This is a genomic window from Vreelandella sulfidaeris Esulfide1, assembly GCF_054072535.1.
The window spans coordinates 2,922,888-3,845,633 of record NZ_CM133364.1; the positions used below are offsets into that span (position 1 = coordinate 2,922,888).

824 protein-coding genes, 13 tRNA genes, 3 rRNA genes, 3 pseudogenes, 1 riboswitch and 1 other annotated feature (2 of these 845 running past the window's edge) are annotated in these 922,746 nt (G+C 54.2%); of the genes and pseudogenes, 338 read left to right on the forward strand and 505 right to left on the reverse strand.

Annotated features, from left to right (window positions below):
• From ACW44H_RS13670 to ACW44H_RS13690, 5 genes are all read left to right on the forward strand, one after another.
• On the forward strand, window positions 1–1,056 hold the final stretch of the coding sequence (locus tag ACW44H_RS13670; protein ID WP_457505060.1) for a hypothetical protein. Its footprint begins 2,247 nt before the window's first position; 1,056 of the gene's 3,303 nt are visible here — the last part of the coding sequence; its start codon lies off the left edge, out of view; its stop codon occupies window positions 1,054–1,056.
• Between the two features lie 16 nt (window positions 1,057–1,072).
• On the forward strand, window positions 1,073–2,089 hold the full coding sequence (locus ACW44H_RS13675; protein ID WP_457505062.1) for a tetratricopeptide repeat protein: 1,017 nt from the start codon (window positions 1,073–1,075) through the stop codon (window positions 2,087–2,089).
• Window positions 2,090–2,097: 8 nt separating this feature from the next.
• Window positions 2,098–3,135 carry a tetratricopeptide repeat protein gene (locus ACW44H_RS13680; RefSeq protein WP_457505063.1) on the forward strand — a complete coding sequence of 346 codons (1,038 nt, stop codon included), beginning with the start codon at window positions 2,098–2,100 and terminating at the stop codon, window positions 3,133–3,135.
• A gap of 7 nt (window positions 3,136–3,142) precedes the next feature.
• Window positions 3,143–3,472, forward strand: coding sequence for a hypothetical protein (locus ACW44H_RS13685; RefSeq protein WP_457505064.1), 330 nt, complete (start codon window positions 3,143–3,145; stop codon window positions 3,470–3,472).
• Between the two features lie 248 nt (window positions 3,473–3,720).
• Window positions 3,721–5,565, forward strand: a complete 1,845-nt coding sequence (locus ACW44H_RS13690; protein WP_457505065.1) for a GGDEF domain-containing protein — start codon at window positions 3,721–3,723, stop codon at window positions 5,563–5,565.
• Here ACW44H_RS13690 and ACW44H_RS13695 read toward each other — a convergent pair.
• The 6 genes from ACW44H_RS13695 to ACW44H_RS13720 form a co-directional block, all read right to left on the reverse strand.
• A complete protein-coding gene (locus tag ACW44H_RS13695; protein WP_457505066.1) occupies window positions 5,531–6,853 on the reverse strand; it encodes a DUF2252 domain-containing protein in 1,323 nt (440 codons plus the stop codon). The two genes, ACW44H_RS13690 and ACW44H_RS13695, sit on opposite strands and share 35 nt — an antisense overlap.
• Window positions 6,854–6,957: 104 nt before the next feature.
• Window positions 6,958–8,448 (reverse strand): sodium:solute symporter family protein, encoded by a 1,491-nt coding sequence (locus tag ACW44H_RS13700; RefSeq protein WP_457505067.1) that lies wholly within the window; start codon window positions 8,446–8,448, stop codon window positions 6,958–6,960.
• The gene (locus ACW44H_RS13705; RefSeq protein ID WP_457505069.1) at window positions 8,441–8,668 is read right to left on the reverse strand and encodes a hypothetical protein; all 228 of its coding nucleotides are present in this window, start codon (window positions 8,666–8,668) and stop codon (window positions 8,441–8,443) included. Before ACW44H_RS13705 ends, ACW44H_RS13700 begins: the two co-directional genes overlap by 8 nt.
• Before the next feature lie 77 nt (window positions 8,669–8,745).
• A complete protein-coding gene (locus ACW44H_RS13710) occupies window positions 8,746–9,222 on the reverse strand; it encodes a GNAT family N-acetyltransferase (RefSeq protein WP_457505071.1) in 477 nt (158 codons plus the stop codon).
• A 60-nt stretch (window positions 9,223–9,282) separates the two neighbouring features.
• A complete protein-coding gene (gene bluB / locus ACW44H_RS13715) occupies window positions 9,283–9,972 on the reverse strand; it encodes a 5,6-dimethylbenzimidazole synthase (RefSeq protein WP_457505072.1) in 690 nt (229 codons plus the stop codon).
• A gap of 187 nt (window positions 9,973–10,159) precedes the next feature.
• A complete protein-coding gene (locus ACW44H_RS13720) occupies window positions 10,160–10,648 on the reverse strand; it encodes a MarR family winged helix-turn-helix transcriptional regulator (RefSeq protein WP_457505073.1) in 489 nt (162 codons plus the stop codon).
• Window positions 10,649–10,732: 84 nt separating this feature from the next.
• Between ACW44H_RS13720 and ACW44H_RS13725 the strand changes: the two genes are divergently transcribed.
• Window positions 10,733–11,671, forward strand: coding sequence for an EamA family transporter (locus ACW44H_RS13725; protein ID WP_457505074.1), 939 nt, complete (start codon window positions 10,733–10,735; stop codon window positions 11,669–11,671).
• A 90-nt stretch (window positions 11,672–11,761) separates the two neighbouring features.
• Here the strand turns inward: ACW44H_RS13725 and ACW44H_RS13730 are convergent, their stop codons facing one another.
• Together ACW44H_RS13730 and ACW44H_RS13735 are read right to left on the reverse strand one after the other, a co-directional pair.
• A complete protein-coding gene (locus ACW44H_RS13730; protein WP_457505076.1) occupies window positions 11,762–12,187 on the reverse strand; it encodes a GNAT family N-acetyltransferase in 426 nt (141 codons plus the stop codon).
• Between the two features lie 31 nt (window positions 12,188–12,218).
• Window positions 12,219–12,716: a DUF523 domain-containing protein gene (locus ACW44H_RS13735; protein ID WP_113269903.1), complete on the reverse strand. Its 498-nt coding sequence runs from the start codon at window positions 12,714–12,716 to the stop codon at window positions 12,219–12,221.
• A 230-nt stretch (window positions 12,717–12,946) separates the two neighbouring features.
• Here ACW44H_RS13735 and ACW44H_RS13740 point away from each other — a divergent pair, with 230 nt between their 5' ends.
• Together ACW44H_RS13740 and ACW44H_RS13745 are read left to right on the forward strand one after the other, a co-directional pair.
• Window positions 12,947–13,111, forward strand: coding sequence for a YhfG family protein (locus tag ACW44H_RS13740; RefSeq protein WP_113269902.1), 165 nt, complete (start codon window positions 12,947–12,949; stop codon window positions 13,109–13,111).
• Window positions 13,111–13,707, forward strand: coding sequence for a putative adenosine monophosphate-protein transferase Fic (locus ACW44H_RS13745; protein ID WP_457505078.1), 597 nt, complete (start codon window positions 13,111–13,113; stop codon window positions 13,705–13,707). The genes ACW44H_RS13740 and ACW44H_RS13745 overlap by 1 nt, the downstream gene beginning before the upstream one ends.
• 48 nt (window positions 13,708–13,755) lie before the next feature.
• Here ACW44H_RS13745 and astB read toward each other — a convergent pair whose 3' ends face one another.
• The 5 genes from astB to ACW44H_RS13770 are packed head-to-tail and all read right to left on the reverse strand — an operon-like array spanning window position 13,756 to window position 19,963.
• Window positions 13,756–15,123: an N-succinylarginine dihydrolase gene (astB, locus tag ACW44H_RS13750; RefSeq protein WP_457505079.1), complete on the reverse strand. Its 1,368-nt coding sequence runs from the start codon at window positions 15,121–15,123 to the stop codon at window positions 13,756–13,758.
• Window positions 15,120–16,592 carry a succinylglutamate-semialdehyde dehydrogenase gene (gene astD, locus ACW44H_RS13755; protein WP_457505080.1) on the reverse strand — a complete coding sequence of 491 codons (1,473 nt, stop codon included), beginning with the start codon at window positions 16,590–16,592 and terminating at the stop codon, window positions 15,120–15,122. Before astD ends, astB begins: the two co-directional genes overlap by 4 nt.
• A 22-nt stretch (window positions 16,593–16,614) precedes the next feature.
• A complete protein-coding gene (gene astA, locus ACW44H_RS13760; protein ID WP_113269899.1) occupies window positions 16,615–17,646 on the reverse strand; it encodes an arginine N-succinyltransferase in 1,032 nt (343 codons plus the stop codon).
• Complete coding sequence (locus ACW44H_RS13765; RefSeq protein ID WP_113270071.1) at window positions 17,646–18,710, reverse strand: arginine N-succinyltransferase; 1,065 nt, start codon at window positions 18,708–18,710, stop codon at window positions 17,646–17,648. Before ACW44H_RS13765 ends, astA begins: the two co-directional genes overlap by 1 nt.
• 38 nt (window positions 18,711–18,748) lie before the next feature.
• Entirely contained in the window at window positions 18,749–19,963 is a 1,215-nt protein-coding gene (locus ACW44H_RS13770) for an aspartate aminotransferase family protein (protein WP_457505082.1), read from the reverse strand.
• A 226-nt stretch (window positions 19,964–20,189) separates the two neighbouring features.
• On the opposite strand from ACW44H_RS13770, the gene ACW44H_RS13775 reads away from it, so the two are divergent.
• Window positions 20,190–20,984, forward strand: a complete 795-nt coding sequence (locus ACW44H_RS13775) for an SDR family NAD(P)-dependent oxidoreductase (RefSeq protein ID WP_457505083.1) — start codon at window positions 20,190–20,192, stop codon at window positions 20,982–20,984.
• On the opposite strand, the gene ACW44H_RS13780 is transcribed toward ACW44H_RS13775, so the two are convergent.
• The 5 genes from ACW44H_RS13780 to fabV form a co-directional block, all read right to left on the reverse strand.
• Window positions 20,976–21,953, reverse strand: a complete 978-nt coding sequence (locus tag ACW44H_RS13780) for a GlxA family transcriptional regulator (RefSeq protein WP_457509036.1) — start codon at window positions 21,951–21,953, stop codon at window positions 20,976–20,978. The genes ACW44H_RS13775 and ACW44H_RS13780 overlap by 9 nt on opposite strands.
• 216 nt (window positions 21,954–22,169) lie before the next feature.
• On the reverse strand, window positions 22,170–22,934 hold the full coding sequence (locus tag ACW44H_RS13785; protein WP_457505084.1) for a PRC-barrel domain-containing protein: 765 nt from the start codon (window positions 22,932–22,934) through the stop codon (window positions 22,170–22,172).
• A 281-nt stretch (window positions 22,935–23,215) separates the two neighbouring features.
• Window positions 23,216–23,467 (reverse strand): hypothetical protein, encoded by a 252-nt coding sequence (locus tag ACW44H_RS13790; RefSeq protein WP_457505085.1) that lies wholly within the window; start codon window positions 23,465–23,467, stop codon window positions 23,216–23,218.
• A 227-nt stretch (window positions 23,468–23,694) separates the two neighbouring features.
• Entirely contained in the window at window positions 23,695–23,910 is a 216-nt protein-coding gene (locus ACW44H_RS13795; RefSeq protein WP_457505086.1) for a hypothetical protein, read from the reverse strand.
• Window positions 23,911–23,966: 56 nt separating this feature from the next.
• Window positions 23,967–25,178: an enoyl-ACP reductase FabV gene (gene fabV, locus ACW44H_RS13800; protein WP_457505087.1), complete on the reverse strand. Its 1,212-nt coding sequence runs from the start codon at window positions 25,176–25,178 to the stop codon at window positions 23,967–23,969.
• 237 nt (window positions 25,179–25,415) lie between these two features.
• Between fabV and ACW44H_RS13805 the strand changes: the two genes are divergently transcribed.
• Complete coding sequence (locus tag ACW44H_RS13805) at window positions 25,416–25,802, forward strand: DUF7079 family protein (RefSeq protein ID WP_457509038.1); 387 nt, start codon at window positions 25,416–25,418, stop codon at window positions 25,800–25,802.
• Between the two features lie 19 nt (window positions 25,803–25,821).
• Here ACW44H_RS13805 and ACW44H_RS13810 read toward each other — a convergent pair whose 3' ends face one another.
• Together ACW44H_RS13810 and ACW44H_RS13815 are read right to left on the reverse strand one after the other, a co-directional pair.
• Entirely contained in the window at window positions 25,822–26,313 is a 492-nt protein-coding gene (locus ACW44H_RS13810; RefSeq protein ID WP_113270068.1) for a glutathione peroxidase, read from the reverse strand.
• 1,405 nt (window positions 26,314–27,718) lie between these two features.
• Entirely contained in the window at window positions 27,719–28,099 is a 381-nt protein-coding gene (locus ACW44H_RS13815) for a helix-turn-helix domain-containing protein (RefSeq protein ID WP_457505089.1), read from the reverse strand.
• 496 nt (window positions 28,100–28,595) lie between these two features.
• Here ACW44H_RS13815 and ACW44H_RS13820 point away from each other — a divergent pair, with 496 nt between their 5' ends.
• From ACW44H_RS13820 to ACW44H_RS13835, 4 genes are all read left to right on the forward strand, one after another.
• Complete coding sequence (locus ACW44H_RS13820; protein ID WP_457505090.1) at window positions 28,596–29,135, forward strand: rolling circle replication-associated protein; 540 nt, start codon at window positions 28,596–28,598, stop codon at window positions 29,133–29,135.
• A 518-nt stretch (window positions 29,136–29,653) separates the two neighbouring features.
• Entirely contained in the window at window positions 29,654–31,390 is a 1,737-nt protein-coding gene (locus ACW44H_RS13825) for a hypothetical protein (protein ID WP_457505091.1), read from the forward strand.
• A gap of 78 nt (window positions 31,391–31,468) precedes the next feature.
• Window positions 31,469–32,656, forward strand: coding sequence for an AAA family ATPase (locus ACW44H_RS13830; RefSeq protein ID WP_457505092.1), 1,188 nt, complete (start codon window positions 31,469–31,471; stop codon window positions 32,654–32,656).
• On the forward strand, window positions 32,653–33,900 hold the full coding sequence (locus tag ACW44H_RS13835) for a vWA domain-containing protein (RefSeq protein WP_457505093.1): 1,248 nt from the start codon (window positions 32,653–32,655) through the stop codon (window positions 33,898–33,900). The genes ACW44H_RS13830 and ACW44H_RS13835 overlap by 4 nt, the downstream gene beginning before the upstream one ends.
• A gap of 105 nt (window positions 33,901–34,005) precedes the next feature.
• On the opposite strand, the gene ACW44H_RS13840 is transcribed toward ACW44H_RS13835, so the two are convergent.
• The 9 genes from ACW44H_RS13840 to ACW44H_RS13880 form a co-directional block, all read right to left on the reverse strand.
• Window positions 34,006–34,431 carry a hypothetical protein gene (locus tag ACW44H_RS13840; RefSeq protein WP_457505094.1) on the reverse strand — a complete coding sequence of 142 codons (426 nt, stop codon included), beginning with the start codon at window positions 34,429–34,431 and terminating at the stop codon, window positions 34,006–34,008.
• Window positions 34,421–34,819: a hypothetical protein gene (locus ACW44H_RS13845; protein ID WP_457505096.1), complete on the reverse strand. Its 399-nt coding sequence runs from the start codon at window positions 34,817–34,819 to the stop codon at window positions 34,421–34,423. Before ACW44H_RS13845 ends, ACW44H_RS13840 begins: the two co-directional genes overlap by 11 nt.
• Window positions 34,820–34,899: 80 nt before the next feature.
• Window positions 34,900–35,652 carry a hypothetical protein gene (locus tag ACW44H_RS13850; protein ID WP_457505097.1) on the reverse strand — a complete coding sequence of 251 codons (753 nt, stop codon included), beginning with the start codon at window positions 35,650–35,652 and terminating at the stop codon, window positions 34,900–34,902.
• A gap of 196 nt (window positions 35,653–35,848) precedes the next feature.
• Window positions 35,849–37,065 (reverse strand): IS3 family transposase gene (locus ACW44H_RS13855; RefSeq protein ID WP_457505098.1). Its coding sequence is split into 2 segments (ribosomal slippage): window positions 35,849–36,780 and window positions 36,780–37,065, totalling 1,218 coding nucleotides; the frame shifts between segments, so codons are not numbered across the junction.
• Window positions 36,674–36,790 (reverse strand) — a sequence feature (AL1L pseudoknot). Its footprint overlaps the gene before it by 117 nt.
• A gap of 12 nt (window positions 37,066–37,077) precedes the next feature.
• A complete protein-coding gene (locus tag ACW44H_RS13860) occupies window positions 37,078–37,689 on the reverse strand; it encodes a hypothetical protein (protein WP_457505100.1) in 612 nt (203 codons plus the stop codon).
• Between the two features lie 515 nt (window positions 37,690–38,204).
• Complete coding sequence (locus ACW44H_RS13865) at window positions 38,205–38,861, reverse strand: recombinase family protein (RefSeq protein WP_457505102.1); 657 nt, start codon at window positions 38,859–38,861, stop codon at window positions 38,205–38,207.
• 279 nt (window positions 38,862–39,140) lie between these two features.
• Window positions 39,141–39,812 (reverse strand): RloB family protein, encoded by a 672-nt coding sequence (locus ACW44H_RS13870; RefSeq protein WP_457505104.1) that lies wholly within the window; start codon window positions 39,810–39,812, stop codon window positions 39,141–39,143.
• Window positions 39,805–41,145 carry an AAA family ATPase gene (locus ACW44H_RS13875; RefSeq protein ID WP_457505106.1) on the reverse strand — a complete coding sequence of 447 codons (1,341 nt, stop codon included), beginning with the start codon at window positions 41,143–41,145 and terminating at the stop codon, window positions 39,805–39,807. The genes ACW44H_RS13870 and ACW44H_RS13875 overlap by 8 nt, the downstream gene beginning before the upstream one ends.
• A 367-nt stretch (window positions 41,146–41,512) precedes the next feature.
• Window positions 41,513–42,166, reverse strand: coding sequence for an SOS response-associated peptidase (locus ACW44H_RS13880; protein WP_457505108.1), 654 nt, complete (start codon window positions 42,164–42,166; stop codon window positions 41,513–41,515).
• 131 nt (window positions 42,167–42,297) lie between these two features.
• Between ACW44H_RS13880 and ACW44H_RS13885 the strand changes: the two genes are divergently transcribed.
• From ACW44H_RS13885 to ACW44H_RS13895, 3 genes are all read left to right on the forward strand, one after another.
• Window positions 42,298–42,528, forward strand: coding sequence for a DUF1654 domain-containing protein (locus ACW44H_RS13885; protein ID WP_457505109.1), 231 nt, complete (start codon window positions 42,298–42,300; stop codon window positions 42,526–42,528).
• Window positions 42,529–42,646: 118 nt separating this feature from the next.
• Window positions 42,647–43,351 carry a hypothetical protein gene (locus ACW44H_RS13890; protein WP_457505111.1) on the forward strand — a complete coding sequence of 235 codons (705 nt, stop codon included), beginning with the start codon at window positions 42,647–42,649 and terminating at the stop codon, window positions 43,349–43,351.
• 67 nt (window positions 43,352–43,418) lie between these two features.
• On the forward strand, window positions 43,419–44,225 hold the full coding sequence (locus ACW44H_RS13895; protein WP_457505113.1) for a VRR-NUC domain-containing protein: 807 nt from the start codon (window positions 43,419–43,421) through the stop codon (window positions 44,223–44,225).
• A gap of 427 nt (window positions 44,226–44,652) precedes the next feature.
• Here ACW44H_RS13895 and ACW44H_RS13900 read toward each other — a convergent pair whose 3' ends face one another.
• Window positions 44,653–45,033: a histone-like nucleoid-structuring protein, MvaT/MvaU family gene (locus ACW44H_RS13900; RefSeq protein WP_457505115.1), complete on the reverse strand. Its 381-nt coding sequence runs from the start codon at window positions 45,031–45,033 to the stop codon at window positions 44,653–44,655.
• Between the two features lie 52 nt (window positions 45,034–45,085).
• Complete coding sequence (locus ACW44H_RS13905; protein ID WP_457505117.1) at window positions 45,086–45,301, reverse strand: hypothetical protein; 216 nt, start codon at window positions 45,299–45,301, stop codon at window positions 45,086–45,088.
• Window positions 45,302–45,733: 432 nt separating this feature from the next.
• Here ACW44H_RS13905 and ACW44H_RS13910 point away from each other — a divergent pair, with 432 nt between their 5' ends.
• Genes ACW44H_RS13910 through ACW44H_RS13920 form a run of 3 tightly spaced genes read left to right on the forward strand, consistent with a single transcriptional unit; the run spans window position 45,734 to window position 46,600 of the window.
• The gene (locus tag ACW44H_RS13910) at window positions 45,734–46,132 is read left to right on the forward strand and encodes an AAA family ATPase (protein ID WP_457505118.1); all 399 of its coding nucleotides are present in this window, start codon (window positions 45,734–45,736) and stop codon (window positions 46,130–46,132) included.
• Between the two features lie 16 nt (window positions 46,133–46,148).
• The gene (locus ACW44H_RS13915; protein ID WP_457505119.1) at window positions 46,149–46,415 is read left to right on the forward strand and encodes a hypothetical protein; all 267 of its coding nucleotides are present in this window, start codon (window positions 46,149–46,151) and stop codon (window positions 46,413–46,415) included.
• A complete protein-coding gene (locus ACW44H_RS13920; RefSeq protein ID WP_457505120.1) occupies window positions 46,415–46,600 on the forward strand; it encodes a helix-turn-helix transcriptional regulator in 186 nt (61 codons plus the stop codon). Before ACW44H_RS13915 ends, ACW44H_RS13920 begins: the two co-directional genes overlap by 1 nt.
• A 102-nt stretch (window positions 46,601–46,702) precedes the next feature.
• Here ACW44H_RS13920 and ACW44H_RS13925 read toward each other — a convergent pair whose 3' ends face one another.
• On the reverse strand, window positions 46,703–47,863 hold the full coding sequence (locus tag ACW44H_RS13925; RefSeq protein ID WP_457505122.1) for a tyrosine-type recombinase/integrase: 1,161 nt from the start codon (window positions 47,861–47,863) through the stop codon (window positions 46,703–46,705).
• Window positions 47,864–48,147: 284 nt separating this feature from the next.
• Entirely contained in the window at window positions 48,148–48,765 is a 618-nt protein-coding gene (locus ACW44H_RS13930) for a LysE family translocator (protein ID WP_457505124.1), read from the reverse strand.
• A 201-nt stretch (window positions 48,766–48,966) separates the two neighbouring features.
• Between ACW44H_RS13930 and ACW44H_RS13935 the strand changes: the two genes are divergently transcribed.
• A complete protein-coding gene (locus ACW44H_RS13935; protein ID WP_113269891.1) occupies window positions 48,967–49,701 on the forward strand; it encodes a YebC/PmpR family DNA-binding transcriptional regulator in 735 nt (244 codons plus the stop codon).
• A 10-nt stretch (window positions 49,702–49,711) separates the two neighbouring features.
• Here the strand turns inward: ACW44H_RS13935 and ACW44H_RS13940 are convergent, their stop codons facing one another.
• Window positions 49,712–50,566 (reverse strand): mechanosensitive ion channel family protein, encoded by an 855-nt coding sequence (locus tag ACW44H_RS13940; protein ID WP_457505126.1) that lies wholly within the window; start codon window positions 50,564–50,566, stop codon window positions 49,712–49,714.
• Window positions 50,567–50,603: 37 nt separating this feature from the next.
• Window positions 50,604–51,758, reverse strand: coding sequence for a hypothetical protein (locus tag ACW44H_RS13945; protein WP_457505128.1), 1,155 nt, complete (start codon window positions 51,756–51,758; stop codon window positions 50,604–50,606).
• Window positions 51,759–51,936: 178 nt separating this feature from the next.
• Between ACW44H_RS13945 and ACW44H_RS13950 the strand changes: the two genes are divergently transcribed.
• Entirely contained in the window at window positions 51,937–52,203 is a 267-nt protein-coding gene (locus ACW44H_RS13950) for a hypothetical protein (RefSeq protein WP_113271120.1), read from the forward strand.
• Window positions 52,204–52,300: 97 nt separating this feature from the next.
• Here ACW44H_RS13950 and ACW44H_RS13955 read toward each other — a convergent pair whose 3' ends face one another.
• The 6 genes from ACW44H_RS13955 to ybaK form a co-directional block, all read right to left on the reverse strand.
• Window positions 52,301–53,308, reverse strand: a complete 1,008-nt coding sequence (locus ACW44H_RS13955; RefSeq protein ID WP_457505130.1) for a zinc-dependent alcohol dehydrogenase family protein — start codon at window positions 53,306–53,308, stop codon at window positions 52,301–52,303.
• 27 nt (window positions 53,309–53,335) lie between these two features.
• Complete coding sequence (locus tag ACW44H_RS13960; RefSeq protein WP_457505132.1) at window positions 53,336–55,249, reverse strand: ABC transporter ATP-binding protein; 1,914 nt, start codon at window positions 55,247–55,249, stop codon at window positions 53,336–53,338.
• An 87-nt stretch (window positions 55,250–55,336) separates the two neighbouring features.
• Window positions 55,337–56,359: an AbrB family transcriptional regulator gene (locus tag ACW44H_RS13965; protein WP_457509040.1), complete on the reverse strand. Its 1,023-nt coding sequence runs from the start codon at window positions 56,357–56,359 to the stop codon at window positions 55,337–55,339.
• A 124-nt stretch (window positions 56,360–56,483) separates the two neighbouring features.
• Window positions 56,484–57,359 carry a PA4780 family RIO1-like protein kinase gene (locus tag ACW44H_RS13970; protein WP_457505134.1) on the reverse strand — a complete coding sequence of 292 codons (876 nt, stop codon included), beginning with the start codon at window positions 57,357–57,359 and terminating at the stop codon, window positions 56,484–56,486.
• Between the two features lie 33 nt (window positions 57,360–57,392).
• Complete coding sequence (gene dbpA / locus ACW44H_RS13975; RefSeq protein ID WP_457505136.1) at window positions 57,393–58,790, reverse strand: ATP-dependent RNA helicase DbpA; 1,398 nt, start codon at window positions 58,788–58,790, stop codon at window positions 57,393–57,395.
• A gap of 133 nt (window positions 58,791–58,923) precedes the next feature.
• Window positions 58,924–59,391, reverse strand: coding sequence for a Cys-tRNA(Pro) deacylase (gene ybaK, locus ACW44H_RS13980; RefSeq protein ID WP_113271114.1), 468 nt, complete (start codon window positions 59,389–59,391; stop codon window positions 58,924–58,926).
• Window positions 59,392–59,655: 264 nt separating this feature from the next.
• Here ybaK and ACW44H_RS13985 point away from each other — a divergent pair, with 264 nt between their 5' ends.
• Window positions 59,656–59,841, forward strand: coding sequence for a DUF3008 family protein (locus tag ACW44H_RS13985; RefSeq protein ID WP_457505138.1), 186 nt, complete (start codon window positions 59,656–59,658; stop codon window positions 59,839–59,841).
• Window positions 59,842–59,911: 70 nt separating this feature from the next.
• On the opposite strand, the gene ACW44H_RS13990 is transcribed toward ACW44H_RS13985, so the two are convergent.
• Together ACW44H_RS13990 and ACW44H_RS13995 are read right to left on the reverse strand one after the other, a co-directional pair.
• A complete protein-coding gene (locus tag ACW44H_RS13990; RefSeq protein ID WP_457505139.1) occupies window positions 59,912–60,184 on the reverse strand; it encodes a hypothetical protein in 273 nt (90 codons plus the stop codon).
• A gap of 101 nt (window positions 60,185–60,285) precedes the next feature.
• A complete protein-coding gene (locus ACW44H_RS13995) occupies window positions 60,286–61,152 on the reverse strand; it encodes a cation diffusion facilitator family transporter (protein WP_457505140.1) in 867 nt (288 codons plus the stop codon).
• 115 nt (window positions 61,153–61,267) lie between these two features.
• Between ACW44H_RS13995 and ACW44H_RS14000 the strand changes: the two genes are divergently transcribed.
• Together ACW44H_RS14000 and ACW44H_RS14005 are read left to right on the forward strand one after the other, a co-directional pair.
• Window positions 61,268–62,137, forward strand: coding sequence for a LysR family transcriptional regulator (locus tag ACW44H_RS14000; RefSeq protein ID WP_113271111.1), 870 nt, complete (start codon window positions 61,268–61,270; stop codon window positions 62,135–62,137).
• A 195-nt stretch (window positions 62,138–62,332) separates the two neighbouring features.
• Complete coding sequence (locus ACW44H_RS14005; protein WP_457505142.1) at window positions 62,333–63,742, forward strand: PhoH family protein; 1,410 nt, start codon at window positions 62,333–62,335, stop codon at window positions 63,740–63,742.
• A gap of 72 nt (window positions 63,743–63,814) precedes the next feature.
• On the opposite strand, the gene ACW44H_RS14010 is transcribed toward ACW44H_RS14005, so the two are convergent.
• The 10 genes from ACW44H_RS14010 to ACW44H_RS14055 all read right to left on the reverse strand — a co-directional run bounded on the left by ACW44H_RS14010 (window position 63,815) and on the right by ACW44H_RS14055 (window position 76,768).
• A complete protein-coding gene (locus tag ACW44H_RS14010) occupies window positions 63,815–64,801 on the reverse strand; it encodes a YihY/virulence factor BrkB family protein (RefSeq protein ID WP_113271109.1) in 987 nt (328 codons plus the stop codon).
• A gap of 72 nt (window positions 64,802–64,873) precedes the next feature.
• The gene (locus tag ACW44H_RS14015; protein ID WP_457505144.1) at window positions 64,874–66,640 is read right to left on the reverse strand and encodes a proton-conducting transporter transmembrane domain-containing protein; all 1,767 of its coding nucleotides are present in this window, start codon (window positions 66,638–66,640) and stop codon (window positions 64,874–64,876) included.
• A complete protein-coding gene (locus ACW44H_RS14020) occupies window positions 66,637–68,142 on the reverse strand; it encodes a complex I subunit 5 family protein (protein WP_457505145.1) in 1,506 nt (501 codons plus the stop codon). Before ACW44H_RS14020 ends, ACW44H_RS14015 begins: the two co-directional genes overlap by 4 nt.
• Window positions 68,139–69,629, reverse strand: coding sequence for a complex I subunit 5 family protein (locus ACW44H_RS14025; RefSeq protein ID WP_457505146.1), 1,491 nt, complete (start codon window positions 69,627–69,629; stop codon window positions 68,139–68,141). The genes ACW44H_RS14020 and ACW44H_RS14025 overlap by 4 nt, the downstream gene beginning before the upstream one ends.
• Window positions 69,626–70,306, reverse strand: coding sequence for a hydrogenase subunit MbhD domain-containing protein (locus ACW44H_RS14030; RefSeq protein ID WP_447043606.1), 681 nt, complete (start codon window positions 70,304–70,306; stop codon window positions 69,626–69,628). Before ACW44H_RS14030 ends, ACW44H_RS14025 begins: the two co-directional genes overlap by 4 nt.
• A 78-nt stretch (window positions 70,307–70,384) precedes the next feature.
• On the reverse strand, window positions 70,385–71,050 hold the full coding sequence (locus tag ACW44H_RS14035) for an alpha/beta hydrolase (protein ID WP_113271104.1): 666 nt from the start codon (window positions 71,048–71,050) through the stop codon (window positions 70,385–70,387).
• A gap of 111 nt (window positions 71,051–71,161) precedes the next feature.
• A complete protein-coding gene (locus ACW44H_RS14040; RefSeq protein WP_447043605.1) occupies window positions 71,162–72,931 on the reverse strand; it encodes an SLC13 family permease in 1,770 nt (589 codons plus the stop codon).
• Window positions 72,932–73,162: 231 nt separating this feature from the next.
• Entirely contained in the window at window positions 73,163–73,369 is a 207-nt protein-coding gene (locus ACW44H_RS14045) for a cold-shock protein (RefSeq protein WP_113271102.1), read from the reverse strand.
• Between the two features lie 205 nt (window positions 73,370–73,574).
• Window positions 73,575–75,230: a GMC family oxidoreductase gene (locus tag ACW44H_RS14050; RefSeq protein WP_457505148.1), complete on the reverse strand. Its 1,656-nt coding sequence runs from the start codon at window positions 75,228–75,230 to the stop codon at window positions 73,575–73,577.
• 26 nt (window positions 75,231–75,256) lie between these two features.
• The gene (locus tag ACW44H_RS14055; protein WP_457505150.1) at window positions 75,257–76,768 is read right to left on the reverse strand and encodes a CoA-acylating methylmalonate-semialdehyde dehydrogenase; all 1,512 of its coding nucleotides are present in this window, start codon (window positions 76,766–76,768) and stop codon (window positions 75,257–75,259) included.
• 152 nt (window positions 76,769–76,920) lie between these two features.
• On the opposite strand from ACW44H_RS14055, the gene ACW44H_RS14060 reads away from it, so the two are divergent.
• Together ACW44H_RS14060 and ACW44H_RS14065 are read left to right on the forward strand one after the other, a co-directional pair.
• Window positions 76,921–77,841 carry a LysR family transcriptional regulator gene (locus ACW44H_RS14060; RefSeq protein WP_457505151.1) on the forward strand — a complete coding sequence of 307 codons (921 nt, stop codon included), beginning with the start codon at window positions 76,921–76,923 and terminating at the stop codon, window positions 77,839–77,841.
• 176 nt (window positions 77,842–78,017) lie between these two features.
• Window positions 78,018–79,400: an NAD-dependent succinate-semialdehyde dehydrogenase gene (locus tag ACW44H_RS14065; protein ID WP_457505153.1), complete on the forward strand. Its 1,383-nt coding sequence runs from the start codon at window positions 78,018–78,020 to the stop codon at window positions 79,398–79,400.
• 104 nt (window positions 79,401–79,504) lie between these two features.
• On the opposite strand, the gene ACW44H_RS14070 is transcribed toward ACW44H_RS14065, so the two are convergent.
• The 7 genes from ACW44H_RS14070 to ACW44H_RS14100 form a co-directional block, all read right to left on the reverse strand.
• Window positions 79,505–79,990 carry a phosphatidylglycerophosphatase A family protein gene (locus tag ACW44H_RS14070; RefSeq protein WP_457505154.1) on the reverse strand — a complete coding sequence of 162 codons (486 nt, stop codon included), beginning with the start codon at window positions 79,988–79,990 and terminating at the stop codon, window positions 79,505–79,507.
• Window positions 79,990–80,733, reverse strand: a complete 744-nt coding sequence (locus ACW44H_RS14075) for a tellurite resistance TerB family protein (RefSeq protein WP_457505155.1) — start codon at window positions 80,731–80,733, stop codon at window positions 79,990–79,992. The genes ACW44H_RS14070 and ACW44H_RS14075 overlap by 1 nt, the downstream gene beginning before the upstream one ends.
• Window positions 80,734–80,844: 111 nt before the next feature.
• Window positions 80,845–83,904, reverse strand: a complete 3,060-nt coding sequence (locus ACW44H_RS14080) for an AAA family ATPase (protein WP_457505156.1) — start codon at window positions 83,902–83,904, stop codon at window positions 80,845–80,847.
• Complete coding sequence (locus ACW44H_RS14085) at window positions 83,901–85,046, reverse strand: exonuclease SbcCD subunit D (protein ID WP_457505158.1); 1,146 nt, start codon at window positions 85,044–85,046, stop codon at window positions 83,901–83,903. The genes ACW44H_RS14080 and ACW44H_RS14085 overlap by 4 nt, the downstream gene beginning before the upstream one ends.
• A gap of 89 nt (window positions 85,047–85,135) precedes the next feature.
• Window positions 85,136–85,960, reverse strand: coding sequence for an ammonia-dependent NAD(+) synthetase (nadE, locus tag ACW44H_RS14090; RefSeq protein ID WP_457505159.1), 825 nt, complete (start codon window positions 85,958–85,960; stop codon window positions 85,136–85,138).
• Window positions 85,961–85,999: 39 nt separating this feature from the next.
• Entirely contained in the window at window positions 86,000–86,515 is a 516-nt protein-coding gene (locus tag ACW44H_RS14095; protein WP_113271092.1) for a CinA family protein, read from the reverse strand.
• Window positions 86,516–86,714: 199 nt separating this feature from the next.
• Complete coding sequence (locus ACW44H_RS14100) at window positions 86,715–88,364, reverse strand: DASS family sodium-coupled anion symporter (protein WP_457505160.1); 1,650 nt, start codon at window positions 88,362–88,364, stop codon at window positions 86,715–86,717.
• Between the two features lie 295 nt (window positions 88,365–88,659).
• Here ACW44H_RS14100 and ACW44H_RS14105 point away from each other — a divergent pair, with 295 nt between their 5' ends.
• Together ACW44H_RS14105 and ACW44H_RS14110 are read left to right on the forward strand one after the other, a co-directional pair.
• Window positions 88,660–89,283 (forward strand): CDP-alcohol phosphatidyltransferase family protein, encoded by a 624-nt coding sequence (locus tag ACW44H_RS14105; protein ID WP_457505161.1) that lies wholly within the window; start codon window positions 88,660–88,662, stop codon window positions 89,281–89,283.
• A gap of 140 nt (window positions 89,284–89,423) precedes the next feature.
• Window positions 89,424–89,741 carry a hypothetical protein gene (locus ACW44H_RS14110; RefSeq protein WP_457505162.1) on the forward strand — a complete coding sequence of 106 codons (318 nt, stop codon included), beginning with the start codon at window positions 89,424–89,426 and terminating at the stop codon, window positions 89,739–89,741.
• 168 nt (window positions 89,742–89,909) lie between these two features.
• Here ACW44H_RS14110 and ACW44H_RS14115 read toward each other — a convergent pair whose 3' ends face one another.
• Complete coding sequence (locus ACW44H_RS14115) at window positions 89,910–91,211, reverse strand: MFS transporter (protein ID WP_457505164.1); 1,302 nt, start codon at window positions 91,209–91,211, stop codon at window positions 89,910–89,912.
• Between the two features lie 152 nt (window positions 91,212–91,363).
• Here ACW44H_RS14115 and ACW44H_RS14120 point away from each other — a divergent pair, with 152 nt between their 5' ends.
• The 6 genes from ACW44H_RS14120 (at window position 91,364) to ACW44H_RS14145 (ending at window position 96,049) form a co-directional block, all read left to right on the forward strand.
• Window positions 91,364–91,894, forward strand: coding sequence for a helix-turn-helix domain-containing protein (locus ACW44H_RS14120; RefSeq protein ID WP_457505165.1), 531 nt, complete (start codon window positions 91,364–91,366; stop codon window positions 91,892–91,894).
• Entirely contained in the window at window positions 91,891–92,613 is a 723-nt protein-coding gene (locus ACW44H_RS14125; protein WP_457505167.1) for an AzlC family ABC transporter permease, read from the forward strand. The genes ACW44H_RS14120 and ACW44H_RS14125 overlap by 4 nt, the downstream gene beginning before the upstream one ends.
• Window positions 92,610–92,942 carry an AzlD domain-containing protein gene (locus tag ACW44H_RS14130; RefSeq protein ID WP_457505169.1) on the forward strand — a complete coding sequence of 111 codons (333 nt, stop codon included), beginning with the start codon at window positions 92,610–92,612 and terminating at the stop codon, window positions 92,940–92,942. Before ACW44H_RS14125 ends, ACW44H_RS14130 begins: the two co-directional genes overlap by 4 nt.
• A 70-nt stretch (window positions 92,943–93,012) precedes the next feature.
• Window positions 93,013–93,990: an ABC transporter substrate-binding protein gene (locus ACW44H_RS14135; RefSeq protein WP_457505170.1), complete on the forward strand. Its 978-nt coding sequence runs from the start codon at window positions 93,013–93,015 to the stop codon at window positions 93,988–93,990.
• Complete coding sequence (locus ACW44H_RS14140) at window positions 93,984–95,003, forward strand: FecCD family ABC transporter permease (protein WP_457505171.1); 1,020 nt, start codon at window positions 93,984–93,986, stop codon at window positions 95,001–95,003. The genes ACW44H_RS14135 and ACW44H_RS14140 overlap by 7 nt, the downstream gene beginning before the upstream one ends.
• The gene (locus tag ACW44H_RS14145; protein WP_457505172.1) at window positions 95,000–96,049 is read left to right on the forward strand and encodes a FecCD family ABC transporter permease; all 1,050 of its coding nucleotides are present in this window, start codon (window positions 95,000–95,002) and stop codon (window positions 96,047–96,049) included. Before ACW44H_RS14140 ends, ACW44H_RS14145 begins: the two co-directional genes overlap by 4 nt.
• Window positions 96,050–96,116: 67 nt before the next feature.
• Here ACW44H_RS14145 and ACW44H_RS14150 read toward each other — a convergent pair whose 3' ends face one another.
• Window positions 96,117–98,255, reverse strand: coding sequence for a TonB-dependent receptor (locus ACW44H_RS14150; protein ID WP_457505173.1), 2,139 nt, complete (start codon window positions 98,253–98,255; stop codon window positions 96,117–96,119).
• A 251-nt stretch (window positions 98,256–98,506) separates the two neighbouring features.
• Here ACW44H_RS14150 and ACW44H_RS14155 point away from each other — a divergent pair, with 251 nt between their 5' ends.
• Complete coding sequence (locus ACW44H_RS14155) at window positions 98,507–99,340, forward strand: ABC transporter ATP-binding protein (RefSeq protein ID WP_457509042.1); 834 nt, start codon at window positions 98,507–98,509, stop codon at window positions 99,338–99,340.
• 91 nt (window positions 99,341–99,431) lie between these two features.
• Here ACW44H_RS14155 and ACW44H_RS14160 read toward each other — a convergent pair whose 3' ends face one another.
• The 3 genes from ACW44H_RS14160 to ACW44H_RS14170 form a co-directional block, all read right to left on the reverse strand.
• A complete protein-coding gene (locus ACW44H_RS14160; protein WP_457505174.1) occupies window positions 99,432–101,507 on the reverse strand; it encodes a TonB-dependent siderophore receptor in 2,076 nt (691 codons plus the stop codon).
• 423 nt (window positions 101,508–101,930) lie between these two features.
• Window positions 101,931–103,061: a PQQ-dependent sugar dehydrogenase gene (locus ACW44H_RS14165; RefSeq protein ID WP_457505175.1), complete on the reverse strand. Its 1,131-nt coding sequence runs from the start codon at window positions 103,059–103,061 to the stop codon at window positions 101,931–101,933.
• Window positions 103,062–103,112: 51 nt separating this feature from the next.
• A complete protein-coding gene (locus ACW44H_RS14170) occupies window positions 103,113–103,328 on the reverse strand; it encodes a hypothetical protein (RefSeq protein ID WP_457505177.1) in 216 nt (71 codons plus the stop codon).
• Window positions 103,329–104,151: 823 nt separating this feature from the next.
• On the opposite strand from ACW44H_RS14170, the gene ACW44H_RS14175 reads away from it, so the two are divergent.
• Window positions 104,152–105,360, forward strand: coding sequence for a zinc-dependent alcohol dehydrogenase (locus ACW44H_RS14175; RefSeq protein WP_457505178.1), 1,209 nt, complete (start codon window positions 104,152–104,154; stop codon window positions 105,358–105,360).
• Between the two features lie 382 nt (window positions 105,361–105,742).
• On the opposite strand, the gene ACW44H_RS14180 is transcribed toward ACW44H_RS14175, so the two are convergent.
• Entirely contained in the window at window positions 105,743–105,910 is a 168-nt protein-coding gene (locus ACW44H_RS14180; protein ID WP_457505179.1) for an ImmA/IrrE family metallo-endopeptidase, read from the reverse strand.
• 2,051 nt (window positions 105,911–107,961) lie between these two features.
• Here ACW44H_RS14180 and ACW44H_RS14185 point away from each other — a divergent pair.
• From ACW44H_RS14185 to ACW44H_RS14195, 3 genes are read left to right on the forward strand one after another with little or no spacing between them, the layout of a single operon-like run.
• Window positions 107,962–108,939: a PDR/VanB family oxidoreductase gene (locus tag ACW44H_RS14185; protein ID WP_174788255.1), complete on the forward strand. Its 978-nt coding sequence runs from the start codon at window positions 107,962–107,964 to the stop codon at window positions 108,937–108,939.
• A 28-nt stretch (window positions 108,940–108,967) separates the two neighbouring features.
• On the forward strand, window positions 108,968–110,185 hold the full coding sequence (locus ACW44H_RS14190; RefSeq protein WP_174788256.1) for a Gfo/Idh/MocA family oxidoreductase: 1,218 nt from the start codon (window positions 108,968–108,970) through the stop codon (window positions 110,183–110,185).
• A gap of 33 nt (window positions 110,186–110,218) precedes the next feature.
• Complete coding sequence (locus ACW44H_RS14195; protein WP_174788257.1) at window positions 110,219–110,704, forward strand: MarR family winged helix-turn-helix transcriptional regulator; 486 nt, start codon at window positions 110,219–110,221, stop codon at window positions 110,702–110,704.
• 868 nt (window positions 110,705–111,572) lie between these two features.
• On the opposite strand, the gene nadC (ACW44H_RS14200) is transcribed toward ACW44H_RS14195, so the two are convergent.
• The 6 genes from nadC (ACW44H_RS14200) to ACW44H_RS14225 form a co-directional block, all read right to left on the reverse strand.
• Complete coding sequence (gene nadC, locus ACW44H_RS14200) at window positions 111,573–112,421, reverse strand: carboxylating nicotinate-nucleotide diphosphorylase (RefSeq protein ID WP_174788258.1); 849 nt, start codon at window positions 112,419–112,421, stop codon at window positions 111,573–111,575.
• 466 nt (window positions 112,422–112,887) lie between these two features.
• Window positions 112,888–113,142, reverse strand: coding sequence for an EamA family transporter (locus tag ACW44H_RS14205; protein ID WP_230803560.1), 255 nt, complete (start codon window positions 113,140–113,142; stop codon window positions 112,888–112,890).
• 332 nt (window positions 113,143–113,474) lie between these two features.
• Window positions 113,475–115,388: a TRAP transporter permease gene (locus ACW44H_RS14210; RefSeq protein ID WP_174788259.1), complete on the reverse strand. Its 1,914-nt coding sequence runs from the start codon at window positions 115,386–115,388 to the stop codon at window positions 113,475–113,477.
• A 35-nt stretch (window positions 115,389–115,423) separates the two neighbouring features.
• A complete protein-coding gene (locus tag ACW44H_RS14215) occupies window positions 115,424–116,422 on the reverse strand; it encodes a TAXI family TRAP transporter solute-binding subunit (RefSeq protein ID WP_174788260.1) in 999 nt (332 codons plus the stop codon).
• A gap of 103 nt (window positions 116,423–116,525) precedes the next feature.
• Window positions 116,526–117,518 (reverse strand): substrate-binding domain-containing protein, encoded by a 993-nt coding sequence (locus ACW44H_RS14220; protein ID WP_174788478.1) that lies wholly within the window; start codon window positions 117,516–117,518, stop codon window positions 116,526–116,528.
• 79 nt (window positions 117,519–117,597) lie between these two features.
• Complete coding sequence (locus ACW44H_RS14225; RefSeq protein ID WP_174788261.1) at window positions 117,598–118,911, reverse strand: Rieske 2Fe-2S domain-containing protein; 1,314 nt, start codon at window positions 118,909–118,911, stop codon at window positions 117,598–117,600.
• Window positions 118,912–119,149: 238 nt separating this feature from the next.
• Between ACW44H_RS14225 and ACW44H_RS14230 the strand changes: the two genes are divergently transcribed.
• The 3 genes from ACW44H_RS14230 (at window position 119,150) to ACW44H_RS14240 (ending at window position 121,493) form a co-directional block, all read left to right on the forward strand.
• Complete coding sequence (locus ACW44H_RS14230) at window positions 119,150–119,638, forward strand: sigma 54-interacting transcriptional regulator (protein ID WP_174788262.1); 489 nt, start codon at window positions 119,150–119,152, stop codon at window positions 119,636–119,638.
• 811 nt (window positions 119,639–120,449) lie between these two features.
• Window positions 120,450–120,698, forward strand: coding sequence for a hypothetical protein (locus ACW44H_RS14235; protein WP_457505182.1), 249 nt, complete (start codon window positions 120,450–120,452; stop codon window positions 120,696–120,698).
• Between the two features lie 3 nt (window positions 120,699–120,701).
• Window positions 120,702–121,493: a hypothetical protein gene (locus tag ACW44H_RS14240; RefSeq protein ID WP_174788264.1), complete on the forward strand. Its 792-nt coding sequence runs from the start codon at window positions 120,702–120,704 to the stop codon at window positions 121,491–121,493.
• 433 nt (window positions 121,494–121,926) lie between these two features.
• Here ACW44H_RS14240 and ACW44H_RS14245 read toward each other — a convergent pair.
• A pseudogene (locus ACW44H_RS14245) lies at window positions 121,927–122,325 on the reverse strand (hypothetical protein); the annotation flags it as partial.
• Between the two features lie 379 nt (window positions 122,326–122,704).
• Between ACW44H_RS14245 and ACW44H_RS14250 the strand changes: the two are divergent.
• A complete protein-coding gene (locus ACW44H_RS14250) occupies window positions 122,705–122,926 on the forward strand; it encodes a hypothetical protein (RefSeq protein WP_174788265.1) in 222 nt (73 codons plus the stop codon).
• A 68-nt stretch (window positions 122,927–122,994) separates the two neighbouring features.
• Window positions 122,995–123,198: a hypothetical protein gene (locus ACW44H_RS14255; protein ID WP_174788266.1), complete on the forward strand. Its 204-nt coding sequence runs from the start codon at window positions 122,995–122,997 to the stop codon at window positions 123,196–123,198.
• 770 nt (window positions 123,199–123,968) lie between these two features.
• Here the strand turns inward: ACW44H_RS14255 and ACW44H_RS14260 are convergent.
• From ACW44H_RS14260 to ACW44H_RS14275, 4 genes are all read right to left on the reverse strand, one after another.
• Window positions 123,969–125,150, reverse strand: a complete 1,182-nt coding sequence (locus ACW44H_RS14260) for an MFS transporter (RefSeq protein ID WP_174788267.1) — start codon at window positions 125,148–125,150, stop codon at window positions 123,969–123,971.
• A gap of 337 nt (window positions 125,151–125,487) precedes the next feature.
• Window positions 125,488–127,413, reverse strand: coding sequence for a TRAP transporter permease (locus ACW44H_RS14265; protein WP_281662342.1), 1,926 nt, complete (start codon window positions 127,411–127,413; stop codon window positions 125,488–125,490).
• A gap of 4 nt (window positions 127,414–127,417) precedes the next feature.
• Window positions 127,418–128,374: a TAXI family TRAP transporter solute-binding subunit gene (locus ACW44H_RS14270; RefSeq protein ID WP_174788269.1), complete on the reverse strand. Its 957-nt coding sequence runs from the start codon at window positions 128,372–128,374 to the stop codon at window positions 127,418–127,420.
• An 81-nt stretch (window positions 128,375–128,455) separates the two neighbouring features.
• Window positions 128,456–129,202 (reverse strand): class II aldolase/adducin family protein, encoded by a 747-nt coding sequence (locus tag ACW44H_RS14275; RefSeq protein ID WP_217488676.1) that lies wholly within the window; start codon window positions 129,200–129,202, stop codon window positions 128,456–128,458.
• 121 nt (window positions 129,203–129,323) lie between these two features.
• Here ACW44H_RS14275 and ACW44H_RS14280 point away from each other — a divergent pair, with 121 nt between their 5' ends.
• Window positions 129,324–130,238 (forward strand): LysR family transcriptional regulator, encoded by a 915-nt coding sequence (locus ACW44H_RS14280; RefSeq protein ID WP_174788270.1) that lies wholly within the window; start codon window positions 129,324–129,326, stop codon window positions 130,236–130,238.
• Here ACW44H_RS14280 and ACW44H_RS14285 read toward each other — a convergent pair.
• Both ACW44H_RS14285 and ACW44H_RS14290 read right to left on the reverse strand, forming a co-directional pair.
• Entirely contained in the window at window positions 130,235–131,977 is a 1,743-nt protein-coding gene (locus ACW44H_RS14285) for a thiamine pyrophosphate-dependent enzyme (RefSeq protein ID WP_174788271.1), read from the reverse strand. The genes ACW44H_RS14280 and ACW44H_RS14285 overlap by 4 nt on opposite strands.
• Before the next feature lie 8 nt (window positions 131,978–131,985).
• Window positions 131,986–133,443, reverse strand: a complete 1,458-nt coding sequence (locus ACW44H_RS14290) for an aldehyde dehydrogenase family protein (protein ID WP_174788272.1) — start codon at window positions 133,441–133,443, stop codon at window positions 131,986–131,988.
• A 346-nt stretch (window positions 133,444–133,789) separates the two neighbouring features.
• Between ACW44H_RS14290 and ACW44H_RS14295 the strand changes: the two genes are divergently transcribed.
• Window positions 133,790–135,739, forward strand: a complete 1,950-nt coding sequence (locus tag ACW44H_RS14295) for an FAD-binding monooxygenase (RefSeq protein WP_174788273.1) — start codon at window positions 133,790–133,792, stop codon at window positions 135,737–135,739.
• 131 nt (window positions 135,740–135,870) lie between these two features.
• Window positions 135,871–136,377 carry a MarR family winged helix-turn-helix transcriptional regulator gene (locus ACW44H_RS14300; RefSeq protein ID WP_230803594.1) on the forward strand — a complete coding sequence of 169 codons (507 nt, stop codon included), beginning with the start codon at window positions 135,871–135,873 and terminating at the stop codon, window positions 136,375–136,377.
• Between the two features lie 85 nt (window positions 136,378–136,462).
• Here ACW44H_RS14300 and ACW44H_RS14305 read toward each other — a convergent pair.
• A protein-coding gene (locus ACW44H_RS14305) for an IS3 family transposase (RefSeq protein WP_457505188.1) occupies window positions 136,463–137,823 on the reverse strand; the annotation gives its coding sequence in 2 pieces (ribosomal slippage) (window positions 136,463–137,367 and window positions 137,367–137,823; 1,362 coding nt in all).
• Between the two features lie 1,337 nt (window positions 137,824–139,160).
• Here ACW44H_RS14305 and ACW44H_RS14310 point away from each other — a divergent pair.
• Window positions 139,161–139,382: an SPW repeat protein gene (locus ACW44H_RS14310; protein ID WP_230803597.1), complete on the forward strand. Its 222-nt coding sequence runs from the start codon at window positions 139,161–139,163 to the stop codon at window positions 139,380–139,382.
• Between the two features lie 221 nt (window positions 139,383–139,603).
• On the opposite strand, the gene radC is transcribed toward ACW44H_RS14310, so the two are convergent.
• The 6 genes from radC to ACW44H_RS14340 form a co-directional block, all read right to left on the reverse strand.
• On the reverse strand, window positions 139,604–140,101 hold the full coding sequence (gene radC / locus ACW44H_RS14315; protein ID WP_281662343.1) for a RadC family protein: 498 nt from the start codon (window positions 140,099–140,101) through the stop codon (window positions 139,604–139,606).
• A gap of 91 nt (window positions 140,102–140,192) precedes the next feature.
• Entirely contained in the window at window positions 140,193–140,804 is a 612-nt protein-coding gene (locus ACW44H_RS14320; protein WP_281662344.1) for a lambda exonuclease family protein, read from the reverse strand.
• Window positions 140,805–140,841: 37 nt separating this feature from the next.
• Window positions 140,842–141,630, reverse strand: a complete 789-nt coding sequence (locus ACW44H_RS14325; RefSeq protein WP_457505191.1) for an ERF family protein — start codon at window positions 141,628–141,630, stop codon at window positions 140,842–140,844.
• 73 nt (window positions 141,631–141,703) lie between these two features.
• Window positions 141,704–141,880 (reverse strand): hypothetical protein, encoded by a 177-nt coding sequence (locus ACW44H_RS14330; protein WP_457505193.1) that lies wholly within the window; start codon window positions 141,878–141,880, stop codon window positions 141,704–141,706.
• A gap of 138 nt (window positions 141,881–142,018) precedes the next feature.
• The gene (locus ACW44H_RS14335) at window positions 142,019–142,987 is read right to left on the reverse strand and encodes a DUF932 domain-containing protein (RefSeq protein ID WP_457505195.1); all 969 of its coding nucleotides are present in this window, start codon (window positions 142,985–142,987) and stop codon (window positions 142,019–142,021) included.
• 133 nt (window positions 142,988–143,120) lie between these two features.
• A complete protein-coding gene (locus tag ACW44H_RS14340) occupies window positions 143,121–143,453 on the reverse strand; it encodes a hypothetical protein (protein ID WP_457505196.1) in 333 nt (110 codons plus the stop codon).
• Window positions 143,454–144,041: 588 nt separating this feature from the next.
• Between ACW44H_RS14340 and ACW44H_RS14345 the strand changes: the two genes are divergently transcribed.
• The 3 genes from ACW44H_RS14345 to ACW44H_RS14355 all read left to right on the forward strand — a co-directional run bounded on the left by ACW44H_RS14345 (window position 144,042) and on the right by ACW44H_RS14355 (window position 146,867).
• Complete coding sequence (locus tag ACW44H_RS14345; RefSeq protein WP_457505197.1) at window positions 144,042–144,737, forward strand: YagK/YfjJ domain-containing protein; 696 nt, start codon at window positions 144,042–144,044, stop codon at window positions 144,735–144,737.
• Between the two features lie 172 nt (window positions 144,738–144,909).
• Window positions 144,910–145,257, forward strand: a complete 348-nt coding sequence (locus ACW44H_RS14350) for a helix-turn-helix domain-containing protein (protein ID WP_444673368.1) — start codon at window positions 144,910–144,912, stop codon at window positions 145,255–145,257.
• A gap of 89 nt (window positions 145,258–145,346) precedes the next feature.
• Window positions 145,347–146,867: a YfjI family protein gene (locus tag ACW44H_RS14355; RefSeq protein WP_457505199.1), complete on the forward strand. Its 1,521-nt coding sequence runs from the start codon at window positions 145,347–145,349 to the stop codon at window positions 146,865–146,867.
• A gap of 67 nt (window positions 146,868–146,934) precedes the next feature.
• Here ACW44H_RS14355 and ACW44H_RS14360 read toward each other — a convergent pair whose 3' ends face one another.
• The 4 genes from ACW44H_RS14360 to ACW44H_RS14375 form a co-directional block, all read right to left on the reverse strand.
• Complete coding sequence (locus ACW44H_RS14360; protein ID WP_414127478.1) at window positions 146,935–147,105, reverse strand: hypothetical protein; 171 nt, start codon at window positions 147,103–147,105, stop codon at window positions 146,935–146,937.
• 166 nt (window positions 147,106–147,271) lie between these two features.
• A complete protein-coding gene (locus ACW44H_RS14365) occupies window positions 147,272–147,820 on the reverse strand; it encodes a hypothetical protein (protein ID WP_457505200.1) in 549 nt (182 codons plus the stop codon).
• Between the two features lie 281 nt (window positions 147,821–148,101).
• On the reverse strand, window positions 148,102–149,064 hold the full coding sequence (locus tag ACW44H_RS14370) for a nucleotidyl transferase AbiEii/AbiGii toxin family protein (RefSeq protein ID WP_457505201.1): 963 nt from the start codon (window positions 149,062–149,064) through the stop codon (window positions 148,102–148,104).
• Entirely contained in the window at window positions 149,061–149,477 is a 417-nt protein-coding gene (locus tag ACW44H_RS14375) for a DUF6088 family protein (RefSeq protein ID WP_290698570.1), read from the reverse strand. Before ACW44H_RS14375 ends, ACW44H_RS14370 begins: the two co-directional genes overlap by 4 nt.
• An 845-nt stretch (window positions 149,478–150,322) precedes the next feature.
• Here ACW44H_RS14375 and ACW44H_RS14380 point away from each other — a divergent pair.
• The 4 genes and pseudogenes from ACW44H_RS14380 to ACW44H_RS14395 all read left to right on the forward strand — a co-directional run.
• A pseudogene (locus tag ACW44H_RS14380) lies at window positions 150,323–150,415 on the forward strand (hypothetical protein); the annotation flags it as partial.
• Between the two features lie 237 nt (window positions 150,416–150,652).
• Window positions 150,653–151,018, forward strand: a complete 366-nt coding sequence (locus ACW44H_RS14385; protein ID WP_457509043.1) for a S24 family peptidase — start codon at window positions 150,653–150,655, stop codon at window positions 151,016–151,018.
• 131 nt (window positions 151,019–151,149) lie between these two features.
• Entirely contained in the window at window positions 151,150–151,458 is a 309-nt protein-coding gene (locus ACW44H_RS14390; protein WP_180091394.1) for a helix-turn-helix domain-containing protein, read from the forward strand.
• An 86-nt stretch (window positions 151,459–151,544) separates the two neighbouring features.
• On the forward strand, window positions 151,545–152,336 hold the full coding sequence (locus ACW44H_RS14395; RefSeq protein ID WP_457505202.1) for a tyrosine-type recombinase/integrase: 792 nt from the start codon (window positions 151,545–151,547) through the stop codon (window positions 152,334–152,336).
• 39 nt (window positions 152,337–152,375) lie between these two features.
• Here the strand turns inward: ACW44H_RS14395 and ACW44H_RS14400 are convergent.
• A tRNA-Ile gene (locus ACW44H_RS14400) sits at window positions 152,376–152,452 on the reverse strand.
• A 143-nt stretch (window positions 152,453–152,595) separates the two neighbouring features.
• Between ACW44H_RS14400 and ACW44H_RS14405 the strand changes: the two genes are divergently transcribed.
• Window positions 152,596–153,186: a hypothetical protein gene (locus ACW44H_RS14405; protein WP_457505203.1), complete on the forward strand. Its 591-nt coding sequence runs from the start codon at window positions 152,596–152,598 to the stop codon at window positions 153,184–153,186.
• Window positions 153,187–153,189: 3 nt separating this feature from the next.
• On the opposite strand, the gene ACW44H_RS14410 is transcribed toward ACW44H_RS14405, so the two are convergent.
• The 5 genes from ACW44H_RS14410 to ACW44H_RS14430 form a co-directional block, all read right to left on the reverse strand.
• Window positions 153,190–155,001 (reverse strand): ABC transporter ATP-binding protein, encoded by a 1,812-nt coding sequence (locus ACW44H_RS14410; protein WP_457505204.1) that lies wholly within the window; start codon window positions 154,999–155,001, stop codon window positions 153,190–153,192.
• Between the two features lie 45 nt (window positions 155,002–155,046).
• On the reverse strand, window positions 155,047–155,862 hold the full coding sequence (locus ACW44H_RS14415) for an ABC transporter ATP-binding protein (protein WP_457505206.1): 816 nt from the start codon (window positions 155,860–155,862) through the stop codon (window positions 155,047–155,049).
• On the reverse strand, window positions 155,859–156,956 hold the full coding sequence (locus ACW44H_RS14420) for a FecCD family ABC transporter permease (RefSeq protein WP_457509045.1): 1,098 nt from the start codon (window positions 156,954–156,956) through the stop codon (window positions 155,859–155,861). Before ACW44H_RS14420 ends, ACW44H_RS14415 begins: the two co-directional genes overlap by 4 nt.
• Before the next feature lie 68 nt (window positions 156,957–157,024).
• Window positions 157,025–157,993, reverse strand: coding sequence for a FecCD family ABC transporter permease (locus ACW44H_RS14425; RefSeq protein WP_457509047.1), 969 nt, complete (start codon window positions 157,991–157,993; stop codon window positions 157,025–157,027).
• Between the two features lie 56 nt (window positions 157,994–158,049).
• Window positions 158,050–158,976, reverse strand: a complete 927-nt coding sequence (locus ACW44H_RS14430; RefSeq protein WP_457505207.1) for an ABC transporter substrate-binding protein — start codon at window positions 158,974–158,976, stop codon at window positions 158,050–158,052.
• 255 nt (window positions 158,977–159,231) lie between these two features.
• Here ACW44H_RS14430 and ACW44H_RS14435 point away from each other — a divergent pair, with 255 nt between their 5' ends.
• Complete coding sequence (locus ACW44H_RS14435; protein ID WP_457505209.1) at window positions 159,232–161,385, forward strand: TonB-dependent receptor domain-containing protein; 2,154 nt, start codon at window positions 159,232–159,234, stop codon at window positions 161,383–161,385.
• Between the two features lie 164 nt (window positions 161,386–161,549).
• On the opposite strand, the gene ACW44H_RS14440 is transcribed toward ACW44H_RS14435, so the two are convergent.
• Window positions 161,550–163,535 (reverse strand): ligand-gated channel protein, encoded by a 1,986-nt coding sequence (locus tag ACW44H_RS14440; protein ID WP_457505210.1) that lies wholly within the window; start codon window positions 163,533–163,535, stop codon window positions 161,550–161,552.
• Window positions 163,536–163,724: 189 nt separating this feature from the next.
• Here ACW44H_RS14440 and ACW44H_RS14445 point away from each other — a divergent pair, with 189 nt between their 5' ends.
• From ACW44H_RS14445 to ACW44H_RS14465, 5 genes are all read left to right on the forward strand, one after another.
• Window positions 163,725–164,639, forward strand: a complete 915-nt coding sequence (locus ACW44H_RS14445; RefSeq protein ID WP_457505211.1) for a LysR family transcriptional regulator — start codon at window positions 163,725–163,727, stop codon at window positions 164,637–164,639.
• Between the two features lie 78 nt (window positions 164,640–164,717).
• Entirely contained in the window at window positions 164,718–165,593 is an 876-nt protein-coding gene (locus ACW44H_RS14450) for an AEC family transporter (RefSeq protein ID WP_457505212.1), read from the forward strand.
• A 117-nt stretch (window positions 165,594–165,710) separates the two neighbouring features.
• Window positions 165,711–166,901 (forward strand): PQQ-dependent sugar dehydrogenase, encoded by a 1,191-nt coding sequence (locus ACW44H_RS14455; RefSeq protein ID WP_457505213.1) that lies wholly within the window; start codon window positions 165,711–165,713, stop codon window positions 166,899–166,901.
• A gap of 56 nt (window positions 166,902–166,957) precedes the next feature.
• Complete coding sequence (locus tag ACW44H_RS14460) at window positions 166,958–168,403, forward strand: ATP-binding protein (RefSeq protein ID WP_457505215.1); 1,446 nt, start codon at window positions 166,958–166,960, stop codon at window positions 168,401–168,403.
• An 11-nt stretch (window positions 168,404–168,414) separates the two neighbouring features.
• Window positions 168,415–169,815, forward strand: a complete 1,401-nt coding sequence (locus tag ACW44H_RS14465) for a sigma-54-dependent transcriptional regulator (protein ID WP_457505216.1) — start codon at window positions 168,415–168,417, stop codon at window positions 169,813–169,815.
• Between the two features lie 44 nt (window positions 169,816–169,859).
• On the opposite strand, the gene ACW44H_RS14470 is transcribed toward ACW44H_RS14465, so the two are convergent.
• Both ACW44H_RS14470 and ACW44H_RS14475 read right to left on the reverse strand, forming a co-directional pair.
• On the reverse strand, window positions 169,860–170,063 hold the full coding sequence (locus ACW44H_RS14470) for a hypothetical protein (RefSeq protein ID WP_457505218.1): 204 nt from the start codon (window positions 170,061–170,063) through the stop codon (window positions 169,860–169,862).
• A gap of 239 nt (window positions 170,064–170,302) precedes the next feature.
• Window positions 170,303–170,755 carry a hypothetical protein gene (locus ACW44H_RS14475; protein ID WP_457505219.1) on the reverse strand — a complete coding sequence of 151 codons (453 nt, stop codon included), beginning with the start codon at window positions 170,753–170,755 and terminating at the stop codon, window positions 170,303–170,305.
• Window positions 170,756–171,243: 488 nt separating this feature from the next.
• Between ACW44H_RS14475 and ACW44H_RS14480 the strand changes: the two genes are divergently transcribed.
• The 5 genes from ACW44H_RS14480 (at window position 171,244) to ACW44H_RS14500 (ending at window position 176,532) form a co-directional block, all read left to right on the forward strand.
• Window positions 171,244–172,446 carry a quaternary amine ABC transporter ATP-binding protein gene (locus ACW44H_RS14480; protein ID WP_457505221.1) on the forward strand — a complete coding sequence of 401 codons (1,203 nt, stop codon included), beginning with the start codon at window positions 171,244–171,246 and terminating at the stop codon, window positions 172,444–172,446.
• A complete protein-coding gene (locus tag ACW44H_RS14485; RefSeq protein ID WP_457505223.1) occupies window positions 172,446–173,276 on the forward strand; it encodes an ABC transporter permease in 831 nt (276 codons plus the stop codon). Before ACW44H_RS14480 ends, ACW44H_RS14485 begins: the two co-directional genes overlap by 1 nt.
• A 122-nt stretch (window positions 173,277–173,398) precedes the next feature.
• Entirely contained in the window at window positions 173,399–174,274 is an 876-nt protein-coding gene (locus ACW44H_RS14490) for a glycine betaine ABC transporter substrate-binding protein (RefSeq protein ID WP_113269202.1), read from the forward strand.
• A gap of 158 nt (window positions 174,275–174,432) precedes the next feature.
• Complete coding sequence (locus ACW44H_RS14495) at window positions 174,433–174,855, forward strand: universal stress protein (protein WP_457505225.1); 423 nt, start codon at window positions 174,433–174,435, stop codon at window positions 174,853–174,855.
• A 36-nt stretch (window positions 174,856–174,891) separates the two neighbouring features.
• A complete protein-coding gene (locus ACW44H_RS14500; RefSeq protein WP_457505227.1) occupies window positions 174,892–176,532 on the forward strand; it encodes a BCCT family transporter in 1,641 nt (546 codons plus the stop codon).
• Window positions 176,533–176,617: 85 nt separating this feature from the next.
• On the opposite strand, the gene ACW44H_RS14505 is transcribed toward ACW44H_RS14500, so the two are convergent.
• From ACW44H_RS14505 to ACW44H_RS14515, 3 genes are all read right to left on the reverse strand, one after another.
• Window positions 176,618–177,343 (reverse strand): 3'-5' exonuclease, encoded by a 726-nt coding sequence (locus tag ACW44H_RS14505; protein WP_457505228.1) that lies wholly within the window; start codon window positions 177,341–177,343, stop codon window positions 176,618–176,620.
• A gap of 1 nt (window position 177,344) precedes the next feature.
• Window positions 177,345–179,255 carry a putative nucleotidyltransferase substrate binding domain-containing protein gene (locus ACW44H_RS14510; RefSeq protein WP_457505230.1) on the reverse strand — a complete coding sequence of 637 codons (1,911 nt, stop codon included), beginning with the start codon at window positions 179,253–179,255 and terminating at the stop codon, window positions 177,345–177,347.
• A 190-nt stretch (window positions 179,256–179,445) separates the two neighbouring features.
• Complete coding sequence (locus tag ACW44H_RS14515) at window positions 179,446–179,838, reverse strand: DUF4168 domain-containing protein (RefSeq protein WP_113269197.1); 393 nt, start codon at window positions 179,836–179,838, stop codon at window positions 179,446–179,448.
• Between the two features lie 143 nt (window positions 179,839–179,981).
• On the opposite strand from ACW44H_RS14515, the gene ACW44H_RS14520 reads away from it, so the two are divergent.
• Together ACW44H_RS14520 and ACW44H_RS14525 are read left to right on the forward strand one after the other, a co-directional pair.
• A complete protein-coding gene (locus tag ACW44H_RS14520) occupies window positions 179,982–180,917 on the forward strand; it encodes a DMT family transporter (protein ID WP_113269247.1) in 936 nt (311 codons plus the stop codon).
• Window positions 180,918–180,950: 33 nt separating this feature from the next.
• Window positions 180,951–181,718 carry an EAL domain-containing protein gene (locus tag ACW44H_RS14525; RefSeq protein WP_457505232.1) on the forward strand — a complete coding sequence of 256 codons (768 nt, stop codon included), beginning with the start codon at window positions 180,951–180,953 and terminating at the stop codon, window positions 181,716–181,718.
• A gap of 22 nt (window positions 181,719–181,740) precedes the next feature.
• Here the strand turns inward: ACW44H_RS14525 and mtgA are convergent, their stop codons facing one another.
• From mtgA to ACW44H_RS14545, 4 genes are all read right to left on the reverse strand, one after another.
• On the reverse strand, window positions 181,741–182,457 hold the full coding sequence (gene mtgA, locus ACW44H_RS14530) for a monofunctional biosynthetic peptidoglycan transglycosylase (protein WP_457505233.1): 717 nt from the start codon (window positions 182,455–182,457) through the stop codon (window positions 181,741–181,743).
• A gap of 10 nt (window positions 182,458–182,467) precedes the next feature.
• Entirely contained in the window at window positions 182,468–183,322 is an 855-nt protein-coding gene (gene fghA, locus ACW44H_RS14535; protein ID WP_113269194.1) for an S-formylglutathione hydrolase, read from the reverse strand.
• A gap of 153 nt (window positions 183,323–183,475) precedes the next feature.
• The gene (locus ACW44H_RS14540) at window positions 183,476–184,585 is read right to left on the reverse strand and encodes an S-(hydroxymethyl)glutathione dehydrogenase/class III alcohol dehydrogenase (protein ID WP_113269193.1); all 1,110 of its coding nucleotides are present in this window, start codon (window positions 184,583–184,585) and stop codon (window positions 183,476–183,478) included.
• Window positions 184,586–184,630: 45 nt separating this feature from the next.
• Window positions 184,631–185,614, reverse strand: a complete 984-nt coding sequence (locus ACW44H_RS14545) for an MBL fold metallo-hydrolase (protein ID WP_457505235.1) — start codon at window positions 185,612–185,614, stop codon at window positions 184,631–184,633.
• Between the two features lie 130 nt (window positions 185,615–185,744).
• On the opposite strand from ACW44H_RS14545, the gene ACW44H_RS14550 reads away from it, so the two are divergent.
• Window positions 185,745–186,641 carry a LysR family transcriptional regulator gene (locus ACW44H_RS14550; RefSeq protein WP_457505236.1) on the forward strand — a complete coding sequence of 299 codons (897 nt, stop codon included), beginning with the start codon at window positions 185,745–185,747 and terminating at the stop codon, window positions 186,639–186,641.
• On the opposite strand, the gene ACW44H_RS14555 is transcribed toward ACW44H_RS14550, so the two are convergent.
• The gene (locus ACW44H_RS14555) at window positions 186,638–188,005 is read right to left on the reverse strand and encodes an L-serine ammonia-lyase (RefSeq protein ID WP_457509049.1); all 1,368 of its coding nucleotides are present in this window, start codon (window positions 188,003–188,005) and stop codon (window positions 186,638–186,640) included. The two genes, ACW44H_RS14550 and ACW44H_RS14555, sit on opposite strands and share 4 nt — an antisense overlap.
• A 201-nt stretch (window positions 188,006–188,206) precedes the next feature.
• Between ACW44H_RS14555 and ACW44H_RS14560 the strand changes: the two genes are divergently transcribed.
• Both ACW44H_RS14560 and ACW44H_RS14565 read left to right on the forward strand, forming a co-directional pair.
• On the forward strand, window positions 188,207–188,854 hold the full coding sequence (locus tag ACW44H_RS14560) for a hypothetical protein (protein WP_457505237.1): 648 nt from the start codon (window positions 188,207–188,209) through the stop codon (window positions 188,852–188,854).
• A gap of 204 nt (window positions 188,855–189,058) precedes the next feature.
• Window positions 189,059–190,630 carry an AbgT family transporter gene (locus ACW44H_RS14565; RefSeq protein WP_457505239.1) on the forward strand — a complete coding sequence of 524 codons (1,572 nt, stop codon included), beginning with the start codon at window positions 189,059–189,061 and terminating at the stop codon, window positions 190,628–190,630.
• 115 nt (window positions 190,631–190,745) lie between these two features.
• Here ACW44H_RS14565 and rpoD read toward each other — a convergent pair whose 3' ends face one another.
• The 3 genes from rpoD to rpsU all read right to left on the reverse strand — a co-directional run bounded on the left by rpoD (window position 190,746) and on the right by rpsU (window position 195,126).
• Window positions 190,746–192,596 carry an RNA polymerase sigma factor RpoD gene (gene rpoD, locus ACW44H_RS14570; RefSeq protein ID WP_113269189.1) on the reverse strand — a complete coding sequence of 617 codons (1,851 nt, stop codon included), beginning with the start codon at window positions 192,594–192,596 and terminating at the stop codon, window positions 190,746–190,748.
• 226 nt (window positions 192,597–192,822) lie between these two features.
• On the reverse strand, window positions 192,823–194,688 hold the full coding sequence (gene dnaG, locus ACW44H_RS14575) for a DNA primase (protein WP_457505241.1): 1,866 nt from the start codon (window positions 194,686–194,688) through the stop codon (window positions 192,823–192,825).
• 222 nt (window positions 194,689–194,910) lie between these two features.
• Window positions 194,911–195,126, reverse strand: coding sequence for a 30S ribosomal protein S21 (rpsU, locus tag ACW44H_RS14580; RefSeq protein WP_008956349.1), 216 nt, complete (start codon window positions 195,124–195,126; stop codon window positions 194,911–194,913).
• A 212-nt stretch (window positions 195,127–195,338) separates the two neighbouring features.
• On the opposite strand from rpsU, the gene tsaD reads away from it, so the two are divergent.
• Complete coding sequence (tsaD, locus tag ACW44H_RS14585) at window positions 195,339–196,394, forward strand: tRNA (adenosine(37)-N6)-threonylcarbamoyltransferase complex transferase subunit TsaD (protein WP_457505243.1); 1,056 nt, start codon at window positions 195,339–195,341, stop codon at window positions 196,392–196,394.
• Window positions 196,395–196,418: 24 nt separating this feature from the next.
• Here the strand turns inward: tsaD and plsY are convergent, their stop codons facing one another.
• On the reverse strand, window positions 196,419–196,991 hold the full coding sequence (plsY, locus tag ACW44H_RS14590; protein WP_457505245.1) for a glycerol-3-phosphate 1-O-acyltransferase PlsY: 573 nt from the start codon (window positions 196,989–196,991) through the stop codon (window positions 196,419–196,421).
• A gap of 103 nt (window positions 196,992–197,094) precedes the next feature.
• Between plsY and folB the strand changes: the two genes are divergently transcribed.
• Both folB and folK read left to right on the forward strand, forming a co-directional pair.
• Entirely contained in the window at window positions 197,095–197,475 is a 381-nt protein-coding gene (gene folB / locus ACW44H_RS14595) for a dihydroneopterin aldolase (protein ID WP_457505246.1), read from the forward strand.
• On the forward strand, window positions 197,472–198,020 hold the full coding sequence (folK, locus tag ACW44H_RS14600; protein ID WP_457505248.1) for a 2-amino-4-hydroxy-6-hydroxymethyldihydropteridine diphosphokinase: 549 nt from the start codon (window positions 197,472–197,474) through the stop codon (window positions 198,018–198,020). The genes folB and folK overlap by 4 nt, the downstream gene beginning before the upstream one ends.
• A gap of 4 nt (window positions 198,021–198,024) precedes the next feature.
• Here the strand turns inward: folK and ACW44H_RS14605 are convergent, their stop codons facing one another.
• From ACW44H_RS14605 to ACW44H_RS14635, 7 genes are all read right to left on the reverse strand, one after another.
• The gene (locus tag ACW44H_RS14605) at window positions 198,025–199,176 is read right to left on the reverse strand and encodes a polynucleotide adenylyltransferase (protein WP_457505250.1); all 1,152 of its coding nucleotides are present in this window, start codon (window positions 199,174–199,176) and stop codon (window positions 198,025–198,027) included.
• Between the two features lie 8 nt (window positions 199,177–199,184).
• Window positions 199,185–200,000, reverse strand: coding sequence for a symmetrical bis(5'-nucleosyl)-tetraphosphatase (locus ACW44H_RS14610; RefSeq protein WP_457505251.1), 816 nt, complete (start codon window positions 199,998–200,000; stop codon window positions 199,185–199,187).
• A 127-nt stretch (window positions 200,001–200,127) separates the two neighbouring features.
• Window positions 200,128–200,505 carry a Co2+/Mg2+ efflux protein ApaG gene (apaG, locus tag ACW44H_RS14615; protein ID WP_457509051.1) on the reverse strand — a complete coding sequence of 126 codons (378 nt, stop codon included), beginning with the start codon at window positions 200,503–200,505 and terminating at the stop codon, window positions 200,128–200,130.
• Window positions 200,502–201,329 carry a 16S rRNA (adenine(1518)-N(6)/adenine(1519)-N(6))-dimethyltransferase RsmA gene (gene rsmA / locus ACW44H_RS14620; protein WP_113269178.1) on the reverse strand — a complete coding sequence of 276 codons (828 nt, stop codon included), beginning with the start codon at window positions 201,327–201,329 and terminating at the stop codon, window positions 200,502–200,504. The genes apaG and rsmA overlap by 4 nt, the downstream gene beginning before the upstream one ends.
• A gap of 53 nt (window positions 201,330–201,382) precedes the next feature.
• Window positions 201,383–202,447 (reverse strand): 4-hydroxythreonine-4-phosphate dehydrogenase PdxA, encoded by a 1,065-nt coding sequence (gene pdxA, locus ACW44H_RS14625; RefSeq protein ID WP_457505253.1) that lies wholly within the window; start codon window positions 202,445–202,447, stop codon window positions 201,383–201,385.
• Entirely contained in the window at window positions 202,447–203,472 is a 1,026-nt protein-coding gene (locus tag ACW44H_RS14630) for a peptidylprolyl isomerase (protein WP_113269176.1), read from the reverse strand. The genes pdxA (ACW44H_RS14625) and ACW44H_RS14630 overlap by 1 nt, the downstream gene beginning before the upstream one ends.
• Before the next feature lie 39 nt (window positions 203,473–203,511).
• Window positions 203,512–205,962 carry an LPS-assembly protein LptD gene (locus ACW44H_RS14635; protein ID WP_457505255.1) on the reverse strand — a complete coding sequence of 817 codons (2,451 nt, stop codon included), beginning with the start codon at window positions 205,960–205,962 and terminating at the stop codon, window positions 203,512–203,514.
• A gap of 70 nt (window positions 205,963–206,032) precedes the next feature.
• On the opposite strand from ACW44H_RS14635, the gene ACW44H_RS14640 reads away from it, so the two are divergent.
• The 4 genes from ACW44H_RS14640 (at window position 206,033) to speD (ending at window position 209,321) form a co-directional block, all read left to right on the forward strand.
• Window positions 206,033–207,043, forward strand: coding sequence for an aminoglycoside phosphotransferase family protein (locus ACW44H_RS14640; protein ID WP_457505257.1), 1,011 nt, complete (start codon window positions 206,033–206,035; stop codon window positions 207,041–207,043).
• Window positions 207,040–207,705 (forward strand): N-acetylmuramate alpha-1-phosphate uridylyltransferase MurU, encoded by a 666-nt coding sequence (gene murU, locus ACW44H_RS14645; RefSeq protein ID WP_457505258.1) that lies wholly within the window; start codon window positions 207,040–207,042, stop codon window positions 207,703–207,705. Before ACW44H_RS14640 ends, murU begins: the two co-directional genes overlap by 4 nt.
• A 139-nt stretch (window positions 207,706–207,844) precedes the next feature.
• Complete coding sequence (locus ACW44H_RS14650) at window positions 207,845–208,264, forward strand: OsmC family protein (protein WP_447043508.1); 420 nt, start codon at window positions 207,845–207,847, stop codon at window positions 208,262–208,264.
• A 262-nt stretch (window positions 208,265–208,526) separates the two neighbouring features.
• On the forward strand, window positions 208,527–209,321 hold the full coding sequence (speD, locus tag ACW44H_RS14655) for an adenosylmethionine decarboxylase (protein WP_290697238.1): 795 nt from the start codon (window positions 208,527–208,529) through the stop codon (window positions 209,319–209,321).
• A 195-nt stretch (window positions 209,322–209,516) separates the two neighbouring features.
• Here speD and lpxL read toward each other — a convergent pair whose 3' ends face one another.
• From lpxL to ACW44H_RS14715, 12 genes are all read right to left on the reverse strand, one after another.
• Window positions 209,517–210,431: an LpxL/LpxP family Kdo(2)-lipid IV(A) lauroyl/palmitoleoyl acyltransferase gene (gene lpxL / locus ACW44H_RS14660; protein ID WP_457505260.1), complete on the reverse strand. Its 915-nt coding sequence runs from the start codon at window positions 210,429–210,431 to the stop codon at window positions 209,517–209,519.
• Window positions 210,432–210,443: 12 nt separating this feature from the next.
• Complete coding sequence (gene alr, locus ACW44H_RS14665) at window positions 210,444–211,544, reverse strand: alanine racemase (RefSeq protein WP_457505261.1); 1,101 nt, start codon at window positions 211,542–211,544, stop codon at window positions 210,444–210,446.
• Between the two features lie 162 nt (window positions 211,545–211,706).
• Window positions 211,707–212,681: an RNA polymerase sigma factor RpoS gene (gene rpoS / locus ACW44H_RS14670; RefSeq protein WP_113269169.1), complete on the reverse strand. Its 975-nt coding sequence runs from the start codon at window positions 212,679–212,681 to the stop codon at window positions 211,707–211,709.
• 165 nt (window positions 212,682–212,846) lie between these two features.
• Window positions 212,847–213,914 (reverse strand): peptidoglycan DD-metalloendopeptidase family protein, encoded by a 1,068-nt coding sequence (locus tag ACW44H_RS14675; protein WP_457505262.1) that lies wholly within the window; start codon window positions 213,912–213,914, stop codon window positions 212,847–212,849.
• Window positions 213,915–213,921: 7 nt separating this feature from the next.
• Window positions 213,922–214,881, reverse strand: a complete 960-nt coding sequence (locus ACW44H_RS14680) for a DUF368 domain-containing protein (protein WP_457505263.1) — start codon at window positions 214,879–214,881, stop codon at window positions 213,922–213,924.
• Window positions 214,878–215,555, reverse strand: a complete 678-nt coding sequence (locus ACW44H_RS14685) for a protein-L-isoaspartate(D-aspartate) O-methyltransferase (protein WP_113269166.1) — start codon at window positions 215,553–215,555, stop codon at window positions 214,878–214,880. Before ACW44H_RS14685 ends, ACW44H_RS14680 begins: the two co-directional genes overlap by 4 nt.
• On the reverse strand, window positions 215,542–216,288 hold the full coding sequence (gene surE / locus ACW44H_RS14690) for a 5'/3'-nucleotidase SurE (protein ID WP_113269165.1): 747 nt from the start codon (window positions 216,286–216,288) through the stop codon (window positions 215,542–215,544). The genes ACW44H_RS14685 and surE overlap by 14 nt, the downstream gene beginning before the upstream one ends.
• Before the next feature lie 194 nt (window positions 216,289–216,482).
• Window positions 216,483–217,514 (reverse strand): tRNA pseudouridine(13) synthase TruD, encoded by a 1,032-nt coding sequence (truD, locus tag ACW44H_RS14695; protein ID WP_457505266.1) that lies wholly within the window; start codon window positions 217,512–217,514, stop codon window positions 216,483–216,485.
• The gene (gene ispF / locus ACW44H_RS14700; protein WP_457505268.1) at window positions 217,507–217,995 is read right to left on the reverse strand and encodes a 2-C-methyl-D-erythritol 2,4-cyclodiphosphate synthase; all 489 of its coding nucleotides are present in this window, start codon (window positions 217,993–217,995) and stop codon (window positions 217,507–217,509) included. Before ispF ends, truD begins: the two co-directional genes overlap by 8 nt.
• 50 nt (window positions 217,996–218,045) lie before the next feature.
• Window positions 218,046–218,747 carry a 2-C-methyl-D-erythritol 4-phosphate cytidylyltransferase gene (gene ispD / locus ACW44H_RS14705; protein ID WP_457505269.1) on the reverse strand — a complete coding sequence of 234 codons (702 nt, stop codon included), beginning with the start codon at window positions 218,745–218,747 and terminating at the stop codon, window positions 218,046–218,048.
• Window positions 218,744–219,082 (reverse strand): cell division protein FtsB, encoded by a 339-nt coding sequence (ftsB, locus tag ACW44H_RS14710; protein ID WP_457505270.1) that lies wholly within the window; start codon window positions 219,080–219,082, stop codon window positions 218,744–218,746. Before ftsB ends, ispD begins: the two co-directional genes overlap by 4 nt.
• A gap of 191 nt (window positions 219,083–219,273) precedes the next feature.
• Window positions 219,274–220,446, reverse strand: coding sequence for a GNAT family N-acetyltransferase (locus ACW44H_RS14715; protein WP_457505272.1), 1,173 nt, complete (start codon window positions 220,444–220,446; stop codon window positions 219,274–219,276).
• 180 nt (window positions 220,447–220,626) lie between these two features.
• Between ACW44H_RS14715 and ACW44H_RS14720 the strand changes: the two genes are divergently transcribed.
• Together ACW44H_RS14720 and ACW44H_RS14725 are read left to right on the forward strand one after the other, a co-directional pair.
• On the forward strand, window positions 220,627–221,982 hold the full coding sequence (locus tag ACW44H_RS14720; protein WP_457505273.1) for an aldehyde dehydrogenase family protein: 1,356 nt from the start codon (window positions 220,627–220,629) through the stop codon (window positions 221,980–221,982).
• Window positions 221,983–222,241: 259 nt separating this feature from the next.
• Window positions 222,242–223,105: a MurR/RpiR family transcriptional regulator gene (locus ACW44H_RS14725; protein WP_113269160.1), complete on the forward strand. Its 864-nt coding sequence runs from the start codon at window positions 222,242–222,244 to the stop codon at window positions 223,103–223,105.
• An 18-nt stretch (window positions 223,106–223,123) separates the two neighbouring features.
• On the opposite strand, the gene ACW44H_RS14730 is transcribed toward ACW44H_RS14725, so the two are convergent.
• Both ACW44H_RS14730 and ACW44H_RS14735 read right to left on the reverse strand, forming a co-directional pair.
• Window positions 223,124–223,480: a RidA family protein gene (locus ACW44H_RS14730; RefSeq protein ID WP_457505274.1), complete on the reverse strand. Its 357-nt coding sequence runs from the start codon at window positions 223,478–223,480 to the stop codon at window positions 223,124–223,126.
• Window positions 223,481–223,552: 72 nt separating this feature from the next.
• Window positions 223,553–224,041, reverse strand: coding sequence for an Lrp/AsnC family transcriptional regulator (locus ACW44H_RS14735; protein WP_457505275.1), 489 nt, complete (start codon window positions 224,039–224,041; stop codon window positions 223,553–223,555).
• 228 nt (window positions 224,042–224,269) lie between these two features.
• Here ACW44H_RS14735 and ACW44H_RS14740 point away from each other — a divergent pair, with 228 nt between their 5' ends.
• Window positions 224,270–225,955: a 2-isopropylmalate synthase gene (locus ACW44H_RS14740; RefSeq protein WP_457505277.1), complete on the forward strand. Its 1,686-nt coding sequence runs from the start codon at window positions 224,270–224,272 to the stop codon at window positions 225,953–225,955.
• Between the two features lie 18 nt (window positions 225,956–225,973).
• Here ACW44H_RS14740 and ACW44H_RS14745 read toward each other — a convergent pair whose 3' ends face one another.
• A complete protein-coding gene (locus tag ACW44H_RS14745) occupies window positions 225,974–226,315 on the reverse strand; it encodes a TraR/DksA family transcriptional regulator (RefSeq protein WP_113269156.1) in 342 nt (113 codons plus the stop codon).
• 80 nt (window positions 226,316–226,395) lie between these two features.
• On the opposite strand from ACW44H_RS14745, the gene ACW44H_RS14750 reads away from it, so the two are divergent.
• Complete coding sequence (locus ACW44H_RS14750; protein WP_457505279.1) at window positions 226,396–227,592, forward strand: MFS transporter; 1,197 nt, start codon at window positions 226,396–226,398, stop codon at window positions 227,590–227,592.
• Window positions 227,593–227,626: 34 nt separating this feature from the next.
• Here the strand turns inward: ACW44H_RS14750 and ACW44H_RS14755 are convergent, their stop codons facing one another.
• Window positions 227,627–228,481, reverse strand: coding sequence for a universal stress protein (locus ACW44H_RS14755; protein ID WP_457505280.1), 855 nt, complete (start codon window positions 228,479–228,481; stop codon window positions 227,627–227,629).
• Between the two features lie 166 nt (window positions 228,482–228,647).
• Between ACW44H_RS14755 and crcB the strand changes: the two genes are divergently transcribed.
• Genes crcB through ACW44H_RS14770 form a run of 3 tightly spaced genes read left to right on the forward strand, consistent with a single transcriptional unit; the run spans window position 228,648 to window position 230,412 of the window.
• Window positions 228,648–229,034, forward strand: a complete 387-nt coding sequence (crcB, locus tag ACW44H_RS14760; protein ID WP_457505281.1) for a fluoride efflux transporter CrcB — start codon at window positions 228,648–228,650, stop codon at window positions 229,032–229,034.
• A complete protein-coding gene (locus tag ACW44H_RS14765) occupies window positions 229,031–229,417 on the forward strand; it encodes a fluoride efflux transporter FluC (protein ID WP_457505283.1) in 387 nt (128 codons plus the stop codon). Before crcB ends, ACW44H_RS14765 begins: the two co-directional genes overlap by 4 nt.
• A 29-nt stretch (window positions 229,418–229,446) precedes the next feature.
• Complete coding sequence (locus tag ACW44H_RS14770) at window positions 229,447–230,412, forward strand: arsenic resistance protein (RefSeq protein ID WP_457505285.1); 966 nt, start codon at window positions 229,447–229,449, stop codon at window positions 230,410–230,412.
• Here the strand turns inward: ACW44H_RS14770 and cfa are convergent.
• The 3 genes from cfa to ACW44H_RS14785 all read right to left on the reverse strand — a co-directional run bounded on the left by cfa (window position 230,405) and on the right by ACW44H_RS14785 (window position 234,107).
• Window positions 230,405–231,568 carry a cyclopropane fatty acyl phospholipid synthase gene (gene cfa / locus ACW44H_RS14775; RefSeq protein WP_457505287.1) on the reverse strand — a complete coding sequence of 388 codons (1,164 nt, stop codon included), beginning with the start codon at window positions 231,566–231,568 and terminating at the stop codon, window positions 230,405–230,407. The two genes, ACW44H_RS14770 and cfa, sit on opposite strands and share 8 nt — an antisense overlap.
• Window positions 231,569–231,739: 171 nt before the next feature.
• Window positions 231,740–232,597: a universal stress protein gene (locus ACW44H_RS14780; RefSeq protein WP_457505289.1), complete on the reverse strand. Its 858-nt coding sequence runs from the start codon at window positions 232,595–232,597 to the stop codon at window positions 231,740–231,742.
• Window positions 232,598–232,616: 19 nt separating this feature from the next.
• On the reverse strand, window positions 232,617–234,107 hold the full coding sequence (locus ACW44H_RS14785; RefSeq protein ID WP_113269148.1) for a SulP family inorganic anion transporter: 1,491 nt from the start codon (window positions 234,105–234,107) through the stop codon (window positions 232,617–232,619).
• A gap of 588 nt (window positions 234,108–234,695) precedes the next feature.
• Between ACW44H_RS14785 and ACW44H_RS14790 the strand changes: the two genes are divergently transcribed.
• Entirely contained in the window at window positions 234,696–235,709 is a 1,014-nt protein-coding gene (locus tag ACW44H_RS14790; RefSeq protein WP_457505291.1) for an isocitrate dehydrogenase, read from the forward strand.
• A gap of 26 nt (window positions 235,710–235,735) precedes the next feature.
• Here the strand turns inward: ACW44H_RS14790 and ACW44H_RS14795 are convergent, their stop codons facing one another.
• The gene (locus ACW44H_RS14795; protein ID WP_457505293.1) at window positions 235,736–237,889 is read right to left on the reverse strand and encodes a heavy metal translocating P-type ATPase; all 2,154 of its coding nucleotides are present in this window, start codon (window positions 237,887–237,889) and stop codon (window positions 235,736–235,738) included.
• Window positions 237,890–237,957: 68 nt separating this feature from the next.
• Here ACW44H_RS14795 and ACW44H_RS14800 point away from each other — a divergent pair, with 68 nt between their 5' ends.
• Window positions 237,958–238,437: a MerR family transcriptional regulator gene (locus ACW44H_RS14800; RefSeq protein WP_457505295.1), complete on the forward strand. Its 480-nt coding sequence runs from the start codon at window positions 237,958–237,960 to the stop codon at window positions 238,435–238,437.
• A 7-nt stretch (window positions 238,438–238,444) separates the two neighbouring features.
• On the opposite strand, the gene ACW44H_RS14805 is transcribed toward ACW44H_RS14800, so the two are convergent.
• A complete protein-coding gene (locus tag ACW44H_RS14805) occupies window positions 238,445–239,245 on the reverse strand; it encodes a ZIP family metal transporter (RefSeq protein ID WP_241524582.1) in 801 nt (266 codons plus the stop codon).
• Between the two features lie 320 nt (window positions 239,246–239,565).
• On the opposite strand from ACW44H_RS14805, the gene ACW44H_RS14810 reads away from it, so the two are divergent.
• The 5 genes from ACW44H_RS14810 to ACW44H_RS14830 all read left to right on the forward strand — a co-directional run bounded on the left by ACW44H_RS14810 (window position 239,566) and on the right by ACW44H_RS14830 (window position 244,629).
• A complete protein-coding gene (locus tag ACW44H_RS14810) occupies window positions 239,566–240,600 on the forward strand; it encodes a sodium:calcium antiporter (RefSeq protein ID WP_113269144.1) in 1,035 nt (344 codons plus the stop codon).
• Between the two features lie 44 nt (window positions 240,601–240,644).
• On the forward strand, window positions 240,645–241,664 hold the full coding sequence (locus ACW44H_RS14815) for a potassium channel family protein (protein ID WP_457505297.1): 1,020 nt from the start codon (window positions 240,645–240,647) through the stop codon (window positions 241,662–241,664).
• Between the two features lie 301 nt (window positions 241,665–241,965).
• The gene (locus ACW44H_RS14820) at window positions 241,966–243,069 is read left to right on the forward strand and encodes a methyl-accepting chemotaxis protein (protein WP_457505298.1); all 1,104 of its coding nucleotides are present in this window, start codon (window positions 241,966–241,968) and stop codon (window positions 243,067–243,069) included.
• A 38-nt stretch (window positions 243,070–243,107) separates the two neighbouring features.
• Window positions 243,108–244,361: an IS256 family transposase gene (locus ACW44H_RS14825; protein WP_113271324.1), complete on the forward strand. Its 1,254-nt coding sequence runs from the start codon at window positions 243,108–243,110 to the stop codon at window positions 244,359–244,361.
• Window positions 244,362–244,377: 16 nt separating this feature from the next.
• Window positions 244,378–244,629 carry a hypothetical protein gene (locus ACW44H_RS14830; protein WP_457505300.1) on the forward strand — a complete coding sequence of 84 codons (252 nt, stop codon included), beginning with the start codon at window positions 244,378–244,380 and terminating at the stop codon, window positions 244,627–244,629.
• Between the two features lie 55 nt (window positions 244,630–244,684).
• Here ACW44H_RS14830 and ACW44H_RS14835 read toward each other — a convergent pair whose 3' ends face one another.
• The 6 genes from ACW44H_RS14835 to ACW44H_RS14860 form a co-directional block, all read right to left on the reverse strand.
• Window positions 244,685–245,335, reverse strand: coding sequence for a peroxiredoxin (locus ACW44H_RS14835; protein WP_113269141.1), 651 nt, complete (start codon window positions 245,333–245,335; stop codon window positions 244,685–244,687).
• 209 nt (window positions 245,336–245,544) lie between these two features.
• Window positions 245,545–246,582, reverse strand: coding sequence for a CNNM domain-containing protein (locus ACW44H_RS14840; RefSeq protein ID WP_457505301.1), 1,038 nt, complete (start codon window positions 246,580–246,582; stop codon window positions 245,545–245,547).
• A gap of 98 nt (window positions 246,583–246,680) precedes the next feature.
• Window positions 246,681–247,298, reverse strand: a complete 618-nt coding sequence (locus ACW44H_RS14845) for a LysE family translocator (RefSeq protein ID WP_457505302.1) — start codon at window positions 247,296–247,298, stop codon at window positions 246,681–246,683.
• A gap of 184 nt (window positions 247,299–247,482) precedes the next feature.
• Window positions 247,483–247,950 carry an S-ribosylhomocysteine lyase gene (locus ACW44H_RS14850; protein WP_113269139.1) on the reverse strand — a complete coding sequence of 156 codons (468 nt, stop codon included), beginning with the start codon at window positions 247,948–247,950 and terminating at the stop codon, window positions 247,483–247,485.
• Window positions 247,951–248,011: 61 nt separating this feature from the next.
• Window positions 248,012–248,359 carry a putative quinol monooxygenase gene (locus ACW44H_RS14855; protein ID WP_113269138.1) on the reverse strand — a complete coding sequence of 116 codons (348 nt, stop codon included), beginning with the start codon at window positions 248,357–248,359 and terminating at the stop codon, window positions 248,012–248,014.
• Window positions 248,360–248,420: 61 nt separating this feature from the next.
• Window positions 248,421–249,098, reverse strand: a complete 678-nt coding sequence (locus tag ACW44H_RS14860) for a haloacid dehalogenase type II (RefSeq protein WP_457505303.1) — start codon at window positions 249,096–249,098, stop codon at window positions 248,421–248,423.
• Between the two features lie 178 nt (window positions 249,099–249,276).
• Between ACW44H_RS14860 and ACW44H_RS14865 the strand changes: the two genes are divergently transcribed.
• The 3 genes from ACW44H_RS14865 (at window position 249,277) to ACW44H_RS14875 (ending at window position 253,352) form a co-directional block, all read left to right on the forward strand.
• Window positions 249,277–249,951 carry a response regulator transcription factor gene (locus ACW44H_RS14865; protein WP_457505305.1) on the forward strand — a complete coding sequence of 225 codons (675 nt, stop codon included), beginning with the start codon at window positions 249,277–249,279 and terminating at the stop codon, window positions 249,949–249,951.
• Entirely contained in the window at window positions 249,948–251,312 is a 1,365-nt protein-coding gene (locus ACW44H_RS14870) for a histidine kinase sensor domain-containing protein (RefSeq protein WP_457505307.1), read from the forward strand. The genes ACW44H_RS14865 and ACW44H_RS14870 overlap by 4 nt, the downstream gene beginning before the upstream one ends.
• Window positions 251,313–251,396: 84 nt before the next feature.
• Window positions 251,397–253,352 carry a TonB-dependent receptor domain-containing protein gene (locus ACW44H_RS14875; RefSeq protein ID WP_457505308.1) on the forward strand — a complete coding sequence of 652 codons (1,956 nt, stop codon included), beginning with the start codon at window positions 251,397–251,399 and terminating at the stop codon, window positions 253,350–253,352.
• An 81-nt stretch (window positions 253,353–253,433) separates the two neighbouring features.
• On the opposite strand, the gene ACW44H_RS14880 is transcribed toward ACW44H_RS14875, so the two are convergent.
• The 8 genes from ACW44H_RS14880 to ACW44H_RS14915 all read right to left on the reverse strand — a co-directional run bounded on the left by ACW44H_RS14880 (window position 253,434) and on the right by ACW44H_RS14915 (window position 264,411).
• The gene (locus ACW44H_RS14880) at window positions 253,434–254,867 is read right to left on the reverse strand and encodes an aspartate aminotransferase family protein (protein WP_113269133.1); all 1,434 of its coding nucleotides are present in this window, start codon (window positions 254,865–254,867) and stop codon (window positions 253,434–253,436) included.
• Window positions 254,868–255,054: 187 nt separating this feature from the next.
• On the reverse strand, window positions 255,055–256,551 hold the full coding sequence (locus tag ACW44H_RS14885) for an NAD-dependent succinate-semialdehyde dehydrogenase (RefSeq protein ID WP_457505309.1): 1,497 nt from the start codon (window positions 256,549–256,551) through the stop codon (window positions 255,055–255,057).
• 226 nt (window positions 256,552–256,777) lie between these two features.
• Window positions 256,778–257,254, reverse strand: a complete 477-nt coding sequence (locus tag ACW44H_RS14890) for an Lrp/AsnC family transcriptional regulator (RefSeq protein ID WP_457505311.1) — start codon at window positions 257,252–257,254, stop codon at window positions 256,778–256,780.
• An 8-nt stretch (window positions 257,255–257,262) separates the two neighbouring features.
• On the reverse strand, window positions 257,263–258,294 hold the full coding sequence (gene doeB, locus ACW44H_RS14895) for a N(2)-acetyl-L-2,4-diaminobutanoate deacetylase DoeB (protein ID WP_457505313.1): 1,032 nt from the start codon (window positions 258,292–258,294) through the stop codon (window positions 257,263–257,265).
• A gap of 40 nt (window positions 258,295–258,334) precedes the next feature.
• A complete protein-coding gene (gene doeA / locus ACW44H_RS14900) occupies window positions 258,335–259,534 on the reverse strand; it encodes an ectoine hydrolase DoeA (RefSeq protein ID WP_457505315.1) in 1,200 nt (399 codons plus the stop codon).
• 223 nt (window positions 259,535–259,757) lie between these two features.
• Window positions 259,758–260,933, reverse strand: a complete 1,176-nt coding sequence (gene iadA / locus ACW44H_RS14905) for a beta-aspartyl-peptidase (protein ID WP_457505316.1) — start codon at window positions 260,931–260,933, stop codon at window positions 259,758–259,760.
• A complete protein-coding gene (gene cphA / locus ACW44H_RS14910) occupies window positions 260,930–263,566 on the reverse strand; it encodes a cyanophycin synthetase (protein ID WP_457505317.1) in 2,637 nt (878 codons plus the stop codon). Before cphA ends, iadA begins: the two co-directional genes overlap by 4 nt.
• On the reverse strand, window positions 263,563–264,411 hold the full coding sequence (locus tag ACW44H_RS14915; RefSeq protein ID WP_241524578.1) for a cyanophycinase: 849 nt from the start codon (window positions 264,409–264,411) through the stop codon (window positions 263,563–263,565). The genes cphA and ACW44H_RS14915 overlap by 4 nt, the downstream gene beginning before the upstream one ends.
• Window positions 264,412–264,782: 371 nt before the next feature.
• Here ACW44H_RS14915 and ACW44H_RS14920 point away from each other — a divergent pair, with 371 nt between their 5' ends.
• The 16 genes from ACW44H_RS14920 (at window position 264,783) to ACW44H_RS14995 (ending at window position 293,202) form a co-directional block, all read left to right on the forward strand.
• On the forward strand, window positions 264,783–266,084 hold the full coding sequence (locus tag ACW44H_RS14920; RefSeq protein ID WP_113269126.1) for an ATP-grasp domain-containing protein: 1,302 nt from the start codon (window positions 264,783–264,785) through the stop codon (window positions 266,082–266,084).
• A 30-nt stretch (window positions 266,085–266,114) separates the two neighbouring features.
• On the forward strand, window positions 266,115–268,157 hold the full coding sequence (locus ACW44H_RS14925) for a CocE/NonD family hydrolase (RefSeq protein WP_457505318.1): 2,043 nt from the start codon (window positions 266,115–266,117) through the stop codon (window positions 268,155–268,157).
• Between the two features lie 189 nt (window positions 268,158–268,346).
• Window positions 268,347–269,282 (forward strand): 2-hydroxyacid dehydrogenase, encoded by a 936-nt coding sequence (locus tag ACW44H_RS14930; protein WP_457505319.1) that lies wholly within the window; start codon window positions 268,347–268,349, stop codon window positions 269,280–269,282.
• Window positions 269,283–269,454: 172 nt separating this feature from the next.
• Window positions 269,455–270,093 (forward strand): hypothetical protein, encoded by a 639-nt coding sequence (locus ACW44H_RS14935; protein WP_113269243.1) that lies wholly within the window; start codon window positions 269,455–269,457, stop codon window positions 270,091–270,093.
• Entirely contained in the window at window positions 270,094–271,026 is a 933-nt protein-coding gene (locus ACW44H_RS14940) for a lysine exporter LysO family protein (protein ID WP_457505320.1), read from the forward strand.
• Window positions 271,027–271,529: 503 nt separating this feature from the next.
• Window positions 271,530–273,209 carry a glycogen synthase GlgA gene (gene glgA / locus ACW44H_RS14945; RefSeq protein ID WP_457505321.1) on the forward strand — a complete coding sequence of 560 codons (1,680 nt, stop codon included), beginning with the start codon at window positions 271,530–271,532 and terminating at the stop codon, window positions 273,207–273,209.
• A 15-nt stretch (window positions 273,210–273,224) separates the two neighbouring features.
• A complete protein-coding gene (gene treZ, locus ACW44H_RS14950) occupies window positions 273,225–275,072 on the forward strand; it encodes a malto-oligosyltrehalose trehalohydrolase (protein WP_457505322.1) in 1,848 nt (615 codons plus the stop codon).
• Entirely contained in the window at window positions 275,069–277,210 is a 2,142-nt protein-coding gene (gene malQ / locus ACW44H_RS14955) for a 4-alpha-glucanotransferase (protein ID WP_457505323.1), read from the forward strand. The genes treZ and malQ overlap by 4 nt, the downstream gene beginning before the upstream one ends.
• Window positions 277,203–280,028 (forward strand): malto-oligosyltrehalose synthase, encoded by a 2,826-nt coding sequence (gene treY / locus ACW44H_RS14960; protein WP_457505324.1) that lies wholly within the window; start codon window positions 277,203–277,205, stop codon window positions 280,026–280,028. The genes malQ and treY overlap by 8 nt, the downstream gene beginning before the upstream one ends.
• Before the next feature lie 18 nt (window positions 280,029–280,046).
• A complete protein-coding gene (locus ACW44H_RS14965) occupies window positions 280,047–280,712 on the forward strand; it encodes a DUF2934 domain-containing protein (protein WP_457505325.1) in 666 nt (221 codons plus the stop codon).
• A gap of 60 nt (window positions 280,713–280,772) precedes the next feature.
• Window positions 280,773–282,971 carry a glycogen debranching protein GlgX gene (gene glgX / locus ACW44H_RS14970; RefSeq protein ID WP_113269118.1) on the forward strand — a complete coding sequence of 733 codons (2,199 nt, stop codon included), beginning with the start codon at window positions 280,773–280,775 and terminating at the stop codon, window positions 282,969–282,971.
• Between the two features lie 58 nt (window positions 282,972–283,029).
• Window positions 283,030–285,069, forward strand: a complete 2,040-nt coding sequence (locus ACW44H_RS14975; RefSeq protein ID WP_457505326.1) for an alpha-1,4-glucan--maltose-1-phosphate maltosyltransferase — start codon at window positions 283,030–283,032, stop codon at window positions 285,067–285,069.
• 103 nt (window positions 285,070–285,172) lie between these two features.
• Window positions 285,173–288,520, forward strand: coding sequence for a maltose alpha-D-glucosyltransferase (gene treS / locus ACW44H_RS14980; RefSeq protein ID WP_457505327.1), 3,348 nt, complete (start codon window positions 285,173–285,175; stop codon window positions 288,518–288,520).
• Window positions 288,513–290,747: a 1,4-alpha-glucan branching protein GlgB gene (glgB, locus tag ACW44H_RS14985; protein ID WP_457505328.1), complete on the forward strand. Its 2,235-nt coding sequence runs from the start codon at window positions 288,513–288,515 to the stop codon at window positions 290,745–290,747. The genes treS and glgB overlap by 8 nt, the downstream gene beginning before the upstream one ends.
• A 193-nt stretch (window positions 290,748–290,940) precedes the next feature.
• On the forward strand, window positions 290,941–292,176 hold the full coding sequence (locus ACW44H_RS14990; protein WP_457505330.1) for a cation:proton antiporter domain-containing protein: 1,236 nt from the start codon (window positions 290,941–290,943) through the stop codon (window positions 292,174–292,176).
• Between the two features lie 153 nt (window positions 292,177–292,329).
• Window positions 292,330–293,202: a DMT family transporter gene (locus ACW44H_RS14995; RefSeq protein WP_457505331.1), complete on the forward strand. Its 873-nt coding sequence runs from the start codon at window positions 292,330–292,332 to the stop codon at window positions 293,200–293,202.
• 73 nt (window positions 293,203–293,275) lie between these two features.
• Here ACW44H_RS14995 and ACW44H_RS15000 read toward each other — a convergent pair whose 3' ends face one another.
• Window positions 293,276–295,459 carry an OsmC domain/YcaO domain-containing protein gene (locus ACW44H_RS15000; protein WP_457505332.1) on the reverse strand — a complete coding sequence of 728 codons (2,184 nt, stop codon included), beginning with the start codon at window positions 295,457–295,459 and terminating at the stop codon, window positions 293,276–293,278.
• Between the two features lie 115 nt (window positions 295,460–295,574).
• Window positions 295,575–296,459 carry an alpha/beta fold hydrolase gene (locus ACW44H_RS15005; RefSeq protein ID WP_457505334.1) on the reverse strand — a complete coding sequence of 295 codons (885 nt, stop codon included), beginning with the start codon at window positions 296,457–296,459 and terminating at the stop codon, window positions 295,575–295,577.
• 126 nt (window positions 296,460–296,585) lie between these two features.
• Between ACW44H_RS15005 and ACW44H_RS15010 the strand changes: the two genes are divergently transcribed.
• Window positions 296,586–297,596, forward strand: a complete 1,011-nt coding sequence (locus tag ACW44H_RS15010; protein ID WP_457505336.1) for a zinc-binding alcohol dehydrogenase family protein — start codon at window positions 296,586–296,588, stop codon at window positions 297,594–297,596.
• Window positions 297,597–297,625: 29 nt separating this feature from the next.
• Here ACW44H_RS15010 and ACW44H_RS15015 read toward each other — a convergent pair whose 3' ends face one another.
• Window positions 297,626–298,219: a TetR family transcriptional regulator C-terminal domain-containing protein gene (locus ACW44H_RS15015; protein WP_457505337.1), complete on the reverse strand. Its 594-nt coding sequence runs from the start codon at window positions 298,217–298,219 to the stop codon at window positions 297,626–297,628.
• Between the two features lie 201 nt (window positions 298,220–298,420).
• Between ACW44H_RS15015 and ACW44H_RS15020 the strand changes: the two genes are divergently transcribed.
• The 7 genes from ACW44H_RS15020 (at window position 298,421) to dauA (ending at window position 309,744) form a co-directional block, all read left to right on the forward strand.
• On the forward strand, window positions 298,421–299,641 hold the full coding sequence (locus tag ACW44H_RS15020; RefSeq protein WP_457505338.1) for an efflux RND transporter periplasmic adaptor subunit: 1,221 nt from the start codon (window positions 298,421–298,423) through the stop codon (window positions 299,639–299,641).
• On the forward strand, window positions 299,638–302,778 hold the full coding sequence (locus ACW44H_RS15025) for an efflux RND transporter permease subunit (protein WP_457505339.1): 3,141 nt from the start codon (window positions 299,638–299,640) through the stop codon (window positions 302,776–302,778). The genes ACW44H_RS15020 and ACW44H_RS15025 overlap by 4 nt, the downstream gene beginning before the upstream one ends.
• Window positions 302,778–304,184 carry an ATP-binding protein gene (locus ACW44H_RS15030; protein WP_457505340.1) on the forward strand — a complete coding sequence of 469 codons (1,407 nt, stop codon included), beginning with the start codon at window positions 302,778–302,780 and terminating at the stop codon, window positions 304,182–304,184. The genes ACW44H_RS15025 and ACW44H_RS15030 overlap by 1 nt, the downstream gene beginning before the upstream one ends.
• Before the next feature lie 103 nt (window positions 304,185–304,287).
• Complete coding sequence (locus tag ACW44H_RS15035; RefSeq protein ID WP_457505341.1) at window positions 304,288–304,983, forward strand: response regulator; 696 nt, start codon at window positions 304,288–304,290, stop codon at window positions 304,981–304,983.
• 182 nt (window positions 304,984–305,165) lie between these two features.
• A complete protein-coding gene (locus ACW44H_RS15040) occupies window positions 305,166–305,585 on the forward strand; it encodes a hypothetical protein (protein WP_457505342.1) in 420 nt (139 codons plus the stop codon).
• Window positions 305,586–305,796: 211 nt separating this feature from the next.
• The gene (betT, locus tag ACW44H_RS15045; protein WP_457505343.1) at window positions 305,797–307,845 is read left to right on the forward strand and encodes a choline BCCT transporter BetT; all 2,049 of its coding nucleotides are present in this window, start codon (window positions 305,797–305,799) and stop codon (window positions 307,843–307,845) included.
• Between the two features lie 147 nt (window positions 307,846–307,992).
• Complete coding sequence (dauA, locus tag ACW44H_RS15050; protein ID WP_457505344.1) at window positions 307,993–309,744, forward strand: C4-dicarboxylic acid transporter DauA; 1,752 nt, start codon at window positions 307,993–307,995, stop codon at window positions 309,742–309,744.
• Between the two features lie 75 nt (window positions 309,745–309,819).
• Here the strand turns inward: dauA and adhP are convergent, their stop codons facing one another.
• Window positions 309,820–310,848 carry an alcohol dehydrogenase AdhP gene (gene adhP / locus ACW44H_RS15055; RefSeq protein ID WP_457505345.1) on the reverse strand — a complete coding sequence of 343 codons (1,029 nt, stop codon included), beginning with the start codon at window positions 310,846–310,848 and terminating at the stop codon, window positions 309,820–309,822.
• A 122-nt stretch (window positions 310,849–310,970) separates the two neighbouring features.
• On the reverse strand, window positions 310,971–312,491 hold the full coding sequence (exaC, locus tag ACW44H_RS15060; RefSeq protein WP_457505346.1) for an acetaldehyde dehydrogenase ExaC: 1,521 nt from the start codon (window positions 312,489–312,491) through the stop codon (window positions 310,971–310,973).
• A gap of 116 nt (window positions 312,492–312,607) precedes the next feature.
• On the opposite strand from exaC, the gene ACW44H_RS15065 reads away from it, so the two are divergent.
• Window positions 312,608–313,285, forward strand: a complete 678-nt coding sequence (locus tag ACW44H_RS15065) for a response regulator (RefSeq protein ID WP_457505347.1) — start codon at window positions 312,608–312,610, stop codon at window positions 313,283–313,285.
• Here the strand turns inward: ACW44H_RS15065 and ACW44H_RS15070 are convergent.
• The 11 genes from ACW44H_RS15070 to ACW44H_RS15120 all read right to left on the reverse strand — a co-directional run bounded on the left by ACW44H_RS15070 (window position 313,282) and on the right by ACW44H_RS15120 (window position 327,351).
• Window positions 313,282–314,676: an ATP-binding response regulator gene (locus ACW44H_RS15070; protein WP_457505348.1), complete on the reverse strand. Its 1,395-nt coding sequence runs from the start codon at window positions 314,674–314,676 to the stop codon at window positions 313,282–313,284. The genes ACW44H_RS15065 and ACW44H_RS15070 overlap by 4 nt on opposite strands.
• Window positions 314,645–315,811: a nitric oxide-sensing protein NosP gene (nosP, locus tag ACW44H_RS15075; RefSeq protein ID WP_457505349.1), complete on the reverse strand. Its 1,167-nt coding sequence runs from the start codon at window positions 315,809–315,811 to the stop codon at window positions 314,645–314,647. The genes ACW44H_RS15070 and nosP overlap by 32 nt, the downstream gene beginning before the upstream one ends.
• A complete protein-coding gene (locus ACW44H_RS15080; RefSeq protein ID WP_457505350.1) occupies window positions 315,792–318,038 on the reverse strand; it encodes an ATP-binding protein in 2,247 nt (748 codons plus the stop codon). The genes nosP and ACW44H_RS15080 overlap by 20 nt, the downstream gene beginning before the upstream one ends.
• Window positions 318,028–318,525 (reverse strand): molybdopterin-dependent oxidoreductase, encoded by a 498-nt coding sequence (locus tag ACW44H_RS15085; RefSeq protein ID WP_457509053.1) that lies wholly within the window; start codon window positions 318,523–318,525, stop codon window positions 318,028–318,030. The genes ACW44H_RS15080 and ACW44H_RS15085 overlap by 11 nt, the downstream gene beginning before the upstream one ends.
• 160 nt (window positions 318,526–318,685) lie before the next feature.
• Window positions 318,686–319,504 (reverse strand): DUF2189 domain-containing protein, encoded by an 819-nt coding sequence (locus ACW44H_RS15090; protein ID WP_457505351.1) that lies wholly within the window; start codon window positions 319,502–319,504, stop codon window positions 318,686–318,688.
• A 339-nt stretch (window positions 319,505–319,843) separates the two neighbouring features.
• Window positions 319,844–320,272, reverse strand: a complete 429-nt coding sequence (locus tag ACW44H_RS15095) for a universal stress protein (protein WP_113269096.1) — start codon at window positions 320,270–320,272, stop codon at window positions 319,844–319,846.
• A gap of 11 nt (window positions 320,273–320,283) precedes the next feature.
• The gene (locus ACW44H_RS15100; protein ID WP_457505352.1) at window positions 320,284–322,887 is read right to left on the reverse strand and encodes a TRAP transporter permease; all 2,604 of its coding nucleotides are present in this window, start codon (window positions 322,885–322,887) and stop codon (window positions 320,284–320,286) included.
• Window positions 322,888–323,064: 177 nt separating this feature from the next.
• Window positions 323,065–324,045 carry a TAXI family TRAP transporter solute-binding subunit gene (locus tag ACW44H_RS15105; RefSeq protein WP_457505354.1) on the reverse strand — a complete coding sequence of 327 codons (981 nt, stop codon included), beginning with the start codon at window positions 324,043–324,045 and terminating at the stop codon, window positions 323,065–323,067.
• Between the two features lie 460 nt (window positions 324,046–324,505).
• Window positions 324,506–325,810, reverse strand: a complete 1,305-nt coding sequence (locus tag ACW44H_RS15110; RefSeq protein ID WP_457505356.1) for a TRAP transporter large permease — start codon at window positions 325,808–325,810, stop codon at window positions 324,506–324,508.
• A complete protein-coding gene (locus ACW44H_RS15115) occupies window positions 325,800–326,279 on the reverse strand; it encodes a TRAP transporter small permease (RefSeq protein ID WP_457505357.1) in 480 nt (159 codons plus the stop codon). Before ACW44H_RS15115 ends, ACW44H_RS15110 begins: the two co-directional genes overlap by 11 nt.
• Before the next feature lie 61 nt (window positions 326,280–326,340).
• On the reverse strand, window positions 326,341–327,351 hold the full coding sequence (locus ACW44H_RS15120) for a DctP family TRAP transporter solute-binding subunit (protein WP_457505359.1): 1,011 nt from the start codon (window positions 327,349–327,351) through the stop codon (window positions 326,341–326,343).
• A gap of 379 nt (window positions 327,352–327,730) precedes the next feature.
• Here ACW44H_RS15120 and ACW44H_RS15125 point away from each other — a divergent pair, with 379 nt between their 5' ends.
• Together ACW44H_RS15125 and ACW44H_RS15130 are read left to right on the forward strand one after the other, a co-directional pair.
• On the forward strand, window positions 327,731–328,036 hold the full coding sequence (locus ACW44H_RS15125; RefSeq protein ID WP_457505361.1) for a hypothetical protein: 306 nt from the start codon (window positions 327,731–327,733) through the stop codon (window positions 328,034–328,036).
• A complete protein-coding gene (locus ACW44H_RS15130; protein WP_457505362.1) occupies window positions 328,036–328,890 on the forward strand; it encodes a DcaP family trimeric outer membrane transporter in 855 nt (284 codons plus the stop codon). Before ACW44H_RS15125 ends, ACW44H_RS15130 begins: the two co-directional genes overlap by 1 nt.
• A 145-nt stretch (window positions 328,891–329,035) precedes the next feature.
• Here ACW44H_RS15130 and ACW44H_RS15135 read toward each other — a convergent pair whose 3' ends face one another.
• The 13 genes from ACW44H_RS15135 to puuE all read right to left on the reverse strand — a co-directional run bounded on the left by ACW44H_RS15135 (window position 329,036) and on the right by puuE (window position 340,287).
• The gene (locus ACW44H_RS15135; RefSeq protein ID WP_457505364.1) at window positions 329,036–329,569 is read right to left on the reverse strand and encodes a DUF192 domain-containing protein; all 534 of its coding nucleotides are present in this window, start codon (window positions 329,567–329,569) and stop codon (window positions 329,036–329,038) included.
• Window positions 329,570–329,571: 2 nt separating this feature from the next.
• Window positions 329,572–330,720, reverse strand: a complete 1,149-nt coding sequence (locus ACW44H_RS15140; protein ID WP_457505366.1) for an ABC transporter ATP-binding protein — start codon at window positions 330,718–330,720, stop codon at window positions 329,572–329,574.
• On the reverse strand, window positions 330,713–331,381 hold the full coding sequence (modB, locus tag ACW44H_RS15145) for a molybdate ABC transporter permease subunit (protein WP_457505367.1): 669 nt from the start codon (window positions 331,379–331,381) through the stop codon (window positions 330,713–330,715). Before modB ends, ACW44H_RS15140 begins: the two co-directional genes overlap by 8 nt.
• 13 nt (window positions 331,382–331,394) lie before the next feature.
• Window positions 331,395–332,180, reverse strand: coding sequence for a molybdate ABC transporter substrate-binding protein (gene modA, locus ACW44H_RS15150; protein ID WP_457505369.1), 786 nt, complete (start codon window positions 332,178–332,180; stop codon window positions 331,395–331,397).
• Window positions 332,167–333,642 carry a pyruvate kinase gene (pyk, locus tag ACW44H_RS15155; protein WP_457505370.1) on the reverse strand — a complete coding sequence of 492 codons (1,476 nt, stop codon included), beginning with the start codon at window positions 333,640–333,642 and terminating at the stop codon, window positions 332,167–332,169. Before pyk ends, modA begins: the two co-directional genes overlap by 14 nt.
• Before the next feature lie 117 nt (window positions 333,643–333,759).
• Entirely contained in the window at window positions 333,760–334,248 is a 489-nt protein-coding gene (locus ACW44H_RS15160; protein WP_457505372.1) for an ureidoglycolate lyase, read from the reverse strand.
• 9 nt (window positions 334,249–334,257) lie between these two features.
• The gene (locus ACW44H_RS15165) at window positions 334,258–335,103 is read right to left on the reverse strand and encodes a bifunctional allantoicase/(S)-ureidoglycine aminohydrolase (protein ID WP_457505374.1); all 846 of its coding nucleotides are present in this window, start codon (window positions 335,101–335,103) and stop codon (window positions 334,258–334,260) included.
• Between the two features lie 110 nt (window positions 335,104–335,213).
• A complete protein-coding gene (locus tag ACW44H_RS15170; protein ID WP_457505375.1) occupies window positions 335,214–335,942 on the reverse strand; it encodes an amino acid ABC transporter ATP-binding protein in 729 nt (242 codons plus the stop codon).
• Window positions 335,923–336,579: an amino acid ABC transporter permease gene (locus ACW44H_RS15175; RefSeq protein ID WP_457505377.1), complete on the reverse strand. Its 657-nt coding sequence runs from the start codon at window positions 336,577–336,579 to the stop codon at window positions 335,923–335,925. Before ACW44H_RS15175 ends, ACW44H_RS15170 begins: the two co-directional genes overlap by 20 nt.
• A complete protein-coding gene (locus ACW44H_RS15180; protein WP_457505379.1) occupies window positions 336,576–337,253 on the reverse strand; it encodes an amino acid ABC transporter permease in 678 nt (225 codons plus the stop codon). The genes ACW44H_RS15175 and ACW44H_RS15180 overlap by 4 nt, the downstream gene beginning before the upstream one ends.
• Before the next feature lie 8 nt (window positions 337,254–337,261).
• On the reverse strand, window positions 337,262–338,116 hold the full coding sequence (locus tag ACW44H_RS15185) for a transporter substrate-binding domain-containing protein (RefSeq protein ID WP_457505381.1): 855 nt from the start codon (window positions 338,114–338,116) through the stop codon (window positions 337,262–337,264).
• Between the two features lie 338 nt (window positions 338,117–338,454).
• The gene (locus ACW44H_RS15190; protein WP_457505383.1) at window positions 338,455–339,330 is read right to left on the reverse strand and encodes a MurR/RpiR family transcriptional regulator; all 876 of its coding nucleotides are present in this window, start codon (window positions 339,328–339,330) and stop codon (window positions 338,455–338,457) included.
• Window positions 339,331–339,351: 21 nt separating this feature from the next.
• Window positions 339,352–340,287, reverse strand: coding sequence for an allantoinase PuuE (gene puuE, locus ACW44H_RS15195; RefSeq protein WP_457505385.1), 936 nt, complete (start codon window positions 340,285–340,287; stop codon window positions 339,352–339,354).
• Window positions 340,288–340,596: 309 nt separating this feature from the next.
• Between puuE and ACW44H_RS15200 the strand changes: the two genes are divergently transcribed.
• The 10 genes from ACW44H_RS15200 to nadS all read left to right on the forward strand — a co-directional run bounded on the left by ACW44H_RS15200 (window position 340,597) and on the right by nadS (window position 349,713).
• On the forward strand, window positions 340,597–341,361 hold the full coding sequence (locus tag ACW44H_RS15200; RefSeq protein ID WP_457505387.1) for an aspartate/glutamate racemase family protein: 765 nt from the start codon (window positions 340,597–340,599) through the stop codon (window positions 341,359–341,361).
• A gap of 148 nt (window positions 341,362–341,509) precedes the next feature.
• A complete protein-coding gene (locus ACW44H_RS15205) occupies window positions 341,510–342,868 on the forward strand; it encodes an NCS1 family transporter (RefSeq protein ID WP_457505388.1) in 1,359 nt (452 codons plus the stop codon).
• A gap of 56 nt (window positions 342,869–342,924) precedes the next feature.
• Entirely contained in the window at window positions 342,925–344,367 is a 1,443-nt protein-coding gene (locus ACW44H_RS15210; protein ID WP_457509055.1) for an NCS1 family nucleobase:cation symporter-1, read from the forward strand.
• Window positions 344,368–344,847: 480 nt separating this feature from the next.
• Window positions 344,848–345,705: a toll/interleukin-1 receptor domain-containing protein gene (locus ACW44H_RS15215; RefSeq protein WP_457505389.1), complete on the forward strand. Its 858-nt coding sequence runs from the start codon at window positions 344,848–344,850 to the stop codon at window positions 345,703–345,705.
• A 114-nt stretch (window positions 345,706–345,819) separates the two neighbouring features.
• A complete protein-coding gene (locus ACW44H_RS15220) occupies window positions 345,820–346,524 on the forward strand; it encodes a hypothetical protein (protein ID WP_457505390.1) in 705 nt (234 codons plus the stop codon).
• Between the two features lie 331 nt (window positions 346,525–346,855).
• Complete coding sequence (locus ACW44H_RS15225) at window positions 346,856–347,236, forward strand: TIGR02391 family protein (protein ID WP_457505391.1); 381 nt, start codon at window positions 346,856–346,858, stop codon at window positions 347,234–347,236.
• A 173-nt stretch (window positions 347,237–347,409) separates the two neighbouring features.
• Entirely contained in the window at window positions 347,410–347,652 is a 243-nt protein-coding gene (locus ACW44H_RS15230; RefSeq protein ID WP_457505393.1) for a type II toxin-antitoxin system Phd/YefM family antitoxin, read from the forward strand.
• Entirely contained in the window at window positions 347,649–347,912 is a 264-nt protein-coding gene (locus ACW44H_RS15235) for a Txe/YoeB family addiction module toxin (RefSeq protein ID WP_457505395.1), read from the forward strand. The genes ACW44H_RS15230 and ACW44H_RS15235 overlap by 4 nt, the downstream gene beginning before the upstream one ends.
• A gap of 1,179 nt (window positions 347,913–349,091) precedes the next feature.
• Window positions 349,092–349,424, forward strand: a complete 333-nt coding sequence (locus ACW44H_RS15240; protein ID WP_022522251.1) for a type II toxin-antitoxin system RelE/ParE family toxin — start codon at window positions 349,092–349,094, stop codon at window positions 349,422–349,424.
• 1 nt (window position 349,425) lies between these two features.
• Window positions 349,426–349,713, forward strand: coding sequence for a NadS family protein (gene nadS, locus ACW44H_RS15245; RefSeq protein WP_457505396.1), 288 nt, complete (start codon window positions 349,426–349,428; stop codon window positions 349,711–349,713).
• A 53-nt stretch (window positions 349,714–349,766) separates the two neighbouring features.
• Here nadS and ACW44H_RS15250 read toward each other — a convergent pair whose 3' ends face one another.
• Entirely contained in the window at window positions 349,767–351,284 is a 1,518-nt protein-coding gene (locus ACW44H_RS15250; RefSeq protein ID WP_457505397.1) for an ATP-binding cassette domain-containing protein, read from the reverse strand.
• Between the two features lie 129 nt (window positions 351,285–351,413).
• The gene (gene ilvC, locus ACW44H_RS15255) at window positions 351,414–352,886 is read right to left on the reverse strand and encodes a ketol-acid reductoisomerase (RefSeq protein ID WP_457505398.1); all 1,473 of its coding nucleotides are present in this window, start codon (window positions 352,884–352,886) and stop codon (window positions 351,414–351,416) included.
• A gap of 193 nt (window positions 352,887–353,079) precedes the next feature.
• Here ilvC and ilvY point away from each other — a divergent pair, with 193 nt between their 5' ends.
• Entirely contained in the window at window positions 353,080–353,958 is an 879-nt protein-coding gene (gene ilvY / locus ACW44H_RS15260; protein ID WP_457505400.1) for an HTH-type transcriptional activator IlvY, read from the forward strand.
• A 37-nt stretch (window positions 353,959–353,995) separates the two neighbouring features.
• Here ilvY and ACW44H_RS15265 read toward each other — a convergent pair whose 3' ends face one another.
• Genes ACW44H_RS15265 through uraH form a run of 3 tightly spaced genes read right to left on the reverse strand, consistent with a single transcriptional unit; the run spans window position 353,996 to window position 356,316 of the window.
• Complete coding sequence (locus ACW44H_RS15265; protein WP_457505401.1) at window positions 353,996–354,730, reverse strand: GntR family transcriptional regulator; 735 nt, start codon at window positions 354,728–354,730, stop codon at window positions 353,996–353,998.
• Window positions 354,731–354,744: 14 nt separating this feature from the next.
• Complete coding sequence (locus ACW44H_RS15270; RefSeq protein WP_457505403.1) at window positions 354,745–355,947, reverse strand: urate hydroxylase PuuD; 1,203 nt, start codon at window positions 355,945–355,947, stop codon at window positions 354,745–354,747.
• A 15-nt stretch (window positions 355,948–355,962) separates the two neighbouring features.
• A complete protein-coding gene (gene uraH, locus ACW44H_RS15275; RefSeq protein WP_113269068.1) occupies window positions 355,963–356,316 on the reverse strand; it encodes a hydroxyisourate hydrolase in 354 nt (117 codons plus the stop codon).
• Between the two features lie 145 nt (window positions 356,317–356,461).
• Here uraH and uraD point away from each other — a divergent pair, with 145 nt between their 5' ends.
• Both uraD and ACW44H_RS15285 read left to right on the forward strand, forming a co-directional pair.
• Window positions 356,462–356,998, forward strand: coding sequence for a 2-oxo-4-hydroxy-4-carboxy-5-ureidoimidazoline decarboxylase (uraD, locus tag ACW44H_RS15280; RefSeq protein ID WP_113269067.1), 537 nt, complete (start codon window positions 356,462–356,464; stop codon window positions 356,996–356,998).
• Between the two features lie 120 nt (window positions 356,999–357,118).
• Window positions 357,119–358,483 (forward strand): uracil-xanthine permease family protein, encoded by a 1,365-nt coding sequence (locus ACW44H_RS15285; protein ID WP_457505405.1) that lies wholly within the window; start codon window positions 357,119–357,121, stop codon window positions 358,481–358,483.
• 68 nt (window positions 358,484–358,551) lie between these two features.
• On the opposite strand, the gene ACW44H_RS15290 is transcribed toward ACW44H_RS15285, so the two are convergent.
• From ACW44H_RS15290 to ACW44H_RS15300, 3 genes are all read right to left on the reverse strand, one after another.
• Window positions 358,552–358,908, reverse strand: a complete 357-nt coding sequence (locus tag ACW44H_RS15290) for a phasin family protein (RefSeq protein ID WP_457505406.1) — start codon at window positions 358,906–358,908, stop codon at window positions 358,552–358,554.
• A gap of 181 nt (window positions 358,909–359,089) precedes the next feature.
• Window positions 359,090–359,779: a glutathione binding-like protein gene (locus tag ACW44H_RS15295; protein WP_113269064.1), complete on the reverse strand. Its 690-nt coding sequence runs from the start codon at window positions 359,777–359,779 to the stop codon at window positions 359,090–359,092.
• A 103-nt stretch (window positions 359,780–359,882) separates the two neighbouring features.
• On the reverse strand, window positions 359,883–360,575 hold the full coding sequence (locus ACW44H_RS15300; RefSeq protein WP_457505408.1) for a glutathione S-transferase family protein: 693 nt from the start codon (window positions 360,573–360,575) through the stop codon (window positions 359,883–359,885).
• 389 nt (window positions 360,576–360,964) lie between these two features.
• Between ACW44H_RS15300 and ACW44H_RS15305 the strand changes: the two genes are divergently transcribed.
• Complete coding sequence (locus tag ACW44H_RS15305; RefSeq protein ID WP_113269062.1) at window positions 360,965–362,656, forward strand: L-lactate permease; 1,692 nt, start codon at window positions 360,965–360,967, stop codon at window positions 362,654–362,656.
• 93 nt (window positions 362,657–362,749) lie between these two features.
• On the opposite strand, the gene ACW44H_RS15310 is transcribed toward ACW44H_RS15305, so the two are convergent.
• From ACW44H_RS15310 to ACW44H_RS15350, 9 genes are all read right to left on the reverse strand, one after another.
• The gene (locus tag ACW44H_RS15310; protein WP_457505410.1) at window positions 362,750–363,274 is read right to left on the reverse strand and encodes a gamma carbonic anhydrase family protein; all 525 of its coding nucleotides are present in this window, start codon (window positions 363,272–363,274) and stop codon (window positions 362,750–362,752) included.
• A 34-nt stretch (window positions 363,275–363,308) separates the two neighbouring features.
• Window positions 363,309–366,311 carry an FAD-binding and (Fe-S)-binding domain-containing protein gene (locus ACW44H_RS15315; RefSeq protein ID WP_457505411.1) on the reverse strand — a complete coding sequence of 1,001 codons (3,003 nt, stop codon included), beginning with the start codon at window positions 366,309–366,311 and terminating at the stop codon, window positions 363,309–363,311.
• An 18-nt stretch (window positions 366,312–366,329) separates the two neighbouring features.
• Window positions 366,330–367,541 carry a pyridoxal-phosphate-dependent aminotransferase family protein gene (locus ACW44H_RS15320; protein WP_457505413.1) on the reverse strand — a complete coding sequence of 404 codons (1,212 nt, stop codon included), beginning with the start codon at window positions 367,539–367,541 and terminating at the stop codon, window positions 366,330–366,332.
• Between the two features lie 62 nt (window positions 367,542–367,603).
• Window positions 367,604–368,791, reverse strand: coding sequence for a CaiB/BaiF CoA transferase family protein (locus tag ACW44H_RS15325; protein WP_113269058.1), 1,188 nt, complete (start codon window positions 368,789–368,791; stop codon window positions 367,604–367,606).
• A gap of 24 nt (window positions 368,792–368,815) precedes the next feature.
• Window positions 368,816–369,601, reverse strand: a complete 786-nt coding sequence (locus tag ACW44H_RS15330) for an enoyl-CoA hydratase/isomerase family protein (protein WP_457505414.1) — start codon at window positions 369,599–369,601, stop codon at window positions 368,816–368,818.
• 29 nt (window positions 369,602–369,630) lie between these two features.
• The gene (locus tag ACW44H_RS15335) at window positions 369,631–370,911 is read right to left on the reverse strand and encodes a TRAP transporter large permease (protein WP_457505416.1); all 1,281 of its coding nucleotides are present in this window, start codon (window positions 370,909–370,911) and stop codon (window positions 369,631–369,633) included.
• Entirely contained in the window at window positions 370,908–371,417 is a 510-nt protein-coding gene (locus ACW44H_RS15340; RefSeq protein WP_206604545.1) for a TRAP transporter small permease, read from the reverse strand. The genes ACW44H_RS15335 and ACW44H_RS15340 overlap by 4 nt, the downstream gene beginning before the upstream one ends.
• 95 nt (window positions 371,418–371,512) lie before the next feature.
• The gene (locus ACW44H_RS15345) at window positions 371,513–372,499 is read right to left on the reverse strand and encodes a TRAP transporter substrate-binding protein (protein WP_457505417.1); all 987 of its coding nucleotides are present in this window, start codon (window positions 372,497–372,499) and stop codon (window positions 371,513–371,515) included.
• Window positions 372,500–372,831: 332 nt separating this feature from the next.
• On the reverse strand, window positions 372,832–373,296 hold the full coding sequence (locus tag ACW44H_RS15350; protein WP_113269236.1) for a GlcG/HbpS family heme-binding protein: 465 nt from the start codon (window positions 373,294–373,296) through the stop codon (window positions 372,832–372,834).
• Window positions 373,297–373,506: 210 nt separating this feature from the next.
• Between ACW44H_RS15350 and ACW44H_RS15355 the strand changes: the two genes are divergently transcribed.
• A complete protein-coding gene (locus tag ACW44H_RS15355) occupies window positions 373,507–374,190 on the forward strand; it encodes a GntR family transcriptional regulator (protein WP_457505418.1) in 684 nt (227 codons plus the stop codon).
• Between the two features lie 5 nt (window positions 374,191–374,195).
• Here the strand turns inward: ACW44H_RS15355 and glcC are convergent, their stop codons facing one another.
• On the reverse strand, window positions 374,196–374,975 hold the full coding sequence (gene glcC / locus ACW44H_RS15360) for a transcriptional regulator GlcC (RefSeq protein WP_113269053.1): 780 nt from the start codon (window positions 374,973–374,975) through the stop codon (window positions 374,196–374,198).
• Between the two features lie 202 nt (window positions 374,976–375,177).
• On the opposite strand from glcC, the gene glcD reads away from it, so the two are divergent.
• From glcD to ACW44H_RS15380, 4 genes are all read left to right on the forward strand, one after another.
• Complete coding sequence (glcD, locus tag ACW44H_RS15365) at window positions 375,178–376,677, forward strand: glycolate oxidase subunit GlcD (protein ID WP_457505420.1); 1,500 nt, start codon at window positions 375,178–375,180, stop codon at window positions 376,675–376,677.
• Between the two features lie 51 nt (window positions 376,678–376,728).
• Complete coding sequence (glcE, locus tag ACW44H_RS15370; protein ID WP_457505421.1) at window positions 376,729–377,829, forward strand: glycolate oxidase subunit GlcE; 1,101 nt, start codon at window positions 376,729–376,731, stop codon at window positions 377,827–377,829.
• A 14-nt stretch (window positions 377,830–377,843) separates the two neighbouring features.
• Window positions 377,844–379,082 (forward strand): glycolate oxidase subunit GlcF, encoded by a 1,239-nt coding sequence (gene glcF / locus ACW44H_RS15375; protein WP_457505423.1) that lies wholly within the window; start codon window positions 377,844–377,846, stop codon window positions 379,080–379,082.
• Between the two features lie 77 nt (window positions 379,083–379,159).
• A complete protein-coding gene (locus ACW44H_RS15380; RefSeq protein ID WP_457505425.1) occupies window positions 379,160–379,564 on the forward strand; it encodes a heme-binding protein in 405 nt (134 codons plus the stop codon).
• Between the two features lie 121 nt (window positions 379,565–379,685).
• On the opposite strand, the gene ACW44H_RS15385 is transcribed toward ACW44H_RS15380, so the two are convergent.
• The 6 genes from ACW44H_RS15385 to ACW44H_RS15410 form a co-directional block, all read right to left on the reverse strand.
• Window positions 379,686–379,762 (reverse strand) — tRNA-Asp (locus ACW44H_RS15385).
• A gap of 73 nt (window positions 379,763–379,835) precedes the next feature.
• Window positions 379,836–379,911 (reverse strand) — tRNA-Val (locus ACW44H_RS15390).
• 52 nt (window positions 379,912–379,963) lie between these two features.
• Window positions 379,964–380,040, reverse strand: a tRNA-Asp gene (locus ACW44H_RS15395).
• 55 nt (window positions 380,041–380,095) lie between these two features.
• Window positions 380,096–380,172, reverse strand: a tRNA-Asp gene (locus ACW44H_RS15400).
• 75 nt (window positions 380,173–380,247) lie between these two features.
• A tRNA-Val gene (locus ACW44H_RS15405) sits at window positions 380,248–380,323 on the reverse strand.
• Between the two features lie 100 nt (window positions 380,324–380,423).
• Window positions 380,424–381,203, reverse strand: a complete 780-nt coding sequence (locus tag ACW44H_RS15410; RefSeq protein ID WP_457505426.1) for an alpha/beta fold hydrolase — start codon at window positions 381,201–381,203, stop codon at window positions 380,424–380,426.
• Window positions 381,204–381,367: 164 nt separating this feature from the next.
• Between ACW44H_RS15410 and ccoN the strand changes: the two genes are divergently transcribed.
• The 11 genes from ccoN (at window position 381,368) to fnr (ending at window position 392,469) form a co-directional block, all read left to right on the forward strand.
• Window positions 381,368–382,792, forward strand: coding sequence for a cytochrome-c oxidase, cbb3-type subunit I (gene ccoN / locus ACW44H_RS15415; protein ID WP_113269047.1), 1,425 nt, complete (start codon window positions 381,368–381,370; stop codon window positions 382,790–382,792).
• Between the two features lie 19 nt (window positions 382,793–382,811).
• Window positions 382,812–383,420, forward strand: coding sequence for a cytochrome-c oxidase, cbb3-type subunit II (gene ccoO, locus ACW44H_RS15420; RefSeq protein ID WP_113269046.1), 609 nt, complete (start codon window positions 382,812–382,814; stop codon window positions 383,418–383,420).
• Window positions 383,421–383,423: 3 nt separating this feature from the next.
• Window positions 383,424–383,648: a cbb3-type cytochrome oxidase subunit 3 gene (locus ACW44H_RS15425; protein WP_113269045.1), complete on the forward strand. Its 225-nt coding sequence runs from the start codon at window positions 383,424–383,426 to the stop codon at window positions 383,646–383,648.
• Entirely contained in the window at window positions 383,645–384,574 is a 930-nt protein-coding gene (gene ccoP, locus ACW44H_RS15430; protein WP_113269044.1) for a cytochrome-c oxidase, cbb3-type subunit III, read from the forward strand. The genes ACW44H_RS15425 and ccoP overlap by 4 nt, the downstream gene beginning before the upstream one ends.
• 166 nt (window positions 384,575–384,740) lie before the next feature.
• A complete protein-coding gene (gene ccoG / locus ACW44H_RS15435; protein WP_113269043.1) occupies window positions 384,741–386,177 on the forward strand; it encodes a cytochrome c oxidase accessory protein CcoG in 1,437 nt (478 codons plus the stop codon).
• A gap of 6 nt (window positions 386,178–386,183) precedes the next feature.
• A complete protein-coding gene (locus ACW44H_RS15440) occupies window positions 386,184–386,723 on the forward strand; it encodes a FixH family protein (protein ID WP_113269042.1) in 540 nt (179 codons plus the stop codon).
• Complete coding sequence (locus ACW44H_RS15445) at window positions 386,720–389,176, forward strand: heavy metal translocating P-type ATPase (RefSeq protein ID WP_457505428.1); 2,457 nt, start codon at window positions 386,720–386,722, stop codon at window positions 389,174–389,176. The genes ACW44H_RS15440 and ACW44H_RS15445 overlap by 4 nt, the downstream gene beginning before the upstream one ends.
• A complete protein-coding gene (gene ccoS, locus ACW44H_RS15450; protein WP_113269040.1) occupies window positions 389,173–389,418 on the forward strand; it encodes a cbb3-type cytochrome oxidase assembly protein CcoS in 246 nt (81 codons plus the stop codon). Before ACW44H_RS15445 ends, ccoS begins: the two co-directional genes overlap by 4 nt.
• Entirely contained in the window at window positions 389,415–390,110 is a 696-nt protein-coding gene (locus ACW44H_RS15455) for a sulfite exporter TauE/SafE family protein (protein WP_113269039.1), read from the forward strand. Before ccoS ends, ACW44H_RS15455 begins: the two co-directional genes overlap by 4 nt.
• Window positions 390,111–390,198: 88 nt before the next feature.
• A complete protein-coding gene (hemN, locus tag ACW44H_RS15460; RefSeq protein WP_457505430.1) occupies window positions 390,199–391,638 on the forward strand; it encodes an oxygen-independent coproporphyrinogen III oxidase in 1,440 nt (479 codons plus the stop codon).
• An 84-nt stretch (window positions 391,639–391,722) separates the two neighbouring features.
• Window positions 391,723–392,469 (forward strand): fumarate/nitrate reduction transcriptional regulator Fnr, encoded by a 747-nt coding sequence (gene fnr / locus ACW44H_RS15465; protein WP_113269037.1) that lies wholly within the window; start codon window positions 391,723–391,725, stop codon window positions 392,467–392,469.
• Here the strand turns inward: fnr and ttcA are convergent.
• From ttcA to ACW44H_RS15480, 3 genes are all read right to left on the reverse strand, one after another.
• The gene (gene ttcA, locus ACW44H_RS15470; protein WP_457505432.1) at window positions 392,462–393,382 is read right to left on the reverse strand and encodes a tRNA 2-thiocytidine(32) synthetase TtcA; all 921 of its coding nucleotides are present in this window, start codon (window positions 393,380–393,382) and stop codon (window positions 392,462–392,464) included. The two genes, fnr and ttcA, sit on opposite strands and share 8 nt — an antisense overlap.
• A gap of 125 nt (window positions 393,383–393,507) precedes the next feature.
• Window positions 393,508–394,161, reverse strand: coding sequence for a DNA polymerase III subunit epsilon (locus tag ACW44H_RS15475; RefSeq protein ID WP_457509057.1), 654 nt, complete (start codon window positions 394,159–394,161; stop codon window positions 393,508–393,510).
• Between the two features lie 5 nt (window positions 394,162–394,166).
• Entirely contained in the window at window positions 394,167–395,996 is a 1,830-nt protein-coding gene (locus ACW44H_RS15480) for a DUF294 nucleotidyltransferase-like domain-containing protein (RefSeq protein ID WP_457505434.1), read from the reverse strand.
• Window positions 395,997–396,679: 683 nt separating this feature from the next.
• Here ACW44H_RS15480 and ACW44H_RS15485 point away from each other — a divergent pair.
• From ACW44H_RS15485 to ACW44H_RS15500, 4 genes are all read left to right on the forward strand, one after another.
• On the forward strand, window positions 396,680–396,940 hold the full coding sequence (locus tag ACW44H_RS15485; RefSeq protein ID WP_113269034.1) for a DUF4212 domain-containing protein: 261 nt from the start codon (window positions 396,680–396,682) through the stop codon (window positions 396,938–396,940).
• Between the two features lie 6 nt (window positions 396,941–396,946).
• The gene (locus ACW44H_RS15490; RefSeq protein ID WP_457505436.1) at window positions 396,947–398,728 is read left to right on the forward strand and encodes a sodium:solute symporter family protein; all 1,782 of its coding nucleotides are present in this window, start codon (window positions 396,947–396,949) and stop codon (window positions 398,726–398,728) included.
• A gap of 121 nt (window positions 398,729–398,849) precedes the next feature.
• Window positions 398,850–399,377, forward strand: coding sequence for a hypothetical protein (locus ACW44H_RS15495; RefSeq protein WP_457505438.1), 528 nt, complete (start codon window positions 398,850–398,852; stop codon window positions 399,375–399,377).
• 115 nt (window positions 399,378–399,492) lie between these two features.
• Window positions 399,493–403,434 carry a hybrid sensor histidine kinase/response regulator gene (locus tag ACW44H_RS15500; protein ID WP_457505440.1) on the forward strand — a complete coding sequence of 1,314 codons (3,942 nt, stop codon included), beginning with the start codon at window positions 399,493–399,495 and terminating at the stop codon, window positions 403,432–403,434.
• 60 nt (window positions 403,435–403,494) lie between these two features.
• On the opposite strand, the gene ACW44H_RS15505 is transcribed toward ACW44H_RS15500, so the two are convergent.
• A complete protein-coding gene (locus ACW44H_RS15505; RefSeq protein ID WP_113269030.1) occupies window positions 403,495–404,157 on the reverse strand; it encodes a response regulator in 663 nt (220 codons plus the stop codon).
• Between ACW44H_RS15505 and ACW44H_RS15510 the strand changes: the two genes are divergently transcribed.
• Window positions 404,156–404,281, forward strand: a complete 126-nt coding sequence (locus ACW44H_RS15510) for a hypothetical protein (RefSeq protein WP_274541998.1) — start codon at window positions 404,156–404,158, stop codon at window positions 404,279–404,281. The genes ACW44H_RS15505 and ACW44H_RS15510 overlap by 2 nt on opposite strands.
• A 137-nt stretch (window positions 404,282–404,418) precedes the next feature.
• Here ACW44H_RS15510 and acs read toward each other — a convergent pair whose 3' ends face one another.
• Both acs and ACW44H_RS15520 read right to left on the reverse strand, forming a co-directional pair.
• The gene (gene acs, locus ACW44H_RS15515) at window positions 404,419–406,368 is read right to left on the reverse strand and encodes an acetate--CoA ligase (RefSeq protein ID WP_457505442.1); all 1,950 of its coding nucleotides are present in this window, start codon (window positions 406,366–406,368) and stop codon (window positions 404,419–404,421) included.
• A 193-nt stretch (window positions 406,369–406,561) separates the two neighbouring features.
• Window positions 406,562–407,110, reverse strand: a complete 549-nt coding sequence (locus ACW44H_RS15520; RefSeq protein WP_457505443.1) for a SprT family zinc-dependent metalloprotease — start codon at window positions 407,108–407,110, stop codon at window positions 406,562–406,564.
• A 71-nt stretch (window positions 407,111–407,181) separates the two neighbouring features.
• Here ACW44H_RS15520 and ACW44H_RS15525 point away from each other — a divergent pair, with 71 nt between their 5' ends.
• Window positions 407,182–407,841: a YecA/YgfB family protein gene (locus ACW44H_RS15525; protein WP_113269027.1), complete on the forward strand. Its 660-nt coding sequence runs from the start codon at window positions 407,182–407,184 to the stop codon at window positions 407,839–407,841.
• A 14-nt stretch (window positions 407,842–407,855) separates the two neighbouring features.
• Here ACW44H_RS15525 and ACW44H_RS15530 read toward each other — a convergent pair whose 3' ends face one another.
• From ACW44H_RS15530 to ampD, 7 genes are all read right to left on the reverse strand, one after another.
• Window positions 407,856–408,977: a phospholipase D-like domain-containing protein gene (locus ACW44H_RS15530; protein WP_113269026.1), complete on the reverse strand. Its 1,122-nt coding sequence runs from the start codon at window positions 408,975–408,977 to the stop codon at window positions 407,856–407,858.
• Between the two features lie 67 nt (window positions 408,978–409,044).
• Window positions 409,045–409,752, reverse strand: a complete 708-nt coding sequence (locus ACW44H_RS15535) for a class I SAM-dependent methyltransferase (protein WP_113269025.1) — start codon at window positions 409,750–409,752, stop codon at window positions 409,045–409,047.
• Complete coding sequence (gene tsaB / locus ACW44H_RS15540) at window positions 409,749–410,447, reverse strand: tRNA (adenosine(37)-N6)-threonylcarbamoyltransferase complex dimerization subunit type 1 TsaB (protein WP_457505444.1); 699 nt, start codon at window positions 410,445–410,447, stop codon at window positions 409,749–409,751. Before tsaB ends, ACW44H_RS15535 begins: the two co-directional genes overlap by 4 nt.
• A 124-nt stretch (window positions 410,448–410,571) precedes the next feature.
• Window positions 410,572–411,225 carry an adenylate kinase gene (gene adk / locus ACW44H_RS15545; RefSeq protein ID WP_113269023.1) on the reverse strand — a complete coding sequence of 218 codons (654 nt, stop codon included), beginning with the start codon at window positions 411,223–411,225 and terminating at the stop codon, window positions 410,572–410,574.
• A 279-nt stretch (window positions 411,226–411,504) separates the two neighbouring features.
• On the reverse strand, window positions 411,505–413,571 hold the full coding sequence (aceF, locus tag ACW44H_RS15550) for a pyruvate dehydrogenase complex dihydrolipoyllysine-residue acetyltransferase (protein ID WP_457505445.1): 2,067 nt from the start codon (window positions 413,569–413,571) through the stop codon (window positions 411,505–411,507).
• Between the two features lie 58 nt (window positions 413,572–413,629).
• Complete coding sequence (gene aceE / locus ACW44H_RS15555) at window positions 413,630–416,302, reverse strand: pyruvate dehydrogenase (acetyl-transferring), homodimeric type (RefSeq protein ID WP_457505446.1); 2,673 nt, start codon at window positions 416,300–416,302, stop codon at window positions 413,630–413,632.
• A 402-nt stretch (window positions 416,303–416,704) separates the two neighbouring features.
• Window positions 416,705–417,286 carry a 1,6-anhydro-N-acetylmuramyl-L-alanine amidase AmpD gene (ampD, locus tag ACW44H_RS15560; RefSeq protein ID WP_457505447.1) on the reverse strand — a complete coding sequence of 194 codons (582 nt, stop codon included), beginning with the start codon at window positions 417,284–417,286 and terminating at the stop codon, window positions 416,705–416,707.
• Window positions 417,287–417,418: 132 nt separating this feature from the next.
• Between ampD and nadC (ACW44H_RS15565) the strand changes: the two genes are divergently transcribed.
• Window positions 417,419–418,273, forward strand: a complete 855-nt coding sequence (gene nadC / locus ACW44H_RS15565) for a carboxylating nicotinate-nucleotide diphosphorylase (RefSeq protein ID WP_457505449.1) — start codon at window positions 417,419–417,421, stop codon at window positions 418,271–418,273.
• Between the two features lie 23 nt (window positions 418,274–418,296).
• On the opposite strand, the gene ACW44H_RS15570 is transcribed toward nadC (ACW44H_RS15565), so the two are convergent.
• Window positions 418,297–418,827 carry a GNAT family N-acetyltransferase gene (locus ACW44H_RS15570; RefSeq protein WP_457505450.1) on the reverse strand — a complete coding sequence of 177 codons (531 nt, stop codon included), beginning with the start codon at window positions 418,825–418,827 and terminating at the stop codon, window positions 418,297–418,299.
• 140 nt (window positions 418,828–418,967) lie between these two features.
• On the opposite strand from ACW44H_RS15570, the gene tsaA reads away from it, so the two are divergent.
• Window positions 418,968–419,705: a tRNA (N6-threonylcarbamoyladenosine(37)-N6)-methyltransferase TrmO gene (gene tsaA, locus ACW44H_RS15575; protein ID WP_457505451.1), complete on the forward strand. Its 738-nt coding sequence runs from the start codon at window positions 418,968–418,970 to the stop codon at window positions 419,703–419,705.
• A 15-nt stretch (window positions 419,706–419,720) separates the two neighbouring features.
• Here tsaA and purC read toward each other — a convergent pair whose 3' ends face one another.
• From purC to dapA, 3 genes are all read right to left on the reverse strand, one after another.
• Window positions 419,721–420,437 carry a phosphoribosylaminoimidazolesuccinocarboxamide synthase gene (purC, locus tag ACW44H_RS15580; RefSeq protein ID WP_457505453.1) on the reverse strand — a complete coding sequence of 239 codons (717 nt, stop codon included), beginning with the start codon at window positions 420,435–420,437 and terminating at the stop codon, window positions 419,721–419,723.
• A 33-nt stretch (window positions 420,438–420,470) separates the two neighbouring features.
• Window positions 420,471–421,454 carry an outer membrane protein assembly factor BamC gene (gene bamC / locus ACW44H_RS15585; RefSeq protein ID WP_457505454.1) on the reverse strand — a complete coding sequence of 328 codons (984 nt, stop codon included), beginning with the start codon at window positions 421,452–421,454 and terminating at the stop codon, window positions 420,471–420,473.
• A gap of 77 nt (window positions 421,455–421,531) precedes the next feature.
• Window positions 421,532–422,416 (reverse strand): 4-hydroxy-tetrahydrodipicolinate synthase, encoded by an 885-nt coding sequence (gene dapA, locus ACW44H_RS15590; RefSeq protein WP_113269234.1) that lies wholly within the window; start codon window positions 422,414–422,416, stop codon window positions 421,532–421,534.
• Between the two features lie 254 nt (window positions 422,417–422,670).
• Between dapA and ACW44H_RS15595 the strand changes: the two genes are divergently transcribed.
• On the forward strand, window positions 422,671–423,147 hold the full coding sequence (locus tag ACW44H_RS15595) for a peroxiredoxin (RefSeq protein WP_457505456.1): 477 nt from the start codon (window positions 422,671–422,673) through the stop codon (window positions 423,145–423,147).
• Between the two features lie 69 nt (window positions 423,148–423,216).
• Here the strand turns inward: ACW44H_RS15595 and ACW44H_RS15600 are convergent, their stop codons facing one another.
• Entirely contained in the window at window positions 423,217–424,323 is a 1,107-nt protein-coding gene (locus ACW44H_RS15600; RefSeq protein ID WP_457505457.1) for an AI-2E family transporter, read from the reverse strand.
• Window positions 424,320–424,583 (reverse strand): sulfurtransferase TusA family protein, encoded by a 264-nt coding sequence (locus tag ACW44H_RS15605; protein WP_113269012.1) that lies wholly within the window; start codon window positions 424,581–424,583, stop codon window positions 424,320–424,322. Before ACW44H_RS15605 ends, ACW44H_RS15600 begins: the two co-directional genes overlap by 4 nt.
• Window positions 424,584–424,761: 178 nt before the next feature.
• Here ACW44H_RS15605 and ACW44H_RS15610 point away from each other — a divergent pair, with 178 nt between their 5' ends.
• Complete coding sequence (locus ACW44H_RS15610; RefSeq protein WP_457505459.1) at window positions 424,762–426,225, forward strand: M48 family metalloprotease; 1,464 nt, start codon at window positions 424,762–424,764, stop codon at window positions 426,223–426,225.
• A gap of 222 nt (window positions 426,226–426,447) precedes the next feature.
• Here the strand turns inward: ACW44H_RS15610 and nadA are convergent, their stop codons facing one another.
• The 8 genes from nadA to purL all read right to left on the reverse strand — a co-directional run bounded on the left by nadA (window position 426,448) and on the right by purL (window position 436,695).
• Window positions 426,448–427,476 (reverse strand): quinolinate synthase NadA, encoded by a 1,029-nt coding sequence (gene nadA / locus ACW44H_RS15615; RefSeq protein WP_457505460.1) that lies wholly within the window; start codon window positions 427,474–427,476, stop codon window positions 426,448–426,450.
• Window positions 427,477–427,748: 272 nt separating this feature from the next.
• Window positions 427,749–427,824: transfer RNA gene (locus ACW44H_RS15620), tRNA-Lys, on the reverse strand.
• A gap of 143 nt (window positions 427,825–427,967) precedes the next feature.
• Window positions 427,968–428,043 (reverse strand) — tRNA-Lys (locus tag ACW44H_RS15625).
• Window positions 428,044–428,146: 103 nt separating this feature from the next.
• Complete coding sequence (gene rluB / locus ACW44H_RS15630) at window positions 428,147–429,022, reverse strand: 23S rRNA pseudouridine(2605) synthase RluB (protein ID WP_113269233.1); 876 nt, start codon at window positions 429,020–429,022, stop codon at window positions 428,147–428,149.
• A complete protein-coding gene (gene scpB / locus ACW44H_RS15635) occupies window positions 429,009–429,851 on the reverse strand; it encodes an SMC-Scp complex subunit ScpB (RefSeq protein WP_457505461.1) in 843 nt (280 codons plus the stop codon). The genes rluB and scpB overlap by 14 nt, the downstream gene beginning before the upstream one ends.
• Window positions 429,848–430,798 (reverse strand): segregation and condensation protein A, encoded by a 951-nt coding sequence (locus tag ACW44H_RS15640; protein WP_457505462.1) that lies wholly within the window; start codon window positions 430,796–430,798, stop codon window positions 429,848–429,850. The genes scpB and ACW44H_RS15640 overlap by 4 nt, the downstream gene beginning before the upstream one ends.
• Window positions 430,799–430,899: 101 nt before the next feature.
• On the reverse strand, window positions 430,900–432,660 hold the full coding sequence (locus ACW44H_RS15645) for a DEAD/DEAH box helicase (RefSeq protein WP_457509059.1): 1,761 nt from the start codon (window positions 432,658–432,660) through the stop codon (window positions 430,900–430,902).
• 72 nt (window positions 432,661–432,732) lie between these two features.
• Window positions 432,733–436,695 (reverse strand): phosphoribosylformylglycinamidine synthase, encoded by a 3,963-nt coding sequence (gene purL, locus ACW44H_RS15650; protein WP_457505463.1) that lies wholly within the window; start codon window positions 436,693–436,695, stop codon window positions 432,733–432,735.
• 184 nt (window positions 436,696–436,879) lie between these two features.
• On the opposite strand from purL, the gene mltF reads away from it, so the two are divergent.
• The 7 genes from mltF (at window position 436,880) to crtB (ending at window position 445,451) form a co-directional block, all read left to right on the forward strand.
• Complete coding sequence (gene mltF / locus ACW44H_RS15655; protein WP_113269005.1) at window positions 436,880–438,346, forward strand: membrane-bound lytic murein transglycosylase MltF; 1,467 nt, start codon at window positions 436,880–436,882, stop codon at window positions 438,344–438,346.
• Between the two features lie 287 nt (window positions 438,347–438,633).
• Window positions 438,634–439,539, forward strand: a complete 906-nt coding sequence (locus ACW44H_RS15660) for a polyprenyl synthetase family protein (RefSeq protein ID WP_457505464.1) — start codon at window positions 438,634–438,636, stop codon at window positions 439,537–439,539.
• A gap of 22 nt (window positions 439,540–439,561) precedes the next feature.
• Window positions 439,562–440,605, forward strand: a complete 1,044-nt coding sequence (gene fni, locus ACW44H_RS15665) for a type 2 isopentenyl-diphosphate Delta-isomerase (RefSeq protein ID WP_457505465.1) — start codon at window positions 439,562–439,564, stop codon at window positions 440,603–440,605.
• A complete protein-coding gene (locus tag ACW44H_RS15670) occupies window positions 440,602–441,879 on the forward strand; it encodes a glycosyltransferase (protein WP_457505467.1) in 1,278 nt (425 codons plus the stop codon). Before fni ends, ACW44H_RS15670 begins: the two co-directional genes overlap by 4 nt.
• A complete protein-coding gene (gene crtY, locus ACW44H_RS15675; protein WP_457505468.1) occupies window positions 441,876–443,054 on the forward strand; it encodes a lycopene beta-cyclase CrtY in 1,179 nt (392 codons plus the stop codon). Before ACW44H_RS15670 ends, crtY begins: the two co-directional genes overlap by 4 nt.
• Window positions 443,044–444,528 carry a phytoene desaturase gene (locus ACW44H_RS15680; RefSeq protein ID WP_457505470.1) on the forward strand — a complete coding sequence of 495 codons (1,485 nt, stop codon included), beginning with the start codon at window positions 443,044–443,046 and terminating at the stop codon, window positions 444,526–444,528. Before crtY ends, ACW44H_RS15680 begins: the two co-directional genes overlap by 11 nt.
• Window positions 444,525–445,451 carry a 15-cis-phytoene synthase CrtB gene (gene crtB / locus ACW44H_RS15685; RefSeq protein ID WP_457505472.1) on the forward strand — a complete coding sequence of 309 codons (927 nt, stop codon included), beginning with the start codon at window positions 444,525–444,527 and terminating at the stop codon, window positions 445,449–445,451. The genes ACW44H_RS15680 and crtB overlap by 4 nt, the downstream gene beginning before the upstream one ends.
• Here crtB and ACW44H_RS15690 read toward each other — a convergent pair.
• Both ACW44H_RS15690 and tadA read right to left on the reverse strand, forming a co-directional pair.
• The gene (locus ACW44H_RS15690) at window positions 445,390–445,920 is read right to left on the reverse strand and encodes a sterol desaturase family protein (RefSeq protein WP_457505474.1); all 531 of its coding nucleotides are present in this window, start codon (window positions 445,918–445,920) and stop codon (window positions 445,390–445,392) included. The two genes, crtB and ACW44H_RS15690, sit on opposite strands and share 62 nt — an antisense overlap.
• 56 nt (window positions 445,921–445,976) lie before the next feature.
• Window positions 445,977–446,429, reverse strand: coding sequence for a tRNA adenosine(34) deaminase TadA (gene tadA / locus ACW44H_RS15695; protein ID WP_457505475.1), 453 nt, complete (start codon window positions 446,427–446,429; stop codon window positions 445,977–445,979).
• A gap of 113 nt (window positions 446,430–446,542) precedes the next feature.
• On the opposite strand from tadA, the gene ACW44H_RS15700 reads away from it, so the two are divergent.
• Window positions 446,543–447,361, forward strand: coding sequence for an acyl-CoA thioesterase (locus ACW44H_RS15700; RefSeq protein WP_457505476.1), 819 nt, complete (start codon window positions 446,543–446,545; stop codon window positions 447,359–447,361).
• A 94-nt stretch (window positions 447,362–447,455) separates the two neighbouring features.
• Here ACW44H_RS15700 and ACW44H_RS15705 read toward each other — a convergent pair whose 3' ends face one another.
• Together ACW44H_RS15705 and rpmE are read right to left on the reverse strand one after the other, a co-directional pair.
• Window positions 447,456–448,727 (reverse strand): malic enzyme-like NAD(P)-binding protein, encoded by a 1,272-nt coding sequence (locus ACW44H_RS15705; RefSeq protein WP_457505477.1) that lies wholly within the window; start codon window positions 448,725–448,727, stop codon window positions 447,456–447,458.
• 326 nt (window positions 448,728–449,053) lie between these two features.
• Complete coding sequence (gene rpmE, locus ACW44H_RS15710) at window positions 449,054–449,269, reverse strand: 50S ribosomal protein L31 (protein ID WP_113269230.1); 216 nt, start codon at window positions 449,267–449,269, stop codon at window positions 449,054–449,056.
• Between the two features lie 160 nt (window positions 449,270–449,429).
• On the opposite strand from rpmE, the gene ACW44H_RS15715 reads away from it, so the two are divergent.
• The 13 genes from ACW44H_RS15715 to tatC all read left to right on the forward strand — a co-directional run bounded on the left by ACW44H_RS15715 (window position 449,430) and on the right by tatC (window position 461,994).
• Window positions 449,430–451,676 (forward strand): primosomal protein N', encoded by a 2,247-nt coding sequence (locus tag ACW44H_RS15715; protein WP_457505478.1) that lies wholly within the window; start codon window positions 449,430–449,432, stop codon window positions 451,674–451,676.
• A gap of 124 nt (window positions 451,677–451,800) precedes the next feature.
• Window positions 451,801–453,486 (forward strand): arginine--tRNA ligase, encoded by a 1,686-nt coding sequence (gene argS / locus ACW44H_RS15720; protein ID WP_457505479.1) that lies wholly within the window; start codon window positions 451,801–451,803, stop codon window positions 453,484–453,486.
• A gap of 3 nt (window positions 453,487–453,489) precedes the next feature.
• Entirely contained in the window at window positions 453,490–454,221 is a 732-nt protein-coding gene (locus ACW44H_RS15725) for an SPOR domain-containing protein (RefSeq protein WP_457505480.1), read from the forward strand.
• 137 nt (window positions 454,222–454,358) lie between these two features.
• Window positions 454,359–454,892 carry an ATP-dependent protease subunit HslV gene (gene hslV / locus ACW44H_RS15730; protein WP_113268993.1) on the forward strand — a complete coding sequence of 178 codons (534 nt, stop codon included), beginning with the start codon at window positions 454,359–454,361 and terminating at the stop codon, window positions 454,890–454,892.
• A 51-nt stretch (window positions 454,893–454,943) separates the two neighbouring features.
• The gene (gene hslU, locus ACW44H_RS15735) at window positions 454,944–456,266 is read left to right on the forward strand and encodes an ATP-dependent protease ATPase subunit HslU (RefSeq protein ID WP_113268992.1); all 1,323 of its coding nucleotides are present in this window, start codon (window positions 454,944–454,946) and stop codon (window positions 456,264–456,266) included.
• Window positions 456,267–456,347: 81 nt separating this feature from the next.
• Window positions 456,348–456,731: a gamma-butyrobetaine hydroxylase-like domain-containing protein gene (locus ACW44H_RS15740; RefSeq protein WP_457505482.1), complete on the forward strand. Its 384-nt coding sequence runs from the start codon at window positions 456,348–456,350 to the stop codon at window positions 456,729–456,731.
• Window positions 456,732–456,881: 150 nt separating this feature from the next.
• Window positions 456,882–457,637: a bifunctional demethylmenaquinone methyltransferase/2-methoxy-6-polyprenyl-1,4-benzoquinol methylase UbiE gene (gene ubiE, locus ACW44H_RS15745; protein ID WP_113268990.1), complete on the forward strand. Its 756-nt coding sequence runs from the start codon at window positions 456,882–456,884 to the stop codon at window positions 457,635–457,637.
• A gap of 31 nt (window positions 457,638–457,668) precedes the next feature.
• A complete protein-coding gene (locus ACW44H_RS15750) occupies window positions 457,669–458,325 on the forward strand; it encodes a ubiquinone biosynthesis accessory factor UbiJ (protein ID WP_457505483.1) in 657 nt (218 codons plus the stop codon).
• Window positions 458,322–459,944, forward strand: coding sequence for a ubiquinone biosynthesis regulatory protein kinase UbiB (gene ubiB / locus ACW44H_RS15755; RefSeq protein ID WP_457505485.1), 1,623 nt, complete (start codon window positions 458,322–458,324; stop codon window positions 459,942–459,944). Before ACW44H_RS15750 ends, ubiB begins: the two co-directional genes overlap by 4 nt.
• A gap of 32 nt (window positions 459,945–459,976) precedes the next feature.
• On the forward strand, window positions 459,977–460,354 hold the full coding sequence (locus tag ACW44H_RS15760; protein ID WP_447043311.1) for a phosphoribosyl-ATP diphosphatase: 378 nt from the start codon (window positions 459,977–459,979) through the stop codon (window positions 460,352–460,354).
• A gap of 99 nt (window positions 460,355–460,453) precedes the next feature.
• Window positions 460,454–460,732 carry a Sec-independent protein translocase subunit TatA gene (gene tatA, locus ACW44H_RS15765; protein ID WP_457505487.1) on the forward strand — a complete coding sequence of 93 codons (279 nt, stop codon included), beginning with the start codon at window positions 460,454–460,456 and terminating at the stop codon, window positions 460,730–460,732.
• A 3-nt stretch (window positions 460,733–460,735) separates the two neighbouring features.
• Complete coding sequence (gene tatB, locus ACW44H_RS15770; RefSeq protein WP_457505489.1) at window positions 460,736–461,206, forward strand: Sec-independent protein translocase protein TatB; 471 nt, start codon at window positions 460,736–460,738, stop codon at window positions 461,204–461,206.
• Window positions 461,203–461,994, forward strand: coding sequence for a twin-arginine translocase subunit TatC (gene tatC, locus ACW44H_RS15775; RefSeq protein WP_447043308.1), 792 nt, complete (start codon window positions 461,203–461,205; stop codon window positions 461,992–461,994). Before tatB ends, tatC begins: the two co-directional genes overlap by 4 nt.
• Window positions 461,995–462,122: 128 nt before the next feature.
• On the opposite strand, the gene elbB is transcribed toward tatC, so the two are convergent.
• Window positions 462,123–462,782, reverse strand: a complete 660-nt coding sequence (elbB, locus tag ACW44H_RS15780; RefSeq protein ID WP_457505490.1) for an isoprenoid biosynthesis glyoxalase ElbB — start codon at window positions 462,780–462,782, stop codon at window positions 462,123–462,125.
• Window positions 462,783–462,950: 168 nt separating this feature from the next.
• On the opposite strand from elbB, the gene hemB reads away from it, so the two are divergent.
• Together hemB and ppk1 are read left to right on the forward strand one after the other, a co-directional pair.
• Entirely contained in the window at window positions 462,951–463,961 is a 1,011-nt protein-coding gene (gene hemB, locus ACW44H_RS15785; protein ID WP_457505491.1) for a porphobilinogen synthase, read from the forward strand.
• 121 nt (window positions 463,962–464,082) lie between these two features.
• The gene (gene ppk1 / locus ACW44H_RS15790) at window positions 464,083–466,272 is read left to right on the forward strand and encodes a polyphosphate kinase 1 (RefSeq protein ID WP_113268983.1); all 2,190 of its coding nucleotides are present in this window, start codon (window positions 464,083–464,085) and stop codon (window positions 466,270–466,272) included.
• A 55-nt stretch (window positions 466,273–466,327) separates the two neighbouring features.
• On the opposite strand, the gene metE is transcribed toward ppk1, so the two are convergent.
• On the reverse strand, window positions 466,328–468,625 hold the full coding sequence (gene metE / locus ACW44H_RS15795; protein WP_457505492.1) for a 5-methyltetrahydropteroyltriglutamate--homocysteine S-methyltransferase: 2,298 nt from the start codon (window positions 468,623–468,625) through the stop codon (window positions 466,328–466,330).
• Between the two features lie 98 nt (window positions 468,626–468,723).
• On the opposite strand from metE, the gene ACW44H_RS15800 reads away from it, so the two are divergent.
• Window positions 468,724–469,662, forward strand: a complete 939-nt coding sequence (locus ACW44H_RS15800; protein WP_457505494.1) for a LysR family transcriptional regulator — start codon at window positions 468,724–468,726, stop codon at window positions 469,660–469,662.
• On the opposite strand, the gene ACW44H_RS15805 is transcribed toward ACW44H_RS15800, so the two are convergent.
• Together ACW44H_RS15805 and ACW44H_RS15810 are read right to left on the reverse strand one after the other, a co-directional pair.
• A complete protein-coding gene (locus ACW44H_RS15805; protein WP_113269229.1) occupies window positions 469,625–471,220 on the reverse strand; it encodes an ATP-binding protein in 1,596 nt (531 codons plus the stop codon). The genes ACW44H_RS15800 and ACW44H_RS15805 overlap by 38 nt on opposite strands.
• A 20-nt stretch (window positions 471,221–471,240) precedes the next feature.
• On the reverse strand, window positions 471,241–471,999 hold the full coding sequence (locus ACW44H_RS15810) for a winged helix-turn-helix domain-containing protein (RefSeq protein WP_457505495.1): 759 nt from the start codon (window positions 471,997–471,999) through the stop codon (window positions 471,241–471,243).
• 227 nt (window positions 472,000–472,226) lie between these two features.
• On the opposite strand from ACW44H_RS15810, the gene ACW44H_RS15815 reads away from it, so the two are divergent.
• A complete protein-coding gene (locus ACW44H_RS15815) occupies window positions 472,227–472,367 on the forward strand; it encodes a hypothetical protein (protein WP_167408776.1) in 141 nt (46 codons plus the stop codon).
• 100 nt (window positions 472,368–472,467) lie between these two features.
• Here the strand turns inward: ACW44H_RS15815 and ACW44H_RS15820 are convergent, their stop codons facing one another.
• The 5 genes from ACW44H_RS15820 to ACW44H_RS15840 all read right to left on the reverse strand — a co-directional run bounded on the left by ACW44H_RS15820 (window position 472,468) and on the right by ACW44H_RS15840 (window position 476,727).
• Window positions 472,468–472,647 carry a PLDc N-terminal domain-containing protein gene (locus ACW44H_RS15820; protein WP_113268979.1) on the reverse strand — a complete coding sequence of 60 codons (180 nt, stop codon included), beginning with the start codon at window positions 472,645–472,647 and terminating at the stop codon, window positions 472,468–472,470.
• Between the two features lie 72 nt (window positions 472,648–472,719).
• Window positions 472,720–473,235 (reverse strand): retropepsin-like aspartic protease family protein, encoded by a 516-nt coding sequence (locus ACW44H_RS15825; RefSeq protein ID WP_447043300.1) that lies wholly within the window; start codon window positions 473,233–473,235, stop codon window positions 472,720–472,722.
• A gap of 64 nt (window positions 473,236–473,299) precedes the next feature.
• Window positions 473,300–474,664, reverse strand: coding sequence for an MFS transporter (locus ACW44H_RS15830; protein ID WP_113268977.1), 1,365 nt, complete (start codon window positions 474,662–474,664; stop codon window positions 473,300–473,302).
• Window positions 474,665–474,864: 200 nt separating this feature from the next.
• Window positions 474,865–475,017 carry a hypothetical protein gene (locus ACW44H_RS15835; RefSeq protein WP_167408775.1) on the reverse strand — a complete coding sequence of 51 codons (153 nt, stop codon included), beginning with the start codon at window positions 475,015–475,017 and terminating at the stop codon, window positions 474,865–474,867.
• Between the two features lie 84 nt (window positions 475,018–475,101).
• Complete coding sequence (locus ACW44H_RS15840; protein WP_457505497.1) at window positions 475,102–476,727, reverse strand: BCCT family transporter; 1,626 nt, start codon at window positions 476,725–476,727, stop codon at window positions 475,102–475,104.
• A 197-nt stretch (window positions 476,728–476,924) separates the two neighbouring features.
• On the opposite strand from ACW44H_RS15840, the gene ACW44H_RS15845 reads away from it, so the two are divergent.
• Window positions 476,925–477,308 carry a hypothetical protein gene (locus tag ACW44H_RS15845; protein ID WP_113268975.1) on the forward strand — a complete coding sequence of 128 codons (384 nt, stop codon included), beginning with the start codon at window positions 476,925–476,927 and terminating at the stop codon, window positions 477,306–477,308.
• A gap of 42 nt (window positions 477,309–477,350) precedes the next feature.
• Here ACW44H_RS15845 and ACW44H_RS15850 read toward each other — a convergent pair whose 3' ends face one another.
• Genes ACW44H_RS15850 through trmB form a run of 6 tightly spaced genes read right to left on the reverse strand, consistent with a single transcriptional unit; the run spans window position 477,351 to window position 484,204 of the window.
• On the reverse strand, window positions 477,351–478,244 hold the full coding sequence (locus ACW44H_RS15850) for an AEC family transporter (protein WP_457505498.1): 894 nt from the start codon (window positions 478,242–478,244) through the stop codon (window positions 477,351–477,353).
• A gap of 55 nt (window positions 478,245–478,299) precedes the next feature.
• Window positions 478,300–481,272 (reverse strand): bifunctional [glutamate--ammonia ligase]-adenylyl-L-tyrosine phosphorylase/[glutamate--ammonia-ligase] adenylyltransferase, encoded by a 2,973-nt coding sequence (gene glnE, locus ACW44H_RS15855; RefSeq protein ID WP_457505499.1) that lies wholly within the window; start codon window positions 481,270–481,272, stop codon window positions 478,300–478,302.
• A gap of 49 nt (window positions 481,273–481,321) precedes the next feature.
• On the reverse strand, window positions 481,322–481,693 hold the full coding sequence (locus ACW44H_RS15860) for a diacylglycerol kinase (protein ID WP_113268974.1): 372 nt from the start codon (window positions 481,691–481,693) through the stop codon (window positions 481,322–481,324).
• Window positions 481,694–481,727: 34 nt separating this feature from the next.
• The gene (dacB, locus tag ACW44H_RS15865; RefSeq protein ID WP_457505501.1) at window positions 481,728–483,203 is read right to left on the reverse strand and encodes a D-alanyl-D-alanine carboxypeptidase/D-alanyl-D-alanine endopeptidase; all 1,476 of its coding nucleotides are present in this window, start codon (window positions 483,201–483,203) and stop codon (window positions 481,728–481,730) included.
• A gap of 9 nt (window positions 483,204–483,212) precedes the next feature.
• On the reverse strand, window positions 483,213–483,542 hold the full coding sequence (locus tag ACW44H_RS15870) for a DMT family transporter (protein WP_113268972.1): 330 nt from the start codon (window positions 483,540–483,542) through the stop codon (window positions 483,213–483,215).
• Window positions 483,539–484,204 (reverse strand): tRNA (guanine(46)-N(7))-methyltransferase TrmB, encoded by a 666-nt coding sequence (trmB, locus tag ACW44H_RS15875; RefSeq protein WP_457505504.1) that lies wholly within the window; start codon window positions 484,202–484,204, stop codon window positions 483,539–483,541. Before trmB ends, ACW44H_RS15870 begins: the two co-directional genes overlap by 4 nt.
• 208 nt (window positions 484,205–484,412) lie before the next feature.
• Between trmB and ACW44H_RS15880 the strand changes: the two genes are divergently transcribed.
• The 8 genes from ACW44H_RS15880 (at window position 484,413) to ACW44H_RS15915 (ending at window position 492,214) form a co-directional block, all read left to right on the forward strand.
• A complete protein-coding gene (locus ACW44H_RS15880) occupies window positions 484,413–486,290 on the forward strand; it encodes a beta-ketoacyl synthase (RefSeq protein WP_457509061.1) in 1,878 nt (625 codons plus the stop codon).
• A gap of 2 nt (window positions 486,291–486,292) precedes the next feature.
• Complete coding sequence (gene coaD / locus ACW44H_RS15885; protein ID WP_457505506.1) at window positions 486,293–486,787, forward strand: pantetheine-phosphate adenylyltransferase; 495 nt, start codon at window positions 486,293–486,295, stop codon at window positions 486,785–486,787.
• A gap of 79 nt (window positions 486,788–486,866) precedes the next feature.
• On the forward strand, window positions 486,867–487,115 hold the full coding sequence (locus tag ACW44H_RS15890; RefSeq protein WP_035585565.1) for a YfhL family 4Fe-4S dicluster ferredoxin: 249 nt from the start codon (window positions 486,867–486,869) through the stop codon (window positions 487,113–487,115).
• 8 nt (window positions 487,116–487,123) lie between these two features.
• Window positions 487,124–488,428 (forward strand): MATE family efflux transporter, encoded by a 1,305-nt coding sequence (locus tag ACW44H_RS15895; RefSeq protein ID WP_457505509.1) that lies wholly within the window; start codon window positions 487,124–487,126, stop codon window positions 488,426–488,428.
• A 145-nt stretch (window positions 488,429–488,573) separates the two neighbouring features.
• Window positions 488,574–489,884 (forward strand): short-chain fatty acid transporter, encoded by a 1,311-nt coding sequence (locus ACW44H_RS15900; protein WP_113268968.1) that lies wholly within the window; start codon window positions 488,574–488,576, stop codon window positions 489,882–489,884.
• 74 nt (window positions 489,885–489,958) lie between these two features.
• Window positions 489,959–490,501: an acyl-CoA thioesterase gene (locus ACW44H_RS15905; protein WP_113268967.1), complete on the forward strand. Its 543-nt coding sequence runs from the start codon at window positions 489,959–489,961 to the stop codon at window positions 490,499–490,501.
• Between the two features lie 25 nt (window positions 490,502–490,526).
• Complete coding sequence (locus ACW44H_RS15910; protein ID WP_113268966.1) at window positions 490,527–491,531, forward strand: ion transporter; 1,005 nt, start codon at window positions 490,527–490,529, stop codon at window positions 491,529–491,531.
• Window positions 491,532–491,608: 77 nt separating this feature from the next.
• Complete coding sequence (locus tag ACW44H_RS15915) at window positions 491,609–492,214, forward strand: LysE family translocator (protein WP_457505513.1); 606 nt, start codon at window positions 491,609–491,611, stop codon at window positions 492,212–492,214.
• A 27-nt stretch (window positions 492,215–492,241) separates the two neighbouring features.
• Here ACW44H_RS15915 and ACW44H_RS15920 read toward each other — a convergent pair whose 3' ends face one another.
• Both ACW44H_RS15920 and ACW44H_RS15925 read right to left on the reverse strand, forming a co-directional pair.
• Window positions 492,242–492,613, reverse strand: a complete 372-nt coding sequence (locus ACW44H_RS15920) for an I78 family peptidase inhibitor (protein WP_457505515.1) — start codon at window positions 492,611–492,613, stop codon at window positions 492,242–492,244.
• 113 nt (window positions 492,614–492,726) lie between these two features.
• A complete protein-coding gene (locus ACW44H_RS15925) occupies window positions 492,727–492,858 on the reverse strand; it encodes an entericidin A/B family lipoprotein (RefSeq protein ID WP_113268963.1) in 132 nt (43 codons plus the stop codon).
• 174 nt (window positions 492,859–493,032) lie between these two features.
• Here ACW44H_RS15925 and ACW44H_RS15930 point away from each other — a divergent pair, with 174 nt between their 5' ends.
• A complete protein-coding gene (locus ACW44H_RS15930) occupies window positions 493,033–493,452 on the forward strand; it encodes an HIT domain-containing protein (RefSeq protein ID WP_447043283.1) in 420 nt (139 codons plus the stop codon).
• Between the two features lie 8 nt (window positions 493,453–493,460).
• Here the strand turns inward: ACW44H_RS15930 and ACW44H_RS15935 are convergent, their stop codons facing one another.
• From ACW44H_RS15935 to ACW44H_RS15950, 4 genes are all read right to left on the reverse strand, one after another.
• Entirely contained in the window at window positions 493,461–494,492 is a 1,032-nt protein-coding gene (locus ACW44H_RS15935; RefSeq protein ID WP_457505517.1) for a nickel/cobalt transporter, read from the reverse strand.
• Window positions 494,493–494,570: 78 nt separating this feature from the next.
• Window positions 494,571–495,230, reverse strand: a complete 660-nt coding sequence (locus ACW44H_RS15940; RefSeq protein WP_457505519.1) for a DUF1007 family protein — start codon at window positions 495,228–495,230, stop codon at window positions 494,571–494,573.
• Entirely contained in the window at window positions 495,227–495,586 is a 360-nt protein-coding gene (locus ACW44H_RS15945; protein ID WP_457505521.1) for a hypothetical protein, read from the reverse strand. Before ACW44H_RS15945 ends, ACW44H_RS15940 begins: the two co-directional genes overlap by 4 nt.
• Window positions 495,583–496,137 carry a hypothetical protein gene (locus tag ACW44H_RS15950; protein WP_457505523.1) on the reverse strand — a complete coding sequence of 185 codons (555 nt, stop codon included), beginning with the start codon at window positions 496,135–496,137 and terminating at the stop codon, window positions 495,583–495,585. Before ACW44H_RS15950 ends, ACW44H_RS15945 begins: the two co-directional genes overlap by 4 nt.
• A gap of 217 nt (window positions 496,138–496,354) precedes the next feature.
• Between ACW44H_RS15950 and ACW44H_RS15955 the strand changes: the two genes are divergently transcribed.
• Window positions 496,355–497,488 carry a glycerate kinase gene (locus ACW44H_RS15955; RefSeq protein ID WP_457505525.1) on the forward strand — a complete coding sequence of 378 codons (1,134 nt, stop codon included), beginning with the start codon at window positions 496,355–496,357 and terminating at the stop codon, window positions 497,486–497,488.
• Window positions 497,489–497,705: 217 nt separating this feature from the next.
• Window positions 497,706–498,182, forward strand: a complete 477-nt coding sequence (locus ACW44H_RS15960; RefSeq protein ID WP_113268956.1) for a Dps family protein — start codon at window positions 497,706–497,708, stop codon at window positions 498,180–498,182.
• A 92-nt stretch (window positions 498,183–498,274) separates the two neighbouring features.
• Here the strand turns inward: ACW44H_RS15960 and ACW44H_RS15965 are convergent, their stop codons facing one another.
• Complete coding sequence (locus ACW44H_RS15965) at window positions 498,275–499,741, reverse strand: aminoacyl-histidine dipeptidase (RefSeq protein ID WP_457505527.1); 1,467 nt, start codon at window positions 499,739–499,741, stop codon at window positions 498,275–498,277.
• Window positions 499,742–499,768: 27 nt separating this feature from the next.
• A complete protein-coding gene (locus tag ACW44H_RS15970) occupies window positions 499,769–501,937 on the reverse strand; it encodes a tRNA(Met) cytidine acetyltransferase TmcA (RefSeq protein ID WP_457505529.1) in 2,169 nt (722 codons plus the stop codon).
• Between the two features lie 387 nt (window positions 501,938–502,324).
• Between ACW44H_RS15970 and dctP (ACW44H_RS15975) the strand changes: the two genes are divergently transcribed.
• The 4 genes from dctP (ACW44H_RS15975) to ACW44H_RS15990 all read left to right on the forward strand — a co-directional run bounded on the left by dctP (ACW44H_RS15975) (window position 502,325) and on the right by ACW44H_RS15990 (window position 507,224).
• Window positions 502,325–503,428, forward strand: a complete 1,104-nt coding sequence (gene dctP, locus ACW44H_RS15975; RefSeq protein WP_457505531.1) for a TRAP transporter substrate-binding protein DctP — start codon at window positions 502,325–502,327, stop codon at window positions 503,426–503,428.
• A 65-nt stretch (window positions 503,429–503,493) separates the two neighbouring features.
• Window positions 503,494–503,997 carry a TRAP transporter small permease subunit gene (locus ACW44H_RS15980; protein WP_447043275.1) on the forward strand — a complete coding sequence of 168 codons (504 nt, stop codon included), beginning with the start codon at window positions 503,494–503,496 and terminating at the stop codon, window positions 503,995–503,997.
• Window positions 503,994–505,328: a TRAP transporter large permease gene (locus ACW44H_RS15985; RefSeq protein ID WP_113268952.1), complete on the forward strand. Its 1,335-nt coding sequence runs from the start codon at window positions 503,994–503,996 to the stop codon at window positions 505,326–505,328. Before ACW44H_RS15980 ends, ACW44H_RS15985 begins: the two co-directional genes overlap by 4 nt.
• Before the next feature lie 210 nt (window positions 505,329–505,538).
• Window positions 505,539–507,224 (forward strand): ABC transporter permease, encoded by a 1,686-nt coding sequence (locus ACW44H_RS15990; protein ID WP_457505534.1) that lies wholly within the window; start codon window positions 505,539–505,541, stop codon window positions 507,222–507,224.
• A gap of 7 nt (window positions 507,225–507,231) precedes the next feature.
• On the opposite strand, the gene ACW44H_RS15995 is transcribed toward ACW44H_RS15990, so the two are convergent.
• Complete coding sequence (locus ACW44H_RS15995) at window positions 507,232–508,335, reverse strand: ABC transporter ATP-binding protein (protein ID WP_457505536.1); 1,104 nt, start codon at window positions 508,333–508,335, stop codon at window positions 507,232–507,234.
• Window positions 508,336–508,576: 241 nt separating this feature from the next.
• Between ACW44H_RS15995 and ACW44H_RS16000 the strand changes: the two genes are divergently transcribed.
• Window positions 508,577–509,602 carry a Fe(3+) ABC transporter substrate-binding protein gene (locus ACW44H_RS16000; protein ID WP_457505538.1) on the forward strand — a complete coding sequence of 342 codons (1,026 nt, stop codon included), beginning with the start codon at window positions 508,577–508,579 and terminating at the stop codon, window positions 509,600–509,602.
• A gap of 86 nt (window positions 509,603–509,688) precedes the next feature.
• On the opposite strand, the gene polA is transcribed toward ACW44H_RS16000, so the two are convergent.
• Window positions 509,689–512,478: a DNA polymerase I gene (gene polA, locus ACW44H_RS16005; RefSeq protein WP_457505540.1), complete on the reverse strand. Its 2,790-nt coding sequence runs from the start codon at window positions 512,476–512,478 to the stop codon at window positions 509,689–509,691.
• Between the two features lie 219 nt (window positions 512,479–512,697).
• Between polA and ACW44H_RS16010 the strand changes: the two genes are divergently transcribed.
• Window positions 512,698–513,657, forward strand: a complete 960-nt coding sequence (locus ACW44H_RS16010; RefSeq protein WP_457505541.1) for a homoserine kinase — start codon at window positions 512,698–512,700, stop codon at window positions 513,655–513,657.
• Window positions 513,654–515,576, forward strand: coding sequence for a biosynthetic arginine decarboxylase (speA, locus tag ACW44H_RS16015; protein WP_457505543.1), 1,923 nt, complete (start codon window positions 513,654–513,656; stop codon window positions 515,574–515,576). Before ACW44H_RS16010 ends, speA begins: the two co-directional genes overlap by 4 nt.
• A 145-nt stretch (window positions 515,577–515,721) precedes the next feature.
• Here the strand turns inward: speA and ACW44H_RS16020 are convergent, their stop codons facing one another.
• The 4 genes from ACW44H_RS16020 to ACW44H_RS16035 form a co-directional block, all read right to left on the reverse strand.
• The gene (locus ACW44H_RS16020) at window positions 515,722–516,387 is read right to left on the reverse strand and encodes a fumarylacetoacetate hydrolase family protein (protein WP_113268946.1); all 666 of its coding nucleotides are present in this window, start codon (window positions 516,385–516,387) and stop codon (window positions 515,722–515,724) included.
• A gap of 118 nt (window positions 516,388–516,505) precedes the next feature.
• On the reverse strand, window positions 516,506–517,504 hold the full coding sequence (thpD, locus tag ACW44H_RS16025) for an ectoine hydroxylase (RefSeq protein ID WP_457505545.1): 999 nt from the start codon (window positions 517,502–517,504) through the stop codon (window positions 516,506–516,508).
• 144 nt (window positions 517,505–517,648) lie between these two features.
• A complete protein-coding gene (locus ACW44H_RS16030; protein WP_457505547.1) occupies window positions 517,649–518,290 on the reverse strand; it encodes a hypothetical protein in 642 nt (213 codons plus the stop codon).
• Window positions 518,291–518,380: 90 nt separating this feature from the next.
• Window positions 518,381–519,190 (reverse strand): Crp/Fnr family transcriptional regulator, encoded by an 810-nt coding sequence (locus ACW44H_RS16035; protein ID WP_457505549.1) that lies wholly within the window; start codon window positions 519,188–519,190, stop codon window positions 518,381–518,383.
• A gap of 353 nt (window positions 519,191–519,543) precedes the next feature.
• On the opposite strand from ACW44H_RS16035, the gene ACW44H_RS16040 reads away from it, so the two are divergent.
• On the forward strand, window positions 519,544–520,368 hold the full coding sequence (locus ACW44H_RS16040) for a hypothetical protein (protein WP_457505551.1): 825 nt from the start codon (window positions 519,544–519,546) through the stop codon (window positions 520,366–520,368).
• A 17-nt stretch (window positions 520,369–520,385) separates the two neighbouring features.
• Complete coding sequence (locus ACW44H_RS16045; RefSeq protein WP_113268941.1) at window positions 520,386–522,428, forward strand: CocE/NonD family hydrolase; 2,043 nt, start codon at window positions 520,386–520,388, stop codon at window positions 522,426–522,428.
• A gap of 150 nt (window positions 522,429–522,578) precedes the next feature.
• On the opposite strand, the gene ACW44H_RS16050 is transcribed toward ACW44H_RS16045, so the two are convergent.
• The 6 genes from ACW44H_RS16050 to coxB are packed head-to-tail and all read right to left on the reverse strand — an operon-like array spanning window position 522,579 to window position 527,732.
• Window positions 522,579–523,487, reverse strand: coding sequence for a c-type cytochrome (locus tag ACW44H_RS16050; RefSeq protein WP_113268940.1), 909 nt, complete (start codon window positions 523,485–523,487; stop codon window positions 522,579–522,581).
• Window positions 523,484–523,843 (reverse strand): c-type cytochrome, encoded by a 360-nt coding sequence (locus tag ACW44H_RS16055; RefSeq protein ID WP_113268939.1) that lies wholly within the window; start codon window positions 523,841–523,843, stop codon window positions 523,484–523,486. Before ACW44H_RS16055 ends, ACW44H_RS16050 begins: the two co-directional genes overlap by 4 nt.
• Window positions 523,840–524,190, reverse strand: a complete 351-nt coding sequence (locus tag ACW44H_RS16060) for a hypothetical protein (protein WP_146779528.1) — start codon at window positions 524,188–524,190, stop codon at window positions 523,840–523,842. The genes ACW44H_RS16055 and ACW44H_RS16060 overlap by 4 nt, the downstream gene beginning before the upstream one ends.
• Before the next feature lie 10 nt (window positions 524,191–524,200).
• A complete protein-coding gene (locus ACW44H_RS16065) occupies window positions 524,201–524,812 on the reverse strand; it encodes a cytochrome c oxidase subunit 3 (protein ID WP_113268937.1) in 612 nt (203 codons plus the stop codon).
• Window positions 524,812–526,719 carry a cytochrome c oxidase subunit I gene (gene ctaD, locus ACW44H_RS16070; protein ID WP_457505554.1) on the reverse strand — a complete coding sequence of 636 codons (1,908 nt, stop codon included), beginning with the start codon at window positions 526,717–526,719 and terminating at the stop codon, window positions 524,812–524,814. Before ctaD ends, ACW44H_RS16065 begins: the two co-directional genes overlap by 1 nt.
• Window positions 526,716–527,732, reverse strand: a complete 1,017-nt coding sequence (gene coxB, locus ACW44H_RS16075; RefSeq protein ID WP_457505556.1) for a cytochrome c oxidase subunit II — start codon at window positions 527,730–527,732, stop codon at window positions 526,716–526,718. Before coxB ends, ctaD begins: the two co-directional genes overlap by 4 nt.
• A 180-nt stretch (window positions 527,733–527,912) precedes the next feature.
• On the opposite strand from coxB, the gene ACW44H_RS16080 reads away from it, so the two are divergent.
• Window positions 527,913–528,752: a cytochrome c oxidase assembly protein gene (locus tag ACW44H_RS16080; RefSeq protein WP_457505558.1), complete on the forward strand. Its 840-nt coding sequence runs from the start codon at window positions 527,913–527,915 to the stop codon at window positions 528,750–528,752.
• Between the two features lie 4 nt (window positions 528,753–528,756).
• Window positions 528,757–529,365, forward strand: coding sequence for an SCO family protein (locus ACW44H_RS16085; RefSeq protein WP_457505560.1), 609 nt, complete (start codon window positions 528,757–528,759; stop codon window positions 529,363–529,365).
• 151 nt (window positions 529,366–529,516) lie between these two features.
• Here the strand turns inward: ACW44H_RS16085 and ACW44H_RS16090 are convergent, their stop codons facing one another.
• The 4 genes from ACW44H_RS16090 to ACW44H_RS16105 all read right to left on the reverse strand — a co-directional run bounded on the left by ACW44H_RS16090 (window position 529,517) and on the right by ACW44H_RS16105 (window position 531,609).
• Complete coding sequence (locus ACW44H_RS16090; RefSeq protein ID WP_113268933.1) at window positions 529,517–530,017, reverse strand: ferritin-like domain-containing protein; 501 nt, start codon at window positions 530,015–530,017, stop codon at window positions 529,517–529,519.
• A 62-nt stretch (window positions 530,018–530,079) separates the two neighbouring features.
• Complete coding sequence (locus tag ACW44H_RS16095) at window positions 530,080–530,904, reverse strand: manganese catalase family protein (RefSeq protein ID WP_457505562.1); 825 nt, start codon at window positions 530,902–530,904, stop codon at window positions 530,080–530,082.
• A gap of 225 nt (window positions 530,905–531,129) precedes the next feature.
• Window positions 531,130–531,333, reverse strand: coding sequence for a hypothetical protein (locus tag ACW44H_RS16100; protein ID WP_113268931.1), 204 nt, complete (start codon window positions 531,331–531,333; stop codon window positions 531,130–531,132).
• A 63-nt stretch (window positions 531,334–531,396) separates the two neighbouring features.
• Window positions 531,397–531,609: a general stress protein gene (locus tag ACW44H_RS16105; RefSeq protein WP_457505565.1), complete on the reverse strand. Its 213-nt coding sequence runs from the start codon at window positions 531,607–531,609 to the stop codon at window positions 531,397–531,399.
• A gap of 629 nt (window positions 531,610–532,238) precedes the next feature.
• On the opposite strand from ACW44H_RS16105, the gene ACW44H_RS16110 reads away from it, so the two are divergent.
• From ACW44H_RS16110 to ACW44H_RS16120, 3 genes are all read left to right on the forward strand, one after another.
• Entirely contained in the window at window positions 532,239–533,534 is a 1,296-nt protein-coding gene (locus ACW44H_RS16110) for a cytochrome P450 (RefSeq protein WP_457505567.1), read from the forward strand.
• A gap of 50 nt (window positions 533,535–533,584) precedes the next feature.
• Complete coding sequence (locus ACW44H_RS16115) at window positions 533,585–533,899, forward strand: hypothetical protein (RefSeq protein WP_113268928.1); 315 nt, start codon at window positions 533,585–533,587, stop codon at window positions 533,897–533,899.
• A gap of 67 nt (window positions 533,900–533,966) precedes the next feature.
• The gene (locus ACW44H_RS16120; protein WP_457505569.1) at window positions 533,967–534,263 is read left to right on the forward strand and encodes a hypothetical protein; all 297 of its coding nucleotides are present in this window, start codon (window positions 533,967–533,969) and stop codon (window positions 534,261–534,263) included.
• Between the two features lie 305 nt (window positions 534,264–534,568).
• On the opposite strand, the gene ACW44H_RS16125 is transcribed toward ACW44H_RS16120, so the two are convergent.
• From ACW44H_RS16125 to ACW44H_RS16155, 7 genes are all read right to left on the reverse strand, one after another.
• Window positions 534,569–534,644: transfer RNA gene (locus tag ACW44H_RS16125), tRNA-Thr, on the reverse strand.
• Between the two features lie 72 nt (window positions 534,645–534,716).
• Window positions 534,717–534,791 (reverse strand) — tRNA-Gln (locus ACW44H_RS16130).
• 6 nt (window positions 534,792–534,797) lie between these two features.
• A tRNA-Phe gene (locus ACW44H_RS16135) sits at window positions 534,798–534,873 on the reverse strand.
• A 132-nt stretch (window positions 534,874–535,005) separates the two neighbouring features.
• A complete protein-coding gene (locus tag ACW44H_RS16140; protein WP_035585612.1) occupies window positions 535,006–535,281 on the reverse strand; it encodes an oxidative damage protection protein in 276 nt (91 codons plus the stop codon).
• A gap of 53 nt (window positions 535,282–535,334) precedes the next feature.
• Window positions 535,335–536,429, reverse strand: coding sequence for an A/G-specific adenine glycosylase (mutY, locus tag ACW44H_RS16145; RefSeq protein WP_457505571.1), 1,095 nt, complete (start codon window positions 536,427–536,429; stop codon window positions 535,335–535,337).
• Between the two features lie 117 nt (window positions 536,430–536,546).
• Window positions 536,547–538,883 (reverse strand): AsmA family protein, encoded by a 2,337-nt coding sequence (locus tag ACW44H_RS16150; protein WP_457505573.1) that lies wholly within the window; start codon window positions 538,881–538,883, stop codon window positions 536,547–536,549.
• A complete protein-coding gene (locus ACW44H_RS16155) occupies window positions 538,883–539,365 on the reverse strand; it encodes an acetyl-CoA sensor PanZ family protein (protein ID WP_457505575.1) in 483 nt (160 codons plus the stop codon). Before ACW44H_RS16155 ends, ACW44H_RS16150 begins: the two co-directional genes overlap by 1 nt.
• A 230-nt stretch (window positions 539,366–539,595) precedes the next feature.
• Between ACW44H_RS16155 and hisB the strand changes: the two genes are divergently transcribed.
• Genes hisB through hisF form a run of 4 tightly spaced genes read left to right on the forward strand, consistent with a single transcriptional unit; the run spans window position 539,596 to window position 542,411 of the window.
• Window positions 539,596–540,189, forward strand: coding sequence for an imidazoleglycerol-phosphate dehydratase HisB (gene hisB, locus ACW44H_RS16160; protein ID WP_113268923.1), 594 nt, complete (start codon window positions 539,596–539,598; stop codon window positions 540,187–540,189).
• A gap of 52 nt (window positions 540,190–540,241) precedes the next feature.
• Window positions 540,242–540,883: an imidazole glycerol phosphate synthase subunit HisH gene (hisH, locus tag ACW44H_RS16165; protein ID WP_113268922.1), complete on the forward strand. Its 642-nt coding sequence runs from the start codon at window positions 540,242–540,244 to the stop codon at window positions 540,881–540,883.
• Between the two features lie 11 nt (window positions 540,884–540,894).
• Window positions 540,895–541,641, forward strand: a complete 747-nt coding sequence (gene hisA, locus ACW44H_RS16170) for a 1-(5-phosphoribosyl)-5-[(5-phosphoribosylamino)methylideneamino]imidazole-4-carboxamide isomerase (RefSeq protein WP_457505576.1) — start codon at window positions 540,895–540,897, stop codon at window positions 541,639–541,641.
• Entirely contained in the window at window positions 541,638–542,411 is a 774-nt protein-coding gene (hisF, locus tag ACW44H_RS16175) for an imidazole glycerol phosphate synthase subunit HisF (RefSeq protein ID WP_457505577.1), read from the forward strand. Before hisA ends, hisF begins: the two co-directional genes overlap by 4 nt.
• Window positions 542,412–542,430: 19 nt before the next feature.
• Here hisF and ACW44H_RS16180 read toward each other — a convergent pair whose 3' ends face one another.
• Entirely contained in the window at window positions 542,431–543,033 is a 603-nt protein-coding gene (locus tag ACW44H_RS16180) for a YjaG family protein (protein ID WP_457509063.1), read from the reverse strand.
• Window positions 543,034–543,157: 124 nt separating this feature from the next.
• Here ACW44H_RS16180 and ACW44H_RS16185 point away from each other — a divergent pair, with 124 nt between their 5' ends.
• The gene (locus tag ACW44H_RS16185; protein WP_113268918.1) at window positions 543,158–543,847 is read left to right on the forward strand and encodes a type 1 glutamine amidotransferase; all 690 of its coding nucleotides are present in this window, start codon (window positions 543,158–543,160) and stop codon (window positions 543,845–543,847) included.
• A gap of 21 nt (window positions 543,848–543,868) precedes the next feature.
• On the opposite strand, the gene mnmH is transcribed toward ACW44H_RS16185, so the two are convergent.
• The 4 genes from mnmH to ACW44H_RS16205 form a co-directional block, all read right to left on the reverse strand.
• Window positions 543,869–544,954, reverse strand: a complete 1,086-nt coding sequence (gene mnmH, locus ACW44H_RS16190; protein WP_457509065.1) for a tRNA 2-selenouridine(34) synthase MnmH — start codon at window positions 544,952–544,954, stop codon at window positions 543,869–543,871.
• An 11-nt stretch (window positions 544,955–544,965) separates the two neighbouring features.
• Window positions 544,966–546,003, reverse strand: coding sequence for a selenide, water dikinase SelD (gene selD / locus ACW44H_RS16195; RefSeq protein WP_457505578.1), 1,038 nt, complete (start codon window positions 546,001–546,003; stop codon window positions 544,966–544,968).
• Window positions 546,004–546,077: 74 nt separating this feature from the next.
• Entirely contained in the window at window positions 546,078–547,448 is a 1,371-nt protein-coding gene (gene radA / locus ACW44H_RS16200; RefSeq protein WP_447043780.1) for a DNA repair protein RadA, read from the reverse strand.
• 163 nt (window positions 547,449–547,611) lie between these two features.
• A complete protein-coding gene (locus tag ACW44H_RS16205; protein WP_457505579.1) occupies window positions 547,612–548,058 on the reverse strand; it encodes a copper resistance protein NlpE N-terminal domain-containing protein in 447 nt (148 codons plus the stop codon).
• Between the two features lie 167 nt (window positions 548,059–548,225).
• Between ACW44H_RS16205 and hisC the strand changes: the two genes are divergently transcribed.
• The gene (gene hisC / locus ACW44H_RS16210) at window positions 548,226–549,287 is read left to right on the forward strand and encodes a histidinol-phosphate transaminase (RefSeq protein WP_457505580.1); all 1,062 of its coding nucleotides are present in this window, start codon (window positions 548,226–548,228) and stop codon (window positions 549,285–549,287) included.
• A gap of 229 nt (window positions 549,288–549,516) precedes the next feature.
• Here the strand turns inward: hisC and rrf are convergent.
• From rrf to rluD, 11 genes are all read right to left on the reverse strand, one after another.
• Window positions 549,517–549,632 (reverse strand): 5S ribosomal RNA (gene rrf / locus ACW44H_RS16215).
• A gap of 149 nt (window positions 549,633–549,781) precedes the next feature.
• Window positions 549,782–552,671, reverse strand: a 23S ribosomal RNA gene (locus ACW44H_RS16220).
• A gap of 225 nt (window positions 552,672–552,896) precedes the next feature.
• Window positions 552,897–552,972: transfer RNA gene (locus tag ACW44H_RS16225), tRNA-Ala, on the reverse strand.
• A 103-nt stretch (window positions 552,973–553,075) separates the two neighbouring features.
• A tRNA-Ile gene (locus ACW44H_RS16230) sits at window positions 553,076–553,152 on the reverse strand.
• A 116-nt stretch (window positions 553,153–553,268) separates the two neighbouring features.
• Window positions 553,269–554,797 (reverse strand): 16S ribosomal RNA (locus tag ACW44H_RS16235).
• The 16S, 23S and 5S rRNA genes sit together here with 2 tRNA genes alongside, the layout of an rRNA operon.
• Before the next feature lie 452 nt (window positions 554,798–555,249).
• A complete protein-coding gene (gene pssA, locus ACW44H_RS16240) occupies window positions 555,250–556,158 on the reverse strand; it encodes a CDP-diacylglycerol--serine O-phosphatidyltransferase (protein WP_457505581.1) in 909 nt (302 codons plus the stop codon).
• A gap of 209 nt (window positions 556,159–556,367) precedes the next feature.
• Complete coding sequence (gene ilvN, locus ACW44H_RS16245) at window positions 556,368–556,859, reverse strand: acetolactate synthase small subunit (RefSeq protein WP_007113940.1); 492 nt, start codon at window positions 556,857–556,859, stop codon at window positions 556,368–556,370.
• Complete coding sequence (locus ACW44H_RS16250; protein ID WP_457509067.1) at window positions 556,859–558,583, reverse strand: acetolactate synthase 3 large subunit; 1,725 nt, start codon at window positions 558,581–558,583, stop codon at window positions 556,859–556,861. Before ACW44H_RS16250 ends, ilvN begins: the two co-directional genes overlap by 1 nt.
• Before the next feature lie 425 nt (window positions 558,584–559,008).
• Window positions 559,009–561,606, reverse strand: coding sequence for an ATP-dependent chaperone ClpB (clpB, locus tag ACW44H_RS16255; protein ID WP_457505582.1), 2,598 nt, complete (start codon window positions 561,604–561,606; stop codon window positions 559,009–559,011).
• Window positions 561,607–561,772: 166 nt separating this feature from the next.
• Window positions 561,773–562,528, reverse strand: coding sequence for a peptidoglycan editing factor PgeF (gene pgeF / locus ACW44H_RS16260; RefSeq protein WP_457505583.1), 756 nt, complete (start codon window positions 562,526–562,528; stop codon window positions 561,773–561,775).
• Window positions 562,525–563,484: a 23S rRNA pseudouridine(1911/1915/1917) synthase RluD gene (gene rluD / locus ACW44H_RS16265; RefSeq protein ID WP_113269483.1), complete on the reverse strand. Its 960-nt coding sequence runs from the start codon at window positions 563,482–563,484 to the stop codon at window positions 562,525–562,527. Before rluD ends, pgeF begins: the two co-directional genes overlap by 4 nt.
• A gap of 216 nt (window positions 563,485–563,700) precedes the next feature.
• Between rluD and ACW44H_RS16270 the strand changes: the two genes are divergently transcribed.
• The 3 genes from ACW44H_RS16270 (at window position 563,701) to ACW44H_RS16280 (ending at window position 568,352) form a co-directional block, all read left to right on the forward strand.
• The gene (locus ACW44H_RS16270; protein ID WP_113269482.1) at window positions 563,701–564,516 is read left to right on the forward strand and encodes an outer membrane protein assembly factor BamD; all 816 of its coding nucleotides are present in this window, start codon (window positions 563,701–563,703) and stop codon (window positions 564,514–564,516) included.
• A 233-nt stretch (window positions 564,517–564,749) separates the two neighbouring features.
• Entirely contained in the window at window positions 564,750–566,456 is a 1,707-nt protein-coding gene (locus ACW44H_RS16275; protein ID WP_457505584.1) for a methyl-accepting chemotaxis protein, read from the forward strand.
• 90 nt (window positions 566,457–566,546) lie between these two features.
• Window positions 566,547–568,352 (forward strand): putative bifunctional diguanylate cyclase/phosphodiesterase, encoded by a 1,806-nt coding sequence (locus ACW44H_RS16280; protein ID WP_457505585.1) that lies wholly within the window; start codon window positions 566,547–566,549, stop codon window positions 568,350–568,352.
• On the opposite strand, the gene ACW44H_RS16285 is transcribed toward ACW44H_RS16280, so the two are convergent.
• Entirely contained in the window at window positions 568,285–569,919 is a 1,635-nt protein-coding gene (locus ACW44H_RS16285) for an NAD+ synthase (RefSeq protein ID WP_457505586.1), read from the reverse strand. The genes ACW44H_RS16280 and ACW44H_RS16285 overlap by 68 nt on opposite strands.
• 136 nt (window positions 569,920–570,055) lie before the next feature.
• Here ACW44H_RS16285 and ACW44H_RS16290 point away from each other — a divergent pair, with 136 nt between their 5' ends.
• The gene (locus ACW44H_RS16290; protein ID WP_113269478.1) at window positions 570,056–570,328 is read left to right on the forward strand and encodes a PP0621 family protein; all 273 of its coding nucleotides are present in this window, start codon (window positions 570,056–570,058) and stop codon (window positions 570,326–570,328) included.
• Here the strand turns inward: ACW44H_RS16290 and thiO are convergent.
• Window positions 570,325–571,428, reverse strand: coding sequence for a glycine oxidase ThiO (gene thiO / locus ACW44H_RS16295; RefSeq protein ID WP_457505587.1), 1,104 nt, complete (start codon window positions 571,426–571,428; stop codon window positions 570,325–570,327). The two genes, ACW44H_RS16290 and thiO, sit on opposite strands and share 4 nt — an antisense overlap.
• 134 nt (window positions 571,429–571,562) lie before the next feature.
• Between thiO and ACW44H_RS16300 the strand changes: the two genes are divergently transcribed.
• Window positions 571,563–572,099, forward strand: a complete 537-nt coding sequence (locus ACW44H_RS16300) for a GspH/FimT family pseudopilin (protein ID WP_457505588.1) — start codon at window positions 571,563–571,565, stop codon at window positions 572,097–572,099.
• A gap of 23 nt (window positions 572,100–572,122) precedes the next feature.
• On the opposite strand, the gene trxB is transcribed toward ACW44H_RS16300, so the two are convergent.
• Entirely contained in the window at window positions 572,123–573,076 is a 954-nt protein-coding gene (gene trxB / locus ACW44H_RS16305) for a thioredoxin-disulfide reductase (protein ID WP_113269475.1), read from the reverse strand.
• Between the two features lie 275 nt (window positions 573,077–573,351).
• Here trxB and acnA point away from each other — a divergent pair, with 275 nt between their 5' ends.
• The gene (gene acnA / locus ACW44H_RS16310) at window positions 573,352–576,084 is read left to right on the forward strand and encodes an aconitate hydratase AcnA (protein WP_457505589.1); all 2,733 of its coding nucleotides are present in this window, start codon (window positions 573,352–573,354) and stop codon (window positions 576,082–576,084) included.
• A 51-nt stretch (window positions 576,085–576,135) separates the two neighbouring features.
• On the opposite strand, the gene ACW44H_RS16315 is transcribed toward acnA, so the two are convergent.
• The 31 genes from ACW44H_RS16315 to tssB form a co-directional block, all read right to left on the reverse strand.
• A complete protein-coding gene (locus ACW44H_RS16315) occupies window positions 576,136–577,815 on the reverse strand; it encodes an NAD-dependent malic enzyme (RefSeq protein ID WP_113269473.1) in 1,680 nt (559 codons plus the stop codon).
• Window positions 577,816–578,004: 189 nt separating this feature from the next.
• Window positions 578,005–579,216: a YeeE/YedE family protein gene (locus ACW44H_RS16320; protein WP_457505590.1), complete on the reverse strand. Its 1,212-nt coding sequence runs from the start codon at window positions 579,214–579,216 to the stop codon at window positions 578,005–578,007.
• A gap of 141 nt (window positions 579,217–579,357) precedes the next feature.
• Window positions 579,358–580,371: an AI-2E family transporter gene (locus ACW44H_RS16325; protein WP_457505591.1), complete on the reverse strand. Its 1,014-nt coding sequence runs from the start codon at window positions 580,369–580,371 to the stop codon at window positions 579,358–579,360.
• Between the two features lie 323 nt (window positions 580,372–580,694).
• Window positions 580,695–581,447: a Crp/Fnr family transcriptional regulator gene (locus ACW44H_RS16330; RefSeq protein ID WP_457505592.1), complete on the reverse strand. Its 753-nt coding sequence runs from the start codon at window positions 581,445–581,447 to the stop codon at window positions 580,695–580,697.
• A gap of 381 nt (window positions 581,448–581,828) precedes the next feature.
• Window positions 581,829–582,578 carry a hypothetical protein gene (locus ACW44H_RS16335; protein ID WP_457505593.1) on the reverse strand — a complete coding sequence of 250 codons (750 nt, stop codon included), beginning with the start codon at window positions 582,576–582,578 and terminating at the stop codon, window positions 581,829–581,831.
• A 22-nt stretch (window positions 582,579–582,600) separates the two neighbouring features.
• Window positions 582,601–583,845, reverse strand: coding sequence for a hypothetical protein (locus tag ACW44H_RS16340; protein WP_457505594.1), 1,245 nt, complete (start codon window positions 583,843–583,845; stop codon window positions 582,601–582,603).
• Window positions 583,809–584,189, reverse strand: coding sequence for a hypothetical protein (locus tag ACW44H_RS16345; protein WP_457505595.1), 381 nt, complete (start codon window positions 584,187–584,189; stop codon window positions 583,809–583,811). Before ACW44H_RS16345 ends, ACW44H_RS16340 begins: the two co-directional genes overlap by 37 nt.
• Window positions 584,190–584,389: 200 nt before the next feature.
• Window positions 584,390–584,791: a hypothetical protein gene (locus ACW44H_RS16350; protein WP_457505596.1), complete on the reverse strand. Its 402-nt coding sequence runs from the start codon at window positions 584,789–584,791 to the stop codon at window positions 584,390–584,392.
• A gap of 336 nt (window positions 584,792–585,127) precedes the next feature.
• Window positions 585,128–585,865, reverse strand: coding sequence for a hypothetical protein (locus ACW44H_RS16355; RefSeq protein ID WP_457505597.1), 738 nt, complete (start codon window positions 585,863–585,865; stop codon window positions 585,128–585,130).
• 38 nt (window positions 585,866–585,903) lie between these two features.
• Complete coding sequence (locus tag ACW44H_RS16360; RefSeq protein ID WP_457505598.1) at window positions 585,904–586,398, reverse strand: hypothetical protein; 495 nt, start codon at window positions 586,396–586,398, stop codon at window positions 585,904–585,906.
• Window positions 586,399–586,523: 125 nt separating this feature from the next.
• Entirely contained in the window at window positions 586,524–587,285 is a 762-nt protein-coding gene (locus ACW44H_RS16365; protein ID WP_457505599.1) for a hypothetical protein, read from the reverse strand.
• Between the two features lie 22 nt (window positions 587,286–587,307).
• Window positions 587,308–590,667, reverse strand: coding sequence for a T6SS effector BTH_I2691 family protein (locus ACW44H_RS16370; RefSeq protein WP_457505600.1), 3,360 nt, complete (start codon window positions 590,665–590,667; stop codon window positions 587,308–587,310).
• Entirely contained in the window at window positions 590,660–591,598 is a 939-nt protein-coding gene (locus ACW44H_RS16375; protein WP_457505601.1) for a DUF4123 domain-containing protein, read from the reverse strand. The genes ACW44H_RS16370 and ACW44H_RS16375 overlap by 8 nt, the downstream gene beginning before the upstream one ends.
• Window positions 591,599–593,659 (reverse strand): type VI secretion system Vgr family protein, encoded by a 2,061-nt coding sequence (locus ACW44H_RS16380; protein ID WP_457505602.1) that lies wholly within the window; start codon window positions 593,657–593,659, stop codon window positions 591,599–591,601.
• Between the two features lie 4 nt (window positions 593,660–593,663).
• Entirely contained in the window at window positions 593,664–594,203 is a 540-nt protein-coding gene (locus tag ACW44H_RS16385) for a hypothetical protein (RefSeq protein ID WP_457505603.1), read from the reverse strand.
• A complete protein-coding gene (locus ACW44H_RS16390) occupies window positions 594,197–595,090 on the reverse strand; it encodes a type VI secretion system PAAR protein (RefSeq protein WP_457505604.1) in 894 nt (297 codons plus the stop codon). Before ACW44H_RS16390 ends, ACW44H_RS16385 begins: the two co-directional genes overlap by 7 nt.
• Before the next feature lie 66 nt (window positions 595,091–595,156).
• The gene (locus ACW44H_RS16395; protein ID WP_457505605.1) at window positions 595,157–595,744 is read right to left on the reverse strand and encodes a GNAT family N-acetyltransferase; all 588 of its coding nucleotides are present in this window, start codon (window positions 595,742–595,744) and stop codon (window positions 595,157–595,159) included.
• Window positions 595,728–599,333 (reverse strand): type VI secretion system membrane subunit TssM, encoded by a 3,606-nt coding sequence (gene tssM, locus ACW44H_RS16400; protein ID WP_457505606.1) that lies wholly within the window; start codon window positions 599,331–599,333, stop codon window positions 595,728–595,730. The genes ACW44H_RS16395 and tssM overlap by 17 nt, the downstream gene beginning before the upstream one ends.
• Window positions 599,334–599,412: 79 nt before the next feature.
• Window positions 599,413–600,912 carry a type VI secretion system protein TssA gene (gene tssA, locus ACW44H_RS16405; RefSeq protein ID WP_457509069.1) on the reverse strand — a complete coding sequence of 500 codons (1,500 nt, stop codon included), beginning with the start codon at window positions 600,910–600,912 and terminating at the stop codon, window positions 599,413–599,415.
• Window positions 600,913–600,925: 13 nt separating this feature from the next.
• Window positions 600,926–601,579, reverse strand: coding sequence for a type VI secretion system-associated protein VasI (vasI, locus tag ACW44H_RS16410; RefSeq protein ID WP_457505607.1), 654 nt, complete (start codon window positions 601,577–601,579; stop codon window positions 600,926–600,928).
• Entirely contained in the window at window positions 601,576–603,174 is a 1,599-nt protein-coding gene (locus ACW44H_RS16415) for a sigma-54 interaction domain-containing protein (RefSeq protein ID WP_457505608.1), read from the reverse strand. Before ACW44H_RS16415 ends, vasI begins: the two co-directional genes overlap by 4 nt.
• 4 nt (window positions 603,175–603,178) lie before the next feature.
• Window positions 603,179–605,800 carry a type VI secretion system ATPase TssH gene (gene tssH, locus ACW44H_RS16420; RefSeq protein ID WP_457505609.1) on the reverse strand — a complete coding sequence of 874 codons (2,622 nt, stop codon included), beginning with the start codon at window positions 605,798–605,800 and terminating at the stop codon, window positions 603,179–603,181.
• A gap of 8 nt (window positions 605,801–605,808) precedes the next feature.
• Complete coding sequence (gene icmH, locus ACW44H_RS16425) at window positions 605,809–606,651, reverse strand: type IVB secretion system protein IcmH/DotU (RefSeq protein ID WP_457505610.1); 843 nt, start codon at window positions 606,649–606,651, stop codon at window positions 605,809–605,811.
• A gap of 3 nt (window positions 606,652–606,654) precedes the next feature.
• Complete coding sequence (gene tssK, locus ACW44H_RS16430) at window positions 606,655–607,989, reverse strand: type VI secretion system baseplate subunit TssK (RefSeq protein ID WP_457505611.1); 1,335 nt, start codon at window positions 607,987–607,989, stop codon at window positions 606,655–606,657.
• On the reverse strand, window positions 607,989–608,543 hold the full coding sequence (tssJ, locus tag ACW44H_RS16435) for a type VI secretion system lipoprotein TssJ (RefSeq protein WP_457505612.1): 555 nt from the start codon (window positions 608,541–608,543) through the stop codon (window positions 607,989–607,991). Before tssJ ends, tssK begins: the two co-directional genes overlap by 1 nt.
• Window positions 608,540–609,964, reverse strand: coding sequence for a type VI secretion system-associated FHA domain protein TagH (tagH, locus tag ACW44H_RS16440; RefSeq protein WP_457505613.1), 1,425 nt, complete (start codon window positions 609,962–609,964; stop codon window positions 608,540–608,542). The genes tssJ and tagH overlap by 4 nt, the downstream gene beginning before the upstream one ends.
• Before the next feature lie 3 nt (window positions 609,965–609,967).
• Window positions 609,968–610,990, reverse strand: coding sequence for a type VI secretion system baseplate subunit TssG (gene tssG / locus ACW44H_RS16445; RefSeq protein ID WP_457505614.1), 1,023 nt, complete (start codon window positions 610,988–610,990; stop codon window positions 609,968–609,970).
• The gene (gene tssF, locus ACW44H_RS16450) at window positions 610,954–612,717 is read right to left on the reverse strand and encodes a type VI secretion system baseplate subunit TssF (protein WP_457505615.1); all 1,764 of its coding nucleotides are present in this window, start codon (window positions 612,715–612,717) and stop codon (window positions 610,954–610,956) included. The genes tssG and tssF overlap by 37 nt, the downstream gene beginning before the upstream one ends.
• A gap of 18 nt (window positions 612,718–612,735) precedes the next feature.
• Window positions 612,736–613,182: a type VI secretion system baseplate subunit TssE gene (gene tssE / locus ACW44H_RS16455; RefSeq protein WP_457505616.1), complete on the reverse strand. Its 447-nt coding sequence runs from the start codon at window positions 613,180–613,182 to the stop codon at window positions 612,736–612,738.
• A gap of 12 nt (window positions 613,183–613,194) precedes the next feature.
• Window positions 613,195–614,676 carry a type VI secretion system contractile sheath large subunit gene (tssC, locus tag ACW44H_RS16460; protein WP_457505617.1) on the reverse strand — a complete coding sequence of 494 codons (1,482 nt, stop codon included), beginning with the start codon at window positions 614,674–614,676 and terminating at the stop codon, window positions 613,195–613,197.
• Between the two features lie 56 nt (window positions 614,677–614,732).
• Window positions 614,733–615,236 carry a type VI secretion system contractile sheath small subunit gene (gene tssB / locus ACW44H_RS16465; RefSeq protein ID WP_457505618.1) on the reverse strand — a complete coding sequence of 168 codons (504 nt, stop codon included), beginning with the start codon at window positions 615,234–615,236 and terminating at the stop codon, window positions 614,733–614,735.
• A 641-nt stretch (window positions 615,237–615,877) separates the two neighbouring features.
• Here tssB and ACW44H_RS16470 point away from each other — a divergent pair.
• Entirely contained in the window at window positions 615,878–616,396 is a 519-nt protein-coding gene (locus tag ACW44H_RS16470; protein WP_457505619.1) for an Hcp family type VI secretion system effector, read from the forward strand.
• A gap of 137 nt (window positions 616,397–616,533) precedes the next feature.
• Here ACW44H_RS16470 and ACW44H_RS16475 read toward each other — a convergent pair whose 3' ends face one another.
• The 31 genes from ACW44H_RS16475 to fliD all read right to left on the reverse strand — a co-directional run bounded on the left by ACW44H_RS16475 (window position 616,534) and on the right by fliD (window position 648,559).
• Window positions 616,534–617,556, reverse strand: a complete 1,023-nt coding sequence (locus ACW44H_RS16475) for a tryptophan--tRNA ligase (protein ID WP_457505620.1) — start codon at window positions 617,554–617,556, stop codon at window positions 616,534–616,536.
• Window positions 617,557–617,637: 81 nt separating this feature from the next.
• The gene (locus ACW44H_RS16480; protein ID WP_457505621.1) at window positions 617,638–619,074 is read right to left on the reverse strand and encodes a pilus assembly PilX family protein; all 1,437 of its coding nucleotides are present in this window, start codon (window positions 619,072–619,074) and stop codon (window positions 617,638–617,640) included.
• The gene (locus ACW44H_RS16485; protein WP_457505622.1) at window positions 619,071–619,556 is read right to left on the reverse strand and encodes a PilW family protein; all 486 of its coding nucleotides are present in this window, start codon (window positions 619,554–619,556) and stop codon (window positions 619,071–619,073) included. Before ACW44H_RS16485 ends, ACW44H_RS16480 begins: the two co-directional genes overlap by 4 nt.
• Window positions 619,556–619,984, reverse strand: coding sequence for a type IV pilus modification protein PilV (pilV, locus tag ACW44H_RS16490; protein ID WP_457505623.1), 429 nt, complete (start codon window positions 619,982–619,984; stop codon window positions 619,556–619,558). The genes ACW44H_RS16485 and pilV overlap by 1 nt, the downstream gene beginning before the upstream one ends.
• A complete protein-coding gene (locus ACW44H_RS16495) occupies window positions 619,981–620,562 on the reverse strand; it encodes a pilus assembly FimT family protein (RefSeq protein ID WP_457505624.1) in 582 nt (193 codons plus the stop codon). Before ACW44H_RS16495 ends, pilV begins: the two co-directional genes overlap by 4 nt.
• Window positions 620,549–620,944: a type IV pilin protein gene (locus ACW44H_RS16500; RefSeq protein WP_457505625.1), complete on the reverse strand. Its 396-nt coding sequence runs from the start codon at window positions 620,942–620,944 to the stop codon at window positions 620,549–620,551. The genes ACW44H_RS16495 and ACW44H_RS16500 overlap by 14 nt, the downstream gene beginning before the upstream one ends.
• Before the next feature lie 81 nt (window positions 620,945–621,025).
• The gene (ispH, locus tag ACW44H_RS16505) at window positions 621,026–622,042 is read right to left on the reverse strand and encodes a 4-hydroxy-3-methylbut-2-enyl diphosphate reductase (RefSeq protein ID WP_457505626.1); all 1,017 of its coding nucleotides are present in this window, start codon (window positions 622,040–622,042) and stop codon (window positions 621,026–621,028) included.
• 68 nt (window positions 622,043–622,110) lie between these two features.
• Window positions 622,111–622,557 carry an FKBP-type peptidyl-prolyl cis-trans isomerase gene (fkpB, locus tag ACW44H_RS16510; RefSeq protein ID WP_113269462.1) on the reverse strand — a complete coding sequence of 149 codons (447 nt, stop codon included), beginning with the start codon at window positions 622,555–622,557 and terminating at the stop codon, window positions 622,111–622,113.
• Between the two features lie 88 nt (window positions 622,558–622,645).
• Window positions 622,646–623,203, reverse strand: a complete 558-nt coding sequence (gene lspA, locus ACW44H_RS16515) for a signal peptidase II (protein WP_457505627.1) — start codon at window positions 623,201–623,203, stop codon at window positions 622,646–622,648.
• A complete protein-coding gene (gene ileS, locus ACW44H_RS16520) occupies window positions 623,196–626,066 on the reverse strand; it encodes an isoleucine--tRNA ligase (RefSeq protein WP_457505628.1) in 2,871 nt (956 codons plus the stop codon). The genes lspA and ileS overlap by 8 nt, the downstream gene beginning before the upstream one ends.
• Window positions 626,050–627,147, reverse strand: coding sequence for a bifunctional riboflavin kinase/FAD synthetase (gene ribF, locus ACW44H_RS16525; RefSeq protein WP_457505629.1), 1,098 nt, complete (start codon window positions 627,145–627,147; stop codon window positions 626,050–626,052). The genes ileS and ribF overlap by 17 nt, the downstream gene beginning before the upstream one ends.
• Before the next feature lie 65 nt (window positions 627,148–627,212).
• Complete coding sequence (murJ, locus tag ACW44H_RS16530; RefSeq protein WP_457505630.1) at window positions 627,213–628,796, reverse strand: murein biosynthesis integral membrane protein MurJ; 1,584 nt, start codon at window positions 628,794–628,796, stop codon at window positions 627,213–627,215.
• Between the two features lie 83 nt (window positions 628,797–628,879).
• On the reverse strand, window positions 628,880–629,146 hold the full coding sequence (gene rpsT / locus ACW44H_RS16535) for a 30S ribosomal protein S20 (protein ID WP_022521977.1): 267 nt from the start codon (window positions 629,144–629,146) through the stop codon (window positions 628,880–628,882).
• Between the two features lie 260 nt (window positions 629,147–629,406).
• Window positions 629,407–630,252 (reverse strand): 3'(2'),5'-bisphosphate nucleotidase CysQ, encoded by an 846-nt coding sequence (gene cysQ, locus ACW44H_RS16540; RefSeq protein ID WP_457505631.1) that lies wholly within the window; start codon window positions 630,250–630,252, stop codon window positions 629,407–629,409.
• 21 nt (window positions 630,253–630,273) lie between these two features.
• On the reverse strand, window positions 630,274–631,029 hold the full coding sequence (locus ACW44H_RS16545; protein ID WP_457505632.1) for an amino acid ABC transporter ATP-binding protein: 756 nt from the start codon (window positions 631,027–631,029) through the stop codon (window positions 630,274–630,276).
• Window positions 631,026–631,694: an amino acid ABC transporter permease gene (locus ACW44H_RS16550; protein ID WP_457505633.1), complete on the reverse strand. Its 669-nt coding sequence runs from the start codon at window positions 631,692–631,694 to the stop codon at window positions 631,026–631,028. The genes ACW44H_RS16545 and ACW44H_RS16550 overlap by 4 nt, the downstream gene beginning before the upstream one ends.
• A gap of 83 nt (window positions 631,695–631,777) precedes the next feature.
• Window positions 631,778–632,548 carry an amino acid ABC transporter substrate-binding protein gene (locus ACW44H_RS16555; protein ID WP_457505634.1) on the reverse strand — a complete coding sequence of 257 codons (771 nt, stop codon included), beginning with the start codon at window positions 632,546–632,548 and terminating at the stop codon, window positions 631,778–631,780.
• A gap of 175 nt (window positions 632,549–632,723) precedes the next feature.
• A complete protein-coding gene (locus ACW44H_RS16560) occupies window positions 632,724–633,434 on the reverse strand; it encodes a hypothetical protein (protein ID WP_457505635.1) in 711 nt (236 codons plus the stop codon).
• Between the two features lie 254 nt (window positions 633,435–633,688).
• A complete protein-coding gene (locus ACW44H_RS16565) occupies window positions 633,689–633,988 on the reverse strand; it encodes a flagellin (RefSeq protein ID WP_457505636.1) in 300 nt (99 codons plus the stop codon).
• Window positions 633,989–634,013: 25 nt separating this feature from the next.
• On the reverse strand, window positions 634,014–634,514 hold the full coding sequence (locus ACW44H_RS16570; RefSeq protein WP_457505637.1) for a flagellin N-terminal helical domain-containing protein: 501 nt from the start codon (window positions 634,512–634,514) through the stop codon (window positions 634,014–634,016).
• Window positions 634,515–634,610: 96 nt separating this feature from the next.
• Window positions 634,611–635,315, reverse strand: a complete 705-nt coding sequence (locus ACW44H_RS16575) for an acylneuraminate cytidylyltransferase family protein (RefSeq protein WP_457505638.1) — start codon at window positions 635,313–635,315, stop codon at window positions 634,611–634,613.
• Window positions 635,312–636,364, reverse strand: coding sequence for a nucleotidyltransferase family protein (locus ACW44H_RS16580; RefSeq protein ID WP_457505639.1), 1,053 nt, complete (start codon window positions 636,362–636,364; stop codon window positions 635,312–635,314). The genes ACW44H_RS16575 and ACW44H_RS16580 overlap by 4 nt, the downstream gene beginning before the upstream one ends.
• Before the next feature lie 7 nt (window positions 636,365–636,371).
• Window positions 636,372–637,046, reverse strand: coding sequence for an acetyltransferase (locus ACW44H_RS16585; RefSeq protein WP_457505640.1), 675 nt, complete (start codon window positions 637,044–637,046; stop codon window positions 636,372–636,374).
• Entirely contained in the window at window positions 637,043–638,122 is a 1,080-nt protein-coding gene (neuB, locus tag ACW44H_RS16590; RefSeq protein WP_457505641.1) for an N-acetylneuraminate synthase, read from the reverse strand. Before neuB ends, ACW44H_RS16585 begins: the two co-directional genes overlap by 4 nt.
• Window positions 638,122–639,285: a UDP-N-acetylglucosamine 2-epimerase gene (neuC, locus tag ACW44H_RS16595; protein ID WP_457505642.1), complete on the reverse strand. Its 1,164-nt coding sequence runs from the start codon at window positions 639,283–639,285 to the stop codon at window positions 638,122–638,124. Before neuC ends, neuB begins: the two co-directional genes overlap by 1 nt.
• Entirely contained in the window at window positions 639,278–640,438 is a 1,161-nt protein-coding gene (locus ACW44H_RS16600; RefSeq protein ID WP_457505643.1) for a LegC family aminotransferase, read from the reverse strand. Before ACW44H_RS16600 ends, neuC begins: the two co-directional genes overlap by 8 nt.
• Window positions 640,439–640,446: 8 nt before the next feature.
• A complete protein-coding gene (locus tag ACW44H_RS16605) occupies window positions 640,447–641,442 on the reverse strand; it encodes an NAD-dependent 4,6-dehydratase LegB (protein WP_457505644.1) in 996 nt (331 codons plus the stop codon).
• Window positions 641,443–641,453: 11 nt separating this feature from the next.
• On the reverse strand, window positions 641,454–642,908 hold the full coding sequence (locus tag ACW44H_RS16610; protein ID WP_457505645.1) for an acyltransferase: 1,455 nt from the start codon (window positions 642,906–642,908) through the stop codon (window positions 641,454–641,456).
• Window positions 642,909–642,932: 24 nt separating this feature from the next.
• Window positions 642,933–645,869 carry an O-linked N-acetylglucosamine transferase, SPINDLY family protein gene (locus tag ACW44H_RS16615; protein ID WP_457505646.1) on the reverse strand — a complete coding sequence of 979 codons (2,937 nt, stop codon included), beginning with the start codon at window positions 645,867–645,869 and terminating at the stop codon, window positions 642,933–642,935.
• Window positions 645,870–645,986: 117 nt separating this feature from the next.
• On the reverse strand, window positions 645,987–646,886 hold the full coding sequence (locus ACW44H_RS16620) for a flagellin N-terminal helical domain-containing protein (RefSeq protein ID WP_457505647.1): 900 nt from the start codon (window positions 646,884–646,886) through the stop codon (window positions 645,987–645,989).
• Between the two features lie 272 nt (window positions 646,887–647,158).
• The gene (gene fliD / locus ACW44H_RS16625; RefSeq protein ID WP_457505648.1) at window positions 647,159–648,559 is read right to left on the reverse strand and encodes a flagellar filament capping protein FliD; all 1,401 of its coding nucleotides are present in this window, start codon (window positions 648,557–648,559) and stop codon (window positions 647,159–647,161) included.
• Window positions 648,560–649,598: 1,039 nt separating this feature from the next.
• On the opposite strand from fliD, the gene ACW44H_RS16630 reads away from it, so the two are divergent.
• Together ACW44H_RS16630 and ACW44H_RS16635 are read left to right on the forward strand one after the other, a co-directional pair.
• On the forward strand, window positions 649,599–649,955 hold the full coding sequence (locus ACW44H_RS16630; RefSeq protein ID WP_457505649.1) for a hypothetical protein: 357 nt from the start codon (window positions 649,599–649,601) through the stop codon (window positions 649,953–649,955).
• A 365-nt stretch (window positions 649,956–650,320) separates the two neighbouring features.
• Window positions 650,321–651,352 (forward strand): serine hydrolase domain-containing protein, encoded by a 1,032-nt coding sequence (locus tag ACW44H_RS16635; protein ID WP_457505650.1) that lies wholly within the window; start codon window positions 650,321–650,323, stop codon window positions 651,350–651,352.
• Between the two features lie 5 nt (window positions 651,353–651,357).
• Here the strand turns inward: ACW44H_RS16635 and ACW44H_RS16640 are convergent, their stop codons facing one another.
• The 16 genes from ACW44H_RS16640 to ACW44H_RS16715 form a co-directional block, all read right to left on the reverse strand.
• A complete protein-coding gene (locus ACW44H_RS16640; RefSeq protein WP_457505651.1) occupies window positions 651,358–651,918 on the reverse strand; it encodes a YqhA family protein in 561 nt (186 codons plus the stop codon).
• 15 nt (window positions 651,919–651,933) lie between these two features.
• A complete protein-coding gene (locus tag ACW44H_RS16645; RefSeq protein WP_457505652.1) occupies window positions 651,934–652,527 on the reverse strand; it encodes an exopolysaccharide biosynthesis protein in 594 nt (197 codons plus the stop codon).
• Window positions 652,520–652,984, reverse strand: a complete 465-nt coding sequence (locus ACW44H_RS16650; RefSeq protein WP_457505653.1) for a tellurite resistance TerB family protein — start codon at window positions 652,982–652,984, stop codon at window positions 652,520–652,522. The genes ACW44H_RS16645 and ACW44H_RS16650 overlap by 8 nt, the downstream gene beginning before the upstream one ends.
• A 35-nt stretch (window positions 652,985–653,019) precedes the next feature.
• On the reverse strand, window positions 653,020–654,027 hold the full coding sequence (locus ACW44H_RS16655) for a nucleoid-associated protein (protein ID WP_457505654.1): 1,008 nt from the start codon (window positions 654,025–654,027) through the stop codon (window positions 653,020–653,022).
• Between the two features lie 50 nt (window positions 654,028–654,077).
• Window positions 654,078–654,839: an ABC transporter permease gene (locus tag ACW44H_RS16660; RefSeq protein ID WP_457505655.1), complete on the reverse strand. Its 762-nt coding sequence runs from the start codon at window positions 654,837–654,839 to the stop codon at window positions 654,078–654,080.
• Window positions 654,836–655,771: an ABC transporter ATP-binding protein gene (locus tag ACW44H_RS16665; RefSeq protein ID WP_457505656.1), complete on the reverse strand. Its 936-nt coding sequence runs from the start codon at window positions 655,769–655,771 to the stop codon at window positions 654,836–654,838. The genes ACW44H_RS16660 and ACW44H_RS16665 overlap by 4 nt, the downstream gene beginning before the upstream one ends.
• 83 nt (window positions 655,772–655,854) lie before the next feature.
• Window positions 655,855–656,133 (reverse strand): peptidylprolyl isomerase, encoded by a 279-nt coding sequence (locus tag ACW44H_RS16670; RefSeq protein WP_113269438.1) that lies wholly within the window; start codon window positions 656,131–656,133, stop codon window positions 655,855–655,857.
• Between the two features lie 48 nt (window positions 656,134–656,181).
• Entirely contained in the window at window positions 656,182–657,270 is a 1,089-nt protein-coding gene (locus ACW44H_RS16675) for a serine hydrolase (protein WP_457505657.1), read from the reverse strand.
• Between the two features lie 56 nt (window positions 657,271–657,326).
• Complete coding sequence (locus ACW44H_RS16680; protein ID WP_457505658.1) at window positions 657,327–658,451, reverse strand: heparan-alpha-glucosaminide N-acetyltransferase domain-containing protein; 1,125 nt, start codon at window positions 658,449–658,451, stop codon at window positions 657,327–657,329.
• Window positions 658,452–658,809: 358 nt separating this feature from the next.
• Entirely contained in the window at window positions 658,810–659,196 is a 387-nt protein-coding gene (locus tag ACW44H_RS16685) for a hypothetical protein (RefSeq protein ID WP_457505659.1), read from the reverse strand.
• A 252-nt stretch (window positions 659,197–659,448) separates the two neighbouring features.
• Window positions 659,449–660,219, reverse strand: coding sequence for an SDR family NAD(P)-dependent oxidoreductase (locus ACW44H_RS16690; protein ID WP_457505660.1), 771 nt, complete (start codon window positions 660,217–660,219; stop codon window positions 659,449–659,451).
• Window positions 660,220–660,261: 42 nt separating this feature from the next.
• Window positions 660,262–661,425, reverse strand: coding sequence for a Gfo/Idh/MocA family protein (locus ACW44H_RS16695; protein ID WP_457505661.1), 1,164 nt, complete (start codon window positions 661,423–661,425; stop codon window positions 660,262–660,264).
• A 58-nt stretch (window positions 661,426–661,483) separates the two neighbouring features.
• Window positions 661,484–662,536: a sugar phosphate isomerase/epimerase family protein gene (locus ACW44H_RS16700; RefSeq protein ID WP_457505662.1), complete on the reverse strand. Its 1,053-nt coding sequence runs from the start codon at window positions 662,534–662,536 to the stop codon at window positions 661,484–661,486.
• 112 nt (window positions 662,537–662,648) lie between these two features.
• Window positions 662,649–663,614: an ABC transporter substrate-binding protein gene (locus ACW44H_RS16705; RefSeq protein WP_457505663.1), complete on the reverse strand. Its 966-nt coding sequence runs from the start codon at window positions 663,612–663,614 to the stop codon at window positions 662,649–662,651.
• Between the two features lie 77 nt (window positions 663,615–663,691).
• Complete coding sequence (locus ACW44H_RS16710) at window positions 663,692–664,723, reverse strand: ABC transporter permease (RefSeq protein WP_457505664.1); 1,032 nt, start codon at window positions 664,721–664,723, stop codon at window positions 663,692–663,694.
• A complete protein-coding gene (locus tag ACW44H_RS16715) occupies window positions 664,716–666,227 on the reverse strand; it encodes a sugar ABC transporter ATP-binding protein (protein ID WP_457505665.1) in 1,512 nt (503 codons plus the stop codon). The genes ACW44H_RS16710 and ACW44H_RS16715 overlap by 8 nt, the downstream gene beginning before the upstream one ends.
• A 163-nt stretch (window positions 666,228–666,390) precedes the next feature.
• Between ACW44H_RS16715 and ACW44H_RS16720 the strand changes: the two genes are divergently transcribed.
• Window positions 666,391–667,620 (forward strand): ROK family protein, encoded by a 1,230-nt coding sequence (locus ACW44H_RS16720; protein ID WP_457505666.1) that lies wholly within the window; start codon window positions 666,391–666,393, stop codon window positions 667,618–667,620.
• Here the strand turns inward: ACW44H_RS16720 and ACW44H_RS16725 are convergent.
• The 5 genes from ACW44H_RS16725 to ACW44H_RS16745 all read right to left on the reverse strand — a co-directional run bounded on the left by ACW44H_RS16725 (window position 667,617) and on the right by ACW44H_RS16745 (window position 674,292).
• Entirely contained in the window at window positions 667,617–669,362 is a 1,746-nt protein-coding gene (locus tag ACW44H_RS16725; protein ID WP_457505667.1) for an IlvD/Edd family dehydratase, read from the reverse strand. The genes ACW44H_RS16720 and ACW44H_RS16725 overlap by 4 nt on opposite strands.
• A gap of 65 nt (window positions 669,363–669,427) precedes the next feature.
• The gene (araH, locus tag ACW44H_RS16730) at window positions 669,428–670,438 is read right to left on the reverse strand and encodes an L-arabinose ABC transporter permease AraH (RefSeq protein ID WP_113269429.1); all 1,011 of its coding nucleotides are present in this window, start codon (window positions 670,436–670,438) and stop codon (window positions 669,428–669,430) included.
• 47 nt (window positions 670,439–670,485) lie between these two features.
• Window positions 670,486–671,979, reverse strand: coding sequence for an L-arabinose ABC transporter ATP-binding protein AraG (araG, locus tag ACW44H_RS16735; protein WP_457505668.1), 1,494 nt, complete (start codon window positions 671,977–671,979; stop codon window positions 670,486–670,488).
• Window positions 671,980–672,014: 35 nt separating this feature from the next.
• A complete protein-coding gene (locus tag ACW44H_RS16740; protein WP_457505669.1) occupies window positions 672,015–673,010 on the reverse strand; it encodes an arabinose ABC transporter substrate-binding protein in 996 nt (331 codons plus the stop codon).
• Between the two features lie 70 nt (window positions 673,011–673,080).
• A complete protein-coding gene (locus ACW44H_RS16745) occupies window positions 673,081–674,292 on the reverse strand; it encodes an aldose epimerase family protein (RefSeq protein WP_457505670.1) in 1,212 nt (403 codons plus the stop codon).
• 168 nt (window positions 674,293–674,460) lie between these two features.
• Between ACW44H_RS16745 and ACW44H_RS16750 the strand changes: the two genes are divergently transcribed.
• The 3 genes from ACW44H_RS16750 (at window position 674,461) to ACW44H_RS16760 (ending at window position 678,181) form a co-directional block, all read left to right on the forward strand.
• On the forward strand, window positions 674,461–675,402 hold the full coding sequence (locus tag ACW44H_RS16750) for a LysR substrate-binding domain-containing protein (protein ID WP_457505671.1): 942 nt from the start codon (window positions 674,461–674,463) through the stop codon (window positions 675,400–675,402).
• A gap of 161 nt (window positions 675,403–675,563) precedes the next feature.
• Window positions 675,564–676,562 carry an AraD1 family protein gene (gene araD1, locus ACW44H_RS16755; protein ID WP_457505672.1) on the forward strand — a complete coding sequence of 333 codons (999 nt, stop codon included), beginning with the start codon at window positions 675,564–675,566 and terminating at the stop codon, window positions 676,560–676,562.
• Window positions 676,563–676,606: 44 nt separating this feature from the next.
• Window positions 676,607–678,181 carry an aldehyde dehydrogenase (NADP(+)) gene (locus ACW44H_RS16760; protein WP_457505673.1) on the forward strand — a complete coding sequence of 525 codons (1,575 nt, stop codon included), beginning with the start codon at window positions 676,607–676,609 and terminating at the stop codon, window positions 678,179–678,181.
• An 18-nt stretch (window positions 678,182–678,199) separates the two neighbouring features.
• On the opposite strand, the gene ACW44H_RS16765 is transcribed toward ACW44H_RS16760, so the two are convergent.
• The 4 genes from ACW44H_RS16765 to ACW44H_RS16780 are packed head-to-tail and all read right to left on the reverse strand — an operon-like array spanning window position 678,200 to window position 682,710.
• Window positions 678,200–679,126 (reverse strand): Gfo/Idh/MocA family protein, encoded by a 927-nt coding sequence (locus ACW44H_RS16765; protein ID WP_457505674.1) that lies wholly within the window; start codon window positions 679,124–679,126, stop codon window positions 678,200–678,202.
• 34 nt (window positions 679,127–679,160) lie between these two features.
• Window positions 679,161–679,931: a FadR/GntR family transcriptional regulator gene (locus ACW44H_RS16770; protein WP_457505675.1), complete on the reverse strand. Its 771-nt coding sequence runs from the start codon at window positions 679,929–679,931 to the stop codon at window positions 679,161–679,163.
• A 31-nt stretch (window positions 679,932–679,962) separates the two neighbouring features.
• Window positions 679,963–680,907 carry a DMT family transporter gene (locus ACW44H_RS16775; protein WP_457505676.1) on the reverse strand — a complete coding sequence of 315 codons (945 nt, stop codon included), beginning with the start codon at window positions 680,905–680,907 and terminating at the stop codon, window positions 679,963–679,965.
• Window positions 680,908–682,710: an IlvD/Edd family dehydratase gene (locus ACW44H_RS16780; protein WP_457505677.1), complete on the reverse strand. Its 1,803-nt coding sequence runs from the start codon at window positions 682,708–682,710 to the stop codon at window positions 680,908–680,910.
• Between the two features lie 262 nt (window positions 682,711–682,972).
• Here ACW44H_RS16780 and ACW44H_RS16785 point away from each other — a divergent pair, with 262 nt between their 5' ends.
• The 7 genes from ACW44H_RS16785 to ACW44H_RS16815 all read left to right on the forward strand — a co-directional run bounded on the left by ACW44H_RS16785 (window position 682,973) and on the right by ACW44H_RS16815 (window position 690,679).
• On the forward strand, window positions 682,973–684,049 hold the full coding sequence (locus tag ACW44H_RS16785) for a TRAP transporter substrate-binding protein (protein WP_457505678.1): 1,077 nt from the start codon (window positions 682,973–682,975) through the stop codon (window positions 684,047–684,049).
• Window positions 684,050–684,157: 108 nt separating this feature from the next.
• Window positions 684,158–684,751, forward strand: coding sequence for a TRAP transporter small permease (locus ACW44H_RS16790; protein ID WP_113269417.1), 594 nt, complete (start codon window positions 684,158–684,160; stop codon window positions 684,749–684,751).
• A gap of 3 nt (window positions 684,752–684,754) precedes the next feature.
• Window positions 684,755–686,038 (forward strand): TRAP transporter large permease, encoded by a 1,284-nt coding sequence (locus tag ACW44H_RS16795; protein ID WP_457505679.1) that lies wholly within the window; start codon window positions 684,755–684,757, stop codon window positions 686,036–686,038.
• Between the two features lie 294 nt (window positions 686,039–686,332).
• Window positions 686,333–687,082 carry an SDR family oxidoreductase gene (locus ACW44H_RS16800; RefSeq protein WP_457505680.1) on the forward strand — a complete coding sequence of 250 codons (750 nt, stop codon included), beginning with the start codon at window positions 686,333–686,335 and terminating at the stop codon, window positions 687,080–687,082.
• 42 nt (window positions 687,083–687,124) lie between these two features.
• Entirely contained in the window at window positions 687,125–687,976 is an 852-nt protein-coding gene (locus tag ACW44H_RS16805; RefSeq protein ID WP_457505681.1) for a fumarylacetoacetate hydrolase family protein, read from the forward strand.
• A 14-nt stretch (window positions 687,977–687,990) separates the two neighbouring features.
• Complete coding sequence (locus ACW44H_RS16810; protein ID WP_457505682.1) at window positions 687,991–689,064, forward strand: zinc-binding alcohol dehydrogenase family protein; 1,074 nt, start codon at window positions 687,991–687,993, stop codon at window positions 689,062–689,064.
• Window positions 689,042–690,679 carry a UxaA family hydrolase gene (locus tag ACW44H_RS16815; RefSeq protein WP_457505683.1) on the forward strand — a complete coding sequence of 546 codons (1,638 nt, stop codon included), beginning with the start codon at window positions 689,042–689,044 and terminating at the stop codon, window positions 690,677–690,679. The genes ACW44H_RS16810 and ACW44H_RS16815 overlap by 23 nt, the downstream gene beginning before the upstream one ends.
• 17 nt (window positions 690,680–690,696) lie before the next feature.
• Here the strand turns inward: ACW44H_RS16815 and nanR are convergent, their stop codons facing one another.
• The 8 genes from nanR to ACW44H_RS16855 form a co-directional block, all read right to left on the reverse strand.
• Window positions 690,697–691,422 (reverse strand): transcriptional regulator NanR, encoded by a 726-nt coding sequence (gene nanR / locus ACW44H_RS16820; protein WP_457505684.1) that lies wholly within the window; start codon window positions 691,420–691,422, stop codon window positions 690,697–690,699.
• A 76-nt stretch (window positions 691,423–691,498) separates the two neighbouring features.
• Complete coding sequence (locus tag ACW44H_RS16825; RefSeq protein WP_457505685.1) at window positions 691,499–692,575, reverse strand: Ldh family oxidoreductase; 1,077 nt, start codon at window positions 692,573–692,575, stop codon at window positions 691,499–691,501.
• Window positions 692,576–692,591: 16 nt separating this feature from the next.
• Complete coding sequence (locus ACW44H_RS16830; protein ID WP_113269409.1) at window positions 692,592–693,971, reverse strand: TRAP transporter large permease; 1,380 nt, start codon at window positions 693,969–693,971, stop codon at window positions 692,592–692,594.
• Between the two features lie 50 nt (window positions 693,972–694,021).
• A complete protein-coding gene (locus ACW44H_RS16835) occupies window positions 694,022–694,558 on the reverse strand; it encodes a TRAP transporter small permease (RefSeq protein WP_457505686.1) in 537 nt (178 codons plus the stop codon).
• 105 nt (window positions 694,559–694,663) lie between these two features.
• On the reverse strand, window positions 694,664–695,665 hold the full coding sequence (locus ACW44H_RS16840; RefSeq protein WP_113269407.1) for a sialic acid TRAP transporter substrate-binding protein SiaP: 1,002 nt from the start codon (window positions 695,663–695,665) through the stop codon (window positions 694,664–694,666).
• Between the two features lie 198 nt (window positions 695,666–695,863).
• Entirely contained in the window at window positions 695,864–697,045 is a 1,182-nt protein-coding gene (locus ACW44H_RS16845; RefSeq protein ID WP_457505687.1) for a four-carbon acid sugar kinase family protein, read from the reverse strand.
• Window positions 697,042–698,061 carry a 4-hydroxythreonine-4-phosphate dehydrogenase PdxA gene (gene pdxA / locus ACW44H_RS16850; protein ID WP_457505689.1) on the reverse strand — a complete coding sequence of 340 codons (1,020 nt, stop codon included), beginning with the start codon at window positions 698,059–698,061 and terminating at the stop codon, window positions 697,042–697,044. Before pdxA (ACW44H_RS16850) ends, ACW44H_RS16845 begins: the two co-directional genes overlap by 4 nt.
• A complete protein-coding gene (locus tag ACW44H_RS16855) occupies window positions 698,058–698,822 on the reverse strand; it encodes an SDR family NAD(P)-dependent oxidoreductase (RefSeq protein WP_457505690.1) in 765 nt (254 codons plus the stop codon). The genes pdxA (ACW44H_RS16850) and ACW44H_RS16855 overlap by 4 nt, the downstream gene beginning before the upstream one ends.
• A gap of 225 nt (window positions 698,823–699,047) precedes the next feature.
• On the opposite strand from ACW44H_RS16855, the gene ACW44H_RS16860 reads away from it, so the two are divergent.
• From ACW44H_RS16860 to ACW44H_RS16870, 3 genes are read left to right on the forward strand one after another with little or no spacing between them, the layout of a single operon-like run.
• Entirely contained in the window at window positions 699,048–700,211 is a 1,164-nt protein-coding gene (locus ACW44H_RS16860) for a fumarylacetoacetate hydrolase family protein (RefSeq protein WP_457505691.1), read from the forward strand.
• Window positions 700,212–700,245: 34 nt separating this feature from the next.
• A complete protein-coding gene (locus tag ACW44H_RS16865; protein WP_457505692.1) occupies window positions 700,246–701,547 on the forward strand; it encodes an L-fuconate dehydratase in 1,302 nt (433 codons plus the stop codon).
• Window positions 701,547–702,971 carry an FAD-binding oxidoreductase gene (locus ACW44H_RS16870; RefSeq protein ID WP_457505693.1) on the forward strand — a complete coding sequence of 475 codons (1,425 nt, stop codon included), beginning with the start codon at window positions 701,547–701,549 and terminating at the stop codon, window positions 702,969–702,971. The genes ACW44H_RS16865 and ACW44H_RS16870 overlap by 1 nt, the downstream gene beginning before the upstream one ends.
• A 64-nt stretch (window positions 702,972–703,035) precedes the next feature.
• On the opposite strand, the gene ACW44H_RS16875 is transcribed toward ACW44H_RS16870, so the two are convergent.
• From ACW44H_RS16875 to ACW44H_RS16895, 5 genes are all read right to left on the reverse strand, one after another.
• Window positions 703,036–704,331: a TRAP transporter large permease gene (locus ACW44H_RS16875; protein WP_457505694.1), complete on the reverse strand. Its 1,296-nt coding sequence runs from the start codon at window positions 704,329–704,331 to the stop codon at window positions 703,036–703,038.
• On the reverse strand, window positions 704,328–704,870 hold the full coding sequence (locus ACW44H_RS16880; RefSeq protein ID WP_457505695.1) for a TRAP transporter small permease: 543 nt from the start codon (window positions 704,868–704,870) through the stop codon (window positions 704,328–704,330). The genes ACW44H_RS16875 and ACW44H_RS16880 overlap by 4 nt, the downstream gene beginning before the upstream one ends.
• Before the next feature lie 157 nt (window positions 704,871–705,027).
• On the reverse strand, window positions 705,028–706,008 hold the full coding sequence (locus ACW44H_RS16885; RefSeq protein ID WP_457505696.1) for a TRAP transporter substrate-binding protein: 981 nt from the start codon (window positions 706,006–706,008) through the stop codon (window positions 705,028–705,030).
• Window positions 706,009–706,019: 11 nt separating this feature from the next.
• Window positions 706,020–706,277 (reverse strand): hypothetical protein, encoded by a 258-nt coding sequence (locus ACW44H_RS16890; RefSeq protein WP_457505697.1) that lies wholly within the window; start codon window positions 706,275–706,277, stop codon window positions 706,020–706,022.
• A gap of 87 nt (window positions 706,278–706,364) precedes the next feature.
• Window positions 706,365–707,264, reverse strand: a complete 900-nt coding sequence (locus tag ACW44H_RS16895; RefSeq protein ID WP_457505698.1) for a LysR family transcriptional regulator — start codon at window positions 707,262–707,264, stop codon at window positions 706,365–706,367.
• 151 nt (window positions 707,265–707,415) lie between these two features.
• Between ACW44H_RS16895 and ACW44H_RS16900 the strand changes: the two genes are divergently transcribed.
• On the forward strand, window positions 707,416–708,639 hold the full coding sequence (locus tag ACW44H_RS16900; protein ID WP_457505699.1) for a CaiB/BaiF CoA transferase family protein: 1,224 nt from the start codon (window positions 707,416–707,418) through the stop codon (window positions 708,637–708,639).
• 4 nt (window positions 708,640–708,643) lie between these two features.
• Window positions 708,644–709,585 carry a hydroxymethylglutaryl-CoA lyase gene (locus ACW44H_RS16905; RefSeq protein WP_457509071.1) on the forward strand — a complete coding sequence of 314 codons (942 nt, stop codon included), beginning with the start codon at window positions 708,644–708,646 and terminating at the stop codon, window positions 709,583–709,585.
• Here the strand turns inward: ACW44H_RS16905 and ACW44H_RS16910 are convergent.
• The 6 genes from ACW44H_RS16910 to speB (ACW44H_RS16935) form a co-directional block, all read right to left on the reverse strand.
• Window positions 709,582–711,054, reverse strand: a complete 1,473-nt coding sequence (locus ACW44H_RS16910) for an aldehyde dehydrogenase family protein (protein ID WP_457505700.1) — start codon at window positions 711,052–711,054, stop codon at window positions 709,582–709,584. The two genes, ACW44H_RS16905 and ACW44H_RS16910, sit on opposite strands and share 4 nt — an antisense overlap.
• 12 nt (window positions 711,055–711,066) lie before the next feature.
• The gene (locus tag ACW44H_RS16915; protein ID WP_457505701.1) at window positions 711,067–711,801 is read right to left on the reverse strand and encodes an MBL fold metallo-hydrolase; all 735 of its coding nucleotides are present in this window, start codon (window positions 711,799–711,801) and stop codon (window positions 711,067–711,069) included.
• A complete protein-coding gene (locus ACW44H_RS16920) occupies window positions 711,798–713,108 on the reverse strand; it encodes a purine-cytosine permease family protein (RefSeq protein ID WP_457505702.1) in 1,311 nt (436 codons plus the stop codon). The genes ACW44H_RS16915 and ACW44H_RS16920 overlap by 4 nt, the downstream gene beginning before the upstream one ends.
• Window positions 713,098–714,741, reverse strand: a complete 1,644-nt coding sequence (locus tag ACW44H_RS16925; RefSeq protein ID WP_457505703.1) for a 5-guanidino-2-oxopentanoate decarboxylase — start codon at window positions 714,739–714,741, stop codon at window positions 713,098–713,100. The genes ACW44H_RS16920 and ACW44H_RS16925 overlap by 11 nt, the downstream gene beginning before the upstream one ends.
• 10 nt (window positions 714,742–714,751) lie before the next feature.
• Window positions 714,752–716,134 carry a YjiH family protein gene (locus ACW44H_RS16930; protein WP_457505704.1) on the reverse strand — a complete coding sequence of 461 codons (1,383 nt, stop codon included), beginning with the start codon at window positions 716,132–716,134 and terminating at the stop codon, window positions 714,752–714,754.
• 105 nt (window positions 716,135–716,239) lie between these two features.
• Entirely contained in the window at window positions 716,240–717,190 is a 951-nt protein-coding gene (speB, locus tag ACW44H_RS16935; RefSeq protein WP_457505705.1) for an agmatinase, read from the reverse strand.
• Window positions 717,191–717,462: 272 nt separating this feature from the next.
• Here speB (ACW44H_RS16935) and ACW44H_RS16940 point away from each other — a divergent pair, with 272 nt between their 5' ends.
• From ACW44H_RS16940 to ACW44H_RS16975, 8 genes are all read left to right on the forward strand, one after another.
• Window positions 717,463–718,881, forward strand: a complete 1,419-nt coding sequence (locus ACW44H_RS16940; RefSeq protein WP_457505706.1) for a sigma-54 interaction domain-containing protein — start codon at window positions 717,463–717,465, stop codon at window positions 718,879–718,881.
• Window positions 718,882–718,983: 102 nt separating this feature from the next.
• Window positions 718,984–720,114 (forward strand): ABC transporter ATP-binding protein, encoded by a 1,131-nt coding sequence (locus ACW44H_RS16945; protein WP_457505707.1) that lies wholly within the window; start codon window positions 718,984–718,986, stop codon window positions 720,112–720,114.
• 45 nt (window positions 720,115–720,159) lie between these two features.
• Window positions 720,160–721,440, forward strand: a complete 1,281-nt coding sequence (locus tag ACW44H_RS16950) for an ABC transporter substrate-binding protein (RefSeq protein WP_457505708.1) — start codon at window positions 720,160–720,162, stop codon at window positions 721,438–721,440.
• Window positions 721,441–721,503: 63 nt separating this feature from the next.
• Window positions 721,504–722,388, forward strand: a complete 885-nt coding sequence (locus ACW44H_RS16955) for a carbohydrate ABC transporter permease (protein WP_457505709.1) — start codon at window positions 721,504–721,506, stop codon at window positions 722,386–722,388.
• A complete protein-coding gene (locus ACW44H_RS16960; protein ID WP_457505710.1) occupies window positions 722,385–723,227 on the forward strand; it encodes a carbohydrate ABC transporter permease in 843 nt (280 codons plus the stop codon). Before ACW44H_RS16955 ends, ACW44H_RS16960 begins: the two co-directional genes overlap by 4 nt.
• 62 nt (window positions 723,228–723,289) lie before the next feature.
• The gene (gene recQ, locus ACW44H_RS16965) at window positions 723,290–725,104 is read left to right on the forward strand and encodes a DNA helicase RecQ (RefSeq protein WP_457505711.1); all 1,815 of its coding nucleotides are present in this window, start codon (window positions 723,290–723,292) and stop codon (window positions 725,102–725,104) included.
• Window positions 725,105–725,213: 109 nt separating this feature from the next.
• Window positions 725,214–725,615, forward strand: a complete 402-nt coding sequence (locus ACW44H_RS16970) for an antitoxin Xre-like helix-turn-helix domain-containing protein (protein WP_113269383.1) — start codon at window positions 725,214–725,216, stop codon at window positions 725,613–725,615.
• A complete protein-coding gene (locus tag ACW44H_RS16975) occupies window positions 725,612–726,292 on the forward strand; it encodes an RES family NAD+ phosphorylase (protein ID WP_457505712.1) in 681 nt (226 codons plus the stop codon). Before ACW44H_RS16970 ends, ACW44H_RS16975 begins: the two co-directional genes overlap by 4 nt.
• A 9-nt stretch (window positions 726,293–726,301) precedes the next feature.
• On the opposite strand, the gene ACW44H_RS16980 is transcribed toward ACW44H_RS16975, so the two are convergent.
• The 7 genes from ACW44H_RS16980 to ACW44H_RS17010 all read right to left on the reverse strand — a co-directional run bounded on the left by ACW44H_RS16980 (window position 726,302) and on the right by ACW44H_RS17010 (window position 734,174).
• A complete protein-coding gene (locus ACW44H_RS16980) occupies window positions 726,302–727,510 on the reverse strand; it encodes a diguanylate cyclase domain-containing protein (protein ID WP_457505713.1) in 1,209 nt (402 codons plus the stop codon).
• Window positions 727,511–727,839: 329 nt separating this feature from the next.
• A complete protein-coding gene (locus ACW44H_RS16985; RefSeq protein ID WP_457505714.1) occupies window positions 727,840–728,106 on the reverse strand; it encodes a DksA/TraR family C4-type zinc finger protein in 267 nt (88 codons plus the stop codon).
• Window positions 728,107–728,227: 121 nt separating this feature from the next.
• Window positions 728,228–728,788, reverse strand: a complete 561-nt coding sequence (locus ACW44H_RS16990) for a YgjV family protein (RefSeq protein WP_457505715.1) — start codon at window positions 728,786–728,788, stop codon at window positions 728,228–728,230.
• A 205-nt stretch (window positions 728,789–728,993) separates the two neighbouring features.
• A complete protein-coding gene (locus tag ACW44H_RS16995; protein WP_457505716.1) occupies window positions 728,994–731,042 on the reverse strand; it encodes a cache domain-containing protein in 2,049 nt (682 codons plus the stop codon).
• A 164-nt stretch (window positions 731,043–731,206) separates the two neighbouring features.
• Window positions 731,207–732,376 (reverse strand): MFS transporter, encoded by a 1,170-nt coding sequence (locus tag ACW44H_RS17000; RefSeq protein ID WP_457505717.1) that lies wholly within the window; start codon window positions 732,374–732,376, stop codon window positions 731,207–731,209.
• Window positions 732,367–733,371 carry a GlxA family transcriptional regulator gene (locus ACW44H_RS17005; RefSeq protein WP_457505718.1) on the reverse strand — a complete coding sequence of 335 codons (1,005 nt, stop codon included), beginning with the start codon at window positions 733,369–733,371 and terminating at the stop codon, window positions 732,367–732,369. The genes ACW44H_RS17000 and ACW44H_RS17005 overlap by 10 nt, the downstream gene beginning before the upstream one ends.
• 119 nt (window positions 733,372–733,490) lie before the next feature.
• Window positions 733,491–734,174 carry a GntR family transcriptional regulator gene (locus ACW44H_RS17010; protein WP_113269372.1) on the reverse strand — a complete coding sequence of 228 codons (684 nt, stop codon included), beginning with the start codon at window positions 734,172–734,174 and terminating at the stop codon, window positions 733,491–733,493.
• Window positions 734,175–734,328: 154 nt separating this feature from the next.
• Between ACW44H_RS17010 and dctP (ACW44H_RS17015) the strand changes: the two genes are divergently transcribed.
• From dctP (ACW44H_RS17015) to ACW44H_RS17110, 20 genes are all read left to right on the forward strand, one after another.
• Window positions 734,329–735,324, forward strand: coding sequence for a TRAP transporter substrate-binding protein DctP (gene dctP / locus ACW44H_RS17015; RefSeq protein ID WP_457505719.1), 996 nt, complete (start codon window positions 734,329–734,331; stop codon window positions 735,322–735,324).
• Between the two features lie 102 nt (window positions 735,325–735,426).
• Window positions 735,427–735,948 (forward strand): TRAP transporter small permease subunit, encoded by a 522-nt coding sequence (locus ACW44H_RS17020; RefSeq protein WP_113269370.1) that lies wholly within the window; start codon window positions 735,427–735,429, stop codon window positions 735,946–735,948.
• A gap of 2 nt (window positions 735,949–735,950) precedes the next feature.
• On the forward strand, window positions 735,951–737,285 hold the full coding sequence (locus ACW44H_RS17025; protein ID WP_447044502.1) for a TRAP transporter large permease: 1,335 nt from the start codon (window positions 735,951–735,953) through the stop codon (window positions 737,283–737,285).
• An 11-nt stretch (window positions 737,286–737,296) separates the two neighbouring features.
• Window positions 737,297–738,676: a malonyl-CoA decarboxylase gene (locus ACW44H_RS17030; protein WP_457505720.1), complete on the forward strand. Its 1,380-nt coding sequence runs from the start codon at window positions 737,297–737,299 to the stop codon at window positions 738,674–738,676.
• Entirely contained in the window at window positions 738,673–740,211 is a 1,539-nt protein-coding gene (locus ACW44H_RS17035) for a malonate--CoA ligase (protein WP_457505721.1), read from the forward strand. Before ACW44H_RS17030 ends, ACW44H_RS17035 begins: the two co-directional genes overlap by 4 nt.
• A 164-nt stretch (window positions 740,212–740,375) precedes the next feature.
• Window positions 740,376–740,834 carry a DUF2170 family protein gene (locus ACW44H_RS17040; RefSeq protein ID WP_457505722.1) on the forward strand — a complete coding sequence of 153 codons (459 nt, stop codon included), beginning with the start codon at window positions 740,376–740,378 and terminating at the stop codon, window positions 740,832–740,834.
• A gap of 118 nt (window positions 740,835–740,952) precedes the next feature.
• A complete protein-coding gene (locus tag ACW44H_RS17045) occupies window positions 740,953–741,648 on the forward strand; it encodes a PspA/IM30 family protein (RefSeq protein WP_113269366.1) in 696 nt (231 codons plus the stop codon).
• A gap of 51 nt (window positions 741,649–741,699) precedes the next feature.
• The gene (locus ACW44H_RS17050; protein ID WP_457505723.1) at window positions 741,700–742,422 is read left to right on the forward strand and encodes a DUF2491 family protein; all 723 of its coding nucleotides are present in this window, start codon (window positions 741,700–741,702) and stop codon (window positions 742,420–742,422) included.
• Between the two features lie 20 nt (window positions 742,423–742,442).
• Window positions 742,443–742,856 (forward strand): DUF350 domain-containing protein, encoded by a 414-nt coding sequence (locus tag ACW44H_RS17055; protein WP_113269364.1) that lies wholly within the window; start codon window positions 742,443–742,445, stop codon window positions 742,854–742,856.
• A 12-nt stretch (window positions 742,857–742,868) separates the two neighbouring features.
• Entirely contained in the window at window positions 742,869–743,492 is a 624-nt protein-coding gene (locus tag ACW44H_RS17060) for a DUF1190 domain-containing protein (RefSeq protein ID WP_113269363.1), read from the forward strand.
• Between the two features lie 18 nt (window positions 743,493–743,510).
• Window positions 743,511–744,677: a glutathionylspermidine synthase family protein gene (locus ACW44H_RS17065; RefSeq protein WP_457505724.1), complete on the forward strand. Its 1,167-nt coding sequence runs from the start codon at window positions 743,511–743,513 to the stop codon at window positions 744,675–744,677.
• Window positions 744,678–744,887: 210 nt separating this feature from the next.
• On the forward strand, window positions 744,888–746,909 hold the full coding sequence (locus ACW44H_RS17070) for a methyl-accepting chemotaxis protein (RefSeq protein WP_457505725.1): 2,022 nt from the start codon (window positions 744,888–744,890) through the stop codon (window positions 746,907–746,909).
• Window positions 746,910–746,922: 13 nt separating this feature from the next.
• The gene (gene cheB / locus ACW44H_RS17075) at window positions 746,923–747,990 is read left to right on the forward strand and encodes a chemotaxis-specific protein-glutamate methyltransferase CheB (protein ID WP_457505726.1); all 1,068 of its coding nucleotides are present in this window, start codon (window positions 746,923–746,925) and stop codon (window positions 747,988–747,990) included.
• A complete protein-coding gene (locus ACW44H_RS17080; protein WP_457505727.1) occupies window positions 747,987–749,393 on the forward strand; it encodes a CheR family methyltransferase in 1,407 nt (468 codons plus the stop codon). Before cheB ends, ACW44H_RS17080 begins: the two co-directional genes overlap by 4 nt.
• Before the next feature lie 4 nt (window positions 749,394–749,397).
• Window positions 749,398–751,554, forward strand: coding sequence for a hybrid sensor histidine kinase/response regulator (locus ACW44H_RS17085; protein ID WP_457505728.1), 2,157 nt, complete (start codon window positions 749,398–749,400; stop codon window positions 751,552–751,554).
• A gap of 41 nt (window positions 751,555–751,595) precedes the next feature.
• Window positions 751,596–751,952 carry a response regulator gene (locus ACW44H_RS17090; protein WP_457505729.1) on the forward strand — a complete coding sequence of 119 codons (357 nt, stop codon included), beginning with the start codon at window positions 751,596–751,598 and terminating at the stop codon, window positions 751,950–751,952.
• 74 nt (window positions 751,953–752,026) lie between these two features.
• On the forward strand, window positions 752,027–752,452 hold the full coding sequence (locus ACW44H_RS17095; protein ID WP_457505730.1) for an Hpt domain-containing protein: 426 nt from the start codon (window positions 752,027–752,029) through the stop codon (window positions 752,450–752,452).
• 45 nt (window positions 752,453–752,497) lie between these two features.
• Entirely contained in the window at window positions 752,498–753,700 is a 1,203-nt protein-coding gene (locus ACW44H_RS17100) for a diguanylate cyclase (RefSeq protein ID WP_457509073.1), read from the forward strand.
• Entirely contained in the window at window positions 753,690–754,247 is a 558-nt protein-coding gene (locus ACW44H_RS17105; protein WP_457505731.1) for a chemotaxis protein CheW, read from the forward strand. Before ACW44H_RS17100 ends, ACW44H_RS17105 begins: the two co-directional genes overlap by 11 nt.
• Window positions 754,248–754,272: 25 nt before the next feature.
• Window positions 754,273–754,659 carry a hypothetical protein gene (locus ACW44H_RS17110; protein WP_457505732.1) on the forward strand — a complete coding sequence of 129 codons (387 nt, stop codon included), beginning with the start codon at window positions 754,273–754,275 and terminating at the stop codon, window positions 754,657–754,659.
• 3 nt (window positions 754,660–754,662) lie between these two features.
• Here ACW44H_RS17110 and ACW44H_RS17115 read toward each other — a convergent pair whose 3' ends face one another.
• The 11 genes from ACW44H_RS17115 to ACW44H_RS17165 all read right to left on the reverse strand — a co-directional run bounded on the left by ACW44H_RS17115 (window position 754,663) and on the right by ACW44H_RS17165 (window position 765,505).
• A complete protein-coding gene (locus tag ACW44H_RS17115) occupies window positions 754,663–755,868 on the reverse strand; it encodes a molybdopterin molybdotransferase MoeA (protein WP_457505733.1) in 1,206 nt (401 codons plus the stop codon).
• Window positions 755,861–756,379, reverse strand: coding sequence for a molybdenum cofactor biosynthesis protein B (gene moaB, locus ACW44H_RS17120; protein WP_457505734.1), 519 nt, complete (start codon window positions 756,377–756,379; stop codon window positions 755,861–755,863). The genes ACW44H_RS17115 and moaB overlap by 8 nt, the downstream gene beginning before the upstream one ends.
• Before the next feature lie 4 nt (window positions 756,380–756,383).
• The gene (locus ACW44H_RS17125; RefSeq protein ID WP_457505735.1) at window positions 756,384–756,710 is read right to left on the reverse strand and encodes a DUF1244 domain-containing protein; all 327 of its coding nucleotides are present in this window, start codon (window positions 756,708–756,710) and stop codon (window positions 756,384–756,386) included.
• Window positions 756,711–756,815: 105 nt separating this feature from the next.
• Window positions 756,816–757,916 (reverse strand): formate dehydrogenase subunit gamma, encoded by a 1,101-nt coding sequence (locus ACW44H_RS17130; protein WP_457505736.1) that lies wholly within the window; start codon window positions 757,914–757,916, stop codon window positions 756,816–756,818.
• A gap of 11 nt (window positions 757,917–757,927) precedes the next feature.
• Window positions 757,928–758,542, reverse strand: coding sequence for a formate dehydrogenase FDH3 subunit beta (gene fdh3B / locus ACW44H_RS17135; RefSeq protein WP_022521832.1), 615 nt, complete (start codon window positions 758,540–758,542; stop codon window positions 757,928–757,930).
• A gap of 64 nt (window positions 758,543–758,606) precedes the next feature.
• On the reverse strand, window positions 758,607–761,459 hold the full coding sequence (locus ACW44H_RS17140) for a molybdopterin-dependent oxidoreductase (RefSeq protein ID WP_457505737.1): 2,853 nt from the start codon (window positions 761,457–761,459) through the stop codon (window positions 758,607–758,609).
• 24 nt (window positions 761,460–761,483) lie between these two features.
• Window positions 761,484–761,711, reverse strand: a complete 228-nt coding sequence (locus ACW44H_RS17145) for a twin-arginine translocation signal domain-containing protein (RefSeq protein WP_457505738.1) — start codon at window positions 761,709–761,711, stop codon at window positions 761,484–761,486.
• A gap of 173 nt (window positions 761,712–761,884) precedes the next feature.
• On the reverse strand, window positions 761,885–762,499 hold the full coding sequence (locus tag ACW44H_RS17150) for a TorD/DmsD family molecular chaperone (protein ID WP_457505739.1): 615 nt from the start codon (window positions 762,497–762,499) through the stop codon (window positions 761,885–761,887).
• A gap of 4 nt (window positions 762,500–762,503) precedes the next feature.
• A complete protein-coding gene (locus ACW44H_RS17155; RefSeq protein ID WP_457505740.1) occupies window positions 762,504–764,231 on the reverse strand; it encodes a 4Fe-4S dicluster domain-containing protein in 1,728 nt (575 codons plus the stop codon).
• Between the two features lie 198 nt (window positions 764,232–764,429).
• On the reverse strand, window positions 764,430–765,068 hold the full coding sequence (locus tag ACW44H_RS17160) for a DUF3306 domain-containing protein (protein WP_113269340.1): 639 nt from the start codon (window positions 765,066–765,068) through the stop codon (window positions 764,430–764,432).
• Window positions 765,065–765,505 carry a DUF3305 domain-containing protein gene (locus tag ACW44H_RS17165; RefSeq protein WP_113269339.1) on the reverse strand — a complete coding sequence of 147 codons (441 nt, stop codon included), beginning with the start codon at window positions 765,503–765,505 and terminating at the stop codon, window positions 765,065–765,067. Before ACW44H_RS17165 ends, ACW44H_RS17160 begins: the two co-directional genes overlap by 4 nt.
• 236 nt (window positions 765,506–765,741) lie before the next feature.
• On the opposite strand from ACW44H_RS17165, the gene ACW44H_RS17170 reads away from it, so the two are divergent.
• From ACW44H_RS17170 to ACW44H_RS17190, 5 genes are read left to right on the forward strand one after another with little or no spacing between them, the layout of a single operon-like run.
• Entirely contained in the window at window positions 765,742–766,599 is an 858-nt protein-coding gene (locus ACW44H_RS17170; RefSeq protein ID WP_457505741.1) for a formate dehydrogenase accessory sulfurtransferase FdhD, read from the forward strand.
• Complete coding sequence (mobA, locus tag ACW44H_RS17175; RefSeq protein ID WP_457505742.1) at window positions 766,596–767,207, forward strand: molybdenum cofactor guanylyltransferase MobA; 612 nt, start codon at window positions 766,596–766,598, stop codon at window positions 767,205–767,207. The genes ACW44H_RS17170 and mobA overlap by 4 nt, the downstream gene beginning before the upstream one ends.
• Window positions 767,204–768,475: a molybdopterin molybdotransferase MoeA gene (gene moeA, locus ACW44H_RS17180; RefSeq protein ID WP_457505743.1), complete on the forward strand. Its 1,272-nt coding sequence runs from the start codon at window positions 767,204–767,206 to the stop codon at window positions 768,473–768,475. The genes mobA and moeA overlap by 4 nt, the downstream gene beginning before the upstream one ends.
• The gene (moaA, locus tag ACW44H_RS17185; RefSeq protein ID WP_457505744.1) at window positions 768,472–769,521 is read left to right on the forward strand and encodes a GTP 3',8-cyclase MoaA; all 1,050 of its coding nucleotides are present in this window, start codon (window positions 768,472–768,474) and stop codon (window positions 769,519–769,521) included. Before moeA ends, moaA begins: the two co-directional genes overlap by 4 nt.
• A gap of 3 nt (window positions 769,522–769,524) precedes the next feature.
• Complete coding sequence (locus tag ACW44H_RS17190) at window positions 769,525–770,544, forward strand: CobW family GTP-binding protein (RefSeq protein WP_457505745.1); 1,020 nt, start codon at window positions 769,525–769,527, stop codon at window positions 770,542–770,544.
• Between the two features lie 32 nt (window positions 770,545–770,576).
• On the opposite strand, the gene ACW44H_RS17195 is transcribed toward ACW44H_RS17190, so the two are convergent.
• Entirely contained in the window at window positions 770,577–773,297 is a 2,721-nt protein-coding gene (locus tag ACW44H_RS17195) for a bifunctional diguanylate cyclase/phosphodiesterase (protein ID WP_457505746.1), read from the reverse strand.
• 241 nt (window positions 773,298–773,538) lie between these two features.
• Between ACW44H_RS17195 and ACW44H_RS17200 the strand changes: the two genes are divergently transcribed.
• Entirely contained in the window at window positions 773,539–774,444 is a 906-nt protein-coding gene (locus ACW44H_RS17200) for a LysR family transcriptional regulator (RefSeq protein ID WP_457505747.1), read from the forward strand.
• A 73-nt stretch (window positions 774,445–774,517) separates the two neighbouring features.
• On the opposite strand, the gene ACW44H_RS17205 is transcribed toward ACW44H_RS17200, so the two are convergent.
• Window positions 774,518–776,035, reverse strand: a complete 1,518-nt coding sequence (locus ACW44H_RS17205) for an NCS1 family nucleobase:cation symporter-1 (RefSeq protein WP_457505748.1) — start codon at window positions 776,033–776,035, stop codon at window positions 774,518–774,520.
• 537 nt (window positions 776,036–776,572) lie between these two features.
• Between ACW44H_RS17205 and ACW44H_RS17210 the strand changes: the two genes are divergently transcribed.
• The 5 genes from ACW44H_RS17210 to ACW44H_RS17230 all read left to right on the forward strand — a co-directional run bounded on the left by ACW44H_RS17210 (window position 776,573) and on the right by ACW44H_RS17230 (window position 782,720).
• Entirely contained in the window at window positions 776,573–777,439 is an 867-nt protein-coding gene (locus ACW44H_RS17210) for a nitrilase-related carbon-nitrogen hydrolase (protein ID WP_113269331.1), read from the forward strand.
• A 44-nt stretch (window positions 777,440–777,483) separates the two neighbouring features.
• Window positions 777,484–778,923: a dihydropyrimidinase gene (gene hydA, locus ACW44H_RS17215; RefSeq protein ID WP_457505749.1), complete on the forward strand. Its 1,440-nt coding sequence runs from the start codon at window positions 777,484–777,486 to the stop codon at window positions 778,921–778,923.
• A 40-nt stretch (window positions 778,924–778,963) separates the two neighbouring features.
• Complete coding sequence (locus tag ACW44H_RS17220; RefSeq protein WP_457505750.1) at window positions 778,964–780,343, forward strand: NAD(P)-dependent oxidoreductase; 1,380 nt, start codon at window positions 778,964–778,966, stop codon at window positions 780,341–780,343.
• On the forward strand, window positions 780,340–781,683 hold the full coding sequence (gene preA, locus ACW44H_RS17225) for an NAD-dependent dihydropyrimidine dehydrogenase subunit PreA (RefSeq protein WP_457505751.1): 1,344 nt from the start codon (window positions 780,340–780,342) through the stop codon (window positions 781,681–781,683). The genes ACW44H_RS17220 and preA overlap by 4 nt, the downstream gene beginning before the upstream one ends.
• Before the next feature lie 155 nt (window positions 781,684–781,838).
• Window positions 781,839–782,720: an ABC transporter substrate-binding protein gene (locus ACW44H_RS17230; protein WP_457505752.1), complete on the forward strand. Its 882-nt coding sequence runs from the start codon at window positions 781,839–781,841 to the stop codon at window positions 782,718–782,720.
• A gap of 99 nt (window positions 782,721–782,819) precedes the next feature.
• Here the strand turns inward: ACW44H_RS17230 and ACW44H_RS17235 are convergent, their stop codons facing one another.
• The 3 genes from ACW44H_RS17235 to ACW44H_RS17245 form a co-directional block, all read right to left on the reverse strand.
• Window positions 782,820–784,520, reverse strand: coding sequence for a methyl-accepting chemotaxis protein (locus ACW44H_RS17235; protein WP_457505753.1), 1,701 nt, complete (start codon window positions 784,518–784,520; stop codon window positions 782,820–782,822).
• Between the two features lie 335 nt (window positions 784,521–784,855).
• Window positions 784,856–787,903, reverse strand: a complete 3,048-nt coding sequence (locus tag ACW44H_RS17240; protein WP_457505754.1) for an efflux RND transporter permease subunit — start codon at window positions 787,901–787,903, stop codon at window positions 784,856–784,858.
• 1 nt (window position 787,904) lies between these two features.
• Window positions 787,905–789,002 carry an efflux RND transporter periplasmic adaptor subunit gene (locus tag ACW44H_RS17245; RefSeq protein WP_457505755.1) on the reverse strand — a complete coding sequence of 366 codons (1,098 nt, stop codon included), beginning with the start codon at window positions 789,000–789,002 and terminating at the stop codon, window positions 787,905–787,907.
• 274 nt (window positions 789,003–789,276) lie between these two features.
• Between ACW44H_RS17245 and ACW44H_RS17250 the strand changes: the two genes are divergently transcribed.
• From ACW44H_RS17250 to codA, 3 genes are all read left to right on the forward strand, one after another.
• Window positions 789,277–789,900 carry a TetR family transcriptional regulator gene (locus ACW44H_RS17250; RefSeq protein ID WP_457505756.1) on the forward strand — a complete coding sequence of 208 codons (624 nt, stop codon included), beginning with the start codon at window positions 789,277–789,279 and terminating at the stop codon, window positions 789,898–789,900.
• 68 nt (window positions 789,901–789,968) lie between these two features.
• A complete protein-coding gene (gene codB, locus ACW44H_RS17255; protein WP_457505757.1) occupies window positions 789,969–791,234 on the forward strand; it encodes a cytosine permease in 1,266 nt (421 codons plus the stop codon).
• Window positions 791,235–791,252: 18 nt separating this feature from the next.
• Window positions 791,253–792,500: a cytosine deaminase gene (gene codA / locus ACW44H_RS17260; protein WP_457505758.1), complete on the forward strand. Its 1,248-nt coding sequence runs from the start codon at window positions 791,253–791,255 to the stop codon at window positions 792,498–792,500.
• Window positions 792,501–792,598: 98 nt separating this feature from the next.
• Here the strand turns inward: codA and ACW44H_RS17265 are convergent, their stop codons facing one another.
• On the reverse strand, window positions 792,599–793,045 hold the full coding sequence (locus tag ACW44H_RS17265) for an N-acetyltransferase family protein (protein WP_457505759.1): 447 nt from the start codon (window positions 793,043–793,045) through the stop codon (window positions 792,599–792,601).
• Between the two features lie 220 nt (window positions 793,046–793,265).
• On the opposite strand from ACW44H_RS17265, the gene pcsA reads away from it, so the two are divergent.
• On the forward strand, window positions 793,266–793,931 hold the full coding sequence (gene pcsA / locus ACW44H_RS17270) for a phosphatidylcholine synthase (protein WP_457505760.1): 666 nt from the start codon (window positions 793,266–793,268) through the stop codon (window positions 793,929–793,931).
• A 53-nt stretch (window positions 793,932–793,984) separates the two neighbouring features.
• On the forward strand, window positions 793,985–794,677 hold the full coding sequence (locus tag ACW44H_RS17275; RefSeq protein WP_457505761.1) for a uracil-DNA glycosylase family protein: 693 nt from the start codon (window positions 793,985–793,987) through the stop codon (window positions 794,675–794,677).
• A gap of 17 nt (window positions 794,678–794,694) precedes the next feature.
• On the opposite strand, the gene ACW44H_RS17280 is transcribed toward ACW44H_RS17275, so the two are convergent.
• Window positions 794,695–796,137, reverse strand: a complete 1,443-nt coding sequence (locus ACW44H_RS17280) for an aminotransferase-like domain-containing protein (RefSeq protein ID WP_457505762.1) — start codon at window positions 796,135–796,137, stop codon at window positions 794,695–794,697.
• A 156-nt stretch (window positions 796,138–796,293) separates the two neighbouring features.
• On the opposite strand from ACW44H_RS17280, the gene ACW44H_RS17285 reads away from it, so the two are divergent.
• Together ACW44H_RS17285 and ACW44H_RS17290 are read left to right on the forward strand one after the other, a co-directional pair.
• Window positions 796,294–796,494, forward strand: coding sequence for a DUF1127 domain-containing protein (locus ACW44H_RS17285; protein WP_113269318.1), 201 nt, complete (start codon window positions 796,294–796,296; stop codon window positions 796,492–796,494).
• Complete coding sequence (locus ACW44H_RS17290) at window positions 796,481–797,371, forward strand: PhzF family phenazine biosynthesis protein (protein WP_457505763.1); 891 nt, start codon at window positions 796,481–796,483, stop codon at window positions 797,369–797,371. The genes ACW44H_RS17285 and ACW44H_RS17290 overlap by 14 nt, the downstream gene beginning before the upstream one ends.
• A 64-nt stretch (window positions 797,372–797,435) precedes the next feature.
• Here ACW44H_RS17290 and ACW44H_RS17295 read toward each other — a convergent pair whose 3' ends face one another.
• The 4 genes from ACW44H_RS17295 to ACW44H_RS17310 all read right to left on the reverse strand — a co-directional run bounded on the left by ACW44H_RS17295 (window position 797,436) and on the right by ACW44H_RS17310 (window position 800,632).
• Window positions 797,436–798,491, reverse strand: a complete 1,056-nt coding sequence (locus ACW44H_RS17295) for a class I fructose-bisphosphate aldolase (RefSeq protein ID WP_457505764.1) — start codon at window positions 798,489–798,491, stop codon at window positions 797,436–797,438.
• A 147-nt stretch (window positions 798,492–798,638) separates the two neighbouring features.
• Window positions 798,639–799,037, reverse strand: a complete 399-nt coding sequence (locus ACW44H_RS17300; protein ID WP_457505765.1) for an Hsp20/alpha crystallin family protein — start codon at window positions 799,035–799,037, stop codon at window positions 798,639–798,641.
• Window positions 799,038–799,075: 38 nt separating this feature from the next.
• Window positions 799,076–799,537, reverse strand: coding sequence for an Hsp20/alpha crystallin family protein (locus ACW44H_RS17305; protein ID WP_457505766.1), 462 nt, complete (start codon window positions 799,535–799,537; stop codon window positions 799,076–799,078).
• A gap of 129 nt (window positions 799,538–799,666) precedes the next feature.
• A complete protein-coding gene (locus tag ACW44H_RS17310) occupies window positions 799,667–800,632 on the reverse strand; it encodes a LysR family transcriptional regulator (RefSeq protein WP_457505767.1) in 966 nt (321 codons plus the stop codon).
• 159 nt (window positions 800,633–800,791) lie between these two features.
• Between ACW44H_RS17310 and ACW44H_RS17315 the strand changes: the two genes are divergently transcribed.
• The 7 genes from ACW44H_RS17315 to speB (ACW44H_RS17345) are packed head-to-tail and all read left to right on the forward strand — an operon-like array spanning window position 800,792 to window position 806,908.
• Window positions 800,792–801,619 carry a transporter substrate-binding domain-containing protein gene (locus ACW44H_RS17315; protein WP_457505768.1) on the forward strand — a complete coding sequence of 276 codons (828 nt, stop codon included), beginning with the start codon at window positions 800,792–800,794 and terminating at the stop codon, window positions 801,617–801,619.
• 49 nt (window positions 801,620–801,668) lie between these two features.
• On the forward strand, window positions 801,669–802,325 hold the full coding sequence (locus ACW44H_RS17320) for an amino acid ABC transporter permease (protein WP_457505769.1): 657 nt from the start codon (window positions 801,669–801,671) through the stop codon (window positions 802,323–802,325).
• 12 nt (window positions 802,326–802,337) lie between these two features.
• Complete coding sequence (locus ACW44H_RS17325) at window positions 802,338–803,036, forward strand: amino acid ABC transporter permease (protein WP_457505770.1); 699 nt, start codon at window positions 802,338–802,340, stop codon at window positions 803,034–803,036.
• On the forward strand, window positions 803,023–803,841 hold the full coding sequence (locus tag ACW44H_RS17330; RefSeq protein WP_457505771.1) for an amino acid ABC transporter ATP-binding protein: 819 nt from the start codon (window positions 803,023–803,025) through the stop codon (window positions 803,839–803,841). The genes ACW44H_RS17325 and ACW44H_RS17330 overlap by 14 nt, the downstream gene beginning before the upstream one ends.
• Window positions 803,842–803,881: 40 nt before the next feature.
• A complete protein-coding gene (locus tag ACW44H_RS17335) occupies window positions 803,882–804,601 on the forward strand; it encodes a DUF1989 domain-containing protein (protein WP_457505772.1) in 720 nt (239 codons plus the stop codon).
• A 20-nt stretch (window positions 804,602–804,621) separates the two neighbouring features.
• The gene (locus ACW44H_RS17340) at window positions 804,622–805,911 is read left to right on the forward strand and encodes a M20 family metallo-hydrolase (RefSeq protein WP_457505773.1); all 1,290 of its coding nucleotides are present in this window, start codon (window positions 804,622–804,624) and stop codon (window positions 805,909–805,911) included.
• Between the two features lie 10 nt (window positions 805,912–805,921).
• Window positions 805,922–806,908 (forward strand): agmatinase, encoded by a 987-nt coding sequence (speB, locus tag ACW44H_RS17345; protein WP_457505774.1) that lies wholly within the window; start codon window positions 805,922–805,924, stop codon window positions 806,906–806,908.
• Here the strand turns inward: speB (ACW44H_RS17345) and ACW44H_RS17350 are convergent.
• From ACW44H_RS17350 to ACW44H_RS17360, 3 genes are all read right to left on the reverse strand, one after another.
• A complete protein-coding gene (locus ACW44H_RS17350; protein WP_457505775.1) occupies window positions 806,905–807,525 on the reverse strand; it encodes a TetR family transcriptional regulator C-terminal domain-containing protein in 621 nt (206 codons plus the stop codon). The two genes, speB (ACW44H_RS17345) and ACW44H_RS17350, sit on opposite strands and share 4 nt — an antisense overlap.
• Window positions 807,526–807,620: 95 nt before the next feature.
• Window positions 807,621–809,117 carry a CoA-acylating methylmalonate-semialdehyde dehydrogenase gene (locus ACW44H_RS17355; RefSeq protein ID WP_457505776.1) on the reverse strand — a complete coding sequence of 499 codons (1,497 nt, stop codon included), beginning with the start codon at window positions 809,115–809,117 and terminating at the stop codon, window positions 807,621–807,623.
• A 59-nt stretch (window positions 809,118–809,176) separates the two neighbouring features.
• On the reverse strand, window positions 809,177–810,550 hold the full coding sequence (locus tag ACW44H_RS17360) for an aminotransferase class III-fold pyridoxal phosphate-dependent enzyme (RefSeq protein WP_457505777.1): 1,374 nt from the start codon (window positions 810,548–810,550) through the stop codon (window positions 809,177–809,179).
• Between the two features lie 194 nt (window positions 810,551–810,744).
• On the opposite strand from ACW44H_RS17360, the gene ACW44H_RS17365 reads away from it, so the two are divergent.
• Window positions 810,745–812,019: a Zn-dependent hydrolase gene (locus tag ACW44H_RS17365; RefSeq protein ID WP_457505778.1), complete on the forward strand. Its 1,275-nt coding sequence runs from the start codon at window positions 810,745–810,747 to the stop codon at window positions 812,017–812,019.
• Between the two features lie 36 nt (window positions 812,020–812,055).
• On the opposite strand, the gene menE is transcribed toward ACW44H_RS17365, so the two are convergent.
• The 6 genes from menE to frdA are packed head-to-tail and all read right to left on the reverse strand — an operon-like array spanning window position 812,056 to window position 818,649.
• Entirely contained in the window at window positions 812,056–814,395 is a 2,340-nt protein-coding gene (menE, locus tag ACW44H_RS17370) for an o-succinylbenzoate--CoA ligase (RefSeq protein WP_457505779.1), read from the reverse strand.
• A complete protein-coding gene (gene menB, locus ACW44H_RS17375) occupies window positions 814,395–815,255 on the reverse strand; it encodes a 1,4-dihydroxy-2-naphthoyl-CoA synthase (RefSeq protein WP_457505780.1) in 861 nt (286 codons plus the stop codon). The genes menE and menB overlap by 1 nt, the downstream gene beginning before the upstream one ends.
• A 49-nt stretch (window positions 815,256–815,304) precedes the next feature.
• A complete protein-coding gene (gene frdD, locus ACW44H_RS17380; RefSeq protein WP_457505781.1) occupies window positions 815,305–815,712 on the reverse strand; it encodes a fumarate reductase subunit FrdD in 408 nt (135 codons plus the stop codon).
• Window positions 815,713–815,714: 2 nt separating this feature from the next.
• A complete protein-coding gene (locus ACW44H_RS17385; protein WP_457505782.1) occupies window positions 815,715–816,110 on the reverse strand; it encodes a fumarate reductase subunit C in 396 nt (131 codons plus the stop codon).
• Window positions 816,111–816,124: 14 nt separating this feature from the next.
• Window positions 816,125–816,877, reverse strand: coding sequence for a succinate dehydrogenase/fumarate reductase iron-sulfur subunit (locus ACW44H_RS17390; protein ID WP_457505783.1), 753 nt, complete (start codon window positions 816,875–816,877; stop codon window positions 816,125–816,127).
• Window positions 816,874–818,649: a fumarate reductase (quinol) flavoprotein subunit gene (frdA, locus tag ACW44H_RS17395; RefSeq protein ID WP_457505784.1), complete on the reverse strand. Its 1,776-nt coding sequence runs from the start codon at window positions 818,647–818,649 to the stop codon at window positions 816,874–816,876. The genes ACW44H_RS17390 and frdA overlap by 4 nt, the downstream gene beginning before the upstream one ends.
• A gap of 257 nt (window positions 818,650–818,906) precedes the next feature.
• Between frdA and ACW44H_RS17400 the strand changes: the two genes are divergently transcribed.
• A complete protein-coding gene (locus ACW44H_RS17400) occupies window positions 818,907–820,376 on the forward strand; it encodes an anion permease (RefSeq protein WP_457505785.1) in 1,470 nt (489 codons plus the stop codon).
• An 8-nt stretch (window positions 820,377–820,384) separates the two neighbouring features.
• Here the strand turns inward: ACW44H_RS17400 and menH are convergent, their stop codons facing one another.
• Genes menH through ACW44H_RS17415 form a run of 3 tightly spaced genes read right to left on the reverse strand, consistent with a single transcriptional unit; the run spans window position 820,385 to window position 824,242 of the window.
• The gene (gene menH / locus ACW44H_RS17405) at window positions 820,385–821,149 is read right to left on the reverse strand and encodes a 2-succinyl-6-hydroxy-2,4-cyclohexadiene-1-carboxylate synthase (RefSeq protein ID WP_457505786.1); all 765 of its coding nucleotides are present in this window, start codon (window positions 821,147–821,149) and stop codon (window positions 820,385–820,387) included.
• Window positions 821,133–822,911, reverse strand: a complete 1,779-nt coding sequence (gene menD, locus ACW44H_RS17410; protein WP_457505787.1) for a 2-succinyl-5-enolpyruvyl-6-hydroxy-3-cyclohexene-1-carboxylic-acid synthase — start codon at window positions 822,909–822,911, stop codon at window positions 821,133–821,135. The genes menH and menD overlap by 17 nt, the downstream gene beginning before the upstream one ends.
• 5 nt (window positions 822,912–822,916) lie before the next feature.
• On the reverse strand, window positions 822,917–824,242 hold the full coding sequence (locus ACW44H_RS17415; RefSeq protein WP_457505788.1) for an isochorismate synthase: 1,326 nt from the start codon (window positions 824,240–824,242) through the stop codon (window positions 822,917–822,919).
• A 232-nt stretch (window positions 824,243–824,474) separates the two neighbouring features.
• Between ACW44H_RS17415 and ACW44H_RS17420 the strand changes: the two genes are divergently transcribed.
• Window positions 824,475–825,401, forward strand: coding sequence for a 1,4-dihydroxy-2-naphthoate polyprenyltransferase (locus tag ACW44H_RS17420; RefSeq protein ID WP_457505789.1), 927 nt, complete (start codon window positions 824,475–824,477; stop codon window positions 825,399–825,401).
• Window positions 825,402–825,462: 61 nt separating this feature from the next.
• Here the strand turns inward: ACW44H_RS17420 and ACW44H_RS17425 are convergent, their stop codons facing one another.
• Window positions 825,463–825,765 carry an antibiotic biosynthesis monooxygenase family protein gene (locus tag ACW44H_RS17425; protein ID WP_035560873.1) on the reverse strand — a complete coding sequence of 101 codons (303 nt, stop codon included), beginning with the start codon at window positions 825,763–825,765 and terminating at the stop codon, window positions 825,463–825,465.
• 97 nt (window positions 825,766–825,862) lie between these two features.
• On the opposite strand from ACW44H_RS17425, the gene ACW44H_RS17430 reads away from it, so the two are divergent.
• Window positions 825,863–826,000, forward strand: coding sequence for a deoxyribodipyrimidine photo-lyase (locus ACW44H_RS17430; protein ID WP_457505790.1), 138 nt, complete (start codon window positions 825,863–825,865; stop codon window positions 825,998–826,000).
• Window positions 826,001–826,392: 392 nt separating this feature from the next.
• On the opposite strand, the gene ACW44H_RS17435 is transcribed toward ACW44H_RS17430, so the two are convergent.
• The 6 genes from ACW44H_RS17435 to ACW44H_RS17460 all read right to left on the reverse strand — a co-directional run bounded on the left by ACW44H_RS17435 (window position 826,393) and on the right by ACW44H_RS17460 (window position 832,341).
• The gene (locus ACW44H_RS17435) at window positions 826,393–826,905 is read right to left on the reverse strand and encodes a hypothetical protein (protein ID WP_457505791.1); all 513 of its coding nucleotides are present in this window, start codon (window positions 826,903–826,905) and stop codon (window positions 826,393–826,395) included.
• 133 nt (window positions 826,906–827,038) lie between these two features.
• Window positions 827,039–827,497 carry a hypothetical protein gene (locus tag ACW44H_RS17440; RefSeq protein ID WP_457505792.1) on the reverse strand — a complete coding sequence of 153 codons (459 nt, stop codon included), beginning with the start codon at window positions 827,495–827,497 and terminating at the stop codon, window positions 827,039–827,041.
• Between the two features lie 5 nt (window positions 827,498–827,502).
• Window positions 827,503–827,799, reverse strand: coding sequence for a DUF3892 domain-containing protein (locus tag ACW44H_RS17445; protein ID WP_457505793.1), 297 nt, complete (start codon window positions 827,797–827,799; stop codon window positions 827,503–827,505).
• 361 nt (window positions 827,800–828,160) lie between these two features.
• On the reverse strand, window positions 828,161–829,432 hold the full coding sequence (gene gabT, locus ACW44H_RS17450; protein ID WP_457509075.1) for a 4-aminobutyrate--2-oxoglutarate transaminase: 1,272 nt from the start codon (window positions 829,430–829,432) through the stop codon (window positions 828,161–828,163).
• A gap of 11 nt (window positions 829,433–829,443) precedes the next feature.
• Window positions 829,444–830,895: an NAD-dependent succinate-semialdehyde dehydrogenase gene (locus ACW44H_RS17455; RefSeq protein ID WP_457505794.1), complete on the reverse strand. Its 1,452-nt coding sequence runs from the start codon at window positions 830,893–830,895 to the stop codon at window positions 829,444–829,446.
• Between the two features lie 30 nt (window positions 830,896–830,925).
• Window positions 830,926–832,341, reverse strand: coding sequence for an APC family permease (locus ACW44H_RS17460; RefSeq protein WP_457505795.1), 1,416 nt, complete (start codon window positions 832,339–832,341; stop codon window positions 830,926–830,928).
• Between the two features lie 235 nt (window positions 832,342–832,576).
• Here ACW44H_RS17460 and ACW44H_RS17465 point away from each other — a divergent pair, with 235 nt between their 5' ends.
• From ACW44H_RS17465 to ACW44H_RS17495, 7 genes are all read left to right on the forward strand, one after another.
• Entirely contained in the window at window positions 832,577–833,995 is a 1,419-nt protein-coding gene (locus ACW44H_RS17465) for an aminotransferase-like domain-containing protein (RefSeq protein ID WP_457505796.1), read from the forward strand.
• A gap of 101 nt (window positions 833,996–834,096) precedes the next feature.
• Window positions 834,097–834,777 carry a transglycosylase SLT domain-containing protein gene (locus ACW44H_RS17470; protein ID WP_457505797.1) on the forward strand — a complete coding sequence of 227 codons (681 nt, stop codon included), beginning with the start codon at window positions 834,097–834,099 and terminating at the stop codon, window positions 834,775–834,777.
• 10 nt (window positions 834,778–834,787) lie between these two features.
• Entirely contained in the window at window positions 834,788–835,528 is a 741-nt protein-coding gene (locus ACW44H_RS17475; RefSeq protein ID WP_457505798.1) for a TSUP family transporter, read from the forward strand.
• A gap of 69 nt (window positions 835,529–835,597) precedes the next feature.
• Entirely contained in the window at window positions 835,598–836,785 is a 1,188-nt protein-coding gene (locus ACW44H_RS17480; protein WP_457505799.1) for a M24 family metallopeptidase, read from the forward strand.
• A 145-nt stretch (window positions 836,786–836,930) separates the two neighbouring features.
• Window positions 836,931–837,302 carry a hypothetical protein gene (locus ACW44H_RS17485; protein ID WP_457505800.1) on the forward strand — a complete coding sequence of 124 codons (372 nt, stop codon included), beginning with the start codon at window positions 836,931–836,933 and terminating at the stop codon, window positions 837,300–837,302.
• A gap of 168 nt (window positions 837,303–837,470) precedes the next feature.
• Window positions 837,471–838,589: an alkene reductase gene (locus ACW44H_RS17490; protein WP_457505801.1), complete on the forward strand. Its 1,119-nt coding sequence runs from the start codon at window positions 837,471–837,473 to the stop codon at window positions 838,587–838,589.
• A gap of 331 nt (window positions 838,590–838,920) precedes the next feature.
• Window positions 838,921–839,514, forward strand: a complete 594-nt coding sequence (locus tag ACW44H_RS17495) for a cell division protein ZipA C-terminal FtsZ-binding domain-containing protein (protein WP_457505802.1) — start codon at window positions 838,921–838,923, stop codon at window positions 839,512–839,514.
• 14 nt (window positions 839,515–839,528) lie between these two features.
• Here the strand turns inward: ACW44H_RS17495 and ACW44H_RS17500 are convergent, their stop codons facing one another.
• Both ACW44H_RS17500 and ACW44H_RS17505 read right to left on the reverse strand, forming a co-directional pair.
• Window positions 839,529–841,115: an ABC-F family ATPase gene (locus ACW44H_RS17500; protein WP_290702164.1), complete on the reverse strand. Its 1,587-nt coding sequence runs from the start codon at window positions 841,113–841,115 to the stop codon at window positions 839,529–839,531.
• A gap of 96 nt (window positions 841,116–841,211) precedes the next feature.
• Window positions 841,212–842,066, reverse strand: coding sequence for a sirohydrochlorin chelatase (locus tag ACW44H_RS17505; RefSeq protein ID WP_457505803.1), 855 nt, complete (start codon window positions 842,064–842,066; stop codon window positions 841,212–841,214).
• Between the two features lie 130 nt (window positions 842,067–842,196).
• On the opposite strand from ACW44H_RS17505, the gene ACW44H_RS17510 reads away from it, so the two are divergent.
• Window positions 842,197–842,769, forward strand: coding sequence for a gamma-glutamylcyclotransferase (locus ACW44H_RS17510; RefSeq protein WP_457505804.1), 573 nt, complete (start codon window positions 842,197–842,199; stop codon window positions 842,767–842,769).
• Between the two features lie 2 nt (window positions 842,770–842,771).
• Here the strand turns inward: ACW44H_RS17510 and ACW44H_RS17515 are convergent, their stop codons facing one another.
• Both ACW44H_RS17515 and ACW44H_RS17520 read right to left on the reverse strand, forming a co-directional pair.
• Entirely contained in the window at window positions 842,772–843,299 is a 528-nt protein-coding gene (locus ACW44H_RS17515) for an HPP family protein (RefSeq protein WP_457505805.1), read from the reverse strand.
• 126 nt (window positions 843,300–843,425) lie between these two features.
• A complete protein-coding gene (locus tag ACW44H_RS17520) occupies window positions 843,426–843,719 on the reverse strand; it encodes a hypothetical protein (protein ID WP_113269488.1) in 294 nt (97 codons plus the stop codon).
• A gap of 206 nt (window positions 843,720–843,925) precedes the next feature.
• On the opposite strand from ACW44H_RS17520, the gene ACW44H_RS17525 reads away from it, so the two are divergent.
• Both ACW44H_RS17525 and ACW44H_RS17530 read left to right on the forward strand, forming a co-directional pair.
• The gene (locus tag ACW44H_RS17525) at window positions 843,926–845,599 is read left to right on the forward strand and encodes an isovaleryl-CoA dehydrogenase (RefSeq protein WP_457505806.1); all 1,674 of its coding nucleotides are present in this window, start codon (window positions 843,926–843,928) and stop codon (window positions 845,597–845,599) included.
• Window positions 845,600–845,679: 80 nt separating this feature from the next.
• A riboswitch (glycine riboswitch) is annotated at window positions 845,680–845,781 on the forward strand.
• 166 nt (window positions 845,782–845,947) lie between these two features.
• Window positions 845,948–847,195, forward strand: coding sequence for a D-amino acid dehydrogenase (locus ACW44H_RS17530; RefSeq protein WP_457505807.1), 1,248 nt, complete (start codon window positions 845,948–845,950; stop codon window positions 847,193–847,195).
• Between the two features lie 6 nt (window positions 847,196–847,201).
• Here the strand turns inward: ACW44H_RS17530 and ACW44H_RS17535 are convergent, their stop codons facing one another.
• The 4 genes from ACW44H_RS17535 to ACW44H_RS17550 all read right to left on the reverse strand — a co-directional run bounded on the left by ACW44H_RS17535 (window position 847,202) and on the right by ACW44H_RS17550 (window position 850,216).
• On the reverse strand, window positions 847,202–847,969 hold the full coding sequence (locus tag ACW44H_RS17535) for an amino acid ABC transporter ATP-binding protein (protein WP_457505808.1): 768 nt from the start codon (window positions 847,967–847,969) through the stop codon (window positions 847,202–847,204).
• Complete coding sequence (locus ACW44H_RS17540) at window positions 847,962–848,627, reverse strand: amino acid ABC transporter permease (RefSeq protein WP_457505809.1); 666 nt, start codon at window positions 848,625–848,627, stop codon at window positions 847,962–847,964. The genes ACW44H_RS17535 and ACW44H_RS17540 overlap by 8 nt, the downstream gene beginning before the upstream one ends.
• 24 nt (window positions 848,628–848,651) lie before the next feature.
• Complete coding sequence (locus tag ACW44H_RS17545) at window positions 848,652–849,293, reverse strand: amino acid ABC transporter permease (protein WP_113269270.1); 642 nt, start codon at window positions 849,291–849,293, stop codon at window positions 848,652–848,654.
• A gap of 65 nt (window positions 849,294–849,358) precedes the next feature.
• On the reverse strand, window positions 849,359–850,216 hold the full coding sequence (locus ACW44H_RS17550; protein ID WP_457505810.1) for a transporter substrate-binding domain-containing protein: 858 nt from the start codon (window positions 850,214–850,216) through the stop codon (window positions 849,359–849,361).
• A 195-nt stretch (window positions 850,217–850,411) separates the two neighbouring features.
• Between ACW44H_RS17550 and pdxR the strand changes: the two genes are divergently transcribed.
• Window positions 850,412–851,899 carry a MocR-like pyridoxine biosynthesis transcription factor PdxR gene (pdxR, locus tag ACW44H_RS17555; protein WP_457505811.1) on the forward strand — a complete coding sequence of 496 codons (1,488 nt, stop codon included), beginning with the start codon at window positions 850,412–850,414 and terminating at the stop codon, window positions 851,897–851,899.
• Window positions 851,900–851,907: 8 nt separating this feature from the next.
• Here the strand turns inward: pdxR and ACW44H_RS17560 are convergent, their stop codons facing one another.
• Window positions 851,908–853,257: an aminotransferase class III-fold pyridoxal phosphate-dependent enzyme gene (locus ACW44H_RS17560; RefSeq protein ID WP_457505812.1), complete on the reverse strand. Its 1,350-nt coding sequence runs from the start codon at window positions 853,255–853,257 to the stop codon at window positions 851,908–851,910.
• Window positions 853,258–853,525: 268 nt separating this feature from the next.
• Here ACW44H_RS17560 and ACW44H_RS17565 point away from each other — a divergent pair, with 268 nt between their 5' ends.
• The gene (locus tag ACW44H_RS17565) at window positions 853,526–854,287 is read left to right on the forward strand and encodes an SDR family NAD(P)-dependent oxidoreductase (RefSeq protein WP_113269266.1); all 762 of its coding nucleotides are present in this window, start codon (window positions 853,526–853,528) and stop codon (window positions 854,285–854,287) included.
• Here the strand turns inward: ACW44H_RS17565 and ACW44H_RS17570 are convergent.
• The 9 genes from ACW44H_RS17570 to ACW44H_RS17610 form a co-directional block, all read right to left on the reverse strand.
• Window positions 854,284–855,222: a diguanylate cyclase gene (locus ACW44H_RS17570; RefSeq protein WP_457505813.1), complete on the reverse strand. Its 939-nt coding sequence runs from the start codon at window positions 855,220–855,222 to the stop codon at window positions 854,284–854,286. The genes ACW44H_RS17565 and ACW44H_RS17570 overlap by 4 nt on opposite strands.
• 287 nt (window positions 855,223–855,509) lie before the next feature.
• Window positions 855,510–856,385 carry an NAD(P)-dependent oxidoreductase gene (locus ACW44H_RS17575; protein ID WP_457505814.1) on the reverse strand — a complete coding sequence of 292 codons (876 nt, stop codon included), beginning with the start codon at window positions 856,383–856,385 and terminating at the stop codon, window positions 855,510–855,512.
• Between the two features lie 44 nt (window positions 856,386–856,429).
• Window positions 856,430–856,576 carry an aldehyde dehydrogenase family protein gene (locus ACW44H_RS17580; protein ID WP_457505815.1) on the reverse strand — a complete coding sequence of 49 codons (147 nt, stop codon included), beginning with the start codon at window positions 856,574–856,576 and terminating at the stop codon, window positions 856,430–856,432.
• Window positions 856,577–856,628: 52 nt separating this feature from the next.
• Window positions 856,629–858,029, reverse strand: a complete 1,401-nt coding sequence (locus tag ACW44H_RS17585) for an amidase (protein ID WP_457505816.1) — start codon at window positions 858,027–858,029, stop codon at window positions 856,629–856,631.
• Between the two features lie 23 nt (window positions 858,030–858,052).
• Window positions 858,053–858,520 (reverse strand): RidA family protein, encoded by a 468-nt coding sequence (locus ACW44H_RS17590; protein ID WP_113269262.1) that lies wholly within the window; start codon window positions 858,518–858,520, stop codon window positions 858,053–858,055.
• A 40-nt stretch (window positions 858,521–858,560) separates the two neighbouring features.
• Window positions 858,561–859,835 carry a TRAP transporter large permease gene (locus ACW44H_RS17595; protein ID WP_457505817.1) on the reverse strand — a complete coding sequence of 425 codons (1,275 nt, stop codon included), beginning with the start codon at window positions 859,833–859,835 and terminating at the stop codon, window positions 858,561–858,563.
• A gap of 16 nt (window positions 859,836–859,851) precedes the next feature.
• Window positions 859,852–860,373, reverse strand: coding sequence for a TRAP transporter small permease (locus ACW44H_RS17600; protein ID WP_113269261.1), 522 nt, complete (start codon window positions 860,371–860,373; stop codon window positions 859,852–859,854).
• Between the two features lie 62 nt (window positions 860,374–860,435).
• Window positions 860,436–861,437 carry a TRAP transporter substrate-binding protein gene (locus ACW44H_RS17605; protein WP_457505818.1) on the reverse strand — a complete coding sequence of 334 codons (1,002 nt, stop codon included), beginning with the start codon at window positions 861,435–861,437 and terminating at the stop codon, window positions 860,436–860,438.
• A gap of 78 nt (window positions 861,438–861,515) precedes the next feature.
• Entirely contained in the window at window positions 861,516–862,511 is a 996-nt protein-coding gene (locus tag ACW44H_RS17610; RefSeq protein WP_457505819.1) for an asparaginase, read from the reverse strand.
• A 216-nt stretch (window positions 862,512–862,727) separates the two neighbouring features.
• Between ACW44H_RS17610 and ACW44H_RS17615 the strand changes: the two genes are divergently transcribed.
• Window positions 862,728–863,489, forward strand: a complete 762-nt coding sequence (locus ACW44H_RS17615) for a FadR/GntR family transcriptional regulator (protein WP_113269258.1) — start codon at window positions 862,728–862,730, stop codon at window positions 863,487–863,489.
• 39 nt (window positions 863,490–863,528) lie between these two features.
• Here ACW44H_RS17615 and ACW44H_RS17620 read toward each other — a convergent pair whose 3' ends face one another.
• On the reverse strand, window positions 863,529–864,422 hold the full coding sequence (locus ACW44H_RS17620) for a LysR family transcriptional regulator (protein ID WP_457505820.1): 894 nt from the start codon (window positions 864,420–864,422) through the stop codon (window positions 863,529–863,531).
• A 183-nt stretch (window positions 864,423–864,605) separates the two neighbouring features.
• Here ACW44H_RS17620 and ACW44H_RS17625 point away from each other — a divergent pair, with 183 nt between their 5' ends.
• A complete protein-coding gene (locus ACW44H_RS17625; protein ID WP_113269256.1) occupies window positions 864,606–864,929 on the forward strand; it encodes a DUF1127 domain-containing protein in 324 nt (107 codons plus the stop codon).
• 104 nt (window positions 864,930–865,033) lie between these two features.
• Entirely contained in the window at window positions 865,034–865,525 is a 492-nt protein-coding gene (locus ACW44H_RS17630) for a YciE/YciF ferroxidase family protein (RefSeq protein ID WP_113269255.1), read from the forward strand.
• 113 nt (window positions 865,526–865,638) lie between these two features.
• Here the strand turns inward: ACW44H_RS17630 and ACW44H_RS17635 are convergent, their stop codons facing one another.
• A complete protein-coding gene (locus tag ACW44H_RS17635; RefSeq protein ID WP_457505821.1) occupies window positions 865,639–867,774 on the reverse strand; it encodes a PhoX family protein in 2,136 nt (711 codons plus the stop codon).
• 210 nt (window positions 867,775–867,984) lie between these two features.
• Here ACW44H_RS17635 and hemP point away from each other — a divergent pair, with 210 nt between their 5' ends.
• The 7 genes and pseudogenes from hemP to ACW44H_RS17670 all read left to right on the forward strand — a co-directional run bounded on the left by hemP (window position 867,985) and on the right by ACW44H_RS17670 (window position 874,506).
• Window positions 867,985–868,155 carry a hemin uptake protein HemP gene (gene hemP, locus ACW44H_RS17640; RefSeq protein ID WP_457505822.1) on the forward strand — a complete coding sequence of 57 codons (171 nt, stop codon included), beginning with the start codon at window positions 867,985–867,987 and terminating at the stop codon, window positions 868,153–868,155.
• Between the two features lie 97 nt (window positions 868,156–868,252).
• Window positions 868,253–870,229 (forward strand): TonB-dependent receptor domain-containing protein, encoded by a 1,977-nt coding sequence (locus tag ACW44H_RS17645; protein WP_457505823.1) that lies wholly within the window; start codon window positions 868,253–868,255, stop codon window positions 870,227–870,229.
• 31 nt (window positions 870,230–870,260) lie between these two features.
• Window positions 870,261–871,316 (forward strand): ChuX/HutX family heme-like substrate-binding protein, encoded by a 1,056-nt coding sequence (locus tag ACW44H_RS17650; RefSeq protein ID WP_457505824.1) that lies wholly within the window; start codon window positions 870,261–870,263, stop codon window positions 871,314–871,316.
• Window positions 871,313–872,218, forward strand: coding sequence for a heme/hemin ABC transporter substrate-binding protein (locus ACW44H_RS17655; protein WP_457505825.1), 906 nt, complete (start codon window positions 871,313–871,315; stop codon window positions 872,216–872,218). Before ACW44H_RS17650 ends, ACW44H_RS17655 begins: the two co-directional genes overlap by 4 nt.
• Window positions 872,215–873,255, forward strand: a complete 1,041-nt coding sequence (locus tag ACW44H_RS17660; RefSeq protein WP_457505826.1) for a FecCD family ABC transporter permease — start codon at window positions 872,215–872,217, stop codon at window positions 873,253–873,255. Before ACW44H_RS17655 ends, ACW44H_RS17660 begins: the two co-directional genes overlap by 4 nt.
• A gap of 53 nt (window positions 873,256–873,308) precedes the next feature.
• Window positions 873,309–873,998 (forward strand): annotated as a pseudogene (locus tag ACW44H_RS17665) (ATP-binding cassette domain-containing protein); the annotation flags it as partial.
• 121 nt (window positions 873,999–874,119) lie between these two features.
• The gene (locus ACW44H_RS17670; protein ID WP_113270999.1) at window positions 874,120–874,506 is read left to right on the forward strand and encodes a YbaN family protein; all 387 of its coding nucleotides are present in this window, start codon (window positions 874,120–874,122) and stop codon (window positions 874,504–874,506) included.
• Window positions 874,507–874,545: 39 nt separating this feature from the next.
• Here the strand turns inward: ACW44H_RS17670 and ACW44H_RS17675 are convergent, their stop codons facing one another.
• Complete coding sequence (locus tag ACW44H_RS17675; protein ID WP_457505827.1) at window positions 874,546–875,052, reverse strand: Lrp/AsnC family transcriptional regulator; 507 nt, start codon at window positions 875,050–875,052, stop codon at window positions 874,546–874,548.
• Between the two features lie 209 nt (window positions 875,053–875,261).
• On the opposite strand from ACW44H_RS17675, the gene ACW44H_RS17680 reads away from it, so the two are divergent.
• Window positions 875,262–876,278, forward strand: coding sequence for a 1-aminocyclopropane-1-carboxylate deaminase (locus ACW44H_RS17680; protein ID WP_457505828.1), 1,017 nt, complete (start codon window positions 875,262–875,264; stop codon window positions 876,276–876,278).
• Between the two features lie 254 nt (window positions 876,279–876,532).
• Window positions 876,533–877,888, forward strand: a complete 1,356-nt coding sequence (gene mgtE / locus ACW44H_RS17685) for a magnesium transporter (RefSeq protein ID WP_457505829.1) — start codon at window positions 876,533–876,535, stop codon at window positions 877,886–877,888.
• 70 nt (window positions 877,889–877,958) lie between these two features.
• On the opposite strand, the gene ACW44H_RS17690 is transcribed toward mgtE, so the two are convergent.
• The 9 genes from ACW44H_RS17690 to ACW44H_RS17730 all read right to left on the reverse strand — a co-directional run bounded on the left by ACW44H_RS17690 (window position 877,959) and on the right by ACW44H_RS17730 (window position 889,421).
• A complete protein-coding gene (locus ACW44H_RS17690) occupies window positions 877,959–879,080 on the reverse strand; it encodes a Gfo/Idh/MocA family protein (RefSeq protein WP_457505830.1) in 1,122 nt (373 codons plus the stop codon).
• A 74-nt stretch (window positions 879,081–879,154) separates the two neighbouring features.
• On the reverse strand, window positions 879,155–880,657 hold the full coding sequence (locus ACW44H_RS17695) for a CoA-acylating methylmalonate-semialdehyde dehydrogenase (protein WP_457505831.1): 1,503 nt from the start codon (window positions 880,655–880,657) through the stop codon (window positions 879,155–879,157).
• A gap of 35 nt (window positions 880,658–880,692) precedes the next feature.
• The gene (iolE, locus tag ACW44H_RS17700) at window positions 880,693–881,595 is read right to left on the reverse strand and encodes a myo-inosose-2 dehydratase (RefSeq protein ID WP_457505832.1); all 903 of its coding nucleotides are present in this window, start codon (window positions 881,593–881,595) and stop codon (window positions 880,693–880,695) included.
• Window positions 881,596–881,678: 83 nt separating this feature from the next.
• Window positions 881,679–883,526: a 3D-(3,5/4)-trihydroxycyclohexane-1,2-dione acylhydrolase (decyclizing) gene (gene iolD / locus ACW44H_RS17705; RefSeq protein ID WP_457505833.1), complete on the reverse strand. Its 1,848-nt coding sequence runs from the start codon at window positions 883,524–883,526 to the stop codon at window positions 881,679–881,681.
• Between the two features lies 1 nt (window position 883,527).
• Window positions 883,528–885,486: a bifunctional 5-dehydro-2-deoxygluconokinase/5-dehydro-2-deoxyphosphogluconate aldolase gene (locus ACW44H_RS17710; protein ID WP_457505834.1), complete on the reverse strand. Its 1,959-nt coding sequence runs from the start codon at window positions 885,484–885,486 to the stop codon at window positions 883,528–883,530.
• Between the two features lie 100 nt (window positions 885,487–885,586).
• Window positions 885,587–886,384, reverse strand: a complete 798-nt coding sequence (locus tag ACW44H_RS17715) for a TIM barrel protein (protein ID WP_457505835.1) — start codon at window positions 886,382–886,384, stop codon at window positions 885,587–885,589.
• 9 nt (window positions 886,385–886,393) lie between these two features.
• The gene (locus ACW44H_RS17720; protein ID WP_457505836.1) at window positions 886,394–887,284 is read right to left on the reverse strand and encodes an ATP-binding cassette domain-containing protein; all 891 of its coding nucleotides are present in this window, start codon (window positions 887,282–887,284) and stop codon (window positions 886,394–886,396) included.
• 1 nt (window position 887,285) lies between these two features.
• Window positions 887,286–888,416: an ABC transporter permease gene (locus tag ACW44H_RS17725; RefSeq protein WP_457505837.1), complete on the reverse strand. Its 1,131-nt coding sequence runs from the start codon at window positions 888,414–888,416 to the stop codon at window positions 887,286–887,288.
• Window positions 888,417–888,470: 54 nt separating this feature from the next.
• The gene (locus ACW44H_RS17730) at window positions 888,471–889,421 is read right to left on the reverse strand and encodes a sugar ABC transporter substrate-binding protein (RefSeq protein WP_457505838.1); all 951 of its coding nucleotides are present in this window, start codon (window positions 889,419–889,421) and stop codon (window positions 888,471–888,473) included.
• A 238-nt stretch (window positions 889,422–889,659) separates the two neighbouring features.
• On the opposite strand from ACW44H_RS17730, the gene ACW44H_RS17735 reads away from it, so the two are divergent.
• The 4 genes from ACW44H_RS17735 (at window position 889,660) to ACW44H_RS17750 (ending at window position 893,313) form a co-directional block, all read left to right on the forward strand.
• Window positions 889,660–890,541 (forward strand): MurR/RpiR family transcriptional regulator, encoded by an 882-nt coding sequence (locus tag ACW44H_RS17735; RefSeq protein ID WP_457505839.1) that lies wholly within the window; start codon window positions 889,660–889,662, stop codon window positions 890,539–890,541.
• Window positions 890,542–890,583: 42 nt separating this feature from the next.
• Window positions 890,584–891,579, forward strand: coding sequence for an inositol 2-dehydrogenase (iolG, locus tag ACW44H_RS17740; protein ID WP_457505840.1), 996 nt, complete (start codon window positions 890,584–890,586; stop codon window positions 891,577–891,579).
• A gap of 90 nt (window positions 891,580–891,669) precedes the next feature.
• Window positions 891,670–892,473 (forward strand): 5-deoxy-glucuronate isomerase, encoded by an 804-nt coding sequence (gene iolB / locus ACW44H_RS17745; protein ID WP_457505841.1) that lies wholly within the window; start codon window positions 891,670–891,672, stop codon window positions 892,471–892,473.
• A gap of 99 nt (window positions 892,474–892,572) precedes the next feature.
• Window positions 892,573–893,313 (forward strand): sulfite exporter TauE/SafE family protein, encoded by a 741-nt coding sequence (locus ACW44H_RS17750; protein WP_457505842.1) that lies wholly within the window; start codon window positions 892,573–892,575, stop codon window positions 893,311–893,313.
• 62 nt (window positions 893,314–893,375) lie between these two features.
• Here ACW44H_RS17750 and ACW44H_RS17755 read toward each other — a convergent pair whose 3' ends face one another.
• From ACW44H_RS17755 to ACW44H_RS17780, 6 genes are all read right to left on the reverse strand, one after another.
• Window positions 893,376–894,269, reverse strand: coding sequence for a drug/metabolite transporter (locus ACW44H_RS17755; RefSeq protein ID WP_457505843.1), 894 nt, complete (start codon window positions 894,267–894,269; stop codon window positions 893,376–893,378).
• 36 nt (window positions 894,270–894,305) lie between these two features.
• Window positions 894,306–895,031 carry an HAD family hydrolase gene (locus ACW44H_RS17760; protein WP_457505844.1) on the reverse strand — a complete coding sequence of 242 codons (726 nt, stop codon included), beginning with the start codon at window positions 895,029–895,031 and terminating at the stop codon, window positions 894,306–894,308.
• Window positions 895,032–895,140: 109 nt separating this feature from the next.
• Window positions 895,141–896,445, reverse strand: coding sequence for a TRAP transporter large permease (locus ACW44H_RS17765; protein ID WP_457505845.1), 1,305 nt, complete (start codon window positions 896,443–896,445; stop codon window positions 895,141–895,143).
• A gap of 104 nt (window positions 896,446–896,549) precedes the next feature.
• Complete coding sequence (locus ACW44H_RS17770) at window positions 896,550–897,113, reverse strand: TRAP transporter small permease (protein ID WP_457505846.1); 564 nt, start codon at window positions 897,111–897,113, stop codon at window positions 896,550–896,552.
• Window positions 897,114–897,194: 81 nt separating this feature from the next.
• Window positions 897,195–898,178 (reverse strand): TRAP transporter substrate-binding protein, encoded by a 984-nt coding sequence (locus tag ACW44H_RS17775; RefSeq protein ID WP_113270978.1) that lies wholly within the window; start codon window positions 898,176–898,178, stop codon window positions 897,195–897,197.
• 36 nt (window positions 898,179–898,214) lie between these two features.
• The gene (locus ACW44H_RS17780; protein WP_457505847.1) at window positions 898,215–899,198 is read right to left on the reverse strand and encodes a LysR family transcriptional regulator; all 984 of its coding nucleotides are present in this window, start codon (window positions 899,196–899,198) and stop codon (window positions 898,215–898,217) included.
• 354 nt (window positions 899,199–899,552) lie between these two features.
• Between ACW44H_RS17780 and ACW44H_RS17785 the strand changes: the two genes are divergently transcribed.
• Genes ACW44H_RS17785 through ACW44H_RS17795 form a run of 3 tightly spaced genes read left to right on the forward strand, consistent with a single transcriptional unit; the run spans window position 899,553 to window position 901,995 of the window.
• Complete coding sequence (locus tag ACW44H_RS17785) at window positions 899,553–900,305, forward strand: 5-oxoprolinase subunit PxpA (RefSeq protein WP_457505848.1); 753 nt, start codon at window positions 899,553–899,555, stop codon at window positions 900,303–900,305.
• A gap of 38 nt (window positions 900,306–900,343) precedes the next feature.
• Complete coding sequence (gene pxpB, locus ACW44H_RS17790; protein ID WP_457509077.1) at window positions 900,344–901,048, forward strand: 5-oxoprolinase subunit PxpB; 705 nt, start codon at window positions 900,344–900,346, stop codon at window positions 901,046–901,048.
• Window positions 901,045–901,995 carry a 5-oxoprolinase subunit C family protein gene (locus tag ACW44H_RS17795; protein WP_457505849.1) on the forward strand — a complete coding sequence of 317 codons (951 nt, stop codon included), beginning with the start codon at window positions 901,045–901,047 and terminating at the stop codon, window positions 901,993–901,995. Before pxpB ends, ACW44H_RS17795 begins: the two co-directional genes overlap by 4 nt.
• A 3-nt stretch (window positions 901,996–901,998) precedes the next feature.
• On the opposite strand, the gene ACW44H_RS17800 is transcribed toward ACW44H_RS17795, so the two are convergent.
• Both ACW44H_RS17800 and ACW44H_RS17805 read right to left on the reverse strand, forming a co-directional pair.
• Window positions 901,999–903,501: a sodium:solute symporter family protein gene (locus ACW44H_RS17800; protein ID WP_457505850.1), complete on the reverse strand. Its 1,503-nt coding sequence runs from the start codon at window positions 903,499–903,501 to the stop codon at window positions 901,999–902,001.
• A complete protein-coding gene (locus ACW44H_RS17805) occupies window positions 903,494–903,682 on the reverse strand; it encodes a hypothetical protein (RefSeq protein ID WP_113270972.1) in 189 nt (62 codons plus the stop codon). Before ACW44H_RS17805 ends, ACW44H_RS17800 begins: the two co-directional genes overlap by 8 nt.
• Before the next feature lie 160 nt (window positions 903,683–903,842).
• Here ACW44H_RS17805 and ACW44H_RS17810 point away from each other — a divergent pair, with 160 nt between their 5' ends.
• Together ACW44H_RS17810 and ACW44H_RS17815 are read left to right on the forward strand one after the other, a co-directional pair.
• Window positions 903,843–904,811: an XdhC family protein gene (locus ACW44H_RS17810; protein WP_457505851.1), complete on the forward strand. Its 969-nt coding sequence runs from the start codon at window positions 903,843–903,845 to the stop codon at window positions 904,809–904,811.
• Entirely contained in the window at window positions 904,801–905,403 is a 603-nt protein-coding gene (locus ACW44H_RS17815) for a nucleotidyltransferase family protein (protein ID WP_457505852.1), read from the forward strand. Before ACW44H_RS17810 ends, ACW44H_RS17815 begins: the two co-directional genes overlap by 11 nt.
• Window positions 905,404–905,456: 53 nt before the next feature.
• Here ACW44H_RS17815 and katG read toward each other — a convergent pair whose 3' ends face one another.
• The 6 genes from katG to ACW44H_RS17845 form a co-directional block, all read right to left on the reverse strand.
• Window positions 905,457–907,610 carry a catalase/peroxidase HPI gene (gene katG, locus ACW44H_RS17820; RefSeq protein ID WP_457505853.1) on the reverse strand — a complete coding sequence of 718 codons (2,154 nt, stop codon included), beginning with the start codon at window positions 907,608–907,610 and terminating at the stop codon, window positions 905,457–905,459.
• A 192-nt stretch (window positions 907,611–907,802) separates the two neighbouring features.
• A complete protein-coding gene (locus ACW44H_RS17825) occupies window positions 907,803–908,807 on the reverse strand; it encodes an aldo/keto reductase (protein WP_457505854.1) in 1,005 nt (334 codons plus the stop codon).
• Between the two features lie 30 nt (window positions 908,808–908,837).
• Window positions 908,838–910,601, reverse strand: a complete 1,764-nt coding sequence (locus ACW44H_RS17830; RefSeq protein ID WP_457505855.1) for an ABC transporter transmembrane domain-containing protein — start codon at window positions 910,599–910,601, stop codon at window positions 908,838–908,840.
• A gap of 143 nt (window positions 910,602–910,744) precedes the next feature.
• Window positions 910,745–912,187 (reverse strand): NAD(P)(+) transhydrogenase (Re/Si-specific) subunit beta, encoded by a 1,443-nt coding sequence (locus tag ACW44H_RS17835; protein ID WP_113270966.1) that lies wholly within the window; start codon window positions 912,185–912,187, stop codon window positions 910,745–910,747.
• Between the two features lie 16 nt (window positions 912,188–912,203).
• A complete protein-coding gene (locus tag ACW44H_RS17840; RefSeq protein WP_457505856.1) occupies window positions 912,204–913,775 on the reverse strand; it encodes a Re/Si-specific NAD(P)(+) transhydrogenase subunit alpha in 1,572 nt (523 codons plus the stop codon).
• A 188-nt stretch (window positions 913,776–913,963) separates the two neighbouring features.
• Window positions 913,964–914,908: a LysR family transcriptional regulator gene (locus tag ACW44H_RS17845; protein ID WP_457505857.1), complete on the reverse strand. Its 945-nt coding sequence runs from the start codon at window positions 914,906–914,908 to the stop codon at window positions 913,964–913,966.
• 145 nt (window positions 914,909–915,053) lie between these two features.
• Between ACW44H_RS17845 and speB (ACW44H_RS17850) the strand changes: the two genes are divergently transcribed.
• Window positions 915,054–915,956, forward strand: coding sequence for an agmatinase (speB, locus tag ACW44H_RS17850; RefSeq protein ID WP_457509079.1), 903 nt, complete (start codon window positions 915,054–915,056; stop codon window positions 915,954–915,956).
• A 58-nt stretch (window positions 915,957–916,014) separates the two neighbouring features.
• Here speB (ACW44H_RS17850) and ACW44H_RS17855 read toward each other — a convergent pair whose 3' ends face one another.
• The 5 genes from ACW44H_RS17855 to ACW44H_RS17875 form a co-directional block, all read right to left on the reverse strand.
• Complete coding sequence (locus ACW44H_RS17855) at window positions 916,015–917,289, reverse strand: O-acetylhomoserine aminocarboxypropyltransferase/cysteine synthase family protein (protein WP_457505858.1); 1,275 nt, start codon at window positions 917,287–917,289, stop codon at window positions 916,015–916,017.
• Between the two features lie 226 nt (window positions 917,290–917,515).
• A complete protein-coding gene (locus tag ACW44H_RS17860) occupies window positions 917,516–918,982 on the reverse strand; it encodes an Nramp family divalent metal transporter (protein WP_457505859.1) in 1,467 nt (488 codons plus the stop codon).
• Window positions 918,983–919,133: 151 nt separating this feature from the next.
• Window positions 919,134–920,243 (reverse strand): patatin-like phospholipase family protein, encoded by a 1,110-nt coding sequence (locus tag ACW44H_RS17865; RefSeq protein WP_457505860.1) that lies wholly within the window; start codon window positions 920,241–920,243, stop codon window positions 919,134–919,136.
• 54 nt (window positions 920,244–920,297) lie between these two features.
• Complete coding sequence (locus ACW44H_RS17870) at window positions 920,298–921,110, reverse strand: PRC-barrel domain-containing protein (RefSeq protein ID WP_457505861.1); 813 nt, start codon at window positions 921,108–921,110, stop codon at window positions 920,298–920,300.
• A 125-nt stretch (window positions 921,111–921,235) separates the two neighbouring features.
• On the reverse strand, window positions 921,236–921,973 hold the full coding sequence (locus ACW44H_RS17875) for a PRC-barrel domain-containing protein (RefSeq protein ID WP_457505862.1): 738 nt from the start codon (window positions 921,971–921,973) through the stop codon (window positions 921,236–921,238).
• 500 nt (window positions 921,974–922,473) lie between these two features.
• Here ACW44H_RS17875 and ACW44H_RS17880 point away from each other — a divergent pair, with 500 nt between their 5' ends.
• A protein-coding gene (locus ACW44H_RS17880; protein ID WP_457505863.1) for an AsmA family protein crosses the window boundary here: on the forward strand, window positions 922,474–922,746 show its 5' portion. It continues 3,534 nt past the right edge of the window; the window shows 273 of its 3,807 coding nt (coding positions 1–273); its start codon is at window positions 922,474–922,476; its stop codon lies beyond the right edge, outside the window.

The following is a 922,746-nucleotide window of genomic DNA, read 5'->3' on the forward strand; positions in this document are numbered from 1 at the left end:
GGCGCACTTAAGGCATTTGCTGGCGCTACGCTGGGGGTACAGACCGCCTGCTCGTTACGCTGGAAGCCACCAATGGATATTACCCGCCAGCTACCTCAGCTGGCCGACCAGGATTGGCTAACCCTAAGCACTCAGCGAAACGACCTGGAGGCCTGGCGCTCACTGGGCAAAGCCGTATTGGGGCTGGAAGCCAACGGCGGCATTGGTGTCGAATTGGGTATGCGATTGGGCCTTCATCAAGGCAAGTTTATTGCTTATGTTCGCGCCAAACTGGTTGCCGGGGTAGGCGTTGGCGGACAACTCGCGATTGAACTAGACCCGCGGCAGCTTAATCTCTGGATGATGATGCTGAGCCAGGCTCTGCGCGACAATGACTACGGATTTGTCGATTGGGTAGATGCTGACGCCTTTGAAGGCTTTAGCCACCTCTCCTATCTGGCCACCACCACCCTGCTGGATGTTAGCCTGCTGGCCGCCCGAGGCATCGACGGTATTAAGCGCCTTTACGAGTTAATGACCCAGAGCGACCGAGCGGTGATGGTGGCTTATGCATTTGTAAACGATCCTCGGCAAAAAGAAATGTGTTCCTGGGTGCAGCATCTTCCGCCGGAAGCGCTGGGGCCGCTACTGAATACACTGATCACCTCTCCCGGTTGGTTTTTCCCTACCGTCGACATCGAAGGAGATAAAATTGATAGAGGGCGGGCAATCGATCTACAGCAAATCGCGATTGCCAAGTGTGTGGAGTGGCTGGAAGAAGGGTATTTGGACAATCGCTACAGCCGAGAGGCCGCTGAGCATCTGTTTGAACGGGCAGTGGCAAGAATGTCCCAAACGGGACAGTTTGATAGTTATTCTTCCTGGGTGGAGGCCTACTGCCATAAACGCGAAGCCTTAGAGGATTTTATGAAGCGAAACGGGGATGGTAGCGATGATGCAGTGGATGCGAAGTCACAGTATCACCAAATTGCTCGTCGATTAGGGACGGATATTGATGACTATCGTAAATATTACTCCTCTGCGCGTGGTAGCCGGGTTCGTTATCGTGAAAATTAAAAAGGTACTTTACGTTATGTTATCTAAAAAAAGTGTGCTTGCTGCGCTATTAATGTGGTCACTAAATAGCTGGGCACTGCCAGCCGATATCCAGGCCGCCAAAGATGAAGGCATGCGCTTATGGGGCCTTTCGGAATGGATAGAAATGCAGCCTTATCTAGAGCAATGCGCCGAAGCGGGTGATGTGGAATCAATGTATTACCTCGGTGAAGCCACGCGGTTGTTAAGTCGAGGGCTAACCACTGAAGCCATGGAGTGGTACTTAAAGGCCGCCGAACAAGGCGACCCTTACGCTATGTTGCGACTATTTCAAGGCGGTGCATGTATTGGGGGCGAATGCCCTGAAGACAGTGACGACTGGCGCGAAGCCGCATTAGACATCACCCTGCCCAAGGCCGAAGCGGGCGACCCGGAGGCCATGCTGGCGATGTACTACATCTACGCCAATCTCGATGCCTCACGATTGACCTTTGTTTACAATTTCCTGGGCATTCCCACCCGTGCAGGCAAATGGCTGAAACGTGCCGCCGAAGCAGGACTTCCCGAAGCCCAAACCAGATGGGGGCGCCATATCATGGGCGGCAGGGGCTGGTATTTTACGAAAAGCCGCCGCTTGGACGCCGCCGAAAGCTGGTTTAGTCGTGCGGCTGAGCAGGGTTATGTACCTGCCATGGAGCAGATGGATCGTGTCAATAGAGAGCAACAAGACTTTGAATCAAGCTGGAAATGGATGGAACAAGCATCCCTGCATGGTAGTTATGAAGGACGTTTACGAATTGGCTGGTGTTATCTTGATCCGTCTTATCCTCCCGACCAACGATGCGTAAATGATGAAGATACAGTAAGAGGTTGGGCCATATTGTATGCCTTAGATCATGAGTTAGGAGATGGTAATACAGCTAGTAGCGTTTTGAGCCGTAACGAAGATAAGCTGGATGAAGCTGAACGTCAGGAGGCAGAGGCGTTAGCGGAATCCGAATGGATAGGTCGGCAGCCACCTATATCTAAATTTCCACGCCGCTTTGGTTTCTGAGTAGAGATATGACAAAAGCAACGCGTCTGCTATTCGTATTCTGGCTATCGTTAATGTGGTCACTTAATAGCTGGGCGCTACCCGCGGATATTCAGGCTGCCAAAGACGAAGGAATGCGTCTTTACAATATAGGGCACTCAACTGCTGCCATGCCTTACTTGCGTCAAGCGGCTGACGCTGGGGATGTAGAAGCCATGTATTACATGGGTGAGTCCGAACGGCGACAGAATATGATGGGCTTAACCACAGAAGCCATGGAATGGTATTTACAAGCTGCTGAGCATGGCGACCCCTACTCCATGCTACGCCTATTTAGCGGCGGCGCCTGTATTGTGGGAGATCGATGTCCCGAGGGAAGCGATGATTGGCAAGAAAAAGGTTGGCGCGAAGCCGCATTGGACATCACCCTGCCCAAAGCCGAAGCAGGCGACCCCGAAGCGATGTTGGCCATGTACTACATTTACGCCAATCTCGATGCCTCACGATTGAACACTGTTTACAATTTCCTGGGCATTCCCACCCGTGCAGGCAAGTGGCTAAAGCGGGCTGCTGAAGCCGGGCTTCCAGAAGCCCAAACCAGATGGGGGCGCCATATTATGAACGGACGAGGCTGGTATTTTACCAAGAGTCGAAGGCTGGCAGCTGCTGAAAGATGGCTTCGTCAAGCAGCGGAGCAAGATTACGCGCCTGCAATGAATGGCCTAGGTGGATTGCTGAGAGAGCAAGAAGCATATTCAGAAGCAATGCGATGGTATATAGCCGCTTCTGAACAAGGTCATTTAAATGGAAGAATGCGTTTAGCTAGCTGCTACATAGAACAAGATCAAGATCCCACTTGTGAAGACATTGAGCAGGATCGTGTAAAAGGTTGGGCAATTTATTATGCCATTAACCAAGAGGCAAACAGCAGCACTTCTGAAAGAAGCCTAAGTTTGAGGCGCGATTTACTGTCAGAAGAAGAACGGCGCTTAGGGGAGGAGCTTGCAGAAGAATGGTTGAATAAAGAGCCACCGCTTTCTAACTTTCCAAGCCGCATTGGTTTCTGATTGAACGATGGCAAAAACGAACCTCTTAGCACCCACGCTATTATTTCTGCTGCTTTGGTCAATCAATAGCTGGGCGCTACCCGCCGATATCCAGGCCGCCAAAGATGAAGGCATGCGCTTATGGGGTATTTCAGAATGGATAGAAATGCAGACCTATTTGGAGCAATCCGCTGCAGCCGGTGATGTGGAATCAATGTACTACCTTGGTGAAGCCACGCGGTTGTTAAGTCGAGGGCTGACTACCGAGGCCATGGATTGGTACTTAAAGGCCGCCGAACAAGGCGATCCTTATGCAATGCTTCGCTTATTTCAAGGCGGTGCCGTCAGCGGTCACTAACAGCCCAATGACAGCATACAGATAAGGAGTGAACCGGATTCTGAATGATCCGGTTTTTTTGTGTTCAAGTTGGCTAAATAACCGGTACTCAAGCGTTGAAGGAAACAGCATCGCCTAGGCTAATTTTTTAGCTAAACTGGCTACCACCGCTCAGAAAGTTGTGCACCATGCGGCATAAGCCATCAGTGTGTCATCGGTTAATGCAAACATCGTAGTCGTCGATCTTGCCGTAAATCAGGACATTTACCATGTTGCTTCGTGGTTGCTCTCAATGCCGTGACACTCTGCTCATGATGGCCTTTACCATCCTGATGGTGACCTCTTGGACGCTTCAAGCTAGCACGTCGCCCCAACCACTTAATCAGTGGGAATATCGCTGGGGCGACTCCCCGCCCAATGTGGATGGCACACCGGCATGGCTCTATAGCGATGCGCTTGAATGGCAATCAACGGCTTCCCCTTCCAATCCGCCAGGACGTGCTGGGCACCAACACCTTTGGTTACGCACTGTACTGCCCGAGGGTAACTGGAGCGACCCGGTACTTTACATCACCAGTATCGATCTAATCGGTCAAATCTATCTGGATTACGAACTGATATACCGACATGGCGAGTTCGATGATCAGGGTCGCGGCAACTTTGCTGGCTGGCCCTGGCATATGGTCGACTTACCTGAAAGCTTTTCTGGCAAGCCTATGTACCTGCGTATTTTCTCTTATTACACCGATATCGGCCTCTGGGGCGAAGTTAAGGTAATGGAACGTATTGATGTACTCAAACAAATTATCCGTGACTCGGCTCAGGATCTCGCCATCAGTGCAATCGTTCTATTACTGGCGATTTTAGCGACTATATTTACCCTCTTCGGCCCTGAACGACGTGGTTTCGGGTCCATTGCCCTGTTTGCGTATGCATCAGGCCTTATGTTGATTGCCGAAGCACCGGCTAGACAGTTAATCGCCAGCGATGCCTTGATGTGGGACACGCTAAGAGCTGGCAGCTACTACATGCTGCCTGTTGCGCTGGGGCTGTTACTGAGCCACTGGCTCGAAGGTTCTGCTAAACGCTGGCTATCACAAATTTGGCGTCTACACCTTGCGTATGTGATCGTCGCCATTGGCTTGGTTCAGATCGGCACTGTTAGTCTATCCATGACCTTCCCTATATTTGATGCGCTGCTAGCCGTGACATTACCGGCTATGCTGATGCTCGCGCTGCTCCGTTTTCCCAAGCTCAGTCTTGAACAGCGCCTACTCGTGGTGAGTTTCACCTTTTTCGCCTCGCTGCTAATGACCGATATGCTGGTAGCGCACGGTTTTATCTCTTGGCGCCCTATTCCCCTAAGTTATGGGACACTCGCGTTCTCAATAGCTAACGCCGCGATTTTTCTATGGCACTATCGGCGCACCCAGCAGACGCTGGCAATGACAAATGAAACGCTTGAGCTACAGGTAGCTTCACGTACCGCAGAACTGGACCGCCTGGTTGATGAATTGAAGGGCCTCTCTTTTGAGGATCCGCTTACTGGCCTGCATAATCGTCGTCATTTCAATACCGTGTTCGACCATGAATGTCGCCGAGCGCAGCAGGATAACAGCCACCTATCGCTACTGATGCTGGACGTGGATCACTTTAAATTGATTAACGATCAGTTTGGCCATGACGCAGGTGACAGCGTACTGGTGGAAATCGCCGCACGACTCCGGCAACACTTTCAGGGGGTCGGCGTTGTCTGCCGGTTCGGCGGTGAAGAATTTGTGGCGCTGTTGCCAGCAACAACCGCCGATCAATCGGCAGAACACGCCAATGCCCTTCTGAACACAGTTTCTCAACAGCCATTGATCTATCATGAGGAACCGCTGGGGCGTATCACTCTCTCCTGCGGCGTCGCCGCCTTTCCAAGCCACACCGAAGAACCACAGAAACTGCTCAGGCTCGCCGATGAAGCGCTTTATCAGGCGAAGCACAGCGGCCGCAACCGCTGTGTGGTATGGGCTGAATCGCATCACACTCAGCAGTTCACGCTTGCCCCAGCAGATGTTTCGATCGGACTGATGACTAGGTTGAATCGGCTGCCAGGAAGTGATCAATAAACACAGCGTAATCTTGCTCGGTACAGTCAGCATAAGCCACCGCGAGGGTTGATACCACCTCAGCGAACTGAGTTTCCCGCCCTTTTAGTCGTTGGCAAACGGCCTTGGCAAAGCGTGTTGAGTCACCCTGGTTAAGGGCTTGGGCACCACGCAAGTGTTCACGAGCAAGAATCTCTCCCCACTGCTGGGCCAGCTTTCTATACGACTTACCTCCAGAAAGCTTATGGGTCGGCATGTCTTTCTTAAACGGCGAGCGCTCGCGCACCGAAAATACCTTTCCATTCATCGTCAACCAACCAAGATAGGCATCCGGATGCTCGGCGATGGCATGGAATGCCGCGGCATGGCGGATACCTTCATTGGGAAACAGCTTCCGCCACGCCTGTTGCTGCGTCTTATCCATTAGCCGGAACGCCTCTGGCGGCACCTGCTCTTTAACATCCAGGATGATATCGTCGTGTTCGTGTTCAACACCTCCTTCGATCAAGACATAGTAGCGCTCCACGCCCAGCGAACCGGTACCAGCATCCAGCCGGCGGGCCGTATCTTTCACATGAAAATGGTGAGGGTCACTCTCCTTGATAGCATGTTGCAGGGTCTGCTGATACTCCTGCTCAATCAGGCGGCGTAGCTGGCTGGCGACATCAGCAGGTAAATTAGCAAGTTTGCCAGGCCGCTCAGCGAATTGACGGCCTTTCTGATCATCAAGCGTCGTCCACTTTTCGAGCATCCGCGCACGGCTCTGCTTATCCGCCACCTTATTCATGAACGGCTTCAGCGGGCCTTTGGCGGTGTCGAGCGTCACGGCATGAATGGGTTTACCATCGATGTGATCTGCTAGCGTTTGATAATAACCTTCTATTAGCTTTTTAAGCGCTTTACCGATCGCTTTGGTGTCCAGTTCAGCGTTCTCGCGACCATCCAGTACCACGCTGATCGCCAGTCGCCACACGTCGTATTGATAATCCCCAATCAATGCATCATCAAAGTCGTCCATGCCATAGCGCACTTGGTCATCATGATGCCCATAAGCGCCAAAGTTATAGGCGTGAGCATCGCCTTGCAGCCACGTCTGCGTTTCCGGCCATCCTCCAAACAGGGCAAAGCGCCAATCGTGCCATACGTCATGCCAGTACAGGTGGTTACTGCCCCGGTAAAATCGATAAGGTGACGCGGCCATTTTGGCGTACTTGGCTTGGCGGGTTGCCGTTGGCAACGTCTTATTCGCCTGATGGGTTGCCTCGATCACCTGCTGAGGGCGGTTATGTCCAGTCAGTGCATGACTCATCGCGTTGCCTTTGTTAGTACATTGGTTCGACTTAGTAGTACGTCTATAAAAACGGTTATCTGCAAGGGTAAGCGAACAACATGAACAGATTAAGTCAGCGTTAACTATTCAGCGTTACTTTTCAGCCGTGTGACCCCGCGAGGAGCGGCGATACGAAAGAAGCGTTCAACCACTTCTGCGCTGGTAGCAGGCGTCAGCAGTGACACTGTAATAAATACTGGCAAATTGATCATCAATCCCCAGAAGCCTGCATGAATACCCATTGGGTGCGGCCAAAGGAGAGTAAATGCCGTGGTAATCAAAAACCCCACCACGATACCGGCCATTACACCCAAACGAGAAGCCCGCGGCCAGAAGAACATACCCATAAATGCGGGCAGCACCTGGGAGGCAAAGCCCAACCCCACTAGCAGAATCATCACCAGGCTACCGGGCTCCGCGATCGCCAGCGGCGCCACTATAAGGAACATGATGGGCAGGATTAACAGCCGCGCCAGCTTGCCGGTGGCTGCATCCGAGAGTTTCAATACCGGCTGAAGCACGTCTTTGCTAAACGACAGTGACACAGAGTGAATAAAGGGTTCACTCGAGGACATAGAGGCTGCCAGCGTGCCTGCGCCCAGCAGCCCGACCAGCACGACAGGCAAGTGCTGCATGGCGTATTCCAGCACTACGGTATCGGCGCGGGCGAGTTCAGGCAGCGAAAAAATGCCGATGAAGCCAACCACCACCATAGGCAGAATTACTACGTAATAGGTGGGCAGCCACGTTGCGCTGCGACGAATGGTGCGCGCGGAAGAAGCGCTCATCCACTGCGTCCATACTGGCGGCATAAACGAGAACATAGAAACGATGATTGAGGTTGTCCAAAAGCTAAAGCTCATATCACCACCGGCGCCTGGCAGGGTGAGAAACTCGCTATGTTTGGTCTGGATGCGTTCGAACACCCCCGAAAAACTTAATCCACCGGTGGCGCTATGTACGGCCCACAGTCCTACCGCCCAGGCAACGATTAGCATCAGAACGCCTTGAAAGGCATTGGTGCGGCCAATCGCCCGCTGTCCGCTGGCGTAGAGATACACCGCAATACAGGCCAGCACCAGCAGCACACCCAGCCAAATCGGTATTAGACCACCGCTCATCACAAACAGAATATAGGCCGAACCAATCGTTTGCAGTACGGCATAAGCAATGGAGCCAATCGCCATCACTAGCGCGGCCAGCGCCCCCAGCGCGGGGCTTTGGTACCGGTCAGCGATGGCACTTGCTTGGGTCACATGGCCAAACTGCTCGCCGAACTGCCACACTTTCGGGCCGAAGTACCAGGCGACCAACGCCAGATAGGCGAGGTAGATCGCTACATAAAATACCGCGACGCCTTTGGAATAAGCCCAACCGGGCGCACCCATAAAGGTGTAAGCGCTCACACTACCGGCGGCGATCAGCAGGTAAAGCATCACCGGTCCCATACTGCGCCCTGCCACGCCCCACTCTTCCAGGCTGTTCATGGAACGCCCTGCCCTGGCGCGCAATCCAATCACCATCACTATGGCCACATACATCAGCGTTATCAGTAATGGCCAAGGGCTATTCATGGTCGTCGCGCTCTACAATACGATTACCAATCAGCATCACCACTACGCAGGAAAAAATCACCAGATAACTCCAGACCACCATTAACGGGAGCCCTAACACCAGCGTCGCCCTATTAACCAAGCCGATTATCGGCCACGTTCCAGCCATTACCAGCGCCACAAAAGCGATTAACAATACCCACCCCGCACGAGAAGTGGGCAGAACGATCAAACGTCGCACGAGTACTCTCCTTTATTTACCGGAAAAAATTGCCGACCGGTATGACATGACAGCACGCTGGCTATACCAAGCGCTCCTTAAAGCCACAACTGCCGCGACATCACCGTGACGGTTTCACCCCGGTACTCAAGGTGCTCTACATCTTGCCAGCCCAGGCGGCGATAGAGCGATTGCTGATCGGGGGTATAAAGGTAGAAATGCCGTATGCCACTCTCTATTGCTTCCGCTTCTACCCGTTTCACCAATCCAGAAGCAATGCCCTGCCCCCGCCATTCGGGCATGACGTAGACGGAGGCTAGCCAGGGGGTAAATTCGCGGCGAATGCTCATATCATCGGCAATTAGGCTGGCGGTTCCCACAGGGGTTTCACCTTGCATGGCCACAAAGATGGAGGGCACACCGCCCTGGCCACATTCGGCCCTCACACGTTCAATAGCCTGCTCTTGGGTGAGGCCTCGGTGTAAATGCCCCCAGGCCTCAAATATCCAGATCGCCACCAATGAAACATGAGGATCATCGGCAGTTAGCCGATGAAGGGTAATATCGTCCGGCACGTTTTACTCCAGGCATCATTTAGCAAAATCGTAGACATTAGCGGTAACTTAGTGATCGCGCTATAAAGCGTCTAACTTAAGAGCGGTTAGCGGCTGCCCCCACCGGTCGCCATGCACCAGTTCACTTAATGGCAGTCGATCGCGCCAGCCTTTGGCTTCAAGCTCTGGCTGATCTAAAAACTCGCTCACATAGCCAAGGCACAGGTACGCCAGCGGATAGACATGCTCAGGCAAATTCAACGCCGCGCTTAGCTGCTCTTGATCAAGGATACTCACCCAGCCAACGCCAATACCCTCCGCCCGCGCCGCCAGCCAAAGATTTTGCACGGCTAAGCAGGTACTAAACAGGTCGGTATCGACAATGCTATTGCGACCCAGCACATGAGGGCCACCCCGGCTTCGGTCACAGGTAATACAGAGATTAAGCGGGCTCTCCAGAATGCCTTGCAGTTTAAGGCTGCGGTAATGCGCTTTGCGCTCGCCTTCAAAGCGTTCGGCGGCTTTTTGATTCTCCTCCTCGAACGTCGATAGTACCGCCTCCCTGACACTGCGGCTCTCAATCACGATGAAATCCCAGGGCTGCATAAATCCCACTGAAGGGGCATGATGCGCTGCCTCCAAAAGGCGGGCCAGTACATCAGGAGGTATCTCGTCGGGCAGAAATTGCGAACGCACATCGCGCCGCTCGTGTATGGCGCGGTAAAGCCCACGGCGCTCAGCATCGGAAAAACGGTGGTTCGAGGAAGTCATGGGGCTTGTCGGACCTTTTGCTGATCTGGTTTATAAACGAGTGCAGAGTCTACACGAGCTCAGCCCAGCCTCCATCGCAGTGGCGTTGTTTGAATACTGATATCAGAGGGACTGCGTGGACGGTAATCGCAGGGCCTAGTGCCTGTTCAGCGGATCAAGTGACAGCGCATTCCGGTGGCAAGCGCGATCATTCCTGCTCAAACCCCGATAGGAACTGCTTCAGCAACGCGTCCAGTTGCGCTCGTTGTTCTTCAGTTAGACCACTGACCAGTTGCGCTTGTGTCTCCACATGGGCGGCCACCGCTTCGTCGATCAAATCAAAACCGCGTTGTGATAGAGAGATCAGAAAACCACGCCCGTCTTCTGGGTTTTTGACGCGTTCGATCAATCCTGCCTTTTCCAGTAGGTTGATGCGGTGAGTCATGGTGCCTGAAGTCACCATGGTGGATGCCATCAGATCGCTCGGCGATAGCGCATAGGGCGCTCCCTCTCGGCGCAGCGTTGCCAGTACGTCAAAGCTGGCATCCGTCAGACCATATTTCGCCCAGGTCTTTTCCATTGCGCGCATTAAAGCGTGGTTAAGCCGTTTGACCCGCCCGATAGTACCCATCGGGGCTACGTCGAGGTCGGGCCGCTCCTGCCGCCACTGTTTGAGAATATTGTCTACATGATCCATAAACGTATTTTGCGCCAATGTACCTTGACGTCAAGGTTAATACTACATACCTTGATATCAAGATATATTTCTTAAAGGCTGCTAATGACGTTACCCAACACACCCAAGCGACACTCCTCTAAAAGAGTCTGGCTTGCCCCGCTGCTGTATCTGCTCGCCGGTGGTGCCTTGCTGGGCCTATCGACTAATTTGGCAAAGCTCGCAGGTGAAATGCAGCTATCAGCGCTCGCTTTTCTGTATTGGTCAATTTTGGGGGCGGCACTTATTCTGCTTACGCTCGCCGCCTACCGCCGCAATTTGCCACCGTTGACCGTTCGCAGCGTCGAGTACTACCTGATCTCTGCGCTGTTGGGTGTGGCGGGCGCCAACCTGCTCTTCTTTTCGGCTATCCCCCATGTAGGAGCAGGATTTGTGGCATTAATCATCACGTTGCCACCGCTGCTCACCTATGTCGGTGCTTTAACGTTAAAAATGGAGCGCTTTCAGTTCTTGCGGGCGGCTGGTGTCATGTCAGCCCTTGCAGGCGCCTTCACCCTGGCTTTCCATAAGCTTTCCGCCCCTGATGCTGACTACCTCTGGATTCTTCTCGCCTTGATTGGCCCGGTGCTGCTGGCCATCGGTAACCTCTACCGAACACTGCGCTGGCCAGTGGGCGTATCCAGCGATGCACTGGCACCAGGGATGCTGATAGCGGCTTCTCTTCTTCTACTGGGGATGAGCCTGCTGCCAGGTTTCTCACTTCAAATCCCTACGGATCGATCCCTGCCGATGTTTCTGATTGCCGTCCAGGCGGTGGTGTTCGCGGGTCAGTTTTTACTGCTCTTCCTGCTACAGAAAAGCGGTGGCCCGGTGTTCCTGAGTTTGTTGGGCTCCGTCGGTGCCGTGGTGGGAGTTCCGGTCGCCATCCTGTTACAAGGAGAAACTGCCCCTGAGGGCTTGCTGCTTGGCATCCTACTGATTGGTACCGGTATCGCCCTGCTTAACATTGGCAAAGCGAAGCAGGCGTCTGATAAAGCCGCCTAATCGAGGGGACCTAAGCGAGTGGGTGATGATCATGGCAGGACGCCACGGAGAGGAGATCACAAGAGCCGTTATACGATCCTGCTTGTACGGCTACAGAATGCGACGTTCCATGGAGTGCATTCCCTTTGCGGTTTTCAATATCCTAAATCCCATGCGCTGATACAAAGCGATGGCTGGGTTGATACAAAACACACGAAGCCGAAGTAAAGGAATGCCCGCTTGCTGAGCAGTTTCGCCCGTGAAGCGGATTGCCGTTGTCCCCAAGCCTTGGCGTTGCCACGGCGGGGCAATTTGCAGTTCCCGAATATAGTAAGCGTCTTCATCGTGATTGAGGCATAGCAGCCCCACGCGTGAAGCGTTGATGACTAACGCGTAGCTGTCCAACTCGCCCCACTGTCTATCAAACAGGTCGGTATCCCAGCGCATATTCAGCTGTTCGTAATAGCCGGACATATTTTGGCGAATTAATTTTTCGGCGAATACCTTGTCGTCAGTCGGCCGAATAATAGGTGTCATATCTCTAATCCTAGAGCGGCGTTCAGACAATTTATTCAATAAGCGCTTTATTGGCTTGCTCTATCTCATACTGACTAAACACTTGAATATCATGCTCGCGGAGCAGTGCAGTTGTTACACCCATACCCGGTACTTTTTTACCCAAGAAACTGCCGTCATAAATAGCAGAGCTTCCGCATGAAGGACTGAATTCCGCAAGCACTGCAACGTCGATATCGAATTTACGGCACAAGTTCAAAGCGATAGAGGCACCTGCCAAAAATTCATTGGTCACCTTGCCTCCATCGTTTTCGATAACATTGACCTCACCATTTAAAACGCTCTTACCACTGCCTTTGAAGATCTCAGCGGGCGGCCTGGGAATGCTCATCCCCGCCTCAACTTCAGGGCAAACAGAAACGATTCGGCCTTCAGAATGCCATCGCTCAACGATCTGATCATCCACGGAAAGGGCGCCACCATCATAGCGAACCTTTTTACCCAAAAGACAGGCGCTCATTAACACTTTTCTCAAATCACCGCTCTCCAATACGGTGGATAGCTCCTTATTTTTTGTCAGCCATCTAGTTATAAAGGCACGTGCACTTATTTATAGCCTGCTAGTCATTGCAGGTGCGCAAGAGGCCCACTACGCTCTTCAAAATCACAGCTTGCTTACCTGCAAAGATAGATACCGACGTCACTAAACATAAACTCAGGCATGGGATGAACCCTACATCATCATTCCGCTATACTAAGCTAAATAGCTAAGGAGGCAGTATGAACAACGTTTCTCTGGAAACAAAGCGTCGCTATTACGCAAAAGTACGGCGCTCCAATTACCAAGCCAGTATGGCGCTGGAAGGGATCTCTGTTGACTCTCAAGCGCCAAAAGCTAACAAAGCAGATGTGCTAGCGAAATACCAAAAGCACAAAATTCGCTAATGGATAAATACGGCACTGGGCAGGATACGTACTGCTACCCAGGTACCGATGTACTGCGGAATAAATTGGAGGTTTTTGATGCAGTAGAGCTTGAAGAGGCAGAGCGCGAGCTGTCACTCATCAATGCTGATAGCATCGAACTCTTTCCTGCGCCCTACAATTTTGCATATCTTAAACGCCTCCATCATCAGTTATTTCATGACCTTTACGATTGGGCTGGGGAAGTAAGAACGATCGATATTGCCAAAGGGGATACAAGATTTTGCAACGTCAACCGCATCGCTCCCGAGGCTGAGAAGCTATTCACCAAGCTGGCAGAACATAAGTACTTCGTTCAGCATGAAAAAGCAGACCTTATATCAGCATGTGCTGAGCTATATGGTGATTTAAACGTCGTTCATCCCTTCCGTGAAGGGAATGGACGTGCTCAGCGTTTGTTTTTTGAACATCTGATAATCAACTGTGGCTATCACCTTTCATGGCATCCCCTTGAACGCAATGAGTGGATAGAAGCCAATATCGCAGGTTACTACTGCGACTACCGTCCTTTAGAATTAATCTTTGAGCGATGTATTGGCTCTCCGTTATACGATTAACGCCAAGGCACTGCCTTGGCGTTAATTTTACTGCCTATCGTATCCCTTCTACCCCAACTGAAACGGGTAAACAGGCCCGATCTTGAGCAACTGGGTGAGTTCATCCAGTGCCGCAAGCGACTCCTCCGCCAGCTGTGGGTCAGCGAGATCGTCAGGGGCGAGGCAATCGCGGTAGTGGCGATTCACCCAGGCGGTAAGGTCATCATAAAGCCCATCGTCGAGCAGCACGCGGCCAGAGAGCGCAGCACGTTCTGCTTCAGACAAAACGACACGAAGACGCAGACAAGCAGGGCCGCCACCGTTGCGCATGCTCTGCTTGACGTCTTTGACGATCACCTTGCCGATGGGGTTATTGCCCGCCAGGATGAGATCCTGAATCGTCCGCCAGACTGCTTCCCGCTCCTGACATTCGCCGGGCACCACCAGCGTCATGGTGCCGTCCCGATTAGAGAGCAGTTGGGAGTTGAAGAGATACGACGCCACCGCGTCTTCCATGCTCACCGCCTCGACCGGCACGCGCACGGGAATCAGCGGCGTGGCCATTTTGGCATGTAATTCATCCAGGGTGCGCTCTTCATCCAGAAAGGCCATTTCGTGGTAGAGCAGCACGGGGCCGTTGCCCACTGCAATGACATCGTTATGAAACACGCCTGCATCAATGGCATCCGGATGCTGCTGGGCGAAGACGGTTTGCGCCTCGGTAAGCCCGTGCTGGCGGGCTACCGCCTGGCTGGCTTCCAGAGTCTGCCGGGCGGGATAGCGCTGAGGTTCGCGAGCGCCGCTACGCACGTCACCAAACGCCTGGCGACCATAGACAAACAGGTGAACGCCGGGTTCACCGTATTCGCCGCCAAGGCGGGTGTGATTGGCCGCCCCTTCATCGGAAAAGGCTGGGGTAGCGGGCAGCACCGGGTGGTGGGAAAAGTGCTGCTCGTCGCGGAAGATAGCTTGCAGCACACGCCCCGTGGTTTGCGGCTCCAGATAGCGGTGAAAGCTCGACTGTAGGTTGGCCGGCGTGAAGTGCACGCGGCCATCCGGTGTGTCGACGCTGGGGGTAATCGTGCCTGCGTTAGCGGTCCACATGCTGGAAGCCGAACATACCGCCCGCAGTAGCTGCGGAGCCTCTTTGGCGGCACGGGCCAGCACATCGCTATTGCTGCCGCTAAAACCTAAAGCGCGCAGTGCGCCAATATCGGGGCGCTGTTGAGGTGGCAGCACACCCTGGGCGTAGCCCGAGTCCATCAGTGACTTCATCTTGGCCAACCCCTGTAGCGCACCCTCCTTGGGGTTGGAGAGCAGGCCACCGTGGCTCATCGAGGCGACGTTACCAACTGCCAGCCCCGAGTAATTATGGGTAGGGCCGACCAAACCGTCGAAGTTGACTTCCCTGGTATGGCTGAAGGCACTGCCGTTCATAAACTCACTCCTGGTGGCAGAGTTTCAGGCATCTCCAGGGTGTCGGCTTCCATGGAAGCAACCGGATAAGCGCAGTAGTCTGCGGCGTAGTAAGCACTGGGGCGGTGGTTACCGCTGTCGCCCACGCCGCCGAAAGGCGCATCGCCGGAAGCGCCGGTGGTCTGACGGTTCCAGTTGACGATGCCCGCGCGAATGCGCAGCAGGAAGTCGTCCCAATCGGCTTGCTCACCGCCAATCAACCCGGCGGAGAGGCCGTAGCGGGTATTATTGGCAAGCGCTAGCGCTTCATCCCAATCGCGATAGCGATGGATTTTCAGCAGCGGCCCAAAGTGCTCCTCGTCGGGAACGTCTAGTCCGGTGACATCGATCAAGGCGGGGCTTAGCAGGCTGGTGTTGTCTTGCAGGCGCTGCATACGATTGATCACCGTGCCTCCCATGGACTCCAGCGCTTCTTGAGCCTTGAGCAAACCATCCGCCGCGGCCACGCTGACCAATCCGCCGTAAAACGGTGCAGGGTTTTCCTCAAACTGGCTGGCCACATGCAGCTTTGCAATGGCGTCAGAGAGCGCATCGATTAGCCGGTCGCCTACCTCGCCTTGAGGTACCATCAAACGGCGAGCGCAAGTGCAGCGCTGGCCGCCGGATAGAAACGCCGACTGCAGAATGGTCAGAACGGCGGCGCGCTGATCGTCAACATCCTTCACTACCAGCGGATTATTACCGCCCAACTCAAGCGCTAGCACTTTATTCATTTGCCCAGCAAATTGCTGATGCAACATACCACCCACCTTGGCACTGCCGGTAAACAGCAGGCCATCAATATCAGGGTTACTCGCCAGAGCTTGGCCGACCTCCACGCCACCCTGCACCAGATTGATTACGCCAGCAGGTAGTCCGGCTTCCAGCCAGCACTGCAAGGTTAAGTCGGCGGTCAGTGGGGTTTGATCGCTGGGCTTGAAAACGACGGTGTTACCCGCCAATAACGCGGGCACCATATGACCGTTGGGTAGGTGACCAGGGAAGTTATAGGGGCCGAAGACCGCCATCACGCCATGGGGGCGGTGGCGCAGTACGGCTTTTGCATTACCTACCGTTTTTTCCCGCTCCCCGGTGCGTTCGTTATAAGCTTTGAGTGAGAGCGCTACTTTACCTACCATCGCGCCTGCTTCGGTGCGTGCTTCCCAGAGCGGTGTTCCAGTTTCTGAGGCAATGGCCACAGCTAGCTCTTCACCGCGCTCTTTTAATACCTCGACAAAGCGCTCAACGAGCGCTTGGCGCGCGGATAAGGGCTTACGCGCCCAACCTGGGAAGGCTCCCCGGGCAGCCTTTACCGCCGCATCTACCTGTTCGGCGCTGGCCGTCGCTGCTTGCCATAACGGCTGGCCGGAAACGGGATCATGCTTGCTCAACGACGCTGCGTCGCCTGCTACCCAGGCGCCATTGATTAGTTGTTGCTGTTGGGCGTGCATAAAACTCTCCTGTAAACGTCGCCTAGGTGTCGAGTAGCCGCAGATAATCGCCGGTAGTGACATTCAAGCGCTGCGCTTCGGCGTTGCTAAGCACAATGGTATTGTCATCAGTGGGGGCACGGCCTATCCAACTGGCGGTAAAGCTGAGCATATCAGTGGTGGCGGCCAACCAACGGCTAACGCTCTCCTCGCTGGCAGCGGCGGATACTTCAACCTGGCAGAGCCGTGAATTACGGATAGCGCGCACATCGTCAATGTAGGCTTCCACCGTGGGTCCGCCATCGAAAATATCGATATAGCCTTCCCAGCGCAGCCCTTCTTTCTTAAGCATTTCCAAGGCAGGGCGAGTATGGCGATGCACCTGACCAATGCAGGCGCGCGCCTCTTCAGCCATAAACGTAGTGTAGATGGGGAACTTGGGCATTAACTCGCCGATAAAGCTCTTCTGCCCCAGCCCGGTTAACCGGTCGGCTTCATTGAAATCCATGGGAAAGAAGTGCTTGCCCAGGCTCTCCCAGAAAGGGCTCGTATTACTTTCGTCGAACACTCCGCGCATTTCGGCCAATACTTTGTCGGGGAAACGGTCACGAAACTGGGCGATAAACAGCCAGCGCGCTTTGGAGAGCAGCGCGCCGTTGCGCAAATGGCGATTGGCCTCACCGCGATACTCTGGGCGCAAAAACAGCGAGCACACTTCGGCGTCACCGGTGTGGTCGGAGCTTAAAAACAGCGTGTCGATGGTGCGGTGAAGATCCAGTTGGATGGAGGAGTGTGCCAAAGTGCCCAGTCGATAGTTATAAAATGGCACTTCGCGCCCTACCTGGCCTTCAATGGCACAGCAACCGGCAAGCTCACCGCTGACTTCATCTTCCAATACAAAGAAGTAGAGCCGGTCATCCACCGGGGTGCGCTCTTCAAAGGCGCTGGCGGCAGCCTCAATCTTGCCAGCCAGAAACTCGCGATTATCGGGCAGCGAGGTGAACCCAACCCCGGCCTGCTGCGCAAGCGCCTGAAGCCCATCCAAATCATCGCGGGCAATGGGTCGAATGCGCATTACATTTCTCCTTCATCGAGCGCGTCCACCGCGGTCGGTAACGTTAACGGCGCAGCCAGCACCGCTCGCCCTTCCGAAACGCCCAGCCGCTCGGCGTGCTCCGCTGACAGCATCAGCTGGCCTGTGGGCGACAACGCGTAGCGCGCGACAATACAGCGGAAATCGTCCAATTTTTGGTTGGCAATCATCGCCGGCTCAGCGTCGGGCAAAGCGTGCTCAGGACGAATACGCACCGGATGCCAAGCCGCCCGGCGGAAGGTTTCCAGCCGGTCACGCTCAGCTTTGACGATCGGCCCGGCGTCGAAAATATCCACATGGCGCGAACGCACAAAGCCTTCCGCCAACATTTCTTCCAGCGCCTCTTCATGGGCGGGGTGTTCACGGCCAATCGCTGCCCTCGCTTGGGGCGTCAACAGCGGCAGGTAGAGCGGAAACTGCGGCATAACTTCGGCGATAAAACTTTTCGAGCGCACGCCTGCAATGTGGTTGATGTCTTGGAAGCTGCGGGCGAAAAAGTGTCTGCCGACGCTCTCCCAAAACGGCGATTCACCGCGAGTATCCAAATAGCCAGGGAACGCGACCGCCAGGATGCGCGAAAAGCGCTCCGGATACTGGGCAATAAACATCAAACGCGCACGACGCAGCAGGTTCTCGGCACTGGTGCCCTTGTAGCGGGGGTTGAGCGAAAAAGCGCACAGCAGTGTGGCGTCCGACACTTCGTGGGAAAGCGCCAGCGTCTGAACTTCACGACGCACATTCAACTGCTGTGAAGCGTGAATCAGCGTTTCCTGGCGGTAGGTGTAGTAAGCCTCGTTGGCACCGGCCTGGGCACGTATAGTGGCCGTCCCTAACACTTCATCGCGGCTATCGTCAGCGAGCACAAAAGTGTAGTGCTCGTTTTCAGGAAACTCGACCTCGCCATTGAAAGCGTCCTGGGAGCGCGTAATGCGCTCCTGAAGCCGCTCGCGATTAGCCGGCAAATTGGTGAGCTTAGGCACTGCATGCTCAGCTAATTGCTCTAGCGCGTTGAGATCAGTCTCTCTAACGGGTCGAACTACCAACATCGGCGGCGCCCCCTCTATTAATGCAGCACGTTGCTCATTCATGCTTGAGTAACTAACCGCTCGATCGCGCGCTCTAGACGGGCCATGCCCTCGGCGATATCCGCTTCGGGGATCACCAGCGAAGGCGCCATACGCAGCACATTAGGACCAGCAATCAATGCCATCAAGCCTTCTTCAATAGCAAGCGGCAGAATATCTTTGGCGCGGCCCTCGTAGGCATCGGACATCTGAGCGCCTATCAGCAGTCCCATACCGCGGATTTCTTTAAACACGCCGTGCTTGCGATTAATCGTCTCCAGGTGTTCGCGGAACAGGTCGTGGCGCTTTTTCACCCCTTCCAGCACGTCAGGGGTATCGATAAACTCGACGGCCGCTAGTGCCACTGCCGACGCCAGCGCATTGCCGCCATAGGTAGAGCCGTGAGTGCCGACGACCAACGACTTAGCAACCGTATCGGTGGCCAGCATGGCGCCAATAGGGAAACCACCGCCCAGCGACTTGGCGCTGGTCAGAATATCCGGCGTAATGCCGTAGTTCTTGTAAGCGTAGAGTTCACCGCTACGACCAACGCCGGTCTGCACCTCGTCAAAAATCAACAGCGCGTTATGTTCGTCACACAGATCGCGCAGGCCCTGGAGAAATTCTTGTGTCGCGGGCACGATGCCGCCTTCGCCCTGCATGGGCTCGACCATGATTGCGCAAGTGTCGTCGCCTATTAGCGCGCGCACACTTTCCAGGTCGTTGTAGTTGGCGTGCTGAATACCGCCCGGCACCGGCCCAAAGCCCTGAGAGTACTTCGGCTGACCACCGACACTCACGGTGAAAAAGGTGCGGCCGTGAAAGGATTGGTAAAACGAGATGATCTTATCTTTCTGTTCGCCATGATTATCCACCGCCCAACGGCGAGCAAGCTTTAGCGCTGCTTCATTGGCTTCACCGCCGGAGGAGCACAAAAACACCTTATCAGCAAAGGTACGTTCAACCAGCGTCTTGGCCAGATTAAGCGCTGGCTCGTTGGTAAATACGTTAGACAAGTGCCACAGCTTTTCGCCTTGCTCTTTTAGTGCATTCACGAGCACCGGATGACAGTGACCCAAGGAGTTAACAGCAATACCCCCGGCAAAATCGATATATTCACGGCCCTGTTGATCCCACAAGCGGCTACCTTCGCCGCGCACGGGAATAACCTGCTGCGGGGAATAGTTAGGCGTCATGTAGTGGTCGTAATCTTGACGGCTTGGGGTATGGCTCATGGCACGCTATCTCCAGTGGAGGAAGGGAATGAAAACAGTATAAGACGCCAACGTGGTCAACTGCTTTCAGCAATGAGACGGCAAATTATGAATAGCGGCGCTTGTGCCGCCGTGCTAATGCCTTGAAGAACGCTATAAGCACCCCATAGTTATTAGCAAGCGATAACGTCATGCTTGCATAGAGAATCGTGAGGCGCTGACACTTAGGAAGAGAGGAGTACAACGTATGCAGATTAATCTAAGCGGCAAACGCGCCATTATCACCGGTTCTACCGCAGGGATCGGTTTTGCAATTGCACAAGGGCTCGCCAATGCTGGCGCTGATGTGGTCGTGACCGGACGCACCCAGGAGCGAGTTGACAAGGCCATTGCCACGATTAAGCAAGAGGCTCCCAACGTCAACGTAGAAGGCGTAGCAGTTGATCTCGGCACCGCTGAGGGTTGCCAAACACTGATTGAGCAGCAACCTAATGCGGATATCTTGATCAATAACGTCGGCATTTTTGGTCCTCAAGACTTTTTCGAGGTCGACGACGCCACATGGCAGCAGTTTTTTGATATTAACATCATGAGTGCGGTGCGCCTTTCGCGCCACTACGCACAAGGAATGCGTGAGCGCGATTGGGGCCGGATTCAGTTTATCTCCAGCGAATCGGGGATTAATATCCCCACCGAGATGGTGCACTACGGCATGACCAAATCGGCGCTGCTGTCTGTATCACGCGGGCTGGCCAAAGCACTTAGCGGCACCCAGGTGACCGTTAATGCTATTTTGCCAGGGCCGACGCGCTCTGAAGGGGTGCTGAGTATGATTGGTGAAATGGCGGAAAAAGAAGGTATTTCACAGCAGGAGATGGAAGCACGTTTCGTCAAAGAGAACCGCCCTTCCTCTATCATCCAGCGTTTAGCCACACCTGAAGAAGTGGCCAGCATGAGTGTGTATGCTGCCTCTCCCCAAGCCAGCGCGACAACGGGCGCGGCATTGCGTGTAGAAGGCGGTATTGTCGATACCCTAACTTAAGCGCTCTTCTCTTGGTGTCATACCAAAGTGGTTACGGTAGGCGGTAGAAAAGTGCGCGCCAGAAGAAAAGCCTGTTGTAAAAGCAATTTCGCCTACCGGCCGGTCGCTGTCCCGTAACTGCTTGCGGGCTTCCTGTAAGCGTAAATCAAGATAGTAGCGGCTTGGCACTGCCTGTAGGTATTTCTTGAATAGTCGCTCTAACTGACGCCGGGAAATCCCTAGGTGCTCGGCCAGCTCCAGCGTCGAGAGCGGCTCCTCGATATTCGCCTCCATTAATGTGACAGCATCCACCAAGCTTTGCGGGGCATGGCCTAAGCGGGTACGCAGGGGCACATGCTGACGTTCGTCCGCTAGGCGAATGCGATCACACACAAACTGCTCAGACACCTGCTCCGCCAAGCGTGCACCATGGTGCTGCCCAATTAACGTGAGCATTAGATCCATCGCAGCGGTACCGCCTGCACAGGTCAGCCTGTCACGATCGATTTCAAACAGCTGCTGAGAAAGCGTTACTTGCGGATAGGCCTGGGTAAAGGCCTCAAATCGCTGCCACGGCAGCGTGGCACGGTAGCCCTCCAGCAAGCCACAGCGCGCCAATACTTCCGTGCCCCCTGCCAAACCGCCCAACGCCACACCACGCCCCTGATGCCCTCTCAGCCATTCGTTTAACTTCGCTGGAAGCGTGTAAGGCAGTGGCGTAGGGGCGCATATTAATAACAGATCAAGCGGGCCTAGCGCAGTGCTTAGCGCATGCTGAGCAATCAATGAAAGCTGCGCGCCGCTGCGTACCGGTTCCTCGTTCAAACTTAACGTCACGGTGTGATAAAGCATCTGCCCGCTCAACTGATTCGCCATTTGAAGCGGTTCCAGTGCGCTAGCGTGGGTTAGTAAAGAAAAACCCGGCAACAGCAAAAACGCTACCCGCCGACGGGGTTTCGCTGCTTTTGATACTAAGTGGTTGGGCTGCATAATTACTGAAAGAACTGCATGAAAAACCGCCATCGGCTTAGGTAAACGCCCATCTTACCCAATTGCGCGAATGAAGGCAGCGCTTGTTACCCATACATAAAAAAAGACGTCGCAGCGTTAATAGCGTTAGCGCACAAACACCAAAAAGGGCAAGGCGCATCCGCCTTGCCCTTCACATCAAACACTCAAGAACGGCTAAATCAAACAGCAGTTCTGTTACTGTTGCTGCGCTTCAGAGAGCGTCATGTTGCCATCCACTTCGCTGTACTCATCTTCTTGGTAATCGTTAGACGAATCTTCGATTTCATCTTCACCATAGCTTGTGTTGACCACGAGCTGATCGTTGTCAAACTGCATATTGTTTAAAGGCAAGGCAATGTCTGTTGCGCCAAATCCCCAAATACCACCTACCGAAACGATAGCAAACAAATCACCAGATTCATCATGCTTAGCGATATGCTGAACATCACCGATCTCTTCATCTTCCTGATTCATCACTGTCATCCCTTCCAGGTCGCTGACCTGATGTGACATCAGCGAATTTTCCTGGTTGTTTTGATCAGTCTGGTTATCTTGTTCAGCCTGGTCGAGTTGCTGGCGTTCTTGATCCTGCGCGTCCTCATCCTGATTGATGTCGACTTCAGCATCTTCTGCTTCCTCAACGGTCACATCCGGTTCACCGGTTTGCTCAACAGTAACATCAGGCTCAGCCTCTTCCACGGTGACATCCGGTTCGGGCTGAGTAATAGTTACTTCAGGTTGGGCTTGATCGACCGTAATATCGGGAGACTCTTGTTCTACGTCGATTTCAGCAGGCTCTTGATCGACGGTAATATCCCTGGTTTCGTCGTTATTGCCCTGATCTTGTGTCATTTGATTATTGTGATCAGTGTCACTCTGGTTCTCTTCTTGCGCCAGAACGCCGCCTGACAAACCTGCACATATTGCACCAATGGCAATCGCTAATGCTGTCCGTTTCATACAAACTCTCCTTTTTTGGCTTACGCATAAAAGCTAGTACACCTAGGCGCCCTAAAGCAAAGCCAAAACAGAGACCTATCAAAAGATTAATAAATATTAAAAATATTCACACTTACCAATCCCAACTATTAATAATGCAATTAAAGCAACTACTTAGCCTCTATAACAACCGTGTTTACTATTTAGGTATAAGGAAAATACTAAAGCCTATTCAGCTAAGCATGATATCAAGGCTTCTTTCGTATTATTGAGTCTGCTTGGTCAAGATTACCATGCGTTGATCAAAGGAAACGTTTGCCCCCTTGAGGGTCTGACGCATCATAATCCTGGGTATCATCAGGGTCTGAGCCACGTTCCTGGGACGTTTGGGCTTCAAAGCGGCGGGCAGCTTCAATTGCTTGAGGTTCGCTTTCATGTTGAGATATTTCCTGAGGCGCGTCAGGAACAGTAACATCGATAACTCTCCACCCCGAAATAATAAGCTTATTTTCTCGCTTTTTACTTATTGGCTCAACGCGTGCGACCCGTGTCATACTTCCTCCTACTGTCTCCTGCTATGAAAGCGTATACCCTTTATATAACACTAATAAATAGCAGAACCCTTGTATTCTTACGAGCTCATACGTTCAATTTAACAACGATTGATATTTGCAGACATCTTTCTCACATTTAGAAGCAAGCGTATTTTTCTAAATAAGATTGCCTATAAAAAATTGCCGGGCTTAAGGCCCGGCAATTGATAAATAACGTATTACGATCGTTAGTTGCCTCGATTAATAATGCCCAACACGATAAAGCTCACCACAATCACGCCGAGAATCAAGATGACCAATGGGAGCAATTTATACATCTTGCTGGGTGATTTTTTGGCTTCGGGCTGAAGATGCGGCTTGGACGTTTCAAAATCCTCAGGCACCCGTTCACCTATGATGTGCTCTTTCTGTTCTTCCGGAGTTTTGCTCTCCTTAGTATCCATAAATACCTCCCGCGTTCCGGTCGAATAAAGGCGGTGCTAACCGCCTTGTGAGTAAATTAAAGATTCACGACATCAAACTTAACCTCTGGATTGACGTCGGCATCGTAATCAACATCGTCACGCTCAAACCCAAACAGTTTCAAGAATTCATGCTTATAACCAGCATAGTCGGTAATTTCGAATAAGTTATCGGTTGTCACTTCTGGCCATAGATCCTGGCACGCCTGTTGAACGTCGTCGCGTAGCTCCCAGTCATCTAAACGCAGGCGCCCGGCTTCATCAGTCGCTAATTCGCCCCGCTTTCCTTGGGCTGAGTAAAGCTGCTCACCAAACAGCCGATTCAACTGATCAATGGTGCCTTCATGCAGGCCCTGCTCTTTCATGATGCGATAAACCATGGCGATATACAGCGGCATCACTGGGATTGCCGCGCTTGCCTGGGTAACGACTGATTTCAGTACTGCCACGTTGGCACCGCCGCCGCTGGCTTTTAATTTGCTGTCGATAGCCGCCGCCGCGCGGTCCAGGTCTTCCTTGGCCTTACCCAGTGCACCGTGCCAATAGATTGGCCATGTGATTTCGGTACCGATATAGCTAAACGCGACGCTGCGCGCACCTTTTGCCAGCACGCCCGCTTGGTCGAGCGCTTCCATCCACAGCTCCCAATCCTCGCCCCCCATAACGGTAATGGTGTCGTCGATCTCTTGCTGTGTGGCAGGCTCAACTTCTGCTTCGATAATCGCGTCTTTATTAGTATCGATAGCGGTGGCGCGGTAGGTTTCGCCAATCGGCTTCAGGCTGGAGCGCTTTAGTTCGCCACTGTCAGGCAGTTTGCGCACTGGTGATGCCAGCGAGTAGACCACTAGATCGATCTCGCCCATGTCTTGCTTAATGAGCTCAATGGCTTTTTCACGCGCTTCATGGGAGAACGCATCGCCGTTAATCGACTTGCTATAAAGCCCCTCTTGCTTGGCAAACTTATCGAAGGCAGCGCTGTTATACCAACCGGCAGTGCCGGGCTTTTTATCGGTGGCAGGCTTTTCAAAGAACACGCCCAGAGTGTCGGCACCGTAGCCAAATGCCGCGGCAATTCGCGCAGCCAAGCCATAACCACTCGACGCCCCAATCACGAGCACTTTTTTTGGGCCAGCTTGTTTATCCAAACCGCGAGCTCGGGTCGCTTCAATCTGCTCACGCACGTTTTGTTCGCAGCCGACAGGATGAGTGGTGGTACAAATAAAGCCGCGCACTTTGGGTTTAATAATCACATCGAACCTCGTTATCAGATTGATTTTGCTTTTGACATCATAACCAGTGATATCGTCTTGCCATAGCAGCGTCGTATTCAGTGGGGCTATTCTAGCTGTCTCGGTGCGCCATGTCCGCTCTTGCGCCACGCCCGCTCTTCGCTTTTGCCCATCCATGAGCGATTACCTGACCTTGAGCTTCAGGGGCTTTCGCGTCACGATAGCGATTTAAGCACCGACTTCACATTTGAGGCGTCCATGAATGCACAGCAGCTAGTAGATGAACGCGGCGATCTGTGGCTAGCGCTAGCACCGCTGTGGCTCGATCGTGAACCCAGCGAGCGGGATTACACACGTATGGTCGAGGTCGTGCAGCGCTACGATATGACCCTCCATGAGCTAGAGTGGATGTTTCGCCTTGAAATGGCCCCGGTGATGTCGCGCTATCAACTTTCGATTGCTAACGAGTGGCGGCAATTTAATGATCGGAAGCTGATGCAGCAGTTGGTCAATCACAACCTGCGTTTAAAAGGCTGGCGACGCAAAGCCTGGGCACTGTTTTCTGGCTTAACCACGATGATGGTTCGCCATCGCTGGAACGCGCTAATGAGCCGTGTTGCCGTCACACGTGGGGAACAGGTTTAGGGCGTTCTACAGACTAACGTTATGGATAGGCTTGATCTAAGGCTTTTTCCAACGCCATGCGCAGTGGGCGACCATGGTCGCGAGGCCCAAACCGGGCAATGACCTTGCCATCACGGCCCACTAAAAACTTGGTGAAATTCCACTTAATGAGTTGCGTGCCCAGCAGGCCAGGCGCTTCACGTTTGAGTAATACAAACAGTGAATGGGCATCTCTGCCATTGACGTTCACTTTCTCCAATAGCGGGAAACTCACCCCAAATTGCTGCTCGCCAAATTGACAGAAGTCTTTAGCACTTTCTGGAGACTGGCGGCCAAACTGATTACACGGAAAACCGAGCACAGTGAAACCACGATCCCTGTAGCGCTGATAAAGCGCTTCTAACTCGCTTAGTTGAGGGGTAAAACCGCACTGGCTGGCAACATTCACCACCAGCAGCACTTGGCCACGCAGTACGCGCAGGTTAAACGGCAGTCCTTGGTGGGTATAACAATCTTGGTCGTAAATTTGCATAAAACCATCAACCCCTTGAAGCGTATGGATTTTTAAGACATTTTGTAAGTTACGAACCCCATCCCATACCCCATTTTTAAAACTAAGAAGAATACCCTGCGCATAGGTCACTACTTGAAGGTGCATGATAATTCTGACGTATAGATACACCATACAACACTCATTGATGCTATGAAATTCGCAAAATTCGAATGCATAGCTGATGTGTTCTCTGCCGTGCGAACGTCAGCTTTTTTCTTATACGCGCCATTTCATTGCCTGCATCACACACCGCGCTCTGAATAGAACCTGAATTGCATCCATTTCCTTCCCTGTGACTCGTTTTAAAACCATTTAAGATGCTTACCTATACCTACCTACCGGGTGCTTTCGATAAGCTTTAAATTGGCACCTGTGGTTTATACAACGCATTCCCATATTTCACATTCATTATGTATCGCTTGGTTAGGTAGCAATAACTCCCGTACGCAACCCTCTCATACTTATTGGTCATATGTAGCTATTTAGTAACAACCATAATTATAAAATTTAATTAGTTAATTATTAATATGAGTTTACAAGCTTCATCTATTAAACCAAAAAATAAAATCGTCATGTAGCAACAGCTAATGCTTGAATTAATAAAATATGTATATGTGTACTTAGTTACAACAGACCATATGCACATTCATAGCTATCCCCGATTCATGTATAAAGAACTGAATTTGTGTTACGACCAGAGGGAGTCACGCGAATTCCCTAGACAACGATGCGTAGCGAGTTGGATAGCATTACAATTACTAGATGGTTATATCTATTGCGAATGCCGTGTATGCCCTTCGGCCATATCACGTGCAATCATCAATACTCATTAGCGGGTATACACCAACCCACCCGTAATTCGTATTAATAATTGCATTTCTTCATTGCTTGGGTATTCATTAACTTGGCCTTTTCTTTTATATCAATGACTTAAAATATTAAAGTGTAACATTTAAGTCTATAATACTCTTATAGGGTATAACGTTACGTTTTGTGTTACATAATTGGTATGTGGCAACGGAAATTAAGGCATATGCTACGATTTAATGGGATTTATCGAGCACCCACTAGGCAGATACCCATAAACGCATAAAACGCCTCATTGGGGCTATGTGCAGAATCCAAATAGCTATAAAATTATCACGTAATCCAAGTCATACATTCAATTAATTAATTACTGAGACCATCGTCGCTTTACTAACAGCAAGAAAACTGTACCCACAACGAACTTGCTAGTAATTTTTTGATTGTATTTCTTTAGCTCTGTCAGTGTGTACATTTTGGAAACATATTATTTTATTTTGTACTATATAATTACTATGAAAGAAAAAAGTATAACTACTGCTTTAATAATCGATTTTTATGCATCAGCATGTCTAAACAATTATTTCTTAAGGATTGAGCTTACAGTACCGTGGTGTAGTTTTCTTCCTACTTCTTCTTCAATATTTTTTGCTATCTCACGATAGCTTTTATCAGGAAACTCCTCCGCGTACTTTATTACTATTTCTTCTTGTTGAGCAGTAAGCTTGTTAGGTGCATAACGTTTATCTTCTAGCAGGCTGTAGATTTCATCTAATGGCTTGCTCACATTTTTACTAATGATCGCCTTCCACTTTCGATACTGATGCGTAGAGATATCAACTTTTTTACATGCTTGAACCTGGGTAATTCTGTTGCCCTTCTTTCGCCATTTCCCTTGGTATTTTATTTGCCTATCCACAGCTTTAACTGCTTCGTAGCGATCTTTTCCTGTGATGGTCATAGGTCCTCTAGCATTCACTAATAGCCTAATTTTCAAGCTGGATAAGCCAATTTACACATTATCCATATTTTGGCTAATAAATACTACCATCACACTGCTTTCAGGCTGATCTTCTTACCCTCCACAAACACTAAACAGGAGCATGATTGAAAGAGATTTTCAAGCTGTTAGCAAGAATGTACGTGGGTGAAATAAATATTGTTTCTTATAGATGAAATGCAAACTTAACACATAAGGTGACTTTTGCAAATGCTGTATGGAACTTGGAGTAGATGTTCTTTTTAAAGAATGTCTTGTTGGTTCCTTTTGTCTGAATTTAACAAAAAGCACAAAGCACATGACAACAAAATATACAAATAATTGTTAACCTTAGATCAACTGAACAATATATAAAACTCAGCATGATTAATAAACCAACTCATCAAATGGTGGTTAATAATAACACTAAATCATACAAACACATGTTCACTGAACGAACATTACATCGGAGATGACTATGAATAATTTAGAAAAGACAAAAGAGTTAAACTATATGAATGAAACACAGGTGAAAGATTTTAGACAAAATACAATATCACTAATTCATTCCAATGAATGGTTTTATTTTTTCACTCTGACATTTAAACACCAAGTAAAATGCCGCATACAAGCCGGTGAAATTGTAGAAAAATTTATCAACGTTTTGAGCTCTATGGCTTTTGGTAGTCGTTCAAAAAAACGAATAAATTGCTTCCCCGTTATTGAGTATCATAAGTCTGGTGTTTTACATGTTCATATTTTGTTAGAAGATGTTGCAAGTCGAATCACAAATGAAAAAAAAGCCCAGGACTTTCATTTGCCTGAAAAAGTACATGAGGCCTGGATGCATTGCAGCTCCAAGACGGCATCACCACTTAAATCCGTTACTGTAGGCAATAGATGGTTTTGCAAGATAGATGATATAGACGGCCTTGCAAACTACATCACAAAAGAAATGGAACAGAAGATAAACCCTGTATTAATCGAACAAATAATTATTAATGGAAGGCGCATATAGCGCCTTTTTATATTTTCATTACAAGCACGACTTAACACCATTTAATTTTATTGGTGTTTTTTGTTCTTTGCTTTATAATAAGGAGCTAATTTCTATCAGCTTTATAAGCTGGTAATTAACATGAGGAGAGTACTATGTCTGATTTCGCAGGGGTCTTCTTTCGCTACGTAACTATTCTCCAGTCAATTCCCTCTTACCCACGTTACATCACAACGCCTGAGCTACTACAGCTTCTTGAGCACCGTGGGATTTATCTTACGCAGCGATCTATTCAGCGTGACTTGTCAGAACGCTTAAGCCTTCATTTTCCTATTATATGTGACGAGTCTACACGACCTTATCGATGGTCTCTGGATTATCAGTATCAAGTCGATTTAACCGTCCCAAGTAACTGGTCAGCTGATTTCAGCAATTCCCGATTCTTATCTAAAGTAGCTGCCTAACACCTATTTTGAGGCCATTTCTTGTCGCACTCACAAGCTATGCTGTTCATTTAAAAAATGAATAGTGAGCTTAATATGAAAGAAACCGATATTCCAACTTGTCATGACAAGCACGTGTTATCGGTTCATGTAGACGTAGATAGCAATGGCGGCGGTGAATTATTCGGATATAGTAGTGTATCTATCGCTATTGCTTCTCCGCAACTTCAGTACCTTGACGTGGTGGGCTGTACTTCATTAGCCCATCTGGATTTATCACAGTGCCAGCCAGACTGTCACATCACTCTTCAAAATTGCCCTTCCTTGCAGTTCATACACGTCCCTAAACATGGCAACGGTGCCGTTCTTCACTTAGATAGTGGACATCACATGCCTTTTTTGAAGGTGGAAGGTTGTGTGGATCATTTTGATGCTTGTTGGGTATCAGGGCAGTGCTCGGTCAAAAGTGTTGGGGCTCCATGGCAAGGTGTATGGATCAGTCACCACCTCACGAACATTTCCCAAACTCCTTTATCACTTGATTCTGAGTGCTGGATCATATTATCCCCCGCAACGCCGCACCTTGTGATTGACGCCCCCCAGGTACGTTTTTGTTACCTCTCAGGTGGTAGTCAGCTTGAGACCTTGTCCATAGTATCCCTTAGCAGCCAACAGTCTCAGATCGAAGCACAGGCATTGCCAGAGCTATGTTCAGTTGATATCCATCCACCCACCACAAGCCTTTATCTGCGTGACTGTCATTCCCTTATGAAACTTTCAGGGGGCGTGACCGATATACATCTATCTCATGTCTCACAACGGGCTGATATCTTACAAATAGAGATGACTAGCGAACGATTGATGCTGTGTCATTCAGACGTTGAAGCGTTGGTCATCAAAGAGCCTACCGAGTTGTCACTGTTGCACTGTCGGCCACTTAACAGAGTATCGTTAGCGCCGATGACAAACATTTATTGCGAAGGCGCGGTACCAGAATCATTAATCGGTGTTGCTACCGTCGTTGTGGATGAGTCGATGGTCAAATCGCTGGTCAGTGCTTATCCACAGCACTCAGACGTCATAATGGTAAAACTGACAAAGTTGATCCCGTCAATGTCGCCGTCAGGGCCTTGCGTCAAGGCGTTACAGCTCCTTCAGAAATTGAGCGAACTGGATGCCCCCCTGGAACAGCTTTGGAAAATTCGCCTTGACCTATCAGCGATGCATCTCGCGTCGCGTACAAAACGTCGACGTGATTCAACTTCTAAGACAGCTATCGCTTTAAGCCATTGGAAGTGGCAATTGCCAGATGATCTATGTCGGGAGGGCTGGCAGTCGGACTACCAGCTATGGGCTAAATGTGCTCCGGTAGTGCCCGAAGCATTTTACTATCGCCATGCCATGGTGAGAGCCTGTGGTAATAAACCTGATGGATTGGCCATGCAGACAGTAGTTTATGCCATGGCGCGGCATTCCAACTTTACTCATACCGATGAGCTCGATCTGTGGTGTGATGTCATGGACGTCATGGCGACCAAAGAGCCGTTAAGTGTTGTTAACTGGGCATTACAGGCGCGAATGTTAACTGCACGCTATGGAATGTATCAACGATTGGATCGTGCTTATTTAGCTGCATGTGAAAACCTTTTGCATCTTAAAGATTTATTAGATGTTCTGGCGAGAATTGGATGTCATCACCCCGAAGTTCGTGCATGCCTCTTAAACATCGCACAACGCCCTTGGTACTGGCGGGAAGAGCGTTGCGATAATGCACGTCAAGCAGATAACTATCGTGCTAAAGCGATAGCCCTGGCGATTTCACGGGCAGACTGACTAAAAATAGCGAAAGCGACAAGTGGCGTCGTGTGAGCTCATTACTCTAAAGGGGTCACACCATTAAAAGGGGACGCTATGTCGCTTGCTACTAGTTTTATCCAAGCTCGTCGTATCATTGAAGTACAGCTACAACAGTTGTGGTCGTCTCCCAATTCTGCCCAACAAATTGCGCCAATTATGCTTTGGGGAGCACCTGGCATTGGCAAAAGCCAACTTGTGCGTGAGCTCTGCCTGCTGCTTGACATTGATTTCATTGATGTTCGTCTTTCTCAGCTAGAGCCAGTGGATTTGCGCGGTATCCCCGTGCCCGACGGCGACAAGGTTAAATGGCTAGTAGCAAGTTCATGGCCTAATGATCCTGCCAGCCGTGGCATCTTGCTGTTTGATGAGCTCTCTGCAGCGGATCGCTCACTGCAGGTGGCAGCCTACGAATTATTGCTGGATCGTCGTCTAGGCGATCTCTACACCCTTCCTGATGGCTGGCTAGTTATGGGCGCCGGTAACCGCGCCGAAGATCGTGCTGTTTCTGTACCCATGTCATCAGCGCTTGCGAATCGTTTGATGCATTTAGAGATCAAAGCCGATATCGAAGCGTGGGGCGATTACGCCGTCTCTAAAGGGCTGCATGCGGATGTGGTGGCATTCTTACGCTTCAAGCCCGAGTACCTGCTAGTCAATGACACCAATCTTCAACGTGGATGGCCATCCCCGCGATCCTGGGAACGGGTGGCCTATTTGCTTAAGGCGGATATCAAGCTTGATGACATTTCCCAACGATTGATGATTGCAGGACTGGTGGGCGAGTCTGCATGTACAGAATTCATAGCTTTTCGGCAGATGAACCATCAACGTTTCGATATTCAGGCGATGTTACGCGGCGAAATTGCCGTCGCGATTCCAGAGCGTATCGATCAGCAGCTAACCTTCTGTTCGTCGGTGGCGAATTATCTATGGAAAGACGACGTCAACCTTCAGGAACAACGCCTATCGGTTTTCTTCGACATCAGTTCACAGCTTTCCTGTGACCTCGCTACGCTGATGCTGATGGATGTGCTACGGGTGAGTGATAACACCAGTGCCGATAACCGTGCTGAGCGCGTGTTTGCACACCCTGATTTTGAGAACTGGCTGAAGCACCATGGCGTACCGATGGAACATATCACCTCAGAGGCCAACCTTGGCTTGCCTGAAGGTCGCTTCGCTACCGCCAGTGCTCGCCATGCTTCCCTGAAACCAGCGAACGAATCAGGGAAGCAATCATGATGAAACCATCAAACATTCTTCCCATCCGTGAACCTACTGCAGAAGAACAGACAACCAAGGTCCAACAACACAATTTATGGCGACAAGAAATTCGCAACTGGCTGATCGCTTATCCATTAACAGCTAAGCTAGTGATGCGGCTAAAACTGGTAATGGTCGTGGATTCCCGAGTGCTGACGGCTTGCACAGATGGGGTCAATGTTTTTATAAATGCACACTTTGCGTCTCAATGCTCATCAGCACTGCGCCGCTTCGTATTGGGACATGAGCTCTATCATGTGCTGCTGGGGCATTTCATTCGCCAATATGGACGTGATCGCCTGTACTGGAATTTAGCTGTTGATGCGGAAGCTAATTACCGATTAATGCTCGATGGCCTATCGATGCCGACGGATGCTGTGTTCTACCCTGCCCAAGCAGGCCGTAATGCTGAGACGATCTACCAGTGGTTGCTAAAACACCCTCGTCCCGACATTGATGCGCCGTTTGATATTCACGGGGAAGAACTGTTTGCACCGGCTACTATGGATGGGGGTAGCAACGTCTTAGTGGTTGATCCAGATTTTGCCCCTCTTCGGGTCGACAATGACATGGCTCGTCTGATTACCCAGCACTGGCAGGAAATAGTGTTGAAAGAGGCACAGCAGACGTCACCAGGATCGATACCCGACGGGATGAATTTGATAGTGAGTAATATCGCTAAGCCACAGGTCAATTGGCGAACGGCCCTTCACGATTTTCTTCTACACCGCAGCGGATGCCAGCTAACCTGGAATCGGCTCAATCGCCGCTATCTTGCACAAGGGCTCTATCTACCAGGTCGACAGGGCAAGGCTTTATCTCTCATGTTGGCCATAGACACCAGTGGCAGCACACAACGTCAATTGCCATTGTTTATCGCTGAGCTGCAAGCCCTACTGACATGTGTCGAATATGTCGAAATACACCTGATCGAGTGTGATGCAGACATCCAACGCGAGCGTATCATTAATCATGTACAGGAGCTGCATGAAATCGGTAGTGATAATGGCGATGGACTTACATTGCGGGGAGGTGGAGGAACCGACTTTCGACCTGTGTTCGAACGAGCCAACGACATCATGTCAGAATGTTTGCTGTTCTTTACCGATGGGTTTGGACGTACGCCAGAGACAGTGCCGAATTTTCCGGTACTCTGGGTTATCACGGAAGACGGCAAGGTACCGGCATCATGGGGACAAGTAGTTCGTCTCGAAGACGAATGAAGCTAATCAATCAATTCGGCAATGAAGCCATTTAAAATTTATTCAGCACCATGAACCATATACTGGGGAACCTAGCATGGTCCACGTGCAGCAAAATATTATTTTTTATTTGATGTCTTTAATGTTATCGAACGCCTCTTTAGGTGTGAAAATACCGGCACCGATAAAAAGTATTAAAAATAAACCAAACGCTGAAATTATTGTAATTGTTGTGTCTTTAAACCTAAGGTGCGTACACATCACAGCGATAGTTGAGAAAAGAAGGCCAACAACAAAAAGATAAGCCGAAGCACCCTGTGATGGTTCGTAAAACTTCATGAACGCTAAAATAACGAAAACTGCAATAATTGAAATAACCATACTTATCAATGGCCAGTCAAATTTTATCTTAGAATTTTTCGGACTAGGCGTTATTTGGGCTTTCAACAAATTACCATCAAAGTTGTGATTTTCAGCAAAATCTTTAATCACACGAATATCTTCAGCAAGCTTAGCAATCTGATCGACGGGGATGTCTCTTTTACCTGTCATTACGTCCACTCCCCTGTGACGTAGACACTACTCTTCTAACATCTTCCAGAACAGCGCTTCCTGACCATGCTTCAGGGTGATCTTCACCTTTTATAACAACGATCCTATTTCCTTCTAGGTATAAACTTGTACCGGAAAACTTTACCCCCTCAATATTGCCACCGACCAACTTCTGAGGTATCTCAGAAAGGACGCGACCAATAGTTGGTCTTACCTTTCCAATAAGCTCAGTATCATCTCCTTGGTTATTCAGGAAAAATTCAAAAACTGCTCCATCGCCTTCAACCGGATGTGCTACTGACCTTACCACTATTCCTTTAACAAGAAATGCGTTTATATTACGCTTAAATAATTCGACGTATTTTTTTAATCTTGAATTCTTTTTCATACATTCACTTTAGTAAGAAAAAACAACAGTGGTAACGAGGTGTAGCTTGTTCTTCGTCCCGCTGACCGCTTTGAAATAAATTAATTGGGAACTATCGAAGACAGCTCTCTCGAAATCTGGATTTTATAATGCCTCTGAAGTTCACTAACGTTGATGCCCACAACCTTGCGTACTGCACCTAATGAGTACTCCAACTCTTTCACAGATGGATTGACCGAGGTCGTATTCATATAGTGGCGGCAGGCTTGAATAATGGAAGGAACGATAACTGCTAAAGGCGACTCCGGAAAAATTTCACCCCTCAGGGCAGTCAATGAAGTTCTAAGCTCCTTCAAAGAATCTAATACGTACTCACCATTTTCATTTTGGAAAGATTCGAAGAAGGCGCCGCGATCCTCAATAAGATGAACAACTCTACGGGCCAAGTCTTCATCACTGCTATGATCTAGAAACTGTAAGATCACTCTCTTTTCACCTTCTAAGCACTCTTTCATCAGCGCTTCATGGTCTCTCTTCCACTTTCTCAATTCGGTCTCGCGATACCCATCCCCTCCATTCTTATCGATAAGGGTAGCGCAGGACGCACAAAGCCAAATTGCATTATTTATACTTTTTCTTTCAGAAGGTGTTTGAGACATAACATATCGAGAACCACCAGATGAAGCCGCGCAAATGTGGGCTGCTTCACCTATTTTGAGTGATAAATGAGGGGCGCCTTGATCAGGTCCAATCGTAATCCGATGGCAGCCAGGGTTACTGCAGAAAAAAGCTGCTCTTTCAGCAACCTTTCTCACAGTGGTCACACTAAAGTTGTCACGGTGATCTTTGCTCATATCCACATCTGCTTGAGTTTTTGGGACTTCTACTGTGCAAATTGTTCCGCTTGGGTGCAGACTCTGTAACTACAACGGCACCGGAGGTTTGGAGTTTGGCCTTTTAACATCTCAAAGCGAAGCCGCATAACTGTAGGCCTCGGAGATTAAGTCGATGTGAACCGCCCCGGTTATTCCGGAGACCGGTTTGTTTGAGTCAGGCAGCTTCACCCGACTCCTCCAATTGACGATAATACGTCCTTTCTCGTTCTGCTGGTGGAACGTTTCCGATAGGCTCCAGCAGTCGGCGATTATTGAACCAATCAACCCATTCCAGCGTGGCATACTCAACGGCATCTAGTCCCCTCCATGGGCCACGATGATGGATCACCTCCGTTTTGAACAAGCCGATGATGGTCTCTGCCAGCGCATTGTCGTAGGAGTCGCCGGTGGTGCCGACTGAGGCATTGATACCCTCGTCAGCCATACGCTCGGTGTAGCGGATCGAGAGATATTGGCTTCCCCTATCACTATGGTGGATCAACCCTTGTCTGTGTTTTCGTGCCCACAGAGCTTGCTCTAGAGCGTCCAGCACCAGTGCTGTTCTCATCGACGTCGCTACACGCCAACCCACGATACAGCGTGCATAAACATCGATAACGAACGCAACGTAAACGAAGCCAGACCAGGTAGCGACATAGGTAAAATCGGCCACCCAAAGCTGATTTGGACGCATGGCCGTAAAGTCACGTTTCACTAAATCAGGTGCCCGTTTCTGGCCGGGATCACTGATGGTCGTGAAGGGGCGTTGGCCTCGCACCACGCCGCGAATTCCCAGGCGGCGCATGAGCCGCTCTACAGTGCAACGAGCAACATTAACGCCTTCACGGCGGAGTTGCCGCCAGACCTTACGGGCACCGTAGACGCAGAAGTTATCTTCCCACACTCGCTGAATCTCAGCGGTAAGAAACTCATCCTGCCGATACCGGTCTGCCCGCCGTTCAGGATCAGCTTCAAGTGCCTTGTGGTGGTAATACGTCGATGGGGCGATTGGCAGTTGGCTACAAATCGACTCGACCCCGAACTGAGCACGATGCTCGTCGATAAATGACACCATCAATTGGGTTTGCGGTCGAGCTCCGCCTGGGCGAAAAAAGCAGCCGCCTTACGGAGAATTTCATTGGCACGCTTCAATTCGGTATTTTCACGCTCTAGCTGCTTGAGTCGTTCATTTTCAGGCAGGTTAGCCGAGCTATCTTCCTGCGTGAGTTCTGAGCGTTTGCACCAGGCTCTTAAGGTCTCTGGTGTACAGCCAAACTTGCTGGCAATGGAGCAGATCGCCGCCCACTTGGACGGGTATTCGCCTTGCTGTTCAAGGACTAATCGAACAGCTCGCTCCCGGACTTCTGGGGAATATCGTTTTGGTGAGTTCATAACTCCATCCTCTCAAGATATGGAGTCTCCGGTAAAGCCGGGGCGGTTCAATGATTTCCTGAGCATCAATTCTGCTCGATTGGCTATCGTGGTCCACGATGACTCATCTGTAACCAGGCTTCGCAAAAGAATCCCTTTTCCCCTTATTTCTGGCCATAGTAAATACCCGTTTTCGAGATCATCAACGTAGTTGTTGTCGTAAACCCAGACTCCAATAGGAACGGCCGCACCTTTAAGAAACTGAATAATGTTACTGGTGTTGTAGTAGCCGCCGCCCGTCCCCTGAAAAGCCAGAGAGCCTCGATCGAACACAAACCATTCACCCGTAGCGGAAGATTCAAGCACAACACACATCAAGTTGTAGTGAGACGACGGAGAGCGTTCAATCAGCAAGGAGACAACAGGCTGGCTAACCTCTTTTACAAAGGAAGGGAGATCATAGTGTGCATCAAACGTCTTGAAACGACGGATGCGTGCAGGCCTAGATTGCGGTTCAATCAGCTGCTGTGGCTGAGGAGATTGATGTAATTCAGGCATCGGATGACCCTCTGGCTTCAAAACAACTTCGAGCTTGTTCGCAAGCCAGCTCGCGAGAACTCCTAGTCCAAAATCGGTGGGAGTCAATTAGATAATCCCCTAATATCAATAGCTTAGTTTCGACCACTAGGTATTAAGAACGCACATTTCGATATAGAAAGTGCACGAGAGCGTGCTCAGATATTTTATAGCAAGTCGCATTACACCTAACCTACTAAAACAAATAAAACTAAGTATTGCTCGGCAGTATAGCAGCAACCACCTACTCGCTGCATACCACTGAATAACAAGCATGGTGCACTTATCTGCTAGCCCGCTTTGGATTGGAAGCAGCCAAACATACACGATAACAAACGTTTAAAGGTGCAATTTCAAAGGTCTTTTATATATTAATGTATTGCTGACCCTAGTAGGATGTTCGAACTGAATAAAAAAACTCTGTCATATAGGCGTAAATTGATACTGACTGGTGCAAGAGCTATCTCATCTCGAAATTAATCACTTGCACAGCCTGATAGCCCAGCGTATGTCTAAACATTAATCAATATTAAATTATAATTAGATGATGACTCTGTACAGTTTTACCCTAAACAATAAAAAGCCTAACTGATGCGTTTTTCAGCGCGTTGAACGGTACTCACACCACATCCAACGATTTCTGCTGTCTTGCGTATGCTCAGCCCATGACGACGAAGCTCAGCGATGCGTGCATGGAGGGCATCATTTACAGGGCGACCTTTGTAACGCCCTTCCCGCTTTGCTTGGTCAATCCCTTCGCGCTGACGGCGACGACGGTCCTCCCAATCCTTATGTGCGACTGCAGCAAGCATATCCATAAGCATTGAATTAACGGCATCCAACATTCGACCAGTAAAGTCGTCACTGTTAGACATTCGCAGTGCTGCATGACTTGTTGGCAAGTCTAGTGACACTACACGTAGCCCTGCGCTCTGTATTGCACCTTTGAGCCGGTTCCAATCAGGCTTGGTTAAGCGGGTAAGACGGTCGACCTGTTCTACAAGCAAAACATCTCCATACTGTGCATCATCAATCAAGCGAGAGAGTTCGGTACGGTCGACCTTGGTACCACTAGCATTTTCTGTATACCACGCTGCCACCTTGAATCCTTTCTCCTCGACAAATGAATTTAACGTTGCACGAGCACGGCTCGCATTTTGATCATCAGTTGAGGCTCGGAGATAAGCGCGAATAAATATCGACTCTGCCATATGTTCATCTCCAAGCATCAATGTAGTCATTTGAGTGTGTTCATAATACATGTAGTCTTATGGGTTGTAAATGCATATATATGAACACAGCTATACATACACGTGGGGTGTGTTCTCTCAGGTATGCTCAAATGAAATAGTATTTGGAATGCTGAAATAATAACTTTCTACAAAAGTAGCTTAGCGTAATAAAAAAAATCAAGTAAACATAATTATTGGAATTTAAGTTATTAGCAACATAATCAACTACTAATAATTAAGTTTGATAGCCTCTCTTGGATAGTTAGAGAGGCTTCACGAATGGCAATCTTATGCTTTGCTGGCAATATCATCTATTGCATCTAGCAAATCACCAACTGTTGTGAACGGATTTAGAAGATAAGGTTTATCAATATCGAATTCTGAAGAATCAATTGTGGCTTGATTCATTGCTTTAGCTCTCGTTCTTGCGGTGCTAATCTTTGCGCTTATTGCTTCAAAAATTTTAGTGTCAGCTTTCTCGTAATCCTTTATGCCTAGTTTCTTCAAACCGTTTTTTAAGCGGCTATTTTTCAAAAGATCATCATAGCTTAGATATGACGCGTTAAACTTGTCACAAACATGTAGAAGTATCCATAGCTCAAAACAAACATTACTTATGGCGACTTTAACACCATTAGCTTTTGCTTGTGCAAATGCTTGCGCGTGTAAATGATTATCATATTTCGCTGGAGACTCCCTATCATAAACAACCCAAATAGAGTCATGCTCGGGGATATCGCTGTTACGCTTTAGCTTCTTTGCTTCTTTAACCAATTGCACAGGTGTATTTTTGTTTGTCTTTTTGATATCAATTAGCTTCAATCTTCTCAAATTAGGATGTTCTTTATTAACATAGCCGTTTATATATAAAGGCTCAGTCTTAGCGCCTTCACAGAAAATATGAATTACAGGCAATAGCCGTTGCGTATCTTTTTTATTAGTTCCTCTTTTTTTAGGCATCCTTATTCTCCGAGTTCAAGCTAAGAATGTCGCTTATCGCCTTATAGTTTATTTTCGGTATACCTCCAAATCTACCGTCATCGTACCACCTTCCAAAAGGACTATCTATTTTGACTAAATTTTTATCAAAATCTTCTAGTGAAACTAAAGTTGTCACACCTGATTCTTTTTCTGCTATCCACACTTGATCACGTCTCAAGTTTTCCGGAGACATCAAGCTTACATTATGTGTTGAGAAAATTAGTTGCGCACCTTTCGTGTTTAATCTCTCATCATTAAATATTTTGATAATCAATTCGGCCAGATGTGTATGAAGGCTATGTTCAAGCTCATCCAAAATAAGAACACTACCGTCATCGATGGCTTCAATAATCATTGGAAACATATTGAATATTCGCAATGTTCCGTCTGACTCCATTTCTTCCGTAAATTTGCTTGTTTTTCCTTCTTCTCCTTCATGAAAAAAAACAGGCTTTTTCTTAAGGCTTTTTACTAACCTATTCAAAACCTCTTTTGGCAAATCAGTAGGAAATCTAAACCCAGACATATCCCTATCTTCATATTTTACATTATTTATACCTGTATCCACTTTAGATAGTATGCTTGATATTTTTTGAATGTTTTGAGTATTTTCTGTCCATTCAGGCATGTTTACCTGTTGGTTTAAACCGACAAATAACATATCATTTCTGAAATAATTGTAAATATTACGAATTAACTCAGGAGCATCTGCTGAATTTCCAGCTTTAGACAAATAGGTATTATTTTCAAAGAAAGCTATTTTTTTCCTACCACCTTTATACAATCCTCCAAAAGTGATTTCTTCCCAGGAATCATTTTCTTCTCTCGTAAATAAGTTTGCTTTTTGTCTGGATGGATAAAAATCTAATGATTCACCAATAATCTTATGGCTTAAAAATGAAACTTTATAAATATATCTAAGACCATCTTTAGCAAAAAATTCTATTTCAAAAGCAACAGGGGCACTTTCATTTTCATCACATAATAAGTATGGCTCATAGCAAGGAATCTTATCCCCATCTTTCAGGTCACCGCTAATACATGCTATATATTTTAAAGCTTCAAATGCTTTTAAAAGATTGCTTTTCCCAGACGCGTTAGCACCATATATTCCAGCTGTTTTTAAAACACCAATTTTTCCTTGATTAGGATAGGCTACATTACCTGACAAGTGTTCAGACTTACTTTCAGCAAATAAGCTGAAAACTTGTTCATTTTTAATTGATCTAAAATTTGATATTGTGAAATCTATGATCATTTTCAAGTCTCTAAATGATGCTTTACGATGAATTTTCTGCGCAAAAGCTTCCAAGAAATGATTCTAGCATTGTCTTAAGGCGATTGCCTCAAAGAATTTTAGAGTTTCAATACGATCCATCAGCCACCAACGTAAGGCTGACCACCCTTATACACGGCGCGAATCTGTGCCCTGGTGAGGTCGCAGAAATGCTCAATTTAGGCTTGCATAAAACATACGAGCAGATGACTTCATGTGAAGAGACATGTTTTCATTTAAAGCTGTGCAAGGAAGAAAGATTAGACGTTGATAGTGATGGCGTGACGTGTGAATCGATCTGCAACTGATTCATGCAAGCCCACAGCAGAGGTAAAAATCTGATCAGTGCGCCCCCAGCCTGAGACGAGACGAGACGAGACGAGACGAGACGAGACGAGAAACGTTAGGCTGGATTGATCAACTCTTCTCCTTGTCCTTCAGCGGGTTTATTCACTGAGGTGCTGACAGGCCAGTGCTCGATTAATCCAGCATCAATATTCTGTATCATGTTGTGGGTAGTCTCTCGATCCGTCAGATCAGGTGCTAGCCAAGGGGCAAGGCAATCGTCATTAAGTATCAACGACATACGATCATGCGCTTCAGCAGCACTACCACGCGCAGGTTCGGTGAAGATTGCACAGCCTAAGCTTCCATCGCCTCGCTGGGAAAATATACCAGCGAAAAACAAAGGCTTTTCATCAGCACGTGCGAGGAAATGCGGTTGCTTAGGGCTTGTATCTTTGATCCATTCATACCATCCGTTGGCGGGGATCAAGCACCGATGCTTGGCAAAAGCTGACTTGAAATAGCCGTTAGACGCTACTGTCTCAACCCTGGCGTTGATAGGCTGACTGCCCGTTCCTTTTGGCCACGCTGGTCGATACCCCCACCACATATCATCGATAATCGGCGGCTCGTTTTCTGACAGCTGCTTCACGACAGTAATCCATGTGCCGGGAGCAATATTATAACATGGTTGCACTACACGCTCAGGCACAGTCGCGCCGACTACTGTGGCCAACTGTCTAATGGGGTGAATAAAGCAAATCTTCCGCACATGATTGAATGATAGCCGATAAATTGCGCCTCACATCCCGCCGCTTCTTATCAATGCTTGCGGTCTCCCCTTCTGATCGCTTATCGTCTGCCCTTGTACTGTATATATTATCAGTATTTAAGGAGGAGCTTATGTCTAAATCATACGAGCAATTAGTCAAGCGAGTGCAGCGGGCAATCAATAGTCCCGGCGCGCAGTCGAAGCACTGGGTAGAAGTAAAACGTCAGGCCGAGGACGAACCGGAAGACTGGGCAAGGGTGATTTCAGAATTGGGCACTGTCGAGAACGTCACGCTCACGCCCATTGACGATGATGCCGAGCATGTAAGCATTAGCTGGAATCCCGAAGAGTCGATGTCATGAGTATGCATTTAACTGATTTGGGCCGCGTTGTACCATTGTCGTCTAAACGTTAGCTCTTGGCCGAAGCAGGATTACTAGTGCACGCTGCATTATTGCTCACCAGAGTGTAGAGGGAAAAATGGGACAACAAATTGATATAGCAAAATTTATAATGCTAAAAAAGCAGGAGCTTGGCGATGAGGATGACGCCTCAATTGTGAAGCTTGAAGTGTGCACCCAGTCAATTCATCGTTGGCTCCAGTATTGCGAGTATCATTATGTTAACCTTAAGGATGCAGCGAAGGAACCTAACTTGCGGTTTGATAGGATTTCAGTCTATCTACGAGCTGGAGAAACAGTGCCCGTAAGGTATGTTTACGAGGCTAATATTGCTGCGTTTCTCAATAGCTTGCATGCTTTGCTCGATTCATTCCCTTATTTGCTAAACCTCTTCATTCCGGTAAAGGATGATCCTGAGGTTGCAAGCATCAAATGGGAATTAAGCTTCATTAAAAAATATGAACAGATGCCTTTTTATAATGAACTGATAGATTTCTTGATGGATATTACCTTTCATAAAGTGAAGGGTTACGTGAACACCATAAAGCATAAGCACCTCATCAGAATTTCGAATAAATGGGATCACTTGGAATTCGAAGAATATAGCTACAAAAAGCCATGCCGTATTGAGCAGGGGAAACTTATAACTCAGTCCGAGATCGTGGCAGGTGAGAACGTAATATCCTTTATAGAAGAATGTTACAACGAATTAATTCCAAAACTTTTCAACCTTTGTAATAGCGTATTGTATTTTAAAGCTGCGCAACTTGCTAATGATCTATAACCAGTCGCCACAGTTCGCGGTCTGGTGTCACCGTACGCTCGTAAGTTACCGCTCACATGGAGACTGCATGACCAAGCCGTTATCCAAGAATATGATTAACGCATTGCTGGCTTTAAAAAAAGCATCTGAAACCCTGAAGTTAGATAAAGGTACTAACAAGGCGCTTGTCAATCGTGGCCTTGTTGATTCTGATGGCAATATCACGCTGCTCGGATCGATCAAAGCAATGGAGCACCTGCCTCTAAGAGAGCAATGCGGATTAATTTCAATCGAGCTATGCACTAGCCCCTGGGAATCAGGATCATCTCCTGAAATGTACTGTTACAACGCATTTGCTCGCGAAGGTTACATCGGTAGCTATTGTGAAGGCGGTGGAATCGGTACAGCAATCAAGGCACTCTGTCTTGATGCCCTTACTGAAGCTAGTATCTTTTTTGGAACCTGCATCGACGCTAGAGAGGACGCGTGTCTTAAAGGTGTTGCTGGCCTGTCGCACCTCGAGACAGAGAAGCTGGAAAAGGTTCTTAAGCAAATTCAAGAAACACCCAAGGTCAAGTACCTAGCTGCATTCTCAGAGATCATATCTCACAGTGTAATCCACGAGTGGCATCCTGGCCTCAGTATCGAATTCGCAGACGCTTTGTTTGATGCTGTTCCGAAATCACATTTTGAGCGACTTGCAAGATGGATTTCTAAAGCTCATGACCACCGCAACGGGTGGCCTGATTTGACTCTTATAAAAGATGGTCGTTTAAAATTCGTCGAGGTTAAAACGAGGGACAAGCTTCACCGCAGCCAGCTCGTAACTATTCCGGCGTTAATTCGAGAGATTGGCGCTGATGTTTCGGTTCTCCAACTGGTGAGAGCTAAGTAAGCCATGCATGCGACAAGCGCATGATGGGCGGCGTTATAGAGCATTTTTTACACACATAAATACACACTATGTAAAAACAAATACACTACATAAATATAACCTTAACAGGGTATTAAATCAGGCATTTATGAAATTGCATAGCAATTACTATATTCCCCTTCGTGTGGTTTATAAATTGAAATAACTGCACTATAAAACAGCAGATAACCATAACTATGGAGGGCATTAATTATTGGCAGCAACAGACATAGCAAGGTTATAAGCTGTACATCGTTCTAAAGTAGATCGAATGGTATTAGAAAATTCGTAATTCGCAGTATTATACTAATTCGGATATGGAAAACGTTTCAATAAAGATGATGTGCTGAATTATATACAATGCAAGCGCACATGAAAAATCCCCGCTGGGGGGCTTTTTCATATGTGATCATTCTCGCTCTTCAACAACCCAGCCCACAACTTCTTCATTGCCATGTTCAGCTTTCCATTCTTGTATTTTCTTATTGTTTCCACCTCGGGTTTCAACAAATTCACCCGTATGAGGATTTTTGTATACTTTTAAAGTACGTTTCTTTCGTCCGTCATCTTTGTTTATAGCTTTCTTCCCGCCCTTCTGCGCTGTGTAGCTGTGGTCAAGCATCTCACAAACATCACGTGAAACTTTACCGTATTCAGTCATCAAACGCGTAAGTGCGTCTTTAAATTCTAACTCTTGCTTCAGTTCTTTGTTATTTTCAAGCGCTTGAAGCTCTTCTTGAAGCTGCTTCAACAGCTTTTCTTTTTCCATATAATTGCTTAATACTGACATTTGCTCACCTTATCATTTTGAATTAATTTCAATCACATGTTTGATATTAATATTAGAATTGCAAAGGCGCAAGATGATAAGCATCAGCAAGATCATATCTGCCCTTGGTTTTCCCGATTTTTGACAATTGTTCACGATCATCTGCTGGTACTGCATCAAGCATCATTTGCTTATCTGCCCTTCCCGACGTTGTAGCGGCTTTTTTAAGCGCTGTGGGTGCTATTACAGCAACATCTATAGATGCATGCATTAATCGATTAATTATCACATAATGAAGCCCTGCAAGCGTTCGTGTCGCTTGCCCGATGCTTGTGCATAGCTAACCTCTACACGCACTGATGACACGCGGTACCAGCCACACAGAAATTCAATCCTGCTAGCGATCTCTGCAACACGTTGAAGCTGTCCAGCGCGTCTATTTTGTTCAATTTAGTCTCTATAATCTCGTGATGGATCATCACTTGAGAATCATTATTGAATATCACAACTCCTGTTTTTGTTAGTGATTGATCGATACCAGTAGTTTTTTCCATCTTCTATTTAAATTTATTCATTATGTAAAGCTCCAGAATGTGGCGCTATTTAACGAACTTTCGGCGGATATAAATTATACTTAAGATTTAACTATTGACGCTTAAAATCATACTAGTATAACTTACCCATCACTTAGTGACATCATCAAAAACCAGGAACTTAAAACATGAAAAATGATATTAAGCTTTTTATTATTCGCGGCATCCCTGGTTCGGGTAAAAGCACTACAGCATTGCGCATGCTTAATGAAAATATTGTTGATATTCATGTTGAAACTGACATGTATTTCACTGATGAAGATGGCAACTATCATTATGATTACAAAAAGATAAGGTCAGCTCATTTGTGGTGTATGTCTAAGACACTTGATGCGCTTTCGAATAACAAACGTGTTGCAGTATCAAATACGTTTGTTACAAAAAAAGAAGCTCTTGCTTATATCAACATATGCAAACTAAACAATATAAAATATAAGATTTTGAATTGCAACGGTAATTACAAGAACATACATGGGGTATCTGATGAGAAAGTAGCGCAAATGAAAGAGAGATTCCAGACACTTTAGATTGAGGTGAGTTAAAATGATTGATGAACATGAAATCATATGTTATTCGCAAGCAAAAATCAGGAAATTGAAATTCTATTACACGGGTAAAGCTTGTAAATACGGACATAGAGCACAACGCTATACTGTAGATAAACACTGTGTTGTATGTAAGAAAATTAAAAATCGAAAGTATTTAATTGAGGGAGGTTATGCACGAAAATATTATCGAGATAACCTCGATCATATAAGTGAGTATAGTAAAAAAAGATATTTGCTTAAAAAATTGGCGGGCGATACATAATGGATAAAGACATATATCTAATAACTGTTAGTCAAACAGCTAATTTACTAGCTGTTCATAGATCAACGATATATCGACTGCTAAGAAACGATGACGAATTCCCAAAAATTTATGATTTTCGTTTCGGTAAGCGTTTCAATAAATACGATGTTATAGAGTACATCAATAGTCGTAAAGCTGCCTAGAGTATCTAGTGTCAGATTTAGTGAATGGTTATAATAGTGGATACTTACAAATGAAAATGCCCCATCAAAGGGGCATTTTCTGTTATGGCTTTTATCAAGTAATTATTTTGCTGTTGCTTCTTGTACTATGTCTTTAATGTAATCGCTCCATGTTTGCAACATGACACGTCGTTCATCAAGATAATCGGCGTGGTTATAGCTACCACGAACTTTGTCTGAAGATGAATGAGCTAACTGTTTTTCAATAATATCTGATCTATAACCCCACTGGTTCAGCATTGTACTTGAAGTGGCGCGGTATCCATGAGGGCTAAATTTTAAATCACGCAACCAAGGTCGTGTTACTAATACAGCAGCATATACAGTAGTCAAACTCATGTTTTTATTTTTATCCCTAGGATGTGGAAAGACATACTCACTATCACCGGAATATTGTCTCATTTCATTAAACAGCTCGATTGCATAATCAGATAGCGGTACGACATGGGCTATTTTACGTTTCATGCGCTCAGGCCCAATTACTAAAATTTTCTTGTCAAAATCGATATCGCTATATTTCGTTTTGAATAGCTCAGCAGTACGCAGCATTGTCAAGACTAACAATCGATTTGCTATCTTCGTGCGATGCTGCACAGTTGAATTTTCGAACTCATTAAACAGTCTTTTCAACTGCGCATCATTCAAAGCAACTGAATGTTGAATTTGTGGACGCACTACATCAACTGACAATGTTGGGTCTGTTTCACAATTCAAATTACGGATTGCATACTTAAAAATAGAATGTAACCAGCCCTTCACTTTAACTGCCATAGTAGGCGCGCCACGTTCTTCAAGCGGTCGAAATAACAAGTACACGTCTTTAGATGTGACAGCAGCTATATGCTTATTCCCAATGTAAGGATATATGTCATTTTCTAACGATACCCGTATTTTTCTATTATGTTCGTCAGAGTATTTTGCTTGGATACTATCGAACCACTTTTCCGCTACATCACGAAATTTCTCATCAATACGATCAATTGCTGATTCAACTTGATCTTTTCTGATCTGTTTAGCAGCTACAAATGAACGCGCTTCAGCTAACGATACAGCCGGAAATGCTCCAATTTTGTGAAACGTGTCCTTAGGCTTACGTATGCGATGTAAAAACGTTTTTGTGCCCGTCTTGCGTACAAGCAAATACAAACCATTCCCATCATGTATTCGATAGTCTTTCTTATCTGATTTTAGATTTTTTATCTGCGTTGCCGTCAATTTACCCATCGCCGTACCCCTAGAATTTGTGGACTATTATATGGAACATTTTGGGCATATTACACATCTCATACCCCATTTGTACCCCATAATTTCTAAGATGCACGGCAACACCAAAAACACTCTGCGACAAACACATATATATTAAATTATATAATTCATATACTTACCGATATATTTGTGTTGCATACTGTAGCTACAGAACTATGTGCAAGTCTTGGTCGTAAATTTGCATCACTCGGCCCCACAAAAACCCAAACGGCATAGCTATCACCATGCCACGCCTTAGCTTTTTACACCAGCGGCCCGGCGACCACCCTTAGCGCCAGCGCGATGAGTAATACCCCGGTGATGCGGTTGATCCAGTGAGCACGCTGTTGCAGCCAGGGCAAAATACGGGAATGGGAAAGCACAACGGCCACCAGCACGTACCACCCGCCATCAATAATCATCGCCGTTAACACAATAATCGCTTTGGCCAACGCACTCATATCCGGCGTTACAAACTGGCTCAGTAACGCGACAAAAAACAGGATCAGCTTAGGGTTACCAAGCGCAACCAGCACGCCCTCTTTAGCAGCCTGCCCCCGGTTAGTAACAATCGCATCAGGCTGAAAAGCACCCGCTCTACCGGCCCGCAATGCTTTTACACCCAGCCACGCCAAATAGGCGGCACCGCTCCAGGTGATCAGTTGAAACAGGAGCGGAAAACCAGCGATCAGCGCGCCCAGCCCCCACACGGTCAGTAGCGCGTAAAAGCCTACGCCCAGGGTATGAAATATCGCTGCGGTTACACCGTTAAAGCGTCCACCGCCTAGCGTATGGCGCAGCACCAGTGCCAAGCTTGGTCCCGGCGACATAGCGCCCATGGCACAGATTGCGGCGAGTGATAGCCACAGTGTCAACGGCATGTCTGTTTCTCCCTAACGAGTCAATATCACATGGGGGGCTGGCAGCCAGTATACGTTAAGCCAGGCAACACGTCGGCAAGTGTCTATATAACGCTGTTAGCATGGGGCGCTGTTGGGTAAAATATGCTCTTTTCACATTCTTCAAAATCTCCGCCACCTCCACTCACTGCGAGGGGCGTTTGGATACTATAGGACGGCAACATGGGTAGGGCTTTTCAGAACCGCAAGGAATCCATGGCCAAAACGGCCGATGCAAAGACCAAGGTCTACAGCAAATATGGACGCGAAATTTACGTTTGCGCCAAGGCCGGTGGCACCGATCCTAATGGCAATCTGGCGCTACGCGGTTTAATGGAGCGGGCCAAGAAGGACCAAGTGCCTTCTCACGTGATTGATAAAGCACTCGACAAAGCCAGCGGCGCCGGTGGTGAAGATTTCTCAGCCGCGCGCTACGAGGGCTTCGGCCCCGGCAATGTCATGGTGATTGTCGACTGTCTTACCGACAACCCTAACCGTACCTTTGGCGACGTTCGCGGCTGCTTCACCAAAACCAAGAGCAAAATCGGCACCCCTGGCAGCGTTAGTCATATGTTCGACCACTGCGCCATTTTCTCCTTCGCTGGAAGCGATGAAGACGCCGTGCTCGAGGCATTGATGGAAGCCGATGTCGATGTCACGGACATTGAGCAGGAAGGTGATCGAATCACTGTTTTTGCGCCGCATACCGATTACGCAAAAGCCAAACAGGCGCTGTTAGATGCATTCGGCGAGATAGACTTTGAAGCTGACGAGATTCAGTTTCTGCCACAAACTACGACGCCGGTGGAAGGCGACGACGTAGCCATGTTTGAAAAATTCCTCGCCATGCTTAACGAGCTGGACGACGTACAAAACGTCTATCACAGCGGTGAGCTTCCAGAAACCAGCGATCACTAGTACTCACTCACTAGTAATCATTGTTTCTGGAGTATGAGGCTCCCGCCTCCTTGTTGGCATCCAACGCCGCATCCGGTTGCAGCATGGCTGACGGCACCCCTGCCGCACTCAGCAAGGCCTTACCGCGCACGGTGAGGTCGGTAATAAACAGAAACTGCTGGCGGGGGTCCACCGGATAGGCGCGTATTCGGTAATGAGTCCCCCAGGGTTTCTCTTCGGCTACGACAATGACCGGTTGATCGAACTTGAGATAGGCACTGGTCAGCGCAACGTCGCGCAGCGCTTTGCGTACCCAGCCTGCTTCATGTTCAGGATGTAGATAAAAACTTGCTACGCACTGCAGGCTGGTGCCGCCATTATTGGCGTTGTAGACCGCGTGATCCCAAAGTTTTAAATGCGGCACGTAAACCATATCATCATCAGGCGTCTGAATATCGACGGTACGTAAGCCAACGTGCTTGACCTCACCATAAGTATCTTCAATTTGAACCCAATCGCCGGGGCGATAAGGCAGCTCTGTCGCCGAGACAACGCCGGCAATCAGGCTGCTAACGTAATCTTTCATGGCAAAGCCAATGGCTAAGCCCAGCGCCCCCAGCAGGGTGACCATATTGCTCAGCGACGGCTCGATAATAATCGGCACAATGATGGCCAGCGCCGTTATTAAAATCAGTAAGCGCGTCAGTGGCACCAACGCAAATACGCGAAAGCGCAGTTGGCCGTGCAAGCGAGTAGCGAGCCAGTTAAGCCCACGCTGGCTGACAATAATCAGCACAATAGTCCCGACCAGCACCACCCCTAAGGTAATCAGCGCTTGGCTATCGATTTCGTTAAACAGTCGGGCGTATTTGGATTGTTCTTCCATGGTTGCCTCCGTGGGCCAATCACGTAAAGCGGGCTAGTTAAAGAGGATCTACCAGATAATTGCGTGATTGTAGTAATTGGCGAACGCTAGCGTGGCTTAGTGGCGCAACCTGCCACCGCCCTTCGTAGCTTGAGATAATCCCTTTACGCTGCAAAGCTAACCTGGCATTAAGCGCTTCATGGTGTGAGAACGGCAGCACCTTCCCCAGCGAGTGGTCATCCAGCCCACCATGAATCAATAACGCATGCAGCACCAACGTTGCTTTATCACCGGTATTGGTGGAAAGCTCAGCTTCAGCATGGGCATCGAACATCCATAATGCCTCTTTATCGCCAGCGGTCGGCTCACGAAGCCTCTCGCGCCAATAATGCCAAGCAATGCCGATATGACCACGGCAATGGGCGGCTAAGCGCTGCAATTCTTGATTAGGGTGTTTCTCGTTCTTGTCGCGTTTGGCTGTTGAGTCAGCAAGCACCTGTTTGCCAGTGCGGGTGCTGTAGACGGGCGGAGGCTGCCCTCCATGAGTCGCGATTTCTGCGAAATAGCGGGCCAGCTGCTCTCCCTCCATCGATTGCAGCGTATACACTGGCGCGCCGTCGATACCTATTACCTGCTGTAAATAGGCGTAGGTCCAGCTGTCACAGCCAATCACACCCTGACCCAAACGACCGCTTAACGCGCGTTCAAGAAACTCTCGAATGCCCTGGATGCCCTGCGTATGGCGTAAAAAGTAGCGCTGCAGGGCAGGGACTGCCCATTGCCGATGATGGGTACAACGCTCTACCCATTGAGTCCCACCCTCAGCCAGTTCGCTGAGAGTGGGTGGCGGTAAGCAGGCGACACTCTGCTTCTCAGCCCAATGGGTCACCACCGCATCATGACCGCTGTAAGGCGTAGTAATAAAGAAAGTTACCGGCGCTTGCAGGCTTTCAAGCTGTTGCGTTAATGCCCTCGCCGCGGGCGCCCAATCGATAGGAGGCACCAGATGCGCCAACCTTACTTCAGGTAACTTGCGCAGCTCGCTCTCATTTTTTACCTGCTGTTCAGTGTCATCTTTACCCCCCAGCCACGATGAAATAGAGCGTAACGAACGCCGCCACTGGCTTGCCTGGGTCTGCTCGGGGGTATGAAATTGATCAAGCTCGACGACCGACCACAACGGCGTGTCGGCTGATGATGACTGCCCCCCCATGTGCCTATCCCTGTGTCTAGAAATAAAAACACTTTAGCACGGCATTCCCAACGGCTTACCTCACAACCGAACTTATGGTCTAAAATAAAGTTGTTAATAAGCTAAAATAAAATATTAAAAGCAGTATTTAACGCACTTAATGGACGGTTGTAGCAGGCAAAAGCTAAAGGAGAAAGCGATGAGTGTTGTTCATGTCAGTGAAGAAGAGCTGCACGCCAAATTAGAAAAATGCATTGCTGGCGAGCGGCTGTTAATTGAGCACGAGGGTAATCGATTCAGCGCTAGAATTCAGCATGTCGGCTTGTTTGGTGTGAAAGTCATTCCAGAAACAGACATTAAAAACAGCCACCGCACGCCGGGTGAGGTAGAAGGGATCACAGTGCCCTACAAGGAGATACTGGAGCTTGAAGTAAAAGGGGTGGTGTATAGCCGATTGCCGGAATAGTTCAGAGAATAGTCCAGCGCTTGCACGCCCGGCGAACAGACCAAGGCGTGCAAGTTGACTGTCAACGGCTCAGTTGGAAACTGATACGCCAGTTAGCTTAGAACGTTAGGCAAATCTTACCGAAGTGCTGGCCGGACTCCTGATGGCGAAAAGCATCGGCAATGTCGGCAAGCGGGAACTCACGATCAATCACCGGGTGCATATCGAGGGTTTCCAGCGCACGGATCATCTCGATCTGGTGGCGGCGACTGCCCACGATCAAGCCTTTCAAACTCGCCTGCTTGGCCATTAACTTAGCCGTCGGTATTTCACCCTCACGACCAGTGAGGATGCCTATTAGCGCGATATGACCACCAATTTTTATCGCATCAAAGGATTGCGGCAGCGTACCTGGCCCGCCCACTTCGATGATATGATCAACGCCTTCGCCATTGGTCAGCTCTTTCACTCGCTTACCCCAATCAGGCGTCTCTTTATAGTTGATGGTGTGCTCGGCGCCCATCTCACGCAGCCGCGCCAGCTTTTCATTCGACGAAGAGGTTGCAATCACACGCGCGCCCATCATGCGGGCAAACTGCAGGGCAAAAATGGATACCCCGCCAGTGCCCAGCACCAGCACGCTATCGCCTGCTTTAATACCACCATCAACGACCAGAGCCCGCCAAGCGGTTAAACCCGCGGTAGTTAGCGTTGCTGATTCAGCATGGCTGTACCCCTTAGGCTGGTGGGTGAACCATTCGACAGGACGCACGACCTGCTCACGCGCATAGCCATCCACGCCGTCTCCGGGGGTAGTACGAAAATCACCGACTCTTGCAGGGCCTTCCAGCCAATGCGGAAAGAAGGTCGAGACGACGTGATCGCCCACTGCGAACTCGCTTACGCCTTCACCTACCGCTTCAACCACACCCGCCCCATCAGACATGGGAATGCGTTGGTCTTCAGTAGGAATCATTCCGGCGACCACGGCGTAGTCGTGGAAATTTAGCGAACTGGCATGCAGGCGTACACGAATTTCACCCGCCCCCGGCTCACCAGGGCCCTCTACCTGCTGCACCTTAAGATTATCTAGCCCGCCTGGCTGCTGCAATGTAATTACTTGCATTGGATACCTCCCTTTAAACAGTCGATGCTACTGAATAGATGTGAACGTCACGTTAGCAGACGAGGCGTCTTCTGACACGTCCAGCCCCAGGAAACCACCCGATTGCCGCTGCCATAGGCCCGCATAGATACCCCCTTTTGCCAGAAGCTCCTGGTGCGTGCCGGTTTCAACAATGCGGCCTTCATCCACCACGATAAGTCGGTCAAGCATGGCAATGGTGGAAAGACGATGCGCAATCGCAATCACCGTTTTGCCTTCCATCAACGTATCTAACTGCTCTTGAATGGCAGCCTCTACTTCAGAGTCCAACGCCGAGGTGGCCTCGTCCAGTACCAAAATAGGGGCATTTTTGAGCAATACTCTGGCAATCGCGATCCGCTGTCGCTGCCCCCCAGACAGCTTAACGCCCCGCTCCCCCACGTGAGCCTCCAGCCCTCTGCGTCCTTTCGGATCGACTAACTCGTTGATAAAAGTATCAGCATGCGCACGGCACACCGCGTTCCAAACGTCTTCGTCGCTGGCGTGGGGGCTACCGTAACGGATATTGTCACGCAGCGAGCGATGGAGGAGCGACGTGTCCTGGGTCACCATGCCGATCTGATGACGCAAGGAGGTCTGGGTTACCTCAGCAATGTTCTGCCCATCAATCAAAATCCGCCCACCTTGTACGTCGTAAAAACGCAGCAACAGATTGGCCAGGGTCGATTTACCTGCACCGGAACGACCGATCAAACCAATTTTCTCGCCGGGTGCGATGGTCAGGTTTAAACCATCAAACACAGTTTTGCTTTCGCCTTTGGCCTGTTCATAACCAAAGCGCATGGCGTCAAAACGAATTTCCCCTTTGGGCACTTGCAGCGGTTGTGCGCCTGGGGCGTCACGCACCGTTGGCTCCTGGGCAATCGTGTTCATGCCATCCTGAACGGTACCAATATTCTCAAACAGGCCCGCCACTTCCCATAAAATCCAATCGGACATAAAGCGGATCCGCATGACCAGCGCAATGGCAATCGCCAAAACACCCAACGAAATAGCTTCCATGTACCAGGCGCTAATCGCCATGGCCGCTGTACCCACCAATAGCGCCGTGTTCAATAGCGTCAGCCCTACGCTCATGATGGTCACTAGCCGCATTTGGCGGTGAACAGTGACCATAAAGCCTTCCATCGCATCGCGGGCATAGCGCTGCTCACGCTCGGTGTCGGCAAACAGCTTGATGGTTTGGATATTGCTGTAGCTATCGACCACGCGACCCGTCATTTGTGCTCGGGCGTCTGCCTGGGCCATGGAGACATCCCGCAGGCGCGGCACGAAGAAGCGCATAATCGCAAGATACCCCACTAACCAAAGCCCCAGCGGAATAAGCAGCAATAGATCCGCCCGACCCAACAAAAAGGCCGCACCCGTAAAATAGACAATGGCGTAGACCAGCAGCCCCATCACCTTAGTAACGGTTTCACGAATCGCCAGCGCCGTCTGCATCACTTTCTGCGACACTCGCCCGGCAAACTCGTCCTGATAAAACGCCAGGCTTTGGCTCAGCATATGGCGATGCGATAACCAGCGGCCGATCATGGGGTAGTTACCGAAAATACTTTGATGGGTGACCAATGACTGCAGGAGTACCAAGAGCGGCAAACCGATCAGTAGCAACAGCCCCAAGCCTGCAAGCCACCACCCGTTTTCTGCCCAAAAGCCAGCCCTTTCAACGTTGCCCAACCAATCAACTAGCTGGCCCATGTAGCTGAAAAATAGCACTTCGGCCGCTGATACCAGTGCCGTGAATAGCGTCATCAGCAACAGTAGCGGCAGCATCGGGTGGGAGAAATGCACAATAAACGGCATTAAGCCTTTCGGCGGTGTTTTGACATCGCCTTCAGGGTAGGGATTAACCCGCGTTTCGAAGTAACGAAATAGCGGCTGTAAAACACGCGATAGCATGAGACTTCCTTACGTTACTGGCGTTGGTGTTAACGGTCTTTAACTTATTTGCTTACTAAATTGTTTATGTACTAAATTGTTTACGTACTAAGAAGTGGAGTGGCGCAGCAGCCAACGCGCCCAGAACGGGGCAATAATCATCAGCGTGACCATACGCAGCAGGTGATGAAAGGCAACAAATACCGGATCAATATTAAGCGCCACTGCCAGAATCGCCATCTCGCCAATACCACCGGGGGCCAACGCCAGTAACGCCACATCACGCCCGACACCCAACAGGTGGTGAATGAGCTCGGCAAACAGCGCCAACACCAGCAGCGCTAACAGCGTCGCAACCCCTGACTGCCACAAATAACGACCCAGCAGCCTGCGTGTCATGCCCTGAAATCGCGAACCAATGGCACTGCCCAACACCCAAAGCATCACGTTCATGCCCCACCCAGGCAGAGCGAGACTAGCTATATCAAAACCAGATAATAGGGCAGCTATCAGCAGTGGCGCCAGCAGAGCTGAACTAGGGATCCGTAGCCAGCGACCTAATGGCAATATTAGCGGAATCAGCAATAGCATCCAGCCATGCTCCAAGCCGCTATGGACAGGACCAGCACCCTCGCCACCACCCTCATAGGCCCAAAATAGTGGCGGAAGAAAGAGAATAACCAAAATGACGCGCAGCGATTGCGCCACCGCGATTCGCTGTGGGTCACCGCCGCATTTCTCGCCCAGCAGGATCATCGCTGTCATTGCGCCGGGGGAAGCACCAAACCAAGCGCTAACGGGGTCAAACCCGCAGCGGCGATACCAAGCGGCTGCCGCGGCCGTCGAGGCGGCTACCCCAACCAGTAACAGAGCTGCAGAAACCGGCCAGTCCAGTACGCGATGGGCCAACTGCGGTGTCACCTGGCTACCCAGCACCATGCCCATTACCGCTAAAAACACATTACGCAGCGGCTCAGGTATCGCGACCTTCACGCCTTGAGAAGAGACCAATAGATTGGCGATTAAGGGCCCAAGCATCCAGGCAAGCGGCAAACCAGTCAGTTGGAACAGCGCCCCGCCCAATGCACCAACACTCAGCGATGTTGCTAGCGCTTTTGTATTCCCAGCCATGCTTTCTGAACGGCATCCCTTCACGCTTGCTCCTCGCCTTGGTCGTGGCCATAGGCGGCTGCCCGTGACCATTAACCTGCTAAGGATATCGATTTGTGCAGCGCAAGGCTATCGTATGGCCTACTCAGTAAGGCTGCGGAATCTCGCCGTCGTCATCATCGTCACGCAGTCGCGCCTGGCGTTCGGCTTCTTCCTCTTTGGCATCGTCGATGACTTCCATCAGCTCATCGACGTTAGCAATATGAGTGTCGGCATCGAAGTGGCCGGTGAGCTTACTATCCGGATGCAGTTCGCCGGTTTCATACAGTGCCCACATCTCTCTGCCATATTCGGTATTCAGTAGCTTGGGCGCATACTGGCCGAAGTAATTGCGCATGTTATCCACATCGCGATACAGCATTGCGGCCGCGCTGTTATTACCGGCGGCGTCAACGGCCTGGGGCAGATCGATAATCACCGGGCCAGAGGCATCGACCAGCACGTTAAATTCCGACAGATCGCCATGAATCAGGCCTGCGCACAGCATTTTAACCACGTCTTGAATGACCTTGGCGTAGTAGGTCTCGGCCTGCTCTGGGGTAAGCGTGACTTCGTCCAAGCGCGGCGCGACGTTGCCTTCGGCGTCGCTGATCATCTCCATCAACAGTACGCCGTCTACGAAACCATGGGGCTCGGGCACCCGAACGCCCGCCGAGGCAAGACGGTAGAGCGCGTCGACTTCGGCATTCAGCCACGCCTGCTCCTGCTCTTTCTGGCCGTAACGGGTTTTTTTAGCCATCGCTCTTGAGCGGCGGCTATTGCGCTCTTTCCGCCCCTCTTGATACTGAACGGCCTGTTTAAAGCTTCGCTGCTTGGCCTCTTTAAATACCTTGGCACAGCGTACTTCTTCTCCGCAGCGCACCACGTAAACCTGCGCCTCTTTACCACTCATTAGCTGCACTAGCACCTCGTCGATCATTCCATCATCAACAAGGGGCTGTAATCGTTTAGGGATTTTCATGGTTAGCTGCGTCGGCTCCTCTTTGGTACGCGTTCAATAACGGATACGGCGAACACGGAAAGCTCGTCCTTTTAATTTATCACGCTCAAGCTTAGCCTGAGCCTGCTGAATCACGCTGCGCTCAATGGCCACATAGGCACTGCGCGCCAGCACTTTAATCTTACCTACTTGCTCACCGCGCAACCCGCCTTCGCTGGTCAGCGCGCCAAGAATATCGCCGGGGCGCAGTTTATCTTTCTTGCCACCGGCTAACTGTAGCGTCGCCATCGGCGGCTCAAACGGCACTGACTGCTTGGGTTTAGGCAAAGGCTCAGTGGCAATAGGTTGCTCAAGCAAACCTTCCAGTCGCTCAAGACGATAACTCTCTTTGGGGGTCACTAGCGTGCAGGCGATACCACTGGCCCCGGCGCGCCCAGTGCGCCCCACCCGGTGTACGTGAACATCAAGCTCGCGGGCAATTTGGTAATTGAACACCGCATCCAACTGGGCGATATCCAAGCCGCGCGCGGCAACGTCAGTGGCCACCAAAATAGAAGCACTCTGGTTCGAAAATAGAATCAGAATACGGTCGCGGTCTTTCTGCTCTAAATCGCCGTTGAGTGCCACGGCGCTAAACCCAGCATCCGTTAGCTGCTCAGCCACTGCCTGGGTTTCGCGCTTGGTGTTACAGAACACCACGCTGGTAGCGGGCCGATAGAACAGCAGTAGCTGGCGTAATGCATCAAAACGCGCCTCTTCATTGGCAACATTATAAAAGTGCTGTTGAATCGTAGTAGCGTCGTGCACCTCGGCAATTTTAACCATCACCGGCTCACGCATCACGCCCCGCGTCATTGCGGTTAGCCCGCCTGATGCATGCTCATCGGGGAAAGTCGCGCTGAACAGCAGCGTTTGGCGGTCAGTTGGCGTCTCGGCAATGATGTCATCGATGGTCGCTTGGAAGCCCATATCCAGCATACGGTCGGCTTCATCCAACACCAGGGTCGAAAGCGATTCCAGCGTCAGCGACCCTTTGCGTAAATGCTCGTCAATACGCCCTGGCGTGCCTACCACAATATGCGCGCCATGCTCTAGAGAACCAAGCTGCGGCCCAAAAGGAGCACCGCCGCAAAGGGTGAGTATTTTGACATTGGCCATGCCGCGGGCTAAACGGCGCAGTTCTTCCGCCACTTGGTCAGCGAGCTCACGGGTGGGGCACAGCACCAAGCCTTGCACCGCAAAGCTCTCTACTTTCAATTTAGCCAGCAGCGCTAAACCAAACGCCGCCGTTTTGCCTGAGCCGGTTTTCGCCTGCGCCAGCACATCGCGCCCGGCTAGCATGGGCGGTAAGCTTTCCGCCTGCACTGGCGACATTTCATGATAGCCAAGGGACGTAAGGTTGCTCAGCAGAACGTTCGGCAACGCTAACGAGGAGAAAGAGGAGTCAGACACGATATTACCTTGCTTGGGCCGCGATGGACGGCCATCGGAAACACAGCGTGCGCCCCCTGGAGGGCAAGAGACGCACAAACGTTACGGCACCATACCAGAAAGTGCCTCTGCCTGCGCCGCCATCACATCGACATCACGTTGCCAGCGGTACAAAAGTGGCTTGGCTCAGGGTAGCTAGATCCCTAGGCGAGAGCTCGATCTCTAACCCGCGCCGCCCGGCACTGACATAAATATTGGCAAAGCTTGCTGCGGAGTTATCGATAAAGGTCGCCAGACGCCTCTTTTGCCCCAGCGGGCTAACGCCACCCAGCACATAACCGGTAGTGCGCTCTACTTCCGCTGGTTCCGCCATCGTTGCTTTCTTGGCGCCGGCAGCCTTGGCAATCTGCTTTAAACCTAACTGACAATTCACCGGCACAATGCCTACTGCCAAGTGCTTGTCATCCAACTTTACCACTAGGGTTTTAAATACCTGAGGGGCGGCTACGCCCAGTTTCTCCGCCGCTTCCAGGCCATAGGAATGGGCGGCGGCTTCGTGTTCATACTCATGTAGCTGAAAAGCAATTCCTGCGTGTTTGGCGCTATTAATAGCCGGTGTCATGTCGCTCTCTTGGTTGCTGGCATTGTGACTATAGATAGTAACTAAAGATTATCCTGTGCGGCGCACTGAGCCCTTTAGGTTAATAGCGCGACAGGCAAAAGAAAGTCAACCGATTGCAACGGGTGAAAGGTTTGATTGATGCTTCTGGAAAGCTGTGCGCCAGCGACTACGCTAAATAGTACGATGTTCAACAGTACGATGTTCAATAGTGCAATGCTCAATAGCGCAGTCGATAAATGGAAGCTAACCGAAAGGAGTCCAGCGATGCCAGCAAAATCTAAAGCGCAACAGGAAGCAGCGGGTGCGGCACTTTCCGCTAAGCGCGGCGAAACCAAGCCGAGTGAACTTTATGGTTCGTCTAAAGATATGTATGACTCGATGAGCGAGGAGGAGCTAGAAGAGTTCGCGAGTACTACGCGCAAAGGCAAGCCGGAAAAAAAACAGGATTAACTGCCTCTTCGTTTACAAAGACGCCAGCTTAACGAAGCTGGCGTCTTTTTCTGCATTAACTGATTAACGGTTACTGCTTACAAGGCACCACTTTGCGTAGGGTATCTTTCGCCCATAGCGTTTGGTCATCAGGTGTACGGCCGTGTTCGTTCCAACGTTCGACGGTCTCCAGACAGAAAGAACCGACGCTTTCAACCGTTGCATCGTGATTGGCAGGACGTTCACCGCCAATTCGCATCACATCAGGATTATCAGTGGTATAGCGTGGGGCAATGGTAGAACTTGCACAGCCAGCGACCAGTGCGGTCAGCAGCAGTACGGGCAAACAGCGGCGCAATGGCATGTTTTTACAACCCTCAACGTATCAATAGAAATCCGACACCTATTGTCGGTAACGCTAAATAGCACTGCCTTAAACAGCACGTCAATCTTTTTTCTTAAGCTTCAGCCAGCGACGAGCGTCAGGCTGGTGACAGGACGAAGGTTAAGCCGCTTACAGCGTTGCTCCACACTGTCCACAATTTCTTGCGCATCATTAAATTGTTGTTTGTCTAACTGGATATCGACCATCAGGAAACTGCCCACCTGGGCCAGGCGAACATCGTCAGCGGTAACATCAAAATCCGCCACGTCTTCAACGACATCTTGCCTCACGCTCGTGCAAGACCCACCAAACATAAGCTCGCGCAGCGCGCCCTTCACCATACGAATAGGCATAGGCAGGAAATAGCCAGCGATTATCAACACCATGACCGGGTCGGCAAACCGCGCATAGCTTGCCCAGGGAGACTGGGTTAGCAACCAGGTAAAGCCAAACCCCAGCATGACAGCGGCACTCAACCAGGTATCCATCTGCCACTGACGCAATTCGGCTGCCAACAGGGAGGAACGTGCTACACGGGCATAACGAGCCAGCCACCACCAAGTCAACAAGCAGCCTGTCACATTCACCACACCAAACATTAGCGCCAAATCCAGCGTCACTAGACGGCCACCATCAAGCAGGCTCCACAGCGCTGATACCAGCGATACAACACATACCATAGCGATCACCACGCCTTTGAGCAGCACCGCGAGCGGTTCCACTGTCAGCCGCCCAAAGGGGTAGTGATCATCTGCAGGTTTACGCGCCTGCTGAAGCGCAAACAAGGATAACGATGCCAGTACCAGGCTCAACAGCGAATAACCACTGTCAAAAAGAATCGTTATGGAACCGCTGGTCAGCCCTAGCGCTAACCCGGTAAACGCAAACAGGCTGGCTGAAATGGCTGAAAATCTTAGCGCACGGCGCTCGGCTACAAAGGGGGTCACGCGGATAACTCCATCACATTAGACTGATTATGCGCCATAATAGTGGAGAGTTATGACAACCTCGAATCGCTCAGCGCTGAATAAGCTGGCGCTCAAAAAATAAACTGAGACGACTATGCGTGCCGAACAGGTTCAGGCCTTTATTGATGTTACCGAGCATGGCTCCTTTGCCGCCGCTGCCCGACATACAGGCCTCAAGCGGAGCACTCTGAGTGCCGCCGTTAATGCACTGGAAGATAGCCTGGGCGTGGCGTTATTTGAGCGCTCCGGCAACAGTCTGACACTGACCGCCGTAGGTGATAGCGTACTACCGGACTGCTATCGCCTGCTGACCAGCGTTAGCCGTATCAAAAAGCACTGTCACCAGCACCTCCAAGGTGTTGAAAGCCAGCTTGGAATTGCCCGCGATGACGCCTTGCCCGAAGTGTTTTGGCGCCAGGTAATGCATGATTTAAAACAGCAGTTCCCGTTAACGGCTATTTCCGTCTATCTAGTGCCGCCACAGGAACACAGCCAGTTCGTCCAGCGTCACACGGTGGATATTGCCTTTGGGCTTTATACCGCTGAAGGCATCGACGCCAACGCTGCTAACCTTGCCGCTGTCAGTATGCGTTTAGTGGCGGCGCCCCATCACCCGCTTAGCCGTCTTCCCAGCGTTACCCGCGATGACTTAGCCCAATACACCCAAGTATGCTTAACCCATGTGCAGGATGACAAGCTGATTAGTGAAGCGCTGTTTTCAGGCAATTATCTGGGGCTGACAATGTTCGAGGTGATTCGAGATGCTGTGATTAACGCAACCGGCTGGGCGCTGTTGCCTTACCCGCTGGTTAAAGGCGCTCTGGAAGCAGGCACCTTATGCACGCTAAATCACGACCTCGCGTTAGACAGCCACTATTACCGATATGTAGAGAGCGATAACCGCGGCGTGGTGGCCACTGCTCTGTTGAACAAGGTCGCGCACTTTTTGGCAGTGTTGCATTAAGTGGCCCCAGAACAACTGTCACAACGTTGAAATCATTTTATTGGCAAAAACCGCTAAAGCCTTCCACGCTATTAAAAAGTGCTAAATAAGGAGGTGCCAGGACACGCCACGTGAGGAACACAGGCAAGTGTCATCTGGGCGTCATATGCACCTGCCAGTGTCGAAGTTGCCGTCAACCAAGGAGTGATTCCAACGATGGTACGACTCGATAAGAAAGCCACTCGGCTGTATGTATTGGACACAAACGTCCTCATTCATGACCCCGCCGCGCTTTATCACTTTGATGAGCACGATGTTGTTATCCCCATGACGGTGCTGGAGGAGCTTGATAAGCACAAAAATGGTGTTCGTGAAATTGCTCGCACGGCCCGCCAAATAAGCCGTACACTCTCTGACCTTACTAGCCAAGTCACCTTTGATGAAATCCAACGCGGTATTCCCATTCCCCGTATCAGTGGCGAAACAGGACGCCTGCACTTCTTATGCTATAACGACTTAAAACTTTTCGATGCCCTCGATGACAGCCCTGACAACCGCATACTGGCGGAGACCTGCCGCCTTCGCGAAGAGCGTCCCGACGCCTCCGTCATCCTAATCACCAAAGATATTAACCTTCGCGTTAAAGCAGCCGCACTTAAAGTACCGGTTGAGGATTACCTCAACGACCGCGCCTTCTCTGATAGTGATGCAATGATTGAAGGTGCCCAGGTCTACGCCACTGCAGGCCAGGATGGTAAGTCGCTGTGGGAGGCGCTGAATGTTGACGTTACGGTTGAACGCGTTGGCCACCACAACTTCTATCAGCTCACAGGCAATATGCCCCGCCAATGGCACGTTGGCATGCTGGTTTCGGATAGCGAAAACGGTGCCGAGTTCGAGGCAATCATTCGTGAGCTGGGCCCTTCCTCGGCCCGCCTTCAACTACTAACCAACTATCGTCATCACGCAGGTGTTTGGGGCGTCCACGCCCACGACAGCCGGCAAAACTTTACCTTAAACCTACTCATGGACCCTGATATTGATCTGGTGACCATTGCGGGTAATGCAGGGACGGGTAAAACCTTCATGACACTGGCCGCCGCCTTCCAGCAAACGCTGGATGCCAAGCTGTTTGAACGTATTGTGTTTACCCGTGCGCCGATCCCCATGGGTGAAGACATTGGCTTTTTACCCGGCACTGAAGAGGAGAAGATGTCGCCGTGGATGGGTGCCTTCCATGACAATATGGATAACCTGTTGCGCAATGAAGAGGGGGAATCAAGCTGGGACAATGGCGCCACGCGGCAGCTAATTGGTTCGCGGGTGCAGATACGCTCGCCGAGCTTTATGCGTGGTCGTACCCTAAACGACACTTTTTTAATCATTGATGAGGCGCAAAACTTCACCCCCAAACAACTCAAATCGCTGGTTACTCGAGCGGGCCGTAATACCAAAATTGTCTGCCTGGGCAACGTTGGTCAGATCGATACGCCGTACCTAACCGCAAACACCTGCGGCATGGCAGCAGTGGTCGAGCGTTTTCGTGACTGGCCCCACGCGGGGCATATCACTCTGAAGAGCGTAGAGCGCTCACGCTTAGCGTTAGCGGCGGAAGAACTACTTTAACCCCATCATCTCTCACCGCTGGTTTAGGGTGGGAGATAATCTAACGCCATTAAGTATAAAGCTGATGTTGGATTACTCTTTATCGGCGTCTTCCGCTCCGCCTTTCCAATTGCGGGGAGCACCTATGGTATCTGCCGCAAAGGCTTCGCGCTCACCTAATGGGCGCGTTTCCCCAATGGTGGTATCGTTGTAGGTTTGACGCTCCATCTCGCAGTTCACTTCCGCTCCCAGCAGAACCACAAAGGCGGAAAGCCAAAACCAGATCATGAGCGCAACCACGGCGCCCAATGAGCCGTAGAGCTCGCTAAAACTAGAGAAATAACGCACATAAAGCGAAAGCCCACCGGAGCTTAACAACCACATTACCGTTGCCAGTAGCGTGCCATAGCTTAACCAACTCCACTGAGCCGAACGCCGATAAGGCGCGTAGCGGTAAAGCAGCGCGATCAGAACACTCATCAACAATAACAGCGCAGGCCATCTCATCCACTTAAGGACTTGATCCAACGGTGAGGTAATCGCCAAAATGTCGACCAATACCGGCACAATGGCAATGAACCCTAACGAGACCAGGGTCATAAAAATCAAGCCAAAGGTCAGTGCCGTTAATAATATCGTGCGGTAAAGGAGCTTACGTTGTTCGCTTTCGCCATAGACCACGTTGAGGCCGATAACCAACACCCCCACGCCTTTTGAGGCAATATACATGGCTATTAATAGCCCGGCCAGGGCACCAAGAAAGCTACCTGACTTAGCGCTTTCAACCACTTGCTGAGCTTGTTGATCAATCAATTGGGCGGCATCAGGGGGCATAAAGCGACTGATTTCATAGAGTTGCTGACCCGCCTCATAGGGATCAAACAGCAGCCCCCAGAGTGAAATTACCGCCGCTATGGTAGGAAACAGTGCCAACAAGGCATAGAAGGCTACCCCAGCAGCCAGCATGGTAATACGGTCACGACGGGCGGCACGTATCACACGCCAGGAAATATCCTTCCAGCCGCACTTGGGTATTTCGCCGGGTGCCTCTGCATGGCGGCCTCGAGTAGGTTTACGCATAATACCGTCCTGGTAAGTACGTGCCGGGTAAGTACGTGCCTGGCCACTGCTTCGCAAGTAGTCGTATCATCACTAGCCTTCCCACATAAGTAGCGCTGCAAGCAAAATGGCAAGCACCATCATCAAACCACTGGCATGGTGGCGCAACCAGAATTCAGTGGACAATAACCGAGTTAAATGGCCCATAACACCACCTTCAGCCTTACGCGCGGAGGCCACGCTCGCCGCTTTCAGCTTGACACAATACTGGCTAAAAATGCGAATAGGCACCAACGTAGCGCCCACTAAACCTGCATACAGCCACCATAATTCACCAGCAGGCGGTGCTTTTGTATCGAAGGGACGAAGTAACAACCAGCCGAATGTGGCTAAAGCAACACCCGCGGGAAACGGCCAAATAAGCCCCACCCACTCCTTGATAGGTGGCATTGCAATACTGCCCTCAGGAAGCGGAAGCCAAAGTGGTGTCAACAAGGCAGCCAAGATGCCAACCAACCAAGCACCCGACTGGCAACGATTACTCCCCCCTCGTTGTCGCTGCTGCCACTGACGCCAAAGAGCAACGCTTACCAATGCCGCCGTCCCTATGGCCGCCCAACTGAGCCACTTGATCAGGAATTCATGATGCATCTCATAAAGCGGACTTTTAAACCCCCACTTGCTGACCATGCCTGCACCGATGGCACCCGCCAGCGATATACCGGGCAGGGCCAGTAGTGTCCAAATTACTGGCAACGGCCAACGGGGCAGATGCTCACTAATGCTGGTGCCCATAAATAAGGAACCTTTAGCCAGTGCATGATGAGCCGCAAACAATACTATTCCCGGCCAGAGCAATGGCCAAACGTCCGGTGCGACTAATCCCATCGCCACTAGCGCTGTCATCATGCCCATCTGACTGATACTTGAGTAAGCTAAAACAGCTTTGGGATGGCGCTGAAAAACGCCATACAGCGCTGCGGCAAAAGCGGCCACCAGCCCGGCCACTAACATGAAATTACCAAATTGCACTAAAGTATCTGAAATATCTTCGTGGCCTAAGGGCAGCACACTAATCCAGCCCAGTAGTCCCGCCTTGATCATCACCCCGCTAAGCACGGCGCTGGCAGGCGCAGGCGCCACCGGGTGCGCTAACGGCAGCCATACGTGTACGCCGATAACGCCTGCTTTTACGCCAAATCCAATGAATAACAAGGCAGCCATCCACGCACCCTGCTCAGCGTTTAGAATCCCCTCACGTATACCTTGCAACGTAAGCGTGTCGGCCTCACCAGCGGACCATAAAAAGCCGCCTAAAATGAGCCCTTCTCCCACCACGGCTAACACCAAATAGGCCTTGGCCCCTAGCCGAGCTTCTTGTGTCCCGCTGTGCACCACTAAGGCATAGGCGGCGAAGGTCATCAGCGCAAAACCCAAATAGAAGCTGGCGATATCCTGGGCAATAATGAGCAGCACATTGCCCAGCAGCGTTAACGGCCACAGCAGAGATAAGCGCAGCAGGCGCCGTTGTGCATCTTGATCTCCCGTCTGGGCTTGCGCCTGCTCCGCCGTAAAGTAGCCTCGCGCATGTACCGCCGCTAAACTCCAGAGCAATGCAGTAAATGCAAGCCATGGGCGGCTGAGCGAATTTAACGCCCATTCACCGCCCAGCATCCAAGCATCGAGTGTCCACTGCGCTTCACCGCCGTAGGCCAACAACAGTGCTGGCCAAGCAGCGCTTAGCCACAACACTGAAAAGTAGTCGCGCTGTTTAGAGGGCGCCCGGCAGGTGAACCAAACGGCATGGCCAATGACACCTAACGGCCATAAAAGGGCCAGCGTAAGCAGCAGTGTCATCATGGCAGGTACTCCCCGTTGGCTACACGGGCAGCCCAGTCCAAGGGGCTAAAGGGCAGCCCGGCAAAGAGCCCTGCCCCCAAACTTATCAAGGCGGTAAATACCATAGGCAAAAGCAGCCATGCATGCGTTTCGAAACGACCAAGACGCTGCTCTTCAGGCCACTTCCCTTTGCCATGAGAGGGACCTAAGCGGAACCACAAACGGTGCAGGATCGGCAGAAAATAGATAGCGTTGAGCGTACTGCTCGCGACCAATACCACGACAACCCAATACATCTCAGCTTGTATCGCGCCAACCCCGAGATACCACTTAGTAATAAATCCAGCCACGGGAGGGAGGCCAATCATGCCTAACGCACCAATTGTAAACGCGATACTGGTCAACGGCATTCGTTTACCGGCGCCATCCATTTCATCGATGCGATGAATGCCCAGCTCTTCAGCATAGTTGCCTGCACAGAAGAACAACGTGACTTTCATCAAGCCCTGATGCAGCAAATGCGCGAGCGCCCCGACCGTACCAAAAGGGCCAAAGATACCTATACCAAGAATAACGTAGGCGACTTGGCTGACCGTAGAAAACGCCAGGAGTGGTTTCAATTCCTGCTGAGCAATGGCCCTTAGCGAGCCATAAATAATCGTAATAGAGGCTGCCACCGCTAGCCCAGTAATAACGCCCAGTTCAACACTGAGCTCAATACCATAAAGGTCATAAACGACCCGCAGAATTCCAAAGGCCCCTGCTTTAACCACCGCCACTGCATGCAGTAACGCGCTTACCGGGGCAGGCGCCACCATCGCTCTTGGCAACCAGCCTTGCAGCGGAACCATGGCGGCCTTAACCGCAAGCCCACCCACTAATAAGGCGAAAATCAGCGTTAGCAGACCACGATGATCATTAAAATAGTCGCCCAAGCCTTCTTCCGACGAGAATGATTGATCACCGGTCAGGCTATACAACAGCACCGCACCCAGCAGCAGTACCACCCCCGCGCTTAACGTGTAGCGTAAATAAACACGCCCTGCATTAAGAGCTTGCTCCGTACCACGGTGGACCACTAGCGGGTACGTGGAGAGCGTCAACATTTCGTAGAAAACCAGGAAGGTAAACAGATTATCGGCGAGCGCAATGCCGATGGTGCTCGCTACGCACAGGCTAAAAAAACCAAAAAACCGCTTCCGGTTGGCAGAGCCTTCCAAGTAGCCAATGGCATAAATCGTGGTACATAGCCAAAGCAGTGACGATAGCATGGCGAACATCACACCGAGTGCATCGACGCGCAGTACAAAATCAAGCCCCCCAATGACTTGGAAGCTAAAGATATCTTCATGACCCGCAGCGACTCGCCTGACCATCAGGGTGACCAATAGAACTTTAACTACCGCTGCCCCAATGTTAAGAGTCGTGCGCAGCCGCCTGAACTCTTCCGGTAGCGCAAAAATAATCACGGCGACCACTACCGAGGTGGCCAAGGCAGTCAGCGGTAACCACGCGGCATTCATGGGCCACCTCCATGCATCAACCCCAATGGGAAATGCGCTAAAAGACCTAACCCAAAGGCCGTCAAGGCGAGAACCAGTGCGATGAAATCCATACCTGGCATCAAGGGTTGATGGCGATGGCGCGGTGCCGTTTCATCGAAGGAGTAACGAAACATACGAAACACATAGGCCGCTGTTAACAGCGTGCCGATTAATAACGCCGCCACTGCCCACCACTGCTGAGTGATAATCATCGCCTCAAGCAACAGCCACTTAGCAGTAAAACCAGAGCTTGGGGGTAGACCCATTAAGGTAATGGACGCAATGCCGAAGACTAATAGCGAAAGGGGCAAGCGTCGGCTGGTCCCTGCCAACCCCTTAAGGGTGTGCTCCCCCGTTGCTAGTATTAGGTTACCGGCCGCCATAAACATCGCTGCTTTAGCAAAGGCGTGGCCTATTAACTGTAGCCAAAATCCTTCCCAGGCTAAGGCGCGAGGTAGCGGCGCGATATCCGGACCCAGCAGCAGCGGGAAAGCCACCATCAGATAACCCAGCTGAGCCACGGTAGACGAAGCGACCAAGGTTTTAAGCGAGTCGGTACGCCACGCCAATAGACCACCCCATACAATCGCCAGTAGCCCTAACCAGGCAATGATGCGTGGCGCATAGAACGTATCAGGCAGTAGGATGCTCCAGAGCTGCAACAGCATAAACAGCGACGCTTTGATGACCAGCGCCGCATGCAGTGCACTTACCGGCGTCCAGGCGTTCTCGTGCACCGGCGTGAGCCACGCATGCAAGGGGAATAACGCGGCTTTCAAAGCCAGACCAGCGCCTATCATCGCGGCGGCAAACCATGCCACCGGCCCTGGTTCTATTACCTCCGCTAAGCCCTGTAAATCCAACCGGCCCCAGTGGCCTAAAATCAGGGCGACTCCCAGTAAATACGTTAGCGACCCCACCAATGCCAACAGTAAGTAACGCATACCCGCCACTAGCGCAGGCACTTTCCCCGACAGCATTAGCATGCCTACCGCTGCCAGCCCCATCAGCTCTAACGCAGCGTAAAGAGTGAGCAGATCAGTGGCTAGCCAAATTAGTGAAAGCGCACTGATCACGATACCCATCAGTGGCCACAGCCAGCGTGCTAGTGGTGCAGGGTCGGTTAAGCGCAAATGCCCAGGTGTGTAAAGAGCTGCTGCAACACCGATCCCTTGCGTCGTCAGCAGTAACAGCACACTCAGCCCATTTAAGCGTAGCGATAGGAGAACACCGGCTATCTCCCACTGCCAACGCAGTAAGCCCGCCTCACCAAAGGCCGATAGCAGCAGCCAACCAGAGCCCAATATCGGTACGCTGGCGAGCACGACGGGCCAGGCACGCTTCGGTGGAAACAGGGCCGCCAGCAACCCCAGCAACAGAGGTAAAACAAGTGCGGCCACGAGTGCCCAGTGGGTAGTGACCAGTGGCGCAAAGGTGCTATCGAAGAGACCAAAGCGCCAGGTCATGTTGCTTTCTCCTTGGGCTCGCCGTCACGCCCAAGCGCCTCTACCCCCTCCAAACGCAAAAGCTGCCTTATCAATAAAGCGCCCAATAGCGATCCTAACCAGGCGACGAGCAGCCCTACGCTAATCAATGCTTGAGCAGACGCCGAAGTGCCCGCCACGCCAGCCAATAGCATAAACACCGCTGAACCAAGCAAATTAAACGCTAACAAGCGTCTTAGCAGATGGCGGTGTAGCGCAAACGCTGCCAAGGCAGTCGCGGCAATCACCACGCCTGAAAGCAGCAGCGGATGCTCAGAAGGTGAATACACCATGTCGGCTATTACATAGCGAATCGCCGCGCCGACCATGACAAACCAAGCCATCGCCAATAACACACGCATGGCCACGCGCGACCTATGCTCGCTAAATTTATCGTGTTTTAACGGGGCTGACGTATCAGGCGAAACATGACCCAGGGCATAAAAAAAGCAGGGCCCTGTCAGCCCGACACCTAGAACCAGCTCAACAGCTGCCAGCCAAGGCGCGCCCAGTTGCCACCATGCCAACGACATGGCAATAGCAAACGCGACGAAGAAGCAGCAGGCGCGGACTAGGTGACGGTCAAACAGGCAAACCAACGCCGACCCCGTTAGGAACAGCGCCAACAGCACTTCTATCGCATTAAAGGAAGCTATCATTCGTTTCGCTACATCCTTGCATCGGGCACGAATAGGCGCTTACGGAGCCTGCATTGTAGGTGGTTCAAAGGTCAAACGTTAGCTTAAGCGAGTACTTAGCCACTTACCAATATCGTTAATCTGCTGCGGGCAAAGGGCATGTGCCATTGGGTATTGGCGATAATTGACTGCGTAGCCCATTGCTTTTAAACGATCGGCGCCGCTGCGACCCAGGCTCTCAGGCACGATGGGGTCAAAGTTACCGTGCTGGACTTCCACCGGGATCTGGCGATTGGCTTCCGCGAGATCAATATTGTCTGCCGTGGCGAAGTACGTCGACATGGCCAACAAGCCCCCCAACGGTGCAGGGAACGTGAGCGCTGCTTGATAGGCGACAGCACCACCTTGCGAAAAGCCCGCCACAATAATGCGCTGGCTATCAATGCCCTGATCAATCTGTTCCTGAATCAGCGCTTGGATGCGCTCAGCAGATTTCTTAAGTTGATTCTCATCAACGCGACGCCCTAAATCCATGGCTAAAATATCGTACCAAGCGGGCATGACCATACCGCCATTTATCGTTACTGGCAGACGTGGCGCATGGGGCATGATAAAGCGCACATGCGCTTCTTTGGGTAACGCTAACGCGGGTACCAGCGGTTCAAAATCGTGTCCGTCCGCACCTAAGCCATGAATGATAAACACACACGCATCGGCGGGTTGACCATCTTTCGGCTCAATAACCAGTTCGCCAGGAGCAGTCATGACATCGTATTCCTTATTCAAAAAGCGTCACCCTAGCGCAAACACGTGTTAACAGCGAGGGGCAGCACGATTTAAAAGGGCCATAACCTGGTTAAAAGGGCCATAGTACGTTTAAAAAGGCCAGATCAGGGGAATCAAGAATAGCGCTATCGCACCGGTCAATATATTTAAGCCACTGCCAAGGCGCAGAAAATCGCCCATGCGATAACCTCCTGGGCCGTAAACCATTAAGTTGGTTTGATAGCCGATGGGGGTTAAAAAGCTTGCTGAGGCAGCAAACATTATCGCCACGACATAGGGCATCGGGCTTACCCCCAAGCTTTCTGCAGCACTCATTACAATCGGAAAAATAATCACGGCTGCGGCATTATTAGTCACTAACTCTGTGAGCAGCGCGACCACGCCGTAGGTGCCTATCAATAACAGCAGCGGATTGCCCGCCACGAAGGTTAGCGCCCCGCTGCCCATCACTTCAGCGGCGCCAGAGCTTTGCAGCGCAGCCCCCACACCAAACGATGCCGCAATCGTTAATAACACTTGGGTATCCAGCCCACGTTTAGCAGCACCTACCGAACAACACCCCGTTAAAAGCGCTAGCGCCGCCCCTAACATAGCGGCGTTAAGCATGCTCAGCACGCCTAAGGCGGCGAGTAACACGGCGCCAAACAGCAGGCCCCATGCTAGCGGGGCTTTTTCATGGATCGGACGGGCTGCGCCATTGAGCTCACTAATCAACAAGAAGTCACGCGACTGGCGGTGCCGCTCAATAAACGGTGGCCGAGCTTCGAGCAGAAGTACATCGGCGGGTTGTAGCCGCACCTGGCCTAGATTTCCTTTGACGCGTTCGCCGCCACGGCAGATCGCCAGCACCGCTGCGCCATACAAGGTTCTGAAGTGGCCATCCCGTATTCGCTGGCCAATAAATTGGCATTGGTTAGACACCACCGCTTCGACCAAGCGGCGCTCTTTAAACTCTTTTTCTAAACTGGAAGTGTCATCTCGCGATGGTATCAAACCGCGAATTTGCTGCAACTCCACGGCAGCATCGCTGGTGCCCGTGAACACCAACCGGTCGCCCCCTTTGAGTTGCTCGCCAGGCCCCACCACACTGACCACGTTACCCGCCCGCTCTATTTCAACGAGAAACAGTTCCTGCAAGTGACGCAGGCCCGCTTCTTCTACGGTGCGGTCTACCAGTACACCCGTCGGATCGACTTCCATTTCGATAGTGAACTCGCGGGGATTGGCAAACGCACTGGCCACCCCTTTCCTGGCAGGCAGTAGACGCGGCCCTAGCAATAGAAGGTAGCCGAGCCCAGCTAGCGCCACGGGAATACCTACCCAGGCCAAATCCAGCAGGCCCATACCCAGCGCAGGGTAGCGCTCAAGCAGTAAGCCATGAACCACCAAGTTGGTGCTGGTACCAAACAGGGTGATGGTGCCACCCAGAATAGAGGCAAAACTAAGCGGCATCAGCAACCGCTGGGGAGACAAGCGCAGCCGCCGACTCCAGCTCATTACCGCAGGAATATAAGTAGCGACTACCGGCGTATTATTAACGAAGCCACTCAGCAACGCCACGGGTAATAGCAGACGCGCCAGCGCACCTCTTTCGCTGTTAGGGCGGCCCAGCACATAGCGAATAATTAGATCGATACCGCCGGTTTCGCGGATACCGGCTACCAGTACATACATAAAGGCAACGGTGAAGAGACCGCTATTGGAAAATCCACCTAGCGCCTGCTGTGGGTCAATCACGCCCAGCGTCATCAGTAAAATAACCGCGCCCAGCAGGATAATATCCGGCCCCAGCCGTGAAAAGGCCATTAACGGAAAGACAGTAAGCACCACCCCTACCGCTATCCAAGCATCCAGCGACATAAACACGACATCCTTAATAAATAAGCATGACGGTATTGTGAAGCCAATCTCATATTCTAAAAAGTTATTTTTAGAAACACTTAAAGATCAAAATAGAATATAGAATTCGCTGTCGGGCCTTCTTATCAATTCATAGGCGCACAAAAAACCCCGCACGTGGCGGGGTTTTCTGGCCAATCAGCGCTACGCGATGATGGCTAACATCTCAGCAGCAAAGCTTCAGAAGAAAGCTTAGCCTTCTACTTTGATGTTAGAAGCCTGAAGGCCTTTCTTACCCTGGGTGACGTCGAAGGAAACCTTCTGGCCGTCTTGCAGAGTTTTGAAGCCTTCCGCTTGAATTTCTGAGAAATGCGCGAACAGGTCGTCGCCATTGTCATCAGGAGAAATGAAGCCGAAGCCTTTAGTGTCGTTAAACCATTTAACGGTACCAGTTGCCATGATCGAAATCCTCAATGTAGCTCATTAAAACCGGGAAATACCCGAATTGCAGTGGGTAGAACAAGAAACTTTCACCAGATTTAACGCTTGAGGCGCTTCTATCCTGCTGATAACGTTCGACTTGCTAACCAACTGCGACTATTTTGCGCATTCCCACTCCGCTCGTCAATACCCACTATTAATGTCAATAAAAAAGCCAGCTTTTTCAGTGATCCGCAAGTATCCAACTGGCGGCCTTCTCCGCAATCATCAGCGTGGGCGAGTTAGTATTACCACTGGTTATTGTCGGCATGATGCTCGCATCGGCCACTCTTAGCCCGCCAATGCCACGCACTCGCAGCCGCCCATCGACTACCGCCATGGCATCCTCCTCGCGGCCCATTTTCGCAGTCCCAACGGGATGAAATATAGTTGTCCCTATATCGCCCGCCAACCGAGCGAGCTCGTCGTCCGTTTGGTACTCAACGCCCGGCTTCACTTCTTCAGGGGCATACTTAGCAAATGCAGGCTGCTCGGCTATTCGTCGGGTGACGCGAAGGGAATCTGCCGCCACTTTTCGGTCTTCAGGTGAACTCAGGTAGTTGGGCGAAATGGCTGGCGCCTGGCGCGGGTTGCTGCTTTTAAGCCGTACGGTACCCCGGCTAGTGGGGTTCAAATTACATACGCTGGCAGTAATCGCTGGGTACGGGTGTAAAGGCTGACCAAAGGCTTCCAAACTGAGCGGCTGCACGTGGTATTGAATATTAGGGTGTACTTGCTCTTCCGTACTGCGGGTAAAAGCTCCCAATTGCGAAGGCGCCATACTCATGGGCCCCGAGCGTTTCACTAGGTACTCCCAACCAATACCCGCTTTACCCCATAAGGTACTGGCAATGGCATTTAACGTTTTGCCGTTGGTGATCTTGTATACCGAGCGGATCTGCAAGTGATCTTGCAGATTTTCACCCACGCCGGGCAGGTCATGTACTAACTCAATACCATGTTCACGCATCAGTTCAGCGGGCCCTACCCCGGAAAGTTGCAATAAATGCGGTGTGCCGATAGCACCCGCGCAAAGCACCACTTCCCCGCTAACGGTAACGCGCTGCACTTCGCCATCGCGCTCTACCTCTATCCCCGCGCAGCGCAGTGCGCCTGCTTGCCCCGCAAAAACCAGGCGATTGACCTGGGTGGAGTGCCATAACGTTAAGTTGTTGCGCTTGAGCGCAGGTCGCAGAAACGCCTTAGCGGTGTTCCACCGCCACCCGGAGCGCTGATTAACTTCAAAGTAGGCCACGCCTTCATTAGAGCCGCGATTAAAGTCCTCTGTCCGCGGAATACCCGCCTGAACGGCCGCCTCGGCAAAGTCATCCAACACCTGCCATTTGAGGCGTTGCTTTTCGATCCGCCATTCGCCCCCGTGACCGTGGAAATCCCGGTGCTTCGCGTCGGCATCGCCCCCCTCATCCAGACGGTAATGATCTTCGTGCTTGATAAAATCGGGCAAGCAGTTTTCCCATTTCCAGGCATCGTCGCCCGCCACTTCAGCCCAGTGATCATAGTCTCGCGCTTGGCCGCGCATATAAATCATGCCATTGATGCTGGAGCAACCGCCCAGCGTTTTGCCCCGCGGATAGATCAATGAACGGCCATTGAGCCCTTTGTCGGGCTCAGTACGAAACAGCCAGTCGGTACGCGGATTATTAATGCAGTAGAGATACCCTACTGGGATATGTATCCAGTGGTAGTTATCGCGCGGCCCCGCCTCTATCAATAGCACCTTATTGTTTGGATTGGCGCTCAGTCGGTTGGCCATTAGGCACCCTGCGGTGCCGGCTCCTACAACGATATAGTCGAAATTATTGTTCGTTGGTTCTTGCATGCGCTGGTTCCCGTAACGTATTGGCGTTACTTCGCCGTGGGCATAACAAACTCAGCACCGTCATCAATCGAGTCCGACCAGCGCTGCATGATGGATTTCTGTTTGGTGTAGAAACGCACGCCCTCTTCGCCGTAAGCATGCGTGTCGCCAAATAGCGAGCGCTTCCAACCGCCAAAGCCATGCCACGCCATCGGCACTGGGATGGGCACATTGATGCCCACCATGCCGACCTGAATACGGCGACCAAACTCCCGCGCCACTGTACCGCTTTCGGTAAAGCAGCTAACGCCGTTGCCAAACTCGTGATCGTTAATCAGTTGAATGGCAGTGGCGATATCCGGCACCCGCACACAAACCAGCACCGGGCCAAAAATTTCCTCTTTGTAGACCGTCATGTCAGGCGTGACATGGTCGAACAGCGTGCCACCCATCCAGAACCCGTCAGTGCAGTCATCCCCCGCCGCTGAGACATCAAAATCGCGGCCATCAACCACTAATTCAGCGCCTTCAGCCACACCTTTTTCGATATACCTGGTAATCCGTTGGTGGGCCTGCCGGGTCACAATGGGGCCCATTTCTGCATCCAGCTGCATACCATTTTTTACTTTCAGCGCGTTGGCACGCTCAGCCAGCACCGGGACAACGTTATCGGCCACATCGCCAACTAATACCGCCACACTAATCGCCATGCAGCGCTCCCCGGCGGAACCGTAGGCAGCACCAATCAACGCATCAACGGTTTTATCAAGGTGGGCATCCGGCATCACCACCATATGGTTTTTAGCCCCACCCAGTGCTTGGATACGTTTGCCGTTACGTGCGCCGCGCTCGTAGATCAGATTGGCAACCGGTGTGGAGCCGACAAACGACAGCGCTCTGACATGCGGATGGTCAATCAACGCTTCTACCGAGTCCTTATCCCCCTGCACAACGTTGAACACGCCATCGGGCAGACCCGCCTGTTTAAGCAGGTCGGCCATCAATAACGATGCGCTGGGATCAAGCGGGCTAGGTTTAAGAATAAACGTATTGCCCGCCGCAATTGCCAGCGGGAACATCCACATTGGCACCATAGCCGGGAAATTAAACGGCGTTATACCAGCAACGACGCCTAGCGGCTGGCGCACCGTCCAGTTGTCGATCCCCGTACTGACCTGCTCGGTATAGTCACCTTTTAATAATTGCGGGATACCACAGGCGAATTCAACAATATCAATACCCCGCGCGACTTCCCCCTGGGCATCGGTAAACACCTTGCCGTGCTCTTTGGTAATCGCTTCGGCCAGTTCGTCTTTATGGGCATTTAACAGTTCTAAAAACTTAAACATGACTCTGGCACGACGGATCGGTGGTGTATCCGACCAGGCGGGAAAGGCAGCCTGGGCGGCCTCAACGGCGGTGTTCACATCAACCGCAGAGGCGAGCGAGACACGGCCAGTAACGCGGCCAGTGGCGGGGTTGTAGACATCTTGAGATTGAGAAGACTCACCAGCGGTGACCTGGCCATTGATAAAGTGCTGAATCGCTTTTGTTGTCATGGGGTTACCTGTTGTAGAGGACGCGCGTGAGAACTTGCTAAGGAATATTTATGTTTAACCTAGCCTACTGGGCTCTACAAACGGATCAATTGAGTTATTTAAAAGCCAGTTATAAGCTCTGCTAATATCTTAGCCACGCTGTGAGGCCCATCATGCAAGACTACGCCACACTGCGCGCTTTCGTGGCCGTTGCCAAGACGGGGAGCGTGTCACGCGCAGCAGAGCAGTTACACCTGACACAGCCTGCCATTAGCCTAAAGTTGAAACAGCTACAAGCGAATCTGGGACTGAACCTGTTTAGCCGCCGCCCCCAGGGGCTCGCGCTGACAGCCGACGGCCATGCGCTATTACCCGCCGCCGAAAAGGCCCTGGCCAGCGCTCACGCCTTTGAACAAACCGCCGGTGCGCTGCACAACACGCTTCGCGGCAAGCTCACCATTGGCACCATCGTCGACCCCGAATTTCTCCGCCTAGGCGCCTTTTTAAGTCGCCTGATGGCACGCGCCCCGCAGTTAGAAACCGAACTGCACCACGGGATGAGCGGCAGTGTGCTGAATCGTATTGAACAGGGCGATTTAGATGTCGGTTTTTACTTGTCGCCACCCGGCCAAGGTCCTGGGCTCGAACGCGAACAAGGACATGAGACGTTGGCTTGGCGCGAGCTGACGCATTTTGATTACCATGTGATTGCCCCAGCGGGCTGGGAAAAGCGGCTTATTGATACCCGCTGGGAACATTTGGCCACGCTGCCCTGGATTGTCACGCCACAAGATTCAGCCCACCACCGTCTGCTGAAACAGGCGCTAGCCAAAAGCGGCGCGATGCCCAATCGCGTAGCCCAGGTTGATCAGGAGGCTTGCATGCTCGACTTGGTGCGTGCGGGCGTCGGTTTAAGCTTGGCCCGCGATGCCCTGGCCATGGCTGAACGCCAGGAGAGCGGTCTGGCCGTAGCAGACAATATTCGTCTACCCTGCGCGTTAAGCTTTATATGGCGTCATGATAGCGCAGCCGAACCGACCGTAAACGCAGCCCTCAGTACGTTGGATGAGGTATGGCCGCATCGGCTGGACTAGGCCAATCATCTCAAAGGAGGAACTCATCGATTAATTCGCTGCCCGACGGTGAGCGCTTAATTATGCATAGACGCTCAATGTGTACTAGAGTGGTTGCATATAAATTAGACCGGTCGGCTAAGCGCTCAGGAGCTGGGCGTTTTGACCCAAACGTTGATCTATAGATAGGAGATCTTATGAGCAACAGCATTACGACGATTAATCCAACTAACGGCGAAACACTCGATACCTACACGCTGATGAATAGCGATGAAGCGAAGCAGGTAGTCGATGCCTGTTACGAGGCATTTCTCGATTGGCGCCTAGAATCGCTGGAGAACCGTGCTAAAACGGTTAAAGCAATCGGCCAAGCGCTGCAGGAACATAAAGACGAGCTTGTCGACCTGATGGTGAAGGAGATGGGCAAACTGCCTTCCGAAGCCCGTCAGGAAGTTGATCTATGTACCGGCATCTGCGACTACACTGCCGAGCATGGCCCGGAAAAACTAGCTGATGAAGAGCGTCAACCTAGCAACGGTGAACGCGGCATTGTTAGCTATTCTCCGATGGGTGTTATCTACGGCATCCAGCCATGGAATTTCCCGGCCTATCAGGTCGTACGTTACTCTATCGCCAATCTTATGGCGGGTAACGGTGTACTGCTTAAACATGCTGAAAACGTTACCGGCAGCGGTTTGTTGCTGGAAAAAATTTATCGCAAAGCGGGTCTGCCTGAAAATGTTTTCCGTACGCTGCTGATATCGCACGATGTGTCTGACGAAGTGATTGCACACCCTGCTGTGCGTGGCGTTACCCTAACAGGCAGCGACGGTGCAGGCCGCAAAGTTGCCGCCAAGGCTGCTGAATACCTGAAAAAGACCGTACTTGAGCTGGGTTCTAACGATGCGTTCTTAGTGCTTGATGACGCTGACCTAGACGTAGCGGTAGACACTTGCGTAACGGGACGTGTCTTTAACGGCGGTCAAACCTGTGTAGCTGCCAAGCGCTTTATAGTGACCGAGAAAAACTATGAAGCGTTCAAAGAGCGCTATGTCGCTCGTATGCAGTCGCTTAAAGCGGGTGACCCCACCCAGGAAGATAGCGATCTTGGCCCCATGGCACGTGTTGATCTGCGTGACGATCTCCACGAGCAGGTTGAAGATAGCGTTCGTAAAGGCGCGAAAATTCTTTGTGGTGGCGAAAAGCCATCAGGCAAGGGTGCGTTTTACCCGGTCACTGTGCTCGACAATGTGTCCCCCGGTCAGCCCGCTTATGATGATGAGCTGTTTGGCCCGGTCGCCGCGTTGATTCGTGCCAAAGATGACGAAGACGCCATGCGCATTGCCAACGATAGCCGCTATGGCTTGGGCGGTGGCATTATCTCCAAAGACGTTAAGCGCGCGACAGAACTTGCCAGCAAGTACTTTGATACCGGCATGGTATTTATCAACGGGTTTGGTGTCGCCACACCGGAAATGCCCTTCGGCGGCGTTAAAAATTCCGGCTACGGTCGTGAGCACGGTGGCTTTGGCATGCATGAATTCGTCAATGCAAAATCGGTGATTGTCGTTCAAGAGTAATGCGTTAAGTCTTGTTGGATTTAGCCGTTAACTAAAATACGCCGCAACTCCTTCTCTTATGTAGGCTTGCGGCGTTTTTATGGGCCACTCTGTGCTTTTATGAGTCACTCCAGGCGTTGGCGGGTGGCTCTGCGCTGCCAAAGCGTTAACCCGATTGCCATGATTAACCACGTTACCAAAGCGGCAATAACATCGTCTAAAACAATTCCAAAACCACCCTGCACATACTCAGCTAGCTGAATGGGTGGCGGTTTTACCGAGTCAAAAAAGCGGTATACACCAAACGCTAGCGCTATTGCCACGGGATGGCGTGCGGCAGCTAACCCTATGACTGTCAGCGGGAACGCCACATATTCATCGGCCACGATACTGCCATGATCCAACCCGGCATAATGTCTCGCGGCGACGTGACAAACGGGCACCGCAAGCACCAGTAAACAAGCGATAACGATACCTTGCTGACCTATCGGGCGGCCCAGTAGCCACCATGCCAACGGAATGCCTATCAGTGAACCCAAAGCGCCCGCTGCAAACGGCGATAGGCCCAATCCAAAGCCGGTGGCTAGCCAAAAATTAACCGTATCCAGCATTAACCCGCCTGCTCGGCTTGACGTTCAAGTTCGGTGGTCATCTCTTTGGGTAAGTTCAGTGCGCTGGCTAATTGGTCCAGCCATGCGCGCTCCATGGGATTTTGATCGTCGGTTACCGCGACGCTGATGAGATACATCTCGCGTGCGGCCTGCGGGGAGTCTGCCTCACGGGCAAGCGCCTGGGCATCCAATGGTGCCTTTAGCTGCTGCTCTACCCAGTGATGCATTTCCTGATCAGCCCCTAGGGCGTCGATTTGCTCAGTGATCAATGCCTGTTCTTGCTCGTCAATGTGGCCATCGGCGCGCGCCGCCATGATCATCGCTTGTAGCAGTTCCAGGCTACGCCGTTCTTGAACGTCACCGCTAAGCACGTCGACCCGCTCGCCTTCCGCGGCATTGGCTTGCGCATTGCCAGGCTGACCGTTGCTGTTCTTTGCGGCTTGCGAGCTCTGCCATGCTTTCCAGGCCAGTACGCCTACTCCGGCAATGGCGCCGTATTTCAATGCCTTACCACCCATGCTGCGGCCCCGTTTAGAACCCACTAACATGCCCATGGCACCGCCACCCAACAGGCTTTTGACATCAAAGCCGCCGGATGAGCTGCTGCCTTGACCACTACCACCGCCCAACTGTTTGGAAAGCCCACTCAGCATGCCTTTCACATCGACACCGCTACTGCTACCGCCCTTCTGGCTCCCGCCCGCTTGCTGCATCAACTGCTGTAAAATCTTGCTTGCGTTCATCCTTGCACTCCTCATGGGTGGTCTTTTCGGCGCCGATAACGTTTAACGCTCTTTATAAAACATGTTGTATGAACGCAGCATGAATTAACGCTGCCGACTTCCACATTACCGCTATGCGCCCTTCACGGCTACCGAGCTACCGTGCCGGCTAGCGCGTACTTCTATCCGGATGGGCATTTGCTCCTTGAGCTCGCTGACGTGGGAAATGACTCCAATCATACGCCCGCCCATTTGCAGTTCGCTCAGCATGGCGATGGCTTGATCCAACGCATCCTGATCGAGGCTGCCAAAGCCTTCGTCGATAAAGAGCGTATCCAACTGAATGCCGCCCGCGTACGCCTGCACGACATCCGAAAGCCCCAGCGCTAACGACAGCGCTGCCATGAAAGACTCCCCCCCAGAAAGCGTCGCTACCGAACGGTTCTTGCCGGTGTAGGTATCGGCGACATCAAGCTCCAGCCCCGACGCCTTGTTGCCTTTTGAGGGGTCTTCTCGACGAACTAACTGGTAGCGCCCCCGACTCATACGGACCAGCCGCTCAGAAGCCTGAATCAGAACGTCATCCAGTAGCACGCCGAGCACGAAGCGTTGCAGGCTGATTCTATGCCCGGTGCGGCCATTAGCGACTTCGCTTAGCGTGCCCCACAGTTGATATTGGGCTTCAAGCTCCGCTTGGGCCGTATGTGCAGTCGCCAGCTTTTGGCGAATACCGTGCAGCGTCGCTAAACGGCCATCAAGCTTTCGCCATGTCTCTAACTGGGTGTGCTCGGCCGCTTGGGCAGTCTCGGTCAAGGTCGTGAGCGCGGTAAGATCCGGCGGCGTTTTGTCGGCAAGCTGGGTTTGGTAATTCTGCAGCGCGCCCTCGAGTTCAGCTAAGCGACGCTGGTACGCCTCGACGTGGTGCGTCAACGCTTGGCGCTGAGCAGCATCCAACTGCGCTGCCTGAAACGCCGTCTCATCGCTAAAGGGGCTGGTCTGTAGCGCGGCCTGCCACTCCGTTCGCGCCTGCTGTAACGACTGCTCGCTGCGTTCGATACGTTCGTTCGTGCCGCGTAGTTGCTCCTCTGCTCGCGCCAGTTGGGTTTGACTGTTCGACAGCGCTTGCTGAGCGCTTTCCCAATCTTGCTCAATGTGCGCTATTTGGTGCTCAAGCTCAGTAAGCGTTTGGCGCATAGCGACGGGGTCGCGGGCATTTTCAGGCAGCGACTGGCTCAACTGATCGCGCTGACTTTCTAGCCTCAACGCGTCCTCTTTGGCTTTTTCAACCGCGGGCCGCTGGGCTTTAAGCTGCTTATCCAGCGCGCCCCACTCGCGTCGTAGCGCATCACGGGCGGCGATTTGCTGCTGAACCTCGCGCTCAACGCTTGCCTGCCGAGTGACCTGGCGATTTAACTCATCGCAGGTGTTTTGTAGTGCCTTCAGCGCTTGGCTCGCCCACTCGCCTAACTGCTGATGGAGTCGTTGCACTTGCTGCGTGTGGTAGTTAATCTGCTGGGTAAGCTGCTGGTGATGGCGCTCAGCGACCTGAAGAGCGTGGCGGGCCTGCTCTTGAGCCGACCTGGCCGCCTCCACCTGCGCCTGAGTGACGACCTCGGCGTTGTCAACCGCCGGGGCGGGATGCGCTAAGCTGCCGCACACCGGGCAGGGCGCATCCTGCTCGAGCGTCAATGCAAGTAGCGCGGCTTGGCCCTGGTGCCAGCGCATCTCCTGCTCTGTGGCGCTGCGATCCGCCTGTGCTGCGTCATTTTTTCGGCGTTCAAGTGCGTCTGCTGCCTGCTGCTGTTGAGCGGTTAACTCGCGCCCTTGGCGGCCAAGTTCATCCAGCTCTTGGCGCTGGATCAGTAGATGATTGTGGCGGTTAAGCTCAGCGGGTGCGCTGGCCAGTTGCTGGAGCTCGGCCTGTAAACGTTCGAGATTGACGCCTATCGCTTCACCCTGTTGGCGAATAGCGTCTAACTGGGCCTCGTCGCGTTTGAGTGCACTGTCCGCTTGCTGCCACGCGGCCTGCGCCGTTTGAAAATGCGTTTGCAGCTCGCTGAGCTGTTGGCCTTTTTGAATAAACTCGCCCAACTGACGATGACGCTCGCGCAGCGCAGGCAGTTCTGACTGTCGCTGACGTGTCGTTTCTAATGCCTGCTTTGCCTGTTGGGCGTTAGAACGCTGGGCGGTTAACACAGCTTCAGCCGTTTGCTGTTCGGCTTGAGCGGTCGTTACTGCTTGCTGCGCTTGGTCTAAGGCGCTTTTTGGCGCCTGCAGCGCCTGTGCATGGGCGCTTTGTGCTAGACGCTCCTTGCTGCTTTCGATCTCATCGTGCTGCCCAAGGTGGCGAGCTTTGTCCGCCGCTAGCGTATCGCGGGCTTCAAATTGGCGCTGCAGCGCCAGGGCCTCGTCGCGCTGTATTTCGGCCTTGCGGCGCTGTTGCTGCGCGGTTTCGAACTGGTGTCGTGCGTCTTCCACCTGTGGCTTTAGCGCCTCCAGTTCTTGATCTAACGCGGCCTCATTCTCCAGCTCGCCCCCGGCCAGAATGCCGCTGATATGTTGGCGATGCTCCTTCACATCCCGCTCGATTTGATTGGCCTGATTGCGCAATTGCTCTTCGATACGCTGAAAGATCTGTGTTTGAAACAGTTGCGAAAAGATTTTTTCGCGCTCTTTTGAATCGGCGATCAGCAGCTCGCGGAACTTGCCCTGGGGCAACACCATGACCTGGCGAAATTGGTTGGCATCCAGGCCAATCAGCGTTTGCAACTCGGCGGTGGCATCGTTGACTTTGCGCGCCACCAAGCAGGTTTCTACCTCGCCACCCGCCTTTAATCGCCAAAGCTGGGCTTCCGCATTATGCGTGGTGGTCCCTTCGCCGCGCGCTTTGGGACGCTCTTGCTGGGGAACACGCCGAACCCGGTAATCAGCGCCGCGAAGATGAAAATCGAGGCTAACTTCCGTTAACAGCGCAGCATCTGCCTGATCGCAGCGCATCTGGGTCGGGTCGCGTTCATTACCCGTCGTCTGGCCGTAAAGAGCAAAACACAGCGCATCGAGAATCGAGCTCTTACCCGCCCCGGTGGGCCCGTTAATCAAAAACAGGGGGCTTTTGCCCAGCGCGGTGAAATCAATGCTTTCAGTGCCCGCGAACGGGCCAAAGGCCTGCATGGTCAGCATTAACGGCGTCATTGCTGGGCCTCATCGCGCTGCAGTTGGGTAATCAATTCAGCCATCGCGCTGGCCTGACCCTCGCTCATGGCCTCGCCGCTGGTCTGGTTGAAGAAGTCGCTAAACATATCCAGCGCATCAAAGCGCAGCCGCTCCCGGTCGAGCTGCTGCATACCGCGCGCCTCTAGCATGCCCGGCTTCTCGAGGTGCAGCACATTGGGGTACACCTCACGCAGTTTGCCCATGGGATCGAGAATCGCGTGACGATCGGTCAATCGCACCAACAGGTAATCGTCGGCGTTCTTATCGGTTCGGCCCTGGGCGATCAACGCATCCAGCTCGCCTTCCAAGACACGCACTTCACGGCTGGGTATCAGTGTCATCTGGTCAATTTGCGTGACGCCGTTCACGCCTAACTCGACCAGCGTGACGCCTTTACGCTGGCTGGCTTCGGAAAAGCTGTATTTGAGCAGCGACCCGCTGTAGCGAATATGCTCACCACCGCGATACTGGGGGCCGTGCAGATGACCCAGCGCCACGTAATCGAAGTGCTGCATGGGCTCCCAGGCGACGTTTTCGGCGCCCCCTAGCGTCAGCGGTCGTTCCGAGTCTGAGGCGCTACCGCCATCCACAAAGCAGTGGCTCATCAGTATGCAGGGGCGGGTTGCATGCCGCTGTTCGCTGATCTGCTCCACCAGATAGCGATGGGCAGCATCGAAATCGCGCGCCTCAACGTTAAACTGGCTGCGCACCTGCTCCGGGTCGGCGTAAGGGATGCCGAATACATCCACTTCCACGCCGCCCACAGACAGGGTGACGGGCGTGGCGAAATCAGCTAAATCGGAAAGAATGTGCAGCCCAGCTTGGCGCAGGTGGCGCGCGCCAAAACGCAGGCGCTCGGCGCCGTCGTGGTTGCCTGAAATCATGATGACCGGCAGCTTGCGCACTTCACATAGCGCGTGGAGCACTTCGTCCAGCAGCGTGACGGCCGCCGAGGGCGGCACCGAGCGGTCGTAGATATCGCCAGCGATCAGCACCGCATCGACGTTTTCCCGATCGATGATAGCGATGAGCTGGTTGAGCACATGGCGCTGATCTTCCAACAATGAAAGATTGTGAAATAGCCGACCCAGGTGCCAATCAGCGGTATGGAGTAAACGCATAACAAGCTCAACAGCCAATAGTGTAGCGGCATCATAGCAACCTAATGGCGCTGCGTTTAGCGCAGGCGTTGAGCTTGTTAAAAGTGTCGCTACGGTGTTCTGGGTAGCTGACGCTTGTGATCGGTGCGTTGATAGGTGCGGGTGATGGTTGTGTAGGCCTGTTCGCTGACCTGCTGGCCGGTAAGGAAGGCATCAATTTCGGCGTAGGTGACACCCAGCGCCACTTCGTCCGCCAACTGGGGTTTAAGCGACTCCAGGTCGGCCGTGGGCAATTTTTCTACTAATGAGGCGGGTGCCTTCAAAGCGGCCCCGATTTCTCTTACCTGCCCTTTAGTGAGCCCAGTCAGCGGTGCCAGGTCGCAGGCGCCATCGCCATATTTGGTGAAAAAGCCCATCAATGCCTCTGCGGCTTGATCAGTCCCCACCACTAAACCTGACTTGGCACCAGCGACCGCATACTGAGCCGCCATGCGTTGGCGCGCCTTAATATTGCCCAATACAAAGTCGCGCTGAGCGGCGTCTTGAAATGTCAAACCGCCCTCTTCCAAGGAAGCCAACAGAGCATCGCTGGGCGGCTTTACATTCACATTGAGCACTTCATCGGGGGAAATAAAGGTCAGTGCCTGTTGCGCATCATCCTCATCTTTTTGCTCGCCGTAAGGCAGCCGCATGGCATAAAAGCGCGCGTCACTCCCTTTATTGCGGGCCTTTTCTACGGCCAACTGTGCTAAGCGCCCAGCGACGGTCGAGTCCACGCCACCACTAATCCCTAACACAAGGGCATGTTGGCCTGTTTCAAGCATTTGGTTACATAGAAAATCCACGCGTTTATCGACTTCGTGTTGAGGCTCAATCGAACCTTGGGCATGCAAGTCTGCTTGAATAAGCTGCTGTTGGGTTGCTTGGTTATTCATTGATTTACCTGCCTCCTTGCGAACTATTGGTAGCCGACATCATGCTTCGTCGACGCTAGGTGCGTTACCTGCCAGCACCTCGCCATGGTATTTAGGAATCAACTCCAAGGCGTAATGTGCTGCGGCCAACCGCACCTGGTTGCGGTCACCTGAAAAACGCTGCGTCTCAGTCATCAGGTAGGTCTTTTGATTGTGGCGAAAGGCCCAAGCAAAACACACCGTGCCCACGGGGATGCCATCGTGTGGCTCAGGACCAGCGATGCCGGTATTGGCGACGGCCACATTAGCATCGTTGTTATCTAGCGCGCCTAGCGCCATTTCACGGGAGGTCGCTTCACTGGTAAGCCCGCAGGACTCGATGGTGTCAAAGCTAACGGCTAAGTAGCGATTCTTGGCTTCTGGTGAGTAAACCGCCAAGCCACAATCTATTGACTGGCCACTGCCCGGTATACTGGCGAGTTCGGATACGATTAAACCTGCGGTACAAGACTCAGCCGTGGCCATCTTCAATTCGTGCTTTTTAAGATACTCACTAATTTTTTCAAGCAGTTCCATTGCTTTTCTCCTAATGACGCTATCACACCCTATTCTGTTATTACTCCTTTAGGCACTATAGCTAAGCGCTATGATTTGTCTAAAACACTTGACGGCTATTAACATAAGTTATGCCATTTAACTCACCAGGGGCTCCCTAAATAATACGGCTAAAAAAAGCCCCTACCTGAGGATAGGGGCCTTCGAGTTAGCCTTATAACTAGTTGCGAAAGGCGTCGGGATAGTTGGTTAAATCTACATCCCATAACACAGGCAGCAAGAAATACACCGCGGCTACTATTAACAGCATGGCAATAATGTTGATCCAGAAGCCGGTGCGCACCATCTCAATAATTTTGAGTTTGCCGGTAGCAAAGATAATTGCGTTGGGTGGGGTACCCACCGGTAGCATAAAGGCGCAGTTGGCGGCCATGGCGGCAGGCACCATCAGTACGAAGGGGTGGATATCCAGCGCCAGTGCCAATGACGCCAGAACTGGCAAAATCATTGTGGCCGTGGCGGTATTCGAAGTGATTTCGGTTAAAAAAAGCACCATACCGGTCGCTATTAGAATGACCAACAAGAAGTTCACGCCTTCCAGTACGCTCATTTGCCCACCGATCCACTCGGCCAAGCCAGAAGAGCCAAAGCCTGCGGCAATCGCCAAACCGCCTCCGAATAGCAGCAGAATCCCCCACGGGACATCTTTCGCTACGTCCCAGCCCAGCAGACAGCCACCCTTATTTTTTGAGGGAATCAAAAATAACAGTAATGCCGCAACAATCGCGATCATGGTGTCGTTGATACCGGGGATATTGATGATCTGGCCCTGCCACAAAAACGAGCGGGTAATCCACATAAAGGCCGCAAACAGAAAAACCACCAGCACTGCCTTCTCTTCAAAGCTGGTTTTACCCAATGCTTCTTTTTCTTTGTTAATTAGTGCTCGTCCACCCGGCAAGTGGCTAAACTCGATTCTGAAGAACACCCGCGTCAGTAACAGCCAAGCGATAAACAGCAGTGCCACCACGACAGGAAAAGCAAACATTAGCCAGCCGGCAAAAGAGATCTCGATACCAAACAGCTCATTAACAATGGCTGCGAGGATAATGTTCGGTGGCGTGCCAATCAGCGTGCCCAAACCACCAATGGTACCGCCGTAACCAATACCGAAAATCAACGCCTTACTGAATTTCTCGATTTCGCCAGTGCGGTCACGGTCACCTTTTTCAAGCTCCTGGCTAACTTGGTAAACAATGGCAGTACCAATGGGCAACATCATCATGACCGACGCGGTGTTGGATACCCACATCGATAGAAAGCCGGTAGCGGCCATAAAGCCAAATACAATGCTATTAATACTCGTGCCCAGCACGGCAATAATCGACAGGGCGATACGCTTGTGCAAATCCCATTTTTCCATTGCCAGTGCGATCATAAAACCGCCCAGAAACAAGAAAATAATCGGGTTACCGTAGGCAGCCGTCACCGTATTGCCATCCAGCGCGCCGGTAATGGGTAGTAGCACAATCGGCAATAGCGAAGTAGCGGGGATGGGAATCGCTTCGGTGATCCACCACACAGCCACCCATAACGTAGTGGCGAGTACCATACGCCCTTCAAAACTTAAATCTTCAGGGTGAAAAAACATCACTATAAAAGCGAACAATAGCGGGCCAAGCAACAACCCAACTTTCTGCGGGGTGGTATAAGCGGGTGGCTTAGGTTGATGAGAAGGCTCGCGCTTGGCGTTGGAAGCCGCCGCTTTTGCGGCGCCACCCGTTGGTAGCGCACACATCAATAAATTTTTGGCTTGGTAATGGGAGTGCCATAGCTGATCCCATACCGTCATCAGGGCTATTTTATGCATAACGTTAACGCCAATTGCGGTCAGAGGTAAAAGAAAAGGCCCAGGTCAGCATTTCGGTAAATGCGCCGTACTAAAATCAATACTAGACCTATTTTGGCGCCCTTTATTCACTGCTATAGACAATTAGTCCAGCGACTTGTCCGCAATTACCACTAAAGTGTAACGACTTTAGTTTAATAATTAGCAGTTGCTAACGCCGACATAGATCTCGCGTTAACCTATGTGACGGCTAACCGTCATTACACAATATTCCCGATATCACGCAATATTCCCGATAACCGCCAAGGAGAAACGCGTGCTTGACCGTTTTACAATGCCGCTTACCCATCGCCCGCTGCAACGCCTCGCAACACCGTTGCATCAACAACACATCACACCCGATCAAGTGACGTTCACCGCTTTTTTGATCGGCATTACTGCGTTACCGCTGCTGGCCTACGAACAGTATGGGTGGGCGCTGCTGGCGATTGTGCTTAACCGACTGGGTGATGGCGTTGACGGGGCGCTAGCGCGCCTTAGTGGCCACTCTAGCGATGCAGGCGGGTTTCTCGACATCGGGCTCGATTTCGTTTTTTACGCTGCCGTGGTGCTTGGTTTTGCGCTGGCCAACCCCGCTCAAAATGCCTTGGTAGCCGCCTTGTTATTGTTTGCGTTTATTGGTACTGGCACCTCGTTCCTAGCTTTTGCGATTGCCGCCAAGCAGCAGGCAATTGAGCGCCCGCATTTTCCAAATAAAGCATTTTACTATTTAGAAGGTTTAACCGAAGGCACTGAAACCGTGGCGGCCTTGGTGATGTTTTGTCTTTTCCCTGCGTACTTTCCAACGTTAGCAACGCTGTTCGCCATTGCCTGCCTTATTACCACCGCCACAAGATTATGGGGTGGCTACTGGACGCTGCGTCGGCATAATGGTCACTAGTTTGTCATGGAATGTTTTTGCATTTGCTTCCCGTTCATGCGTATATTAGGATCGTTGTCGTACAACACACGTACAACATAAATTCAGGCGGTTACGCCATGATAGCCGCCGTTCCATTCGCATTCACACGGAGCCGTGATATGCACAGTGAAACGCTAAGCGAACTTTCCCAAGCGGGTCTTCACATCGCCATTCAAGATATCAAGGATGACTTGTTCGACACCCCTGACTGCGACTACGCCATTGCTCAACTGCTTAGCCAGTGGGGTCTGGATGAAAAAGCCGAGCAACTGCTCGATGAAATGCTGCTGAAATGGGGCACCTCTCCAGAAGTACTCGCCCTAACCCAGCGTGGCTATGCGGAAATAAAGAGGTCTGATCTGTTCGCCGATAACGACGAACCCATCATTCAGCCGCACAAAACCGCCCCCGCTAAACTACATATTGTTGCGGCGTAGCTTACTTATATCACTTCTAGTAGTAGCGTCTTTTCTGCTAAGAGAATGGCTTCTACTACTAGTATCGTTTTTATCGGTGCCCCTGGCCGCTTAGGCGTCAGGGGCATTTTTGTTTGTCTTGCGGCTGCAGGTAATCCCAGCGCAGACTTTTATAGCTTAAAATTAAGATCACGATTTTGACATTAAGACATCCCTCAGCCGCTGACGCTCGTGCTCTTCGTAGAAACTAGGGTCATTAAAAAGATCGCCTTGGGTATCATCGAAGATCAATTCCAGCACTTTTGCACTACTTTGCACCATCGGCTCAAAGTGCGCTGTGTGAGTAACCAATGCGGTGACGCGGCGGCGGCGGTAAATAGCATACATGCCCAGTAGCGCAAACACGCAAGCAATGTAAACCGGTAGGCCTTGGCTTCCGACTGCCGTCATCAAGGAGCCTGCTGCAATGGGCGCCACCGCACAGCCAGCGCCATGCATCACCAACATGTCCGCGGAGCCTGCGACAATCTCATCGGGGTGAAGCTGATCAATTAACTGCGCTACCGCCAGTGGGTAGAGTGAAAACGCCAAGCCACCCCAGAGAAAGTAAAGGCCTAACAGCGCTTCATGCGTAGGCGCAAACGGCATGCACGCAGCGATCAACGCGGCTAACAGCACGACCCATGTCATCACCCGTGGGCGGTCATGCTTATCGGAAAAGCGACCAATGGGTATTTGCAGCAATGCGCCGCCAACAATTGCCACGCTCATCACTAACCCGACACCACCGATATCAAACCCTAACTGCGTGGCGTAGACCGGGGTCATCGACCAAAACGCGCCCATCGCTAGCCCCGATAACGCGGCAGAGGCCACCGCCAAGGGCGCAAAGCCTAGCAGCGCACGCAGACTACTTTTGGGTCGTTCAGACATCTTCGGCTGAACACGTCGTGTCAGCGTAATGGGCAACAGTGCCCAACTAATCAAGATGGCAATGATGACAAAAAGCAAAAATCCTTGTGGCGAGGAGAGCCGCAGCAGCTGCTGTGCGGTGGCTAAGGCGCCCAGATTGACCACCATATAAACTGCGAAAATGCGCCCCCGCTCATGGCTGGCTGCTTGGCTATTCAACCAACTCTCGATCACGGTGATTAAGGTAATGAACGAAAGCCCGTACACCATCCGTAAGGGCAACCATACCCATGGGTTGATAAAGACCAGATGCAACAGCGCCACCGAGGCACAAACGGAGGCGCAGAAACCAAAAGTACGAATATGCCCCATGCGCCTGATCAGACGACCACTCACCCAGGTGCCGCCAATAAAGCCGATAAAGTAGCCGGACATAATCATCCCCAACACGGCGCTGGAGAACCCCTCCTCCGTGCCCCGCAGTGTCAGGAGCGTATTGAGTAACCCATTGCCTAGCAGCAGTAACGCCACGCTATACAGGATTGATTTAACCGGTTTTAGCATTGCCAATGATCGCATTGCGTCTCCTCGCAGCCGATTACCTAAGGGTAATGCATTAAGCCGATGCATAAAGAGTGCCAGCGGAGGCTCATGCAATTTTCGTTGACAGGCTAACGTTCTTTATATAGAACGTTCTATATAAAGAACGGCACTTCTAAGGGCGCACCACCATGGATAAGCTCTCGCTCAATACGCTGGGCCATCACCTTCAAGCACTTCGCCTGGAGCGGGGCTGGTCATTGTCGCAACTGGCCAGTGAGGCGGGCATCGCCAAATCCAACCTGTGCCGCCTTGAACAGGGCAACGGCAACCCAACGCTGGACACCATCTGGCGGCTGGCGGTGCAGCTTAATGTGCCTTTCGGAACCTTGGTGGCCCCCATCACCGTGCCCTTGGGTGAAGATGGCATCCAAGTGCGCTTGATCGATCAAGGGAAAGACACCCCCCAGGTGGACGCCTATTGGATGCGCTGTGCGCCCCATACGGTTCGCCATGCCGAGGCCCATTCACTGGGCACTCGCGAGTCATTAACGCTGATTAGCGGCTGGCTGGAAGCGGGACCAGAAGGCGCCACTACGCAGTTGGCACCTGGCGACACTCTCACCTTTCCCGCCGATCAGCCGCATCTTTATCGCACCCAAACCGCAGAAGCTACCTTGATGATGACCATCACCTACGCCGCAAAAGGCGAAACGCCATGAGCCAACTTGCCAGCCACTCTCCTGCTCGTTACGCCTTAAAAGGTGTGCGTGAAGCAATTCCACTGCTGGGCGGCTATATTCCGGTCTCGCTGTCGTTTGGGTTGGTGGCCACCCAGGCAGGCTTTAGCATGTGGGAAGCGGCGGCGATTTCAGCGCTAATTTACGCCGGTGCTTCGCAGTTTCTGTTCGTCGGCATGGTCGCGGCCGGCTCGCCACTCTGGCTGGTGGTCGCGATGACGCTGCTGATTAACGTACGCCATGTGGTGTATGGTCCGAACCTGGCGGCATTGTTACCGCGCAGCCGCCACTGGCCCTGGCTGATGCACGGCCTGACCGACCAAGTATTTGCCCTCGCGTTGACGCGCCTTCCACAGCTCGCGGCGCCTGAGCGATTCGGCTGGTTTGTGGGTGCTTCACTGCTGGCGTGGGGAGTCTGGATCGTGGGCACTATGGTCGGCGCCACGGCGGGTGAAACGTTAACCGCCCGCTGGCCACTGCTCGGGGAAGTAATGCCCTTCGCCCTTCCCGCGCTTTTCCTGACCATGGTCGCGCCGCGCTTTACCGACAAACGCTGGGCACTGGCGCTGAGCTGCACCATTTTTGCCGCGTTGATGCTTACCCTCTATAGCTGGAGCAACGTGGCCATTCCGCTGGCGGCCGCCTGCGGCGCTATCTGTTTCTACATGGTCAAGTTTCAATCAGGGAGAAACCAGCCATGAGCAGCGCACTCTGGCTAGCCGTGGTGGCCTCAGCATTGGGCACGCTATTGTTGCGGGTCGTACCGTTTTTATGGATGCAGCGCCGGCTAAACAGCGCGAGCGGGATTAATAACATGCCCCAGTGGCTGGGCATTCTCGGCCCGCTGATGATTGCCGCCGTGCTGGGCGTTTCGCTTATGCCGGTCAACCCAAGCGCGACGTCCTGGGTCGCAACGGTCATTGGGCTTTCCGTCACGCTGCTGGTGTGGTGGAAATTACGCTCGTTGGGCTGGCCGGTAGCCGCTGGGGTCGCGGTGTTTGGCTTGGTGCAGATAGCCGCCTACATTTGATAATGCTTTGCATTAGCTTTTACCTCATGCCATCATTCTGCTTTTAGACTTCTACCAGCCAGTGGCATGTATGCAAACCGCACACTTTCATCGCTGTCAGGATTGGATACGTGTGTTGCTAATAGCCACCGCGGCGCTCTTTCCAATTTTCGCCCCCGCCACCCCGCTACACGCCTCAACTGAATCGCCACGCATCGTTACGCTTTACCAGGGAGCGACTGACAGTGCTATTGCCCTGGGGCTGACGCCGATCGGCGTAGTCGATTCCTGGCTTGAAAAGCCTATGTATCGCTACCTGCGCGATCCACTGGCTAGCGTTGAGCACGTGGGGCTTGAAACGCAGCCCAACTTGGAAAAAATTGCTTGGCTCAATCCCGACCTGGTCATCGCCAGCGATTTCCGCCACGCGAGCATCGCGCCGCTACTCAACGCAATTGCGCCCACGGTGTCAGCGCCGACGGTGTTTAATTTCAAAACCACGCTCACGATGGTAGCCGATGCCACTGGCCGCCAAGCAGAGGCCAGTGAGCTCCTGCAACGTTGGGAGGAACGAACTGACGATTTTAGCCAGCAGATCGCCACCAAGTTAGGCAGTGACTGGCCACAAAAAGTGGCCGTGGTGCGTTTTAAAAGTGATCACGTGCGTATTTATACCCGTGGTTTTGCGGGCTCGATATTAACCGAGCTGGGCTTTGCGCAGCCAGAGAATCTGCCCACTCAAAGCTGGGGCATGAAGCTCACCAGCACTGAAAACATTCCTGTATTAGAGGCCGATGTCCTGTTTATCCTGCTGGAGCCTGATGACCCCGCTATTGCGGATAATTATCAGCACTGGCAGGCACACCCGCTTTGGCAGCAGCTCTCGGCCGTGCAACACGGGCGTGTATTCGAGGTCGACCCGGTCAGTTGGATGATGGGCGGCGGCATCTTGGCGGCCAATGCCATGCTGGACGACCTTTACACGCACTACGGTTTTGTCACGCGCGCCGCATCGCCGTTGCATGAATGCCGAGAGGCTTCCGTTACCGAGGAGCAAACCGGATGCTGACACGCCATTCTATCAAAAGCACGCCTGCCAAAAGCGTCGGTTTGTTGCTGGCTGGCTTAGTAGCCGTTGGCGCTTTTATCGCCAGTGTGATGCTGGGCAGTACTGACATTGCCTGGCCTTCCTTATGGGCGGCGCTTAACCATTACGACCCCAGCCAGGTACCCCATATCATCCTGTTCACCGAGCGCCTTCCCCGTGCGGTGATTGCCGCGCTGGTCGGCGCCAGCTTGGCCATGGCGGGGGTATTGATGCAAACCATGACACGCAATCCGCTGGCATCCCCAGGCATTTTAGGCCTCAACGCCGGGGCGATGTTTTTTGTCGTCGTCGCCGTGTCGCTGCTGCCCCTGCATACCCCTGCCCACTACGTGTGGGCAGCCCTGCTGGGGGCTTTCGTGGCTGCCGTTTTGGTGGTGCTACTCAGCCGTGGTCGGCACGGTGAGCTCTCCCCGCTGCGCGTCGTTCTTGCCGGGGTGGCGGTAACGGCAATGTTTGTATCGTTTAGCCAAGGGTTATTGGTGATCGATCAACAGAACTTCGAAAGCGTACTCTACTGGCTGGCAGGCTCGGTATCCGGGCGCGAACTTTCTCTGGTCATGCCCTTATTGCCCCTCTTTGGCGGCGCACTGATACTCAGTGCACTGCTTGTACGCCACGCCAATGCGCTGCTGCTTGGCGATGAGATGGTGACCGGGCTGGGTATGCAGGCCACCACCATCAAACTGCTACTCGGATTAGTGGTGATTGTATTGGCGGGCGGCGCGGTGGCACTGGCAGGCATGATTGGGTTCGTGGGACTGATTGTGCCGCATATGGCACGGGGGATATTCGGCATCGACCACCGCTGGCTGCTGCCCGCCAGCGCTCTGCTGGGTGCCTGCTTACTACTCCTGGCCGATGTGGCCTCGCGCCTGTTAATGCCCCCTCAGGAGATACCGGTCGGGGTCATGACAGCGCTGATCGGCACGCCCTTTTTTATCTATCTAGCGCGACGCAAGATGGCTAGCCAATGACGCAATCATCAACGCTTACCTATGAAAGCGGGGCTAACAATGAAAGTAACCGCTTACTGCACAGCCTTTGGCTATTGAGCCTGTTGTTAGCAGCAAGCGCGGGGCTCTCGCTCTGCTTGGGTAGTTTTCCCACCCAGCCGCTTCAGGTGTTGGGTGCACTGACAGCGCCCACCCATAGTGATCTCGCTTTTATCATCTGGCAGCTACGCCTGCCCCGTATTGTGCTGGCGATACTGGTCGGGGCTGCCCTGGCGATGGCGGGCGCTATTTTGCAAAGCATTGTGCGCAATCCGCTGGCATCGCCGGATGTAGTCGGCATTACCAGCGGTGCCGCGCTGGCCGCGGTGCTGTATCTGACGCTCTTGAGTACATCTTTAAGCACGTTATTGAGCATTCACTGGCTGCCCGCGGCGGCCATGCTGGGCGCACTGGCGTCCGCCTTGCTGGTCGCCAGCCTTGCGTGGAAAAACGGCATCAGCCCATCGCGCGTGGTACTGGTCGGTATTGGCCTTGCCGCGGCCATGGGCGCAGGCACTACGTTGCTGATCGTGATCAGCGAGGACTCGGCGGCCATGACCGCCTACGTATGGCTCACCGGCAGCCTGTATGCTGCACAGTGGGGGGATGTGATGGGCTTGATGCCTTGGCTGTTGGCGGCGACCCCCGTTGTGCTTGCCTTTTCCCGACATGCCGATGCCATGGCATTGGGCGATCAAGTGGCGGAAGGGCTTGGGGTGCCTATTTTGCGTAGCCGAATGATACTACTGGGCTGTAGCGTAGCGTTGGCAGGCGCCGCCGTCGCCTTTGCCGGTGGCTTGAGTTTTGTGGGGTTAATCGCGCCCCATCTGGCGTCCAAGCTGGTGGGGCGAAACCTGGCGCGTTTAGTGCCCGTTTCTGCGCTGGTAGGGGCATTGATCGTCGTTAATGCAGACCTGCTCGGGCGTGTGGCCTTTTTACCCAAAGACCTACCAGCGGGTATTTTCGTTGCCGGGATTGGCGCGCCCTTCTTCGTTTACCTGCTACATCGATCGCGCGGCCGCGTTTAATATCTACTCAGAAAAAAACGGCGCCCCGCGGGCGCCGAATACAGCTTACGAGCATTGTTACGACTGCTTAAAAATCCAACTGGTAGCCGAGCGTAAAGGTGCGGCCCCGCCCAGTGAAGTAGTACTCGTCGCTGATGCGCGCGGCCTGAGAATAATAGGTAATATAATCTTCATCGGTGAGGTTTTCGATGCCCACGGATACCCTACCGGCAGGCAGGCGGTAGGCAAGCGAAGCATCCACCAAGCCGTAACCGTCAAAATCAAGCTCAGAATCATCGACGCTACGATCAAAATAATAGCTGCCCTGTAGGCGGGTTGAAACACGCTCATTCCAAGCCGCACTCCAGCCCAGCTTGAGCGTGTCGGGCGCGATATTAATGCCGGTCAGTTTGGTATCCACACTACCATCGCCATCTTGATCCGACTTACCCTCGGTATGGGCGTACGAGAGCGACAGGTCATGCTTGTCGGCGACCTGCATGTCCCCGGTAATCTCGACACCCTGGATCTCGGTTTTCTCCCGGCTACCGACCCAGGAGCCATTCTGCTCGGTAAGCCGCTGGCCGTAATCGGCGTTGGATTCGTAATAGCTGATCTCTAACCCATAATCATCCCAATCAAAACGCGCGCCGATTTCCCGGTTATCAGTCACGATGGGTTGAAGCTGCAGCAAGGTATCCACATCCTGGCCCGGCGTACCGATCCCACGCAGTACCCTGCCCACGTCAGGCATGCCGAAACCTTCCGAGTAGCTGGCATACAGCTGAGCCCAGTCAGTCGCTTGGTAGGTAACGCCTGCGTTATAGAGCGTTTCATTGAAGCTGGGGTTGCCACCATCGACGGTGACGTTGTCTTGAGTGATATTGCTGCGGTCGATGGTTTGAAAAGTATCCACCTCTAGCTCGGCGTGTTCATGACGCACACCGGCGTGAAGCGTCAGCGGTTCGGCTAGCTTGAATTGCCCCTGCAGAAAGGGCGCCAAGTTCCGATAGCGGCTTTCCGGCACATAGGTTCGCCCGGTCTGAACCAGCATCTGGCTCGTCTCATCATCCAGTACGTCCAGGCCCACCGTGACCCCTAACCGATCATCCAGCATGCCATCGCGGTTCAAGGTGAATTTGGCACCGCGTTTGTCAGATTCATTGCGTGTCTGATCGTATTGGGTATTTCCCGCGCTATCCACATAGGGGAAAAACGGCGTGGTAGCAAAGCGTGCGCGAAAGCGCTGCTGATACACCTGGGCATCCAACGTATTGCCGTACCAATCGGCGTGGGAGTAGGCAAGCCGCGCCGAGGTCACTTCGTTAAAGCCAGGCTCACCATCACGGTTGCCACGGCGCGCGGTGGTGGGCACACCTGCAGCGCGATCCCCTGGCACCGGCACGTAATCATTACCCTCTTCCAACTCGAAGTGATTAAGCGAGGCTTCGATTTGCTGATTGTCGTCGATCCAGTAGCCAAGTTTACCGAACAGGTCATAGCTCTCTGAGTTTTGCAGCTCACCGGGGTAAGCAATACCGACGATTTCATCATTACCATCGTAAAAAACCCCGCGCTCCTGGCGGGTAGCCGCAGCCACGAAATCCCAGTCGCCCTGCTGGCCACTAATGCGGTAATCCAGCTTGTTGCCCAACCCACCCGATTGGAAATCATCGTCCGTGGTCAGGCTGATGCCAGCGTGCTGACTGATACCACCACCTTCAGCACGCCGTGTGACGAAGTTAATCAGGCCCCCGGTGGCGCCCAAACCGTGCTCCGCACTGGCACCATGAATGACTTCGATACGCTCGACCATGGAAAGGTCAATGGTATAGCTATCCCGTGAGCTATCGCGCAATGGGTTGGATTGAGGAACACCGTCGATAAGAAACAGAGCATCGCGACCCCGCAGCGTTTCACCGGCGTTAGAGAGTTTCTGGCGGCTGGGTGAATAAGAAGGAATCAAATTGCTCAGCACTTGGCCGGGATCATCGCTAATAGCCAGCTGCTGCTCGATCTCTTCACGTGTGATGACGGTCACCCGTTGCGGTGTTTGGCCCTCTTCACTGCGGCTACGGGTGGCGGTGACCACCATGGTGGCATTTGCGTCGCTGGTAGCATTTTGCGCCTCGTTGATACCCGACGCTTGCCCCTGGGCTTGGCTAGCCGCTACTAGGCCAGCGAGCGTCAACGTGGGCCAAAACACCTGACGTTTCTTCACATGCATGTTCTTTTTATCCCCCTGCTTGTGAGTGAATGATCCTTTTAAATAATAATGCGCATCTAAATGATAACTATTATATTATGAGGATAAAAACCGTTAGCGTCTACCCACCGCGAACAGCCCGTTCGATAAAGTGGATGCGCTTGGCTGCCTGAAGACAGTGAGGGATGCCTAATGAGCGACTACCGATAATTGAAAATGAGAATATGTTTACTTATGGTGCTAGCTCTTTCGACCACTCAAGCGGGTTAATGATGAAACACCCTTCCCCTCGACCACCTCGCTTGCAGGGAGCATCACTTTGTGCGGGCTATGACGCTCGCCGAGTGCTGGATGGCGTGGATATCACCATCGCCGAAGGCAAGCTCACCGTGCTGTTGGGCCCCAACGGCAGTGGTAAGTCGACGTTGCTAAAAACCCTTGCCCGCACCCTCACGCCAAGCGCCGGACACGTTTATCTGGATGGCCAGGATATTCACCGCAGCAACACGCGGGAGGTCGCCAAACGCCTGGGGTTACTTCCCCAAGGGCCTGTGGCGCCGGAGGGGCTGAGCGTAAAGCAGTTAGTAGGCATGGGCCGCTTTCCGCACCAGGGCTTGTGGCAGAAAAACGCCCACCAGGATGCCGAGGCTATTCGCGAAGCCATGGCGTTTACCAATGTGACGGAGTTCGCCGACCGTAACGTCGATGCCCTTTCCGGCGGGCAGCGCCAGCGCTGCTGGATCGCCATGGTACTGGCACAACAAACCGACTTGATCCTGCTCGACGAACCCACGACCTTTTTGGATCTAAAGGTGCAGGTTGATTTGCTAGCACTACTCTCACGCCTAGCCCACGAGCACGGTCGCACCCTTCTCTTAGTGCTCCACGATTTGAACCTGGCCGCCGCTTACGCCGATCAATTGGTAATGATGCGCGACGGCCATATCGTCACCAGCGGCTCGCCTAGCGACGTATTTACCGCTGAGAACCTTCAGCGCGTTTTTGATCTGGAGGCCCATGTCATCCACGACCCTGAAAGCGGAAGCCCTATTTGTGTGCCGCGTAAACGGCACCAGGTTGCCAGCGAGCCGGGAGTGGTTGTTTAGCAGCGCTGTGCGCTATAAACCATTGTTTGTTATTTTACTGAACGCACAAAAAAAGCCCGGCAGTTGCCGGGCTTCGTAAAGCAGAAATGCCTTACCACTTATATTTCAAACTGCCAATCACACTGCGGGATTCGCCGTAATAACACCAGAAATCAGATTCACAACTGGCTACATACTCCTCATCAGTGATGTTGTTAACATTAAGTTGTGCAGTCCAGCTATCGTTAAAGTCATAGCTAGCCATGGCATCACCCACGGTATAACTGGGCACATCGATAGTATCCCCACCTGAGCTTTCACCAGCATGCCGAATACCAGCGCCGACTTTCAAACCATCCACGGCAGTGCCTTCAAAGTCATAATCTAACCATGTAGACGCCATGTGACGTGGAATCAAAGTCGCACGGTTGTCATCTGCGTCGCGTGCATCTGTGTAGGTATAGGCAGCCGTCAACTTGAGCGCTTCGGTAAGATACCCAACCCCTTCAAGTTCAAATCCAGTAGAGGTTCGTTCACCTTCCTGGGTTTGGTATCCCGCTGGGGTAGTAGCAAAGGAATTCGACTCTTCTATATCGAATAACGCTGCAGTCACGTAACCGTCCCAGTTAAATGGTGCGTATTTGAGACCTAACTCCCACTGCTCCCCTTTGATCTCCTCAAAGACAGCACCCCTGAAGTCAGTTTGCGCTTCCGGTTGGAATGACTCGCTGTAACTGAGATATGGGTTAAGCCCATTGTCGCCAAGATACATAACGCCGCCAGATAAAGAAGTGGCAGTCTGGGTTTCATCTACAGTAGTGGTCTCACGCTCGGACTCGTTTCTGACATCAGCACTATCGTAGCGAACGCCACCCAATAAAACCCAGCGATCATCAATACGTAGTTGATTTTGAACGTACAGACCCAGCTGATCCTTGTCGATCTGACGCCGTGTCAACTGATCGTTGGGAACTGGCGTAATATCGCCCTGCGGATTAAAAATATCGACAACATCATAGCCAAAGCTATCGAACTCTTTGCCATCAAGACTTAGGTCTTGGTAGTCTAATCCAAAGAGTAAGGTATTTTCAGTACGGTCGGTGTACCACTTACCCACCATACGATTATCGATTGTAAAACTGTCGATCTTCCCTTCACGCTGCAAGTGACCTCGAGAAGCAGTCTGCCCATCACCGGTCTCTCCTAGCACATAGGTGCTGCGAAGGTCCAAATCGAGATGGCTGTAGCGAGTATTCTGCTCGAATTGCCAAGTGTCATCGAGCTGATGCTTAAATTCGTAACCAAAGGCGGTCTGAGTACGCTCATCCTTATCGTAGTTGGGTGCACCATAGTTAGTTTGCGGGTCTACCTTGCCAAAAGGCGTATCGTCTACTGTACCGTAGGGAAGTTTAAAGGGGTTGACCGGAACGCCATCATCTTTCTGGAAACTGGACAACACCGTAAGGTGTGTATCATCGGAGATATCCCACTCGAGGCTCGGTGCAAAGTAGTAACGTTCGTTATCGGTGTCGCTTAAATCACCGTCCCGTTCTTTGTATAACCCCACGAAACGATAGCGTACATCACCACTCTCGGTAGCCGGCCCCGATGTATCAAAGCCCAACTGGCGATGATCGCGATTGCCGGACTGAATCTCGACCTCACCCCTTTGTTCATCGGTAGGTCGCTTGCTTACCGCATTGATCATCCCACCAGAGGGGGCTTCACCATAAATAATCGAAGTGGGCCCCTTGAAAACATCCACCCGGTCAAGACCGTAAGGTTCGGGCAGCCATTTATAGTACCCAGGCTGATAAGTACGCAAGCCATCCATATACGTGGCTTCGTCAAATCCTCGAATCTGGAACCAATTCGTATTGTTGTCTGCCCCATAGTGGCCTGAAAGCACGCCCGCCCGATAACGGAACGTTTCATCTAACTGCTGAACGTTACGGGTTTCCAATTCCTCACGATCAACGCTTGAAACCGGGCGCGGCGTTTCTACCAGCGGAGTCGCCACTTTCAGCGCGGTGGCCGTAACGACAGTAGTGCCGGTATCCACCACCTCTTCCTGAGCCAACACGGCGAGCGGTGCAATACTCAACACGCCGCCTAGCGATAGGGAGAGGGAACGTCGTATAGCAATAGCCAGCGGACGCCGCGCGAAGGGTTTAGTGTTCCGGAGCATGAAGAGGGCCTCAAAGGTGATAAAAAGCGTATCGCTATTATAGTAAAGCGAATGATACGGATTTTTATTCACAGCCACAATAAGCACAATGAGTCAATATTGGCTTGTGGAACGGGATGTTTCACGACAGATGGGCTAAGACAGAAACGCTAAGAAACGCAATCAAAAAACGCCAAGTATGCTTCTAAGAGAGGCATAGCGGATGATGTGACTGGTAAATGGTGGACCCAGTAGGACTTGAGCCTTAACCAAAGGATATCAGTTCACGGCGCCCCCGGCGGGGCAGACATCTCCGCCGTTCCCATCATCTGTGCCGGCTGACCTATATGGGACTGGACGGACAGCAGCTATCGGTAGATCCCCTCAGCAATCCCCTGCCTCGGAGCCAAGGCTTTCCCATGTCAAGCCGACAGCGCCTGGCTCTCAGTCGTCCAGCGTTCTCAGGCGCATCACCTTTCCGTCCGACTCGTCGGTCGCCACATAGATCCATCCTTCCGGGCCTTGCTCGACATCGCGAATTCGTACGCCTAGCGGGATGCGCTCATCATTGGTCACCTCCTCGCCATCCAGGGTGATGCGCACCAAACCCTGCTCCGTCAGCCCACCGATCAGCATGTCGCCCTGCCAATCGGCAAACTTTTCGCCAGTATAGAAGATCATGCCGGACGGCGAGATCACGGGGGTCCACTGCATGACTGCATTTGCATACTCGCCGTTTTCGGAAGGATCGGGAATCTCCTCACCGCTGTAGTGCTTTCCCCAGCTTACCTCGGGCCAGCCATAGTTCTTACCGGCCTGGGGACGGTTGAGCTCGTCACCGCCCAGCGGACCCATTTCGGCGACCCACAGCTCGCCCGTATCGGGGTGGATAGCGGCACTTTCAATGTTGCGATGGCCGTAGGACCAGATCTCATCGCGGGCGTCGTCCTGATCAACGAAGGGGTTGTCCGCGGCTGCCGAACCGTCATGGTTGAGGCGAACGATGGTGCCCAAGTGGTTGGACAGATCCTGGGCTGGATCGAACAGGAAGCGCTCGCCCAAGGTGAAGAAAAGCGTTTCATCGCCGGTGAAGACGATGCGCCCTCCGAAATGGTTCTCTTCGTCAACCTTGGGCTCCTGACGGAAGATCACCTCGAAGTCTTCAAGCTTGCCTTCTTCGAGGCGGCCGCGGCCGAGCGCGGTGGAAGCACCGTCCTCGCCGGGCTCGGCGAAGGAGAGATAGACCCAGCGGTTCGAGGCGAAGTCCGGATGCAGCGCGACATCAAGCAGGCCGCCCTGGCCGCGGTTGAAGACATCTGGTACCCCCTCGATCGGATCGGATAGCTTCTCGTCCTTCGAAAGGATGCGCAGACGCCCCTCGCGCTCGGTAATCAGCATTCGTCCGTCGGGCAGAAAAGCCATGCCCCAAGGGTGCACAAGACCCTCTACGACGGTTTCGATGGCAATGGCGCCAGCCTCGGTCTGCACGGATTTCTCCGGCTGCGCCAAGGCAAGCGGAGACGCCAGCATGGTGGTAGCGGCAAGACCCATGGCCGCGTGGGTGTAGTGTTTCATGGTAAGCAATCTCCGTGATGGTGATTTTTGCAAGTGACTCCTGGCTCTGCCTTACGCAGAGGGAGGATTGGCTTCCGGTGCGGGCAACGACCGTACCGGTGTGTACTCTCGCTGCCATTGCTGCAAGTCGCTGACGGTAAACACCAAGAACAGTAGCGCCAACAGCATATCGAACTTGGAGAGCCTGCAGATGCCCTTGTCCACCCCGGCGAACGAGGCAATAGCGGAAAAGACCACGATGGCGACGGCCGAACCGTAGAAAACCATCGAATTGGGGGGTCCTGCTGAGGTTGGGACGGAGACTCATCGGGGGCATACACCATGCTACTCTCCTTGTAGAGAATGAAGATGCCTTACGATTTAATGCCGCTACACAAACACCTTCTTAACTTATCAATATTCCATCTCGGCGGTCCGTGCTGGGCTACGCTTATAACTCATATCTCATGAGGATAGGTGGGGAAATCGGGGCTGTCCAAGGAATGAAAGATAGATGAGCCTACCCCAAGCATCATCATTGGCCTGAAGCTGCTGACACAGCGCGCGGGATGCAAAAAGCGCTTAAGGCGAAGAGAATAAATGCGTTATGGCAATGTTGCTGCTTGTCAGCAAGCAAATCTCAATTACAAACTGAAGAAAAATGAAGCTTGGAGGGGAGGAAACTGCCAGATTTAAAGGGTGGGCCCAGTAGGACTTGAACCTACAACCAAGGGATTATGCGTGCAACCAAACAAAATTTTGAATCGCGCCTGTAATGCATAAACCAAGAATTATCAAAGTGCTACCGTTTATCGCGACGCTTGCGACGCGACCATAGAAAACCAGCCTTCCTTCATCATCCGTCTCGCTGAGAAACACATCCAACCGCTCAAGCACGCGCTGGCGAATTAACCGGTGGTGCTCATCTCGAGTGACCGGACGTAGCACCACCAATCCTCGGATCGACTATCCCCAACCCTTACAGGCCGTACCTTGTTGACGGCTACTTTCTTACCTATGCTTCAGGCACTTTGCGTAAGAAGCATATCTGTGGCTCGCTAGTCTTACCCATGCATCTACGCTCCATTCATCGTGACCTGAGGAAAGCGTGATGAAAGCTATCGTTTATCATGGCATTGGTGACATTCGTCTTGACGATGTACCCGAACCGAAGATTCAGGATCCCACCGACGCCATTGTGCGTCTGACTGCCTCGGCTATCTGCGGAACCGACCTGCATTTTATCCGCGGCACCTTTTCAGACATGCAGGAAGGTACCATCCTCGGCCATGAGGGTGTTGGCATTGTCGAGGAGGTCGGTGAGGATGTACGCAACCTCGTGCCCGGCGACCGGGTGGTGATCCCATCGACCATCGCCTGCGGCATCTGCAGTTATTGCCGCGCTGGTTACTTCTCTCAGTGCGATGAGGCCAATCCCAACGGCAAGCAGGCCGGTACATCTTTTTATGGCGGTCCCAAACCCACCGGGCCATTTCATGGCCTACAAGCGGAAAAAGCCCGTATTCCTTTCGCCAACACCGGATTGATCAAGCTGCCCGACGAGATCAGCGACGATCAGGCGATCGCCATGTCGGACATCTTCCCGACCGGCTATTTTGGTGCCGACGCCGCTGAGATCAAGGATGGTGATAGCGTCGCCGTGTTCGGCTGTGGCGCGGTCGGTCTGTTCGCCATCGTCAGCGCCAAGCTACTGGGAGCCGGTCGTGTATTCGCCATCGATTCCAAGCAGGATCGTCTCGATAAGGCCCGCGAGCTTGGTGCCGAAGTAATCAACTATGAACGTGAAGATCCGGTGGAGACGCTGAAGCGCCTGACCGGAGGCATTGGCACAGACCGTGCCATCGACGCGGTAGGCATCGATGCCCAGCACGCCCATCATGGCGAGGCTGCCGAGAGCGGTGATATCCAGACCCAGGAACAGGAGGCCCGTTCGAATGCTCCCGACACCAATACCTCGGGCGATCTCTGGCAGCCCGGCGATGGTCCCAGCCAGGCACTGCAGTGGGCTGTGGAGGGCTTGGCTAAGGCCGGCACACTGTCGATCATTGGCGTCTATCCACCACAGTTCCGGGCTTTCCCGATCGGTGCAGCGATGAACAAGAACCTGACTCTGCACATGGGCAACTGTCCGCATCGCAAGTATATTCCCAAGTTGATCGAGCTGACCTTGGCCAATAAGGTTGATCCTGCCAAGATCCTGACCCAGAGCCACAAGATGCCCGACGCCTTGCAGGCTTTCGAAGCTTTCGACCGTCGTGAAAATGGCTGGATCAAGGTGGAACTGTTGCCTCAAACTTAGACCTGACGACCAACTAGGTGGGCGAACCCTGAGGTTTCATGTCACGGGGAGTAGACGCCAACGGCCCGCAAGCTTCCAGTGAGGCGCCGTGGGCGTCCTTTAACGGGTGCCTGTGGGCTGCCTCCAACATGGGGCCTGCCCAGAGTTTTTGGGTGCTGAAGCCCAGTTATAAGCATTTTAATGCCCGGTCCTGTACCCAGTTCACCTTTCCTCTACGTTATGCTGGCCCCGACGTTTCGCCAGGCTTAGTCCCACAGTCTATTCTTGTAATATCGGGTACTGTATGTTCGCGACCCGCGGGCCAAGGCGCGCCTCTGAAATAAAACATGAGGTTTTTATAACGGTATCGTTAACCTCCAAGTCAAAAGCAAACTGCATCAGGTTAGTACGTTTTCTCTAGGCATAAGGAAGAGGCAAATGCGTTGGCTTCACGCTCGGCTTCCTTTCCATGGGCGCCTGCATGTTTATGGAGCGCTAAGTGACCTAGTTCGTGCGCTGCGTCAAATCGACTATGTTCGCTCGATTTTTGTATATTTAAGAAAACGAACAATAGATAGCGAGAAGACCCTAATACCTTTCGATTCAGACGGAAGCCGTCACATACGGGCCAAAATTCTAGGGTGTAGACGCTTTGTAGACGCTGGCGAAAAAAGGTACAACGAGGAAGGGTGCTGTGGAGGGTAAGTCTTTGATTTAATGGTGGGCCCAGTAGGACTTGAACCTACGACCAAGGGATTATGAGTGCAACCAAACCAACTTTGGGATCGCGCCTGCAAAGCGAAAACAAATACTTTTCAGAGAGTTACGTTTTCCATGAATTACATTGCTTACACAGTTTTCACCCTGTTAGCAGCCAAATGACAACCAGGCGACGACCACCCGCCGTTTAAACATTAGTCTGAAGGAGCTGAATGAAGTGGATAAAATGCCTCACTGCAATCACTGACAAACAATAATGGCACAGTAAAATTTTCTAGGCGAAGCCCTAAGTGGAAAGCTCCTCTATTATTCTATCAAACTGTGGTTAGCCTTACTTCTCACCAAGATATGTTCATTAATCTGAATCTCTACCGACCTTCACGCCTACTTTTTATATTTTAGAGTGAGTCCGTCTATCAAAGACTGTTGGGCATGAATCCGTTGATATTTCTCCTCATAGTTCTCTACGAGCATCTGTTTGGCGCCCTGAAAAAAAGACACGGCCAACTCAGAATATCAGCGGTACAGGAACAGCATCGCCAGGGTATTTGACGAATCAGCACGCGTAGGGTGCATAGCCGCAAGCTCAGCTTCTAGCACCGGAGCAATCTTACTATACAAGGCTGCCACAGGCTCCTCTTTGCGGATGCCAAATAGCATCGCCTTTCAGTATTCAAGTGCGCTTTCCGCCCACGTGGTAGGGTCCGGGTTGGCCGTGCACCAAGATGAAAAAGCCTGTTTGCGATACGTCTCTGCGCTTGCTTCATCCTTCGTAGCCTAGAGAGTGATGTGGTCAAACTTTATTTTAGCACCATTCCGAGCGGCCGATGCGGAGGGATCAGGAAGAACCCCCATCAGATGAACCCACTCTGCCCCTTTCTACAACAGCGAAAAATTTTCTATCGCGAATACGGTTCGTCGTCTAGAGATAGTGAGAAAAAGTAAACGCTTGGGAGTTGCATTGCGAACTCCGAACTCCGAACTCCGAACTCCGAACTCCGAACTCCAAAGCCTAGCTTGATTCAGCGTAGGCCTTGCCCGCACTCACTTGTTGAATCCAGGAAGGACTTAACTTACGACAAAGTGATTATGAATAAAATTCAGTGATTTTAAGAATCGCGCCTGCAATGCGGTTATTCTTAAAATCAGCCATTTGAGAATTTCCACTACTTACACTAGTTACATTGTTCCCGGCAACCAGCAACCAAACAAGAACCATCGCCTTACCTACGGCTAGCTGTGTAGAGCCCCCAGTTAGTCATATAACACAAACATTACCTGCTCGAGACGACCCAGCAGGCGCTTGGTCGGCAGGAAAGCGTCAAATGATGTCTCAGACGTACGCGCTTTGAGAATGGCTGCGATGAACGCCCGCCCTACAGTGCAAAACCTTCATTTTCCAGTGGTACTAGTGTTCTCCTCTCCTCGTAGTCCTTCAACTCATCACGAAATGCCAGAGATGTTTCCTCTTCACCGATATAACGGTAAAAGCCGCCGATGGGCCGCAATTATTGAACGAAAGGGCTAAGGTGGCAAGCGTGTTGTCACTCGCGGGCAAGTCATTATTCATGCCCATGGGAAATGATGTCGACGCTTAAGCCCGAACAGCGCAGCGAGATGCGTGGAGCAGAACGCGTATGAGGCGAAGGTGATATTACGTGAGACTCAGTGTAAGACGAGAAATACCCGGCGTGTGTGGCCCTAAGACCCCCAACTGGCTGGTGACCCTCGCGTCAAGTAACAGGTCAACCTCACAGGCCATAATTGCGCCTCATACCGGTAACTCTTGCTTCTGAGCAACGAAAAATGCGACTAAAGTTGCAGCTTCGTGGCTTGCATTAGTGTCGGAAAAATACTTAGATATTTAAGTATTCAACCACACACAAGAAAGGTGGGTATTCTATGGCTAGCCCCTCTGAAAAAGTTCCCATGAACGAACTGGTCGTCTCAGCACTGGACGCGATCGCCGACGGCATTTACCGCGTTGAGCTCGCTGATCCCGAGGGCAACGACCTTCCCGAATTCACACCCGGCGCTCATGTGCGCCTCGAGACTCCCAGCGGCCAAATGCGACACTACTCGCTGTGCAATGATCCCGACGAGCAGGCTCGGTATGTCATTGCGGTCAAGCGCGAGGAAGAAGGCACCGGCGGATCGAAGAGCCTTGTTGACGAAACCCGGGTGGGCGATCGTCTCAAGGTATCGGCGCCGCACAACGACTTCGAACTGACAGGCAACCCCGCTCGCTACATCTTCATAGCCGGCGGAATAGGCATAACCCCGATTCTCTCGATGATTTATCACCTGAAGGCAACGGGGGGCAAGCCCTTCAAGCTTTACTACCTGTCGCGCGAGCCGTCGCAAACCGCCTTTCTCGAGGAACTCAGCGCCCCCGAGTACCGAGGCAAGGTGGTAATCCATCATGACCATGGCAATCCCGATAACTCCTATGACCTGTGGCCGGCACTCGAGCAGCCCAAGGGGGCCCATATCTACTGCTGTGGCCCCCGTGGGTTAATGGAAGCGGTTCGCGACATGACCGGTCATTGGACACCCTCCAGTGTACACTTCGAAGACTTTGGCAAAAGCCATTCGACCAGCGCAGCAGAGGACACGCCCTTCACTGTACGCCTCCACAAGACCGGCGAGGCGGTTCCGGTACCGGCAGGTGTCTCGATCCTCGAGGCATTAAGAGTGAATGGCCATCATGTTCCCTACTCTTGCGAAAGTGGCACCTGCGGCTCCTGTCGAACGCGGCTTCTGGAAGGCGAGGCGGAGCACCGTGATCTGGTTTTGTCAGAAGCCGAGCGACAGGACAACATTATGGTCTGCGTCTCGCGCGCGCGTTCGAAGGAACTGTTAATCGATTTACCTGAATAATTATTTACTTCACCCCGGAGTGCCCACCATGCTAGTACCCCGCTTGAAACTCGGCATCGCCGGTCTGGGTCGAGGCTTCATGCTTCTGTTGCCCACCTTCGCGGCCCACCCTGGCATTCGCTTAGTGGCGGCGGCCGATCCGCGAGAGGAGGCTCGTCGCCAGTTCCGTGACGATTTTGCCGCCACCACCTATGCTGAAGTTGCTGACCTATGCGCCGATCCCGACGTGGAAGCGATATATATCGCCACTCCCCACCAGTTTCATCGCGAGCATGTCGAACTGGCGGCAGCACATGGAAAGCATGTCTTGGTCGAAAAGCCGATGGCGCTCTCCCTTGAGGATTGCCAGGCCATGATAGATGCCATGCGCCGCGCTGCGTGCTGGCTGATTGTCGGACACAGTCATAGCTTCGATGCGCCCTATTTGCGGACGCGTGAGATAATCGACAGTCAGGATTTCGGGGCGGTGCGCATGATCAGTGCGCTCAACTACACCGACTTTCTTTACCGCCCCCGCCGTCCGGAAGAGTTAAACACGTCGCAGGGGGGTGGGGTGGTGTTCAGCCAGGCTGCTCATCAGGTCGATATTGTGCGCCTGCTCGGTAGCGGGCACGTCAAGAGCGTGCGGGCCGCTACTGGAAGCTGGGATCCTGCACGCCCCACGGAAGGCGCCTACAGTGTGCTGCTCACCTTCGACAATGGCGTATTTGCCAACATGACCTACAGTGGCTTCGCGCATTTCGACAGCGATGAACTTTGCGGGTGGACAGGTGAATTGGGGCGGCCTCGAGACCCCGATCAGTACGGCTGTGCCAGGGCGAGGCTGATGGAGATTCAAGGACCCGAAGAGGAAGCCGCCCTTAAGAACACCCGCACCTATGGCGCTGGCCTTTCCCTAACCAATAGCCAACCACAGGATACCGCACATAACCATTTCGGCTTCGTCCTCGTTTCCTGCGATGGCGCCGACCTTCGTCCCGTACCGCACGGGGTTCAGGTGTATGCCCATACTCGACGCTTTCTGGAACCCTTGCCGCGACCGGAGATCCCGAGGCGTGAAGTTTTAGATGAACTGATAGGTGCCATACGCCATGACCGGCGACCCATTCACACCGGCGAATGGGGAATGGCAACGATGGAAGTCTGCTTGGCGATACTGGAATCCGCCCAAAATAAACATGAAGTTATGTTATCCCACCAGACAAGTGTGCCAGACCCGGTGTGCTATGATAAAACTTCGGATTAGGGCGATATTGCCTCCTTGGGAGAAACCACCACGATGCCTCGTAACAATAATCGGGAAAGTCGAACGGTTCTTCTTCATTGGTTAGAAGATGTGCCGGACGATCGCTTGGCTCACTTGATACGTGATGCCGGCCGAGTTCTGACAAAAAGCCTGCAGTCACGCTTGGCGGAACACTCGGTAAGCTTCGGCCACTGGTCGTTCCTGCGTATCCTCTGGGTAACAGAAGGATTGACTCAACGCGAACTCAGTGAACAGGCTGGACTGATGGAGCCCACGACCTTTACCGCCCTGAAAGCGATGGAGGCCAACGGCCTGATTGAACGCAGACAACTAAATGGTAACCGCAAGAACATTCATATCTATCTTACGGATAAGGGACGAGATTTAAAGGAAACCCTGATTCCCCTTGCTGAGGACGTTAATGATATTGCTGTGCAAGGTACCAAGTGTGAAGACCTCCGTGTGACACGACGCACCTTGCTCAAAATTATCAGCAATTTGGCCGCGGCAAACGAATAATGCTTAATCACAATCATCTGCTAACCCACTAACCTGTGGGTTAGCGATGAATACCGCCAGACCTCTCCATGAGAAGCGCTCAAGATAGACGGAGCGGCCATCAGCATCGATGGGGCTGCCATAGTGATGGAATGTCAGTAGATCGTCCAACGTGACGAGCCCGGGTGCTATGTTTCGCCTCAGTAGAAGCCGTACGGTATCTTCCGGAAGGGGATGTTGGCATGCCAGAAGGCATCGAGTACGCCTTCATTGAAAGTGAATAGTTGGTATCTACCAAGCCCCGAGTAGCTCTTCTTTATTAGGGAGTAACCATACCCGAGGTCGAATTATCGTGCACGACCGAATGTTGTGGCAGTTGTACATAGCCACTCTCCTTCAGTACCGTCAAGTAGGCCCCCTTGCGGCCGACATGCCGCATGAGCAGCTTTCTGGGTGCAGGCGCGCCAATCTTCCAGAACGGGGACACGGCAGGCACCGCGACTGACCTATTGATCCGAGATCGTTCGCTGGGGGCGTCGCTTGCCGGCTCTCTAGAAACGATAATGTCGTACCGATACGCAGGCATGGCGCGATAGTCCCCAGGCCAACCTTAAAGCAAGCGGTCTACCGAGCCATCTATGACGAAGTGAATGCACCGCTTCAAGCTGGCGCTTCGACTTGGTCCCATGGAGTAACTGCCCCGACGAGACCAACCACAGAGGCGACCGGGGGACAGACGGAAAAACCCTGGCAGCTATGGATATTCGGGCACGCCAGGCGCAAACCCATCTCGGAGTTTAGTCCTTAGCATACCGAAGATACCTCCAACTGCCGATTCCACGCTTGATCTTCGTGTGAATTCGGCAGCCCCCGCTGGCCTGTTGACCTCTCACATCGATAGACGCATCGATAAGTCTATCGCCTTGAGATCCTTGGTCAAAGTACCTAGAGAGATGTAATCGACCCCCGTCCTTGCGATAGTGATCAAGGTGGCCTCCGTGACGCCTCCTGAGGCCTCAAGTAGCACGCCTCCTGCTGAGATATCGACGGCTGTCCGCATGTCCTCGATACTGAAATTGTCCAGCATGATCATGTCGGGCCTCGCCTTAAGCGCTTGCTTGAATTCCTCCAGATTTTCAACTTCCACTTCGATCGGCTTCTCGGGTGCCAGATGCCTTGCTTCATCTATCGCCTTAGCGATACCACCACAAGCTGCAATATGATTCTCCTTGATGAGATAGCCGTCATATAGGCCCATACGGTGACTGAGACAACCACCGCAGGTTACCGCATACTTCTGAGCGAGACGCAGGCCGGGTAAGGTCTTGCGAGTATCTAGTAATTGCACTGACGTTCCTTCGACTAACCGGAAAAAATAGCGACTTCGGGTCGCGGTACCTGAGAGAGCCTGAAGAAAATTGAGCGCACTTCTCTCCCCACTGAGCAGAGATCTGGCATTTCCTGACATGTCACAGAGCGTCTGACCGGCCGTGACGCAATCACTATCTTTGACCTTCCACTCGATTTCCACTCGGGGATCGATCTGCTTGAAAATCTCGTCGACCCAAGTGGTGCCACAAACAACGGCATCTTCCTTCGTGATTATGCTAGCTTCCGCCTCACACATACCGGACACCAGTCGCGCCGTAATATCGCCACTTCCGATGTCTTCTTCAAGTGCAGCAATTGCGTTCCTCCTCGCTGCTTCGTCGAGCATGTTTTTATCAATCTTATACATACAAAAACTCTCCCCTTTCCACTTACTATGCAGTTCCAAAATACGCAATTGCACCCATTACCATAGTAACGGTGCCTAGCACCACCCATCGATTCACCACACCTTCTCCACGCATAATAAATACGGTTATCAGCAATACAAAAAAGGGAGTCATTGAAGCCAATAGAGCAACAACGGAAAGCCTACCGCCCTGAAAAGCCATATAAAGAAACACAGGACCGAGGCTTGGACAGACCTGACATCAAAAAACAAAAAACTCACCACGACCACAAACGACAGTATTGACAGGCGCAGAAACGCCACGGATGGTCTTATAAACAATCAGGTAAGATGCCAACAACCCCCAGGAGGATGTCGTGGTGACCGCGGCTGCAATCACTGCATCTGCTACATGATCAATGCCTATTTTCCTGAATACTACCGACACACCGTAAGACAGCGATGCAGCCAAAGGGAAGAGTAAATATCATCTTGAAGTGCTAATTGAAGAATGTACACTCAGCCGCCCGCTCTGTGATCCAAGAAAAGCCGTACCCAACAGCACAAACCCGATCCCCGGCAGCACTGCAAGATCAACATCCTCACCTAGAAAAAAGATGGCCAGCACTACGGTAACTAGCGGATGGGTCAATGTGAGTGGAGTAGTGGTATTCGCACCTAAGCTTTCCATACCGAGGAAATGGAACAACCGACCAAGCAGGGGAGCAAAAAATCCGGCCAAGACAGTGTAACGCCACTCCCACCACTCCGTGAGCTGCCAGCCATCTCTGAGAAGACTCCAGCCTCATAAGAAAACCACGTTAGTGGATAGGGTCACCCATAGTGCCGCAAGGGTTGATGAGGAATTGACACCAATCTTCACAAGAACAAAAGTGGCGGCGAACATCAGCGAAGACAACAGGGAAAGCAGGACAGGTATTATTTCCGAACTCAACACCATGACCTCACAACCCTAAAATACTCATAGAGGCCAAGTTAACGCCGAAGTTTCATGGCATGTAGCTTGGCCTTTATGAGAATAGATTACCACAAACAAGAAACTGTTTTTTTATATCATATCATCACCTTATACCGATGAAGCCGCAAATGAGGTGTGGCAATAACCGCCATGGAGACGAGCAACACTGCCAAAGCAACTGCCCACCAGCTCGGGGCAATGAACAACAGCCCTGCCAGCCCAAAGCCAAACCTCGGACACTTGAGGAGCCGTCCGCGCCAATACCCTTCAACCGCGATACTCAGTAATAGTACGCCGATCACCGCAGTAACACAGGTACTGGCGATCTCCGCCCAGCCACCGACCATCAGCAGTCCATCACCATACATGAAGGCAAAGGGCACGATGAAAGCCGTAATGGCTAACCTCACGGCCCCGGTAGCAATCTCTAGGGGCTTGGCATCTGCAATGGCCGAAGCGGCGAAGGCGGCTACCGCCACCGGGGGTGTCATGGCCGAGAGCACAGCGAAGTAGAGGATGAACATATTGGTCTGGAGGACGCTAAAGTCCAGTCCCAGCAAGGTGGGACCCACCAGCACGGCCGCCAGGATGAAGGCAGAGGGAGTCGGCATGCCCATGCCCAAGATAATCGCCAGTATGGCGGAGATGATCAGTGCTAGGAAAGCAACATCGCCAGCCAGCAAGTACACGAGATCGGCGAACTTACCGCCCAGGCCCGTCATGGAGATTCCCCCGATTACCAGCCCCGCCGCCGCACAAGCCGCCACAACTGAGACCATACGCAGTGTGGTGACGGCCAAGGCATCCCAGATAGCCTTTGGCCCCATCCGAGTCGAACTACGGACCGCCGAGACGATCAACACCACCGCAGTGGCAAGCGCCGCGACAAAGGTCGGGGAATACCCCATTAACAGAGCCGCCGACAACGCGACCAACGGGAGGATGAACAGGCCGCCGTTCTTGAGAGTCCCTTTCAAAGGTGGAGTTTCCTCCTTGGACAACCCTCTCAGGCCCAGTTTCTGGGAGCGCAGATGCACCTGCGCGTATACGCACATGAAATAGAGCATCGCAGGAATAATACCGGCAACGGCGATATCGCGATACTCAATGCCCGTATACTCCGCCATGATGAAAGCTGCAGATCCCATAACCGGGGGCAACAGACTTCCACCGGTGGAAGCGGCCACTTCTACACTACCCGATAGTGGCTTGCTATACCCGAGGCGCTGCATGATCGGGATAGTAACGGATCCCGTCGTGACGACGTCGGAGGTTGGGCTCCCCGACATGGTACCGTAAAGTGCCGAGGAAATGACGGCGATCTTAGCCGGCCCCCCGGTTCTACGGCCAGCAACCGCGGAGGCCAGATTATAGAAGAACTCGGCACCGCCCGCCTTGGACAGGAAGGTTCCGAACATCACGAACAGGAAGGCATAGGTCGCCGCGACGCGAAGCGGCACCCCGAACAGGCCGTCCGAAGTGAACATCATGATATCGAGAAAGTGATTATAACTGACCTCTCGGAAACCAAGTGCTCCCGGTAAGCCGTGCCCCCAAAGGTTATAGACGACAAAGACCAGCACGACGCTGGTCAGGCCAAAGCCGACCGTGCGACGTGTTGCCTCGATGGTCAGTGCTAGGAGCACACTGGCCGCTAGTAAGTCAACTGTCTCCAATGGGAACAGCAAGGTGATGCGCTGAGTGATCCGGTGGCTTTCCGCAAAAAAATAGAGTCCAACAACGAGACTCGCCACGACAAGGCACCAGTCGAACACGCTGGGGCGGTCCTGACGCCCCTTGGGCCCAGCGGTCACGTTAAGGAACAGTAGGGCCAGCATAGCGGAAAGGAAAACGACCATCATGGCATACAGATCTACATATACGATTGTCGTCGTATAAATGACTGCCAGCGCCACGAGGGCAGCGCATCCATGCACTACCATCCCCAGCCTGCCCGTGAGGGTTCGCCTGGCGCCGGTTCCCGTTACCATCGAGAAAAAGTGATTCATAGACCAACCTCTCAGTAGCGATACTCTTTCCACAATTAGCGAAGGCCGACTTCCTTAAGGTAACGCTCGGCGCCATCGTGATAGGGCACAACGTCTACATCCGCCATGACTTCCGGTGTCAGGCTCTCCATGGCCGGATGAACGTTGGCGATCTTGTCATAGTTTTCGTAAAGCGCCTTGGTCAGGTTATAGGCCATTTCCTCATCCATATCGCTCCGCACGGCCAAGGCAGTGCTGACCGACACGGTTTGTGTTTCTTCCGGCGCCCAATCGTAGGCTCCCCCAGGAATTGTGAAGGCGCTGGTTCCCGTCTTCTCCGAGACTTCCTGTATGGTGTCCTCGGACAAGGGCAAAAGCTTCACATCGACACTCGAGGCCGCCTGCATGATCGAACTCTGTCCCACGAATAGACTGTTCAGGAGCATGTCGATGCGCCGGTCCTGAAGCAGGCCCGACTGCTCACTGGAAGCGGCATAGATGATATCGCCTCCCCAGCTTTTGAGTTCATCGGGTCCCGCACCGATGGCCTCTAACATGGTTTCCGCCACATTCGATGCGATATTACCGCGCTTGTTGATGGCAATGGTGATCGGTGGCTTGACCTCGGCGATATCCTCAAAACTGGAGATACCATGCTTTTCGGCAAACTCTTTCCTCATAACAGCCTGCATCGGCGCCCAGGTGTAGAGATAGGCAAGCACCCTAATATCGTCATTGACAGGCTCGCGAAAAGGGGCTGCCCCATCGCGAGCCAGCTGCAGCACGGCGTCCTCAACCATACCCAGGCTAGCATCACCGCGCTGCAGGACTGCCACATTGGCAATACCGCCCCCCGAAGTCTGATAGGTCACAGTCGAGCCGGGATATTCAGCTTTCACGGCACTGTCCAGGCCGGCGCCCAGCAATGACCACAGTCCTCCTGGCGAGGCACCGGCAACGGTGAGTTTGTATTCTTGGGCCGATGCGACATTCATCATCAGCCCAGGAACGACAAGGGCCATGGCCATCACGGACTTCTTGATTGAGATTTTCATTTATTCACCTCTTATACTTATGACGTCATTGGTACTACGGAGTTTGGTTTGTTGTTGTAAAGGTATCGCTGTGCAACGGATAGAATCACCCTTTCAGGGACAGTCAGATCTTGAAGCTTTCCAGCGTGGCGGGATGGAACAGCTCCTCCGGCTTCAATAGCCGCCGGGACAGCCCCTCCGCATGGTGTTGCTCGAGAAACCGCTCCAGCGTGTGCCGGTTAGGAGCAAAGCCATAGGACCAAAAATCCTCTCCCATCAGGCGTCGGGCTGCCTGGAGCTGGTCCTCGACGAACGGCAGGGTTACCTTAGTTGCTGAGGTGTCACTAAGCTTCGCCAATGCCTTGACCTTGGATTGCTCGAAAGCCTTGTAGACGGAGAATGGCAGCCAGGGATGGCGCTCTACAAGCGTCTTGCGAATGCCCAGCAGATGCATAATGGGGAAGATGCCCGTTCGGCGATACCAGTCCGAGGCTGCGCGTTGAGGATCACGGTAGAGGTAGCCCACCTGGGGATGCCCCTGCATAAAACAAGATGGAGCTCGCGGCCCCACTACCGCATCCAGCTCACCAGAAGCCAGCATACCGGAGAGAGTTTCCCCTTCCGGAATGTTCTCCACGCGGACTCCGTCGGGAAGATCGAGGTTGATCTTCTCGACCCGACCCGGCTCCTCGTAACCACCACGCATCCAGGTCACATCACGAGGCTGGAGGTCATGATCCTCCTCGAGGAACAAACGGGCCCAGACATTAGCGGTCAACTGATATTCGGGAACGCCAATGCGTTTGCCCCGCAGGTCGGCCGGCGATTCGATACCGCGATCGGTCCGAATGTAGATGGAGGTATGCCGAAAGGCGCGTGAGGGGAAGACGGGTACCCCGATATAGGGGCAATTGCCCGCTGCCGTCTTTACGGTATAACTGCTCAGCGAGAGCTCGGTGATGTCAAAGTCGGCATGACGGAAGGCACGAAAGAAGATTTCCTCCGGGTCATGCAGCATGAATACCGGATCTACCCCATCGATCTGCACTTCCCCATCGATCAATGGCCTTACGCGGTCGTAATTGCCGACGGCAACCGAAAGTTCAAGCTTGTTCATCATGGTTCCTGCTTTGTTATTTGTGAGTCACGATGTTTAGCAACATAAGAGGCTTGCTCACGGGCTCAACGTACCGATCTTAATTGTTGGCATGGTGCTGCTTGTCGGCATACAGCTCCGCCTCTTCAGGGGCGGTACCCAGTTGACGCCAATCCTCTTCCTTGGGGACGATGCCCTGGAAAGACTTGAGCTTATAATGCGGAATCCGCGGCTCCTCGGTGCCAATGGCTGGTCCTCCTTGCTGCATGGTCTTGGCGGCCTGCACCATCTGGCGACGGAACTCGACGATCGCCAAGTCGCTCGCACCGAGACGATCATGGGTTCGATCGGCAATCGGGCCCATCGTTTCCCACATCGCGATATCCTGATTGGGGATGCCCTTGATACCGGTGAAGCTGGTACCGAGTTGCATGATGCGACGATCCTGCCAGTAGTTGTTTTCACGGGTACGGAATTTACCGTAGTGCGTGTCCACATCGATCCCGATCTGCGTGCCGAGGAACTTGCGCCAGGACTCGGTATCAGGCGTAGTGCTCGCGTCGCCCCAGGCGATGAAGTGGAACGCCGTATGGGTGTCATCGATTGGCACATGCAGGATCGCGATATCATAGAGATTGTTCGGTGGGATCTGTACTGTATAGGGCGCGATGAACAGTGTGGTACGCACGTAATCATGCGTCTTGGCGTCCTTGATAGGACGACGGATAGCGGCATAGCGGAAACCGAACGGGGTCGGCTGCACTTGCAGACGCGGCGCCTTGTCTGTGGACGGGCGCAGCCAAAGCTTGTCGGTGGCCTCGGCGCCATCCTTGCGGGCCGGCACCATGTCGGTGGAATGCAGGCTCGAGGAGTGGGCCGAGTCGATGGCTCCCTCTAGGATTTGGGCCCAGTTGCAATCGACGATCACCTTGGAGATAGACACCTTAGTTTCCGGAGTCGGTTGGAAAACGGGCGGAATGAACTCCGGCTGCTCCTCGGGCGGCCCCATGTAGACCCAGACAAAACCGGCCGACTCATGGGTGGGGTATGCCTTGTGCTTTACCTTCTCGGTCATCTTTGATTCTGGTGGCTCGGAAGCCATCTCCAGAACATTGCCCTCGACATCCATCTTCCAACCATGGTACAGGCAGCGCAGTCCACACTCCTCGTTACGACCCAGCACTAGCGATGCGCGCCGATGCGGGCACATCTCGTCCAGCACCCCCACGCGCCCTTCGGTATCGCGAAAGGCCACCAGATCCTCACCGAGCAGTCGAACCCGCACCGGATCACCATCTGGCTCCTCGATCTCTTCTGAAAGGCATGCGGGCAGCCAGTGGCGGCGCATGATCTCACCCATGGGGGCATCGCCCTCGACACGACACAGCAGTTCGTTATCTTCTTGCGTCAACATAAGCACGGTCTCCGTTACAAGAATAGTTAGCTTCACGAGGAGGCCTCGTCGATAAGTAGGCCTCGCCGATATAGTTAGATACCTAACTTACATCTCTAACCTTAAGGAATCGAGCGGCCATGTCAAATAGACCAAAGTCGCACCCAGTGTGTTGGGCACCGTAACGCTGACGTGATCCGCCTCCAGCCAGCCGCACCATTGCTAGCCTTGGCGGACCCTCGATACGTAGGAGCCTGATATGAAGCGTAGACCGGTGGCCAGAGCGGCCATTTCGAGCGTGGTGGAGCGAGCCACGGGAGAGCCATTAGGATGCAGGCATGATCGGGAAGTGATAGAGGAGCCACTAATCGATGAGTTCTACGAACTGCAGGCGCGCATCGCCACCTTGGGGATGGAGCTGGCCCGTACCCGCGGCCAGGAGGACGGGGCGGCCATCGAGTCGGCACCGGCCTTCCAGAAGATGCTCACCATGCTCGGCTGCGCAGCGCCCTTTGAGGTCCCCGTACTACTCCTGGGCGAGATAGGTACTGGCAAGGAGAACCTGGCCCAAAGCCTGCATGACCAGAGCCACCGTACTGAGGGCCGCTTCGTCGCCGCGGAGCGCTCTGGACGGTCTAGCCACCTGACGTCCGAGAAAAGGATGTCAAAAGATACCGTTCGTTATCTGGCGATCACCGCCAAGAACTGCCCCGTAGTCTGCGGTGGCGACACGATATACTCAATGTAAGCCCTGCCCTTTTCGCAGGCCCCATAGCGATTTGCTATGGGGGTACCTATGTTGCTACGGGATAGACGACAATATCAAATTCGGCTTTTGAACAAAGCCTTGGGGGCATCACAATCTGCGAGAGATTCCCGCCAGGACAAATACTACTTTAATATGTTTGACAAAACCTCGCAGTGTATATACCGATCTCTAAGTTAGATAATTAAACTTTACCTTCTGCTTATCCGTATCGTTTTGTAGATTTTTTTAACTGGCAGCACCTCAGACCTTCGATCGGCGAGGTTCTGCGGTTTCCCGAGATGCCCCTTCATGTCAGGAAGGAACACCGAACTATCTTCGAGACGATGGTGGCCGGCATGGCCGTAGAAGCCGCGGCATTAATGCGCACTCATGTCGTTGAGGCATCTAAGCGCATGCGGCTCAACAGCCCTGTCTGACGGGGCAACGAAGCGAGAACACAACGAAGGTAGTACACTATGAAAGTTGTTCAAAGGCATCTTCATAAGAAAGGGCTGCGGATGCGGAAAAGTAGACTGCGGACGTGCTGCTCCGCTGGAGCGCTTGGAGCGTCGGTGTTCGCCGCCGCGATACTCGGAGGCGTTGCGGCATCGGGTTCGGCATTGGCCCAGATCACGAAACAGCCAGAAGTGACGAATAATGAGGGAGCCGGGTACAAGGAGCAACAGGACGAACTTCCGGCGGGACGAGATATCTGATCCGCGTCCCGACCGAATGGAACGGAAAGCTGATCCGCGACCTTGACTATGCTGCGAGAGAGGACAGCCCAGGATGGTCCGATCGCTTCAGCGCCTTGCTGAACAGGGGCTATGCCCTGGCAGGCAGCGCACGCCACCCACTCCGGGATTGGCAGTACGACCCAGCACGGGAGGTCGCCAATCTCGATCTTGTTCTCGATCGCTTCGAGAAAACCTATGAAGGGCCTGAACACATCATTCAGTTCGGCTGCTCCGGTGCCGGACATACGGCGCTGGCCGTGGCCGAAGATTTCTCTGATCGCGTTGATGGAGCCGTTGCCCTATCCGCGCATACGCCCGTGTGACTGATGAACACCTTCCTCGACGGCTGGTTCGTCCTGCAGACGCTCCTCGCCGAGTACTATGAGAAAGCCGGACATGGCCCGGCGCCCAACTTGGCGATCACTAACCTTCCGCCCGATATTAGTGCCGGTGCCGATGCGAACGAAATCGGTGGGACGCTTCCGGAGGAATGGCAGAAGGCATTCAAGGCTGCACAAAAATTGCCGGATGGGCGTGCCCGTATGGCACTGGCATTTGCGCTGGGAGAATGGCCAGTTTGGACGGCTGGCGGTGACGAACAGCATCCGTATCTAGAAGACCCGAAGGCGCTGCAAGAGGCGATGTACAACACGCTGCTGCTCATATCGTGGAGCCCTGGTGGCGCTGCCCGGACGATGTTCGAGAATTCCGCGCAGGGTCAACAATTGTCTTGGAACGAGAATATCGATTATGCGGCGTATTTCGAGAACGTAAACCCTGCCGTCAAGAATGCCGTCGAGGTGCTCTATCAAGTGGCGGGGTTGGGACCTCAGGCGGATATTCAAAGGATCAACGAGGCGTCCGGCGTCCTAGCGTCTACTCATGCGCTCGAATATTGGGGCGCTGCCGGCCGCAACGTCGTAGGAGATCCTGAGATTCCTGTGTTTCGATTGCATGGGCTTGGCGATCACCAGATCCCCTACACGCTCATGCCCGGTTATGAGGATCTGGCAGCCAAAAACGGAAAAGAGGACTTGCTTCGTACAGCATTGCACTGGATAGGCCATCAATCCCGCCGAAAGTACCTTGGCGGTCGGAGTTATGAACCAACGGTTTGATACCGGGGAATGGCCAAGTACGGAACCGCAAGATCTCAACGAGATGGCGTCCTCCTTGGATATCGAAGGAACGGCACACTTCATGCCCGTGGGCGATTATGACATAGCGTATTTCAATCGAGGCTGGGTCCCCGGCAAAGAAGAGTAGGATCAACGAAATACGCGCGCGCAGGGGCGTTACCGTTGCAGCGCGCTTCCTGGCCATGTCTCAGCCAGATTGGATGGAACGTGTCGATGCTCACGGTTTTGCCCTGCCCCGATAGATGCCCCCGTTCTGAGGTCAGTCTGTTTCGATAGAGGAGATGGACGATGCGACGACGAGATATTCATCCTGGGTCGAAACCTTGATCTTCGTGAACATGTCCGCTTCCCTTCTATTGCGACCAGAATGGCCGAGATTACTCATTCAGCATGGCCGCCGGCGTGCTGGATGCAGATCAACCATGATGGTGCCGTAACGTTTTGCTCGTTGCCAACTCCAGTCGTCGATGTCAACGACCCGAATCGTGGAGTTGCTGTGAGCGACCGACCCTAGTTGTATGGCGCGCATAAGTTGAAGCAACCGTCGGCAGCCAATCGGTGAACGTTTGCCATACACATCTCTAATGTGCGCTTTGCCAGCGGCTCAGCAGGAACTTAACCGTCACAACCGGCTGATCCTGAAGACTCCAGTTGGACCAGCCGTGCCGTCTTCGTCTTCGCCGTCCGCAATCGGAGCAAATGCCGACTGTTGATCCGGCAGCGGAAACAACCGAACTCTGTCATCATCAGTGAGTTCGACACCCAGAATTTTGACCCCTAGGCCGGGCGACCCTTTCGATTTCCTTTGCATGCTCGCCCCTAGGAATAGCGTCGCTAGCAGCGGATGAACCACAGAAATTGAGGAAGAACCCAATTAACTGCCTAGCGACACGTAGTGAGGCGCACCGACGGGAGCGGACGACATGCCGCTCTCAGCGGACCCCGGAAGCGGCGGGAACGCGCGATGGCAGATGATTCAGCGACGAGCTCATCAGACGCCAGCCCCGTACTTCGAGCTACGAAGACCCTGTGCTGCGCTCCTCCGACACGATGCTGCCCGAGGCCGGGCGAAGGTTTCCGGCTGTTGGTCGGTCATCGTTGACCTAAGAAATTTCCGTCCGGCAGTGGCAGCGGCGCTAAAGGATTCCCGTCGAAGTGAGCGTCGATTGGAGTGTTGACAGTGCAGCTACATGGCTAACCCAGTCGAGCCTGCACCGCCTCTATTAGCACCAAGGCATCAGCCAATTGCCAAAGGGTACCGGGTAGAAGCGCGAGAAGAAGTCATTCAAGCGCTACCGATCGGTTACCTGCATATCGATATCAGCGAGATTCACACCGGCGAGGGCAAGGCCTATCTGTTTGTCGCGGTGAACCGAACGTTCAAGTTCGTTCATGCCCAGTTGTACCGGTAGATGACCCGACAGATCGCGCCGAATTTCTCGAAGATACACTGAAAGCCCTACCTTACCGCGCCCACACCGTGCTGACGTATAACGGCGTGCAGTTTGCGAAGAAGGCGGGAACCAAGACCTACAAGCCGCATATCTTCGATGTGGTCTGTCATCGTTACGGGTTGGCTAACGAAGCCCTCCATCCCTGGACCAATGGGCAGGTCAAGCGGATGAATCGAACCATCAAGGAGGTGACCACGCGGGCGTTTCACTGCACCTCGCTGGAGCAGTGACAGTCTCACCTGAAGAACTATCTATGGGCCTACAACAGTGCTCGGCCACTCCGGGCGCTCAAGGGCAAAACACCGATTGAATTTATCCTTGAGAAATGGCAAAAAGAGATCGAGAGGTTTTATGGTGATCCGAATCCCCACTTCACGGGACCAAACAGCTAGAGAGGCTCGACCCGAAACACGAGGGGAAAATACGAGACCATACCTGCCCGCTATGTGGTTGGGGTGCGACTAGGCACCCAGCGTAGTCAGGAAATCCCCGGGGCGCTTACTGATGGAGATTCAGCTAACTAGGGCTAGGGCGTGTTGGATGTGCTGGTTGTAATTGATTTCCCCGCAATACGCCTGAAAATCGGTCATCCATTTCGCTAACAAAGGAAATATCTTGCTGGTACCATGGATGGCTATCTGAATCGCCTTTGCACTGAATCCGAAAATTGAAGAAAAACGAACGCGTCGCCAGCCGCAATATTACCTCCGACTAGCTGGTTTGCGCATCGTATCTTGCATCCTACATTGTGGATGTGAAAGAGATCGACTGGTAATCAGTATACATGATCGGGCAGCGCCTCTGCGATAATTATGTCCCAATATGTTAAACTTAATTAGCGCATTTGTTAGTGCCCAACCCACTTCAAAAAAATAAATATTAATTTTATTTCACTAACGAAGAATGCCTTCACACCTATGCTAGGCCAAGCTACATGACGACAAGATAGCACTCCTTACCCCAGCATTTTACGAACAAACGGAGCTTACCGCTTGTAAATTTATTGGGAGGGCTTCAATGCGCACCAGCCAAGCCACAAAAAAACTAACAACAAAAATCCGATTAAATAAAACCCCCAAGTGATACCAAACATATTGATCGCCGCACCCAGACCAACGGGGATGACTACGCCTGCGAGCCGGTTGGCAGTGGAGCGCAACCCCACCGCCAACCCTTGAGTATCGCTGCTCGCTGCCTCTGAAAGCAAGGAGAGTAGCAAAGGCATCGATAGCCCCATCCCGGCCCCGTGTAAAATGGCCAAGACTAACAATAGCGTAAAACTAGAAAATGCAGGGGTCACAGCGATAGATAAGATCGCAAGCGCGACTCCGCTAACTAAAACATGTTCTTGCGAGCCAATCAGTCGAACCACGGAAGCACTGAGCATAGTGAACCCTCCTGAGCAAAGCCCAGCGATCCCAACAAGGATGCCAATTTGTATTTTTCCTTGTCCCACGAAATCTAGAGCGACCACGTAGAAAGATGCCTGTACTGTGTACGCAGCGATCCGAATGAAAGTTGTATAGAGCACAAAGGCAACCTGACGATCGCGCATGGTTTTCAAAGCAGTTAAATGTGTTGTAAGCACTGATCGCGATCCGTAATCAACATGTGTATTAGCGCCTTGAAAGCTGCTGCCACAGCTAACGACTAAAAGCGTCAGTGCCGCGCCCCAGGCGGCGACCACTCCAAATGCAGCCCATGGCCCACTGAGCCCCCAGGCCAGGCCGAGCAAAAACGGGCCGCATAAATTGCCCATGCTAGCGGCGAAGCTAAAGCGACTTGCATATAAAGGATCACCCTTCGCAACCTGCCCCAGAACAGTCTGTGCACACATCCACACGAAAGCCGTTACCACTCCGCCGAACAATTCCAGTAAGATCAGTGCTGATGTAAACGGTAGCACCGGATAAAGTAGTGGTATGAACATTGATAGGACAGCAAGCACCTGTAGAGTGCGTCGTACGCCCCACTGGTCGAGTAAATTTCCACCGTAAATTGATAACAAAAGCGGCAGGAAGGAGCGTGCAGAAAGAATGACCCCCAAGTGTGAGGGGGCAATACCGAGCGATACACCCCACAAGGGTACTGCGAGGCCCATCATGAGCATGGGACTCAAAGAGAAAAAGCTCAAGGCGTAGAGTGTCCAGCCATGACATTTTTTTTTGCTTGTTTTTGCCACAGCCCCTCCTCTATTAATTATGTGCATTAAGGATACTTAATCACCCTCCCACACTTCGGTTTAATGCGGTGATGATGGCTATCAAGGCATTTAAAGTGTGTCATAAACGCTGCGTGTCGAGATCTAGCAACCTGTAAAAACCAAAAAACAAACAGCACTTACACCTAGCAATTATCCGAACAAAACCCCCTACTACTCTTAAAGCCCTGCCCCGCTGAACCAAGAACGCATTTAACATGGATAGTAAGGCCACACGCCTAGCTGGGCTATTGGTCACTAAATAGACCCAGCGGCATTTATTGGCTTTAGGGAAGTGGTCATTAAGGTTAAAATGAAACTAAATTCTGGGAATATCGATTGTCTTAGTACGTATAAACGCACTACAAATCACGCAGAAACCGAAAACAGCTAGTCCCACTATGTCGGTATAGAAGCCGCCTGAAAATAGGTCTGTTGGAATGAGCAGTAGGAATCCTCCTATGATCAGCAAGAACCGGAACCATGCTCCTACCATACGACCCATGTAGCCGACAATTCCCGCAGTAACCATGTAAATACCCATTATTGCCGAGCCTAGCGCCCAAGTCACTTGCATAGGACTGCCCTCTAGGATTAGCGATGGGGCAAACAGAAAGAGGAAAGGCACGACATAGGCTGGCCATGCCAGACGCATTGCAGCAATGCTCGTGCTCCACGCACCAGCCCCAGCAATATTGGCAGCCGCAAAGGACGCTAATGCCACTGGCGGTGTCACCATTGAAAGAAGACCGAAGTAAAAGACGAAGAGGTGTGCCGAGATCACTGGAATGCCTACTTCGACGAGCGCCGGTGCCACTAGCGTAGCGAGTAAGATATATACCCCTACAGTGGGCATGCCCATGCCCAACACGATGCTAATCAGTGCGGTAATGAGAGCTAGCAGGAAAACATTTTCACCGCTTGCATTGATGATATGCAGCGTGAGATTGAAGGCGAGGCCCGAAAGATTGAGTACACCAATGATCAATCCAGCTGCTGCGCACACAATGACGAGTCCGCTCGCGGCGGCCCCCGCTGAGGCAACAACGGACCAAATATCTCCAAGAGCTATGCGGCGGTCGCGGTAGCCAAAAATTAAGCTAACAGCCAGCAGAGTGAGAGCCGCCAGAACGGCTGCTCGTTCGGGGCGCATATTTAGAGCGAATAGTGTATAGAAGAGAACTACGAAAGGGATTAGAAAATGCCAGCCCTGACGCAGCGAATGCCAGCAGGAGGGGATCTGTGAGGCTTCAACCGCACGAATGTTGCGTTTGGCCGCGTAAAAGTCGACGTTGATGAAGATGGCGAGGTAGTACAACAGTGCCGACGGTAGCGCTGCCATCATAACTGTCGAGTAATCGACACCGATGAAGTCAGCCATGATGAAGGCAGCAGCCCCCATGACCGGTGGCACGAGCTGCCCCCCTGTGGAGGCTACCGCCTCGACCGAGCCAGCATAGGCAGGGTTGAAGCCTGCTCGTTTCATCATCGGGATCGTTACCACACCGGTGCCTACTACATTACCGACCGCACTGCCCGAGATCGATCCGAAAAGGCCTGAGGCAGTGACTGCAACCTTGGCTGGGCCTCCTCGAAAACGCCCCATGCCAGCCAAGGCTATGTCATTAAAAAAATCAGCCGCACCGCAACGCGCCAGGAGCTGGCCGAACAGCAGGAATGGAATAACGATGATTACCGCCACCTTTAGAGCGGTGCCAAGCATGCCATTCGCATCGATCGCGAGATAGACCACTAGTTCCGAGGGCGTAGTCTGACGGCTCTGCAGCTCCCCTGGAACGAGATGCCCAAATAAACCGTAGACTAGAAAAATTAGTACAACCGACAGGATACCAATACCGGCTGAAGCTGGCAGGTTGAGCATGAGCGCAATGAACAGAACAGCACTGGTCGCGATCAGCCAGTCCGGAAGATAAGGTGCCTCCATCGATATTGATGGGTAAAAGAGCGCGACGTAAAAGCCCACACAGAATATTACAGCGGCGCAGACAAGGTTGGCCGCCTCTAGCCAGCTGTTGCGGGCGCGCTCCGCCATGATCAGAAAGCCCGCAGAGAGGGAAAGTATGAGAACTAACACTAATAGCTGTACATCGTATATCGACATCTCCAGTAGACGATGCACATTGCCAGCATAAGCCACCGGCAACAGTACCATTAATCCCCCTAGTAGCCTCTTTGCATGCTTGATTAAAGCGGGATCCAGGGAGTTATCTTTCGGCTTTTGCATGACGCTACTCTACCAGCCCGGCTTCGGTATAGTAGCTGATCCCACCTGGGTGATAGCTCAGACCCGGATAGGTAGGTGCCATGCTAGCTGGCTCGAAGTCAGCGAAAGCCGTAAGGATGCCACGCACTTTCTCAGGATTTTCGTGGAGGAGTTTTACGATTTCATAAACAGTCTCATCAGGAACATGCTTCCCCGCGGTTAATATATAGTTATACCCCATCATTGGCGTTGGCTCATCCACGCCCACAATGCCATCGCCCGGATCGACTGTTTTTATATAGGAGGTGGGTACGAATTCCTGCATCGCCTCCTCGGCCTCGGGTGTATCGTTGACAGCAAGCCAGCGAATGCCTACGGCAGCATCTGCCTCGCGTGTTTTACCACCCTGCAAGGAGAAAAAGGCCACATCGACGTTGCCCGCGATAAGGTCATCGACACCATTTGGTACAGATGGCACCATATGGGTTTCCATGTCTTCAATGTACAACCCTCCAGCGGCGAGAATGCCGTCGACTTGGAACCGTAAGGTCGGCTGTGCTGTGTAGCCATAGGTGATGCTCTTACCTTCGATGTCGGAAACTTTGTAGTGATCTGAATCCTCACGCACCATGAACCCATAGGCTGAGGAGCTCAGAGAGGCTACGATACGAAGATTCTGTAGTGGCCTACCCTCGAACGGCTCCTGCCCCTGAACTGCAGCAGAGATATCAGGGCTCGGGATCAATTGCATGTCCAGCCGACCTGCATCAATCATTGGCATCGACTGTCCCGATCCGCCATAGGCTTGCACGCGCACGTCCATCCCTGCCTCATCAGACAGAAACTTCGCCATCCCGGCATTGGCAGCGTAGTTTTGCGAGCCTTGGGTCCCGGCACCGATACCAAGTGACTGCGCGCTAGCGCCGCTTGCCATAAAAATTGTGGTTCCAAGACAAATCGCACCCAGCATTGCATATTTCATGGCGATACTCCGTTGTTTATTTTATTTTTCGGTGATGGTTAGTTTATTTTTATCGGGTTACTCGTTTCCTGTTGGCCCCCCTTATATTCCACTGAATCCCGCTCGTGCCACCCAATAATCCCAAGCCCGTGCGAGGGGCATAGGGCTTAGCAGCATGGCGCTTGTCTTTTCTATCTCCCCGTCGGTGAGGTAACTCAGCTCTCCTATCTGGAGTGTGTCATGTATGAGCTTGGCGTTATCCTTCAGCCCGATAGACACCATGCAGACCGCTTTAAGATTATCCGCTGCGCAGACACACCCATGCCCGCGAAGCAGAGCAACCCGATTCTCCCCAAGTGCTCGTGACAGCGAATGCCCCATCTCCATTGAATCGACGAGCATATTGGTGTCGCCGAATTCGACCTGGCTGTCCCAGGTCTCAATCTCCTTGCCGATCACTGACGACATGTGGAAGATCGGGCGCAGCGAGATTGCATTCATCGTGAACGGAAGAATCGAGCGAGCATGATGATGTGTCACTGCATTCACGTCCGGGCGATCCTTGTAAATCGCGCCGTGAATATGCCGCTCGGCATATGGACGTCGATGGTCATTGCCGATTAGCTCACCATCGAGTGTAAATTCCATGATGTCGCCACGCGTTACCACTTCGGGGCTCCGCGAGCGCGATATAAAATAACGCTCATGGTTCAAAGGGTTACGCACACTCACATGCCCAAAGTCGTCTATCACGTCTTCTCGCGCCAGGATGCGATTGGCAATAACGAGGTTGGTAATGGTCGTCTCAAGAATATCTTCCTCGAAACGTGCTTTCATGTCTTCGGGCATCTGGTGGCTCCTCCGCCTTTCATAGGGATAGATAATACTTATATTCAGACTAGTTGTGTTTCGTCACGGGAACTAATATATATTTATACCTTTCTGTATACTCATCAAGGTATAGATTCTCATGCGGTCAGTTGCCTCCCAGCTCACCATCCATAAGCTCGAAGTCTTCTGCATAGTCGCAGAGCTGAAGAGCGTTTCGCGGGCGGCTGAGCGTCTGAATATTGCCCAGCCTGTCGTCTCAGCGCATCTGAAATCGCTTGCGAGTAAGTTAGGAGTCTCACTGACGGAAAGAAACGGCCGACGCATCGCACTGACCGAAGAAGGCCATCGCGTGTACAAGTGGGCTCAGGATGTCGTCATCCGCACTCAAGAGTTCGAACGCGAGATAGCCGATACCCAGCGCGGGCTGGCCGGCAAGGCCAAAATCGGTGCCTCAATGACTCTGGGCTCTTACGTTCTTCCTGGTATTATCGCACCAATCAAACAGCGTTATCCCCAGGGAGAGATATCAGTGCAAGTGACTGATTCGATACTGGTTCCAGATGCGGTGAGACAAGGCGAATGCGACTTTGCTTTTACCATTTTAGATCCACGCCATGATATCGCCGGTCTGGAGGTACAACGGGTGCGGGACGAACGCCTGATCCTCGTGGCATCGAACAGATCCGAGACCAAGGCGAAGAGCGTAGCGCTCGATGAACTCTCAGAACTTCCATTCGTCACAGCTCAGTTACGTACTCCTCGTCGTGATATCGAGGAGCGCTTATTAATGGAGTTTGGCGTATCACGCAAACAGATTGTGATGGAATTTGGCCATGCCGAAGCTATAAAGCAAGCAGTGCGCGCTGGTGCGGGTGTTGCCTTCTTGTTTCAGTCTTCGGTTCGAGATGAACTTGCCTCAGGCTCACTGAGGAGACTAGAGACATTGGGTATGGAGCTACGCGTTCCGTTCTACCTGGTTTACCGAAAAAATAAGAATTTGACCAAATTCCAAACCACGATGCTGGACGAAATAAGCCTCGCATTACGCGATTAACCTGCTGATCGCATCGCTTGCACCATCGAGGGCGCGTAGCCCTTAGCCGCTTCGATTTCAAGTACTGCTACGCCGCCACTCTCGACCACCTCCAGAGCATTGCTTATAGCTTTCATCACCGCAGTAGGTGAAGTCAGCAAACCATAGCTTGTCGCGCCGAAGCCTTGAGCTATCGCACTGACATCAATGTCGGGTCCGTTCATCACGATGCCCACATGCTTGTTCTCGACGGGGCGTTCCCGCTCCTTCGCAACCGACTCTTGGTGTACTTCATCGTTATAGAACGAATGGTTATTCACGACGACAATCATTAAGGGGACGCCCTGGTTGACTGCCGTCCAAAGAGCCGAAGCGTTCATCAGAAAGTCGCCATCGCCTAGTACCGCCAGTGGCAAGTGCTTTAAGCCCTCGTCACGCAGGGCTAATGCCGCACCCACCGCCATCCCTGGGCCGGAACCAATTCCGCCACCACCATCATAACCCAGGGAGCCAAACGGATGGGAAACGGGCCAATCCGCGCCGGTCCAGCTGAGTGGAGCGCGTATCAGACAAACAGAGCGCTTATTCACACCTCGGCGTAGGAGCACTGCGATATCCTGCGATGTCATCGTGCCGCCCTTTACTTCGTCCGGCAAGGAAAGCGCAGGTAAGGGAACTGTTTCCTGTGCTTCCAAAGCTTCCACTAGCGCGGCAACAACCTGGTCAGGCTCATTAAGGAAGGCTACATCGGCCGGGGCGGGGGCGCCGCCATCCTTTACCCAGCCGCGATGATTGTGAACGTCGATCGTGGCCGAGATTATTCTTGCCGGCACCGGCCGATCACCAAAAACCGAACGCAATGTCCCACCGAAGTCTAGCCAGTCGAGATTCACTATGATCTCGGCTTCAGCAATTGCCGCCTTGGCTTTCGGATCGGGGAAGTAGCCTGCATGACCGATATTCGCGCCATGAGCGCTGGGGAAGGTCGCGCCGGTCTTGAAATCTGTCACCACCTGCGCTCCAAGACGCTCAACAAACGCGATGCGGCGCGTCCAATCCGTATAATCATGCGACATGCGCCCCATAAGAACGACGATTTTTTTTGCACCTGACAACAGCATTGCAGCCTCATTCACCAAATCAGGTACAGGCGCCCCGGTCCGCGGCGCTCCTCGCCGCGATATATCAATTTCGGGCAGCGGCGCATCTAAAGCCTTCTCCTGCAGTGCTGCATCGATATTAATATAGACCGGACCGCGTGGAGCAGTTCCCGCACGGGAAACTCCTTCAACCAATGCATGAAGAGTGGCCGTGACTCCTCCAGGTTGATCATCCCACTTTACAAAATCTCGGATCAGTGAACCCTGATCCTGCGAGGTATGAATCCAGTCGATCCAGGAGCGCCGCTGGGTGGCATCAACTGGACCCGTAGCCCCTAGGACTACCATAGGCACCCGGTCGCACCAAGCATTGTAAATACCCATGGAACCATGCATCAAACCCACATTTGAATGTAGCGCGACTCCCATGGCACGCCCCGTCACCTTAGCGTAACCATGCGCAATGGCAACCGCTGCTTCTTCATGTACACATAACAATAGCCGCGGGTCATTGTGGGTAAAGTTCACTAAGCTATCGTGAAGCCCACGGTAACTTGCGCCAGGATTGAGTGCGATATAGTTAAGCTCAAGACCCTGTAAGGTTTTGGCTATCGCATCCGAACCCCAGCAGGGGACGTCATTATTGGATTTATGGCTCATGATTACGCTCACGACAGCATGATATTGATGGTTTTGGATTCGGTGTAGCTAAGCAGCTCATCGCGCCCTTCCTCTCGACCTACACCACTGGATTTCATACCGCCGAAGGGCACCCCCAAAAAATGCATGCTCGATCCGTTGATCCAGATATGCCCCGACCGGATCCGTCGCGCCATCTTCAACGCTGCGTTAATGTCATGTGTCCAGACAGCAGCAGTCAGGCCATATTCGGTGCTATTGGCCATGGCAACCGCCTCTTCGAAGTCTCTCCAGCGACCTATCGCCATGACAGGGCCAAACACTTCTTGCTGCCAAAGACGCAGCTCCGGCGTCACGTCGGCGTATACTGTGGGTGCTACCCAATACCCCTTGCGAAACTGTTCCCCTTCTGGCCGCCCACCGCCCAGCATTCGGCGCGCGCCATCCGCATCGGCATTTGCGCAATGTGCCAGGATACGCTGCATGTGCAGCTCGGAGTTGACCGGGCCCACATCGGTCTCGTCGCTCAGTGGATCGCCGATGCGCAGCGCGGCGACGCGTTCTACCACTGCCTTGAGTACGCGATCGTATATATCTTCATGCAAGAGCAGCCGGCTAAGCGACCCGCAGGATTGGCCCTGCCAGGAAAAGTTCATGCCGAACACAGCGGCGTCAGCGATCTTCTCGGGATCACAGTCAGGAAATACAATCATTGGGTTCTTACCGCCCAACTCTAGCGTGATGTGCTTGACCGCAACCTCAGCCGCCGACCGCTGAATAGCACGGCCAGTCTCGGGCGAACCGATGAAAGCAATCCGCTTGATACCCAGATGCCGAACGATAGCGTTGCCAACAACAGCGCCGTCACCGGTTACGATGTTAAATACGCCCGGCGGCAGGGTATCCCGGGCGATCTCGGCAAGCACCATCGCCGATAACGGAGACGTCTCGGGCGGCTTTACTATCACTGCGTTGCCTGCCGCCAGCGCCGCGGCGGTACGTGCGACAGCGAACATGATGGGGTGATTGAAAGGCGCAATCCGCGCCACTACCCCATAAGGCTCGTGCATCGTCAGGTGCAGGTTGTCGGAGGTTGCCGGGATGGTGTCGCCCCGTAGATCGGGAGCAAGCCCGGCGTAGTACCGCAAGCTTTCCACAGCGGATGGTACATCGATCATTCGCATCGGCCGGATCGTGTTGCCTGTGTCGCTGACCTCAATTCTTAGAATCTCTTCCGCACGGGCCGCTATAGCGTCGGCGAAGCGATTCATGGCCGCGGCCCGTTCCATCGGTGTCAATGCCGCCCAGGCGGGCCAAGCTTTTTCTGCCGCCTGGACGGCCCGGTCCACATCTTCTGACGAACCGGCTGGCACCCGTCCAATTGGTTCTTCCGTCGCGGGATTAATGGATGTTATCCATTCGCCGGTAACGCTTTCAACAAGCTCACCCCCAATCAACATACGCTCGGCCTCGCAGATACGCTCCATCTTGTTTTCCTCTTGCGTCTCCTTAGATGCAGACAGTAATGCATGGAAGCGCAGCCCACAGTCAAATATATATATCTAGCTATATATATAGCCACTTCGATATATCTGTGAAAAACAAAAATATGCCTACCTGAATAAGGATGCCGACTCATCGAAAACGTGGCCGAGCATAGCGCTAGAAGCGGGGAGGCCCTAACTATTCGTAATCGTGGAAACGATGAGATCTTGGTTATGTCAAGTATAATTAACTTTAATGAGCATAAGCACAAAGGCTAATTGCTAACGAGACATGACATCACAATAATATTGATCACAATAGTGATCAGTAAATACCGATGAGGCCCGCATGCAATTTCATCTCAATGGATTCCAGACCGGCGACCCGACCATCCACGAGCCTGTTAGTGAGCTCGCCAATGCCGACCAGCTACCCAAGGAGGTCGATGTGTTGATTGTCGGCTGTGGACCGGCCGGCTTGACCTTGGCAGCCCAGCTATCGGCCTTCCCCGAGATTCGCACCCGCATCGTCGAGCAGAAGGATGGCCCGATAAAGCTCGGCCAGGCCGACGGCATCGCTTGTCGCACCATGGAGATGTTCAATGCCTTCGGCTTCGTTGAAAAGGTGATGAAGGAGGCCTGCTGGATCAACGAGACGGTGTTCTGGAAGCCGGATGAAGATAACCGCAAGAACATCATGCGCCACGGTCGCATCCAGGACACCGAAGACGGCCTCTCCGAGTTCCCGCATACGGTGCTCAACCAGGCCCGGATCCATGACTTCTATCTGGAGCTAATGCGCAACTCAGCGAGTCGCCTGAAGCCGAACTACTCGCGCCGCGTGGTCGATGTGGTGGTCGATCCCGCCCAGGCCGATGCGGTCACTCTGGGCGCCGAGGCGTACCCGGTGACGGTTAAGCTTGAGCGTACCGATGATGCTCACAAGGGCAGCGTGGAAACCGTACGGGCCCGCTATGTGGTGGGCTGTGACGGCGCGCGCAGCGCGGTGCGTCAGTCCCTAGGCCGCGCCCTGCAGGGTGATTCCGCCAACCAAGCCTGGGGCGTGATGGATGTGCTGGCGGTCACCGATTTCCCAGACATCCGCATGAAGGCGGCGATCCACTCCGCTAACGAAGGCAATATCCTGATCATCCCGCGAGAGGGCGGCTACCTGACGCGCCTCTACATCGAACTCGACAAGCTCAAGGAAGACGAGCGTGTCGCCAGCCGCAACATTACCTCCAACCAGCTGGTCACCGCAGCGCAGCGGATCCTGCACCCTTACATCCTGGACGTGAAGGAAATCGCCTGGTGGTCGGTATACGATATCGGCCAGCGTCTATGCGACAAGTTCGACGACGTGCCCCTCGAAGAAGTCGGCAGTCGCGCTCCCCACTTGTTCATCGCCGGCGACGCCTGCCACACCCACAGCCCCAAGGCGGGCCAAGGCATGAATGTCTCGATGCGCGACACCTTCAACCTGGGCTGGAAGATAGCCTCGGTGCTGCAGGGCAAGGCCTCACCGGCGCTGCTAGACACCTATACCACCGAGCGTCAGACCGTGGCCAAGGAGCTGATCGACTTCGACCGAACGTTTGCCAAGATGTTCAGCGCCCCGCCCAAGGGCTCACCCGAGGACAAGGGCGACGGCGTAGATCCCAAGGAATTCCAGAAGTATTTCGTCAAGCAGGGGCGCTTCACCGCCGGCACGGCAATCCAGTACTACCCCTCGCTGATCTCCGCCGAGCCGACCCATCAGCATCTTGCCAAGGGCCTGGAGATCGGGATGCGTTTCCACTCCGCGCCGGTGGTTCGCCTCTCCGATGCCAAGCCCATGCACTTAGGCCACACGGTGAAAGCGGATGGCCGCTGGCGGCTGTTCGCCTTCGCCGACGCCAGCGATCCCGCCGCGCCGGAGTCCGGACTCAGCGGCCTGTGCCGGTTCCTGAGCGACTCCCCTGACTCCCCGGTACGCAAGTACACACCGCCAGGGGATGCCGTTGACTCGATATTTGACCTGCGAGCCATCTGCCAGCAGGGTTTCCGCGAGCTCTCCCTGGATGCCTTCCCCCAGCTGCTGTGGCCGCGCAAGGGACGTTACGGACTGCACGACTACGAGAAGGTCTTTTGCCCCGATCTGAAGAACAAGCGGGACATCTTCGACATGCGCGGCATCGACCGGGAGCAAGGCTGTCTGGTGATCGTGCGTCCCGATCAGCACATCGCAAATGTGCTGCCGCTGGAGGCCCATGAAGAGCTGGCGGCTTATTTCGCCCGCTTCATGCTGGAGGCAGGCTGACCTATACTCTGCTGGCGGCAGCCTGCCAGGGGCACCGTTCCCGTCAGGCACCTGCTTCGCCGGTGAAACTGGCTGGCCAGTAGTCCCAGAGCCAGAGCCTAAAAGCCGTGACCCGCAGAGGACCATGGCTTGTGTCTTTCATCCATTTCCTTGAGCAGACCGAGAACATGACCGAATCTCCGCTTTCCCAGGCCAACGCTCTGCCCGGCAACCTGCTTCGGCGCTGCCATCAGATCAGCGTGGCGATCTTCCTGCGCAAGTGCGAGGCCAACAATCTCACCCAGCTGCAGTACATAATCCTCTCCGCCTTGGACGAGATGGGCTCGCTGGACCAGATCACTCTCGGCGGCTTCACGGCGCTCGATCGCAACACCGTAGCGATTGTGGTGAAAAAGCTCGAGGAGCGCGGCTTGGTCGATCGACGCCGCAGCCCCGAGGATCGCCGCTCGATGCTGGTCACCATCACCGAGGCCGGCAAGGCATTGCGCGTAGAGGCCGAGCCCGCCGTGATCCAGGCCCAGGAGGATATCCTCGCCCCGCTGAACGAGGAGGAACGCGAGCAGGTCTGCGGCCTTTTGCAGCGCTTGGCCGATGAAAACAATGCCCTAAGCCGGGTGCCTATCCGCCGCGCCGGTTGACCCGGCGAAACGCCAGGCAACTATCCAAAAAAGCAAAGAGCCAGCGCATTTGAACTGACCCCCAAAAGTTGGACGGTTGGTTTCCCTAACTGACGGCCATGGCCTGAGTCCTGTATTGCACGGGACTCAGGCCTTTTAGTTTCTGCTTGATCCGCTGGTGATTATAGTAATGGATATAGTTGGCAATGCCTCGTTTTAGCTGCTCAATCGTGTCGAACCGGTTCAGGTGGAAGTACTCAGCTTTCAGGGTGCCAAAAAAGCTCTCTATGGCGGCATTGTCCAGACAATTTCCTTTCCTGGACATGCTGCGCAATATTCTTTTCTCCACCATCATGCGGCGGTAGTTAGGATGGCGATAATGCCACCCCTGATCTGAGTGCAGCAGAGGACGGTCACCTGGCTTTAGACGATCGAAGGCACTCGTCAACATGTGTTTGACCAGGCTGAATACCGGTCGTCGCCCGGTTTGAAAGGCGATGATTTCGCCGTTATACAAATCCATGACCGGTGACAGGTAAAGCTTCTGGTCATTGACCTTGAATTCGGTAATGTCCGTCACCCACCTTTGATTAGGTCCTGAAGCCTGAAACCGACGTCGTAGCGTATTGGGGGCCGCGTAGCCTGCGGCCCCTCGATAGGCTCGATATCGCTTAGGGCGAACAAGGGACTTTAAGCCCAGTTGCTGCATTAACCGTTGGGCGGTCTTGTGGTTGATCACCTCGCCTGCCTGCCGTAATACCGTGGTGATACGACGATAGCCATAACGCCCTTTGTGATGATCGTAGATCGTCTGGATGCGCGTCTTAAGAGACGCATACGCATCGTCAGCGCACAGAACCTTGAGCTGGTAGTAGAACGTGCTGCGCGGCAGTTCTGCCGCGCGCAGCAGCAGCGCCAGTGAGTGCTTATGCCTTAATCCTTGGACGGCTTGGGTTTTTTGTCCCGTGTCATCGCCCGTTTCTCCTGGATCAAGGCATCGAGCTTTTTTAAGTAAGCGTTCTCTGCACGTAGATACGCCAACTCTTCGAGCAGTTCCTCTTGGGAGCGCTCTTCATCCGGTGGCAGCGGTGGGGAAGGAGGTTTTCTGATCATCGGGGGCCGTCCTTTGCGCTTCGGCGTTAGTGCACTCGGCCCTCCACTATGATATTGCTGCTCCCATCTGCCAATAGCCCCACGTTCACGGATATCAAACAGGACAGCCGCCTGACGGTGTGACAAACCATCTCGCCACACACTTTCAAGAACCGTTAGCTTGAATGCTGCGCTCCGGTGAGTGTACTTCCTACGCAGGCCCAGCTTGCCATGTTGCTGATAGCTATCCCGCCACTGTCGTACGATGGACTCATCCAGACCATGCTGACGAGCCACTTCTCCTGGGCTGGCGTCCCTGCGTAAACACTGCTGCGCAATCAACAGCTTAAACTTCTCGTCGTACTGCTTACTCATGAAAACACCCCAAGGTTGGATTGAGTGTCCAACTTTTGGGGTGCAGTTCAATTGCGCTGGCTCTTTGTACTGGGTCGAATCGTGTGCTACCGATCAGAGGCCATAGCTTTGGGTAAGAAATGTCTTGTGCTGACGATACGACCTCTCGGTCATCCGCTCCAACAGTCGGTAGGCGCTCAGTCCGATGCGCTTGAGCAGGGGAACGCTGGCTTCGGTGACGGGATGAGAAAACGCTTGAGTTGTCATATCGATTGCAACCTGTCAGGTCGTGGGAAAACTCCATTCTACACACGTTTTAGACTTTAGTCGAACCAGTGTACCTTTGGTCGCAAGCATGCCCGCCAAGCCTCGCCGAGGAGACACTACCGACGAAGAAGCAGATAGGAAGTCCATGTCCACCGTTACCACACCATCCGTGCCTAGGGCATGCCAGGCTCCTGATAAAGACGAGCGAAGCCGCTGGCGTTGCTCACATGGTTAGGGTAGAGCCTTTGTTTCCAGGCGATGGTGTCGTTGACTGAGAAAACCCGATCGATATCTCCATGGGATATCAGCACTTTACGACCTGCTGCCCGAAAATAAGACAGACCGGAGCTTTCTAAGCTAGGCAATAACCCCCGCGCGAGGCGGGGTATAAAGACGAAGAAGCCGCTTATCGAAGCTCAGAAATCGAAGAATACTGTTTCGCCTTCGCCCTGCAGCTTGATGTCGAAGCAGTAACCTACTTTGCCGTCCTCTTCCTCACGCTTGGTGACCAGCGCCTGCGGGCGCGGCCGGTCTGTCCGCGGTCGTCACCGCCGCCTACCATGGCCTGAAGGCCGTAGTTTAACACCGTCAACGGAGACGTCTTCCGCTGGCGCCGCATGTGGTTCGAGTTTGGCGAATATTTCGGCCTCAAGGTGGCGGACTGCCCTCAGACGCCATAGCCGCTGACGCGGAATCGACCTAACGCGAGATTGCCAAGAAGCACGACCTTATAGAGCCGGACGTGGGCAAACTGGCTTCTTAGTAGCACAACGACGCCGATCTAGGTCCCGGTAAGGAGCGTCAACCACGCCACCAAGTCCCGCGCCTTTGGTGTCGATCATCTCCGCGAGACACGCGGCGCTTTTTTGACCTGTTCGATCCCATAACGAGCAGTGGCCTCCTAGCCGAACCGATAATTCGGTGCGGGCCGCCGCCCTGCTCTTCCAGTTATTCCTTGGTGTGGGAGCAGTAAACCCCCTAGCCCATGCAGACATAGCCACTCAGGCCTTCCTACGGCGCAATCAACCACACCATCATGCGTACCACCAGGCGCGGAGTGTAAAACTCGCTGCTTTCTTGCTTCCAGTATAATGACGAAGTCTGAGTACGGCTTGTTTGCCGTCCTTCCGATGCCGGAACACCCGACGGTCGACATGCTGTGCGGGATATTCCTAGCGCTATCGCCATGGATTTTCGGCTTTGCCGATCAGATTTTTCCTCCTCATTTTCACTACGGGATATTTGAGATCACTACCAACCTGATCACCCAGAAAATGCCATCCAACGAGAGTGCCGCTACCCATAAGCCGTAGCCTCTGTAAAACTCATGGAGACTGTCGACGTGCCGCTTGAATGGTCAGTTCCCTGGGCGGGTTTGTATAGGGTGGTTTCGTTACGATCTGGTGGCGCTTACCGCACTGCTGGTTTTGGTGATGCTGGGGCGGGCCGATAGTTGCCGATACTCGCAAAAAATAAAAAATCCTTACATGCCGGAGCCGCCCTGTTGGGCAGCACCGGCGTTGCGTTCCTGAGTTCAAAGATACCCCATCTCCGCAAACGACGTGCACCCATCGCTTCCCACCACGACATGATCAATCACCCGTATATCCATGAGTGTCAGGGCTTCTTTCAGCCGCTCAGTAATGCGCCGGTCGGCATCGCTGGGTTCAGGGTCGCCGCTGGGATGGTTATGAACGAGGATCACAGCGGCGGCGTTGTAAGCCAGTGCAGCCTTCAACACTTCGCGGGGATAGACGCTAGCAGCGTCGATGGTGCCACGAAACAGTTCTTCAAAGCGGATAACCCGATGCTGGCTATCCAGAAACAACACGCTAAATACTTCGTACACGTAGTCTTGAAGCAGTAACTGCAGATGCTCGAATGCCTGCGAGGGCTGGGTGATCTTGCGGCCTTTGGCGAGCTTACGGCGCGCAAAGCGCTTGGCCATGGTGATGATGTCGGTTTCGGTCACCGGCGATGTTACAAGGTAGGTGCCTGCCACTTCCCCGGCTTTCAGTTTGGCGTGTGTCATGGTTGCCTCCAAAAAATAAAAAAATGCCGGGGTGGTGGCCCCGGCATCTATGTCGTTAGATAGCGTGTTGAAGTTTGAGGTATGGGTTCCGTCACGCAGCCATCACTTGGCTTAAGCGACGCTCCATCTCTTCATGAAATGCTTCAACCCGTTCAGCAATGGTGCGAATCATGATGTCGTCACGGTAGGCGCGTTTGATAAACAGCGGCATCCCGGGCCAATAGCTCACAAAGTCGATCCATTCCCGTTCGCTAACCCATAGGCCACCCTGGCATTGGGGTACGTGCTCATCGGGTATTTCTCCATTCAACAGCACTTCGATTTGGAACTTGGGCAGCTTGGTTTTGATTTCTAGCAGACCGTTAGCGTCTACCAGGCTGTCTGGCGAGTAGCCCACCTCGTGATTAAGGATCAGGCCTACTTCATGGGGCTGGGGTTCGCCGGTGGCATCGCAGTAAAGCGCACGTGCCACGCCTTCCAACTCATGACCCCGGCGGGTATGCGCGTTACCTTGAAACGGCTCGGCCAGCTCGCCAGTAATTCGTTCACCGATCAACTGGTGCATGTAGGTAATCGCCCCGGTACCCAATCCACCAGGACCTTTGCCCTTAACCAGCAGTGACTTTAGCTCCGACATGGTGACGCGCCCTAAGCGCGCCGCCAGCCACTCAGGAGAGCCTTGCGGCATAGTGAGTATCTGCATGGATGCCTCCTGTACTCAGATAGGGTTGGTACGCCGTTCACTTAACGGCTCGCTTGGAGAGGGATGCCCGGAGCTTGTCGAAGTCGCTATACGGCACTTGCACAGCTGAGCCGTACTTGCCGCTAAACCACTCCTGGGTCGTCGCGGGGCATTGGCTGATCAGTCGTTGGATTTGGCCTGCCTGGAACGCGGTGACTGTCTTGATACCTACCTTGGTACTCGCGTTGCCATTATCATCCTGGCCGCGTGTGGTGATGTTGAGCAGTGCGGAAAGTACATAGCGCTTGCCGTAGCTGGTAGAGGAACCAAACGCCTGCACGGCATTTTTGTTACCACTCATATCCGCAGGCAATAGCATGCTGGTCTCTTCGCGGTGGCCATCCTTGTGCATCAGCACCCCGGTTACCTGGATCCCTCTCTCCTGTGTCTGAATACGAAAGCTCACTGCAAAGCCATGCTTCTGCATGATCGGTCGCACGGTATCGACGATATCTTCCAACGTGGCGTAGCAACCGTTGTTGGTTTGCCCGCGCTCTTCAATGCTAGGCAGTTCGGTTTGCATCGCTGCCATGGCAGCGCTATAAGCCATCATGGCCTGACGGTCCAACACACGTTCCTGCATCTGCAGCAGGCGCTCCATTTTGTCGATATCGACGTCAGGATTAAGAGCAGCACGCTCGATTACCTGGATGATCGCAGTGCTTTCTGCGGTAGAGGACGACTCAACGGGGGATGCTGGTACAGCGGTGACGGCGGCGGCTTTGGTAGTGGTTTGGGCCGTTATCGGACGGGAAGAAGAATTTACCACATTAGATGATCGTGCCATGGGGCACCCCCATTGAAACAAGAAATGGTGGTGATGCCGTGTCGTCAGGCATCGTTATGGAGTGAGAGCGGTATTACTCCGCTAAATGCTGGGCTAGCTCATTGGCTTTAATAGGCACTAGCCGTACCTCTGTTCGATAAAACGTGCCTTGAGCGCATACCACGGTGTCAGCGCGATGGGTATGGTTGGCTATTAGCTCCTCGGTCAGGCGCGTTAAAGCAACTTCAATGGCATGGGAAATAAACGTCATGGCAGTACCTCGCGGCATAAGCCCCACAGCAAAACGCCCAGCTTTTGAGGGGCTGGGCGTTTATGCCGGGAGATGGTGAATATCATTGGTTTGGAAAATCGCAGTAAGGGGTAGAACGACGCCCTACCGATAGATTGGTTAAGACACTAGCGCTAATGCGGCATCCAGTGCTTCTTGCTTGAGCTGGGCGCCCTGGCCGAACCACGCTGAATCTATACGGGTGTCGTTGCTGCGTGCCCGTTTGTCGTGATCCACGTACTCGGTCACGGCATTAAGCAGGCCCCAGGCGGTGTCTTTGGCGGTAATCAAGTGAGAACCTCGGCCTTCACCGTGGTAGAGCTTCTGCACCTTATTGAGGGCCCGGTAGTTGGGCAGTTTAGAGGGATCGTCTATCGGCTTCTCGGCTCCGCAAATCACCGACTGGAAATAGTGCTGCGCTTCTTGGTGATCGATCTTGCGTTCTGCCAATGCCTTCATGCGATACATAAAGTCGTTCCACTGGGAAACAGAAATCCCCAGCTGGCTCTTCACCGCACGAGGATCGAACTCCGAGCGATGCGGCACCTTAACCGCTTGCGAGATGCCATCTACGGCAATCTGCAGCGTGTTATTACATACCACCCTTACCGTCGTAGGTGTGGCCATCGTCGCCAAGGTGCCGTCACACGAGGTCGCCAGTAGTAGGTAGTCGTTGACCTCATCCTGGCCTTTCAGCGAGGTACTTAAGCCACTGCGTGCCAAAGCCCAAAACTTACGACCGCCTTTCAGTACCCCAGCGGTTTCCAGCTCATACCCCGCGTATTCGGTGAGGTCCCGGTAGAATTCCAGTATCTCTTCGGGCTGAACCACCTTATAGCGCTGGGACACCACCGATAGCGGTACCTTCGTATCCGAGCGATAGAGCACCTTTTGTTCGGGGAATGAGTGAATGCTGCCCAGGTGGCTGGCACCTTCGGCAATAAAGCGTACCGGGGCTTCTTCAATGTGCCAGTTCATACCGGCCTGTTGCTGCCAGACTTCCAGCGGTTGATGACGAGAAAGTTGCTGCCCCAGGCCATGCCAAGGGGTATCGCCAACGTAAGCCATTTGTTCAACGAGATGAGCCATTACAAACTCCTTTAGAATTTTCAACGTGAATGAGCGCGCACGGCATAGCGGCCCGCCCTGAGTAAGGCGGGCAAGCGAATGCTTGTAGAGGTAGTCGTCGTATTAAGCGGCAGAGAAGTCCGCTGCAAGGGGGTTATTCAGCGTGGGGACGAAAGGTGCATTCACAGGCACAGCAGGCGTAGTTATCGAGCATTTTCTGATCAAGTTCATGCCCTAGCTTGGCACCGGCAACACCCAAGGTCGTGCCGCCTAATAACCCACCAAATACGGCACCGGACAGGCTGCCAATGGTAATGCCTGCCGGGCCAACCATTGCGCCGACCAACGCACCTGCTTTGGCACCACTAAGGGCGCCGGCTGCCCCAGAGGCAGCACCAGCAGCAGCTCCAGTGGCACCGCCGACCTTTCTTCCCAGGTTGCGAGATATAACATTTGGGGAACCGCACTTTGGACAGTGGGGTGTCATGAGGATCTTCCTCCATTAGCAGTGAAATGGATGCTGGCTAAGCCATCCCTGATAGCTTCATGGAGGTAGTATGTGGCTAAGATTTCTTTAAAACGAATTGGTAAGTAGCGAGGTTGAGGTATTTTTTTACATTACTGAGCCATGTCATGCAGCGATCAGCGATTACCTTGAACGCTTCGTATTGGTTCGTCTCTGGTCCGGAATTACTTGATAAATTTTGTTATAACAATTTAGTAGTGATATTCGATGGTTTTTGATGAAAAAGATAGGTACACACTGCGTAGGACAAACGCCATTTATACGGTATTAGTATTATGGGGTTTAAAATACACTTATATAACGACGTTTAAGACGTCGTACATAGCCTTAACAGCAGCAGCAAAACGAGCCTCTTGTGCGCCTAACAAACACCTCTAATAGAACTCCAGCGTTATCCCTACATAAGGGATAAATTCTATCGTCCTATTAAGAACATTCACGTTATTAGGAATATAGAAATCGCCTTTTTAATGCTAAAAGCATTACTAACCACAACCCGAAATATCAAACGCTGCTAATAGCACAAACTCTTAAGCGAGAATAACACACATGATTTCTACTCAACGACTACGTCATCAAGACAATGATAAACTTTGTTTACATTACGATAATTATTACGAAGGCTTTGAAGTTCAACAAAAACTTGAGTATGGCCCTCTCGTGAAGAACTACTTAAAAGCGACAGTAAATGAAATCATAGCAGCGGTAAACAGTCAGCAGCGTATTTTAATCTTTCGCGCTGACTTACATTTTCCACAGTGGATGCTACCCTCTGGGATGCATCAGAACAATGAAGTTTTGAGCACATTCTTTCGTTACTTTAAATACGAGATCAAAAAATCTAGCAGCCCTTACCTTCCTTTTCTTCGCTACGTCTGGGCCAGGGAGCAGGACACCAGTAATAAGCCTCACTATCACTTAATTATCATGCTCAATTACAATGTCTTTAATGGCCTCGGGATGATACAGCCTAATGGCTTTGGTGAGTATCTGCGGGATAACCTTTACCACCGCATGATGCGTTCTTGGTACAAAGCAATGGGCTTTTCCAATACAGACTCCTTAGGGCAGTTGATCCACATTGGCGAGCATCCCATTACAGAAGAGTTATGGGTTGCAACATTAGGCTTGAATGATTGGATGGGCCTGAACGACGCGGTTTATAACGCCAGTTATCTCTGCAAGCAATACACGAAACGTTTTGGTGAGGGCATCCAAGTGTTTAACACGTCACAAGACAGATAACGTAATAAAACCAATATTTTGTTTGCCAATAGTATAGAACCTTCCGTCCTTAACGGATAAACCCCACTTAATCCGCCCTCCGACGACAAACGCCGGATTCCTTCTTTACTCAGCAACATGGCCTGCCCTTCAAGGAACAGGCCTTTTTCGTTGAACCATTAGGAGCACCACGATGTTTAACTTCCCTTTTCAACAAGATACACCGCAGCAAGCGCCACAGGCGTCCTCAGAGACGCGCCATACGACATCCGCCCCATTGCCTTGGAAAACCGCTGCATCGCCTCAGGACGACGCCGAAAAGCGACTGGCAGCCATGGAGCAGGACGAGCCCAAGCGTCGATTGATTCGGGATGCCAAGGCGCTGTGCAAGCTCCGCAAGATCACCCAGGCAACGATGGCCGAAGAGATTGGGATACCGAGGCGCACCCTGGAGGAATGGCTGCAATTTCGCCGGATGCCAAAAGCACCCGGTGTGACGTTGATTCGCCGCTGGGTAGCCAACTACAAACAAAAAAACTAATTACCTGTTTTAAAAAAACTGCTATTTTCTCGATTAATTGAGGTTATCGAGCATTTTTTTGTAGTTAATATATTTTTTTAGGCATTCACATGACACAAACGGACGTTGTCGAACCACTTGCACTACCCAGCCTGCGGGATGAGTGGCCACGCCTTGCCGATACCTCACGGTTACAAGCCATGGTCGATTCGGTGGCAATGGAGGTTGAGGTGGCACCAGAGATGGTGCTCACGGCAGCTCTAGGCGCCTTGTCTGTTGCTTGCCAGGCAGGGTACGTCGTCAAGATGCCGGGGAGGAAGGTGGAGCATCCCGTTTCACTGATGCTGTTGACCGTAGCCAATTCCGGGGAGCGCAAGACCGCAGTCGAAAACAAGGTCTTCTCAAGCATTCGTTCCTTTCAGAAGGAACAGGAGGCCATCAACCAAAAACACATCCGTCAACACGACTATGCACTGGAGATCTGGAAGCACAAGAAGAGCGCCCTTATCTCGACGCTCAAGCGTGCCGTGAAGGAAGATGATGAACAGGCGCTTGAAACGGCGGAGCAAAAACTAGATGCATTAGAAATGGAAAAACCCGAACCGCCCGCGACTATCAATCTGCTGTATGAAGACACGACACCGCAAGCACTGGTCAAAGCAATGTATGACAACCTTCCAGTAGCGTGCGTGATTTCAAGCGAAGCGGACGGCATCCTGAACGGCTTTGCCATGCAGAACAACACACCCCTCAACTCTTTATGGAGCGGCAGCGATGTTACGGTTCATCGCACGACACGGGAGAGCTTCACCTTGAGCGAGGGCCGACTCACGATGGCATTGATGACCCAGGAAAGCTCTGTTGATCATTACATGGAAAAAAGAGGAAAACGCGCCAGAGGATCCGGTCTCTTAGCTCGCTTCCTGCCTGTGTACGCAACCTCGACCATCGGCACACGTGAAGGCAATAACAACAAAGAAGACGATAACGATAGATACTTATCTAATTTTTATGAACGCATTTCAAAGTTACTGCGTACAACATTGAAAAGTACGAATGGAAAACTAAGCGATCCGACCGTTCTGACCTTTACTCCCATTGCACAAAAGAACTGGGAAAACACCTATCAAATCATAGAGAGCCAATGTCTTCCTGGTGGCGTTTATGAAAATGCATTCGATCATGCCAGCAAGCTGCTCGACAACATAGATCGTATCGCTGCCTTAATTCATCTCTGCGAACGCAAGGATGATGACGACAATGAAATCGATGAAGGCACCTTCCTTTTCGCGTGTGAAATAGGCATGAGGTACACATTACATTTTCTTACCTACTTTAGTGTACCTACCAAAATCCAGATGGATGCCGAAAAGATTTATAACAAGTTATTTGCCAAACTCGGACACTCAAAGGAACTATTCGGCTTGAGCTATGTAAGTCAACACACTCACCTTACCGTCAAGGAAATAAAGCAAGCATTACCCTTGCTAGAAAAAGAAGGCTCTGTCGCACTTTACGGCTCAAATCGCTACCAATTCTTTCCTAACCCAAACCCGAATGATCGAATGGGTCTTGGTGGCGGGGTGGCACGACGCACCCAAAAAGCGTTAGATAATCGTCACATGAAATGATCTTATCAGCATCTATCACAACACAAGTCTGATTACTGAGAGATTGTTGAATCCGTTAAGCTAATAGCTATAAAGAAACCACAGGGAAGACACCATGACCAATCCCATCACCCAATAGGGACAGCTCAAGAAACAACAACAGCTCATCGCCGAAGAACTTGCAGCGCTGGAACAGGATGACGCCTTCAAGAAGGATATGGCGTGCAAGGAGGCGATAGAAAAAGTTCTGGAAGAGCATGGAAAGACAATCGATGACTTGCCCCGATTATTCCCGCAGACCGAAGCTGCGAAAGCCTTGTTCAACGAGCCATCGAAGGGGCAGGAAGCGACGACAACATAGCGGTTAGAAAGTCTAATGCGGCCATTAGGCCGCATTCATATCGTTAGGATAGAGGTATAGCGGGCTATTGTGTGCCTGAACGGCGTACTTCTACCCATGGATCTTTGCTGACGTGTTCGGCTTGGTCGAGCTGACGCTGCAGAAGCTCGGCCATAGATTCCCAGTTGAACTTGGATCTAGCCACGTCCAGTAGGGGATAGTCGCCATCCGGGGTAGAAACATCCCAAACAACGACCGAATGAATGAACCGGCGCAACCACATAAAATCAGGATTTTCAGGGATATTCGGGCAATTCGTCTGTAAATCTGCGCGCAATAAATAATGCGCATGATCCGCAGCAAGCTCGTCAAGCGTTGGCCACTTTTTGCTACAGACAAAATGGTTACTCAATGCAGCCTCCCGAAACGCATGCACTTCTGGCAAAACAGGCCACGCTATTTCCCATGCTTGGGCACGAGATTGAGTCTCCCACCACTTTCTGAAATCTTGATTCATCTGACTATTAAGGTGGTAGAAAGCCGCTTGCAACGCCTCGCAGTGGCGAATCATGTCACGTACCTGCGCGGGTCGCACTTGGGTCTTATGGCTGACGGGGGCATTGTAAATATTCATGGTCGTTAGAATGCCTATTAGCTGTTTTGCTGAACGTAGACAACCAACTTCTGTAAGCCACAGAGCAAATGTGATTTCAGCAAATCGGTGATATTTTGGGAGGCATGGATACCTAGAATACCTAAAAGATTAGTAGTTTAACTCAAAATGGATGGCCTCCGCCTACCGTGAAGCTAATAGGTAGCTAGGTCACGGCATAGAAAGCCGCAAAAAGCGGCTTAGACAGTGATTCAGGGTGTTATGTGATAAGCACACTACGCGCAGTATTGGAAAAGCAGGCTTTAACGCTCAGCACTACCGACCGGCAGCAGCTGTTGAGCTAATTCGCTCACTGTTTGTAAAGCTTCATTCCAGTTCGCGGGCTCATCATGATAAACCAGCGGGCCGATAAAGCGCTCGTATCGATCCTGATGGATCGGATGGGTCTGTAAGCATCCCAGGCCATATCGCAGTTCATCTGCTGGGCTAGCGACAAATTGCGCATGTTGGTTGCCAAACTGAGCTACGTCCGTCTGTATTACTGCCTGTACTAGCGTGCGTAATGCGGCCATGTCATATCCGCCGGATGTCGCCATGTGAAGATCGTAGACGTGCCTTACCAGCGTTTCATCGTCTTTTCGGGAAGGATCACGATTCACGTGAGCTGTGCGACGCAGTAATGCCACCAGCTTCTCGCTGATCGTGGCAGGTAGGCTAACCACTGGAAAGGAAGCTACCTCTGGGGGTAAATTAAGAGCCTCGGCATACAAGGAGCTGACAGAGCAAACCACGGCGGGCTCATAAAGTTCTGATGCTGTGACATCTAGCTTCAAGTCAGGTCGAAGCGCAGAAATGCTATCCTGGGTTCGGGGATAGCGAACGGTAAACTCCGCATACCGGTACTCGTTACGCTTGACGATACCACCATCGGGATCAAGCTCTAGAATCTGAGAACGGCTGATGATTGTTTCTATTTCGGTCAGTACCGCTTTTCGTGCTGACTTCATCGCCGTTCGAGACATGCCTATTGCTACCCCATCGCGGGGAACAAGCTTGATATCGATATCCTCGGACATACGGAAAAGCTTGTGGTGGGCTTTTGCCAGGCTGGTACCGCCTGCGAATACCAGCTCAAACGTTTCCGAATGCAACTCAGAAAGCAGACTCAATAACTGGACGGCATAAACATCCTTTTCCACGATAGCAGGGCTATCAATGCCCAGCGCATCCGCCACATCGGGAAACAACCCCGGATCGATGTTCATGCAGAAGCACGCTCAATACCCAAGCGATATTTCCCGTAGGCAATCTGGCGATGAAACGGGCCTTTGACTCTGACCATCACTCGCGCCGGAATTTGTGTGCGGCCCGCCTGATAAGCCTTTTCTGCACTGGCTGGCTCCCACTGCACCCCTAGGCGATTCAATGCCTCTTTGGCGGCTTGATCAAAGCCACCAGGCGCCGCAATCATTGGTTTACCCGTGATACGGTTTGGGCGCGCTTTAGCGTATAGCCCCTTACCAATACGTACTAATCTTCCCTGCGCTTCTAATTGCCGAAGCACACGGCCAACTTGGTCATAACCACCCAGTGCAGCGAAATCATCACGTAGAAATACCATTCGCCGACTCTTGCGAATTTTGTCACGAATGCGTGACTCAAGCGTTTGAGTAGTCATGTAACGCCTCCAGTAGCTGGACAATGACGATGATTACTCTATACCTTCAGACTGATAAATACAAAAACACGACACTATGAAATAATAAAATTTATTTTTATTTAAAATAAACAGATATTTAACAGTTAAAATAAAAAATACAACCGCCGCAAAGCTCTCCACGTACCGTCTCTATTCCGAGCCGCCCAAAAACAATCTCAGCATGTAAGAAGCGAAATATTCTTTTCCTAATTAACGTTCCACACCACCACCGTATGGGCGAAGCCTCGCATCCACAGGAAACCGACATCCGCTGGCACCAGGAGACCCTGCATTCAGTAGTTCTTTCCTAAACTGGTGTGCGTTCCATTGAATCTCATCGAAAGCCTCTCAATTGCCATGAACGAAGTGGTTATTGAGCGCAGTTTTCTTGAACACCTTTACTTCTGGCTGCTTCGGCCACTAATTCACCACTACTTACCAGTTTGGATACTTACTAACATCAAGAAAATACCGAGGGTTCTATTGGTTGTCATAGAGGCCAGACGATCGAACGTATGCTGCAAGGTTAACAACATCAAATCATGTCACGCACTTGCGCAGGAAGAATATGGGTCGAATAACTGGCGGGGAGAAATAAAATTTTCGTAGATTACAGGATGCCCTATTCCTTCGCTTGCTGCTCTGTCGTCATCCAGCGGAAGCAGGTTTCTGATATCAGCTCTGGGACTTGACCGCAAATCTGGCTATTGGCATGGACGAAGGACTGAAAAATCAATACATTTGCGTATTGAGAAAATCACCACATAGATAGGCAGCCCTGCATGAGTACAGCAATAACGATCGGAGAGAGGCTACGCCAGCTCATGGAAGAGCAGGGCATTGGTGAAAATGAGTTGGCTAGGCGCTCCAAGGTGCCACAGCCAACCATACATCGCATACTCAAGGGTGTAAGCAACTCTCCAAGAATTAATAACTTAGAGAAGCTAGCAGCCTCGTTAGGGACTACTGCTAGTTTTCTTGCCCATGGCGACGGAAGCCAAGGTGTCGTTGGGTTGCCGAACAGGGGAATACCGTGGATGGGGATAGGAGCAGGAGTAGGAGCAGCAACTGCTTCAGCCGTATCTGCACGACCCGATAGAGCGGCCCCTCCCCCGCGCTTTTGGTCGTACCCAATTCTCACCTGGTCCGAAGTTATGCAAGCTAATCGGCTGGATGCACGTGCACCCGGCGAGAAAAATCAATTTGAATCATGTGACTACTTAAAGATCGGAGTGGCTTTCTGGCTCAAGATGTGTGGTGATGCCATGGCTGCGCCGATCGGGGCCTCTCCTAGCCTGCCTGCGGGGACGCTTGTGCTATTAGACACAGGTCTACAGGCGGTGCCCGGAAAGCTGGTCCTTGTCGAACTCCCTGACAGCCCGACGCCAACGCTCCGCATGTTGATAGAAGAGAGTGGTCGGCGCTACTTGAAACCACTTAACCCAGCCTACCCACTGATTTCATTAGACGATAACTGTCACATATTGGCGGTAGCTATCGAAGCTAGAATGAAGTTGTAACTTCCCTCACCCCTATCTCAGGTCCTCCACAAGCTAGGCTCGCCCTCTTTAATACGAAAACGAATTGACTATCTAATGCGTTTTAGTATTATAACCTCATGACCAGCTCCATGAGGCAACAGAGGTTTCCCATGTCAAACAAATTGCTAAAACCAGAAGACGTAGCAGAAAAACTAGGAATGAGCCTCAGCTGGGTCTACAGCAAAAAACACAACATCGGGTTCATCCAGTTTGGCAAAGCCGTTCGCTTTGAGCATGAGGCCGTTGAGGAGTACGCTAGAGGATGCAGGCGCGATCCTCAGTTAAAAGGGGATCGAAAATGGGATACACCGTTTCAAAAAGAAAGGACCGTGAAACGTGGATTGTCCGCGCAAGGGTCAACGGCCAGCGCACTCAAAGAACTTTTCGCACAGAAGGAGAGGCAAGGCAGTATGCACTAAAGGCAGAAGCCCAACGCCAAGAAGATGAGTTCAATGGTGTTATGGGCCGCAAGCCCAAATACACTTTTTCAGAGGGATTGCAGCGGATGGTAAGCGAATACGACGTTCGCTCCCAGAAGCAGCACATACTACTGGTCGCTAGATGGATGGATGAGCATGCCCCAGGTATCATTATTGGCCAGGAACTACTGGATGCCACACGAAGGATGCAGAAGGCTCTTAAAGAGAAGGGGTTGGCGCAGTCAACCATTAACAACCGGATTCAGGTCGTTAAGCGAGTGCTGTCGCTGTCGTATCGCGAATGGGACTGGATCGACTTACCGCTCGACGGAAAGCTACGTAAGCCCTCGCCTAAAAATGAACGCCATGTTTATCTTTCCGAATTGGAGCTTGCTGAGTTACTAGAAGCCGTACCCGAGCGGTATCAGGTCGAACGGAAGGTGATTTTGTTAGCCATGCTGACAGGGATGAGGCGCGGAGAGCTGATGGCACTGGAGCCGAGAAATGTCTACAACGGTCGAATCGTGCTCAAACCAAACCAGACGAAAAACGGTAAACCCAGGGTCATTCCGCTGTCTGAAGAAGCAATACCGCTGCTTGAAAGCTTACCGTTTGCAACAACGGGAGATCGAGTCAGGGGAGCGTTCGAAAGAGCTCGAGAAGCCATTGGGCGTCCAGACATCCGTTTTCACGATATGCGCCACTGCTACGCTTCATTGCTCGCCAGCAAGGGGGAGTCACTAACGAGTATCAGGGATTTGCTGGGGCATTCATCGCTGACAGTGACCAGCCGGTATGCTCACGCTGATCCGACACGATGGGATAGTGTTATTGCCAAATTGCCGCGCATCGGCAACCAAATGGCAACCAAACACTGACAAAAAGAAGCTCTAGTCTCTGTAACCAATTGATTTAATTGGTGGGCCCAGTAGGACTTGAACCTACGACCAAGGGATTATGAGTCCCCTGCTCTAACCAACTGAGCTATAGGCCCGAAAAGCGTGCATATAATAGCGAATGTGGCAGTGTGAGGCTAGCCCCATCGCGCTATCTTAATGTCATTGTGGCACTTTTTTCGGCACTTATTGCATGCCTTGAGGTCTGGTGGGTAGCTCTTGGTTTGTTGAATCGTTCTTTATGCGGAGACTCGCTGTGAAAGCATTGATTGCTCTATTGCCCTTATTGTTGGCGCTGCCCGTACACGCTGACTGGCAGCTTGACCCGGCCCAATCCCAGGTACAGGCGTCGATTACCCAATTAAACGGCGAGGCGCCGCAAACACACCACCATCAAGTGCGTGACCTGCAAGGTGACATTTCCAGCGATGGCACCCTTCGCCTACCGCTAAAACTCAGCCAAACCGATGTGCTTGAGCGCTTTGGCGAGCTGCCGCCGTGGGTAGGGATGTTGGCGAACACCACCTTAGTGACGCTGGTGGCGCAAATGCCGCCTGAGCGTTTGGACGGCTTGGACATGGGTGAATCGCTTGTAGAAACACTGACCTTTAGCGTTCAGTCAGACATGATTAACCAACAGGAAACCGTACCGTTGCGGTTTACCCGTGAAGGATTGAATGAAATACGCGTGACCCATGCCGAGCCAATGGCGATGGATGGCAGAGTTCTAATGGCGAACAGCACGGTGCGCACCGTGCTATCGTTGTTGGGCTATCAGGAGATTGATGAGCATGTACCTGTCACCCTCAATGCGCTGTTAGTTAATCGGTAGTCGTTAAAGGGTACTAACTGCTTCCATATCCCCCGCCTGGGCTTCGCCGGTTTGTACGCGCCACTGGGCGGCATAGTGGCCGTTAGCCGCCAGTAGGCTAGAGTGGCTGCCCCGCTCAGCCACTTGGCCTTTCTCGATCACCACAATCTCATCGGCATGCACGATGGTTGAAAGCCGGTGAGCAATCATAATCACCGTGCGGCCATGGGCGATGCGCTTGAGCGAGCGCTGAATGGCGGCTTCGGTTTCGTTGTCCACCGCGCTGGTGGCTTCGTCCAGCACTAGTATCGGTGGGTCTTTAAGTAGCGCCCTTGCTAAAGAGAGCCGCTGGCGTTGGCCGCCAGAAAGCCGCACGCCCCGCTCCCCTACTGGCGTATCCAACCCTTGGGGCAGCGTCTCGATAAAGCTCCACGCTTCGGCGGTTTTGGCGGCATCGATAATAGCGGCTTCGTCGGCATCGGGCTTACCGTAGGCGATATTGTCGCGAATGCTGCCTTCAAATAGGTAAACGTCTTGGCTCACCAAGCCAATCGACTGACGCAGTGAGTTCATGCTGACGCCAGTGATGAGCTGGCCGTCAATCAGCACTCGTCCGCTTTCCGGGTCGTAGAAGCGCAGCAGCAGTTTGATAAGGGTCGATTTACCCGACCCCGTCGCCCCCACCAGCGCCAAGGTATTACCAGCGGGTACGTGTAGCTGAATGCCATCGACACCGACCAGGCTGGTAGCGTAGTGAAAGCTCACATTATCAATCGTCACTTCGCCTCGCACCGGCTGAGCAAGCGGTGTGGTGCTATCGTCTTTAACGGTGATAGGCACTTCCAGTAGATCAAGAATCCGCCGCGTACTGGCCATGGCGCGCTCGAACAGGTCGATCACCTGAGCCAAGCCGGTGAGCGGCCAGAGCAGCCGCTGGGTCAGAAATACCAGTACGCCATAAGCACCCACATTTAGCGAGCCGTTGAGCGCCATCATGCCGCCGACGGTAAACGTGGCAAGAAAACCGGCCAAAATAGCCATGCGAATAACGGGAATAAACGCAGAGCTGACCTTGATCGCTCGACGGTTGGCTTCCACATAGGCTTCACTGGCATCGCGCAGGCGCTCGGCTTCGCGATCCTCACTGGTAAAACTTTTAATCGTGGCAATGCCGCTAAGGTTGTTGGATAACCGGCTGGCCAAATCTCCAACTTTCTCACGCACATCGCTATACAGCGGCCCGGCCTTGCGCTGGAAGAAAAACGCGCCCCAGATAATCAGCGGAATAGGCGTGAACGCCAGCAACGCAATGAGTGGCGAAAGCACAAAGAAAACGGCGCCTACCGCCACCACGGTGACGACTACCTGAATTAGTGCATTGGCGCCGCCATCCAAAAAGCGCTCGAGCTGATTGACGTCATCGTTCATGGTGGCCACTAACTGGCCGGAGCTTTTCGATTCAAAGAACGCCATATCCAGACGCTGGGCGTGCTCATAGGTATCCTGGCGCATATCCGCCTGCAGCCGTTGGGCTAAGTTGCGCCATAGAACTTGGAATAAGTACTCGAATAACGACTCCCCCGCCCAGATAAAGAACGTCAATACCGCCAACATGGTGATCTGCTGTTGTGGCGTTTCAAACCCTAGGCTTGCGACAAAACTTTGTTCTTGGTTAACCACTACATCGATGGCAACACCAATCAGAATCTCTGGGGCAATATCAAACAACTTGTTGATAACTGAACAGGCGGTGGCGGCAGCAATGCGCCGCCGATAGCCTTTGGCATAGCGCAGTAGCCGCACCAATGCTTGAAAACTGTGTGAAGGAGAAGACACAAGCGTTCCTTTCTTAAATTTTTTGTAGGCAAACGATAGACTTAACTAGGCACCTACCCGGGAACGCCGCACATTGGCAAGCAACGGGCTGCCGGTATCAGGGTCAGTTAATAGGGTGCACTCTACTTGATAAAGTGTTCGGACTAAATCTGGCGTAACCACCACGGCGGGTGGGCCTTCCGCAACGATCTGACCTTCGCGCATGGCGATTAGATGGTCGGCGTAACGACAGGCGCTAGCAAGATCATGCAACACCATCACCACAGTGCGGCCATGATGGGCAAGGTGCTTGACCAGTTCGAAGACTTCGATCTGGTGGCCAAGGTCCAATGCCGAGGTGGGTTCATCGAGAAGCAACAGCGGGGTTTGCTGGGCGATGGTCATGGCGATCCAGGCCCGCTGACGCTGGCCGCCGGAAAGCGCATCAATCGGCCGGTCGGCGAGTTGCTCAAGCCCTGCCGCTGCCAACGCGTGTTGTACCACGCGCTGATCTTCCGCCGACCACTGGCGCAGCCAGCCTTGATGGGGCTGTCTGCCAAAGCGAATTAGCTCAGTGACGGTTAAGCCCTCCGGCGCCATCGCCTCCTGGGGTAACAGCGCCAATTGAGTGGCCAACTGACGAGTAGGCAGGCGCTGAATATCGGCACCATCCAGTAATACAGCTCCGCTATCGGGCTTATGCAAACGGGCAAGCCCAGCCAGCAGCGTTGATTTACCGCAGCCGTTGGGGCCAACAATGGCGGTGACTTGGCCACTGGGCAGGGAGATATCCAAGCCTTCAATCACTTGGCGAGTTCCATAACTCATGCCCAGTGATTGAGTCGCCAGTGAAGGCAGGGGGGATGTCGGGGCTTGGCTCATGTGAAGCTCCGTTGAGGGCGCATTAATATCCATAGCAGCCAGGGCCCGCCGACCACAGCCGTAACGATACCGACCGGAATCTCGATAGGCGCCAGCAGCGTGCGCCCGGCTAGGTCTGCAAGCACCATCACCAGCGCGCCCGACAGCGTCGCCGCCAAAATGGGTACGCTGCGTGAACTGGAAAGTGAACGGGCAATTTCGGGCCCAATGAGCCCCACCATGCCGACCGGCCCGGCGACCGCTACCGCCAAGGCAGTCAGCGCTACCGACAGCAGCAGCACTTCCCGGCGTCGACGTTTAATATTAACTCCCAAACCGCTAGCGGTGGCATCCTTAAAACGTAACAGTGTTAGCGAACGTGCTAGTGCCAGCGCGGTTGCTAATCCGAGACCTAATCCCAACATCAGTAACTGCAGTGCGCCTATGGGGCGGGCATTCAATGACCCCACGGTCCATGGGTAGGCGGCATTGGCGGTGTCGATCGCTACACGGGCAAGTAACAACTGAGTGATCGCCCCAAACACGGCGCCAACACCTATTCCCGCCACGATAAAGCGATATCCCTGAGTACCACTACCTGCCGCAAGGCCAAAGGTAAGTACTGCGGCAGTAGTTGCCCCCGCCAATGCCATGGCTGGGGGCGCAATGGAAAAGCCGACCCCGACGATTGATGCCACGGCAAACGCCGTCGCACCATTATCAATACCGATAATACCGGGGGTAGCCAAGCGATTTCGGGCTAGCGTTTGCATGAGTATGCCTGCCAATGCAAAGGCAGCACCTGTGAAGCAGGCAGCGGTTAAACGTGGCAACCGTAGCTCTTGCACGACAAAGTTTGCCATCATGTCAGCGTTGCCAAGTAGCGCCTGTAGCACCGCCCCTGGCGCCACCTTAACGCTGCCTAGGCTTAGATAAAGCATACAAGCGAGCAACAGCGTGACTAACAGGCCAAGGTTAACCACGACCGCACGCTGTTCGAACAACAGGCTGTTTGCGCCGTGTCGGCTTCGCCAAGCTAACCGCCAGTAGCCTTGCGGTGACGGTACGCTGCCATTTTCGCCTTCGTGTGCCTGATCGTCACAAGCGCAAGGCATAGCAATGGTTCTATCTGATGAGGAATGAATAGCAGACGAACGGATAGATGTGGCTTTCATGAACCAACTCATAACATCGGTAAGCGACGTGCACGCACGACGGCTATCAGTACGGGCGCACCACAAAGCGCAGTAAGCACTCCCAATGGAAGCTCCGAAGGAGCAACCACCACACGCGAAATAATATCAGCCGCCAGCACAATTAACGGACCAATGGGCAGGCAGAACCACAGCGTGCGGCGAATATCCGGCCCAGCAAAAGCGCGCGCAACAAACGGTACCACCAGCCCCACAAACGCAATTGGACCGGCGATGGCAGTCGCTGCACCGACTAAAAGCGCCACGCAAGCCACGACCAGCCAACGAATGAGATTAGGGTGATGGCCTAACCCAGACGCAACACGCTCGCCTAGAGCCAGTGCGGCAAGGGGGCGGGCAACCAAAGCGACCACGATCGCCGCGAGCAGTATACTGGGTAGCACGGCAATCAGGTCATCGAGGCGTCGCCCGGCTAAACTGCCAATGACCCAGAAACGAATTTCATCAGCGGCACGTTGATCATAAAGCAGTATTAACGATGTAAGTGACGCTAATAGACCAGAGAAGGCAGCCCCGGCGAGCACTAGGCGTATAGGGTCGTTACCGACACCACGAAAGCGCGCCACGCTCAAAACGCAAACGCAGCCCACTAAGGCACCTAACTGTGCAACTGAAATGCGCAGAGTAGCGGCACTGGCGCCCAGCACTAAGGCAAGCGCCACGGCAAAAGCTGCGCCAGCACTCACCCCTAACAGCCCCGGCTCGGCCAAGGGGTTACGCGCTACCGCCTGCAGTAGCGCACCCGATGCACCTAATGCCATACCAACCACAATACCGATTAATGTTCGCGGTGCACGCAGTTCCCAAATCACGAAGCGTGCTTCGCTGTCGTGCTCGCCGAAGAGCATCGCTAACGCCCTTAAGGGGCCAACACTGCCCGCTCCGATCAACAAACTAACCACACTCACCGCCATAAGGGCGGTGAGTAATAGCAACATTAGGGTACGGGGAGTGGCACGCCTGGTAACGTTAGGCGTTGCAAAACGTGGAACCGTCACGGCAACAAGGCAGCCTCTATATCATCAAGAATCGCTTGGGCAGCTAATGGGCCATTAGCACTGCTCCACAGTTGGCCGTTAACAGGCACTACTTGTTCTTGCTGAACCACATTAAGCCGAGTAAACGCAGGGCTTTGTTTTGCCGCGTCTAATGCTGCTCGGCCATCTTCGTTAAGAGTGGCCAGGAAGAGCCAGTCACCGTCTACTTGAGAGAGGTTCTCCAGACTGAGAACATCGCTGTGTACGCCACGCTCGCCAATCAGATCTGCGCCCTGGACATCAAGGCCGATCTGCTCTAACAGCCCTGTCGCGATCAGGTTTTCCGACATTACCATCGGGCCTCCGGGCATCCATCGGACTAAAAAGGCCGTTCCGCTGACATTGGCATCCACTAACGCTTCTGCGAGTGCCGACGTTCGCTGGTCAACTGCATTGATAGCGTCTTCAATGGCGTCTTCACGGTTTAACGCTTCACCGTAAAGACGCGCTTCAGCTTTCCAGTTATCAGCAGCGAGCGGCTGAGAATGCGGCACTACGGTCGGCGCAATGCGAGAAAGCAGTTGATACTGCTCGTCCGGTAGCTGTGCTGGCGCCAGAATCAGATCGGGCTGCTGCGCCAGCACGGCTTCAATATTAATCTCGCGGACCACGCCCATAATAGCGGGACGATCTTCGCCTAAATGCGCTTCCACGTACTCAGCCACGTTGTCACCACCGCGCGTGGTCACTGCTCCCAGGGGCGTTATACCAGCGGCCAAAGAGGCATCTAACGCCCCTTCGTACAGCGTGACCACACGTTCCGGTGTGCCTTCCACTTCTACGTCGCCATAAGCGGTATCCAGCGTACGTGCCTGAGCGGCACTCACCAATAATCCACTCATTAGTAGTACCACAATGCTATTGCGTAACGTAGCGGCCCGCATAAAGTGTCCTCGCTGTTGAATTGAACAGAATAGTAACGATTATCAAAAGCACTTGCATCAACATTCCTGCGAATACAGCGTTCCATACCACGCAACACCTAACTGGAACCGCTCTTCCAGAGCACTAGGTTTCAAAAAACGCAACATAGCGTTCCACGAAACTGTTTCGCATTTGGGAACTATTGTTTTTAGACTCACAACCTTATTTGATAATAACTATCATTAACAAGCTAACTGCTTTATCTGGGGATGTCCATGCCACGCTTTACTCGCTCTGCTCTGGCCAGTGCTATTGCTCTCACTATTTCTACCGGAGCAGCTACCGCTCAAGAAAATCAACAGTTGGACAATATTGTTGTCTCGGCTAGCGGGTTTGAACAGGCCATGGTTGAAGCACCTGCCAGCATTTCCGTAATCTCCCGCGAGGAACTGGCACGTCAACGGGTAACAAGTATTGCCGATGCCCTGCGCGACGTTGAAGGCGTCGATGTTGGTGGGTCGGTGGGTAAAACCGGCGGTAGCAATATTAGTATCCGAGGGATGCCCAGCGACTATACGCTGATTCTGATTGACGGCCGCCGCCAGAACACCGCAGGCAGCGTGACACCCAACGGCTTTGGTGAAACATCGACCAGCTTCTTCCCGCCTGTCTCTAGCATTGAGCGCATTGAGGTAATACGTGGGCCGATGTCGACCCTGTATGGCTCCGATGCCATGGGTGGCGTGATCAACATCATTACCCGCAAGGTCAACCGTGATTGGACGGGTTCGATTGGCGTTGAAAACACCTTCAATCAAGACCGCGACTTTGGCGACCGCCGTGAGATCAACCTCTATACCAGCGGCCCGCTAATTGAAGATACACTGGGTGTGCAGTTGCGTGGACGTTTTTATGAGCGCGATGCATCCGAACTTGTTTATAGCGACGAGAATGGTGACCCGATCGAGGTGAGCCAACGCGGCCCAAGCCCTGTTGAGGGTGATACGTATAACCTGGGCGGCAAGCTAACCTGGACGCCAACGGACAATCATGACCTGTGGCTCGATGGTGAAGTTAACCGCCAGCGCTACAACAACGACGAATGCCAGCTAGGCACCCTTGATGGCCGAACGCGCAGTTGCGCACCAGACCCTGGCAACGCTACTGGCTATTCAGATGAACTTCGTTTCGAGCGTGAACAGATTGCGATAGGTCATACCGGACGCTTTGTATCAGGTACCTTGGAAACCAGCCTGATGCGCAATACCACCGAAACCAAAGGGCGCACCATTCCAGGTACAGTGGGTGAGGCTTACGAAGGTTTCCCAAGCATTATTGGCGGCGCGCCACGTGAGTTGGAAACCACCAATACGGTGCTGGATAGCAAATTCATCATGCCGCTTGGCGATCACATGACGACGCTGGGTATGCAATGGTGGGATGCGGAACTTGACGACGGCCTTGCTGGGAAAACCTTTGAGCAAACCACCTGGTCGCTATTTGCAGAAGACGAATGGATGCTGCGGGACGACCTGGCGCTCACCCTGGGCGGTCGTTACGACCACCACGATGCCTTTGGCAGCCAGTTTAGCCCACGCGGCTATCTAGTATGGAACACCACGCCTGAGTGGACGTTAAAAGGCGGCGTCAGCCGTGGTTACAAGACGCCGTCGCTCAACGACCTGCACGATGGTATTAACGGCGTAACCGGCCAAGGCACCGTGCTTACTATTGGCAACCCTGATCTTGAACCTGAAACCAGCACTAGTAGTGAAATTGGCGCGCATTACGACAGCCAGCAAGGGTTTACTGCCAGCGCGACGCTATTCCACAACCAGTTTGATGATAAAATCTCGCGAGGCGGCGAAATTCTGGTAGAGAACGACCCCCTCATTCCCGATGGTTTTTACGATCAAGATATTAATATTGACGAAGCGATTACCCAAGGCGTCGAGCTTTCTGCAGGCTATCAATTCAACCCGGACTGGCGCTTGAACGCCAATTACACCTACACCGACAGTGAACAGCAAAGCGGTGAAAACGAAGGCGACCCACTCACCGACACACCAGAGCACGCCGTGAACGCCACGTTGCGCTGGCAAACCACGGCCAAACTGGACACTTGGCTCTCAGCGGAGTACCGCAGCGAACGCTACCGTAACCGCGAGAGCGTACGCGGTGCTCCCTCCTATGATGACTTGGGCGACTTTAAAGCGTATTCACTGTTTCACCTGGGCGGTAATTACGCGGTGACCGACAGCCTTAACCTAAGCGCGACGATTTATAACTTGTTCGACAAGGACTTTGTCGACTATCACGGCTATGCATCCACCGACCGTGCGGGCAACCCACAAACCAGCTATGGCAACCGCTACGCCAATAGCGAAGAAGGCCGCCGTCTGTGGTTGTCAGCCCGTTACGAGTTCTAATCAGCGCGAACTCTCAAGTTTCAATGACTGTTTCGATGCTCTCCCTCTACCCCGGCCATGCGCCGGGGCTTTTTTTAGTTAATAACCTTAGTTCGCTCGCAATAAAAAAGCGGCTATCGCTGGATAGCCGCTGTTGTATGGCACTTCTGACTTGAACGCTGGGTTTAGAAGGCGATGTTGAGGCCTAGCCAAACCCGACGACCATCTTCCACATAACCGTATTCGTCGTAGTCGATCTCTTCATCGAATAGGTTGTAGATACCCGCATTTAGCTTGGTACTTTCATTCAACTGGTAGCCGATACCGGAATCCACAAAGGTATAAGAGGGGGCTACTGTCGCACTTTGCGAGGGGCCAGTGTTGGGCTGACTCTCTTCGCCACGGTAGGTCACTTTGGTCCACTGGCTCAGCTTGGCAGAGACTTGCCAATCTAACGACGCCGATACCTGATGGCGAGGAAGTTGAGTTAACGGCTCGCCCGCATACTCACCGCTTTTTTGCTCGCTATCGGTGAAGGTATAGCTGGCTGTTAGCCTAACCGCCTCGCCTAGCGGCGCCGCTAAGCTTGCCTCTACTCCTTGGGTGACCGCTTCATCGACATTGACTCGCGTATTAGTATTAAGATTACCATCATCGTCTATATCAAACTGCGTTGCGGCTGGACACTCTGTTGTCGATAAGCCTACGGCTGTGCATCGCAACCGTGTGATCTTGTCTTCAAAGTCATTATGGAACACCGTGATGCTGCCGCTCAGGCCATTGTCACCTGCATACAGCAAACTAATTTCTTTATTGAGCGAAGTTTCTGGCTCTAGATCAGGATTACCATAGGTCGTACCACCGCGACTAATAGCCCCCCAGTCGGAAGTGATTTCACGCAGGTTGGGCGAACGGTAACCGGTCGAGAGCCCCCCTTTCAGCGTCCAGTCCGGCGTCATGTTCCACACGCTGTAAAGCCGCGGGCTTAAGTGACTACCATAGTTTTCATCATCGTCTATGCGAAGACCACCGGTCAGCGCAACATCCTCCGCCAGCATCCACTCGTCTTCGACAAACAGTGCCCGCTGGTTATGCTCCACGGTGGTGCGATCGGAAATCTGGTTAGTGGTACTGTCGTCCAGCGACTCTTCCTCATAGCTGGCCCCCACGGTCAGCATGTGTCTACCCAGCGGCACCACTGCGCTGGTCTTGGCCGTGGTGTTGGTGATATCGATATCGCGGGAATCATTTTCGCTGCGCTCACGTTGCACAAACGTTTCACTGGTGCCCCAGGCAAAACGACCGTTATGTGTCAGCGCAACGTGCTGATTAGTATAATCGTTGTAGCTGTCACTACAGCCCCCACGGCAGCCTTCCGATGCAGCGGAGCGTCCCATCAGTGATGTGCGATCCTGCTCGGTCACGCCGGCCTCAGCGGTGAAATCGTGGTTGTCACTCGCGGCCAAGCTTAACCGCGCCGTAAGGCTTTGCAGGCTTTTATCTTCATAACCGTTAAGGATATTGTCTTCGTCGCGCTGAGAGGTGCGCCCGTAAAGCTGAAGGCCTAACCGTTCTCCCACCAAGGGGCCGCTAAGATAAAAGTTAGCTTGGCGGCTGTCGCCAGAGTCGCTGTTTTCCTGAAGCACGGTGTCGAGTTGAACGTTACCGTGCCACTCCTGCGCAACCTTGCGGGTAATCACGTTAATGACACCGCCGATGGCATCGGAGCCGTAGAGCGTCGACATTGGCCCACGCACCACTTCAATACGCTCAATGGCCTGTAGCGGCGGCAGCCAGTCTTGCTCAAACCCGGCACTACCATTGGGCCGGGACTCACGGGAATTTTGCGGACGACCATCCACCAAAATCAGCGTGTACTGAGAGGGCATACCGCGGATAGAAATATCATGGCCGTTATCACCTGCCCCGCCACCAGTAATAATGACGCCAGGTACATCGCGCAGAGCATCGGTAACATTTTGATAGTGGCCCCGCTCTAATTCTTCCCGGGAAACCACACTGATAGAGGCCGGTGCATCGGTAATTTGTTGCTCAAAGCCTGACGCAGTAACGACCATATCGTCTAAGTGAGATGTTTCTTGGGCCCAAGCACTAGCAGCAATTGAAGAGATCGCAGTGGCCAGCAATGTACGATGTAAAGAGGGAAACATAACAGCATCCTTCAGGTGAGTGAGCAACCGCTCCATAAATGCGAATTATTAGCATTTGTATTTTTGCACACTCTTTACACAATAGGGTGAGACGGTACGTTCAACATACCGGAACACAAATGCCTATTATTTTCATTCGCACCGAACAGTGGCACAATTAGCGTTCACCTTTTTCCCGTGGGCCTAACCATGTATGACTTTGACGAACTCACTGCGTTTGCCGATGTGATGACCACGGGCAGTTTGACACGCAGCGCGCAAAAGCTTGGATTAGCCAAATCGACCCTAAGCCGACGAATCAGCCAACTTGAAACCCGGCTTAACCAGCCGCTGTTGCGGCGTCAAGCCAATCGCTTGATTCCTACCGAAGCAGGTTTGCTGTTTCACAATTACTGCACCGAGCTATTGGCGATGGCGGCCCATAGCCAGGAGGCGCTAGCTGAACTGCGTGAGGAGATCAGCGGTGAAATAACCCTTGAAGTCCACGGCGCCCTGGCGCGCAGTTGGTTAGCCAGTGCGATTGATGCCTTTTTAAATCGTCACCCGAAGGTAGAGCTAACACTGCACACCCGTGAGACGCCGCCGACGAAAATGCACAGCAACAGTGTGCATGTGTGGTTAGGGGCGACTCATGAATGTGGGCTAAACCAGGAGCGCTTGGGCCATTTAACCCGCGGGCTTTACGCCAGCCCCCGCTATTTAGCGAGCGCCGGAACGCCCAGTCACCCCGAAGAACTTAATCAGCATGCCTGGATAGACTTGCTGGGTTCATCGTCTAATGGGCTGCGGCTCGCTCATCCTGAACATGGCGAGTACACGTTTAACCCGCCCCGCTCACGGCTGCGAGTAGACCTCACCACCCTGCATATCGATGCCATTGCACGAAGTCAGGGCATAGGTCTGCTCGCTCATTGGTTAACTGCGAAGCGCGAACAGCATCACCCGGGTGAACTGATTAATTGCCTGTCCGGATGGGAACCGGTGCCTCTGCCTATCACGCTGCTCTACGCATACGGCCATCAATCACGCCGTACCCATGCGCTTTTAGAGTTTTTAAGAAGCCAAGTACCCACCCAATGGCGAGCAAAAACCGCTGCAGTTTAGGCTATTTCAAGCGCTTGCCTTGCCAGTTAGCCTACGCATTAAGGACAATAGGCGGCTAACGATTGCCAAGGACAGTAAATGCTTGCCGAACTTTTTGCCGTCATGGCGCCTGTGCTTGCCGGTGCAGGGCTTGGCTATTTATGGGTACGCCTAGGCCACCCCTATCCGGTCGACTTCATCACCCGGCTAGTATTTAACATTGGGACACCTTCGCTGGTGTTAGCTTCTCTGGCGGGTGCAGATATTGATGCGGCCACCTTCGGCCAGACCATGCTGGCCGCATCGCTGGTCATTATCTGCATGGGTGCAGCCACCTTTCTAGTGGCGAAACTGCTGCGCCGAAGCTGGCGAGTGTTAATTGCGCCTATGATGTACCCCAATACCGGCAACATGGGCTTACCGGTGGTGCTTTATGCCTTTGGTAGTGCAGGTTTTGCCTACGGAATCACGGTTATGGTTACCGTATCGCTGTTTCAATTCACCCTGGGTGCTGCACTTAGCAGCCAAGGCAACCCGCTCAAAACCCTCGTTAAAACGCCTACGGTGTACGCCATTATTATTTCAATGGCGCTGCTGCTGACGGGCACTTCCCTGCCGCCCTGGCTGGCGAATACAGTCGATTTAATGTCTGGTTTTACGGTGCCTCTCATGCTCATAACCCTAGGCGTATCGCTGGCCAGCATTCAGGTGAAAAACCTGCGCTCAGGGCTTGGGTTTAGCTTGGTGCGCGTTCCCCTCGCGGCTGGGATCGCCTGGTTGATCGCTGGCTGGGTAGGCCTGCCGCCTTTGGCACAAAGCATTTTAGTAGTCCAGATGTGCATGCCGGTGGCGGTATTCAATTATCTTTTTGCTCAGCGCGCCCAGCGAGAACCTGCTTATGTCGCCAGCTTGGTGTTCTGCTCAACGCTGCTAGCGCTATTTTACCTGCCCGTGCTGCTCGCCCTGCTAATGTAAGCACTCTTTTCCAGACACGCTGTTTATTTACTGTTAGCGGAACCCCGGCGCGGGCGAAGAGTCACTGCTAAACTACCGGCAATAATGATGGGGATTAACACCACCAGAGGGAACGCTATGCAGTCTACAAACACGAGTAGCCCTACTCGCCGTTGGCTAATGATTGGGGTGCTAGGGGCAGGAATTTGTGGCCTTCCGCTGGCTTACGCTGCTAGCGATGACGTCATTTTGGAATCCTTGCAAACCGATCATTTAAACCTTTCCCTTGAACGTGTCGCTAATGGCTTTGAGCACCCTTGGGGGGTAGCGTTTTTACCCGACGGTCGCTATCTGGTGAGTGAACGCAGTGGACAGCTAAAACTCGTTGACCCTGCCAGTGGAGAAATAAGGACGCTCACAGGCATGCCAGATGTGAGCGTCCAGGGCCAGGGCGGTCTCTTAGATATAGCGTTACACCCTGATTTTGAGGGGCAAGATAGCGGTGGAGAAAACGATTGGATTTATTTCACCTGGAGCAAGCCCGATAGCGATGGTAATGGCAGCCGTTCAGCGCTATCGCGGGTAAAATGGCTGAATGGCGAGCTAGGCGAAGTAGAACACTTATTTGAACAGAGTCGCGCCTCAGGCCCTGGCCGCCACTACGGTTCGCGCTTGGCATGGCTGCCCGACGGCACGCTACTAATGAGTATTGGTGACCGTGGCAGTGAACCATCCCGCGCCCAAGCAAGCGACGACCATGCTGGGTCCACCCTACGTCTCACCGCCACTGGCGGCGTTCCGAATAACAACCCTTTTGTTGATGACCCCGATACCCTGGATGAAATTTACACCTTGGGTAATCGCAATATCCAAGGCATGACGGTACTTAGCAATGGTGAAGCATGGGTAACTGAACACGGCCCCCGCACCGGCGACGAGCTGAACCATATTGAAGCAGGCAATAACTATGGCTGGCCCGACGTAAGCCAAGGCAATGACTATGCGACCAATGAGCCGATTGGCAGAGATTCGTTGCCTGGCATGGTCGATCCGGTGTATGTATTTGAAGGACGCTTTGCCCCGGCTGGGCTTACGCAAGTTACCAGCGATGCCTATGGTGAATGGGAAGGTAATCTATTGGCCGGCGGGCTTAGCAGCGAAAAGCTACTTCGTTTGCGCATAGAAGATGGCGCCGTAGCCGAAGAAGAGCTCATACTGGAGGGAGAGATTGGTCGTATTCGGGAGGTTGCTCAAGGCCCGGACAATGCCATCTACTTGCTTACGGATGATCCTCAGGGTGGCCTTTATCGTCTGACGCCAACTCATTAATTGCGTCCTTTTCATTAGCTGACACTAAATTGTATTAATACCACCATGGACGCCGCATGCGACTTCGCAATTTAATTATTTTAACGGTAATTGTGCCGCTGTTTGTCATCCTCGTGGTATTTAGCTTAGTGGCCATTAAATCACTTGAGGATAATGTACGTTCAAAGCTACAAACGGAAGTAGAGATTATTACTCGCACGCTGAGCTCTTCGTTGAGCTATGCGGTTACTCCCGATAGCAGCACGCCACTCGAAGAAGCCCTGCAATCGGCCTTCTCCTTCCATCGCATTTATGGCGCCTATGTATTTGATACCCAGGGACGCGACATTTACGGACTAGGCCTTGGCAAAGATATTTTCAGCCAGGAAGAGATTCAACAGGTCATTGAACGCGATGATTTATATAGCAATTATCGCGAATACGAGGGTTGGAATTATTACTCTGCGTTGACACCTCTGCGCTCACAAGATGGCACAGTATATGGCGTACTGCAGGTTAATCGACTAAATACAGGCATTGAGAACTACACTGGCTTTATCAGCATTGTGGCCGTATTGGTGTTTGTGATCGGCGCAGCCGGGATCGTTTTTAGTATTTGGTGGGGATTTCGTCGCCATATTGAACGCCCGCTTAACCGGCTGCTTCACGTAATGCTACTGGTTGAAGATGGCGACCGCAGCCAACGCGCCACTGAAGACGGGCCTACCGAATATCGCCGTCTCGCTTCCGGGTTAAACGGCATGTTGGATGCGATGGCAGAAAAAGACCATGAAATAGAGGATCGTCAGCGACGCGAAATAGAGCTTGAAAAGGGCCTGCGAAAATCGAAAAAGCTCGCTGAACTAGGCGTACTTGCGGCAGGCGTCGCCCATGAGATAGGCGCGCCGCTAACGGTGATTAATGGGCAGGCCCAGCGCTTGGCTCGCCGTGAAGTCATTGGCGATGATGAACGCTCTCGGCTGGGGCGAATTCGTGGCGAAGTGGAACGTATCGTTGAAATTGTTCGCCAATTGATGGAATTAGGAAGACAGCATAACGTAGAGAAAGGCGAGCTAGCCCTAGATCAGCTTATTATGAGCGCCAGCGACCTCGTCGAAGAAGAGCTTGAACCACGTAATATTTGTTTAGACATTGAATTACCGTCGCCGACACCCAACTTATTCGCCAACGGCCAACAAATTGTACAAGTGCTATCCAATTTGCTGCGAAATGCGGCGCAAGCTCCCGAGGTAAGCCGCATCAGGGTGCGAGCCCAGCAACAAGAAAACGAACTAATATTGTGGGTGGAAGATGATGGACCGGGGATTCCCAGCGTCCATCATCATAAAGTATTCGATCCGTTTTTCACCACCAAACCCGTCGGCCAAGGCAGTGGTTTAGGACTCTCTATGGTACATCGCATTATTAACGACCACGGCGGCACAATCGGTGTGTTTGACAGCACCCTTGGCGGCGCTGGGTTTGAAATTACGCTCCCCCTTAGTGAAACCGTATCCGCGTGAGGACAACGTTTGTGACCCATCAGGAACACCTTTTACCTTTATTGGTAGTGGAAGATGACGCCGCTATACGTGAGCTATTAGAAGAAGAACTGCAGGATGCAGGCTATAAAACGCTTGGTGTGCCTAGTGCTGAAGAAGCTATCGCCTTATTGAGCCATACCACCGTCTCGCTGGTGATCACCGATGTGCGTTTGCCCGGCATGACGGGGATACAGTTACTCCAGCAGCTACGTCAAGCTGGCAGTGAGCTGGGCATTATCGTGATTACCGCTTTTGGCACCATTGACCAAGCTGTCGAGGCACTCAAGCTCGGGGCTGATGATTTTTTAACCAAGCCACTCGATTTGGATGCTATTCGAGAAGCGGTATTCCGGGTGCTTGAACGCCAGCGACTAGCGGTTTCTCACGATTCTGATATTAGTCATTTCCATGGCATTGTAGGTAAAAGCCAGGTCATGCAAGCTCTGTTTCATGATGCCTCCCGCCTTGCAAAAAGCGACGCTCCCATCTTGATACTAGGCGAAAGCGGCACCGGCAAAGAGCTACTCGCCCGCGCTATCCATCAAGAAAGCCCACGCAATGACCAACCATTCGTGCCGGTTAACTGTGCAAGCATTCCTGCCGACTTGATGGAGAGCGAATTCTTTGGTCATGTAAAAGGCGCTTTTACCGGTGCTAACGAAGCGCGCAAAGGGCTCTTCCACAGCGCCCATGGCGGCAGCCTTTTTCTAGATGAAATTGGTGAAATGCCTATCAATCTTCAGGCTAAGTTGCTTCGAGCGCTGCAGGAGAAAACCGTGCGCCCGGTGGGTGGAGAGCGAGAAGAGCCCGTGGACGTACGTATCATTGCCGCAACTCACCGTAACCTTGAAAAAGAGATCGAACAGGATAACTTCCGTAGCGACCTTTTTTACCGCCTGGAAACCTTTTCTCTACGCATCCCTCCGCTTCGCGAGCGCGGTGCTGACATTGAGCACCTTGTTTTTGCCCTTATCGACAAGCACTCAGAAGCACAAAGCAAGCAGATAGAGAAAATCGAACCCGAAGCACTTAATGATTTGCTGAACTACACCTACCCAGGCAACGTGCGCGAACTGGAAAATGCAATTATGCGGGCTGTCACATTGAGCGAAGACGGCTCACTCAGCCATAAAGACCTACCCGAACGGCTTCGCGAGCAAGCAACCTCGGAGTCCGGCACGCCGCTGGTGCCTACCTTAAATGGCGAAGTGTTGGCAGGAAGCCAAATGCCAACACCTCCACCGATCCGCTGGCCCAGCCTAGAAGAAGTCGAAAAGCGTTATATTAATAAAGTATTAGAAGCAACGGGGGGTAATAAGCGGCGTACGGCAGAGGTGCTGGGGATTGCCCGCAGGACCCTCTACCGCCGCCTCGAAGACAAAGAAGAATAATTAATGGCAATCAGGCGCGCTCAGCATATCTGCGCTAATTATGCTTACTCTGTTATGCCCTCGCCTGGCGCTTCAGCGGCGGGGTCACTATCTAGCGGCATTGGGCCGGTATTCAGAGGTTCTTGTTCTTCGGGTTGGGCATCTGTTTCAGGAGGAGCACTCTCGCCACACCCCGATAACGCGCCGACTGCCAATACTGTAATCAATAGGAAAGCATAAAACCGCATGTTGAATTTTAGTGACATCATGTCTTATTCACTCCTTAGTCAGCATCTACCAATATGTTTACGCTCCGACCTATTTAACATAGTGGCGATGCACTAGATTGCCAGATTAAACACCACTTTTAGCAAGCATGGGTTAAGTGCTTAGTGCTAAAAAAAAACCCCCGCGGGCGCGGGGGCGGAAAAGATGGTAAACCGTGTGGGGCAGCCGCAGGGAACAAACAGCTGAGCGATTTACCATCGTAGGGAGCGGTGCTTACTAGTTACTGGTTACTGGTCGAATTTTCGTCATCTTCGGCGCCAGGCATCGGATCAGTCCCTTCGCCAAAACCGGCTTCATCTTCATCTGAATTATTTCCGCCTTCTACAGGCTCATCCATCGTGTCTTCAGGCATATTCTCGTCCGACATGCCCTGACTTGATGCAGGCGCTTCAGAATCTGCGCCATTGTCTTGTGTCATTGAGCCTTCGGAGGCTGATTCTGCTTCTAAGCTAGAATCCTGCTGCGTCATAGGCTCTTCATTCATGCTGGGCTCAGGCTCTGAGGTGGCGTCTTGCTCCAACGGAGAAGGCTCTTCCGCAGGCACAGGCGGCTCTTCATCACCGCAACCCGCTAACGTAATGACGCTCGCTGCAGTTGCCATCATGCACAATGTTAACCAACGTGGGCGCTTAGTAATATGCTTACTCTCCATGTAGCCATACTGCTTGTCCATAATACCCACCTCCATTGCTAACACCGTTAATTACTCAATACTTCACCTACAACATATTCACCTACTAAATATTCTGTCTTACCAAATACTGCCTATCTGATTCGATAATTAACCTTGTACATGCAAAGGTAATACATTCAACCCCTTTCACTTAACGTGCCAACATCAAATAAAATAAATAAAAATCAATTAAAACAGTTACATAATTTTTATAATTCACCTTTTATCAAGGTTTTGTCAACTAGCTTTTGATGGGTAAAAAATGACACATGTAGCGTTAATTGCTCCGTTGAGCGAGCCGTTGTGACACACACGCCCTACCTATGTATAATAATTATTAATAAATTATCCGAACCAAGCTCTTATTTCTTTATGGATAGTGTTGTGTCGCTGCTCTGATGGCTAGTGAAACATGACCTAATAACGGTCAGTGGCGCTACAGACAGTAACGACACACCCCCCATTCCGCTCAACAAAAGGCATCGCCGATGGACGAGACACGACCCGTCAAAATTAAAGTACGTGGCTTAAGCAAAGTCTTTGGCAAGCATCCTCAAAAAGGCATTGAGCTTCGTAACCAGGGCATGAAGCGCCCAGAAATTCTGGAGAAAACTGGCCAGACACTAGGGCTATCCAATATTTCGTTTGATGTGTATGAAGGCGAACTACTGGTCATCATGGGACTATCAGGGTCGGGTAAATCGACATTGATTCGCTGCCTTAACCGTCTGATTGACACCACCGAAGGTGAGATCGTCATTGATGGTGAGAACATTCCAACCCTGAAAGAGAAGGCGCTGCTGGAGTGTCGTCGCCGACACTTCTCGATGGTGTTTCAGAATTTCGCGCTATTTCCTCACCGCACTGTGCAGCAAAACGCCGAGTTCGGTTTGGAAATTCGCGGCGTCGAAAAAGCAGAACGACACAAAATTGCACATGATTCGCTCAAGCAGGTTGGCTTAGAGGGCTGGGAAGATGCTTACCCTAACCAGCTTTCCGGCGGCATGCAGCAACGTGTTGGTTTAGCTCGCGCGTTGGCCAACGATGCGACCGTGCTGTTAATGGACGAAGCCTTCTCGGCGCTTGACCCGCTAATTCGCAAAGACATGCAGCAAGAACTTTTGCAATTACAATCCAGAATGCAAAAGACCACCGTATTCATTACGCATGACCTCGATGAGGCGCTCAATATTGGCGACCGAATCGTGCTACTTAAAGATGGTGAAGTAGTCCAAATCGGTACGCCGGAAGAGATCCTCACCCAGCCGGCAGATGACTACGTGCGACGCTTCATTGAAGGAGTTGATCGGTCACGTATTCTGACCGCCGAGAGCGCCATGCGCCCGTTGCGCACCACCGCTCGCGAAAGCGATGGGCCGCGTACCGCGCTACACCGTATGCGCGACCACAGCATCGACTCGATTTATGTGGTTGATCGCGATCGCCGTCTACTCGGGCTGTTGGAAGCCGATGCCGCTAGCCGCGCGATTGAAGAAAAGTCTGATTCAATCATCCCCTATTTAACCCAGGATTTCCGCAAAGTCCCCATGGATGAGCCGCTGCATAACCTGTTTGCCATGTTTAGTGAAAAGAGCTTCCCTATCGCCGTTATCGATAAGCAAGATCAGTTGCTGGGCGTGGTGGTAAAAGGCGCAGTACTCGATGAACTGGCACGGGCAGGAGAGCAATAATGGATATCCCACGCATTCCGCTAGGTGATTGGATTGAGAGCGGCCTGACTTGGTTAACTAGCGAATACTCCTTGGTTACCCGAGGCATCTCTCGCTTCACCCAAACCGGCATTGATGTTTTAAACGACAGCTTAATGTGGTTGCCTGAATGGGCATTACTTGGGTTGATAGCGTTGCTTTGTTGGAAACTAGCGGGCGTTCGCCTTGCGATTGGCGCCGTGGCCGGTTTAACCCTAATTTGGAACCTTGGGCTTTGGAACCCAATGATTGAAACGCTCACGCTGGTCGTCTTTGCCACCTTGGTAGCGGTGGTCATTGCGTTGCCAGTGGGCATTGCAGCGGCACTCTCTAATCGGCTTTACCGGGTCATCATGCCGATTTTGGATTTCATGCAGACCATGCCAGCCTTCGTCTATTTGATTCCTGCCATTCCTTTTTTCGGTATTGGCTCTGTCTCCGCAATTTTTGCGACGGTCATTTTTTCAATGCCCCCGGCAATTCGCTTTACTACGCTGGGTATCCGTCAAGTACCCGTAGAGCTAATCGAGGCAGCCGATGCCTATGGCGCCACGCGTGGTCAGAAACTTTTCAAAGTGCAGCTACCACTCTCTTTACCCACCGTAATGGCCGGTATTAACCAGACCATTATGCTTGCCCTCTCCATGGTCGTGATCGCTGCCATGATTGGTGCAGATGGCCTGGGCAGCGAAGTATGGCGCGCTATTCAACGCCTGCGCCCTGGCGATGGTTTTGAAGCTGGCATCGCGGTAGTTATCTTAGCCATGCTGCTTGACCGCCTGACCCAATCGCTGCGCAAAACGCGCCAATAAAGCAAAACAGCAGGGGCGGCTGCGTTGAGCCATGTGCTTGCTAAGTCACCTCCTGCTAACCATGCTGTATTAAGCAGCAGATAGCCACGACACTAAAAATGTATACCTAAGGGAGAAAGTGAATGAAACATCGCACATTGAACCTCCGTATCCGTCTTGCTTCACTGGCACTGTTAGCAGGTGCAGGTGTTGCAGTCAGCAGCGCGGCGCAAGCCGAAGAAGAGAAAGGCACAGTGAATCTGGCCTATGTCGAGTGGTCTTCCGAGGTCGCCTCCACGAATGTCATTGCTGCCGTACTTGAGCAAGCAGGCTATGAGGTTGACCTAACATCACTCTCGGCGGCGGCTATGTTCCAGGCGCTCTCGACTGGCGACGCGGATGCCATCGTCGCAGCTTGGCTACCGACTACGCACGCAGATTACATGGAGCGCGTCGGCGATAGCATAGAAGATCTCGGCGCCAACTTAGACGGCACCAAGCTGGGCCTCGTCGTTCCTGAGTACACCGATGTTGACTCCATTGCCGACCTTAACGATAACGCTGACAGCTTTAATGGCGAGATCATCGGTATTGACCCCGGGGCAGGCTTAATGGCGCTGTCCGAAGAGGTTGTGGATACCTATGACCTTGAGCTGGATCTGCGTAGTGGCAGCGGCGCCACCATGACGGCAGCACTGTCTAGTGCGATTAACAACGAAGAAGACATCGTTGTGACTGGCTGGACGCCTCACTGGATGTTTGCCCGCTTTGACCTCAAATACCTAGAAGATCCTGAAAATGTTTATGGCGGTGCAGAGCAAATCCATACCGTAGTACGTCAAGGTTTGGAAGATGACATGCCCGAAGCCTATGCTATTCTCGATGCCTTCGAGTGGACGCCTGAGCAGATGGGCGAAGTCATGCTCATGAACCAGGAAGAGGACAGCGATCCCTACGAGAACGCTAAGCAGTGGGTTGAAGATAACCAGGACGTTGTGGAGCAATGGCTAGACAGCTAATGCTATTATAGTGGTTAGCTAAATTTATTTGTTAGCAATTGCTGAGCTGGGGCTTTTGAAAGCCCCAGCTCAGCTGGTTAAATTTGTACAACCTATTGTTATGCCCAGCGCTAATATGAGCAGTACAGTATTGTGACTGGCCATTTCGGGAGATTGGCATGTTTACTAACATTATGGTGCCGGTAGACCTTGCCCACCTAGAAGCACTTGAACCCGCGTTAAGCGTTGTTGCCGACCTTGCCAAACAATATGACGCACATATTACCTATGTCAGCGTCACGGCCAATACGCCGACAAGTATCGCTCGCACTCCCCAGGAATATCAGCAAAAGCTCGAAGCTTTCGCGCAAGAGCGCCATAAGGTTCATGGTCAACCAGTCAGCAGCAAGGTTTATAGCTCAACAGATCCTATTGCGAATATCGACTCGCTGCTAGAGAAAGCTATTGGCGAAATAGGGGCGGACTTAGTAATGATGGCAACGCATCTGCCAAGGCATTTGGATATTGTCATGCCCTCGCATGGTGGCAAAGTAGCCACCCACACAAACGCTTCTGTCTTCCTAATACGTCTGGCTCAATAGAATCGCGTTTTTTTAAATAATTAAGGGAGTAAATTTGTGGATAAAACACCGCAAAATACACCACCTGATGAGCAGGTCTCGGAGGGCATACCCGCCCCAGAGGGTGCAGCGAATCTGATTGATACCGATTACGTCATCGGCCAGGACAACATCACCACAAGCACCATGGGTGTCAACCTTGACCTGCACGGCAAGGTGTTCAGCATTTCAGCAATAGTCGTGTTGCTGTTTGTCGTATTAACGCTGGCACTCCAGGAGACAATCGCGCCTATTTATGATGCCATTTTTAGCTTTTTGACCGGCAATCTGGCGTGGTTTTTTATCTTAGCGGCAAATATATTCGTTATTTTATGTATTGGTTTAATCTTTTCCCCACTAGGTAAAATCCGCATTGGTGGTGCCGATGCCAAGCCAGATTTTACCTACATGGGCTGGTTCTCAATGCTGTTTGCCGCGGGCATGGGCATAGGCTTGATGTTCTTCGGCGTCAACGAACCATTGACCCATTTTGGCACCTCGTTTGATGGGGGAAGCTGGGCGCCGTTAGCAGGCGCCGAGGGAGACGCCGCGGGTGCAGCGGCACTGGGCATGGCGGCGACTATCTTCCACTGGGGCCTGCATCCCTGGGCGATTTACGCCGTCGTAGCACTTTCGCTGGCGCTATTCTCGTTCAATAAGGGCTTGCCGCTCTCCATGCGTTCGGTTTTTTACCCGATTTTGGGCGAGCGCGTTTGGGGATGGCCCGGTCACCTTATTGATATACTTGCTGTTTTTGCCACACTGTTTGGTCTAGCCACTTCTTTGGGTCTAGGTGCAACCCAAGCGGCAGCGGGCCTGACCTACCTGTTCGGCGCGCCCGAAAGCGATATCACCATGATACTGCTGATCATCGGCATTACCATTATTGCGATTGGCTCAATCCTGGCAGGTGTCGATAAAGGTGTGCAGTTGCTCTCCAAGATCAACATTGCCATGGCGGCACTGCTGTTGTTCTTCGTGATCGCTGTCGGCCCTACTCTGCTAATTGCGACCGGCTTCTTTGAGAACCTGTGGAGCTATGCGGTTCATCTTCCTGCGCTATCGAATCCTTTTGGCCGTGAAGATGCCAACTTCAGTCAAGGTTGGACGGCCTTCTATTGGGCCTGGTGGATCTCCTGGTCGCCGTACGTCGGTATGTTTATCGCGCGGGTATCTCGCGGCCGCACTGTCCGCGAATTTCTGGTATCAGTATTAATCGTACCTTCGGTTGTGTCGGTATTGTGGATGACCACGTTTGGTGGCACCGCCATTGATCAATACTTGAGCCAGGGCATTGAAGCCGTGCGTGAGGCTGGCGTCGATTTGCAGCTATTTGTCATGTTAGAGCAGTTACCGCTGTCACAAATCACCTCGTTTATCGCGATCATCTTGGTCATCATCTTCTTTGTGACCTCCTCTGACTCCGGCTCGCTGGTAATCGATTCGATTACCGCAGGTGGCAAGGTCGATGCGCCGAAGCCACAGCGTGTGTTCTGGGCGATCATTGAGGGCGCCATTGCGATTGCTTTGCTACTCGGCGGTGGCTTAACCGCACTACAGACCATGGCCGTCTCCACCGGCTTCCCGTTCACGATCATTCTGCTGGTGGCATGTTATGCCATTATCAAAGGATTAATGAGCGAGCCAAAAGCGGTCTAACGTCCCTTTAAGCCTAACCAAAAAGCAAACGGGCAACCCATTGGGTTGCCCGTTTTGTTTCTAATGACTCAGCCTCTTACTTAGCTCAACACCATATGTCTTTCAAAGGCGTTTCAGGCCGATAATGGTTGGCAATTTGTGCCTGTAGCAACTCCGCCGTTGCTAGCGCATCCACCAAGGCATGATGCCCTTGATAAGCGGGCAAGCCATAGCGTTCACGGCTAGCGTTCAAACGTATTGAGACAGGCGGGCGACCTAGCCATCGACGAAAACGCGCCCATAGCGTTTGGCGATGAAGCCGCGCCTCCAAGGACATGGTATCAATCATAGGAAACAATAGCCCTTCCCCACGGCGTGCTTTGACGGCAGCATTTAAAAAAGGCCGTTCAATATTGCGAAAGTGAACCACCACTAAGCGACCAGCTAACTGCGCTAACAGCTCATCGAGTATTACCTCAAAATCGGGCGCCTCGGCGATCTCCGAATGAGTAATATGGTGATAGGCAATCGACTCTTCTGCCAGGGGTCGAGAAGGTTTCACCACCCAATAGTGTCGTTCGGCCAACTTGATACGATTTAACGTGAAGGGTACAACACCAACACTGACAATTGCGTGGCGGCGCTCGTCCAGCCCCGTAGTTTCCATATCCAGCGCCACCATAGGCACGTCGGCAATGGGGGTTTCAGGGTCAGGCAGTGGTGTGGCAAAAAATTGCCGGATCGCTGGATTAGCTGCCTGCTGAGCCCGTTGAGCCATGTACCCGACCCAATCGGCCTGGGTTATTTTTTGGCGTAGGCGTATCCCGTTCATTTTAGCGGCCCTGCCGCTGAGCGGGCATTGGGTAGCGGAACTTCAAGAACTTCTGAGCGTTGCTTAGCACTTGGAAAGCATCTTTAAGCGTGTGCCGCTCGCTATCTTCAACGTTTTCAGGTTCGATATTGTTGTCTGGCGGGCGATCTTCTTGTAAATCAATCATCTGATGACGTAGCCGTGACATACATAAAAATTCAAATGCATAGCTTAACTTTTCGCTCATGCCAGTCGCTAACAGCTGGGTCTTGCCGATGTCATTCAAGCGCTGAAAGGAATTCTGCGCTTTTGAGCCGCAGGCCAGCGCATGAATACGCACCAAATCAACCATTGGCGCAGTACCCCGACGTTTCAGGTTAATGGAGTTGTTATGCTTTCCATCCTGCTCCATCACAAAGGTTCGAAAAAACCCTAGCGGCGGCGTCCGATTCAAAGCATTACGCGCCATGGCGGCTAGAAAAAGCGGCGACTTAGGCGCCGTGTCAGCGATTAAATCTTGCAATGTTTCCACATAATGATCTTCGCCATAGCAACTATCCAAGTCAAAGAAAATAGAACTGTGCAACAGCCGTTCCGGCGTTGGATTGGCCATCCAGTCCTTAAAATAACTTTTCCAAACATGTAATGGCTGACGCCACTGCGTGTTGGTCGCCATCACGTCGCCTTTGCAATACGTGTAGCCACAGGCATCTAAACCATCGCTGACAATTTTCGCTAAGGCGTAAAAGTAAGCATCATGCTGCTCAGCAATAAACTCATCGGAGAGAATCAGAGCATTATCCTGGTCAGTAACAATGCTCTGCTCATTGCGCGCCATCGAGCCATTCACCATAAAACAATAGGCAACAGGTGGTGGGCCTAGCTCCGCTTCCGCCATTTCCAACAACCGCCGTGTAAAGCTGCGCCCTATCGTGGAGAGCGCGCTGCCTACCATCTGTGAGTTAGCGTCCTCTTGCACCATCCGCACAAACGCTGCACGTACATCCGGCGCTAAGCGTGCTAGCCCCTGTGTGCTGGACTGGTTAAAGATATTGCTGACCAAGTAGAGCCCGCTATGAGTCTCGTAGCGGATGATATCGGAGAGATGGACTACGCCCACTGGGCGCTGCCGATAAAGCACAGGCAGGTGATGCACATTATTGCGCAACATCGTCAGCATGGCTTCATTAACAGAGGCATCTGATTGAACAGTGATTAGCCGCGAGGAAACCACCTCACCCACTGTGGTTTGTGGTGATAGCCCCTCCGCCACGACACGAGTACGAAAATCACTGTCCGTTAAAATTCCGAACATCTGCCAGGTTTGGCCTTCACTGTCTTTAAAGCTGTAGCGGGGATTATCACTGCCCTCTTTCAACACCAGCAGTGCAGATGCTTGGGCCTCACTCATCTGCTGTGCAGCTTGCTGAACGCTGGTAGATACTTCGACCATGACGGGGTAGCGGGTCAGCAATTTGCGTATTCGCGTCACCATCATGTCGTTGGATTTCTTTTGCTGCTCGGCGGCGGTTTCTAACCGCGGTCGCTCCAACTCTACAAAATCGGCAAAATCATCATCCTCTTCGCACAGCCGCTGAAAAACTGCGTTAGGGATAAAATAGATTAAGGTATCTTCGATTGCCTGGGCAGGAAAACGTACTTTATGATTACGCAGCAGGCTGAAGTGGCCGAATATATCGCCTTCTCCCAAGCGGTTATATAACTCTCCCTGGCTGCGATAAACTTCAACGGCGCCACTGCGAATATAACAAAGGTGATCAAGGGTTTCGTTGAGCACTAAGATATTGCTGCCAGTTTTAAAGTAACTAACTTCAACCTGCCCAGCAATGGCATCGAGGAGGTCATCCGACAGCCCATCAAACGGGGGAAACCTTCCCATATGCTGATGAATTTCTAACAATTCGACATCCATACGGCCTCCTTGGGCTTGCCGATGAATAGATAACCTTAAGTGTGGCGGCAAGGCTAAGTTAGGTAAACCCCATCAAGGATAATAAATGCGCACCCCTAAAATAGACCACAAAAAACCCCGGTGCAGTTAGCACCGGGGTTTTGTGGCCGATTAAAATTAAAACGCCATCAGCCGATATCAATAGCGAGGCTTACGACTGGTTAGCCATTTCCTGTACACGCTGCATCATTTCTGGGTCTTGCTGAATGGATTGACCAATAGCATTGAAAGTATCAACATCTAGGCCGCTGTTTTCGACCACTTCGATCATACGTTCGTTGGCTTCAGTGCGCACTTCCTGCTGCGCTGACTCATCTTCCGCTTCCTGAAGACGCTGGGTATATTCTTGAGAAATTACCGCGATTTCTTGAGAAGCATCGGCAAACTGCTGGAGCTGGTCATCAGAAAAATCCTGTGCAGGAGCCGCTTGCTGGGTAGCCATAGGATCTTGTGCTTGATCTTGATCTTGCTGGGCATGGGCAGTAGCAGTCATCAAACCAGTAGCGAGCAGGGCAGCGGAAAACAGAGCAGTCATACGTTGCATAGTAAGAAACCTCAATATTACGTTGTGGATGTGCAACTGTGACGCGTCTCATGCAGGCAGGTTCAATTTTTTATGTAAAAGTTAGTAACAAAAAGAACTTTAAGTATCCAAAAACGGATGAATAACGCCACTACGGACATATCATGCCAAGCTTTCTTAGCAAATTACGTTTTGACGACCTACCTTCGGCCGGGCTGGCCGCCATGCCAGCCGTATTTGTATTGCTTTGGAGCACAGGCTTTATAGGCGCCAAGTTCGGCCTGCCCTTTGCGGAACCGTTCACATTTTTATTTATTCGCTTCGTCCTCACACTGCTGCTGTTAATTCCGCTGGTATTGGTGATGCGTATTCCTTGGCCATCTTCGCCTAAGTTATGGACACATATCGCCATATCAGGTCTTCTGGTCCACGGTGCTTACTTAGGTGGCGTTTTTTATGGCATCTACTTAGGTATGCCCGCCGGACTAGCAGCTCTACTCGTCGGCCTTCAACCGTTATTAACGGCTGTATTTGCCGGACCTTTATTAGGTGAGCAACTCTCCGGACGTCAGTGGGTTGGGTTAGGGCTGGGGCTAATGGGCATCAGCCTAGTGCTCGGCAGTAAGTTGGAGATCGGTGAGTCTCTCTTTGATGGCTTTGGCATTAGCGCATTACTCAGCGTCACAGCCGCTTTAATGGGGATTTCTTTAGGCACCCTGTATCAAAAGCGATATTGCACCAGTATGCCGCTGCTTTCTGGGGCGATCATTCAGTACTTGGCGGCGGCGGCTCTGCTAGGGGTGGGAGCGATGCTATTTGAGTCTCGTCAGGTGGCGTGGAGCAGCACCTTCGTGCTGACACTCGCTTGGCTGGTGTTGATTCTCTCGATTGCCGCTATTTTGTTACTCATGGCCTTGATTAAAAAGGGGGAAGCATCGCGGGTAGCGAGTCTTTTCTATCTTGTGCCACCGGTCACGGCGCTTCAAGCGTGGTGGCTATTTGACGAACGTCTCCCCTTTTTGGGGCTTGTAGGGATGGTGGTTGCTATCACCGGGGTGGTGATGGTTATTCGGAAACCCGTCAATAAGACGACTAGATAATAACGGCAGCTTAATACCAGGGTTGGGATAAACATGTCAGCACAACACAACTGTGCCAGGGTGGACGGACACTGTAACCGTTGCGATTCTCCGGTACCTTTTGCCTTTACGATGGCATTTCAGCCCATCGTGGATATCAGTCAGCGGCGAATTATTTACTACGAGGCATTAGTTCGTGGGCCTAATGGAGAATCTGCCTTTTCAATACTTGAGCAGGTGACTGAAGATTTGATGTATCGCTTTGACCAGGCGTGTCGTATCAGAGCGGTTGAGCTCGCCAGTGAATTGGGTATGCAAGAAAGACTCTCCATTAACTTTCTACCCAATGCCGTCTACGAACCAACAGCATGTATTCAAGCCACCCTTGAAGCGGCGCACCGTGCTGGCTGGCCCTCCGAACGGCTTAATTTCGAAATAACCGAAACCGAACGGGTTAAAGATCGCGCGCATATGCGTAATATTATCGAAAGTTATCGTGAAATGGGCTTTACCACCTCACTGGATGACTTTGGTAATGGTTATGCCAACCTCGATCTATTGACAGACCTACGGCCAGATACGCTGAAAATTGACCGCGAATTAGTGATGGGTTGCGATAGCGATAAGCGTCGTCAATCCATTTTACGAAGTATCGTGGCACTTGCTGAGACACTAGAAATACAGCTAATCGCCGAAGGCGTTGAAACTCGCGATGAGTCGCGCTGCTTATTATCGCTAGGCCTCGCTCAGCAGCAGGGTTACTATTTTTCCTACCCTAATTTAGAGTCATTGGCAAAGATTGATGACGCTAAATACGACTAGCAAACCTCTAACCAATCAGCCGCTAAAGATGTTCTAAATAATTAGCGCCGCCTAAATTGCGCATTTGCTGACGTATCCATTGGCTTCGTTGCTCAACTTGCGCACTTGGTCGGGCGGCGCTGCGCGTTCTTGGGCTTGGCAAAATAGCCGCGAGCAAGCTTGCTTGTCGCTCAGTAAGCGCGCTGGAAGAAGCGCCAAAATAATGCTGTGAAGCCGCCTCTAATCCGAAGACGCCACTGTCCCACTCGGCGACGTTAAGATAAACCTCTAAGATACGCTGCTTACTCCACAGCGTTTCAATCAGTAGCGTAAACCAAGCCTCTAACCCTTTACGGACCCAGCTTCGGCCACTCCATAAAAACACATTCTTAGCGGTTTGCTGGCTCAGCGTGCTGGCACCGCGTAGCCGACCTCCGTCACGACTGGCCTGTAACGCCCGTCGCAACTCGATCAGATCGAAACCACCGTGGTGGGGAAAGCGTTGATCTTCAGCAGCAATCACGGCTAGCTTGGCATTAACTGAGAGCGAATCCCAACCGCGCCACTCGCGCTGTAAACGAATCGGCTCGCTATGAATCCAGCTCTGTATTTTACGTTCGACCATCACCATCGAGCCAGGTGGAGGAACGACGCGAAACAGCAACACGAGCGCCACTGACACCAAGATAAAGGCCAAAACGCCGCGCCAAACAATACGCCATAAAAAGCGCATAAAACGGCGCAGCGAGCGATTGAGCATTCAGTTATCCTTAACGCTTCATTAGGTGGTCTGCATGATAGCGCAGATGGTCCTCAATGAACGAGGCGATGAAAAAGTAGCTATGATCGTAACCCGCTTGGCGGCGCAGCGTTAAGGGATGATCGTGCGCTTCGCACACGGCTTCTAAACGCTCTGGCTGAAGCTGCTCTTCAAGGAATTGGTCCGCTTCGCCCTGGTCGATAAAGAGACGCTGACGTGATGCGCCGTTGGCTACCAGTTCGCAGGCATCGTACTGGCGCCAGCGCGACTGATCCTCACCCAAATAGGCCTTAAAGGCTTGCTGGCCCCATGGGCTATTCATCGGATTGACCACCGGCGAAAAGGCCGATACTGAGCGGAATCGCCCTGGGTGGCGTAGTGCCAGGGTCAGTGCCCCATGCCCGCCCATCGAGTGGCCGCTAATTGACTCACGACCATTGACCGGGAAGTGCTGGCGCACGACAGAAGGCAATTCTTCAATCACATAGTCGTACATGCGGTAATGGGCTTTCCATGGTGCCTCAGTGGCATTCACATAAAATCCAGCCCCAGAGCCTAGGTCGTAGCTTTCGTGTTCGCCGGGCAAATCGGTGCCCCGCGGGCTGGTGTCCGGGCAAACAATCGCCATCCCCAACTCAGCAGCCAAGCGGTGCGCGCCGGCTTTTTGCATGAAGTTTTCGTCGTTACAGGTCAACCCAGAGAGCCACCATAGCAGTGGAACACGTTCATTCTCTGCTTGAGGCGGCAGATAAACGGCAAATACCATGTCGCAATCCAGCGCCCGGGAGTAATGGCGGTAGCGTTTATGCCAACCACCAAAACTACGATTGGCGGACACTAGTTCTAGCGTTTCACTCATGCTCATGGGCAGGTTCCTTTAAATGCAGCAAACGCGGCAGGTCCACCCTACCGCGTTTTAGCGTTTTAGACTTGCTAGCTATACGTCTCAATCATGCAGGGTCTGTCATGCAGAACCCCGTCATGTAAAGCCAGACATGTAGAGCCAGTTATACAGCGCTTAGTAATGTAGAACGGTGCGAATGCTTTTACCCGCGTGTAGCAGGTCGAATGCCTCATTGATGTTTTCAAACGGCATATCGTGAGTAATAAAATCGTCGATATTAATTTCACCATTCATATAGCGTTCAACATAACCCGGTAGTTCACTACGTCCTTTAACACCCCCAAAGGCGGAACCTTTCCAGACGCGCCCGGTAACCAGCTGAAACGGACGTGTCGAGATTTCCTCACCGGCCCCGGCGACACCGATCACGATCGATTCGCCCCAGCCTTTATGACAGCATTCCAGCGCCGAACGCATCACATTAACGTTACCGATACACTCGAAGGAGTAATCGACCCCGCCATCCGTCATATCAACGATGACCTGTTGGATCGGATCTGAGTATTCTTTAGGGTTCACAAAGTCCGTTGCCCCGAACTGCTTGGCAAGCTCAAACTTATCAGCATTGACGTCAATGGCAATAATACGGCCTGCCTTGGCCATTACCGCGCCCTGTATCACTGCCAGGCCGATAGCGCCGAGACCAAACACCGCCACCGTGGCACCCGGCTCTACTTTAGCTGTATTGAGCACCGCACCGATACCGGTAGTGACGCCACAGCCCAGCAAGCAGATTTTATCCATTGGGGCTTCTTTTGATACGACTGCCAGTGAGACTTCAGGCAATACGGTGTACTCACTAAATGTAGAGGTGCCCATATAGTGATGGAGCATCTTGCCATCTAGTGAGAAACGCGAGGTACCGTCAGGCATTACCCCTTTACCTTGGGTAGCGCGCACGCTACCACACAGGTTGGTTTTACCTGACAAACAGAATTTACATTTACCGCATTCGGCAGTATAGAGCGGAATGACATGGTCGCCCGGCTTAAGGCTAGTGACGCCCTCGCCGACCTCCTGCACTACGCCAGCGCCTTCGTGGCCTAGTACTGCAGGGAAATTGCCCTCCGGATCAGCACCAGACAGCGTGTAGGCATCAGTATGACATACACTCGTCGCGGCCATTTTAACTAGCACTTCTCCCGCTTTTGGGCCTTCAACATCAATCTCAACCAACTCAAGCGGCTTACCTGCTTCAAGGGCAACAGCTGCGCGTGATTTCATTCTAACTCCTAACTATTCATGGCTTCGCAATTAACAACGGAGACGCTATTCGTCAGTGGCTAACGGGGCAAACTCAATCGGCAGCCATTGATAACCTTCTTCATTTTCTACGATATGACCGATACCGGGGAATGGCATGTGGGCGCCGGCTACCCAGTGCTTATCGTCAACAGCGCTTTCAAGCACATCTTCCCGTGTACGCACAGCCTGCTCAGGGTCGGAATCAAACTCGATAGCAACAGTAGGATCAGCAAACTGAACACCATAGCTATGCACTACGTCGCCCCATACCAGCATGGCATCATCATCGCTCGTCAACATAAAGCTTGAGTGGCCAACGGTGTGACCGTGGGTATCTTGAGCAACGATACCCGTAAGCACTTCATCGCCTTCGGTGAAAGGCTTGAAACGGCCTGATTCCTGATAAGGTGCTACTGCTTTTTGAGCCATGTCAAAGAAGGCCCGGTCGGCTTCAGGAAGCGCTGCTGCACGCTCTTCATCCAGCCAAAAGTCGGCATCGGCTTGGCTGGCACGTAACTCAGCGTTTGGGTAAACCGCTTCGCCACTCTCATTGGTTATACCGCAGACATGATCAGGGTGCAGATGGGTCATTAACACCGTATCAACATCCTCAGGCGAGTAACCAGAAGCGCGCAGGTTGCTCTCGACCTGGCCCAACGAAGGGCCAAAGCAGGCAGCAGAGCCAGCATCGACCAATACTAGGTTTTCCCCCGTATGGATCAAAAAGGCGTTCACGGCAGTCTGCATACCACTTTCCGCATCAATAAATAGCGCGTCTAGATGGCGAAGGATTTCATCTTGCTCCATCCCCTTTAATAGTGACGTGTCGATAGCCGTGTGTCCGTCATGCAGAGCGGTCACTTCGTACTCCCCAACCATCGTGCGAAACCAGCCTGGCGCTTGTTCTTGCTGCTGGGCGGGTAGCTCTGCCTGAGCAGTGGCTGCCCAGCCAGTAGCCAGAACTATTGCGAGTGCACCGCTCGACAACGGGGATAAGGATTTAGGCATAAGCTATACACTCCATTGATACGCTAACGATGCTAGCAGTGTAGGTCAGCTAGGCGCCGTTGATAAAGCGGGATACACTCATAAGATTATTGTCACTCAGCAACAATTGCTATCGAGCCAAGGAGCCATCATGCAGCACTGGAGCCGTATCGAAGCGTTTGTCGAAGTGGTGCGTTTAGGCACGTTCTCTGCCGCAGCCCGCCATTTAAAAGTGTCTACCTCGCATATCAGCCGATTGGTCAGCCAGCTCGAAAACCAGTTAGGCGTACAGTTACTGTACCGCACCACGCGCCAGATCCGCCTGACCGATGCAGGCGCTACCTACGTAGAACACTGCCGTCATCTGTTTGATGGGCTTCGCGATGCTGAGCAAGCCCTTAGCGAACTTCAGGCCAAGCCCAATGGGCTGCTTAAACTTACCTCGGCCACCACCTTCGGCGAGCGCTTTATCGCTCCACTGGTTAATGACTTTCAATGTTTACATCCGCAATTGGACGTTCACATGCACTTTACCAATCGACCAGTGGAGCTGATTGAAGAGGGTTACGATATTGCCATTCGGATGGGGATATTAAAGGATTCCAGCTTGATCGCCCGGCGCCTGTGCGACCGGCGTGAGTATGTCGTCGGTTCCCAGAGTTACTTTCGCCAAGCTCCTCGACCACACACATTGTCAGAACTTAGCCAGCACCGCTGCCTAATTGGCTCACGGCCTAATTGGCTATTTGAAGTGAACGGCCAACGACGGGAAGTGCGTGTAGAAGGATGCTGGACCAGCAATTCCGGTCCGGCACTGTTAGATGCAGCGCGTAAGGGGCTGGGGCTTGCGCAGCTGCCGGATTACTACGTAGCACCTTACTTGACCAGCGGTGAGTTGGTGGCGGTGCTTGAACCTTTTCAGCACCACGATACCGCCGTTTGGGCGGTCTATCCGCGACATCGCCACTTATCACCTAAAATCCGCCAATTAGTCGACTATTTAGTCACCAATATTGATAGCCTGCTGCCTAATAGCGCGCCGACTTAGCACTCGATAGCATTGACGGCAAGCCCGCCCTTGGATGTCTCTTTGTACTTGTCCTGCATATCGCGGCCCGTATCGCGCATGGTCCGGATCACCTTATCCAGTGAGATAAAGTGCTCACCATCGCCATGCATCGCCATACGCGCAGCATTAATGGCTTTGACGGACGCAATCGCATTGCGCTCAATACAGGGAACCTGAACAAGGCCACCCACGGGGTCGCAGGTCAAACCAAGGTTATGTTCCAAGCCGATCTCAGCGGCGTTTTCCACTTGCCCTGGTGTGCCACCCAATACCTCGGCAAGCCCGGCAGCAGCCATTGCGCAGGCGGAGCCCACTTCGCCTTGGCAACCGACTTCAGCACCTGAAATAGATGCGTTCTTTTTACATAAGATGCCTACCGCCCCGGCAGTTAGTAAAAAATCCACCACATCGGCTTCACTGGCATCGGGTTCAAACTTCAAATAGTACGCCAATACGGCAGGCACAATGCCTGCAGCACCGTTGGTAGGCGCAGTGACCATGCGACGCCCGGCGGCGTTCTCTTCGTTCACAGCCAATGCGAACACATTGACCCAATCCATCACAGTGAAACTCGACACAATCAGGCGCTGATTTTTCGGTGGGTGAAGCAACTGCTGATGCAGCAACTGCGCGCGCCGCCGTACATTAAGCCCACCGGGCAAATGACCTGTCGCACGCAATCCATTTTCAATGCTGTCGCTCATCGCGTGCCAAATAGTCAGCAGCTCTTTGCGAATGGCCTCTTCACTACGCCAGGCTTTCTCATTTTCAAGCATTAACTGGCTGATGCGTAGTTGATGCTGTTGGCATAAGGCGAGCAACTCAGCAGCCGTATTGAAGGGGTAACGCAAAGAGGTGCTGTCTTCACCTACCTCGCCTTGATCCGCTTTCGCTTGGTCGACATAGAAACCGCCGCCAAGGGAATAAAACGTATTGGTGGCTACCAGTTCGTTATTGCAATAGGCACTCAGCACCATGGCATTTGGATGAAATGGCAGGCTCGTCTCATCCCACTCCACATCGCTGCAGACATCAAAAGCAATCTGCTGGCCATTCGCCAGCAACAACGGCTGGCCATCATTGAGTTGGTTTAGCCGCAAGGCAATAGTGTCTGGATCGATACTTTCGGGCGCTTCACCCATCAGCCCCATAATTACCGCCTGATCTGTGCCATGACCAACGCCTGTCGCGGCGAGTGAGCCATGTAGCCTTACCACCAACCGAGTGATGGCTTGATCACCAAGCGCCACAGCAAAATCACGCGCCGCACGCATCGGTCCCACCGTATGAGAACTGGAGGGGCCGATACCGATGCGGAAAAGATCAAACACACTAATAGCCATACCCATCAAGCCTCACGACATTGTTATTGACTGCCAATTGAATACTTTGCAGCGCCGACGACCAAACGTCGAGTGATTAACCGCAATATCGACGTGCGAACATATAAGTGTGACGATATAATGAACATTCAACCATGCATGTTTTCCTATGACCCTGTCATTGCTTAGTAGCAACGCTGCGAACCCACAAAGGATGTTGGTATGTCTGCCCCCCCTGCTTGGCCAATAGCATTTAAAACCATCTTAGTACGTGCGGTGCTATATGTACTGTTTATCGGTGCGATTGCCCAAGGTGCCTATTTAGAAGCCATCTACCTCCCCTCAGTACGGTTTTCTGAGCTGGGTTTTACCGAACTGACCCAAACACTGGTGCTGGCCATCTGTTGTGCCATGCTGATCTATATTCGCCAGGTACTTAAGGTATGGCCCACCGTTACCCTTCTATTACTGGCGTTTGTGGCCGCCTCACTGGTTCGTGAACAAGATTATTTTTTAGATAGCTATGTAGCTGACAACACTTGGAAGGTACTTGTTGCGTTAATTATTCTCCCAACACTCTTTTGGGTGGTTAAACGACGCCAATGCTTTCTGGACGAATTCGCTTATTACAGCAATACCTTTGCCTTTGGCTTGTTTACTGCTGGCGTGCTGACCACGTACATATTCTCGCGCCTGTACGGGCGGCAAGAGTTTTGGCAAGCAGTTCTCGAAGATAACTTTGTGCGTCACTTCAAAGACGTTGCCGAAGAAGTCGTTGAACTACTCGGCTATAGTTTGATTTTAATTGCCACTCTTGAACTACTGCTGCTGGCCCGGCGTATCTACTTAACCCGCCAAACCTCCCCTTAACATCTTTGTTGACCTATCCTGCAGTCAACTGAGTAGCTGCTATCGATAAACACCGCCTGTGTTATTCCAAGGCGGTGTTTCATTTTTTGAATCTGGTTATGCAAAAAGCCATTTGCGAGCTGCTGCGCTTCAACGTAGTGTCGCCGCTTACACCTCAAAGACATATTTTTTACTAAAAAACTCTTCCTTGACGATATAAATATTATGAATAAACGTAAATATAATGAAAAAACCCTACAACGCGGTTTTTTCACCCGTTTTTTGGATAGCGTGGAGTGGCTAGGTAATCTACTTCCTCACCCGGTGACTCTGTTCGCCATACTCTGCGTGTTAGTTGTTGTCGCCAGTGGAATTGCCGCGGCATTGGGGGTCTCCGTAGCCGATCCCCGCCCTGCTAACGAAGGCGAGTGGATTGCCGTAAATTCACTGCTCAATGCAGAAGGACTGCGTCGCTTGATCACCGAGATGGTGACGAACTTTACCAGTTTCGCCCCTCTCGGCACCGTACTAGTGGCCATGTTAGGGGTAGGGGTTGCCGAGCATTCGGGTCTGCTTTCCGCAAGCATGCGCGCGCTGGTACTTGATCGTTCACCCCGCATCGTCACTTATGCGGTAGTGTTTGCAGGCATTATGTCGAACATGGCGGCCGAGTTAGGCTATGTCGTGCTTATTCCCTTGGCAGCGATGATCTTCCACTCCTTGGGAAGACACCCACTAGCAGGTCTAGCGGCGGCGTTCTGTGGCGTTTCCGGTGGCTATAGCGCCAACTTGCTCATTGGCACCGTCGATCCGCTGCTTTCAGGGATTACCCAGGAAGCCGCTCGCTTACTCGACCCAACCTACAGTGTCGGTGCAGAGGCAAACTGGTTCTTTATGTTTGTTAGCACCTTCTTTGTCACCTTGATTGGCGGCTTGGTCACCGAGCGTATCGTAGAGCCCAAGCTGGGTAAATTTGATGCCGCCTATGCGGATAGCGATATTGACCAGCAGCATATGGGAGCTCTGTCTGCGACCGAGAAGCGTGCTTTAAAAGGCACCGGCTTAGCAACATTCGCATTAGTCGCTCTCGTCGCAGTAATGGTCGTACCCGAAAGCGGCATACTGCGCGACCCGGAAACGGGCATGATTAGCGGCTCTCCATTTTTACGCGGTATCGTTGTTATTGTGGCAGTCGCATTCACCGTATTGGGATTCGTTTATGGTCGCCTAGCAGGCACCATGAAAAATGACCGCGATGTTGTCGATGCCATGGCGAAGAGCATGAGTAATCTTGGTTTATACATCGTGCTGGTGTTTTTCGCCGCTCAGTTCGTAGCGCTGTTTAACTGGAGTAATTTTGGCACGGTGACAGCCGTTGCGGGGGCAAGCCTATTAGAGTCGATTGGGCTAAGCGGTCCCGGCCTTTTTGCCCTATTCATCATCATGTGCGCGTTCGTTAATTTGTCGCTAGGCAGCGCCTCGGCGCAGTGGGCCGTCACAGCGCCGATTTTTGTACCCATGTTGATGCTCATGGGCTACGCCCCCGAAGTGATTCAAGCGGCCTATCGTATCGGCGACTCAGTCACCAACCTCATCACCCCGATGATGAGCTACTTTGGCTTGATTCTGGCCGTGGCGACGCGTTACCGAAAAGATATGGGCATTGGCACCTTGGTTGCTCTTATGCTGCCCTATACGCTGTTTATGCTGATTGGATGGAGTCTGCTGTTTTTCGTCTGGGTGTTTGTATTTGGCCTGCCCGTTGGTCCCGGCTCCGCCACTTATTACACGTTGTAAGCTTCCGCACTGCATAAAACAGGCATGAAAAAAAGCCCGCCGTTCATAGAACGGCGGGCTTTTTGGTCTTGGCGGCTACTGACACTACTGTCTATTCACCACTTTCGATCAGCCATCACTCATCTAGAAACGAACGCAGTGGCTCGGAGCGGCTGGGGTGACGCAGCTTACGCAGCGCTTTGGCTTCAATCTGACGGATTCGCTCGCGGGTTACGTCAAACTGCTTGCCCACCTCTTCCAGCGTATGGTCGGTATTCATATCAATACCGAAACGCATGCGTAGCACCTTGGCTTCGCGAGCGGTTAAACCACCTAACACATTGCGCGTCGCTTCAATCAGGCCTTCACCGGTGGCCATATCGATGGGTAACAGCATGGTGCCGTCTTCGATAAAGTCACCCAAGTGAGAGTCATCATCGTCACCAATCGGCGTCTCCATGGAGATCGGCTCTTTGGCAATTTTGAGCACCTTGCGCACTTTATCTTCAGGCATTTCCAAGCGTTCGCCGAGCTCTTCCGGCGTCGGCTCACGACCCATTTCCTGCAACATCTGGCGCGATACGCGATTGAGTTTGTTGATGGTCTCAATCATATGCACTGGTATACGAATGGTGCGTGCTTGATCGGCAATTGAGCGGGTGATCGCCTGACGAATCCACCAAGTAGCATAAGTCGAAAACTTATAGCCACGGCGGTATTCGAACTTGTCGACCGCTTTCATCAAGCCGATGTTGCCTTCTTGGATCAGATCCAAGAACTGCAGGCCGCGGTTGGTGTACTTCTTGGCAATCGAGATCACCAAGCGCAAGTTGGCCTCAACCATTTCTTTTTTGGCACGGCGAGCTTTCGCCTCACCAATAGAGAGCTTGCGGTTCACCTCTTTAAGATCGGCAACAGAGAGTTGCACCATATCTTCTTCAAAGGCGATTTTGCGCTGCGCCCGAGCGATGTCAGCACGAAGCGGCTCAAGGCGGTCGGCATACTTGCTCTGCGCTGCCTGGAATTCATCCAGCCATGTTTTGCTCGACTCATTACCAGGAAACGACTTGATAAACGTCTTACGCGGCACCTTAGCTTTTTTCACGCACAGCTGCATGACCGCTTTCTCTTGGGCACGCACTTGCTCAACACTAATACGCACCTGACCGACCAAGCGCTCAAAGTGCTTAGGCACCAGCTTGATGGGCGAGAAAAGCACTGCCAAGCGGGCCTGCTCGGCTTTCAGCTCGGGGCTGCCACGACCATGCTTGGCAAATGCCGCTTCGACCAAGGCGTTCTGCTCGCGAATCTGCTCGAAACGCGCACGCGCCTCTTCCGGATCCGGGCCGCCTTCGCTAGCCGTAGAATCCTCGTCCTCATCGTCGCCGTCGCTCTCAATATCGTCGTCAATGTCGGCTTCAGGCTCTGGCTCGGGCACCTCTGCCTCGGCCACGCCGGGAATCCCCTCGTCTGGATCGATGAAACCAGAGAAAAGATCCGAAAGACGTCCCGGCGCTTCTTCATCCTGAGTGGCATCGTAAGCGTCTAGGATAGACGCGACGGCACCCGGCAAATAGGCCAGAGAGGACATCACTTCACGGGTACCCTCTTCAATCCGCTTGGCGATCTCAATCTCGCCTTCGCGGGTCAGAAGTTCAACCGTGCCCATTTCACGCATGTACATGCGTACGGGATCAGTGGTGCGGCCTACATCGCTTTCCACGGCGGCGAGAGCCGCAACGGCCTCTTCCGCAGCGGACTCGTCCGCGGAGTGATCCGACATCATCAATGTGTCTTCATCAGGGGCTTCTTCAGCGACACTAATACCCATGTCGTTGATCATGCCAATGATGTCTTCCACTTGATCCGGGTCGGCGATATCCTCGGGTAGATGGTCGTTGACCTCGGCATAGGTCAGGTAGCCCTGTTCCTTGCCTCGAGCGATCAACTCCTTCAGACGTGACTGCTGCTGCGCATTTCCAGCCATAGAAACCCTATCTCGACGAAGAAGAATGAAACACCTGGAGCGCTGAATCGATTAAACTCAACAAGCCGAACAGTATAGCGTAAATAGCAGGAAATTTTCCAGCGTGACGTATTTGCGCGGTCATTCAGGTGTGTTAGGTTGTTCGGTTAGGCCAGCGCTAGGTGGCTGACCCTATATCTGGTGCTGAAACGCTAGGAATTCAACCCCCATCGTCTTAAACACCGCCTTATTGGCGCTTTGCAAGCTCCATTACCAAACTTGCCAGGCGCTTGCGCTGCTCCTTATCCAACTTTTGCCCAGCGCGCTCCTGCGCTAGCAACGCCTCGTACTCCTCTTGCGGAGAGCGCTGGCGTTGAACGTACTGTAGATGCTCAACCAAACCGTTCAGCTCGGCCTCCCGATCTGCTTTTGGAATCAACAATTCACGCTTGGCAAACGACGCCAATGCCGCCCCCTGCTGACTGCCTTGGAAATGAGCTAGTACTACCTGCGGGCTGCGGTAGCGCCCCGCTTTAAGCAGTGCAATCAACTCTTGGCAAAGGGCCGCATCATCATCGTCTGGCAGCCAGTCCAAATGATCAGGTAGTACGGACACCAAGTTGGGCTCATGTAGCAGTAGTTGCACAATACGCCCAACAGGATGGAGTGCTTGACTGCGTGAGCGCGACGACTGAGTCGACCCAGTTTGAGCAGCGACAGGCACAGGAGATGGCGTCGAATCGGCCTCTAACTGTTCGGGCTGCCCTTGCGCAAGATTCTTCAAAGCATGACGCTGAGCCGCTTGGGCACGCTTTTCAAGCAACAACTTCAACTGCTCTTGCGCCAAACCACTTCGCTGCGCCAAGGACTCCAACAGTAGTGATTTGAGCATGCCCTCGGGCACTTTGTTCAATGCCTCAAGCACCTGACTGGCAAATCGTTCTCGTCCTTCCACCGTATTTAAATCGCGCCCTAGGGCCGCTTGTTCGAACAAAAACTCCGACAACGGCATGGCACAAGTCACACGATCTTGAAACGCCTGGGTACCTTCGCGTCGCACCAGGGTATCCGGGTCATCACCTTCGGGCAGGAATAAGAAGCGCGCTTCACGACCATCAATCATTTGTGGCAATGCTGTCTCCAGCGCTCGGCTAGCCGCCTGCCTTCCCGCACGGTCACCGTCGAAACAAAACACCACACGACTCACCAACCGAAACAGGCGAGTCAAATGGTCTTCCGTCGTGGCGGTTCCCAGCGTTGCAACGGCGTTATAGATGCCGTATTGCGCCAGTGCCACGACATCCATATAGCCTTCGACCATGACAAGCTGCTCTAGCTTGTTTGATATTTGGCGCGCCTCATACAAGCCATAAAGCTCGCGGCCCTTATGGAACACGGGCGTTTCTGGCGAGTTAAGGTATTTGGGCTGATCATCGCCCATAACCCGACCGCCGAAAGCAATCGTGCGTCCCCGCAAATCCCGAATCGGAAACATCACCCGATCCCGAAAGCGATCATAGGTACGCCCAGTATCTTCGCGGTGAATCAGCAGGCCGTATTCTACCTGAACCGGCTCACCAATACCGCGCTCGCTGAGGTGCTGTTTTAGCGCCTCCCAACCTGCCGGGGCATAGCCAATACCGTAAGTCTTGATAACGTCTTCTGAGAGCCCGCGAGCCGATAAATAACGCTGGGCGGGCTGGCCCTCCTGCATTTTTAATCGCTCGCGATAAAAACTCGCCGCAAGCTCGAGCAGGTTAACGCCCTCTTTACGCTTTTTCTCACGCTGCTGAGCACGTGGGTCCTCAGCACCTTCGCGGGGCACTTCAATTCCCAATCGTCCAGCTAACTGTTCTACCGCTTCAGGAAAAGGGAGTTTGTCATACTCCATTAAGAAGCGTAGTGCATTTCCATTAGCTCCGCAGCCAAAGCAATGATAAAACTGCTTATCAGCACTGACGGTGAACGACGGGGTTTTCTCTTGATGAAAGGGACATAGCCCGGAGTAGTTACGGCCGGCTTTTTTAAGCTGCACGCGCTCACCGACCACCTCGACCACATCAACGCGGCCTAACAGGTCGTCAATAAAACGCTGTGGAATTTGACCCGCCATGACCTACAAGCATCCTCGCGCAAAGCGCTTATTCGCTGACATTTGAGGTGCTGTTTAAGGTCATCAGACTCATTGCCAGATCACCTTAAACAGCGATAGACGTAAACAGCGATAGCCTTAAACAACAAGAAACAGCCTAAAAACAAACGGCCACCTAGTGGCGGCCGCTTGGCATCCCTCTTGAGACGACCAGCTAACTGCTCCGGCCCCCTCGGGTACGGATCAATAGAGCCGTTCGAAACGCTTTTGCTCACGCTGAACTTTCTTGGCGTGGCGTTTTACGGCAGCTGCCGCTTTGCGTTTACGCTCAGCAGTCGGCTTCTCATAGTGCTCGCGGCGGCGTACTTCAGAGAGAACACCGGCTTTTTCGCAAGAACGCTTGAAGCGACGCAGGGCGACGTCAAACGGCTCGTTATCACGTACTTTTACAGAAGGCATTAAGCACTCACCTACCTTAAGGAGTCTTGAGTTCGGATAGTACGTACACTGCAATATTTCAATTCAAAATGCGGTGTACGACCCAGTTTTACAGCGCACAGTAGTCTAGTCGCCGCTGGCCATCTTTGCAAATCCTTAAGCTCACCCATAGCGACAATGCTAAACTAGCAATCTTGCTTTTTACCTCTCTATCTTTAAAGAGTCTCTTTTTTATGCGTGTTCTCGGCATTGAAACATCCTGCGACGAAACGGGCGTTGCGCTGTATGACACCTCGCTAACCGGCGGCCAAGGGCTTCTTGCTGATGCGCTGTATAGCCAAATCGCCATGCACGCCGAGTTTGGCGGCGTGGTACCCGAGCTCGCTTCTCGCGATCACACCCGCAAACTGCTACCGCTGATTGAACAGGTGCTCAGTGATGCCAAGTTAACGCGTCACGATCTGGACGGCATTACCTATACCGCAGGCCCTGGCCTAGTCGGCGCCTTAATGGTGGGTGCCAGCACGGCCCATGGCATGGCCCGGGCGTTAAATATTCCCGTGCTGGGTGTGCATCATATGGAAGGGCATCTACTGGCGCCGATGCTTGAAGATGACGCACCTGAGTTCCCGTTTGTCGCGCTGCTGGTATCAGGTGGACACACGCAACTCGTCGAAGTTCAAGGGCTGGGACGCTATCAGTTGCTCGGTGAATCGGTGGACGATGCTGCCGGTGAAGCGTTTGATAAAGCGGCCAAGATGCTGGGGCTTGCCTACCCAGGAGGACCTCAGGTCGCCAAACTAGCGGAACAGGGTGATCCCGAGCGCTTTCGCTTCCCGCGCCCCATGACCGACCGGCCAGGACTCGATTTTAGTTTTTCGGGATTAAAAACCCACACCATGACGGCTATTCGCCAGTTGGAAGCGGCCGGGGAACTCGATGCCCAAGCGCGCGCCGACATTGCGCGCGCTTTTGAAGAAGCCGTTGTCGATACACTGGTGATCAAGTGTCGTCGAGCGCTGGATCAAACCGGCCTAAAGCGCTTAGTGGTGGCGGGCGGTGTCAGTGCCAATTACCGTCTGCGTGAACGCCTACAAGCCGCCTGTGAAAAACGTCAGGCACGAGCCTACTACCCACGGGGACGATTCTGTACCGACAATGGCGCCATGATTGCTTATGTAGGCGCTCAGAGATTAGCCGCAGGTGAGCAGGACGCCCCCGGCATGATGCAGGCGACACCCCGCTGGCCGTTAGATCAATTGGCACCACCTGCCGCCGCTGATAGTTAACAGCGCTCACATCAATCAGCCGAGTTAAGAGCCTCGAATCGGGGGCTCATCCCCACGCCTAAGCCGACGAATATTAAGCCCATGACGGGCCAGTACTAATAAGCTGAATCCGCCTACGACGATGACATACTCAGGCGCCAACCAAGCGCATAGCAGTGGCGCCGCCAAAGCACTGATCAGCGATGCCATCGCCGCCATCCGCAACCGCCATGCCAATAACGACCAAATGACCGCACTCAACAACGCAACGCTAGGCACTAATACCAGCAACACTCCAAAGGCACTGGCGACCGCCTTGCCGCCGCGCAAGCGATGCCACAACGGAAAGCTGTGACCTAGCAGCACTGCCAACCCAACCAGCCCCTGTAGCCAGACTGGATAGCCCATCCATTTGGCCCCCAGAAGGGCAGGCATGCCCTTTACAGCATCTAGCAGGAGCGTAACAGCCGCTAAGCGCGGGCCATAAAGGCGTAGCACATTGGAAAATCCAGGATTAAACGAGCCATGTTGACGAGGGTCACCCACGCCAGATAAGCGGCAAACACTCAACGCCGCCAACCAACTACCGCTTAAATAACCCACTATTATCCACACCATGGCTCTCTGCTCGCTTTATAGACCGTCTTGATAGCCTGGCTCGCTGTCGTTTCGCCCCATCCTAACGTACAATCGCCCGCTTGTAGCAGCAGGGGAAAGGTAGATGGACCGCATTTTGATAGAAGCGTTAACTGTCGACACCGTCATTGGTGTCTACGATTGGGAGCGCTCGATTCAGCAGTCGCTAAGCTTAGACTTGGTGCTGGCGACCGATATACGCTCGGCGGCAGCCACCGATGATTTACGCCTCACCCTGGATTACGCCGCCATCTGCCAGCGCATCCAGCAGTTTGCCGATGTCCATCAATTTGCCCTGGTGGAAACCTTCGCCGAACGCCTTACCGAATGCTTGCGCGCAGAGTTCCCGATCACCTGGCTGCGTTTAACGGTACGCAAGCCAGGAGCGGTTCCCAATGCCGCTAGCGTCGGTTTGGAAATCACCCGCGGCACCCTACCGGAGGCAACGCAGGGGCCTAACGCATGAACCTGGTCACGGTCAGTTTGGGCAGCAATATTCATCCCACCCGGCATATTCGCTGCTGCCTTGATGCGCTTGCTGACACCTTTGGCCCACTGCAAATCTCCCGCGTATTTGAAAGCGAGCCGGTCGGTTTCGCCGACAGTCGCAATTTTTATAACCTAGTGGTGGCATTTTATAGCGACTGGGCACCGGGCGAACTTCAGGCGTGGAGTAAGCAGTTGGAGATAGAGTATGGACGTCTACCGGACATCGCCAAGTTCAGCCCGCGCGCTCTGGATATCGACCTGCTAACCGTAGGCAATCTCTGCGGCACCGTTGACGATATAGTCTTACCACGCAGCGAAATAACCCTTAATGCGTTTGTTCTGCAACCGCTTGCGGAACTGCTTCCTGCGGAGCGCCACCCCTTTTACAACGCTTCTTATGCTGCGTTATGGGAAGCTTTCGAGCTAGGCAGCCAGCGTCTCTGGGCAGTCGATTTTAGCTGGCATGGTCGCTGGATCTCCCAGGCAGACGAGCAGCCTCGCCTGACAGCGGCACGCCGATAACTTGCTAGTTCACCGCAGTCGCCACGGCCTGTCCACGGCGCTCACGCAAGGCCTCCCCCAGCGCAGCCCCCTGATACCCTTCTGCTATTAGCGCCTGTGGACTAACCGCACGGGCAGCTTGCCAGGCATTATCAAGCCGCTCCACCTGTTCAGGCGCCAGCACATTCACCAATGCCAACTGCTCATCGATCTGGGCAGGCTTGCGCCAGCCATCTAAGCGTTCCAGCCAATGCAGCACATTCGAGCCATCCATTTCCCTGGCAAGCAATGCATGAGTGAGGGCCGTATGTCGGGCAAGCTGGGCAACTGCGTTAGGTAACTTTAGCCGCGTCGCTAACGCATTTCGCTGATCAGAGCTTAGCGGCGATACCAATTGTGCATAGCGCCAATGGGCTACCACTATGGCACTGCTAACAGGCACCACTTCCAGTGCCGCCAAGCCTTTTGGTAGCGCCGAACCTGCCAGCTCGAAAAACCAAATAGACAACGCCTCGCATCGCTCAAGGGTGGTGAAATAAACCTCAGGGCTTGGCTCACCTAGCGCCTTTTCGGTTTCAACCCACACGCGCTCGGCGGCCAAATGTTCTAGCTCACCGCTATGACTCACTTGGCGCATCAATGCTAGGGTTTCTGGTGCAATTGTGAAACCGAGTGACGCATAGCGAGCCAGAAAGCGCGCCGTGCGCAATACACGCAGCGGATCCTCGCTAAATGCCGACGAAATATGCCGTAGTACACGCTGCTCAATATCGCCCTGACCATTAAATGGATCGGTTAATTCGCCCTCAGTATTCTGAGCAATGGCATTGATTGTCAGATCACGCCGTAGCAAATCCTCTTCCAGCGTAACATCGGGGCTTGCGTGAACTTCAAACCCACCATAACCGTGACCGGACTTGCGCTCGGTACGAGCCAGTGCGTACTCTTCGGCCGTCTCTGGGTGCAGAAAAACCGGAAAATCGCGACCCACCGGCTTGAACCCACGCTTGCGCATGGCATCTGGCCTAGCGCCGACCACGACCCAGTCATTATCGACAACCGGCCACCCCAATAGCGCGTCGCGCACTGCGCCGCCGACACGATAGACGTCCAGACCCGCTAACCGTGGATCAGCACTTTCTCCTAACACTGCTTTTCCAGTCACCTTGCTTTCCATGACAACCTCTATGCTCTCCGCTGACAGCTTGCCACGCTAACTCGTTTGCCGCTGTCCAAATTGAGCGCGGTTAGACGCCCGCCCCAAACGCAGCCGGTATCAAGCCCCTCAACGGGTACCCGCGCCTGGGGAGTTTTCCCTTCCAGTGCAGCCCAGTGGCCAAACAACAGTTGAATATCATCAGTGCGTGGATATTGAAACCAAGGTAGAAAACCTTCCGGGGCACTATCAAGGCCTTCTTTCGAGGCAAAGTCCAATCGACCTTGGGAATCAATGAAACGCATCCGCGTTAGCACATTAACAATAAGACGCAACCTGTCCATGCCGTCCAGGTCATCGCGCCAAGTATCAGGCTGGTTGCCAAATAGCTGGGTTAAGAATTGCCCCGATGTCTCACTTGTCAGCGCCGCCTGGACTTCCCGCCCGAGCGTTTCGGCCTGGGAGGCGCTCCACTGAGGAAGCAGCCCCGCGTGGGTCATAAGCGTGTTGTGTTCAAAAATACTAAGCGGCAAGCTTTGCAGCCAGTCCAGCAACGCGTCGCGATCAGGGGCGCTAAGTATATCGTTCAAAGTGTCGTTCTTTTTCAGCTTACCGCCACCACGGGCCACGACCAGTAAATGGAAGTCATGGTTGCCCAAAACACTTCGTGCCGCGCTACCCAGCGCACGTACCTCCCTCAAGCACGCTAAAGAGCCTGGGCCACGATTAATTAAATCGCCCACTAACCAAAGCGTATCCCGCGCAGGATTAAAATTGAGCTGCTCAAGGAGCGTTACGAATTCTGCGTGACAGCCGTGTAAATCGCCGATCGCATAGGTGCTCATACGTAGGGCCTCATAGCAGCATCAGAGAAGTCATTTATTAGCACACCTATCCATTGGCGCATAGGGAAGCCTAGGGCTTGGCCCTGTCTATGGCGCCAGCAGGCATCGCTTACTCCTACCCAAACGACTAATGCAGTTTGAGAGGCACCGCTAACCTAAACGCCGATATCGCCACTTCAAACACGCGCTGGGTGGAAGTATCCAATAAGGTGTAAGCGCCTTCCATCACTCCCACAGGCGTTTGGAGAATGGCGCGGCTGGTGTAGCGAAAACTCTGGCCGGGGCCAATTAGGGGCTGCTGGCCGACAACGCCTTTGCCACGCACTTCTTGGCATTCGCCGCTGCCCTGGGTGATTTTCCAGTAGCGTGCCATGAGTTGAACGCTATGGGGGCTCTGGTTGTGAACGGTGATGGTGTAGCTAAACACATAGCGCGACTCGACATCACTGGACTCATCGGCACGGTAGCTAGGTACAACATTTACCTCGATAGCCAAATCACTCACGCTTGACCGTCCCATTCACCACTCGTCTGCTCCTCAGCGGCGACACGATTGGCAATCGCCACGTACTCGGCCACTGTCAACGTCTGTGGTCGGCGGATTGGATCAATACCCAATTCTTCAAGAAGTTCAGGACTCACGCGTCCTTTAAAGTTATTGCGCAGCGTTTTGCGCCGCTGACCAAACGCAAGTTTTACAAGCTCAAACAGCAACACCGGGTCATCCGCGGTATGCGGTAGTGTTTCATGGGGCGTTAAGCGCACGATTGCCGAATCCACCTTGGGTCGTGGAACAAAGGCTTCCGGCGGCACAATAAACAGCTGCTCCACATGGCAATAGTACTGCGCCATCACCGAAAGGCGTCCCCAATCGGGGCCGCCGGGCTCAGCGGCTAAGCGTTCAACGACTTCTTTTTGCAACATAAAGTGCATATCTTCTATCGCACTTCCCGCGGCCAGCAGATGAATGATCAGCGGTGTGGAAATGTTATAGGGCAAGTTACCCACCACGCGCAGCGCAGGCCCATCGCCTTTCAGCGCGGCAAAATCAAATTTCAGCGCGTCGCCTTCATGAATCACAAAATCAGGGTAATTAAAAAACTGCACTCGCAAGCCAGGAATAAGGTCGCGGTCGAGCTCTATGACTTCCAGGTGCCCTGCCGCTTCCAGCAGCGGCTCGGTCAATGCCCCCTGCCCTGGACCGATCTCGACGAGACGATCCGCCGAACGTGGGCCAACGGCGCGAACGATCCGCGAAATAATGCCAAGGTCACGTAAAAAGTTTTGACCAAAGCGTTTACGAGCGCGGTGCTGAGGCACAGTAGACATCAAACAATGTTCCTTGGAAGGCGGATTCAATCGAGAGTATTTTGCAGCGTACGCTACTCAGAAACAGACAATCGCTGCGCGGCTAAGCGGCGTGCCAGCGCGATCGCGACCTTTAAGCTGCCAGGATCGGCCAAGCCTTTACCAGCCAGATCCAGGGCGGTGCCATGGTCGACCGAAGTTCGCACCAATGGCAAGCCGAGGGTAATGTTAGCGGCCTGACCAAAGCCTGCGTATTTTAACACCGCTAAGCCCTGGTCATGGTACATCGCCAGTACAGCATCGACACCTGCCAAGTGCCGGGGGGTAAACAACGTGTCGGCAGGCAAGGGGCCAAGAATATCCATTCCCTCAGCGCGTAGCGCATCAAGTGCGGGGATAATGATATCCAGCTCTTCGCGCCCAAGATGGCCATCTTCACCGGCGTGGGGGTTTAGGCCGCACACTGCAATACGCGGCTTGGCAATGCCAAACTGGCGCTGCAAGTCGGCTGTCAGCAGGCGACTAATCCGAGTCACCCGATCAAAGGTAATGGCATCGGCAACGTTGCGCAGCGGCAAATGCGTGGTCACCAGTGCCACACGAAGATCACTACCCCCCTGCCAGCTTGGCGACGCCGCATGCAGCGCCGCGTCAGTGGCCAGCATCATCACCACATCATCAACACCACAGGCATCACGTAACCATTCCGTATGGCCAGTAAAACCTGGATGGCCGCCTTCTATAATCACCCCTTTATGCAGCGGTGCCGTCACCATGGCAGCAGCCTGGCCAAGCTGGCAGGCATCGACTGCCAGCGCCAGTGTGGAAAGCACATAATCGGCATTGGCTGGATCAAGAACACCCGGCTTAGCGGGCGCTTTAAGCGCGACAGGCCAAACAGGCAATACTTGAGTGCCCACTGGACACTCACCTACCGAACACTCGGCCACGGTGACGTTAAGCCCCAGCGCTGCTGCGCGCTGGCACAGCATATCAGGGTCGCCGATGGCCACGGTATTCGAGGGAAGCAGCCCCCGGGCCGCCAACATTAGCGTCAGTTCAGGGCCGATACCCGCCGGCTCGCCAGTCGTCACGACCACCGGTAGGGCATTGCCTAGCAGAGAGGCGTTATCTTCCATTAGAGACGAATATCAACAAACGCTTTTGAGCGGATCTCTTGCTGCCAGGTTTCAAGCTCTTCGTTGGCACGCCGCTGGAAAATTGCTTGGCGCACCTGCTCCCGTTGACTCTCTTGGGTAACGTTCTGGCGACGGCGTTCTTCTACTTCGATTACGTGGTAGCCGAACTGGGAACGTACCGGCTGAGATATTTGGTTGACGCTTAAATCACGCATCGCCTCCTCAAAGGCAGGCACAGTTTGCCCTGGGCGTACCCAGCCCAGTTCCCCACCGTTGAGAGCGCTACCGCTGTCGTCACTATACTCGCGTGCCACCGAAGCAAAGTCAGCGCCTTGTGATAAACGCTCACGTACTTCTTCAGCCCGGGCGCGCGCCTGGTTTTCATCGCGATTAGGCGTTAGCGCTATCAGTACATGCCGGGCACGTGTCTCTTCAATAAAGTTCTGCTCGCCAGATTGTCCCTGCTGCTGGTTTAAAAAGCGCTCGACGTCACGGTCACTGACCGAGACACGATTACTGATTTGGCGTTGCTGCACCTGGCGCATCAGCATTTCTCGGCGAACATCTTCGCGCACACTGGCCAGAGTCATGCCGTCGGCTTCCACGGCATCAGCAAACTCATCCAGCGTCATACCATTTGATTCAGCAATAGAGCGCACCTGTCTGTTCAGCTCGGTGTCATCAATCGTCAGGCTGGCATCTTTCGCCATTTGTATTTGGATTTCCTCCATCACCATGCGCTCAAGCACCTGACGCTCAAGCTGCGATCGTGACGGAAGATTACCGCCCTGTGACTGGACCTGTTGCTCAATTTGCGCCATACGATCATTAAGTTCGCTGCGCATAATGACACCGTTATTGACCACGGCCACGACACTGTCTAGCGCTTGGCGCTGAGAGGATTGAAAGTTCTGGGCCTGCACTGTAAGCGGGGCCAATGCAAGGCCAGCGCCTATACACAAGGCCAGTAGGCTCCCAGCAGAGAGCTGTGTCATTCGGCCTAGCAAGGGCTTTTTCATTTTCATAACAAACGTCTCTTTCATTAGCCATTCTATGGAAGTCATTTACAGGGCAGTTGGTCGATAGCCAGGAATGGTCTGCTCAAAATAGCTGTCTGCCTCCTGACCTACGCCGCCTAAACCACGAAATACGAAGCGCAAAAATAGTCCGCGATCGTTAAAGTCGTCTTCGATACGCGCGTTGTCATTATCATCGACCCATTCACGCCAGACGAGCTGCAGGCCATAACAGCAGTCGTTCCACTGCACGCCTGCCATTTGCTCAAGCGAGCGGTCGTTGGTTTGATCGTGCAGGTAGCGGCCAATCAAATCAATGTTAGTACTGGCTTTCCAGGCAAAAGACAGATCCCACTCTTCGCGGTTATAGTCGCGATAACCATCGTCGCCCGGTAAAACGCCGGGATCGAACCCTTCGATCTCCCAACGGTACCCAAGGTTCACTACGTGCCCTTCGGGATGACGATAACGTACATCAACACTTGAGTGCTCGGTGCGATCACGGTGATCATCGTAGAGCCATTCTGCTCCGCTGCTCCAACGATCGTTGATCTGCCAATCAAGGCGGGTCACCAACGGCGAACGATCCCGAGTCGCCTGATAGTAGCTTTCAGGGTTAACGTTGGGATTCTCTTCTGGCCGGTCCGGCAACGTATCCGCATCGCCCTCGCTACCGATTCGACGTTCATCAAAATAAACGCTCTGCCCGATCCCAAACGAGAGCCGGTCACGACCAGACGAATCCTCCACTAGCCGCGATTGAACACCGTAAGAGAGGCGATTAAGGTCACCCACGCGGTCGGTGCCAGAAAAGCGCTGAGCGGACCAGAGCTGATTCCAAGAGAAAGCACGTTCGCGGCTATCAAAATCGGGTAAATCGCTCTGATCGGTACGTGGCACGTAGGCATAATTAAGCCGCGGTTCTAACGTTTGACGATATTCTCGCCCACCAAGGGCGAGCTCACGCTCAAAGACCAGTCCGCTGTCGATTGAGGTAAGTGCAACACTGCGGCTCGGCGAGTCGCCACGCTCCGTGTCGCGCTCACCATAATCCAATTCGTAAGCGGTGTTCCAAAACTCGGTACGCGGCTCCAGGTAGCCCCAGGGCCGCTCAAAACGCCAGCCAACCACAGGTGTTAGATGCAAACGGCTACCAGTGGCCGCTTCACGCTCCGGCACGCGGCGCTCATCTACATCGCGCCAGAAATAGGTCGCATTAGAACGCCATTGAGTGTAAAGCCCATTGTCGAACTGCCAGCTAGCGTTGGCGCTTAGACTAGGCAATTGATAAAAGGGTTTATCACTATCGTTAAGCGGGTATTCCAAGCGCTGGAAACCCTGGGCGCGTGCGTCTAACTGCCAGCGCTGGCCGCGGTAGTCGACCTGAGCCAAACGCTCCATACTGACGCGATCACTTTCGCCAAACTCACCACCAAAATCATCAAAATAGCGCCCATCACTGGCCGCCCCATAGCGCAGTCGGTAATTACTGCGCTCGCTCACGCGCCCTGCATGCCGAGCATCCACATACCAACGATCATCACCTTCAAAACGATTCTCAGCGCCACCGGAACCACCGTTATCGCTATTTAAATAGCCACCTTCAACGATACCCGAGCTCTCTTCAAACAGGTAGCGGTACTCACCGTTCATCAACAACCCGTGGTCGCTCATCCAACGCGGCGTGATGGTAGCATCGTGATTGGGTGCGATATTCCAATAGAAAGGCTGTGTGTAATCCAAACTATCGGCTGAGAAGCCAATTGTGGGTGACAACAGCCCAGTATGACGGCGGTCATCAATAGGAAAACGTAGCCATGGCCAATAAAATACCGGGACATCTTTGACCTGCAAACGCGCATGACGCGCTGTGCCAAATCCTTCGGCCTGGTTTAACCGAATATCGCTGCTGACCAGTTGCCAGCTATTGGCACCGGGGTCACAGGTAGTGAAGCTTGCATCTTGTAGCCGGTACTCATTTTCGCCGGTTTGCTCTAACTGTCGTGCTTGACCACGTAAATGCTGTTCATAAAGCACATAGTGGCTGTTGCCTAGCGTCGCGCGGTCTTCGTTTAGCCGGAGCATCGCCTGTTCGCCACGCACCAGAGCACGCCCGTCGCGTAGCGCAATATTACCTTCAGCATCAACCTGCTCACGGTCGGCGGGTAAAAAAACACGCTCGGCTTCCAGCTCTTCATTGCCGCGTCGCAACACCACATCACCACGTAGCAACGCCTCACCGTCAGCGGCATAGTCAACGTCACTGGCCTCAAGTGAGAGTGTTTCCGGGTTTTCTTCCGCTGGCAAACGGTAGTTGGGCATGACATAGCGCCCCCGGCACAATTGGCTAGCCGCTTCTTCCTTACTCCAGGCTTTCCAATCCAACGCTTGCGCGGACATGGTTTGGCCTTGAGCCACCGCCGTAAACGAGGCGCTAGCAAGCAAACTGCCCATCAGCGTATGCGCAACTGGCAACGTGCGTGAAAATCGCTTGCCCATGTTCGTTATCCTTGGCATCCAGAATCGGTATTATACAGCCCGCATGATGCCCGACCAGCAAGGAGCTTGCATGTCCTCTTATCGGATTAACGCCCTCACCACGTGGGCTGCCCAACAAAATGGCCTTTCTGAGGCCGATATTACGCTTTCATCTGCCGTAGGCGATGCGAGTTTTCGTCGTTATTTCCGCTTAACATTACCCAATGGTGCCACCCAGGTGGTGATGGATGCCCCTCCTGAGAAAGAGGATTCCCAGCCTTTTGTAACCATCGCCACCCGCTGGCACAGCGCTGGTCTGCCGGTTCCCAAGGTCCACGCCGCCAACTTAGCGGAAGGCTTTCTGCTGCTGGATGATTTAGGCAACACACCACTACAAAATGTATTTACCGATGACGCTACCACGCAGGCTTACCATACGCATGCTCTCGGGCTGATCGCCGAGCTGCAAAACCGAGCAAGCCCTGAATCACTACCCGATTATGATTCGGCGCTGTTGAGTCGCGAGCTCGATCTGTTTCCAGAGTGGTGTCTCGGCGCCTGGCTACAGTTAACAGTACCCGAAAGCTGGCAGGCTACGCGCGAGCAGCTTATTCAACAAGCATTAGCGCAGCCGGTCGTCAGCGTGCACCGTGATTTCGATGCCATGAACCTGATGGTACACGACCAGCGCCTATTTATGATCGACTTCCAGGATGCGGTAGCGGGTCCACTTAGCTACGATGTTATTTCGCTGCTGAAGGGTCGCTACTGCCGTTTTACCAATGAGCAGTTTGCTGACTTCGTAGGCATCTTTTATCAGCAGGCACGCCGCGATGGCCGCCTTCCCAGTCGTGTGGATTTAGCAACGTTTCTGATTCAGTGCCACGCCATGGCTGCCCAGCGCTCGCTGAAAGTGCTGGGAATTTTCTGTCGTTTAACCTTGCGTGATCAAAAGAGTGGCTACTTGGAGCGCTTGCCGCACTTTCTGGATCATTTGGAAGATAGCCTTGCCTTCTTGACCGAACAGGCGGAGTTCGCGAAGTGGATCAAACTCACCTTACGTCCTGCCCTCATGAAGCGATTAGCGGAAATGCCGTCATGAAAGCGATGATTCTAGCCGCAGGGCTTGGCAAGCGGATGCGCCCCCTCACCGACTACTGCCCCAAGCCGCTGCTGCCCGTGGCGGGCAAGCCGCTCATCGTGCACCACCTTGAACGGCTTCGCGAAGCGGGCATTGATGAAGTCGTCATCAATGTCAGCTACCGTGCCGAGCAGATCACCGATGCACTCGGCGATGGTGGCGCCTTTGGTTTACACATCCATTGGAGCCGGGAAACAACGCCACTGGAAACGGGCGGTGGTATTCAGCAAGCGCTGCCACTGCTGGGTGAAGAGCCGTTTCTACTTATCAACGGCGATATCTGGTGCGAGGCACTCCCCGATCCACAAGCGCTAAAAGGCGACGATTTAGCCCACTTGGTGCTGGTGAAAAACCCACTCCACCATCCCGACGGGGATTTCGGATTAATGACAGGGCGCGTTAATCAAACCAGCACTGAGCGCTTGACCTACGCGGGTATCAGCGTGATCCATCCTGCACTACTCGCCGGGCAGCCACCAGGAGCCTTTCCCCTGGCGCCACTGCTCAGGTCCGCCATTGAGAACCAACAGGTGAGTGGTGAACAGTACTCAGGACACTGGGTCGATGTAGGAACGCCTGAGCGGCTTGCTGAGTTGGAGAGTCATTTACGCCATGGAGGCTGATCCAGGCACTCGGGCAAAGCGACGGGTCCGCCCGTGATGAGCATGCAAGAGGATATGAGCAACGGGGAAGAGAGGCGCGCAGGCCAAGAAATGTTATGCTGCGCAACTTACCTTTCGTCGCCTAGATGAGGAGAGCAGCGTGAAAGCACGGGTAAAATGGACAGAAGGCCGTCAATTTGTGGCGGAATCCGGCAGCGGGCATAGCGTTGTGATCGACGGCCCACCCGACCATGGAGGCCGCAACACGGGCCCCCGGCCCATGGAAATGTTATTGATGGGCATGGGCAGCTGCACCGCTTTTGATATTTTAAATATTCTTGATAAAGCACGTGCTGATGTCACCGACTGTGTAGCTGAGCTAGATGCCGAACGCGCCGATGCAGTGCCCGCTGTCTTTACCAAGATCCATGTCCATTTCGTGGTAACCGGACGCGCACTGAAAGAGAAGCAGGTTGCACGCGCGGTGGAACTCTCCGCTGAAAAATATTGCAGTGCGTCAATCATGCTCGTCAATGGCGGCGTAGAGATCACGCACTCCTTTGAGATTATGGAGGCTTGAGCCGCTTTTTGCGCGATCAGTGCTTAGCGCCCTCGCCTCGCCTCGTCGCTCATTTAACCGTGGCGGCAAAAAAAGTAGTTCAGTCGGATGCAACCCGCCGCCTGGACGGGCATAATACGCCCGCTCGTTTCTCCTTCAACTGCGCCGTGACGGCTCTGCTTGGTTGCCTGGCAGGGTTACACCGCAGCGATGGTGACAACGTCTTATCGGTTCCGGCGCTGGCTCGTCGGGGTGTCTTCATCTGCCATAAGGAGGTTCGGACATGACAGACAATCTCCGACTCCACGGGTTTAATAACCTGACAAGCTCGTTGAGCTTTAACATTTACGACATCTGTTACGCCAAAACCGAAGAGCAGCGTGCGGCTTACATCGACTATATCGATGAGCTCTACAACGCCGAGCGTTTGACGCAGATTCTTAAAGACGTTACCAATATTATTGGTGCTCATGTACTCAACATCGCCCGCCAGGACTACGAACCTCATGGCGCCAGCGTAACGATCCTGATTGCCGAGCATGAGCTGGATGACACAGCGCCTGAGCAAATCAAACCGGGCCCGGGCCCGCTGCCGGAAACAGTGGTCGGTCACTTGGATAAAAGCCACGTGACGGTGCACAGCTACCCTGAATCGCACCCTGATAACGGCATCAGCACATTCCGGTTGGACATTGATGTCTCCACCTGTGGTCATATCAGCCCGCTAAAGGCGCTGAACTATCTAATTCACAGCTTTGACTCCGACATCGTCACCATGGATTATCGGGTGCGCGGTTTTACCCGCGATGTGGATGGCAAAAAACTGTTTATTGATCATGGCATTACCTCCATACAAGATTACCTTGCTGAAGATACCAAGCATGCGTATCAGATGATGGACGTCAATGTGTATCAGGAAAACATGTTCCATACCAAGATGCTGCTCAAAGATTTCGAACTGGATAATTACCTGTTCGGCACGTCGCGCCGAGATATTACCTTTGAAGAAGCGCGAGACATTGAGAGCCGTTTGCGTAAAGAGATGCTTGAGATTTTTTACTCCCGCAATTTGGATTAAACCCAGTCTCTGCATGCCAAAAAGCCAGCTAACTGCTGGCTTTTTTTATGTATCAACTGGATATAGCGTCAACGCAAAGTACCTGCCTAACATGTCATTGCGAGGAGCCTGCGACGAAGCAATCTCTACCTACGGTGGCCACTTAAGCCAAGATCGCCGCACTACACTCACGATGACAGGCTGGGCTATTGCGGTTTAATAAACGCCTGGCTCGCCTTCAGGGCGGGTCTTGAAGCGTCGGTGCAGCCAAAGATACTGCTCTGGGTGCTTGCGAATGGCTTGTTCAATAAACTGGTTGACCTTTGTCGCGTCGGCGACCTCATCATCGCTCGGAAAATTCTCCAACGCAGGTAAGCTTTCAATTGTATATGTCGCGTTATCGGGGTTGCGGTGAAACATCATCGGCACCACCGGCGCGCCGGTCATCCGCGCAAGCTTGGCTGTTAAGCGAATCGTCGCGGCCTGCTGGCCAAACAAGGGCGCAAACACACTCACATCACGGCCAAAATCCTGATCGGGTGAGTACCACACCATACGGCCCGCCTTGAGCTGACGGACCGCCCCGCGCAGATCATAGCGGTCAATCGCAACACCAAAGTTGCGTCCGCGAGCGCGAGTCATAAAGCGCTCAAACAAAGGATTATTGTGCGGGCGATAGACCGCATCGGCAGAGAAAAATAGCGCGTGCAGGGCACCGCCCAAATCGAGAGAAGAGAAGTGAACGCCGACGATGATAACGCCTTTGCCTCGTGCTTGCGCGCGGGCCATGTGCTCTTCACCGATATAAGCGACTCGATGGCGCAGGCTTTCGCCGTCGCGGCACCAGCCCGTCGCGGTTTCAACAAGACCAATGCCATTAGCGATGAATGAGTCTTTAACTAGCTGCCGCTGTTGCTCGGCGTTTTTTTCGGGGAAGCACAGCGCTATGTTGGTGTCGGTAATATGCCGCCGCCGCTTGGCAAAGCGCCAGGCGAGTAACCCAAGCCCTTTACCAATGGCCATTTTTAATCGCCAAGGCAACCAGGCGGCGACATACATAGCGCCGATTCCGAACCAGGTAGGCCAGTAACGCGGGTGGGCGAATGAGCGGGGATAACGTGATTTCGACATAGAACCAACCGTTTAAACAGAACGCCCATGATAACGCCGCGGTGCCCGGGGCAGTACCCCCGTCAGCAGCGTATAGCTGATCGTATCGCAGTAGCGAGCCACTTCATCCACCGGCAGTATCACGCCGTTACTGGCTCTACCCCACAACACGACTTCACTGCCAATCACGGCATCGGGTACGTCCGTGACATCCACGGTGAGCATATCCATAGAAACCTTACCGGCAATGGCGCAGCGCTGGCCGTTCACCAGTACCGGCGTGCCGTCGCGTGCATGACGGTCATAGCCGTCGCCATAGCCACAGGCCACTACTGCAATACGTGAACGCCGCGGTGCACGCCAGCGCCCGCTGTAGCCGACGGGCTCGCCCTCTTCTAACTCCCGCATGGCAATGACTTCTGAGCGCAGGGTCATCACCGGCTGCAGTTGCTGGGTGATGTCATTGGCGACTTCCAAAGGGTCGCTGCCATATAGCATTACACCCGGTCGGTTCCAGTCACCATGCGCAACCGGCCACGCCAGCGTAGCCGGGGAATTGGCTAGGCAGAGCGGCGCATCCAGTTCCTTGGCAAGTCCCTGAAGGCGTGCCATTTGTTGGTTGAAATAGCGACTATCTTGCAAGTCGGCGGTGGCAAAGTGGCTCATGAGGTGAAGTGCCGTCACATTCGGCGCTGCGCTAAGCTTGCGCCAGATGGCAGCAGCCTCTTCGATGGCAAAGCCCAAGCGATGCATACCTGAGTCGACTTTTAACCACACTGGAATAGGCTGGCTCGGCGTCGCCGCCAAAAGGGCATCTATCTGCCACTGACTGTGTACCGCGATCCAAAAGCCGTGGGCATCCACAAGCGCCAGCTCATCGGCGCTAAAAATACCTTCTAGCAATACGATGGGGGTGGTAACCCCACCCTGGCGCAGGGTGATCGCCTCTTCGATACAAGCAACGGCAAACGCCGGAGCATCGCGCTCAAGCGCTTGGGCGCACGCTAGCGCACCATGACCGTAAGCATCGGCTTTGATAACGGCCACTGAGCGGCTTTTTGGCGCGCAGCGGCACGCTAATTGATAATTATGACGCAGCGCGTCCAGATCAATATCAGCCACAAGGGGGCGCATATGCTCTCTCACTTACCTGTTTCAGCATCAAAAACTCAAGCAATAAAAAGTGCAACAATAAAAAGTACAACAATAAAAAGCCGAGTAAGCGCTCAATGGCACTCGCCCGGCTTCAGGGGGTGTCGCTTTCTATCGTTCGTTTAGCTTTCTAACAAACGTCGCCTACGTTTCAAACAGAGCTTCCAGGGAAAGGCCCTGTTTTTCTAACGAGCGGCGCAGTTTTTTGAGAGCTTCCACTTGGATCTGGCGCACTCGCTCGCGGGTCAGGCCGATTTCAGCGCCCACTTCTTCAAGGGTCGCCGACTCATGGCCACGCAACCCAAAGCGGCGCACTACGACTTCACGCTGCTTTTCGCTCAACTCATCCAGCCAAAGATCAACATGCTCTTTAACATCGCCATCCACTAAGCAGGCTTCTGGGCCCTGTACTTCGTCATCGGCCAAGGTGTCGATCAGCGGTTTATCGCTTTCACCTCCCATGGGGTAGTCGACCGACGACACGCGCTCATTAAGGCCGAGCATCTTTTTAACGACCTCGACCGGCTTATCCAGATGATCGGCGATCTCTTCGGCAGTCGCTTCATGGTCAAATTTCTGCGTTAACTCACGCGCCGCGCGCAGATAAATATTGAGCTCTTTGACCACGTGAATCGGCAAACGAATGGTTCGCGTTTGATTCATCAACGCACGCTCAATGGTTTGTCGAATCCACCAGGTGGCATAAGTCGAAAAACGAAAGCCGCGCTCGGGGTCAAACTTCTCCACCGCGCGGATCAAGCCCAAATTGCCCTCTTCGATCAAATCCAGCAGCGTTAAACCGCGGTTAAGATAGCGGCGGGCAATTTTAACCACCAGCCGCAAGTTGGATTCGATCATCCGTGAACGACCTAAAGGGTCTCCCTTTCGCGCTAAGCGACCGTAATAGACTTCCTCTTCCGGTGTTAACAGCGGTGAAAAACCGATTTCGTTGAGGTAGATTTGCGTTGCATCCAAGCTTTGGGCCGATTGACGGTCCTCACGCCCTAGCGCTTTCTCAAAAGCATCTTCTTCTACCGTAATCTCGTTATCGGTATCTTCAAGCGCTTCCTCGGCAGCATCCAGGTCTACCTCCTGTAGATCTTTCTCCAACATACTCATGGCTTTACCCCTCGTTTGTCGCCTATCCGCCATTTAGAAAGTCAAAGGTGGGCGCTCAGGGCGCACACCATATTGTTATGTGACAATTGTTGTATGACGCTCGAATTCAGCGATTCGGGCAACTTCCAAGTTAAACGCTGTTTTCTCACTCTATCGGTGAGTGCACTAGCGGGAAGGCAGAAAATCCATGGGATCTTGAGGTTGCCCATCACGGCGAACCTCAAAGTGCAACCTCACGTTCTCCGCATCACTATCACCCATCGTGGCAATGACTTCACCCGTCTCTACCACGTCATTTTCACTGACCCGCAAACTATCATTATGTGCATACGCACTCAGGAATTGGTCGTTGTGCTTGAGGAGAATAAGGTTGCCGTAGCCCCTTACGCCACTGCCCGCATATACCACGATACCAGGGCCAGCCGCTTTAACAGGTTGCCCCTTTTGACCAGCGATATCAATCCCGGCAGTGATACTATCGCCCTCTCCAAATTCTCCAACTACGCTACCATCGGCTGGCCACTGCCAATCAATCGTTTCAGCGGGCGTATAGGTACGCGAGGAGCGGTCTTCACTGGCACTTTGTGTGGCCGGAGCCGCTTCGGGCTGTGTTTCGGGTTCAGATTCTTGTGGCGGCTCTGGTTCGGATGCTGGCTGAGGCTCTGACTGCTGAGCAGGTTCAGGATCAGCAGCCGCGACGACTTCAGGCTCCGGCGTCGAAGCAGGCGTGTCGCTAGAAGATTCCGCTACTTGTTCAGCCGCATCGACGGCGTCGCGTTCAGCAGTCAGGCGCTGGTTGCGCTGAATGGCTGATTCGTCAGGCAACAACCAATCGAGTTCCTGGTCATTACTGGCCACTGAAGCCGCCTGAGGATTCAGTCCGGTTGCTACCGCACCACCGCCACCAGAGGAGCTTTCAGCCGGCTGGTTACTTGCGGTAGCCATTGACGCGGCATCTTCACGCAGGGCAATGGTTTGCCCTGGCCGAATTTGGTAAGGCGCATCAATGTTATTGATTGCCGCCAACTGCCGATAATCCAAATTGTGCTGCCATGCAATGCCATACAGGGTATCACCCGCTTTGACGGTGTATTGGGGCGAGTTTTCCAGCGCCTGGCGGGCTTGGCTTAAATCGCGCACCTGGGGGCTCCCACCTTGTTGGCTGGCACAGCCAGCAATGGCAAAGGCCAGCACCGACATCATGAGTATTTTAAGTTTGTAACCTTTATGCATATAACCCTTACTCCTTTTCAGCGCCAAGCTTGGTATCGGTTGGTCGACGATCTGCGTGCCGATTGAGTAGCACTACAATAAGCGCACCTAAGGCCATTAGCGTGACAACGCCAGCCACTTGCGCCGAATCACCGGTTAATACGGCATAGTCAGCGGGTAGCAAATAACGGTGTTCCAGAGGAATCATTTGTCCTTCCGGCCCCATTTGGTAGCGCAATAGTTCGCGCCAAGGCCAGAGCACCGGTAGCGAGCCGACAATAAAGCCTAGTAAAAGCTGCATAGTGGAAGTGTGGTGGCGTCTTAATAGCCAGGACAGCAACCGTGAAAACAGCGCTAAACCAACGACGCAGCCCATTCCAAACAGCACAATGATACCCAGATCCAAACTACGAATCGCACCCATGATGGTGCCGTAGAGGCCCATTGTCAGCAACAGAAAGCTACCTGATACACCGGGTAGCAGCATGGCGCTAATCGCAATGCAGCCTGCCACCATGATGACTAGCGCCTCGTTACCCAGCAACAGTACCAGCGGCATCATGCCTGGCAAGGTTTGGGCCAGCAATAAGCCCGCTAGCAACGGTAACAAGTACCAGAGTTTCCAGCCGACACTTGCTTGCCCAACCACCAACGCTGAGGCGGCGACCAAGCCAAAAAAGAAACCATCCAGCAGTAGCGGATGCGCCGCCATTAACCACAGCGCCAGATGCGCGACACTAAACAGGCTAACCGCCACACCGGCTAACAGCGGCACGAGAAAGGCGAGATTCAAATGGTGACTCAGAGCCCGCCAGCCTCCTTGACGCCATGCGCTAATGGCACTTGGGCCAAACTGCTTAATGGTGTTAATCAGCTCTTCATAAATACCGCTAATAAACGCAATCGTACCTCCTGACACGCCGGGTACCGCATCGGCGGCCCCCATCCCTGCGCCTCGTAAAAATATTCCCAAGGTTCGCCGCTTCAATCCACCACTCCTTGTAGTAAGGGTACAAAACGCACGGGCTCAAGCCGGCGTTTTTCAAAGGCACTGCCAATGCGCTTTACTTGTGTAAGCCATTGGCTACCATCAGGCTCTTCTAACGGGGCAATCAACACCCCGTCGTGACTCAATTGTTCTAATAGCGATGTGGGTAGCGTCTGGGCACAGGCGGTCAATAAAATCACGTCAAACGGTGCCACTTCAGGCCAACCATAACCGCCGTCCGCCACCGCTAACGTGGCCGGTGCCGCTAGTCGTCGCAAGCGCTCCGCTGCCCGCTCGTGCAGCGCACTGATACGCTCAATGGAGTACAGTTGCTCGACCAACCGGGACAGAATTAATGTTTGGTAGCCGGAACCCGTGCCCAATTCCAATACTCGATGCGGTGCGGCGCGCAAGACAAGCTCTGTCATGCGCGCCACAATGAACGGTTGCGATAACGTTTGGCCAAAGCCAATCGGTAAAGCGGTATCTTCATAAGCGCGATGCGCCAACGCCTCATCGACAAACAGATGACGCGGTTCATTGGCCATAATCTCCAATACGCGAGCATCGGTAATACCTTGTTGCATGAGGCGCTCGACCATACGGTCACGGGTGCGCTGAGAGGTCATACCGCGACCACGCAGTTCACCTGGGGAAATATCAGGCAAAAACATCCAACCAATCCTGCACATCATTACGCGCGGGGTGGCGCGTTAGGTCTGTTTGTAGAGGGGTAATCGACACATACCCCGCTTCGATGGCGGCAAAATCTGTATCTTCCCCATCATCGGCGTTCGCTGCTACGGGCGCAATCCAGTAGCGCGTACGCCCACGAGGATCTTGAACCGGCAATGGTTTCTCTGCCGGTCCTCGATAACCTAATCGAGTAACCTTAACGCCTTTAATTTCCTCCCAGGGCACATCGGGCACATTGACATTGAGCAGCGTACGCGGCGGTAAAGAAAGCTGATCCGCGGCACCAATCAAGGTGGCGGCGACTCTTGCCGCAGTAGCAAAATGGCGCTCTCCACACAGCGACATGGCAATGGCGGTCATACCTAGATTGCGCCCTTCCATGGCCGCCGCGACGGTCCCAGAATAGAGCACATCATCGCCCAGATTACTGCCGTGGTTGATGCCGGAGATAACTAGATCTGGTTTTTCGTCCCATACGCCGTTAACACCTAAATAAACACAATCAGCGGGCGTTCCATCAACACTATAAAAACCGTTGTCGAGCGGCATCAACGAGAGTGGCCGTGATAAAGTGAGCGAATTACTGGCGCCGCTACGGTCTCGGTCAGGGGCTACTACACGAATATTGGCATGCGCCAGCAGTGCATCGTGCAGTGCTCGCAATCCAGGCGCGTGCACCCCATCATCATTTGAAAGCAGTAGTCGCCGCATGGCGGGCTCCCTATTCATAAGCTCAAAAGCATAAGTGCGAAACGTGGCGGCTCATATCCATCACTTTTACTAACCTTTCTGACTACTTATAACAGTTTTGACGGCTAAAGCAGCTCACCACTATCAATTCAATACCCTTTTTTAACGCCCTCTTTTTAATGCTCCCTTTTATTAATATTCTCTTTTCACCACCATCAGTTCGCCACTAGCAGCTCTCCAAGCACGGCAGTGGCAAAACTACCGCGCGGCAAGACAAACGAAAGCCTAACGGCACCCGTCTCCCAGGCAAGCTGTGGTTCGAGCAGGCGCATACGCAGTGCGCGGCGTGCTTGCTTTACCCCACTGCGCTCCAGGCCACTACAAAGCGCGGGATGCTGCTGCAATAACTGTGCTTCGTAGCTAGCAGCGTCACCCTGGCCAGCACCGCCAACGCCCCAAAGCACGCCGGTGGGATGAACATCCAGCGCAGCCGCGCGAGCCATGAGCGTCGCATCAGTGGCGTCAATACTAAACACGCTTTGCGTGCCGTCCAGCATTAAGGTATCGCCCGCCAGGGGCTGCGACCATGTATCATCCGTAATGCGTGCACTGAGTAGTTCATTGAACAAAAAGCTGCGTGCTGTAGAGAGCATCATACCTTGCCGATCGTCACGTTTACGCCAACCTCGGTTAAGTAACGCTTCTGCGCGCTGAAGATTATGTCCTTTATGACCAAAACGCTGGGGCCCAAAATAGTTAGGCACGCCATACTGACATAGTGCCTCCCAGCGGCCGGTAAAATCTTCGCTTTCAGTGGCTTCACCGCTAAGGCGCAAGACAAACCGGTTAGTGCGATGCACACCGCGTTTAAGCTTACGCGGGTGGCGCACCTGCTCAACGACAGTGATCCCTTGCGCGTTAAGCGAATGCGCGAGCGATGACGGCGCATCACGACCGGGTAAATGCACACTCAACCACTGGCGGGTCACGGCAATACGGTCTTTCATCCCCGAGTAACCAATATCACGGGGAGTTACGTCACAAAGCGAGCCTAATATTCTTACCACATCCAGCGTGGTTTGATTGCGTTTTTCCACTCGCAACCACAAGTGCTCGCCATGCGCCTCGGGCGTAAAATCAAGCTGTTCATCGACCCAAAAATCTTCCGGCTTCGCACGGTACTGACCCGGTTTGGGCGGACCCAATTGAGCGTCCAAACAGCGCTGCCACTCAGGCATATTAATCATTAAGCGCCTCTGCACGATCAAGCAACACCACTGCCTCAGCAGCAATGCCTTCACCGCGCCCGGTAAACCCCAGCCGCTCGGTGGTCGTGGCTTTTACGTTGACCTGATTTAGCGCAATGCCGAGATCAGCAGCAATGACGGCCCGCATTGCCTCGATATGAGGCGCCATTTTAGGTGCTTGCGCCATCAATGTGGCATCAAGGTTAACGACGCCATAGCCTTGTTCCTGAACAAGGCAAACCACATGGCGCAACAGCTTACGGCTATCGGCCCCCGCCCATGCTGGGTCAGTATCGGGGAAATGGTGGCCAATATCGCCCAGTGCACAGGCCCCCAATAATGCATCGCTAACGGCGTGTAACAGCACATCGCCATCGGAGTGGGCCACAAAGCCGTGTTCAAATGGCAGCTTGATGCCACCGATCATTAGATGATCGCCGGGGCCGAAACGGTGCACATCAAATCCGTGGCCGATACGCATTATAAGCTCCTATTTATTTAGCTCTTTTAATCAACATCTGCTTATTAAGCTTAGGCAGATGGATGAACAGCTTGCGCCGCCAGAATGGCTGCTGCCAGCGCTAAGTCGTCCGGGTGAGTAATTTTCAGATTATCGCGTCGTCCGCTCACTAGCAGTGGACTCTCGCCCAAGGCTTCAATGGCTGAGGCCTCATCAGTCACCATGGTCTGCCGCTGGCGGGCAGTTTCAAGGGCACGGCGCAGCAACGCATAGCGAAACCCCTGGGGCGTCAAGGCGTGCCATAAATGCTCCCGGGGCTCGGTTCGCGTGCTCAAACCCTGGTCATCGGCGCGCTTCATGGTATCAGCGACCGGCATGGCCAGGAGCGCGCCGGCAGGATTTGTCGTGGCGGCCTGATAGAGCGCCAGCAGGTCGCCCTGGGTAATGCAGGGGCGCGCTACATCGTGCACCATCACCACGTCGTCATCTGTGGCCGTCATGGCATGCAGCGCATTTAATACGCTGTCCATTCGCTCGCTACCGCCCGCCACACGCTGCCAATTTGTAAAAGGCACCCACTGCGGTAAAAACCAGCGGTCATCTGCATCTAAACAAAGCACCAAACGGGCGCTAGGAAAGGCACCGTGTAGGCGGGCCAGCGTATGTGCCAGCACCGGCTGACCATCGGCCAAGGTTAAATATTGCTTGGGCTTATCGGCTCCCATTCGGCGCCCTTGACCCGCCGCAGGAACAATTAGCCAGGTGTGACTCACTGCGGCAGCTCCTGAGGCGTGACTAGCCCCGCGTTGATGCCGATCAGCTCATTTTCAATCGCAACGCCTGGTACCCAGAAGAACTGTTCGTCGGTACGCACCATACCCATATCGCTACGGGCACGCTCTTCAATGGCATCTAAGCCGGTTTTTAGATCTGTCACCTCAGCGGCCAGTCGAGCATTGCGCTCGCGCATAGGCATATTGGCGGCCTCTTGCACCGCGACCCGCTGCTCTACGCGCTGCAAATCGCGCCAACCGCCGTTGCCTAACCATAACTCGTATTGAAGAAGCGCCAGCACTGCGAGCAATGTCATTACTAGCCATTTGCGCATCATTGCTCTCCTGTGGAACCTTGGTTGAAATTATTTAAAGCTGGACGTAATGAAAACTGGTGTACTGAAAACCGGCATACTGAAAACCAGAGTACTTAAAACCAGAATACTGAAAACTGAGTTAATTCAATACAGAACACTTATCGGCGCGCGTATTATGCCATTAAGGGATTACACCAGCGAGCCGTGCCTTATTTATATGACCGATTAACTGGCAGCTTAAATGGCAGCGCTTGATGGGCCGCCTCGCGGTAAGCGCTAACCTGCTCGCCCTCCTCATGACAAAACTGGGCGACACCGGCGGCAAGACCGGGATGGCGAATATAGTGCAGCGAGCGCACTCGCTGAGGTGCAAATCCGCGTACCAGCTTGTGCTCGCCTTGGGTGCCTGGATCAAACAGCGTTAAGCCACGCTGCAGGCAGTATTCAATGCCTTGGTAATAACACGCCTCAAAGTGGAGGCAGTCAGCGACGACTTCGCTGCCCCAATAGCGCCCGTATAGTGTGCTAGTGCCACGAAAGTAGAGCGCTGCCGCTACCGGGCGACCCTCAGCGTAGGCTTGTACCAGCACTAGCGCTTCCGGCATCGTTTGGCGCAGGCGTTCAAAGAAGTCATGGTTTAAATAAGGTGGTCGACCACGCTCATGATAGGTAATCGCATAGCAACGATAAAAGTGCGCCATGGCAGCAGAAGTGATGGCATCGCCTTCCAGGCGAGATACGTTTAAACCTTGCTCGGCCACCAAGCGACGTTCACGTTTAATCATTTTGCGCCGCTTTGAGGTAAGGCTGGCCAGAAAGCCGTCAAAATCAACGAACCCTTGATCACACCATTGAAATTGTACCCCTTCACGGCTGATAAGCTCGGGGCATTGGGCCTGCCAGGCGCTAACGTCCGCTTCATCGGCAAACAACAAATGCCAGCTTGAGAGGGCCTGGCTATCGCACTGTTCGCGCCATGCATCGGCCAGTAGTGTACGCACTGCCGTGGCATCCGCTTGCGCAGCGATCAGCGTTCGCGCGCCGGGCACTGGCGTGAATGGCACCGCGCTAAGCGCCTTGGGGTAGTAGCGACCACCCGCCCGCTCTAAGGCTTCCGCCCAGCCCCAATCAAACACATACTCACCATAAGAGTGATGTTTACGGTACATCGGCAACGCCGCGACGAGCTGCCCCTCCTGCCATACACTCAGGTGACAAGGCTCCCAACCAGTGGCCACACTGACGGAACCACTGGCCTCCAGCGCCTGTAAAAAAGCATGGCGTAAAAAGGGCTGATCTTTATCGACGAGCGAATCCCACTGGCTTGCGGCTACTGCTTCAATGGTGGGTAGAATAGTGATCGACAGTGGGTGTAACGACATAGCACCTTCCTGAGAATGTTGGGCCAAAAGAATGTGCGGGGCTAATTTGCGGGCTTCAGGCAATTTTGCGGGACTTGCGCAATAAACATAACCATTGCCACTTTACACTAACCAAAAGCAGTTGCGGCTCTTACCTGTACTGCTTATCACCCCGCCGATAGTGGCGTACAAGGAGAGGCCATGAAGCGCGATCTAAAGAGTGACTTCCAAGCGCAGCGTCAAGCTGCCGATCAAATGCCCTACCCGACGCTAACAATTCGACGTGACCGGTTAGCCCGCTTAGCGCGTATGACCAAGCATCATCGGCTTGAGATTATCCGGGCAATCCAAACGGATTTTGGCCAGCGCAGTGACGTAGAAATACGAATGGCCGAAATCAGTGCTGTGGTGCACGCTATTCGCCACGCAAGACTCCATCTATGGCGCTGGATGCGCCCTCGAGCAGTCAGCATGCCGTGGCGACTACTGCCTGCACGTGCCCGAACCGCGCCTCAACCGCTGGGCGTTGTAGGCGTAATGTCACCTTGGAACTATCCCTGGAGCTTAGCGCTAATGCCAGTGGTCGACGCATTTGCAGCGGGTAATATAGTGATGCTCAAGCCCAGCGAACACTCGCAAGCTACCAGCGCCCTGCTTAAACGGCTGGTGCCGCAATACTTCACGCCCGAAGAATTCAAAGTGGTGGATGGCGATGTCGAGGTATCACGTCGCTTTAGCGAGTTGCCGTTCGATCACTTAGTATTCACCGGCTCTACCGAGGTGGGTCGCCAGGTAGCGCAAGCGGCTGCGGCGAACTTGACGCCTACGACACTTGAACTGGGCGGCAAGTCGCCCGCGATCGTGGCAGGCGATGCGGATTTCGGCAAAGCAGCAGCAGATATTATTTTTGGCAAAGGCATGAACGGCGGGCAGACCTGCATTGCTCCTGACTACGTGCTGGTAGAGAGCCGCCATATCAGCGCCTTGACCAAGGCGCTAAGCGATGCCATTCAGCGTCAGCGACCCGATGACCACGCGGCCACTCATGCAATTAACGCGGCTCACCAACAGCGGCTAGATGACATGTTAGCGGAAGCCCGCAACCACGGTTGCAGAATCATTGATCACGGCCCCCACGCACCCGCCCTGATTATCGACCCCCACCAGACCCTGCAAGTGATGCGTGAAGAAATTTTTGGTCGCTACCTACCCGTCATCGGTGTTAGCGATATACCGGCCGCACTGAACTATGTGAATGCCCGGCCTCACTCATTAGTACTCTATGCTTTTACACGCGATAAAGGCTTGCAGCAGCAGATGCTGCAATTGACTCGCTCAGGGGCGTTGGTTTTTAACGCCACGCTTCTCCATCACGCAGTACCGAACCTGCCCTTCGGCGGCGTCGGCGAGAGCGGCATGGGTGCCTACCATGGGCGCCCTGGCTTTGAGCGTTTTAGCCATTTACGCGGCGTGTTTTATCAAGCTAAACGTTCACCTAGTCGTGTGCTTTACCCGCCTTACCGGCGCTGGTTAATGAAACTACTGGGTCTTGGTTAAAGATTAAGGGCGAATAACCGATATTTAATGACCTATTGGTAATCAAACCTTATGTTATATTTCATTAATTCTCTTCTTTGGAATGAAAATACAAGCCCCACACGGGCCAATCTTCGCTGGCGTATACCATTACTCAGCTGGCGCATAGCGTGGGCTGCGACGTAGTGGCAGAAGGCATCGAGAACTCCGCCCAAGCGGCGCATTTAAGCTCCATCGACTGCGAAGCCGCTTCTTTCGACTACTCACATGGAGGCCGTTAATGGCTCATGACTTACTTGACCGCTTACGCGAACGTTTAGAAGAACTCAACCGCTCGGAGCGTAAAGTCGCCAATGTAATTCTTGAAGACCCTACGGTCGCCACCAGCCTTAGCATTGCCAGCTTGGCTCAGGCGGCAAGCGTAAGTGAGCCTACGGTTAACCGTTTTTGCCGTAACTTTGGTGCTAAAGGCTACCCGGATTTCAAAATCAAACTCGCCCAGAGCTTAGCCGGCGGCACACCCTACGTCACCCGCGCCGTGGAGCCTGGCGACTCCGCCACTCAGTACACTCACAAAATTTTTGGCGCCACCATCGCCGCCCTTGATGAAGCTCAGCGCGAAATCGACATGGCCGCCATTGAGCGCATGGTCGACTACCTCACCCAGGCCAAGCAGATTCACATTTTTGGTTTGGGCGCATCCGGCGCGGTAGCCCAGGATGCCCAACATAAATTCTTCCGTTTTAATCTACCGGTGATGGCCTACATTGATGTACTGATGCAGCGCATGGTGGCCGCCGCCTGCCATACCGGGGACGTAGTGGTGATTATCTCCTACACCGGTCGCACGCGAGAGCTGGTGGATATCGCCCGCCTCGCACGGGATGCAGGCGCCGTGGTACTCGGTATTACGGCACCCAACTCCCCCCTAGCGAACGAATGTACCGCTACGCTGGATGTCGCCACGCCTGAAGACACCGATCACTATATGCCGATGACCTCCCGGGTGATCCAATTAACGCTAATCGATGCACTGGCCACGGGCGTGACCTTGAGACGTGGCGAAGACTTTCTCCCTCACCTAAAGAAAATCAAAGACAGCCTGCGTGACACACGTTTTCCGGTGGAGAAACCCGGCAAGTAAGCGGTAAAGCCTGAAGCGTTAGCTGACGGCGGTAGTGACGGTAATCTCCACTTTCAGCTCATCAGAGGGCATCGGTGCACAGACACAGGTGCGTGCTGGCGCATAGCCTTCCGGTACCCAGGCATCCCACACCTCGTTCATGGCGGCAACGTCGTTGCCGTCTTTTAAGTAAATCGTCGCGCTCAGCAATTGCTCACGGCTTGAACCAATCTCTGTTAACAACGCGTCTACCCGTGCCAGCATGCTTTCGGTCTGGGCCGTAATATCACCATTGCGGGCCTCGGGGCCAGCTACTTGGCCACACAGATAGGCAACGCCCTGGTGAATCACCGCACGGCTCATGCGGGCTTTTGTATCGTGTCGCTGAATGGTCACAGTCTGAACTCCTAACAGGTTTAAAAAAGTCAGTCTAAACCGCTTGGCTAACCCCTGACCATGGCTTCTTGATCAGAAGAGCCGATCGGTGGGCACCGGGCGATGCTCAAAGACCCGTCGCAGCACAAAGCTGGTGTGTGCGCCCGTCACCCCTTCAATGCGGTTAATCACGTGGAGTAGCAGGTGCTGATAGTCGTCCATATCGCGCACCAAAATCTTGAGCTGAAAATCCGCTGCCTGGCCGGTAATAATCAAGCACTCGATGACGTTGGGTATCTCACGGATATGGCGCTCAAAATTATCGAAGCGTTCCGGCGTATGTTGGTCCATGGAAATATGCAGTAACGCCATTAGCTGATAACCCAGTTGGCGGGCGTCCACCTCAGCGCGATAATGCACTATTAAGCCGTGCTCCTCCAAAGCACGTACTCTGCGTAAACAGGGCGAAGGCGAAAGCCCGATTCGATCGGCCAGCTCTTGGTTACTGATCCTCCCCTCCTGCTGCACTATATCCAAAATGTGGCGATCAAAACGGTCCAGCACCAGTGGTGATACCGGCATAACGAGCAGCTCCTGCCAAAAAATAAACCATTAAAGAAATTAAATGCCAATTATTGCGCCACCAACCCTATTTTCGCAAGAACCTAGCGCAGCAAACCCCTTACACTAGGGGAACTGCCAAAAGCAGCGAATTATCAATACGGCCGCCACAAGCAGCCGATCTCCATAACGTCACTATGTTCTGGAAGCCGCTATTTTCTGTAAGACCTCTACTTTAGGAACACCGCTATGCCTGCTTTCGATCATCGCAAATATCGCCCTGCGCCCCGTGTCCCCGCTTTCAATCGCCAATGGCCGGATCGTGATCTTGATCGCGCCCCGATCTGGGTGAGCGAAGACCTACGCGACGGCAACCAGGCGTTACTAGAGCCGATGACCGTTGAGCAAAAACAGCGCTTCTGGCATCAGATCGTGAAAGTGGGCATTAAGGAAGTGATGGTTGGATTTCCCTCGGCCAGCCAACCCGACTATGACTTCGTACGCTGGCTGATCGAAGAGGACCAAATTCCCGAAGACGTCACGATTGCCGTACTGGTGCAGTGTCGTGAACATCTGATTGAAAAGACCTTTGCCTCGCTGGTAGGCGCCAAGCGCGCCATTGTTCACCTGTATAACTCCACCTCCACCATTCAGCGCGAGCGAGTGTTTGAGATGGATCGTGCTGGCATTATTGATATCGCGGTACAGGGGGCGACCTGGGTCAAGACCTACGCTGACCAATACCCCGAGATCGAATGGTGTTTCGAGTACACCCCGGAAAGTTTTTCCAGCACTGAGATCGATTTTTCGCTGGAGATCTGCGAAGCAGTAATGGATGTGTGGCAGCCAACGCCGGACAACAAATGCATCCTCAACCTGCCGACCACAGTAGAAGTGGCTGGGCCGCACCATCACGCTGACCAGATTGAGTACTTCTGCCAGCATATTAGCCGCCGCGACAGTGTGATTATCTCGGTACATACGCACAACGATCGTGGTGGTGCGGTGGCTTCTGCTGAACTCGCCTTGCTGGCCGGTGCCGAGCGGGTAGAAGGCACCCTGCTGGGCAATGGTGAGCGCACGGGCAACATGGATATCGTCACATTGGCGATGAATCTCTACAGCCAAGGCATCGACCCCGAGCTTGATCTGTCCAACCCCGATGAAATCATTCAAGTGGTTAATGAGTGCACCGGTATTGCTATGCATCCGCGCCACCCCTGGGTAGGCGAAATGGTCTATACCGCCTTCTCAGGCAGCCACCAGGATGCGATTCGCAAATCGCTCAAGCATCAAAAAGCCGGCGAGCCATGGCAAGTAGCCTATTTACCCATCGACCCGCACGATATCGGGCGCGATTATCAGGCGGTGATTCGCGTCAATAGCCAGTCTGGCAAAGGCGGCATGGCCTTCCTGCTTGAGCGCGACTACGGCATTAATCTACCGCGCTGGATGATGCTGGCCTTGGCGCCTTACGTGCAGCAAGAGAGCGAAAAGCGCGCCAGTGAGCTTTCAAGCGAAATGATTCGCCAAGTAATGTTCAATAATTTCACCCAGGAAGTGCCCTTATCACTGATCGATTACCAGCTCTCCAAAGGAAAGCAGGAAGGCATTGAAGTCACGCTACAACAGGGCGATGAGTTGCTTCACCTGTCTGGCAAGGGCAACGGCGCGATGTCCGCGTTTACCGACGCGTGGCAACGCCATTCTGGCAGCAGTGTAGGGATTATTGATTACAGCGAGCACTCCCTCGGTGCCAGCAGTGAGGCCAATGCGATTGCCTTTGTGCAGCTCAATATCGATGGCCAGCGACTCTGCGCGGTGGCCGAGGATAGCGACACCGTGAGTGCATCGCTTAAGGCGCTGCTATCCGGCATTAACGCAGCCCAGGCAACTGAACAGCACCAGCAGAAAGAGGCTGCTGTCGAAGCGTAAGCTTCCAGGATTTTGGGGCTAATCGGCACACTCAATGCATTTCAGCACTAACGGGTCCCAAGTGAGGCGTTTGGCTCCAATCCATTCGCCGCACTCGATACACTCGCCAAAGCTTTCACTCTCGATGCGTTGTAGGGCAGCGGTAATCTGCTTCAGCTTTAGCTGACGGCGCTGCTCACCTGCTTTGGCCATCGCCTGCCCCTGCAGCGCATCCATACGCGACAGCCGACCCACCGACGTTTGATCCAACATCACCGTATCCCGGGAGTCTTCACTGTTGGCGCTCTCCTCGCGAAGCGTGGTGTCGAGTGTTAGCAGTTTCTCACGGATAACGGCTATATCCACCTCAGGGTGATTCATCTGCGTCTCCAGTTGGCCTACAATCATTTACCAACAATCGTTAACCTACTAATTTGTTTGATCGCGTAAGGGATTATTCGATGGGCTATCGCACCCTGCTGCGCGATCACCGCAGCGTACTCAGTATCGCTTTTCTAGCGATGTTTAGCTCAAGCCTTGGGCAGAGCTACTTTATTGGCCTTTTTCAAGCCCCCCTTTCAGACCACCTGGGGCTTAGTGTCGGCCAGTTTGGCACCGCTTATGCTGTGGTTACGCTGATAGCGGGTTTTTGCATGCTGCGCTTTGGACCCTCCATTGACTGGATCAACCCACGGCGTTTCGCAGCAATCATATTGTCGCTGCTATTAACCGGCGTTGTGCTGCTTACCTTATCGCCCTGGTGGTGGCTGGGGATAGTCGGCCTTGGCATAGTGCGGCTATGCGGCCAGGGTATGTTGACCCACTTGGGCAACACGCTCGCCGCTCGTGAGTTTTCCACCATGCGCGGCCGTGCCATTGGGCTGGCTAATCTAGGCATTCCACTAGGCGAAGCGCTGCTACCCCCATTGGTAGCGGCGGCGCTTATCTGGAGCAGTTGGCAAACTTTTTGGTGGCTGCTGTGCGGCACTATTGCACTTCCCTGGCTGTGGCTGTTAATGAAAGCCCCCTGGCCCAGTGCACCGGGCGTTAAACCAACCAAACAAACACCCCACGGCCCTCGCCCCTTTCGTGATAAACGCTTTTGGTTGTTGCTGCCTCTGTTAATGTCCTTGCCTATCACCATGACAGGTCTGTTTATTTATCAAGCGCAGCTAACCGAAGCACTCGACAGTTCGCTGACGATTTATGCACTGGCGCTGACCGGCATGGGGATCGCCAAGCTGCCGGGGGCGTTACTAGGCGGCCGTTGGGTCGATAAATGGGGGCCCGCGAAGCTAGCGCGTCTTTACTTATTGCCCTACGCCTTCGCTATGGTGATGGCGTTAACCTTCGGCGGCAATATCAGCGTTTGGGGGTTAATGGTCGGTGGCGGGTTGGCCATGGGCGCCCAGGAACTTATTGCCTCTGGCCTGTTGATCAAGCTGTGGGGGGCTGAGCATCTTGGCAAGGTTCGCTCAGCCCTTAGCGCGTCCATGGTGTTCTCCACCGGCATTGCGCCTGCGGTACTGGGGTTAGCCCTTGGCGCAGGAGCGCCCTTTTATACGCTTTTATTTGGCATGTTGGTGTTTATCATTGCCGGTTGGCTATTGGCCCAGCGCGTGCTGCGTGAAGCCGCCAACAGCACGGCCGAGCAATAAATAGCAAGCAATGAAAATGAGCGCTCAAGAAGGCTCAGCGCAAAATTAATACCGGCAACTGGGCTTTACGTAGCATTGCCGTGGTAGTGCTGCCAACCAATAGGTGACGAATGCGGGAGTGGCCATAGGCGCCCATTACCAGCATATCGATACTATGCTCCTGCTTATAGGTTCGCAGCGTCTCTTCCACTTCGCCCGCGCGAATAGCCCCTTCGGCGGTGTGCCCGGCTTCGCGTAAGGTTTCCAGTGCCCAGTTTAACTGAGAGCGGTTTTCAGCCGTTTCCGCGCCCACAATCACTACGTGGCAGGTGGCGCCTTCAAACAGAGGGCTCTTGGCCAGCATTTCCACACCTTTACGCGCAGTGTTGCTGCCATCGAACGCCATCAACACGTTGTGCGGCGCCGTAAACTGTTTAGGCACCATCAGAATCGGCCGGTGTATTTCCCTTACCACACGCTCAAGGTTGGCCCCCAAATGCCCGCTTGCCTGATGCGCCTTCTCCCCACGCTTACCCACTACCAGCAAGCGCACTTCTTTTTCATTCTCGACCAGTGTTTCCACCAGGGTGCCGTTGCGCTGTAAGCATTGCGGGTCAGCAATGCCAGCGTTAATCGCTCGCTCTTTGGCGGTGTTTAGCAACAGGCGGCCTCGCTCACGGGAAACTTTTGCGTGCTGCTCTTCAATGTCAGAAAGTTTTTCCAACAGGTGCTCCCGAGTACCTAATCCTAAGTTTCCGGTTAAGTCGGGCTCGGCGAGCTGAGCATGGTTATCCACGGTATGAATAAAGCTGAGTGGAGCATTTAGCGCTTTAGCGGCCCAGACCGCATAATCACAAACGCCTTCTGAAAACTGTGAGCTATCAATAGCGGCCAACACGCGATCTGACATGAGTTACCTCTCCTTGAGCGGGTGCATTATTGTTATATTCTCCTCCTTTTCTACACGAACTCATTGACGCGTGACACCCTAAAACGTACTTGATCCAACTTCTATCCTTCGTATGACCGCATGCTACACTTAGCGGCCTATTGAAGTGGGCGCCTGAGGTAACGGCATGGAGTATGGCCTAATAAACGTACTGTTAGTCGCAATAGGCGGCGCGATAGGCGGCATGGGACGGTTTGCGGTATCAAATTTACTCGCCCGCTATTTAGGCAAGGCCTTTCCCTGGGGAACCCTGGCGGTTAACGCCAGCGGCGCCTTTCTCGCCGGGTGGCTACTGGGCAGCCTAGGCATAGCCAGCGCTCCTTCCTCTTTATGGCTGTTTACGGTGACTGGTTTGCTGGGCGGCTACACCACCGTTTCCTCTTTTAGCTTACAAACCATAGAACTATGGCAGAACGGCCAAACGTTGCGCGCCAGCATTAATATTGGCGTCACATTGCTTTTGGGCCTCGCCATGGTGACGCTTGGTTGGCTATTGTCAGGAGCGAGCTTATGAGTGCCTGGAAAGCGTACCTTGCGGTGGGTATCGGCAGCGGTGTGGGCAGCGTTCTACGTTACGGCGTTTCGCTGTTATCGCAAGCGGCACTGGGCGGCTATTTTCCTTGGGGAACACTCATCGTCAATGTACTGGGTTCTTGTTTAATCGGCTGGTTGGCTGCCACCCTCTCGCGCGCACCTCACAGCCCACTCGCGCGCTTGCAACCGTTACTGGTCGCCGGGTTTTGCGGCGGATTTACCACCTTTTCGCTGTTTAGCTTAGAGACGCTGTATCTGGTGCAGGTGGGTAAACCAGCAATGGCGCTGGTGTATATCGTGTTCAGCCTGCCGCTTTGGCTGGGCGCCGCCTTGGTGGGTGAACGCATGGCGCTTTCTCGTTAGCAAAACCGTCAGTCAAAGGACGAGCCAATATGCGCGACCAGATGGAAAAGCATCAGTCTTGGCTTTATCTGATATCCATTAGTTTGGGGTTAGCGTTAGGCGCTTGGGCGCCGGAATTTGCTAAGCGGCTAGAACAGCTAGTATGGCCTTTGTTAGCGGTGCTGCTTTACACTACTTTTACTCAAATTCCCTTACTGCGTATTGCGACAAGCTTTAAAGATAGCCGCTTTATGGCAGCGCTAATGGTGGGTAACTTTATTGCCATACCCGCCTTTTTAGCGCTAACCGTTATATGGCTTCCGCTTGCCCCGGCGGTGATGGCAGGTATTTTACTGGTACTGCTGGTACCCTGCACCGATTGGTTTATCACCTTCACGCACTTAGGCAAAGGCGATAGTGCCAGGGCGGTTGCTGCCACGCCCTTATTGCTGTTAGTGCAGATGGTTGCGCTACCTATTTATATGTGGCTATTTTTAGGCAGTGAGTGGTTTCAGCTAACGTTTTCTATAGAGCTGCTGATTGCGTTCACAGGGCTTATTCTCACGCCATTAATACTCGCTTGGCTGACCGAGTACCTTGCCCAACGTCACCGAGTGATTACACGCAGCGTTACCTCTATGGGACTACTGCCAGTTCCGTTATTGGCGTTAGTGGTGTTTATAATTGCCACTTCTCAGGTCAACGCAGTGTTCGGTCTTAGCGACGTATTGGCTCAGGTCGTCTTTATTTTCGTGGGTTTCTTAATTTTCGCTGCACTACTGGGTAAAGGGCTCGGCAAGCTGTTTGTACTGCCACCCAGTAGCGCCAGAACCCTGGCCTTTAGCTTTGGCACGCGCAACTCCTTTGTGATGCTGCCTATTGCATTGACGCTGCCCAGCGCGTGGCAACCAGCGGTGGTGGTGATTGTTTTCCAATCACTGGTAGAGCTCTTCGGCATGGTGGCTTTCTTACGCTGGGTGCCCGGCAAATTGTTACCAGAGCGCGCTGTTAACTAACGCGGTGATAGCCCCCAAGCACACCTTGCTTGCTCATCACCAACTGCCAAAGATGGATTTCCCTGGCTCGGAAAGCACCAGCGCAACTTAATAAGTAGTAGCACCACATGCGATAAAAACGCTCGCCATACTGGGCTTTAAAGGTTGGCCAGTGAGCCTCGAAATTACGATACCAAGCCATCAGCGTCCGATCGTAATCCGCCCCAAAATTATGCACATCCTCTACGACGAAAAGCGCTTCAGCGGCATCCATGATTTTGCCTAACGTGGGCAGCTCCCCATTGGGAAAAATGTACTTATCAATCCATGGGTCGGTGACTGTATTACTCAGGTTTTTTCCAATGGTATGTAACAAAAATAGCCCGTCATCTTTTAAGCAGCGGTTGGCCACGGTCATGAATTCACGATAGTTTTTATGCCCGACGTGCTCGAACATACCGATGCTGACAATACGGTCAAACCGTTCATGCTCATTGCGGTAATCCTGTAACCGAAACTCAACCGGCAAGCCTTTTTTAATCAGCCGTTGTCCAAACTCTGCTTGCTCTTTCGAGATGGTAAGACCTACGCATTCAACACCGTATTGCTCGGCAGCGTAGGCCATAAAACTGCCCCAACCACAGCCGATATCCAGCACCCGCATGCCGGGTTTTAGCTCCAGTTTGCGGCAGATGAGATCCAGCTTTGCTTCCTGGGCTTGATCAAGAGTTTTGGCATCTTTCCAGTAACCACAGGTGTATGTCATACGCTGATCAAGCATGGCTGCATAAAAATCATTGCCCAGATCGTAATGCTTTTCGCCCACTTCCCATGCGCGCTTAATCGTTTGACGGTTCAGCAGACGCGAACGTAATGAGTAATACATCAACTGAGTAGGCTTGATACGCTGCCCGAGCTGGGCACGCATCAATCGATAAAACAGTTCGTCCAGCTGTTCAGCGTCCCACTCCCCTCTCATATAGCTTTCGCCAAGCCCTAGGTTACCTCGCGAAAGGGCGCTATCGATAACGCCGGGTACTTTTAGCTGTATGTCCCAGGGCCGACGACCATCCAGTTGAATATCGGCTTGAGCCAGCAACTCGACGACAAAACGATGGGAAGGAGAGGCTTCATCGAACCCAACAGGGACAGCTCTTTCTAAGATCGGCATATTCAAGGCAGGCTCCCCGCACTTTTCCAATGAGTGGATAAGAAACAACCTGCCTATTAGCATAGAACCGCATGGCAACATTAGCTTAGTTAAATGAACGTCTTTAACGCCGGTTAAGTACAAAAAAACCGGCCTTCTCAGTTTGAGGAGGCCGGCTTAAAAGCAACACAAGTATCGTTACCGCAGTATCAAAACAGGAATTCGACTACCACGTAGCATGGCCGTGGTTGTACTACCTACCAGCAAGTGGCGAATACGCGAGTGTCCGTAGGCGCCCATCACAAGCAGGTCAATGCCGTGCTCTTTTTCATAGGCTTGTAGAGCCTCGTCCACCTCGCCAGCACGAATAGCGCCCTCGGCTTGATGGCCCGCTTCGCGCAACGTACTTAGCGCCCACTCAAGCTCGGAGCGGTGTTCCGCCGTTTCTGCCCCCACAATCAACACATGACACTCTGTGCCTGCAAACAGCGGTGAACGGGCCAGCATTTCCACACCTTTACGGGCGGTTTTACTGCCATCAAAAGCCATTAATATTTTTTCAGGACGCTTGAAGGTTTTCGGCACCATCAGGATCGGGCGGTGCATTTCACGCACCACCCGCTCTAAATTAGAGCCAAGATGGCCACTGGCTTGGTGAGCGGTTTCACCGCGCTTACCTACCACCAGCAAGCGTACGTCTTTTTCAAGCTCTACTAACGTTTCAACCAGAGCACCGTTGCGCTGGCGAGTGATGGGATCGCTGACCCCATCTTCTATCGCCCGTGCTTTGGCAGCTTCCAACATTAGCTTGCCCTGCTCGCGGTTTACCTTCGCACGTTGCTCATCAAGCTCAGAAAGCTCTTTCATCAGTCTTTCGCGGGCACCGAAGTGCAGATTACCGGAAAGATTCTGCTCTTCGGGGGCTTCGGAATGATTGTCGACCACATGCACAAAGGTTAACGGTGCAGCCATGGCCAAGCTTGCCCAGGCGGCATAATCGCAGACGCCTTCGGAAAACTGGGAGCCGTCAATAGCGGCTAATACCTGATCTGTCATGTTGCGCTCCTTGCGTTAGTTAGTGGCCGCCCATCAACTTTTCAACCGCTTCGGGGTCGTTATGAACCGCATAACGATCCACCACCGTTGCGCTGGCTTCGCTCAAGCCCACCATTTCTACCTCGGTACCTTCACGGCGGAATTTAATCACCACGCGATCCAAGGCCTGTACGGCGGTAATGTCCCAGAAGTGTGCACGGGAAAGGTTGATGGTGACTTTATCGATACTCTCTTTGAAGTCAAAAGCGCCGATAAATCGCTCGGATGAGGCAAAAAATACCTGACCAACGACTTCGTATTCACGCTCTTTACCCGGTTCGATTTCTTTGGAGCCGATATACATAATATTGCCGACTTTGTTGGCAAAGAACATCGCCGCCAGCAGCACACCAACAAAGACGCCAATCGCCAGGTTGTGAGTACCCACAGTCACGACAACTGTCGCCACCATAACGATATTGGTGCTTAACGGGTGTTTCTTCAGGTCGCGAATCGACTCCCAGCTAAAGGTACCGATCGATACCATAATCATTACCGCTACCAATGCCGCCATCGGTATCTGCGAGACCCAATCCGCCAGGAAGACCACCATCAACAGCAGCGCAATACCGGCAATTAAGGTAGAAGTACGACGACGACCGCCGGATTTAATATTGATCACTGATTGACCAATCATGGCGCAGCCCGCCATACCGCCAATTAAACCAGCACCGATATTGGCAATGCCCTGGCCTTTACACTCGCGGTTTTTATCGCTTTTGGTATCAGTGAGATCATCGATGATCGTTGCGGTCATCATCGACTCAAGCAGGCCTACCACTGTCAGCATTAGTGAATAAGGCAGGATAATCATCAGGGTTTCGAAGTTCAGAGGCACATCGGGCCACAAAAACATCGGTAGGCTATCGGGTAGTTCACCCATATCACCAACGCTTCGGATCTCCATGCCGGTCAGCATGTACACGGCGGTGAGTACAACAATACATACCAGTGGCGAAGGGATCGCTTTGCCTATGACTGGCACATAGGGAAAGCCATAAATAATAGCTAAGCCCGCAATGGTCATGGCGTATACATGCCAGGTAACGTCGGTTAATTCAGGTAGCTGGGCCATAAAAATAAGAATGGCCAAGGCGTTAACGAAGCCTGTGACCACCGAACGCGATACGAAGCGCATCAGCTCAGCAAGCTTTAGATAACCTGCCACAATCTGTAGCACACCGGTAAGCAGCGTGGCGGCCAGCAGGTATTCTAAACCGTGCTCTCTCACCAGCGTAATCATCAATAGCGCCATGGCGCCCGTTGCTGCGGAAATCATGCCGGAGCGGCCGCCGGTAAAGGCGATAATCACACAGATAGCAAACGAGGCGTAAAGGCCGACCTTAGGGTCAACACCGGCAATAATTGAGAACGCGATGGCTTCGGGAATTAGCGCAAGGGCCACGACAATCCCCGCAAGGGCGTCGCCCTTGAGGTTGGAAAGCCAAGATTGTTTAAACTTTTCGTACATGCGATGGGTCCATGATTTTGGGTTAACGATAAGCCAAAAGCGGTCTAACAGCGCAGCCAACAAAGGGCAGCACCGCCAACACATTGGCACGCTGGGATAATCAGCTTGTTGTTTTTAAATAGTGGAGAGCTAGCGTTAGGTACTGCTACGTTCACGTACTAGGAAACCCAGCACTGAAGAACTAAATACCAGAAAGCGATGACAGCACAGTGAAAGCGCTATCAGCACCTTTTAAAGGAGGGGGCGTCTGGTTAGGGTGGAGTCATCAACCCTGAAAAAAGATGTGTAGATGCAGTCATTGGCAGAGATTCTTTTACAGAAAACCTTTTGCAGAAAGTCCAGGTGCGGCAAAGTGACGTATCCTACCAGCAAACCTGGCGCATTGCACCCAACGTCTTATGCTGCCAACGAGGCCCACCCACTAGGCAATCAACCACTACTTTAGGCAGAGTGACCACAGGTTCATTTTTAACGTACCATTGCGCCACCAAATGAGACATTGATTCCCAACTTTTCACGTTGAAGCGGTACTTTTTTTATTTTGAAGATAAGTGCCGAATAAGCCTTACGCTAAAAGAGGAGTAGCACATGAGCCAATCTATTGCAGTCATCAAGGGCGACGGCATCGGCCCTGAAATCATGGATGCCACGCTGCGTGTCCTTGACGCGCTAGATTGTGGCTTAACGTACCAGCATATTGATGCTGGCTTAGGCGCCCTTGAAAAGCATGGCACGCTGATTCCCCAGGAATCGCTGGATGCCATTGAAAAATACGGCATTGCGCTTAAAGGCCCCCTCACGACGCCGATTGGCAAGGGCTTCTCCTCAATTAACGTACAGTTGCGCCGTCACTTTGATCTTTACGCCAACGTGCGCCCCGCTATTAGCTTCCCCGGCACTAAATCGCGCTACGACGACATCGATATGATCACCGTGCGCGAAAACACCGAAGGCGCCTATCTTTCCGACGGTCAGGAGATGATTGACGACGGCAATACCGGCATTTCGGTCATCAAAGTCACCCGCAAAGGGTCCGAGCGTATTGTGCGCTATGCTTTTGAGTTGGCTAAAAACAATGGCCGCAAAAAGGTCACCGCGGTACACAAAGCCAATATCATCAAAACCAGCTCAGGGCTGTTTTTGGACGTTGCGCGTGAAATAGCTAAAGAGTACCCCGAGATCGAATTCCAGGAGATGATCGTCGATAACGCCTGCATGCAGCTGGTGATGAACCCACACCAGTTTGATGTCGTGGTCACTACCAACCTGTTTGGCGATATTCTCTCTGACCTATGCGCTGGATTAGTCGGCGGCTTGGGCCTGGCTCCTGGAGCGAACATCGGGGAAAAAGCGGCGATTTTTGAAGCCGTCCACGGTTCAGCACCGGATATCGAAGGTAAAAACATCGCCAACCCTTGCGCCTTGCTGCTAGCCGCCGCACAAATGCTGGACCACCTGAGCATGAACGAAAAAGGCGACGCAATCCGTCAGGGTATTCGTACCGTGCTGGAAACCCGCCGCGACATGGTCACCCCGGATATGGGCGGAACCGGCAGCACCGATTCCTTTGCCCAGGCGTTAGTGGAGTATGTGCAAGGATAACCAAGGGTAACGGCGCTTGCGCTCAACTACGCTCCAATGTCGTTAAAGCGGTAACGCAATAAGTGCAATGCATTGAGGGTGACCAGCACGGTCGCCCCAGTGTCGGCCATTACGGCGACCCACATCCCCGTTATTCCCAGCGCGGTAGAGACCAAAAATAGTGCCTTAAAGCCAAGCGCCAGCGCCACGTTGGTTTTAACGTTGCGCATGGTCACCCGAGAGAGGGCGATCATTTCGGCAATCCCGCTTACCCGGTTTTTAAGCAGCGCGGCATCGGCAGTTTCAAGTGCCACATCGGTGCCACTGCCCATCGCGATGCCCACTTCTGCCGCTGCGAGCGCTGGGGCATCATTAATGCCATCGCCTACTTTGCCTATTGGGCCAAGTCCTTGTGCTTGCCATTGGCGCACGCGCTGCGCTTTATCTTCCGGCATCAGCTCGCCTTCCGCTTCAATCTCCAGTCGTTCGGCGATGACAGCCACACTGCGGGCATTGTCTCCACTGAGCATGATGGCTTGTACGCCCAAGCGCTCTAACGCTTGGAGGCCCCTGCGAGCATCTTCACGCGGCTCATCGCGTAATGCGATGAGTCCCAAAGGACGCTCTCCCTCTATCAGCACCGCTAAACTTTTGCCCTGCGCTTCCAGCGTGGCAATGCGTGCTTCCACCTCATCAGAGCGCTGGGAGAAGCGCTGCAAGTAGCGTGGGCTCACCAGGATTAACTCACGTCCTTCCACCTGCCCGGCAACGCCCTGCCCTGCTAATGCTCGAGCACCTTGCACTGTCGGAATCTTTTCCCCCATCTGTTGGCGAGCATAGTCACTAATCGCGATGGCGAGCGGGTGACTTGCCCCCTGTTCGAGGGCAGCGGCAAGCCGCAATACATCGGCGGCACTACTGTCATCGGCCAGACTCTCCACCTCAGTGACCGCGGGGGTGCCCGCCGTCAGCGTACCGGTTTTATCCAAGGCGACGCGTTTGAGCTTACCTAACTGCTCTAATACCGCCCCGCCTTTCATTAATAGGCCATGCCGAGCACCTACCGATAACCCGGCAGCAACCGCCGCGGGGGTCGAGATTACCAGCGCACAGGGGCAAGCAATCAGCAGTAGCGCCAACGCGCGGTAGATGGATTCTGACCACAGCATCGTCGACACCAGCGGCGGTACGACAGCAACCAACAGCGCCACCCCAACCACCGCTGGCATATAGTAAAATGCAAAGCGGTCAATAAAGCGCGCGACCGGTGCTTTCGCCGCCTGAGCTTCTTCCACCAGTTGAATCACACGGGCAATGGTGTTGTTTTCAGCGCTGCGGGTCACCTCCACCTCAAGCACGCCATCGAGATTAACGGTACCGGCAAACACCGCCTCGCCTTCTGCTTTCTCCCGTGGCACCGATTCGCCATTAACGGGAGACTCATCGATTGAAGAGTGACCGGCAATAATGTTGCCATCACAGGGCAATCGGTCGCCGGGGCGCACCTGTACCCGCTGGCCGGGCACAAGCGAAGCAGCGGCAACTTCGCGGGGTTCGCCCTGTTCCAATAACCGTGCGGTTGAGGGTGTTAGCTTGGAAAGCGCTGAGATACTCCGGCGCGCCTGAGCAGCGGCGACCCCTTCCAGCATTTCGCCCACCGCAAATAGGAACACCACTACCGCGGCCTCGGCGGCTGCGTTAATGGCAAGCGCCCCCAGGGCGGCAATACTCATCAGCATTTCGATGGTGAAAGGATTACCCATCTTAAGCGCCTGCCCAGCACGCTGAACAATCGGCACAAGGCCAACCACTGTCGCGGCGACAAACGGCCAAGTTCCCAGGCTAGGCCAAGCAAATTTAAGCGCCCAGGCCAATGCCAGCAGCGTCCCACTGACAAGCACTAAACGCCCTTTAGGCGTACGCCACCATGGGGCAGATTCCTTCGCGCCAGGCGTGGCCACCGACTCATCAATTACCTGATAGCCCAACGCATTGATGGTCGACTCAATTTCAGCACGCTGTAGTGTTTTCCCAGGCGGTGCTGTTAACCGCACGGAGCCCGTGACGGAACTCGCGGAAACGTGCTCAACGTGGCTTAAGCGCGTTAGCGCGGATTCAACTTTACGTTCGCAGCCGCCGCAGTCCATGCCCTGCACGCGCAAGGTCGTCGGCGCAGCCGTTGTGGATGTTGTGTTACTCATCGCATAGAGCTCCAAGTTCGTCTATCTTAGCGACAGCGTAATACCTGTAGCGACTAGAGGTTCAAGCGATGAAAGAGAATCCCCCGCAGCCCACTAGCACTGAGCGCTATATTGGCATTGGCGAACTGGCACGCGAATCAGGCTGCAAACCAGAAACGGTGCGCTATTACGAACGCATTGGCTTACTGCCTGCAGCGCCGCGTAATGAAGGCAACCAACGGCGCTATACGGCCTCGGCTATCCGTCGCTTGACGTTTATTCGCCATGCGCGAGATTTTGGTTTTTCAGTTGAGGCTGTACGAGAGCTTTTACAAATGGCGGATCACCCCGCCATGCCCTGCGGCGAGGTAGACGCATTGGCAAAGCATCATCTTGCTGAAGTTGAGGCCAGACTCGCACGGCTCACCGCAGTGCGCGATGAGCTTCAGCGAATGATTAACCAGTGTGCCGGAGGCAATATTGGCCATTGCCATATTATTGACGTGCTCAGCGATCATCGCCTTTGCCATCAAGCAGGCCCCCATGGCGGCGCGGATGTATTGCGCTAACGCTTGCTTAACCCAGCCATACATCCAGGAAGAGCATGATGACCAGCCCCATCGCCAGGCCGAAGGTGGCTTTTTTCTGATGCCCGCAGCGGTGGGTTTCGGGGATGATTTCGTGGCTGATCACATAGAGCATGGCGCCTGCAGCAAATGCCATCCCCCATGGCAGCAATATCTGAGAGACACTGACAATACTAGCGCCGAACAGGCCTCCGATAGGCTCGATTAGTCCGGTTAAGGCGGCAATCGACCAGGAACGCCACTTTGAATAACCCTCTCCCATTAAGGCAACCGCAACGGCCAGCCCTTCCGGAATATTCTGGAGACCAATACCGATCGCCAGTGGCATACCGCCCTCTAACCCATTGGCACCAAAGCCAACACCAACTGCCATGCCTTCCGGCAGGTTGTGAATAGCAATGGCAAACACAAACAGCCAGACACGACGCAGTGAGGCGGCTTCCGGCCCCTCGCGGCCCTGTGTGAAATGCTCATGGGGAAGATATTCATTAAGCAGCGCAATCGCCCCCATGCCCAACAAAATAGCCGCGCAGACAATCGCGGCGGGTACCGGGCCACCCGCATAATAAATTTCCGCGGCATCAAGCGCTGGAATAATCAGCGAGAAGAACGATGCCGCCAGCATAACACCTGCAGCAAAACCCAGCGCTAGATCGCGAAACCCTCGGCTGGGTGCTTTACCAAGCAGCACGGGCAGTGCGCCCACAGCGGTAAGTAACCCGGCAGTTAAGCTGCCCAAAAAACCTAATAACAACGTATTTTCCATGGACAACATAAACTCGGTTAGCATTTAAAAAGCATAGATAGAGAAAGACACAGCGTAGTCTAACGCAGTACCAACGCGTACTTTAACGCACTAATACCTAATGAATAAATAACGACGGCCTTCATGGACATGAGCTAAGTCCATGCGCCAAAGGCACTTACCCTAGGGATCAACCTGTCTCTTAACGCCACGCTAGAGAGTTTTAAAGTAGCCGTGACGGTTTGGCCCAGCAAAACGAAACCGACAATCCGAGTCGTGAAGCTTATCGTCTTAGACTACGTTGTGATGAACTACTTCAACCACAACGGTATGTCGAGACGATATTTCCTAACTGGGGTAACTTGATGCTCACATCACTTAATGATATTTCTCTCACGGTCGCTTTCGCCCTGTTCAGCTTTTGCGCCGTTGTCATCGGCATCATCGGTACCCGGCTAGCGGGGATTGTCGACGACCTCGCCGACCGTACTGGTCTAGGCGAGGCCATTGCGGGCGCTGTCTTACTTGGGATGGCTACCTCCCTATCAGGCATTGTGGTATCTGTCACCGCAGCCTGGACCGATAAGCCTGAACTCGCGATGAGCAATGCTCTGGGCGGCATTGCAGTTCAGACTCTATTTTTAACCATTGCCGATATGGCGCATCGACGTGCCAATTTAGAACACGCGGCAGCCTCGTTGGGAAACATAATTCAGGCGGCTCTACTATTATGTTTGCTTAGTCTATTGATGGTAGGGCGTTTTGCTCCTGAGTGGACAATCTGGCACGTACACCCTATTACGCCACTGTTATTTATTGCTTACTTATTCGGCTTACGGCTGGTTAGGAGTTCCCAGCAGCATCCTATGTGGAGCCCCGCTAGAACCCGTGAAACGCGTGAAGACCAGCCCGATGAGACACCAGGAAAGCTGACATTGATGCGGCTATGGCTCATATTTCTGGGCCTTGCTTTTACCATTGGCTTTACCGGCTGGCTGCTTGAACGCAGCGCTACGGTTATCGCGGAAGAAACGGGGCTTAGCCAAGCTGCCGTCGGTGTGCTGATGACCTCGATAGCAACATCGCTGCCTGAGTTGGTAACAACCGTCGCGGCCGTGCGCCGGGGGGCATTAACGTTGGCGGTCGCCGGTATTATTGGCGGTAATGCATTTGACACACTGTTTGCCGCCGCGTCAGATGTGGCTTATCGAGGCGGCTCTATTTATCACGCAACGCCCGATCATGTAATGTTGTGGGTTTCCATTTCAGTACTAATGACTGGGGTGCTGATGCTGGGATTATTACAGCGACAAGAACAAGGACCTGGCCGCATTGGCTTTGAAAGCATGGCAATAATCGGCCTATACCTAGTAGGAATAGCCATGCTAATGGTGAACTAATAGCTCGCAAGGCAGCGAAGTTGTATAAGAAAGGAGCGTTAACCGTGATTGGAAGTACGTTAGCAGGGATGGTGGGGGTCTTACTCATTTTGCTGGTGGTGTACGACGCCATTCGCACCACGCTATCGGTGTCCAGCTCAGGCGGCCCACTCACCAACCGGTTGGTGAGTGGCTTATGGTTTGTTCTGTTGGGTATTCACCGTCGGCAAAAAAGCCATGCCATGCTGTCCTCTGTGGGTCCATGGATAACCGTGACATTACTGATGACATGGTTTCTTGTCGCTTGGCTGGGTTGGTTTTTGCTATTTTGTAGTGCACCACAGGCAGTGGTGGTGTCCACTACAAAGGCCACCGCTAGCTTAATTGAACGCGCCTACTATACGGGCTATACCCTCACGACGCTGGGCTATGGTGACTATGTCCCAGGCACTGATGGTTGGCGAACTCCCCCCGTCATTGCAGCTGCTAATGGTTTTTTTCTTTTTACCCTGTCTATTACTTATATTCTCAATATCATCACAAATGTTATTCAGAAACGCCAAACAGCCTTGTCTATCAACGCACTGGGAAGGGACCCAAGGCAAATAATCGCCGCTACTAACGATGATGGAAAATTTGCAACGTTAGTAAGCCAACTCCAGCCGTTACAACAATCAATTAGTACGCTAGGCCAGCAGCATTTAGCCTATCCAATCCTGCACTATTACCATAGTGAGTCGAGCAGCAAAGCGCTTTCGCTAGCGATCGCAAGGCTTTATCAAGCCATCTCCCTTGTCTACTTTGCCAGTCCAAAGCTAGATACCACTACCCGTGAACAGTTATCAATCTTCCAAAGGGCACTTGAGCAATTTCTTGACACACTCGGCGGCACCTTTATCCAGCCTAACCATAATATTCCTCACATTCCTGAGCTTAACGGATATGCTGAATTACCAGGGTTTGATAAATCGAGTACTGAAATGCACGACTATTTAGCGTCGCTGCCCTACCAGAAAATATTGGTAGCTTACGTCCAGAAGGATGGCTGGGACTGGAAGAACGTTTGGCAAACAGAGCAAGAGTAAAAAAGAATAAAGCGTAGCGCACTCGCCGTCTTAAAATTGCTAACCCGTAATACCAAGCTCATTGCTCGCGTTTAGCGTGAGCAATGTTGCTAAGCCCGCGCCTCCTCTCCCCCTCTCGTCAATGGCTACATCGCTAGCCTCTCTTACCTAATCACCGCACCGCTCAGCGGCAGCTATAAACTCATCCGTTGTTAATTAAATAAAGCCACCTGTACTGCTTTGGTACAAAAAAGTGCTTTCATACCAAAATTCATTTACCCTTATATCTATACAAAACCTATACCAAAGAGAAAAGGGATAAATGTTAACCATTCAGCGTTTTTCATCTCACCATAGCGCCCTGATGCAACACATGGCCTGTATTTCCTTCACACCCGCTGGCATGATTAAAGAAGCGAGCCCTCCCTTTTTAAAGACCATGGGATACACGCTTAAGGAGATTGCCGGCCAACATCACCGCATGTTTTGTGATGTCGCTGAGACAGCCACTCAGGCATATCAGGATTTTTGGCGTGCTCTTGCTAGCGGTGAAAGCCGCCAAGGCACTTTTAGGCGTATAAATGCTCAGGGTAGCGATATCTGGCTAGAAGCTACCTACTTGCCGATAAAAAATCGGCGCGGCAGCGTCATTTCAATACTTAAAATTGCTAATGATATAACGGCAGCCCACCAGGAGGCAGAGCGCAAAAATGCCGTATTAGAAGCACTCGATAGCTCCATGGCGGTAATAGAATTTACCCCAAGCGGTGACATTCTTAATGCTAATCCAAATTTTGAGCGCACGATGGGTTATCGCAATGAAGAAATTACAGGCGCACATCACCAAATGTTTTGCCCTACCGACTTCTTCCAAACCAACCCAAACTTCTGGGAACGCCTTGCCCAGGGCGAGTACATGCAAGGTAAGTTTGAACGGATAAATTCTCGTGGTGACAGCGTCTGGCTTGAGGCTACCTATAATCCCATCCGTGATAGCCATGGCAATGTGGTCAAAGTCGTTAAATTTGCCACCGATATTACTCGCTCTGTTGAAGCAGCTAATTCAGCGACACGTGCCGTCACGAACGCCCAAAGTACGTCTTCTCAAACAGAACAGATTGCACAGAATGGACTTAGCCATTTACAGCGCGTTATGCAGGACTCTAAACAAGCGGCGCAAACGTTAGCAGAAGCGCAGCAGTTAATCGCCGCGCTTAATCAACAGGCGAAAAGCATCAATAGCATTACAGAATCGATTGCACAAATTGCCAATCAAACCAATCTGCTATCTCTTAATGCTGCTGTAGAAGCAGCGCGGGCAGGCGAACAAGGCCGAGGGTTCGCGGTAGTCGCCAATGAAGTGCGAGTTAAGCTCAAGTCTGGTGTATGGGAGGAGGTAGGAAGGGTGGCGTATCCTGTTGATTGATCACGACCAAGATCTCAACCAACACGAGTGGATACGCCATGGCCGATTCTACCCTCCGGACTCTTTCACAACCAGAACCCCAGGTCGCTGACCCGCTGCACGAGCTGCTGCGCCAAGGTGCCCGTGACCTGATCGCCAAGGCCGTCGAGGCCGAGTTGGCCACCTTTCTGGCGCAGTATGCCGATCAGCGGCTCGACGATGGACGCCAGGCCGTGGTCCGCAACGGCTACCTGCCCGAGCGCACGGTCCAGACCGGGATCGGGGATGTCAGCGTGCAGGTGCCCAAGGTGCGTGACCGCAGTGGCGGTGGCGCTCGCTTCAACAGCAGCCTGCTGCCGCCCTATCTGAAGCGAGCCCGCAGCATCGAGGAGTTGATCCCTTGGCTCTACCTGAAGGGGATCTCCACTGGCGACTACCAGGAGGCGCTGGCGGCACTGCTGGGCGACCAGGCCAAGGGTCTGTCGGCCAACACTGTGTCACGGCTCAAGAAGCAGTGGGAGGACGAGCATACCGAGTGGCGAAAGCGGGACCTGTCAGACCGTCGCTACGTCTACTGGTGGGCCGACGGGGTGTACAGCAACGTGCGCATGGATGACCGCCTGTGCCTGCTGGTGATCATCGGGGTCACCGAGCAGGGCCGCAAGGAGTTGGTGGCCGTCGAGGACGGCTTCCGCGAGTCGGCGGACAGCTGGAAGACCCTGCTGACAGGCCTGCGAGAACGCGGCCTGACCCAGGCTCCCAAGCTGGCGGTGGGCGACGGCGCCATGGGGTTCTGGGCGGCCCTGAGCAAGATTTACCCGGAGACCGACCATCAGCGCTGCTGGGTTCACAAGACGGCTAACGTGCTGAACAAGCTGCCAAAGTCAGTACAGCCCAAGGTCAAGGCCGACCTGCATGACATCTGGATGGCCGAGACCCGCGACGAGGCGCACAAGGCCTTCGATCGCACGCTGAAACGCTTCGAGGCCAAGTACCCCAAGGCGATGGCGTGCCTGGCCAAGGATCGGGAGGAACTGCTGGCGTTCTACGACTACCCGGCAGAGCACTGGGTGCATATCCGCACCACCAACCCGATTGAGTCGACCTTCGCCACGGTCCGCCTGCGGAGCAAGCGCAGCCGGAACTGCGGCTCCAGAGCGACGACCCTGGCGATGGTCTTCAAGCTGCTCCAGAGCGCCGAGAAGCGCTGGAAGCGCATCAAGGGGTTCAGCAAGCTGGAACTGGTCGTGAACAACGTCCGGTTCCAGGATGGAGAGCAAGTAACCGATCAGTCAGACAGGACTGCCGCCTGACCGCCATCCACCAGATTTGACTATAACTCATGAAGTGCGTCGTTTAGCCAAAGGCTCAAGCGAAGCCGTTGCAGAAATTACCCAGGTGCTTAAAGAGAATAGTGCACTAGTAGAACGTACAACCCATTCTATGCAGCAGGTAGTCGAGCAAGGGAAATCGAGCCAAACCAGCGTAGGCGAAATTGAGACTATCGTGAACGAGATACTCACCGGGGCCCGAAATGTTTCAAGTTCAATTGAGCAATTAGCGCTGGAATCCCCACGATGAGCCAATAAAAAAGCCAGCACTTTAAGTACTGGCTTTGATGCTTACCGATACTGCCTTAACGTAGCGGTGTTTTGCGCAAATACGGCAGAACTGTTTCGTATTCGCCATATTTCTGCTTAGCATCTTCATTAGAGACACTGGGCGGAATAATCACATCTTGGCCTACCATCCAGTCGGCCGGGGTAGCAACGCCGTGTTTTGCCGTGGTTTGCAGCGCATCCAGGGCGCGTAGAATTTCAGCAAAGTTACGCCCCACGGTCATGGGGTAAGTCATCGAAAGCTTCAACTGCTTATCCGGCCCGATAATAAATACCGAGCGAACCGTCGCGCTATCTGCTGGCGTGCGACCATCAGGTAAGTAGGCGTCTTCAGGCAGCATATCGAAGAGCTTGGAAACAGTCAGACTATCGTCAGCAATGATAGGGAAATTAACATCGCTACCGCATACGTTTTTAATGTCCGTGCCCCAGCGTTTGTGGTCTTCCACGCCGTCTACCGATACACCGATCACCTTGGTACCGCGTTTTTTCCACTCGTCGCTAAGGGTGGCAACGGCGCCAAACTCGGTGGTGCATACCGGTGTGAAGTCTTTGGGATGCGAAAACAGAATTGCCCAGCTATCGCCAATCCAGTCATGAAACCGTATAGGCCCTTGGCTAGTCTCGGCTTCAAAATCAGGCACGACTGCATTGATACGTAATGACATGCTTTCCTCCTTAATGGGCATTGAATACCCTAATACCTTATATGACTTACAACACCCTCACTATAGATCATTCAGTACTAAGACAGCCAGTGGTGGGACAATGTTCACTCTCGTCGCCAAGCGCGTATAAAAGCCTGGCTATCAGAAAGCAGAACGGCGCCCGAAGGCGCCGTTTTAGACCCAAAAAACAGAGCCCCTCTTCTTAGGGATTACTCACCTGTTTTGGCGTCCTTATCTTCCCGCTTAACGCGCTTTAACCACTGCTGCTTCGCGTAGTGGCGCAAATTAGCGACATTATCAGTTTCATCGACAATATCTTGGCCGAGAATGGTTTCGATGATGTCTTCAAGCGTAATCAGGCCCACAAAGGTGCCGTGTTCGTCGTATATCACACGCATATGCAAGTGATCTTTAAGCATCGAAGTAAACACTTGCTCAACATTGTGAGAGATGTCCACGCTACCAATCGGGTGCATCAGTTCGCGCATCGTTTTGGCATCGTCTGCATGGTACATATCGGCTTTATGTACATAGCCAAACGCTTGCTCGCCGTTATCCATTACCGGGAAACGCGTAAAGGGTGCTTTGCCATACTGCTCATCAAACTCTGCCACGGTCATATCGGGCAGCACCGTGATACAAACCGTACGGGGCGTCATGGCCTTGCTCACCAGGATATCGTGCAAGTTGAGCATATTGATAATGGTGCGTGACTCGTCCGCGTCCAGCACTTTTTCTTCCAGACCTACACGAGCTAGCACTTTAATTTCATCACGCAGGTCGACATCGTGCTCTGACTTACCCAGGCGGCGGGTGATCTGCTCTGACATCCAGATAAAAGGCAGCAAGCCAATGATCATCGGTTTTAAAAAGCGTGGCAAAAACGGGGACAACCCACGCCAATACGTCGCGCCAATAGTCTTGGGAATAATCTCCGACAGGATCAGAATCAGCATCGTCATGACCGCCGAGACAATGGCAATAGAGGCCTCGCCAAACACCACTGCCGCTTGGGCACCTACCGCAGTTGCCCCGACGGTATGAGCGATAGTGTTGAGCGTCAAAATAGCCGCAAGTGGCCGGTCGATATTAGCTTTTAAGTGCTTAAGCGAGGCGTGCAACTTAGGATTATCTTCTTTCTGCTTAGCAATATAACTAGGCGTGATCGAAAGAAGCGCTGCTTCAAGGATGGAACATAAGAACGAGAACGCGATTGAAAGGGTAGCAATCGTGATTAAGAGAAACATGAGGGCCTAGAGTGATGGGTTGTCTCTGGTTTATAGGGGCACCAGATAAGGAAGTCAATGGTTATCTATCGCGCACTCGCCGACTCCGTTAACTGTATTTACGTCCTAAGCGGCAACGCGGTGCCAATGGCGATGAAGATGCCGCCACAGGTGCGGTTGAATCCTCGGCCGACGCGCTTTAACCAATGGCGAATTCGGTTGGCCAACTTGGCAAGTAAGCCTTCCACAGCACATTCGATCACGATAAAAGTGCCTGCTAGGACGAAAAACTGCACCACCAGGTTACGCTGTGGGTCGATAAACTGAGGCAGAAAAGCGCTGAAAAACAGCAGCACCTTGGGGTTGGTAACCGATGCCAGAACGCCCTGACGATAAAGCTGCCAGCCGCTCGCTCGGCTTGCATTAACATCGATCTCACCGGTAATGGGCGGCGAGCGCCATACCTGAATACCCAGCCAGACAAGATAGGCCCCACCCAACCATTTTAATACCGTCAGCCAAACGACCGATGTCTTGAGCAGCGCGCCAATGCCAAACATACATAGGGCAATAATCAGCATGAAGCCTGTGGCACCGCCGACGATAGTGAACAGCGTTTTGCGACTACCATGGAGCGCGCCGTGGGTCAGCGCCAACAACCCGTTTGGCCCTGGCGAAAGCGAGAGGCCAATGCAGGCAATCAAGTATAAAAGCCACGTATCCAACAACATATTCATGCCTCGCCCGTGGAAAATGCGACTGTTGTGCTAGCCACCCAGCTTTAGTGAGCGCTTAGCATTCGTTGGTTTCTATTGTGTTGTTTTTTCATTTTGTTGCAGTAATGCCATTAAAAACGCCTCGCTGGATTACCTATCATCCAGGAGGCGTTTGGCTTGCTACGTTCGTACGGTTACAGAACGCTTAAGCGAATACCTCGGTCCACTCGCTGCGCTTGGCCAGCAGATTACGGGCCAGTTCCTGGGCACCTTCCAGGCTGTGGCTAGCGGCCCAGCCGCACTGCATTTCGTTGCAGGCGGGCACTTCGGTCGCGACGAGTACATCGTTCAAGGTTTGTTCGATGATGGTCAGCACGTCGTTATAGTCGTCGTGGTTAATCATCGCAATATAGAAGCCGGTTTGGCAGCCCATGGGGCTGATATCGACCACTTTATCGGTATGATTGCGCGACAGCTCGGCCATCAAATGCTCAAGCGAGTGCAGCGCCGGCATTTCCATGTGGTCTTTATTGGGCTGGCAGATCCGCAGGTCGTATTTGTGAATGCGGTCGCCATGCTGGCCTTCTTTGATGTCGGCTAAACGCACGTACGGGGCTTTTACCTTGGTGTGATCCAGGTTAAAGCTCTCGACGTTCATCTTTTTATCGGTCATGTTGGCTCCTTTTTCCGTGTCGCTTTTCGTTTAGCTAGTTGGCCTATTCTACACGCTAGGGTTATACCTTGGGCGCGTCAAAATTCCATGGCTCATCGGTGTAAACGCACACGTTAGCATCTTCAATATCGCCATCGGGCGATTCAACGTGTTTGGCGAAGAAGTCTTGAATCTCTTTGCGTTGACAGTGCGCTTCAAACTCTTCACGACTGGCCCAGATTTCATGAAAAACAATCGGGTAACCTGTGCCTTGTGCGTAAGGGTTATCAATTTGACGTGTCACGGTGTAATGAATACATGCATCTTCACGATGGGAATTCGGCTCAAGTGACTGAAGCGCTTTAAACACTGCTTCTTCTTTGCCTGGCTTGGGTTTAAAGCCAGCAACGCAGTAAATTTTTTCTGACATGCTCATATCCTAAATCGTTAAGCGTACAACATTATGCGGCTTGTCTAGGCAGGTTACCAACCTAACGAATAATGCGTTCAGCCAGTGCCTCTAAATCTGTGACTGTCTTATCCGGCTCGATACCCCAAGGGTCAAAGGGCGCCTCAGAGCTACGACGTATCCAGGCGCTGCGTAACCCCGCGTGCGTGGCGCCAATCACATCAAATGGATTGCTTGAAACTAACCACGTATGTTCCGGACGCACCTCTAAACGGCTACGCAGATGAGCGTACACGGCAGGGTCGGGCTTGAAGCGTTTTATTTCATCCGCGCTGATAATGTCATCCATGTGGCTCTCAACGCCCGCGCGAGTCAGTAATTTTGCAACGGCGTCGGCAGTGCCGTTCGAAAACGCCACACAACGTATGCCCGCATCGCGCAATTGATCCAACGCTGGAACAACATCGTCAAACGCAGGTAGCTCACCATAAATCGCCATCAGGTGATCTTGGTCGTTATCGGAAAGGCCGGTCTGTAGTGCCCGGTCAACGAAAACCAGCGCTTCGCGGGTGCATTCAGAAAACGGTACATAGGCACCCATCAAGCCATGACGAAAGCTGTACTCAAGCTGCTTCTCGCGCCAACGACGGGCAAATTCGACTGCCTTATCAACATCCGTCAAGCGTCGTTCTAACTCGATTGTCACTCCCTGAGTATCAATCAGCGTGCCGTAAACATCGAAGGCTAATACCGGTTGCATCGTGAGTGTCTCCTTTCAAACATTTGCGCAGTGACTCTGCCTAAGCGTAGCGGGCCCATTAAAAACCTCCACATCCATTGCCTCTTTCAGATCCAGGGAGGCTTGCTAATCAGCACACAAACAATCATGATTATCATTAGCGAATAATGCACCTTATCATTCTATGACAACCACCAGCATGCATCTTTTACTTATCGACGACGACCCTGTTTTAGGCGAGCAGTTAACGTCATTGTTAAGCCAGCAGGGGTACCGTGTAACTCACTGCGTAGACGCAGAAAGCGGCCTATTGCGCGCCCAGGCTGGTGATATCCATTTGCTGCTCTTAGATGTCAGGCTTCCTGGCATGAGTGGTCTCGAGCTATTAGCCACCCTGCGCCAACAGGGGTCACTACCGGTGTTAATGCTTAGCGCTTGCGGTGCGGAAGAGGAGCGCATTCGCGGCCTGCAAAATGGCGCGGATGACTATTTAGCGAAACCTTTCAACCCGATAGAGTTGATCTTACGCATTGAGGCGCTGTTACGTCGTACGATCCAACAGCCAGTCACCCAAACCCAACGGTTAACGTTAGGCACGCTTTCGCTGAACCAAGCAACGGCAGAAATAAATGTCGCGGGTAGCGGTGTGGAGTTAACACCGCTGCAGTTTCGCTTACTGTGGCTGCTGGCCCAGCACCGCGGCCAAACGCTGAGTAAAAGCTATCTTTATCATCGCCTTTTTCAGCGTGAATACAGCTCCTATGACCGCAGCTTGGATATGCACGTCAGCCGGATTCGCCGAAAACTAAGTAGCGCCGGATTTGATGCCCATCGGCTGCAAACCCAACACGGCAAAGGCTACTGCCTGCAATGAAGCAGCGCTTACTGTGGAAGCTTTGCGGCGTCGTCGCAGTGGGCGGCATTACCTTGGTACTCGCCACCTCACTGCTTGAAAAGTGGGCCGAACGACAAATGAGCGTCATCGCCCCACAACACCAGCGCACCCTGGCTGCCTGGGGCGCGAAGGCAGAAGCACTCTACAACGCGGGCGATGAGGAGGCATTGGCGGCGTGGCTTGAGGCACTGCAAGCCCAAGAAGACACCTGGGCGGCCGTGGTTACCTCTAATGTCACACCGCTAGCAGGCGGTACGCTCTCGGCACAATTCCAGGAAGGGTATCGGCTGGGACGATTGATCGAGTGGCCGATACATCTCTATTTTGCCGATAACCCCATCATGGATATCACTTTTGATGGGGGGTATCGCCACTTTTTAATCACCCTACCTCAGCGCATGCGCCCTGGCAGCCATCTAAATACGGTTATTTGGCTCGTAAATGGGCTGATTCCACTTTTAACGCTGCTCGCGATTGCCTGGTTGTTATACCGACACATTATGGGCCCGCTGCGCTACCTGCGTGATGCTACCCAGGCATTGGCTGATGGACAGCCGCACTCGGCGGTCCAGCCCACGCGGCGAGACGATGAACTAGGCGAATTGATAGCCCGTTTTGATGGCATGGCGCTAAAAACCCAAGGCACTATTACTGCTCAGCGCCAGCTGCTCGCCGATCTTTCCCATGAAATTCGCGCGCCACTGACCCGCCTTAGCCTGGCGATCGGCCAAATGAAAGCCACCCCTGACTCACCGCCTCAACTTACCCGCCTGGAGCAGGAGAGTCAGCAAATGCGTCAGTTGGTCAATGACGCCTTGACACTCGTCTGGTTAACCCATGAGTCGCCAACGCTGGGCAGCGATACGTTCGATTTGGTAGACCTGTTGGATGCGCTTATGGATGACGTGCGTTTTGAGTATTCAGAACATCAGTGGCATGTCGAGCTGCCTGATAGCGCACTGCTTGAGAATTCCAGTCAACGAGCGCTAGCCCAAGCGCTGGAAAACCTGCTGCGTAATGCCTGTCATTACTCAAGCTCTGTTTGTCAGACGCCAACGCTCTACCTCTCCCTGCGCCAGCAGAAGGATTACTACCAACTCACCCTGCGCGATAACGGCCCAGGCGTTGAGGAAGCACAGCTTCAACACCTCTTTACACCTTTTTACCGCACCCCGGATGCACGTCAAACGCGCCCCGAGGGCACCGGGCTGGGGCTTGCCCTTGCACTGCGTCAAATCAACGCTGTGCGTGGAGAGATCGCTACGCGCAACCACCCTGAGGGTGGATTGGAACACACTATTTCCCTCCCAAAGGACGCGGCGGACTCGAACGAGATGTAACAGTTGTAAAAACAGTAGCCAGCGGCTCTCGCTCAAACGAGAATAATAATCAAATAGAAAAACATTGGGAGCTTATTCGTTATCATGCCGCATACCGTTCGATTCCTCCGTCATCCCCTTAGCCTGACCGTTGCCGCTTTAATGAGCAGCACAGCGCTTGCTCAGCCAACACAGCCGCTTGATACCGTCCAGGTAGTAGCCGACTCGCTTAATAACAGCGACAGCGTCGTAGAGGCAGACACACTAGAGCGTTACCAAGCAGAGGATCTTGGCGAGATTTTTGACCAAGCCCCGCAAGTCAACGTTGGCGGCTCGCTAGGCATTGCTCAGAAACTTTATGTGCGCGGCGTGGAAGACCCGCTGTTAAACGTGACCATCGACGGCGCTAACCAAAGTGGCAGCCTGTTCCACCACACGGGACGTATCGGCTTAGACCCTGCGTTACTCAAGCGTGTGGAAGTGAGTGCAGGGGCTGGCCGCGCCACCGATGGCCCAGGGGCACTGGGCGGCAGCGTTCGCTTTGTCACCAAAGATCCTGACGACCTGCTGCGCGATGGAGAGCGTTTCGGTGGGCTGATCTCAGCAGGTGTCGGCAGCAACCCAGAGAGCTACCGGGTGAGCACCACGCTATTTGGTCGCTTTAATGACCAGTGGAGCGCGATGGGCACACTGGTAGAGCGCGACCAGCAGCGTTATGAAGATGGCAACGGCAACGAGCAGGCGGGTACCGAGGCCAACCAGCAGTTAGGGCAGCTTAAACTGCTTGGCGACTTCGGTGCTCAGCGCTTTACGCTGAGCCATGAAATACGCCAGGACGAAGGCGAACGTACCCAGCGCCCCCAGTGGGTCATTAGTGGCTTCAACCGCCTTTACTCACTGGATGCCGAGCGCCAAACCAGCACGCTCAACTACGGCCTGCGCCCCCAGGAACAGACATGGTTGGATCTTGATGCCACCCTTTACCACACCACCGCTGATGTGGAGCAAAACGTGGCGGATCGCTGGGGCCGCTACCTTGGTGAGTCTGAGACCACTGGCGTTAGCATCGCTAACACCAGTCGTGTGGGTAATCATCAGGTCACGTATGGCCTCGATTACCGGGATGACGAAGTCACCGCGGGCTATGCCGAGGACCCAACGCAAGAGCGCGAAAGTGGAGAAATCGCCGGTGTCTTTATTCAAGATGACCTGCAGCTCACCGAGACTCTAAGCGTGGGCGTGGGCGCCCGCTATGACCGCTATCGGTTAACCGACAATAGCGGCCTCTCCTATCGGGAGGATGACGTTAGCCCTAATATTGATGCCGAGTGGGCAGTGACCGACAGCGTGACGTTAAGCGCTGGCCATGCTCGCGCCTTTCGCGGCCCTAAAGCCCATGATGCCTTCAAGCTGGAAGGGGCTGCTAATTCGCCCGACCTGCGCGGGGAGCAGGCTCGCAATAGCGAAGTGGCCGCTCGCTTTGAACAAGGGCCATGGCAGCTCAGCGCTGAGCTTTATCGCTCTACCATTGATGATGTAATTGCCGACCCGCTTGGCCGCCCCACGGTGTATCAAAATGTGGGCGATCTTGAGTCCGACGGCTATGTATTGAGCGTTGATTATCAGTGGGAAGCACTCTCGGCGGGATTAAGCTTCCATCACAATGATATCGAACTTAACGGCCAGCCGCTGACCGTTTACGAATACAACGGTATTGGTAACACCATCGGTGACACCTGGGCCGCCCATGTGGATTATCAGGTGAACAACGATTGGCAGATAGGCTGGCGCAGTCAGTTTGTAGAGGGCATTAGCGATTTGGAAACTTCAGTCGGTTCTATTAGCAAACCGGGTTACGGTGTCCATGATGCCTACGTTCGCTGGCTGCCTACCAGCAGCGAGGACTTAGCGCTCACGTTAACCGTCAATAATCTGCTTGATAAGCAGTATCTCGATCATGCCAGCAACGCCGACTTCGAGCATATTCCCGGCTATGAAGGCATTGTGGGGCTGGCCGAGCCAGGTCGTGACGTACGCCTAGGTGTGAACTATCGCTTCTAGAACGCTCTCTTTTCTCACTCTTTATACAACAATGCCCGCTAGGTTAGCGGGCATTGGTGCTTAGCAGGGTCAGCAGTGCTGTTAAACCGTAAAAGCGGCTTCCTGCTGGCCCGTCTTTAGGTCGCCCGAGCGGGTTAACTCATCGGTAACGCGGTCGATGGCGCGTTTGGCGCGGCCAATCATTTCGTCCACTTCACCACGATTGATGGTGAGCGGTGGCGCAAAGCCGAGGATATCGCCTTGTGGCATGGCGCGGGCAATCAGGTTCTCTTCCATCGCGGCTGCCGCCACACGGGGGCCTACTTTCAACGCAGGGTCAAAGTGCAGGCGCTGCTTGGCCTCTGGCGAGAACTCCAGGGCGGCCATTAAGCCAACACCCCGCACATCACCCAGCAGCGGGTGACCTTCAAAGTTAGCCTTTAATTGCTGCTGGAAGTAAGCGCCGGTTTCGGCGGCATTCCCCACTAGGTTTTCGCGCTCGATAATGTCGAGATTAGCCAGCCCTGCCGCACAGCCCAGCGCGTGGCCGGAGTAGGTCCAGCCGTGGCCGATGGGGCCAAACTCGCCGGTGCCCTGCTCAAGCACTTGCCAGACTTTCTCACCGACAATCACGCCAGAAAGCGGCTGATAAGCGCTAGTGAGGCCTTTGGCGATGGTGACCAGGTCAGGCTTCATATTGTAGTGGTGGCTGCCGAAGTCAGAGCCGGTACGGCCAAAGCCACACACCACTTCGTCGGCAATCAGCAGCACGTCGTATTTGGCTAACACGGCTTGAATCGCATCCCAGTAGCCTTCCGGCGGCGGCACGATTCCGCCGGTGCCCAATACCGGCTCGCCGATAAAGGCGGCGACGGTGTCTGGGCCCTCTTCCAGAATCATCGCTTCCAGCTTATTGGCGCAATAAGCAGAGAATTCAAGCTCAGTCATGCCGTGCTGTTCGGCGGCACGCAGGTAGTAGTGTGGCGCTTCGGTATGGCGAATGGTATCAATCGGTAGATCGAAGTGATCGTGAAACGCCTTCAGACCAGTCAGCGAGCCGGAAGCGATACCCGAGCCGTGGTAACCGCGCATGCGTGAAATGACCTTTTTCTTCTGCGGGCGGCCCAGTACGTTGTTGTAGTAGCGCACGATCTTGAGTTGGGTTTCATTGGCATCCGAACCGGACATGCCGTAATACACCTTGGACATGTTCATGCCGGCGATCTTGAGGATACGCTCGGAAAGCTCGATCTGCGGCTCGTTGGAGTGGCCAACATAGGTATGGTAATAAGAGAGTTCGAGCGCCTGCTTGTAGATCGCCTCGGCCACTTCAGTGCGACCGTAGCCAATGTTGACGCAGTAAAGCCCGGCGAAGCCGTCGATAAATTCACGGCCGTCTTTATCCACGATATTGATGCCTTTGCCGCCGGTAATCACACGCCCCGGCGCATCACCGTGGGCAAAATCGCGCAGGTGGGTTGAGGCGTGGAAAGTGACTTTGCGGTCGCGTTCGATCAGATCCTGATGCAAGCTCATAACGTTCTCTCTGTACGATAAACCTTCCCATAGCGGGAAGGATCTTAAAATATTGCAGTCTTTTCGGCTGGTTAGGCACACACGAACACGCTGTAAACCCATCCCTGGGCGCTCGGCTTTTTCATCCCTGAAAAAGACGGTTCGCTTAGTACCTAGCCAGCCTCCCTTAAGATATTTACTCTCTTGACTAGCTACCTGATACCGAGCCAAGCGCACCCAAGCAGTAATATTTCGTTTCAAGGTACTCATCGATACCGGTGGCGCCACCTTCACGGCCAAGGCCGGACTGCTTCACACCGCCGAAGGGTACCGGCGGGCCGGTCATCTTCACCGAGTTGACGCTTACCATGCCGTACTCAAGCGCGCGCATCAGCTTCCAAATGCGACGAATATCATGGGTGTAGATATACGCGGCCAGCCCGTACTCGGTGTCATTCGCCATTTCAATGACTTCATCGTCGGTGCTGTAGGCGGTGATACCGGCCACAGGGGCAAAGTTCTCTTCTCGCCACACTTTCATGTGTGGCGTGACGCCTGTCAGCAACACTGGCATGAAGAAATTCTCGCCGGGTGCCTGGCTTTGATCACCGCCGATCATGGTGGCGCCTTTGGAAATGGCGTCATCGACAATGGCGGCTGCTTTTTCTACCGCCTGACGATGAATCAGCGGGCCCAGGTCTATCTCGCTCTGCAGGCCATTGCCTACGGTGAGTGCCGCCATGCGTTCGGTGAATTGCTCAACAAATTCATCATGGATGGATTCGTGCACCAGGATGCGGTTGGCGGCCAGGCAATCCTGCCCCGCCGTTTGGAACTTGGCGTTTACGGCTGCATAGGCCGCCTCTTTGGGGTCCATATCCGGCCCAACAATAAACGGCGCATTGCCGCCCAGTTCCAACGACAGTCGTTTAACGGTATGCGCGCTCTGTTCAATTAATAGCCGGCCCACGCGAGTAGAGCCTGTAAAGGACAATGCACGGATACGTGATTCTGCGCAGAGAATCTTTGAGACTTCCGCCGGATCGCCCAGCACCACGTTGAAAATGCCTTCAGGAATACCGGCACGCTCGGCAAGCTCCGCCAGCGCCAGCGCTGAAAAGGGCGTTTCATTGGCCGGTTTTATAATTACAGGACAGCCCGCCGCCAGTGCCGCGGCGGCTTTGCGCGTAATCATCGCCAGCGGGAAGTTCCACGGCGTAATCATCGCGGCAATGCCGACCGGCTCTTTAATAGTGCCCAGGGATGCATTAGGAATATGGCTGGGAATGGTCTCGCCGTAGGTACGTTTGCCCTCTTCGGCAAACCAGCGCACGAAGCTGGCCCCGTACTCTACTTCACCGCGAGCATCGGGCAACGGCTTGCCCTGTTCCAGCGTCATGATGGTGGCGAGGTCTTCACGGTTGGCTTGAATCAGGTCATACCAAGCTAGTAAGCGCTCACAGCGCTCGTCGGCGCGCAGTGCCCGCCAGTTTACAAACGCGGCTTCAGCGGCATCCACTGCGGCAGTAATTTGCTCGGCTTCCAATAGCGGGATATGGCCGATCGCTTCATTGGTGGCAGGATCATATACCGCTTCTTCGCGACCACCTTCTCCATGCGTCCATTTACCGTTCACGTAAGCGTACTGACGGAAAAGACGCGGATCTTCCAGGCGCTTGGCGAGCGTGGTCGATAGTGTGGTCATGGAAACCTCCCCTCAAATGCAGTCTGGCTAACCGAGCGCTGCAGTCACTGTGTGGCATTGTCAGCAAGCGCTCTTAAGCCTTGCTATCGAATGCACACAGGTTAACGGAGAGGTGCCACGAAGTGTTTTTGAAAACCGAGGCTTATCGCGCGACTTTTTTTGTCAGCGGACGTTTTGCAGTGCTTTTTTTTGGTGGGTTGGGGCGATGAGTAATGAGAAGAGTGATTTAGAGCACATCGTCAGTATCAATGCCTATCGGCTCGCGCTTCACTGTTTTGGTCACAATATAGGTGTAATAGCGCTCGATACCGGCCTCGGAAACCAGCCACTTATCCATCAGGCGTTGGTAGCTATCGATGGTGCGCGCTTCAAATTTCACTAGATAATCCACGCCACCGCCTACCGCGACGCATTCGGTGACTTCCGGGGTTTGCATCACCAGGGCTTCAAAGCGAGTGAAGCTGTCGGCATTGTGCTGTTTCAGTTCGATCTGCACCCAGACGGGGTTACGCGGCACCAATACGTCGCTATTGATGCGCGCGCTATAGCCTTGAATAACGCCCGCTTTTTCTAACCGTTTTACCCGCTCCCAGCAAGGACTGACAGAGAGATTGATGGCCTCGGCCAGCTTCGACTTGGTGATCCGCCCATCGCGAGAGAGGATATCGAGGATTTTAAGGTCATAGCGGTCAAGTTTCATCATGCCGAGGGCTACGCCTCCAAGCGATCAACAATATCGGCAATCACCGCCAGGGTGTCTCCCATATTGATAAGCGAGGGTGCACGGCGAGCCATCAAAATGCCATCACGCTCGGCTTTATACGCCACCGGGTCGGTGCCGCTGCGCGTTATGTCATACACGTAGGCGATGGTTTGGCCCTTCTTCACTTCTTCTCCCAGCGCCACCAGTAGCTCTAATACGCCTGAATGCTGGCTCTGCACATAGCAGCTGGCATCGGGCATATCGAGATACATCTGCCCGCCTTGCGGCATTTCAACGTCGCCTTGCACCAAGCCGTAGTGGATTAAGAAGTTGCGCACACCCCGCTCGGCAATGGCGATGCTTTGGGGTGTTGAGGTGCCGCCACCGCCCAATTCTGTGGCGACAAAGACTTTACCCTGACGCTCGCAGACAGTGTCGAACAACCGTTCTGCATCGAGTTCAAACATCACCATAGCGTAAGGCGCACCAAAGGCTTTGGCGCCCTCAAGGGCGGACTGCTGCTGCGCTTTGTTATCCAGCACATGGGACGCACCAAACGGCAGGATATCCAGCGTACGGCCGCCGGAGTGCAGGTCGAGCACGACATCCGACATCGGCACCAGTACACGGGTGAAGTAATCGGCTATTTGCGGCGTCACACTACCATTTGGGTCTCCGGGAAAGCTGCGATTGAGGTTGCCTTTATCCATTGGCGAGGTGCGCTTGCCTGCCATCACTGCTGGCGTATTCATGCACGGCACGATGATCACACGCCCTGTTACGTCTTCCGCTTTCAGCGTCGAGGAAAGCTTCAGCAGCGAGGTAATACCCTCGTACTCATCGCCGTGGTTACCGCCGGTCAAAAGTGCCGTAGGGCCGTCACCGTTTTTAACCACGGTCACAGGAATCATCACTGCGCCCCAGGCAGACTTATCGGTAGAGATGGGCAGCTTTAAAAAGCCGTGCTGCACACCATCGGCGTCGTAATCCACGGTGGCGAAAATAGGGCTTGGTCGTAGTTGGCTCGACTGATCGATCATTGGGTATTCCTTTTTATACGGGCGGCTATGTAACAAGCGACTATTTGACGAATAGCTGGCGCGGAAAATTGGCCAGGGTTTCGCAGCCGTCTTCGGTAATCAATATACTTTCGGTAATTTCCAAGCCCCAGTTTTCTTCCCAGAGTCCCGGCATAAAGTGAAACGTCATGCCCGGCTCCAGAATGGTGTCATCGGAGGGGCGTAGGCTCATGGTGCGCTCGCCCCAATCGGGGGGGTAGGAAATACCGATCGGGTAACCACAGCGGGCACCGCCACGGTCAAAACCATACTTATCCATCGCCGCACCCAGCGCCATGGCAATATCCGCCGTGCGGTTGCCAGGCTTGGCGACCGCCAAACCATTTTCGATGCCTTCCAGCAGAGCCGACTCCGCGCGGATAAAGTCGATGGGCGGCGTACCCAGGAAAACCGTACGCGACATCGGCGCATGGTAGCGCTTAAATACCCCGGCAATTTCAAAGAAGGTACCCTCGCCTTTGCGAAACGGTGTGTCATCCCAGGTCAGGTGAGGGGCAGCAGCGTCTTTACCGGTAGGCAGCATGGGAACGATGGCGGGATAGTCACCGCCAAAGACCTTGCCGTTTTCATCCACAAAACCTTCGATGCCAACGCGGTAAATTTCAGAGACTAATTTGCTCTTCGGCAAGCCGGGCTCAATCACTTCCAAAATGCGCGAATGCATGCCTTCCACGATTTTGGCAGCAATGCGCATATAAGCCACTTCTTGGGGCGATTTTATTGCCCGGCACCAGTTCACCAGCGCATTGGCATCCATAAAACGCGCATGGGGCAGCTCGCGTAACAGGCTTAAATACGCCTTGGCAGAGAAGTAATAGTTATCCATCTCCATGCCCACTACGCCCAAGTGCCAGCCGCGATCCGGCATGATCGACTGGGCCAGGTACTCCATGGGATGCATATCCGGGTTCTGTACGTAGTAATCCGGATAATAGGTAATATTGTCGGGATCAATCCAGCAGGTGCGCAGCGCACCGTTGGCGTCCATACGCCGTCCGAACCATACCGGCTCGCCTTCAAGACCCACCAGCACACACTGATGCACATAAAATGACCAACCATCGTAGCCGGTTAGCCAAGCCATATTGGAAGGGTCACTGACGATCAATACGTCAATACCACGACTGGCCATTTCAGCGCGCACTTTCCACAGGCGGTTAGCGTACTCTTCGCGCGTGAAAGGCAGGGAAACCTGAGTCATCGGGCAACTCGCCATTAAAGATCACCAAGAACCAGCGTACTGCCTATAATAGGCACGCAAAGCTGGGCCACAGGATCGACCTGACCACCGCCGCAGCAGGCCTGCCAATGTCGTCTTAAGCCGATACTAGCACCCACCCTTGGTTCACGGTCAAAGGCTTTATGGCAAAAAGTGCATAGAACATCATTATTTAGGCTGAGCAAGCTTATAATTGCTACAGCGGTTACTCTTCCACTCTGTTCAAATCATAGATACATTTTCCCGCTATGAACGTCTGCTGCGGCTGAAGTTTGTTATCGAGTAGTGTCACATCAGCATCGAAGCCGATTGCTAAACGCCCTTTTTGGGCGTGTAAACCGAGGACTCTAGCGACATTGGTGGAAATCAAGCCTAACGCTGACTCAAGAGGCAACACACCTTCACGCACCAAGCGCTGCCAATCTGCAATGAGTGTCGTGTTCCTGGCGACCTTCATTCCCAGGTAGGTCCCCTGGGTATCGAATTCGGGCAAACTGCCGTTGCAGTCGGAACTCATGGTAATGAGTTCAGACGGGACGCCACGCTCGAGTAAGCGAGACACAGCATCAAAACCGGACAGACCGTCACCGGCGTCTTCGAAGGCGGTGACATCGACGCTTGCATTGAACGTTAACGCATAGTCCGCCGCTTCTTCGAGCAAGGCAGGGTGGCGATTCACATGGGTGGGGATCACTTGATCGGCGGGAATCTCGGTCTCGGATAGCAATCTACGCAGCGGTTCCAGCCCCCGCTTGCCGTCGCCGAGATGGAAATGGCAAATACCCCGCTTGCCCGCCAGCATGGCGCCTACGCGGGTATCGCTGACGATCCGTTCGATTTCGTCCTGGCGTGGCTGGCTCGATCGATGATCAGAGATAGCGATTTCGCCCAAACCAATAACTTCGGGTATCCAGGCCAGATCGCGCTGGATATCGCCGGTCAACGTGGGAGGCGGGACGCGATACGCACCGGTGTACATGTAGGCCGATATACCCTCGGCTTTCAGCCCGCGTACCTTGGCCAGCAAGTCCGCCGGGGAACGACTGATGCTGTCGGTGCCCAGCACCCCCACCACCGTGCCGATACCCATCGCGGCTATCTCAAAGGCCGAAATTTCCGGACAGCGCGTACCGCAGCCACCCTCGCCCCCACCGCCGGTGACGTGAACGTGCTGATCGATAAAGGCCGGCACCGCGGTGAGCGTCCGCGCCTCCACAACCCGCACTGGCCAGCCCGCGGGGATCTCGAGGTCACGCCCCAGGGCGGCGATACGGCCATCGGCGATCAGAATATCGTTTGCCTCGAGAGGCTCCGGCGCATAGAGACTGCCGACCCGCAGCAGGGTCAGCAGCCTGTCTTCCCGGGGGTCGGCGGGCATCATGGCGTCTCACCGTCTGGCGTTGTGGCGGCAACCGACCGGAAGCGGCGCCCCCTGATCCGCTCAATGGCGCTATCCACATCGTCGATCAGCAAGACCAGCAGGTCGCCTTCGCTGGCCTCCTCGAAAGCGCGCTCCACGGCCTGCTGCTCTTCCATGATAACCTCCACCCGGCAGGTGCCCGGGACAGACTCAGCGCCTTCGCGCAGCAGGCGGGCGGCGTCACCGGGGGTGCGTCCGCGGGCGTCGGTCTCGTAAATGAAGACCACGTCGTGCATCCGGGCAAGCAGGGTGCCCAGCGTGAACAGGTCCTCGTCGCGGCGGTTGCCAGGGGCGCTGGCGACACTGATCCGTCGGCGGGCAGGAATGCAGCCGACCAGTCCGCTTAAGGCTTCAAGCGCTGGTACATTATGGCCGTAGTCGATCAGCACCTTCATGCCGTCAGCGTCGATGAGGTTGGTGCGGCCGGGGTTCTGGCCCGGCGTGGGGTGGAAGGTCTGCAAGCCCATCTGGATGTCTGCGATCGACAGACCCAGCGCATAGGCGGCGGCACTCGCCGCCAGTGCGTTGGCGACATTGAAGCGCGCATGACCTTCGAAAGTGATCGGCACGTCCACTACCGGGATTACCTCGGCCTCAACATGGCCCTGGCGCATCACGATGCGCTCGTTATGGACGGTAAAAGCGACACCCTGTTCGTGCACATGCTGACGAACAGGGCGGGAGTTAGGGTCCAACGTGAAGAAGATGATCTCACCCCGAGCCCACTGCTGGCCTTCCAACACACGGGGGTCATCGGCATTGAGCACCGCCGTACCGCCCTGGCGGACGGCATCGATCACCACCGTCTTGCAGCGCGCCAGCTCATCAAGCGTGTGGATATCGTGCTCGCCCAGGTGGTCGCTGGCAATGTTAAGCAATACGCCCACGTCGCACTCGTCGAAGCCCAGACCGCGGCGCATGATGCCGCCGCGGGCGACTTCCAATACGGCACACTCGACCGTGGGCTCGCGAAGCACGATCTCTGCCGCATGGGGGCCGCTATAATCGCCGCGCAGGATGACATGATTGTCTATCTCGATGGCTCCAGTGCAGGCCATGCCGACGTTGCGTCCCGCCTGACGCAGCAGGTGCGAGAGCAGCCGCACCGTGGTGGTTTTGCCGTTGGTGCCAGTAACCGCTGCAATGGGAATACGCCCGATTGATTCGCTGTCGGGGAACAGCATGTCGATCACCGGGCGACCCACATCGCGGCACTCCCCGTGGGTAGGCGAAAGGTGCATGCGAAAGCCGGGCCCGGCATTCACTTCAACCACCGCGGCCGATTGTTCCTCGAGGGGCTTCGTCAGGGTTTCGGCGAGCAAATCGATGCCGATGATGTCCAGCCCTACCAGCCGCGCGATGCGCTCAGCTACATAGCGCACTTCCGGGTGGACATCGTCGGTGACGTCCGTCGCCGTGCCCCCGGTGCTAAGGTTTGCCGTGGGCTTGAGAAAAACTATTTCGCCCGCAGGAATCACGCTCTTCAGGCTCAGGTTTTGCTGGCTGATTAGCCGTAGCGACTGCTCGTCCAACTTTATCTGGGTTAGCAGGTTCTCGTGGCCGACCCCGCGGCGCGGGTCGTGATTCTCAGCGTCGACCAGCGCCTGGAGTGTTGCCACCCCGTCGCCCACCACATGGGCCGGACGGCGCCTAGCGGCGGCGACGAGTTTGCCGTCTATGACTAGCAGGCGGTGATCCTCACCGCGAATGTACTGCTCGACAATCACCGATGAATTGCGTTGCGAGGCAATGTTGAAAGCATCACTCAGCGCCTGGTCGTCCTCGACATTGGTGCTCACCCCGCGGCCATGGTTACCGATGACTGGCTTCACCGCCACGGGATAACCAATAGCGTGGACGGCATCCAGCGCCTCGTCGAACGAACTACACACCCGCCCTTGGGGCACTGGAATGCCGGCATCACCTAGGACCTGCTTGGTCCACTCTTTATCGTCGGCGATACCGTAGCTGATAAGGTCTGTATGGCCGGTCACCGTCGCCTGGATGCGCTGCTGGCGGTGGCCGTGACCGAATTGGATATAGCTGTTTTCCTCGCTCAAACGCGTATGGGGAATGCCACGCTGAGTAGCGGCATTGACGATGGCCGCCGTGGAAGGGCCAAGCATGTGGTCGTCACGTACCTGCCTGAGGCGGCCAAGGATGGCCGGCAAATCAATCGCTTCACCGCAAAACAAGCGCTCGACAAGGTCGACTGACTCGACACCGGCGGCCAGTCCGCAGGCCTCATCGCGGTAGCGGTAGACTACGCTGTAAATACCGGGGTCATAGCTGTCAATGGTCTTGCCATAACCCACTGAGAAGCCGATCAAGTTCTGCAGCTCAATGGCAACATGTTCAACGACATGGCCAGCCCAAGTGCCGCGCTCCAGCCGCTCCAGAAAGCCACCTGGGCGACCCACCGAACAGCGGTGCTCCTGCAGGGTCGGCAACAGCGCGGTCAACCGTTCAACGATACCGGGCACAAGGTCGCTCGGCCGCTCCTCAAGTTCACCAATATCGAGGCGCATAAAAATGGCCGGATAGCGACTGAAGTAGTTCGGGCCGCGTAGAGCCCGATGTTCAAGAATATTCATCGCCCCACCGCGAGCATGGCGTCAAGTTCGTGGGGGACGAGATAGCGTCGAGCCTCAACGTCAAAGCCGTGGCCGCTAACCAGCGCATGGAAGATCATATGCTCGACGGCCACGGGTTCCCCCATGGCGAGGTCGGCAATGTTTGAACTCGCCAGATCCCGGCTATCGATAAGGATGACATGTCCTGAACCGATGGCTTCAATAATGCCGTGGGGGTGAATAATCACCGCAGCGTCCTCACCCAAGCCCACCCCCAGGTGTTCGGGGTTGCTGGCGCCGACCTCCATCAGCCGTGTGAAGCGCCCGCGCTCGAGAAAGTGGCTATCGATGATCAGGTCATCGACGAAACCCAGGCCGAAGGTCAGGTTAACGCCCCCTTTGCGCAGGGCATCAGCGGCAGCACCGTTGTAGATCATGGTGCCCGGCATGGCCGCTGCGCCCGCGCTGGTTCCGGCCACCACGGCCCCGTCCTGCAAGCGTTGGCGGATGGCCTTCAACACCGGCGAGCCGCCCAGCACATTGGTCAGGCGCAGCTGATCACCGCCAGTAAAGAAAATGAGGCCGCTTTGCTCGATCAAACTCACCGTTTCAGCATCAGTTGCCGCCTTTCGGTCCTGGATACCCAGCGAATGAACGTGACGTGCACCCAGGCGTAGGAAGGCTGCTTCGTATTCGGGTAGAACCTCGTCGGAGATACTGCTAGCCGTGGCGATGACCGCGACCTCCTGATCACCCTCAGGAGCTAGGGAAAAGGCCTTCTTGAGAATTTCAAGGTCAGAGGTTCTGTCCTCTGCACCGCCGATGGCCACGAGGTGACCGGATGCCGAAAAAATGGGAGAGGCCATATCCCTTTCGTCGCCTAGCGACGCTTTTGAGGGACACTGAATCATTACCGATAGCGGCAATAATGTCGTATCGCGTGATTTTTAATCTAGCTTTTCACTTGTAACAGTTCAGTTATAACAGTTGGAAACTTCCCCTGCCAGATTAATAAAGGTTCCTCGGCCTGACGAAACATCTCCTGCAGAGCAGCCCCTTTCCTGCTCTCTTACGTATTAGCCAAGCGTGGCAATGTTAAGCCGCTATACTTCGAAAAGCAGCCTTTCCTCACGCCTAGCCTGTCGATCAGTCCAGGCAAGCCTTCATCCCCTGTCTGATGCCCCTTGCATCTGGGTAAGGAGTGCTGAGAAGACCGCGCTTTCGCCAGGAGGCGATCATGAGCAATCGGAATATTTTTGTTGTCGGGCTGGATGAAGTTAATCGTCAACGTCTTGCACATTTACGCGGGGCTGAACACTACCGGTTCCATGGCGTGATCGAACCAGCAGAGGTCAATGATACGGACATCTTTCCTATCGAAGACATGCTGGCCAGAGCCGAAACCCAGCTGAAAGCCTTTGGTGAGCCTATCGATGCCATCGTGGGCTATATGGATTTCCCCGTCTCGACCATGCTACCGCTACTTTGTGAGCGACTGGGCACGCCTTCGACCAGTCTTGAAAGTTTACTAAAATGCGAACACAAGTACTGGAGTCGGCTCGTTCAGAAGGAAGTGATCGCCGATTATATACCGCGCTTTACCGCCTTTGACCCTTTCGATTCTCAGGCGCTTGCGCATATAGGGGAAGCGGGGCTGTATTTCCCCTTCTTCGTCAAACCCATCAAGTCGTCAGGCTCACGGCTGGGCTTTCGTATCGAAAGCCCCGAAGATTTCGCCCACGCCGTCGAGCGTTTGTGTGAAGGCATCGGGACGATTTCAGAGCCCTTTAACTACGTGCTGGAACACGCCAACCTGCCTGATAACGTACGCTCAGTCGATGGTGGCTACTGTATGGCGGAAGAGATCATCGGCGGCTGGCAATGTACCGTCGAGGGCTACGTCTTCCAGGGTGATGTTGTCCCGTATGGCATTGTCGATTCGATTCGCTATCCGCAGGTGCTGAGTTTTTTCTACTATCGCTATCCGTCGCGCCTTCCCGATGCCATTCAAACTAAGATGCAGGATCTTACGCGTCAGATCATGGCCCATATTGGCTATGACAATGCGGCTTTCAACATCGAATACTTCTGGGACGAAGTGCAGGATCGCATCTGGCTGCTGGAGATCAATACCCGCGTGGCACAATCGCATTGCGACCTGTTCGAAAAAGTCGATGGAATCAGCCACCAACAAGTCACGGTGGATCTGGCGTTAGGGCAGTTACCCGATATGCCTTTTCGAGAGGGGGCATTCAAGGTGGCTGCAAAATTCTTCTACCGAGTGTTCTTCACCGACGCCACCATCAGTCAGGTCCCCAGTGCCGAGGAGATCGAAGCGCTACAGCAGGCTTTCCCCGGCACCGTAATCACACTTCAGGTCGAGGCCGGTATGCGCTTATCCTCCCTGCCTGAGCAAGACAGCTATAGTTATGCCATGGCTTACGTGTGGATGGGGGCAGAGGATGACCTCTCGCTTGAAGAGAACTATGCGCGACTTGCCGAGCAGCTACATTTCGGCTTCGAGGATATCGTCGGCTGAGCGTTGTTTTACTCATTAAGGAGCAGAGCCATGCATATCGTCAGCGACTTCACCCGCAACGTGCAGGAGGAAGAAGACTGGATCATGCTGGCAGATGGCTGCCGACTGGCCATCCGTATCTGGCGCCCGGTGGATGCCGAGAGCGACCCGGTACCGGCCATTCTTGAATACCTGCCCTATCGTAAGAGAGACCTGACGGCGATTCGCGACGCGCAGACGCACGCCTATTGGGCTGGCCACGGTTACGCCGGGGTGCGCGTTGATATGCGTGGCAGCGGCGAGTCGGACGGCGTGCTGACTGACGAATATTTACAACAGGAACTCGACGATGGCGTCGAAATTTTGCAATGGCTAGGCAAACAGCCCTGGTGTACCGGCAATGTCGGCATGATCGGCATTTCCTGGGGCGGGTTTAATGGCCTTCAGATCGCGGCACTACAGCCACCCGAGCTCAAGGCCGTTATTACGCTGTGCTCAACTGACGATCGCTATGCCGATGATGTCCACCACATGGGTGGCTGCCTGCTGGGCGATAACCTATCGTGGGCCTCGACCATGTTCGATGCCAACACTTGTCCACCCGACCCGCAATTGGTCGGTGAACGCTGGCGGGAGATGTGGATGGAGCGCCTGGAGCATAGCGGGCTTTGGCTGGCGACATGGCTCCAACATCAGCGCCGCGACGACTATTGGAAGCATGGTTCAGTCTGTGAGGATTTCTCACGCATTCGCTGCCCTGTGTATGCCGTTAGCGGCTGGGCCGATGGTTACTGCAATGCTGTATTTCGGTTGCTCGCGGGACTCGACGTGCCTCGTAAAGGCTTGGTGGGTCCCTGGTCGCATAAGTATCCCCACCTTGGCGTTCCGGGCCCAGCCATCGGTTTTTTGCAGGAATCGCTGCGCTGGTGGGACTATTGGTTGAAAGGCCAGGAAACGGGCATCATGGACGAGCCCATGCTGCGCGTATGGATGCAGGATTCCGTTCCGCCATCGGCCCGTTACGAGGAACGACCAGGGCGCTGGATTGCCGAACCGAGCTGGCCATCACCGCATATCGAACCACAGCACTTCCGTCTCACCAGTGGCCATGACTTGCTGCCTGTACCCCAGGGGCCAGCGGCGCTTGTATCTGACGACGATACGCCTCTTACTGTTCGTTCGCCGCTATCAGTAGGCCTGTTTGCTGGCAAGTGGTGTTCTTATAACGCGCCACCGGATCTGCCTCACGATCAACGCGACGAGGACGGCGGTTCACTGATCTTCCAGACGGCCCGGCTTGATCGGGACATCGAGATTTGCGGACAACCAGTAGTGGAGCTCGACATAGAAGCCGATCAGCCGGTGGCGATGGTAGCAGTTCGGCTCAGCGATATTGCCGACGACGACAAAGCGACCCGGATTTCCTATGGTCTGCTCAACCTGACACACCGTGATAGTGATGAATTCCCTCAGCCTCTTGAGTCTGGTAAACGTTATCGTGTTCGGGTACTGCTTAAACACATCGCGCAGAAATTTCCTACGGGCCACGCTATGCGGCTCTCGCTCTCAACCAGTTACTGGCCGCTAGCCTGGCCGTCGCCCGTCCCCGTCAAGCTGACCGTACATCCTGCTGGCTGTCAGTTAATCCTGCCAAGCCGTGAGCCCCGGCCTCAGGAAGAAGCAGCGCTGACCCCATTTGGCGAGCCGGAAGGCGCACCGCCACTCGCCGTGACTCTGTTGCAGCCCAGCCAAGAATCGTGGCGAGTGATACGCGACCTGGCCCAGGATCAAACCACGCTTGAAGTCATCAATGACGAAGGCACCTTCCGTCTTGATGCTATCGATCTAGAACTCTCGTCACGGGTGACTGAGCGCTATACCTATGCCTACGGGAACTACAACAGCCTCAGCGGCTGGACCGAGTGGGAGCGTAGTTTCCGACGCGGCGACTGGGAAGTACGCAGCATGACCCGTACGTTGATGACATCCAACGCCACAAGCTTTCGCTTGCGGGCGACCATGGATGCCTACGAAGGCGATAGCCGCATATATTCCAAGAGCTGGGACGAAGAGATTCCACGCGACCTTGTTTGAGCGCAGTTCTGCGGGAACATTGTTAATATCTTTCGTGAGAGAAGGTGTGACAAAAAAGATGCTAACGCGCTAATTTACGAGGCAAACAAGAGGAGGCATGCTAGCTAATCATTGTTAAACCACTTGCAGCCGTCTTTTACGCTCCTCATCATAGCCGACATGAATAACCACCTTAGCGGGAGACAAACAATGAAAATTGTCGTGCATATTGATGAGGCTGCGCAGTGGCAAGAGGCGCTTTCTGATGCGTTACCCCAGGCGACCGTCGTCACCAGCGATGCATCAGCGGATGAGCGCAAAAATGCTGACTACCTCGCCATTTGGAAAGCTCCCGCCCATTTACTGCAAGAGCAAACTCAGCTAAAAGGCATCATCAACTTAGGCGCTGGAGTGGATTATCTACTGAAAACGCCAGGGCTTCCTCGCGACGTCCCTATCGTAAAGTTACGTGATGCGGGCATGGGCGAGCTAATGGCCGATTACGTCCTCTATGGTGTATTGCACTTCTATCGCAGCATGGACCGTTACCTGACTCAGCAACAGAGCGCCACGTGGCAGCCACAAGAGGTAGTGGATAAATCCCAGTGGCCAGTCGGTGTATTAGGCCTCGGTGCGATTGGCGGCTATGTAGCCAGCGCCTTGCAGCAAGCTGGCTTCCCTGTGTTGGGCTGGAGCCGCTCTCCCAAACAGATTAACGGCGTACAATGCTTTCACGGCGATGATGGGCTAACCGAATTGCTTGGCCAAGTGCAAAGCCTGATCACTATTCTGCCTGACACAGCGGCCACTAAACACATTCTCAATGCCGAACGGCTTGCCCAACTGCCCAAAGGCGCTAGTGTGATTAACCCAGGCCGTGGCAGTTTGATTGATGAGCAAGCGCTGTTGCATGCGCTGGGCAGCACTGACCAGCCGGGCCACTTGCGTGGTGCCCTGCTGGATGTATTTCATGAGGAACCGCTACCCACGAACAATCCGCTTTGGCAGCATCCAAAAGTGATTGTCACCCCGCATATGGCCGCCCCTACTCCGCTGAATGATGCCATCGACCAAGTAATTTCCTATCTGCATGCCTTTGAATCGGGTGAGAAACTTTCCACCGTTAACCCGGACGCAGGCTACTGACGCTAATCCCCGCCTCGGCTATACTCGTGTGCTGGGAACCAAGTGCTGGCTAAAGGCTCTTAGGAAGACACCAATTTTAGAGGAAACGCCCTTGGTCACTATTTTCGCACGACGGCTTGGCCGTACGCTCGCGGGAGTAGGGTTCAGCCTTGCTGCCATCTGCGCTAGTGGCATGACGTTAGCAGCAGAAACGCTTCAAGACCCGCAACCCTTTGAGGCTAAATACCGTCTTGAAGTACGTGGCTGGCCTGGGGCAACCATCACTCATCGCCTATCTAACGAAGGGGATCACTGGTTAAGCGACATGCGCTTTTCAATTACCGTGGCACGCGGCCAGGAATTCAGCCGTTTTACGCTGAATGATGATGATATCGAGGCGCTGTACTTTAGCAGCCGTTATTCCGTGCTAGGCATGGGTGATAGCTATCAGCTGAACGAAAGTGATATTGGCAGCTTAGATCGGCAAACGGCACTGTTTGCTCTGTCCCGCCGAGCGGGAAATGAAAACTGCACTGAGAGCGCGCCCTGTGAGATTGAGTTCGTCGATCAAAAAGGGCGTGACGAGCACTTTCAATATTATGTTCATGAAAAGAAAGGATCTGAGCCAACGACTATCAGCGTACCTGCCGGTGAGTTTGAAGCACTGAGTGTATCGCTGATTGATACTGAGAAGCCCGACCGACTTCTGCAGATTAACTTTCACCCCGACTGGCCCGGCCTGATACTATCGGCGGTATACCAAAAAGAGGGCCGCCGCGAAACACAACTGACGTTAACTCAGTTTCAACCAGACGGGGGTTCGGCCCCCTAAATGCTTTCAGGTTTATTCATTGTTCTGTTACCGCTCGTACTAGGTTACTTAGTTCGAATCCGATCCAAGAGTTTACAAAAACTCATTAACCAAGCAGTGAACAGTTCAGTCTATTTAATACTGTTATTTATGGGAGTGAGTCTTTCTGGGCTTGAAAACCTCACCAGTCAGCTCTCTCGTTTAGGCGGCAATGCTTTGCTGCTTTTTAGCATTACTACACTGTTTAACCTAACAGCGCTCTGGTGGCTATCGCGTCGTTTAACCTTTAAGGCAGGCAACTCGCCAGTGGTGAAAAATGCCCCGACCAGTAAACTGGCGGCGATGCAGGGTTCACTGCTGCTAGTGGCTGTGGTGGCAGGCGGCGTTATGGTTGGCCTGCTGTTAGGACCGCACCTGGGTGAAGGGCTTTTTAACACGGCTGATTTACTGGCCGAATGGGTACTCTACTTACTGCTGGCGCTAATTGGCTGCCAGTTACGTAACTCCGGCATGCCACTCAGACAGATCCTGCTTAACCGAATGGGGCTGGCGATAGCGGTTACACTCGCACTAAGTTCACTCTTGGCTGGCTTGGCGGCCGCCCCACTCCTGTCGCTACACTGGAACGAGGGGCTGGCTATGGCGGCAGGCTTTGGCTGGTACTCGCTGTCCGCTATTTTGATTGGTGACCAGTTGGGCCCGCTGATGGGCGGTGTGGCGTTTTTCAACGACCTTATCCGTGAACTGTTGGCATTTATCCTGATTCCATTAGTGATTCACCGTCACACTGCGCTGGCGATTGGTTACGGCGGCGCCACCTCCATGGACTTCACTCTGCCCGTCATTCAGCAGCATGGCGGCGTGACCTGCGTGCCTATCGCCGTGGTCAGCGGGTTTATCCTTTCGTTGCTCTCTCCACCACTAATACTTTTCTTTCTATCCCTGTCGGGCTGATACTTCTAACTATTCCACCATCCTGGAAGTCGGGGCGACAAGGCCTCTCAGTACAATCGCAGCCTCCAATTTTTGACCCACCTCTCTGCATGCCTGCCCAATTTTTAATAAGTAAGAAAAATCCGTCGGTTATGCCAGCAAAGGAGCTGTTTCAGCGGCTCAAAGACAAAGAAAAGCCGATAAAGAAACCACAGAAAGAAAAGTCTTTATCTTTTATTAAAATCTACAGCTAACCATTTAAATAAAAAGGGTTTAAAAGAATTTATTATGTTTTCTTTACATTCCACTGCTTTCTTAGAAGCCTTATTTAATACAGTTATTGATTTAAGTTATGGTCGACTTTCATTTAGCTAACCTATCCTTTCTCAACTATAGTTCTTAAGTAGTGACTTCCAATGCTACGTCTAAAGGCAGGAAAGCCAACGGCGTTTAGAAAAGTCATTAAGCTTTAACGAGCTATCTAGTGTGACGATATTGACCATGATAATCCAGGGAGGTCGAGCATGGGCGATGTGGCTTTGAGTGAGGTTACGAGAGATAAAAGCATGTCGGAAGAGAGCATGGTAGAAGGTGTCGAAAAAGTGAAATCCAGACTTAGCGACACACCTTTTAGTTATAACCAAACGCCCTCCCGACACTATTCAAATCAATCTATTAACGATCGTCATTATGACGTTATCGATCGAAGCCATAAAGATAAACTCGATTCACCACAACGCATTTTATTTGTTACGACAGAAATTACCGATTTCGTTAAGGTCGGTGGGCTGGGTGATGTCTCCTCGGCACTCCCCCGCGCATTAGCGGCACACCATGATGTGCGTGTGTTAATTCCGGCTTACCGGGATATGATCGAATCCGAGCATGAGATTATTACCGTTGGTCACTTGCCTGCCTTTGCTGGGCTGCCAGCGTGTGATGTCGGACGCATAACGTGTGACGATGGGCTGATTATTTATGTACTTTTATGCCCAGAACTTTATGAACGGGCAGGCACCCCTTATGGCACCGGCTCAAGCGGCTACGGCGATGGTCAGGATGAAGGTTGGCAAGATAATGACATCCGCTTCGCCAGGTTGTCACGAGCGGCTGCCGATATTGCTCTAGGCAAAGCCAACCTCGACTGGCAGCCCCAGCTTTTACACCTCAATGATTGGGCGTGCGGTTTGGCGCCAGCCTACCTTCATTGGGATGGCCAAGGGCAGCCAATCCCCAGTGTTTTCACCATTCATAACCTGGCTTACCAGGGTGTGTTTGATGCTTCACGCCTTGATGCACTCGGCATCCCCAACGAGGCGTTTAATATTGATGGCGTCGAATACTATGGCGAGCTTTCCTTTATGAAGGCGGGGATCGTCTACGCCTCGAAAGTCACCACGGTCAGTGCGACCTACGCCCAAGAGATCACCACGCCAAAATTCGGCTGTGGGCTTGACGGGCTGCTTCGCTGCAAAGCCGAACAGGGACGTTTAAGCGGTATTCCCAATGGTATTGACGACTCCTGGGATCCACGCACCGATAGCCATTTGGTTCAGGCTTTCTCATCTAACGATTGGCGCGGTAAGCGTGCCAATGCAGATTATGTTCGCCGCCATTTTGGGTTAACCCCCAGCCAAGGTCCTTTGTTCGCAGTCATATCCCGCATGGTACATCAGAAAGGGCTCGATCTGACCATTGAGGCAGCGAAGGCCATTGTCCATGCGGGCGGCCAAATCGTTTTCATGGGCTGCGGCGAACACCATGTAGAGGAAGCCCTGCGCAGACTGGCAGTTCGCTTTCCTGGTGCCATTACGGCCTACATCGGTTTCGATGAATATCAAGCTCGCAGCCTTTTCGCTGGAAGCGACTTTTTGCTTATGCCGTCACGCTTCGAACCCTGTGGACTAAGCCAGATGTATGCCCAACGCTTCGGCTCATTACCGATCGCTCATCGTACCGGTGGCCTGGCCGATACGATTGAGGATGGCGTGACCGGCTTCCTGTTTGACGACATGCAGTTCGGTAGCTATATGCATGCCATTCAGCGCGCCTTTGCGGTGTACAAGTCAACCGACCTGTTCAACGCCATGCGCGGGGCTGCGATGACAGGGCGTTATCACTGGAAGCAGTCGATCGTCCCCTACAGCAAGCTGTACCTGCAAGCGCTTGAACAGGCAGGAAACGAGGCGACACTGACCCGGTGATAGAGGCGACAAACGATGTTTGGACAGACTCAGTTCCAAGAAACCAGGTTGCAAAAAGATAGGTGGCAAACGCCTACCTTCGGCGCGCAGGTCGTTGAGGAGGGACTAACGAGGTTCGTGCTATGGGCGCCGGGGGCTCACCGGGTTGATGTGGAGGTTGAGGGCCTGCCCAGCGTCACCATGAATCAAGAAAGTGATGGCTGCGCGACGGCAGACGTAGCTTGTGGTCATGGCGCTTGCTATCGCTACCGTGTATTCAATGAGGATGATGAGCGGGGCAGCCTAGTTCCAGACCCCGCCGCCCGTGCCCAGGCTGGCGATATTGACGGGCCAAGCGTAGTGATCGACCCAAACCGCTACGTATGGAAAAACCCTACCTGGCAGGGGCGGCCCTGGCATGAAACCGTACTTTACGAACTGCATGCCGGCGCCCTCGGTGGCTTTAAAGGCGTGCGCCAACACCTGCCCTACCTGGCCGAATTGGGTGTTACCGCTATTGAACTAATGCCGGTCTCTGAATTCCCTGGCGCACGTAATTGGGGTTACGACGGTGTGCTTCCCTACGCGGTGGAAGCCTCTTACGGTAGCCCCGACGAGATGAAAGAGCTGATTGACGAGGCCCACTCCCACGGCCTGATGGTGTTTCTTGATGTGGTCTACAATCACTTCGGCCCTGATGGCAACTACCTGGCAAACTACGCAGGCGCCTTCTTTCGTGAGGATTTGGTCACGCCATGGGGGCCTTCCATCGACTTTCGTCAACCCATGGTACGTCGTTACTTCATCGATAACGCCTTGATGTGGCTTGAGGAATATCGCCTGGATGGCTTACGTTTCGATGCCGTCCACGCCATCAGCGAAAAGGACTTCCTGATCGAACTGGCTGAGACAATTCGCGCCCGGATAGCCCCCGAACGACATATTCATCTAGTGTTGGAGAACGAAGGCAATACGGCCAGCCTGCTCAGCACAGACCAGTTTACTGCTCAATGGAATGACGACTGGCACAACGTTATGCATGTGCTGCTGACTGGCGAGCAGGAAGGCTATTACAGCGATTTCGTTGACAACGCGACACCCCGGCTGGCCCGGTGCCTCAGCGAAGGATTCATATTTCAGGGAGACACATCGCGTCATGGCCATTCCAGAGGCGAACCCAGTGCTCATCTTCCACCGACTGCCTTCGTAGCGTTTCTGCAAAATCATGACCAGACCGGCAACCGTGCCCTCGGCGAGCGTCTGAGTGTACTCACCGATGCCGAGTCACTGGCGGCAGCCACGGTATTGCTGCTGCTTTCGCCAATGGTCCCACTGTTATTCATGGGCGAAGAGTGGGGTTCCAAGCGGCCCTTCCTATTCTTCACTGAACATAATGAAGAGCTCGCCCAAGCGGTTCGTGAAGGACGGCGAGCAGAGTTTGCCGACTTCAGCGCCTTTCTTGATGAAAAGAGCCGCGAGCAGATTCCTGATCCTAATGCGCTAACGACTTTCGAAGCCTCAATCCCCGACTTCGACGTGCGCGAAACATCTTCCTATGCTGCCTGTCTGGCGCGCTATCGCACCTTATTGAAGCTTCGTCATCGTCATATCGTGCCACGTCTAAAAGGCGCCGTAGCGCTGGGCGCTAAAGCACTCGGCGACAAGGCAGTGCTGGCCCGCTGGCAAATGAATGACGAAACCCACCTGGTGATAGTACTCAACCTTGGGGAGCACCCAGCGGCCACCCTGGGGCTGGGAGTAGGCCAATTACTCCATGAAACCGACGAGGGGGTAGCAAAGGCTGCCCAGAGCGGCCGGATACCGCCTCGCGCTGCCGCCGCTTGGTTACGCCATAACCCGGGTGACGAGGAGGTAAGCGCATGAAAGATAAGCTGAGACAACTCGCCGAAGCGGCTGGATTATTGCTTGAATGGGAAAATAGTGATGGCGAGCCCTGCCAGCTATCTACACAGGTTCAACGCACCTTGCTGGGCATACTCGGCTTTGCCACCGACAATGAGGCCGCCATGGACGAAGGCTTGCAGCGCCTAAAGCGTTTGCATACGCCGGAAAGCCCTGCCGAGTGGCCACCGCTGCTTACCGTTGACTGCGAAACACCGATCACGCTGCCCTCGGTGCTGCCCCCCGGCACCGACTTTATTTTGGTGCTTGAGCAAGGTGGTCGCGTAGAAGGCAACCTAAACAGTGACGGCACGATGCCCGGCGTAGCGGAGATTGGCTATCACCAGCTACATATAGCAAACACCGAGTTGACCCTGGCCGTTGCCCCACACCAGTGTTACACCCCTGCCGATGCCAGCGGGAAGACCGCGCCAAAGCTATGGGGCTTGGCGACACAACTTTACGCGCTGCGCCGACCCGGGGATGGCGGTATCGGCGATGCCTTAGCATTGGAGCATTGCGTCACCCAAGCTGCCAACCAAGGCGCGGATGCCGTAGCGATTAGCCCGACCCATGCCATGTTCAGCGCCGACCCTGAGCGCTATAGCCCTTATTCCCCCTCCACCCGGCTACTCTATAACGTGCTTTACAGTGCCGCTGAAAACCTGTTCGGCGAAGCGCGCGTCGATGAGGCCCAGGCCCGTAACGGGCTGCAGGCGGAGTTACGCCGCCTGGAGGCCAATGACTTCCTCGACTGGCCCGAAGCTGCGCGCGCCAAGCTCTCCTGGCTACGTTACCTTTACGATGATTTTATGGCCCGGGAAGATAACGCCGCCCAGGCGCTACGCCAGGACATGCAGGCGTTTCGGCGGGCGGGGGGCGACCTACTGGAAGATCATTGCCGCTTCGAAGCCTTACAGAGAGAAATAGGCCCCGGCGACTGGCGTGAATGGCCAACCGAACTTCGCGATCCAGCCAGCCCCGAGCTTGCCCGCTTTGCCCAGACGCGTGCCCACGAAATAGGTTTTCATGCTTTCTTGCAATGGATAACCGCCGACAGTTTATCGCGGGCCCAGCGCGCAGCCAGAGAGGGCGGCATGACGATTGGGCTGATCACCGATCTGGCGGTGGGGGCTGATGCCGGTGGCAGTCAAACCTGGAGCCGCCAAACGGACATGCTGGAAGGTGTCTCTATCGGTGCCCCACCCGACCTATTTAATGGTCAGGGCCAAGATTGGGGCTTGGCTGCCTTTTCACCCTTTGGCTTGAAGCGCTCAGGCTTTCGTAGCTTTATCGACATGCTACGGAGTGCCTTTGCCCATGCCGGCGGGCTGCGTATCGACCATATCCTCGGCCTAATGCGCTTATGGCTGGTGCCTCATGGCGCTTCTCCCACGGAAGGCGGTTACCTGTCTTATCCGCTGGAAGATATGCTGCGCTTAGTGGCGCTGGAATCCTGGCGTCATCGTGGCATCGTTATTGGCGAGGACCTGGGCACTGTCGCCCCTGGCTTTCGCCAACGCCTTGCCGCACGCGGCATATTAGGCATGCAGGTGCTTTGGTTCGAACAGGACGAAGAGCAACACTACTTGGCTGCAGGCGAGTGGTCCCCCGATGCCATGGCCACCACATCGACGCATGACCTGCCCACCGTCGCGGGCTGGTGGGCGGGCCGTGACATCGAATGGCGCAGCCGTCTGGGCCTGCTCAAGTCGACTCAAAGCGCTGAGAGCGAACAGCAAGTACGACGCCAGGAGCGGGCCAAGCTGGCCACTACGCTGGGCTTGCTGGGTGGTACGCCCACCGCCGAGACGCTGGAAGCAGCCGACATTCCCGCCTCGCAAGTACTTAATGCTTGTGCACGGCACCTGGGCGCCACCCCCGCGCCGCTAATATTACTTCCGGTCGAGGATGCGTTAGGGCTCGAAGAGCAAGCCAACCTACCCAACACCGTGGATGAGCATCCTAATTGGCGTCGACGCTGGACAGCCAATGCCAATGACCTGTTGGTATCGGATGAGGTTCGTGAACGCCTTGCCGAGCTGACGCGTACACGCAAGGCCATCTCCCGTGGCAAGCCATCGCGGTCCGCCCTGTTTGGGAGGTCGACGCATGAATGAGATCCTTGCTACCGTTCGGCTGCAGTTTCACCGCGGCTTTACCCTGACGGATGCCGAACATTGGGTAGACTATTACGCCAACTTGGGTATTAGTCATTTCTACGCCTCACCGCTGCAGGCTTCACGGGCGGGTTCGCCCCATGGCTATGACGGCATCGACCCAACGCGCATTGACCCTGAGCTCGGCGGCGAGGCGGCGCTTGAACGTCTGGTGTCGCGTCTACGCTCACGCGGCATGGGGCTGATCCTTGATATCGTCCCTAACCACTTGGCCGTGGGCGGTTCACAAAACCGCTGGTGGCAGGACGTACTCGCCTGGGGCAACGACAGTCCCTATGCCGAGTTCTTCGATATCGACTGGCATTCTGATGATCCGCAGCTTACCGGAAAGCTGCTTGTGCCGTTCTTAGGCGACGCTTACGCTGAGATACTGCAGTCAGGCGAACTGGTTCTTGGCTATGATGCCGACACGGCCGGCTTTCATGTCGACTATCATGAGCACCGCTTTCCCATCGACCCACGTCACTACGGCGACATACTGCGCTTTGCCGACCACAATGCGCTGCATGAACAGGCAGCTTTTTTCGATGCCCTCCAGCAACGTGAAGACGCCTATACCGCTGCTGGCGATGCGCGCTATCAGCTACGCAAGGTGATGGAATCCCCCGCTGCCCGGCAGTCTCTTGACGCTGTCATCGCCCTGTTCGGCAGCGCGAACCCCCACGGTGCTACTCGACTTCATACCTTGCTTGAGCGCCAGCATTACCGCTTGGCCTGGTGGCGCACCGCTTCCGATGAAATTAATTGGCGGCGTTTTTTTGATGTTACCGAACTGGGTGGGGTACGTGTCGAAATTCCGGAGGTTTTTGAAGCTGTTCACGCCCTACCGTTACGGTTGGTTGAAGAAGGCTGGGTCGATGGGTTGCGAGTCGACCATGTCGATGGGCTTGCCGACCCTCGCAGCTACTGCCTGCAGCTGCGTCAGCGCCTTGATGCCCTGCAGGAAAAGCGACCAGCAGAGGCACCGCGCCATGTTGCTCTCTATGTAGAAAAGATATTAGGTGATGGCGAGACGTTACATTGCGACTGGCGAGTGGACGGCACCAGTGGCTACGAATTTATGAACGAGGTTTCGGGAATACAGCACGACCCGGCTGGCGCTGCCCCCCTTAGCCGGCTATGGCATGTCATTAGTGGTCGTGATTATGATTTTACCACCGAGGTACACCTAGCCCGGAGCGAGATACTCACTTCGCTGTTGGCCAGCGAATTTGCAGCCTGCGCTCGTAGCTTACATGCCGTTGCCCGTGCTCAGCTTGCCAGCCGGGATATTACCCTAGCGGCGATCAGCCGAGCACTCGAAGCATTGATTGTTCACTTTCCCATTTACCGCAGCTATGCCGACGATGCAGGCCGCCCTGATGCCGATGCCCCCTTCTTCGCTCAAGCAATGAAGGGGGCTCGACAAGCACTCAATCCACCCGACATTGCAGTTCTAGAGGCAATGGAACGTTGGCTGGGCGGTGAAGCGCCTTGTGACGTCGCTGATGATGAAGAACGCCGACTGCGCCAACGCGCGATTGTGCGCTTTCAGCAGCTTACCTCGCCGGTCGCCGCCAAGGCTGTGGAGGACACCGCGGGGTATCGCAGCGCCGTGTTGATCTCACGTAACGATGTGGGCTTCGATGGCGAGCATTTCAGCCATTCTCGCAAGCGCTTTCATGAGGCGAACGTACGGCGTGGTCACCAGTTTCCCCGCACCATGGTGACCACGGCCACCCACGACCACAAGCGCGGCGAGGATGTCCGTGCGCGACTGGCAGCACTGAGTGAACAGACCACGGACTTTGCTAACCATGTCGAGCATTGGCGTCGGCTTGCAGCACCACTACGCCGGTCGCTGCGCGACGGACCCGCCCCCTCACCGGGTGATGAACTGATTCTTTACCAACTACTGCTGGGTGCCTGGTCGCCAACGCTTGATCCGCTAGATAACGACGAGATGCAGGCGTTTGTCCAGCGGCTCGCGCAATGGCAGCAAAAGGCCTTGCGTGAAGCCAAGTTAAGCAGCCACTGGCTATGGCCCGATGATACCTATGAGTCCGCCTCTCGCGCTTTCCTCGAAGATTTGATGACGACGCCGCCACTGCGCGACGCCATCGCGGCGGCGGCACGTAAGCTCGACCTGCCGGGTGCGATCAATGGCCTGGTTCAGACGGTGTTGCGTCTGACCGTACCCGGCGTGCCCGACCTTTACCAGGGTGCCGAATTTTGGGACTACAGCTTGGTCGATCCCGATAACCGCCGCCCCGTCGACCATGCGGAGCGTAAAGCGGCGCTGGATGAAGCGCTGACGCCTACAGATGCATTGTTAACGTGGCGTGATGGACGGATTAAGCAAGCAATCATCGGGAAGTTACTGGCTCTACGCCATCGTTATCCTATGCTGTTTATCCACGGCGATTACTATCCTCTCTCGGTAAGCGGCGTTCATGCCGACCACATAGTGGCCTTTACCCGACGCTACGCGGGTTACCAATTACTGGTAGTGGCACCCAGGCTGGCCACTGAACTACTAGGCGAGGCCGAGCAACCGCATATCCCCCCGCAACGCTGGGAAGATACGCACTTGCTCCCCGAAGCCGGTCTATGGCAAGGCGTATTGACCGAGTCATCGCTGGAGATCAGTAAGCAAGGTGTGCCTATCGCCACCTTGCTGGCGGAGCTACCCGTGGGTGTTTTCCTGCTTGATAACGGCACGGATAGCAGCGATTGGATTACCTCGCCATTACATCAATACCGCGACACATCTAAATAGCACATAGGAAGAGCTGACATGACTGACGAAGAACGCGTACGTCAACTGGCCTACAGCATCTGGGAAGCAGAAGGACGCCCCGAGGGACAGCAGCAACGCCATTGGGATAGAGCCCTGAAGATCGTTGCCGCGGAACAAGTGGCAGGCAATGAAGCTGAACTGGAAGAAGTAGGCGAGCCAATAGACGAAACTCCTATTTTGGAGGATGACTTGCCACTGGAAGAGGACGAGATCGGCATTCAGGAAAACCGCTTGCCCCTGGAAGACCCCGAAAGTGATCCCTACTTAGATGCAGAAGTTCCCTTTCAGGAAGAAGCCCTGACAGGTGAGGACATGCCTGACGAGGACATACCCGTCGATGAAGTGCCTGTCGATGACGTGCTTTTCGATGAAGTGACTGGCGAGGACGTGCCGGTACAGGATCGTGGCCATCCAACTCAAACACCCGCCGACCCCGCCGATACAGCGAGCCCGATGGAACCGCTGCCTGACGATTCCGCTACGGTGGCACGCACTCGCCGCCCTCGTCGTAGCAGCGACCCAGTGGCACCTACCGAAGAGAAAAGCACAAGCAAGAAGACGGGTAAGACTGCGGCGGCAAAAAAGACAGAGGCCAAAACAGCGAAAAAAACTACACCAAAGGCGAAGAAACCTAAAACGACTAAGACGAACGACCGTAGTTAAGGCTGTAGCTAAAACAGTAGTTAAACACTTGAATACCCCAATGGCTCAAGGACGAATGCGATGAATACAAGCCAGGCCTCGCGGGACAGCGATAAGTCCGTTGCCACCGATGAATCTCCCAGTGTCATGCAGCACGCACGCGTCCACGAGGGATGGTCTTTTCCTCTGGGAGCGACGTGGGATGGACTAGGCGTTAATTTCGCGCTGTTCTCAGCCCATGCCACCCGCGTTGAACTGTGTTTATTTGATGAAACCGGAGAATGGGAGCTTGCCCGTGTCGAGCTGCCCGAATACACCGACGAAGTATGGCACGGCTACCTACCCGACGCCCGCCCTGGCCAGCTCTATGGTTATCGTGTACACGGACCTTACGCACCCGAAGAAGGCCACCGTTTCAACCCTAATAAACTGCTGCTCGACCCTTACGCCAAGCAGATCGTCGGCGACCTGAAATGGGACGAGGCGCTATTCGGCTACACCATCGGTCATCCTGATGGCGACTTGAGCTTCGATGAGCGGGACAGCGCGCCGTTTATGCCACGCTGCCGGGTGATCGACCCTGCCTTCACCTGGGGTCGCTCGCGCGGGGTACAACTGCCTTGGGATCATACGATTCTCTACGAGACCCACGTTCGCGGTTACACCATGCGCCATCCGTCGGTACCCGAAGCGCTACGCGGCACCTTCGCCGGTTTGATGGTCAACGATGTCGTCGACTACATCCGCTCACTGGGGGTGTCATCGGTGGAGCTTCTGCCGATCCACGCCTTCGTCGATGATCAGCACCTTTTAGAGCAGGGGCTGCGCAACTATTGGGGTTACAACACGCTGGGCTTTTTCGCCCCCCACTCGCGCTATATCTCGGGTGAAAGTATCCATGAATTCAAGGAATTGGTAGCGCGTTATCACGCCGCCGACCTGGAAGTCATCCTTGACGTGGTATACAACCACACCGCAGAGGGTAACGAGCTAGGCCCCACGCTTTCACTCAAAGGCATCGACAATGCCTCCTATTACCGGCTGATGCCCGAAGAGCCGCGCTACTACATCGACGATACCGGCACCGGCAACACCTTGAACTTGAGTCACCAGCGCGTATTGCAGATGGTCACCGACTCGCTGCGCTACTGGGCCACAGAAATGCGTGTCGACGGCTTCCGCTTCGACTTAGCGACGATCCTCGGGCGCGAGCCCCACGGCTTCGACGAGGGTGGCGGCTTTCTCGACTCCTGCCGCCAGGACCCTATCCTCAGCCAGGTAAAGCTGATTGCCGAACCCTGGGACTGCGGTCCCGGCGGTTATCAGGTCGGTGGTTTCCCGCCGGGCTGGGCGGAATGGAACGACCGCTACCGAGATACCGTGCGCGCTTTCTGGCGGGGGGATGAAGGACAACTGCCAGAACTTGCCACCCGGCTGATGGCATCGGCGGACTTTTTCCAACGTCGTGGTCGGCGTCCGTTCGCTTCGGTCAACTTCGTCACTGCCCACGATGGCTATACCCTTTACGACCTGGTTGCCTACAACGATAAGCACAACGAGGCGAACGGTGAGGACAACATGGATGGCCACGACCACAACCTATCGTGGAACCATGGCGCAGAGGGTCCCAGTGACGATGCCGAGATACAAGCACTGCGGTTGCGTCAGATCCGCAACTTCATTGCGACCACCCTGTTCTCCCAAGGAACGCCTATGTTGCTGGCTGGCGATGAGCTGTTGCGCACCCAGCAGGGCAACAATAATGCGTATTGTCAGGACAATGAGATCAGTTGGGTGGACTGGAACCTTGATGGTGACGCCCACGCCATGATCGAGTACCTCCGGCGGGTGATTGAGCTTCGGCTACGTTATCCCATCCTGCGTCGTGGGCGCTTCCTCTCTGGTGAGTACAACGAGGAAATGGGGCTAAAAGAAGTGACATGGCTGGCGCCGGATGGTGCTGAAATGGACATCGAACGGTGGGAGGATGCCGAGGCACGTACACTCGGCCTGTTGCTGGACGGACGCGCGCAGCCTTCAGGCATACGCCGAGCCGGGGCCGATGTCACCTTGTTGTTAATTTTCAATGCTCACCACGACGCAGTGGCTTTTCAGCTACCGGAAGCGCCAAGCGGCAGCGGTTGGTTATGCCGCCTCGATACTAGCCACACCGTAGAGGAAACCCCTTTCCAGCGCGCCTTTGGTGAGGAACATAGGATGGAAGGTCGCTCATTGGCCCTATTGGAGCTAGTGCAGCAGGCTGATAACGCCGTTATCTAGAGATGAGGCAGCGCGGAGATCTCCGCTGTCGTTTCCGCGTTGCAAGGAGAAGCATGCGATGAGTTCAACTGTTTATCCCACGTCCGGGGCAGTCCCGGCGCAAGAGCAGGATCCAAGCCAGGTAATAGTGGCTACACAGGCACCACGCATTGCCATCGAATCCGTCACCCCCACCCTTGACCAGGGACGTTTCGCTGCTAAAGCGATTGTTAATGAACCGGTCGTTGTAAAAGCGACCATCTTCGCTGACGGCCATGATGTGCTGTCAGCCGCGATCTGCTGGCAGGACGATCAGGGGCAACAGCAACGCGTACCCATGCGCCAGATAGAACCCCTCGGATTGGATATCTGGGAGGGAAGATTTACGCCTCAGCGGGTGGGAGACCACCGTTTTATCATCGAAGCCTGGTGGGATATTTACGCCACCTACCATTACGAACTTTCCAAAAAACACCAGGCGGGGGTGCCGGTCGAGCTTGAGCTTGAAGAAGGCAGGCAACTGATCGAACGCGCGGCTGAGCGCGCCTCTGAAAACGACAATGGAGTGCTCAGCGCGGCATTAGGAGCCGTCCATGAGCAGTTTCAGTTAGCACAGCATGATGCCGACCGTGTCGCGCTGCTGCTTGACGGTGACACCGCCAGGTTGATGCACGAAGCGGATACCCGCCCGCATCTAACCAGAAGCGACACGCATTATCCGCTTGAAGTGGAGAGGCTCAAGGCGCGCTTTGCCAGCTGGTACGAACTGTTCCCCCGCTCGGAAACCGATGATCCCAATCGCCACGGTACGTTCAAGGATGTTCATAGGCGCCTGCCGTTGATACGCGATATGGGCTTTGATGTGCTCTATTTCCCGCCTATTCACCCGGTCGGTCGGGCGCATCGCAAAGGCCCTAACAACAGCCTTGAAGCAGGGCCGGATGACCCAGGCAGCCCCTACGCCATCGGCAGCGAAGAAGGCGGACATGAGGCTATTCACCCGCAACTCGGCACCCGTGAAGATTTCCGCGACTTGGTCCGTGTCGCCAATGAACACGGGTTGGAGATAGCGCTCGACTTTGCCATTCAGTGCTCACCGGACCACCCATGGCTAAAAGAGCATCCAGGCTGGTTTTCCTGGCGGCCCGACGGTTCAATCCGCTACGCCGAAAACCCGCCCAAAAAGTATCAGGATATTGTCAACGTCGACTTCTACGCCGAAGACGCCATCCCCTCGCTATGGATCGAACTTCGTGATGTTGTTCAAGGCTGGGTTGATGAAGGCGTAAAAATATTTCGTGTTGATAATCCGCATACCAAGCCACTGCCCTTCTGGGAATGGTTAATTGCCGATATTCGCCGCCATGATCCGGACGTCATCTTTCTGGCCGAAGCCTTCACCCGGCCGGCCATGATGCTGCGCCTGGGCAAGCTGGGCTTCACTCAAAGCTACACCTACTTCACTTGGCGTCATACCAAGGCCGAGTTGACCGAGTATTTTACTCAGCTCAATGAATCGCCGCTTCGTGATGGTTATAGGCCCAACTTCTTCGTCAATACACCCGATATTAACCCCTACTTCTTGCAATCGTCTGGGCGGGCTGGCTTTTTGATTCGTGCGGCGCTGGCCACCATGGGTTCAGGGCTATGGGGCATGTACTCAGGGTTCGAGTTGTGTGAAGGCGCACCGGTACCCGGCAAAGAAGAGTACCTCGACTCAGAGAAGTATGAAATTCGCCCGCGCGACTACATTGCTCCCGGCAATATCGTCTATGAGATCGCCCAACTCAACCGAATCCGACGCGAGAACCCAGCACTGCATACCCACCTGGGTTTGTCCTTCTATCCAGTGCACAACGACCGCTTGTTACTGTTCGCCAAGGGCACCCAGACACGCGATAACGTTGTCCTTATCGCCGTTAATCTTGATCCCTTCGAGGCGCAGGAGGGCGCATTCGAGTTGCCCTTGGGGCTTTTCGACCTTCCCGATGAGGCGGCACTACACGTGGAGGATCTAATGAGCGGTAGGCATTGGACGTGGTACGGCAAATGGCAGTCGATGCGGCTCGACCCGGCGGCACTGCCATTTGCCATCTGGCGTATTCGCCCCATCCATTAGCCATGCGTGACGACCTAGTTGAATTGGATTCGAAAGCGATTCGTTTGCAGCGAATGATCCGGATCGATTTGTTCATACCGATGAAAACAGAGAGGGCAAGCCAATGATGGATGCCAGTAGCGAAAGACACGCCGTCGAGGCCATGGATTTTCTCGATGACCCACTCTGGTATAAGGACGCCGTCATCTACCAAGTACATGTCAAGGCCTTCTTCGACGCCAATGACGACGGCATCGGTGATTTTGAAGGTTTGATTCAGAAACTCGACTATATCGTTAGCCTGGGCGTGAACACGATCTGGATATTACCGTTCTATCCCTCGCCACGTCGCGATGATGGTTACGATATCGCTGAATATACCAGCGTTAGCCCTGATTACGGCACGCTGGAAGACGCCCAGCGCTTCATCAAAGAAGCGCACCGACGCGGCCTGCGCGTATTGACTGAGCTGGTTATCAACCATACGTCCGACCAGCACGAATGGTTTCAGCGTGCCCGGCAAGCGCCGGCAGGATCGCCGGAACGCGATTTCTACGTGTGGTCGGACACCGACCAGAAATACCCCGGCACTCGGATCATTTTTCTTGATACCGAATCCTCCAACTGGACCTGGGACCCAGTGGCTGGCGCCTACTACTGGCACCGCTTCTATTCACACCAGCCGGACCTTAACTTCGATAACCCCGTGGTGCTCGACGAGATCCTCAAGGTGATGGAGTACTGGCTTGATATGGGTGTTGATGGTCTCCGTCTGGATGCCATCCCCTATCTGGTCGAGCGCGAAGGCACCAACAACGAGAACCTGCCCGAAACACATGTCGTGCTCAAGAAAATTCGTGCGGTGCTCGACGAGCGTTACCCCGACCGCATGCTACTCGCCGAAGCCAATCAGTGGCCCGAGGATACCCGGCCCTACTTCGGCGAGGGAGACGAATGCCACATGGCGTTTCATTTCCCGTTGATGCCCCGCATGTACATGGCACTGGCCCAAGAAGACCGTTTCCCGATTACCGACATCCTGCGCCAGACCCCAGAAATACCCGCTACATGCCAGTGGGCGATCTTTCTGCGCAACCACGACGAATTGACCCTGGAAATGGTCACCGATAAGGAGCGCGATTATCTCTGGAATCACTACGCCGCCGACCGCCGAGCACGCATCAATTTGGGCATCCGTCGACGGTTAGCGCCGCTGCTGGAGCGTGACCGGAGACGTATTGAACTGCTTAACAGCCTGCTGCTCTCTATGCCGGGTACACCGGTGTTGTATTACGGCGATGAAATCGGCATGGGCGACAATATTTATCTAGGCGACCGTGATGGCGTGCGTACACCCATGCAGTGGTCGGTGGACCGCAACGGCGGCTTCTCTCGCGCCGATCCGGCACGGTTGGTGCTCCCACCGATCATGGATCCGCTCTATGGCTATCAGACCGTCAATGTCGAAGCGCAGGTGCGCGATTCGCATTCGTTGCTCAATAACATGCGTAGGCTGCTCGCAGTGCGTAGCGAGCACCGCGCCTTCAGCCGCGGCACCATGCGACCGCTCTACCCGGCCAACCGGCATATTCTCGCCTACCTACGTGAGATGACGCTCGATAATGGCGAGACAGAAACATTGCTGTGTGTGGCCAATGTGGCCAGTACCGCCCAGGCAGTGGAGCTCGACTTGTCCGCTTTTGCCGGAAAGGTGCCAGTAGAAATGGTCGGCGGTAGCGCCTTTCCGCCGGTGGGTAAACTGGCCTACCTGCTGACCCTTCCCCCCTACGGTTTTTTCTGGTTCCTGCTAGCTCCCGCGACCGCCATGCCGGAGTGGCATGTTCCGGTGCCTGAGCCAATGCCGGATTACGTCACCCTCATTATCAAAAAGCGTCTCGAAGAGATTTTCAACGAGACGCCCAGACGATTACTCGAACGCGAAACGCTCCCCAACTACCTGCCTAAGCGACGCTGGTTCGCCGCCAAGCAGGCGCGTATTGAGGAGATCCGTTTACACGCCACCGTCAGCCTTGAGCACAGCGGGCATTCACTGCTGTTAAGCGAACTGGAGGTCAAACATGGCCAAGGCAGTGAGCGCTACCAACTGCCACTGGCTTTCCTGGGCGAGGATGAGCAGAGCAATCCGCTACCGCAACAACTCGCCATGGCCCGGGTTCGTCGCTTCCATGAAGTCGGGCTGCTAACCGATGCGGTCACTCTGGATGCCTTTACGCTAGCGGTGCTGGAAGGCATGCAGTTAGGCAGCGTAGTGCCCTATGAGCAGGGAGAAGTCCATTTCTTGCCAACGGCGGCCTTCGCCGATCTGACGCTTCCTGAGCATCCGGAGATAGTGCAACAGAGTGCCGAACAGTCCAATAGCTCGATCATCATTAACCATCAGTTAGTGCTCAAGCTGTTTCGGCGCCTGGAGCCAGGCATCCATCCCGAAGCGGAAATCGGCAGCTACCTGACCGAACGAGGCTTTACGCATACCGTACCCCTTTACGGCGTGGTAACCCGGCTCGAAGAGGGAACCACACAGACCCTAATGATTCTGCAAGGCTACATCGACAACCAGGGCGATGCCTGGTCGTGGACCCGCTCGAAGCTGGAGCGAGCGATTCGTGAAGCCGTCGCCGATGAGGATCGCGGCCATGAGCCACGGGAGGAAGACCGCTACGGGGCATTCGAGGAGTTAGAGGAGTTTGCGACCACCTTAGGCCGTCGGCTGGGTGAATTACATATGGTACTGGCAATGCCTAGCGATGATCCAGCGTTTGCGCCTGAGGTCGCGGATTCCTCCCATGTAGAAAACTGGACACAGCGCGTAACGCAGCGCGTCGAGGAAGCGCTGGACTTGCTTAAGCAGCACAAGAGCAGCGCTGACGAAGCCGAGCAGCAGCTTGCCGATACCATCCTGAATCGGCGTGATGCGCTTATGGCGTCCATTAAGATGATGGCGGAAATGGCCGAAGGCAGCCTGATCACCCGCATCCATGGCGACCTGCATCTCGGTCAAGTACTGGTGGCCCATGATGATGCCTACATCATCGACTTTGAAGGCGAACCGGCCAGGCCACTGGAAGAACGGCGCGCCAAGGATAGCCCGCTGCGTGATGTCGCTGGCATGTTGCGCTCGTTCGACTACGCCTACGCCAAGGTGGAAGAGGCTCGGCCAGGCGAAAATGAAGTCGTCGATTCAAACACCGCGACCGGCCACGCTGTCGTGGAGCAGTACCTGCTCAGGGGACGGCAAGCATTCCTCAACGCTTATTGGCAGGCAACACTGGAAATGCCCCACGAATGGAAGAAAGCAAGCGGAGCCGCCGCTGCGGTCGATCTGTTTGTCCTCGAAAAGACGGCCTACGAGATCGCCTACGAAGCCGCCAACCGCCCTGCATGGCTGGGTGTACCGTTGCGCGGCTTAGCTGCGATCATCGAACAACTCAGCCCAGGAGAGCCACATGAATGAAGTTATTCACACCCAGCCCATTTTGGATCGCAGCTTGTGGTTGAGCGAGGAAGACGCTGACGCCCTGGCACAAGGAACCCACCATGATCCCTTCTCGATCCTCGGCATTCATACCGATGACGAAGGTCAGTTCTTGCGCGTATTTCTACCCGGCGCGGTGGGGGTTGATGTTCTCGATCGCGAAGGCGGTAAGTCGCGTTGCTGCCTGACCAGCATGCAGATCCCCGGCTTGTTCGCTGCGAGGCTGCCGCATGCGGCTCCCTATCTACTGCACATTCGCTGGCCACAAGGCGAGCAGATAACCGAGGACCCCTATAGTTTCGGGCTGCTACTGGGCGAAATGGACCTCTACCTGCTAGGCGAAGGCAATCACCGTAACCTTGGGCATTGTCTGGGTGCACAGCCCATGGCAGTGGATGGTGTCGACGGTGTGCGCTTTTCCGTCTGGGCGCCTAATGCCAAACGCGTATCCGTGGTAGGCAATTTCAATAGCTGGGACGGCAGGCGACACATGATGCGCCTGCGTATCTCCGCCGGGGTCTGGGAGTTATTCGTACCGCGCATCGGGCCTGGGGAAGCGTACAAATATGAGATTATCGAGGCCCAGGGTGCCATTGGCCTTCGCGCCGACCCTGTTGCTTTAGCCACCGAAGCACCACCCTCTACCGCCTCGGTGGTGGCCGATACCACGCCTTTTACCTGGCATGACGAAGAATGGATCGCTCAGCGGCAAAAAGCACATGACCCATCCCGGCCAATTAGCATCTACGAGGTGCACGCCGCCTCCTGGCGCAAACATGGCGGCGACAACGGCGAACTCTATAGCTGGCGTGATCTGGCCGAGCAACTGATTCCTTATGTGTTGGAAATGGGTTTCACCCATGTCGAGCTATTGCCGATCATGGAGCATCCCTTTGGTGGTTCCTGGGGCTATCAGCCGCTGGGCCAGTTTGCCCCCAGTGCCCGTTTCGGCAAGCCTGCCGACTTTGCCTACTTCGTCGATGAGTGCCATCGCGCCGGACTGGGTGTCATTCTTGATTGGGTACCGGCCCACTTTCCTACCGACCCCCATGGCCTGGCGCGCTTCGACGGTACTGCCTTGTACGAATATGAGCATCCCTTCGAGGGGTTCCATCAGGATTGGGACACCTACATCTACAATTTGGGCAGGCGTGAAGTGCATGGGTTCATGCTCGCCTCGGCACTGCATTGGCTGAGACACTTCCATGTCGATGCATTGCGCGTCGATGCCGTTGCCTCAATGCTCTATCGCAACTACTCCCGCAACGAAGGCGAGTGGATTCCCAACCGTTATGGAGGTCATGAAAATCTTGAGACGATAGACTTCCTTCGCCACCTTAATGACGTCATCAGTGAAGAAGCCCCAGGCACAGTCGTGATCGCCGAGGAATCCACCGCCTGGCCCGGCGTTACCCAGCCAACCGATGAGGGCGGGTTGGGCTTCGCCTATAAATGGAACATGGGCTGGATGCACGACACCTTGGAATATATCGCCAAGGATCCGGTTTACCGTACCTACTCGCATCACGATATGACCTTTCCAATGGTCTATGCTTTCTCCGAACGCTACGTATTACCCATTTCTCACGACGAGGTCGTACACGGTAAGGGCTCACTGATCTGCAAAATGCCGGGCGATGAGTGGCAACAGTTTGCCAACCTGCGTGCTTATCTTTCAATCATGTGGGCTCAGCCCGGTAAAAAGTTACTGTTTATGGGCTGCGAGTTCGGCCAGTGGCGTGAGTGGAGCCACGACCGTGAGCTCGATTGGTCGCTACTCGCCGAAGGCCGCCATGCCGGCGTTCGCCGATTATTAAGCGATCTTAACCGCTGCTACGGGGAGCTGCCCGCTCTGCACGAGTGCGATAGCGAACCACAAGGGTTTACTTGGGTCGTGGGCAATGACAACACCAATAGTGTTTTTGCTTGGCTGCGCTGGAGTGCCACCGGTGAGCCGCTGCTGGTCGTTGCCAATATGACACCGGTGCCACGAATGGGTTATCGCCTGGGCGTGCCGTTTGCGGGTGGCTGGGAAGAACGCCTTAACAGTGACGCCGAGTGCTATGGAGGTTCCAACATGGGCAACCTGGGCCAACTAACAGCTGAGGACTCTCCTCTGCATGGGCAAATCGCCAGCCTAGAACTCACCCTACCACCACTGGCGGTACTGCTGTTACGCCCGGTCGAAACCCCGAGCACGCGTTGACAGCGCGTAATAACCATTGAACTGGATCAAGCCATTGGGAGATATGAGTCACCGAGGAAAGGGATAGTAGTTTGAATGCGGCGTCTTTGAAGAACTAGGCTTTGAAGAACAGCTTTGAAGGGCAGCTTTCAACTACTTTCCCTTTCCTCGGTGTGAAAAGAGACTAAAAAAAAATGAACAAGCGAGCGAACGGATGCACGAATTTAATATTGGGTTGTTAGTCGTTGCTGCTAGCGCGCTATTTCTGGGGCTATTATCAACACCGCTAAAGCGGATCGGTTTACCCGACTCAGTCACCTTGTTGCTCGTCGGGGTTGTGTTGGGACCTACCGGGTTTGGATTTCTAGATCCAGCGCAGTGGGGTAACGAAATGGCCATTTTAGAACAAGTGGCCCGCTTAGCTATCGCGATTGGCTTGATGGGTATCGCACTGCGCTTACCCAAATCCTATATTTTTAACCACTGGCGACCACTTTGCGTTTTACTGCTGGTGGGTATGCCGTTCATGTGGCTATGTAGCAGCGCTTTAACAGGCTGGGCACTCGGCTTGCCAATAGGAGCCGCTCTACTCATCGGTGCAGCGATTACCCCAACCGATCCGGTGGTTGCTTCGACCCTCGTGACCGGGCCCGTTGCAAAAGAGAATCTCCCTGCGTATCTACGCCATATAATTTCAAGCGAATCGGGCGCAAACGATGGGCTTGCGTTCATCTTTGTCATGATTGCTGTGTTCTGGCTGACGCTTCCGGCGGAGCAGTCCATGACCATGCCAATGTTAGGCGTCATCTTTGGTGATATTTTAGGCGCACTCGTTTTAGGGGCTGTTATCGGCTACTCGGTAGGCTTTGCGATGCGCAAAGCGGAAGAAAAAAAGACGATCGACCAACCTTCGATGCTGATGATTACGACAGCACTCGCCCTCACAACACTCGCCGCTGTGAAATTGATAGGAAGCGATGGAATTCTCGCCGTCTTCGTGGCGGGATTAATGTTTGATCAACAAGTCAACGCTTCAGAACGCCAGGAGGAAGAAAGGGTGGTCGAGGGGGTGGACCGCTTTTTTACTTCACCCATCTTCATCTTGCTCGGCTTGATGATTCCCTGGCACGAATGGATGTCCTTGGGATGGCCAGTACTAGCACTTGTTATTGGTGTGCTTTTTCTCCGCCGGCTGCCGTTATTCCTACTGTTAGGCGGACGCCTTAGCGACCTTCCAAGCAAGCTGGACGGTAGTTTCTCGGGCTGGTTTGGGCCAATTGGGGTCGCCGCGCTTTACTATGCGGCATTGGCCCATCATAAAACAGACGTTGCGGCGCTTTGGCCCGTGGTGAGCTTGATCGTTGTTTCATCCATCGTGGTACACGGGCTCACCGCCATGCCGCTTTCGCACCTCTACCGGCGGCTGAAGGATGCCAGGGCATCATCATAAGATGGCTTTCGTTCATCAAACGTAACGTCTACTTTTATACTGAGTAAATTAAGGTCTGCAGGCAGCAGACCAGGAGCCATCATTCAGCAAAGGAAATGCGTTTAAACTCCCCTTGCTCCTGGGTGTTTACCATTCAAGGTGGAAAGGTGAGATATGATAGCTGCCAGCAGCATGTTTATACCGCTAGCCGCTTTCTTTTGGGGGGTATCCGGAGGAATCGCAAGCATCCTTATGGAAAGTGGTTGGGATGCACTTGTTGTTTCATTCTATCGAGGGTTTGTAGGGTTCCTCTTTGCGCTTGCCTGGCTAATGCTCCGGCCGCACCACAGCGGGTTGGCAAATCAACAGCTATGGCTTTGGTCAGCCCTTGCAGGGCTCGGCGTGGCGGGCAATTTCACTTTTTATTTCATCAGCATTGCACATGGCAGCGTCGCGGTTGCTGCTACCTTGATGTATTGCGCCCCCGTCTTCGTCTATCTCGTTTCATTTGCATTCAAGCTTGAGAAGCCCACCACGGCTAAATGGGTGGCCATCGCTGTGGTTATGCTTGGCATCGTGCTGTTGACGCAGTTGTATGAAATTAGCGCCAGCGGCCTATCGTTGATTGGGATCTGTGCGGGATTACTTGCTGGGCTCTCCTATGCCGTTTTCATTTTCGGATTTAAATACGCCGCCCCTCATGGCAGCCCCCAGTCAATCCTTTCAATAGCCTTCGCGGTACTGGCCATCACTCTCATTGTGCCAAGCGATGCTGATCAGATCTTGAGCGCCCTGGGCTCATCACAATGGCACTTGTTCTTGATACTCGGCATCTTAGGCGCAGGGTTATCCTTTGTGCTGTATATCGCGGGGATAAAACGCACAACGCCTGTGCTCGCCTCCATGGTAGCCATGATTGAACCTATCACGGCCACCCTATTTGGCGTGGCAGTGTTAAATGAAAGCCTGAGTATTATTCAGATAGTGGGTATGGGACTGATACTGGTAACGGTGACAGCGTTGAGTGTTACCTCAAGCAAAGCATAGGAATATCCCCATTGCTTGTGTTGGCTTAACGCAGGCGCCGTAACGCCCGCAGAACAGATTGTGTTATGGGCGCTTAAATGCCTACTTTAGCCGCTCTGGCCGCGTGCAGTTTTTTATAGCTTTCAATCAAGCGCTGGTGGCGCTCCAGGCCGTCTAACTGCATGTTAGTGGGCGTTAGGCCATGGAAGCGTACTTCGCCACTCACCGAGCCAATAACAGCCGCCATGGTGGCTTCGCCGAACATACGCTGGAAGTTGTACAGGTAATCTTCAAGCGCCAGTTCATCATCCAGCACAATTTCCAGCACTGCATTTACCGCCTGGTAGAACAGGCCGCGCTCGACGGTGTTGTCGTTGTATTGCAGGAACATCTGTACACAGTCCAGCGCCTCTTCATGGCGCTGTAGCGCTAGGTAAACCAGCAGCTTTAGCTCCAGAATGGTGAGCTGCCCCCACTCGGTGTTTTCATCAAACTCGATACCGATCAGCGTGATGATATCGGTGTGGTCATCCATCTGGCTCTCTTCCAGACGCTCGACCAGATCAGTCAGTTGATCGTCGTCGAGGCGATGCAGGTTGAGAATATCTTCGCGGTAATCCAGGGCTTTATTGGTGTTGTCCCAAATCAAATCCTCAATCGGGTATACCTCTGAATAACCCGGCACCAAAATGCGGCACACCGGCGCGCCAAGGTCTTCGTGTATCGCCATATACACTTCGGCACCCAGCTCTTCAAAGATGCCAAACAGTGTCTCGGCTTCTTCCTCGTTGCTGCCGGAGAAGTCCCACTCGCTGAATTCAAAATCGGGCTTGGCGCTAAAGAAGCGCCAGGAGACCACACCCACCGAGTCGATAAAGTGCTCAACAAAGTTATTCGGCTCGGCCACCGTTTGAGAGTTGAAGGTGGGCAGCGGCAGGTCGTTCAGCCCTTCGAAGCTTCGGCCTTGCAGCAGTTCCGTCAAGCTTCGCTCCAGCGCTACTTCGAAACTCGGGTGGGCGCCGAAAGAAGCAAACACGCCGCCGGTGCGCGGGTTCATCAAGGTGACGCACATCACCGGGAACTGCCCACCCATGGAGGCATCTTTTACAAGCACCGGGAACCCCTGGGCTTCCAGGGCGTTAATGCCTTCGACAATGCTGGGATACTTGGCCAGCACCTCCTGCGGCACATCAGGCAGCGTTAGCTCCTGCTCGAGAATTTCGCGCTTCACCGCCCGCTCGAAAATTTCCGACAGACACTGTACCTGCGCCTCTACCAGCGTATTGCCCGCGCTCATGCCGTTACTCAGGAACAGGTTTTCGATCAGATTCGACGGGAAATACACCGTTTCGCCATCGCTTTGACGCACAAACGGCAGTGAGACGATACCGCGCGCCTCGTTACCGGAGTTGGTGTCAATCAGGTTAGAGCCACAAAGCTCGCCTTCCGGGTTGTAAATCGCCAGGCAGTGCTCATCGAGGATTTCCGCAGGCAGCTCGTCATTCGGGCCCGGTTTGAACCATTTCTCATTGGGGTAATGGACGAACTCACTGTTCGCAATCTCCTCCCCGAAGAACTGATCGTTGTAGAAGAAGTTGCAGCTCAGACGCTCGATAAACTCACCCAACGCCGAGCACAACGCGCTCTCTTTGGTCGCGCCTTTGCCGTTGGTGAAACACATCGGCGATGCCGCATCACGGATATGAAGCGACCACACGTGGGGCACAATATTGCGCCAGGAAGCAATTTCAATTTTCATGCCCAGGTCAGCAAGTATCGCGCTCATGTTGGCGATGGTCTGCTCTAGCGGCAGGTCTTTGCCTTCGATGTAGGTGCTGCCACCTTCCGGCGCGCCCATCAACAGTGCCTGGGCGTCTTCATCAATATTCTCGACCACCTCGATCTGGAACTCAGGGCCGGTCTGTACCACTTTCTTGACTGTACAGCGGTCAATGGAGCGCAGAATGCCTTCGCGATCTTTCGGAGAAATATCTTCCGGCAGCTCAACCTGGATTTTGAAAATCTGCTTGTAGCGGTTCTCCGGGTCGACGATGTTATTTTGCGATAGGCGAATATTCTCGGTGGGAATGTCCCGCGCGTTGCAGTAAACCTTGACGAAATAAGCAGCGCACATCGCCGATGAAGCCAGAAAATAATCAAACGGGCCAGGGGCCGAGCCGTCGCCTTTATAGCGAATGGGCTGGTCGGAGATAACCGTAAAATCGTCGAACTTGGCCTCCAAGCGGAGGTTGTCGAGATAATTAACTTTAATTTCCATGAGCGGACATCCGGGGTAATGAGTGTGCCTGGGCGTATCAACGTTAGCCGATAGGCGAATGGCGGCCATTATCCAGTTTTTTACCCGTCTCGTCTTGGGCAGTGGCTTGAATCGTTTATTGCTGACCCAGCAAGAACGGCAGCGCCTCCTCTAGTAGCGTCTCGGGAATTTCTTCAGCAATATAGTGACCGCAAGGGAGCGCTGTGCCTTCTACATCGGTGGCCACCTTGCGCCATTCAGCCAAGGCATCAAAACAGGCTTCGATCGCACCTTGGGCACCCCACATCACTTTAATTGGGCAGGTAAGTTTTATGCCCGCATCTATATCTGCCTGATCGTGTTCTAAATCAATCGTGGCGCTGGCGCGGTAGTCGCCGCAGATGCCGGTAGCCGTGCCGGGTAGCGCAAGACAGCGCTCATACTCTGTTAGCGCTTCTGATGAGAAAGGCGCCATACCGGCACTGCGAGCCCCCATCACGCTCCTCAAATACTGAGCGGGGTCGGCTTGAATCAGCCTTTCCGGCAGCGGCTGGGGGCGAATCAGAAAGAACCAGTGCCAGTAGCTGCGCGCAAAGGCCTCAGTGGTGCCGCGATACATAGCCAGCGTCGGGGCAATATCCAGCAATACCATTCGCTCGACGTGCTCTGCGTGATCAATACCCAAGCGATGCGCTACCCGCGCACCACGATCATGGGCCAGCACTTTGAAACACTCAAAGCCAAGCGTGCTCATTAGCTCCGCCATATCGGCCGCCATGGTGCGCTTGGCGTAATTGAGGTGCTCTGCGTCGTCGTCGGGCTTACTGCTGTCGCCGTAGCCGCGCAGGTCGGCGGCAACTACTGTGAAATGTTGGGCAAGTGCGTTCGCTACTTTGTGCCAAATGACATGAGTCTGCGGATGGCCGTGAAGCAGCAGCAGCGCCGGGCCACTGCCGCCCATCCGATAGGCAATATCGACGCCGTTAACGCGGCGTGTCTGTTTTTCAAACCCTGCAAACATGGTGTGCTCCTGGCATCAGTCATCACGAACCCATACAGCATGCGCTGATATTACGCAGCCGAGTCCTTTTTAATAAAACAACATACGGGCATGATGGCGCCACTTATCTTGATTAGGAGAATTACCATGAAAGCGTTCGCCTTTACCCAAAGCTTGCCTATCGACCACCCCGATGCGCTCCAAGCTATCGAACTACCTACTCCAACTCCAGAAGCCCACGATATTCGCGTCGCGGTGAGCGCCATTTCCGTCAACCCTGTGGATGCCAAGGTGCGAAACAGCGCGCTGCCTGAAAGCGGCGAACCTCGCGTGCTGGGTTACGACGCCGTGGGCGTGGTCGATGCCGTCGGCAGCTCTGTGACTCGTTTTCAGCCCGGCGATCGCGTCTGGTACGCGGGTAATATCGCCCGTCAGGGTTCTAATGCCGAGTACCAGCTTGTCGATGAGCGCATCGTCAGCCTGGCGCCGAAAAGTTTATCTGATACTGAAGCCGCTGCCCTGCCACTAACGGCCATCACGGCCTGGGAACTGCTATTCGACCGGCTAGAGCTGGGCATGCGCGATACCCAAGGCAAAAGCCTATTAGTGATTGGCGCAGCGGGCGGTGTTGGCTCTATCTTAGTGCAACTTGCCAAGCAGTTAACCGATACCACCGTGATTGGTACGGCGTCCCGCCCGGAAAGCCAAGCCTGGGTGAAGTCGCTAGGCGCTGACGCGGTGCTTGATCACCACCAGCCGCTTGATCAAGAACTTAAAGCGGCGGGCTTTGACGGCGTGGATATGGTGATTAGCCTTAACCAGACCGACCACCACTTTGAGGCCATCATTGCGGCCCTCAAGCCGCAGGGTAAGCTTGCACTGATTGATGACCCGGAACTGATCGATGTGCGTAAGCTTAAAATGAAAAGCCTGTCACTGCACTGGGAACTGATGTTTACCCGCCCACTATTCACGACAGACGATCTCGCCAAGCAGCATGACATGCTCAGCGAAGTAGCGGCCATGGTCGATGCCGGACGGCTAACCACCACCCTAGGCGAAGTATTAGGTCCGGTTAATACCGACAACTTAAAACGCGCCCACGCGCTGATCGAGAGCAACAGCACGATTGGCAAGCTGGTTTTGGAAGGCTTTTAATAGGCAGTTAACGTCTAGCCCATCGCTGGCTACGGCGATGGGCGAACCAGCACCTGCTGAAACAAAATCGTTTCAAACTGCTCCATAGGCTCGACAGATTTAAGCGTTTTGGCACGCAGAATAGCGCCTTCCCAGCCAGTGAGAATAAAGCTGGCGAGCGCCTCTGGCGCAGTATGAGTGGCGATGTCCCCGCGTGCTTGGGCGTCCTTCAAGCAGTGCACAAAACGTTGCTCCCAGCGCTGAAACACCAAGTTTAACGCATCGCGGAAGGTATCGCTCTGGCCCGAAAGCTCTTGACCAAGGTTGCCGATCAAACAGCCCGTCGCGTGATCGCACTCATGCATATGAACACGACCAGCGGCGAAGTAGCGTTTTAGACGCTCAAGCGGCGGCGTGTCATTATCTTCTAGCAGCGACACCAGCGTTTCATCATAGCTGGCGGCAAAGCGCTCGATTACCGCCAGGCCGAAATCTTCTTTGCTGGAGAAGTAATGATAAAAGGAGCCTTTAGGCACACCGCAGACTTTCAATACGGCATTGATGCCCGTCGCGTTGTAGCCTTGCTGACTAATCAGTTGGGCGCCACTATCAATTAATTTGTCGCGGGTTACGTTGTTTTTCATACGTCCAAGTTTTTCATACATTCATTTTTGCATACATTGAAAGTAGACCAGTCAGTCAATTGCTATCAAATGGGTGCTATGTGAGTAGCAGTTGCATGTTATTTGCACATTGTTTGACTTATCGCTGCTCAACAATGAGTGATGCTAGCATCATACGCTTATTTTTCTGGAAATTTCGCTCTCAACGGATCACGCGCGTTAATGATACCCATACGTTCTTACTCTTACCCTACCTTACAACAAGGCCGAATTCGGTTGGGCGCCTTGGTGGCCTTAATCATTTTTATTGGCACCCTTGCCCTAGCGTGGTGGATTATTACCCAACCACCCCGTATTGAGCGAACCCCGCCGCCCGAGCCACTGCCTACCATGGTAGACGTGGTCACGGTAGGCACGAGTGCCCAGGCACCGAACCTTTACGGGTTTGGGCGCGTTGAGGCGGAACAGGAAACAATGCTGGCCAGCCGCGTGGCAGGACAACTGGAGCGTTTTGCCGACGGTGTTGTGCCGGGGCAAGTGGTTGAGCAAAGCGCTCCCTTGGCCTTTATTGATCAAGCCGACCTGACTTTAAGTCTTGAAGATGCCGAGGCGCAGTTGGCTAATGCCCAAGCACAACTGGCGTTGGAGCAGGCGGAACAGCAGCGCGCCCGAAGCGAGTACGAATCTTTTGGTCGTCAGCTTTCCGCTGAACGACGTTCGCTGGTATTACGTGAACCGCAGTTACGCCAAGCCCAGTCTCAAGTTACCCAAGCGCGGGTAGCTCGCGACCAGGCGGCACTGAATGTCGAGCGCGCAACGCTCACCGCCCCCTGGCGGGCCATGGTGCAAGAGCGCTTGGTAGGCGCCGGCAGCTTGCTAAGCCAGGGGACAGAGGTCGTGCATTTGGTGGGCGTGGAGCAGTTTTGGGTACGCGCCTCGCTGCCCGGCGAGTGGACTGATTGGCTGGAAGTGGGCGGGCGAGTCACCTTAACCAGTCGCGGCTGGCCCGAAGGAGCTACGCGTGAAGGCACGCTGGTATCGATGCTGCCCAGCCTGGAAGAAAACGGCCTTCAGGCACAGCTTTTAATCGCTGTTAACGATCCATTGGCACTCGAGACCGACGGCCCTGCCCTGCGCCTGGGAGATGTGCTGCGTGCGTCTTTTCAACCCGCCACTCACGAGCAGCTCATCTCACTACCTTCTGCGGCGCTTCGCCCGGGCGATGTAACGTGGCGTGTCGACGAGGATAATCGTCTGCGACGCACGCCGGTCACGCTGGCTTATCGCGGTGAGGATGATGCGTTGATTCGTAGCGGTCTGGAAGCCGGGCAGCAAGTCGTCACGACGGGCTTGGCCCAGCCTAGAGAAGGCCAACTAGTCCGCATTCGTAGGCCCAACGATACCCCAGCCCAAGCGGGAGATGAACCGGGAGACGAATCATGAAGGTGCCACGCGGCCCACTGGCATGGATGGTCGATCATGGTGTCGCCCCCAACTTATTGATGGTGCTGTTTATCGTCGGCGGCCTAATGGCGTCGCTGGCGATTAAAAAGGAAGTGTTCCCTGAATTCGACATCGAAGTCGTACAAGTCACTATCAGCTACCCTGGCGCCACACCGGAAGATGTTGAGCAAAGCTTGCTGCTACCGGTGGAAGCAGCGATTGCCGATGTGGAAGGCATCGATGAGCTAACCGCCACGGCCAGCGAAGGCAGCGCCAACGTCAGCGCCACACTCATTGACGGCATTGATGTGATGCGCGCCTATCAGGATATTCAGCAGGCGGTGAATGCCATCACCACCCTGCCCAGTGCTGCCGACCCACCGCGTTTTACCTTGGCCGGGCGCTCGCGCAGCGTGCTGAGTCTGCAGGTATACGGCCAGGTCGGTCTAGAGGCGTTGCACGATGCGGCGGAAGATGTGCGGGGTAAACTGCAAGCCACCTCGGGCATTTCTCGCGTCGAACTTTCCGGCAACCGTGAGCGGGAAATTCAAGTCCACCTCGACGAAGAAGCCATTGAACGCTATGGCCTGGATCACCAAGAGTTGGCTAGCCGCATAGCGGAAGAGGCGCTTGATCTTGCCAGTGGCCAACTGACAACGGCTGAAGGCGAATGGCTAATTCGCTATCAGGGCCGCCGCAACAGCGCTGAAGCCTTTGCCGAACTGCCAATTCTGACCAGCACGCAGGGCGCCCCCATTGCGCTGGGCGAGATTGCCAGGGTCAGCGGTGGCTTTGCCGAGACCGATCGTGAGGAGTTTTATAATGGCCAGCCTGGTCTCTCCGTCGATGTTTATCAAATCGGCGATCAAACCCCGACCAGCATTTCAGAAGCGGTCACCGGTGAGCTTGAACGACTGCGCGCAGGCATGCCCGAGGGTGTCAGCCTGGATATTTCCCGCGATAGCTCGGAAATTTACGAAGACCGTCTCAGCCTGCTGTTAAAAAATGCCTGGATGGGGCTGGCGCTCGTATTGGTGCTCATGGCGCTGTTTTTAGAAGCGCGGCTGGCCTTCTGGGTCACCTTGGGTATTCCAACGGCGTTTCTGGGCGCCATGCTGTTTCTACCCTGGGTTGGCGTCTCGCTCAATATGATGTCGATGTTCGCCTTCATTATCGCCCTGGGGATCGTGGTGGATGACGCCATCATCGTCGGCGAGAACATCTACAGCTACCGTGAGGAAGGCTACTCGCTGCGCGATGCGGCGGTGAAAGGCGCGAGCGAGATCGCCACACCGCTGACCTTCGCGATTTTATCCAACATCGTCGCTTTCCTGCCGCTGTTATTTTTACCCGGCTTTTTGGGACTGATTTTTGCCACCGTGCCGGTCGTCGTGGTCACCGTGTTTTTAATTTCCTGGCTGGAAGCGCTCGTCATTCTACCGGCCCACCTAGCCCATAGCCGCAAGCCGCGCCAGACCCCGGCGTGGCAGCGCCCGCTTGAGGCACTTCGTCAGCGCCTGCAGGGCGGCTTGCATCACTTCACCTACCGCCAATTCGAGCCATTTCTGCAACGCGCTTTGAACCAACGGCTGCTGAGTATTTCGCTGGGCATTGCGATCCTGCTGATCGCCCTCTCATGGGCAATGAGCGGGCGGCTGGGTTTTTCGCTAATGCCCAGAGTGGAATCTGACGAAGTCGAGGCCAGCGTCACCCTGCCTATTGGCAGCCCTATCAGCGTTAGCCGCGAGCTTAGCCAGCAGTTATTGGATGCTAGCGAACAGCTTAGCCAGCGCGAAGAGTCGCTCAGTTTTAGCAGCACCCATACTCGCTTGGACGGTGAGAGTTTGGAAGTAGAGCTAGAGATTGCGCCAGAAAGCCTTGATATTTGGCCGCCTTCTCGTGTTGCCCGTGAGTGGCGCGCCCTAACCGGCGATTTACTTGGTGCACAGTCGGTGCGCTTTGCCTCAGATGCCGGCGGTCCTGGCAGCGGTGCAGCGCTGAGCCTTCGCCTGTCTCATCCCGACACACAGATACTGGAGGCCGCCGCCGACCGATTGGCGGAAACATTGGGCGGCTATGGCCTCACGGATATCGATAGCGGGCTTGGCGACGGCAAACCGCAGTTGGAAATGCGTCTTTCCGCGGAGGGCCGTGCGCTGGGGCTCACCGGGAACAATTTAGCCCAAGCACTGCGCGGGCCACTCCAAGGCGCCACCGCGCTTGAACAGTATGTCGGGCATAGCGAGATCAGCGTTGAGGTACGCCTGCCTACTGATAACCGCGATAGCTTAAACGAGCTCTACCGCATGCCGGTGCGCACGCCCGATGGGCTAAGCGTACCGCTATCGCGGGTAGCCGACATCACTATCAGTCAAGCCTCCAGTAGCCTGGAGCGCATCAACGGGCGGCGGATTATCACCGTTACCGCCGATTCCGAAAGTGACATGGCGATCAATCAGGTGCTCGCTACGCTTCAGGAAGAAGTATTTCCCAACCTGGAAGCGACCTGGCCGGGGCTTGAAGTCAGCATGGGTGGTCGTCAGCAGGATACTGCCGACAACTTGGCCACGTTGAAGACCTCGATGTGGTTAATGATCGCGGCCCTTTATGCACTGCTCGCCATTCCCTTCCGAAGTTATTTGCAGCCGCTGCTGGTGCTGGCCGCGATACCGTTTGGCATTGTCGGGGCCGTCGCAGGCCACATGATTATGGGCTTCGGGCTTTCGATTATCAGCCTGTTAGGCATGCTCGCGCTCTCCGGCGTGGTGATCAACGACGCCCTGGTGTTAATCGACTACGCCAATCGTAAACGCCGCGAAGGAATGGCCCCTCGGGAAGCCATCGTGGCAGCCGCCACACGTCGCCTACGACCAATCATGATGACCACATTAACGACATTTCTAGGCTTGGCGCCGATGATTTTGGAAACCTCGCGTCAGGCGCGCTTCATGATCCCCATGGCGATTTCGCTCGGCTTCGGCATGCTGTTCGCCACCGTGATCTTGCTGATTCTGGTTCCTTGCCTCTACCTGGGCATGGAAAATGTCCGCGAACGACTCAGCGCGCCACGCCAGCCCGCTCTCGCTAACAACAAGCAGGGTGATAACCAGCCCAGCCAAGAAGAGGGAGGCCATTAATGGCCGTGCTCACTGCAATACGCCAATGGCGGCCCTCCCGGCTGGGCCTCAAACTGTTTGTCATTATCCTCAGCGTTAATGTGGCGATCTCAGCCAGCATGTTTTTGGCCGTCTCTTACAGTATTGACCGCGGCTTTCTCGATTATCTCAACCAAGCCCAGGAGCGCCGTGCTGCGCTGTTGGCGGATGGCTTGATCACCCGCTGGGAAACCCAGCAGAGCTGGGAGTGGCTTGAACAATCACCCGAACGCTGGCCGTTTATTGTCCGCTTTGAACTGGGCCAGGAGCACCGCGACCGCCCTTCTCCGCTGGGTGAAGCGCGGGATTTCACCCTGCGTGCAGCGGACGACCGCTTTGTGGTCCCCCCCAGAAGTGGGCGCGAAGGTTCGGGCAGTTGGCATTGGCTGACGTTAAGTAGCGGCGATACCCATATCGGCTCATTGGGGTTTCGGCCGCCTCGCGAAATGATGGAGCGCATGGAGAGCCGCTTTCTTGAGCGTCAGCAACGCAACCTGGTGCTCATCGTCATCTCACTCTGCGTTGCCTCGCTGCTCTTAGCGGGCGGACTTTCCTGGTGGCTGGGGCGTCGCACGCGGGCGCTGGCAGGCGCTACGCTGCGCCTCACTGAAGGCGACTACCACACCCGACTACCTGAACGCGGCCGTGATGAACTGTCGCGCCTGGCGCGGGATTTTAATGTTCTCGCCGCGACACTGGAAGCCAGCCGCGACGCCCGCGCCCGCTGGGTGTCTGATACGGCCCACGAACTGCGCACGCCGCTGGCAGTGCTGCGCGGTGAGATCGAAGCCATGCAGGATGGCATTCGGCCCCTGAATCAGGAAAACCTCGGCTCACTCGCCCAAGAAGTGGGCCAACTAGAGCGCCTAGTGGCGGATTTACGCCTGCTATCGCAAAGCGATGCGGGAGCGCTGGATATACAGTTGGCGCCGATGGATCTAAGCGACTGCCTGGCCAGCCGGTTGGACGATGCCGACCGTTGGCTGGTGGAAAGCGGTTTAACGCTGACCGAGCGCATCGAGCCTGGCATCATGATTCGTGGCGATGCCCAGCGCCTGCGCCAGCTATGGAACAATCTCTTGGATAATAGCTGTGCGTACACACAACCGCCGGGAGAGCTGCGCGTTACGCTCTCGACTCAACAGGGCATGGCAGTAGTCACTTGGGAAGATAGTACGCCGGGCGTGCCTGAAGGCGAATTAGCTCGTCTAACTGAGCGGTTATACCGTGTGGAAGGTTCACGTAACCGTGCCAGCGGCGGCAGCGGTTTAGGGCTTTCCATTGCCAGCGCTTTGGTCAATGCGCACGGCGCGACACTGACCCCCTCAGCCTCCTCCCTGGGCGGCCTACGCTGGACGCTGCGTTTTCCTCTTTTGACCACTGGCTGATATGTTCATGGCGATTGTTTTCAGGACAAATATTATCAAAGCTAATGGTTAAAAACGTTTTTAAGCCATGCTTTCACGTTAACTGCTAAGCGAGCCTACCTTTATGTCTCATGCTGCCTCTTTGCTGGTTGTTGAGGATGAACCGAAAATTGCCCGCCTGATGGCGGATTACTTGACCAGTCATGGATTTGCGGTAACTACCCTGGGCCACGGTGATGAAGTGATGCCGTGGCTGGAACAGCACTCCCCGGCCCTCGTGCTGCTCGATATCATGCTGCCCGGTAAAGATGGCCTTACTCTGAGCCGGGAAATACGTCAGCAATGGCCGTCTATAGCGATCATCATGGTCACCGCCAAGGTAGAAGAAGTGGACCGCTTACTAGGCCTGGAACTAGGCGCCGACGACTATATCTGCAAACCGTTCAGCCCCCGGGAAGTCGTCGCCCGCGTTAAAGCCGTACTGCGCCGCAGTCAAGCGGCAGCCGATGCCCCCGCTGAGGTGAAAAACGCGGCCGTGGTACTAAACGATGATGGCTGGCAAGCACTCGCTCACGGGCAGGACATAGGCCTGACCGCGGTGGAATTTCAGTTATTGCGCGTCATGATGCAGGCGCCAGGGCGTATCTTCAGCCGTGAGCAGTTGATGGACCACATGTACCGCGACAACCGCATCGTTTCAGAGCGCACCGTGGACAGTCATATCAAAAAACTGCGCAAGAAGATCCACGAAGCGCTTCCCGAACTGGAAATCATCCGCTCGGTATATGGCGTCGGTTATAAGTATCAGCCGGAGGGCTAAGGATTGACCTGCACAGCGATGGCCAGCCCCCATCGTGCAGCTTCAGGATAACTAGGTGACCCCTCACCTACCGGTTACGACCTTCAACCAGCCAATAAGATCATGATTGTTGCACACTCTCTGCAAACGGTTTGCACGCAGCCTAGTGATACTATCACTGTCAACTCACCGGGAGAGAACTTATGAAAATTTCAAGCGCTAAAAAAGTGTCAATTCGCCAACTGTTTGCCCCAGCCCTGCTGGCTATCACCATTGCTCCATTAGCACTTACCGCCCAGGCGCATAGCCATGGTGACCATGAAGGCCAAGGGCCTGATCGCGAGCGAATGGAAGAACGCATGGAGGAGCGTCGCCAGGAAGTGTATCAGCGCGCCGATATCTCAGAAGAGAAGCAGGCTGAGCTCAACGAAGCACACGCCGAACATCGCGAAGCGATGCATGCACTGCACGAAGAGCATCATGAGCGGATTGCTGAGATCCTCTCTGACGAAGAGCAAGAAGCATTACGTAACGCCATGCAAGAAGCCCATGAAGAGTATCGTGGTAAGCACGGTAAACGCGGCCACCATGATGATCAAGAAGAAAGCGCCGATAGTGAATAAGCGTTAATCACTTCTTATCGTTAGCTTTAACGCCCGGTTTTTCGGGGCGTTTTTGCGTCTATATGCCGCTCTGCATGCCGCTAACGGCCTCTCATCCAACCCAAACGGAGAAAGGTTAGCTTGAAGGAGGCTGCTTAATCGCGTATTTTATTTGAACGTTCATTCAAAATAAAATAATCCCTTCCTCTTTCAACAACAGGAGCCCGCCTGCATGGCGAAAGAAATTCCCCACCTCCCTTCCCGTGACCGTCTCAATCCCGTGGTTTTCCACGGCAGTGTGGCGGGTATCGTTGTCTTTTTAGTGCTCACCATGGTGTTTACCGAGCAAGCTGGCACCTTTTTTGATGCCGGGCTTGCCTGGGTGAGTAAAACCTTTGGCTGGTACTACATGCTCGCCATTGTGGCGTATTTGGTATTCGTGGTTGCCATTGGCATGTCGCGCTTTGGCAGTATTCGTCTGGGGCCCGATCATTCACGCCCCGAGTTTTCATTACTCTCCTGGTCAGCCATGCTGTTTGCAGCGGGTATCGGTATCGATCTGCTGTTCTTCAGTGTTGCTGAGCCGGTTGCGCACTATTTGGCACCCCCGGATTTAACCCCGGAAAGCCAGGCCGCAATGCGTAACGCCGTCGTTCAAACCTACCTGCACTGGGGGCTCTCCGGCTGGGGGCTGTACGTGTTGATGGGTATGGCGTTGGCTTATTTCAGCTACCGTCATCGCCTACCGTTGGCGATACGCAGCGCGCTTTACCCCATCTTGGGCAAACGTATTCACGGTCCGATTGGTAACGCAGTAGACATCACTGCGGTGATCTCCACTGTATTCGGCATCGCCACCAGTCTCGGCATTGGGGTGATGCAGTTAAATTACGGCCTCACCTATATGTTCGGTGTGCCGGAAACCCTCACGGTTCAAGTGATCTTGATTGTACTGGTGGTGGTATTGGCAACGATTTCTGTGGTGACCGGCGTTGAAAAAGGCATTCGCCGTCTCTCCGAGTTCAACATGCTGTTGGCGCTGGCATTGATGCTGTTTGTGCTCTTTTCAGGCGACACCTTGGTACTGCTGGATAAAGTGGTTAATAACTCCGGCGACTATCTATCGGGCTTTGTGGGCGCCAGCTTCGACACTTACGCCTTTGCCGATGAGAGCGCCCAAGAGTGGAAAATGTGGTGGACGATCTTCTTCTGGGGCTGGTGGATCGCCTGGACGCCGTTTGTGGGTTTGTTCCTGGCGCGCATCTCCCGGGGTCGGACCATCCGTGAATTTGTAGCAGGCGCCTTGTTTATTCCGCTGGCCTTTATGATGGTATGGATGTCGGTATTCGGTAACAGCGGTATTGAGTTAGTCGCCAATCAAGGTGTTGTCGAACTGGGTGAGCAAGCCCTTAACACACCGCAGACCACGCTTTATACACTGCTTGAGTACTACCCCTATGTAGGCCTAACAGCGGCGGTGGTCACCGTTCTGGGCATCGTATTCTTTATTACTTCAGCAGACTCCGGCGCCCTGGTATTGGCCAACTTCACCTCTATTTTGAGCGACGTTAACCACGATGCGCCGGTGAAACTGCGTATTTTCTGGTCGGCAGTGATCGGTTTGATCACCATTGCCCTGCTCATGGCTGGCGGCTTAAATGCACTGCAGAGCGCCGTTGTCATTACTGCATTGCCGTTCTCTGTGGTGATTTTTGCGGTGATGATTGGTATGTATAAAGCCTTGAAATTGGAAGGCAGCAAGGCCGATGCGCGCCGGATGATCGCAGGCAGTGCCCCAGGGGGCGATTGGAAAGAGCGCTTGGACCGTGCGTTAGATACGTCTAACCGTGCGGGTGCCGCCGCTACGATTGAGCACGCTATTCGCCCAGCGATGACTCAGTTCGCTCAGGAGCTTGAAAGCCGAGGCCAAACCGCCAACGTGACCGAAGAGCGTGTTGAGGGAGAATCCTTATCCAACCTGATGCTACAGGTCGATTTTGGCGAGGCCACCAGTTTTGTCTACCAGGTATGCCCGCACCGTATGCGTACCCCCAGCTTCATCCAGGCGGATGATGACTTCTATGTACGCCTGGACGTCTACCTGGCAGAAGGGGGACAGGATAAAGACCTTAACGGTTATACCCGTGGTCAGGTGATTGGTGACTTGGTGGCCGAGTACGAACGCCACCTACATTTCCTAACCCTGGCAGGTCAGCAGATGGGCCATGTGCAGGCGATGCCCGGCACGATCGGCGAACCACCTGAAAATGCTCAGATGTAACAGCATCCGTATCTAGCGCACCTACAATCCCGGCTCATGCCGGGATTTTTGTGTGCAAATGATAGCGCGACTAACGCCTTGTTGTGCAAATTTCAGTGCAGGCGTAGCGTAATGGCTTGTTTCCCCTATTTTTAGGAGGCTGGCCCTATGTCCCGTGTCCATCGACCTTCGGGATACGTTTTCCCAATGCCTGGCAGCGCCTTACTCAGCGCCTGGCGTGAAGGTTACTCGTTGGGAAAATTTAAGCGCGATGTGTTGGCAGGGCTGACGATTGGCGTGGTGGCTGTTCCACTATCCATGGCGCTAGCGATTGCCACCGGCGTGCCGCCTCAGCACGGGTTATACACCGCTATCGTCGCGGGGGCGGTGATTGCATTAGCTGGCGGCTCACGATTTAACATTTCCGGCCCCACCGCTGCCTTCGTGGTCATTCTATTTCCCATCGTAGCCAACCATGGCTTGGGCGGGCTGCTGATTGCTACCTTTATGGCCGGCGCTATTTTGGTGGCACTGGGGCTTTCGCGGTTGGGCAGTCTGATTCAGTACGTGCCCTACCCGGTGATTCTGGGCTTTACAGCGGGCATCGGGGTAGTAATTGCGCTTCTTCAATTGCCCGATTTTCTGGGTTTAACCGGTGTCGAACTAGGCGACAGCACCCTGCATAATCTCATGTTGATTGGCCAAGCACTGCCCTCCCTGTCGCTGGCGGAAATCAGCGTGGGGCTCGTCACCTTGGCATCACTGTTAGTCTGGCCGCGCTTAAAAACACCTGTGCCGGCCCCGCTAGTAGGTTTAGCGATGGGCACGCTGGCTGCCTCGCTATTGCTAATGGTTGGCGTTGAGGTCGACACTATCGCCTCGCGATTTAGTTGGGAGTACCAGGGTGAAAGCGGCAACGGTATTCCACCCTTCGCACCTAGTTTTATCGCCCCTTGGCATTTCCCGGGGGCGGATGGCACGCCGCTGGTAATCAATCTTGCGTTGATTCAGGCGCTGCTCGGCCCGGCGCTGGCGATCGCCTTACTCGCAGCGATTGAATCATTGCTGTGCGCCGTCGTCGCTGACGGCTTAACTCGTACACGTCACGACCCTAACGTCGAACTGATTGGCCAAGGGATCGGCAACCTAGTGGTGCCCTTCTTCGGTGGCATTACCGCAACGGCAGCGCTTGCCCGCACAGCCACCAATGTCAAAAGCGGCGCTTGTTCGCCTATTGCCGCTTTAGTGCACGCGTTGGTGGTGTTGCTTGCGGTAGTCGCGCTGGCGGGAGTGCTTGGTTTCGTCCCCATGGCCGCCTTAGCCGCGCTGTTATTCATTATTGCTTGGAACATGAGCGAGGCGCGCCACTTTATGCATACGCTGAGAAGCGCCCCCGCCAGCGATGTGTCGGTGCTGGTAATCTGCTTCGCACTTACGGTTGTTTTCGACATGGTGATCGCCGTGGCCGTGGGTATTGGCCTAGCCGCCGCCCTGTTTATCCGCCGTATGGCACAGCTAACCAATACTCAGCGCTTGGCAACGCCTTCCACGGGCGAACACTTCCCACCGGAAGTAGCGCTCTACAAAATCAGTGGCCCTTTGTTTTTTGGCGCGGCAGAAAAAGCCATCGCGACGCTGCGAGTGATTGATCACAGCGTACGGATAGTCGTTCTGGATATGCGCGACGTACCTAGCCTGGATACCACGGCCTTGGTCGCGCTGGACACGCTCCGCCGGGAGCTTGGTGAGCAAGGTGTCGGGGTAATATTTGTTGGTTTGCCGCCGCGCATGGCAATGAAACTAAAGCGTGCAGGCATTCGCCGTGAAGCAGGCAAATTAGCGGTCGTGAGCCACCTTACCCACGCCGCGCGCATGGCGCGGCGCTGGCTAGGTCGCGAGACTCCTGCGAAGGCTAAATAACAGCTATGCTATGACAATGTCGGAATTAAAAAGGGGGATTTTTATCCCCCTGGTAAGACGTCAATTAGCCCGATGTCAGCTAGCCATATCGAGCACGATGCGACCCTCTATCTTGCCGTCAATCATGCGCTGGAAGACATCGTTGATATTATCCAGTGTATCCGTTGCTACTGTCGCTTTGACCTTACCCTCGGCGGCGAAATCCAGCGCTTCCTGCAGGTCGCTTCGCGTGCCCACGATAGAACCGCGAATGGTGATACCGTTGAGCACCGTGCTGAAAATTGGCAGAGGAAATTCGCCCGGCGGTAGGCCATTAAGCACCAGTGTGCCGCCGCGGCGTAGCATATTCTGGGCCTGATCAAATGCTTTCGGCGACACCGCCGTCACCAATGCCCCGTGAGCGCCGCCAATGGTTTTCTTCAGGTACATCGCTGGGTCGGTTTTCATAGCATTAACGGTTATTGTGGCGCCTAAACGCTCGGCCAGGGCTAGCTTACCGTCATCGATATCAACAGCCGCCACATTCAGCCCCATTGCTTTAGCGTACTGCACCGCCATATGGCCCAGGCCACCAATGCCCGAAATCACCACCCACTGGCCGGGGCGGGTATCGGTCATTTTCAAGCCCTTATAAACCGTTACTCCCGCGCATAGTACCGGGGCTATTTCGATGAAATCGACGGCATCCGGCAGGCGCCCTACATAGCCTGCATCCGCTAGAGTGTAGTCCGCAAACCCGCCGTTAACGCTGTAGCCAGTATTTTGCTGGGACTCGCACAGGGTCTCCCAACCGCCTAAGCAGTGCTCGCAGTAGCCGCAGGCCGAGTAGAGCCAGGGCACACCGATGCGATCACCCTCTTTGACGTGAGAAACACCTTCACCTACCGCCACGATATGCCCAACGCCTTCGTGCCCGGGAATAAACGGTGGCGAGGGTTTTACCGGCCAATCACCGTGAGCGGCGTGTAAATCGGTGTGGCAAACCCCAGAGGCCGCCACTTTCATCAATACTTCGCCCTGCTTAGGACGAGGCACATCGACTTCTTCTATAGATAACGGCTGGCCAAACTCACGAACGACCGCCGCGCGCATTGTGCTATCCATGATGCAACTCCTATGGTTTTCGATACGGCAGTTTAATGACTGCTCTTATCGGTAGAGTCAGCGTCAGGGGGACTGACAGTACCGCCCGGCAAACCACCGGGCGGTATGGCTAGCAGAGCGGCTTAGAAGAAGCCCAGCGGGTTGATGTCGTAACTGACCAGCAGGTTTTTGGTTTGCTGGTAATGCTCAAGGGCGACTTTGTGAGTTTCGCGGCCAACGCCGGATTTCTTGTAGCCACCGAAGGCCGCGTGGGCGGGATACTGGTGGTAGCAGTTGGTCCACACGCGACCCGCTTGAATGCCACGCCCCATGCGGAAGGCGACATTAATGTCACGGCTCCACACGCCAGCGCCCAGGCCGAACTCGGTGTCGTTGGCAATCGCTAGCGCCTCTTCCTCATCTTTGAAGGTAGTGACTGCGACTACCGGGCCAAAGATCTCTTCCTGGAAAACGCGCATCTGGTTGTTGCCCTTCAGCAGCGTGGGCTGAATGTAGTAACCGCTGTTGATGCTGTCGTCCATGGTCTCTTTATTGCCGCCGGTGAGAAACTCTGCACCTTCTTCGCGGGCGATATCCATGTAGGACATGATCTTGTCGAACTGCTCTTGGGAGGCCTGTGCACCCACCTGCACATCGGTATCTAACGGGTTGCCGCGCTTGATAGTTTGGGTGCGCTCGATCACCTTGGCCATGAACTCATCGTACATGCTTTCTTGTATCAACGCCCGCGAAGGGCAAGTGCATACTTCGCCTTGGTTAAAGAACGCCAGCACCAACCCCTCCACCGCCTTATCTATAAACGTCGGCTCGGCATTCATAATATCGGCAAAGTAGATGTTAGGGGATTTACCACCTAACTCGACGGTCGATGGGATAATGTTTTCCGCCGCGCATTTTAGAATATGCGCACCGACAGGGGTGGAGCCGGTGAAGGCGATCTTGGCGATACGCTTGCTGCTGGCCAATGCCTGACCCGCTTCTGCGCCAAAACCATTGACGATATTGAGCACGCCTGGCGGTAGCAGGTCGCCAATCACTTCCATCACTTTCAGAATCGAGGCAGGGGTTTGCTCGGCAGGTTTAAGGATCACACAATTACCCGCCGCCAGAGCAGGTGCGAGCTTCCAGGCGGCCATAAGGATCGGGAAGTTCCAGGGAATAATTTGCCCCACCACGCCCAGCGGCTCGTGGAAATGATAGGAGACGGTGTTGGCGTCGATATCTGCCGCAGTGCCTTCCTGCGAGCGTAAGCAGCCCGCAAAGTAGCGGAAGTGGTCAACCGCCAAGGGAATATCAGCATTGAGGGTTTCGCGTACTGCTTTACCGTTATCCCACGTTTCAGCTACCGCGAGCATTTCCAAATTTTGCTCAATGCGGTCAGCGATTTTTAGCAGAATATTGCTACGCTCTTGAACAGACGTTTTTCCCCAAGCAGGTGCCGCCTTATGAGCTGCGTCCAGGGCTTTATCAATATCTTCAGCCGAGGAGCGGGGAATTTCGCAAAAGACATGACCATTGACAGGGCTAATATTGTCAAAGTACTGACCTTTCACCGGGGCAACAAATTCACCGCCGATATAGTTACCGTAGCGTTTTTCAAACGACACCACAGAACCGGTATCACCAGGGTTGGCGTAGATCATTGTATAGCTCCTGAGTATTATGATTATTAAAGGTGCTTTGACAGTGTTGTTCAGTAAAGCAAATGGCGATATAGCCCGATAGCAGGATTAGCCCTCATCCCTTGGTAGGAGACGCCATGTATTCCCTGTTGGTGGCAGATGACCATCCACTGTTTCGCGATGCGCTACAGGCCGTGGTGAGTAGCGGCCTGGCGAATAGCCAACTACTGGAAGCGGAGAGCCTCGCTGATGCGATAACGCTGGTGGAACAGCACACTGAGCTGGATTTGCTTTTGCTGGACTTAAGCCTACCGGATGCCGAGGGGCTGGAAGGACTAACCCGCCTGCGCGAGGAATTCCCCTGGCTGCCGGTAGCGATTGTGTCTGCACACCAAGAGCGACAATTAGTGCTTGATGCCATTACCTTGGGCGCGGTGGGCTATATACCCAAATCCACGCCGCGGGTGGCATTGCTGGTGGCGTTAACGCAGATTCTTGAAGGCCAGCTCTACCTGCCACCCGACATTATGCGCCGTCCGGCGCCGCGTGTTGCTTCGGCCTCACTTACCGCTAGCGCCATGGCTACCAGTGAGCGCTTGGCGCGTTTAACCGAGAAACAGTTGGCGGTATTGGTTTGCCTGACCAAAGGGATGTCAAATAAGCAGATTGCCCGAGAGCTATCGATTGCTGAAACCACCGTTAAAACTCACGTATCGGCGATTTTACGCAAACTAAACGCTACCAGCCGGGTCCATGCGATCGTGATCGCAGGCGAGGAAGATTTAAGTTTTTATCAGGCCAAACTCGCTCACTAGCTTTTATTTAGCAGGGTGCCAAGCAGCATACGAAGCCGCAGTGGCTTTAACGGTTTGAGTAGACAATGCATACCCGCTTCGCGGGTAGTGCGCTTAATTTCTGCTTCATGATTAGCCGTAATCACTACAGATGCCAAGCCAGGGTATCGGCGCTGCAGCCGTGCGGCCAAACCGATGCCGGTTTCGCGATGTTCGCCCAAATGATAATCGACCAGTAGCACCTCGGGGCGCTCACCATCGCTGGCGGCCTCTAAGGCAGAGACGGTGGCTGCTGCGCGCACCCGGCACCCCCAACTGCCCAGCAGCGCCTGCATCCCTTCAAGAATAGCCAAGTCATCATCAATCACCCAAACGACACAGCCATGTAAGGGATCTATCTCTTCAGGTGACGAGGGGTCGCTTTTTTTGAGCAGTGCTGTGGTCAAGACGGCCTCTGCGTAAGGCACGGTGATCGAAAACAGTGCTCCCTCGCCGGGGCGTGATGTGAGAGATACGGGCTGTTCCAGCATGGTACTGATGCGGTCAACGATAGCTAGCCCCAAACCTAAACCGCGGCTGTGCGCACTATTCACTTGGTTAGCACGCCGAAACTCCAGAAAGATTGCTTCGCGCTGCTGCTCTGGGATACCGGGGCCGGTATCACCGACCATAATTTCCAATCCATCCCGGCGACGCCGACAGCCCAGCAGTACGCGTCCATGCTCGGTATAACGCACTGCATTACTTAGGAAGTTTCGAATCACCCGTGCCAGCAGCGCTAAGTCGGATTCAATCACCGTACTGGATGGCACGTAATGCAATGCCAAACCACGCACCCCGGCCACTTGGCGGTACTCCTCTGCCAACGCGTCCAATAATGTGCTCACCGCAAACGGTGCTTTATCGGCGTGTAATACCCCAGCATCCAAGCGTGAGATATCCACAAGTGTTCCCAGTAATCCTTCGACATCTTTTAAAGAGCGACCGATATGCCCCACCAGTGCTTGCGATGCATCAGGAAGCGCATGGGTTTCCAAGGCACTGGCAAATAGTCTGGCTGCATTTAACGGCTGCAGCAGGTCGTGGCTAACCGCTGCTAAAAACTTGGTTTTAGAAAGATTAGCCGCTTCGGCTTCGGCTTTGGCAGCCGACAAGCGCGTGTTAACTTGCCCCAACTCATCTAACGCACGATGTAATGCATCAGTGCGCTCCCGAACCTGTTCAGCGAGCAAGACCGAACGCTCGAAAGCGGCATAAGGGGCAGTGTCGGCACTGCCGCCCGTTTCCACTCGTTCCATCAGCGCGTGGCAGACCTTACGCAGGCGACGGTTCTCTTCGCGTAACGTCTCCTCGCTTGTCGCTTGAGCGTCACCCACCGCGTTAGTAGCGGTCGAAAGCTGGAAGAGATCCAAACGCCACCCCCGTAAACGTTTGATTCACATGCATACCATGATGTTGCTCACCGTAGGTATTGAACCCTACAACCCCTGCTTGGCGCAGCAGCTGCGACGCTTGTTCTACATGCTCTAGCGCTTCAAGCTCCATACGGCGTAGAAAACAGTCACAGCCAATAATCACGCTAGGCGTACCCAGCCTAGCGCTCACCCCAGCAAGCATTATTTTTAGGTTTTCGAGTAATGGTGTCGATTGCATAGCCGTCAGCACAATGCCGTTTTCCACCGCACAGTAAAAGCTCAGACTACCGTCGCTATGCACACGCTGTATGGAGCGCACGTAGTGCTGCCCACCAATACGGACAGCTAATGGGTGGCGGGCAAATATCACTGCGCTGAGCTGCTCTGGTGCAACACCGACCAAGTCGGCGTACACCTGCGCGGCGGGTAAACCATTGAGTTCAATTACCCGCCGACGCTCACGATTCACCTCAGTCACCACCAGCTTATGAGTTAACGGGGTTAAATGATGAGTTGAAAACACTTCAAAAGGGAGCCGGGTATTAACCATGACCACAACAGCCGCATGGCTATGGAAGCGCCCGGCAGTGTAAACATGGGTATGACTAAGATGATTATCGTCGCCCGCTGAGCCGCCAAAGCTAGGTATATGCCCCAACGCAGCATCTAAGGTGGCGAGCACTTGCTCTTCACGGCTGGATAAACCATCCAGTAACGTTAATACAAAGCTATGTTCGTTGATTGGCGCGATGGTTTGTCGGCGGCAGCGCGCCAGCAGCCCATCCACCAGCGGCTGGGCGTGGGTCAATTCAAAATGGTCCAGGTCATCAATGAGCGCCGTTTCGACAGCAAACAGGCGCCGATCAAACCCCATCGCCACAATGGAGCCCCGGTCGTAACCGAGTGGGGTAATTTCCCCAGCCGTTGTACAGCCACTTAGCGGCGTTGAGGGAAAGTGGCTTTCCAGCGCGTCTGCCAGTCCCGCTAAATCATACTCCGCACTACAGAAAAACAGCACAAACCCCAAATGATCGTGCCATAAAGCGTCGGCTAGCTCAGCCGCTGCGTGGTCCGCATTGGTATGCTGACTGGCCGCAGTGAGAATACCTTGCTCAACCTGATAAGTGGTCACGACACCACCTCTCCAACGCGGAATGCGTATGCGCCGCTGTAAGTCTTATGGTACTGAACATCTCATCGAGTTGGCTGAAGGTGGCCCGCTCCGTATTGGCTAATGTTTCAAGTTGCTTCGCCAACTCAGCAAGTTGTTCGGCCCCCATGCTCACTGATTCGCCGCGCAACTGGTGCGCCAGGCGCATAACTTGCTGTTCATGCTCCGGCGTGAATGGCTTTACAGCTAAACAAGCAGCCAGTTGAGCAGAATAGTTGCTTACTTGCTGTTGATAAAGCATGACCAGTTGGCCCAGGCTCGCTTCCCCTAGGGCCGTTTTCAGGCTGGCAAGCGTATCGACATTAAGCAACGATGGCGCCCCAGTTAGCGCTTTAGGCACCTCTAATGCCGGTGCAGTGCCTTCGTCTGGGGATGCAAAAAGCTGCACTGCCAGCACATTACTTAACGCTGAGAGTGACAGCGGCTTGGTAATGTAATCGTCCATACCGGCAGCCAGGCAGCGTTGGCGGTCATCTTCAGCACCACCAGCCGTCATGGCAACGATGGGAACATTTGCCAACCATCCACCCTGCTCGCGTAATCGCTGAGTGACGATCAAACCACTCATGTCAGGCAACTGAATATCCATAAAGATAAGCTGCACTTGCTGTGACTGGACCATCGCCAGAGCGTCATGACCATTCTCAGCCCAGACCACCTCGCACCCTAGACGTGACAATAAGCCAACAGCGACTTTGCGATTGACGGCGTTGTCCTCCACTAGCAGCAATGTTGTCCCGGAAAAATCTCGCTTAGGGGCTGAGGGCAGCGACATTAATACGGGATCAGCATCGACTAAAGGTAACTCACACCAAAAGGTACTCCCCTGACCTACTTGGCTCTTAACCCCTAACCGTCCCTGCATGGCTTCGCTTAGCCGTTTGCAAATCGCCAGCCCTAGCCCAGTTCCACCAAAACGCCTTGCCACCGACTCATCTGCTTGGTGAAAAGGCTCAAAGAGACGCTCTTGCTGCTGTTCGCTCACACCACAGCCTGTATCAATCACCTCGAATAACAGCCGTTCCACCGTTGAAGACACTTTAACGCTAACGTCACCCCGGTCGGTGAACTTGATCGCATTTGCGATCAAGTTCAGCAGTATTTGCCGTAAACGGCCTGCATCGACCAACACCCACTCAGGCACCAGCGGATCAACGTAAACACGCAGTGGCAATCCTTTTGCCGTTGCCCTGGGCGCAAGCAGCAACACCACACTATCGATAAGTGGTTTGAGTTGCGTGGGCGCTGTTTCAAGGGTCAGATGACCTGCTTCGATTTTAGAAAAATCGAGGATCTCATTGATCATTGCCAGCAATTGATTGGCGCTATCGTGAATCGTGTGGGCGTAATCTTCTATTTGTGCAGGGCTTGTCGACTCGCGTAGTAGTTCGCTCATGCCAATAACGCCGTTCAGCGGTGTGCGAATTTCATGGCTAACCATGGCCAAAAAATCTGACTTGGCTTGGTTAGCTGCCTGAGCCTGCTTGGCGGTGACTTCTAACTGCTGGCCAAGCTGCTCCTGATTGCGCCTTATCGCAGCACTTTCACGCATCTCACGCACCAAGAAGGCAATGACCAAAAAGGCTGCCAAACTCATACCGACGATCAGGGTCATGAGCAGTTTATAAAGCAGGCTTAGCTGGGCTCGCTCTTCTGTCGCCGACTCTGCCAAATAGCCATTAATCACGATGACCAGTCGCTCGGTTAGCCGTGTCAACGTCTGTAGATTTTCTTCTAGCGCCGGTACTGGCAGTTGCTCAACTACTTCGTAAGGCTCAAACATACTATCGAGTACATCGAGCTGCTGTTGGATTTGGCGCAGCAGCTCACTCGCGGTATCGATCTCTTGCAATAAAGTGCTGACTTCTCCCTCATTGAGCAGCGTTATCCGACTGTACAACAGCTCAAAGCGCAGGTTTAGCTCATCGTGTGCCGCGGGGGTAAGTGGCCCATGCGCTACTGTCAGCAAATGGTTTAACAATTGCACTGCATCACGGTCTAACTTATAGACAACCCAAGCAGTATCTTCGCGTAGGCTTTGGGTGAGGTTTTCCTGCCGCCAAGCGGCTAACGTAGCGACGACCAACGCCGCGGCCAACAGTAGGACGGCAATGATAGCCACAAGCTTAAAGCGACGGGGATAACGTAGCAGACTGGCGGCCTGCGTTGTTGAAGCGCTACCGGACATCAATATGCATGACCTGCCATACCGCTCTAAAGCGTATTTTTTCGCTTAACAGCGCTTCATCATGATCAAAGGGATAAAGCACCCATAAAGGACCATATTCACGAATCGGAATCGCTTTCTGATCCTTTTGCAAAGCCAGCATAACGTCATACTGTTCGAAATCACTGACCGGTATCTCAGCTTCATAGCCGTTCAGTGCAGCAACATGAACAGAGTCACTTTGAGCACCTAAGCGCGTTAGCAAATCACGCATCAAAGGGCCACGATAGTGGCTGCTACCTTCTGTCCAGGGCGTACTGGTTTCAAACGAGTGCTGTGGTAATGCCTCTAACATCTCACGGTCAAACTGCGCTTCACTCCCGACATTTGTATGCTTAATATTCCCGCTAACGGTCAAAATAACAGGCCCGCTAGGCATCCCTAAGTCATCGCCTGTGTCAGCAATCCCCGCCAGGGGAGCACTGAACATCAGCACGACCCACCCCATTAACAATGCTTTCACAGTACACACCTCACGAAGGGCAACTTACTGGTTCCAATGCCCAAAATAAAAGAAGACAGCGTAAAGATTACGCCATCTTCTTAAACAGGTCAGGTCCAATACTGCTTTTTCGTCACCAAAGCGTCATTTACGCTTCCCTTTTAAGCTAAGAATCCATGTTGTCCAACCGCTCAAAGCGCACTAAGTCCTCGTAAGCATGCCAACTAGCATGCCCCAAAACGGGTAAAATCAGCGCTAGACCAATATAAAAGGTCATCACACCAATCAGTACACACAGCGTAAGTATCACTGACCATAACAACATGACGCGGAAATTACGTCCGACACAGCGCACGCTGGCTTCAATACCTTCCATAAAGGTTAAGTCTTGATCCATCAAGGTAGGAATCGCTACGACGCTAATCGTAAACGCACCAAACGCCAAAATACCCCCCGCTACCGTGCCCACCGCTAGCATACTCAACCCTTCTGACGTAGTGAGGAGCGCGGTATACAGTGTGGCGGGGCTGGGGATTTCAAAACCAAAAAAGAGTGCAAAAAGAAGCGTTGCCAAACGAATCCAGGCGAGGAAGAAGATCATCATCATGACCCCCATCATTGCCAACTGGCCGGCATGAGGTCGCCAACTGCCGAAAGCATCCCCTAAGTTAGGCACTTGCCCGTTCTCCAGCGCGCGACTAATGCCATAAGAGCCGACGGCCACCAGTGGTCCAATAAACATAAAGCCTGCAATCATAGGCAGCAGCCAGTACCAATACCCCAACGTAAAAGCACCCAGGGTAATAGCGATACTAAGTCCTACCCAGAACATGCCATAAGAAAGGCTCACGACTGTCGCACGGCGAAAATCTTCCACGCCAGCAGCTAACCATGCCCTTGGCCGCTCCATACCGACCTTATTAATAGTGATTTTAACGCTGGGCAGATCCGAATGGTGGCTTGTTTTTGTTGTCGTCGCATTCATGGCATCACTCCTGTTCTTCCCGATATAGATCCTGAACTCAGGATTTACCTCAAAACATCAGCGCTCATTAATCGCTGAAAGCATTAATACCAGCTTAATGACTTAACGCTCTTTTAATGTAGCTGAATAATGGTTGCGAGGCGTGGGACGTCCGATTGTGCGTACAAAAAATCCACGAAAGTGCGAGATAGCGACAATTAAGTTGTTGCGTTAGAAAAAGTAGATGTAGTTGTAGATATAGATAAAAACACGCTATAGCCAAGCATAAAAAAACTCCGAGCAAGTTGCCCGGAGCTTTTTAGTTTACTTTGCACGACTCTCTACGCTAGCACGCTATTCCTAGCGCACAATCATTACCGATACTTTGGCATGATGCACGACATGCTCAGCGTTGGGACCCAACACGTAGTCAACAAACTTACGTTTGGTATGAGAAGCCATAACGATCAGATCAACATCCAGTTTTTTGCCTACTTTAATAATCGCCTCCCACGGCGAGCCATCGACCAGAATACTCTGCGTTTGGATCCCCTCAGGGACGTTCTTTTGAATGAACGCGTGCTGCGCCTCTTTTATTACTTCATGGGCCTTTTGTGAAAAATCTTTGGGAAAGTAAGCACCCACCATGGGCATTTTAAATTCCGGTAGCACGGTCACTATATGCAGCGACGCCCCAAAGGTTTCACACAGCGTAATGGCCGTGGGTAGCGCTTTCTGCCATGAAGCCTCTTCATTGAGATCCACGGGCAGTAGGATTTTCTGATACATGGTGATCTCTCCTAGGCTGTAGCGGCTGACTCATCGGCAAGCTGTTTTTCACGCCGACGGCGCTGCATGACGACAATCAACCCAAAGATTAGGAAAGCAGGAATCCACATGATCTCTTTCGTCCAGCGGTTCACAGGGGCTAACACTTCGATGATTTCTTGATCGAAGTCGAAACCGAGTTCTGCCGCTTGGCTGCCGTAGGTCACCATATCAACGATTGCCGTGCCATCCTCGATAAACAGCTCAAGACCCAGATTCTCAAGCCGCTCCTGGCCTGTTTCACCGTCAGGCACCGGTAGGGTCATATACGTGCTCATTGGATCGCCATAGTCATCCAGACCGGCGATCTGCAGGCGAAGCGTCGAGTCTTCATCGACATCGCCCAATGCTTCAACGAATTGCGCAGGCGGAATGGACTCATAAGGGTCATGGATCATGTCCATCCAGAAGCCCGGGCGGAACAGCGTGAACGCAATCAGCAACAGCACGATGGACTCATACCAGCGGCTGCGCGTAATCATGAAGCCCTGGGTCGCGGCAGCAAAGATGAGCATGGCGATGGTGGACACCACAAAGATCAACACCCCCTGCAAGAAGGTCACATCAATCAGTAGCAGGTCGGTATTAAAGATAAACAAAAACGGTAGCGCTGCGGTTCGTAGGCTGTAATAGAACGCCTGGAAGCCGGTGCGAATAGGGTCACCGCCGGAGACGGCTGCCGCGGCAAAGGACGCAAGCCCCACCGGCGGTGTCACGTCAGCCATGATCCCGAAATAGAACACGAACAGGTGAACCGCAATCAGCGGCACTAATAGGCCATTTTCTGCGCCAAGGTTAACAATCACCGGTGCCAGTAGAGCCGAAACAACGATGTAGTTCGCGGTGGTCGGTAACCCCATGCCGAGAATCAAGCTAAGCACCGCCGTCAGCAGCAGGATCAGCATCAAATTGCCCATGGCCAGTGTTTCCACCACTTCGGCCAGCACTAACCCTACCCCGGTTTGGGAGACGGCACCGACGATGATACCGGCCGTGGCCGTAGCGATGCCGATACCGATCATGTTGCGGGCACCGGTGACCAGACCATTCCATAAATCCATCACGCCTTCACGCAGATCCGCCTTCATATCGCTGCGGCCACGAAAGATCGACGTGATCGGACGCTGGGTAAGAATAATGAAAATCATGAAAATAGTGGCCCAGAAGGCTGACAGCCCTGGCGACAAACGCTCCACCATCAAACACCAGACCAGCACAATGACGGGCAGTATGTACTGCAAGCCAACCAACACCGTGGGCTTGGTTTGCGGCAGCGAATAAATCGGTTCGTTAGGATCATCGAGCTCGAGCTCGGGGTAACCTGACGCAAGCTTCAGCAAGGCAATATAAATCACCGTCAGCCCAACGCCGACTACCCAGGGCGTTGCATCGCCCAACACCGGTTTGAGCCAGCCAAGACCGTAATAGACCGCCAACGCGGTCACCATCATGAGTAGCAGACCACCCAGGAAACCGATCACTTTATTGACCAAAGGCTTAGGGGGATTACTGCTCTGAAGCCCCTTCATATTGGCCTTTAGGGCCTCTAGGTGAACGATATAGACCAGCGCGATATAGGAAATCAGCGCGGGCAGGAAGGCATGCTTAATCACCTCGACATACGAAATGCCCACATACTCGACCATCAAGAAAGCGGCAGCGCCCATCACCGGCGGCATAATCTGGCCATTGACCGATGACGCCACTTCAACAGCGCCCGCCTTTTCCGAGGAGAACCCCACGCGCTTCATCATCGGCACCGTAAAGGTACCGGTGGTTACCACATTGGCAATAGAGGAGCCGGAAATCAGGCCGGTCATAGCCGAGGCCACCACAGCCGCTTTAGCGGGCCCACCGCGATAGTGACCAAGTAGCGAGAACGCTACCTTGATAAAGTAATTGCCAGCACCTGCCTTATCGAGCAGAGCGCCGAACAGTACAAATAGGAAGACGAAGCTGGTGGAGACACCCAGCGCAATACCGAAAACACCCTGAGTCGTTAACCACTGGTGGTTAATCAATCCATACAGGCTAACCCCACCATGGGAAAGAATACCCGGCATCCATGGGCCAGCCAGGCTATAGACAAGAAAGACTGACGCCACGACCATCAACGGCGGGCCGAGTGCACGGCGTGTCGCCTCAAGCAGTAGCAATATCCCGGCGATGCCAATGATCACATCCTGCAGGATCGGGGCGCCGGGGCGCTGAGATAACTGCTCGTAAAACATGAACATGTAAGCGCCACAAAAGGCCGCTGCCGCTGCCAGCACCCAATCTTGGATCGGTACACGGTCACGGGGCGAGCGCTTGAGTGCCGGGTAGGCCATATACGCCAAGAACAGCGCAAAAGCTAAGTGAATAGAGCGGGCTTCCGTGGCACTAAATACGCCAAAACCCAGAACGAAGGGTACCGGGGAAGCGATCCACAATTGAAACAGAGACCACGCTGCCGCAATGCTGACCAAGAGCTTGCCGGGCATACCGGCTGGTTTACGGGCGCCCGTGTCGCTGGAGGCAACCATGTCATCCAGGTCTACTCCGGTTCCCGAAGATCTGTTCTTATCTTCTGTCATATGCCTGCCCTGCTCCGAGTCGATTGACACATAATTGCCATATCGAATTGCTCTATTAACATCCTAAATGCCCTATCAACATCCTAAACGCTTTATCAACAGCGTAAACCAAAATGCGCGGCACCCTTAGGTAACCGCGCATTCCTTGCTAAGGTAATACTACCTCAGGCTACTGAATTACTCGATCCAGCCTTGTTCACGGTAGTAACGCGCCGCGCCATCATGCAACGGTGCGGAAAGACCTTGAGTCACCATCTCTTCTGGATCAAGATTTTCGAAGGCCGGGTGCAGACGCTTGAAACGATCAAAGTTATCAAACACCGCTTTAACGGTCTGGTAGATCACTTCATCGTCTGCTTCAGCCGTGGTTACAAATGTCGCTGCAACACCGAAGGTTTCGACATCTTCATCATTGCCGCGATATAAGCCACCCGGGATTACCGAAGAGGTGTAGTAAGGGTATTCATCGACAATGCCCTGAATGTCTTCGTCGTTCAGCGGAATCAGACGAGCATCAACAGTGGTGGTCGCTTCCTGAATGGAACCATTCGGGTGACCCACCACGTATACCATGGCATCGACGTTATTATCGGCAAGTGCTGCCGCTTGCTCGGCAGCGTCGAGCTGAGATGCCAGAGAGAAAGTATCTTCGGTCCAGCCCTTGGCGTCCATCACCACTTCCATGGTGTTGCGCTGACCGGAACCTGGGTTACCGATGTTGACGCGTTTGCCTTCCAGATCATCAAGTGTCTCGATGCCAGAATCAGCACGTGCAAGTAGCGTCAAAGGCTCACCGTGGACACGGAACACAGCCCGCAGATCTTCGTAGGCCTCGCCTTCGAAGTTCCCGGTGCCGTTGTAGGCTTGATACTGAACGTCGGATTGTGCGACGCCCATGTCCAGCTCGCCGGACTTGATACCATTGATGTTGGCGACAGATCCACCAGTTGAAGGTGCATTACACTTGATATCGGCGTCTTCGAGGCGATTAACCAAACGACAGATCGACTGCCCCACGACGTAGTACACACCGGTTTGGCCACCGGTACCGATGGTGATGAACTGCTCGTCATCCTGTGCCATTGCCGGGGAGGCGAAAGCAGCGCTGGCAAGTAGCGCACCGGAGAAAGCAGCGGTAGAAAACGTATGGCGTTTCATGAACACACCTCTTTATATTGATGTTATGAGCGTATTTGATGTTAGCAACACTGTCGTTAGCAACACTGTCATTATCAACATCATGCGCTTTGGACCCACCTAGCGACTCGCTCCCTCAGATGGGTTATTCCAAAACGTTTTTAAGACAATCTGTTACAAGCGCCTCTATTGGCTGCCTGCTAATACTACTTTAGCGAAAAACCAAGACTTTAGCGAAAAACAAAGCCCTTAGCGATAGAAAAAATAAGCCCTTAGCGATAAAAAGCGCGCTTGGCAAAGCACCACGGTGCCTCCCCTTATTTAAAACGCATTTTCACTTTGCAGATAGTAGTTTAACGGTTGGCAACGTTAAGTAAGCGTTAATGCCTATACCGTTTTGGCATAGGGAATAAGGATATTCACTACTTGCTCGACAGGTGCAGTTTCTTCTGGACCAATCGCAGCCATCTCTTTAGCCCCATCAGACGTTATATCCCAAGACGCCGGGTAGCCATAAAGCGATGGCTGGGAAGATGGCTACCAGCGCCAGTGCACACCCCATGGCGACCACAAACAACAACGCCCAACCAAGCGTTTGCTCCAAACGTATTTTCGCCACTTCGGTGGTTACCATTAAATTGACCGCCACCGGCGGGGTAAATTGGCCAATGGCAATGTTCATTGCCAGTAGAATCCCAAACCACACCGGGTTCCATTCGAAGTGCTGCATAACAGGAATCAGGATCGGCATCATAATGAGATAAATCGAGATCGCATCTAACAACATGCCAGCGACCAGCACCGCTAACATTACTAAAACAAGCAGCAGCACCCCGTTATCCGTCAGGCTAATAATCCACTCAGCCAAGTGGCGGAAAGTGCCCAGCATGGTACCCGCCCAGGCAAAAATACCGGCAAGCGCGATAATCAGCATCACTACCCCAGAGATAATCGCCGCCTCGCCCAGTAGTTCCCACAGATCGCGCCACGACAGTTCGCGGGTAAGAAATAGCCCCACAATCGCCCCATAGGCGACTGCCACTACGGCTGCTTCGGTGGGCGTAAACAAGCCCGAACGCAAACCACCCAAAATCAACACGGGTGCAAACAGCGCCGGTATCGCCTGTTTAAAAGTAGTTCGTACGCTGAGCTGTTCGGCACCTTCTACCGGTGTGCCGCCTTCCCATCCATAACGTTTGGAGACGATCATGGCAGGTACCAATAGGGCTATGCCTGCCAATATGCCGGGGAACAGCCCTGCCGCAAACAGGGCCCGCAAATCCACCCCAGGCACCACAATCGAATAAAGGATAAGGGCAACGGAAGGCGGGATTAGAATCGCGGTTGAAGCAGAAGCAGCAATTAGCGTGGCGGAAAACGGCTTGGGATAGCCCGCTTTGGTCATGCTGGGCAGCATCACCATTGCTACGGCCGCCGCATCGGCAGGCCCGGAGCCGCTCATGCCACCCATGATCATGCACACCAGCACCGCAACCAGCGCCAAGCCGCCATGGCGTGGGCCAATCAGCGCCTGGGCAAATCGCACCAAGCGCAGCGCCACGCCGGAGCGCTCAAAAATAAGCCCGGTAAGTATAAATAGCGGAATCGCAATTAATGGGTACTTGGCAATGCTGTTATAGGTATTCGTGCCCAAGGTCGCCAACATATCCGGCGACAGCCCAATCACAATGCCAACTGCTCCAGAAAGCGCCAGCGAAAACGCCACGGGCACCCCTGCAATCAACAGGCCAGCAAACGCCAGGATCATCCAAACATCAGGGCTCATCGGTTAGCCTCCCCGCCAAACGGTCAGCGGTTTGCTGATACAAGCGCCATAACATGGCCGCGGAAAGCACGGGCAACCAGACTAAATACCACCACTGGGGCAAGCCAAGCCCTGGCGAAAGCGACTCCCACTGATACTCCTGCCAGGCTAACTTGCCGCCGTACCAAGTGATCAACCCCAGCACCAAAGCACCACACAGCGCTTGAAAAAGAATCAATGCGTGGCGGTACTTAGACGGCAGTGCACGTTCAAGAAAACCTATACGGATATGCCGATTACGCCGCAGCGCCACCGAGGCACCGGCAAAGGTCAGTACTACCAACAAGAAAACCGAAAACTCTTCGGTAAAGGAAAAAGAGCCGCCAGTTAAGTAGCGCGTAATGACATTACCCAAACTGATCATCGAGATAATGATTAATGCCAGCGCGCCCAGCCAGCGTTCCGGGCGCGCATCGGGAAAGCCTTTCATGGCAGCCTCACAGCAAAAAACTCCCAGTCCTAAGAGCCGGGAGTTAGAACATCAACAGTTATTAGCGCGCGTCGATAGCGGCTTGGGCGGCGTTAACCACCTCATCGCCAATCCGCGGTGCCCATTTTTCGTAAACAGACTGTGTGGCATCGACAAACGCCTGGTACTGCTCATCGGATAGTTCTGTCACCGTCACACCGCGCTCTTGAATCGCCGCTAGGCGTTCGCTCTCTTCTTCACGGGTCATGGCGATTTCCCACTCACCGGCTTCCTGTGCTGTTTCGCGCAGCATGGCTTGCTGCTCTTCATCAAGGGTCTGCCACACCTGCTGATTGACCGCAAAAATCAGCGGGTCATTCATGTAGTTCCAGAGCGTCAAATGCTCTTGGCCGACCTGATCAATGCGCGCGACGTCAAACACCGAGAGTGGGTTTTCCTGGCCGTCTACGGCGCCGGTGGTCAGCGCTGGCTGCGCATCAGTCCAGCTCATTTGCGTGGGGTCAGCGCCCAGTGCTGAGAAAGTGTCCTGGAACAACGGCGAACCGACAACACGGATTTTCAGGCCGTCCAAGTCATCCGGCTCGCTGATCGGTCCACGTGAGTTGGAGACCTGACGGAAGCCATTTTCGCCCCACGCCAGCGGGATAACGCCGCGTGATTCGATCGCTTCAAACACCAGCTCGCCCGCTTCACCACCGGTGACTGCATCGACGGCGGCTTCATCGGGAATGAAAAACGGCAAAGAGAAAAGATTCAGTTCCGGCACCTGGGGCGACCAGTTGATGGTCGAGCCCACCGCCGCATCAATCAAGCCGGAACGCATGGCGGAAAATTCACGGGTTTGGTCGCCAGAGACGAGTTGAGAGTTGGGGTAAACGCGCAGCGTTAACTCACCCCCGCTGCGTTCTTCCACCAGTTCGGCCCACTTCTCTGCCGCTTGCCCCCATGGGAAAGCGTCGGACAAAACGGTGGACACCGAGAGTTCACGAGCTTGTGCAGACAGGGAAGCGGAAAGCAGTGCCGCACCGGCTAAGCCAGCAGTGAAACGAGCCATTGAGCGTGTCAGCGTCATGGTAGATCCTTTTTATCTATTTTTATGGTGTGCGTTTTTGTGATGTGCGTTTTTATGTTGTGCGCATATAGCCATTATGAGGCTTTTCGAGAAAGCCCCACTTATTGTATGCACTTAGCGCACGAAAGGAAGATGCCTATAGTCATTCGCATTGGATAAATAATAAGCGTGCTAACATATTGAATGACTTTGAAAAAGTTCCTCATCCTTTTGTCGTAATCGTTCTTTAATACAATTGTAACTTCCCTTCAACATCGCTATGTTGTTTTTCGATAGCTAATAGTGCTGGGCTCAGTGGGCTAAGCCGCTATCAGGCAACAGAAAATAACAATGCGGTCTCTTAGTTAGACTGCCTTTGATCATAATAAGGAAAAAGCAAGTGACGATTAAAAAACGCTTAAAGCATTCAGCTCTTTTCTCCATTGGCACCCTTGCAATGGCAGTTGCTTCAGCCTCTCACGCTGTCGACTTTGAAGTAGGCGACACCAAGGCGAGCGTCTACGGATACGCCAAGCTGGATATTATCTATGATGTGGATGATGACATGGGCAACCTCGTCACTCACAGTGAAATCACTGAAGATGGCGAAGACAGTCAAGATAGCCACTTCAATATGCACGCTTACCAGAGCCGTATCGGTTTCAAGACCACGACACCGGTCTCCGGCAGCGACCTAGTGACCTAGTGACCCAGATTGAAGGTGACTTCTACGGGCCAAACAACAACTTCCGCCTGCGGCACGCCTACGGCTCCTGGGACGGTATTCTGGCCGGCCAGTACTGGACCAACTTCTACGGCTTCGTGGCCGGCACCCCGTCCATCGACTTCCGTGGCCCGCCTGGGGTGGCCAACCAAGCGCGTCAGCCACAGCTTCGCTATACCACTGGCAATTTCTCGGTAGCGATAGAAGACCCGGATACCCTGGGTGGTTCTGAGAGGACAGAAAACGGTGTTGTTCAAACTGAAGCAGATGCAGCCAAGAGCGAATTACCGGATGTGACCGCGCGCTATACCGATACTTCTGGCTCCTTCAAGTACTCCGCTTCTGCCGTACTGCGCCAGCTTGAGTATGATGCGGCAGCAGATGCCAACGCTTCAGTTGATGATGACTCGGCCTTTGGTTGGGGCGTGGCCCTTGAAGCAGCCATGGATGTTTCTGAGGCGGTCATTTTGCGCGCCGGCTTAACCCATGGTGACGGTATGGGTGGTTATATGAATGTCAGCCCGCAAACTACACCGGCCTACCTAGCCAATAACGGCGACCTTGAAACCCTAAAAACTACTGGTGGCACTATCGGCGCCAGCATTAAGGCCGGCCCAGGCGCCATTAATGCGTCTTATAACGTCGCTACCGTCGACCTCGACGATGAGGAAATCGGCGGAAATGATACTTTCGAGACTGCTTACCTGAACTACATCTGGACGCCAGCCGAACGCATCAGTTACGGCATAGAAGCCAGCTGGGCTAGCCGTGAAGAGAAAGACGGCGCTGAAGGCGATGCCACTCGCATCCAGGGTATGGTGATGTACAGCTTCTAAGCAGATTTAGCAACGTTACCGCTACAGATAGACTTTAACAAAGATAGACCTTAACACGGCTTTTCGATCCTTAAGCCCCAACATTGTTGGGGCTTTTTTATTTTTGCGTTCTCAACATCAATCTCAGCCGCTGCCCTCGACCCGGTTAATCCGCAGGCTGGCAGTAACCGGCTTCCTCAGGGATGGAGACACAATCGCCCACCTTAATGCCGCGCTCGGCGAAGTAACCGGCGTTGACCTCTAGCGCTGAATGATACGCCGCCCCAGCTGGGTAGGAAGGGCAGTCGCTCGGCGTGGAGGATTCGCAGGGCTGCATGGTATTAATCGCCACTATTCGACCATTCGCATCGATAAAAGCAATATCGAGAGGGATCAGAGTGCGATACATCCAAAAGGCGTTATTGGCCGATTGCTCGCTCTCAAAGCGAAACAGCATGCCGTTTGCTTCCGGCAAGCTCTCCCGTTCCATCAAGCCGCGCTGACGCTGGGGCGCCGTTTCCGCCACTTCCACCTCTAGACGGTGTGGGCCGCTCTCATTATGAATGGCCAGCGTCAGCGTTTGCATGTCTTTCGCCGTGGCTTGCCCCCAAGCAAACGAGCTGAGTAGCGACATCGGCAGTAGCGCCGCCAGCGGTAACAGTAGCGATGCTTTCAGCAGCGTGCGACGCGTGGGATCCATGCTTACTTCCTTTTATCATGCGCATCTGCGCGAACTCGGTGGCCTGGCAGCAAGTGAATGCCTGCTGCTAGCAGTGAAACGTTCACCCCGGCACCGCGGGTTAACTGGTTACGCCGTACGGCATGGGTGGCGATATCGAAACGTAACATATCACCATGTTGGACGCGCAAGGAAACTGACGTAATGCCCCCCAGAACCACTAACTCTTCAACCGTGGCTGCCAGTGGGTTCTCCCGCTCGCCTTGGGAAGGCCGATCACGGCGGTGAAGCACAATATCAGAAGGCGGCAAATACCAGGTCACGGTCTCGCCCAACGACAGGTTAGCGAGCCCCTCGGCAACTTCTAAGATGCACGCCCCCCACTGCAGGCGTCGCTGCCCCTCCACTGCAATGACAACGCCTTCGAACAGGTTATGACGATCCAGCAAGCGCGCCACCAACGGCGACGCAGGGCGGCTGAACAGCTCATCCGGCGGAGCCTGCTGAAGGCTGACGCCGTTATGCAGCACGCAGATTTGGTCCGCCAGTGCCGTGGCTTCTTCCAGGTCATGCGTTACCAGTAAGATGGGGATCGCGATTTGCTGGCGGAGCAGCGCCAGCTCGCGCTGCAAACGGCGCCGGGTGACTTGGTCTACTGCCGAAAACGGCTCATCGAGCAACAGCACTTTGGGGTCGCGGGCCAAGGCACGGGCGAGCGCCACACGCTGGCGCTGGCCACCGGAAAGTGCGTTGGGGTAGCGTTTGCCTAGTCCCTCTAGACGCACCTTGGCCAGCCACTGCTCCGCTAGCTCCCGGCGTTGGGGTTGAGGCAGATGGCGCAGCGGCAGTTGAATATTTTCTAACGCGGTCAAGTGGGGAAACAGCGCATAGTCTTGAAACACCATGCCTACTTGCCGAAGCTGTGGCGAAAGTGAATGCTTACGTTCAGCATCAAACCAGCTATCTCCCGCGCACTCCACTCGCCCACCCTGGGGACGATAGAGCCCAGCAATAGTGCGCAGCAGCGTGGTTTTACCGCTACCGGATGGCCCTACCAGCGCCAGCAGTTCGCCGGGTTGGCAGGTGAACTCGGCGGCCAGTGGAATCGGTCCCGTTTGATTGACCGCGACCCTTAGCCCTGCTGCAAGCCCATCCAAAACCAAATCAGCCACGTGCCCACCGTCGGCGACCGGCCAGACCGTAGACGAGCCCCAAGGTAATAAACGACACCAATAGCAGCAGCGCCGACATCTGCGCCGCGCCCTGTTCATCGAACGCTTGAACACGGTCATAGATAGCAATGGCGAGGGTCCGGGTCTCGCCATCTATTGCCCCGCCCACCATCAAGATCACACCAAATTCGCCCAGCGTATGGGCAAACGTTAGCGCTGCCGCTGACAGAATACCGGGCCACACCAAGGGCAGTTCGATACGCAGCAACGTCTGCCACGGGCCCAAGCCGCTACACCAGGCTGCTTCCCGCAGGTTGTGGGGAATATGCTCGAAGGCGCGCTGGATGGGCTGCACGGCAAATGGCAGGTTGGCAATCAGCGAGGCGAGTAATATCCCCGTGAACGTGAAGTTCAGCCCGTCGCCGGTCAGATCCGCCCAAAGCGACCCCACCGGCGCATCGCGGCCAAAGCTCAACAGCAGGTAAAACCCTAGAACGGTGGGTGGCAATACCAGCGGCAGCGCAACGAATGCCTCACATAGACCTTTGCCGCGAAAACGCGCGTAGGCCAGGGCGCGACCTAGCCAAATAGCGACGGGAAGCAAGATTAAGCAGGTAAACCCCGCAAGGCGAAGCGAGACCGAAAGCGCCGACCAATCCATTATGGCCGGCCCATCATTCGCCGCTAAACCCGTAGGTACGCAAAATGGCTTGCCCCTCGTCCTGCTGCAGCCATTGATAGAAGGCAGTGGCGACATCTCCCGCCTGGTTGGTCAAGACCATGCGTTGGCGCAAAGGCTCATGCCAGCTCTGAGGGATAAGTACGTACTCACTTCGCTCGCGTAAAGAAGGTGCCAGGGCCAGTGAGTATGCCACTAGTCCCCCACGCGCATCGTCGGAAAGCGCAAATTGCGCCGCCTGGGAGACATTTTCGCCCAGCACCCGCAGCGCCTCTGTTGGCTCCCAACGCCCCGCGTGCTCAAGCGTCTGCTGCGCCGCTACGCCATAGGGCGCGTGCTCAGGGTTCGCCAGGGCGATTCGTTCATTGGTTCCGCTCTCTTGGGCTTCTAGGGCAGCGTCGACCCCAGCCAGCGGCGCATCGTCACTGGGTAAATCACCGCGCCCCGCTTGCTGCATCCAGACTAATCGGCCAATAGCGTAGATCACGCCTTCATCCTGAGTGTGCCCCTCTTCATAAAGCGCCTGAACGTAGCGCTCGTCTGCAGAGAGATAGAGCTCAAAGGGCGCGCCCTGGGCAATTTGGCGGCGGAAGTTGCCGGAGGAACCAAAGTTCAAGCGCAGGTCGTAACCGGTTTCCTGCTGAAACTGCTCGGCGGCCTCGGTTAGCGCAAACTGAAGATCAGAAGCGGCGGCGACAATAGGCGCCGCCGCTATTGCGGGGGCGCTTGTTGATAGCAAGCAGGCGAGCAGCAGCCCATGCGCTGATTTAGCTTTTAGCATGCTCGTCAGTAATCTCCATCACCTTCATGGTATTGGTGCCGCCGTGAGCATTCATATGGTCACCGCGGGTAAGGATCACGTGATCACCGGCTTTGGAAATTCCCATCTTCACCAGTAACTCCAGAGCACGGTCGTTCAGCTCGGTGGCGGTCATTTCAGAGGTATCGAACGGCAACGAGACAACACCGCGGTAGAGTGCCATACGGCGCTGTGCGATAGGGTTGTGCGCCAAACCCACAATCGGCAGACCGGAACGAATACGCGAAGCGATTAGCGGTGTATAGCCCGACGAGGTCATACAGGCAATCGCCGAAATACCCGTCATATGGTTGGCCGCGTACATGGCGGAAAGCGCAATGGTTTCGTCCGGGCGGGTAAAGCCCTCATGAATGCGGTGGCCGGACTCCTGGGCGGACTTCTCCCGCTCGGCACCCAAACAAACACGCGACATCGCTTCGACGGTTTCCAGCGGATAGTCGCCTGCGGCGGTTTCCGCCGAGAGCATGACCGCATCACTGCCATCCAGTACGGCGTTGGCCACGTCGAACACTTCAGCACGGGTAGGAAGCGGCGCTGAAATCATGCTCTCCATCATCTGCGTGGCCGTAATCACCGCCCGGTTAAGCGAACGCGCCCGCTTGATCATGCGTTTTTGCACGCCGACCAGCTTGGCATCGCCAATTTCCACGCCGAGATCGCCGCGCGCCACCATGACTGCTTCAGACGCTTCGATAATACCGTCCAGCGTGGCGTCATCAGCGACCGCTTCGGCACGCTCAACCTTGGCCACTAGGCCAATTTCCTTACCCGCTTCGCCCAGCAAACGGCGCGCTTCCAGCATGTCTTCCGCATGGCGAGGGAAGGAAATGGCCAGATAGTCGACGCCAATCTCAACGGCGGTTTTGAGGTCCTCTTTGTCTTTCTCAGTCAACGCCGGGGCAGAGAGGCCGCCGCCCTGCTTGTTAATGCCTTTATGGTTGGAGAGCTTGCCGCCGACGACTACGGTGGTATGCACCTGTTGCCCTTCAACCCGGGCCACGTCCAGCACCACACGCCCGTCGTCCAGTAGCAGGCGATCGCCGGCGGCCACGTCTTGTGACAGGGTCTTGTAGTCACAGCCCACTTGGTGGCTATCACCAGCATCGCCGTCGAGCTCCATATCGAGGATGAAAGGCTGGCCCTCTTTAAGTACCACGGCGCCATCCCTGAACCGGGCAATACGAATTTTAGGTCCTTGCAGGTCGCCCAAAGCGGCTACGCTGCGCCCCAGTTTGGCGGCAATGTCACGCACCTCGGTTAACCGGCGGCGGTGATCATCGGCGGTACCATGGGAGAAATTCAAACGCACCACATCGACACCCGCCTGGAGCATGGCTTCCAACACGCCTTCACGGTCGCTGGCAGGCCCAAGGGTGGCGACAATTTTGGTACGACGGATCGAGGAGAAGTGCAGTGCGTTCATTGTGTTCCAACCATGCGAATTAGCGTGTGTGACTGTTTGCAGTAACATTATGTCGTCACCCTAGCTTATCAGTTTAACGCGTGCGATATGACAGCGGTGTAACACATCAGGTGCGGATCATTGCAACGTCACGGTGATCGCAAGCGGAAACTCATCGCAGTTGTTGCCTTCGCCACCCCGATCCACCACCAAAAACTCGCCTTCGCGCTCCAGTACCGATTGAATGGCGTGCCAGGTACCGGCGCGATAGTTCACCCCTTGGCGACCATCGGTAACAAAGGCGCGTACATCTTCTGGGTTGATGTGTTCACCAGGTGGCGCCACCACGACAATAAAGCGCTCCTGGTGCAGCGGCATAAACGCCTGACTACCCTGGGGGTGACGCTCCAAAAACGTTAGCTCCAGCGGAAGTGTAATCGGCTGGCTCACGAAGATATTAATCAGCGCGTGCGCGTTTTCGCCCAGGGTTTCCACCTTGGCAAGATCATGGTGGCGCTGAGTGCGCCCGGCGTTGATAGGAAACGACGCTGACGTACGCGCATCAATCACATCGCCAAAGGGGGCGAAGGCTTCAACCGTTAGCGGCTCGGCTTTTAGCTCTAACATGGCAGTTCCTTAGCGAGATGACAGTTTAAGAGAGGCATGACGATTAACATCTTTATACAGCAGATACCGGAACGGCCCTGGGCCAGCGGCGTAGCAGGCCTGGGGGCAGAAAGCGCGTAGCCACATAAAATCACCGGCTTCTACTTCTACCCAATTTTGATTCAAGTGATACACGGCCTTGCCTTCGAGCACATAAAGGCCGTGCTCCATGACATGGGTTTCATCAAAAGGGATCACGCCGCCGGGCTGAAAGGTCACGATATTGACGTGCATGTCGTGGCGAACGTCCGCTGGGTCGACAAAGCGCGTGGTGGCCCAGCGCCCTTCGGTGCCCGGCATTTCGATGGGTGCAATGTCCTGCTCGTTGGTAACAAACGCCTTTGGCACCTCGAGCCCTTCCACAAATTCATACGCCTTGCGGACCCAGTGGAAACGCACCGGCGCATCAGATTCATTGCGCACTTGCCACGTGCTACCGGGGGGGATAAACGCGTAACCGCCGGGCCGCAGGGTGTAATGCCCGCCTAACAACGTAAGTGATAACTCACCCTCCACTATAAACAAGACGCCTTCTGCGTGGGGATCTGGCTCCGGTTTATCGCTACCGCCTCCCGGCTGCACTTCCATAATGTATTGAGAGAATGTCTCGGCAAACCCCGACAGCGGTCGCGCCAGTACCCACAATCGCGTGCCTTCCCAGAACGGCAGATTGCTGGTGACGATATCGCGCATGACGCCTTTTGGGATCAGCGCGTACGCTTCGGTAAAGACAGCGCGATCAGCGGTAATTTGCGTTTGCGGCGGATGCCCGCCGGTGGGGGCGTAGTAGTTAGCCAAGCGACTATTTGTTGGCATTGTTTCTCCCTTTCTAATTGAGCATGGCGTGTTGGTTGGCTGTCTTTACGACGGCTCTATGTATTCATCCTTGTATACGATAGTACGCTAGGCTTTGTCGTCTAAAAAGACTAGAGCACGGCAGAAATAAACTGCTTCAACTCCGGCGTTTGCGGATTACTGAACAGTTCGCTGGGGGCGCCTTCTTCATGGATGCGCCCCTGGTGCATAAACACCACGCGATCCGCCACGTCACGGGCAAAGCTCATCTCATGGGTGACCAGAATCAGCGTCATACCCTCGGCCGCCAGCGCTTCCAGCACGCGCAGCACCTCCCCGACCAGCTCGGGGTCAAGGGCAGAGGTTACCTCATCGCAGAGCATTACTTTAGGGCGCATGGCCAGCGCCCGAGCGATAGCCACTCGCTGCTGCTGCCCGCCGGAGAGCTGGGCCGGGTAGGCATCGTACTTATCCGAAAGACCGACTTTCTCCAGCACTTGGCGGGCAATTTTATCGACGTCAGCCTTTTGATCGCCGCGCACTACCCGTGGCGCCAGGCAGACATTCTCACCCACGGTTTTATGGGGAAACAGGTTGAAGCTTTGAAACACCATGCCGACGTTCTCACTCAGCTCTTTGGGCGACATCGACGCCGCATCGAGCTGCTTATCGGCAATGGTGATCTCGCCGCTATCATGTTTTTCCAGCTGATTCAGGCAGCGCAGCAGGGTGCTTTTACCCGACCCGCTGCGGCCAATAATCGCCACCACTTCGCCCTGCGCCACCGAAAGGTTAATACCTTTAAGCACTTCCAGCTCGCCAAAGGCTTTATGAACGTTATCAACGTAGACCAGCGTCATAGAGCTTTTTCTCCAGATAGCGCGCGTAGCAGGAAAGGGGGAAGCACAGCGCGAAGTAAAGCAGGGCCACAAGGGCAAAAATGGTGAAGGGTTCGAAGGTGGCGTTATTGAGCATGGTGCCCGCCTTGGTGAGCTCCACAAAGCCGATGATGGAGGCTAGCGCCGTGCCTTTGATGACCTGTACCGAGAACCCCACGGTAGGCGGAATCGAAAGCCGCAGTGCCTGGGGCAGAATCACATGGCGCATGGTCTGGAAGTAGTTCATCCCCAGCACCCGCGCCGCGTGCCACTGTCCTTTGGCGACCGCCTCTAAACAGCCGCGCCAGATGTCACATAAGAAGGCACTAGTGAACAGCGTCAGTGCGACGGAAGCCGCCAGCCAGGCTGAAATCGGCTGGCCTAGTGCGGCCGCGCCAAAGAAGATCAAAAACAGCTGCATCAACAGCGGCGTGCCTTGGAACAGGTCAACATAAAGAGACGTTAAGCGCTGCAGCCAGCGGTTGCTGGAGAGGCGCATAAAGGTCAGCAGCAGCCCCACCGTGGCACCGCCTACGAAGGCAATCAGCGATAGAAGAATGGTCCAGCGGGTTGCCAGCAGCAGGTTGCGCAGAATGTCCCAGAAGGTGAACTCAATCATCGCTGCTCTCCTTGCTGATAGGCGAACACCCGCTTGCCCACCAGCATAAAGCTGCGCCGCATACCAAAAGCGAGGAGCAGATAGACCAGGGTGATCAGCAGGTAGACTTCGAAGCTGCGAAAGTTGCGCGACTGGATAAAGTTAGCGGCGTAGGTGAGATCGAATACCGAAATCTGCGAAACCACCGCCGACCCCAGCATCACAATGATGGACTGACTGATCAGCGCGGGATAAACCCTGGCAAACGCGGGTACCAGCACAATGTGGCGGTAGCTCTGCAGGGTGGTCATCCCCAGCGCACGCCCCGCTTCCAACTGGCCTTTCGCCGTAGCGCTGATGCCGGCGCGTAAAATTTCCGCGCTATAAGCGGCCAAGTTGAGCGTCATGGCAATAAACGCAGCGGTAATGGCATCAATTTTAATGCCGAGCCCCGGTAGCCCGAAGAAGATAAAGAACAGTTGCACAATGAAGGGCGTGTTGCGGGTGACTTCGACATAGCCGCCCAGCCCCCAGCGTACCCATGGCTGCGCGTTGACGCGTAAATAGGCTACCGCCACTGCCAGCGACAATCCCGTCAAGGTGGTCACCACGGTCAAAATGACCGTGGTGGTCAATCCTTTGAGAAGCTCACTGACGTAGGGCAACAGGGTAAGAAAATCGAGTGTTGGCCCCATGGTGAGCCTCAGCTACCGAAGTTTTCAGGTAGATCCGCACTGAACCAACGCTGGGACAGCTCATTTAGCGTGCCGTCTTCCAAGCCTTGTGCAATCAGGCGGTTCACTTCTTCCATCAGCGCAGGCTCGTTTTTATTCATGCCCACGTAGCAAGGCGAATCTTTAAGCTGATACACCAGCGAAGGCGCTCGCTCGCTATTACGCTCAGCGATTTCAGCGGCGACCACGTTACCGGTAGCGACGTAATCGACCTGGCCGGAAAGAAACGCGGAGATGGTGGTGGCATTATCTTCAAAGCGCTGCACGGTGGTGGAATCCGGCGCAATTTCCGAAAGCTCCATATCTTCCACGGCTCCGCGGGTGACCCCGATGGTTTTATCGGCCAAGCCTTCCGGGCTCTCTACGCTTTCATCCGCATCGGCGCTGAATACGCCTAAAAAGAACGGCGCGTAGGCCTCAGAGAAGTCGATGGCCGCTTCACGCTCAGGATTTTTACCCAGGCTGGAAATCACCAGATCCGCCTGGCCGGTCTGCAAATAGGGAATACGGTTGGCACTCGTGACCGCAATCAGCTCAAGCTCCACGCCCATTTCGTCAGCGAGATAGTGCGCCATATCGATATCGTAACCCTGGGGCTGCATATCGGTGCCTACCGAGCCAAACGGTGGGAAATCTTGCGGCACCGCCACGCGGAGCGTGCCGCGCGATTCGATATCGTCAAGCGCATCCGCCTGAACATGGGGGCTAGTAGTAATAGCACCGAGAGCAACAGCGGCGCTCAACCCTGTGGCTAAAACGCCGGACTGCAAGCGCTTAAAGCGGCTCGAAAAAGAGTGATTGAAGCGGTGGGATAACGATTTCATAAAGCTCTCCTGGCAGGTGCATGCTCTGCAAAATCTGGGTTTTGCTAGAGACGCATCGCTGAATAATTAGCAGTGGTGGTCTTGGCGATGGAAGCAAAGCGAATGAAAGCTTTGTTGCACGATTTCTAACAAAGAAACTTTCGTTTCACTTGACCAGCTAATAGCAACAGCGATACCAGAAGTGGCATACTTTTTTCAGAACAGCAGTTTAGAGAGCGCCAAGAACCAAAATGCAGTGACTGACGCATTGAGAAGAGGGAATAAAAGGAGAGCGATGCAACGAGTTGGTGCAACTTTCAGCGGCCAATACGCTGAGGTGCACCATGAAGAGACTCCAGCTACTGAGCGCTCCAATCCACGCTCATGGTCGGCGCTTCCAGCTCGCTAAGCTCGGCGTAAACATCGCTGATCGCGCTGATTCGCTCTCGGCCAGAAGCCAAGCGCCGATGCAGCACACCGTTGGCAATCAGGCAGATCAGGCTATTGGCAGCGGCGTAACTATCAAACGCCGAAAGGCTTTCCAGTGGCGTTTCAAAAAACCACGTTACTTGTGAGGCAGCGTTGACTGCAGTGGGGTCAGCCAGCAAGGCCACCTTGGCAGGTGAGTGCTCAAGTGCATCGACCAGCGCGGCAAAGGCCGCCGGGCGGCGGCGAAAACCGAACAGCACCACCACGTCCTGCTCGGTGAGATCGACAATCTCTTCCGCTAACGACTGATTTGGGTGAGGCACCACCCGCACTTGGGTGCGCGCCTGGATCAATTGCTGGCGAAAATGCAGCGCTAGCGGGTAGCTGTTACGAAAGCCAATAACCACTACATGACGCGCGCTATCCAAATGTTCAACCAGCGCAGCAAACTGATCCGCCGCGATGCCGTTTAAGCAGCGCTGCAGGTTCTCCTGCTCCCGCTGTAAATGGCGGTGAAACGGTGCGCCAGCCTCTTCCTGCATGGCATTGGCGTCGATTACCAAGGGCACACCCAGGTTACGCAACTGGCGGGCATGGTCTTTAACGGTGCGGTAGCTCTCGAATCCCAGCCGCTTGAACAAGCGGCTGACCGTCGATTTAGATACCCCGGTCAAGCGCGCCAAATCGGCGGCGCTGTACACTGCCAAATCATCAAAGTGATCGAGAATAAAGCTCGCTACCCGCTGCTCTTGTGCGCTTAGCGCGTCAAACTGGGCAGTAATTCGCTGTCCGATATGCGGGGTCATAGCATCCTATTAAGCGGCTTATTAACGAGTTGCCGGGTGATGTTCAGCCCAGTGACGGGCGATATCGACCCGGCGAGCGACCCAAACACGGTCGTGGGTTTCGATGTAATCCAAAAAGCGCTGCAGCGCGCGAAAACGCCCCGGGCGACCCAACAAGCGGCAATGCATGCCTATTGATAACATTTTGGGCGCCTCCTCCCCTTCTGCGTAAAGTACATCAAAAGCATCGCGCAGGTAGGTAAAGAAGTGATCCGCGGTGTTAAAACCTTGCGGCGCGGCAAAGCGCATATCGTTGCTGTCCAGGGTGTAGGGCACAATCAGGTGGTTGTGGTCACTGCCCTGACTATCGGTCACCTGGGTCCAGAAAGGCAAATCATCGCCGTAGTAGTCGCTATCGTAAAGGAAACCGCCCTCATCCAGAACTAAGCGTCGGGTATTGGGACTGTCGCGGCCGGTATACCAACCCTGGGGTTTTTCGCCGTAGAGGCGCTGAAAAATCTCCATGGCCTGTTGAAGGTGTTGCCGCTCAACGTGCTCGGAGACTTCCTGATAGTGAATCCAGCGGTAGCCGTGGCAGGCAATCTCGTGGCCCAGCTCTTTAAATGCAAGAGCCACATCCGGGTTGCGCTCCAGCGCCATGGCAACGCCAAACACGGTGAGCGGCAAATCACGCTTCTCAAATTCACGCAGAATGCGCCATACCCCAGCACGGGAGCCGTACTCGTAGATCGACTCCATGCTCAGGTGGCGATCAGGATAAGCCGGTGCGCCGATGATTTCTGACAGGAACTGCTCGGAGCCTGAATCGCCATGCAGCACACAGTTCTCGCCGCCCTCTTCGTAATTGAGCACGAACTGAACGGCAATTTTGGCCTTGTTGGGCCAGTTGGCGTGGGGTGGATTACGCCCGTAACCGATTAAGTCGCGTGGGTAATGGCTCTTAGAGGATGACGACATAGCTAGCTCCTTTTATGCCTATTTCTGGCTCGTCACTGGCGAATGAGCAGCCCAGCGATGCAGAAAATTATTTGTATACAAAATAGCGAGATTAATAACGGACCGCAACGCGGCCGGACGCTAATCCCCTGACACTCATAGCGTTTCTAAGTTAAAACATCGTTAAGCTGTTGAATCCTGAACAATTGGTCAAACTTTAAGCGGGACATTTTTATCGTCTATTCACGTTTAGAGGCTTGCGTAAGGCTAGAAACCGCCCTATTTTTGTATACAAGAAAATTTATATTGTTTACATACGGATTGCTCAACGTGCATATACGCATCATTAACCCTAACACCACGGCTTCCATGACCGCTGCTATGGGTCAGGCAGCACAGCAGCAGGCGGGGCCAGGCACCACGGTCAGCGCTTCCCAGCCTGACGCAGGCCCGGTTTCGATCGAAAGCCATTTTGACGAAGCGATCAGCGCGGTGGGGGTTGCCGAAGAGGTGCTTAAAGGCGAGCGCGAAGGCGGCATCGATGCCTACGTGGTGGCCTGTTTCGGCGACCCGGGCTTGCTCGCTGCCCGCGAACTCACCCGCGCACCCGTGATTGGCATTGCCGAAGCGGCTTTTCATATTGCCACCCTGGTGAGCACCCGTTTTTCTATTGTGACCACCTTGGGCCGCACCGGCATTATTGCCGAGCACTTGCTACAGCAGTACGGCTTTAGCCACCACTGCCGCCGCATTCGCGCTGCGGAAATTCCGGTGTTGGATCTTGAGCACCACCCTGAAGCGGCGTTTACACGCATTGTTGAAGAGTGCTGCCGCGCCCGGGATGAAGACGGCATTGGCGCCATCGTTCTAGGCTGCGGCGGCATGGCGAATTTGACCCAGGAGATCAGCCGCGAAGTCGGCCTACCGGTAGTGGAAGGTGTTAGCGCTGCGCTAAAACTGGCGGAATCACTGGTCGGTTTAGGTCTGTATACCAGCAAGCACGGTGATCTCGCCTACCCACGGCCGAAAGCGTTCACTGGCAAGTTTGCTGGGCTTACTGACCTTGCGCTACCGCTTAAGCCATCAACGCTCTAAAAAACAACGTCTCACAAAACCATGACTCAAAAACATTTAATAACAATAGATTAAGAAACACGAACGTCCAATAGCACGCCACGCCGCAAGCGTTTCCCGATGTTAAATCGGGGATTAATAAAACCGATAATCTTGCGAGGACGACACCATGAGCGCTTCAACCTCGGCTCTTGCGTCAGACGACCGATCCGATGCTGGATCAAAAGCAATAGGGGCGGAGAGCTTAGCCCCGCAACACACCCGGATTATGGGGCGTAGCTCCTATTTTCTGGCCTGGTTCGGCGGCTGCGTTTCCATTGGCACCTTCGCCATGGGCTCAAGCGTGGTCGGCACCTTAAACCTGTTACAAGCCACCCTGGCCATCGCCATCGGGTGCTTTGTGATCGGTATAGCTCTCGCCATTAACGGGGCCGCGGGCTACAAGTACGGCATTCCGTTTATGGTGCAGGCGCGCAGCGCTTTCGGCTTTACCGGCACGCGTCTGCCAGGCCTCGTGCGCGCGGTACCGGCGGTAGTGTGGTACGGCTTTCAAAGCTGGATTGGCGCCGGGGCACTCAATATGGTGTCGGCTACCCTGTTCGGTTTCGACAACCTTATCTTCTACTTCATTACCTTCCAGTTTCTGCAAATCGGCCTGTCGGTGATGGGCTTCCAGGGCATCAAGTGGTTAGAGAATATCGGCAGCGCCTTTATCCTCGCCTCGCTGGTGTATATGTTCTACGCCACGGTGCAGCGCTATGGCGATGAGCTTTCCGCCAGCCTGCTGACCATGGAAGGCTCCTGGGGCATGCCGTTCTGGGGCGCGACCATGCTGTTCCTGGGTATCTACAGCACCATGATGCTCAACGTCAGCGACTACTCCCGCGAGCACAAGAAGGGCACCGCCCAGAGCCTGCTGACCACCATCTACGCCATGTCGATTCTACCCTGCACACTGTTTATGGGCTTGATCGGCTATATGGTCTCCCAAGCCACCGGCACCGCCGACCCTATCCAGGTGTTTGCCAACGCCGTCGACAACACCCCGCTGTTAATGACCACCCTGCTGTTTATCGCCTTCGCCCAAGTCACCACCAACGTACTCAACAATGTGGTACCGCCCACCTACGTGCTGATGGACATCTTCAAGATCAAGTTCTCGGTCGCCACGGTGATCGTTGGCTTGCTGGCCTTCGCCACCTTCCCCTGGAAACTGGTTCAGCCGGGCTCCGCTGCGGGCTTACAGCTGTTTGTGCAGACCTACTCCGCCTTCTTAGGCCCCATCTTCGCCATTCTGGTGGTCGATTATTATGTGATTCGCCGACGCACGCTGGATATCGACAAACTGTATGACGTTAACGGGCCTTATCAGGGTATTAATCTGGCCGCTTTCATCGCCACGGCGGTGGGCATTGTGGCGGCGCTCTCTTTCTCGGCGATCTCGTGGTATGCCAGCCTGATACCCGCCGGTGTTACCTACTACCTGCTTATGAAGTACTGGACTCCCTGCCAGCGCTTTAGTCAGTAACCCCCTTTGCCAACCGAAGAGCGAATAAGACGAAAGAGAGCAACGACGTTAGTGACCTGGATATTAAGCACATTGATCCCACGCTATATAACGAGGATCTCGCGCCGCTTAAACCCCAGGATCGTAACTGGGGCGCGTTTGAGATATTTAACGTTTGGTCTAACGATATCCAGAGCCTGTTTGGTTACACCCTCGCTGCCTCACTGTTTTTAACCTACGGCCTGAACGGCTGGGCGGTGATGGCTGCGATTATTCTGGCCGGTGTGATCGTGATGTTTCTGGTCAACCTCTCCGGTAAGCCCAGCGTTAAATACGGCATTCCTTTTCCCGTGATGGTGCGTGCCAGCATGGGCGTACGCGGCGCGAACCTACCCGCGATGCTGCGTGCCATCGTGGGAATTTTCTGGTACGGCGTGCAGACCTACTTCGCCTCCACCGCCGTCACCCTACTCATTACCGCTTTTGTGGGCGCAGGCAGCGGCAGCACCTTCTTGGGGCTTTCCGGCGTGGCTTGGGTGTCGTTTGTGATTGTATGGCTGTTTCAAATCGCGATTTTCTGGCAAGGCATCGATCGCATTAAGCACTTCCTCAACTGGGCAGGCCCGCTGGTCTACGTGGTGATGTTAGTGCTGATGATCATTGTTTGGTACCAGGCGGGCAGTGAGCTAATCCCTGCCATTGGCACAATTTTTAGCGGTGGCAGTGAAACCAGCGGCAGCTCAATCGCCGCCTTTATGGCAATTGTGGGCACCATGGTGGCGTATTTCGCAGCAGTGGTGATCAACTTCGGTGACTTCACCCGCTTTGTGAAAACCGAACGTCAGATGAAGCTGGGTAACCTGCTGGGCTTGCCGCTTAACGTGGCGTTCTTCTCGTTTATCGCGCTGATTATTACCGCGGGGACTTTGGTGCTGTTTGGCGAGGCGCTGACCAACCCCGCCGATATCGTTGAACGGGTAGATTCACTGCCGCTGACGATTATCGCCGCGCTAACCTTCTTTGCCGCCACGGTCGGCATCAACCTGGTTGCCAACTTCATTCCGCCCGCCTACGACCTCGCCAATCTGTTCCCCAGCAAAATCAGCTTTAAGATGGGCGGCTTGATTACCGCCGTAATCGCGTTCTTTGTCGGCGCGCTGTGGCTTTCGGTGATCAGCCAGATTGGTGTGCCCGGTTTTGTAAATGCGCTAGGCGCCATCGTCGCGCCCTTCTACGGCATTATCGTGGTTGATTATTACCTGATTAAGCGCCAGCACCTGAACATGCAGGAGCTGTTCTCATCAGCACCGGGCAGCGCCTATTACTACGTCAACGGCTGGAACACCCGCGCCCTTATCGCATTTGGCGTGGCGGCAATGTTCTCGCTCTCTACCGTTTTAGTCCCCGCTCTATCCAGCCTGGGCGGCTACGGATGGCTGATTGGCGCAGGCTTGGGTGGGCTGTTCTACTATGGGTTGATGCGGCAGTTTAAGGCGGAGCCTGTGTTGGCTCAGCAGTAGGCAAAAGGGTCGTAACTAGCTGATTAGAAGCTCATACAAGCGCCATCGGTTTTGCCGATGGCGCTTTTTTTGGGTGGCGTGCTACCACGGCCAGTTGGGAACCTGCCGATATCCTCCCATGGCGCTACCAAGCAACGTATTTTGCGGTATCAAAACTCAGCGGAATGAGATATTTTCGAGCTGTAATGCGTGTTTTTCTGGTAGGCTCAAAGGCCCATATGCTTATTTTTCTGAAAATAATTTGATTAAAACGATTAAAAATAATGATTTGCAATAAGGCTATGTGTGTTTATGTGCAATTTAAAAAAGTGACCTGGAATGTTTAGGCGCATGCGCAATTTTCTGACGGCCCTTATCAGGATAAGGTGAGTATTTTTATTTTATATCAGACACTTGTAGCGTAATGTTGGTTTTTGGCTTCCCAGGAAAACACGCATGCGTATGAATAAACTGTTAGCCATATAGGAGTAATACGATAATATGGAATACTTGTGGTTAGTAATTCCGGCTTGCATGACATTGCTTGTTGTCTTATTCATAAAGGAGAGGAAGCAAAAAAATGAAACTCTCACTCAATTAGAAAAAGATGGTTTTAAGCATGTTTTTTATGGCGACGGTATGAATTTTATCGCCTTTAATCTCGTCAATGGATATTTTAGATTTGGTCGCCTTAATTCAGGTGATTTCGCTGAGAGGCCAGTTAATTTCATTACTAATTATGAATGGAAATGGGTGGATAGAAACGCCCAACGATTTTCAAATAAGTTCTTTTTTTATATTTCAGATGTTGAACATTCGATGCATGAAGTCTTTTATAATGACAAGGCAAGAAATGCAGAAGTTGAGTGGGCTAAAATTCAAGCTGTTTACAGCGAATGTTGCTCATCCCAGTATCAGGTGGTTGAAAACATGGAACGAAATGACAGGTATGATTTTTTTGTTTCTCATGCCAGTGAAGATAAGAATGAGTTTGTACGTCCACTTGTTCAAGAGCTTAATAGCCTAGGGTTGAAAGTATGGTATGACGAGTTTTCGCTTGAAATAGGTGATAGCTTGAGGCGAACTATTGATCATGGCTTAGGTAATGCAAAATATGGAATTGTTGTTTTATCACCAGCATTTTTTGCAAAGCAGTGGCCTCAGTATGAACTCGATGCCTTAGTAAATAGATCTATGAGCGGCGAGAAATTTATTCTACCCGTTTGGCATGGTGTTCAACATCAAGAGGTGTCTCAATATAGTCACAGCCTTGCTGACAAAGTTGCTTTTTCATCGTCGTCATTAAATATTCAAGAGATGGCATCTGAATTTCTACGGTTACTACAAAAAAATGGCTAACAAACGTCTGCACCGGACAAATTTCCGCTGTCACGTTTTGTGCAAAAACAAGCACAAAAGCTGCCATCAAAAATTTGCTCGGTGAGCCGGGCGTTATGTGAAGAGTCTCAACGGATGACTGGACAAGAAACACACCATAAGATGGTCGTTGGCAGCTTCATAAAAAAAAAGCTGGAAGAATATGAGTACTTCCTAATAAAAATTATAAGCATTTGCAATCTAGTCAATAACAACTTCTTAGCCGGAATCAACCCTGTCAATACAAGCGATGAAGACATAAATTTCACCTTCAATGCTTTCGTTAATACCTTCCAGTCACTGAAAGACTCTTTAGAAACAGCTACAAGCCAGAAAATTGCTTGGTCATACTTCTCAGAAGTAAGGCACTCTGCATTTTTCAAGGAATGCAGAAATGCCATAACGCATGACGGCATGCAAATCATCAACGCCTACACTGATGGCAAGTATTATATTGCGAGCAATATAGAAAGAATTGACAATAAAGGGAAATTTATTAGTCTTGAAGCTCCGAGGCAAGACATTCTCACTCTGTGTCTAGAATTCTCTACTGACCTAATGCTTGAAGTCGAAAAAATCGCTGACGAATACGGCCAAAGCATTCCGACTCAAAGCAATGTAGACAAAATGAAATACATTGCACGGTACATGAACAGCCCTATTGTTCCTGAGTTTGCGCGCATGTTATTCCAACAAAACCGTGAGATTATCGAGCAGCAATTAGCAGCACATGTCTTCAACCCGGTAGCAGACATTAAAAAGCAAACCGCGAGCATTAGCAGCCTATGTGCTCAAACATAACAATTGGTTAAAATCGTTCGCTGCGCTCACTCGGACGAGCTAAAGCCCGCCCCTTAACCAAATGTTATACGTAAAATTGGAATCCAATGTCAAAAGTAGAAATCGAAGCAAAAATTGAATTTCAGAAGAAATTGGTGAGGCTAACCCTGGAGGTTATCAGCCAGTCAAATTCTCGCGTGTCAAATACAAAGCAAGCCCAACTGCCCACATAGACATTAGGCGTTTTCAGCGTGGTTACGATAATGAAGGTGAAAAGCAATATTTCCCTACAAAAGTCGGCTTTAGGTTTCCAGAGCGTGAGTTTCGTCGGGTGGTAGAGAAATATGCGTTAATGCCTGAAAGCTACGTACACCCAACTATCGTTAAAAAGTGCTTTGCTCTATTAAATAGCGGTGAATTTGATAGTGCGGTTATACAAGCGTTTAAGGCAATAGAAGTGACCACAAGAGAAAAAATTAGTGCTCCAGCAGATATGTTTGGAGAACGTTTGCTAAAAAAAGCATTCAACCCTGATGATGGCGTTCTAACCAATAAGAACCTACCGAAATCAGAAAGGTGTGCTTTTTTAAACTACATAACAGGGGCGTTTAGCTTTTATCGTAACTCTAGCTCACACCGTGATATAGAGCTGGATTTTGTGTCAGCATTTGACAGAATTGCTGTTGCTAGTGATTTAATAAAAGCTATCGAAGATGCCGAAGCAAACGTATAACAATGCCAGTCAAGTCGACGGCTTTTTCGTTCCGCCGTCGGCTCCACTACAAAGCCGCGCTTGCTGGCGGCGTTAAGTTTCCCCTAGGGCACAGCGTTATGAATACGTTCGCCTTGACGCTCGTGCGTAGTAACGTACACTTTTTTAAGAGTTGAACACGCTAGAGGTGCGTCATGAGCGGAATTACAGCCACTGAGGCACGCAGCAATCTTTACCGGTTGATTGATGAAACTGCCGAGTCTCACCAACCCATCGTCATCATGGGGAAGCGGAACAGGGCCGTTTTGGTATCCGAAGAAGATTGGTCGGCCATTCAGGAAACGCTTTACCTGCTTTCTGTACCCGGCATGCGGGAGGCTATTCGCGAGGGGATCAACACCCCTGTGGCTGAATGCGATGAGGAGCTGGACTGGTGACATGGAAGTTGGCTTACACCAAGCAAGCCCAGAAAGATGCAAAGAAACTTGCCTCCAGCGGCCTTAAGCCAAAAGCCCAGGAATTGTTGGCAATGATGGTAGAAGATCCCTACCGCAAGCCGCCTCCGTTTGAGAAGCTTATTGGTGACCTTGCGGGAGCCTATTCACGCCGCATCAATATTCAGCATCGTCTGGTGTACCAAGTGCTCGAAGACGAGCGAATGGTGAAAGTTTTGAGGCTATGGAGCCACTACGAATAATACATAACCAGCCGCTGTAGCCGAACAATTTTTCCACTGCGTTGAGGCTGTAGAAAACCCCACTGACGGTTAAGGTTTTGGTAGGATCGAGAAAACGAACGAGGCGTGGTCAGCATGCCGCGCTTCAATGCTTATAACTACGATCAGAACGCCATGATGGTAATCAGCTACCAAGATCAGCTCCAGCCAAGCACCTTTGAACACGCAGTGCACTATCTGATCGAACACAAGCTCGACTTGTCCTTTTTGCCATCCTGCTTAAGATCATCTTGTTTTACTATTTCAAAAGCATTATCTCCAGACGCGAGATGCAGAGGTGCTTAAATACCGTTCCCAATCTCACACACTGGCAAGCTTCTTCAGCCGCGATGCCAAAGAGATTGAAGCACTGTCGGACAAGTGTTGCTGGTGTAACACGAACAAGGCTTGTTGGCTGGAACATTAAATTAGGACGACAATCGGTAGAGGTGGCTCGAAATTGTGTTTTCTACAGTTTTTTGTGAGCAAAAGGGAGTAAATAGATGACAAGCATATACAGCTACAGGGGCAGTGAAGCCGAAGAGGAAAAGGCCTCGGGTGTACCTGGGATTTTGTGCAGGGATTCGGCGGGAAGCTATTTCTTCAGGGTGTATCACTCGGACACGTCTTTTACGGACTACGATTTGCTCCACGACGATTTGTCAGTGACAATTTCACCAGACGCATTAGCATCATTTTACAAAGTAAACGGACACAATTTTCTCGATCACAGCCCCGAGGTCTTGGGGTTGAAGCGGAAATGAATGGCCTTCCTTCTTCTACTCCCAAGAGCCAGAACCAGCATTAACTCTTTGGCGACTTTAGCCAAAATCGTAGGCCTCCAACTTCCCTGCTTCCCGTTCTGTTTTGCAATAATAGCTTGAGGCAAAGCGGCTTGCCTTCCATCATTTCGCCTACTTTTGCCCAATGCTCGTTTTATTTGGATGTCGTTCGATCAAGCGCTTCAGCTATAATCGCTGTTTTATCAATTAGCTGCTGGTCTAAATGTGTGGGTGGCGATTTCCAAGCCCCTCTTAGAATCTCATTAGCTGTAGCAAGGTGCCACAAATGAGGTGTTTGTAACAATATACTGTTGTCTGGCTTCTTTTCAGACTCTGACCGTTGCTTGACTGCCATAATCCATTGGATTACTCTTAATCTATGCAGACCATTGTTGAACTCCCTGAATTTATCAAGCGAGCGTCAAGCCTCCTCAAGGATGAGGAAAAGATGAGTATTGTTAACTACTTAGCTTTTCATCCTCAGGCCGGGGACATCGTGCAAGGCACAGGAGGTATTAGGAAGCTTCGCTGGTCGGCGCAGGGTAAGGGCAAAAGTGGTGGGGTAAGGGTTATCTACTACTATCACAATGGAAGCGTACCGCTGTTCCTTTTGACCGTTTTCGGCAAGGGCGAGAAAGCGAACATCTCAAAGTCCGAACGTAATGAACTGAGCAAGCTTACCAACCTGTTGCTTGAAAGATATGGTGATTAATATGAGTAGCGCATTTACAAGTATCAAGCAGGGCCTGGATGAGGCCATTGAATACTCTAACGGGCAGGCGGGAAAAGCGATCGTGCATGAGTTCGGGCCAGTAGAGGTCAAGAAGATACGTTCCAAGCTGGGTATGTCGCAGAACGAGTTTGCCTCAGCCTTTGGAATCAGCGTCAGTACGCTGCGCCATTGGGAGCGTGGTGACCGAGCGCCTCACGGCCCCGCTCTAGTGCTATTGAACGTCGTATCTAAAGAGCCTCAAGCCGTATTAAAGGCTCTTAGCGCATGACACTATGATGCATGGCCTACGCCAGTAGGTCATGCACACCCTGGCCCCACCAACTAATGATTCTTCTCCAGCGCCAAATGATTGTCGATTTCTTTTATCTTATCTTCCGTGTGGTGATTCACGTAGAGCACCGTGGTCTCTTGGCCTTCACAAATCTTCTCAATCAGTGCGAGAACTAGCTGGCGGTTCATATCGTCCAGGCCCAGGCAAGGCTCGTCCAGGATCAGCAGCGGCGGGTGTTTTACCATGGCGCGGGCGATGAGTAGCAGACGCTGGTCGCCGTAGGAGAGTTTGTTGAAGGGCTGATCGGCGCGCTCTTGCATGCCCAGTAGTTCGAGCCATTGGTCGGCGATTTTCTTCTGGTTATCAGTCGATTTGGTGTACACGCCGATGCTGTCGTGGAAACCTGAAATAATGACGTTTTTGCAGCTGGTGCTGACGCGATATTCCCACTGCAAGGCGGTGGAGACATAGCCGATAAACTGCTTAATCTGCCAGATGCTTTCGCCGTTACCGCGCTGAAAGCCAAACACAAAAATATCGTTGGTGTAGCACTGCGGATGGTCGCCTGTGATCAGGGACAGGACGCAGGTCTTACCACTCCCGTTAGGGCCACTCAGTTGCCAGTGCTGGCCCGGCTCGATCGTCCAGTCGAGCTTATCGACGATCACGGTGTCACCGTATTGAATCGTCGCTTGCTTGAGTTTCACTAACGGTTGGCTGGGGTCGAGCGCGGGTAATTTATTGGCTGGGTCGGCCTCGGGCACGCGGAGGTCGGTGGTTTTCAAATGCAGCAATTGATACAGCTCATTGAAGGCGGCATCGTCCTGGCGGTCTACCGTGAACGCTAAACGCCCCGTTTCTCCGCGCTTTTTATCTCCTCTCTTTTTGTCCGAACGTTCTTTATCCGTGCGGTCTTCATCCCCACGCTCTTTATCCAGGTAGGCCACATGGGTAATGAAGTCGGGCATTTCATCAAAGCGATTCAGCACCAACACCATGGGAACGGTATCGATGATAGAGGCGAGATGGGCTTGCAGCATGGCGAGGGTGTCGACATCTAAGCCATCAAACGGCTCGTCTAGAATCAGTAAGTCCGGCTTATTCGCCAGCGCGCGAATCAACATGACTTTGCGGGTTTCGCCCGTGGAGAGCTTACGAAAGGCGCGTTCGAGGAGTCTCGTCAGCCCGAACTTTTCGACCAGTACGCTGGCGAGGTCAGTGTCCCGGCAGTGCTCGAAAATCATTTCACTAACGGGGGTACCGAGTGAAATGACATCCATGATATCGGCATCGTCTTTTTTCAGCTCTTGGGCAATGAGTTCGGCTTGCGCTTCGAAAGAGACCAAACCGACATTGTGGGGAAGGCCTTGAACAGTGCCCGCTTCGATTTTGCCAACGCCCGCAAGCGCCGCCGCCAGGGCGGATTTGCCTGCGCCATTGGTGCCGGTGATGACCCAATGCTGATGGGGTTCGATAGTCCAATCAATCTCGCTTAGGGTGAAGCGATCATCAAAACTGATTGTCGCTTTGTTTAGTTGAATATTGGCTAAGCGGTTTGAAGGCTCCATCGAACTATTCCTTACGGTGACGGTGTTAAAAAATCAGGCTTGAATAAAAAAGAGACAAAAAAGCCGAGACTATCGTGGCGATATCCCGGCTTTTTAATTGCGTTAACTCGCTATTCTTTATTCAACCGGTTAAACGATCTTCTTCATGTCCGCCATGTGACCACGCAGCACTGCGCCAACGGCTTCAACCGGGTGCGCGCGCAGGGCATCGTTGACTTCGATCAAACGCGCGTTATCAACGCCGTTGTCATCTACATCCAGGCCTTTACCGATCACATCGGACTTAATGCCTTTCATAAAGTCAGCCAGGAGCGGTACACACGCGTGGTTGTAGAGGTAGCAGCCGTATTCCGCGGTATCGGAGATCGTCGCGTTCATTTCATAAAGCTTCTTACGCGCGATGGTGTTGGCGATCAGTGGCGTTTCGTGGAGAGACTCGTAGTAAGCAGATTCGGCGATAATGCCAGCCGCGGTCATGGTTTCGAACGCAAGCTCAACTCCCGCTTTTACCATCGCCACCATCAGGATGCCGTGGTCGAAGTACTCTTGCTCAGAGATCTTAATGTCACCCGCTGGTGTTTTTTCGAATGCTGTTTCAGCAGTGTCTGCGCGCCATGCGTGAAGTTTCGCATCATCGTTCGCCCAGTCTTCCATCATGCCAGCAGAGAAGTTGCCGTTCATGATGTCGTCCTGGTGCTTGTTGTAAAGCGGACGCATGATCTCTTTCAGCTCTTCTGCAAGATCATAGGCTTTGATCTTCGCGGGGTTAGAAAGACGATCCAGCATGTTGGTCACGCCGCCGTATTTCAGTGCTTCCGTGATGTTTTCCCAGCCGTACTGAATCAGCTTTGAGGCGTAGCCAGGCTCGATACCTTCTTCGATCATTTTGTCGAAGCAAAGGATAGAACCGGTTTGCAGCATGCCACAAAGGATCGTTTGCTCGCCCATCAGGTCGGATTTAACTTCCGCGATGAAAGAGGACATCAACACGCCGGCTTTATGGCCGCCAGTGCCCACTGCGTAGGCTTTTGCCAGGGCAAGGCCTTCACCTTTAGGATCGTTGGCTTCGTGAACGGCGATCAGGGTGGGAACACCGAAACCACGCACATATTCAGCGCGCACTTCAGACCCTGGGCACTTCGGCGCCACCATGATGACGGTGAGGTCGTCGCGGATCTTCATGCCTTCTTCGACGATGTTGAAACCGTGAGAGTAAGACAGGCAAGCGCCCTCTTTCATCAGCGGCATTACCGCCGTTACAACAGCGGTGTGCTGCTTATCGGGCGTCAAGTTCAAGACCACATCTGCCGTGGGGATCAGCTCTTCGTAGGTACCGACAGTAAAGCCATTTTCAGTGGCGTTCTTCCAAGACTGGCGCTTCTGTTCGATGGCTTCAGGGCGCAGGGCGTAAGAGACGTCCAAACCGCTATCGCGTAGGTTCAAGCCTTGGTTCAGGCCTTGTGCGCCGCAGCCGATCACGACCATTTTTTTGCCTTTAAGCGCGTCTACGCCATCGGCAAATTCAGAACTGTACATAAAACGGCATTTGGCGAGTTGAGCCAGTTGCTCGCGTAGCGGCAGCGTATTGAAGTAGTTAGCCATCGTTAACATCCTAATGATTGATAAGCACGATATCGATGTCTCACACCGATACGAAAAAGAGTGACATAGCCGCCAAGTGCGGACCCAGCGCCATGTGAGTAGCGCCAATCTAACCAAAAACGACTATTTCTTAAATTGATATATTTGCAACAATATGTCCCTTTTTTTGCAAAGCTCCATTATCATGGCAGGTATGAATTTTAAAATTTTAAAACAATTTCTCGCCTTAGCAGAAACCCTGCATTTCGGTCGCGCCAGCGACGAGTGCTATGTGAGCATTTCTGCCCTGTCGCGCAACATTCGCCATTTAGAAAATGAGCTGGGAGTAGCGCTGTTCAACCGCGACAACCGTACCGTAGTGCTCACCCAGGAAGGCCAAAAATTTCTCAAGTATGCCCGCGATGCCAGCAGTCAGTGGAATTTGATCCGTCATCAGTTAACCGACAACCCGGATCAATTAAGCGGTGAAATCAGCTTGTATGGCTCCGTAACGGCCAGCTACAGCTTTTTGCATGAGCTACTGCGCCGCTTTCGTATTGCCTACCCGGTCATTGAAATCAAGCTGCGCACAGGGGATCCCGAACACGCCATTGCCCATGTGCTCGATGGAAAAGAAGACCTTAGCATTGCGGCACAGCCCGCCAACTTACCGCGAGGCCTGGCCTTCAAGCCCATTGCGACGTCGCCGCTGCTGTTTATTGCGCCGCTGGAGCAGCAATTGCCCAATGCGCCCACCAGCACGCCCATTACACCGGCTGAGTGGGCGAATACGCCCATGATTCTATCGGAAAGCGGTGTGTCTAGAACGCGTGTAGATGAGTGGTTTCGCCAGCATGACATCTCCCCGCGCATATATGCCCAGGTGACCGGCAATGAAGCCATTGTGAGTATGGTGAGCCTGGGCTTTGGTATTGGCGTGGTGCCTAAAATCGTCCTCGACAACAGTCCACTGATGGATCGCATCCGCGTGCTCGACGTGACGCCGGAACTGGCGCCCTACGATATTGGTTTGTTTACCTTGAAGAAAAACCTAAAAAACCCGTTGGTCGACGCGTTCTGGAGTTTGATGTAAGCCCTGCGCCTCGTGTGTCACGATTCGACCCGCGCCTTCACTCCCCAAATATCTGCTGTAAATCCGGCACGTTTTCTTCCTCTTCGACCATGGAGAGCGAGGCTTCGATGGCTTTGAGGTGGCGGCTCATAAAGGCTTTCGCGCGCTCGCCGTTGCCTGCTTCTAAATAGCCGATCAGGTCATCGTGGTCATGGGATTCGCAGCCCAAGTGGCCGCGATGGCCGTAGACAGCGAGTATGAGCGAGGAGCGCGAGCAGAGCCGCTCAACAAACTCCGCCAGGGTCGCATTGCCGGAAAGCTGCGCCAAGCGCACGTGAAAATCGGCAGAGAGCCGGATAGCGACGCTTTGTTGGCCGCCGCGCAGCGCTTGGCGTTCGCGCTTGGCCATTTCACGTAGCTCAGCGGCTTCTTTTTCACCCATGCGCCGCGCCACGTCGGGCATCAATCCGCACTCGACCAGTTGGCGGGCATCGAAAACGTCCTTGGCTTCGTCCGCGGTGGGCCGGGTGACGCTGGCCCCACGGCGCGGCGTCAGGGTAACGAGTTGCTCCAGTGCCAAGCGCTGCAAAATTTTACGAATACCGGTGCGGCTAATGCCGAACACATCCGCTAGGGCATCCTCGCGCAGTCGCGCGCCGGGCTTCAAGCGCTGCTCGACAATGGCATCGCTCACGGCGCGATAGATAGCATCGTGTCGTTCATCGCCCTCTTTGCCATCTTTGGTTTCTTTAACGGAAGCGCGCCGCTTTATCGGCGCCTGCGCATCACTCATAGCTAGCCTCTTTATCACTCCTCCCAAGCGGCAATGATAGCGCGCTCTTCATCGCTCATGTTGGTCATATTGCCTAACGGCATGTAGCGGCTGGCCACGACCTGTTGAATCTGCGCTTTTTGACCGAGAATTTCGTCCCAGTTTTCAAATGTAAGCCCTGCGGGCGGCGCTGAAAAACCGGCATGCTCGGGGTTGCGAGCATGACACTGAACACAGTGCTGCTCAATCAGGCCGGTGATTTGCGCTTGGTCTGGCCCTTGTGCGCCTGCAGTGCCACTTGGGGATGAAGCACTGGGTGCCGCCACCCAAAACGCCAACAGGATAAGCGCTACCCCGAAGGCGGGATAGGCGGGCTGGGTTTTACCTGCGTGCATCAACACAAAGAACTGACGGATCAGGACACCGGCGAAGATGAACAGTACCATCACCACCCAGGCGAGCTCGTGAGAATAGATAAACGAGTAGTGGTTACTCACCATCAGCAATACGACCGGCAGCGTGAAATAGGTGTTATGCACCGAGCGCTGTTTGCCGCGTTTGCCATCCAGCGGATTGGGCGCATCACCCGCCTTCATGGCTTTAACCATGCGGCGCTGGCCGGGAATAATCCAGAAAAAAACGTTGGCCGACATCGCCGTCGCCATGACCGCACCCGTGAGCAGGAAGGCCGCGCGACCGGTGAACATCTGCGTACTGAGATAGGCAACGACCACCATCATCACGGCGACGGCAATGCTGAGCAGCCCATCGCGGTCCATGTTGGGGCTAATGCGTTTGCACAGCTCGTTATAAACCACCCAACCGCCCAGCAGGAATGCCAGCGCCAGCACATTGGCCTGCCAGCCCGTCAGGTTGGCGGCCCACTCCCAGGGGCTATTGGGGTTCACCAAATAGAAGCCTGGGTTGACCATATAGAGAATCACAAACAGCGCAAAACCGGAAAGCCAGGTGGTATAGGCTTTCCAGAATGACCAGTGCAAATCATTGGGCAACTTGGCAGGTGCGGTAGCGTACTTTTGGTTGTGGTAAAAACCACCACCATGCACCGACCACATTTCGCCGAACACGCCCTTCTCGCGATCTTCCGCTGCTTTTGGCGTGCGCAGGCTGTTGTCCAGCATGACAAAGTAGATCGACTCACCGATCCAGGCGATGGCGGCAATCACGTGCAGCCAGCGCAGCAGTAAGTTAACAAACTCGATTAGGTACGCTTGCATAACGGATGTCCCCTATCAGCTACCGCGGTAAGTTGAGTAGCCATAGGGCGAGAGAAGTAGCGGCACATGGTAGTGCTGGCTGGCATCGGCGACGCCAAAACGTAGCGGAATAACGTCTAAAAAGCGCGGCTCGTTAGCTTCAACGCCTTGGGCACGCAGGTAGTCACCTGCATGAAACACCAGCTCGTACTCGCCTCTCGTGAGCGCATCACCTTCTAAAAGGGGAGCATCACATCGGCCATCGTTATTAGTGGTCACCGTGCTTAAAATTTGACGCTCGCCGTTTGAAAGACGGAACACTTCAATGATGATTCCCTGGCCGGGCTGTCCTTTGGCGGTATCCAATACGTGGGTGGTTAAACGTCCCATAGCCACTCCTTATTTATAACGTTGTTTGCATGGTTTGACCTATTGGTCAAAGAGTACCGTTACTGCTATTTATTGTATACAGTAATTCCAACCGCGCACTTTTTGAACATCCGCGCGTCACCCTTTTTCACTTTGGAGAGAGCCAATGCCTGCTGAAACACCGCGACTGCTATCGCCTGCGCCAAGCCAGTGCAGCCTTGAGATGCTTACCCACCATTACGGGGATATTTACGAGCACTCGCCCTGGGTGGCCGAAGCGGCCTGGCAGCACGGCCTAACCGAAGCCCATGATACCCCAGACGCGCTGGCCGAACTGATGGGGCTTATGTTGCAGCAGGCAAGCAGCGAACAGCAAATTAGCGTTATCCGAGCGCACCCGGATTTGGCCGGTAAAGCCGCCATGGCAGGCGAGTTAACCCAAGACTCCACCAGTGAACAGGCAGGCGCCGGGCTAGACCAATGCAGCCCTGAGGAGTTTGCTCGCTTTGAATACCTTAACGTCGCATACAAGGAAAAATTTGGCTTTCCGTTTGTGATTGCCGTTAAGGGGCTCGATCGACACGGTATTCTCGATGCCTTTGAAGCGCGGCTGAATAACGATGCAGCCACCGAGCGGCAAACGGCCATTGAGCAGATCATTCGCATTGCGCGTTTTCGTTTAAGGGCGCGGGCCGAACAATAAACCACCAGCGTCGACGCCTCTTCGCCAAACGGGCTATTGCATTTATTTATTGTATACACTTTTAATAGTAAATGGATGCAAGAAGAAAACAATGCCACCCACTGCGAATAAAGGCTCTTTATGTCCACTCCGCCCGACGCTAAAACGCGGCCTTCGCGTACCATTAATCAAAACCCTGATGCGATGCCGCCGCTTTCAAAAGCGATCCCGCTAGGCCTGCAGCATATTATGGCCATGTTCGCTGGCAACGTGACACCGCCGATCATTATTGCTGGTGTGATCGGCGCTAACCCGGCGGAGCAGATTTTTTTAATTCAAGTCGCGCTGTTTGTGGCGGGGGTATCCACGCTGGTACAAACCATCGGCGTCGGCCCCATCGGGGCACGCCTGCCGATTGTGCAGGGCACCAGCTTTGGCTTTCTGCCAGTGGCTCTCCCGCTAGCCAAGGCGTTTGGCTTGCCCGCGGTGCTCGGCGCCTCGTTTGTGGCGGGGTTGCTGCAAATTGTGCTGGGCGCGTTTTTAAAGAAAATTCGCCACTGGTTCTCCCCGGTGGTGACCGGCATCGTGGTGCTCTTGATCGGTATTACGCTAATGCCGGTTGGACTCAATTACGCCGCGGGCGGTGTGGGGGCAGCCGATTTTGCCTCTCCTGGCAATTTATTATTGGCGCTTTTTGTACTCAGCGTGACCATCGCCATTCACCAATATGGGCGCGGTTTTATTAAAGCGTCGTCAATCCTGTTTGGTTTAATGGCAGGTTATGCGGTGGCTATCGTCCTTGGCAAGGTCGATTTTACCTCGTTAAGCAACGCTGCCTGGTTTGCGCTGCCCAAGCCACTGGAATACGGCATGACGTTTTCGGGCACCGCGATCATCGGTATGACCCTGATTATGTTTGTGGTGGGACTAGAAACCATCGGCAATATATCGGCGATTACCACCACCGGCGCTGGCCGCCCCGCGAAAGACCGTGAGCTTTCCGGCGGCGTGATGGCGGATGGCGTGGCGACGTCATTTGCGGCGGTTTTCAATACCCTGCCCAACACCGCTTACGCACAGAACGTTGGGCTGATTACCCTAACCGGTGTGGTTAGCCGCCACGTGGTCACCATTGGCGGACTGTTATTGATCGCCATGGGCCTATTCCCCAAGCTAGGTGGACTGGTGGCCGCCATGCCGCCTGCAGTACTGGGCGGCGCAGGGGTGGTGATGTTTGGCATGATCGCGTCTGCGGGGCTTAAGATCATCAAGGAGTGCGAGCTGGATCAGCGTAATATGCTGATCATCGCGGTTTCGCTAAGCCTGGGTATCGGCCTGCCAGCCGTTGAAGCCATTTCGGAAACCATGCCGGGCCAGCTAGGGCTGCTACTTAAATCGGGCCTGGTACCCGCAGCACTTGCCGCCCTACTGCTAGATGCTATTTTACCGGGTAAGCCCGACCGACAAGCCAAGCTTGCCGCGGCGGAAGCTGAAGCTAAGCGTTAACAGCGCCCAGGTACAAAAAAGCGCCGCTTCCCTGAGGAAAAGGCGCTTTTTACTGACCTAACGCTAACTTATTGCTTTGCTTTTTCTGCCACGTTTTTAGTGGTTTCTTCAGCCTGCTTTTGGCTATCTTGAGCAAAGCTTTGACCGATTGACGTTACTTTTTCAGTATCGCCCTTAACGCGTTCCATGAAATTGCTTGCCGTTTTCTGCTGGCTTTCCATCGCCTTCTTGAAACTGTCGGCGTCTTTTACATCAAGCCATGTGCGTGCTTGCGAGATAGCCATGTCCGAGTAGGCACGGAAAGCATCCATTTGTGCACTAAATAGCTGATCGTAGTAATCAAGCGCCGTTAGTGTGTAAGAACGCATGGGTGACACAAATGCTGATTCAAACTGCTGTGTGGTTTTATCAGTCGCTTTATTCACAAGTATCTCTCCAAGTGTGAGCTAGCACATAAACTCGCCTTCAATAGGCGGTTCTTAGCCAGGCTTTTGCCTCTGCTATAGCTAAAGCTAGCAGTGCTTTTTGTGCAGCGCAACATGATTTTTCCTCATGCTGCGCTTGCTCACTTGCAGATTACTAACAACCTTTTCTTACGAAACGATACTAACGGTTACCAAACAAGTGCTTACGCGCTTGCTCATCCATTTCAACCCCCGCTTGTGGATTAACTTCTTCCACTAAAGCGTACGCCCGACGCACGGCTGGGCGCGCTTTGATCATCTCAAACCACCGCTCTAGGTCGGGAAACTCCTCGATCGTCTGCCCTTGCTTTTCCCAAGGAACGATCCAGGGGTAAATCGCCATATCAGCAATCGAGTAATCATCACCGCCCACATAAGTGTGATTCGCCAAGCGCTGATCCAGTACGCTGTAAAGCCGATTAGTTTCTCGCACGTAACGCTCAATAGCGTACTCAATCTTCTGCGGCGCATAGTGGCAGAAGTGGTGGTTTTGGCCTGCCATCGGGCCTAAGCCCCCCATCTGCCAGTGCAACCACTGGAGCACGATATAGCGTTCACGACCCGCCGCAGGCAAAAAAAGACCGCTCTTATCGGCGAGGTATTCCAGAATGGCGCCAGACTCAAACATCGAGAGTGGCTGGCCGCCATCCTGCGGTGAGTGATCCACAATGGCGGGGATGCGGTTATTGGGGGCAATAGTGAGAAATTCAGGGTCAAACTGCTCACCGCGGCCAATATTGATTGGCTTTACTCGATACGCCAGTTTGGCTTCTTCGAGCATGATGGAGATTTTGTGGCCGTTAGGTGTTGTCCAGTAGTACAGGTCAATCATTGCCATCTCCTTGTTGAAAACGTTGATGTACTCGCCATGAGTTTACCAAGCTTTCTCAATACAGCAGGCGGTACGTAAGTGTACCGCCTCTAGTAGATATATCTTATATATCTATTACTGTCAGGGCGTTGCTTGCAGCGCCATCGTGAGCGCTGAGCATACGCTGGAACCACTCATCCACCGGATCTCCGGGTTCAACGACCGCCTGCGTGGATACGACGTGTGCCCACATCATGCTGCCAAACAACAGGTAATCTGAGCCAGCGGGTGCATCGCCATCTAAAAAAGCACTCTCGCGCAGCAGGTCGCGCACGGGGGCTAATACCTGCTTGAGTTGCTGCTTGCCCTGTTCGGGTTGGTGGAATTCTTCCAATGTACAGCCAAACCTCGCTTCACGGGTTTCGCGGAAATAGTCGCGGTCGTCTGGGTGTACCGCGGCGAACAGATCCATACCGATAATGCGGAACAGCGCCGGGGTCACGCTGCGTTCTACAAAGTACTTAAACAGTAAAACCCGCTGATAGCTGACGCCTTCACCTAGCATGGGTGCGTCGGGATACGTTTTATCCAGATAGCGCATGATCTCAAAGCTGTCGGTGACTACCTGATCGCCGTCGCAAAGCACCGGGACTTTGTCGTAATCGGCAAACGCCAACGCTTGTTTGTCGAGGAATCGCCACGCCACGCTGGTGTATTCCAGCCCTTTATGAGCAAGCGCCATGCGCACGCGCCAGCAATAAGGAGAAAAGCGCAGCCGTTCGTCTCGTCCACATAGGTCATAGAGCTTTATTGCCATCACTACCGCCTTCTAGTTGAGAGCATCGTTGCGAAAAATGATTGGTAAAAAAGAGCTTAGAGCTTTTTTACACACTTTGGATAGCTAAACAATGAGCCCAAGAAACCAACCGTGCAAGAGAGGCTTCTTAGCACTGTCTATTAGTCTAATGGGCCAGCGTTACACTCACCTTAATAAAATTCTTACAATTCATTTAAAATCAACACCTTAAATAAAAACAGCTAGCGCAAACACACGTTCTAAACAAGCGCTGCTTTGGTAAGACCAATTTTCCAATGTAGTCATATTGTTAGCCAAACCGTATCTTTCACCTACACCCGACTGGCGATACAAAAAGCCAGACGGTTATTGCGGAGCATACCAAATCAATAACAAGGGCAGTTCCTTCCATGAATGAAACGATACTTGCACTTCTAGCCTTCTTGCCGCTGTTGCTGGCCGGTATTTTACTCATAGGGTTTAAAATACCTGCCAAGATAGCGATGCCGATTGTCTTTCTGACGGCGGCTATTATTGGCTTAACCGCCTGGGATATGTCCTTTAGCCGAGTGGCAGCGTCGACCATCCAAGGTTTGATTCAAACCGCTGGTCTTCTCTGGATCATCTTTGGCGCTATCTTGCTGCTCAATACGCTTAAGCACTCCGGCGGCATTACGGCTATTCGTAACGGCTTTTCAGGCATCAGCCCTGACCGCCGCGTACAAGCGTTGATTGTTGCTTGGCTGTTTGGCTGCTTTATCGAAGGGGCTTCTGGCTTCGGTACGCCCGCCGCTGTTGCGGCACCGCTGATGGTCGCCCTCGGCTTCCCAGCACTTGCGGCGGTGGTCGTGGGTATGATGATTCAATCAACGCCAGTCTCCTTCGGCGCGGTGGGCACGCCTATCGTGGTCGGCGTTGGTAGCGGCTTGGATCGCGCCGGTATCAGCGCTGAGCTTGATTCGGTAGGCTCTAGCTGGGATGTATTCTTCCAGATGGTAACCAGCGAAGTGGCGATCACTCACGGTATCGTGGGTATCTTAATGCCGCTGATTCTGGTCACTGTGATGGTGCGCTTCTTCGGTGCCAACCGCTCCTGGAAAGAAGGACTATCGATTACCCCTTTCGCCATTTTTACCGGCATCTGCTTCGTAGTGCCTTACATGCTGGTGGGCGTGCTGCTGGGGCCTGAATTCCCGTCGATGATTGGCGCCATGGTGGGCTTGGCGATTGTTGTTCCGGCAGCCAAACGCGGCTTCCTGATGCCTAAAGATACCTGGGACTTCCCTGAATCCTCTTCTTGGCCAGACGAGTGGATCGGTAACCTGCAAATCAAGCTTGATGACGTTGTCGGCAGAGCGCCAATGTCCACCTTCAAAGGCTGGGTACCCTATGTATTGCTGGCGCTGTTCCTGGTGGCTTCGCGCACTATTGAACCGCTGCGCGTGGCGCTGACCTCGATCAACCTCAGTTGGACCAATATTCTGGGTGAAGCGGGCGTCAGCGGCGGTGTACAGCCGCTCTACCTACCGGGCGGCATCATCCTGGCCGTAGTCATCGTGACCTACTTCCTGCACCGCATGAACCCGCAAAAAATCAGTGCCGCGGTATCGGAATCGACCAAAACCATTTTTGGCGCGGGCTTCGTGTTGATCTTTACCGTGCCGATGGTACGTATCCTGATCAACTCGGGCGTTAACGGCGCGGATCTTGTCTCGATGCCGGTCATGATGGCCCAAGCAGTCGCTGATAGCGTAGGCGGCATTTATCCATTCTTTGCTCCAGCGGTCGGGGCGATGGGGGCCTTTATTGCAGGCTCCAACACGGTGTCCAACCTGATGCTGGCGGAATTCCAATTCAGCGTTGCTGAGACACTGGGGCTTTCCACCGCCATGATGGTAGCGCTGCAGGCAGTTGGTGCGGCAGCGGGTAATATGATCGCTATCCATAACGTCGTAGCCGCATCAGCGACGGTGGGTCTGCTCGGTCGCGAAGGCGCGACTATCCGTAAAACGATTCTGCCCACGCTCTACTACCTCGTCTTTACCGGCATCATCGCCCTGATTGCGTTCTACGTGATTGGCGTGACCGATCCGTTAATGTAATGAAGTAGCACTGGCGGTAATAACGACGCTAGAAACGTAAACCCCCAGGCCAAGGCCTGGGGGTTTGCTATTGAGCACCGCTGGATTTACGCGTTAATCGATACGCTTTAGCTGCTGGCTGTGCAGCTTGCCGCGCTCCACGTAGCTTTGAGCATTCTTCTTCAGCCCCGCCACGACTTCTTCGGAAAGCTCGCGCACGACCTTGGCAGGCGAGCCAACGATTAATGAGTTAGCCGGAAATACCGCGCCCTCCTTAATAAAGGCGCCGGCGCCTACCAGACTATTCTCGCCAATCACCGCGCCATTGAGCACCACGGCCTGAATGCCGATTAAACAGCCGTCTCCAATAGTGCAGCCATGCAGCATCGCCTGATGCCCCACCGTCACGCCATTACCAACCTTGAGCGGAAAGCCTGGGTCAGCGTGCAGCACGGCACCATCCTGAATATTGCTCTCTTCGCCTACTTCAAGGTGGTCGGTATCCCCGCGTAACACGGCTTGATACCAGACGCTTGAGCGCGCCTTTAACGTCACCTGGCCGATCACATCGGCCGTTTCCGCAATGTAGACATCCTCGTGAACCGCTGGACGATGCTCGCCATATTGGTAAAGTGCCACGTTACCCTCCTGGGTTGTTATTGGTGTTCCGCCTTCAGGCTAGCGCTTGTTCCAGCAATCGAGCAACGTGAATCGCTTCGCGACCACTGCCATCGTGAATCTGATGGCGACAGCTAGTGCCATCGGCAATCAATACGGCATTGCTATCCGCGTTGCGAATCGTCGGTAGCAGCGAGAGTTCCGCCATTTTCAGCGAGGCGTCGTAGTGCTCCGCTTCATAGCCAAAGCTACCCGCCATGCCACAGCAGGAAGACTCGATAGTCTCGACGGTGAGATCAGGAATCCAGCCCAGCACTTGCTCCACGGGACGCAGCGCATCGAAGGCTTTTTGATGGCAGTGACCATGCAGCATCGCACGCTCGTAGTTCAGCGGCTTGAGTTCAAGGGGCAACTGGTCTTCAGCACGCGCCTTAACCAGAAACTCCTCAAACAGGTAGGCCGATGCCGACAGTGCCTTCGCCTCTTCCCCAAAGCCGTACTGCAGAAATTCATCGCGCATGCTGAGCAGGCAGGAGGGTTCTAACCCAACGACTGCCACGCCGCGCTCGACAAACGGCATCAGATGCTCAAGGGTCCGTTTGGCCTCCGCCTTGGCTTTATCAAACTGACCGGAAGAGAGGTAGGTGCGCCCACAGCAGAGTGGCCGCTGCCCTTTGGTCACATTGAGATGCACACGGTAGCCTGCCGCTTCCAGCACCCGCTTGGCGGCTTTGGCGTTATCGCCTTCCATGTAGTTATTGAAGGTATCCACAAACAGCAACACTTCGCGCGTTGTTGTGGCTGGCTGCTGAGACGCTTCGGCGCTGGCGAGGAAATTACCGTTGAACACCGGCAGCGAGCGCTGGGGCGCCAGCTTTAACGCCTGCTTGATCTGTTTCGCCAGAAACGGCACGCGTTCTACGCCGTTCACCAGCGCGGAAAATTTGCTGGCCCAGGGCGCGTAGCGAGGCATTTCGCCCACCATACGATCCCGCAGCGATAACCCGTTCACGCGGGCGCGCGCGGTGCGGGCTTCAATCTTGAACTTCGCCATATCGACGCCGGTGGGGCAATCCCGTTTGCAGCCTTTGCACGACACGCAGAGATCCAGCGCTTCTTTCACATCGTCGCTGGCCAGCCCTTCATCACCCAACTGACCCGAGAGTACCAGCCGCAGCGTATTGGCCCGGCCACGGGTAAGGTGTTGCTCCTCTTTGGTCACGCGGAAACTGGGGCACATCGTACCTGCATCAAACTTACGGCAGTGGCCGTTGTTGTTGCACATCTCGACCGCCATGGCTAGGCCATGGGTGGCATCGCCGCCGGTACCGGGGGACGACTGCTCGCCGGTGAGCGGGTCGCGCTTCACGTTCCAGGCGGACCAGTCGAAGACCGGTATCAGCGGAATGGTGGTATAGCTCTTGGGGAAGCGGAAATAGCGCTCGTCGTCCATTTTAGGGGTATCGACGATTTTGCCCGGGTTGAACAGATTTTCCGGGTCAAACAGCTGCTTGATGTCGCGGAAGGCGTTATTGACGGTTTCGCCAAACTGCCACGCCACCCACTCACCGCGGCAGATGCCGTCGCCGTGTTCGCCGGAGTAGGCGCCTTTGTATTCGCGCACCAACGCGGAGGCCAGCTCGGCGATTTCGCGCATTTTTTCTGCGCCATCCCGGCGCATATCGAGAATTGGCCGCACGTGCAGCGTGCCGACACCGGCGTGGGCATACCAGGTACCTTCAGTGCCGTAGCGGTTGAATACCTCGGTGAGTTTGTCGGTGTACTCGGCCAGGTGCTCTAGGGGTACCGCGCAATCTTCTATAAAGGAGACTGGCTTACCGTCACCCTTCATGCTCATCATGATATTGAGCCCGGCCTTGCGCACATTCCACAGCGCTTTCTGCTCGGCGGCTTCGGGCATATCCACCACGCTGCCCGGCAGGCCTAAATCACCCATCAGCTCATTGAGCCCGCGCAGCGCGTCAAGCTGTTTGGCGTGGTCGTGACCGGCAAACTCTACCAGCAAAATCGCCTCGGGCTTGCCAATCAGCGCTTTCTCTATGACCGGTCGGAACGCCGGGTTCTCAAGCGATAGCTCGATCATGGTGCGGTCAACCAGCTCCACCGCCGTGGGGCCGAGCTTGACGATATGCTGGGTGAAATCCATGGCCTGATAAAAGGTCGGGAAATTCACCACCCCCAGCACCTTCTGCTCAGGCAGCGGTGACAGCCTGAGCTTGATGCGCTGACTCACCCCAAGCGTGCCTTCCGAGCCCACCAGCAGATGGGCCAGGTTGGCGCGACCGCCCGGATCATAGGGCATCGGGTTCTGGCAATCGAACAGATCCAGATTGTAGCCACCCACCCGGCGCAGCACTTTGGGAAAGTGGTCGCGAATTTCCGGGCCCACCCGCTCGGCAATCGCCCTCACCTGTTGCGCAAGGCGCTGCTCCTGTGAGCCCTCCGCGAAGCGGTCAACGAAGCCAAAACTCGCCGCGCTGCCGTCGGCCAGTAGCGCGTCCACGCCCAGCACGTTGTGCACCATGTTGCCGTAGTAGATCGACCGCGACCCGCAGGAGTTATTGCCCGCCATCCCGCCGATGGTGCACTGGGCGCTGGTGGAAACATCCACCGGGTACCACAGCCCATGAGGTTTGAGCCAGGCGTTGAGATGATCGAGCACGATACCCGGCTCAACCACGACAGTGCGCGCCTCGGCATCGAATTCCACCACCTGATTGAGCCAACGGGTGGTGTCGATGACCAGCGCTTCGCCGACGGTCTGGCCGCACTGGCTGGTGCCCGCGCCGCGGACCAAAATCGGCACCTTGGCATCACGGGCAATATCCAACGCTATTTTCAGATCTTCCTGATGGCGCGGAATGACCACGCCCACCGGGGTCACTTGATAAATAGAAGCGTCGGTTGCATAACGCCCCCGAGTGGCCCGATCAAACAGCACCTCGCCGGCCATCTCTCGGGATAACCGCTCGGCGAGTTCGCCGAGCGGTTTAATCTTGGCATTACGGGGCGGGTGTTGGTTCGTCAGAGACGTCATGTGGCTCTCCCCCGTCGTTTAGCGTTCGTCTGCGTTAAGCGGGTTGGCAGCAAAGTAGTCCAAAGCAGCCGTTACGCCGCTGCCTTTAAGGCTAACGCCGGATAGCTTCATACCCGCTTCACAGCCGCCCAGCGTGGCAATCAGCGTCAGATCGTTGCAGTCGCCCAGATGACCGATGCGGAACATCTTGCCTTTGGCCTTGCCCAACCCCATGCCCAGAGAAAGGTCGAAACGCTCATAGATGATCTTGCGCACCGCATCTGCGTCCACGCCTTCGGGCATCACCACACCGGTGAGTACCGGCGAGTAAACCGAAGGATCCTGGCATTGGATTTCCAGCCCCCACGCCTCTACCGCCGCGCGCACACCGGCTGCCCAGCGCTGATGGCGGGCCAGCACATGATCCATGCCTTCATCCAGCAGCATATCCAGCGCTTCATTGAGGCCATAAAGCAGGTTCGTGCTGGGTGTGTAGGGCCAGTAGCCATTTTTGTTGGCTTCAAGAATCTCGTCCCAGGCCCAGAAGCTTTTCGGCAGTTTTGCCTGCTTGCTGACCTCGATGGCTTTGAGGGAGAGCGCGTTAAAGCTGATGCCCGGCGGCAGCATCAGGCCCTTCTGCGAGCCAGAAACCGTGACATCGACGCCCCACTCGTCGTGGCGATAGTCGGCGCTGGCCAGGCCGGAAATGGTATCGACAATCAGCAGCGCGGGATGGCCCGCCGCGTCGATGGCTTGTCGTACCGCGGCAATATCACTGGTCACGCCGGTCGAGGTTTCGTTATGCACCACACAGACCGCTTTAAGCTCGTGGAGGGTATCCTCTTTCAGACGCGCTTCGATCATGTCGGCCTGCACACCATGGCGCCAACCTTCGTAGCCTGGCAGGCCCAAGAACTCAGGTTGGATGTCCAAACGCAGAGCCATTTTGTGCCACAGCGTGGCGAAGTGGCCGGTCTCGAACATCAACACTTTATCGCCGGGTGACATAGTATTGGCCAGCGCCGCTTCCCAGGCACCGGTGCCTGACGCCGGGTAAATAATTACTGGGTTCTCGGTCTTGAAGACTTTTTTAACCTTGCCCAGAAGTTCAAGCCCTAACGCACCGAACTCGGGCCCGCGGTGGTCGATAGTCGGCAGGCTCATGGCGCGCAGGATACGATCCGGCACCGGCGAGGGGCCGGGTATCTGCAGGAAGTGGCGGCCGGACGGATGGAAATCGAGCTTCAACATGATGATCTCTCCATAAACAGTTTTGTACTTATGATAAAGAATTCAAAATACGCCAAAAAAAACTACTTGATACATCCTTCCGCCCGCAGGGTTTCCCGCTGCTCGGAAGAGACGCCCAGGGTATTGAGTACTTCATCGGTATGCTGGCCGAACAGCGGGGCTGGGCTGCGAATCTGCGAGGGCGTAAGCGAGAATTTGCTTGGAAAACCGATGGTCTTCATCTTGCCGATTACCGGGTGATCCATTTCCTGCACCATGCCGCGCGCCAAGTAATGCTCGTCCTGCATGGCCTGGGCAAAGTTGTTGATCGGGCCAGCCGGCACGCCCGCCTTGTCGCAAAGTTCGAGCCAATGGTTCATGTCCTGGGCAACCATGATCGCCTCCAACACCGCTTCGAGCTCCTCGACATGCTGACCACGGTCAAAATTGGTCAGGAACCGAGGCTCCGCCATCAGGTCAGGACGCGCTAGCACGTCCTGGCAGAAACGCTCCCAGGTACGCTGGTTGGCGCAGCCCAGCATGATATAGCCGTCCCTAGCCTTGACCGCCTGATAGGGTGCCGATACGCGATGTCGCCAGCCGGTGGGCTCGGGTAGCGTGCCTTCACCGAAATAGGCCGCCGCCTCCCAGGCAAACCAGGGCAGTCCGCACTCTGTAATGGCGATATCGATGTGCTGGCCTTCGCCGCTGTTGGTCTTGTGGATATAGGCCGCGAGGATCGAATACACCGCGGTAATTCCGGCACCGATGTCGTAGACGGCGATGCCGGTCTTGAGCGGGCGCCTCCCCTTCTCGCCGGTCATCGACATCAAGCCGGTCATGCCCTGGGCCACCAGGTCGAAGCCACCGCGATGGCTGTAGGGGCCTGACTGACCGTAGCCGGAAATCGAGCAGTAGATGATGCCGGGATTGATCGCCTTGATGGTGTCGTAGTCGATCGCAAGCGACTTGGTAACGCCGGTGCGGTAGTTCTCGACGATGACATCGGCATCCCTGGCCAGGCGATAGAATATCTCTCTGGCCCGCTCATCCTTCAGGTTGAGCGAGATGCTCTTCTTGTTGCGATTGATCTGCGAAAAGCAGGTCGATTCGTCGTTGATGTAGGGGCCCATCTGACGGCTGTCATCACCGCCCTGGACCTTCTCGACCTTGGTGACATCCGCACCCATGTCGGCCAGCACCATGGTGCAATAAGGCCCGGCCATGATCTGCGAGATATCCAGCACTTTCACGTTCTGTAATGGCAGCATTGGCTGACTTCCTCTCTGGATGGCTTAACGACCCGACCATTCGAAAGACGTTTTGTTGACGAACTTGTCGACGGCTGCCTTGAAGTCATCGCTCATGTAGCAGGTGGTGACCCAGTCGTTGCCCTCCTCCAATGACGCCCGACGCTGCGACTGCACGCGCCCCACCAGCGCCTTGCTGGCCTGGAGCGTCAGCGGTGCACGCCTTGCGAACTCATCAGCGATCGCCGTGACCTCGGTGACGATGGTATCGGGCGCGAAAACCTGGTTGACCAGTCCCACCTGGTAAGCTTCGTCGGCGGTCAACAGCTTCGCCTGCATCAGGATTTCCTTGGTGCGCGCGACACCCACCATGTCGATCAGCCGCGACACATTGGTGATCGACAGCGTGTTGCCCAGGGTCTTGGCGATCGGCACGCCAAATTTAAGCGACGGCGTGCAATAGCGAAAATCGCAGGCCATGGCCATCGCCGCCCCCCCACCAACACAGAAACCCTCGATCATGGCGATTGTCGGCTTGTTGAGCGTCTCGAGGCCGCTCACCACTCGCTCGATGCGTTGCTCGTAATCGAGGGCGTCCTGGGGTTTGGTAAAGTGGCTGAACTGAGTAATGTCGGTCCCTGCCACGAAGGCTTCTCCACCGACACCATGCAGCACCACGGCATGCACGCTGTTGTCCTCAGCCAGCTGCGCACAGCTGGCTTCCAGGGCGTTGTACATATCCCACGTCATGGCGTTGCGACTCGCGGGGCGGCTGAAGCCGATCCAGGCGAGGTTACCCTCGCGCCGGAAAATCAGCGACTCGTCGGACATAAGCGTGTCCTCCTAAAAATTTGTCTGGCTTACCGGTAGAACAGCTCCACCAGGCCCATGGGGAAGATTGGCACGTAGGTCACCAGCATCAGCAGCACGAACAGCAGGATGACGAACGGCACATTGGCCTTAGACACATCCCAGATATCCGCCTTGGCGACCGAGCAGGCGGTCATCAGAACGCTGGCCACGGGGGGCGTCTGCTGTCCGATCGCCAGGTTAAGCGTCACGATCATGCCGAAGTGGACGGGATCGATGCCGACCATCATCACTAGCGGCATGACGATGGGCACGGTAAGAATGATCGCCGCCGCCGAGTGGAGGATCATGCCGATCAACAGCAAGAAGATGTTGAGCAGTGCCAGGACCATGTACTTATTGCTGGTGAAGTCGCCGATCATCGCCGCCAGCATCTGCGGCAGCTGGGCACGAGTGAGGAAGTCACCGAGCAGGGCAGAGCTTGCCACCAGCAACATGACCACGGCAGTCTGAACACCGCCATCGACCATGGCCGCACGCAGCTTCTTCCAGCGCAGCTCGCCATAGCGGAAACTGATCAGCAGCGACGCCAGTACCGCCAGCGCAGCGCCTTCGGTCGCGGTCATGAAGCCACCGAAGATGCCGCCCAGGATGATCATCGGCAGCAAGAAGGCAAGGCCGGCCGCCTTGAAGGTGGTCCACACCCGGCTCAGCTTGAAGGCCTGCTCCACTGGGAAGTTGTAGCGAACCGCGAAGTACCAGGCGAGCACCATCATCAATAGCCCGCCGACCACACCGGGTACGATACCGGCGACGAAGAGCTGCACCACCGAGGTGTCGGCCATAGCGGCATAAAGGATCATCGGGATCGAGGGCGGAATGATGATCGCGAGCGACGCCGAGGAAGACGTGATGGCAGCGGCGAACGGCGCAGGATAGCCCTTGCGCTTCATTTCCGGAATAAGGATGGAGCCAAGCGCCGCCACGTCGGCCACCGCAGACCCGGAGATCTCGGCAAAGAACAGCGAAGTGCCGACGTTGACCATGGCCAGGCCGCCACGAACGAAACCGAGTAGCGCGGAGGCGAAGTCAATCAGCCGTCGGGAGATGCCGCCGGTATTCATGATAGCGCCGGCCAGCACGAACAATGGAATGGCGATCAGCGGAAACTTGGTCGCCCCCTCGAACAGCACTAGCGGAAAGCCAAGTAGACTGTTCGTGCCTTGCAGCACCAACATAGCGACGATGGAGACCGCTCCCAAGGCCACCGCGATGGGGATGTTAATGAAGATCATGGCCAGGCCGGCCAGCAGGATCAAAGCCGTCGTCATTGCAATTCCTCCACGATATCCTGCTCTGAGGGTGGTTTACGACCTTCCCAGGCTTCGCGCAGAATGTCCGGCAGATTAAGTAGCTCGGCGATGACATAAAGCGCCGCGCCAATGGGAATGGTGGACTGGGTCACCGCTATGGGAATGGGCACGCTGACCAGGGTAGAGCTACCGAGAACGCCGATAATGTAGACGCCGTAGATGGCGAGCAGCACAAAGAAGGTGATGATGATGGCTTCGCCAAGTACGACCATCGCCATGCGTACGGCCCGTGGACGCGAATAGACGAAACCGGGGACGCTGATGTGGGCGCGCTTGAGTGCGGCAAGGGCGGCACCGTAGTAGGTCACCCACGCCAACATCACGGCGGCGACCTCGTCATACCACCCCAGGGAATTGCCGGTATAGCGGAAGCTGACACCGAGCAGCACGACCACCGTCAGTGCCACCACCAGAAACATGGTAATGACCTCGAGCAGCCACTCGAAGCCGGATCGAAGTTTCAAAAGGGACATTGAAGCCACTCCATCGAGCAGAGGAAGAACCGCCCGGCCAGGGCGGTCCATGGATCGGTTCAGAGGGATTGAGACTGCAGTGAAATTCAGTCTTCCTCACCGAGCTCCAACACGCGGTCGACCAGGTCGCCGCCACCTTCCACTTCCTCGTCGAAGCGTTCATAGACAGGGCCACTGGCATCGATGAAGGCCTGCTTGTCAGCCTCGTTAATCTCCATGCCGGCCTCTTCCATCGCACCGAGGAGCTCCTCATCCTGCTTGGCGGCCGTATCGTAGACGAAGTCCTGGACCTCCTGAGCGGTTTCCTCTAGCACGTCACGCACGTCTTCCGGCAGGTCCTCCCAGTGGCTCTTGGATACCACCACATAGGCAGGCGTGTAGACGTGATTGGTCATGGAGAGGTAGTCCTGCACCTCCTGGAACTTCTGGGAATGGATCTGCACCAGGGGATTTTCCTGTCCGTCCATGGTGCCGGTCTGCAGCGCGGTAAAGACTTCCGAGAGCGCCATAGGTGAAGGGTTAGCACCGTATTCCTCGAACATGCGCACCCGCCACGCGCCTGCTGGGGTCCGCAGCTTCAAACCATCCAGATCTTCGGGGGTATTGATGGGCCGCTCGTTGTTAGTGATCTGGCGGAAGCCATTCTCCCAGACGGCGAGGATCTTGTAGCCTTCCTCCTCAACCAGCGGATAGAGATCTGGTTCGATAACCTCCTCGATGACGCGCTTCATGTGGTCGCGATCCTGGATCAGATAGGGCATCTCGAACAGACCGAACTCATCCACCACTGAGGACATCACCGTGGAGGGCAGCGTAAAGGTCAGCTGGCCGAGCTTGAGCTTCTGCATCATGGAGTTGTCGCCGCCTAGCTGGCTCGAACCGTAGGCCTGTACCTTGTAGTCGTCACCCAGTCGCTCGTTGGCCCGCTCGGCGAATTCATTCACGGACATATCGAACAACGAACCGGGATTGCCCACGTGACCGAACTGCAACTCGGTCTGAGCCATGCCGAGCCCCGGCGTCAGGCTCACTGCTAATGAGGCGGTTACGAATGCGGTCTTGATCTTTTTCATTGGATACTCCAGTGCTGGCTTGTTGTTGTTGTGCACGCGCTGCCCAGGCCAGTGCCCCTTCGAGATAATCTGCGTATCGCAGCGATCGCCTGGGAGAGGCGCGACGACGAACGATTCGTCTCCCACCCTCTGGTGAAACGTCAAATCAGGTCGCCATACGCTCAAGTTGAATTCAAAATGCAGAATTAGGTATTAAACTTTAGTATCGACAAGAAAATTACGCTGCAACAGCCTGTTTCTTAAGGAACAAAAAAAGAGCATCCGAATAAAAAAAACGGGCAGTGACTTTATTAGCCATCTGCCCGCCTGGGATTGATGATGTTGTGGCTAACTTACTCGCCCGGCTCAAGCCCCCAATTCAGTCCCGCCCGCTCGATACCGGCAATCGCAGCCTGCTGATCCTCGTCTGATGACGCGCCGCTTACCCCCACCGCTCCAATGACACAGTGCTGGCTATTGAGGATGGGAACACCACCCGCCACCACTACAAAATGCCCCTGGGAAGCCGCTGCCACGCTGGCAACAAACGCCGTGCGCTCGGCATTACGGGCGCCACTTACCCCGCTGGCAACACCGATGCCCAACGAGGCATAGGCTTTTCCCTGCGCAACCGGAAACCGCAATGGCGCGCAGCCATCTTCACGCTCTGCGGCGATCACATGGCCACCGCCGTCTAGCACAATGATGGTTATCGGCGGTAGTTTTGCTTCGCGCGCCTGCGCCATGGCACCATCGATGATCTTTCTGCCCTCTTCTCGGGTGAGCTGTACGCTGCAGTGAAATACTTGTCCGGCCATAGGGGTTACCTTTGTTGTTGTCAGCACGTTGATAGGGTGGTTAGCAATGGTGGACAAAAGCATCACCAAAGGAATATTGAATTCATAATTACTTTTGCAGATCATATCAACAATAGCCACTCTACAAAGATGGCATCGTGCTCACATTGAACTAGGTGGTCTGGGTAGCTTGGCAGGCAACCAAGCGAGCCACTGACAAGGAACTGACAAATGACAAAGATCTTGCAACGCAATTTATATCGCGAAGTGGCCGATAGGATTGGCGACCTGATTGAGCACGGCGAGCTGGCACCCGGTGAACGGATCTCTGAAAAACAGTTATGTGATCGCTTTGGGGTTTCACGTACGCCGCTGCGCGAAGCGCTGAAAGTGCTCGCCACCGAAGGGCTAATTGAACTGCTGCCCAATCGCGGCGCGCGGGTGGTGCGGCTCACCTTGAAAAACGTCAAAGATACCTACGACCTGATGGCCGCGCTGGAAGGGCTATCGGGGGAGCTTGCCTGCCAGTACATTAGCGACTCGGAAATAGCGGCCATTCGGCAGTTGCACAACACGATGCTGGAACACTACCGTAATCGCGATTTAATGCCCTATTTCCAGGTCAATAGGCAAATTCACGAAAGCATTCTGGCGGCGTCCAACAACGATGTACTACAGGAAATGTATAGCAATCTAAGCCAGCGCGTTAAGCGGGTGCGCTACTCGAAGCAGATGACTGAGCGCTACTGGAGCCAGGCGGTAAAAGACCATGAAAATATGATGGCCGCCCTTGAGAAGCGCGACAGCCAACTGCTCGGCCAAATTTTACGTGACCACCTGTGCAATAAGATTGAAGTAGCTACCTTAGCGGGCGTGATTGACACCGAAGACGATAAAAGTGTGGCCAACAGCTAACTCAGTTATTGCCATTCCTCAAGACGCATAGAGGATCGCTCCAGCCGATCATGCTCTACCTCCAGATCACGCAGCAGTTGGCTAATGCTGGAGAGATGCTCTAGCGCCACCTGTTTTGCTTGCTCCGCATTGCCGCTAACCACGGCATCGTGCAGTTGAGCATGTTGCTGATTGATCATCGCCCGTGGCGCTGGCAAGTGGTAAAGGTGCTTGACCGAGGCAAATACCGAACTCAGCAATAAATCGGTCAGACTTTGCAGCGTGTGTACCAACACTGGGTTATGCGACGCCTGGGAAACCGCCAAATGAAAGGCGTGATCAAATCTAGCCAGGCGCTCGACATCGATCGGTTCGGCGGTTTCCGCATAGTCGGCCATTTCGCGATAACGGCGGGTGATCAGTACCCGATCGGCGGAGGTACCTCTACTTGCAGCCAACCACGCCGACTCACCTTCTAATAGAGCACGCACTTCTAATAGATCAAACAGGGTGCGAGGGTGGTCTTTAAACAGATGCATCAATGGGCTTTGATTGCCTACGGGTAGCAGCGTAGCGACTGTCGACCCATGGCCCTGCCGGGTATCGATAATTCCCTTGCTGCGCAGAATTCGTAAGCCTTCACGCAGCGACGCGCGGGATACGCTGAGCCGATCACACAGTCTCCGCTCCGAGGGAAGCAACTGACCAGGGCGGAAAACGCCGTCAAGAATGAGGCGTTCAAGCCGTTTGGCTACCTGCTCCGGCATCCGCTGCCCCGGCATCAACGCTTGATTCTCCTCTGACATGACTTTCTCCCGCTTAGCTGTCGAGCAAGCTTGCCACTACTCGCTGAAGAAGACATCCATATCGACCAATTACTGGTCAGACCAATGCACCACCATCTAGACAGGCGTGCAAAAAAAGCCCAAATTGGGGCCATGTTAGCTGGGCGATATGTGCGAAATTTTTCAACGTTGCCTTTAAAGATAATAAGCATGGGATGTCGTGATGAATATCCTCTTTGATGAGCGCCTGGACGGCGAATTGGTCCAGCGAGATAAAAGCGAGGTCTTGAGCGACCTGCAGCAAGCCGTTCCTGATATGACACTGCTGCACCGTGAAGAAGACCTACGCCCTTTTGAGTGCGATGGCTTGGCTGCCTATCGCGTACTGCCGATGCTGGTGGCGCTGCCTGAAACCCTGGAGCAGGTAAAAGGGCTGCTCAAGCGCTGTCATGCGCTGGGCGTTCCCGTGGTCACCCGCGGCGCGGGTACCGGCCTTTCTGGTGGCGCCCTGCCGTTGGAGCAAGGCGTACTGCTGGTCATGTCACGCTTTAACCAAATTCTGAGTGTGGACCCTGATGCCCGCATGGCGCGAGTTCAGCCCGGCGTGCGCAATCTGGCGATTTCCGAGGCCGCCGCGCCTTATGGACTCTATTATGCCCCGGATCCCTCATCACAAATTGCCTGCTCGATCGGCGGTAACGTGGCTGAAAATGCCGGCGGCGTGCACTGCTTAAAATATGGCCTAACGGTGCATAACGTGATGCGGGTGGACGTACTCACCATCGAGGGCGAAACCATGACACTGGGCGCCGAGTCACTCGATGCGCCCGGTTTCGACCTATTAGCCCTGATGAATGGCTCTGAAGGCATGCTCGGCGTGGTCACCGAAATTACCGTTAAGCTGCTGCCCAAACCGGAAACCGCCAAAGTGCTGATGGCTAGCTTCGACGATGTCGAAAAAGCCGGCCGAGCAGTGGGCGATATCATCGCGGCGGGGATTATTCCCGGTGGGTTGGAGATGATGGATAAGCTCGCCATCAAAGCCGCCGAGGATTTTGTCAAAGCGGGTTACCCACTCGACGCCGAAGCCATTCTGCTCTGCGAGCTGGATGGCGTTGAGGCCGATGTGGACGACGATTGCGATACCGTGCGCCGCGTGTTGGAAAAAGCCGGAGCCACCAATATTCAGCAGGCCCGCGACGAAGCCGAGCGCGCCAAGTTCTGGGCCGGGCGAAAGAACGCCTTCCCGGCGGTCGGCCGTATGTCACCCGACTATTACTGCATGGACGGTACCATTCCTCGCCGCGAACTCCCGCGCGTACTGAAAGGCATCGCTGCGCTTTCCGAGGAGAGCGGCCTGGCGGTTGCCAATGTATTCCACGCTGGCGACGGCAACATGCATCCGCTGATCCTTTTTGATGCCAATAAAGAAGGCCAACTGGCGCTCGCAGAAGACGTGGGCGGCAAGATTCTTGAGCTTTGTGTGGCGGCAGGCGGTTCGATTACCGGCGAGCACGGTGTTGGGCGGGAAAAAATCAATCAGATGTGCAGCCAGTTCCAGCCGGATGAAATCAGCGTTTTCCATGCCCTGAAAGCGGCATTCGATCCCAAGCGTCTGCTTAACCCCGGCAAGAATATTCCTACGCTGGCGCGCTGCGCCGAATTTGGCGCCATGCACGTTCACAATAACGAACTGCCGCACCCGGATCTGCCCCGTTTTTAACAGTGACCTGGCCAAGATAACCGCTAGGCAAAATAAATATTGGAATAGACCATGACCGAATTAGCGATGCATGCCGCCGACCGCGATATCGCTGACACGCTGTGTGAACAGGTGCGTAGTGCGTATGACGCACGCACGCCGCTACGTATTGTAGGCGGCGATACCCGCGCTTTTTATGGCCGACCGGTGGAAGGCCAAGCGCTGCAGATAGCCGAACACAGCGGCATTGTCAGCTACGATCCGGTGGAACTGATTGTCACCGTACGCGCTGGAACGCGGCTGAGTGCGCTTCAAGCGGCGCTGGCGGAGAACCATCAGATGCTGGGGTTTGAACCACCCGTGTTTGGTGAGCAAAGCACCATTGGTGGCGCGGTGGCGACCGGCCTTTCTGGCCCACGTCGCCCCTGGGCGGGGGCAGCGCGTGATTTTGTGCTCGGTACCCGGGTGATCACCCAAGAAGGCAAGCTGCTGCGTTTCGGTGGCGAAGTGATGAAGAATGTCGCTGGTTACGACCTTTCGCGCATGATGGCTGGCGCTCAGGGCACACTCGGGGTACTGACCGATATTTCGTTTAAAGTGCTGCCTATTCCCAACGCCACGCACAGCCTGCGTTTATCGCTCAACCTCAGCGATGCGCTCAACAAGCTTGCCGAGTTGGGTCGTCAGCCGTTACCGATCACGGCGGCAGCTTGGTATAACGGCGAGCTCTTTCTGCGTTTAGAGGGCGGCAAAAGTTCTGTCAGTGCGACCCAGGCTCGATTAGGCGGCGAGCCGCTTGATGCCAGTTTCTGGACGTCACTGCGCGACCATCGCCACGCCTTTTTCCAGCGCCAAGAGGGCCAAGCACTGTGGCGGCTATCGCTGCCGCCCAATACTACCCCGCTGAACCTGGATATTGCCGAGAGCGATATATTCTACGACTGGGCGGGGTGTCAGCGCTGGGTAAAAACAACGCTGGATGCTGATACGCTGCGCGCTGCCTGCAAAGCGGTGGGTGGCCATGCCACCTGTTACACACCCCATGCCCAGGGCGGCGCCGTCGAGCCTTTCACACCGCTGAACCCAGTAGTGGAAAAATATCATCGTAACTTAAAGGCGGAGCTGGATGCCCATGGCATATTCAATCCCGGTCGTCTTTATGCGGCGTTTTAATCAGGAGAGCTGACATGCAAACGCACTTTACCGATGCCGACCGTCAGAAGCCGCACATTCAGGAAGCAGAGAGCATTTTGCGCACCTGCGTTCACTGCGGCTTCTGTAACGCCACCTGCCCCACCTACCAACTGTTGGGCGATGAGCGCGATGGCCCTCGCGGGCGCATCTATTTAATGAAGGAGCTGCTGGAGAGCCGCGACGATGACGACCAGGTCACCGAAGAGACTCGCCTGCACCTTGACCGCTGCCTCACTTGCCTTAACTGCGAAACCACCTGCCCTTCCGGCGTGGAGTACCACAAACTGCTCAACATAGGCCGTGCCGAAATTGAGCGCCGCGTCCCTCGCCCGGCAGGCGAACGGGCGCAGCGCTATGCGCTGCGTAGGATGATGGTCGAACCGAAACGCTTTCAGGCGCTGCTAAAGCTGGGGCAAACCTTTAAACCGCTAGTGCCCGGCAAGCTGCGCAATAAAATGCCGGCGGCCCCAGTAGACGCAGGCGCGCGCCCTGATGCACAACGCCACAGCCGGCAAGTATTAATTCTGGAAGGTTGTGTACAGCCAGGGCTTTCACCGAACACAAATGCTGCCACCGCGCGGATTTTGGATAGACTCGGCATTGGCGTGACGCCGGTAGCCGAAGCTGGCTGCTGTGGCGCGGTTGATTTTCACCTCAACGCCCAGGACGATGGACGGGCGCGTATGCGCGCCAATATCGACGCTTGGTGGCCGTATATCGAACAAGGCGCTGAAGCCATCGTTCAAACCGCTAGCGGTTGCGGCGCCTTTGTTAAAGAGTACGGTTATATGCTCAAGGATGACCCCGATTACGCCGTGAAAGCGCAAAGGGTCAGCGCCCTGGCCAAGGACATTGTCGAAATTTTGCGCGATGAGCCGCTAGATACGTTAAACGTTAAAGCATCTGAACGGCTAGCTTTTCACTGCCCCTGTACGCTGCAGCACGCTCAAAAGCTTAACGGTGCGGTCGAAGGCATACTGAGCAAGCTCGGTTTTGCGTTAACACCAGTGCAGGATGCGCATCTTTGCTGCGGTTCGGCAGGCACCTATTCCATCACTCAACCTGAACTTGCTACCCAACTGCGAGACAATAAGTTAAATGCCCTGGAAGCAGGTCAGCCAGACGTGATTGTCACCGCTAATATCGGCTGTCAGACCCACTTGGCCGGCGCCAACCGAACGCCGGTGCGCCATTGGGTGGAAATCGTCGATGCGGCACTTCCTGGCGCTTAATGATCACTACTTAACCCCCTGGCCGCGCTGCTGGTTATTAGCGCGGCGACTCACTCCCTTGCTAAAAGGATTACACCATGCAAACAAAAGCCATTCTTGCCCAGGCCGATGTGATTAATGTACTAGACGCAGCGCAGAAAGAAGCTGATAGCAATAGCTGGCCAGTCACCATCGCGGTAACCGACGACGGTGGCCACCTGCTGGCTTTGCGCCGATTGGATGGCGCTGCCCCTTTTAGTGCCGACGTCGCCACGCAGAAAGCGCGCAGTGCTGCACTCGGTCGTAAAGAGACCCAAGTATTCGAAGAGATGATTAACGGTGGTCGCACAGCGTTTGTCTCTGCACCACTGCAGGGGCTGCTATCGGGCGGTGTGCCGATCACAGTGGACGGTCATGTGGTAGGTGCGGTCGGCATTTCGGGTGTAAAACCCGACCAGGACGTACAAGTCGCTAAAGCAGGCGTTAGTGCGATTACCGGTTAATCACTGCGCTATCTTCCACCCACGAACGTCCACACACGAAAAAGCCCGGATCATTGATCCGGGCTTTTTTGGAATTCGTTCGGCTGAGGCCGATATTACATTTTTCAATCTAAGCGCTTAATGGCGGACCGGACGAGACTCGAACTCGCGACCTCCGGCGTGACAGGCCGGCATTCTAACCGACTGAACTACCGGTCCACGTTAAGGCACTTCATCCATCCTAATGCTCAACATTTTTAAGCGGTTCAGAGCGCTCTCATCTGTTAAGCGATGGTGGGTGGTACTGGGTTCGAACCAGTGACCCCCAGCTTGTAAGGCTGGTGCTCTCCCAACTGAGCTAACCACCCAATCGATTAGCAAGTCATTATCGACTTTACCAATCTAACTTAGCCATTATCGTGGCGGACCGGACGAGACTCGAACTCGCGACCTCCGGCGTGACAGGCCGGCATTCTAACCGACTGAACTACCGGTCCGAATAGCGATAACAACTCTATAGCGACAACAACCACAAGCAGATTTATTTGATGTTGGCGGACCGGACGAGACTCGAACTCGCGACCTCCGGCGTGACAGGCCGGCATTCTAACCGACTGAACTACCGGTCCGTTATGCACATCAGATATTTATCATGCTTACTGCTACTTCAAAACGCTTCCAGACCATCTTTCAATACAGATTAATGGTGGGTGGTACTGGGTTCGAACCAGTGACCCCCAGCTTGTAAGGCTGGTGCTCTCCCAACTGAGCTAACCACCCGCTGGTCACGTGGCGCTGCATTCTACAGAAGGCTTGCTGGAAGTCAATATGCTGTGTCTAAAAACTGTTTTTAAAAACTAATTTTTTAAAAAACAGGCATTCAAACCAGCGTGTTGCTCTCTTCCTTCAGGTCTTGGCTGTAAGCGCGGACGAAGGATGCCGCAACCTGGGTGGCCTCGTCAATCAAAACCTTTTGAGTCAGCCCAGAAACGCGGCGCGGTTTGAAATCGTGATCGCCATCTTTTAACCAAGACAACTGCGCATTTGCTGGTAATGCATACCCTGCGACCTCTTCCTGTCTACCGAACGGATCTCGCTCGCCTTGTAGAACCAACATGGGGCAGGAAATGGCAGGCCAATGTTCTAAGCGCAATTTATGCGGCGTTTTAGGGGGATGAAAGGGGTAACCGGCCACCACCACGCCAGGTACCGTGCTACTCGATGGCTCTCTGGCTAGCTGTTGGCTGGCAAATAGGGTCGCCACGCGTCCGCCCATCGACTTCCCCCCAATCCACAGCGGCCCTTCAAACAGAGAATCAAGTAGCGCATACCACTCGGCAAACTGAGCAAGGGTCTGGGCGATAGGTGGCGGAGGTCGGCGTTTGCCGGTTTCCTGCATTTGTTGCATATAGGGAAAATCAATACACAAAACTTGAATTCCCCTGTCAGCCAAAGAGGTGACAAATTGACGCATGAAGAATGACTGCTGACCAGCCCCTGCGCCATGGGCAAACAACAAACGACCGAACTTAGCATGTCCATGGACGGCTAACGGCCCCATGCCTTGCACCAAGAAACAGCCACTTGAAGGGTATTTAAGCCTGTCTTTTAACACCTGAGGAGATACCTCAGCATAGCCCGACAAGAGGTAATGGGACACGCATTGCTCCTGATTATTCAGTGTTTAACTAATTGGCATGTTCAGCTTAAGCCTCGGCTGCGCTAGAATCCTGGTCGGAACTTGACCTGCATCATCAAGCGGGTGGCCGCACTCGTGCAGAATGTCACGGGTTACCCCCTAACCGCGTTCGATGGGAACATGAAATGAGCACAGCATTTGAACACCCGACCTACAACTACAAGGTAGTTCGGCAGTTCGCGATTATGACCGTTGTGTGGGGCATAGTGGGAATGACTATCGGTGTCATACTCGCCTCGCAACTGGTTTGGCCGGAACTGAATCTTGGCTTACCTTGGACTAGCTTTGGGCGCCTGCGTCCTTTGCACACTAACGCCGTTATTTTCGCCTTTGGCGGTTCGGCACTCTTTGCCACGTCGTACTACGTTGTCCAGCGCACCTGTCAGACACGGCTTTTCTCTGACAAGTTAGCGGCCTTTACGTTCTGGGGCTGGCAAGCCGTCATTATCTCAGCGGTAGTGTCGCTCCCCATGGGTTACACCACTACCAAGGAGTACGCTGAGCTTGAGTGGCCGATCAATATCTTGATCGCTGTTGTCTGGATCAGTTATGCCATTGTGTTCCTAATGACGATCAAAAAACGCACCACATCGCATATTTATGTGGCGAACTGGTTCTTTGCGGCGTTTATTTTGACCGTTGCGGTGCTGCACATCGTTAACAATGCGGCCATCCCTGTCGGTCCGATGTACTCTACCTCGATCTACGCAGGTGCCGTGGATGCCATGGTGCAGTGGTGGTACGGCCATAATGCGGTGGGCTTCTTCCTGACCGCAGGCTTCCTGGGCATGATGTATTACTTCGTACCCAAGCAGGCGGAACGTCCGATTTACTCGTACCGCCTGTCTATTGTCCACTTCTGGGCATTGATCATGATCTATATGTGGGCTGGCCCGCACCACCTGCACTACACCGCGCTGCCTAATTGGGCACAATCGCTGGGCATGGTAATGTCGATCATTCTGCTGGCTCCCTCCTGGGGCGGCATGATCAACGGCATGATGACCCTAACAGGCGCATGGCATAAGCTGCGTACGGACCCGACATTGCGCTTCCTCGTGGTTGCCCTGTCGTTCTACGGCATGTCCACGTTTGAAGGCCCGATGATGGCAATTAAAACCGTCAATGCGCTTTCACACTACACCGACTGGACCATTGGTCACGTACACGCTGGTGCGCTCGGCTGGGTGGCAATGATCACTATCGGCTCGATGTATCACTTGATCCCGCGGGTTTTCGGACGCACCGAAATGCACTCTGTCAATCTGATTGCGGTGCACTTCTGGCTAGCCACCATCGGCACTGTGCTGTACATCGCCTCCATGTGGGTGAACGGTATTATGCAGGGCCTAATGTGGCGTGCGATCAACCCTGACGGCACTCTGATGTACACCTTTATCGAATCCGTCGAAGCTAGCGCCCCGGGATACTTTGTACGTCTTATCGGCGGCCTCTTCTGGGTCACCGGCATGCTGATCATGGCGTTCAACGTTTACATGACCGTTAAGCGTCGTGAGGCCATCAGCCATTCAGCGCCACAAGCTGCTTAAACCGGGGAAGTTGAGACCAATGAAACACGAGATTGTCGAAAAAAACGTTGGCCTACTTGCCGTGTTGATCCTTGTCGTGATCAGTTTCGGCGGCTTGGCTGAGGTGGTTCCGCTGTTATTTCAGAAGCAGACCAACGAGCCGATTGAAGGCCTTGAGCCGCTGACGGCGCTGGAGCTGGAAGGCCGTGATGTCTACCGCCGCGAAGGCTGCGTAGGCTGTCACTCGCAAATGGTGCGTCCCTTCCGCGCTGAAACCGAGCGCTACGGCCATTACAGCGTCGCTGGCGAGCAAGTATACGAGCACAATTTTCTCTGGGGCTCCAAACGTACCGGGCCGGATTTAGCCCGAGTAGGCGGCCGCTATAGTGACGATTGGCACCGTGCTCACCTCTACAACCCACGCGATGTAGTCCCCGAATCCGTCATGCCGCCCTACCCATGGCTGTTTGAAAATACCATTGATGGCGAAGACACGCCGGACAAGATGCGCACACTGCGTCAACTGGGCGTGCCGTATACTGACGAAGATATCGCCACCGCTACTGAAGATGTACGCGGCACCCAGGAGATCACCGCCCTGGTCGCTTACTTACAGCAGCTCGGAACTGTGCTTGAGGGAACTCGTTAAGTTATGGATACGGGAACTTTTCGCGGCATCATCACGCTGATCTTGATTTTCGCTTTTATCGGCATTGCCATATGGGCGTACTCCAAGCGGCGCAAGCCAGATTTCGACGAAGCGGCTAATTTGCCCTTCGCCGATGACGATGAGCCACCGACCAGTGATAAGCACTCTTCGTATGAAAGCGACAGCGAAGCGCATTCCCGCGAAGACAGGGGAGATAAGAAGTTATGAGTAATTTGTGGGGAGACTCCCTATCAGGTTTCTGGAGCGCCTGGATTATTATCATTACGCTGGGCACCATTGCGCTGAGCGTATGGATACTGCTGGCCAACCGGCGTACTGATAAAACACCTGACGCGGAAGGTAACGTAGAAACCACTGGGCACGCTGCTGATGGTATCGAAGAGTACGACAATCCACTGCCAAAGTGGTGGTTCCAACTCTTCGTCCTGACGGTGGTCTTTGCGCTGGGCTATCTCGTTCTTTATCCCGGTCTGGGTAACTACGCGGGTGTGCTGGGTTGGTCGCAGGAAGGCCAGTGGGAGGAAGAAGTCGCTCAGGCTGAGGAACGCTTTACACCCATTTTTGCCCAGTATGAGGAAGTACCTATTCCTGAGCTTGCTGAAGATCCCGATGCAATGCAGGTGGCCGAACGCATTTTCCAGAATAACTGCGCGGTATGCCACGGCTCGAATGCACAAGGTGGCTACGGCTTTCCTAACCTAACCGATGATGATTGGTTATATGGCGGTGAGCCCGATGATATTGTACAAACGCTAAACAATGGCCGTAATGGCCTGATGCCTTCCTGGCAGCAGTTGGGTGAGGAAAATATAGAAAACCTCACTCAATACGTGCTCTCGCTCTCTAATGAAGAACATGACGAAGCGCGTGCCGAACAGGGTGAAAGCACATTTGGCGCAGTGTGTGCAGCCTGCCACGGCCCCAGTGGCACCGGCAACACGGCACTCGGGGCGCCTAATTTAACCGACAACACCTGGCTCTACCTGTCACCTGTTCAAAACGTGGGTGACTCCATCCGCCAGACGCTACGTAATGGGCGTAATGGTCACATGCCGGCGCAAGCGGCCTACATTGGCGAAGAGCGCGTCCATTTGGTCGCCGCCTACGTGTATAGCCTGCGCTTCGCGGACTGACTAACCGCTGGCGAATAGAGATAAACGTCAGCAACGCTAACCAAGCAAGGGTGCGGCCCCAAACCGCACCCTTTCTTTATGCATAAACCGATACAATATTGACCTTGCATCGTTTTTACGAGACTGGGGTGCAACCTCTCCTGCCTTCTGAGCCGGGAATACCGCGATGGAAAAGATACCAAGCCAAGACGTCACGCCGAATCCGGTGGGGCACCATACCCCGCAAACCGCAGTTACTCAGGAAATGTACGCCAAAAGACGCCACATTTATGTGCGCGAAATCAAAGGCTTTTTCCAGAAGTTACGGCGCAGTGCCAATTGGGCGCTAATGCTGGCGTTTTTTCTCTTTCCTTGGATTAATATCGGTGGCCAGCCGTTAATTCTGTTCGACCTGCCTAACCGTGAATTCCATATTTTTACTGCGACGTTCTATCCACAGGAATTCATTCTGCTGTCGTGGCTGCTGATCATCTGCGCCTTCGGATTGTTTTTTATTACCGTTTTTGCTGGCCGGGTATGGTGCGGTTATACCTGCCCGCAAAGCGTTTGGACGTTTTTGTTTATCTGGCTTGAACATCGTATTGAGGGCTCACGCAATCGGCGTATCAAGCTCGACAACCAGCCGATGACTGCCGAAAAAGCGTGGCGTAAAAGCGCTAAGCACGCTGCTTGGCTACTGATTGCACTCGCTACGGGCATCACCTTTGTAGGTTACTTCACCCCTATACGTGATTTAGTGACCGAATTACCCACCTTTGAAGCCCATGGCTGGTCCTATTTTTGGGTAGGCTTTTTTCTGGTATTTACCTACTTAAACGCGGGTTGGCTGCGCGAACAGGTATGCATCTATATGTGCCCCTATGCGCGTTTTCAGTCGGTTATGTTTGACCGCAACACGCTGATCGTTTCCTACGACCAAGCGCGTGGTGAACCGCGAGGACATCGCAAAAAAAGCCTAAGTCATCAACAGGCCCGAGAGGCAGGCTATGGTGACTGCATCGATTGTGATCTTTGCGTTCAAGTGTGTCCCACCGGCATCGATATACGCGACGGGCTTCAGTTTGAGTGTATTAGTTGCGCCGCTTGTATCGACGCCTGCGATAGCGTGATGGACAAGATGGGCTACCCACGGGGCTTGGTGCGTTATACCACCGAAAATGCTCTTGAAGGGCAAAAAAGCCGTATAATACGACCTCGCTTGCTAGGTTACTTCGCAGCGTTAGTGCTGATGATGGGCACCTTTGCCTGGGCGATTAATGACCGTATGCCACTCAATTTTGATGCTGAGCGCGAACGCACCCAGCTCTACCAAACGACCCGCGACGGCCTAATCAGCAATGTCTTCACCCTGTCCGTTCGCAATCTTGATGATCAAGACCACACTTACCAGCTAACCGTAGCAGGGTTACCCAGCTTAACGTTGGATAGCAATACGATTAATGTGCCCGCAGGAGAATCGCGTTTAAAGGTTGTCACCGTGACGGCTAACCCCGACGATCTGCAGCAACCCAGCCACAATATTGTATTCTCGCTACAGGCTCAGCAAAACGAGCGTATTCGCCTTGAGCGTGAAACCAGCTTCCTGGGCGACATTAGGAGATAAGCGATTATGTCATCCCCCTCGTTACCCTCTAAAGATAAGGTAACTCCTTGGTACAAGCAGTTTTGGCCGTGGTTTTTAATCGGCCTTCTATTTTCTTCGATTATCGTCAGCACTAGCTTTGCCGTTATGTCGATCAAAAGCTACGACGGCATGGTTGTTCAGGAGGATTATTACGAGCATGGTAAAGCCATCAATATGGTACTTGCCAAACAAGAGCAGGCACGCGCACTGAACTTAACTGCCGATCTTCGTATCGATCCGCTGACCAGCGATATTGTGGTTGATTTGAGCGGCGATGCGCGCCCGGAAATGCTCTATTTAGATCTTATCTTCCCTACCGAAGATAACCGTGACCAATCATTCATACTTGAGCATGTGCGTGACGGCCGCTATATCACCCAGGGCCCCGACAATCTGCGCTATCGCTGGTATCTGCAGATACAGCCTGCGCTGGAAGATGCCGACTGGCGGCTTAACGGGGAGGCCACGTTTCCCAATGAAAATAGCGTCGCGCTACTGCCGGGAGGGCGCAAAGAAAGCGAATGAACAACGCCGTGCCTGCCTCTGACTGCTATCACTGCGGTAATCCAGTACCCACTGCAGCACCCTGGACGATTACCCTGGATGAACATACCCACCCGCTTTGCTGCCCCGGCTGCGAGGCGGTGGCCCATGCCATCGTCGACGGCGGGCTGGAGAGTTACTACCGTTACCGCACCGAACTTCCCGAACGCCCGGATGAACGCCAGGCCGCTAAAGCGGATACTTGGTCAGTGTTTGACGACCCCGGCCTGCAGGCGCAATTTGTTCACCCCGATGGCGATGAAGGCAACGTAAAAGCGACCCTTGCCATTGAAGGCATCACCTGTGCCGCCTGTGCGTGGCTGATCGAACACCGCCTGAATGCCCTACCCGGGGTTACCTCCAGCGCGGTGAATTTAACCCATCATCGCCTGCGCGTGAGCTGGAACCCGCAGCAGTTAAAACTTTCCCAACTGTTGGCCGAACTGGCGGCCATTGGTTATGACGCCCAGCCTTACGAACCTGATCAAGCCCAGGCGCGCATGCAGTATGAAGAGCGTATGAACGTACGGCGGCTGATTATTGCCGCGGTAGGCATGATGCAGGTGATGATGTTTTCGATCCCTATCTATGTCTCTGGCCCCGGTGAAATCAGCGACGACTTCTACGCGCTGTTTCACTGGCTTTCGTTTGCACTGGCCACGCCGGTCGTATTTTTCTCCGCCCAGCCGTTTTTCCGCAATGCGCTGCGTGACCTGCGCACAGGTGTATTAGGCATGGATGTGCCGGTGTCATTGGCGATTGGTGGTGCTTACCTTGCCAGCAGTTATGCAGTGCTGTTTAACGTAGGCGAGGTGTATTTTGATTCGGTCGCCATGTTCACCTTCTTTTTGCTGTTCGGGCGCTACGTGGAAAGCCGCGCCAGACGACGCAGCGGGCATAGCGGCAATGCGCTCAGTGGCGTACTGCCAATTTCGGCCACACGACTGGAAGAGGACGGCAGCGAGCGCATTCTGCCTGCCAGCGAACTCGCCCCAGACGATCGCGTATTGATCAAGCCCGGCCACGGTGTGCCTGCCGATGGTGTGATTGAAGAAGGCGAATCAAGCCTGGATGAATCAATGCTTACTGGCGAATATCTACCGGTGACGCGCCGAGTGGGTGATCGTATTATCGGCGGCAGTCAAAACATGGAAAACCCTCTAGTGATTAGGGTTACCCACGCCGGAAAAGACGCTCAAGTGGCTGGCATTGTTGACCTTACCGACCGTGCGTTTGCCAGCCGTCCGCGGCTGGCCCAGATGGCTGCGCGCATGGCCCATCTATTTGTCCTACGACTGCTGGTGGTGACGGCGTGCGTCACTATCGCCTGGTGGTTTATCGACCCTTCGCGGGTGCTATGGGTGCTGCTTTCAGTGCTGGTCGTCACTTGCCCCTGCGCCCTGGCGTTGGCGACACCTGCGGCATTGACCGCGGGCCACGGCCAGCTGCGTAAACGCGGCGTCTTGATCACCCGCGCCGATGCCATGGAGACACTCTCCAACGTTACCCGGGTCATTTTCGATAAAACAGGCACTCTGACCCGCGGCGAAATGCACGTTACCCAGATCAAACCATTCGGTGAACTAACCGTTGAGCGTGCCCAAGCGATTGCCGCCGCCCTTGAGGCTCACTCGGAACATCCTATAGCCCGCGCCTTTCGCCCTTTCCGTGATGCGACGCTCCAGGCCAGGGACATTCACAGCTATACTGGGCAAGGGTTAGAAGGAACTTTAGAGGGTGTTCGGTGGCGGCTGGGCAAACCTGAATTTGCGGCCCATGAGCCTATCGCGGCACCTGCCAAGGGGCAGTGGCTGCTACTTAGCGAAGATGGCAAGCCCCGCGCCTGGTTTGGCCTGCATGACGGCATTAGAGATGATGCCGCCGCGACAGTTGACGCCCTCCACGCCCAAGGGTTCAGCGTGGAGCTGCTTTCCGGCGATACGGAAGACGCCGTCGAAAGCCTGGCCAGCCAACTTGGTATTGCAACCTGGCATTCAGGCACCAGCCCGGAGGGTAAGTTAGCTCGGCTGAAAGAGCTTCAAGCTGCCGGCGAAACCGTACTCATGGTTGGTGATGGTATCAACGATGTGCCGGTCTTGGCCGGTGCCGATGTAGCGATTGCTATGAATGGCGCAACGGACTTGGCCCGTACTCGTGCCGATGCGATATTGCTTAGTCCGCGTCTGATGCGGATTTTTGAAGCTATCGAGATTTCCCGCGCTACCCGGCGTATCATGCGCCAAAATATGATCTGGTCTGTGTGCTATAACTTTTCGGCACTACCGCTGGCAGCAATGGGGTTAGTGCCTCCCTGGCTAGCCGCCATTGGCATGTCGCTAAGTTCGCTCGTGGTGGTCGGTAATGCCCTGCGGCTATCACGCTGGCGCGCCCAACCCGCTACTTCGCTTAGCGCTTCAAACCCGGTAACTGCATGACGATTCTGTATCTACTCATTCCGCTCTCACTGATTTTACTCGGCCTCGCCGTCTGGGCATTTTTCTGGGCGGTTAAAAATGATCAGTTCGACGACCTGGAAGGGCCCGCGCACCGTATTTTGTTTGATGAGGATGAGAACGACCTCAGCCCCGAACAGCGTCGCCAGCGGCAGCAAGCCAAGAACAAGCCTGTTGCACCTTCAGATGCGCCCCCACCCGACGACCAAGAGCCCCGATTATGAACCCAACGGGCCTTGATCTGCCGCCGCTATTAGCGGCGTTTGTATTTGGCTTGATGGGCGGCGCTCACTGCATTGGCATGTGCGGCGGTATTATGAGCGCACTCACCTTCGCGGTGCCTCCCAGCATGCGTCATCCGGCACGGTTGGGCGGCCTGTTGCTCAGCTATAACGCCGGTCGTATCACTAGCTATATGAGCGCAGGTGCGCTGGTTGCGCTACTAGGCACGCTGTTTTCTCTTTCAGCTACCGCTAGGTTATTACTCCAGGTTTTTGCCGCGCTGATGCTCATCTTAATGGCGCTGTATATTGCCAACTGGTGGAAGGGGCTGCTCAAAATCGAAGCCGTTGGCCGCCGCCTATGGCGCTTTCTTGAGCCTATAGGGCGGCGCTTAATGCCCGTTGTGCACCTTCCCCAAGCCTTCGCGCTGGGTGCCGTGTGGGGCTGGCTGCCCTGCGGGCTGGTTTACTCCATGCTGGCCTGGAGTTTAGCGATTGCCGACCCATTGCAAGGGGCACTGCTAATGGGCGCCTTTGGGCTTGGTACATTGCCCGCGTTATTAGCGACTGGACTTGCTGCGCGCCAGTTAAGCCATCTCATACGTCACCCTGCAACACGCAGCGTAGCCGCGTTAACCATTATCACCTTTGCGCTTTGGCAGCTTTGGACCCTCACAACACATAATCTTCACTAACATGATATGGCTCAACGTTTAGTGCGTATCGGCGAGTTAGGCTGGCATTAAAGTTTTAACGCCACTTTTAACGCCGGAGCGACACTTCATGCCCGTTCATGCCTTTGCGGCTTCTTCTATGATCACTTCAACCAAGGCCAGGCCAGCCACCGGGCAGACAGGTTGGGATGAAGCTTTACTACGCCGCTACGATACCAGCGGCCCGCGCTACACCTCCTACCCCACGGCACTGTCGTTTCATAACCAATTTACCCCTAGTGATTTGACCCAGGCGCTAGAGCGCAGCAATACCAGCAAGCGTTCACTCTCGCTGTATGTGCACATCCCTTTCTGCCGAAAAATCTGCTTCTACTGCGCCTGTAATAAAATCGCCACCAAGAATACCGCTCTGGCTGAACCCTACTTAGCCCGACTCGACCGCGAAATGGTACTGACCGCCCGCCACTTAGATACCACAAGGCCGGTTGAGCAGTTACATTGGGGAGGCGGTACACCCACATTTCTCAGTTTGAATCAGATGGGCGATCTGATTGATCGTTTGGATGCGCGTTTTGGGCTTTCGTCATCTCCAAATCGCGATTACGCGATTGAAATAGATCCTCGCGAAGCGGATGTGTTCACGCTGCGCCATCTTGAGTCACTCGGCTTTAATCGCATCAGTCTGGGCGTGCAAGATTTAAACCCGCTGGTGCAGAAGGCCATTAACCGCATTCAGCCTAGAATACTCACCGAAACGCTGATGGATGAAGCGCATCGATTGGGTTTTAGGTCTTTGAATCTTGATTTGATTTATGGCCTGCCGTTTCAAACTGAAAAGAGCTTTGCTGACACCTTGCGCCAGGTAATTGAGCTGAACCCCGCACGGCTTTCTGTGTTTAATTACGCCCATATGCCTGATCGCTTCCCCCCTCAGCGGCGCATTAATGTCGATGACTTGCCAGGCGGCGAAGAGAAGCTGGCGATTCTTCGTACCACTATTGAAATGCTCACCGCGGCGGGTTATGTACATATAGGTATGGATCACTTTGCCCGTCCTGACGACAGCTTAGCCATTGCCCAGCGTGAAGGCTCGCTACAGCGCAACTTCCAGGGCTACTCCAGCCATGCTCAGTGTGACTTGATTGGCCTTGGCGTTTCGGCTATTTCTCGCATTGATGATATCTATGCGCAAAATCCTAGCGATCTGACACGCTACGAAGCGTCGCTGGATCAGGGGCAGCTTGCCACAGTGCGCGGCATACGCTTAAGTGATGACGACCTGATCCGGCGAGACGTGATTGAGCGGCTGATGTGCGATATGCGTATTGATTTGGCCACGGTTAGTCAACGCTGGAACATTGATGCTCCGCGCTACTTTGCGCCAGCACTTGAACATCTGCAAAGCGCCGAGCAAGATGGTCTGCTAACGCGAAGCGGCGATCAACTAAGCGCTACCCCCATTGGCCGACTGCTAATTCGCCATATAGCGATGGCGTTTGATGCTCACCTGCCGCAGCAAACGGGCCAAGGCTACTCAAAGATTGTTTAATAATCTTTAAGCAGGCATGCCAAAGCTATTATAATAAGTAAGGTTTTTCTAATCGATAAGCGGCACTCACTCAAGGAGCAACGCATGCTGGAATCCATGAGCCCCAGACGCTCGCTACTCCACGAAGCTCGCTGCCAAACCTGCAGCTTGAGTTCACTGTGCTTGCCGCTTGCCCTTGAACTGGACGACATGGGACAGTTCGATGCCATTATTCGCCGCCGTGCGCCGCTGAAAAAAGGCGCGCTACTGTTTCGCCAGGGAGATGCCTTTACCAGTGTTTACGCGGTACGTTCAGGCAGCCTGAAACAAGTCACATCAGAAGGGAACGGCAGCGAGCAACTGACCAATTTCTATCTACCTAGTGAATTGGTCGGGCTAGATGGGATTGATGAAGAGCAATATCCCGGGAGCGTAATCGCCCTGGAAACGACCACGGTTTGCGAAATCCCCTTTGATCGCCTGGATTTACTGTCAGAAGAGTTGCCCGAACTACGTGGCCAGCTGTATCGCAGCATGAGCAAAGAATTACGCGACGACCGGCGCATGATGCGCCTGTTATCACGTAAAACCGCTGACCAGCGGCTGGCAAGCTTTTTGATTACGCTTTCAGATCGTTTTCGTCGGCGGGGTTACTCGCCTTACAGCTTTCGCCTTTCAATGCCCAGAGCCGATATCGGCAACTACCTAGGGCTGGCGGTGGAAACGGTCAGCCGCATCTTAAGCCGCCTTCAGCAGCAGAATGTAGTGGCGGTTTCGGGGCGAGAGGTTAACATTCTGGACATGCAGCGTTTGATAACTCTCGCCGAAGAAGAGCAGCAAACGGTTAGCTGACGTTAAACGCCTGGATTCGCCCGGCCAGTAACTCTGCCTGCTTGGCCTCTAAACCTGCAAAATCGAACAGATTGCGGTCTGCCAGTTGGGAAGGCGCGATATTGGTGACGGCTTTAAACATGCTTTCCAGGCGGCCGGGGAATTTTTTATCCCATTCAGCGAGCATCTCTTTGACTACTTGGCGCTGCATATTAGGCTGGGAACCACAAAGATTGCAGGGAATAATCGGGAATTCCATCAACCGAGAAAACTCAGCAATATCCGCCTCTTTACAATAAGCCAAAGGCCGAATAACGATATTCTTGCCATCATCGGAGAGCAGCTTGGGCGGCATCGCTTTCAGGTTGCCCCCAAAGAACATATTGAGAAACAACGTTTCAAGAATATCTTCGCGGTGGTGACCAAGAGCAATTTTATTGGCGCCAATCTCTTCTGCAAAGCCATACAGCGAGCCGCGCCGCAGGCGTGAACAGAGCGCACAGGTGGTTTTGCCTTCTGGGGTTTTCTCCTTTACTACCGAGTAGGTATCACGTTCGACAATATGATATTCAACGCCCTGCTTATCCAGATAACTAGGCAGCACGTGCTCGGGAAATCCCGGCTGCTTTTGGTCTAAATTGACCGCCACCAGTGAAAAGTTGATCGGTGCATTGCGCTGCAAGTTGCGCAAAATCTCCAGCATCGTGTAGCTGTCTTTACCACCGGAGAGGCATACCATGACGCGATCGCCTTCATTGATCATTTGGTAATCAATAATCGCATTGCCCACTTCTCGGCGCAGGCGCTTTTGCAACTTGTTAAATTCACGCTTCTGCTTGGCGTCAGCCAGCTCAGGCTGGCCTTGCGCCGGAGCAGCGGGGGCGGCTGCTAAAGTGTCAAGGTGAGCAGGGTCAAAATGATTGAGAGATTGCATGGTATAGGCACTGCCGAGTGTGAAAGGCGCTAGAGCGGAAAAAGTAGGCGCTATTCTAACAACACTCAGCGCCCGACCCAACTTTCTGTCTCTAAGAGCCCTCTGTCTCTAAGTGCCCTCTGTCTCTAAGCGGCCTCAGCCATCGTGCGCTGCAGTCGCATATAGAGTAGTGCGCTGGCTGTCGCCTCGCCTAACACACTCTGCATCCCTAAGGCGGGAACTTTCCAGCACGTCAGCGCCTGAGCAAAGCTGCTGGGCGCGTCGATCTCTGGATGCAAGCGGCGCAGCCGGCGTTGATGCAGCTTGGCCACATCGATCTGGGCATTAGGCAGTGAAAAGCCCAACTGCTTACTCAGCAGCGCATTCAATGCGCTAATGCGCGGCTCTAATTTCCAGCCGATAATCGGTCGATTGCCAATGAATTCCACTAACGCGCTTAAGTTATCCCTGTTAGGTGGCATTACTTCCCCTGCTTGGCATAGCAAGTGGTGACGGCGCAGCGTTGCACTCTCGGGCTGCCTCGCACAACCTAAGGTGATTACAAAAGCGCGACTGGTGCGCACTTGCTGTTGGCTCATCGCCACCGCCGCCAAGCTAATCACTGGTGAAGTGGGTGTAGGCATTGCAGTGCAGGCAAGCGCTACTAGCTCTTCACCCATATAGGGCTGAAACAGCCAGGCATAGGGAGAATCCGCACAGCGTCGCCGGTCACTTTCACGACGCATTAGGGTACGCAGTGAGCCACTAAATAACGCCACGTGCCGATCTAACAACCGCATTCCGCTCACGAATACTCCAAATGGTAACGATGGGAAAGCCGCTGCTTAAAGTCTTTGACAATATGCAGCGCCTCACGCAATAGGTCACGTTCGAGCGAAGAGAGGGTTTGCACCACGACACGATTGGTGCGATTCGTCTCTTGCGGCGTACTAGGCGTTTCCAGGGCGGCAAGCTGCTGCCTAAGACGTAGTTCGGTAAAGAGCGCCAACGCCTCGCCCAGGTCCTCGGCAAAACGTCGATCCAAACGGCCATCAACGACCAGAGCGTCAAGGCGGTCGAGGGTCGAGGTGGCTTTGATACGCCGCTCAAGCGCCATGGTGCGCACGCCATGTACGATGGGAAAAATACCGCCTTTCTTAATATCGATACCGTGTTGTGGCTTTTTCAGCGAGCCAAACAGGGTCAGCGGGGTCGAGAAACGCAGTGCTGTTCGGGCAAAATACGAGAGCAGTAGCTCATCACGGGAGCAGCGTTCGAACAGCTCATCACGGACACTTTCAAGCAAACGGGGGTTACCTGCTACGGCATGGGCATCAAGCATAATCGCCAGCTTCATCAGGCTGTCGCCATCACGCTCGCTGGCCCATTTGGCAATATTGCTCTTCCACTGCGATACCGTAGCCACCCACTCGGGGTTAGACACCATAATATTGCCGGGACACGGCGGATAACCAAGCTGTATCAGGGTATCAGTAAGGGTTTGCATGTGGCTTGCGATGTCAGGCCACTGGGTTTCATCAGCGAGAATCAAACCGTTATCTTGATCCGTTTTTAAAATCTGCTCGCCACGGCCTTCGCTACCCATCACCATCATGCAGCTCTGCTCGCGGTAACGTTCACCGATTGTGAATTCCCAGGCTTTACTCATGATGCGGCCGTTCAGTGCGGCGAGCAGATCCATCGCAAAGCGCAATTTAACGCCCTGGGCCATTAATGCCTTTACCAGCTCCGGCGTGCGCTGGCTGGCCGCTGACAACGCTTCTAAACTGCTCGCTTGCTCCACCTGTAAACTCACCACATAGCTGCGGCTTGAAAAGTAACTAAGCACATCGGTAAGTTCCACAACGCCCTTTAAGTCGTTGCGCTCCATCACGACTACTCGTGTCACTTTATGCCGCGTCATCAGCACCAACACTTCAAACAAATATTGGTCTGGTGCAACGGTTACCAGATTAAAATGGGCGATTTTATCGAGCGGTGCAGTTACCGGGCTGTCTTCCAACACCAGCGCATTGAGTAGATCGGTTTTGGTTACCATGCCCAGCGTGCCCTGGGTTTCTACCAGTAGGCTGTCGGCGTGACTATCATTCAGTTGCTTCACTGCGCTAGCAATGTCACTGGAAGCGGCCATTAACAGTGGCTCGCGCATACACTCGCTCACCTTAGCCAACATAAAACCCGCCATGGTAACGCCACCATCAGCACGTTTTTCGGTTAACAACCTCGCTTTATGCGTCAGTGATTGACGAAAGAAATCACTAAAATCGGGATAATGGCTGCACAACTGCTGAAACAGCGCCTTAGGCATTAAATAGCATAGGCACTCCTGCTCAGCCTTAAAACGATAGCGGCTTTTACCATTGAGGATACTGATCGCCCCAAACAGATCCCCCGCCGTGTAATGCCCAATGCGTGAAGTAGACGAGGGTAGCGTAGGGTCGATTTCTGCTACTTCGCCTTTATGGAGTAGGTACACATATTCGCCTGTTTGACCCGTCTCTAAAATCACTTCGTCACGATCAAAATAGGCAAGGTCAATGCCACGGCGAATTTGCTCACGCCCTTCATCGTCAAGAAGCGTAAACGGCAGTTGGGATAAATCCACATCGACCATTGTGCATGACCTCATTTAACTAAAGGCGAACTTGCAAACATAAGAAGAAACAAATAAGCACCATGAAGCGATGTTGCCCATTCCAAATGACGTTTTGCCACGCTTCGAAAAATGGTTATCGATTATTATATGAAGATGGCTATACGGGTATAAAGTATTCACTTCCCAAGTAGCAAGTAGAACGTTGTTATACCTTTAGCTATCACGCTAAGGTCGAAGCGACGTTTGTTACACGACCAAAGTATTGTCACTTACTAACCGAGATTACCTGTAGAGCGTTGTGTTTGTATTTAAAGTAGCCAATAAACGCTTTTATTTGCTTACTAGACTATCGTCCCATAGCCATTCAAACACCTACAAACTTCGCTTAAACAGTGTTCAAAAACACCTATTTTCAACAACATGCATTTCTTGAAAAGCAATTCAGCTGTTTATTGATACCAAAGTCTGGGATTTATTTTTTGACGTTTATTGCCCAGTATTAACAATGAGTCATGCAGGGTAATCGCACGTCACTAACTAACTCGAAATTTCATATCGAATAATAAGGTGATGTGTCTACAAACGCTGACTCACCACTCCTAACGATTGAGTGGCTTTCGACGTGCGATTGCCCTGATGGGTCACACGCTATTCCCCGTGAACTTTCCCAACCTTAAAAATCACAAGTGGAGAGCAACACAATGGCAGACGACAAAAGTAATGCTGCTGAATACTGGAAAGCCAACGTCCGCTTAATTTTCGGATGCCTAGCCGTTTGGGCCTTCGTTTCTTATGGATGCGCTATCCTCTTTCGCCCACTGCTCGCCGGGATTCCGGTCGGCGGAACTGACTTGGGCTTCTGGTTTGCACAACAGGGCTCCATCTTAACGTTTATTGCGCTGATCTTCTTTTATTCCTGGAAGATGAATAAGCTCGATCAAAAATTTGGCCTTGGGGAGTAAACCGGTATGAGCCAGTTTGCAATTAACTTACTGTTCGTCGGCGCCTCCTTTGCCTTGTATATAGGTATTGCGATTTGGGCACGCGCCGGCTCGACGAAAGACTTCTATGTTGCCGGTGGGGGGGTCCATCCAATCACCAACGGGATGGCGACCGCAGCGGACTGGATGTCAGCAGCATCGTTTATTTCCATGGCGGGTTTGCTGGCCTCGGGTGGCTACGCTAACTCTACCTTCCTGATGGGCTGGACCGGTGGCTACGTTATCCTAGCGATGCTGTTAGCCCCTTACCTGCGTAAGTTTGGTAAGTTCACTGTACCCGACTTCATCGGTGACCGTTTCTACAGCAACACCGCTCGCCTAGTGGCGATCGTATGCTTGATTGTGGCGTCAGTTACTTACGTTATCGGCCAAATGACCGGTGCGGGCGTAGCCTTCTCACGCTTTCTTGAAGTCAGCAACACCTGGGGTATCTGGCTGGCAGCCCTAATCGTTTTCCTCTACGCCGTATTTGGCGGCATGAAAGGCATCACCTACACCCAGGTAGCGCAGTACATCGTACTGATCATCGCTTACACCATTCCTGCGGTGTTTATTGCCTTCCAACTGACCGGCAATCCCATCCCGATGTTCGGCATGTTTAGTACGCACACCGAATCCGGCATGCCTTTACTGGCCAAGTTAAATGATGTGATCAATGCACTTGGCTTTAGGGACTACACCGCCGACGTCGACAACAAGCTGAATATGGTGCTGTTCACCCTATCGTTGATGGTCGGTACTGCCGGTCTACCCCACGTTATCATCCGCTTCTTCACCGTACCGAAAGTAGCGGATGCGCGCTGGTCTGCTGGCTGGGCACTGGTATTCATTGCGCTGCTTTACCTCACCGCACCGGCAGTTGGTTCCATGGCACGCCTGAACTTGGCGACCACCGTGTATCCAGAGATGGCAGGGCAGGTTGAGAACTACGAAGAAGCGGCTCAAAACCCGATTCTGTACGAAGAGCGTCCAGATTGGGTCCGTACTTGGGAAGAGACCGGCCTTATCAACTTCACCGATCTTAACAATGACGGCCGTATTCAGATGTATAACGATGCTGTCGACTACTCAGATCGTGGCTGGGAAGGCAACGAGCTGACAGTTAATAACGATATTCTGGTACTCGCCAACCCCGAAATTGCCAACCTGCCCGGCTGGGTCATTGGCTTGATCGCCGCAGGTGGTATAGCAGCGGCCCTATCAACCGCAGCAGGCTTGCTACTAGCGATCTCTTCAGCCATCAGTCACGATTTGATCAAGACGATGATCAATCCGAAGATTTCCGAAAAAGGCGAAATGTTGGCAGCGCGAATCTCCATGGGTGGTGCCATTCTATTGGCCACTTTCTTGGGGCTTAATCCCCCCGGGTTTGCGGCACAGACGGTGGCACTCGCCTTCGGTATCGCCGGTGCCTCGCTGTTCCCGGCACTGATGATGGGTATTTTCTCCAAGCGGATGAATAATTCAGGCGCGGTTGCCGGCATGCTGGCAGGCTTGGTTTGTACACTGCTGTACATCTTCACCTATCTGGGCTGGTTCTTCGTGCCGGGTACCAACATGCTGGCCAACACGCCGGACAACTGGTTCTTTGGTATCTCCCCGCTCTCGTTCGGTGCGGTAGGTGCGATGATCAACTTCGCCGTTGCCTTCGCGGTTTCCAGCGTGACAAAAGCGCCACCGCAAGAGATTCAGCTTCTAGTGGAAAGCGTTCGCTATCCGAAAGGTGCTGGTATGGCGATAGATCACTAAGTCATAATCCTTCCTGGCGACTTATCAGATGCTGTGATGTCGCTTTGGAATCGACCTCACCATCGGGCTTCCTTAGGGAGGCCCGATGGCTTTTATAGATGGCTTTTAGAAAGGATATTTTATGATTTGGCATTTGATCGCCGCCGTTTTTGCTGGCCTTGCAGCCGCGGGTATTGGCCTAATATTACGTACCCTGAGCGGCAAACGCTTGCCCAAGTGGATAGTGCCGGTGTGTGGTGGGCTGGGCATGCTGGGCTATCAAATACAGGTAGAGTACAGCTGGTTTGAGCATAAGCAGGCGCAGCTTCCTGATACGGCAACGGTGATTTCAACTGAAAGCAATACCGCAGTATGGCGCCCATGGACCTTTGCCGTTCCCATGACGACCAAATTTAGCATGGTCGATAGCGAGAACATCCGCTTCACCGAGCAGGAAGGTAGTCGCCTGGCAGAGTTTATTCTTTATCAGTTTGAACGCCATCACACCGATATATTGTTAACCCAACCCTATCTACTCAACTGCAACAGTCGCGAGATCGTGCCGCTAGCGGAAGAAACCCGTGAACCAGCTTTAGATGAAATGCGTACGCTGCGGGAAACATCTCCTCTACTGACCACCGTCTGCTCAAGCCAGCAAGAAAACAGCTAGCATGATAAAAAACGCATGCGCACAATGCCCTGAATTTCGCCTAGAATGGAGTCTTTTAGTCGCAACGCAATTAGCTAAGCGAAATTTGCGTATGATTCTGGCTCGGGAGTAAGGCATGTTTCACGGCGGGCTATTAGTAGCGGTTTCATTACTCTATATTGCCGTTTTATTTGGCATCGCGTGGTATGGAGACCGCCGGGCACGCACCCACGGAGCCACTCGGCGGCGACCGCTTATCTATAGTTTGGCGCTGGCCATCTATTGCACCTCCTGGACCTTTTATGGCGCCGTTGGCCAAGCAGCGACCGCAGGCTGGTCGTTTGCGAGCATCTTCGTCGGACCGATTTTAACGTTTTTACTATTCTGGCCGGTGCTGGCCAAAATGATCCGTGTCGCCAAGCACCAAAACGTTACTTCCATTGCCGATTTTATCGCTTCCCGTTATGGCAAAACCCAGTCACTGGCCGCCTTTGCCAGTTTGGTCGCCCTCGTCGGTACCCTGCCCTACATCGCCCTACAGCTAAAAGCAGTTTCCACCACATTTAGCGTGCTCACCGATGCCTCCGATGTAACCCATACGCCGCTATTTGGCGATACAGCGTTTTATGTAGCGATTGTGATGGCTATCTTCGCGATTCTGTTCGGCACCCGTCATACCGATGCCACCGAACACCACGAAGGGTTAATCCATGCAGTAGCATTTGAATCATTGGTCAAGCTGCTGGCCTTTGTCGTACTTGGTGCCTTCGTCACTTGGGGAATGTTTGATGGCCTGGGTGAATTGATGGGGCACGCTGAAAGCCAACTTGAACTCCAGCGTCAGCTCGCCAATCAGGATTTTGGCCAGAGTTTCTGGGCGCAAACACTGCTCGCCATGCTAGCGATCCTGTGCCTGCCGCGTCAGTTTCATGTGGCGGTGGTCGAGAACATTCACCCAGACGATGCCACTAAAGCACGCTGGCTGTTTCCTCTCTACCTGTTAGCAATTGCATTTTTTGTGGTCCCATTGGCTGCGGCCGGGCTGCTGCTATTCTCTGAAAGCGGTGTAGAACCCGATACCTACGTATTAGCGTTATCAATGGCCTCAGGTCACCAATGGCTAACGCTACTCACCTTTATCGGCGGTTTCTCGGCAGCCACCGGCATGGTGATTGTCGCCGCAGTGGCAGTATCGATCATGATTTCGAACGAGATTGTGATCCCGGCGCTGTTCCGGCTGCGCTGGTTTGATACCAAGGCACGGGATTATGGCCGTTTAGTACTGCGTGCGCGGCGTTTGACCATTGTTGCCGTGTTGGCCATGGCCTACGGTTTCTACCAACTGATTGCCGAATTCACCTCGCTAGCCTCGATCGGCATGCTGTCATTTGCCGCCGCCGCACAGTTTGCCCCGGCATTGATAGGCGGGCTTTATTGGAAGCGCGGCAATCGGTTTGGGGTTATTGTCGGCATGAATGCGGGGTTCGCCATCTGGGCTTATAGCCTGCTGATGCCCGCTATGATCAACGCGGGCGTGCTTCCGGCCATTTGGTTTGAAGGCGGTCCACTGGGGTTTAATTGGTTATCCCCCACGGCCCTGTTTGGCCTCAACTTAGGTGATAGCTTTACCCACGGCGTCATGCTCTCACTCGGGGTTAACCTGTTCTGCTACATTTTTGTTTCCCAGGTCACTTCGCAGCGGGTAGTCGAACGTATTCAAGCCTCACTGTTTGTGGATAGTGTCGAAACCCGCCAAACCTCGGTTAACCGTCCTTGGACCGGCGCGACCACCGTCGGCGATTTAAAGGTACTCTGTGAACGCTTTCTTGGTGCCGGCCAGGTAGACCGAGCCTTTGAAGATTATGCCCGCCGGGTGGGCAAGCCGCTAGATGACGGTACCCGCGCGTCGATTGATATTATCCAGTTTACTGAACGCTTTCTGGCCTCGGTGCTGGGCGCTTCATCGGCGCGTATCGTGGTTAACTCGGCACTTCAAGGGCGCGGTATCGGCATCTCGGATGTTATTTCGATTGTCGATGAAGCCTCACAGGTGCTGGAATTCAACCGGGCGCTGCTCCAGGCCACCATTGAAAACATTAATCAGGGCATCAGCGTAGTCGACCAGAATCTGCGCCTGGTGGTTTGGAACCAGCGCTACCTGGAGCTATTCCGCTTCCCTGACCACTTAATCCGCGTTGGTGCTCCCATCGATCGCATCTTTCGCTATAACGCCCACAACGGCGAGTACGGCCCAGGAGACCCGGAGGAGCATGTCCAACTGCTGCTCGACAATATTCGCGAAGGCCAGCCTCACCGCTATGTACGTTACCGCCAGGACGGCAGCGTTCTGGAAGTGCAGGGCAATCCCATGCCCGGCGGCGGGTTTGTTTATACTTACCAGGATATTACCCAGCAAAAGCGTATTGAAGAGGCACTGATCCGTTCGGAAAATAATATCCGTATATACACTGACAATGTACCCGCGCTGATTGCCTACTTCGATAAAGAGTGCCGCTACCTATTTACCAACCGTGCCTATGAACAAGCGTTTAACATCGACCGCAACGCGGTGATCGGTCGCCGATTCGAAGACGTGCTTCAGATTAAACAGGCGGAAGAGCGCGCGCCCTGGGTCACTCGCGCACTTAACGGCGAGCGGGTCAGCTTTGAAGTCTCGCTGCGAGTGAACGAGGCCATGCGTTATATGCTGGTCACATATACCCCGCACTTCGGTGACAGCCAAGCTATTCTAGGCTTTTTTGCTCTTTACCAAGACATTACTGAGCGTCGTCAGGCTGAAATTGCCCTCAAGGAAACCAACGAGACACTTGAAGAGCGCGTGCGTGAACGTACCCAGGCACTTTCTGAAGCCAACGCCGCACTGCGCCAGGAGAACCGTGTGCGCGCTGAGGCGGAGCTTGCCCTGCGCCAAGCCAAGCAGTTAGCAGAAGATGCCAATGCTTCTAAAACGCGCTTTTTGGCCGCTGCTAGCCATGACTTGCTGCAACCACTTAATGCGGCAAGGCTGTTTACCTCGGCGCTAATGCAGAACGTGACCACTACCGACACCCAACGCATCGTTGGCCATATCGATAACTCGCTCCAGGCAGCCGAGGAGTTGCTCAGTACCCTGCTGGATATTTCCAAACTGGACGCAGGTGCCTTAACGCCACGGCGCAGTCACTTTGCCCTGGCGGATATCTTTCGCCCGCTACGCGCCGAATTTGAGGTGATGGCAGACGATCGAGGGCTGGACTTAGAGGTCGTACCTACCCAGCTTTGGGTTGATTCTGACCCGCAAATGCTGCGCCGGATCGTGCAAAACTTCCTATCCAATGCCATTCGCTATACCCAAGAAGGTCGCGTGCTGCTCGGCTGCCGCCGTCATAATGGCTGGCTTTCTATCGAAGTGTGGGACAGCGGCCCCGGCATTCCAGAATCTAAGCTCACCGAAATTTTTCAGGAGTTCCGCCGTCTGGATCAGGTGTCACGCCATAAAGAGAGTGAAAAAGGCCTGGGGCTTGGGCTATCGATCGCTGATCGCATGAGTCGCGTACTGGATCACCCCATCAAAGTACGTTCGACGGTGGGCAAGGGGGCCGTTTTCTCGGTCAGCGTGCCAATTGTTACTGCCCGGGAGGCGAGCAGTACCGAGTTTGAACCCCAGGCACGGCGCAGCAGCCATAAGCTGAGCGGTACGCGGATTGTGTGTATCGATAACGAAACGCTAATTCTGGAAGGTATGACCGCTATGCTCAGCGGTTGGGGCTGCGAGGTATTTACCGCCACCAGTATTGGCGGGGCTAAATCGATTTTACGCAATATGGACGGCGATCCGGACGCGATTTTGGCGGACTATCACTTGGACAACGAAGTCACCGGATTAATGGCGCTGGAAGCGCTCAGTGAACGTGTTGAGGGAGCTGTCCCGGGGATTGTGATCACCGCCGACCGGACCGAAGCGGTTGCCGAAGAGGTCAAACGAGCGGGCTATCAACTGCTATTGAAGCCCGTGAAACCGGCGGCCCTACGAGCGCTACTGACACGCACGCTACAGGCCAATCGCGCGGCGCGATAAGCGCCGCTGCTAAGAGGAGGCTGGCCAGTAAGTAGTGCTAAGCTGGCAAACCGTGAGTGCTTAAGACACCACTTTTGGCGGTTCAACTTCCAGCTTCTGAGCGGCGATTACCGCCTGAGTACGCGAGTGAACACCCAGTTTACGTAGAATCGCGGTGACATGGGCCTTGATAGTCGCCTCAGAAACACTTAGTTCGTAAGCAATCTGTTTATTCAGTAGGCCTTCCGTCAGCATGTTCAACACGCGAAACTGCTGGGGCGTCAGCGAAGCAATCGCCTCAGCAAAACGCGATTCCTCTTCACTGGTCTCTTCAAGCACATTGACCAACGCTTCTGGCAACCACACTTCACCCTGCAGGATTTCTCCGACGGCCTCAGCAATGAGTTGTAGGGACGATGATTTGGGGATAAAACCCGACGCGCCGTAGTCAATAGCACGACGCACAACGTACGGCTCGTCACTACCTGACACCACTGCCACGGGGATATCGGGCATCTGACCACGCAGTTGGATCAAGCCAGAGAAGCCATGGGCTCCCGGCATGTGCAAGTCAAGAAGAATCAAATCGGCATCTGGGTGGCGGTTCACTACTTCAGTGGTGGCTTCCATGGTATCCGCTTCGACAATTTCCGCCTGGGGGGCCAACTGGCGTAACGCTTGGGTCAGCGCTGCACGAAACAGCGGGTGATCGTCAGCGACGATAAACTTATGAGCTACTGCCATGGATATTCCTCCGGTTCCTCGAGCAGCGGGGTTGTATGCCGCCGCAACGCTAGGCTCTTACGGTCGTGAAGCATGGTACCCCATGGGCTTCATCATGCCCAAGCATCACATGCACAATTTGTAATAGATAGATCTTACAAACGAAACTTGTCTCTATAAACACGTATCTATAAACACAACCGTGCCGACCTACTCGGGTCGGCACGGTATTTACTCGATAGTTAGGCCTAATCGGCTAAACAGCCGATAGCGCTGCCACCGTTATTGATTGGCGCGATGCTCAATCAGCTCATCGACCACCGACGGATCCGCGAGGGTGCTGGTATCGCCCAAACCATCGCACTCATTAGCAGCAATCTTGCGCAGAATACGCCGCATGATTTTGCCCGAACGGGTTTTTGGCAAGCCTGGCGCCCATTGAATGACATCCGGCGAGGCAATTGGGCCAATATCTTTACGCACCCACTGCGTCAGCTCTTTTTTGAGCTCGTCAGTCTCTTCAATACCGTCATTCAGGGTGACATAGATATAGATGCCTTGTCCCTTAATATCATGCGGGAAGCCCACCACGGCCGCCTCAGCAACGGCACTATGTGCCACCAGCGATGACTCAATTTCGGCGGTACCCATACGGTGTCCGGAAACATTGAGCACGTCATCGACACGGCCTGTAATCCAGTAGTAGCCATCTTCGTCGCGGCGACAGCCATCACCGGTAAAGTACATGCCGTCGTAAGTCGAGAAGTAGGTTTGGACAAAGCGCTCGTGGTCCCCCCAGATAGAGCGGGCCTGCCCCGGCCAGGAATCAAGGATGACCAAGTTGCCGTCAGTAGCGCCTTCCAGTTTTTTCCCTTCGTTATCGACCAGTGCGGGCTTCACGCCAAAGAAAGGCACGGTCGCTGAGCCAGGCTTAAGCGGCGTAGCACCAGGCAGCGGAGCTATCATGATACCGCCGGTTTCCGTTTGCCACCAAGTGTCCACAATTGGGCATTTTTCGTTACCGATAACGCGATAGAACCACTCCCACGCTTCCGGATTAATTGGCTCTCCCACCGAACCCAGCAGGCGCAGACTATCACGCTTACTGGAATCCATGACGTTGTCCCCATGGGCCATCAGCGCACGCACTGCGGTGGGAGCAGTATAGAGAATATTAACGTTGTGCTTATCAACGATTTCCCCCATACGGCCATGGCTCGGGTAGCTTGGAACACCCTCAAACATTAAGGTAGTCGCGCCATTGGCCAAAGGCCCATAGACGATATAGCTGTGCCCGGTAACCCAGCCCACATCAGCGGTACACCAGTAGATTTCACCCTCTTGGTAGTCGAATACATACTGGTGGGTCATAGCGGCATAAGTCAGGTAGCCGCCGGTGGTGTGCTTCAAGCCTTTCGGCGCCCCTGTAGAACCCGAGGTATAGAGAATGAACAGCGGGTCTTCCGCACCCATGGCCTCGGCTTCGCACTCATTTGACTGCTTGTCGACGAGTTCGTCAAACCAGACATCGCGGCCGTCTTTCCACTCGATTTCACCGCCGGTACGCTTCACTACCAGTACGTTCTTGCACACATCGGTGCCTTCACGGGTTAGCGCGGCGTCCACGTTCTCTTTTAGCGGCACGTGCTTGCCACCGCGCACCGACTCGTCGGCGGTGATGACCAGCTTGGAATCCGCCCCGATCACTCGCTGGGCGACGGCGTCCGGTGAGAAGCCACCAAATACGACCGAGTGCACCGCACCAATACGTGCGCAGGCAAGCATAGCCATGGCCGCTTCGGGAATCATCGGCATGTACAGCGTGACGGTATCGCCTTTACCGATGCCCAACTCTTTCAGTGCGTTGGCTAGCTGGTTCGTACGTGCGTACAGTTCACGATAAGTAATGTTTTTAGTTTCATTGGGATTATCACCTTCCCAAATAATGGCGGTTTGATCACCACGCTTGTCCAGATGACGATCCAGGCAGTTAGCACTGACGTTGAGCAAGCCGTCCTCAAACCAGCGAATATCGACGTTGTCACGCGCGAAAGAGGTATTTTTAATTTTGCTGGGCGCTTTAATCCAGTCCAGGCGTTTGGCCTGCTCGGCCCAGAAGCCTTCCGGATCGTCCATCGACTGCTGATACATGGCCTTATACTTGGTTTTATCGGCCCAGGCATTGGCGGCGAAATCATCGCGCACCGGATAGACGTTCTGTTGATCGCTCATAAAATTGCCTCTTTCCGTGAAAATGCACTCTCTAAGAACTGTAGTCGATATGGTGTTTTATTAGGCTTATTGGCCATTATCGAGCGTATCGACTGTCAATAATCTCTCCCTAGCATAAACCTCCTTGAGCCGGCTTCCCTTTAGACATTGGTATTATCATTTTTTATTTACAAAACAAACGTTTATAAACAAATCATGAGGCAACTTCAGGCCTGTAGACCAAGGTCTTAGCACAGTGCCTACAGCGGTATCGACGCCCATTTGCCACTAAAGTATGGCGTCTAGCTGTAAATCGATGAAACTGGCAATCGCACTGGTAACGATAAGGTGCTGACTGCGCCTTCTGAATATCAAATTGGTGGGTCACATTAGGAGCCAAGCCAAATAAATCCCGCATCACCGTTTTCCACTCACGACCATGGGGCTTCAAGCGTGCCCCATTGTGTAAATGAAAGACCAACCAATGAGCCATTTCATGAGGAATGATCTCCTCAAAAAAAGCCGTACGATTTTCACTCAGCAAAACTGGATTAAAACGTAATCCGCCGCGGCCTAGGTGGGCCTGCCCAGCCGAAGCGCCGCGTAGGTTAAAACACACCGTTGGGGCCGGAAGCGATGGGCACACTTCACGGCAGCGCTGCAATGCTTGTTCTACGCGCACCCGCACGGCCCGATGCAATTCTGTTTCCGACATGGCTGCCAGTTCAGCGGCTGGCCAAGAGGGCAATGGTAATGTCTTCATTAATGATAAACTAACCGTTATAAGTGCATATTGACTGATGACTACCGATTCGCATTAACGAGGCTTAACTTATGGCAGAGCGTAGCGACACGCCCGAAACCAACACGCCACCACAGCCACTGCTTGATGATGAGCAGCTGGATAGATTGGACGACTTCCTCGACTCTGATCAAGTGGATGAAGACGCCCTTGATTTGATTTCTGCTCATGGGTTTTTAGTCGCACTTGCCGTGGCGCCCAGTGAAGTATCCCCCACTCAGTGGCTGGCTGAACTGTTCCAGGGTGAGCCTCGCTATGCTGACGATGCCGAGCGTAATGAAATTATCACCCTACTCACCCTACTGCGTGACAATGCGGTGTCGGTACTGGAACAAGGTGGCTTACCGGAGCTTCCTTTTGAGCTAACACTGGGGGGCGAACCTGCTGAAGAAACCCCGATCGGCGACTGGTGTGCGGGCTTTATGGAAGGCGTTTTCAGCGATGAAAGCGCTTGGTTCCAGGATGATGAAGAAGCCGCCGCCACGCTATTACTGCCGTTTATGCTGCTCTCTGGGCTATTTGACGATGAGCCGGATATGGCCGAACTCGCCAAGGATCAGCAGCGCCAGGAGTCACTTGTGGTGCAACTACCGGAGCTTGTTTTGGATCTTTACTTGCACTACCGCGTGCCGCCGGAAACGTCCAAACCTAAACCGCGAAAAAAGACACCTGCAAAAGGCAAAAAACGCTAGCTTTATCAGCGGTCTTATTTAAGGCGCATGATGATCCCATCCATCAAGCCATAAACCCACTCCCTGGCTCGCTGCCCCCAAGGCCGCTCTGCCCACGCCGCTGCGTCTACCTCCTGGCTGGCGGCAAAGTTACGCTCGAAAAGTTGGCGTACGTCAGCCGCCAATTGAGGATCGATTGCCTCTTGATTGGCCTCTAAGTTCCAATGCAAATTCCAGTGGTCAAAGTTACATGAACCAATGCTCACCCACTCATCGGCGAGCACGAACTTGGCATGGATAAAGGTCGGTTGGAACTCGAAGATACGCACACCGGCCTTTAGTAGTGATTGGTAGAAGCGTTGGCCGGCAAAGCGCACCCCGGGGTGGTCATGCTTCGCCCCAGGCAGCAGCAGGCGCACATCAATCCCCCGCCGGGCAGCCCGCACCAGACGCCGCCGCAACGCAAACGTAGGTACGAAATAGGGCGTGCATAGCCATAACCGTGTTTCCGCCCGGTTGACGCGATCATGCAGTGAATGACGGATCGCTTGATAGCGATAGCCACGCGCCGACATCGCTCGCCCAGGCATACCATTCGGATGGGCCTGTGGCTCACGCCGCTCAGGCAATGAACCCGCATTAGCACCTTCTTTTCCGGCGCGGGTTAATCGCGAGTTCCATAACCGTCGAAATAGCTGCTCCCAATCGGTCACCACCGGACCATCAATCCGCAAGGCAATTTCATACCAGGCGTTTAGAAATTCATCGACTGCGCCAAAACCACCGGTAAACGCCTGCTCGCCATCAATAACGACGATTTTGCGGTGATCGCGGCTTAAGTTAAGCGCTAAAGAGTGAAAGCCAATGGGGTTAAAAAAACGCAGCTGAACACCACTTTGTTCCAATCGTTGCCGATCACCGTTGGTAAGTTTCATCGAGCCATACCCATCAAGCAGTAAGCAGACGCAGACGCCGCGCTGGACAGCATTACTGAGAACATCGATGACTTGATCCGCCAATCGCCCCGACTCCATCAAGTAGAGCTCAACCAACACATAATGACGTGCAGCATTCACCGCTTCAAACATAGCCGGCAGAAAGCACGATGCCTCCGGCAGCAGCGTAAATCGATTACCTTCTCGCCACGCATTCTGCATGGGCGCTCCTTGCATTACTTTTGTGAGCACGCTGATGAGCGCATTAATAAACTACTCCACTAATAAATTAACGTGCTAATGAGCGATGAACATATAAATCGTAGCGGCTGGTTTTACCTTCAAGGGTATGCTGAGGCACTGGGCCATCAATAGGTGGCGCCTTACGGGGGCGCTTCACTACCACGCGGTGGGTAGCCACATCCAACGCCGCTTCTAGTAACCGCGGGGCATCATTGTCATCACCGGCTAGCTCGCGAAACAGGCGCATTTCTTTTTTTACCAATGCCGACTTTTCACGGTGTGGAAACATCGGATCCAAGTGAATGACCTGCGGTGAAAAGTGAGCGCTTGCAACGAGTTCAGCCAGCGATTGCGCAGCATCACCGTGTCGCAGAATCATGCGTGCGGCAATATCCACCGTACCGCTATCCCTTGAGGCACGTTTAAGTCCATCCTCCAGCAGCGCCGCAATCGCCGCCACTCGCTCAATTAACAGCACCTGAGCGCCTAAGCTCGCCAACACAAACGCATCACGACCCAGCCCTGCCGTTGCATCGACAATGCTAGGCGTCACGCCCTTGGCTAGCCCACAGGCCTTTGCAATTAGCTGGCCACGTCCACCGCCAAAGCGGCGGCGATGGGCGGCTTTGCCGGATACAAAATCAACGCTGAGTGGGTTGCCGTAGCGCTTTTCATCACCGACCAGCGCTAACCCCTCATCGCTTGGCACTAGACGCAGACCATCTGGCAGCACAACCTTTTCAACATCGGTCATGCAGGCTTTTTCCAAGCGACATCGTTGCGCAGGTAAACCGGCTGAACCAAGTGCGCAGCCTGACCAAGCCCAGCGGCAAAATCACGCGCTCCCAGCCAGGCCATCTCTTCGGCCCGAGGCTCTAAATCATCCAAATGCTGGGGCATGCTGAGCTGCACATCGACAGTGAAGCGCTCCCACAGCTTAAAGCCGCTGCCTACACCGACCCAGTCGGTTTCATCGCCCGGCAGGCGCAACGACTCAGGGGTCAGCACCGCTTCCGCACTCATTGGCGTGATGACGTCTTTAAGGCAGTGCCACGTTGCGGCGTACACCTCGCCCATACGGGCATCTAAGGCCGTTACCACATGGCGCAAGTGGTAGCGACGATGCGCCTGTAGCGCCAGCGCCTCAAGCGTTGAGATACCTAATAACGGGCAGCCGAGACCAAACGCCAATCCCTGGGCAGCACCGGCGGCAATGCGTAGTCCTGTAAATGAACCCGGCCCACGGCCAAAGGCCACTGCATCCAGTTGGGAGGGTGTTACCTGCGCTTCAGCAAGCAGGGCATCCACCATCGGCAATAGCCGGCGGGTATGGGCACGGGGCGTCATCTCGAAATGTGCCAGGCACTCAGTGCCCGAATCGCCTTGACGCAGCAAGGCTGCAGAGCAGGCGCTTGATGAGGCGTCCAGGGCAAGCAGATTTAACGGCATAGCAAGTAGCCACTCGAAAGAAAGATTGCGGCATTATACCTTTGTCATGCTAATACGACGATGGCCCGCATTAAGCGGGCCATCGGCAAAGGCGTAAAACGCTTTTGTTAGTTGAAGGCTCTTATCAGCTAAGGGCTTCTTTAACCTGGCGAGTGATATCGTTCACACTGCCCACACCTTCAATGCGATGGTATTGAGGAGCGTTTTGTGGGTCCTGCTTGGCCCACTGCTGATAATAATCGACCAGCGGCGCAGTTTGGTCATGGTAAACCGACAATCGATTACGCACCGTGGACTCTTGATCATCCTCACGTTGAATAAGCGTTTCGCCGGTGACATCATCTTTGCCCGGCTCTTTCGGCGGGTTGTGTTCAACGTGATAGACCCGGCCAGAGGCTTGATGGACCCGACGTCCTGCCAAGCGGTTAACGATCTCTTCATCCGGCACGGCAATTTCCACAACGTGATCCAACTTAACGCCGCCCTCTTTCATCGCGTCAGCTTGAGGGATTGTGCGGGGGAAGCCATCGAACAAAAAGCCATTTTCGCAGTCTGGCTGGCTGATACGTTCTTTAACCAGATCGATGATGATGTCGTCTGACACCAAGCCACCGGTATTCATGATCTCTTTTACTTTTAAGCCAAGCTCAGTGCCATCTTTAATGGCCGTGCGTAGCATATCCCCGGTGGAAATCTGAGGGATTTTAAATTGCTCGCAAATAAATTGAGCTTGCGTCCCCTTCCCCGCGCCGGGGGCACCCAATAGGATTAAACGCATGGCACTGCTCCTTGAAGTTCTTAGTATGAAAATGAGGATGAAAAATGAGTATAAAAAATCTGTTAGCCGACAATAACCGCGCCTCTCGGACGACACAACTCCCCAAAAGCCTGAGAGACCCGCTTTTATTTCATTTTTTTGAAGCGAAAGCAGTCAAATGATGCAATCACTACGACCTTGGTCGCCCCAAGCAAGCCATCAACAGTAAACCTCTTGCCGACAAGCCAAACACAAGCGGCGCCCCGTAGGGCGCCGCTTGACAGAGCTAGTCGCTAATCATTACAGCAATAAGCGACGAATATCGGTCAACACATCTGCCAGGAAGGCAGTAAAGCGTGCCGCGTCAGCCCCATTGATCGCTCGATGATCATAAGAGAGGGATAGCGGCATCATGAGACGTGGTTGGAAGGCACTGCCATCCCATACCGGCTTCATCTGCGCTTTAGATACACCCAAAATAGCCACTTCCGGCGCGTTGACGATCGGTGTGAAGGCAGTACCACCAATCGAGCCGAGGCTCGAAATAGTGAAACAGCCACCGGTCATCTCGTCGCGCTTGAGCTTCTTGGTTTGTGCTTTCTTGCCCAGCTCTGCCATCTCCTTGGCAATCTCAATCAAGGATTTTGTATCGGCGTTACGTACCACTGGCACCATCAGGCCATCGGGCGTGTCGACAGCGATACCGATATGGACATAGTTCTTCCATACCAAGGTTTCACCGTCCCCCTTCAAGCTGACGTTGAACTGCGGGAATTTACGCAGCGCAAAAGCACAGGCTTTGACCATAAACGGCAACGGTGTCAGCTTGGCGCCTTGAGCCTCCGCTTCAGCCTTCATGGCCTTGCGGAAAGCCTCCAGTTCGGTAATGTCAGCTTCATCAAACTGCGTGACATGAGGCACATTCAGCCAGCTGCGATGCAGATTGGTTGCCCCCATTTTGAGCAGACGCCCCATGGGCTTCTCTTCTACGTCACCAAACTGACTGAAGTCGACTTCTGGAATGGCCGGAATACCCGCACCACCGGTAGCTGCAGCTGCCGCGCCTGGCTGAGCTTTACCCTGATTGGCAATGGCCTGCTTCACATAAGACTGTACGTCCTCTTTAAGCACACGGTCTTTCGGGCCGCTCGGTTTTACCAGTTCAAGGTCAACGCCCAACTCGCGGGCCAACATACGCACCGCCGGACCGGCGTGAACCAGTTTGCCATCACGAGGTTTGTGGGCCGCCATCTGTGCTTCGGGGCTGGGCGTTCCAGCAGAAGACTCAGAAGGCTTGCTCGGCTGGTCTTTTTTCTGCTCAGCTTTTTCAGGCGCTGATTTCTCAGGGGCCGCTTTTTTCGGTGCTGCTTTTTTACCACCACCGCTGGCAGCGACTTCAATATAGCCGATTACATCGCCTTCAGAGACGGTGTCACCTTCTTTAACGGTCAGCTCAATGAGCTTGCCTTTATAAGGGCTGGGCACATCCATAGAGGCTTTATCAGACTCTAAGGTGATCAGCGGATCTTCTTCGTTGATCTCATCACCGGCGGCCACGCCAATTTCGATAATCGGCACATCAGAGGCGCCGGAAAGATCCGGTACGCGAATCTCTTTGCGCTCGGGCTCACCGTCGCTATCAGCCTCTTCTTGCTCGGCTGTTTCTTCGGCGGCTTTAAGGTCATCGGATACTTTGGGATCGTCAGCCTGTTGCGGGGCATCAGCACTTTCGCTTTCACCTTCATCGCCCTCGCCAACGATTTCCATCTGGCCGATCACATCGCCTTCAGAAACCGTGTCGCCCTCTTTAACGGTAAAGCTAACAATCTTACCGCTATGAGGGCTGGGCACGTCCATGGAGGCTTTATCAGACTCCAGGGTAATCAGCGTATCTTCAGCGTTGACGTCATCGCCCTCGCTCACGGCGACTTCAATAATTTCAACGTTATCTGAGCCGCCCAAGTCCGGCACTTTAATATCAACCGTTTGCTTTCCACCGGCTGATTTCTTGGCAGCGGGCTTCTGCTCCTGCGGCTGTTCTTGAGACCGTTCTTGAGACTGCTCTTTCGGCTTATCTTCTTTCGCTGGCGCTTCTTCTGGCTGTTCGGCATCGCTACTGTCGCCGCCGCCTTCGACTTCCAGCTCGACGATATCATCACCTTCGGAGACGCTATCGCCTTCTTTGACCAGCACTTTAAGAACTTTACCGCCTTTAGGCGCCGGTACGTCCATGCTGGCCTTGTCGGATTCCAGAGTGATTAGGGTGTCTTCCGCTTCAATGACGTCGCCTTCTGACACCGCAATCTCGATGATTTCGACATCGGTATCGCCACCGATATCGGGAACTTTGATGATTTCGCTACTCAAGGTCGCGCTCCTTCCAAATCGGATCGAGCCGGTGGGCAACCGCCCACCGGGCAGCGGTTTAGCTAGTCAGCGGATTAGGCTTGTTGGCGTCAATGCCATATTTCTTAAGCGCTTCACCGACCTGTTTGCGATCAATCTCACCGCGGTCAGCCAGCGCACGCAGCGCTGCGACAGTCACGAAGTAGCGATCTACTTCGAAGAAGTAACGCAACTTCTCGCGGGTATCTGAACGACCAAAGCCATCGGTACCTAATACAGTGTAGTCACCCGGCACCCAGGCGCGCACTTGATCCGCATAAAGTTTCATGTAATCGGTAGAAGCGATAACTGGGCCATCGCGACCTTCCAAGCACTTGGTGACATGAGGCTTATTCGCCTCAGCGTCTGGGCTCAAGAAGGCTTCACGGTCCAACAGTAATGCTTCACGACGCAGCTCGTTAAAGCTGGTCACGCTCCAAATGTCAGCACCAATACCCCAATCATTCTCAAGCAGTACGGCGGCTTCTTCGACTTCGCGAAGAATGGTGCCAGACCCCAGCAGTTGAACGCGGCCTTTGTCACCCTTGGTTTCGCGCAGCAAGTACATACCCTTGACGATATCGTCGACCGGTACGTTTTCCAGTGCTGGGTGCTCGTAGTTCTCGTTCATTACCGTTAGGTAGTAGAAGCAGTTCTCCTTATCGGTGAACATGCGCTTCAGGCCATCCTGCACGATAACCGCGACTTCGTGGGCGTAGGTGGGGTCGTAGCTGCGGCAGTTGGGGATGGTGGATGCCTGAATCAGGCTGTGGCCATCCTGATGCTGCAAGCCTTCGCCGTTGAGCGTGGTACGCCCTGCCGTGCCGCCGACCATAAAGCCGCGCGCCTGCAAGTCGCCTGCGGCCCATGCCAGATCGCCAATACGCTGGAAGCCGAACATGGAGTAGTAGATGTAGAACGGCAGCAGAGTAATGTGGTTGTTGCTGTAGGACGTTGCTGCAGCAATCCACGCAGACATCGCGCCCGCTTCGGTAATACCTTCTTCGAGAACCTGGCCTTTCTGGTCCTCGCGGTAGTACATGATCTGGCCTTTATCCATCGGCTCGTACTTCTGGCCTTCAGCGGTGTAGATACCCAACTGACGGAACATGCCTTCCATACCGAAGGTACGCGCTTCATCAGGGATAATCGGCACCACCTGCTTGCCGAGCTTCTTGTCTTTTACCAAGCCGTTGAGCACGCGCACAAAGGACATGGTGGTAGAGACTTCGCGCCCTTTCGAGCCGCCCATCTGCGAGGCAAACGTCTTGTCTTCGAGGCTGGGGATTTCCAACGCTTCAAAGTCGCTGCGACGGCTCGGCAGGTAGCCGTTCAGGCGTTCGCGTTGAAGATGCATGTACTTGAGCTCGGGCGAATCCTCTTCCGGCTTGTAGTACGGCACGTCTTTAAGCTGTTCGTCACTGAGCGGAATGCCGAAACGGTCGCGGAATTTCTTCAGCGCTTCGTATTCCATACTCTTTACTTGGTGCGCCTCATTGGCCGCTTCGCCATCGCCACTGCCCATGCCGTAACCTTTAACGGTATGGGCCAGGATGACGGTGGGCTTGCCGTTAGAGGTATTAACCGCTTCATGATAGGCCGCGTATACTTTGAACGGATCGTGACCGCCGCGGTTGAGCTTCCAAATATCTTCATCGGAAAGCTCTTTAACCATCTCTTCGGTTTCAGGGTACTTGCCGAAGAAGTGTTCGCGAGTATACGCGCCGCCGTTGGCCTTGTAGTTCTGATACTCGCCGTCGACCGCTTCGTCCATACGTTTTTGAAGGAAGCCTTTCTTATCCTTCTCGAACAGTGGATCCCAGTGGCGACCCCAAACAACCTTGATTACGTTCCAACCAGCACCGCGGAACACGCCTTCAAACTCGTCCATCACCCGCGAGTTACCGCGTACAGGACCATCAAGGCGCTGTAGGTTGCAGTTGATGACGAAGATTAGGTTATCGAGATTTTCTCGTCCCGCCAGAGAAATAGCGCCCAAGGATTCCGGCTCGTCGCATTCGCCGTCGCCCAAGAAGCACCAGATCTTGCGATCGTACATGTCCTTCATTTCACGGTGATGCAGGTACTTCATCACGTGTGCTTGATAGATCGCCTGAATCGGGCCAAGGCCCATGGAAACCGTGGGGAACTGCCAGTAATCCGGCATCAGCCAGGGGTGCGGATAGGACGATAGACCGCCACCATCGACTTCTTGACGGAATTTGTCCATCTGCTCTTCAGACAAACGGCCTTCCAGGAAGGAGCGCGCGTAGATACCCGGCGCAACATGCCCCTGGATATAAATCAGATCGCCAGCGAAATCATCCTTGGGTGCGCGGAAGAAATGGTTAAAGCCCACATCATAAAGCGTTGCCGAAGACATAAAGCTGGCGATGTGGCCGCCCAGGCCCGGCTTGGCGCGGTTGTTACGAATGACCTGGGCGATAGCATTGTAGCGAATCAGAGAGCGGATACGCCGCTCCATGAAAAGATCGCCAGGCATCGGCGCTTCGCGGTGAAGCGGTATCGTATTACGGTGCGGGGTTGTCACCGAGAAGGGTACCTTCATCCCGTCCCTGCGCAGGCGGTCCGCCAGGCGGGTCATTAGGTAGCGGGCACGATCTTCGCCCTCACGATCCAACACCGACTCCAAGGAATCAATCCATTCCGTGGTTTCGATCGGATCGAGATCTTCTCTTGTCTCCAGACTCATAGAGGTCTCTCCGAATGACGAATAATGACTATAAGCCCCGCTACCCTGAAGGGCCTGGGGCGGCGGTGTGGAACTCCACCACGCGCCAACAATTAGCCGGTGATTAAACGCCGGATAAGGGTTTTAGCTCTACATTCAACAAGCTACGTACTTATGGATGTAATAAAGCTACATAAATGCCGTAAAAGTTAGCCTTTTGTATAGGTGAAGATACCTCAAAGTCGCCACGCTGCCAATTCTGTCGCAGTGGAAAAGCCTATCGAAAACAAACTATTGCACTGCAACATAAGCAATACACAGAGTATTAGCAGCTGCTACTGGCAGTCTGATACTTGTAATTAAACTACCGTTTTATTTTATTGTGATAGAGACACTTAGCTATTGATTTACTTAATGTATGCGCTAATACACAGCGTTTGACGCTAATCGTTGCCGAAAGTAAGCCCAATCAAATGCTGGACCGGGGTCGGTTTTGCGCAATGGGGCGACATGGGCATGGCTAGTAATTCGGTTGATATTTAGCTGTGGATATTTCGCCATTAGCCAAGCCGCCGCCTTTACCAGAGCGTCATACTGAGCCCTGGTGTACGGAGTAATGTCATCCCCCTCAAGCTCAATACCCACCGAAAAATCGTTGAGTGCTGTTCGCCACTTGAGGTGATGGGCATCCCACCAATAGGAACGCCCGGCATGCCACGCTCGTTGGTCCGTATCAACAAATTGAACGCATTCGCCGTCGCGACGTATCAGCAAATGCGCCGAAACCCTTAGGTGAGCGATTTCAGCGAAAAAAGGGTGCTCACCGACCGCCAATTGATTGGTAAATAATGCCTCAATGGCATCACCGCTAAACTCACCAGGAGGCAGGCTAATCGCATGCAGAAGTAGCAGCGAAACGTCATGCGTAGGCCGCGCATCACAGTTGGGTGAGACAACTTGTCGCGCATTATTCCACCAGCCGCCAGGGGGTTGCTTCTCATTCACGCGCAAGGTTTCCTTTACGTAGTCACTCTCTTTCATTGCTCTCTTTCATTGCTCTCTTTCATTGCTCTCATTCGCTGCTTTTTTTCACTATACTGCCGAGCACCCTCGCAGACGTTCAGAGAATCCACTGCCATGCATTATCAATCCGCTCTTGCTGAAGAAATCCGCGCCAGCGCTGCTCGCCTATTGGCCGAAGACGTCGGTGCGGGTGATATTACCGCGCAATTGATCCCTGAACACCAGTGGGCCACCGCCAACGTTATTACCCGTGAAGCCGCTGTACTGTGCGGTGCGGCCTGGGTGGATGAAATATTTCGCCGCTTGGATAACCGAGTAAGCCTGACCTGGCTGGCCGCCGACGGCGATAAGCTTAAGGCTGGTCAGTGTTTTTTAACCCTGGAAGGCCCAGCCCGCACCCTACTGACCGGAGAACGCGCAGCCCTAAATGTGTTGCAAACACTCTCGGCTACAGCCACGGCGACACGCGCCTATGTTGATTTAATTGATGGTACCGGTGTACGTCTACTGGATACTCGTAAAACGTTACCCGGCATGCGCCTGGCACAGAAATACGCGGTCACCTGTGGTGGCGGGCACAATCACCGCATTGGGCTATGGGACGCTTTTTTGATCAAAGAAAACCACATTGCAGCCTGCGGTGGCATTCAAGCGGCAGTGGCGCAAGCGCGCAAGCTGGCCAGCGACCTGCCCGTTGAAGTCGAGGTGGAAACTTTTGAAGAGTTAGATCAAGCGCTGGCAGCCGGTGCTGATATTGTCATGCTCGACAATTTTGCCATTGAAGATCTCCAGGTGGCTGTCGAAATTAACGGCGGCCGAGCCACCCTAGAAGCCTCAGGCAACGTTGATGCTGCCACCCTGCGCTCAATCGCCGACACGGGCGTTGACTGTATCTCCAGTGGCGCCCTGACCAAAGACATCGCCTCCATCGACCTCTCAATGCGCATTACACGCAGCTATAGTGTATGAGTTCCGCAGTGTTTAAGTTCCGCTTACGTTTCCACTGCGTTAAGTGCCTTGGAAAGCCGATAACGCTTGAGCGACTCCCCGCTGCGCTCAACCCACTGCTCGCCGTGGTTCTCCCAGCCACGGCGCAGTAAGCGCTCATGGAGCATCGAACTGGCTTCAATCTCCACCCGGCTCTTGCCCTGCTCGAGCAGCAAGCGCTCGGCGTGTACCAGCAGCGTCGTGCCGATTCCACGACCGGCCAGCGAAGGCCACACATAGAGCGTTTCAATCCTTCCGGCGTCTAAATCCAATTCAAGAAACCCCACGCAGCGGCCATCGCAGGTAGCAATTAACGTGGTATACAGCGCTTGGCGCACCGCCCAGGCACTCCCTTCCCGGGGAAGCGCCTGGGCCCAGGCACGCCTCTCAGCCAGTGAGTAGTGAGTGGCTGCTCCTTGCATGACGGCGTGGTAAAATACTTCCGCCTGATCGGCGGCATCCCGAGCCAGCGCAGCACGATACACTACCCGCGTACTGGTTGGCGTTGGCGCTAGTTGCTCTTCGCTATTATTCATGCGTCACCCCTGAGCTGTTCAGCTATCATTTGATCACGCTTAAGCCATTGGCCTGCTTTATACTATTTTGGCCTTATATTTTTGGCCTTATATAACGGGGATCAACCCTACACGGATTCACCTTAGCAAAAGGCAGTGTGATGGACGATGCCCCTAACAGCGAGCATTTTACGCTGACCCCCATTGGCCATGTGGTCAGCGACTATCCGGATAAGTTCGGCATTCCGCGCCAGCCTGGGTTAGCGCCGGCTGCCAATGCCAAGCTTGTGTTCATCGCCCCTTATAACGATCCTCTAGCGGTACGCGGTTTAGAAGAATTTAGCCACCTATGGTTGAGCTTCATTTTTCATCAAAGCCCTGATCGCTGGTCACCGCTCGTCAGGCCGCCCCGCCTGGGTGGTAATACAAAGGTAGGCGTTTTTGCCAGTCGCAGCACACATCGGCCTAATCGACTGGGGCTATCGCTGGTGAAGCTGATCGGCATCGACACCCAACAAGGCGTCGCCCTTCAGCTACAGGGTTGCGACTTAGTCAGCGGCACGCCGGTGGTTGATATCAAGCCCTATTTGCCCTGGGCTGAATCTCAACCTAATGCACAGGCCGGCTTTGCCCCGCAGACTCCGCCGCGGGTGGCAGTCACTTTTCACCCAGCTGCTCTGGATACACTTACACAGCGCCAAGATGGCGCTACCCTGCATGCGTTAATCGAGCAGGTCGTAAGCCAAGACCCCAGGCCTGCCTATAAGCAGAAAGATAAAGCCTCTGATCGGCTCTACGGTGTTCGGCTACGCGATGTAGACGTAAAGTTTTGCCCACGCCAAACAGGCGAAGCCACCACCTTAGAGGTGATGGCTATCGAACCTTACACTAAGCAATGAAATAACGAAGTCGACTTAAGCGGGAAAGGTAATACCCAAACGGCGCCCGACTTCCTCGTATGCCTCAATCACACCGCCTAACCCCTGACGAAAGCGATCTTTATCCAGCTTTTCACGGGTATTGGCATCCCATAGACGGCAACCATCCGGGGAGAACTCATCCCCCAGCACGACTTCGCCTTTAAAGACACCAAATTCGAGTTTGTAATCCACCAACAGCATATCGCTCTCAGCAAACAATGCTTTGAGGATATGGTTAACCTTGAAGGTTAATACCTTCATTTTGGCTAACTGCTCAGGTGTTGCCCAGCCGAAGGTCTCCGCCAACGACTCGTTAATCATCGGATCGCCCTTCTCGTCATTCTTCAAGAACAACTCGAAGGTAGGTGGCGTGAGTGCCATACCCTCTTCTACGCCGAGCCGTTTTACCAGGCCACCGGCAGCGATGTTACGCACCACGCATTCCACCGGAATCATCTGCATCTTTTTGACCAGGCTCTCGGTGTTAGAGAGCTGCTTTTCAAAATGGGTAGGTATGCCCGCTTCCTGTAACCGCTCCATAATGAAGGCGTTAAAGATGTTATTGACCATTCCCTTACGGGCTAGCGACTCTTTCTTTTTGCCATCAAAAGCGCTGGTGTCATCACGAAAATTCAGCACCAACAAATCCGGATCGTCGGTGGTATACACAGATTTCGCCTTACCGGCGTAGAGTTCTTGGCGCTTTTCCATGGGGGCTCCGTAACGGGGTCAAAGTTCAATAAATTAACGTAAATAGCCGGAGATACGCTCAAGCAGCTCACGCTGATCAGCGGCACTAAATGCCCGCTCGCTAGCGTTAATAGCTCGCAGAATCGTCTGGTCGCCGTTAGGCTGCAGGACAAGACGGATTTCTTGGGACATCTTGCGCACGTCCGCGCTGAAGACAATTTGCAGTGGGTTACGGTTGCGTTCGGTTTCGGTCATATATTCGACCAGAAACTCGTGCTCGCTGGGGTCAGCGGCAAGCAAGTCACGTGTACCTTCTTGCGCAAAATCCAGCTCAAGATAGTGATTCAGCTCGGCCCAAACGCGGTCAACCGGCTGCGGGATAACCACTTCCCACTCGTCGCCTTGCTCACGAATTTGCAGCGATTGCTCATCGGTAAGGCGCTGAGCCGTCCAAGACGACGACACGCTGGCGGATGCGCCACGTGCACTCAGGTGGCTTTCCAACGCTTCCAAGCAGTTGGTCATGGTTTGGCCGCCGCTTTCACAGCGGACTTCGCTGCTGCCTGCGCGCAGTGCGCTTTGCAGGCGTATTTCCGCTTGGGGGGTGACGATAACGCCTTGAGAAGCGCTACTCTCCAGCACATTCAACTGACGGCTACGCACAAACTCTTCCAATTGGGGCCATACCGTACCGGTATCGGCGGCCACCACTAACCATGTTTGATCGCCGACTTCGCGTCGCTCAACGTACTCAGGCTCCAGACCACTCCCCATCGCCAGGGATTGCGGCGGGCGAATCTCTGCCGCTTCGTCAAGCCGTTCCCCTTGGGTGGCGGCTTGAGGAACCGGCAGCGCATCACGGTAACGCTGGGTGTTGCGGGTCTCCGGCAGCACCAGAGGCGGCGCTGGGGCGGCCTCGGTATAGTCCAGGTTCCGGTCGTGGTAAAAACCATCCCGCGCGCAGCCTGCGAGGGTGACGGCCGTTACGAGTGCCAGCGGTATCCATTTAAGCGCACGTTTTTCAAGCACAGAGCTCATCAAGCCACCTTAAGTCAACAAATCAGGTACCCAGCTCAGCGATAAGCAAGCTGGGTAGCAAAGGGTATTGCGCCGGGTTACTCCTCTACGACGCCTGCCAGCTGTAGCGCTTCGCTAACGGTGGCGTGGTATTTTTCCGACAGCCAGGTCAGCGGTAAACGAATACCTGCGTCCGCGTAGCCCATGCGATGCAAAGCCCACTTTACGGGGATAGGATTAGACTCTATACCCAGATTGGTATGGAGCGGCATCAAACGCGTATTAATCTGGTGCGCCTTGTCAGCATCACCGGCCACGGCTGCCGCGCATAGATCATGCATCGCCTGGGGAGCAACGTTTGCCGTCACAGAGATATCGCCATGGCCCCCCATCAACATAAAATCACAGGCAGTGGCATCGTCACCGGAGTAGAGCATAAAACCACTGCCCTTGAGGCGAGTGATTAGATCTTCTGCACGTTCCAGGTTCCCTGTCGCGTCTTTTAAACCAATAATATTATTAACTTCGGCCAACCGTAAGACGGTCTCATTGTAGAGATCTGAGCAGGTGCGGCCCGGCACGTTATATAGGATTACTGGCAGCTTACTGCCCTCGGCGACGGCCTTAAAGTGTTGATAAAGGCCCTCTTGGGTAGGCTTGTTGTAGTACGGGCAAACTGACAGGCAATAATCAGCCCCGACTTCACCGGCATAGCGCGCTAATTCCACTGCCTCTGACGTGGCGTTGGCCCCTGTACCAGCAATAACGGGGATACGGCCATTTACCTCCTCTACCACGCTGCGAATTACATCAAAGTGTTCCGCAAACGACATAGTGGTTGGTTCGCCTGTCGTGCCCGCCGCAACGATGCCATCAGTGCCATTTTCAAGATGGAAGTTCACCAGACGACGTAGCGCCTCCCAGTCGATGTCGCCATTGACCTTCATAGGCGTCGCCAGGGCGACGATGCTGCCTGTGATCATCCGTTTATTCCTCACCAGCCAAATTGCGATATTAACTATCGATGTGTTTTGTTTGTCGAAACCAAGCGCGATATCTTGCATCAAGCGCCTTCATCGCACAGAGGCCAAATGGTACTCAGGCGATTCATGCCTGTACAGCGCAAAGCGGTGTGAGTTTACCGACAGTTTGATTTGCGCTTTGACAACGGCGTCTGGGTTACGTGTAATCGCGCACAAGGACCAATCTTACCATTCTCTATCAAAAAGGACGCATTATGCCTGTTGAAATCGGCCAGCCCGTCGCTGATTTTTCCGCCACCGTCACCGGGGGTGCCACTGTGACGCTGTCGGAACTGCGCGGCAAACAAGTCGTGGTTTACTTTTACCCGAAAGCCAGTACGCCCGGCTGCACCACCGAGGGCGGTGATTTCCGTGACCGCAAACCCGCTTTCGATGCCGCCAATACGGTTATTCTCGGCGTTTCACGCGATGGCCTGCGTGCTCAGGAGAACTTTAAGGCCAAGCAAGATTTCAATTTTGATCTCATCTCTGACAAAGACGAAAGTATTTGCACGCTCTTTGATGTTATCAAGCTCAAAAAAATGTATGGCAAAGAGCACCTCGGCGTCGAACGCAGCACCTTCTTGATCGATAAGGAGGGCAAGCTAGCCAATGAGTGGCGCGGTGTTAAGGTGCCTGGCCACGTTGACGAGGTTCTCGCCGCTGCGGAAACGCTTAACGCCTCCCGTTAACGCTCCTCGCAGCTTCTTATACTAACGCCACTGCCCGCACTGATCGCTGGCGCGATCAGTCGGTAAGTCTTATTCGTACTCCCGCGCCGGGGTTTGCACCCCTCTCTGCTCATCTCGCTTATGCATACCACGCGGCCAGGCGTAGATTAGCGCCTTCAGCAGCGTTGCCAATGGGATGGCAAAGAAAATACCCCAGAAGCCCCAAATACCGCCAAAAAACAGCACCGCCACAATAATCGAAACGGGATGAATGTTGTTGGTTTCAGAGAATAAAACCGGGGCTAATACGTTGCCATCCAGCGCCTGAATGACACCATATGCTACTAGTACATACACAAACTCTTCGCTAATACCGAAGTGAAAACCAGCGACCGCGGCTACTGGCAGCGTGGCTACCGCCGCGCCGATATACGGTACCAGCACTGAGAATCCCACTAGCACGGCAAGCAGCGCCGTATACGGCAAACCAAAGAACGCGAAGGTAAAGAACGTCACCGTACCCACAATGATGATTTCAATGAACTTGCCGCGAATGTAGTTGGCAATTTGATCATCCATCTCTCGCCAAATACGTGATAACAGCGTGCGCTTTTGGGGCAACAGCGAAAGCAAAAAGCCCACCAATACGTCACGGTCCTTGAGCATAAAGAAGACTAAAATTGGCACCAACACCAGATAGATAATTAGCGACATAATGTTGCCCAGCGATGCCAGCGAGAGGGTTAAGGCGCGCTGTCCTAACTGGCTGATTTCGCGGCTCGCCACCCCTATCCAGTTCTGCATCTGATCCGGCGTTATAATGTTCGGATAACGCGCCTGTAGCTCGTCCAACCATCCCTGACCACTGGCGAACATTCGCGGCGTTTCCTGCACTAGTCCCACTAGCTGATTCCAAATCAGCGGCATTAAAATAAACGCCAGGGTTAGCAACACACTGATGAATGCCAAAAAAACCATGATCACCGCCAGCAGATGCGGCAAACCTCTCCGGGTAAGCGCGCTCACCACGCCCTGGAGTAGAAATGCGATTACCAGCGCGGTAAAAAACGGCGCCAGCATACGCCCGAACCAGATTATCGCCGCAAAGCCCGCCACCAACACTACCAGCAAAATCAGCGCTTCTTCGTCCGAAAAGTAGCGTTCAACCCAGCTTTTTAAAATCGTGCGCAGCGTCATGAGTTCGCATCCCCTGCTTTGCGAATCCAGTACACATACACATCATCGCGCTGTTCGCGGCCTTCTAGCGTGTGTGCGCTTTGGTCAGTAAATGACGCCATGTCGCGCCACGAGCCAGCATCCGTGGAACGCACCTCCAGTAACTGACCTGCCGCCAACCCCGCCAATGCCTGCTTAGCTTTAAGCAAGGGCAACGGGCAATGCAGCCCACAAGCGTCAAGCACCGTGTCAGGTTGAAAGCCCCCGGTTTGCTCAGACATATACCCCTCCCTCAAAATAACCTGCATAGTCACGGCATTGTTACATAAACTGTCTTTTTAGCGATTGATTTTACTAGGTAGTCGATTTAACGGCACTTCCCTGTGTTTATCAATGTCACAGTTTTATCATTGTCATGCGTTGACCACTGCGCCTACACCATCACTGATTGAGGATGACATGCCGACTCTGCATTTTGCTTATCCAAGCTGGATATGTGCGCTTGCTTGTGCCTGTGGTAGCTTATTTTTCAGTCCACAAAGCGCCGCCATCGACAATGACGGCCTGCCAAGCTTAGGGGCGGCATCTACGTCCGTCAGTAATGAAGAGTACCGTTTGGGAAGAGCCTGGTTGCGCCAGTTTCGTGCCCAAGCCCCCCAGTGGCAAGACCCTATCGTGAATGACTACTTGCAAAGTCTTATTGCTCGGCTAGCCCCTCACAGCCAGATTAACGGCCTGCGCATTACCACTGTCATGGTCGATAATGGCTCTCTTAACGCCTTTGCCGTGCCTGGCGGTGTGGTGGGCATCAATTCGGGGTTATTTGCATTCGCCGAGGACGAGGGCGCCTTTGTTTCGGTGCTGGCCCATGAGCTGGGCCACCTTTCTCAACGACACTATGCCCGGGGCAGCGCCCGTGCGGCTCAGACCCAACTGCCCGCGATGGCGGCAATGCTCGCCGGCATGCTGATTGCCGCAAGTGGCGGAGGGGACGCTGGCATTGCAGCCGCAATGGGATCCCAGGCGGCCTTGATTCAGGACCAGCTCAGCTATTCGCGGCTGTTCGAACAAGAAGCCGACAATATAGGCCTTCAGGCAATGGCGGACGCAGGCTATGACCCCGACGCAATGGTGCGCATGTTCGCAGCGATGCAACGCATGACCCGCCTGCAGGGCGATACGCCGCCGGAGTTCCTGCTCACCCACCCGGTCACCGACAACCGTTTAAGTGCCGCTCAGGATCGCGCTGCCCAATTGAATGTCGCTGATGCTTACACCAGCAATACTCTCTACGACATGATGCGTGCCCGCGCGCTGCTGAGTATTTATAGCAATACGCCTCAGCAGGCAGCCTCGCGCCTAGCCCAGGAAGGTGCCGAACAAGCCGCTCAGGACTACTTAGCGGCACTGATCGCAGCTCGCAATAGCCAGATCGACAGCGCTCTGGCGCAACTGGATAGGCTTGCTTCCGAGCACCCTGACTTTGCTATGCTGCCCGCCTCTGCGGCAAGCGTCGCACTCGAAGCCGGTCAATACGATGCAGCCATTCAGCGCAGCCAGCGATTGCTTCGCTTGATGCCCCAGTACCTCCCTGCACAATTAATATTGGCCGAAGCACAGCTACAGCGCGATCCGCAAGCTGCTTATCAGTTGTTAAACGATATTACCTCTCAACACCCGGACAATCCGCAGGGCTTTAACCTGTTAGCAGAGGCAGCCGGACGTAGTGGACATGATAGCTGGGGCCATTTAGCGCGTGCCGAGCATCTTCAATTGACCGGCCGCGTAGACCGCGGCATCCGTCAGCTTTCTATTGCCAGGGATGCCGCCGAGCGAGAAAATGACCAACAGGCGCTGGCGCGCATAGAACGGCGCCGAGAAGACTTTATGGATTATCGCGAGGCGCTGGAAGATTTTAATTAAATGAAAGACGTAAGCCGCTGAACAAGGATTGAGAGCAGTCAAACGACGCGGCAATCTCAACCCGCACTGGCAGCAGCCTCGCGATTGCGTCGCTTGCTCGCAATGACTCCCATATGTCATTGCGAGGAGCGCAGCGACGCGGCAATCTCAATCAGCAGTGGTAGAAGCAGCCCCGAGATTGCGTCGCTTCGCTCGCAATGACACTCGGTTAATCTTTTCTCGCTAAATGGTGAAGTTAAGCATCCGCTCAAGGGGTTTTAAGGCCTTTAGACGCAACGGCTCATCCACTTGAATTTCACCGCTGCCTTCACGTAACGCACCCGCCAGATTATCCAGCGCGTTCATGGCCATCCAGGGGCAGTGGGCACAGCTGCGGCAGGTGGCGCCGTTACCCGCCGTTGGCGCTTCAAATAGGGTTTTATGGGGTACCGCCTGCTGCATTTTGAAGAAAATGCCTCGGTCAGTCGCCACAATCAGCTTATCGTTGGGCAGCTCTTTAGCCGCCTTGATCAACTGTGAAGTAGAGCCAGCCACATCGGCAAGCCTGACGACCGGCTCGGGCGACTCGGGGTGAACCAACACAGCCGCATCAGGATAGATGCGCTTAAGATCTTCAACGCCTTTGGCCTTGAACTCTTCATGGACGATACAAGCGCCATCCCACATCAACATATCTGCGCCTGTTTTCTTTTGGATATAGCCGCCTAAATGCTTGTCGGGCGCCCACAGGATTTTTTCACCGTTAGCCTGTAGATGCTCAATCACGTCAACCGCAATTGAGGATGTCACCACCCAATCCGCCCGTGCCTTAACCGCTGCGGAGGTATTGGCGTAAACCACTACGGTGCGATCAGGATGCGCATCGCAGAAAGCGCTGAACTCATCGGCAGGACAACCAATGTCCAGCGAGCAGGTCGCTTCCAGGGTGGGCATCAGTACGCGCTTTTCAGGCGACAATATCTTGGCGGTTTCTCCCATGAAGCGAACCCCGGCGACCACTAGCGTGGTGGCGTCGTGGCGGGCACCAAAGCGCGCCATCTCCAGCGAATCGGCGACACAGCCACCTGTTTCTTCCGCTAGCTGTTGGATCGCGTCATCGGTGTAATAGTGCGCTACTAGAACGGCATTATGGGCTTTCAACAGCCGTTTGATCTCGCCAACTCGTGCTTGGTCTTGCGCAGGAATGCGGGTCGGGCAATACGCAACGGGCAGCGGAGCACTAAGCTCTGCTTGAGTAGTCATAATAGTCATCGTGTCTACCACTGTGACGAACAGGGAATCCCCCTGTTAAACACTGGGTCACGGCATAGGTGCTTATTGCTTTACCCCTATATCGCTCGCGTGCGCGATAGGCGGCTGCGTCTCTCGCGGCGGCCTATCGTCAGGAAATCTATTCTAGACCATTGTGGTGGGAAATAGCTGCCTACTGCAAACAGATTGTTACACTAGCGTTGTTACCCTGAGGCGCTATTCACCGGCATAGCAAAACGCCCCTGGCAGCAAGCTGACAGGGGCGTTGAATTTGGTGGGTCGTGCAGGATTCGAACCTGCGACCAATTGATTAAAAGTCAACTGCTCTACCAACTGAGCTAACGACCCAAATTTGCCTTGCTCTTCACATCCTTGCTATTCACATCACTGTTTCGATGTTTCAGATGTTCAGTACCCGTTTCAATCTAACGGCTGCTTGAAGACGTTACTTCAACAGCTATCAAAAACCATGATCAAAACAGCGATTGATATGGTGGGTCGTGCAGGATTCGAACCTGCGACCAATTGATTAAAAGTCAACTGCTCTACCAACTGAGCTAACGACCCGCCTGAACGGATGCATATCCTACGCTTACACCCCTTTGATAGCAAGTGTTTTTTAGCGTCGAATAATAAAAACGAACCTTAACCGTGCATAGCATGAGCGTGCTTAACGGGCTCTGCTTTTCGGTTTACGCATTGCTTGAACCGGCTTGCGCTTGTGCTTATCACGACTCCAGCGGTTCTTTTCATCCGGCGTTAACGCGGGCACCTTGCGTGTTTCTAAGTTAGCCAGCGTGGCTAAGTCATCCACCTCATCCTGGGTAAGCTCGACCCATTCGCCTGCTTTAGCGCGCTTATCGAGAAAGATGTTGCCATAGCGTACACGTTTCAGGCGACTGACCGTGAGCCCTTGGGACTCCCAAAGACGACGCACTTCGCGGTTGCGGCCTTCCAGTATCACCACATGGAACCAAGTGTTGATGCCCTCGCCCCCGAACTCCTGAACGTCGGTAAAACGCGCAGGGCCATCTTCCAGCATGACGCCATCCACCATCGCCAGGATGTGCTCACGCGTCACTTCTCCCATGACACGTACTGCATACTCACGTTCCACCTGGGTGGAGGGGTGCATCAAGCGGTTAGCTAACTCGCCATCGGTTGTGAACAGCAGTAAACCGCTGGTATTGATATCCAGGCGGCCAATCGCAATCCAGCGCTCACCTTTAAGACGCGGCAAGCGTTCAAATACCGTGCGTCGACCTTCTGGGTCTTTGCGCGTGCACAGCTCACCTTCCGGCTTGTTGTACATAATCACCCGGCGCGGCACTTCTTCTTCCGGACGCAGCGACACTGGTCGGTCGTCAAAACTGACCTTATCCCGCGCTTCAACACGATCGCCTAGCTTGGCTACTTGGCTATTCACCTTAACGCGGCCATCGGAAATCGCCGTTTCCATTTCACGCCGTGAGCCAAGACCTGCACGAGCCAGGACTTTTTGCAGCTTTTCGCTGGTAGGGGGTGTGGTGTTATTACTCTGATTCATGGTCGTCTGACCTCACATCGGTAGTCTGCGTGCGTTCGCGCTCATCTTCATTAGCGCGTTGTGCACGTGCCGCGAGCCGTGCCTGCAAATCGGCAAAACTCAGCGGCTGGGTTAACGCCGTCTCGGCGTGCGTATCGGCTATTTCAGCCGACGTAAGCTCTTCTTTCTGGGGTGGCGCATCCTGCACCGTTTTGATCGTTTCGTCTAGTGCTTCATTCTCAGCATCTGGGCCACTTCCTGCATCGATTCCCGCATCATCCGTCATCATCCCCGGCTCTTCGGGTAGTTGGTTCTCGTCCCAGCTTACCAGCGTGTGCATGGGTGGCAGTGCATCAAGTGTTTTTAGCCCAAAATCGTCTAAAAAGCTGCGTGTGGTGGCGTATACCGCAGGGCGCCCCGGCACATCACGGTGGCCAACGACCCGAATCCAACCGCGCTCCATCAGCGTACGCATAATAGAGCTACTCACGCTGACCCCGCGCACCTCCTCAATATCCCCACGGGTGACCGGCTGGCGGTAAGCAATCAAGGCCAGGGTTTCCAACAAGGCCCGGGAGTAGCGCTGGGGCCGCTCATCCCATAGCCGCGACACCCACTGAGAGAGGCGGGGACGAATGCGCAACTGATAGCCTGAGACCGTCTCCAAAAGCTCCAGAGCGCCCCCCGAATGGCGTAGCTGTAAACGTTCAAGGACATCGCGAAACTCTTTGCGTGTAGGGCATTCACCCTCAACAAAAAGCGTTTCTAGACGCTCCAGGGGTAACGGCTCGCCAGCGGCCAGAAGCGCCGCCTCAATAATGTCATCTAACGCGGTGGCGACGTTACTCATGGCGTCTCCTCACCAGGTTCAAAGGCAGATTCGCCATAGGCATCGTCTTCTATCTGGTTATCCTCAAAAGCGCCCTCCTCATCGTCAGCAAGGGCGGCACGCCTCGCCCGTACGTGAATCGGCGAAAGCGGTGCATTCTGCACAATTTCAATCATGGCTTCTTTGGCCAATTCTAAAATCGCCATAAAGGTCACTACGACACCTGCCCGCCCCTCCTCAAGGGTGAATAGCGATTCAAACGAGGTATAGCGGTGATGAGCATCATCGTGACTGAGTTGCTCCATGATTTTCAGCATGCGCTCGCGGGTAGATAGCACTTCACGGCTAATCTGGTGGGCCTGAACCAGCTCGGCGCGCTTAAGGATATCGGACAACGCGCTGAGCAACTCATCCAACTCTACCTCAGGGTGAATTACTCGGGACTCCAGCGGAGGTAACCCTGCCTGCACGCTAAACCAATCGCGTCCCATACGTGGTAGCGTATCCAGCGTCTCAGCTGCTTCTTTAAGGCGCTCATACTCCTGGAGGCGGCGGATAAGCTCAGCGCGGGGATCCTCCTCCTCATCGCCCTCTACCTTCGGGGGACGCGGCAGCAACGTACGGGATTTAATTTCCGCCAACATGGCGGCCATCAACAGGTACTCACCGGCCAACTCAATTTCCATGGCCTTCATCAGTTCCACATACTCAATGTACTGATGAGTGATGGTCGCCACGTTGATGGTCAGAATATCGAGATTCTGGCGGCGGATCAGGTAGAGCAGCAAATCCAACGGGCCTTCAAAGGTCTCTAAAAAAACCCGCATCGCCTCGGGAGGAATGTATAAATCCTCCGGCATTTGCGTAATCGGCTCATTAAACAGGCGCCCAAGCGAAACCGCCACTGGCTCAGCGGTCACAGCTTCAGCGCTTTCAAGATCAGCAGTATCGCTTGACGTCTCGCTCACGCGGGTCGGCTCTCTTGGTAAAAGTGAATCAACACAATCGCACAGTTTAGCAAAGTCGGTTGCATTCGCGTTGCTCTATTAGAGGGTAAACGTCAAACGGACTAACCCGCATCGCTGGCTTTTCGGTAGCGGCCAACATAGTCAAACAGCTTGTCGCGGATTTGGTAATGGCGGCCTACTTTGCGCCCTACCACAAAGTCAGGGTGGCGCAGGCGGTGCTGTTCAGCGACGACCTCATCAGCGCTAAGTGGCGTCCATTTGCCTCCCGGTGCACGCAGATGGTAACGCAGAAAGGCAGCATAGAAAGCGCGCCGCTGGGCCGACGTTTCCAGCGCGAACCATTCGGAGAGATGCTCGCCATCTTCGTCGTGATAAGTGACCTTTAAACGCGGCAGGCCTCGCCCATTGGTGGTCGCTTCCAGCTGCATACCGCTGACCCGCAATACCTTGGCGTCTTTCAGCTTAAGGGCATCCTTGAGCTTATCATCCGCATCCACCAACAGCCTGTCGCAGCCGTGGCAGCAGCGGGCAGCAATGTCATTCTCGGCGCCACACTCATCACAAACCTTAAAGCGGAAACGGAAGTCACATTGGCGTTTCTTTCCTTCATCATCTTCAACTAACCCCTGACAGCGACGGCCGAAGTGCTCGATGACTAGCTCGCCATCGCGCTTGCCCCAGTAGAGGTTGGCATGACCACAGGCGGGGCACTCCACCTGCACCGGCTCGCTGTCGCTATCGGGCTTCGGCTCGCCCACTTCCGGCGCGAAGATATCCCATGGGTTACCAGCATAATCCAGAATCAAGCAGTCCTCTTTACCCGGCGAAAGACGCAGCCCACGCCCAATCATTTGCTGATAGAGGCTAATCGACTCCGTAGGGCGCAAAATAGCGATCAGATCCACATGCGGCGCATCGAAACCGGTGGTCAGTACCGCCACGTTCACCAGGTACTTAATCGCCCGCGCCTTGAAGGCATCAATCAACGCCTTGCGTTCTTGAGAGGGTGTCGCGCCGGTAATCAAGGCGGCCTCAGCCGGCGGTAAATAGCCCATAATTTCTTCTGCATGGGCCACGGTAGCGGCAAAAATCATCACGCCCTGCCGATCCACCGCGCGTGCGATGATTTGCTCGATAATGCCCGGCGTCGCCCGGCTTCCAGCCACTACTCGGTTAAGCGCTTCCTCCTGGAACAGGCCGCTTGAAGCGGGTTTGAGCGCGGAGAAGTCGTAGCCCTCTATGGCCATATCCAGGCGTTTTGGGGCCGCCAGATAGCCCTGCTTCACCATTAGACGCAGCGGCTGCTCAAACACACAGTCGCGAAAGAAACTCTCTTCGCTGCCCCTCACCATGCCGTGATGGTGGCGATAGTAGATAAACCCTTGCCCCAATCGGTAAGGCGTCGCGGTAAGCCCGAGTATTTTAAGCTGAGGGTTGTGGCGGCGCAGGTGCTCGATCACCTGACCGTAGCTGGCGTCTTCATTGAGCGATACGCGGTGACTCTCATCGATCACCAGCAGGGTAAAGTTTGCGTCATTAAATTGCTCTAAGTTGCGCACCACCGACTGCACCGAGCCAAACACCACTTGCCGGGTTGCCTCTTTGCGCTTTAACCCGGCGCTAAATATATCTGCCTCGAGGCCATACGCCTGATACTTGGCATGGTTCTGCTCCACTAGCTCTCGCACATGGGCCAGCACTAATACCCGCCCCCGAGCGAGACGCGCCAGTTCAGCGATGACCAGGGATTTACCGCTCCCGGTCGGCAGCACTACCAACGCCGGCTCACTGGACGCGCGAAAGTGCCCTACCACCCGCTTTACCGCCTCCTGCTGGTAGGGGCGTAACTGGGGCGTCTGCATGGGGGATGCGAAAGGCGGCCCGGAGGCCGCCTTGTCGTGTTGCGTCATTGTTCACCTATAAGGGTGTCTTCGTTAACCCAACCAAACCCGAGCGTTGCGGAACAGACGTAACCAGGCGCCATCTTCGGTCCACTCTGCCGGTCGCCAGGAATTGGTGACCGCCCGAGTGACGCGTTCAGGATGCGGCATCATAATGGTCACCCGGCCATCGGGCGTGGTCAGGCCGGTAATGCCCGAGGGCGAACCGTTAGGGTTGGCCGGGTAGCGGGTGGTCGCTTGGCCGTAGTTATCGATGTAGCGCAGCGCGATTTGGCTACTCGACTGCATGCTGCGTAAGTGAGCGCTGTCACGGAATTCTGCGCGTCCTTCGCCATGGGCCACGGCGATGGGAAGCTGCGAGCCTTCCATACCGGCTAGCAGAATCGAAGGGCTCTTCTCAACCCGCACCATGGAAACCCGCGCCTCGAACTGCTCGGACTCATTGCGCACGAAAGTCGGCCAGTTTTCGGCACCGGGGATTAGCGACTTCAACTGCGACAGCATCTGGCAGCCGTTGCAGACGCCCAATGAGAAGCTATCATCACGGGCAAAAAACGCCGCAAACTGCTCCTGGGCACGCTCGTTAAACAGCACCGATTTAGCCCAACCACCACCTGCACCCAATACATCGCCATAGGAGAAGCCGCCACAAGCGACAAGCCCTTTGAACGCATCCAGAGAAACGCGCCCTTCGAGGATGTCACTCATGTGTACATCCACTGCTTCAAAACCGGCTTTATCGAAGGCCCAGGCCATTTCTACCTGGCCATTGACGCCCTGCTCGCGCAGCACCGCCATGGCAGGTTTGGCGGTATTAACAAATGGCGCACTGATATCGTCATTAATATCGAAGGTTGGGGTTGCGGAAAGCCCTGGATCACGGCTATCGAGCAGATTGTCGTATTCGTTCTTGGCGCATTCAGGATTATCCCGCAATGCCTGCATACGGTAGCTGGTTTCCGCCCAGGTACGCTGGGTAAGCTGACGCGTGGTTTCCAGTAGCGGCTCTTCGAACAGCGTCACGCGCACCTGGTCATCGTAGCGGGGGCGGGCGATCACACCACAGGTTTCGATACCGGCCACGGCAAACTGCGCCAGCACTTCTTCAGTGTGTTGACGATTGACCTGAATTACCGCCCCCAACTCTTCGGAGAACAGCGCATTCAATGCCTCGACCGGTTCGTCGATCATCCAGTCGAGCTTGATCTCAAGCCCGGCATGGGCGGCAAAGGCCATTTCCAGCAGGGTGACCAGCAGGCCGCCATCGCTGCGATCGTGATACGCCAACAGCTTCCCGTCGCGATTGAGGCCCTGAATCACCTCAAAAAACGCCTTGATATCTTCGGGGTCATCCACATCGGGGCAGTCATTGCCCACTTGGCCGTATACCTGGGCCAAGGCGGAGCCACCCAAGCGATTTTGCCCGCCACCCAGATCAATCAAAATCAGATCCGATTCGTCTTGATCCAGATTGATCTGCGGCGTTAGCGTCGCCAACGCATTGGTCACGGGTGCAAAGCCAGTCACCACTAGCGAGAGCGGCGAGGTGACGCTTTTGTCTTCGTGCTCACCCTGCTCGTTTTCATCTTTCCAGGCGGTACGCATCGACATTGAATCCTTGCCGACTGGGATTGCAATACCCAGCGCCGGGCACATTTCCATGCCCACTGCGTAAACCGCATCATAAAGCGCCTGGTTTTCACCTGGGTGATCAGCAGCACTCATCCAGTTAGCAGAGAGTTTGATATCGCTGAGCTTGGCAATTGGCGCTGCGGCTAGATTGGTAATCGCTTCGGCGACCGCCAAACGGGCGCTGGCTGCAGGGTTGATCAACGCCACCGGGGGACGCTCCCCCATGGCCATGGCTTCACCAGTGTGCGTGTCGTAGCTTGCCGTGGTGACCGCCACATCGGCCACCGGCACCTGCCAGGGACCGACCATTTGGTCACGTGCCACCAAGCCGGTAATCGAACGGTCACCAATGGTGATCAGGAAGTTTTTAGAGGCTACCGTCGGCAGGCGTAGCACGCGATCCAGCGCTTCGCGCAGATCGAGATTATCGAGCATTACCCCCGAAAGCTCTGGGTCGTGACGCTCAAATTCGCGCTGCATTTTGGGCGCTTTACCGAACAGCACGCTCATCGGCAAATCGACGGGCTTGCTATCAAAGTGACCATCGCGCACTTCAAGGTGATGCGCTTCCAACGCCTCGCCAACGACCGCATAGGGGCAGCGTTCGCGCTTACATAGCGCGTCAAAGGTTTCCAGATCTTCGGGCGCTACGGCCAGGACATAGCGCTCCTGGGCTTCGTTACACCAGATTTCCAACGGGCTCATGCCCGGCTCGGCGTTGGGCACCGCGCGCAAATCAAATCGGCCGCCGCGGTTGCCGTCCTTGACCAGCTCGGGAAGTGCGTTAGAAAGCCCACCGGCACCTACATCGTGAATAAAGCGGATCGGGTTGTGGTCGCCCAGCGCCCAACAGCGGTCAATCACTTCCTGGGCGCGACGCTCAATCTCCGGGTTTTCACGCTGTACCGAGGCGAAATCCAGGTCGGCGCTAGAGGTACCAGACGCCATGCTGGAGGCGGCACCGCCGCCAAGGCCAATCAACATCGCCGGGCCGCCCATCACAATCAGCTTGCCGCCAACAGGGATATCACCCTTCTGGACGTGGTGCGCACGAATGTTTCCATAACCGCCCGCGAGCATGATGGGCTTATGGAAACCGCGCCGCTCGATACCGCCCTCGTTCAATGACTCCTGTTCGTAAGTACGGAAGTAGCCGGTTAGATTGGGGCGACCAAACTCATTGTTAAACGCCGCGCCGCCAATCGGGCCTTCGAGCATAATGTTGAGCGCCGACTCCATCCGCCCTGGCTTGCCGTAATCGAAGGCTTCCCAAGGCTGCACGAACTCAGGAATGCGCAGATTGGAGACGGTAAAACCTGACAGGCCGGCTTTGGGCTTGCCGCCGATACCTGTGGCGCCCTCATCACGGATTTCACCACCCGAGCCCGTTGCGGCACCGGGAAACGGGGCAATCGCGGTGGGGTGATTGTGTGTTTCTACTTTCATCAGGATATGAATGGGTTCCTGATGGGTGCCGTAAAGCGCCCGCTCTTCTTCAGCCCCGGTTAGCGGCTTAGCAAAAAAGCGCCCTGCCTGACTGCCCTTAATGACGGCAGCATTATCGCTGTAAGCGGAGAGCACATTATCCGGCGATGACGCAAAGGTGTTCTTGATCATCTTAAACAGTGAGTGGCTTTGCGGCTCACCATCGATGACCCAGTCGGCGTTGAAAATTTTGTGGCGACAGTGCTCAGAGTTGGCTTGGGCGAACATCATCAGTTCAACGTCGCTGGGGTTACGCCCCAACTCATTGAAAGCATCGACAAGATAGTCGATTTCATCTTCTGCCAGCGCCAGCCCTAGCGCCTGATTGGCCGTAGCCAGTGCATCCCTACCGCCCTCTAGAATATCCACACTGCCTAGCGGTGCCGGCTCGTGGTGGGCAAACAGCTTAGCAGCGTCTGAAGCATCGGACAGCACGGTTTCAGTCATGCGGTCGTGCAGCAATGCCGCCAGTGCGTTCAAGCTCTCTTCGTCCGGCATAGCGGTGAAGCTGACCCGGTAATCGATACCGCGCTCGATGCGGTTAATTTGGTGCAACCCGCAATTGTGGGCGATATCGGTCGCTTTTGACGACCAGGGTGACTGAGTACCTAAACGTGGTACCACTAAAAAACGCTGGGCTCGCTCAGGCACTTCTACGCTCGATTGAGTGCCATCGCCCGTCCCATAGTCAAGTAACTGCACCAAACGTTCACGGACAGCGTCCTCCAGTTCCTCATGGCGGTCATGGGAATTAAGATCGATAAAATGAACATAGTGGGCAGACAGCGCTTCCACCTCGGGAGCACGTTCACGCAGCACCGTTAACAGCCGAGCATGACGGAAGGCAGAAAGGGCGGGCGCGCCTCGCAGTTCGAGCATATCCTGAAGCCTCTAGAGCAGGGAAATTCGTGCAGGGAAATTACCGGGCCGCTAGGCGGCCGTGCTTTTATGGTACCGAAAAACCCCTATGATACTGGAAACCAGCCACCACACGAAATCAACAAGGTGACAGCGTGACCCTGGCTGGGTATCGTGGCAGATTGTTTCATGCCGACAAGACGCCATGCTGACGTTGATTTGCCGACATTTCTTAGCCCGAGCCAGCGCTTATTATGCGTTAACCGCTATTACGTTACTGGTGATGGTACCTACGCTTTGTCTCGTCCCCCCAGGCGAGCATCTCACGCATATCAGCGCAAAAGATTTTATTACCGTTCATACCCGCAATACCCCCACGACCTATTACGAAGGCCGCCATGGCCCCACCGGCTTTGAATACGAGCTGATGCACCGTTTCGCCGACTACTTGGGTGTGAGTCTTAATCTTGACGCCACTCACCACCCAGAAAGCGTATTGCCCGCAGTGCGCGAAAATGGCGACCTGGGTGCTGCTGCGCTGCCATTATTGCCAAGCACGCCTGGTGTTCACTACACCCGCCCGATTATCCAGATGCAGCCGCTGGTCGTGTATCGTCGCGGACTTCACGGCATCCAGGCACCTAGCGACCTTGTCGGTCTGGAGCTTGGCACGCTTAGCAAGGCTGGTACCAGCGAAGCGCTGCGCGACCTACAACGCCGCCACCCCACGCTGAGCTGGAAAGAGTCTCATGAACTTGAAGTTGCTGAACTGTTGGCGCGGGTTGAAGACGGCACCCTGGACGCCGCGGTGATCTTTGAACATCAGTTTCGTTTAAACCGGCTATTTTTCCCCAATGTTGAACGTGGCTTTACGCTGGGCGACCCGCTCTCCATGGTGTGGGCGTTACCCAGCGGGCGCGGGCTGGGTTTACTCGAAGCCGCCAACCGTTTTCTACAAGATTTACAGGAAAGCGGCATGCTGGATCGACTCTTCAGCCGCTACTTTGGTCATGACGACTATTTAGAGTATGTGGGTACGCGCACTTTTCTTGGTCACCTGGATGCGCGCCTGCCCCGTTACACGGAGTTATTCCAGCAATCCGCCCAAGAAACCGGTTTTGACTGGAAGCTACTGGCTGCCGTGGGCTATCAGGAATCTCACTGGGACCCGGATGCTGTCTCGCCGACAGGCGTGCGAGGCTTAATGATGCTGACCAACCCCACCGCCAGCGACATGGGAATTGCCGACCGCACCGACCCGGCACAGAGCATTGATGGCGGCGCCCGTTACCTGCGCAGCGTTAAAGACCGCTTACCAGAAAGCATTACCGGTGATGACCGTCTGTTTATGGCCATGGCCGCCTATAATGTCGGCCTCGGCCACTTATACGATGCCCGCAAGATTGCCGAGAAACGCGGCGGCAACCCCGACAGCTGGGCGGATGTGCGCGCCGCGCTGCCCCTGTTACAAGAACGTGAATGGCACAGCCAAACACGTCACGGCTACGCCCGTGGCGGCGAGCCGGTGATATACGTGCGTAATATCCGCCGTTACTATGAAATGCTTGAGTATGTAGAACTTAGCCGCCAGCAGTTTTTTCAATTAGAACAAACGCCGACAAACGATGATCCGCTACTGCCGTTTGAGCTTGTGCCGCCATTAAACCAATAATTTATCGCTCGCCGCGTTAGGTTTGAGCGTTCCTGCTCTCTTTTTTCTTATACAGAAAGTAATCAACGACACCGAGTAATTAAAGAAATTTTACGGTCTATGGATTACGCTTTTCTAAGCGTTGGGTAAATACACTAACGACAGCAAACGCTCGTTACGTTAACAACTATGTCAGACGCCGATCTTATAAAGCGGCATGAAGGACCATGATGGCCGCACGCACTACCGCCATACGCTTTTAGTGTCTGACACCACTTCGCCATAATGGGAAACCAGGGACCGCTTTGATGAACGCCAGCGTCGACACATTTTCAAGTCATGAAGCCAAGTTACAGGCCTTACGCGATGTGCTTCAGGTCCGTCTTGGGCAGTTGCTGCCCGAAGAACATGAGCACGATCTGGTGGCGGCGGCAATGCGCGAAGGAACGCTAGTGCCGGGGAAACGAATTCGCCCGTTGTTACTGCTGTTGACAGCGCAGGACCTGGGCTGCCCGCCCGACCGGCCCGGACTTCTAGACTTGGCCTGCGCGGTTGAGATGATACACGCGGCGTCACTAATGCTAGATGATATCCCGTGCATGGACGGTGCCCTGCTGCGTCGCGGCAGGCCCACGATTCACCGCCAGTTTGGCGAAAATGTGGCAATTCTCGCCGCCGTGGCGTTACTTAGCCGCGCGTATGGTGTCGTAACCGAGGCAGAAGCCCTTTCTGACAGCTGCAAGACCCAGGCAGTCACAGCGCTCTCCCGCGCCGCCGGGTTAGAGGGGCTGGTACAAGGCCAGTTTCGTGATTTGAGTGAAGGCTGCCATCCGCGTAGTGCGGACGCTATCGTATCGACCAATACGCTAAAAACCGCCACGCTGTTTGAGGCTACGCTGCAAATGGCCGCGCTCGCGGCAAACGCCTCACCCGGTACGCGTCAGATGCTGAAAAGCTTTGCCCAGCACCTGGGGCAAGCTTTTCAACTATTGGATGATCTTTCCGACAGCTCCGGCGACACCGGTAAGGACGTCAATCAGGACAGTGGCAAATCAACGTTGGTCGCCATACTGGGCCCAGCAGCGGTTCGCCAACGTTTGCAAGAACACCTGCGCCGCGCCGATGCGCATCTGACTGAGGCCTGCGGATCAACGGCGGTTACCCGCGGGTTTATAAACGACTGGTTTGATAAGCAGCTGGCTATGTTCGGCTGATTGCTCATATCAAGGAGTGGCAATGAAGGAGACAGAGCTGACCCAGCGCAAGAACGACCATCTGGATATTGTGCTCAACCCATCGCTGGCGGGACACACGACCCGCACGGGGTTCGAACACTGGCGCTTTGAACACTGTGCCCTGCCGGAACTTGACCTGGACAGCATCGACCTTGGCACGTCGCTCTTCGGGCGGACGATGCAGGCGCCGCTTTTAATCAGTTCGATGACCGGTGGTGCCAGCCGCTCCAACGACATCAATCGTTTTCTGGCCGAAGCGGCACAAACCCTGGGGCTTGCCATGGGCGTTGGTTCCCAGCGGGTCGCACTTGATAGCGACGCCAACTGGGGATTGACGCGTGAGCTGCGCACCCTCGCCCCGGATATCCCGCTACTCGCCAATCTAGGGGCGGCGCAGCTTACCGGCCAGCACGGCAGCGATTACGCTAGACGGGCAGTAGAGATGATTGAGGCGGACGCGCTGATCGTGCACCTGAACCCGCTGCAGGAAGCCCTGCAAACCGGCGGTGATCGCGACTGGCGCGGCATTTTAGCGGCCATTGAGCGCGTCACGGCGTCACTCGGCGCCCCGGTGGTGGTCAAGGAAGTAGGTGCGGGGCTCTCCGCCACGGTTGCCCGCCAACTCCATGAAGCGGGAGTAGCCATGCTGGACATTGCCGGCGCTGGCGGCACCAGTTGGGCCGCCGTTGAAGGGGAGCGCGCCAGCACGGCGCAAAAGCGCGCGGTTGCCATGGCCTTCGCCAACTGGGGCATTTCTACCGCGCAAGCGCTGTGCGAGGTACGCAAAGCAATGCCCACAATGCCGCTGATCGCCTCGGGCGGTATCACCAACGGCATTGATGCGGCCAAGGCGCTGTGCCTGGGCGCGGACCTGGTGGGCCAGGCAGCGGCGGCCCTGCATAGTGCGACAACTTCGCTTGACGCCGTCATCGACCATTTCCAGATCATCATTGAGCAGCTGCGGGTCGCCTGTTTCTGCACCGGCAGCGCAGATCTGATCGCTCTGCGACACGCAGTGCTGCTGCGCGTTGCGGGGCAGGCATGAGCCACTATGCGGTCATCGCGCCGCCGCTTTACAGTCATGTCAAGGCGCTTCAGGCCCTTGCGATCCAACTGATCGAGCGTGGCCACCAGATTACCTTCGTACAGCAGTTTGAAGCCCGCCCCCTGCTTGACGATCCGCGTATCGGCTTTTATCCGCTGGGTGAAACGCGCCTTGCCCCGGGCAGCCTGGTCAACACTCTGGCACTTGCTGCCCGTCCCTCTGGCCTGGGACTTTTCCGGCTGATTGACGATCTGGCCGCCACTACCGACATGCTTTGCCATGAGCTGCCTGCCGCTATTGAGACGCTCGGGGTCGACGGGGTGATTGTGGATCAGATGGAGGCCGCTGGGGGGCTTGTGGCCGATGCGCTGGGCCTGCCTTACGTGTCGGTTGCCTGCGCTCTGCCGGTTAACCGCGAGCCGGGCCTGCCGCTACCGGTCATGCCGTTTGCCTACGCGACCAGCACCCAAGCCCAGCATCGCTATGAGACCAGCGAAAAAATCTACGACTGGCTGATGCGCCGCCATGCCCGGGTTATCGCCCACCACGCCCAGCGCTTAGGACTAACGCCGCGTCATTCGCTGCATGAATGCCTGTCCACACTTGCCCAAATCAGCCAAACGCCGCCTTCGCTGGACTTCCCGCGTGCGGCGTTACCTGCCTGTTTTCATGCAGTGGGTCCTCTGCGCGATGAAAGGCCCGCTGATCACGCAGAAACGAAGATGGCCTTGCCATCCACGCCGTTTGTATTTGCCTCGCTGGGCACACTGCAGGGTCATCGCTACGCGCTGTTTCGTAAGATCGCGAAGGCCTGCCAGCGTGTAGAAATGCCGCTTTTGATCGCCCACTGCGGCGGCTTGAATGCCACCCAGGTGGCCAGGCTTGAGCGCTACGGCACCACATACGTAACCGACTTCGCCGATCAGCGCACGGCGCTTTCCAAAGCCAGCGCCGTGATTACCCATGGCGGCCTGAACACCGTTGTCGATGCCGTCCAAAGTGCAACCCCGATGCTTGCCATACCACTGGCCTTCGACCAGCCCGGCGTGGCTGCACGCATTGTCCACCATGGCATCGGACAGAGCGCCACACGGTTTGCTAGCAGCGCGATCCTTGCCAGGCGATTAAGCGATTTGCTCAATAACGATAGCTATCGGCTTCGCCTAAGCACCATGCCCCCCGCGCTCATGCAGGCGGGCGGCGCAGCCAAGGCCGCCCAAATTGCCGAGCAGGCGCTCAGCGAATGCCGCCCCGTATTGGCGGAGGCTGCATGATCAACACAAGATGGGATCTTATTTTGGTTGGCGCGGGGCTTGCCAACGGCCTGATTGCCTGGCGCCTGCGCCAGTGTCAGCCCGCGCTTAACGTACTGCTGATCGAGGCAGGCCCCACGCCCGGCGGCAACCATACCTGGTCCTTTCACCATGGCGACATCAGCGCCGCTCAGCACGCCTGGCTCGATCCGCTGGTGGCCCACCGCTGGGCGGATTACGACGTTTTCTTTCCTGAACGGACTCGCACCGTGGCTGGTGGCTACACAAGCGTCACCTCCGAGCGCTTTGCCGAGGTCATCAGCCGAGCGCTTGGCGATCATCTTGTGACGCAGACGCCAATCAGCCGGCTAACCCCTACTTCGGTGGCTCTCGAAGACGGCCGCATCCTTGAAGCCGGGGCCGTCATCGATGGCCGAGGCTACCAGCCAAGCCCGCATCTTACGGTTGGGCTTCAGGCGTTTCTCGGCCAGCAGTGGCAGCTTAAGCACCCCCACGGGCTTACCCGTCCGCGGCTGATGGACGCCACCGTGGACCAACAAGGCGGCTACCGGTTTGTCTATACCCTGCCGCTGTCGGCCACGTCGCTGCTAATTGAGGATACGCATTATATTGACCGCGCCACGCTCGATCACGATCGGGCACGGCTGAACATTGCTTACTATGCTAAAGCGCAAGACTGGGCGCTGGGCACGCTGCAGCGCGAGGAGCAGGGCAACCTGCCGATCACCCTGACGGGCAACCACGAGGCATTCTGGCAGGCGGCCCAGGGTCAGCCACAAAGCGGCCTACGCGGCGGCCTGTTTCACCCCACGACCGGCTATTCGCTTCCGCTGGCAGTGTCGCTTGCCGATATGATCGCCGCGCAATCCTATTTTACGCCGGAATCGCTGTATCGCCTTATTCGCGGTTACGCGGCGCAGTGCTGGCGGCGGCAGCGCTTTTTTCGCATGCTCAACCGCATGCTGTTTCTGGCCGGCCCTGATGATAAGCGCTGGCAGGTGATGCAGCGCTTTTACGGTCTGAACGACGGTCTGATTGCGCGCTTCTATGCCGGCCGGCTGACCCTTGCCGATCAGGCGCGAATATTGACGGGCAAACCACCGGTACCGGTGCGCGAGGCCTTACAGGCCGTTCTCAAACAAACCCCTCGGCTGCGAGCCTTTCATGATGAGTAAAGCAATCGTAATTGGGTCAGGCTTTGGCGGCTTGGCACTGGCCATACGTCTACAGGCAGCGGGCATTCCCACCCTGATTCTTGAGCAGCGCGACAAGCCCGGCGGGCGCGCCTATGTTTATCAGGATCAGGGTTTCACCTTTGATGCTGGCCCCACGGTGATCACCGACCCCAGCGCCATCGAGGAGCTGTTTACCCTGGCAGACAAGCGTCTGGCCGACTATGTCGAACTGATGCCGGTCACGCCCTTTTACCGGCTGTGCTGGGAGTCGGGCAAGGTATTTGATTACGACAACGACCAGGCCCACCTTGAGGAGCAGATCGGCCAGTTTAACCCTTCGGATGTTGAGGGCTACCGGCGCTTTTTAAGCTATTCCCAGGCGGTGTTCAAGGAGGGCTACCTGAAGCTTGGTACCGTGCCGTTTCTGTCGTTTCGCGATATGGTGCGCGCAGGACCGCAGCTGGCGCGGCTGCAGGCCTGGCGCAGCGTTTATAGCATGGTCGCCAAGTTCATCGAAGACGACCATCTGCGCCAGGCGTTCTCGTTTCACTCGCTGTTGGTGGGTGGCAACCCGTTTGCTACCTCTTCCATTTACACGCTGATTCACGCGCTTGAGCGCGAATGGGGCGTATGGTTTCCGCGCGGCGGCACCGGCGCGCTGGTACAGGGCATGGTGAAGCTCTTCCAAGACATGGGCGGCGAGATTGAGCTCAATGCCGAGGTTACGCGGATTGAAGCCGACGGCAACACCCTGCAGGCGGTACAGCTTGCCGACGGCCGACGCATTGAAGCGAGCGCCGTGGCGTCCAACGCCGACGTGGTGCATACCTATGAAAAGCTGCTTGGTCACCACCCGGTGGGGGCGGCGCGCAGTACGTCGCTCAAGCGCAAGCGCATGAGCAACTCGCTGTTCGTGCTCTATTTCGGCCTCAACCACCATCACGAGCAGTTGGCCCACCACACCGTCTGCTTCGGGCCGCGCTACAAGGAGCTGATTGACGATATCTTCAACAGCGACGCCCTGGCCGAGGATTTCTCGCTCTACTTGCACGCCCCGTGCGTTACCGACCCATCATTGGCGCCGCCCGGCTGCGGCAGCTACTACGTACTCGCCCCCGTGCCGCATCTGGGCACCGCTGACCTTGACTGGGAAGTGGAAGGCCCCCGCCTGCGCGAGCGCATCTTTGATTACCTGGAGCAGCACTATATGCCCGGGCTTCGCGAACAGCTGGTAACGCATCGGATGTTCACGCCGTTTGATTTCCGCGACCAGTTGGGTGCACATCAGGGATCGGCGTTTTCCATCGAACCTATCTTGACCCAGAGTGCCTGGTTCCGGCCCCATAACCGCGACAGCCGCATTGCCAATCTCTATCTCGTTGGCGCCGGCACCCACCCCGGCGCAGGCGTCCCGGGCGTTATCGGCTCGGCCAAGGCAACGGCGGGGTTGATGGTGGAGCAGTTGGCCCCATGAACCAGCCCCTGCTTGACCACGCCACCCGCACTATGGCCGTCGGCTCCAAGAGCTTTGACACGGCGGCCAAGCTATTTGATGCCGATACCCGGCGCAGCGCGCTGATGCTCTACGCTTGGTGCCGCCACTGCGACGATGTGATCGACGACCAGACGCTGGGCTTCAATATCGGTACCGCAAGCGCTACCAACGCGCAGGAGCGCCTGGCAAGCCTTGAAGCACAGACCCGCCAGGCCTACGCGGGCGAGCCCATGGAAGCGCCCGCCTTTGCCGCGTTTCAGGAAGTCGCCCTTAAGCACGGCATTCCGCCCAGGCGCGCTTTCGAGCACTTGGAAGGCTTTGCCATGGACGTGCGTGATGAGCACTACACAACCTTTGAGGATACGCTGCGCTACTGTTATCACGTGGCAGGCGTGGTGGGCCTGATGATGGCCCAGGTAATGGGCGTGCGTGATGAAAAGGTGCTGGATCGCGCCTGCGATCTGGGCCTGGCGTTTCAGCTCACTAATATTGCCCGAGACATTGTCGAAGACGCCCACGCCGGGCGCTGCTACCTGCCGTCAAACTGGCTGGCGGAAGAAGCACTGACGATGAAAACCCTAAACGACCCCACCTGCCGCCCCCAGGTGGCACGGCTTGCCGAACGCCTGGTTAGCGAAGCCGAACCCTACTACGCTTCCGCCAAGGGCGGGCTTTGCGGGCTGACGCTACGCTCGGCTTGGGCGATTGCCACAGCGCATGGGGTCTACCGCAGGATTGGCTTAAAGGTACGGCGCGCCGGAGCGCACGCCTGGGACAAACGACAGAGCACTAGCAAACAGGAGAAACTGGCGCTGTTGATCAAGGGCAGCGCACTGGCGCTCAGCTCTCGCGTGACGACACCGGCGCCGCGTCCGTCGGGGCTTTGGCAGCGGCCTGCTTAGCCTTCGGCTGGCGGCTTTTTAGCGTCGCCTCAAGCTTTTCCACCGGTGGCGAGTATAGAAAGCCGAACGACACGCAATCCTCGCGGCTCTTGACCGCGTGGTGCAGCCTATGGGCTTTATAGAGGCGTTTCAAGTAGCCGCGCCTGGGGATATAGCGAAACGGCCAGCGCTTGTGTACCAACCCATCGTGAACGATAAAGTAGATCGCGCCATAGGCGGTCATGCCCGCGCCGATCCACTGCAGCGGCCACACACCGGCGGTGCCCAGCGCGATCAGGCCGATGGCGAAAAGCGCAAACACCACGGCATACAGATCGTTCAGCTCGAACCAGCCGGTGCGCGGCCGGTGGTGAGAGCGGTGCCAGCCCCATCCCCAGCCATGCATGATGTACTTGTGGGCCAGCGTCGCGAAAAGCTCCATACCAGCCACCGTCAGCAGGACGATTAAGATATTCCACACTACGAGCATATAGTCTCCACGCCACACCAAGTGACCGCCTGAACCTCAGGCTGTTACCAATAATCCTAGCGCCTTGCAGCAAAAAACGCTTTCAACAATTTTCTGGATTCAGGCCCCAGCACGCCTGCGCTAATCTCGACCTGATGGTTAAACCACGGCTGTGCCAATAGGTTAGCTTTAGATTCGACCATGCCGGCTCGGGGTTCGGCGGCACCGTATACCAGACGGCTAAGGCGTGCATGTATCATTGCCCCTGCACACATCATGCAGGGCTCCAAGGTAACAAACAGCGTGCAACCCTCAAGCCGATAGTTACCCTGATGCTTACCTGCTGCGCGTAGGGCACGAATTTCCGCATGACCGCTAGGATCGCAACTGGCAACCGGCGCATTACATCCAGCCCCAATGATCTCCCCTTGCGCATCGACGATAACCGCCCCCACGGGCACCTCGCCAGCGTCAGCGGCCAAGTGTGCCTGGTCTAGCGCACGGTGCATGTAAAATTCATCGCTGCGCATAAACGTAAACTCCGCTAAGGTAGCTAAACGATCGTATGAAAGGGTTGCCCGCCGCTGTGGTAGCCCGCTTTCACCGACAGCATTCTATCAAGACAGTCGCAAGGATACCGAGAATGACAGACGCGCTGAACAAGCTGGTAAACTTACTGGAGTTAGAAACATTGGAGGAAACTCTATTTCGTGGCCAAAGCCAGGATCTAGGCTTTCCTCAGCTCTATGGAGGCCAAGTACTTGGTCAAGCGCTAGCCGCTGCCGCCCGCACTGTGCCTGACGAGCGGCGCCCACATTCTCAACATGGCTACTTCCTGCGTCCCGGCGACCCGCACCGCCCTGTTGTCTACCAAGTAGATACGATTCGGGATGGGGGCAGTTTCACCACTCGACGCGTTACTGCCATCCAAAAAGGCCGGCCGATCTTTTTCTGCAGCGCTTCCTTTCAAAACGAAGAAGAGGGCTTTAGTCATCAGCGCGCCATGCCGAATGTGCCCACGCCCGAAATGCTTATAGAGAGCGGCGACGCCAAACATGATCGCTTTCCCGGACATCCGATTGAGTTTCTGCACCTCGCTGGCAATCCTGACAATGGCACACCGGCGGGGCAATGCTTATGGTTTCGTCTTTCAGGCACACTGCCAGACGACCCGGCACTGCATCGACACCTGCTCTCTTACGCCTCTGATTTCAATCTACTCACCACTAGCCTGATTCCCCATGGCATCGAATACCGCGATCCCAAACTGCGCATCGCGAGCCTTGATCATGCCCTTTGGTTGCATCAGGACACGCGCTTAGACGACTGGCTGCTGTATGTTATCGACTCACCCTGGGCAGGCGGCGCTCGCAGCCTAGCGCGGGGGCATATTTACAGCCGCGATGGTCGCTTAGTCGCTTCCACCGCTCAAGAAGGGCTAACGCGCTACTCTCAGGACTAGCCTACCAATCACTAAAACAAATACGCCCGCAAGAAGCGGGCATAATTCAGCGGGCATAGTTCAGCGGACATAAGTCAGCGAACTAGCTAAGACCTTAGCTGCCGTAAACGTCGTTGATTGACTCTAGCGGATAGTGCGCCGGAAACGGTTTGCGCGCCACACCAGAGTCGACAGCCGCTTGCGCAACCGCCGAGGACACCCGCGCCAACAGGCGGATATCCACTGGTGTTGGGATAATATACTCGCGACCAAAGCTCATCTCGGTGCGCTCGTAGGCGTTCAATACTTCTTGCGGCACCGGCTCGCGGGCCAGGTCTTTCAGCGCATGCACAGCGGCCAGCTTCATCTCTTCATTAATACGGGTGGCCCGAACATCCAACGCCCCACGAAAGATAAACGGGAAGCCCAACACATTGTTTACCTGATTGGGGAAATCCGAACGACCAGTCGCCATAATCACGTCCGGACGGGCCTCACGGGCAACATCTGGGTGAATCTCCGGGTCGGGGTTGGTACACGCAAAAATCACCGGATCAGGCGCCATTTTCTTAACCTGGTCAGCGGAAAGCAGCCCTGGGCCTGATAAGCCGATAAAGACATCAGCAGCGTCGATTGCGTCATCTAGCGTGCGCATGTCGGTATCACGGGCAAACTCGGCTTTATATTCGTTAATGCCTTCGCGATCCGTATGAATAACGCCACGGCGGTCGAGCATCACCAAGTTCTCTTTTTTCGCACCGCAAGAAATCAGTAGTCGCATACAGGCAATCGCCGCCGCCCCTGCGCCCATACACACAATCTTTACGTTCTCGATCGACTTACCAGCAATTTCCAGTGCATTCAGCATACCCGCGGCGGTCACAATCGCAGTACCGTGCTGGTCATCATGAAAGACCGGGATGCTGCAGCGCTCAATCAGCGCCTTTTCAATTTCAAAGCATTCTGGTGCTTTGATATCTTCAAGGTTAATACCACCCCAGGTGTCGGCAATACGCGCGACGGTATCAATAAACGCCTGAGGGCTCTCCGCATCGACTTCTATGTCTACCGAGTTGATGCCTGCAAAGCACTTAAACAACACCCCTTTGCCTTCCATTACCGGCTTACTGGCCAGCGGACCCAAATTCCCCAGTCCAAGAATAGCGCTACCGTCAGAAATAACCGCTACCAAATTACCCTTACCGGTGTAGCGATAAGCATTTTCCGCTTCGCGGGCGATTTCACGCACTGGCTCAGCCACGCCTGGGCTATACGCCAGCGCCAAATCCCGTGCGGTTGCGGTAGGTTTGGTCAACTCCACCGACAACTTACCGGGAATCGGTTTCGCGTGATAATCCAAAGCTGCCTGCTTATTTGCATCCGTCATGGTCAGAGTCCAGTTAACATAAAGTAGATAAGTTATTTCAGAATATAGAAAAAAACCAAGTGCCTCAAGCGCGTCGTCAACTTAGAACAAAACGCTCGTTTAACTGAGTTTTACCTTCATATTCGCTACAATTGGGTGTTATTTGCTGTAACTTATGCACGCGCCGCTTATCTATAACGCTTTGCTTATTCACCTATCACAGTAATTATGAAAAATTTTTCCATAAAATCCATGTAAGTAGCTTATCAGAAAATAAAAAACCCACGCCGTGGCGTGGGTTTTATACAAGCACAGACTGTGCTCGCGGTAGGGCTATCCGATGTGGATTAGCCGCGCTTAACAGCAGCGCCGAAACGCTTATTGAAGCGTTCTACACGGCCACCAGTGGTCGCTTGCTTCTGCTTACCTGTGTAGAACGGGTGGCAGTTGGAGCACACATCCAGAGAGAAGTCCTGATCTGACGTAGAACCGACCTGGAAATTAGCGCCGCAAGAACAAGTAGCGGTGACTGTGTTGTAATTCGGGTGGATACCTTGTTTCATCTCGAGCCTCACGAAGCTGTATGCCGCCACCTGATCTCGTGCCAGGCACCGCATACGGGTTTGGAAAAAACTACTAACCGGTTAGCCGCTCTGTCGTTAAGATAAGTCGTTAAGACTGAGAGCGGTCGCATATTCTAGCAAAACTAACGCCGGAGGCCAATTGACTGACTCTTTTTCTTCGCGGGCGCCATCACAAACGCAGGCTCTCGTGCTTAAAGTAGCGCTGCCCTCACCGCTGCGACGCCTGTTCGACTACTTGCCGTCTAACGCGACACCCGCCTGCGGTTGGCAGCCGGGGCTAAGGGTGCGAGTACCGTTTGGGCGGCGCGATGTGGTCGGCGTCGTGGTGGAGATCGCCGACCACAGCGCCCTAGCGCGCAGCCAGCTGCGCGCGGTCAGTGAAACGCTGGATGACGCCCCGCTGCCGGAAGATTGGCTGTGGCTATGCCGCTTTGCCGCCCGCTACTACCAGCATAGCCTGGGCGACACCCTTCACCATGCCATGCCCGCACGGCTACGCCAGGGGCATCCTATGGCAGGCCGCACACAAACACTTTGGCTCTCGCAGGGTGAAGATGCAGAGGAAAATCTCAGCCGAGCACCCAAACAAGCAGAGCTGTATGCACTTTTGCGCCAACATCCTCACGGGCTACCCAGCCGTGCCATTAGCGCCCATGGCTTTACCCGCGACCAGCTATTAGCGCTGGAAAAAAAAGGCTTAGCCACCCATCATGAACATATTCTCACTGCTCCCACGCCGCCAAGTGGCAACTTACTCGCGGCCCCGGCGCTGCCGCTAAACCGTGAACAGGCGACAGCGCTGGCAGCGTTGCATGAAAAGCTTGAGGACTATCACCCTTGCTTATTGGAAGGCGTTACCGGCAGTGGTAAAACGGAAGTCTACCTTCAACTAATTGAAGCCGTCGCCGCCAAGGGCAAGCAGTCGCTAGTGCTGGTGCCGGAAATTGGCTTAACCCCACAGACGCTGGCCCGCTTTAGAAGCCGTTTTCGCGTGCCCGTCGTGGCCCTGCATTCAGGACTCACCGACCCAGAACGGCTCGATGTATGGGAGGCCGCCGCCAGTGGCCGGGCGCTGATTATTATCGGCACGCGCTCGGCAATTTTTACACCGCTGGCAAACCCCGGTGCGATTATCGTCGATGAAGAACATGACGGTTCATACAAACAGCACGATGGCTTGCGTTACCACGCCCGCGATCTAGCGGTCGCACGCGCTCACTACCATAAGATTCCGTTGCTGATGGGCAGTGCCACGCCTTCGCTTGAGAGCCTGCATCAAGCACATTCAGGCACCTACCGACACCTGCGCCTGACGCAACGCCCCAGTCGCCACCCACCGGCTAAGTTAGAACTGATCGACCTGCGCCACCAACGACGTCAGGGCGGCTTGCTACCTGGCGCCATTAAAGCGATTAAAAGCACCTTGAGCGCTGGCAAGCAGGTACTGATTTTTATCAACCGGCGCGGCTTTGCCCCGACGCTTGCCTGCCACGCCTGCGGCTGGATGGCCGAGTGCGGACAGTGCGATGCACGAATGACACTGCATCGTCAGCCCGCGCTGCTAGCCTGCCACCACTGCGATAGTCGCCGCGCCCTGCCGGACGCCTGCCCCGAGTGCAGCAGCGGCGACCTGCGCGCCTTGGGTAGCGGTACTGAACGCACGGAAGAGACGTTACAGACGCTGTTTCCAAAGACAACCATTCACCGTATTGACCGTGACAGCACTCGGCGCAAGGATAGCTTCGAGCAAGTGTTAAAAGAGATTCAGCGCGGTGAGCCCTGCGTATTAGTCGGCACCCAGATGCTCGCCAAGGGCCACCACCTGCCCCACGTTACCTTGGTGGTGGTAGTCAATGCCGACGGAGGGCTGTATGCCGCCGACTTCCGCGCACTAGAGCACAGCGCGCAACTGCTTGAACAAGTGGCAGGCCGTGCGGGTCGTGCCGCCCACCCAGGCCGGGTGCTGGTACAGACACTGCACCCAGACGACCCCCATTTAGGTCAGCTTGCTGAACATGGTTATGGGGCGCTCGCGCGCAATATGCTGGAAGAACGGCGCATTGCCCAGTTGCCTCCGTTCTGCTTTATGGCACTGTTACGCATCGAGAGCCCCAAAGAGGATGCCGCCTTAGCCATCGCGCAGCAGGCCGCCCAAGCCTTGCGCCAGTGGCTGAAAGAGTCTGGCGTAGCGACCCGATGCCTGGGGCCGGTACCTGCACCGATGGAAAGACGCCAGAATCGCTATCATTTACATGTCATGCTATCGGCCCATAAACGTAGCCAACTTCATCTCGCTGTTAGCTGGCTGGTGCAATGGCTGGAAGTAAATCGCGAGGCGCGCAAGGTGCGCTGGTCGGTAGATATTGATCCGCAAACGCTCTCCTGATATCGGCATACCATCACATGGCTTTGAAACTGCGGCTCAATTGCTGATAATAGCCGCTTTACCGACGCACCTGTAATAGGTTCGCGTAAGCACACGCCGCCACCGACGACACCCGGATACCTAAATGAAAGATACGATAGTTTCTCTGCTCGAAGGCGCGGTTACCGCGCTCAAGCACCAAGGCGTGCTGCCGAACGACCTTCAACCTGTGATCAAAGTCGACCCGACCAAAGACAAAGCCCACGGTGATTACGCCACCAACTTAGCGCTTATGCTGGCCAAACCGGCTGGTAAAAATCCACGTGAGTTGGCTAATTCGCTGGTCGCCGCGCTCCCTGAAAGCGACGCTATCCAAAAAACCGAGATTGCGGGCCCCGGCTTTATCAACTTTTTCGCCGCCGCCGATGCCGCCGCACAAATCGTTGCGCAAGTGCTCGACTGTGGCGACACCTTTGGCCGTAGCCTAATCGGCAAAGGTGAGAAAGTGCAGGTAGAGTTTGTGTCCGCCAACCCCACGGGGCCACTGCACGTAGGTCATGGTCGTGGCGCGGCGATTGGTGATTGCCTATGCCGCCTGCTCGAAGCCACCGGTTACGACGTTACCCGCGAGTTCTATTACAACGATGCCGGCGCCCAGATCGCCAACCTGGCGCGTTCTGTACAAGCGCGAGTAAAAGGCTTGGGGCCTGATGACGCTAGCTGGCCTGAGGACGGCTATCGTGGGGAATATATTAGCGATGTCGCCACTGACTACTTGGCGGGTAAAACGGTTAGCGCTGATGACCGCGTGGTCACCGCCAAAGCCGATCCAGACGACCTGGACGCTATTCAAGAATTTGCGGTGGCGTGGCTACGCCGCGAGCAGGATCTGGATCTAAAAGCCTTCGGCGTTGAGTTCGACGTTTATTTCCTTGAATCGTCACTGTACGAAGACGGCAAGGTAGACGCCACCGTTGAGAAGCTGGTAAGCGCAGGCCACACTTATGAAGATGACGGTGCCATGTGGCTGCGCACCACCGACTTCGGTGATGACAAAGACCGGGTGATGCGTAAACGTGATGGCGGCTATACCTACTTCCTGCCTGATGTGGCCTATCACCTGGATAAGTGGCAGCGCGGCTTCAAAACCGTGATCAACGAACAAGGTGCCGATCACCACTCTACCGTCACCCGCGTTCGCGCCGGTCTACAGGCATTGGAAGTCGGTATTCCTAAAGGCTGGCCCGACTACGTGCTCCACCAGATGGTCATGGTTACCCGCTCAGGTGTCGAGGTAAAACTCTCCAAGCGAGCCGGTAGCTATGTCACCGTTCGAGACTTGATCGACGAAGTAGGCCGCGATGCTACGCGTTTCTTCCTCGCCGCTCGCCGCGCCGACTCCCAGCTCACCTTTGATATCGATCTGGCCCGTTCACAATCGAACGACAACCCGGTGTATTACATTCAGTACGCCCACGCCCGGGTATGCAGCATGCTGCGCAAAGCACAGGACGCCGGCCAGCCTTTCGATCACGCCCTGGCATTGGCCAACCTAGCGTTACTGGATAGCGATCAAGAGAAAGCAGTCATTAATCGTTTGGCGCGTTTCCCTGAAGTGGTAGAAACCGCCGCTAGAAATCGCGAACCACAGCAGGTTGCTCAGTACTTGCTTGACCTGTCTGGCGACTTCCACACCTGCTATAACGCTGTCAAAGTGATGGTTGACGACGACACCCTACGCAACACGCGGCTGGCGCTCGGCCTCGCCACTCGTCAAGTGCTGCGCAACGGGCTTGATTTAATGGGGGTTAGCGCCCCAGAGGAGATGTAGTCCATGGCTAGCCCGCGTAAAAAGCCCGCCCGCCGCGGGGCGACTTCGCAGCGCAAAGCGGCCCGCAGTTCAGGCGGCGGCTTTCGTCTGCCTGGCTGGCTCTGGGGCCTTGCTGGCATGGCGGCAGGCTTCTTTTTGGCTCAGCACCAGCACGGCACCGCTCCCTGGCAAGAACAAAGTGAAGCCCCTCAGGCTACAGTCTTACCCAAGCCCGCCGGTAGCGAGGAACGGGCTGCTGCACGTGAAACCGAAGAAGCCGCCGAGCCGTCAATGCCGACGTTTGAGTTTTATACGCTGCTACCGGAAACCGAGGTAATAGCCCCCGGCGTCACGCTGCCTTCCAGCGTTGTTCGCCCAGAGGCCAGCGAAGAGACAGCCGATAGCGATACGGCCTCTGGCGCTGCCAGCGATGACCCTATCGCTCAAGTGATTGCAGCCAATACCCGCCCGGAGGACCAGGTATCAACAGCCCATGAGAATGAAGCGGCCACCAATGCCCCAGGGCGCTATATGCTTCAGGCTGCTTCATTTCGCCAAGTAAGTGATGCGGAGCAGTTGCGTGGTCGGCTGCGTAATTTAAGTCTGCTGGCTGAAATCAGCGAGGTACAGGCGGATGGCAATACTTGGCACCGCGTCCAGGTGGGCCCCTACGAGGATACTCGCGAGTTGAATCGCGCCCAGGATCTAATGAACACTCAAGGTATTGAGCCACTGCTTATCCAACTGCAAAACTGATAATCCCCTCCCGATGTCCTGCGGGCGGTTGATTTTTTATCAGCCGCCCGCATTTTGTTGTGAATGCTTACACAACGGTCGCTCAATGAGTGATCCGCCAGTCATCGGGAGCGCGTCTCCCCCAAGGAGTTATCTCCATGACCACTATTGTTTCCGTTCGTCGTGGTAATCAGGTCGCCCTCGCCGGCGATGGTCAGGTATCGCTGGGCAATACCGTAATGAAGGGTAACGCCAGCAAAGTGCGTCGCCTCTACCGTGGCAAAGTGCTGGCCGGGTTTGCTGGTGGCACCGCGGATGCATTCACGCTGTTTGAACGCTTTGAAGCACAGCTGGAAAAATACCAAGGGCATCTAACCAAGGCAGCGGTCGAGCTCGCCAAAGACTGGCGCACCGACCGCGCCCTGCGCCGCCTGGAAGCACTGTTGGCCGTGGCCGACCACAGCGCGTCGTTGATCATTACCGGTAACGGTGACGTCGTTGAGCCCGAACGCGGCATTATCGCCATTGGTTCTGGCGGCAACTTCGCTCAGGCCAGCGCCCGGGCGCTATTAGAGAATACCGAGCTGTCAGCGCGTGACATCACCGAGAAGTCACTGGCCATTGCGGGTGATATCTGTGTGTTTACCAACCACCACGTGACGCTCGAAGAGCTGTCGATTGACGGTCGCTAATCCGTTTATGCGATCTCCAAACGTCGCTCAATACATACAAAGGTTACCTTTATGACTCAGATGACACCCCGCGAAATCGTTCACGCCCTGGATCAGTACATTATTGGCCAGCAGGATGCTAAACGCGCCGTCGCAATTGCCCTTCGTAACCGCTGGCGTCGCATGCAGCTCGATGACGACCTGCGCCCCGAAGTCACACCCAAGAATATTTTGATGATAGGCCCCACGGGTGTCGGCAAAACTGAAATTGCCCGCCGCCTTGCCAAGCTGGCCAAAGCACCGTTTATCAAAGTCGAAGCAACCAAATTTACCGAAGTCGGCTATGTGGGTCGCGATGTTGAGTCGATTATTCGCGACTTGATGGAAGCCGCGATCAAAATGGTGCGCGAACAGGCCAAAGAGGAAGTAAGCCACCGCGCTGCCGATGCTGCCGAAGACCGTGTGCTGGATGCGCTTCTTCCACCGCCGCGGGGCCAGGAAGATAAGCCGCGCGACGACAGCGGCACCCGCCAGACCTTCCGCAAGAAATTACGTGAAGGCCAACTGGATGATAAAGAGATCGATATCGAAATATCATCTCAGGGCCAGGGTATCGACATCATGACCCCGCCGGGCATGGAAGAGATGACCAGCCAGCTGCAGAGCATGTTCTCCAACATGGGCCAGCAGAAGCGTGAAAATCGTCGCGTCACGGTCAAAGAGGCGCTGGTACTGCTGCGCGATGAAGAAGCGGGCAAGCTGGTCAACGAGGAAGAGATCAAGGCCCGTGCGGTCTACTCGGTTGAACAACACGGCATCGTATTCTTGGATGAGATCGATAAAGTGGCCAAGGGCAGCGGTCAATCAAGCGGTGGCGAAGTCTCCCGCGAGGGCGTTCAGCGTGATCTGTTGCCACTAATTGAAGGCTCTACCGTTTCGACCAAATACGGCATGGTCAAAACCGACCACATTCTGTTTATCGCCTCGGGTGCCTTCCACCTGTCGCGCCCATCGGATCTAATTCCCGAGCTGCAGGGCCGCTTGCCGATTCGCGTGGAGCTTGATGCGCTTACGCCCAATGACTTTAAGCGCATTCTTACCGAGCCTTCTGCCTCGCTGACCAAGCAGTACCAAGCGCTGCTGGCCACCGAAGGGCTCGACGTTGAGTTCACCCCGGATGGTATCGAGCGTATTGCGCAGATCTCCTGGCAGGTCAACGAAGGTACCGAAAACATTGGTGCCCGCCGTTTGCACACGGTAATGGAACGGTTGTTAGAAGAAGCCTCCTTCAGAGGCGGCGACATGGAAAGTCCGCTATTGATTGATGGCGACTATGTCAATGCTCAGCTTGGCGAACTGGCGGTCGACGAAGACCTTTCGCGCTATATTTTGTAAGCGCTTTTATTCCTTCGTACCGTTTTAGCGGAGCGTAGGTGGTGATCAGCTACCTACGCCCTGCCATTTTAGAGGTTTATCATGACTTCCCCTACGCCCACCCGTGTTCATTACCATAAGCAGGCCCGCGAGCTAGAGCTTGGCTACGCCACTGGTGAAAGCTATCGGTTGCCGGTGGAATTTTTACGCGTCTACTCTCCCTCTGCGGAAGTGCGCGGTCACGGTGGCGACACCGCTGTCTTACAGGTAGGTAAAAAAGATGTCGGCCTGCAAAATATCACCCAGGCGGGCAACTATGCGCTGAAACTGCACTTTGACGATGGTCATAATAGCGGCCTGTTTAGCTGGAACTATCTGTATGATTTAGCGGTTAACCAAGAGGCCTATTGGAACAATTACTTGCATCGCTTGCAGGAGGCTGGTGCGTCGCGAGAGCCTGCCAGTATTCAATTCAAGCAACTGTAACCGCCTGCCTCAGCCCCTACGTAGACAAGCCGGGCAGACAAGCCAGGGCGGACAAGGCTACAATGATGCCAACCTTTTAATCGCGTCGGTCCCTACGTCCACGACCTAAGGCCGATTTGCTATCGCCTCGCATACGGGAGCTGTTGCCCAATGAGCCCCACTGAAAAACGCACCACCCACTTTGGTTTCCAAGAAGTACCGGTTGATGAAAAAGCCTCGCGTGTGGCCGATGTGTTCCACTCGGTTGCCGCCCGCTACGACGTGATGAACGACTTGATGTCTATGGGCATCCACCGTGTTTGGAAACGGTTAACCATTGAACGCGCAGGCGTGCGCCCCGGCCATCATGTGCTGGATATAGCTGGCGGCACAGGTGATTTGACACTCAAATTTTCCCGCCTGGTTGGCCCGCGGGGCAAGGTCGTGCTGGCCGACATTAACGCCTCCATGCTCAAAGTCGGTCGCGACAAGCTGATGGATAATGGCGTGGGCGGCAACGTAGAATATGTTCAGGCAAACGCCGAGTCCCTGCCGTTTCCCGATAATAGTTTCGACTGCATCACCATTGCGTTTGGTCTGCGCAATGTCACCGATAAAGATGCCGCGCTGCGCTCCATGGCCCGGGTGCTCAAGCCCGGCGGGCGCCTGTTAGTGCTGGAATTCTCAAAGCCCAACAATGCGCTGCTCTCCAAGGCTTACGACGAGTACTCTTTCCGCCTTCTGCCCAAAATGGGTGAACTGGTGGCTGGCGACGGCGAAAGCTACCGCTACCTGGCGGAGTCTATCCGCATGCACCCTGACCAGGAAACGCTCAAAAGCATGATGGAAGCGGCAGGGCTTGAGCGTGTTGAATACACCAACTTGACGGGCGGCATCGTTGCGCTGCACCGCGGCATTAAGCTATGAGGCTTCAGTCGCTACAGACCCAGAGGTCAGCATGCTGGTAACCCCGACCCTACTGTTGGCCGGTTGTGAACGCACGCTCAATGCCCTACTCGCCCGTGACCCGGCAGCGCCCTCACGGCTGGCGGCACTGGCGGGCAGTCGTTTATTGGTGCGCCTGGAACAGCCTCATCTTGAGTTGGTCATTCATTATCACCACACCGGTCTGGACCTAATGCGTGGCGAAGGCATTGATGAAACCGAGGTAGATGCAGTCGTCGAGCTCACCCCCGAAACGTTTTCAGAGTGGATCAGCGGCGCCTCCATTGAGCGGTTAATGTTTGACGGCAAACTGGCTGTGCGCGGGCGTATTCATCTGCTTGAAGCGACCCGCGACCTGCTTTTCGACTTGGATATAGACTGGGAAAACGAATTGGCCCGCTGGCTTGGTGATATGCCAGCCCACTCCTTGGCCGAAGGCCTACGTCGCGCCACGCGCTGGGGACTACGTGCCAAAGATGAGCTGATGCAGGATGTGTCAGAGTTCGTTTTTGAAGAGGCGCGCCTACTACCAGGGCGACAGCAACGCAATGTATTGCGCGAGCATCTGACCGAGCTAGAAGTAGCTACCGATCGCCTGGAAGCACGTTTTAACCGCTTGCAGCGCATCCTGGCGCAACAGCAAAACGCCACTCAGGAGCCACACGCATGAGCTTGCGTCTGTTGCGGATTAGCTGGGTCATCACTCGCCATCGGTTGGATACGCTGCTGCCGTTAGAGCGGCTGCCCTGGTGGCTCCGGACACTCCTGTGGTTTTCACCGCTACGCTTAGTGCCCATTGGCAAACGTACACGTGGCGAGCGCCTGCGCTTGGCCTTGGAAGCCTTGGGGCCAATTTTTATCAAGTTCGGTCAAATGCTTTCGACCCGTCGCGACCTGTTACCGGCGGATATTGCCGACGAACTAAAACGCCTGCAGGACCAAGTCCCCCCTTTTCCTGGCGATCAAGCCGCCGCCCGCGTTGAGAAAGCGCTGGAAACGCCCCTGACCGTAGCCTTTGCTGAGTTTGACCGAGTTCCGCTCGCCTCGGCCTCGATTGCTCAGGTGCACGCGGCAAGGCTGCACACCGGCGAAGATGTGGTAGTGAAAATTATTCGCCCCGGTATTGATCGTGTCATGCGTCAGGATATGGCGCTGATGTATCAAGTCGCCAAACTCTTCTCCAAAATTCCTGAAGCACGTCGTCTGCGCCCGGTGGAAGTCATTCGCGACTACGAAGCCACACTCTTTGACGAATTAGATCTCTACAAAGAAGCTGCTAACACCTCGCAACTTAAACGTAACTTCAAAGATTCACCGCTACTGTTCGTACCGACGATCTACTGGCCCTTCACGCGCCGCCACGTGATGGTTCAGGAGCGTATCCGCGGTATTCCAGTGGCCGATTTAGAGACGCTGATTGCCCGGGGCACCAACCTGAAAAAGCTTGCCGAGCGCGGCGTTGAGCTTTTCTTCACCCAGGTGTTTCGAGATAACTTCTTTCACGCAGACATGCACCCAGGCAATATCTTCGTCAACTGCGACAATCCCGAAGATCCGCAGTACATTGCCATCGATTGCGGCATTGTCGGTAGCCTGACGCGCGAAGATCAGGACTATTTGGCGCGCAATTTATTGGCATTTTTCCACCAGGACTATTACGAAGTAGCTGCACTGCATATTGAATCCGGCTGGGTGGGAGAAAATACCCGCGCCAACGAATTCGCAGCGGCCATTCGCACTGTTTGCGAGCCTATTTTAGAGAAGCCGCTGAAAGATATTTCTTTTGGCCAAGTGCTATTGGGGCTGTTTCAAACTGCGCGGCGCTTTAATATGGAAGTGCAGCCGCAATTAGTGCTATTGCAAAAAACATTGCTCAATATTGAAGGCTTGGGGCGGCAGCTCTACCCCGACCTAGACCTTTGGAGTACCGCAAAACCGTATTTAGAGCAATGGATGAAAGAGCGCGCTGGGGTCAGCGGTTTATGGGAATCACTGAAGCGTCAGGCACCGGAGCTTTCACATCAGCTACCCGAACTGCCCGTCTTAGCTCACCAAGCACTGAGCCGCATGGAACACGAGCATCGCCAACGCCATCAGCAGGTTGACGCCATCAGCGCCATGCGCGTTCAAATGGCGCGCCACAGCAAGCGCCTCTATCGCCTTCGCCTGGGCTTGATTCTGCTGGCGCTAGCACTGGCTTGGCAGCCCTTAAGCGGGTGGATTGAGCTTCAAGAGTGGCCGGTATTGGCCGCTGCCGCCATCGGTTTGCTGTTGCTGGTGTGGCAATAGCATTACGCATTAACCGTTTATAAGGAATTCCCGTGGACAGCGACTCATTATCGGCAAACAATCCATCGACTAACCCTGCGTATGTGCTGGATACTCTCAATGAAGTATTAAAGCAGCGACGTCATGCCGCAGCGGAAGATTCTTATGTTGCCTCCTTGCATCATAAGGGCTTGAACAAGATACTCGAAAAAGTCGGTGAAGAAGCCACTGAAACGGTGCTTGCGGCCAAGGACGCAGAGCACGGCGGTGAGAACGAACGCCAAGCACTGATTTCTGAGACTGCCGACCTGTGGTTTCATAGTTTGGTGATGTTGTCTCACCTTGAGATGGATCATCAAGCTGTATTAGATGAACTGGCACGACGCTTTGGCATTTCCGGACACGATGAAAAAGCCTCTCGTCAGCCATAACAGCTACATAACAATTCTTAGCGCTTATAGTGGCAATATTTGTAATGATAGCATTTGCATCAACAACGAAAGTTAACCTGCTCGCATGAGGAAACGCATATGTTAGGTGGCATTAGTATTTGGCAGTTGCTGATTGTTCTGGGCATCATCATCCTGGTTTTCGGCACTAAAAAACTGCGTAACGTTGGCACCGATCTAGGCGGTGCGGTCAAAGGCTTCAAGAAAGCCATGCACGACGAAGAAAAAAGCAAAGACGGTGACAAGGAAGATGCCGACCAGCCGCATGCTAAGGTGAGCCATGAAGAGCCAGGCAATACATACGACGTTAAAGCCGAAGAGAAACAGGCCGCAGAAGGCCGCAACGAAGAGCGCAAATAAACCATGCTGGATATCGGCTTTCTTGAACTGATGCTCATTGGCGTCGTCGGGCTGCTAGTGCTTGGCCCGGAGCGGCTGCCACGCGCTGCCCGAACGGCGGGCATGTGGATTGGTAAAATCAAGCGTACGGTATCCGGTATGCAGCGTGAAATCAGCGCCCAACTGGAAGCAGAAGAGCTGCGCCAAAAGCTCAACGAACAGCAAAAGAAGCTCGATGACAGCTTGAAGAAAGCCAAGCTGGACGTAGAGAGCATCGCGGACAGTCCTTCTGAAAAAGCGCCAGCGACACCAAGCGACACTGAACAGCGTGTCGCTAAGGCTAGCTCTCGACTGGATGATGCCCTGAAAACCGTACGTGAAGAAACGCCTCCGTCGTCTCCGGCACCTTCCTCGACAGCGCCCCTCCGCGAGGCGAAAGCTGAACCGGCTGAATCTGAAGAGACTGCATTGAAAAAGGACCGTAACCACCAATGAGTATGTCTGGCGATTCAAAGGAGCCGCGTGAAGAACAAAGCCAAGCCCCTCTCATTGAGCACCTGATTGAACTGCGCTCACGGCTTATGCGTGCCGTGATCGTTATCTTAGTGGTCTTTTTAGGCCTCTATGCCTTTGCCAATGATATCTATACGTTTGTGGCCGAGCCGTTAATGGAGTTACTGCCCGAAGGCTCGCAAATGATTGCCACGGAAGTGGCCTCGCCGTTCTTGGCCCCCTTCAAGCTCACGCTGGTCGTTGCGGTGTTTATCGCTATCCCCTTCGTGCTGCATCAGGCATGGGCATTTATCGCGCCGGGGCTTTACGACAATGAGAAAGCGCTGGCGATTCCGATTCTGGTTTCAAGCATTGCGCTTTTCTACGGTGGTGCGGCGTTTGCTTATTACGTGGTTTTCCCGCTGCTATTTGAGTTCTTTACCCAAACCGGGCCCGAAAATGTCGCGGTGATGACTGATATCAATCAGTATTTGAACTTCGTTCTTAAGCTGTTTTTTGCTTTCGGCGTGGCGTTTGAAATCCCTATTGCTACCTTTTTACTTATTCTTTCCGGCGCCACGACGGTGGAAAGCCTGTCGAAAAAACGCCCTTATATCCTGTTAGGTTGTTTTGTCATCGGGATGCTGCTAACGCCGCCGGATGTGATTTCCCAGAGTCTGCTGGCGATTCCCATGTACTTGCTTTACGAAGTTGGGCTGCTGTTTGGCCGCTTGGTGCGCAAGCGCAAGGAGGAGAAAGAGGCCGCTGAAGAGCAGGAAGCTGAGCTTTAACAACATTGAGCTGTAGCAACATAGAGTAGTAGCGACATGCGGAGTTAGCTATCTGAAAAAACCGCCGCCATCACTGATGGCGGCGGTTTTGTATTTGACACTGAAAGCTACATCAACGGAGTAACTATTTAGTCCATCATCTCAGCGACACGATCTACCAATTTAAAAATACCCGTGGCAGCTTCGCTGATACGCGTTGCTAACATATAGGCAGGCGTCGTTACGACGCGATGCTCAAGATCAACCACAATATCTTCTACCACGCAGCTGCGGTGCAGCCCACCCATCGCGCTAATCGCACCAGATACCGCAGGATCATTACCGACGGTGACTGCAATACCATCCCCCAACAGGCGAGGCACCAATACGGGAGAAATACACATCAAGCCAATAGGCTTGGCTTCTTGGCGAAAACCAACCAATGATTCTTTTAGCGCTTCCAACACCTGCATATTATTACTGGCACTGGCAAAGTCCGATAAATTCTTGGCGACGCCAAAACCACCGGGCACAAACACTGCATCGAAGTTATCAGCCACTAAATCTTCCAGCGGGCTGATCTCTCCCCGCGCTAGGCGGGCCGATTCCTGCAGCACATTACGCTGCTCGTTCTCTACCACCTCTTGAGTGAGATGATTAACGACATGGTGCTGCTCTATATTCGGGGCAAAACAATGGTAACCAATACCTAACTGATCCAGGCGCAGCAGCGTCAGCGTGGTCTCATATATTTCTGAACCATCGTAAACGCCGCAACCGGCTAAAATCACTGCCACCTGTTTGGTCATGCCTATCTCCTTATCCCAGGGTCTGCCGAACGCAATACAGCAAAGCAATCGCTCACTTTAGTCAGTCTAGCGTGTCGCCACAAGACGGCTTTCGCCGCAGGGTTTGGCTGATATACTCATCACAAGCCTTCTGGCACCCTCATTTACAGTCCTTAATGGAGATACCCCTTGAGAACACCTACTCCTCGCCACTTCCCCGCCACGCGCATGCGCCGTATGCGCCGCGATGATTTCTCACGCCGCTTGATGCAGGAAAACAGCCTGAGTCCGTCAGACCTGATCCTGCCGGTCTTTGTACTGGAGGGAGAAAACCAACGTGAAGCCGTGGCCTCGATGCCAGGCGTTGAGCGGCTCTCTATCGACCTGTTGATTGAGCAAGCCCGCGAGGCCTACGAACTGGGCATCCCGGCATTGGCGCTGTTCCCCGTAGTGGGCGCTGAGCACAAGAGTGAACTTGCCGAAGAAGCGTATAGCGCTAGTGGATTAGTGCAGCGTAGCGTACGCGCCCTTAAAGAAGCACTTCCCGATCTAGGTATCATTACCGACGTGGCGCTTGACCCCTACACCAGCCACGGCCAGGACGGCATTCTCGATGAGCATGGCTACGTGCAGAATGACCGCACGGTGGATACGCTGCTCAAACAGGCGCTTTCCCATGCCGAAGCGGGTGCCGACGTGGTTGCCCCTTCCGATATGATGGATGGCCGTATTGGCGCCATTCGCCAAGTGTTGGAGCAAGAGCACCTGCACAACGTGCGTATTATGGCCTATAGCGCCAAATACGCGTCCCACTACTACGGTCCTTTTCGCGATGCAGTGGGGTCAGCTGCCAATTTGGGCAAAGCGGACAAACGGACTTATCAAATGGACCCGGCCAACAGCGATGAAGCGCTGCATGAAGTGGCTATGGATATCGCCGAAGGCGCCGACATGGTGATGGTCAAGCCCGGCATGCCCTACTTGGATGTGGTTCGCCGAGTAAAAGCCGAGCTCAAAGTCCCCACTTTCGCCTATCAAGTCAGCGGCGAGTACGCCATGCACCGGGCGGCCTTTGACAACGGCTGGCTGGAAGCTGACCCCGTCATACTGGAATCATTGATGTGCTTCAAGCGGGCAGGCGCTGACGGGATTTTAACCTACTTTGCCCTTGAGGCAGCGCGGTTACTGCAGCGTCGCTAAACGGCTATGACAAAGATGACAGCCACGTGACACTTATTTGTCATCTTCTCCCCGCATACTGACTAGATCTAAACGTATCCGGCTATGATACCTTCGAGCTATCAACGCGGGGAGAGCCACTATGGACGAACAACCGTCAGATCCCTTACTTCTATCGGCTACTGATCAAACCAGCAGCGACGGCGATATGCCGCTGCGTATTAATCGTACCCCAACCGGGGTGCATGCGCGTGAAGCGCAGCCTGAAACCGACCTCGACGATACCCAGCTCTACTTTAACCGCGAGCTATCCCATCTACAGTTTAATATCCGCGTGTTGGAACAAGCGTTAGATGACGCCCATCCGTTGCTTAACCGCCTAATGTTCTTGCTGATTTTCTCATCAAACATGGATGAGTTCTTCGAAATTCGCGTGGCGGGATTAAAGCATCAAATTGCGTTAGGCGACGACACCACTGCCGCCGATGGCCGCCTGCCCAAAGCAATACTGGCGGAAATCTCACAGGTTGCGCATGCGCAAATTGATCGACAGTATCAGATACTTAACGATACCTTACTACCTGCGCTAGAGTCCCAAGGGCTGCGTTTTCGTCGCCGTGATCAATGGACAGAGGAACAGAAGGCTTGGGTACGATCATTCTTCGATAACGAAATTATGCCGGTTATCAGCCCAATCGGGCTCGACCCCTCGCACCCCTTCCCGCGCCTGGTTAATAAAAGTCTCAACTTTATTGTTGAGCTCGAAGGCAAGGATGCCTTTGGACGCGCGGGAGGAATGGCTATTCTGCCGGCGCCACGCTCGCTGCCTCGCCTAATGGCGCTGCCAAAGGAGTTATGCGAAGAGGGTTTTGCCGAGTACGTGTTCTTATCTTCGATGATCCATGCTCATGCCGATGAGTTATTCCCCGGTATGCGCGTGTGCGGCTGCTATCAATTCCGGCTGACCCGTAATGCAGATATGAGCGTTGATCCTGAGGAGGTCTCTGACCTTGCCTCTGCGTTACGCGGTGAGTTACTGGCACGCCGCTACGGCAACGGTGTGCGACTGGAAGTTGCAGACAGTTGCCCCGATGATTTAACCAATTTTCTATTGCGCCAGTTTGAGCTGGACAGCGATGATTTATACCGTGTCAAAGGCCCGGTGAATTTAACCCGCATGATGTCGGTACTGGGTGATGTAGACCGCCCAGAACTGCTCTATCGGCCGTTTACCCCGAGTATTCCCAAAGCGCTCAAAGCGGGCAGTCTGTTTAGCGCTATCGCCAAAAACGACATTCTACTCCATCACCCCTTCCAGTCGTTTACGCCAATTGAAGACCTGCTGCGTGAAGCTGCCCGTGACCCTAATGTATTGGCGGTGAAACAGACGCTTTACCGCACGGGTTCAGACTCTGCGATTGTAAGTGCACTGGTGGAAGCGGCCAGTCAGGGTAAAGAAGTAACGGTCGTGATTGAACTACGCGCGCGTTTTGATGAAGCCGACAACCTACAGCTGGCTTCGCGCCTGCAGGAAGCCGGCGCGATCGTTGTCTACGGCATTATGGCGTATAAGACCCATGCCAAAATGCTGCACATTGTGCGCCGCGAAAAAGGCGAACTGTGCTACTACGCGCACTTGGGCACTGGCAACTATCACTCCAAAACCGCCAAGCTTTACACCGACTATAGCCTGCTGACCGCCAATAAAGCATTGTGCGCCGATGTCCATAAGGTATTTCAACAGCTCTCGGGAATGGGCCGCGCACGTAAAATCGATACGTTGCTGCATGCGCCGTTCACGCTGCATGAACGGCTGATGGAAATGATTGACCGTGAGGCGCAGATCGCGCGTAAGGGCAAGCGCGGGCATATTATTATTAAGTGTAACTCGTTAACCGAGCCCAAACTCATCAAGGCGCTCTATCGTGCTTCCCAGGCAGGGGTTGAATGCGACTTGATTATTCGCGGTATGTGTTGCTTGAAGCCAGGCGTGCCCGGTATCTCCGATAATATTCGCGTACGCTCGATTATTGGCCGTTTGCTAGAGCATACCCGAGTGTTCCACTTCCACAATGACGGTAAGCCAGAGACGTGGTGCTCTAGCGCCGACTTTATGTCACGTAATATGTTCCATCGGGTAGAAACCTGCTTTCCACTGCTGGATAAAAAACTCGCCACCCGCGTACGTAAAGACCTTGAGACTTATTTGGTGGATAACTGCCAGAGCTGGCTGCTCCAGACCGACGGCAGCTACCGGCTCCAGGACCCTGGTGAAGGCGATGCAATAAGCGCCCAGGAAACCCTACTCTACGCCTATGCATCGAAAAGCTAGTCGTCATGCTCCCCCCATTGCCACCGCCGCAGGGGGGCTCCTCTCTTTTCAAAACTTATGCATAGCGTTGGCGAAGTACCTTAGCAGCTTCCACCATGTTGGCCAGTGCAGGCTCTACTTCCGCCCAGCCACGGGTTTTTAGCCCACAGTCCGGGTTCACCCAGAGTCGCTCGGCGGGGATTTTTGCTAACGCCTTTTCCATTAAATCGACCATCCAGCTCACTTCTGGAATATTCGGGGTGTGGATATCGTAAACACCTGGTCCGATTTCATTGGGGTAAGCGAAGTCCTGAAAGGCATCCAATAAATGCATATCTGAACGCGACGTTTCAATCGTAATCACGTCGGCATCAAGTGCTGCAATCGCGCCAATGATGTCATTGAACTCCGAGTAACACATATGTGTATGAATTTGGGTGGCATTGGCGACGCCTGCAGCACTTAGCTGAAAACTTTCGACGGCCCAATCCAGATAGCCTTGCCACTCGTGCTGACGCAGTGGCAACCCTTCGCGCAGTGCCGGCTCATCAATTTGAATAATATTGATCCCGGCTTTTTCCAGATCCAATACCTCATCTCGCAACGCCAGCGCAATCTGACGACAGGTGGTTTCCCGTGGTTGGTCATCACGCACAAACGACCACTGCAAAATTGTGACCGGTCCCGTCAACATGCCTTTCATGGGCTTGTTGGTCAGTGTTTGGGCATATTGGCTCCAACGCACCGTCATCGGCTTGGGTCGTGAAACGTCACCAAAAATGACCGGCGGCTTAACGCAGCGTGAACCGTAGCTCTGCACCCAACCAAACCGGGTAAAAGCAAACCCTTCAAGCTGCTCACCAAAATACTCCACCATGTCGTTGCGTTCGGCTTCACCGTGCACCGGCACATCGATATCCAGCGCTTCCTGGCGTTCAACCGCATAGGCAATCTCGGCTTGCATACGCGCTTCGTAGTCAGCTAATGCCAACTCTCCTGCTTTAAAGGCGCGCCGCGCAGCACGAATCTCATCGGTTTGTGGGAAAGAGCCAATGGTCGTCGTAGGAAACAGCGGCAATTTGAGTGTGTCCCGCTGTGCCTCTACACGCACCCTGTAAGGCGCCTGACGCTGACTATCGGTGGGGCTAATCGCCGCTAACCGCGCGCCGACAGCAGGTTGGTGGATGCGCGCCGACTCACGTCGAGCATCAAGTGCTCGGGTGGCTTCATCCAAGCGTTGCTCATCGTCAGGCGTGACGCGGTTACCGATTAAGCGTGCCAGGGTGACCACTTCAACAAGTTTTTGCTGCGCAAAGGCCAACCAACTGATTAACTCAGCGCCGAGATCCGTTTCTTGTTGTAAATCCACCGGGACGTGCAACAGCGAGCAGCTCGGCGCTAACCAAAGGCGCTGGCCCAGCCGCACTTTTAGCGGAAGCAGGCGCTCGCGCAAAGCAGCCAGATCGGCCCGCCAGATATTACGTCCATCGATAAAACCAACCGATAGCACCTGATGAGGCCCCAGGCGGTCTATTACACTCTCCACTTGCTGCGGAGCGCGCACCGCGTCAATGTGCAAACCAGCGACGGGCAGACGGGTAGCCAGCGAGAGGTTGTCACCCAGGCCGCCGAAATAAGTGGCCAGCAATAACTTTAACGGTGCTGACTGTAAGCGGTGATAAGCTCGCTCATAGGCTTGCTGCCATGCCAGCGGTAGATCCTGTACCAGCGCCGGTTCATCCAACTGCACCCATTCAATACCTTGAGTGGCAAGCCGCGCCAATATTTCACTGTACACGTTCAATACGCTATCGAGCAGACTAAGACGATCAAAGTCCCCGCCTTTGGCTTTGCCCAGCCATAGCCACGTTAGTGGCCCCGTTAATGTTACTTTGGGGGTAAAACCAGCACGCAATGCTTCATCGACCTCATCAAACAGGCGGCTGGACGCCATGGTAAAGGTTTGTCCTTCGTGCAGCTCAGGCACAAGGTAATGATAGTTGGTGTCAAAGTATTTGGTCATTTCACACGCCGCGGCGGGTTCACCACTGGGTGCTCTGCCGCGAGCCATGCGAAAGGCAGTGTCAAGATCGATATCGCCATCAGCAACTTCCGCTTGAGCGTTAAAGCGTGCAGGCACCGCACCTAACATAACCGAGACGTTAAGCACTTGATCGTAAAAAGCAAAATCACCCACGCTGACAAAATCCAAGCCAGCATCCTGCTGCACCTGCCAATGGCGCAAGCGCAACTCTCGGCCAGTGCTTTCCAGCTCGCTACGCGTGTAGTCACCCTTCCAGTACGCTTCAGTGGCTTTTTTAAGCTCACGCTGAGCGCCGATGCGGGGATAGCCGAGAATATGAGAAACTGTCATGATGAACCCTACCAACGTGAATGATTCACACAGTCTGGGCACCAAGCCAATGTGAATCAAACTAAAGTTACTAATATTAAAGATGAACTAAATTCACCATGATTGAGTTACGCCATTTACGCACGCTACTTGCCCTTCGTGAAACCGGTTCACTTGTAGAGGCCGCCGACCGAGTACACCTGACCCAATCGGCGCTTTCGCACCAGCTCAAAGACCTAGAAAGCCGTGTGGATAGCCCACTGTTTGTGCGTAAAACCCGCCCAGTGGAATTTACGCGAGCAGGGTTGCATCTGCTCGCCCTGGCTGACCAAGTGTTGCCCGAGGTACGCAAAACAGAGCGTGATTTAGCGCGCTTAGCGGGCACCGAGCAGGGGCGTTTGCATATGGCAATTGAGTGCCACAGCTGCTTTCAATGGCTAATGCCCACGGTTGATTATTTTCGAGACCATTGGCCGGAAGTGGAAATTGATATTCCCAGTGGCCACCACTTCGATCCGCTCCCAGCGCTTGCGCGTGAGCAGCTAGATCTGGTGATCACTGCCGACCCTCAGCCGCTTGAGGGCATTCACTACGCGCCATTGTTTCGCTATGAGGGATTATTAGCCGTCGCGCGGCAGCATGCTTTCGCGGGCAAGATATTCATTGAACCTCATGCGCTGGCTGACGAAACCTTAATAACGTACCCCGTTGAGCAGTCAAGGCTGGATATTTTCACCCAGTTTTTGCAACCGGCGAACGTGCGCCCGCGTGAGATTCGTACGGCAGAATTGACGATCATGATGATGCAACTGGTGGCCAGCGGGCGCGGCGTATGCGCTCTACCCAACTGGGCGCTGACCGAATATCTGGAGCGTGATTACGTGAGCGCGGTGAAGCTAGGCGAGCATGGTGTATGGAGCACGCTGTATGCGGCGATTCGCGAAGAGACGAGAGAGGCACCCTGGATGCAGGATTTCTTACGCACCGCGCGGGAAACCTCCTTTGCGGTGCTAACAGGGGTTAAACCGGCGGATCGCGACGCGGAACCAACAGCGTAAAACGCGCGCCTCCCAAGGTAGGGCTGGTATCAATGGTAACGCTGCCACCATGCCCGGCCATGATTTTCTGCACGATCGATAGCCCTAACCCGTAGCCCCCTGAACTGCGGGCACGGCTGTCATCCAGTCGAGCAAAGGGCTTGAAGATATCAGCCCTTGCTTCAGGCGGAATGCCGGGGCCGTCATCCTCGACATCAATACGCACTAGATTAGGCTCATCCCAAAGCTGAATGACTACCTGGGATTTGCCATGACGACAGGCATTACCAACTAAATTCTGCAGTGCGCGCTGTAAATAGCGTGGCTCTGCCAGCAACTCGATTTCAGGACCCGGCGCAAGCCTCAGTGTTAGCTCTTCATGCAGCGGCGATAGCGTATCAATCACCCGTTCCGCCATGGCACGACACTCTACCAATGCCGTCTCAAGCTCAGCGCCATTAAAGGTTTCACTGTCTAGGCGTGCATAGGTAAGGATTTCATCGACCAGCTCATCCAGCTCGGCAATATCCGCATCAATACCTTGTAATTGGCGACGAATAGCGGGCTGATCGGTCATATCCTCGACCATTTGCACAGCGAAACGAATACGCGCTACCGGCGTTCGCAGTTCGTGGGAAACTGCGCGAATCATCTCTTGCTGACCACGCAGAAGGCTCTGCACCTGATTGGCCATGCCATTAAAGGCCATGCCCAAACGGCCTAGAAAATCCCCGCTCTCTACCTTCACCCGGGTTTCCAGGCGGCCGCTGGCGATGCGTGTTGCGGCTAGCTCCAGGCGTGCCATACGAGCTTCGATGCTGCGCATTATTAAATAAATAATCAGGCTAAGAACAATCATCAGCCCAACCAGGAGGGGCAGATGTAAATTCGGTGGCAACGTATCGCCGCGGGAAATAGGCCCGGCTTGCAGCCATTGGGATTCACCCGGCAGTTGATAGAGCAGTACTAGAGAGAGCTTATCAGAAACCAGCTTCGTGATGACGCTGCCACTGGCCAGCTGTATCTGCTGCTGTGCCGTGAGTCCCTCAGGTAACGTCGGCAATAGTTGCAACGGCCAGCTACCCGGGCGTAACTCGGCGATGCGCTCTTCACGTTCATCAGCAGGCATTGCCGCGAGCCATTCGCCCAGCAGTTCAATGCTGCCGTACCATTGGTGCTCTCCCCAATCATCAAGCCTCGCTTGCAGCAGCCATGCATCGCCGGGCAGGCGCTGTTGCAGTAGCCAGGGGCTTTCGTCGACCAGTATTTTGCCTTGTTCCAAGCGAGACCGTTCAAAATAACCTAAGTCAGCTTCACTGATAGGCTGCAGGGTAAGCTGCAACGCCAATTGCTGAGCAAATTGATCCAGCAACACTTTTCGCTGTTCTACAGGCGTGTCGGCTAGCTGTCGTGTCATTAACGACATGGGTAGCGCGGCAAGTTGTTCACGATAGTCTTCGCGGCGTACCTGTTCAATAAAGGAACGCCCCGCTAACGCAATTACAAATACCACCAATAGTGCTACGCCCAGCAACAAATAAAACCGTAGAAACGAGCCATTACTGAGCATCCGCCGCATGATGCAGACCCTCTGAATCATTAACTGTCTTTAACGAAGAGATAACCTTTACTGCGCACCGTTTTGATCCGGTGGGGATGATTAGGATCATCGCCAATTTTGGGTCGAATGCGCGACACACGTACATCAATGGAACGATCTTGTCCGTCGTATTTAATCCCGCGTAAGTCGTTAAAGATCTCTTCACGGGTAAGCACTCTTCCTGCGTTACGGCCTAGCAACCAAAGCAGGTCAAATTCGGCGCTGGTTAAGTCAATACGTTCACCCGAGAGCCAGGCTTCACGAGTAGCGTTATCAATTTCAAGGTTTTCAAAACGCAACCGCATTTCACCGTCCGGTGCAGGCCCGTCGGCACGACGCAGCAGGGCACGCATACGTGCAAGCAACACCCGTGGCTGAACCGGCTTTGGCACATAATCGTCGGCGCCCATTTCGAGACCTAACACCTGGTCGAGATCATCGGTGCGTGCTGTCAGCATCATGATTGGGCCAGCAAAATTGGGCCTGACGCGGCGGCAAATCGCTAAACCATCTTCGCCTGGCAACATTAAATCTAAAATCACCAAATCGGGCTGTAGGGTTAAAATACGCTCGACCCCTTTAGCACCGTCAGCTTCCAGCGTTACTAAGAAGCCGTTCGCTTCTAAGTAATCACGGGTAAGCTCGGCCAGACGCTTGTCATCTTCAATGATCAAAACATGATCTTGATCGGGGTATTCTGGTGTTACAGACTCTTGCGATTCAAGCGCCTGAAATTGCTGTTCCAAATGATCTACCATCCTCTTTATGCCCTCCGCTTAGCTGTTTATTTTTCACCCGCTCACCCTGTATCATCGCAGGCGCACCCTTGTTGGTTCTAAGGATAACTCAAAACTATCAAAACACCTGCTTCTGTCGTTACATTACGCTGATCGACAAATACCTATGGGCCGATACTTGATTCTCACACCAGCGAGAGCTAATGTGGAAGCGCTAACTGTCGACAATGTGACAGGAGGAACCTGCCATGGGAAGTAGCAAAACGAAAAGTGTCATTAAACGTGTTTACGTTCCGACCCAGGTGCGCGACCTGCCCAATGGGGAAAAATTAAAAATCCCTGGGCATTATAAAGCGCCGCCCGGCGAAGGAAACGAAACAAACGAGTAATTTGTGATTTAGTTACGAGTGCTCAAGCTACCAAAAAGGCAGGCCATTGATGGCCTGCCTTTTTTTGACTTAATTACAAGAGTAATTAGCTTTTCAGTCGCTAACCTTTTGGACCAAAAATGAACCATGCGATTAAGCCGATTAACGGGAAAAACAATAACACAAGAATCCATATCAGCTTAGCAACACCACCTGCTCCGCTTTTGGCCACTTTTACAATGGCCCAGATCACGATGATGAGCCAAATTAGCCCTAACAATCCACCTACTTCAATGCCCATAGCAACTCCTTAGCGTGTTGGCACTCATTACAAATTTTCTAATGACATCAATCGCACATTCACAAGCTGAACTCACTGTTCGGGAAGGCTCAACACCATCTCGCCCGCCTGCATTTCAATCGACAGCAAATTCAGAAAGCTCATGCCGAGTAATACCGTGTCGCGCTCCATGCCGGGGCTAATTGCCCCCTGCACATTCTGCACTTTTAAACCGCCTAACGAAACCTCTTCTAACGCTGTGAGGGCACCCGCTACCCGACCATTAGCGGTATTAAACCAAGCGCTGCGCCCAGGCTCCAAGCCTAGTTCGTGCGCTAGATCGGTGGGTATCGATACGTAAGTGGCACCAGTGTCGAGCAGAAAAGTGACGGACACTCCGTTAATACGCCCCGGCGACTCAAAATGCCCGGCACGATTACGTTTTAAGGTAACCGGCTCACCAGCAGGTAACGTATGCACGACATTGGCGTTGGGACGCATCATCTCTTCCAGGCCACCGTGTATCCACCAGGTCCCAACCGCCATTAACAGTATCCAAAATAACAGCATCATAACGATGCTGCCGCGTTGTGCTATTGGAGTTGTCATGTGCGTTGCCATACGTCACCTCACTGAGGTAAAGGTGCCTTGCGATGCTTTATAACGCTTGGCTTTATAACTGCTGGCTTTCCATTGGGCTTTCCCAGGCGAGTGCAGCCTCTCGGCCACGACGCTCATTGACCCTGGCGCAAATCAACATCGCAATAACGAACAGGGCAACACATAATAGAATAGACGCTTGTAAGCCAATCAGCGTTTGCAACACACCCAACATAACGATGCCAAACACCCCCGCTAGCTTATTCGCTAATCCCCAGAAGCCGAAAAACTCTGCTGATTTAGCAAGGGGCGAAAATAGCCCTACCAATGCGCGGCTGGCCGACTGGCTAGAACCTAGACTAAGCCCCGCCAAGCAGCCGACTACGAGAAATACATATTGAGCCTGCCATACCACGTCAAAATGCCCGTTCACCCACTGGGTAACTGCTGGCGTTGCCCAGATGGCAATAATAGCCAATACCCATAGCGCCAGCGTCATTTGGTAAGTGCGCTTGGCACCTAGCTGATCCTGTAACCAGCCAAACCCCAACGCACCCGCAGCAGCAGTGACTTGAACAATAATGAACATAATGTTGCGCACGTCTTCATCCCAACCAATCACTTGAGCGCCATAGATAAACGCAAACGCGATGATGATGTAGACACCCGCCATCGAGAACAGCAGTGACGTCAGGAAGACGGTCAGGTCTTTAAAATGGCGTAGTTCATGCAGGGTGGTCGTGACACGGTTCAGGGCAATATGACGATAAGAAACGCCTCGGGGGTGGGGGGTACCGCGTTCTTTCAGCCACAAGAAAGTGGGGATAGCGGTGATCAGGAAAAAACCGGCGGCAAAGGGGCCCACCCAACGTATGCGTTCAAAGTTATCAGCACTTGCCTCGCCTAGTACTACCAGGGTGAAACCCGCAGCAAATAAACCGCCAATGTAACCCAAGGCCCAACCAAAGCCGGATATTTTGCCCAGCGACTCTGGCGGTCCAAGCTCAGGCAAAAAGGCGGCAATAAACGATTCGCCCATGGAATAAGCGTAGTTAGACAGCACAATCAATAACAGGCCCATAATGACATAGCCAGGCTGAACGAAGAAAAGCATGGCAGTAGTGACCACCGTCGCTAGATAGCTAAATAGCAAAAACCGCTTTTTCTCAGCCCGGTAGTCCATCACCGCACCGCACAGCGGTGCCGTAATAACCACCATGAGATAACTAAGGGCCAGACCGAGACTCCATAAGAAGTTAGCAAGCCGGAAGTTATCGCCACGATCCCCCACAATTACAGTCGTAAACAACTCGCCAAATACCACCGTAATGATCAGTAATGTGTAGGCTTGGTTGGCAAAATCAAACATCGCCCAGCCGAATATTTCACGACGCGATGCGTAATCATCCGTCGCCTTAGCAGTGTTGGCAGCCAGCATTGGTTTTCTCTCGCAGAGGGAGCGGTAAGCCTAGCAGGTGGGACCATCGAGACGCCACGGCTTGCTTGGTCAGTTCAAAGATGACAGCCGGCCAACACCTTTATCACGCTAAATGGGTTGGCCGAAATCGTAGAAAGACACGCAAACGCCCGGCTAATAAACCGGGCGTAAAACAACAGCATTACAAAGAATATCTCGCTTTAGAGCAACCAATGGGCGACCACGGCGGCAAGGCCAATGGTCATGGCTGTTAGCACAGCCACAGTGACTACCCGATCAAGCCAGCGATCAAAGGCAGCCCCTTTGGGTTGCCTTCGCGTCGCCCCATGGCGCCCCTGCCGCGCCATTAGCATTGTCGCTTCATGTGTCGCTGCTCCCTAACCACCTAGCCCGCCATTGAGGGCTTAGTCACTTTTTATTAGTACTGATGATTGATGCTAACTATTAATGCGCCGATTGACCACACTCGGTGCACGACGTAAGCGCTCTTCTTCACCTAACATCTCGGCTTCAAAGGCATCAGCACCCACCGGCGTTTCACCATGGCGGCGATAAAGCTGCGTGAGCATAGCCTTGCGGTCTGCGCGTAGCTCCTGCACCAATACAAAAACCATCATATACAGGATAAAGGTGAACGGCAGCGCCGACAGCACTGATGCCGATTGCAGCCCCGTTAAACCACCCGAGGCGATCAGCGTCAGGCAGATAGCCGCGATAAGCACGCCCCAGATAACACGCTTATACAAGGGTGGATTGATCGAACCATTATCAGTCATTTGCGCCACGATATACGAGGCCGAATCAGCGGACGTGACCAGAAAAATAAAAATCAGCATCATAGCGACCACCGACAGCACGCCAGAAAAGGGCATTAATTCGAACATCTCAAACAGCGCCACCGTGATATTATCCTGGGTCGCCGCTGCCAAGCCGACATCCGTACCGTTCAACTCCATCTGAAGCGCCGCCCCACCAAACACGCCTATCCATAAACAGGCCAGCAGAGGGGGAACAAACAGCACCCCAAATACATACTCTTTGATGGTACGGCCACGTGATACGCGGGCAATGAATGTACCAACAAAGGGCGACCAGGCAATGACCCACGCCCAGTAAAAAATCGTCCAGCTGCTAGCCCACTCATTATCGCTATAGGGCGAAATGCGTAAGCTCATGCCGATAAAGTTCTGCAGATAATCACCGATACCCACCGTAATCGTTTCTAATATCGCCACGGTAGGGCCAGTGAACAGTACGTATAACATTAACCCAATACATAAAATCATATTGAGGTTAGAAAGACGCTTAATCCCTTTATCTAAGCCCGACCAAGTCGATGCCATATAAGCGCAGAACATCACGAAGAGAATAATAAATTGCCACAGACCGCTTTCCGGCAAGCCGAAAACGGCATTTAACCCCCCGTTCATCTGCAGTACGCCTAACCCAAGCGAGGTTGCTACACCCATAACGGTGGCAACTACCGCGAACACATCCAACCAGGATGCATAGGGACGAACTTTAGGATTCTTAGCCGTTATCGACGACAGCACCGAAGAAACTAGCCCTGCCTGTCCTTTACGGAACTGAAAATAAGCAATGATCAAACCTACAATCGAGAAGGCCGCCCACTGGTGTATTCCCCAGTTAAAATAGCTGTATTGAATAGCGTAGCGTGCTGCAGCTTCGGTTTCAGCGGTTCTATCGCCATAGGGAGGATCAATAAAATGGAACATGGGCTCCGCCATGCCATAGAAAACTAGCCCGACACCAAAGCCCGCGGCCAGTAACATGCTTATCCATGAAAAAAACGTATAGTTGGGGCTGCTGTCCTGGGGACCTAAGCGTACTTTTCCGTATTTGCTTAACGCCAAACCAAACAGAAAAATCACAAATCCAAACACGGAAAATAGATAAAACCACCCAAATAGCCCGGTAATGGTCGCCAGCGCCTCCTCTGCCGCATTAGCAAAACCTTCAGGAAATGACGCTCCGACAATTACCAAGCCAAATATAATCACCACCGATGCGATGAAAACCGACTTGCCTCCATGATTTGCCATATAACCGTCCTGTTAGATGAGCATTGTGCACCATATGTGTGCGTGTACAATTAAATAGTAACAGCTGAAAAGGTGAACCGCACAGCACGTACCAGGAGGGCATTCCGAGATTGGTTACGTATCTACGCTATTGCTAAGCAGTGAACTTGCTAGAGCAACTGTGTTCCAATGGATGCGAATAACCGATGGAGGCTCTCATGCCACAGATGAATCGCGACCAACGCAATGCTGCATGGCAAGCGGCTAACCAATGGCGTGCCCGTGCAACACAAACCCAACCCACTGGCTTGACGGGCAGTTTAAAACTGCTGTTCACATGGTTGGCTTTTGGCGCGTTAATGATAGTCGGCGTGGTACTCGGCCTGTTTTTCTTATTAATTGGCTGGGCAATGATGCCGTTTATGCGGCATAAAATGAAAAAACGTATGGAACAAATGCGCGCCCAGCAAGCCCACGATATTGGTGGCGGCTATTCTAACGGGCATTCTCACGGGCACGCTTCCCAGCATAGTTCTGCGCACAGTCGTCCAGGTCATCAGGATGTACTAGAAGGCAGCTATGAAGTTAAAGGTGACCGTTAAGTAACGTGCCGCTCTTTGCGAAGCTGTTTCTTTGCGAAGCTGTTAAAGCGGCGCAAGTACCCAGGTAAATGCCGCGGCTAAGGTTAGCGGCATGACAATCAAACTCCCTAAGTTACCAATCAGTACCAGCGAGGCCACTTTTTGCGGCGCTAGCTGGTACTGCTCTGCCACCAAGTAATTCAATACCGCAGGTGGTAGCGCTGCAAAAACCAATAGCACTGCCGCCTGTAGTGCATTGAGTGGCAAAAGCCACATCAACGGTAACGCAATCACTAACCCAGAAATCGGGCAAAGCACTGCTCCCAGCATGCCCGTGCGCCAATCGCTAAAGTCGATTTCCAGCAAGCGTACCCCTAACGCGAACAGCATAAGTGGAATACATACTCCGCCCAGCATATGCGTGGCTTCCAACAGCCAGCTCGGCAGCGGTAGCCCACTAATATTCGCTGTTAAGCCTGCCAGACTCGCCAGCACAATTGGCATGCGTAGCATTCGCCATAGCGACGTGCGCGGATTCAGCATGTAAAGCCCTACCGAGAAGTGCAGCAGCATTTCGACGATAAACACCACTACCGCAGCGGGAAGAGCATCGGGGCCGAATGCCAATACCAGTAAAGGCACACCCATATTGCCGGCATTGTTAAACATCATCGGGGGAAGAAAGGTTTTAATATCCAGCTTTAGCCACTTAGCCAGCGGCCACACCACAAGCCCCGACCCCAGCACCACAGCAACCGCAGCCGTAGCAAGCCATACGTATTCGGCTAATGGCGCTTGGCGGTCGGCCAGCACAGCAAATACCAATAGAGGAACGAACAGTTCCATATTGAGCGTGTTGAGACTACGGATATCCGGCGTGCGATAACGCCCATAGGCAGCACCACAGCCGGCAATTAGAAACACCGGCAACAGGGTGGCCAGAATATGTCCAATCATGCGGGCCACCCAGCCCTGCTCCATGGGATCATTAGTTGTTCCTGATGACTATTTATTAGTTATCATTAGATGCTGATGGCTCAAGAAAGCGCTGCCAGAGCGCGGTGACTATATCGCGATGATCACGATACGCCTCACCATCACTGAGTGCTTTTTCTCCGGTGAGCGCCGCCCGGTGGGTAGCGCTACGGTAGGCCAGATAGGCTTCACGAAGGCGCTCGGCTTCTTCGGCAGGTAAGTGCCCACTCTCCGTCAAACTCTCTAAAATCCGGATGTTATCGCTGTAAGTAAGTAGCGACGGCGTTTGGTTAGCAAGCGCTAACACCGCGTATTGGCAAAGAAACTCAATATCGACCATACCGCCCGCATCGTGCTTGATATTGAACGCATCGGCGGTGGGTTTGCTGCCGAGATGAACGCGCATCTTCTGACGCATCTTGACCACTTCCTCTCGGAGCACGGATTTATCACGCGCTGTGGACAAGATATCGCCCCGCAATTGGTTGAATTTCTCGGCCAACGTATGGCTGCCCGCCACGACACGGGCACGCACCAGCGCTTGATGCTCCCATGTCCAGGCATTTTGGCGCTGATACTCGGCAAAGGCTTTCAAGGAGGTCACCAATAAACCTGAATTACCCGATGGCCGTAGGCGCATATCGACTTCATAGAGCGTGCCCGTTGGCGTTACTGCAGTGAGCAAATGAATAATACGCTGCCCCAGGCGGGTAAAAAATACCGGCGTATCGATAGGCCGTGGGCCGTTGGTGGAGCCTTTAGCATCGCTATCGTGTAAGAACACTAAGTCCAGGTCTGAGCTATAGCCCAGCTCAATGCCCCCCAGCTTGCCGTAACCGATAATTAGAAACGCCGCCTCGCGGTCGTTCAGTCCCTCCGGTACGCCGTGCTTGCGGGTAATATGCTTCCATGCCATTGCCAGCACAGCATCAAGAATTACCTCGGCAATAAACGTTAAGTAATCACTTACTTTCATCAGGTGCCGAGTACCCGCGATATCCGACGCCGCTACATGGAGCGTCTGAGCATGCTTAAAGACACGCAGCGCCTCAAGCTGAGCCTCTTCATCATCTTCTGGCAAACGGTTCAATGTTTGACGCAGCTCATCTGCCAAACGCGCTTTATCGGCGGGGGTATACAGCGTTTCTGGCGTCAGCAGCTCGTCAAGCAAGATGGGATAGCGCGACAGCTGTTCAGCTATCCATGGGCTGGAAGCACACAGCCGCATCAGGTGTTCAAGCGTCTGTGGATTTTCACGCAACAGCGCAAGATAAGCTGTCCGCCGAAGTACAGCTTCGATTAACGGCTGCACCCTTACAAGTGCAGTATCCGGGGCATCGTTCTCTGCCACGGCATCCAGTAACAGAGGCATCAATGCGTCCAAACGCTCAAAACCAATTCGCTGCATACTTTGCACTTGGCGCGAATGATAAAGACTCTGCAGCCTCTTTAAGGCTTTGTCAGGCGCGTTAAAACCCGCCTCGGCAAGGTGTTTGATGGCCTCTTCCGACTCTAGCTCGCCGCGCCATAGTTGCCGCCACTGGGCCAAGCCAAGTTGGTTATCATCGTTCGCTTCTTCAACATCCTCTTCGGGATCCGCGATCACCGCATCAAAATGCTGGCGCACCCGCTCGCGCACTTCGTCAAGCTGAGCGACCAGCCCTGGCCAATCTTCATGCCCCATGGCGAAGGCCACCCGTTCACGATCCCTATCATCGCTGGGCAGGGTTTGTGTCTGCCGGTCTTCAAGCGCTTGAAGGGCGTGCTCGACATCTCGTAAAAAAGCGTAGTCGGGTAACAGTTCATCAACCACAGCTTGCGGCAATAAGCCCAGCGCAGGTAAGCGATTGAGCGCGGTTTTCAACGACGTCACTTGCAGCTCCGTATCGCGACCGCCGCGGATCAGTTGGAATGCCTGCACGACGAACTCAACCTCACGAATGCCACCGGGGCCGAGCTTGATGTTGCTCTGCATGCCTTTGCGTTTTACTTCGCGATTGATCATCGCTTTCAGCTCGCGCAACGACTCAATCGCACCGAAATCGAGATAGCGGCGATAGACAAAGGGGCGCAAACCGGCCAGTAGCTCGCTGCCAGCGTCCAGATCCCCCGCCACCGGGCGGGCTTTCAGCATTGCGTAGCGCTCCCACTCGCGGCCTTGATCCTGGTAGTAGCTTGAGAGCATGGCGAAACTGCCCACCAGTGGACCACCATCGCCTAGCGGGCGCAGACGCATATCGACGCGAAAGGCGAAGCCGTCGGCCGTCATTGCATCCAGTGCTGCGATCAGTTTTTGACCCAGCTTGGTAAAGTACTCCTGGTGTTCTAAGGGCTTGCGCCCGCCCTGGGTTTCACCTTTTTCGGGGAACGCAAAAATCAGATCAATATCAGAGGAGAGATTCAGCTCACCCGCGCCCAGCTTGCCCATTCCGAGCACGACCAGTCGCTGGGGCGTGCCATCTTTTCGAGTCGCTGGCTCTCCCCAGCGCGGCGCATAAAACTGTTCCAGCCAGCTCAACGCCGCTTCTAAGCATAATTCGGCAAGCTCAGACACCGCCGTCGCGGTATCCCACATGGCATAGCCGGGACTTCGATTAAGATCACGCCAAATAATGCCCAGCATCCGCTGACGGCGAAAACGCCGTATTGCCCTATGCATGGCCTCTTCATCATCGGCGTGCTCTAGCGATTCTTTAAGCCAGCTGGCCAACACATCGCGCCCTGGCTTCGTGTCCAGTTCACCGGCAATATCCAGCTCAGCCAACCACTGGGGATAGCGCGCCAGGGTATCCAGCGCAAAGGTGGAAATGGAGATCACTCTGGCAAGCGCCTCGCGGCGCTGCTCAGAAAGTCCCTGCCAGTTACTTGAAGGCAGCTCCTGTTTGGTCATCTCAGCAATATTGTCGGCTTGCGTTAGCGCTTCGCTCAACCGCTGCCAAGCGGATTGGGTGGCTTTTTGTAACGACGCTGGCAGCGTCGACAACGGTAAAAAATCGTCGTTCACTTGCATAACTACCTCGCTGACAGCGTGTTAATAATTAACCAGCTCTTAAACCAGCTTAGCCAAAGAACTTTTCCCAGCCCAATAGCCCCCACGTAAGGCCAGCCATGATGAGCGACAGCATCACGGCGGCTGAGCCGATATCCTTAGCCCGGCCGGACAACTCATGATGTTCGGTACCAATGCGATCCACCACGTTTTCAATTGCACTGTTTAAGAGCTCGACGATCAGTACAAAAAACAGGCTACTCACCAGCAGTAGCCAACTGATGATGCTGTCGCCTATCCACCAGGCAAAAGGCAGCAACAACGCCGTGATCACCACTTCTTGACGGAAGGCCGCCTCATTTCTAAATGCTGCCTTGAGCCCCTTCCATGAATAGCGCGTGGAGTGAACCAAATGGGTTAAACCGGTATGCCCAGGTTTCATGCAGATCGCCTCACCTTGTGAGCGTAAAGGGGAATCAGTTCGCTAAAATCATTGCATCCAAATCCAGTGATAATGGATCCAGCACCTCGGACCAGCTTAAGTATGGCGTACTACCGTTACCATTAACCATGACACTAAACACGCCCCAACGCCCCTGCGCCGTACGGAAATAACCCGCCGCCGCGCGCACGGCAAAGGGTTGGTTAAGCGTACCGGTTTTTAGCATGACATTGTTCTGAAACGTGGCTGAACCACGCCGAATAAAGCGCATGACGCCGTTAGCTGGCGACTGAAAAGCGGCCACGAAACTTGGAAACAAAGCACCTTGACGAAACATATCCTCCAGCATCACGTTCACGCCCTGAGCCGATGTACGGTTCTCAGTGGTCAATCCACTGCCACTGTACAGCGTTAATGGGCCGTGGCTGGGTAAGCTCTGAACGTAAGACTCAATGGCTTGGCCAGCTTGTCGCAACTGCGCCTGGGGCGTTTCGACCAAGTCGAGCGCCAGCACATCGGCCATATAGTTATTGGAGTAGTTCATGATCCGCAGCACTATTTCTTGCAGTGGCTGGCTGTCGACGGCGGCCAAGCGCTGCGCCGTGCTGGGCGGCTGTGTCGAACTCACGCGCCACGGCTCGCGCACCTGAATTCCCGCCTGGTTCAACATGCCCATCAGCACTTGTGCGGTTTCATCAGCCGCATCGCCCGCGCCACGATAGACGTCACGGGCGGTCGCGTTGGTGGAGATTTGCCCTGTTAGGCGCATGACGTCACCGCGCTCGTCGGTAATCCGCTCAGCGCTAATCTCGGTGCCGCTATTGGCGGGACGGGTGACTACTTGGTTATCAATGGTGATCAGTGTCGTCTGGCTATCGCACATTCCTACACGGGCAGGTTCACCGGCAGTCGCGGCGGGAGCAACGTTAACGCACCAACTGCCAAAATTAACGCCAGCCGAGGAAAGCGGCGCGCTATAGGCATTGGCGACCCGGGTGAGGGCTTCGCAGCGATCCGTGGTAATGCAGTCCACCGGCCCAAAACGCCATTGGCTGACCACTAAAGCGCCATCCACCTCACGCACTCCGGCTAAGTGCAAACGCTGCACCAAGCGCCACAGATTTTCAGTGGTTAGTCCCGGGTCCCCACCGCCTTCAAACACCAAATCACCGCGCAGCACCCCATTTTCGATACTACCTGAGCTGACCAACTGGCTGGTAAAGCGGTGCTGGGGGCCAAAACGATTCAACGCCGCAGCCGCTAGATATGCCTTGGTCACAGAAGCAGGCGATAGCTGACGCTCGGGATTAAGGCTGCCTAACAGCGTGTTGGTGTCTGCGTCTGCATCCAGCAGGCGCGCTTCGGCGCTAATCGAAAAGCCTTTGCCCTGAAGTTGGCTCAGGCGGCTGAAATCAGCAAACAAACTGGTGCTGGCGCACAGTGCCAGCGTGGCAACCACGGACACCCGTGACCAGCGCCGCAAACGCTTAGGCGCAAAAAAAGAACCCATTAAAATACCTCAATGCACATTCATTTTAGAAAACACTTGCAGCATGACAACGCCCGCGACTATTAAGCTAATTCCCAGCACCGCCGGTAAATCTGGCTTTTCACCGAAGACTACAATGCCAACTAAGGTGACCAGCACAATACCCAGGCCCGCCCAAATCGCATAGGCGACTCCCACTGGCAGCGTGCGCAGTACCAGGCTGAGTAGATAAAAGGCGAGCCCGTAGCCAACCACCACGATGATACTCGGCAGTGGTCGCGTAAAACCGATAGAGGCCTTTAAAGCACTGGTAGCAATGACTTCGGCCACAATCGCTAATACTAAATAGACAAATGTCATGTTCGCTCCAAATCAACGCGTAAACGCCACAGCGCTTGGCCACTTTGAGCATACTTAGCCTCGAACGGGGTTAAATAACCACCGTCAGGCACCCACTCAGTCACCATTGCCTGTTTGCCGGTTACTTGCGCCACCGCCAAGGCAAACTCTTCAACATAGAGAGACCAGTTAGAACGCAGCTCAAAGCGTCCGCCAAGCGCCAACAGTGTGGGTAGAACCGCATGGCCATGCCAGCGCATTTTTAGATGGCCTGCCTTGGGGTAAGGGTTTGGATAAAGTAAATAGTGATATTCTGGAGCCCAGCCGGCCTGATAGGCCAAGCGCCAGAAATCGACAAGATCAGCGCGTACCAGCATCGCATTTTCTGGTAGCGTGCCGTGGTTTCGCCCCAAACGGTCCTCGCTACGATCGATGCCAATGACGGCATGCTTGGGGAACTGCGCGGCTAGTTGGCGTGTCGACACACCCACGCCACAGCCCGAATCCAGTATCAACGGTGCCTGGCGATCTGCGAACCAGGCTGCCGCTTGCGCAAAGTTACGCTGTGTATGCTCGGCAATCGGTTTGCGTAGCGGATGCGTTAGCGCCCTGTGCACCCGGCGTGCCAAATCCTGATGCGGGCCTGGCTGATTAGACGTCACTGGTCGAGAATTATGCTGCATGCCACATCTCGGTTGAAAAGCGTGATTCTATCAGTCTTGTAAGCTTGCGGCATGACGCCGTTGCATGGCCGGTGCTATGATCATGCCTTAGATACTTATTAAGCACATCGCTTTGGCCATAGTAGGTTTAGAGCGTTGTCAATAATTGTTATTACCACCACCGCATCACGAGGAACCCGGCTTGTCACACTTACCGGTGATTGTCGGCATGGGCGGCATCAATCCCGCTGGCAGAACCTCTGGCCATCAGGCCTTTCGCCGCACGGTACTTGATGCCCTCCCTGCTGACCAGCAACGCCAGACACTGGAAGGCTTGGCGGCGCTTATGCGCTTAGTAAAGCACTCCGAAAATGGGTGGCACGACAGTACTGGCCAGTCCGTAGACGCCCCGGCACAGTCGCTGCGTGATCAGGTACTTAACCATACCCTGATCCGACGCAATGAAGATCCGCGTTTTCTCGCCCCCGGCCTGCCCGCTAACCGCCAGACCAGCATGCAGTTTGCTGAACCGATGCGCTTTACCCTGCGCCGTCGCCAGTTGCCCGACAACCTGCCGGTCGATTGGCAGGTGCGCGATATTGATGCCCGCGAGGTAGAAGTGATCGTGCCCGCAGGCGTACTGGAGGTATTACTGCCCGATGCGCAGGTACCTAAAGTACGCGCGGCGGCCCAGTTACCTAGCGGCTTTGACCCCGCAAGCCTTTATCGCAGCGTGCACCATCCACGCGGTCTATCGTTGGCGGTATTTGGCGCAAGCGACTGCTTGGGCGCCAGCGGTTTCGCCTGGGAGAAACTTCGTCAACAAGTGAACCCGGATCATATTGCTGTGTATGCGGGTAACTCCATCGGCCAGTTAGACGACCAGGGCTGGGGCGGCTTGCTGAAAAGCCTGGTGACGGGTCAGCGCGCGACATCCAAGCAGATGCCATTGGGTTACGGCCAGATGCCTGCCGACTTTTTGAATGCCTATGTACTCGGTAGTGTCGGTGGCACCGGCGCAGCCTTGGGTGCGTGTGCCAGCTTTCTCTATAACCTGCGCCTGGGCATTGATGACATTCGTGCCGGACGCCGCCGTGTGGTGATGGTAGGTACTGCGGATGCGCCGATTACGCCAGAAATTATTGAGGGCTTCCGGGCGATGGGCGCGCTGGCTGACGATGCTGGCTTGAAAGCGCTGGATGCGCTTGAATTGCTCACCGACAGCGACTATCAGCGCGCCTGCCGTCCATTTGCGCGCAACTGTGGCTTTACCATGGCGGAAGCTAGCCAGTTTTTACTGCTGATGGACGATACCCTGGCGCTTGAGACCGGCGCGGACATTCTGGGCGCTGTACCGGACGTGTTCGTCAATGCCGACGGTTACAAACGCTCTATATCGGCGCCGGGCATCGGCAACTACATAACCCTCGGCAAAGCGGCCGCACTGGTACGCGATATGCTCGGCGAAAAAGCCCTTAAAGAGCGCAGTTTTTTGCACGCTCACGGCACCAGCACGCCGAAAAACCGCATTACCGAATCCCACGTATTCGATGAGATTGCCCGTGCTAACGGGATCAGCGACTGGCCGGTGGTGGCGATCAAAGCGTTTATCGGCCACTCGCAAGGCTCCGCGGCGGGTGATCAGTTGGCAAGTGCCCTAGGCAGCTTTGCTCACGATCTATTACCGGGCATCACAACCCTGGATGCGGTGGCTGACGATGTTTATGCCGACCGTTTGCGTCTTTCACAAACGGCGCAGGCACTCCATGCTGATGCCGCCTTTATTAACGCCAAAGGTTTCGGCGGCAACAATGCCACCGGTGTTGTGCTATCACCGGCTGTCACCGAGCGCCTGCTGACTCAACGCCACGGTACAGCGGCGATAAATGCCTGGAAAGTGCGCCGCGAGGCAACCCGTGAAATGGCGGCAGCCTACCTCACCCAGGCGGATCGGGGCCACTACGCGCCACGCTATCAGTTTGGAGAAGCCGTACTGGAAGGCCCAGAACTGGATATTCATGCCGACCGGATTCACATTCCCGGTTACGATCATGCCGTCTCATTAACCAGTGACAATCCGTTTGGCCGCCTGGATGAGGAGAGCTAAGAATGAGCACTCGCAAGCTGAATATCGCCGTCTATCCCGGCACTTTTGATCCTATCACCAATGGCCATTTCGACCTGATTGAGCGCGGCGCGCGCATGTTCGACAAAGTGGTCATCGCCGTGGCGGCAAGCCCTGGTAAAAGCCCCAATCTCGACCTGGAAACGCGCATGGAACTGGTCAAAAAGGTCTGTGCGTCGTTACCCAACGTGGAAGTCATCGGTTTTTCCACCTTACTGACCACAATGATGCATGAGCAAGGGGCGACCATTATTCTGCGCGGCCTGCGCGCGGTCTCCGATTTTGAGTATGAACTGCAGCTAGCCAATATGAACCGGGCACAAAATCCAGAACTGGAAAGCGTTTTTTTAACCCCAGCGGTGGAAAATTCATATATTTCTTCGACCATCGTGCGCGAAATCGCCAAGCTGGGTGGCGATATTTCTCCCCTGGTGCATCCACAGGTCGCCGAGGCGCTGCGTAACCACTACACTAGCTAGCCAACGCCATTGTTGAGTAAAACACTTGGGTATTGCGTTACAATAGCCTGAGTGTGAACGCCATCTGCGAGGTATGCCCATGGCCCTGATGATTACCGACGAATGCATTAACTGCGACGTCTGCGAGCCCGAATGTCCCAATGATGCGATCTCCCCTGGCGAGGAAATCTACGTCATCGACCCTAATCTATGCACCGAGTGTGTCGGTCACTATGACGAGCCTCAGTGTCAACAAGTCTGCCCGGTGGATTGCATCCCGCTTGATCCTGAACGCCACGAAACCCAAGAGCAGTTGATGAAGAAGTACCGCATCATCACTGCCGCTTAAACGCTTACGTGCGCATCTGGGCCCTCGCCTGGCCAATTATTCTTTCCAATATCACTGTCCCGTTACTTGGGTTGGTCGATACTGCTGTGGTCGGCCATCTACCCGACTCCCGCTATCTAGCGGGGGTTACCCTGGGGGCTACGCTGTTTAGCTTCCTCTATTGGGGGTTTGGCTTTTTACGCATGGGGACTACCGGGCTGGTCGCACAAGCGATAGGACGCGAGAGCGACAGTGATGTACGTAACCTGCTGGGTCAATCACTGATCATGGCGCTGGTGATCGGCGCTCTGCTGATCGTGTTTGCCTCCCCGCTGGTCTCAGTGGGTCTATGGCTGTTAGATGGCAGCGACGTGGCCACCCAATTAGCGCGTGAATATGCCCAAATCCGGCTCTGGTCGGCACCCGCCGTACTCGCCAACTACGCCATTTTAGGCTGGTTTTTAGGCCAACAGAATTCCCGCGTCACGCTAATGATTCTACTGCTAACCAACAGCGTTAATATCGTGTTGGATTTATGGTTTGTGGTGGGCCTGGATATGAACAGCAACGGCGTCGCCTGGGCCAGTGTGATCGCTGACTACACAGCGCTGGCGTTCGGCAGCTATTTAGTATTGCGCCAATTAGTCAGTTTAGAGGGTCAGTTTTTGCGCGAACGTCTGCTCGCACTGACAGCCTATACCGCACTGTTTAACGTCAATGCCAACCTGTTTGTGCGAACGCTCGGCCTCTTATTTGCCATGGCGTTCTTTACCGCCCAGGGCGCCCGCCAGGGGGATACGGTATTAGCTGCCAACGCCGTACTGCTACAATTCATTATGCTCACCAGCTACGCGCTTGACGGTTTTGCTCACGCAGCAGAATCATTGATTGGGCGCGCTTATGGCCGCCAGGATTGGCGCGAATTTGCCGCGACGGTGCGTGGCGCCGCCCGCTTTTCATTCTGGACAGCTGCCGCTGCCGCCTTGCTGTTCGCGGTGGGAGGGAATGCGCTGATTGCGCTGCTCACCGGTCTTGAAGAAGTGCGCATGACCGCAGCACAGTATTTGCCATGGATGGTGGTCATGCCGTTAATTGCGGTATGGAGCTACTTGCTTGACGGCGTGTTTATCGGCACGACGGCAGTGCGTGAAATGCGTAACAGTATCTTTATCGGCTTGGCTGCCTATTTGCCCGCCTGGTGGTTAACCCAGGGGCTCGGCAACCATGGCCTATGGCTTGCGTTTATGCTGTTTACGCTAGTTCGCTCAGCGGTACTGATTTACTACTATCGCCTTTACTACCATCGCGCTCACCGGCTACCTCACTGGCGCTAAAACAACACGTAGAGTAACAACTGCGCTAAGGTGGGATTCAGCGGGCAGTTTCAACGTGAAAAACAGCGCGCTCGCCCGTATATTAGCTATGCACTTTCTAGACACTGACCAGGCACTTTCTAATAATGAATAAAGAGAGCATCCCATGCTTAAAATGATCTCAAAACCAGCGGTAAAGCTGGTGGAGCGCTACCTACCCGACCCGTATATTTTCGTTCTACTGCTAACGTTAATTGCCTCGGTTGCCGCCATTGCCATTGAACGCCAAACACCATTAGCGGTGCTACGTTTCTGGGGCGATGGTTTCTGGGGTTTGCTTACCTTCTCTATGCAAATGCTGCTAGTGCTGGTCACTGGCTTTATGCTGGCTAGCTCTCCGCCGGTAAAACGCATTCTGCAAAAAATCGCCGGCACCGCTAAAACGCCGGGTGGCGCCATCATCCTAGTCACGCTGGTTTCCTTGGCGGCCAGTTGGATTAACTGGGGGTTTGGTCTCGTTGTCGGCGCGTTGTTTGCTAAAGAGTTGGCCCGGTTGATACGCGTTGACTATCGTCTACTCGTTGCCAGTGCCTACTCGGGCTTTGTCGTGTGGCACGGCGGCTTGGCAGGTTCGATACCGTTGACCATCGCCACCGAAGGCCATTTCACCGCTGACCAGATTGGCGTCATTAGCACTGGTTCGACGATTTTCGCCTTCTTCAATCTCGCCATTGTGGTCTGCCTGTTTATCTCCATTCCGCTGGTCAACCGTATGATGCTGCCGGATGAAAAAGATAGCGTCTACGTCGACCCCAGCCTGCTCAATGATGAGCCAGAGCCGGTTGGGCGCCTTACTCGGCCAGCAGAACGCCTTGAGAACAGCTTAACCCTCTCCCTGTTGGTAGGGGTGCCAGGATTGCTGTTCTTGCTGGATCACTTTTTGCTACGCGGCGGCGGTTTGAATCTTAACGTCGTCAACTTCCTATTTCTGTTCTTAGCCATTGTGCTGCATCGCACGCCACGCAATCTGCTCTATAGCTTGAACGAAGCGATTAAAGGCGGTGCTGGTATTGTTATTCAGTTCCCGTTCTACGCCGGCATCATGGCAATCATGGTCCAATCCGGGCTGGCAGAAAGTATGTCCGAGTGGCTGGTATCGTTTGCTACCGCCACGTCGCTGCCCTTCTGGTCGTTTATCAGCGCAGGGATTGTGAATCTTTTCGTCCCTTCCGGCGGGGGCCAGTGGGCCGTTCAGGCGCCGGTAATGTTACCTGCCGCTCAGGCGCTAGGGGCTGACATTCCACGAGTGGCCATGGCGGTAGCCTGGGGCGACGCCTGGACCAACCTGCTGCAACCCTTCTGGGCATTACCCGTGCTCGCGATTGCCGGGCTTAAGGCGAAAGATATTATGGGCTTCTGTCTCATACAGCTGTTTATTACCGGCATTATCATTTCAGTCGGCCTAGTCTGGTTTTAAAAAACACCTAATCGCTGCCTGCCGCTTGGCTTCCCCTGCCTGACGGCAGGCAGTGTTAGTAGAGGAAAGACCGCATGTCCGAGACGGGAAGCAACACCAGCGCCGCAGTCAGCACTGCTCTACCTGGTCAGCATGAACTCTCTATGACCGTTCTGATGACACCCGACATGGCGAATTTCAGTGGTAAAGTGCATGGTGGGGCTATTCTTAAAAAGCTCGATGAAGTTGCGTTTGCTTGCGCCAGCCGCTACTCGGGCCACTATGTAGTGACGCTATCGGTCGATCAGGTGTTGTTTAAACAGCCGATTCATGTCGGTGAACTGGTGACCTTTTTAGCCAGCGTCAATCATGTGGGGCGTTCGTCGATGGAAGTTGGCATTAAGGTGGTCGCCGAAGATATCCGCAATAAGCTGATACGCCATACCAACAGCTGCTATCTCACCATGGTCGCGGTGGACGCTGATGGCAAGCCTGCCAGCGTTCCACCGCTCAGATTGGAAACGCCGCTGCAGAAACTACGGTTTGAAAAGGCTGCGCTACGCAAGAAGTTACGCAAACAGGCGGAGAGAGAAGAACTGCTGACCCAGCAACAACATCAGTCGCAGGCTCAGGTATAACATCCCCCAACCACTAGGAGTTCGCATGCTAGCCAGGGAACGCTACCCGCGCTTACCTAAAGCGGTTGAATATGCCCATATTGGTTGGGATTTTTTTATTTTAACCCTCGTTGTGATTAACCTTGCTCTACTGCTGTTTGATTCGCTGTTTCTACTGGGCCCTGTTAACCAGGGCATTGCCAGCATCGCCCCCGGCTTTCATGCCTTTTACGATGAAACGATCCATAGCCGTTTCATCGCCATCGACTTAGTGTTTGTCAGCTTTTTTATCGCCGATGTACTGCTAGGTTGGTCAATTGCGATTGTCGAACGACGCTACCACCGCTGGTTCTTTTATCCCTTCGTACACTGGTATGACGTACTAGGCTGTATTCCTCTAGCAGGCTTCCGCCTGCTACGTATTCTGCGTGTCGTATCGCTACTTCATCGTCTACACCGGCTGGGCTTAATTGACGTCACCCGCTGGGATATTTATTTATTTTTTGCCAAGTATTACGACATCCTGCTCGAAGAGCTTTCCGACCGTATCGCCTTAAAGCTCTTGGGCAATGTTCAGCAGCAGATCCGCGCGAGCGACTCGCTTACCGAGCGGGTCATCGACCGGGTAGTTATGCCCCGCAAAGCGCAGTTGATTCATGAGATCGCTCAGCGGTTGGAGAGCACGATTGGAAAAGCCTACCAAAATAATCGCCAATCCATCATGGCGGCGATCAGCGACTTGGTAAACCGTACATTGCGTGAAAGCCCTGAGTTCCAAAGTCTCCGCCGCCTACCCATGGGGCAGCAGGCAAGCAATGCAATGGAGTCATCACTAAGTGGGGTTGCCCAGCGGATGGTGGATGAGCTCCTGCTAGGCATCCACTCGGATGAGTTTAAGAAATTAGTTGAGCGCACTGCCGGCAACGGCTTCGATACTTGGCTTACAGTGGACGAAGGCAGTAATCGGATTACCGAACAAATGCTGTATGACATTCTTGAAATGCTCAAAGAGCAGGTCAATCGGCAACGTTGGAAAGACCGCTATGATTAGTGATTAGCAAAGCCTCATTCATTAGCTATTCAAACACGACACAACCCTGCCCCTTCACTTCGTATGGATACAATCAGATGAATAGCGAATGGTTACTCCTAGGCCCTGCGGCGCTCTATATGATGTCAATGACGCTTACGCCTGGGCCGAATAACCTAATGCTGACCGCTTCTGGCGCCAACTTTGGCTTTAAGCGCACGCTACCGCATATGTGGGGAATTCTAGGCGGCTGCTTTTTGCTATTTGCGGGTATCGCACTAGGCCTAGGCGTACTGTTTGAACGTTATCCCGCTATTCAAACCACATTACGCTGGGCAGGCAGTGCCTATTTACTCTACTTGGCGTGGAAAATTGCCAGTGCGCCACCGCCCAACCTGAAAGCCCGGGAACATAGCGTACCGTTTACGTTTTGGCAGGCGGCAGCCTTTCAGTTTGCCAATCCAAAAGCGTGGGTAATGGGGCTTGCCCTGATGGCAGGTTTTTTACCCGAAAGTGGTCAGCCAGTGGTGAATGCGTTGGTTTTGGCGGGATTTGCTGAGGTGGTAGCACTGCCATGTATCGCTTTATGGGCGGCCTTTGGCACAGCCATTGGGCAGTGGATCAAAAGCGACGGCGCATGGCGGGCGTTCAATATCACTATGGGGATACTGACCGCCTCCTGCGTGGTGCTGATATTGCGCTAGCGAGCTTAGTCTATTGCGCTAGAGAGCTTAGCCGCAGCGTAACGCCTCAATAGTGTTCTGATCATTGATATGAATATTCAAACGATCCGGGCGATGATCCATGGTCGCCATGTCGCCTGGGCGAAGTACACGCACTTGACGAGCGCCGCTATCGCTTTGTAATTGAGAAACCTTCGCCTCATCAAAGGGCTGACCTATCGCCTGTTGAATAGCGTCTAGGTCACAGGCAGCATGCGATTCATTATTGGAGTCGTTCGGCGCTACCGTTGGGGGCGGCGGTGCTGCATCAACATCATCGTTCGCTGGGGAGATCGGCATCTGCGAGCTAACGCAAGCTGTTAGCAAAAACGTGCAGGCGCTTACCAGGACGAGCTTGGGCAGAGTAATACGGGACTTCATCCTTGAGCTTCCTAAAAGTAACTTCCTAAAAGTAGGTTGTTAAAACGTTATAAAACCTCAGGGACCAGACGTAAATCTGGTCCCTGAGATACCGTTTATCTTTGCAGTCTTAATTATTCAGCTGCATCCTGAACGGCTTGGCCGCCTTCTTCGACATCCTGGCCAGCGCCAGAAATAGTATTGCAACCGGTTAGAACACCGGCGGTCATCAGCAGCATAAAGCTCATGGCTAATAATTTTTTCATTTACGTTCTCCTTAACGATTTATTCAACATCGGAAACTCCACTGGCAACCTTCATTGCCGCTTGGGAGTTTTTTCAGGGTAACAGCGTTTTCGTCATCGTGCTCGCTTTCCCCTACTTCACTTTGTAATTGCTATGCTATCAAACTTCTATCCAAAATGACGGGAGCCTTCTACTTGAACGATTTCACCCTTGATAAACGCCTTGCGGCTGACACATTTCCCGTAACGGACCTACCTCTAAGCCAGGTATTACTTATGAACGATGCGCGCTACCCTTGGGTTATTCTGGTACCGCGCCACGCCTCAATTAGCGAAGTGTTCGAGCTTTCTATCACCGACCAGCAGCAACTATGGCGTGAAGCCACCCAGCTAGGCGAAGCCATGAAAACAGCGCTGGGGGGAGACAAAATCAATATTGCCACGTTAGGCAATGTTGTCAGCCAACTGCATGTACATGTCGTTTTACGGCGGCATACAGACACCGCTTGGCCTGCCCCTGTATGGGGTAATGGCAAAGCAGAACCCTACGATCTAAATGGTCAGGCGCAGTTGCGTGACCAACTGCTGGCGCTCATTGATGGGCTTGATATCTAGCTTAGCCGCTACCCAGTGAGTGGATGACGTTGCTGAGCAGGCGGCTCATTTAGAAGTGGCCCACTCGCAGGCTGCGCAATGCCCGCGATGCTAAGTGAAACACCTAGAATCACAATCAGCGCACCACCCGCTAACGCCACCCAGCCGGTGACTTTTTGCACACTGCGCTGACTATGCTGTTGCTTGGTTAAGCGCCGCTGAGCCCAACCGCGGGCTAAAATACTGGCCAATGCGAGTGCCGAGACGGTGATGCCCGTGCCTAGCGACATTGCTAACACAGAGGCCATGCCTACTTCGAACTGGCCCAGTAGACTGGCAGCTCCCAGCATCAACACCGCCCCGCTACAGGGACGCATGCCAATGGCGCCTACGGTCATTATCGCCGTTCGCCAATCTAACGCCTGCTGAGGTTTAATATGATGCGCGCCACCGCAACAGTGGCTGTGCTCCTGGCTGTGGCTGTGGCTGTGGCTGTGGCTGTGGCTGTGGCTGTGGCTGTGGCTGTGGTCATTACGATGGGCCTGATAGGCTGCGCGCAATTGCTTAACGGCTCGCCAGCATAGCCACCCCCCTAGCGCGGCGACTAGCAGAAAACTAGCCTGCTCCACCCAGGCAACGCTGCCCATGGCTTGTCGGGTTATCCAACCTAAGCCATAAACCAACACGACGACCAGCAAAATAGCGGTAATGCCCTGCAGTAGAGAGGCGGCAAAAGAGAGTCCTAGAGCGCGTTTGACCGCGCCACCATGGGTGGCCAAATAGGTCGCCAGCACGGCTTTACCGTGCCCTGGCCCAGCTGCATGAAATACGCCGTAGGCAAAGCTAATGCTTAACAAACTCACCCATGTCGCCATCGTAGGAGTACGTGACAATTCGGTAATCGCCAGGGTCAACGAGCGATGCAGATCGCGCTGCCACCCGAGCAGCTGATAGCTCACGCTCTGAAACCCGCCTTGCCAAACGATAATAATCACTGCTGCGACGAGCAGCAGACCCAGCATTAACCCTAGGTGACGTGTAAAGGAGCGTGTTAAGGACATCTTACCGTTCCACTGAGAAAACTGTTACAAGGTAACATAATTATAAAATAACGCGGCAACGACATTTCCGAACAGCGCCTAACGACAATCAATTTGGCCGGTTTCTGCAAAATAGCGCCCCAAGCCTGGCTCACCACTTTCATCCTTATCGAGCAACGCCGCTTGCATCACGACTTCTGGGTCAGGGTCAGCGGGAAGAATAGCGAGCTCACAGGCAGGCTCGCCGTTATATATCAGCGCATCATCCCGCGGCTGACCGTCTTCCTCTTCATGGACTACTTCGATGTAGTAGGTGGGGTCAAACACTTGATAGCTAAGTAGCGAGTCTGTCAGCGGCTGAGGCGTTTCCAGAGGCAGAATAAACATAAAGATGAGCCGCCCATCGCGCTCCATAGCGGTATATTCGATGACCTCCCCCAACGCCTGGGGCGCATTGTTGATGCGCACTTCGGTTAAATAATGTTGTGTAGCAAGATTATCGCGTATCTCTTTGCCCAACTGATCAAGCCCCTCTTCGAGACTTGCGCCCTCGGCCTGCTGTAGTTCCTCAAAGACAACCAAGCTATAGAAGGGGTCCATTCGCCACGTTTGATGCAAGCTGCTCACCAACCCCTGATCATCGGTGATGACCCGGACACTCAAGTCGATCCAGCCGTGAGGGTGGGCATGAGTGTTAGGACTGATCAGAAAGCTACTCATCGCCAATACAAATGCTACTGAAATACTCGTTTCTCTCATGGCGCGACGCCCAACTTATGCTGTAAGGCGACAAGCCACGGATCTAACAAATAGGGCGGCAGGGGCTGATTCCCACGTAGTGCTGACACACGCACGCGGCTACCGCTGCCCTCTTCGCTCACCTGTAGCTGTAGCTGATACTCCGGCCAACGAGCAAGCGATGCCTCAGCGCGCCCCAGCGAAAGATCCGCATGGCGAACGACGTACCCCTGCTCCATCATCAACTCAACCGCTTCGTGGAAGGTCTGCTGTGATGGGGTAGCATAAACCAACTCACGCGGCTCTACGGGAGCTGTGGAAGCACACCCGCCCAACCCTCCGATAATTCCGATTATTAACCAATGGCGAATATTCATAATGGACTCCCGTTGGTCGGCACAGCTTGGGCAAAATCAGTCTGAAAGCGCTGGCAGAAGTCGTCATTACTGGCGCTGTAGGATTCGCGTAGATCCCCCCACTGATCGAAGCGGCGGATATCACGGGAAATGCGTATATGGGCATCCTTGACCAATAGCGACACACGCTCCACTTCCACCGGCTGCTGCCCAACGCCACCACCAAAGCCAATACCGCCTATGCCAAGGCCCACACCACCACTTCCAATGCCCAAACCACCGAACAGGCGCATGCCACTTCCATAGCCGTAGGCGTTATCGTAGGGATCGTAGTAACCATGCAGCTCCCGTTCACGGCTCGCACTGACCAGCCCTAAAGCCGTATCGGTAGTATCCAAGCTAAATCCCCATTCGGTCAGGAGCTCAACGCTGGTTTCTAACGCCTGTTCATCGGAGGTGGGGAAATAGCACGCAGCCGCTGGCGCTGGCTCCGCTTGAGGCAGCCGATCAGGCACCACCTGGCAGCCAGCAAGCACAAGCAGGCAGGTTAAACTTATCGGTATCGACTTCATGTGAGTTCCTCTAACGGACGAGGCCGCTGGTTTGCCGATGATTAGGGCGCTAAGCTCGCCAAAGGTGGCCGGAATGAATGACACTATTTTAGTAGCTCTGTTTTAAAGATACTGTTTTAAAGGTTCTGTTTTAAAGACTCTGTTTTAAAGACCCTGTTTTAAAGACCCTGTTTTAATGAAAATGTTTTGAAACAAATATTTTGCGGAGACCATGCCAATGAATGTCCTGCTTTGCCCCGACAGCTTTAAAGATGCACTGAGCGCACAGGATGCCGCCAGCGCCATGGCGCGCGGTGTTAAAAGCGCCGCACCAGATGCGCAGGTGCAAATCTGCCCTCTAGCTGACGGCGGTGAAGGCAGTTTAGATGCATTGATCGCCGCGACAGGCGCCGAGCGTCGCCAGCTAGCCGTGCAAGATGCCCTGGGGCGCCCTCGTCAAGCAACCTGGGGCTGGCTGAGCGACCAGCGTACCGCGTTTATTGAATTGGCAGAAGCCAGCGGTTTACAGCACCTTGCAGCCGATGAGCGCAATGCACTGCACACCTCCACCTTTGGGGTCGGGGAACTGCTGCTGGCAGCGCTGGACCAGGGCGCTGAAAAAGCGCTTTTACTGCTCGGCGGTAGCGCCACCAATGATGGCGGTGCCGGTATGTTGCAGGCACTCGGCGCCCGCTTTTTTGATCAAAACGGCAACGCACTACCCCCCGGCGGCGCTGCGCTTTGCCAACTGGCCTGCTTGGAGCTTGACGGGCTAGACCCGCGCTTGGCCCGACTCACCCTGGAGGCGGCGGTTGATGTTGATAACCCACTGTTAGGAGAACGGGGTGCCAGTGCGATATTTGGCCCACAAAAAGGCGCTTCACCGGAAGACGTTGAGCAACTCGACCGAGCGCTTAGCCACTTCGCCGATATCAGTGCTCAGCTATTAGGCGACGACTACCGAACGCTGCCAGGTGCAGGGGCGGCAGGTGGGATGGGGTTTGCTGCAAAAGCATTTTTAAATGCGACGTTAAAACCCGGGATTGAAATGATTATGCAGCAAGCCAACATGGCCACGCTCTTGGCCCGCGCCGACCTAGTGATTACCGGCGAAGGTCGCCTGGATGGGCAAAGTTTGGCGGGTAAAACACCAATCGGTGTTTCTCGCGCTGCGCAACGCTTTAACAAACCCGTGATCGTGCTGGCGGGCAGCCTTGGCGATGGCTGGCAAGCCTGTTTTGATGAAGGTGTGACGGCGGCTTTCGCGTTGGCCGATGGCCCTATGACGTTAAACAATGCGCTACCGCGTACCGCCGAGCTACTCGAAGCGCGCTGTGAAAGTTTGCTGCGCCTATGGGTACATAAACCTTGAAAAACGCGCAGGCCTTGAAAAAGAGGCTTAGCGCCAGCATCTAACGAATAATCGCCCGTTAAAGACAGATGCCTAATGGCGTCGCACTATGGCGGCAATGCAAAAAACCTGTTTTGCATTGCACCAAAGACACCCTATTCTGAAAAGCTGTACTGAAGAACGATGTTGGAAACACGCACTAACCGCCGCATACTGTGGCACAACGAGGGAGCAGGATATGACTGATACCAATAGCATTGGTCTACATGAAGGTAGCGCTAGTCAACTCGCCGAAAAGCTTAACCACCTGCTGGCCAACTACCAAATTTTCTACATGAACGTGCGCGGCTACCACTGGAATGTCAGGGGTAACGACTTTTTTGAGCTGCACGCCAAGTTTGAAGAATTTTACACCGACCTTCTGACCAAAGTGGACGAGGTTGCCGAGCGTATCCTTACCCTAGGCCATAAGCCGGTACACGCTTACAGTGACTACGTAACGCTGTCGCGCATCCAGGAAGATAAAGATGTCCACGACGGCACCACCTGTGTAAAAGGCGTGCTTAAAGGCTACCAGACAATCATCGAGCTACAGCGCGAACTGCTGGCGCTGGCTTCTGACGCCGATGATGAAGGCACCGCGGCTCAAGCCGGTGACTACATTCGCGAGCAGGAAAAAACGATCTGGATGCTTAACGCCTATTTAAGCAAATAAGGGCTAAGCAAATAAGTGTTAAGTAAATAAGCGCACTTTTATGGCGTAAAACGGCACCGTCTAGGTGCCGTTTTTGTATTCGCCAGGGAGAGCTAGCGCTGACCAGCAAGATCCTCAATCAATGCCCGCAGCATTAACCAAAACTCCTCAACCGAGGCTAATTCAACCCGCTCGTCCGGTGAATGGGCGCCGCGAATTAGCGGACCAAACGAGATCATATCCAAGTGCGGGTACTTGCTACCTAAAATGCCGCATTCAAGCCCGGCATGAATTACCTTTACCTCTGGCTCATGGCCCAACAGCGACGCGTGGCGTGCGTTGAAGGTTGCCAGCAACTCGCCATCGGGATTAGGTGCCCAGCCTGGGTAGCCGTTCTCGACTTTTACCCGTGCGCCAATCAAACCAAACAGTGCCTTAAAGCGGTCCGCCATGGCGACTACCGCACTGTCGTGCAGTGAACGTACTAGTGCACAGAGGTGTAATCGTCCTTTCTCAAGGCTTAAGACGCCCAGGTTATTGGACGTTTCCACCACACCCGGCACATCAGCACTCATCCGCTCTACCCCACAAGGGGCCGCGTGAAGCGCTGCCAGCAGCATAACGCTGGCATCCAACGTTAGCGGCTCGACATCGGGATGTTCCGATAAGCGCTGGGCACTGATTTTAAGACCGCTGTCGCCGCTGCCCAGCTCTCTTAATAGAATCGTTTCCAGCCCAGCAATCGCGACCAACGCTGCATCTACCTCATCGGCGGGCAGTGCCACTTGGGCAAACGCTTCACGGGGGATCGCATTGCGTAAGGTGCCTCCGTGGTAGCTAATCAAACGCGCATCAAATGCTTCCAAAGAACGCAGCACTCTGACTAACAACCGGTTAGCATTACCTAACGGCTTGTGGATATCCATGCCCGAGTGGCCACCCTTAAGGCCGGTCAGGGCAATTTCAACGACCCGTTCGTGCTCACCCGCCGCGGCGCTCGGCAGTTGCGCATCGACTTCCACGTCGGCCCCACCTGCGCAGCCGATATACACCTGGCCACGGTCCTCACTGTCCAGGTTAAGCAGCAGCGAGCCTTCCAGCCAGTTCTCAGCCAGGTTCAGCGCACCTCCCATGGAGGTCTCTTCTTCCAGGGTAAAAAGTGCTTCCAGCGGCCCGTGACGTAAGTCGGGATCTTCCAATACGGCCAGAATGGCCGCCACGCCCAAGCCATTATCTGCCCCCAGGGTGGTGCCTTCGGCGTGCAGCCAACCGTCGGCTACGTAGGTGCTGATCGGGTCGCGAGTAAAGTCATGGGCGTGACCGCTATTGGCTTGAGCCACCATATCCAGATGGCCCTGGAGCACGACGCCGGGTGCTTGTTCACAACCGGGAGAGGCTGGTTTACGGAGTCGTAAATTACCGAAGGCATCGCGGTCGTAGGCTAAGCCTTGGGCATCGGCCCACTCTTCGAGAATGGCGACCAGTGCCGCTTCATGACCCGAGGGGCGAGGTGTATTGCAGAGTGTTCGGAAGTGGCGCCAAACCAGGCTAGGTGCCATCGCTTCAAGATGTGCGTTCATAAAGGCTCTTCGTTATCGGCAACCGGTCTACTTTACCGGCTCGATGAGGTTATTTACAGCGAGACGTAGGGCTTTCACTGCATCATTATGAGCATTCGTTAAGGCTCTATTTTGTAACGCCCAGGCCGCTACTTGTCGAAGCGACTGCTGCTGCATTTCCGTTAAGGCACAGCGGCTGGCTTCACGCGCCAACGCTTGCAAAGCCGGGCGAGCAAGGACCGGATCGCGATGCGCGGTCGCCACATCTTCGATGTCCTGCCAATCACGCGCGCTAAGCGGAATGCTCGGCATCTGCTCTAGTAGCAATACAACCACCGAGGCGGGCAGCGCTTTTAATTCAAACGCCAACAGGCTAGGGAGGGCTGCCTGAAAGCGCTCATAGAGGTCAGCAAGTACCGCTTCGCCCTGTGTATTTAGCGCCTTTGCCACCATCACGGCAAACTCACCGGTCGATGCCTCGCGGGTAATACCTAAGCGCACCGGCGAAAAGCCTAGTGTCAGCCAAAAACGCAGCAGCGACGCCTCAGCACCAAAGGTTGCGCCATAAAGCGCGATCCCCTGCTGCTTTGCAGTGGCCATATCATCGTGCAGCAGCGCGTGACCTAGCCCTTGGCGGCGACGCTCGGGGTGGGTAGCGATACGCACCACTCGGCGCCAGCGCGCAGTCAACGCTTCACGGCTACCGGCATGCGTTGCCAACGACTGGGCCAATAGATGCCCCTGAGGGCGACGTTCACCGCGGGCGACTTGATTGGCCAGCACGGCCTCAAAACCACCTTCTTCCTGAGTGACCAAGATCGCCTGAGGCTCATGCTGCTGTTCAACCATTCGCAGTGCCGTGCCGGGGCCGTCGAGCAACTGGCGCAGGTCGTTGGGGCTAGTGCGGTAGTGGGACTGCACCAACAACCCAAACAGCTTTTCCAGTGCAGTATCATCCTTGGCAAGCCAAGCACGATCAATCGTTTCCGTCGCCCCTGTGTTTTCTGTCGCTACTATGCTTTCTTGTCGCTGCGCGATAGGCAGCGATGCTTTTAACAGCAGCAGTTGATTGACTACCGTTTCCAGCGGGTCACCACGGTGCCAACGGATCGGCGCATCAAGCACTAGCGCCTTCCATTGAGGCGTCAGCCGATCAAGGGTTGCACGAAAGCGCAGCGCGAATCCTCGCCCTGAGCCCTCATAGCCATGCACGGTGGTGGCAAAGGCAATACGCGGGAAAGCGGTCAGCCACTGTCCCAGCAAGGCGGCGGGTATCGCCGCCGCCTCATCAACCATTAAATAACTGCCGTCGCCGCCCTGCTGCTGTGCATTGATCTGCTCGGTTAAGCGATCAGGCGGCAAAAACATCAGCTCACTGCCCTGGGCCAGCACAAAGTGGCCTGGACCAACGCGACGGCCATCCGGGCAGAGCGCTGCTACCCGCTCAAACACGCTCTCCACCGAACTCAGCCGCGGTGCGGTGAGCACTATTCGTTGGTTTTTTTTCATTAGCAGCCGTGCGCAGGCAATACCCAGCGCCGCGCTTTTGCCACGCCCACGATCGGCGGTTATTACCAATGGGCGGCGGCGCTTTAAGCCAACGAGCTGTTTCACTGCGTAGGCTTGATCAGCGGTCAGGCAGTCGCTATCGCCACTTTCAGTTTCATCTGCGTTGCACAAAGGCAGTCGAGGCAGGTTCAGCGCTTGGCCAGCGTGCCAACGCACTATTTGAGTTGAAGTCTTCAATTGACGCGCTAAGCGCGCCAGGTAGTGGCAAGTGAGGTCTGACCAGTGCCAGGGATAATCAGCAAAACGGGCGTAGTCTGGATCGGGCGCCTCTCCCCATGGCTGCGGTGTGATAAGTACCAACAAGCCACCCGCGGTGACCGTCCCCGCCAGGGCTCCCAATGCTTCCGGGTCAAACCCAGTGACATGGGTCTCCAACACCACCAGTTGATGTTCTGCCCCCAGGCGCATGCGCGCTTTACGTGGCGAAAGCAGCGGCGAGAGCGGCGCATTTTCATCGCCCACCCACAAGGGAGCCTGCCAAGCGTAGGCCTGCCACAGCGCCTTTGCTAAGGCCCGACACTGCACAGCATCGCCGCTTAACCATACCAATTGGCGCCAGCGGCGGTGGGCTAAACGTTGCGCGTGATGAGTTAGCGCTGCCACCCTGCGCTGTTGTTGACGGCTGCCTAGCTCACGGTCCTCTAGCACGCGGTCTCTTCCCCTGCTCGACTGTTTCCCATTACGTCACCCCATCAAGCGTTGCGATGTGTCTCTGGCAGCAAGGCCTTTGCTTACAACTTTGGTTTAATGATTTAACCACTTTCAACGTTTTTATGCTGTTTTACCGCTCATATTGGTTCTCATTAGTGCTTTCAAGTAATTGTTTAAAAAAGAAATACAATTATTTAGTAGTCAAAACCAAAGCGACACTTCCTTACATTACTGATATTGCGCTGCAGCGGTGTTGTTGTGCTAGTTTAGCTCTGCAGTGCTTAACACCCTTTGTTTACGTAAACGTAACCCAGCAGCACTGCACTTTCCTGACTTCAGGTAACCAACACTAATAACGCCACACGCCAAACCAGGAAATACACCATGAAAAAAATGACCAAATTCGCTCTTACCGGCCTCGCCGCTGGTATCGCCTTCGCTGCCTTCACGTCCACCGCCCAAGCACAAGAAGAGTGGACAATGACCTCCACCTGGCCGGAAAACCTTGATCTGATCAAGATTGACCAGCACTGGGTGGAACTGGTCAATAAGCTGGCTGGCGAAGAACTCCAGATCAATTTCCGCGCAGGCGGCACCCTGATGCCGGGTACTGAAGTTTTTGATGCCACTGAAACAGGTAGCATTGAAGCCGCCGGCGACTGGCCAGGCTATTGGGCAGGCTTGAACCCGGCATTTTCGCCGCTCGCTACCACGACCAGTTTGTTTAATGGCGTCGACTACCTCAACTGGATTCAGCAATGGGGCGGCCGCGAACTCTATGAGGAAATCTATGGCCAGTTCAACATGGTCTATCTTCCCTACGGCATTACCAATAACGAATCTGGCTTTATGGGGCGCACCCCGATTGAGAGCATTGCTGACCTAGAAGGCAAGCGTCTACGTCTCTCGGGACGCGACCAGGGTCGTGTGCTGGAAGAACTCGGCGGCTCTCAAGTCACCCTCGCTGGCGGTGAAGTCTACCAAGCGATTGAACGTGGCGTCATTGATGCGGGTGAATTCTCGACCCCGGGCGTTGATTTTAATGCTGGCTTTGCCGAGGTGGCCGATTACTGGGCAACCCCAGGCTGGCACCAATCGGCCAGCGTATTTGGGGTCATGATCAATAAAGATGCCTGGGACGCGCTCTCCGAAGAGACCCAAGAAACCTTGCGTATTGCGGCAGACGCCACTATGGCATGGTCGCTAGCCTGGTCTGAGCGTCAATCCACCGAAGCCACCCAAAAGTTCATTGATGAGGGTGTCACGATCAATCAGTTCTCCGAAGAGGACCTGGCGCGCATTCAGGAAGTCACCAATGAGGTCATTCTACGCGGTGCTTGCGAAGCTCCCGACCACGCCAAGGTCTACCAATCCATGGTGGCCTACCTTGAGCACTATGCGACGTGGCGCGATGTTTCCGCTCCTTACAACATGAGCCGCGTGATGGATAATCTGCCCTCACTGGAAGAGATCGAAGCCTGCCTGTAAGGCGCTTCTGTGCCGCCTCGGTTTTTTCCGGGGCGGTTTTTTTGTGATGACCGCGGAGATCTTCCATGAATGCGATTGCCAAGGCGATCGATGCCATCAATGAAGCCTTTGGGCGAGTCATCGCCCCATTGATTGCCATCATTACCCTGATTGTTCTTTACGATATTGCGTCACGCTTTCTGTTTGGGCGCCCCAGCGATTGGGCGTTTGATGTTACCAAAATGCTCTTTGGTGCCCATTTTATGCTGATGGCGGCTTATGGTTTACGCCATCACGCCCACGTAGAAGTCGACGTATTAAAACGTTTGCTATCACGTAAAAAGCAAGCCTTGTTTGAAGTGCTCGGTTACCTGATTTTCTTTGTTCCCTTTATCTGGATGTTGATCACTCTGGGTTGGAGCTTCTTTGAACGCTCATTAAGCCGCGGTGAAACCACTTATGGCATGGTTTCAATCCCGGTCTATCCGATTAAAGGCGTCATTGTGGTCGCTGCTGTACTGATTTTGCTACAGGCAATTGCCATTGTGCTGCGTGCCATCATGCAGCTTCGCGAGGAGACATCAGCATGAACTTAAGCCCTGAAATGCTCACGCTGGTGATGTTTGGCGGTCTAATGGTGGGCCTGTTTATGGGCCATCCGCTGGCATTTGTGCTCGGTGGTGTCGCCGTTATTGGCGCCTTTCTCGGCCCGGGCGAGCGAATCCTCGGTACGTTGATTAATAATATTTTTGGTAACGCCATGGACAATTATGTACTAGTGGCGATACCGCTGTTCATTTTAATGGCGAGGTTCTTAAACGACTCCGGCGTAACTGAAAAGATGTTTGATGCCATGCGTCTGCTGCTGGCGAATCTACGCGGCGGTTTGGCGCTTACCGTGGTGATCGTGTCAGTTTTGCTGGCGGCCACCACCGGTATCGTCGGTGCCTCGATTGCGGTAATGGGCATGATCGCCCTGGTGCCCATGCTCAAGTATGGCTACAACAAAGAGCTTAGCGCAGGGGTCATTATGGCGAGTGGCTGTCTGGGCATTTTGATTCCGCCCAGCATCATGCTGATTCTGATGGCCAGCTATTCCCCGGTATCCGTGGGCGCCTTGTTTGCAGGTGCGCTAATCCCCGGCTTACTGCTCGGTGTCATGTATGCGCTCTATGTATTGATTATCTGCTATATCAAACCGCACTACGGCCCCAAAGTGCCAGCGGAAGAGCGTGCCGAAGTCAGTACCAAACAGCTGCTTATCATGTTGGCAAAGTACGTGGTTCCGCCAATGTCATTAATCCTCGGGGTACTGGGCGCACTATTTACCGGCATTGCCACGGCCACTGAAGCATCCGCTATCGGCGTATTTATCGCCTTTATCCTGTTTTTGATCTTTGGTGATCGCAAAATAAGCACCTGCTTCTGGACGATGATCGAAGCGGGCAAAACCACCACGATGGTGATGCTGGTCCTCGTCGGCGCTACTGCTTTTACCGGTGTTTTTTCTCGCGGCGGTGGCATGAGTGTGATCAGCGAGCTGGTGCTGGCAATGCCTGGCGGCACCGTGGGGGCATTGATCCTGATGCTGTTTCTGGTATTTGTCCTGGGCATGTTCCTGGACTGGACCGGCATTGTACTGCTGAGCTTCCCGATCATGCTGCCCATCGTCGAGACCATGGGCGTCGATATGCTGTGGTTTGTGGTGATGGTGGCAGTGGTACTACAGACATCATTCCTTACCCCACCCTTTGGTTATGCCTTGTTCTACCTGAAAGGCGTGGCACCCCCTGGGGTGGAAATCGTCGACCTGTATAAAGCGGTAGTGCCTTTCGTCGCGTTGATATTGTTGGCGTGTACGCTAATGGCCTTCTTCCCGTGGCTGATTACCGGTCTGCCGAGCATGATGCTGGGTTACTAGAGCTTTCTCCCGATTTCAGGCTTAACCTACCCACCATGACAGCCCGCCTCGGCGGGCTTCTTTTTTTGCATTTACGATTGGACTGCCAAGCTGCAGTAATACAGCGCCAATGCTACTATTCACGCCCGTTATTATTTCGCATTGAGTTTCGCATTAAGCGCACTGCGCCACTTTGCGCTGCTGCTTTCCATCAATGCAAGGAGTGTTCGTTTGTTCAGATCGGGCTATCGCGGGCTATTCAACGCCACCTCTTCGCTTGGCCGAGGCGCGAGCCCTTGGTCGATTGCCCTGATCGCAGTGGCGTTCGTCGTAGCGCTGCCTGTGCTGGTGGTATTTGCCCATATCGCGATGCCTACCGATGGCGTATGGCAACACTTGGCCAGTACCGTCCTTGGCCGCTACTTAAACAACACCTTCTGGTTGGTGCTAATAGTCGGCCTGGGCACGTTAATTATCGGCACGGGAACGGCCTGGTTGGTCGTAATGTGCCGTTTTCCCGGCAAACGATTATTCGAGTGGGCGCTACTGCTGCCGTTAGCAGTACCCACCTACGTCATCGCCTACGCCTATACGGACTTTTTGCAGTTTGCCGGGCCATTACAAAGCCTGCTACGCGAAACGTTTGGCTGGGAGTATGGCGACTACTACTTTCCCAATGTTCGTTCCCTCGGTGGCGCCGCGACGGTCATTACGCTGGTGCTCTACCCTTACGTCTACCTGCTGGCCCGCGCCTCATTTTTAGAACAATCGGTCTGCGTGCTTGATGTGGGCCGCACGCTTGGGCGCGGCCCCTGGAAGCTGTTCGCCAGCGTCGCTGTGCCACTGGCACGCCCGGCGCTGGTGGGTGGGGTATCGCTGGTATTGATGGAAACACTTAACGAGTTTGGCGCCGTTCAGTTCTTTGGCGTCGATACCTTTACTACCGGGATCTATCGCACCTGGTTCGGCATGGGCGAGCAGGTCGCGGCGGCGCAACTGGCCGCTTGCCTGCTGACCTTCGTGATTGTATTAGTGCTTCTGGAACGCTGGTCACGAGGCAAGCGCCGCTACTTCCATACCACCAATCGCTATCAGCAGTTGCCCGAGTACGCGCTGCACGGCTGGCGCGCGTCGGCAGCGACGCTGGCCTGTTTAGTCCCGGTGCTAGTAGGCTTTTTACTGCCCAGCGGTATTTTGCTTAATTTAGCACTGCAAGGTGGTGATTCGCTTTGGGGCTCGCGCTTTATCGGCTACGCCTGGAACAGTCTGGGACTGGCAACAGTGGCTTCGCTGATTGCCGTGGGCTTGGCAGTGGTCCTGAGTTATGGGGTACGCATGCACGATACCGGTTTCGCCCGAGTGGCTTCCCGGGTCGCCTCCATGGGCTATGCGATACCGGGCTCGGTGGTCGCGGTGGGCATTTTGATACCGTTTACCTGGCTGGATAACGCTCTTAACACATGGTTCAACCATCACTATGGCTACATTATTGGCCTGGTATTTAGCGGGTCGGCTTTTATTTTGCTCTACGCTTATGTCGTGCGCTTTTTGGCCGTTTCGTTCAATGCGGTCGAAGCCAGCTTAGGCAAAGTAACGCCGAGCATGGATGCCGCCTCACGTACGTTGGGCCAAACGGCAGGCGGCACGTTGCGCCATATTCATACCCCAATGATGCGTAGCAGCCTGCTGGCAGCGGGCATTTTGGTCTTTGTCGATGTCATGAAGGAGCTGCCCGCGACGATCATTCTGCGCCCTTTCAACTTCGATACGCTGGCGGTGCGGGCGCACAATCTGGCGTCTGACGAGCGGCTGGCCGAAGCCTCGACGTCATCACTGGCAATTGTCGTCGTTGGCATCCTGCCGGTGATTCTGCTCAGCATGGCCATGCGCCGCTCACGCCCCGGCGCTAAGTCGTGAGAAAATCCTAAGACGAGAGCGGAAATACAAACACTTGAGAAAGATCGAGATGAATATCCACCGGCTGGCCTTCTGCGGGTAAAAACACCCCCGGTACCCGGGCGTGCAAGTGAGCCTCAAGGCCGTTTTCACCATGGGCGCACAGGTGTAATAGGCTAGTACGCCCCAGCAGCTTTGCCATCACCACATGGCTATGGCGATGAACCTCGGCAGGCAGATCTCGTTCAACAATACGCAACGCTTCAGGGCGAATCATTATCAGTGCATCGCTGCCCTCGGCTAACCCAACAGCAGGCACCCGCCCCACCGGTGTGTTCACCGCGCCATTGCGCACCTGTCCCTGCAGCTCATTGACATCGCCGAAAAAGGTCACCACAAAGGGGTCTTGCGGTGAGCAGTAAAGCTCTCGCGGAGTTCCCGTTTGCACAATCCGCCCATCGCGCATTAACGCGATACGATCGGCCATAAACATGGCTTCTTCAGGGTCATGAGTGACTAACAGCGTGGCCGCACCCACCTTTTTCAGTACGTGCAGGGTATCGTCGCGGATACGATCGCGCAGTCGTGCATCAAGGCTTGAGAACGGCTCATCCAAGAGCATTAGCCGCGGGGACGGCGCCAACGCACGTGCCAGGGCCACCCGTTGCTGCTGGCCACCCGAGAGCATATGCGGGTAAACATCGGTATATCCGGCCATGCCCAGTTGCTCAAGCAACTGCTTGGCCCGCTCGCGCCGCTGGCCTGAAGTTAAATGTTTAAGCCCAAAAGTAACGTTTTCCAATACGGTCAAGTGAGGGAAAAGTGCTGAATCTTGAAACGCCAGCCCGACATTGCGCTTTTCGGGTGGCACATGGCGCTGGCCTGGTGCGGCGATATAAACATCATCTAATGCCACGCTGCCCTCTTGCAGTACTTCTAACCCCGCCGCAATTCGCAATAGCGTGGTCTTACCACATCCAGAGGGGCCCAGCAGGCACACCACTTCACCTGGAGCAACGTTTAAATCTACCCCTTTGACGACCGCATGACCGTCGTAGGCATGGCGAACATTGTGAAGGCTCAGTGCTGTTGTACTGGGCGCTTCTGGGGTGATTTTGAGGGTTGCTGTCATACATCACCTTTGTTAAGTGCCACGGCCCAGGTGAGCAAATAACACCTGTAAAAACCTAAACGCGGATTCAGTACATTTGAAAGTTGTTTGCATTCTATTTTTTATCGCGAAGAGATGCACGTTTAGTCAGTTTCGTTGAATGCGTCTGGTTAGCATTCAACTTGACCTCAACGCTGATACACGCTTGAATGCTAAACTTGTAAATGTAAATTATTATCAAATAACGACGGAGTTGACGGTTATGAAAAAGGCACGCCTAACGCTATCAATCGCCGCCATTATGGCAGGCTCAGCTGTTGCAGGTACCAGCATGGCTGATGAGCTTAACCTTTACTCTGCACGCCATTACGATTCTGACGAACGTCTTTATGATGCCTTCACCGAAGAGACCGGCATCGAAGTCAACATCCTTGAAGGTGACTCCGACCAGTTGATCGAACGCATTCAGCGTGAAGGCGTTGCCAGCCCAGCTGACGTCATGCTTACCGTTGACGCAGGCCGCCTGTGGCGCGCGGAAGAGGAAGGCATTTTCCAAAGTGTCGAATCCGACGTTCTCAATGAGCGCTTGCCCGAATCCATGCGCCACCCTGACGGCCTGTGGTTTGGCTTTAGCCAGCGTGCACGGGCAATTTATTACAACCGCGACAATGTTGATCCAAGCCAGATCACAAGCTACGAAGACCTCGCCGATCCGCAGTTTGAAGGCAAAGTATGCATCCGCTCTTCCAACAATATTTACAACCAATCATTGCTGGCTGCGATGATTGAGCACCACGGTGAAGAGGGTGCTGAAGAGTGGGCTCAGGGCGTTGTCAATAACATGGCGCGTGCCCCGGAAGGTGGCGATACCGACCAAATTCTAGGCGTTGCCAGCGGAGAGTGCGACATCGCGGTAGCGAACCACTACTACTATGTGCGTCTGCTGAAGTCAGACGACGACGCTGACCGCGAAGCCGCCCGTAAAGTCGGCATTATTTTCCCCAACCAAGACGACCGTGGCACCCACGTTAACGTGGGCGGCGCTGGTGTTGTAGAAGGCGCACCTAACCGCGAAAACGCCGTGCGTTTCCTTGAGTACTTGGCGTCAGACACAGCTCAGGAGATCTTTGCCTCCGGCAATAACGAGTTCCCAGTGGTTGAAGGCATCAAGAAAGACCCGGTGCTGGAATCCTGGGGTAACTTCAAAACGGATGACGTCAACATCAGCGTACTGGGTGAAAACAACCCTGAAGCGATCCGTATCTTTGACCGCGTTGGCTGGCGTTAAACAGCAACGCTAACGATCGCGCCTAACCCAACCCCGCAGCCTGGTGGCCGCGGGGTTTTCGTTTAATTAAAGGATTGCATAGTGCGTTAGTGCGCCTCGTCCCAGTTGACGCCGCTCTCCGCTTCAACAATTAGCGGCACTTTCAGCTCAGCCGCGCCCTGCATGCGCTTTTGCACCTGCTCAATAAACGCCTCGACCTGCTTCTCGGCCACCTCAAACACAAGCTCATCGTGTACCTGCATCACCATCAGTGCGTCGAATTCGCCTTCCGCTAGCCATGCATCCACATCAATCATCGCCTGCTTGATGATATCAGCCGCCGTGCCCTGCATGGGCGCGTTAATCGCAGTGCGCTCGGCCCCTTGGCGACGGTTACGGTTTTGCGACTGAATTTCCGGCAGGTATAAACGCCGACCCAGCACGGTTTCGACAAAGCCATCTTCCGCTGCCTGGGTGCGAATACGCTCCATATAGCGGGCAACGCCGGGGTAACGGTCAAAGTAGCGGTCAATGTAAGTCTGGGCTTGATTACGTTCGATACGCAGCTGACGCGACAGCCCCCAGGCACTCATGCCATAGATGAGCCCGAAATTGATCGCTTTGGCGCTGCGTCGCTGGTCACCCGACACTTTATCAAGCGAAGTGCCAAAGACCTCTGCCGCAGTGGCCGTGTGAATATCACGCCCTTCGGCAAATGCCTCCAGTAGCCCTTTATCTTCGGAGAGATGCGCCATAATGCGCAGCTCAATTTGCGAGTAGTCAGCCGCAACAATGCAGTAGCCAGGGCGAGCGATAAACGCCTGACGAATTTTGCGCCCCTCTTCGGTACGAATCGGAATGTTTTGTAAGTTCGGGTCCGATGATGACAGGCGCCCGGTAGCAGTGACCGCCTGGTGATAGCTGGTATGCACCCGTCCAGTGGCTTTATTGAGCAGCCGCGGCAGCTTGTCGGTGTAGGTGGATTTCAGCTTGGCAAGGCCACGGTGCTGCATAATCACTTTGGGCAACGGGTAATCCAGCGCCAGCTCTTCCAGCACCCCTTCCGCGGTGGAGGGCGCGCCTTTGGGGGTCTTTTTAAGCACCGGAACTTTCTGTTCTTCAAATAGAATCTGGCCGAGCTGCCTGGGTGAACCCAAATTGAACTCGCGTCCGGCCAGCTCATACGCCTCGCGCTCCAGTTCACGAATACGCTGCTCTAATTGCTGGCTCTGTTCGTGCAAGCGTTCGGCATCTACGGCAACGCCGTTGCGTTCAATACGCGAGAGCACTTTGATGAGCGGTAACTCGATATGATCAAGGACTTCCGCCAAGCGCCCTTCGCTCTCGACCTGGGGGCGCAGCGTTTGCTGCAACCGCAAGGTGATATCGACATCCTCACAGGCATAAGGCGCCGCTTGTTCCAAGGCAATTTGATTAAACGTCAGTTGCTTGGCGCCCTTACCGGCAATCTCTTCAAAGGAGATAGTTTTTTCGCCCAAGTACCTCAGCGCTAGCGAATCCATATCATGGCGAGTGATGGTAGAGTTGAGCACATAGGAGGCCAGCATGGTGTCTGCAAACGGGCCGACAACAGCAATCTCGTAGTTAGCCAGTACCGAAATATCGTATTTGAGATTTTGGCCAATCTTGGTTTTGCTCGGGTCTTCCAACAGCGGTTTTAATGCCGCCAACACTGCTTTACGATCAAGCTGCTGCGGCGCATCCAGATAGTCGTGACCCACAGGGATATAGGCAGCCTCCCCCGCTTCCAGCGACACACCGATGCCGACAATTTCCGCATCCATGTAGTTGAGGCTGGTGGTTTCCAGGTCGAAGCAAAAGCGCTCAGAGGTTTGAAGACGTTCAAGCCAGCGATCAAAGTCTGCTTGGTCTAAAATGACGTGATCTTCGCGAACAGGCGGTTTAGTAGAAGCATCCGACTCCTCGGACTCGCTCTCAGCTTCATTGGCGCTAGCGGGGGCTGGCGTGCCGCTTTTAATGTCATCGACACCTTCGTCTTTACCTTCCAGCAGTTCACCCAACCACTGACGGAACTCCATCTCTTTATACAGTGTGACGAGCGCCTCGCGGTCCGGGTGGGCGATATCCAGGTCATCCAAGCCTACTGGTAAGTCACAGTCGACCTTAATGGTTGCCAACTGATAGGAGAGAAACGCCTGGTCGCGATGCTCTTCAAGCTTCTTGGATAAGGTTTTTGCCCCCCGGAAGGTCAGCGTTTTCACCCGCTCCAAGTCACCGTAGATAGTGCTCAAACCGCCGCCCATACCCTGCAACAGGCCAATAGCGGTTTTTTCACCTACGCCGGGCACCCCGGGAATGTTATCCACCTTGTCTCCCATCAGGGCGAGAAAATCGATAATCAGCGCGGGGGGCAGGCCGAACTTCTTCTCCACACCTGCTTCGTCGAGGGTTTCATCCTTCATGGTGTTAACCAGCGTGATGTGGGCATTGACCAGTTGCGCCATGTCCTTATCGCCGGTAGAGATCACCGCGTCACGCCCCGCTTGGGTGGCGTGGTGTGCCAATGTGCCAATAACGTCGTCCGCCTCTACGCCTTCAACGCATAAAAGTGGCAAACCTAGCGCTTTCACACAGGCATGCAGCGGGGCGATTTGGCTACGCAGGTCATCGGGCATGGGTGGGCGATGTGATTTGTAGTCGCTGTACATGTCATCGCGAAAGGTTTTGCCCGGCGCGTCGAACACCACTGCCATCGGGCTTTGCGGGTAATCCTTAATCAGCCGCTTGAGCATATTTAAAACGCCCTTCACCGCGCCGGTTGGCTGACCATTGGAGGTCATTAGCGGTGGCAGCGCATGAAACGCACGGTAAAGATACGAGGAGCCATCGACGAGAACGATCGGAGCGCGAGCCATAACCAAGTTCCATAGTTGAAAAAAACATTGTTGAATAACATTGCTTAAAAAGAGTTGATCATATGATACGCGTTGCGCAAGCTGCCTGCAGAACCAAAGCGCTCCTGTTATTACATTCAACTATTACATCAACTACCTCCATTAACGAAGACAACAACGCTGCCAACTGAGCGACCAAGCCGCTACAATAATGGGCTTAGCAACCTGGGCGAGACTCTCATGGCTGTATTCACCCCGCTTAGCGACGCACAGGTCGCCGCGTTTTTAGAAAAATTTGATGTTGGTAGCTTCGTTTCTCTTCAGGGAGTAGCGGGTGGAACCGAAAATTCGACCTTTTTTGTGACCACCGATCGCCGCGAGCTCGTTTTGACGTTGTTCGAGCAGGGCGAGCATGAAGAGCTGCCGTTCTTTGTTGAACTGCTAGATTATTTAGACGAGCACCGCCTACCGGTGCCCGGCACGGTACATGACCGCGAAGGCGTTGCGCTACATAGCCTGGAGGGCAAACCGGCGCTGCTGTTTCCGCGCCTGCCCGGTCGCCACCCAGAGGCTCCCAACCTAGCTCAGTGCCACGCATTGGGTGATATCCTGGGCCGCCTGCACGTGGTGTCGAAGCGCTTTCCCGGCCACCGCCCGAACCCGCGAGATCTGAACTGGTTGCATGTGATGCACCATAAAGTGTTGAGCTATTTAAGCCCGGCTGATCAAACATTGATGAAAGACGAGGTCGATGATTTCGAAAGCGCCTTCAGTCAGCACGGGGAGCTCCCACAAGGGGCTCTGCACGGTGATCTATTTCGCGACAACACCTTGTTCGAAGGAGATCAGCTTGGCGGTATTATCGACTTTTATAATGGCTGCACCGGCGACCTGCTGTTTGACTTGGCGATTGTGATCAACGACTGGGCTTCGGACGCTGATGGTACGCTCAATGCAGAGCGCTACAATACACTTTTGAGCGCCTATCTAGCACGCCGGCCATTAACGGCTGACGAGCGGGAACTGTGGCCCACCATGCTACGCATGACGGCGCTGCGCTATTGGCTGTCGCGCCTATTAGTGGTTTACGTTGACCCGCCTGCCCACGATTTAACGCCTCATGACCCCGAACGTTTCCGAACCATTTTAAATGCGCGCATTGCTCACGGTGCGCTGCCGCTGCCTGAGGTTTCTGTATGACTGTGACGGCCACTACTACTAGTCCTGCGCTACGCGCTCGGCGCACCTGGAATATCGACCAATGGGGCAGCGGTTACTTCGACGTGGATGACCACGGCCAAGCTCTGGTGCGCCCGCTGGGCAGCGATGCAGAAGGCCCCGCCTTACCCCTGAGCGGGCTGGTTCGCCAACTGCAAAGTGCCGGGTTACGCCTGCCGGTACTGGTGCGTTTTAGCGATATTCTCCACGACCGGGTTGAACAGCTATGCGGCGCTTTTGATGCCGCCATGCGCGACTGTGAGTACCAGGGCGGCTACACCGCCGTTTACCCGATCAAAGTAAACCAGCAGCGCCGGGTAGTCGAAGAAATTCTGGCCACCGCCGAACGTGGTAGTGGCCGTGTCGGGCTGGAAGCGGGCAGCAAGCCGGAGCTGTTGGCCGTGCTGGCGCTTTCCGACAGCGGCTCCTCACTGATCGTTTGCAATGGCTATAAAGATCGCGAGTACGTGCGCTTGGCGCTGCTGGGTGAAAAGCTCGGCCATAAGGTCTATTTGGTGGTCGAGAAGCTCTCCGAGCTGCAGCTGATTTTGGAAGAGGCCCGCGAGCTTGAGGTGACGCCCCGTATCGGCCTGCGCGCCCGCCTTGCCTCTGTGGGTAAAGGTAAGTGGCAAAATACCGGCGGTGAAAAATCCAAGTTCGGCCTGACCGCCAGTCAGATTCTTGACGTGGTCGAAACGCTACGTCACGAAGACGCGCTGGAAAGCCTGCAGTTAGTACACTTCCACTTAGGCTCGCAGATCGCCAACATCCGCGATATCCAGCGCGGCCTGCGCGAATGCGCTCGCTTCTATCAAAACCTGATGCAGTTGGGCGCGCCCATCGATACCGTCGACGTTGGGGGCGGTTTGGGGATTGATTACGAAGGTACCCGCTCGCGCAGCTACTGCTCGGCGAACTACTCCATGCAGGAGTACGCCCGTAACGTGGTCAGCGCTTTTTCCCAGCTTTGTCAGGAAGCCGACCTGCCCCAGCCCCATCTGATCAGCGAATCCGGTCGCTCTCTGACCGCCCACCATGCGGTGCTGATAACCAATGTGATTGGTGAAGAGCGCGTTAATGCCACGCCGCCTGAGCGCGTCACCCAGGAGCAGGACTCGCAGGTAGAAGAGCTGTGGCGGGTATTTGACCAATTGGCCGATACCCAAGAGCCACGAGTGCTGGTAGAAGCCTGGCACGACCTGCTGCAAGCAGTAAGCGAGCTGCAGGATCGTTTTGTGATGGGCCTGAGTGATATTACCGCCCGTGCCGAAGGCGAGCGTGTCTATATGGCCGCCTGCGCGCGACTGCGCACGCAGCTCGACACCCGCAACCGTGCCCATCGCGAAATTCTGGACGAGTTAGCGGAGAAGCTCGCTGACAAGCTGTTCGTCAACTTCTCGCTGTTCCAGTCGGTACCTGATGTGTGGGGTATCGAGCAGATATTCCCCGTGCTGCCCCTCAGTGGACTGGATCAAGCACCGACACGGCGGGCAGTCATCCAGGACATTACCTGCGACTCAGACGGCCGCATCGACAGCTACGTCGACGGTCAGGGTGTGGAAAGCACGCTACCACTTCCAGAGTGGGCCTCTGAGGATGAACGCTGGTTAGGGTTCTTTCTGGTGGGTGCCTATCAGGAAATCCTTGGTGACCTGCATAACCTGTTCGGCGACACCGACTCTGTTGATGCCGCGCTTAATGCAGACGGCGAGTGGACACTTTCCAACCCGCTGGCGGGTGATTCGGTGGCGCAAGTACTTGCCTACGTTAACTTCAATGCCAATGTGCTCAAGCAAAAGCTCACTGACCAGTTAGCGGCAAGCGGCTTTTCTGCCGAAGAGCAGGCACGCTTTGCAGCAAGCTTAAGCGAAGGGCTCGAAGGCTACACCTATCTTGAATAACCTCTTGGATAGCCTCTTGAATAGCCCGGTTTGAACGATCCCAAACTAGAAACGCCACCTTGATTGTGAGGTGGCGTTTCTATCGATTTAACACTACTTTTCGCAGCTTTCTATACTCAGTCTCGTCCTTACTCCACTCTTTTCCTTACTCCACTACGCTGGTGTTGATTTCCAAACCGCCCGTTAAGGTTAAGCGCAAGGATGAGCCGCGAACAAGCTCTCCAACACCTGAAGGCGTACCGGTCAAAATGACGTCGCCGGGTTCGAGGGTAAAGTGGCGGCTCATTTCAGCCACCAGGGAAGGGATTGCAAAAATCATATCAGCTCCCTCACCGTGCTGGCGCTCTTCACCGTCAATCTCCAGCGTGAATGCTAGCGCATTCCAGTTGGGAACACGGCTTAAAGGCAGAAAAGGCGAAAGCGGGCAAGCACCATCGAACGCTTTGGCGATTTCCCACGGGTGCCCTTTCTCTTTTAACGTTGTCTGGATATCACGCAGTGTTAAATCCATTGCCAATCCAATACCGACAATCCCACGCTCGGCTTCATCCATAGTGGCATGGGTTAACGTTTCACCCACTAATAGCGCAAGCTCTGCCTCATAATGCACGTCGCCGCGTGAAAACGGCGGATCCAACGGTTTGGTCAGATCCACAACGCTGGTCGATGGCTTTATGAACAGCAGCGGTTCCGTGGGAACTGGATTATCCAGCTCTTTTGCATGTTCGGCATAATTACGGCCGATGCAGACAACCTTGCCCAGCGTGTGGGGAAACTCCTGGCCGTCAGTAAACTGTGGGACAAAACGCATGGCGGGCATTCTCCTTCTCATTATGCGTGCCGCATTCGCAACGACAGGCGCAACAGTTTACCCCACCTATACGAGGGTTCCACACCCTCTGGCCATGAATTTGTTTCCCCACTTCACGTTAGCGATATTGCTGCGCCGGCTGATCAGGGCTGTGGGCCAAGAAATCAGGCCGCTGTTTAGCCGCTGCATAAGGCGCATCACAACGGTTATCCAAGCGGTTAAAAACGAAGAACACGTTGCTACGCGGATCGGGTGAAAGGTTAGCATTCGAGGCGTGCAGCGTATTGCAATCGAATAGCAGCAAACCGCCAGCCTTGCCTTTCGGCGCCTCAATGCCATGTTCAGCCACTAACTCGGTAAGCGCTTCAGGGCTAGGCACACCCACTTCTTGCGCTTTAAGCGAGCTTTTGTGGTTATCTTCCGGCGTTTCCCCCAGGCACGGCACAAATTTCTTGTGCGAACCAGGGATCAGCATTAAAGGGCCGTTGAACTCGTGGTTGTCGGTTAGAATCAGCGAGGCGCTAACCGCATGCATAGCAGGCATGCCATCTTCCGCGTGCCACGTTTCAAAATCGGAATGCCAGTTAAAGCCCTTACCGGCAAATCCAGGCTTATAGTTAATCCGTGACTGATGCACATAGGGGTCGTCACCAATGATTTGGCGAGCGGCCCCTGCGACACGCTCATCGCTGGCCAGTTTACCCAATCGCTCAGAGAGGAAATGCACCGCAAACAGCGAGCGAATTTCCTGGCTTTCGGGCTCCGTAACGCTGAATTCTTTATCACGGTATTCATCTTTGCTCATCAGCGCCTTCATTTCTTGACGCAGCTCATCAAGCTCAGCGCCTTCAATCAGGTTGGGGATAAACAAAAACCCTTTACGCTCGAATTCATCAAGTTGCGCTTGGCTTAAGGGGCCGGAAAGCTGACGACCCTTGACGACTGCGTCCTGGCGCGGCAGCCAAGTGCTTTCAGGGGTGTAGGACAAACGCGACGGGTAGACATCCTGTCCCTGTGTGCGCTGAACCTGAGTGTTGTGAACGTTGGGTGTATCGGCCATTTCGCTATATTGCTTATGGGCGGTTACAGAATTTAGCGGTGTGCTTTTGACTGTCATCTAATCCACTCCTTGTATGATTAGGTTTCAGATCGAACCATGTTGCAGGGGATAGCGTAGACAAACAAAATCAGCATGCAAGGTTAATAGCGACTTTCATAACGTGTGTTACGAGAAAAATGCTGAAATTCGTTATTTCTCCCTTTAATTAAAACCCGGGTAATCACTACGCTCCTGCTTTAAAGCCTTCATTAACTTGTTCCGTTCATGGCGGGTTGACCAAGACGTAGTATCCCAGCTTAACGCTTCAAAAAAATCACCCTTTGAAGAATGCTTAAACCTGAAGTGCCTCGAAGCGCCTAAAAATGCATTATCTGGACCATGGATAAAAACAACAAACACATTAACAGTGTCACCTGACTTAACACTAATAGTATCTTGTTGATGGTACTTATTATCTTGTGAAACGCAAGGATAAAAAACACCACCAATTTCTATTTTAAAGCATGTGCCTGGCACTATAGTGCCCTGATACTCTTTTTTATCCTCATCATAAACTTCTTTTTTAAAAAGCATTTTTCCATGCAAATCTTCGAGATTATATAATTCTCTAGAGACACTATTTTCAACGCTAAAGAAAACATTCCTAACATAAACTGCCTCACCCGCCATGTTAGTAAAAACAAGCCTCATATTTTTACAGTCATGGCCTTCCATATGAATAATAAAGCGAGGTCGACGCTGACGCCGAGCTTGTAAATAAAAAAGCTGGGCAAAAGCAATCCATACAAGAAAAGTACCTACCTCTACAAAAGCCATCACTGGGTCATAATACTTTTCAAGCATAAATACTCATTTAAATGATTCTCATAAGCATAAAAAAAGCATCAATAGCCAGGACTTCCTCATTCTCACGAAAGCCCCACAAACCTTCTATTAAACCAAGCGAACATGCCCATAAATTAAAGACTCATCAAATCCTGTATACTCAGCTAACAGCTCAGGCTCCAAAAGCTTGATAGTATTTCTACTTTTACGGATCATCTTTTTTTGTTCTAACGCCGTCATACAGCGACTGACGTGAACGTTGGTAATGCCCAAAAGCTCGCCCACCACTTCCTGCGTAATAGGGAAAGCGAATACATTTGAGTCAATCATCCCTTTAAACTTATACCTGGCATATACCTCAAGCAAGAAATGCGCTACACGCTCTTCTGCTTTATGGTGGGTGCAGCTCCTCAATCTTTCAATAGCGATATTGTCGTTAACCATTATATAAGAAACGACCGCGCTTTTAATATCTGAGTAGTCTTGAAAAAGCGCATGTACATCATCGACAGACACTTTATCTAACAGGCAATTCTGCAAGGCTAATAAAGTAATATCATGGTTATCAAAAAAGCTCTCTCGGATGCCGACAATATCACCCGGCATATAAACATTGCATATATCTTGCCCACGATTCTTAATCGAGTGACACAAACTGACCCAGCCTTGTTTTACTATAAATATTTCCGCCCTCCCTTGGCATAAAGAATACAGTTTTTGATTTCTCTTAAACTCCATACTTTTAAGATTAATAGCGGACAGTTTATCCAACGCTTCTGACCCGAGCCCACCATAGCGACTTAGAATATTGCCAAGAGTCGTCATCTTGGTTTGTAGCATTGTCACGTCGGGTATTTGAGCATAGCCACTGCTTCCTCTGGCAACTTCGCTATGTATATCAATCGCATTATTCGTCATCTCCACACTCCCTTGTAGTTAGACAAAAATTATATTGCTAAAATTCAAGTTAAAATATGTGCACACCTTTAAAGCTAAATTATGCAAAACTATAGCTAACGATGTGACAACCAACAAGATCAATTTTGCCACCAGCATGCTATGTTTTTAACAATTGTTAAAAAATCATACCAATCATTATTTTACCTTTAAAAATCCATGCTTTATAACTATAAAACTTGGCTATCACAACGGCTTAATTTTCATTGAACAACAGATATCATTTCAATGTTATAACCTATGTTATTGTTGGTAAGTATAATCATTTAGAGACTTTCATATTATCGCTACTTTCAATCTTTAAGGGACTTATCATGAAAAGGAATATATTTACAGTAGCGCTAGAGGAGAAGCCAAAAGCGATACTTGGCACTTTGTGGCAAAGTGGGGACCCGAAGATAATTAGCCTGCTAAATTTATGCACGGCTGTTGAGGCAGACAACTTCTCTTTTAAAGATGGATTATTCTCAGCAAGAGAAGAATTAGCATCCTACTCAGACTCCGTTGATACCATTGTTGCTCAATGGGACTTTCCTATCAGTGCTTTGGTACCTACTCCCAGCAAAGAGCATGAAATTACCTCTTCCTCTGTGACCAGCGCTTTAAAATGCGAACATAAACGCTGGAGCCGAATAGAGCAGTCCCAAGTCATATCTGAGGCTGTACCTCGTTATTATGGGGTTGAACCTTTTGCAGATTTACCGTTTGAACGCGTTACATTAAGTTATCCTTTTAGGATTAACCCCGTAAAAGCACTCTCTCCTTATCACGACTTTAAAAATGAAAATTTCGATCCGGCTATTAATGAAGCAATAATCAATACTAACCAATTAGGCGCTCCTCAAGAAACTATGTTTCAAGGTGAGTTAAATGTGAGTGGCATTACTTCGCAGCCTAAATCAGACATTCCAAACACGCTGTTTGACCGGTTAGCGTACTCCAGCAACTACCCCGCACATGACCATCATAAAATGGTTGAAGTCCTCAGAAAATTTCTTGAGCATATTGGTTACGATAACGCCTGCTTCAATGTTAAATCCATGTGGAGTGAAGCAGACGCTAATCAGGACCAAGTTGAGGAGCAGTTTCAGAACTGCTTGAAAGCTCTCAAGTTTGACATCGAACATTTAGACGAATGAGCAAATAAGAGGCGATCATGCAAATAGTAGAATCATTTCCCTATTCAATACGTGAAATTGAGAACGTCTTCATTCCTATGCGGGACGGAAAAAGGCTAGCCGCCCGTATTTGGCTTCCCGAGAAAGCAGAGTCTTCACCGCTACCCGCCATCATGGAGTATATCCCTTACCGTAAGCGGGATATTACACGCGGCAGAGATGCGACTAACCATGCGTATCTAGCGGGCCACGGTTATGTCTGTGTGCGTGTTGATATGCGCGGAAGTGGCGATTCAGATGGGGTATTGACTGATGAGTATACCCAGCAGGAACAACAAGATGCGGTTGACGCTATAGAGTGGATTGCCCAACAGGATTGGTGCAATGGCAAGGTAGGCATGATGGGTATCTCGTGGGGAGGCTTTAATAGCTTGCAAGTGGCTGCCAAGCAGCCCCCCGCGCTTAAAGCCATCATTAGCATTTGTGCCAGTGATGACCTTTACGCTGATAATATGCACTATATGGGTGGGTGCTTATTGGGCGATAACTTATCTGAAGCGACCGTCATGTTTGCCTTTAATGCGTTACCACCTGATCCAGAGATTGTCGGCGATAGCTGGCGAGACATGTGGTTTGAACGCATGGAGAAAAGCGGCTTATGGATCGATCAGTGGCTTAAGCATCAACGTCGAGACGCTTACTGGTCGACCAGTTCTGTGTGTGAATATTACTCCTCCATACGTTGTCCGGTTTATGCGATCGGGGGTTGGGCCGATGGGTTTACTAATACGGTCTTTAGGTTAATGGAGCACCTTCAGGTGCCGCGTAAGGGTCTGATAGGCCCCTGGGGACATAAATACCCGCACCAGGGAATGCCGGGGCCCGCCATCGGGTTTCTGCAAGAAGCACTTCGTTGGTGGGATTATTGGTTAAAAGATGAGCCGAACGGGATCATGGATGAACCCATGCTGAGAGCATGGCAACAAGATAGCCTGCCTCCCGATAACTCTTATGACGACAGGCCCGGCCGTTGGATAGGCGAGCGTCAGTGGCCAACGAATAATGTCCAAGAGCGCGGTTACGCATTGTTGCCCTACCAGCTAGTGGCAGAGCCAGAAAGCCAGCCAGCACTTAATGACACTGATGAGTATGCCTCAATGGGGTTACAGTCACCGCTTAGCGTCGGGCTGGAAGCGGGTAAATGGTGTTCTTATACAGCCACCCCGGACCTGCCTGGTGACCAGCGAGAAGAGGACGGCGGCTCGCTTATCTTTAGCACACCCAGCTTAACCTCACCGCTTTGTATTTTTGGTATGCCCACATTAGAGCTAGAGGTATCGAGTAACAAACCCCAAGCGATGTTGGCAGTACGCCTTTCAGACGTAGCACCGGATGGAAAGTCAACACGGGTGTCCTATGGGTTACTCAACCTTTCTCACAGAGATGGTGACGCACACCCAGAACCCCTGGAGCCTAACCGCCACTATCGCGTGAAGGTATTGCTCAATGGGATAGCGCAACAGTTCCCAGCTGGCCACCAATTGAGAGTCTCTATATCGACTTCTTATTGGCCACTCGCGTGGTTACCGCCAGAGCCTGCACAAGTAGATATTCATTTGAAGAATTGTAAGCTAACGCTTCCCGTTAGAGAGCCGCAAACGAACGACGCCGACCTTTCACCGTTTGATGAACCACAATCGGCACCTCCGCTTGCTACCACGTTATTGGCACCTAGCGAGCATAACTGGCTATTGCATCGAGACTTGGCCACTAAAGCATCGACCCTTGAAGTGATTAACAATCAGGGGCGTTTTCGCATTAATGACATTGGTACAGAAATTCATCGCAGCGCCCGCGAGTATTACCGCACGGTTGATGATGATTTCACTTCCGCACGGGGTGAAACGATCACAGAATCCTGCTTTAAAAGAGGCGATTGGCATACAGAAGTGTACACAAGGACCACGCTAAGCTGCACTGTCGATAACTTCATTGTCCATGCCCAGCTTGATGCTTATGAAAATGAGTATCGTGTCTTCTCTAAAAACTGGGAAAGTGTCATTCCTCGAGATAACGTATAGATTTTATTATCTCTATTTCTATCACCAAGCGTCGCCGCAAACCCTCTGCCACCCGTTGAGTATGCTCAATGGGTGGCGGATATGGCGAAACGCAAGCCGAGGATGTTAATTCAAGGTAGGGTGCTCGGCAGGCTGTCCTTTTTGCCAATCTTACTTCAGCGTTTCAAGATAAGCCGCCATATCTCTGGCATCCCGCTCCGTGACTTCCAGGTCAGGCATGGCGGTCAACGGGTCCACCTGGGTAGGATGACGAAGCCAGCGCACCATATTGTCTTCGTTATTTGTAAGTACGCCAGCGATATATCGACGTGCGCCAATACCCGCCAATGGTGGGCCGACATCCGCTTGCGGCCCGACTAAACCAGGGATCCGATGACAGGCAATACATGCATAACCATACATTGCTAAACGGCCGCGATCGGCATTGGGAAGGACCTCTGGGGCAGTTCCCGACCTAGCTGAAGAAGCTTCAGCTTCTTCCGTCTGGGCGGTTTCTTTGCTATCCACCCTAGCGGCAATGGCTTGATACTCGACGGGAGATAGCTTAGACATCTGCCTCATAAAGGCGACAATTTCCCAGATTTCTTCATCGGTGAAAATAAACTGCCAGCTCGGCATCCCCGTCATTTTAATGCCGTGTTTGATTGCCCAGAATATCTCAGCAGGCGTACGGTTGCTTGCGGTATGCGCCAAGTTCGGCGGGACCGGCGTCATGCCCTTGCCTACATCCTGGCGCGCCACACCGGGAGCTCCATGGCATTGCACGCATTTGTCGCGATAATATATGAGCCCCTGCTGCGCCATGGCCGGATCGTCCAGCGACGGCACATCGATTTCCTCGGCTCGCTGGCTAATCGAACGGTCCAAGGCAGTGGTAAGAACGGTATAGACTGGTTCCGTATGCTGCTGTAAGGCAGAGACGTTATAAACTCCCCAGAAAATGAACATGACCGCGCCCACTGCCATGGCGATAACCACGCCGACAAGGCCTAGCGCCAAGCGGATCAGCACGCGCTTGCGGATTCTTTCAATTAAACGTTGTCGGGTTCGAATAGTCATTTCAATGTGTACAGGTAAGCGGTGATATCACGGGCATCGCCAACGCTGACAGCCATATTCGGCATCGCCGTTCGCGGGTCGATCGTCTCAGGAGCACGAATCCAACGCACCATGTCTTCAGGCGTGTTAGGCAATACCCCTGCCAGGTAGGTACGCTTAGCAATGCGCTCAAGGGTTGGGCCGGTTCGGCCGTTTGCGCCCGGCACATCAGGTATGGCATGGCAACTGCCACAACCATACTCAGCAATCGCTGCCTTCCCCTTCACGGGGTCGCCCAGCGAGGACGTTGTTTCTTCGCTGCCGCACCCAGCAACGGGCAATAGCAATACCAGGCAAACAAGTACCTTTGCGTTCATAAGCATGCCCCTAGGAAAAAATTGGGCATGCCTTCGGCCACGATGAGCAGCGCTGACAATACGCTGAGAATTAAACCACCCACCGCCATGAACTGTATCCGCGAAGATGACCGGTTGCCGCCACCTCCCGGCCACTGTCTCCCCGCCAAACCCCACTGCCGCCAGGTAAGCCATACGCCGATAAGGCTCATGACCAAGGTCACCAAGGTTGTCGCATGTAACGTCCAGTGGTGTCCGGTCTCGCATACCCACGTTACGAGCACATAGCTTATTAACAGGTGTAGCGCCCAGGCGACCGGGCCGATAACCCAACCAACCCACAGCAGTAGCGGGTGAAGCACTTTCATTCTGCGCGTTTCAACCGGCATAAATACGTGGCCCCCAATAAAGCAGTAAATAAAAGGGAACCCAGGCAAAACATACGAAGTACCAATAATTGGTATCGACCACCACACCAATCTGCCGCGCTTGGGTGAAATATCCGCGCCATGCCAGAATGGCAATAACGGTACTCCCCAGAACCATAGAAGTGACATGCACGTAATGAAAGCCGGAAATGGTCCAAACGATGGCCCCGTACGAGTGGTCTTTCCAGCTAACGTCATAAGCCATCAGCTCTAATGAGCGCAGCACCAGCACCGTAGAGGCCAACAGCACGCTAATGGTGACGCCAATCGCCAGCACCCGCTTATTACCGCGATTAATCCCCTGGCCAGCGGCAAACATGGTGATACAACTAAGCAATAGCAATCCCAAGTTGATACTGGGCCATAATAGCGGTGGAGGCGACTCACCCAAGGGCGGCCAAGCCTCGGCATGAAAGGCCAGATAGAGATAGCTCACACAAAACGCCAACACAACTGCGGACTCAATGGTGATCAAACCCAGGATGCCCCACCACAAAGGCGCTCGCTTATCTGGGTGTAAGCGGGGCATGTCCGTTACGTCGACACCTTCAAGTACTCTCATCAGTCCTCCTTCCAAGGGCGCCTGGGCCAAAACCAACCGACCATGGCGAAGAAAACAAGAAAGAATCCCATCACAAAAAAGATAGGATGAAAGATAATGCCGATAAACCCTGATGAGGCGGCAACCGCTGCGATAAAAGGCCAGATTGTGGGATGTGGCAATACCTGTACCCCAATCGGCTCAGCATCCAAAATGCTGGTAATCACTACCTCACGGCGTCGGCTACTCAAACCGCTAACCACTGAGCGTTCACCGCGCTCCTGCCAGTCCCACAGAGGCCAACGGCTTTCCACCACGGGGATATGACGATAGTTATAAGCAGGCGGCGGCGACTCGGTCGACCACTCCAGTGTGGGGGCGTTCCAAGGATTTGCTCCTGCAGGCTGGCCGCGATATAGACTCCAGATCGCATTGATCAGTGTGATAACGAAGCCAGCCGCCAGTACGAATGAGCCAAGCGTCGACAGCAGATTCAAATCGCCCCAGCCCATCTCAGCGGTATAGGTGTAGACACGCCGAGGCATCCCTTCGAGCCCCAGTTGATGCATGGGGAAAAACGTGACGTTGAAACCGATAAACGCCAGCCAGAAACTCCACTTTCCCCCCTTTTCGCTCATCAGGCGGCCGGTGAATTTTGGCCACCAGTAATAGAGCGCACCGATCAACGGGAAAACGGCGCCACCAATCAGTACATAATGGAAATGCGCGACTAGGAAGAAGGTATCGTGCACTTGGGTATCAAAGGGAATCGAGGCGATCATTACCCCGGTGAGGCCACCGATGACGAAAATGGCGAAAAAACCCAGCACCCATAGCATAGGCGTGGCGAAGCGAATTTTGGCGCCCCATAAAGAGGCGATCCAGCAAAAAATTTGCACGCCGCTGGGAATGGCGATTGTGACACTGGCGGCAGTGAAGAAGCTCATGCCGAGCTGCGGCAAACCAGTCGTGAACATATGATGCACCCACAGGCCGAAGCTAACGAAACCGATCGACACAACCGACAACACCAGCGCCGTATAACCAAAGATAGGTCGTCCAGTAAAGGTAATGATGATTGTCGAAATCATACCAAGCGCCGGCACCAGGATGATGTACACCTCTGGGTGGCCGAAATACCAAAAAAGATGCTGCCAGAGCAGAGGCTGCCCGCCGCCTTCAACGATAAAGAATTGCGTATCTACCAAGCGGTCAAGGATCAATAAGGTACTGCTGACGATAACGGCAGGCATAGCAAAGACAATCATGAACGACATCACCAATGCCGCCCAAACAAACAGCGGCATACGATTCAAAGACATGCCCGGTGCTCGCAGCCGAAGAATGGTCACGATCAGCTCTACCGCCGCTGTAAGCGCCGACACTTCAATAAAGGTGATCATGGTGGTCCAGATATCCACCCCGTAGCCAGGGGAATACGCCTTCCCCGCCAACGGCACATAGTTAAACCACCCGGCATCCGGTGCCATGCCTATCAGGAGTGAGCCGAACAGAACGATACCGCCTATCAAATAAATGTAGTAGCCGAAGGCGTTGAGTCGCGGAAAGGCCATATCCCGTGTGCCTACCATTAGCGGCACTACATAGATGGCGAAACCTTCCATGACAGGAATGGCGAAGAAGAACATCATCACCGTGCCATGCATGGTAAAAAACTGGTTATAGAGCCCAGGATCTAGGAATTGCTGCTCGGGGCCAGCCAGTTGAGTCCGAATCAGCAAGCCCAGCACGCCAGCCAGTAGGAAGAAGATAAAGCCGGTAATAATAAAGCGCCGACCAATCATCCGTTGGTTTACTTGGGTGAACCAACCGGGAAAGCCGCGTGGGGAATGCCAGGTGCGGGCTAGGCGTTCAGTCTCTTCGGGAGAGTCATGTATTTCGCGCTGTAGGCTGGGTTGCTGTGTCATTCGAGGCTCCCCAGATAGCTGAGCAGAGACTGTAGATCATCTGGGGTCAGTTCGGTCGGGGGCATCAGGCTCTCTGGTTTGATGTGCTGTGGGTCGGTAATCCAGCCCCCCAAATGGCCAATACGATTAGGTACGGTGGCAGCAGCCAGCATCCGGCGGCTGGCCAGGTGCGTTAAATCCGGCCCCTTCTGGCCATCGGCCTGGGTTCCTCGAATGGTGTGGCAGCCAGCGCATCCTGAATCAGAAAAAACCTCGCGTCCTTGTACTGCCTGGGCCGTTTCAAGTGTCACTGCCGGTTGCTTTTGGTGCTCCAGCCAATCGGCAAATTCGTCTGGGGTTTCAGCTACGAAAAGGAACGCCATAAGCGCATGCTGCGCACCACAGTACTCAGCGCACTGGCCTCGATAGACGCCCGGCTCATCCGCGACCAGCGAAGTGACATTCACCTGTCCCGGCATCATGTCTGTTTTGCCCTGGATATTGGGTACCCAAAAGCTATGGATGACATTGTCAGACTTCAGCAGCAGCCTAATCGTCTCGCCTACCGGCACATGCAGCTCGTTCGCGGTGGTGGCGATACGATTCCCGTCTTGGTCTAAATAATGGACCTCCCACCACCACCGTTTACCGACGACTTCTATGGTTAATGCATCATCAGGCGGTGGCGCATAGAGGGTACGGCCAATGGAAAAACTGGAGAGTGCAAAAGGAATCGTTACTGAAAGGGGCAAAATAATGCCGCCGGCAATCACCAAATTACGGCTTTGACGGGCACTTAGCGGGCGCGCCGAGCGATGTTTAAATGCCCGGAATACCCCAATCAACAATAGGGCAAGTACCAGCACAGTGACCAGACTGGCCACCACCAGCGTTGGCCACCATAAATCAGCGATCAGTTGAGCCGCTGCGCCGGCAGGGTCAAGAGACGATTGAACACCGGAACAGGCGGATAGAAGTGAAATTAAAGGCAAGCCAATCAAGATAGGCAGCCAGTAACTCTTCCGTGAGTGCATGACTTTTTAATTTCCGTTTATAAAACTCGTGATGGTTATTGCCACCTTTATATAAGGCGCGACTAAAACGTCAGATGTCTTGTTTAAGTCTAGACAAAAAAGGAAGGTTAACCACGATGAACCAGGAAAGTTTTTCTGTAGTGTCTATCCTTACCGTTGTGCTGTGCTTTAGGAGTTGTAATGGGAGAGATCGAACGTAGCTTTTACTACCTGCTGCCTTGGGAATTCTCTCCGACCTGGACACTCGTCTGCCTGGCCGGTGCAGGGCTATATATACGCGGCCTAGTTCATCGGCGCCGCTGCGGTAAGCATGATGGTTTCTGGCGCCCATTCGCCTTCCTTCTTGGTGTCGTGGCTATTTATGCAGTCTCTCAGACCCATTTTGATTATTTGGCGCAATACATGTTTTTCGTCCATCGCGGCCAACATCTGGTGCTCCATCATCTAGCGCCATTTTTAATCGCCCTGGCCGCCCCGCTGCCGGTACTCGCCGCTGGCCTGCCGCATTGGGTGAATGGGCTCCCAGGTTTCTCTATGATGGCTCGAGGGCTACGTCCCGGGTATCGGCTATTGCAACATCCTGTCGTCGCTCCGCTATTGTTTGTCGGCCTTATCTACTTCTGGCTGATTCCCCATATTCATTTTGATGCCATGCTAAGCCATCGCCTCTACCAGTTAATGAACTGGAGCATGCTGCTCGATGGGCTACTCTTTTGGTGGTTAATCCTTGACCCGCGTTCACCCACAAAAGGCGGGCTAGGCTATGGCGCTCGAATAATCGCACTGCTTGCGGTGGTGCCACCCCAAATGCTGCTAGGTGCCTATCTCACCTTCAGCAATACCGTGCTATTTGATGTCTATGCCGTGTGCGGCCGTGCTTGGCCATTGGCCCCGCTGACCGACCAACGGCTCGGCGGTCTGATCACCTGGATTCCGGCGACGATGATGAGTGTGCTGGCAATATTGATCATTATCAGCCGCCTGCTCGGTAAACGTTCTTCCATGTACCGCTACGGATAACCCTATGCATAACACTTTGCCTAATACTTTGCACAAAACAGGATGTAAGACCGCGCTGTTGTCAGGCATTCTGTGGCTGGCTGGCTGTTCCGACCCAGCTTGGCAAACCAAGGATATTTCCGGGCTTATGCCGCCGTTGGAATTCGAACTAATCAGTGAAGAAGCCGAGCCGGTCAGCGAGGCGGACTATGCCGGCGAAGTGACCCTACTCTTCTTCGGTTTCACCCACTGTCCGCATATATGCCCAGCCACCCTGGCGAACTTGGCCGCCATCTCGGGCGAGCTAGACGAAGCGGCTCAGGACGATCTGCAGGTGCTGTTCGTTTCCGTCGACCCTAACCGCGATGACCCCGCTACTTTACGGGAGTATACCGATGCGTTTGGCCCTGAATTCACTGGTTTGACTGGCGATGAGGACGCGCTGGAAGCACTGACACGCCGTTACCGTGTCACGTACGGCTATGGCAAGAAAGACGACGCGGGTAACTATGATGTATCGCACTCCAATGCCGTCTTCGCTTTCGACCGTAATGGCGAAGCTCAGCTGCTGATCCGCGAAAGCGACCCTAAGGAAGCTATCGTTGCAGACTTGAATCGCCTTCTGGAGATTTAAGTGGCGCCTTAAAAACTGCCACACACTACTGCCGCTATTTTTAGCGACGCTACTCACGGAAAAAACCCCAGCATTCAGGCTGGGGAAAGGGCTTTGCTACTTAGATAAGTAGCTACTTAGGTAAGTGGCTACTTAGGTAAAGAGTAATACGCTACGTTTTGGCCCGAAGATCTTCATCATCACGCACCAAGAATTCATGCGTCGTATCATCCAAATGCTGGCTAAGCCAATCGGCCATAGCGATCTCTTCCTGAAGTATTTCTTTACATATCTGGGCGATTTCAGGCTTTGAGGCCATTTCAGCGGTCTTAATTAATGCTTTGTAGCTCGCAATCTCGAAATGCTCGAAGGCGTAAGAAGCAATACCGCCCTTAACGACTTCATCTTCTGCCATCATACCGCCCACGGCCTGACCAAAAGCGGTTAATTGAGCCCCCATATCTTTAATGGTAGAGGCATCAGCACCTAACAAGGTTAGACACTGTTCCAACTTTTGAGATTGATTTTGAGTTTCTGTAATATGCTCTTCAATACGCCGTTGTAGCTGTGGGTAGTGCTCAAGACGGCTCGCTTGAGACTTCAACATCTTCTCAGCTTGCTTTTCCATGGCATGCGCATCGCGCAGCCAATCTTCCAGATGTTTGCTATCCATTGCATTCTCTCCTTATTTAATCAACCTATTTTAACCAGTACTAAAGCAACGATTGACTAAAATTACATTTGCTCATTTTGAGCGCCAGAGAGCGGCTTGGCCTTGCCGAGCGTTGGCTCCTGACCTTCTGGGGCAGGTTGATTGACAACGGAATAGGTGCTCTTACCATCAAGAGAAGGACCTTCACCCCAGCGGCCTTTAGGCGCTTCTTTATCGAGAAGTGTGTTCAGGTAATAGTAAGAGTGCTGCATTGCTTCGTGATTTTCAGGCGTTGAATTCGGAATAGGAAGCTGCGACTGCATTCCGCCCAACTCTTCGATAACCGCTAACCACTGCTGTTGATGGTAGGTATCACGAGCAATCAAGAAAGATAAGAAGTCTTTCATGCCATGATCATCAGTCCAGTTATACAAGCGTGAGGCAAGCACCCTGCCGCTAGCTTCTGCAGTCGCGTTTGCCAACATATCCGCACCGATGTTACCGGTAGCATAAATATGGCTCATATCAAATGGCACACCGTTCGAGTTTACCGGCATTGCCGAAAGGCCTGATGATAACAGGTGGCGTGGATTCATACCGCCCAGGATGGCATTCATGACAGGGTCTTTGGCAGTTTCATCCTGATACGAGACGGGCGCTCCTTCCAGGTTGAGCGCTACTGCGTGACCCAACATTTCAATATGCGATAATTCTTCAGTCGCGGTTGACATCAGCAAATCGCGAATGCGATCGTCACCCCGTGCGCCCATTGCCTGGAAGAAATACTGCATTGCAACGCGAATTTCACCCTCAATACCGCCTATGGCTTGCTGAAGCAACATAGCAAACTCAGGGTTGGGCTTGTCTACTTTAACGGGGTACTGCAGCTTTCCGGAATGATGAAACATGTTTAATCCTCCTTGTATATTGACCGCCAGGGACTCCTTTCCCTGACAGTTAGCTTAAGGCTAATCCTTAACATTTTTTCGTCGCTTTCTATGCGATTGCCATAAGGGCTCCATCCCTTATCGGCAAGCTTATTGCTCGTCCTTGAGCGCTTTCTCACTCATCCTTGTGCGCTTTTTCACGTCCTTTACCTGGACTGCTAGGAAACACTCGCTTTAACAGACAGCTTACAGCTTATCTTTAAGCAATCTTTTTGCTTCCTGAGCAATATCACTGTATTGACTAGCTACGCGATCAAAAAACTCCTGAGCTTCCTGATCTGAGTTGCTTTCTGCATCGCGAGAAAACTGTGAACACAGACTTGCTCCTTGTGAAGCATGATATAGCGTACTTACCATATCAAAATCTTTATCCTTAATTGGACTATTCATAGCGCTCTCCAGCATTATGAAAAATGCATTAGCCAATCAGGTTAGTGACGTAGATAATTAGCTTTAACTATTGCCACCATGGCTATTTTTTCCGCCTTTCTTGCCAGCTTCTGAGGCACGCTCAGGATCGTTAGCGAAGTTGCCACCACTTTCCTGACCACCCTTATGGCCAATATCTTCATAAAATTCTTTGCCATGACTTTGAGAAGTAGCTTGGCCGCCTTTCTTGCCTGCTTCTTCGCGTGACATTCCTTGATCGTTACGTTTATCAACCATGATAAAGCTCCTTTAGTGGAACAATTAAAACGTTACGTCCTAATTACTCGCTTTGCTAACCGAGCACTATGCAGAATAGTCAATAGATGGAGCACTTCAAGCCATGGGTGCTTTAAATAAAACTTTTTAACCTTTGTCAAAAATAAAGATAAATTAAAGCTCTGCTTATACTGAACTATCAATAATCTATAAAAATCAAATAAATGTGAAAATAACATAACATGAGTTATTAATATCAACAGTCAGCCAAGTTACAAATATTTTTAATTGCCTAACTACTGGACGATACGCCTATCTGATACCTATAGTTTTAGGTTAACTGAAGCAAAAAGAGCTAGTCACCAGCTTGAAGTGAAAAGATTAGCAAGCTGGTTACATAGGTTATATAGATGAGTTATTTAATCGTCATAGGCAAAAGTTTAATACTCTGCACGAATAGGCAGGTAGTCAGGATGTCTATATTACGCTGACTAACGGCACAGGAAGCACCTACATTCTGCTCCTCATTACCTCGGAGAAGCAGAAACCGGCTAATAGGGCACGATGGAATGAAGATATGACATCAAGGATAGCGCAACAGGTTAAGGGCTTCATCATATTGCTGGGTCGCCTCGGCATAGGAGGCATTAATGGGCTGTAATAGCGAACCTCCGGTGGCGAGCAGAGAGTGTACGCTCTCATTAGTGCGCAGTGGTTACCCTTATATCTCGGCGCAATGTGACCGTTTAGGAACCAACCTTTTTCTCTCTCGGCTTAGGCTTAAAAAAACGCTGTTTATGAGGGGTGAAGAGGCCGCTGAGCTTTTTTACAACGACGAGCTTTTCACGCGTGAGAATGCTGCACCCAAACGTTTAAGAAGAACCTTGTTTGGTGAAGGCGGCGTGCAAGGCCTGGAGGGGGAGGCGCATCGACAACACAAAGCTCTGTTTCTTTCCTTGATGTCGCAATCACGCATTGATGCGCTAGTGGAACTGGTCGAGCATTATTGGCAATTGCGCCTCTCTTATTGGGAGTCGCAAGCATCAATCATCCTGCTTGATGAACTGCATCATATTTTATGTCGAGCAGCCTGCGCCTGGTGCGGCATTCCACTGCACAATGTGGATTCGCCAGAGATGACAAAGCGACTGGTGCTTATGATCGAAGGCGGTGCCGCTATCGGCCCTAAGCATTGGGCAAGCCGCCGGGCGCGCCATCAGACTGAAAATGCGCTTATAGACTTGATCAAACAGTACCGGGAAGGCCTTCGTGACGTCGATCCATTATTGCCTTTTGCTACCTTTGCCGATTTCCGTGATGCTCAAGGGAAGCCGCTATCAAAACACGTTGTCGCCGTAGAGTTAATTAATGTAATACGACCCATTGTAGCGGTTGCAAGATATATGGTGTTTGCCGTCATGGCGATGCATGAACACCCCCACTGTCGTGAGCAGCTTTCGCACAGAGAATCAGGCCATTATCGTCGACACTTCATTCAGGAGGTCAGGCGTTACTACCCTTTCTTTCCTTTTCTAGCCGCTCGCATTAAAAAAGACGTTACATGGAACGGCTATCACTTGAAGCGTGGCTGGCAAGCGATTCTCGATATCTACGGCACTAACCATGACCCTCATCGTTGGGACACACCTGATCAGTTCCGCCCTGAACGTTTCGAGCAAGAAAAAACCGACTTGCATCGTTTTGCAATGATTCCTCAAGGGGGTAGCGACCATGCTACTCAGCACCGATGCCCCGGTGAGTGGATCACATTGGCGCTGATTGATCTGGCAGTTAATAAATTTGCCCAACAGCTTAGCTATAACGTACCACCGCAAGATCTTACGGTTGACCTTAATGTCATACCGGCTCGCCCACGGAGCGGACTTATCCTGTCTGCCACACGCTCTGTCAGCCCCTTTAAAGCCAAAGTGGAGGAAAACAGTTAAGCAGCTATTGTTACAAGTGATCGTTTTTTAGAAAACACAGGAGAAACACCATGAGCCATAAAACCGAGGGAAACGTAAAAGATACCGAGCAAACCCAAAAAGCCAAGCAGGTGATCGACAAAGACACACCCAACGTTGACGGAGACCCTACGCAAAAAGGGTCATCGCATGAGGAACCAACGCCTTTTCGTCCAGACGAAAACGTTGATAATCAAAAGGATGCAAGTGCTCGTTCGGTACCGAGCCATAATACCTCTAGCAAGGAAGCGCCTATTCAAGGCACCCAACTGACGAAGGAAAAGCAAGCACATAAGGACGATATCAATAAAAAAGCCGATCGGGCCGCCCCCAAAGGAAACGAATAGTTGGAATGACACGCTTCATTGATTGTCATTGACTAAACTTATTATGCAATTCTACGAGGCAGCGATTATGAAAGAATCATTTGACGATGTTTACGATGACAAACAGCAGCTTATAGGACGCTTCACTAAAGATAAGTATTTAGAACGGGGAGCTCTTGAGGCAAGCGACGGAAATACATATAGCATTCCTACCCAAGAGCTCAGACGCCAAGACGACCACTGGGTTTTGTCCAAGCCGTTGAGTGAGTTTGTAAAACTCTCCACTCATCTCAAGCAACAGGAGCACGTGGATGAAATGAGCGATGAAAGCTTTCCTGCTAGCGACCCCCCTGACTTTACACTAGGGAAAAACAAACCTAGCTAACGGATGAAGAGCAGGGTATCTGATGAATCATTGTTCAAGGCGTCGTGGAATGTGGAGACGCTTGATAGCAGGACCGTCATCACTCAGGCGAGAGTCTCCATGAACTCACTTGGCTTTTCCCCACGATGCATTGTGTTATTAAACTCAAGCAGGAGCATGAAAGGCCAAGCTGTCTGGTTGATCACCCCGGCAGAAAATGAGGAAAAAAGAAAAGAGCTACGTAGAGTTCTATGTAAACGAAAAAGGCCACCTTTTCAGGTGGCCTTTTTGAATTCTCTAACATGTTGCTTTTAACCACTTTTCAGTGGTGCCGACACCAGGAGTCGAACCCGGGACCTACTGATTACAAGTCAGTTGCTCTACCAACTGAGCTATGTCGGCGCTTCACGTTTTCTTGAGAACATGATTGCTTCGCTGTTAGGCTTCGCAATCAACAAGAAATTTTGTTGGCAATGGCTGGGGTACCAGGATTCGAACCTGGGAATGCCGCTACCAAAAAGCGGTGCCTTACCACTTGGCGATACCCCAGCAGTGTGGTGGCCAGAGACGGAATCGAACCGCCGACACGGGGATTTTCAATCCCCTGCTCTACCAACTGAGCTATCTGGCCGTTGCCAACGGTGCGTATTAAACTAAAAACGCCGCTTTCCGTCAATACCTTTGTGAAACTTTCTTGCGATACGGATGCTTAGGGGTGTTTTGTGCTGCCCATTCGAACAGCCCCGCTCAATCACTTATTAACTCATGCTTGTGTAGGCGGTACGTACCCTTCGGCTTGGTCGGTTTCCTGGTTGTCCAGGAAGCGCTGCATCTGCTCCATTAGGTACGCACGGGACTCAGGATCAAGCATGTTGAGATGCTTCTCATTGATCAGTCGGGTCTGTAGTGCCTGCCAAGCCTCCCAGGCGGGCTTGGAGACCGTGGCCTGAATCTCCTGCCCCTGTTTGCCCGGCAACGGCGGGAAGGGCAGCGCTTCTAACTCTTTCTGGTACTTACGGCAAAAAACGGTATTGCTCATAACATACTCCTGATTCAGCGACTTTATTTAAAATAAATTGCCCCAGAAAACGTTTAGGCGTGGCCCGGAGCGGAATTGAGTGTAAAAGGCGTTAGCTGGCTGAGCAGCGCTTTAACGGGGGCTGCCAAACCCAGCGCGGGCGGATGTTCAACGTCGTACCATACGCCACTTTCGCGGACACCAGCCAGCCTATCGCAGGTCACCGGCTGCGGGGTAATTTCCAAACGAAAATGGCTGAAGGTATGGTAAAAACTGGGTGCCGTGCTCTCACGAACAGGGGTAACGACATGGGCTTCCAGCCAATCGTTGAGTTCACTGTGTTTCTCAAACTGAGGCAAACTCCATAAACCACCCCATAGCCCGCTTGGGGGACGCTTTTCCAGCCACACCCGTCCTTCTGGGTCACGCAGCATCAGCATGATCGTTTGTCGCGTGGGCAGCGCCTTTTTGGGTTTGGATTCCGGATAGCGCTGTGGTTCACCTTGGGCGTAGGCCAAACAGACATCGTTAAATGGGCAGCTTAGGCAGTCCGGTTTACTGCGTTTGCATAGCGTTGCGCCAAAATCCATGATCGCCTGGGTGTAATCCGCTAGGCGCTCTGTTGGGGTATAGTACTCCGCCAGCGACCACAGCTTTCGCTCCACCTCTGGCTTACCCGGCCAGCCGGGCAACGCATGCAAACGAGTGAGCGAGCGCTTTACATTGCCATCCAGGATGGCAGCCCGTTCACCAGTACTTTGCGCAATGATGGCACCTGCGGTAGAACGGCCAATACCGGGCAGTGCCACTAAAGCGTCGACACTGTCGGTTGGCAGTTCGCCGTCATACTCTGCTAACGCAACCTGGGCGGCCTTATGCAGATTGCGCGCACGGGCGTAGTAGCCAAGGCCGGTCCAAAGATGCAGCACTTCATCCTGCGGCGCAGTGGCGAGTGCTTCTAACGAGGGGAAGCGCGCCATAAAACGCTCGAAATAAGCAATGACAGTGGCGACCTGGGTCTGCTGCAGCATGATTTCTGACACCCACACCCGGTAGGCGCTACGCGGTGATTGCCATGGCAAGTCGTGACGGCCATAGCGGTCGAACCAGGCCAACAGGCGTTGTTGAAATTCGTCTGCCGCCAGCCGCGGTTTGGGCATGTCTGCCATGCACGTTCCTTAAACAGAGATGGGTATCAATAGTCTAATAAAAAAGCGTCGGCGATTAGGCCGACGCAGTTTTTTACCGTTTCGAGTAATGCATTTATTCACATCTATTATTGATGCTCAGTTAAACAGGTTGCGCAAACCATCACGAAGTTCTTGACCAGCACCTTCGCCGAGGCGTTCATCCAACTGATCTAACGTATCGCCTAACCGTTCTTCCAGTTCTTCATTAACACGATTGCTGGCTTCGTTGCGCAGCAAGTCGACCACCGCCGTCTGAAACGTTTCACGGTCAAAGCGGCACCACTCGGTGCGCTCATCACTTAGGTGGCCTTCACAACGCATAGGTAACGGCAGTTGTTCCAGACGCGGATTAACCTCACAAGCCGCATCGGCGGTGTCGACCAAACGGGCATTAACAAGGGTATCAAAGTTCAAGCTGGTGAGATTGAGTTCGCCTTCACCCTGAACATCAATACCGGGCAAGGTGATCAACAGATCCTCACTGGCCACGACACCGTTATTAATTTGGAAGGTGGCATCGAAGCGCTCAAAGCGGGTATCGGTATGCCATTCACGCAGTGTTCCCTCGCCCTCCAATTGTGCCACCAGTTCACACATTTGTTGAGATATGTTGGTGTTTAAAATAGCGCCATCGTTTAGGTGAGCATTAAGCTTGCCATTGAGATTACTGATAAGAGCTTCGCGAGTATTGCCAAGACTAGTCAGGTCGCCGGATAAATTAATACGGCCCCGCAGTGGTGAGCTCTGCTCTTCGCTGAGGGCTTCAATTAATGGCGCCACCTGAACGTTGTTAATGGTTGGCGAGAGTGCCCAAGCTATCACGGGATCCGTCGCATCGATTTGGCCGGAGGCGCTAAGCTCACCCTCGTAGAAGCCTGACTCAAACGCCGTTAGCCGATGTACGCCGTCGTCGCCACGCAGTTGCAAGCGCGGATTGTTGAAAGTCAGGCTCGAAAAAATAAGCGTACCCACACTCAGGTCGCCCTCTAGCGCCAGCCCGCTGAGTAATGATTGCGGCACTAATGTGTTGTTTTCCTGAGCAAAGGCTTTACGCAGTAAACCGCGACTCGCCTGTTTGGCGGTGGCCTCACCGGGTAGATAGCGGTCAAGGTCTAGCTGATCACCTGCCAAATCAAAGTCTAAACGCGAGCCGTCCAGCGCAGCCGTTAGTTCACCTGTAAAGGTGCTGTCGTCGACTACCAGCGAGAGACTGGTCAAGGAAAGCTGCTCAGCATTCCCTTCGATAGGGCTGGTCATGGCCACATCACTGAGTGCAGCTTCGCCTGCCGTAGTGAGCGTAACGCCAGCGCGGGCAAGCCAGGGGCGCAGCGTAAATGGCGCGGCGGTTAACTGGCCACGATAGTGCGGTGCGTCGCGCAACTGTTCAACATTCAGATGCCCATTGACCCTTAAGCCATCCGGCCCGGTGAGCTGCATGTCTTTCAACTGAGCAGTTTGTGCCTGCCAGTCACTTTCCAGGCCAAAGGCAAGCGCCAACGCCAGGCTACCTTGCCAATTATCCGAATTGCGTAAACCGGCTTCAAGCACGCCCTCTTCGATAGTGAGTTGCTGTTCGCCCATGCGCGCGACGATTTCGGCAGTTTTTAAGCTGAGCTGTTGTGGCTCGCTCTCTGCGCCGGAAGTCGTTCGGGTGGTCAACGCCATATTTTCCAGCACAAAAAGTTCGTCTTCCAGACCAAGCCGTACGCGAGTTTCAAGATTTATCTCGCTGGTCAGGTCGGGGGTCTGCTCCAATACGTCGGCATCCAGCCGGTTATGCTTGGTCAGCGTGAACATGGCTTTCAGCGGAAAAGCGCGCACCGGGTTAACATTACTGCCCGAGACATTCAGTTGTTGGATGCGCCACAGTGCTTCAGTTTGGGCATCGCGGAAGCGAATATCGGCATTTTTTACCTCGACTCTGGCAATACTCAAAACCACTGCCAGACTACCCGCATCGGCATTGGGGCCTGCACTTGCAGGTGCCAGCACCGTTTCAGCGGCGCTCTCATTATGTTCTGAAAGACGCTCTAACAAGGGCTCCCAGTTGCCTTCGCCTTGAGCATCACGCTCCAGGTTAAGGCGCATACCATCAAGCGTTAGCCCATCAACGGCAATTTCCCCACGCAATAACGGGCCAAATGCCACGCTAACTTCAGCACGATCAATGGCAGCAAAGGCAGCGCTGTCTTCAGTCTGCTCAGGCAGCCAAGCACGGGCCTGCTCAACGCTGACACCAATCCGCGGATAAAACGACCAGGTAATGGGACCTTCCAGTGCCAAGTTAAGCCCGGTTTGCTCCTCCACGACGGCCGTTAAGCGGGGCTTAAAGTCCTCTGGGTCCAGAAAGGTGGTCACGTAGACCACGGCGGCAACCGCGACGATGGCAAGAATACCGACCGCTGCCAGCAAAATACGTAATAGCTGTTTCATTACCCTTTCCCTTGTGGGTCTAACTCAACAAAATCGCTGGTGACGGGCATGCCCGCCGCCGGAGCCTCTGGATTGGCCATGGGCCGGTAACCTAGCTTAGAGAGCAGCACGCGGTCGGCCAGTGGCAAGGTGGACGTTTCAATCCGCAGTACACGGTTTTCCTCTTTGGCTTGCGCACCAAGCAGCGCCATTAAGCGTGAGCCGACACCGCGGCGGCGTGTCGTTTTGCGCACGCAGAGTTCAGATAGCCACCAAGCTCGGTCTTCGCCCTCATGCACAGCGACGGCTCCCAGCAACCGATCATTAAACAGTGCGCAGGCAAAAAAGTGCCGGCCTGCCAAATGTTGCTCAATAAATGGCTCAACTGTTGAGGTGGGCATGCGCTCTTGGGGCGCATCCTGATAGATACGCACTAGATCAAGGCGTACCTGCTCATTGGCTTCCCAACGGGCCTGGTCGACATGGTGCAGTGTCACCGGCATGGTGAAATCCTCTTCGCCAAAGCAGTCTGGCTGCTGTTTTTGCCGCGGTTGATTGCGGCTACATTTCGCGCATTGTAGCGGATGAGGGCGCCGATTCTCTATAATGGTCGCTCACCACAGGTTATGCCCTGATCAAACAGTGGTAAATTGATGCAGAGCCACCGATCACTCCTCAGGATTTATTCCTAGGGGCTATCCCTCAGAGTGCGCTTCAGCGCAGGAGATGCAACATGTCAGCGCGTATTGCCACGGTTAGCCGTGACACCAACGAAACGCAGATCAAGGTCAGCGTCAATCTCGACGGTGAAGGCCGTCTTAGCTGCCAAACCGGCGTTCCGTTTCTGGATCATATGCTTGATCAAGTTGCCCGCCACGGGATGATCGATCTCGATATCAACGCCACTGGTGATCTACATATTGACGACCACCATACCGTAGAAGACCTGGGTATTACGCTAGGCCAGGCTTTTTTTGAAGCCATTGGCGATAAGCGCGGCATTTATCGCTATGGTCACGCCTATGTGCCCCTTGATGAAGCGCTGTCTCGCGTTGTAATCGATTTTTCCGGTCGACCGGGGCTTTACATGAACGTTGAGTTCACCCGCGATACCATCGGTAGCCTGGACACTCAGCTGTTCTGGGAATTTTTCCAGGGTTTCGTCAATCATGCCCGCGTGTCGCTACATATCGACAACATCAAAGGCTTTAATGCTCACCACCAGGCAGAGACCATTTTTAAAGCTTTTGGTCGTGCGCTACGCATGGCTGTGGCGGAAGACCCACGCATGTTAGGACAAATGCCTTCCACGAAAGGCAGCTTGTGATGCGGCGCTGCACCTTCAACGACTTTTCCTCTCTCTCCACAAGGAGCGCTTCATGACCATTGCTGTGATCGACTATGGGATGGGTAACCTGCATTCCGTGGCCAAAGCGCTGGAGCATGTGACGCATGAGAATGTCGTCATTACTCGTGATCCGCGTCGTATTCTTGGCGCGACCCGTCTCGTTCTGCCCGGCCAAGGGGCCATTCGTGACTGCGTCGGCGAGCTCGAGCGTACCGAATTACGCGGACTGGTGGACGATATTTTAACCCGCCAGGCCAAACCGCTGCTGGGTATCTGCGTAGGTCAACAGATGCTGCTGGAGCGCAGCGAAGAGAATGGCGGTGTGGAATGCCTGGGCTTTTTCGAAGGCAGTGTTGACCGCTTTCCTGGTGACATGCGCGACGCCCACGAACAGCGTTTAAAAGTACCGCACATGGGTTGGAACGTGGTCGAACAGCATCACGACCATCCGCTGTGGGCGGGGATTGATAACCGTGAGCACTTCTACTTCGTGCACAGCTATTACGTCAATGCGGATAACGATGCGCACGTATTTGGCACCACCCAGTACGGCAAGGTCAGCGCCCACGTGGCTATTGGCCGCGATTCGACTTTTGCGGTCCAGTTTCACCCAGAAAAAAGCTCCCGTGCGGGTCTTCGCCTGCTTGAAAATTTTGTCACCTGGACGCCCTGAGAGGATTTTGTATGTTGGTAATTCCCGCTATTGATCTCAAAGACGGCCAGTGTGTGCGATTGAAGCAGGGTCGTATGGAAGACGCGACTTCCTACGGCGATGATCCGGTGGCCATGGCGGCGCGCTGGGTAGAGGCTGGCGCCCGCCGCTTGCACCTGGTGGATTTGAACGGTGCTTTTGAAGGCCAGCCGGTAAACGGTGACGCCGTAACGGCTATCGCTCGCGCCTATCCTAATCTGCCGATTCAAATTGGCGGCGGTATTCGCAGTGCGGAAACGATTGAGCACTACTTAAGCGCCGGTGTTTCTTATGTGATTATCGGCACCAAAGCGGTAAAAGAGCCCGCTTTCGTGGGTGAGATGTGTCGCGCTTTCCCCGGCCACGTGATTGTCGGGCTCGATGCCAAAGATGGCTATGTCGCCACCGACGGCTGGGCTGAAGTATCGACGGTCAAGGCCACTGAGCTGGCCAAGCGCTTCGCCAACGATGGTGTCTCCAGCATCGTCTACACCGATATTGCCCGCGACGGCATGATGCAAGGCGTCAACGTCGAAGCCACCGCCGCCCTTGCCCGCGAAGGCGGCTTGCCGGTGATTGCTTCCGGCGGTGTCACCAACCTGGACGACATCAAAGCACTTTGTGAAGTCGCCGATAGCGGTATTTTGGGCGCGATTACCGGCCGGGCGATTTACGAAGGCAGCCTGGATGTGGCCGAAGCGCAACGACTGAGTGACCAACTGACGGGGGGCGGTTCATGAGCCTTACCAAACGCATCATTCCCTGCCTGGATGTAGACGCCGGGCGCGTGGTCAAAGGCGTTAATTTCGTCGGCATTCGCGATGCCGGTGACCCGGTGGAGATTGCCCAGCGTTATAACCAGCAGGGCGCCGACGAGATCACCTTTCTCGATATTACCGCCAGCCACGAAGACCGCGACACCACCGTGGAAATGGTCGAGCGTATTGCTGGCGAAGTGTTTATTCCGCTCACCGTCGGCGGCGGCATACGCACCTGCGATGATATTCGCACCATGCTGAATGCGGGCGCTGATAAAGTCTCAATCAACACCGCCGCGGTCACCAACCCAGAGTTTGTGCGCGAAGCTGCCGAGCGTTTCGGCAGCCAGTGCATCGTGGTGGCGATTGACGCCAAACGGGTCTCTGGAGAGGGTGAAACGCCCCGCTGGGAGATTTTCACTCACGGCGGCCGTCGCCCAACGGGCCTGGACGCCGTTGAGTGGGCGAAGAAAATGGTGGCGTTCGGCGCGGGTGAGCTGTTGCTCACCAGCATGGACCGCGACGGCACCAAGATCGGTTTCGACTTGGGCGTAACCCATGCGATTTCCGAAGCAGTGAGCGTACCGGTGATTGCTTCAGGCGGTGTGGGCAACCTGGATCACTTGGTGGATGGCGTACTCAAAGGTGGCGCCGATGCGGTGCTGGCCGCCAGCATTTTCCACTTTGGCGAATACACCATTCCTGAAGCTAAACGTTACATGGCCGAACGCGGCATCGAAATGCGGTTATAGTCTGCTGTCTGCCGGGGCATTAAGCCCCGGTATCTTCAAGTGATAAGCCAAGGTTGCTGACCCCACCGTTGCGTCCTAATTCGCGCACTTCTTTCAGTGCCGCTTTATCCAGCGGTTCGCTTACGGTCTCCAAGACAGCGTCTTGAAAGTCGTTTTCATCAGCCATCAGCGGATGGTCGCGAATAATCAGTGCCAGTTTTTGCGCATCGACTTCGCCTTCTGTGAGCTCTATAAAGGCGCGTACGCCCGCCCGGGAGGTGCGGCTAACATCCAGCACAGCTTCTGGTGAATCGCCTTGAAGGGTATCCAGCAGTGCCGAGACCGACACCACCGCATCCAGCGCGCGCCGGGCGCCAAAGCTGTCATCCTCCTCATCAGGCTCGCACTCGGCGAGTTTCTCCGCTTGGCGGGCAAAATCAATACTGGCATTTGGCACATTAAGCCTTTCCCACACTAAACTCAGCACGGTACGTAGCGTATGGCTATCACCCTGACCTTTGGTTTGCTCATAAAGCACATAGTTAGGCAACAAACGCTCACACAGCGCCGCCATAAAAGCTTGTTGGGCCGGTAAAGAGAGCTGTTGTAACCGTTGATAAAAGCCCTGAGGGTTGGACACCATAGTGATTTCCTGGATCGCTTGACGTGGGATATTGGTGAAAGCTAGCGGGTACGTTATTGTCACTAGGCGCGCTTGGGGGAATCCCCCATCGCCATATGATTGTACGGCCGGCGAGGAGATTATCATGCATATTCATCTGCTACAGCACGGCCCTGACCATGGCCCAGCACGTTTAACCGATTGGCTCACCAGTATGGGCCATAGTTACACCGTTTTTCATCTCTACGCAGGCGAGCTAACGCCTCGCCCAAGCGAATCTGATGCGCTGATTATACTTGATGGCCCTGAGGAGCTACTCAGCCAACCACCGGCATGGTTTAAAGCCGAAGATAAACTCATCAACCGCTATTTGGATGGCCAAAAACCGCTGCTGGGTATTGGCGTGGGCGCTCACTGGGTGGCCCAAGCGCTAGGCTCAGTGGTAGCGCCTGGCACTTACCCTGAAACAGGCTGGCATACGGTCAACCTAGCGCCGGAAAGCTCGCTGGATCTACCCGAATCGTTCAGCGCTTTTATGTGGCATCGCTATGTTTTTAGCTTGCCCGACGATGCTTTTCCCTTAGGTGGTAGCGAAGCATCACCGCTGCAAGGCTTTACCTGGGATAGAGATCGCGTCATTGGTCTGCTGTGCCACTTAGAAGCTACCGCTGCTAGTGTGAAACAGCTGTTGGACACTGCTGAGTGGCCCAGTGCTTCGCCTGCCGCCAACCGTTATATTCAGGATGCGACCCAAATATTAGAAGACCCCAACCGCTTTACTCGCCTCGCACCGCAGCTCGATAGACTAATGAGCCAGTGGCTAAAAGCGGCGTAACAGCAGAAAGCTCTAAGGCCGTCAGCGATTCCACTGCCTGGCGACCGCCAGGCAACTTTCCCAATCACCTACATGAATTTCCGGTGGTGCCGTATCGCGTTGTTTCTCTAAATGGTAACGGTAGAGTGGGTCGTAATACTCAGTCAGTAGTGGTGCGAGCCAAGCCTCATGCGCCTGCGGGTTACCATGAGCATGTTCGTTAAATGCCAGTGCCTGTAGCCGCTGTAATCGCTGCAGCCGTGCGTTACCCAGACGCTTCCCCAAACGAATAAGGGCATTGTTTAACTGTGTCTGCATTAACTGCCAGCCTTGATAAGCGCCAAAACGAACGGCATAGGCTTGTTCAAGGTCGATAATGTAATCCTGTTGGATTTGAGCAAGACGCCAATCCAGTGGCATTTCAATACGTACCCGAGGCGCTCGCTGCAGCGCTCGCCAGAAATCGAGTGGAATATTGGCGCTGCCAATCTGGCGGGACTCATCTTCGATGACCAGCCCTTCCGTCAGCCCGATTAGCCGCTTGGCCAACGCATGCTCAAAATCGATTTGGGTGGCGGGCTCTTCGGGCCTGCGGCCGAAGGCAGAGCCTTTATGGTGCGCGTAGGCTTCAAGGTCGACGCCATTATGGAGCTGATTGATCAGTGTCGTTTTTGCGCATCCGGTCAGCCCCGCCACCACCAGCATCGGTTGAAGCGCCGCCTGATCGATGCGTTCGCATAACGCTTGGCGCATGGCCTTCCAACCGCCCGCTAGGCGCGGCCTGGATATGCCGGCTTCCTCCAACCACTGCTGGGCTATTTGTGAGCGTAACCCGCCACGAAAGCAGTAAATCACGGCATCAGGATGCTCGGCTAAGTATGACTTCCACGCTGCGATTCTGGCCTGTTTGAGCGCGCCACTGACCAGCCGCTCACCCAGTTCAATCGCGGCGGCTTGCCCTTGCTGCTTATACGCGATGCCGACTTGGTGCCGCTCTTCATCAACCATTAACGGTAGATTGACAGCACCCGGTAACGCGCCTTGAGCAAACTCGATCGGGGCGCGCACATCAATCAAAGGGCACTCTTCATTGATTAAGCTCAATGCCGCCGGCGTAGTGGCTGACATCGTGGCTAGTGTCACCCGACCACCTCAATGGTGGCTTTACCTTGGCTCGCTCTCATAACGCCAAACGACTGCAGGGTCAGTCCGTATTCGCGGCCAATGCGCTCAACATCATCTTCCCAAGCAGGATCAACGCTGAGCAGTAACCCGCCGGAGGTCTGTGGGTCGCACAGCCATTGCCAATGGACTTCGTCCATGGCTGGCAAGCTCTCCCCTAAAGCATCACGATTACGCAGCGTCCCCCCCGGCACAGCTCCCTGGCGGCGGTAAGCCTCTGCCTCGGCTAAACGCGGTAGCTTACGGAAATCAATTTGGGCCATCACGTTACTGGCTTGACACATCTCCGAAAGATGGCCAGCCAAACCAAAACCAGTCACATCGGTCATGGCGTTCACCCCTTGTACTTCGGCAAGCTTCACGCCAATGCTATTCGGCTTCAGCATGGTTTCTCGGGCAAGGCCATGGTGGCCTACTTCTAGCAATCCACGTTTTTCTGCCGTAGTGAGCATCCCAACACCTAGCGGCTTCGTTAAAAAAAGCAGATCGCCCGGCTTGGCGGTGCTATTGAGCTTAAGCTTGTTGAGATCGACCAAGCCATTAACGGCCAAACCGAAAATAGGCTCAGGGGCATCAATGGAATGGCCACCGGCTAGGGCAACCCCTAACTCACGGCATACCGCCTGGGCGCCGGCCATCACATCACCGGCGACTTCAGCGCTGAGCTTATCCAGCGGCCAGCCTAAAATACCCAATGCCATCACCGGCGTGCCGCCCATCGCGTAAACGTCGCTGATAGCATTGGTGGCTGCGATGCGTCCAAAATCGAAGGGATCATCCACAATCGGCATAAAAAAGTCGGTGGTGGCGACCATGCCACGCCCATCGCCTAAATCATAAACCGCAGCGTCTTCGCGACCCTGGTTACCAACAATAAGCTGCTTATGCCCCTTCGCTGGCCCAGCCTTGGCAAGAATGCTGTCCAGAACATCAGGGGCGATTTTGCAGCCGCAGCCGGCACCGTGGCTATATTGGGTCAAGCGAATTGAACTCATCGTGTCTCTCCTTGGCACTTTGGATAATAGCATCAGTTTAAACCAGTCTGGCGCACTCTTCAGTCTACGGACGCCTAGAGAGCCTCTAGCGCATCGCTAAGTTTGTCCACAGCGATCACTTCCATGCCCTTAGGCGCCTGTTTGGGCGCATTAGCGCGCGGTACGATGGCGCGCAGAAAACCATGCTTAGCAGCTTCGGCAATGCGTTCTTGGCCACTGGGTACTGGGCGTATTTCTCCCGACAACCCAACTTCACCAAATACCACTAATTCTTTGGGCAGTGCGCGGTTTTGCAGACTGGAGACGACCGCCAGCAGTACCGCCAAGTCAGCACTGGTTTCAAGCACTTTGACACCGCCGACAACATTTAAGAAGACGTCCTGGTCACCCGTAAACAGGCCACCGTGGCGATTAAGCACCGCAAGCAGCATGGCCAGCCGGTTTTGATCGACACCGACTGCGACACGGCGAGGATTGCCCAGTGCAGATTCATCTACCAGTGCCTGCACCTCGACCAAAATAGGTCGCGTACCTTCCCAGACAACCATCACCAAGCTTCCGGGAGCCTGCTCCTCTTGGCGGGAAAGAAAGATAGCGCTGGGGTTTTTAACCTCTTTAAGCCCTTGCTCAAGCATCGCAAAGACGCCTAACTCGTTGACAGCGCCAAAGCGGTTTTTCTGCCCTCGCAGTGTGCGAAAGCGTGAGTCCGCGCCGCCCTCTAATAACAGCGAGGCATCAATCATATGCTCGAGCACTTTAGGACCTGCCAGTGTGCCATCTTTAGTGACGTGGCCCACCAATAGCAAAACGGTGTTGGTCTTCTTAGCAAAGCGCGTTAGCGCCGCGGCTGACTCACGCACCTGGGCAACACCACCCGGCGCCGAACTTATATCTTCCAAATGCATGGTTTGGATTGAGTCGATCACCAGGATCTCTGGCTTTTCTCGCTCTGACACTGCCAGGATGGTTTCTACGCTGGTCTCGGCCAACATTTTCAAGCCATTGGTAGGCAATTGAAGACGGTGAGCACGCATCGCGACCTGAGAAAGCGACTCTTCGCCCGTTACATAGAGAATGCGCCGCTGTTGGGCCAATTTACAGGCCGTTTGAAGTAGCAGGGTCGATTTTCCAGCCCCTGGGTTGCCCCCTAGCAGCACCGCCGAGCCGGGTACGAGCCCACCACCTAAGACGCGATCGAACTCCGCAAACGTAGAACTCATACGAGGTACTTCGCTGAGATCAACATTACCGAGATCAATGACTTCCCGCGAGAGATCACCCGCATAGCCAGATCGACCAGGGGCTGCTCCGCTACCGGGACGAGCACTCGCTAAATGCACCTCGCTGAGAGTATTCCACTCTTGGCAACTGCTGCACTGCCCCTGCCATTTTCGGTACTCCGCGCCACACTCAGTACATACAAAGGCGCTTTTGGCTTTGGCCACTGCCATTACACTCCTGTTGCTATCGTTAAGTCGCAACGTTCAAACATTGTCGCTAGCGCTTAATATCATTTATCGCTTTTCACAGATGCCAGCTTGGCGCTCATTAGCCACAGCAAACACAAAAGGCGGCCACTGGCCGCCTTTTGTGCTGCTTACTAATGCTTTATTGGCGCGTTAGCTGCAGCATTTCACCATTTTCAAAACGGCGGCGTTCTGGGTCAATCAATTCCAGCGTGCTCTCATCAATACGCATGAAGTAATAGATTTGGCCATCGCCATCCGGCGTCAACTCATAGACGGTGGCGTCTGGGTCAGACGGCGTACCGGTCAGCACTTCCCAGTTACCCGCGTAGTTCTCATCCGGCGGTGTTTGGGGGTGGTTACGGTAGCTGGCGTTCAGCGTGAAGGTGCGCTCCTCGGCTGCACTCGTATCTTCACCCACCATTGTGACATCCAGATCGATACCATCGCAGTTACGGCAAGGTAGAGAGCCCTGATAAGTAGCCTGCGCTGTAGCCGCTTCTTCCTGTTGCTGTTCCATAGGGCTGCTCGCACAACCAGCTAGCAGTGCCAACATAGCCGAACCGGCTAGCAAACTCTTAAACTGCATAGAGTGTCTCCTTCATATCGTGTTGGACATCACATTTATTTACGCACACTTGTGACAGCATAACCGCTACAAGGTGCAACGCACACCCCCTAGCGATGCGAATGCTTGCGCTTCATTAGCCTTCAAGCGACCATAGCGTACATTGCTAAGATAATCAGGTTACCCCCATGAGCCAATACTGGAGCCCGGCCGTTCGCGAACTTACGCCTTACGTGCCCGGCGAGCAGACACGCGAGCGTGTTATCAAGCTCAATACCAATGAAAACCCTTACCCCCCTGCACCGGGCGTCGGTGAGGTACTGCGCGATTACGCTACTGATCATCTACGCCTTTACCCGGACCCAACTTCCGCAGCACTGCGTGATGCGTTGGCGGAGACGCTTCAGGTAACGAGTAGCCAAGTCTTTGTTGGTAATGGATCCGATGAGGTTCTCGCGTTTGCTTTTCAAGCCTTCTTTTGCCACCAAGCGCCGCTTGATGTACCTGCTATTACTTACAGCTTTTACCCGGTTTACGCCAATCTCTACGGCGTAGCGCTGCGCAAGCACCCGCTCACTGCCAACTGGGAGGTCAATATTGATGCTCTTGCAGCGAGTCCTGAACGCAGCGGGATTATTTTCGCTAACCCCAATGCGCCTACCGGTCACGCACATTCGCTTACGACGATTGAGGCGCTACTTAAGCGAGTTACAGATCGCGTGGTTCTGGTGGATGAAGCGTACGTGGACTTTGGCGCTGAGAGCGCCGTAACGCTCATTGACCGTTACCCCAACCTGCTGGTCACCGGGACATTTTCCAAGTCACGCAGTTTGGCAGGCTTACGCTTAGGCTATGCGGTGGGCTCTGAAGAACTCATTGATGGCCTGCTGCGGGTGAAAGACTCGTTTAACTCTTACCCAGTCGATAGTTTGGCAAGCTTGGTGGGTATCGCTGCACTCAAAGATGTCGAGCATTTCGAAGCCTGTCGAGAACGTGTAATTACTACCCGTGAACGTACCCGCCAGCGCCTTGAGACGCTGGGCTTTGAGGTACTCCCTTCTAAAGCGAATTTTTTGCTAGCCCAGCACCCCAATTATGAAGGCGCACAACTCTTTGCTAGCCTACGCGAGCGGGGCATTCTGATACGTCATTTTAATACCACTGAGCTCAACAACTTCTTGCGTATCACTATCGGCACCGATGATGAAATGGATAGCTTGATTGAAGCGCTAGAGACGATCTGCGGATAGCCTTCTTATCTCTACTTCCTCTTTGGGCACTGTAAGCTGCCCTTTTGTCGGCTGTTTTTCTTCCGCCCAGCAAAAAGCCCCGTGCACTCAGTGCTCGGGGCTTTTTACGGTATAAGTGCCTGACGATGTCCAGGGCGGCTCTCCGCTACTCTACTTGGAAGACCCCTTGTTTTTCTTTCGTGCAAATAAAATACCCCAGCTTCTTTCGAAGCTGGGGTACGGTATAAGTGCCTGACGATGACCTACTCTCGCATGGGGAGACCCCACACTACCATCGGCGCTAAGCGGTTTCACTGCTGAGTTCGGCAAGGGATCAGGTGGTTCACGCTCGCTATGGTCGTCAGGCGTAACTGGCTGTATATCATGCTGACTAGCGTTTGCTATCTTGTGATCGTCTCATTGTGCCGCCCCCACGTTATGTTGTTTGGGCCACACGCTGCGTATCCGGTGTTTAATGTGTCGTTATCACTACGACCAGACCCCTTGGGTGTTATAGGGTCAAGCCTCACGGGCCATTAGTACACGTTAGCTCAACGCCTTGCAGCGCTTCCACACCGTGCCTATCAACCAGCTGGTCTCGCTGGGCCCTTCAGGAGGCTCTAGGCCTCAGGGATGTCTCATCTTGAAGGGGGCTTCCCGCTTAGATGCTTTCAGCGGTTATCCCGTCCGACCATAGCTACCCGGCAATGCCACTGGCGTGACAACCGGAACACCAGAGGGTCGTCCACTCCGGTCCTCTCGTACTAGGAGCAGCCCTTCTCAAACATCCAACGCCCACGGCAGATAGGGACCGAACTGTCTCACGACGTTCTAAACCCAGCTCGCGTACCACTTTAAATGGCGAACAGCCATACCCTTGGGACCGACTTCAGCCCCAGGATGTGATGAGCCGACATCGAGGTGCCAAACACCGCCGTCGATGTGAACTCTTGGGCGGTATCAGCCTGTTATCCCCGGAGTACCTTTTATCCGTTGAGCGATGGCCCTTCCATACAGAACCACCGGATCACTAGAACCTGCTTTCGCACCTGCTCGACGTGTCTGTCTCGCAGTCAAGCACCCTTATGCTCTTGCACTCAATGCACGATGTCCGACCGTGCTGAGGGTACCTTCGTGCTCCTCCGTTACTCTTTAGGAGGAGACCGCCCCAGTCAAACTACCCACCACACACTGTCCTCGATCCGGATAACGGACCTGAGTGAGAACGCCAATGATGCCAGGCTGGTATTTCAAGGTTGGCTCCCTTCGAACTGGCGTCCGAAGTTCAAAGCCTCCCAGCTATCCTACACAGGCAACATCAGCGTCCAGTGTGAAGCTATAGTAAAGGTTCACGGGGTCTTTCCGTCTAGCCGCGGGTACACCGCATCTTCACGGCGATTTCAATTTCACTGAGTCTCGGGTGGAGACAGCGTGGCCATCATTACGCCATTCGTGCAGGTCGGAACTTACCCGACAAGGAATTTCGCTACCTTAGGACCGTTATAGTTACGGCCGCCGTTTACCGGGGCTTCAATCAAGAGCTTCGCCTTACGGCTAACACCATCATTTAACCTTCCGGCACCGGGCAGGCGTCACACCCTATACGTCCGCTTGCGCGTTAGCAGAGTGCTGTGTTTTTAATAAACAGTTGCAGCCACCTGGTATCTTCGACCGGTTCGGGCTTAGAGAGCAAGTCTCATCACCCTACGCCGGCGTGCCTTCTCCCGAAGTTACGGCACCATTTTGCCTAGTTCCTTCACCCGAGTTCTCTCAAGCGCCTTGGGATTCTCACCCTGACCACCTGTGTCGGTTTGGGGTACGGTCGCACATGATCTGAAGCTTAGAGGCTTTTCCTGGAAGCGTGGCATCAGTGACTTCCTGACCGTGGTCAGTTCGTTTCGCATCTCGGCTTTAAGATCCCGGATTTGCCTAAGATCTCGGCCTACATGCTTTCACCAGGACAACCAACGCCTGGCTCACCTAGCCTTCTTCGTCCCCCCATCGCAACCATGTCCGGTACGGGAATATTGACCCGTTTCCCATCGACTACGCCTTTCGGCCTCGCCTTAGGGGCCGACTCACTCTGCTCCGATTAGCGTCGAACAGAAACCCTTGGTCTTCCGGCGAGGGAGTTTTTCACTCCCTTTATCGTTACTCATGTCAGCATTCGCACTCGTGATACCTCCAGCGAACTTCTCAATTCACCTTCATTGGCTTACACGACGCTCCTCTACCGCTCACACCTAAGTGTGAACCCGTAGCTTCGGTACCTGGTTTAGCCCCGTTACATCTTCCGCGCAGGCCGACTCGACTAGTGAGCTATTACGCTTTCTTTAAAGGATGGCTGCTTCTAAGCCAACCTCCTAGCTGTCTGAGCCTTCCCACATCGTTTCCCACTTAACCAGGATTTCGGGACCTTAGCTGACGGTCTGGGTTGTTTCCCTTTTCACGACGGACGTTAGCACCCGCCGTGTGTCTCCCACGCGTTACTCACCGGTATTCGGAGTTTGCCTCGGGTTGGTAAGTCGGGATGACCCCCTAGCCGAAACAGTGCTCTACCCCCGGCGGTACTACATGAGGCGCTACCTAAATAGCTTTCGAGGAGAACCAGCTATCTCCGAGCTTGATTAGCCTTTCACTCCGATCCACAAGTCATCCAAATCTTTTTCAACAGATCCTGGTTCGGGCCTCCAATTGATGTTACTCAATCTTCACCCTGCTCATGGATAGATCGCTCGGTTTCGGGTCTATATCCAGCGACTGTGTCGCCCAGTTAAGACTCGGTTTCCCTACGGCTCCCCTATACGGTTAACCTCGCCACTGAATATAAGTCGCTGACCCATTATACAAAAGGTACGCAGTCACAGAACAAGTCTGCTCCTACTGCTTGTACGCACACGGTTTCAGGATCTATTTCACTCCCCTCTCCGGGGTTCTTTTCGCCTTTCCCTCACGGTACTGGTTCACTATCGGTCAGCCAGGAGTATTTAGCCTTGGAGGATGGTCCCCCCGTCTTCAGTCAAGGTTTCTCGTGCCCCGACCTACTCGATTTCACATGATCAGATTTTCGACTACGGGGCTATCACCCGCTACGGCCGCGCTTCCCAACGCGTTCGCCTAATCAGTCTCATGCTTAAGGGCTGGTCCCCGTTCGCTCGCCGCTACTAGGGGAATCTCGGTTGATTTCTTTTCCTCAGGGTACTTAGATGTTTCAGTTCCCCTGGTTCGCCTCGTACACCTATGTATTCAGTGCATGATACTCATCTTATGATGAGTGGGTTTCCCCATTCAGAGATGTCCGGGTCACAGGTTGTTGCCACCTCACCGAACCTTATCGCAGGCTACCACGTCTTTCATCGCCTCTGGCTGCCTAGGCATCCACCGTGTGCGCTTCATTGCTTGACCCTATAACCCGAAGGAGTCTGGGGTTCGCAATGATAACGTTTCATTTTGCCGGATACGCTTGAGACGTATCACAATTTAAGACCACTTCTTGCGAAGTGTTCTTGTCAGCATGATATACATTGTTAAAGAGCAGCTGTTCAATGAACAGTGATAAGGCGACGCTTAGCGTACGACTTATCAATGGTCACGAAACATCAACAAACGGCATGTAAGATAAGGACTTAATGGTGGAGCCAAGCGGGATCGAACCGCTGACCTCCTGCGTGCAAGGCAGGCGCTCTCCCAGCTGAGCTATGGCCCCATTGTATCATGCCGTCTTCCACAAATTTCTGTAAGACAAGGCAAAATGCGACGACGTATAGCCTGCTATACGAGGAGCATTTTAACGCAGTATTACAGGAATTTGGTGGGTCTGGGCAGACTTGAACTGCCGACCTCACCCTTATCAGGGGTGCGCTCTAACCAACTGAGCTACAGACCCGGGTATTCCGCTGCCAGTTTGAACTAATCACTCAAACACAGCCGAAAAACTACCGTTTGCTCTATGATCTGATCAGGTAATTCATTGTGGACGCTTATTAACTGTGACGCATCGTTTAAGGAGGTGATCCAGCCGCAGGTTCCCCTACGGCTACCTTGTTACGACTTCACCCCAGTCATGAACCACACCGTGGTGATCGCCCTCTTGCGTTAGGCTAACCACTTCTGGTGCAGTCCACTCCCATGGTGTGACGGGCGGTGTGTACAAGGCCCGGGAACGTATTCACCGTGACATTCTGATTCACGATTACTAGCGATTCCGACTTCACGGAGTCGAGTTGCAGACTCCGATCCGGACTGAGACCGGCTTTAAGGGATTCGCTGACTCTCGCGAGCTCGCAGCCCTTTGTACCGGCCATTGTAGCACGTGTGTAGCCCTACCCGTAAGGGCCATGATGACTTGACGTCGTCCCCACCTTCCTCCGGTTTGTCACCGGCAGTCTCCTTAGAGTTCCCGACATTACTCGCTGGCAAATAAGGACAAGGGTTGCGCTCGTTACGGGACTTAACCCAACATTTCACAACACGAGCTGACGACAGCCATGCAGCACCTGTCTCTGCGTTCCCGAAGGCACCCCGGAATCTCTTCCGGGTTCGCAGGATGTCAAGGGTAGGTAAGGTTCTTCGCGTTGCATCGAATTAAACCACATGCTCCACCGCTTGTGCGGGCCCCCGTCAATTCATTTGAGTTTTAACCTTGCGGCCGTACTCCCCAGGCGGTCGACTTATCGCGTTAACTTCGCCACAAAGTGCGCTAGGCACCCAACGGCTGGTCGACATCGTTTACGGCGTGGACTACCAGGGTATCTAATCCTGTTTGCTACCCACGCTTTCGCACCTCAGTGTCAGTGTCAGTCCAGAAGGCCGCCTTCGCCACTGGTATTCCTCCCGATCTCTACGCATTTCACCGCTACACCGGGAATTCTACCTTCCTCTCCTGCACTCTAGCCTGACAGTTCCGGATGCCGTTCCCAGGTTGAGCCCGGGGCTTTCACAACCGGCTTATCAAGCCACCTACGCGCGCTTTACGCCCAGTAATTCCGATTAACGCTTGCACCCTCCGTATTACCGCGGCTGCTGGCACGGAGTTAGCCGGTGCTTCTTCTGCGAGTGATGTCTTTCCTGGCGGGTATTAACCGCCAGGCGTTCTTCCTCGCTGAAAGTGCTTTACAACCCGAGGGCCTTCTTCACACACGCGGCATGGCTGGATCAGGGTTGCCCCCATTGTCCAATATTCCCCACTGCTGCCTCCCGTAGGAGTTCGGGCCGTGTCTCAGTCCCGATGTGGCTGATCATCCTCTCAGACCAGCTACGGATCGTTGCCTTGGTGAGCCATTACCTCACCAACTAGCTAATCCGACATAGGCTCATCCAATAGCGGGAGCCGGAGCCCCCTTTCTCCCGTAGGACGTATGCGGTATTAGCCTGGGTTTCCCCAGGTTATCCCCCACTACCGGGCAGATTCCTATGCATTACTCACCCGTCCGCCGCTCGTCAGCATCCCGAAGGACCTGTTACCGCTCGACTTGCATGTGTTAGGCCTGCCGCCAGCGTTCAATCTGAGCCATGATCAAACTCTTCAGTTTAAAATCATTGTGATCCTTACTTGTCACTCGAAAGTGACAAAAGCGGATCAAACTTGGCTCAAGGTTCAAACGAATTCACTGTGATACTCCTAAGAGTATCGTTGTGTTCGCCTGCCTTGATATTTAGTGATTTGTCACTAACATCAGCAAGCGCCCACATGAATTACCTGATCAAATTGTTAAAGAGCTGTTTCGCTATAGACGCTGCTTAAAGCAACGTGGCCGCCGTTGAACTGGCTTGCCTCAGCGAGGAAGGCGTATTCTACGCATTTCCTGACGCTTGTCAATATACGATTTTTAAAACCGCTAACTCGTTGACAAGCCGAAGGTTTTCACCTTCATTCACCGCTGGCAACGCTTGGCGTCCCCGGCAGCGGATGCGTACTTTACGGATTCGCTGCCGGGTTGGCAAGGGGGCGTTATAAAAAAACATGAAAAAGTTTTAACCGGCATTAGCTCTTGGTTTTTGCTTTGCGCATAACAGCCAAAAAAGGGCCTGAAGCCACGTAGGTACCAAACAGTAGTAGCAGCATCACGGAAGGCTCAACAGAGATCATTACGAAAGCCAGAACAATGGCCAACAGCACCACAAAGGGTACTGGCTTTTTAAAGTCGAGATCCTTGAAGCTGTAGTAGCGGATATTGCTCACCATTAATACGCCTGCTGCTGCCACCACTACCAACATCAATAGCTTGAAGCCAAAGGCATCCGCATCAAAGCTATGAAAAGTCCATACACTCGCGGCTACCAGCGCTGCGGCAGAGGGGCTCGGCAAGCCGATAAACCATTTCTTATCAACACTGCCAATCTGGACATTAAAGCGCGCAAGACGAAGCGCTGCGCAGGCAACGTAAAGGAAGGCGACCACCCAGCCTGTCTTACCAATGTCTTGAAGAATCCAGGTAAAGGCGACTAACGCGGGCGCCATACCAAAGGAAATCATATCCGCCAAGCTATCATACTCAGCCCCAAACTCACTTTGCGTATTGGTCATTCGTGCGACACGGCCATCCAAGCCATCCAGCACCATGGCAATAAAGATCGCGACGGCAGCTGAGGTAAACTCACCATTAATGCCAGCGACAACCGCAAAGAAGCCGGCAAAAAGCGCCGACGTAGTGAATAAGTTGGGAAGTAAATAGATACCCCGACGACGAATCTTTTTACCGTCCTCAACGGTCTCCTCAACCACTTCGGTTTCACGCAAGAAGGCAGTCGCTAAATCCTCGTTGCCAACGACTTCTGACTGGTCAGCATTGTCTGGCTGCTCAGCCTTACCAGCCTTATCAAGCTGGCCTGAATTTGGTTGCTCAGAGTTTGAGTGCTCTTGATCGCGAGCGTCCTGTGTCATAGGTTTCATCCATTAAAAGTGAAGTCACGTGAACAGTGATCGCTCTCATTCTACACGGTGAGTGCCACTCAGCCAGCCAATTGCTGTATTGATGCCCTGGGCACCGAGGTCAGCGAGCGTTAACAAACTAATAACTAATAAAAAGCGCCGCTCCGGTGAAGGAGCGGCGCTTATGCTTACGTTTAAGTGATTGCTTTTGAAGCGACGTACTTTCGGGCTTAGAGCGACAAAACCTTATCACCCCGGGCAATCCCCGAAACACCCGTACGGGCAACTTCAAGAATACCCACCGGCGCCATAGCCTGAAGAAAGGCATCCAGCTTGCCCGCGTCGCCGGTGATCTGCACGGTATAAAGGCTTGGCGTGACATCGACGATCTGCGCACGGAAGATATCCACCGTGCGCTTCACTTCATCGCGCGCCGCGCCAAGCGCTTTCACCTTGACCAACATCAGTTCACGCTCGATATGGTTACCTTCGGTGAGATCCACCAGCTTAACCACATCGATCAGCTTATTGAGATGCTTGGTAATCTGCTCAATCACTCGGTCATCGCCCACGGTAGTCACCGTTAAGCGCGACAGTGACGGGTCTTCCGTGGGCGCCACATTAAGCGTTTCAATATTAAAGTTACGCTGGGAGAACAACCCGACTACACGTGACAGCGCACCCGGTTCATTTTCTAACAGAATCGAGATGATATGACGCATCAGGTACGCTCCGTTTTAGACAGCAGCATGTCACGCATGGCACCTAACGGCACCTGCATCGGATAGACGTGCTCAAAGGGGTCGACCTTCACGTCAAGAAATACCAGCTCATGCTTGTCAGCAAACGCACGCTCTAGCGCTGGCTCAAGCTCGTCAAGCGTATTAACAGTAATCGCCGTAAACCCGTACGCCTCAATCAACATATGAAAGTCAGGTAGCGACTCCATGTAAGAGTGAGCGTGACGTGATTTATAGTTCAAATCCTGCCACTGACGCACCATGCCCAGCGATGCATTGTTAAGGTTGACGATCTTAACGCCTACCCCGTACTGCTTACAGGTGGAGAGTTCCTGCATCATCATCTGGAAACTGCCTTCACCGGTGACACATACAACGTCATCATCCGGGAAGTTCTGCTTAATCCCCATCGCGGCGGGAAAGCCAAAGCCCATTGTGCCCAAACCACCCGAGGTAATCAGTCGGTTAGGTTTATCAAATTTGTAGTACTGCGCCGCGAACATCTGGTGCTGACCAACATCGGTTGTCACGTAGGCTTCGCCCCGAGTCACACGGCAAAGCGCTTCGACCACTTCTTGAGGCTTAAGCAATTCACCCGGCTTGGAAGACTCGTAAAGCTTGCCTTCACGATCGGCGCGCCAGCCGTCAATTTTCTCCCACCACTCTGCCAATGCTTCAGGATGGGCAATCGTATGGCCCTGCACCAAGCTGATCATCTCATTGATAACACTGGAAGCCGGTCCGACGATCGGCACATCCGCACGCACCGTTTTAGAAATCGAACTTGGATCGACATCCACATGAATGATTTTGGCTGTGGGGCAGAACTTTGACGTGTTGTTGGTCACGCGATCATCAAAACGCGCCCCAATGGCAATAATCAGGTCGGCATGGTGCATGGCCATATTCGATTCATAAGAACCGTGCATGCCCAGCCAGCCCAAACACTGCCGGTCACTTTGAGGATACGCGCCAATGCCCATTAAGGTGGTAGTAATCGGGTAACCCAACTGCTTGACCAGATCGGTCAAGCCTTCGCTGGCTTTGCCCGTCACCACGCCGCCACCGGTATAAAACACCGGGCGCTTGGCTTTGAGCATCATTTCCACAGCCTTTTTGATCTGCCCCGTATGGCCGCGCGTAACCGGGTTGTACGAACGCAGTTTGACCTTTTTCGGGTAAACGTATTCATAGCGCTCGGTGGGGGCGGTCATATCTTTAGGGATATCGACGACCACCGGGCCGGGGCGGCCGGTCGACGCCAAATAGAAGGCTTTTTTCAGCACTTCAGGGATTTCAGAGGGGTGACGAATTGAGAAGCTGTGCTTCACGATCGGGCGTGTCACACCAATGATATCGGTTTCCTGGAAGGCGTCTTCACCGATCAAATGGCTCGCCACCTGACCACACAGCACCACCATGGGAATTGAGTCCATGTAGGCGGTGGCAATGCCGGTGACGGCATTCGTAGCACCCGGGCCTGAGGTCACTAGCACACAGCCCGCTTTACCCGAGGCTCGGGCATAACCATCGGCAGCGTGGGTAGCCGCCTGCTCGTGACGCACCAAAATGTGCTTCACCTTGTCCTGGCGGAAGAGTGCATCGTAAATATGCAGCGCTGCACCGCCGGGGTAACCATAAATGTATTCGATGCCCTCATCTTGCAAGAAGCGGGCGATCATATCTGCGCCGGAAAGCAGTTCCACTGTATTTCTCCCCTGGAGGTCTCGAGTGCGATCCACAGGACATCCTGTGGTGTCGAGTGCGGCGGTATGCCGCTGCCGGCCCATGCCGGCACCTGATGCCAAACCCTGGCATATGGCCCGGTTAGGGCCTGCACTCTCATCACGGCGGATCGCCGTGTCGGGGCGTTGGCCAGGTTGAGCGGTTAGCCCAGCCCGGAAGTCCTTCGGCGGGTAGAGGCCTTCGCCTACCCTTCGCGCGGGGATTAGGGGTTGCCCGTGGAATCCGCGCCCGCAAATCAGGAACCGACAAGATTCCATTAGCGCTGGCAGCCTGTCAACCTCCTATCGGGGCTAGCCCACCAAAGGTAGTAAAAGCGCGCACAAAAAAGCCCCGCTGGCGCTCGCCAGCGGGGCTAATTGGGCAGATTAATAAAGCAAGTAAGCGCTTATGAGGTAAATACCAGCTTGCCCTCTTCCGCATTGATATGAATGGTGTCGCCGGGTGCAAATTTGCCTCCCAACAGATCTTGCGCCAGCGGGTTCTCAATACGGCTTTGAATTGCCCGCTTGAGTGGCCGCGCTCCATACACGGGGTCGAAGCCGACTACCGCCAGTTGCGCCATTGCCTCAGGGCTGACCTCAAGTTTCAAGTCGTGCTCAGCAAGGCGCACCTTCAAGCGCTCCAATTGAATACCGGCAATCGCCTGAATCTGCTCCTGGCCGAGGGCGTGGAACACCACAACTTCATCGATACGGTTAATGAGTTCAGGCCGGAAGTGGTTACCCACCACCTCCATGACCATGTTTTTCATCGACTCATAGTCACTATCTTTATCAGCACTAACGTCGCCGCCCATACGCTGGATAATATCCGAGCCCATATTAGAGGTCATCACGATGACGGTATTGCGGAAGTCCACCGTACGGCCCTGACCGTCGGTTAAGCGGCCATCTTCCAACACCTGGAGCAGAATATTGAAGACATCCGGGTGGGCTTTTTCCACCTCATCAAGTAGCAGCACGGAATATGGCTTGCGCCGCACGGCTTCGGTTAAATAGCCGCCCTCTTCGTAGCCGACATAGCCAGGAGGCGCACCGATCAAGCGAGCCACGGAGTGCTTCTCCATAAACTCCGACATATCGATACGTACCATCGCCTCTTCAGTATCGAACAGGAAGTTAGCCAGCGACTTGCACAGTTCGGTCTTACCCACCCCGGTGGGACCGAGGAACAGGAAGGAGCCATTGGGACGGTTGGGGTCGGAAAGCCCCGCCCGGGAGCGGCGTACCGCGTTGGCTACCGCCTCGACGGCTTCATCCTGACCGATCACCCGCTCATGTAGCGCCTCCTCCATGCGCAGAAGCTTATCACGTTCGCCTTCCAGCATTTTGGAGACCGGAATGCCCGTCCAGCGCGAGACCACTTCAGCGATCTCTTCCTCAGTGACGTTAGAGCGCAGCAACTGGTGACTGGAGGTGTCCGTTTCGCCTTCACCGCTTTCGGCAATTCGCTTCTCCAATGCTGGGATCTTGCCGTACTGAATTTCCGACATACGCCCCAAATCGCCCTGACGACGCGCCTGTTCCAGGTCAATACGCGCCTGTTCAAGCTCTGCTTTAAACTGGGCAGCCCCTTGAATACTGGCTTTCTCGGCTTTCCAGATTTCATCAAGATCGGCGTATTCGCGCTCTAATTCATGAATCTGGTTATTGAGTGCTTCCAGGCGCTTTTTGGTCGCCTCATCGGTCTCCTTCTTGAGCGCTTCACGTTCCATTTTGAGTTGAATCAGGCGTCGATCCAGGCGATCCATCTCTTCAGGCTTGGAGTCCAACTCCATACGGATACGCGACGCAGCCTCATCAATCAGGTCAATGGCCTTATCGGGCAGTTGACGATCGGTGATATAGCGCGTCGAAAGCTTGGCCGCGGCAATAATTGCCGAGTCGGTGATATCCACGCCATGGTGCACTTCGTAGCGCTCTTTGAGGCCTCGCAGAATCGCGATGGTGTCCTCTTCGGAAGGCTCATCTACCAACACTTTCTGGAAGCGACGCTCCAGGGCCGCGTCTTTCTCGATGTACTTGCGGTACTCATCTAGCGTCGTTGCGCCTACACAATGCAGCTCGCCGCGGGCCAGCGCGGGCTTGAGCATGTTGCCTGCATCCATCGCGCCTTCGGCTTTGCCGGCGCCGACCATGGTGTGCAGCTCGTCGATAAACAGGATCACCCGCCCCTCTTCCTGGGAGAGCTCTTTAAGCACCGCTTTTAAGCGCTCTTCAAACTCGCCGCGGAATTTGGCACCTGCCAACAGCGAGCCCATATCCAGCGAGAGCACACGCTTGTCTTTTAAACCTTCGGGCACTTCGCCGTTAACAATACGCTGAGCCAACCCTTCGACGATGGCGGTTTTACCCACGCCCGGCTCGCCGATTAAGACAGGATTATTTTTGGTGCGCCGTTGCAGCACTTGAATGGTACGGCGAATCTCATCGTCACGACCAATGACGGGATCGAGCTTGCCATCCAGTGCCCGCTGAGTAAGGTCGAGGGTGTATTTATTGAGCGCTTCGCGCTGATCTTCAGCGTTAGGATCATCGACCGTAGCGCCGCCGCGCAGGCTATTAATAGCCGCTTCGAGGGCTTTACGGTTAATGCCCGCTTCTTTAAGCAACTTGGTAATCGCTGAATTCATTTCCAGCGCCGCCAACAGCACTAGCTCACTGGCGATAAACTGGTCGCCACGTTTCTGCGCTTCGCGATCGGTTAAATTGAAAAGCTTGATGAAGTCCCGCGAAGGCTGTACTTCGCCGTCGAATTGCCCCACCTTGGGCAAGTTATCTAACTGCTGAACCAGCCCATCGCGCAGGCGCGAGGGATTACCCTCGGCTTTTTCGATCAGGGCTTTAATACCGGTGTCTTTGGTGTCGAGCAGGGCTAGCAGCAAATGTGCTGGATCTAACTGATTATGGCCGCGGCCAACGGCGAGCGACTGCGCCTCGGCAATCGCGCTTTGAAGCTTGGCGGTAAATTTATCAAAACGCATGAAGTTCCTCCTGGGGTAGCCGTGCGTTTGGACGCACCGCGTGACCCGATAACGTGTCATTAGACATGCTAAATCACTATTAGCTTGACAAGTTAAATGGCGTCAGTTCCACGCTTTTCAAGAGGTATTACTGTAAACCGCTAGCTTATGGAATCATTTATCGGCGTTAATTGATCCAGATCACGCTTGCCATGCGTCCCGTTTTGCCACCATCGCGACGGAAGGAATAAAAGCGCGATTCACAGGCGGTACAGAAGTGGCCACCGCTTATGTGATTAACGCCCAACGCCTCTAACCGAAACCGCGCCAGCCGGTAAAGGTCGGCCATATAGTGGCCCAATCGATAGGGGCTATGGTCAAAAGCATCAGCGATATCAGGATGCACCGCCACAAAAGCGCCATAGACTTCCGGGCCAACCTCAAACTGGGCATTTGAAATAGCGGGCCCTAACCACACCAAAATGTCGTCAGGATCCGTATTCATGGCGGCAATCGTCGCTTCCAATACACCACCTGCCAAGCCGCGCCACCCTGCATGAGCAACCGCCACCTGGGTACCCGCTCGATTGCAGAACATCACCGGCAGGCAGTCTGCCGTCAGCACCACGCAAGCGTACTCGTTGGAGGTCGCAAGCGCGGCATCCGCGTCTGCAACATCGGGTTGGTAAATCTGCTGAACGCGGGCGCCATGCGTTTGGTTCAGCCACAACAGTGGCCGCTCATCCCCAATCTCTTTTTGCAACAAACGCCGACATAGCGCGACATGATCCGGGTTATCACCGACATGAGCAGCCGTATTAAAAGCAGCGAACTCACCCTGGCTAGGTCCCGATTCGCGGGTGGTCACAAAGGCACGAACATTGGCCGGCGCAGGCCAGTCAGGCACTAAAAGCGTCGGCCGTAAATTTATGGCATCGCTCATCGCATCGTCTCATTATCTTCGCGCAGGTAATCCAACAACATTAGCAAATCATCGGGAAGGTCTGCCCGAAAGGTTAATGTTTCGCCACTTACTGGATGTTTGAAAATCAATTTCCGCGCATGGAGGGCCTGGCGAGGAAACTCCCGCAAAATCTCCTTCAACGGCTCCGCCGCGCCTGGCGGCAACTTGGCACGCCCGCCATACATAGGGTCACCAATCAGCGGATAACGGGCATGGGCCATGTGCACCCTAATTTGGTGAGTACGTCCGGTTTCGAGCTTACAGCGCACATGGGTATGGGCACGAAACCGCTCAACCACACGAAAATGGGTAACCGCCGGTTTGCCCGATGTCGTTACCGCTTGGCGCTTACGGTCTTTAGGATGACGGCCAATCGGCGCATCAATAGTACTACCCGATACCGGCTTACCAATGACCACCGCGTCGTATTGGCGCGACACGCTGCGCGCCTGCAACTGATCAACCAGGGCTGTTTGCGCAGGTAGCGTTTTTGCCACCATCATCAAGCCAGTCGTGTCTTTATCCAAACGATGGACAATACCTGCTCGGGGCACTTCCGCCAACGCCGGGTGGTGATGGAGTAGCGCATTTAACAGCGTGCCATCCGGGTTGCCAGCGGCTGGATGCACCACCATGCCTGCCGCTTTATTGATCACCATGACCGTGTCGTCTTCATAAACGACATCCAGCGCAATGTCCTGCGCTTCAAAACGCGTGTCGTCTTCAATAGTGGCCTGCAGCGCCAGCACTTCATGGCCATGCAGCTTTGCTTTCGGCTTGGCTTGTGCGCCATCCACCGTCAACTCACCCGCGTTAATCCACGCTTTTAAGCGTTCGCGCGAGTAATCGCTGAACAACTCCGCCGCCGCTTGGTCCAACCGTGCACCGGCTAACGTAGCGGGCACGCGCTGCGTGTCTTCAACTATTCGAGACATGAAAAACCTCTTTAAGACGCAAAAAGCCCCAGCAAAGCGAAAAAATTAACCCCGGCCTGGAAAAATACCCGTTGACGACAACCGACGAAACGTCGCTAAGCCTGCGTTTTATGCCGAGGTGTTTTATAGTGGGCGGACTGCGACCTATTCTACCATTTCTACTTATGGCCATCGCCGCTTTTTGGTGATTGAGGCTTGTTTGCAACGAGGATGATGATGCGCGTTTTTTCAGCTGCCAACCGCTTTGGTGCTCTAGCCCTAAGCCTTGCCCTTTTAGCGGGCTGTGCGAGTAACGATACCAGCGAAGAAGAAGATGATGAATTTGCTGGTGTGCAGGAGCGTGAGCTCTATGAATTGGCCCGCACGGCCCTAGACAGCAACCGTTACCCGATTGCGATAGAGCGCTTAGAAGCGCTAGATACCCGCTATCCCTTTGGCGCACATGCAGAACAAGCACAACTTGAGCTGATCTATGCCTACTACGAAAACAGCGAATGGGAAGAAGCCCGGGCAGCAGCTAGCCGCTTTATTCGTCTTCACCCCGACCACCCGCAAGTAGACTACGCCTACTATCTCCGCGGCCTTTCTGCTTGGCAAGCGGGTCGTTTTAGCCTAGAGCGCCTGCGCCTGATTGATATCTCAAAGCGTGACTTAGGTGCCTCTCGCGATGCCTATAATGACTTCCGCGAGTTGATTCAACGCTACCCGCAAAGTGAATACGCGGCGGATTCACAACAGCGTATTGTTTATCTGCGTGAGCTGTTGGCCCGCCATGAATTACACGTCGCTGATTACTATCTTCGTCGGGGGGCTTATTTGGCGGCTGTTGAGCGTGGCCGCTGGGTCATCGAAAACTATCCAGAATCCAGCGCTACCCGTGATGCACTGGCCACTATGGTAGAAGGTTACCGAGGACTGGAGATGGATGATCGCGCCAGTGAAGTCTTAGCGGTACTGCAAGAAAACGCGCCAGACCATGAGCAGTTGCAGGGCAGCCGTTTTATACCTAAGCATTTAGATCAAAATGATTAAGGCTTTGAAAGGCCTCACTAATTAAACGCTGTACAACTTTCGCTTACTAAACCACGCCTCGGCGTGGTTTTTTTGTGAGAGCACCTAGAAAAACATTAACTTTCAGCGACTCGCTAAAAAAAAGCACGACCTGTACAAATAATCGATATTATCTATACAATTATTGTACAACTGTATATAATTAGCTTTCCTTACATAAAAAAGCGCCTAAACGGCACCTGAGGGAGCAATCAATGTCACTTCTTAACGCCCGTTCTTCCAAGACCAAAATAAGCACACGCTTAACGCTAGGTTTTTCCACCCTATTGGGGCTGCTGATCCTGCTAACAGCGGTGGGGGTTTACCAGGTCAATCAAATTGACCGAGACCTAACGACAATCAATGACGTTAATGGCACTAAACAGCGCTTCGCGGTGGACTGGCGAGGCAGCGTACATGATCGCGCTATCGTGCTTCGCGATATTGTCATCACCGCAGGTAATGGCAACCTCAGTTCACTTGAGGATGAAATGGAACGGCTGAGTGATGCATACCGTACCGCTACAACGGGTATGCAGCAGGTGACCAACGAGTATGCCGGTACTGCTGAAGAGCAGAGCATTATTGGCAGTATCAATGAACAAGCCACACTCACACAGGGGTTGACCGTGCAAGTCATCGCAGCCCGCCAGGCAGATGAGTATGCCAACGCACAAACGCTACTATTGGAGCAGGCTGGTCCCGCTTACACCGAGTGGCTTAACCGCATTAATCAGTTTATCAATCTTCAGCAAGCACTAAACGATGCGACCACGGCGACAGCCCGCGACACCGCCTCAGGCTTTCAAATGCAAATGTTGGGACTCACATTATTTGCACTGCTGGTGGGCGGTTTGATAGCGGTGTTCTTATCCCGTCAATTGCTGCGCGAATTAGGTGCCGAACCCCATGAAGTTAAAGCGCTTGCGGAAGCCATTGGCCGCGGCGAGCTAACCAGCCTTGGACACCTAAAGAAAGGCGATACCCGCAGTATAATGGCGTCTCAAGTTGCGATGGCCCATCAGCTACAAACCATCGTGACGCAGGTTCGTGCTTCTGCAGAAGCCGTTGCCAGTAACAGCGAGCAAATTGCTGAAGGCAATAATGACCTTTCCTCACGCACAGAACAGCAGGCAAGCGCTCTCGCAGAAACGGCTTCTGCTATGGAACAGCTTAATAGCACCGTGAAGCTGAATGCCGACAATTCAGTACAAGCCAGCGAAGAAGCCTCAAGTGCTTCCAGTGTTGCTACCCGCGGTGGCGAAGCCGTGCGCCAGGTGGTTGGCACGATGAATGAACTGAACACCAGTTCCAAGGAAATCGCTGGCATTATTTCAACTATCGACTCGATCGCCTTTCAAACTAACATTCTTGCCCTTAACGCTTCGGTAGAGGCTGCCCGGGCCGGCGAGCATGGCCGTGGTTTTGCCGTGGTTGCCGAAGAAGTTCGCCGGTTAGCACAGCGCAGCGCCGACGCCGCCAGGGAAATTAATGCACTAATTTCTAGCAACCTGGAACGAGTCAATCATGGTAACGCGCGTGCTGAGGAAGCCAGCAAATCAACGGAAGAGATCGTCGCTGCCATTGAGCGCGTAAATAGCATTATGAAAGAGATCAGCCACGCTAGCGCAGAGCAGAGCGCCGGTGTGCAAGAGGTCGGCCAAGCCGTCACCGAGATGGATCAGGTCACCCAACAAAACGCCACCCTGGTGCACGAGAGCGCCACCGCAGCTAATAACCTGCGTCAAAACGCTCAAGCTCTTCTACATGCCATGGCCGTCTTTAAGCTGCCGAGCACACTCCAAAACGCGCAGCCGCCACATGCTGCATTGGCACCTGCGCGCAGCGACTCTGCTAACGCGCGCGCGCTACCTGCTGTAAAACGCCAGCAGGCAGCAGCGCCTGAGTGGGAAAGTTTTTAAATTAAAAATGCTACTTAGATTAACTGTTGAGAGGGATACGGCTCCTAACCCTTAGGGGCCGTTCATAATAGCCCTCCCCCTGAGATGACGATGAAGCCCACCCAAAGCCTATTGAAGATGTTCTTGCTACCAATATTAATGGTAGCGCTTCCTGCACTGTTACTCATGACAATTGCCATGGAAATGCGGGGGAAACAGTCGCTCGAAAAATTAGACACTATCGCTCAGGTTGCAACAGTGTGGCTGGGAATTGGTGTGATGGGTGGGCTGATCGGAGCTGCGTTCTTTTTCGTCTGGCGTAGCAATAAGCGCTTAATGATCATTGGAGACGCTATTTTATCGCTCTCCAATAGCCAGCAAAAACTGCCTGACTTTCAAGCGATCGAACAGATGAGTCGACAGCGCAGAGATTCTTTGACACGTATTGCCCGCGCACTAATGACGCTTCGAGATGTAGAAAAGCAACGCCGTGAAGCCGAGTGCAAAGTGCATCGTTTGGCGAATTTCGACACACTGACCCAGTTGCCCAACTGGCAATATATGAGAGAGTATCTTCAACATTCGCTTGATGTTAGCCAGCAGACCGGCACCTACGGTGCGCTGGTCTACCTGGACGTTGACGACTTCAACCGCATCAACGACAGCTGTGGCCACCGAGTGGGCGATAACCTACTCCAGCAAATTGCCGAGCGACTTACCGGCCTGAGGGTAGAAGGCGCTACCCTTGGCCGTTTAGGCGGCGATGAGTTTATGGTGATCATCGATGGCTTAGCCAGCGAACAGCTAAAAGCGGCCGAGAAAGCCGAGGCGTTTGCCGAACAGCTACAGCGAGCGCTAAGCCCGTGTTATTGGGTGGAAGATAAAAAGCATTTCCTCAGTGTGAGCACGGGCATTGCATTGTTTAATGGCCTTCAAGAAAGCACTGATATCCTCTTTCAGTATTCCAACGCGGCCGTTCATCTTGCCAAACAAACGAGTCCCAACGGGTTACGGTTTTACGAACCGGCAGTTCAGGCCGAACTTGAAGCCAGAACCGAACTAGAACAGGATCTTCGCCTAGCCATCGATCGACAAGAGTTCATATTGGTCTACCAATCACAAGTGGACAGTCTGGGGCGAGCTATTGGCGCTGAGGCATTGATCCGCTGGGAACACCCGCATCGCGGGTTTGTATCGCCGGGGTCCTTTATCCCCTTAGCCGAGGAAACGGGCTTAATCGTGCCGATTGGAAACTGGGTACTCGAAGCAGCCTGTGAGCAGCTAGTCATCTGGGCAAACGACGAAAACACGCAGCATCTAACATTAGCAGTCAACGTCAGCGCCAAACAGTTTCAACAGCCCGATTTCGTGGACAACGTTTGCGACGTGCTAACCAAAAGTAGTGCCCCAGCACACCGGCTAAAGCTGGAGCTAACCGAAAGCACAATGATTGGCAAAATAGATGACATCATTGCTCGCATGCTCCAGCTCAAGGCACTGGGAATTAGCTTTTCCTTAGACGATTTCGGCACTGGCTACTCGTCGCTGCAATACCTCAAACGGCTCCCTTTGGATCAAATCAAGATCGACCAATCTTTTGTGCGCAACCTGCATAAAGACATGGATGATAAGGCCATCGTAAAAACCATTATTGCCATGGGGCGTTCGCTCGGATTGCAGGTTATCGCCGAAGGGGTTGAAAACCAAGAACACTGGCACTATCTAAAAGAACAACAGTGCCATGCTTTTCAAGGCTATTATTTTTGCAAACCGGTATCTGCTACCGAAATGGTACAGCGCAGCTTAGCCCCGCCCCCTATCCATCGCCTAATACGAGGTAGCGTACGGCTTAATCACCAGGCTGCCAGCCATTCACAATCGGATAGCGGCGGTCCCGGCCAAATCCACGCGGAGTAACTCGCACACCAATGGGTGCCTGACGACGCTTATATTCGCAACGGTCAACCAGCTTAACCACTTTATAAACGTCTTCCTCGTCAAAGCCGGCAGCAATGATCGCCTCAGCGCTCATGTCGCCTTCAATGTAGCTGACCAAAATCGCATCGAGCACATCGTAATCGGGCAAGGAGTCGCTATCTTGCTGATCAGGCGCCAGTTCGGCACTGGGTGGCCGCTCGATAACGCGCTCTGGAATGGCCGGTGATTGCGTATTACGCCAGCGAGCCAGGCGATACACCCAGGTTTTATAGACATCTTTAATCGCGTTATAACCACCCACCATATCGCCATACAGCGTGGCGTAGCCCACCGCCATTTCGCTCTTATTACCGGTCGTCAGTACCATCAAGCCTTTTTTATTGGAAATCGCCATTAACAGCACACCGCGACAGCGCGACTGAAGATTCTCTTCAGTGGTATCTCGCTCGGTTCCCGCAAAGCTTTCTGCGAGTGTCCCCATAAACGCCTCTACCATGGGCTCTATTGGCATAACCTCGTAGTGAACGCCCAACATCTCGGCTTGCTCTGCAGCGTCCTGCTTGGAAATATCCGCCGTGTAGTGGTACGGCATCATCACCGCCTGCACTCGCTGAGGGCCGAGCGCATCAACCGCAATGGCCAACGAGAGCGACGAATCAATACCGCCGGAAAGCCCCAATACCACACCGTCGAAACCACTCTTATTAACATAGTCACGTAGCCCGGTAACTAGCGCACAATAGAGGCTCTCTTCCGGCTCTACTTCGGGATCGATCTCACCTGGCTGGGGCTCCCACACCGTCGCACTCGTTTGCAGAAACTGTATTGGCATCAAGCCTGCTTGCCAATACGGCGCCAACACCTGCACTTGCCCACTGGCGTTAACACAGCAGGAGCCGCCATCAAACACCAGCTCGTCCTGACCACCAATGGTGTTTACATACACAATGGGTCGGTTGACGTCTTGAGCGTGCTGCTCCAATAAACCCAACCGCTCAGCGGGTTTATCTTGATGATAAGGCGAGGCATTCAAGCTAATCAGTACTTCAGCACCCGCATCAGTGGCGGCCCTAACCGGTGCGCCATCCCATAGGTCTTCGCAAATCAAAATGCCTAACTTGGCGCCTTTATGCTCATAAACAAGCGGCTCAGTGCCAGACGTGAAGTAACGCTGCTCATCGAACACTTGGTAGTTAGGCAACGCCTGCTTGGCATACTCACCTTCCCACTGGCCGTTATAAAGCAGGCCAGCCAAGTTATAACAACGCCCTTCACGTACGCCGGGGTAGCCGATAATCACCAACACATCACGGGAAATTTTCGATGCCATTTGGGCGCGAGCTTCACGCAGTCGGGTCTCCATAGAGGGGCGCAGTAGTAAATCTTCCGGCGGGTAGCCCGACAAAAAAAGCTCAGGAAAGACAACAATATCTGCCCCATGCTCGATCCGCGCCTCACGTACTGCTTCAATCGCACGTGCGGCATTGCCGGGAATATCCCCGACCAGAGGATCGAGTTGGGCCATTACCAGCGTTAAGTCTTGCATGGGCGTTAAAATCTCTTGAGAATCTTTAAAATTGAGTTAAACCGTCGTATACACATTGTCCCGCAAGGGCTGCCAACTGGCAAAGGCCATGCGACTATTCACCTCTTAAATCCCTAATCCGGGAGACAAAATAAGGATGAACCTATTGATCATTCGGCTGATTATCTTCGCCGTTATATTTTATGCCGGTTTAAAGCTTTACGGCATCTACCGGCAACGTAAGCTCGAGCATGAAGCGCAGCATAAACAGGTCAATCGCCATGAAGGGGGCAAAATGGTGCGCTGTCGCTGGTGTGAAGTACACGTGCCTGAAGATGAAGCATTACGCGAGCAGGAACAGTGGTTCTGTTGCGGCGCGCATCGCGACCGCTTTTTACAAGAACAGCAGGATAAAAATGAATCCCCTTAAGTGTTTATAAGTCGCTCTGGCGTGGGCTGGTAAGGCGCTGGATCAATCACCGGCTCACGCCCAAGCAGTTGGTCTACCAATAAATGGGTTGAGGCAGGCGCCAATACCAAGCCGTTGCGATAGTGCCCGGCATTGACGAATACATTGGGCCATTCCGGTAGCGCGCCAATAAACGGTATCCCTTCTGGTGAACCAGGACGCAAACCAGCCCACTGATGCGCAACCGGGCACAGCGCCAAGGCGGGCAGTATGGCTTCTGCGCTCTGCTTTAGCGATGCCAGTGCAGCCGCGTCGGTGGTCTTATCAAATCCAGCCTCTTCAAGCGTCGAGCCGACCAGCAGCAAACCATCTGCACGCGGGATGATATAACGCCCATCTTTTAACACGACGCGCTGCACCAAGTCCTTGGGCGCTTGGTAGGTGATCATTTGCCCTTTTACCGGCCTTACCGGCAACTGTATATCAAGTTGAACCAGTAACTGAGCAGCCCAGGCACCGCCGCAAACAATAATGCGCTCAGCCTCTAATGGCCCATGAGACGTCATCACGCCCTTCACTGGGCCATTTTTATGGATAAAACCACTGACCTCGCACTGCTCTCTCAGCGTTACCTGAGGCATCGCTGTTAGCCGAGCCTTTAACGCTTTGGCCAAACGCGGGTTGCGCACACTGCCCAGCGTCGGCATCCACAGAGCGCTGTCGCCAGCCATCACCACATTGGGCTCTTTGTTGTAGACGAAATCTTCTCCCACCCGCTCTAGCGGTTTACCCAACTGACGCGACCAATGCAGTGCTTTTTCGGCGTCGTCCACATTCAGGTAGAGCAACCCTTTTTGGCGATACTCTGGATCAATCCCCGTCTCTTCCAATAACCGCAGTGCCAACGAGGGGTAAGCGCCTTCCGACCAGCGTGACAGTTGAGACACTGCAGCACTGTAACGCCAGGGATACAGCGGCGAAACAATGCCGCCGCCAGCCCAGGAGGCTTCCTGCCCACACCTACCTCGCTCGACCAGCGTTACTTGTTGCCCGGCATCAGCCAACTGCAGCGCCGTCATCATGCCGATCACGCCACCGCCAATAATTAAGAAATCGCTCACAAGATTGTCCGTTTTGGCTTACATAAAAAATAGTGGCTATCGCCTAGGCTGATTTAGCCGCCAGGTGATCATGGTCGTTAATAACGGGCAGTGAGCATAGCGCGGACATAAACAAAATCAAGCCAGGAGAGGTGATGAACGATGCTCATAACGGCACACGTACCCTATCTAGAAACGGGTTTACGCTGCTTGAGCTACTGATCTCGCTATTACTGGTTGGCATCATCGCCGCCTGGGGGTTGCCCAATTTTCAGGCATTAGGCGAGCGTATTGCGCAGACCAGTGAAGTCAACCGCTTCCAAAGTGCGTTTTCATTAGCGAGAAATACGGCGATTAGTCAACGCAGCCAGATTACGATTTGCCCTGCTTCTGAAGGTCGAACGGCTTGCGATAGCGAATGGAGTGGTGAGCTTATGATCATAAAGGGAGATAAAACAGATAGCGTTCAAGCCGACGACATTTTGCGTGTTATCCCGGCTCAAGAGAACACTGAGGTCGCTTACAGCCGCGGCTGGTCACGGATACGTTACAACGCAATGGGCTATACCAGCGGTTATAATGGCAGTTTTGCCATTTGTTCAGGCAACAGTGTCGAAAGCTCGATGGGTAAAAAGCTGGTGCTCAGCCAGTTGGGACGTCTGAGAATTGACGAAGCGCCTATCGATTGCTAGACGCTTCGTCCCAGAATGCAACGTTACACGGCAATACCGTCCAAATAACGCTCGGCATCCAGCGCAGCCATGCAGCCACTGCCCGCTGACGTGATCGCTTGACGATAGATATGATCCATCACATCGCCACAGGCAAATACGCCGGGCACACTAGTCGCAGTAGCATTACCTTCCAATCCTGAGTTCACTTTGATATAGCCGCCGTTCATGTCTAACTGACCAGCGAAAATGCCGGTGTTGGGGCTATGGCCAATGGCAATAAACAGCCCAGGCGCATGGATCTCTTTACTGGCGCCATCCTTGGTAGATTTAACTTTTATACCCGTCACCCCGGAGTTATCGCCAAGCACTTCCTCGACTTCCTGGAACCACTCAAGAACGATCTTGCCTGCCTCGACTTTCTCGAACAATTTATCCTGCAAGATCTTCTCCGCTCGCAGCGTATCGCGGCGGTGCACCAGGGTCACTTTCGAAGCGATGTTAGAAAGATAAAGTGCTTCTTCCACAGCGGTATTCCCGCCACCCACCACAATGACTTCCTGGTTACGATAGAAAAAACCATCACATGTCGCGCAAGCCGACACCCCTTGGCCCATAAACTGCTGCTCGGTGGGCAACCCCAGATAACGCGCGCTGGCACCGGTAGCCACAATCAGCGCGTCACACGTGTAAATACCGCTATCACCTTTCAACGTAAACGGTTTTTCACCTAAGCTAACCTCATGGATATGGTCAAACAGCACTTCCGTATTAAAGCGTTCGGCGTGCTGTTTCATACGTTCCATCAATTCAGGGCCTTGCACGCCTTGAGCATCGCCCGGCCAGTTATCCACGTCGGTGGTGGTGGTCAGTTGGCCACCTGCCTGAATACCGGTGATCAATAGCGGTTTCAGGTTTGCCCGCGCGGCGTACACGGCAGCCGTATAGCCTGCCGGGCCGGAACCAAGAATAATCAAACGCTCATGACGAGTTTCCATGACACCACCTTGTAAAGATCTGACGGATAGCTTTGTTGATAGCTGTCTAAATGATTTGGCGAAGATTCTGCCTGAAATGGTGCCAAGTACAAGCTATTGCAAGGTTTCGTCTACGCTATTAGGCGAAGAAACCTTGAAAGCCCCGAAACAAACACCCATGTTCTATTACTAAGTTAACGCCATACTGGGGGTAAGCCTTACAGGGGTAAGCCATACTAAAGGAAGACCGTGACCGTCACGCTAAGGGCAATACTCAGCAATTAGAGGAGAGAGACATGAGCAAGACACCCGATACGCTAAGCACCCTAGAGGTTGGCAGTACAACGTATCACTACTACAGCCTACCCCAAGCAGCCGAGGCGCTGGGCAGCATTGACCGGCTCCCCAAGACGCTCAAAATTCTGCTCGAAAACCAGCTGCGCTTCGCCGACGACGAGAGCGTATACCAAGAAGATATGCAGGCCTTGGTCGATTGGCAGAGTGAGGGTAAATCCAGCCGTGAGATAGGTTATCGTCCGGCGCGTGTATTAATGCAGGATTTCACCGGCGTCCCCGGCGTGGTGGATTTAGCCTCCATGCGCGCGGCAGTCGAGAGCCTTGGCGAAGACCCCGCCAAGATCAACCCCCTTTCACCCGTCGACCTAGTCATTGACCACTCGGTAATGGTTGATAAATTTGGTAACCCCGCCGCATTCCAAGAGAACGTTGATATTGAAATGCAGCGTAACCGCGAGCGTTACGAGTTTCTGCGCTGGGGCCAACAGGCGTTCGATAACTTTAGCGTGGTGCCCCCCGGTACCGGCATCTGCCACCAGGTCAACCTGGAATATTTAGGCAGAGCGGTATGGACCAAGGACGAAGACGGCAAAACCTTCGCTTACCCCGACACACTCGTTGGCACCGACTCTCACACCACCATGATCAACGGTCTGGGTGTACTCGGCTGGGGTGTGGGCGGTATTGAGGCCGAAGCGGCCATGCTCGGTCAGCCGGTATCGATGCTGATACCGGAAGTCATTGGCTTTAAATTGACGGGCAAACTACGCGAAGGCATTACCGCGACCGATTTGGTACTGACCGTTACCGAAATGCTGCGTAAAAAAGGCGTGGTGGGTAAATTTGTTGAGTTCTACGGCGACGGTTTGAAAGACCTGCCATTGGCGGACCGCGCCACCATCGCCAATATGGCCCCTGAATATGGCGCTACCTGCGGCTTTTTCCCGGTTGATGAAGAAACCTTAAACTACATGCGCCTAACCGGACGCGAAGATGAACAAGTTGCACTGGTCGAAGCGTATAGCAAAGCGCAAGGGCTATGGCGCGAACCCAACGACGAACCGGTATTTACCGACGCATTGCACTTGGACATGACCGAAGTGGAAGCCAGTCTTGCTGGTCCCAAACGTCCCCAGGATCGTGTCGCACTGCAAGACATGGCGGCAGCCTTCAACAAGTTCATGCAGGAAGATACCAAGGCAAAACCCACCGAAAGAGGCAAACTCTCTTCTGAAGGTGGCCAAACCGCCGTGGGTATAGAGCGCAGCTTCGAACACGACACCAGCCGGGCCGTTAAGCTTAATGAGCAGGACTTCAGCCTTGACCCCGGTGCGGTGGTCATCGCCGCCATTACATCGTGCACTAACACCTCCAACCCCAGCGTGATGATGGCAGCAGGTTTGCTAGCCCGTAAGGCCCGCGAAAAAGGCTTAGTGACCAAGCCATGGGTGAAGACCTCCCTAGCGCCGGGTTCTAAAGTGGTGACCGACTACCTGGAAGCCGCTGGGTTAAACGATGACCTGGATGCGCTGGGTTTCAACCTGGTCGGCTACGGCTGCACAACCTGTATTGGTAATTCCGGCCCACTACCGGATGAGATTGAGCAGGCCATTAACGATGGCGATCTTGCCGTCGCGTCGGTGCTTTCCGGTAACCGGAACTTCGAAGGCCGTGTTCACCCACTGGTTAAAACTAACTGGCTGGCGTCACCGCCCCTGGTGGTCGCTTACGCCCTGGCCGGTAACGTTCAGCGTGACCTCACCAAGGAACCTCTGGGTAAAGACAGCAGTGGCGAACCCGTCTACCTAAAAGACATCTGGCCCACTCAGGCAGAAATCGCCAGCGCCGTCGAGAAGGTCAATACCGCGATGTTCCGTAAAGAGTACGGTGCGGTGTTTGAGGGTGATGAGGTCTGGAAAGCAATCGACGTTTCAGAAAGCAAAGTCTACCAATGGCCTGAGTCGACCTATATTCAGCATCCGCCCTTCTTTGAGGGTATGGGACGCGAGCCGGATGCCATTGAAGACGTGCACAGTGCCCGTGTACTGGCGATGCTGGGTGACTCGGTGACTACCGACCATATCTCCCCGGCAGGTGCCATTAAGCCTGATAGCCCCGCTGGCCGCTATCTGCAGGAGCACGGTGTCAAGCCAGTCGACTTCAACTCTTACGGCTCACGTCGGGGTAATCATGAAGTCATGATGCGCGGCACTTTCGCCAACGTGCGGATCAAAAATGAAATGCTCGAAGGCGTCGTCGGTGGAGAAACACGCCACGTACCCAGCGGCGAGCAGATGGCTATTTACGATGCGGCCATGAAGTACAAAGAGGAAGGTAAACCGCTTGTCGTGATCGCTGGTAAAGAGTACGGCACCGGCTCTTCGCGGGATTGGGCGGCCAAAGGCACACGCCTGCTGGGCGTTCGCGCTGTTATCGCCGAGTCCTTTGAGCGCATTCACCGCTCTAACCTGATCGGCATGGGCGTTGTGCCGCTTCAGTTTGCAGAAGGCGAAAGCCGTCATACGTTGGGATTAACCGGCGATGAGGAAATTTCGATTGCCGGTTTAAGCGACCTGACACCGGGTGGCACGGTCAAAATCGTGATCAAAAATGCCGAAGGTGAACGTAGCGTTGATGCCAAGTGCCGAATTGATACGGTAAACGAGCTGGCTTACTACCGCCATGGTGGTATCCTCCACTACGTGCTGCGCAAGATGATCGGCGCAGCCTAGCGGTAAAACTTACCAATGCTTGCATGCCCCCACCTCGGTGGGGGCTTTTTTTTAGAAAGCGCGACGACGGTAGGAGCGGTAGTCCGGCGACCAGGATGCTTTCTCAATCAACTCTCGCAGCGTCGTGCCACTGGTTTTCAGCGCCACGCCGTTCTGCTGCGCCTGTGCGGCCACCTCAAAAGCAATCGACTTGCTGATATCGCGAATACGCGACAGCGGCGGCAACAGTGCGCCTTTGCCCTCTTTTACCAGCGGCGCTTCACGGGCCAACGCCCGCGAGGCACTCATCAACATCTCATCGGTCACTCGATTAGCGCTGGCGGCTATCACCCCTAAGCCAATGCCTGGGAAGATATAGGCATTGTTACACTGAGCAATCGGATAAGTGCGGCCATTGAAGACAACCGGCGCGAAGGGGCTACCGGTCGCGACCAAGGCCTGGCCATCGGTCCAGCGAATGACATCTTCCGGCACAGCCTCTGCTTGGGAGGTAGGATTAGAGAGTGGCATGATGACCGGGTGTTCACAGCCAGCGTGCATCGTGCGCACGACCTGCTCGGTGAAGATACCGCGCTGACCGCAAACACCAATCAATACCGTTGGCTTGATCTGGGCAATTGTCTCTTCCAGGCCTTGGCCATTCCACTCGGCCACCAGCGACGGGTCGTGGGCTAAACGGCGCTGGAAATCGCGCTGCCACTCTTGATCGCTGGTCATTAGGCCTTCTCGATCAACAACGAAAATGCGCGCACGCGCTTCGCTTTCGGTCAGCCCTTCGGCTTCCATAGCGACGACGACCTGCTCAGCAATACCACAGCCCGCGGAACCGCCACCGACAAATACCACACGTTGGTTGGCAATGGTCTCTTCGCGCGCCTGGCAGGCTGCCATCAACGTACCGACCACCACAGAAGCCGTGCCTTGTACATCGTCATTGAAACAGCATAGGTCATCGCGATAGCGCTCTAACAGCGGCACCGCATTGGCCTGGGCAAAGTCCTCAAACTGCAGCAGTACGTTAGGCCAACGACGTTTAACCGCGGCAATAAACTCCGCCATAAAAGCGTCGTATTCTTCCTGCCCAACCCGCTCGTGGCGCCAGCCCATGTACATGGGGTCGTCCAACAGCGCTTTGTTATTGGTACCCACATCAATCATGATCGGCAATGTGTAGGCGGGACTGATGCCGCCACAGGCGGTATACAGCGCTAGCTTTCCAATCGGGATTCCCATGCCCCCGATGCCCTGGTCACCCAGGCCTAAAATCCGTTCACCATCGGTCACCACGATCACTTTGACGTTATCTTTCGTGGCGCTGCGCAGAATATCATCCATATATTCGCGGTCAGGGTAGCTAATAAACAGCCCCCGGTGGTTACGATAAATATTGGAGAATTCCTGGCACGCCTGACCGACCGTGGGGGTATAGATGATCGGTAACATCTCTTCAAGATGCTGAGAGACCAAGCGGAAATAGAGCGTTTCGTTATCGTCTTGAATCGCGCGCAGATGGATATGTTTCTCAAGATCGCTATGGCACAGTTGATACTGCCGATAGACCCGCTCCAACTGGTCCTCAATGGTTTCCACTTTTTGGGGTAGCAAACCAATCAGGTTAAACGCCAAGCGCTCCTGCTGAGTAAACGCGCTGCCTTTATTCAATAGCGGCATTTCGAGCAAAGAAGGACCGGCGTAAGGAAGGTATAGGGGGCGTTTACTTTGGGTAGTCATAAGCACTCTCTTTTTATGTCAATCACTGCTGCAATGCAGCAACATCAGGCGTTTGCGGCGTTTGGTCGTAATGTAACATGCTCCTGCGACAAAGGTGGAAGAGACCGACGGTGAAGATATAAAAACGCCTCGGTTGAATAAGGCTCAAACCGAGGCGCTACTCTTCTACTTTAGAGCTTTATTTTAAAATTAGCTCGTTTTTGCAATTGGCTTTCGCCCTTCTACGCCCCCAAAAAAGAAAGGCCTTAGCTTTACACCCAGCATATTGCCGGCGAACGCAGCGACCAACCATACCCAGCCGTGCAGGCTACCCGACGCAATGCCGCTGAAGTAGGCGCCGATATTGCAGCCATACGCCAAGCGCGCACCATAGCCCAACATGAGGCCGCCAATCACAGCTGCCAGAATGGACTTTAGCGGAATGTTAAAATTAGGGGCAAAACGACCAGCCAGGCTAGCCGCGGCAAGCGCACCGAGCATAATGCCAACATTCATTACGGTTGTGATATCGCTCCATACGCTGGCCTCAAGGGCCGCCGCATTACCCGGCGCTTGCCAATAGCCCCACTGGCTCACATCGCCGCCAACAAGCTCATAGCCCTTGGCGCCCCACAGTGCGAACGCTGATGTAATCCCCCATGGCCGGCCTGCCAATGCCAAGGTGACAAAGTTCAAAAGCGCCAACGCCACGGCGCCAGCGACTAACGGCCAAGGTCCTGTCAACCAGCGCTCGTAACCGTGCTTATTGACGCTAGGCGCTTGCTCTAACTGCCCATGCCGACGCTTTTCCATCACCCATGTGAAAGCTGCAATAGCGGCAAACAGTACAAGGCTAATGGCTATCCCACCACTAGCGCCGGCAACGTTGACCAGCGAGACCGGCTGGAAGGCAGGTAAGCTCTGCCACCAAGCAAAATGTGCCGAGCCGATTACTGAGCCGACAATAAAAAATACCAGGGTGATCAACATCCGTGCGTTACCCCCGCCCGCCGTAAACAGCGTACCCGAAGCACAGCCACCGCCTAACTGCATACCCAATCCGAATAAGAACGCCCCCACTAGCACCGAAATCCCAATAGGCGCAACAAAGCCCGACACCTCATTACCAAACAGAGTGCCAGCCCCGAGTGCAGGGAAAAACAGCATCACGGCGATCGCCAGCATCACCATCTGTGCGCGCAGGCCGCGCCCTCGCCGCTCGGTAATAAAGACACGCCACGCCGAGGTAAAACCAAATGCAGCGTGATAAAGCGCCATGCCAAACAGCCCACCAACAATCATCAATAGGCCTATATGAGCCTCAAAAACTACCCCTATAAGCAGCGCACCCAGCACAATCGCCGCCGTGGCGATCAACGATACTCGATAACTCTGAGGCGCAGTAACCGCCGTAGTCGACATACATTCACCTTTAGCAATGCTAAAAGCGCCTGTCACAAAACAGGCGCTTTTAGTCAGTATGGATAATGGTGACAAGCTTAACGCTGCCACTATAGAGCGTACAATTATTTGTGCTGCGTTATTGATAACGATGACATCTATCTACTGCGCGTCTTCCTCCCGGGTGACGTACAGCCGGTTCACCAATACGAACGCGACCACCGTTAGCGGTGCGGCCAATAACAAACCGGCTAAACCAAACAAAGTGCTTGCCGCAAATAACGAAAATAACAGCAACGCGGGGGGAAGGCTTACGGCACGCTGTTGTACCAGTGGCTGTAAAATATTGCCCTCTATTTGCTGAATAATGGTATACGCAATCAGCACAAACAGCGTGGTTTGAGGGCTCACCGTGAAGGCAAGCAGCAACGCTGGTATAGCGGCGATCAAGGGTCCCACCAGGGGCACAAAATCCAATAGCCCAGCCACTAGCCCCAAGCCAAGCGGGGCTGGCACGTTTAACAGCCACATAGCAATACCCACCAAGAGCCCGGTTACCGCCATGGCCACTAACTGCCCACCAAGCCAATAACGGAGTGCCCTACCGCTCTTATCCAGCGCTTCGCCCAAGCGTGGCCGGCTTTTAACCGGTGCGAGTAACAATAAACCACGGCGATACAGGTCCGGCTGTGCAGCAAAATAGACCATGCCCACAATTAGCGCGAAGAAGCTGACAAGACTGCCTCCCATCGAGACCACAAACATCCCGACCTGAGAAATACCGTCCCCCAATAAGCTACTTGCCCGATCAGCAGCATCACTCACCAAGGGCGCCAGCTGCGTCCCCTCAAGTTGCTCCTGTAGCTGTTCCCAGGCCTCAGGTAACAGCGTGGCTAGCGATTCCAGCTCAGCAGAGACCTGAGCACCAAATGCCCAACTAATTAACCCCAACATAAGCGTCAGCGTCAAAATCACCGTTAACAGCGCCAGCCACCGTGGTGTACCTAATTTTAAAAGGGGCACCATGCACGTTTGCAATATACAGGCGCCTACCACCGCGCCAAAAATCAAAATCAGTAAGCCCACAAGCTTCCAAAGCATTAGCGCGACAACAGCCAGCGTTAATGCAATAAGAGCGCACTCTGTAAATGACTGATGCCGATACCTGGATCGCATTCACTATTCCCTTTTGTAGATGCGTTGACAGCGACAAGAAAACGTCAAAATAGAAGACATTCTTGCCTTGTGTGAAAACTACTATAGGTCATTAGCCAACCTGATTTCTCTCAATTTACGGACGTGTCACTGTCTTATCGCAAGATGGGTGTTATTGCAGGTGCTAATGGTTCGATTAGGGGCGCCGCATGATGGGGCAAGATGAAAAACTTTAGCCAGGCTTGTCCGGAGACTGAAATTCGAAAAACCCTTGTTTCTTTACCTGATGCTCCCAACTAGTAACCGAACAAAAAGAGGCGACCAGCATTTTTCCGACTGGGGCTTTATGGGCTATTTCTTAGAAATTCAGTGAACATAGGAGGTAGGAGCTCATCGATATAGCTGTCATTAAACCCTACTAGACTCGCCAATGCCTCAGGGTCGGGTAGCTTCACCTGCTGTCGGTCTCGGATAACAAGCCCCTTATCACGCAGCATCGAGAAGGTCCGGCTCACGTGTACCGGGCTCATCCCCAGCGCGTCGCTAATCAACTGCTGAGTGAGTGGCATGAGGAAGGTATTGTTCTCCACTGCCCCAATCCGCTTGAGTCGCAGGTAGAATTCGTAGAGGAAGTGTGCCAGTTGCTCGTGGGCGGCATATTGACCGAGATAGATTAGCCGCTCGGAGAGTATCGCCTGCTGGCGAATCGCGGTGGCCATGATGCCGACGGCCAAGTTTGAACGCCCAAAGAGTTCAAAAAGCTGCTGATAGGAGAACGGATAGACCACACCTTTACTAATCATCGCCGCACTTGATAGTCGGCGGGCAAAGCCAAAATCGCGCATGCCGATGATATCGCCTGGAAGGTAGAACTTGAGGTTCTGCTTAGAACCATTTTTCAAGCTGCGATAGGAGTATGCCCAGCCCTCTTTGACCACGCAGAAAAGATCCGCATCCGCACGCTCCTGCCATAGCACCTCGTTGGCTGACATGCGCCGGGGGCTGAGCTCGAGGCCCAGCAAAAGCGCCTTGTCTTCAGGAGACAGCGCACCTTGAATGCTAAGGCCCCGCATCACTACTGTATCGAGGAGAGCCACTCTGTTACCTCTTGGGCGAATGATTTCTTTACACCATTCTAAAACACATGCTTACATCCATAACTTATAATATGTTATGGATAGTGTTTATTATCATACGGTTACAAGAATGCGTACTGAGCACCAACAGGAAGAACAATTTTGAGCTGTACTTGGAGCGGCTCATCCGCGCTATAAGAGACAGACTCTGGAAGCTGTTGGGGCACTTCCGATGGCGGCGACATGTGAACGCTATCAGAGTGTGCCCAGGCACCTGCCGCCAAGCGCTCTGAGATAGTGATGGTTTCGATCGGCACCTAGAGAGTAGTGAGACCTAGCCCTACAGTCACTGAATTCAGCTCTCACAACCGTGGGTAGTGTGAGTAACTGCGTATTCATATCTTATTCCGGCAGAGTCGCAAAATGCGAATGAACGACAAGCTTCCCTTCTCGATAGGGTGTATTCGGCAGGCGTGTCTTAAATATATCCAGACACTTCTCAAAGTCTTTTTTACAACAATAAACTTTGCTATAAACAGAGTAGCTAGAATCATCTTCGTTATACCAGGTAAAACGCAGCCCAATCAGACAGCGCTTTCTCCAAACAGCAATATCTTCTGCATTGGGCCAGTCTATCTCATAGTATTCTTCATTTCTCACCATCGTCTGGTAGTCTTTAGAATTACCCATAAGCGCCGCCATCGCACCTATTCCGATGGGGCCAATCGCAGCGATAATGAAGTCAGGGTTAATAAACACCAACAACAACACCCCAATACCGGAGATAATGGCTGTCCATTTCATCACCGGTTTAACCGAGTCGATCTGCGGCTTCCAGGAAAACACCTCGATGCTCTTATCAGTTAAGCGATAAACAACAATGGTCGTTTGATGAGTTATACTCATCCCGACTAAAAGCAAAAATAAAAACATACTCACCCCTAATAATAGAGAAGAAATAAAATGCTCGTTAAAATAATAAACAGCAAGCGCACCTGCAAGAGCAATGCATAAAATCATAACGAACATTATATTGGCTATAAACGTATTATAATCTCGTGTTCGAATCTGCCACGTCATAATCGCTGGCTCATCAATATGCTTCCAAGGCATTTCTGCTACATAGTCCCGCTTAGGTTGAATAAACCACATGATGAATACTCTCTTTTTTAAATCAGGCCTTGGGTAGCGTCAGTGATAAGGACTCTGAGCTGTCTGCGTATTGGTAACGCTTATCGGTCTCTACAACACCGTTCCCCTGGCTAGGTTCTTTTTTGTAGAAGGGAAAACGCAACGCGCCCTGGCTATCGCTGTAGATCGCTTCGTCATATACAACCTCCACCAGAAACGCCTGCCCTTCGGGTAGTTGTTCCACCGATAACCAGGCCTGCCATACTCGTAACGGGTCATCCGCGCTATAAGAAACAGACTCAGGTAGCTGCTGGGGTACTTCCGATGACGGCGACGTTTGAACGCTATCCGAGGGAGCCCAAGCCCCTGCCGCCAAGCGCTCCGAGATAGTGATGGTTTCGCCTGCCAGGCTGGCAGGCAGGGCCAATTGCACCCAGTAGCCTTGTATGATGGGCACACGCCTACCTGGCGAGTAGGGCGACATGGTACGAGAGGTATCAAACTCCGCGCCCAGGGTTGTAACGGGCGTTAGCTTGAGGGAAGGTTCAAGCAGCGCTTCATTCAAGGCACGTAACTCGGCGTTATTGCCCGTGTCACTTCTCGACCACTTATTGCCTTTCCCCCATGTGCTTTGATAAAGCCATAAGCGCACCCCCTCTCGACGGTAGTTTTCTGCTAACACCGAGAACAGCAGATAGCCAGCGCTGAGTACCAGCATCGCCCAACCTGCCCAGGGTGCCATTATCCAGCCAAACGCAAACCAGCGGCTCAATGAAGCGCCAACCAATTGCGCACCACTAACACCTGTCATACCTACCGTCATGAAAAACTTTGCTGTTAGGGCTTGTTGCTCTTCTATATTTGTTGAGTCATTGCGCTGCTGCCATATCTGCCACGACTCCACTCCCGCCCCAATCGCCGCAAAAGCGGCTAAACCGGCAACTCGACTAGCTAGTTTGGCAGCAATCCTAGAAATGCTAGATTGTCCTGCGACTTTCCATGCGGATATATCCGCACCCGTAACATTGGTCATTGACCCACGCAATGGAGCCAAGTTTTTAGCATGCCGCTGCCAATAGGGCATTACCCAAAGCGACATCACTGCAGCGGTGGCGTAACTGCCCTGACTGGCAAGGGTGGTCATCTCCTCCCGGTCAACACCATCCTTCTGGGCACTGAGCATAGTATTGGTCACATTCACTAGATTGACGGCGGCAATCAGTAGCGGTAGACCACCGATGCCCCGGGCATTTATCCAGCGCTCCATACGCTGGCGTGCCGCTGCCACATTCGCCGCCGTGCGGCCAAGCCGTTGCCGATGCTGTCGCGTAATTCACCAAACCCAAGGTCGGCCAGTACGGCGGCATTGGCTTGAGTGCCACCCCCAACGGTAAAGCGTTTCGGTTCGTTTAACGCCAGCGAGCGTTGCTCCTGCTCAAGCTGGGTAATATCGCGATGGATACTGGCACGCCCCCCGGGCGACATAGGCATGCTCAACCTGCGAGTGAGTCGCGAGATTGATTGCGACAAGCGCTGCATGTCTCGCCGCCAGCGGCGGTGTTGTGCACGTGCTGCATCATGACGCTCCAAATAAAGGCCATCGTTGTCAAGGTGAACAAACGCCACCACCATGGTAATGGAGAGGTTTCTTGCTAGCTGCTGCGCTGCAATTTGAGAGCCTGCCCCTGCGGCCGGGAGGTTCCACCAGCAGTAGCTGCCTCTGCGCGAAGAGCGTGAATTTTACTCATTCATTTATCACTCTTGATCAAAACGCTAAAACTGTGGATCCCACAGCTTCAACCAGATAGGCTTTTCAAAACACATTAAAGACTTCAAAAGAACCATTCTTTTATATATAAAAACGTCCCTCCTGCCAGTATAAATAACGCACAAGGAATATAAGTACAGAGTGGAAATGCCACAATAAATTTTATCTTACCAGGTATCTTATCCACTTCAACCGTATCAAAAGCGTGAGGAAACTTGTTTCTAACAAACTTTGAATTTCGAAAAAATAAAAAAAACCCATAGCTTGCTGCCCTACCCATTTCCCAAGGCCATAAGCCATTAATTCCTCTGTGTGGAAAGTCGGGGCTATCGAAATACTGATCTAATTTTTCCATATAAAAAATCAACATCACACCCCATATTATAAGCGTCAAGCAAGCAATAACTATTGCTAGTGCTGAAAAAGCAAAAAAAAGAAACTCTGCATCAATCGTTTCAATTACCATATATAAGCTGCCCTCCCCACTCACCTACACCTTCTCCAACATTTCCTCCGATCTCGCCGCCTACATAACCAGCGCCGCCAACCACAGCTAGGCCGCACAATAAAGCGCCAACGCCAGCAGTAGAGGCACCCAGCGCCACGCAAATCCCGCCAGCTAAATAACCCGCAGCACCACCTGCCACTGCACCACCTGCACCCCCCCCACCAAAGCTTGCTCCCTCTCTAATTCGAGCCCTTTGGCACTCTTCTTCACGCCCAGAGGTACATGCTTCAACTGTATTTGAATATGTGTGATAGTCTATGCACCTTTTTATTGGTCTAATTAACATCAACAGAATCAAACATGATAAACGTCAAACTTCCCTTCAATTACCGGGGTGTCAGGAAGGTTTTTTTTAAGATAGCTCAACACATCATCATATTTTGCTTTAGGAATAAAAATTGCTTTAACAAAATTCTTCATTTCCTTTCCCGTTTCTGGGTGATCCCAGAACAAGTTCAAGCCAATAATACTTCTCTTTGAATAAGCATAGATATTCTGTGCATCCCGCCAGGCAACATCATCTTCCATCTGATTACGGGCCATCGACTGGTAATCTTTAGAGTTACCCATCAACGCCGCCATAATGCCAATCCCAACAGGGCCAATCGCAGCAATAATGAAGTCGGGATTCACAAACACTAAAAACAACACCCCAATACCTGAGATGATAGCTGTCCATTTCATCACCGGCTTAACCGAGTCTACCTGAGGCTTCCAGGAAAACACTTCGATGCGTTTATCGGTTAGCCGATACACAATAATGGTCGTTTGGTGGGTCATACTCATCCCAATCAACAATAGAAACATGAACATTCCACCCCCTAATAATAGAGATGACATAAAATGCTCATTAAAAAAATACATAGCAAGCGCACCTGCAATAGCAATGCATACAATAATTAAGAACATTATATTGGCAATAAACGTATTGTAATCTCGTGTGCGGATCTGCCACGTCATAATCACTGGCTCATCGGTATGCTTCCAAGGCATTTCTGCTACATAGTCCCGCTTGGGTTGAATAAACCACATGATGAATACTCTCTTTTTAAATCAGGCAGTGGGTAACGTCAGTGAAAAGGACTCTGAGCTGTCTGCGTATTGGTAGCGCTTATCGGTCCATCCCCCTGGCTGGGCTTTTTTTTGTAGAAGGGAAAACGCAACGCACCCTGGCTATCGCTGTAGATCGCTTGGTCATATACAACCTCCACCAGAAACGCCTGTCCTTCGGGTAGTTGTTCCACCGATAACCAGGCCTGCCATACTCGTAACGGGTCATCCGCGCTATAAGAAACAGACTCAGGTAGCTGCTGGGGTACTTCCGATGACGGTGACGTTTGAACGCTATCCGAAGGAGCCCAACCACCTGACGCCAAGCGCTCTGAGACAGTGATGGTTTCCCCTGACAGGCTGGCGGGCAGGGCCAACTGCACCCAGTAGCCTTGGATGATGGGTACACGCCTACCTAGGGAGTAGGGTGACATGGTACGAGAGGAATCGAACTCCGCTCCCAGGGTTGTCACGGGCGTTAGCTTGAGGGAAGGTTCAAGCAGCGCTTCATTCAAAGCACGTAACTCGGCGTTATTGTCCGTGTCACTCCCCGACCACTTATTGCCTTTCCCCCGTGTGCTTTGGTAAAGCCAGAGGCATACGTCGCTGTGAGAGCATTCTATAAAACTCAGACAAGCAACTAGTCTACTGAAAAAGCAAAATGAGACTCTACATCTAGTTTGCACTCACGATAAGGTGTAGTGGGAAGTTTCTCCTTAAAAAAAGCAATACGATTTTCAAACTCTGCCCTATGACAATAAAGCGTCTTATAACCAGTGTACTGTGAGCCGTCCTCATTATAGTAAGTAAAGCGAAATCCTATGATAGCCCTTTTCCTCCACACAGCCATCTCTTCGGCATCTTGCCAGTCAATCTCATAGTGTTGACTATTCCTCAACATCGATTGATGGTCTTTTGAATTACCCATCAGCGCCGCCATAACGCCAATGCCAACAGGGCCAATCGCCGCCATTATCAAGTCAGGGTTCACCAAGACCAGAAACAATACCGCCACACCGGAAATAATCGCCGTCCACTTCATTACCGGCTTTACAGAATCGACTTGCGGTTTCCATGAAACCACTTCGATGCGTTTATCGGTTAGCCGATACACAATAATGGTCGTTTGGTGACTTATGCTCATACCTATTAACAAAACAAAAAATCCACTTCCCCCTCCTAGCAAAAGTGCGTAAAAAACAGATTCATTATATGAATACATGGCATAAAAAAGCCCTCCCCCCACAGCAAAAGAAACCATAAAAATAAAAACGAAATACAAATTGGCAATAAATGTATTGTAATCACGTACACGAATCTGCCACGCCATAACCACTGGTTCATCGGCATGCTTCCAGGGCATTGCTGCTATATAGTCCCGCTTGGGTTGAATAAACCACATGATGAATACTCTCTTTTTTAAATCAGGCAGTGGGTAGCGTCAGTGATAAGGACTCTGAGCTGTCTGCGTATTGGTAACGCTTATCGGTCTCTACAACGCCATCCCCCTGGCTGGGCTCTTTTTTGTAGAAGGGAAAACGCAACACGCCCTGGCTATCGCTGTAGATCACTTCGTCATACACAACCTCCACCAGAAAAGCCTGCCCTTCGGGTAGCTGATCCACCGACAACCAGGCCTGCCATACCCGAAGCGGGTCATCCGCGCTATAAGAAACAGACTCAGGCAGCTGCTGGGGCACTTCCGATGACGGCGACGTTTGAACGCTATCCGAGTGTGCCCAGGCACCTGCCGCCAAGCGCTCTGAAATAGTGATGGTTTCCCCTGACAAGCTGGCAGGCAGGGCCAACTGCACCCAGTAGCCTTGTATGATGGGTACACGCCTACCTGGGGAGTAAGGGGACATGGTACGAGAGGAATCGAACTCCGCACCCAGGGTGGTCACGGCCGTTAGCTTGAGGGATGGTTCAAGCAGCGCTTCATTCAAGGCGCGTAACTCGGCGTTATTGTCATCGTCGCTGCCCGACCACTTATTGCCATTCCCCCATGTGCTTTGATAAAGCCAAAGGCGTACCCCCTCTCGACGATAATGCTCTGCCAACCCGGAGAACAGCAGGTAACCTATGCTGAGCACCAGCATCGCCCAACCTGCCCAAGCTGCCATTATCCAGCCAAACGCGACCCAGCGCCCTAAAAGCGCGCCACCCAACTGCACAATACCAACACCCGCCATAGTTCCAGTCATGGTAAGTTTTGCTAATAGCGCTTGTCTCTCATCATCAGCGGTTGAGCTATTAAATTGCTGCCATATCTGCCACGACTCTATCCCGGCCCCAATCGCCGCAAAAGCAGCCAAACCGGCTACCCGGCTAGCTAGTTTGGCGGCAAGACGCCCTATATGCGCCTGATTAGCTTTGTTCCATTTGGCTATCCCTGCTGCCGTTATCTTGGTTGTATTACCAAATAGCGACGCCGTTTGATTAGCGTGCTGCTGCCAATAGGGCAGCACCCAAAGCGACATTACCGCGGCGGTGGCGTAACTTCCCTGGCTGGCAAGGGTGGTCATTTCCTCGCGGTCAACACCATCCTTCTGGGCGCTGAGCATGGTATTTGTCACATTGACTAGATTGACGGCGGCAATCAGTAGCGGTAGACCTCCGATGCCCCGGGCATTTATCCAGCGCTCCATACGCTGGCGTGCCGCTGCCACATTCGCCGCCGTGCGGCCAAGCCGTTGCCGATGCTGTTCGCGTAGTTCACCAAACCCAAGATCGGCCAGTACGGCGGCATTGGCTTGAGTGCCGCCCCCAAGGGTAAAGCGTTTCGGTTCGTTTAGCGCCAGCGAGCGTTGCTCCTGCTCAAGCTGAGTAATATCGCGATGGATACTGGCGCGCCCTCCGGGCGACATAGGCAGACTCAACCTGCGCGTGAGCCGCGAGATTGACTGCGACAAGCGCTGCATGTCTCGCCACCAGCGGCGGTGTTGTGCACGCGCTGCATCATGACGCTCCAAATAAAGGCCATCGTTGTCAGGGTGAACAAACGCCACCACCATGGTAATGGAGAGGTTTCTTGCTAGCTGCTGCGCTGCAATTTGAGAGCCTGCCCCTGCGGCCGGGAGCGCATGATAAGCAATTATTTGCCAACTGGCTTTCCCCGCCCCTGCAGCGGCCTGCTTAAGCACCTCAAAGGTGTCTCTGATGTGAGGAGCCAAGGCTTGGAACACTTTAGATTGTTGGACATGCTCATACCCTAGGACCGTCCCAAGATTAACGGCGACATTGCCTACATTCAGCAAGTCTCCCATCTCAACGCCTTCCCCTTGATCATCTGGATCACCGGCGATCAGCCATTGAAGGGCCACTTGATCTAATGCCTGCGCCAACGTAGGGGAAAAGTTGTAAAAGCTCGTCCCGATCAGGGTATCGCGTTCACGGAAGGTGCGAGTCAACCATTCTCGCCCTTTCTCGCTCGCTCCCACGGACTCGATACAGAATGCACAAAGGTCCATCAGTTGTTGGCTTTGCGGCTGATCACAGGGGTCATAGCCAATTGCTTCCCCTTCGAACGGTAGACGCTCTAGCCATGTCAGCGTGTCTTCAAGAATGCTGTCCACATGCTGCTGCAAGCGCTCAAGGCGTGGTTGATAGGTGGCAATAAAGTCTACGGCTTCGTCGTAGCGTACGTCATCGCGCCATTGACGCTTCCCTTTCCAGGCCTCCATGTCGTCGCTACTCGGAGGTTCAATCCCTAAAGCTTCCAAGTTGGAATCAATTGTCTCGAGACGTTCTTCGTGATGACGCTGCAGAGTTGAGCCCTGCTGACCAAAGGGAGAGCCGCGGTTAACAGCGTTAGACATTTCCTGGGCCTGCTGGGCTTCCAGTCGCTGTTGGAGCAGTTCCTTAGCCTGGATGCGCAACTCAGGGTCATCCCGAATTGCCTGAGGTAAATCGCTATCGTCAGGTCCACAAAGGGTCTGCGCTACCTGGGCCACTTCCAATGGGTGGCCATACTCATCGTTGAAGGCTTCGAGTTCGGCTTGTCGCCCCATTAGCGCCATGGTCAGGTCGTTAACGATACCCAAATCATCATCAAGCGCTACAAAGAGTGCCTCGTCGTGATGTTCAACAGTCGCCAGCACGCTGTCCTGGGTGATTTCTGGCTTTACCGCGAGCAGCTCATAGGCACTCTCACCCCCACCATCTCCCTCGCTATTTTCCGAGTCAATTTCCCGTTCAACGGTCGATACGGTGGTGGTCGTAAAGCCATCAATGGCACCGTTGGGGGTAATATCGGCGACGTGCTCCGCGAGCTGGGTTAAAGGCCCTGCGTGGGCAGAGAATGAGGTGCCGTTGGCAGTGGCGTTCAGCGCCGCCATCAGGTTTACCGGGCGCATCAGGCGCTGGCGCGCGTCGGTGTTTTCGAGCATGTACTCGCGAATGCGATCGGTCCACTGCACCGATGAGTAGGCTAGCGCGATAGAGGCGTGGGTCGAATACGTAAGATGAGGGGCGCCACTGAAGGTCGCCCCTTCAACGCGGTATTCGTCGAGCCGCTGTTCACCCTCTTCTTCCACCCACACGTAAAGCCAGCCATCACGCAGTTGGCGTATTGTATAACTGCGGGTTTCGATATCAGGATAGTCCGGTGCCTGTCCGGCAATCGGGTGAGGCGCCGAAGCGCCTGCTTCAGCGGGCGCTTCATCAATGGCATAGCGGACGGGGAAAAGGGCGACGTCGATGAGTAAGGGGCACATACCTGTGCCAAAGGAGGTTTCATCGAACTGGGAATCGCGAGCTTGGGCCTGTGCATCCGTGTTAGCCATGGGAGACCTCGTCGGTGAAAGGTGATGCGGGATGAAGCGTCATGTCAGCAGTCTCCGCCGCTGGCGTCCGGCTCCATGTGTCTAGTGCATAAAGCTGCTCTTGTCTTGAAAGCACCGCTGATTTGGGGTCTTGGGCAAGCCAGCGGGTATACAAGCCGTCGCTTGCGGCCATGAAGCCATCGCCCCAACGCAGGCTTAAGTCGAGCCAAATAGCGAGCTGGCGTTCCGTGCTGGCCCCCCACGCGCGGGCATCGTCCAAGCGTTCGTCAAGCCATCGACCACGACCCTCAATCGAAAGGCGTTGCCACGCCTCGGCCGCATGCTCGCTAAAGTAATCCGTCAGGCGCTCCTTGAGTTGCCAGCGGGCCACCGCCTCAAGGGCCGCAAACTGGTCACGCCCCATCGGTGGGAACGTATCTGACGGCACTGTCGTAGTAGACTCGTCACTGGGCTGAGGCCGAAATGCCTGCCACCTGACGGGGCGTAGCTTGGTCCAGTTAGGCGCCCAGTCCGCCACCCACCACGTATCAATGGGACCCATGAGAGCTGCCGGGAGGGCATTGTCATAGCTGCTCAACCAGTGTCTGGTGACCAGGGGATCAGCGAAGCGCAGTAGCTGCTCCTGCCCGCTTTCCCCGTTAAAGGTCACCAACCGACAAAGGTGCTGGCTCAATTCGCCCGTGCTTGCTTGACTGCTCAGTAATGACAGCGCGCGATACCCCTCTTCGTCGCGAGCGTCCGCGTCATCTACGAAGCCATTACGTTTAAGGCGCACCAGAATAGGCCCCTGATCGGCTAACGATGACCAGCGGGTCATCAGGTAGAGGGGCTCGATTTCATCGACGTCATTGCGGCTATACAAGCGTTGGAGCGCATTGGGGTAACGAACGCCATCCACCAATGCATGCGTCATCCCCTGTGGTCGTTCCATCTAGAGTGTTCCCTGGCTCGGATCTTCACAAATCTCACAGCTTGGCGGTGCCTTCAGCAGCGTTTTAAGCTGGGCGGGCCGATTGACAGGCGCAACGGCCTGGTGGCTCTCTGTCTCTGCTTCCTCCGCCAACCGCGGCCCCTGAGCGGCCTGCCCACTGCCACTGCCGGGGCTGCCGCCGGAGTTGATCTTGACCTGCGGGCCGACGATGGTGACGCCGCTGGGGTCGATTTTCAGAAAGCTGCCGCCAGCTTTGAGGGTGATTTCCGCGCCTGCTTCGATCACCACCTTCATGCCGGCCTTGTGGTGCACTTCCTGTCCGGCTTCCATCAGGTGCGCTTGGCCGATCTTTTCGTGGCGGGTGCCGTTGATCTTCAGGTGGTCGTCGCCGTCTACCTGGGTGTGACGGTTGTTGTGCACCGTGTGGTGGTCGTCGTTGTCGATCTCGCTGATGCGGTCGTTGTGCACCTTGAGGTGGCTGTCGCGGCGGATCTCTTCGGTGCGGTCGTTAAGCGTCAGTAGCTCAAGGTCTTTCTGGGCGTGGAGCCATATCTGCTCTTCGCCGGCCTGGTCTTCAAAGCGCAGTTCGTTGAAGCCCTCGGCCTTGTGGCTTTGGGTGCGCAGCACTGTGCGGGTCTTGTGTTCGGGCAGCGGGTACGGCGCGGTATTCACCGCGTGGTAGGTGCGTCCGGTGACCAGCGGCTGGTCGGGGTCGCCTTCCAGGAAGGAAACGATAACTTCATGGCCGATGCGCGGGATGGCGATGCTGCCGTAGCCGCCACCTGCCCAGCCCTGGGCGACGCGTACCCAGCAACTTGCCGTGTCGTTGGGTTCAGCGTAGCGATCCCAGGGGAACTGCACTTTGACCCGGCCGTGTTCGTCGCAGTGAATCTCTTCGCCGTCGGGGCCGACCACAAAGGCCACCTGGGGGCCATCGACGCGCGGTTTTGGGTTGGGCGTGGCGCGCCAGGGGGTATTCCCGGGGATGAGCGTGACCTGGTTGTGGTAGCGGGTCATACCGGCCGCATCGCCCTGTAGCTCTTTACCGGCAACCATGCCATCCTCTTCCAGCGCCTGGGGTTGCTCGCCGAAGTGGCTTACTTCAATGGCCTGCCAATCGCGGTTGAGACTTTCGGTATCGTGATCGGTCAGGGTGAAGCGCAGTCCTGGGGCAAGTTCGGGCAGATCGCTTTCTGCTTGGGCGGTAATAACCTCGCGGCGCAGCTGTTCTAGGCGAATGCGGGTAAAAGGCTTACCGGAGGCATCCTGCTTGTAGCGGCCAGGGTAGTCGAAGTGTTCGTAATCGGCGTTTTGTCCGTGTTGCTCAACATCGCGGCCCAGATGCTCATGCAACTGCGCATACGCCGGATTTTTAAAGCTGTAATCTTTTAACGTCGCCGTCGCGGCGGCCACGCGTGCCGTGTGGCTGAGTTTGCGCACATGGCGAGTGGGGGCGGTACCTCCTGCGCGGCTGTGGTAGATGCGCTCGCCCACGTTGGTCAGTACTTTTGGATCATCGGCAAAGATTAAGCGGTGGGTGCCGCTGTCACTCTCTTCAAATTCATGAAAGTAGAACAAGCCTTCTTCGGCAGCTAAACGCTCAATAAAGGCGAGGTCGGTCTCGCGGTACTGTACACAGTACTCACGCTGCTCCAGCTCGCGGGAGACGGCAAAACTCACATCGGTAATGCCCCGCTCATCACACAGGGTATTAATGATGGTGAGCGGGTCGACTTTCTGGAATATCCGCGAGTTCTGGCGCAGCGATAGCCGCCACAGGGCGGGTCGCAGTACGAGGGAATAAAACGTGCGGCGGTGGCCTCGGTCGCCACGGCCAAACTCACTGATAATGCCATGCACCCGTCGCAGGGGTTCGCCATCTTGCCAAATAGTCAGTGACGCTTCGCGATCCAGTAGCTCGGCGGCATCCAGGTTGCCATCTTTACTCGCGACATTAAGGGCCAACTTAAAGGGTTGAGAGAGCGCTTCATGATGGGTGAAGTCGATCACGGCAATCTCATCAACGCCGGGTAGTGTCAGGATAAATTGTAGGCCGGTCATATTATCATCCTCTGATTTCGTTATTTAGGCAGGCGCCAGCATTCTTATTAAAAGAAAGCGGACCATCCTCTGAGGAAGTTCTTTCAAGCCTGTAAAACCATCCATCTAAAAACATCCAAAGCTTATCTTCCACCACTTCAAAAACATAAGGAGCGACATCTGTGCCTCTATTATAAACATTCAACGTTCTGACATTTTCTCTTTCTGAACCATAGCCGTAGAAATTTCCAAACTTTTCTGATGAACTAGGAACATTACCTTCATTACGATTTAACAGGTGATCTTCAATTTCATAAATAGGATTTTCATAAACTGTTCCATCCCAAAATGAAAACTCACTTTCCTTTAGTTCCACGCCTGCCTCGAGCTGATTAAAAGCGTCCTCGCTGCTTGTCAAACCGCCGCGGTAGCGCTCAACACGGGACACATAATAGGTGCCAAATAATTCTTCAAGCGCGTCCTCCCTTTCAGCAAACTCAGCATTGGCGACTGTAAAAGGAATAAAAACAAAAAAATATATAATTAATTTCCAAATATTTACCATCTTTCGTAAACTCCTTTTGAAAACATCTTCCACTCTGCTGAACGCCGATTTATGAGTCCTTGATTCACTTTTCCTTGAGATATATTCCATGCTTTCCATGCATTTTCAAGAGACGAATAAGGTGTTTCAGCCTGAGGGTCGTTTATTAATTTAGCTGCTGAAGATGAGCTAAAACCGCTAATTCCAGCGTTATAAGCCAGCATAACAGCCGCATCGAATTGGTGAGGTTCAAGGGGAACGTTAATAACACGGTTTACTGTATTTACGAACGGAGCAAGATCATCAGAAAATATTTGTTCAGCTTGTTCAAGAGTGATGCCATTTTGATAAATCGGCCATTCTTGTTGTGAAATAAGGTGCCCATAGCCAATCGTTGCTCCGGGCACCCACTGGTTTATTCCTTCACCAGTTTGATCGTCGTAAGGCATCAAGCGCAGTTGCTCAACATCTTTAAGCCAATCTTTGCCCGCTTCACTCAAAGCCGACGAACTAGCAGGTATAGAGGCCTCTCTGTTAACCGACTCAGATACAGTAGAGCTTGCGGTAGATGCCATAGAAGCAGCAAATGCCATTGCAGAAACGCCGCCAGCCCCAACTATGTCGCCACCCTCCCCTGAACCAGAGCCAATCACAACGCCGCCGCAATCGACGGCGTGGCCGGTCAATGCAGCAGGTTTGCCGTCAATAAGAATCGTGCTGGAACCTTGGGCAATCGACCGTGGGTGCTTGGGATGCTTGGGTTTGTCGTGGGGCTCTAACGGATCGCCCACCCGTGCCACCGGTTTTCCATCCATTATGACCGTACCGCTACCGGCAAGGACGGGCGTCGGGGGAAAGCCATCGTGGTCGATTCCCATATCACCTACGAGTACAAATTTCTGGCCCATTATCACTGCTCCTGTTCCGGTTCTGCGTATTCGACCTGCCTGCCACTGTGCCGTTGCGCTGTCGGATTACTCATCCCACATGGCGGGCGCCTCATAGCTGGCAACATCGAAGGCGTCTACGTATTGGCGGGTAAAGCCTGCCGCTTCTAGGCTATCAATCGCCGAGTGGCAGGCCAGAGGGAGGCGTGTTTGCAGTGGCACACCGCTTAAACTTCGGCGCACCGCCATCAAAAGGCGAGTGCCGTGGCCGCTGCCTTTCCACTCCTGGTCGATGTAGAAATAGCGAAGTTGCCAAGCGGCTTCATCATCCGGTCGGCAGGCAAGCACCATCCCCAGTGGCGGCCCTTCCCCGTGGCGAAGCGCCAGCAGCCGCCCTTGCCAGTGAGCCACGTGGCCCTCTTCCAGCTGCAGCCATAAGCCATGATGAACCGTAAACTCCAACGCCCTACGCAGAGTGTCCAATACACTTTTATCGCGCAGTACCCATGGAGAATGCCCCTTGGCATCCGCCTGGTAGACCGCTTTAATAAAACTATCGATATCCTCACCGCGCGCTTCTTCTAACGGGCGAGCGCGTTTTGCCATACGTCGCTTTTGGCGTATTGAAGGTTGGGGCGCTCCTGGCGTAAACAGCTGCTTAAGTCTGGTCAGCATCGCTACCTCGGTCAGCGTAGAGGGCGGAAGGCAGTTGAAACCCCGATGCCAGTGGCCGCGTAAAGGGATTGGGTGCGCCATTGGCGAATAGGCGATAGCGCATCGTGCCGCCATCCACGTTGAAGCGCAGCTCCAGCTCTCGCTCGCTGATGCTGGTGATATCGGCTTGTTCCAACAACCGGAACCACGCCCAGGCGCCGTCTTGACTCACACTGCGGGGAGAACGGTTCACTTCGCTGGGCACCATGGTGATGAGACTTTCTGTGCCGCCGCGCAGGGTATTGGGCCAAATCATCGAAACGCGTTGGCTGGCGCTGTGGGTATATTCAATCAGTTGGCCATCAACACTGATCACACTGCGCCGCTTATCGGGGCTTAGGCTGATGGGCTCAAGGGCAAACTCAACATCCAAAGCACCATCACGGCTAAAATAGGCGCGACGAATCTGTTCGGCCTGTTGAACGGCCGTAAGCAGGCTATCGCGGAGCAGTGAATTCCCCTCGGCATCCACCAAGTACTCTGGGGCGCCTTCAATAAAGGGTTTTAGGCTCTCTTCATAAAAAGCGTCCAATGTACCGCCGGGCGCGAAAAAATCTTCAAAATCGTTTAGCGCTACCTCACGGCTGGCACCTGGGGCGAGAGGATAGCGGCCGGCCAGGCGCTCTTGATAAGGCGCGACGACATCATCAAGCCAGAGATGTTCCAAGTGACGCGTCGCGCTGGCCATCATCAAGTGCCAGCTCTGATCGGCCAAGTCATGCAACATATTGCCTACCGGCTGAGGCGTGTTATCTGCAATTCGCTGAAGGTTGAAAATCGGGTCATTACCACGCAGCGCGAGCCGATCCCGCACATTGATGAAGGCAGCACGGCCGGCATCGCTCGACTCTTCAATTTCAAGCAAGTAGTCACGCAACGCCGTTACCGCGGCTTTTATCTCTTCAAGCGATGAAGGGTTGTCGTTACGCTCCTGGCTTAGCTGATTGATAGGTGTAAACGGCTGCTCAATGGCTAACGCAAGCTGGTAGCGCTGGGATTGTTGCAGCGCTTTACGAGCCTGCTCATCATCGCCTGGCAGTTCAGGATAAAGGCTGGTATTGCGTTCTACAGCTGCCAATAGCCGATCAAGTGGCCGCTGCGCGCCAACCAACGCATCCGCCACCACGATGGCTTGGTGGATATCCGGCAGAGGAACCAACTGAGTATCACGCAGGGCATCGCGCCAACTAACATGGTAATCACTAACGTAATGTTCGCGTAGCGCCGTTTGCAGTTGCTGCTTATCGGCATCACTAAAGTCAATGTTGTCACGTTGTCCCAGCACCCAAACATCAATCAACGCCAGCTCTGTGGCTCGCTCAAGCTCTTGTAAAAAGTAGTTCTCGAAGCCGTCCCGGGTGACCAGGTGCGGTAAGCGAACATGGTTGGGATTGTCGTTACGCGCCATAAACACGGTATCGAATAGCGTTCCCACGCTACGGCGTAAATCAAGTGGCTCCCCTTGGCGGCTACCGGCTACTTTAAGCGCGGCGTAAACACGCTCATCAATCGGTTGGCGTGAAAGCTCTTCTTGAGCTGCCGTTAGGCTGCCACGAAGAGGGGCCATCGCCTGAGCGGGAAGCTGTTGGCCTTCAGCGATATGGCCCTCCAGATCGCTATGCTCCAACGCGTAATCCAGATGGGTTAAGAGGTGCTTTTGGACCTCGCCTTGCTGGGGGAAATAGCCTTGCCAGCGCTGTGCCATGAAGCGCTCTACCCGCTCCGGTTGTCGGCCGCTAGCATCAGACATCATGCGCAGCACACGCAGCAGTGCCAACTTTTCGTTACTGTCTGGCTCTGCACGGTTCATATCGTCCATGATGCCGATCATCAAGGCAGGTAGGAATTGTTGCTCGAGCATGGCGAGATAGGCACGCTCAATTTGTGCCCCTATGATGTGCCCTTGGTACAGTCCCATATCCGCCAAATAAGGCGTGTGCGTGCGGTACTCAGAAAAAGTTTCCAGCGCATACCGTAGCCGATTTAAGGGCTCTAAAAATTCATAACCACTGGGGTCATCGCTTTGAAATGCCTCAGGCTGAGTAGCTAAAAACGTTTCGGCACGCTCCTCCACAGCAGCAAGAGAAACACTGTTTTTTTGATAGAAATGTGTCCAGCCACCCACTAGACCTATGCCCATAATCAAGCATGCGGCAAGGCTAAGCGTTCGTGCGCGACGTCGCCGTTGAGTGACCCTGGCGTTATCCCCGGCCAAACCCGCTTCTGGGTAAATGACGTTATCGAACAGCTCTTCGGTGAAGTAGAGCGCACTGCGTGTAGCACGGTGAGCAGGCTGAACGCTGTCATCCATGCCGTAACGACGCGCAGCGGCATCTACAAAAGGATCTTCGGGAACGCCTTGCTGGTAGACGGACGTAAAATAAGTGCCACGTACCATCGCTGCTGTGGAGAAACGGTCACTGGATAATGCCTCGGTCAAGAAGCCAAACAGCACATCGCGCAGGCCAGCCAACTGACGTACAAAACGGAATACTGATTCACGCTCTTCGCGGTCACGACAGTCTGAAAGCATGGTCGGCATCAGTTGGTTTAAACGCGCCAGCATAGCGTCGTAGTCAGCTTCAAATTCAGTTTCCCACTTGCCAGCGGTGTCCATTGATGCCGGAGTAAAGGTAAACCCCAGCGGCGCACGGCGTGCATCACGGGAATAGTGTCGAAAGAAATCATCAAAGCCGTGCAGCAAGTCCATTTTGCTAAACGTCACATAAACCGGCAGACGGGTGCCATGACGCTCCATCAACTCTCTCAGGCGGCTGCGTAGCAGTGCCGCATACGCTTTACGCACCGCCACTTGAGCATGGCTCAGCCGGGCTAGATCCAGCACCAAGACCACACCATCCAGAGGACGCTGGGGCCGGTTCCGCTCAAGCCAACCGACAAAATGATCCCATAGCCGGCTCTGTAGCGCCTGCGGTTCGCCTCCTTCCATGGCGCCTTGCGTCAGTAGTTCACCATCGGGGTCGATCAATACGGCTTTATCACCGATCCACCAATCAAAACCGAGCTGCCCTTGCTTGCTGCTTTGGCCGGATGCCTTCATGACATGGGTCAATGCAAAATTTTGCCCAGAACGGTTAATCAAGCTGGTCTTACCTGCGTTCTCCACTCCCATCACCAAGTACCATGGCAGACGGTAGCGGCTACTATTTCCCCCTCCGAGGCTCTCGGTAATTTCGCTTAACACACTATTAAGAGACGCTTCCTGTCGCTCGACTTGAGACATAATCGGGTCTTGCTGGCGCACATCTTCTTGCTGCCGCTCTTCATCAAGCCTGCGTAAACGGCGTGCCAAGCGAACACCCCATACCACGGCGATCAGAGTGACCACCACCAATGTGGCCAACAAGCGATTCGTAAAAGGTGCGAGGGGCATAACACCACCCACTTCCCACCTAGGTCCCAGCCACCAGATCGCGATCAGCAACACGATTAGCAGGACTGCCCAGAGCAGCGTTGAGAGCCACAATAGCCCTTTGGCTTTATTGCCGTGAGCATTAGCCCGATTTTGCGCTGATTGTGCCTGCGACATACCTGGCACCCAGCGGCTTAGTTTTGATTTTAATGTTGACCACATTAGTCTTTGTCCCTCGTCCCTTTAATGATGAACATTATGAGTACGTCTCTTTAACCGCTGCTTTCAGGCGCGCCACCAGCGCAGGCTCCCACTGCTCTAACGCCAGATCGGTGACGTATTGATGCAAGGTGTGATAGTGCTGCTGCGCTAAACTCTCTAGCCCGTTTTCGTTTAACAGATCAGCACTTGCCAGGCGCCAATAGGCTTTTTCACGCGGTGAACGGGCTGAGCTAAGCCCTTGATCCAGTACTGATAATGCAGCACCAATATCACCACTTCCTGCTGCGTCTCGAGCCTCTTCAAACCCCACCTGCCAAGCTTCATGTCCACCAGCCCCACCGCCCCCAGCTGCGTTGCTGTACAGCCAGCGCTGCGTCTCATCGTCTATAAAACTCGTTCCGTTATTGAACGTCAGGGTTTCGATGCCGGGGAGCCGCTCTACAAAGCGTTGCGCTTCATCACGAATAGCCTCAGCGCAACGGGGATGGCCAAGCTGTTTGGCAAGACCAGCACTGAGCCGGTGGCCTTCCAGCCAGTAGGGACTAACCGCCAGGCTATTTTCGATCCGCTGCCAAAGCTCACTGTCGCCACCGCGAGCAAGCGCTTCACGATAATCGGCAATACGGTCTGCCGAGACTGGCGCTAACTCTGTTTTTCCCAAGGTTTTACCCACGCTTTCTCCCTCTCTTTTAGCCGCTGGCAGCGCTTGGATGGCACTCCAGATTGCGTAGCGACGGAGGCGATAAGCAAGCGGCTCACCAGGCGACTGTTCGCTCAAAAAATCAGCCATTTTGAGTAGCGCCTGACGGTTAGAGCGCTCGTTTCCCGCTTCTAAGCGCAACTCTGGCGCTTTAGCCGGTGCCTGGGCTGAACCATGAGCCGAGGGAGCTTGTTCAGCGTTGGGGCTTTGTTCTATCTCATTACGCGCTCCCTGCTGAGTAGAGTGATGGCTATTGGATGTAGGGGATGACTGGCTCGGCCGCTGAGCTATGAGTTGGCGGCTTAGTTCGTTAAGCGCGTCTCCTGGCAACGAACGCTGCTTTACTCGTGTCTGTAACTCCGTGAGTGCGCTTTGGCACGCCTCGAACTCATCTTCTGCATTATGAAAATCGAGCCCGCTGGCAAACTTGACGCTACGTTGGGTAAATTGCTGAAACAGCCGGGGACGTAACTTGGCACCTCGTGGGCCATTAAATGGATAGGCGTGCTCCCACCAGGGCTGCTCCAGTGCGCGGGTTAGTAAGCGCAGCGAGAGGGCGAAACGCACACCGTTACCATCGTGCTGCAGGCAGTGAAGTAAATGGCCTAATACTTTTAAGTCCTTACCACGCTCACTGAGCATACGAATAGCGAGCGTTTCAGCCGTCTCCCACGCGACATTGGCATGTTGCAGCGAACCGACTTTCATCATTTCAGCATCGAGAGTCAGGTAATCGCCCGTCTCTTCAAGCGGAATGCCGACAGGGTGCCCTTGATCATTACCTGCCAACGGCGCTAATAAAGGGTCAAGATGAATTTCAGCAGTGATGCGCATCATTAATACTCCGTTACCAACGGCACGCTTCGCGTAGCGGCTGAATGAGTTGGCGGAGACCGGTAATATCAAAACGCAGCCCATCTAGACGCGATACTTCGCTACTAATCGTGACTTCGTTAGCGCTCAGCAGTTGGCGTAGTGTTTCGATGGCGGGCAACCCACGGCCCCCATTGATGACATGTCCACCATCACGCACTCGCCACTGCTGTCTTACACTGGCACTATTAGTGCTTAGCTGTAGATCAACACGGGCGTTATCGATAGGCTCCGGCAAGTGAAGCTGAAATCGCGTAATCTGTTTTTCACAGGCCATGACCATAATGGGCCGTGGCGGTGTGGTACCCAGTGCAGGAACGCTCATCAACACATCTTCGCCGACGTGCCCCATCACCAAGCCAAGTGCATCGCTATTACGCCCCCTCTCTTGACGCTCTATCGCGTGCCATAAATCGGGTAGATCTCTCTCCTCGGTCGGTGAGGACGTGTTTTTGAATACATCGTCATAGCAGCTCAAACGCTCTAGCCGCGAGGTCTCATCAGTGCATGCCAAGGCGTTTTCGAGCATTGTCTGGTGCTCACCCGCCAATGCATGCGTACTCCCCAAAACAGCGATGACAAGTAGCCCCCAGCATGACCACTGGCGGATTAGTAACGTCACTCTCATTTGGTATCCAGTTCTAGCAGTTGGCATTTATGTGCCAGTGTTCGCTTAGGTAAGCCAAGACTTGCAGCAGCTTGGGCGCGATTGCCGCCAAAATGCCTTAACCGCTGGCGAATAATGGCGGTTTCAACGTCGCGAAGTGCTTGACGTAAGTCGTCGATATCGTTCGGCAAAGTGAATGCCATGCTATTTCCCTGCGGTGTTGATGCACGGGATGACTCAACCTCCTGCTCCCCTGGAAGCACATAGGCATCTATATCCGCGCCCTGCGGCGTCATGGCACAGGCGTAGTCAATCAGGTTTTTCAATTCACGGACGTTACCGGGATAGTCTCGCTGTTTGAGTAAGCGCAACGCCGCCGGCGTAATCCCCACCTCTTCACGCTCTTCTCGCAAGCAGAAATCGTTAATAAATGATTGCGCCAACTGAGCAATATCATCGCGCCGTTCGGCAAGCGGAGGTAGGTTGAGGGGAAATTGGCCCAGCCGATAGTAGAGGTCGGCACGAAATTGCTGGGTACGAATATGTTCCCGCAGCGGTTGATGAGTGGCCGCTACTAGACGCAAGTCAGCACAGCGCTCTTCGCTTGCCCCTAGAGGGCGATAGCGGCCACTTTCCAGCACCCGCAATAGTTTGGCTTGCAGCGCGAGGGGCATATCGCCCACTTCATCAAGAAACAGCGTACCGCCATCGGCTTGGCTGATTAGCCCTTCCTGGGCCTGGTCGGCGCCAGAAAATGCCCCCTTGGCATGGCCGAACAGCTCGGACTCCAACAGCGCTTCGGGAATAGCGGCACAGTTAATCGCCATAAACGGACTTTTCGCACGAGCGGAAAACTGATGAATAGCACGTGCTACCCGGTCTTTTCCGGTGCCTGTTTCACCCTGCAGCAAAACAGCCAAGTTGGTTTCTGCCGCGCGGACCACTTGGCGCCGCAGGGCCTGCATGGCACTGGATTGACCCAGTAGCTCTGCTGATAATTGATCAGCCAATGCTTGGCGGCGCGCGCCGTCATTCAGCTTGACTAACGAATCACGCAGCGCCCGTGAACGATGGCGTTCACCCTGCTCCCGAGAGAGTCGCGCCCACAGCCTGCATAGCAACGCCTCAAACGCCGCCATACCAGGATCTTCATCAAGGGTGGTGAAGGTATCTTCTTCTCCCACCATCAACAGCACGCCCAGCCACTCTTGCTCGCCATCCTGGGCGCGCAGCGGTCTCACCTGGAGACGCTTGGCGCCCGCAAAGTGGGCGACCTGGGATTGAAACTCTGCATGATCCAAGCGCGTACGGGCATCGCCAACGCTTAACGTGATGGCTTTGCCACTTCGGATAACGTGGGCATAGGGGTGGCTGAAGTCACTGCAATCAAATTGTGCTGCATCATCATCCCGCCCAAGCCAACGCCCACTCCCCTCTACATAGAGACATTCAGCACAATCAAGCCCTAATCCATTTCCTAATACCTGGGCTGCACGTTGGCGTAGCGCCTCTGTGCTAGCACTTTCCACTAGTGTTAATGCGATGCGCATAGCGGCTAGCGGTGAAGTTGAGCGCGAACCGTTGTTAGCGAAAGTGTCGAGGGCTTGAAGCGTCATGGTGTCACGCTACCTCCGCAGTAAAGGTGCCCTGCTCGGCATCGATACCTAGCGCTACCCGAGTCACCGGTTCACGACGCGCCATGCGCTCCAGCAACGCACGTGAAAGCGGTGGCAGCAGTTCGCCATCGATCACCGACTCAAGCATCCGCGCGCCGTTTTCGCTCCGCGTTGCACGTTTGCAAATCGCCTCGGCCAGACTGTCATCAAGTACCACCTCGGCATGGCGATGGCGCTCGCGAATGCGGGTTGCCAAGGTATCCAGCTTGGTCTTGACGATGTCGCGCAGGGTATCGCCGTCCAGCGGCAAATAGGGCACCACTTCCATCCGTGCCAACAGCGCTGGTTTGAAAAATTCTGCCAGCACCGGGTAGAGCGCGGTATCCAGCGCCACGAGGTCATTGCCGTAGCTAACGATGGCCTCGTAGCCAAGGTTAGAGGTCAGGAAGAACAGCACGTTTTTACAATCAATAACGCGCCCTTCCCCGTCGGCCAATTCACCTTTATCAAACGCCTGGTAGAAGAGGTTAAGCACATCAGGATGGGCTTTTTCGACTTCGTCCAGCAGCACCACCGAATAAGGGCGTTGACGAATCGCTTCGGTCAGTAGCCCGCCCTCGCCAAACCCGACATACCCCGGCGGCGAGCCAATCAAGCGCGAAACCGTATGCTTCTCTTGGTATTCCGACATATTGATGGTGGTAAGAAATTGACGGCCGCCATACAACTGGTCGGCAATCTGTACCACGGTTTCAGTTTTACCCACGCCGCTGGGGCCTACCAGCAGGAACGCGCCCAGGGGACGCCCTGGGCGGCGAAGATCAGCCCGCGCGGTCAATAAATGGCGGTGAATACGCTCAATAGCACTGCTCTGCCCCTGGATTAACGCCTCCAGATGCGTCGGCAGTTCGGTGAGCCTTGTGAGCTCGTCACTGGTCATGCGCTCAACCGGCACCCCCGTCCAATCGCCAATCACCTGGGCAATCTGCGCCTCTTCTACGCTGGGATTCACCAACGCGAAAGATTCTTGGAGCTGGGCTAACTGTTGCTCACGCTCGGCAAGCTCTTGATGTATGCCTTCTGGTATTGGCTCGGCTTCATCGCCCTCTTGCGCGTCTAGCAACTGGCGATGCATCGCCACAATGGCATCGACGCACTCACGCTGCGCTTGCCAAGCGGCTTCCAGGCTTGCCAACTCATTTTCCAGCTTGGCTAAGCGTTCGGTTAAGTCCTGTTGGCGTTCGCTATCGGGTTCGCGTCCCAGCAGACGTTCACGCTCGACCTGATCACGCTCGCGCAGCGCGGCGGTATGCTCGCTCTGCAAGTGGCTTAACTTACGCGGCGGAGTATCCAGTGCCTGCGCCAATCGGGTACAGGCGGTATCCAACACGTCAATGGCTTTATCGGGCAATTGCCGACCGGCCAGGTAACGAGCAGAGAGCGCCGCGGCAGCTCGCAGGCCGCTCTCACCGATCAGCACGCCGTGGGCGCGCTCATACACATCACGTAAACCGCGCAGAATGACCAGCGCTTGCGCAACGCTTGGCTCGGAAAGCGCAATGGGCTGGAAGCGACGAGAGAGCGCCGGGTCTTTTTCAAAATACTTTTTGTACTCACGCCAAGTAGTGGCGGCGATGGTACGCAGCTCGCCCCGCGCCAGAGCAGGCTTGAGCAGGTTGGCCGCATCACCGCCGCCTTCCTGATTGCCAGCGCCAATCAGCGTGTGTGCTTCATCAATAAACAGCAGCGTAGGCCGCGGGGCATTTTTGACTTCGTCAATCACCGCTTTAAGGCGCTTTTCAAACTCGCCTTTCACCGCGGCACCGGCTTGCAGCGCACCCAAATCAAGGGTCAGCAGCTCAACGTCTGCCAGCGCAACGGGCACTTGCCCTGCCACAATACGGGCTGCCAACCCTTCTACCACGGCACTTTTTCCTACCCCGGCATCGCCAACCACGATGGGGTTGTTTTTGCGCCGACGTCCCAGGATATCGAGCATTTGGTCGATTTCCGGATCACGCCCTAGTACGGGGTCAAGCTCGCCATTGCGCGCTTGTTCGGTCAGCGATGTGGCAAAGCGCGCCAGCGCGCTGTCATCGCCAGCGGGGCGGGCAACCTGGCGTGGACTCGCATCGGCATCATCCCGAGGCGCTTCGGCTGAATCGGCCGTAAGACGCTCCAAGTGGCGGCGTAGATTTTCCCGATTGATGTCCGCCAACAGTCGAGCAGAGACTACTCCTAAATAGCGGTCGGTATTATGGAGCAAGGTAGTTAGCACCGCCCCACCGCGCAGCTCGCTATGCTGATACTCCGTGGTGGCCAACAGCCAGGCATCCTGAAGCAGCTCCACCAGCAAGGGTGAAAAGCTGGGAGTGGCTACGTCAAGGTCCCTAGGTGGACGCGTTTCTTCAGCCAGTTGCGCACGCAACTCAGCCACATCAATGTCGAATGTTTTACATAAACAACGTACATCGCACAGCGGTTGATCAAGCAAGGCTTGCAACAAATGCGCGGCGGTGACTTCAGGCGCCTGCTGCTGCGCGCACAGCACGGCGGCCTGCTCAATTCCTTGGCGTGTGATCGTATTTAGTCGGCCAATAAGCGCTGGTAGCTCTACCCTGAGCATGGGGTCTCCTAACGGTAAATTTGGTTAAGAAGCGAGGTGATCTGCTCGGCTTGTTGGTCAAGCGACCAAGACAGGCCCAAATACACCGCCACCATGGCTAACCCAAACAGGCTGAAAATGCCCCATACAGGAAAGCCACTACGCAGCCGTTGGCGAACTCTCACAACATTGTGCAACGGCTGTGTCAGCGCTTCCTCAGGCGGCTGGTCAAGCGTGGCCAGTTGGTCGCCCAGAGCGCGTACTATTTGTTCATATTCATCGCGCCCGTGGGATGCGACTCGATAGCGGCCTTCAAAGCCAAGGCATAGGCAGAGATAAATAAACGCCAACATATCTCGGTAGCGCTGGGGCTCTTGCTGTAGCCGCGAGAGGATTGAAAACACTTTTTCGCCGCCCCAGGTTTCATTATGAAAACGCGTCAACAGCGAGTGCTCAGCCCACTTACTCTGCCGCCCCCAGGGCATTCCCATAACCGCTTCGTCAATGAAGGAGCAGAGCACGTAGCGATAGGCGAGCAATGTGGCGCGGTCATAGCCCTGTTCCGTCAGCTCAATCTCAATAGCGGCAATTTCATCCACTACCTGGCGATAGAGACGCTCGATATCGCCTGCACTATCTAGCTGTCGCACTCGTACCACCATGCCAAGCAGGCTGCTAGCGGCGTCCACCAGGGGATTAAGATTGTGCCCACGCAGGCGAAACCAGTAGTCCTCGTCAGCATCTAGTTGTTCAGCATGGCTATGGATCAGATGTTCCAAACCACGCTCATTTATCAGATCCTCATGGCGAACTTTGTCGTGTGCACCACGTGGCCTTACAGAGCGTTGATCACCCGTTGCGAGATGTTGCATGGCTTAACTCCTGATGGCCCAGAACTGCATTTCCAGCCCTGGAAATTCACCGGCGACATGGAAGGCGAACCCGCTGGCCCCGTTGAGCATGCCCCACGCTTCACTCTGGCGGTCCAGTTGGAAATAGGTGTAGCCCGCGTGATAGGGCAGTTCGCGGGGTGCGACCGGCAAGGGTTCAAGCGGAACACCGGGTAGTTGCAGGCTGATGAGGTCGCGAATACGCTCGACGCTGGCCACTTTGGTTTGTTGCAAAAACAGCTTGCGTAACCGCTCGTTGGGCATGTCGGCGCGAACCGCCAGAATGAACTCCGCCGATTCGATGAGGCTAACGTCAGTCAGGGGCGCCACCAGCAGACCAAAGCGGCGCGCCTGAAGCTGAATGGCAACAGCCCGAGGCTCTAGTACAGTGGAAAGCGCTTGACGCAGCATTTTCATCAGCGGTCGGAAAGCACGTTCAGGATGGTCATGCTCGTAGGCCGGACATTCTGGCGGTAACCGCGATTCGTCGGTAAAGGTCACTAGTTCACAGGCGACTTCGTGCATGGTGTCGTACAGCCGCTCCGGGTGGAGCTGGCCCAGCCGAGCAAGGTGTTGGAAACGCGGTTGCGCACGGTTTAGCAGTTGTAGCAGCATAAAGTCAGCGACATCAGCAACGCCTGCTTGATTCGGCGTAGAGAGGCGTTGAGCAATGTTGCGCGCCCGCTCGCGCATTAAACCGGCCATCTCACCCACGAATCGCTGTAACCCTGGTGCTGCTTGAACATTGAGCAAAGTAGGCAGGAATTGCTCATCAAGCACTAAACTGCCATCCGGGCGACGCTCAACAATCCGCGCTACGGATAGACAGGCGTAGCCACTACGGTCGTCACTCTCTAGTAGCAAACGCGGAGAAACCCGGGCCACGTCCAGCTCCGCTGTCGCACCATCGCGAGAATGAAGATCACGAACGCTGCGTGAAGAGAGGCGATAACGCGCAGGTAGGTCGTCTCCCGGCCAGCGCACTTCGCCCACGCCATCGGTTGCCAACGGCAGTCCTAAGTAGACCACTTGGTTGGTAATGCTGGCATCGCTGATCTCTAACGGCGTTGGCTCGACATCATCGGCCGGTAGCTGAAAGGCGACACCATCCGGCATAACCCCGCTGGCACGGCTAATGGCAATACGCCCAAAACTGAGAAACTCGTTATTTAATACCAGCGTATGAAAGCCGTATAAATAATGGCTAATCCCTTTTAGCCGTACATCAATTAGCCCTTCTAAACTGCGTTGCTGCTGCTGAAAATGCTGTGGCTTAATAAACAGGCCTTCACTCCATACCACACGATTACGGCTGGTCATTACTCTTCCCTCCTTAGTTCTACTTCGCTATCCCGGAGGTGAACCAGCAGGTGGTAATGCTCGCCGCGGCTCTTCACCTTAACGACCTTCTTCCACTCGGCATCGTTGGGCGTGGCGTAGAAAGCAATCAGCCCGATGTAACGCGTCTCTTCATCAACTTCGAACGGTTCGTAAAACTTCCACTGCCCTGGTAGCAAGGTAAAGTCATCGTGGGTGAGGTAGTTGGTACCTAACGCCTCTTCCAGATCACGACTCAGTTGCCCTAAGTCGGCCGCCATCAGCATGGAATCATCTTTTAACTGCAGTACCTGAAAGCGCAGCGGAGTACCTTCCCCGTCCACATTGGGATTGACGTTTGGCTCGGCAATCATGCTTAGATCGACTGTCGTAGGCTGATCTTCTGGGTAGCCGACAGGAATCGATGGATCCTGCATTACCTGCCATGCCTTGCCCGTGGCTTCACGGGTCGAGGCACAGCCTGCCAAAAGCAAGATGATGCAAAGTAACCAGGCAAGCCGTGCCATATTTCGCACGCTCATGCTCTGCATGCTCATGCTTCCTCCCGCTGCTGGCGTCGCACCGATTGGTCGTAGGCTTGCTCAAAAACTTCCCAAAACAGCTTTTGAAAACCCTGCTGGCGACCAGAATTGAGCTCACGGTAATAGTAGTGATACATCTCCCACGCCCAGCCGCCTTCATCTTCAATGCGATTACCGGCACCACGGTAAGCATGGAAACGCTTGAGTAACGCTTCAGGGGAGAACGCATCAAGTATTGACCCGAGTGCATGACCAATCGCCTCTTCCACAGCAGCTTGATGCTGCCCCTGGTGACGTAAACACTCGGCTACTGCTTCAGGTGCTGATAAGTGCACCGGGCTACGCTGGGCAGAAAATAGGGTTTCAGCGGTTTCATCGTAGGATTGCCCCAGGCGCAGTGGATTATCTTCGATTGGCTGTAAACGACGATCACGGAGTGGGTACTTACTGTCATTCTGGGATTGCTGCAGTACCCGTAGGCCATCAATGGTCGCACGCAGGGTTTGCCCCGCCTCTTCTAAGAAAGCCTGCTGCTCCTCGCTATCACGAAAGGGTAAATCGAGACCTAAGCCCCTTAGCAGCGGGTCTGCACCAACATGGCCAAGCGTTTGTGCTGTCGGCTTCTGCCAGCGATCTTCCAACTGCTCCCCAACCGAGCGCTCCAAATCGTTTATCTGCCGCTCATCCATACCACTGCTCCTCCGCGTTGCTGTGCCGTTTGGTGTTTTAATGTCAGGTAGGCTTAAGGCTTCATCATGGTGCTCTTGTTGCTGCCACTGCCCACGGTTGTGTAGATAAGCCGGCGCTTGAGTTTCATGCCTTTGATACGCTTGCTGGCGATGTGAGAGTGTCATCGCCTCTAACGGCTCCATGGTGGGCAGTGACGATTGATTCTCTTCATCTAGTGCAACCATCGGGTCATGTGCAGTCGAACCCGGCAAAGCTCCACCTAACGCCTCCATCGGATCACCTTTTTCTGCATCGTGATTAAAGGTTTCACCGCCCCGCACTGACCAAACAACACCATGGGTTGAGACTTCGTCGTGCTCTTCGTCAATCAGCGTGGCAAGTGAGTGGATGCCAGGCTGCCACGCATGCCGATCTCCGAGATGGACTTTCAAGCAATATTCGCCGATCAACAGCTCGTCGCCATCGCGTAAAGCTACTTTCCGATGACGCCCAATCGGCAGTGTGGTCCGGTTAATGAAGGTGTGACCGCTCAGGTCTACCAGGCAGAACTTGCCGTCAATTTTGATAATTTCGGCGTGGCTGGGCCTAATTCGCCCGCTATGATCTTGTAGTAACCAATCGTCGTGCTGGCCGCTGCCTAGCGTCCCTCCTTCCTGATGGAAGACAAAGCTACTGGTTGAACGGCCTTCAAGCTGCTCGCTGTTAGTAACTACTAACGTAATGGCGTCAATTTGATTGTGCTGCATGCGTTAACTCGTCATCTGTATACGGACACGACGACGAGTGCTGCAGTCATCGTGTTCGGGATCAACAAAAGTGGTCCATCCAAGTTGGCATGATCCGGCATCGCCTAAACGCATGGGCTTTACTTCACTCTCCAGCAATTCGAGTTCAAGGTCGTAAGCCAAAGGCTCACGCAAAACAAAGCTGACCAGCGTTTTGAGAGGGCTATGCTCTTCACCATCTGGAAGAAAGTCCCTGAATCGAGCTAGGCTTAAGCCCCGCAAACACAGCGCAAACTTGCCGTTCACATCGGCGACACGCTCACCGGCGACCATGTCGCCGCCCAGTGTCATTCCCGAGACGCCCATGCAACTGCGCTGATCAAGAGGAATTTCTACCCAGCGCTGCACCCACTCTTCTATCTCTACGCGAGCCAAGTCGAAGCAGTGGCCTACAATGCCGCTAACCACATCAGGCGAGCGCGAGCGCCCAGCCAATAAGCCTGCATAAGCAAGCATTTTGCTCCAGTTGATCGACGTCTCACCGCGCAAATCACTGTCAGCAAGCCCTACCAGCGCGAAGATAGCCGCAGAAAAACCATCCTTTGCATCATCTTGATAGCGGACATAGTGGCGATATTTACGCCAACTACGATGAACGAGCGTCAGCAGTCGATGGTTAAAGAAGTCGAGGAAATCTCCGGCGCTCCCCTCTTGATGAGCTGCGTTATGCGCCAAGGTTTCCAAGTAGTAGCCGGGCAGCGGCGACTGAGCGCCCTGCAGGCCAAAAAAACTGACTTCCATCTCATACTGGCCCGCTTGCTTTTCTTTCAGAGCCAGCACATCGCTGCCTGGAAACCCTAGCGAAGCCGATGCGGTATAGCGCACCCGCTGAAATGTAGGCACGCTGCCGCCATGCCGCTGCTCCAAATCATCGTTGTGATGACGGTGCAGAAGCTCTACTAGTTGATAAAACTCGTAGCGTCGTGCTCCCCGCATGACAGGTGCCAGCGCTACATCAGGGGCTGCTGCCCCACCTGTAAGGTCCATTGATAGCGCTCTTGGTTATGGCGGTTAATGACATGCAGTTCGTGAAAAGAGTTGATGCTTGCGTAGAGCGAGAAGAAACGCGCCAGCACACTGCCAAACAGGTAAAGACTCCCCTCGTCACCGAAGGCTTCTTGATCCAACGTCATCACCGAGCGCAGCCCACGTACGGGCAATCCTTTGCGCAACCGGTCAACAGATTGCGTATCAATTTCCAGTATGCCCGATAACCTTTTTTGTGCGATCCGCTCTGCCTGCCTGTCCACTAGCGCACGGAAATCATAGGCACGCAGCACTGAACACAGCGCATCACGCTCTAGCAGGGAAAGGTAGTTCAGCGATAAATTGGAAATTAATATCCACAGCAGCCCATCATCGAGGGCAGGTCGTAACACCGGGGTTGGCCGGGTAATATTACGGAACGTTGCGTAAGCCGGACTCTCTTCCGTAGCCACACATAAGTCGCCAATGGTCAGTCGCTCAGGCAACTCACGATTGCTGCACGTCAGCTGCAGAGAGATCGTTTCACGACGCCCCAGGCAATCGCGTTCATCACTGCGCACAAACGCGATATCGTGATCAAAGCCATCACTACGCAGGCTCTCGCGCACTCTTATACGAAAGTGGAGCGCTTCTCTTCCCCGGTCTCGCTCAATTTGATGCTGAAAACTCTCGAAAGGTACGTAGTTGCGCGGCTTCTCCTGCCTCTCTTTACGTCCCCCCTCTAAATGGCCCTGAACAGTATCAACACTAAAAATTTCGTAGTGGGAGGGAGCACGACTGCTAGGCCGTATTCGGTATTCGCTGCGCTCGCCACTTAAATCAATAGGCTCTGCATCGTGCTCGAAAAGATTAATCGCTGGTGTGCAATAAAGCGCCAAGTGCTCATCCTGCACACGGACATCGGCCGGTAGTGTTCGCGAAAATACAAACCTCAAGGTGACCTTGCTAGCGGCTCCATCAGGTAGATAGCGGCCGAGTCCAGCCACATCAAAAAAATGGAAAGCTTCGGGAAAGCAGAGATACTCCTGCAGAATGCGGTACCCTTGATGAACATTCTGCGGATAAGGTAAGAGCGCCTGATCGCGCTCGAACCCTACTGCGTTAAGCGCATTTGCAGGTAACCGCTGTGTTTGACCATCAACCTCGAGCTCCAAGCTTGCCAGGTAATGGCTCATCCATAGATACAGCGTGCGCGCAGTGTAACTATCGCCCCCTAAATGCAAACGCAATGAGTCGATACCCATGGTATTCATCGGCTGATCACTGCGAACCTCCATCGTTAGCTCAACGATCGAGGATTCCCGCGTATGTTGTGCAACAACCCCTATCGGCGCCAACGGATAGAGCGTAACATCATGGCAAGTGCGAAACAGGCATGGCGTGCCCTCTACCGGCTCACTGGCAAGCTCCGTTCCACGCTCAACCCGCTGTTGCTGGCTCAACGAGTACCAACTGGGGGTAAACTGCACCACCGTCATGCTAGGCACTGGGCGAAGGTAATTCGGCCACAGCATGCTGATTAAAGAGTGAGTGAGCTCTGGAAAATCATCCTCGACTTTTTCCCGCATACGACCTGTTAGAAAGGCAAACCCTTCTAATAGCCGCTCGACGTCAGGATCCGTGCTGCGCTCAGATAAAAAGCGGCTTAAACCGGGATTTGCATCAGCAAACTCTCGGCCCTGGCGCTTTAAAAAATTAAGCTCGTCTCGATAGTAGCGATTCAGCATTCGTGCCTCTCAGGCCTATCAGTTGAGACACTGATAACGCTTGTTGTTTAGCAACAAATCGATCGTCGCCTGTGTGTTTTCTCTACCCAAAGCGACAGTGGCATGCACTTGAAAGCGCAGCTGCAACGGGTCGCCATGGTTAGGTAAAGACGCCACGTCCACACGTTTGACTCGGGGCTCATAACGCTCAATGCACTGACAAATGGCCTGTTGAATATTGCGCTCCAAGTCCAGCACACCAATCGTTGCATCGTTAAAGTCGAGTAAGCCTAAGTCCGGCGCGCATGCACTGTTACCAGGATGGCTATTGAGCAATTCAACCAAGTGGCGTTTGATTGACTCGACTACCTCTGTCACCCCATCAGCATCCTTTCGCAACGCGGACTGGCGAGGCTCGGCAAGCCGTTCAAATAAGCGGCTTCCCAAGAACTCACTCCCCAGCAACCCACTGCCATCTGTTGTCATGATTGCCGCCCTTTACTCTTTATCGAGACGACCAACCAGCGAGAGCTCAAAGTTGGCACCCATATATTTGAAGTGCGGGCGAACAGCCATAGAAACCTGATACCAGCCTGGATCACCCTCGACATCAGACACTTGAATAGAGGCGGCGCGAAGTGGGCGACGGCTACGCACATCTGCTGGTGGGTTTTCTTGATCTGCAACGTATTGGCGAATCCAGGCATTGAGCTCACGTTCGAGATCCTGACGCTCTTTCCATGAGCCAATCTGCTCTCGCTGAAGCACTTTTACGTAGTGCGCCAAGCGGTTAATGATGAACATGTAGGGAAGCTGAGTACCCAGCTTGAAGTTAGTCTCAGCAGCTTTACCTTCAGCCGTATTTGGAAAGACCTTAGGTTTTTGAACAGAGTTGGCTGAGAAGAAGGCAGCATTATCACTACCCTTTCGCATAGTTAATGAAATGAAGCCCTCTTCGGCCATTTCAAATTCGCGGCGGTCAGTAATGAGTACTTCGGTAGGAATTTTAGCTTGCAACTGGCCGAATGCTTCGTAGGTATGTACGGGTAAGTTTTCAACGGCGCCACCACTTTGTGGGCCAATGATATTGGGGCACCAGCGATACTTGGCAAAGCTATCGGTTAAGCGCTCCGCTAATAAGTAAGCGGTATTCCCCCACAAATAGTGCTCATGCTTTTCACTTACATTTTCGCGGTAGTTAAACGTTTTAATCGGGTTTTCTATCGGGTCATAAGGTGTACGCAGTAAGAAGCGTGGCGCTGTTAAGCCAAGGTAACGGGCATCTTCTGACTCACGGAGGCTACGCCAACGAGCGTATTTTGGCCCTTCAAAAATAGCCTTGAAGTCTTTAATGTTTGGCAGCTCTTCAAAGCTCTCAATGCCAAAAAAGGCGGGCGCAACAGAGGACATAAAGGGCGCATGGGCCATCGCTCCCACGGCTGCCGAATGTTGCAATAACTTCATGTCAGGGGTAGAGGGCGAAAAATCGTAATGACCGATGATGCCTGCTACCGGTTCTCCGCCAAACTGACCGTAACCTGCGTTATAAACATGATGGTAAAGACCGCTCTGACTAATCTCAGGCGCAAACTCAAAATCTTCCAGCAGCTCCTGCTTGGTGGCATGCAACACATCAAGCTTAATGTTTTCGCGAAAATCAGTACGATCAACCAGTAATTTCAAGCCTCGCCAAGCCGACTCTAACTGTTGAAAATTTGTTTCGTGCAAAACTTCATCTACTTGATGGCTGATTTTGCGATCCAGCTCGACAATCATGTTATCAACGAGTGATTTGTTAACCTTTGGAGCCGCATCATCTCCATTAAGCAGTTCTGCGATGAAAGCCGCCACACCCTGCTTGGCAACATCGTAGCCCTCATCAGCAGGCGCCATACGTGTTTGCGCCATTACCTGATCAAGCAAAGAGATTTCTGCTTCCGTCTCTGCCGCTGTGTTCTGTTGCTTTGCTGTCTTGCTCATAGCTGTGCCTCAAGTCCGCTGATCTGCAATAAAAAAACGCTGCCAATAGAGAGGAGTTATTTGCCTTTATCAACATCCAGTAATGCCAGCTCATTCAACAACTGCTGGCGGGCATCGTCGTTTTCTAGCAGTTTTTGTAGCCGATCTCGGAAAGCAGGCACATTGCCCAGCGGCCCCTTCAAAGCAACTAGAGCCTCACGCAATTCCACTAGCTTGCGCAATTCAGGCACCTGTTTTGCAACAGCATCAGGAGAGAAGTCTTCGAGTGAGCGGAAGGAAAGATTGACCGCAATATCTGTTGACTCATCGCTTTCCTCAAGGCGATTGGGCACCGCAGTTTGTAGGCTTAACCCTGCCTCGCGCATCACCGACTGAAAGTTGTTTTTATCAACAGAAACAGATTGACGCTCCTCGATAGGTGTCTCTTCCTCCCCCCCTTTAAAATCCCCTACCACCAATAGCTTTAAAGGCAATTCAGTATCAGCCTGCTGATCACCGGTAGCGGGTACATACTTAATATTGATGCGTTCTTTCGGCGCAACGGTTCCTTGCTTAGCCATGATAGTTAGCCCTGAAGAGAGATGTATCAATGTAACCGTGAATGGTTCTCAATCCCGGGAAGGTAACGAATTATGAAAAACTAAGCCAAGCGGCCTCTATTACTAATAAGCACCGGAATTTTTCTCCTTTATAATCCCCATCATCGATTTTTTTTTATTTTCTGCATTTTTAGGCGAAATTAACGGAATATAGGGCAAAATAATCAGCACATTATATGCTAATTATAATTTGTAAGATATTTCTTACAGTTTCTATCGGCAATCTCTTAAGATTATTGACAGAAATAACGCACAAAGAATTTTTTAAAAAAGCGATCAGACACGAAGAATGCGAGTTATTAATGTAATAACTTCAGCTTAAAAACTAACCACAAGAGTAGCTTTGTTACCAACTGAAACTTAAGGAAAGTCTTTCTTTATCAATTAAGTCACTCAATTATATTTAAAGTAAGTAAGCAAATGGTTGCCCAACAAGCGAGTAGTTGCTTAAGTCAGGCAATTTATTGCCTAATAAAAATTAATATATAAAATTAAAAAAATTAAATCACTGAAAGCTAAGGTAAAAAAAAAGGTGGCATATTACTTGCTCTAATTAGGGTGTCCATACGACATCACTAACTATTTCACTCAAGGAGCAGACCATGCCAACACCATGTTATATCAGCATTGAAGGCCAAACTCAGGGCAACATCACGGCAGGCGCCTTCACCCCTGATTCGGTGGGTAATATCTACGTTGAAGGTCATGAAGACCAAATGCTGGTGCAGGAATTCAAGCATGTTGTTACCGTACCGACTGATCCTCAGTCTGGTCAGCCATCCGGTCAGCGCGCTCACAAACCCTTTATCTTTACTGTTGCCCTGAATAAATCAGTGCCATTGATGTATAACTCACTTGCCTCTGGCGAGATGCTGCCCAATGTTGAGCTGAAGTGGTACCGCACTTCTGTCGAAGGTAAGCAGGAACACTTTTTCACCACTACATTGACGGATGCCACTATCGTTGATATCAACCTGCGCATGCCGCACGCCCAAGACATCAATAAATCTGAGTTCACACAATTGATGGATGTGTCGCTAGCTTACCGTAAGATTGATTGGGAACACACGGTGGCAGGAACTTCCGGTTCGGATGATTGGCGCGCCCCGATTGAAGGTTAAGTTATCGCTAAATCCCTAGGTGATGCCTGAAATATAGGCTAGAAACAAACGAAGCCCTTTCCAACCGGAAGGGCTTCGTTGTTTTTACTGTCTCGTTACTGCCTTATCGCTCTTGATACAGAGGCAGAGGCCAAGTTCTAAACAAACCGCCCCAGGCCAACAGCTGAGCGCAAGCGATCCATTGTTACGGCGGCTTCTTCCCGTGCCCGCTCCGCGCCTTTCTGCAAAACCGCCTCAATATGGGCTGGGTCTTCCATGAGTGCATTATAGCGTTCACGCGGAGCGCTCAAGTGTGCATTCAGGTATTCAAATACCAAGTTCTTTGCATCGCCCCAGCCAATACCATCGGCATACTGTTGGCGCAGGCTTTCGGTTTCTGCCGAGGTCGCAAAGGCTGAGTAAATTTGGAACAGTGTGCAGCTATCGGGGTCTTTTGGCTCACCTGGTTCCAGCGAGTTCGTTTTGATTTTACGCACCAGCTTTTGCAGTTTTTTCTCAGAGGCAAAGAGCGGGATCGTATTGTCATAGCTTTTGGACATCTTGCGCCCGTCCAAGCCATTCAGAAGCTGTACTTTATCGTCAACGACGGCTTCCGGGAGGACAAAATGCTGACCCTTGTAGAGGTGATTAAAGCGCCCGGCGATATCGCGAGCCATCTCAATATGCTGAATCTGGTCACGCCCTACCGGCACCTTGTTGGCGTTAAACATTAAAATGTCTGCAGCCATCAGCACTGGGTAACCAAACAAGCCCATTGTAATGCCTTTGTCTGGGTCTTGGTTTTCTGCTTCTTCGTTCTCAGCCACCGCTGCTTTATAAGCATGGGCGCGGTTCATCAAGCCTTTGGCGCACACGCAGGAGAGCATCCAGGTGAGCTCGGGAATTTCTGGAATATCCGATTGGCGATAGAAAATGGCATTGTCGGTATCCAGCCCCAATGCCAGCCAAGTGGCAGCAATTTCCAAGCGAGATTCCTGCACACGCTTCGGGTCTGGGCACTTAATTAAGGCGTGATAGTCAGCCAAAAAGTAAAACGACTGAACATTGGGGTCCTGGCTTGCCTCAATGGCAGGCTTGATCGCTCCAATATAGTTGCCTAGATGGGGCGTGCCGGTAGTGGTGATGCCGGTAAGGACGCGGGTTTTGGCGGTTTGACTCATGGTTTTCAGGCTCTTAATCAAATACCGCTATGATAACGCGCCCCCTGGGCTGTGGCGAATGGCGGTTTATCAATCATAGAGCTACTCAATCACTACCCATTCTACTTCACTTTCTTCATTACTATCCCCAGAAGCTTGATCTACTTCAAAGCTACCTTCACCTATAATTCTGCCTGCCCCACTCACTGTTACCCTATTTCCCCAAACAGCCCCTCTCAAACCACCGCTACCACTAATATCCACGTTCGCATATGGAGCATAAATCATTGCCATCACTTGTGAGGAGCCATTAATAATTACATTCCTATCGTTAGGCCCTCTGTTTTCCTTAACAGAATAAATCATGAACTTTGGTTTACCGTTTTCAATTACTTGCAAGTCTTGCATTTGAAGAGAGCTTTCCATATAAGTATTTCCAGTAACGATAACTGTCAAGCTACTATTAGCGTCAAATGTCAGCCCCTTTCCTCCACCTCCTCCAAGTCTCAAATCTCCGTCCACTATCAACACCACATTTTCGCCACCAGTTACGTTCAAACTGCCATTGGTAAGATTAAAGTTTTTCGTTCTAATAACAGGCGCATCATTTTTGAGGCTTGGGATATCAGACATGTCATAATTCATGGCTTCCGCCATTATCTGATAGTCCTGCACATTATATGATTGATCATAAGCAACTAAGCCATTTTGACTAATCGCTGCATCAACAAGCGGATACGAACCAACAAGAATATTTTGATAGGCAAAGGGACTTTTGGTTAAGGCTATCGTTTGTTGATCAATCCTTTTGTATAATTCTTTTATATTGAATGGATCATCGATATTAGGACCTAAGCTTACACTCTCATTATAATTTTCAGCCTGCTCAACATCCCACCAGTCTGGATAAACAATATTTCCTCCAGCATCTATTGAATCTGGTGAAGTGGCTCCTCCACTTATTTCCACATTACCGCTTGTTACAATGCCACCAGAAACTCTCGCACTTCCCGTTAAAGAGACCCCACCATTTCCAGCGGTAATAGCGCTTTTACCGACATTAACAGGACCATCGTCTTCTGGTGGGATAGAGGTGCTTTCTTTTTCTACAATAGCAAGAAAAGCAATAGCGATATAATCATCAATATTACCGCTTGGCATATCGCGCACTTGACCAATTACTAAGTCGGCATTTCTACCATCCTCTTGCAAACAGCCACCGTGATAATAGCCTATGATCGAATTTTCGTTATAGCTTTCAATCTTTTTGAAATCAGAAAACCGGTCTTTTTCGTTAATTCTTTCTCTCAAATCAGAACAAGATATAGCGCTAGAATCAGGATACTTATTATAACTATCTTCTTTAATACGCTCCGCTGCCCCATACTCAGCTGCCATCTGTGCAATGATCGTAGCCCTATAATTACCCGCTAAACGCTCATCAATCAACGCGCTCTGCATGCCTGACATGCCTAACATTAGCGCGCCAGCGAGCAGTGCCATAACAATCACTAATGCTGCACCTTGCTGCTGTTTCATGAAGTAGGCTCTTCTGGTGAGATCGCTTTATTTCGCTCGCTGATGGTAAAGGTAATTTGATCGCACGTGGCATCCACACCTTCTCGGCAATCACCAATGGCCAATGTGACTATATGAGACACACCATCACCAATGGATTCAGAAAGCGTCGGACAGGCTGTCTCTTCATCAACTTGGGCAAGATCAACTATTGGTTGGCTTTGAGCCTCATCCTGCAGAACACAGTAATGACGCGTACCGCTATCAGAGCTTCGCTCATCTGCGACGATAGCGTAGTTACCAATATTTCCTTTCCGACCCGCTTCAGTCAGAGTGCTTACCGCAAAAATTAATGTCTCTTGTTTACGACTGACCTTGTCAACGGTTTGAAACGTTTGAAAAGTCGTTAAAAAAAGTTGACCAGCCCCCAGGATAATCACTGTGCCGATGGCCATTGCTACCATTAGCTCCACTAGGGTAAACCCGCCTTGGCGCTGTTTCATTACTGCACCTCGAGCCTTGGGAGACGAAATGTGTAGTCGAAACGATCATTCTCGTCATCACCAAGTACCAGCACCACATTAAAACGGCATTTGTATTCGCCGTTGCCTCTGCCGATGCTGCTTTCGCCTTTTTTGGCATTGCGAAGCGGGTTTTGGTCATTATCCGTAAACCAATCATCTTTCCACCCTTCCTCAACAGCTAATCTGTCGATATCTTCACAGGTTTCGCCAGAGTTTAGTGCAACCAGCTGCGCCCAAAGCCGTTCCTGTGCATCCACAGCCGCCACGCTTGCCACTGATCGCTGATAGCCTGCATTGGCACTTTGCAATGCTTTAAGCTGCATGGCCGCTACACCGATCAGGCCAATGGAAAGAACCAACAACGCGATGAGCGCCTCTATTAGGCTAAAGCCATATTGTTGTCTCATGGCTCGCCTCTACGGATGCTGCCTGTCGTATTAATAACAAGCGTCACGGGGTCGATGTCGTCTTGTTGCGGATTGAGCGTAATGCGACAAGGGGTGGAAGTGTCAGCACGGCAGCTATCAATATCTGCATCACCTAAACTTTGAAAAGTGAGCAAGAACGCTTGATCTGGCTTGGTTATATTAGATGCCTGTCCTAACCGCAAAATCTCATCGATCGCATCGCTTTTGGCTACCCAATAACACCAATCCGAGTAGCGATAGGTGGTGTTTTCTTCACCACTTTCATTAGCCTCTTGAGCGACTTCGTTATTTCTACAAGATTCAGGACGGCGATTTGCCGTCGCGGCATTGGGAGGTGAAAAGATGACGGATACATCACTACGCTGTTTAATCGCCTCGCTGCGCGCAAAACTCAGAATAGAGATCATTTCGTTGACGTCGCCCGTTAACTGCTGGCGAGCGAGAAAACCGGCAAACGCAGGCACCGCCATAATAGCGATGATCGTTGCAATCATTAGCGTGACTAACAGCTCAATCAGGGTAAACCCGAGTTGCTGCTTCAGTTTACCAACAACCATTGGGCAACCTTTCACCGCTCGAACTTAGGGTAATATCGCCTGTACACCCATCACTCTGCTTTGTTTTTGCAGTCAGCAGGTAGCCATTACCATTGATGCTTTTCGAGATTTTATAATTGTTTTCCGGGGAGTTCTCACTGAAGGTACAATCGCTATACGTATATGAACGTGTATAGCAGCGCTCAAGTTCGGAGGCAGCCTGCATAAGGCCAGCATGCGCATCGGTGCGCACTGATTTTTGTACATAACGGGTATAACTGGGGTAGGCAATAGAGGCGACAATGCCAATAATCACCAGCACAATCATTAACTCAATGAGGGTAAAGCCGCGCTGGCCCTTCAAGAAAGAACGGCCAGTGGAAGGATGAGAAACATAAGACACGCGGCTTTGCTCCTGTATTAGTCGACTCATACCGTTTCAGTATGTCGCAAACTAATACGCTTTGCATCACGATTCCATTTCTTAGCCGCTCACAATTACCTTTTCACGTAGCTCCTTGGGCATAGAAAACGTGATGGTTTCTTCGCGGCCCTGTAACTCTTCGGGCATCGATGCACCAAGGCTTTGCAGCTTAGCGATCACGCCTTTTACCAGTACTTCGGGTGCACTGGCGCCAGCGGTCACCCCGACACGCGCCACATTTTCCAGCCACTGCGGGTCAATCTGTTCGGCGTTGTCAATCAAGTAGGCGGGGGTACCCATGCGCTCAGAAAGCTCCCGCAAACGGTTTGAGTTTGAGCTATTGGGGCTGCCCACCACCAACAATAAATCACTCTGCGCGGCTAGCTCACGCACGGCATCCTGGCGGTTTTGTGTGGCGTAGCAGATATCGTCATTGCGTGGCCCTTGGATGTCAGCGAACTTATCCCGCAGGGCGTCGATCACCTTGGCGGTGTCATCCATCGACAGCGTGGTTTGGGTCACAAAAGCCAGTTTGGTAGGATCACGCACTTCCAGTTTAGCGACATCTTTCTCGTCTTCTACCAAGTAAATGCGTCCACCGTGTGAGGTATCATAGCGCCCCATGGTACCTTCTACTTCAGGGTGGCCTTCGTGACCGATCAGGATGCACTCCTGCCCTCGTTTGGCGTAGCGCAACACTTCCAGATGCACCTTGGTGACTAGCGGGCAAGTGGCGTCAAATACCTTCAAACCACGACGCTCAGCATCAGCTTGTACCGCGCGGGAAACACCGTGGGCAGAAAAGATGACAATGACATCGTCAGGCACTTCGTCCAGCTCTTCAACAAACACGGCCCCGCGGTCGCGCAGCGTTTCGACCACAAAGCGGTTATGAACGACCTCATGCCGGACATAGATAGGCGGGCCAAAGACATCAAGGGCACGATTAACGATATCGATCGCGCGATCCACACCGGCGCAAAAGCCGCGTGGATTAGCCAATTTAATCTCGATGGGTTGTGCCTGCTGCGCACTGGAAGATTGAGTGCTTGGTGACTGCGTGCTTGGTGAATGCATTAATAGCGCCTTGATGCGAAACCGCATCTGCTTAGTGAGTTCGATCGCCGCCAGTTAGTGGGCTGAGCTTAATGGGTGGTCACCGGCTTAACGTCCAGCACCTCTACCTCGAAGGTGAGCGTGCGGCCCGCTAAGGGATGATTGAAATCCACCTCAATACGATCACCGTCAATGGTTTTGACCACGCCTGGCAATTCCGTTCCCGCTTTATCGGCAAACGACATCACCATGCCAATTTCTGGCGCTTCATCGCCAAAGTCTGCGCGTTTCAATGTCTGAATATTTTGTGGGTTATGCTGGCCGAAAGCATGTTCAGGGGTTATCTGAAAGGTAGCCTCTTGGCCTGCAGACATGCCTTTAATAGGATGCTCAAAACCGGGCGGAAGATTGCCATCGCCAAACTCGAAAGTGGCCGGTGCTTTCTCTTTTGTAGAGTCCACTAAGGTGCCATCTTCCAGCTTTAAGGTGAAGTGCAGCGTCACTTCCATGCCATCGTCAATACGGTAGTCGCTCATTACCATCCTTACCTGTCTATAAATGACTTTTCGTGAATGTCTTCGCGTTAGGGCAGACCGCTATTAACAGACCTTCATGACCAGACCGTTATGAAACGTTTCCGTGCGTTTTTTTGCGCCGCCGCTCACCCATAATAGATTCCCAGATTAAAGCGACTGCCCCCAGGGTAATCGCAATATCCGCCACATTAAACGCCGGGTAGTACCACCCAGCGACGTGGAAGGAGAGAAAATCGACCACATAGCCATGCACCAAGCGGTCATAGAGATTCCCCAGCGCACCACCGATAATCAACGGCAGCGCTATCGCCAACAGTTTTTCATCGTGTTTGATACGTGTGAGCCAAATTGTTAAGCCTACCGTCGCGCCAATCGCAATAATGGCGAAAAACCAGCGCTGCCAGCCGGGGTGCGTGGCTAAGAAGCTAAACGCCGCGCCAGTGTTATGCAGCAGCGTCAGGTTAAAAAACGGCAACACTTCCACTGGCTGTGCATAACCCAACTGGCTGCTGGCCACGTATTTCGTGGCCAAATCCAGCACAATCACCGCCAACGCTAGCCACAGCCAACGCAACGGCCGCTGCATGGTCGGCCGTGCGCTTTCATCGCTAGGCGCGTTTGCATCAGGCGTGCTCTTATCAAGCATAGTAGCGAACCTCACCGCTGCCCTCGGGGAGGTTACTAATGCAGCGGCCGCATAGATCCGGATGTTCAGCATGGGTGCCCACATCCGGGCGATGGTGCCAACAGCGCTCGCACTTGGTGTTGTCACTCGCGTTGACCGCCACTTTCAAGCCTTCAAGCTCGGTGTCTTCAGCCTCACTCGCATCAGCCCCACTTACAGCAGCCAAGGGCCTCAACGTGACTTCACTGGTCAGCATGACAAAACGCAGCTCGTCACCCAGTTTAGCCAGTGTCGCCTGCAGCTCATCACTGACGTACAGCGTCACTTCGGCCGCCAAGCTGCCCTTAATCACTTTGGCATTACGGGCATCTTCCAGGCACTTATTCACCGAGTGTTTGACTTCTAACACCTGCTCCCAGAAAGCACGGCCCAGCTCGGCATCCTCATCCAGAGCGCCAAGGTCAGTGTAGTAGGTCTCGAGCAGCACGCTATCGCCGCGCTTACCTGGGATGTTCTCGTGGATCTCTTCAGCGGTGAAGGAGAGAATCGGCGCGATCCAGCGGCTCAGCGCTTCCACCACGTGATAAAGCGCGGTTTGCGCGCTACGCCGTGCCAGCGAATCGGTTTGTGTGGTGTATTGGCGGTCTTTAATGACATCCAGATAGAAACCGCCCAGTTCCCGGGCGCAGAAGCCGTGCACCTGCTGGTATACATCCAGGAAGCGGTACTCTTCGTAGGCTTTTTCGATCCGCGCCTGCAATTGGTGGGCACGATCCACCACCCACTGATCCAGCGCCAGCATATCGCCAAACGCGACTTGATTACGCTCTGGATCAAACCCGTTAAGGTTTGAAAGCAGGAAGCGAGCGGTGTTACGAATCCGGCGATACACGTCTGACGTACGCTTCAAAATCTCGTCGGAGACGGCCATTTCGCCGGAGTAATCGGTGGAGGCGACCCACAGGCGCAGAATATCGCCGCCCAGTTTATCCATCACTTCCTGAGGCGCCACCACATTGCCCAGTGACTTGGACTGCTTGCGCCCCTGGGAATCAACGGTAAAGCCGTGGGTCAGCAGCTGACGATACGGCGGGTGACCGTCAATCGCCGAGCCAGTCAACAGCGACGAGTGGAACCAACCACGGTGCTGGTCAGAGCCTTCCAGGTACAGATCCGCCCGCGGGCCGCTTTCATGGCCGTGAGGGTGCGAGCCGCGAAGTACGTGGCGGTGCGTGGTGCCGGAATCAAACCAGACATCCAGCGTATCGGTGACTTTGTCATACTCCGCCGCTTCCGCGCCCAACAGTTCAGCCGGGTCGAGTTTGAACCAGGCATCGATGCCTTCCTGTTCAACGCGCTTGGCAGCCTCTTCCATCAACCCAACGGTGCGCGGGTGCAGCTCACCGGTTTGCTTATGCAAAAAGAACGGGATCGGCACGCCCCAGTTACGCTGGCGCGAGATACACCAATCGGGGCGGTTGGCGATCATGCTGTGCAGGCGGGCCTGCCCCCAAGCGGGCGTAAACGCGGTGGCTTCGATGCCTTCCAAAGCGCTTTCACGCAGCGTTTTGCCATCTTTGCCTTTAATATCCATGCCCACAAACCACTGCGCCGTGGCCCGGTAAATTACCGGCGTTTTGTGCCGCCAGCAGTGCATGTAACTATGTTTGATCGGGATATGCGCCATCAGCGCGTTCACTTCGCGCAGCTTCTCGACGATATTAGGATTAGCCTTCCAGATCATCTGGCCGCCGAAGAACGGTAAATCATCTGCGTAAACACCGTTGCCCTGCACCGGGTTGAGCATGTCGTCGAACTCCATGCCATGCTCGCGGCAGGTCAAAAAGTCATCCATGCCGTAAGAGGGTGCGGAGTGCACAATACCGGTGCTACCGACTTCAGACTCGACGTAATCCGCCAGATAAACGGGCGAGAGACGATCGTAGAACGGATGGCGGAAATTAATCAGATCAAGCTGCTTGCCTTGGGTAGTGGCAATCACCTCGCCTTGCAAACCAAAGCGTTCCAAGCAGCTTTCCACTAACTCTTCTGCTAGCAGTAACAGGCGCTCGCCAGTATCGACCAACGCATAAGTAAACTCAGGGTGAACGTTCAGCGCCTGGTTGGCGGGGATGGTCCACGGTGTGGTGGTCCAAATCACCACCGCCGCCGGCTTAGCCAGTTCAGCTAAGCCAAACGCAGCCGCCAGCTTGTTGGCGTCTTCTACCGGGAAAGCCACATCAATAGCATCGGACTTTTTGTCCTGATACTCGACTTCGGCTTCCGCCAGCGCCGAACCACAGTCAAAGCACCAGTTGACCGGCTTCAAGCCTTTAAACACGTAACCCGCATCGACCATCTCGGCCAAGGCACGAATCTCGCCCGCTTCGTTGGCGAAATCCATGGTGCGGTACGGATGATCCCAATCGCCGATGATACCCAGGCGTACAAAATCAGCCAGTTGGGTTTCAACCTGGGCACCCGCGTACTCCCGGCACAGCTCACGAGCGTGTTCCGGCGCCAGGTGCTTGCCGTGAGTGGTTTCGACTTTGTGCTCAATGGGCAAGCCGTGGCAGTCCCAACCCGGCACATAAGGGGCATCGAAGCCGGCCAGATTCTTCGATTTAACGATAACATCTTTCAGGATTTTATTAACGGCGTGACCAATATGAATACTGCCGTTGGCGTAGGGAGGGCCATCGTGCAATACAAACAGCGGCGCACCTGCGCGCGCTTCACGCAGGCGCTGGTAAATATTCATGTCCTGCCACTGGGAAACCCGTCCTGGCTCTTGCTTCGGCAGCATGCCGCGCATCGGGAAATCAGTTTCAGGCAAATTCAGCGTGTGCTTATAATCCATGGTCTGGTCAGCCGTCGTTAGCATCGGCGGCATCATCCGCCGAATAAGAATCAGAAGAAATCGTATTTGAAGACGCCGCATTTGAAGACATCGCCTCACGCCCAAGCGGGGCCGAAGCCAGCGGAAGAGAATAACGTTGATCAGTCCTGCCATCTTCAGCACTGTCTTGGTCGGCCGCTGCCACCATTAAATACTGGCGAGCACGGTCCTGGTCACGTTCAATTTGCGCTTTAAGTGCATCAAGGTCATCGAACTTGACCTCGCCCCGTAGGCGCGTACAGGGGTATACCGTCATGCGTTGACCGTAAAGGTCGCCGGTAAAATCCAGCAGGTGTACTTCAAGTGTCGGCCGATCTGCACCCACCGTGGGCCGGAAACCAACATTTGCAACGGCCGGGTAGCGTTTGCCGTTTGCAAGTTCCGCCACCACTGCAAAAACACCGCGCAGCGTTAACGGCTGTGGTAGCAACGGCAGATTGGCGGTGGGCACGCCAAGCGTACGCCCCAACTGCTGGTCGCGTACCACACGGCCATGTAACGAGTAGGGGCGGCCCAATAAACGTGCCGCGGCAGAAAAATTCCCGCTGGCCAGCAAGGTACGCACTCGCGAACTGGAAACTCGCTCGTCATCCACAGTAAAAGTGCGCGTGTGCTCTACGCCGAAGCCTTGCTCACGGCCCACTTCCGCCAGTAGGGCAAAATCACCACGGCGATCGCAGCCAAAGCGGAAATCATCGCCCACCACCAAGTGCTTAACGCCTAACCCATCAATCAGCACTTGGTCGATAAACTCGCGCCCGGTCAGGCTACGCAGCGCGTCGTTAAACGGCAGAACCAGCACTTGTTCGGCGCCAAAGTCGCGCAGTAGCCGCACCTTCTCACGTAGGCGTGTTAACCGCGGCGGCGCTTGATCACCGGCAAAAAACTCGCGCGGCTGGGGCTCGAACACCACCACTGTCAGCGGCACACGCCAGCGTGCGGCATGTTCACGGCACTGCTGAAGAATGGCTTGATGACCGCGGTGCACACCATCGAAGTTACCGATCGTCGCAACGCAGCCACGATGAGCCGCTTTCAAGTTGTGCAGACCTCGAATGACGCGCATGGCACCTCAGCCAGTGGGAGGACAAAGCCTCTGATTATAACGAACCTACACGCTAGGGTGCAGCGTTATGAGTGCATTTTAAAATGACGAACGCGTAAACCCAGTGCTGCCAGCCACGCGAAGTAGAGTGAGCCGCCCAAGATGACCAGCCCAGTGACCCAGCTTACCCGCTGCCAAAGGCCAAACGTGAGCCACGCCTGCCAATCGGGCGCTACAAAATAGAGTGCCGCACACATCAAAGCGCTGCCACCCAGCAACTGCACAGAATAACGCTTCCAGCCCGGCTGAAAGACCAACACACCTTGCTTATACAGCAAGTAACCCAGCAGGCCAGCATTCAAGAATGCCGACAATGCGGTCGCCAACGCCAACCCAGCATGGGCCAGCGGCCAAATCAGCAGTAGATTAAACACCATGTTAGCGACCATGGCGACAATGCCAACTTTTACTGGGGTTTTGGTATCTTGACGAGCAAAAAAGCCCGGCGCCAACACTTTGATTAACATAAAGGCCACCAAGCCGAAGGCGTATGCGCGCAGGCTCATCGCTGCCATTTGGATGTCGTTATCGGTCATTGCGCCGTAATGAAATAGCGTAATCAGCAGTGGCTCGGCCAATACCGCCAGTGCTAGCGCCGCAGGCAAGCCTAACAGCAATACAATCCGAATCGCCCAATCGAGCATGGCGGCAAAGTGCTCTTTGGACTGTTCCGCATGGCGCTTAGAGAGCGCTGGCAAAATAACCGTCCCTATCGCTACCCCAAACACACCCAGCGGCAACTCCACTAAACGGTCAGAGTAATAGAGCCACGACACACTCCCCGCTGCCAGCAATGAGGCCAGCACGGTATCCAACAGTAGGTTGATTTGCGATACCGACACCCCGAACAGCGCTGGCCCCATCAGCCTTAGAATGCGACGCACGCCCTCATGGGCAAAGTTTGGCCACGGTGTGGGCATCAGCCCTAAACGTAATAAAAACGGCACCTGAAAAACCAGCTGCGCAGCCCCAGCGATCAACACGCCCCAGGCCAGCGCCATGGCGGGCTCTTCCATAAGCGGCATTAAAAACAATGCCGCACCAATCAGTGAAAGATTAAGCAGCACAGGGGTAAATGCGGGTACTGCAAACCGATTCCAAGTATTCAGCACGCTGCCCGAAAAAGCGGTCAGCGAAATCAGCAATAAATAGGGGAACGTTAAGCGCAGCATATCGGCGGTCAGCGACAACTTTTCCGGTTCACTACCAAAGCCGGGGGCAAACACCCAAATGAGCCACGGCGCGCAGAGCATGGCCACGGCCGTAATCAGCGCCAGCACTGCCGTTAAGCTACCGGCAGTGGCATTCAATAGTGCGCGTATCTCCTCCCGGCTTCGCTGAGTAGAGTATTCCGAAAGCACCGGCACAAACGCCTGGTTGAAGGCCCCTTCGGCAAACAGACGGCGCAAAAAATTAGGAATCTTAAACGCCACGAAAAACGCATCGGCGCCATCCCCCGCCCCTAACAAGGTAGCGATAACTACATCGCGCGCCAGCCCCAGCACCCGAGACAGCATAGTCATCGCACTGACGACGATACCTGAACGCATAAGCCCGCGACGGACCACGTTAGTGCCGGGCGTCGAGTTGGGTGTTTTTATCGCCGTCATAAGCTATCCAGAAAAAGCATCAAGGAAAATCATCCAGGCACAAAAAAACCGGCCGTAGCCGGTTTTTTATGGCGCCTGCCGGCTTACGCCGCCAGTGCCTTAATACGCTTGTTCAAACGGCTCTTCAGGCGAGCTGCTTTCTTCTTAGACAGCACGTCTTTGTCAGCAATACGGTCAACGACCGGTTGCATTGCCTTGAACTCTTCCATTGCCTTGGCGTGGTCGCCGGTGCCGATCGCTTTCACTACACGCTTGATGTAGGTGCGGACCATGCTGCGCTGGCTGGATTTCAGGACGCGACGGTTCTCGGCCTGGCGGGCGCGCTTGCGAGCTTGCTTGCTGTTCGCCACAGGGTATCTCCTTGGAGAATAAAGGTTGCCATTTTACCGGCAACGAAATTAAATATGTGTTCGTCGGCTGCGCTATCACAGCTCGACATTTCCGCAACATGACACTTCTATAACCACTGGCCTATCGCAACCAGTTGATTTGGCAGGTTTTAACCCTGCCAAAACGTACAACAGGCAGTTAAATGAAGCTGCCCATTCACGGGTCTTGTCTGAGAGGATGGCATAGTCTATCACGCACTAACCGTGCTTGCCAGCGGTTGTCAATACTGTACGCCAGCCTTAGTACTCTCTTTAATCCCCTCTTTAATATCCTCTTTGCCCCACACTACAAAATCGGGGTTAAGCACCTGCAGGGGATTAGCATAGCTTAAAGGTTGATCTTCCAGCGTGATCACTCGACCACCGGCCTGTTCAACAATTGCCTGGGCAGCAGCCGTATCCCACAGGCTGGTTGGCCCGAAACGCGGATATACATCTGCTTTACCTTCAGCGATAAAGCACGACTTTAGCGAACTGCCCATGGGCTGAATTTCATATTGTCCCAGTGCCTCTAGCCACGCCTTCATACGCGGGTCGGAGTGCGAGCGGCTTCCCAGCACTCGCCAGGGCTGCCCTACTAGCGGAGGCGATGACGCCTGGATGGCCTGCCACTGCCCATCAACAGAGATCTTAAACGCGCCCAAGCCTTCGGCGGCTAGGTAGGTAAACGCCAAAGCAGGTGCCACCACCACACCCAACACCGGCTGCCCTTTGGCGATCAGCGCAATATTGACGGTGAATTCATCGTTACGCTTGATAAATTCTTTGGTGCCATCCAGCGGGTCTACTAGCCAATAAAAGCCCTCGGCGTTAGCGGCGCTAAAGCGCTGGGTATCCTCTTCAGAAAGCACCGGCACTTCAGGCGTAAGCGCCTGTAAACCACGCGCAATAATCAAGTGAGCCGCTGTATCCGCTTCGGTGAGCGGGCTATTATCGTCTTTAAGCTCAACGGCGAACTCACGACTATATACCTGCATAATCGCCTCGCCCGCCTCGCAGGCTAGTTGCTCAACACTTTTCAGTAACGCCTTAGTGATAGCAGGCACTTTGTTAGCGGAAGTGGGCATGTTGACCTCAGCAAGTCGGCTTTATGGCATTGCCTGCCCGGTGGGTGATAATATTTTGCGCAAGAAATGGCGCGTGCGCTCGTCTTTGGGTGCGGTAAACAACTCTTCAGGCGGGGCTTGCTCGACGATGCCGCCTTCGTCCATAAACACCACCCTATCCGCTACTTCCCGGGCGAACTGCATCTCATGGGTAACCACAATCATCGTTTGGCGCTCTACGGCCAGCTGCTTCATCAGGCTTAACACTTCTTCAACCCACTGCGGATCAAGCGACGACGTAGGTTCATCAAACAGAATCACCTCGGCATTCGCCGCCATGGCGCGGCCAATCCCCACCCGCTGTTGTTGGCCGCCCGAGAGCGAAGCCGGGTAAGCATCGGCTTTTTCCGCTAGGCCGATGCGTTCCAGAATTTCCCTGCCCCGCGCATGGGCTTTGGCCTTTGGCAGCTTGTCCACCACAATCATCCCTTCGCAAATATTCTCTAGCGCGGTTTTGTTGGCGAACAGGCCATAGTTCTGGAACACAAACGCAGTACGGCGGCGCAGCGCTAAAATGTCCGCCCGGCTGGCATGCTGCGTATCAACACTCAAGTCACCCACCTGCAACCGCCCGGCGTCTGGCTTTTCAAGGAAGTTAATACAGCGCAGCAGCGTTGACTTACCCGTACCGGAAGGGCCAATAACTACGATGATCTCGCCCTTGGAAAGGCTCAAATCAACATCTTTAAATACCGTGTGGCCACCGAAGCGCTTGGTAATGCCTTGCAGCGAAATCATCGTTGGTAGGCCTTATTCAGGTAAATTTCTAACCGACGCTGCCCCCAGGAGAGCACTTCTACTACCGCCCAATAGATTAGCGCCACCAGCAAGAACGCCTCCAAATAGAGAAAGCTGCCCGCAGCCTCTTTTTGCGTAGCCCCCATCAACTCGGTAACCCCGAGTGTAAAGGCCAGAGAGGTCGCCTTGATCATATCGATGAAGTAGTTCATCAATGTGGGTGTCGCCACACGTGTTGCCTGGGGCAAGATAATGCGACGCATCAGCTGTGATTGAGTCATGCCGATGGAGAGCGCGGCTTCGGTCTGGCTGCGGTCAATACCGACGATTGCAGCACGAATGGACTCGGCCATATAGGCAGAAAAGTGCAGCGTCAGCCCCAGCACCGCAGCGGTAACACCGGTAATCGCGATCAACGAACTAATCAGTTGCGGCAAGCCGTAGTAGAAGAGGAACAGTTGAACCAGCAACGGCGTACCGCGGAAAAACGAGATAAATAGCAGCGAAAACCCATTTAACACCGGCACTTTCGATACACGAACCACCGCCAGTAGGCACGCCAGTATCAGCGCAAAGAACATGGCGATCGTCGCCATCTGAAGCGTGAGCGGCAGATAGCGCAGCAGAACCGGCAACAGCCCCCACATATATTCAAGGTTAAGCATAATTTTTAAACATAAGTTAGACCGCTTATAAGCAAGCGGCCGTGGCAATGCCACGGCCGCATTAAATCAGGGTAGCCTAAACGTTACGGCTGGGTGATATCCGTATCAAACCACTTTTCCGATACCTCACGTAGCTCGCCATTATCGCGCAACTCGGCAAGCGCTGCATCAACACGCTCACGCTGCTCCCGGCCCGCTTCGTCATCGCGGAACGGCAACGCGTTTTCAATCGTCGAGAACGGCTGACCCGCCAGTTCTAAAGGCAAGCCTTTCTCTTTGATGACTTGTGTCGCACTCACGCGGTCCATCACAAAGGCTTCTACCCGGCCCAAGGCTACATCTTGCTCAATGTTAGACTCGTAGGTGCGAATATCTATTTCATCGGCGTTCGGCTGTTCACGCAGTAGCTGTTCGTAGTTGGAACCCAGGTTCACTGCCACGCTTTTGCCGGATAAATCTTCGACGCCCTGAATAGAATCATTACCCGCTCGCACCACGACCTGTGCGCCGTCATATACATAGGGTTCGGTGAAGGCGTACTTGGCTTCGCGCTCTGGTGTAATCGTTATTTGATTGGCAATGGTGTCGATACGGCCAGATTCCAGCATACCGGCCAAGCCCGAGAAGCTCGCAGTCACGAACTCGATGTCATCACCGGTTATCTCACCCACGGCATTCATCACATCGACTTCAAAGCCCTTAAGCTCATCCTGCTCCACAAACGTAAAGGGGAAATAACCGCCCGACATGCCCACGCGCAGCGTATCGGCTTGGGCAGAAGCGGCGAACACACCGCTAGCAACGCTTAAAGAGAGCGCAGCGAGGGTAATATTGAGCTTACGTGATAGTGGCATGATTCTGTTTCCTCGTTGGTGGATAGCCCGACGATACGAATGACCGCATAGAAAGCCTGCACAGAAAGCCATGCGGATGTAATGGCTGCCATCTTACCCCCACGACAAAAACGAATAAAAGAATATTAAAGTTAATTTTTATTCTTATTTTGAATATATGGCCAGCCCTAGCGGGTTACTTGTGCTGTATAGCGTAGAACGTGCTCGCCGTGGCCGCTTGGCGCTGCGCATCAAATATGTCACCCCCAAGCGCCGCTAGCTCCTGAGTAAACGCTACAAATTTTTCAAGCTGTACCTTATCGAAACCGCGCTTACGCTTGGGCTTTTTGAGAATCACACTCACACCACTAATTAGTTGCTCTTCTTGCTGGAAAGAATCCGCGGACGGCATCACTCCTGGGGGGTAAGCATTAGTGACCAATACTGGATTTTGTGGGGTAACACCCGGCACGCTGTAAACCTGCATCACAGCGTCGTAGTGGGCATCCCAGTTTTGCAGGGTCGTGTGTAACTTTTTATTGAGTGCGAGATCAGGCTGGTTAAACATTACAAAGAGTACGTGGTTAGCGTTATTGTCATCACTTTCAGGAACCACTTCTTCAACACTACCGTCTTCGGGTAGCGTAGAGGCGCTATTCAACTGAAGGGCAGCACTATTGATAGCGGCTTGATCAATAGCCACCTCGCCACCTAGGGACGAAGGCACATCGGGCTTAGCGGAAGGTGTCAATTTCTGCCCAGACCTCAACCACTCCCCGCCTCGCCACATCCCACTTTCCAGCACGCCTCTACCGCTCAGCATGTAGTACATAGCGACTACTAAACAATTAAAACTCAGCCAGCCAGCAGCAATCGCTAAGGTTATTGCCAGTTTATGCGGATCCATCGTTGGTTTCCCCGCCAAGTAAGAATACCTGATTTGTATTATTATCATTGCCCCTAGGCTCACTATAACTTACTTTTTATTGAACATACGAGCAAGATCGATTCTAGCGGGCATAGCCATTGGTGGGTGTGCTTACACAAGACAGCCAAGCCGATCCTTCATAGGCTGATGATCCACGTCCTACATTTAAGGCCATAAAAAATGGGACCGTATGCGGCCCCATTTTTACTATCGATTACCAAGCGGCTGGACAGTTAACCTAACAGAGAAAGAATATTCTGAGGAGTCTGATTGGCTTGAGCTAGCATCGAATTGCCCGCCTGCTGGAGAATCTGCGCTTTAACCATACTGGACGCCTCAATAGCGTAATCGGCATCTTCAATTCTCGACTTAGCAGCTCCCAGGCTCGCTTGCTCCTGGTTAAGGTTACCAATGGCAGACTCGAAACGATTGTTTAGAACCCCGTATTGACTACGATAGCCATCAACTTGCCCCACTGCCTGCTGAAGCTTCTGCATTGCCTCTAGGGCTTTCTCTTTAGGGTCCAACGCCACCCCTTCGAGCCCCAATGAATGAGTATCAGAAGGGGTAGGAGCAATTGTGATGGCAGCTCGGTAATATGAGGCGCGTTACCCAGTTTAACGAGTAATGGGCGCGGCTCAGCGGTGCGAGGGGTGTTTTCCCAAACGCCTCCGCGCTAAATGCTAGCCGGTCGATCTCCTCAGCGAGTTGCTGATACTCAGCATTGATTGAGGAGCGCTCAGCATCCGAAAGGGTATCTTTTGTGGATTGAATAGCCAGCTCGCTTGATCGCTGCAAGAGGGCGTTAATACTATCCAGCCTCCCTTCAGCAGTTTGCATCAGCGAGATGCCATCATTGATCCCACACGTTAAAGCCGAGCCGGCTCGAAGGTTGGACTCCATGCGGTTAGCAATAGCCTGCCCAGCGGCATCATCCTTTGCGCTATTGATAGGCAACCCTGATGAAAGGCGCTCGATAGCCGTCTCCATTGCAGACTGTGAGCGCTGGAGCTGATTCTGGCCGTTTAAAGAGAGCAGGTTTGTATTAATCACCGCCATCCTGATGTCCGTGCAGATAGTTCGTTACAATAGGTAACGGCAGAACCGATAGGAGTTTTAGGGTTTGTTGGAAACAATATCTATGCTTTGTAGCTTTCATTCAATAAGCATAAATGCTTCGCACATCTTAAAATCAAAGTAAGTGTCGATATCTATTGACCTTTCCTGTGGCATAACAAATGTTTTTGGTTTCTCAAAAATCATACTGCCTTTACTCATGAAGGCTAATCTATTAACCACATATATCGCACCATTAATTCTATATTCTTTTCTGGCCTCCTGTGAACGCGAGACACTAAGATCAAAGCCATGCAAGACACGGTCTTCTGATATCATTCCACACCAAGCACTAGGGTGCTCAAGTTCGCATACAGAAATAACATTATCAGCTTTTTCATTTTCAAAAAAATCGATAGCTCCTTGAATATCGCACGCTTTTCTTAAAGGAGAAGTAGGTTGCAATAGCAAAATCTGATTGGGGTATATTCCCATCTTAGAAAGCTGTAACAAGGCATGTTTAACAGCATCGACGCTTTTAGCAATATCTGAAGAAAGTTCAGGTGGTCTCTTTATTGAGATGACATTCTGGCTTTTATATTCATCAGCGATTCCTAACACTTCGTCATCATCAGAAGTAACCACTATCAAATCGATTGAATCAGCTTTTATGGCTTCATCTATTGACCATTGTATTAACGGCTTTCCTGCTAAAGGAAGAACATTTTTCCGTGGCAGTCGCTTGCTTCCTCCGCGAGCCGGAATGATAGCAAGAGTATCGATCTCACGATTACTTTTGCTCACTGTAAACTACCTGCTATGTCTTTTTGAGCACGTGAAAATTCTTCAATACGACCAATATCTAACCAGTATTCATGTATTGGAAACATATTAATCTTACGATTATTTGCTATTTCATTCTCAAGCACCGTTGGCATATCAATACGATGGTTATGAGTTACCCGCTGAAGCAGGACAGGATCTAAAAGATAAATGCCCGCATTAACAAAAAAGCGCTGAAGAGGCTTTTCAACCATTGATGTAATATGATGGCCATGGCTCTCAATCACGCCATAAGGCACTTGGTATTCATACTCGCGCACGCACATGGTAGCACTGGCTGGATGCGCCTCATGAAACTGAAGTAGGCTCTGAAAGTTGAGCGTTGTCAAAAGATCACCGTTCATCACGAATAACGGTTGATCAATCTCATCTTTAGGCAGTAAACCCAGCGCCCCTGCAGTACCTAACGGCTCACCTTCATGGATATATTGAATGCTAACTCCCCACTGGCTGCCGTCTCCGAAATGATCACGAATCATCTCAGGCATATAGTGCGTGGAGATATAAAAACGGTGAAAGCCCGCTTTAACAAAGCTCTCAAGAATGACCTGCAGAATCGGCTTTTCGCCTACTTTCAGCATCGGTTTAGGACAATCGTTGGTCAAAGGTCGCAGGCGTGTGCCAAAACCACCGGCCATAAGGAAAACAGGATTGTCTTGTGTTTGCTGGTTAAGTAGCTCATGCAAACTTTCCAGTCCAATGATGCGGTATTGCTCGTCGACTATTGGCAGCTGCAGCACTTGCTGTTGTTCCATCACATGGAGTAGACGCTCGCGGCTCCAGTCTAGTGTCGCCACCTTTGGCTGCGGATTCATGACTTTTTCAACCGCAGTATCCAAAGATTGATGCTTGATCAGCGCTCGCCGCAAATCGCCATCAGTCATCGTACCCAATAACTTTTGCTGAATATCAACGACCAGCACTATGCGTAACGCAGCGCGGTCAAGCACCTTGATAGCCTGTTCCAGGGTCGTACCAGGGCGCACCAACGCCGTTTCCCATTGTTTCATTAGCAGTTTAGGTCTCCGTTTCTTGATCTAGTTGTTGCAACGGCTGTGGCTTTCGCGGAGGCTGCCCCGTCAGCTGATGGTAAGCAGGTATATCGCGCAGTACTATTGTTCCAGCCCCCACGACAGCGCCTCTTCCAATGTGCTTACCCTGAATGAGGGTCGCATTAGGGCCAATATGAGCATTTTCTTCGACTATCACCTCACCTGATAGCACAGCACCAGGGGCAATATGCACATGCGAACCTATCCGACCGTCATGATCGACCTGAGCGGCTGTATTTATAATGGTACTATCGCCAATACATGTATCAGCTTGTATTACACAGCCGGCCATCACCTGAACACCTTGGCCTAACTTGACACCTGTTCCTAGCACCGCACTCGGATGTACCAAGGTGGCAAAGCAATAGCCTTGTTGCGAAAAAGCAAGGTGCAGCCGCTTTCGTGATTGGCTTCCTGGCAAGCTCCCCATACCATTTGCCAGCTCCACCAACTCAGGTGCGTATTGATGTATGGCGCTATCATCACCGAGCGTGGCTACACCACGCCAAACACCTGTTCCCTGTCTTGCCAAGTTCGGATCACAGACGCCTATTACCTTGCGACCACTTCCCATCAATAGATCCATTACCACCTTGGCATGCCCGCCAGCACCCAGCAGAATAACCGGTCGTTGGCTCACAACGCTTCTCCGGGCTGATAATCTCGCGCTGCCTGTTTGCCGAGATAATCCCAAAATGAATTGGCAAGCTCACCTTGTCCCGCACGTGCCGTTGTCATGTTTTCACTGCTGAAAACATCGCCTTGCTTAATTGTCGCCGCCGCCACTAGATTCTGACGCGCAGCTATACGAGTATCCCATTCGCTGGGCTGCGGAGCTTTATGCCCATCACCTAGCGCCGAAGTTATCTGGCGAATATCCGCGACCATGTGTGTTAACTCATAAGGCTCTAGTGATGCCTTATGATCTGGCCCTGGTAGTTGGCGATCCAACGTAAAATGCTTTTCGATGATCGTCGCTCCTCGGGCAACGGCCGCCACCGGAATTAACGTGCCTTGCGTATGATCGGAATAACCTACCGGCAGACGAAACACGTTCGAGAGTGTATCCATCGCCTTTAAGTTCACCTCGTGCATAGGCGTCGGGTACTGTGATGTACAGTGCAATAGACTCACATGGCCAGTAAGTACATCACGTGCCCCTAGTTTGCTCCAGCTCTGCCAAACCTCCTTCATTGAAATTGGCGGCTGATCGTGCATTAACGCATGACTGACTATCGCAAGACCTTGTTCCACCTCGGAAAGAGTTGCCATACCCGTCGACATTACCAGCTGTTTACCGGCATGGGCGAAAGCCCAAAGCAGAGGTCCGTTGGTTAATTCCCCAGAAGGTACTTTGTAAAACGGCAAATTCAGCGTACCGAGAAAAGCTAGGCTTTGGATATCAAACGCTGTGGATAAAAACTCGATACCCTGTTTGTGGGCGTGCGCCTGCAGCGCCCCGTGCCATTCAAGCGGTAACTCTAGCGATTGCAGCATCGCCAACTGACTCTCACCTGCCTCTGTGGTTTGCTGCTGATAAGCAGCCTTGGGGGCTGAGGCGGCAGCAAGACGTTTGGCATTAAAGGTTTGAAACTTGACGGCGTCTGCACCTGACTGCGCAGCCGCATCGACTAAGTCAAACGCGCGCTGACGATCACCATTATGGTTCACGCCAGCTTCAGCAATGATGAAAACCTTATGCGTACTGCTTTTCATCAACGAGAACTCCCAGCAAGATCATGAAAATGCTTAATGGTGTTGAGCGACATTGACGTTAACAAATCGACAATCTGCTCAGCTGCATTCCCCTGACCATAAGGATTTTCGACATTTTTACACACCTCTCGAAAATCGGCGCTTAAAGCTTGTCGAAATGCGGCTCTGATAGAGCTTTGCGTTGTCTCGCAGTGAACTACCGATGCTGCTGCCAAGCGTCCTGACTGTCGTTGTCCAATATTAATAGTCGGTATACCGAAGCTAGGCACCTCAATTAATCCGCTTGAAGAGTTGCCAACCACCGCGGAGGCCTCAGCCACTGCCGAAAGATAACGCTTAAATCCAAGTGATGAGATCGCCAAAACACGGTCCGGCTGATGCGCTGCATACGCCTTCAATTCTTGAATAATCGCGCGACCACCATTGTCGGCATTGGGGTAAGTCACAATAATCTGGTGTTCTGGCCACTCATCCAACGCGGCAAGCAAAGCCTTGAAACTTGACACAGGCTGTTCATCAGCCAAGGTTACTGGGTGATAAGTAACTAGGAAAAAAGGACGTTCAAGGGAAAAATTAAGGTCTTCTGCCAACTCGGCACGACTTAAACGCGGAGAGCGAGCAAGATGATCCAGGCCGAGCGCGCCGACATTAAGAACATGCAGAGGGTCTTCCCCCATCTGGATCACACGCTGCCGATAAGGCTCTGCTGCGACGGCATGAAAACTGGCCATCTTGGTGATTGCGTGACGGATGGCATCGTCATAAGCTCCTTCTGTAATCTCACCGCCGTGAAGGTGCATGATAGGAACATTCAAAATCAAAGCCGTCTGCGCTGCTGCTAAAGCCTCAAAACGATCGCCGAGAATTACCACTACATCAGGCGCCAAGCGCTCCAACGCATCGGCCAATCCAATGGTGCCAAGCCCTATGGACTTGGCAACGCCAACGCGAGTATCCGAGGAAAGCAGCATCTCTACTTTGGCATCTACGTTAAAGCCATCTTGCTGAATTAATTGCCAAGTACTACCAAATTCGGGCGATAAATGCATAGCAGCAGCTATGACCTGTAGCTCCAATTGAGCGTGGGTATCAATCTCTTTCATCAGCCAGTACAACAGACCGTATTCAGCTCGCGTACCGGTAAAGACGGCGACTTTACGCATAAGCCTTTCCCATTGGCGGGCTGAGGCTGCTAGGCAAATTCACCACACGCTCTTCAAGCCAACGCGAATTACTCAGCTCACCGGCAGGCGCATGAGCATACATCGGTAAGCTGTTCATTAACTGCCAAATGGGACGAGTCATCACAGATTGCTCGTTGGTCACGCGTAGCAGCTCATCGCGATGTTTCTGATCTTCGCAGATCACTGCGTTAAGCCAGTAATTGCTGCGGCATCCTTCAGGCTCAGTAACAAACTGAAACTCGCTCCCCCTCAGGCAAGCGTCATAGCCGGCTGCCAGTTGACGCTTCTCGGCTATAAAGACCTCGACCTGCTCTAGCTGAGCACAGCCAAGCGCTGCATTAAGATTCGGCAGCCGATAATTATAGCCAAGCTCATCGTGCACGTATTCATAAGTATGCGGACGCTTGGCGGTAGTTGTCAGATACTTGGCACGATGAGCCAGCTCTTCGCCAGCCAAAATCATACCGCCACCGCCGGTGGTCATTAGCTTATTGCCGTTGAAGCTCAGCACCCCCAAAATGCCAAAAGTACCCGTGTGTTGGCCACGATAAAAACTCCCCAGCGACTCTGCGGCATCCTCCACTAAGGCAATCCCCCAGCGCTGACAAACACTAACAATACCGGTCAAATCTACCGGATGGCCAAAGGTGTGCATTGGCACACAAGCACGAATAGCTGCATGTCCTTTGCGGTGACGACACTGCCCCTGACCATCCCTATAGGCATGCTCTTCCAACCAGCTTGCTAACGCAGACGGTGAAAGCCCAAGAGTATGGAAATCTACATCAACAAAGATAGGTGTAGCACCACAGTAGGTGATGGCGTTACAGGTAGCGACAAAGGTTAGCGGCTGTGTGATAACGTAATCGCCCGGCTCAACGCCAGCTAACTTCAATGCAACGTGCAGAGCCGCCGTGCCGTTGACCGTCGCAACAGCTTTCGGACTGCTGGTATAGGTGGCGATATCCTGCTCGAACCTGTCTACAAACGCCCCTACGCTGGACACAAAAGTAGAGTCGATAGTGTCTGCCACATAAGCTTTCTCATTGCCGCGAAAAACCGGAGCATGCAATGGAATGAACGCATCGGTGTGGTAATGGTCGCGAATGAACTGGATCAGCGTTGATAGCATAGCGGCACTCAAACGTTATAGAGACTGGCTTTATATTTCGCTAGTTGGTCGGGTTGAGAGAACCAATCGATAGTTTTCTTCAAGCCGGTACGAATATCAGTCTGCGGCATAAAGCCAGTTAACTCGCGGATCAGGGTATTATCGCCCCACAAGCGGAATACTTCTGACTTACCCGGACGCAGGCGCTGCTCATCGGTAATAAACTCAACATCACTATTCATCAGCTCGCGGATGACGCTAAGCGTATCACCCACAGAAATTTCGTAATTAGAGGCAATATTGACCGTTTTCCCAACCGCTGCGTCGCAGTTTGCCAACGCCAGAAAACCTCGGCAGGTATCTTCAACGTAATTGAAATCTCGGGTCGGCGACACATCGCCGAGCTTGATCTGCTTCATACCGTTGGCGATCTGACTGATAATCGTTGGGATTACCGCTCGAGCCGACTGCCGAGGACCATAGGTGTTAAATGGCCTAGCAACCGTCACTGGTAGGTCAAAAGTATTGTAGAAACTCATCGCCATAGCATCAGCAGCAATCTTAGAAGCGCTGTAAGGCGACTGTGGCTGAAGCGGATGTTTTTCATCAATTGGCACGTATTGCGCAGTACCGTATACCTCGCTGGTAGAAGTGTGAATCACTCTTTGTACGCCGTTATCCAGCGCCGCCTGGCAGATATTCAGTGTACCTTTGATGTTAGTATCAACATAGCTATCAGGTGCTACGTAAGAGTATGGAATAGCAATCAAGGCGGCTAAATGAAAAATCACATCAACATCTTTGGTAATATGCTTGCAATAATGCGGATCACGTACATCACCGCTAAGCACTTCGACCTGATTCAGACAATCAATATCTTCCAACCAGCCCCAGTTGTTAAAGGAATTGTATTGAGATAGGGCTATGACTCGATAGCCCTCCCGGACGAGGAGTTCAGTTAAATGTGACCCAATAAAACCATCGGCACCGGTTACCAATACTCGTTCTTGCGTACAAAAACTCATAAAACCTCACTCTAGACAGATAAAAACAATACCCCACTCGCCTCTGATAAAGACTTATCTGTAGTAGAAATATTAATTTTCTTAGAAAGAAATCTTAAAATTTCTAAATCAGCTTCAACATGGGAGTCTAATCCATAAAACTCAATTCTGTCTCTATGAGACTTTGAGGTTTTGTTCTTTACTCCACCCTTTAAATCTGGATAAAGATAACGGTCATCTGCACCAATCCCAGAAATAACATAGTTCGACGAAGCCCCAAATCTAGCAATAGCAATAATTAGAGAAAAAATACCAGCGGAAGGTCTTAATGGCAACGGCCAATCATAAACACCACTTAAAGAATCAATTGGTTTTTTTAAAAAAATAAGACTACTTTTTATTAAATTTAATTTTTTTGAATAATCCAAGTCAAAAAAAAGGTTACTGAAAAAGGGGCTGTCAGAGCCTGTAACTTCTTGCACAAGTTCTCTTCTTTCAAAAAATGATAAAACGTTATATCTAACTTCACCCTTCTCTCTATTTATAACGCCATGCTTATTCTCAAAAACTTTTGGTTCATTCCCTAAACAAAAAATTTCATCCACACCTGAATTAATTACATCTTCAAAAACTTCGGTACCAAGAGCACCCCATACAGCAATTTTTTTTACATCTTTATCAATTTCACTACCATAGTAAGACAAGCTTGCATTTGCACCAAACACAATATCTACGTCACTAAATATCTTCGAGCCAGGCTTAGATCCTAAAACAAGAACTGTACTACCATTTTTTAAGTTGAAATTTTTCAAACCACTATTATCAAAAAATTTCTTGGCTTTAAAACCAGTTAAATTAGGAAATTTAATTGCGTTAGATAAATATCTTTTAGCATTATCATATCCATATTTCGACACTATTGACTCGGTTTTTTTGACAATCCTCTCAGCATCTAAACTGACACTTTCTAAAGATTTTGAATTAGAAAAATCTATTTCTTTAATTATTTCAGCTGGCCTTCCGGCAACTATACAGTTTTCTGGTACATTTTTAGTAACCAAACTACCAGCAGCAACTACTGAGTTTTCTCCAATGACAACTCCACCTAAAACAGTAACGCCACTCCCCAGCCATACGCCTTTTCTTATTAAAATATCTCGGCCTTCGTCAGGCACTGCCTTTAAGCGCTCTAAACCTTTTTTATTATAATCATGAGTACCAGTTAAAAGCATACATCTATGACCAAAAAAACAGTCCTCTTCAATAGTAACATGGCCAGATCGAGTATTAATCAGAAGGTCATTAATGTGTATTGTAGCTCTTTCCAAGTGCACTCTTTTTTTATCTCCCCAAATTCTTGGCTGCCTTAGCTCTAAATCTGCTATATAAGGCATCAAAAGTTTAGCCAGCGCCTCAAGCTCGGGTTTCTTAGCTGTTCTAAGCAAAGATAAAAAATCACTTTCCTTAACTTTATTATTTTCTAGCAAGTTATTATTCCTCATCGTATGATCTCACTTAATACCTAGTAAAAAATCTAAATCACTAGAAATCGTATCATACCCATCGCTTACAGATGTACTGTTTTCTTGCAGTAGACTTTCCTCCCAAAAAAAGCCTCTAGAAGTTAAATACTTATTTGCATAATCAAAGCTAACTTGAGCAAGAAGCTCATATGTCAAGTCTCTAATTAAACATATACTATCAAGGCAAAATGCCAATTTTTCTTTTTCTTTATTATTTAATTTCTCCATTCGCTCTTTATTTGGCAATAAAAGCGCATCAGCACTGACCAGTTCGCTTCCTTCTTGCTCCATACATAATTTGCCATAAAAAAAACAGCTCTTATATTGCAATTTTTGTAATGTATAAAATCTAAACCCATTCCGACTAGCCCAATGCTGCAATTCAGCAATGTTTGGTTGCCGCTCATGAGTCGGCTGAAAAGTCACTTTCACTTTAATTAGAAGTGCTTCTTTTAAGTATTCTGCACCTCCTTCTAGCACCTTCATTACGTCATGTAGGTCATCAAGCACCAGCATATCTACATTAGATAGTCCTGCTATGCTATCCAAAGCTATGGTGTTTATAGGCAGTTCGGCTAGCACCTGAAGTTTTTCACGCTGATCTTCTTGCAACTGATATTCTGGTAGTGGTTTTAGCGTGCTGCTTTTTTCGGCATCTAAAGTTGCATAAAGCGTTGCGGGCTGACCGTCCCCCAAAAGCGCATGGGGGTAATGATGTAACTCACCGAACTCCTTAAGGTCTTCTACTTTCTTGCTGAGCAAACTAGCCGGGTCAAAGCTAATCACGGCCAAATGGCCACTTGCCATCCATTTAGGGTAGTCAGGATGACGCGGCAGCACAGCAGCATTATCTAAGATAATTATTGGCTCATCGAATTTCCATTCAAATGTCTTATCCTCATTCTCATCTTCTCTGCTCGAAACGTTAGGCAGTTCAACCAACTGATCTTCATCGGCAAACCACATTTCACCTTCTTTATTGAAGGTGAGTGCCTCAGGCGCTTTATCTTCGCAGTAGCGTGCCCAAATGGCACGTAAGGCATTATTAAAATGCTTAGCAAAACGCGGTGCATCACACACAGGCGAATAATGTAAAATAGTGCGCAGACCTGCGCGAATAACCGCTAGATTCGGTAAGTCACTGGCAAGTTCCATGACTCGCTGGCGGTACTCATCCCAGCTGCTAGTTACCAGCTCTGGTAAGCCAGCATTGATTAAATGGGTAGCGCTGTGGCGGCCTGCAAAGGTTGGGCCTGGTAGTGTAACAACAGGCACGCCCATTAGCATGGCTTCACAGGTGGTCAAGCCACCGGAGTAGGGCCAGGTATCTAATGCAATATCAATGCGCTGATAGGTTTCCAAGAATTCTTTGTGTTTCGCTGGACCTTCCAACAAAATACGCTCTTTTTCAATACCCTGCTTAGCCATTTCATTCCAAATACGTCGGCAGAAATCCTCGCTTTCATATTGAGCACCCCGCAAAAGTAAGCGGCTTTGTGGCAGTTGATGCATTAATATCGCCCACTCACTTAAAAGCTGAGCGCTAATTTTAGCTGCGTTATTTAAGCAACCCAAGGTGATATAGCGATTCTTAAGCGCTGGTAGTGAGGTAGTGCTCGGTGCATAACTACACGGCATATAGCAAATGTAGTCATCCGGTAGGCGAATCAATTTTTCGGTATATTGATTATCCACACCTTCCGGTGTTTCGATACTATCAGTTAACAAATAATCAATTGACTTTAGGCCCATCGTATTGACCAACCCACCGACCCACTTAACACATAGCGGTGCAGGCCGCATGGAAATCGCTTGTAAGCAGCTACCATCGCCATGGCCAGATAAGTCTACTAGAATATCTATTTGATCATTACAGATCTGCTCTGCTATCTCTTCTTGGCCTAAGTGGCGGATTTGCTTCCATTGCTTACAAGCATTACGAATTTTTTCTGTAATAGAGTCGGCAATATCATTGGTTGAGTAGGCATAAAAGTGAATATCAGGTCGGCTGCTCTCTAAAGCAGTAGCAATCATTTGCCCGACGGGATGGGTTCTAAACCCTGATGAGATTAAGCCAACGCGTAGCGGTTTTTCCTTCGCTTTTTTTATAATAGGATCAGGCAAAGCAGGTAGCGCAAAGCGACTCTCCCACTCTGTTGCGAAATCGATAATTTCTAACTGTGTGGTTGCAGGATTATAGTGCTTTGCAAAGAAAATATTTGAGTATGCCATGGCAAACTCAGGTTTTTTCTTTAATGCCTTTAGATAATAACGCTCAGCTTTTTCATATTCTCCAATATCTTTGTACAAGTTACCTAAATTATTAAAAACAGTTGGATTACCTGGATATTTTTTTTCTAACAGATGATAGTTTTCTAAAGACTCACTAAAATATTTAGTTTGATATTGCAAAGCACCGACCAATAATCGAGAACGTAGCTCGTCATATTCAAGCGCTAAGGCTTTTTGTGCATGTTCAAGTGCTTTAAAATGCTCCCCAGCACTTTGCAGCATTTCTGCTAAGCGGTACTGGGCAGCCCCATACTCCGGATTAAGGTCAACCGCTTGTATTTGATACCCAATGGCCTGCTTCTCATTACCTTGTTGATAATGCAATGCAGCTAGGCTAGTCAGTGTTAGGGCGTCCTCTGCGTTCAGCTCATAAGACTTGAGTAATGGTACTAATGCTGATGATGCATCACCGGCTTCCAAAAAAGCAGTTCCTAACGCCTTCCACGCAAAAGCACTTTCAGGGTAGCGATCTACCATCTGTTGTGCTGCCTGCTGGGCTTGAGGCAATTTTTTTGTGTTGTAGAGTTTCATGAAAGCATCTACTAACGACTGGGGTACCCCTAAGACAGCGCCATGGCGAGTGTTGTGTTGGACAGCCGCTGAGGGCTGTTTATGTACTTTTTTCTTAGCCATGGGATCTCTACTTGATGCCAATTTATAAAGGTGATTCGCTACTATACTCACTAAATCTCTATTTCAAACGACAAAAAACCCAGGCCTTGGCCCGGGTTCTTTAAGTTTAAAACGGTATTACTGAAGCAGAGAAAGAACGCTCTGCGGGGTTTGGTTCGCCTGGGCCAGCATGGAGGTACCAGCCTGCTGCAGAATATTGGCACGCGTCATGTTCGATACTTCAACTGCGTAGTCGGCATCTTCGATACGTGAACGAGCGCCCTGCAGATTGGTAGAGGTTGTAGAAATATTATCTAGGGCTGTTTCAAAACGGTTCTGCACGGCACCCAGGTTACTACGCTCTTTATCAACTGCACCAATTTTGTCATCAAGAATTTTCAGTGCATTATCTGTTTGAAGCACATCAAAACCGCTAGCGGTTACTGCGCGATCAACACCCCCTACTGCAGTAACAGTGTTTGAGCCCCCAGTAGTCACGTACATATTCCAGCCACCGCCATTAGTAGAGGTTCCTGAAGCATTGGCACCGCCGATGTCGATTGCAATCGTTTGACCATCTTTGGCACCCACTTGGATGGAGAAGCTAGTACCAGTAGCCGCAGCAGCAAAAAGATCTCGTCCGTTGAACTGAGTCTGTTCCGTTACACGATCGATTTCAGCAAGGCGCTCATTGACTTCTTCCTGAATGGAGTCAATGTCCTGGGCAGTGTTGGTATCGTTCTGTGCCTGAACCGTCAGCTCACGGATACGCTGCAAGTTGTCGTTGACTTGGTCCAACGCGCCTTCTGCAGTTTGTGCCAGTGAAATACCGTCGTTAGCGTTACGTGAAGCTTGGTTCAGGCCAGTCACGGTGCTGGTCATACGGTTGGCGATGGCTTGGCCAGCGGCGTCATCTTTTGCGCTGTTGATACGCAGGCCTGAGGAAAGACGCTCTTGTGCTTGCTGTAGCGAGCTTTGTGCGCCTTTCAGGTTGTTTTGGCCAATCAACGCTGTGATGTTTGTATTGATAACGGACATTGTGAATCTCCTACGTATAGTTACTGGCCTGGTCGGCCTGCCTGACGGCTTGCTGCCGTTATATTTATTAACGGCAGCCCTAGGATTTACTTAAATTTTTTATGCTCTTTTTGTGTAAATAAATGTATCAAAAAATCTTAGGGCTTTATGCTATCACCGCTAACGCCTCAGCCTTATGTCACAAGCTATTGAGGCAGGGTGCAATTAATAAAAAACCCCTTCCTTGGCGGGAAGGGGCTAACAAATGAAAGACAATCTTTTTGAACTACCTGTTATTTACGGCTGCTCATTTGCGAATTGATCATATCGAGCTGCTGGGTGAGATAACCACTAGTGGCGTTCATTTGCGCCATCATTGAGTCTAACTGCGTGAACTGCTTCCGGTAGCGCTCAATCGTGCGCTCAATAGAGGTTTCGGTACGTTCAAAACGGCTATCCAGGGCCACCACGCTTGCTTCTGCACTGCGATTAGCACTGCCCAAAGCACCGTTTTCGCCCAGTAATTTCTCCAATGTTTTGCTTACCTGGCCCCCCATACCTGTCTCATCGCTACTACCAGCAAAAAAAGCTGCCAAACCGTCTTGATTGCTCGCCACGGTATCGCTCATCTTTTGGGAATCCAGCGTGAGCTTACCTTCTTTATTGAGCTCAATGCCTATGTCTGATAAGCGAGTAATATCGCCGCCGGGTACATTACCTACCAATGCAGAACGCATTTGAGACTCAACTGAGCGCACCGCACGGTCGCCTATCAAATCACCAGCCGCTTCGCCGCCGCCATTAAATGCGGTTAGCTCTCCAATAAGATCTTTAAGGGCGTTGTAGCCTTTTACAAAACCTTCAACCGACTCGCGTACTGCAAGCGTATTGCGTGCTACCACTACTGTATTGGGACTGCCCGCTTCAGTTACCTTTTCAAGATTAAGCGTGACGCCCTCAATAGCACCTTCTACTTTGTTCGTGGCACTGGTGATGTCAATACCATTCACTTTCAATTGAGCATCACGGCCTTCGTAGGCAGTCGTACCTTCTAGTGTCACTCCCCCCGTAAGTCCTGAAAAAGCCATCTGGTTAATAGAAGCCTCTTTACCACTCGCAGAGGAGTTGAGTGCTAAGCGATAGCCTGTGCCATCGTTAACGATGGAAGCGCTAACTTTAGGGCCGTCTCCAAAGTCGAAGCCATTGATTTGGTCGCGAATAGATTCTAGAGAACTGCTTTCAGTCAGGGAAATATCCTGAGTAATAGGATTTCCATCAGCATCGTTACCGAAGGTCAGAGCAAGACTCGCGTTAGCGCCTGTCAGCGGCTTGGTTAGAGCATCATCCCCCTGAATGCTGTTGGTCGCCAAGCTTCCCGCCCGTGCCAGCTGAGTAACCTCAACATCGTAACGCCCAGCCGTTGCTTCACTGCTCGCCGTTGCCTTAACGGCGCTACCGCCTAGAATCTCAGTCGAAAGGCTTTGGTAAAGCTTCGGGTCATTGAGCTTGTTGACGGAGGTCTGGAATTGCTCTATTGCGATTTTGATCTGACCATAACCAGAAATTTTAGCGTTCTGGTTTTCTTTTTGCTGCGTAATCGGCACTAGTTTCTGGTTTTCAGCCGTTCGCAACTCTTTCAGCAGGCCTGTCAAATCAAGCCCTGACCCAACGCCAAGTGAAGAAATCGATGCCATCAGTACAGTCCTCTCAGACACAAAATATAAATTCTATAAATATTATCGGCCAAAAATGAAGTAACTTTAGCCCTTGTTCGTCAATTTGGTAATACTTGCAAGTCAGTGAGTTAGCAACTAGCTTATAAAATAAGCTGATACTTATATGACTTCCCTCAAATCTCGTCACTATCGGCGCTGCTGGTGAAAATACTGGCTAGCCGCAAGCATTTGCTCCTCTAGGATACCTAACTGCGACAACTGCCAATGAGAATGTTGCTGAACAGAGCCATCACTTGAGGCAGCTAGTGCTGGGATTGTCACTGTCGTTTTTTTCATTGGCTCTCTCTCTTTTTTAGAGGGCAGTCTACCTAGTATAAGCAGGCTGTCACTCTCTTCCGAGGCATCCAAAGAAAGTGTGCTTTTAGCATTCAGTTTGCTCCATGTGTCTAGTAACGCCACAGACACCTCCGCACCTCAAATAAGGCTTTATGTACCATGGGCATATCGACTATTCCCTATAAATATAACCAGCACAAATTTAATTTACTACTAACGTATACCTTCAACTTTTGCCACGCCACCATAGGAATAACTAATTACAATAGTAGAATGGTTCTTTTAATTTCTTTTTACAGATATCGAGGCAATTTAAATATCAAAGGTTTATTTGATTACAGCAATACTCACCTTTTCACTTCTCTTGTTAGCTATTATTCATTACAGAAAACAAGCCAAAACTCAAGTATTATTAGGGGAGTTAAAACGTAGTCATTAAACCACAAGTTACAATTAACAACCTTTCTTAACGCGCCAATTACTTCTTTGCCTCAGTCGCTATAGTGAAGCACCCTTATGGTTACATAATACGCGAGTGGCGCTTAGGCATTATTTAATAGTTAGCGGCACTGATCGTTATGCTGCCAGTTGTATCCTTCAGTTTTGTGAATGCTTCATGTTCTCTGCGAACAATACGAGCATAGACCTTGGTCTAATCTAGACATTAGTTTATAATGCGCTGCAACAAGCTCACCTTGGGCTAACCGCAGGAGAACATACGATGCCTCCCGAACTAACGTCTCCAGAAACGGCTACACAACGCCCTACCCAATCGCCTTTGGGGTTGTCGACCGCCGCGAATGTTCAACGCAGCCTTCGCCAATGTTTGTCGGTTGCCGCTGAATTGCTGTACGACCACGGCCATGTATTAGAAACCATTACCTTGCCTCAGCGTGGCTTAGCCCGCCGCGAACTTTTAGCGCTTAGCGCGGCAGCGCCTACCTGGGCCACCTGCCAACAGGTAATGGAAGCCAGTGAAGCGGCCACCTTAAATGAGCATGGCCGCTTTGTATTGACCCGCCTTGGTCGTGAAATGATGTTTGATATGTTTGGCCAAGGGGCCGCTGATTGCGCTTAGGCGTATCCATGCGGCGTTAAATCTGCGCATAAAAAAACCGCCCGTAGGTGCTGCCTACGGGCGGTTTTTGTTTGGGCTTAACGCAGACCGAGCAGCGAAAGGATGAAGAGAACTACCACGATAAGACCAATGATATAAATAATGTTACGCATTATGGCGCTCCTTGCTTATTGCGTTTCGGGGAAAATCAAATAGTTGCTTGCCCTTAAGTTACCCCCATAGCCTAGCAGGCTTTTTCTTCTTTTGCGTAGTCTAGGTATATTTCCTTACTCGAAAGTGACATCTCTCGTCATATCCGAAGCGTTTGAGGAACCTCCCCTTCATCGACACCTCAAACCTTTGCCACTGTTACCGAGGGTGCTGCAATGCACGCTACTGTTTTAATTGTTTCGTTTGCTGCTATGTCGTTGTTCTCTACCTCTATTGCAGCCGCAAATGAACCGTCAGCGAATGCACTGCAGGCACTCGACCAACAGGCCCAGGCGCTAAACCGCATCCACAGCGTGGTGGTGGCCTATGACGGCGACATTATCCACGAGCATCATCAGGGCGGACCGGGTGTTGCCTCGCCTGCCAATATCAAGTCGCTGTCTAAAACCGTGTTGGCCGCGATTACTGGCGCGGCGATTGAAGCGGGTGTTATCGAATCTGTTGAGCAGCCCATGGTCGAGTTGTTTGGCGAACACCTGCCTAGCGGTATTGATCCAAAAGTCAGCGAGATCACCGTGGCGCATCTGCTCGCCCAGCAAGCAGGGTTGGAGCGTACATCCGGCAGTAATTATGGCGCTTGGGTGGCTAGCGACAACTGGGTTAACGATGCCATTACCCGCCCTTTTGTCGATGAACCCGGCGGAGAAATGCTCTACTCCACCGGCACCAGCCATCTGCTTTCTGCCGCCCTCACCCACGCTAGCGGCGAAACGACCCATGCGCTTGCTCAGCGTTTACTGGGTGATCCGCTCAATATTTCTATTCGCCCCTGGTTACGTGATCCGCAAGGCATCTATTTTGGCGGCAATGATATGCAGCTTTCGCCGCGGGCTTTAATAGAAGTGGGCGAGCTGTATCGCAATGATGGCATCGTGTTTGATGAAACAGGTAATGGCGAGCGCGTTCTGCCGGAAGGTTGGGTAGAGGCATCGTGGCAGCCACGCGGCACGTCTCGCTGGACCGGTGACGGTTACGGCTTCGGTTGGTTTATCACTCAGTTGGCGGGTGAAGATGTTTACTACGGCCGCGGCTACGGTGGTCAAGCGCTGTATGTTATTCCTGAGCGGAAGATGACGGTAGTGATCACCTCGGACCCCAGCCCACCCTCACCGGGCGGGCAGTTCCAGCATCAGTTGAACAGATTAGTAGTGGGGCTTTTATCACCAAGTGAGAACTCTGCGCTCTAGGCCGCTTACTCGCCTTTGTGGCCTAGGCTCATTAAATAGATAGCTGCCGCCAACGCTAACACTGAGAGCGCTAAATAGATGGCGTCGAGCGGCGTGGCAAAGCGGATATCCACCACGGCGCGGAAAAACTCAATAATCACCGCCAGAATGACCACACGGGCAATTTTATCTTTTAGTTGATCAAGCGATGCGACGTTAAAAGGGTGCCGCGGATAGCGCACTTCCGCTTGATCAATACGGGAGACAAATAGCCGGTAAACGCCTAAACCAAATATCAGCAAGACGATGGCAATCAGATAAATATCAACGGCAATAATGATATCGGGCACCAAGGTGTCATGGATATCTTGAGTGCCGCCCAACAGGTAGTAGCCCAGCACATCGGCCACCACTTTTAAAATATCCACGGTGCCGACGATAAATAGTATTAATGAGCCCAACAGGCTGGGTATCACCGCAAGCATGACCAAAAAGCGTGAATTCCATAGCGCTGTCTCTATGCGCCGCTCCCAATGCCCCTGTTCTTCCGGCGGTTTAGGTGGCGTGGGTGGTGAAGCGTCTGACATTACTCAGTTCCTTGTTTAAAGCAGATTCATCGCGATAAAAACGCAGGTGGCGCCGAATAGCGTAAACCCTAGCAGCAACGCGATACCATCGCGGGCCACCAACCCCAGCCCGAGCAGCGTCAGCGCCAGCCCAGCGCCGTTGGCCGAAAAAGGAATAAACTCCATCGGTGGCATCGCCAGAGCGATCAATAAACAGACCACGGCCGTCACGCGGATACCGATATATCCCGTCAGCCACGGCAAGCGAACCCGCAAAAGTCCGTCAATCCAGCGGGCGGGCTTTTTCATGTAATGAATGCCCTTATCAAATTTTTGCCTCGAAAGGGAACGCTTCAGCAGCCAACGGGGCAACCAAAACGCTTCACTGCCCGCCAGTAATTGTACTGATACAAGCAGCACCAGCGCAGCCATTAGCGTCGGCATACCAGGTATATCGCCGATAATAGGGGTAAGCGTAATCAGCCCGGCGACCAGCAATAGCGGCCCAAACGAGCGCCGCCCCACGGCATTAACGACATCATCAACGCTGATTCGAGGAGCGTCCTGCTCCATGTTCTCGATTGAGTCAATTAAGTCCATTAAATCCGATTCTTCGTTGCGGTTATGCATCGTGGTTATTGCGCTCCTCAATTTGCAGTTTGGTGCGGATAAAATCGCTATGGCTAACATGGAGCAAATCCGCTAAGCGGCGAATACGGTGTTCTTCTAGCGGGTCAACATTGCCGTCGGCCCAGGCCAGTTGCCACATTTGTGCGACCAGCTCACAGCGCTGGTCGTAGTTGTAATGCTCTTTGATAAGGCTAACGAACTGATAATGATCGACGGCGTCATCCACTTCCGCCTGAGCAAGCGTCATCAGTTCTTCTACATCGCTTGCGCTTAGCCGATAGCGCTCAATTAGCATGCTGCGAAGTGCGTCAAGCTCTTCATCGGTGGTGTCGTAGTCAGCGCGGACGATTTCACACAGCAGGGCGGCAGTCGCCAACTCCAATGTGAGCGTTTGGTTTTCGCGCTGTTCGGGTTGCGCCAGGGTGCGCTGGAAAAAATCACTAATGGCGTTCAGCATCGGGGTCTCCTGAGTAGGTGCAGCTCGTCCTTAGCTTAGTCCTGTTTGGTGAGCTGTTCTCTCAATTGTTTGGGCACTTGCTTGATAATCAGACGATCCTGAGCAGCGTCGTACTCAATGCTTGAGCCAAGCAGATGTGAGTCAAAACTAATCGAGACCCCCCCGGAACGCCCCGTAAAGCGGCGAAACTGGCTCAAGGTGCGTTTATCAGGGGGGATTTCTGGCGAGAGCCCGTAATCGGCGTTGCGTATATGCTCGTAAAAGGCTTTTGGCTGCTGTTCGTTAACCAGCCCGGAAAGCTCTTCCAAGGTCATTGGCTCACCACGGCGAAGCTGCTCATTAGCGTAGTCCACTAGCGTATCGGTTTTTTCGCGACTGACCTCGTCATCAAAATCCTCTTTCTCGACGTAGTCGCTAAACGCTTTGAGCAGCGTGCGCGTTTCCGCCGGAGCATCGACTCCCTCTTCCATCCCCAGCAGCGAGATCAACCCTTCTGCGAGTTTTTTACCGCCGCGGTCTTTTAAGAAAGAGACATACTGCGCATTCGGCGCATCGCTCTGCCACTGGGTGAGGTTAATTCGCGCCGCGAGGGTGAGCTGGCTGGTGTTGAGCTGCGCGGCGGGCACCGCTTGGTGATCGCTATTGATACCGATCCCTTCGCGCTGATGCACTAAGGCTACCAACAGAGTTTCCGTATCGCCCTGGCGCTGGTGGCTGATCACTAAGTAACCACTTACCGACAACTGCTCTTGAAGTTGCTTAGCGAGACGCTCAGCCAGCGCAACTGAGAATTCAGCAAAGCTTTTGTCACCCGCAAGGTAATCGCGCAGCCACATGGCCAGCGGCCCGGCCTGTTCGCCCTCTTCGGCAAAGCGCCCCCAGCCTTTGGGCTTGGTGTTATAGGTGTCATTGAGCGCACCCACCAGGCTTGACATCACCGGGTCGTCGCCGGACTCAGATGAGCCGGGCGCAGCGGCCAGGGTTAAGCGCTCACCGTCAAGCGTGGGGTCAAGGCGGTGCACTATACTTTGCAGTAACGGCATAGGGGCCTGCTAGTTTCCAGAGGTTCGTTTTAAAGATGGCTAAACGTGAATTAGGGTTTTAGGCGGTAGCCGGTGCGAAAAATCCAGCCAATCGTGGCCAGGCAAGCCACCAGGAACAGGGCGATCATGCCCACACTTGCCACTAAGCTGACATCGCTAATACCGTAAAAGCTCCAGCGAAAGCCGCTCACCAAATACACCACGGGGTTGGCCAAGGTGATGGTTTGCCAAAAAGGTGGCAGCATATCGATGGAGTAGAAACTGCCGCCTAAAAAGGTCAGCGGGGTAATCACTAGCAGCGGCACCAGTTGCAGCCGATCAAAGCCATCCGCCCAGATACCGATGATAAAGCCGAGCAGGCTAAAGGTGACCGCGGTAAGCACCAAGAAGGTCAGCATCCAAAACGGGTGGGCAATTTCCAGCGGTACGAAAAAATTTGAGGTCGCCAGAATGAGTAGCCCCAACAGTATCGATTTCGAGGCCGCCGCCCCTACGTAACCAATCACAATCTCTAAGTGTGAAATTGGCGCTGAAAGCAGCTCGTAAATGCTGCCCGAGAACTTGGGGAAAAAAATGCCGAAGGACGCGTTTGAAACACTCTGCGTTAACAGCATTAACATAATCAGACCCGGCACGATAAAGGCACCATAGCTGACCCCGTTGACCTCACTGATTCTTGAGCCGATCGCCGCGCCAAACACCACGAAGTAGAGCGACGTAGAAATGACCGGCGAGACAATACTTTGCAGTAGCGTGCGGCGCGTGCGCGCCATTTCCGCCATATAGATGGCGCGAACAGGATGCAGGTTCATGCGCGCTCCTTAACCAAATCAACGAAGATATCTTCAAGCGAGCTCTGCCGGGTGTTCAGGTCTTTAAACGTGACACCTTCCCGCTCTAGTGCGGTTAATAGCTCAGAAATCGCGTGACTATCCTCTTCCTGGCTACCGTCGTAGGTATAAATCAGTTCATGCCCTTCAGCCGCTAGGCTCAGCTCAAAGCGTTGCAGGTTGGCAGGCACCTCGGTTAATGGGTTGTGCAGGTTAAGGGTCAATTGCTTACTGCCCAACTTGCTCATCAAGGCGGCTTTCTCTTCCACCAGCACCAGCTCGCCGCGGTTAATGACGCCGATACGGTCTGCCATCTCTTCGGCTTCTTCAATGTAGTGGGTGGTTAGAATGATAGTAACGCCGTTATCGCGTAGTTGGCGCACCACGTCCCACATCTCACGGCGCAGTTCAACATCGACTCCGGCGGTGGGCTCATCCAGAAACAAAATGCGTGGCTCATGCGAGAGCGCTTTGGCGATCAGCACGCGACGCTTCATGCCACCCGAAAGCGTCATTAGGCGGTTGTTGCGCTTATCCCAAAGCGCCAGCGACTTGAGCACTTTCTCGATATGCGCAGGATTAGGCGCTTTACCAAACAAGCCGCGGCTAAAACTGACGGTGTTCCAGACGGTTTCAAACGCTTCGTTGGTGAGCTCTTGGGGCACCAACCCAATGCGTTCGCGAGCCTGACGGTAGTGGGTAATATTATCGAAACCATCTACCCATACATGACCGGCAGTTGGATTGACCAAACCGCATACCACACTGATGAGCGTGGTTTTACCCGCCCCATTGGGGCCGAGCAGGGCAAAAATTTCGCCACGTTGAATCGTTAAATCAATGTGGGTTAACGCCTGAAAGCCACCCTCGTAGGTTTTATTCAGGCCGTTAATGGTAATAATCGGGTCGTTCAAGGCGTACTCCTCACACCGCGATCGAGTGACCGCGGCGCTTGACGGCCTTTTAGGCGAAATTAAGAGTGTTTGGTTAGGAAAAGTTAAGTGCGGCTGGTAACTTCTAGTAGGTGATAACCAAACTGGGTTTTCACCGGGCCGTGCACTTGGCCGACCTCGTCATTGAAGACAACCTTATCGAACTCAGGCACCATTTGGCCGGGGCCAAAGCTGCCGAGGTCGCCACCTTGGCGGCTGGAGGGGCAGCTGGAGTGCTCTTTGGCGACTTCAGCAAAGTCGCGACCGTTTTGAATTTCTTCTTTGAGTGCTAGGCACTGCTCTTCGCTGCTGACTAGAATGTGGCGGGCGCTGGCTTGTGTCATAGGTTGCTCCTAACTAAGTCTGTTCTGAGGGTCATTCGGGGCGATAGTTTACCACGGCTTACCCAGGGCTCCGCTATAGCGCAACGCTTCACCTACCTTGGCCAAGACGCGTTCGTGGGCGCTTACCGCCGCTGGCCCGCGAGCACAGCTAACGATCACCCAAGGCCCTTCGTTGGTAGTCTCAGCGTCGGCACGCTCGGCAATACCGGCATCGCAGCTACGTCTCTGCTGAGTGCCGGTTTTATGGGCGAAGCTTACGCCGTTGCCAAGGCCCGCCTTAAGACGCCGCTTGCCGGAGCGGGTTCCCTGCATCACCGCTAATAGCGTTTGTCGCTGCTCGGCGCTTAAGTCATCTAGACCGCCGTGCAGACTAGCCAGTAGGCCGCCAAAGGCGCGTAAGGTGCCCACATTTTCGCCGGTAGCTTCATAGGCATCAAAGGCGTGATCGTAATCAGGCTGGGTGAAAGATTCTGTGCTAACGCCTAGCGCGCGGGCCAACGCCTGGGGGCGCTGGCTTACCGAACGCTGCCGCAGGGCGATAAAATCCATGCCGCCAAGCGCGCGTGCATCCGGGTGCAGCTCGCCATAAACGCCTTGGCGAACACCGACCAGTTTTGAGATGGGCCCGATGTTATCGGGGTCGCCACCACTTGCCGCTATCATCTTACGCGCGCGCTGATTCACCCCTTCAAGCCCTACCCGATCAATCAACATATCCGTGGCGGTGTTATCGCTGACGGTGATCATTTGCTCCATCAAGTAACGAATGGAGATCGGTGTGCCGGGGTCGTGCCAGTTGGTAGATCCCGCGCCGTCGACAAAATCACTTTGGGCAAGCATTAGCCGTTCATCCAGCGTTAGGGCGCCTGCCTGACGTTCGGCCAGCACCTGCGCCGCCACCGGTATTTTAATCAGCGAGGCTAAATACCAAGAGGCATCGGCACGCCAGGAAAATGCTTCACCGCTGGCGAGGTTCTGTACATAAACGCCAAGCTCGCCCTCAAAGACGCCTTCGATAGCCTTCAAGCGCGCAGTTAAATCGCCTTGCCAAGCGCTCTTTTTATCTACCTCATAGTACCAATTTGTCTCATACCCATCGGCCTGCACGGGTAGTGCCATCAGCAGCACTACAGCCATAAGCCCGCGTTGCATCCAGTGTCGCAAATCGTTACTCCAGCCGTTATTAATCGCTTTTAGCGGTGGTTAGCCATCCAGCGGGTTAGCCAAATCCACGCTGCGGCGCCAAGTATCAACAGGCCACCTGCGCCAAGTGCCTGTGGATAGCTATACATTCCTTCGCCTTCTAGCAAAAAGCGCAGCACTAGAAAAATCATCACAATATGAAAAATAAACGCCTTGAGGGCATCGGAGCCGACAATCGTTAGCGGCATTAATGCCTTTGCTGCTTTAGCGCCGCCCGCCAGAGCAAGGGCTAACAACACCAAGGCGCCGCCTAGACTAAACAGCATAAACTCAAGCCCTGGTGGGTGTTTACCCACATTGTTGGCCACTGCCAGCATCGCTGCGTGCACATCACCGCTGGCAAAAGCCAAACCATAGAACCCTGCAATCATCAGCGCGCCCAGGCCCAATAGCGTAAGCACTAAACGCCGGCGAGAGGTGGGTTCAAAATAGCAGCGGAGTAGCGCCTCGCCGATAAGCAGCCCGACTAGAATCAATGGCGCTCGGCTAATTTGCCCCCAGGTGTAGTGGTCTTCATGATCCACCAATAAGGCTTTCAGAATATCGTTGCCGCCAAAGGTAAGACTCTGCAGCCAGACGGTCAGTGCGGTTAACGCACCAATCGTCGCTAGGCGGCTCCACAGCGGCGCTCGCGCCCACAGTGGCAGTATCAACGGCACCCATAAGAGCGCAATAGCGTAGAAGCCTAAGATTTCGACCCAGATCGCAAAACGCCCATAGAGCAACGCATCGACAATTTCATTGGGTGGGTAGTAAGGGAGCATTTCAAAGACAGTCAGCGCCTTGTACCAGAACCATACTTCTACGGCACGTAGCCAGAGCTTTAAGCGGCGCCTTGGCCAATCGTCACTTTGGGTATGCAAAAGAAACGCCACGGCCAGCGCGATGCCAAACACCATAATAAACAGCGAAGAGGAGAACTTGGTCAGAAAATGGATCGGCACCATTCCCCAATCTGGCACATTACGAATGCCGACGAGACCGCTGATGGCGTGGCTTATGATCATTAAGCCAATGGCTAGACCACGTGCCAAATCAATCGCTTCTATACGGCCTTCCGCTTTGGGCAGTTGGGGCTTGTCTGTCCATTTTACGGGCATCCAATTCAGCGGCATCGAAACGTCCTTGTAAGGGCAAGGATCAAATCATTACGCAAAACGAGGCGTTACACCATAGCGAGGCCTCCCCTAACCCCCCCCCCTCATCTACCGTTAGTTCCTGGCCGGTAATAGCCTAGCTTTCGGCGCTGGCTAAAAACAGCACGCGGGCATCACCACTAAAAGCAGCGCTCAGCATGGCACATAACGCAAAATGCCCCGCTAGGGCGGGGCATTTGAGACTCATCAAGGTATTTGAGGAATTACACTTTTAAATAAATAGCATTGCAGCAAATAACAGATCGAATCTTTATTGGATTCATCTAAAACAATTTTACCTGCTGCTGATAATATCCTCAAAACCTAGAACAAAGTCTTATTCTTCATCATCATCTTCATCAAGATCAGGCTGACCACGCGTTCCGGTATCTACGTCAGTTTGCCCGCCAGTACCAGGAATCGGTTCGTCGTCGCCTTCATCGCCAGTGGAAACCTCTACACCTTGCTCATCTAGATCAGATTGCTGGCGAGTCCCTGTTTTCGGGTCGTCTACATCGTGACCGACGGTAGGATCTTGGTCTGAACCTTCTTCAAATTCAGAAGAATTCGTTAAACCTTCCTCATTATTAATATCAGTTTCTTGCTTAGTACCAGTTTTCGGCTCGTCATCATCCTGCATCTCTGCAAAAGCTAACGGGCTGGCCATCAAAGCAAAAGATACGCCTAGAATGCCTAGTTTTTTGAAAGAATCCTTCTTCATCATGATACCTTCTCCTATTTGGCTTCACTTGCAAGGTAAGATTTAACTTACTCTACCTGTACAGAAGTTAAACTAGTAGATGAATCTGTATCGGTCAAGCGATAGTAGGTAGTAATTTAAAATTTCCATCACCTACCACAGTTGATATGTCACCACTAACAGCATGAGATAAATACTCAATGTAGTAACTCATCAAGTAGCCATCCACTCCTTTCTTAACGCCAAGATTATTTACATCATTGCCTGCATTTTCACCTAACCCCAGCCAGCATCTACCGTCAATGCCTGGCCTGAGATTGCCTGGCTTTCGTTGCTGGCTAAAAACAGTACGGCAGGTGCGATATGCTGGGGCTCAAGGCGCATTTTTAGGCACTGGCGCTCTTGAATGGTGATTTCGTCCTCGGGACTAATCCACTTTTCGAGCTGACGTTCGGTCATCACCGCGCCGGGCACCAGAGTATTAACGCGGATATTATGCTCACCCAGGTCCCGTGCCAGGCTGCGGGTAAGCCCGTGCACTGCCGCTTTAGCAGTCACATAAGCGGGCAAACCACCCAGCGCCATTTGCACGCTAACCGAGCCAAAGTTGATGATCGAACCACCGCCGGCTTGCATCATTTGTTCAGCAGCGGCTTGAGCGGCAAAGAACATCGGCCGCAGATTGAGCGACATGCGCTCATCCCAATAGGCAACATCGACATCCTGCCAGGCGTGGCGGTCATCACTAGCCGCATTGTTAATCAGGGTATGGATTGGCCCGAGGTGCTGGCCGGTCTCGGCGATAACCTGCTGTAGGCTTGACACATCGCGAATATCACAGTGATGAAAGCGCGGCGCTTCGCCTGTCTCGGCGCTTAGTTCCGAGACCAACGCCTCACTGGCTTCATCGTCGATATCGACAAACACCACCCGGGCGCCCTGGTGATGAAAGGCGCGGGTAAGCGAAGCTCCGATGCCACTGCCACCGCCGGTAATAAAAACCACCCGCTGCTCAAGGCTCGCATAGCGCGCTGAAGGTTGGTTCATAGGTGTCTCTCTTCCCATTATTGTTATTGCCGAAGACCGTTTCTACATATCCACCCACTGCCCACCGGCGGCGGACGAGGCCAGTGCGCGGGTAATGAACGTCAAACCATCGACACCATCAGTGACGCCGGGCGTTGGCATCGCCACTGCGTTGGCACTTTCCCCGCGTTGATGGGCATGAATCTGCACGGCGAAATCACGATAAAGCTGAGCAAACGCCTCCAGGTAGCCTTCCGGATGCCCCGGTGGAATACGCGCGGCTGCCAAGGCGGCATCCCCCAGGCCGGGGCCGTTGCGGGTCAATAGCCGCGTGGGCTCACCCAGCGGCGAATGCTCCAACTGATTGGGATTTTCCTGGCGCCAGGCAAGGCCACCTTTGCTGCCATAAACGCGCAGCTGCAGGTCGTTTTCGTTGCCCGGTGCGACCTGGCTCGACCACAGCATGCCCCGCGCGCCGCCCTTGAAGCGCAGCAGCATATGTACGTTGTCATCCAACGCTCGCCCTTCGACAAAGGTGTGCATATCGGCGGCGAGTGACTCCAGTTGCAACCCGGTAACGTAGCGCGCCAAGTGGTAGGCGTGGGTGCCAATATCGCCCAAACAACCTGCCGGGCCGCTGCGTTTGGGGTCGGTGCGCCACTCGGCCTGCTTCACCCCGCTCTCTTCTAACCGGGTGGAAAGCCAGTCTTGCGGGTACTCCACCTGGACCACGCGCAGCTCGCCCAGCTCACCGTTGGCGATCATCTCTCTAGCCTGGCGAACCAGCGAGTAGCCGGAGTAGTTATGGGTCAAGCCAAAGAACAGTCCCGTCCGTTCCACCAGCTCGGCGAGGGTTTGCGCCTCGTCCAGGGTGATCGTCATTGGCTTATCGCAGATCACGTGAAAGCCCGCTTCGAGAAAGGTGCGCGCTACGTCGAAGTGCACATGGTTGGGGGTCACAATGGCGACCACATCAATGCCGTCTGATCGCTTACGCTCCGCTTCGGCCATGGTTTGATAATCGGGATAGGCCCGATCAGCGGCCACGTGCAGCTCAGCAGCGGCGGCCCGGCTGCGATCAGGGTCAGAGGCAAAGGCGCCGGCCACCAGCTCAAAGTGGTCATCCAGTCGGGCGGCGATACGGTGCACCCCGCCGATAAACGCTCCCTGGCCACCGCCGACCATGCCCAGGCGCAGCCGACGCGGCGTGTCGTGTTGAGTGCTCATGTCGTATTGCCCTCCGCTGTCGTTGAATTAATGGGGTTGAATTAATTGAGGCACGTTATTAAAGACCGAGGATGCGCCGATTGGCGGCCTGGTCGGAGCCGCCGTCGGCGAAGTCATCAAACGCCCGCTCGGTGACCTCAATAATGTGGTCGCGAATAAAGGTGGCGCCTTCGCGAGCACCGACTTCTGGATGCTTCAAGCAGCACTCCCACTCCAGCACCGCCCAGCCGTGGTAGTCGTTGGCCGCCATCCACGAGAAGATCGCCTTGAAGTCGATCTGGCCATCGCCCAGGGAGCGGAAACGGCCCGCACGCTGCGTCCACGCCTGATAGCCGGAGTAGACGCCCTGCTTGGGGTTGGGGTTAAACTCGGCGTCCTTAACGTGAAACATCTGAATATGATCGCGGTACACGTCCAGAAAGCCGCGGTAGTCGAGCTGCTGCAGAATCAGGTGACTGGGGTCATAAAGAACGTGGCAACGCGGATGATTGCCGACCCGTTCGAGGAACATCTCAAAGGTGATGCCGTCGTGGAGATCTTCGCCGGGGTGGATCTCGTAGCAGAGGTTCACCCCCGCCTCGTCAAAGGCGTCCAGAATCGGCCGCCAGCGTTTCGCCAGCTCATCGAACGCGGTTTCGATCAATCCTGCCGGGCGCTGGGGCCAAGGATAGACGTACGGCCACGCCAGCGAGCCCGAAAAGGTGCCGTGGTCGGTTAGGCCGAGGTTTTGTGATGCCTGGGCAGCAAGCTTTAGCTGTTCGACGGCCCACGCCTGGCGCGCTTTGGGATTACCGCGCACTTCGGGTACTGCAAAGCCATCGAACATCTCATCATAAGCCGGGTGCACCGCCACCAACTGGCCCTGAAGGTGGGTGGAGAGTTCGGTGAGTGCTAAGCCGTGTTCAGCCAGGGTGCCTTTGATCTCATCGCAGTAGGTGCGGCTTTCAGCGGCGCGCTTTAAATCGAATAGGCGGGCATCCCAACTGGGAATTTGCACACCTTTATAACCTAACCCTGCCGCCCAGGCCGCAATGCTATCCAGGCTATTAAAAGGTGTATCGTCACCGGCGAACTGGGCGAGAAAGAGCGCTGGCCCTTTGATGGTTTTCATAGGACTCTCTCAATATTGTTTGGATTAAGCGCTTAGGTAGGCGCGGGAAGAAGTAATGCTGTTTTCCCGCGCCTATTAATGACGACTCAATCAATAAGCAATCAACACGCGATCAGAACGGCGAATCGGGGAAGTAGTACTGCTCGGCGTTCTCCTGGGTAATCAGCGGCGAACCCAGAATGTATTCGCCCAGCACGGGGCCATTGGAGACAAAGTGCTGCACGGTCAGATCCATCGCGGTGGCGATCATGGCAGGCGGATACAACACGTCCACCGGCACCAGCTCATCACCGTCCATGACCCGTTTGATAATGTCCTTCATGCCCGCCCCACCGACGATAAACAGCTCATCTTCACGGTCTGCTTGACGTACCGCCTCAATGACACCCAGCGCAATGTCGTCATCCTGCGCCCAAACGGCATCAATGTTCTCGAAGCGTGCCAGGTAGTCCTGCATGACCTCGAAGCCATCATCGCGATTCCAGTTGGCGTGCTGCATATCGAGAATATTGATCTCAGAGCCTTCGATCGCCTCTTGGAAACCTTGCACACGCTCGTCGTCAATCACCGTGGGAATACCCCGCAGCACCACAATATCGCCTTCATCTTCCAGTTGCTCACGGATGTATTCGCCGGAAACGCGACCTAACTCATGATTGTTGCCCGCCACATAAAGGTCTTCGATACCCTCTTCGGTTAGCCCACGATCGACCACCGTGACGAACACGCCTGAGTCTTTAACCCGGCGCACCGGGTCAGTCAGTGGGCCCGACTCAAATGGCAGCACGACTAAGGCATCGATGTTGCGCAGTGAGACTAGATCTTCCAGGTCATTGGCTTGCTCGCCAGCTGTGCCCGCCGTGGAGATAGTGATCTCAATGTCGGGATAGAGCTCCTCAAGGCGTTTTTTAGCCTCTTCGGCGTGATAGTTGACGCCGCCTGTCCAACCATGGGTGGCGGCGGGAATGGAGACACCGATAGTGACCTCCTGGGCAACCGCGGCGCCGGAGAGCCCTATGGCTGAGGCGAATGCTGCGGTAGTGACGCAGGCCTTCACTGCTGTCTTGATGGTTCGCATGGTGATGCTCCTTTCGTGTTTGTACTTGTTATGTTGCGTGCTGCTTGTCGTTGATGTTGCGCTGTTAGCGAGTGAGTTTATGGTCCTGTTTTCCTCCACGATGCACGCTGCAGATAGACCGCCACAATGATGATGATCCCCTGCACCGTGCCGTTGAGATAGTTGGAAATGGCGTCGGTCAAATTGAGAATATTGCCAATCATGGTGAGCATGATGGCGCCCACCACCGTGCCCCAAATGCGCCCATGTCCACCCTTCAGCATGGTCCCGCCAATAATCACCGCGGCAATCGCTTCAAGCTCCCAGAGCACCCCGGTAGCCCCCGAGGCAGAACCCAAACGCGGCACATAAATAATCGTTGCCAGCGCCACACACACGCCTTGCAGCATGTAGGTCAGGGTTTTCACGCGATCCACATGGATGGCACTGTATTCGGCGACCTTTTCATTAGAGCCGATGGCAAAGCAGTAGCGCCCAAAGCGCGTGTAATTGAGCAAGATGTAGCCGATGACGGCCACTGCTAAAAATACCCACACAGGTATGGTGATGCCCAGGAAGCTGCCGTAATACACCGGCCGGTAAATATCCCGTACTGCCCAGTCCAGCGTCAGCGTTCCGCCATCAGAAAGGTAGGTCACTAGCGAACGGTAAATCCCCATAGTGCCGAGAGTGACAATAAACGCTTCGATCTTGCCTTTCGTCGTCACAATGCCGTTGATAAACCCAGCGCATATCCCCAGCAGCAGCGACGCCCCTATCCCCAATAGCACCGTGGTCCACCCCGCGCCGAACTGTTCCACGAGGCTGTTCATCAGAATAATCATCACCCCGGCAATAAAGGCCGCCATGGCCCCCACGGAAAGATCCAGCCCACCGGCGGTAATCACAAAGGTGGCGCCGATGGCGATAATGCCGATAAAGGCACTGCGGGTGAGCATGTTCGAAAGGTTATCCAGCCCCAGAAACGCCGGGTTGATCAGCACACCCAGTACCGCCAGCGCCAACAGCGCCACAAACGGCCCCCAGGTTTTTAGGTCAACAGCGAACCGTTTTGAGGCGGGCATTCGTTGCTGGGTCGTTGTGTTATCGGACTTTTTGTTATTAGCCATGACGCTGCTCATCTACCCCTACTCCCTTAATGCCGGATGCGTACTGCATGATTTCTTGTTCGTTAATCTGCTCACCTTCAAGTACGCCAGTGAGAACGCCGGCACACATCACCGCCACTCGGTGGGATAGCCCAATCAGCTCGCCCATCTCCGACGAGATCAGAATCACCGAGCAGCCTGAATCTGTTAGCTCGCGGATAAAGTGATAAATCTGATGTTTGGTGCCCACATCGATGCCACGCGTCGGTTCATTGATAATCACGATTTCGGGGTCGATGGACATAACTTTGGCGAGCAGCAGCTTCTGCTGGTTGCCGCCAGAGAGTTCAGCGGCGGTGCGAGCAGCGGTGCGCAGCCGAATATCGAAGCGTTCAATCGCCTGTTGAAAGGCTTGCTCTTCACGGCGGCGGTCAATTAATGGATGGCAGTGAGCGCGCAGGTTGAGCAAGGTAACGTTGGAGCGCAGATCCATATTGAGCACTAGACCTTTGCCTTTGCGGTCCTCGGTGAGATAGGCAATGCGCTGGTGTACCGCATCGCGCAGGTGGCGCATGACCACCGGCTGGCCGTTGCGCAGCACCTGCCCGGCGTTTTTGCGACGCAAGCCCAGCACCGCTTCAATAAATGCGGTGCGCCCCGCCCCCACGATGCCGCCGAATCCGAGCACCTCGCCCCGGCGCAGGGTAAAGCTGGCATGCTTAACAGCGCCGGGCACCACCATATCGCGCACTTCCAATACCACCGGCGCATCGTCAGGAAGCTGCGTACGAGGCGGATACATTTCAGTAATTTCACGCCCTACCATCAACCGCGCCAACTCCTCTTTGCTGCGCCCGGCCATGGGGCCGCTATCCACTAAGTGGCCGTCGCGCAGTACCGTCACACGGTCAGCGATTTGCTCGATTTCACGCAACTTGTGGGAGATATACAAAATGGCCACGCCCCGCTGGCGCAGGCGGTCGATCAGTGCAAACAGCACCTTTACTTCGTTTTCAGTCAAGGTGGCGGTGGGTTCGTCCATGATCAGCACGCGCACATCACGGGTGATCGCCTTGGCGATTTCCACCATTTGCTGGTCTGAGGTGCTGAGGTCTTTCACGCGGGCGCGTGGATCAACATGCGTTTCAAGCTCTGCCAGCGCCGCCCGGCTCTGTTGCCGCATGGCGCGTCGGTCTAGAAACAAGCCCCGGCGCAGTTCGCGGCCCAGGAAGATGTTCTCCTCTACACTGAGCTGTTCCGCCAGTGCCAGTTCCTGGTGAATCATCACCACACCGTCGTCTTCCGCCTCACCGCTGGAGCGGTAATGTCGTTGGCGGCCGTCCACCAACACCTCGCCGGAGGTGGGGCGAAGATAACCGGCCAGAATTTTGACCAGCGTCGATTTTCCCGCGCCGTTCTCGCCCAGCAAGGCATGCACTTCGCCCGCCTGCAGATCGAGATCAACGTCGAATAAGACCTGGTTATTGCCAAATGAGCGGCAGAGTTTGCGCGCTGATAAGAGCATGGAGCCACCTATCGTTACTGTTGTTATTATGCGTTTAAGGCTTTCCCACATTATTTGCTGTCGTGCGATGCTTTATTTACTTTAGGTGCTAAAATAAATAAATGCATATGCAACTTAGGTCGCATTTTGTAATTTTTCACCTCGAACAATAACGGCACTTTTTATGGCGCTTCCGTCGACAGATACCAGTCGCTATGACAACACGCTGGCGGTTATCCGTACCCTGCGAGACCAAGGGCCGGTTGCTCGCGTTGACCTGGGTGCGCTGAATGGCATCAGCTCAGCCACAGTGACCTCCATCAGCGCCGAGCTGCTCCAGCAGGGGCTGATCACTGAACGCCCACCCGAAACACCCCGCCCCTCCGGACGGGGGCGACCCAAGACGCTAGTTGAGCTCAACCCACAAGCGGCCTGCGTGGTATGCATCAAGTTATCGATCAACGAGATTCAGCTAGTGGTGGGCGATTTTTCGGGTCAGGTACGCCATAGCGAGCACCACGCGGTGCCCACCCTGACGCTTAGCGCCGACGACCTGGAAACGCTGCTGGAAGAGAAGATCAGCACTGTTTGCGCACAACAGCTAAACGAATTTCAACGCTTGGCAGGGATCTGTTTGGCCGTGCAGGGGGTGGTCTCTTCGCAAAGCGGCACGATTATCTGGTCACCCGCTTTAAGCTTTCGAAACTCACCGATCTCGGCACAATTAGCCGAGCGTTTTCACTGCAGCGTCTTGCTGGAAAACGATGCCAACTGCATTGCCAGCGTACTCGCGGCAAAGCCCGACTATGCGGGTTGCCCCAACCTGGTGGTCATTATGTTGGGCTACGGCATCGGCATGTCGGTATTGATTAACGGCGTGCCTTATCTTGGCGCCAATGGCTCAGCAGCGGAGTTTGGGCACAGCAAATATCAGCCTGGCGGCGCCCTATGCGCCTGCGGAAGACGGGGATGCATTGAAGCTTATGCCAGCGACTATGCGCTCTATCGCGCCGCCGCCGACCATATAGCGTTACCTAGCGGTGGCGACAGCGCTCACCCTTCAGAGCTGCAGATGCAGGCGTTGACCCAACAGGCGTTGAACGGCGACCCAGCGATGCAGCATATCTACGCCGAAGCGGGCCGAGCGTTGGGTTATGGCATCGCCAATATCCTGGCGCTGTTTAACCCCGACCTGGTGCTGATTACCGGTTCCGGCGTGCGTGGTTTTGACGCCATGCAGGCCGCCATGCATCACGCCATCGATGATGCCCTGGTGGCTGAGCTAAGAGGTACCACCCGTATCGAAAGCTGCGCCTGGGATCGCGACATGACCTGCATGGGCGGTATCGCCATGGCGCTACACGCCACCGATGCCCAGACGCTGTCGGAGAGCCAGGCCAGCTCCGTTAGTTAATGCGAATGCCGCGGTACGTCTGATCCCCGGCAGCCCACCAGGAAGTCGAAGTCGCAGCCTTCGTCGGCTTGCAGCACCCGCTCAATATAGAGCTGGCGATAGCCGCCCTGGCTAGCAATCAGTGTCGAGGCGGCAGTCGGGTCGCTTTCGGCTAAGCGCGCGGCCAGCGCTTCATCGCTGATATCAAGATGCAATCGGCCGCTTTCGCAGTCAAGCTCGATCCAGTCGCCGTTGCGTACTGCCGCCAGCGGGCCACCGGCGGCTGCTTCGGGCGCCACGTGCAGCACCACGGTGCCATACGCCGTGCCGCTCATGCGGGCGTCGGAAATGCGCACCATGTCGGTGATGCCCTGGGCGAGAATCTTGGGCGGCAGGCCCATATTGCCCACCTCCGCCATGCCGTGATAGCCCCGCGGACCGCAGTGCTTCATCACCAGAATGTCATTGGCTTCCACGTCGAGATCAGGGTCGTTGATGCGCGCCTTGTAGTCGTCGAAGTCCTCGAACACCACCGCGCGACCGCGATGCTGCATCAGCTCAGCTGTTGCGGCCGAGGGCTTAAGCACCGCGCCGTTGGGCGCCAGGTTGCCGCGCACCACGCAGATGCCGCCGTCCGCGGTGAGCGGATTATCAAGCTTTCGAATCACCTCGTCGTTGTAGAGCGGCGCGTCCTGAACGTTCTCCCAAAGCGTTTTGCCGTTGACGGTCAGCGCGTCCTTGAAGGGCAGCCGGTCGGCCTCACCCAGGCGCCTGAGCACCGCAGGCAAACCACCGGCATAGTAGAATTCCTCCATCAAAAACCGCCCCGAGGGTTGCAGATCGACCACCGTGGGCGTGCCGCGACCCACTCGGCTCCAGTCGTCCAGGGTGAGATCCACACCGATGCGTCCGGCAATCGCTTTGAGATGAATCACCGCGTTGGTGGAGCCACCAATCGCCGCGTTGGTGCGAATGGCGTTATCGAAGGCTTCCTTGGTGAGGATTTTGGAGAGTCGTAGATCTTCGTTGACCATTTCGACGATGCGGTTACCCGATAAATGGGCGAGCACGTAGCGGCGGGAATCGACTGCCGGAATCGCCGCGTTGTGGGGCAGCGACGTGCCCAGCGATTCGGCCATACAGGCCATGGTGGAGGCGGTGCCCATGGTGTTGCAGGTGCCCGCCGAGCGAGACATGCCGGCTTCCGCGGCCATAAAATCGTGCAGGGAAATTTCACCCGCCTTGACCTGCTCGGAGAGCTTCCAAACCACGGTGCCGGAGCCAATATCCTTGCCCTTGTGCTTGCCGTTGAGCATCGGCCCGCCAGTGACCACGATGGTGGGAATATCGCAGCTCGCCGCGCCCATCAGCAGCGCCGGGGTGGTCTTGTCGCAACCGACCAGTAGCACCACCGCATCAATGGGGTTGCCTCGAATCGCCTCTTCCACGTCCATGCTCGCCAGGTTGCGGGTAAACATCGCAGTGGGGCGCAGGTTGGACTCGCCGTTGGAAAACACCGGGAACTCCACCGGGTAGCCGCCCGCCTCCAGCACGCCCTGCTTTACGTGCTCCGCCAGCTTACGGAAGTGAGCATTGCAAGGCGTCAATTCCGACCAGGTATTGCAGATGCCGATGATCGGCTTGCCCTGAAACTCATGGTCGGGGATGCCCTGGTTTTTCATCCAACTGCGGTACATAAAGCCGTTTTTATCGGCGGTGCCGAACCACTGGGCCGAGCGTAATGGGCGCTGACGATCAGACATAACAAAGCCTCCGTACAAACCGGGAAAAAAATGACTAACTAATAAAAGGGGGAACGGTTTAAGCGTCAGGCCCGCTGACGGCGGGTCTGTTTCCAACGGTCAAACATCACCGCCAGCAGCAGAATCGCACCACGCACCAGGTATTGGTAAAAGGTCGGCACGTTGAGCAGGCCCATGGCGTTCTGCACGCAGCCCATAATCAGCACACCGACCACCACGCCGGTAATGGTGGCCACACCGCCGGATAGCGCCACGCCGCCCAGCACACAGGCGGAGATCACCGCCAGCTCCAGGCCCATGGAGGTATTGGGATCGCCTAACCCCATGCGCGATGCCAGCAGCACGCCGACCACACCGGCCACAACACCCTGCAGTCCGAAGACGATAATTTTGAGACGGCGGACATTAACCCCCGCTAATGAAGCAGCTTCCGAATTACCGCCTGTGGCCAGCACATTGCGCCCGAAAGAGGTCATATTGAGTACTACGCCAAAAATGACAAAACAGGCCAACATGGTCCACACCGGTAACGTCAGGCCTAGAAATGAAGCGCTCCCCAAGTCGAAGAAGCCCGGCACGGTAATCATGACGGCGTCACCACCGGAGGTGATGTAGGCAAGCCCACGGACGAATTCCATCGCGGCCAGGGTCGCAATCAGTGAATTAATGCCGAACTTGGCAATCACCAGGCCATTGAAAGCACCTACCGCACCGCCTGCCACAACGCCACCAATAACACCGATAAAAACGCTACCGGTACTGGAGGTCACCACCGCCGCAACTACCCCCGCAAAGGCCACGATGGAAGCCACCGAAAGATCCACCTCGCCCAGGGCGAGTACTAGCATCATGGTGGTCGCCAAGCTGCCGATCAGCGTGATCGAGAGCAGGAGCCCGACCATATTTCGCCCGGTCAGAAAGTCAGGAATGAGTACTGCTAACGCCACAAACAACAGCAAGAAAACGGCAATTAGTCCTGAGGTGTCGAGCAGCGTACGCAGCGGTTTGATGAGCCCCTGGCGCCCCGCTGGGCGTGCAGGCGTGGTATCGCCTTGGGTTACATTGTTGGTTGTCATAGTGTTTGTCCTGAACCTGTCTCTTAAAAAAGTACTGAAAAACCGACTTAGGCGGGTAGCGCCAACCCCAGCAGGCGCTCCGGGGTGGCCGACTCACGCGGCACCACTTCCACCAGCTCTCCGTCACGCATCACGGCAATGCGGTCGCAAATCGAGCTGACCTCGGCCAGGTCACTAGAGATCACCACAACGCTTTTGCCTTGTTCAGCCAAGTCGTAGAGCAGCGAGTAAATATCCCGCCGCGCACCGACATCAATACCTCGGGTCGGCTCGTCCATCACAAATAGATCGATCTCCTCGGCAAGCCAGCGGGCCAGAATCACCTTTTGCTGGTTGCCGCCGGAAAGTTTGCCGATCGGCGTGCGCGGGCCCGGCGTTTTAACACTGAGTTGCTGGATATACGACTCGGCGTTGCGCCGCTCGCGCCCCGGATGGCGGAAAATCCCCCAGCGTTTGAAGAAACGCCGACAGCTGATATTGAGGTTGTCGGCCACGCTGGCCACTGGGAAGATCCCCTGGGATTTTCGGTCCTCTGGGCACATGGCAATACCGGCACGAATCGCCTCGGCGGGGCTTTTAAAACGTCGTGTTTCACCGTTAAAGTGAACACTGCCTGCCTTCGGGGACTCGACCCCGCACACCAGCCGCAACAGCTCACTACGCCCCGCACCCACCAACCCAAACAGACCGAACACTTCGCCCCGTTTAACGGAGAAACTCACCGGCGCGTTGAGCCCTCGCCCCTGAATTCCTTCGACGTTCAGGATCACATCGCCATGATCACGAGCGCGATAGCCGTAGACATCGTCAATATCGCGGCCAACCATTTCACTTACTAAAAGATCATGATTTAGCTCGGACATGTCCTCGTGGGTTCGGATGTGCTGGCCATCACGGAAAATAGTGACCGCATCGCACATCTCGAACACCTCTTCCATGCGGTGGGTGACGTAGAGCACCACCCGGCCTTCGTCACGCAGTCGTTTGACGATGCGCTTAAGCTGGCGAATTTCCTGAATCGAGAGACTGCTGGTGGGTTCATCGAAGGCAATAACCTTGGCGTCACGCAACAGCGCGCGACCAATTTCGATCATTTGCTGTTGGCCGATAGAGAGGTCGCGCACCTTGGTCGAGGGATGGATCTCCCCCTCACCCAGATCGGCCAGTATTGCCAGTGCTTTCTCGCGCAACTGACGGCGGTTTACAAATCCCCCCCGTGTGGGCAGCTGCCCTAGCAGCAGGTTTTCGGCCACCGACATATTGGGTGAGAGCGTCAGCTCCTGATAGATAATCGCGATCCCCTCGCGCAGCGCCTCCCGAGCGTTGTTAAAGACATGGCGCCGCCCATCGATCCAGAGTGCACCTTCGGCAACCCGGTTAACGCCGCTAAGCACTTTGAGCAGGGTGGATTTACCTGCGCCGTTCTCGCCCATCAGCGCATGCACTTGGCCGGCGTGAGCCGCAAAGCTCACGCCATCCAACGCACGAACGCCGGGGAAAACGACGCTAATCGCATCGAAACGTAGATAAGCATCAGACATGATTCAACTCCGGCAGACGTGACAGGCCCAACGCCTTATAGACCCAGCTCTTCACGCACTTCTTGCCAGTTATCCCGGGTCATCAGCGTGCCAGATGTTTCAGTATTGGCCGGTGGCTCTTCACCTTCGCTAATCCAGCGGTAGAGATCTTCGGCTGTTTGGCGGCCATGCATCGTAGAACTCACTGCCACGGTGCCATGGAAACCAGTGGGGTTATCGCGTGAGAACTCCGCAAAGGCAGCGCCGGAGCCGTTAATGCCTACCCCAATCACATCCTCGGGTGCTAAGCCGTACTGTTCGGTAGCCCGCACGCCGCCGAGTACACTCTCTTCATTAAGGGCGTAGATCACCCAATGCTCGTAATCGCCGTGCTGGGAAAGCACCGGCGACGCGGCTGAAAAAGCCCCGCTGGTGTCGGTGCTCTGCTGGGGCGCGTCAAAAATATTTTCTTCAGAGAAGCCCGATGCCAGCAGCGCCTCGGTGGCGCCATCGGTACGCTCAACGGCGGTAGGTAATTCATTATTGGTAATGCGCAGTGCGGCAACCTCTTCGGGATTCCAACCGCGTGCTTCCATTTCAGCGGCAATGGCTTCGCCTACCTGCTGGCCAATCTTGGTACCCGACATCCCCAGGTGCGGCACGCCTTCCATCGGTTCACCGCTTGAGGTCACAAACTGGTCATCCACGGTGACGACTTTCATACCGTACTGCTCGGCACGGTTCATGATCGCGGGCCCTAGGCGTACATCCGGTGGGCAGATCACAAACCCTTCGGCACCTTGGGAGTAGAGGTTATCAATCGCGCTGAGTACTTCCTGGCCGTCTTCGCCACCCAGGCGCACGACTTCAAAGCCAAGCTCTTCACCGGCTGCCGTGGCCGCTTCCTGTTCATTGATAAACCACGCTTGCTCGGGTTTCTTGACGATAAAGCCAATCTTCACTTCATCTTCCTGCGCCTGAACGGACCCCAGCGAGGCCAGCATAATCGCGCTACCAAGTGCTAAACGGGTAAACGTTGTCGTCAATTTCATTGTTATACTCCTGCGATTTGTAGCGTTGTTTTTATTGATAATTAGTTTTTTATTACAAGCTTACTGGGCGTTATGAATCAAAATCCTGTTGCGCAGAAAAGCGGTAAACCGTGCGTGAGCGATACGTCTCGTCCGGCTCCAAAATCGTGCTAGGAAACGCCTCCTGATTGGGGGAGTCGGGGTAGTGCTGGGTTTCTAATGCAAAGCCGGAGCGATGTTCGTAGGCTTGGCCCTGCTTACCAGTCAGGCTGCCATCAAGGAAATTACCGGAATAGAACTGGATGCCTGGCTCGGTAGTGGAAACTTCCAGCATGCGGCCACTCTGCGGCTCCCATACCTTAGCGGCCAATACCAGCTCACCCTGCGCGGCCTCTTCGCGGTTAAGTACAAAGTTGTGGTCATAACCGCCTCCGAAATCGAGCTGCTCGTTATCCTGCTCAATCCGTTCACCGATGGCGGTCGCCTGGGTAAAGTCGAACGGTGTACCTTCCACCGAGCGGATCTCGCCGGTGGGAATCAGTGACTCGTTTACCGGGGTGAATGCCGAGGCATTAATCATCAACTGATGGTCGAGAATGCTGTCGCTGCCCTCGCCTTTAAGGTTGAAGTAACTGTGCTGGGTGAGGTTGACCGGTGTCGCCTTGTCAGTCACAGCCCGGTAATCAACCATCAGTTCGTCATTATCGGTCAGCGTATAGGTGACTTCGGTCTCCAACTTACCGGGGTAGCCCTCTTCGCCATCCTCGCTGGTGTAACGCAGCACAAGGCCCGTGCCTTCATCATTCTCGAACGGTTCGGCCTGCCACAGCACTTTATCGAAACCCTGATCGCCACCGTGCAGATGATTGCTACCATCGTTGGTGGCCAGTGAGTAAGTGTCGCCATTGAGCGAGAACTGACCACCCGCGATGCGATTGCCGTAGCGCCCAATGATGGCGCCGAAATAGGGGTTGGCCTGACGGTACTCTTCAGAGAGGTAGGCCTCCAGGGAGTCAAAACCCAGTACGATGTCGTCGAACTCACCCGCGACATTGGGGGTTTTCAGCGACACGATGATACCGCCGTAGTTGATCACCCGCAGTTCAACGCCATTGCTGTTGGTAAACTGGTAGACATCGACCTGACGGCCATCCGGCAGATGGCCAAACACCGACGTCTGGATGCTGTCAGCGGTTTCAGAGTCATTCTGCGCTTGCGCTGGGCTTACCATTAGCATCGCGGCAATAGCACTGAGCAGCAATGGCGACCCACTTCTTAATACTTGGCTGTACATGAGAGGCATGAGCATTCTCCTGGAGACATACTTTTGTTGTTAGTGGAGGCTGTTAAGCCAGCATCCTTAACGCCAATACACTCCCTACAGTAGAGAAATCCGTCATAACCAACCAATATACAAACGCATCACTATCGATATACTTCTAAGTATCAATAACAAAACAAGGCTTATCCCATGGGCGTTCTCGGCGAGAACTGGTTTCTAGACGTGCGACTAAAGTTGCGCCATTTTCAGCTATTTTTAGCTCTGGACGAGCAGCGCAATCTGCATCGTGCCGCTTCCCAGCTCAATATGAGCCAGCCCGCTGCGTCAAAGCTACTGAGCGACCTGGAAGCCAATCTAGGCATTCGTTTATTTGAACGACACCCACGCGGGCTAACCCCTAACTGGTACGGCGAGATTATGATTCGCCACGCCCACAGCATGCTCTCGGCCTTACATCATACCGGTGAAGAGTTGAACGCGCTTAGCGCGGGCAGTGCAGGCACGGTGGCAGTGGGCACGGTAATGGCGCCAGCAGTAACGCTACTGACCAGCGCGATTGAGCGTGTGCATCGAGACCGGCCAGGGCTAAAGATCAGCGTTGATGTGGATGTCAGCAAAGTGTTGGTGCCGCGCTTATTGGAAGGCGAGCTGGATTTTGCGATCACACGCATTCCAGCAGGCATCGATGCCGAACGCTTTGTATTTGAGGAGATTGGTGAGGAAGAGTTGTGTTTTGTATGCCGCAAGGGGCATCCATTAGCGGACAAAACGCCGCTGAGTCTAGCGGATATGGCAGCCTACCCCTGGTCACTGCAGCCCACCGGTGCACTGATGCGCCAGCGGGTGGATAGCCTGTTTCTGCACCATCAGGTCGTGCCGCCGCGCCAGATCGTCGATGCTGCGGACCTGCTGCTATCGCTAGCGCTAGTCGATAAATCAGACACCATTACGGTCACCACCCGGGAAGTTGCTGACCTGCTCTGCCCACCGCAGCGGTTTCATTTGTTGCCCTTCAGCGAAACGCTCAGCGTTCAACCTTATGGGCTGGTCAGTCTGCGCCACCAGCGCCTCTCGCCCGGCGCCGCTGTATTGATGAGCACACTGCGGGAAATTATTGCGCAGGGCGCTTAGCGAGCAATAGACGCTAGGAAATAAGACCCGTTTTATTAACCAGCCATACAAAAGTTTATGTTGAACAATTTATTTAAATGTTCAACATTAGATGCTCTATGTGTTCTCAAAATTATTTTGTCTAACTCCCTTCTCATAACAATAAGTGTTAGGAATAGCCTATGCGTCTGATTCAGTGTGACCACCAGGGCCAGGTCCACGCCGCCCTGGTCGAGAGCGAAGAGCAGGTTAGGCTGCTCGACTGCGATACCTATACGTTAGCCAACCGTGCCATTAGTGCTGGCCAACCGATGAGCGACGCGATAACCGCCGCAATGACCGACACCCGCCTCGACTATCAAGCGTTAGTAGACGATAAGCGCTTGCTGCCGCCACTGACCCATCCCGACCCAGCTCATTGTCTGGTTACCGGCACAGGCCTTACCCATTTGGGCAGCGCCGACACCCGTTCGGCCATGCACGCTCAGTCTCAAAAACAGGCCCAAGCGGCTGAAGAAGACATGACCGACTCCATGCGCATGTTCAAGCTAGGCGTGGAAGGCGGCAAACCCAACGCGGGCGAGATGGGTGCGCAGCCTGAATGGTTCTACAAAGGCGATGGCCAGTGCGTGATGGCGCCGGAGGCAGAAATCCCCTCGCCGGCATTCGCGCAAGATGCTGGCGAGGAGCCCGAGCTTGCCGGCCTTTACGTTATTGGCGAGGAGGGTCTACCCTGGAGAGTCGGGTATGCGATTGGTAACGAGTTTTCTGACCATGTCACCGAGCGCTTCAATTACCTATGGCTGGCTCACTCCAAGCTCCGCGCCTGCAGTTTTGGCCCCGAGCTGTTGATTGGCGAGCTTCCGGCCCATTTAGAAGGCACCAGCTCTATTCAGCGCAATGGCGAGACCTTATGGAAGAAGCCTTTTTTGACCGGCGAAGCCAACATGGCCCATAGCTTGGCCAACCTTGAATATCATCACTTTAAATACTCTGGCTTCCGACGCCCTGGCGATGTCCACGTGCACTTTTTCGGCACTGCTACGCTAAGCTTTGCTGACAATATTAAGGTACGCGAAGGCGACCGCTTTGAGATATGTATTAACGAGTTCGGTCGCCCTCTGCGTAATTCGCTCCGGATAGAAACAGATACACCCGCGGTCACCGTTAAAGCGCTCTAACGCAAGTAAATCAGCGAAAGTAAATCAAGCCAGCAGGAGGATGTATGACTCTGGAAGGTAAATTACTGATTGGTCAGCAGGCCATCAGCGGCCAACAGGCCGACATTCAAGCCGTTAACCCCGCCACTGGCGAAACGCTTAGCCCCGCCTACCCGGGTGGCAGCAAAGCCGAGGTTGAGCAGGCCTGCGCGCTAGCCGAAGCAGCCTTTGATAGCTATCGCGAAACCGGCTTAGAGGCGCGGGCCACATTCCTTGAAACCATTGCCGCTGAAATCGAAGGGATCGGTGATGAGCTGGTTGAGCGTGCTATGGCCGAAACCGGTTTGCCCCGCCCGCGCCTAGAAGGCGAACGGGGTCGCACCTGTGGCCAGTTGCGGCTGTTCGCCTCGGTCGTACGCGCCGGGGAGTGGTTAGATGTGCGCATCGATCCGGCCATGCCCGATCGTGAGCCGCTACCCCGTGCCGACCTGCGCCAGCGCCATATTGGGCTGGGCCCGGTAGCTGTGTTTGGTGCTAGCAACTTCCCGCTCGCCTTCAGTGTGGCCGGTGGCGATACTGCCTCTGCCCTAGCCGCAGGCTGCCCTGTGGTCGTCAAAGGCCACTCTGCCCACCCCGGCACTTCCGAGCTGGTCGGTCGCGCTATTCAGCGTGCCGTTGCCAAATGTGATCTGCCAGAGGGCGTCTTTTCACTGCTGTTCGGTTCTGGCAAAGAGATCGGTCAGGCACTGGTAGCCGACCCGCGCATTCAAGCCGTTGGCTTTACCGGTTCGCGCAGCGGTGGCACGGCCTTGATGGCCACTGCCCAGGCACGGCCGCAACCGATCCCAGTATATGCCGAAATGAGTTCGATCAACCCGGTGTTTCTGCTGCCCGAAGCGCTCAAGGCGCGTGGCAAGGAGATTGCTGAAGGGTTTGTCGGCTCGCTCAACATGGGCGCTGGGCAGTTCTGCACTAACCCCGGGCTGGTCATTGCGGTGGAAGGTCCGGAGCTGGATGCCTTTGTGGAGGCCGCTGGTGCAGGCGTTAAGGGTAGCGCAGGCCAAACCATGCTCACGCCGGGCATTCATGACGCTTACCAGCAGGGCATGGGTCGGCTCGCCAGCCACGACAAGGTCACCGAGGTCGCCCGTGGTCAGGCAGGTGAGACAGCTCACCCCTGCCAAGCGGGGCTGTTCGTTACCCAGGCAGACGCTTTCCTGAGTGATCCCACGTTACAGGAAGAAGTGTTCGGCTCAACTTCTCTGGTCATCGCCTGTGCCGATGACCAGGAAGTGGCCCGTGTGGCGGCTCAGCTGGAAGGCCAGCTCACCATTACGCTGCAGATGGATGACGCTGACTTGGCGACGGCTAAGCAATTGATGCCAACGCTGGAGCGCAAAGCAGGACGCATCCTGGCCAACGGTTGGCCGACGGGTGTAGAAGTATGTCACGCCATGGTTCACGGCGGCCCTTATCCGGCGACGTCGGATTCACGCACCACCTCGGTGGGCAGCGCGGCGATCTTCCGCTTCCTGCGCCCGGTGTGCTACCAAGCGCTACCAGAGGGTCTCCTGCCCGAGGCGATTCGTGACGGCAACCCGGCGGGCGTATCACGCCTGGTCGATGGCAAGCGTGAATAAACGAACGTCGCTCGAGCGTTACTCAACGAAAGCGTCGGTGGTTTCACGATGACCGTATAGAAATGCATCGGCGACCTGGCGCAGCGGGGCAACATCTACCTCGCTGCGCTTATTTGCGATTAGCTCGGCAAAACGTGCATAGAGGCCTTGATACTCGCGCTCTTCGGCTTCCATTATAACTTCGTCATTGATCACCAGACGACAGCCACCGTTTGTAAGGCTCAAACGACCTTCATCGGTTTCGATATGCATATCCCAGGTGGGCGGCCCGCTCTGGCGGAAGTCGAAATCTGCCGCAATGACCGCTCCTTTAGGGTCGGTAAATGCCAGTTCCGCCGCAATCGGCGTTTGCGCATTGCTCGGCACCAGCAGCCGCGCCCGTTGCAGAAAAAACGGCTGAGGGAGAATAGCCGTGGCAATCGACAGCGCATTAATACCAGGATCAAAAACACCCATGCCACCCGGCTGCCAAATCCATGCCTGCCCTGGATGCCATACCCGTACGTCCTCCTTCCACTCAATCTCAACCCGCTGCACCTGACGCTCTTTTAACCACTGCTGTGCCTGGGCCACGCCGGGGGCAAACCGTGAGTGCCAAGCGGCAAACAGACTAACGCCCTGTTTCTCAGCGCAGTCAATCAAGTCTTCCACTTCGCTTAATGTCGCCCCAGGCGGCTTTTCCAGTAGCACATGCTTGCCGCGCACCAGTGCCGCCCGTGCCTGGGAGTAGCGCAGATGGGTCGGCGTACAGATCGCTACCGCAGTAATTTCAGGGTGGGCGTCGAGCATCGCCTCCAGGCTTTGATAAGCGGGAAGATCCGACAGTGAGGCGTGGGGATCCGCCGTGGCGATAAGGTTACAGCTCTGGGTGGCGGCAATGGCGGGAAGGTGCTGGTCGCGGACGATTTTACCCACGCCCACCAAGCCGAGGTTGAAGTCAGACATACGCTTGCCTTTGTTATTGACCATTGAAATAGGGTTATGGAGCAGTGTGGGGCAACTCAATGCTGCGCCCTAATGAGCTGAAGCTGTGCTCAAGCCCCAACGCTGCGGCAGTGCCTGCCAACACCGCTTGGGAGGCTAAAAATGCCTCCCGAGGACGGCGCAGGCGTATGCTCTCCATCAATTGACGATGGCGCTCCAGGCTCTCTTCGGGGTCTACGGCATTCTCGTTGGACATGGAAACCAGCAGGAAAATAGAAGGACGCAGGATATGCGATAGCTGTGCCCAGACGATATTGTGCGTTGCTTTAAAAATCGCCTCGTGGAAGGCAACGTCACACTCGCTATGCAGCCGCCGTTCCTCCTCGCAGGTGGCGTTACGTAGATTCTGCCCCAGCCCTTCAAAGGCCTCTTCGATGGCGACTAAATCACGTGCTTTGGCGCGCTTGGCGGCAGTCATCGCCACATAGGGTTCTACATCCAGGCGAAAGGCGAGAATCTCGCGCTGGATTTCCGGGTTAGGCGCCGCATAGCGGGTCAACCAATCGGTCACCTGAACGTCAAGAATATGCCACTCGGAGTATTCGCGCACTTTGGAACCGTGGCCGGAGATACGCTCGATAATGCCTGCTTCAACCAACTGGCGCAGGTCGCTACGCACCGCTGAGCGGTTAATAGAAAAACGTTCGCATAGATCCATTTCACGCGGCACTAAGTCACCGGGATGATAGCGCCCACCGAAGATTTCCTCGGCGAGATGTTCGGCGATACTGGGGCGAGCTACTGGCTTACTGGGAGATGACGTCACTACGATAAGACCCTATTTCGATTCCTGACAATCATACCGTACTTGACCGGTCTGCTGTTATCGACGGCGCAGTTGACACGCTGGCACGCTGCCGCATTTCTAGTCGCCGTTCGTAGAGCCCTTTGACCAGTAAAGTACCCAGAACCAAACTACCGCCGATCAGCGCCACAGGCGCGGGTTGCTCACCCAAAATCCACCAAGCTAATAGCGTGCCCACCACCACTTCAAGCAATAATAGGAGGCCCACTTCCGCAGAGGGTAGGTAGAGCGGCCCGCGCTGCAGCAGCGTTACGCCGCAGGGTACAATAATCAGACAGAGTAGAATCACCACAGCAAGCTGGTTGGCTGCTGGCAGGGACGGCTCGCTTCCTGCAAGCCAAAACAACCCAGCGGTGCTGCCGACAATAATGCCGTTAAACACTAGCATCGGGCTCATATCCACACCTGGCCGCGTGCGGCAGAGCGTGAAATTAATCGCCAGGGTGGTCGCCGCCATCAAGGCAAAGGCGTTGCCTACCCATGATCCAGCACCCGCATCATCCAGGGCGATCATCGCAATACCAACCATGCAGAGCCAAATCGCCAGCCAAGTACGCCGGGGCAAACGCTCTTTGAGGATAATCCAGGAGAGCACAGCGGCGATAATCGGCGAACTGGCCAGGATCATCAGCACATTGCCCGCCTTGGTGTATTGATTGCCAAGCACAAAGCCGCAGGTCGTCAGACTGAACAAAAGCGCCACGGCGATACCGGTCCAGCCGCAGCGACGATAGGCTCCCAGGGTGCCTCGGCCATAGCGCAACAGGGCGATTAGCAAAAAGCCCAGCGCGGAGAGAAAACCGCGCCACATTAGTATCTCCGCATCGGGTAAGTCGGTCACCTTAATCAGCAAGGCATCCGGCGCCATGATGATCGCGCCACCACCGGTCAACAGCAAACCCTGCTGCCGATGGGACAAGGCACTCCAACGGCTCATTTAATGATTGTCCCTGGGCGTATGCCTGCGGGCCACATCGCGATATTTAGTTGCTGGCTCTAACGTCATCCCGCGGTCCAGCGGCTCAACCATACTACGCTGGATCTCCTGCCAAGGCGTCTGGTGGCCGGGGTAACGGTACCCCCCCCGCTCTGCCAAACGTTCACGGCGCATTTCCAGCTCAGCGGCGTCAATTAGCAGCTGCACCTCGCCACGCTTAAGGTCAACCCGCAGCCGGTCGCCGCTTTCAAGCAGCCCCAGACCGCCGCCCGTAGCAGCTTCAGGGGAGGCGTTGAGAATCGACGGTGAGCCAGACGTGCCCGATTGACGGCCATCGCCCAGACACGGCAGTGATTCGATGCCCTGTTTGATTAACGCCTCCGGCGGCTGCATATTGACCACCTCTGCACCGCCAGGGTGGCCGACCGGCCCTGCCCCGCGCATTACAAGAATGGTGCGCGCATCGATGTTAAGTGACGGGTCATCAATACGGGCGTGATAATCCTCCGAGCCATCAAACACCGCCACTTTACCTTCAAAGGCTTCAGGGTCATTGGGGTCATTCAGGAAGCGCTCGCGGAAATCTCTTGAGATCACGCTGGTTTTCATCAATGCCGAATCGAACAGGTTGCCCTTGAGATTGAGGAAGCCTGCGTGCTCGACCAGCGGATCGCCGTAACGACAAATCACATCAGTGTCCTTTGTTTCCCGACCCTGCAGATTATCGCCCAGCGAATGGCCGTTGACCGTCAGTGCATCGCTGTGAAGCTTGCCTGCCGTTTGTAGTTCATGAAGGATCGCGGGCACACCGCCAGCACGGTGAAACTCTTCACAAAGGAAAGCACCGGCAGGCATCACGTTGGCCAGCAGCGGTATTTCGTGGCCTAAGCGCTGCCAGTCATCATTATTCATCTCGATGCCCGCATGACGTGCAATCGCGTTGATATGTACCGGCGCGTTGGATGAGCCGCCCAGCGCCGAGCACGCCACAATGGCGTTTTCAAACGCTTCACGGGTCAGAATATCTAGCGGGCGCAGGTCTTCCCAGACCATATCGACAATCCTTGTTCCGGTGTCATAGGCCGCCATCGCACGCTCTTTATAGGGTGCCGGTATCACCGCCGAACCGGGCAGGCTCATACCCAGCACTTCCGCCATCGAGTTCATGGTGGACGCCGTCCCCATGGTATTGCAGTGGCCTATCGACGGCGCTGAATCACTCGCGCGAGACAGGAACTCGGCGTAGTCGATATCGCCCGCTGCCAGGCGCTTGCGTAGTTCCCAGATAATCGTACCCGAGCCTACCCGCTCGGTACCGCGCCAGCCGTTAAGCATTGGTCCGCCGGAAAGCACAATGGCAGGAATATTGACTGTTGCCGCCGCCATGAGTGCAGCAGGGGTGGTTTTATCGCAGCCGGTGGTCAATACCACGCCGTCTAGCGGATAGCCGTGCAGCACTTCCACGATGCCCAAGTAGGCGAGGTTGCGATCCAGCGCAGCAGTAGGCCGCCGCACATTTTCATGGATAGGGTGCATAGGGAATTCAAACGGCACGCCACCTGCAGCGCGAATGCCGTCTTTAACTCGCTTAACCAACTCAATGTGGTGGCGATTGCAGGGAGTTAAATCAGACCCTGACTGGCAAATACCAATAATCGGCTTACCACTGGTCAGTTCATCCAGCGTAATGCCGTAATTAAGATAGCGCTCAATGCACAGCGCTGTCGTACCAGGATGATCTGCATTATCGAACCAGTAGCGCGAACGCAACTGCTCAGGCGTTATTCGCTTAAAATTGGCCATGGTGTCACTCCACGCCTAGAGTAAAGATTGAACGAATTAATCAGGAAGATTGGTCACGACGTTACGCTGTCTCAACTTCGACGTCGATACATACAAAAGTATATGTTGAACATACAGCGAAAACGTTAGACATTCATCTAAGGCTTGTGGTGCTCATTTCTTTATTGAGTACTGCTTACACAACAACAATAGCAACCACGCTGTAGCTCGCTTGGAAGATACTCTTCAAAGCAGCCTGCAGCACGCCAGGAGAGTGACGACTATGCATTATCTTTTGAAGCGTACCCTGTTAGTGACCGGCGCCACGCTGTTCAGCTCAGGTATGGTTTATGCACAAACGCCTGATCTATCCGATCCCCCCGAGATTGACGGCGCCACCGTAGAAGACCACGGCAGTGTCACCTTACGAATGGGGCTTGGTTTGGCTGAAAGCTCGCCACAATACATTTCTAGCCGATATTTTGCGGACATTCTTAACCATCGCACCGAAGGGCGCATCAACGTTCACATCTTCCCCAACAGCCAGCTCGGCGACGATGTGCAGATGATGGAAATGCTGCAGACCGGCACGCTGGATATGACGTACCCCTCTTCCTCCCCCGCGACCGGCTACGTCGAAGAGCTGGCTGTTTTCGACTTACCCTTCCTGTTACCCACCCGGGAAGCGGCCATTGAAGCCATGCGCAGCGATGCCGCCCAGGAGATGCTCGACGCGTTTGACGGTACTGGCCTGAAAGCCCTGGCGTTCTCTGAAAACGGCTTCCGCCAGCTCTCCAATAGCGTCAGGGAAGTCACTTCGCCAGAAGATGTGGCGGGCATGGATGTTCGCGGCCTGTCGATTCGTACCATGGAAAACCCGGTGCACTTGGCCATTTGGGAAGCACTCGGTGCTAACCCAACCCCAATGGCATTTGGTGAGCTGTTTTCTGCCATGGAACAAGGTGTCGTCGATGGCCAGGAAAACCCCTGGAGTACCATTCTAACCTCCAACTTCTATGAGGTTCAGGACTACGGCTCCGAAACACGGCATGTTTATACGCCCTTTATCAAGATGATCTCTGAACGTACCTGGGATAGCCTCGCCCCCGAGTATCAGGAGCTTGTACAGGAAGCCGCCCTGCAGGCAGCGGATTACGAAATCCAGCTTTCAGCTGAGTATGACGACTGGGCGCGTGAGCAACTTGAAGAGCGAGGCATGCAAATTACCCGTCTTGATGACGAGCAGATTGCCGCCTTCCAAGAGGCAGTGCAGCCGGTTTACGACGAGTGGGCCCCACGCATTGGCGAAGACTTAGTGGCTGAATTCCAACAGATTGCTGAATCATCTAAAACGGAATAAGCAGCACGCAGCAGCTGTTCGGCTTTCGGCTACTTAGCTTTCGTTGACTAAATCAGGCAAGAGGCAAGCGCCTCTTGCCTTCTCGTCACTCGTCTTTGGGGAGAACCCATGACCACACCCGACACGCAACTCCCTGATACCGCGTCTTTTTTTGAGGATCCCCAGCGCCAGCCGCTGGAGATTGACACCGAACAGCGCCGCGGCCCTGTTGTGTTTCGTTGGTTAACGTTGGCCATGGAGCACGTGATAGCGGCACTGCTGGTGGCGCTAATCGTCTCGGTGTCGGCCAATGTGGTCGGCCGCGCCCTTTTCAATAACTCAGTGCCCTGGGCCGATGAGCTGGCCCGCATGCTGTTTATCTGGCTAATTTTTATTGGTGCTGCGGCGGCTTTCGCCCGCTATGAGCATATCGCCGTGGACATTCTGGTTCGCCGACTCAAGCCGCGGGCCGCCCATATGCTGTATTTGCTTCAACACATCATTATTACTGTGTTAATGGGCGTCATCATCTGGGGTGGTTTTATCGTGATGTCCCGTGCAACAAGCCGCACCGCGATACTTAATGTGCCCTGGAACCTCGTCAACGTTTCCTTCGTTCTCTGCGCGTGCTTTATTGCGGCTGTGGCTATTTGGCGTGCCTGGCAGAGCATTCAACAAATACGTTCACCCCATGTGACACCGAACGCCGATGGAGGCCGCTAGATCATGCTATGGATCTTCCTAGGTATTCTTTTTGCCTCGCTGGCACTTGGCCTACCCATTGCCTTTGGCCTGGGCATTGCCGCCGTGGTAATGGCGTTGCTCTCTGATATTCCGTTATCGATTCTGATTGAGCAGTCGATTCGCGGGGTCAATAGTTTTCCGCTGCTGGCGATTCCGTTCTTTATTCTGGTCGGTGAAGTGATGAGCAACGGTGGCATCGCCCGCCGGCTGATGGAGCTGGCGGGCGCCTTGGTAGGCTTCGTGCGCGGCGGTCTGGGCCAGGTGGCGATTACCGGTTCGATGTTCTTCGGTGGCATTAGCGGTTCGGCCGTGGCAGACACCGCCGCGACTGGGGCGATGATGATTCCCTCCATGACCAAGCAGGGCTACACGGCACCCCAGGCGACGGCGATCAATACTGTTTCGTCGGTCATCGGCATTATTATTCCGCCCTCAATCCCACTGATTCTTTTTGGCATTGTGACCGAGACATCGATTAGTCGCTTGTTCATTGCCGGCATTGTGCCAGGCATCCTGATCGGTTTTGGTCTAATGGCAACAACCTTCATTATGGCCACCATCGGCCATGCCGGTCAGACCCGTAAGTTCCGCTTTGATGTATTGTGGCAAGCGTTTAAAGCCGCTTGGCTTGCGCTGGTACTCCCAGTGATCGTCATCGGCGGTATCATCGGCGGCGTTTTTACCGCCACCGAAGCCGCCGTGGCGGCACTGCTTTATTCGCTGTTTATCTCTCTAGTCGTTTACCGCGAATTTAAGATCACTGCGCTCTGGGGAATGCTGATCCGTACTGCCCGCTTAACCGGTATGGTCTTGCTGCTACTGGCCTTTGCCACCGTTATCGCCTGGTTTTTGACCATTAATATGGTGCCTCAAACGCTGGTTACCCAAGTGCAGGCGATCACCCAAGACCCGTTCCTGCTACTGTTAATCGTTGCGGGCTTACTGCTGCTGGTAGGGTTTGTGATGGATTTGACGCCTGCCATGGTGATTATGGCGCCGATGCTGACCCCCATTGTGACGTCGGTCGGCGTCGACCCGGTCTACTTTGGTGTATTGATGGCCTTTATTCTTGGCATTGGCCTTTTGACGCCGCCCGTGGGCACCTGCCTTTACGTTGGCTGCGGGGTCGGCAAAGTCTCAATGGAGCAACTAGTGAAAGCCATGCTGCCCTACTACGCCACCTTGCTGGTGGTGCTGGTCATCCTGATCGCATTTCCCGGTATTGTGACCTGGCTACCTGATCTCACCGCCGTGCGTGGCAACTGAAGGTTTTTGCAACGCTAGCAACGAGAGCCCCCATCGACGCACTCTAAACTTTCGTTATCCGGTACGCATAAGGGACGGCTTCGGTCGCTCCTTTTTGCGTTTCATAGCGCATCACCATAGTGCCTCACACAATGTTGGCAACTCCCAACAACTAGGCCATACTCAGCTAAACATCACCCTAGCATCCTGTCATACCATATGATGTTTCATGCTTGTCGCGCGTCATCATCGGATCAACAACATTTCCTGATCAATAACAGTACCTGATCAATAACAAGAGCACCGGGAACCGCCATGCGACTCAACAACAAGACGGCCTTGATCACCGCCGCAGGCCAGGGGATTGGTCGGGCCACCGCCTTGCGCTTCGCCGCTGAAGGCGCGCAGGTCATTGCTACCGATATCAACACCCAGAGCTTGGCCGAACTGGCCGATACCCCTGGCATCACCGCACGCCGGCTCGATGTGCTGGACACCGCCGCCATCGAGGCGCTGGCGCACGAGATTGGCGCCGTCGACATCCTCTTCAACTGCGCCGGCTACGTGGCCAACGGTTCGCTGCTGGATGGCAGCGACGAAGACTGGGAGCTGTCGCTGTCACTCAATGTAATGGCGATGATGCGCCTGATTCGCGCCTTGCTGCCGGCCATGCTCGACAATAACGGCGGCAGCATCATCAATATGGCCTCAGTAGCATCGAGCCTTAAAGGCGTCCCTAACCGCTGCGCCTACGGCACCACCAAGGCCGCGGTGCTCGGCCTGACCAAGTCGGTGGCTGCCGACTACATCAGCCAGGGAATTCGCTGCAACGCCATCTGTCCCGGCACCGTGGACTCGCCCTCGCTGCGCCAGCGCATTAGTGAACAAGCCAAACGGCAGGGACGAAACGAAGACGATGTCTACGCCGAGTTTATCGCCAGGCAGCCTCAGGGGCGCCTGGGCAGCCCGGAAGAAATAGCCGCCCTTGCCACCTATCTGGCCGCCGATGAGTCCGCTTACACCACCGGTACCGCCCAGATCATCGATGGTGGCTGGCTGATCTGATCCCATGCACGTCGAAATACAAGACAACCAAGGAACCGACTGATGAAACTGCTACGCTTTGGCCCGCACAGCCATGAAAAGCCCGGGCTGTTAGATAACAACGGGATAATCCGCGACCTCTCAGCCCATGTCACCGACCTGGCCGGTGAATACCTTGACCGTCGCATCCTCGAAGGGCTGGCGGCACTGGATGCTGAAAGCCTGCCAGAGGTGCCCGCTGACACCCGCATCGCCCCCTGTGTGGCGGGCGTGGGCAAGTTCATCTGCATTGGCCTGAACTACTCCGACCATGCCGCCGAGACTGGCGCACAGGTTCCCCCGGAGCCGGTGATCTTCAACAAATGGACCAGCGCCATCTGCGGCCCGAATGACGACGTCATCATTCCCCGCAACTCAAAGAAGACCGACTGGGAAGTAGAGCTTGGCGTGGTGATCGGCAAGGCCGGACGCTACATCGACGAAGCCGATGCTATGCAGCATGTCGCTGGTTTCTGCGTGGTCAACGATGTCTCCGAGCGTGAGTTCCAGCTCGAACGCAGCGGTACCTGGGACAAGGGCAAGGGCTGCGATACCTTCGGCCCGCTGGGCCCCTGGCTGGTCACCCCGGACGAGGTAGCCGACCCTCATCAGCTCGACATGTGGCTTGAGGTGGATGGCAAGCGCTACCAGGATGGCAACACCCGTACCATGGTTTATCAAATCCCCTTTCTGATCAGCTACCTGAGCCGCTTCATGAGCCTGCAGCCGGGCGATGTGATCTCCACCGGCACACCGCCCGGTGTCGGCATGGGTCAACAACCGCCGGTTTACCTCAAGCCGGGCCAGCGCATGCGCCTCGGTATTGAAGGGCTTGGCGAGCAGCACCAGACCGTCGTTGCCGACCAGAAGCGCTGAGCCAGGAGAGCGAGATGCGAACCGTCGTATGTGCTGAACCGGGTCACATGACACTAGAGCAGCGTGATTCCCCGAGCTGTGGCGCGGAAGAAGCGCTGCTACGTATTCGCCGTATTGGGGTGTGTGGTACCGATATTCACGCCTATGGCGGTAATCAACCCTACTTTAGCTATCCTCGCGTACTCGGCCATGAACTAGCCGGCGAGATCGTCGAGGTGGGTAGCGAGGGTGATCCCGACCTGGTCGGGAAGCGCGCCTACGTGATTCCCTATCTGCACTGCGGTGAATGCCGCGCCTGTCGCCACGGGCGCACCAATTGCTGCCAGCGGATGCAGGTGATTGGCGTCCACCGTGATGGCGGTATGTGCGACACCCTGGCGGTGCCCCTCGATCATTTAGTAGTGTCCGATACCCTTGCACTTGATCAGCTGGCGCTGGTCGAGTGCATGGCCATTGGCGCCCATGCGGTGCACCGCAGCGAACTTGCCACTGGCGAACTCGCTGTAGTGTGCGGCGCCGGGCCCATCGGCATGGGGGTGGCTCAAATCGCTCGTGAGCGCGGAGCCCAGGTGGTAGTGATCGACACCAATCCTGAGCGGCTGGCGTTCTGTCGTGAAAAGCTTGGTATCACACTGACCTTGAACCCCAACGAGGATGATATCGACACCGCCCTGAAGGGCTTGAGCGACGGCGAGCTCGCCGATGTGGTGTTCGATGCCACCGGCAATCCCGCCGCAATGCAGGCCGGGTTTGACCTGGTGGGGCACGCCGGGCGCTACGTATTGGTGAGTATCGTCAAGGCCGACATCAGCTTTAGCGATCCCGACTTTCACCGCAAGGAGCTAACCCTGCTGGCTAGTCGTAACGCCACTCGCGCCGACTTCGACCAAGTAATCCAACTGATGGAAAGCGGTCGCCTAAAGGCTGATGCGATGATCACCCACCGTGCAGAACTGGCCGATGTGCCCGAGCACATGCCCGCTTGGTGCACGCCAGCCACCGGCGTGGTCAAGGCGATGATCGAACTCGACAATCCCCTAGACAACCCACACCAGGAGCCTCGTCATGAACCAGACCATTGCCAGTGACAGCGGCCAGCTGGATACTCTGCGCGTGCATGCCGCCGACAATGTTCGTGTTGCCCTGAAGGATCTGCCCGCAGGCACCCTTATCATCGACAACGGCCAACACATCACCCTCACCGAGGCGATCCGCCACAAGCACAAATTCACGCTTGCAGCCTTTGAACCCGGCGATACCGTGATCATGTACGGGGTCACCGTAGGCCGCGCGACCCGTCCCATCGCCCAAGGGGCCGCCATCACTACCGACAATATCGAGCACAGCACTGCCAGCACCACACCTCAGGCGAAACGCGGCAACTGGCAGGCGCCTGACGTTGCGCATTTTCAGGGTGCTACCTTCGATGGTTATCACCGCCCTGACGGCCAAGTCGGCACCGCCAACGTATGGCTTGTCGTTCCACTGGTGTTCTGTGAGAACCGTAACATTGAGGTGCTGCGCCAGTGCGTTGCCGACGCCCTGGGCGAAGACCCTTTCCGCGACTACAAGCAGCTTGCCCGTGAACTGCTGCATGGCGATGCCGGCGAGCCGTCACCGCCCCTCCGTGAACGCCTGTTTCCCAATGTCGACGGCGTACGGTTTCTAACCCATACCCTCGGCTGCGGCGGCACGGACGACGATGCCCAGGCGCTCTGCCAACTACTTGCCGGGTATATCTGCCACCCCAATGTGGCTGGCGCGACGGTACTGAGCCTTGGCTGCCAGAAAGCGCAGATCGACATGATCAAGGCAGCGGTAGAGGCGCGCGACCCCAAGGGGCTCCGTCCTGTCCACTATCTTGAGCAACAGGCAAGTCTCAGCGAGCAAGCGCTGATACGCGAATCGCTGACCACCATCTTCGACGGGCTGGCCATGGCCAACCAAGTAGAACGCACGCCCGCGCCGCTATCGAAGCTCAGGATCGGCGTGGAATGCGGTGGCTCGGATGGCTTTTCGGGGCTTTCGGCCAACCCGCTGGTCGGCGCGGTGATCGACCGCTTAGTGGCGCTGGGCGGCAGCGGTATCCTCAGCGAATTTCCGGAACTGTGTGGCGTGGAGCACGAGCTAATCGCCCGCTGCAGTGACGATGCCGTGGCCGAGCGCTTCAGCGAGCTGATGGCGGCTTATCAGCGTCACGCGGCGCTAGTTGGCGCGGATTTCTCGATGAACCCGTCGCCCGGCAACATTCGTGATGGCTTGATAACCGATGCCATGAAATCCGCGGGAGCAGCCAAGAAAGGCGGTGATAGCCCAGTGGTCGATGTGCTCGACTACACCGAGCCACAGACCCGCGCAGGGCTGAGCCTGCTGTGCACCCCAGGCAATGACGTCGAGTCCACTACTGCACTTGCCGGTTCCGGCGCCAACCTGATCATGTTTACCACGGGGCTTGGCACACCGACGGGCAACCCGGTCACGCCAGTACTTAAGATCGCCAGCAACAGCACGCTTGCCACGCGCATGAGCGACGTCATCGACTTCGATGCCGGTCCAATCATTCGCGGTGAGGTAGAGATCGGCGCGCTGGCCGATCGCTTGCTCGAGATGTGCATTGAGACAGCGTCCGGGCGTTACCGGCCGCGTGCGGTGTCGCTTGCCCAGTACGACTTCATTCCCTGGAAGCGTGGCGTGTCGCTATAGCCTCACAACACCACGGATCACTCGGGCGCCGGCGCGAGGCGCTGCTTGAGCTGCATGTAGGTGCCATAGTGACGGTCCAGATGACGTCGCATCGCCGCTTCAGCAGCGTCCGGGTCACGTGACTCAATGGCTTCGACAATTTCGGTGTGCGCGGCGGTGGCGGCCCTGCCCTCGTCTTTCTGTTGCAGCACCTGGGCACGTCGATCATCCAGCCACTCCGAAAGCGCCACATGGATGGCATCGAAAATCGGGTTTTGGCCGATGCTTGCCAGCACCCCGTGGAAGTCATTGTCGGAGCGTTTGAAGCGCGCCTCGTCGCCGATCGCGTCTCGATTGTCGGCAAGCGCCAGACGCAGCCGCGCTAGGTCTTCTTCACTGGCACTGCGCGCGGCATAGCGCGCCAGCGATATCTCGAACATAGCACGCGCTTCCTGGAAGTACTGCTGACCATCGGGTTTAGAAAGCAGTTGCCGGGTGACCCCGGAAAGCCGCGCCATCACCGCCTCGGCAGTAGGGCGAATAACCCTCGCGCGAGTACCGCTATTAATGGCAATCAAGCCAAGCTGTTGGAGGTGAAACAGCGCTTCACGTACCGCCGGCCTGCCGACACCAAACTGTTCCATCAACTCTCTTTCTGACGGCAGTTGATCATTTTCACTCAGCCGCCCCTCGAGAATCTCCGCTTCGAGCTGTTCGGCGACCTGTTCGGATAGCGTTTTACGCTCGATCCGGTATCTGCTCATAGGCAGTCACCCTTAGTTAACCTGAAATTGGCCGCCATTTTACTGCATTTCTTATCAATATCCTTCATCCAACCCTTCAATCGAGTCGAGTGAGCGGCGCTATCTGATACTTTTCAGCGATCTCGACATAGGCCAATTGATTAGCAGAATCGAGCGGGATCCCCTCTGCATCGCGTTTGGCCTGGCAGCGCCACTCCCGGTCCCCCGGCGCCATTACCCTGGCATTGGGGGAAGCGGGCTGAGCACGTAGATCAGCTAAGTAGTCAGCCATCCCCTTGGCAAACGTGCCCTCCTCTACAAACGCATCAGGTTTCATGGCGAGGAAAAAATGCCCGACGCCGCGTGGTGTCGACATATCCGGCCCGCCCATGGGAAGCAGCTTAAAGCCGTGTTGCATGCCCGACAGCGTCGAACTCAGCACCTCAACCATGCCGCCCAGTCCCGCGCCTTTAAAACCAAAGTCACTGCCGCCCAATGGCAACAGCGCGGCGATCTCACTAGGATTTCGGCTCACCTCACCGGCAGCATTGGCCGCGACTTGATCCGGCAGCTCGCGGCCAATGGCACCGTACTGCTGAACGCGATTCCAAGGAACCGAGCTAGTGGCCATATCCAGCAGGTAAGGCTGTTCGCCCGCGACAGGCGCCGCAAAAGCGATAGGATTGGTGCCGTGAAAGGGTTTAGCGCCATCGTGTAACAGCACAAAGGGGTCCGAGTTACAGAACGCCATACCGAGATACCCGCGCTCCGCTGCCGCTAATGCATAGCACCCTGCCGCCCCAAAGTGGGATGAATTACCCACCGCAACAGCCCCCATACCGACTTCCTCCGCCATCGCCAAGGCGTGCTCCATCGCTGAATAACCCGCCAAGTGCCCCAAACCATCATCGGCATCTAAAAAGCCCGTAGCCGCTAAGCGCTGATGAAAAACCATGTTAGGAGCGCCCTTGATGCGCCCGCCCTTGAGCGCCTGTAAATAGTGGGGCAGCAAGCGTAGCCCGTGGCTATCGGTACCCATTCGTGAGGCGGTGACCAGCGCGCGGGTTACTGCCTCTGCTGACGCCTGGTCAGCGCCCGCCACTGCTAGCGCTGCGCCCATAAAGCGTTCCAGATCCTCTCGATCGACGCTAAAATCCTGCTTGGGATCAGTCATAAGTTGATCTTTCCTCTCAACGGTAAAGCAGCGTGGGCAGCCACAGCGAGATGGCCGGTATGAAAGTGACCAACAACAGCGCGATCACCAGCGGCACCAGAAACGGCAGCGTGCCGCGCATGCACTTCTCGAAAGAGATGCCGGAGACCCGTGACAGCACATAAAGCACCATCCCCACTGGTGGAGTTAACAAACCAATCATCAGGTTGAGCACCATGATCACACCGAAGTGAACCGGATCGACACCGGCAGTGACCGCTACGGGCAATAACACCGGCACCAAGATGGTGATCGCCGCGATGGTCTCCATAAAGCAGCCCACCACAATCAGCACCAAATTTATGATGATCAGCGTGGCGATTGGGTTGTCAGCGAATGGCCCGAGCAGAGTCACCACGTGTTGCGTGACCTGGTTGCTGGTGAGTATCCAGGCAAATATAGAGGCACCGGCAACGATGAGCAGGATGACCGCCGTGGTCTCGATGGTTTCCATGCTGACCTTGAGCAAGCGGCGCCAAGTCAGGCTGCGATAGACGACGCCACCCAATACCAGCGCGTACACCACCGCAGCGATGGCCGCTTCTGTGGGCGTAAAGGCGCCGCTCATGATACCGCCGACGATAATGACCGGGGTTAGAAGCGATAGAAAGGCACGCTTGAAGGTATAGCCGAGCACCGGGAGTGAGAACACCGCGTCACGGGTGTAACCGCGCCGCCGAGAAATGATCGTGATCATTGCCATCAGCACTAGGCCCATCAATAGACCAGGCACCAAGCCTGCAACAAACAGCTGGCCCACTGAAACCGACGCCATCACGCCGTATATCACCATCGGCAGGCTAGGCGGAATGATGGGGCCGATAGTCGAAGACGCCGCGGTGATACCGACCGAAAACTCTTCGTCGTAACCGGCATCTTTCATGGCTTTGATTTCGATGGTACCAAGCCCACCAGCATCGGCTACCGCTGCGCCAGACATACCGGAAAAGACAATACTAGCGCCCACATTGACGTGCCCCAGGCCGCCGCGCATCCAACCCATCAGCGCCTTGGCAAAATCGAAGATACGCGAGGTAATACCGCCGTTGTTCATTAGGTTACCGGCAAGAATGAAGAACGGAATCGCCAGCAGCGGAAAACTATCGATGCCATTAATCATACGGTGCACTACCACGACATCGGGCACTCTGCCGGTCAGCAGTATATAGAGCAGGCATGAACCAGCGAGGCTAATGGCGATAGGCACCCCCATTACCAATAGCGTGAACAGCGCCGCGAACAGAAACAGTAGGTAGTGTTGTGTCACGGCCAGCGCTATGCAGCCAAGTATCGCGACCGCCGCGATCAGCGGCGCAACCATGGCGCCACTGCGCCGCATGGACAAAATGTTGGGCATGGGTGTGATCTCCGGGAGACTATCGTTTTGACGATTTATTCTTGGCTGATTTATTCTTGGCTATTAAGCAGCTCATGAGATCCCGTGCGCCAGTGTCGAATCGCTACCTGAACACCTCTCACCAGCATCAAGATGAAGCCCAACATAACCAGGTAGTAGAGCCAGCTTTTAGGAATGTCCACCGACACCATCATCGCACTGGTACGATCGGCCAGCTTGTAGGTGATCCAGATCATGATGGAGAAAAAGGCGATATTAATCAGATCCACTAGCGTCGCCATCAACCGCCCAAGCCACATCGGCATGTAGCGATAGAAGAATTCCACGGCAATGTGCGACCCCTTGCGCACGGCCATGGTGCTACCCAGAAAGCCCACCATCACTAGCAGGTAGCGCGCCATCTCTTCAGTCCAGGCGATGGAATTGCCGAGCACATAGCGACTAAAGAACTGTAGAAAGACATCCAGAGCGAGAAGCCAGAAAATTCCCAGTGTTAGGAAATCCTCAATGGCGTACTCATGGATATCGAAGGAGTCGTCGTCGAGGCCAGCGAAGCTGGTCTCGTTAGTGGCATCGTGTTGGTTCATAGAAGGTTCCCAGTCGCCCCACCCAAACTGAGGGTGGGGCGAGTCGTGGCCTACGAAAGCAGCGTCAGGATAAGAAGAGGCCTTAGAAGGACCGGCCTCCCAGCGTTATTGTCCGATGGCCTGCAGGCGATCATAGGTTTCCTGGTCCCAGGTCGCGGCCTCGCCGTTATGGGCAGGTATTGTGGCCTCGCGGAAGGGTTCAATATCCACTTCATTGACCGTCACGCCCTGTTCTTCGAACCAAGCCACCAACTCCTCCTCGGATGCCAGGATATCCTGGGTGATACGCTCGCCAGCTTCGGTGTAGACCTCACGGAAAATCTCGCGGTCTTCTTCAGAGAGCCGATTCCATAGCGGCCCACCGGCGATAGTGATCAACGAATCGGTGATGTGCCCGGTCAGGTTGATATAGTCCTGCACCTCATGAAACGCCTTGGCGCGAATGGTCGGCAGCGGATTCTCTTGGGCATCCACCACACCTTGCTGCAGTGCTAGATAAACTTCGGAGAAAGCGATCGGTGTTGGGTTGGCCCCCACCGCTTCGGGGAACATCATGTACATCGGCGCGTTCGGCGTACGGATTTTCAGGTCCTGCATATCCTCCGGCGTATTGATCGGTTCGTTGGAGGTCACGTGGCGACGACCATAGTAATTCATGGCTAGCGGTACGTTACCGGTTTCATCCTGGTAGCCCTGGGCGATTTCCTCGAACAGATCACTGTCTGCGTAGGCCTGCCAATGATCAAAATCACGGAACATATAAGGCGCGCCAGCGATGCCCACCGGGCCGTAGAAACGACCGGCGAATTGGTTGCCGGTGTAGATCAGATCAACCGTGCCAAGTTGCAGACCTTCGTTAATATCCGACTCCTTACCCAGCGACGATGCCGCGTGAACACTGATTGAGTAACGGCCGTCGGTACGTTCCTCAATTTCATCTGCTGCCCACAGTGCCCATTCATGGTAGGGCTCAGACGTCTCGTAGACGTGGGCGAAGTTGAGTTCTTCTTGCGCATGCACAGCACCAGTCACTGAGAGACCGCCAGCGATAAGTGTGGCAGTCAGCAGGTAAGGCATATTGCGGTGGTGTTGGCGTTTATGGCTCATCGTGTACTCCTCACAACCATTGGATTTGTTGTTGGTTTTTGTGATTTTCTGCGGTTTATTGTGATGTTTTGGTTATTATGTAAGCGGCGACAGCCAGCATAACTTATCGTCTAGCTGTATACGTATCATACCACCTGTTTCAAACCTAGCTGGTCGCCTGCTATCGCGCAACCATCAGATAACGATTTTCAAGCGTTCTTATTCACTTCCAGCCGTTAGCTTTGCCTGCTGATGCAGACGCACTAGCAGTTGAGGGTCGCCAAAGCCTCCCGCTTTGGTCATCACGCGCTGTCGCTTGTCACCGTTCACATACCCCAGCGCCACCCCAGACGACCACTCTGTTTCAACGCAGATATAACTCGCGCCTAGCTGAGAGAGCACCGCCATAGCGATATCCCCACCGGTTAAAAACAGCAAACTCTCCTCGTGCTTCTTCCAAGTAGTAGTAATCAACGCCACCTGGGCGGCCATCGCGTCAGCCACCTCACTCGCCGTTCGCTCTGTTTCATGGCAGCCTGGCACGACCACACAGGCACTTAACGCGTGGGTTCCGTAGGGTTTATCGGCACACGCTTCTATAACGGCTAAATCGGGTGCGCATTGGCGTAACTGCTGGAGCTGTTCTGCAGCGCGAGAACTTCTCGATCCCACCCCATAGAGCACTTTATTAACACTGAGAAGTGAGCGAAACGGCGCACCGGTAGGTCCGAAGCAGCCTTGAGCAATAGCTGCCGCCAGCCCCGCCGCACCGGCCATGGCACGGCTACTGCCGGTATTGAGGAGGCCATAAATTGCCGCGAGCTCCACGTCCCTTTCGGCATCGGCGATGCAGTCTGCGCTGGGAAGCGGTGTTATCTGCCCTGGCCGATAGCGCTGCAGGGGCAAGCCGTTGGCGGCAAAAGCTTGATCAATAGGAGCTATCATTGGCGCTGAGCGAGCATCCTGCTGGTAGTCCGTTTCAGCCAGCCGATGTCCCTCGACCCACACCTCCGCGTTGCAAACGACCCTTCCCTGAGCCGGCACCGCAGGTGCCAGTAGCAAGGGTAAACCAACCGCTTTACGCAACGCCCGGCACTCGGCAATGACCTGGCCACGCAGGGTCGAATCGACCTTCTTGAACCATTGTCTCGGGGCCGCTTGCGTCAACAGCCGAGCCGCTTCGCTTACCCGCAACGCGGCTTGCTCGGCCTGCAAGTGGCGGGATTCGGTATTGATGGCAATGACCTCTGGCCACTGCCCTTGCCACTTTTCAAGCGTCTCCACTAATGCCTCCAGGCTGATCACTACTCGGGCGTCTGCCCCGCGAGCAGCAAAGGGTGCAGTAGCATCCAGCGCTCCTGACAGGTCGTCGGCAATAATCGCCACCTGACATCCACTCATGAAACAGCGCCACTGGCTAACCGACGTGCGTAGGCAATCGCGGACGCCATATTGGTGGCGTCGGCTTTACCCTGCCAGGCGATACCAAAGGCCGTGCCATGATCCACGGAGGTACGTTGAAGCGGCAGCCCAAGACTGACATTCACCGTGGTGTCGAAGGCAATCAGCTTGACAGGGATGTGGCCTTGGTCGTGATACTGGGCAATCACTAAATCGAACTCACCTTGCGAGGCGCGGTAAAACACCGTATCCGCCGAGATAGGCCCGCTCACCGCAAAGCCACGCTCGCGCAAACGCTCCACTGCCGGGGCGATACAACGGCTATCCTCGTCGCCAAAAATCCCGCCTTCGCCGCAGTGCGGGTTGAGCCCGGCCACCGCGATACGCGGTTCACGCATGCCAAGCGCGACCAAGTGCGCATGCCCCGCTTCAACGGTGGCAATAATGCGCTCAGGCGTTACGCGATCAATCGCTTCACGCAGCGAAACATGGGTCGAGACATGCAGTGTTGAGAGTGTTTCCGATGCCAATAACATGAACGATGAGGGTGCGCCAGTAAGCGAGGCCAGCATGCCGGTATGGCCATCGTAATGGTGTCCGGCCTCATGCAGCGCTGCTTTATTAAGCGGCGCGGTGACGATTACCTGGGCCCGCTCCGCCTGTACCAGCTCAACGGCTTTCTGAACACAGCGAAACGCCATATCCCCGGCACTGGCGCTGATTTGGCCATCGGGAATTTCGACTCCCGGCGGTACTTTCACCTCGGCAACCGCCACGCTGCCTTCCTCGTGCTCAGCTTGCTCAAGGGCTGCAAACGCCAGGTCGGCGCCAATACTGGCGGTCGCGCGGCGGAATATAGCAGGATCTCCTACCACCAGCGCAGAGGCACGCTCGGCTGCCGACATAGCATTCAAAGCACGACAAATGATCTCCGGGCCGATGCCTGCAGGATCGCCCATGGTGATCGCAATTTCATAGCGCTTATGTTGGTTAGAAGTCGGGTGAGAGATTTTCATGGCATTAGCTGCCCGCCGTTAACCTCAATGATCTGACCTGTGACGTAGCCACTTAATGCATCAGTGCCAAGGAAGACATAGGCGCCGACGCATTCCTCCGCTGTACCTAAGCGCCCCATGGGTATTGAGGCACAAGCGGCAGTTAAATGTGCTTCGTTTGAATGCCGCACATGGAAGTCGGTCGCAATGGTGCCCGGCGCCACGGCATTGACGCGTATATTATCGCCCGCCAATTCTTTGGCCATATTGCGTGTCACCGTACTCACAAAGCCTTTTGCCGAGGCGTATAATCCACCCCCTGCTCCCCCACCGTTGCGTGCGGCGATTGAGGTGGTGTGAATAATATTGCCGCCTCCCCCACGGCGGAAATGGGGTAGCGCCGCCCGGCTGGCCATAATTACTGAACGTACATTGAGATCCATGACCCGGTCGTACTGGTCATCATCCATCGCATCGAGGCCAACCCGCCCCAACATGTCACCAGCGTTATTGATCAGCAGATCCAAACCGCCCAAGCGTTCGGCAGCCTCATCGACCAGCCGCCGGGCCTCATTGGAATGACTGACGTCTGCTTTTAAAGTGAAAGCCTCTCCACCGGCATCACGAACGGCCTGGGCCACCGCTTCGGCGGGCGCTTCACTGCTGTAATAGTGCACCGCCACATGAGCGCCCAGCACGCCCAGTTGTTTAGCAACCGCCGCACCGATCCCCCGGCTGGCACCGGTAATAAGCACTCGCTTTCCTTTCCACTCGTCTAACATGCAACACTCCTTAACGTTTTTTTGTTGTTGAAGCCCGAGGCAACACTTCGCACGACTTTGCCGCTTTAACTATCGACCCGAAATAGCGCAGTGCGCTAGAGTGAGCATAGAACTGGCATACCTGTCATACAACAGCATATCCATAACATGATAGGCGATGACGCACCAATCGCCAGCCGCACATCATTTGTTAACAACTACTGTGAACGACTACCGGAGACGCACGTGCAACCACTTTCTCTGACGGACACGCTTCCCGCTGACTTGGATAAAGCGCTACTGGTGGGCCGCGTATGGCTGGAAGGCCCGCACCCCGGGCCTGCGCTGATTACCGTGCAAAACGGCCAGGTGTTCGACATCACCGCCTTTGGCCCAACCATGGCTGACCTACTGGAACGCGACGATGTACAGGAGGTGGTACGGCGTGCAGAAGGCCCTAACCTGGGCAGTATCGAGGCACTGCTGGCAAACTCGCAGTTGCCCCAGCCACAGGCACCCTACCTGCTCGCCCCCTGCGACGTGCAGGCTATCAAGGCGTGCGGGGTGACCTTTGCCGTTAGCCTGTTAGAGCGTGTGATCGAAGAGCAAGCGGGCGGCGATCCGGCTCGTGCCGCCGCCCTGCGTGATGATTTCCAAGCTCTGATTGGCAGTGACCTTTCCAAAATCAAGCCCGGCTCTGACGAAGCGATGTCGCTTAAAAAAGCGCTTCAGGCACGTGGCGGCTGGTCACAATATATGGAAGTCGGCATCGGTCCCGATGCCGAAGTATTCACCAAAGCCCAGCCGCTGTCATCGGTGGGCTTTGGCACACCGGTGGGCTTGCATCCGTCCTCACAGTGGAACAACCCCGAGCCGGAAATTGTTCTAGCGGTGGACAGCCGCGGCCAAGTGCGCGGCGCCACCCTAGGCAACGACGTTAATCTGCGCGATGTGGAAGGACGTAGTGCCCTACTGCTCGGCAAGGCGAAAGATAACAACGCCTCCTGCTCACTTGGCCCGTTCATCCGCCTGTTTGATGACCATTTTGACATCGAGAGCGTGCGCAACTGCCAGGTATCGCTGCGCATTGAAGGTGAGGATGACAACTTCCTGCTCCAGGGCGAAAGCGACATGCGCGAGATCAGCCGCGACCCGCTGGATTTGGTGCACCAGACCATCGGCGACCACCATCAATATCCCGACGGTTTTATGTTATTCCTCGGCACCATGTTCTCGCCCATTCAGGATCGCGACGGTAAAGGACAGGGCTTCACCCACCATCTCGGTGATCGTGTCACCATCGCCACGCCAGCGCTCGGCGCTTTGGTCAATCGGGTAGGCAGAAGCGACCAGTTGCCGCCCTGGACCTACGGCATTCGCGAACTAATGCGCCATATAGCGCGTCGCTAATCGTTATCCCACACCACCTGCCAAGGAGAGCACAATGACAACAATCACTCGAGTTGATATTCAGGATATCCGTTTTCCCACCTCGCGCTCGCTGGATGGCTCGGATGCCATGAATGCCGCACCGGACTACTCCGCCGCTTACGTCATCCTGCATACCGATGACGGTAGCCCCGAGGGACACGGGTTAACCTTTACGATCGGACGCGGCAACGAGATTGTGGTCACCGCCATCCGGTCGCTGGTGCCACTGATTGAGGGTCGCTCGCTGACATCTATCACCGACAACATGGGCACGTTCTGGCGGGAAATGACCGGCGACAGCCAGCTCCGCTGGATTGGCCCCGATAAAGGCGCGATTCACCTAGCCACCGCCGCCATCGTCAACGCCGTATGGGATATGTGGGCAAAAAACGAAGGCAAGCCGGTGTGGAAATTGCTGGTGGATATGACGCCCGAACAGTTGGTGCGCTGCCTCGATTTCCGCTTCGTCACCGATGCGCTAACCCCGGAAGAGGCGATTTGCCTGCTGCGCCGCCAGGCCCCCGGCAAAGCGGCCCGGGAAGCCGAAATGCGTCGTGACGGCTACCCCGCCTACACCACTTCTGCAGGCTGGTTGGGTTATAGCGACGAAAAAGTGCGCCGGTTGGCCCAGGAATCCCTTGCCGAAGGCTGGACCCACTTTAAGCAAAAGATTGGCGACGACACCGAAGAAGATGCCCGCCGTGCGGCGATGTTGCGCGAAGAGATAGGCTGGGACAACGTGCTGATGATGGACGCCAACCAAGTGTGGGAAGTCGATGAGACGATCACCAAAATGCGCCGACTGGCTGAGTTCGATCCGCTGTGGATTGAAGAGCCCACCAGCCCTGACGATATTCTCGGCCACGCCGAAATTCGCCACCGCGTTGCGCCGATTGGCGTCGCCACTGGCGAGCACTGCCAGAACAAAGTGATGTTTAAGCAGTTCTTCCAGGCGGATGCCATCGACTACTGCCAGCTCGATGCGGCGCGTTTGGGCGGGCTTAATGAAGTCATTTTGGTGGTGCTGATGGCGGCCAAATTCGGCGTGCCTATTTGTCCCCATGGCGGCGGCGTCGGGCTATGCGAGTACACCCAGCATATCTCCCTGTTCGACTATATTGCAGTATCCGGCAGCCTTGAGGGGCGCGTATTGGAATACGTCGACCATCTTCATGAACACTTTATCGACCCGGTCGTGATACACCGTGGCCGCTACCAAGTCCCTGACGCGCCGGGTTACAGTATTGCCATGTACCCAGAGTCCCAAGTTCAGCACCGCTTCCCGGAAGGTGCTGCTTGGCAGGAAGAGGCCTAATGACAGACACCATTTCCTTTTTAAATGAACTCACCAGCCTGCTCGGTGAGCGCGGGCTCATCCGTGAGCCCGACGCCATGGCACGTTACACCAGTGACTGGGCAGGCGATACGCTGGGCATGCCGCTAGCCGTGGCACGGCCAGCGAATACGCAAGAAGTCGCCGAGATTGCCAAGCGCTGCTATGAGCACGGAGTCGCAATGACACCTCAGGGCGGCCACAGCGGTTTGGTGGCAGGTGCCTTGCCCGCCGCACACGGCCAGGAATTGGTCATTAGCCTGGAGCGCTTGAATAACGTACGCGCCATTGACCCGATTAATTTCACTATGACGGTAGACGCCGGCTGTATCCTTGAGAACGTCAAGCTGGCCGCTGCTGAGCAGGACTGCGATTTTCCGCTATCGTTAGGCGCCCAGGGCAGTTGCCAGATCGGCGGCAATATTGCCACCAATGCGGGTGGGCTTAACGTGCTGCGCTACGGCATGATGCGCGAACTGGTGCTGGGCCTTGAAGTGGTGCTCCCCGACGGGCGCATCTGGGAAAGCCTTAATGCATTGCATAAAGACAACCGTGGCTACGATCTTCAACAGCTATTTCTGGGCAGTGAAGGCACTTTGGGCATTGTCACCGGCGCCGTACTCAAACTTTCACCGCGGCCTACCCAAAACCGCACTGCGCTGCTGGGTCTGCCCTCCGTTCAGGCGGTGATTGATCTATATAGTTTGGCGCGACGCGACTGTTGCGACTTACTGACGGCCTTCGAGCTGATCCCTCGTCGCTGCATTGAACTGGCGATCGAAGCGACTCCCGAGCTAAGCGACCCATTGGATAGCGCCTACCCCTGGTACGTGCTGATGGAGGTGGCGGCGACAGGACCGATAGATTTGGGTTCAATGTTGGAACAACTGCTGGAAACCGGCATGGAACGTGAACTGGTGCTGGATGGTGCGCTGGCGTCGAGCGACACCCAGTCGGCCCAGCTGTGGCAGTTCCGCGAGAGCATGCTGGAGGGCCAACGGCGGCGCGGCGAGCATTTGCGCACCGATATCTCGGTACCCATCTCATCGCTTCCCGACTTCGTTAGCCGGGCCAGTGACGTCGTTATGGCGGCGTCACCTGAGTGCGAGATCATTGCCTACGGACACGTGGGCGACGGCAATCTGCATTTCAATATTCTGCCGCCCCTATCCATGGCAGATAGCGATAAGAAAGCCCACCTGCACGACCTGGAGGAGCGGCTGTTTGAGGTGCTTGACGACGTCAACGGCAGTATCAGCGCCGAACACGGCATTGGTCGTACCAAACAAGCACCTTACCTGGCACGGCTATCGCCTATTGAGCGGGAACTGATCAGTGGCATTAAAGCGTTGTTCGACCCCAAGGGGCTGATGAATCCAGGCAGGATATTGCCTGCAAAGCAGTAACAGCAACGCCCATCTGCCCCGCGGGAACACCCGGCGGGGCTTCTCCATCAGGCAACTAGCTAGATCAATAACCCATGATATCCGGCAGCCATGTAGCCAGCCCCGGCAGGGCAATCAACAGCAAAATGGTGGCAATGATCGGCAGCAGGAACGGCAGTATCGCGGTCACCACTTGGCCATAACGCAGCCGGGTAATGCCCACCATCAGGAACAACACCGTGCCGAACGGTGGCGTAATCACCCCCACCGATAGCGTGATCACCATCACAATACCGAAGTGCACCGGGTCCAGTCCGGCGCTGAGCGCCGCTGGCACCACAATCGGCGTAAAAATCAGAATGCTTTCGATCACCGACATAAAGCAACCGATCAGCAGGAAGAACAGCGCAAAACAGAGCAGGAGTGCAAACATCGGCATATCGATGCTGGCGACCTGGCCCGCTAACGCCTGAGGAATACCCATGCGTACCAGTATCCAGCCATAGAAGCTGGAGACCGCGATAATCAGCAGAATGACCGCACTGAACATCAGGGTGCGACGAAAGGCGTTGAAGAGGTCCCGCCAATTCAGGTCACGATACACCAAGCCGCCCAGAATCACCGCGTAAAGCGATGCAATGGCGCCGGCTTCCGTCGGGGTAAAAAAACCGCCCCAGATACCGCCAACGATAATCGCTGGCATCATCAGTGGCAGAATGGCACGCTTGCCGGTGCGGACAACTTCGCAGGCATCAAAAGGCGTGGGTTTAGGCATCACCACCCGGCCACTGGCAGATAACAATACGGTCATGCCCATTAGTAGCAGCGCCATCAAGATACCCGGCAGCAGCCCGGCCATGAACAGTCCGCCAATACTCACATTGGCCAGCCAGCCATAAACCACAAGCGCAATACTGGGCGGCAGAATTGGCCCGATCACGCTGGAGGCTGCAGTGATACCGGTTGAGTAACCCAATTCGTAGCCGCGCTCTTTCATGGCCTTGATTTCAATACTGCCCAGCCCGGCAGCGTCGGCCACTGCAGTGCCCGACATCGTGGCGAAAATGGAGCTGGCCACCACGTTGGCATGACCCAGGCCACCCTTGGTAAAGCCCACCAGCGCGGTGGCAAAGTCAAAAATCCGCGTGGTGGTGGAGCCAATATTCATGATATTGGCGGCCAGAATAAACAGCGGAATCGCCAGCAGCGTAAAGTTATTGAGGGTCTGCACCATGCGCAGCGGGAGTAACTCAACGGGCAGCCCGCCGGTGCCGGTCGCCACCAAGGCGATAAAGGAGGTCACGCCAATGGCGACCACCACGGGCATGCCAATGGCCATCAGTACTAATAGGCCACCGACGAAAATCAGTAGTTCGGTCATGGTTGAGAGACCTCTTCTTCATGGGACGTTTCCAACCACGCCACCGGGCCGCGCAGCGTTTGCCAAAGGGCAATCAGCGCCATGCCCACAAAGCTAAAAAAGATGCCGTAATAGAGGTAGCTGAAACTGATACTTAACGAGACGGTTTTATTGTTAGCGCTCATATCTGACATGATCCAAGCCCCCCAGGCGGCCAGTGCAAAAAAGCCGCAGGAGATCAGCGCGGTGAGCCGGTACTGGATATTTTTACCCAGCCCGGAAAGCTTATGGCTGAACAAATCGACCACCAGATGCTCGCTGCGTACCCAGGCAGATAGCGACCCGAAGCCAATCGCGTAAATCGCCAGCATAGACGCCACTTCTTCGGTCCAGGGCATTCCCAGCCCCAGCAGGTCGCGGGCAATCACGGCCGCCACGATCAGCAGCAGAATGGCGGCCATCAGCGCCACGCCCACCCCATCGCACAGGCGTGTAACGCCGCGCAGCGTATAGAAAGCAATTCGATCCGGCCCCTTATTGGGCGCTACCGCGTCTTCCACAGGAGAACTCCTTACCCTGACGTCTTCTTGGTCGTTTATGAAAACTTATTGATCTTGAAAACCTATTGATCTTGAAAACTTAGTGATCTTGAAAGCTTAAGTGACAAGAAAAACAACGACGGCCCAATGGGCCGTCGCGATGGCTTTCCGATGCGTGTTATTCGCTGTCGTTACCCAGCGCATCTTCACGAACGCCCTCGGCCATGTCGGCCATTACACGATCAATAGCCGGTAATGCCGCCTCGCGGAAAGGTGCAACATCCGGCTCGATGACGGTCATGCCTTCATCCTGCAGCGCTTGCAGATAGAAATCATCGAGTTCGCGTTCTTGCTCTGACCCGTACTGGCGAGCCACCTCAATGGCCTCTTCGATCAGCGCTTGATCTTCCTCTTCCAAGCCATCCCACCAGCGAGCACTGGCCACCCAGCTCCACGGGAACTGCACGTGGCTGGTCATGATCAGGTAGTCCTGCACTTCCCATAGGCGCCGGGTATAGGGGGAGGAGAGCGAGTTTTCATGGCCATCGACCTGGCCGGTCTGCATGGCGAGATAAATCTCTGGCGCGGGTACGTTGACTACCTGCGCACCAATCTCCTCCCACACTTCCAACCATACCGGCAGCGAAGGTAGGCGCAGGCGGAAGCCATCCAGATCCGCCGGGGTGTGTATCTCCTTGTTAGCTGTCATGTGGCGGGGGCCGCGGTGCTGCAAACCAAAATACTTCAAACCGCCCTGGCTTTCGGCTTTCTCAACCAGCGCTTGGCCGGAAGGACTCTCCATATAGGCGTCGACTTCGTCCCAGGTGGTGAATACAAAGGGCACCGTAATGGCGTCATATTCAGGCGCATACTGTTGGCGCCAGTTACCACCGGTCAAGGAGAGCTGGGTTTGGCCCAGATTAAGCAGCTCCAACACGGCATTCTCACCGCCCAAAGAACCCGCTAAAAAGGGGCGAACTTCAAAGCGTCCTGGGGCCTGCTCTTCTAGATATTCAGCAAAGCGTTCCACCGCGGCGCTTTCCGAGCCGCCTTCGCTCATGGTGTTGTTGACTTGAATTTCGATGGGGTTAGCCAGGACGAACGGCGCCGTCGTTAGCATTCCTAGGGTAGCCAGCGTGGCAAGCAATTGTTTCCGCATGGGATCACTCTCTACGGTTGTCGTTGTTGGGTGTGGTGCCTGGGTAGCTCCTGTCGGCAAGAGCTGATGTCGCTTGTCTGATCTTGAAACAAGCCGCCGAAGGGCTCAAATCGACGTTCAAGAAGGATGACTTCGTCAAATACGATGGCTAGAAACGCCGACATGACGCGCGTTTTGACCGAGGCACTTGCGGTCATACGACCAAAGGTGAATGACTGGCCGCCTTCAAAGCTCTCTTTAAAGGCCGTGTTGACGCGCTTCAGCGGCAAGCTTCAGCGCCGCCATTTAAGGCATGGTGCCACCCTGGTTATTTAACAGCTTTCACGAAGCGCGAAGTCATGTGCAGGCTTTTGCCGCTAGCGCTCATCTGTTTTCTGGGTGAGGTGGTCGACCAGATGCCGCGCCGTCACGTGTAGCGAGGCGTAGCGGCGCATGCCAATCACCAACTCGCGCTGAGCCCACGGGTCGCTGAGTGGAATGCTTTTGAGCTGCAGGTCGCCCAGGTCACGGTAGATGGTTTGCTCAGGCAGTACGCCAACGCCCATGCCGTGGTGAATCATCCGGCAAATAGCATCGAAACTGCGCACCTGAATGCGCATACGCAGCGCTTTACCCGCTAGGTTGGCCTGTTCATTCAACAGTGATTGCAGCGAGGCATCCTGCTGTAAGCCGATAAAATCGAAGGCCAGCGCTTCGTTAAAAGCGATGCTTTCACGCTCAGCCAAGGGGTGATCAATGGGCGTCATCAACACGAGACGGTCATGTCGATAAGAGAGCTGCTGAAGGTCTGGCGCGGGCACGTGCCCAGCGAAAATGCCGATATCGGTCAACCCATCGCGCACGGCGGCAATGATTTCGCTACTGACCCGTTCCTGCAGATCAATCTTTATTTCAGGATAGAGGCGGGAAAAGGCGCTGAGATCCTGAGGGAGAAAAGCGATGATCGCGGAGGTATTGGAGTGAATACGCACGTGGCCTCGCACCCCCTCGCCATACTCACTGAGCTCGGCATGCAGGCGCTCAATATTGTCCAAAATACGCCTAGCATGGTGCAAAAATGCCTGCCCGGCGGGCGTCAGCTCAACACCGCGCGGGCGACGATACAGCAGCGTGGTACCTACCAGCGCCTCTAGATCACTGATCCGCTTGCTCACCGCGGCGAGCGCTAAATGCTCACGCTCAGCGGCGGCGGTCAGACGCCCCTCATCTGCCACGGAGATAAACAGCTTTAGAGTGACGAAATCGAAGCGGCGCATGACACATGACTCCCGTAAAACAAGCGCATTATGCTAACGCACCCCTTCGCTAACCACGAACCCTTTGTTACCGATTGCCTAATTGTCGGCCTGTAGTGGCTCACGCATGCTGAACATCAATGATGATAACGACAACTAGAGGAAAGCCTAGATGAACGCTACCGAAGCCCGCCAGCTTCCGCTAAAGGGCTTAAAAGTGCTTGAGCTTGGCCAACTGATTGCAGGGCCTTTCGCCACCAAACTGCTGGGGGAATTCGGTGCCGATGTGATCAAAATCGAACCGCCAGGCACCGGCGATCCACTTCGCAAATGGCGAATGATAGAGGATGGCACCTCGCTGTGGTGGCACGTGCAGACCCGCAACAAGCGCTCGGTGGCACTGGATATGCGCAGTGAAGAGGGTCAAGGCCTGGTACGCCAACTCGCCACCGAGGCTGACGTGGTGGTGGAAAATTTCCGCCCCGGTACGCTGGATAACTGGGGGTTGGGCTGGGAAGTGCTTTCAGCACTCAATCCACGGCTGATCATGGTGCATATTTCCGGCTACGGGCAAACAGGGCCGTATCGCGATAAGCCCGGTTTTGGCGTGATTGGCGAAGCCATGGGTGGGCTGCGTTATCTCACCGGCCAGCCGGGAGAGCCTTCGGTGCGCGTGGGTGTCAGTATAGGTGACTCGCTTTCCGCACTTTATGCCGTCATCGGTACGCTGCTGGCGCTTCAAGAGCGTAACCGCAGCGGCCTGGGCCAGGAGATCGACGTCGCGCTGTATGAGTCGGTGTTTGCGATGATGGAGAGCCTGCTGCCGGAATTTGATGCCAGCGGCCAGGTTCGTGAACCCAGCGGCAGTGCCCTGCCTGGTATCACCCCTTCCAACGCCTACCGCTGCCAAGGCGGTGATTACGTACTGATTGCAGGCAATGGCGACAGTATCTTCAAGCGCTTGATGGGCGTGATAGGCCGTGACGACCTCGCCAACGACCCGGCCCTGGCCCATAACGATGGACGCAGCCAGCATGCCGATAGGATCGATACCGCGATTCAAAGGTGGACCGAAGAGCGGCCACGGGATGCCATTTTACAGGCACTGGATGACGCCCGCGTGCCCGCAGGCTACCCCTATACCGCGAAAGATATCGCCTTTGATCCTCACTACCTGGCGCGGGAAATGATTCAAACCTTTACACGCCCCAACGGTAAACCGCTTAAAGTACCCGGCGTACTGCCCAAGCTTAGCGCTACCCCAGGGCGAATCGGCGACGGCGGCCCCACCCTTGGCCAGCATACCGACGACGTGTTGGATGAGCTGGGCATCGATCACGAAACCCGCGCCAAGCTTCGCCAAGCGGGCATTATTTGGGGACTGCACTATGCATAAGCCAATGAGCCAACCATCGCCCTGCCCTACAATAATCGAAATCAACGAAGTCGCTCCCCGGGACGGCCTGCAGATTGAAGCGCGGTTTGTACCAACGGAAGAAAAGATCCGCTGGATCGATGCGCTCTCCTCCACCGGCCTGCGCCGCATCGAAGCAACCTCGTTCACCTCACCCAAAGCGATCCCCAACCTGCGTGATGCCGCCGACGTAGTCACCGGCATTCAGCGCCGGAAAGGCGTCGATATCACCGTACTGGTGCCCAACGTGAAAGGCACCGAGCGGGCGCTCGCCTGCCAGGTGGACGAGATCAATCTGGTGATGTCAGCCAGCAATAGCCACGGCCTGGCCAATCTGCGCATGACGCCGGAGCAGTCCCTTGAGCAGTTCGCGGTGATTTTGGATGTTAGTAAAGATAGCGGCGTGTTTATCAACGCCTCTCTCTCGACTGCCTTTGGCTGCCCTTTTGAAGGTGACGTCCCTGAAGCGCGGGTGCTGGAACTGGTTGAAAAGCTGATTGGCCTTGGCATTCAGGGCGTCACACTCTGCGATACCACCGGCATGGCCAACCCTGCACAGGTGAAGAGCCTGTGCGAAGCAGTGCTTGAGCGCTGGCCGGACACGCCGTTCACGCTGCACTTTCACAACACGCGCGGGATGGGCTTAGCCAACGCGCTAGCCGCTTGGCAGGCGGGTATCATACGCTTTGATGCCTCATTAGGCGGGCTGGGCGGCTGTCCTTTCGCCCCAGGGGCAACGGGCAATGTGTGTACCGAGGACCTAGTGCATATGTTTGAGGCCATGGGTGTCGATACCGGCGTCGACCTGGATGCACTGCTGGAAGTCGCCGCCACCCTCCCCGACCTGATCGGCCACGATGTGCCGGGGCAGGTGGTCAAAGCCGGGAAGTCGACCCGGCGTTATGCGATGCCAGTACGCGAATCTTAAGCTGGCCCAATCACATGCTTCACTTCAAGATAAGCGCTTAGCCCCCAGGGCCCCAATTCACGCCCAATGCCACTGCGCTTGAAGCCGCCCCAGGCGGTTTCAGGCAGTACCAGTTGCTCGCTGTTGTACCAGATGCTACCGGCTTTAAGCTGACGGCCAATGCGCTTGGCACGCTCTGGGTCTCCGCCAATGACTGTTGCTGCCAGGCCAAAGCTACTGTCGTTGGCGAGCTGAATGGCTTCGGCTTCGCTTGTCACGCTGCGGCCGCAGAGCACCGGGCCAAAAATCTCCTCTTTCCACAGGCGGCTCTCCACCGGCACATCGCGGTAAAGCGTGGGTGCCAGGAAATAGCCTTTTTCGGGTAGCGTGCGATGTTTTGCATCGCGCACCACTGTCAGCCCTTCCTGCTCGGCAAGATCCAGATAGCGTTGCACGGCGTCGCGCTGTTTGGCGCTGGTCAGCGGGCCTAAGTCGGTGCCTTCGGCAAGCGGGTCGCCTAGCGTTAACGCATCCATACGCTCGGCAAGTTCGGCATAGAGCGCTTCCGCTACATCTTCGTGTACCAATAGGCGCGAGGTGGCAGAGCAGATTTGCCCGGCATTAAAGTAAATGCCCGCCATTACCCAGTCAGCGGCTTGGGCAGGGTCGGCATCTTCCATCACCAGAATGGGGGATTTGCCACCTAGCTCCAGCGATACGCTCGCGGTGCGGGCGCTGGCCGCCTGCATGACCGCTTCGCCCACGCGATTACTGCCGGTAAAGGAGATTTTATCTACGCCAGGGTGATTGGTGAGCGGTGCACCGATCCCCTCACCGTCGCCGTTGAGCAAGTTGAGTACACCTGCGGGCAGGCCAATTTCGAGAGCGATGTCTGCCAGCACTAACTCAGGGAGCGGTGTCACTTCGGAGGGTTTAAGCACAGCGGTACAGCCAGCGGCCAAAGCGGGGGCTAGCTTCCAGGCGCTGGTGACGAGGGGGAAATTCCACGGCGCAATCAGCCCCACTACGCCCACGGGGTCGTGATAAGTGAGAGCTTCAACACCCTCCATTTCAACACTGACTAACTCACCCTGGCGAGCATCCAGCGCTTTAGCCTGTTTGGCGTAGTAGTGGTAGCAGGCAATGGCATCCTCTAGATCGATCTCCGCCTCCGCTAACGGCTTGCCATTGTTGGTCGCCGACAGCGTGGTAATCGAATCACGGCGGGCTTCCAGTGCATCGGCGAAGCCTTCCAAATACTTTGCACGTGCGGCGCCACCCAACGCCTGCCACTCAGGCTGCGCCTGCTGGGCGGCTTGTACCGCTGCATCGACGTCGGCCGCATCCCCGGCGGTTACTTGGGCAATACGCTCTTCACGGTAAGGGTTCATCACATCGAGCAGGCGCGTGCCGTTTGAGGGCACCCATTGGTTGTTGATGAACTGTTTATCAAGCAGAGAAGCGTGTTCTATTTTAGATGTCGTAGACACGATTAAGGCTCCTTAAAGCTCGTGTTGGCGAAGCCAATCATCAATAAGTTGGCGTAAATGCTGGCCGCTAAAACTGGGAAAATGGCCCCCATGGACGGTACGAACCGGCAACTGGCGTAGCCGGCGCATACTGGCGGCATAATCAGCGATGTCGCTGTGCCACAGATCTTCAATGAGTGGGCCATCGTAAATCAGGTCACCGGAGATAAGTGTTTGGGTTTTCGTCTCCCACAGCGCAATACCACCTGGGGAGTGGCCAGGCGTATGAATAACTTCCCACTGGCGGTTCCCTAAATCCAGTATCTCGCCATCCTTTAGCGGAGATACCATTTGCGGCGCCTGAATACGGTAACGATCATGTGAATAGGGTGCTGGGGGTAGCGCCTCAAACATATCATCGCTGAGAAACTGGTCTGCCAATGTGCGCGTGTTGTCAGGCGAGGTCAGAATGTCCGCCTCGGCAGCATGCACGTGACAGCAGCCAAACTCATGAGCCGCACCGATATGATCAAAGTGGGTATGACTGGCGACCGCCAAAAGATTACGTTCGCTCAGTAGTGCCACCTGCTCACGCAGCGGCACCGCCCCCAAGCCAAAATCCACTACCATGCCGCGCTTGCTGCCCTGAACATGCCAGATATTGCAGCGGTAAAACGGTTTGATCCACGGCTCATCCACTAGGGTGATACCGTCCGCCTTAGGGGTGGTGCGGTACCATTGTTTTTCGTTAATACGTCGAAGGCTCATGCAGCCACCCGCTTCCCGGCCACTGCCTTACTGACCACGAAATAGAGAGCACCAGTGATTACGAATACCGGCAGCGACGCACCAAAATCCAACGGCGCGACCCAATTCCAGTAGTAAGCCAGCAACGCGCCTATCCCGTAGCTGCCCAGCGCCAGCCAGTTGAAGGCGGGAAGGCTATGTTCAGCCTGGATCAGCTGTGCCGAGGTATAGCGCTGGCGACCCAGCAGGTAGTAATCCACGATCATCAGGGAAAAGGCCGGGATAAAGACGCTGCCGATAATCAACAGGAAGGTCTGGAACTGGTCAAGAATGCCGGGAATCAGCGCGCCTACCACTGACACCACGCCGATGATCAACGCCGGTTTCCAGAACGGTACTTTGGGACGTACGCTCATGAATGAAAGCGTCGCGCTGTAGACGCACATCACGTTGGTGGTCAGTACCGAGAAGAAAATCACCAGGGCGGCGGGCAGGCCAAACCCGAAGCCGCTGAGCAGGGTCGTCGGGTCGTAGGTGGGCTCCATACCCACGCTGATTGACAGCGCTGACACCGTGGCGCCAAGGCCCATCGCTACCAGCGTTGCCACCACGTAGCCGCCCCAAGTGCCCACAACGGCTGCTTTTAGCGAGCGGCAATGACGATTGTAGTCCGCCGCCAATGGTATCCAGGAAAACGCCGTTGCGACCACGATATCGAACACCACGCCGCCGCCCAACACGCCTTCGGGCTCCAACTGGGTGATGCTCGGCAGATCGTAATGGCGATTGAGCGCGAACAGCACCACCGCCGAAAGCCCCAGCATCAGCAAGGCCGCTATCTTCTCGACTTTCTCGATCCCCAGGTGACCGCGGAGGGCAATCAGCACCACCAGGGATTCACAGATGACCGTGAAGAGCGCCACATTGGAGTAACCGGTCAGGCTTTCCACGGCGTAGTCCAGACTCATGCCGGCGAGCAGCGCCTGGATCCAGCTCCAGGCAATCAGCGCCAACAGATTCACCCAGGCGGGGAAATTAGCCCCTTTTCTGCCGAAAGTGCCTCGCGCCAGTACCATGGTGGTCATGCCGGTTTGCTGTCCCATCACCCCGATCAATACCAGCGGAATGATACCGATCGCCGATCCAATCAAGATCAGCAGCATCGCATGCTGAAAGGTCAGGTCCGGAACTAAAAACATGCCGGTTAAGGTGGTGGTAACCACTACATTGGCGCCAAGCCAGAGTGCAAAGGTTCCCGGTAGACCAAGGCTATGTTCAACATCGTCGGCAGATAGTGTGTCCTGGCCGAGCACATGGTTATTCTTCATTGTTATCTCCTGGTGACATCAGGTTTTTCTGCCAGGCAGCGGCATCAATTTCGATCAGTAGCGGACCGTTGGGCTCGCGGTTGTCGAGCGCGTTGGCAAGTTCGGCGGGGCTCTCCACCAGCATGCCGGGGCAGCCAAACCCTTCGGCCAGGGTGAGGAAGTTGGGCGCCTGAATATCTACCCCTAAGCGCGCTACGCCGTTGGCGTCCATGTAGCGGCGAATCTCTTCGTAACCGGCGTTGTGCCACAAAACGATCACCACTGGCAGCCGGGCTTCCACGGCGGTGGCGATTTCCGACAGCGTGAACATCACACCACCATCTCCTACCAGCGCCACCACCGGCAGGTCAGGCCGCGCCAACTGTGCTCCCAATGCCGCGGGCAACCCGTAACCCAAAGTGCCGTAACCGGTAGAGGCATTGAAGTAGCGGCGTGGTACAGGCTGGCTGACCAGGTGGTTACCGGCATACACCGGCGCGGTGGAGTCGCCTACCAGAATCGCCTCCGGCAGATAGTCGGCCAGGATTTTATAAAGCGGCACGAAATCGCTAAACGCCGGATCGTTTGCTAGATCCAGTGCGCTCAGAGCGGCGGCGGTTCGCTCGGCGCCTTGACGCTTCAGCGGCGCCGAAAAATGCACCAGCAAAAGCTCCAAGCTGCGCCCGGCATCGCCCACCAGGCCCAACGTGGTGCGCTGATTGCGTACCAACTGTTCAGGATCAAGATCAATCCGAATCAGCGTACCGTTGAGGTGAAAACCGTCGTCAAAAACGACGTCGTAGTCGGTTTCACCCAGTTCGGTCCCTATCGCTAGAATGACATCCGCCTTGGCGGCAAGCTCTCTTACTGCAGGCAGCGCAGCATTGGCGCCTAAGTCCATCGGGTGATCACGACCAAGCAGCCCCTTGGCGTTGATGGTTGTCACCGTGGGTGCATCCAGTTGCTCAACTAATGCTCTTGCGGCTTCCGGCGCTGAAACGCAGCCGCCGCCCAATAGCACCAGGGGCTGCTTCGCTGCTCTTAGTAAGCGTGCAGCCTCAGCCAAGCCTTCTGGATCGGGCGCCGCGCGGTAAAGCGTGGGCGCTTGCCAACTAACCGGAGCGCTGACCGGCGCATTGAACAGATCGATGGGGATTTCAATATGCACCGGGCCTGGGCGCGCGCCGTTGAAAACGGCAAAGGCGCGGGCCAGTACCTCGGGTAGCGTGCTGGCATCCAGCAGCGTGTGGCTAAAACGCGCCACGCCGCTGATTATCTGCTGTTGGCTGGGCAGTTCGTGCAGCCGCCCTTGCCCCAAGCCCAAGGTATCGCGGCGGTTCACGCTAGAAATCACCAGCATCGGTATGGAGTCCGCCAGGGCTTGGCCCATGGCGGTGGCAATGTTGGTCATGCCTGGGCCGGTGATAATCAGGCACACCCCCGGTTGGCCGCTGGCGCGGGCATAGCCGTCGGCCATAAACCCTGCGCCCTGTTCATGGCGCGGGGTTATATGCTGCACATCGCTGCCTTCCAGCCCGCGATAAAGTTCGACCGTATGCACGCCGGGAATGCCGAACAGCGACCGCACGCCGTAAGTATCGCGCAGCAGGTGAATCAACAGTTCGGCGCAGGTCATTGTCTTTGACTCTTTCATGCATGGCCCCTTAGAAGAAAAACGTGTGGGCCATAAAGGCGATGATCGGCAGCGTAATCGCAGTACGCAGCAGAAAGATGGCGACCAGTTCCCAGAGCTTGATGGGAATTTTCGACTTGAGCAGCAGCGCGCCGATTTCAGACATATAAATCAGCTGAGTAAGCGACAGACAGGCAATCACAAAGCGGGTGAGCTCGCTTTCGATATTGGTCGCCAGCACCGCGGGCAGAAACATATCGGCAAAGCCCACCAGGGTGGCGGGCGCTGCCGCCTCTGCCTCTGGAATACGCAGCAGTTCCAGCACCGGTACCATCGGGTAAGAGAGCCATGTAAATAGCGGGGTGAACTCCGCCAGAATGAGCGCCACCGTGCCAATGGCAAATACCAGAGGCAACAGCGCAAGGAAAATATCCATGACGTTGATCAGTGCCAGGCGCGCCAGTTCACGAGGGCCGGGAGCTCCAGCGGCGCGATTGGTGGCTTGAATCAAGCTGTAACGAAACAGGCCCACTTTTTCAGTGCGTTCTTCACTCAACTGGCAGCCCACGGGCTCGTAGTAGTCATTGGATTTGCGCGACAGCGGCGGTAGGCGCGGCACAATCACCGCCGCGATCAAGCCGGAAACCACCACCGTAAAGTAGAACTGCACAAACAGGTGGTTGATATCGACGAAGCTGGTGACGAGCAGCGCAAACGCAATCGATACCACGGAGAAATTGGTAGCAATGACCGACGCTTCGCGCTGGTTATAGAAGCCTTGCTCATACTGCTGTGTGGTGATCAGCACCCCTACGGTACCCGAGCCCATCCATGAGGCGGTGGCATCGATAGCGCTGCGTCCCGGCAAATTAAAGATCACCCGAAACGGCTTGCGCACCATACTGCCGATGAACTCCATAAAGCCAAACTCGACCAGGAACGGCAGTAGCAGCGCGGCAAAGAAGAAGAAGGTTAGCAGCACCGGCGCAAGGTCATTGAGCATGACGCCCCCTGTAAAAGAGGCGGTGATGAACTCAGGTCCAAATTGGAAATAAGTCATCACAGCAAACAGTGCGCCTAATACACGCATCACAAACCATAACGGCCCAACGTGAAACATTTCATGCAGCACGCCTTTAACGGCCCAGCCCGGATGCGCCAGCTTGGCATAAAGCGTTGCCACTACTGAAAGGCAGAGCACCACCATTGCAATGGCGGGTAGCGCCGAGCCCAGCAGGGTTTGCAGGCCATCGGCCATTAAGCCCATGCCGATGTTAATGGTGTCACCCACTTGAAAAGGGACGAGAAACAACAGCACCCCGATCAGGGAGGGGATCAGAAATTTCAGTAAGTGCGCGCGGGGAATCGGTGCCGACGAGGTCGGCTGTTCCGATTTAACGTTGCTATACGGCATAGGGGTCACCCATTGAAAGTGATTATTGGAAGTGGGCTGGCGGCGTTGTTAAGTCAGTACTGTTATTATTTAGTCGCTATTTATTTGTTAGCCATCCGGTTGGCGTCATTCGCTGTGTTTAACGCCCGGCAATACACAGAGCATTTCATACAGCAGCGTGGCGCCCATTAATGCCGTGTTCCCGCTGGGGTCATAGGGTGGTGATACTTCCACTAGGTCGCAGCCGACAATATTTAGGCCCGCCGCGCCGCGAACAATTTCTAGCCCCTGGGCCGAAGTCAGCCCGCCCATTTCCACCGTGCCGGTACCGGGGGCAACAGAAGGATCCAAACCGTCAATGTCGAAGCTGATATACACCGGGATATCGCCCATTTTTTCGCGCACTTCAGCCATCAGCGGCGTCAGCGAGCGATGCCAGCACTCCTCAGCCTGCACCACACGAAAGCCCTGCTCGCGACACCAGTCGAAATCCTCAGGGGCGTAACCGGTCCCGCGCAGGCCGATTTGCACAACCTTGTTGTGGGCCAGCAGACCCTCCTCCTGGGCACGACGAAACGGCGTCCCATGGGCAATCGGCTCGCCAAACATATGCTCGTTCACATCGGCGTGGGCATCGATATGAATCAACCCCACCGGGCCGTGCTTTTTGGCCATCGCGCGCAGAATTGGCAGCGTCAGCGTGTGCTCGCCGCCTAGCGTCAGCGGAATGCAGTCATGCTTTAACACGTCGTCGTAAAAGGCCGTGATGATGTCGACGCTTTTCGGCAGGTGGAACGTATTAATCGGTACGTCGCCGATATCAGCTACTTGCAGGCTTTCAAACGGTGCGGCGCCGGTGGCCATGTTGTAGGGGCGAAGCATGCGCGACTCATCGCGAATCTGCCGCGGCCCAAGGCGCGTGCCGGGGCGGTTCGAGGTACCGATATCCATGGGAATACCAATAAAGGCGGCATCCAGCCCTTGGGCGTTCTCTTGAGTAGGCAGGCGCATCATGGTGGCGGGGCCTGCAAAGCGCGGCATGGTGTTGCCGCCCAGCGGCTGATTAAACTCTGACATCGTTATCTCCTTGGATTTATTGTGGCGTTGAGGCACGGCTGATCCATGCTGCCTAGTTGGGTTCTTTGTCTTCTTGGGGTTTTTTGTCTTGTAAGACGTTGCACATAACGTGCCAACCCTGCGCTAGCGATAAACAGGTAGGATTACTGGCAAAACGATGCAAAAATGCATCAATAAAGCCCACCAACGATTCACAAATGAATCAATAATTCATTTATGAATCACCTGGGCAAGGCTGGCTGCACTGAGAGGGATGGCGTGAGAGAAACACAATGAGTGAAATAGACAAGCACGTACTGCAAACCATCGTAGAAACCGCCAACGACCACTTCTTTATCGTCAGTGGCGATGGGCAGATCGTGGATGTCAGCCCAGGTGCCGAAGCGGTTTATGGAGTATCGCGTGAAGAGCTGCTTTCCAGCAGCGTTCAACAGCTACAGGCGGCTGGGGTATTGAAGCCCTCCATTACCATGGAAGTCATGCGTACCCGTCGGCCCGCGCAATTGATGCAAATCACCGGCACAGGCCGGCGCGTCATTGCAGAAGCCTATCCGGTGTTCGTGAATGGCAAGCTGGAACGCATTATCAGTCGCTCGCGAGATTTAACCGACCTCCAGTTGCTGCAAGACGAATACGCGCTGCTCCAAAAACGCTTTAGCGAACACTTAAAGCGCAGCCATGCCGCGCCGGATGCCGAAGAGCAGGCGTTGGATGACGCCCTGGATAACCTGCAGGTCAGAAGCCATGTGATGCGGGAAATTGCCCTACTGCTCAAGCGGGTCGCCCCTTCAGACGCCAATGTGCTGATGCTGGGGGAGTCCGGCGTGGGCAAGACCGCTTTTGCCAAGCAGCTACATCGCTGGAGCCAGCGCCATAACGGCCCTTTCATCGACGTCAACTGCGCGGCGATTCCTGAAAATCTGTTCGAGTCCGAAATGTTTGGCTACCAGCCCGGCGCTTTCAGCGGCGCCGCACGGCAAGGTAAAGCCGGGTTATTGGAGCAGGCCGAAGGGGGCACGCTGTTCCTCGATGAAATCGGCGAACTGCCGCTGCTAATGCAAACCAAACTACTCAAAGTCATCCAGGACGGCAGCCTGACTCGCTTGGGCGATACACGCTCGCGCCGGGTCGATTTTCGCTTGGTGGTGGCGACCAATCAGGACTTGGGAAAACAGGTAGAAGCGGGACTTTTCCGCTTGGACCTTTACTACCGCCTCAACGTGATCCCGGTCACCCTGCCGCCACTGCGCGACCGCCGCGAGGATATCCCCGATCTGGTCGAAGCGTGCTTAAAAAGGCTGAACCAGCGCTATGGGCGGCAGAAAATTCTCGGCAATCAGGTATGGTCGACTCTGATGGGCAGCGACTGGCCGGGGAATGTTCGCGAGCTGGAAAACTGGCTGGAGCGGGCCTGGCTCTCAAGTTCCACCGATCAAATTGAAGCCCCCACCGCACAGGCCCATAGCGAACAGCGCGCCGACAGCTTGCCGAGTGGCTCCCCCGCGCCGCTGGTAGCGCCGCTTGCTCCGGAAGAGAATCTCAAACAGTACCTCGAACGCTTAGAGTGTGAAGCGCTGCAAGCGCTATGCCACACACTCCCCAGCACCTACGCCATCGCCAAACGGCTGGGCATTAGCCAATCCAGCGTGGTGCGCAGGCTGCAGCGCTACGGCATCAAAGTCACCAAGTGAATTTTTCGCTTGACACGCGTTTGTTATATAAGTGTCATACAACGGCAACACCTTCAACACAAGCTGACCTAATAACAACCAACAGCCGGTGATGTGTGTGCTATGTCTAATCAATCGCGTATCCGCCTGGAACGCGTCATCAAACGTTGGGACGCGACCACTGCTGTCGATGACATCTCCTTCGATGTCACGCCTGGGCAATTCGTCATTCTGCTGGGCCCTTCGGGCTGTGGAAAATCAACCACGCTGCGCATGATCGCAGGCTTGGAAGAGGCCAGCAGCGGGCGTATTCATATCGGCGAGCGCGACGTCACGCGCCTGCCGCCTGGCGACCGTGGCCTGAGCATGGTGTTTCAATCCTATGCGCTGTTTCCGCATTTAAGCGTTGCCGACAACATCGTCTTTGGCCTGCGCAGCCGCAAAGTGCCCAAAGCCGAGCGGGGCGAACGACTAGCCAAGGTCGCCGAACTGGTTGATCTCACCGATTACCTGGGCCGTAAACCTGCCCAGCTTTCCGGTGGGCAGCGCCAGCGGGTCGCCCTGGCACGCTCGATTATCTCCGAACACCCAATCTGCCTGATGGATGAGCCGCTCTCCAACCTGGATGCCCGACTGCGCAGCGACATGCGCCGGGAAATCAAAGCGCTCCAAAGTCGCCTAAACATGACGGTGATCTACGTCACCCACGATCAGGTCGAAGCCATGAGCATGGGCGACCGCGTCATACTGATGCAGCACGGCAAAATCGTGCAGGACGGTACGCCCGACGAACTTTATAACCGCCCCGCCAGCGCCTTCGCCGCCAGCTTTATTGGAAGCCCAGCGATGAATCTGCTGCCGCTGGTGGCCGGTGAGACTGGCGCCGTCATCGAAGGTGAGCCGAGCACGCCCGTGGCCCTCATGGAGGCCGCCGGTGGACACTTGGGCGTGCGCCCAGAAGATATTGAGCTACGGCCAGCGGCGTCGCCAGGCGTACCCGCCAAGGTAATAAGTGAAGAGTACTTGGGGGCAGATACCATTGCCTATGTCGAGGTGGGCTCGCATACCCTGCGCGTTCGATTAAGCGGCAAACCGCTATTGACTGGCCAGCCATGCAGCCTCTATTGGGCGTCCAAGAACATACACCTTTTCGATGCTAACGGCCTACGGCGCGATGATATGCCACTAAGCGATTTCGCTCCGCCAATCCGCAGCATTCCTCGTCCACCGGCGGTGGGCTCTTTCCAACACTGATCGCTTTTCAACCTTGATTCAGTCCTGATACTTGTGGAGTCTTTTATGCGTGCGCGGATCCCTTTTGCGATGACGGCCCTGGCAGCGGGCTTATTAAGTGCCGCCCAGGTTAACGCTGATAGCGTTGATCTGACCATGTACTACCCGGTCTCGGTGGGCGGGGCGCTCACCGATGTGGTGGACAACTTAGTAGCGGAGTTTGAAAGCGAACACCCGGATATCAACGTCGAAGCGATCTACGCCGGTAACTACGACGACACCCGCGTACGTGCCATGTCGGCCATGGAAGCCGGCGACACGCCTCAGCTGTCGGTCATGTTTTCCATCGATCTGTATGAGCTGATCGAACAAAACGCCATTGTGGCTTTCGATGACCTAATCGAAACCGACGAGGAGCGCGAATGGCTGGATAGCTTCTACCCCGGCCTGATGGAAAACGGCCAGTTGGATGGCAAAACCTACAGCATCCCGTTCCAGCGCTCCACCATCGTACTGTTCTGGAATAAAGACGCTTTTGAAGCCGCTGGCCTAGATCCCGAAACACCGCCTGAAAACTGGGAAGAGATGGCCGAGATGGCCGCCACCGTTAGGGAAGCCTCCAACGGCGAACAGTGGGGCGTGATGGTGCCTTCTACCGGCTACCCCTACTGGATGTTCCAGGCCTTTGCTTTTCAGAACGGTCATCGCTTGATGAGCGAAGATGGCACCGAGGTCTACTTTGACGACCCCGCCGCGGTGGAAGCGCTGGAGTACTGGGTATCGCTTGCTGACGAGCACAACGCCATGCCCGATGGCACCATCGAGTGGGGCACGCTGCGCCAGAACTTCTTGGAACAGTCCACGGCAATGATTTGGCACACCACCGGTAACCTGACAGCCGTGCGCAGCGAAGCCGATTTCGACTTCGGTGTTGCCATGCTGCCCATGAAAACCCAGCGTGGCAGCCCCACTGGCGGCGGCAACTTCTATATTTTTGAAGACGCCAGCGAAGAGGAGCAGCGCGCGGCGATGACCTTTATCCGTTGGATGACCGCCCCCGAACGTGCCGCCGCCTGGTCGATTGAAACCGGCTACATGGGCGTCAGCCCCGCTGCTTACGAAACCGAGGCACTCCAAAGCTATGTTGAAGAGTTCCCACCCGCCGCCGTCGCCCGCGACCAGCTTGAACACGGCACTGCGGAGCTCTCCACCTACCAGGGTGGCCGCATTCGCCGCGCCCTGGATAACGCCGTACAAGCGGCGCTGACCGGTCAAATGACACCGGAAGAAGCGCTTAATCAGGCGCAGCAAGAGGCCGATAGCGTGCTGCGCCGCTACGCCCGTTAATTGTTATAGGTTTTACTGTTCGCCGGGGCTCGCCCCGGCTTCCTTCACTTGCGGTGTTCCATCATGTCCTTAACCGCTTCCCATAAAATGCAGCTTTACGGTGCGCTACTGTTGTTACCGGCGGCGGTACTGCTGACGACTTTCGCTTATCTACCGACGATCACGACGGTGATCAATAGCCTGTTTTTACCAGGCTTTCGGGGCGCCCCTGCTGAGTTTGTAGGGCTTGAAAACTATCAGGTATTGTTCGATGACCCGACGTTTTGGAAAGTAGCTCGCAACAACTTAATCTACGCCGTCGGTACAATCCCCACCTCTATCGCGCTGGCCTTATGCATGGCGCTATTCGTTAACGGCAAACTGCGCGGGCGCGGCGTTGTGCGCATGGCCTACTTTACGCCGACCATTCTACCCATGATCGCCGCTGCCAATATTTGGATGTTTTTCTACGCGCCACAGATTGGCCTATTCAATAAACTGCTCGGCATGTTGGGCCTCTCCGGGGTGAACTGGCTGGGCGATCCAAGCGTTGCGTTAAGCTCGGTGATCGTGATGTCGGTGTGGAAAGAAGCCGGCTTTTTTATGATCTTCTACCTGGCGGCGCTGCAAAGTATGCCACCCGAGCTAAAAGAGGCGTCCGACCTTGAAGGTACCAGCCGCTGGAGTTTTTTTTGGCGGGTCACCTTCCCACTATTGATGCCCACCACGCTGTTTGTGCTCATCAACGCCCTAATTAACTCGGTAAGGGTGGTGGATCACCTGTTTATTTTGACCAAAGGTGGTCCGAATAACGCCACCAACCTACTGCTCTACTACGTCTACGAGAACGCGTTTTCGTTTTTTGATGGCACCACAGCCGCGACTATTACGGTGGTTATTCTGCTGGTACTCGCCATCGTTGCCACGCTCAAGTTCACGATTCTAGATCGTAGGACGCACTATCAATGAAGTCGACCACTGCCTATGCGCCCCGCTCCCGTTTCGTCTCCATTCCATCACTGGAAACCGTGGCCGCGTGGCTGCTGGCGATTATCTGGATTTTTCCGTTGCTGTATGCCTTTTGGGCCGCCTTTCACCCCAGCGAGTTTATGGTGAATTTCGAACTTTTCGCCCCGCTGACGCTGGAGAACTTCGCCAACGCCTGGTCGCAAGCGCCCTTTGCCCGCTACTACCTGAATACCTTCGCCCTGGTAACGGGGGTGGTGATCGGTCAGTTTGTGGTCTGTACCCTGGCGGCGTTTGCCTTTGCGCGCTTTCCGATTCCCGGCAAGAACATTCTGTTTATGCTGGTGCTGATTCAGCTCTTTGTGTTCCCCGAAGTGCTGATTGTCGAGAACTACCGCATTGCCAGTGAGCTCGGGCTGATCAACACCATCACCGGGATTGGCCTACCCTATGTAGCCAGCGCCCTGGGTATTTTTCTGCTTCGCCAAACCTTTAAAACCATCCCAAGGGAGCTTGAAGACGCCGCCCGCATCGAAGGCTGCAACTGGCTGGAAATTCTCTGGAAGGTGTACGTACCGCTCGCCAAGCCCACCTACCTGGCTTATGGGCTGGTCTCGATTAGCCACCACTGGAACAACTTTATCTGGCCGTTAGTGGTCACCAACTCGGTAGAGAGCCGCCCGCTCACGGTCGGGTTAGGCGTCTTTTCCGCGCCGGAAACCGGCGTCAACTGGGCGACTGTGAGCGCCGCAACGTTGCTCAGTATCGCGCCCCTGCTAGTGGCTTTCCTGCTCTTCCAACGTCAGTTCGTTCAGTCGTTTCTACGCGCTGGGATTCGCTAGGCAAAATCCTTTGAGTTTTCGTGCGACAATTCTCCCTCAAGCACGCGATAAGGAGAGCATCAATGCACGGCGACCCTCACCCGGCAGCCCTCAAAGTGTTGCAGGAGGTATTTGGCTACGACAGCTTTCGCGGCCCGCAGCAGGCCATCATCGAGCATGTGATCGCCGGCGGCGATGCGCTGGTGCTGATGCCCACCGGCGGTGGCAAGTCGCTGTGCTATCAGATCCCGGCACTACTGCGCGAAGGCACCGCCATTGTGGTCTCGCCGCTGATCGCGCTGATGCAGGACCAGGTGGCGGCGCTTAAGCAGAACGGGGTTAGGGCGGACTACCTCAACTCCAGCCTCGACTACCACGAGGCAGTCGCGGTAGAGAATCGCCTACGGGCGGGGGAACTGGACCTTTTATATGTCGCCCCCGAGCGGCTGGCCACGGCGCGTATGCAGATGCTACTGGAGCAGACTCGGATTGCGCTGTTCGCCATTGATGAAGCCCACTGCGTCTCCCAGTGGGGCCACGATTTTCGCCCGGAGTATCGCCAGCTCTCCCAGCTACACCAGCGCTTTCCCCAGGTGCCGCGCATCGCCCTTACCGCCACCGCCGATGTGCCCACCCGGGGCGATATCATTGAGCATTTGCAGCTCCAGGAGGCGGCGCTTTACAACAGCGGCTTTGACCGGCCCAACATCCGCTACCATATCGCCGAGAATCAGGGTAACGCCAAGGAACAGCTGCTGCGCTTTATCCGCGACAACCACGACGGCGAGGCGGGTATCGTCTACTGCCTCTCCCGGCGCAAGGTGGAAGAGACCGCCGCCTGGCTGGAACGCCAGGGGCTGACGGCACTGCCCTACCACGCAGGGCTTCCCCCCGAACAGCGCCAGCAGCACCAGACACGCTTTCTGCGTGAAGATGGCGTAGTGATCGTCGCCACTATCGCTTTCGGCATGGGCATCGACAAGCCGGACGTGCGTTTTGTCGCGCACCTTAATCTGCCTAAAAGTATCGAAGCCTATTACCAGGAGACGGGGCGCGCCGGGCGTGATGGCCTGCCCGCCGATGCCTGGATGGCCTATGGGCTCCAAGATGTCATCACGCTGCGTCAGATGCAGCAGGACTCCAGCGCCGCCGACCAGCAAAAGCGCATTGAGCAGCAGAAGCTCGACGCCATGCTGGGGCTGTGTGAAATCATCAGCTGCCGCCGGCAGGCGCTTTTGCACTACTTTGGCGACCGGCTGGACGCCCCCTGCGGTAACTGCGATAACTGCCTGACCCCACCCGAGACCTGGGAGGCCACCGTAGCGGCGCAAAAGGCACTGTCGTGCGTCTACCGCACCGAGCAGCGCTTCGGCGTGACCTATCTGGTGGACGTGTTGCTGGGTAAAAGCAACGAGCGCATCATCCGTTTTGGTCATGATCGCCTCAGCACCTTCGGCATCGGCAAAGAGCTGACTGCCAGCGAATGGAAAGCGCTCTTTCGCCAACTGATTGCCAGCGGCTTTTTGAGCGTGGATATGGAAGGGCACGGCGGCATCAAGCTCACCGCCAATGCCAAGCCGGTGCTGCGCGGCGAGCAGAGTCTCACCCTGCGCAAACCCCTCAAGACCAAGGCCACTCGACGAGGAAACAAAGGCGCCTCTGCACCCCAGGGCCACGGCCCGCTGTGGGAAGCTCTACGCCAGCACCGCCGTGAACTGGCCGACGCCCAGGGCGTGCCTGCCTATGTGATTTTCCACGACGCCACCCTGGCTGAACTGGTCGAGCAGAACCCCCAGAGCCTGGATGCACTGGGCGCGATATCCGGCATCGGCGCGCGCAAGCTGGCAGATTACGGAGAGGGCTTTCTGGCCGTTATTCTGGCGCATCAGGAAACCTGAGCAAAACAGTTGAACCAGCGCGCCGGGAGTTAAAAAAAGCTCAAATGATCGCTATTTTCAAAATACGCTCACTTGGCGTAATCTATGAGCAAGTGAGGAGAAAGATATTATGGCCATTCAACACAAAACCGCCGACAAGCGCCGTGAAATGGGGGCCGCGGCAATGCGCACCTACCCCCACATTTCACACGCATGGGGATTGAAAGAGAGTGAAGCAGCGTTGCTTTTAGGCGTACCGGATTCAACCTACCGACGCTGGAAGCAGGCGCCTGAGCAAGCTCGCTTGGATGCCAATCATCTGGAACGGATGTCCTTGATTCTAGGCATCTACAAAGCACTGCATATACTGCTTCCCAACCAGGCGGCGGCTAACAGCTGGCTGCAGAGGCCCAACCACAATCCGCTCTTTGCCGGGCATTCGCCGGTTGAGCGCCTGTTAGACGGACAAGTCTCTGACCTTTACGTTGTACGCCAACATTTAGATGCAGCACGGGGCGGGGGCCATGCATGACGTTTCCTTTAAGCAACGTCTCATGGCGGCCCAGTTACCGTATTGTCCCCTCACGCTTTCCACCTATCGATTTGTTCGAGAACGTCAATAACAACGCTGATGACTGGGAACTGCTGAACGAACTAGAAGGTGAAACCTCGGCACGGCTGCGTGAAGCTGCGGGGACTATCCATCTGATTCGTGACGAAGACCGACGTTATGGCCCTGGCTGGACGCCTGTAATGGCGGCCTTCTGCCACTTTTCCGCTACTGGCTCGCGTTTTACCGATGGCACCTTTGGCGCTTATTACTGCGCGCTAACGGAAGCCACGGCGATAGCCGAGACCTGCTACCACGCAGAGCGCTTTATGAGTGAGTCCCGCGAGCCACCCATCATGCTTCAGCAACGTGTTTACCTATCGGATTTATCGGGGCAATTGATTGATATACGCGGGAACAATGATCACCAAGGACTACTTAATCCCGATAGCTGGTCAGCCGGACAAGCATTTGGTCGAAAAGCCTGGGAAGAGCAAGCGGATGGTATTGTTTACCCGAGCGTCAGAGACCCTAAGGGCGAATGTGCCGCAGTGCTGCGACCACCAGTACTTTCCGCGACACGACAAGGTCGGCATCTCGGTTATGACTGGGATGGACAGCGCATACGTCATGTTTATGAGTTGACGGTACTGAGCTAGCGGCTCCGGCTATGGCATTTTATTAACGCTAGCGACCCAGATCTTATTGCGCCCCTGCCGCTTAGCTTCGTAAAGAGCCAAGTCGGCATAGGCTAATAAGTCGGCTGGCGTAAGCAGTTCAGTGGGACGCAGCACTGCAGTTCCAACACTGGCGGTGACGATACCGCGGTCAGGATTGCCATGATGCGGTATTTGCAAAGCCTCCACGCTATAGCGAAAGCGTTCTGCTGCTAGACTTGCTGCTTCAGGTGTCGCATTCGACATTAATACGACAAACTCTTCACCGCCGTAACGAACCACTAAATCTCCCTCGTTTCGACTGTTAACCTGCATTGCCCTTGCCACTTGACGAAGGCAATGATCACCTTGCAAATGGCCGTAGTGATCGTTATAGGCTTTAAAATGGTCGATATCGATCATCATGAGCCCTAAGTAGTTGCCCTTTTCTAACGTCTCCTGCCAGCGAAGAGGAAATACCGTGTCGAAATGACGCCGATTGGCAATATTGGTGAGTGGGTCAGTTATTGAAAGTTGTGACAGCTTTTGATTATCTTCAAAATAATTCCCAGCCCGGAGTTTCTCTCTTAACACATGCAAATAAGACGTTCGCTCACTGTGCTCCAACCGGTAGTTCGCGACTAACGTGAACGTGGCATTAGCGAAAATAGTAAACATGGCTAAGCGCTTCGCTTCTGGGGGCATTGGCTCGTAAACCAGGATAAAAACTAGCATTATCAATATGCTGAGGGCGGTTGATGCGCAGGCATAACCAAAGCGTAGCGAGTAAACAATATTCCCCACCACCAAAATCAGCCCAAATGAGAAAACGTCTAAGTAAGAGTAAGGTTCTAAAGAAGCGACGAAAATCAGGCAAGACAACACCGTAGCAACAATGACGATACTCGCCATAAGCGCTTCGCGAAGTACTGGGGTGACTCCTCGATAGACAAACCAAAGAATCGGCAAACCAAAAGGCAACATGATACCCGCACGCAAGAGGAGTGCTGTTGTGAAAGCGTCAGGACGGTAGCTATAATCGTTGATCAAAAACAAGCTATAAATAAACGCTGATATCAGGCCAGCCACCGCCATATTGCGACTACGTTGTTGCTGGGTATCTTCCTCAAAGCGGGCCTCCACCTCATCGGCAAAACGCAAACGCCAAGGACGACTTTTTAACTCATCTTCGACGGCTTCTAACAACACGTCATTAACCATTACCCGCCCTCAAAACCCCACCTTTCACCCATGAAACACAGCATCATAAGTAGCTAACAGAAGCCAAATAGCACATCCAAACACGAGCGTAGTGTGCCATAACAAGCGCCAGGAAGATGACTAACAACTCATAAATAATAACTAAAAAACACAACAGTCATTGATGAGTTATTTAGACTGTTACAGATGTAGTACGCCCGCGCCGCATCACCTCACCCGGTAATAGCAGATAAGGCACGGTTAACACATTGAAATTATTCAATAGGGAGGACTGGTTAAGTAATAAACCGCGATGACCATCGTAGGAAAACAGGTTTGCTTTGCCAGCTTTAACGCAGTTGGCTATCTTTACTGCCCCGCCGGTTATAGCCACTGAAGCCCGACTGCTTTTTATCCAGTTCGGCCTGACAAGTCACACAGAGCCGAACGCCAGGAATCGCTTTTCGGCGCGGTTCAGGAATGGGGTCGCCACACTCCTCACACTCTTCAAGGCTTTCTCCAGAAGGGAGCTGGCTACGCGCGCGCTGCACGGCATCCTCTAATGTGCTCTCCATCTGCTCTTGTTCGGCGCCGTCTTTTGTCCATCCGCCTGCCATAGTCGTGCTCCTTGATCCGGCAATAACCATCTTTCAGCATAGCAGCTAAGGGTAGTGCTAACCCAACAGCATGTGGAGCTGCTCAAAAACAACTCAAGCATAAATACGCGCCCATCACAGATTAGGCTGGGTGATCGTTCTTCATTATTTTCTCGAATACTTCTGGGTATTTTCGCTTTGCTTTCATCATTCTGACAATTGTGATGATATTGGTAATCACGATCAGTCCTTCCGCAACCGTGCCACCAATGGCACCAATGAGAAGATTATTCAGCATCCAGGCCAAAGCGGCTAACCCTAAGCAAATCCGCATGGCGATACCACGCAGCAAAAACATGCCAACAGTGCCCAGCACCATCGCCGTCATCGGCAAGAAATCTACCCAGCTTTGCCATGTAAATATTGCAGCGACACCGCTAGCGAATAACACACCAGCCATAACCGCCTTGTTGCCTATATAACGACGGGCCAAGGCAATCCGCACAATTACTAGCATTGTTAACGCCGCTGCCGTCCAGCTTTCGAAAAAAACAAACTGAAGAGCAAACGCAACATTGGCAGAAATCAGCAGTACCAATAACCGATCATCGTTTTTACTGGCAAATGCCATTACGCAAATCACCAAGGCCACCAAACCACAGACTTGACCAGCTAGAACACTATGGCTCAGGTTGTCCAGCATTGAGTATTTTCCTCGTTGAAATCTTGCCGTTTCCCCTGTCGCGGCGATTACTGCCAACCCTGAGCGTGGCCCCGGCTACTACGATGCCCTTGCACGACAATAGATAGTATCGAAGCCCTGAATAAACGGCGCCTGTTGTACGCCAGTGGCACGCACCGGGCTAACCGGCCTGCAGTGCGCTGGGGGATTTTTAAGCCACTATCAATCAGGTGATAGGAAGACAGGTGATGGCGATGACATCGTTGCGGTAATGATCGTTGCGCTTATACTCGCGATAGCCTGTCGATGCGACCATGGCGGTTAAATAGCGGTTGCCCTCATACTCTAATTGCTTAAAGCAGCGTTCTCCATTCCGTAAACTGAGCACATCTTCATAACCGTTATCCAGCAAAAGAGGTAATGAAATATCCGGTAATGTCGAAGAAATCAGTCGACCTTCAGCATCGACAAAAAGAGCAAAAGGAAGCGGCAACTGCACATCAGTAGTAGGAAGATTATCTGCTAGAATCTGCCGAAACTCAGGGGTCGCATCAAATACAGTAGCAATGCCACCAATCACAGCATGATTAGTGAAATCGACCACGGGCGCACAATAAACATAAGTGCCGCCATTGGCATACAGCTCGCTTTTAGTAAACGCTGAAACCACATATCCCTGATCAGAATCTATCGTCAGGCACGCCGCCAGCGGCAACGACTCGGGCACTTGCGTGCCAACCAAGCGTGCAGCGTTATTATCAGAAACTGCGACAATAATGCCCTGTTGGTCAAACACTAAAATAGTCGTGTAAACAGTATAGAGAGTATTTATGGCGTGAATAACCGCCGAAAGCTCCTGACGCGCTTGCTCATCACCTTTCGAGGCAGGCAATAACTGGCGGCGAATACGCTCATCAAGTGCCCACCAACGCACATCATTGGCGCGTTCGTAAAGGTTACGATCCATAATGCTCACCATACTAAAAGCGCGCATGGTGACATCGGCTATGGCCGTTAAGCTCATTCCCTGACTCAAGGTGGCAATAGACTCTTCAAATACCTGATCCGTTAAACTGCCAATTTCACGAATCTGATGCAGCACAGGCACTAGCTCTAATGCTTTGTGGCGAACTGAAATAATATGACCGTTGATAACGGCTAGATTAAGCTGCTGCGCAATCATAGCCGCCTGATGACGAATATTACTTAACTCCCCTTTTACCAGCTCGGCTTCGGTCGATGGTGGGTTTACGTTCTGCTTTCTCAACGCACCATTTGATAGCTCGGTGAGTGCAAGGCAGCGCCAACCTAATCCCGCATACCCTTGATAAGGAGAACCAGCAACCTGTCGGCAGGCATAGGGTTTACCCTGTAGCACTATGACGCCAACACCACTGGTACCTACTTGAGATAACGACTCGTTAAGCGCTAATTGAGGCAGGCTGGAAACGACGACTTTGCTATTGCTATCTAGTAGCGCAAGCTCGAACGCTCCATCCGCTAACTCTTCGAAGATACCGCGCACTTCTTCATTAAGCTGAAAGCTCAGCGCAAGATAGCCTAATCGCTGGGTCGATTCCGCTTGATAAATGGGTGCAATAAACAGCAAGGCTCGTTGTTGGTGAGGGGCTAACGGTGTTGACGCAAAATATTCGATGTAACCAGCATTTAGATGAGGCAGCGTTTGCAGTAAAGCGTCATCTTGAAATGTATTGCCCTCTGGAAACTTTAGGCTGGTACGCAGTTTACCCTCTAAATCGAGCAGCATCACGTCATCATAAACTGAATACTTAGCAACATAGCGGGCCAAGTGCTGCTGGATATTTACCTCTCCTTCACTGTTCTCCATATACGCACGAACGGAACTATCAGTTGAAAGAAAACCGATATCAGCCGAGCGTTCAAACAAATTGCGTACCAGCATATCCACCGCGATCGCTGCTCTTCCTCCCAGCACCATCTCATACTCGCGGGCATACTCCTCAGTCAAAGCCTTGGCAAGCTGAACGCGCAAAAGTCGAAAACGATTTTGCACTTCAGTGACACGATCCAAGACGCCATTACCTCCACTGCGACTGGCCACCTTACCCACCAACGCGATAATGGCTAACCAGCTATCCAAATGAGACAACTGACTGTCGTAGTTTTTAACGTAAGCGGGAGGTTCCAACGCACGAGGCGCATGCGTTCTGCTAGCGGTAGAGTGCGTACCAGAGAGAGAAAATCGAGTGTCAACTCGACTGGTCAAGCCCGGTGATAAAGAGCGGGTAGTCATTGTGCCACCTTGCTATCAAAGCATCTGCCTAGACGTTAAAACCAAGAGACGTTAAAACCGAGAGACACTAAAAAAGAGCCAAGTGACTTACTATAACCTTTTGCCACTCAACTCAAAGCATTAAGTCTAATAGAAGAGCATCTGCAGAGTGCGGAAGCACACTTTTAAATCTTCGATGATGCCATGCTGCTTTGTCGCTGCCACAGCAGCACCATCAACGGTACCAACGCAACGGGGATCAACAGTAGATTAAGCGTCGCCCACCCCAAGCCATTGACCAAGGGGCCGGCGAGCAATGCGGTGGTGGCAGCCGTGCTAAACACTAGGAACTCATTGGCGGCCTGGGTGCTTGCTTTATCCACAGGACGGTAACTCGCAGTAAGCAGCCCGGTGGCGGGCAGAAAGGTAAAGTTCCAACCTAAGCCCAGCAACACCAGCGCCACGTTGAAACCGGCCAAACCGATACCCAACTGAGCGACCAAGGCACTTGCCACCAGCAGCAGGCAACCGGCTACGATCACCTGTTTGGCGCCAAAACGCGTGGTTAAATGGCCGGTAAAGAACGAGGGTAAAAACATCGCCACCACATGCCACTGAATGGTCATCGACACGTGATTAAAGTGGTGCCCTGCACCCGCCATGGCGAGCGGCGTGGCAGTCATGGCCAAGTTCATCACGCCATAACCCACCATCGCAGCGCTCACCGCCACAATAAATCCGGGCTGGCGAAGTATTTTACCCAGTGGCAGTGCGTCTCCTTCGCCGTGGGTGCGTGATGCGGGCGGCAGTTGCGTCAGCATCAGCACCAATAAGGCCAGTGCGTAGAGCGCTGCCAAGCCCACAAAGCTGCCCAGAAACGGTACATCGCCCAGCTCACGACTCACCCTGGCCAACCACGGCCCAGCAAACGCGGCCAGCACACCGCCCCCCATGACCAAGCCAATCGCACGGTCACGCAGCGGCGCAGGGGCGGCCTCCACGGCAGCAAAGCGATAGAGCTGACCAAAGCCAATACCGATACCAATCAGCCAGGTTGCCAGCAAGAACAGCCCAAAATGCTCGCCAATCAGTGCCTGCACAGCGACCACCGCGCCCATCAACCCGACCAAATTGCCCAGTATAAACCCGCGCTTTCGCCCCAGCCTGGCCATGATTAATGAGGCTGGAATCGTCGCACACATCAGCCCCAACCACTGGGTGGCGACCGGCGCGGTCGACCATGACGCACGGGGCGCCAAAGACGCCCCAATTAGCGGAGAGACGGCGATCAGCAGCACGTTGCCGCTGACCAGCAGTGCTTGGCAGAGCGATAGAAGGGTGACGGTTAAAGGCATGGTGTACTCTCCTGAAGTGAATCGGTATGGGAAGACGCAAAGCGTTGGCGATAGACCGAAGGAGATACGCCATAGTAGCGCTGAAACTGGCGGCGTAGTTGCTCTGCACCGCCCAGCCGCCAGCGTTGTGCCAAGCGTTCAAGGGATAAGTTTTCGCGCCCGTTGAGCAGCGCCAGACGCGCTTGTTCAAGGCGTAGCTGGGTCAGGTAAGCGCCTGGGGTAGTATTCAGATGGCGCCTAAATAGCCGGGTTAAATGACGCGGGGAGACTGCCATCAGCTCGGCCATGCTCTCAAGCCCGTGATCAATGCTGGGGTCGGCGTGGAGCTGATCCAGCAAGCGGCGCAGCGGGCCCGCCTCTTGTTGGTGTCGCAGTATCTCGCTGAACTGTGACTGCCCTCCTGGGCGCTGCAAAAATACCACTAGCTCACGAGCCACTCGACCGGCTAGATCAGCACCGTGATCTGCCTCTACCAGCGAAAGCGCCAAATCAATCCCTGCCGTGACACCCGCGCTGGTGTAACAGCCGTTGCTTTCGATATACAGCGCATCGGGCTCGACGCTTAGTGCGGGGTACTCTTCAGCTAATTGCGGCGCATGGCGCCAGTGAGTGGTGACGCGGCAGCCATCCAGCAGCCCCGCGGCGGCTAACAAAAATGCCCCTGAACAGATCGAACCTAGCCGCCTCACCTCAGGGGCCACCTCACAAAGCACCTGTTTTACTGAGGCTATTTCACGCTGCTGCATCACGCCGCTTCCGCCCGCCACCAACAGCGTATCCAGGGGCAGTAAATGAGTAAGTTGGTGGTAGGTGTGCGTAGCGTGCACGGCTAGGCCACCGTTGGTGGCAACCGGGCCGACGGCGTCGGCGACCAGGGTCAACTGATAGACCGGCTGGGGGCTTAGCGCATTGGCGCTGGCAAACACCTGCCAGGGGCCACTGACATCCAGCAGTTGGCAGTCGGGGTAGGCAAATAGAGCAACATGGCGAGTCACAGTCTCTCTCCGCAACGGGAAATCGAAGCATTAAAGAGAGTGTCAGCGTTGCGTCCCATGTCGGCAAGGACGATTACCCCACCGATTCAGACATCTTTATAAAAACCGATACATTATGATCAGCCCGTTCTCTCTAACGGCGCCTCCATGCGGCGTACACTGGAAACGAAGTCGCTAAAACGTTCGCCCTGAATTAGCACATGATCGCTCAGCGCCCGCTGCGCCGCCACAGGATCGCCCTGCTCAATGGCTTCCACAATGGTTTGATGCTCGCTGAGCGAATTAGTGACTCGCTGTCGCACCTGCAGCTGTAGGCGACGGTAAGGCTTCAAGCGTTGTTTAAGCTGCCGCGCTTCGCTGGCCAAAAAGGCGTTATGGCTAGCGGTGTAGATACAGTCGTGGAACCCTTCGTTTTCGTAGTAATACTCGTCGCTGTCGCCGGCGAGGGCTGCCGCTTCACAGCGTTGGTGCGCCTCGTGCAACGCAGCAAGTTCCTGCTCAGTGATTCGGCGTGCCGCTAGGCGACCACACATGCCCTCGAGTTCCGCCATAACTTCGAACATCTCGATCAACTGATCAATCCCCACCTTTGCCACGAAGGTGCCTTTTTTGGGCGACACAGTGACCAAGCCGCTGGCGACCAATTGCTGAAAGGCTTCTCGTACTGGTGTTCGCGAGACCTTAAATTCACGGCCCAAAGCTTCCGGGTCCAGACGTTCTCCCGGCAAACGGCGGCCATTAATAATGTCATCCTCTAGAGAATCTCTTAATCGCTGAGCGTTGGAACGCTTGGTGTCCGTCATGTTTACCTCCTTGGAACGCGACTCAACTTAGCCGTTTAATGCTGTCATTTAGTTGACATTAGCATACGCAGCGCCTATTGATATATATATCAGCTAGCCTGATAAACATATAAAGCTCATCCAAACACACAACAACAACTGTTGGAGACGCCACATGCAACGCTATTTAATCTCAACTGCCGCCGCCCTAAGCCTCGCCATTGCCGCTTCTCATGCTTCTGCCGACACGGTGCTTCGCGCATCGCATCAATTCCCTGGTGGCCAAGGGGATGTCCGCGATGAAATGGTGCAGATGATGGCCCGCGAAGTAGCCGATGCGGATGTGGGGCTGACCATTGAAGTTTACCCCGGCCAATCCCTGTTCAAAGCGCGTGAACAGTGGGGCGCCATCGCCCGTGGTCGCCTCGATATCACCTCGCTACCGCTCGACTACGCTAGCGGCCGCCATCCAGAGTTCTCGGCTACGCTGATGCCTGGCTTGGTGCGCAACCAGGAACATGCTCAGCGCCTAAATGACTCTGAATATATGGACATGATTAAAGAAGTCATTCGCGAAGGCGGCGCCCGGGTACTTGCCGATGCCTGGCTATCGGGTGGCTTTGCGTCTAGCGAACAGTGCGTCACCTCCCCCGACACCGTCGAGGGGCAGAACTTCCGCGCCGCTGGGCCTGCGTTTGAACAAATGCTTGAGGAAGCGGGTGCTTCCATCGCTTCCATGCCCTCTTCTGAGGTGTATACCGCCATGCAAACCGGTGTATTGGATGCGGCCAATACCTCGTCGATGTCGTTTATCTCCTTCCGGCTTTACGAGCAGGTTGAGTGCTTGACTGAACCTGGCGACTTCGCGCTGTGGTACATGTACGAACCCATTCTTATTTCCGAGCAGGTATGGCAAGGACTTAACGAGGAACAGCAAGCAGCACTGATGGAAGCGGGTGAAGCCGCCGAAGCGTTCTTCGCTGAAGAAGCTGCCGCCATTGATCAAGAAATGGTCGACCTCTACGAAGAGAATGGTGTTGAGGTGGTCAGTATGAGCGAAGACGACTACAACGCTTGGCTCGATATCGCCAAGGAAACCTCCTACAAAAACTTTGCCGAGAATGTTCCCAACGGCCAAGCCATCATCGATGCGGCGCTGGCTGTCGAGTAAGCAGCTGATAAATGCCTAACGGCTCGGCCATTCCTGCCGGGGTGGCCGTTTTCTACTGATGCTTGCTTAGCTTGGCGAGATGACCAGCTTGACGAGGGAACTATGGCACCTGCAACGACACACACAACCCTTGCGCGCGGGGGCATCATTGGCGGCTACATTCGCGTCATGGATATGCTTTCGCGGCTATCCGCCTATTTGGCCTGCGCCATGTTTATCGCTGGCGTACTCGTGATTTGTCAGATGGTATTCATTCGCTATTTACTGGGCATGAGCACCAGTTGGCAAACCGAGTTCACCATCTTCTCAGTAACGGCTGCGATGTTGATGGGCAGCCCCTACGTATTGATGACGGGTGGCCACGTTGCCATCACGATCGTTCCCGACGCACTGGGCGGCATTACGCGCACCATTATGCGCTTAATCGCCTCGCTGTTTGGCTTAGGTTTTTGTGCTGCGTTGGCGTATGCCAGCTGGATTTACGTTTTCGAAGCACTTCATGGCGAGTGGACCACCGGCTCGGTATGGAATCCGCCGCTCTGGCCAGCGCTGTTGCCGATGGCTGTGGGCGCCACCTTGCTGTCGCTGCAATATGTGGCTGAAATTCTGCGTGGGGAGGGCTGAGCATGGATCCCATTACCTTAGGCATTATTGTCGCCATCGCGTTGATTGCACTCATGGCCATTGGCACCCCTATCGCGTTTGCACTGGGCGGTGTTTCACTGCTGGCGTTGCTCTATGATCGCGGCCTTTCCGAGCTCACCTACTTCGGTGAAACCTTTTTTGACCGCATTGCGGAGTTTGGCTTTGTCGCTATCCCGATGTTTATTTTGATGGGCGCTGCGGTGGCCTCATCGCCCACCGGGCGTGACCTGTATCGCTCGCTGGATTTGTGGATGGGCAAACTGCCCGGCGGCTTGGCGGTTTCCAATATCGGCGCCTGCTCTATTTTTGCCGCGCTGTCCGGCTCCTCGCCGGCTACCTGCGCGGCGATTGGCAAAATGGGCATTCCCGAAATGCGCATGCGCGGCTACCCTGACGGAGTCGCCGCAGGCTGTATTGCCGCTGGCGGCACCTTGGGCATTCTAATTCCGCCCTCGGTCACCATGATCATCTACGGTATTTCCACCGAAACCTCCATCGGTCGGCTATTTATTGCCGGGGTGGTGCCGGGCTTTATGCTCGCGGGCCTGTTCATGATCTGGACGATGATCGCCTGCAAGATGGCCGGGGGTTATAACAACCCCATGGCAGAGTCCGTTGAACGGCTAAAAAACAATGTTAAACAGAATGTGGATACCAACTTAAAGGCATTAGTACGTGTTCTGCCTTTCCTGGGCGTGGTCGCGGGTATTCTGTTTGCACTGTATGGCGGAGTTGCAACACCTTCTGAAGCAGCGGGCGTGGGTGCATTCCTGTGCTTGGCGCTGGCTATTTTGATCTACCGCATGTGGCAGTTGGGGCCGATTAAGCTAATCATGCGCGATTCGCTGCGCGAGAGCGTGATGATCATGCTGGTGATCGCCACTGCCGAAGTGTTCGCCTACGCGCTCTCCTCCATGTTTATCACCCAAACCGTAGCGGCCGCGATTGCTGGCTTGGAAATCAATCGCTGGGCGCTGATGGGGGTCATTAACCTCTTCCTGTTAGTCGCTGGCTTCTTCCTGCCGCCCGTGGCCGTGATCGTGATGACCGCGCCGATTTTGTTACCCATTATTTTGGCGGCCAACTTCGACCCTTACTGGTTTGCGGTGATTTTGACCATCAACTTGGAGATCGGCCTGATCACGCCGCCCGTAGGGCTCAATCTGTTCATTATTAAAGGCATCGCGCCGGACATCTCGCTGCGCGATATTCTAATGGGAAGCTTGCCCTACGCGCTGTGCATGGTGCTGGGTATCTTGCTGCTGTGCCTCTTCCCTGGCATCGCGCTTTGGCTACCTAACTTGATTATGGGTTAAGGAGTTCAAACATGAACATGATGTTTTTGCAGGAACTGTTCAACAACATCACCCAGCGTGATGCCTTGTTGCGCCGCCGCCATCCAGAAACATTAACGCCCGACCATAGGCAGTTGGTTAAGGCCTGCCAAAAGTTGCTGGAAAGCGATGGCGAAGCCTCCAGCATTACACTAGCAAGCCGCGCCCTGGCAATTTACCAACATCTCTCGGCAGCTGAAAAAAACAGTTTCTTTGACCGTTTAATAACGGACTTTGCAGCCGAACCCGGCCCTATTGATGCGGCCTATACGGCGTACCGGGAAGCTCGCGACAACCCCACTTTACAGCGGCTGTTTGAAGCCAGTGAACCTCGGCGGCAAGAGCTTTTCCGGCGGTTAAACCTGGCCAGCGACGGTACCTATGAGCTGGTTAAAATGCGTGAAGACCTGCTGGTGTTACTGCGCGATCAGCCTGAGCTAAAGGCCATTGATGATGATTTCGCCCATCTCTTTGGCTCCTGGTTTAACCGCGGCTTCTTGATGCTCAAGCGTATCGACTGGAATACACCGGCATCGATACTCGAAAAGATCATTCGCTATGAGGCTGTTCACGAAATTCAGGACTGGGATGACCTACGCCGACGGCTGGACGCGCGTGACCGGCGTTGTTTCGCCTTCTTCCATCCGGCAATTGGTGATGAGCCGCTAATTTTTGTTGAAGTCGCTCTGCATAAGGGCTTACCAAGCCGTATTCAGCCAATACTATCTGGAGAGAGGCCTGGCGAAAGCAGTTATACAAAAAAAGGAATCGACGACCCTGAAGATGCCGATACAGCGGCGTTCTTCGGCATCAGCAACTGCCAGACCGGGCTACGTGGTATCTCTTTTGGTAATTTTTTGATCAAGCAGGTCGTGCAAGAGCTCTCCCAGGAACTGCCGCAGCTTAAATACTTCGTCACCCTCTCGCCGGTACCCGGCTTCGCCCAGTGGCTACAGGCGCAGCGCGATGACGAGCAACTCCCAGAATCGTTGCGTAAGTCTCTAGAAGCACTTGAAACGCCCGACTGGCATGAGAATAAAGCCCGTGAAGAGCAATTGAAAGCGGCGATCCGCCCGCTGGCCGCACGCTACTTAATTGATGAAAAGAATCGCCACGGTTTGCCGCTGAACCCGGTGGCCCGCTTTCATCTTGGCAACGGCGCCGAGCTGCACCGCATTAACTGGCTGGGCGATATCTCCGATAAGGGCTTTAAACAGGCCGCGGGGCTGATGGTTAATTACCTGTACGTACTTGACGATATCGAACGCAACCACGAAAACTATACCGCCAAGGCCACCGTTGCCTGCTCCAATGAGGTGCGCGACCTCGCTCGTCGCGCCCGCAAGCTGGCCAAGGGAGAGACCACCAAATGAGCCATAACCTATTTGAAACCTTTGCTGCCAAAATGCGCGAGCGCACCGACGCCGATTTTATTACCACTCGCGACGGCCGCCGCTACAGCTACACTGATGCGTTAACCCAAAATGCGCAGCTCGCCGGCGCCTTAACCGAGCTGGGCGTTAAACAAGGCGATCGGGTCGCCGTGCAGGTGGATAAAAGCCCCGAAGCCATACTGCTTTACCTAGCCTGCCTACGTATCGGCGGCGTTTACTTGCCCCTCAATACGGGCTACACCGGCGATGAGATCCGCTACTTTTTAAACGACGCCGAACCCGCACTGTTTGTCTGCCGACCCAAAATAGAAGATGAAGCACGGGCACTGGCTATTGAAACCGGCTGTCCGGCAGTGGCAACGCTGGGGAAGAGTGCCGATGGCAGCTTAATAGAAACTGCCCATAAGGCAACGCCACGTGAAGATATAGTCGCGCTTGGTGAGCGTGACTTGGCCGCTATTCTTTACACTTCCGGCACCACCGGGCGCTCTAAAGGCGCCATGCTGACGCACAAGAACCTCGCCTCTAACGCTGAAACCCTGGTATCAGCCTGGCACTTCAGCGCTAATGACCGGCTAATCCATGCGCTACCCATCTTTCACACTCACGGTTTGTTTGTCGCCTGCAATGTCACCTTGATGGCAGGCGCCAGCATGCTGTTCTTGCCCAAGTTCGATGCCGATGTGATCTTTGAAGAATTGCCCCGCGGCAGCGTAATGATGGGCGTTCCCACGTTCTATACACGCCTGGTGCAAGACGAACGCCTGACGCCTGAAACCACTGCCAATATGCGGCTGTTTGTTTCCGGCTCTGCCCCGCTCACCGCCGAAACCCACGAGGCGTTCGAAGCCAAAACCGGCCATGCGATTCTTGAGCGTTATGGCATGACCGAAACCAATATGAACCTATCCAACCCCTACGAAGGCGCTCGACGCGCGGGCACCGTGGGCATGCCGTTACCTGGTGTAGAAATGCGCATCACCAACCGCGAAACCGGCGATGAGGTGCCTCTTGGCGAGATTGGCATGCTGCAAATTCGTGGCCCCAATGTCTTTATCGGCTACTGGCGGATGCCCGAAAAAACCCGCGAAGAGCTGTTGGACGACGGCTTTTTTGTTACCGGCGATCTCGCCATGGTCGACGAACAGGGCTATGTGCACATCGTTGGTCGCGACAAGGACCTAGTGATTTCCGGCGGCTATAACGTCTACCCCAAAGAAGTCGAGCAGGTGATCGATGAACTCGACCAAGTCGCCGAATCAGCGGTCATTGGTCTACCGCACCCTGACTTTGGTGAGGGAGTTACCGCAGTAGTGGTACGCCAACAAGGCGCTACTCCTAGAGAAGACCAGCTTGAAGAAGCGGCCGTCATCAACCATCTGGACGGTCGGCTTGCCAAGTACAAGCAGCCCAAGCGGGTGTTTTTTGTCGATGAGCTGCCGCGCAATACGATGGGTAAGGTGCAGAAGAATGAACTGCGCAAGCAATTTAACGACACTTACCGCACCCCTTAGTCGCCTTCCTGCAAGCCTACGCTTCCCAAACTCTTGCCCCGTACGTTTGCCCGTGCTTCTGCCCCGTACCATGCGGGGCAATTTAGTAAGGGAACCTTAACTGAACCATTTGTCCCGCTAAGTGTTAAGGTAAAACCACTTAACGAATGATGGAGCAGATCACCTTGACTACGCCTACCGTCACTAGCGGCATCACCGCCAGCGAGCTATACCGTTTAATAAACCAACCCGCTACTACGAACGGAGAAGCAGCGACCATTGAATGGCCCGAGGGTGATATCACCCTGGATGAGACGAATCAGACGTTAATCTGGGAACTGAACGATTACGGCAACCTGCCGATTACCTTGTCACGCAGCGAAAATGAATGGATCGCAATGGCGCCCATTGTTGCCGTAGACAGCGTTAAAAACAGCACCGAGCTGAACACGGTTTTACTGCGCCAGGGCATTGCGTTACCGCTAGCCTCCGTGGGTATTGTGGAAATTGACGGGCGCGACTTTTATGTGGCTTACGGGCAGTTGTTTGGCGATTCTAAACTTGAGTCTATTTGCGCTGAACTGCATGCCACAGCAAGCGCCGCCATGGACGTCGCTGAACTGATTCAGACGCATTTCGTCTAACGTAGTCCATCTAAAATCTAATGTTTTTTACCTAAGATAGTTCGTCAGTCATCGTCACTGCCATTTACAGCGACACAGTGGCACTTTATTTAAAGATATTCTCAAAAGAGACACTTAAATGTTAAGCAAAATTATGACTGCTCTACGCGGCAAAGCGAATGAAACCGGACAGTCGGTCGTGGACTCCCAGGCACTGCGCATTTTAGACCAGGAAATTCGTGACTCGGAAAATCATCTGAGCCGTTCAAAAACTGAACTGACCCGCCTGATGGGCCAACGTCAATTGAACAGCAATAAAGCCGACACGCTGGAAAGCAAAATTGCCGAGCTGGAAAAAAGCGCTGAAGCCGCGCTGGATAAAGGCGAAGAACAACTCGCCGTTGAAGTGGCTGAGCGCATGGTCGCGCTTCAGGATGATCTGGAAGCGGAACGCGCCATTGTTAGCGAGTACGATGCCAGCATCGAAAAACTGCGCGGTGCGATTCGCGGCACCGACAATCAATTGCGCCAGCTCAAGCAGCAGGTCAGCGTGGTTAAGGCGACCGAGTCAGCGCAGAAGGCTCAATCTGCCGTGGCGGCTCGCCATTCCGGCCAGAACAGCGCCATGAGCAGCGCCATGGAATCGCTGGAACGTATCAAAGAGCGCCAGCAACTTAACTCGGCACAAATGCAGGCTGCCGACGACATGGCAGCGGAAGAGAGCGGCAGTTCCTTGGAATCACGTCTTAAAGCAGCCGGCATTGGTGGCCAAGAGCGCAAAGCAGACGATGTATTAGCGCGCCTAAAAGCGAAGAAAAACGCGACGCCAGAGTAAACTCAGCGTGCAAGTCAGTTCCGCTTTTTAAACGCACTAGCGAGGCAGGCCATGCTCAACAACCTAAAAGCACTTTTTCGCGCTACCACGCAAAAGCAGCCTGAGCAGACTAGCGGTCGACCGGTGGCGGCGGGGTTGCCTACAGGCGTTAGTCAGGAGGACCTTGAAGGTCTCCGCTTGGACGGTCGCGTCAATATCAAGTTGATTGGCCTACGCGCCCACCCGGATGCGCTGTTCCGCTGGGACGATGACGCCTATCATCACATCGCTGCCGTCGGGCATGTGGATCTAGGTCAGGGGGCAGAACTCGTGCGTTTCTATCTGGATAACGACACGTGGTTGCAAGCCAATATCGAGAATGGCCAAGTGCTTGAATATAAGCTATTCGACTTTTACCGTGTTACTCATCTCTCGGATGCCGAATTCGATAATTTGATAAACGGGGAAGATAAACAGCCTGACAGCCTTGGCGCTCAATCGATTCCCTTCGCCTCTACCTCAGACGAGGCGCGAACATGCACGTATCAGCGGGTTTGGGGTAACAACGATAGCGTTTGGTCGCCACCAGTGATGTTTGAAGAACAGGTGATGACCACCGAGAGCTTAACCGCACGTAGCGTGACACACCACGCCATGCTCTATGAGCGCACCATCCAAGACGCTGAACGGCTGGAGTACTTATTGCTGAGCGCCGAAGATGATGGTGAAGGCAGCTTTATGCTGGTGCAAAACGTGGGGGTGGATGTGGCCTCCATCGATATCGACGCAATATAATCTATAAGGAAACTATCGCCATGGTGAATTATCTGTACGGCCTGCCATCATTTATTGCGTATCTTGTGACCGCAATTTTGCTGCTCGCCGCCTTTATGTATTGCTACAGCCGGCTTACCCCCCACCATGAATGGACATTGATTCGAGAAGGAAACTCGGCCGCCGCTGCCGCTTACGGTGGCTCGATTTTAGGTTTTACCATTCCGCTTTATAGCGCAATGGCGAACTCGATCAACTTTATCGATTTTGTACTCTGGGGCGTGGTTGCCTTTATCGTTCAATTAGGCACCTTTTTTGGCGTGAAACTATTTCTGCGTCAGCAGGGCGAAAGCCTGTCTCAACACATCACCGAAGGCCACCAAGCCTACGGCATTTTAATGGCCAGCGTGGCCGTAGCAGTCGGCTTACTCAATGCCGCTTCGATGACGTGGTAAAGGAGAGCCTGCATGTCTAAGCACGATCACACCCCCCACCTGCCCCGACGTAAACGCAGCGCGCGCTTGTCATTAGCTATGATGGGCGCCAGCGCCTTTGGCCTTACTGCCTGCGGCCAACCGCCCCAGGAAGAGCAGATCACTGAAATCCAATTCGATCAGCCACGCAGCTTTCAAAGCGTCGAGGAGTGCGTGGAGGAGAATGTCTATACGCGTAGCGCCTGTGAAGACGCCTACGAAGCCTCGTTGGAAGAGGTGCCACGCTTTAGCACCCTTGAAGAGTGCGAAGCGGAACACGGCGAAGGCGCTTGTACCGCGCCGACCGAAGAGCAAGCCCAGGCCGCTACCGGCAGCAGCGGCGGCAGCTGGTTTATGCCAGCGATGATGGGCTACATGGTGGGCAGCATGATGTCCAATACCAACCGTGGCCGCTCCTTTGAGCGGGTGTACCAGGAGCCGGTATATCGCAACCGCCAGAATCAGGGTAACTGGAACACCGCTACCAATCAGGCCACCCAGCGCGTCACCCAGCGTAATGAGGCAATGCGCAGTTCAGTGGTTCAGAATCGCCGCGCTGCGTCTCAGCGCAGCGGGTTCGGTTCACGCTCTTCGGCCCGGGGCGGCTGGGGCTCCTAGCCATTAGCGGATACCACCATGCTGCGAATCGATATCCCTGAACGAAGCAATTGGAAAGCCCTCGCCCATGAGCTGGGCTTTCATTTTCATACCATCGACGGAGAGCCTTACTGGAAAGAGGATGCCTACTACCAGTTCACCATGGAACAGGTTGAACGGGACATTGAAGCACCGACTGAAGAGGTGCATGAAATGTGTATGGAGTTGGTCGATAAAGTCTGCCACTCCAATGCGCTAATGCAGCGCTTAGCACTTCCCGAGCACATGTGGGACAGCATCCATCACTCGTGGAAATCGGGTCAGCCGCACCTCTACGGACGGATGGATTTTGCTTATTCCGGTGACGGCCCGGCGAAGCTGCTGGAACTCAACTACGACACCCCTACCTCGCTTTACGAAGCGGGTTTTTTTCAGTGGGTGTGGCTTGAGCAGGCCATTGCGCAGGGCATCCTGCCTCGCCATGCGGATCAGTACAATTCGATTCAAGAGCGATTAATCAATGCCATGGCGCACCTTGGTGACCGCATTGATGCACGCACGCTCTACTTCTCCTGCATCAAAGACAACGCCGAAGAGCGCGCCACCGTGCACTACCTGCAGGACGTAGCAGTGCAGGCGGGTTTAAAGGCACCGTTTATCTACACCGAAGATATCGGCCTGCTACCCGGCGCGGAGCACTTCGTGGACCTGGATAACCAGCCTATCCATGCGCTGTTCAAACTCTACCCCTGGGAGGAGATGGCCGATGATGCGTTTGGCGAGCACATTCCACAATTAAATACCCACTGGTTTGAGCCACCCTGGAAAGCGGTACTCTCCAACAAAGGTATTTTGCCCCTACTGTGGGAGCACTTTGAGGGCCATCCCAACCTATTGCCAGCTTTTTTCGAGACCGCTGACAGCCCACCTTTACCAGCGGGCTGGGTGCGCAAACCGTTCTTCTCAAGGGAAGGCAGTAACGTGGAACTGATTACCCCAACCGGCCAGCGCGAAGCGGTGGGAGGCCCCTACACCGACAGCCCATGGATCAGACAGGCTTACCATCCGATGCCGCGCTTTGGTAACAATCACGCCTTAATCGGCAGTTGGGTAGTCGGTGACCGCGCTTGCGGCATGGGCATCCGTGAAGACGTTGGACGGATCACCAAAGACTCCTCCTGCTTTGTGCCTCATGCGATTGTATAAACGCAAATACCAAATCCCTCCGACAAACGCTGGACATCGCTAGCGAAAAAAGCTGAAATCAGGGTAACTAATTTGATTGCTATTCTCGTACTCGTGATTAAAGTAGCAATCATTTCTCTACTTTCCTTACCCTGAGCGTTACCCAGCAGCGTTAACATGACAAACCGCTGCGCTATCAGGGCCACCGTTTATTTTGGAGCAACGGCGAACATGATGGCGCGCTGGCAATCCCTACCTATAAGGCTTCGGTTATTTCTCTCTTTTGGGACAGTCTTAGCGCTTGCGATGCTCCTGGCGCTTTATCTTCAAGCTCGCACCCATAGCCAAGCGCGGCTGGACAACCTGCTGCATCAAGAGCTACCGGCTCAGGTGGAAGGCCTTGCTGCTCATATTAACCTTAGCCTTAGTCAGGACTTGGCCATTTCTGAGAGCCTTGCCAATAGCTACTTTATCGAACGGTGGGTTAGGGATGGGCTGCCTCAAGAGCGCCAGGGAGAAGTCACGGCTTACTTAACACGGCTGATGACGCAGCTGGAAACCGAACTGCTTTTTATTGCCGCGCAGTATCAGGGACAAGGCTACTATTTTCAGCTTCGCAATGGTGAATTTCTACAGCGCACTATCCAGCCCCCTGGCAACGACGATGACTGGTACTACCGCTTTACTGACAGCGATGCTGCTTATGAATTGAATTTAGATAGCGATACATTCTCGCCCAATGATGCCTTTGTCTATGTTAATTACCGAAGCGCGTTAGATGCGCCTAACGGGCGACCGCTGGTCGTGGCCGGAGCAGGGTTAGATCTTTCCGAAATGGCCACTTTAATTGAAGACTTTCGGCTAGGCGATAATGGCCGCGCCTCTTTGCTGAGCCCCGAAGGAGAGTTGCTTGTTCGCAGTGGCGAAACCGTTCTTAGTGAAGAGGCAGCAGAATCCTTAACGGATCAAGCGTCACAACACTTGCTAAGAGGCGACCAACTGCAAGTAAACGAAATTGAACGCGACGGCCAAACATTGCTGATGAGTACGCTCTGGCTACCGGAGCTACAGCGCTACCTGATGGTCGAAGTCGATAAAGAGGCGTACCTGTCGGCAAGCCGTGATCGCTTTCTGGAATCCAGTGGTATTGGTCTACTCATTTTGTTAGTGGGGTTGCTGGTGCTCTACCCGCTGACCGGTAAGCTTATTCATCCCTTGATTGATTTCCAGCGTCAGCTTAAAGCTATTACCCACAGCCTGGACCTATCCCGGCGTGTCAGCACCGACGACAAAGCAGAACTTGGCGACTTGGCCAACCAGACAAATGAGCTTCTTGAACGCCTCTCCCGCGCTATTGCGGCGGTAGCCAAAAATTCTCAAGCACTGACGCAGGTAGCCGATCGCTTGGCCAAGACGGCTGGGCTCTCCGGCGTACATGGCAGTGATATTGATCATGAAGTTAGCCAAACGATGGCGGCGGCGGTAGAAGAAATGGCCTCTTCGGTAGCCGAAATCACCTCCACCATGGAAGAGCTTTCCACTTCATCGACCCAAATAGCCGATCACTCTCAATCGGTGGTCGATGTGGCCAACCAAACGCTAGAACGCAGCCGTAAAGGCAGTACGGCCATGCAGCTGCTACAGTCAAAAATGCAGGATATACGTAGCGACAGCGAACAGAGCCTGGCCGAAATCATGACGCTGGGAGCAAAGTCCAAACAGATCAATAAGGTCATGGAGCTGATCAACACCCTGGCCGCCCAGACCAAACTGATCGCTTTTAATGCTGCCCTGGAAGCCTCTAGTGCGGGGGAGTCAGGTCGACGCTTTTCAGTTGTCGCTAGCGAGATACGCCGCCTGGCGGATAGTGTCACCGATTCCACCCAAGAGATTGAAGGACATACTGATGATATTCAGACAGCGATCAATCGCTTGGTAGTGGCCTCTGAAAAAGGCGCCAGCTCAATTGAGCAGGGTGTTGAGGCAAGCATTAGCACAGCGCAAGATCTGGAAGCGCTGCTCAAGGCGGCTAGTCAAACCAGCAGTGCGGCTCAGCAGATATCGCTCTCCACCCAGCAGCAAAAAACGGCCAGTAGTCAGGTGGTCTTGGCGCTGCGCGATATCGATACGGCAAGTTCACGCAACGCGCATTCGGTACGCAGCATTACCGACATCAGCCAGGATATGATTCATATGTCCGCTGAGCTTAATGCGCTGGTGCAGGAGTTCACTCTAACTAATAAAGATCGCTGATCAAGGATACCGGATGAGCGTAATTCGGGTAGTCATTGCCGACGATAGCCAGGTAGCCCGCGACGTGCTACGCGATATCCTCAGCCGAGACGGTGATATTGAGATCGCGGGTGAAGCCACCAATGGCCGTGAGGCGGTAGAGCTTGCCAAGCGCTTAGCGCCCCAACTGATCACCATGGATCTCAACATGCCGGTCATGGATGGCCTGAGTGCGATCGAAGAGATCATGTACCACAAAGGGATACCCATCCTGGTGGTAAGCGACCGTTCAGATGCACAAACGGCTTATCGCGCGCTTGAAGCAGGCGCGCTTGAAGTGATGCCTAAACCGACGTTCGAAGCGTCAGACGCTGAGCGCCTGCTAGAGCGCGTACGCCTGCTCGCGGGTGTGGCGGTGATCACTCGCCTACGGCGGCGCAGTTTAGCAACTGCCTATGCGCCTCCCATACCTACACTAACCACCGCAACACAGAGTATTCCACGTGACTTTCAGCATGTCATCGCCATCGCTTGCTCGACCGGCGGCCCTCAAGCATTAGTGCGTTTATTGAGACCACTTCCCGCCGATTTTCCAGCTCCTATTGTGATCGCTCAACATATCAGCCATGGCTTTATTGATGGCATGGCACAGTGGCTGGCATCGCTGTGTACCATGCCGGTTAGTGTTGGCCAAGAAGGTGAGCAGCTACGCCCAGGGCATATATATCTTTCACCTTCCGAACGTGATTTATGCGTATCCCCACGCCATCGCTTCCAGCTCCAGCCCAGCCCCGAAAAATCCCTGTATCACCCTAGCTGCGATGTTCTTCTGCAGAGTGTCGCCACGGTCTATGGCAGTGACGCCATTGGCATTATTTTGACCGGCATGGGCCGGGATGGTGTGAATGGCATGCGGGCTATTTACCAGGCTGGTGGCACCACCTTCGCTCAAGATGAAAATAGCTCGGTTATTTATGGCATGAACCAGGAAGCGGTCAATGCAGGCGTTATTCAGTATGAACTGCCACTTGAAGATTTCGCGCATCGACTGCTTCGCGATGTGTGCGGCTATGTCGCTAGCCGACCGGAGCCTTTGGCATGAGCGCGTTTGCCCCCTTTAAAACTCTCGTTTATAAACGCTGCGGTTTACATCTTGAGGGCTTAGCCGAAGCCCGGCTCTTACGGGCGGTCACCAGTTTACAAGCCATAACAGAGCTAACCGACACCACACAACTCCTCGACAAATTAACCAGCGATCCAACTCTGTTCGATCAGTTTGTCAGTCAGTTGACGGTTAACGAAACCTATTTTTGTCGCGAGCCTGATGCTTTGAACTGGCTGGTCAACGCCTATTTACCTCAACGCTTAGCCGCTGGGAAGGCACCGCTATCCATCTTCAGCGCAGGCTGCTCTTCCGGTGAAGAGCCCTATAGCGTTGCTATGTTGCTCTATGAGCGCTTCGGTGAGCGCGCCAGAACGCTGTTCAATCTATCCGGTGGCGACCTGGATCACCAAGTCCTCGTCAAGGCACGCCAAGCTGTTTATGGGGGCATGGCATTTCGTGCCCTCTCGCCCACCTTTAAAGCGCGTTACTTCAGCCCCTATGAAGGCCGTTTTAAGCTCAATGAGGCGCTACGGCAATGGGTTACCTTTCGTCCTTTTAACCTGCTAAGCGCCAATGAGAACAGCCCCGGCGGTCCTTTTGATGTCATCTTGTTTCGTAACGTATCGATCTACTTTGACGAGCCGACCCGACGCCGTATTCACCAGCAGCTTAGTCAATTATTAAAACCGAATGGCATTTTACTCTGCGGCGTTACCGAAATTTTGGGTAATGATCTCGGCATTTTTGAACTGGCCGAAGCTCAGGGGGTATTTTATTTCCGCTCCGCGAAACAGCCCGCGACCTCAACGGCAGCCTCCCCAACGTTTTCCTGGCTCGACATGGGTAACAAGGGCGATGTTAGCGTTGAGAATAGCGATCAATTAGCCAGCACAGTTGACGACAAACCAGCCGCATCACTCGAGCAAGAAACAGAAAACGAGAAGGCAGCAAGCTTTACCCAGCAACTGCATACCGCGCATCAACTGCTCAATCAAAACGCCTTCGATGAAGCTGCCTCGTTGCTAAAGACACTGTTAACACAGCAGCCATGGTCAGTTGATGCACTGGTGTTAGCAGGTTTAGTCGCTCGTTGGCAGCAACAGCCCCGCATAGCACGTGAACACTTTAAACGGGCCATCTACGTCATGCCGGAGTGCTGGCCAGCGCACTTTTATTTAGCGGAGCTTTATCGCCAGGGCGAACTGACCGACGAACCCCTCCAACGTCAACGTCGCTATGCTGGCGTCGTTCGCTTGCTTTCGGCCGACCCCACCTCGAATGGTGGGCTGGGCACCATCGCACCGCCGCTTCCACCAGGCGATGCGCGCTTTCTGGCTGAGCGTCACCTGAAAGCAGTCAACACTACACTGGCAACGTCCAGTGATTCACAGGGAGTGTAATAGTATGGCGCTGGATATTCGCCGTTTTATACAGCGCTTTGTGGAAGAGGCAGCAGATCAACTGCCCCGCTTGCGCGAAGGAATCAACGCATTGGAGCAGGGCTATGCCGATCGCGAACAGATCAACGAATTGTTCCGCGCAGCGCATACCCTGAAAGGCTCGTCGCGCATGCTTAAGCTGACGCCTATTACGGCGTTGGCGCATAGCACTGAAGAGTTGCTAAGCGCTCTGCGCGACGAAACCCTTGCCATAACGCCTGAGATTATCAGTCTGCTAAATCAAGCAGTCGATGATCTTACAGACTTTGTCAGTCAATTAGCCGAAGGGGCAACGGGAGAGGAATTATCCGCAGTTGATGAGACATTGTGTAGCGCGCTTGAAAACGCGGCTCATGGTCAAACCCAACCCAGCCTGCCGGTCTCCGCTGCACCTCCAACGCAATCTTCCCTGGCTAAGTCTTCTACAGCTACGTCTTCTACAGCTATATCTTCTACTGCTACATCTTCACCCCCTTCCGCGCTAGCCTCCGAAAGCGAGTTACGACTAAGCGATACCGTTCGGGTTCGCTTAGACCGATTGGACGATGTAATTCGGTTGATGGGTGAAGTCCTTTCTGGCCATCATCACTTACATTCGTTAGTTGACCAAGCTCGAGAGCTATGTGCCACACTTCCTATCGAGCAGCAGGTGCCCTTTCACGCCTTTAACCGTGAACTGAAAGATAGTGTTTTAACCCATGATTCGCTGATGAGCGACGTGCATGACCGAGCGCTACAGATGCGCATGCTGCCGCTAAGCGTGGTGTTTGACCCGCTCGCGAAGATGTCTCGTGAATTAGCTCAATCCCTCGGAAAGCAGGTCGACTGTCGTGTACGCGGCAGCGAAATCGAACTTGATCGCCAGATGATTGATCGCCTGTCTGATCCACTCATCCACCTGCTGCGTAATGCGCTGGATCATGGCGTAGAGACGCCTTTGGTACGACAAGCTGCGGGCAAACCACTTCGTGGCCAGTTGAAGATTGAAGCGTGGCAAGATGCTGGCTGGGTGGTGGTTGAGATGCATGACGACGGAGCGGGCATTGCGCTTGATGCGGTGCGTCAGAAAGCGCTCGCCAAACAGCTCATCACTGAAGAACAGTTGAATGCACTCAGCGAACAGGAAACCCTAGAACTGATTTTCCTGCCCGGCTTTTCTACCAAAAGCATGATTACTGATTTTTCTGGGCGCGGTGTCGGCATGGATGTGGTGAAACGCACCGTAGTCGACGAACTTAACGGCGATTTACAGCTTGCCTGCGAACGTGGCCGCGGCACACGCTTTACCATGCGTCTGCCTTTATCACTAGCGATGATGCGGGTGCTGCTGGTCAGCGTCGGCGGTATGAAACTAGGCGTAACAGCGCCTTATGTATCAGAGCTAGTGGAGTGTTCGGCTGAGTCTTTAATTGAAGCGGCTGGCCAGCGCACGCTAATTTTACGCAATGAATTTGTCCCCGTCGTATCGCTTGCGCACTTGCTTGAACTTCCCGCTAGTAGCGTTACCGACACCACCTTACTGCTGGTCGTCCATCAGCGGCATCAAAAGCTCGCTTTAATTATTGATTCATTGATTGATGAACGCGACATGGTCATCAAGCCGTTGCCCACGCACCTACACCATTTGCCTCTGGTATCAGGCATGGTCTCGATGGGCCGCAACACACTCGTAAGTCTACTGCATGTACCCGCGCTGTTAGAGCTTACCCGCCGCACTGCGCAGCGCTCTGGCGCTGAGCGCACAGCAGCCACTATTGCGCAGCGAATTTTAGTGGTCGACGACTCACTAAATACTCGCGAAATAGAAAAAGACGTGCTTGAAGCGTGGGGCTATCACGTCACGCTGGCTGAAAATGGTCGCGACGGATTAGCCAAAGCACTGGCCGAGCCATTTGATGCAGTGCTTACTGACGTTGAAATGCCGATAATGGATGGCTTTGCGCTGACAGCAAGACTGCGCGAAAATGAAGTTTACCGTCATCGACCGATTATTATTATCACCTCACGAGAAAAAGAGGCTGATCGCCGACGCGGCATAGAAGTCGGTGCCGACGCTTATATCGTTAAAGGCAGCTTTGATCAGAATAATTTAGTAGAGACACTGCAAGCCCTGCTGGGGTAACCGTAAATGTCACTCAGAAAACAACCATCACGAGGTAATAAATGCATATCCTGGTCGTAGACGACGATCCACTGGCAGGGGAAATGACGGCAGCACTGCTTGAGTCACAAGGTCATACAGCCTCACTGGCCTGTGATGCAATGGAAGCCGTCGACCAGTTAGATGCTCGCAACGATATCGGGCTGATTATCAGCGATATGCACATGCCTCTGATCAGTGGGTTAGCGCTTTTGGCGATGCTCAGAGAGCAGGATAACCACCTGCCCTTTATTTTGCTCACTGGGGATACTCCGGATGAGGCACTTTGTCGGACACCTGGCCTCAGCGCTTGTTTAAGTAAAGACGCAGAATTAGCTTCCAGCCTGGCAGCAGCCGTTAATCAAGCGCTCGTCCGGTAAGCAATCTTGTTGGGATAGCAGGGATAAAAGAATGGAATGGATCGCCGCTTTCGATCACTCACGTAGGTAGTTTGATGTCTAAGCCCGCCCCTTCGCTGCACGATAAGCTAACTCAGCTACGTGAGCGTTTTATTGAGCAGCTTTCTTCTCGCTTAGTGCAAATCGCCGAGCAGTGGCAACAGAGCTGCTCGTCCCCAGAAGAACAAACGCGACTGGCACCGGAGCTGCACCGCTTCTTTCATAGCTTAAAAGGGACCGGGAGATCGCTAGGCTTTGAACGGCTTGCGATGCTTGCTGACCAGGCGGAGGAGGCACTCACCACCGTTCCAACCCGTGGCGACATCGACGCCTATATTACCCAACTTCTACAACAACTTCGCGATGAGCAGCAGCATTTACGTTCCCATCATGGTCAACAACAAGCCTTGGCGGCGGTGAACAGCTTTGAGCTTACCAACCAAGCTGAGCCGTTGCGTAATAAGCGCCAACGGCTGATTTAACTGTGTGACGATGAACCCGAACAGGTTGATCAGTTAATTCATCATCTGCGCTGTTTTGGCCATGAGGTGGTCCATTTCCTCGATACTGAAAGCTTCTTTAATGCGGTACTCAATCGACGACCTGACGCGGTCATTATGGATGTGCAATTCCCTCACGGTCAGACGGCAGGGACAGAAACTCTAACTAGCTTGAAAAAACTGACCGGCCAACCACTACCCGCGATCGTTTTATCGGCTCACAGTGATTTTCACTCGCGGCTAAGTGCTGTTCGCGCTGGCTGCAGTGGTTACTTTACCAAGCCGGTAAAACCGTTGGACCTTATGCTAGCCGTTGATGAGCTCACTGCGCCAATAGCGGAAGGGCCGCTGAAGGTGCTCGTAGTCGATGATGAACCCGAAGCGGCCGCCTACCACTCTGTGCTGCTTGAAGAAGCCGGCATGCTCGCTCACCAAGTGCACCATCCCACCGATGCACTCGCGGCCCTGGAACGCTTTAACCCTGATTTACTGTTGGTAGATATGTATATGCCGGTATGTTCCGGTGAGGAGCTTGCGACGATCATCCGTCAGCAGCCGGAATATCTAGGCCTGCCGATTATCTATCTCTCGAGTGAAACCGACAGCCAAAAGCAGGTTTCCGCCATGGCCGCCGGTGTTGAAGCATTTATTACCAAGCCAGTGCAGCCCGAAGACCTTATTTCTGCTGTACAGCTACGCGCCGAACGTCTACGACTGCTTCGGTCATTAATGTCTCGCGACAGTATGACCGGCCTGTATAACCACAGCACCACCACCGAACTAATCAGTAAGGCGCTGGCACAGGCCCACCGTGAGAAGAGCCAGCACGCCATGGCAATGATCGATATCGACAACTTCAAGCAGGTTAACGACATTCACGGTCACTTGGCGGGCGACCAAGTGATTATTACCTTAGCGAGGCTGTTAAAAAGCCGTCTACGGCTCTCTGATATCATTGGCCGCTATGGCGGTGAAGAATTTGTTGTGCTGCTGAAAGGCATTAACGCTGAGAAGGCCGCTGAGTTAATCGACAGCTTGCGTAACGATTTTTCGCTGGTCGACTTTCACGCCGGTGACGTCCGCTTTCGCTGTACGTTCAGCGCAGGGATTAGTAGTTTCCCTGAGCAACCATCAACCGAATCACTACGTTTGAACGCCGACCAAGCGCTCTACCGCGCCAAACGTCAGGGTCGCAATCAGGTGGTAACGGAGCTAGCCAATGACCTCTGAGCCTCCCCACGATAGCCAAGCAAATAACCTTCAGCACGCCCAGTCTTTAAACGAAATACTAGAAGCACACAGCGATGCTGAAAGCGTGGTGGATGTCGATGAGCCCACCCAGCAACTCGTGCTATTTAGGCTCAATGGCCAGCACTTTGCGCTTCCCGGCAGCGCAGTGAGTGAGATTTTACCCAGCGATCAGCCCGTCTATTATGTCCCTGGATTGCCAGCCTCTACCGAGGGCGTACTACACCTACGTGGCAAAATTGAATCAGTGATCAGTTTTCATTCACTCCTCGGCTTACCTATACCGGAAGGCAACTCGCAGGGGATGATTTTGCTAGTGGCTGCGGCGGGTATTCGCAGTGGCGTGCGTATAGAGCAGCTTGATGATGTTTGCGACCTCCCCCAAAGCATGCTGCAACCACCCCCTGAAACACTTTCCAGCACGCTGCGCCCTTATGTCAGCGCGCTATGGCAAATAGACGAACGTCAAGCGCTTGCCCTGCTTGACCCGGAGGCGTTGTTCAGTGCCTATCAGCAGGGGTTGGGTTAAGGTGATTCAGCGTTGCGACCAACAGATGCAAGCCCAGATTACCCTAGTGCTGTTTAGCGTAGGCCCCTACCGTGCAGCATTGGAAGCGAGCCATGTGCTCGCCATGACCGACCATCCCACGGCCTTGCGCACCGCCTACGCGCACTCGCTACTCCATGAAGCGGACACCCCACTGCCCCCCTCATGCCGCTGGCTGACCTTGCGCGACGTTGAAAATGCCGATAGTGAAAAAAACGGCACTTGGCAACTGGGCGTAAGCGGTGATATTACGCTTCAGCAACTGCCTGCTAACACGCTCTACCCGCTGCCAAACTTGCTCAAGCACCGCCGTTTCTCACCAGCCCTGTGTGGCGTCACTTTTGAACAGCAGCAGTTGATACTACTGCTGGATGCAAGCAAGCTTAGCCCTTAGCCTTTAATTCGCCAGCCACAAACAGCTAATGACATCGCCCTCGGCTATGTCGCTATTGGCCGGAATGACTGCAAAGGCGTCAGCATTGATACACGATGAGAGCACACCGGAGTTCTGATCAACAAAGGCCTTCGCCGTCACCCCGCTGGGCGTGAACTGAAGTGTCACGCGCATATAGTGTTCCCGGGGTCCCGTCGAGGTGGCAAACCCTGCTTTCGCGATCACTGTTGGCAGTGATTTTAGCGTCGGACAGCCCATCATTTCGCCCAGCAAGGGGCGTAAAAACAACCAGGCGCCGACAAACCCAGAGACCGGATTGCCCGGCAGGCCGACAAACCTTGCCTGGGTGCCATCACAGCGAGGCAAACGACCCAGCGCCAATGGCTTGCCGGGTCGAATGGCCAGTTTCCACATATCGAGTTGGCCAATCGCTTCCAGCGCTGCTTTGACGTGATCTTCTTCACCAACACTCACGCCGCCGGTGGTCACGACTAAATCCGCTTCATCGGCAGCAGCCGTTAACAGGTCAACGGTGCGGGCATAGCTGTCTGGTACGCTCACGGTACTCACCACCTCGGCACCAAAGTTTTCCAACAGGCGCTTAAGCATCGGCCGGTTGGAGTTATACAGCTGGCCTGGTTGTAACGGGGTACCTGGATCAATGATCTCATCGCCTGTCGATAACAGGGCGACACGGGGCTTTCGTCGTACACTCACATGCGTCACGCCTTGGCCTGCCAAGTGGCCAAGTGCTGCGGCTTCAAGACGCTCACCGGCATTCAACAGCACGCTGCCCTGACGCACATCGCGCCCCTGACGGCGAACATTATCGCCCACTGGAATGTCGGCGGGCATCAGCGCACGCTCGCCGTCAACCTCAACACGCTCCTGCATGACCACACAGTCGGCACCGGGAGGGATCTCACCACCTGTAAAAATTCGTGCACAACTGCCGGGCGCAAGCGCCTGAGTCGGTGTGCCTGCCGCAATACGCTGGCTCACCGGTAGCCACTGCCCCGCATCGTCGGCGCGCAAGGCGTAGCCGTCCATCGCGCTGTTATCAAACGGCGGCACATCTAGCTGCGCCGTGACGGCTTCGGCCAACACACGCCCAGGGGCGGCTTCCAGCGAAACGTTCTCTGCGCCGAGTAGGCTTACGTCTGCCAGCAGCGCTTCCAATGCGGCTGAAATCGGCTGCAGATCAGCCATGTTGCCCCCGGCCTGGGATAACCAGGTTGGCGAAGTTACAGGGCTTGTGGCGGCTATCCAATTGCTCGGCCAGAATGCCATCCCAGCCGGTGCGACAGGCACCGGTTGAGCCGGGCAAACAGAATACTACCGTGGCGTTGGCTAAACCGCCCAGGCAGCGGCTCTGGATCGTCGAACTGCCGATCTCTTCCCCGCTGAGTTGGCGAAAGCGCTCACCAAAGCCTTCGATACGCTTGTCCAGCAGCACCGAGATGGCTTCGGGAGTTGAGTCGCGGCCAGTAAAACCAGTGCCACCGGTGGTAATGACTACCTGCACATCTGAATCGGCTATCCACTCTGCCACGACGGCGCGAATGCGGTAGACATCATCAGGTACGATACGCTTCTCAGCGAGCGTGTGACCGGCGTTGGTTAGCCGTTCCACGAGGGCTTGACCACTGCGATCGGTCTCTTCTGTACGCGTATCAGAGACCGTCAGTACAGCAATCGTGAGGGGCACCATTGGTTCCATGTCGTTATCCCTTCGCCTTTTTTTGAGATTGGCGAGCCTCTAGCGCCGCCAACTGCTCGGGTGTCGCTTTCCCTTGGTAAAGCTCCTTCCACTCGCTATAGGGCATGCCGTATACGTACTCACGGGCCTCTTCATAGCTGAGGGCTTCATTTCGCGCTTCAGCAGCGGTCACCAACCACTTAGACAAGCAATTGCGGCAAAAGTCGGCCAAGATCATCAGGTCGATATTCTGGACATCTTTGTTGTCATCCAGATGGTCTAGCAAGCGACGAAACGCAGCGGCTTCGAGCTCTGTACGCGTGGTTGGGTCTAACTCATCAAATGCTGACATAACCTTTCCTCTCGCAAAGTGGTTTCTGGCTATTAACAACTTAAGGTGCAGCATAACAAAAGACACCGCCAGAAGGCGGTGTCTAAGCTCTCAATAAACAGCTTATCAGCTGGTTCGAGGCGCCGATGGCTCGCTGCTGCCACCAGCTGATTTACGAGCCGCTACCTCTTCTTCCGATAGCGTTTGGTCTTTGACCTCTTCGTACCATAGGTTGTGATGCTCTTTGGCCCAGCATTCATCCACGTAGCCAGTCGTCATACCTTCTAGCGCACCTTCGGTACCCAACGTTCCGATATAGATATGGCCTAAGGAAACCGCCGTCAGCCCCAATGCCCCCACCGCGTGGATAATATTCGCCCACTGCATGGTGTCACGGCCTTGATTGAAGTTAGGGAAGTCGAGCACAAACCCACTGGCGATCACCAATAGGCCCACCGTTGCCAGCATCCAATACCATGCTTTTTCGCCGCCATTGGCAAAGCCTGCATCGACATGCTTTTTGCCAATCATACCGCCGCCTTTCTTAAACCACACCCAGTCGTGCTTTTTGGGAATGTTCTCTTTGATCAAGCTGACCAGCAGTATAACGAGCAAAATGCCAAAAATTGGCCCCAGGTAATTGTGCAGCACTTTTGTGGCCGCAATCATCCAGGCCCAAATCCCATCGCCAAACAGCGGCCGGAACACAAACTTGCCAAACAGTAGCGTCATGCCGGTTAGGGCCAGCACGATAAACAGCGTTGCTACCGTCCAATGCAGTGCGCGCTTCATTAGCGTCCAGCGCAAGAGCAGGCGACCCGTGCGCGGTTGCTCAAGCTCCTTACGCCCCACAATGAAGTAGAACAGCGCGATCAGCGCCGCCATGCCAAATACCGCAATCAATCCAAACGGCGACACCCAGCGGTTGCGAATCTGCCGCCAGGTTTCACCGCTTGAATTGATCAGGCTGTAGTTACTGTCGGCGCGTGAATCACGATAGTTGGGACCGGTTTCTCCGCTACGTACCTGACGCCACTGATCGGTGGTAATGCCGGGGGCGGCGGTGGTCATTTCACGATTGGGATCCGCTTGGGCCATTGCTACTTGCGTAAAGCCGAGGCTGAGCGCCAGAGCAAGCGCCACTAACATAAAGCGACAGATGCCCAGGACGAGTCCTTTACCTGAGCGTGGCACCCCACCGGGTGCCTGTGCAGTCAACAGGTTCATGACAAGCCTCCTTACCCTTTATGGGCAGCATCATAGGCTAGGTTGTCGGCACTGGCCTGAGGGTTATTAGACCATGCGCCATCTTTGTGCCCGCGATGAACCACACGCTGACGGAAGATATCGGCTACATCTTGGGCATCACCGGCAAGCAGCGCTTTGGTGGAGCACATTTCGGCACACAGCGGCAGTTTGCCTTCAGCAATACGGTTGGAGCCGTATTTCTCGTACTCCTCTTCTTTGCTTTCGGCCGGGCCGCCCGCGCAGAAAGTGCATTTGTCCATCTTGCCACGCTCGCCGAACGCATCCTGCTGGGGAAACTGCGGGGCGCCAAACGGGCAGGCGTAGAGGCAGTAGCCACAGCCGATGCAGAGGTCTTTGTCATGCAGCACGATGCCATCATCGGTCTTGTAGAAGCAATCGGTGGGGCACACTGCCATACAAGGGGCGTCGTCACAGTGCATGCAGGCGACGGAAATGGACATTTCATCCGCCTCACCGTCATTGAGTGTCACTACGCGGCGGCGCTGAATGCCCCATTCAACGTCGTTGGCATTTTTACAGGCGGTGACGCAGCCGTTGCACTCAATGCAGCGTTCGGCGTCACACATAAATTTCATTTGAGCCATGTTGTTCTCCTCATGCCGGTGCGGGATGGCTCCCGCACCGTCGTGCTGTCAGGTCGGGTGGGGCTTAAGCGCGCTCAATGCGGCAAATGGTGCACTTGGTCTCTTGCATCAGTGTCACCGGGTCGTAACCGTAGGTGGTCGCGGTGTTGGCCGCTTCACCGATGATGTACGGATCAGACCCATCCGGGTAACGGTCGCGCAGGCTTTCGCCCTGGAACATGCCGCCAAAGTGGAACGGCATAAACGCAACGTTACGATCAACGCGAGGCGTGACCAGCGCTTTGACTTTCACGCGGCCCCCTTCAGCCCCTTCGACCCAGACCTGGTCGCCATCTTTGATGCTAAGGTCGTTGGCATCTGCCGGGTTAATCTCGACGAACATCTCCTGCTGGAGCTCGGCAAGCCACGACATGGATCGCGTCTCTTCACCGCCCCCTTCGTACTCAACCAGACGCCCTGAGGTGAGAATCATCGGGTACTCACCTGTGTTGTCACGGTCCTGAATGGTTTTGTACATGGTGGGCAGGCGCATGATCGAGTCGAAATCGTCCCAGGTAGGGAAGCGTTCGACCAAATCACGGCGTGTGGTGTAGAGCGGCTCGCGGTGTTTCGGCACTTGGTCGGGGAAGGTCCATACCACGGCACGAGCTTTGGCGTTGCCATAGGGCGCGCAGCCATGCGCAATCGTGACACGCTGGATACCGCCCGAGAGGTCGGTTTTCCAGTTTTTGCCTTCCGCCGCCTGCTTCTCTTCGGCGGTCAGGTCGTCCCACCAGCCTAGGTCTTTGAGCAGTTGGTCGTTGAACTCTGGATAGCCGTCGTCGATATCGCCGCCCACCGGCGCTGAACCTTCCGCCAGAAGGTTGACGCCGTCACGCTCGATACCAAAACGGGCGCGGAAGCCCATACCGCCTTCCATCACCGGTACGCTGGTGTCGTAAAGATTAGGCGAGCCCGGGTGGCGGAACTCAGGCGTTCCCCAGCAGGGCCACGGCAAGCCGTAGTAGTCACCATCCGCCGGACCACCCTCTGCGCGCAAGTTTTCAAAGCTGAACGTGTGCCAGTTTTTCTGGTGCTCTTTCAGGCGTTCGGGGCTTTGCCCGGTGTAGCCGACCGTCCACATACCGCGGTTGATTTCGCGCAGAATATCTTCAATCAACGGCTCATCACCGTTCATCTGATAGTTCTTGACCAGCTCATTACCGAAGCCCAACTTACGGGCGAACAGGTACATGATTTCGTGGTCGGGCTTGGACTCAAACAGCGGCTCGATCACGCGGTCACGCCACTGAAGCGAGCGGTTGGTCGCGGTGACACTGCCGGTAGTTTCGAACTGGGTGGCCGCTGGCAGCAGATAAACGCCGTCGCTGCGGTCATGCATAACAGCGGCAACGGTGGGATAAGGATCAACGATGACCATCATCTCGAGCTTCTGCATCGCTTTTTGCATCTCGACGCCGCGGGTCTGGGAGTTAACCGCGTGCCCCCAATAGAACATCGCTTTCAGCGCGGTACGCTGGGAAATGTTCTCGTCCTCTTCGAGCACGCCATCGACCCAGCGCGACACGGTAATCCCTGGGCTATACATGGGCTTGCCATCGGCATACTCGGTATCGTCATAGCGGCCTTTAAGCCACTCGTAGTCGAGATCCCATACCTGCGCCCAGTGTTGCCAGGCACCTTCCGCCAACCCGTAGTAACCCGGCAATGAATCACAACCAAGGCCAAGATCGGTCGCCCCCTGAACATTATCGTGGCCACGCAGGATGTTAGCGCCGCCGCCCGCCACACCAATATTGCCCAGCGCCAGCTCAAGAATGCAGTAAGCGCGGGTATTGTTGTTGCCGGTGGTGTGCTGGGTGCCGCCCATGCACCAGACCACACAGCCAGGCCGGTTGTCGGAGAGGCGTTTGGCGACGTCAAACATCTCGGCTTCGGGTACGCCGGTCACTTCTTCGACGACGCTGGGCGGGAAGTTGGCGACTTCGGCACGCACTTCGTCCATCCCATAAACGCGCTGATTGATGTACTCGTTATCTTCCCAGCCGTTCTCGAAAATATGCCACAGCAGGCCCCAAATATACGCCACATCCGAGCCAGGACGCAGGCGTACGTACTTGTTAGCCTTGGCGGCGGTACGGGTAAAGCGCGGATCGGCGACGATGATGTCGCAGTTATTACGCTCTTTTGCGATCAGGATATGCTGCATCGCCACCGGGTGCGCTTCACTGGGGTTAGAGCCAATGAACAGAATCGCCTTACTGTTATGCATGTCGTTGAGCGAATTAGTCATCGCTCCATAACCCCAGGTATTTGCTACGCCCGCCACGGTCGTGGAGTGGCAGATACGCGCCTGGTGATCGGTGTTGTTGGTACCCCACAACGAGGCCAGCTTGCGCATTAAATACGCTTGCTCGTTGCTGAACTTCGCCGAACCCAGCCAATAAACGCTGTCCGGGCTGTGCTCTTCGCGCAGTTCAAGTAGTTTGTCGCCGATTTCGTTAACGGCGTCTTCCCAACTCATGCGTTCCCACTCACCGGCCACCAGTTTCATCGGGTACTTTAGACGACGCGTTGAGTGACCGTGCTGGCGCAGCGAAGCGCCTTTCGCGCAGTGTGCGCCACGGTTAATGGGGTGATCAAAGGCAGGCTCTTGCTTGGTCCAAATGCCCTCTTGAACTTCGGCATAAACGCCACAACCTACTGAACAGTGGGAGCAGATAGTGCGTTTGACCTCGACCGGCGAGTCCAGCACGGGGGTTTTGTCGGCTGACTCGGCGCGCTGCATCATCGGCGCGCCCATGAAGCCCACAGCAGCCACACCACCGGTGGCTGCACCGCTACGCTTGAGGAATTGGCGGCGGGAAATACCCAGCCCGGAGGCCTTGGGGGTGTCTGTTTTGCGAGTTAAGCGCATGGCAAATCTCCTGGCATTCCGCCGTCAGTCACGCAGCGAGGCGTAGTAAGCACGGACGTGATCAGTCTCACGGTAGTTAACCGTTTGTTTTTCTTTTTTCACCGGGGCAGTATCAGCCTGAGCCAGGGTGATATGACCGACGGCCGCCGCAGCGCCTGCAGCGGCGGTACCCAACCCTAAGGTTTTCATAAACCGGCGGCGCTCAGAATTGTGTGTTGCTGAAGTTGAAGACAGTTTTGAAGACGGCTGCATGGGTTTCTCCTCTTACATGCTTTTTTATACTGGGCCTATTGTCACAGGGGCTTATGTCACAGCAGCTTATGTCACAGGGGCTTAGGCCTTTGTTATCAGGTTGCTTCGCGCTCTCGTTGGAGTGCTTGGTCACGGGTTGATTGGGCGCCATATAACCGATGCCGTATTAGATATCATAGCTCGACTATACGAACCTGCGCATGACTCTCGTCGCTAATCAGGCGAGCCTGCTCACTCTCCATAAAGGCGCTTCCCAACTGCCCCAGCGCTGCATAGAAAGCGGTATCTACCTGCCCCAGGTCGTCAAAACAATCGACTGACCAGGGCGCTAAATGCTGCTGAAAAAAGAAGGCCTGCTCTGGGTTTTCGGATTCAATCAACATCGCCATCACTTCACACAGTGCGGCGAGATGATCCTCGGGATCCTGCGTATGCTCACTACGTTCAAAGCCGAGTACTCTCAAGTCTCGACGCAGCGCCACCAGCGCTGCTTCCATCAATTCGCCATTGCGGTACCATGAGGCATACGGCACCACTTCCCCTTGAATCACGCCGACCAGAAGGCGGAAATGGGCACGCTGCAATTGCTCAATATCGGCTTTCTGCGCAGTACCTGCCAGTGCATGCCAGCACTCTGCTAGACGGCTGCCGTCTTGCTCGATGTCGAGGTCTGCCAGCCAGCTCAGTAGTTCGGCATCGGGGGGCTGGCGCAACAGCGTGGCAAGCAGTTGGTAGATATCGGCGCGAAGCGCATCTGCTTCTTTAAGCGTGGGCAGTGAATCTGTCATCGGCTTATACCTTCAGTTGCGCGTCGGGATCGCGAATCATGGTTTTCCAGACATCTTTCACCCGGCAGTCTTCGCACATTTCCAAACGAATCATCGCTTCACCGGCAAAATAAGGGTGGTTGGCCAACTTCTGTTTAATCGTCGCTACCGTGCTGACGGTGGCAAACGGCTTGCCACAGTTGATGCACTCAAAAGCCGCTTCTTCGTGACAGATATGCCGCGTTTCACGAGCACTTGACGCCAGGAAACCGGGCATCAAGGTAATCGCATTTTCCGGGCAGGCCTGCTCACACAAGCCGCATTGCACGCAGTCCGCTTCGAGGAAACTAAGCGCAGGCGTCTTGCCGCCTGACTTTAGCGCAGGCGTCGGGCAGTTACTGACACAGGCATGACATAACGTACAGGCGTCGCTATCGACCTGAATGGCGCCGTAAGCAGCGCCTAACGGCATAGCCACTCGCTCACCAATGGGGCTACCTAACTCAGCCAATCGCGCCAGTACTCGGTTAAAGCGTGTGCGCTTTTCAGGTTCGGGCAGGTTGAGCGGCGTTTCCGTCAAAGGCGTGAGTGTCGGTAATGCGTCGCGAGCCTCTGCATCGGCTACCTCGATCAGCGTTACACGAGCACGGTCATGACCCAATGCACCCAACAAGGCATGCGCCTGGGCGACTTGATCGGTTAAAAAAGCACTTAAGCGAGCGGGCATATTGGGATGTAACTGGATGCGCACTTCAGCAGCACCGGCGGCCAGCGCGGTTAGCCACTGATCATGCCCCGCCGCTCCCAGCTCTTCTAAAGGAGCATCAATGACGTGGCCTGCGGGCACAGCGCCTAAAGCACGTTCGGCGTCTTGGGAGTCATGGGTAATAAAACGCAGCACAGGCGCTTGGCCACCGGCTTCGCGATACGCGCCTAGCCAAGCGGAAAGCGTATCCTGCTGCCGGCGTGTTTCGGGCAAGCGAAATTCAATCGCACCCGTGGGGCAAGCGCTGGTACAGCTCCCAACGCCTTGGCAGAGGAAGGGATCAATCTCAATGCGGGATTCAATCCGGCCCTGGATACTGGAGATGGCATCCGCCGGGCAAACATCCAAACAGCGAGTACACCCTACATTACCGCTGCTGGAGTGGGCACATAAGTCGCTATTGACTTGAAAATAGCGCGGCTTGTCGAATTCGCCCATCAATTCGGCAAATTGTTCTAGCGCGGTGCTTCTTGCTTCCGCCTGCTGCCAGTCAACTACCACGTAGCCGGGGGGCGGCAATTCAACCGGCAAACAAGGGGTGGCGTTTAAATCGAGAATCAGATCAAACGTTTCGCGCCCAATCAAGGCACGGGCGAGATTAAGCGGCTCATCGCTATTCAGCGTCGCGTTAAACGCGCCCAAGTGGCCATTGATGTGCAGTTTTTCTGATTGGGCACGGGTCAGCGCCTGAGTAGTGAGGATCTCGGTGGCAGCGAGCAAGTCGCTATCATTCACCTCGTCGTCAACATCGGCGGCGTTGGGCGCAGTAAACATCAACGTCAACGAAGCTAGCCCGCGTCCTTGCAGGGCACGAGCGGCTTGTCGAGTATCGCGCTCACTGCCTAACAGCAGGGCATGACCGTGACTGTGGTAGGTCACATTGGCTGGCGTTAAGTTAGCGGGCCATGAGATACGTCGGCGTACCGTTTCCCGAGCCTCGGCATTGCGCTGGTCGTCTACCGACGCCAGTTGGATTCGTTGGTTCATGCGTTCTCACGGTCAGTGAATAATTCTTATTATAATTTTGAGTTATATAATTTAACTATTATGGCATAACAATGCATTGACGCTAAGTTCAGCCTATGGCGAAATGCGACATTTGCCAACCTAATTACTTTTAACGTCACCAACGCTTTTAGTCCGAAGAATAAGTAAAGCACTGATTAATAATACTAAACAAAATTCTCATGTTTTCTTCTGAGCATCAGTTAGAGAATCAGACTGGTCGTCTACTGAGTTATTTTTTACAACGTTGGCACTGTTAGCGCGCAACGTTGATGGCTCATCCTCTAATTCACCCGACTGTCCCTTTGTTTGCTCGCTAGCGACGACGTCTTTCTGGGTCTCGGGTTGGGTATCCTCTACTTGCTTATCGACCGTTTCTTCAACTTTATGAGTCCAGCGACGCAGTTTACTGGCAAGCTCCGACGCCATGGGCTTCAGAAGTTTATTATAATCGGCGTCGTAATCGTCCAAGCCGTCGCGCACATTGTAATTACCTGTGGCCCACAGGCGTTTCAATGCTTGCCGACGCAAAGGACCGCTCACGCCCGGCACCATGTACGCGCTGAAGTCGCTGCCCGCCTCCAGCGTCTCGGGGTCCGGCAAAGTGTGGTCGAGACTGCCGGGCTCAATTTCTCGCTCTGGTGTTGGTGAAAGTGGTTCTTCTGCCTTGTAAGTCTGTTCGCTTTCCTTGTAAATCGAAGCATTGGGTTCAGTGGACGTTTCATCAACTGGCTCTGAAACAGTTGAAGTGGCTGGCGAGGCGTCCTCTTCTTTTTGAGCATTACGCTTTAGTCGCGACCAGCGTTCCAGGCGGCTCATTTCGGCTGCTCCTTGGTGGGTGCCTCTTTGGCACGCCCAGCCCCTTTGCGTTTTTTCTTGCGCATTTCCATCGGCGCCTCCCCGTGGCGCGCCAGGTAGCTCTCAAGCCAGACCTGAATGGCCATTGGCATGGCGGCTTCCAGCACTTGTTGCTCGCCATCCAGCCAGCCGGCCGCGACGTCCTGACTGGCAGTAATCGCATCCGGCTTTGGCGTTTGCCCTGTAAAGCCCGCCCGAACGAATAACCGCGGCGTAGTAGACGTTAGATTGAAACGGTAGGCAGCACGCTCGGTCATTGAAAGCTGAAGATTAAGCACATCAGCCCCATGGTCGCCAAGCGCAAGCTCAGCAATGCGCCACTGCGTCAGCGTAAAACGCTTCACCTGCTTGGGCTCAGCCACCAAGGTAATACTGATGGGGCGTAGGTTATCGCTCATATTTTTAGAAACCCTGAACCGTGCATGGATGCATGTGAAAAAAATAGCACTTAGAGAAAATAGCGCTTAGAGAAAACAGTACTTAAAAGGATAGCGCTTGAATGGGTAGACAAGTAAGCATTCCCGGCGCCATCATCGTCAACTCCGACTTTTTTACTCAGGTATTTTCACTCAGATACAATAGTCAGAGTCAGTGTAAGAGACAGATGCTTTCATTTTAGCAGCGAGGATTGCGGATGCCCGCCCTTCAGTTAAGCCGAGCCCGCTTACCGGCCACTACCGAGATCAGCATCGTTGATGAATATGGCGATGCGCGCCAGCAGGCGATTGCCGCTGAGCGGGCGTTGACGGTTTACCTCAACAAGCGTGAAATCGTCACTTTAATGACGCTGGGTGATGACCCCGAAGCGCTGGTAGTGGGTTATCTACGCAATCAGGGGCTGCTCCGTGCCGCCGAAGATTTAGCCGCCGTGCAGGTTGACTGGGAGGTAGAAGCCGCGGTCGTGATTACACGCCACTTACCCGAAGATCTAGAAGCACGGTTAAGCACGCGTACAGTTACCACCGGCTGTGGTCAGGGCACCGTATTTGGCAAGCTATTGGATCAAACCGCCCTCACGGTGCTCCCCGATACGCAACTGGCACAGTCTACTCTCTATCAACTGCTGCAAAACCTTAATGCCTATAATGAGACCTACCGTAGCGCGGGTGCTGTTCACGGCTGCGCGCTTTGCCGCCAAACCGACGTGCTCGACTTTGTCGAGGACGTAGGCCGGCACAACGCGGTGGATACCCTGGCAGGGCGCCAATGGTTACAACAAGCCGACAGTGCCGATGCGGATATTTTCTACACCACCGGACGGCTGACGTCTGAGATGGTACTCAAAGTGGCACAAATGGGCATTAGCGTGTTGGTATCCCGCTCCGGTGTTACCCAAAAAGGCGTCGAACTGGCTGAACGCTTCGGCGTCATGTTGATCGCCCGCGCTAAAGGCCGCCATTTCCAGGCTATTAATACCCAAAATCGCTTGGCACTGGATGCGATACCTAATCGACCATCTCAGGCTCGTTCATCTAAAGAGGCAAGCGCATGATACCCACTCACGAACTCACCGGCATGATCCTGGCGGGCGGCGAAGGACGCAGGATGGGGGGCCGTGATAAAGGACTTGAGCCGTTTGCAGGCTTGCCGTTAGTCGGTCATGTGGTTAAACGCCTTGAGGGCCAGGTGGCCGAGCTGCTGATTAACGCCAACCGCAATGCCGACGCTTATCGCTTCTTTGCCGACCGTGTGATTGAAGATGTAGAAGGCGGGTTTAAAGGCCCACTCATGGGAATCTATAGCGGCCTGCGCGCGGCAAAAACGCCCTGGCTGCTGGTCGCTCCCTGCGACTCCCCCGCCCTGCCTGATGATTTAGTCGCGCGCATGGTGGAAGGCATTGGTGATCAGGACATCGCCGTCGCCTTTGATGGTGATCGCTTGCATCCCGTGGTTGCACTAATGCGCACTTCGCTGGCCGATGATTTGGCCGCAACGCTGGCCGAAGGCGAACGCAAGATTGACCGCTGGTATGCTCGCCATGCGTGGTGCAAGGTCGACATGTCGGACTGCCCCGATGCGTTTGCCAACCTAAATACCGAGGAAGAGAAGCTACGCCTGGAAGCGACGCTGCTGAAACATTCAGTCAAGGAGACCAGATGACGCTCTCTTGCTTTGACCTTGGCGAGAAAATGCTTAGCGTTGACGAAGCGCGCCAGGCGCTCGCCACCTTGATTGAGCAGCCGCTGGGCAGTGAACAGATCCCGCTGGCACAGGCCTACGGCCGACGTTTGACCGCTGCCATTCAGGCCCCCATTAACGTGCCGCAAAATACCAACGCGGCCATGGATGGCGTAGCGCTAGCCTTGCCCAGACAAGGTATTGGAGCCAAGCAAACCCATTGGCCGCTGGCCGGTGAGGTGTTGGCCGGGCAATATCGCAGCGAATTGGTACCGGCCGGTCACTGCGTGCGCATCACTACCGGCGCCCCATTGCCCCCGGGCACCGATACAGTGGTGATGAGTGAACAGTTGCGCGAACCTTCAGATGAGAAGCCTGCGCATGTGATCATTGAGTCGCCAGAACTCCTCAAACACGGCCAACATGTCCGCCAGGCTGGTGAAGATATCGCTATTGGCGAGACGGCTCTTCTCGCGGGAGCACGGCTTGATGCCGCATCGCTCGGGCTTTTGGCGTCATTGGGTTATGCAGAAGTGGCTGTGCGTCAGCACCCAAGGGTAGCGATTTTTTCCACCGGCAATGAAGTCACTGCGCCTGGTGAACCACTACCCAAGGCCAGCATTTATGATGCCAACCGATTTACGCTGATCGGCTTACTGACCGAGCATGGAGCCGAGGTGATTGATCTGGGCATTCTGCAAGACGACCTAGACGCGACTAAAACAGCGCTGCAACAGGCCGCCGAACAGAGCGATTTGGTTATTACCAGCGGCGGTGTATCGGTAGGTCAGGCCGACTTTACTCGCGCCGCGCTGGAACAACTGGGCCGTTTGGCTTTTTGGCGCGTAGCGCTGCGCCCAGGGCGCCCCATGGCCTGCGGCTGGCTGGGCGAATCACGAACACCATTTGTCGGCTTACCCGGCAACCCGGTCGCGGTCATGGTAACCTTCCTACAGTTTGTGGCGCCGCTGCTGGATCGACTCCATGGGCAGCCCATGTCGCCACCTCGACGCCTCCATGCGATTGCCGATCACCTGTTAAAAAGCCGCTTAAAGCGTACTGACTTTATTCGCGGCATTTACCATACTGATGACAATGGGCAGCTACATGTGCGCAGTACCGGCGCTCAAGGTTCAGGTATTTTAACCTCGATGGTGGCTGCTAACTGTTTGATTGAGCTTGCCGATGACCAAGACGGCGCACAACCAGGCGAGGTAGTCAGCATACAACCACTAACGGGATGGCTATGACCGAGCAACGACTGACTCAACAGGCTATTCAACCACGTTCTGGCCAGGCAAACGCTTCGCAGCAACTGATCGACGACTTTGGCCGACGCATTAACTATGTGCGAATCTCGGTAACGGATCGTTGCGATTTCCGCTGCGTTTACTGTATGAGCGAGGAGATGACTTTCCTGCCCCGCGAACAGGTCCTGACGCTGGAAGAGCTGGCCATGGTCGCCCGCGCATTTACCGAACTCGGCGTGGAAAAAATTCGTCTCACCGGCGGCGAACCGCTGGTACGCCGTGATATCACTCAGTTGGTCGACGAAATCGGCTCGATGCCGGGCCTGAACGATTTTACCATGACCACCAACGGCGCCAGCCTGCGCAAGCATGCCAAGCAGCTTTACGCCGGAGGTTTACGTCGACTGAATATAAGCCTGGATTCGCTGGATGCACAGCGCTTCAAACAGCTCACCCGCACCGGTGATTTAGCCAAAGTGATCGACGGCATCCATGCCGCCCAGGAAGCAGGCTTTAAGCGCATCAAGCTTAACGCTGTGATCCTAAAAGGCCGTAACGATGACGAAGTCATCGACCTAGTGACTTTTGCCCGCCGGGAAGGGCTCGATATTAGCTTTATCGAAGAGATGCCGCTGGGCGATGTTTCCGACCATTCGCGGGCGGAAACCTTCTATTCCAGCGACGACGTCCAGGCGCTGATTGAATCACGCTACCCGCTGATCCCTACGACTGAAACCACGCCTGGGCCCTCGCGTTACTTCAAAATGGCGGATAGCGGCAGCCGCGTCGGTTTTATCTCGCCCCATAGCCATAACTTTTGTGACACCTGCAACCGCGTGCGCGTGACCGTAGAAGGCCGCTTGCTGCTGTGTTTAGGCAACGAACACTCAGTGGATCTTCGTGCCGTGCTGCGCCGTCACCCCGGCGATATGCAGGTACTTAAAGAGGCGATTATCAATGCCCTGCCGCTGAAGCCTGAGCGCCACCACTTCACCACTGATGGTGATGTGCAAGTAGTGCGCTTTATGAATATGACAGGGGGCTAAGCCTTGGCAGGGTTAGCGAAATTAAAGACACCGGTGCATATCATTACCGGTTTTTTAGGCAGCGGAAAAACCACGCTTATCCACAGCCTGATTGAGCAGAAGCCTGTGGATGAAAAGTGGGCCATTCTAGTTAACGAATTTGGCCAAATTGGCATTGATCAAGCCATGTTCGACGCACGCGATGACATCGTTATCAAAGGGCTACCGGGCGGTTGCCTGTGCTGTCAGCTCGCCTTTGTGCTCCAGGCAGCGCTGGTTAATTTATTGGCACGTAGCAAACCCGATCGAGTGATTATCGAGCCATCCGGCCTCGGCCACCCGGCGGGGCTGCTGGACTTACTCCGTGGAGAAGCCTTTCATGATGTAGTCGACGTGCACGATATTATTGCCACTCTCGACCCCCGCCGATTAGAGGATGCCCGAGCACGTCAGCACGAAACCTTTCGCGATCAGCTCGATATAGCCGATGCCGTGGCGCTCACCATGCTCGACCAGAGCACACCCGAGCAACTCAACGCTGCTCATGATTTTGTGGCGAAGCGTTGGCCGCCGCGCAAATGGGTACATGAAGCCCAGCAAGGTGAGCTACCGTTTGCGCTATTGACCCAGAGCGGCAGCGCCGAAGCCAGCAATAAAGACATGCCTACCAGTCATCAGCAGTTGGCGGCAACGCCAAGCCTGGAAGGAACATTCTTTGATTTTCCGCCACCGCCCGGTAAGCCTCAGTGTGAAACCGGCACGGCGCTGGGATATACCAGCACAGGATTACGCTGGCACCCAAGCGAGCGTTTTGAGCTGGATCGGCTAGCCGCCTGCTTAGGGGAACTACCACGGGAGGCACGTATTAAAGGGGTATTCCATACCGATAACGGCTGGAAACGCCTCAACCGTGCTGAGGGTACGCTCAGCGTTGAAAGCAGTGCTTGGCGGCAAGACTCCCGGCTGGAGGTCATTCTCCCCGATACGCTGGCCCGCCAGAATGTTGATATCGAAGCCCTCCTGCTCTCTTTGGCGATACTTTAAAATGAATGGCTTGTTGGTTCGACATAAAGGGTTTAATAAACCGGCATCAGTTCTTCAATCGCTTCAACCGTCACCGGGCGTCCAAAGAGATAGCCTTGATAAGCATGGCAGCCATGGGACAATAGCCACGCCTGCTGCGCTTCGGTTTCTACGCCTTCAGCGATAACCTCTAAGTTAAGGCTCTTCGCCAAGGCAATTGTACTCTCAACGATCGCTGCGTTCGCTTGGCTTTCAAGCACCTGATGAACAAACGATTGATCGATTTTTAGTTGATCCAGTGGCAATTGGGCCAAATAGGCTAGCGACGAATAACCCGTACCAAAATCGTCCAAAGCGAAGCGCACGCCTTGCGCTTTAAGGGCGAGCATTTTTTCCCGAGCCTCATCGCGAGCTTCCACAAACAGTGATTCAGTCACTTCCAGCTTTAAACGGCAAAGTGGTGCCTGAGTACGCGCAAATACCCTTTCTACACGGGACAGAAAATCCTCATCACGGAACTGAAGCGGGCTGATATTAACCGATATTGTCAGTTCTCGGAGCAATGGGTTCTGCGCCCAACGTGCCAATTGACAGCAGGCGCTTTCCAATACCCATTCACCTACATCGTTAATCAGCTCCATGCTTTCCAGCAGCGGAATAAACTCACCCGGGGACACCATGCCGCGCTCGGGGTGCTGCCAGCGCAGCAGCGCTTCCACGCCGGTAATAGTGCCGAGGTGATCCACTTGGGGTTGGTAATAGAGTATCCACTGCCGGTTTTCTTGCGCTTGACGTAGGTCCGCCTCTAATTTCACATGGGCCAACAGCGCTGCCTGCATTGAAGGATCGAAAAAGCATACGCCGTGGCGGCCGTTACTCTTAGCCTGAAAGAGCGCCATGTCCACTTGTTGCAGATAGTCGTCTACGCTGTGTTCATTGCTGACCATGATGGTAACGCCAATACTGCCCGATACGATGACACTTTCCTCGGCAAGCACGATGGGCGTGTTAAGAGTCGCCAATAATTTATAGGCGATACGCTCAGCAAGCTGAATGGTTTGCGCATGGCTGCTGTCAACACCCTCAATTAACACTGCAAACTCATCGCTCCCCAGCCGCGCTAAGGTATCAGTATCGCGTAACATTTGGCTCATGCGCCGAGCCACACTCTGCAATAGCTGGTCACCCGCGTAGTGCCCCAGAGTGTCATTGATTTGCTTAAAGTTATCGATATCGACAAAGAGCAGTGCGCCGCACCGCTGATGGCGATGTAGCTCTTTAATAGCAGCACCCATGCGGTCCATAAACAGGCGCCGATTGGCGAGCCCGGTCAATGGGTCATAAAATGCCAGTTGATGTATCTCTTGCTCAGCGGCTTTGCGCTCGCTGATATCACTCATAGTGGCCACGTAGTGGGTCAGCACATTGGAGGGGTTATATACTGCGCTGACCGTTAGCCATTCAGGAAAAAGCTCGCCGTTCTTACGCTGGTTCCAAATCTCACCTTCCCAATTACCTGTTTTGGCAAGTCGTTTCCATAAACGTCGATAAAACAATGCGTTGTGATGATCAGAGCTAAATTTGCGTGGGTTTTTACCGATAACATCAGCGTCGTCATAACCGGTAATACGCTTAAAAGTGTCATTTACTTTAAGAATAAAACCTTCAGCATCGGTAATAAGTATCCCTAAATGCGTCTGGAAGGCAGCGGCGGATATTTGCGCTTCAGCTCGTGCTTGTTCACGCTCTAGGATACGCTGCTGCAATTGATGGGCTAACGCCAATCGGTTGAGATAGTGTCGCACGCCCCAGGACCCAAGCAGTGCAAGAGCGCACATTACCAGTGTTAGTACCAGAGCGCGCTGTCGCCACCCAGCCAGCAGTTGTTGAAGGTCAACACCCACTATGGCCAGCATTGGGTAATCACCTACTCTTTGCATACGAAATAGACGCTCACGACCATCAATGGGGGAGACCGCTCTTAATGACCAAGCGGTCTCACCACTTTCCAGCTCTCTTGCCTCCTCCTGAGAAGCTCGCTCGCTCGCAATGTTCAAGCCGATAGGAAATTGCTCTCCTGGGGAGGGGTGTCTAGCAATTAACTTCGAATCAGAATCGATCAATGCAATGCTCTCGCCCTCATACACGTGCATCTGATGAAGTGCATCGGCAAATACGCGCGGAACAATGCGAGCAATCACAACGCCTGCAAAATCGCCGTTTGGGCTATCTAAGCCTCGACCATGGTACAAATAGAACTGCTGTTCACTTTCAGACCAGTAAAGCGGCGTTACTAGTTCCCGCTGCCCGCCTTGCTTAAACGCATTAAAAAACTGCGTTTCGCTGATATCAACATAGGCATTGGCATCGTCGCTGCCACTCGCCAGCATTCGCCCTTCAGACCCCAAGACGGCGATCTCATCAACCATAGGTATATACAAGGTAAGATTTTCTAAGGTCCGATGCAGCGCCTGGGCATTGCCAGCTTCAGGCATTCCTTGCAGCGCCAGTAACTCCGCAAGTCCGAATAGTGCTTGACCACTTTGCGCAAAAACACCTTTTGCCCATTCATTGACGACATTAGAACGCGCAGTAATCCGTGACTCGGCGGCCGTTATTTCTTGTTCATACTGCTCGCTCATTAGCCAACCGAAAAGCACCACCATGGCGAAAAGTGCAAGCAGATACAGCGCCACCACATAGCGGCGCTGTTGGCGGTATTTGTGTTTAGCCTTCAAAACATCATCATTAGCATCAATGGAAGTGACAGACATTGCGCAGAGGCCTTATCCAGGTCTCCCCCATGGGGGCACCTGATACAGTGTAAAAATAACTAAAACGATATACTACACGTGCTGCCCCGTGGTCCTACTCGCTGGTGGTAGGCGGTGGTTGTATTCGGGTTGTATTCGATAGTGCCGCGGTGCTTTTATGATGTATACCAGTTTTTATCACCGTTAGTTTACTAACAAGCGCGGCGTTATACATAAATAACCTAACTACCAAGGAATTGTGATGGCATCGCTGAGCCAAATGAGCGACTACGAAATACGCCTAATCCGCATTTTTAAGACGGTGGTTGAGTGTGGCGGCTTTACAGCAGCTGAAACGACACTCGGTATTAGTCGCTCGGCGATTAGCCAGCACATGAATGATTTAGAGGGACGACTGGGCTTTTCGCTCTGCCAGCGTGGGCGTGGTGGGTTTAGCTTAACCGAAGAGGGAAAAGATATTTATCAGGCGGGGCTTACGCTACTCACCGCACTCGAAACCTTTAAAAGCGACGTTAACGCTCTGCACCAAACCATTAAAGGTGAACTGAATATCGGCATTACCGATAACTTAGTCACGCTACCGGCCATGCACGTTACCAATGCGTTGGCAGAGCTTAGCGCACCGGCACATGAAGTAACGTTACATATTTATATGGAGCCTTCTGATGCCATCATTCGAGGCGTGATGGATGGTCACTTACATGTCGGCGTGGTGCCCGCCGTGAACCTGCCCACCAGTTTAGAAACCCGACACCTCTATGACGAGCCTTCGTACCTTTACTGTGCAGCAGGCCATCCACTGTTTGCCAAGCACGATGACAGGCTCGGCTTTGCAGATATCGCCCAATATGCCGCTATTTCGCCCCGTTATCCGCTACCCGCTGAGGCACGCCAGGTACATGATGCGCTCACGTTGCGCGCATCAGCATCCGACCGTGAAGGCGCCGCCTTTTTGATACTTACCGGGCGCTTTATTGGCTTTTTGCCTGAACACGTGGCTGCCCAGTGGGTAGCCGCGGGTAAGATGCGGGCACTGCATGCTGGCACACAACAGTATCGCATCCCGTTTGTGCTTATCACTCGCCATGACCGTCGCCCTAACCGAGTCGTCGACGCGTTTTTAAGTTTCGTAAGAAGCGCAGAGTAAAAAAAGCTCGGCACTGAGCCGAGCTTTTTTATATAAACCGTGGTTACGTAAACCTTACCCTATAACAGGCGATTTATGGTTGCTCGGTTACCTCGCTGACCATCATCGGCGCAGGCCCCGCCTGTGGCGATGACGCCAATATTCGGCTTGCCACGTAGTAAACAATGGCCCCGAGCGCCGAGCCGGTGAACCAACCATAGTCATAGAACCAGTTCATGGTGCCCGTTAGCAATGACAGTAGGGTGAGCGCTACCGGCACACCAAAGGCGATAAAACCGGCAATATTGATAGCAGGGTAAGCATGGTCATCCATATAAAGACTAGGCACATCCAAACGCTGCTTTTTAATTAAGAAGTAATCCACTGCCATAATCCCGGCGATGGGACCTAACAGACTTGAATAACCGAGTAACCAATTGGAATACATCTGTTCAAGAGAAACTCCCGGAGGAATAAGCCCTGCTTTTTGCAGCAGATCGTAGCCCATCAACAAGACACCCACCGCGCCAGTCATCAGCACACCACGCGTCTGGTTAATCAATTTGGGCGCAATATTCTGAAAATCATTGGTAGGCGACACGATATTGGAGGCCGTATTGGTCGAGATAGTGGCGATAATGATCAGCAACATCGCCATCACTACCCAGAAAGGGCTGTCGATATAGCCAATCAGCCGCACTGGGTCAGCAACAGTTTGGCCCACCAGCGTTTCAGACGCCGCTGTTAATACCACCCCTAGCGCGGCAAAAAAGAACATGGTTAGCGGCAAACCGATTACCTGTCCGACGATCTGGTCTTTTTGGCTTTTGGCAAAACGACTGAAATCAGGAATATTCAGCGATAATGTCGCCCAAAAACCCACCATGGCGGTTAAGCCTGCGAAGAAGTAGCCGTACACTGAGGCCCCTTCAGGGCGCGAAGGCGGCTGCGCTAACAGCTCGGTCATCGACATGTTTGGCCACGCCCATACCATAAGCCCCACGCCAACGGCTAACAGCAATGGTGCCGCTAGGGTTTCCAACCACTTAATTGATTCCGCTCCGCGAATTACCACGTAAAGGTTCATCGCGCCGAACACAAAAAAGCCGATGACTTCCCCGATGCCACCAAGCGCTGCCCAGGCAGGCACAAGTTCAGATAGCAGTAGATGAATTGCCAACCCACCGAACATGGTTTGAATACCAAACCAACCACAGCCGACTAATGCGCGCACCAGGCAAGGTACGTTAGAACCTAATATACCGAATGAAGAACGCAGTACTACTGGAAAGGGAATGCCAAACTTGGTGCCTGGAAATGCATTCAAGGTAAGCGGGATGAGTACAATCACGTTGGCCAGCAAAATTGCGAATAATGCTTCCCCCACGCTCAAGCCAAAGTAGGCAGTTAACACGCCACCCAACGTGTAGGTAGGCACGCAGATCGACATCCCGACCCACAGTGCGGCGATGTTCCACTTCGTCCAGGTTCGCTCACTCGCCTGGGTAGGTGCAATATCCTCATTAAAGCGTGAACTACCGCTTACATCGTTGCCTACATCAAGCTCTATCAGCCCACCCCGATCCACCATCTGAGAGGTTATTTTCGTCATTGGTCTCTCCTAAGTGTTATCCGCTTCCCAGAAACCCTCACGGTCTGAGGTTGTTTTAAGCAATAAGCATGCCGACACACCCGCTGCCAGCACTTAACCTATTGATCAAAAACTGTCTTCCAGGACAAGAATTTTATTTTTATCATTTTATTACTGCTCTTTAGCCAACTTAATAACTGACGGACTAAAGAAGGCTAGATCAAAAAAAATATTTGCACCAACTTTAAGCGTTAAACATAACCTTAAACCCCTCAAATTTAAGTTAACTATTTGTTTATTAAAAATAATAAAAAAACACGAAAACAGTGCAACGCTTCACCATATTAGTGAAAAGTCGGTTATAAAATAAGAAAGTTAAATCAACTCAATGGGTTAAATAGCATTTTTAAAAAACAACACAATAACTTGCTAAAACACTCATCCTGACGATACTTTCCTAAAAGCTGACACAACAGACAACTTTAGAACTCAACCTAAACAACAATATATTCATAACCGCTAATACCAAGAATCAACACAAATAAGAGGGAGCGTCTAATGCAAAAGATGAAAATCGGCCTGATTCAGATGGGCCTTAAAACCAGCACCGACATGGAACCAGCCTCTATTCGCGACGCCATGAACGAAGCGCACCTACCGATGATTCAGCAAGCAGCCGAACAAGGCGTACAGGTATTGTGCTTTCAGGAAGTGTTCAACCAACCCTACTTCTGCCCCAGCCAGGATGGAAAATGGTACGCCGCCGCCGAGCGCGTGCCGGAAGGCCCCACCTGCCAAATGATGCAAAAACTCGCCGCCGAGCACCGCATGGTCATTATCGTGCCGGTGTACGAGGAAACCGAGACGGGCGTTTACTACAACACCGCGGCGGTCTTCGATGCCGACGGCAGCTACCTGGGCAAGTATCATAAAACCCATATTCCCCAAGTGGCCGGTTTCTGGGAAAAATTCTTCTTCAAGCCCGGCCAATCCAACTGGCCGGTGTTCGATACCGCCTACGGCAAGATCGGCGTGTACATCTGCTACGACCGTCACTTCCCCGAAGGCTGGCGGGCATTGGCGCTGAACGGCGCAGAAGTGATCTTCAACCCCTCCGCCACCGTGGCCGGGCTATCCCAATACCTGTGGGAATTGGAACAGCCCGCTTCCGCCGCCGCCAACGGCTGCTTTATCGCCGCTATCAACCGCGTAGGCACCGAAGCACCGTGGAATATCGGCAACTTTTACGGCTCCAGCTACATCGTCAACCCGCGCGGCAAGATCGAAGCCCAGGCCAGCGACACCGACGACGAATTACTGGTACACGAGATCGATTTGGATATGGTGCGCGAAGTGCGCAATAACTGGCAGTTCTTCCGCGACCGCCGCCCCGAAACTTACACCCGCCTCACCGACGGCGAGTAGCCCAGTTAATAAATCCGGTTGTTCAAAGATAGCAGGAGCAAACAATGAGCTTATTAATCAAGGGCGGCACCGTCGTCACCCACGCGAATACCTACCGCGCCGACGTGCTGTGTGTGGACGGTAAAATCCACGCCATCGGCACCGACTTAGACGTACCCGCGGGCTGCGAAACCATCGATGCCAGCGACCAGCTGGTGATGCCCGGCGGCATTGATCCCCATACCCACATGCAGTTGCCCTTCATGGGCACCGTGGCCAGCGAAGATTTCTATACCGGCACGGCTGCAGCCCTCGCAGGCGGCACTACCTCGATCATCGATTTTGTTATCCCCCAGCCGGGCCAGTCGTTGCTGGAAGCTTTCGAGACCTGGCAGGGCTGGGCGGAAAAAGCCGCCACCGACTTTGCCTTCCACGTCGCGATCACCTGGTGGGACGATAGCGTGCGGGAAGAAATGGGCACCCTGGTACACGAACACGGCGTGAACAGCTTCAAGCATTTCATGGCCTACAAGGGCGCCATCATGGCCACCGACGATATTCTGGTGGAAAGCTTCTCGCGCTGCCTGGAGCTGGGCGCGATTCCTACAGTGCACGCGGAAAACGGCGAGCTGGTCTACCACATGCAGCAGAAACTGCTCGCCCAGGGCCTCACCGGGCCGGAAGCCCACCCGCTTTCGCGCCCGCCCCAGGTGGAAGGCGAAGCCGCCAGTCGGGCGATCCGCATTGCCAGCACGCTGGGCGCACCGATCTATCTTGTCCACGTGTCGACCAAAGATGCGGTGGATGAGATCGCCTACGCCCGCCAGCAGGGCCATCCGGTGTACGGCGAGTGCCTGGCCGGCCACCTGCTGATCGACGACAGCGTCTACCAGGATACCGACTGGGGCCGCGCCGCCGCCCACGTGATGAGCCCACCCTTCCGCCCCAAGGGCCATCAGGAAGCACTGTGGCACGGCCTGCAGTCGGGCAATCTGCAGACCACCGCCACCGATCACTGCTGTTTCTGTGCCGATCAGAAAGCCGCGGGCAAGGATGACTTCACCAAGATTCCCAACGGCACTGCCGGGGTCGAGGACCGCCTGGCCGTGCTGTGGGATGAAGGCGTCAACACCGGCAAGCTGTCGCCCCAGGAGTTTGTCGCGCTGACGTCGACCAACACCGCCAAGATCTTCAACCTCTACCCCCGCAAGGGCGCCATTCAGGTGGGTGCCGACGCCGATATCGTGGTGTGGGACCCCAACGGCACGCGGACGATTTCCGCCAAGACCCATCACCAGAACGTCGACTTCAATATCTTCGAAGGCAAGACAGTACGCGGTATCGCCCGCCACACCATCAGCCACGGCAAATGGGTATGGCGCGATGGCGATCTACGCGCTGAGCGCGGCGCAGGCCGCTATCTGGAGCGCCCCGCCTACCCCGGCGTATTCGAACTGCTCGCCAAACGCGCCGAGCTGAATGCGCCGATGGCGGTTAAGCGCTAATCCCGGCCCCACCGAAGCACAGAGCAATGGAGAAACGACCGTGACCCATTCACTTGATCACCTGCCCAGCGCAAAAGAGGTCGGCACCTACGACCCAGCGACGTTGGCAAATAATTTCAGCGACCTTCATCCACCGCTGACGCCGCGCCAGGCCATCATCGAAAGCCAGCGTTGCCTCTACTGTTATGACGCGCCCTGCGTCGAGGCCTGCCCGTCGGACATTGATATTCCGAGCTTCATTCGCCAGATCAGCGAAAACAACATCAACGGCGCGGCGGAGACCATCCTGGAAGCCAACATCCTGGGCGGCAGCTGCGCCCGGGTGTGCCCTACTGAAATACTTTGCGAACGCAGCTGCGTGCGTAACCACGACGCCGAATGCCAACCGGTGCTGATTGGTTTGCTACAGCGCCACGCCACGGATCATATGCAGTTTGATAGCCACCCCTTTAAGCGCGCCGCCAGCACTGGCCGCCACATCGCCGTGGTAGGTGCCGGGCCTGCGGGGCTCTCCTGCGCGCATCGCCTGGCGATACTCGGCCATCAGGTGACCATCTTCGAGGCCGAGCAAAAGCCCGGCGGGCTGAACGAATACGGCATCGCCCGCTACAAGATGACCGATGATTTCGCCCGTAAAGAAGTCGAGTTTCTGCTTGAGATCGGTGGCATCGACATCCAGTACGGCCAGCGCCTAGGCGATCACCTCACCCTCGATACGCTGCGCCAGCAATACGATAGCGTTTTCCTGGGCCTCGGTCTGGGTGCCAGCCGCGCTTTGGCGCTCACAGGAGAAGACGCTCCTGGCCTGATGCCCGCGGTGGCTTACATCAAAACCCTGCGTCAAAGCGATGACTTAGGCAGCCTCGCCGTGGCGAAACGCTGCATCGTGATTGGCGCAGGCAATACCGCCATCGATATGGCCACACAAATGGCGCGTCTGGGCGCTGAGGAAGTCACGCTTATCTACCGCCGGGGCATCGAAGCGATGTCGGCCACCGACCACGAACAGGAGATCGCCAAGGCCAACGGTGTGCGCATGATCACCTGGGCACAGCCCGACGAGATTCTGTTAGATGAGCAAGGCCGAGTGGCGGGCATGCGCTTTGCCAACACCGCTGAGCAGGAAGGCCGCTTAGCGGCCACCGGGGAGACCTTTGAGGTCATCGGGAATGCCATTTTCACCGCCATCGGCCAGGGCTTCGAGGGCGAAAGTTTGCGTGACGCCACCGCTTCTGAACTCGCCCGGGACGGCGAGCGCATCCATGTGGATGAGATGTTTCAAACCTCACTGCCCAACGTTTACGCCGGGGGCGACTGCGTAAAACCCGGCCAGGATCTCACCGTGCAAGCCGTGCAGCACGGCAAGCTGGCCGCCCACGCCATTCACCAAGCGCTTGCCGCCCACCAGGAGGCCGCATGAACACGACGCCTTTCAACACGCTCTCTTTTCCAGGCAAGAAAAACAGTGGCGACAGCGTCGTCAACGGCGTTGATCTGTCGGTGAATTTTGCCGGTATTAAAGCCCCCAATCCGTTCTGGCTGGCTTCTGCACCGCCCACCGACAAAGCCTACAACGTAGTTCGCGCCTATGAGGCCGGCTGGGGCGGGGTGGTATGGAAAACCCTGGGCGAAGAGCCTCCGGCGGTGAACGTCTCCTCGCGCTATTCGGCCCATTATGGCAAAAACCGCGAGGTAATCGGCTTTAACAATATCGAGCTGATTACCGACCGTTCGCTGGAGATCAATCTAAAAGAAATCACCCAGGTGAAGAAGGACTGGCCCGACCGCGCGCTGATCGTCTCGATTATGGTGCCCTGCAACGAGGAGGCCTGGGCATATATCCTGCCGCTAGTGGAAGCCACCGGCGCAGACGGCATTGAGCTGAATCTAGGCTGCCCCCACGGCATGCCGGAGCGCGGCATGGGCGCAGCAGTTGGCCAAAACCCCGACCTGATCGAGAAAGTCACCTACTGGTGCAAAAAGCACTACTCCAAGCCGGTGATTGTCAAACTCACGCCTAACATCACCGATATCCGCGTGGGCGCCCAGGCGGCCCTTAGAGGTGGTGCAGATGCGGTATCGCTGATCAACACCATCAATTCGATCACCAGTATCGATCTCGACAACATGGTCGCCAAGCCCACCGTCGGTCATCAAAGCACCCACGGCGGCTACTGCGGCAGTGCCGTGAAGCCTATCGCGATGAACATGGTGGCGGAAATCGCCCGCGACCCGGCCACGCCAACGCTACCCATTTCCGGCATTGGCGGTATTTCCACCTGGCGGGATGCGGCGGAATTTATCGCACTCGGCGCGGGCAGCGTGCAGGTGTGTACCGCGGCGATGCTCAACGGCTTTCGCATTGTGGAAGAGATGAAAGACGGCCTTTCCCGCTGGATGGCGGAAAAAGGCTACGACTCAATTGAGGCGTTCTCGCGCAAGGCGATCCCCCAGACCACCGACTGGAAGCATCTGGATATCAACTTCAAGACCATCGCCAAGATCGACCAAGACCTGTGCATCGAGTGCGGCCGCTGCTATATCGCCTGCGAGGATACCTCCCACCAGTCGATTGCCAAGCTCACCGAGCAGGGCGGCGCACGCCGCTACGAAGTGATCGAGGACGAGTGTGTAGGCTGCAACCTATGCCAGATCACCTGTCCGGTAGAAAACTGCATTACGATGGTGCCACAAGAAACTGGCCAACCCTTCCTGGCTTGGGATAACGACCCACGTAACCCCTTCCGCGCTGCCTCTTAATTAACGCCGGGTAAAACGCCACCGCCCCCACTGAGTGAGGGCGGTGGCACTCTCCGCAACATGATGTTCCTTCATAAAGTAACGACAAAACACCATTTTCTTGAGAATATGAGAAAATATCGCATATAAAACTTTTTCTCATAAAAGGAAGCACAATGAAGTTACCGACCATCACCACCGCTGTCGCCACCACCGCTGCCGTTACCTTGCTGTGTTCAGCCGTCAGCGCTAACGCCGACCAGCGTATCGCCACTTTTGATTTAGGTAGTTTGGATACCCTTGATGCCCTCGGGTTAAGCGAGCAGGTGGTAGGTGTGCCAAAAGCCAGCTTGCCTACCTACCTTGATCAGTACGCCGAAGAGACCTACACCGATATCGGCGGCTTACGTTCGCCGGATATGGACGCCATCAGTGAGAGCGAACCTAGCCTGATTCTCTACACCGGCCGCCAGGGCGATTGGGAAACCGAGCTTGGCGAAATCGCCCCCCTGCTTAATACCAGCCTGCAAGGTGACGATTATTTAGCCGCTTTTGACGCCAATGTACGCGAGCTGGCCAGCCGCTTAGGCGCGGATAGCGACGCGGAAGAGGCGCTTGAAATTCTGCACGCTGAGATTGAGTCCCAGCGCGAAGCGCTGAGTAACGCCCCTCGCACGCTGGTCGTGACTCATAACGGCGGTAACCTGATGCTCAATCAGCACCCCGTGGTGCACGAAGTGCTGGAGATAGACGCCCTTGAGATGCCCGACAGCGTCACGTCGGAAAAGCGTGGCGAACGTACGTTTACACCGCTTTCTGCTGATGCCATTTCCGAAATTAATCCAGACGTTGTATTAGTGGTTGACCGCAGCGCAGCGATTGGTGATGAGCCCGCCGATGCGGATGCGTTAACCCAAGCACTGTCAGACGCTGGTGCCGAAAAAGCGCAGGTGGTGATGCTGACCCCGGCGCTCTGGTATCTATCCGGCGGCGGTCTGCAGAGTTTGCGTCTACAGATTGAAGAAGTCTCTTCAGCACTAAACACGACAGCTAACTAAGCGCTCACAAAAAAATACCCCCTCTTTACGAGGGGGTATTGCAGCCTAAGTAGCGAGAAATCTAAGTAGCGAGCAATCTCAATGGCGAGAAACGCTAGCTTAGAAAGCTTCCCAATCATCCTCGACGCTACTCTTCGCTGGGCTGCTTGCTTGAGTACGCGACGCCGGACGCAAAAGCGCGGGCTGTTGAGATGAATGCTGTAGCGAATTTTTAGACGAGGTTAGTGGGGCCTGTTGAGTACGGCTCTCCCCTTCCGCTAAACGGAAGGCTGCAACCACACTTTCAAGCCTTGCCGCCTGGTCTTCCAGCGAGCTTGCGGCTGAAGAGGCTTCCTGTACCAGCGCTGCATTCTGCTGGGTCACCTCATCCATCTGGGCAACCGCCTGGTTGACCTGCTCAATGCCCGAACTCTGCTCCTGAGAAGCGGCTGATATTTCGTCCATAATGTCGGTCACACGACGCACCGAAGAGACCACTTCGCGCATCGTTGCACCGGCGCTCTCGACTAATACTGATCCCTCTTTTACCTGGTTTGACGATGCATCAATCAGTGCTTTGATCTCTTTAGCCGCATCGGCACTGCGGCTCGCCAGGTTGCGTACTTCACTGGCCACGACCGCAAAGCCACGGCCTTGCTCGCCCGCTCGTGCTGCTTCCACCGAGGCATTGAGTGCCAGAATATTGGTTTGAAACGCAATAGAGTCGATGACGCTGATAATATCGGTGACTTTTTGTGAGCTATCGGAAATACCATGCATCGTGGTAATAACTTGTTCGACGACTTCGCCACCTTGAACGGCCGTGCTGGAAGCATCGTTGGCCAGTTGGCTCGCCTGGCGGGCATTATCGGCATTCTGTTTTACCGTGGCGGTTAACTGCTCCATGCTGGCGGCGGTTTCCTGCAGCGATGCTGCCTGCTGCTCAGTGCGTGACGATAAATCCGCATTACCACTGGCAATTTCTCGCGCGCCGATATGAATCGAACCACTGCTGTCGCGCACTTCCGACACCGTTCTGGCCAAGCCACTCTGCATATGTTGCATGGCACTAAACAGCTTACCTATCTCGTTACGCCCACGGTCACTCACTTTACCCGACAAGTCGTTCTGGGCAATACGCTCAAAGTGAGTAACCGCCTCATTTAACGGTTTTACAATCGATCCCACCATGGCGATACGAACAAACAGAACCATTAACGCTGCAATTAACAACACCGCTAAATCAATATAGCCAATCAGCTGCATATCATTTTCATAATCGGCAACCATTAGGCCGTTTTGTTCAGCCATGTAGTTGTTATAAGCAGTACTCGCCTCTATAAACTGCTGGTTTAAATCGCTGGCAGACTCCCTTGCATTGCTAAACGCCTCGTCATCGCCTGCGGCCAATGCCGCTTCTTGAGGCGTCAGTCCCTGCTCCACCAAGCGCTGAAAGCTGGTAATCAAGGTTTCCAAAAGAGGTGTCTGAGCACCGATTAACTCGAGTTCGGCAAAGTACTTCTGAGCCTCCTCTTGCATGTCCTGAGCTTCATCCAAGTAATTACTGGCTTTGCGAACATCGCCTTCATAACTCGCGACAAAGTTATTCATATAAAAGAGCTGTGCGTTCGCAATCGACAGTTGACCACGGTTAACCGAGCGCATTTGATCTGCGCCACGGTCGACCTCACTAAGCGACGAGCTACCCTCTTCGTCTGCTCGGTAACCGAGAAACGCAATAATTATTATTAATAGTGAAAAAATTACCAAAAAAAGCGTTAAGCTCGTTTTAATTGAGATATTACTAAGTACACGGTTCATTATGAGGAATGCCTTCAGGCTAGTATATTAGCTATTGGCAATTTATTGAATCTAGCTGGAAACGTTCCAGCGGCTTTAGATTAACTAAAATTTGCCGTTTTTTTGTCTTGAAATATGTGTATCGGCTTGGAAACTATAGACTTTAGTTTTATTTAAATAATTATTTTCATTATTTCATTGGTGAAATCAAGGCGCTTTGTAAGGGAGAGCGTCAGTCCGAGACACTGAATACCGGAGGATATAGCAGTGATAATTGCAAAGCAGATCGGTAAAGGAATCTCCACCGGTATGGCTTAACAAAGCCACCAGTGGAGATAACGGAGGGCTTTTCGGGGCTATTTATCGGTGTGAATACGAATCCGGTAAAGTACGCAGTAAACCACCGGCAGCACTATCAGCGTGAGCAGCGTCGCGACGCCGAGGCCACCAATTAAAGCCACCGCCATGCTGGCGAAGAAGGCATCGCTAATCAGCGGAATCATCCCCAGCATCGTGGTCAATGCTGCCATGGCGACCGGCCGCACCCGGCTAACGGCCGCTCGCACCACTGCATGATAGCGATCTTCGTGCAACGGCAGCTGCACATTGATCTCCTCAACCAGCACAATGGCATTTTTGATCACCATACCAATCAAACTCAGGGTGCCCAGCAGCGCCATAAACGAGAAAGGCAAACCAGTGATCAGTAGCGCTCCAACCACGCCAATAATGGTTAAGGGTACCAATGACCAGATGGCCAAGGGTTGGCGGAAGTTGTTAAACAACACCACGGTGATAATAAACATCATCACCAGCCCCAGCGGTAGCGAAGAGAATAGCCCGCTTTGAGCCTCGCCAGCCGTCTCATACTCGCCGCCCCACTCCAACCGATAGCCAGGCGGCAATTCCAACGCTTCCACCTGAGGGCGGATGTCGGCCAGTACACTGGCGGCGGTCACACCACTTAGCGGATCCGGCTCGCCGTACACCGCTAGCATGCGTTCGCGATTGCGGCGCATGATTAGCGGGTCCGCCACCTGGGTAGTAATAGCGCTGATCACCTGGTCGGCGGTGATATAGCGCCCTTGCTCGGCACTCCAAACATTGAGCGAGCCGAGGTTATCTACATCGTGACGCTGTTCAGGAATCGCCCGAGCCACCATAGGAATCAGATCGCTACCGTCACGATAGACGCCCACCTGACTGCCGCTGGTACTCAATGCCAACGTGCTGGCCAAGTCGTCGCGGGTAACGCCTAATCTGCGCGCGGTATCTTCCATAAATACTGGTTTAATCGCTTGGACGCGGTTTCGCCAGCTGGTGCGTACGCTAGTCATATGGGGCGTATCACGGAACATGGCTTCCACCTGGTCGCCCAATTGGCGAAGCACCTCGGGATCGCTGCCATAGAAGCGTGCTTCCAACTTGGCTTTGGGCGCAGGGCCGACTTCCAGCGGCGCAATTTTGTAGTCGATATCGCTGTGGTGGCGCTTAAGCACCCGTTCAACATCGGCCATGCGTTCACGCTGAGTGGCTTTATCGTCGGTTTCGACGATCAACTGCGCGTAGCTGGCATAGCGGTCTTCCGGCGAGTAGGTGAGGGTAAAGCGCTGCGCGCCGCCACCTACCGTGGTGGTGAGGTGACGAATGCCCGGCATTTCCATCACGCTGTCTTCCAGTTCACTGACACGACGCTGAGTTTCGAGGATATCCGTGCCTTCCGGCATGCGGTAATCGACAAAAAAGATCGGTGTGTTCGACGCTGGGAAGAAGGCATTTTTAACCGAGCCAAAGCCGACCACCGCGCCAGCCAATATCGCTCCCACCAGCACTAGCGTGACCCAACGAAACCGAATGCCCGTGATGATCGCTCGGCTAAAAAACCGATAAACCACCCCTTTGTAGGGGTCCTCCTGACCATCGCCCGGGGCCACATTGCGGAAAAACAGCTTGAAGTAGAAAGGCGTGAGCGTCAGCGCGGTAATCCAGCTGAGCAGCAACGAGTAAAGCAGCACGAAAAACAGCGAGCCGATGAACTCACCCGTGGTATCGGGCGATAGGCCAATGGGCGCAAAAGCAGCAATCGCAATCAGCGTGGCCGCCAGCAACGGCCATGCGTTTTGGCGAACCACCTGATGGGCTGAATCACGGATGCTGTGCCCACGTTTTAACCCGACCAGCATGCCTTCGGTGACCACTATGGCGTTGTCTACTAGCATACCAAGGGCGATAATCAGCGCACCCAGCGAGATCTTTTCCAACTGCAAGCCGTGAAAACGCATCAGCATAAAGGTGCCAATAATGGTGATCAGCAGGATAAAACCCATCAATAGACCGCTGCGCCAGCCCATAAACAGCATCAGCACAACGATCACAATAGCCACTGCCTGGATCAAGCTCATCAGGAAACCCGATACCGCCTCATCGACCACTTGCGGCTGGTCGTAAACGACATTGAGTTCCATACCCAGCGGCGTGCGTGATTCCAGCTCCGCGATACGCTGTTGCAGCCGTTCACCAACCTCGACCACGTTCACACCACTTTTAAACGAGATGCCCAGCGAGATGGCCGGCCTGCCCATATCGCGATAAAGCTGCTGGGGCTGCTCCGCCAGCTCGCGGCTCACATCGGCAACATCGCTCAACCGTACCAACTCGCCATCACCTTCACTGACAATTAGCGCGCGCAGGTCCTCAATATTTGCCGCACTTCCCGTCGGCGTGATTCTGAAGCGACGGCCATCTTGTTTAAGATGCCCTGAATTGGCCACCGCATTCTGGGTATCGAATAACTGCTGTAGACGGGTTAGCGGAATATTCAGTGCGCGCAAGCGCTCGCGGTCGACTTCAATGTAAATGCGCTCTTCATGCTCACCGCCCAGCGATACCTTCTCGACCCCTTCTACCAACGTCAGCTCACGCTTGAGAAAATCAGCATGATCGGCCAAGTCGGGCATGCGGTAGCTTTCACCAGTCAGGTTAACCATGAAGCCAAATACATCGCCAAAATCGTCGTTAACACGCGACTGACTGGCTCCCGGTGGTAGTGCTGCCTGGGCATCCTGTACTTTACGGCGCAGCGAATCCCACAGCTGCTCCAGCTCCTCGTTTTGCACCGTGCTTTCCAGCTCAACGGTAATCTGCGAAAGGCCGTCAGAACTCACCGAGCTGATGCGCTTGATCGACGACATCTCCTGGATCGACTCTTCCAGGGTCGAGGTGACCTCCTGCTCGACTTCTTCAGGCGTTGCACCAGGGTATTGGGTGGTGATGAGCGCGTTGCGAATGGTGAATTCAGGGAATTCCAGCTGGCCCATGCCTAAAAACGACAGCGCCCCACCGGCCAGCAGCACGACTGTCATCAAATAACTGGCGGCTCGGTGACGTAAAAAATAGTCGACCATATCAAAGCCCCTGCTCTTTTTCCCACGGCGTCACCTGGGTGTCCGCGGTTAAGCGGTGGGCACCGGCGGCCACAATACGGTCACCTGCCGCTAATTCGCCGCTGACCTCTAATCCGTTCGACGTTAAGGCCCCGACATTAACCAGCACCGCCTCAACGCTTTCTGGCTCAACAAATCGCCATACCTGGGCTTGGTTAGGGTCGTCACCTGCATAACTCACCGCCTCAGGCGGCAAATGCCAAACCTGCGTAGCGTGGGTGGATTGCAACTCACTTAAGTCCAGCCGTACGTTGGCGCTCATGCCATCCAACAAGGTGATGTCGTCGGGCTGGGGAAGCGTGAGGGTAACTTCATATGCCAAGCTCTGCGCGCTGGCTTGGGTGGTATACGAGGCTAACTGGGCAAGATAGGGTTTATCGCTGTTACCAAAGCGTACTTCATACGCCAATCCATTCCCGAAGGGCGCATCATTGCTTCGCGGCATGCGTTGAACAATCTGCTCGGGCAGGTGAAACACCACATCTAACTGGCCTGGCTGCTGAATCACCGCTACCGTTTCCTGCACCTGTACAATCTGGCGGTTATCCACCGGCACCTGAGCGATCACGCCATCATAAGGGGCGCGCAGTTGGGTATGCGTGACCTGCTCCTGAGCCTGCTCGAAGTTGGCTCGGGCAGCCCGCCACTCGCTTTCCGCCTCATCAAACTGGGATTGACTGACCGCGCCGCGTTCCAGGGTATAGCGCATGCGCTCTAGCTGAGCCTTGGCGAGCTCCAAGCGCGAACGAGCGCTATCCAGTGCACTCTGCGCATTACGATCATCAATGCGCGCAATTACATCACCCTCGCTCACCTGCTGACCGGGACTCACATTGAGCTCCAGTAGCTCCCCCGCCATACGAAATGACAAATTGCTTCGGGTAGAGGCTTCCACCCGCGCCGGAAACTGACGTAAGGCAGAGGCATTTGCCGACTGCAATGTCATCAACTTCACGGGTCTAACCACCCTCTCATTGGACTGCGCCTGCGGCTGCTCGCAGCCCATTAGCATCAGCAGGACCAGCGTGACTGGCAGATAACGGAGAAGAGTAATGGGCACGGCAGGCTCCTTGATGGCGGACAGTGCAGCTTTTTAACTGAAAATTTTAAACCCGATTTTAAACCCGAATTTCAAACCCGAATTTCAAACCTGAGCTTTAAATCTAAATTTCAAATCTTAATTCGGAAAGTACCTAACTGTAAAAACGACACTGGATAGCGTATACACTTCACTGACATTCATGAATGTCAGTGAAGTGTATAATAATCACCATTCGGCGACTTTGCTATCTATCAATGCCAAAATACCACTACCTCTATCCATAGGAGCCGCTATGTCCCGTCGTAAGGCAGACGCCGAACGTACCAGAGAAACTATTCTGGACGCGGCAGAGACCACCTTTTTAGCTCAAGGCGTGTCGCGCACTACACTGGCGCACATTGCCGAAGCGGCGGGAGTGACAAGGGGAGCCATTTATTGGCACTTTGAAGACAAAGACGCATTGTTCAATGCGCTGCTTGAACGAGTGCGAATCCCGCTGGATGAGATTGTCGATGATGCAGCGCTCCGCCTCGGCGCCAACCCGATCGCTTGCCTGCGCGAAATAGCCCAGCGCTCACTAGCCGGTATCTGTCACGACCTGCCGCTCCAGCGGGCCGCTACTATCGTGCTACACCGCTGCGAGAAACTGGAAGACGCCCATCCACGCATCAGCATGATTACGCGGCTCTCAGAGCATGCCGAAGTGCGGGTCGAGCAGCTATTCGAACAGGCGCAGCTAGCCGGCCACCTCCGCGCCGACCTTACGCCCGAAAGCGCACGCCGCCAATTTCACGGTTTTTTGATTGGCACCTGTTTTGATTGGCTGCAAGACACCCAGCAGTACTCGCTGGATGATGCCCGCGAGAGCATTGTCGAAACGTTGATGCGCGGGCTTTTGGTGGAGAACTCGCCTTAACAACTTGAGCTAACTTGGCACGCGGATTGCTTCTATGACCAGGAGACCTTACTCACCTGGAGCCCGCCATGCACCTTACTGATTATCCCCTCAGCGAAGTCCCCACCAGCGCCCGGAAGGGCTTGCTCTCTATCTCTGTCGTACTGCTTGGTTTTACTTTCTTTACCGCCACCATGTGGGCGGGGGGCACCCTGGGCCAGGCTTTCTCGATTGGACAATTACTGTGGATCATCGTGATCGGCAACCTACTATTGGGTGCTTACGCGGCGACCCTTGCCTATATCGCCTGTAAAAGCGGCCTCACCTCCGTGCTGATGGGGCGTTTCTGCTTCGGTGAGAGAGGTAGCAAGCTGTCCGACTTCATTCTCGGCTTTACCCAGATTGGCTGGTACGCCTGGGGTACTGCAACTATCGCGCTGGTACTGGTACGCACCACTGGAATGCCTGAATGGCTGGAAATCCCCCTAATGGTGCTATTTGGGTTCGGTTTCTGCGTGACCGCCATGATTGGTTACAAGGGCATGGATTGGCTTTCACGCTTTGCCGTCCCCGCCATGATGCTATTTATTATTATCAGCCTGTTCACCGGGTTAGTGGATGCCCGCGGTTTTGCAGGGCTAAGCCAACAGACACCAACGGAAAGCATGAGTGTGGCGGCGGCGATCACCGTGATTATCGGCACCTTTATCAGTGGCGGCACCCAGGCCACTAACTGGAGTCGCTTCGCCAAGACGCCGAAAATTGCCGTTATCGCGACCCTCGCGGCGTTTTTTATCGGCAACGGTTTAATGGTGCTCACCGGCGCACTAGGCACCCTCATTTATCAGCAGGCGGATATTGTCGATGTGCTGATTGCACAAGGGTTTGTCACCATTGCCGTGCTGATGCTGTTCCTGAATATCTGGACGACTCAGGACAACACCATCTATAACTTCGCCGTCGCAGGATGCAACTTACTACGCACCGAAAAGCGCCGCTTGGTCACCGTGGGCGGCGCGGGCATTGGCACCGTGCTGGCGGTAGGCGGCATGTACAACCTGTTGATTCCCTTCCTGGTGCTGCTGGGCACCTTCATTCCGCCCATGGGCGGGGTCATCATGGCGGACTTCTGGCTCAAACATAAAGGCCGCTACCCGACGCTTGCGTCCGCTGCGTTACCGGATTTCAACCGCCGTGGCTTAACCGCTTATGCGTTAGGTGCCGGGGCCGCTTACTTTTCTCCCTTACTGCCACCGTTGGTGGGGGTCGCGGTGGCAGCAGGCAGCTACGCCGTGCTGCTGCGCGTAAACCACGCTACGCTAAGCGATACGCTTCCTTCACCCGTTAAACAATAAGTGAGCCCTATTTTGGATATGCAGATCATTAACGCCCGCCTACGTCAGCGCCCTGAGCTTTATCGACTTGAAATAGACAATGGCGTGTTCACGGCCATTACTGCCCAAGACGCGCCGCAAACGCCGAGCGAAGGTCAGATCGACGCGGGCGCCCAGCTTGTTTGTGCGCCGTTTATTGAGCCCCATATCCATCTGGATGCAGCGCTGACGGCTGGGGAGCCCAATTGGAACCAGAGCGGCACGTTGTTCGAAGGAATTGAGCGCTGGGGTGAACGCAAGCCAATGCTATCGGAGGCCGATATTCGCGAGCGGGCGCTGAAAACGCTTAACCTGCTGATCAGCAACGGCGTTCAGTTTGTGCGCACCCACGCCGATACCAGCGACCCTAGTTTGGTAGGAATCAAAACATTGTGCGCCCTGCGCGACGAGTTGAAAGATAAGATCGACATCCAGGTGGTTGCCTTTCCGCAAGACGGCCTGCTCTCCTACCCAGGGGGTGAAAAACTGCTCGAAGAAGCGCTGGAAATCGGCGCCGATGTGGTCGGCGGCATTCCCCATTTTGAATACACCCGCGAACTGGGCGTGGCGTCCATGAAGCGGGTGATCGAACTGGCAATCAAGTACGACCGCTTGGTCGATGTTCACTGCGACGAGATCGATGATCCCAACTCGCGTTTTCTTGAAGTGCTGGCCTGCGAAGCCCTGTTTAACGAGTTGGGCAGCCGCGTGACCGCCAGCCATACCACTGCAATGCACTCTTACGACAACGCCTACTGCTCCAAGCTATTTCTGTTGCTCAAACGCTCGGGTATCAACTTTGTCTCCTGCCCCACCGAAAGCATCCACCTGCAGGGGCGCTTCGACAGCTACCCCAAACGCCGCGGCGTCACCCGCGTGAAAGAACTCAACGAGGCAGGGATCAATGTGTGCTTTGCCGAAGATTCCATCGTCGACCCCTGGTACTCGCTAGGTAACGGCAAACTGCTGCGCTCGCTGGATTTCGGCCTGCATATCTGCCAAATGATGGGCTATCAGGATTTCAGCCAAGCGCTTTCACTGATTACCGACAACAGTGCCCGCACGCTGAATATTGAAGATCGTTACGGCATTGAAGTAGGCAAACCCGCCAGCTTCAACCTGCTGGACGGCGAGGATGATTACAGCGTACTGCGCACCCAGGGCGAGGTACTGCTGTCGGTACGCCATGGCGAAATCATCATGCAGCGCGATCCCACCAAGATCACCACGCCTGCGTGGCTTGGCTAAGCCAGATGGCTTGGGCCAGCTCATCCATACCCAGTCGGTGAATGTGTGCAAGCTCCGGGTGAGGCTGGTTTAATTACCCTTAACCATGACAGCGCTTACTATATATCCAATAAATAGCCATAAAACGCAGTATTACGCTGCCAACCTAACGATTCATAAAGGTGTTGCGCGCGCTCGTTCTCGATTTGCGTCATGAGGATCAGGCGCGCTACACCATGCTCGCGGGCAAGCTGGGTTGCGGCTTCCATCAACGCCCTACCCGTCCCCCTTTCACGCCCATCGGGACACACAAAGAGGTCATTCAGCGTCCAACGCGCATTTAGCCCCACCGTGGATACCCCTGGATAAAGCTGAACAAAGCCAGTCAACGCCCCTTCGCCGTTTTCGCTGACCAAAATGCGCGAATCCGCCTGACCAAAGCGCTGGCGTAGAAAGTCACGCGCCGCCTGCACATTACTTGGCTGTTCGTAAAACTGCCGGTAGCCGTCTAATAGTTCGGCTAACGCATCAAGGTCGTGCATGGTGGCGGCGCGAATGGTGGTCATTAGTCGTTTCCTCAGAGTAGCTATTACACTGTAGCGATACAGTAAGGGTTGGGGTGCCAGCGTATTTTCTCGATTCATTCTTGTAGTAGTGTATCGTGCTTTACAAGCATAGCTTTAAACCAAAACAGCAAGGGGACAACACGTTCCCAATGGGGTCAACGTGGTTCAACCGTTCTCTTCGCAGACTGGGTCTCGCGCTTCGATATGTAAGGCTTGGAGCGTGCATGCGTTTACTGCCAGCGGCGTACTGCTCGGCACAATGGCGATGCTCTCACTCATCGACAACAATCCGGTCGCCTGTCTCCTCTGGCTAGGCGCGGCGATGCTGGTCGATGGATTCGATGGCACCTTGGCGCGTAAGTATGAAGTGAAGTCCCTGGTGCCCTATTTCGATGGCTCGACCCTTGATATGGTCATCGATTACCTTACCTGGGCTTTCATTCCTGCCCTTTTTATCTACTTCTTCATAGAACTGCCGCCTAATCTAGCGCTGCTGTCCGTCTTCATCATTCTGCTGTCATCCATGTTCTGTTTCTGCAACGTCAATATGAAAAGCCAGGATAATTTCTTCGTTGGCTTTCCTGCTGCCTGGAATATCGTTGCGGTATATTTTTATATTCTCGATTTCCCGCCTTACATCGCGTTTGCCGCTATCATTTTTTTGGCCGTACTCACCGTGACAAGGATGAAGTTTCTTCACCCGTTTCGGGTTCGCCTGTTTATGCCGCTCAATATCGCCGTCACGCTGGCATGGTTCGCATGTGCCGTGTCACTGGTGCTTTCAACCCCCGAACACGCCACCTGGGCACTGTGGGGTTGGGGTATGGCATCCGTTTATTTCATCGGTATGTGCCTATGGCGCACAGCGCAGGAATGGCTTGATTGAGCAAAGACGGTTCGATTGAATCAGGTGCCCGGTTGCAACAAGGAGGATGCAAGATGTCATTAACCCCGCAACAGCAGGAGAAATTCAGAGCGCTGGCGGCAGAGGTCGAAGGGATCGATGTCGAAGTCTACGAACGCTTCGACCGCGACCCGCTGGAGCCGATCATCGGGCTTGGCAAGCCGAATCTGCGCATCGGCTTTTTTGGGCGCGACCCAGGGCGTGATGAGGTACGCCACGGCGAACCTTTCATCGGGGCCGGCGGGCAGTTGGTCAGAAAGGCGCTTTACGAGCAGCTTCACGGCGAGAAAATGCCGGACTTCGAGGCCTCACGCGCCGTGGGCGAGCACTTTTTCTGGATCAACACCGTGCCTTACAAGCCTGTCGGCAACAAGGCGTGGTCCATGAAGGTCAAACGCCACTTTCACGGCTTGATGAACGAGATTCTGATCTCCCGCTGGGAAGGGCGTACTCTAATCACGCTGGGGCGCGAAGCCTTCCTGTGGTTCGGTATCGGCCGCTCGAAGGAGGAGCGCGCTCGCCTTGAAGCCTTCTGGAAGCAAGAAGACCGCTTTGAAAGCAGTATTGAGGTGACGCTGGAGGATGATCGCGGCGAGACACAGACCTTTACGCTCTATCCGCTTCCTCACCCCTCTCCGCTCAATCAAACCTGGTATGCCCGTTTTCCAGCGCTCTTGAAGCAGCGCCTGGAGCAGTTGGAAGTACGCCAGGGCAACCTCACCTTGTGAGGCCCGTGATCGAGCCTTCATCCCAGCACAGCTACATGTGCCTGCGCTTCTTCCACCATCTCGGTGGCAAGTTCGCCCACCGTACGCACGGCCGCTTCGATCTCAGGGGTTAGCGTAAACGCATAATTTAGACGCAGACATTGGCGAAATTTACCCGAGGCAGAGAACAGCGAGCCCGGTGCCACATGGATCGCACGCTGCGCTAAGCGCTGGTTGAGCCGCACACAATCCACCGCAGCGGGTAACTCAACCCACAGCAAAAAGCTGCCCTGTGGGTAGCTGATACCCGCCCCCGCGGGGAAGTAGCGCTGCACCCAACTGATCATGATATCGCGCTGGCGTTGATACTGACGAGTGGCGAAACGGACATGGCGCTCATAGTGCCCTTTGGCGACGAACTCCGCTACCGCCAACTGCGGCAGCGTGGCCGAGGCGCCGGTAGAGACGTACTTCATATGCAGCGCCTGATCGCGATAGCGCCCCGGTGCCAGCCAGCCCACCCGCAAGCCAGGCCCTACCGTCTTGGAAAAACCACTGCACAGCAGGACGCGCCCATCATCATCGAAGGATTTCACGGTGCGCGGCCTAGGCAGGCTAAACGATAAGTCGCCGTAGATATCGTCTTCGATAATCGCCACATCGAAGCGCTGGGCAAGCTGAAAAAGCGCGCGCTTGCGTGCTTCCGGCATGGTGTAACCCAGCGGGTTGTTGAAGGTCGGCGTTACCTGAATGGCGCGGATCGGCCACTGCTCCAGGGCCAGCTCCAACGCCTCCAAGCTAATACCGGTTTGGGGATCGGTGGGTATCTCCAGTGCTTTTAAGCCATTAGCTTTAAGTATCTGCATGGTGCCGTAAAAGCTAGGTGAATCCACCGCCACCACATCACCGGGCTGGGTGAGAGTACGCAACGAAATCGCCAGCGCCTCCTGGCAACCAGTGGTAATCATGATGTCGTCTGGGTGCAGCAAACAACCGGAGGCAACCGCCAGCCGCGCCACCTGCTGGCGCAACTCTGGGCTCCCGCTCAGCTTGTCGTAATTAAAACCGTTTAGCTCCGTACTGCGGTGCAGACCCGCTAAAATCTTCGACAATGGCCGCAACGATTCATACTCAAGGTTGGGCACTCCACGCCCGAGCAGGAGCCGGTTATCGTCTCGCTGGGTGGCGACCAGTTCCAGTACCTGATCCCACTGGGAAATATCCAGCGGCCGCTGTGCTGGGCGTGAAACCGATGGCAACACCGCAGGCACCCTACTTGGCAAAACGAAGTAGCCAGACTTGGGGCGCGATTCGATCAGCGCCACATCCATCAATTGCCGGTAGGCCTCCTGGGCCGTTGAAATGCTAACGTCCAGCTCCTGACACACCGCACGAATAGAGGGGAGTCGATCACCTACGCGATAAATATTGTGCTCGATGCGCTCGCGCAGTATAGCCGCGACCTCTTCATAGCGTGTCATGCGCCACCCCCTTCCCAAGCAGTACAGTTGCCTATTTAAATCGCCATACAGAGACATAATACACAGCATCTGTATCTATAAAATAAAAAATCCTATATCTGTATCAAAATTAGCGTGCTGAGTAAGCTAAGTAGGCAAACTACCGGAGGGATCGCCATGCCACGCTTCAGCCTCACTCAGCTGCGCTATCAATTACGCTGCTACCGAGACTACCGCCGCAGCCGCCGCCAGCTGCTAGCACTTGATGACAGGTTGCTAAAAGATATTGGCATTAGCCGCACACAGGCGCTCAGAGAAGGACGTAAGGCATTTTGGAAACAGACATCGATAGCAAGGGGGCCGTATGACAAGCGCTGAGTACTATTTACTCGACGTCTTTACCGACCAGCCCTTTATGGGCAATCAGTTAGCGGTATTTTTAAATGCCGATGGACTCGATGCCAGCACCATGCAGGCGTTGGCCAAGGAGCTGAATCTAGCCGAAACAGTGTTTTTAGGTGCCGCCACTGGGCCTAACCACTACCCAATGCGTATTTTTACGCCGACCCAAGAACTGCCCTTTGCCGGCCATCCGACGGTGGGTACCGCGCAGCTACTCGCCGAGCTCGGCTTGATTGACCGGCAACAAACGCTCGTGCTGCAGCCGCCCGTGGGTGAGCTGGCGATAAGCTATGAGAAGGGAAGAGCAACATTTACCACCGCTCAGGCGGCCAAATTGACAGACAGCACGCTTGATCACGCCAGCGCAGCGATACTACTCGGCCTTGGCCGTCATCAGGTTATTGGCGATCCGGTGATTGCCTCCTGCGGCCTGCCTTTTCATCTTATTCAGTTGAGCGACCTGACTGCCCTGCAACACATAAAGATATCCGAAGCCGTGTGGGCAAAAGCCGTGGCATCCAGCAGCGCCGAACAGGTATACCTGTATGTGATTGAGACATCGGATAATGCAGAAACAGTGCTTCGCAGCCGGATGTTCTCAAGAGAGCATGGCCTGTGCGAAGACGCCGCCACCGGGAGTGCAGCGGCAGCACTCACCGGCTATTTAGCCAATAAACAATCCAGACAATCCAGACAATCCAACGCCTTACATTGCCGGGTTCATCAGGGTGTTGAGATGGGACGACCAAGCGTGATCTACACCGCCGCCAACGGGCCCATTAAGCCAGGATTGGTGACGGTGAGTGGTAGTGCGCTAGTCATTGGAAGGGGCGTGTTAACCACATATCAGTAGCGTTATGACCGGTGCTAAACGCCCCTTTTAGCAGCACTTTTGGCCGCCATAGTACTCGCTGCGATCAGGCAATCGTTACGTCTTTGGAGAGGTAGACATCCTGAATGGCATGCAGCAGGTCAACGCCTTCGTTCATTGGCTTTTGGAACGCTTTGCGTCCCGAAATCAAGCCCATCCCCCCGGCGCGTTTGTTAATGACAGCGGTACGCACCGCGTCACCGAGATCAGTGTGCCCTTTGGAGCCGCCGCCGGAGTTAATCAATCCTGCACGCCCCATAAAGCAGTTGGCGACCTGGTAGCGGGCCAGATCAATAGGATGATCCGTGGTCAGTTCGCTATACACATTATCGTGAGTATGACCGAAACCGACCGCCGTGTAGCCGCCGTTATTCTCAGGCAGTTTTTGTTTGACGATATCCGCCTTAAGGGTGGCGGCCATGTGGTTAGCCTGACTGGTGAGGTCGGCAGACACGTGATAGTCGGTGCCGTCCTGCTTGAAGGCGGGGTTACGTAAATAAGCCCACAATACCGTCACCATCCCCAACTGGTGGGCGCGCTCGAAGGCCTCACTGATTTCCATGATTTGCCGACGGCTCTCGTGAGAGCCAAAGTAAATGGTTGCCCCGACAGCCACACACCCCATATCGTGCGCCTGCTCTACTTCGGCAAACAGCGTTTGGTCGTATATCGCCGGGTAGCTTAGCGTCTCGTTATGGTTAAGCTTCAGCATCATTGGGATTTTATGGGCGTAGCGTCGCGCCACTGAAGACAAAACACCGAGCGTCGAGGCCACACCGTTACAGCCGCCTTCAAGTGCCAGCTCAACAATATTGGCCGGATCGAAGTAGCGCGGATTAGGCGCAAAAGAAGCGCCTGCCGAGTGTTCAATGCCCTGATCTACTGGCAGCAAGCTAAGGTAGCCGGTGCCTGCTAAGCGGCCATGGTTAAAGAAGCTTTGCATGTTACGCAGCACCGCTGGGCTGCGGTCGTTATCGATCATGACCCGGTCGATGAAGTCGGGGCCGGGTAAATGCAAACTATCGCGGCGAATTCCCTGACACGTATGGTTAAGAAGGCTCTCGGCATCGTTGCCGAGCAAAGCGGCTATATCGGTGGTCATGAAACACTCCTTTGCTCTTAATTTGTAATAAAGTGTAAGTGTACGTCAAACACTTCTTCAATAGAGCATAGAGCTTAAATATAACCTGGGAAAGTACCGCCCCATGTACTAAAGGAAAAACACGGGGCAGTAAGTTTGCCAATCGCGTTATGCCGCCTGGACTTCGATGCGTCGCGTGCGGTGGCTATCCTTTTTGGGCAGCGTTAGCGTCAGCACACCATTGACGATAGTGGCCGTAATGGCGTCGCTATCCACTTCGTGGCTGAGGTTAAAACGCCGCGCAAAGCGCTGACCCCGCACCTCGGCATGCAGCGCACTCATCCCGTCGGGCATGCTCAACGCTATTTCACCTTCCAAGCTCAGCACGTTGTTGTCGAGCTCAATTTTTAGCGTTTCATGCGTCACGCCGGGCATATCCGCTATCAACTTGAGAGCGTTAGACTCCTCAATGATATCCACCGCTGGCAGCAAGGTCTCCTGAGAGCGCTTGTCTTCATCATGCCGCTGAAGTGGAGAGTGGTTAGATGAACGAACAACATTATTCATGGTTTATCGCCTCCTTAATCAAGGTTCATAAACATGACTCAGGCTGCCTGAACATCAATACGGCGCGGTTTTAGCTCCTCCCGCTTAGGCAGCACAATCTCAAACACGCCATGAGCATGGCGCGCTTCAGCCCGATCGGCATCTAGACCGTCAGGCAGTGCGATAGCCCGCACGAACTCACCACTGGGGCGCTCACGGCGAAATACCGGGCGCGAGCTACCATCCTCGTTACTGGCCCCTACCGGTTCGCGTTTGCCACGCAGGGTGAGCACATTGTCTTGTACATCAATGGTCAGGTCCGAGGGTGCCAACCCGGCAGCAAACACATAGACGCGCACGGCGTCATCGCTGCGGGCGACGTTAGTCATCGGAAAGCTACCCCGCGGCACCGAGCGAATATCCATCGCATTACCATCGGGAAAGAAGCCGTCCAGCAGTTGACTAAACCAGTCAAACTGTCGAGGCGAGCCGGTTTCAAAACGCTTGAGTTCGTCAAACATAGCGAACACCTCCTAGAGTAGACAGATAATCAAAAGAGGCAGCCACGCCAGAGAGCAGCGCCTCCGTAATCTGCAAAATAGGAGCTTTCAAACGGCTTTCAAGGGGGGCAATAGCAATTTTTTGGCGGATTAAGAAGTATCAATCGTGCTGGCATTAGACAGTAACTCATCCCCTTTGTAGGCGTCCACGAGATGCGACTGCTGCCAAAGCCGGGCCACCAGCTCCTGAATAAAGGTACGCACGATCAGCGAGGGGCGGCGCCCTGCCCGGGTCACGACACAAAACGGCGAAGCGATCTCGACTTGATCCGGTAGCAGCGCTTTGAGTTCGCCTCGCTCCACCCAGTGGCTAGCGTAGTAGTGGGGCAAGTTACCGATAAAGTGACCGCTTAAAATCAGCAGCGCCTGGGCCTCCATATTTGAGGCATGGGCGCCAACTTGCGCGCTGGGGAAGCTTTTAAGCTCCTGAAGATTGGCATAAGGGCGCACTACAAAGGGATGTTTGATCACTTCTTCAACCGTTAATTGTGCGCTATCGCGGCCAAACAGTGGGTGCCGTTTTGCGCAATAAATGCCGTGCATCTCGGTATAGACCTGGCGGTGCTGCAAGCCTTCCATCTGTGCCGTTTCCGGTAGAATGCCTAATTGCACCTCACCATTAGCAATGTCGCCAATCAAGCGATCAGGGCTGCCCACAGTGATATTAAGTCGTGCCTTAGGGTTCTTGCGCAGAAACTCGCCAATCACACCCTGCAGATCAAGATCCACATCCATGATGGTGTTATCGACCACACCTAGTCGCAGCGTGCCGTAAACCGAGCTGCGTAGCTCGCTCATTTCACTATCAAAATCGTCTACCGAAGCAAGCAGCAATTTAGCGCGCTCATACACAATGGCGCCCCGTTCGGTCAGTTCAAATCCCTGCCTACCCCGACGACAAACGGTAAACCCCACCCGCTCTTCAAGCGCGCGGATATGAAAACTCACCGCTGACTGGCTCATGTGCAGTGCCGTCTGGGCACCGGCAAATCCACGATGTTCGGTAACGGCAAGAAATACGGAAAGGCTTTTAAGGTCGGCGGCGGAGAGTTTCATCAGCATGCTCCACGTTAGTGCAATTAACATCAACAAAACGGGTATGAACATCGAAAGATAGCAATTTTATTGTTGCATCACACCTGCTTAACTCAAGGGGTTCTTGTTCAACAGGCCTTCGCCTTTGTTTCGAGTATCACCACCCCGAGGAGCATCCCCATGCAACGCATCCCCACTATCACCGCTAGCCTCCTACTTGGCGTTAGCTTCGCCACTACCGCCCACAGCGATCTGCTTGAAGACATTCGTTCGGAAGGCACCTTTACCGTGGGTACAGAAGCACGCTTTGCGCCATTCGAATATATCGAAGAGGGCGAAATCGTCGGCTACTCCGCCGATATCATGGAACACATCATGCCCGAGCTTGAGGGTGTCGAACTGATCCGCATGGATCTCCCCTGGCAAGGCATTCTGCCGGGGCTGGAGCGCGAGCGCTTTGACTACGTGATCACCTCGGTCACCGCCACGCCGGAACGTATGGAGCGCTACCACTTAAGCGCGCCCATTGCCGACGCCACCATGGCGATTCTCAAGCGTGCGGGCGAAGAGGGTATAAGCTCACCAGAAGATATCGCCGGTAAGGTAGCCGCTGCCCAGGCAGGCTCCGCTCAGTTAGAAGCGCTGGAAGCCCTGGCCGCCGAGCTAGAGGAAGCGGGTACTCCCGTTGAGGACATCCGCACCTACACCGGCGTGGATGAGGCCTATGCCGAGCTGGGAACCGGCCGTGTCGATGTGGTGATCAACAGCCTGCCTAACCTGCTCGAAGCCGAACGCACCCGTCCTGATATGTTTGAAGTGGTCGGCACCTTCGGTGACCCGGTTTACTTCTCCTGGGCTGGCCGCGACGACGAAGAGAGCGCGTCATTAAACGCCTTCATGGACGAGCAGATTCAACGCCTCAATGAAGACGGCACCCTAAATGAACTGCAGGAAAAATGGTTTGGTAGCCCGATGGATCTGCCGCTGGAACTGCCTGCAGCTGAGTAAGACAGCTTGTCGTTGACCTAGCCGCACTACTTCGCTTTCTGGATGACCCATGCTTGAGATCCTGTTCAACCACTACCCTGTGCTGCTTGAAGGCTTGGCCACCACCCTGGTGGTCTCGCTTTCCGCCATCGCCCTGGGCCTAGTGTTAGGTGTCTTACTGGCCTTCGGCTTGACCAGCCGCTATGGCCTATTGCGCTGGCCCTGCGGGCTTTACCGTAGCTTTTGGCGCGGCACCCCCATCCTGCTGCAACTACTGCTGGTCTACTATTTGTTGCCCGAAGTCGGTATTGAGATCGCGCCTATTACCGCCGCCATTTTGACGCTGACGCTGAACACGGCAGCCTTCCAATCGGAAATTTTCCGCAGCGGCATCAGCCATATACCCGCCGGGCAAATCGAGGCAGCGCGCATGGCGGGCATCTCTGCATGGCAAACCCGCAGGCGCATCATCATGCCGCAGGTCTTTCGCCTCACCCTGCCACCGCTGACCAACGAGATCATCACCATCCTCAAGAATTCCTCGCTGATCTCGGTCATCGCGGTGACTGAACTGATGCGCGTTAGCGAGCAGATCGCCTCGCGTACCTTTCAGCCGCTGGAAACGTATTTGGCTGCCGCGCTGCTGTATCTCGCGGTCAATTTGGTGCTGGCGCGTTTCAGCGCTCACCTGGAACGCCGTATGAGCGGCGGTTTGGCCACCGAATAGGAGATGCCCGCTATGTTCGATATTACCCTGCTATGGGAAGTGCGTGGCCTGATCCTACAAGGTTTCTGGAACACGCTATGGATCTGCTTTACAGGTTGCCTACTGGCGCTTTCGCTGGGTCTGGTGCTTGCCGCACTGCGTCTGGCCAACCCACGCCTGTTCAGCTACCCGGTCGCCTGCTACGTAGAGCTTTGCCGCGGCACCCCCCTGCTGATTCTGCTGTTCCTGCTCTATTACGGCGGCCCCAGCATTGGCTTGACGCTGAGCGCCAGCGTCGCAGGCGTAGTGGGGCTTGGCTTTTATGGTGCCGGTTATTTTGCAGAAATTTATCGTGGCGGCTTCAAGTCGATTCCCAAAGGCCAGTTGGAGGCGGCGCGGATGCTCGGCATCTCTCGCTGGCATGCGCTGACACGCATTCAGATTCCGCAAATGGCACGCTTGATCGTGCCGCCGGGTACTAATCAGTTGATCATTTTGGTGAAAGAGTCTGCGCTGATTTCAATCATCTCAGTAGATGACCTGACCAAAAACGCCACCACTATCGTCAACCAGACCTTTCAAGTCATCGAGCCCTACTTGGCCGTTGCCCTGCTCTACTGGCTAATGATCGAGCTGATTGCCCGTGGCGGCTATGCGCTGGAAAAGCGTCTGGCCAATCGTCAACCACGCCCTGCCGCTCAACAAGGAGCTACTCCCCATGTCCATGGCTGACACGCTCTCATCCTCATCGCCCGCGCGCCAGAAGTCGATTGTCGAGGCACACGGCATCAGCAAGCAGTTTGGCGACCTGGAAGTGCTGACCAATATCGACTTCAGCCTCGCCCCTTCCGAGGTGGTCTGTGTGATAGGCCCCTCCGGTTCGGGTAAATCCACCCTGCTGCGCTGCCTGGCGTTTTTGGAGCCCTACGATCATGGCAGCGTCTATATCGACGGTCAGTTGTTGGGCTTTGAGGATCGCAGCGGTAAACGCGTGCGCACCAGTGAAAAACGCGTCGACGAAGTACGTGCACCGGTGGGCATGGTCTTCCAGCACTTTCACCTATGGCCCCATCGCACCGCGCTGGAGAACGTGACCGAAGCGCTGCGGCTGGTCAACGGCCTTTCCCGTCGGGAAGCCGACACGGAAGGCATGGCCATGCTCGAACAGGTCGGCCTTGCCGATCGTGCGGGTCACTTTCCAGAGAGCCTTTCCGGTGGCCAGAAGCAGCGAGTGGCCATCGCGCGGGCGCTCGCCATGAAACCCAGAGTGATGTTCTTCGATGAGCCTACGTCGGCGCTCGACCCTGAACTCGTTGGCGAAGTGCTGGATGTCATGAAAAAGCTGGCCGCCGACGGCATGACCATGGTGATCGTCACTCACGAAATGGGCTTTGCCGCTAAAGTCGCTGACCGCGTGATCTTTATGGATCAAGGCCGCGTGGTCGAGAGCGGCCCACCCGCAACCCTATTCCGCCAACCAAAAAGCGAACGTCTTCAGCAGTTTCTTAACACCTGGCGCGAGCGCCATATCGACTGATTCAGTCACCTCAACACGATTAAAACACCAGGAGCATCCCATGAGTTCTGATACACGCTTTGACCACGCTCGCATTGAGCAACTGCCACGCAGCAACAGCGAACCTTGCGGCCATAACCACAGCTTGGAAAACCCCATCTCCCCCGACGGCACGCCGGTATTAGGCGAGCGCTACGAAGTGGCCGCCCGTGGCGGGCGAGCGGTGCGTCTAAAAGCCGGCCAAACCATCCGTATTATTAATACTCACGGCACCCAAGTATGCGACACCTGGGCGTTTAGCACTGATAACATTAACGAGTTCATGTCTTGGGAGCACGGGCGTGCCTGGTTGAGCGCACTGATTCCCCAGGTAGGCGATCCGCTGATCAGTAACCGCCGCCGCCCAATCATGACCCTCACCGCCGACACGTCGCCGGGTATCCACGACACGCTAATGGCCGCCTGCGACCTTTTCCGTTACATGACGCTGGGCGTTGAGGGCTACCACGACAGCTGCGCCGACAACCTGCGGTTAGCCATGCAAGCGATAGGCGTTGTCACCCCCGAGGTACCCCAGCCCCTCAACCTATGGATGAATATTCCAGTCAATGAACAAATGAAAGTCGACTGGTGCCCACCCGTTTCCAAACCCGGTGACTATGTGGAGCTACGCGCTGAGATGGACTGTATCGTCGCCATGTCCGCCTGCCCCCAAGACATTATTCCCATCAATGGAGCAGACTGTGTGCCTGTCGAGGTACATTTCGAAGTCTACGCATAACCATCGCCCAGGAGAGCCTGATGACAAGCCGCCTTAATGAGCCAACCGACAAGCCCGCTATCGACCCGGCGACTATCGCCGCAGCGGTAAGTCCAGAACGCTTGGCCAATGACCTGGCAAACGTAGCGATGATGGGCGGCCGTTCCGATGGCGGCGTGGCGCGTTTGGCGCTTGATGATAACGACACCCGCGCCCGGCTTTGGTTGATCGAGCAGGCAAGCGCCCTGGGTGCCAAGGCCAGCGTCGACGCTATCGGCAACGTGTTTCTTGATGTGCCCGGTAGCGACCCCACACTTGAGCCAGTCGTCACGGGCAGTCACTTGGATAGCCAACCGGCGGGCGGCAAGTACGATGGTGCGCTGGGCGTGCTGGCAGGGCTCGAGGCACTACGTGCATTGAAACAGGTTGGTTTCACCCCGAGCCGACCTCTCTCGCTGGTGAGCTGGACCAATGAAGAGGGGGCGCGGTTTTCCCCTGGCACCTCCGGTTCGGCGGTATTCTGCGGCGTACGCAGCATGGAGGAAACCCGCCAGATCGAAGACAGCGACGGCGTCAGCCTGGGAAGTGCATTAGATACTTGCCTGGCTGAACTGGACGCTGCCGGCGTGCCCCGCCGCCCCCTGGCGACCCCGATGCATGCCTTTCTAGAACTGCATATTGAGCAAGGCCCGATCCTGGAGCGCCAGGGTGCGTCAGCAGGCGTCGTGGAAGGTATTCAAGGCGTTAGCTGGTTTGAAGTCACCGTATCCGGAAGCGCCAACCACGCGGGCACCACCCCGCGCGCCATGCGCCGCGATGCGTTAGAGGGCGCCTGCGCGCTGGCAACCGCGCTGCGGGAGGCCGCCCGGGATAGCGAAGACCGCGTGCGTTTTACCATTGGCAAGTTTGCGGTCAGCCCTGGTTCGGTGAATACCATTCCCGACCAGGTCACCTTCACTATTGATTTACGCCACCCGGAAGCCGCGACGCTAAAAGCGTTGGAAGCCGAATTCAATGTGCTCGCCCAACAGACATGGGCGGGCTGCCAAGCAACACTGACATCGCTATCGCGCGTTGAGCCAGTGGCGTTTCCCGCCACACTCACCGCCCTGCTGGATGACACCGCCCACGAACTGGGGATTACTGCACCCCGATTAGTATCGGGTGCCTTTCACGATGCGATTCACCTCGCCAACCACTGCCCAACGGCGATGCTGTTTGTGCCCTGCCGCGATGGCCTGAGTCACCACCCTGATGAGCATACCGAACTCGATGATGCCGTCGCAGGCACTCAACTACTGGCCGCCAGTCTGGCGAGCTTAACCCGATAAGGAGAACCACATGGCCAAGGGCACCGACGGCATTCGCCGCAATGCCGCCACCGGCGAAAGCTACCTACCGCACCAAGAGCCACGCTATCGTGAAATAGCCAGTTTCATGCGTGCGCCGCTAGCCGAATCGTTAGAGGAGCTTGATATTGCCCTGGTCGGCATTCCGTTTGATGGCGGCGTTAGTAATCGCCCGGGCGCTCGCCACGGCCCGCGTGAGATTCGCAACCAGTCGAGCATGATGCGCAGCCTGCACCATGTCACCCGGCTGGACCCGTTTGCCCAGGCACGTATTGCCGACATCGGGGATGTGCGCTTTTCATCGATCTACGACCTTAAGCAGGTCTCTGATGATATTGCCGCTTATTACTCAGCCATTCGCCGAGCAGGGGTGATCCCGCTCAGCGCCGGGGGCGACCACTCCATCACCTACCCCATCCTGCGCGGCTTGGCAGCCGATGGCCCGGTAGGCTTGATACATATCGATGCCCACACCGACACCTGGGACGAGTTTCAGGGCTCGAAATTTCATCACGGCGGCCCCTTCCGGCTCGCCTGCGAAGAGGGCCTTATCGACCCCAAACGCACGGTGCAAATTGGCATTCGCGGCGCCCAAAACACTACCCAAGGGTGGGACTACTCCGCCGCCAGCGGCATGCGGGTGATGTTTATGGAAGAGGTAGATGCGCTAGGTATCGAGGCAACTATCGCCGAAGCACGACGCGTGGTCGGCAACGGCCCGGTTTATCTATCCTTCGATATCGACAGCATCGACCCCGCTTTCGCCCCAGGCACCGGCACCCCGGAAGTAGGCGGCCTCACCAGTCTGCAAGCCCTGCAGCTAGTGCGCGGATTTCGCGGCCTACCGCTTATCGGTGCCGACGTGGTAGAAGTCTCCCCACCCTTCGACCCCAGCGGCAACACGGCACTGCTGGGTGCCACTATCATGTATGAGCTTTTGTGTTTGATTGCTGAGCAGGTAGGCTCGGAGGAGGGCTAAGCTGTCAGCCCAATCCCTCGCAGGATCACCGAGGTCACCGACTGCACCGCTTTTTCAAACTGCAGGTCGTCCAGTGGCTGATCGTCGTTGAGCAGGCAGATTTGGTAGTCGAAATCAGCGTAGTGCTGTGTGGAGGCCCATATCATATACAGCAGATAGGAAGGCTCGACAGGATTGATCTGGCCCGTTTCAATCCATTCGCTGATTTTGGCCTCCTTGAGCTTGGCCCATTCATAGAGGTTGTCGCGCAGGCGATCTTTAAGGATCGGCGCGCCCTGCATGACTTCGGCGGCCCATACTTTCGAGCCGTGGGCGCGGTTGCGGGAGTGATTCATCTTGGCGCGAATATAGGTAGATAGCACCACGCGCGGGTCATCGTAGAGTTCAAAGCAGAGCGCGTCCTGCTTCCATATCTCCAAAAGCTCCAGCAACACATCCTGGTAGAGCGCTTTTTTGGTAGAGAAGTAGTAGTGCACGTTGGATTTGGGAATATCGGCCAGTTGGGCGATCTCGCCCATGGAGGCACCTGCATAGCCCTTCTCAGCAAACAACTGCTCAGCCGCCTGGAGAATCTTCTTAACGTTGGTTTGACGAATTTCGTCCTGGGTTCTCGCCACGCTATCCTCGTCCCTTTTACGCCTGAAGTACGTACCAAAAAAAGCACCATCGCGTGGCGATGGTGCTGAGAAGATGTCCTAGTTACCCCAAGACGTCAACTCTGATTGGCAGGGAACGAGAACTCAGCCTGGGTTGCTTCACTGACCGATGGCCAGCGCTGGGACACCGCCTTGCGGCGGGTATAGAAGCGCACCGAGTCAGGCCCGTAAGCGTGTAGGTCGCCAAACAACGAGCGCTTCCAGCCGCCAAAGCTGTGATAAGCCACCGGCACGGGAAGCGGCACATTGACCCCTACCATTCCCACTTCAATGCCATCGGTAAAGCGGCGAGCAGCTTCACCATCGCGGGTAAACAGGCAGGTGCCGTTACCGTATTCGTGGTCATTAATTAGCTTCATGGCATCGTCCAGGCTACCAACCCGCACCACGCACAGCACAGGCCCGAAGATCTCTTCCTGATAAATGCGCATCTCAGCGGTGACGTTATCGAACAGGCAGCCGCCGACAAAATAGCCCTCTTCATGGCCAGCCACTTTAAGGCTGCGGCCATCAGCGACGAGCGTTGCACCGGCGTTAATGCCTTCTTCGATGAAGCCGAGCACTTTATCGCGGTGCTCTGCTGTTACCAACGGGCCCATATCCAAGCCTTTCTCGGTGCCGGGGCCCACTTTCAGCTGAGCGATTTTGGGCAGCATGGTTTCCACCAGCCGATTGGCGGTTTCATCACCCACGCAGACGGCGACCGAGATCGCCATGCAGCGCTCGCCGCAACTGCCAAACGCCGCGCCCATTAGCGTGTTGGCGGCATTTTCCAGGTCGGCATCCGGCAGCACGACAGCATGGTTCTTCGCCCCGCCCAATGCCTGAACGCGCTTACCGGCGGCTGAACCACGAGAGTAGATAGCTTCCGCCACCGGCGTTGAGCCGACAAACGAAATGGCTTTAACGGCTTTGGCATCCAAGAGTGTTTCCACTGCTTCGCGACCGCCGTGAATCACGTTCATCACGCCTTTAGGCAGCCCCGCTTCTTGAAGCAGTTCGGCCACGGCCATGGATGCGGACGGGTCTTTCTCAGATGGCTTGAGGATAAACGTATTACCACAGGCAATTGCCATGGGGTACATCCACAGCGGCACCATGGCGGGGAAGTTAAACGGGGTAATGCCCGCGACTACGCCTAAGGGCTGGAAGTTTGACCAGGCATCAATGCCCGGCCCTACGTTGTGGGAGTACTCGCCTTTGAGTAGTTCCGGTACACCGCAGGCGTACTCCACGTTTTCGATGCCACGCTTGAGTTCGCCCATCGCATCTTCGGGAGTTTTGCCGTGCTCTTCGCTGACCAATTGCACCAGGCGGTCAGCATGCTCTTCCAGCAACTGCTTAAAACGGTACATCACCTGGGCGCGCTTGGCGGGTGGCGTATCGCGCCAAGCGGGAAAAGCAGCCTGGGCGGCAGTAATAGCACGCTCTACGTCGGCGGCATTCGCGTCAGCGACTTGGCGGATCACTTTGCCCGTTGAGGGATTGGTGACATCCAGCGTGCGCTGACTCTCGACTAACTCACCGTTAATTAGGTGGGAAACAACACTCATAGTGAAACTCTCTATAGTTAAACTCTTTATAGTTAAACTCGCTGAAATTGATCAGTAGATTAGGCTAACGAATCCAAGGTAGTCGCAACGGCGTCGAACAGGCGCTCAAGCTCAGCCTCGGTAGAGCCAAAGGGAGGGCCAAACTGCAGCGTGTCGCCGCCGTAGCGCACGTAGAAACCTGCTTCCCAGAGCGCCATGTGGGCATCCCGTGGGCGAATCGTTGGGTCGCCGTCGCGGGGGGTTAGCTGAATAGCCCCGGCCAAGCCGTAGTTACGAATATCGACAACGTGATTGCGGCCTTTCAATGCGTGCAGCTTCTGCTCAAAGGTGGGTGCGATGGCACTCACCTGGGCAGGGAAGTTTTCACGCTCCATCATTTCCAGCGCTGCTAACCCTGCAGCGCAGGCCACAGGGTGGGCGCTGTAGGTGTAGCCATGGGTGAATTCCACGGCATGCTGAGGGCCACCGGCGTGCATAAAGGTATCGAATATTTCGCTAGAAGCGATCACTGCGCCCATCGGCACTGCGCCGTTAGTGATCTGCTTGGCCACGTTCATAATGTCCGGTGTCACGCCAAAGGCTTCGGCGCCTGTGGTCGCGCCGCTGCGCCCAAAGGCGGTGATCACTTCGTCGAAAATCAACAGAATATCGTGGGCGGTACAGATTTCGCGCAGACGGTCTAGATAACCTTTGGGCGGCACGATCACACCGGCCGAGCCGGACATCGGCTCGACAATCACCGCCGCAATGGTGGAGGCATCATGCAACGCAATGTGATCGAGCAGCGCATCGGCGAGCTCAGCACCGGTTTCCGCTTGACCACGGGTGTAGGCGTGGCCCGCCTGGAGGGTGTGCGGTAGATGCGTTACATCCATCAACTGACCGTAGTGTTTGCGATTGCCGCCAATCCCACCCAGGCTGGTGCCGCCAATGTTGACCCCGTGGTAGCCCTTAGCGCGGCCAATCATGCGGGTTTTCTCAGGTTTTCCTTTTAACCGCCAATAAGCCTTGGCCATCTTGACCGAGGTATCGGCGGCTTCTGATCCAGAGTTGGTGAAAAACACATGGTCAAGCCCGGCAGGCGTCAGGCTTGCAACCTTTTCCGCCAGCTTGAATGCCAATGGATGGCCAATCTGAAAGCCGGGGGCAAAATCAAGGCTGCCCAATTGCGCCGCGACAGCCTTTTGAATCTCTTCGCGGTTATGGCCCGCGCCGCAGGTCCATAACCCGGAAAGCGAATCGAACAGCTTACGGCCCTGGTCATCGATGTAGTAACGCCCTTCCGCCCCGGTAATCACACGCGGGTTGGCACGAAAATCTCGATTCGAGCTAAACGGCATCCAGTAATGCTGATTAAGCACGGTGTGGGCGCGGCGTTCTTCACCAGCGCCCTCAGAAGCTTGCGGGGTTGCATTGCTTTTTAGTTCAAACATGTGTCCAGCTCCATCAATAGGCGGCGTTACCTCAGCATGCGTCACCAGACACGTTTATAAAATTACGCTTTTCTTTTGTTCACGTTAGAGAATTTATACGTAACGCCATCTTTTTTATCTCTACGCTAGCAATGGAGCCGAACAATAAACCGAGGAGTCGCCAGCTTCGCCCGTGCTCAATAAAAGGAAGTCATATGAACTCGCTTACTGAACCGAAAATCGCCCTAGCTGACCTACGTACCGACAGCGACCGACTCTGGGATTCACTGATGGAGATGGCCAAACTAGGCGCCACCGCTAAAGGCGGCGTCAATCGGCAGGCGCTTACCGATCTAGAACGACAAGGACGCGACCTATTTATCCAGTGGTGCCGCGCCGAGGGCTGCACGATTCGGATCGATACTATCGGCAATATCTTTGCCCTCCGTGAAGGCAGCGATCCCAACGCAAAAACCGTGATGGCGGGCAGCCATCTTGATAGTCAGCCTACTGGCGGCAAATACGACGGCTGCTTCGGCGTACTCTCAGGCCTGGAAGTGATTCGCACCCTTAACCAGCACAACATCACCACGCAATCCCCTATCGAAGTCGTCGCCTGGACTAACGAAGAAGGCTGCCGTTTTCCGCCCTGCATGATGGGCTCCGGCGTATTCAGCGGTGAGCTGGAATTTGACGCCATGATGGCGCGCACCGATGCCGATGGCGTGACGGTGAGCGATGCACTGGATGCCATCCACTACCGCGGCAGCGATAGCGTCTCACCAGATGAGATAAAAGCTTATTTTGAACCGCACATTGAGCAGGGGCCGATCCTGGAAGATACCGACACCACCATTGGCGTGGTGATCGGCGGGCTCGGGCAGAAGTGGTTCGACTTAACGCTGACCGGGCTTGAAGCCCACGCGGGCCCTACGCCGATGAACCTGCGCCGGGATGCTATGATGGGCGCGGCCGAAGTCACCCAAGCGCTCAACCGTATCGCCTTTGATCATCAGCCCCACGGGCGTGGCACGGTCGGCTGCATGACGCTGCACCCTGGTTCCCGTAACGTCATTCCAGGCCAGGTCAAAATGACCCTGGATATGCGCCACTGGGAGCCTGAAGCGCTTGAGTCCATGGGCCAGGCAGTCACCGCTGCTGTTGAGGAGATTTGTCAGCGCCACGGCCTTGAATACCAATTAGAGCCCACTGCCAATTTCGCGCCTGAATACTTCAATAAAGCGTGCGTGGATGCAGTGCGCCAAGGAGCAGAGAAGCTCAATCTCTCCCACATGGATATCATCAGCGGTGCCGGCCACGATGCGATGTTTGTGGGTCGTGTGGCCCCCGCCGCGATGATCTTTATTCCTTGCAAGGATGGCATTAGTCACAACGAAATTGAGAGCGCTACACCAGAGCACGTTCATGCAGGCTGCAACGTTCTACTCCATGCCATGCTGGACGCTGCTGGCGCTGACCTAGCTGAATAAGCTGAATAATGAGGCAAAGCCTAAAAGGTCATGTCGCTAAACGGCTAAATTTGCGTGTGCCCGCGCCAGCTCAGAGAACTGCTTTCGGGAAGGCTTAAAACCCACTCCTGGAGGCCAGGCTAGCCAGGCGTCGGGCACTATAAAGCCGGGTAGCGTCTCGCGTACCCAGGCGCTTAGCGCCTGCTCTGTCACGGTTTCCCCATGCCAATCGATAAACGCCACCGGGCGCTCTCCCCACTCGGGGTGGGGCACCGGTACGACCAGCGCCTGGGCGACGCTGGGGTGGTCGACTAAACGCTGCTCAATTGCTTCCGGCTGAATATTCTCGCCGCCGGAGATAAAACCGTTATCGAGCCGCCCTTCCACCACCAGCGCGCCTTCCGAAGTGAAGTGCCCCTTGTCGCGGGTAGCAAACCAGCCCTCGCCATTGAGGGCTGGATCAACCTCGCCGTGATTCAAGTAGCCGCTGAACAGGGTCTCGCCGCGCACCTGTATCTCACCCTCGACAATCCTCACTTCGCGGCCTGGCAGCGGCCTGCCGACGACGCCCGGTGCGGTGGGGATACCAGTGCAGACTTGGCTGGCCATCTCGGACAGCCCATAACTAACCTTCGGCGTTAGCCCCAGTGATGTCATCTTCGCCACCAGCGGCGCGGGTATCGCCGCGCCACCTAGCAGCAGTTCGCGCAGTTGAGTGCGCTGGGGCGTAAAGCCCGCTTTCAACAGTCGCCAAAGCTGAGTAGGTACCAGAGAGAGGTGGGTGATTGACTGCTGCTCAAGACGTGCTGGCAGCGTTTGCGGATCGTCATCGAGAATCACCCGCCCACCGGCGAGAAAAACACGAAACGGGATAGCGTAGCCGCCAATATGAAACAGCGGCAGCGAAAGCAGCCAGCCACTGTTTTGATCAATGGGTATAAACGACGCTGAACCACGCGCGGAAGCCAAGTGATTGGCCACACTATGTAACACCGCCTTAGGCGTGCCGCTAGAGCCAGAGGTAAAAATGGTGTTGCAGAGCTGACTGCCATCGAGCTCTGTCGGCTCACCTACATTAGCTTCCGCCAGGAAATCGAGGGTAATCGGCGTTAGCTGTGAGGAGTAATCATCGTCGCTTTCCGTTTGGCAAACACGGTCAGCCTGCAAACGGTTGGCTAACTTGAGTTGCTGGGTAACAGGGAACGCTGGGTTAAGCGGGCAGAAAACAACCCCGGCCCGCAGGCAGGCCCACGCCAGCAGCAAGGATTCAAGCGAGCCTTTCGCGGGAACCACTAGCCGATCACCCGGCACAAAACCTTTCCGGGCCAGTTGCTGTGCTAAAGACGCCACGCGACGATTGAGCGTCCGATAACTTAGCATTACCGAGCCAGCCTCTATCGCAATATGCGTAGGGGTCTCTTTAGCCCAGTAGTGAATAGGGCAAGTATCTTTCACGCTGAATTTTTCCATTTTAGAGAGACAGTGCAAGTTTTCTGTCATCACTTCGCCAGTGGCAGTGATAATGCGCTCGGTAAGCCAGTGGCCCGTGTCCAGCCCCGGCGGCTCATTGGGCGCCCACTCACTAGCCAACCGAGCAAGCAGACCAAGTCCTAAATCAGATTCAAAGCTGGAGGAAATCACCACGCGTAGGTTACCCGCCCGCGCTCGCTGAACGAGTGCCTCGCAGTCTCTTAACGAGCCGATCAGCATGGGTTTGATTACCAGGGTTTTAAGCTGAGGGTGGCAATACCACTTTTCCCGGCGGGATAGCGTTTCATCCAGGGCAATGGCCACCCCAGTGGCGTCTGCTACGGCGATAGTGTCAGCAAAAGCAGCGCAGGGCTCTTCCAGGTAGTCGATATGTTCAAGGGGTAGGCGCTCGCAGAAGCGCTGGGCTTCTTTATGCGTCCAGCCACCGTTGGCATCCAAAATCAGTTGGGTAGCGGGGAGCCATTTGGCAAGCTGCTCGATCAGTGCCAGCTCTTCTTCCATGGCGTAGCGTGCCACCTTTAGCTTGAGTCGAGACGGTGGCGACGCTTGCCAATTGGCGGTTGAAAAAGACTCGATGAGCTCTGCAGGGGCTCCCTGGAGTAGCGGGTAGGGCGGCAAAGGCGCAGAAAGGTTGTTTGGCCAAGAGCGCTGAGCGCAGTCAAACCCAAACTGCACCGAAGGCAGCGTTGGGGAGACTTTTTCGCCTCGGCTCATAGCAGTCAAACAGGCCAGACTTTCGGCTTCAGCTTCCGCCAGGCTTTCATTCGAGAAGCCGGGCAGCGGAGCAATCTCGCCCCATTGCCCGTTGATGGAAACTAATAGCCCTTCTCTGTGCGCCAGCCGCTGGCCTTTAAACATCAACGGCTGACGAAACGGTAGGGAGTAGCGGTAAAGCGCCAGCTGCATTAAGGGTTACGCGGGTAGCGGGAAAAATCCGGGCGACGCTTCTCGTTAAAGGCGTTACGCCCCTCCTGCCCCTCTTCGGTCATGTAGTAGAGCATGGTGGCATTGCCCGCCAGTTCCTGTAGACCGGCCTGGCCATCGCAGTCGGCATTGAGGGCGGCTTTTAGGCAGCGCAACGCCATGGGGCTGTGCTGTAGCATCTCGCGACACCAGCGCACGCTCTCTTTCTCCAGCTCGCCCAGCGGCACCACATGGTTGACCAAACCCATCTCCAGCGCTTGGCCGGCGCTGTACTGACGGCACAGAAACCAGATCTCCCGGGCTTTTTTCTGGCCCACAATGCGCGCCATATAGGAGGCACCGTAGCCACCATCAAAAGAGCCCACTTTGGGGCCTGTTTGGCCGAAAACCGCATTGTCGGCCGCAATGGTCAGATCGCACATTAGATGCAGCACGTGGCCGCCGCCGATAGCGTAGCCCGCCACCATCGCCACCACCGGTTTGGGGCAGGTGCGAATATCGCGCTGGAAATCCAGCACGTTGAGATGGTGGGTGCCCTCTTCATCCTGGTAACCGCCATAGTCACCGCGAATGCGCTGATCACCGCCGGAACAAAACGCTTTGTCACCTGCGCCCGTGAGCAAAATGGCGCCAATGGCGCTATCGTGACGGGCGCGATTAAGCGCTTGAGCCATCTCGCTGACCGTTAACGGGCGAAAGGCGTTGCGCACCTCGGGACGGTTGATGGTGATGCGTGCAATGCCCTCGGCACTGGTGTGGTACAAAATATCCTGATAGCCTTCTGAACGGTCCTGCCACTCGATCGGTGAATAGAGTTCTGCTTCAGTGAGTCCGTTGATCATGCCTGTCTCTTTTTTATCTGTCAGGGATAAGGTGAGGACAGTAAGCCGTTTAGCTAAAGAAGCCCGCCACGACTATGCCCAAGGCTACGATGCTTAGCAGCGCAGCCCCACCGTACATCAGTTTTTTGTTAAGTGCGTCATTGCCAACGCTGATATCAAACAGCCCATGGCGCATACGGTGGGCCGCATGAAATAGCGGTAGGCAAACCACCGCGCCAACAAACAGCAAGCCCGGTACGCTAAACAGCAGCGTTGATGCTCGCTCATAGCTCAACGCATCGGCGGGCAGTAGGCCAAGGGGCAATAAAATCGCTATAAATAAAATCACGGCGGGTAGCAAGACGGCAAAACAGACGCCGCCCGCGCTAAACAGCCCCCACCAAAGCGGCTCATCAAAGGCCTGTTTGTGCTGTGCACCTTGTTTGCCACTAGGTTTGCTCATGGCTTGCTTGATCATGTTCATGCCCTCCCCAATAGCCAGAAGAATAGCAACGCGACCGCCACTACACCTGCCCACTGCCCAGCCACAATCATATTGTCAGGCAGGCTGTGGCCAGCGATGCGCAGCGGCATTACCCGCGGGAATAGCACAAAGAAGGTGGCGGCGTGAAACAGGCTGGCGGCCAATGCAAGAAGATTCAGCACAAATACGATGGGGGAACGCATAAAGGCGATCCACCCTTGCCAGCTCTCTGCCCCTTGAAGAAGTGCAACCATACCGGCGAGTAAACAGAGCGTGAAGAAAACCAGCGGCAATACTGTGGCTTCGCGCAGCATATAGAGTTTAAAAAAGCGGTGTTTCAGCCACCAGTTGCGCTTCAGTGGCGGCAGGCGTTGCGACGATAATTTATCCACGACTTCTCCTCCCTCTAACCTTTAAACAGCGCAATAAGCGTGTGTTTGGCCGCCTCGACCTTACCCTGATTCACCGCAGCGGCCGGGTCGACGTGCTTGGGGCACACCTTGGAGCAGAAGCCCACAAAGGTGCAGCTCCACACCCCTTCGTGGCGATTGAGCTCCGCCATGCGCTGCTTCTTGCCGTGGTCGCGGCTATCCAGGTTGTAACGGTGGGCCAGCGTCAGCGCCGCCGGGCCAAGGAACTCAGGATTAAGTCCAAACTGCGGGCAAGCCGAGTAGCAAAGGCCACAATTAATGCAGTTAGCGAACTGCTTGTAGCGGGCGAGCTGTTCGGGCGACTGTTGATAGGTTTCCGGCGCCTGGGGGTCGTAAGATTTCACCGGATTGTCATCGATCAAATAGGGCTTAACCGCGGCCAAGTGCTCAAGGAATATTTCCATATCCATCACCAGATCCCGCTGTACGGGGAAGTGGGATAGCGGCTCGATGCGGATATCACCGTCATAATCACGCAAAAAAGTTTTGCAGCCGAGCTTGGGAATGCCGTTAACCATGACCCCGCAGGAGCCACAAATCGCCATGCGGCACGACCAGCGGTAACTCAGCGTGCTATCGAGCTGCTCTTTGATATGGTTGAGGGCATCCAGTAGCGAGGTACTGTCGTCCACCGGTAACTCGTACTGCTGCCAGAAAGGTTCAGCCGAGCTATCTGGCAGATAGCGTTTGACGCTGACTTGTTTGGTGCTGATCTGCTGGGTGTTCATACCTTGCCCCCCTTGCCCGCATCGCCATAGGCCCGCTCAGACGGTGCGGAAAACCGCACATCGACCTCCTGCCAGTGCAGCTCGGCATGGGCATCGCCTTGATAAAAGACCTGGCTGTGCTTGAGGTAATTAACATCGTCGCGCTTCTGCATGCCTTCATCCAAGCGCTGATGAGCACCGCGGGATTCACGCCGCTCCAGTGCACTTAAGCAAGAAGCTTCGGCAATATCCAGGCCACACTCAAGCTCCAGGCACTCCAGTAGCTCGGTGTTGAAGATCTTGCTGGTATCGTTTACGCGAACCTTGTTAAAGCGCGCACGCAGTTGACGCATGGTATCAAGCGATTCCTGCATGCCCTTTTCAGTGCGATAAATACCGCAGCCGCTCTCCATGGCCTGCACCATGGCGTGCTTGAGTTCTACCCAGTTCTCCCCACTGCCGGTTCCGTCACAGAGTCGCAGTAGTTTGGCTTGCTGACGATCACCCTGGGCTTCCAGCAAGTGCATATCGGCCCACTCGGTTTGCGCTGCACGTTGACTTGCTTGCTCGCCGGCCAAGCGGCCAAAGACCAGTAGCTCGGTAAGCGAGTTGGAACCCAGCCGGTTGGCCCCATGTAAACCGACGGAGGCGCACTCCCCAGCGGCGTATAGCCCGGCAATCGAGGTTTCGCACTGAGGGTCGGTTTCGATCCCGCCCATGGTGTAGTGAACCGCTGGGCGAATGGGAATCGGCTCTTTCACCGGATCAACGTTGATATAGGCTTTGGCCAGCTCGCAGATAAACGGCAAACGCTCTAAGATATATTTCTCACCCAGGTGACGCAGGTCGAGATAGACCACGTCGCTGTCGCCAAACTTGCCGGTGCGGCCCGCCTGCTGTTCCTGCCAAAAGGCCTGGGAAAGTTTGTCCCGAGGCCCCAGCTCCATGTACTTGTTTTCCGGCTTACCCAATGGTGTTTCCGGGCCTAGGCCATAATCCTGCAGATAGCGATAGCCATCTTTATTGAGCAAAATGCCCCCTTCGCCCCGGCACGCTTCGGTAATCAAAATACCGGAACCAGGCAGGCCTGTGGGGTGGTATTGCACAAATTCCATATCCCGCAGTGCCACGCCGTGACGGTAGGCCATCGCCATGCCGTCGCCGGTGACAATACCCGCGTTGGTATTGAAGCGGAACAGGCGCCCTGCGCCGCCGGTAGCAAGAATCACCGCTTTAGCGCGCAGCAAGGTCAATTCACCGGTGGCGATTTGCAGGGCTATCACGCCGATGACAGCCCCTTCATGAACGGCCAAGTCGACTACGAAGTACTCATCAAAACGCTCGATCTCAGGGTATTTCAGCGAAGTTTGAAACAGCGTATGCAGCATATGGAAGCCGGTTTTATCGGCCGCGAACCAAGTGCGGGCGGTTTTCATACCGCCAAAGCGGCGCACCTGCACTTGGCCATCGTCTTTACGGCTCCAGGGGCAACCCCAGCGCTCCATCTGTACCAGCTCTTGATAAGCGTGGTGGACAAAGTAATCAACGACGCCTTGTTCAACCAACCAATCCCCGCCTGACACAGTGTCGTCAAAGTGGGCCTGATGGGAATCCTCGGCACTGGTGACGGCGGCGGCGGCCACGGTATGAGAGCGCATGGGGTATACCTTGGAGAGCAGTGCAATACGCTGGGGAGTACCTTGCTCCTTAGCCTGCTCGGCCGCGCCAATGGCAGCGCGTAGGCCTGCCCCTCCTCCACCCACAATAACGATATCGAAATCTCGCTGTTGCATGACGCTTCCTTCCGTTAGTCAGGTCGTAATGGCGATACGCTGCGGCGCCTTCTTCTTTTCAAATTACCATACCCCTAGCAGGCCGCGATTATTACTCGAAAGGAGTATTGACGTACGTCAAGGAAGGCGAAAATTAAGTTATCGTTGCTTTTACCTTAATGCCACACCGCTTACTCTTCAGGGCAATTACTGCCAGGCAGATAGCTGCCCACCAAGCGACAAAAGTAAATACGCTAAACACTGAAGAGAGGTGCCGCATGACTACCAATGCCCAACCCTCACCGCGATGGAAACTGCTAGCGCCGTTAGCAGTCGCTATTATTGTCGCGCTGATCCCCACTCCACCGGGGCTTGCGCCCCATGCGTGGTACTTCTTCGCCATTTTTCTCGGCTGTGTCGTTGGCTTGATTCTCGAACCCTTGCCCGGTGCGGTGGTGGGGCTGGTCGGCGTTACGCTGGTGGCACTGCTTTCGCGGTGGGTGCTGTTCTCTCCGGAGCAACTGGCAACTGACGGCTTTAATGCCGCCAACCAAGCATTCTCATGGGCCGTGTCGGGCTTTACCAACTCCACCGTCTGGCTAATTTTTGGCGCCTTTATGTTTGCCCTGGGCTATGAAAAGACCGGCTTGGGCAGGCGAATATCACTCTGGCTGGTCAAGGCAATGGGTAAACGCACCTTAACCCTGGGCTACGCGGTAATGATTGCCGATGGCATTCTGGCGCCCTTTACGCCCTCTAATACGGCGCGTAGTGCGGGTACCATCTACCCGGTAATTCGTAACCTGCCACCGCTTTACGACTCCCACCCTAATGATCCCAGCATGAAGCGCATGGGCAGTTTTCTTATGTGGACAGCGCTCGCATCTACCTGTGTGACAAGCTCACTATTTTTAACCGCGCTGGCACCCAACCTATTGGCTATCGCACTAACTGAAAGCACCACCGGTATTCGTATCAACTGGGGGCAGTGGTTCATGGCCGTCGTGCCGGTGGGCATTCTGCTGCTTTTACTGGTGCCGCTACTGAGTTATTGGTTATGCGCCCCCGAGGTGAAAGCGGGTAATGAAATTTCCGATTGGGCTGGAAAGGAGTTAACCAAGCTGGGAGCACTGACCCGTAATGAAATAATACTGGTCATGATGGTGGTCACTGCCCTATTGCTATGGATTTTTGCGGGCAGTGTTATCTCTGGGTCACTGGTGGGTTTATTGGTCATCTGCGGGATGCTGTTAGTGGGCATCGTGAGTTGGAAGGATATTCTCGATAACCATGCCGCCTGGAATACCTTTGTATGGTTTGCCACCTTGGTAGCACTCGCAGGTGGGCTGAGCCTAGTGGGTTTCGTTAATTGGTTTGGCAATGTGGTCGGCGGGCAGATCAGCCACTTCGACCCGCTGATGGCCATGGTGGCACTGGTGGCCATCTTCTATCTACTGCACTATTTCTTCGCCAGCGTGACAGCGCACGTTACCGCCCTGCTGCCGGTGATTCTGGCAGCGGCATCGGGGATTGCCGGGTTGGATATGCAGATGTTTGTTCTGCTGCTACTTCCCACGCTGGGCTTTATGGGCATTCTCACCCCCTACGGCACGGGCCCAAGCCCCGTCTACTACGGCAGTGGCTATCTACCCAGCACACTCTTCTGGCGGCTAGGAGCAATCTTCGGGTTGCTATTTCTAGTGGCTTGGCTGGTGATCGGCCTACCCTGGTTAATGGTGATTAGCTGACCACTGGTTTAGCCAAACGTTTGATACCAAGCGTTGATCTGTTGTGAGATTTCACCAGGCTGTTCAGCATGAAGGTTGTGCCCCCCGTCTAGCGTGATCTGGTGCAGGCGGGGGGCCATCGTTTTTAGACGAGAAGCCAGCGTGTGGAACTTGGCATCCCGCAGACCCGAAAAATAGCTGACCGGTAGCGACGTATTTGCCAGCCACGCCCATTGCGATGGCTGCTTGCCGAGTGACGTTGCACGCAGCATATTCGCGACAGCTGCCCCATGATTAGCAAGACGGCGTTGAACCTGCCGACGACGCTGGGCCTCGGTTAGGTCGGAAAACACCGGTTGTTGGTACCAGTCAGTCAGTACCCCCTCCATTGGTTCCTGCTCGAAACGTGTTGCCCAGCGTTCATCGTGGGCAATCCGGGCGGGTCGCTCGCTGGCAGCTAGCCCTGGATGAGCGCTTTCCAACCAGAGGGCGGCAAGACCTAATGGCTGACGGCTAGCATGGTAAAGCGCCAAGCGCCCGCCCAGGGAGTAGCCCAGCAGGCAGTAGCGGCGAATACCGTGAGCCACCAATGTGTCAGTAAGCCAATAGTGAAACGCCTCAAAAGAGGCTGTCTGGACGCGGTGATTTTCGCCATGCCCAGGCAAGTCCAACGCTAAGCAATCAACGCCTTCCAAGCCATCACTCACCCCCGCCCAATCGTGGCGATCGCCCAGCAGGCCGTGCAGCATGACCAGGGTTGGCTTGGATCCCTTTTGCTTAAATTCGTCGCTCACCCTCTTCCTCCCGAAGTGCGGCTCCTAGCGCTGTCAGATCATCGGCGACCTGCTGATGGGGTACGTTAACCTCGATCAACGTAACGCCCACCGTTAGAGCTTGGCTATAGGCTGTCGCAAAGGCGTCCAGTGACGCTGGCGCAACGTAGCCAAGCCCAAACATCTGCGCCGCATGCTCGAAGCTCAAGCCGTGAGGCTGTCGATAATAGCGCTCCAGCAGATCACCCTCTTTAGGCACTGGCAGCATATGGAAAATACTGCCGCCATCGTTATTGAGGATAACCACCACCAGTGGCTGGGTGGCTTGTTTCAGCAACGCCAGGCTATTGAGGTCATGTAACGCGCTGGTATCTCCCAGCAAAATAGTAGTGGGCTCTTGGCGAGTGCAGCTAATGCCATAGCCAGTGGCAATCAATCCATCGATACCGGAAGCGCCGCGATTGGCAAATACCCGCAGCGTTATTTGGCGATGCGTACCCAGCATATTCATAAGCCGTGCTGGCAGGCTGTTGCCTATAAAAAGTTGCCCTCTAGCTAGCTGCGCTAGCTGGTGGCAGACGCCCAACTCTGACAATGCTGTACAGAACTCCTCGATAAGCTGACTGGTGCGGCGCTGGAGGCTAGCCAATTGATGCCAAGTAGGTTGCTCGGGAATCGCCGGTAAATCAGCGATAAAGTCGGCAGGCGAGCATATCAAACGGCGCTTAACACAGTAATCAGGGTCCAACCGCTGGGGCAGCGGATCAACCAACCAGACGTCCTGCCACGACTGCTGGGTAATAAACTGGCTTAATCGCTTGGAAATCAGCCGACCGCCAAACTGTAGCAGCACCTCGGCTTTAGCGAGTTCAGCGCTGAAACCTTCGTCATGCAGCGCCAGGTCAAAATGAATTAGATTTTGAGGATCAAAATGGATCTGGCTCTGCACATCCGCTAACAGCGGCCAACCTAACTGCTTGGATAGCTCAACAATCTGCTGAGCCAGCTGGGAGTCATTAACAAGGTCTTCAACTCTCTTTTCAACCCTGTCTTCAACCCTGCCAACAACAATCAGGCCGCGCTGCTGGGCAAGCGCTTCCCACTCGCTGTTGAGCGCTGGAACCGCTGTACTGGCCTGCCATTCACTCCAAGGTGTGGAGGCGGTCAGCCAGTTACCCAGCGGGGCGAGATAGCCACTGGCATCCACCAGGCAACGGCCGGGGTAAAGCGGTTCGCGGTATCGGCAGTTAATGTGGATGGGCCCAGGGGAGCGGTGCTGTTGATCAATGGCTTGATCAAGCGTGTTGAGGAGAAATGCGGCTTTTATCTCAGCCTCTGGCGGCGGCAAGTCATGATAGGCAATGGTGTGGCGCGAGAAAATATCGCGCTGATCAATCGCCTGGTTGCTGCCGTTATCCAGTAGCTCAATGGGGCGGTCGGCAGAGAGCACAATGAGCGGCACGCCGAGCAGCTTGGCTTCTACCACCGCCGGGTAAAGGTTCGCCACGGCAGTGCCTGAAGTGGTGATAATGACCACCGGACGCTGATTGCCCCGGGCAATACCCAGCGCCATAAACCCCAGCCCACGCTCGTCAAAATGGCAGTGGCAGTGCAGCCCGGGATGCTCACTGGCGGCCATGGTCAAAGGCGATGAACGGGAGCCTGGCGCCAGCACTACGTCGCGGACACCCAAGCGGTAGTGTTCCTCCAGCATTAGCGCCGCCCACACATGATTAAAGGTGGCGTGCTCTTTCATAAAGCCGCTCGATGTCGGTGCTGTCATCTACGTTATCCCATTCCGAGTAGCGACATGATATCAGCGATTTTGGTATCCAGTTCTCTCCACTCCTCCTCAGGCTGTGAGCCTGCCACAATGCCTGCCCCGGCATACAGCCGAATCGTTTTGGGGCTGATATGGGCGCAACGGATAGCGACCGCCAAGTCGCTACTGGCATGACTAATTCGACCGAAAACGCCCGCATACCAGCCACGTTGATGGCGCTCATGCTGGCGAATAAAAGCCAGCGACGAGTCGCGGGGAACACCACCAACTGCCGGGGTAGGCGGCAGTACTGCAAGCAGTTGCTGGTCGGTGATGCCACTGTGGAGCTCGGCGTGAATCAGGCGTCGGATATGCTGCACCGAGCGCAGCTTAACAACATGCGCCTCGCCCATCTGGACTTGCGAAGAAAGCGGTTCAAGCTGGGTCAAAAGTTGCTGATAGACGCACTGGTTTTCCAGATTATTTTTCTTATCAGCAAGCAGTGTATTCGCAAGTGTTTGATCCTGCTGGGCATCCTGCCCACGGCGCGTGGTACCCGCCAACGCTTCGGTCATTAAATGCCTACCTTCGCGCTTGTAAAGCCGCTCCGGCGGGCAGCCGATAAACGCTTCATGCGGTGTCAATTGAACGCCAAAGTGAAAACAGTCGGCGGCACCGGCCTGCCAGCGTGCTAGCAACGACCAAGGGCTAGGCGTTTCAGGTGTCGTCAGGCAGGTCTCCCGGGAAAGCACTACTTTGGGTGTGTGACCCAACTGATCAGGATGAGTGACCAGCGCCACCGACGCCATCCACTCTTTCAGGGTGGGGCGGTCATCACGCTGATAAACATGCGGCAATAGGCAAGGCAGCGATTGCTCCTCTTCCAGTGCAGCCAAACAGGCACGAGCCTGGGCTATCTCAGCCTCTGGGCAACGGTCATCAAAACGCAGGTTGAGTGATAGCGTCGCCCCACCTTGATGGCGCCTAAGTACTATACGCGGCAGCAAAAAATAACAGCCAGGGAAGTGCTGCCACCCAGGTGCATCGGGGTCGAAGGCCATACCACCGAAGTAGTCCGGCTGCTCGCCACCATAATCGGCCAGTGCGGTAAAATCAGCCTGCAGCGCCGCTAGCGAATCAAACGCCTTAACAACCCCTAGCGCCGCATACTCAACAGCGCCCTCATCACGCGATTGCCAATAGAGGCGGGGGTAAACGCTCTGCGCGTTTAGCCATCCCATCACGTTACCTACGTGATAGGGAATACTTAGATGAACAAATCCTCTTCTAGCGCTATTACTCAGCGTATCAAGCTGATGCTTTAGCGCTTCAATAGGTTTTACAAAGTGCATAATTTGCCTACGAGGGAAGTGTTACAAGTGCTGCATATTTGTATTGTCTAAATAAGCCGACAGTCATAGCGTAAACTCCAGAGAGAAAGGAGTCCTCAGTATGAAGTAAGGAAAGGCCGTCTGTTTTGACTTAGGACTACTTTATAGCTCTTATTCATACATCACTGTATGTTTGATGATTAGTCGCGAGCTGCTTTTTAAAATGAAAATTGTTAATAGGAATATCGACGCAATGGAACAACGCGCTAAGCGACGCCCCTATCAAGCTTGGTTTTTAGCCGCTCGACCGCGAACGCTGCCGTTGGCATGCGCTTCTATTCTGCTGGGTAGTGGGCTAGCGGCGAGTGTGGATGCTTTTGATGCTAGCGTGCTCTTGCTTGCTCTGCTGACAGCGATTTCACTGCAGGTACTTTCCAACCTGGCAAATGACTATGGCGATGCGGTATCCGGCGCTGACGACCAAGCGCGCATTGGGCCGGTGCGGGCGGTCTCTTCAGGCTTGCTAAGCCCACAGGCCATGCGCAGAGGAATGATAGTAACGGCCAGTGTGGCAGCGCTCTTAGGGCTTTCACTATTGGTTACCGCCTTCGGAAACCAGTGGGGACATATTGTCACCTTCGTGCTGCTAGGCGCAGCTGCTTTATTAGCCGCGGTGACCTATACCGTTGGGCTGGGCGGCACGCCCTATGGGTATCGTGGACTGGGCGATATTTCAGTCTTTGTGTTTTTCGGACTGCTCGGTGTTATGGGTACCTACTTCCTTTATACCCAGCAACTAAGCGGACTGCCCTTTCTGCCCGCTGCAGCTTGCGGGCTGCTGGCAACCGCCGTGCTCAATGTGAATAACGTGCGCGATATCGAAAGCGATGCGCGTAACGGCAAAATTACCCTGGCGGTGCGGCTGGGCCGCGCTAACGCGATTAACTACCACTGGGCACTGCTAGGATTGGCGCTGTTACTAACGTTAATCTACTTGGTTGCGCTGCCGGTGCCGTTGGCGGGATGGAGTAGCCTGCTGGTAGCCAAGCCGCTGACCGATGCCGCCAGAACATTAAGCCATAGCCGTGATGGCGAAATTCTCACCGGCATGCTGAAGAAAACGGCCATTTCAACGCTGCTTTATAGCGTGCTGCTCTCTATTGGCTTGGCGTTATTTTAGTTAACTCTAACAGCGGGGCAACCACCCCGCTGATAACTGACTCAATTGAGCAACGCGAGCCTTACAGCACCACCTCATACCCTTCAAACTTGGGCGGGCCCAGGTAGATGCCTTCCGGCGCTTTGGCGTTGGCATGCGCTTTGCGGAACGCGTCTGACTTGGTCCAATCGCGGAAGGCTTCTTCGGATTCCCAAACGCTGTGGGAGATAAACACGGTGTGATCTTCCTGGCTTTCACCCTGCAGCATTTTAAACTGCTTGAAGCCCGGCACTTCATCCAGGTGAGAGTCGCGGTTGCGCCACACCTCTAAAAAGTCCTCTTCACGGCCTGGGGCAATCCGAAAACGGTTCATGGCGATATACATTATGACGCTCCTGTTGGAAGGGTTCTGCTGAATGGATTACGCAAATGCTGGCTTGATGGTAACGCCATCGGTTCATGACGAATAGGCGTTACGGCTAATGGCTCAGGCACCCATTCAGGTCGTTTGGTTCAAACGCGACTTACGCATTCACGATCACGCACCGCTGGCTAACGTAGCCGCGGCAGGCCCCATGTTGCCCCTATTCGCCATTGAACCTGAACAGTGGCAGGCGTAGAACAGCTCCACGACCTGACACTAGGGCTTGATGCTACACCCTGCCCCAAGCGCCACTAGAAAAAGATGCTCTATGAGCTTCGCCACACCCTAGACGCCAGAAAAGCCATTGTGAATAAACTCGTCGGCCAGCGTCGACCTCCCGCTCAGCGCGCTAAAAAAGCGAAACCCGCCAACCATCAACAGCTTTCTCTGTTTGATGAGGGTGGGTTGGGGGATCGATAGCGGTTATGCTTAGCTATAAGCTAACTAATCTTTTCGCCAGAAGGCGTGGCCGCATTAGCGCTGACCCTGTGCACCTGATGATGTCACCCAGTGCTGGTCGCACTCCATGTCCATATCTAACGACGCCGTAACCGGCACGCGTCGCACCGGGGAATTATGCAATATGCCTCATACTGATCTTCCCAATGGGACACCCTTCCATATTGGATGCTTCAGCTCTGGTCCAGTGGGACCCAACTCCGATATGTTGTGAGTAACCTGATAACGCTTTCCATTGGCAGAAAGTACTTCGAGGCTGAGTACCGTATACTGGTGTTCATTAGCCACCGAACCTTTTGGTGGCTTGTAAGAAGCATCATGCTGGATCGTGAAGGGCCGGATCTCGCCTGGTTTCAGAACAAATGGTTCTACGTGATTAGACGGAATCTCCAAATATGGAGCGTCATATTTCAAATGCCCGGCAGAAGATGGCCCCAGTAGTAACGAGACATCTTTGATGTATAGCTCTTGGTTACCAGTATTACTGAAGGCGTAATTAAGCTGCCTTACCGTCTTATTATCAACGCAGTGGAAAAACCGGCTATTGAAGCAGAGGATAGCTTTTGCAGATTTATGCCAATGAGAAAAATATAATGCCGCCAGCGAAATCAACAAGGCACCGACCGAAACCACCATCTCCATCAATTATCCTCGCCTTCTGCGGCTATAAAGATTCTGCATAATACCAAAATTCAGCTGCGGCCTTTGCGCAGCGAAGCAAAGAAAAAGCCGTCCGGTGGAAACCCCTAGGATCGCAACGCACTGGAATGATTTGTTATAAGTTCAGACAGGCCACGACCCAAAACAGCCCGAAAAGGCCAAGTGCGCTCAATCCACAAAGTACCTTTGTAGCAAACAAAAAGCTTATGAGCGACCTAAACTCAGGATAGGTATCCAGCTGTAACTGCTGAGCCAATTTGCGGACTTCATCGCGTATGAGAACTACGCCGGGAGTGCTTCTATGGGCGAGCCAAGCCATAAATCCAGAAAGCAAAATTGGAAGAAAAAGCGCATACTCCATAAGCGGTAAATTTTGGTTCTTCAGCACGTAGGCAGACAGTGCACCCGAAATGCCCAGCGTAAAAAGGTTCAATTTAATGCATAGATCCCAGTGGAACTTATACAGGTCCACATATTGATCGAGTTGCTTCCAAGCTGATTCCATATCTTTACTCATAACGCCCGATAGCGGGCGCGCCTTTTTTGGCGTCGCTTGCCTGGCCTTGTTAAGCATGGCTATTATGGACACTCTGGGAGACTTAGCAGGTTATTGGGCTGCTCACCGTCGGCCTCTGTTTTTAAATACTTATTACCGTAACGACTTTTAGCTACTATTATGTTAACACGACTCCCTTTTTTCGTTACGTAAAAAGACCACGTTCCATTCTCAATACCTTTTATCGCTTCCTCTTGGGTGATCTTCCAAGGTCCACCGTCTTTTTTTGCCCCTTTTTTTCCTCCCACATGTGTAATTCGCTCGTGAGGATTCTGACGATCACTCTTATTAATGCAGGTAATCTCATGAGTTGCTGCCATTTTTCTCACCCTGGATGCTTAACAGGTCTTAGATAGCGCGTCCGATGATTGGATGAACGCGTCAACATGATTGCCAAAAAATGCAGCCTGCAAAACTCTTCCAAGTCTATAATTTTTTAATTATTAACAGGTTGCATATCCAACACTCGCGTTTCTGCTGCATTTGCCAGTACCTCCACGTTAGGAGATTACCTATCTTGCTATTTTTCTCATCCACCCTACTAAATCCAGCTTAGCACAGGGCGCTTAGGACGACTGACTATCCCAGCTTTGAGCTTTCAACGCATAAAAAAACCCGCCAATCGCCAACAGCTTGTGCTGTTTGACGATGGCGGGTTGGTTGGATGCTGCTTAGAAGAGGTTAGCTAAGCGCTTCCAGGGACTGCTCGATAATGCTGAGTCCTTCTTCCAATACCGCAGAAGACACGGTTAATGGCACCAAAATACGGATGCTGTTGCCGTAGAAACCGCAGGAGAGCAGGATCAAACCTTTTTCGCGGGCTTTGGCACACAGCGCACCTGTAAGCGCTGTATCGGGTTTCCCTTCGCTATCAAGCAGTTCGAACGCCGCCATGGCACCTAACTGGCGGCCGTGGGCGACGGCGGGGAAGCGCTCTTCCCATACCGCGAAACGCTCGGCCAGCATTTTGCCCATCTGCTCGCTGCGGGCCAGGATGTTCTCTTCTTCGATGGCCTCGATCACCGCCAGAGCTGCCGCGCAAGAAAGCGGGTTGCCGCTGTAGGTGCCGCCCAGAGAGTTGGGGCCGGAGGCGTCCATTACTTTGGCGCTACCCACCACCGCCGAGAGCGGCATGCCGTTCGCCAGGCTCTTGGCGGTGGTCAGGATGTCCGCCTCAATACCGCTGTGTTCCAGGGCAAACAGCTTGCCGGTACGGGCAAAGCCGGACTGTACTTCGTCGGCGATCAGCAGAATGCCGTGCTCGTCGCACAGGGCTCGCAGGGCCTTCAGGTAATCCGGTGAGGCGATGTAGAAGCCGCCTTCGCCCTGGACCGGCTCGATTACGATGGCCGCCGTGCGGTGCGGGGCGATATCGGTTTTGAACAGCGTGCGAATGGCGTTTAGCGAGGCTTCTTCGCTGATGCCGTGCAGCGGGTTGGGGAACGGTGCGCGGAAGACATCGCCCGGCATCGGGCCGAAGTCGTTCTTGTAGGGCAGCACCTTGCCGGTCATCGCCAGGGTCATCATGGTGCGGCCGTGGAAGGCGCCGTCGAAGGTGATGATGCCGGTGCGGCCGGTAGCGGCGCGGGCAATCTTCACGGCGTTTTCCAGCGCTTCGGCACCGGTGTTGACCAGCATAGCTTTACGTTCGGGGCCGCGCACCGGCGTCAGTTCGCAGAGCTTTTGGCATAACTGCACGTAGGGCGCGTAAGAGATCACCGCAGCGCTGGTGTGCATGACTTTCTTGAGCTGTGCTTCTACAGCGGCAACGATTTTCGGGTGGCGATGGCCCAGGTTGAGCACGCCAATGCCACCCGCGAAATCGATCCAGCGGTTGCCGTCGGCGTCCCACAGTTCAGCGTTTTCGGCGCGCTCGGCAAACTGGGTGGTCGGCGTGGCGGCACCGTTGGCCACATAGCGGTTTTTCAGGTCGTTCAATTCTTGGTTCGTCATCATCGTTCTCTTTATAGGCCGCCAACGCAGACGTATTTAAGTTCCGTAAACTCATCTAACCCGTGGTGGGAACCTTCACGGCCCAACCCGGACTCTTTCACGCCGCCAAAGGGCGCGAGCTCGGTAGAGATCAAGCCTTCATTCACACCGACCATGCCGTACTCCAACTGCTCCATGGTGCGCCAGATACGGCGGTAATCCGTGGCATAGAAGTAGGCGGCCAGGCCGAACGGCGTATCGTTGGCCATCTGGATGGCCTCTTCGTCTTTCTTGAAGCGGAACACCGGCGCCACGGGGCCGAACGTCTCTTCATCAGCCACGGCCATCTTGATTGTGACGTCGGCTAGCACCGTGGGCGTATAGAAGCGCTCACCGGCAGCGTGGAGTTTGCCGCCACACATAAGGCGTGCGCCCTTGCCTTGGGCGTCGTCTACGTGTCGCTGCACTTTATCTATTGCCGCTTGGTTGATGAGCGGGCCGATAATGCTGCCATCTGCCAGGCCATCGCCGACTTTTAATGCATTCACACGCTCGGTGAGCTTCTCGACGAACGCATCGTAAATGCCGTCCTGCACCAGGAAACGGTTGGTGCACACACAGGTTTGCCCAGCATTGCGGAATTTAGAGGTGATGGCGCCGTCAACAGCGGCATCCACATCGGCGTCATCAAACACGATAAACGGCGCGTTGCCACCCAGCTCCATGGCAGTTTTCTTTACCGTGCTGGCGCACTGGGCCAGCAGGTGTTTGCCGACCGGTGTAGAACCGGTAAACGACACTTTGCGCACTCTAGGGTCGGTGGTGAGCACTTCACCCACGGCAGCGGGTTTGGAAGCGGTGACCACGTTAATGGTGCCCGCGGGCAGGCCAGCTTCCAGCGCTAAATAGGCCGCTGCCAGCGCGGTAAGCGGGGTAGCTTCCGCAGGTTTGATCACCACGGTGCAGCCAGCGGCCAGCGCCGGGGCACACTTGCGAGTAATCATCGCCAGCGGGAAATTCCAGGGCGTGATTGCCGCCACCACGCCGACCGGCTCGCGCAGCACCAGCAGGCGCTTGTCGGCACCGTGGCTGGGCAGGGTTTCCCCCGCCATGCGCTTGGCTTCTTCGGCGAAGAACTCGATAAACGAGGCGCCGTAGGTCACTTCGCCTTTGGCTTCCGCCAGCGGCTTGCCCTGCTCCAGGGTCATCAGGCGGGCCAGGTCGTCGGCGTGCTCATTGATCAGCTCAAACCAGCGGCGCAGCAAGGCTGAACGCTGTTTGACGGGCGTGGCGCGCCAGGCAGCACCTGCTTCGTAAGCGGCAGCTACGGCGTCGCGGGTATCGTCGGCGCCCATCTCGGCCACGCGGGCAATGGTCTCACCGGTGGCAGGGTTATCGACGGCAAAGCTCTGCTGACCCTTGCGCCACTCGCTGCCCACCAGGGCAGGTACTGCATCATGTAACCACTGTTCGATAAAGCTCATACATGGCTCCTAGGTAACGAGGTAAAAGGCTTACAGGTCCATCTTCATATGACGGTCGCTGTAATCACGACCATAGGTGCGCAGTGCATGGATATATAACGCCAAGCCTAAAACCGCCCAGCCGGCAAAAATGGTCCATTCAGCACTGCTCAGGGCCGCCGGGCTACCGGGCAGGTAGAGGCATGCCATACCGAAAGAGAGTAAGACCGCTAAGGTGCCGCACAGCTTGCCGTTGCTGACCTTGAACGGACGGGGCATGTCCGGCTCGCGTACGCGCAGCACCATGAAGGAGATCGCCACAAACAGGTAAGCGAGCACGATGCCCAAACCACCGGCGTTAACGATCCATACCAGCGCGGGACGACCAAAGAAAGGCGCCAAACAGGAGAGAAAGCCCATCATGAAAATGGCGTTGGTAGGCGTTCTATAGCGCGGGTGCAACTTGGCAAACGGCGCAGGTAGCATGCCAGCTTTAGCGAGGGCATAAATCGCCCGTGAGCCACCAATGTAGAAAGCGTTCCAACTGGTAATAATGCCCGCAATACCCGCCATGACCATTAAGTTGCTGGCCCACGCGGCGTTGAACAGGCTACCCATGGCATCCGGCACGCTAAGGGAACTCGCCGCCAACTCGGTGCTATTGAGCGCCAGGCTGGTGGCCAAAATAATCAGCGCGTACCACACCACTGCCAAAATGACCGACATCATCAGCACTTTGCCGATGGCGTTGTAGGGCAAGTTGATCTCTTCCGCCGCCTGGGGAATGACATCGAAACCCACAAACAGGAACGGCACCATCACTAGCACCGCGACGATGCCCGCGAACACGCCGGTATCCGCCTGGGTAAAGAGCGGCAGCATGTTGATGGTTTCGCCTTCAAACAGCGAACCGGTGACGAACATCACGCCCACTAGCAGAATCAACCCGGTCACCACCTTTTGCAACAGAGCAGCAGTGGTTACTCCGAAATAGTTAATCATCATCATGATGAGCGAACCGCCAACGCCTACCGCTACCCAGGTGGCTTTGACTTCCCACCCGGCAATCGTCCACAAATGACCGACTGCATAGTTGGGCGCTAGGTGCTCAATCACCGTGGGAAGTGCCACCGCTTCAAACGCGACCACGCTCAAGTAACCTAAAATGATCGCCCAGGTGCAGAGAAAAGAGGGCAAATGACCCAGAGCACGGTAGCTATAAACGTGCTCACCGCCGACTTTAGGCATGGCAGCGGCTAGCTCCGCGTAGGTCAGTCCGACCAACACAATCGCTAAACCACCGATAATAAAGGCTATAATGGCGCCTAGACTGCCAGCGGACTGAATCGCGGTGCCGGTTAATACTATCCAGCCCCAGCCGATCATCGCACCAAAAGCCAATGCTAAAACATCGCCACGGGCGAGTACCCGGACAAGCCCATCCTGTTCTGATGAAGGTGTCGTCATTATAAAAATATCCTGCGTGTTATTAGATGTTGTCGTGGGCGCTGAGGGGCGCGGTATGCTGATTCCAGTAGCGGAATAGTTATACGCTAGCAGGCAGGGGCCATAACGCGAATGCACCACTCTGCCGTTCGACTAGACCACTTTCAAAACGCACCATAAGAGTGCGCCTTTTAACTTATGCTTTCGTCTAAACGCCTAGCGATGGCGGGTTTCACGCGGGAAAGGAGGCATTGAGATGGATCGCCAGCAGGTCTTGCACCAATTTATGCAACTTTATGCACTCCAACCGGAGCGGCTAAGCAAGCAGGTGCGAATCGAGCAGGCGCTGCGCCAAGCCATTACCCAGCAGTGGCCCAGCGGGCTGCGTTTGCCCTCTCATCGCATGTTGGCCGAGGCGGTCAATGTCGCTCGTCAAACCCTCGCCCTTGCCATCGGTACGCTGTTGGAAGAGCAACTGCTGAAAACCGCCCACGGCCAAGGTACCTGGACCAGCAGACCAGTTACCCCTTCCTCGCCCCTGCCCGGCAACGCTGAACTCTCATCCCGCGCCCAGCGGGTGCTGGGTGGCCCCGGTGCCAGCAAGATTCAAAGCGGCGCGTTCGTGCCCGGCATACCTGATATCGCCCAGTTCCCGATGCGTAAGTGGCGCCAGCTCTACGCAAGCGTAACGGTGCCGCAAAATGCTCTGCTGCTCTCTTACTCCACTGGCGGCTACGGCCCGCTAAAGCGCGCCATTCGCGATTTTCTAGCGCGCTGGCGCAACCTTGATTGCGATATCGAGCAGATCATCATTACCGACGGCACCCATAACGGCATTGAGCTATGTGCCATGGCGCTGGCGGATGTGGGTGACACCGTTGCCATGGAGTCGCCCTGTTACTGGGGGGCGCGCAACGTATTTACCGCCGCTGGTTTGAACATTGAAGCGGTGCCGTGGCTGCCAGAGCAGGGGCACGACCTTCCGCCTATTGCTGTCCCGGTGAAGCTTGCCTACCTGACCGGCTCACATCACTACCCACTCAGCGTGCCCACCAGCGCCACCGATAAGCAACGCTTATGCGATGCCTTATCGCCCGCTTACATTGTCGAGGATGATTACGAGTTCAATCGCGACGACCACCCTAACCTGCTCTTTACTCCCCAATCAGAGCACCACTTGCTGGTAGGATCGTTTTCCAAGATGATGTTTCCGGGCCTGCGGCTGGGTTATTTAGTAGTTCCACGCCACTTGGCGGCGCCGATGAACCGTCTGCGCAGCGAGCTTTTCCGCGAAGGTCGCATGCTGGATCAAGCCGTACTGGCCCAGTTCATTTTTGATGGCGACCTGGACGCCTGGTGCCGGCGCATCCAGCGCGACTATTTAGGGCGCCAGCAGGTACTGCACGACCAACTGCGCTCGCTACCGCAGGTGCGCAGCGTTTCATCGCCCAGCAGCGCGATCAGCCTTTGCGTTGAGTTTGCGCCGGGCATCAACGATGTGGGAATCGCCCAATCACTGCTGAAAGAGCATTTAATCGTGCGACCTTTAAGCCCGGTGTGTGCGCCAACCGACCCAAGGGTCGGCTTGGTGATGGGCGTCGGCATGCTGTCAGGGGAAACGCTGGTGCGTGAAGCGCAGCGGCTACGTCGCAGCCTGGAAGCACTGCTGCGTTAGAAGCGATCAATCGCTCATAGGTGATGAAGAAAGCATTTCTCAACATCTTAGACACAAGCTTTCAACGACTTATCCACAAGAGATTATTCACAAGGACTTTTATGCGCTGCCCTGTTAATAGTTTTACCGTTGCCTCTTCAAATGCGTTCGCTCGCCTACGTCTTTGGGCATCACTGAGTTTTGTGCTGCTTCTCTCTGGCTGCGCTACCTTTGCTCCTAACCCGCCCCAGGATCAAACCAATCTTTGCGAGATATTCCGCGAGCAGCCCACTTGGTACGACTACGCTCAGGAATCTGAGCAGAAATGGGGCACGCCGATTGCGACTCAGATGTCGTTTATTCAACAAGAGTCCTCGTTTCGCAGCCATATCCGCCCGGATCGTAAATACTACCTGGGCTTTATCCCCGGCCCACGCCCTTCATCAGCCAAAGGGTATGCCCAGGCACAGGACCCGGTATGGGGCGAATACGAAGCCCAAGCGGGTAGCCTATTTGCACGGCGAACGCATATGAAGCACGCCACCGATTTTATCGGCTGGTACAACCGCCGTTCTCAGCAGCAGGCGGGAATATCACTGAGTAATCCTGAACACCTTTATTACGCGTATCACGAAGGCGCTGGCGGCTACCAACGCGGCACGTATCGGGGCAAACCGCAGGTTTTGAGGGCAGGTCGAGAAGTGGCGGCGCGCGCTAATCGTTACCAGGCCCAACTCAACAGCTGTGAAGCGGAGTTTCAGTGCCGCAAGTTTTACCAAGTTTGGCCATTTTGCCGTAGTTAAGGGATAAACGATGTCACTATGGATCGGTGTGGCGCTGGTCAGCGTGGTGTTTTTCACCTCGATGCTTTCCGGCGTATTTGGAATGGCAGGCGGCTTGGTGCTGCTGTGGTTTCTGCTGTTGGTATTTCCCGCCGGTACGGCAATGGCCGTGCATGGCGTGATACAGCTCACGGCCAATGGATCGCGCGCTTGGCTCTCGCGGCACTATATTGTCTGGCGGATCGTCGCGTTTATGGCGCTGGGCGTGTTGAGCGCCGCTGGCCTGCTTCTGCTATTCAACTACAGCCCCAATGCCGCCAGCGTCTCGCTGCTGATTGGCCTGCTGCCGATACTGGTGTGGCTGCCCAAGCGTTGGTTTCATCTCAACGCCAACCGCGCCAGCCATGCGTTTTGCTGCGGCATTGCCTCAGGCGGGTTAACCATTGCCGCCGGGGTTTCCGGGCCGCTGATTGATATTTTCTTTGTGCGATCACGCATGGATCGCCGCCAAGTCGTCGCGACCAAGGCGATGATTCAGGTAGTGGCTCACAGCATTAAAATCATCTTCTACCTGGGTGCTGCCATGGCACTTAGCGCGGGCGAATGGGGTATCGTATTGCTAGCCGCACCGTTTGCCATGCTCGGCACGCAAGCGGGGAACCGCATTTTACACCGCCTCACCGATGCCAATTTCCGCATCTGGACACGCTGGATCGTGACTGGCATTGGCATTTTCTACTTTCTGCAAGGGTTATTCCTGCTCACCCGCTAGCGTTGAGGGCGATAAAAGCGGGCTTGCCGTTGATGCCTATACTGACCATAGCCATCAACGGAGGTCGCTATGGATTATCATCACTACCGCACAGCCCTGACTGAAACACTTGCCCAGAGTGAAGTACCCTTTCCCGCTGCCGAATACCAACTGCGCCTGGACAAGGTGCGTCAGGCAATGGCCGAGCAAGGGTTAGAGGCGCTGATGCTCACCGATCCTGCGGATATTAACTACCTCACTGGCTACCACACCTTTGAAGTCTCAGTTCATGCCTGTTTAGTCTGCACGCAAGAGAAACTAGTGCTGCAAGTTGCCTCCATTGAAACCGGTGCGGCGGTGGTCACTGCTCGGGTCGATGAGATTATCGGCTACCGCTGGGAAAGCCTGGATGAAATCATCACCCCGCTGGCGGATCTGCTTACCTCCTGCCAGCACATCGGTATAGATGGCTGGAGCAGCGGGCTGCGCTTTGGGGTAATCGATGCGCTGATGCAGGCCATTGGTCGCGAACGCTTCAGCGAAGCAGGCGCGCTAATCGACGCCATTCGAATTGTGAAAAGCCCTGCTGAACTAGAGATGCTGCAAGAGAGTGCCCGTATCACGGCACTCGGTTTAGAGACGGCGATTCAGGGCATTCGCCCGGGCATGACCGATAACGATATTGCGGCTATTGGCGCTAAAGCGCTGTTGGAAAACGGCAGCGAGTTTATGAGCCTGCAGCCGATCGTGACCAGTGGGCATCGCATTGGCGTGATACACGTCAATCATAAACGGCGCGTGATTCAACCTAACGAGCCAGTGTTCTTAGAGTTTGGCGCCGCTTACCAGCGCTATACAGCCCCCATGATGCGTACCGCAGTAACGGGCGCACCCAACTCGGCTCTATCATCCACCCGCGACCTTTGTCGTTCAATATTCGAGGCGCTGTGCGACACCATGCGGCCCGGCAATAGTTTTGATGCTGCTGCCCAAGCGGCTGATGCCCTACTCGCTCCGCAGCGCGACCAGTACTTTTTCTCGGGTGTATTTGGTTACGCCGTAGGCGCGCAGTTCCCACCTAGCTGGGTGGAAGGCACTGGCTTTATCGCCAAAGGCCAGTCGCGCACGTTTGAAGCGAATATGGTATTTCATTTACCGCTCTGCCTTCGTGTGCCCGGCCAGTGGGGCGTCGGCATCAGCGATACCGTCGTGATGACCGAGCAGGGAGCCAAGCCGCTAACCAATAACGACTGGCAGCTGTTTGAGGCGCGCTCATAGCTCTTCCCATCGCTTTTCCCATAGCCCCTGCATTGACACGTTCATAAAGTAACGCTATCGTCAGCACAGATGCAAATGAGAAACACTCTCCTTTTATCCATCAAGCAGCGTTTCAATAAGCAGTCCGTCGTGAGGGATCAGTGGGATGACTAGCGAGCAGCGGCAACTTCGCCAAACAGTCATGTTTTTACGTACCTCTTTTGAAGCGGTTCAGCACTCGATTGCTGGCCGCCTGGAAGACCCGCTGCCCTGCTGGATGGATACCAGCATGCTCTCGATGCTTTCCCGCGAGCTGACCCGCTGCTGCCAGCAAGCGAAGCCGCTGTTTGCGCCCGCGGTGGTCGAGCAACTCTTTATCGCCTCGCAGCAGTGCGACTTGCTGCTAAAGCAGTGCCCCGGCGTACTGAACAGCGCAGTCTGCTATCGCCAGTTGGGTGCCATTATGTTGCCGCTTTCAAGCGCCCTGCAGCAGATCGACACGCCCGCCAAACGGCGTTGGCCTTGGCAGAAGCTGTAATAAACAACCCAAGCTGCCCCTAACCCCGCCTATTTGATTGGCGGGGTTTTGTTTTGCCCCTAACGTCCCCATCTACTGAGGCATAGCATCGTCGTTGGCGCTTACTAGTAAACTGGTCTATTCTGTTTGCCACGATGATACCCACTGCTTCAAAAGGAGTTTTACTTTATGGCGTATGAAACGCTGTTTACCCCAACCCAGTTGGGCAGCCTCTCCATCCCTAACCGCGTCATCATGGCCCCGCTGACCCGCTCGCGTACCCCTGATAGCGTGCCGGGCAAGATGCAGGAAGCCTACTACGGGCAGCGTGCTGGCGCTGGGCTGATCATCAGCGAAGCCACCAATATCTCTCCCACTGCCCGTGGCTATGTGTATACACCCGGTATTTGGACGGATGAGCAGGAAACAGGCTGGAAAGGGGTTGTTGATGCAGTACACGCCAAAGGTGGCCGTATTGCCCTGCAACTGTGGCACGTTGGGCGAGTTTCTCACGAAATGGTTCAACCTGACGGCCAACAGCCGGTAGCACCGAGTGCCTTGAAAGGCGAAGGCGCGCAGTGTTTTGTCGAGTTTGAAGATGGCACCGCTGGCCAGCACCCCACCAGCACACCGCGTGCGCTGGAAACCGATGAAATCCCCGGTATCGTTGAGGACTATCGCCAAGCAGCCGAGCGTGCCAAACGCGCGGGCTTCGATATGGTCGAAGTCCACGCAGCGAACGCTTACCTGCTCAACCAGTTCCTGGCGACCGGCACCAACAAACGTACCGACCAGTATGGCGGCTCGCTGGAAAACCGTGCCCGCTTCCCGCTGGAAGTGGTGGATGCGGTAATTGACGTTTACGGCGCTGACCGCGTCGGTATCCGCATGACACCGTTTATCGAGCTGTTTGGGTTAACCGACGACGAGCCGGAAGCGATGGCGCTCTACATGGCCGATCAGCTTTCCAAGCGTGGGCTGGCCTATCTGCACCTGAACGAGCCCAACTGGGCGGGCGGCGATATCACTTTCCCTGCGGGTTTCCGCGAGAAGATGCGCGAACGTTTTAGTGGCAGCCTGATCTATTGCGGCAACTACGACGCCGAGCATGCCGAGAAACGCATCAGCGAAAACACCACCGATGCCGTGGCTTTCGGTCGCCCCTACATCGCTAACCCAGATCTGCCAGAGCGCTTCCGTGTTAACGCATCGCTCACTGAGCCGAACCATGAAACGTTCTATGGCGGTAATGAGAAGGGCTACACCGATTATCCGTTTATGGATAATGGTTATGATCGTATGAGCTAATACAGCATATGTTTAGCTGACAGCTGAATTATTTTGGCTAAAAAGCATCACTTCGGTGATGCTTTTTTAATGCCTAATAGTGAGTTAGCACCAATAAACGGTTGATTCTTTCGTTTTAAAAATAGGCGATGGGTGCTAAATTAACTTTTGGTGCTAGTGGTTTCCATATTAGTAGTGAGCGCTACCGCCAGCACCGGTGCCCGTTTTCGGCCTGATGGTTGACGGTGCGCCTTACTAACTCGGGGTGTTACTTGCGTTAACCCTTAACCCACTATTCATCGGTTAAAGAGCGTTTAATTTCTCATTAAAACAACAAAGGGTTTTTGAGAATATGGATCGTACGACCACCATCATATTACTCTCCTTCGTATCGCTGGTATTGGGCGCTCTCGCGATAGCAATATTTATTTATGTCATTGTTCCCTGGCGTCGACGACGTCGGGCAGCGAAAGAGGCCGCCGCTAACTCAGTCACTTTTCAAACCGAGAGCTCGCCGGAGCAACCTGAATCCACCACTCCCGCGAAGCGCAATAGCAGTATAAAGCAGCACTCTCTTTTTATTATTTTCGATCAGCCTAGTGAACGGTCAGACGAGCGCCTAACCGAATGGTTGCGAGAAAAAGGCGCCCGTTACGATTCAATCAAAAAGATATTTTTGATTGACGGGCAGCAACCCGCCAACCCAATTACCATTACCAACGCTTTTCCACCCGGCGAAATGCCCGACCTACTCCGTGGTGAAACGCATGCCCCCATTAAAGGCATTAGCCTGTTAGTAAAGCCGCCTCTGCACAAGCGGCGCAATCAACAAATGTACGTCTACGTAGAACTCGCCAAGGAAATGCAGACGCACTTTAGCGGTGCCATGCTTAATGCGGAGCGCGAACCCACAACCGATGACACCTTTGAGCGCATTATTGGCTAGCGTCGCTTTTCTGGTTACACGACCCCCTGGCTGCGCAGGTAGTCATCGTAGCTACCGCTGAAGTCGACAATGCCTTCCGGTTGCATATCAATAATGCGCGTGGCCAGCGATGAAACGAACTCGCGGTCGTGGCTAACAAACAGCAGCGTACCGGGGTAATTCTCAAGGGCCAGATTCAACGCCTCAATCGACTCCATGTCCAGGTGGTTGGTCGGCTCATCCATCAGCATCACGTTGGGTTGAGTGAGGATTAACTTACCGAACAGCATGCGTCCCTGCTCGCCACCGGAAATCACCTTCACCGATTTACCGATATCATCACTGGAAAACAGCATCCGTCCCAGCGCGCCGCGCACTACCTGCTCACCGCCGGTGGTCCAGCTCGACATCCACTCAAACAGCGTGGCATCGACGGCAAAGTCATCGCTGTGATCTTGGGCAAAAACGCCTACTTCAGCGGCTTCGGTCCACTTCACTTCACCCGCATCCGGGTGCAACTCGCCTGCCAGGGTTTTAAGCAGCGTGGTTTTGCCAATGCCGTTGGGGCCGATAATGGCGATGCGCTCACCAGCTTCAACAGTCATGGATAAGCGCTTAAACAGCGGTTCACCGTCATAGCCTTTGGTAATGGCATCCACATTGACGGCATTACGGTGAATCTTTTTCGCCTGATCAAAACGGATAAAAGGACTGACCCGGCTGGAGGGCTTAATATCTTCCAGCTTGATTTTGTCGATTTGGCGCGCCCGCGAAGTAGCCTGTTTGGCTTTAGAGGCGTTGGCAGAGAAGCGGCTCACGAACTGCTGCAGCTCGGCGATCTGAGCCTTTTTCTTGGCGTTATCCGAGTGCTGACGCTCCCGCGCAGCGGTGGCGGCGGTCATGTAGTCATCGTAATTACCGGGGAATAGGGTAATTTCGCCGTAATCCAGATCCGCCATATGCGTACAGACGCTGTTCAGGAAGTGGCGGTCGTGAGAGATGATGATCATGGTGCTGCTGCGCGCTTTCAGAATATCTTCCAGCCAGCGGATAGTGTTGATATCCAGGTGGTTGGTCGGCTCATCCAGCAGCAGTACATCGGGGTCGGAGAACAGCGCCTGAGCCAGCAGTACCCGCAGCTTCCAACCGGGCGAGACTTCGCTCATGGGACCGGTGTGTTGCTCGATGGGAATGCCCAAGCCTAGCAGCAGTTCGCCCGCACGGGACTCTGCTGTATAGCCATCAAGCTCGGCAAAGCGCACTTCCAGATCGGCAACGGCCATGCCGTCCTCTTCGCTCATCTCTGCCAGCGAGTAAATACGCTCGCGCTCGGCGGCGACCGACCACAGCTCGACATTGCCCATAATAACGGTGTCGATCACCCGCTCATCTTCAAACGCAAACTGATCCTGGCGTAGCTTACCCAGTCGTGTACTGCTATCCAGCATCACCTGGCCGGAGGAGGGCTCCAAATCACCACCGAGAATTTTCATAAAGGTGGATTTGCCGCAGCCGTTCGCGCCAATCAGGCCGTAGCGATTGCCGTTATTGAATTTAACGGAGACATTTTCAAACAGGGGCTTGGCCCCAAACTGCATGGTGATATTGGCGGTTGCGATCACAAAAGGAGCCCGGTTAGCGTGTCATTGACAGTAATAGAAAGGCTCGCGATTCTACGCGCTATTGAACGGGTATTCACCCATCAGACTTTCGTCATATCAGGCGATTGCTGGGATATCGAGTAGAAAGCGTTGATCATCAAGCGCTTGGCGTAAACGAGTCGCAAGAATATCGACGATACCCGAATGTTCGCCCACCAGCTTGGTCGTGGTAACAGAAAGCCCTGGATGCTGCTGTTCAGCCGCCGCGCATATTTCAGCGATATCGCCACCTTCACCCGCATGGCGCCCCGGCGACAGAAACAGCATTGCCAGGATGACCGGCCCTGGGTTGAATTCGGGAAGCGCTAGCAGATTCTCGAGTAATGGCTCGTTAAAACGGTACTCATCGCCCTCGCGACGCTCCATGGAGGCAGCGGCAACACACGCTACGTCGTCGGCTAGTAACACGCTAAGCTGCCCAGCGAGACGGTTGCGCACGGCGGTAACGTCAGGGATTGGGCTGCCGTGATCGACCAGCGCTACATGCGGCTTAGCACCAGCCCGAAGCTGCTCGCGCACGTTGTCGGCCAGCAGATGAGCTAGACGCAGGTCGTTATCACCCAACTCATCCACCAAGGGCTGGGCTACACGCACCTTTACGTGGGGAAAGCGCTCCTGCATCGTGGCCATGCGTTCAGGCAGGTAGCCGGTCAAGGCCTTACTGGGGCCGAAAAAGAACGGCAGCACAATGATCTCCGTTGCCCCTTGTTCGGCACTGCGTTCAGCGGCGGGGCCAAGCGTAGTGGCGGGAATGCCATCCACCTCGTCCGCGGGAATCTTATTGGAGTGCAGCAACGAGGCGGCCTGAACGGTTTCGCCTATTTGCTCGCTAAGCGAAGCGGCCACGCGACGCAAATTAAGCGTTGCTTGCGGGCGTAGCGAACCGTTATCGACCAGAAAAATCGCGCGCATGGCTACCTCCGGTAGTTTTCAATGTTGTCAGGTAAGTGAGCAACCATCGCATGTTAAGATGATTGTATTACAAAGTCGTTGTTCACCATGTTACTTGAAAGATGCCCCTTGAAAATGTTGCTTGATAACGATGCTTGATACCACCGCGCTTAACCAGCAAAGAAACTTCTTCGATGGCCATGCAGATATATGGCTATTCGGCTATGGATCGCTGATTTGGAAGGCTGACTTCGCCTACTTAGAGCGTCGCCCAGCCTATATTCAAGGTTGGGAACGGCGTTTCTGGCAAGGCTCCCATGACCATCGCGGCACACTTGAATCGCCTGGGCGGGTAGCAACGCTGATCCGCGCCAAGGATTCGATTTGCCATGGTATGGCTTACCGTATTACGCCAGAAGTGCTTGCGCCGTTGGATGTACGCGAGAAGAACGGCTATTTGCGAGAAAAAGTATTGCTGACGTTTCTTGCGGAGAATGGCGAAGCAGCCAAACAGAGCGAAGGGCTGATTTATCTGGCCAGCGAAGACAACCCGGCCTTTCTTGGCGAGGCGCCACTTACCGAAATCGCCCAGCAAATTGCCAACGCACATGGCCCAAGCGGTCCCAATAAAGAGTACTTACTCAACCTTGCGACGGCACTACGGGAACTAGGCGCGACAGACGACCATATCTTTGACCTGGAACTACAGTTGAGTCGTATCTAACTTCACCAGTAGCGTGGATAACGTCGATGCCGGGCAAGATTATTCACCAGTATGGCAATTATGAGCATCACTATACTGCCCATACCGATCGGCAAAAGAGGATACCACCACCCCACCTGGTGAACGCTGGCACCGCCGCCTACCGCAATGAGTGCAGCCGCAGCTCCCGGAGGGTGAACTGTGTGGGTCAACTGCATCAGCAGTATCGACAGCGATACAGCCAACGACATCGAGAGTGGTGTCGCTCCCAGCCATTGGTAGCAAGCAACGCCAGTAGCTGCCGAAAGCACACTGCCAAACAACACGTGACTGGGCTGGGCAAAAGGACTTTCCGGTGCGGCATAGATGAGAACTGACGTTGCCCCGAACGACCCAACGATAAGCAACTGATGCGACAGCCACGCCGAGCTTAACCAGCAAATAACCGCCATTCCAGTAAAGGCGCCTACCCATGACCAAAAAGCATCCTGCCAGCCTACCCGGGCGCGCTTAATTGGCTGCCCGCGCATCTTTCCAAGGTAAGTTTTCATTGCATTCGCTTTGCACAAAATAAGTGCAAATGATGACAAAATGCACCAAATAAGCAAATGACAATCTGTCATACCCGTGTTGAAGCTAACTCAAGGTCACTAGCTCAAGAAAGAACAAGCCACTGCTTACATCATCAGCCACGAGAGGATAAACAGCCCCAGCAGGGTGCGTAAAATACCGCCTACCAAAGAGCCACGCAGGAATGCCCGCAAACCGCCCCAAAGAATAAGCAGCCCGACCACTAATACGGCAATGCTGAAAAAAGAATCGTTGATCCCCAGCGAACGCGTTAAGCCGTCGATAAAATCGCCGAATGCACCGAAAAAATTAGTAAAAATACCTAATAAAAACTCAACCACCACGCGGATGGCTTCGCCGATAGTTTCGCCTATTTCGTCAAAAAAACCGTTTGCCTGCATTGCGTTTGGCTGCATCGATAGTACCCAAGGCTGAGAAGGATAAGCGTGGCATTGTCGTTTAAATATGCCCACTGAGCAAAACTAAGGGACGGCCAAGATTCGCCATCTTGATTGTTTAGCACTCCCGCTTTCAAACGACTATGCTAAAAACATAAAACGATCGTTTAAATAAACACAATCACTTAGCCACGATCCAGGTTTACATCATGACATACCACTATCCGCTTGCCGATCAACTCCAAGCCAGCACTCATCGAGTGGAAAACCAGCCCCCGGCGCTGGAAAACTACAATAGCTATGCTGCAGATCGCGCGCTTCAAGAGGGCGTTAAACGTGAAAGCGGGTCTGAGGATGATGCCCCGCTCAAAACGTTTGGTCAGTGGGCAGGCTCTTCTGAGGCCATTGCCTTGGGCTTTGACGCCAACCGCTACCCACCACAACTGATGACCCATGACCGACAAGGCCACAGGGTCGATTGGGTAGAGTTTCACCCCGCCTACCATCGGCTTATGCAAACGTCGGTGGAACATGGATTACACGCCAGCCCCTGGCGGAATCCACAGCCAGGCGCCCACGTTACCCGAGCCGCCAAATACTTTTTACAGACCCAGGTAGAGGCGGCGCATGGCTGCCCGATCACGATGACATTTGCCGCTCTGCCTGCACTTCGCCACCAGCCCAACCTGCTTGAGAGCTGGGGTGACAAAATTACCGCACCCTATTATGACCCACGCAACGTACCTGACTTCGAGAAACAGGGCGTCACCCTCGGCATGGCGATGACTGAAAAGCAGGGTGGCTCGGATGTCCGTCTTAATACCACCCGCGCCTACCCGATTGACCAAGGCGGGCCGGGAGAAGCTTTTGAGCTGGTGGGTCATAAGTGGTTTGTCTCAGCACCGATGTGCGATGCCTTCCTGGTGCTCGCCCAGGCACCCGGCGGCTTGAGCTGTTTTTTATTGCCGCGCTGGCGGCCCGACGGCAGCAAGAATCCGCTCTACATCCAGCAACTGAAACGCAAGATGGGTAACGTAGCGAACGCCTCCAGCGAGACGGAACTGCGCGGCGCCTTTGCCTGGATGATCGGTGAGGAGGGGCGCGGCGTGCGTACCATCATCGAAATGGTGGCCATGACCCGCTACGACTGCATGATTGGCTCAGCCGCCGGAATGCGCCAAGCCACCGCCCAGGCGATTCATCACGCCTCTCATCGCCATGCCTTTGGGGCACGGCTCAGCGAGCAGCCGCTGATGCAGAACGTGCTCGCCGATCTCGCCATTGAAAGCGAAGCTGCCACCACCTTGATGCTGCGCATGGCCCGGGCCATGGATCATCAAGACAACGAGCATGAGCGCCTGCTTTCGCGGATCGCTACCCCTGTCGGCAAATACTGGATATGTAAGCGCACACCCCACCACGCCTATGAAGCAATGGAAGTGATCGGCGGCAGTGGCGTGATGGAAACGCATATGATGCCGCGCCTGTTCCGCGAGTCGCCCATCAACGCCATTTGGGAAGGCAGCGGAAATGTGCAGTGTTTGGATATCCTGCGCGCGATTGAAAAGCAGCCCGAGGTACTTGATGCCTTCTTTGCCGAAATTGCACTTTCAAAGGGCGCTAATGAACATCTTGACCGCTTTATTCACAAATTAAAGCGGGAGATGCAGGATACCCAAGCGCTCCAGTACCGCGCCCGCCAACTGGCGGATAGCATGGCCCTGGCGTTACAGGGCGCTCTGCTGGTTCAGCATGCCCCCGCTTATGTAGCCGATGCATTCTGTGCTGGTCGGCTTGCCGACCGCAGTGGTCTCAATACAGGCACGCTACCTACTGGACTCGATTGCGCGGCGATTATTGAGCGTGCCCGGCCCGTGGAATAAGCGTTCACGACCTTGGTCGGATTTCATGCTAAAACAGATTGGGTAAAACTAATTACATTAAAAAGCTATGAACTAGTAGCAACGTAATAGCGGGAGAGCTTGGCGCATCTCACGAGGATGACGCCAGCGCCGAAGGAGCAACAACCCCGGAAACTCTCAGGCAACCGGACCGCTATTACCCTCACTTTCCGAAGAGCGGCTGATGACTGCGTCACTCAGCCCACCGAAGGAGCAAGCGCGCCCAACGGGCACGTGAATCTCTCAGGTTCCATGACGGAAGGGGTACGCCCAGCAGCAGCTACGCCGTTAGGTGGTATTCCCCGACGCTCATACAATCTGGAGAGACTCATGCAACGCATTGCCGTTATCGGTGGTGGTATCACCGGCATTACCAGCGCCTACGCCCTGGCCAAACGTGGCTATCAGGTCACCGTGTTTGAAAAGCATCGTTACGCCGCCATGGAAACCTCGTTCGCCAACGGCGGCCAGCTATCGGCCTCGAATGCTGAAGTGTGGAACCACTGGCCGACGGTGATTAAAGGTCTGCGCTGGATGCTTAGAAATGACGCTCCGCTGCTGGTCAACCCCCGCCCGAGCTGGCACAAGCTCAGCTGGTTTGGCGAGTTTATCGCCTCAATCCCCCGCTACTCTGAGAACACGACCGAAACCGCACGCCTGGCCATTGCCGCCAGGGAGCACTTGTTTCAGTGGGCAAAAGACGAACAGATTAATTTCGATTTAAAGCAGAAAGGTATCCTGCATATCTACCGCGACAAGGCAGGCTACGACCACGCCGCCAAGGTCTCGCAACTGCTCAGCAAAGGCGGCCTGGAACGCCGGGCAGTAACCCCCGACGAGATGCGCGCTATCGAGCCGACGCTGGCGGGCAATTACTACGGCGGCTTCTTTACTGAAAGCGACGCCACCGGCGATATCCATAAGTTTACCCACGGCCTCGCTCAAGCTGCAGAGCGCCGCGGCGTAACGCTTAAATATGGTCACAGCGTGCAGGATATCGGCGCGGATCAACAACACGCCTGGGTCACTGCCAATGTCGATACCAACAGCGAACCGGTGCGTGAAACGTTTGATAGCGTAGTGGTCTGTGCTGGGGTGGGCAGCCGCGCCCTGGCCACCAAGCTGGGTGACCGAGTCAATATCTACCCGGTGAAAGGCTACTCGATTACCGTGCAGCTCGATGATGCAGCCTCTCAGCAGGCGGCGCCCACGGTAAGCCTACTCGATGATGAAACCAAGCTGGTGACCAGCCGCCTGGGCAATGACCGCTTCCGGATCGCCGGTACCGCCGAGTTCAACGGCTTTAACCGCGATATTCGCGACAACCGTATCCGCCCGCTAATCCGCTGGGTGGAAGAGTGTTTCCCCGGCGTCAGCACCCGCCGCGTAGTGCCATGGGCAGGCCTGCGGCCAATGCTACCTAACATGCTGCCCAAAGTCGGCCGCGGCAAATTACCCACGGTGTTCTACAACACCGGCCACGGCCATCTGGGCTGGACACTCTCTGCGATTACCGCCGAACTGCTGGCGGATGCAGTGCAAGCGGCGGAAGAAGCATCGGCACCAGCGACCATCTAGTACGACTCACACCGCAGGCGCTTCCAATTCCAGGAAGCGCCTTACGCGATCGGTTTTGGGGTTGACGAAAAACTCGTTGGGATGGGATTTTTCGATGATGATGCCTTTATCGAGAAAAACCACCTGATCTGAGACTGCCCGGGCGAACTCCATTTCGTGAGTCACTAGCACCATGGTGTAGCCCTCTTTTGAGAGGTCTTTGATGACCCCAAGCACTTCTCCTACCAGTTCCGGGTCGAGCGCTGAAGTAGGCTCATCGAACAGCATCACTTTGGGCTGCATGGCGAGCGCCCGGGCAATAGCTACCCGCTGTTTCTGCCCGCCCGAGAGTGTGTAGGGGTATTGCTCGCGTTTGTCGGCCATGCCGACTTTTTCGAGCAGCACCATGGCCCGCTCATCGGCCTCCGCTTTGCTTAACCCCTGCACATGGATCGGCGCTTCGGTGACATTGCGCAGCACGCTTAGGTGCGGCCAGAGATTAAACCCCTGGAACACCATGCCTAGGCGCGCCCGCATACCCGCTAGCTCGCGTCGCGACATGGCCTTGCCGCTGTCGCTGACGCCAATGCGGTCGCCATCGATACGGATATCACCATGTTCAGGCTGCTCCAGCCAATTAATGCAGCGTAGCAAGGTAGATTTACCCGAACCGGATGAGCCTAAAATGCTCACCACTTCGCCGGGCTGCACTTCCAGCGATACATCCCGTAGGACCTCGGTGCCATCAAAGCTTTTAGATAGTTTACGAATACTAACGGCGGCGGTCTCAGGCATTTTCGAATCCTCGCTTGGCGCCAAAACGGCCAATCATTTTGATAAACAGTTCTAAACCAATGCTGATCAGCCAATAGAAGCCGATCACCACAATGAAGGCTTCCATGGGAATGAAGTAGGTACTCGACAGGCTGCTTGCCGCCGCCGTGAGTTCGCGTACGGTGATAATCACCAAAAAGGCAGTATCTTTGAGCAGGATAATTAGCTGATTGCCCAGTAAGCCGCGGGTTTTTAAAATTAGCTGGGGCAAGATAATGCGCATAAACATCTTGGGTTGAGAAAACCCCTGAGCGATGGCCGCCTCTACCTGCCCTTGCGCGAAAGTAGCGCGGCAACCACGCAGTATTTCTGCGAAGTAAGCGCCGTGATAGATCACCAGAGCGATAATCCCCGCCGTCCAGGCGCTCATACGGATGCCTGCGCTGGGCAGGCCGTAATAGAGTAAATAGGCCAGAATCAGAAACGGCAGCATGCGCATGGCGTCAATGAAAATGCGCAGCGGGATTTTTAAACGCGGGCGCGAACCCTCTAACAAAAACACGATCCCGCTACCCAAGATAAACGCCAGCACCGCAGATAAACCAAACAGTTTTAAAGTGTTATAAAAACCGTTCAAAAACACATCGTACGATGACCAAAGAATGTCCCAATTGCTCATAAAGGCTTCCCCGTGATGACCACGTTAGACGGCCAATCGGCTGGCTTTGCGCTCAGCCACGCGCTGCAGCCATACCAGCAGGCTGATGATCAGCATGTATAGGGCCGCTGCGGCTAAGATCGGCGGCAAAGGGTCGTAGGTAACGGCGGAAATGCGATTGGTCACCCGCGTAAGGTCGACGACCCCGATCACCGCAATGGCGGGGCTGCCTTTAATCAGAAATGACATCTCGTTGACCAGGCCCGGCAGGCTGGTAATGGTAATTTGCGGCAACATGATGCGGCGAAAGTAGACCCATGGCGTCATGCCAATCGCCAGCGCCGCCTCGCGCTGCTCTTTGGAGAAGTTATTAAAAGCAGAGCGCCAAATTTCGGCGTTAAAAGCGGTGGTATTCAGGGTTAAGGCAATGATGCCGGCCACATTGCGATTAAGGTTAACGCCCATGGTCGGTGCGGTTAGAAAGATGAACAGCACCAGCGTGACCAACGGTGTTGCTCTAGCCAGGCTAATATAGACGCCCAGCAGTTGATGCAGAACGGGGATTTTTGCCACTCGCAACAAGGCGATCATCAACCCCAGCACCACACCGATGGCAATCGAAACACCTGAGATCCACAGCGTTGTCCAGGCGCCCTGAATGAGCAGTCCCCATGCACTACTGTCCATGCTCACCCCCTAATTCGCTATAAGAAAATTGCCGCCCAGGCTGGGCGGCAGGCGAAGGTGATGGCTTACATACCAGCCATTTCGTGGAACTCTTCCACCGAGGTGATAGGGGTTGTCGGTAGGTCGTCAAAGGACTCGCCAAACCACTTCTCCTGCAGCTCGGCCAAGCGGCCAGAATCACGCAGATGGCTCATAAAGTCGGTGATATAGGTCAATAGTTCAGGGCTGTCCTTGGGCATCGGCCACGCCACATAGCCAGGGCCGGAAACGGCTTGGCCCGCTTCAAATACATCAGGGCGTTCACGAATTAGGTCGTTCACCGGGACGATGGAATTGATCACATAATCGACTCGACCATTGGCGAGATCCGCATAGATTTCCGGATAGGCCTCATACTCCATCACGTCGCCCAGCTCGCCACCGCTTTCTTCGAGCATCACTTCCAACTCGGGCAAACGCGAAAGCAGTGCACTGCCCGCCTGGACCCCCACCGTCATGCCACTTAAGTCTTCAATGCTGTTGATACGGTCATCGCCTGCCCGCTTGATATAGAAATGCTGAGCCGAGGCAAACGGCGGCGCGTAGTTAAACACCCGCAGGCGTTCGTCAGTCACAGAGGCGCCTGTCAGCGCCATGTCGTATTGGCCCGATGAAACCGAGGCCAAAAGACCGGTCCAGGGTAAAATATCCTGTCGAATCTCAAAGTCAGCGTACTCCTCCAGTTCCATTTTTATATCTTCTATAAAACCGTCGGGGTCACTGCCACTCATAAAGTTGAACGGCGCGTAATTATCTTCGGTGGCCACACTCATATAGCCACGGCTCTCTATTTCCTCCAAATCCGCAGCGGTGGTGGAAAGTGAAAGACTAAGAGCAAATGCGCCAACGCTCAACGCGGAGGCTAATGCCGTTATTTTTTTCATCGTTTAATACTCCTAGAGTGGACAAGCATCGCTAACCAAACGGTTACAAGCTAAAAGTGACTTCACCCTAGTTTTTTATCCTCCTCTCGATTAGAGCCAGTTGGCGTAAAGTAAAAGGACAGTTGGCGATCATAAAGCTGGCACGGAAGATGCTTAGTTTTAATGGAGAAAGGGTTTATTTGAGAGGAAAAGTGTATGACAACGCTGTGTCTTGAGGTCGACCCCAACGCTGCCACCTGCCTGCAAGAACAGCTAAGAGAAACGCTGCTGGAGGCAATACGCGTAGGCAGCTTGCCGAGTGATGATGCGCTCCCTTCCTGCCGCAAGCTTTCTCAGCAACTGGGCATTTCGCGCAACACAGTGTCTATCGTTTACGAAAAACTAGTTGAAGATGGTTATTTAATTAGTCGCCCCCGTAGCGGCTATTATTTACACCCTGATTATAACGACCCGCAATCGACGCTTAATTCATCACAAACAGCGTTAACCAAAAAAGATAACGGAACAATAAGCGCACCAAACTGGCACAACCGCATTATTCAGCGCCCTACTAACTACCAAGGCATTCTCAAACCAGGCAATTGGTCCGAGTACGCATACCCGTTTATTTATGGCCAGTTAGACACCCAACTCTTTCCGTTAGCCCAATGGCGCGATGTTTCTCGGCGTTTACTAAGTTCACAGCGTGATAAACCATGGCTGCGTGACCGCATTGATCAGGATGACCCGCTATTAATTGAACAACTGCGAAAACGTATTTTGCCACGTAGGGGAATCTTCGCTCGCTCGGAAGAGATTCTGATTACCATGGGAACGCAAAATGCGCTCTACTTGATTGCACAACTGCTCTGCCATCGGGGCACCCGCGTAGCCTTGGAATCCCCCGGCTACCGCGAGGCAATGAATGTGTTTTCTCACCGCGGCGCGAGCCTACAATTTCAAACCGTGGACACAGACGGCATGTGTCTTGAAGGCTCACAGCAGTGCGACTACCTGTATGTCATGCCAAGCCACCAAGTACCCACCGGCGTGACGATGAGCCGCGAGCGGCGGGATGCCTTATTAGCCCAGCTGTCTCATCACGACCAAATCGTCATCGAGGATGACTACGACGCTGAAATTCACGGCGACCAGTTCGCACTGCCTGCGCTCAAAGCCAGCGCACAGAGCGCACGGATTATCTATATGGGCAGCTTATCCAAAGCGCTCTCGCCCGGGCTGCGCATGGGTTACGTAGTGGCCGACGCCGAAGTGATTGATGAGCTGCGGGCGCTGCGCCGCATGATGTACCGTCACCCTCCCGCCGCATTGCAGCATCAGTTGGCGCAGTTTATTTCTCAAGGCTATTACGAGCGCTATTTAAAGCTGCATGTGGAAGAGATTGATCGACGGAGGGATGCCATGCGGGTTGCCATTGATCAAGCGCTACCAGGCTGCCACAGCCATAGCAGCAACCGCTCCAGCGCTTTCTGGATGGAGGCCGATGCCTGCATCGATACCCAGCGATTAGCTTGGCACGCCGCCCAGCGTGGCGTGCTGATTGAACCCGGCTTTCAACACTTCTTCGATGTCGCCCCGCCACGCCGTTTTTTCCGTTTGGGGTTTGGTGCAATCGAAAGGGAACTTATCAACCCAGGCCTACAGCGCCTGGGTCTCGCCTACGATAACGCTTTAGCTACGTAGCCAATATCTTACTGAAGTGATGCGGTATAGCCTTCAAAAACGCGCGCTAGAATTGCCAAGCCCTCCTCCACTTCCTCCGGAGTCACAATGCACGGTGGTACTACGTGAATACGGTTTTCGACAGTAAATACCAGCAGCCCTTGCTCCATTAGTAGCTGCTTGAGTTTCAGCACTTCTGTCCCAGGTAGCGGCGTTTTACGTACCGGGTCGCTCACTAACTCCAAGGCATGGAATACGCCTACACCTCGCCAATCACCAATGATGGGGTGGCACTCAGCAAGCCTTTTCAGTCCCTCCGCTAGCGGGCCGTTACCAACGTTATCGGCATTTTCTACGATGCCTTCCTCTTCCATGGCATCCAAGGTGGCCACAATGGCTGCCATTGCTAACGGATGGCCGGAGTAAGTGAGGCCCCCGACAAAAAAATGATCATCGAAATAGCGTGAGATTGGCTCAGAGATAATCACGCCACCTGCCGGTACATAACCCGAGTTGACCCCCTTGGCGAAGACAATTAGATCGGGCGCCATGTCGTAATGCTCAAAGGCGAACCAGCGTCCCGTGCGGCCGAAACCGGCCATGACTTCATCAAGAATCAGTACGATACCAAACTCGTCGGCGAGCTTTCTGACGCCCTGCAGATACGCTTTAGGAGGTAATAGCACACCTGCCGTCCCGGGAATGGTTTCCAGCAGAATGGCTGCGACTGCGTTGGCGCCTTCGCACTCAATCACCCGGCGCAAATGGGTCAGTGCACGCTCACACTCTTCTTCTTCGTCCCGCGCCCAAAACTCACTGCGATAAAGGTAGGGATTGAAGAAGTGCACGTGCCCACTGGCATACTCGTTAGGCACCCGTCGCCAATCGCCGGTGGCGGCAATCGCTGAGCCGGTATTGCCGTGGTAGGAGCGGTAGGCGGATAGTATTTTGCTTCGCCCGGTATAAAGGCGCGCCATTCGGATGGCGTTCTCGTTGGCATCGGCCCCCGCATTGGTAAAAAACACCTTACTAAACCCATCGGGCGCTTTGGCGATAATACGCTTGGCTGCTTCGCCCCGGGCTAAGTTGGCATGGGCTGGAGCAATCGTGCAAAGGCTGGCGGCTTGTGCTTGTATCGCGTTCACTACGCGGGGGTGTTGATGGCCGATATTGGTATTCACTAACTGACTACTAAAATCCAAATACTCACGCCCCGAGTAGTCCCATACACGACATCCTTGCGCACCCGCGATAACCATGGGGTCTAAACTGCCTTGCTGAGCCCATGAGTGAAATACATACTGACGATCCAGGCCATGCACATAGCGATTATCCGCACTGTGGCTGGTGGGATAAGAAGCGTCAAAATTGGCATTCATAACAAGCACCCTGTTTAATCCATAAGGAGATAGCGTGCTTGCCAGCCTAGTGAGTTCGATCTCTCAGGCTGTAGGGCCAATCGTTACGCGCAAGAGGGACAGACGCAACAGAGAGAGTCAATGTCACACTATCGAGCGCTAACTGGCTCTAAGCGTTTTTATCGGTGCTGCTTAGAGTAGCGAAATGCACTGCCTGATATCGAAGATAAGTTAATAACTAAAAACGAATGTATATCTACTCATTGTTAACTATAAAGGAGATACCCCTATGCCCAGCGTACTTATCACCGGAGCTACATCAGGGTTTGGTAAAGCGGCGGCACAGCGCTTTGCAAAAGCGGGCTGGTCGTTGATTTTAACCGGGCGACGGGTAGAACGCTTAAAAGCACTCGAGGAGGAGCTTTCCGAGCAGGTACCCGTACTCACCTTGGCACTGGATGTTCGCGACAGTGATGCAGTCACTGACGCCATTGGTAGTCTACCGGAAAGCTTCTTGCCGCTGACATGCTTGATTAACAATGCGGGGTTAGCACTAGCGCCGGAACCCGCGCAAAAGGTGGCGTTGCAAGATTGGCACACAATGATTGACACTAATATTACCGGGCTGGTTAACGTTACCCACGCAGCGTTGCCGCTATTGCTCAAAAACAGCGAAGGCGCGAGCATTCTTAATCTCGGCTCAGTCGCGGGCCAGTGGCCCTATCCGGGGGGGCATGTGTATGGGGCGTCGAAAGCATTCGTTCAGCAGTTTAGCTATAACTTACGCTGCGACTTATTGGGAACGGGCGTGCGCGTGACGGACCTAGCCCCTGGCATGGCGGAAACCGAGTTCACACTGGTCAGGACCAAAGGTAATCAAGCCGCCTCAGACGCACTTTATAAAGGTACAACGCCGCTTCAAGCGGAAGATATTGCAGAGCAGCTTTACTACCTAGCCACCTTGCCACCCCACATCAATATCAATCGCTTGGAAATTATGTCGGTACGCCAAGCATGGTCAGCCTTCGCCATTGATCGCGACCCTGCTTAAGCCTGCTTCGCGGAGCTAAATAAACCACCCGTTGAGACACGATCACGCCCTTTTTCTTTCGCTAGATAAAGGGCGTTATCCACTCTTTTCATCAAGTTCTTAACCGATTCTGACGAATGAACCTCTACGACACCAAAGCTAGCCGTGACGCAATTTTGAAGGGGAAAAGCAGTATGTTTGATAGCGCTTCGGATTTTGTCTGCTAGCCGCACGGCTTGTTCAAGCGATGTTTCAGGGGCGAGTAGCATAAACTCTTCGCCACCCCAGCGCGCGCAGCAGTCTGCTTTACGCAAGTTACGCTTAAGCAGATGGGCAAGCTCTATCAGCACTTGATCACCTACATCGTGGCCGTAGCTATCATTAATGTCTTTGAAGTAATCAATATCCAGCATAATCAGGGAAAGCGGACGGGCGTAGCGGTGCTGTCGATTTAACTCGCTTTTCAGTATCACATCGAACTGAGATCTGTTAACCAGCCCCGTTAGCATATCTGTTGTTGCTAGCCGCTCAAGCTGGGCTTCTTTTTCTATCTGTTCGGTAACATCACGCTGGGTTAACACCAGGGTAGAGTGACCCTTATGAAAACCGCCCATCGCCGTAATTCGCCATTCAATATGTCTGTTTCTGCCATTATGCCAGCGGGAGATTTCACGACCGCTAATGCCTTCAAAGACACCATCTTCGCTGTTAGTAAGTGGGTATAGCGCCTTATAAAGCTGGGTGATAATCTGCTGGTTGGCCGCTTCTTGCTGAACCACGACGGGGGCAGCACCTAGCCATGCTTCTCGACTACCGCCCCATAATCGCTGGTAGTCAGTATTTACATCCACAATGCGGATGCCTGAGGGGCCTTCTTGCACGCTTAGGATCGCCACCGCGTGGCCGGGCTGTTCGCCATTTGCATCCATCCCTGGACGCGAATAGTGCTGATACATTCTATTTACTCATCCTTGTGTAGTAGCCGTGCGGTATATGGCTGAATACAGCCACTCTAGTGTCATGCACCAGCACTGTTAGCACCCACCTCTAAGCGATTTCTCACTATCCATCGCAAGATTCCGCTTATATTTACCACCAAAACCACTTAAATGATACTGTTTATTGCTATTTGTTAACGAAATGTAAGCAACGAAACGACAAAAAATTAAAAAATTTTAGGCGTTTTGCTTAGATTGCTTTTGCCTAGTAAGGTTCCTTAGAATTAGGTTTTTATAATCAATCATTAACCCCGCTGCACCAAAACACCAATGATTTCCGGCACCGACAGCCTACTGTCTTCAATAGACGTATAGAGTGCATGCACTGCCCCTGCGACGCCACGTTCCACCCCAAGCTCATTGGTCATGGTGTGGTAGTAACCGAGATCCTTGCTGGCATTGGCCACTGTAAATTTGAAACCCGAAGGATCGTTTTCAGCAATATAAGGGCGCAACCGCTCAAGCACCACGCCACCACCGCCACCTGCGCCCAAGACTTCCAGCAGTGCTGTATCGCTAATCCCCGCTTTACGAGAAGCCGCAGTGGCCTCGGCCAATACTGCCGAAAACCCAAGTGACACGAAGTTATGCAACAATTTAAGAGTATGCCCCGCGCCTACATCGCCCGCGTGGGCAATATTTTCCGCAAACCCTTGCAGCAGAGGCAGCGTTTCATCGAACAGTGCCTTGGGCGCACCAACAATCAAGTTGAGCCGCCCTTCTGCGGCCTCTTTCGGCGTGCGCGTCATGGCGGCATCCATAAAGCGGCCGCCCGCTTCAGTTACTCTGGCAGCCACTTTTTCGGTTGAGCTGGGCAAGGCGGTAGAGCAATCCACCACGACACAACCGGGCTTTAATCCATCCAAAACACCGTTGGGCTCGAACAGCACCGCTTCTACTTGAGGCGACCCCGTGACACATAGAATCACCACGTCAGCGCTTTTTGCCACTTCGCTACCGGCACTCAGCGCGGTAGCACCGGCAGCAAGTAGGTCTTCCACCGGTTGATTACCCGGGTGTTCAAGAAAGCTGACCTGATGGCCTGCACGCAGCAGGCTGCTGGCGATGCCATGCCCCATCAAACCAACCCCGACGATGCCTACTTGGCGAACTGTTGTCATTATAATAACTCCGTTCTTGGAAATAGCTCCGCTCTTGCAACTAGCTAGTCATGCTTAATAGCCACTGTCTTGATACGTGTGTAGCTCCGCAGCCCTTCAAAGCCTTTATCCCGGCCGTGTCCTGAGCTCCCAACGCCACCAAAAGGTAGTGCAACACCACCGGCGGCGCCGTAATTATTGATGAACAGCACGATGTGGGCTTTACACTGCAAATCGGCGGCAGTACTTAGCCCACCTCAGCGCTCACACCGCTGGCGGTTGACCAAGAATCTCCAAGCCTGATCCCAACTCGTTTTCAATTGCCTGACCGATGGCTAGCAGGTTGGCGTCTTGCCAGGGCCCGGCCAGCACTTGCAGGCCAACGGGCATGCCTGCGGCGTCTTTCCCAACCGGCAGCGTTAAGGCACATAGACCGAGGAAGTTAGCGATCACCGTATTGCGCAGGGCGTGCATATTGGCTTTGGGATAAGCGCCTTCTGGCTCGAGGCTTTCGATAGTGGGCGGGGTAATCGCCACCGTGGGCGTAAGCACCGCATCGACATCGGCCATGCGAGCGACGGCAGAGGCGGCAAGCGAATCCAGCACCGTGCGACGACGCACATACTCCCAGGCGGGCATGTCATCTGCCGCTTTAACGCGGGCGGCGACGTTAGGATCCAAGGAGTCAATCATCTCGGGTAGTTCAGTTTTTAAAAAAGCTGCCAATTCCGGCGCAGCCACACCGCCCAGCTTGAAGAGTTCGTACGCGTCGTCGATGCCGGGCAACTCGAGGGTGACTATGCGTGCCCCGGCGGCTTCCAACTGCTTAATGGCAGCGCGTACAGTTTCTGCGATACCTGGACTGCAGTCGTCCCAGAAAAACGTTTCTGGCACCCCAAAGGTCAACCCGGCAAGCGATGGTGTCGCTGGCACTCGATCATCCTGACCGCTAAGGCCGCTATCCAACGCATCGAACGCAAAGGCAAGATCATCGACCCACCGCGCCAGCAACCCTGGGGTATCCAGCGTGCTTGAAAGCGGTACGATCTGCTCGATCGACCAGCGCCCGGCGGTGGTTTTCAATCCCACTACGCCGGTCATCGAGGCAGGAATACGCACTGAACCGGCGGTGTCGGTGCCCAACGCCAGGCTTGCCGTACCACTCACTAACGAAACACCTGCGCCAGAGCTGGAGCCGCCAGGCGTGCGGTGCTGATGTGCATCCCAGGGGTTACGTGGCGCGCCCCAGTGGGCATTGGTGCCCAGGCCGCCAAAGGCAAACTCAACGGAGTGGGTTTTACCCATCACGGAAGGCAGCTGTTTCAGTAGCGCGCTCACCACCGGGCCAGGACGCTCCCAGCGCTTCGGCAGCCGCTGAGAAGAGCCCGCATAAGTCGGCAACCCCGTCACGGCGTAGATATCTTTGATCGATACCGCCATACCCATTAGCGCCCCCGCATCACCACCTTGAGCGAGCACCGCATCGGCCGCTTTTGCCATTGCCAGCGCCTGCTCGCCGTTCCAGGTGAGGTAGGCGTGGTCGTGTTTGCCGCGCTGTTGATAAGCAGCGATTGCCGCTTCGACCAGCGCGGTAGCCGTCAGCGTGCCCGTACGAAGCCGCTCGTGCTGCTCACGTAACGGTAGAAAAATGGGTGAGTTCTGCATGCTTTACCTACCTCTGTGGGTGCTTAACGCACTTCAAAAATCGCTTCGACTTCTACCGCCGCATTGCCGGGCAGTGTCGCCACCCCAATGGCGGTTCTAGCGTGACGCCCCGCATCGCCAAATAGCGCGACAAATAGCTCTGATGCACCGTTGATGACCAGCGGCACATCATGAAAGCCCGGCGCTACATTGACGAAGCCATTCATGCGCACGCAGCGCACCACGCGTGAGAAGTCGCCATCAACAGCATCGCTCAATTCAGCCAAGAGGTTTAAAGCACACGCCTGAGCCGCCAGTTTGCCGGTTTCAAGATCGAACTCACTCCCCACCTTGCCAGGGTAGAGAACATCCCCGCCACGTTCACAAATCTGGCCGGCCAAAAACAATTGGTTGCCCAATCGAGACCAAGGCAGAAACAGGCCGCGTGGTGTTGGAATCGCCGGTAACGTAAGCCCCTGCTCCGCCACCGCTTGTTCAATCGTTTTGCTCATGGTTCGTTGTCCTTATTGGTTAACGTATTCAAGCGATTCATTAATAAATCAGTGAGGGCAGCCAGGTACTTAGCCATGGAACATAGGTGATGATAATCAGCGCTAACAGCATCAAACCAATCAGCGGCAAACAGGCCTTGAAAACTTCCTGCAGCGACATCTTGGATATCGCCATGGCAACGAACAGATTTAGCCCAACAGGCGGTGTAATCATCCCTACCGAGAAGTTGATCAGCGTGATCACCCCAAAATGCACCGGATCCACGCCCACCTGGGCGGCAATAGGCTGCAGCAGTGGCGAGAGCACGATGATGGCCGAGGCGCTATCAAGGAAGAAACCAGCAACGATCATCACGACATTAAACAGCGCCATGACCTGAAACGGGTCGTCTGTCCACGAAAGCACCTCGCCTGCCAACTGGCTAGGCGTGCCGGTAATGGCGAGCAGCCAAGAAAAAGCAGATGCCCCCGCGGTAATCAGCAGTAGCGTCGCGGAAATCAACCCAGAGCTTCTTAGTGTTCCCACTAGTTCCGTTACGTTAATGGTGCGATAAACCACCATGCCTACAAACAAGCCATATACACAGGCGACCGCCGCCGATTCGGTCGGAGTAAAGACGCCACTGTAGATGCCCCCCAGCAGAATCACCGGCAGTCCCAGGCCCCAGGCAGCATCTTTAAAGGCGACTAAAATTTGCCGCAGCGAAGGGAAAGGAGCTCGTTCATAGCCTTTGATGCTGCTAAAGACGATGCAGTAGGCGATGAGAATCGAGGCAATCACTATGGCGGGCAGCAGGCCCGCTGCAAACAGCCGCCCCACCGAAGTACCGGTCACTGAGCCGTAGATAATCAGTGCAATACTCGGCGGCACTATCGGCCCCAAGGTACCGGCGGTAGCGATCAACCCAATCGCAAAGCGCTTATCGTAGCCAGCCGCGACCAGTGCCGGGAACATGATCGAGCCAATCGCCACCACCGTGGCAGGGCTTGAACCGGAAATGGCCCCGAAGAAGAGACATGACAGCACCGTAGCCGCTGCCAAGCCCCCTGGCACCCACCCTACCAGCGCCTTGGCAAGATTGATCAATCGGTCGGAAAGCCCGCCAATCCGCATCAACTCCGCCGCCAGGATAAAGAACGGGATCGCCATCAGCGAAAAGTTGTTCATGCCGGTAAACATGCGCATCGGCACGATGACCGGATTGGTGGCACCAAAGAATTCAATGGCAAGAAACACCGCCAATGCCAAGGAAGCAAAGATGGGCAGCCCGAGCAGTAGCACGGCAAAAAAGATCGGTAATAATGCAGTAATCATGGTCGCTCTCCAGGGGTTAAATGAGCTTATCCGAACCGGCTACAAGCTCTTCGGAGAGTCCTACCGGAGGCTTTTTCCAGACTTCATTGATGACCCATAGATAACGCAGAATCAGCAGTACACCGGATATGCCAATCGGGAGATAGAACCATGCCATCGGCAGACGAAGTGCAGCGGTTAACTGCCCGCGATCCAGCGTGCTGAAATAGAGCACAAAGCCGTAATAGGTCATGAAGCCGGCGAACACGATACCGATCAGTGCTGCGATCATGTGCAGCCAGCGGTTCACAGCGGGCGAGGCAATGGCATTCAGTACATCCACCGAAATATGCGTGCCATGGCGCACACCCATACTGGCACCGACAAAACTCATACAGATAATGGAGTAAATAACGACTTCTTCAGCCCAAAATAGCGAACCGCTAAAGCCGTAGCGATACACGACTTGGATGGTAGTGAGGATGGTCGCAATCGACATGAAAACGACCATCGCCACACTTTCCAAGCGATCAAGACATTTGTTGAGCGCTTCGAACATGAGATATCCACACCCTGAAAGGGGTAAGAAGAGAGGAGCCAGGTCTTAGCAGACCCGTTGGATCAATACTCGATACCTACAGCGTCATAGACCTTATGCAGCAACTCGGTAGTGACGATTGCTTCATACTCTTCGTGCACCGGCATGCTGGCTTCAATAAAGGCGTCGCGCTGCTCAGGGGTGAGTTCGTTAATCGCTATCTCGTCTTTGATCTCTTCCATGATGGTCTCTTCGTCCTGCAGCGTTAGCGCACGGGACGTATCTCGACCGTTATCAAAGGCTTCCAGCATGACCGCCTGCAGATCTTCCGGCAGCGAGTCCCAAGAGTCCTGGTTCATTACCGCTGCATAGGCGTGGTAGGCGTGATTGGTCAGCGAGAGATAATCTTGCACCTCATGGAAACGCATGGTGTAGATGTTGGCCAGTGGGTTTTCCTGCCCCGACACCACACCCTGCTGCAGGCCGTTGTAAACCTCGGTGAAAGCCATGGCGGTGGCGTTAGCCCCCAGGTTTTCATAGGTGGAGATGATGATCGGCGCCTGCATGGTACGCATGCGGATACTGTCCATATCTTCGGGGTTTTCGATTGGGCGGTCATTGTTGGTGATATGGCGGAAACCCGCTCCCCAGAAATTGACGCCAACCATGTTATGGCCATTTAGGGTATCGAGGATTTCGCGGCCCACTTCACCATCCAGAGTTTCCACCATGGTGTCGTAGTCGGCAATCAAGAACGGCAGATCCAAAATCTGCATGCGCGGCTCAAAGTTGCCCAGCGTGGCCGTTGGCGGGATACCAATATCGACAAGACCCATTTGAATCTGCTCAATGATTTCAACGTCGCCCCCCACTTGCGCAGCTGGCAGTACGTTAATCTCGATACGACCGTCGGATTTCTCCTCTACCTCTTCTTTAAAGCGCAGCGCCGCTTGGCCGTTCGGTGTCTCTTCAATCAGTACGTGGGCGAAGCTGAAGGTATAGTCGGCTGCATAGAGTTGCGCTGCACTTAGAGAAGCGGCAGCAATAGCAGCAGAGAGGGTGGCTTTTGTCAGGGTTAGTTTCATGTCCAGCACCTTATTTAGTTATGGTGAATTGCTTTTTTAGTTTCCTGTTACTGCAGTTGAGCAAGGTTGAAAGGCCGCTCACGCCATCAAGCGTTCCATCGCTTCTCCCAGCGCTTCACGCGGGGTACTACTCAGCAGCAAGGCAAGTGCAAGCCTTGCCTTACGTGCACTGATATCGTTGAGCGCGATCACCCCAGCAGACATTAAATCGGCCAAGCTGCCGCTAAACTCATAACTGGTATTCACCGGTCCTTGAGCGCAACTACTCACGACCGCGACAGGGACGCCTGCGCTAACCAATGCTCGTATTTCGTTCATCCAGCCAGGTGGCACGTGGCCCCGGCCTAAGCCATCGATCACCACCCCCTGCGCCCCACTCTTCACGCAGGCGTTTAGCAGTGCAGGCGAGGCATCCAGATAGGCGGGCAGTAGGTCGACACGCGGCAGCGGGGTATCCCACTCCTCAATGAGGGGCGTTGTCGCCGTTCCCGTGTGATAAAGTTTTAACCGCCACCCATCGATATAACCCAGCGAACCGGCGCCGGGGGCGTTAAAGCCATTCAACTGAAAACTGCTCACTTTGTGGGCATAACGCGCCGCAAACAGTGACTCGTTGAACACCACGACACAGCCAAGCTGACTCAGTTGGGGGTTGGCCGCCGCCACGATGGCATCGCAAATGTTTTTAAAGGCATCGGTACCTAGCTGGTGAGGCGCCCGCTGAGAACCGGTGATCACACAGGGTTTATCCGCTGGCAGCGTGAGCGATAAAAAGTAAGCGGTCTCTTCCAAAGTATCGGTACCGTGGGTGATCACCAGACCGTCCACATCCGCCCGCAACAATGCTTTCCGCCCTTGGCGATGGAGTTCAGCAAGATCAGCGAGGGTGACGGCATTACTGGGCTTTTGCAGGATCGATATCACTTCTAACGTAACGTCGACGCCCTGCGGCAGCGCCACCTGCTCTAGCAACTGCTCGCCGCTTAATGCCCCTGACTGGCTTCGCCCTGAGCCACTGGGCTTGCTGGCAATAGTGCCGCCCGTGGTCAATACCACGATGTGCTTTTTGGTCATTCAGGTTCTCGTGTTTTATGTCTTACTGAACAAACAGCAGACATCAGATGTCTGATTTCAGACTAGACTAAAGAACAATCCATTAGCAAGGCAGCCACATAAAACAATGAGAAATAAATATATTTCTTTTAAGTATACCCAAGCGAGTGTCTTAAGCCGCTAGGCTTAGAATATTGATAAAATGCAGAAAATACCGATGCGCCACGCGAGGCTCACATGAGTTTTAAACGCCAGCCAGAGATGAATTCGATCAGCAATACAACGTCATTTGGGGATTCGATGGAGCGCAGCTCAGTTGCACTGCAACTATTGGAGCGTATTAAAAGTGCTCTAATACGAGGCGACCTCAAGCCAGGGGATTACCTGCCTTCGGAAACGGAGCTCACTCACACCCTGGGCATTGGTAAATCCAGCGTGCGTGAAGCCATCAAGATGCTGCAAGCGATAGGGATTGTCGAAGTCAAACGGGGCCAAGGCACCATGATTCGCCGCGAACCAGGCACGCCGCTCGTCGACCCAATGGCATTCGGAATGATCCTGGCACGGGGCATGACACGGGACGTATTGGAATTCCGTCTTATGTTTGAGCCAGCGTATACCCTTCAAGCCATGCATAGCGCCACAGCAGAGGATCACCAACGCATTCAGCAGAGTATCGACGCCATGGAAGAAGCCATCCGTGCGGGTGCTCAAACCTCCAAGCACGATATCGCCTTCCATCGCGCCATACTGCACAGCACTCATAACCCCATGACTATCCGTGTCGGGGAGACCTTACTGCAACTGATCGAAGCCGCGCTGGAGACCTCTATGCGCTCACTACCAAAAACCGCCTTGAAAGATCACAAAGCGATCTATGCTGCCTTTAAGGCAGGCGACACCGCCGGTATTCACACAGCGATAGCCGTTAGCAGCGAAAGCTGGGAAACCAACTTAACCTATGAAAGTGACAACGAATTGAGTGCGGCACCGCGTTAGCCGACTTGGCAACCTCTTCAGAGGTCTGATGATGTGGGCTCACCCTTCCCGAAAAGCCTCCACCACCCGCTCAGCTAATACCTCACTGGCATCACCACTGCCTGCCCGTTTAACCAGCGCGACTTGGTAATCGCCGAGTGGGGGCAGCGAATCATTGTGGAGCCGCTTGAGCGGTGGCCGAATCAGGCTTTTCGGAAACGGTGAAACAGCAAGGTCTGCCAGCATAGCGGCCTCTTGTCCGGCACAGTGATCGCAGGAGTAGGCGATTCGGTAATTAACACCGGCATTATCCAGGGAGTTGAGTGCGATTCTTCGCCATGCACACCCTTGCTGCGCCAGGGTCACCGGTAATGGGTTGCGCTGAGCCGCAACGCCATCCTCCCGACCTACCCATACCAGCGGTTCACTATGAACCACTTCACCACGTGCCGCCTGTCCAGGTTCTCCAGACATCACCAGCGCCAGATCAAGCTCCCCCTCATCCAACCTAGCGAGCAAATCTATACTGCGCCCAACCACCACATCGACCTGCACCGCCGGGTGCGAGCGGGCAAATTGGGTTAACACAGTGGGCAAAATACGCCCTACCACATCGTCAGTTATACCCAGCCCCACACGCCCTTCTAAGGTAGGGGCTAAAAATTGAGTAACGGCTTCGGCATTAAGCTTCAATAGTCGGCGGCCATAGCCCAGTAGCATTTCACCTTCGGCAGTCAGCCGCACATAGCGCGCCTCACGAACAAATAGCGTTTGTCCGAGCGTCTCTTCCAGGCGTTTGATCTGCATGCTCAGCGCGGAAGGAGTACGAAACAGCTGCTGGGCAGCACGAGTGAAGCTGCCACTTTCCGCGATCATCACAAAGGTGCGCAGCACCTCGCTATCCAGCAGCGGTAAGGCAGCTCGGCTGGGAGTTATCGTCGATAGTTGATTCATCACGCCTGCCTTTCAGAAAAACTTAACACACAGTGTAGATCTTTTCGTTTGATTGAACCAAGGCAAAGTACCAAGCTGATAACCAGAGGTCGCGACCCTCCGCTTATGAATCACTGTTCACCGCTGCCCAGTTGGCGCCCTGGCGCCATTGACTGTGCAGCGGTTGTGAAAAGGAGGTGCGCAATGAAGTGTGAAGATCCTACCCAACATGCCCATAAAGCCTGGGAAAAAGCTAGTCGGCTAGCGCCGCCGCCCAAGCCGCCACAACTTCAGTTTTACGTGCCAGCCATGCCGTCGATGCGGCTAATTCGCGCGTTTGATATGGGCTTGTGGCACTGTCGGCGGCGGTGGCTTTTCCGCCGCCATATAGTGCCGCTGCTGGCCTACGATGACCATGTACTCCGAGATATTGGTTATCGCCGTGAAGATATCCTTTGGGCCAATCAGCTTCCATTGAAGGAGGATGCTATCCAAGCGTTAAAAATCCTGGGGCAGAATCCATTATAAAACTTAACTTATATATATTTATTAACCTCACATTCGTTGCTAGCTTTAAATGATCGCATGGAGTTGCGACTGCTAATTTTCTACCAACCAGCATGGAGCAAAACATGGTTATTAAAAACGCTAACGAGCTTTTCGTTCGCTTGCTTTCTGAAACGAATAGTGCAGAAAAGCAAATTACCCGCGCGCTCCCCAAGATGGCACGAGCGGCGGATGACCCCAAACTGGTCGACGCTTTTAAACATCACCTTGATGAAACCCAAGGCCAGGTAGAAAGGCTTGAAAAAGTCGCTGATAGCGTGCCTGATATCCGCATCAAACGACTGAAATGTTATGCCATGGAGAGCTTGATCGAGGAAGGCCAGGAACTGATTGAAGCGACCGAAAAAGGCGCTGTACGTGATGCAGGTTTGATTGGTGCTGCACAAAAAGTGGAGCATTATGAAATCGCCACTTACGGCACGCTGTGTTCTTTAGCGGAACAATTAGGTTACACCGAAGCTAAAAACATCCTGGCCGAGACTCTTAAGGAAGAGAAGTCTACGGATGACAAGCTAACCACGTTAGCCAAAGAAAACGTTAACAAGAAAGCTGGTTAACGTACCTGAATTTTCCCTGTATTTAGGGTGGGCTTAATCAAATTAGCCCACCCTTCTTACTGGCATTACTGCCTAGCTTATTAGCTAAACACAAACCGCTATAACCCCCTCAACTATACCCCCACTGGCCCACCATCGCGTTTTTGTATCACAACAGTAGCCGCCCGAGGCCGTACCTGACCGCTAGCCGCGACAGTAGCGTCTTGAGCCAGCGCATCGCCATCGGCTGGCCAGTTACCTGGATGCTGAATATTAATGAACAGCGCGGTTTTATCCGGCGTAGCAAAAATACCGGTGACTTCGCAGCCGTTCGGCCCTACCGCAAAGCGTTTTAGCTGCTGCTGATTGCTACTGTTAACCACCGGCCCGGCGCCTTTAATATCATCCAGCCCGTTGGGCACGACCGCGAGCAGTTGGTCGTTGGTGTACTCCGTGATGCCATCATAGCCGTTATCGGTCTGGATCCAGAGAATGCCCTGCCCGTCGCTGCGCTCGTCGAACCAAAGCCCATCAGGGCTTGCAAACTGGTTCATTTCAGTCAGGCCTGAGTGGTTATCTGCATCATCAGTAGCCGCACCAAACACGAACACTTCCCAGGTAAAGGCGTTCGGCAGACGACTTTCACGCCAGCGGATGATGTGTCCGGCCTCGTTATTGGCACGCGGATTCGCCGCGTTGGTCGGTGCTAGATCGTAACCGACACCCCTTTGCTCCAACCGCTCGCCGTCGTTGGTGAAAGTAGGAGAGGTATCCTCTGCAGTACGTTGGCTATTATTGGTTAGGGTGAGATAGACATCGCCCGACGCGGGATCAACCGACGCCCATTCCGGACGATCCATCGGCGTTGCACCCAACAAATCCGCTGCATCGCAGGTGTTGATAATGAGACCTGCCACATCGTCGTCGGCTAGCCCTAATGCCGCCGCCAGCGTACGGCCATCGCGTGTTTGAGCACTGGGCGTTAGCGGCAGCCACTCACCGCTGCCATCTGCATGGAAACGGGCCACATAGAGGGTGCCGTTATCCAAATATTTGTTGCCAATGGCAAGACGATCGTACTCTGCACCTGGGCGGTTGGCATCGGCGGGATCCCAGGCAGCATCAGAAACATATTTATATACGTACTCGTTGCGGGCATCGTGCCCCGAGTAGTAAACCACCGGCTGCCCTGCTTCCAGTTTGCCTAACCAGCACCCTTCATGGCGAAAACGCCCTAATGCCGTCCGCTTAACCGCCCCGGCGTCAGTGTAAGGATCGACTTCTACCTGATAACCGAACGTACGTGCTTCGTTACGGTAGTCATTCTCGGCGCGCTCGCCACGTGGAGTAATATCAAAGCGGGCAAATTCCTCATTTTCCTCCGAGATGTCGCCTGCTGAGGTATCCCAGCCATAGCGGCTCTTGTCCGTAGGAATACCGATACGGGCGTCGTCTTGGAAACGCTCGCCACGATTGACGAAAATATCGGGCCAATTCTCTTCACAGGCAATGTAAGTGCCCCAGGGCGTGACCCCGTTGCCGCAGTTATTATTCGTGCCGCGGGTTTGCATGCCCGTCGGAGAGAACTGCGTTTTTACATAGCTGCTACCCGCGACAGGACCGGAAAGATCCATCACCGTCGCACTCGTGAAGCGGCGGTTATAGCGCGATCCCGGCACATGCGTCCAGCGGCCGTCAGCATCTTTCTCTACCTCTACCAGAGTGACACCGTGGGCGTTGATCTCGGTGCGTGACTCATCTGCTGGCCGCTTGCCCTCTTCGGTATTGGTGGGGCCGCCTTGGGGCGCCCATAGCGCAGCTTGATCGATATATTCATTGTTCAGTGCCAGCACGAAACGACGCGAGGCGTTATCGGCGTCCAGAGCAAAACCAGCCATGCCGTCATGATGCATGCCCACGCTTGCCGCCTGACGCTCAGGGGTCATAGCCTGATCAGCCTGCCACGTGTCGCCCACACTTAACGGCGTGCCCCAAGGTACTAACACCTGAGCCACATAGCCTTCCGGTACCACGATCGCATCAGTAAGTGAGCCGCGCACTGCTTCGAAAGCGAGTGACAGGGGTGTTTTCTGCGTGCCACTTGCAGCAAATGCTTGGGCAGCGCCACCAAAGCTGAGCATCGAAGCAGCCGCTACTCCCAAGCCACCGCGCATCACATCACGTCGGGATACATGACGTGCCAACACCTCGGCGAAAGGTTGATTGCTGCTGTGATTAAACAGGCGATGATCTTCTATCTCTTTACTCATTTTGGTCTCCCCCAGATGTTTGTAGGTCACAATTGAACATGAGAAGACACTAAAGAGGCTAAGTGACAGCATGATGACGGGGGAGACTGCAAAGAGATGAATGCCGTTTGTAGTGTTGGACGCTTTTACTATCCAGGCCCTATTGAGGGACGCTCAGAACTCTGCTAAATTAACGCTAATAGTTATCATTAACATAGGAGTTATTCTCTCATGCAGCTACCCGAGAAGGGCACTGGTCAGGGAGATACGTCATCCTCAATGCCCCGCGAGGTGGAGAGTAGAGAATTACTTGGCAGTTCCGGCCAATTGATTATTCACCATGAACAGCGCCGCTACGTTTTACGCCGCACCAAAAGCGGCAAGTTAATACTTAACGCCTGATATAAAAGTTAGTCACTCATCATAGCCAGCCACCTGCAGCCTTACTGCAACCAGCCAGCGATGTCTTCCACCTCTCTTTGTTGGAACTCTCTGGCACATGAAACACACACGCACCTTTAGTGGCCTCTTGTTAACGCTACTCCCCCTGCTAACCGCCCAAGCAGATGATGCCGAACTTAACCCGGTGACGGTCACCGGCACCCGAGCGCCTACCGACCTTTCCCGGGCACCGCTGATTATCGATATTATTGATCGCGATGACGCCGTGCTGGCCACCGCTAGCCGAGTCGAAGATGTGCTTAGCCGCCAACCAGGCCTGCACGTCGCAGGACAAGGCCGCCGCAATGGCCAAACACTCAGCATGCGCGGTTTTGGCAGCAAAGGGGTGCTGGTGCGCTTGGATGGCGTTCGTCAGGATATTTCCACCGGCCACATCGGTAACTTCTTCCTCGACCCTGGCTTGATTCAAGAAGTGCAGATAGCGCGCGGTGCGCTCTCAAGCCTATATGGCAGCAATGCCATGGGCGGGGTCGTCAGCTTTACCAGCGTGGATGCCGATGACCTGCTTACCCCTGGCGAAGATAGCGGCGTGCGCCTTTCCGTCGGCGGTGCAACTGCCAGCGATGAGCTGCGGGGAAGCCTTACCGCCTTTGGCCGCCACGATACCAGCAACGGCGAAGTAGACGGCCTGTTTTCAGTCGGCCGCAGTGAATCTGGCGACATCCGCCGCGCCGGTGGCGATGAAGCAGAAGAGGATGCCACGCTCAATAGCCTGCTGCTAAAAGGTGGTTGGGAGCCAAGCGACGAGCAACGGGTATTTATGAGCTGGCAGCACTATGACGAAGACGCCACCCAGCCCGCCAACCCACAGCAGCTTTCAACCGATGCCAGCAATCCGCTGCGCGACCGCGATGTTCAGAGCAACAACGTTCAGCTCGGCCACCGCTGGCAGCCCAGTGGGACAACCGAAGTCACTTCACGGCTTACCTTTAGTCAGCAGGATATTGATGAGGCTCAGGCCAACCGCACGCTAGAGCGGGTCGGGCTACAAAGTGACGGCTACCACACCATGAATCACGGCTGGCTTACGCAAACGCTGGTATTTGGTGCCGAACTGGAGCAGGCCCGCCAACGACCGGAGGGTGACGCCAATGGCTTCCCCAACGCCGATATCGATACCCAGGCCGCCTATCTCGACACCACGCTTACCGCTGGTCGCTATCTGGCCGATGGCGGTGTAGGGCAGTTTGACGTTTGCCTGGGTGCCCGCTATGACCGTTACGATGCCAGCGGACAAAACGATGCCGATAGCGTCCACGATCAAGTGTCTCCGCGTTTTCGTCTCGCTTGGCGGCCCGATGACGCTTTGATGCTATTCTCCGGCTACGCCGAAGCCCTCCGCGCCCCCAGCCTGTCCGAGCTTTATGCGAACGAGCGCCACTTCGCTGGCTTCTGCGCCGGGCCCTTCTTCTGTACACCAGATAACTATTGGATTCCCAACCCCAGCCTATCGCCTGAATCCAGCCACACCTGGGAAAGCGGCGCCGTTTGGCATCAGGGCGATTGGCAACTGCGCGCCAGCTACTTCGATACCCGCGCGGACGACTTTATTGATACCCAGGTCGACATTATGGCGGGCACCACCCAAGCGGTGAATGTGCAGCGTGCTCAGCTTTGGGGCTATGACGCCCGGGTTACCTGGCAGCCTACCCCCTTCCCATTCCTAACAAGCTTTGCAGGCCTCTCGGAAGTTTCCGGTAAAGATCGCGACTCTGGCGAACCGCTGGGCAGCCAGACACCCCTGGAAGCGACCCTAGGCAGTGAATTAACGCTCAATAACGGCAGTGTCCGCCTGGGCTGGCAAGCACGCTTTGCTAAATCCTTCGATAAACAGGGCGACGACGAACGCCTGCCCGGCTATGGCCTGCACGACGTTCATCTTGCCTGGCAACTCACTCCGGCCGTGGATACCTCGCTGCGCCTAGCCAATCTTGGCGACAAGGTTTGGTACCGCCCTGACGGCAGCCTGGGCGACGGGCGCAGCCTGTTCGCCACTCTTAACTGGCAGTGGTAAACCCATCCAGTCAACCCGATAGAGGTGCGTCATGATTTCATCCCAACAGATCGCCATTATCGAAGCTTTTGATGCGGCGCGCACCGCTCAGCCGCGCCTCCCCGCGATTGAGATTGCAGAGCGATTATCTATCAGCGAGGGCGAGCTTCAGGCCGCCCGTTTAGGCCGTGATGTATGGACGCTGCCACTCTCGCCTAGCGATATCGCCGCTTACCTGCCGCAGTTGGGGCGGGTTAAAGCCCTAACCCGCTCACGACTGGCCGTGCTAGAACAAACCGGCGATTACCCTGAGCTCCGCGACGGGCCACAAACAGGTTTATTACTCGATCCCGGTGGTCTGGACCTACGGCTACTCTACACACACTGGCACTGGGCTTGTTTGATTCGTGACCCAATGCCTGACGCAAAAGAGCCAGCGCCTCCGTGGCGTTGGAGCCTGCAGATATTCAACCAGCATGGCTGCGCCGTTCACAAATGCTTTGCCCTGGAGAACCCACTGCCGCGCCCTTGGGGTGCATTAGCCGCCTTGGGCACCCGGGACACACCGGCGTTTACCCAGAGCATGCCGCGCCTAAAGCGCCCGCTGCCTGAAGCGCCGAACCTCGCTAGCGAGTGGGGTGCAATGCGCGATGTACACCAGTTCTTTGCTCTCCTTCAGCGCCATCAACTGGAGCGTATCGAGGCTAACCAATTAATGGAAGGTCGCTATACCCGTGCGCTACCTGTGAACGCCCTGGAAACAGTGCTTCAGCAGGCAAGCCAACGTGCGCTGCCTTTGATGCTGTTTGTCGCCAGCCCCGGCTGCGTGCAGATCCGTACCGGTGATTTACCCGCTCCCCAACGTGCTCGCGGTTGGTTAAACCTGTTTGGCGAGCAATTCACCCTGCACCTTGATGACACTGCGATTGACCAAGTGTGGCAAGTCAGCAAGCCCAACCGCGACGGTGGCGTGACCAGCATTGAAGCCTTCGATGCCGAAGGCTCGTTAGTGCTGCAGCTTTACGCGGAGCGTCAGGAAGGGGGTACTGAAAGACGCGAGTGGCGGCAACTACTGGACGAGCTAGGAAGCTGCGAGGAGGTCGCATGATCCAGCACCACTTAAAGACACGCCTGTTGCTTGGCATCATAGCATTGGGATGGCTGCTGGTAGGCGCACCGCTAGCCCATGCCGATGAGCACCGGCATGCTGACGGGCGTTGGCTAGTACTCGGCGGAGATATCGCCGAAATCCTGGGCGCCTTGGATGCCGATATTAATGTTGTCGCGCGGGACGATACTGTGCTTTATCCGCCGGAAATGGCTGCTTTACCGTCAGTCGGCTATCTACGTCAACTCTCTGCGGAAAGCGTGCTTTCTGTTCAGCCTGACCACGTGTTAGCCGCCGGGCACGCAGGGCCCAAAGAGGTGCTGGAGCAGCTAGAAGCGGTGGGGCTTGAGGTAGCGCTCATCAACGCCCCGCCCTCCCTCGATGCCATGGCCGAAAAAGTCCGCGCCGTTGGTCAACTAACCAATCGTAGCCAGGAAGCAGATGCCTTGGCGGCCACACTGAACGAGAAACTTGACCGGTTAGCCAACCTGCCAGCCCTACCCTCGACCCGTGCCATGTTTATTATGCAGCATAGCGGCTTAACGCCCCGTGCGGCGGGCAGCAACACGGCAGCGCATACCGCGCTCGAAGCGGTGGGCCTGGAAAATGCCTTTGCCGAGATGCAGGGCTATCACAGTGTGGGTGCCGAAGCTCTGGCCCGCGAAGCCCCCGACATCGTGGTTGTCTCCGAACGAGGGCTGGCAGCGATGGGCGGAGAGGACGCACTGTGGCAACTGCCCGGCATGGCGTTAACCCCCGCAGGACGCGAGCAGCAGTTTATCGTGATTAACGACCAAGCGTTGCTCGGCTTTGGCCCTCGTACCCCTGATCAGTTGCTCACCTTGCGTCAGGGCGTCGAAGCTCTGTTAGGCATAACCGCCACCGCCCAGTTAAGTCCATGATGACCATTATCAACGCTTACCGTTTTCGCGTTCAGCTACCGGTAAACCGTACAACCCGCGTTCTCGTCGGTTTAACCGCTGCCTTACTGTTGGCTCTTTGCGGGGGAGCCAGCTCCGGTGCGCTGGGCATCTCCCCGTGGGGTCTATTCAGCGGCCAAGCTGACCCGCTCAGTGTTCAGGTGTGGTGGCAACTGCGCCTACCCCGATTGCTGCTTGGCGTCGCGGTGGGGGCGATGCTCGCTGGTAGCGGCGCCGCCATGCAGGGGCTATTTCGTAACCCATTGGCCGACCCTACCCTACTCGGCCTTGCCAGTGGTGCGGGGCTGTTTGTAGCGGTATGGATTGTACTCTTTCAAGACAGCGGTGCAGGCAGCCTATACGGACAGTTTGCGGCAGGTTTTCTCGGGGCCCTCTGCGTTTGTTTAATAGTGTTTGGCTTAGCCAAACGCCAAGGTGGTGGCAGCGCTGCGGTCATGACCTTGTTGCTGGCAGGCTTAGCCATCAATACGTTGGCCGGAGCGGGCGGTGGGGTTTTAGCCTTTATCGCCAGTGATGAGCAACTGCGCCAGCTTAGCTTATGGGGCATGGGCACGCTCACTAACGCCCTGTGGCGCACCACGGCCTTAGCCTTGGTACTCATTGCTGTTGCCCTTTGGCTGTTAATGCACAGCGCTCGCGAACTCGACCTGCTCCAGCTAGGTGAAGCGACCGCTCATGCGGCGGGACTGGACGCGGCTCGATTAAAACGCCGTGTGGTTATCGCTACCTCGCTGGGGGTGGGCATTTGTGTGGCGCTCACTGGGGTGATTGGCTTTCTAGGCCTGCTGGTGCCCCACTGCCTGCGGCTGTGGTTAGGACCTAGCCACCGATTATTGCTTCCCGCCTCCATGTTAGGCGGTGCACTGTTGCTAGTCGTCGCCGATACCTTAGCCCGCACCGTTGCGGCTCCTGCGGAAATTCCTGTAGGACTGCTTACCAGCCTGCTCGGCGGCCCCTACTTCTTATACCTACTGATGCGCAGGAACCGAGCATGCTAACGCTCCATCAGGCCGGCTTAACCACCACCCCCGCTATTGCCCCACTAGATGGCACGATTCGACCCGGCGAGCTGCTAGCCATTGTCGGCCCCAACGGTGCAGGCAAGAGCACTCTGCTCAGCATGTTGTCGGGCTTTCGCCCTGCTCAGCAGGGCGAACTACATCTGGATGGCAAGCGCCTAAGTGAGTGGCCAATTGCCGAGCTTGCCAACCGCCGGGCGCTGGTTGCCCAACAGGAGCTACCTGGCTTTGACTGGCAAACCGATGAGTTGGTGAGGCTTGGCAGTAACCCTGCTAACTTACTGGTAGCTGAGTTACTGGGCGACTTGGATCTAACCCATCTTGCCAAGCGCAGCGTGCACTCACTTTCGGGCGGTGAACGCCAACGAGCGATGATCGCCCGAGGCGCCTGCCAGCTCCTTTCAAGGGGTTCTCCTACCGCCAAGGATGGCGGACTTCTACTGCTGGACGAACCCACCAGCGCTTTGGATATCGGGCAGCAGCAGCGCCTGATGCGCCAGCTACGCAGCTGGGCCGCGCAGCACCGCATGGCGATTGTTTGCGTACTTCACGACCTTAATCTCGCCAGTACCTATGCTGATCGCGTGTGGCTGCTGCATCAAGGGCAGCGTATTGACCACGGCCTACCTAGCCAAGTGCTCAACCCTGCGACCATCGCCAACATTTATGCGGCCGAACTGCAGCGCATAGAGGGCCTCCCATTACTCGCCTTAGCGCCTTAAGACAGCTTTCTGCAGCCAACGAGCACTATCCTGCTGAGTGGCAAAGCCATAATATAAGTCCATACTTATCCATACGTAACGGGCTTTATATATATCGCTGTGTGCCAATTTGGGAGAAACAATGAGACTGATCAGCCTCATGTGGGTAGCGCTGGCGGGGTTGAGTTTTAGCATCGGGGTACTGGGAATTTTTCTACCTCTGCTGCCGACCACCGTGTTTATGCTCATGGCTGTTTACTGTGCATCCAAAGGTTCACCCCGTTTCGAAGCCTGGATTCGCTCCCAAGAGTACGTCGGTCCCCTGCTGGTCAATTGGGAGCAAGAGCGCGCTATCCCCAGACGCGCCAAGCTGGCGGCTGTGAGCATGCTCGCCTTAAGCGCGCTGATCGTGGTCTGGTCGCTCGGCCAAGGCTGGCTGCGCTGGGCGGTGGTTGCCTTACTATTTGTCATTGCCCTTTGGCTGGCCACCCGGCCAGAGCCCTCTTCGTCGCCTTACTCTAACGACTAGCCTTCCCACTGCGTTCAATTTCAAGCGCTTTCAAATTAGCTAAACCAGCACCTTATGAGTCGACACCACCTGTCGCAGCCCCATAAACGAGCGAATCTGACGCACGCCGGGCAGGTAGAGCAGTTGTTCGGCGTGCAGCCGATTAAAGCTCTGGCTGTCCCGAGTGCGCACCAGCATAAAGTAGTCAAACTCCCCGGTAACCACGTGGCACTCCATACAGCCTGACACCTTCTGGGCCGCCTCTTCAAAGGCGGCGAAGGATTCCGGCGTTGAGCGATCCAACACCACGCCAATCAACACCACCATACCTGCATGGAGCTGCTCCGGATCTAAGTGCGCCACCACTCGGCTGATCACCCCGTCACGCTTGAGCTTTTCCACCCGGCGTAAGCACGCCGCCGGGCTCAAGCTCACCTGCTCTGCCAGTGCCACATTGGAGAGCGTGGCATCTTCCTGAAGCAGTTTAAGGATACGCCGATCTGTTCGGTCTAGTTCAGCGGCCTGATCATCAGGCTCAGGGCGTGAGCGGGAGGTTTTTGAGCGCACTATTATTTACCTTATTTATCTATCAACAATATTTAAACCCATAAAAAACATTTTATGGCAATTTTCATTGCTTTAAACCAGCCAATTTTGCAACACAAAAATTATAGCTAACACTTACTATAAATAGCAGAGAGCACGCCAACTGTTCACACCAACCTTAGCCAAGCGACCTTTCTATCGCACCCAATGTTTTAAAGCTGGAGATTGCTATGAACCTCGAACGCTTCCCACGTTATCCACTCACCTTTGGCCCCTCTCCCATTACGCCGCTCAAGCGGCTAAGCGAACATTTAGGCGGCGAAGTAGAACTCTACGCCAAGCGCGAAGACTGCAACAGCGGCTTGGCCTTTGGTGGCAATAAGACCCGCAAGCTGGAGTACTTGATTCCCGAAGCGATTGAGCAGGGCTGCGATACGCTGGTTTCGATTGGCGGCATTCAATCAAACCAGACCCGCCAGGTTGCCGCCGTTGCCGCTCACCTGGGTATGCAGTGCGTATTGGTGCAGGAGAACTGGGTCAACTACTCCGATGCAGTTTATGACCGCGTGGGCAATATCGAGATGTCGCGCATCATGGGCGCCGATGTCCGCTTGGATGACGCGGGCTTCGATATCGGCATTCGCCCCAGTTGGGAGCAGGCGATGGAGGATGTTCGCCAGCGGGGCGGTAAGCCGTTCCCGATTCCCGCTGGCTGCTCCGAGCACCCTTACGGCGGTTTAGGCTTTGTAGGCTTTGCTGAAGAGGTGCGCCAGCAGGAGAAAGAACTGGGCTTCACGTTTGACTATATCGTGGTGTGCTCGGTCACCGGCAGCACCCAGGCGGGCATGGTCGTCGGCTTTGCTGCCGATGGCCGCGCCCAGCGCGTGATTGGCATTGATGCCTCTGCAAAACCCGAACAAACCCGCGAACAGATCCTACGCATCGCGCGCAATACGGCCGAGCTGGTGGAATTGGAAGGCGGTATTAGCGATGACGATGTCATTTTAGATACCCGCTACGGTGGCCCCGAGTATGGCCTGCCCAACGAAGGCACGCTGGAAGCCATTCGCCTGTGTGCCCGCCTGGAAGGCGTACTCACCGACCCCGTTTACGAAGGCAAATCCATGCACGGCATGATCGACAGGGTGCGCAACGGAGAATTCCCAGCGGGCTCCAAAGTTCTCTACGCCCACCTAGGCGGCGTACCAGCGCTGAATGCATACAGTTTCCTGTTTCGGAATGGTTGAGCCACTCCAGTAACTCACCAGAACCGCCTGAACGATGAACCTCGATCAGGCGGCAGCACATCCTCAAGCACTTCCAACACTAAAAAAAGTCGCGCAAGAAACTTACCAATCAATACCCCCCTTTCTAACCAATCCAGTGCTTTGGCAAACACCTTTCATGGCTTTCAACCCAACCTGTCGATAAGATCCATAGTGAGCCATCACGAGCTTTCAAATCGTTGTGTTAAATATTAGTTTCCAAAAGGATGGACTCCATGCGCGATGATGAAAAATATACCAACGCAGAGGAGCAGCTGCTCTATCTTCAAAAACTGCTAGATGAAGAAGATACTTCCGCCCTAAAAGAGCTATTCACTGAGCTCGATATCTTATCGATTGCACGCACACTGGAGTCTTTTCCCGCTAAAACCCGAGATATGCTTTGGGAGTACATCCCTGAAGAGATAATTGGTGAAGTGCTAGCAGAAGTCGATGAGGGCATACGCGCTGATTATGTAGAAGACCTATCGGCCAGCGACGTTGAGCAAATTGTTAAAGGCTTGGATGCTCAAGACGCTGCAGAAGTATTAGATGTTGCTGACAAGGCGATAAAAACCAGCGTTTACGCCAGCTTAGATCAGAACATTCGCGCACAGGTTGAGAACCTTCACGCCTATGAAGAAGATGTCGTCGGGCGTTATATGGACCCCGAGACGGTCAATGTAAAACAAGGTGTCTCATTAGAAGCGGTACAGCGATATATTCGAATTCACCACCTGCTCGACGAAGAATCGCAGCAAATAATGATCACCGACAAAGATAAGCGTTTACTCGGCACACTGACCCTAATTGATTTAATCAAGCAGCCACAAGAAACCGTGGTGGATGATTATATGGATGACCCGTTTACCTTAAATGATCAAATGAAGGTCAGTGATGCTGCCGTGTTGTTGCGCTCTAAAGAGCTCCCTTTTGTGCCGGTATGCGATAGCGATGGGTTATTGGTCGGGCAGCTAAATGCTGCCGACGTATTAGAAATCACCCAAGATGATGCCGACATGACGCTCAAGCATATGTCAGGCGTTAGTGATGAAGAAGAGGTATTCACGCCGATTGTGCGCAGCGCGAAAAGCCGCGGTATTTGGCTGGGCATTAATTTACTGACCGCTTTTTTAGCGGCCTTCGTTATTGGCCAATTCGAAGCGGTATTGGATCAAATTGTGGCATTAGCCATCTTGATGCCTGTGGTGGCGAGCATGGGCGGGATCGCGGGAAGCCAAACCCTCACCGTTGTCATACGTGGTTTAGCGCTAGGACAACTCGCCGGTAACAATAAACGCTGGCTGTATAATAAAGAGATGTGGGTAGGAATGAGTAATGGCCTAGTGTGGGCACTGGTGGTCGGCGGTATTTCCTACCTGTGGTTTAGCGACCCGCTGATTACGCTCGTCATCACCCTAGCGATCTTTATCAATATGAGTCTCGCCAACCTTTCTGGTGTTGTCATTCCTTTGGTATTGAAACGCTTACAAATTGACCCTGCCCTCTCGGGCGCGGTAATTCTCACTACGGTCACTGACGTAGTTGGCTTTCTCTCGTTCCTGGGGCTGGCGACGCTGATTATTTTGTGACCTTTTCTTTCTCCCAGCAGACGTTTGGGCCTTTATGCGAAGGCCCAAATGCTATGTGCAGTAGCAACGGCTATACCATCACCCACTGCCCCGACTGATCTGACGTTTCGATGGCCTCAATCAATCGATTAACGCGTGCTGCTTCACGAAAGTCGGGGTAAAGGGGGCGATCGTTGATAATGCCTTCGACAAGATCGCGCACCTCAATAATTTTCTGATCGTTATAGCCCAGGCCGTGTCCGGGCGCAGGACTGAAAGCGGCATAATCGGGATGTTCCGGGCCAGCTAAAAGGGTGGTGAAGCCCCGCCTACCGTGAGCATCGCCATGCCGATAGAGTTGCAGCTCGCTCATGCGCTCTTGGTCAAACACAATGGCGCCTTTGGTGCCCGTTAGCGTGTAGGCCAGACCCATCTTGCGGCCAGCCGCCACCCGGGAGGTCTCGATATTACCGATTAAACCCTGGTCAAACCGCAGCATGGCCTGGGCTTGATCGTCGTTTTCTACCGCCGCCATACCGTTGCCGTCGGCCGTGGGGCGCATGGGAATGACGGTTTGTAGTTGGCCGCAAATCTCGGTAATGCGCTGCCCGGTTAAAAACTCGGCCATATTGAGAATATGCGAGCCCACATCGCCTAACGCACCGGCGCCTGCGGTCGCCCGCTTGGTATGCCAATCGTGGGGCTTTTCCGGGTCGAGCAGGTAATCCTCGTTGTGCCGTCCACGAAAATGAATCAGCTCACCAATTTCACCGCTGGCAACAATCTGGCGGGTCAGCTGGGTAGCGGAATTGCGAATGTAGTTAAAGCCCACCAGGGTTTTGACACCCGCCTTTTCAGCCGCGGCAACCATCTCAGCGGCGTCTGCCGTACTCAGCGCCAGTGGCTTTTCGGCGTAAACATGTTTGCCAGCAGCAATGGCGGCCAACGCCATCTCCTTGTGCAGGAAGTTAGGCGCACAAATGTCCACTACATCCACGTCGCTGTCGGCTACTAGGGCGCGCCAGTCATCGGTGGCGCGTGCAAATCCCCAGGCCCGCGCTCGGCTCTCTGCAGTGGCGAGATCGACATCCGCCAGTAGTTCGCAAACAGGCTTGGCGGGTAGTTCAAAAACACTGGACGCCGCATTAAAGGCAATGGCGTGGGCTTTGCCCATAAAGCCGGTGCCAATTAGGCCAATTTTGAGAGTTTTCATTGTGATTATTCCTGTTTTAAACAATAACGCCGGGCTGAGCCCGGCGTTGAATGGTGTCGTGCCCTGTCGTCTGTTTACATGGTCGGCATGGTGAAGTGGTTGGTCTCTTCACGAATACCGCTGGGCCAGCGCTGGGTGATGGTCTTCATGCGGGTGTAGAAGCGCACACCGTCGGGGCCGTGCATATGCAGCGGGCCAAACAGCGAGCGCTTCCAGCCACCAAAGCTGTGGAACGCCATGGGCACTGGAATCGGCACGTTCACTCCCACCATGCCCACCTGGATCTGCTCGCAGTATTGGCGCGCAGCATCGCCATCTCGGGTAAAGATCGCCGTACCGTTGCCGTATTCATGGGCGTTGATCATGCTGACCGCTTCGTCGAAGCTCGCCACGCGGGCAATCGCCAGTACCGGGCCAAAGATCTCCTCTGCGTGAATACGCATGCTGGGTGTCACATGGTCAAACAAGCTGCCCCCGATAAAGTAGCCATTGCCTGCGCCATCAACAGTGGTCTGGCGACCATCGACTACAAGCTCTGCGCCTTCATCCACGCCGACCTGGATATAGCCCGCCACTTTCTCAAGATGCTCGCGGGTGATCAGCGGCCCCATATCATTGTCCGGGCCATCGACCAGGCCAGGCCCGACCGTCAATTTATCCAGTTCGGCCACCAGTTTTTCACGCAGGCGGTTGGCGGTCTCTTCACCGACGGGCACCGCCACCGAAATCGCCATGCAGCGCTCACCTGCCGAGCCATAGGCCGCGCCCATCAGGGCGCCCACTGCTTGATCGAGATCCGCATCGGGCATGATCACCATATGGTTTTTGGCGCCGCCCAGGGCCTGAACACGCTTGCCATGTTTAGATGCCGTGGCGTAAATGTACTCGGCGATGGGTGTGGAGCCCACAAAGCTCACCGCTTGGACACGCTCATCGGTAAGCAGCACATCCACCGCTTCTTTATCACCATTGACGACATTGAAGACGCCATCCGGCAGGCCCGCCTCTGTCAGCAGCTCGGCTAAGCGCAGCGGCGTAGAGGGATCTTTTTCCGAGGGCTTCATTACAAAGGTGTTACCGCAGGCAAGCGCAATGGGAAACATCCACATGGGCACCATGGCGGGAAAGTTGAACGGCGAGATACCGGCGCACACGCCCAGCGGCTGCATCATCGAGTAACTATCAACGCCGGTGCCGACGTTCATGGAGTGTTCACCCTTTTGTAGATGAGGAATGCCGCAGGCAAACTCGACCACTTCCAGGCCACGGGTCACTTCGCCTTTGGCGTCAGAAAACACCTTGCCATGCTCGCTGGAGATCAGGCGCGCAAGCTCATCGGTGTGCTCCTCAACCAGCGCTTTAAACTTAAACAAAATACGCGCGCGCTTCAGCGGCGAGGTTTTAGACCAGGCGGCAAAAGCCTCTTCGGCGATGCGAACTGCTTCGCGGGTTTCATCGGCGGTGGCTAGCGCCACCTGGGCGCTCTGTTCATCGGTGGCCGGGTTATAAACCGGCGAAGTGCGTTGGCTATTACCGGCCGAGAACTCACCATTAAGATAATGGGGTAACGTCTTCATACGAGCTCCTGATTAAAGGGCGGTGCTGGTGTTGTTTATTTGGCAACGTCGAAACCTGCCTGCTCGGCAAGTTGGCGTAAGTTGCGGTAACCCAGGCGGGCATAGGTCAGCGGGTGGGCGACTTCCGGGTCTTGTTCGGCTTCAACCACTAACCAACCCTGGTAGCCCTGTTCGCACAGATGGGTTAAGGCGGGCAGAAAATCCACATCGCCGTCCCCCGGCACCGTAAATAGGCCATCTAACACACCGTTTAAAAAGCTTTTGTCGCGGTTGCGCACCGTATCAAGCACTGGGAAACGCAGGTCTTTGCAGTGCACATGATGGATACGCTGACTGTAGCGTTTGGCGATGGCGAGCGGGTCACCGCCAGCTCCGCGCAGATGGCCAAAATCAAGCAGTAGCCCCACGCCTTCGCCGGTGTTGTCCATTAAGCGCTCAACGTCGGCTTGGCTTTCGATCACAGTGCCCAGGTGGTGGTGATATACCAACTGAATGCCCTGGGATTTCAGGTAGTCGCCCACTACCTCCAGGCCACTCAGCAGGCGCTGCCACTCTTCCTCGGAGAGATGGGGACGCTGTGAAAGCGGGCGCTCCTGATCGCCGTGTACACAATGGGTAACTTCACACAGCACCACTACCTTCGCACCGCATTCCTTGAGCAGGTTCATATGATCCTGAATGGCGTCAATCTCTTCTTCAGGAGCGCGCTCCAGCAAGCGTGCGGAGTACCAGCCAGAAACGAGTGTCAAATCGTGAGCGCTAAGCACCTGATTCAAGGCATCAGGCGTGCGGGGAAACTTGTTACCTAATTCAAAGCCGCTAAAGCCTGCCTCGCGGCCTTCTTGCAAGCAGGTTTCCAGCGGTGTTTCACGGCCCAGGCTGGGCAAGTCGTCATTCGTCCAGGTGAGCGGGTTGATGCCTAAAGTAACCGTTGGCATAGCGTATTCCTTATGATTGTTTGAGCATTCTCGGCGTTAAGGTGCTTTAACCTATCGCCGACTATCTGATGTACTGCATTCGATTAGCGGGCCTGGCGCTGCTTAGCCTCACGATAGCCTTGATAGGCTGACTTAACCTGCTCACGCTCGGAAACCTCGGGCACGGCCACTTCCCACCAGGCACCGCCTTCTTGGGTGCTGGGTAACGGGTCGGTATCCAGGGCAATCACATAAGTCGAGGTGGCGCTGCGAGCGCGCACTAGTGCTTGCTCTAGCTCCGCGATACCGGTGACCGATTCAGACTCACAGCCCAACGCTTTGGCGTGGGCGGCAAAATCGGTTTTCGGAGCGCCGGCCTCCACAGTGCGGCAATCTTGCAGCAGGTTGTTGAACCCTGCCCCGCCAGTGGCCTGCTGCAAGCGGTTGATACAGCCATAGCCGCGGTTATCCAACACCACCACAATCAGCTTGTGGCCCAGCATCACCGAGGTAGCCAGCTCCGAGTTGTGCATCAGGTAGCTGCCATCGCCCACCATCACCACCACTTCCCGCTCTGGCTTGGCCATCTTGACGCCCAGCCCGCCCGCAATTTCATAGCCCATGCAGGAGAAGCCGTACTCCACGTGGTAGCTGCCAGGGCCCGAGCATTGCCAGAGCTTATGCAGCTCGCCGGGCAAGCCACCGGCGGCGCATACCACGGTGGTATCGTTGCCTGCTTGGCGATTAACCGCACCGATCACCTGGGCATCGGTGGGCAGCGCCAGCCCTTGGTCGGCGGTCACGTTGCGCACTATGTCGGCCCACTCGCGCTTTAGCGTGCCGGTCTGCTCGCGCCATTCATCGCCGCCGCGCCATTCACCCAGCGCCGCGTCGAGTTGACCCAGCCCGACCAAGGCATCGCAGCTTAGCGGCAGCGCTTGATGCTTCAGGCTGTCGAAGCGGCCAACGTTGAGGGCTATCAGCGTTTTATCGCTGCTTTCAAACAGCGCTCGGGAGCCGGTGGTAAAGTCCTGCAACCGCGTGCCCACCGCCAGAATGACATCCGCCTGCTCCGCCAATTGGTTGGCGGCTGCGCTGCCGGTCACCCCAATGGCACCCACTGCGCAAGGGTGGCTATCGGCCAACGCGCCTTTGCCGGCCTGGGTTTCGGCTACCGGGATGCCCCGCGCTTTAGCAAACTCTGCCAGGGCATCGCAGGCAGCGGCGTAATGCACGCCGCCACCGGCGATAATCAGTGGGCGCTTGGCCTGTTGCAGCGCGGCGATGGTTTGGCGAAGCTCGTAAGCATCCGGTGGCGAGCGGCGAATGCGATGCACCTTGGGAGCAAAAAAGGCCACCGGATAATCGTAGGCAAAGGTTTGCACATCCTGAGGCAGCGCCAGGGTCGCAGGGCCGCAATGCTCCGGGTCAAGCAGGGTGGCCATCGCCTGGGGCAAACTGGTCAGCAGCTGTTCCGGGCGGTTAATGCGGTCGAAGTAGCGCGACACCGGTCGAAAACAGTCGTTGGCGCTAATGGTAGGGTCTCCAAAGTGCTCCACCTGCTGGAGTACCGGGTCGGGTTCGCGGGTGGCAAAGGTGTCCCCCGGTAGCAGTAGTATCGGCAATCGGTTGGCGTGGGCGAGTGCTGCGGCGGTGACCATATTGGTCGCCCCCGGGCCTATCGAGCTGGTCGCGGCCATTAAGCGCTGGCGATTATTGGCTTTGGCAAAGGCAATCGCCGCGTGGGCCATGGCCTGTTCGTTGTGAGCGCGAAAGGTCGGAAGCGTGTCTTGCACGTGGTAGAGCGCTTCCCCCATTCCGGCCACATTGCCATGACCAAAAATCGCAAACACGCCTTCAAACAGCGACACTTCTTGGCCATCCACCTCTATACGTTGTGCAGCAAGGTACTTGACCAACGCCTGGGCCATGGTGAGTCGAATGGTGCTCATTTTACGCCTCCTCCGTGTGAGACAGCATTTGCGGCTGCGCCTGCCTTAATTGCCGCCACGCCTTTATCAGCTCGGCATAGTTCTGGGCGACCCGCTCTACCAAGCGGGCATCGTCGATACGCCCGGCTAGCCAATCACGACTCGCACTGGCAAATAGCGTGCGGCCAACGGTGAACCCCTTACAGCAGGCATGATTGGCCGCTGCTTCAAAGCCGCGTTTCATGTCGTCCATAGGGGCGTCGAGCCCAAGCAGTACGACCCCACGGCAGTAGGCATCCTCGCGCTCAATCGTCTCGCCCACCGCCTGCCAGGCAACATCCGTCATTGAGGGCAGCTTCCACCAATCAGGGCGAATACCCAGGTTGTAGAGCCGCTGAAGACTGCGTGGCAAAGTGGTGTCGTTATTGGGCATATCGGCGGGAGGAATGACTTCAATCAGCAGCTCCAGCCCATAGGCACAAGCCGCCTGGTAGAGCTGGCGCAGCCGCTCCTCCTGCTCTAGGCGCAGCGAGAGTTCGTCGTCGGGATGATAGAACACCAGGCATTTAATAATCTGTTCTCTAGGCCAGTTGCGCAGGCAGGCACCTAAATCATCGCCATGCTGGAAACGCAGCGGGCGTGAGCCTGGAAGCTCCACCGGTCGACCAATCCACCAGCCTTTTCCACTAGCTTGATTGAGCGCGTCCTGACCCAGCACGTCGTCTACCAGGATCGCGGGCGTGGAAATACCGCCCAGTTTGGCACCCTCTTCGGCGGCGGTGACCAGGAGTTTTTTAAGTGCTGGCAGCCGCGCGCTGTCGGCATACTCTTCGCGTGCCATATCGGTGAGCTGGCGGCGGTGGTCAAATGCCAACCCCAATACTTCGGGCCACTGAACGGGCATTCGGGTAGTGACGCGGTGTAAATGGTTTAGGTGCTGATCGATATCCGGACGGGGTACCTCATCGCGGCGTTCCAGGTAATCGAATAACTCATCTTCGGTGGGCATGGCCGGGGCGCAGCCGTGGCGGGAGACCACCAGCGCGCCGCAGGCATTGGCATAACCGGCGCTGGCTTGCCAGGGTTCATTGCGCAGCCAGCCGCGTAGCAAGCCACTCATAAAGGCATCCCCGGCACCCAGCACATTGAGCACCTCGACCTGTACGCCCTTAACTAAAATGCCGTCTTCAATACGGTCAGGAATGGCGCCTTCAAACACCACACAACCCATGGGCCCCAGCTTGCATACCAGAGTGGCTTCGCTAACCTCTCGCACTACGCGCAAAGCCGCTAAGGTGTCCGTGCTGCCGCCGGCAATATGAAACTCCTCTTCGGTACCTACAATCAGGTCAAAGTCCGGCAACCAGCGCTGAAGATCGGTGGTCACTTTATCATCGGCGATAAAGCGGGTTTCACCATCGCCAGGGTTAGTCAGACCCCACAATACGGGGCGGTAGTCGATATCCAGCACCCGCTTCACGCCATAATGTGCAGCGGCGTCCAGCGCTTTGCGACACGCCCGCCGGGTGGTATCGGTAGAAAGATGCGTGCCGGTAATCGCCAGCGCCTTGGCCCGGGCGATAAATTCAGGGTCGATGGCGTCGGCGTCGATGGCCATATCAGCACAGTCGCGACGATAAAATAGCAGCGGGAAGCTTTCACGGTCTTTTAAAGCCAGAAGAACCAGGCCGGTGTGGCGCTCGGGATCGGTTTGTAGCGCGGTGGTATCTACCCCCACCCGCTCCAGCTCTTCGCGCACGAAGTTGCCCATCTGCTCTTCGCCGACTCGCGAGAGCATGGCGGATTTCAACCCGAGGCGAGCGGTGCCGTAGGCCATATTGCCCGAGCTGCCGCCAAGGTACTTGGCAAAGCTGGCCACGTCTTCTAAACGACTGCCAATCTGCTCGGCGTAAAGATCGACCGCCACGCGTCCCAGGCAAATCAGGTCAAGCGGTCGGTGTTGATTATTGTTATTCAGCATAAATGTCTCCCCACGTCACAAATTCGTGGTACTAGTCACAGGATGGCACTGGGCATAAAAGCGTCTTGGCTGGCAATCGATAAGGCTTATCAACCGTGGATTAAAGTGTGAAGGCAGCGCGAAATCGGTCGAGAGCGAGGTTGTCGTCGCCAGAGGCCCAGCCTTCCAGCCCTATGGTGCCGCGATAACCTATGTCGTTCAGCGCTTTGGCGATGGCCGGATAGTTAATTTCGCCAGTTCCCGGCTCGCAGCGCCCAGGCACATCAGCCACTTGCACTTCACCAATGTACGGCCCACAGCGACGAATCAATTCGATCAAATTACCTTCGCCAATTTGGGCGTGATAAACGTCCAACATAATGCGCAAGCTGGGTCGATCTACACTCTCCACCAGCGCCAGAACATCTTCTAAACGTGCAAACGGCACACCGGGGTGATCAACGTCGATATTGAGGTTTTCAAGCACAAAGGTGACTTCGTTCTGCTCGCCGAGATCCGCCAGCCGATTGAGTGTGTCTCGGGCTTTTAGCCACATGGCACCGGTCATCTGTTGGCAGGGGTTCACGGGAAGACCTTCGCCATCCAACCCCGTGCCATGCAGGTTAAGTCGCGGAATACCAAGGCGCTTGGCTACCTCAACCGACTCAGCGGCGGTTTTCAGCAGTTCATCTGCACCGGCGGCATCCGCTAAGGTGCCGGTGACATAGCCGGTCATGGATGAGAATGTGGCCCCACTATTGGCCAGTGCCTCGATATCGTGCTTAGTCCAGTCCCAGATTTCGACCTGAAAACCCAAATCAGAAATACGCTTAACGCGTCCCAGAACGGGTAAATCACGGAACACCATTTCAGCGCAGACGGCCAGCGTGAACGGAGATGATGGGGTCGGTTTGTTCATCATGGCTCCTTAATAGCCGCTCGCACTTCGCGGTGCTGGGGCCTCAGTGCTGCTTGTTGCATCGGCAGGCTGAGTTTCTTGACCGGCTAAGTTGGCCTTCTTGGCTTTATCGTCGCGCTGGAATTCCGCAAGCTCCGCATCCAGGCTTTCAAGCTCAGCACCACCCGCCATCATATTGAGCACTTCTTCGCGGCTGACTTCTTCTTTGCGGAAAGAGCCCAAACTGCCGCCGCGTGACAATAAGGTGAACGCATCGGCCACTGGGTAAGCATGGTGGACATTGTGGGTAATAAAGATGACCGCAAGCCCATCCGCGCGGGCTTTGGCAATGTAGCGCAGTACGACGGAAGCCTGCTTGACCCCAAGCGCTGATGTGGGCTCATCAAGAATCAGCACCTTGGCGCCAAAATAAACGGCACGGGCAATCGCCACACACTGACGCTCCCCGCCAGAAAGCGTGCCCACCGGCTGGCTAGGGTCGCGTACATCGATACCGATTTTAGCCATTTCCTCTTTGGCAACTCGATCGGCATATTTCCAATCAATCCGCTTCAAAGGCCCCCAGCCCACCGTCGGTTCGCGACCCATAAAAAAGTTACGGGTGATCGACATCAACGGCACCATTGCCAGATCCTGAAACACCGTGGCGATACCGGCATCGAGTGCGTAAGCCGGAGACTTGAAACGAGCGGGCTTGCCATCCAAAAGCATTTCGCCATGGGTGGGCTGATGAACGCCGGAGAGGGTTTTGATCAACGTTGACTTGCCAGCACCGTTATCCCCCAGCAGGCACATAACCTCACCGGAATAGACCTGCATTGAGATATCACTGATGGCGATGACGCTGCCGAAGTGTTTGCTAACACTGCGCATTTCAATCATTGGAGTGCGTGTCGTCATGTTATTTAGCCTCCATTGCCTTTTTGCGCATGTAATTGTTGAATAGCACCGCCACCAGCAACATCACGCCCAGGAAGACTTGGAACCAGTCCGTATTCACACCGGTGTAAAAAATGCCCATTTGCACCATGCCGAAGATCAGCGCACCGAGGGCCGCACCAATGGCAGATCCATAGCCGCCGGTCAGCAAAGCGCCGCCAATGACCACTGCGATAATGGCCTCCAGCTCTTTTAATAAACCGCGAATGGTATCCGCCGAACCGGTATCCATGACCTGAATGCAGGCAAATATGGTGGCGGAGAAAGCGGTAAACATGAAAAGCGAAATCTTAACGCGCTGAACGGGAACGCCTGAATTGCGCGCCGCATTGGCATCGCCACCGCTGGCGAAGATCCAGTTGCCGTAAGGCGTACACAGCAGCACCCAAGTCGCTACTGCGGTTAAACCCAGCCACCAGACAATCGAGACGGGAATACCGGTGACCGTGGGGTTGCCCGCAAAGTTAGTCGCCATCCAGCCATTGGCCGCCATCCAACTAAATAGTCCCGTACCGACTTCTCCAGAGAAAAGCGCCGCGAACCAATCTCCGGGGATATGGTCCTGCACTCCCCCCACCTGAGTACGTCCCGTCAACAACCGGCTAGTACCAATAGCCAGGCCACGCAGAATGAACAGGAAGCCTAGGGTAACGATAAATGACGGCAACCCCGTTTTATTGACTAGATTGCCGTTAATCCAGCCCACCAGGCCCGCACAGGCGAACGCCAGTAAAATAGCGGCCCATAGCGGCCAGCCATACTCCACCGCAGGGATGGCAATCAGAATGCCTGCCAAGCCAATCATCGAACCAATCGAAAGATCAAACTCTCCGCCGATCATCAGCAACGCAGCCGCCGTGGCGATAATGCCGAGCTGAGCGGCGACTTCAAGGAAATTAATAATACCCGCTGGGGTAAACATCCCAGTTCCGCTGGAAGCAGCTATAAAAAAGGCAAGCACCAACACGGCACCCGCTAGCGCCCCCAGCTCCGGGCGATTAAGCGCTTTCTTCCAGAAAGAGACTCTCTGGATCCGCTCATCTTGATCAACCGCTGCTGGCGCAACCGATTGTTTCGTTTCAGTGGAATTCATGGTGACCGACTCCCAAGGCTCGACACCGCAGAGCCTTTTCCGATTAGGTAGTTATCAACGGATGCCCTGGCTACTCAACTCAATGACCTGTGCAGCGTTATCTTGAGTGACAAACCCTGGGCCGGTGGCAACATCCCCTGCGGGGAGCAGTCCGTTCTTGACGAACTGATCGAGGAACATGACGGGCAAGTAGCCCTGCATGTACTGCTGTTGGTCGATCGCGAAGTCCAGCTCACCCGCATCCAAGGCTTCCAAAATGCCGGGTGAAAGATCAAAGGTACCGAGGGTGAACATATCGGTTGCCCCCTGCTCACGCATGGCCCGAATCATCGGATCAGCGGCCAATGCACCCAAGGTCAGTACTCCACGCACATCACTGTTCTCGTTGAGGTAAGCGACAATGGCATTGCGAATATTGGTGGGGTCGTAGGTGGTCGCTAGCTGCTCAGCATTGCCATCGAAGCCCTCGACAAATCCATCACAGCGCTGGTCAAGTCCCTGATTGCCTTGTTCATGGTTAACGCAGACGCCTTTTTCAACGCCCAGTTCCTGCATGCGCTCGGCGGCCTGTTTGCCCGCCTCGTATTCACTCTGCCCGACGTGCAGTCGAGCGCCATAATCCCTCGCCACGTCGCCACCGGAGTTAATGGTGATGACGGGTATGCCGTTATCGACAGCATTTTGAACAACACCGCCCAGGGCATTTTCATCGGTAAAAGAGAGAATCAAGCCATCGGGGTTAGACGCTACCGCTGCTTGCACAAGCTGTTGCATCTTGGCCATATCAAAAGTGGATGGGGCTCGGTACTCCAGCTCAGCGCCTACGAGATCAGCGGCTGCCTCTGCGCCGTTTTTCACCACTGACCAGAAAGGGTCAGAGGGAACACCATGGGTCACCATGACGAAACGGCTCGCTTCTTGTTCCTGTGCTTGTACTTGTGCGGCACCTGCCAGTAATGCCGTGGTGGCGGCAGAGGCTAGAAGCCATTGAGATAGACGTGCCATAAATAATTCCTCTTAACGTTATCATTGTTGGTAGGGAAGTGGCATTAAATGCCTTGGCACTATGGAATATAGATTCCAAACAGTAATTTCAGCAAATTATTTATTCTATACTTTGGTATAAATGGAATATTTATTCCAATAAACTAGACTGCATAACAGCCAGCCACTTTGCTCAGTGCCACTGCCCAGACGTACATGAGTGAATGAGTGGTACATGAGTTAACGCTAAGGAATGTGTATGCCGCAGCCACCACAAAGCTACCGTGAGCTGGAAAAGCTGATCACTGCCGAGTACGCCACGCTAAGCAAACGTTTGCAGCAAACCGCGCGTTTTATGCTTGATCACCCCCAGGAGGTGGCTCTGGCGACCGTGGCCAAAATTGCCGAGCAGGCAGATGTCACTCCATCCACCTTAATCCGCTTGGCCAATAGCTTGGGCTTTAAGGGCTTTTCCGAAATGCAGCAGCTGTTTCGCAGCCGCTTAGTTGATGAGTTGCCTAACTACACCGAGCGAATTCGCGCGGTACGCAGTGCCACCGGAGAAACACCGGATAGCACCCAGCTGTTATGGGAATTCGCCGACGCCAACCGCGCCGTGCTTGAGCAACTACCTAGCCGTATTAATCCAGAGAGTCTGGAAAAAGCGTTGGATATTTTTGAAAAGGCGCACGCCATTCATGTGATGGGCGCACGACGAAGCTTCATGGTCGCCAGCTACATGACCTATGCCTTAGCGCATGTGGATAAGCCCGCTTTATTGGTCAGTGGATTAGGGGGTATGTACGGCGAGCAACTACGCGCTATGAGCCAACATGACGCACTGCTGACCATCAGCTTCTCTCCCTATGCCGAAGAGAGCCAAAAAGCCTGCGAGGACGCCCATCAGCGCGGTCTACCCATTGTAGTGATTACCGACTCGAACCTGAGCCCGCTGGCACGTTTCGCGGATGTCGCTTTCGTTGTCAACGAAGCTGAAGTGAAAAGTTTCCGCAGTTTGACTGCGTCGCTTTGCTTAACCCAGGCCTTGGCGATTGCCCTGGGCGTGCGGCAGGACAAATCACGAGACAAAGCGCTGGAAAAAGTTCAGGAAAACGCCTCAAGTAAAAAACGTAAAACATAAACGCCACAGCAAGCCAACACCAACAACAAAACAGGAGAGCTTATGAAACTCGCGCTTATCGGCGCTGGACGCATCGGCAAGGTGCATGCCCAGGCCATTCACTCGCACCCGAACGTTATCCTGGCCGCCGTGGCCGATTTTCATCAGCCTGCCGCAGAGGCGTTGGCCGAGCAGTACGCCAGCCGAGCGGTCTCTGTAGATGAAATCTTCGCGGACGACGCCATTGATGCCGTACTGATTGCTTCAAGCACACCTACCCACGCGGAGTATCTGGAGCGTGCCGCACGCGCGGGGAAGGCGGTTCTGTGCGAAAAACCCATCGCCCTGGATTTAGCCCGCACGAGAAATGCTCTGCAGGTACTCAGTGAGCATCCAGTGACCTGCGCACTAGGCTTTAACCGCCGCCACGACCCTCAATTTGCTGCGCTTAAAAAGGCCATTATCGAAGGGCGTATAGGCGCACTGGAAACACTGACTATCATCAGCCGCGACCCCGCGCCCCCGCCAGCCGAGTATGTGGGTGACTCTGGCGGTCTGTTCCGCGACATGATGATTCATGATTTCGACATGGCACGCTGGCTGCTAGATGAACCGATCGAAAGTGTCTTTGCCGTCGGCAGTAGCATTATTGACCCTGCTATTGGCGAAGCGGGCGATGTGGATACCGCCATGGTTACTCTCACCACGGCTAGTGGAAAACTATGCCAAATCAGCAACTCAAGGCGCGCCTGCTACGGCTACGATCAACGCATCGAAGCTTTTGGTAGCCAAGGCATGCTCCAGGCCCAAAACGAAAGCGACACCCGGCTGCGCTTCACCGGTGAAGCAGGCCAAGTGGAAGACAAACCCAAATGGTTCTTCCTGGAGCGTTACGCCCAAGCCTATCAACTGGAAATTGGTGATTTTGTCGCCGCCTGGCAAGAGAATCGCGCACCACTTGCAGGTGCCCAAGACGGCCTAGAGGCGTTGCGCTTAGCCGATGCAGCGGAGCGTTCATTGCGTGAAGGTCGCAAAATCCCGCTCGACGCCTCGGTGTAAACAGACACCAACGTGTCTATTTTTTCATAATATTAATATCGTAAATGGCTAGCTGCCAACAGAGCCGCTAGCCATCAGAAGGAGCGACATATGGCTTCCCTACTGGTACGCCCCACCGCCCCAGACACCCTAGGCACCGTCATTGACGTTACCCCAGCATCCGCTGGCTGGCAGCACGTTGGCTTTCGGGTGCACAAACTCGCCAAGGGCCAACGCCTGGAAACCAGCAGCGATGATCAAGAAGTCTGCCTGGTGCTGCTTACCGGTCGCGCCACGGTGACATGCGGCGAACACCGCTTTGAAGATATCGGCCAGCGTATGGATATCTTTGAGCAGATCCCCCCCTATGCGGTTTATCTGCCTGACCATGTTAGCTACGCGGTGGAAGCGACCACGGACTTAGAGCTAGCGGTGTGCGCCGCCCCTGGGTATGGTAACCATGCCCCACGCCTCATCGCGCCTGACAACATCAAGCAGAGCACCCGTGGCCAGGGCACCAACACACGCCATGTTCACGATATTCTGCCGGAAACCGAGCCCGCCGATAGCCTATTAGTAGTCGAAGTATTCACACCCGCGGGTAACTGGTCGAGCTACCCGCCCCACAAACACGACGTGGATAACTTGCCCCACGAAACACTGCTGGAAGAGACTTACTACCACCGCATTAACCCTGAACAAGGGTTTGCCTTCCAGCGCGTTTACACCGATGACCGCAGCCTTGATGAAACCATGGCGGTGGAAAACGGCTGCTGCGTATTGGTGCCCAAGGGTTACCACCCTGTGGGCGCCGCCCATGGCTACTCGCTCTACTATTTAAATGTCATGGCGGGGCCCAAGCGGGCATGGAAATTCCACAACGACCCAGATCACGAGTGGTTGATGAACGTTTGATGGAACAACTCTTCGCCCGCTAACATTTATCTAATGCTATGCTGTTTTGCCCCGCCTCTGCGGGGCTTTTTATTGACCTCTACTATTCGAGAGAATCTCATGCTCCCCGATTACTCCATCATCGCTTGGCTGTTGATTATCTTTTCGGTGTATCTCACCGGGGTATCCAAAGGCGGCTTTGCGGGTGGTTTTGGCACGCTCTCGGTACCGCTCATGGCGCTGACGATCAGCCCCACCCAAGCGGCAGGGTTACTGCTGCCGCTACTGTTGGTGATGGACGTATTTGCGGTGAAGGCGTGGTGGGGCAAGCAATCGAATGCGGAAGTATGGCGTTTTGTGCCGGGCTTGTTCATCGGCGTGGCGGTGGGAACATTGCTATTTGGCAGTTTGAGTGAGCAAGGCGTGCGCCTAGCATTGGGAATTCTATCCGTCGTGTTCGCCGCGTATATGTTGCTAAAACCTGTCGCTAAAAAGCCAATTTCCAGCCGCTGGGCACTACCGGCTGCAAGCGTTTGCGGCTTTACCAGTTTTATTGCCCATGCGGGCGCACCGCCAATGAACATGTACTTGATGCCGCGCAAGCTCACCAAAGAGACCTTTATTGCCACCTGTACGATCACTTACGCGGTAGTGAACACCACCAAACTGGGTCCTTATGTATGGCTTGGCGAAGTCAATATGACCAGCGCCTGGGCCTCATTGCTGTTAGTGCCCGTGGCCTGGATCGGCGTGCGTAATGGCCTCTGGCTGCAGAGCAGAGTCAATGAGAAGCTGTTTTACCGCTTAGTCATTCTGGCCATGTTCGCAGTCGGGATTAACTTGGTATGGCAGGCGCTTTAACCTGGCGCTTCTAACCTAGAGAATCTCACTTGGCGATTATCGGCCTAAAAAGTCAGTGCTGCTTACAGCGCCACCAACATCAACCCCGCCAGCATCACCAGAGTGCCGAGGGTTTTAGCGCTGGAGGCGGGTTCTTTCAGCCATAGCACGCCCATGAATACACCCACCGGAATCGAGAGCTGACGCAGCGCCACTACGTAGCTCACCTCATCGGTGAGTGCCATGGCGATCAATACCAGGCCGTAGGTGCAGGTCATCATCAGCCCGGTGGTGACTAGCATCGGTAAGCCTTGCTGGCGAAGCGCTGGCAGTCGACGCCGCTCGGCGGGCAACAGCGCCAGCAGCGGTATCGCCCAGGCCAGCGTCATCACCGCCTGTAGCACCATAAAGACGGCTCCGGCGGTGAGCCCGCTGTGCCCAGTGCTTTGCATCAGCCCTAAGGCCTGCTTATCGATCAGAGAATAGCCAACCGTGCCCGCCGCCGCTAGCAGCGCAAACCCCATGGCAGGCGTTAAATAAGTGGAAAAACGACGCGCCTCCGGGTGGCTAAGCGGCAGGCAAAGTGCGCCAGCCACTACCAACGCCATCCCCAGGCCATCCCACATATCCAGCACGCGGCTGCCCAGCAGCGCGATTGATATCAGAGGCACCAGCACGACGGGCAACGCCCTGGCGATGGGATAAAGCACGCTCACCTCCCCCCGCGCATAGGCCCAGGCCAGGCCGCCCATATAGAGCATCTGGCACAGTCCAGAGAGCGCCAGCCAACCCCAAAAAGTATTGGGTAACGTCACGAGTGAGGGCCCAAGCAACACTAGCGGAAACATCACCAACCCCCCCGTGCCGTAGGCAAGAGTAAAGGAAGACAGCGACGGCGCATTGCGTTTGCCCAAGACGTTCCATCCGGCGTGCATACACACCGACACCAGCACTAGGGCGAGTGCGGCTGGGCTCAAAAACGCTCTCCTTGTTGAAGGCGTGTAGTGATGACATCAGGCATGCGCCGATTTTCCTGACAGAGTATTAGGCGACGAAGTGTTCGGGGATGTTCGCCAATCTAACCGACGCCACCCTTCAACGCTAGCCACCTCGGCCAATACCGGGTCGGGGTTGACCGCCACAGGGCAATCGACGTACTGCAGCAGCGGGAGGTCGTTGCGGGAGTCTGAGTAGAACGTGGTGTGACTGGGGGTGATCTGCTGCTCGACCAACCACTGCTTCAAGCGCAGCACCTTGCCGCCGCGATAGGAAAAAATGCCTTCGCTACCACCGGTATAGCGTGCGTCTTCATTAATGCCGTGCTCGATGCTCAGCTCTACCGCCAACACATGCTCGATCCCCAGAGCAGCCGCAATGGGCTGAACCAGATGCTGCGCCGATGCAGAAATCAGCAGCAGGGTATCGCCTGCCTGGCGATGCGCTTCCAGGCAGGCCCAGGCTTGTTTAAAAATACGCGGCTGTAAGTGCGTGGCGACAAACCGCTCGACCTCTTTTTGCACATCCGTTACCCGGCGCCCGCGCAGCGGCGCCAGGGTCATGGCTAAATACTCTTCAAGCTTTAGCTTGCCCGCGTGATAGGCCTGGTGCATTTGCTCCGCCCGGGCCATAAAGGCGCCGGCATCGCTGACCCAACCTTGCTCTATCATCCATAAATTCCAGCGGTCGCTGCAGTCTCCATCCAGGAGGGTATCATCAAGATCAAACAGGGCCAGGCGCATGGGAGCACTCCTTTCATCGCGGGTTGGCGGCGCGTAGGGTATGCCAACATTGATGACAGGACGATGACGCTCCTATCGCGGTTAAATGGCTACGTAGTCAAAGGTAAGGTTAACGGGTCATGGCCTCAGGCAGATAGAGCGCAATGCCGGGGAAGATATGCATTAAGGCAATCGCCAGCAGCATTAATAAAAAGAACGGCAGCGTGGCGCGGGTAATGGTCAGGATATCTTTGCCGGTCAGCCCTTGGATCACGAACAGATTGAAGCCAACGGGGGGGGTTATCTGCGACATTTCGACGACGATCACCAAATAGATACCAAACCAGATGAGATCGAATCCTGCCGCACTCACCAGCGGCATGATGATCGCCGTGACCAGCAAAATCAGCGAAATACCGTCAAGAAAGCAGCCCATCACTAGCAGCAGCAGGGTGAGCGCGATCAGCAGCATGGTGGGCGACAGGCCCATTTCGCCAATTGCCTGAGCCAGCTTCATCGGCACCTGGGTAAAGCCCATGGCCGAGGTCAGGAAAGACGCCCCCGCAATGATGAAAGCGATCATGCAGGCGGTACGTACCGCGGCAAACAGCGAGCTTTTGAAGATAGCGCGGTCAAAATGACCATTGAAGCGGGCAATCACGATCGACAGTACCACGCCGACTGCTGCGGCCTCGGTGGGTGACGCCAAGCCGCCATAGATCGAGAAGATAATCCCGCCAATCAACAGCAGAATGGGCATCAGCGACCAGGTATTACGTAACTTTTCGCCAAAGCTCATTCCCGACTCATCTTCGCCGGTCAACCCTTCACGGTTGCCTTTGAGCAGCGCCCACACGATGAGATAGCTCATGAAAAGCGCCAGGATCATCAGGCCGGGGCCGATGCCCGCCATAAACAGCCTGGAGATCGACTGTTCGGTCACCACGCCGTAGACAATCAACACAATGGAAGGCGGAATCAGCAGCCCCAAGGTCGAAGCACTGGCCAGCGTACCAATCGCCATGTTGCTGTCGTAGCCGCGCCGCTCAAGCTCCGGCAGCGTCATCTTGCCCACCGTGGCACAGGTGGCCGCTGAAGACCCGCACACGGCCGCAAACATGCCGCTGCCAATGATATTGGTATGCAGCAAACGCCCGGGCAGGCGGTTTAACCACGGTGACAGGCCACGAAACATATTATCGGCCAGCCCCGAACGGAAGAGAATCTCGCCCATCCAGATAAACATGGGCAGCGCCGTCAGGTCCCAGCCGTAACTCGCCCCCCAGAAATCGGAGGCCAGAATAGAAGCGGGTGAAAAGGAGCTAAAGAACTCGAGCGCTATCCAGGCAGTACCGATCAACGCGAAGGCGATCCATACCCCGCTCCCCAGTAGCAGCACTAGCGTAAAAATGGTGGCGAGACTTAGTAGCAGCACGAGGATCTCTCCGGTTTAAGAGGCAGAAACGCTTGTCGCAAAAGCGCAGTTAAAAGAGAGATAGCTAAAAGCGGGGGTCGTAGAAACAATAGTAAGGCCATCATTTAATACTCCTCGCTGTCATCTGGGGCCACCGCTTCGCGAAAACCCGAGGGGTCGCGAATGGCAGTTTTAAGCGCCATCAATAAGGCTTCAGCCAGAGCTAAACAGAGCAAGCCGACGCTGAACGCTAGCACGAGCTGGGGGATCCACAGCGGGATCGACACAAATCCAGAAGAGACATCGTTGTACTGAATGCTCTCGCGCGCCAAGCCAACCAAGCCGTAACTGAGCATCAGGCTGATCGCGAGCGCAATAATCAAGCAGAAGACTTCAAACCACACACGGATTGCCGGTGGTAGACGGGTAATCAGCAGCGTCACGCGAATATGGGCATGATGCACAAAGGTGTAGGCCAAGCCAAGAAATGTCGCGCCGACTAATAAGTAAGACGCAATTTCTGAAACGCCGGTAATGCTCATGCCTAGCCGGCTCAAACCCACCAGCACCAGTAGCGCATCTACTAAGCGGAAGGTCACCTGGAGTGCTATCAGCGCACAGATAGCCACCATGCACGCCGCCGCCCCCCAAGCACCGAGGCGATAGAGCTTGTCGAATTTAAACGTCATGTTCGCAGCCTCATAAAGCGCGCGGAAAAAGCAGGGCCGGTGGCATTGCCGCGGCCCCTGCAAGAAACAATGATTCGGCTATTAGCTGTCGCGTTGCTCGCGGTAAGTTTCCAGCGCCTGTTTGGCTTCATCGTCGGCGCGTGACTGCCAATCTTCAAACAGCTCATCGCCAGCGGCTTGCAGCGCCTCTGAAACGGCTTCGTTTGGCTCAGAAACCGAAATACCGTTCTCTTCCAATGCCTCCAGGCTTGCCTGGTTATCCTCGCGGCTCATCTCCCAACCACGTTTTTCAGCCTCAGCGGCGGCTTCCATCAGGGCTTCCTGGGTCGCTTCATCCAGGCCATCGAAACTGCGCTGGCTGATGAAAACAATGTTCTTGGGCAACCAAAGGTTAGCGTCGGTGTAGTCGGTGACATAGTCCCAAGCCGCCATGGAGTTACCGGTAGAGCTCGAGGTAATCATGGCGTCCACACGGCCAGTGCTGAAGGCGGTCGGGATATCAGACTCTTCGGTTTCCGTGGGGCTACCGCCCAGGTTGTCGACAAAACGCTGGGTATTGATGTTGGGTGCACGCACGCGCAGGCCTTCAAACTGCTCAGGATCGGTGAGCGGCTCTGACGTATAGATACCTTGCGCAGGCCAGGCGACCGCGTAGAGCGGAATCAACCCTTCATAGGCGAATAGTTCGGTGATCATTGGCTTGGTGGCTTCCCATAATGCGTAAGCATCATCGTAGCTGCCGGCAACCCCTGGCAGTGTGTCCACTTCGAAAATGGGATCATCATTGGAAAGTACCGAGAGGAAGACTTCGCCCGCATCGATGGTGCCCCGGCGAACCGACGGCTTGATTTCACCATGCGATACCAATGAGCCGCCGCTATGTACGGTAATAGTTAACTCGCCATCGGTAGCTTCGGCCACGTCCTCGGCGAACTGCTTGTTGTTTTGGGTGTGAAAGCTGGCATCACCGTAAGGTGTGGCCATGGTCCACTCTGCGGCGTGCGCCGTGAACGTTAAACCGCAGGCGGTGGCCAGAAGCAGTGTGGAAGTTAATGTTTTGCGCATTGTGAGAACCCTCTTATTTCTATTAATAGTATGGTGCTAACAGTGTGGTGCTTTGGTGGTACCAGAGGAGGCGCGGGTGGCAACCCAACGCCCGGAGAAAAGTATTGTGGTCATATCAGCACGGCGCGCTTGTGCATAGCGGCAGGCACACTCTTGGGCCAGGCGGGCAACGCCGCGACAAAAGCGCGGATGGTTAGCGTGACGCCATATCACATCATAGTGCATCGCCGGTAACGGCACCGGCAGTTCAAGCCGGTAAAGCTCCCCTCGCTGCCACTCTTCCAGCACGGTGGCCACCGGCAAGGCACCAATCCCCAACCCTTCAGTGGTCATGCGGACTATCGTCATCAACGTGCTGACGCTGTGAATACGTGGGCTGGCCACGCCCTGCTCTGCCAGGTAGTTCACCAGTTCCGTATAGGGGCGCGCCAGCTTGCCAAAGGAGATAAATGGCAGTTGCCTGCCCCAGATGTCGGCACTTTCGCTGAGCAACGGCGCGTGCCGGGGGGAGACGAACATGCCCATCTCATAAGGACTCAATGACTCATAATCGATCTGCTTCTGGGGTGAATATCCGTTCATTGCCAACACGATATCCAACTCGTTGCCGAGTAACCGCTCATTGAGCACCGGCGAATAATCCACCGTCAGTTCGATGGTCAGGCGCGGATAGCGCTCGGTAAGCTGGCGCATAAACTCGGGAAACCAGCTATGGGCAATGGTTTCAATCGTACCGAGCCGCAATGGTGCAGAAAACGCCTCTTCATCATCGAAAAGCCTCATTGCCTCGTCACGCTGGTGCAGCATTCGCTCAGCGTGCACAAAGAACTCGCGGCCCCGCATGGTGGGCTGAATGGGCCGGGCGGCACGCTCTAGCAGTAGCTCCCCCACGGCGGTTTCAAGACGCGAAATACGCTCAGAAATTGAGGGCTGGGTCAGATGTAATCGGGTCGCCGCCTTACGGAAGGAGCCCAGCCTCACCGCCCATACAAACGCCTCAAGTTCCTTAAAATCGAGCATTGTGACACGCCTACAAATGACTTTTGAGAGTAACTAAGCGCCGTCCTGCTGACACGCAACGCTGACAGCTGTGTGCTGATGCTCGTGAACACAAGTTCACTATGCAACTTCGAGACCATCTTCGGCAGCGCTGTTTCACCAACGTTATTATCACGCCCGCCCTTACTGTGATAAGCGTATCGTGCCCAAGCGTCAACTATTTTTCCACCAAATAACAATATGATAGGAGGGCCCGATAGTTAGTATCGTCAAAAACGATTGGCACTCAGGATGCCGTGTTCATATATTGGTGATGGTTTTTATTTCAACATCAGCCACGTGCAAGCACCCACTGCATCAACGACAGGAGTCGCTATGGCCATTCCCCTGCTTAATTGCGATATGGGCGAAAGTTTCGGCAACTGGACTATTGGTTTAGATGCCGAGGCGATGCCCTACGTCGATTGCGCCAACATCGCCTGCGGCTTCCACGCGTCTGACCCCCATGTGATGCGCCGCACCGTCAAGCTGGCAGTCCAGCATGATGTTCGCATTGGTGCGCATCCTGGTTACCCGGATTTGATGGGGTTTGGGCGCCGTTCCATGGCCTGCTCGCCCGAAGAGGCCGAGGACATGGTGCTTTACCAAGTTGGCGCCCTAGCAGGCATTTGCCAAGCCGAAGGCGCACGGCTCAGCTACATCAAACCCCACGGGGCGCTGTATAACGACATGGCCGCCAACCCGGCGCTACTCGAAGGCGTCATGCGCGCCGTGCGTGCATATGACGCCAGCCTGCCATTAATGATCATGTCGACCGCTAATCCCGAACCGCACCGCGAGCTAGCCGCCAAACTGGGTATTACCCTATGGTTTGAAACCTTTGCCGATCGCGCTTACGACGCCAACGGCCACTTGGCTTCGCGCCGGTTACCCAACGCCGTGCACCACGACCAGACCACCATCGTTAACCAAGCGGTAATGCTGGCCAAAGGCGAGCCGCTCACCGCACTCGACGGCACACCGCTGCAGTTAGCCTGCGACACGCTCTGCGTTCACGGCGACAATCCTGAGTCCGTGGCGGCCGTGCGCGCCATTCGCGAGGCCTTTCAGGCGCTGGAGCAAGCGTGAAACCAGGCATTGAAACAACACGCACTGAAGCGACCCGCATTAAAATTCGCATTGAGACCACCGCCATGGATGCCTTGATGGTGCGGCTGTTCGACACCATCGACGAGGCCAACATGGCTTGGGTGATCGCCGCCGACCAAGCGCTGCGCGATGCCTTCGGGGCTGCCTTGACTGATCTGGTGCCCTCCTACACCACGCTACTCGTGCACTACGACTGCGAACAGCTGGACCACGGCGCGGCCTGTCAGCTGATCAACCAGGCGCTATCCGGGCTCTCCCCTGCCAATACCCAAGCGGGGGAGCTACACGATATTCCCGTGTGGTATGACGAAAGCGTCGGACCCGAGCTGGCCCTGGTCGCTAAACGCGCGGGCTTGAGTGTCGACGAGCTAATCCAGCAGCACTGTAACCATGATTACTGCGTGTTCGCGCTGGGCTTTGCGCCCGGTTACGGCTTTATGGGCCTGGTAGACGAAGCGTTGGCAACGCCACGCCTGAAAACCCCGCGTCGTAAGGTAGCCGCTGGCAGCGTCGGTATCGCCGACCGGCAAACGGCGATTTATCCGCTGCTCTCGCCGGGAGGATGGAACATTCTGGGCCGCACCAACGTGCCACTATTCGAATACGCCAAGCGCGGTGAACCACTGTTTCGCCCTGGCGATAAAGTGCGCTTTAGAGCGATCTCCCGCGAAGAGTTCGAAGCGGACGGTGGTGACACCACGCCCATGGAGGAGCGGTCATGAACCCCGCGGCTAACAATGATGCATCAAAAGGGCTAGTGGTTAAGCAGGCGGGCCCGCTGGCGTTGATACAAGATGCCGGGCGATTTGGCGTCGGCCACTTAGGCGTCACTCAGGGCGGCGCTGCCGACTGGATCTCGTTTCGCTGGGCCAACTGGCTCTTGGGTAACGCACCCAACAGCGCCGCGCTGGAAATCGTCATGGGCGGCGGTTTGAGCTTGGAAGCCGAAAGCGAAGTGCGTCTGGCGCTAACCGGCGCCGATCTGGATGCCCAGTTGGATGGCAAACCGCTCGCGCCCAATGTCAGTTTTAAACTCCTACCCGGCCAGCGTTTGGTATTTCGCCAGCCGCGCCAGGGTTTGCGCACCTATCTCGCCTTCCCAGGCGGGCTGAATGCACCGGAGGTGCTGGGTAGCCGCGCCTGCACCGCCCGCGAGCAACTGGGCGGCCTGCACGAAGATGGCAAACCGCTAAAAGCGGGTGACCGCTTGACCTGGAAAGGCGCCGCCCCGGCGGTTCGACGTCTTGCAGAAGGCCAAGGCCCGCAAATGCCAGTGTCAGGCTGCCGCTTACCCATCGTGCTCGGCTCGCAAATCGCCGCTTTCAGCGGCCGCTCTCTTTTCCAAGCCTTCAACCAACCGTGGACAGTGGATAACCGTGCCGATCGTATGGGCGTGCGGCTGACAGGCCCCGCCCTGCATGGCTCCCTGACGGGCATCATTTCCGAAGGCATTCCGCTGGGGGCGGTACAGATCCCGCCGGATGGCCAACCTATCGTGCTGATGAATGATCGCCAGACCATTGGCGGCTATCCGCGTTTAGGCGCTCTCACCCCGATTGCTTGCGCCAACCTGGCCCAATGTTTGCCCGGCACCCAGGTATGGCTGACACCGGTCAGCGCCAGCCAGGCGCAAGATGATTATCGCAAGCAGTTAATGGTTTGGCGTTAAAGGCTAAGTCTTACAGGCCCCATTGGAGGGATTTTTACCCAATTCTTCAGAGATAGCAGTAAAGAACGCATCCGTGGTCGCCTGATGAGGCTTGGTCATCAGGCTGACGCCCACAAACAGAACGCTGGCGACCAGAATCCCCCATACACCGGCGGGCAGGCTCAGCAGTGAATTGCCGGTGGCATACATCAGCAGTACAAACGCGCTAGTGCCCACCACACTGACCACTGCGCCAGCAGCGGTGCCTCGCTTCCAATAAAAAGCGCCGATAAGCGCAGGCACCGTAGCAACCAGGCCTGACGAGGCGGCCACCGAAAGCACGGCGATCAGATCCAACTCCAACTCGGCAAAGGCCAGCGCCATTAGTGCAATTACCGGCACAACAAACTTACCCATTAGCAGTTGGCGCTTTTCACTGACATTCGGTTTAACGTTTGCATAGACGTCACGCGATACCATGGACGCCAGGGTCAGCATGATCGAATCAATAGTAGAGACCGCGGCCGCCATGATGCCGATCATCACGATCACCCCTAATACCGGCGGAACAAACTCTGAAGCCAGCAGCGTGGGTGTCGCTAAATCTGCTCGCTCCAAAGCAGGGAAAGCGGCTAAGGCAGAGAAACCCCACAGCACAGAAACCATAGTGTAGATAAAGCCAAACACCAGGAAACCAATCAGCATGTGACGCATTGAACGCAGCGAAGAGGGCATAAAAAGACGCTGGCTGACTTGCGGGTTAGAGAGGCTAAAGAAGAACCAGGGGATGGTGAGCCCCAGGAAGGTGACAAAGCTGAACAGCCCAGGGCCAGGTACCGTCAGTGACTGCGGGTGCTCCGTTGCCAGCGTATCGAATAGCGCGCCGAAACCTCCCAGGCCTTGAATGACCAGAAAAGCCACTAACGTAGACGCTACTATCATCATGATGGCCTGGAGCGAGTCGGTCCACATGACCGAACGGATCCCCGCGATATAAGTGAAGAAAATAGCGATCAGCGTGGCCAGCACCACACCCGTGGTAAAGGTAATAGCGCCATCGGTCATGCCTTGCAAAAGATAACCGACGCCAGCGAGCTGAACGGCCGAGTAAGGAATCAGGAAGATACAGCTGGTAATCGACACAGCCATGGCCACATGCGTGCTGTTGTAACGGTGGCCCAGCATCTCGCTGGGTGTCACATAGCCGAATTTATTGCCGACTGCCCAGAACTTGGGCCCGAAAACAGCCACCAGAGAAACACCGGCGAAATAGATGATTTCAAAACCCAGCGCCCCCACGCCTCCGGCATAAGTCAAGCCCGCCAAGCCCACCATCATAAACGCACTATACGTCGTGGCGCTGTAACTAAGCGCCGATACAACCCCGTTCATTTGTCGGTTGCCCAGAAAGTATGCCGACATACTTTCTGAAGCACCTTTCGCAGGTTTCTGGCGCGACAGAATCGCAATCACTATCGCGATCAATAAGTAGACGGCAATGGACCACCAGATGAGGGACTCAGTCATTACGGTGGTCCTCAAAATCTTTAGTAATAAACACGTTCAGAACAATGACCGCTAAGCCTGCACACGACCAAAACAGGAAGCTACCGTACCAAAGCGCAACACCACTCAAGAGGGTGTAAGGCACTAAATAGCTTAACAAGACTACGGCCCATACTAGCCATATCCATTTACGACGCTTCATTGGCCACCTCGTTTTGTTACGTCAGGGTGAGGAATGTATTGTAGTCAGGCTGATATGTTACCGATGTCTGGGAAATGCTCCATATAAACACCGTTTACCCCTGAGACCATTCGCGAGACACTAAAACCTCCCTTAGCCACCCCATGAAGGCGGTTAGTTAATGCAGCACCTAGATTTACAGGTCATTGAGCGGGCGCTTAAATGGGCCAACCAAGGGCTGACCGTTTGGCTCTGTACCGTTCTGAAAACGTTTGGCTCCTCACCCCGAGAGCCTGGCGCTATGTTGGTCGCGTGTAAAACAGGGGAATATATAGGTTCGCTATCAGGCGGCTGTGTTGAAGAAGACTTTATTGCCCGTCTACACAGTGGTGAGTTCGACAAACCCGTTCAACAGATACGCTATGGTGACGACAGTAGCGCCGCTAGCCTCCGTCTACCCTGCGGAGGCAGTATGGAGGTGCTCGTTGAACAATTGTCGCCAACTACCGAAAACCTGACTCACCTTGAAGTCGTCCACGCCACCCTGCTTGGCCGTCAATCGCTCACCCGCTGTGTCAAACTGGATGGCAGCGGCAAACGCTTTAACCCTGCGACGTTGACGGAACCCGCCGTTACCTTCGATGCCACCAGCGTCAATATCCGCATCGGCCCAGCGCTACGCCTGATCATCGCGGGGATCTCCTCAATCTCTTCACCTTGCGCCCTATTTGCCCAATCGCTTGGGTTTGAAGTAATTGTCTGCGATCCCAGAGACGAAGTCCGTAAAAATTTCGACGTTCCTGGCGTTGAAGTGCAGGCAGTTCTACCTTCTGTCTTCATCGCCTCGGGCGGCTGCCATGCCAATACAGCTGTTGTCGCGTTGACGCATGACCCGCGCATTGATGATTTAGCAATGATCGAGGCCGTCCGGACGGAGGCCTTTTACATTGGCGTTATGGGTTCTCACCAGACCTCGCAGCAGCGCAAAGAACGGCTGCTGCGCTCAGGCGGCCTGACGGAAACCCAAGTAGCGAAAATTGTAATGCCCATTGGCCTTAACCTGGGCAGCAAAACGCCGGCTGAGATTGCGTTAGCCGTTTTGGCAGACATTATTCGTCTCTGTCGTGGAAAAGCGCGCGATGCGTTATAGCGATATTATAGTGGTTGTCATGGCAGCAGGTCAGTCGAGTCGCTTTGGCAGCGATAAAAGAGTTGCCAAACTGGGTAATGGAGAAACATTGCTCAGCTCTACTTTATTAACTGTCCAACAATGCTTTACAGATATCTATATTGTCATTAAACCCGACGAAGGCCTCCAATCACTCGGTCTTCCTTCGCAGACGCCCACTATTATGAGCCAGCACAGTCATTTAGGCCTTGGTTATAGTATTAGCGATGCTTTTAAACAGTTATGCAGCGATAAAAATATGGATAACTACCGTGCCGCTGCGATATGGCTTGCCGACCTCCCGTGGATAAACCGCCAGACCTGCTCCGTATTGGCGGGTATGGCCACCCCAGACACTATTTTACAGCCTTCATATCGGGGAGAACTTGGTCATCCTGTTATTTTTGGTACGAAATTCTGGAAGGACCTTTCCCAATTAAAGAGCTCTCGCGGGGCCTCATCGATTATTAAACGACATAGCAATAGCAGGGTTAGCGTTCCAGTCAATGATCCTGGCGTGTGCAGCGACATCGACTACCCCGCTGATATACTCACTTCCTTTAAGCGGTCATAAAAAAGCCCGCATCTTTCGATGCGGGCTAGGAAAGAAGTAACGCTTAGCGATGGTTACACGACATCGAAGCGATCCGCGTTCATCACTTTCGTCCAGGCAGCAACGAAGTCTTTAACAAACTTCTCGTCGTTATCGTCCTGGGCGTAGACTTCTGCGTAAGAGCGCAGCACCGAGTTAGAGCCGAACACTAGGTCAACGCGAGAAGCTGTCCACTTAACGGCGTCTGTTTGACGGTCGCGTATTTCGTAAGTGTTTCTACCTACCGGTTTCCAGGTATTGCCCATGTCGGTCAGGTTGACAAAGAAGTCATTGGTCAACTGGCCTTCACGATCGGTGAATACGCCGTGCTTAGTGCCACCGTAGTTGGTGCCCAGCACTCGCATACCGCCGAGTAGCACGACCATCTCTGGCCCTGTCAGCCCCATCAGTTGAGCGCGATCCAGCAACAGCTCTTCCGGCTTCACGACATACTCTTTCTTCTGCCAGTTGCGGAACCCATCAGCCAGCGGCTCTAAAGGCGCAAAGGAGTCCGCATCGGTCATCTCAGCAGTCGCATCGCCACGCCCTTTCAGGAAAGGTACACGAACGTCATAGCCTGCGGCTTTAGCGGCTTTCTCGATCGCGACACTGCCAGCCAAAACGATGACATCGGCAACGCTGGCGCCGGTGTCGGCGGCGATCTGCTCATATACTGCCAATACGTCGGCGAGGCGTGCCGGTTCGTTCCCTTCCCATTGCCGCTGGGGCGCCAGACGAATACGTGCACCGTTGGCACCGCCGCGCATGTCAGAGCCCCGGTAGGTGCGGGCGCTGTCCCACGCAGTGCTAACCATGTCACTAATGCTCAAGCCGCTCTCGGCGATTCTCTGCTTAACCACTTCTTCGCTATAGTCGGTGCTGCCAGCAGGGATAGGATCCTGCCAGATCAAGTCTTCCGCGGGCACTTCCGGGCCGATGTAACGTGATTTCGGACCCAGGTCACGATGGGTCAGCTTGAACCACGCCTTAGCAAAGGTCTTTTTAAAGTACTCCGGGTCCGCCATGAATTTTTCACAAATGGCACGGTAGGTTGGGTCCACCTTCATGGCCATATCCGCATCGGTCATGATCGGATTGTGGCGGATAGAGGGGTCGCTGGCGTCGACCGGCTTATCCTCTTCCTTAATATCGATAGGTTCCCATTGGTGGGCGCCCGCTGGGCTCTTGCGCAGTTCCCACTCATGCCCGAACAAGAGGTCAAAATAGCCCATGTCGAATTTGGTGGGGTTAGTCGTCCAGGCGCCTTCAATGCCTGATGTAACAGCATTGCTTGCCTTGCCACCCATGGTCGGGTTGCCCCAGCCAAAGCCCTGATTTTCAACGTCGGAAGCTTCTGGCTCAGCGCTCAACGCTGCCGCGTCGCCGTTACCGTGACATTTACCCACAGTGTGGCCACCCGCGGTGAGTGCGGCGGTTTCTTCGTCGTTCATCGCCATCCGGGCGAAGGTTTCGCGAACCTGCTGAGCCGTCTTCAGCGGATCGGGCACACCGTTAACACCTTCAGGGTTAACGTAGATAAGCCCCATCTGCACCGCGGAAAGCGGGTTTTCCATGGTTTCCGGCTTTGCGACATCGCCATAGCGCTCGTCGGAAGGTGCTAGCCACTCTTTCTCATCACCCCAGTAGATGTCTTTTTCCGGCTCCCAGATATCTACACGACCGAACGAGAATCCGTAGGCAGGAAGCCCCATGGATTCATAGGCAACGGTGCCGGCCAGAATCATCAAGTCCGCCCAGCTAATTTTGTTCCCGTACTTCTTTTTGATCGGCCACAGTAGACGCCGCGCCTTATCAAGGCTGACGTTATCCGGCCAGGAGTTGAGTGGTGCAAAACGTTGGCTACCGGTACCACCGCCGCCACGCCCGTCAGCAAGACGGTAGGTGCCTGCTGAATGCCATGCCATACGAATCATAAGACCGCCGTAGTGACCCCAGTCAGCGGGCCACCACGACTGGCTGTCCGTCATTAGCGCGTGGACGTCTTGCTTGAGCACGTCAAAGTCGAGCTTTCTGACCTCTTCCCGATAGTCAAAATCCGCATCCATCGGGTTTGATTTGCGGTCTTGCTGGTGCAACATATCCAGGTTGATTCCTTCAGGCCACCAGTCTTTATTAGACGTACCCGTGGATGTATTACCACCGTGCATGACAGGACATTTCCCACTCATAGCTCTCTCCCCTTATTGCTTTTATTGGTGGCGATTAGATGATTCGCTACCAAGCCAACTGACGTTGTGCGTCTTCTACGTTGCGTTTCGTACTAGTAAGAACGCCTCATTAACTTGGTACTTTTTAAAGCAGAACGCTCATAGTCACAATTTGCATTTTGCGACTGCGCTGATAGCTTTTAACCATCACCATTAAAAAGAGAACTCCTCAGTGTCAATGTCTGCCTGCTGCGCCTCGCTGTAGCGGGCACCAGCTACTTTGCTTGGCGTCATCATAGCGTCCAGCTGCGACAGTGTGTTGGTATCAAGGCGTAGCGTTTCCGCCGCTAAATTTTCGCGCATATGATCAGGGGAGCGGGTACCGGGTATGGGGATGATGTCGTCGCCTTTCGCCTTCAGCCATGCCAGTGCGAGCTGCCCCGGCGTGACGCTTAAGGCCTGCGCCAGCGCTGCCAATTGTTTAAATAGTTTTTGATTATGGGGATAGTTCTCGGCACTGAAACGCGGCATGTTGCAACGCATATCGCCCTCTTCAAGGCGTTCTGGGTCTTTAACAGCACCCGTTAAGAAGCCTCTTCCCAACGGGCTAAACGCGACCAGGGCAACCCCTAACTCACGGCACGCATCAAGTAAGGCTATTTCGGGATTGCGTGTCCATAGCGAATACTCCGACTGCACCGCTGTAATAGGGTACTCCGCTACTGCGCGGCGCAGTGTCGTCGCCGAAATTTCAGAAAGCCCCACGCCGCTGATCTTGCCCTCCTCCACCAAGCGCCCCAGCGCCCCCACGCTCTCTTCTATAGGAACTTGACGATCCAAACGATGTAGGTAGTAGAGGTCCAAATGGTCAGTACGCAAGCGCTCAAGACTCGCTTCGCACTGCTTGCGCAGCGTTTCAGGGCGACCGTCAATTACCCGCTTACCTGTCTCCGGTTCGATTGCCATACCGCATTTGCTAGCCAGAAAGAGCTGGTGCCGTTTGCCTTCAAGGGCTCGGCCCACCAAACTCTCATTGGCGGTTGCCCCATATATTGTGGCGGTATCAAAGTGGCGATAGCCCATATCAAACGCTTCATCCAGCGCTCGTAGGGCCGCATTTTCAGGCACGATGCTGCCGTAACCGTGGGAGAGGTTCATACAACCCAAACCTATGGTTGGCGCCTTAACAGCATTAAGACGTTGGAAAAAACTCGACATAACAGCTCCCCTCTTAATGAATTGGTTTTATTACGTTTCACCGCCAAACTGAAGCGCGGCTAAATGACGATAAAGCGGGCTGGAGATGATTAATTCCTCGTGTGTACCCGCCGCCACCAAATGTCCGCCATCGAGTACCAGCAAACGATCAGCGGCGATCACCGTCGCGAGTCGATGCGCGATCACGATACTGGTGCGCCCCACCATCAGCCGATCCAGCGCCTGCTGCACCAGCCGCTCGCTCTCCGCATCCAAGGCACTGGTGGCTTCATCCAGTAATAACACTGCCGGGTTTTTGAGCAACGCCCGGGCAATGGCAAGCCGCTGACGCTGGCCACCGGAGAGCTGAACGCCGCCGGGGCCTAGGGGCGTATCAAAGCCCTGAGGAAGGGCATCGATAAAATCGAGGGCGCTGGCATCCTGGGTGGCGATGCGCAGCCGCTCATTATCCGCGTCAGGGTCGCCGTAACGCAGATTGTCGGCCACCGAGCCACTAAACAGCACCGGCTCCTGGGCAACTAACCCCATGGCGCGCCGCAGTGCAATAAGGTCTAAGGTGCGAATATCGCTACCATCAAGCGTTATATACCCCTGGCTGGGATCATAAAAGCGCAGCAGCAGCGCCAACAGCGTACTTTTCCCCGCCCCTGAAGGCCCTACTAGGGCGACCCGCTCCCCCGGCTGAATATGCAGATCAAAGCCATCAAGCGCAGGGGTTTCCCTGCCAGGATAAGTGAAATGGACGTTTTCCAGCCTAATCTCGCCACGCAGTGGCTTAGGCAGAGAGGGCGGATTGTGAGGGGACTGGATAGTGGGTGGCGTGTCGAGCAATTCAAGCAAGCGCTCCGCTGCCCCCGCCGCGCGCTGTACATCGCCTGCCACCTCAGCCAAAGTGGCGATCGCTCCTGCCGCCAACACGGCGTAGAAAATAAACGCCGAAAGCTCCCCTGCACTCATGGTGCCTGCCAGCACGGCCTGGCCACCCTGCCAGAGCATTAAGCCAACGGCGGCAAACACCACCAGCATGGCGATACCGGTCAACCAGGCGCGTTGCTGAGTGCGCTCTACGGCGCTGTCGAACGCCTGCTCCACGCGCTGAGCGTAATGGGCTTTGTCCACCGCTTCGTGAGTAAACGCCTGAAGTGTTTGAATACCGCTGAGCGCCTCTTCGGCATAGCGGCCCAATTCGGCCACGCGGTCCTGACTAGTACGCGAAAGCCTACGTACCCGTCGGCCATACCATATGATGGGCAGTAGCGTGGCAGGTATGCCAATCAGCACCATCGCTGATAGCCACGGCTGGGTCACCAGCATTAACACCACCGCGCCCACCAGCATGACCAAATTACGCAGCGCCAGCGACACTGAGGAACCAAACAAGCTCTGCAGTACGCTGGTATCCGCGGTTAAGCGTGAGGCGATCTCACCAGCGGCACGACCGGAGCTTGCGCTCTCAAAGAAGCTTGGTTCCAGGGTTAACAAGTGATCAAACACACGCTTTCGCAGGTCAGCAGCCAAGCGCTCGCCAATCCAGGTGACTTGGTAATAGCGCAGAGCGGAAGCCAGCGCCAGCACGGCCACCACCACCAACATAAGAACCAGCGTTTGTGCTAACGCCTGAGTATCTGCGGCTAGAAAACCGCGGTCGATGACTAGCCGCAACCCATTGCCCAGCAGCAATACGCTGCCCGACGCCAACAACAGCGCCAAGCCAGCTAATGCTAAGCGTAATCGGTAAGGGCGCAGTAGACCCAGTAGGCGCAGCAGCACTCGAGGGTTAGAGCGTTGATTCATAGTAGCGAGTGCTCAACAGAATAGGCGGTCTCCGACCATAGCAGGAGTACCGGTGCCGTGCACAGAACCCTATGCACAGAACCCCATGCACAGAACAAAAAAAGCCCGCGATCTCTCGCGGGCTTAGTAACTAACGCCTAGGCCTAATCGATCAGAGGCAACAGCGTATTCAAACTATCTCGGGCATCACCGTAGAACATGCGCGTGTTCTCTTTGAAGAACAGCGGGTTCTCGATACCCGAGTAGCCGGTGCCCTGGCCGCGTTTACTGACAAACACCTGCTTGGCCTCCCAAACCTTCAACACCGGCATGCCGGCGATGGGGCTATTGGGGTCTTCCTCGGCCGCGGGGTTTACGATGTCGTTGGAGCCGATCACGATCACCACGTCGGTGGTGGCGAAATCATCATTGATCTCGTCCATCTCCAACACGATGTCGTAAGGCACTTTGGCTTCCGCCAGTAGTACGTTCATGTGCCCTGGCAGACGCCCGGCCACCGGGTGAATGCCAAAGCGCACCGTCTTACCCGCTGCACGCAGCTTGCGTACCAAGTCACTGACTGCCGTTTGCGCCTGGGCCACCGCCATGCCGTAACCCGGCACGATGATGACGCTGTCGGCATCGTTCAGCGCGCTGGCCACGCCACCGGCATCAATCGCCACCTGCTCGCCTTCAATCTCTGCCGCGGGCCCTTGGCTGCCACCAAAGCCGCCCAAAATGACGTTGATAAAGTTACGGTTCATTGCCTTACACATGATGTAAGAGAGAATCGCACCCGATGAGCCCACCAGCGCGCCGGTGACAATCAATAGATCGTTGGAGAGCGTGAAGCCAATAGCGGCGGCTGCCCAGCCGGAGTAACTGTTCAGCATCGAAACCACCACGGGCATATCGGCACCGCCAATGCCCATGATCAGGTGATAACCGATAAAGAATGCCAGAGCCGCCAGCACGATCAGCGTCCAGAAGCCGGCCCCGTTGATGTACAAAATCGCCAACAGCAGTGACAGCACCGCCGCCCCCGCGTTAAGCATATGCCCACCGGGCAGTTGGCGTGGCTTACCATCGACCTTACCGGCCAGCTTGCCAAAGGCGACCACCGAGCCAGTGAACGTTACCGCACCGATGAAGATACCCAATACCACTTCAATCTGCAGGAACATCAGTTCATCAGGGGCTTTGGTAGCCACCAGCGCAGCAAAGGCGGAAAACTGATCTAACGACGCCTCGGCGGCCCGCGCGGCCATGACTCGGCGACGCTCTAAATCAGCGCTCCAAGCCACAAACACCGCCGCTAAACCCACAAAACTATGTAGCGCCGCCACTAGCTGGGGCATTTCAGTCATTTCGACCTTGCCCGCCACGTAGGCACCAATACCCGCCCCAATCAGCATCATCGGGATCAGCCACCAGTAGCCGCCAATACCTGGACCAAGCGCAGTAAAGAACACCGCTATTGCCATGCCCACGATGCCGTACCACACGGCTCGCTTGGCTTTTTCCTGGTTGCTCAGACCGCCCAGCGACAGAATAAACAGCACGCTCGCCGCGATAGCCGCGGCAGATACGAATCCTTGCTCTAACATATCGTCTCTCCGCCGCTTAGGATTTTTGGAACATGGCCAGCATCCGGCGTGTCACCAGGAAGCCACCCACGATATTGATTGATGCGATAAGTACTGAGATTGCCGCCAGCACGCTAACCACAATGCTGCCGGAGCCAATCTGCAGAATCGCCCCCAAGATTATGATGCCTGAAATTGCATTGGTGACCGCCATTAGCGGTGTATGCAACGAGTGACTCACTTTCCAAATCACCTGGAAGCCGATAAAGCAGGCCAGCACAAACACAATAAAGTGCTGCATAAACGACGCTGGCGCCACTTGACCCAATAGCAGCATCAATACGCCACCGACAGCTAACAGGCCCACCTGGCGCGTGGTCTGTGCTTTAAAGTTGGCCAGCTCAGTGGCCTTTTTCTCTTCTGGCGTCGGCTCTTTCTCTTTTTTCTTCGGTTTTGATGCGCCAATCGCTTTTACTTTGGGCGGCGGCGGCGGGAAGGTAATTTCGCTCTGGTGAGTCACCGTGGCGCCACGAATCACGTCGTCATCCATATTATGATTGATCACGCCCTCTTTCTCGGGCGTCAGGTCAGTCAGCATATGGCGGATATTGGTGGCGTAAAGCAACGATGACTGCGTTGCCATGCGTGAGGGGAAATCGGTGTAGCCGATCACCACGACGCCGTTATCCGAGACCACGCGCTCATCGGGCTTGGTGAGATCGCAGTTGCCTCCCTTCTCAGCGGCAAGGTCAATAATTACCGAGCCCGGCTTCATGGCTGCGACCATGTCTTCAAGCCACAGCTTGGGCGCGGGACGGCCTGGAATCAGTGCCGTGGTGATCACAATATCTACATCCGGCGCCTGCTCGCGGAAACACTCAAGCTGCTTCTCGCGGAACTCAGGGCTCGAGGGCGAGGCATAGCCACCGCTTTCAGATCCATCCTGGCTATCCTCGAAATCGAGGAACAGGAACTCGGCGCCCATTGACTCGATCTGCTCGGAGACCTCGGGGCGTACGTCAAAAGCGCGTACAACAGCGCCCAAACTAGTGGCGGTACCGATGGCCGCCAATCCCGCTACGCCTGCGCCAATCACCAGCACTTTGGCGGGGGGCACTTTACCCGCCGCGGTTACCTGGCCGGTAAAGAAACGCCCGAAATTATTGCCCGCCTCAATTACTGCGCGGTAGCCGGCAATATTGGCCATCGAGGAGAGCGCGTCCATCTTCTGGGCCCGGGAGATACGCGGGACCATATCCATGGCAATAACAGTAGCGCCCTGGGCCTTACACTTCTCCAGCAGCGCTTCGTTTTGCGCTGGCCAGAAAAAAGAGATCAGTGTTTGACCTTCGCGCAGCCGCTCTGCTTCTTGCTCGGAGGGCTCGCGGACTTTAATGACCACCTCAGCGTCGCGCCAGAGCGCATCAGCCCCTTCCACCACGGTAACGCCCGCATCACGATAAGTGTCGTCATTAAAGCCCGCCGCTAGGCCGGCACCTGTTTCTACCAAACACTCATGGCCTAACTTTTGGATCTGCTTAGCGCTCTCAGGGGTTAACGCAACGCGCGCCTCCCCTTGAGCACTCTCCTTCGGAGCGCCTATCTTCATTCTTATTCTCTCCTTATCTCACTATTCCAGCGTCCTACCAAAGCGTTAAGCGCTGGCCGTTTAAGGGCGTAAAACCTCTCACCTTTTAGCAGTCTAGGATCTTACGGTGTGCCTGCCTGATACTATTCAACCTTTGATTCAACTGGGTTGTATAACGACAACATAAGTTAGTTTGTGTAGTGCCATCACTATGGATGGCTCCTCTCTTTTTGAGAATTAAACACTGTAGCAAATTCAGTCAGCACCTCATAAAGCCACGCATTAGCAGGCTCATTGGCATATAGACCATGCTGAATCAGTGTCATGTTTAGCGCCGGTAACTCCTTGGGCGGCTCTACCAAACGCACCGGTAGCATAGCGACGAACCGTTCAGCCATTTGGCGTGGAAGCGTCATGATCGCTTCTGTTAACGCCACTACCTGCGCTGCAGCGATGTAGTTAAGATTTTTAGAGATCACCCGGCGGGTTAAGCCATGCCGGACTAAGCAACTATCGATATTACTGGGCAATAGACCGCTGATATCGGCCAGTTCCACATGGAGCTCTTGAGAAAACTGAGCAATATCCAGTGTATTGCCTACTCGATTATTATGATTCGCCGCTAGGCAGACTAACTCTTCATCCATCCAAGGCGTCTGAATAACGCCGCTGGGTAGCGTACGTTGACTGTCCAGCCCTACCACCATATCCACATGGCGTTGCTCTAGCCCCTCGCTCAGCACATCGGGGGTGATGAGTTCAATGGAAAAACTGATCCCCGGTGCATAGGCCAGTAGCTGACTGAGAAAGGTCGGGTACATGACCTCTTCAAAATAATCCGTGGTCGCCAACGTAAAACGCCGCTTACTTTTGGCCGGTACAAACACCGCTGGCGGTGCTAGGCCTTCCCGTAGCAGTGCTAACGCCTGCTGTACCACAGGCTGCAGCGCCTGCGCCCGGAGGGTTGGCTGCATGCCATTTTCGGTACGGATAAACAGCGGATCTTCCAGTGCTTCACGCAGGCGTTTCAACGCATGGCTCAGGGCTGGCTGGCTTAAGTGCAGCTTTTCTGCCGCGCGAGTGACATGGCGCTCACGCATTAGCGCCTCAAATACCAATAGCAGGTTTAGGTCAAAATGGCGTAATGAGCGCATAAATACTCGTCATTCATAATACGAATGATTCAATTCTAAACATTCATTTAATTTATCACCAATTATTCCTTATTGTTTGCGCCAATCAGCGATTACCCGATACGTAAGGAGAAATACGACGGTGACCCACCCACTAACTCAAACGATGCCCAGCCTTTATGGCGATGTGATTTCTACTTTCATGGGCGTAGAGAAAGCAACGGATCCCAAGGCAACCGACGCCGACGTTGTGGTGAGTGGCGTTCCCTTTGACCTAGCGTGTTCTGGCCGTTCGGGCACCCGCATGGGCCCAAATGCCATTCGCCAAAGTACCGCGCATTTAATCTGGGAAGGCAAGCGCTGGCCCTGGAACTTCGCGCTAGAAGAGCGCCTTAAGGTGTGCGATGCAGGCAACGTTGATTACGCATACGGCGAACCGGAAAGTTTGATCGATAATTTGGAAAATCACGCTCACCGCTGGCTAAGCGCAGGCAAAAAAATGCTGACGCTGGGGGGCGACCACTACATTAGCCTGCCGCTGCTGCGCGCTCACGCCCGCGTTCACGGCCCGTTGGCGTTGATCCATTTTGATGCACACACTGACACCTACGAGCACGGCACGCGCTTCGACCACGGCACCATGTTCTACCATGCCCTCAAAGAGGGTTTGTTAGTGCCAGAACACTCGCTGCAAATTGGTATTCGCACCAGCTACGACCGCGACAACCACCCTTACGAGGTACTGGATGCGGACTGGGTTAACGACCATGGCCCTGCCGCCGTCCTGGAGCGTATTCGTGCCAAGGTGGGTCACCACCCGGCCTATATTAGCCTGGATATCGATGGCCTCGACCCAGCCTATGCCCCTGGCACCGGCACACCGGTGTGCGGCGGAATGTCCACCGATCTAATGTTGAAAGTGATGCGCGGCATGGTTGGCATGGAATTGGTCGGTATGGATCTGGTGGAAGTGAACCCTGCCTATGATCACGGCGACATCACGTCGCTTGCCGCCGCGACGCTGGGTTTAGAGTTCTTATATACCCTGGCGGCATCTAAGCGCGTTTGAGGACTTAGCCCCCGCCATCTCTTGCCTTGAGGCATTGAGAAGGCGGGGGCAAAACAGGCTACCCTTGAGAGGCCGCCAGCGCTTGATCAATATCCGCCAGCAGATCGTCGATATGTTCAATGCCTATCGACAGACGCGCCATATCCGGCGTAACGCCAGCCGCTTTTAGTTCGTCTGCGTTCAGTTGACGGTGCGTGGTAGAGGCGGGAATGGAAGAGCAGCTCTTGGCATCACCGATATTCACCAGCCGCAGAATCAGCGCTAATGCATCGTAGAACCGTTCACCAGCGGCCTGCCCACCTTCAATACCAAAGCTAAGAATTCCCGAGGCATGGCCCTGCATATAGTGCTGCGCCAGCGCATGATCGGGATGACTTTCCAAGCCTGCGTAATGCACCCAGGTGACTAACGGATGGTTTTCCAGATGCTTGGCAACGGCTAAGGCGTTGGCGCAGATACGCTCGATGCGCAGTGACAACGTTTCCAACCCCTGTAGAAGGTTCCAAGCCGCTTGGGCAGAGAGCGCCGCTCCCATGTTGCGTAGCGGCACTACGCGGGCACGGGCAATAAATGCCGCATCACCCACATCGCGGGTATAGCTCACACCGTGGTACGAAACGTCAGGCTCGTTAAGCAGCGGGAAACGATTGGCATGCTCAGCCCAGGGAAAGGTGCCCGAATCAACAATCACACCACCCACCGTGGTGCCGTGGCCACCGATATACTTCGTGGCAGAGTGAACGACAATATCCGCGCCGTGCTCAATCGGCCGACATAAGAACGGCGTTGCCGTAGTGTTATCGACAATCACCGGCACCCCATGACGATGCGCCGCGTCGGCCAGCTTTGTTAGGTCGACCACTCCCCCCGAGGGGTTACCAATACTTTCGCAGAAAACCGCTTTGGTACGCTCATCAATCAGCGCTTCAATGCCGTCAATATCGTCTTTATCGGCAAAACGTACCTGGATGCCTTGGCGTGGCAAGGTATGCGCAAACAGATTGTAGGTACCGCCATATAGCTCACTAATCGAGACAATATTATCGCCCGCTTCGGCAATGGTCTGGATCGCATAGGTAATCGCCGCCATGCCAGAGGCCACCGCCAACCCGGCGATCCCGCCTTCCAGTGCGGCTACCCGCTGCTCCAACACAGCACAAGTGGGGTTCATAATGCGCGAGTAAATGTTTCCTTCCACTTTAAGATCAAACAGATCCGCCGCATGCTGCGCATTATCGAAGGAAAACGACGTGGTTTGGTGAATCGGCACCGCCACAGCGTTTTGTGAATCAGGCGAATAGCCATGGTGAAGAGCTATGGTTTCTGGCTTCATGAGAACGGCTCGCTGTCTTGTTATTAAGGGTCGCAATTAATCCTAAACAAGCGCCGCACGGAAGGCCAACTATCGTTCGTCCTACGAGGCCAAACACGTTTACCAATCCACCCACTGTGCGCCACGGCGACGACCACCGCGAGAGCCAAGGTGAGCACCAGCTGTTCGCGCCGGGGCTCCAGGCCGATGGCTTGGAGCCCTTATGCTTTTAAACAATTTGCCGCACTTAATCGCCAAACATCCCAAACATATTCAACAAGTAGAGAATGGCGAAGCCGAAATAAAAGAGCCCGGCAAGCCCCATGATCACCGTCGCGGCAATGCCTGGACGCAGGCTACTTGGCAACCGTGATCGATTCACATAGAGTGCAGTCAGCGCGATAAACGGCGTGTGGGCGGCGGCGATGATACCCGAGACCGACATTACCTGGACGGGATCACTGAACAGCATCAGAATGATCACCGGCACCAACCCGGTCACCGTAATGATGTATAGACGCTTAAGCCAGCGACGTTCAAACAGCGGCCAGGGTAACTTTCGATCAAGGGCGTCCAGGCTCTTAAGCAAAGCACCGGCGCCCTGATCGTTGCGCTGACTTCGAGTAAGTATCAGGGTCATATCAGCGAAACTACGCCCCCAACCATCTTGATTTGCCAGGATACTGCCACCTAGAGCAATCACAATGGCCGTCAACAGCAGATACCTGCCGAACTCGCCCCATACGTCCGAAAAAATGCTAGTCAAATCGACCGCCACTTCTGGCCCCTCGGGCATGATCCCCTCGGGGGCAAGTAGCTCGGCGCCCAGTACCAAAAACGAGAAAATCACTACTAGACCGCCCACTACCCCCAGCGCGGCAGTTTTCGTCATCACCCGTATCCACCCTTGCGCGTTAGCAAGGCGGGTGTCCATCGCCTCGCTCTCCGTACCCTGAAGCTCGTTGCGCGATGCTTCCGGCACTTCATCGTCGGGTTCACGCCCTTGCAAACCACCGCCAAAACCGCGGGTGGCGGTCCAGTAGCCGAACCAAACAATGCCCATGGAGCCAGCAAGTATCGTACCCACCCATGGCAGGACCACATACAGGTCCAGGTTATCCGGCACCCCAGGCATCAAACCTTGGGCTACCTTCTGCGGAGCCGGAAAGACAATGGCCGCCGTGACAATGGCCATGACCATCAGAGCCAACGCCATTAATCGGCTAAAGGACTCGATCAGAGAATAACGACCTGTGGCGGTGAAAAGCGTAGAAAAAACCACCATCCCGATGGCGTAGAGCGTATTAGATCCAGGAAGGAATTCGCCCAACGCACTACCCACTACGGCGGCTAGCCCGGCGATGCCTATCCCCGCGGCAAGCAGCTGAGGTACAAAAATCACCCAAACCGCCCAGTCCCGCGGCCCTCCCAGGCTGTGCATGCCCTCCAGCATGGTGTGCCCGCTGACGATTGAATAGCGCGCCATTTCACGAATCATGACCCACATAAACAGCACTACGACGAGCAGGATCCAGAGCAGCTGGTATTCGTAGGCAGACGCTACGCGTGGGGTAAAGAGTATCGACCCCGTACCTACGGCAGAAAGCATCCACAGCAGGCCGGGACCATACCATTTAAAACGACCGCGACCTTGAGGGGGTGAAGGCACCTTGTCACGAAAATGCGTTTCTAGCTCATGGTTCGTCCTTGCCACGTTACCTCCTTATTTAAGCCAGTAGGGACTAACCAAGGTAGCAGACAATAAGCATTCTTTTGGAACGAGGCACCACTAGGCAGGGTGTTCAGCGGCTTAGAGCGACCAGACTTGTAAGCATTGCCCAGCAGAGGGTTAATTTACGATGCTTTTATACTGATGCCATAGCGTCGCGGCCACTGAAAGCGTGGACGTTAAACTCACCGGGAGCAGCGCGCTGGGAACCCAGCGTCTCCAGGGCATGGCTCATATCTGACCGGCCAGCTTCCCACCGTTCAGCTAGGGAGGGGCGCGAGAAATCGAAGGCTCGCATCTCGGTATCGTGCGGCACACCAGCGTGGCTAAGCATGAGCAGCGTGATCGCTTTCTCGGCTTTTGCTCCCTCCGCCAAGGCTGATGCCAAGGCGGGGTCTCCGCGTTGCTGTTCCGGCACTTGGCTACCTAGTAGCCGCAGTTGGCGGCGCAATTCATGGCGTTGACGAAAGTGCTGCAATGCTCTCCAACTCTGGCTCGAAAGGAGCAGTTCCAATTGCCGGTCCATCGACTGCCCAACGGTCCTAAACTCGGGGCCAAGGCGCCGGAATAGATCTATTGCAATGCATAGCCGTTCGTCCGACGTCGGCTCATCCAAAGCAGCTTCGAGTGGAAGATTCGAGGTCATGCCCCCGTCCACCACTAATCGACCATCGACCCGGGTCGGCGGAAAAAAGGGGATAAATCCACAGCTCGCCAGCAAATGGTCAATCGTGATGGGCGACTTGGCACTGTCAAAACGTATCTCCTCACCGCTATTCGCATCCACGGCGATGATCACCAGCCTTATCTCGCCGTTGTTCAATCGCTTAAAGTCGACCAGCCGTTTTAAGCGTTCACGCAAGGGAGCGAGATCGTAGAGACCGGCATCTGAGGGCATTCCCGGAAACATCGATAGGAAGCCTGGAAACCGTACGCGATAGAAAGCAGGACTCCCAAGTAGCAGGCTTTGTAGCGCACGCCTGCGCTTACCGTTCCAGGTTGTAGACCAAGCAGGCCTAAACGTCCAGGCACCATCTTGGGCAGCAGTCTCCCAAAAACTGCGAAGAACACTGATACGTTTCTCAGGTGGGTTACCAGCAATCAGGGCCGCATTGACCGCACCGGCAGAGACAGCGAAAACCTGATCAGGGTGAAAACCTCGTTCATGTATCGTCTCATAAGCGCCGCCTTGGTAAGCGCCGAGAGCATTTCCTCCGGCCAGGATGAGAATGTTTTGCTCAGCCATGCGCTCTCCTTATCCACCCCGCACCTTCTCCCCTGCCGTAAGGCAAAACCCGGTTTATTGATTCAAAACACCATCGTATTTTTCATAATCAAAAACCGGTAGCTCTTTGGCATCCTCTCTGGAGTAAGGAAGTAGATAGTGAGAGTCACCAGGGCGCCAGCCTTCGCTATAACCATAAAAGGGATACGCACGAGGACCGCCTTTTCCATTTTCGACATTCGAGGGGTTAATAATAATAGCCTGCATAATACCCTCGATTGAAAACAGCGCATCGGTAATATATCCAAACCCTTTGCCTCCCTTCAGGCTGGCATAATCATCAAGAATGTCCGATATCTTCCATGTTCGCGGCCCTGTCGCAACATCCTCTTCTATCGTGCTAACACGCTCCATTTCCTGTTTATAAATGTAGGCCTCATTGATCGTTACATTGGTAAAAAGGTCGTATTCTTCCACGTTATCTTGTTGAACGGGGGCTTGAATGCCATCTTCAACAAATTCGACCTCATCCCAAGGGATAGCAACATGTCGATCACCGCTGTCCCACATCCCTCCTATTTCAGCTATAACAGCTACCACTTGGTTCTCTTGATCAAGAACGATATTTTCCATTTCTCCTATTTCATTTTCTTGAGGAGAAAACACTTTTGCTTCTAATAGTTGCTCGGCGCGAAATCCACCCTGTTCGTACAGCGCACTATAATTCCATTCATCAAGGGACCGAAGCTCTTGAGCTTCGCTTAAATTAGTTTGATCAGCCTGTGTATTGGCCTGTATCTCTTCGTCTGACGCATGGCTTTGCATAGATATTAAAGAAGTGATCATGAATATTGTTGTGAGAGGCAATATATTATGGTGCAGTCTCATTTTACTTCCCTCTTTTAACTCTCCATACTTAAGGCCGGTTTCTTTATTGCATTCTGCGTAGTAGCAGCACATGCGTTAAGAAACCGGCCTAAAAGGTTAGCGATAATCGCTAAAGCACTTAACGATTAGTCGTCTAATAATCCGTCATACCTGTCGTAGTCGAAGTCATCCATTTCGCCTACTTCATCTTCACCGTATTGCAAGTAGTAAGAGGTTTGGCCTGGATCCCAGCCATAGCCATACCCATAGTAGGGGTAACCATACGGTCCAGCACCATAACTATTATCTGGCTCTACAATGATGGCTTGTACCTCACCCTCGCGTGAGAAGAGGATATTATCCACATAACCATAACCAACGCCTTCCCCGACCGTTGCATAGTCATTAAGCACGTCAGTGAGCTTCCAAACCCCCGAACCGGTTTCAACGTCATCATCTACTTGTTGGGTCCGGCTGAGGTCATTTTGGGTAATATATTCATCAGAAGCGAAAAGCCCATAATCCTCGGCGTTTTCTTCTGTTACAGGTACCCTAACGCCATCTTCATGTATCTCAACTTCATCCCAAGGAACCAAGACATGCGTATCGCCAATATCCCAGAAACCACCTACCTGGGCGATAATAGCGGCAATCTTATTGTCTTGGGTAACTAATACGTTTTCGACGCTACCGATTTCTTCTTCGTCCTCACCAAAGACTTCGGCATCCATTAAATTGTCAGCTCTTATACCGCCCTGTTCATAGACCTCCTCATAATCCCAATCACTTAAAGGACGTATCTCCTCTTGGGCCTGAGCTTGCAACGCGGCAGCAGTAGCAGTAAGCGCTAATGTAGTAACACAAACATTCCGTTTGATTGACATTTCGTATCTCCCGTCCGCCTGTTGGTGTAACTGCAAGTTAGAAAAGATACTTTCTCCTGTAAAGGGAGGTATTGTAGCTAAAGAAAAGCGATTCGACTCGTCATTAGCAACTAATTTACAGCGTAAATGCATGAAATAGATGGCTTTCTACGATGGAGAAGGAATTTAAGAAACTCCACTTACTATCATTTCCCTCATTCAAATAACTACTATTTAAAAAAAATTAATAACTTATTTATAAGTAGCTTATAACCTAAAAACGAAGCATAACTATAAATAAATAGGCACTGTTAATATTTATCAATTTAGCTCCTCGGGCGACATGTACATCTTAGGTTGAATGGCTATATTGTTTTATTAAAGGGCCATATTTGAAGGGCTATGTTTGAAATATACGACAATGGGCCTAGCGCATACCAAGATAGCAATACACGTACGCATCACGGTGTAAGGTAGTCAACATTATGCAACATAGAGCTTTTCGATTTCTAAGGTGGTGGTTGCTTGTTCCGATCATCATAGTGGCGCTTATTATCGCGGCTGTAGAACTGATGTCGTGGAATTTTTTAAAACCTGCTATCACCGAACGAATTGAGGAAGCAACCGGGCGTACGGTGGCTATCCACGGTGATGTAGAGATTAGCTTATTTCCTCAACCGCAGCTGTCACTTCATGAGTTTGAACTCGACAACCCTGAATGGGCCGAGTCACCGCACATGCTTGAAGCACAGCGGATCAGCATTACGCCATCGCTTGGCGATTTGCTGCAAGGG

What these genes read in the sequence shown, in the direction of transcription:
- ACW44H_RS13675 (WP_457505062.1), top strand. Translation starts at nt 1,073, where the DNA reads ATGTTATCTAAAAAAAGTGTGCTTGCTGCGCTATTAATGTGGTCACTA.
- ACW44H_RS13680 (WP_457505063.1), top strand. Translation starts at nt 2,098, where the DNA reads ATGACAAAAGCAACGCGTCTGCTATTCGTATTCTGGCTATCGTTAATG.
- ACW44H_RS13685 (WP_457505064.1), top strand. Translation starts at nt 3,143, where the DNA reads ATGGCAAAAACGAACCTCTTAGCACCCACGCTATTATTTCTGCTGCTT.
- ACW44H_RS13690 (WP_457505065.1), top strand. Translation starts at nt 3,721, where the DNA reads ATGTTGCTTCGTGGTTGCTCTCAATGCCGTGACACTCTGCTCATGATG.
- ACW44H_RS13695 (WP_457505066.1), bottom strand. Translation starts at nt 6,853, where the DNA reads ATGAGTCATGCACTGACTGGACATAACCGCCCTCAGCAGGTGATCGAG.
- ACW44H_RS13700 (WP_457505067.1), bottom strand. Translation starts at nt 8,448, where the DNA reads ATGAATAGCCCTTGGCCATTACTGATAACGCTGATGTATGTGGCCATA.
- bluB (WP_457505072.1), bottom strand. Translation starts at nt 9,972, where the DNA reads ATGACTTCCTCGAACCACCGTTTTTCCGATGCTGAGCGCCGTGGGCTT.
- ACW44H_RS13720 (WP_457505073.1), bottom strand. Translation starts at nt 10,648, where the DNA reads ATGGATCATGTAGACAATATTCTCAAACAGTGGCGGCAGGAGCGGCCC.
- ACW44H_RS13725 (WP_457505074.1), top strand. Translation starts at nt 10,733, where the DNA reads ATGACGTTACCCAACACACCCAAGCGACACTCCTCTAAAAGAGTCTGG.
- ACW44H_RS13730 (WP_457505076.1), bottom strand. Translation starts at nt 12,187, where the DNA reads ATGACACCTATTATTCGGCCGACTGACGACAAGGTATTCGCCGAAAAA.
- ACW44H_RS13740 (WP_113269902.1), top strand. Translation starts at nt 12,947, where the DNA reads ATGAACAACGTTTCTCTGGAAACAAAGCGTCGCTATTACGCAAAAGTA.
- ACW44H_RS13745 (WP_457505078.1), top strand. Translation starts at nt 13,111, where the DNA reads ATGGATAAATACGGCACTGGGCAGGATACGTACTGCTACCCAGGTACC.
- astB (WP_457505079.1), bottom strand. Translation starts at nt 15,123, where the DNA reads ATGAACGGCAGTGCCTTCAGCCATACCAGGGAAGTCAACTTCGACGGT.
- astD (WP_457505080.1), bottom strand. Translation starts at nt 16,592, where the DNA reads ATGCACGCCCAACAGCAACAACTAATCAATGGCGCCTGGGTAGCAGGC.
- astA (WP_113269899.1), bottom strand. Translation starts at nt 17,646, where the DNA reads ATGCGCATTCGACCCATTGCCCGCGATGATTTGGATGGGCTTCAGGCG.
- ACW44H_RS13765 (WP_113270071.1), bottom strand. Translation starts at nt 18,710, where the DNA reads ATGTTGGTAGTTCGACCCGTTAGAGAGACTGATCTCAACGCGCTAGAG.
- ACW44H_RS13770 (WP_457505082.1), bottom strand. Translation starts at nt 19,963, where the DNA reads ATGAGCCATACCCCAAGCCGTCAAGATTACGACCACTACATGACGCCT.
- ACW44H_RS13775 (WP_457505083.1), top strand. Translation starts at nt 20,190, where the DNA reads ATGCAGATTAATCTAAGCGGCAAACGCGCCATTATCACCGGTTCTACC.
- ACW44H_RS13780 (WP_457509036.1), bottom strand. Translation starts at nt 21,953, where the DNA reads ATGCAGCCCAACCACTTAGTATCAAAAGCAGCGAAACCCCGTCGGCGG.
- ACW44H_RS13785 (WP_457505084.1), bottom strand. Translation starts at nt 22,934, where the DNA reads ATGAAACGGACAGCATTAGCGATTGCCATTGGTGCAATATGTGCAGGT.
- ACW44H_RS13790 (WP_457505085.1), bottom strand. Translation starts at nt 23,467, where the DNA reads ATGACACGGGTCGCACGCGTTGAGCCAATAAGTAAAAAGCGAGAAAAT.
- ACW44H_RS13795 (WP_457505086.1), bottom strand. Translation starts at nt 23,910, where the DNA reads ATGGATACTAAGGAGAGCAAAACTCCGGAAGAACAGAAAGAGCACATC.
- ACW44H_RS13805 (WP_457509038.1), top strand. Translation starts at nt 25,416, where the DNA reads ATGAATGCACAGCAGCTAGTAGATGAACGCGGCGATCTGTGGCTAGCG.
- ACW44H_RS13810 (WP_113270068.1), bottom strand. Translation starts at nt 26,313, where the DNA reads ATGCAAATTTACGACCAAGATTGTTATACCCACCAAGGACTGCCGTTT.
- ACW44H_RS13815 (WP_457505089.1), bottom strand. Translation starts at nt 28,099, where the DNA reads ATGACCATCACAGGAAAAGATCGCTACGAAGCAGTTAAAGCTGTGGAT.
- ACW44H_RS13820 (WP_457505090.1), top strand. Translation starts at nt 28,596, where the DNA reads ATGAATAATTTAGAAAAGACAAAAGAGTTAAACTATATGAATGAAACA.
- ACW44H_RS13825 (WP_457505091.1), top strand. Translation starts at nt 29,654, where the DNA reads ATGAAAGAAACCGATATTCCAACTTGTCATGACAAGCACGTGTTATCG.
- ACW44H_RS13830 (WP_457505092.1), top strand. Translation starts at nt 31,469, where the DNA reads ATGTCGCTTGCTACTAGTTTTATCCAAGCTCGTCGTATCATTGAAGTA.
- ACW44H_RS13835 (WP_457505093.1), top strand. Translation starts at nt 32,653, where the DNA reads ATGATGAAACCATCAAACATTCTTCCCATCCGTGAACCTACTGCAGAA.
- ACW44H_RS13840 (WP_457505094.1), bottom strand. Translation starts at nt 34,431, where the DNA reads ATGACAGGTAAAAGAGACATCCCCGTCGATCAGATTGCTAAGCTTGCT.
- ACW44H_RS13845 (WP_457505096.1), bottom strand. Translation starts at nt 34,819, where the DNA reads ATGAAAAAGAATTCAAGATTAAAAAAATACGTCGAATTATTTAAGCGT.
- ACW44H_RS13850 (WP_457505097.1), bottom strand. Translation starts at nt 35,652, where the DNA reads ATGAGCAAAGATCACCGTGACAACTTTAGTGTGACCACTGTGAGAAAG.
- ACW44H_RS13865 (WP_457505102.1), bottom strand. Translation starts at nt 38,861, where the DNA reads ATGACTACATTGATGCTTGGAGATGAACATATGGCAGAGTCGATATTT.
- ACW44H_RS13870 (WP_457505104.1), bottom strand. Translation starts at nt 39,812, where the DNA reads ATGCCTAAAAAAAGAGGAACTAATAAAAAAGATACGCAACGGCTATTG.
- ACW44H_RS13885 (WP_457505109.1), top strand. Translation starts at nt 42,298, where the DNA reads ATGTCTAAATCATACGAGCAATTAGTCAAGCGAGTGCAGCGGGCAATC.
- ACW44H_RS13890 (WP_457505111.1), top strand. Translation starts at nt 42,647, where the DNA reads ATGGGACAACAAATTGATATAGCAAAATTTATAATGCTAAAAAAGCAG.
- ACW44H_RS13895 (WP_457505113.1), top strand. Translation starts at nt 43,419, where the DNA reads ATGACCAAGCCGTTATCCAAGAATATGATTAACGCATTGCTGGCTTTA.
- ACW44H_RS13900 (WP_457505115.1), bottom strand. Translation starts at nt 45,033, where the DNA reads ATGTCAGTATTAAGCAATTATATGGAAAAAGAAAAGCTGTTGAAGCAG.
- ACW44H_RS13910 (WP_457505118.1), top strand. Translation starts at nt 45,734, where the DNA reads ATGAAAAATGATATTAAGCTTTTTATTATTCGCGGCATCCCTGGTTCG.
- ACW44H_RS13915 (WP_457505119.1), top strand. Translation starts at nt 46,149, where the DNA reads ATGATTGATGAACATGAAATCATATGTTATTCGCAAGCAAAAATCAGG.
- ACW44H_RS13920 (WP_457505120.1), top strand. Translation starts at nt 46,415, where the DNA reads ATGGATAAAGACATATATCTAATAACTGTTAGTCAAACAGCTAATTTA.
- ACW44H_RS13925 (WP_457505122.1), bottom strand. Translation starts at nt 47,863, where the DNA reads ATGGGTAAATTGACGGCAACGCAGATAAAAAATCTAAAATCAGATAAG.
- ACW44H_RS13930 (WP_457505124.1), bottom strand. Translation starts at nt 48,765, where the DNA reads ATGCCGTTGACACTGTGGCTATCACTCGCCGCAATCTGTGCCATGGGC.
- ACW44H_RS13935 (WP_113269891.1), top strand. Translation starts at nt 48,967, where the DNA reads ATGGGTAGGGCTTTTCAGAACCGCAAGGAATCCATGGCCAAAACGGCC.
- ACW44H_RS13940 (WP_457505126.1), bottom strand. Translation starts at nt 50,566, where the DNA reads ATGGAAGAACAATCCAAATACGCCCGACTGTTTAACGAAATCGATAGC.
- ACW44H_RS13945 (WP_457505128.1), bottom strand. Translation starts at nt 51,758, where the DNA reads ATGGGGGGGCAGTCATCATCAGCCGACACGCCGTTGTGGTCGGTCGTC.
- ACW44H_RS13950 (WP_113271120.1), top strand. Translation starts at nt 51,937, where the DNA reads ATGAGTGTTGTTCATGTCAGTGAAGAAGAGCTGCACGCCAAATTAGAA.
- ACW44H_RS13955 (WP_457505130.1), bottom strand. Translation starts at nt 53,308, where the DNA reads ATGCAAGTAATTACATTGCAGCAGCCAGGCGGGCTAGATAATCTTAAG.
- ACW44H_RS13960 (WP_457505132.1), bottom strand. Translation starts at nt 55,249, where the DNA reads ATGCTATCGCGTGTTTTACAGCCGCTATTTCGTTACTTCGAAACGCGG.
- ACW44H_RS13965 (WP_457509040.1), bottom strand. Translation starts at nt 56,359, where the DNA reads ATGGCTGGGAATACAAAAGCGCTAGCAACATCGCTGAGTGTTGGTGCA.
- ACW44H_RS13970 (WP_457505134.1), bottom strand. Translation starts at nt 57,359, where the DNA reads ATGAAAATCCCTAAACGATTACAGCCCCTTGTTGATGATGGAATGATC.
- ybaK (WP_113271114.1), bottom strand. Translation starts at nt 59,391, where the DNA reads ATGACACCGGCTATTAATAGCGCCAAACACGCAGGAATTGCTTTTCAG.
- ACW44H_RS13985 (WP_457505138.1), top strand. Translation starts at nt 59,656, where the DNA reads ATGCCAGCAAAATCTAAAGCGCAACAGGAAGCAGCGGGTGCGGCACTT.
- ACW44H_RS13990 (WP_457505139.1), bottom strand. Translation starts at nt 60,184, where the DNA reads ATGCCATTGCGCCGCTGTTTGCCCGTACTGCTGCTGACCGCACTGGTC.
- ACW44H_RS14000 (WP_113271111.1), top strand. Translation starts at nt 61,268, where the DNA reads ATGCGTGCCGAACAGGTTCAGGCCTTTATTGATGTTACCGAGCATGGC.
- ACW44H_RS14005 (WP_457505142.1), top strand. Translation starts at nt 62,333, where the DNA reads ATGGTACGACTCGATAAGAAAGCCACTCGGCTGTATGTATTGGACACA.
- ACW44H_RS14010 (WP_113271109.1), bottom strand. Translation starts at nt 64,801, where the DNA reads ATGCGTAAACCTACTCGAGGCCGCCATGCAGAGGCACCCGGCGAAATA.
- ACW44H_RS14015 (WP_457505144.1), bottom strand. Translation starts at nt 66,640, where the DNA reads ATGATGACACTGCTGCTTACGCTGGCCCTTTTATGGCCGTTAGGTGTC.
- ACW44H_RS14020 (WP_457505145.1), bottom strand. Translation starts at nt 68,142, where the DNA reads ATGAATGCCGCGTGGTTACCGCTGACTGCCTTGGCCACCTCGGTAGTG.
- ACW44H_RS14025 (WP_457505146.1), bottom strand. Translation starts at nt 69,629, where the DNA reads ATGACCTGGCGCTTTGGTCTCTTCGATAGCACCTTTGCGCCACTGGTC.
- ACW44H_RS14030 (WP_447043606.1), bottom strand. Translation starts at nt 70,306, where the DNA reads ATGATAGCTTCCTTTAATGCGATAGAAGTGCTGTTGGCGCTGTTCCTA.
- ACW44H_RS14035 (WP_113271104.1), bottom strand. Translation starts at nt 71,050, where the DNA reads ATGACTGCTCCTGGCGAACTGGTTATTGAGCCGAAAGATGGTCAACCC.
- ACW44H_RS14040 (WP_447043605.1), bottom strand. Translation starts at nt 72,931, where the DNA reads ATGTCGCTGGATGCTTGGATAGCGGTAGGGGTGGTGCTTACTGTCTTT.
- ACW44H_RS14045 (WP_113271102.1), bottom strand. Translation starts at nt 73,369, where the DNA reads ATGGCAACTGGTACCGTTAAATGGTTTAACGACACTAAAGGCTTCGGC.
- ACW44H_RS14050 (WP_457505148.1), bottom strand. Translation starts at nt 75,230, where the DNA reads ATGCAAGAACCAACGAACAATAATTTCGACTATATCGTTGTAGGAGCC.
- ACW44H_RS14055 (WP_457505150.1), bottom strand. Translation starts at nt 76,768, where the DNA reads ATGACAACAAAAGCGATTCAGCACTTTATCAATGGCCAGGTCACCGCT.
- ACW44H_RS14060 (WP_457505151.1), top strand. Translation starts at nt 76,921, where the DNA reads ATGCAAGACTACGCCACACTGCGCGCTTTCGTGGCCGTTGCCAAGACG.
- ACW44H_RS14065 (WP_457505153.1), top strand. Translation starts at nt 78,018, where the DNA reads ATGAGCAACAGCATTACGACGATTAATCCAACTAACGGCGAAACACTC.
- ACW44H_RS14070 (WP_457505154.1), bottom strand. Translation starts at nt 79,990, where the DNA reads ATGCTGGATACGGTTAATTTTTGGCTAGCCACCGGCTTTGGATTGGGC.
- ACW44H_RS14075 (WP_457505155.1), bottom strand. Translation starts at nt 80,733, where the DNA reads ATGAACGCAAGCAAGATTTTACAGCAGTTGATGCAGCAAGCGGGCGGG.
- ACW44H_RS14080 (WP_457505156.1), bottom strand. Translation starts at nt 83,904, where the DNA reads ATGACGCCGTTAATGCTGACCATGCAGGCCTTTGGCCCGTTCGCGGGC.
- ACW44H_RS14085 (WP_457505158.1), bottom strand. Translation starts at nt 85,046, where the DNA reads ATGCGTTTACTCCATACCGCTGATTGGCACCTGGGTCGGCTATTTCAC.
- nadE (WP_457505159.1), bottom strand. Translation starts at nt 85,960, where the DNA reads ATGAATAACCAAGCAACCCAACAGCAGCTTATTCAAGCAGACTTGCAT.
- ACW44H_RS14095 (WP_113271092.1), bottom strand. Translation starts at nt 86,515, where the DNA reads ATGGAACTGCTTGAAAAAATTAGTGAGTATCTTAAAAAGCACGAATTG.
- ACW44H_RS14100 (WP_457505160.1), bottom strand. Translation starts at nt 88,364, where the DNA reads ATGCATAAAATAGCCCTGATGACGGTATGGGATCAGCTATGGCACTCC.
- ACW44H_RS14110 (WP_457505162.1), top strand. Translation starts at nt 89,424, where the DNA reads ATGCACAGTGAAACGCTAAGCGAACTTTCCCAAGCGGGTCTTCACATC.
- ACW44H_RS14115 (WP_457505164.1), bottom strand. Translation starts at nt 91,211, where the DNA reads ATGCGATCATTGGCAATGCTAAAACCGGTTAAATCAATCCTGTATAGC.
- ACW44H_RS14120 (WP_457505165.1), top strand. Translation starts at nt 91,364, where the DNA reads ATGGATAAGCTCTCGCTCAATACGCTGGGCCATCACCTTCAAGCACTT.
- ACW44H_RS14125 (WP_457505167.1), top strand. Translation starts at nt 91,891, where the DNA reads ATGAGCCAACTTGCCAGCCACTCTCCTGCTCGTTACGCCTTAAAAGGT.
- ACW44H_RS14130 (WP_457505169.1), top strand. Translation starts at nt 92,610, where the DNA reads ATGAGCAGCGCACTCTGGCTAGCCGTGGTGGCCTCAGCATTGGGCACG.
- ACW44H_RS14135 (WP_457505170.1), top strand. Translation starts at nt 93,013, where the DNA reads ATGCAAACCGCACACTTTCATCGCTGTCAGGATTGGATACGTGTGTTG.
- ACW44H_RS14140 (WP_457505171.1), top strand. Translation starts at nt 93,984, where the DNA reads ATGCTGACACGCCATTCTATCAAAAGCACGCCTGCCAAAAGCGTCGGT.
- ACW44H_RS14145 (WP_457505172.1), top strand. Translation starts at nt 95,000, where the DNA reads ATGACGCAATCATCAACGCTTACCTATGAAAGCGGGGCTAACAATGAA.
- ACW44H_RS14150 (WP_457505173.1), bottom strand. Translation starts at nt 98,255, where the DNA reads ATGCATGTGAAGAAACGTCAGGTGTTTTGGCCCACGTTGACGCTCGCT.
- ACW44H_RS14155 (WP_457509042.1), top strand. Translation starts at nt 98,507, where the DNA reads ATGAAACACCCTTCCCCTCGACCACCTCGCTTGCAGGGAGCATCACTT.
- ACW44H_RS14160 (WP_457505174.1), bottom strand. Translation starts at nt 101,507, where the DNA reads ATGCTCCGGAACACTAAACCCTTCGCGCGGCGTCCGCTGGCTATTGCT.
- ACW44H_RS14165 (WP_457505175.1), bottom strand. Translation starts at nt 103,061, where the DNA reads ATGAAACACTACACCCACGCGGCCATGGGTCTTGCCGCTACCACCATG.
- ACW44H_RS14170 (WP_457505177.1), bottom strand. Translation starts at nt 103,328, where the DNA reads ATGGTTTTCTACGGTTCGGCCGTCGCCATCGTGGTCTTTTCCGCTATT.
- ACW44H_RS14175 (WP_457505178.1), top strand. Translation starts at nt 104,152, where the DNA reads ATGAAAGCTATCGTTTATCATGGCATTGGTGACATTCGTCTTGACGAT.
- ACW44H_RS14185 (WP_174788255.1), top strand. Translation starts at nt 107,962, where the DNA reads ATGGCTAGCCCCTCTGAAAAAGTTCCCATGAACGAACTGGTCGTCTCA.
- ACW44H_RS14190 (WP_174788256.1), top strand. Translation starts at nt 108,968, where the DNA reads ATGCTAGTACCCCGCTTGAAACTCGGCATCGCCGGTCTGGGTCGAGGC.
- ACW44H_RS14195 (WP_174788257.1), top strand. Translation starts at nt 110,219, where the DNA reads ATGCCTCGTAACAATAATCGGGAAAGTCGAACGGTTCTTCTTCATTGG.
- nadC (WP_174788258.1), bottom strand. Translation starts at nt 112,421, where the DNA reads ATGTATAAGATTGATAAAAACATGCTCGACGAAGCAGCGAGGAGGAAC.
- ACW44H_RS14210 (WP_174788259.1), bottom strand. Translation starts at nt 115,388, where the DNA reads ATGAATCACTTTTTCTCGATGGTAACGGGAACCGGCGCCAGGCGAACC.
- ACW44H_RS14215 (WP_174788260.1), bottom strand. Translation starts at nt 116,422, where the DNA reads ATGAAAATCTCAATCAAGAAGTCCGTGATGGCCATGGCCCTTGTCGTT.
- ACW44H_RS14220 (WP_174788478.1), bottom strand. Translation starts at nt 117,518, where the DNA reads ATGAACAAGCTTGAACTTTCGGTTGCCGTCGGCAATTACGACCGCGTA.
- ACW44H_RS14225 (WP_174788261.1), bottom strand. Translation starts at nt 118,911, where the DNA reads ATGTTGACGCAAGAAGATAACGAACTGCTGTGTCGTGTCGAGGGCGAT.
- ACW44H_RS14230 (WP_174788262.1), top strand. Translation starts at nt 119,150, where the DNA reads ATGAAGCGTAGACCGGTGGCCAGAGCGGCCATTTCGAGCGTGGTGGAG.
- ACW44H_RS14240 (WP_174788264.1), top strand. Translation starts at nt 120,702, where the DNA reads ATGAACACCTTCCTCGACGGCTGGTTCGTCCTGCAGACGCTCCTCGCC.
- ACW44H_RS14250 (WP_174788265.1), top strand. Translation starts at nt 122,705, where the DNA reads ATGGCTAACCCAGTCGAGCCTGCACCGCCTCTATTAGCACCAAGGCAT.
- ACW44H_RS14265 (WP_281662342.1), bottom strand. Translation starts at nt 127,413, where the DNA reads ATGCAAAAGCCGAAAGATAACTCCCTGGATCCCGCTTTAATCAAGCAT.
- ACW44H_RS14270 (WP_174788269.1), bottom strand. Translation starts at nt 128,374, where the DNA reads ATGAAATATGCAATGCTGGGTGCGATTTGTCTTGGAACCACAATTTTT.
- ACW44H_RS14275 (WP_217488676.1), bottom strand. Translation starts at nt 129,202, where the DNA reads ATGCCCGAAGACATGAAAGCACGTTTCGAGGAAGATATTCTTGAGACG.
- ACW44H_RS14280 (WP_174788270.1), top strand. Translation starts at nt 129,324, where the DNA reads ATGCGGTCAGTTGCCTCCCAGCTCACCATCCATAAGCTCGAAGTCTTC.
- ACW44H_RS14285 (WP_174788271.1), bottom strand. Translation starts at nt 131,977, where the DNA reads ATGAGCCATAAATCCAATAATGACGTCCCCTGCTGGGGTTCGGATGCG.
- ACW44H_RS14290 (WP_174788272.1), bottom strand. Translation starts at nt 133,443, where the DNA reads ATGGAGCGTATCTGCGAGGCCGAGCGTATGTTGATTGGGGGTGAGCTT.
- ACW44H_RS14295 (WP_174788273.1), top strand. Translation starts at nt 133,790, where the DNA reads ATGCAATTTCATCTCAATGGATTCCAGACCGGCGACCCGACCATCCAC.
- ACW44H_RS14310 (WP_230803597.1), top strand. Translation starts at nt 139,161, where the DNA reads ATGACGAAGTCTGAGTACGGCTTGTTTGCCGTCCTTCCGATGCCGGAA.
- radC (WP_281662343.1), bottom strand. Translation starts at nt 140,101, where the DNA reads ATGACACACGCCAAACTGAAAGCCGGGGAAGTGGCAGGCACCTACCTT.
- ACW44H_RS14320 (WP_281662344.1), bottom strand. Translation starts at nt 140,804, where the DNA reads ATGCAGATACTCACTATGCCGCAAGGCTCTCCTGAGTGGCTGGCGGCG.
- ACW44H_RS14325 (WP_457505191.1), bottom strand. Translation starts at nt 141,630, where the DNA reads ATGGCACGATCATCTAATGTGGTAAATTCTTCTTCCCGTCCGATAACG.
- ACW44H_RS14330 (WP_457505193.1), bottom strand. Translation starts at nt 141,880, where the DNA reads ATGACGTTTATTTCCCATGCCATTGAAGTTGCTTTAACGCGCCTGACC.
- ACW44H_RS14335 (WP_457505195.1), bottom strand. Translation starts at nt 142,987, where the DNA reads ATGGCTCATCTCGTTGAACAAATGGCTTACGTTGGCGATACCCCTTGG.
- ACW44H_RS14340 (WP_457505196.1), bottom strand. Translation starts at nt 143,453, where the DNA reads ATGACACCCCACTGTCCAAAGTGCGGTTCCCCAAATGTTATATCTCGC.
- ACW44H_RS14345 (WP_457505197.1), top strand. Translation starts at nt 144,042, where the DNA reads ATGATTTCTACTCAACGACTACGTCATCAAGACAATGATAAACTTTGT.
- ACW44H_RS14350 (WP_444673368.1), top strand. Translation starts at nt 144,910, where the DNA reads ATGTTTAACTTCCCTTTTCAACAAGATACACCGCAGCAAGCGCCACAG.
- ACW44H_RS14355 (WP_457505199.1), top strand. Translation starts at nt 145,347, where the DNA reads ATGACACAAACGGACGTTGTCGAACCACTTGCACTACCCAGCCTGCGG.
- ACW44H_RS14360 (WP_414127478.1), bottom strand. Translation starts at nt 147,105, where the DNA reads ATGCTCTTCCAGAACTTTTTCTATCGCCTCCTTGCACGCCATATCCTT.
- ACW44H_RS14365 (WP_457505200.1), bottom strand. Translation starts at nt 147,820, where the DNA reads ATGAATATTTACAATGCCCCCGTCAGCCATAAGACCCAAGTGCGACCC.
- ACW44H_RS14370 (WP_457505201.1), bottom strand. Translation starts at nt 149,064, where the DNA reads ATGAACATCGATCCGGGGTTGTTTCCCGATGTGGCGGATGCGCTGGGC.
- ACW44H_RS14375 (WP_290698570.1), bottom strand. Translation starts at nt 149,477, where the DNA reads ATGACTACTCAAACGCTTGAGTCACGCATTCGTGACAAAATTCGCAAG.
- ACW44H_RS14385 (WP_457509043.1), top strand. Translation starts at nt 150,653, where the DNA reads ATGCAAGCTAATCGGCTGGATGCACGTGCACCCGGCGAGAAAAATCAA.
- ACW44H_RS14390 (WP_180091394.1), top strand. Translation starts at nt 151,150, where the DNA reads ATGTCAAACAAATTGCTAAAACCAGAAGACGTAGCAGAAAAACTAGGA.
- ACW44H_RS14395 (WP_457505202.1), top strand. Translation starts at nt 151,545, where the DNA reads ATGGTAAGCGAATACGACGTTCGCTCCCAGAAGCAGCACATACTACTG.
- ACW44H_RS14405 (WP_457505203.1), top strand. Translation starts at nt 152,596, where the DNA reads ATGCGGAGACTCGCTGTGAAAGCATTGATTGCTCTATTGCCCTTATTG.
- ACW44H_RS14415 (WP_457505206.1), bottom strand. Translation starts at nt 155,862, where the DNA reads ATGAGCCAAGCCCCGACATCCCCCCTGCCTTCACTGGCGACTCAATCA.
- ACW44H_RS14420 (WP_457509045.1), bottom strand. Translation starts at nt 156,956, where the DNA reads ATGCCTTGCGCTTGTGACGATCAGGCACACGAAGGCGAAAATGGCAGC.
- ACW44H_RS14425 (WP_457509047.1), bottom strand. Translation starts at nt 157,993, where the DNA reads ATGTTGCTATTACTCACCGCCCTTATGGCGGTGAGTGTGGTTAGTTTG.
- ACW44H_RS14430 (WP_457505207.1), bottom strand. Translation starts at nt 158,976, where the DNA reads ATGCGGGCCGCTACGTTACGCAATAGCATTGTGGTACTACTAATGAGT.
- ACW44H_RS14435 (WP_457505209.1), top strand. Translation starts at nt 159,232, where the DNA reads ATGCCACGCTTTACTCGCTCTGCTCTGGCCAGTGCTATTGCTCTCACT.
- ACW44H_RS14440 (WP_457505210.1), bottom strand. Translation starts at nt 163,535, where the DNA reads ATGTTTCCCTCTTTACATCGTACATTGCTGGCCACTGCGATCTCTTCA.
- ACW44H_RS14445 (WP_457505211.1), top strand. Translation starts at nt 163,725, where the DNA reads ATGTATGACTTTGACGAACTCACTGCGTTTGCCGATGTGATGACCACG.
- ACW44H_RS14450 (WP_457505212.1), top strand. Translation starts at nt 164,718, where the DNA reads ATGCTTGCCGAACTTTTTGCCGTCATGGCGCCTGTGCTTGCCGGTGCA.
- ACW44H_RS14455 (WP_457505213.1), top strand. Translation starts at nt 165,711, where the DNA reads ATGCAGTCTACAAACACGAGTAGCCCTACTCGCCGTTGGCTAATGATT.
- ACW44H_RS14460 (WP_457505215.1), top strand. Translation starts at nt 166,958, where the DNA reads ATGCGACTTCGCAATTTAATTATTTTAACGGTAATTGTGCCGCTGTTT.
- ACW44H_RS14470 (WP_457505218.1), bottom strand. Translation starts at nt 170,063, where the DNA reads ATGATGTCACTAAAATTCAACATGCGGTTTTATGCTTTCCTATTGATT.
- ACW44H_RS14475 (WP_457505219.1), bottom strand. Translation starts at nt 170,755, where the DNA reads ATGGACAAGCAGTATGGCTACATGGAGAGTAAGCATATTACTAAGCGC.
- ACW44H_RS14480 (WP_457505221.1), top strand. Translation starts at nt 171,244, where the DNA reads ATGGACGAGACACGACCCGTCAAAATTAAAGTACGTGGCTTAAGCAAA.
- ACW44H_RS14485 (WP_457505223.1), top strand. Translation starts at nt 172,446, where the DNA reads ATGGATATCCCACGCATTCCGCTAGGTGATTGGATTGAGAGCGGCCTG.
- ACW44H_RS14490 (WP_113269202.1), top strand. Translation starts at nt 173,399, where the DNA reads ATGAAACATCGCACATTGAACCTCCGTATCCGTCTTGCTTCACTGGCA.
- ACW44H_RS14495 (WP_457505225.1), top strand. Translation starts at nt 174,433, where the DNA reads ATGTTTACTAACATTATGGTGCCGGTAGACCTTGCCCACCTAGAAGCA.
- ACW44H_RS14505 (WP_457505228.1), bottom strand. Translation starts at nt 177,343, where the DNA reads ATGAACGGGATACGCCTACGCCAAAAAATAACCCAGGCCGATTGGGTC.
- ACW44H_RS14510 (WP_457505230.1), bottom strand. Translation starts at nt 179,255, where the DNA reads ATGGATGTCGAATTGTTAGAAATTCATCAGCATATGGGAAGGTTTCCC.
- ACW44H_RS14515 (WP_113269197.1), bottom strand. Translation starts at nt 179,838, where the DNA reads ATGCAACGTATGACTGCTCTGTTTTCCGCTGCCCTGCTCGCTACTGGT.
- ACW44H_RS14520 (WP_113269247.1), top strand. Translation starts at nt 179,982, where the DNA reads ATGCCAAGCTTTCTTAGCAAATTACGTTTTGACGACCTACCTTCGGCC.
- ACW44H_RS14525 (WP_457505232.1), top strand. Translation starts at nt 180,951, where the DNA reads ATGTCAGCACAACACAACTGTGCCAGGGTGGACGGACACTGTAACCGT.
- mtgA (WP_457505233.1), bottom strand. Translation starts at nt 182,457, where the DNA reads ATGCTCAATCGCTCGCTGCGCCGTTTTATGCGCTTTTTATGGCGTATT.
- fghA (WP_113269194.1), bottom strand. Translation starts at nt 183,322, where the DNA reads ATGAGCATGAGTGAAACGCTAGAACTAGTGTCCGCCAATCGTAGTTTT.
- ACW44H_RS14540 (WP_113269193.1), bottom strand. Translation starts at nt 184,585, where the DNA reads ATGAAATCACGCGCAGCTGTTGCCCTTGAAGCAGGTAAGCCGCTTGAG.
- ACW44H_RS14545 (WP_457505235.1), bottom strand. Translation starts at nt 185,614, where the DNA reads ATGCCTAAATCCTTATCCCCGTTGTCGAGCGGTGCACTCGCAATAGTT.
- ACW44H_RS14550 (WP_457505236.1), top strand. Translation starts at nt 185,745, where the DNA reads ATGCAGCACTGGAGCCGTATCGAAGCGTTTGTCGAAGTGGTGCGTTTA.
- ACW44H_RS14555 (WP_457509049.1), bottom strand. Translation starts at nt 188,005, where the DNA reads ATGGCTATTAGTGTGTTTGATCTTTTCCGCATCGGTATCGGCCCCTCC.
- ACW44H_RS14560 (WP_457505237.1), top strand. Translation starts at nt 188,207, where the DNA reads ATGTCTGCCCCCCCTGCTTGGCCAATAGCATTTAAAACCATCTTAGTA.
- ACW44H_RS14565 (WP_457505239.1), top strand. Translation starts at nt 189,059, where the DNA reads ATGAATAAACGTAAATATAATGAAAAAACCCTACAACGCGGTTTTTTC.
- rpoD (WP_113269189.1), bottom strand. Translation starts at nt 192,596, where the DNA reads ATGGCTGGAAATGCGCAGCAGCAGTCACGTCTGAAGGAGTTGATCGCT.
- dnaG (WP_457505241.1), bottom strand. Translation starts at nt 194,688, where the DNA reads ATGGCGGGTCAAATTCCACAGCGTTTTATTGACGACCTGTTAGGCCGC.
- rpsU (WP_008956349.1), bottom strand. Translation starts at nt 195,126, where the DNA reads ATGCCTTCTGTAAAAGTACGTGATAACGAGCCGTTTGACGTCGCCCTG.
- tsaD (WP_457505243.1), top strand. Translation starts at nt 195,339, where the DNA reads ATGCGTGTTCTCGGCATTGAAACATCCTGCGACGAAACGGGCGTTGCG.
- plsY (WP_457505245.1), bottom strand. Translation starts at nt 196,991, where the DNA reads ATGGTGTGGATAATAGTGGGTTATTTAAGCGGTAGTTGGTTGGCGGCG.
- folB (WP_457505246.1), top strand. Translation starts at nt 197,095, where the DNA reads ATGGACCGCATTTTGATAGAAGCGTTAACTGTCGACACCGTCATTGGT.
- folK (WP_457505248.1), top strand. Translation starts at nt 197,472, where the DNA reads ATGAACCTGGTCACGGTCAGTTTGGGCAGCAATATTCATCCCACCCGG.
- ACW44H_RS14605 (WP_457505250.1), bottom strand. Translation starts at nt 199,176, where the DNA reads ATGGAAAGCAAGGTGACTGGAAAAGCAGTGTTAGGAGAAAGTGCTGAT.
- ACW44H_RS14610 (WP_457505251.1), bottom strand. Translation starts at nt 200,000, where the DNA reads ATGAGCACCTATGCGATCGGCGATTTACACGGCTGTCACGCAGAATTC.
- rsmA (WP_113269178.1), bottom strand. Translation starts at nt 201,329, where the DNA reads ATGTCTACTGTGCCTCAGCACCGCGCTCGTAAACGCTTTGGTCAAAAC.
- pdxA (WP_457505253.1), bottom strand. Translation starts at nt 202,447, where the DNA reads ATGGAAGATAACGCCTCTCTGCTAGGCAATGCCCTACCGGTGGTCGTG.
- ACW44H_RS14630 (WP_113269176.1), bottom strand. Translation starts at nt 203,472, where the DNA reads ATGAAAATGAAAAAGCCCTTGCTAGGCCGAATGACACAGCTCTCTGCT.
- ACW44H_RS14635 (WP_457505255.1), bottom strand. Translation starts at nt 205,962, where the DNA reads ATGGGCAAGCGATTTTCACGCACGTTGCCAGTTGCGCATACGCTGATG.
- ACW44H_RS14640 (WP_457505257.1), top strand. Translation starts at nt 206,033, where the DNA reads ATGTCCTCTTATCGGATTAACGCCCTCACCACGTGGGCTGCCCAACAA.
- murU (WP_457505258.1), top strand. Translation starts at nt 207,040, where the DNA reads ATGAAAGCGATGATTCTAGCCGCAGGGCTTGGCAAGCGGATGCGCCCC.
- speD (WP_290697238.1), top strand. Translation starts at nt 208,527, where the DNA reads ATGACAGACAATCTCCGACTCCACGGGTTTAATAACCTGACAAGCTCG.
- lpxL (WP_457505260.1), bottom strand. Translation starts at nt 210,431, where the DNA reads ATGTCGAAATCACGTTATCCCCGCTCATTCGCCCACCCGCGTTACTGG.
- alr (WP_457505261.1), bottom strand. Translation starts at nt 211,544, where the DNA reads ATGCGCCCCCTTGTGGCTGATATTGATCTGGACGCGCTGCGTCATAAT.
- rpoS (WP_113269169.1), bottom strand. Translation starts at nt 212,681, where the DNA reads ATGAGTATGTTGGAGAAAGATCTACAGGAGGTAGACCTGGATGCTGCC.
- ACW44H_RS14675 (WP_457505262.1), bottom strand. Translation starts at nt 213,914, where the DNA reads ATGCATAAAGGTTACAAACTTAAAATACTCATGATGTCGGTGCTGGCC.
- ACW44H_RS14685 (WP_113269166.1), bottom strand. Translation starts at nt 215,555, where the DNA reads ATGTTTTTGCCTGATATTTCCCCAGGTGAACTGCGTGGTCGCGGTATG.
- surE (WP_113269165.1), bottom strand. Translation starts at nt 216,288, where the DNA reads ATGCGGCGACTACTGCTTTCAAATGATGATGGGGTGCACGCGCCTGGA.
- truD (WP_457505266.1), bottom strand. Translation starts at nt 217,514, where the DNA reads ATGATTAATATGCCTGAGTGGCAGCGCTGTTTGGACGCTCAATTGGGT.
- ispF (WP_457505268.1), bottom strand. Translation starts at nt 217,995, where the DNA reads ATGCGTATCGGCCACGGATTTGATGTGCACCGTTTCGGCCCCGGCGAT.
- ftsB (WP_457505270.1), bottom strand. Translation starts at nt 219,082, where the DNA reads ATGCGCAAATGGCTAGTAATGACATTGCTCGCAGTGCTGGCGCTTCTT.
- ACW44H_RS14715 (WP_457505272.1), bottom strand. Translation starts at nt 220,446, where the DNA reads ATGTCGTTACACCCACTGTCGATCACTATTCTACCCACCATTGAAGCA.
- ACW44H_RS14720 (WP_457505273.1), top strand. Translation starts at nt 220,627, where the DNA reads ATGAAGCGCGATCTAAAGAGTGACTTCCAAGCGCAGCGTCAAGCTGCC.
- ACW44H_RS14725 (WP_113269160.1), top strand. Translation starts at nt 222,242, where the DNA reads ATGGCTCATGACTTACTTGACCGCTTACGCGAACGTTTAGAAGAACTC.
- ACW44H_RS14735 (WP_457505275.1), bottom strand. Translation starts at nt 224,041, where the DNA reads ATGCCGGTATCACCACTGGTGCTGGACCGTTTTGATCGCCACATTTTG.
- ACW44H_RS14740 (WP_457505277.1), top strand. Translation starts at nt 224,270, where the DNA reads ATGCCTGCTTTCGATCATCGCAAATATCGCCCTGCGCCCCGTGTCCCC.
- ACW44H_RS14745 (WP_113269156.1), bottom strand. Translation starts at nt 226,315, where the DNA reads ATGAATCACCCTGAGGTGGATATAGCCGTTATCCGTGAGAAACTGCTA.
- ACW44H_RS14750 (WP_457505279.1), top strand. Translation starts at nt 226,396, where the DNA reads ATGGGCTATCGCACCCTGCTGCGCGATCACCGCAGCGTACTCAGTATC.
- ACW44H_RS14755 (WP_457505280.1), bottom strand. Translation starts at nt 228,481, where the DNA reads ATGTCAGATCGCGTGTTGGCCGCTATTGATAGCTCACAGTTTTCAGAA.
- crcB (WP_457505281.1), top strand. Translation starts at nt 228,648, where the DNA reads ATGGAGTATGGCCTAATAAACGTACTGTTAGTCGCAATAGGCGGCGCG.
- ACW44H_RS14765 (WP_457505283.1), top strand. Translation starts at nt 229,031, where the DNA reads ATGAGTGCCTGGAAAGCGTACCTTGCGGTGGGTATCGGCAGCGGTGTG.
- ACW44H_RS14770 (WP_457505285.1), top strand. Translation starts at nt 229,447, where the DNA reads ATGCGCGACCAGATGGAAAAGCATCAGTCTTGGCTTTATCTGATATCC.
- ACW44H_RS14780 (WP_457505289.1), bottom strand. Translation starts at nt 232,597, where the DNA reads ATGACAGATCAGGTATTAGCCGCTATTGACGGCTCCCAGTTTTCCGAA.
- ACW44H_RS14785 (WP_113269148.1), bottom strand. Translation starts at nt 234,107, where the DNA reads ATGTACGAAAAGTTTAAACAATCTTGGCTTTCCAACCTCAAGGGCGAC.
- ACW44H_RS14790 (WP_457505291.1), top strand. Translation starts at nt 234,696, where the DNA reads ATGAGCCAATCTATTGCAGTCATCAAGGGCGACGGCATCGGCCCTGAA.
- ACW44H_RS14795 (WP_457505293.1), bottom strand. Translation starts at nt 237,889, where the DNA reads ATGAGTAACACAACATCCACAACGGCTGCGCCGACGACCTTGCGCGTG.
- ACW44H_RS14800 (WP_457505295.1), top strand. Translation starts at nt 237,958, where the DNA reads ATGAAAGAGAATCCCCCGCAGCCCACTAGCACTGAGCGCTATATTGGC.
- ACW44H_RS14805 (WP_241524582.1), bottom strand. Translation starts at nt 239,245, where the DNA reads ATGCTAACCGAGTTTATGTTGTCCATGGAAAATACGTTGTTATTAGGT.
- ACW44H_RS14810 (WP_113269144.1), top strand. Translation starts at nt 239,566, where the DNA reads ATGCTCACATCACTTAATGATATTTCTCTCACGGTCGCTTTCGCCCTG.
- ACW44H_RS14820 (WP_457505298.1), top strand. Translation starts at nt 241,966, where the DNA reads ATGTTAACCATTCAGCGTTTTTCATCTCACCATAGCGCCCTGATGCAA.
- ACW44H_RS14825 (WP_113271324.1), top strand. Translation starts at nt 243,108, where the DNA reads ATGGCCGATTCTACCCTCCGGACTCTTTCACAACCAGAACCCCAGGTC.
- ACW44H_RS14835 (WP_113269141.1), bottom strand. Translation starts at nt 245,335, where the DNA reads ATGTCATTACGTATCAATGCAGTCGTGCCTGATTTTGAAGCCGAGACT.
- ACW44H_RS14840 (WP_457505301.1), bottom strand. Translation starts at nt 246,582, where the DNA reads ATGTTTCTCTTAATCACGATTGCTACCCTTTCAATCGCGTTCTCGTTC.
- ACW44H_RS14845 (WP_457505302.1), bottom strand. Translation starts at nt 247,298, where the DNA reads ATGAATATGTTGTTGGATACGTGGCTTTTATACTTGATTGCCTGCATT.
- ACW44H_RS14850 (WP_113269139.1), bottom strand. Translation starts at nt 247,950, where the DNA reads ATGACCGATAAAAAGATGAACGTCGAGAGCTTTAACCTGGATCACACC.
- ACW44H_RS14855 (WP_113269138.1), bottom strand. Translation starts at nt 248,359, where the DNA reads ATGTCAGAAAAAATTTACTGCGTTGCTGGCTTTAAACCCAAGCCAGGC.
- ACW44H_RS14860 (WP_457505303.1), bottom strand. Translation starts at nt 249,098, where the DNA reads ATGCAACCGGTATTAGCCTTCGATGTTTACGGCACGCTGATTGATACT.
- ACW44H_RS14865 (WP_457505305.1), top strand. Translation starts at nt 249,277, where the DNA reads ATGCATCTTTTACTTATCGACGACGACCCTGTTTTAGGCGAGCAGTTA.
- ACW44H_RS14870 (WP_457505307.1), top strand. Translation starts at nt 249,948, where the DNA reads ATGAAGCAGCGCTTACTGTGGAAGCTTTGCGGCGTCGTCGCAGTGGGC.
- ACW44H_RS14875 (WP_457505308.1), top strand. Translation starts at nt 251,397, where the DNA reads ATGCCGCATACCGTTCGATTCCTCCGTCATCCCCTTAGCCTGACCGTT.
- ACW44H_RS14880 (WP_113269133.1), bottom strand. Translation starts at nt 254,867, where the DNA reads ATGAGCTTGCATCAGGATCTGATCGAACGCGACCGCAAAGTCACTTTC.
- ACW44H_RS14885 (WP_457505309.1), bottom strand. Translation starts at nt 256,551, where the DNA reads ATGACCACACTATCGACCACGCTCGCCAAGCGCCTGGAAGATCCGCGT.
- ACW44H_RS14890 (WP_457505311.1), bottom strand. Translation starts at nt 257,254, where the DNA reads ATGATGAAACTTGACCGCTATGACCTTAAAATCCTCGATATCCTCTCT.
- doeB (WP_457505313.1), bottom strand. Translation starts at nt 258,294, where the DNA reads ATGATCGATCAGTCGAGCCAACTACGACCAAGCCCTATTTTCGCCACC.
- doeA (WP_457505315.1), bottom strand. Translation starts at nt 259,534, where the DNA reads ATGACTCAGGTTTCCCTGCCTTTCACGCGCGAAGAGTACGCTAACCGC.
- iadA (WP_457505316.1), bottom strand. Translation starts at nt 260,933, where the DNA reads ATGATGCCCGCCGACCCCCGGGAAGACAGGCTGCTGACCCTGCTGCGG.
- cphA (WP_457505317.1), bottom strand. Translation starts at nt 263,566, where the DNA reads ATGAATATTCTTGAACATCGGGCTCTACGCGGCCCGAACTACTTCAGT.
- ACW44H_RS14915 (WP_241524578.1), bottom strand. Translation starts at nt 264,411, where the DNA reads ATGGCCTCTCCCATTTTTTCGGCATCCGGTCACCTCGTGGCCATCGGC.
- ACW44H_RS14920 (WP_113269126.1), top strand. Translation starts at nt 264,783, where the DNA reads ATGAGCAATCGGAATATTTTTGTTGTCGGGCTGGATGAAGTTAATCGT.
- ACW44H_RS14925 (WP_457505318.1), top strand. Translation starts at nt 266,115, where the DNA reads ATGCATATCGTCAGCGACTTCACCCGCAACGTGCAGGAGGAAGAAGAC.
- ACW44H_RS14930 (WP_457505319.1), top strand. Translation starts at nt 268,347, where the DNA reads ATGAAAATTGTCGTGCATATTGATGAGGCTGCGCAGTGGCAAGAGGCG.
- ACW44H_RS14935 (WP_113269243.1), top strand. Translation starts at nt 269,455, where the DNA reads ATGACGTTAGCAGCAGAAACGCTTCAAGACCCGCAACCCTTTGAGGCT.
- ACW44H_RS14940 (WP_457505320.1), top strand. Translation starts at nt 270,094, where the DNA reads ATGCTTTCAGGTTTATTCATTGTTCTGTTACCGCTCGTACTAGGTTAC.
- glgA (WP_457505321.1), top strand. Translation starts at nt 271,530, where the DNA reads ATGGGCGATGTGGCTTTGAGTGAGGTTACGAGAGATAAAAGCATGTCG.
- treZ (WP_457505322.1), top strand. Translation starts at nt 273,225, where the DNA reads ATGTTTGGACAGACTCAGTTCCAAGAAACCAGGTTGCAAAAAGATAGG.
- malQ (WP_457505323.1), top strand. Translation starts at nt 275,069, where the DNA reads ATGAAAGATAAGCTGAGACAACTCGCCGAAGCGGCTGGATTATTGCTT.
- treY (WP_457505324.1), top strand. Translation starts at nt 277,203, where the DNA reads ATGAATGAGATCCTTGCTACCGTTCGGCTGCAGTTTCACCGCGGCTTT.
- ACW44H_RS14965 (WP_457505325.1), top strand. Translation starts at nt 280,047, where the DNA reads ATGACTGACGAAGAACGCGTACGTCAACTGGCCTACAGCATCTGGGAA.
- glgX (WP_113269118.1), top strand. Translation starts at nt 280,773, where the DNA reads ATGAATACAAGCCAGGCCTCGCGGGACAGCGATAAGTCCGTTGCCACC.
- ACW44H_RS14975 (WP_457505326.1), top strand. Translation starts at nt 283,030, where the DNA reads ATGAGTTCAACTGTTTATCCCACGTCCGGGGCAGTCCCGGCGCAAGAG.
- treS (WP_457505327.1), top strand. Translation starts at nt 285,173, where the DNA reads ATGATGGATGCCAGTAGCGAAAGACACGCCGTCGAGGCCATGGATTTT.
- glgB (WP_457505328.1), top strand. Translation starts at nt 288,513, where the DNA reads ATGAATGAAGTTATTCACACCCAGCCCATTTTGGATCGCAGCTTGTGG.
- ACW44H_RS14990 (WP_457505330.1), top strand. Translation starts at nt 290,941, where the DNA reads ATGCACGAATTTAATATTGGGTTGTTAGTCGTTGCTGCTAGCGCGCTA.
- ACW44H_RS14995 (WP_457505331.1), top strand. Translation starts at nt 292,330, where the DNA reads ATGATAGCTGCCAGCAGCATGTTTATACCGCTAGCCGCTTTCTTTTGG.
- ACW44H_RS15000 (WP_457505332.1), bottom strand. Translation starts at nt 295,459, where the DNA reads ATGGAAATTAAAGTTAATTATCTCGACAACCTCCGCTTGGAGGCCAAG.
- ACW44H_RS15005 (WP_457505334.1), bottom strand. Translation starts at nt 296,459, where the DNA reads ATGTTTGCAGGGTTTGAAAAACAGACACGCCGCGTTAACGGCGTCGAT.
- ACW44H_RS15010 (WP_457505336.1), top strand. Translation starts at nt 296,586, where the DNA reads ATGAAAGCGTTCGCCTTTACCCAAAGCTTGCCTATCGACCACCCCGAT.
- ACW44H_RS15015 (WP_457505337.1), bottom strand. Translation starts at nt 298,219, where the DNA reads ATGAAAAACAACGTAACCCGCGACAAATTAATTGATAGTGGCGCCCAA.
- ACW44H_RS15020 (WP_457505338.1), top strand. Translation starts at nt 298,421, where the DNA reads ATGATACCCATACGTTCTTACTCTTACCCTACCTTACAACAAGGCCGA.
- ACW44H_RS15025 (WP_457505339.1), top strand. Translation starts at nt 299,638, where the DNA reads ATGAAGGTGCCACGCGGCCCACTGGCATGGATGGTCGATCATGGTGTC.
- ACW44H_RS15030 (WP_457505340.1), top strand. Translation starts at nt 302,778, where the DNA reads ATGGCCGTGCTCACTGCAATACGCCAATGGCGGCCCTCCCGGCTGGGC.
- ACW44H_RS15035 (WP_457505341.1), top strand. Translation starts at nt 304,288, where the DNA reads ATGTCTCATGCTGCCTCTTTGCTGGTTGTTGAGGATGAACCGAAAATT.
- ACW44H_RS15040 (WP_457505342.1), top strand. Translation starts at nt 305,166, where the DNA reads ATGAAAATTTCAAGCGCTAAAAAAGTGTCAATTCGCCAACTGTTTGCC.
- betT (WP_457505343.1), top strand. Translation starts at nt 305,797, where the DNA reads ATGGCGAAAGAAATTCCCCACCTCCCTTCCCGTGACCGTCTCAATCCC.
- dauA (WP_457505344.1), top strand. Translation starts at nt 307,993, where the DNA reads ATGTCCCGTGTCCATCGACCTTCGGGATACGTTTTCCCAATGCCTGGC.
- adhP (WP_457505345.1), bottom strand. Translation starts at nt 310,848, where the DNA reads ATGGATAGCACAATGCGCGCGGCGGTCGTTCGTGAGTTTGGCCAGCCG.
- exaC (WP_457505346.1), bottom strand. Translation starts at nt 312,491, where the DNA reads ATGATCTACGCCAACCCTGGTGATACCGGTTCTGTGGTGTCGTTTGAA.
- ACW44H_RS15065 (WP_457505347.1), top strand. Translation starts at nt 312,608, where the DNA reads ATGTATTCCCTGTTGGTGGCAGATGACCATCCACTGTTTCGCGATGCG.
- ACW44H_RS15080 (WP_457505350.1), bottom strand. Translation starts at nt 318,038, where the DNA reads ATGTCCGGTAGCGCTTCAACAACGCAGGCCGCCAGTCTGCTACGTTAT.
- ACW44H_RS15085 (WP_457509053.1), bottom strand. Translation starts at nt 318,525, where the DNA reads ATGGGGTGGGTCGTGCTGATGTTCAGTGCTCCCCTGGCGGGGATTGCT.
- ACW44H_RS15090 (WP_457505351.1), bottom strand. Translation starts at nt 319,504, where the DNA reads ATGAATGCGACGACAACAAAAACAAGCCACCATTCGGATCTGCCCAGC.
- ACW44H_RS15095 (WP_113269096.1), bottom strand. Translation starts at nt 320,272, where the DNA reads ATGTATCAGAAAATCCTACTGCCCGTGGATCTCAATGAAGAGGCTTCA.
- ACW44H_RS15100 (WP_457505352.1), bottom strand. Translation starts at nt 322,887, where the DNA reads ATGACAGAAGATAAGAACAGATCTTCGGGAACCGGAGTAGACCTGGAT.
- ACW44H_RS15105 (WP_457505354.1), bottom strand. Translation starts at nt 324,045, where the DNA reads ATGAAACGCCATACGTTTTCTACCGCTGCTTTCTCCGGTGCGCTACTT.
- ACW44H_RS15110 (WP_457505356.1), bottom strand. Translation starts at nt 325,810, where the DNA reads ATGAGCCCTGATGTTTGGATGATCCTGGCGTTTGCTGGCCTGTTGATT.
- ACW44H_RS15115 (WP_457505357.1), bottom strand. Translation starts at nt 326,279, where the DNA reads ATGAAAGGCTTTCCCGATGCGCGCCCGGAACGCTGGCTGGGCGCGCTG.
- ACW44H_RS15120 (WP_457505359.1), bottom strand. Translation starts at nt 327,351, where the DNA reads ATGACGCTGACACGCTCAATGGCTCGTTTCACTGCTGGCTTAGCCGGT.
- ACW44H_RS15135 (WP_457505364.1), bottom strand. Translation starts at nt 329,569, where the DNA reads ATGGATCCCACGCGTCGCACGCTGCTGAAAGCATCGCTACTGTTACCG.
- modB (WP_457505367.1), bottom strand. Translation starts at nt 331,381, where the DNA reads ATGGATTGGTCGGCGCTTTCGGTCTCGCTTCGCCTTGCGGGGTTTACC.
- modA (WP_457505369.1), bottom strand. Translation starts at nt 332,180, where the DNA reads ATGCTAAAAGCTAAATCAGCGCATGGGCTGCTGCTCGCCTGCTTGCTA.
- pyk (WP_457505370.1), bottom strand. Translation starts at nt 333,642, where the DNA reads ATGAACGCACTGCACTTCTCCTCGATCCGTCGTACCAAAATTGTCGCC.
- ACW44H_RS15160 (WP_457505372.1), bottom strand. Translation starts at nt 334,248, where the DNA reads ATGTTAGAGCTAAAAGCCGAGCCGCTAACGGTTGAAGCCTTCGCCCCC.
- ACW44H_RS15165 (WP_457505374.1), bottom strand. Translation starts at nt 335,103, where the DNA reads ATGCCAACAAATAGTCGCTTGGCTAACTACTACGCCCCCACCGGCGGG.
- ACW44H_RS15170 (WP_457505375.1), bottom strand. Translation starts at nt 335,942, where the DNA reads ATGACGCTGGTCTACGTTGATAACGTTCATAAAGCCTTTGGCGAGCTG.
- ACW44H_RS15175 (WP_457505377.1), bottom strand. Translation starts at nt 336,579, where the DNA reads ATGATTGAGTTCACCTTCTGGGACATTCTGCGCAACCTGCTGCTGGCA.
- ACW44H_RS15180 (WP_457505379.1), bottom strand. Translation starts at nt 337,253, where the DNA reads ATGGGGCCAACACTCGATTTTCTTACCCTGTTGCCCTACGTCAGTGAG.
- ACW44H_RS15185 (WP_457505381.1), bottom strand. Translation starts at nt 338,116, where the DNA reads ATGAAATCGTTATCCCACCGCTTCAATCACTCTTTTTCGAGCCGCTTT.
- ACW44H_RS15190 (WP_457505383.1), bottom strand. Translation starts at nt 339,330, where the DNA reads ATGACCCCGCATATCGGACAGCGAATTACTGCCCAGTTTGACGCGCTA.
- puuE (WP_457505385.1), bottom strand. Translation starts at nt 340,287, where the DNA reads ATGTCGTCATCCTCTAAGAGCCATTACCCACGCGACTTAATCGGTTAC.
- ACW44H_RS15205 (WP_457505388.1), top strand. Translation starts at nt 341,510, where the DNA reads ATGAGCGCTTCAACCTCGGCTCTTGCGTCAGACGACCGATCCGATGCT.
- ACW44H_RS15215 (WP_457505389.1), top strand. Translation starts at nt 344,848, where the DNA reads ATGGAATACTTGTGGTTAGTAATTCCGGCTTGCATGACATTGCTTGTT.
- ACW44H_RS15220 (WP_457505390.1), top strand. Translation starts at nt 345,820, where the DNA reads ATGACTGGACAAGAAACACACCATAAGATGGTCGTTGGCAGCTTCATA.
- ACW44H_RS15225 (WP_457505391.1), top strand. Translation starts at nt 346,856, where the DNA reads ATGCCTGAAAGCTACGTACACCCAACTATCGTTAAAAAGTGCTTTGCT.
- ACW44H_RS15230 (WP_457505393.1), top strand. Translation starts at nt 347,410, where the DNA reads ATGAGCGGAATTACAGCCACTGAGGCACGCAGCAATCTTTACCGGTTG.
- ACW44H_RS15240 (WP_022522251.1), top strand. Translation starts at nt 349,092, where the DNA reads ATGCAGACCATTGTTGAACTCCCTGAATTTATCAAGCGAGCGTCAAGC.
- nadS (WP_457505396.1), top strand. Translation starts at nt 349,426, where the DNA reads ATGAGTAGCGCATTTACAAGTATCAAGCAGGGCCTGGATGAGGCCATT.
- ACW44H_RS15250 (WP_457505397.1), bottom strand. Translation starts at nt 351,284, where the DNA reads ATGGAGCCTTCAAACCGCTTAGCCAATATTCAACTAAACAAAGCGACA.
- ilvC (WP_457505398.1), bottom strand. Translation starts at nt 352,886, where the DNA reads ATGGCTAACTACTTCAATACGCTGCCGCTACGCGAGCAACTGGCTCAA.
- ilvY (WP_457505400.1), top strand. Translation starts at nt 353,080, where the DNA reads ATGAATTTTAAAATTTTAAAACAATTTCTCGCCTTAGCAGAAACCCTG.
- ACW44H_RS15265 (WP_457505401.1), bottom strand. Translation starts at nt 354,730, where the DNA reads ATGAGTGATGCGCAGGCGCCGATAAAGCGGCGCGCTTCCGTTAAAGAA.
- ACW44H_RS15270 (WP_457505403.1), bottom strand. Translation starts at nt 355,947, where the DNA reads ATGCAAGCGTACCTAATCGAGTTTGTTAACTTACTGCTGCGCTGGCTG.
- uraH (WP_113269068.1), bottom strand. Translation starts at nt 356,316, where the DNA reads ATGGGACGTTTAACCACCCACGTATTGGATACCGCCAAAGGACAGCCC.
- uraD (WP_113269067.1), top strand. Translation starts at nt 356,462, where the DNA reads ATGCCTGCTGAAACACCGCGACTGCTATCGCCTGCGCCAAGCCAGTGC.
- ACW44H_RS15285 (WP_457505405.1), top strand. Translation starts at nt 357,119, where the DNA reads ATGTCCACTCCGCCCGACGCTAAAACGCGGCCTTCGCGTACCATTAAT.
- ACW44H_RS15295 (WP_113269064.1), bottom strand. Translation starts at nt 359,779, where the DNA reads ATGATTGACCTGTACTACTGGACAACACCTAACGGCCACAAAATCTCC.
- ACW44H_RS15300 (WP_457505408.1), bottom strand. Translation starts at nt 360,575, where the DNA reads ATGGCAATAAAGCTCTATGACCTATGTGGACGAGACGAACGGCTGCGC.
- ACW44H_RS15305 (WP_113269062.1), top strand. Translation starts at nt 360,965, where the DNA reads ATGAATGAAACGATACTTGCACTTCTAGCCTTCTTGCCGCTGTTGCTG.
- ACW44H_RS15315 (WP_457505411.1), bottom strand. Translation starts at nt 366,311, where the DNA reads ATGACGTCTCTGACGAACCAACACCCGCCCCGTAATGCCAAGATTAAA.
- ACW44H_RS15320 (WP_457505413.1), bottom strand. Translation starts at nt 367,541, where the DNA reads ATGTTGAAGCTCGATTTCCATCCGTCCGGCCGCCACTTCCTGCAGATA.
- ACW44H_RS15325 (WP_113269058.1), bottom strand. Translation starts at nt 368,791, where the DNA reads ATGCTGCCATTACAGAACGTGAAAGTGCTGGATATCTCGCAGATCATG.
- ACW44H_RS15330 (WP_457505414.1), bottom strand. Translation starts at nt 369,601, where the DNA reads ATGTCCGACGAGTCGCTGATTTTCCGGCGCGAGGGTAACCTCGCCTGG.
- ACW44H_RS15335 (WP_457505416.1), bottom strand. Translation starts at nt 370,911, where the DNA reads ATGACGACGGCTTTGATCCTGCTGGCCGGCCTGGCCATGATCTTCATT.
- ACW44H_RS15345 (WP_457505417.1), bottom strand. Translation starts at nt 372,499, where the DNA reads ATGAAAAAGATCAAGACCGCATTCGTAACCGCCTCATTAGCAGTGAGC.
- ACW44H_RS15350 (WP_113269236.1), bottom strand. Translation starts at nt 373,296, where the DNA reads ATGGCCGGACAAGTATTTCACTGCAGCGTACAGCTCACCCGAGAAGAG.
- ACW44H_RS15355 (WP_457505418.1), top strand. Translation starts at nt 373,507, where the DNA reads ATGACAAAGATCTTGCAACGCAATTTATATCGCGAAGTGGCCGATAGG.
- glcC (WP_113269053.1), bottom strand. Translation starts at nt 374,975, where the DNA reads ATGTCAGAGGAGAATCAAGCGTTGATGCCGGGGCAGCGGATGCCGGAG.
- glcD (WP_457505420.1), top strand. Translation starts at nt 375,178, where the DNA reads ATGAATATCCTCTTTGATGAGCGCCTGGACGGCGAATTGGTCCAGCGA.
- glcE (WP_457505421.1), top strand. Translation starts at nt 376,729, where the DNA reads ATGACCGAATTAGCGATGCATGCCGCCGACCGCGATATCGCTGACACG.
- glcF (WP_457505423.1), top strand. Translation starts at nt 377,844, where the DNA reads ATGCAAACGCACTTTACCGATGCCGACCGTCAGAAGCCGCACATTCAG.
- ACW44H_RS15380 (WP_457505425.1), top strand. Translation starts at nt 379,160, where the DNA reads ATGCAAACAAAAGCCATTCTTGCCCAGGCCGATGTGATTAATGTACTA.
- ccoN (WP_113269047.1), top strand. Translation starts at nt 381,368, where the DNA reads ATGAGCACAGCATTTGAACACCCGACCTACAACTACAAGGTAGTTCGG.
- ccoO (WP_113269046.1), top strand. Translation starts at nt 382,812, where the DNA reads ATGAAACACGAGATTGTCGAAAAAAACGTTGGCCTACTTGCCGTGTTG.
- ACW44H_RS15425 (WP_113269045.1), top strand. Translation starts at nt 383,424, where the DNA reads ATGGATACGGGAACTTTTCGCGGCATCATCACGCTGATCTTGATTTTC.
- ccoP (WP_113269044.1), top strand. Translation starts at nt 383,645, where the DNA reads ATGAGTAATTTGTGGGGAGACTCCCTATCAGGTTTCTGGAGCGCCTGG.
- ccoG (WP_113269043.1), top strand. Translation starts at nt 384,741, where the DNA reads ATGGAAAAGATACCAAGCCAAGACGTCACGCCGAATCCGGTGGGGCAC.
- ACW44H_RS15440 (WP_113269042.1), top strand. Translation starts at nt 386,184, where the DNA reads ATGTCATCCCCCTCGTTACCCTCTAAAGATAAGGTAACTCCTTGGTAC.
- ACW44H_RS15445 (WP_457505428.1), top strand. Translation starts at nt 386,720, where the DNA reads ATGAACAACGCCGTGCCTGCCTCTGACTGCTATCACTGCGGTAATCCA.
- ccoS (WP_113269040.1), top strand. Translation starts at nt 389,173, where the DNA reads ATGACGATTCTGTATCTACTCATTCCGCTCTCACTGATTTTACTCGGC.
- ACW44H_RS15455 (WP_113269039.1), top strand. Translation starts at nt 389,415, where the DNA reads ATGAACCCAACGGGCCTTGATCTGCCGCCGCTATTAGCGGCGTTTGTA.
- hemN (WP_457505430.1), top strand. Translation starts at nt 390,199, where the DNA reads ATGCCCGTTCATGCCTTTGCGGCTTCTTCTATGATCACTTCAACCAAG.
- fnr (WP_113269037.1), top strand. Translation starts at nt 391,723, where the DNA reads ATGCTGGAATCCATGAGCCCCAGACGCTCGCTACTCCACGAAGCTCGC.
- ttcA (WP_457505432.1), bottom strand. Translation starts at nt 393,382, where the DNA reads ATGCAATCTCTCAATCATTTTGACCCTGCTCACCTTGACACTTTAGCA.
- ACW44H_RS15475 (WP_457509057.1), bottom strand. Translation starts at nt 394,161, where the DNA reads ATGCGGTTGTTAGATCGGCACGTGGCGTTATTTAGTGGCTCACTGCGT.
- ACW44H_RS15480 (WP_457505434.1), bottom strand. Translation starts at nt 395,996, where the DNA reads ATGGTCGATGTGGATTTATCCCAACTGCCGTTTACGCTTCTTGACGAT.
- ACW44H_RS15485 (WP_113269034.1), top strand. Translation starts at nt 396,680, where the DNA reads ATGGCAGACGACAAAAGTAATGCTGCTGAATACTGGAAAGCCAACGTC.
- ACW44H_RS15490 (WP_457505436.1), top strand. Translation starts at nt 396,947, where the DNA reads ATGAGCCAGTTTGCAATTAACTTACTGTTCGTCGGCGCCTCCTTTGCC.
- ACW44H_RS15495 (WP_457505438.1), top strand. Translation starts at nt 398,850, where the DNA reads ATGATTTGGCATTTGATCGCCGCCGTTTTTGCTGGCCTTGCAGCCGCG.
- ACW44H_RS15500 (WP_457505440.1), top strand. Translation starts at nt 399,493, where the DNA reads ATGTTTCACGGCGGGCTATTAGTAGCGGTTTCATTACTCTATATTGCC.
- ACW44H_RS15510 (WP_274541998.1), top strand. Translation starts at nt 404,156, where the DNA reads ATGGATATTCCTCCGGTTCCTCGAGCAGCGGGGTTGTATGCCGCCGCA.
- ACW44H_RS15505 (WP_113269030.1), bottom strand. Translation starts at nt 404,157, where the DNA reads ATGGCAGTAGCTCATAAGTTTATCGTCGCTGACGATCACCCGCTGTTT.
- acs (WP_457505442.1), bottom strand. Translation starts at nt 406,368, where the DNA reads ATGAGCGATCAACAGAACGTCTATCCGGTGCGCGATGATTTCGCCGCC.
- ACW44H_RS15520 (WP_457505443.1), bottom strand. Translation starts at nt 407,110, where the DNA reads ATGAAGACATTACCATTGCCCTCTTGGCCAGCCGCTGAACTGGCAGCC.
- ACW44H_RS15525 (WP_113269027.1), top strand. Translation starts at nt 407,182, where the DNA reads ATGGCAGAGCGTAGCGACACGCCCGAAACCAACACGCCACCACAGCCA.
- ACW44H_RS15530 (WP_113269026.1), bottom strand. Translation starts at nt 408,977, where the DNA reads ATGCAGAATGCGTGGCGAGAAGGTAATCGATTTACGCTGCTGCCGGAG.
- ACW44H_RS15535 (WP_113269025.1), bottom strand. Translation starts at nt 409,752, where the DNA reads ATGACCGATGTTGAAAAGGTTGTGCTGCCAGATGGTCTGCGTCTAGTG.
- tsaB (WP_457505444.1), bottom strand. Translation starts at nt 410,447, where the DNA reads ATGCCGTTAAATCTGCTTGCCCTGGACGCCTCATCAAGCGCCTGCTCT.
- adk (WP_113269023.1), bottom strand. Translation starts at nt 411,225, where the DNA reads ATGCGTTTAATCCTATTGGGTGCCCCCGGCGCGGGGAAGGGGACGCAA.
- aceE (WP_457505446.1), bottom strand. Translation starts at nt 416,302, where the DNA reads ATGAGTCTGGAGACAAGAGAAGATCTCGATCCGATCGAAACCACGGAA.
- nadC (WP_457505449.1), top strand. Translation starts at nt 417,419, where the DNA reads ATGCATTATCAATCCGCTCTTGCTGAAGAAATCCGCGCCAGCGCTGCT.
- ACW44H_RS15570 (WP_457505450.1), bottom strand. Translation starts at nt 418,827, where the DNA reads ATGAATAATAGCGAAGAGCAACTAGCGCCAACGCCAACCAGTACGCGG.
- tsaA (WP_457505451.1), top strand. Translation starts at nt 418,968, where the DNA reads ATGGACGATGCCCCTAACAGCGAGCATTTTACGCTGACCCCCATTGGC.
- purC (WP_457505453.1), bottom strand. Translation starts at nt 420,437, where the DNA reads ATGGAAAAGCGCCAAGAACTCTACGCCGGTAAGGCGAAATCTGTGTAT.
- bamC (WP_457505454.1), bottom strand. Translation starts at nt 421,454, where the DNA reads ATGAGCTCTGTGCTTGAAAAACGTGCGCTTAAATGGATACCGCTGGCA.
- dapA (WP_113269234.1), bottom strand. Translation starts at nt 422,416, where the DNA reads ATGATCACAGGCAGCATCGTCGCCCTGGCGACGCCTATGAAGGTCAAT.
- ACW44H_RS15595 (WP_457505456.1), top strand. Translation starts at nt 422,671, where the DNA reads ATGCCTGTTGAAATCGGCCAGCCCGTCGCTGATTTTTCCGCCACCGTC.
- ACW44H_RS15600 (WP_457505457.1), bottom strand. Translation starts at nt 424,323, where the DNA reads ATGACGCTGCGCACGATTTTAAAAAGCTGGGTTGAACGCTACTTTTCG.
- ACW44H_RS15605 (WP_113269012.1), bottom strand. Translation starts at nt 424,583, where the DNA reads ATGTCTGAGCAAACCGGGGGCTTTCAACCTGACACGGTGCTTGACGCT.
- ACW44H_RS15610 (WP_457505459.1), top strand. Translation starts at nt 424,762, where the DNA reads ATGCCGACTCTGCATTTTGCTTATCCAAGCTGGATATGTGCGCTTGCT.
- nadA (WP_457505460.1), bottom strand. Translation starts at nt 427,476, where the DNA reads ATGACTATTATGACTACTCAAGCAGAGCTTAGTGCTCCGCTGCCCGTT.
- rluB (WP_113269233.1), bottom strand. Translation starts at nt 429,022, where the DNA reads ATGAATCAGAGTAATAACACCACACCCCCTACCAGCGAAAAGCTGCAA.
- scpB (WP_457505461.1), bottom strand. Translation starts at nt 429,851, where the DNA reads ATGAGTAACGTCGCCACCGCGTTAGATGACATTATTGAGGCGGCGCTT.
- ACW44H_RS15645 (WP_457509059.1), bottom strand. Translation starts at nt 432,660, where the DNA reads ATGCAGACGCCCCAGTTACGCCCCTACCAGCAGGAGGCGGTAAAGCGG.
- purL (WP_457505463.1), bottom strand. Translation starts at nt 436,695, where the DNA reads ATGCTCGAACTGCGAGGCGCGCCCGCCCTTTCTGCCTTCCGTCATGCT.
- mltF (WP_113269005.1), top strand. Translation starts at nt 436,880, where the DNA reads ATGCTGACGTTGATTTGCCGACATTTCTTAGCCCGAGCCAGCGCTTAT.
- ACW44H_RS15660 (WP_457505464.1), top strand. Translation starts at nt 438,634, where the DNA reads ATGAACGCCAGCGTCGACACATTTTCAAGTCATGAAGCCAAGTTACAG.
- fni (WP_457505465.1), top strand. Translation starts at nt 439,562, where the DNA reads ATGAAGGAGACAGAGCTGACCCAGCGCAAGAACGACCATCTGGATATT.
- ACW44H_RS15670 (WP_457505467.1), top strand. Translation starts at nt 440,602, where the DNA reads ATGAGCCACTATGCGGTCATCGCGCCGCCGCTTTACAGTCATGTCAAG.
- crtY (WP_457505468.1), top strand. Translation starts at nt 441,876, where the DNA reads ATGATCAACACAAGATGGGATCTTATTTTGGTTGGCGCGGGGCTTGCC.
- ACW44H_RS15680 (WP_457505470.1), top strand. Translation starts at nt 443,044, where the DNA reads ATGATGAGTAAAGCAATCGTAATTGGGTCAGGCTTTGGCGGCTTGGCA.
- crtB (WP_457505472.1), top strand. Translation starts at nt 444,525, where the DNA reads ATGAACCAGCCCCTGCTTGACCACGCCACCCGCACTATGGCCGTCGGC.
- ACW44H_RS15690 (WP_457505474.1), bottom strand. Translation starts at nt 445,920, where the DNA reads ATGCTCGTAGTGTGGAATATCTTAATCGTCCTGCTGACGGTGGCTGGT.
- tadA (WP_457505475.1), bottom strand. Translation starts at nt 446,429, where the DNA reads ATGCGCAGCGATGAATTTTACATGCACCGTGCGCTAGACCAGGCACAC.
- ACW44H_RS15700 (WP_457505476.1), top strand. Translation starts at nt 446,543, where the DNA reads ATGACAGACGCGCTGAACAAGCTGGTAAACTTACTGGAGTTAGAAACA.
- ACW44H_RS15705 (WP_457505477.1), bottom strand. Translation starts at nt 448,727, where the DNA reads ATGACGGATGCAAATAAGCAGGCAGCTTTGGATTATCACGCGAAACCG.
- rpmE (WP_113269230.1), bottom strand. Translation starts at nt 449,269, where the DNA reads ATGAAACAAGGTATCCACCCGAATTACAACACAGTCACCGCTACTTGT.
- argS (WP_457505479.1), top strand. Translation starts at nt 451,801, where the DNA reads ATGAAAGATACGATAGTTTCTCTGCTCGAAGGCGCGGTTACCGCGCTC.
- ACW44H_RS15725 (WP_457505480.1), top strand. Translation starts at nt 453,490, where the DNA reads ATGGCTAGCCCGCGTAAAAAGCCCGCCCGCCGCGGGGCGACTTCGCAG.
- hslV (WP_113268993.1), top strand. Translation starts at nt 454,359, where the DNA reads ATGACCACTATTGTTTCCGTTCGTCGTGGTAATCAGGTCGCCCTCGCC.
- hslU (WP_113268992.1), top strand. Translation starts at nt 454,944, where the DNA reads ATGACTCAGATGACACCCCGCGAAATCGTTCACGCCCTGGATCAGTAC.
- ACW44H_RS15740 (WP_457505482.1), top strand. Translation starts at nt 456,348, where the DNA reads ATGACTTCCCCTACGCCCACCCGTGTTCATTACCATAAGCAGGCCCGC.
- ubiE (WP_113268990.1), top strand. Translation starts at nt 456,882, where the DNA reads ATGAGCCCCACTGAAAAACGCACCACCCACTTTGGTTTCCAAGAAGTA.
- ACW44H_RS15750 (WP_457505483.1), top strand. Translation starts at nt 457,669, where the DNA reads ATGCTGGTAACCCCGACCCTACTGTTGGCCGGTTGTGAACGCACGCTC.
- ubiB (WP_457505485.1), top strand. Translation starts at nt 458,322, where the DNA reads ATGAGCTTGCGTCTGTTGCGGATTAGCTGGGTCATCACTCGCCATCGG.
- tatA (WP_457505487.1), top strand. Translation starts at nt 460,454, where the DNA reads ATGTTAGGTGGCATTAGTATTTGGCAGTTGCTGATTGTTCTGGGCATC.
- tatB (WP_457505489.1), top strand. Translation starts at nt 460,736, where the DNA reads ATGCTGGATATCGGCTTTCTTGAACTGATGCTCATTGGCGTCGTCGGG.
- tatC (WP_447043308.1), top strand. Translation starts at nt 461,203, where the DNA reads ATGAGTATGTCTGGCGATTCAAAGGAGCCGCGTGAAGAACAAAGCCAA.
- elbB (WP_457505490.1), bottom strand. Translation starts at nt 462,782, where the DNA reads ATGACCAAACAGGTGGCAGTGATTTTAGCCGGTTGCGGCGTTTACGAT.
- ppk1 (WP_113268983.1), top strand. Translation starts at nt 464,083, where the DNA reads ATGGACGAACAACCGTCAGATCCCTTACTTCTATCGGCTACTGATCAA.
- metE (WP_457505492.1), bottom strand. Translation starts at nt 468,625, where the DNA reads ATGACAGTTTCTCATATTCTCGGCTATCCCCGCATCGGCGCTCAGCGT.
- ACW44H_RS15800 (WP_457505494.1), top strand. Translation starts at nt 468,724, where the DNA reads ATGATTGAGTTACGCCATTTACGCACGCTACTTGCCCTTCGTGAAACC.
- ACW44H_RS15805 (WP_113269229.1), bottom strand. Translation starts at nt 471,220, where the DNA reads ATGCGGCGGATGCTCAGTAATGGCTCGTTTCTACGGTTTTATTTGTTG.
- ACW44H_RS15810 (WP_457505495.1), bottom strand. Translation starts at nt 471,999, where the DNA reads ATGGTAGATCATTTGGAACAGCAATTTCAGGCGCTTGAATCGCAAGAG.
- ACW44H_RS15815 (WP_167408776.1), top strand. Translation starts at nt 472,227, where the DNA reads ATGGGAAGTAGCAAAACGAAAAGTGTCATTAAACGTGTTTACGTTCCG.
- ACW44H_RS15820 (WP_113268979.1), bottom strand. Translation starts at nt 472,647, where the DNA reads ATGGGCATTGAAGTAGGTGGATTGTTAGGGCTAATTTGGCTCATCATC.
- ACW44H_RS15825 (WP_447043300.1), bottom strand. Translation starts at nt 473,235, where the DNA reads ATGACAACTCCAATAGCACAACGCGGCAGCATCGTTATGATGCTGTTA.
- ACW44H_RS15830 (WP_113268977.1), bottom strand. Translation starts at nt 474,664, where the DNA reads ATGCTGGCTGCCAACACTGCTAAGGCGACGGATGATTACGCATCGCGT.
- ACW44H_RS15835 (WP_167408775.1), bottom strand. Translation starts at nt 475,017, where the DNA reads ATGCTAATGGCGCGGCAGGGGCGCCATGGGGCGACGCGAAGGCAACCC.
- ACW44H_RS15840 (WP_457505497.1), bottom strand. Translation starts at nt 476,727, where the DNA reads ATGGCAAATCATGGAGGCAAGTCGGTTTTCATCGCATCGGTGGTGATT.
- ACW44H_RS15845 (WP_113268975.1), top strand. Translation starts at nt 476,925, where the DNA reads ATGCCACAGATGAATCGCGACCAACGCAATGCTGCATGGCAAGCGGCT.
- ACW44H_RS15850 (WP_457505498.1), bottom strand. Translation starts at nt 478,244, where the DNA reads ATGATTGGACATATTCTGGCCACCCTGTTGCCGGTGTTTCTAATTGCC.
- glnE (WP_457505499.1), bottom strand. Translation starts at nt 481,272, where the DNA reads ATGCAAGTGAACGACGATTTTTTACCGTTGTCGACGCTGCCAGCGTCG.
- ACW44H_RS15860 (WP_113268974.1), bottom strand. Translation starts at nt 481,693, where the DNA reads ATGAAACCTGGGCATACCGGTTTAACCCATTTGGTTCACTCCACGCGC.
- dacB (WP_457505501.1), bottom strand. Translation starts at nt 483,203, where the DNA reads ATGGGTTCTTTTTTTGCGCCTAAGCGTTTGCGGCGCTGGTCACGGGTG.
- ACW44H_RS15870 (WP_113268972.1), bottom strand. Translation starts at nt 483,542, where the DNA reads ATGACATTTGTCTATTTAGTATTAGCGATTGTGGCCGAAGTCATTGCT.
- trmB (WP_457505504.1), bottom strand. Translation starts at nt 484,204, where the DNA reads ATGCAGCATAATTCTCGACCAGTGACGTCTAATCAGCCAGGCCCGCAT.
- ACW44H_RS15880 (WP_457509061.1), top strand. Translation starts at nt 484,413, where the DNA reads ATGGGCGGCATCAATCCCGCTGGCAGAACCTCTGGCCATCAGGCCTTT.
- coaD (WP_457505506.1), top strand. Translation starts at nt 486,293, where the DNA reads ATGAGCACTCGCAAGCTGAATATCGCCGTCTATCCCGGCACTTTTGAT.
- ACW44H_RS15890 (WP_035585565.1), top strand. Translation starts at nt 486,867, where the DNA reads ATGGCCCTGATGATTACCGACGAATGCATTAACTGCGACGTCTGCGAG.
- ACW44H_RS15900 (WP_113268968.1), top strand. Translation starts at nt 488,574, where the DNA reads ATGCTTAAAATGATCTCAAAACCAGCGGTAAAGCTGGTGGAGCGCTAC.
- ACW44H_RS15905 (WP_113268967.1), top strand. Translation starts at nt 489,959, where the DNA reads ATGTCCGAGACGGGAAGCAACACCAGCGCCGCAGTCAGCACTGCTCTA.
- ACW44H_RS15910 (WP_113268966.1), top strand. Translation starts at nt 490,527, where the DNA reads ATGCTAGCCAGGGAACGCTACCCGCGCTTACCTAAAGCGGTTGAATAT.
- ACW44H_RS15915 (WP_457505513.1), top strand. Translation starts at nt 491,609, where the DNA reads ATGAATAGCGAATGGTTACTCCTAGGCCCTGCGGCGCTCTATATGATG.
- ACW44H_RS15920 (WP_457505515.1), bottom strand. Translation starts at nt 492,613, where the DNA reads ATGAAGTCCCGTATTACTCTGCCCAAGCTCGTCCTGGTAAGCGCCTGC.
- ACW44H_RS15925 (WP_113268963.1), bottom strand. Translation starts at nt 492,858, where the DNA reads ATGAAAAAATTATTAGCCATGAGCTTTATGCTGCTGATGACCGCCGGT.
- ACW44H_RS15935 (WP_457505517.1), bottom strand. Translation starts at nt 494,492, where the DNA reads ATGTCCTTAACACGCTCCTTTACACGTCACCTAGGGTTAATGCTGGGT.
- ACW44H_RS15940 (WP_457505519.1), bottom strand. Translation starts at nt 495,230, where the DNA reads ATGAGAGAAACGAGTATTTCAGTAGCATTTGTATTGGCGATGAGTAGC.
- ACW44H_RS15945 (WP_457505521.1), bottom strand. Translation starts at nt 495,586, where the DNA reads ATGAATATTCGCCATTGGTTAATAATCGGAATTATCGGAGGGTTGGGC.
- ACW44H_RS15950 (WP_457505523.1), bottom strand. Translation starts at nt 496,137, where the DNA reads ATGAAGTCGATACCGATAAGTTTAACCTGCCTGCTTGTGCTTGCTGGC.
- ACW44H_RS15955 (WP_457505525.1), top strand. Translation starts at nt 496,355, where the DNA reads ATGAATGTCCTGCTTTGCCCCGACAGCTTTAAAGATGCACTGAGCGCA.
- ACW44H_RS15960 (WP_113268956.1), top strand. Translation starts at nt 497,706, where the DNA reads ATGACTGATACCAATAGCATTGGTCTACATGAAGGTAGCGCTAGTCAA.
- ACW44H_RS15965 (WP_457505527.1), bottom strand. Translation starts at nt 499,741, where the DNA reads ATGAACGCACATCTTGAAGCGATGGCACCTAGCCTGGTTTGGCGCCAC.
- dctP (WP_457505531.1), top strand. Translation starts at nt 502,325, where the DNA reads ATGAAAAAAATGACCAAATTCGCTCTTACCGGCCTCGCCGCTGGTATC.
- ACW44H_RS15980 (WP_447043275.1), top strand. Translation starts at nt 503,494, where the DNA reads ATGAATGCGATTGCCAAGGCGATCGATGCCATCAATGAAGCCTTTGGG.
- ACW44H_RS15985 (WP_113268952.1), top strand. Translation starts at nt 503,994, where the DNA reads ATGAACTTAAGCCCTGAAATGCTCACGCTGGTGATGTTTGGCGGTCTA.
- ACW44H_RS15995 (WP_457505536.1), bottom strand. Translation starts at nt 508,335, where the DNA reads ATGACAGCAACCCTCAAAATCACCCCAGAAGCGCCCAGTACAACAGCA.
- ACW44H_RS16000 (WP_457505538.1), top strand. Translation starts at nt 508,577, where the DNA reads ATGAAAAAGGCACGCCTAACGCTATCAATCGCCGCCATTATGGCAGGC.
- polA (WP_457505540.1), bottom strand. Translation starts at nt 512,478, where the DNA reads ATGGCTCGCGCTCCGATCGTTCTCGTCGATGGCTCCTCGTATCTTTAC.
- ACW44H_RS16010 (WP_457505541.1), top strand. Translation starts at nt 512,698, where the DNA reads ATGGCTGTATTCACCCCGCTTAGCGACGCACAGGTCGCCGCGTTTTTA.
- speA (WP_457505543.1), top strand. Translation starts at nt 513,654, where the DNA reads ATGACTGTGACGGCCACTACTACTAGTCCTGCGCTACGCGCTCGGCGC.
- ACW44H_RS16020 (WP_113268946.1), bottom strand. Translation starts at nt 516,387, where the DNA reads ATGCGTTTTGTCCCACAGTTTACTGACGGCCAGGAGTTTCCCCACACG.
- thpD (WP_457505545.1), bottom strand. Translation starts at nt 517,504, where the DNA reads ATGACAGTCAAAAGCACACCGCTAAATTCTGTAACCGCCCATAAGCAA.
- ACW44H_RS16030 (WP_457505547.1), bottom strand. Translation starts at nt 518,290, where the DNA reads ATGCTTGAAAAGTATTATGACCCAGTGATGGCTTTTGTAGAGGTAGGT.
- ACW44H_RS16035 (WP_457505549.1), bottom strand. Translation starts at nt 519,190, where the DNA reads ATGACGAATAATGCGATTGATATACATAGCGAAGTTGCCAGAGGAAGC.
- ACW44H_RS16040 (WP_457505551.1), top strand. Translation starts at nt 519,544, where the DNA reads ATGAAAAGGAATATATTTACAGTAGCGCTAGAGGAGAAGCCAAAAGCG.
- ACW44H_RS16045 (WP_113268941.1), top strand. Translation starts at nt 520,386, where the DNA reads ATGCAAATAGTAGAATCATTTCCCTATTCAATACGTGAAATTGAGAAC.
- ACW44H_RS16050 (WP_113268940.1), bottom strand. Translation starts at nt 523,487, where the DNA reads ATGACTATTCGAACCCGACAACGTTTAATTGAAAGAATCCGCAAGCGC.
- ACW44H_RS16055 (WP_113268939.1), bottom strand. Translation starts at nt 523,843, where the DNA reads ATGAACGCAAAGGTACTTGTTTGCCTGGTATTGCTATTGCCCGTTGCT.
- ACW44H_RS16060 (WP_146779528.1), bottom strand. Translation starts at nt 524,190, where the DNA reads ATGAAAGTGCTTCACCCGCTACTGCTGTGGGTTGGTTGGGTTATCGGC.
- ACW44H_RS16065 (WP_113268937.1), bottom strand. Translation starts at nt 524,812, where the DNA reads ATGAGAGTACTTGAAGGTGTCGACGTAACGGACATGCCCCGCTTACAC.
- ctaD (WP_457505554.1), bottom strand. Translation starts at nt 526,719, where the DNA reads ATGACACAGCAACCCAGCCTACAGCGCGAAATACATGACTCTCCCGAA.
- coxB (WP_457505556.1), bottom strand. Translation starts at nt 527,732, where the DNA reads ATGCACTCACGGAAGAGTTACTGGCTGCCTATCTTGATTGGCTTGCCT.
- ACW44H_RS16080 (WP_457505558.1), top strand. Translation starts at nt 527,913, where the DNA reads ATGGGAGAGATCGAACGTAGCTTTTACTACCTGCTGCCTTGGGAATTC.
- ACW44H_RS16085 (WP_457505560.1), top strand. Translation starts at nt 528,757, where the DNA reads ATGCATAACACTTTGCCTAATACTTTGCACAAAACAGGATGTAAGACC.
- ACW44H_RS16090 (WP_113268933.1), bottom strand. Translation starts at nt 530,017, where the DNA reads ATGGATAGCAAACATCTGGAAGATTGGCTGCGCGATGCGCATGCCATG.
- ACW44H_RS16095 (WP_457505562.1), bottom strand. Translation starts at nt 530,904, where the DNA reads ATGTTTCATCATTCCGGAAAGCTGCAGTACCCCGTTAAAGTAGACAAG.
- ACW44H_RS16100 (WP_113268931.1), bottom strand. Translation starts at nt 531,333, where the DNA reads ATGAATAGTCCAATTAAGGATAAAGATTTTGATATGGTAAGTACGCTA.
- ACW44H_RS16105 (WP_457505565.1), bottom strand. Translation starts at nt 531,609, where the DNA reads ATGGTTGATAAACGTAACGATCAAGGAATGTCACGCGAAGAAGCAGGC.
- ACW44H_RS16110 (WP_457505567.1), top strand. Translation starts at nt 532,239, where the DNA reads ATGGGCTGTAATAGCGAACCTCCGGTGGCGAGCAGAGAGTGTACGCTC.
- ACW44H_RS16115 (WP_113268928.1), top strand. Translation starts at nt 533,585, where the DNA reads ATGAGCCATAAAACCGAGGGAAACGTAAAAGATACCGAGCAAACCCAA.
- ACW44H_RS16120 (WP_457505569.1), top strand. Translation starts at nt 533,967, where the DNA reads ATGAAAGAATCATTTGACGATGTTTACGATGACAAACAGCAGCTTATA.
- ACW44H_RS16140 (WP_035585612.1), bottom strand. Translation starts at nt 535,281, where the DNA reads ATGAGCAATACCGTTTTTTGCCGTAAGTACCAGAAAGAGTTAGAAGCG.
- mutY (WP_457505571.1), bottom strand. Translation starts at nt 536,429, where the DNA reads ATGGCAGACATGCCCAAACCGCGGCTGGCGGCAGACGAATTTCAACAA.
- ACW44H_RS16150 (WP_457505573.1), bottom strand. Translation starts at nt 538,883, where the DNA reads ATGAAACAGCTATTACGTATTTTGCTGGCAGCGGTCGGTATTCTTGCC.
- ACW44H_RS16155 (WP_457505575.1), bottom strand. Translation starts at nt 539,365, where the DNA reads ATGCCGGTGACACTGCACCATGTCGACCAGGCCCGTTGGGAAGCCAAT.
- hisB (WP_113268923.1), top strand. Translation starts at nt 539,596, where the DNA reads ATGTCAGCGCGTATTGCCACGGTTAGCCGTGACACCAACGAAACGCAG.
- hisH (WP_113268922.1), top strand. Translation starts at nt 540,242, where the DNA reads ATGACCATTGCTGTGATCGACTATGGGATGGGTAACCTGCATTCCGTG.
- hisA (WP_457505576.1), top strand. Translation starts at nt 540,895, where the DNA reads ATGTTGGTAATTCCCGCTATTGATCTCAAAGACGGCCAGTGTGTGCGA.
- hisF (WP_457505577.1), top strand. Translation starts at nt 541,638, where the DNA reads ATGAGCCTTACCAAACGCATCATTCCCTGCCTGGATGTAGACGCCGGG.
- ACW44H_RS16180 (WP_457509063.1), bottom strand. Translation starts at nt 543,033, where the DNA reads ATGGTGTCCAACCCTCAGGGCTTTTATCAACGGTTACAACAGCTCTCT.
- ACW44H_RS16185 (WP_113268918.1), top strand. Translation starts at nt 543,158, where the DNA reads ATGCATATTCATCTGCTACAGCACGGCCCTGACCATGGCCCAGCACGT.
- mnmH (WP_457509065.1), bottom strand. Translation starts at nt 544,954, where the DNA reads ATGTCAGCCACTACGCCGGCGGCATTGAGCTTAATCAATGAAGAGTGC.
- selD (WP_457505578.1), bottom strand. Translation starts at nt 546,003, where the DNA reads ATGAGTTCAATTCGCTTGACCCAATATAGCCACGGTGCCGGCTGCGGC.
- ACW44H_RS16205 (WP_457505579.1), bottom strand. Translation starts at nt 548,058, where the DNA reads ATGCAGTTTAAGAGTTTGCTAGCCGGTTCGGCTATGTTGGCACTGCTA.
- hisC (WP_457505580.1), top strand. Translation starts at nt 548,226, where the DNA reads ATGAGCCAATACTGGAGCCCGGCCGTTCGCGAACTTACGCCTTACGTG.
- pssA (WP_457505581.1), bottom strand. Translation starts at nt 556,158, where the DNA reads ATGAAACCTATGACACAGGACGCTCGCGATCAAGAGCACTCAAACTCT.
- ilvN (WP_007113940.1), bottom strand. Translation starts at nt 556,859, where the DNA reads ATGCGTCATATCATCTCGATTCTGTTAGAAAATGAACCGGGTGCGCTG.
- clpB (WP_457505582.1), bottom strand. Translation starts at nt 561,606, where the DNA reads ATGCGTTTTGATAAATTTACCGCCAAGCTTCAAAGCGCGATTGCCGAG.
- pgeF (WP_457505583.1), bottom strand. Translation starts at nt 562,528, where the DNA reads ATGAGCGATGCCATAAATTTACGGCCGACGCTTTTAGTGCCTGACTGG.
- rluD (WP_113269483.1), bottom strand. Translation starts at nt 563,484, where the DNA reads ATGTCTCGAATAGTTGAAGACACGCAGCGCGTGCCCGCTACGTTAGCC.
- ACW44H_RS16270 (WP_113269482.1), top strand. Translation starts at nt 563,701, where the DNA reads ATGCGCGTTTTTTCAGCTGCCAACCGCTTTGGTGCTCTAGCCCTAAGC.
- ACW44H_RS16275 (WP_457505584.1), top strand. Translation starts at nt 564,750, where the DNA reads ATGTCACTTCTTAACGCCCGTTCTTCCAAGACCAAAATAAGCACACGC.
- ACW44H_RS16280 (WP_457505585.1), top strand. Translation starts at nt 566,547, where the DNA reads ATGAAGCCCACCCAAAGCCTATTGAAGATGTTCTTGCTACCAATATTA.
- ACW44H_RS16285 (WP_457505586.1), bottom strand. Translation starts at nt 569,919, where the DNA reads ATGCAAGACTTAACGCTGGTAATGGCCCAACTCGATCCTCTGGTCGGG.
- ACW44H_RS16290 (WP_113269478.1), top strand. Translation starts at nt 570,056, where the DNA reads ATGAACCTATTGATCATTCGGCTGATTATCTTCGCCGTTATATTTTAT.
- ACW44H_RS16300 (WP_457505588.1), top strand. Translation starts at nt 571,563, where the DNA reads ATGAACGATGCTCATAACGGCACACGTACCCTATCTAGAAACGGGTTT.
- trxB (WP_113269475.1), bottom strand. Translation starts at nt 573,076, where the DNA reads ATGGAAACTCGTCATGAGCGTTTGATTATTCTTGGTTCCGGCCCGGCA.
- acnA (WP_457505589.1), top strand. Translation starts at nt 573,352, where the DNA reads ATGAGCAAGACACCCGATACGCTAAGCACCCTAGAGGTTGGCAGTACA.
- ACW44H_RS16315 (WP_113269473.1), bottom strand. Translation starts at nt 577,815, where the DNA reads ATGACTACCCAAAGTAAACGCCCCCTATACCTTCCTTACGCCGGTCCT.
- ACW44H_RS16320 (WP_457505590.1), bottom strand. Translation starts at nt 579,216, where the DNA reads ATGTCGACTACGGCGGTTACTGCGCCTCAGAGTTATCGAGTATCGTTG.
- ACW44H_RS16325 (WP_457505591.1), bottom strand. Translation starts at nt 580,371, where the DNA reads ATGCGATCCAGGTATCGGCATCAGTCATTTACAGAGTGCGCTCTTATT.
- ACW44H_RS16335 (WP_457505593.1), bottom strand. Translation starts at nt 582,578, where the DNA reads ATGTGGTTTATTCAACCTAAGCGGGACTATGTAGCAGAAATGCCTTGG.
- ACW44H_RS16345 (WP_457505595.1), bottom strand. Translation starts at nt 584,189, where the DNA reads ATGGTGGTGGCGTTTGTTCACCTTGACAACGATGGCCTTTATTTGGAG.
- ACW44H_RS16350 (WP_457505596.1), bottom strand. Translation starts at nt 584,791, where the DNA reads ATGGTAATTGAAACGATTGATGCAGAGTTTCTTTTTTTTGCTTTTTCA.
- ACW44H_RS16355 (WP_457505597.1), bottom strand. Translation starts at nt 585,865, where the DNA reads ATGTGGTTTATTCAACCCAAGCGGGACTATGTAGCAGAAATGCCTTGG.
- ACW44H_RS16365 (WP_457505599.1), bottom strand. Translation starts at nt 587,285, where the DNA reads ATGTGGTTTATTCAACCCAAGCGGGACTATATAGCAGCAATGCCCTGG.
- ACW44H_RS16370 (WP_457505600.1), bottom strand. Translation starts at nt 590,667, where the DNA reads ATGGCTAACACGGATGCACAGGCCCAAGCTCGCGATTCCCAGTTCGAT.
- ACW44H_RS16375 (WP_457505601.1), bottom strand. Translation starts at nt 591,598, where the DNA reads ATGGAACGACCACAGGGGATGACGCATGCATTGGTGGATGGCGTTCGT.
- ACW44H_RS16380 (WP_457505602.1), bottom strand. Translation starts at nt 593,659, where the DNA reads ATGACCGGCCTACAATTTATCCTGACACTACCCGGCGTTGATGAGATT.
- ACW44H_RS16385 (WP_457505603.1), bottom strand. Translation starts at nt 594,203, where the DNA reads ATGGTAAATATTTGGAAATTAATTATATATTTTTTTGTTTTTATTCCT.
- ACW44H_RS16390 (WP_457505604.1), bottom strand. Translation starts at nt 595,090, where the DNA reads ATGGGCCAGAAATTTGTACTCGTAGGTGATATGGGAATCGACCACGAT.
- ACW44H_RS16395 (WP_457505605.1), bottom strand. Translation starts at nt 595,744, where the DNA reads ATGCTGACCAGACTTAAGCAGCTGTTTACGCCAGGAGCGCCCCAACCT.
- tssM (WP_457505606.1), bottom strand. Translation starts at nt 599,333, where the DNA reads ATGTCGCAGGCACAATCAGCGCAAAATCGGGCTAATGCTCACGGCAAT.
- tssA (WP_457509069.1), bottom strand. Translation starts at nt 600,912, where the DNA reads ATGCGCATCACTGCTGAAATTCATCTTGACCCTTTATTAGCGCCGTTG.
- vasI (WP_457505607.1), bottom strand. Translation starts at nt 601,579, where the DNA reads ATGAGAGTGACGTTACTAATCCGCCAGTGGTCATGCTGGGGGCTACTT.
- ACW44H_RS16415 (WP_457505608.1), bottom strand. Translation starts at nt 603,174, where the DNA reads ATGACGCTTCAAGCCCTCGACACTTTCGCTAACAACGGTTCGCGCTCA.
- tssH (WP_457505609.1), bottom strand. Translation starts at nt 605,800, where the DNA reads ATGCTCAGGGTAGAGCTACCAGCGCTTATTGGCCGACTAAATACGATC.
- icmH (WP_457505610.1), bottom strand. Translation starts at nt 606,651, where the DNA reads ATGCAACATCTCGCAACGGGTGATCAACGCTCTGTAAGGCCACGTGGT.
- tssK (WP_457505611.1), bottom strand. Translation starts at nt 607,989, where the DNA reads ATGACCAGCCGTAATCGTGTGGTATGGAGTGAAGGCCTGTTTATTAAG.
- tssJ (WP_457505612.1), bottom strand. Translation starts at nt 608,543, where the DNA reads ATGAGCATGCAGAGCATGAGCGTGCGAAATATGGCACGGCTTGCCTGG.
- tagH (WP_457505613.1), bottom strand. Translation starts at nt 609,964, where the DNA reads ATGCAGCACAATCAAATTGACGCCATTACGTTAGTAGTTACTAACAGC.
- tssG (WP_457505614.1), bottom strand. Translation starts at nt 610,990, where the DNA reads ATGGACCTTACAGGTGGGGCAGCAGCCCCTGATGTAGCGCTGGCACCT.
- tssF (WP_457505615.1), bottom strand. Translation starts at nt 612,717, where the DNA reads ATGCTGAATCGCTACTATCGAGACGAGCTTAATTTTTTAAAGCGCCAG.
- tssE (WP_457505616.1), bottom strand. Translation starts at nt 613,182, where the DNA reads ATGACAACAGATGGCAGTGGGTTGCTGGGGAGTGAGTTCTTGGGAAGC.
- tssC (WP_457505617.1), bottom strand. Translation starts at nt 614,676, where the DNA reads ATGAGCAAGACAGCAAAGCAACAGAACACAGCGGCAGAGACGGAAGCA.
- tssB (WP_457505618.1), bottom strand. Translation starts at nt 615,236, where the DNA reads ATGGCTAAGCAAGGAACCGTTGCGCCGAAAGAACGCATCAATATTAAG.
- ACW44H_RS16470 (WP_457505619.1), top strand. Translation starts at nt 615,878, where the DNA reads ATGCCAACACCATGTTATATCAGCATTGAAGGCCAAACTCAGGGCAAC.
- ACW44H_RS16475 (WP_457505620.1), bottom strand. Translation starts at nt 617,556, where the DNA reads ATGAGTCAAACCGCCAAAACCCGCGTCCTTACCGGCATCACCACTACC.
- ACW44H_RS16480 (WP_457505621.1), bottom strand. Translation starts at nt 619,074, where the DNA reads ATGAAACAGCAGCAAGGTGCAGCATTAGTGATTGTTATGGCACTGCTC.
- ACW44H_RS16485 (WP_457505622.1), bottom strand. Translation starts at nt 619,556, where the DNA reads ATGAAACAGCGCCAAGGCGGGTTTACCCTAGTGGAGCTAATGGTAGCA.
- pilV (WP_457505623.1), bottom strand. Translation starts at nt 619,984, where the DNA reads ATGAGACAACAATATGGCTTTAGCCTAATAGAGGCGCTCATCGCGTTG.
- ACW44H_RS16495 (WP_457505624.1), bottom strand. Translation starts at nt 620,562, where the DNA reads ATGGTTGTTGGTAAACTGAAGCAGCAACTCGGGTTTACCCTGATTGAG.
- ispH (WP_457505626.1), bottom strand. Translation starts at nt 622,042, where the DNA reads ATGCATTCACCAAGCACGCAGTCACCAAGCACTCAATCTTCCAGTGCG.
- fkpB (WP_113269462.1), bottom strand. Translation starts at nt 622,557, where the DNA reads ATGAGCGACTACCGTATTGACGATGGCATGGAAGTGACGCTGCACTTC.
- lspA (WP_457505627.1), bottom strand. Translation starts at nt 623,203, where the DNA reads ATGCTTGATAAGAGCACGCCTGATGCAAACGCGCCTAGCGATGAAAGC.
- ileS (WP_457505628.1), bottom strand. Translation starts at nt 626,066, where the DNA reads ATGCTAACGACGGCTGACCAGACCATGGATTATAAGCACACGCTGAAT.
- ribF (WP_457505629.1), bottom strand. Translation starts at nt 627,147, where the DNA reads ATGCGCGTCATTCGAGGTCTGCACAACTTGAAAGCGGCTCATCGTGGC.
- murJ (WP_457505630.1), bottom strand. Translation starts at nt 628,796, where the DNA reads ATGACGGCGATAAAAACACCCAACTCGACGCCCGGCACTAACGTGGTC.
- cysQ (WP_457505631.1), bottom strand. Translation starts at nt 630,252, where the DNA reads ATGCCCACTTCCGCTAACAAAGTGCCTGCTATCACTAAGGCGTTACTG.
- ACW44H_RS16545 (WP_457505632.1), bottom strand. Translation starts at nt 631,029, where the DNA reads ATGATTTCGCTGCAAGGCATTACCAAGCGCTTCGGTGGCCACACGGTA.
- ACW44H_RS16550 (WP_457505633.1), bottom strand. Translation starts at nt 631,694, where the DNA reads ATGCTTAACCTTGAATATATGTGGGGGCTGTTGCCGGTTCTGCTGCGC.
- ACW44H_RS16555 (WP_457505634.1), bottom strand. Translation starts at nt 632,548, where the DNA reads ATGCCACTATCACGTAAGCTCAATATTACCCTCGCTGCGCTCTCTTTA.
- ACW44H_RS16560 (WP_457505635.1), bottom strand. Translation starts at nt 633,434, where the DNA reads ATGGATCCGCATAAACTGGCAATAACCTTAGCGATTGCTGCTGGCTGG.
- ACW44H_RS16570 (WP_457505637.1), bottom strand. Translation starts at nt 634,514, where the DNA reads ATGGCGGTGATTAATACAAACCTGCTCTCTTTAAACGGCCAGAATCAG.
- ACW44H_RS16580 (WP_457505639.1), bottom strand. Translation starts at nt 636,364, where the DNA reads ATGAAACAATGGGAAACGGCGTTGGTGCGCCCTGGTACGACCCTGGAA.
- neuB (WP_457505641.1), bottom strand. Translation starts at nt 638,122, where the DNA reads ATGAAAAGCAGTACGCATAAGGTTTTCATCATTGCTGAAGCTGGCGTG.
- neuC (WP_457505642.1), bottom strand. Translation starts at nt 639,285, where the DNA reads ATGCGTAAAGTCGCCGTCTTTACCGGTACGCGAGCTGAATACGGTCTG.
- ACW44H_RS16600 (WP_457505643.1), bottom strand. Translation starts at nt 640,438, where the DNA reads ATGCTATCAACGCTGATCCAGTTCATTCGCGACCATTACCACACCGAT.
- ACW44H_RS16605 (WP_457505644.1), bottom strand. Translation starts at nt 641,442, where the DNA reads ATGAGTTTTTGTACGCAAGAACGAGTATTGGTAACCGGTGCCGATGGT.
- ACW44H_RS16615 (WP_457505646.1), bottom strand. Translation starts at nt 645,869, where the DNA reads ATGGCTAAGAAAAAAGTACATAAACAGCCCTCAGCGGCTGTCCAACAC.
- ACW44H_RS16620 (WP_457505647.1), bottom strand. Translation starts at nt 646,886, where the DNA reads ATGTCCGTTATCAATACAAACATCACAGCGTTGATTGGCCAAAACAAC.
- fliD (WP_457505648.1), bottom strand. Translation starts at nt 648,559, where the DNA reads ATGGCATCGATTTCTTCACTTGGCGTTGGGTCAGGGCTTGATTTGACA.
- ACW44H_RS16630 (WP_457505649.1), top strand. Translation starts at nt 649,599, where the DNA reads ATGCCTCCCGAACTAACGTCTCCAGAAACGGCTACACAACGCCCTACC.
- ACW44H_RS16635 (WP_457505650.1), top strand. Translation starts at nt 650,321, where the DNA reads ATGCACGCTACTGTTTTAATTGTTTCGTTTGCTGCTATGTCGTTGTTC.
- ACW44H_RS16640 (WP_457505651.1), bottom strand. Translation starts at nt 651,918, where the DNA reads ATGTCAGACGCTTCACCACCCACGCCACCTAAACCGCCGGAAGAACAG.
- ACW44H_RS16645 (WP_457505652.1), bottom strand. Translation starts at nt 652,527, where the DNA reads ATGCATAACCGCAACGAAGAATCGGATTTAATGGACTTAATTGACTCA.
- ACW44H_RS16650 (WP_457505653.1), bottom strand. Translation starts at nt 652,984, where the DNA reads ATGCTGAACGCCATTAGTGATTTTTTCCAGCGCACCCTGGCGCAACCC.
- ACW44H_RS16655 (WP_457505654.1), bottom strand. Translation starts at nt 654,027, where the DNA reads ATGCCGTTACTGCAAAGTATAGTGCACCGCCTTGACCCCACGCTTGAC.
- ACW44H_RS16660 (WP_457505655.1), bottom strand. Translation starts at nt 654,839, where the DNA reads ATGAACCTGCATCCTGTTCGCGCCATCTATATGGCGGAAATGGCGCGC.
- ACW44H_RS16670 (WP_113269438.1), bottom strand. Translation starts at nt 656,133, where the DNA reads ATGACACAAGCCAGCGCCCGCCACATTCTAGTCAGCAGCGAAGAGCAG.
- ACW44H_RS16675 (WP_457505657.1), bottom strand. Translation starts at nt 657,270, where the DNA reads ATGGCTGTAGTGCTGCTGATGGCACTACCCGTGCAGGCCGATGGGTAT.
- ACW44H_RS16680 (WP_457505658.1), bottom strand. Translation starts at nt 658,451, where the DNA reads ATGCCGCTGAATTGGATGCCCGTAAAATGGACAGACAAGCCCCAACTG.
- ACW44H_RS16685 (WP_457505659.1), bottom strand. Translation starts at nt 659,196, where the DNA reads ATGATGAAGAAGGATTCTTTCAAAAAACTAGGCATTCTAGGCGTATCT.
- ACW44H_RS16690 (WP_457505660.1), bottom strand. Translation starts at nt 660,219, where the DNA reads ATGAACCAACCTTCAGCGCGCTATGCGAGCCTTGAGCAGCGGGTGGTT.
- ACW44H_RS16695 (WP_457505661.1), bottom strand. Translation starts at nt 661,425, where the DNA reads ATGAGCACTCAACACGACACGCCGCGTCGGCTGCGCCTGGGCATGGTC.
- ACW44H_RS16700 (WP_457505662.1), bottom strand. Translation starts at nt 662,536, where the DNA reads ATGAAAACCATCAAAGGGCCAGCGCTCTTTCTCGCCCAGTTCGCCGGT.
- ACW44H_RS16705 (WP_457505663.1), bottom strand. Translation starts at nt 663,614, where the DNA reads ATGCGAACCATCAAGACAGCAGTGAAGGCCTGCGTCACTACCGCAGCA.
- ACW44H_RS16710 (WP_457505664.1), bottom strand. Translation starts at nt 664,723, where the DNA reads ATGGCTAATAACAAAAAGTCCGATAACACAACGACCCAGCAACGAATG.
- ACW44H_RS16715 (WP_457505665.1), bottom strand. Translation starts at nt 666,227, where the DNA reads ATGCTCTTATCAGCGCGCAAACTCTGCCGCTCATTTGGCAATAACCAG.
- ACW44H_RS16720 (WP_457505666.1), top strand. Translation starts at nt 666,391, where the DNA reads ATGGCGCTTCCGTCGACAGATACCAGTCGCTATGACAACACGCTGGCG.
- ACW44H_RS16725 (WP_457505667.1), bottom strand. Translation starts at nt 669,362, where the DNA reads ATGTCTGATCGTCAGCGCCCATTACGCTCGGCCCAGTGGTTCGGCACC.
- araH (WP_113269429.1), bottom strand. Translation starts at nt 670,438, where the DNA reads ATGACAACCAACAATGTAACCCAAGGCGATACCACGCCTGCACGCCCA.
- araG (WP_457505668.1), bottom strand. Translation starts at nt 671,979, where the DNA reads ATGTCTGATGCTTATCTACGTTTCGATGCGATTAGCGTCGTTTTCCCC.
- ACW44H_RS16740 (WP_457505669.1), bottom strand. Translation starts at nt 673,010, where the DNA reads ATGAAATTGACGACAACGTTTACCCGTTTAGCACTTGGTAGCGCGATT.
- ACW44H_RS16745 (WP_457505670.1), bottom strand. Translation starts at nt 674,292, where the DNA reads ATGCCTCTCATGTACAGCCAAGTATTAAGAAGTGGGTCGCCATTGCTG.
- ACW44H_RS16750 (WP_457505671.1), top strand. Translation starts at nt 674,461, where the DNA reads ATGGGCGTTCTCGGCGAGAACTGGTTTCTAGACGTGCGACTAAAGTTG.
- araD1 (WP_457505672.1), top strand. Translation starts at nt 675,564, where the DNA reads ATGCGTCTGATTCAGTGTGACCACCAGGGCCAGGTCCACGCCGCCCTG.
- ACW44H_RS16760 (WP_457505673.1), top strand. Translation starts at nt 676,607, where the DNA reads ATGACTCTGGAAGGTAAATTACTGATTGGTCAGCAGGCCATCAGCGGC.
- ACW44H_RS16765 (WP_457505674.1), bottom strand. Translation starts at nt 679,126, where the DNA reads ATGTCTGACTTCAACCTCGGCTTGGTGGGCGTGGGTAAAATCGTCCGC.
- ACW44H_RS16775 (WP_457505676.1), bottom strand. Translation starts at nt 680,907, where the DNA reads ATGAGCCGTTGGAGTGCCTTGTCCCATCGGCAGCAGGGTTTGCTGTTG.
- ACW44H_RS16780 (WP_457505677.1), bottom strand. Translation starts at nt 682,710, where the DNA reads ATGGCCAATTTTAAGCGAATAACGCCTGAGCAGTTGCGTTCGCGCTAC.
- ACW44H_RS16785 (WP_457505678.1), top strand. Translation starts at nt 682,973, where the DNA reads ATGCATTATCTTTTGAAGCGTACCCTGTTAGTGACCGGCGCCACGCTG.
- ACW44H_RS16790 (WP_113269417.1), top strand. Translation starts at nt 684,158, where the DNA reads ATGACCACACCCGACACGCAACTCCCTGATACCGCGTCTTTTTTTGAG.
- ACW44H_RS16795 (WP_457505679.1), top strand. Translation starts at nt 684,755, where the DNA reads ATGCTATGGATCTTCCTAGGTATTCTTTTTGCCTCGCTGGCACTTGGC.
- ACW44H_RS16800 (WP_457505680.1), top strand. Translation starts at nt 686,333, where the DNA reads ATGCGACTCAACAACAAGACGGCCTTGATCACCGCCGCAGGCCAGGGG.
- ACW44H_RS16805 (WP_457505681.1), top strand. Translation starts at nt 687,125, where the DNA reads ATGAAACTGCTACGCTTTGGCCCGCACAGCCATGAAAAGCCCGGGCTG.
- ACW44H_RS16810 (WP_457505682.1), top strand. Translation starts at nt 687,991, where the DNA reads ATGCGAACCGTCGTATGTGCTGAACCGGGTCACATGACACTAGAGCAG.
- ACW44H_RS16815 (WP_457505683.1), top strand. Translation starts at nt 689,042, where the DNA reads ATGAACCAGACCATTGCCAGTGACAGCGGCCAGCTGGATACTCTGCGC.
- nanR (WP_457505684.1), bottom strand. Translation starts at nt 691,422, where the DNA reads ATGAGCAGATACCGGATCGAGCGTAAAACGCTATCCGAACAGGTCGCC.
- ACW44H_RS16825 (WP_457505685.1), bottom strand. Translation starts at nt 692,575, where the DNA reads ATGACTGATCCCAAGCAGGATTTTAGCGTCGATCGAGAGGATCTGGAA.
- ACW44H_RS16830 (WP_113269409.1), bottom strand. Translation starts at nt 693,971, where the DNA reads ATGCCCAACATTTTGTCCATGCGGCGCAGTGGCGCCATGGTTGCGCCG.
- ACW44H_RS16835 (WP_457505686.1), bottom strand. Translation starts at nt 694,558, where the DNA reads ATGAACCAACACGATGCCACTAACGAGACCAGCTTCGCTGGCCTCGAC.
- ACW44H_RS16840 (WP_113269407.1), bottom strand. Translation starts at nt 695,665, where the DNA reads ATGAGCCATAAACGCCAACACCACCGCAATATGCCTTACCTGCTGACT.
- ACW44H_RS16845 (WP_457505687.1), bottom strand. Translation starts at nt 697,045, where the DNA reads ATGAGTGGATGTCAGGTGGCGATTATTGCCGACGACCTGTCAGGAGCG.
- pdxA (WP_457505689.1), bottom strand. Translation starts at nt 698,061, where the DNA reads ATGAAAATCTCTCACCCGACTTCTAACCAACATAAGCGCTATGAAATT.
- ACW44H_RS16855 (WP_457505690.1), bottom strand. Translation starts at nt 698,822, where the DNA reads ATGTTAGACGAGTGGAAAGGAAAGCGAGTGCTTATTACCGGTGCCAGC.
- ACW44H_RS16865 (WP_457505692.1), top strand. Translation starts at nt 700,246, where the DNA reads ATGACAACAATCACTCGAGTTGATATTCAGGATATCCGTTTTCCCACC.
- ACW44H_RS16870 (WP_457505693.1), top strand. Translation starts at nt 701,547, where the DNA reads ATGACAGACACCATTTCCTTTTTAAATGAACTCACCAGCCTGCTCGGT.
- ACW44H_RS16875 (WP_457505694.1), bottom strand. Translation starts at nt 704,331, where the DNA reads ATGACCGAACTACTGATTTTCGTCGGTGGCCTATTAGTACTGATGGCC.
- ACW44H_RS16885 (WP_457505696.1), bottom strand. Translation starts at nt 706,008, where the DNA reads ATGCGGAAACAATTGCTTGCCACGCTGGCTACCCTAGGAATGCTAACG.
- ACW44H_RS16895 (WP_457505698.1), bottom strand. Translation starts at nt 707,264, where the DNA reads ATGCGCCGCTTCGATTTCGTCACTCTAAAGCTGTTTATCTCCGTGGCA.
- ACW44H_RS16900 (WP_457505699.1), top strand. Translation starts at nt 707,416, where the DNA reads ATGAACGCTACCGAAGCCCGCCAGCTTCCGCTAAAGGGCTTAAAAGTG.
- ACW44H_RS16905 (WP_457509071.1), top strand. Translation starts at nt 708,644, where the DNA reads ATGAGCCAACCATCGCCCTGCCCTACAATAATCGAAATCAACGAAGTC.
- ACW44H_RS16915 (WP_457505701.1), bottom strand. Translation starts at nt 711,801, where the DNA reads ATGAGCCTTCGACGTATTAACGAAAAACAATGGTACCGCACCACCCCT.
- ACW44H_RS16920 (WP_457505702.1), bottom strand. Translation starts at nt 713,108, where the DNA reads ATGAAGAATAACCATGTGCTCGGCCAGGACACACTATCTGCCGACGAT.
- ACW44H_RS16925 (WP_457505703.1), bottom strand. Translation starts at nt 714,741, where the DNA reads ATGAAAGAGTCAAAGACAATGACCTGCGCCGAACTGTTGATTCACCTG.
- ACW44H_RS16930 (WP_457505704.1), bottom strand. Translation starts at nt 716,134, where the DNA reads ATGCCGTATAGCAACGTTAAATCGGAACAGCCGACCTCGTCGGCACCG.
- speB (WP_457505705.1), bottom strand. Translation starts at nt 717,190, where the DNA reads ATGTCAGAGTTTAATCAGCCGCTGGGCGGCAACACCATGCCGCGCTTT.
- ACW44H_RS16940 (WP_457505706.1), top strand. Translation starts at nt 717,463, where the DNA reads ATGAGTGAAATAGACAAGCACGTACTGCAAACCATCGTAGAAACCGCC.
- ACW44H_RS16945 (WP_457505707.1), top strand. Translation starts at nt 718,984, where the DNA reads ATGTCTAATCAATCGCGTATCCGCCTGGAACGCGTCATCAAACGTTGG.
- ACW44H_RS16950 (WP_457505708.1), top strand. Translation starts at nt 720,160, where the DNA reads ATGCGTGCGCGGATCCCTTTTGCGATGACGGCCCTGGCAGCGGGCTTA.
- ACW44H_RS16955 (WP_457505709.1), top strand. Translation starts at nt 721,504, where the DNA reads ATGTCCTTAACCGCTTCCCATAAAATGCAGCTTTACGGTGCGCTACTG.
- ACW44H_RS16960 (WP_457505710.1), top strand. Translation starts at nt 722,385, where the DNA reads ATGAAGTCGACCACTGCCTATGCGCCCCGCTCCCGTTTCGTCTCCATT.
- recQ (WP_457505711.1), top strand. Translation starts at nt 723,290, where the DNA reads ATGCACGGCGACCCTCACCCGGCAGCCCTCAAAGTGTTGCAGGAGGTA.
- ACW44H_RS16970 (WP_113269383.1), top strand. Translation starts at nt 725,214, where the DNA reads ATGGCCATTCAACACAAAACCGCCGACAAGCGCCGTGAAATGGGGGCC.
- ACW44H_RS16975 (WP_457505712.1), top strand. Translation starts at nt 725,612, where the DNA reads ATGACGTTTCCTTTAAGCAACGTCTCATGGCGGCCCAGTTACCGTATT.
- ACW44H_RS16980 (WP_457505713.1), bottom strand. Translation starts at nt 727,510, where the DNA reads ATGGTTAATGACGTGTTGTTAGAAGCCGTCGAAGATGAGTTAAAAAGT.
- ACW44H_RS16985 (WP_457505714.1), bottom strand. Translation starts at nt 728,106, where the DNA reads ATGGCAGGCGGATGGACAAAAGACGGCGCCGAACAAGAGCAGATGGAG.
- ACW44H_RS16990 (WP_457505715.1), bottom strand. Translation starts at nt 728,788, where the DNA reads ATGCTGGACAACCTGAGCCATAGTGTTCTAGCTGGTCAAGTCTGTGGT.
- ACW44H_RS16995 (WP_457505716.1), bottom strand. Translation starts at nt 731,042, where the DNA reads ATGACTACCCGCTCTTTATCACCGGGCTTGACCAGTCGAGTTGACACT.
- ACW44H_RS17000 (WP_457505717.1), bottom strand. Translation starts at nt 732,376, where the DNA reads ATGCCTTTAACCGTCACCCTTCTATCGCTCTGCCAAGCACTGCTGGTC.
- ACW44H_RS17010 (WP_113269372.1), bottom strand. Translation starts at nt 734,174, where the DNA reads ATGACGGACACCAAGCGTTCCAACGCTCAGCGATTAAGAGATTCTCTA.
- dctP (WP_457505719.1), top strand. Translation starts at nt 734,329, where the DNA reads ATGCAACGCTATTTAATCTCAACTGCCGCCGCCCTAAGCCTCGCCATT.
- ACW44H_RS17020 (WP_113269370.1), top strand. Translation starts at nt 735,427, where the DNA reads ATGGCACCTGCAACGACACACACAACCCTTGCGCGCGGGGGCATCATT.
- ACW44H_RS17025 (WP_447044502.1), top strand. Translation starts at nt 735,951, where the DNA reads ATGGATCCCATTACCTTAGGCATTATTGTCGCCATCGCGTTGATTGCA.
- ACW44H_RS17030 (WP_457505720.1), top strand. Translation starts at nt 737,297, where the DNA reads ATGAACATGATGTTTTTGCAGGAACTGTTCAACAACATCACCCAGCGT.
- ACW44H_RS17035 (WP_457505721.1), top strand. Translation starts at nt 738,673, where the DNA reads ATGAGCCATAACCTATTTGAAACCTTTGCTGCCAAAATGCGCGAGCGC.
- ACW44H_RS17045 (WP_113269366.1), top strand. Translation starts at nt 740,953, where the DNA reads ATGTTAAGCAAAATTATGACTGCTCTACGCGGCAAAGCGAATGAAACC.
- ACW44H_RS17050 (WP_457505723.1), top strand. Translation starts at nt 741,700, where the DNA reads ATGCTCAACAACCTAAAAGCACTTTTTCGCGCTACCACGCAAAAGCAG.
- ACW44H_RS17055 (WP_113269364.1), top strand. Translation starts at nt 742,443, where the DNA reads ATGGTGAATTATCTGTACGGCCTGCCATCATTTATTGCGTATCTTGTG.
- ACW44H_RS17060 (WP_113269363.1), top strand. Translation starts at nt 742,869, where the DNA reads ATGTCTAAGCACGATCACACCCCCCACCTGCCCCGACGTAAACGCAGC.
- ACW44H_RS17065 (WP_457505724.1), top strand. Translation starts at nt 743,511, where the DNA reads ATGCTGCGAATCGATATCCCTGAACGAAGCAATTGGAAAGCCCTCGCC.
- ACW44H_RS17070 (WP_457505725.1), top strand. Translation starts at nt 744,888, where the DNA reads ATGATGGCGCGCTGGCAATCCCTACCTATAAGGCTTCGGTTATTTCTC.
- cheB (WP_457505726.1), top strand. Translation starts at nt 746,923, where the DNA reads ATGAGCGTAATTCGGGTAGTCATTGCCGACGATAGCCAGGTAGCCCGC.
- ACW44H_RS17080 (WP_457505727.1), top strand. Translation starts at nt 747,987, where the DNA reads ATGAGCGCGTTTGCCCCCTTTAAAACTCTCGTTTATAAACGCTGCGGT.
- ACW44H_RS17085 (WP_457505728.1), top strand. Translation starts at nt 749,398, where the DNA reads ATGGCGCTGGATATTCGCCGTTTTATACAGCGCTTTGTGGAAGAGGCA.
- ACW44H_RS17090 (WP_457505729.1), top strand. Translation starts at nt 751,596, where the DNA reads ATGCATATCCTGGTCGTAGACGACGATCCACTGGCAGGGGAAATGACG.
- ACW44H_RS17095 (WP_457505730.1), top strand. Translation starts at nt 752,027, where the DNA reads ATGTCTAAGCCCGCCCCTTCGCTGCACGATAAGCTAACTCAGCTACGT.
- ACW44H_RS17105 (WP_457505731.1), top strand. Translation starts at nt 753,690, where the DNA reads ATGACCTCTGAGCCTCCCCACGATAGCCAAGCAAATAACCTTCAGCAC.
- ACW44H_RS17110 (WP_457505732.1), top strand. Translation starts at nt 754,273, where the DNA reads ATGCAAGCCCAGATTACCCTAGTGCTGTTTAGCGTAGGCCCCTACCGT.
- ACW44H_RS17115 (WP_457505733.1), bottom strand. Translation starts at nt 755,868, where the DNA reads ATGGCTGATCTGCAGCCGATTTCAGCCGCATTGGAAGCGCTGCTGGCA.
- moaB (WP_457505734.1), bottom strand. Translation starts at nt 756,379, where the DNA reads ATGGAACCAATGGTGCCCCTCACGATTGCTGTACTGACGGTCTCTGAT.
- ACW44H_RS17125 (WP_457505735.1), bottom strand. Translation starts at nt 756,710, where the DNA reads ATGTCAGCATTTGATGAGTTAGACCCAACCACGCGTACAGAGCTCGAA.
- ACW44H_RS17130 (WP_457505736.1), bottom strand. Translation starts at nt 757,916, where the DNA reads ATGAACCTGTTGACTGCACAGGCACCCGGTGGGGTGCCACGCTCAGGT.
- fdh3B (WP_022521832.1), bottom strand. Translation starts at nt 758,542, where the DNA reads ATGGCTCAAATGAAATTTATGTGTGACGCCGAACGCTGCATTGAGTGC.
- ACW44H_RS17140 (WP_457505737.1), bottom strand. Translation starts at nt 761,459, where the DNA reads ATGCGCTTAACTCGCAAAACAGACACCCCCAAGGCCTCCGGGCTGGGT.
- ACW44H_RS17145 (WP_457505738.1), bottom strand. Translation starts at nt 761,711, where the DNA reads ATGCAGCCGTCTTCAAAACTGTCTTCAACTTCAGCAACACACAATTCT.
- ACW44H_RS17150 (WP_457505739.1), bottom strand. Translation starts at nt 762,499, where the DNA reads ATGACAGATTCACTGCCCACGCTTAAAGAAGCAGATGCGCTTCGCGCC.
- ACW44H_RS17155 (WP_457505740.1), bottom strand. Translation starts at nt 764,231, where the DNA reads ATGAACCAACGAATCCAACTGGCGTCGGTAGACGACCAGCGCAATGCC.
- ACW44H_RS17160 (WP_113269340.1), bottom strand. Translation starts at nt 765,068, where the DNA reads ATGAGCCGCCTGGAACGCTGGTCGCGACTAAAGCGTAATGCTCAAAAA.
- ACW44H_RS17165 (WP_113269339.1), bottom strand. Translation starts at nt 765,505, where the DNA reads ATGAGCGATAACCTACGCCCCATCAGTATTACCTTGGTGGCTGAGCCC.
- ACW44H_RS17170 (WP_457505741.1), top strand. Translation starts at nt 765,742, where the DNA reads ATGCCCGCCCTTCAGTTAAGCCGAGCCCGCTTACCGGCCACTACCGAG.
- mobA (WP_457505742.1), top strand. Translation starts at nt 766,596, where the DNA reads ATGATACCCACTCACGAACTCACCGGCATGATCCTGGCGGGCGGCGAA.
- moeA (WP_457505743.1), top strand. Translation starts at nt 767,204, where the DNA reads ATGACGCTCTCTTGCTTTGACCTTGGCGAGAAAATGCTTAGCGTTGAC.
- moaA (WP_457505744.1), top strand. Translation starts at nt 768,472, where the DNA reads ATGACCGAGCAACGACTGACTCAACAGGCTATTCAACCACGTTCTGGC.
- ACW44H_RS17195 (WP_457505746.1), bottom strand. Translation starts at nt 773,297, where the DNA reads ATGTCTGTCACTTCCATTGATGCTAATGATGATGTTTTGAAGGCTAAA.
- ACW44H_RS17200 (WP_457505747.1), top strand. Translation starts at nt 773,539, where the DNA reads ATGGCATCGCTGAGCCAAATGAGCGACTACGAAATACGCCTAATCCGC.
- ACW44H_RS17205 (WP_457505748.1), bottom strand. Translation starts at nt 776,035, where the DNA reads ATGACGAAAATAACCTCTCAGATGGTGGATCGGGGTGGGCTGATAGAG.
- ACW44H_RS17210 (WP_113269331.1), top strand. Translation starts at nt 776,573, where the DNA reads ATGCAAAAGATGAAAATCGGCCTGATTCAGATGGGCCTTAAAACCAGC.
- hydA (WP_457505749.1), top strand. Translation starts at nt 777,484, where the DNA reads ATGAGCTTATTAATCAAGGGCGGCACCGTCGTCACCCACGCGAATACC.
- preA (WP_457505751.1), top strand. Translation starts at nt 780,340, where the DNA reads ATGAACACGACGCCTTTCAACACGCTCTCTTTTCCAGGCAAGAAAAAC.
- ACW44H_RS17230 (WP_457505752.1), top strand. Translation starts at nt 781,839, where the DNA reads ATGAAGTTACCGACCATCACCACCGCTGTCGCCACCACCGCTGCCGTT.
- ACW44H_RS17235 (WP_457505753.1), bottom strand. Translation starts at nt 784,520, where the DNA reads ATGAACCGTGTACTTAGTAATATCTCAATTAAAACGAGCTTAACGCTT.
- ACW44H_RS17240 (WP_457505754.1), bottom strand. Translation starts at nt 787,903, where the DNA reads ATGGTCGACTATTTTTTACGTCACCGAGCCGCCAGTTATTTGATGACA.
- ACW44H_RS17250 (WP_457505756.1), top strand. Translation starts at nt 789,277, where the DNA reads ATGTCCCGTCGTAAGGCAGACGCCGAACGTACCAGAGAAACTATTCTG.
- codB (WP_457505757.1), top strand. Translation starts at nt 789,969, where the DNA reads ATGCACCTTACTGATTATCCCCTCAGCGAAGTCCCCACCAGCGCCCGG.
- codA (WP_457505758.1), top strand. Translation starts at nt 791,253, where the DNA reads ATGCAGATCATTAACGCCCGCCTACGTCAGCGCCCTGAGCTTTATCGA.
- ACW44H_RS17265 (WP_457505759.1), bottom strand. Translation starts at nt 793,045, where the DNA reads ATGACCACCATTCGCGCCGCCACCATGCACGACCTTGATGCGTTAGCC.
- ACW44H_RS17275 (WP_457505761.1), top strand. Translation starts at nt 793,985, where the DNA reads ATGTCATTAACCCCGCAACAGCAGGAGAAATTCAGAGCGCTGGCGGCA.
- ACW44H_RS17280 (WP_457505762.1), bottom strand. Translation starts at nt 796,137, where the DNA reads ATGACACGCTATGAAGAGGTCGCGGCTATACTGCGCGAGCGCATCGAG.
- ACW44H_RS17285 (WP_113269318.1), top strand. Translation starts at nt 796,294, where the DNA reads ATGCCACGCTTCAGCCTCACTCAGCTGCGCTATCAATTACGCTGCTAC.
- ACW44H_RS17290 (WP_457505763.1), top strand. Translation starts at nt 796,481, where the DNA reads ATGACAAGCGCTGAGTACTATTTACTCGACGTCTTTACCGACCAGCCC.
- ACW44H_RS17295 (WP_457505764.1), bottom strand. Translation starts at nt 798,491, where the DNA reads ATGACCACCGATATAGCCGCTTTGCTCGGCAACGATGCCGAGAGCCTT.
- ACW44H_RS17300 (WP_457505765.1), bottom strand. Translation starts at nt 799,037, where the DNA reads ATGAATAATGTTGTTCGTTCATCTAACCACTCTCCACTTCAGCGGCAT.
- ACW44H_RS17305 (WP_457505766.1), bottom strand. Translation starts at nt 799,537, where the DNA reads ATGTTTGACGAACTCAAGCGTTTTGAAACCGGCTCGCCTCGACAGTTT.
- ACW44H_RS17310 (WP_457505767.1), bottom strand. Translation starts at nt 800,632, where the DNA reads ATGAAACTCTCCGCCGCCGACCTTAAAAGCCTTTCCGTATTTCTTGCC.
- ACW44H_RS17315 (WP_457505768.1), top strand. Translation starts at nt 800,792, where the DNA reads ATGCAACGCATCCCCACTATCACCGCTAGCCTCCTACTTGGCGTTAGC.
- ACW44H_RS17320 (WP_457505769.1), top strand. Translation starts at nt 801,669, where the DNA reads ATGCTTGAGATCCTGTTCAACCACTACCCTGTGCTGCTTGAAGGCTTG.
- ACW44H_RS17325 (WP_457505770.1), top strand. Translation starts at nt 802,338, where the DNA reads ATGTTCGATATTACCCTGCTATGGGAAGTGCGTGGCCTGATCCTACAA.
- ACW44H_RS17330 (WP_457505771.1), top strand. Translation starts at nt 803,023, where the DNA reads ATGTCCATGGCTGACACGCTCTCATCCTCATCGCCCGCGCGCCAGAAG.
- ACW44H_RS17335 (WP_457505772.1), top strand. Translation starts at nt 803,882, where the DNA reads ATGAGTTCTGATACACGCTTTGACCACGCTCGCATTGAGCAACTGCCA.
- ACW44H_RS17340 (WP_457505773.1), top strand. Translation starts at nt 804,622, where the DNA reads ATGACAAGCCGCCTTAATGAGCCAACCGACAAGCCCGCTATCGACCCG.
- speB (WP_457505774.1), top strand. Translation starts at nt 805,922, where the DNA reads ATGGCCAAGGGCACCGACGGCATTCGCCGCAATGCCGCCACCGGCGAA.
- ACW44H_RS17355 (WP_457505776.1), bottom strand. Translation starts at nt 809,117, where the DNA reads ATGAGTGTTGTTTCCCACCTAATTAACGGTGAGTTAGTCGAGAGTCAG.
- ACW44H_RS17360 (WP_457505777.1), bottom strand. Translation starts at nt 810,550, where the DNA reads ATGTTTGAACTAAAAAGCAATGCAACCCCGCAAGCTTCTGAGGGCGCT.
- ACW44H_RS17365 (WP_457505778.1), top strand. Translation starts at nt 810,745, where the DNA reads ATGAACTCGCTTACTGAACCGAAAATCGCCCTAGCTGACCTACGTACC.
- menE (WP_457505779.1), bottom strand. Translation starts at nt 814,395, where the DNA reads ATGCAGCTGGCGCTTTACCGCTACTCCCTACCGTTTCGTCAGCCGTTG.
- menB (WP_457505780.1), bottom strand. Translation starts at nt 815,255, where the DNA reads ATGATCAACGGACTCACTGAAGCAGAACTCTATTCACCGATCGAGTGG.
- frdD (WP_457505781.1), bottom strand. Translation starts at nt 815,712, where the DNA reads ATGATCAAGCAAGCCATGAGCAAACCTAGTGGCAAACAAGGTGCACAG.
- ACW44H_RS17390 (WP_457505783.1), bottom strand. Translation starts at nt 816,877, where the DNA reads ATGAACACCCAGCAGATCAGCACCAAACAAGTCAGCGTCAAACGCTAT.
- frdA (WP_457505784.1), bottom strand. Translation starts at nt 818,649, where the DNA reads ATGCAACAGCGAGATTTCGATATCGTTATTGTGGGTGGAGGAGGGGCA.
- ACW44H_RS17400 (WP_457505785.1), top strand. Translation starts at nt 818,907, where the DNA reads ATGACTACCAATGCCCAACCCTCACCGCGATGGAAACTGCTAGCGCCG.
- menD (WP_457505787.1), bottom strand. Translation starts at nt 822,911, where the DNA reads ATGACAGCACCGACATCGAGCGGCTTTATGAAAGAGCACGCCACCTTT.
- ACW44H_RS17415 (WP_457505788.1), bottom strand. Translation starts at nt 824,242, where the DNA reads ATGCACTTTGTAAAACCTATTGAAGCGCTAAAGCATCAGCTTGATACG.
- ACW44H_RS17420 (WP_457505789.1), top strand. Translation starts at nt 824,475, where the DNA reads ATGGAACAACGCGCTAAGCGACGCCCCTATCAAGCTTGGTTTTTAGCC.
- ACW44H_RS17425 (WP_035560873.1), bottom strand. Translation starts at nt 825,765, where the DNA reads ATGTATATCGCCATGAACCGTTTTCGGATTGCCCCAGGCCGTGAAGAG.
- ACW44H_RS17430 (WP_457505790.1), top strand. Translation starts at nt 825,863, where the DNA reads ATGGCTCAGGCACCCATTCAGGTCGTTTGGTTCAAACGCGACTTACGC.
- ACW44H_RS17435 (WP_457505791.1), bottom strand. Translation starts at nt 826,905, where the DNA reads ATGGAGATGGTGGTTTCGGTCGGTGCCTTGTTGATTTCGCTGGCGGCA.
- ACW44H_RS17440 (WP_457505792.1), bottom strand. Translation starts at nt 827,497, where the DNA reads ATGCTTAACAAGGCCAGGCAAGCGACGCCAAAAAAGGCGCGCCCGCTA.
- ACW44H_RS17445 (WP_457505793.1), bottom strand. Translation starts at nt 827,799, where the DNA reads ATGGCAGCAACTCATGAGATTACCTGCATTAATAAGAGTGATCGTCAG.
- gabT (WP_457509075.1), bottom strand. Translation starts at nt 829,432, where the DNA reads ATGACGAACCAAGAATTGAACGACCTGAAAAACCGCTATGTGGCCAAC.
- ACW44H_RS17455 (WP_457505794.1), bottom strand. Translation starts at nt 830,895, where the DNA reads ATGAGCTTTATCGAACAGTGGTTACATGATGCAGTACCTGCCCTGGTG.
- ACW44H_RS17460 (WP_457505795.1), bottom strand. Translation starts at nt 832,341, where the DNA reads ATGACGACACCTTCATCAGAACAGGATGGGCTTGTCCGGGTACTCGCC.
- ACW44H_RS17465 (WP_457505796.1), top strand. Translation starts at nt 832,577, where the DNA reads ATGGATCGCCAGCAGGTCTTGCACCAATTTATGCAACTTTATGCACTC.
- ACW44H_RS17470 (WP_457505797.1), top strand. Translation starts at nt 834,097, where the DNA reads ATGCGCTGCCCTGTTAATAGTTTTACCGTTGCCTCTTCAAATGCGTTC.
- ACW44H_RS17475 (WP_457505798.1), top strand. Translation starts at nt 834,788, where the DNA reads ATGTCACTATGGATCGGTGTGGCGCTGGTCAGCGTGGTGTTTTTCACC.
- ACW44H_RS17480 (WP_457505799.1), top strand. Translation starts at nt 835,598, where the DNA reads ATGGATTATCATCACTACCGCACAGCCCTGACTGAAACACTTGCCCAG.
- ACW44H_RS17485 (WP_457505800.1), top strand. Translation starts at nt 836,931, where the DNA reads ATGACTAGCGAGCAGCGGCAACTTCGCCAAACAGTCATGTTTTTACGT.
- ACW44H_RS17490 (WP_457505801.1), top strand. Translation starts at nt 837,471, where the DNA reads ATGGCGTATGAAACGCTGTTTACCCCAACCCAGTTGGGCAGCCTCTCC.
- ACW44H_RS17495 (WP_457505802.1), top strand. Translation starts at nt 838,921, where the DNA reads ATGGATCGTACGACCACCATCATATTACTCTCCTTCGTATCGCTGGTA.
- ACW44H_RS17505 (WP_457505803.1), bottom strand. Translation starts at nt 842,066, where the DNA reads ATGCGCGCGATTTTTCTGGTCGATAACGGTTCGCTACGCCCGCAAGCA.
- ACW44H_RS17510 (WP_457505804.1), top strand. Translation starts at nt 842,197, where the DNA reads ATGCTTGATACCACCGCGCTTAACCAGCAAAGAAACTTCTTCGATGGC.
- ACW44H_RS17515 (WP_457505805.1), bottom strand. Translation starts at nt 843,299, where the DNA reads ATGAAAACTTACCTTGGAAAGATGCGCGGGCAGCCAATTAAGCGCGCC.
- ACW44H_RS17520 (WP_113269488.1), bottom strand. Translation starts at nt 843,719, where the DNA reads ATGCAGGCAAACGGTTTTTTTGACGAAATAGGCGAAACTATCGGCGAA.
- ACW44H_RS17525 (WP_457505806.1), top strand. Translation starts at nt 843,926, where the DNA reads ATGACATACCACTATCCGCTTGCCGATCAACTCCAAGCCAGCACTCAT.
- ACW44H_RS17530 (WP_457505807.1), top strand. Translation starts at nt 845,948, where the DNA reads ATGCAACGCATTGCCGTTATCGGTGGTGGTATCACCGGCATTACCAGC.
- ACW44H_RS17535 (WP_457505808.1), bottom strand. Translation starts at nt 847,969, where the DNA reads ATGCCTGAGACCGCCGCCGTTAGTATTCGTAAACTATCTAAAAGCTTT.
- ACW44H_RS17540 (WP_457505809.1), bottom strand. Translation starts at nt 848,627, where the DNA reads ATGAGCAATTGGGACATTCTTTGGTCATCGTACGATGTGTTTTTGAAC.
- ACW44H_RS17545 (WP_113269270.1), bottom strand. Translation starts at nt 849,293, where the DNA reads ATGGACAGTAGTGCATGGGGACTGCTCATTCAGGGCGCCTGGACAACG.
- ACW44H_RS17550 (WP_457505810.1), bottom strand. Translation starts at nt 850,216, where the DNA reads ATGAAAAAAATAACGGCATTAGCCTCCGCGTTGAGCGTTGGCGCATTT.
- pdxR (WP_457505811.1), top strand. Translation starts at nt 850,412, where the DNA reads ATGACAACGCTGTGTCTTGAGGTCGACCCCAACGCTGCCACCTGCCTG.
- ACW44H_RS17560 (WP_457505812.1), bottom strand. Translation starts at nt 853,257, where the DNA reads ATGAATGCCAATTTTGACGCTTCTTATCCCACCAGCCACAGTGCGGAT.
- ACW44H_RS17565 (WP_113269266.1), top strand. Translation starts at nt 853,526, where the DNA reads ATGCCCAGCGTACTTATCACCGGAGCTACATCAGGGTTTGGTAAAGCG.
- ACW44H_RS17570 (WP_457505813.1), bottom strand. Translation starts at nt 855,222, where the DNA reads ATGTATCAGCACTATTCGCGTCCAGGGATGGATGCAAATGGCGAACAG.
- ACW44H_RS17575 (WP_457505814.1), bottom strand. Translation starts at nt 856,385, where the DNA reads ATGACAACAGTTCGCCAAGTAGGCATCGTCGGGGTTGGTTTGATGGGG.
- ACW44H_RS17585 (WP_457505816.1), bottom strand. Translation starts at nt 858,029, where the DNA reads ATGCAGAACTCACCCATTTTTCTACCGTTACGTGAGCAGCACGAGCGG.
- ACW44H_RS17590 (WP_113269262.1), bottom strand. Translation starts at nt 858,520, where the DNA reads ATGAGCAAAACGATTGAACAAGCGGTGGCGGAGCAGGGGCTTACGTTA.
- ACW44H_RS17595 (WP_457505817.1), bottom strand. Translation starts at nt 859,835, where the DNA reads ATGATTACTGCATTATTACCGATCTTTTTTGCCGTGCTACTGCTCGGG.
- ACW44H_RS17600 (WP_113269261.1), bottom strand. Translation starts at nt 860,373, where the DNA reads ATGTTCGAAGCGCTCAACAAATGTCTTGATCGCTTGGAAAGTGTGGCG.
- ACW44H_RS17605 (WP_457505818.1), bottom strand. Translation starts at nt 861,437, where the DNA reads ATGAAACTAACCCTGACAAAAGCCACCCTCTCTGCTGCTATTGCTGCC.
- ACW44H_RS17610 (WP_457505819.1), bottom strand. Translation starts at nt 862,511, where the DNA reads ATGACCAAAAAGCACATCGTGGTATTGACCACGGGCGGCACTATTGCC.
- ACW44H_RS17615 (WP_113269258.1), top strand. Translation starts at nt 862,728, where the DNA reads ATGAGTTTTAAACGCCAGCCAGAGATGAATTCGATCAGCAATACAACG.
- ACW44H_RS17620 (WP_457505820.1), bottom strand. Translation starts at nt 864,422, where the DNA reads ATGAATCAACTATCGACGATAACTCCCAGCCGAGCTGCCTTACCGCTG.
- ACW44H_RS17625 (WP_113269256.1), top strand. Translation starts at nt 864,606, where the DNA reads ATGAAGTGTGAAGATCCTACCCAACATGCCCATAAAGCCTGGGAAAAA.
- ACW44H_RS17630 (WP_113269255.1), top strand. Translation starts at nt 865,034, where the DNA reads ATGGTTATTAAAAACGCTAACGAGCTTTTCGTTCGCTTGCTTTCTGAA.
- ACW44H_RS17635 (WP_457505821.1), bottom strand. Translation starts at nt 867,774, where the DNA reads ATGAGTAAAGAGATAGAAGATCATCGCCTGTTTAATCACAGCAGCAAT.
- hemP (WP_457505822.1), top strand. Translation starts at nt 867,985, where the DNA reads ATGCAGCTACCCGAGAAGGGCACTGGTCAGGGAGATACGTCATCCTCA.
- ACW44H_RS17645 (WP_457505823.1), top strand. Translation starts at nt 868,253, where the DNA reads ATGAAACACACACGCACCTTTAGTGGCCTCTTGTTAACGCTACTCCCC.
- ACW44H_RS17650 (WP_457505824.1), top strand. Translation starts at nt 870,261, where the DNA reads ATGATTTCATCCCAACAGATCGCCATTATCGAAGCTTTTGATGCGGCG.
- ACW44H_RS17655 (WP_457505825.1), top strand. Translation starts at nt 871,313, where the DNA reads ATGATCCAGCACCACTTAAAGACACGCCTGTTGCTTGGCATCATAGCA.
- ACW44H_RS17660 (WP_457505826.1), top strand. Translation starts at nt 872,215, where the DNA reads ATGATGACCATTATCAACGCTTACCGTTTTCGCGTTCAGCTACCGGTA.
- ACW44H_RS17670 (WP_113270999.1), top strand. Translation starts at nt 874,120, where the DNA reads ATGAGACTGATCAGCCTCATGTGGGTAGCGCTGGCGGGGTTGAGTTTT.
- ACW44H_RS17680 (WP_457505828.1), top strand. Translation starts at nt 875,262, where the DNA reads ATGAACCTCGAACGCTTCCCACGTTATCCACTCACCTTTGGCCCCTCT.
- mgtE (WP_457505829.1), top strand. Translation starts at nt 876,533, where the DNA reads ATGCGCGATGATGAAAAATATACCAACGCAGAGGAGCAGCTGCTCTAT.
- ACW44H_RS17690 (WP_457505830.1), bottom strand. Translation starts at nt 879,080, where the DNA reads ATGAAAACTCTCAAAATTGGCCTAATTGGCACCGGCTTTATGGGCAAA.
- ACW44H_RS17695 (WP_457505831.1), bottom strand. Translation starts at nt 880,657, where the DNA reads ATGAAGACGTTACCCCATTATCTTAATGGTGAGTTCTCGGCCGGTAAT.
- iolE (WP_457505832.1), bottom strand. Translation starts at nt 881,595, where the DNA reads ATGCCAACGGTTACTTTAGGCATCAACCCGCTCACCTGGACGAATGAC.
- iolD (WP_457505833.1), bottom strand. Translation starts at nt 883,526, where the DNA reads ATGAGCACCATTCGACTCACCATGGCCCAGGCGTTGGTCAAGTACCTT.
- ACW44H_RS17710 (WP_457505834.1), bottom strand. Translation starts at nt 885,486, where the DNA reads ATGCTGAATAACAATAATCAACACCGACCGCTTGACCTGATTTGCCTG.
- ACW44H_RS17715 (WP_457505835.1), bottom strand. Translation starts at nt 886,384, where the DNA reads ATGAACAAACCGACCCCATCATCTCCGTTCACGCTGGCCGTCTGCGCT.
- ACW44H_RS17720 (WP_457505836.1), bottom strand. Translation starts at nt 887,284, where the DNA reads ATGACGACACGCACTCCAATGATTGAAATGCGCAGTGTTAGCAAACAC.
- ACW44H_RS17725 (WP_457505837.1), bottom strand. Translation starts at nt 888,416, where the DNA reads ATGAATTCCACTGAAACGAAACAATCGGTTGCGCCAGCAGCGGTTGAT.
- ACW44H_RS17730 (WP_457505838.1), bottom strand. Translation starts at nt 889,421, where the DNA reads ATGGCACGTCTATCTCAATGGCTTCTAGCCTCTGCCGCCACCACGGCA.
- ACW44H_RS17735 (WP_457505839.1), top strand. Translation starts at nt 889,660, where the DNA reads ATGCCGCAGCCACCACAAAGCTACCGTGAGCTGGAAAAGCTGATCACT.
- iolG (WP_457505840.1), top strand. Translation starts at nt 890,584, where the DNA reads ATGAAACTCGCGCTTATCGGCGCTGGACGCATCGGCAAGGTGCATGCC.
- iolB (WP_457505841.1), top strand. Translation starts at nt 891,670, where the DNA reads ATGGCTTCCCTACTGGTACGCCCCACCGCCCCAGACACCCTAGGCACC.
- ACW44H_RS17750 (WP_457505842.1), top strand. Translation starts at nt 892,573, where the DNA reads ATGCTCCCCGATTACTCCATCATCGCTTGGCTGTTGATTATCTTTTCG.
- ACW44H_RS17760 (WP_457505844.1), bottom strand. Translation starts at nt 895,031, where the DNA reads ATGCGCCTGGCCCTGTTTGATCTTGATGATACCCTCCTGGATGGAGAC.
- ACW44H_RS17770 (WP_457505846.1), bottom strand. Translation starts at nt 897,113, where the DNA reads ATGACGTTTAAATTCGACAAGCTCTATCGCCTCGGTGCTTGGGGGGCG.
- ACW44H_RS17775 (WP_113270978.1), bottom strand. Translation starts at nt 898,178, where the DNA reads ATGCGCAAAACATTAACTTCCACACTGCTTCTGGCCACCGCCTGCGGT.
- ACW44H_RS17780 (WP_457505847.1), bottom strand. Translation starts at nt 899,198, where the DNA reads ATGCTCGATTTTAAGGAACTTGAGGCGTTTGTATGGGCGGTGAGGCTG.
- ACW44H_RS17785 (WP_457505848.1), top strand. Translation starts at nt 899,553, where the DNA reads ATGGCCATTCCCCTGCTTAATTGCGATATGGGCGAAAGTTTCGGCAAC.
- ACW44H_RS17795 (WP_457505849.1), top strand. Translation starts at nt 901,045, where the DNA reads ATGAACCCCGCGGCTAACAATGATGCATCAAAAGGGCTAGTGGTTAAG.
- ACW44H_RS17800 (WP_457505850.1), bottom strand. Translation starts at nt 903,501, where the DNA reads ATGACTGAGTCCCTCATCTGGTGGTCCATTGCCGTCTACTTATTGATC.
- ACW44H_RS17805 (WP_113270972.1), bottom strand. Translation starts at nt 903,682, where the DNA reads ATGAAGCGTCGTAAATGGATATGGCTAGTATGGGCCGTAGTCTTGTTA.
- ACW44H_RS17810 (WP_457505851.1), top strand. Translation starts at nt 903,843, where the DNA reads ATGCAGCACCTAGATTTACAGGTCATTGAGCGGGCGCTTAAATGGGCC.
- ACW44H_RS17815 (WP_457505852.1), top strand. Translation starts at nt 904,801, where the DNA reads ATGCGTTATAGCGATATTATAGTGGTTGTCATGGCAGCAGGTCAGTCG.
- katG (WP_457505853.1), bottom strand. Translation starts at nt 907,610, where the DNA reads ATGAGTGGGAAATGTCCTGTCATGCACGGTGGTAATACATCCACGGGT.
- ACW44H_RS17825 (WP_457505854.1), bottom strand. Translation starts at nt 908,807, where the DNA reads ATGTCGAGTTTTTTCCAACGTCTTAATGCTGTTAAGGCGCCAACCATA.
- ACW44H_RS17830 (WP_457505855.1), bottom strand. Translation starts at nt 910,601, where the DNA reads ATGAATCAACGCTCTAACCCTCGAGTGCTGCTGCGCCTACTGGGTCTA.
- ACW44H_RS17835 (WP_113270966.1), bottom strand. Translation starts at nt 912,187, where the DNA reads ATGTTAGAGCAAGGATTCGTATCTGCCGCGGCTATCGCGGCGAGCGTG.
- ACW44H_RS17840 (WP_457505856.1), bottom strand. Translation starts at nt 913,775, where the DNA reads ATGAAGATAGGCGCTCCGAAGGAGAGTGCTCAAGGGGAGGCGCGCGTT.
- ACW44H_RS17845 (WP_457505857.1), bottom strand. Translation starts at nt 914,908, where the DNA reads ATGCGCTCATTACGCCATTTTGACCTAAACCTGCTATTGGTATTTGAG.
- speB (WP_457509079.1), top strand. Translation starts at nt 915,054, where the DNA reads ATGCCCAGCCTTTATGGCGATGTGATTTCTACTTTCATGGGCGTAGAG.
- ACW44H_RS17855 (WP_457505858.1), bottom strand. Translation starts at nt 917,289, where the DNA reads ATGAAGCCAGAAACCATAGCTCTTCACCATGGCTATTCGCCTGATTCA.
- ACW44H_RS17865 (WP_457505860.1), bottom strand. Translation starts at nt 920,243, where the DNA reads ATGGCTGAGCAAAACATTCTCATCCTGGCCGGAGGAAATGCTCTCGGC.
- ACW44H_RS17870 (WP_457505861.1), bottom strand. Translation starts at nt 921,110, where the DNA reads ATGAGACTGCACCATAATATATTGCCTCTCACAACAATATTCATGATC.
- ACW44H_RS17875 (WP_457505862.1), bottom strand. Translation starts at nt 921,973, where the DNA reads ATGTCAATCAAACGGAATGTTTGTGTTACTACATTAGCGCTTACTGCT.